Genomic DNA, 658,930 nt, shown 5'->3' on the forward strand with positions numbered 1-658,930 from the left:
TCCACAATGCGAAATCCGTGATGCATCGCTGCGGTACATACTTGGACCCCTGTAGCACCCATGAGCAAAAACTCTGCTGTGTCCCGCCAGTCGGATATGCCACCTATGCCCGAAATCGGTACACCCACCTCTGGATTACGCGCACACTCGGCAACCATGTTCAGTGCAATAGGTTTCACCGCTGGGCCACAGTATCCGCCATGCGCTCCTTTGCCACCCACATGGGGCACGGTATTCCACGAATCCAGATCCACACCTGCAAGGGAGTTAATCGTGTTGATCAGGGAGATGGCATCTGCGCCGCCGCGGACAGCTGCCCGGGCAGTTGCCGTAATATCCGTGATATTCGGCGTGAGCTTCACGATCACCGGTGTGGTCGCCACTTCCTTAACCCACATCGTCTGTAGCTCCACAAGGTCAGGCTGTTGACCGGAGGCAGCTCCCATGCCGCGTTCAGCCATACCATGCGGGCAGCCAAAGTTCAGCTCCAGACCGTCCACACCGACGGCCTCCACCTTTTTCACAATCTCATGCCACTTCTCCTGCGTAGGCTCCACCATCAGTGAGGCGACAACCGCACGATCCGGGAAGCGCTTCTTGGTCTCGGCAATCTCCCGCAGATTCACTTCCAGCGGACGATCCGATATCAATTCAATATTATTAAACCCCGCCACCCGCTGTCCGCCAAAATGGACTGCCGCGAAACGGGAGGATGTATTGATAATTGGCTCTCCCAGCGTCTTCCACACCGCACCGCCCCAGCCCGCCTCGAACGCACGCTGAACCTGATATCCGGTATTGGTTGGTGGTGCAGAAGCCAGCCAGAATGGATTGGGTGATCGAATACCTGCCAGATTAATGGATAAGTCAGCCATAACCATCCCTCCTTGGTGTTGTTTGAACTTGCAGTCTGCCGCTTACGGCACGGAAGATACTTACACGTACAGTTTGTTGCCCGTGCATTGTATAGCGCCTGCTCACGCCGTCTCTTCCACCTGTCCAGGCAACGCCTTCATAACTGCCGCGGCAGCCAGCTTACCCTGTTGTGCAGCCGAGACAACCATCGCCTCACCCTGACCCTGACCAAAAATAACATCTCCTGCCGCATAGATCTGAGGGTGTGAGGTACGGTACGTATGCGGCTCAATCTCGACCACACCCCAGTGGTGACGCAGCCCAAACGCTTCAATTAATGGTAATAAACGATGCTGTCCTATCGCCCGAATGACCGTATCACATTCAATCATGAACTCCGATCCCTCCACAGGCACGGGCAACGCTCGCCCACCGCCAGGCGGGGTAATCAACTCCATTTTCACGCATTCCACAGCTTGAACCCGACCATTCTCGTCTCCAATGATACGCTGCGGCATCGTAAACCAGCGGAACTCCACACCCTCCTGCTTGGCAAAAGTATATTCAAACGCATACGCCGTCATCTGGCTTTCCCCGCGCCGATATAACATCTGCACCCGCTCGGCACCAAGACGTACCGAACAGGTCGCTGCATCTACCGCCGTATTGCCCGCGCCAATAACGGCGACCTTCAGACCATTCAGCGCGGGCGGAACCCCCTGCTTTGTGGACTCGACCAGTTCAATCGCATCATAGACACCTTCCAGTGTCTCCCCCTCAATGCCCAGCATAGGTACTGAACCCATGCCACATGCCAGAATGACTGCTTCATGCTGCTCCAGCAGCTGCGTAGCAGGGATATCTACACCGATGCGCACCCCATAACGGATCTGCACACCAAGCGCTTCCACCTGCTCGACTTCCCATAGCGCAACCGATTCAGGCAAACGGAAGGATACAATGCCGTACGTATTCAACCCGCCGCCTTTGGGTTTGGCTTCGTAGATCGTCACCTCATAACCTGCGCGCCCCAGTTCACGTGCCGCTGACAAGCCCGCTGGCCCCGCTCCCACAACAGCAACGGTTCTCCCATTGGCGGGCGCTGCCTGGAATAATGGCTCATTCTTCGCCCGCGCCCAGTCTGTGGCGTATCGCTGCAAGTCACCGATCCGAATCGGCTTCGACGATTCGTTCAGCACACATGCGCCTTCACACAGTTCCTCTGTGGGGCAGACGCGTGCGCAGCTGGCTCCAACCGGATTCGCATCCATGATGGTGCGGGCCGATCCTTTCAGGTGCCCTGTTGATATTTTGCTAATAAAAGAAGGGATATTAATGTCGGTTGGACAAGCCTTGATACAAGGTGCATCGTAACAGTACAGACAGCGGTTCGACTCCTCCATCGCTTCCTTGCCTGTCATGGCGGGTTTCATCTCGACAAACCGACTCTCCCACCCATAATCGGATAACGTTGTTCCTGAGCTGTTCATCAATGTCATGCACCTCCTGAAGTTTGATCCGGGCTAGCTTCCAGCTGCTTTTACAGACTTACCAGATGTTCGTACGTTTCCGGTCTGCGATCGCGGTAGAACTGCCACACATTACGCACCTCACGAATCATCTCCGTATCCATCTCACCAATAACGACTTCATCCTGATCCCGACTGCCGATCGCTACCATTCTGCCTCGCGGGTCCACCAAGTACGACTGTCCATAAAATTCACCCATATTCCATGGCGCTTCCACGCCGACCCGGTTGATGGCTGCAACATAATAACCGTTAGCTACCGCGTGAGCAGGCTGTTCCAGTTTCCACAGATATTCCGATGTACCCGCAACCGTAGCGGACGGATTGAATACAATCTCTGCCCCCGCCAGCCCGAGCAATCGTGCGCCTTCCGGAAAATGACGGTCATAACAGATATACACACCCACTCTGGCGTAGGCCGTATCAAATACCGGATAACCGAGATTACCTGGTTTGAAATAATACTTTTCCCAGAACCCATTTGTACCCTCACCCGCTTCCACATGCGGGATATGATGTTTGCGATATTTCCCCAGATATGAACCATCCGCATCAATAACGGCTGCCGTATTGTAATACGAAGCAATGCCCTCCACCTCGTACACGGGTAAAATAATTACCACTGCAAGCTCCTTCGCCAGCTCCTGAAAACGTCTGGTCGTTGGCCCTTCCGGCACAGGTTCAGCGGATGCATACCATTTTGGATTCTGCTCTGTGCAAAAGTACGGGCCATAGAATACTTCCTGCAACCCGATGATCTTGGCGCCTCTTGCAGCAGCTTCACGGACCAGCGCAATGTGCTTATGAACCGCAGCTTCTTTGTGCACCTCAACGGGAGCCGAACCTTCAATCTCATGAGAAGCCTGGATTAATCCGATGCTGATTTTGCCCATAACGTCACAACGCCTCCTCAGGTAAAATGGTTTGTTGGTTCACTCCACTGCACATCCTCCGAATGGTGCGATACAACACTTCCGTGCCGAGTCCAATATCCTCCGGGGAGGAATATTCGCTGGGATGATGACTGATGCCGTCCTTGCTACGAACAAAGATCATGCCATAATCACACACAAGCGAAAGGGCCAACGCATCATGGAACGGACCACTCATCAGTTCTGGCAGAGTAACCCCGATCTCTTCCGCGGATGAACGAATAACCGACATGATCGGCTCTGCACAATACCGCGGCTCACTGTTCGTATCCTCTGTCAGCGAGTAAGTTAGACCATATCGGGAACTCACGTCATCCAAAATGTTCATCAATCGGGCTTCAAGCCGGTTCCTGCGCTCCATCTCCATGTCTCGCAAGTCCACCGTGAAGCTGACTTCCTCCGGAATGATGTTCCGTGAGTCTGGAAACACGCTCAAACTTCCCACTGTACCTACGGTTGGAGCTTCCGGGTCTTCTCTCACCATATCGTCAAAAGCCGCAATGACTTTGGCGCTGCCTACCAAAGCATCATGCCGCATCTCCATGGGAACAGAACCGGCATGACCTGCCATGCCTTTCATCGTCACCGTAAGCCATAGCGGACCCGAGATGCCTGTCACCAGACCCACAGGAGCATTCAGTGCTTCCAGTACCGGCCCCTGCTCAATGTGCAGCTCCAGATAACTACCAATGGAACCTGGCGGATAGATCGCTTCTTCAAAATCCGAAGGAGAACAGCCAAAAGCCTCCAGCGCCTCCCGACGGGTTACTCCATGTTTATCCTGCCGCTCCAGTTCGCCCTCTTCCAATTGACCGGTTATGCCACGTGAGCCGAACAGGCCTTTGTTAAAACGGGAACCCTCTTCATCGCAAAAGGCAATTACCTCAATCGGCATACAGGGCTGAATGCCACTTTCGATCAGGCATTGCACGGCTTCGAGTGCGCCGAGCACACCAATCGCTCCATCATATCGACCGCCATACGGCTGAGAGTCGATATGGGAACCAATCATGAGGATTGGCAGCGCCTGATCCACGCCTTCCAGACGACCAATCAGATTGCCAAAGGGATCAAGTCGAGTCGTCAGACCGGCCTTTTCCATCCAAAGACGAACCTGAATGATACCGTCCATATCTTCCCGTGTCAGGGCAAGTCGACAGACACCCGTCTCTGCGATTCGACCAATGCGTGACAACTGCTCAATTCGCTCATTCAAGCGAAGCTGATTAATGACTTTGCCCGTCGTGGTCTGCATGCTCCCTCGCCTCCTTGCGCATATTTATCGCGTAATGATATGAAAATCTCCATTTTGCTTGCTAAAACGTAAACGTCTGTCGTACCTCTGTGTTAGCATCAATGGCAACTAACCTGCGTCCAGACTACGTAGTGCAATGAGCAAACTTCCAGCGATCAGATCCAACTCTTCCTCGGTGGTGACGAACGGCGGGGAGATCGTCAAAATGTTTGCAAACCCCGGTACGGTATCTCCGTTCTTGCCAATCAGAATGCCGTCCCGTTTACAACTGGCGAGCACCTTCATCACTTTGTCTGCATCCGCAGGAGAACCGTCAGCTTCAATTAATTCAATGCCACAAGCGAATCCGAACGAACGGATATCCCCCACAATGGACAGTTCCAGCAGTGGCTCCAGCTTCTCACGAAGCAGGTATCCCAATTCCTCCGCCCGGCTGACCAAATTCTCTCGTTCCAAAATATCCAGATTCGCCAGTGCCACCCGGCAGGACACGGGATTTCCACCAAAGGTATTCACATGGCGAAAATGGGCATCCGGTCCGGGCTCCCGGAACGTATCATACAGATCAGCTCGCACGGCCGTTGCCGATAGCGGTGAATACGCGCTGGTCATGCCTTTCGCCATCGTCACAATATCTGGCTGTACGCCATAGTTCTGATGACCAAACTTCTGCCCCGAGCGGCCAAAACCGCAGATTACCTCATCTACAATGAGCAGCACGCCATAGCGCTGACAGATCTCTTGCACGGTACGCATATAATCCGGTGGTGGAACAATCATGCCGCCCCCAGTGATCACTGGCTCCATAATCACTGCGGCAACCGTCTCAGGACCTTCCCAACGAATCACCTCTTCATAAATGGTTGCACATTCGAGCCCGCATCCATCCTTGCTTCGTCCAAACGGACAGCGGTAACAATATGGTGGTGGAACATGAGAGAATCCTACGCCGAGCGGCTCGTATTTGATCTTGCGGGCGGCTTGCCCGGTGGCACCCAGCGCTCCCATGGAGTTACCGTGATAGGCACGGTGACGGGAAATGAATTTGTGACGAGCAGGCTCACCATTCTGATGGTGGTACTGGCGGGCTATTTTGAAAGCCACCTCATTCGCATCTGAACCTGAGTTGGAGAAAAATATTCGATACTCCCCCTCTAGCCAGTCATTCAGCTTCTCCGCCAGCAAAATTGCCGGTTCGTGACTCTGCGTCATCGGCACATAAGCGAGTGCTTTCATCTGTTCATAGGCACTTCTCGCAATCTCCTCACGGCCATGCCCCACATTCACACACCACAGTCCGGACATCGCATCCAGATAACGCGTACCATCCTGATCAGTGATCCAGCTGCCCTCCCCGCTTACCGCAATCATTGGATGATCGTTATGAGGCGAGATGTGATGCCATACGTATTTGCGATCCTTCTCCAGCCATTCTTCCTTCGTACCGCCAAGCGGCTGAGGCTGCTGATCTACAGAACTCATTCGTCATCCTCCTCTCTTTAAGCTGGACCTACAGACTTTACACTCGCCCACTCCGATTGCAGTACCATCTTCCGATCGCTGTTATCCCCAGATTTTCTAGATTCATTTTTCCTTAAGGAAAAATCCGGGGATAAGCGTATGCTTCCGATGCAGCTTTCTTTCAAAAAGCTTTTAGCGCACGCTTCGCTTCTTCAGATTGGTTCTGCACTCTTCGTTCTTGTGTAAATGTTCGTCCACACTTATTTCACCGCTTCTTCATAGATGCTTTTCTCCAGCGCTTCATCCAGGTTGGCGGCTTTTTTGATCAGGCCATAATTCAGTGCAATATCCGCAGTCCGGGTGAACGACTCATCCACAAAACTGCCGACTTGCTGCTCCGTAAAACCTTCCGGTCGAATCAGCTTTGCAATCTCTTCCAGCATCGTTACCTGATGTTCGCGGGTGGTGCTGCCATCCGTCACATTACTCATCACGATATCCACCGTCTCATCCTGTTGATCTATGGCGTAGTTCCAGCCTTTCAAAATGGCACGGGTCACTTTGACCGCAAGCTCACGGTTGCTGTCTACCCAATCTTTCTTGGCAATCAGCGTATCCTCCAGCATGCCAACACCGGCATCTTCAATATTAAATACATCCAGCTCGGATTCTTTCATTCCACTTTCCAGCACCACGTGATATTCGTTATAGATCGTTGCCGTCGCCACATCTACCTGATCATTGAAAAACTGATCCATCGTGAACCCCTGCTTCACCAGTTCAATGTCTTTCTTCGGATCCAGGCCGTTCTTCTCCATAAACGCGAGCACCTGAAACTGCTGACTGCCAAACCAGGTACTGACCTTCTTGCCTTTCATCTGAGCCGGATCAGTAATGCCTAGGGACTTCTTGGCAATCAAGCGATAACTGCTCTTCTGTGAGATCTGGGCGAGTGAGACGAGCGGCAGACCGTTATCCCGGCTGACCAGCAGACTGTCTACACCCGTGATCCCCACATCGGCCGCGCCATTGACCACCTGCTGCTCAATCACGATATCCGGCCCACCCGGAATAATCTCGGCATCAATGCCTTCATCTGCAAAAAAACCTTTTTCCTTCGCTGCATAGATCCCGGCAAACTGCGCCTGCGGCACCCATTTGAGTTGAATTTTCACTTTGGTTAACGGTTGATCTGCTTCTCCCGCCCCTCCTGAACTTGCAGCAACAGGTTCAGCCGCCGGCTCGGACTTCGCAGAACATGCGCCCAGCATCGTAACAACCAACAGGACCAATACCAGCAAACCCGGCTTCAACGTTTTGTACATGTACAGAACAACCCCCTGTTTATATACGATTTTTCTATCATCAGTCCGTGTTCAAAAAGTCTGCTTTTCAGTACCGAGAAGATGGAATGAAGCTAGAAATGGAGTAGCGGAGCGTAGGAAAACTACGTGAGCAACGGACATTTCGGCTGAATTTCATATTCGATGCTGATGTATGCTGTTAGGCATGATTCGTAATCAAAAGTGGACTTTTTGAACAACCTCTATTAGGTATTACGATTTATGGATGTATGGTTGGTACCTTGATGTACGTTAGTGATCTGTGCGTGCACGATTCCACGGAATGAGTCGCTTTTCTGCCAGGACAACCGCTTCATACAACACAATGCCGAGCACGGCGGCGATGACAATGCAGGACCAGGCCAAGGGCATGTTCGCCAGTCGAATCTGATCCGAGAGCAAGTACCCCAGCCCCTGGGACGCAATGAAAAATTCACCCACAATGGCCCCAATAATACTGGTCGACATATTGATCTTCAGACCGGCAAAGAGGGAAGGCAGGGCATGGGGCAGTCTCAGCTTCCAAAAAAACTGCATCCTGCTCGCGGCAAGGCCACTCAGCAGATCACCGTACTGCGGCTGAATGGAAGTCAGCCCTTTGAACAGGCTGACAGCCATCGCTGCCATCGTAATCACCGTAACGACAGCAATACGGGACCAGATCCCGTCACCAAACCAATTGTTCATAATTGGGGCAAGAGCCACGATCGGAACAGCGTTCAGTGCAGACAGAACCGTAACCGCCGCCCTGCCGCTTGTTGGGAAGAACGATGCACCTGCCGCTGCCAGAGCGCCGAGCAGTGAGCCGAGCAAGAAACCTCCTAGCATTTCGGTTCCGCTGTACATCGCATAACGAAAGAGCATATTGGCATTTTCCTGAATGGATGCCGCAATCGCGGAAGGCACAGGCAATTGGTAGCTCTCCAGCGAGAACATCCAATGAAACAACCTGAGCTGCCAGAGGGCGAGAAACATCACCCCGGCACCCCAAGGAAGCATGCTCAGTGCAATCGATCGCCCGCGAACGCTGGTGCCCAATCTGGCCTTTTCGGCTTGTCCCTGTTGTCCATGAATTTCCGATCCGGGAGCATTTGTCATCTGTGAACCCGTGAGGGGCGTAGCCGCGCCAGTCACAGCAGCAATTGCCACACCTTCATCACGCTTCCGTTGCAAAACTCTACCTTCACTCATGTGGCATCGCCTCCTTTGGCCCTGAATTCAGGCTGCCAGGGGGTCAGCCAACGTTCAGCCAGACTGATGAGCAGATACGAGATCAGGCCAATGCCAATGCTAAGCATGATGGTAGCCCAGAACATGCCAACTTGGGCATGACCGTAATATAACGAACTGACCATCAGGACGCCGAGTCCGTCGGGAGCCCCCATCAATTCCACAACGATGGAGGAGGTCACCGCGAGCGGAGCAGCTATTTTCAACCCGGAAAATAGTCCCGGCAGTGCTGAGGGCAGCAGACATTTGATATATCGTGCGGTCAGTGAAGCTCCACAGGAACGCATCAGCTCCATGTGCTCTGGTGCTGCACTTTTCAATCCTTTTAACGTATGGATGATGATCGGGAAGAAAGTGACATACGCGGCCATAACAATCCGCGCCCACTCCGCGTTGTGGATGATGCCGTACACGATTGGTGCGAGACCAATAACCGGAACCATCTGTGAGGAGACAACATATGGCGATAAAGTGCGCTCCAGCCAGACAGCCGCGCTCATGAGCAGCGCCAAACTCAGACCCAGCAACGTTCCCCCTGCGAAACCAATGGCTGCATTGCCAAACGTGACAGCCCCCTGCTCTGCCAGCGTACCCGAGTAACGAAACAAGGCTGCAAGGACATCGTGCAGATACGGAAGACGAGACGCCGCCTGCTGAGGTGACAGGAACAGTCGGAGCATCCAGGCAATTCCTTCCCACAGCACCAATACGGCCATAATCCAGATGACGACCCAGGATCGATATCCCGGTTTAAAGAACCTCAGGGACATGAGATTCATCACGCTCCTCGTAGAAGCAATTGCGAATGGTTGTGATCATGTGGTAGAAAGCTTCCGTTTCTCTCAGTTCACTATGGCGTTCAGAAGGCAGATTAACAGAATGAGTGGAATGCACCTGCCCCGGATGCGCCGAGAGTACGATGATCCGGTCGGACAGAAATACGGCTTCAGGGATGCTGTGTGTGACAAAGAGGAAGGTCTTGCCTGTTGAGCGTTTGATCTCAAGCAGCTCCAATTGAAGTTTTTCTTTGGTGAATTCGTCCAAGGCGGAAAAGGGTTCATCCATGAGCAGCAATGGCGGATCAAGTGCAAGGGCACGTGCTATGGATACACGTTGCTGCATCCCACCACTGAGCTGCCATGGATAATGGTCGGCGAAACGGGATAGCCCTACCATTTCAAGCAGTTCACCGCTAATGCGGCGGCACTCCTTTCGGCGGGTACCGAGCAGCTCCAAGGGCAATTCCACATTGTGACGAACGGTGCGCCAATCGAACAAGGCTGGTGTCTGAAATACAATGCCGAACTGCCGCTGTAGCCGGGCCCGTTCCGGCTCCTGACCTGCAATGCGAACAGTGCCTGAGGTGGGCTGAAGTAGATCACCCACCAGCCGGAGCAAGGTTGACTTGCCACAACCGGAAGGGCCCAGCAGGGAGACAAACTCATTGGACTGGATCTGGAATGTAACATCCGACAAGGCAGTGACTTGTTGTGTACCTGTGCCAAAAACAACGGACACATGATCTACATCAATATGGCAAGCTTCGGGGACTGTGACTGAGGGTGCGGAGGACATGGGCATTCTCCTTTGTGGGAAGTTATTTTCATTACACACCAAGGCTGAATGGGAGGTTTATATACACGAACGTAACAGGTTTTGCTTGTTAGATAATACTATATCGCTTTGGGCGGGGATTACATTATACAGTGTGTTTTGAGTATGGGCCTGTTTATGTTACACAATGTAAAATGAGACGGATTCTCAGATACATACATGTGAGTTTCCTTGGTAGATAGCTAACATGGATTTCACCTAACAACAAGCGCACGATCATTTGTATTTATTGAATAAATATTCGGAAAATATGACATATGCTCTCGTATTCTTGTTCGTTTTCTTGTATAAAGATTGAATAGAGAGGGTGGAATCCAGTAGAACAAAGCTTTCAAATCCAGAAATCGGGGTGGTCATGATGTTTGATTGGCTGGGATGGAGAAAAGGATTGCCGCTGTGGCGATCGTATCGGTTGAACGCACATATCCAGGAGGATGTGGAACAGATTTTTGAGGGGATTGCCGAAACGAGGCGGCAGCTTATGATGGACTGGGCAGAGGAGCAATGGAATCACCTGGATCGATTGCTTCATCAAATACAGTCGGTTCGACCACAAGATGTATTGCCAGGTTCATCTCATATAAGCAAACTGGATGCCTGGTTTCAATCCAGTTATAATCGAGCCGTCGATAGCACAGAGCTTTTTATGCTGAACGAACAAAATCAGGTTGTATTCTCTACATATAAGAAACATATTGGACAGATTTATGAAAATTACGAAGCTTTGATTGGACCAGGATTGAAATACTCCAGAGCAGATCGTCATGGCAAAAAATGCTTGTATGGCCCTTATTCCGATCCACTGACGTTGGATATTGGTCCGCGCTCGTCCGCATTTCACGATGATGTCACCTTGCTGTTCATCACTCCAATCCTGCAGGAAGGTCGCTATGTCGGTTCATTATGCAGCCGTGTTCCAGGGGATGTGTTAGGTGATTTGATTCAACGAGAATCAGGACATATCTATCCCGATTCCGGCGACAACTATCTCTTTATGGCTGAGTCAAAATTACGCCCCCATCTGCAGCCCGGTACCGCCTTGTCCCGAAGCCGCTTCGAGGATCGTACCTTTACACATGGGGAAAATCTGAAAGATGGTGTCACCACCGAATGGGGTATCGTTTCCGTTAAGGAGCATACCGAGCTGGAACTCATGTTCACCGATCCATCGACCGGCGAGCTACACCCTGGCGTTGCAAACACCATTCAGAATGGTTCCAATCTGTTCGTAGCTTTTCCCGGCTACTCGGATTACCGCCATATTTCTGTGATCGGCAAAGGCATCACCTTCCAGCTGCCACACTGTCCTGATCGCTGGGGCATGATGTGTGAAGGGGATCTGGAGGAAGTATATCGGATACGAAGCATCGGCTGGCGTCAATTCAAGCAGCACAGTCTCTTCACGCTCTTGTCAGGCGTTGCAGGAGCGGCCCTTGTGTATGCCTTAACTGGCAGTGGGTGGAGTGCGGCAGCTCTGGCTGCTTTTAATGTGTTGTTCGGATTCTTCACTGCATTACAGCTGCATCGCAGCCAATATCGACGGGTTCATGAAGACTTGCGCCGCATCAGCCGATTTATTCGAATTAACGCCGAAGGCAGAGGTGATCTGACCCAGCGCCTGAACACGTCTGCTTTTGCCCAAGACGAATCGGGTGAACTGGCGAAGTGGATCAACAACATGATTGATTCTCTGGAAGGCATTATGCTGAAGGTACAACTTGCCACGGTAGACGTTATGGACAACCAGTATCAGATGCGAACTTCAACAGAGACAACCCAAGGAACGACTGAGCGTGTGAACTACAAGCTTGGTTCGATGATTCAGGCCATTCGCACCCAACTGGAAGATCTCGACCAGGCCAAGATCGCTGCCGATCACATGCGCATAACGCTGCAACAACTGGAGACGTCTGCAACCGAACAGATCGGCGTAGCCCAGCAGGAAGTGGAACGAATCGGCGACAAAATGACCCAAATCTCCGGAGCGGTGTCCGATACCAACCGTACCATCCTGTCCTTCATGGGCACAATGAAAGAAATTTACCGTGCACTGGCTGTTATTGATGAAATTTCAGCTCAGACCAACCTGCTGGCTCTGAATGCTACCATTGAAGCTGCACGCGTGGGCGAACATGGCCAAGGGTTCTCAGTCGTGGCGGGGGAAATCCGTAAGCTGGCCGAGTTATCCCGCTCTTCTACTGAAAATATCCATCAGATTCTGGACCGAATCTCAACTGCAGCAGGAGCTGCATCCCAATTAATCACGGAGGGAGATCAAGTGCTGGCTGAAGGAACTACACTGGTTCAGGCTGCTTCGCAACTTTTGCAAAATGCTACCGCTGAAGAACCTGAGCGCACGCAAGTCGTGGATCAAGTGGTCATGCTGATGGAGAATATTGCTGCAATCAGCCATCAAAATCGGGCTACTTCCGCTGAGGTAGAAGCAGAGATGATGGAGCTGATCCGTGACATGTTGCAGGTTCAGCATTCGTCGCATAACGTGGAAGCCATTACGGTCTTCCTGCAACAACTCGTGGGACAATTCCATCTGAACCACCCCGCCAAAAATGCTGTCATCTGACGTCATCGTTGACGCGGATTGGAGAAATAGCTAAAATTTGATGCAACTGTTCCTTTTGAAATTGTCGTATCATTTATAATAGAAGATTTCCAATCTGAACCGATGAAAGGGTGGTCTGCATGGAACTGCTTCAGGATTCATTTGGCCGGATACATGACTACATCCGTATTTCTGTTACGGACCGCTGTAATCTACGCTGTGTATATTGCATGCCTGCGGAGGGCATGGAGTTTGCTCCACATGATGAGATTATGAGCTACGAAGAGATCGCACAGGTGCTGAAGGTGCTTGCTCCGATGGGCATGCGTAAAGTTCGGCTCACTGGGGGCGAACCGCTGGTGCGCAAGGATCTGCACAAGCTCGTCGGCATGATCTCGGCGATTGACGGGATTGACGATATTGCACTCACAACCAACGCTCTTCTACTAGATAAGCAAGCTCAGGCATTGAAAGACGCTGGATTGAACCGGATTAACATCAGTCTGGACTCCCTGCGAGCTGATCGCTTCTCCATGATTACCCGGGGCGGAGATGTGAACAAGGTACTGAAAGGCATTGAAGCTGCAACAGCCGCTGGCCTTGCTCCGATCAAGCTGAATGTTGTGCTGATGAAGGGTATCAACGATGATGAGATCAAGGATTTTATTGCAATGACGATTGATCAACCTCTTCATGTGCGTTTTATTGAATATATGCCGATTGGACAGGCTTCGGATTCATGGCGCAAATCCTATTTGCCGCTGGAAGCCGTCACAGATGTATGCGCTGAAGCGGGCTGGGCGGTAGAAAATACAACAGGCCCTGCGGGCAATGGCCCATCACGCAATATGAAAATTGTGGGCTCTGAAGGCACATTTGGATTAATTCATCCCGTGAGCGATCACTTCTGTGACAATTGCAACCGGCTTCGACTGACCGCTGACGGACATATCAAGGCCTGCCTCTACTGGTCAGATGAGTATAATGTTCGCCGCTTCGTGGATGATCCGAATGCCATGGCTGCGCTTTTCCTCAAAGCGCTGGGTACGAAACCAAAGAATCACGAGATGGCTCTGGCTTTGGAACAAAAAATGCAATCTCACACGCCGACGGTACGGCGCATGTCCCAGATTGGCGGATAACATGTGTTTCATGGATGATGCATGCTGGTGGTGTATACCTTTACGTGAATCAGCATTCATTGCTGGAAACGTGAAATAGAACGTTGTACTAGGAATACATGGATGACCAAGTTCAGCATCCATTTCTAACTCCCCGTGCGTTACTGCTACGGGGAGTTTTATTTGTCAAATGTTCTACCCTTTGACCGCACCCTCCGCAATGCCCTCCATGATGAACTTCTGGAAGAACGCATAGATCAGAATAACGGGAATCGCAGTCAGTACCAGGGAGGACAGAATCAACGGCCATTCCTTGTTATATTCACCAAACAGCATGTTCGTGGACAGAATCAGCGTATAACGATTCACATCGGTCAACATGAGCAGTGGTAACAAGAAGTCATTCCAGATCCACAGGAAATCCAGAATCGCGATGGTAACGGTGATCGGAAGCAACAACGGGAAGATAATCTGGAAGAACGTCTGGAACTCATTACATCCGTCAATCTGAGCCGACTCCTCCAATTCACGCGGAATGGACTTCACAAACCCGTGATAGAGGAAGATTGCCATGTTCACACCAAGCCCGATATAGATCAGGGCCAATCCGTACGTGCTTCCCTGTACACCCATGCCTTTGGCTACCCGTGTCAGTGGAATCATGATCGAGTGGAACGGTACCAGCATGGAAGCAACAAACAGGAAGAAGATCAGGTTGCTCAAGCGGCCTGACGTACGTGACAACTTGTATCCCGCAAGTGAGGCACAGAAGACAATCCCCCCGATCCCCAGAAAGGATACAATCGCCGAGTTCATCGAACTGCCCAGCAGATTGATTTTGTTAAACGCGTCCGAGTAATTCTCCCAGTGCAACGTTGTTGGCAGCGCGATAAAGGATTGGAACATCTCACCCTGTGTTTTGAAAGAGTTCACCACTGCCATGTAGATCGGCAGCATGGCGACGAGAGAGCCCAGAATAAGCAGCAGTCGAATCAGATAACTGTTCAGTCGTTGCATCCTCATGCTTCCACCTCTTTCTTCTTCATGACGGTGATCTGGATGAGTGTAAAGATGAGTACGATGATGAACAGCACAACCGATTTGGCACTCGCATAGCCGTATCTGAAGTTGTTGGAGAACGCTTCTTCATAGATATTCATCGTGATAACTTGCGTGGCCCGGCCCGGTCCACCACCAGTCAGTCCATACACCACTTCAAACACTTTGAATGCTCCGTTCAGCGTCAGGAAGAAACAGATGGTCACGGCATGAGTAATCATTGGCAACACTACATTGCGCAGAACTTGAAATGCGTTGGCCCCATCAATAACAGCCGCTTCCTTGAGACTTTTTGGCACACCCTGGAGAGCGGCCAGATAGATGATCATCATATACCCTACACCGTTCCAGAGCGATACGATCAGAATGGAGTAAAATGAAAACTTCGGATCACCCAGCCATTGCTGATCCAGGAACGAAAAAGCCAGTTTCTGTGCGAGCTGTGGCAACACCTGAGAGAAAATGAAGGTCCACATGAAAGCACTGATGATTGTACTGATCATGTTAGGCATGAAGAACAGCGTCCGAAAGAGCCCCTTGCTGCGCGTCCGTGACTCAATCAACACTGCGAGCAGCAGGGCAATTCCATTTTGCAGAATCAGCATAAATATTACATATTTCATCGTGAACCACAGGGAGTTCAGAAAGTCGGGATCTTCTTTGAACAATTCCACAAAGTTACCCAGACCGATAAAGCTGTAATCCCGATTGAGTCCGTTCCAATCTGTCAGACTATAGAACATGCCACTAAACGTGGGATACAGCAGGAAAATCGCATAGATGACAAAGGCAGGCGCGGTGAACGCGAGCAGTGACAGATACTTTTTGAACACATTCGTAGCCATTGGTTCTCCCCCTTTTCACTCGAAGCGGATGATCGTAAACGAGGGAACGAAGAACGTTCTGCCTGCCATATCATCTGCTTGGAGACTGCGACGAAATAAAGTACCGCTAATTTGTTGACAAAACTCCAAAACCGTTGAGATTTTGCCAACAAAAGCAGGTACTAAATTTCTCGCAACTCCTTACTTGTTGACTTTGTTGTAGGATTTCCACGCCTTGTCGAGCGCATCGATAACCTGCTGTTGATTTAATTGCCCAGAGTAGTAGCCTTGTAACGCTTTGCCTGACTCGTCTTTCACCGCTTGAGGGAGGGATGGGTCCTCATAAGCTTTACCTTCACTCACATATTTCTGGGCATCGTCTACCCACGGGAAGCTCTTGAAGTCATGGATCTTGGCAATCGGATTGAACTTGAGTGCTTCGAAGAATGCACTTGAATCCTTGTCATCGAGAATGTAGTTCACGAAATCGAGTGCCACTTCTTTGTTTTTGCTAGATGACGATACTGCCAGTGAAGTGGAGGTGCTCAGATTGATTTTGGTATCATCCGGATTGTCATTGATCGGCATTGGTGCTACACCAAAGTTCAAGTCCGGGTTGGACTTCAGAATGGTTTCGGCAAACCATGGTCCCTGAATCCACATCGCGGCGCTTCCTGATGCGAAGGCTGCTGAACCATCATCTCCGCCCACTTCCAGCGCTTTGTCCGTTCCATTGGCATTGACGAGATCAAAGATATCGAACAATGCTTTCATATCGGAGAAGGAGCCCTGATCCTGATTCATCTTCTCCACGAAGTCTTTGTGCTCAGACTGAGTTAATGCACCCACGGTAAGTGGCAGGAATAATTGCGGAATCCAGGCTTCTTTGTAGGACAGTTCAAACGGTGTAATGTTGGCTGCTTTGAGTTTCTCCACGACCGCTTTCATTTCCGTTAACGTCGTTGGCACTTCCAGCCCTTGCTCTTTGAAAATATCTTTATTGTACAGATAGCCCCATGATACTGTTTCCAATGGAACAGCTACGATTTTGCCCTCCGCATCCGTTATGGAAGGTTTAACCGAATCCAGCAGCTTATCGACAAAAGGTTGGCCCGACAAATCTTCCAGATAACCAGCTTTGCTGAATGGTGGAATCTCATTGACGGCATGCAGGGCGAACACATCCGGTGCATCATTGGAGGCGAGGCGAGTCTTCAGAATCTGAGGGGCATTGTCCGCTGGCGGCATCTCCAGTTGCACGTTCACCTCAATGTTTTTCTCTGCTTTCTCCTTGGCTTTGAACTGTTCTATATATTTATCGTAATGTTCTTTCAGCCGAGGTTGTGCAACGAATACTTTGAGTGATACCGTACTGCCTGATGCCGATTCTTCCTGCCCATTGTCCGTTCCTGCATTGGAGCCGCAACCTGCGAGCAGAACACTGACCAGTACCGCACTTGCTACGCTTTTCCATACTTTCATCTCTTATGACCTCCCGGTGTGTAACTGGTTTGTCTTTCATAGGCTCATTATATATCAGAAAATGAAAGCGCTTCATTGGACAAAATTAGACTTGTGTATTGGATTATTTTAAACCTTAATCCAGCCGCAAATGCTCTATCAAACGGCTCATTCCGTGCTACTGCCTGAATTGCCTGACATACGAGGTTGTCCCTTCCGCATCTCCCCCGGAGATACTCCGAAATGCTTCTTGAACACCCGATAGAAATAGGACACATCTTCATAACCCGCCATCTCGGCAATATGCTTGAACGGAATCTGTTCATCCATCACCCATTCCTTTGCTCGCGACATGCGTAACTGGACTACATAGTCGGTCACGTTCACCCCGTACTCTTTCTTGAATGCCTTGCTGAGGTATTCCTTGCTGACAAAAAAGATCTGGGCAAGCTGCTCCAGCGTAATCATCTCCATACAGTGCTGCTCAATGTATTGCTTCACTTCGTCCAGATTTAGCTTGTTCTTGAACTTGCGCTGCGCAATCAGCTGCTCCAAAGCCTGATAGAACGGTACGGATATCCAGTCGATTGTGGATTCGATGGAAGCCAGCGCTGTTGAAGGAGGTAGCGCCGTTGCCACTGACCGCTCGTACAAGCCATTGGAGACGCACAGTTCATCCAGCAGAGCCTGTAATTCATAAGCCACCCGCCCGAGCTGCCTGGGTCTGTTAATCTCGCATCGTTCCAGCTTCTGCTGCAATTGCTGGAACCATTCCCGCAAACTCTGAACGTTCAGGTCATTAAACCGCAGGCGAGCATGCTGCTGAAACAAAGAAAAATCACCAGCAAACGCAGAGGGATACGATTCCCATGATTCAGGCGCAGATTCAGCCTTTTCCAATTCTTTTGCACATTTGGCCAACACACCATTCAGTTCATCCGGATTCACCGGTTTGAGCAGATAATCCGCAGCCCGATGGCGAATCGCATGTTTTGCATAATTGAAGTCATCATACCCGCTCACCACGATCACCTTGATCTGTGGGTACTGTCCGCTCAGCGTCTGTAACAGTTCCACACCGTCTGTACCGGGCATGCGCATGTCCGTAATGATAATGTGAGGCTGATGCTGCTTGACCAGTTGTATGGCCTGCTCACCATCCTCTGCCTCACCTGCAACGGTCATGCCGAGTTCATTCCAATCTCCCAGGTTGCGCAAAATATCCCGGTTCCACGGTTCATCATCTACCAGCAGCACTCTGTACAGTTCTTTGTTCACAAGGCTTCGCCTCCTTTATTGGAGGGGATTCGTACCGTAACACTTGTCCCCTGTCCGTATTCACTTTCCATGCTCATCCCATATTCAGGTCCAAAATGCATCACCATTCGTGAGGCGGCATTGACCAGTCCAATACTCGTGCCTGAACTCCACACCCGATCTGCCTCCCATGTAAGCCGCTCCAGTCTGGACTGCATCTCCGCTAGTTTCTCAGCATCCATACCCACGCCGTTATCACGAATTCGAATGGTTACATCTTTGGATTCGCAGACGACCTCAATGCCCAGTTTCCACTCACCCTGCTTTTTCTCCAAACCATGTAAAAATGCGTTTTCCACAATCGGTTGCAGAGACAACTTGGGAATGTAACATTCCCGAAGTTCCCCGGTAATCTTCAGGGTATATTCAAGCCTGCCGGCAAAACGCTGCTTCTGAATCAGCATATAATGCTCCAACTGGTCCAGTTCAGACTGTAGGGGCACAAGCCCATCCGGCGCTCGCACAATATAACGAAACATCTCGCTCAAGGCTCGAATGACTTTGTAACTGTCTGCCGGTTTTTGCGAGTAGACCATGCCACCAATCATCTGCAGCGTATTTTGCAGGAAATGCGGATGGATCTGGGATTGCAGTGCTTTGAGCTCGGCCGTCTGCTTCTCCAGATTCATCAGGTAGTTGTCGCGAATATGCTCCCGGATACGACTTGCCATGCCGTGCAGGTTTTTCTCCAGCAGGCCAATCTCATCTACCCGGCCGCTTCGTACCACTTCCCTATCCTTGATCAGCTGGATACCCTTCATGGAATTCGCCAGTCTGACAATGGGCTTCGATGTGCGCCAGGCCACGAACGCAGCCAGTCCTACAGAAATGACCGTTGCCAGGCCACCCACAACCAATCCGTATTTCATCGTTTCCAAGGCACTTTCATTAATGACATGGGCAGGCACAATCTTGATCACACGCAATCCTGACGGCTCAATGGAATGAAAGAATACGTATTCCTTGGCTGTACGGATGAAGCCCGAACTTTCTTTTGTGCCTGCCAATTTCTCCAGTGCTTCCGCAGACGGCTGAATCTCTTGGTTTGGCTGATAGACCGGACTGCCCGCGCTGTCAGCAATGTATACCGCATAGTCTCCACGGCTATCCAGCAGCTCCAGCGTCTGATTGAATTCAGCCCACTTGACCTCCAGACTGATGGCACCGATCTGTGCCTGATCCTCGAAGCGGTTCATGCTACGGGTCATGTGAAACTTTTGTGGATCGTCCGGATCATTGATAATCGTAAAATCTTTATGTTGTGCAAAAAGCTCATGATATCCTTCCGGTATTTCCGATACCGCTTTGATGCGAGAATCCATGGAGTTGAAGGTGAACAGGGTGTCCAATTCCTTCAGGTACAGTTCAACGCCAAATACATAATTGCCAGCGGAATAGTATACACTGTTCAGCATATTGAACATGGCCTTCTGTTCATCGAATCGGCTGGCTGCCGGCGCTTCCTGATTCAACGCCAGATATTGATGCAATTCGTCACTGATCTGAATGGAATAGATAATATTGTTCATACGGGCGAACTGTTCACCCAGATAGATGGAGGCCCAGTTCATATTGGCCCGGTTGGTCTCCATAATCTCCTCTTCCATGGAAGAGCGGGTATTCTCGGCTGCCATGGCAGTCATGGCAATGACAGGCAGAACGGCCAGCAGCGTCATGGTAAGGATCAATTTATTGCGAATGCTGCGTTTGAAAGGATCTGTCAGCTTCCGATAACATTCGGTAAACACAGCGCATCCACTCCTGAGCTAAAATAGACAAACGCCCCAGCATGGAAGCCGAGGGCGCTTTGGTCTTTATATTAATTTTTTTATTATTTCCCATTATTGTTCAATAATGCGTATGCCCCATGGCTCCAGTTTGATCTTCTCTCCCGCAGCAATCGGGGTTCCTGCCAGAAGTTCAGTCCCTTCCCCATAAGCATTCACGAAGGATGTTGCCTCATCTGCATAATTGAAATAATAGCGAATCGTGTTCCCTTGATCGTTCACACCTGTCTTCACAATGATAGGAAAAGTCAGTTCCTGATTGGCTCCCCATACGCCCGCTTCCTTCATGACACGCTCCAGCACCTTACGGATCACCGCAGAACTAGTGTAACAGCCGACATAGGTTGCTTTGCCTTTTCCATAGGCATTCTGGGTAATTGCCGCATATTCACCCCAATGCGGATGATCATACCAAGCAAGTACTTCAGCCGTTGTCGGTGTAATCAGTTCCATCCAGGTGTGAATCTGGTTCTGCTCCTGACCAACTCCAAATGGATCATCCCGCAGCGAAACATGTTTTGGCTCTACAAAAAGATTATAGCTGATCCCGCATGCTTCACTGATCAGGCCGGGCTGGCGGGTAGAGCGTACCTTGATATGCTCATTGGTGAATCCGCTTTTGAACGAGTAGACGATATGTCCGCCATCCTCTACGAATTGATTTAATTTTTCCAACAATGCATCCGAAGCTGCATACAGAGCAGGTACAACGAGCACGTCATACTCCGCATAACTCTCAACAGACGGGTCGATGAGGTCACAGCCAATGTTCATTTTATACAATTCATCGTACATCCAACGCACCACGTCATTGTAATTCTTGTCACTGGTGAAGTTAAAACCAAACCACTTGATTGATGTCAGGGCCTCATTGCTGAACAGCACGGCAACGCGATTCGTTTTCTTCAGATTCACGAGCTGCGGACTGAGACGGGCAAAATCCCTGCCAATGGTCTTGGCTTCGTTGTACACCGGATTCGGTTCAAAATCATGACTGAGCAGTCCTTTCCAATAGGTCTCAAACGAATTGTGCAACGAGTGCCAGTGCCAGTAGGCGACCATGTTCGCTCCCGATGCCAGATGGCTGAATGCCTGCAAACGCAACTGGCCCGGGTAGGGAACCCAATGCCAGAACGCCTGCGCTTCAGTCTCCAGTACAAGGTAATTCGATTGTTTGGTCGAACGCGCCACATCCCCGCCGAATGAAATCTCAATGCCGGTCAGATCATCCTGGGAAGGATGGTAGATGTCCACACTGGTGATGTCAAAAGGTTTTGATGCGGCATAATGATCCACATCCCCTTGAATGCCGTACGAATATCCACGCCAATCGAAGTCAAAGTTCTGGGTAACAAACTGGCCTGCCTGTTTGTATTCATTCACAATCCCCACTTGCCAAGCCAAAAAGTGGGTTACCAGCTGCCGCTGGAACTTGGCAAACTCAGCGCCCAGACTACCGTTAATCGTTCCTACCACAGACGGGAAGTCCTCCCAGCTATTGATCCGATTACTCCAGTAGTCGAGGCCAAATTCCTTGTTAAGCTCATCCAGAGAACTGAACTTGTTACGCATATATTTGACGAATTGCAGTTGTACATTATCTCCGGCTGTATTGTAATGCTTCGTCTCGTTATCTGTCTGATAACCGATTACTGCTGGATGTGTGCTTACCCGAGAGATCAGCTTGCGAATGATCCGCTCGGCATAGAATAGATAGGTTGGATGTGTAATATCCATGATCTGTCTTGCGCCGTATTTGCCAGGTCCCTGTGAGGTGGTAGCCAGCACGTCTGGATGTTCCTTCACCATCCATGTAGGAACAGCATACGTTGGTGTCCCAACGATGACCTGAATCCCCGCCTCATGCATGGCATCCAGCACACGATCCACGGAAGAGAAGTCAAATACGCCATTCTGCGGTTCATGAGTACTCCAGGTGGATTCTGCAATGCGGACCACGTTGATCCCTGCGTCCTTCATCATCTGAATGTCCTTGTCCAATCTTTCGTAAGGCATATATTCATCATAGTAAGCTACGCCATATAATAATTTGTCCATGATTTAATCTCCTTTTTGTCGGGAATTGTGGTGCTCTTGCGTTGCATATGAGTTGACATAATCCAATCCATAATGGTAGCGTTTACATTATTATCGGTTGAAAAACTTGGATGGTTCAGTAACCACTACGCTGATGCGTTCCATGGATTTATCCATGCTCGCGTTAAACTGATTATAATGAAGTATACTACGGGTGCCGATTGTACAAGGCGAGTTTTTTTTACCCTTTTCCGAGGTGAATATTATGGATATCCGATCACAGCTCCGAGAAATGCCTCACCATACACTGGCCCACTGGCTGCCTATTATCAACTGTAACATCAAATTCTATGGTGCGCACAGCCAACAAGTTCCATATGGATGGACGATGCCGGAGGAATCACATCCGGGCTTTGAGATCATGTTGATTATTGAAGGCACCCAGGAAAGTGTGATTCATGGTTATACCTATACCGTGGAGGAAGGTTCCATTCTCCTCATTCCGCCCGGGTTCAAACATACGAATCAATGTGTATCCACGGACGGCATGACTTATTTTAGTGCTCATTTTAATGTGGATGATCCTGTCTTCACCCTGAAGCTGATATCACAGCATAGCCGAATCTACGCTGCAGGTACGGCCGATAATAGGAAGATGCGTGTAGTGCTGGAGAGCTGGATGGGGATGATTAACGTATCTGAGGCCTACACGTCCACTGACAAAATGATCATGCAGGCCCGCATGTTTGAACTGTTCGCCCTGTTGTCCCAAGCCGCTGACAATGAACCGGAGTCCACCAATTCCGTTGCTGCTTCACATGCACCAGCCCCAACAGCCATGCATTATGCGGGAGCTATAGCGGAGGCGATCAAGCAGGCATTTCATGCCCAGCTTCGAACCAAGGAAAGCAGTGTATCCACGGTCAAAGTCGAGCAGATTATATCCTCGTTTGGCATCAGCCCAGGATATGGTCTACAGGTCTTTCGCAAGGTGTATGGGCGATCGCCCAGAGCTTACCTGTCCAGTCTGAAGTTGCAGGAGGCCAAAGTGCTGATCGAACAGCCAGAGCTGTCGCTCGGTGAAATAGCGTGGAAGCTCGGCTACACTCATCTGTCCCATTTCAGCAGACAATTCAAACGTTGGACAGGCCAAAGCCCGCTTCAATATCGCAATCATCATGCAGATGCATCAGGTGATCCTGTATCCTACAGATCTGAATCGAGTCCAGAATCTTGATTACGGATACGCTCGTATTCTTCCGGCGTGTTCATATTACTCATTTGCATTGCTAGTTGATGAACGCCCGCTCTCTCAAGCTCTTCCGCTTCGACATAGCGGCAACCGATCTCTTCAAGCCATCGCATGACTCGAAGATGATCCTGCATCAGGCGCTGCTCCAGATCAGGGAGCACTCGCTTATGATAAGCACCTGCAAGTGGATGGACACGTCCATCCACGCGCGGAACGATAGCAGAATAAGAGTTATGCGACTCGGCCAGCTTTTTTATGCCATCCAAAAAGGACGTTTGCAGGAGCGGCATATCGCAAGCGCAGACCAGATTCCAATCTGTATCGGAAGCTTCCAGCGCCGCGTGAAGACCCGCAAGTGGTCCTTTCCCTGGATAGTGATCCTGGACGCAGTCGTAGCCCATTTTACCGTAGGTTGTCACGTTGGGTCCGGCAGCAACGATGATACGGGACACTGCAGGTTTCATAGCATTCGTGACATGTTGCAGTAAGACGGAACCGTTCAGTTCCAGCATGGCCTTGTTGCTTCCCATGCGGCTGGATAGACCTCCTGCCAATATGATGCCTGTCCATTTCCTCGTATTCATGGTGTAATCCTCCTTCAGACAACGATGTGAGCATGTTGTATCATTCAATTTCGAAACGTACGCTATGCATTGAATCCCCTTTCAACAAATGATACATTGAACAATATGCATTTGAAAGGAATGGCTTAATTGGACAGTCCTGTACCTTCAAGAGGCAATCCCTCATTGGTTTCTCTGAAACTATATAACTTTTTCATATATGGCGCCATTTCCATCTTTGCCGGATTCCTTCAGCTTTATCTGCAAGAGATTGGCATGACCAAATTGGAGATTGGCAGTCTGATGGCGATTGGACCCTTCGTATCTTTGTTCGCCAACCCGTTCTGGGGCTTCTGGAGCGATAAATCTCGCAACATTCGCATCATTCTGATGATTATGATGGGAGGCACATTTGTGCTCGCCCAGGGTGTGTTCTATGCGCCCAGTTATACATGGATCTATGTAGCCATGATTTTCTTTTATTTTTTTCAAAGTCCATTATTCGCCCAAACGAACAGTCTGATTCTTGGATATATTGATGGTACAAGCCAGAAATTCGGGTCATTCCGGCTATGGGGTTCACTCGGTTGGGCGCTGACTGCCGTTGCTGCCGGACCGCTCATTGACCGCTTTGGCATCGGCAGTGTATCCATTATTTTTGCGTGCATGATTGCCACCGCCTTTGTATTATCCGTATTTCTGCCCAGACAGCCGATCGCTTCGGATACACCTGTGGTTACTTTTCGGCGGTTTGGCAAAGTTATGTTCAATCCGTATTTTATGACATTTATCGGCCTGGGTGTACTCGTGTCGGTGCCCAATGCGATGAACAGTACATTTATGTCGCTATATATTGTAGAGATGGGTGGAGACAAACAGATGGTCGGCTGGGCCATCTTCACCTCATCCATTCTCGAAGTCGGCGTATTCTTGCTGCTCGACCGCCTGCTCAAACGCAAAATGAGCATGCTCCTGGCATCTCTCATCCTGATCAGTCTGCTGTTTGCACTTCGCTGGCAGCTCATGGCACTGGCTACCAACCCGTTGGAGATTGTGTTTATTCAGCTGATGCACTCCATTACGTTCGGTGGATACTTCTATGTAGGTACACAGCTAACTATGCTGTTTATCCCAAGACCTTATCGTTCTTCCGGTCAAGCTGTTTACACGATGGCATGGGGCGGTCTCTCGGGCGTTATTGCGGGTCTGTTCGGCGGCTGGCTGTTCCAGAGCTTCGGTGCGGAAATCATGTATAGCATCGGCGTATTCTTTTCGCTCATCGGCGCTGTCGGATTCGGCATCATGTGGTTATCGAATCGACGCAACGGCTATCAGCAGGTTGTGTTGACGGAGATGGGTAATATGGATGAGGACGGTTAATCTTTTGTTACAGGAGATATTTACACGATTAAAGTTACACTGGAACACTCCGATGACAGAACAACCTTCTGATCGCTGTTATCTCCGGATTTTCTTGATTCCCTTTTTCAAAGGGTAAAATCCGGAGATAAAGGCGAACGCTCCGCTTCTTCAGGTTATTTCTGTCCTCTCCGTTATGGTGTAACATCAGCGTATAAAAAACCGAAACAAAAGATTAAGAATAGTAGCAGTAAAGAGAAAGGCGTCTCCATGGGCTCGTTGCCCTGGAGACGCCTTTTACGTATTTTAAGATGACAAGTCTACAGCTCAGGTTTTATAAACCTAACTTGTAGCTTGGACCTTAAATCTTATGCATTACCTTATGCTTTCGGCAGTTGGAACGAGCTTTTCAGGGATACAACCCGGTTAAATACCGGACGACCCGGCTCGGAATGTTTTGGATCTACACTGAAGTAACCGTGACGGAAGAATTGGAATTTATCCTGAGCGTTCGCTTCCTTCATCTCTTGCTCCACATACCCATGAACAATCTCAAGGGAGTTCGGGTTCAGTTGATCCAGGAACGTTTTCTCCGGTTGCTCTTCCACAACCTCAGCTTCAGCCCCAGCTACTGCCACTTCCACCTCTGCTTCCGGCGCTTCATCCAAGATCAAAGGCTCATACAGACGGAATTCAGCCGGTACCGCTTGAGTCGCTTCTACCCAGTGGATGGTTCCTTTAACTTTACGGCCTGTGAATCCACTGCCGCTCTTCGTCTCCACATCATAGGTACAATGAATCTCGGTCACATTGCCTTCTGCATCTTTGATTACATCATTACATTTGATGAAGTATGCATGTTTCAGACGAACTTCGTTGCCAGGGAACAAACGGAAGTATTTGTTCGGCGGATTCTCCATAAAATCGTCTTGTTCAATATAAATCTCACGAGAGAACGGAATTTGGCGATTGCCCATCTCCGGGTTCTCCACATTGTTCTCTGCTTCAAGCCATTCCACTTGTCCTTCAGGATAGTTGGTAATGACCACTTTGAGCGGATGCAGGACAGCCATCGTGCGCGGAGCTTTCAGTTTCAAGTCTTCACGTACAAAGTGCTCCAGCGTTTGCAGGTCGATAACCCCTTGGCTCTTGGAGATGCCTGTCTCGAATACGAAATCACGAATGGCTTCCGGTGTATATCCCCGGCGGCGCAGACCCGAAATCGTCGGCATACGTGGATCATCCCATCCATCCACATGACCTTCATCCACGAGCAGTTTCAGCTTCCGCTTGCTTGTCACCATCTGGGACAGGTTCAGGCGGCCAAATTCATATTGACGCGGCTGACTCTCCATCTCACATTCGGCGATCACCCAATCATAGAACGGACGTTGATCTTCAAACTCCAGGGAACAGAGGGAATGCGTTACACCTTCAATCGCATCTTCGAGCGGGTGAGCGAAGGCGTACATTGGATAGATGCACCATTTGTCGCCCGTGTTATGATGGTGTGCATGTGAAATCCGGTAGATCACCGGATCGCGCAGGTTGATATTCGGTGCTGACATATCGATCTTGGCACGCAGCACTTTCTCCCCGTTCTTGAATTCGCCTGCACGCATACGTGTGAACAGGTCGAGATTCTCTTCCACCGAACGATCACGGTACGGGCTGTTCTTGCCCGGCTCCGTCAGCGTTCCGCGCATTTCACGGATTTCGTCGGCGCTTTGGTCGTCGATATAAGCTTTTCCTTTTTCAATTAAAAAGACAGCACGGTTGTACATCTCATCAAAATAATCCGAGGCAAAACGTTTCTCGTTCCACTCGTATCCGAGCCATTTCACGTCTTCCTGAATTGATTGAACGTACTCGACATCTTCCTTGACCGGGTTCGTGTCATCAAAGCGCAGATTCGTTTTGCCGCCAAATTCGCCGCCCAGCGTAAAGTTGATCCAGATCGCCTTGGCATGGCCGATATGCAGATAACCGTTCGGTTCCGGAGGAAAACGGGTAATAACTTCCTGGACTTTCCCTGACCGGAGATCTTCGGTAATAATATTTTTGATAAAGTTAGGTGGGGTTGTACGATTGTCCACAGGTATCAAACCTTTCATGAATTGATTGGAACTTTCAGTAATTGCAACGCGTTTCATTTAAATATACCTTTAACGGGGGAGGAGTTCAATAAAGAACGGCACCAAAGTCAGGATCAGCCGTGCATAAATAGGCCCAAAACCATTTTGACGGGTTCGCTCGAATCATGTAGCATGATAGTAAAAACAAATTAAAGGGAGGGTTTCCCATTGAACTCGCTCAAACTGACCAAAGAACAGCAGGATGAAGCCATTCGTACCATCCAGTCGTATTTCGAAGAGGAACGTGGCGAAGAACTGGGTGATCTAGCCGCTTGGGGTGTCCTCGACCTGTTCATGACACAGCTCGCTCCCTACATATATAATCAGGCACTCCGTGACGCACGTACAACGGTTAATCAACGCATGGCCTCGATGGAAGAAGACCTGTTTGCACTGGAGCAGAAGTTGCCCAAGACTTCCCGTTAATCCACTACAAATACGTGTTCAAAAAATCTGATTTTCAGTACCGAGAAGATGGAATGAAGCTAGAAATGGAGTAGCGGAGCGTAGGAAACTACGTGAGCAACCACAATGTTTCCAAAGGAAACATACTTCGTAAGCCTCCCGCTTATTTCGGCTGAATTTCATATTCGATGCTGATGATGCCGCTAGGCATGATTCGTAATCAAAAGTGGACTTTTTTGAACAACCTATACTATACAAAGAAAGAAGGTTGCATTCATGTTTACCTATTCATTGGATGAATATACCGAACTCCGGCCACTGGCCATGGAACACACCAAACCATTGTTCGAACTAACGGATCGTTCGCGGGATCAACTGAGACATTGGTTGCCGTGGGTGGATCATGTGACAGAAGTGGAACACACCTCGAACTTTATTACCAACGCGTTAAAACAAGGTGCCGAGAATGGCGGATTCACCGCCGGAGTATGGTCAAAAGGGGATCTAGCTGGCGTCATTGGATTCCACGAAATTAACTGGACCAACCGCTCGGTAAGCATCGGATATTGGCTTGGCAAAGGTTTCGAAGGTCAAGGCTTGATGACAAGCGCTTGTCGCGTTCTGGTTGATTATGCACTGGTGACCCTGGATCTGAATCGCGTCGAGATTCGCTCGGCAACCAACAACAAACGGAGTCGCGCTATCCCCGAAAGACTCGGATTTGTTCTCGAAGGTGTCATTCGTCAGGCAGAGAAGCTGCCTAAAGGTTACGTGAACCATGCGGTATACGGCATGCTTCAACATGAATGGGAACTTTTGCGGTAATTAGCTTACATAATAAATAGGGAATAATCCCTCCCAACATATCGAAATAACAGGAATACCCTCCATCTCCACGACATGTGGTGACAGAGGGTATTTTATTGTATCAATGACTTTTATAATGCTCGGACCATGCCACCATCCACGATCAATGAGGTTCCGGTAATGTACGTGTTGGCCCCGGATAACAGGAACACCACCGCTTTGGCGAACTCCTCCGGTTGACCGTAACGTCCTAGTGGAATCTCTTTACGGAACTGGTCAGATACCTCTTCCTCACTGATTCCGTTCTGCTCAGCCCGTGCTGCGTCCAGCTCACGAATTCGGTCTGTTGCAATACGTCCTGGCGCCACTGTATTGATCAAAATACCGTATGGAGCCAGCTCTTGAGACAAGGTCTTCGCCAATCCGAAAACGCCAGTACGGAACGTGTTGGACAGCACCAGACCCGGAATCGGCTGCTTCACCGAAGTTGAAGCGATATTGACAATGTGTCCTCCGCTTTCTTTCATATAAGGAAGAGCGCCGCGAATCAGCCTTACATAACTGAGTACATTTAATTCAAATGCACGTTCCCAATCTTCATCAGTCAGTGACTCAAATGAACCCGATGGTGGGCCACCCGAATTGTTCACCAGAATATCAATCTGCCCGAACAGCTCTGCTGTCTTGTGAATCAGTGCCTCAATATCTTCCTTGCGTGTCACATCGGTTGCACAATATTCCACACGTCCGCCACCACCAAGCGCCAGAAGCTCCTGCTTCACTGCTGCGAGCTTCTCTTCGTTCCGGCTGGCGAGCATGACATCAGCACCTTCTGCTGCCAATTGAGCGGCAACCGCTTTGCCCAGTCCGCGACTGGAAGCCAGCACCAGTGCTTTTTTACCCCGAAGTCCCATATCCATCGTTGTTCCTCCTCCTCAGCTACGTTTCTATTTGGTCTGGATAAAATAACCCATAAGAATATCATCCACATACTTGCCGCCGATATAAAACTCGGATACCAACCTGCCTTCTGTCACAAATCCACACTGTGTATAAAACGTAATCGCTCCCGGATTGCTGGAGAGTACGCGCAGCCTGAGCTTGCGAACGCCTTGTAGGGCCGCATGCTGCTTGATGGCATCCATCAAAGCTGTAGCAATGCCACAACGCCGATCATGAGGATGAACTGCAATATGAATCTCGTAGACATGACGGTTGACAGGCATACCGGTGGCTGGCTGAAAGCCCACATAACCACATACCCGCTCTCCCTGCACCGCAATCAACTGACTGCCTGGCGGACAATGCTGCAGATATTGCTGTCTGGAGCGCCAATGCATCGGTGCAGGAGAGGTGTATTTGTCCCACACCAGGGTGTCCAACTCCATTAGCTGGGCTGCATCTCTAATCTCGGATGGACGAATCGTAAATATATGGCTGGTAAGCATAATGATTCAACCTTTCGTGCGATAGTCGACAACGCTGTACGTTACAACGTCAGGAAGTTAGAAAGTTAAGACACTTAGGAATAGGAAGACATTGTTCGTTTACTTCACTATTTAAGTTTTTTTGTTCTATATATTGTAGCATAGCCTCAGCTTCGACTAAAATTCCACTCGATATTGAACCTTTTAGCAAAATGAAATAAACGCTTAACCTTGCCGTAACGTCATGGTTTATACTGATTCGATAAGGAGGTGGATGCAGGATGAACATCAAAGAGGCAGCAGGCAGGCTTGGTATATCGGCGAGAGCCATCCGCTTTTATGAGGAAAAAGGATTAATTCTACCCGCCAAACAATTCAGTAACGGGTATCGCACATACACTGAGAATGATATCTGGCGGCTTCAGACCATTGCTGCGTTGCGTGAGATTGGCATGTCACTGCAGGATATTACACACGCGCTTGGAGAGATTGATCAAGGGAACCAGCAGCGGCTGGAAGAATATCTGGAGCTGCAACAGGCCGTCATGTATGCCCAGTGGATTGAGTTGAAACGTATGATGGATACTACCCAGCGTATGATTGACCTGAATCGCCAGGACGGCCCATTGGATGTCAGCCATCTGCACGATCTCGCGGACAGTGCGCGTCGCCTGCGCGAAGCACGACAGAACTGGCATGATCGGTGGAACTATGATACGCAGGCAGCCATCCATGATCAGCGAGTGCAGGCAGAAGGCAGAGTCAGTACTGAACAACCCCATTCAGAGGGCAGGCATCATTCGGACAACGCCTCTCCCATAAGCGATGAGTATGAAGTTGCACATCCATACCATAATACAGGTCATTCCGCGCCGAGCGCTTCCAATGAGGTACAGTCTTCCTTTTATCTATACCACAACTATGACGAAGCGCTCGAACAAACAGCTCATTGGATCTCTCCCGCCCATGGTGAGAAAGGACTCGATATTGGTACAGGCACAGGTAATCTGGCTGGGAGACTGCTACAGCACGGCGCAGACATGACTGCAATCGACCAATCCCGGGAGATGCTACGCAGATGTCGTACTAAATATCCCGAGATGCATGTGAAGCTTGGTAATTTTCTGGCGCTGCCTTTTACCGATCATTCCTTCGACTTTGTTGTGTCCAGCTTCGCCTTCCATCATCTGAGTCCAGACCAGCAACTACTGGCCTTACAGGAGATGCAGCGGGTATTAACCTCACGCGGACGTATCGGTTTAACCGATCTGATGTTTGTTGATGCGACTCACCGTGATTCCTATATTCGGCAGGCAGAAACCACAGGACACGAGGAACAGCTGCGCGCCTTGCGCGAGCGTCACTTCCCTCTGCTGGGTGAGCTATGCGTCTGGTTGGAGCAACAGGGGTACGTAACAAAGCATGTGCGGCATAATGAGCTGTTACATACGTTGCTAGCGGTTCCGCTGCGATGACCGATCATGAACATATGCCAAAAAGGCCACCCCGCCTTGAATAAAGGAGGATGACCTTGGTGTACATCATGTTATGAAATTACAAATAAATATCAACAACCGTACGCTCAGTTGCACTGCGTGCTTGTCTGAACTCATCAAGCGAGATGCTTACACCGCCCTGACGGTAACGGTTCGCTGTACGCTCCGTGCGAATGTCTTTGCCGTTCACCGCTACACGGCTCACAGCACCTTCGTTCAAGTGATAGATAAACGTCACCGGCTCACCTGCATACTCGAATTCGAATTGCATGCCGTTCAGCTCAGCTGGCAATACCGGGTCAATGACCAGATCGCCGCCCTCTTGACGAATGCCAAGTGCATTGGAGATCAGCTGGTTCATGTAGATTCCAGGGCCGCTGGAGTAGATTCTCCATCCGCCTTTCACTTGTACAGTCCCTTTACGAAGCTGGTCAAAATGCTCCTGAGCCTCGTAACGCGTATTAAACTTGCCGTCCGAACTACTGAAGTATGAGTTCGCTTGGCGAATCTCCGCGTTAGGTACAACCTCGCCGATACCAACCGGGTTGATCATCGCGAGACCATTCCACACCTGATCTGTCTTACCCAGCTTCGCCATCGCTTCCACGTAACGGATATGAGCGTGTACATATTGCAAACCAATCTCACGTCCGAAGTTGGACGCTTGCTCTGCACGTTTGAAGTGTGTACTTACTCCTCCAGCATATTGAGCCGGACGATTCATCAGACGCACGCCATCCGGGCATAGGAACTGTTCACGGATCAAGGCATAATGTGATTCAGCTTGCTCCGCATTCAGCAATTCACCGATCATGCTGCGCGTCATTGGCAGCAGACGATATTGAATGCCTGTCTCTGTGTCCGTTGGATGAAGCATCAGCTTCGCTTGGTCCGCTTCTTCCATATACACAAAGCCTGGAATCACATCTGTGCCCAGCATGTAACGGTTAAAGTCCTCACGGATGCCTTGAGCCAGCACGTCAAGCTCCTGTGCAAAGTCCGCATCCTTGAATTTTAGCGCTTGCGAGAGCACATTCACGGACTGATACGTCAATGCCACCGTCCAACTGCTCACCATGTATTGCTTCAGCTGTGCATTGGCTGGTTGGAGCGTATCATCCCAGTCGCCATCTCCGTAGGAAGACAGGAACGTATCGTGCAGGAAGTGCGAACGGATATATTCGATCTCTTTTTTCGCGTGATCCAGTACAGTTGCCGTCTCTTCCGTGAACCCGAAGCTATGTTTAACGGTATAAGGTACTTTCTCATCCAGGATTGCATAGTCGCGAGTTGCTGTTAGGTAGTCCGCCAATACTTTCAGCGGCCATACGATGATGTCGCCATGGCTTTCTTCCTGCTGAATCGCAAAGTATTTATCAAACATGAACCATTGCGGCCAGTTGCCATCATCTTCGTATTGGTGAGTGTAGACCATTTTGATGATATCGCGAACCTGCTCATATTTTTGCGTTGCCATAAAGTACTCCACCGGACCTTGGCACACATCCCGTGTACCCCAAGCCGCGCCGCCATACTGCTCCAAACCGTGAGGCACGGAGTAGTGAACCAGCATATTGTGGGTGTACCACCAAGCCAGCGCATTTACTTTGAACAGATCCTCTGCACTCTGACCTTCTCCACGGGACAAACGGAACCCGTTCATCACACCTGCGAAGAACTCGCGGTATGCCTGTACTTCTTCTTCAAACGTGGGACTTGAGTCTGCTGCCACTCCGCCATCCACTTGGCCTTCCAATATCCCTTGTACCTTCAGCGTCCATCCAGCACTTGCTTCCAGACTAAGCGTAACCAGAGATGCGGACCCACTACGGATACCACTTGCCAGCAGTGTTTCGTCACCTACATTTACAGCTGCGCCATCCACCGACATGCGGTATTGCAGATCCGGATACGTTCCGGCACTAATCGCTTGTGGGTCAGCCTTGAAGATCAATGTATCACCATCCTGCGTCATATGCAGCGGATACTCGTATTCATTCACATTCATCGTAATCTGGTTTGTTACCAGGTAACGGTATGCCGTGCCACTTGTGGAGCGCACATTCATGCTTACTTCCGTAGTATGTGCCCCTGTATAGTTCGTCACGATGATCGTATCGGATTCGGTTTTGTAGATCCAACGAACATAGTTGAAGCCAATCTCGAACAGGGAAGGCATCGTCAGCAGACGATATTGTCCATCCATTTCCACATAGATGCGTTGTCCCGCCGTCTTCGGCACGTTCAATGCATTGCGGGCATTACTGATCATTTTATTAAAATTGGTATTACCAATGACGAGCTGTGAGTTGAAAATACCGTACATATACGACGTTGTTGTAATAACCTGTGCTCCAAGCTGCACGTTGCCACCACTCATCAGAATGTGACCGTGCGGACGCTCTACAAGCAATTCTTTCGCTTTCAGAACGATATGTTCATAGCTGCCTGTGAAGAAGGATAACAGTTCCTCACCGCTGTGCTCTTCCTGATGACGATCAGGGAACAGATCATGAATCTCATCTTGCGTCAGATCGAGTGTTACCAGTGGTTCACCCAGGAAAGAGGACAGTTTCACCTGTTCCAACGTGTCGCCATTTTCCACAGTCAGAGCCTGTACTTCATTCCATGCTGCAGTAACTTCATCCCCGAATTCCAGTGCAGAGATTCCTTCGGCATGATTAGGCTTCGCCAGTCCATAAAAGACTACCTGTGCTTCTCCGTTCAGATTCAGCAGTTCAGATTGCAGCGCCGTGTAGGCAAATTCATACTGATACGTCTCATTCGCCAACAGTGAGCGATTCAAGCTCTCTGGTTGATTCGTTTCCTTGTACGACAGACCGAAGAATTGGAATCCGTCTGTGGAGTAACCGACTGCTTTGGTCAGGGAACCTTGTTGCATATACGGAAATGCACCGCCCTGAGGCTGGTTTTGACGGGAACAAACGACATAACCTTTCGCCTCATCTTCAAATACCGTATGGTCAATATATTGTGACAGATAAGCTTCATTGCTGCGTACCGCACCCGGATCAGCAAGCCCTACATCCTGTCCGTACACCACGTCTACGTTCTGTTGTTGCCCTGTGAGCTTCACATCCCAGAACCAGACACCTTGTTGTGTCGCCGTAAATACAACCTGATACCCAATGCCTTGTTCTTTGCCTTCCAGCTGGACTGTACCCTCCCAGATCAACTGGTTGCTTGATTGTGCCTTGCTTGTAATTACCTTGCTATTCGAACGTACACCCAGCAGCGGGAACGAGCTTATTTTCTCTCCCGCATGCACACGCAGGTACAGGTTGTTCAAAGATCCATCAATCTGGTTGCTGAGCAACTGATTCAGCATGGTTGTGCCGGATGTGGCCTGGTACAGATCTCCACTGTTCAAAAAGGTAAAAGATAACTCTCCGGCACTCAACCGGATCGGTTCATTAATCATCGTTGTCATAAGGTTCACTCCTTGAATTAGTTAAAATCGAAACGTTTCGATACATTTGAAAAAGAATAGGGGCCTCTTCAAACCGGCTTTTCACAGCCCGTCCGGACGATAACCCCATCATTAAACTTTCACTTTAGCGTGCAGGCAGTTCTTTGCTTCCAGACCCGTTCTAAACCGAACGTACAGAGCTGCGCTCGATCATATTAATCGTTAACGTATACGATCGATCCACCGCTTCTCCGTTGAGCATCTGGAATAACAGATGTCCTGCAAGCGACCCTGCTTCATGCTTCGGCTGGCGTATCGTTGTCAGGGGTGGACGCACATATTCGGACAACTGAATATCGTCAAAACCGATCACGGAAATATCATTCGGCACCGATACACCACGCTCTTCCAATGCCTTCAGGCCGCCAATCGCCATCTCATCGTTACCGTAAAATACCGCTGAGGGAAGCTCTCCCTGCATAATCATCATTTTGGTCGCACTGTATCCGCCCTCACGCACAAAGTTGCCGTTCAGACGCCATTTGGACTTTTCTTCAAGTCCCGCTTCCCGCATCGCCCGCAGATACCCTTGGTAACGCAGCGCATTATCATACGAGTTGGATGGACCGCTGATATAAGCGATCTTCTGATGGCCTGCCTGAATCAAGTGGTGCGTAGCGAGGTAACCTCCCTGTTCTCCATCCACCAGCACGTTGACCAAATGGTCACTCGACAGCTGACGATCCATCACGATGATGGGAAAGCGAGGCCCTGCAGATTCCACCAAAATATCATCATGGATGTTATGCGCCAAAATGATGGCCCCATCTACTCTTTTTTCACGTAAAAACCTCACCGCCGTTGAATCCCGTCCACCCATGGAGCTGCACGCAATCAGATCATACCCATTCGCGAGCGCTACATCCTGTACACTGCGGATCAATTCCGAGTAATACGGACCTGACAAGTCCGTCAGGATCAAAGCAATCGTGTTCGTCCGGCTCCGCTTCAGGTCCATGGCAAAGCCGTTCTTGCGGTAATTCAGTTCTCGTGCTGCCTCAAGCACTTTAGCCTTCGTCTTGGCACTAACCTTGCTATCCCCGCTCAGCGCATAGGAAGCAGTCGAGAGTGCTACACCTGCCAGCTTTGCCACATCCTTAATCGTTGCCATTCCACGTTCGCTCCTTCTAAACTATATATAAATTGAACTACAGGATATTTACACTGACCACTCCGATGACAGAACAACCTTCCGATCGCTGTTACCCCCAGATTTTTTGATTCCCTTTTTCAAAGGTGAAAATCCGCGGATAAAGGCGAACGCTCCGCTTCTTCGGGTTCTTTCTGTCCTCTCCGTTCTCGTGTAAAAAGTTTAGTTGAACCTATATAGAACAAAATCAAGGTTATCTACATTTTATACGGTACATGGTTAGAACAACCACTAAATCCTTCATTATCGTTTATTAATCTTTATACATATCATAGCGATGGATGTCAATCGAAACGTTTCGAGGTGTTCTCAAAAAAAATCCTCGTTCCCATCCTTATGGGGCCACGGTTGAATGCGTCCCGTTCCAATCCATACCATTAGTGATGGTCATGACACGTCTTTCAATCTGGCGCTCTATAAACAGTTCGTGCCTAATACAATGAAACTGGCAGTTAACGCCAGATTGAAACGTTTCGACATTTTCATTATAGTCGGTGTTGATAGCGATTTCAACCACTTTATCTATTTTTCACAGAAAAAGTTGAATTGTCCAATCTGTCCATCCACGTCACTCGGTTTATAGTATATACTGCATAATAGTCGAGATCCGAGAATTACGCCAGTATACCAAGGGCATGAGACGAATAATGCCCCCTGCTGACTTATATAAGGAGACAGTTATCTAATGAATATTTCCAAGCCTACGTATCCTAAAAAATCGCTGTCCCGCCCCATTTCCTTGCAGAAGATTCAGTCCGTACCTGTTGCTCTGTTCAAGCTGTGCCATCTGGTGCAGCTTCATGACCGCGAGTCGTTCTCCCATATAGATGAAATGTGGAGCACACTTCATGTCCTATACGTCGTTACTGCTGGCCAGGCCAGGCTGATCAGTGCAGAGGGAAAACTGACATTAAATGCGGGCTCTGCAGTGGTCCGTCAAGCCGGAAGTCTGCTTCAGCACGAGAACAACCGCGGCTCTCTGTCGCCAATACAGGGCATTGCTATTGCTTTTGATTCCACTGAAAATGAACAGCTGTTCTGGCCTTTCGGGATACCAGCCCCCGTTGCGAGCCGGACTCTCACCGACAGGGCAGTAGAGCTGATTCAAGCAAGTTCGACAGGCCATGATTCGAGCCCCTTCAGGCCACATATGCTTTTCTATGAATTACTGGATATTTTGCGGGATCATATAGCTCATTCTTCTCATGAAGATCACTCCTGGCTCGATGCTGTGCTCAGACATATCCATCAGATGTATACGCATCCGCTGACTCGTGAACAATTGGCACGCGATGCGAATGTGAGTCCCGAGCATTTTTCAAGAGAGTTCAAGAAGCATACAGGTCTTACGTTTGTTGAATATGTGACCCGTCTCAGAATCAGGATGGCTCAGGAGCATCTGTTGTTCGCGAACCCTACGCTACAGGAAATTGCACAACTGACAGGCTACAGGGACACCTTCTATCTGAGCCGAAAATTCAAACAGCTGGTTGGCTCTGCACCAACACACTATCGGAAAATGCCCAAAAGGATCGTATCTCTAACTTATAACTACACCGCTTCTCTACTGGCACTGGGCCATACTCCTCATATGGGCGCCGTAGCCAGCTGGATGGAAGAAAAATTGGGTGAACATGGTCATGAACATTTTGAGCAGCATTCCGAATATGAGCTGGTTAAGCATACCGATCTGATTACAAATGCTCATCCTGATGTCATTGTCGGTTATGCACCGCATCCCGCTTCCGATGACCTGCGTCTGATCGCACCTACTATTCTGATGCCCTTTGAGGAACTCGATTGGCAGGAGCAGCTTCTTCATCTCGGCCGAATTACTGGGCTTGAGTCCAATGCACAGGCGTTATTAAATCGATATCATCAACTTGAGCAAGAAGCCAATCATACGTTGGACCAACGGATGGAAGGAACACGAGGGTCCGCCGTTTGCATGTTTATGATTGGAGAGGACGGGGCTTATATCTACGGTCATGGCTGGGGCAGAGCTTCTCATGTGCTGTATCAATCGCTCGGCTTCACTCCACCCTCACGTATGGAGCAGGATGGACAGTTACTCACGGGGTATGTTCATGTTCCGTTGTCCGAGATTCACTTGTATGCAGCAGATCACATGTTTGTTGCCTATCCTGAGGAACGCACCGAACGAGAAATGCTGGATAGCCTGCTGAATCAGGAATCATGGGGCAGCCTCTCCGCCGTTCGTGAAGGACGTGTATACGAGATTGATGCCGACATGTTCTATGGATTCGATCCCCTGTCCGTCATGGAGCAGTTGCAGCATATCATGTGTCACCTGACATCATAATTGTCCATGCTGTAGTGATCATAGTTGTCCATGTACAAATATCACATCTTCCTCTATGTTATTAATGAGAATAATAATCATTATTGATTATACACAGGGGGAACAAGAATATGTTTGCTGCAAAAAAACGCTTTTCCGGCTTGCTGCTTATGCTCGCCATCATTATGATTCTGGCTGCTTGTAGCGGCGGAACAGGCTCGACTGCCACTGAACAGACATCGGCAGCGGGAACCGAAACGACAACAGGCTCTTCCGAGACGAATACAGACACGTCTTCCGGTTCGGATAATTCGAATGCTACACGAATCTACAAGTCATTAAGCGGCGATGTTGAGATTCCGGCTGAACCGAAACGGATCGTTACCGATATGTACGTAAGTGATCTGCTTGCACTGGGTGTGAAACCCGTTGGTGCTGTTCAATATTACTTGGAAAACCCGTTCTATGCGGATCAGGTGGCGGGTATAGAAAATATCGGTGATCGGGCGGCGGTATCCATGGAGAAGGTCATTGCCTTGAACCCGGATCTGATCATTACCTACTCTGACCAGGCCAGCGAAATTGAGAGTTATCAAAAAATCGCACCTACCGTGGTCATCCCGTATGGTACATTCACCAATGTACATGACGAAATCCGGGGATTCGGAGAGTTGATGAATAAATCCGAAGAAGCCGAAGCTTGGCTGAAAACGTACGATGAACGGGTTGAAGCCGCTCGCGCTAAGGTGAAAACAGTCATTAAACCAGAGGAAACCTTCTCCATCCTTGAAGTATCCGACAAGAGTTATTATGGATATGGAGACAATTTTGGTCGAGGAGGACAAGCGGTCTACAGTGCTTTGCAACTTGCCCCACTTGAAATCACCAAAAAAGAACTGATGGGTGATACCCAATGGAAAGAAATTTCGCGCGAAGTTGTTGGTGATTATGCAGGGGATCATATCTTCTTAACCGTTGGAGAGAACAATAAAAATTACCAAGGTGATTCCATCTGGCAATCCCTGCCGGCTGTGAAAAACAATCAGGTGTATGAGTTGCTGGAGGACCGTTACTGGTACTTCGACCCGATTGCGATTCAAGGTCAGGCTGAAGAATTCGCCGATATGATCGTAGAACGTGCCGAGCAAAACCGCAAATAACATAAGTATGAATACAGGTGTCCGGACAGGCTAGGGCGCGTCTGAAAACTCCGAAGGAAGCAGATTTTGCCGATTTTTCGTTCCAAGCCAGGAAGTTTTCCGCAGGCGTGCCGGGGCACGTCAAGGGAAAGTGACGCAGCAGGGGGCGAAAAGGCGGTAAAAAATGCACTTCAGCGAGTTTTGAGACTCGCCCTAATCAGCCTGCTCGGGCATTTGTGTCATATCAAGGAGGACTTACATATGCTTCGCCGTTTTATGTCTTATTATCGTCCTTACAAAAGGCTCTTTATCTTGGACTTCTCCTGTGCCATCGCCGCCGCGCTGCTGGAACTGGCCTTTCCACTCGCCGTTAACCGGGTTGTCGACCAACTGCTTCCGGCTGGTAATTGGTCCATGATCTTAGCGGCATGTGTCGGATTACTCGGCATCTACCTGCTTAGTTCCTTTTTCCATTATGCAGTCACCTATTGGGGCCACAAGCTCGGTATTAACATCGAATCCGATATGCGGCGTGAACTGTTCCAGCGTGTACAGAAGCAGTCCTTCCGTTTCTTCGATAACAATAAGACCGGGCATCTAGTCTCCCGCATGACCAACGATCTGATGGATATTGGTGAGATCGCGCATCACGGACCCGAGGACTTATTCATTGCCTTCATGACACTCGCCGGAGCTTTCGGTATTATGCTGGGGATCAACTGGCAGCTCGCTGTGATGACGTTCATCATTGTGCCGCTGATGATCTACCTGTCTCTGTATTTCAGTCGCAAAATGTCCAAGGCATTCAAACGCATGTTTGCAGATATTGCCGATTATAATGCACGGGTAGAGAACAATGTGAGCGGCATCCGTGTGGTACAGGCTTTTGCCAATGAAAAGCATGAAGTAGGACGTTTCGTTGAGAACAACGAACGTTTCCGGCTTACCAAACTAATCACCTACCGCATCATGGCCTGGAACTCTTCACTCAGTTTTATCCTGATGAAATTTGTATCACTGTTTGTACTGGTTTGTGGAACCTGGTTTGTCATTCAAGGAAGTATGACTTACGGGGAGTTTATCGCTTTTGTAATGTTATCCAATGTATTCCTCGGACCAATTGAGAAGATAAACTCCGTCATCGAGACGTATCCCAAAGGCATCGCCGGATTCAGACGTTACCTGGAGCTGCTTGAGGCCGTGCCGGATGTAGAAGATACACCACAGGCAAAACCGATTCCGAATGTCAAAGGCGATATTGCTTTCCATAACGTTACCTTTTCTTATGGAGAACACAAACCTACGCTGTCTCAGGTCAATCTGGATATTCAGGCAGGCCAGACGGTTGCTCTGGTTGGACCTTCGGGCGGGGGTAAAACTACGCTATGCAGTCTGATCCCACGTTTCTACGATGTGGATGCGGGGCATATCTCCATCGATGGAATTCAGGTGAAGGACATGACGCTGGAATCACTGCGCTCCCATATCGGGATTGTGCAGCAGGATATTTTCCTGTTTGACGGAACGATTCGTGAAAATATTGCATATGGCAAACTGAATGCTTCCGATGAAGAAATCTGGCAAGCCATTCGCCGGGCCCAACTGGAAGAGCTGGTACAATCTCAGCCAGATGGACTGGACACCATGATTGGTGAACGTGGTGTGAAATTGTCCGGCGGACAGAAGCAACGTCTATCCATCGCCAGAATGATCCTGAAAAATCCACCAATTCTCATTCTGGATGAAGCCACTTCCGCACTCGATACCGAGACAGAAGCTGGCATTCAGCTGGCCTTATCCGAGCTGGCGCAGGGACGTACGACATTGGTGATCGCCCATCGACTGGCGACCATCAGACACGCCGATCGTATCGTGGTGGTAGAGAACGGTAGCGTAGCTGAACAAGGCAGCCATGAAGAACTGCTCGCGCGTAAAGGCTCGTACAGCCGATTGCATCAAGCCCAGTTTGGTTAAAGGCAGGGCTTAAACGCTATAAGTTCAATATATGAGTTGTACAAAGTCACTACAGCAGCAGAACAGCCTCCCCTCTGTACTAGAGGGAAGGTTGTTTTGTCATCGGAGTGGCAAGTGTAACTAATCTTTAGTTCAATTTATCTAACTTCCCACCCAGGATAGCATTCGCCCGTTCACGAAATTCCACCGCCGCCTGCTCGGGCGTAATTTTGCGAAACAGCAGAAGATCATACAACTCACGTAGCACCGCAGTCACCTCGGCTGCACCTACGGGATCAGGCGGGTCCATCGGGCTGCTGTTATCTGCAACCCAATCAATATAGTCAAACACCTGCGCCAGCTCCGGTTCAACCAGCAACTTCATTCGCTCTTTGACACTGGATGAGACAGGCACCCCCCGCTCCCCTTTGAGCAGCAGATTGGCATCCAAATCATTCACGAAAAAGCTGATGAACTTGGCAGCTTCCTCCTTATGTCTGGAATTGCCCGCCATGGAGAAAAACATGCCTGGCTTCAAGAACAACCCATCCTGGCTGTTTGGCCCAGGCATCGGGGAGATGGTTAATGGTTTACCATAACGCTGAGCGGTGCTGATAAATTGATTGGAATACCCCCAGCTAAACAGCGCCTCTCCCAGATAGAACGGGTCGTTGTCGGGTTTGCCAATGTCTGACGTCCAGATATCCGGTGCAAAAATAAGCTTTTTCTCCGCGAGCTGCTGCATCCTGCCAAAGTAATCAACAAACAGCCCATCATCCTCATAACCCAACCCCTTGCCATCCTCGGCGTATAGCTTGGAACCATATTGTCTCAAGTAATACGCGAAAAACTGTTCCGGCGTGAAATAGGTTCCCAAGTAGATGCCCTTCCCCAGCAGTTGCTCGCCCATTCGATCAAAGTCCGCCCATGTCCACGTATCCGTTGGCAATTCAATATCATTGGCCTTCAACACTTCCGGATCATAGATGCTGAGCATGGCGTTAACACCCAAACTGAGCCCGTAGGTTTTTCCATTCAGGCTACCACTCTGCAGCTGTTCCTTCTCAATATCTGTTGTATCAATCAGTCCGCTCTGCATGTACGGCGTCATATCCTCCAACAGTTGCAGCGAGCTGTACTGGGACAGATAGGAAATGTCCATCTGGATAATGTCGGGCAACGCATTGCCTGCTGCATGTGGGGCAAGTTTTCTCCAGTATTCGTTGAAGCTGCTATATTCGTATTCGATTTTTACATGTGGATTCAACTTCTCATACAGGTCGATAACGGCTATCGTTGCATTGTTGCGGAATTCCCCACCCCACCAAGCGATTCGCAGCGTTATCGGCTCTTCTTCCACAATCATGCCTGGCCTTTGATCCAACTGGTTCACGCAGCCGGGAAGAGTCAGCATAAGACAGAGCATGCCTATGGTTCGCATCCATCTTCCCATAGCTTCTCCTCCTTACCTGGTGATGGGGGTGGCAGCAATACCGTTACTCTCGTTCCAAGCCCCGGCTTGCTCTCCAGCAGAACATCATATTCTTCGCCAAAAGCCAAACGTACCCGCTCCCTGATATTCAGCAAACCAATACCTGTTCCTCTGGTCTTCACTTCACCCCGCAGCACTTGTTCCACATATTCGGGCTCCATGCCAGGACCATGATCCTCCACGACAAGGGCCAGCTTGCAACCTGATATTTCGGCATATACTCGAATCAGACATGATCCAACCTGTGGTTCCAGACCATATTGGATGGCATTCTCCAGTAATGGCTGTAAGGTCAACTTGGGAATGACACACCCCAGATAAAGAGCGGGCACATCCATGCGGAAATCCAGCCTCTGCCGGAAACGGTAGGTTTGAATGGTGATGTAATGGTTAACGATCTCCAGTTCTTCGGCAATGGTAATGATATTTTGTTTGAAGCTGATGGAGGAACGCAGCAAATATCCGAGTGACAGCACCATACTGGAGATTTGCTCCTGCCTGTTCTTTTTGGCGAGCCAATGGATCGAATCCAGCGCATTATACAAAAAGTGGGGATTGATCTGTGCCTGCAGTGCCTTGAACTCCGTTTCTTTAATGACCAGCTGGCTTGCATAATTTTCTTTGATCAATGTATTAATATGTGTAATCATCAGTCGATACGTACGCTGTAACAATCCCAGTTCATCCATGTGCTGGTGTATTGGAATGGACAGATTGGCATCTATGTTCTCCAGATCCCCATACTGAACCTCCTTCATCTGACTGATGAGCTGCCTGATCGGCCTCGTCAGACTGCGTGCGAACACCATGCCGAGCGCAAGCACGACCAGAATGGCGATAAGATAGACGACAATCAGTATATTTTTCAACCATATAATACGTTCAAAAATTTCATCATAAGAGGCCATATTATAGTAAACCCAGCCGGTGTAGGCAGATTTCTTCTGGGAAAGGAATATCTCCCTCCCATCCAGATTTTTGATCTCATATCCCCCACTACCTGGAAGTGGATTCAGTCCCGCGGACACCGCTTCTGGAAGCTGGCGATAAGGATAGACCACCTCACTGCCTGCTTTTAAAATAATGTCACTGTCCTGGCTATCAATGCCCGCATACTCCTCAACGAGTCGCTCGATATTAATACGCAGAAACAGTATACCTACCGGTTCCAGGGTCATCGGTTCATAGGCTCGCACCTGACGTACCATAACCAGCATCGGATCATCGTCATCCGGGTATAACCATCTCACTGCACCATTGGCCTGCTCCGCAGCCGCAATCATCCGATCATATTTTTCCTGGGATACGGTGAGCGTCTCGCCATATTTATTCACTCTTCCCCTGGAATCAATCAGATGAACGGACTGCACATAACGTGCAGCCCCACTAATATGCTCCCATAACCGATCCGTGATCTTCTTACGTTCAATAAAGCTTGAATATGCACTATCGTCATCCAACAACGACTTCAAGGCTCTTTGAATCTGCGTATCGGAAATCATATTCAGTGATAACGCTTCCAACTTCTGAAGTTCAACATCTACTGTAGACGAGGAAAGGTTCAGGAGACGGGACGACTTATCAAATAGCTGTTTGTCATACACCGAGTACGTATAATACAAGGACCCAAACGCCAGGATGATGATAAACGCCATCATGAACATAATCATCAGAAACATTTTCATTTTGATGCTGAGTTTACGGTAGGCTGTCATGACCAAAGCGCTCCTTTGAACCACGTGATACTACTAGGTATATCACATGCAGGAAGGTTTCCCCAAAGTTTTAGCGCTCGATTTCTCACGTGTTATTTGGACTGATATCGGTCATAGGCCGCCTGATGAACCTCAATCGCCCGGTCAATGCCCATGCTCTTGATTGTTTCGGCCATCGTGTCAAATTCGGTGATTGGCTTCTGTCCGCTAATGATGGCAGTCATCGTCTCATTTAAATACGTATTCACCTGGCTCATGATGGACGTACTTGTGGTTACCTCATCTGTTGACAAACGAATTGGCGGAAGTGTTAATACAGAGCTTGCTTTCATCCATTCCGCATTTGCAGCACGCTGTCCATCGTCAAAAAGTAATGCATCCAAGTAACGGCTATCCTGATTGATTGGACCGTCCATAATGGATAAGGCATAAGAAGCCAGTGCCTGGTCATACGTCAGACCGTTCGGATTATCAATGATGGTATCTGTGAATTTGACACCTTCCCCGTCACGAACATAGCTGTCATTTTCAATACCGAAGTTGAACAGATCACTACCCTCTTCGCTATAGTTGTAGTCCATCCACTGTACAATATATTTCAGTTTGTCTTCGTCTGCGGAAGCCGTAATGGCCTCACCATAACTTAGTACCTTATTCTCCAGATTGAAGGTAGCATAAGAAGTTCCATCCGGAGATACGGGCCACGGTACGCCGGTTACGTTAAAGTTCGGATCGGTATCTCTCATCAGATTGAAGTATTTCCCCATGCCACTGAATACACCACCCTGATATGCGCCGGCCAGATTGCTGGTAACCTTATAGTCAAACGCTTTGCCGTCATTGGTCATGATCTCGGGATCAATCAGCCCTTCCTTGTACCACTTGGCCATGGTCTCCAAGAAATCACGGTAGCCCGGCTGAATCGGTCCAAATTCCACCTTGTCTCCATTCATCTGGAAGCCTCCAATTACGCCAAAGGCCGCAGCAAAATCATGGAGCTTGGTCAGGTTGCCCGGCCCCCAGTTTCCGGTGAAAGGAAGCTCATCCGGCTTGCCGTTGCCGTTGGGGTCCTTTTCTTTGAATGCCTTGAGCACCGTATACCACTCATCGATATTGGTAGGTACTTTGAGGTTCAATTTATCGAGCCAATCCTGGCGCATAATTAAACCGGAAGTGGCATTCAGCTTCAGTGCATCCAGCTTGAGCAGCGGGAACATATAGATCGTTCCATCGTCGAGTGCAATCTGCTTCTTCACATCCGGATCGGATTCTATTATTCGCTTCAAGTTCGGTGCATAACTGTCGATCAATTCATTCAACCGGATGATTCGACCGTCCTTGATCATTTTTTCCGGTCCGCCAACGGCATCCGCCCAGTTATAATAAATGACGTCCGGCAGCTCCTTCGTTGAGATCAACAGATTGAATTGGTCACGCTGTTGTCCAAGCGGAGGATGGGTGAACTTCACTTGGATACCCGTCAGCTTCTCCTTTTCCTTGTAAGCCGCCATATCACCAAAATTGTTCAAGGAAGCCGTTAGTTTGGCGTCATTGGCGCGCCAGTAGTCAATGGTAAATGGCTCACTAGTAATCGGTAGCGGAATCTCGGTCAACGCCTGAACCGCAGGTTCTGTTCCTTCTGCTGGCTCTGCGTTACCTGGTTCATTATCACCTGTACAGCCCGCCAGTAAAGACATGGTAAGTAGCGATGACAACAGGATGGACCCCATTCTTTTTTTCACACAATTCGCCTCCATAGATTACATTTTTATTGTTTCACAGCACCGATTAGAGCGCCCTGAACAAAATAACGTTGGATGAACGGATATACCAGCATAATCGGCAGCGTGGAGATAATAATGGTCGCATATTTGATGTTCTCTCCAATGGCGAAGCCGGTATCGGCGCCCGCACCCATGGCCTCTGTACTGCTGCTGATCAGAATATCTCGCATAATAATCTGGATCGGATATAACTCCTGACCGCGCAGGTAGAGCATCGGTCCGACATAATCATTCCAATGGTCAACCGCATAATACAGCATCATGACCGCCAGAATCGGTTTCGACAAGGGCAGCACAATCCGGAACAAAATCAGAAAGTCATTGGCACCATCAAGCTTCGCCGATTCGATCAGACTAATCGGAATGCCCTCAAAGTTTGTTTTCATAATGAGGAAATAGAACGTACTGATGGCACCCGGAATAATAAGTGCAAAACGGGTATCCACCATGCCCAGATTCTGAATCAGCAGAAACGTCGGAATCATGCCCCCGCCAAAAAACATCGTGAACGTAATTAATTTCATCAACGTTTTTCTGCCCATCAGATCACTGCGTGATAACCCATAGGCTGCCAGCGAAGTCATGAGCAGATTGATGGCCGTACCCACCACAACATAGAACAAGGTGTTCATATATCCCGTATAGATGCGAGTATCCTGAAATACCGACTTGTACGCTCCCAGCTGAAAGCCTTCAGGAATGAGCATCAGTGACCGGGAACGTAACATCTGATCCGGATCACTGATTGAAGAATTGAACACGTACAGCATCGGGTATAAGCATAAAATCATGATCACCAAGAGCAGCAGTGTATTGAATACATCAAAAAGTCGTTCCCCTATAGACTGTTTCATCGCTTCACCTTCCAATTACCAGAGACTGGTTGAGTTAAGCTTTCTGCTGATCGCATTCGCGATAATGAGCAGCGCGAAATTAATGACACCGTTAAATAGTCCGATGGCGGTTGAATACGTATAGTTCCCCTCCAAAATACCGGATCGATAAACAAAGGTGGATATGACATCCGATGTCTCATAGGTCGGTGCCGTTTGCATCAACAATATTTTCTGAAAATCAGCGTTCATCACTGCCCCCATGCGCAAAATTAACATAATCACAATCGTTGGCATAATGCCGGGCAGTGTAATATGAAGCAACTGTCTCCAGCGGCCTGCGCCGTCAATTTTGGAAGCCTCGTACAGCTGCGGATCAATCCCGCTGAGCGCCGCCAAAAAGATAATCGAAGCCCAACCTGCGCCCTGCCATATGTTGGACAGGATGTACATCGGACGGAACATATCCTTTTCCGCCAAAAACATGATCGGCTGCAGATCGAAAAAGTCACGAATGACGTTAAATAACCCACCGTCCAGAGATGAGAACGTTTTCAACATTCCAACCACGACGACAACCGAGATGAAATGCGGCATATAACTGATTGTCTGTACTGCGCCTCTGAACCACTTCTTCCGTACTTCATTCAGTAGCAGGGCCAGGATGATCGGAGCCGGGAAACCAAACACAATGCTGTAAAAACTCAAAATCAGTGTATTCTTAATCAGTCGCCAGAAATAATAACTTTCAAAAAACATGGTGAAGTTGTCAAATCCGACCCATTCGCCTGCCAAGATTCCTTTGATCGGGCTGTAGGATTCCTGAAATGCCATCAGTAGCCCGTACATTGGCCCATAGCTGAAAATCAGATAATAGGCTACAACAGGAACGAGCATCAGATACACGTATCTGTTGCGGACAAGCTCCTTTTTCACCGAACTCCATTTGCCAGCTGGCTTCAAACGCCCAGGTTCGATCCCCCGGCTTCGATTCAGCTCCATCCACTCAACCTCCACTCTCGATGTTCATTCATTAACATGACACTTCTAATGATAGAAGCGAGCACCCTTTCTTCCCATGCTCATTTCCGTTAAATGGATGTTCAAAACCGAGTTCCGTCCGACAAAAAAAGACCCTGCTGCCGATGAATGGCAAACAGGGCACGATCGTAGATCAATGTGGATCGGATATACAGGTTACTATCTGTATAAATCGAGCTTAAAAATATTTACACTTGCCACTCCGATGACAGAACAACCCTCTGATCGCTGTTATCGTGTAAATGTTTAGGTCAATTTCTGTATAAGCGACAGCAGCGCTGTCCTACGGTACTTTTTTATACTCGGATGGGGAGAAGCCCGTGTATTTCTTGAACATTTTGCTAAAATACGGCCAGTTGGAGCCAAACCCCGTCTGTTCGGCCAGTGAAGATACAGTGCAGTTCCCGTCCTGCTCCAGAAGCTCCAATGCTCTGCGGATGCGGTAACTTAACACATAGTTCGTAAATTTCTCGCCTGTTTCTTTTTTGAACATTTTGCCAATGTAGTCTGGATTCATGTATATTTCCCCGGCGATGGACTGGAGTGTCAGGGTCTCGTCCCTGTAGCGTTTCTCTACCAACTGTTTCACACTGCCTACCATCTGCGATTGTCTGGAGCGGTGTTGTTCGTAGCGACGCAGTGTGATTTCCTTGGCGACGGCAAGCAGAAACTGTTGAAAAGAATGCAGCGTGCTGGATTCAATCATGCCTGGCAACTGATCCATATACCTTTTCATCTCGGCAGAGCCACTGAGTCGAATCATTTCCATAAACATCTGAATGAGATAGGACTTGGTTTGAGATATATCGTATCGCAAGCTGGCAAGCAGCTGAAACATTCGGTTCAGCTCTGATCCGACTTCCTGCCAGTGTCCAGCCTTGATTGCAGTAACCATCCGCTCCGGATCGTATTCGAATTCGGGAAGGGTGCGCTCCCCGGGTGAGTAAATATCCCGCTCCATAATAAGACTGCCCTCACCGAGGTAAAAGCGGTAATTGAGATAGACCAGCGTCTGCATGTACAAATGGCGTGCCTGCGAAAGATCTCCTGGTTCGCTCAGAGCAATCGTAAGATCATCATGATAATATCGGGTAAATGTCGCACGAATCTCATCGATATTATGGAACAACTGCGTTTCAGACAACTTGTCCTCCATGATTAGTAACACATGTCCCCCAACCGTGGCACTTAAGATTGGATTGTGAAAAATATCCTCGGCAATGTTCTTGACCGCGAACAAGTGCAAATACTCATGATCCCCCTCAATCTCTACCAGCAACAACCGCACACGCTGATCCTGAAACTGTACATCGAATAATTCCTCAAAATATTTCCATTCCTTGACCCCGTATGTTCTGTTCGTGACCAGCTCTTTCAGAAAATATTCCTTGGCATGCGGCAGTACACGCTCCAGATTATATTGGATCGACTGCACAAAACGCTCCTGATCAGTTAACTCCCGCTTCTCACTGACCAATTCACTAATAGCCTGTACGAGATGCTCTTCACTGCAGGGCTTGAGCAAATAGTGCTTCACTCCATAATGCATGGCAGTCTTCGCATATTCGAATTCGGTGAAACCCGTGAGCATGATGAATGAGATATCCTGATACTTCTCCGCCACTGCTTCAACCAGCTGTAATCCATCCATTCCCGGCATGCGAATGTCCGAGATGATAATATCCGGGCGTTGCTTCTCAATAAAAGCAAGCGCTTCCAATCCATCTTGAGCAATGCCAATCAGTTCTGTTCCTAATCGGGGCCAGTTCACGACACTCGAGATCCCGTCCGAGATTATAAATTCATCATCGACCAACAAAACCTTGTACATCGTATGCATCCTCCTGCCTTTAACCAGTTCCATTCTATTATATGGGCATTATGCGTAAATAGAGGGGTGAACGTTGAATGACATGGGATTGAACTATAACAAGTCTGATTTCTGAACATTTGTATCACATGCGAAGTTATTGGCTACCGAATCATGGTTTATGCTGGTCCTTTGTTCAAACCAAACAACCTTCACCCTGCCACAGGGTGAAGGTTGGCCGCTGCTATGCAAATGGGGGCTATATAGGTGACCATACATGCCCGGATCGATTTATTTTTTTACTGCGTGAATGAAATGTATCGTTTCAAAGGCCCTTAGATGATCGGTTCTATCCTGGAAAAACTGTTCCTGAATCGCCTCCGGAGTCAGATGCTCATAAATAAGCAACCCTGCTTCATCAAGCAATGCCTCCATCTCCACATATGCGTAGCCGGATTGCATCGGCTCACCACCCATTGCAGCCAATTTAACCATATTTTCAACCCGATTAAACATTCCTTTTTCCTCAAAAAGATGCTCATCTGCATAATCCAGAACGATAGAGCTTCCGGTTGGCAGGTTCGCAAACACATGACGAATCACGTTAAACAGATCCTTTTTGGGCAAATAATACGAAACACCCAAGAGACTAGCCGACGTCTTCCGTTTCTTCAAACCTTCAAGAGTCAAGCTGTCATTTGAAAGCTCACGCGTAAAATCCATGGGTACAAAGTGAAGATTGTCCGGAATAGTCAGCTCGGCCTGATTCAGCCGCTCCTTCTTGAATTGCTGTGTAGCCGGATAATCCACTTCAATGATATCCAGCGTGTCCTCCAATTCCGGATGCCTCAAAGCAAACGTATCCATCCCGGCGCCAAGAATGACTACCTGCTTCAATCCCAACGCGACTTCATGCAAAAGTACATGCTCACAGTAAGCGGCCCGAGCCAGAGTTATTGGAGATAGCTGTACCTGGGTAATCCATTTTAGAACCTTTTCCGGGTCGTCCTTGAGCTGGTGAGCCATATCCGGGTTGAAAAAATGAATGCCTCTAACCATGTTATTGCTGATATCTACAAACTCTTGAGGAGAGATCAGCAATCTCGCCATAAAATCATCGAAAATGAGGGGTGTGTCATGTTGGCTGTGATAGGCTCGGCCAAAAGTCGAAATCAATGATGTGATACTGGATTCATTTTGCTTCATACTTATTCCTCCCGTACAAACAAAAATAAGATTCCCCTGGCCAGGAGAATCTTATTATATACGGAATATTTTTATATGTAAATTATAGCATAAATACATTTTTTTGTCAACCAAAATTTACGGATGAGCAGACAGATTAAAGTGGATTTACCGTCCACTCCAACCCGTTCTTCCTTCCGCATCATGTCCAACCCGATTAGATCTGTTAGGCGTCCATCCCGTACTCCTTCACTTCACGATTACGGTTCAACACCGCATGCAATACAAACCCCAGCACCGCTATGGCCGCCGTGCCTGTTGCCAGCCACGCTACAGGAATAAGTCCCTGTTTGTCATACATGACCCCCATCGCATATGGCCCGATAACCCGGCCAACCGCACCGATCCCACCTGATATCCCGATGTAAAAAGGTGCCGCCCTGCCTGCGTGCTCCGATATGAAGGCAGGTGTTGCAGGGGAGATCAGCATCTCTCCAAACGTGGCAAGTACCATTGCGAGCACCATGCCTGGATAGCTGTACATGGTAATCATGACGATATAGGCCATGCCATAGAACACGGCACTCGCTGTCATCTGGGCCGTAGAGGTACGGGCCATGGTCCGTTTTACCCAACTGGTAAAGGGTTGGCCCACAAAGATCAGCACCCCGTTCAGGGTCCAGAGCAGACCGTACATTCTTTTTTCCATACCCTCAGAAATGATATACGGGGACACGCCTGTATTCCAGATGGAATTGCCGAATAACAGGAAGAGGACGCCCAAGCTCATAAACAGATATAATCGGGTATTGCCCAGCAGTGCCCAGACGCCCGGCCCATCGGGAACGGTTTTGCGTTTCGTCAGATGTACTTCCCCCTGATCCGGTTCGACTCGCGACAGATAATACCAGAAGAACGTCGCAAACCCGGCTGAGGTCACCCCATTCAGTACAAAACTGAGATGATAGGAAAAGTCAGCCAGAAAACCACTCAGCGCCGTACCAATCGCCACCCCGATATTGTTCGCCACATAGATAATATTGAATAATTCACCGCGTCGCTCCGCAAAACGGAAGCCAATAAAAGCCTGAATCGCTGGCAGCGACAATGAACTGAACAGGCCAATCCAGCCCATCGCACATATAAATATGACCCAATACGCGCTAATCCAGGGCAGCGCAAACAAACCTAACGCATTAAGCGCAAGTGAACCAATGATCAGCTTCTTCACGCCTACCCGGTGATACAACGAACCGCCGAGCAATTGTCCGAAGATGCCACCCAGGGACTGAATGAGGATCACAAAACCCGCGTTTGCCATCGTCCGTCCAAGTTCATCAAACACATACATGGTGGTCAGCGGCCACATCAGTGCACTGCCTGTTGCGTTAACCAGACTTGCCAGCAAAAATATTCTCACTTCTTTTGGATAGTTATCCAGCCATCTCATCATCTCTGATCCATTCTCCTTAGTACCATAAAAACGTATTACCATACCAAAAAAGCCTTTGCCCTGACGGCATACTCTGCCAGAGCGAAGGACTTTGGAAGTGTTATATCTATTTGCTCTTTAGATCCTGCTCAAGTTCGATCCTTTGTTCATCTTACCTCAAAAAATTCATGCTGCAAGCACACTCATTGACGCTTCACTTCGACAGTGGCCGAGAAGAAGGTAGCTCCGTTACCCATGTCCGACAACCGATTGGACGTCAGTGAATTCGCCCGCTGCTTCTTGCCGTCACCATCCCACCATAAGCCTTGGCTGATGACGGTTCCTGGCAACATGGCTTCACTTACCTTGGCGGTAAGTTCAATGCGACCACGATCATTCCATACGACCACTGCATCTCCGTCCTCCACGTTTCTGCGGGTAGCGTCCTCGGGGTGCATTTGCAATAGAGGCATCTTCTCCAAACGCTGATGTTTGGCTGAATTGCCAAAGGTGGAGTTCAGGAAGTTATGGTTTGGCGGAGACAGGAACATCAACGGATACGTATCGGCAGGTCCAGCCGGATTCTCCCCATCATATCCTTCAACCAGAGCGCTATAGGTAGGGAGCGGCGGAAGCCCTCTCTGTTCCATCGTCTCCGAATACAATTCAATTTTGCCTGAAGGCGTGGGCAGCTGATCCAGAAATGCAGCATGTGGCGTCATATCCAGCTTCACGAATCGGTGTTCCTTCAGTCCCTCCAACGTGACTCCATTCATGTAGGGGTTGCCTGTGCCCTGAAGTGCGTCCTCAATCATCTGTTCCGGCGTTTCTCCGAAGATTGCAGGATCGTACCCCATAGCCTGCCCAAGGATTGAGAACAGTTCCACGTTGCTCTTGCTCTCCCCAATCGGTGCAATTACCGGCTCTTGCAGATGAACGTACTGATGCCAATAAGAGGTGTACAGGTCCGTCGCTTCAAATGAAGATGTGGCTGGCAACAAGATATCTGCATATTTCGCCGTATCCGTGATGAACAGATCATGCACAACCGTGAACAGATCTTCCCGTGCAAAACCTCGCTCCACCCGCTCGGTATCCGGTGCCACCACCAGTGGATTGCTGCAGTAGACCATCATGGCCCGAATCGGCTGCTCTGCTTCCAGCAACGCTTCACCAATCCGGTTCATGTTCACCACTCGCGGCTCCGGATTCTGCCGCAGCTCCGGACGTTCCAGCGCGTCGCTATTCGTGCTCGCGTAGCTGTTGGTGCGAACGGCACCGCCGCCTTGCTTCAGCCACTGCCCTGTAATGGCAGGCAGACATGCAACGCTACGCACGTTCATCCCCCCATTATCATGGTGCTGGAGGCCATTGCCGATGTGAATATGGGCTGCCTGTGCGTTGCCGTATAGTTCGGCCAGCTTCACAATGGTTTCCTCCGGCACGCCAGTAATACGTGCAACACGTTCAGGGGTATAACTGCGGACATGATCACGTAGGGCCTCATGACCCACCGTATACTTTTGCATAAATGCTTCATCCGTCAGTCCCCGTTCGAACAGCACATGCATCATTCCCAACGCCAGTGCGCTGTCCGTGCCTGGGTACAAAGGAATAAACCAGTCGCCCCACTGGGCGGTACGATTGCGATGAACGTCGATTACGACGATCTTGGCGCCTTTCTTACGGGCTTTCTCCGCCAAAACGACCTGGTGCATATTTGTACTGACGATATTACCACCCCACACCAGGATGAGATCCGCATGCTCCGTATCTTCCGGCACCGTTCCCCTGTTGGCGCCCATCGTATATTTCCAGCCGGTATTTCCAGCCGCATTACAGATCGTCTGCTCCAGCACACTCGCACCTAGCGCATTGAAGAAACGCCGATCCATGCCGTCTACGCCGAGAATGCCCATGTTGCCGTAGAAGCTGTAGGGCAGGATGCTCTCAGGCCCGTAGGTTTCGGACAATGCAGTGAATTTGGTCGTAATCTCGCGAATCGCTTCATCCCAACTAATACGTTCGAACTTGCCTTCACCTTTGGCTCCTACACGTTTCATCGGATATTGTAGACGCTCGGGGTGATACACCCGCTCAGTCATATTTCTAACTTTATTACAGATGGCTCCCTTGGTGATCGGATGATCCGGATTGCCTGCCACCTTCACAATTTTGCCGTTCTCTTTATGTAGTAACAGACCACAAGTATCCGGACAGTCGAGCGGACACACCGCCGCAAATATACCATTCTCCTGATCGATCATCGTAAGGCTCCCCTCTATAAAAGCTATCCCTATATCATATCTTCTTCGAGGTTATCGCGTAAAGAGAACAGTATGTTTTTGCTTCATATTCGCCGCTATAGCGGCTTCAAAATATTTTCAAAAAAATGTTTTTGAGTTTGATTCAACTTCAGAATTCAGGGGTAAATTAAAAATAAGGCATTAGGCTAGTGTTTCCCCACTTCCTCCTCATGCCATATCATGGACCACTCCCGAAATTCGCCATGAACAGGTTTCGTTCCCCCGAACCTTGTCATGGCGAATTTATTTTGCGTTAAACTCCAACAAGGACCCCATACAAAAAAACGATCCCGTCCTGTTCCGTCACAGCATATGCGCCATGAACCGAGCAAGAATCAGAATCGTCTTGACTTCTAATATACGTGTATACATACCTCGTTGTGCCCGCTATGCTTGTTTGCTCCACATCGCTCTGGCTTCAGTATCCACAGGTTCGATTGATGTCGCTATCTCTGGCTTCACTTTCGGCTCCAACTCACGCAGGTACACCATCCAATAAGCTGCGGCTACAAACAGAGCACCACCAGTCAGATTCCCGAGCCATACCGGAATGAAATTCATCACATATTGGCCCCACGAATAATGTCCTTCGAAGATTGCCGCCGGGATGAGGAACATATTGGCCACAACGTGCTGGAATCCAATCGCCACAAATGCCATCGTTGGAAACCAAATACCTAGTACCTTACCACTCATCGTATCCGAAGCATAAGATAACCACACGGCCAGCGCGACCAGCCAGTTACAGCCGATTCCAGAGGTAAAAGCTTGCAGGAAGCCGTCATGCAACTTATGCCCAGCCATATCCACCACTTTCGCCAGATATACACCCTCTCCGGTCAGACCCAGCACATGTCCAAACGCGTACGCGACAAACAAAGCTCCAACAAAGTTACCAACCGTCACTAAAGTTAGATTCTTCAACATACTGCCCATAGATAGCTTACGAGCAATTGTCGCGAGTGGAACAGCCATCATATTTCCCGTCAGCAACTCTCCCCCACCAATGAGCACCATAATCAATCCAACCGGGAACACCGCTGCTCCAATCAGATTGACCAAACTTCCCCACTCTGCTGGCGCAGAAGCAATTACCCGAATATCCAGTAGAAAACCCAGCGCGATAAAAGCCCCTGCCAGAAAACTGAGCACCAGTACGGAAGATACCGGATATTGAGCCTTCTTCATTCCTGTTTGCGCCGTATATTGTGCAACCTCAAGAGGTGTTTTTGCTGCCATTATGATCCTCCCCTTCACCATTCATGAACAAACGAAATCAGCTTTTCTGTTAATATGTTCATTGTATCGCGAAGGTTTCAAGAGGTTTGTTACTTTTATCACAAAGTTTGAAAATGAATAACAGTGCCGTTTTGCTTCTCGCCGTCATCGGTGTGATATAATACTTTCGTCTAATTTTTTTTGATATTAAAGGAGAACACAATGGACCAGGTTTTAATTTTAAATATCAAATTTGAATATGAAGGAATTACTCATAAGATTCACCCTGTTGTTTTAAAGAATAGTGAAGAAATGGTATTGATCGACTGTGGCTATCCTGATTTTTTCCCTCTTATTTCAGACGAACTTCATAAGCACGGAATATCTGCAAAAGATTTAACAGCTATTTATATCACCCACCAAGATGATGACCATATGGGAACTGCTGCGGAATTCAAGCAAAAATATCCTTCATTAAAAGTAGTAACCTCAACACTGGAAGCACCATATGTGTCAGGAGCTATGAAAAATTTACGCTTACTTCAAGCCGAAAACATGCTTGAACAATTACCTGATGAACAAAAAGATTTTGGACTTGCATTTTGTGAACGTTTAAATATGTTAAACACAGTTCATGTAGATCAGATGGTTGATGATGGCGATTTTCTAAATTGGGCCAGCGGTTGTGAAATTATTTCAACACCAGGGCATACTCCGGGACATACTTCTTTATATCTCAAGGACCAAAAGATTTCTAAGCACGGGCGATGCTGCTGTAATCGACAACAATGAGCTTGTTGTTGCTAATCCACATTTTTGTTTAGATTTAGAGGCTGCTGAAAGATCGCTCGAGAATATTAAGAATATGGATGTTGAGACATATATCTGTTATCATGGCGGCATTTTCAAAAGGTAATTCGACAAAAAAACATCCCAATGTATTTATCATCGGAATGTCTTTTTGGTCACGCGCTTCTGCTCTTCCGGTACCCTCTGGAATTGACGCCAGGAGATGCACCCGGTAGCTAATTTTACCGGCTTACACCATTGCTGGTGCTTTTACCTCTATTGGAGGCAGTGCTTGCAGACCCGCCGTGTTCAGGAAGTTCCACGGTTTGTTGTAATGAGGCTGGAAGAAGAAGTCGATGAAGGCCAGCTCGTCTACGGTCATGTTGTTTTGGATGCAGACCGAGATCGTATTAATCGATTGAGTCAGATCAACCTGTGACATTACTTGTGCTCCGACGATTCGACGAGTAGCCTGCTCGTATACCACTTTGAGCAACAGTTTCTCAGCCGTAGGCATGAATTCCGGACGGTAGCTGTCTTCCAGCACCACGGATTCCACAATCAGACCTTCGTCAGCAGCAGATGTTTCCGTCATCCCGGTACCTGCAATATTTTGCTCATAAATCTTGATACCCGATGTTCCTTGTGTACCCATATACGGTGTCGTAGGGCGAACCAGGTTGCGGGCTACCAGTGTACCCATCCGCACGGCGTTGGTCGCCAGTGGAATGTAAGATGCTTTACCAGTCGGGTTGTAATGAATTGCACAACTGTCACCCGCAGCGAAGACGTCTTTTTGACTGGTTTGCATATATTTATCCACGATAATTGCACCGTTCGGGAGCATATCCACTTGACCTTTGAGCAGCTCGGTATTTGGACGGAAACCAATGCACAGAATAACCAGATCGGTTTCGAACTCCCCTTTGGACGTAATTACCTTGGTCACTTTGCCATTCTCTCCAGTAAACTTCTGTACCGTTTGACCGAGAGCCAGCTTGATGCCGCGTCCAGTCAACGTATCTTCGATCGCATCCGTGAACTCAGGATCCAGGTATTTGTTCAAAATCCGGTCCACACTGTCGATCAGGGTGACTTCCTTGCCGTTCATTTGGAAAGCTTCCACCAGTTCTACGCCGATATATCCTGCACCTACAACGGTAACGCGTTTGGCATCTTTGGCTTTTTCAATAATCGTGTTGGAATGATTGTAGTTTTTGCATAGCAGAATGTTGTCCATCTCAATGCCTTCAAGCTTCGGAACGACAGGCCATGAACCAGTTGTCACAATCAGCTTGTCAAACGTATCTTCAAATTCTTCCCCGGTTTGCAGGTTTTTAGCCCGAAGCGTATGGCCCTTGGCATCGACTGCCGTCACTTCATGAAGCATCTTGGTCACAACACCTAGCTCTGCCAATTGATTGGGCGAAGAATAGAACAAGCCGTCAGGGTCTTTTACAACCCCACCTACGTAAAGCGCAATGCCACAAGATAGGAAGGAGATATTGTCATTGCGCTCATACACCGTGATGGTAGCGTCCGGGTACAATTTGGCGGTGTTTACGATGGCTGCGGTCCCTGCGTGTGTACATCCGATAACTGCGATTTTCATTAAAAGTTCCTCCTCGAAGTATATAAATGAGTTTGAATATAATGTTATTATGGTTGTGAAATATTTCACTTCTTAATCGATACTGTGTATGTGATTTATTTCACTTTATACACTCATTATAATGTGATATTTTTCACATTGCAATAGGTTTTGCAAAAAAAGTTTGTCGAAAGAAGTTATTCCCTTTTATTTAAACCTTTCTTCCCTTCGTTTTATTGATTTCATTGTCCCCGGATCCGGGTCAGTTTATGCTATGCAATGGCTTCCGGATCTCTATATAGATGCTTTCAGTTAGAGCCTCTTCCCCATTCATGTTTTACTTGTACAAAAAATAAATGGCTTCAATTTTCATGACAGGGTTGATTTTTAAATTGGTAAGCGCTTACAATAATAACAATCCTTTAAATGGCTTTTATGTAAATTAAACACCAAATCTCACTTCGTTCAGGAGGCGTTCATTTGAAGAAACGTTCAATGCCTGTCGTATTCCGCATGGTTCCTGTTACGCTTGTCATCACCATGATGACAGCTGGAGTAGCGATCCCCTTCGCTGCTGCTTCTGCCGATTCTCCACCCGTTACAATTAAAACGGAGGTTCTGTCCTCCAAACTTCCAGCAGCTGCCGATGTATCTTCCCTGTTTCAGAAGTTCAGGGATTACAGCAATTTTGCAACTGGCGATCTGGCTAAAGATACGGCCTATGCCCTCAATATCGTTTCGTGGCAGATGCCGCACGGTGGATTTTACAAAGACATGAAAGAGCAGTACGCAGCACCCTGGGATGGTGTAACAGCACGATCAGGCTGGAAAGACCCGAATGGGATTGAACTTGGCACCTTCGATAATGATGCAACAACTTCCGAGATCCGCTTTCTGGCTGACATGTATGAAAAAACCGACAATCTGGCCTTTAAGAACAGTGTTCGCAAAGCGGTGGACTTTATCCTGATCTCCCAATATCCATCTGGAGGTTGGCCACAGGTCTATCCCAAACGAAGTAATTACTCTGACGCGGTGACTTACAACGACAATGCGATGGTACAAACGATGGTTTTGTTAGACGATATTGTTGAGCGAAGAAATGGGTTTAACAACGATATATGGACCTCCAATGACCGCAGCAAGCTGAAGAAAGCTTTGGACAAAGGGATTGATTATACGCTGAAAGCGCAAATTATCAATAATGGCTTGCCCACCGTTTGGGGTGCGCAGCATGATCCTGTGACCTATGCTCCTGTGACGGGCAGAGCGTATGAATTAGCTTCCAAATCGGGATCAGAGTCGGTGGCAATTGCTGCTTTTCTCATGTCCAGGCCTCAGACTCCCGAGATTAAACAAGCCGCTAAAGGGGCTCTGCGATGGTTCGATACGGTGCGAGAGAATGGAACCAAGTATAACCGGCAAGGACCCGTATATTTTGAACCGGATGCAGGAAGTGTGATCTGGTACCGTTTCTATAACGTGGATGAAGATGTGCCTTTCTACGCGGATCGGGATGGAATGAAGTACATGAACATTCTGGACATCAGTGAGGAACGGAGACACGGCTACTCCTGGGCCGGAAGCTATGCTCGTAACCTGCTTAAGCTGGCCTCGGATCAAGGCTATTACACACTAAGTAAGCCCTTGCCTTGATCCTGGAGCTACATCTACCTGATGAGAAGCTAAACCTACGTCGTATATAAAGTCATCTAAAAAGCCTATCCTCGCATAAGCAAGGATAGGCTTCTCTACAACCTTGTATTAACCGAGTAATTTCTCGATTTCTGCACTCATGGCTTCCGGGGATTCTTTCGGTTCAACGCGACCTACCACTTCACCTTCACGGTTAACAAGGAACTTGGTGAAGTTCCATTGGATGTCGCTGGTTTCACCTGCGCCGGGTTGTTGCTCTTTAAGGTATTGGAACAGGGGATGTGCTTCCTCACCATTCACATCTACCTTGGCAAACACCGGGAAATTCACACCATAGTTAATCTGGCAAAATGATTCCGCTTCCTCACTTGTACCTGGCTCTTGCCCTCCAAACTGGTTACAAGGGAACCCCAGTACAACCAAGCCTTGATCGCGATAACGATCGTATAGCTTTTGCAATTCACCGTATTGCGGGGTCAGTCCACACTTGCTGGCTGTATTGGCAATGACCAATACCTTACCTTGATACAGATCCAGTGAGACTTCTTGGTTCGCGGTGGTTACCGCCTGATATGAATATACGGACATGACTGATTCCTCCCATGACATATGTTAGTTTGGGCTGTTGCGAGCACGTTGGCATAACCATTGAACCTACAGCCTGTCCTATTATTATAGACCTGATCCGATGCGATTACCAAATCCCGGTATACTCATACCACTGCTCCGGGTTACTTTAACCTGACTTGGCAGCCACAATCGCATCATACCGCTCTTGCCGCTCTGCCTTGGTTAGTTTGGGACAGCTGTAACAGTAGTTCTGCCCACCATACACTTGATAGTGCAGACAGCATGTCGGCTTCATCAGCATGGTCTCTCCAGGTTGATGCGGATTAGCAATCTCGACCGGTTTGAATGACAGCAAGTTCTTCCGTAACCCCAGAATTTCCGGTGGCATGGCGATGACATGCTCATATCCCTGAATCACCGCTTCTCGTTCTGATTCTGTAATGTCCATCTTCACTACGGTCGTCTTGAACCATCTCAGAATGGATGCGAGCTGTGCCCACATCTGACCGGTGTTCGCTTCTCCGGCAAGCGCCACGCCTTCAATCATGGGACGTAGTTGTTCACCGTAATATGCTGTAAGCAACTTATTCCGCCAGTGGGATGCATCTCCACCACCGTTGAAGACTGAACCAGGATGGGCATGCTCAGTTGTATCTACAAGTTGAAAATGGAGTACGGGACGCCCCTCTTGAACCTCCAACTGTAGTTGGATATTCTCCAGCGAAATATTCAGCGACGTGTCACACATGGACGTCATGTAATGAATACCAAGCAATAGACCACGAACAGAATGCATGAAATATACAGCAGCAGAGCGAAGAGAATCTGCACGCAGATGCTCATTATAGGCTTCGAGCATACGCTTTGCGTTCTCCGGATGTCTTAACCATGTCAGAGGCATGCCAAAAACCGGTTCGTTAACCGGACTGGTCGTTATACGTCCATATTGCTCTAACCACGTGTAGTTAATTGCTCCCATCGGTTGCAAACCTCCCATGAATGCGAATGAGCCGCGTGCGTTACGCACAGCGGCTTCATTCTATAGTGTAAGGACCACGTATGGCCCATTTCGTTAACTTCCTGTCGCTTGAACGCGTTGTTCTGCCCGTCCTCCTGCATGAACCATCGCGCTGTTCATGACCATCTGGTCTGGTGTTTTCGATTGTTGACGTTCACCTGCAAGAGCATATGGCAAGCAAAGCGGTACACCGGAACGCGGGTCAATCACGATATCTGCTTCAATGTTAAATACTTCACGAAGTACATCCGAATTCATAACTTCTACAGGTGAACCATGAGCGATTGCTTTACCTTTTTTGATACCAATCATGTGATGTGCGTAGCGGGAAGCATGATTCAAGTCATGCACAACCATAACAATGGTACGGTTGGCTGTGGCATTCAGCTGCTCCAGTAATTGCAATACTTCGAGCTGATGAGCCATATCCAGGAACGTTGTCGGCTCGTCCAGGAAAAGGATATCCGTTTCTTGGGCAAGTGCCATCGCAATCCAGGCACGTTGACGCTGTCCACCGGACAGTTGATCAATCGGACGATCATGGAATTCAGTCATGGCTGTCACTTCGATAGCCCATTCAATCATGCGTTTGTCTTCAGAACGCATGGAACCAAATCCTTTTTGATAAGGAAAACGTCCGTAGGATACCAGTTCAGTAACCGTAAGTCCTTCAGGGGCTGTCGGGTTCTGTGGCAAAATCGCAAGTTGCTTGGCAACTTCACGCGTGGACTGCTTATGGATGGACTTCCCGTCGAGCAATACACTACCTGCTTTTGGAGCCATAATACGTGCCATCGTTTTCAGGATGGTTGACTTCCCTGAACCATTGGCTCCAACAAGTGCTGTAATTTTTCCTTGGGGAATCTGAATGTTCAGATCCTCTACAATTAGTCTTTCCTCATAAGCGATATCCAGTTTGGTCGTCTCCAGACGAAACATGCGATCATCCCTCTCTCATTTATCCCGGTTATGTAAATCCGGCTATAGACAACGAAAACGAAATTGTAATTAAGTGTATTTCCGGCGCAAATATCTTCTACATTAAAGATACTGATAATCATTATCATTTGTCAACATAAAAAACCAATTTTTCTTCTTTTTCCGAGCTTTATTCGGTCTTTCTGAAGCAAATTGCAGCTCCTCTTCCAGAATAGATATGAGAGCTTTTCTCATTCATCATGCGCACTTCATCACTTCTCCCTGTCTCTCGAAATCTTGAATCGTGAATTTTGTGTCCGAGTTGTGAACAAATAATTTTGTTTTCATGCAATGGCTGTATAAATTGAACTAAAGGATAGTTACACTGGCCACTCCGATGACAGAACAACCTTCTGCTCGCTGTTATCCCCAGATTTTTTGATCCTTTTTTAAAGGGTAAATCCGGGGATAGCATATGCTTCCGATGTAGCTTTCTTTTAGAAAGCTTTTAGGCGAACGTTTCACTTCTTCAGGTTATTTCTGTCCTCTCCATTTTTTGTGTAAATGTTAGTTCAATATATTCATCCGCGATATAAAATAAATAAAGATGACCTTGAAATCTAAAGTTCAAGGTCATCTCACATACGCTCGTTTAATAAGGTATGAAGTCAGCAATTTTCATTATATGATCAAAAAATACTTAATATATTTATGCAACATGCTCTAGTAATATGACTTACAGCTTAGTTAGGCTGCGGCATCAATTGGATTACGACCATCTCGCCCTGCGTGCTCTGCACACTGGCAATGCTCTCAGCATCAAGATCTGCTGGAAGATCGATCTGCAATCCATACGGATAGAGACGATCTACCTCTCCAATAGACATCTGTGCAGGAGTGGTCGCATCCTCTTCATTGGATACTGATGTGTCAGGCGATGTCGAACCTGTACCCGTTGTTGTATCGGTAGCAGGATCTGAAGAAGAATCACCCGATGTTGAAGGATCTGCCTGCTGATCGCCATCCTCCGTCTGCTCTGTGTTCCCCGCGTTTCCCGCTGACGATCCATCCGTGCTTCCTTCGGAAGTACTTCCTGAACTACCATCAGAAGGATCTTGGGTATCCGGCTCTTCATTCCGATTAAAGCTCTCCCACTTGCCAGTTGAATCAAAATCCTGCGTGCTGCCATCTTTCATCATCAATTGGAGTGAACCTTGCTCAAACTCATCACTTCCCGTATCATTCCTGAAACGGATCACCAGTTGAGCAACGGTTTGCGTACCCTCCTGTTCACTCGCAGGAATCATATAAGCAATCTGCTCCGCGAGCTGTACCTCAGGTTCAGCCGGAATGACAGGCTCTTGGGTAGATGGAGGTGATGCCGCTGGCGGCTCTTCAGAATCATTCATCCATGCATATGTACCGCCAGCAATACCCAAAACCAGGATCAAGAGGATTAATCCGAACAGATTCTTCCTTTTACCCGTTAGCATCCGCACCAGTGGAGAGGACAATTCGGTCTTGGCACGGTCATAGGCCGGCTTCATCGCCTTGTTTGCTCTCGCATAATACGATTTGAAAGCCGACTTCGACTTGAAAGCTTCACGGTCATGGGACTTGAAATAGGCCACAAGGGCATCCGCATATCCTTTATGCGCATTGGAACCCCGGACAAACATTCGATGATCTCCTGACCATTCGAAGAATGGATACAGCCCTTCAGCACGACTTGCATTGGTGCGGATGAATTCAATCAGGCCAGGATAATCCAACCGATTGCTGCCGCTTCCTCCCCGATAAAAAGCCATCGGCAAAGCTTCATATGCCGCGATCCCCGGATGAGCCTGCAGCTCTCCGGCAAGCCAGCGACGCGTCCAGCGTTGAAGTTCATTGCGCTCTACAAGAGAGAGTGCCTCCAGCTCTTCTTCGTCACTGCTTTCACCACTAAGCCACGCTCTTGCAGCCAGCATCATGTTCGTTCGAGCGGATACATCGGAGCCCTGACGTGCCGCCCAATCCCGAACCTCATTGCCATGCTGCAAAATATCGATGCTTAATAGCTGTTCACGGTTAACCCGATCCAGATCCAGATCCTGAATCATAAACAGGTTAATGACATAAGCGAGCTTGTCTGCAAGCCGGGTTAGTTCCTCCTGATATGTCGGGTCTTGACTGGCAGAGGAAAATCCCCCTTTTCGATTAGAGCGAGCTGTAGCTTCAGATTGGCCAATTCGTGCTGTAATGCCTGTATCATAAGAATCTTCAGCTGATACCCGGTCGAGCACACTAACACGCTGGAGAGCTTCATTTGCAGACTGTACCGGATCAGGCGCAGAACATAATCGTTCACGCAGCTCATTGGCTGTCCGCTCCAGCAAGTAGTTGTAGTGAATCGCAGACGGATGAGATGTAACCCATCTTCGGATCACTTCCACGACGTTTGCTGCTGATTCGGTGCGTTTCAACTGATTGTCCAGATAAGGCTCGAACAATAACTTGGTGAGTGATTCATTGGCCAGCACTTTATCAAAGAAAGCCCGATTCAGCTGCGGATCCCGATCCAGCACAGCATACAATTCCTGCACAGCACGCATACGCTTCTGGGCGCGGGCATTATTCACACCGTAGATGAAATAGTCCACAATCCGGGATTGCACCACGGGCGCGGCAACACTGAAATATTCTCCAATGCGAGCTGCGACGTCTTCTTCGGGTACGTTCTCACGCTTCACGCTGTCCAGTTCCCTGCTGAGCAAGGTCAGGAACAGCTCGTTCAGACGGGAACGTTGCTGTAATCCACCATCCGGCTTCAAATAGGTCAGCAAGCCACTCAGGACATGACTTTTGTTATCCAGATAGAGGTCTTCCATGCCTTGTTCAAGACCATAGAACACCGCAAGTTCGCCATATGCTTCAATGGAAAGTTCCCGCCCAGGTTCCATGCCGGACATCATTTCATCCGCAAACGTATAGAACGCATCCGCCCCACCAGGTTCCTGTAATAAGGCCCAGGCGAACTCAGCATAAGGTAACTTCGCCACAGATGCATCCGCATGTGTCACTCTGCCGGATACGAGATCAAAGGTGAAATCCTTCTCCGTATTCCGGTCTTTCGGACGTAACGTTCCTCGCTCTACAAACTGGACGTGAATGCCCTTTTTGGCCTGTGGCTCCTTGGCAAACGTCATGAATCCCAGCTGCCGCCGGAATGCGTATGGTAAAACCGTGTACAGCAAACGTAACAATCCTTTGGCCCCTGCGGTCACTTCCTCTGCGGGAAGGTCTAGTGCAATATATACTTTTCTGCGTGTCGCTACGGATTGCATCACCGCGTACAGCAAGCGCTTGAACAGCACTTCGTTCATTTTCAAGGCACTTAGCATCTGACTTGGCGACGAATCAGGACCACTTCCCGACGATGTGGGCAATTCAGCAAGCGCAGGCAGTACTGTGCCTTGTTCGATGTCATAGGACGTGACGAACAAGGCATCCAGCCAGTCGCCTTGCTTCATCTGCTCTTCCGAGCGGTCGGGAGACAAGACGTAATTATGAGCGAAAAAGGCGCTACGCAGCCCGGTGAAATCCGCAGCTTGGTACACATTTTGCCCAAGGATCGTCTCTCCACTCTCCAGATGAAGCAGGTGAATGGAAGCCGGAAACTTCGTTTCGTCCTTCTCGCTACGGCCTGTTAACTCCGCTGGAGCGTCATAGACACAGTAGGGGTGAAGCACTTTTTTGATAAAAGAAGGGTCCAGTCCCGGCGATGCCGCAACCGTATCAAACCCCTCTGTTGTGCGAAACACCCCGCGCCGCTCTCGGGTATACAACTGTTGTTCAATGGGCGGGGTTACGGAAGAACGCATTATCCCACTCTCCCCTCAATGTACTTCAGCTTGTACAGCAGCCACAGGAAAGGTTCATCCACACGGATCGGACTAACCACACCCTGCAATTTCATATCCACCGGATTGCTGCCCAGCGCAGATACTGCGAAATAAGCTGTATCCTTGAAGTACACATCCATCGTACCCTTGAACGGACGGTCCACCTTCTCGATAAAACGCCGGATCTCCCCGTCGATATTCTCGAACTCAGTTAGGTCGAACCAATCGCGGTGCACCATGTTGCGGAAGACATTGCTGTTGGATTTGATATAATCGCCCTCTTCATTCTTGAGGGAATGCAGCATGTCGCTTTTCGTGAGCACAACGGCCGTTGGAATATTGGTCTTGGCTTTGTCCTGATACGCGATAAAATCTCCAAACATCGTCAGCACCACATCGCGCGGCTCATCGTATCGCGGTGTCCACTCTCCTGGCTCATTGCCGAGGTTAATGCGGATTTTGTCCCGAATCGAACGAATCTGAAGCGGGTCCACCATGAACAGGATACCTGCAGAGTTCTTGATGTGCTGCCCGTGAAGTCCGAGATAATCCTGCTCCACCATACCTTCACCCGCGACGTCAAAGAACACCAAAGTCAGAGGCGCTTTATCTTCGTCCTTGAACACAAACTGGAAGATAAACGGCTCCTGCAGCTTCTCCTTCTGCGTGGAATCCAGCAGATCGCCCCGCTCGAACAACGGCTCTTCATAATCCGCACGGAACCGGCGGCTGATTTCCGCATTCAATGGCATGCAAGCCGCGTCAAAATGATCCGCCGTATAATGCTGCAATGTATGAATTAATGAAGTCATGTAGACGGATTTCCCCACCTGGGATGCACCAATGATGGAAATGATATTGCTCGGTGCTTTGCCTGCTGTAACAGGCAGTTCGTTATGACACTGCGGACACAACCGGCGGCGTGTAACGACACCATATCGATCGTTCAGTCCCATCACGATGTTATCCGAATAAATCCGATGTTCCTCGGGTACATCATGTGGAGCCAATACGGCCTCCATATCAAATACCGTATCGAGTCCGAACCTTTCGCGATACCGATTCAACTTCGCATCTTCCCCGAGTGCGTAGTCCTCATCATCATCGCGGTGATGGGCGGCACGGAACACCACCTCTTCTGGTGAAAACTTGCTGAAACAATAAGGGCATACAATATCGTAAAACAGCGGACGTTCCTCCGGCTGTTGTCTCTTCAAAAACCGACTAAAAAAGCTCATAGCCACTCCCCTCCCCTGATCAGTCAGACTAAAGATGTACACTTAGCCTAACTATCTAGTCTGATATAAGCCGATAGGCGGCTCCATATTTCGGTCCGTCCGTGAAGAATAACCTCACATAATCATCCTTGGCAACTTCAACGGGCGGCATCTCATTTCTTCCGGGAGCAAAATCACTCACAAAAGGATACACCGTACCATCTTCCTTATTCAGCGGAACCCCGCCCTGCTTGCGAACATAACAGAGAGCTTCCTTTGGAACAGATACTTCCGCTGTGACAGTGATCAGTACACTTTTTCGTTTCTGAAAAAAACCGCTCTTGTATCGAATGGAAAAACGGATATCCGCCTTTCCTGCGCTTGCAATCACCATATTGTCCTCATCTCGTTGACGGATCAGCACAGGCCCGTCTTCCTGCATCTGACACACATACACCGTGTATTTGATGGCCCCAAAGCCCGTGATCCGATCCATGTAACCATTGCTCGCCTTATATTCCTCTCTCGTGTACAGCTTCAGCTTGCCCTGTGCTGGCTCTTCCCCGGTATGATCATCACCCATCATATCCAGCTCCAGCCGTTCCACATAGACAGCTTCTACCCGTTCCGGCCAGAGCCAGCGAAGTGTACAACGCCCTTCGTCCACCGCAAGTGTCAGTTTTCGAATCAAGGGTGTCGAAGGGTCTGCATCCGTAAACCGCATTTCCATTGACCTCCCGACGTTAGAATCCTTTGCTGCGTGTATCTCTTGGTCTCTGACCAAACCCTTTGGCAGAAGAAGTTCCGCCGCCAGCTTCACGACGACCTCGGCTCTTCCGCGGCGTGTTCTCCTTGATCGGAACAATCCAGGAGAACAGGGTCAGTACGCCAGATAAGATGAGCATCGCACCAAGACGTACGAAGGTATCACCCACATTCGAACCGTCGAGGCCCCATTCCAGCAGAAGCCCTGCCAGTAGACCCGACACCGCACCACCAATACCAAAACTGAGCGCGAGATGACGATTATCAAACACAAGTCCGAGTGACACACCCAGCGCCACGCCAATTAGTAACACGGCTGCTACACGGAAAATCGCCAGATAAACGCTATGCTCCATCATGCCTGTACGCTCCGTTACCAGCGTCCGTTCATCAATCGTATCGTAGATCTGCTGGAATGCCAGATTCAAACCACCGGAATCCGGTACATCATAGTACATGCCACCCGTTTGCTGGGCAATATTACGCAGCAAATCCGTTCCTGATGGATCCACCAGACTGAGGCCGACTGTATTAATGGAAATCTGTTCGTTGTTATATTGGGACAAAATATCGGTCGTGTCCGCTTCACTGAAGCCATCGGATAACAAGATGACGACGGTACCTCGTTTCGGGTCCTGTTTGCCCTGAATCTGTTCCATGCCTTCCCGCAGCACGGCATCAAAATTGGTGCCGCCCGAAGTCGTGACAATGCCATCGATTTTGCTATAAACCTCATTCTTGGCCGCTTCACTATCCAGCGCAATAAACGGCTGCAACAACTGCGGTTGGTCATCAAACGTAATGACAGCTACCTGTTTGTCGCTCTCCATTTGGCTGATCAGTGTCTTGGCTGCTTCAAAGCGTCCGTTATCCGGATCTGTATCATTCATGCTGCCCGAGTTATCAATCATCAGTACGATGTCTTTCACTTGCTTCACACCGCCTGGATTGATCTGGTACAACAATTGCAGGGCGAGTCCAACAACAAACAACAGAGCCAGTGTTGCCGGAACAAGCAATTTCCACGACAGTCCCAGATACCGGAGCTTCCATGAAGCACCATTCAGCTTGGGTGAGATCATCTCTGCGATCAAACAGAACAATCCCACACTCAGCGCCAGTACGCCAAAGTATAATCCCATCAGCAACAGACGTGGCATCTCCCCAAGCCATTGATGCAGCATGATTTCTCCTGCCGCAAAGCCCACTGCCCCGCCAATCAGGCTGAACAGGACCAGGAGAAGATTGATTTTTCGCTGCATGTCCACATGCATCCTTTCCATACCAGCCGTAAGCAGGCTGAGTTAATACAAAATTGTAGCAAGGTGTATTCGGTGTCCTGAATGGAAAACAGATCAACATCCAATCTGTGCCTCCCTTCCATCCATAATACCGCCAGACGTCTTAACGGATGGGCGACAACTTCTCCACCAGACCTGCGGGGTGAAGTTCATAACCATTCTCTGTGTACGAGTCGTAATATACCTTGCCGTTCCGATATACCATGAGATCCTCCAGATGGAAGCCGCCCATCAGATTGAGCTTCTCCACACCACTGCTGCGTTCTTCGTACACCACACCCAGCTTGTAGATGCGTGACGTCTCTTCGGCATGCGCCGCGTAGTCCATGAAAGCACTATGATGGTCACCAAAGAAATACTTCTCTTCATACCGATGTTCCTGCGTATAATCGAAGACCCGCACCCGAACGACCGCCTGATCCTCCAGTGTGTGATACAACCTGCGGAACAGATCATCCCGGGTTAATACGTCTTTGTCTCCGTAGGCAATCGTTACATTCGCCCGTTGCAACAGCTCTTCTTCAAATGGCAATTGCAACGGCTCAGCCGTAAGCAGCAACGAGTGACATACCTCCATCAGACGTTTCAGCAGACGGTCATCGCCTGCCGTTGCGAGCTGGTTCATGTCTCCCATGTAACGGTCCTCAAACCATACGTCCCGTCCGCGCTTGGCTTCCAGATCGATAATTAGCTCTTCCGTCACTTTGCCGTAGTACTCCATCACGTTCTGGCCGATGTATTCGTCCGCAGCGGCGATACTTTGGGCAGCTGTCTCGCGCAGTGTGCGTTCCAGCGCTTCAAGTGCTGCTGTGACGTGGCGACTAAAACGGTGAAATTCTTCCATCTCCGTATCGTAGATGCGCAGCAGATGTAATTCATTTTCCAGTCGCAGTAATTCTACTTTCGGTACATACACCCGCCCCAGCATGCAGTCAATCAGATTGCGCACATTCTGTTTATCACGGAACAACGCTCGTTTGAACGACTGATCTTCCACTCGCTCTTGCAGACGTTGCTCCAACAGAGCACGTGCAGATTCAAGCTGCATCGACTTATCCCGAATCAGTCCAAGCAGCGCTTCGCGTACACTGCCAGGCTCACTGTCACTCCAGGCTGCCCACTGGAAGTAACCAACCTCTGGATGTTCCGCGCGGGATTGTTCGGCCTGACGTCGCAGAGAGCCGCCAGAGCTGCGCTCGCGCACACGCTCTTCGACAAGACGGACGACGTTATCGCGGAAGTACGCTTCGGCTCCTTGTCCGAACAATGCTCTCTCCGCTTCACGAAGTGAGAGCGGCTTCAGATCAGAGAAACTGACGTTATGCGTCATGATGCCACTCATGCCACTAACCAGATCTTCATTGGGCAGCAGACCTTCGACTTTGCGCTCCACCGAGGCCGCGTCCAGTCCGAAGAAGGCGAGCTTGTCCTTGATGCTCCAATCCGGCTCCTGCCGCATGCGCGCGAGCAGATACCGATACATGTGATATAACACCGCCAGTGCAATCGGCTTGTTTGGCCGCCTGATCTCGGCAAAACCCGCACTTGCATAACCATGCTGATCAGAGGTGGTACGAATATTGTTTTTAAAGGATGTATTGTTGTACGTGTTCGCGCCCGTGCTTGAAACGGTACCCGAGTGATTTGCATCCTGCTTCCGGTTCTTCAGCAGGCAGATTCGGCAGATGATCTCAGCATTCTCCATCCAGCCACCAGGGACACCAGTTCCACGCTCATTTTTATCAGACAATATATAGACGAGATCGAATAAAGGTGACGCAGGATGAGTAACCGGAATGGAGATCCCATCCTCCGTCACCAGCAGTTTACCGCTGAACGTGTAATCCAAGGATTGCATATAATCCAGTTCCCGCAGAAAAGCTAGACCTGCTGCGCTGGCATACCCGAAGGAATCCACCTGTTCCATCTCACTGACCAATACATGCAGATCCGTCTGAACCGACTTGAAGGCTTGGGACAAAATGGTCTCCGTCAGCTTGGTGAGCTCTGGCAACAATACATTCAGCGGATCATCCGCTCTGGTTACCACCGTAACGTAAATCCGATCAAATGACGAGTATAACCGTCCATATTCGGCAATTCGGTTACTGACCCGGCGAAGTGTACGATTCAGATCGTAGAGCGCCTGATCCGATTCATGGAAACTGCGGTGCACATCCTTACGCCGTGTTTTGGATGGTCGTTCCTTCTGTCCAGCGGACAGAGGCAAGCGATGAAGAGTTACCTGACCGTCTTTATCGGATGAGCTATCACTCATCGTTGCTTCCGGACGTTCCACACGTGAATTCGTTGATGCATTATCATGACGACTCGCTTCCTGATCTTCTGTCCCGATCTGAACGTAGACCACACCGTCTCCATTATCCCATTTCAACTGGTTAATCTCCCTCACGGCAGACACAGCAGGTGCAACTTGATCACCTACGAACAGAAACAAGGCCGGGTAATGGATACTGCTGCGTCCATCACCCAGGCTGCCTTGGCGCTCCTGCTCTGTTGCGTACTGTACCGCGTACTTCTCCAGATCGCGCTTCAGGGTATTGTTCGAGCCTAACTCCATCCCGGCCGCCATCTTACTTCAGCCTTCTGCGAATGTCGTTCAGCTTCGACGACATCGTTCTGTAGAACTGATAGATGTCTTCTCCGTTAGCCAGTTCTACCCGCTCATATTCCAGACGATCACGTGATTCCATGAACAGTGCAGCCAGATCATCCAGCTTCGTCAGCAATGGGGTAATATCTTCTGAAGCCGTCAGATCATTATCCCGACGGGAGGCTTTACGCAGCAGTGTACTGCGGTCTTTTTCTGCCAGGCCGCGGAAGTTGCCAAACACTTCATACTCGGCAAAGTTACGGCTCTTCATCAGGTTTGCGAACGGCTCCCACGCATCTTCTTCAGGATCACGGTCATAGACGTAGAGCGCACCTTTTTTGACGATAGTGTCGGTATATAACGCTTCGATGAAGCGGTCATACCACTGTTCTTCGTCCTGATACTGGGCAAGAATGCCTTCGAGTTCGGCGACTTTAGCCGAGATGGCATTCATCTTCGCCAGTTCCTCACGTACCCGTGCGATCAGCTGCGGGGAGCGTACCAGGTTTTCTTTGGCCATATCTTCATTAATACTGCCGAAAATATCCTTAACCCCTACACGCGGCAACCCTTCGGATTGCAGACGCTTCAGTTCGATCACGGCCCGCTTCACTTCGCCGAGGTTCGGCGTGGTGGACGTCAGACGCATGTCGTAGGCTCCCAGTTTGGCAGACAAGTCAAACGCTTCTGTCGTCACAATCGCATACCGGTTGCTTGTATTCTCATCAATGGATTTGGCTGTCACGATGTTGTATCCAAGCGCCTGCTCGAATTCGCTACGTACACGGGCATTATACTGCTTCACGCGGGCGTTCTCGTACACATCTCCCCATGATTTCTCCGGAATTGGTGACGGCAGATAGGTCCAGTTGTTTTTCTCCGTTTGCACCAGGTGTCGACCAATGCCTTCTTTATCCAAAATGGTACGTTCATAACTTTCCTCATATACCTTAAGCGGTGTATACACAAAGAGTGGTACCCCGTTGCGGGTATTCAGCCAGAATATCCGGTTACGCACTTCACTTTCCTTAACGGTAAAATGAGATTTGCCTACCGCATTGTTCTGATAATTGCGAATCCCTTTCAGAATGCCCGGCGCCTGTGCCGGTACCGATACAAATCCCCATGAAGGGAAATGCAGACTGCCCGTGCTGTTGCTCAGATTGAACACCGGAACAGCTTCATCATCCAGCTTGCCAGCAATGAAACGTTCCACGAACTTCTCGACCGACTCATCCTGACCATATTTGATCACCAGGAAATCTTCCATGGAACGAGTAATCAGATCACCGAATTTCTCACTCAGGAAGTCGGAGATGGAGCTGACGATATCAATCTCGTTTTCTTTCACCCACTGGCTGGAGTTTTCCAGCAATTCACGAGAGAAGTCACGGATCAGATCATCCGTATCTCGCTTGTCCAACAACCCGTCCACCACACTGACGATATCCGGTACACTTACGACGTTCCAGTAATAAGTCTTGTTGCCTTTGTGATCGGCTTGTTCCTCGCCACGTGTCAACAGATCACCATTCTTCGCGAATATCGAGCTAAGAGCATTCAGCGTCTCGGTAAATACGTTATAAATGCGGCTGTTTTCCTGGTTCAGCAACTCATACAGATCTTCATAGAACTCGATCATCTGATCGTTGCGTTCCACGTCGGCGTGCAGCCAGTACTCATGAATTTTTGCTTCAATATAAGCATTCTTTTTCTTCTCTTTGGAGACAAAAGCACTCTTCGCATCGCCCAGCTTCTCTTCGGACTGCTCCTGAGCTGCTTCAATATCACGCGGAATGCGGAAGGCATTCTCACGCAGGGTTTCGATGTACGACTGAATCATCTTCAGTACACAGAAACCTTTTTCCGTATAAATCAGACGAGAGACATAGAACGGACCTTGTTCGGGATGCAAAAACATACGCCGGATCTGTTCGGTGAACTGACCCGCAATCTCGCCCGGCAGTTGTTTCTTCGCCTTGATATATTCCTCGCGGGCACGAGCCAGGAAGTTCTGCTCCAGTTCGGTGTCCATATTCACAACCTGTGATTTCACCACATTGCCATAGGATAGGCGCTCACTGTTCTGATAACCAGGTAGCGGCTCTGGCACACGCGCTTCAAAGGACTTGACCACACTTTCGAGATCAATGCCTAGCTTACGGGCAAACTTCTCGGTATCCTCCTGGTTCGGCGCTTTGGAGAACATGGTGTTCATTTTGTCGAACATCCGGTAAGCCAGATACGTGGTCATCTCTTCGATCGGCAGTACAGCCGAAGATGCACCGATGATGTTGTAATCATAGTTGGCCGGGTACACTTTGTTCATTTGTGCAATGTTGGTCCGAATGTTGCTGATATAGTCATGGATCGCGAACTCCTCACCAGACTGCTTCTCCTCACTTGCCATGAAGTTGGTAATGTTCTCAGCCGTGACGTTCATGCAGTAATCGTAGGCGTTCTCCAGCAATTTTCCTTCGGTATTCGTCGCAGAGATCAGGTGACACAGGTTAAATGGCGGCAGTGGTGAGTTAACCGTTAAAATATTGCCGTATTTCTGTGTAAACCGCTCACCGCGGCTATCCACGTTCATCCAGTAGTCCAGCTCTTTGAGCGCAGCATATCCGTTCTTGCGAATGTATTCGCGAGTGTGTTCGCTCAAGCTTTTGTTGGACAGGTTCACGTCTGGCGTGAACAGATATCCAAGCGTATTCACGCGGTCAATCCCGGCAGAGCCGTGATCCCGTTCGATAATGCCGCGCACGATATAGGAAATATCGAGGAAACAGCCGCTGCCTGTACCGCCGGACAGACCTGTCAGCAGGAACACCATCAGTTTTTTGTTGGTGCCTACGGATAAGGTTTTGATCTTTTTGTCGATGGCCTGCACGACCTGATTAATCTTCGTGAACAGGAGCAGACGTCCAGCCTGACGCACACCTGCGGCGCCGTTCATGCCGTCCGTGATGCTCAGTTCGGGAGACAGCCAGTCTGTAATGTACGGCTCCAGCACGCTGCGGTTCTGTAGAAGTCCGCCAATCTCGGCATTGGACAGCAATACGAATTCATTGATCGGATCAAGTCCGATCCCTTTATACTTTTTGGCACGATCCTGTTCGTTTGTCTCAAAAGCCAAGAACTCCACATTGTCCGGCTTGTCCATTTTTTTCTTGGATACCGGGTCCTGTGGCAGCTTGAAACGACGGTTGATCTGATATTTGAGGCGCAGCAGCGCATCAATTCCCGTTCCTCCCAGACCAATAATCAGAATGGGGTTATCAATCGTATCAACTCTGATTTTCTCACTGACAATACCTCCGCCAAGTGATACATCCAGTTGCTGAATATGTTCTCTAACAATCGGTTTCATTCCATGTCCTCCTTAGATTAACGCACGTATGCTTCAATCTATATAATTCAAACTAAAGAATATTTACACTTGCCACTCCGATGACAGAACAACCTTCCGATCGCTGTTATCCCCAGATTTTTTGATTCTCTTTTTCAATGGTGAAAATCTGGGGATAAAGGCGAGCGCTTCGCTTCTCCAGCTTTTTTCTGTCCTCTGCGTTCGCGTGTAAATGATTAGTTCAACTTATATAGCTTACATTCACTTAGCTATAATGCTTCACACCAAATACTCGATCAAAATTGTTTTGTCCGCCTGTTGCAGCGGGATGCTCAGTCGGTCACCGTTCTTCAGTTCAACGCCTGAGCTTGCATCGACTGCACGACCGGATTTCTCCAACGTACCGCCTGCGGTGTTACGAATTATAATTCGATCCCCATTGCTGGGCGTAAATACATATTTTTCGGTTTCCTTCAGCTCAGGGTCCAGTTGCAACAACTGATGCAGATGGAATCTGCCCCGGAAAGATACCAGCTTTTTATATTGTGGATACGACTTGTCTCCCGTGTTCTCATCACGAATCTCAACAATCATCTGACCTACAAATCCCCGGTTTTTGCGTTTCAGCCAGCCCATCAGGAACCAGGCACCAACACCGACCACAATCAGAGCTATAACACCCAGGATGACAGGTAACCAAGGAAACGGCTTGTCCTGTTCACCGCCTGACGTTGTCGGTTGAGTTCCACTTCCGGCTGCTCCGCTCACGTTGATCGTGATGGGCGCACTTTCACGGTAGAAGCTGTCTTCTTCCGCACGGATGACTAATTCATAATTATGATTGTCCGGTACTTCAAACGTTCCGGCAAAACCGGAACCTGTGTTTTCCAGCGGTTGCTCCTCGCTTTTACCTGTATCCACATCTTTCACAACCAGCGTGGCCTTCATATCCGTATACAGGTCATTATCCTGAAGTGGCTGACCGCCATTCTCCAGTTTAGCTGCAAGATCAACCTTATCCCCTTTGGTATAGGACTTGGTCTTAATTGGGTCCACAACGAGCTGAAGATCATAGTTGAACAACAGGTTGATATCGATGCTGTCTTTCGGAGCCCCTTTTACCCGAAGTTTCCAGTCTCCTTCTTGGGGTTGCAACAGCTTCACGAGCGAATAACTCTTCGAAGTCGAGAGCTTGGCTGCGTCCGAGTTGAGATCCACGGCTTGTCCGGAAGGATCCGTCAATTGCACTTCCACCGGCTTCGAGGACATGATCGAAATATTTGCTTCCAATACACTGTCGTTCGGCACGTTCACGGTAACTTCCTGATAACTGCCGTTTCCCGTTACAGAGGGCAGCTTCACAACATTCAGTTTGGCATGATCGGCGAAAATCTCACTCAGAATCTGCGGCAGATCATCCGGCGTATCGGTAATGAATGACTTGCCTCCGGTCTGCTGGGCCAGGTCTGCGAGTGCATCCTTATTCAGCTTGCCATCCGCGTTCAGTCCAATCGTATACACCGGAATACCTTGATCCTGTGCTTCCTTCACGGCTTTTGCCAGATCAGCGTCGGATTGTGCCTGTGTACGACCTTTGGTTTTGTTAAAGTCATTGTTGCCATCCGCCAGCAGCACGATCATCGGCGAGTGGGATGGGTCTGCACCATGATTCAGTATATTTACGGCTTCGGTGACACCTACAGAAACATCGGTATATGGCCCCCGGCCGAGCTGATCAATAAAATCCTTCAAGCTGCTCTTGTCCGCATCGGACTGAATCTCCAGCATAGCCTTTTCCCGCTCCACCTGATCGGTATAAGCAACAATTCCTACCTTGTCCCCCTGGACGGGCAGCATATCAATAAACATTTTCATGGCTTCATTACTAATCTTGTCACGGTCACTTGTATTCATCGAGTTACTTACATCGGCTACAAGTACCGCATCGATTCCGCTCGTCTGTGCCTGAGCCGCTGCAGCTTGTGGCAGCAACGCTTGAGGTAGCAGTAGCGTTAGAATGGCCAGCAGAACCATCGTTCCACTGAGCCAGCGTATTTTGCGTGTCCGCAGCATTGGGTGTACTCCTTCACGTTTGAGATTAAAATGGGAATAGTTTATTATAGGCGTCAAGCCTTAAGGAAATCTTAACAGTCTACTAATAAATTCTGAAAAGCACCCCTATCTTGAGTTACAGTTTTGTAATGACTGACAAAAATCGACGATTTCATGCCTTGAACTGGCACAAAAGTACCAACTATGGAAATATGATATAGTTATTGCCAGCAAACTGCAATATAACAGCGCTTGTTCACCAAGCCATAGAAGGGAACGGATTATGGTTACATACGGATGCCTCGCCATATTGTTTCTTTTTGTCATCATAAAGGGTTTTGCACTCCAGCTTCATCGGCGGAAACCGGTCTCCCGCGAAGACACGGATCGTACCCTCTACACTATTCTGAATGGTGAGCGTGATTGAGCATGAGTACTAAACTAGTTGTATCCATACGACCATTTCATCGAACGACCTATGCCTATGAAAAGTTGCAAGTCTGCTCCCGTTGTGGACAGTATACCTGCCTGTGGGAAGAGGAGTGCACGGCCTGTGGCCGGGGTACCCTGAATTCCGTTCAGGCGAAGGCAACTTCCCGTGTGAAACGCCGAATTGCCCGTGACTTGTTCATTACGATATTGTTCGGTGCAGCTGCTACCTATTTCGGTGAGACCATAGATCAGACCATGGCAGCAGCCAGCGTCTCCCTGCTGCTTCTGGCATTACTGATCTTCATGCAGAGACGTTCGTTCGAGGTAGAACAGCAGCGCGAGTTGAAGCGCACGTTGCAACAGGATGAGGAAATCATCCGACAGGGCATCAACCGCAACTGGGCTCTGGTCGCCGAAGCCCGAAAGCAGGATGAAGCATTGGCCTATGAGATGCTCCGCGAGATCGGCTCACTTGTCTACAACGACCGAATTCGACTGCAACAGGTTGCATTGTTACAATCCTTTGTCCTGCGTAGTGATATGGACCTGCAGCTCAAGCCCTTGCTGCTACGCAGCTTCGAGCGGCTGCTCGCTGAATATATCGGTGAGATTGCACGACTTAAGCCGGAATTAATTCGTGAAGATGCGCTTCGTTATATCGCTACCTATGAAGTGAACATTTTACAGCTCCACAACGGAATTCAGATTCTCACAGCTGTAGCTGCTGCTGCTGTGCGCAAGAGCAAATATATTGAGTTATTCCCTAGTCTTATTACCCGCTACGCCCGCTTTATGCCCAAGGATCGGTTCATGCGGCTGTATCACACGATTGAACGCTATCCGAGCAAGGCACGAGGGGGACTGGCAGAGTCGGTGGGCCGGGTGTATAACGAGAAATATCGGGATCAGTACGCAGACGTTCACGTGTAGCAAGGATATATTGGGAATGAAAAACGTAGTTTAGTGCAAACTCACTCCGTGTATATAGACGAATGGAATTTCAACCACCCCTGCATACACATCGGCAACAGGTATCGAATATTATGATTCTAATGATATAAGAATTGATTAGAAAACACCCCATCCTTAGGTCTAGGATGAGGTGTTTTGAAGTTTATGGCAGAGCAATAAGCAGTAACCATAATTCTATTCTGGTGAAAAAGGGCCGCGACGTGGTTCCGTCGCGGCCCTTGATCTGAGGGTTCGGTACATGTGTACCCGAACCCTCTCATATGTGCCATGCCAATCTCTGTGGCATGGCATGGTGTGGTGCAATTGCGGCTGCATCGCCGCTTGCGCCAAAAGCTTTACCGTCCGCGACGAGAATCGCGACGGTCGCCCTTCGCCGGTCCGCGTCCTGCGGAATCCGGACGGCGAGAGCCTTCACTGCTGCGCCCGGAGCTGCGCTTGTCGGCGCTACGTCCAGCCCAGCCGCTGCTAGCTTCACCGCGTCCGCTTTGGCCCGCTGCACCGCGACTGCTGTCGCTGCTGCGCGCGGAACCACGACCTGCGCTGCGCTCGTCGCCACTGCGACCTGCACCGCGTCCACCTTGACCTGCTGCGCCGCGACTACTGTCGCTGGTGCGTGCAGAACCACGTCCTGCGCTGCGCTCGTCGCTACTGCGGCCACCGCTACGCCCACCACTGCGTCCGCCTTCGCCGCCGCGGGAACCACGACCCCCACGTCCGCCATCTCTGCGATCGTTACGGCCTGCACCGCGACGGGCACTGCCTGTTCCGGAAGAGCGTCCGCCTGAACGTTCGTCATCTCCCTGGCTGTTGATGGAACGTCTAGCTGCTCCAGTCGAAGCAATTGGACCTTCACTCGTCCACTGGATGCGGGACAGCTTCTGGTCGATACCTTGTTCAATTCGTGCAAGCTCCGGTCTGTCGTGCTCTGTTGCAAACGTTACAGCAAGACCCGTACCGCCTGCACGGCCTGTACGACCGATCCGGTGGATATAACTTTCCGCATCATGCGGCATATCGTAGTTAAATACATGCGTTACGCCTTCTACATCAAGTCCACGTGCAGCTACATCTGTAGCAACCAGCACTTGCAGTTTGGCATCGCGGAACGCTTTCATTACGTTCTCACGCTTGGATTGGGACAGATCTCCATGAAGTTCATCACTTGCATAACCTGCTTCACGCAGATCTTCGTTCAGTTTGGATGCACGACGCTTGGTCCGGCAGAAAATAATCGCCAAGTATGGGCGATACGTATCAATCATCCCGCGAAGCGCTTCGAGCTTACCACGATCCGTACATTCCAGCACCTGCTGGCGAATCTGCTTGATTGGAATAACGGATTGGGAAGATACCTTCACATCTTCCGGATCTTTCATGTAGGTCTTCGCCAGGTTACGAATGCCCTTTGGCATCGTTGCTGAGAACAGCATGGTCTGACGTTTGTGTGGCAGCTCGCTAAGAATCGTTTCCACATCGTCCAGGAAGCCCATGTGCAGCATCTGGTCGGCTTCATCCAGCACCAGTTTCTTCACATTATCAAGCTTCAACGTGCCACGGCGCAGGTGATCCAGGAGACGCCCTGGTGTACCAATAACGATCTGGGTACCGTTCTGCAATTTACGCAGTTGCTTGTCCACATCCTGCCCGCCATATACGGCAAGCACATGCAGTTTATCGTCGTTTGCAGTGAGCTTCTTCGCTTCTTCCGTAATTTGCAGCGCAAGCTCACGCGTAGGCGCGATAATCAGTGCTTGCGGCGAACGGTCGGATACGTTAATTTTCTGAATAATCGGCAGCAAAAAAGCCAGCGTTTTCCCTGTGCCTGTCTGTGCCTCGGCGATAATATCACGTCCACCCAGCAGTACCGGAATCGAACGCTCCTGTACCGGAGTCGGCACGGCGATGCCCTGATGTTTCAGGATCTCGCACCATTCCGGGCGAATGCCCAGTTGTTCAAAGTTTGCCAATCGTTACACCTCTGTATATTCATTTAGATAAGTCCATTTCATAAAGACTTCAGTATCTGCAATCAAGACTAGCTTTCCTTATATCAATCATGATTATGAAATGAATTTTTTAAAAAGCAATCCACTCGTTGCTCTTCTTCTCCATACCCTGTAGTTTACACGTTAGTCAAGCAAAACAAAAGGGGATACAGCGTTACACCCTAACTTGTAGCATAAAATTCCAAGATCAGCGTAACTTGTATCGACCAAGTGACTTTAAGTCGGTTTAGTAACCTAGCATGCCTCAGGCTCTAATAAAAAACAGCGACGCCCTCACCCCGATTTCCGGAAAAAGTGCGCCGCTGATTAAAAAGTATCTTTTTATGTTATCTATTCGTTGTTTACTTCGTTCCAACCAAGTTACGAACCGTGCCCTCCAGCTGTGGCAAAACCACTCCGTTCAAGAATACGAGAGCTCTCCTCGTTCAACCCGCGCAGGTGCACGGTTTTGCCCAGCTTCGCGTATTTGAATTTCACTTTGCCAATAGCCACAACCGCGGTATTATCCCAGATATGTGAGCCTCCAAAATCAATCGTGATTTCCTTCGGATCAGCTTCTGCATCGAACTCATCCACAAAGCGGGACGAAGAACCAAAGAAGAATGGTCCGTGAATCCGGTATACCTTCTGCCCTTGTTCTTGGCTCGCCTGTACGCGAATCTTGGTCTGTTTCCAGCCAAAATGCAGCACACTGAGCACAACGCCGACCATAACCCCGATCGACAGATCGTGGGTATAGACCACAATCGCCACCGTAACGATCATGACAAAGGCTTCCGCCCGTGGCACGCGAGCAATATTTTTAATGGAACTCCAGTCGAATGTCCCGATACACACCATAAACATTACACCAACGAGCGCCCCCATCGGTACCTGTTTCACCACTCCGCTGAGCAGCAACAACAGAATCGCGAGAAACGCACCTGCGGTAAACGTGGATAATCTTCCGCGTCCGCCAGACTTCACATTAATCACCGATTGCCCAATCATGGCACAGCCAGCCATACCGCCGAACAAACCGTTAATGAAGTTGGCAATCCCTTGACCACGTACTTCGCGGTTTTTACTACTCTTGGTCTCCGTCATCTCATCCACAATGGTAGCGGTCAGTAGAGATTCCAGTAAACCGACCATTGCCAAGGTGAATGAATAAGGCAGCAGGATCATCAGTGTTTCCCATGTCCATGCAATATTAGGCAAGTGGAACATGGGCAACGTACTTGTGAGATTACCCATCTGACCTACGGTTTTCACATCCAGATGGAAAACTACAGTAATAATGGTCATTACGATAATCGCAATGAGCGGAGCCGGAACACCTTTGAAAAAACGTGGCAATATGTAAATAATCGCCAACGTGCCTGCTACCATTGCGTACATAATCCAGTTAGCCCCTGTGAAATGGGTCAGTTGCGCCATAAAAATCAGAATAGCCAATGCATTCACAAATCCGGTCAGTACCGAATGAGGCACAAACGTAATGAATCGCCCCACCTTGAAAACACCCAAAATAAACTGAATAACTCCCGTCAAAATCGTAGCTGCAAAAAGATATTCCACGCCATGATCCTTGACGAGTCCAACCATCAGTACCGCCATGGCACCCGTTGCTGCCGAGATCATGCCTGGTCTTCCACCGGCAATGGAGATCACAATCGCAATTGTAATTGAAGCATACAATCCCACCATCGGATCAACGCCTGCAATGATGGAGAAGGCAATAGCTTCCGGAATTAACGCCAGCGCTACCGTAATGCCTGCCAGCACATCTCCGCGAATGTTGCCAAACCATTGTTGTTTTAAAGTATTCATATGTTCTTTGCCGTTCCTCCTACGTGTATTCCTCATATTGGACAATCCTGCTGAAGAGTAACGGAAGCCGCTCACCACTATCCAACTACACAAGACAGCACAAAACAACGGACCCCTCTCCGTATCATTCACCTATGCTCTTGCCTGAATTGCATCATTAACCATCTGTATAACCTTGGCGGGTTCATGAGCAATCACGTCTTTTCCGTTCCAGTGTGTGCCACTCAAAATTCCGATACTCCATTCAGTTGTCTTACTTGTGCGACATCACGATCTGATCCTGATGCCAATGGGTTTTCCCCTCTCAGAAAAACCGGGTCCGTTAATGTACTGACCTATTATTATAGTCACAGGCTCGAATATGTACTAATACAGTTAAGCCGAAAAAATAGAACCTTATCTACTATTATCTTAGTATTTCTATAAATTACTCGCCAATGCTCATTCACAAAAAATAACCCGCAAAGATCCTTTGAAGAAAGTCTCTTTACGGGTATTCTCGCGATACTATGCTAGAATCTTCCTGATTTGAATATCGAATAGAGCAGGAAAGCCACCATCAGGATGGCGACCAGAAAACCAATCTCAATAACCGGAATATCCCACAGCATCGTGGACTGATGACTGATCGATGAACCGATAATCAAGCCCACCATAATGATACAGAAGGCAAGTAACACAATACTGAAGGACAGCCGATTACTAATCTGGTCCATTCTGCGCATCAGTGCGTCCAGTTCAGGGACACTGATCTCCAGTCTCAGCTTGCCTTTGCTAATAATGGATGATAACTGCCTCAACTGCCCTGGCAGACCGATGACACTCTCGGCCATATCAGCAGCACTGCGGAACAACCGATTCTTGATTCTTCCTGGACTGAAACGCTCCTTGATCAGCTTCCGACCAAAGGGCTCGGCCATATCTACGATACTCAGGGAAGGGTCGAGATGTTCAATTACTCCTTCCATCGTCAGCAACGACTTACCGAGCAGCAGAATATCGGCAGGCATGACAACCCCGTGCCTCTGAGCTACGCCGAACAAGTCATTTAACGCCTGACCCACACTAATCTTGGAAAAGGGAATATCGTAATATTTGGTACGTAACTTGTCCAAGTCCACATGAAGTCCACGCAGATCCATGTCATCTGGCATCATGCCCAATTTCTCAATCGCCCGGATCATACTGTCCGTATCTTTGCGCATTAACCCAATAATAAGCGAAGCGAGCTGCTGTTTCATCTCATCACTCAGACTGCCCACCATCCCGAAGTCTATAAAGGCAAGACGACCATCCTTCAGTACCATCAGATTGCCCGGATGTGGGTCAGCGTGAAAGAATCCCTGAATAAAGATCTGATTCAATAATGAATCCACAAGCCGCTCGGCAATGTTATTCAGATCATGACCGCGTCTCACCAGTTCTTCACGATCATTGAGTTTGATGCCTTCGATATACTCCATAGTGAGCACACGTGACGAAGTCTGATCCCAGTAGATGGCCGGGATTTTCACCTTGTTGTCCTGTTGGTATTGCTGTGCAATCTTTTCCGTATTCCGGCCTTCGACCGTATAATCCAGCTCGGCCATCAATGCCTGAGCGTATTCTTCTACCATCTGGGGGATCTGATATTGCTTAACCCAATCCCAGCGCTTCTCGGCCATAGCTGTCAGCTCACGCAAGATGTCCAGGTCACGCTGCACAATACGCGATATACCCGGCCGCTGAATCTTGATGGCTACCGACTCACCGCTTCGAAGTTTGCCCAGATGCACCTGTCCAATGCTGGCCGCAGCTACAGGGGTATCCTCGAACCGGGAAAAGATCTCCTCCAGCGGTGTATCCAATTCCTGTTCCAAAATACCCCGTGCCGTCTCGGAAGAGAACGGCGGGACCTGATCCTGCAACTTCACCAGCTCACGAATGACAGACTCAGGCAACAGATCTGCCCTTGTGCTTGCGAGTTGCCCCAGCTTGACAAAAGCTGGCCCCAGCTCCTGCAGCACAAGCCTGATGCGTTCACTCAGCGTTTTGGTGGTGTGTGCTTCACGCGACATCCACCGTCTGGGCAGAGCCAGCAACTGGAACAACCCCAGCTCCTCGACCATATAACCGAAGCCATGACGCACTAGCGCCATGGCAATTTCACGGTATCTGCCGACATGTTTGATTCGCACTGCCATCTACTCGATCTCGTTTCCTTTGAGAGGAGGAGGAACTTCAAGTGGAGCTGGGGATTCATCAGGTTGAAGCTGTGGTGAGTGGCCCAGTTCGGCAAGTTTTTTCTCCAGAACGGCAACGCGCTGTTCCAGACTGGTTACATCACTTTCGGATGCCACACCAGCTTCCTGAAGCACGCGCTTGACCTGCTCCTGAATCACTCTCTTGAACTGGCCTTGCTCTTCATCGCCCCGTTCCATCAGGCGTTCAACCAAAGCTTTGGATTCACCGGGCGCAAGTTCCCCGCGCTTGACCAAATCATCCACGGTTTTCTCAATTTTTTCTTTGCTTACGACAGTAAGACCAAGCCCTAACGAGATCGCCTTTTTGAACAAATCGCTCATTTTTGTCATCCTCCTCTTCGCTCTTCTCTATATTATACCCCTTATACTCCGCATGCAAAAATGTCAGTCCGATCAGACGTAACGTGCAGCCCATTTGCCTGCTTGCAGGAGTAACTTGCGGTACGTTTCGTGCGCAAAAGACGGTACATGGTGACCCGGCATAAGATAAACAATACGTCCAACACCATATCGATGCGCCCAAACCGCAGGCTTTGGTCCATCTTCGGATTGATATTCCAGCAATATCTTCGTTTCGGCAAAAGAACCAAACTCGAACTGATAAGGTTCTTCTTCCATTGTGAAATTCGAAATGCCCTCCGTCACTGGATGGCTTTCCTCCGTTACAGTGAATTCAAGCGGTGCATACGCCGGATGATGCAGGAACTTGGCACCGATCATCTGTTTGAGTTCATAACGATTTTGGAGCGAAATGCCGTTATGTATAATGACCAGTCCACCTCCATTACTCACATAGGACAACAAACCTGCTGTCTGCTGTGGAGAGACTTTCCCCTTCCAATCGTCCATGTATGAGATACACACATCAAACCCGGTTATATTTTCTTGCAGCAACATATTTCGATTCTCACTGCATTGCACAGTCATAGTATCATGGAAAATTCGGCTGATCTCCGCATCCACACCCTGAAGCGGGTGCCAGTCCGGATGTGTATAATCGCCAAGTAGTAATGCTTTTTTACGTTGATCCATTCAATCAATCTCCTTTCTTGTTCACCTCACTGTATAAAACCAACTACCAGGGGAGCTTCTCTCCCTTGTAGTCCACATATGCGGGCTGATCTCCTTTAAACTGCTCATGGCGGTCGATAAGTACTGCGATATGCTGTGCAGATTGCTCGGGCGTGAGATCCGCAGAAGCATCCAATTCACCCCGCATATAACTCTGTACCCAACCGGGATGCACAAGCATCACTTGTCCGCCTTCATCCTTCAGACCATTGTGCACAAGACAGGCCTGCATGTTCAAAGCAGCTTTGGACATACAATAGGCAAACCATCCATCCCGACTGCATTGCTCTATACTTCCAGCCTCGGAAGAGATATCAACAATCAGTTTGGTCTGTCCTTGAAGAAGGAGGGGCAACAGGGAATGAGTCACACGCAGTGTACCTAGAGTATTTACATTAAATACTTCAGCCATCTCCGTCATATTCAACGGGCCGCGGATATGATCCGTAATACTTCCTAGTATAGCCGCATTATTGATCAGCATATCCAGATGATTCGTATCCAGCTTCAATGTCTCTGTGAACAGAGCTACCGACAAGTCATCTTCGATATCCAATTCGATGGCGCGCAGATGGTCAGGATATCCTTCTGCAAGCCTACGAATTCCCTCGGAATCTTCCACGTCCAGACCGGCCGCATACACAAGATACCCTCTCTTCAGCATCTGTGCCGTCAAAGCCAATCCCAATCCCCGGGCGGCTCCCGTTACACATACGGTTCTCATCATGATGTCCCTCCCTCGCAAAATGATTCTGTCTTTTATTCATTCCACATATTCATCTGAAAACCTTTAATTCAGAATGGGATCGCCAACTTCACGACCAAAGTCTCAGGAGGTAAAAGCGAGATTAGAGCCATTCTGCTTATTGAATTGAGCTGTTTATTGCTCTGTTATTATTCCTGACCCATATCGCTCCTGCCGATAGGCTAGACAATGCTCCACCCATCTTCGAGCGGCCGCCGGGTAAGAGCCCAGATGAACGTGTGTATACCCCGCTACGATGTTTCCTGCCGCATACCCCTCTTGCTTCAAGCCGCGTAACCCCTTGGTCTCATAAGCATAAGGAATCGTTTTGTCTTCACGATAGGTCATCGTGGAGTAATGAAATTCATGACCCCGAAGCACTTCACCCTTTTTCAGCAAAAAGGAATCCTGAACGCTACTCGCTTCACGATAGCCAAGCGCAGCTCGCTTCTTCTGCATCTGCACCTGTGCGGGGATAATGCCCGCCATGTTGAAAGTAACGCCCTCACGGTCGGTCAACGTTTCCCCAAGTACCATGTAGCCGCCACACTCGGCAAATAAAGGCATGTTGGATTGTGCCGCCTGTCGAAGTCCTTCCAAGAACCCTTGGTTACCGGCAATCTCTGCTGCAAATTCTTCAGGAAATCCACCGCCCAAATAGATGCCGTCTGACTCGGCCGGAATGCCTTCACCAGCCAGCGGACTGAAATATTGCAGCTCAGCTCCTGCAGCTTCAAGCAGTTCGAGATTATCCGGATAATAGAAATTGAATGCTGCGTCCCGCGCAACTGCAATGACAGGACGTGAATCCTCAGCAACATGTGCATCATAAGCGATTGTCTCTGCATCTGAATGGGGATCGGATTGTGAGTCTTGATCCGCAGGAGATGAAGTATATGCTGTACTCATCGCCTGGGCAACACCTTCAACTGTTGTAGCTTCTGGTCCGCCAAACGAATGGGCAGAATCTGTGTTTGCCTCTGCAAAGCTCACATCTTGTCGTTTGAAAGGTGGGGCGCTTGCTGCCAGCTCCAGCAGAAGATCCAGATCGGTGCCTTCCATGATCACATCGGCAGCCCGCTGAAATAATGGTTCCAGTTCACCGCGCTCGATGGCAGGCACCAGTCCCAGATGTCTCTCCGGAATGGACATGTCCTCGTCCCGCTTCAGCCAGCCAACCACCGGAATGCCGCACATCTGCTCAATGGCTTTTTTTACAATGGTATAATGCCCCGCACTTCCACAACGGTTGACAATCACTCCGGCCATATTTAATTCAGGCTCCAACTGTTGAAAACCCAGTACAATCGCGGCCGCACTGCGAGCCATGCTGCGTACGTCCACGACCAGGATCACAGGGGTCTGCGTGACCAGAGCAATCTCTGCAGTTGAGCCTGTATTACTGAGCGGATCTTTGCCATCGTAGAGGCCCATTACACCCTCGATAATGGAAATATCATGTCCCGCCGATGCCTTCTCGAACGTATCTCTCACATACTCAGGCGATGTCATCCATGCATCCAGATTACGTGACGGTCTGCCCGTGACTGCGGTATGGTATGTCGGATCAATATAATCCGGGCCACATTTGAACCCTTGTACACTCAAACCACGCTGAGCGAGTGCTCTCATCAGCCCCAAGGTTACTGTTGTTTTCCCTGCACCACTTCCGGTCCCTGCAATGATCAGTCGGGGTCTGGCGTTACGATCTGAAATGGTCATCATCATTTCCACCTTTTCTTCTTTTCTTCTATATAACAAAAGCTTCTGATCGAAGCACTATCAAGGATGAACCATTCGTGTTTTAGTTGTTGCTTTTCTTGCGATTATCGAATCCTTCAGCTCCGCTGAAAACGTATAAATTCTATAATCTAAACAAAACCGCATCATATAGCGATGCGGTTAAGCTTAATGCACATTTCTCAATAGATGAATGAATCTTAGGTTGTTCTGTCATCGCAGTACCGTGTAAAGTAGATTTACTTCATGCATATCTCTACTCAAATGAAACGCGTGCTACGGAGATTGTCAGATTACCGCTCTTTTTCTTCTCTAGCAGCCAATGATCAGCTCCGGAGGAGAGCAACGCCGCAGGTTCACTTACGCCATATGCTCCGGTATATTTGAATACCGTCTCGGATGGATTCGCAAGCTTCACCGTATTGAGTTCCGCAGGGGTGTGGGTCACGAGTTCCCAGCCGTATTTGGCGCAAAGGGCCAGCAGGCCTTCTTCATCCTTTTTCAGATCAATCGTGGCAATGTTACGCACGCTTTTCACGGAAAGGGATAACTCCTCCAAGGTAGCGAGGACTTCCTGCTCCAATTCCTCTACGGATGTGCCGCGATTGCAGCCCATGCCAAGGACGAGGCTTTTTGGACGATACAGTACGCCATTGGTGAGAAAACGTTCCTCTTCTTTTGCCGAAAGCAGACGGTCGCTAACGACCAGCGCAGCGTTGAACGAGAATGATTCCGTTTCCTCCAGGCTGTTGAAGACGCGGATGTGATCCGGCACTGGTTTGTTATATCTCCACCAGTTCCGCTCCCCTGTCTCCTGAATGAGTGCAACGGGCTCTTCGTTCACAACAGCCGCACTGACAGGTGTCGCCTTGTCGAAGCTCTCTACGATCCAACCGAGCTCCCGTCCGAACATGTCCACCGGAATGGTGCCTTGCACGTCTGAAGCTGTCGTAATGACCGCACGTGCGCCGAGTACTTCCGCGACCTGACGAGTCAATTCATTCGCGCCGCCAAGATGACCAGACAGCACGCTGATCACATTTTCACCGCGGTCATCAATAACCAGCACAGCGGGATCGACCTTTTTGTCTACCAGGATCGGAGCGATCATACGCACAACTGCACCCAGGGAGATGAATAGAATAATGCCATTATATCGTTTGAACAAATCAGGCAAAATCAGCTTCACTGAGCCTTCGAACAGCTCATAACCCAACTGTTCTTCATCCCCACGAGCAAACTTGCTCATATAATACACGTCGGTGCCCTGGAACTGCCCTGCCAGATTACGCACCATTTCCACGCCATGCTTCGTAATGGCAACGGCTGCAAACGGATTACTCACCAGACTTCACTCCCTTGCGGTAGCCATGGGTAAAGGATTTATCATACAGCTTGGAACGGTGGGCATCCCGGTTCACAAGATCCGGGTCAAGTGCCCAGCCTGCCAGAATCATCGCATGCATTGTAATACCAGCGGCACGCAGATCCGCTGCCAGATTGGCAAGCGTGGTCCGTACAATTTTCTGGTCAGGCCATGTCGCACGTTGCACAACTGCAACCGGCGTATCTTCGCTCCAGCCTGCGGCGAGGAATTCAACCACGACCTTTTTCGCCAGAGTTGCACTCAGGAAGAGCGCTACCGTACAGTGATGGGATGCGAGATCACGCAGCTTCTCCCGTTCAGGTACAGGTGTACGACCTTCTGCACGCGTCAGAATTACGGTCTGCGTTAGTTCTGGTACAGTAAGTTCAGCACCCAGCGCAGCGGCCGAAGCAAAGACCGAACTCACACCCGGAATGATCTCATATTCCACGCCCTGCTGTTTCAGCAGTACCATTTGTTCCAGAATTGCGCCGTACATCGCTGGATCACCCGTGTGCACACGAGCTACACTGCGACCCGCACGAGTGGCTTCACACATCAGCTCAACCTGACGCTCCAGATCCATGCCAGAGCTTTGCAGCACTTCTGCTTCGGGCTTCGCGGTGGCAATCAGTTCATCGTTCACGAGGGAATCCGTATACAGGACCATATCCGCACTCTTTAAAATGTTCGAACCCTTCACCGTAATCAGTTCCGGGTCACCAGGGCCTGCGCCTACGATATAAACTTTTGCTTCCAATGTCTTCATTTGCTCACCACCATCAGGCTTAAATATTCCAGCTCCTGCCCCTTCAGTTCACGGGCATCACGCCAGACCAGTTCATATGGAGAAGTAACTTTGGTAACGACCGAAGCTTTGCCGCCGAGTCCCATCTCGTCGAGCAATTCAAGCATCGGGTCAAGCACCTTCGCCACTTTGATAAATACAATCGTATCGTGGTGCTCAATCGCCTGCCGCATCGCTTCTTTATCTGCCGTAGCCGGAATAATGCCCACCTGCTCGTCTCCGTCTGCCAGATGAATATCCAGCGCTGCCGCTGCACCCAATACGGATGAGATGCCTGGAATTGAACTAATCGGTACTTCAGGATGCAGCTCTCGCATCAGCCGTGCCAGATGAATAAATGTGCTATACAGGTTCGGGTCGCCCTCGGTTACAAAGGCCACATCCTTGCCTTCCTTGAGCGCACCCCAGCATGCTTCAACCGTCTTGCCCCACTCGCGTTCAAGCACAACCGGGTCCTTGGTCATCGGGAAGATCAGGCCGAGCATCTCTTTCTCTTCCGGGTTCACATACAGTTCCACGATCTCGTGGGCGTACGATTTACCGCCTTTACGTTTCTTCGGGTAAGCGACCACGGGACATTCCCGGATCATCCGGTACGCCTTCACGGTAATCAGCTCCGGGTCTCCCGGCCCGACACCCACGCCATACAGCGTACCTACTGTTTTATCCTTCAACGACACATCTGTATCTGTAATATCCCTTGTAGTACTTCCTGTTGTTGTACTGATGCTATTCTCCCCCTTGTTCGCTCACTGAAAAATCACTCTGCTCCGTCTGCGGATTCCGCTTCTTCGGTTACTGTGTGCTGTCCTGTGATGACGTAAATTGGATTCAATCCGTCAAAACGGGTCATGTTCAGGATTGGCTTGCTGCGCGCCGTCTGAAGTAACGTCACGGAGGCAATCAGGCCCGCTTCGCGCATGGCCTTCATGCTGTCATGCAGCGTCTCGATGGTCGCTGCATTCACCACAATGCGTCCCTCCGGGCGCAGCCGGGACGCACACAAGGCGATCAGCTGAGCGAGTTCACCGCCGCTGCCGCCAATGAACACCGCATCCGGATTCGGTAGTTCGTCCAGCCCTGCTGGTGCTTTGGCATGAAGGACGGTGAAGTCTGTCCGGAATTTGATCCGGTTGGCCTCGATGTTCACGAGGTCCCCTTCGTTTTTTTCTATGGCGAAGACTTGTCCCTGCGGCGCGAGCCGCGTGCATTCTACCGCCACTGAGCCTGAGCCTGCGCCGATATCCCACACGATGCTGTCCACGCCAAGTCGCAGTTCAGCCAAGCTGAATGCGCGGACCTCGCGTTTGGTGATCAGGCCTTTCTCCGGTTTGCGCTGATGGAATTCCTCATCCGCAAACCCGAATCCCCGGCGCGGCGCCGGTGCATCCTTGCGGCGCAGCAAAATCACGACGTTCAGCGGGCTGCATTCTGCTGCCGCCAGCTCGCCCAGGGTGTAATGGCGGGCACGTTCGTCTGCCCCGCCCAGGTTCTCGGCAACGTAGGCATCATACTCGGTCATGCCGAACTGTTGCAGATAAGCCCCGATCGCAGCGGGGCTGTTGTGCTCGTCCGTGAGCAGCGCAATTTTGGCTTTGCCATCAATGCGCTGTGCGAGGCCCTTGAGCGGGCGTCCGTGCACGCTTTCGAGCACGGCATCGTGCCAGCTCTCGCCAAGCTGGGCAAATGCCAGCTGCAGCGAACTGAGATTAGGCCGGATCTCCAGTAGATCCGGGCCTAATTTGCGCGCTAAATACCCGGCGATGCCGTAGAACAGCGGGTCTCCCGAGGCAAGCACAACGACGTTGTGTGTGGCCTGCAACGCTTTTATTTTCACAACGAGATCGCTTAAACCGCTCTTAATCGCTAACTTCTCACCCGCAAATGCCGGGAAATATTGCAGCTGGCGCTCTCCGCCCACGAGTACATCTGCCTCCTGAATGAGATTCAGGCTATCCGTTGTCAATCCTGCAGCGCCTTCTTCACCCACGCCGATAATGCGGATTTTACGATTCTTTGCTCCAGTTGCTGTCTTCGAGTTCACTGATTTCCGCCCTCCCCAGTTCCATTCCTTTCATCGTGACCAATACCACTTCCACCGTCACGCCGCCTCCCGCATGTTCCAAACAGTGCCGACAGGCGTATGTACATAACTTTTCAAAATAGGGCAAGTACCCCGCCTCGGTCATCATATCTGCCACCTGAGTCGCCGTGTTGGCTTCCTCGATCGCTTGCGCCAGTTCATCTCCGGCTCCGGTCTCCCGGGCCACGGACGCAAGAAATCCAAAATCCACCGGCGCACTCTTGGAGTGCACCATCATGACGCCTTGAGCCACTTTGGCAAATTTGCCTGGCATCCCGACCAGAGTTATTCGTTTCATGCCCAACCGTTTACCATGTTTGATGGCAAAGCCGACAAAGTCACCCATCTGAATAAAGGCTTCCTCCGGCAGTTCGGGCATCATTTTCATCGCATATTTCTCACTACTGCCGCCCGTGGTCAGCACAATATGTTCACAGCCGGATGCCTGAGCAACCGAGATCGCCTGCACTACACTGGCTCTGTAAGCAGAGGTGGAGAACGGAACGACCACGCCGCGTGTACCTAAAATGGAGATGCCGCCCAGAATGCCCAGACGGGAATTCAGTGTCTTCTTGGCGATCTCTTCGCCGTCCGGCACGCTGATCACAACCCGCACCCCTCTGGCTGTGCCGTGTTCGGCGAGCACCTGGGTGACGGCTTCGGTAATCATACGGCGAGGTACGGGATTAATTGCTGCTTCGCCTACAGGCACGGGCAGTCCAGGCTTCGTGACCCGGCCTACGCCGATGCCCCCATCCAGCTCCATACCCGGCTCGTCCCGCCAGGACACATGCGCGATGATCTTCGCCCGATGCGTGGCGTCCGGGTCATCCCCGGCGTCTTTGATGGTGGCACAGGTCGCTACGCCATCGGTCAATTCCTGCTCGATCAGTTCGAACGAGTGGTCAAAGCCCGCGGGCAATGAAACCACGGCCTGTACCGGAATAACACCTGTTAACAGGAGCTGCGTCGCTCCCTTGGCAACGGCTGTGGCGCACGCTCCTGTGGTGAAGCCGGAACGCATTGGTTTGTCGGGGTCTGTATTGCCGCCTATCATGGGGTTTGAACCTCCCGTCCTTTGTTAGTTAGGTTGCATTACGCTGCGTAGGTGGCTTTTGGCGCTTGGGTGACCGCTACGGGAACGGATCGTTCTTATGATCGCTGTTGTCTCCAGATTTCTTTGATTCCCTTTTCCAAAAGGGAGAAATCCGGAGACGGCTTATGCTTCCGAAGTAGCTTTCTTGCAGAAAGCTTTTAGGCGACCGCTCCGCTTCTTCAGAATCGATTCCGTCCCCTTCGCTGCTACCTGCTTCTGTATCCACCTGGCACAGTGCGCAGTGCCACCTCTTGGGCTAAACAATGCCCTGAGGTTTATTTGGGTAACTGATCATTCCATGCCACTAGAAGATGGCATGGAATGTAGTTACCAAGATACATTTTAACGAACCGAGGAGACGCTATTGGGGCCAAATACCACAAACAAAAATTGTAACGTATCGTAGTGGCGTTATTTCATTAAAAAGATGATGTTTTCAACACTTTTTGGCGTTTTTCACCGGAATAGCGTTACTCTGATTCGTAAAAATATGAAATGGATGATAATCCGTAATATAAGGCCTTTGGAGTTCGTTAACGCTTTCCAATATCCTGTGGCGTTTACTTAAAAACAACTACGCCTTAACTGCCATCAGGGAGATGGCGTTCAGGGCAGCTACGACGATGGTGCTTCCGCCTTTGCGGCCGATGTTGGTGATAAACGGGATGTCGAGCTTGCGTAGCTCGTCTTTGGACTCAGCTGCGGATACGAATCCAACCGGCATACCGATGATCAGGCCTGGTTTGGCTTCGCCTTCTTTGACCAAACGGATCAGTTCCAGCAGTGCTGTTGGTGCGTTTCCAATGGCGTAAATTCCGCCTTCGTATAATTGGTTCGCTTTACGCGTCGAGATAATTGCCCGAGTGGTGTTCAAGCGTTTGGCTTCCTCCATCACATCCGGATCGGAAATATGTACGTGCACATCTCCGCCGAAACCGCGAATGCGATCCTTGCTCACGCCAGCCTGAATCATCTGTACGTCAGCGATGACGGATTGGCCGGCGCGGAGTGCTGCAATCCCTGCTTGAATGGCATCCGGATGGAACACCATGCTACGGCCCAGTTCGAAGTCAGCCGAGGCGTGAATAACACGCTGTACCACGGGATATTGCTCATCCGTGAAAGGATGCTCACCCAGTTCCTCCGTGATCATCTCAAAGCTTTTGCCCTCAATCTCCTGTGGTTGTACGGTCAACGGTTTAAATTCCGTTTTGAAATCCATATGCATTTCACTCCTTCAAGTAGTGGTGTCATTCAAAAATTCATTATTCAAATTAAGACTATTGGGGTGTTCTACTGCACCAATACGCGCTTCAACTCATCCAGTACACCTTCAAAATGATCAAACACCGTCCCAAATTCAGCCTCAGGGCGTGAAATCAGCACAACATGAATGCCCAGCTCCAGTGCAGATTGGATTTTCTCATCCACTGCTCCGGTCTTGCCGCTCTCCTTAGTGACCATTACGGTCGTCGCATAGTGCTTGTACAAGGCTTCATTCATTTCACGGGAAAAAGGTCCCTGCATCGCAATAATATTGCGTTGTTCAACGCCAAGCTCACCGCATTTCTCCATATTGTCGAGACGTGGGAGCATGCGGGCAACGAGACGAATGTCCGGATCACCGAGCAGATACTTGGTGAAGATCTGTAACGTTTTGCTACCTGTGGTGAGCATGACGGAGCCCTTCAGCTCTTTGGCCTTGAGTGCCGCTTCATCGTAGGAAGATACAACATGCAGCAACGCATGATCATCGTACGCCAAACCCGTGCGCTCATAACGAATGTATGGAATACCCGCCTGTTTCGCTGCTTCCATCGCATTGGCATGTGCTTCTTCGGCAAACGGATGACTTGCATCCACAATGGCACGGCTACCTTTTTCACGCACCAGTTCCACCATGGCTTCCACAGTCAAACGGCCTGTCCGAACAGGTAATCCGGTATCGGTCAGACTATTCGCCGCACTGTCGGTTACAACAGAAGTCAGCACGTCTGCACCTTGCTGCTGGATCTGTAGAGCCAGTTCCCTTGCATCACTCGTACCACACAACATAAAGATCATGGACGATTCACCTGCTCCGAAGTTGCTGCAACCTGTGCCTGATCGGGAGAAGCATCTTCTTGTGCGGTTCCTACTTCGTCATCATGGTTGTTCCGATTGACTTCGTGCTCATGATGCGTATGGTGCAATTCTCCATCATGATCATGATGATAATCGAGCGAAGCTTGATGATCGATGGCAGTCTGATTGTGATCATGATCGTGGTCATGCTTATGCGCGTGATCCTCGTGTGTATGTACGTGCTGATGGTCATGCTCATCATGATGATGCGAGTGATCATGATCCGAATGATCGTGGTTGTGCGGATTGCTGTGTTCATGATGGTGGTCGTGACTATGCTCGTGATCGTGATGATGGTGATCATGATGATGATCGTGGTCGTGATCATGGTCGTGATCATGATGGTGATGATGATGTTTGGCTGCTTCCAATCTGAATTGACAGTTGTCACAATTGGCTGTTACACGTCCGTATAAACCCTCATGGGCTCGCTCCAGTACCAGTTCAACCAGCTTCGGGTGGAAGCCAAAATATCCGCCAATCTCAACCTGAATGTCTGGATGTGCCGCTGCAAATTCCGCAGTCATTTCATCAATGCGCTTGATCAGTACACCTGTGAACAGGAAGTAAGGCATGATGATGATTTTTTTTGCACCCAGCAAGAGACAGCGCTCTAATCCATCCGGGAATGAGGGCTGAGTCACGCCGATAAAGCTGCTTTCCGTCCACTTGTAGGGCAGTTTCTCCCATAACATCCGGGTCATTTTGAAAAAGTCACTGTTGGCATCCGGGTCACTGCTTCCCCGTCCAAGCACCAGTACGGCGGTCTCTTCATCCGTCACCGGAGCAGGTGGAGCCGCTACTGCTGTACCACCTTGGGATGCGACAAGTACAGGTTGTGCTTCTTGCAGACGGGTCTGCATAATCTGAACAACTTTCTCATGGACACCGATGGGACGACCATATACAAACTCCACCTGCGGATAACGTGCCTTCGCGCGGTCAATGGCGTTAGGAATATCAATCTTGGCATGACCGGCAGCAAACAGAATGATTGGTACCAACACAACACGTGTTGCCCCTCGATCCACACAAGCGGTAACGCCTTCAGCAATACTTGGTCTCGTTAACTCCAGAAAACAAGTTTCCACCAGCGTATTTTCCGGTGCCTTTGCTGCTACCTCATTTGCAAACTCCTTCAGTTCCCGGTTCCCCTCGGGATCACGACTCCCGTGTCCCACCAACAATATTGCATCCATCTTTGTTATTCCTCCCCCGTCTGACCCGCAGATCAGACTTTTCATAATCAATCCATCTATGTCAGCTGAAATTCAGCGAATATTGCAAACGACTAGATACGTTCTGACAAGTTACTCACCACGCCTCCCCGAAGAAGATGACTCAGTCAAGGACATAATTATTGCTTATTCAAAGCTTAGTCAGGCATTAGTACGGAATTAGTATGGAATTAGTCACCACATATCGGGTTTACTTCCACCGTGACCGGTGCGTCCACATGGCGGAAGCCCTGAATTATGCCGACTCGTTTGAAAAACTTGTGGAATCGCTCATTCGGATGGCCCTTTTCCTTGTAATCCGCCACAATTCGTTCCACAATTCCACCTATCTGGTCACCCGGAATTCCCTCTGCTACGGGCTGTGCAGGATGAGCATTGCGGCCGAATTTCTTGCCCCCGAGGAAAAGGTCGTATGCGCCTTTGCGATACACGATGCCGATATCCTCCAGCACGGCCCCGTAACATGCCATACCGCAGCCATTCAGCGCCACACTCGTTTCTTTCGGTGCACCCAGTCCGCCAATCACGGCCTGTAAATGGTTAGCCATCGGAACAGCATCGTCCTTCTCCATGTTGCAGAAGTCACAGGCCTTCACCTTGATGACATCGCCAATCGGTACAACGATAAAATTCGCTGCACGCAGCTCTTCAACCAGCGAGTCCGGTTCAAATGTCGGCACTCTCAGAATAATCTGGTGTTCCGGCGTGTACTCCAGTTCGCCGTCTTCACTTGCACACTGCGCCAGCAGCGCCATCTGGGCTGCGGTGAATTTTTTGTTGCCCACGCCGGGCGACACGCCGACTTCGAACAGCGGCGCCTTGCGCCCAGGCTCGGGCGCAGTGCGTACCGCTGCTGCGGTCGCAGCCTGCGGCGCACTTGCCGCTTCGCTCGGCGCTGTTGCGTCCAGCCAGCGGCTCGCCGATTCGCCCGCGAGCGCGCCGCCTGCCGCGAGCCGTGTCAGCGCCTCGGCGGCGAGCTCAGCTGCGCCAGCGCGGGGCGCTTCTGCGACCCGGCCCGGAGCGACCTCTGCCGCAACGGGTGCAGGTCGCTCGCCGGCAAGCACGGCGGTGCCAGCGCCACTCGCCGGGCTTGCCGCAGGCATAGCGGCAGCCGCCCCTGCGCCAGCGGGCAGCTGCCCTTGCGGAGCCGTGCCCGCTCCGGCGCTTGCGCCGCGCAGGGCTGGCTCCGCCTGTGGCTGCGCGGCCGATGCATGGCTGGCCGCGCTCTCGCCCGCTGCCTCGCCGGAGGCGGCAGCGCGGGCTTCCATTGCGCCGAGCGACCATGGCTCGGCTTCCGTGCGCAGTCGCTCATGGGGTCTGAGCAACTGTTCCGCGGTGCTCAGCGTATATTTCCGCTGATACCCACGCGGGGTGACCATGAGTCCTTCGTACATCATGGTCGAGGAGTTGCCGATAATCACAGTCGTCAGCATGCCGATATCATGATTCAGCATATCCTCCAGTGTGGTCATGACAACGCCCTGACGCTCACGATATGCACTTTTCACCAGACCTACCGGGGTCTGTGGGTCACGGTAACGCAGAATCATTTCCTGTGTCTCCACGATCTGGCGTGTGCGCCGTCCACTGCGTGGATTGTACAGGGCAATGACAAAATCAGCGGACGCTGCGGCTTCGACCCTGCGAATAATGGTCTCCCACGGCGTGAGGTGATCACTGAGGCTGATCGTACATGCATCATGCATGACAGGGGCACCCAGCAGTGATGCACAAGACTGAATGGCCGACACGCCCGGAATAACTTCGACAGCAACACCGGTATCGGGCTTCCATCCTTGCTCCATCAGCACCTCGTACACCAGACCTGCCATACCATATACGCCTGCGTCACCACTGGAAATGACGGCAACAATTTTGCCCATCTCCGCCTGTCTGACCGCTTCTTGTGCACGACTTACTTCCTCCGTCATACCCGTGCGCACAATCGCTTGCCCGCTCAACAGAGGGCGAATCAGATCCACATAGGTGTTGTATCCGATAATAACCTCGCTCTCCTGAAGTGCTTCGAGTGCCCGCTTCGTGATATGTTCCATTGCTCCCGGACCAAACCCGATAATTAGCAGCTTGCCTTGACCTTGCATTGCTTCTCCTCCTTCATCACACTTGTCGTACGGATTAAACAGTGAAGAAGGACGGCTATGCCGACCTTCTCCCCAACTGTTAAGCGTGTTCAATTCATAACTCTGTTAACTCAGATCATCCAACCCGGTTCTTATAAACCAACTGCATGATCAATCTGATCTATTCCTCTACCTTCAATTTCCCGACACAACACTGGGGATCGTAGGGATATATCGTTCATATAAAAACAAAAAAATCCCATCCTTATAACGGATGGGATACGCATGTACGTACACTCAAGAACACAGCCCCAGACTCCCGGAGGGTAATCCTGTGACTATGTGGCCAAGGGGGCCAGCCGGGCGAACCGCTTGTTCGCCCAATTCCTGATTCTTCGTACACCATTCCTTTCCGCGAAGGGTTCGGTGACACATGCAAGGTAGGTCTCCTGGCTCTGGATCATCAGCTTCCTTTTCTGTCTTCCCCGGCTATGCGAGTGACTTGGATCAAAAAGGGCTTCACCATTACAGTGGCGGGACCGCTCGGGACTTTCACCCGATTCCCTGTTACCTCTCGCTTTACGCAAGAGCACCTTGCTTGTTTTCATTCAATTATTGTTTTCATAATAACACCGTGCAGGAAATAATGTCCATGCTTATGATACTTATCCATTCTTCTATTTTCAGACATAACAGAAAAAAGTCCTGATCCTAAAATCGGATCAGAACCCGGAATAACCTAAGCTTATCCCATTCGTTATAAACATCCAACAACCAACGAATTGAGTTCGTTTCTGCTCACTTATCAACCTTTATTGACGGCCACGAACCTTATCCGCATGACCCGCGGCAAAGTAACGCCCAAGTTCAACGATAAGTGCCCCCATCTTTTCTTCCTCCGGAATCACCAATGCCTCAATGCCCTCTTCACGCATCGCATTTGCAGTCACTTTGCCTACGGATGCAGGGATTACACCTTGTCTGAACGCTTCGAGCATCGGTTCAAGCTTGTCCTGAGATGCTGCATATTGCGCCAGGAATCGGACCTGCGGTCCACTTGTAAAAGCAACAGCATCTACCTCGTGCTGTACAATCTCAGTCAAAAGCTGTTCCAGCTCCGTCTCTTCTGGCGGTACATGGCGGTAAGGAAGCACTTGTCTGACGATCGCACCTTGTTCTTCCAACCATGCAACGAGTTTGGGAGCTGTCTCCCCGTGAAGCTGCAACATGACCTTTTTCCCTGTGAGATCATGCGGGGCAAATTCACGAATAAGCCCGTCCGTACTGCCATCATCGTCCCGTACTAGCGGTGTTAACTTGCGCTTTTTCAGTGCATTCACTGTCTTGTAACCTCTCGCCGCAATCGAGGACTCCGACAGCGCATCCAGCAACTGTCCCGCCACTTCCATATCCTCGGCCATCTCAAATAACGCGTCCAATCCCATGCCCGTGGTCAATACCGCCCAGTCCGGCGGGTCCGAGATCCAGGACACAAGTCCATCCCTGATATTCCGATCATCCAGAAATACCGTTCCCTGTGCCGGTCGCACAAGCGGAATTCCACCCATCTTTTCAACCAGCAAGGACATCTCTTTCGATTTTCGTGGTCCTGTCAATGCTACACGTACACCTGCCAAATGTTGAGCCATTCATGTTCCCCCCGTTAGTTCAGCCGAATGTTCATCAGTCTGACTACAGTATACAGGGTACTTCTGCGAAGGGAAACTGTACTGCCTCTCTTTTTGCCCGTTCATCTATAACGATTTTTGATGGAATGCATCAGGAAGGCTGCAGTTCTCCACCATGAGAGTCCTTCCGTCTTTTCTCTCCGTCCTTCTCCGAATCAGCCGATTCTTGTTCCGGCTCATGCTTCTCTTTCCTTGAATGTTCTCCAGATCTCTGACGAGGAGATTTTTGTTTATCCTTTTTACGTGGACGAAGGAACAGGAACAGCACAATGGGGAACAGCGCTTCAAAAACAATGGCGACCCATGTCCATTCCCGGGTAAACCGATTGAGCTGAATGGCATTTTTGAAGAACCAGAAAGCACATACAAATCCAACCAGGGCCACAGGGCCAGTCATGACCTTTCCCGATACGTTCGGAATCATTCGTTTCAGCCCCCAGCAGACAAAGTACAGGTCAAATGCAATCTTCGTGATCATCGTAGGCAAGGTTGCCGCTGCCAGTGCCAGGTCAAACCGGTCCAGGAAATCGCTGATTTGCAGTTGTCTTGCCAGTTCATAAGAGGGATACACCAATCTTGAAGCGATAGGAACTCCAATGGAGGTGATGGTCTCAACAAGGATTAGCATCATCAACAAGGCAGACAGGATAATGCCTGACAGGACCGACTTAAATCGAAAATCACTACCTTTGATGACAAAAGGTAATGCAATTATCTCTCCATAAAAAGAAAATATGTACCAACTTCCTTTGCCTACACCCGCAACATCAACGTGAAAATACGGCATCAGGTTATCCAGATTGATCTGTTGAATAAGCATGAAAGGCACAATCACGGAGTTTAACAGAAACAGCGTCACATACAACTCCGCCATGCCGATTAACGAACCGAGTCCTCCTCTGACAATAAAGACCCCCATAACAATAAGTGACAATACAACGATGGAGACGGGCGTGGTTTCTAACAGCGTCATGCTTATATAATCACCCGTTAACCGAAGATCTCTCGCTAGCACGAAGAAAAAGAACAAAATGTACAGCAATCCGGTCACTCTTCCAAGGAAGGGAAACCGTTCAACCAGAGATTGGAACAGATCCTTATCGGGAAATCTTCGCTGAACCCGGCTTAACATCCACAGCGATGCGGTCATTACGAGCACCACTGGCACATACGAGAGATAAGCGTGCTGCTTTGCGTGGTAAATGGCCTGGGCATGGGGCTGAATTAACGTTCCTGTAATGCTGAGCAGCAGCACGAGCAGTACCATCTGACGGTGAGTCACTTTCTGATTCATGAACTACCTCCTTTCTCTCCTGTGAACCGTAACGGCATGATCCCTCCATCCACCGTCTAGGGCAATGGCAATAGCCGCTGGATGACATGGCTGATCCATACCGACACAAATACGGTTTTGCTCAAATAGGCAACATAGAAACAAAGGCCTGTACCCAACGCAATCAAACTATAGGATAGCCAGCGATTGATATTGGCCGCCTGCTTCAAATGTCTGAAATCCATCAAAACCACTATGATTACCATGGCCAGATAGGTAAATAAAAGCGGTTTAATCATGTATGATATCCTCCTCCATGACACCGATCGGTTTATTAATCACCCCTACATTTTCGATAATGACGTGGGGAGTGACTTTCACCTCGACATCAGGATAAATGGCATCCCAGCGATCCTTCAATTTCTCCCACTCCGCCGGCAAATGTTGATGGATCGACCGACCGATACCCAGAATGTCGGCATGATATTTTTTCTGAACCAATCGGACACCTTCTTCAATGTCCGATTTAATTTTTTCAAGAGTCGCTTCATTTATGTTCAGCATCTCGTTCTCACGCCGATCACCATAATTGGATTCGTTATCTACGAGAACGCCCTTGGCATACAATTCAATGTTCACAGTTACCTTGCCATTCTTGATGCTCGGGTGCAGGGAAGAATTGTTCTCGTTCAGCTTGATGAACATATCTCCCTCACCGCCAGGAGCTTTAACCATAACTTCTGGCGCATTAGCCTCGCCCATGGCCAGAATCAACGCATCGGCTGGTGCCTTATCAATCATGCCAACCAACTTGTCTTTCTTGAAGATGGCTAACCCATCCAACTTGATATTGGTTTTAACATCCTTCCAGTTCTTCGGTACATTGTCTTCAACCGAGGCTACGGGCAAATAGGGATCTATACCTTCACCCAGAATGGCATCGATGAATGTTTTGAGTGAGCGTGGGTTACGCATGTTCAGTAAACACAGTTCCCGCACCATCTCGGAGGGGAATTTCTCTATTGGTGCATCCGTGTCCAATACCTTGTATGCTTCTCCTCTTGTAATGACGGGAAGTGCGGAGAAACGATTGAGCGGATACCGTGTCAATAAATCCAGCATGGGAGCAACCCCCTTCTTCGCCAATTCCTCACCAATCAGCAGCGTACGGCGATGAGCGTAATACAACCTGCGGGACAAGGCTTTTTGCCCTTCAAGGGATGTTCCACGAAAGGTTTTGGCTGTATTGGACAGCATGAACCAGGATTTATCACCGCTTGTGCCCCCTCCGCCTCCTTCACTACCTGAGAAACCGGCTTGTCCCGGAAGAGCAATCTGCAGACTGGTTCTGTAGTTCTCACTATCCTTATCGACAGCGATACCAATTACAAAGGCAATATCGTTAATTTCCTCTCGATCCCAGCAACCGGAAATGAGCGAGGTACATAACAACAGAGCTATAACTGGCCGGTATTTGTATAAGAACTGCATGGGTTCACCACCCTTTCTCTGCTTCAGGGGAACCGTTGATCTTTTCGGCCATCCGTTTCTGGTCCCGATGCACCGTGGAGGGACGATTGATCATTTTCCACCACGGCACACGAATGATTATGTCCTTGGTATCTGTCTTACTATACGGGCTAAGACCTGACAGATAAGGCACACCGAACGAAGTCATCTGTGTCAGATGCACCGAGATCAGGACCAAACCAATCACGATACCGTACAACCCAAGCATGCCTGCCAGCAACATGATCGGGAATCGCAGCAGACGCACGGTAATCGCGAAGTTAAATCGCGGGATCGTGAAGGAAGCTATCCCTGTCATGGATACGATAATAACCATCGGTGCGGACACAATACCCGCCTGAACAGCCGCCTGCCCAATCACAAGTGCACCGAGGATACTGACGGCCTGACCCACCGTTTTGGGTAACCTGACCCCCGCTTCTCGGAGCGCTTCGAAGGATAGCTCCATAATGAGCGCTTCAATCAATGCCGGAAAAGGGATTGCTTCCCGTGCACCGGCAATACTTAGAATCAGCGTGGTTGGCAACATATCCTGATGAAATGTTGTGATAGCGATATACAGAGCTGGCAGGAATAGAGCGATGGCGACGAACAAAAACCGAATCCAGCGCAACAGATTACTGATGAAGAATCGTTCATAATAATCCTCGCTGGCTTGCAGCATCTGCCACATCGTGACTGGAGCAATCAAGGCAAAGGGAGTGCCATCCACTAGAATGGCAAAGCGCCCCTCCAACAGATTTCCTGCAACCGTATCCGGCCGCTCCGAGTAGTGCATCTGTGGAAAAGGAGAGTATGGATGATCTTCAATCAGTTCCTCGATATATCCCGTTTCCAGGATGCCGTCTATTTTGATTTTTTCCAGGCGTTTCTTGACGTCCCGGATCAACTCCGGATCAGCAATATCGTCCAGATAGGTCAGAACGATATCGGTCTTGGTTTCTGTGCCGAGTGTCATACTCACCATCTTGAGAGAGGGGGTTTTCAGCTTGAACCGCAGTAAAGCTGTATTCAAACGGAGCGTTTCGGTAAATCCCTCCCGTGGTCCCCGAATCACGGATTCCGTCTGAGGTTCCTCCACACCACGTCTGACGCCGCCTTTGACGTTGAACATCCAGGCTTGCCGATTTCCATCGACCAACAGAAGTGCGGAGGATGCGAGCACCCCTTCTGCTGCTGCAGCCCAGGTTTCAACCCTTTTCACCTGTGTCAACTCAACGCGCGTATCATCCAGTGGAACATCAGGTTCATCTGTACGCTGCTCGACCAGCCCTCGAATAATCGGACGCAGCATGTGTTCCTGGATATCAGCCGAATTGACAATACCTTCAATATAGACCAGAAGCCCTTTCACTTCCGGCGTAATCATGACATTACGAAAAACCACATCCGAGCAATCGGAAAAGATCTCCTTTACCGCCTGAATCTGAGTTTCATGTAATGCACTAATCGGCTGCCGCAGAAAAGGCGGGGACGGCAGTCCCAGAGGGATATGCTTTTTTTCTTCTGACGCTCGTCCCGGTTGTCGGGACTTGTCTTTCCCAGATGTTTTGTCTGCCATATGCCGCCCCTCCGTTCTTGTTTTTATACAAGGTAGCTTGTGCCAGACAGCTGGGAATTATGTGGTCCTTTTTGCAAAAATAAGAGTGAATTCTCTGAATCCAGACAGCAAAAAGGCCTCCGTATTTAACAGAGACCTTCTGGGATGTTCCAAATTCTATAGTTACTTATAAGTTAATCGGCAAAATAATCATCAGGCACATAGCGAATCTCCGACTTCGCATAGATGCATAGCGTGTGACGCTCCCTGTCATACTCTACCCGCTCACCCTCTACGTAGTACCAGTGTTTCAAGAGGGGCTGATCCTTGCGTTGGACGAAGCGAAATACGTTCAGTTCCTGTCTGAGCTCCATAATCTGTTCCACAGTCTGCTCGTCCAGGCCCGTAACGGTAAATATGAAGCCTGTACCCTCCTGCTGGAATCGATAGGACAGCGAATCTGTTTTGCTATTAGCTAGTCCTCGCCCGGTCACCGCATGTTTAACCATAAACCATTCCTGTTGCGCCATATGTGTATATCCTCCTTCATCTTGGAGTTCATTTCATCAGCCATCTACGGTAAATCAATAATCATATAGAACGTATCTTCGTTTGCTTTCAGTTCCATTGAATTCCGCTGTTCCACACGAGCCGTGTCTCCTTCGTTCAACAGGTACTCTCCATCCAATCCCAGCTTGCCTTCGATGGAGAAAATGTACATCCGGCGGCCCGTATCCTGATTAAAGGTTAACGTTTCGTCTTTGGCTAGTCGGCCAAGGTAGATTGTCATATCCTGATGAATAGTCGCAACTCTTGGTCCCCCATCTGGGGATACAATAGGCACGAGTGCTCCTGCCAGTGCGGCTGGATCAAATGATGTGGTTTCATAGGAGGGTTGCAATCCTTTTGTATGCGGCATGAACCAGAGCTGTAGCAAACGTACCTCTTCGGTATCGGATGCATTATGCTCGGTATGAATCATGCCACTGCCTGCTGACATTCGCTGAATACCACCAAAGCCTGTAACGGCTACATTACCCAGGTTATCTTCATGTCGCAACTTGCCGTTCAGTACGATGGATACAATCTCCATGTCACTATGCGGGTGAGCCCCAAAACCGCGGCCAGGCGCGATCACATCGTCGTTCGCTACCCGCATTGGTCCAAACGAGGTATTATCCGGGTCTTGGTATTCTCCAAAGGAAAAGCTGTGACTGCCACGAAGCCAGCCTCGATCAAAGCTGGAGCGGGCATCGGATGGAATGACGTTAATCATAAAATGCATCCTCCTTATTTTTTCTTAGTAGCATACTTATTCTCATTGTATCAAACCATAGGCTTGTCGTCCAAACCAAAAAGCTCCCACCGATCAGCCCGGTTCGTGAATACAGCTTCGGAACCGGGCTGGCCAATAGAAAGCCTCGTTGCAGGATTAATCCCGCACTTCAATATTCTTTAAGCAATGGTTATTGGATTCAAGCACTCACATTTTGGCGAGCGTTCCCCTGTCTGGAGATAAGATAATCCACAGCCAGGAAGCGGCTTCCTGTGAAGAGCAGTGTCAGGGAACCAGCCAGCAGCAGGTAATCTAACTCGGTACCACTCAGGAACGGCTCACCCATTTTGGCTGTAAACAGAACTCCAACCATCACGATGACAAACAGGGCTGCAAACACGCGTGTTCCCAGACCCAGAATCATCGCCGCACCACCTACCAACTCAATGATGGCTACAACCGATGCAAGAAATCCGGGAATACCGATACTTTCGAAGAAACCTACTGTACCACTGATTCCACCTTCGAATTTACTCCAGCCGTGCAATACAAAGATCAAACCGATCATAATCCTTGAGAAAAGTAATCCAATCTCTACACTTTTATTATTCATGTTCATCTTCCTTCCTAGTGTTATACTCGACCTCACGTTTTAGCCAAGTTGATTTATCCAATGGACCAAACAAACAAGATAGACAGCAACAGAAAAACGGTAGCCGACATCAGAACAGCATAACGTGGCAATCTCAGCGTGACGTCCTGTTCCGGGTCCAGCAGACGCGAAATTCGGACATTTACCGACGTATCCGCAAATGACGATTGTACAGTCAGTTCTTTTGCTCCCCAAGGTTCAGGACAAGCCCGGAGCAGCTTGAGCAAAGCACTGCCGATACCTGCCACATTTCCTGTACGCTCAATGGCCTCATTGTCCGCCAGAATCTCTCTAACGATATTGTAATGTTTCGACGTATGCTTCAATACGGGTATATACGGCATCATAATTGCAAATACCGATAGCAGTGTCGTCTTCAGTGGGTCACGGTGCCGCAGATGATGGACTTCGTGGTACACCACTGCAGTCTCCTCCTCTGCATCCAGCATCGTCAGAAGTCCTGTGGAGAGTACAATGCAAGGTCTCCATAAACCAATTGTAAATGCAACCGGAGATGGCTTGTCCACCACAATGAATCCGGGCTGTCCGAGATGGTGATACCTGAACTCCAGTTCGCGGGACAATGCTCGAACCTCCATGGAGCGGAGTTTACGTACGGCTGCCCTGGTTTTCATCATGCGAACCGTAAGTAACCAGCCTGTTCCGGTGAATGTCAGCAAGACGAGTGCGAGCAGAAAATGCCCCACGGATAACCAGCCCAGTCGGCTCATCCAATGATTGCAGAGCCAGAGCAGATTAAACGGGATATCCCAGCCAAAAATCTTGTACATCGCGTACATGAACATCTGCACGAACACGAGTAACGGAATGCCAAACCCGACGGTAAACAACAGCTTCGAGCGGGCCTTCCACATCTTAATCACTATCCTTTTTCCACTGCTTGATCTTCTGTTCCAGGCGTTCAATCAGACCCGCATCTGCTTCATCCAGGGCATCCAGCATATGATTCAATGCCAGCGCTCCGAATTCATCCACCAACTCATGTGACAGTTCCTTGGATTGGTCGTTCATAAACTCCTCCTTGCTCTGTACCGGTTGGTACAAAGATGTTCTGCCCTTTTGAGACTTGCCAAGCAATCCTTTGTCTACGAGTCGGTTCATCACGGTCATAACTGTATTAAAATTGACGTCTTTATCTTGTTCAAGTGCGGTCTGCACTTCACGGATGCTGCTGCCAGGACGTGCCCATAAAATGTCCATGATCTTGGCCTCCAGCGGACCGAAAAATCGGTTGAGCCCCCGCTCACCCACTTTGAAATTGTGTATTCTCATATTCTGACACCCCTCACACTACCCATTGTAGTGCCATCAAATGAGAAGTCAACCTCTATGTCAGCTATTTTATGTAAATGATTTGTAAATTTGTTTTCCATTTCACCAAAAAAAAAGCGAAAGACCGGGAAATTCCGCACGTTCACGGTTTGCCCGGTCTTCACCGAATATCAGTTGATATTATGTTCTGACTATATAGTCAAACTCTGTTTTATTTTCCATCCTGTGACGGCATATGTGCAGAAATATCCACGCCAAGTCCATGAGCCAAACGACCGCCAAGCTGTCCATCTGCCCGGAAGAAATGGCACAGGGCACGCATTTGAATATCAACAGATACCCCCTTAAGGTCATTGATCAGATTATCCAGCAAGTGCTGCTGCTCTACAGGAGTAAATGAACGGAAAAGCTCCCCTGCCTGCGTATAATCATCCGTTTTCTCAATTTTCTCGCGTGTAACGTGCCCTTGCAATGGAACCTGACTGTCCCGGTATGCCGGATCTTCCTGCGGGCTGTTCCCGGAACTGTTGGGTTCATAGTTCACCGGAGATGGGTCCTGATTCACATTCATGAGTCCATCACGCTGATGATTACGAACGGGTGCGTACGGGCAATTCACCGGAATTTGCAAATAGTTTGTTCCAAGCCGGTGACGCTGTGTATCTGGATAAGAGAATAAGCGTCCTTGCAGCAATTTGTCTTCGGAAGGCTCAATTCCAGGTACCAGCGCACTAGGAGAAAAGGCAGCCTGCTCCACTTCAGCAAAGAAGTTTTGCGGATTCCGGTTCAAGGTCATGGTTCCCACCGTTTGGAACGGTAATACATCTTCAGGCCATGTTTTGGTTGGGTCGAGTGGATCAAAAGCAAAATCATCCATCTGTTCAGGCTTCAACAGCTGTACCTGAAGCTTCCACTGCGGGTATTGCCCGTTTTTGATATGTTCACGCAGGTCACGGGTAGCATGGTTAAAGTCCTGGCCCTGTACCTCGGCAGCTTCCTGACGAGAGAAGCCTCGAACCCCTTGTGCAGACTCCCACTTATACTTCACATAGTGGACCTGGCCCTGTGCATTGATCCATTTGAAAGCATGTACGCCGAATCCATCCATCTCCCGATAATTCGCCGGTGTACCCAGGTCAGAGAACAACCAGGTCATCATGTGGGTTGATTCCGGCGAGAGGGTCATAAAGTCCCAATAGCGAGCTGGGTCCTGAATGTTGGTATCTGGAGCTGGCTTCAGGGAGTGAACCATGTCAGGGAACTTCATGGCATCACGAATGAAGAAGACGGGGAGATGGTTGCCTACGATATCATAGTTGCCTTCGCGCGTGTAGAATTTGACGGCAAATCCACGCGGATCTCGTGCAGTCTCTGGTGATCCCGTACCGTGAATAACGGTCGAAAAACGAACCAGAACATCGGTCTCCGTACCTGGATCTTGCAGGAAGTCCGCTGTTGTAAAAGCCTTCATACTCTGCTCCAGTGTGAATACGCCGTGGGCTCCGGCACCTCTCGCATGTACAACTCTTTCGGGAATACGTTCACGGTCAAAGTGGGCCATTTTCTCAATAAGATGGTAGTCTTCAAGCAGTGTCGGTCCTCTTCTGCCTGCTGTGCGGGAATTCTGATTATCACCTACAGGTGCACCTTGATTGGTTGTCATACGTTCTGTCATCATGTCGTCCTCCTCTAATGGGTCTCACGCCTGCTATATATCCACTATTAAAATCATATTCGGCTTCGGTTTAAATATACATTTAGACTTGATCTAACTGTTAAATTGATTCTAACATGTCCCATTCATCTGTTGCATGAGGTTCACATGAGATTACGATGAGGTTCTTGATCCAATCATGAATGACGTATGAACATACGTGAGCGATAGATATAAAAAAAAGCGGACTAATCCGCCAGGCGGTAGCCCACTCCTCTTACTGTTACGATATATTGCGGCGAAGACGCGTTATCGCCCAATTTTTTGCGCAAACTTTTGATATGAACATCGACCACATTACTTCCACCCGTAAAATCTGTCTCCCAGATATCGCTGAGCATCTCCTCACGGGAAATGACTGCACCTTTGGCATCAATCAGCTTGAGCAACAGATCATACTCGGTCTTGGTCAGATGAATCCGGTTATTGTCGCGCTGCACACTCATCCGTTCACGATCCAGCCATAGATCCTTGAATCCGATACGCTGCCCTTCCTCAGGCAAAAATCCACGTTTGGGCATAGCAGGACTGTTGCCAATCATACGTTGCACCCGGTAAAGAGCTTCCTGCGGACGTGCAGGCCACACCAACAACTCTTCCTGAAGCATCGGTCCACTCGCGCTGCCGATCATCTTCTCGCCGACCAGATACAGACATGGCGTTGTGTGTTCTGCCTCCCGGTTCAATCGGCTGCTGATCCCAGCGAATGCATCGATGGTTCCGGCAACCGACAGATCATAGATCAACAGATCGAAGACAAGGCGTTCATGCAGATCCGGTTCCCAGCGGTGAAAGACCAGCACATCGAAGCAACTATCCGTCAAGGCCTTAACCAGTTCGTGTACCTGCCCAGGCATCGGGCTGATCAGAATAACACGTCGTGTAACAGGACAATTGTCCACAAGAGGTGTTGAATCGGACAAGGCGGGTTTAACCCGAATGGGTAAACGGCGGCCAGGCAGCTTTATTTTTACTTGATCCGTTTGTTTCTGCATTCCCCGCAGACACCTCCAAAGACCACATGAGCATGGTCGATTGCATATCCGGTTTCTTCAGCTACCTGTTTCATCCATTGTGGAGGAACCTCCGTCATTACCTCGTCCACTTTGCCGCACACTTCACACATAATGTGCTGGTGATCATCCATGCGGGCATCATATCGGCTTGCTGTCTCTCCGAGTTTAAGCTCCCGTATCAATTCTTTGTCCGTCAGATAACGAAGGGAATTATATACCGTACCATAGGCCAGGTTATATCCTTGTTCCACGAGTCGATTCATTACTTCAGCAGCTGTCGGGTGATCTTCCGAATGGCGCACCACATCGTATACTGCTTGCCGTTGTATCGTCAGATTTAAAGTTCTCACAACCATTTCTCCTTTATCATTAATGCATTTTATATGAAATCAGACGCTGATCTTCTACTTACAATAGTCTTCCCAGTTAAAGGGGATGAATTTTGATTTAGATTAAGTATAAATCTCATTGTATAATCAAGTCAATATCCACGCCAACAACCCGGGTATGGAATTAAAAACAAGTTTCCCAGCAATCCCCTCAAAAATTTGGGATAATATGGTTCGCTACAGCACCATTTTTCAGATAAAATATAGGGATGTGCGTAAAAAGGGGGAATGTCGGTTGTTTAGCACTTTTTTCATTAATATCTGTGTCATGATTACGTTTATGTATGTGTCCGGAATCATCGCCAAGTTCTATAGTATCCGATTGCCTTTTCCCTCGCTACGTGTTCAGATGATCGGCGGCTTATTATTCGGCATATATGGCACAGTACTCATGAACTATTCCTTCCCTCTGAACGAAAGTACTATTGTAGATCTACGGCATCTGGCCATCGTTACCGCAGCGGTATATCTTGGAGGACTGGCTTCGGTCGTTGCGGGGCTCGTTATCTCGATGCTTCGTATTCTGATGTTTGGCATATCTTCCTCTGCCATTGATGCAGGTTTTGTTATGACTTTGATCGGGCTGTCCGGTGTGTATTTCGCTTATGCTTCCTGGTCCAGATTGACCAAAATTATTACGATGAATCTGTTGGGCATGACCTTGATCTTTATCATCCTTATGCTGAACACGGACAGCATGAATTCATTAATGAAGGTATATCCGTTACAGATGACGATTTCCTTTGTCGGTGGGATCTTTATCTATTTCATCGCAGAATTTATTAATAAATCGAATGAAATGTTATTTCTTTTGGAGAGAAGAGCATCTACCGACCATCTTACCAACCTGAGCAATCGAAGACAGTTCGAAAAATCACTTCAATCAGAGCTTCAGCATGCGCGGGAATACCAACAAAAGCTGTCCTTGCTTGCCATCGATATTGACCGATTCAAAAAGGTAAACGACACCTTCGGTCATTCCGCCGGAGATGCGGTTCTGAAGCAGCTCGGACAACTGTTCGTTGAGCATGCGCGTTCCACTGATATCGTGTCTCGAAACGGTGGTGAAGAATTCGCCATTCTCTTGCTCGATTGTGGACACCGACAGGCCATGGCTATTGCCGAATCGATCCGGCAAGGGGTAGAGAAATATCAATTTGCCCTGCCTGACGGGTACACGATACGTCTAACCATCTCCATCGGTGTAGCCGTATATCCGGATCATTGTGATGACCACGATGATAACGACTTCTTCGAACAGGCTGACCGTGCACTATATGAAGCTAAGAATACAGGGCGTAACCGCGTATGTGCCTTACCACTTCGCTCTCTGCCTCTTACGTTTTAAAGAAGGTTATAACCTTTCATGCTCCACTTAACAAAAAGGGATGTCACGTTCGCCATTCAGGCGTACAGGACATCCCTTTGCTTATGGATTATTTTATATCATCCGAGCTTGTGTGCTGTCAGGAGATTAAGCAAGTATACGCTCAATCTCCTCGACAATGGCAGCATCCAGCTTCACGCCGGATGCAGCTGCATTCTCTTTTACCTGCTCGGGACGACTCGCCCCTACAAGTGCACTGGATACGTTGTTCTGGCGCAGAATCCACGCCAGGGCCAGTTGACCAACCTTCAGATCCAGCTTGTCCGCCACCTCCATCAGTTGACGAACTTTTCCGATGCGATCTGCATTGATCTTTCCTTCGTCCCAGCCCAGCTTGGCAGCACGGCTGTTCTCCGGAATATCGGAAATGGACGTATATTTCCCAGTCAATAGACCTTGAGCAAGCGGGGAGTATACGACTTGTCCGATGCCTTTGCGCTCACCCAGCGGAATAATCTCATTTTCGATATATCGGTCGAACATGTTATACACCGGCTGATTGACCACGATATGATCCAAGAGCAGGCGGTCTGCTGTACCCAAAGCAGCTTCCATCTGAGCCGCAGTCCACTGGCTGACGCCAACATACAATACTTTGCCCTGACGCACCAGGTCATCAAGCGCGCGCAGTGTTTCTTCGATCGGTGTTTCTGTATGATAACGGTGGCAGTAATAGATATCCACATATTCAGCGCCTAGGCGCTTCAAGCTGGCTTCACATTGCTCCATGATATGTTTGCGAGACAACCCCTGGTCATTCGGACCATCACCCATTTTGCCAAATACTTTGGTTGCAAGTACATAGGAGTCACGGGAGTAGGCTTTAAGCGTCTGCCCAAGCAGTTCTTCTGCTGCACCCCGTTCGTATACGTTGGCTGTGTCAAAAAAGTTAATGCCTTCATCGAATGCAGTTTCAATTGATTTCACCGCATTTTCACGTTCCACATACCCTCCGTACGTCAGCCAGCTTCCCAGACTGATCTCGCTTACTTTCAGTCCGCTTCCACCTAATCTACGATAATCCATTGATTGCATATCCTCCTCTATTGGTTATAAAGATGAAGTTCACATTCTATTGTAACGTAACCAGCTCGGAATAAAAGGGCTTAGGCTCAGAAAATGGAAAATTCAAAAGCAGAAACCAAAGAAGCGCACCTATAGCAGGTGCGCCAATTAAGATATTCCTTCATCTATCTGCTCATTTAAGGCAGCGTAATACTCAATGCATTCAACAGATCAGTTGTCTGACCGGCTTCGTCAGAACAGCATCAAAGGCTTCCGCTTCATGCAGTTCAATATGCATGCCATAGGGAACCAGGAGATGTATCCTATCCTGGATGGTAAGGTTTTCATGTCTATCTCTTAATACCAAGCTGCAGTAAGAATCTTCAAATGGAAGTTCGCTACCTTTTACAATCAATTCTTCCTTGCGATTGAATGCCTCCAGAATGACATTCGTCAAACCGTCATTCGTAGCAACAAAGATGGTATTGACCTTCAATATACCACTTAATACGTCTACAATATGGGCCGCAGCTTCCTTTATATCTTCATGGAAGCCTCTCGTAATGCCTTCTGCCGTCCCCATGATCCACCCCTCTTGTCTTAGCTGCACTATCAAATCTGTAGATCATATTGTTTAATCACGTACAAGGGTTCATCAAAAATCCGAATAGCTGTCACAATCTATACTTATATGATTAACACCGTAGCTGTATAAGAGAATCATACTTCCTACTTGTTGCCCATTTGCGGTCAAAAACAGGTCTTAAACGGATGGTTGAACAAACGAAAAATTATGGCAAATCGCCTTTTCAGATTGATCAAAGTCCATCTTGTCCGACTTCGGATATTATACTTGCAGAATAACTAGAAATTATACGCTTCCGCTCAGACTTTGGGAACCTTTATCCACAGCAATTAAAGGAAAGTCCACTTTGCCCAGTAAGTTGTGTGACCATTATCACACCCAAAAAACCACATATAGTTTATAAATGGATAATACGAATCTACATATAGTATTTAACGTGAATTGAATGATAACCAAAATCATTTTAGGAGGAACCTTACATGAACATGCTTGAGTATGCCACTCCACCGGCATCCGATCTATTATCCGACCTGGGAAGACGAATTATTGGCGCAGAAGACGCCGATACGCTGAGGGAAAATGCCAATCTGAACGGAGACTCCTTCAGCGGCAAGATGAGCAGGCTCGGTTCGGAGACCGCCAAGTGGCATGCTCTGCGTCATGTGTTGCCGGAAGAGCTTGCTCAAGCTGTGGAGAACGGGGATCTGTACGTGCACGATCTGGATCAGTATGCACTTGGAACGACCAACTGCATCTTTATCCCGTTTGACCGTCTTCTGGCTGCAGGTTTCAATACAGGTAACGGATCGGTTCGCACACCTCAGACAATCATGTCTGCCATGGCCTTGGTTGCGATCATCTTCCAGTCCCAACAGAACAGTCAATACGGCGGTGTGTCAGCCAACAAGATTGACTGGGACCTGGCTCCCTATGTACAGCGATCGTTCCGCAAACATTACCGCAAAGGCCAACGTCTCTTCGGTGAGAATGTCCTGATCGGGGATGAACAGCTTTATCTGGACAGTATCGAAGCGAAGAATCAGTGCCCGCGCGCATATGCTTTCGCCTATGAAGAGACTGAACTGGAGACAGGACAAGCTGCTGAATCACTGATTCATAACCTGAATACAATGAGCAGCCGGGCAGGTGGTCAGATTCCATTTACTTCACTGAACTATGGATTATGTACATCAGCGGAAGGTCGGTTGGTATCACGCTCGTTGCTCGAAGCAACCATCCGCGGTCTGGGTAACGGGGAGACTCCCGTGTTCCCTCAACATATTTTCCAATGTAAACAGGGGATCAATCAGGCTCAAGGCGAGCCGAACTATGATTTGTTCCGCCTCGCAGTCACCTGTTCATCCCGGCGGATGTATCCCAACTTTGTCAATGTGGATGCCTCCTTCAATCTGCCCTTCTATCATCCGGAAGATCCGGATACGATCATCGCCACCATGGGATGCCGTACACGTACACTGGCTGATCGGTTTGGACGCAATCGTCAGAGTGGTAAGGGGAATCTGTCCTTCAACACCATTAACCTGGTTAAGCTCGGCATCCGGTTTGGCATCTGCCAAGGCAGCAGAGCCGTTGCGGATCGGGCAGGATTCTACACCGCACTGGAATCCGTGATGCATAATGCTGCTAACGGTCTGTTACATCGCTACCGAATCCAGACCACGCAACCTGCCAAAGCATCCGATTTCATGATGCGGGAGGGTGTATGGGAAGGTGGAGAGCAGCTCGCTCCCAATGAACCCGTTGCGAATCTGCTGAAACACGGCACGTTATCCCTTGGTTTTATCGGTCTCGCTGAATGTATGACAGCTCTCTATGGGCGTCATCATGGGCAGGACACTCATGTACATCGCGAAGCGCTGAACATTATTCGGACCATGCGAGAGTTCTGTGATCGGATGAGCGAGCAGCATAACCTGAACATCACACTGTTTGCCACACCTGCTGAAGGGTTGTCCGGCAAATTCACGAAGATCGACAGAGAGCGTTATGGCCTCATTCCTGGAGTTAATGATCGGGAGTATTATACGAATTCATTCCATATCCCGGTCTATCATACCCTTCCGGCTTATCGGAAGATTGAACTGGAGGCCCCGTTCCATACGTTATGCAATGCGGGTGCAATCTCCTATGTGGAGCTTGACGGGAACGTTCGAGCCAACACCGCAGCTTTCCTGCGGATCGTGCAATATGCACTGGCACAGGATATCGGATATTTCTCCATTAATCACCCAATTGATCGCTGCCCTGCATGTGGTTATGAAGGGGTCATCGGGGATGTATGTCCAGGCTGCGAAGCCCACGAGAACCATGTCCACTTCCAGCGTTTGCGCCGCGTAACGGGTTATCTGACCGGAGATTACAAAGTACGCTTCAATGCTGCGAAGCAGGCCGAAGTGCGGGATCGGGTGAAGCACCGGTGAATCTGTATGGTTACATCCCGGAATCGGTGAATGAAGGGACAGGCCTGCGCGCCGTGTTGTTCATCAGCGGATGTCGTCACGCCTGTCCGGGCTGCTTCAGTCCGGATTCATGGAGCTTTCGAGCGGGTGAGCCCTTTACAGAGGAGCGGCAGCAGCAGATTCTGCATGAAGTGACGACCCATCCCTTGCTGGATGGCGTTACGCTGTGTGGTGGTGATCCCTTTTTCTCGGCAGCAGAATGTACGTCCTGGGTTCAGCAGCTTCGCGCTGCACGTCCTGATCTGACGGTGTGGGCTTACACGGGATTCGAATATGAAGAGCTGGTCACCGACCCTGTGAGAGCGGAGCTTGCCCGGTTATGCGACGTCATTATCGACGGACGATATGTTGAAGCTGAACGTGATGTCTCCCTGCCCTTCCGCGGCAGCCGGAATCAGCGTTTGATTGATGTCCGTGCGACAATAGCCTCTCAGACCATCGTTACAATACAGATCAGTATGCTATAACATTGATTTTATTCCCCTTCACCAGCTAGCAAGGCATGGGTCCCCGCGGACTCGTGTCTTTTTGGCGTATAGCCGCCTTTTTTTAAAGAAATAAGTTTTATCCATTCTCTCTATTTTCTTCTCTATTGCATGACGATATATTATATAGGTAGTTAGTAATTTAGCATTTTAAAATTTAACCGTTTACATAAGGTAGCCAAGGAGGATTAACCTTTAATATGGATATTGTTCAAGCATTAATTACATGTATGCCGTTCTTTCGAGACACCATCCGTCAGGATGTAACCCTGTCCATTATTGATCATGAGAAATTCCTATATTTCTCAGCAGGGGAATCGTTAAAACAACTGAATTATCAACCCGGAGACCCTCTGTTGGATGGAAATCGAAATTTTGCAGATCTGAACGGGGGTACAGTCAAACGATTCGATCACTACCCTAAAGATTTATTCGGCATTCCTTTTGACGTGGCTTTTATTCCAATCAAAAATGAACAAGGTGAAGTCATCGCCCTGTTTAACCTGCTCTACAGTATGGATGACCAGGAGCAACTGCAACAACTCATGGATGCTACCGAAAATCTGACCAACCAGTTAATTGACAGTGTACAGCACGTAGCCGCACACTCCGAGGAACTCAGTGCCACAACCGAAGAGATCCGGAACAACTCCAAACAGGCCGTACAGAAATCAGGCAATGTAACTCAAGTCGCCAGCTTCATTCGTGAAATCTCCGAACAGACCAATCTGCTCGGCTTGAATGCAGCTATAGAAGCTGCACGTGTAGGGGAAGCCGGTGCAGGTTTCGGCGTTGTTGCCAAAGAAATTCGCAAACTGTCTGTCGATACCAAGGAAGCGACGGCCCGTATTGAGGACTCTCTTCTCTCGGTCCGGCAATCCATTCAGGGCATGGAGAATGAACTCGGTGAGATTACTGCAAGCTCCCAAGAGCAGGCTGAACTCGTAAACAATTTCATGAGCACAATTGAACAATTGAATGAAACCAACAAACAATTGAAGCAATTTGTACAAAAAATGATTTCGTTTGACGGAAAATAAAAACACGATTCATATCACAGCATTTTGCATAATTCGAATCCTACCGCTCAGGGGATTTATGCAAATGCTCATCAAACAACAAGAAAAAGCCTCCGAATGCATTCGGAGGCTTTTTCTTGTTGTTTGAATTAGCGAATCTCGAAGTGACTGATGCGTATGCCTGCGGACAGCACAATGTATACATCCTGCGCACCTGCTACATCTGTGAGTTCAGCCTTAACGGTAGACCACTGCTGAGCTTCACCTTGCGCCAGTTCCGCACGTCCTGCGAGCGTACCTTCTGGTGAACCGAATCGCACTTCCAATACAGCGCCTGCTTGTTCTGCGGATACACGAGCTTCAATTGCTGCTGCCCCACTACCCAGATCGGCATCCTTGAAGGCAATCCATCCCTGCTCTCCAACTACATGGACAGCACTTCCGCCCTCTTTGCTCTCATCCAGATCAACACCCAGGTAAGCATCATAATTCTCGGCACGAGTAGCCACAGCCAGATTACGAGCAGGGATTGTCTCTCCTTCTACCGTCAAGTCTGCAACCAGCTGAACATCGGAGGATGACTTGGCAACCATAATAGAGTAAGTTCCACTTTCCACGACATACCGATCACGAGTTACATCCCAGATGGCCAGTTCCTGAACAGGCAAGGTGAAGCTGACTTTTGCTGTAGCTCCCGCTTCGATATGAAGACGACGGAATCCTTTTAACGTTTTGAGTGGACGTTTCACCCGGGATTTGCCTGCACGAACGTACAACTGTACAACCTCATCACTGGCAATTGAACCCGTATTGGTTACATCTACAGTTACCGTAACGCTGCCCTCTGTACCCACTTGAGTTGGGCTAAGTTCCAAATTGCTGTATTTAAACGTTGCATACGTCAGACCATGTCCAAACGGGTACAATACATTACCTTCAAAATATTGATATGTCCGACCGGATTGAATGATATCGTAATCCTTAATGTCGGTCAGTTGATCTGCTGATTGTACCCATGTCATGTTCAAACGGCCTGCTGGCGCATAGTCGCCATAGAGTACGTCTGCTACTGCGTTACCCAGTTCCTGTCCTGCGTGTGAAGTGTACAATACCGCCGGGATGTTCTCCTGAACCCAATTCGATGTGAATGGATAGCTACCCACGATGACCACAACCGTATTCGGGTTCGCGGCATAGACCGCCTCAACCAGACGTTGCTGGGATTCGGCCAGATCCAGACTTGGACGATCGATCTCTTCTTTACCATTTACAAGCGGATTATTACCCACAAAGACAATTGCCGTTTCCGCAGCCTTGGCAGCTGCTACTGCTTCCTCAAGTCCATTCACAATAATATCCTGCTTGAACGTCTCTGTGGCACCGAAGGTTTTCAGTTCTTCGGACACCGCAAATGCATCGTTTCCACCATTAGGTGCAGTCACCGTTTTGCCATTCCAAGTGGTCAGACCTACACTGCCGTCCTCTTGTGGCAACAGGTGGAATACTTCCTTCACGAACCAGCCGTACACTTCATCTGCGGAAGCCGTTACGGTCTCTTCATCTGTGGTCAGATATTTGCCGTTGCTTTCCGCCTGCAAGGTATAACTTCCGAAGCCCCAGTCGGACACCATAAACGTCTCCGCTTTTCCCGAAGCAATAACAGATGACTTCTCACCAGCCGCCAGTCCAATCTTCTTCCCATTGGCTACGGAAGTTAACGTAATGCGGTCATTTCCATCCTTGAACGCTACTTTATCGCTGCCTACTTTACCACGGATTGCTTCAAGCGGAGATACGTTATACGGCATGGTGCCTGCATACCAGTCACGATAGACGGTTCCTCCCAATTGACCAATGACAGCCACTTTACCTGCTTTTGTTTTGTCCAACGGGAGTGTGCCTTTGTCATTCTTGAGCAGTACCACTTGTTCTCTCGCGGCTCTGAGCGACAGTTCTTTTGCTTTCTCCGTCATCATGGACTCTTCACCAATAGCAGCGTAAGGATTACCCTCTTCCGGATCGAACTCGCCCAGACGGAAACGCACACGGAACGTATTAAACAATGCTTTGTCGATGTCATCCATCGTGAGTGTACCTTGTTCCAATCCTTCACGCAGCGCCTGCTTGGACAGATCAGCATCATCGGTGATGCTGTCAATTCCGGCTTTCACGGACTCGACCGTACCCGGTGTATGGGAATCATAGTATTTATGATCGTTCTTGATGCCCATCACATCGCCTGCGTCACTAACAATGAAACCATCCATGCCCCATTCGCCTTTGACAATCTCGTTTACAAAAGGATGCAACAACGCTGGTGTACCGTTAATGGAGTTGTACGCCGTCATCATGGACTGTGCGCCGCCTTCCTTAAATGGCTTCTCAAACGCTTTCAGATAATATTCACGCATGTTGCGCGGATCAATGCTGGACGAACCGCTTCCACGATCGACTTCGTTATTGTTTGCAAGAAAATGCTTCAAGGTAGCTACCGCTTTGTAATACTTGGGATGGTCGCCCTGAATCCCTTTGACCAATGCTGTCGTCAGCTCGGCTGTCAGTTCCGGGTCTTCACCATAAGCTTCTTCATTCCGTCCCCAGCGCGGGTCACGTTCCATATCCACTGTAGGTGCCCACAACGTAAGACCGTTCACTGCCGGATTGCGTTTATAAAATACACGTGCCTCGTCTCCGAGCACGGAGCCGATCTCCTTCATCAGATCTGCATCCCATGTGCAGGCTAGCCCCACCGGTTGTGGGAAAGATGTTGCTTCTCCAAGCCAGGCCAAGCCGTGGGCCGCTTCTGTTCCGTGTTTGTATGCAGGCACACCCAAGCGATCTACTGCTGGCTGATATTGCAGCATGGATTCAATTTTTTCATCTTCAGTCAAGCGGGATACAAGGTCCTTCACACGGGTGTCTAACTCTAGTGCTGTATCTTGAAACGGATATTTCGTTTGGTTGGTCGTCATATGGAATCTCCTTTGGTGATCGGTAGTTGATTGAAATGATAGCGAATACATATCTTATGAAAAAACGGGGGTTAATTCGGATGAATTCGTTCTTCCGATGGATCGATTAATCCTTTTATAATCAACGTTTACAAGTGTAAAACTCTATCTCCTTTTCAAAATCTAAAACGATTTCGGTAATTCTATCATATAGCATGTTTAACAAAAAAAACAGAGGTTCTGTGCAGGAAATTGTGAACATCCCCCTGCAAAATCTGAATCGTATCGTTTTTTTCTGGAACAGTCTGGCAATCATGAATAAGAGTATTACGACTTGTGATGAACAATATCCCATTCGATAGATTGAAGATAATCAAGGAGGAAGAAAAATGAGCGACAACCAGCAGCCCAAGACGGGTTTGCCCCCGGTCCCGGAATCACTGTGGCGTGCGACGCATGAATTCGATAGCTATCCGAAACTGACAGAAGATATTACCGCTGATGTGGCCATTATCGGTGCAGGTATTGCCGGCATTACTACAGCCTATTTGCTGGCGCAGACGGATATGCGTGTGGTCGTGCTGGAGGCCGGAAAAGTACTGGATGGTACGACCGGCCATACCACGGCCAAGGTATCTGCCCAGCATGGTGTCATATTTGATGAAATTATGCATCATTTCGGACAAGAACAGGCTCGGATGTACTATGAAGGTAATGCCGATGCCGCGAAGTGGATGCGCAATCTGGTGAAGGAAAAACAGATTGATTGCCAGTGGGCAGAGGAAGATGCCTACGTCTACATTCAATCAGAGGAAAACATTAAAAAACTGGAGATCGAGCTGACCGCGTATGGCAAACTCAATATTCCTGGTGATTGGGTCGATCCCCTTCCCATTCCAGTTCCCGCCAGAGCAGGCATTCGCATGCCGGGTCAGGCACGATTTGATCCGCTGGCCTATCTTCACTACTTGCTCGATTCAGCTGTGAAACAAGGGGTACAGATCTACGAGCATACGACAGTTACGGATGTAGAGGAAGACGCTTCACTGCATGTACGAACCTATGGCGATGGCCCATCCGTAACCGCGGAACATGTTGTCGTGGCTTCTCATTTCCCCGTCTATGATCCCGGATTTTATTTCACGCGATTACACGCGGAACGATCCTACGCCGTATTAGTCGAACCGGAGAAACCCTATGATGGCGGTATGTACATCTCGGACGATAAACCGTACCGCTCCTTGCGTACCGTCTTACATAACGGAAAGGAACTTATTCTTTTTGGCGGCGAAAATCACAAAACCGGACAAGGCATCTGCACCTTCGGTCATTATGAACGCCTGGAGCAGTTCGCAGCGGAGACATTTGGCATTCGCAACATTCCTTATCGCTGGTCAGCCCAAGATCTGATCTCCATTGACAAGGTGCCCTACATCGGACCGATTACCGGAAGACATGAACGCGTCTATGTCGCGACTGGATTTGCCAAATGGGGTATGACAACGGGTACCATGGCCGGTCACATTCTCGCAGATCGCATCACCGGACGTGATAATCCACATGCTGAAGTATTTGATCCAGCAAGATTCAAGGCAGATCCTGGCATGAAGAACTTTATTGTGGAGAACGCCAATGTAGCCAAGGAATTAATCTCTGGTAAAGTAGGCATTGTGCACAAAAAGGTTAGTGATATTGGCGAAGACGAAGGAGCTGTCGTTCGTCATAATGGCAAACGGGCTGGCGCCTATAAGGACACTAGTGGCAAGCTGTTTCTAGTGGATACCACCTGCACCCATCTGGGGTGCGAAGTGGAATGGAACGAGGGCGAGCGTTCATGGGATTGCCCATGCCATGGTTCCCGCTTCGATTATGCAGGCCATGTCATTGAGGGCCCTGCTGTGGAAGACCTTAAAGTTCTGGACGCCCAGGATTAACCGACATTTAGGAGTTAATACGTAAACCGCAGATACAAAAATTCATCTCACAGACCGGATCGGAATCCGCCTCCAGACGGAAGTAACCGATCCGGTTTTTGCGTATGCTGAATTATAGCTAAACAAACTGTTTCGGCTGCGCATCAACATCAAACAAATAGATATGGGGTAAATCGTGACATGGAACTATTTTAAAATCACTACCTTGCATTAAACAGTACTGAATGCTATGATGAATCCACCACTACTGAACAATACACACTAGTGATAAATGAAGCTATTAAGGAGGAACCTGTGTGAATGTGAACATCCAGTTCAAAAAAGGAGTATTGGAGCTGTGCGTCCTGGTATTAATTAACCGCCAGGATCGGTATGGCTACGAACTGGCTCAGGCGGTCTCCAAACATATTGAAGTTGCTGAAGGTGCACTGTATCCCTTGCTTCGCCGGCTTGTGAATGACGGTTACTGCACCACCTACCTGCAAGAATCAAGCGAAGGACCGCCGCGCAAGTATTACCGACTATCCGATACAGGTCGCGACTACATGACGGCACTGACGACAGAATGGAATGAATTTGTGCGCAATGTCGCAAATCTGATTGAGGAAGGAACCCCTAATGAATAGACAACAATTTATGAAAGCCATGGAAGTTCATCTACGGCCGATGGACCCATTCGAACGGGCTGAGTTGCTCGCCGACTATGATCAACATTTCGAGCTTGGACTACGAGAAGGCAGGCTGGAAGAAGAGATCGCTCGGGAACTCGGACAGCCGGAAGAGATCGCCAAGGAAGCACTCGGTGATCGGTATGACATCCATACACCGGGTTCAGATGCGTTCTATGCACCAACGTATCAAGAAATGCGGTCACCTAGAAACAGCACCAGAGCCACTCGCAAATTTTTCACAGCCATCGGCCTGTTATTCCTGAATCTGATTCTTGGCATTCCTCTTGGTCTCATGATGTGGTCGGTATGGCTTGTTATTGCCAGCCTATCCTTGCTGGTATTGGCTCCTGTGGCAGCGGTTGTGGATTTCGTATTCCTGAGCCAACTCGATAAAGCAGAGATCTTCGTTGCGATTGGCGCATTCGGTGTCGGCATTTTGTTTGCCATCGCATCCAAGTACGTTTTTAAAGCCTTCAAAATTGTCACTCTTCAATACGTTAGATGGAATAAAAACACGATGAAAGGAGATGTTTCCGCATGAGTACCAAAAAATGGATTGCTTTGGCCGTGATATGTATTGGAATCGGTTTGCTCGGAACATCTATCTATGGAGTTCAGTTCGGAGATGAGCGGGAGAACTACTCCAAACGATGGGATTTCAAAGAGGATGAACTGCAGAACATTATCATGAATGCTAATTTCAGTGCGAATATTGAATTTGTCGTAAGCCCGGATTCGAACGGTTATATCGAAGTGGATGGCAAATGGGACCCTGCCGTAGTTAAAAGCTTCGAACAAGCCACCTTATCCAACGGCACATTCCAACTGTCTCAGACAGAACGTGATCGTTTGCAATTTTTCACCCTGTATTGGAATGATCAAGACTCCACAATAACCGTTGCCCTGCCTGAAGGACACCAATTAAATGAGGTTAAGCTGGACTCCTCTTCAAGTGACTGGGATCTGACAGGTCTAAATGCCAATCAGCTTGAGCTGAATAATACCTCAGGTTCCATACGTCTGGAAAACATCAAGGCGCCCAATATTGAATTGGTTCTAACTTCTGGCGACATTAACGCTTCCATGATTGATGGAGACATGACCGTGAAACAGACATCCGGAAGTCTCACTGCTGATCAGGTAGTAGGTCATGTAAACAGTGAGATTAAATCAGGAGATATTGAGATCACTGAATTAAACGGCGCAGCCGATGTTCAATTCACTTCGGGTAGTATTCATATTGAACAGTCCCATTCCGGCCCGATTAATGCGTCTGGAACATCAGGAGATATTTTCATTCAAGTTGCACCTGATTTTGACGGAATCTATGACGCTAAGGCTACTTCCGGAAGTGTAGATGTACCTGAATCCCCAATGGTGAGCCGGGAATTAATCAAAGCTCGTACCTCTTCCGGGAGCATCGAGATTACCAAATAGTGATGAAGCAAATTTCCGAACTGTGGGTAATATAGTATAATTAAATGCTAGTCCAAAATCTAAGGAGGAATAAGCCACATGGAACTTAAAAATAAAACAGCAATCATTACGGGTGCCGGTAAAGGTATCGGCCGTGCCATCGCCGAAGCACTTGCCAAAGAAGGGGTGCACCTCGGGCTTATTGCACGTACCGCTTCCGATCTGGAGGCCCTTCAACAGTCCCTCAGTCAGGAATACGGCGTGAAAGTAACCAGTGCTGCAGCAGACATCTCGGATCGTACGCAGGCTGAAGCCGCTGTAGCAGCCATCGAGATGGAACTCGGTGCGGTGGATATCCTCATCAATAACGCAGGAATAGGGAAGTTCGGTTCGTTCTTGGAAATGGAGCCAGAGGAATGGGAACGCATTCTGCATGTTAACGTTATGGGTACATATTACGTCACACGTGCTGTCCTTCCAAGCATGATCAAGGAAAGTAGCGGCAGCATTATCAATATTGCTTCCACTGCAGGTGAGCGCGGATTCGCTACAGGTTCGGCATACTGTGCATCCAAGTTTGCGCTACTCGGCATGACTGAATCTCTGATGCAGGAAGTGCGCAAGTCCAACATTCGTGTAACGGCGCTGACACCAAGTACAGTGAATACGGAACTCGCGACCAATGCAGGACTGAAAATCGGGGACGAAGATCGCATGATGCAAGCGGAAGATGTAGCTGAACTTGCACTGGCAACGCTCAAGCTGTCCGACCGTGTATTCGTCAAAGCCGCAGGCATCTGGACGACCAATCCGCAATAGGCCGCATGAGATAGATAAAGGTGGGAGGGGGCATAGGCTCCCTCCTCTTTATGTATCCCACAGATGATCCAAACCCAACTCCTTGGACACAGCAATCAGTACGACCGCAGGTTCTTCACCGATATTGGTCACTTCGTGGGGAACGATGGCATTCCAGGTAAACGAATCACCCGCTTCGAGAATTTCCACATCTTCGCATTGCTCCGCACGAATCTTGCCCTGCAAGACCAGGTGGCTCTCCTCTCCTGCATGTTTGCTAACCCCGGTCGAAGCACCTGGCGGTAACTCCACAATGGACATACGCATCGCACCTTTGGCTGTAAGCTGCTGCACTTTGATCTGTCCGCTTCCCGCCGTCGTTTCCTTGCGCTCGTTCTTACGCACCACGTTCATCCGTTGCTCCGGTGTCAGCAGCAAATAGGGAAGTGGCACTTCCAGATAATCCGCAATACTTTCAAGCGTAGCAATGGAAGGTGACGTTTTGTTATTTTCCACGTTGCTGATAAAACCTTTGGACAACCCGGTTCCCTCGCACATCTGCATGATGGTAATCTGTTTCTGTTTACGGATCGTACGAATAGCCAAGCCGATATCCATATCGCGTCCCTCCCCTTCTATTGATTTATTCGGCGCGTGCCTCAGCAAATATAATCCGATTGCCGAACGGATCCGTCACGGTCAACTCCCTTGAATTCCAAGGCGTCTCCTCTATACCGGGCCTCGCATGTTTGTACTCTTTCTGACGCAGTGCACCATGTAAGGCATCCAAGTTATCCGTCTCCACACGCAAGGCAGCTCCAGGTGTACAATCTCCATGATGTTCGGACAGATGGATCACGATAGAATCGAGCGAAACCTGCATATATAAGGGCATATCTTGCTCAAATCGATGTTCCCAATCCAAATGGAACCCCAAATATTCAAGGTAGAATTCTCTGGCCTTGTTTTCATCAAATATCCTCAGAATAGGCACGATACGCTTTAACATCCTGATCACGTCCTTGGGAATAAGATATGAATCCTTCGCAGTCGCTTATCTATTAACTGTTTTTAACTTTTCTTATAAATAACATATATTCATCATACAAAAAAAGTATTGACCCTACAATCAAACCATGATAAATTTTGTTCATAAATAAGAATATTTATTTCATATTAGCAAACTTTATTGTCAGAGCGATATATTAACTCAATCCTCATCAGGTGGGTGTTTTCAATGAATTCTCCTTATATACATGAAGTCCGATTACCGTCTCATTACAATCCAGATCAACGTTATCCCGTAATTTTCTCCTTACATGGCATGGGATCAGATGAACAGGATATGCTTCGTTTAATGGAGCCCCTGCAGTCTGATTTTATTATTGTCGCTATCCGTGGGCCTATCGTTCAGGGTGGAGGTTATGCTTATTTTCAGATCAAAAGCATTGGCAATCCCATCCGCGAATTATATGATGCCTCCGTGTTGGGACTGCAACAATTGATTGTTGATCTTTCCGCCCAATATGCTATTGATCCTACGCGGCGTTATATCGCCGGATTCAGCCAGGGCGCCATTATGGCGATGACCCTATCGCTGGTGATGGGAGATGCAATTAAAGGTATTGTAGCCATGAGTGGATACATCCCGCAATTTGTAAAAGACGAGTACACGCTGCAACCCGATTCGGAGCTATCTGTGTTCATCTCGCATGGAGATCAAGATCATCTATTCCCGCTCCAACTGGGTGAAGATAACGCCGATTTCTTCCGTCAACATACCGATCACGTCACATATGTACCTTACAACGGTGGGCACCAGGTGACCCCTGATCTATACCAACAATTCCAACACTGGCTTCGGACGGATGCAAATCTGACTGCCGAAGACCCGAAAGGACTGAATGCATAATGATGCCATCCCTGTTTATTGCTCACGGTGCCCCATCACTGGCACTGGAGGAGAATGCCTATACTGAGTTTGTGCAAAAACTCGGACAAGAACTGCCGAAACCCAAAGCAATCGTATTGTTCTCTGCTCACTGGGAATCCACAACCCAGCTTGTATCCTCGGTAGCCAATTACGAAACCATTTATGACTTCGGCGGTTTCCAGCCTGAACTGTATCAGATCAAGTACCCGGCTCAAGGACAGGCAGAGACTACTGCCGAAGTGGAGCGTTTATTTGCAGAAGCCGGGATTCCGGTACAAACGGATGATGTTCGTGGCCTGGATCACGGCGCTTGGGTCGTTCTGCGCCTGCTCTACCCGGATGCGGATATTCCCGTAATTGCCTTGTCCGTGAATCGCTATCTGACAGGTGAGCAGCAATATCAGGTCGGACAAGCGCTCGCTTCCTTGCGTGAGCAAGACATTCTTGTCATTGGCAGCGGCGGAACCGTCCACAATCTACGTCGATTGAACTGGGAAAGTAACGGCGTTGACCCGTGGGCATCAGAGTTCGACAACTGGCTGTATGACAAGCTGGTGAGTTGGGATACGGAGTCCCTTTTTGCCTATGACAAGCTGGCCCCTTCAGCTCCAGCCGCGGTGCCTACCCCGGAGCATTTTGTACCGCTGTTACTCGCCATGGGTGCGGGAGATCAGAACAAGCGGGCTTCACTACTGTTCAAAGCCTATCAGTATGGCAACCTCAGTTTGTCCTGCTGGAAGTTTGATTAAAGAGGACTATATAAAAGGTTAGTACTACTTATATAGTAGATAAATAATTAGCGTGGGTTACAGGGATTGTCCCTGTAAACCACGCTTTATTTGTTGTTAGGAGCGACTTTCATGAAGGTTGTAGAAAGTGGTTTGGGATGGAGCCAGGTGTGCTGATTATGCAACAACCGCCTTTGAATAATGGGACCATTGTAGTACGTAAGCAAGGACTCCGGTTTCTTGTGTGCTTTTCCGGATTATAACTATAATATGAGGTGAAATCAGGCACAGATTGCTCGCATATCACTCACCATGTTATCTCAATAGCTCATACGGAGGGGATTTGGATGTCAGAACAGCGTATATATGAATTGATGGATGAATTGGATGAATTGCTAGAGGAAAAGGTACAGGATGAGGAAAACCGGGAGCTCTTAGAGGCATATCGCGAGTTTGAAGGCGTAACGGATGAGAAGCTCGACGCATTCGAGCGTGAACAAGGTATTCGATTGCCTGCTGATTTTCGTGCGTTTTATAAACGTAAAAATGGGAGCGGTTATGCCTTTCACGTCTTGTACCCAAGCCTTGAGGAAGGACGGGAATCCGAGCCATTTTACCTGTTATCCCTGGAAAAGATTCAAAAGGAGCAGTCCACGCTGGTGGAGAACCGCATGGATAATTATTATACCGAAGAAGAGATCCGTGAGCTTGATCCCCGAATCAAACCCTACCTTTTTCAAAAAAAATGGGTTACGTTTGGCATGCTTGGAGGAGGCTCACTGTATCTGATGTTCGACTTTGATCCTACAGAGCAAGGAACATATGGGCAGATTATTATGTACGTGCACGATCCGGATTTTATATACTACGTGGCCGGGACGTTTACAGAACTCTTGGAGCAATCCAACCGGAACTTACGTGCTTTGGAGGCCATTGAGTACTGAGATACATATGATGATATGACCTTTTTTGCATAATGCTGGGATATGTCAAAGCGGTTATAATAACATTTAGTGGAAATGCACAACCTATGTAGATGAGGACTACCTTTTCTACACATCACATTGATCTGGGAGGAACATACGAAGTGGCTGAACAACCGAAGTCTGAGAGCTTTATGTCTCTCGTCAAAAAGGGAAATACATCCTCCGCCGTAGCGATGGCAGGTAATGCTGTACTTGCCGTATGCAAAGGAGGAGCTTTCCTATTCAGTGGCAGTGGTGCCATGTTCGCTTCGGCGATGCATTCATTTGCTGATGCCATTAACCAAGGGTTTGTTTTTGTCGGAAGTGTGCTTTCCGAGAAAAAACCTACACGCCGCTTCCCGACCGGATTCGGACGGGTCATTAACATTTTCTGCATGATCGCGGTTATTGTCGTGACGATTATGGCCTATGAAACCATCCATGAGGGTATCCACCTGCTCCAGCATCCGGCCGGCCATTCCGGGGGTCTCTGGATTAACATCGGTGTGCTCGTTTTGAACATTCTGATCGACGGTGCGATTCTGATCAAAGCCATGAAGGAAATTCTCAAAGAAGCACGCGCACCCAAAGCCGCCGGATTTGCCCTGGTCCCCGCTGCCATCAAAAATGTAGGCCGTGCTGCACCGCCAACCCGTCTCGTATTCTACGAAGATGTTGTGGCTGTACTTGGTGCCCTTCTAGCGTTGATCTCCGTCGTGGTCATTGCCTTAACCAATTTTGCATTGCTTGATGGTATTGTAACGACGATTATTGGATGTTTGATGATCGCTGTAGCCTTCCGTGTCGGTTATGATAATATGATCGGATTGATTGGAGTAGCGGCTCCGCAGGATATTGAGGACAAAGTGTCCCAGACCATTCTGGCAGATACGCACGTTGCTGACATTCAGATGATGCGTATCATTCAGGAAGGTCGTTATTATCATGTGGAAGGTCTGATTGAGTTAACCAAAGGACTCAGTCTTGCCGATGCAGATGACATCAAGTTCCGTATTCAGGAGAAGTTGATGACCGATCCCGACATCGCAGACGCAGCTATCTCCATTATTGAGGATGACGGTGTGAACAGCTGGGACAAGAAACATTCAGATGTAGTGAAATAACGAGCTTCTCATTTTATAAAAAGAATGACAGGACCCACTCTTCAACAGAGTGGGTTTTCAGCATGTTCAAACCACACTCTCATCTAGGGAGTATAGTTTCTCAAACATGCCTACCTAGACTTTGGTCTAGGTTCACTTTAACTCCAAAGACGGAGGATAGACTTTTCCAGTTCATGGTATGCTGTGAATAACGAAAGTAATTGCTTTACACCAACCGTTCGGAAATTGATCTTGTATTGAGAAGGAGAGATATTATGGCTAAACGTACGATCCTTGCGCCTGTTCTCATTTTGCTGGGCGTGTATCTGATTCTGAATCAGGGAGGTTCACTCGGTCCGGGTACGATCTTTGCGACCTTCTGGCCCACGTTATTCGTGATTCCACTCGGTCTGTTCTTCCACTGGCTCTACTTCTCCATGATTGGCAGAGGGGTTGGACTGCTGGTTCCTGGTGGGTTGCTGCTCACCGTTGGTATCGTGTGTCAAATCGCCATGCTGTTCAACAACTGGAGTACGATGTGGCCGGGCTTCATTCTGGCTGTAGCTGTTGGTTTGTTCGAATTGTACTGGTTCGGTGGTCGGAACAAATGGTTGCTGATCCCTATCAACATTCTGACGGTTATATCGCTGTTGTTCTTCGCCGTAATGTCAATTGGCACGATGCTGAGCAGCTTGAGCTTTATCCAGCCGTTCGTGGCCATTGTGCTGATTATGGGTGGGGCGTGGATCATGGTGGGTCGCAAAAAACGCATGTAATCCTTTATTCGTTTCCACTTGATCACTGCGGTGACAGAACAACTTCGGATCGCTGTTATCCCCGGATTTTTTTGAATCCCATCTAGCAATGGGAAAATCCGTTGATAAAGGCGGCCGCTTCGCTTCCTTCGTTTGTTCTGTCCCCTCCGTTAACGTGTACACGAAAAAAATATGACCTTAGCTTTTTGCTCTGAAGCGGGTAACAAAAAAGGGGTGGTGCTCGTCATTTCAGTTGAATGACGAGCACCACCCCTTTTTGTCTTTTTTCCAAATCTAACGAACTGCACACACGCTATTGGGGTTTTTTTTACCCGGTGCATCTCACTCGAACCTCTTATTTGCTGTGCATTTTAAACTCCAGGAACAGGTCGTTATAATGCGATAGCATTTTTTTGCCCAGATTATCGTAGACCTCCAGCTTGCCTGTCAGTGTCTCGTCTGGATAGAAACGTTCATCCTCGGAGATGTCCTCCGGCAGCAGCTTAAGGGCCTCGGCGTTCGGGGTGGAATACCCGACATACTCCGCATTGCGAGCGGCATGATCCGGGTCCAGCATGAAGTTGATAAACTGGTGTGCTCCTTCAATATTAGTCGCCGTCTTTGGAATAACCATATTATCGAACCAGAGGTTCGAACCTTCTTCCGGCACCATGTAATCCAGCTTGTCGTTCTCATCCATAATCTCGGACGCATCCCCGGACCATACAAGTCCAACTGCCGCTTCCTCGTTCGCAAGCAACATCTTGATCTCGTCACCAACAATCGCTCTGACGTTTGGTGTCAGTGTAGACAGCTTCTTCAGGGCTTCTTGCAGATGGTCTTCGTTGGTATCGTTCAGGGAATACCCGAGACTGTTCAGCCCCATGCCAATGACTTCGCGTGCACCGTCAAGAAGCAGGATTTGGTTTTTCAGACGTGGGTCCCACAGGTCATTCCAGCTATCAAATGTCAATCCATCCACCAGCTCAGGATTGTACACAACCCCCACCGTTCCCCAGAAATACGGGATGGAATACTTGTTGCCTTCATCAAAGGACAAGTCCATGAACCGTGGATCTATGTTGTCCAGATGGGTTAATTTGCTATGATCGAGTGGAACGAGCAGGTCTTCCTCTTTCATTTTGCTAATCGCATATTCAGAAGGAATCGCCACATCAAACGTGGTTCCGCCCTGCTCAATCTTGGTCAGCATCGCTTCATTGGAATCAAACGTCTGATAGATGACCTTCATGCCTGTCTCATCCTCAAATTCCTTGAGCAGATCCGGGTCGATATAATCGCCCCAGTTATAGATGGTCAGCGTGTTGCCGCCAGAATACCCCTGACTCTTGTTCAGATACGAAGCCAGAATCATCAGGGCAAACGCGGCCACAAAAACAAGCGCAAATGTCCTTACCAGTTGCTTCATGGACGCAGCCCCTTTCCTCCGGGTGGTATCCGTGTTGCACGGCGGTTAATGAAGTAATATCCAACCACCAGCAGCACCGTGAGCAGGAATAACAGGGTAGACAAAGCATTGATGGACAACGAAACGCCCTGCCTTGCTCTGGAGTATATCTCTACCGAGAGTGTGGAGTATCCATTACCCGTGACAAAGAATGTTACTGCAAAATCATCGAGCGAGTACGTCAACGCCATGAAGAATCCGGCAAAAATACCTGGTTTCACGTATGGTAGCACCACACGCGTCAGAATCTGCCATGATCCAGCGCCCAGATCGCGTGCCGCATCCATCAGTGTTGGACTCATCTCCTGCAGCTTTGGCAGTACCATAATAACGACAATTGGCACACTGAATGCAATATGAGACAGCAGGACCGAAGTGAAACCCAGTTTGATGCCAATCATGGTGAACAGAATCAGGAATGACGCACCAATGATGACATCCGGGCTGACGATCAGCACGTTATTAAGTGACAGCAACGTATTCCTGGTTCGTTTGCGACGCACATGGTAGATCGCCAGTGCCCCTGCTACACCAAGGATCGTTGAGATCGCGGATGACAGCAGTGCAATGATGAATGTATTCAGTACAATGATGAGCAGCCGTGTATCGGCGAACACCTCTCTGTACCATTCAAGCGTGAATCCTTCAAAGCTGCGCATGTGACCGCCACTATTGAAGGAATAGAAGATCAGATACGCAATCGGTGCGTACAAAATGGCGAATACAACGGCCAGATAGACGTTAGACAGCTTTCCGTTTCTTCCCATTACGCACCTCCTTCTTGCCTGATCCGGTCAGGAACATAATAATCGCCATCGCAATAATCAAAAAGACGGCAATCGTTGAACCCATCCCCCAGTCCTGGGTGACGAGAAAATGCTGTTCAATCGCTGTTCCCAGCGTAATTACACGGTTCCCCGCAATGAGGCGGGTAATCATGAACAGAGACAGCGCAGGAATAAAAACAGCCTGACAGCCTGATTTCACCCCGCTAATCGTCAGCGGAAAGATAACCCGGCGGAACGTCAGCCACGATGAGGCCCCCAGATCACGCGCCGCGTAGATCAATGATGGATTCATCTCTTCCAGCGCATTGAAGATCGGCAGGATCATGAATGGAATGAAGATGTACACCGAGACAAAGATAAAACTAAAATCGGTGAACAAAATCTGCTGTGTACCAATACCCACCACTTCTAGCAGGGAGTTGGTCAAGCCGTACGTTCCGAACAGGCCAATGAAGGCATACGCTTTTAGCAAAAGATTGATCCAGCTTGGCAGAATGATCAGCAGCAGCCATAGCTGCTTGTGCTTCGTCCGGGTCAGCATATACGCCGTCGGGTAGGAGATTAGCAGTGAGAACGCCGTAATCAGAAATGCATACCAGAACGAACTGAGCGTCATCTGCAAGTATACCGGCGTGAAGAACCGGGCGTAGTTGCCAAACGTGAAGTTGCCCTCTACATCGAAGAACGAATAATAGATGACCAGCAGAACCGGCGCCACAACGAACAACACCATCCATAATACATATGGAATCAGATACGCATTGCGTGTGCTGGCCTTAGTCTGCATGAGCGGCCTCTTGGTAGGCTTCGAGTCGTTTGTCGAACTCTTCCTCGGTCTCGTTAAAGCGCATGACGTGTACCGCTTCCGGGTCAAAATACAGTCCAATCCGCGCGCCGACAACGGCTTTCTTCGTTGAATGAACAAGCCACTCATTGCCCGCATCATCGTATGTGGATATTTCGTAATGCACCCCACGGAATAACTGGGAGTCTACATTGACCTTGAGCTTGCCCTGTTCTTCGGTTGTAATCTCCAGATCCTCTGGGCGAATGACAATCTCTACCGGCTCGTCCGGCTGGAGACCCTGATCGACACACTCGTGCTGTGCGCCAGCAAATTCCACCACAAAGTCCTGCTTCATTTTGCCTGATACAATGTTCGATTCTCCGATAAAGTCCGCCACAAAGCGGTTAATCGGCTCATCATAGATATCATTCGGTGTACCGCTCTGTTGAATCACGCCGCCATTGAGAACAAAGATCTCATCCGACATCGCCAAGGCCTCTTCCTGATCATGCGTAACAAAAATAAACGTAATACCCAGTCGCTGTTGCAACTCGCGCAGCTCGTACTGCATCTCAGTCCGTAGCTTCAGATCGAGTGCCGAGAGCGGCTCGTCCAGCAGCAGAATCTCGGGTTCGTTTACAATTGCGCGTGCAATCGCAACACGTTGTCGTTGTCCGCCAGACATTTCACCAATTTCACGGTTTTCATAACCGGACAGATTGACGAATTTGAGTGCTTCCAACACTTTGCTGCGAATTTCAGCCGTTTTCATTTTTTTGATCCGCAAACCAAAAGCTACGTTCTCAAACACATTCAAATGTGGAAATAACGCATAATCCTGAAATACGGTATTCACCTGCCGCTGGTGGGCAGGCACTCGGTTGATGAGCGCACCGTTAAAATAAATACTGCCCTGTGTCGGCTCCGCAAAGCCGGCAATCAGCCGCAATATCGTTGTTTTCCCGCAGCCCGATGGGCCAAGAAGCGTATAAAATTTACCCCGCTCAATCTCAAAGCTGACCGCCTTCAATACGGCTTCATCCTGATCGTATTGCTGGGTCACCGCTTCGAAGCGGATAATCGGTTGTTGTTCTGACATGCTTCACATCGCCCCCTTATACTTGAGGTATCCCCCTAATGCCTATTCATTTCACAAGTTACCTTCACTACAAATCCAACCTATTATACACGACTTTATTTGAGTCATGTTTCGGATAACGTAAATTCATACTTTTTTCAGATCAAGAATCTAATTGGAATCTATAATATGTGCAATTTTATATTCTTAAAGAGTCTAGGATACCCCATAGCAACAAAAAGCAACCCTTTATGTAGTTCACCTTCAAATATACTCTATTAAATAACTTTAAACTACAAAAGAACGTCCCATAGGGCGAATCTATCAGGCAATCTATCTGTTTTTTTAAAAGGTAGTCTTATGTACAAGCTAATTATTGATTTGAGAATAGTATAGAGTAGATTGAAAAGAAGGAGGTGTTCAAAATGGCCAATTTCTTATCTCCTCTCTCCCCCAAAAGTAATGCTAAAAACAAAACAAAGGTCGTATCTAAAAACAAAGCAAAAAACAGATCAAGAAACGATGCTGACAACACGACCAAGTCGCGCAACATTCAAAAAACAGTTGTTAACGTAATTGTTCCAGATCATGACAGCAAGGATAAGCATCATCAACATGATTGCAAACGTTTCTGGTAATAGGTGTAATTGACATTACCCGCAGATTATTCTGCGGGTTTTGTTTGCACAGAACTGAAAAACGTGAGCTTTCATTCATCTCATGGGGCGAATCTATCAGGCAATCTATCTGTTTTTTAAAAGGTAGTCTTATGTACAAGCTAATTATTGATTTGAGAATAGTATAGAGTAGATTGAAAAGAAGGAGGTGTTCAAAATGGCCAATTTCTTATCTCCTCTCTCCCCCAAAAGTAATGCTAAAAACAAAACAAAGGTCGTATCTAAAAACAAAGCAAAAAACAGATCAAGAAACGATGCTGACAACACGACCAAGTCGCGCAACATTCAAAAAACAGTTGTTAACGTAATTGTTCCAGATCATGACAGCAAGGATAAGCATCATCAACATGATTGCAAACGTTTCTGGTAATAGGTGTGATTGACATTACCCGCAGATTACTCTGCGGGTTTTTTTTCACAGAACTGAAAAACGTGAGCTTTCATTCATCTCATGAGGCGAATCTATCAGGCAATCTATCTGTTTTTTAAAAGGTAGTCTTATGTACAAGCTAATTATTGATTTGAGAATAGTATAGAGTAGATTGATATTAAGGAGGTGTTCAAAATGGCCAATTTCTTATCTCCTCTCTCCCCCAAAAGTAATGCTAAAAACAAAACAAAGGTCGTATCTAAAAACAAAGCAAAAAACAGATCAAGAAACGATGCTGACAATAAGACCAAGTCGCGCAACATTCAAAAAACAGTTGTTAACGTAATTGTTCCAGATCATGACAGCAAGAATAAGCATCATCAACATGATTGCAGACGTTTCTGGTAATAGGTGTGATTTAACATCGGGGCTGTCCCACAAGTCATAAAAATGACTAGGGACAGCCCCGTTCTTATTATTAGCTCAACCAGATATTACTGGTTGGCCTATATTTATGTTCATTCTAAGAAGGCGGTAGTCGGGAAAACGTCACAGCCTCACCTCTGTATGATTCAGGTATATCCGCAATGGTTTTGATGTAAACGCCATGTGTCATTTCTTCTTATTTTCAAAAATCCTGCATACATTACGGGTATATGTCGATATCTACGCATTTCTTTGGGAAAATGAAGCACATTTGGGATTCCATTTTATGGTGAGAGGAGTCTTGGCTCTTGGATATTCGTCGTAATCTGCCTTTGCTGATGACTGTTTGTTTCCTAAGTCAGATGGGCGGTTTCATGATCCTGCCCCTGTTTCCTTTATTTATTGAGGAATTCGGCCTGTCCGGATGGATGATGGGGGTTATTTTTGCACTCTTTTATGTGGGTAAAGCCCTTGGGGGTATTCCAGCAGCAGCAATTTATAAGAAACTCGGGGGTAAAAGTGCTCTCATCCTCATGCTGTTACTGCTCGCTGTCTGTATGGGTGGCTTCGCGCTGTCTTCTGCTGCGATATTATTCGGTCTGCTCCGGCTGCTGCAAGGGCTCGCTTCCACCGGGCTTACCGTGGTCGTGCGTTCCATCATCGGGGATGGGGGAAGTGTGGACAACCGCGGACTGTACAATGGATATATCAGCAGTAGTGAGGGTGGCGGTATGGTTCTCGGTCCTGTGATTAGTGGCTGGCTCGCATTGCACTGGCCCTTGTCGGTTCCTTTTCTGCTCGTTACAGTATGTTGTCTGATGGCTGTGATCGCTGCGATGGGGATGAAGACGACACATTCGCTATTCTCAACGGATAACATTGCAAGTCATGACACTACCAGTGACTCCCACCCTTTTGCTACATCCACTGCACCTCCTTTATCTTCATCACCGTCTGTTGCAAAGCTTACTCAGGAGGTGTATACAAGGCTCACCCGGCGGCAACAGCTGATTGGCTACGGTACGGTGCATTTTCTGGAGATGAGTGCCTATGCGGTATTCCTCACCTATTTCGCACTGTATGCAGCTCACATCATGCACTGGGACCCCTTTGCAACCAGTCTCGCCTTCACCGTCTCCGGGATCTCTACCCTTGCCGCTGCCCCCTTTGTCGGTTATCTCTCTGACCGGTTAGGCGATCGTCTGTTGCTTTGCATGCTCGGTATGTTCCTAATTGGAATTGAAGTCGTTGTATTTCTAGGCACGTCCTCCCATCTATGGGTCTACGTTGGCATGCTGATTGGCGGGGTTGGCGGTGCATGTTACATGGATTCGTTCTTTGCCCATATTGGTGATCATATCCCGGACGAGAGTCGAAGCTCCGTCATAGGCAAAATTGTCTCTGCGGCTGAGATCGGCTCCATCGTATCTCCATTGGTTGCAGCACTATTGATGGAGGTTGGCTCGCTGTACTCCGTGTTTGTGTTCAATCTTGTGCTGATTGCTGCTGCCATTGTAGTTCAGGCTGTAATGCGCAGTCGGTATCGATTGAAACAGGGGTAGTCCTTCTTTTCGGATAAAAAAGGATCACAAAAAATAACCCGCCTGCACAACTCAGTGTGCAAACGGGCATTTCATTAATGTATCTCTGGCCTGTGGTTGGTGATTCTCTACCTGTGCATTCTGCTGCTCGCTGCTTTGCGACTCTGCAGCAGATGCCACGCCATCTTTCAGGGTATACGCCTGATCCTGACGGAAAAAGTTCGGCTTCACGATCTCATTGCGATAAGAGCTGTGGAAAATATGCGTTGTCGCCGGGGACACTGGCGGAATCAGCCACACCCAATCCCCGGTCAGTTCACGCCCAGCCTTCTCTTCCCGCTGTTCAAACATAGCAAATTGCGCTGCCGCCGTGTGGTGATCCACAATGCTCACGCCTGCCTTCTTGAACGAATGCAGCACAGCCACATTCAGCTCAACCAACGCCCGGTCCTTCCACAATGTCGTTTCACTCGACGTATTCAATCCAAATGCTGCCGCCACCGCAGGCAGCTTGTTATACCGGAACGTGTCCGCCAGATTACGGGCGCCAATCTCGGTACCCATATACCAACCATTGAACGGTGCTGCCGGATAGGATATACCGCCAATCTCCAGTCGCATATCGGCGATCATCGGCACACCATACCAACGCATACCCAGCTCAGCAATCTCCTTCTGCTCCGGGTGCTCAATCATCACTTCCACAATCTCTTCTGCTGGCACAACATACCACTCTGGGGCTTGTCCTTGTGCCTGAATAATAAGCGGTAACACATCATAGGGGCTACCTGCCCCCTGCCAGCCAAGTGACATCGCCGCCTTGGTCAGTTCCACGGAAGCAGGATCTCCAACAATGCCTTGCTCTGTCTCATATCCTGCATAACGAATGAGCTGATGATTCCAAAGTCGTACCGGAGTTCCATTCGGCCCATCGGGTGGAAGAATGGTAATCATCGGAATCACTTTGCCTCCGTTGGATGCCACATGAATATGATTCAACACAGCTTCTGCTGCCGTCCCTGCCGTATCTGCATGACGGGCGTCCACGATTCGCAATTTGTCCCAGAACAGCCGCCCGATGCAACGATTACTGTTCCGCCAAGCCATTTTGCAACCCTGCTCCAATTCATCTGTGGTGTGCACATAGGTACCCGTTACTTCGATTTCTCCCATAACGGCAACAAGCCGGGCCTGCGCGTCTTCACGCGAATAGCCCAGCTCTTCATAACATGTATATATAAACCGTTCAGCTTCCCCCTGCAATTGTTCCAGGTCTGACCGCATTGTTCATTCCACCATTCTGTACATCTTGGATGCCATCATTATACGGCAAGCACACCGGATTTGTAAGCGAACGGACACTTTGTTCACGGACTCTACATATCGTTGTCAGGATGTAGGGTGACCTTGCTTATTTGCCCAGAAATGCGTTTAACATCCAGACCTCTTTATCCATCGCAGCGGTGAATCCAATCAACATATCTTCTGTTGCATTATCTTCCGCTTCTCCTGCTTCGTGAATGCCTTGACGAATCACTTCCACCATCGTGCGCAGATCAGCAACTACCGACTCTACCATACGCTCAGCAGACAGCTGTCCTTGTGCCTCTTCAATCGGAGACAGACGTAGCTGTTCGGCCATGGTTGCTACCGGACGTCCACCAATAGCAAGCAGGCGTTCAGCAACCTCATCCATATTCGCTGTAGCCAAGTTGTACAGTTCTTCGAATTTGGCGTGCAGTGTGAAGAAATGAGGTCCTTGAACATACCAGTGGAAGTTATGCAGTTTCGTGTACAGTACGGACCAGCCTGCAATCTGACGGTTCAGGACATCTTGAAGTGCTGTGGCGTTGTTAGCAAAAGTGTTGTTTCTAGTTTGAATTGTGCTCATGGAATTTATCCCCTCTCGAATATAAAAATAGAATTTGAATGATTGTTATGGATTGCTTTGATTTGTTTATTTTAATTTAGACTTAATCTAAATCTTGTTTTAATTATAACACTGCATTTACTGTTTGGGAAGGCTTTTGCACTATCTTGAAAATGAAGATTCCATGAAGCACAGCTTCATAGAAACGTTGGCACATACAACTAACAAAATGATGAATGTAAGCAAACTGTTCCTAAATTATTGGAGCTATGATAGACTCATCTGATTGGATTATCCATAAATTAGTGAAATAGGATGATACCCATCATAAAGATAGTTACCATTATAGGAAGTTAACTTAGTCACTGTTGCGGAGGTAAACATGAGGATATTTCAATTTAAACAAGAGTCAGGAAAAAAGATTACCAAATTCGAATCTAATTTTGTAATGTCACGTATTACGCAGACCCATAAAGAAGCCCATATAGGATGCATGCACTTGGCTGAGGGTGGAGTAGTAGGTTATCACCAAACTGTGGTTCCTCAACTCCTTTTGATCGTAAGCGGAGAGGGCTGGGTAAGAGGTGAAGCAAATGAATACATCAAAGTGCATTGTGGCGAGGCCGTACTCTGGGATAAAGATGAATGGCACGAAACCAAAACAGAAGCTGGACTCATGGCAATTGTAATTGAAAGCGAAGAGTTAGACACTTCATTATTGATGCCTTTAGAAGTTATTGTATAAAAAAAAGCAGACCTGCACCTAAACCGGTAACAGGACTGCTCCTTTAAACATAAATCTCCTTAAACTCGAACATATTCAAAAGTCAGAATACGGCTGATCTCTTCATAGCTCGATGCTACAAAATGGGGTTGATGATCGGACTCCGGCAGCGCCGCCCGATGGTTGAACCAGATTACTGTCCAGCCTGCATCCACTGCACCTACCACATCGTTACGCCACGAGTCTCCAATGTAATAGCTGGAACGGGCATCTGTCCCGGACTGCTTACTCACATATTCAAACAACCTGCGATCCGGTTTCGCATAACCAGTCATACCGGAGATGAAAATCAGATGCTCGTCCACGAGACTGAGCACATCCAGTGCTTCAAGCTTACGGCGCTGATGCTCTCCTTCTCCATTAGTGATTAGACCAACGGTATGGCCTTCTGCCTGAAGCCTTCTAATCAACTCGTATGCTCCTTCAAAAGGCACAATCTCAAACTGTCTGCTCAAATACTGAGCTTGCAGTTCTTCAGCCTGTCCTGATTGTAGGGGAAGTCCAAACTCCTCCATCGTCAACTCAAACCTCCGACGGCGCATTCGCTCCACCGCATCCGGCTCCGGTACAGCAGACAGATCTTCTTGTGCAGACAACCAGTCACTGTAATAACGAAAACGATGATAGGCCTCATCATAAGCGAAATCATCAGCCAATCCGAGAACGTCCTGCAACGCGCCACGAAGTGGTTGCAAGTGATCATATAAGGTATCATCCACGTCGAAAAATATGGTTTTAGCATCATTCATTTTATCCATAATGGTTGTCTATCCTCCTGCTTTTGCGTCCAAACATTCTCTTCTTACTATATATGTATTCATTTGTCCCGTCCAAAAGAGGATTTCTTGCAGCCCTCTCTAGGTTAAACCATAGCCAAAGACCTCTGTCTGGCAAAGAAGCATTAACAGTCATTCTTATACATAAAAAACACCCCATTTCACAACTCATGGTCATGAAATGGGGTGACGCTCTTTTTTTAATAAACTCTATTCTACAATCAACGATACAACCTTACCTGCATTCACATCAATCAGACCGTGGTCCGTAATTTTCAGCGCTGGACTTACCGCAAGTGAATGGGTGCTGATCGACATGATCGGGTTGTAATGTACATACCCAAGAGACAACATCGCTGCTCTCAGTTCCTTCACTTGATGGGACACCACTGCCAGTGGTTCTTCCGTCAAAATGCCACCTACGGGAAGTTCCAGATGGGACAGCACCTTGCCGTCTTCCACCACACAGAAGCCACCCTGGCTCGAAATTACTGTGTTAGCTGCCAATATCATATCTTCACGATTACGTCCTACAACCAGCAGGTTGTGATTATCGTGCGAATATGTCGTTGCAATGGCGCCGCGTTTGATGGTGTCTCCACCGATCAGACCGTGTGCTCGATTGCCGTTCACGCCATAGCGTTCAAAGGTCGCGATCTGCGCATATCCACTTTCTTCCCACAACAATTCACCATCCGAAGACTGAACCGGTGCAATATGTTCTTCCACAAAAGTAGAACCATCCTTGACCATCATGACACGGCATTGGTGCTCACCTTCATTAGCGAAATCAACCCCTGATCCACTGACTTTTGGATCTGACAACTGAATTGCAAAATCTGCTTGGCCCAGCTTCTCCAACTGCACACTCTTATAGAAGTGAGGTGGGAATTGCCCGATGATCCGTTCCTGCTTATACGGTTCGTAATCGTCATAAGCTTTGCGGCCATTTTTGTACACCTGATCAATAGAGAGATCATGCAAGTTGGATACCAACACATAATCGGCCACTTTACCTGGGGCCACGCTGCCACGATCGGTCATTTTCATCCGGGAAGCAGGGGTAGATGTTGCAGCGTAGATCGCATCTTCCGGACGCATCCCCATCTGAATTGCTTTACGTACGATATGATCCAGATGACCACGCTCCACCAGTGAATCCGGCATCACATCATCCGTAACAAAGCAGAAATGCTGCGCCACATCATGTTGAATCAGGTACTCCATGACTTCCGGGGTCATCGATTTCTCCTGAATTTCAATAAACATACCTGCCGCAATCCGCGCCTGTAACCCCTCAATGCTCTGATGGGTATGATCGGAATCGATACCTGCGTAGATCAGTCGATGCAGATCGAGTCCAAGCAGTTTCGGTGTATGACCTTCTATCACCAGATCGGGATAGTTTTTGCGGATATGCTGTAGAATCTGGTTTGTCTTGCATTCCGGATCACGGATGACATCGACATAGTTCATGATCTCGCCCAGACAGATGATCTCGCCAGTGGCGAGCAACACGTCCATATCTTCGATCTCAATCGAACCACCTGTTGTCTCCATCGGGGTTGCCGGAACGGAGCTTGGGATCGCATAGAACATGTCCACCGTCGTCTCTCGACTCACAGCCATCATCTCCTGCACACCTTCCAGCCCAAACACATTTGCCATCTCATGCGGTTCAGCTACAATGGACGTTACTCCACAGCCAATCAGACCATGGGAAAAGGTTTCCGGTGTCACCATTGTACTTTCGATATGCAGATGGATATCGATCAAGCCAGGAATCATGTATCTTCCTCGCGCATCGATGACTTCATCTGCTTGAATCATCTCCGGTCCGCCGGGTCCAACATACAGGAATTTGCCGCCCAATACAGCGACGTTGTTCATTTCAAACCGTTTATAATAACTGTTATACACATGTACATTCACAATCAGTTGATCTGCACGCATGGGGCATAATCTCCTTCTTCACAAGCATTTCACCGCGATCCGGGCTGGACAATGAACCTGAACTTTAATCAGATATACTGCACTTGATTGCTTACCACTGCCTCGCCCGAAATCATCGCATGAAATGCCTTCTTTGCTGCTTTTATTTCTTAATGCTACTCCCTACATTCACGACTACTCTACCAATACAAGCTTGTCCTGTGGGAAAATCAGGCTGACACGTTGCCCACTAAGGTACGGGGTTTCCATCTCCTGATTTGCTGTAAAATCACCCAGCTCCGTCTCGATTACATATTGATAGCTGCGTCCCAGATACGTGCTGACTTTGATGATCCCCGGCAAAGCGTTCACCACATCCGCAGAAGTATCTCCACTAACGATCAGATCATCCGGGCGAATCGCGCCTTTGCGTGCACCGGGACGTGCTGTTCCAGGATGAGCTGTTGCTGTAAATGTACGTCCACCTGCGCTCAGTGTGATTAATTCACCTGCATCACTACGCTCCGCAAATTCAATGAAATTATGGAACCCGATGAATCGTGCTACAAACTCCGTTGCCGGATATTTGAAAATGGTTTCCGGGCGGTCGAGCTGCTCGACCACGCCTTTGTTCATAATCGCTACCTGATCCGAGATGGAGAAGCACTCTTCCTGGTCATGAGAGACATACAGCGTTGTAATGCCCAGCTCTTGCTGAATCCGGCGAATCTCCACCCGCATGTTGAGGCGCAGGTTGGCATCCAGGTTACTGAGCGGTTCGTCGAATAATAGCAGGTCAGGTTCAATCACCAATGCACGGGCAATCGCCACACGTTGACGCTGTCCACCGGACAGTTCTTGTGGAAAACGTTTCTCAAATCCATTCAGGTTAACGACTTCCAGGATTCGCATCACACGGGAAGAGATATCCTTGTCTTTCACCTTGCGCATCCGCAGGCCAAAGGCCACGTTGTCATAGACAGACAGATGCGGGAATAACGCATAACTCTGAAATACAAATCCGAAGTTCCGCTTGTTCGCTGGAACCTTCGTATAATCCTTGCCGCCGAACATAAACTTGCCCTGCGATGCTTCCAGGAATCCGGCGATGAGGCGCAGCGTAGTTGTTTTGCCGCAACCGCTCGGTCCGAGCAGGGAGAGCAGCTTACCTTTTTCCAGATCCAACTGAAAATCCTTCAGGATTGTCTGCTTATCGTATGCCACGGATACGTGGTCTAATGTCAGCAATGCCATAGCGTTCTGCGCCTCCAATTAACGTTTAGTAAAGTATGAAAATCCGCCCATGATCCGTTCGATCACGAACATTAAGAGTCCGGTCAGTACCATCAACAGCACGGAAATCGCTGCAATCGTTGGGTCAAAGTAATTCTCCACATACGTCAGCATCTGGATCGGTAATGTGCTTACCCCTGGTCCGGTCATAAACACCGAGATGTCCACGTTGTTGAAGGACTCCAGGAAGGCAATCAGCACCGCCGCTAGAATACCGGAACGAATGTTAGGTAGCACGATCGTGAAGAACGTTCTTACGCGTCCCGCGCCAAGACTCAGCGCAGCTTCTTCCACGGCAAAGTCAAAGCTCGACAGACTCGATGCAATAACCCGAATGATAAATGGAAGCATGATAATCGTATGACCGATCAACAGTCCAAGATACATTGGCAGATGGTAGATTACGATCAGGTACTTCATTAATGTAAAACCAAGCACGATTCCCGGGATCAGTACCGGGGACAGGAACAGTGCGTTCAGCACAGACTTGCCTTTGAAATCGTAACGACTGAGTGCATACGCAGCCGGAACTCCGAGCACCAGCGCCAGCAAGTTCCCAAGCAGGGAAATGATGATGGACGTCTGGAATGTGCGGAGGAAACCGCCCGTGTTGAAAATATTCTCATACCAGCGGAAGGAGAACCCTTCCGGCGGAAATTTGAGTACCGTTCCCGGTTCAAACGAAGTGACCGATATGATCAGAAGCGGGCCCAGCAGAAAGATAAAGACCAGCAGACTGAACAGGCCCAGCCCGATATGTTTCTCCCGCATATGTCTACCCCTTCGGATTTAAAGTTTTGGCCATTTTGTTCATGACACCAACCACGACAAATGTAATCACAATCATAATCGCGGCAACAACCGAGGCCAGATACCAGTCGTTGAGGGTCATGGCGTTCTGATACAGGAACGTAGCAATTACACGCTGCTTGCCTCCAAGGAGGGCAGGTGTCGTATACGCCGTGAGGCTTCCTACAAAGACAAGCACGGCTCCGATCACAAGTCCTGGCACAGCCAGTGGGAACACGACCCGGCGGAATGCCGTAATGCGCGATGCGCCCAGACTTTGTGCTGCTTTGAGCAGGTCACCGTCAATGTTCTCAAGCACACCCACCAGAGAGATAATCATCAATGGCAGGAACAGGTGAGTCAGACCGATCATCATCGCTGCCGGTGTGTACAGAATATCCAGCGGCTTGTCCACGATGCCCAGGCCCACAAGGGTGTTGTTGATCAGCCCTTTGCGTCCAAGGATAATCATCCAGCTGAACGAGCGCACGACCGGGCTCGTGAGCAGCGGAAAGATCGCCAGTGCCAGCAAAATGCCTTTGCGGCGCGGCGCTTTCTGCGAGATATAATAAGCTGTCGGGAATCCGAGCACCACACAGACGATGGTGGTGACCACGCTGACTTGCAGCGTCGTAAGCAATATTTTCAAAAAGTATGGGTCTCTGAAAAAATGCATGTATCCTTCAAACGTGAAGGCGTTTTCTTGGAAAAACGTCGACCCGATCGTCAGGACAATCGGAATGATCATAAATGCCGCCAAAAACACGAATCCCGGCAGCAATAGCCAGTAGATTACTGATTTCTTCATCGCGATACTCCTGACTTGTAAATTTAATTCGAGATTGATACTTGAGTACTCCGACTGCAGTACCGTCCTTCGATCCCTGTTATCCCCCGATTTTTTGATTCATTTCCATAGGTGAAAATCGGGGGATAAAGGGGAACGCTTCGCTTCTCCAGATCGGTTCTGCACTCTCCGCAATCGTATAAATATCTTATTGGGCAGAGCAACTACGCGTTTAACGCGTTGATAAACAGTTCAAGGAATGCCTCCGCGTCTACGGTTTCGCAAACGAGGGTGTTGGGTTGCTCGCCCAACCGGTTTTGGAAGTCACATACCATCTGGCCATCGCACAGGCGGCTGGCGGTTTCCACATCGACGTAATACGAATTACGTCCTACCAGTTCAGGGGCAAGGGCTACGCCCACGGCTAGTGGATCATGCAACGCGCAAGCGCGGACGCCGTTCATTTGTTCATAACGGTTGATGTAAATCTCCGTGCTTTGAGCAACGTACGCGCGCAGTGCAGGATCTGTGAGACGCTCAATCGTTGCTTCATTCAGCAACGTTTGACGCGTCACATCCAGCCCGACTTGAGTAAGCTTCTCGATGCCTGCGTGCAATACGATGCGAGCTGCTTCTGGATCAGCGTAGGTGTTGTACTCGGCTGTTGGTGTAATATTGCCATGTCCGCGAACAACACCACCCATGAAGATGACTTCCTTCAATAAAGAAGGCAATTCAGGACGCTTCATCAGCGCGAGGGCCAGGTTCGTTAATGGGGCCGTCATGATCAATGTTAGTTCGCCCGGAAATAGCTTGGCTTGCTCCACGATAAAGTCTGGCGCAAAACCTTTCTCGGCTTGCTTGGACTCCGCAGGATCAGGCAGCGCACCGCCTAATCCGTCCTGTCCATGTACCCGATGTTCATAATGAGACTTGCGAGTAAGGGGTCCTGCCGCTCCAGCAATCACCGGAATTTCAGGTGCACCCGCAAGTTCAAGAATTTTACACGTATTCTCTGTTGCCTGCTGGAGTGATACGTTCCCACAGACTGTGGTGATGCCGAGAATGTCCAACTTCCGGCTTTTGACGGCCAGCAAAATCGCCAGTGCATCGTCAATCCCCGTGTCCACGTCCAGAATGATGCGATTCTGCGCTTCACTCATCCGTTCTCAACTCCTATGCGGTGTTATGGTTGCTTGCTGCAAATGATATAAGTTCAACTAAAGAATATTTACACTTACCACTCCGATGACAGAATAACCTTCCGATCGCTGTTATCCCCAGATTTTTTTTAATTCCCTTCTTCAAAGGGAAAATCCGGGGATAGCGTATGCTTCCGAAGCAGCTTTCTTTCAGAAAGCTTTTAGGCGAACGCTTCGCTTCTTCACATTATTTCTGTCCTCTCCGTTCTCGTGTAAAAAGTTTAGTTGAACCTATATAGATCAAAGATAACTTTTAACACATCCGATTACGTGTTTTATTGTGCAATCTCACGGTTCCAGCGATCTGTCCAGCCTTTAACCTGTTGATTCACGAATTCCATATCCAGCTTGTTCAACTTCTCAACAACTTCAGCACCATATGTTACGCCTTCTGCTTCTTCAGCAGTCAGTTCAACCTTGGTGTTTACCGGGGAATCGACTTTGGCTTTGGCGGATTTCGCTTGTACATCCTGGCTGAGCTGCCAGTTGATGAACTCTTCAGCAAGCTCTTTGTTTTTGCTACCCTTCACGACATTGATCGTGTTCATCACGGCATATGCACCTTCGCTAGGTGTAACAAACTTCGCATTAGGCACGGCTGCTTTCAGATCTTTGAAATACATTTCCATGATTGGTCCGCCCGCAATCTCTTCTTGGGAGAACATGTTCACGAATTCAGACGTTTGGCTGTAGAATTTCACCACATTGCCGCTCAGTTTTTTCAGTTCAGCAAATGCCGCATCTTCATTAAACGTTTCGTTTCCGGCTACTCGGGAAGCTGCATCCACAACCATTGGCCCTGCGGTTGCCGTAATATTCGGGATGGTCAGGTTGCCCTCAAATGCCGGGTCCCACAGATCACTCCATGAAGTCACTTCTTTGGAGATGAGGTCCGGGTTATAAGCGATACCGAGCTGTCCAACCGTGTAGGCCGGGCCATAATCTTCACCAAGTGGTGCTTTGGCAATATCATAAATGTCATTTACATTTGGAATTTTGGAGCGGTCGATTTTCTCAAACAGACCTTCATCGATACCTTGTTGTGCATAGTAGTCAGACAGGTAGATGACATCGACATTCGATGTTCCCTGACGGATTTTGTTCAGACGCTCAGCGTTATTGCCGACTTCGAGCACGATGTCTACATTATGTTCTTTTTCAAAGGGGCCAAATACCGATTCATTGAAGAAATCTTCCGAGAAGCCCCAAGTGGAGATAACCAATTTGGTAGCTGCTGTTCCCCCACTGCCTGATCCGCCTGTTGCATCCTCTGTGCTACCACAACCTGCAAGTAATACCGATGTCATTGCCACTGCTGCCAAACCGCTAATCCACTTTTTCATCATGATCCTGATTCCCCCTGATATGTGTGATTTAACAACCCAACCATTAAGTTGAACTAGCTTGATATTCTCAACTAAAAATTTTACACAATAACGTAGAGGACAGAAAAAAACCTGAAGAAGCGGAGCGTTCGCCTTTATTCCCGGATTTCACCTTTTCTAAATGCAATCAAAGAAATCTGGGAATAACAGCGATCGGAAGGTTGTTCTGTCATCGGAGTGCCAGTGTGAATATTTGTTAGTTGGGCTTATATAGTTCGACTTAAAAAACAAAAAGAAAAGCATTCTTGTATAAACAAGAACACTTTTCTTCGTAAACAAAGGAAAGCGACACCCGCTGCCGGTACATCATCGGTTTCTGCTTCAGAATCAATCCAAAGACAGACGCCATCATATGAAATTGTACGGAACCTGATCATGAATCCGGGCCATAACCTCTGTATACATCAACAAGAATTAATCCTGCCGATCCATCCTTAGGCTTGTTCCAGAATCACATTCGTGATCGCCCACTGTGTGGACGCATCATAATCCCGCAATATAGCTTCAATTGGCAAACCCATGTGTTGCTCGAGCTTCTCCCGGAATTTCTTCTTATATAAGACAGACATGCGGAAGTCCACTTCCAGCTTTAAGCCGGGGGCCTCCCCTTCCAGGGCGTCAGAGCGCGGTGAACGTCGGTGCTTCGCGTAGAAGGTAACAATATTCTGATCAATGGTCACTCTCAGGAGAGTGGTGCCAAATCCGAACAGTTCCTTCGAGATTTCGTTATAATACTGGCACATCTTCTTCTTGCTCTCATTGCTGTCCAGTAGTTCCATGAACTCACCCACATCTCTTACTACCGTACATTCGACGTGTTAACACGATTGATTATACATAAATATACGATTATAGGCAACCCAAAAGATATAGTTAACATGAGAATAACATACAAAAGCGAACGATAAGACATTTACCCTCAAATACATTTTGTCTTTTAGCCGTAGTGAATTTACATTAATATGCCGACATGCCATTCCTATACTATTGTTACTTGTAAACTCTGTTTTAATACACAGCATTCGAGTCTTCGTTTCAACTTTCCCTATAGGGGTATTAATTCCTGCGAAACATAGACAAACTTCGTCACCAACCGTTAAAATTAGACACAATGTCAACATGTTTATCATTTCTAGAAATTGGAGGCTCATGCCATGAAATGTCCAGTATGTAATCATGAAAATGGAGATGCCCATTTTTGCGAGAGGTGCGGCTCTAATCTGACGCAAACAACCTCTTCACCCACTCCTGTACCGAAACCGGAATCTGCTGCTTCCGAACCCGAATATACCCGTTGGTCCAGCACGCAGGCTACATCTTCCCAGGCATCCGTTCCATCCAACACACCATCCTTCTCTATTCACAAGGAACAGACAAGAGAATCAACAAGCACCACTGACCATGCTTCTGCAGGAGACAATAGCTCCAATCAATGGAATAATATTGTGCAGAATGAGAAAGTTCAGCAAGCCAAAGAAGTAAGCAAACAGTATCTATCCTATTTCCTCAGTGTATTGGCCCGTCCTTATCAGACGATGAAAACCGTTGGTGACCAGCATTCACTAAACGGATGGCTAACGATGGCGCTGATTGCAGTCCTGTCTTCTACATACTTCTTAATTACCTTTAGTCGCATAGGCATGGACGGCTTGTTCATTGGTGGATTCATCCGGCCGCTATTGTTCACCGTCATTATCCTGATTGCCTCAATTGCACTGATGTACGCTGTTCTGAAGATTGAAAAAATTACATTCCGTCCCAAAACAATGGTTGCCCAGTTCGGTACATTGCTTGTTCCTTCTGTCGTATCCCTTGTTCTGGCCAATCTGTTTATTATCATCTCGTATTCCATCGCGATCTCATTGCTCGCTGTCTCGTATATCATTATCTTTGTTGCTCTGAACTCGGTGCTGTTCCAATATCCACTGAATCGTACCAAAGCAGCCATCGACAGCATGTACAGTGTGCTGATCGCCAATGTGGTCGTGTTCTTTATTCTGTATAAATTGTTAGGTGAAGTTGTTATTGGACTGATCGGCATGATGCTTTCGCCATTTGGTCGTCTGTGAATTATATAAGTTGAAATAAAGCTTATTTACACTTGTTACTTCGATGACAGAACAACCTTCTGATTGCCGTTATCCCCAGATTTATATGAAGGCTTTCCCTGCTCACGCGGAGAAAATTCCTGCCTCGATTCGCCAAGGTGGCGGAACGATGTAGCTATACTGCCCCGAATCAATGGATCGGGAGAACAACAAAAACCAGCTAATGTTTGTCAAGCATTTGTGGTTGGAGATTTCCTTTTTCAGTTATACTTTTTTCGACTAATCCGAATAACCTCCACGCCTAGGAAGTTTTAGTTAAATATGGTTTACGCTTGGTAGGGCTGCCCCATCTTCAAGATGGCAAAAATGTGATGCAACAGCTTGTTCGCGCAGGCAATCACGACCACCGAGCTGGCAGACTTCTTACTTATGTATTCGGCCTAGTATCATTATTCATACGATACATGCGTTGGTGGTTGCGGGTCTCGCTCATATCGTGGCAAGGGATACGTTTGGGAAAGCAATGCCAGCTTTCTCGCTTGCTCTCATTGCCGTTGTTCTTCTATTAGTGAATGCTTCTGAATTTTAAACACATCATTTCCCGAGCCATCGACCGCTGCAATGTGATTAAACTATTGCAGACGGTCGATTAGCCATGCGATCATGTCATTCAAGTCAAGCGGATGTTGCATGATGATACTTCCCCAGAGAACCGCACCTATGGTTGTGACTCCTACAAAGGTTAATGTTTCTTTCCCCTTCATTTTGTTTCTTTTGTTGAACAGAAGCAGACCTCCCGCAATAAATGCTGCGTACAATATGATCATGTAGATCACGTTAGCGTCCTCCCTCTCAACAGCTTCCGGAGCCAAAAACAAAAGATCAATAAAACCGGAGCGAAAACAGCGTAAAACAAATAGTACTCGAATAAATACTTTTGCACCCATTCCATGTTCTCGACCACATTGGCGAACAAAAGCGAATACGCGGAGATAACCCACACTAGCGGATAAGCGACGATGCTGCGTCGCTCTATTTGGAACAATTGACAAATGGCCAACACAGCGCAATAAAACAGCAAGCTTAACTTCAGATAAACCAGCAGAAATATATTAATCGACAATATTGACTCCAAGTGTTCCAGGAATCCGATGAATTTCATCTCGCGAAAAATGGTAAACACCGGATAGATGTGATTAGAGCCCCGCTCCAGTCCTAAAATTCCGATCGTCATATAGACGCACACTGTAAGGATAACGCCGGCGGATATAATTCCCAACATAAAGGATTTTTTCATATTCCTTTTGACAAAGGGAAATAACATCATAAACATGACCAGCTCCATAAACGGAAACGCGAGCGCATATTTCGTCTGTACTAAAGTCTCCCATAATCGAAAAGCCTCGGCATTGCCGAACGCCCGCCAGTCCCATACCCTCAACATCACCGTGAAAGGCGTCCAGAAAGCAATTACAATATAAGGCGTTACCAGTTCGCACACCATCGCGATAGACTCAATCCCTTTCACAACGGCGTACGCGCATACGATCAGTACCACGATGTTAAAAATGGATATTGGAGTGCGCGGCATAAAGATCGTATGCATAAAATCGCCTAAATTACCCGTCACCCATGATGCGACCTGGACGAAATATAGAATGTACAGGGACGCGACTACCCCCCCTGCCCATTTTCCGAGTGCCTTGATCGCGATTTGCACGATGCTTTGGCCAGGGTATAACTTGGACAGATATAGCCAGAGCATCGCTAACAGCACCCCATATATGAACGACCAAACACTAACGAGCCATCCGTATTGCTTGGCGTGTTCAATGATTTGCCCCGGCAACAATAAAAACGTGGTCGCGCAAACGAAACAAAATGTTAACGTCAGGATCTGCCATCCGCTAAGCCGGGCATTTTCCATTGATCATTCACCCTTTTCCACCTTGTATGGGGACCCCGTGTTCCCGATCGTCGTCACTTTCGATATCACGTTAACTTCGACCTTCGTTTGATGCCAAGTTTCGTGATCGACGCCTTCGTCTTGTATGCCAAGCAAATCCCAGCCTTTGTTTTTACAAAACTCGTCAAATACCTTCGTCTTTTCCTGCAAGGTTGAATTAAACGCCGCTTCAATATCATGCAAATTACGGACGGTCAAATCTGAATTTTGATTGTTGCTTAGAATGCGAAGATCGGCGCGCAAGTGCAGGATAAAGCGGTTAGACTTACGATCGAATTCCCTCTTCATCTTTACGTTTTGGGCTTCAATATCGACTTTTAAGCCGTTAATAACGACCGGCTCAACAAACTTCATGATTTGTCCATTCAAGATGTAGAATAGCGTTTTATACTCCACTCCGATTCGCCCAACCATGCGGGCATTCTTAAATACGGCGCCTTCGGAGAAGCTGATTGAATTTTTGCTGGCATCGATGTTCTCTAATTTATCCGTTTTGTTTTCTGGCATTTGTCCGCTGTAGTCAAGGATCGGTATGATGGTTGGTTGAATGAGATTGATCCCTTTTGCCAACTCGTTGAGCCTTGCGGGAAATACGCCGTTATGGAAATTACGTGCGTGCAGCTCAAATAAAGAACGTATATACCGTCCCGGCACCCGTTCTAACGTGGTAAAGCTGTTCATGATGATAGATAACGGCGCATCGGAGACGACAATATCCACATTCGTCCGATGCTCGGGATCATGCTCCAGAAAATTAATGAGATCGATCAATCCTTGTTTAGCGTAACGCTCCGAAACGATATAGCATTGAATCTGGGGCGTATAAAACTGCCTTGGCATCACCTGGGTCGTCTTATTCGCGAATCTTCCGGCGCTGTACTCCGTAAATTCGTACGTATAGACGGCTGCACCTCCCGAAGCTCCGCTTCTCGTTGAAACACCGGAGGGATTTATCACTTGATAGTAGGCGGTAATCTTGCCCGTTTCCGGATCCTTGTCGGATGCCGCGATATTCACAATGGCTAATTGATTGATTTCTTTCATGTCCCAGCACCCGGAGCAAATCATAACCAAAGACAAGACAAAGCCCACTAGTCTCACTATTCTCACGAGAATCTCCATCCCATCTTATTTCTTCGAATAAAACGCTCGCGGAATTCGGTTCATCCAATAGCGCGGAACTCTAACGAGCGTATCTTTCCAGGCTGACAGTTGCACAGGGGCTAACGGACTCATGTATTTGACGCCAAACGAGCGTAGCGATACCAGGTGAATCAGCAAAAAAAAGACACCGGACATGATTCCAAAAATACCGAGGAAGCCCGCTAACAGCATAAAGGCGTATTGGATGATTCGTTGAGCGATCCCGAAGCCGTAGCTAGGCGAAGCGAAATTAGATATCGCGGTAAGCGACACGACAATAACCATGGCAGCTGATACAAGCCCAGCTTCTACCGCGGCTTGTCCCAATACGAGCGCCCCCACGATCGAAATGGATTGGCCGGCGATGCGAGGCATGCGCAATCCGGCTTCTCGTAATATTTCAAATGTCATCGTCATGATAATGGCTTCAATAAAAACCGGAAAAGGCACCTCCTCGCGTTGCGCCGCCAAACTAATCAAAAGCGAAGTAGGCAGCAGCTCTTGATGATAGCTGGTTACGGCAATATAGAGGGCGGGTATGAATACAGACAGAAGGAAGGCGACCATGCGCAGCCAACGCGTTACCGTAGCAATATCGGCCCTCTGAAAATAATCTTCCGAAGACGAGAACATCTGAAAGAAGGTGACTGGACCGAGCAGCATGTTAGGCGTCCCGTCCGTCAGAACGGCGACTTGTCCTTCGAGCAGCTTCGCAACGGTAATGTCCGGGCGTTCGGAGCTTAGCAGCTGCGGGAATGGCGATAATGTTTGATCTTGAATCCATTCCTCGATGTAGGCGCTCTCCAGTATACCGTCCGCTTGGATCTTTTTAAGACGACGCCTGAATTCTCCTACGACTTCATTAGAAGCAGTATGGTTCATATAGGTGAGATAAACCTTCGTTTTGGTTGCCATTCCAATGATCATTTCTTCAAACATCAGATCTTCGGTCTTTAATCGTTTGCGAATTAGCGCAATATTCCTCGCGACGTCCTCGACGAAGCCTTCTCTCGAACCGCGTACGGAAGACTCGGTGGTTGGCTCGCTTACGCTTCGGAAGTCTCCATTCGTCACATCGTAACTAAGAAAGGTATCTCCAGTTGACGGAATTAGCAGGCAATGCCCTTCCAACAACTCTTGAATACCATCTTCATGCCCTGCTAACTCCTTGCGTCGTACGAGGGGAATTCGTTGGATCAACCACTCTACCGGTTGATGAATCTTGGTTTCGCTTTTGGGTTGACCTTCGAATAAAGGCTTCAGGATCATCTCGTCAACCTGATTCGTCGTAACGATCGAGGCCAAATACACGCAATGCAAACCCCACTCCTCATACCCTTCCAACTTTTGGCAAACAAAATCAGGTGATTGACCCAGCTTCGCCACAATAAGTTTTGTCTGTTCCACAGAAATCCCTACTTCCCACAAAGGCTAGCCCTATTGTGCGCGGCCACGGAAAATTTTATGCATATCCCGCTATTGTTTAACATACGGAGTAACCGTACTAAAAAGCAGCCGAGACGGCTGCTTTTCGTATTATCAGGTTAGCCAGTAATTACTGGTTGGCCTTTTTTTGTGGTCGTTTTACGATGGGGGGAGCCGGGAGAACGTGGCGGCTTTAGGGGCTTGGACCTCGTAACAAAAACAGTTCTCCCACGACCTCCAAAAGCCATGTTTGGGCTGGTAGGGGCAGTTGACCCCGTATAACAAGCGAAGCTATGGGTTTGGAACCATCGTGGAAAGGACCGGCGAAACGAAAGATAGGGAGTGAGGACATGGAACCTGTTGTTGGTGTAGATGTCGCTAAAGGTTCAAGTGTGGTACAGGCATTTCGAAAACGAAATGAGCCCGTTGGCACAGCAATAGTCATTGCGCACGGAGCGAGTGGGTTCGAACAATTCACGGAGATGTTAGGCGCACTTCAAGTCGAAACGGGTGTTGCTACAGTGGTCGTTTTGGAAGCGACGGGGCATTATCATCGTGCCTTGGTATCCTGTCTGAATCGGAGTGGCTACACCCACTACATTGTGAATCCCTTGCAATCCAAGCGAGCGAAGGGAGCGCAGTTACGCAAAGTTAAAACAGACGCTGCAGATGCTTGGCATCTGGCAGAGATGTACTATCGTGGCGACGTGAAGCCGCATCGAACTTGGGATGAGACGTTTACGGAGCTACAGCATTTGACTCGGCAGCATGAGTTTGTCACGGGAATCTTTGTACAGGCGAAGCTGAACAGCAGAGCCTTACTTGTGCAAGTGTTTCCAGGGTATGAGCAGGTATTCTACAATGTGTTTTCAACAACATCATTGACAGTGCTGTCTCATTGTTTGGAGGGAAGTGTGGCGAATTGGAATGAAGTCATTCAGGAAAATTCGGGACGATCCCATTCCAAGCGATGGGCCTATGAAAAAGCCAGAAAACTGGAGGAAATACTGGGTGAATGGGGAGAAACTCGGCGTAGCTCTAAAAGGCTTAGACGTTCGCTGTATTTAGCGGTGCAATGCGGAATGCGAAAGAATGTCAATGCAAGAATCCGTTCGTACTACGAGAAAAAAAGAAAAGAGGGCAAGCCCTACAAGGTGGCCGTGATTGCCTGCGCGAACAAGCTGTTGCATCACATTTTCGCCATCTTGCAGAAGGGACAGCCCTACCAAGCTTAAACCATATTTAACCAAAACCTCCATAGCCGTGGAGGTTATTCGTGTTGGTCGGAAAAAGTATACCACGAAAAGAGAACTCATCCAACCAGAAATGCTTGACAAACATTAGCTGGTTTTTGTTTCCTGCTTATTTCTTGTTTTTTGCTATCGCATCTAGATGCGCGGCTAACACATCGGGTTGCGATATAAACGGAGAATGGTCTGAGTCTAAAGTAATGACTTGCTGGCACGGGGACTCCTAATGCATTTGCCTTTGCAGGCGAATCGAAATCGCCTTATCCTTTAAAGTCTGGGAATAAACGCGGGGAATTCTTCCGAAATTCTTATCGGTCATCGAAACCGGCGTTGCGAAAGGAGACAACGGCTCAAGACAGAGCCTCTCTTTCGCTTTCGCAACGTCTTCTTCCGAGCAATCGCCATAAAAGGAATCCTTAATGAGTTCGTCGTTAAGTGCCATGTAGATTTGATCTTCGCTAAAAAAAACGACGGAGGGCGAAGCCGTGTCCCTTTTCTCGCTTTGAGCGATATCCATCAAGGATTGCCCGTATTTCGGGAGGTAAGCGCAAAGATAGACCAGTGTCTGAATCTTCTCGGCACGGTATTCCGCTGTCTGCGTGATGACAAGACCAGCCATGCTGTGCCCAACCAAAATCACTTTTTCGTTTTCGTCATCTAATATACGGTCTAATCGATCGGTGTAATCCTTCAAAGTGACCGTGGACACCGGCGCTTTATCCAATCCATGACCAGGCAAATCAAAAGTTACTACGCGATGCCCTGCTTCTTGCAAAGGATGAATCATTTTCTCCCAGCACCAAGATCCGTGTACAAAAAAACGTACTCATCAAATCACTCCTAATTCATTTTCTTTTATTTTTTAGCCGTGTATTTTCGAATGACCGGCGCGATATGTGTTGCAACCAGCTCAATGTTGCTTGCTAACTTGTCGTACGGCACTCCGCCAAGATCCATTTCCAGCAGCACGCGTTGATGACCATACAAATCATATTATGCAGGATTTTTTTAACGATTGTTCGAACCTCTGCCGGCGATGAGTTCGTCGCGCCCGTTCGAAATCAGATCGATCGTTGCAAAGTCCTCAAACATGCGAACCGGATCATGCACGCTAAGCACCGTCGCCGAACTAGCTACTTTGATCTTTTGGGTTGCCTGCGCGATTGCGCCTAAAATGCCGAATGCGCCTGAGTTGCCGTGTCATCCTGATGTCTTTCGCCAACGGCAAATTCGTCCAGCCCCGCTTCATCGGCAAGTTTACTTGCCTCGCTTAATTCTAAAATTCGTTGCTAAGTACTGATCTTGCGGCCAGTGTGCGGGTTTTCCACATGATCTCCAACCGTATAGAAACCAATTTCCATTCCTTTATCAGCATCGATTATATATTTTTTCACAAAAAGGTAACCATAATCCGCATTTTGGGACAGGAAGCATAAAAAATTAATGGATCAGAACCTTTTGTTCCATAGACGATATCTATATCAAACCTTAAATATATCAATTACGTGTATGACGCGTTTATGTATTAAACTGAGGTTACAAAAAAAAGACATAACTTTTGCTGTAAAGGAGAGAATCATAATGGATTATAACTATAATTATAATAAAGCACACATTTTTTGGGATGATGTAATCGAGACAGTTGTGATACGTTGGCATTCCTTTGCTTCGGGTGAAGAGTTCCGCAAACCTTTAGACAAGTTGATTGAAATGGCCGCCAGCAGGAAGGCCAAGAAAGCCTTGTTTGATAATAGTCACGTATTGGTTCTAAAGGATGACATGAAATGGTTTACTGATGAGTGGCTTCCAAGACTATTGCAGTCAGGAATTCAATTCACGGCTACTGTTAATCCAAAGACTTCGGATACCGTTAATGATGTAAACCCTGAGGCGACCGACATAGAATCAACACCATTCATCCATCATGAATTTCATGGCGTGCACAGCGCAGTCGTGTGGTTATCAGAAGTAGCCGTGTAATATAGATTCGCATCGGGTCGAGGTTGGAAGCTGAGGAATAGGAGAGATGATACATGTACACACTACTAGGATCCGTTATTGCTATTGTACTCATTGGAGTGTTTACGTACTTTAAAGATGGAAGAGGACAAAGGGAAAGCTATCAAAAGAAGTATTCCGCTTCTAAGCATTAATCCCGCTGCAAGCCACTGTCTGCTCATCGAAGGCGATTTACGTCGATCCGCATTCGCCACGGAAATCGTAAAGAAAACGCTTGAGCAATTCGGTAGAATTGATACCCTGATCCATAATCAAGCTGTTGCCTTCTATAAGGACAGTATGGATATCTCTGATGAGCAGATGGAAGATACCTTCCGAACCAATACGTTTCCTCTCTTTTATCTAACGAAGGCCGCGCTGACTTATATGAAACCCGATAGCACGATCATTAGCACAGCATCAATTACCGCTTATGAAGGATGGCCGTTTTTCCTAGACTATGCGGCATCAAAAGGAGCCTTGATTTCTTTCACTAGAGCCTTATCGAAGCAGTTGGTGGATCGGGGCATTCGGGTAAACACAGTAGCTCCCGGACCCGTTTGGACTCCTCTCATTGTGGCCAGTTACCCCGCAGACCAAGTCAAGATTTTCGGACTTCGAGGTGCCCATGAAAAGAGCTGCTCAAACGTTCGAACTTGCACCTACTTCCGATGACTCTTCGTATGTAACCGGTCAGGTTCTTCATGTTAACGGTGGTGTGAGCACGGAAAGTTAGTACATCGAAAAAGGCACTACCTGTCCAAGAAATGCAGGACAGGTAGTGCCTTTTTTTCAAACCTCAACATTTAAACCATTCAATTGCTCTGTAATTTTGTAAAAGAAGTAGATCTTACTGCATAGTGTTCATTCATACAAAGTATTTACAATTGACTTTGGTTTCAATCGCCATTTAATTGAGTTATTGCTCGGTTGTTTGGGGTTTAGCATAGGCAGGCTATTATAACGATTAGAACTACTTAACATAATCTCTCTCATGATACCATCAACATCGTTGAACCGAGCAGCCTCAGGTAGAAATTGAATCACCGCGCGAAAATTTTCTAAAAAGGTGATGCTGTTGTTGCATTGTACGACTTCCTGTATTCTGCAAATTGGTCTAAACATCTTTAATCACATAACGACCTACATCAGCATGAGCAACATTTTTTCCACCAAAGTCAGATGTAATAACACCAGTTACTACAACTACAAAAGACAAGACAGCTAATACAAGTTTGTGAACGTTAAAAATAGAATTCATTATTCTACTCTTTCAATTTTATATTTTCTACTTTTTTATGGATTTTGATCAATGAATTTACATCAGGGAAACGCAGAAAGCAGCCCACCCTCGTCGATGAGGATGGACTGCTTTCTTCTAGAAATTCTTATTGGCGCCATTTAACCAAAATTTTGATACTTTTGGAGGCAGTCATTTCCTAATGGAAGGTGAACGGGAGGATGCTCGGAATCCGCCAACGCAATAAATGCTTGAGCCAGCTTTTTTGGATTACTCGGCTGTTTTTTATTCACATCGGTTGCAAAGCTCCTCATGGACCCCTACGTTTCCTCATAGTCCAAGATAATTTGCTTTGAACGAGTTAGCGATGTGGCATCCAAAAAAAACCGTTCTAAAGAAACCAGGAGCGACAATTGTAGCATGAATGCCCTGTGGCGCCAATTCCAAGGCAAGCGATTCTGTTAATCCTGGATAGCTTGTTCTTCATTGTTGATGTCCAGTTGGACAACTTTAAGGTTATCGGTATCTCCTAATTTCACGGTCAAATCATGAATCGAGCCTCGTACAGTTCCCACAACTTTATCCCCGGATTCCAGTACGGCTTTTGCGCCAACCCGATTTCTCTTGATGTCCGGTAATAAACCATACATTCTGCTTTCTAATACGTATTCCCCGCCTCCTGATTAAAATACGTGCTTATTATGACCATTAATGTTTTTTTCTATTCCAAACATGCCTCTGGAGAGAACCTTTAACAAAAAAAGGGACAGCACAGCAGTTCCTGTACTGACCCGTAAGTCCAACTTATATTTTGACGAATTACAAATTCTTTAGTTGTAGCAACGGCGGCCCGATAATCCAAGTGTCATACCGTTCAGCCAATTGCACAATATCCTCCAGGGAGTGCTGGCTGATTTGAGGGAAGAAGTCATCGACTCCACCCGGCGCGAAGGTAAAGAGAAGTCTGCCTGCTTCCGTTCCGACGTTGGCCCAAGCATGCGGGACGCCGCGAGGCACTACTACGCTTGTGCCAGGCGTGGCATCAAATTCTTCATCGCCGCATTGAAAACGAAAGGTCCCTTCAAGAATCTCGAATATTTCTTCCCGTTCCTTATGAATATGCTTCGGCGGGCCCATCAAGGATGGTACTCTCGCTTCTATTACTGTAACTGCGCCGTTGACTTGATTGCTATGGATGCGAATGGCCATCTGTTCGCCTGGCATCGTGTTAAACCATTTTAGATCCGTTGCGTATGTAACTACTCCTGCTGTTTGTTTCAATGCGTTCTCTCCTTCATGTGTTCATCCAGTTTCAGATCCAAGATTATTTATTGGGATCCTATCATTAATAATAGGCACATATGCGGAAAGATACTTTTCCATGAAGCTCATTTTATTTGTCTATTTAGTTCAACCCAACTCGTTCTGCCAAGAAATACTGAGCTCCAAGTCCTCCTCTAATGGAAAATGTCCCGTATTTAACAAATGGATTTCTATATTCTTCAGATCTTTGGGGACAGATGGGTCACCATATTCAGCTTCATCTGGTGGATCATTTGTTGCTTGGCGATGGTATCGAGTATGCCATTCACGCTCTCGTTCACGGCAAAGTATGTCCCCCATCGTTGGCCGGGGACCGTTTAACCCAGGTAAGGTGCCCAACGCATACTGGATTTTTTCCCCTTCCGCATTGATGATGTGGGACAGGCCTAGTTCGCTCATCGCCAAGGAAGAGATCAGCAGGTTGATGACCTCATCCCGGCTTAACGATATACTGGGTGTAATATTCGGCAAATGAGGTTGAGACATCCGTGATACCCTCCTTCTTGAACACGCACTTTAAGGTAAAATCCAAAAAGTGGTTACATTGGCTGAAACCACCGCCCCATTCTGGATGTTGCTTGTGACCAGTTGCAACCGGGCAGTGGATGCGGCTGTGGTGACATCGACAAGCACCGAGCCGTTCAAAACGTATCGGTTGTCGAATGGGTGACTTGAATTCGACTGTAATCGAGATTGGAAAAAGAACCGCCATCCAGTGAAAGGGGTAATACAACGGAGTAAACATCGTTGGTGGCGGGACTGTTGATCACTTTTACAGAATAACCGAAATGATACAAATATCCGACCTCCAGCTTGACCGTGTCGCTCCCATCCAGGGGGATGACTCCGTCGGAGATCACTGAATCGAGGCATTGATTACCATGTTAATGAACGTTCCATCGACTTTCATATTACGAATCTACGGAAGAAGATCGAGAGAGACCCCAAAAAGCCGAAAATATATCCAAACGATATGGGGTCTAGGCTATCGATTTGCAAAACCTTAAAAATTGTGTCATAAGTGGGGAAGCTTGGGGGATGGGGAGAACGGGATAGTCCGTGATTGCCATCCGCTACGTCTTCGTCAAAAGATTTGAATCAGATTTTAAGGGGAGGCCCATGATTGGGCTTTTGCTTGGGCTTTTGCTTGGGGTGCTTGCATGTGGATGGAGCCACGCCAAACCTCTCTTTAAACACCTTGGAAAAATGAGCAGCACTCTCAAATCCTGTCGAAAAACAAACATCCGTAACGGATAAAGAGGTGTGAAGCAGCATTTCTTTCGCGATATCCAATCGGCGATTACGGATCCAGCGTACAGGTGATGTTGTATTATAGATCGCTTGGAAATCTCGTTTAAAAGCTGATAAACTTCTGCCTGATAAGTAAGCAAGATCATTTAGCGAGACAGGGTTGGTTAGATTCTGCTCCACCACCTCCGTGATGCTCTTCCTCTTTGTACGTTTGAGCTGTAAAAACTGGTATAAAAACTGTTCGTCAGCATCCGCAACATCAAACAATAATTCCAACAATTTCACTTTAATTAATCCATCCCTAATGTTATCAGTTTCCTTGAAATACGGTTTCAACGAATAGATATAATTAATTAATCGTTCATTGACCGCTTTGACAGATACCGGTACTAACGCTGATGGATAGATACTTTCGAGATATACCATTTTGATAAATTCGGTGAGTAGCTCTTCTTTAAGAAAGAACATCATATAGTCCAAAACATAGTCAGAACCTTCTTCTCCCGATTTCTCATATTCAACCATGATCGATTTCTGCAGCAGAACCATTTCATTCTTCCGTACGATATATTCCTGACTGCCGAATCTTACCGTATAGGTTCCCTCTAGTACAAACAAAAGCAGATGATCCTCCAAAAACATGGTTCCCTTTAAACCTTTTGTAAAGGTACAAGACTCGACAACTGTAAGACCTTTCATCTTCAAGATCCCTTGATTAAGAGGTTCTCTGGCCAGACCGTGAGGAACCTTTATTACTTTTTCGGCTCGTAAAGACAACTGTATTTCCTCCTTATTGTTCAACTGCTAGGAGCGCCTCGTTAGTAACAAGGACCATACTTAAAAGTAGTATGATCCTACCGACCCTGGTGATTGGTGGCGAACTGCAGTACATATCCTCTGCGATTGCTCTGTTCCGGTATGGCCATGATCTCCGCACAGTTCACGAGAATGTGAAGGAGACGGCGGCTTGTTCCATCCAACGGTAAAGTATCTTTGGATTTATATTTCCCGACCTCTTGGCTTCTTGTACTACTTGTTGCTTTTACTCGATCGTAAACTGTCTTCGTTGCATAGTAAATCCCCTCCATTGGCTCTGACATCTAGCTTTCCCGATTGAGTACCTGGACTCAAATCCAATTTCGGGGCTTAAGAGATATTAATAAAGACCTATCGAATCGATCCTAGGCGAAAAGCAGAATGAAGGTACCAAACTTAAGCGCCATCCACAGGTGAAGTTGTTCGGTGTATAACGATCGGAATTGAAAAACCGGAGTGCGAACGCCCCCGGTTCAATTGAATGTATTCGACTTAGAAATTAGACATCATCATGATCTGTACCTGTAATAACGTCATGCCATGCATGTATATCTTTTTCAAAATTAGCCGTCTTTTCCCGGTATCTTTGCAGCGAATCCTTGCCAAGCGGCAAGTGGACCGGCGGCTTCTCCGCGTTTGCAACCTGTACGATTGCCTTGGCCAACTTGACGGGATCGCCCGGTTGTTTCTTATTCGCTTGGGTAGCAAATTTTCTCATTTCTCCTACCGTTTCCGCATAATCCGGAATGATGTTACCAGACCGCGTTAGCGACGCAGCATCCAGAAATTCCGTACGGAAGAAGCCCGGGGCTACCACCGTCGCATGAATCCCAAGCGGAGCCAATTCCAATGCAAGTGACTCCGTCAATCCTTCAACAGCGAACTTCGTTGCACCATACACGCCCCATCCAATATAACCGCTCAATCCGCCAACTGATGAGATATTGATGATATGTCCAGAACGTCTTTGACGCATATGAGGCAGGACCGCCCGGGTCACATTCAACAAGCCAAAAACGTTGGTTTCGAAGTTTTTCCTCACCTCTTCAGCAGTGGCTTCTTCAACAGCACTCAACAACCCAAATCCTGCATTATTGACAAGGACATCAATTTTGCCGAATTTCTGTACGGTTTGATTCGCAGCCGCTATCGCTTGTTGTTCATCGTTAATATCTAGAAGAACAACTTGAAGATTCTCCGGATTTCCTAATTTATCAGCTAATGACTCCGCCGAACTCCGGACCGTTGCAACAACATTATCCCCGGTTTCCAACACAGCCTTCAGGATTTCAAAACCAATACCTCTTGCTGCCCCGGTGATAAACCAAGCTTTTTGATTTTTCATATTACTTCCTTCTTCCTTAGTCTTATTTTTGTAGTACGTTATCTGCTTGGAACCTCATAATCTCATCAGCAAGCAGATATTCTGCATATTGCCGAGAGCTCGATATTAATTCTTCCTCGCTTTTATCATCTGTATCAAAGATCGTGAAAGGCCTCAAGAAGTCGGTTTCGATTAAATTACTGGTAGCATGGAAAGGGCTAAGGAGCTCATGAATCGTATAAAGATCACCGCCTCCAGGCTGATAATCAATTTCTGAGCCACCTATAGAAATTGCCAACCCAAGTTCCTTCCCTCGCAGCTTTCCACCTTTCGATGTATAGCCCCAACCGTAAGTCAGGACATCATCCAACCACTTCTTGAGAAGCGGAGGTGAACTATACCAATAAAACGGAAACTGGAAAATGATCCGATCATGCTTTTCCGCAAGTTCTTGTTCTGTTTGAACATCAATCCGCCAATCTGGATAGGATGCATATAAATCATGCACGGTAATCTGATCCGGATACTTCTTTACTTCCTCAATCCAAGCCTTGTTCACTCGAGATTTGCCCATATTAGGATGAGCGACTAGTACCAAAGTCTTCACGATTACCCCCCTCCTATTCTCGGAATTCGTATTTTTACTTCCTTCAGTATTTGCCTTGTACATATTGTTTATGAATCTCGGATGATGTATTAACTTTAACGTATATTTGGGCTTTTCGCTTTTCTGTAAGGTCCGATATATTTGTTCATTTAGCTCATGCCCGTTTTTAGAAAAGAAAAATGTACCCACTAGAATTTCATTGGAAAAACCAGGGTGGTTATTCCAATGTCCCTTCTAGGGGTACACTGGGTTACGATTCATCCTTTGGTGAAATCCTGCGAATAAGCGAGCATTCGTGAGAAAACTGCATCGTACCGAGGGAGTTTAACTTGGAAACTATTTAAATAAATACCTAATCCGAAATGACACAATGTTCTTGTCCTCAGCTAAGGACAAGAACTTGGTTCCCTAAAACAAAAAAGCCGCACGGCAGGGAAGGGATCATGGGGTCAACCCCATTTCCGGACACTGCCTACGGCTTTATTTTTGTTGTACCTTTAAGGATGGCAAGCCTAACGGTTGCCTGAATTAGTAACGCTGTGGAGCAGCTTTTTTACCTAAATCCGTCATGTACGTAAAGAATGCTTCCGGATCGGTATCATACACCAGTTGTACGGGACGTCCATCTGCTTGCTCCACCGTGCGGCCCTGGCTAGGACCATCCGGGATAACAATACAGTTTACGGTTTTCTTCTTCACGATGTCCTCGCGTCCAACGGAAGCCGTTGTCAACACATCCCACAGATAGTATGTGGAATTTGTCTCACTGTACACCAGTGGCGGACAGCCTGCGTAACAGTTCCCCAGGAAATCAACGCCTTCGAAGCGACGTTCTGCTGCCCAGCGGTTACGAACGGCTGGAGTCAGAGGTACTTTGTTCGTGCTTTCCAGTGCAACCAGATCAATCTGGATGCCGCTCTGCCACACACGGTAAGCCGCTTCCGGGTCCCAGAATACGTTCCATTCAGCTGTGCCGTCATGCTCAGGCTCTTCTACGTTACCGCGCTCAAATGTGCCACCCATCCATACCAGCTTGTCGATTTTCTCTTCAATGTCTGGTGCTTCGTCGAGTGCACGCGCAAGGTCAGTCAGTGGGCCTGTGAACAGGAGCAACGTTTTGCCTTCGGTATTGCGCACTTTCTCGATCAGATGCTGGTGTGCCGGAACGGCAGAGAGTGGTGCTTCCATTTTACCGGATTCGTTCAGTACAGGAAGTGCATCTACATAGAAGGAATGCAGTCTCCACGCTGGAGGAAATGGATTTTTCCCTCTGGAGTTGGATTTGGATACCTCTACGGAATATGTACCGAAACGATCGATAATTTTGCGGCTGGCATCTGTTGCTGGCTCCAGATATCCGTCTGCCGGAATAACCGATACGCCGGTTACATGTACATTGTCCATTTGCAGAAGCATGAACAGCGATACGAGATCATCTACGCCGCCGTCATGGTTAAAATACACATTAAGTTGGTTCGTCATGCTTGCTTTCATCCTTCCCCTGGTTGTCCCATTGATGTTGATCATCCGTCTGCCCAAGGCCGACGCTCTCTCTATTATGTCCCATAACCCTTGGCTACGTAAACCTTCCCCATACAAAGAAAACAAGGATCACACCTCATCCTGCGGATATTTTACAGTTCCACCATTCCATCTCAGGAGAACACACAGTTCTACTCTCATTGCTCTAAAAATAAAGAAAAGGACAGCAGGCTTGAAGCACCGCTGTCATTGTCACCCAATCCATGCATTACATGGACTGGTTCTGTTTCTCCTCATTCTTCTCAGCAATCGGAACATACTTGCCTGGCCAGAAGGCCCATTTGCCCAGTAATGTTGTGATCGCTGGCACCATGAACGGACGAACAAGGAAGGTATCCAGCATCACACCTACAGCTGTGATAATCCCGAACTGCACCAACACCTGAATTGGCAATGTAGCAAGTACCGCAAATGTTCCTGCCAAGATCAGACCGGCAGAGGTAATAACGGAACCTGTCTCGCCTACCCCTTCCTTGATGGCTTGACGGAGCGGCATCGTTTTGCGTTTCTGCCAGATGCTTGAGATCATGAAGATGTTGTAGTCTTCACCCAGTGCCACGAGGAATACGAAGGAATACAGCGGAATTGCTCCCTGAATGGCATCTGCGCCAAGTCCATAATGAATGATGATCCAACCGAGACCCAGTGCAGAGAAATACGATAGAACAACCGTTGTGATCAGGTACGCTGTGGCTACGATTGAACGCAAGTACAATAACAGTAACAATGTAATTATGCCGATGACTACCGGAATAATGATCTTGGCATCGCGTTCTCCCGTCACTTCAATATCATACTGTTCAGCCGTCTGACCATCGATCCAGACCTGACTGGCCACATTGGTTACTCCAGCAGCTTGAAGCGCCTGTTCCGCAGTAGCCCGTAGATCCGGAATATGCTGCATTGCCTCCATGGAATATGGATTCAGATTAAATTCCACGTCATAAGCGGTAATGTTGGCATTCTCAGTACCCTGCTGAGCATCGCCTACTTTGCTAATGTAATCCAGCGATTCGAGACGCTGCTTCAGATCAGTTTCTTTGCCTTCGGCATCAATGATCACTTTGACTGGAGCCAGCTCCCCTTGGGAGAACTGTTCGCCGATGACGGTGAAACCTTCGCGGGAAGGCACATCCTCCGGGAAGGAAGACAACAGATCATACGTGAATTTAACCTGAGTAGAGAACGCCGCCAGTCCTCCCAGCAATACCAAGGTAATTGCAAGAACGGCCCATGGTTTGGTGACTACAACACGGCCAATCCAGCTTTCCTTGATTTTACGCGGAGCCGGGGCTGGTTTGCCTTTTTCTTTGGCACGTTCCACTTCCATCTCGTGTGTACGTGGTACGAATGGATAGAATGAACCCCGACCGAAGATCGCCAGCAGCGCCGGAACCAGCGTCAGACTTGCAATAAACATAATAAAGATGGACAGACTGAATGGTACGGCAAAACGATGATATGCACCATATTCAGCCAGCAAAAGCACAAGCAGTGCTGCAACGACCGTGAATCCACTCATGGCAATGGCGCCGGATGATCCGGTTATTGCCTGGAAGATGGCTTTCTTTTTGTCCGGCTCATGATAGAGAATTTGGCGGTATCTGGAGATCATAAACAGGCAGTAATCCGTTCCTGCTCCAAATAACAATACCGTCATGATCGAGATCGACTGTGCGTCCACCGTAATCCAGCCCTGATCCGCCATGAATCCGAGAATTGGGCTGGTCACCATATACGCGAATCCAACCGCAATAATCGGGATAATTGCCAATACCGGCGAGCGGTAGATCAACAGTAACAGTACTAATACCAGTACAACCGTAGCGATAAGCAAGGATACATCGGCAGAGGAGAACAGTCCGCTCGCATCAATGGATATTCCTACAGGTCCTGTTACACGGGCAATCAGTATATTGGTATCATCTATAGCTACATCGAACGGGTTTGCCCCGAAGATGTCTTGTGTTTTTTGCTCAAGCGCTTCAATGCCTTCCTTCAATTGTTCCGAATCAGCACCTTCATTGAAGAAAAGTGGCATAACCAAGGTGCTTCCGTCTTCCGATAGCTGGCCTTTCAATGCCTGTGGAGGCAATTGATAGAGTGGCACAACGGACTGCTGTTGTTCTACCGGATCTTGATCCAGTCGCTCCGTTAATGCCTGAATGTTCTGAATCTGCTCATCTGTCAGACCGCCGGCTTGACGCCATACGATCAGCGCGGGCAGTCCTTCACCACCAGGGAATTCCTTCTCGGCAAGTGCAGCTGCCTGAACCGATGGTTTGGACTCACTTAGATCCTGCGCGTTATTGGTTTCACGATCACCTACAGCGGGCCACACCATGCCAAGTACAACGGCAATAATGATCCATACCAACAGCGTAATCCATTTGCTTCGTTTGCCCGCAACCCAGCGGCCGTAACCCGAACCTTCCTGCATTGTTTCTTCATCTCCCTATTCTGTTTCTATGAAGCCCTGATATATTGCGTGTTCAAAAAGACGGTTTTCAGTACCGAGAAGATGGAATTTTTGAATAACCTCTATATGTGATGGTGTAGTAATGAACCACGGGTCATAGTATAATCAAGTTAATTATATATACCGGAAGGTTAATTTTGCAATGCCTAATTTTGTGAACACGTCTAACAACCGATTAAATATGTAAAGAGGTATGCACCTATGAGCAAAAAAACAAACATTTCCCGTTCACCGGGTAGACCCAAAACGGGGGCGGATCAAGCATCTGTGCAATCCAACATATTGATGACCGCTTCACGTCTGTTTATGGAATACGGGTATGAACCCGTCTCTCTCCAGCAGATTGCTTCGTTATGCAATGTAACCAAGGCATCGATCTATTATCACTTCTCCAGCAAAGCCGATCTGTTCACCGTTGCCATTACCCGCATGATGGCGATGGGCATGCAACAGACTTCTCTTCGTCTGGATGAACCCGGTCCATTGCAAGAACGTCTGGTTAAGGTTGCCGAAGCGAAGATGCAGCACTCCCATATTGAAACGGAGACCATGATGCGAGAAGCCGAGAAACATCTGGACATGGAGCAACTCGCTCAGATTCGGGAAGCAGAGGTTCGCATCTTTGAAGTGCTAGCCACCCACTTTCAGCAGGAGATGGACAACGGTTATTTGCGGACTACTAATCCCATGCTGCTCGCCCATGCGTTTACGTCACTGCTAATGCTCGCGAACCGCGAAGATGTACGCAACATGAATGGCGGCAGTATAGAGGAACTTGCACAGGAACTGGTGGCCCTGTTTCTGGATGGAGCGGTTAAGCGGAACTAAAGACCCTTCTATACGACTGTCAATGAGCAGCACACGATGAAGTTCGGAATGTTGACCCCTTATTCCAATCACATTTTAGGAGGAAACAACCATGTCACCACCAAAATCATCCCAACGTATCCCCCGTCTGCTGGAAACGCAGCGCATATACCTGCGTCCTTTCGAGATTACAGATGTGGATGTTTATTTCCCAGGTTTGTTTGACACCGAGATGCGTAGGCTGACGGGAACACAGAACAGTTTCACTCGCACTCAGGTTGAACGCTATGTTGAAAACGCCGCTCAGGATGACTCCAGACTCATGTTGCTTATTGCTTTGCAGGAAAATGATCAGATCATTGGAGATGTCGTCCTGATGGACATGCATGCCAAGAATCGCAGTGCACACATACGGATTGCCATCGATCAGGCGGAGCATCAAGGCAAAGGCTACGGCAGCGAATCATTGCTGCTTATGCTGGACTACGGCTTCGGCATCTGTAACTTGCATCGAGTCGAGCTTGAGGTTTACGCCTTCAACGAGCGAGCCATTCGCACGTATGAGAAACTCGGATTCCAGCGCGAGGGTGTGAAGCGGGATGTCTTGTTCTACAACCATCAATATCATGATGCGATTCAGATGAGCATGCTTGAGGAGGAGTTCAGGCAACATCATATGAGAGATCAGCCAGGGAATGATTGAGTTTACGATTAGCCAAAATCAAACCAAAAAACCGGGGGATTTAATAACCCTCCCCGGTTAGAAACTTCAGATGACCCGTCAGCACCGAAAGCTCGGCGGGTGTCTTCATATACAATTCGCCGTCCGTGTCAGCTGGCATCGGCGCATCTGTCTTCACTTTTAACGTAGATGCCTTGAAGTATGAAATGCTCTCACTCTGAGGTTGCCAATCTCCCTCCGGCTTGTGTGACAGAATCTCTCGCAGCAGCGGAATGCCTGTCTCATGAATAATGAGCACGTCCAGTTCGCCATCCTGCAACGCATCCGGTGCAAAGGGCAGGGCATTCGTTCCCAGAAAACGGCCATTGGCTGCATAGATCATCACAGCTTCGCCTTCCATCTTTTTCCCATCCGCCTCTATTTGATAACGAAACGGTTCCGTATGACTGATCGTCTGCAACGTGCTGATGAAATAACTGAGCTTACCCAGCGCGCCTTTCAGATTCTCGTTAATATTCTGCGAAGCATCACTGATCAAGCCAATACCAAAAAAGTTTGTGAACACCCGATCATTAGCCCGTCCAACATCAATGGATACCACCCGACCTGCCAGCATTTCTTGTGCCGCCGTCTCTGCATCCGGTGAAATGCCGAGCGAACGCGCGAAGTCATTACAGGTGCCTCCAGGCAACATACCAATCAACGGAGGATTCTGCAGATTGGCCAGTCCATTCACGCATTCATGCACCGTGCCATCCCCACCCAGGATAAACACTACATCGAATTGTTCCCCGCGCTCACGGCACAGCTTCTCTCCTTCACCCGGTTCATCCGTACGCACAATAACGAGTTCATGGACAGCGAGAGCCAGTACACCAGCCACAAGACCCACTGTATTCTCACGATTGGCCTTGCCCGAATGATGATGATGAATGAACAAGGCTTTGTTAAACTCCATCCTCTCTTCCTCCATTCCAATGCTTGTTAACCTTTACCCACAAAGGTTGAAGCCTTAAACAAGCCTTTCGCTAAGCACTCATCATGATTCCGAATAGGTTCCCCAACCAGAAATGCATCCTAATCCTCATTCATTCGTAATAGCTAGATGGCCCGTTTATCCATAAACCATTTCCTTGTTTAACCAGATGTATGCATGAGAAAAAGGGTTTCTCCACACCTTATGTCATAAGGAAGCAAATTTTGCTGGTGAGAACCCATTCAAATGAAGTCAAAACGGTTATATCTATACCATATACGAATGGAGGGATTCCCTATGATTCCGGCAACGTTGGAACAATTGGAGCAAGTTCGCAAGGAATGCCGCACCATGGTTCGCAAAAGAGCTACTGCTTCCGCAGGTACAACACTCGTTCCGTTACCAGGTACAGACGTACTGGCTGATGTGGGGATGCTGATGCAGCTGTTGCCTGCCATTAACAATAAATTCGGATTATCACAAAAACAGCTGGACGGCATGGACCCCGAGACCAAATCCATGATCTATGGATTCGTCATGTCCATCGGAAGCAAAGTCATCGGACGTATGGTGACGAAAGAGCTAATTGTTCAGGTTCTGAAAAGAGTCGGAGTACGCGTAGCCACCAAATCAGTCGCCAAATTTGTCCCCTTTGCAGGACAGGGATTGGCTGCCGCACTCAGCTTCACTGCCATGCGCTATGTGGGTAACAAACATGTGGATGACTGTTATGAGGTTGTGAAACGTATGATTGAGCAACGCGAATTGATCCCGGGTGAACCCGCTCCGTCTGCACTTGGGAAAATCGACCCTGTTGAAGAGAACCTTGATTTGAACGTATGAACAACAAGAATCATGTAAATAACATTTAGGTTTAAATAACTTCCTAATGCTAAAAGTGAGTCTCAAAATTTTTTTGAGGCTCACTTTCTTTATAATTTCTTTTGTTCAAAGTACGATTAGTAGATTATTACTAATGATCTACGTTTTCTCGCCTCCAATTTTATAAATAACATTATTTTTGTTACATAGATCAATATATGGTAGATTAAAACAATAAAATACTATATAATATCCAAGAAAGACCATTTTTAGTATTAGAAAAGGAGATGGATTTATTATGAAAAGAAAAAGAATTATAGTTACCTCTATGCTTGCACTTAGTATTTTCAGCCTTAGCGCTGTTACAAATGCTGCAGAGATTGATTACACGTCAAAAAAGACAGACTTGCAGGGAGTATATGGTGGATGGAGTGAAGATGGAGGATATTTCACTGTTAATACTGTGTTAAATCGCTCTGCTATTTCTGCTGTTTTACCTAGTGCAGCACCAAAGTCGCACAAGGCTGAAAAAAGGACTTTTCGTCAAGGATCTACAGTTATTAGGGAGTATATAGTGGCGACAACAGAATGGCCAGATGCATACCATTACACTGTTGCACAATATGAAAATAGGTTTAATGGAAGTGTAAGTGCTAGTAGTGGACGTGTCTATGGTATGGATCAGACTACTGCTGAGAGCGGAGACATTGATGGAGAATTCACTTTTTCGGTAGTCGCAAAATCTTATTATGGAAGATAGGAACTACTCTTCAACAATAATCGTCTTTACACGGTTTTCTACGAATTGAGTTTATAATAATTTATTTCCTTAGTTTCATTATGTAATATATTTCAATCAAAAAAAGGATAAAAAGCTATATTACTTAAAACAATATTAAATACAGAATTCTAAATTGATTATCTTCTTAAGCTGTTATTATAAAAAATTAAATTAGTGGTAGATTTCGTAAGAGAATTTGTAGTAATATAACCAATAAAGACCATTTTATGAACAAAGAAACGGAGATGGAATTTAATGAAATTAACAAAAATTTTAGCTTCATCTATGCTTGCACTTAGTATTTTTAGTCTTAGTGCTGTCACTAACGCTGCTGAGGACAATTATTCTGTCCAAAAAACAGAATTGCAGGGTGTATATGGCGGATGGAGTGAAGAGGCAGGCTATTTTACTATTAACTCACCTTTAAATCGCTCTGCTGTTGCTGCTTTTGCACCTAGTGCAGCACCAAAATGGCATAAAGCTGATATCAGAACTTATCCCAATGGAGGTGGTTCATACTGGGAGTATATAGTTGCGACAACAGAATGGCCAGATGCATACCACTACACTGTTGCACAATACGAAAATAAGATTACTGGAAGTGTTAGTAAAAGTAGTGGACGTGTATACGGCATGGATCAAACTACTGCTACAAGCGGTGAAGTGACTAACGATAATAAAGTTTTTGTGATGGCAAAATCATATTACGGCAGATAATTACGAGTCTTACTTTTAATTAGGTTTAGGTTAGAAGAAAGTTCGTATGTAATCTTAATACTTAAGTTGATTTATAAAAGATAATTTCCATATCATTTTAGAAAAATAATGAATATCTTTATACCCCTTCATTTTTATGAAGGGGTAGGTTTATTAACTAAAGCAAACACTATCCCCAAGATATTAAAATAAATAGTTTAACCTAAGCAAGGATGCGATAAATTGTCGACACCTCAACATTATCAACGACGTTTTTTTCGTCTTAAACATGAATCTCGCTTCTACATCGGACTGCTAGTTCTTCAAATGTTATCAGTAGGAATATTATATTTTCTTTCATATGTAGATAATCTTAATATGATAAATAATGGATATGTAAATAAGCAATCTATTACATTTAGAATCGCAGAAGCTAATACGCCTTTAAAACTTCCAGACCAGGATTATTTGCTGATGCAGTATAACAGTGTACGACCTTCTGTCAAAACCGTGTACCTTAATGGGGATGTTAAGCTTCCCCCTCTAAAAAATCAAAATAAGCTATTAGATAATTTGCGGAGCTCTGGTCTATCGACAAATCTTGCGTTTATAGGCGATCAGGTAGACCCTCAAGATATCCCAAAGGGTTATTCACTTTCGGCACAATTCGATGTTCCAGAACACTATCAGTTAAGTACTGATCAGTGGCTCATACCCTCTTCTAATGAGATTTCACTGGCAGATGGTGATGTGTTTGTACTTAGTACGCCTAACTCTAAAGCGGAAAGTATAGTTCGTATATTGGCCAACCATAGTACTCTTGAAATCATTCATACTGAATATAAAGGAACCTATGCCTTGTTATCCAATCAGTTGCTAGTACTCTTATTATGGGGAGCATTAGTGTTTGCAGGATTTGCAATATTGTTGGCATCGCTATACTGGCTTAAACAGGAAAAAGCTTTCATTCGTATTTGCTGTGAGCATGGGTTTACTGTCTGGCAGATTTATTCTCACATATTTGTTTATAAAATAACTCTTTTTCTTGTGTTGAGCTTTTTCACTCTCTTTATTAGCATTTCATTGTTACAAGAATTTATCCCTCTATGGAGTGTATTTTGGCAAATGGATTCCTGGTATCTAATTAGCATACTGAATCTACTGCTTATCCTATTAAGCTACCTTACATCATTTTGGTATGGCTCAGGCCCAAGGAGAAAACATTAATGAAAATAGTCTATTTATTATGGAAAAACAATCGCGGATTTCACTTGCTTCATATATTTTTATCAGCAGTATTCTGTCTTCTATTGTTCTTTATGACATTGAATATATTTCAATCTCAGGTAGAATTGAAGGCAACAGCAAGTTTTAAAGGAAAAAATTTATACCAGTTAGCGGATAATTTATACAATGAAAAAGAGCAGCAATTTTTCCAAAAAAAAGATAGTTATGACATTCTTAAAAAATTTGGATCTCAGTTGGAACGTGAAGAACAGTTTCAATATGCAGTTGTTAACTGGCAACCAATTCAAGCCTTGAATTTTAAGGGTGATGAGGTGTTTGGTGCTTATTACGAGTTAGGTCGAAAAGTTGAGCCTAAGACTAGCAGTAAATCGACCTATAGTGAAGTTAAGGCTCTACAAATGAATGAGGGTGCCTTTGAAGTCTTTCAAATCAGACTAAGCAGTGGGCAAGGCTTCAAAAATAGTGATTATTTATATACAGGTAGTCCTGAAAACAAGATTCCTTTAATTTTAGGTTCAGCATTGGAACCTTATTATAATTTAGGAGATATAATATCTTTAAGACTGTATAATCGCGCTTTCACTGGAGAAGTTATTGGTTTTACTTCTTCTTCGCAAACCGTAATAACCGCTAGATCAAATGATACCTTACTTGATCGCTATATAATGATGCCTGCACATACTTTTAATGAAATCACTCCGGATTTATTACAAAGTCAAAATGATAGCCCTTTTCTCCGAGCCTCCCTATACAGCAGAATTAATGGTTTTATGTTTTCTCCTGCTGAGCCACAGGAAATGCGTCGGATTATGTCAGATGTTTCTGAAAAGACTGATTTTTATGACTATTCAATTATCGGTGCTGATGGAGGAATTCTGGGAATGCTTATCCAGATTACAGACCAGAATCAAAAATTGTTGTATTGGACTGTGTCTATTGCTCTCGTTGTTATACTCTCATTATATTTGTGGACAATCTCCATGCATATACGTAACAGTTTAAAGAGTTATGCTGTTCTTCTAATCAGTGGATATCATATGAAACAAATTCCTTGGTTAATTGCTATTCAAACTGCGATATCTATATTATTAGGAAGTATACTTCCTGTTATACTTTTCTCATATTTTTGGGAACAGGCTTGGTTGTTAGTACTTTATTACACTGTGATTGTGCTTTCGGTGACCACTTTGTTAACATTCATTATTTATTTCAGCTCAAGAAGAATTATGGATCGAACAGACTTAGTTAAAGAATTGAAGGGGTGAACACATCTCGTGGCAACGATTGAATTGGAACAGATTCATATGGCATTCGGTAACAAGATCATATTTGAACAAGTAGATCTGACTGCGAGAGCTGGCGACTTCATAGCTCTTCTAGGAAAAAGCGGTGTCGGTAAGAGTACACTATTAAATATACTAGTTGGCTTAGAACGAGCCACTTCAGGATCCTACCAGTTCAATCAAATAGATATAACACAGAAAACGAATCAGGAATTAGCCCGCATACGCAGTGAGCATTTTGGTTACATTGCCCAGCACAGTCCAATAATACCTGGACTTACTGTACAGGATAATATCTGTATCCCCCTATGGGTAGGTAATCGTAAATTACACAATGAACAGTTGGAGTTTATGATGGAACTGTGTGAAAGACTTGGAATCATGAAGCTGTTACGTCAAAAAGCAGGTAGGCTTTCAGGGGGAGAACTGCAACGAGTAGGTTTGATTAGGGCATTACTAAAAAAACCACCTTTAATTGTTGCTGATGAGCCGACGGGTGCACTAGATGATGAGACTGCTGAAAGTGTGATCTTGCTGCTACGTGAGATGTGCCAAAAAGGAGCAACTATCGTAGTAGCTACTCACAGTCAGCAGGTTGCTAACCATTGTGATAAAAAATTTGAACTCACTCGTACCGGATTACACGTATTGGATGCGAGCAAGGTGTAGGCTTGTAGTTGTAAAAAATTTTTTTCCCTCATACTTGTACACAAAAGGTGAAATCAGTCGGGAGATACAGAATATCTTTAGATTCAGAAATACTTACTTTCTGTTAGAGAACCGCACAAAACAGAGTGGTAGCACGAAACTCTCCGAACAGAGATTGACTTAACTCTTTACCGTGTCGGTAAAGAGTCTAAAATTAGGGGAATTTTTCTCTATAAAAACAGTGATAATTGACACCTGATCTAGTACCTGTAATCAAACAGTAATCAAAAAAGAAAGCGAGTAAACTGATCCAGTTCTCTCGCTTTCTTTTTAATCATTAGTTCATTTGTAAATGAATTTCGTAATCTAAGGTCATCTAAGGGCAAATCGATTAAATCGCCTGCGGTTGTTGCTCCGTAAACTGACTATTGTACAGATCCGCATAGAAGCCCTGACTTGCCATCAGTTCCTCATGATTGCCTTGTTCAATCAGGTTACCATGATCCATCACCAGAATCAGATCGGCGCCGCGAATGGTGGACAAACGGTGTGCAATGACAAAGCTCGTGCGATCCTTCATCAGATCATTCATTGCTTTCTGGATAAACACTTCGGTCCGTGTATCCACGCTACTCGTCGCTTCATCCAGAATGAGAATGGCTGGATTCGCCAGAATCGCTCTTGCAATTGTCAGCAACTGTTTCTGCCCTTGAGAGATGTTCGATGCCTCTTCATTCAGCACCGTGTCATATCCATCAGGCAGTGTACGGATAAAGTGATCCGCATGTGCCGCAACGGCAGCTTTGACTACTTCCTCTTCCGTAGAACCTTCTCGACCATAGGCGATGTTGTCCCGAATCGTTCCGTTGAACAACCAGGTATCCTGAAGCACCATGCCGAACAAACTGCGCAGCTTGCCACGCTCCATGTCCTTAATGTCAGCACCGTCAATCGTAATCCGACCATCCTGAATTTCGTAGAAACGCATTAACAGGTTGATCAGGGTGGTTTTACCGGCTCCTGTTGGCCCAACAATGGCTACCGTCTGTCCCGGTTTTACATCAATGTTCATGTTATGAATGAGCAGTTCATTTTCTTTATATCCAAAATTAACACCTTGGAACGTTACCGCACCTTTAGGCTGTTGTAATTGCACGGGTTGTTTGGACTCCGGAACTTCTTCCTCTTCATCCAGCAACTCGAATACCCGTTCTGCCGAAGCAATCGTCGATTGAATAATATTAGAGATATTCGCAATCTGGTTAATCGGTTGTGTGAATTGACGGGAGTACTGTGTGAAGGCCAGAATATCCCCGATAGAGATAGATCCGCGTGTAACGAAAATCCCACCAACCACACAGATCAGTACATAACCCAGGTTACCGACAAAACTCATAAGCGGCATAATAATACCGGAGATAAACTGGGCTTTCCAGCCGGATTCATACAGTTCTTCATTGACCTTCTCGAATTGCTGTACGGATTGTTCTTCACGTCCAAATGCTTTGACGACCTTATGTCCCGTGTACATCTCTTCGACATGACCATTCAGTTCCCCAAGGGATTTCTGTTGACCCGCAAAGTGTTTTTGCGAACGGGATGCGACCAGCATGACAACAACCACACTGAGTGGCAGCGTCAAAATCGTAATCAGCGTCATCCATGGACTAATCGTCAACATCATGATTATTACGCCGACAATGGTTACGATAGACGTAATGAACTGTGCCAAACTTTGCTGGAGTGTATTACTGATATTATCCACGTCATTCGTGGCACGGCTAAGTGTCTCCCCAGTCGTGCGGGAGTCAAAATATTTCAAAGGAAGGCGTCCGACCTTCGCACTGATCTGCTCACGCATGTCATAGACAACACGTTGGGCTACACCAGCCATCAGGTATTGCTGAATATACATAAATGCAGCACTGAACAGATAGAGTCCGCCAAGCAGGTATAATACTTTCATCAATGCAGGAAAATCAATCCCGGCACCCTGTACACCCTGAAGGATGGCAATGGCGCCTTTACTGAGAATATCCGTTCCTTCTGCCATAACTTTAGGACTGATGATACTGAATACGGTACTTAAAATGGCTGCGACCAGCACACCTAACAGACGAGAACTATGGGGCTGGAGATAACGAATCAAGCGCCGCAGTGTGCCTTTGAAATCTTTTGCTTTCTCAGCGGGAGGTCGCATGCCCATTCCGGGACCTGGTCCCGGCCCACCAGGGGGACGAGGCGACTTGTGTTCTGTACGTTCACTCATGCGATCTCCTCCTCTGTCAGCTGGGAGGATACAATCTCGCGATACACTTCATTGTGCTCCAGCAGCTCTTTATGTGTTCCTGAACCAACAATTCGGCCCTCATCCATAACCAGAATGCGATCGGCATCCATTACTGTACTTACGCGTTGGGCAACAATCAGCACAGCCGCTTCTCTCGTTTCGGACTTCAGCGCAGCACGAAGTTTAGCATCCGTTTTGAAATCGAGGGCAGAGAAACTGTCATCAAAGATATAGACTTCCGGACGGCGAACAAGTGCGCGAGCGATGGACAGACGTTGCTTTTGTCCACCAGACACGTTGTTACCACCTTGTGCGATAAGGCTGTCATATCCTTCTTTCATCTCGCTAATGAAGTTCTCTGCCTGAGCCGTACGGGCCGCATGAACAACTTCATCCATTGTGGCATCTTCTTTCCCGTGACGAATATTTTCCGTAATCGTACCTGTGAAGAGGACTGCCTTTTGTGGTACAAAGCCAATTTTGGCACGCAGATCTTCCTGCCGAATTTCACGCACATCCGTACCATTTACCCGAACACTGCCTTCGGTCACATCATAGAATCGTGGAATAAGACTGAGCAATGTCGATTTCCCTGAACCCGTACCGCCGATAATGGCTGTCGTCTCACCTGAGCGAGCTGTGAAGGATATATCGGACAAAGCTGGATTCTCTGCGCCCGGATAACGGAAGGTTACATGTTCGAACTCAATCATGCCCTGCATCGATTTCATGCCACGCGGCTGCTCGGGATTGCTAAGATCCGGCTGCATATCAAGCACTTCGTTGATTCGTTCTGCCGATGCTGAAGCTCTTGGAATCATGACAAAAATCATGGAAACCATAATCAGCGAGAACATGATTTGCATTGCATACTGAATGAAAGCAATCAGTGAACCGATGTTCATATTGCCGCTGTCGATCCGCATTCCACCAAAATAGAGGATGGCAATCATCGAAAAGTTCATAACCAGCATCATAACAGGCATGATGGTCGCCATGAGCACATTGACTTTGATCGAAGAATCTCTCAGTTCCGTATTGGCCCCGTTGAAGCGTACACGCTCATGCTTACCGCGGTTAAAGGAACGAACGACCCGAATCCCTGTTAACTGCTCCCGCAGCACCAGGTTGAGTCGGTCCAGCTTTTTCTGAATGGTTTTGAACAAAGGTAAACCCTTGGCACCAATCAGCGCAATGGCTCCACCCAGTACAGGAAGCACAACCAGGAAGATCGTAGATAATTTGGCGTCCTGGGATACCGCCATGAAGATACCCCCGATACACATGAGCGGAGCCATAATCATCATGCGCAGCATCATCGTAAGTACGTTCTGTACCTGCGTAATATCATTCGTTGTACGCGTAATCAGTGAAGCCGTACCCATCTTATCGAACTCTTGGAGCGAGAAGTTCTCCACATGGCGGAATACTCTGCTGCGCAGTTGTTTGGCAAACCCACCCGCTGTACGGGATGAGAGGTAACTGGCAATCACCGAACATGCTGTTCCGCCAATTGCGATAACCAGCATCCATCCACCAATCTGCCAAATATAAGGTATATCTCCTTTAATGATGCCGTCATTCACGATATCTGCCATGAGCGTAGGCAGGTACAGTTCAGCAAGCGACTGAAACAGTACCAAAACCAGAATGAAGATAATGGGAATTCGGTATGGCTTCAGCATGCGAAACAGTTTCATCATGGCGTATCATCTCCTTGTGTCGAATCATCCTTTTGCAAGGAAGTCAGTGTATCAAAAAAGGTGTATACCTTTGTCAACAACTCAGCCAGCTGAGTGCTGTCTTCTTCTCCCAGGTGTTTAACGAGTTTGTTGAAAATCTCCATGCGCTCTTCATGAGCAGCCCGAATGACTTCACGGCCTGCTTCAGTAATCGTAATGCGGACAGCACGTCGATCCTCCGGGTCCATGGTCCGCTTGACCAACCCCTCATCTTCAAGACCCCGAATAACCGGTGTAATAGTCGGTGACTTCACTCGTAGCAAAGCACTAATTTCGGATACTTTCATCCCTGGATGATTGGACTGGATGGTGTCATTGAAATTAGGCGGATTGTCCTGCCAGTTCAATTGTTCTCCCGGATGCATCCCGTGGAGCAAACAACCCAGCACCATAATTTCATTGTGATTGCGCCCATGAGGTTTATGTTGCCTCCATTTGCCTTTATTGAACTGCATGATGGAGTATAAAAGCTTCTGAGCGACCGGATCTATACCCGTCATATTGGGACCCTCCTTGCTTCTTTATCATTTCACAGATATCCAACATCATAGGACATCTATTAAATAGCATTACGATTAAATAGATTTACAATTAATTAGGTGTACTAAGTATATTATCGTGAGAAGCGAAAGTCAAACATCTAAAAACAACCAATATAAACCCGTAACCAAGAGCCTAAATGCGCTTGATTATGGGTTTTGTCATTTTGCCGTCATTGGAGCCTATTATACTTATTGTGTGCAATCCATGAATCCAACTCTCAAAAAAAGCTCCCATTCTATACACCGGTGGATGATGAACCGGAGTAAGAAATGGGAGCTTTTTTATTACGATGTATATAGAAGGTATATAGAAGAAACAAGAGAGCCCTCTTATGACATTATTAGATGTTCTTGTTATACATCAGGACTGTGAAGCAGAGACCGTTTTGAGCACTGACGCAAACGGAAAATATTCTTTCGCATTATTGTAGGCGATGCCTTGAACGATCTGACCGAGCAGTTCAAGATCCTGCGGTGCTTCGCCCTGTTCAGCCCATTCACCAATGAGATTGCAGACCAGACGACGGAAATACTCATGCCGAGTGTAGGAAAGGAAACTGCGTGAATCGGTCAGCATGCCGACAAATCGGCTGAGCAGACCAACATTTGCCAGTGCCTTCATCTGAGCGAGCATGCCGTCCTTCGTATCATTGAACCACCATGCTGCACCAAGCTGAATTTTGCCAGGAATGCCCCCGCCTTGGAAGCTACCGATAATCGCTGCCAGCACTTCATTATCCCTTGGATTCAAAGAATACAGAATCGTTTTGGGTAACGCTTGCTGCTGCTCCAACGCATCGAGTAATCCGATCATCGCTGAGGATAACGGCGTATCATTCACGGCGTCATAACCGGTATCCGGCCCGAGCTTGGCAAACATGCGAGTGTTATTGTTGCGTGCTGCATTGATGTGGAACTGCATCACCCAGCCCCGCTCTGCATACAGTTTGCCAAGGAACGTCAGCGTTACCGTCTTGTACTTGTCTTCTTCCTCACGGGTTACCTTGTGACCCGCAAGTGCCTTTGCAAAGATCGCAGCCGCTTCTTCTCGTGTAGCCACGCCGTAAGGGACATAATCGAGTGCATGGTCAGAGACTCTGCCGCCTACGGAATGGAAGAATTCCACCCGGGACTCCAGCGCAGAAAGGAAGGATTCATAATCGGAAATCGGGGTGCCGGATGCCTGTGACAGCTTGCCCACCCATTCCGTGAAGGTATCCCGGTTCAATTCCAGTCCTTTATCCGGACGGAAAGATGGCAATACGGCGGTATCAAAGCCTTCGATCTCCTGAATCTTCAGATGATACTCCAGAGAATCGATAGGATCATCAGTTGTGCAGACCACGGTCACATTGGATTTGGTAATCAGATCACGTGCACCGAATCCGTCACTGTTCAGTTTGGCATTTACTTTTTCCCAGACGTCCGGTGCGCTTGTCTCATTAAGTACTTCGTAGACGCCGAAATATCGCTGTAATTCCAGATGAGACCAGGCGTACAGCGGATTTCCAATCATCATGGGTACCGTTTTGGCGTAAGCCAGGAAACGATCGTAATCGGTCACTCCTTCGCCGCCGGTCACATATTGCTCTTCAATTCCGTTTGCACGCATGAGCCGCCACTTATAGTGATCACCGTATAACCACGCCTCTGTAAGATTGCCAAAGGTTTTGTTCTCGTAGATTTCCTGAGGACTGAGGTGGCAATGATAATCAATAATCGGCATGTCTTTGGCATAATCCTCATATAACTTGATCGCCGTTTCATTGTGCAGCAGAAATTGTTCATCCAAAAAAGATTTCATTCGCCTCGCACGCTCCCTTTAGGTGAGTTTACGTTCATATGGGTTCACTTCCCATCTTTACGCTACACTGTTTAACCCCAAAGTTCAATATAAAATGATAGCGTTATCAAAAAAGGTTGATTTAGGCATACATCCTTAAACAAGGTATACTGTTTTTAACGTAAGAATGCTGATCTGAAGATGACACAAGGAGATGAACTTGAATGAAAATTACATTTCTCGGCACAGGAGATATGTTCAGCGTGGAGCAGCACCACAATAGTATGCTGGCTGAATTTGGAGGCACACATCTGGTCATTGATTTTCCGGAATCGAATGCCAAAGCGCTTAAGGAGTACGGTTTTCCAATGACCGATATTCACAACGTCTTTGTTACCCATCTGCATGAGGATCATATTAACGGTGTACAGATGCTCGGATACTACTCTCAGATTGTCGGTGATCGCAAGCCCCGCCTGTTCATCCATGAACAATTGGTAGATCCACTATGGAGCATTCTATCTCCGGGTATGCGCTACACAACAGATGGTGAACGTACCATGAGCGATTACTACGATGTAGTTCCACTTCCAGATGGGGGCACATTTGAAGTAGGCGGCGTGACGTTTGAGACGTTTCGAACGCAGCATGTTCCCGGCATGGTAAGCAATGGGCTACTCGCCAAGCCTTACTTCTATTACAGTGCAGACAGTACACTCGACCAGGAACGGGTGGAGCAGATCGCCACTGATGTGCAGCTGATTTTCCATGAATGTCATATGCATGATCTGGTGATCAAATCCCATACCTCATTGAAGGATCTGGAGCAGTTACCCGCAGAAGTGAGACAGAAGACGGTGTTGATGCATTATCATGACGAGTACGCCGATGCGGACAGACGGAAACAGTTCAACCGCGAGCATGATCTGCGAATGGTTGGCACGCTGGAATCATTTGAGCTGGGTAGGTAAACGGTGAATATTAGATAAGTAATCGATCAGTACCGTAATCGTTCTGTATTCTAATGGAGGTAAGTGCTGTGGAATATCGATTTGAACAAGGTTACTTTTTGATATATTATCCTGCAAGAAGCGCTAGCAGTGGAGACATCATGGTGGTTAAATTACTGGACAGACCTTTTAAAGATAGAATTGAATTCCTTGTTAACAGCAAAAACTATGAGTGCACTACACACAATGAATACTTAAGTTTTGAGCCGACTGCTCATCATAAGCCTGAAAAGCCTGGAGCATTTTCAATGGTACGTAGTGAGTTCAATCAAATGTGGGATACGATGAATCAGTATTTTGAAAAGTGATAACCTTATCCTGCTGTTAAATCTAAGCTGATTCCTTTCTCATTTCATGTTTTTACTTGCAGCAATGATTCGTTTACGTATGATGAGCCTTAACCCACGTTAAGCTAACGAATCTGAGTGGCCTTATTCGGCTAAAATCCGAGTTTTCAATATTCTAACGAATCTCAGACGCGTTAATCTGGTAATATTGCTCCAATTGGCGCTATTTCAATCATTTTTGAGAGTAATAAGGTTACTGAGATTCGTTAGAATTCCAATAACGCTAATTCAGTGCAAATAAGGCGCGCTAGGTTCGTTAGGATGGAGTTTTTTTAGTTGTACATAGAAATGCAAAAAAACCACCTGAACACAGGAGTACTAGCTCGCTTGTTCAGGTGATTTAACGATCTGTACACTGTTTTCATATCAATTGGTGTACCTTTTCTTATACTGCCTGGCATATGCCGTTACTCAGCGTCAGCACAGTCCTCATTCTGCTCTGGAAGGGCCCATACAGAGACACCTCCACCGCACACATGGAAAGTAGCCCAGCCGTCTTCTTCAATGGTTATCTGATCCTCACAGCTATGGGTCAGATCTACCCAGACTTCACCAGCACGATGCTCACCGATGAACATTCTTTTCTCACCGTCATCCCCGTTGGAGATAACTACCGCACAACCAGAGCCTTCGATTTCCTCTACGCCACGACGTACCCAGCCAATCGTATTCGCGTGATCGAAGTAATCTTCCTGCTCCCCATACGCCTTGTTGCAACGGGCAGATAGCAGAATGTCCAGAATTTCTTTTTTGCCATCCACAGGTTCAGGTCCACCAATGCCATAATAATCACCGTAGAACACAACCGGATAACCATCTCGACGTAATAACGTCAAGGCATATGCGCTTGGCTTAAACCAGTCTCCAATCCAAGATTCCAAAGCTTCATGGGGCTGGGAGTCATGATTATCTACAAAGGTTACCGCATGGATAGGATGGGTCTGAACCAGTGTATCCTCAAAAATTTTGGAAAGATCAAAGTCTCTGCCTGCAAGTGAAGCCTCATGCAACTTGTAGTGAAGAGAAACATCAAACAGATCGATCTGATAGTCTACCGTATCGAGGAATTCACGACATGCATCCAGGTTCGAATTCCAGAACTCGCCTACGATGTAGAAATCCTGACCGCGTTTGCGGATCATCTCTGCTGCAAATTCCTTAATGAATTCGTGGTTGATATGCTTAATGGCGTCAAGCCGGAAACCACCACACTGGAGGGTATCAATAAGCCATTTCCCCCAGTCGATCATCTCACGCCTTACATCCGGGTGGTTATAATCTATATTGGCGAACATCAGATAGTCATAGTTGCCAAACTCATCATCGACATTCTCATTCCATTTTTTGTTCTCTCCTGCGATGCGGAATACACCGGTTCGTTCTTCCCTGGCATCAAAGTCCGTGCCATTAAAGTGTTCAGAAGTCCACTTAAAAGAGGAGTATTGATCCCCCCGACCCGGGAATGTGAATTTGGTCCAGCCCTCAATCTCGAACGGTTTGGATATTTCCTTCGTCCGATCATTCGGATCAACCTCAATCACTTTGAAGACTTCCGTCTCATCTGCTCCGGCCTTATGGTTCATGACCAGATCCACATAGACGGCGATTCCGTTCTTCTGACACTCGGCAATGGCCTCCACCAGTTCCTGCTTGGTGCCATATTTGGTGCGTACGGTACCCTTTTGGTCAAATTCACCTAAATCATACAGATCATATACACCATAGCCTGTATCTTCAGCGGACACCGCTTTGGTTACGGGAGGGACCCATATCGAATCAATGCCTTTGGCTTTAAGTTCCGGGGCCATTTCAGCCAGTCGCTTCCAATGATCTCCGTCTGCAGCCAGGTGCCATTCAAAAAACTGCATCATGGTATGATTTCTCTTCATTATAAACCGACCTCCTTGATTGCTTTCGAAGCGGACCGCGGAACAGATAGGGTATTCGCCGTTGTTCGTTCGTTGCTAACCAAGTTATAACCCTTTCACCCTACCTTTCAATCATGTTAAAGAGACAAAATCGAAAAATAAATGTTACATCGGTCATTTCATCATGGTTGGACCCTCAAATTCGCTTATAATCCTGCCACTCCTCGGGTAGAAGGGAACGATAGGGTTCCTGCGTGAACCGATCATCAACCAGCACCAGCACCCCCCGGTCCTCTTCCGTTCGAATCAGCCGTCCACCTGCCTGCAACACCTTGTTCATACCTGGGAAAATATAGGCATAATTGAACCCGTTGCGGCCTGTACGGTCATAATAATCACGAAGTACATTGTTCTCAAGACCAATCTGCGGAAGCCCCGCGCCTACCACAACGACGCCATTCAAGCGGTCTCCCGGCAGATCGACACCTTCCGAGAATACGCCACCCATGACGGCAAATACCAATCGTGTTCGTTCAGGGTTTGGCTGGAATCCATCCAAAAACTGCTCCCGTTCCAGTTCGTTCATGCCCTGCTTCTGTATGACCGTATCTGCTTCATTCGGAAGCTGTGCATAAGTTTCATATATTTCTCGCATATAAGGGTAAGAAGGGAAGAACACCATCAGATTACTGCGCGGCCATTCGGCCACCAGCTGTTGCAGCATCTCGGCAATGGGTCGCCGGGATTGCTCCCGGTCCTTATATCGCACAGATAATGGCAGTAGTCTTACATCCAGTTGTTCACGCTGAAATGGCGATGGAATCTGCAATGTATAATCCTCTTCCTCTGCACCCAGCATATCCCGATAATAGCGAAGAGGTGACAAGGTTGCCGAGAAATGAATGAGCGAGCGGAATCCTTTGGCCGTCTGACGAAGCAGCACGGAGGGATCGAGACAGAACAACTTCACTCTCACTTCACTTCGAACACACTCTGCATAAGTAATAAAACGTTCATCATACAGCTTGGCAATGCGTAGGAAATTCTGTGCCGTGAAGTAGGCATCGAGCAGCAACTGATCCGTCTCTGCATTCCCCGAACCACCTTCGACCAGGCATTGCTCTGCAACCATGACAAAAGGCTCAAGCAGTTCAATCAGTTCCTCCGGTGCCTCCTGCTGTATGATCTTTCCTTCATCTCCACCATTTTTGCGAAGGGTAATCAGATACTTATCAATGGCTCCAGTGTAGTCAACAATGGCTTTGGCAGCCGACACACTGCTGTTCAGCGGCTGGAACTCCCTTTTCACATCCAGGAACACCGCTTTCTCCAACTCTGCGGAAAACATCGTTCGGCCACGATCGACCAGATTATGTGCCTCGTCCACCAATAACACCGTCTTGCGCTTCTGCTCCTCCAACATTCGTTTCAGAGAAATACGCGGATCAAAAATATAGTTATAATCGCAGATGACCGCATCGGCAGCATATGCCGCATCCAGTGAAAACTCAAACGGACACACCCGATGTTTGCGCGCATACTGCTCGATGACCGGACGTGTCATTAATGTCTCATGTTCCAGCATATCCAGCACAGCCCCGTTAATACGGTCATAATATCCTTCACACATGCCGCATTGTCCCGTATCACAAGCTTCCTCTTCCTTAAAACAGATCTTGTCCTTCGCGGTCAGACTGATCACATGCATCTTCAATCCTTCCGATTGCATCCGGGCAAAAGCTTCTTCTGCCGCCACCCGTGTTGTCGTCCTCGCGGTCAGATAGAACAAGCGGCTCGCTTCGCCTTCGCCAATGGCTTTGACCGTGGGGAACAGCACGGACATCGTTTTACCAATGCCTGTTGGTGCTTTGGCCATCAATCCCTGGCCTTCACGAATGGTCTTGTACACGGCTCCTGCCAGCTTCCGCTGTCCCTCCCGGTATTTGCGAAAAGGAAACGGCAGCTCTCGCACACTGACATCACGCTCTTCTTCATATGCAGCGATCATCTCTGCATACGGGGCATAGCCGGCAATCACTTCTGCCGCAAACTGTTCCAGTTCCTGTCGCTCTGCCATTCGGCGGAACCGTCTTTCTTCATGGGTTACCGAATGCACATACGTAAGTTGGACCTGCATCCGCGGTTCATCCTGCTGAACGGCGTACATGTAGGCATACATCATGGCCTGCGCCCAATGCACGGGAAGTCCGTCACCCAGGTCGTCCAGATTGCCAGCCGTGGATTTGATCTCATCCACCGTTAACTGACCCTCCAACCGGATCAAGCCATCACATCGCCCTTCCACCACATAGGTCAGATCGCCATGTTGAATTTCAGCTTCGAGTACGATCTCTTTCAGATCTTCTTCGGTGTATCCCTTCTGTACCCGCTGATGGATTCGAGTCCCCTCCTGCATCGATGCATTGGTACGAAACCCTGGACGTATGCTGCCACTGCGGTACACATACTCCACCAAAGGTCTAACCGATATCCGAATTGTTGTTGTCATACGATCACCCGTTCTGTTTGTAGTGACTATACTTTATCATGAAAAGACGTGCTCAAACCAGTTGATCCGCCGATTGGACTCGCACAATCCCATGTGCTATGTTGAAGTGGATTGTATTTATATAAGGAGGCAGCTTCTATGTATATCTATTTGGTTCCTTCACCGATTCCGGATGCACTTGCTGCATACCCGCATCTAACTTTGCGAAGCGAAGAGCAGGTGCGACTGGCTATTGAATCCGCAGAACGTCTGATGAATATCGAGTCTGATGATAAAGTAGCCGCATACGAAGCTTTCGATGCCGCAGGCTCCTGGACTGGAGGAGGTTTTGCTGTTTTGAACAATATCCCTGTCACAGAGGATGGTCGTAACGACTTCGAAGAACGGTTCAAGAACCGTGCCCGCAAAGTCGAAGACGAGCCTGGTTTTGTCGGTATTCGTGTGCTTCGTCCATTGAAGGATGACACGTATGTTGTACTTACACTCTGGCAGTCCGAGGAACATTTCAAAGGCTGGCAGGAATCCCAAGCCTATAGTCACGCTCACCGAAACCGTAGTACAAGCGAAGGCCTGACCGCACAGAAACCCACCATGTTCCCCAGACCTTCCTACGTTACAACGTACACTATAGAATAACGATCGGGTTAAATCTGGCTCTCATTGCAGCAACCCGGGACTGCCACACCTCTTCCAGCAGGGAAGAGGTTTTTTGTAGTCGATTAATGGCGGCTTTCATTTTTTGACACGGACATGCTGAGATAGGATAATACTTGTTAAATGAAACTTCGGAAGGGAGGGCGGTACCTTGTCACGCAGTTCACTCACCCGGTTTCTAAGCGGACCGTTTATATTCTTTACCATCATCATGATGATCAAAAGCTCACTGGCCTGGATCGTTATCTTCGATGACATCCCTGTCTGGAAACCACTGCTGACCGAATTGCCGCTCATCTGGATCGGCTTCTGTCTAATTGAGTGGTTTGCCGCCAAGCGACGGATGTGGATGTACCTTGCCGTGAATCTGCTGCTCTCAGGGATTTTCTTTGCAGCCATCATGTACTACAAATACTATGGCGTAATCGTTAACTATCACGCGCTGGCACAGGTGAATCAGGTGACCTCGGTCAAGAGTAGCATGTTCTCTTTGCTAGACCCCTATTATTTGTTTATTTTTGCAGACGTTCTGATCATTGGAGGGGTACTCGTTCGTCGTCGGATCAAACTCGGGAGTACAGAACGCCCGAATCGTATTCCGCTTGAACGACGTGCCAGAAGACGTGTTGCTTCGGTCATTCTGACCCTGTCCATGATCCTGTGCATGCTCAACATCTATCCCAATCGGGCCAGCATGAGTGAGATTACACAAGCAGAACAGATGGGCATCCTCGGTTACGAGGCGTATACCATCCTCGATCGACCTGATAAACCTGTACCCATCGCTCACATTGATCAGGCTGACATCGACCAGTTGAAGCAAACGACTGAACTTCCTGCGATTGTGGAGCAAGGTGCAGCGAGCGGACGTAACGTGATTATGCTCCAGTTGGAATCGTTCCAGAACTTCCTGATTGGATTAGAGGTAGATGGACAGGAGATCACGCCCAACCTGAATGAATTGGCTGAACAGAGCCTGTATTTTCCGAACTTCTATCAGCAAGTGGGGCAAGGAAATACCTCAGATGCAGAATTTGTTGTGAATACATCGTTTTACACCCCGCCGAACGGGGCAGCAACGACTGTATATGCGGATAAAGCTCTGCCGAGTCTACCCAAGCTGATGTCAGCAAACGGGTATCAGACAGCCACATTCCATACGAATGATGTTCGTTTCTGGAATCGGGATCAGCTATACCAGGCCCTTGGATTCGACCAATATTATGATATCGATTATTTCGGCACACAGGACTCCATCGCCTTTTCGGCCTCGGATGAGGTTCTGTATTCCAAAACACTGGATAAGCTGGAATCCATGCAGTCTTCGGGTGATCCCTTCTATGCCCATATCATCTCCATGTCAGCCCACCACCCGTACACTCTGCCTGATAACAAGGTCAAGCTGACGTTGCCTGAGCGTTACAAAGATGCGTTGCCCGGCGATTATCTGATATCCCAGCATTATGCTGATCAGGCGGTTGGACAGTTGATTACGGGATTGAAGGAACGGGGATTATGGGAAAATAGCCTGTTCGTCTTGTATGGGGATCACCTTGGGCTTCCCATCTATTCACTGGACCGGGATGACAAAGTCCTTATGAAAGAGTTGTATGGTCGGGAATATACATCAGCAGATATGATTAACATTCCACTCATTATCTCGGCCCCGGGCGTTACCCCGGGTGTACAACTGGAACAGATCGGAGGCCAAGTGGACATTCTGCCAACGATTGCTGGACTCACCGGAGTATCGTTAGATGACCAATTACACTTTGGACAGGATTTGCTGCATGAAGGGGGAAATCTGCTACCTGAACGCTATTATCTTCCTTCCGGGTCGGTACTGAACGATGCTTCTCTCTTCATTCCAGCCACCGGATATGGTGACGGAACGCATTATTCTCTAGCAGATGCGGGCAGGCAGGATGCAAGGCAGAAACAGACGGACGTCTCTTCAAAAGGGACGCCGAAGATTTTGACGGAAAAGGTAGCTCCAGCAATAGTCACACCCAACAGCAGTGAGGTGTCCTCTTCGCGGTTTATAACCAAGGAACAATATGATCGGGCATTGGATCTCGCACACTTGTCCAACAGTTATTTGAGCCAGCTACCGGATCGAAAGCCTACACAATAATTGAATCTTTCACTAGAACTCATCCATACGGCGACCTTCCTCTCTTAACATAGAGGGAACGGTCGCTGTTGAATTTTTCAGAGCCAGACTAGGGGCCTATCCATTCGTGAGCAGACCATCAAAGAGCCAGTTACCTTCCTCGGTACGAGTGAAATAAATATCCAATGCACTGTTTCCATCAGACCGCACTAAAGCCATATGCAAAATGACACGGTCTGAATCAAGAGGATTGAATCCACGGTATTCCAAATGATTTAGGCTAACGTTTTGCAGAAAAGGTACTTCGTAATCCTCCTGTTCCAGTTTCGAAATAATGATATTGTTCTGCTTCGATATTTCTATATTCGGAGAAGATACCGATTCAAGATATGTATAGTTATTGGATTGCATCGCCGCCATCAGTTTAAATGTTATGTTCAGCGTTTCTCTTAAACTTAACTCATGTTCCTTCTGAATTTGTTCGGTATCTATGACATCTTGGCGATCCCTTTCCTGTACATCTGGCAGGGAAACATCGTTACCTGAACTGCAGGCTGTTAAAAGTACAGTGAACATCCATATCAACAATATTTTTCTTATTTTCATCTAATCGCCTCCTTAATAAAATGGATCATACACTTCTTTTCCATATTTATGGTAACCTATGCCACCTCAAAGAAAAGAGTATCTTGTTAATTCTGAAGATTAACAAAAAATGACCCGAACCCTGTTAGTCAGGGCTCGGGTCATTCATATGATTACAACGGCATTAGCGCAACGGTCTTGCGAGCAGTCAATTGCTCTACCATGGCAAGCCATTCCTGCGGTTTGTTTGGTAACACTGCATAATATCGATTCAGGAAATCAGCCACCAGGCTGGCTGGCAGTTCACCGAGTGACTCATCGCCTGGCATGAAGCACAGATCCAAGCCGCCAACCGCTTCACCGTCACCTTGCCAAGATGGATGAACATACGGAAAGTCCAGACGCTGGTACCCCAGATGGGATAGCACTTCACGACGTACATACGGGTCCATTGGCTTGATGCCACCGAACTCGTGATCCTGACTCAGATAAGGATTATAGATTTCGGCAAACATGCCGAACAATTCTTTTCCATTTACCGCAGCCAGCTTCTGCAGATCACGCTTACGGTGATTCGCCAGGAAACTGCCGATCCCCAGACCTTCGCGCCCAATAATCGTGAAGTCCGTCATGGCGACGTTCCAGTCCTCGTAATAACGGTACTCTGTCGCCCCAACAACTTGTCCTTCATGTACAGCCACGAACACCCGAATACCCGGATCTTCCAACGGTTCTGCCCACAGGGAGAAGTCCAGCACTTCTTCCCGCGGGAAAATCTCCTGCATCAGCTTGTGCATTTGGGCAAATAGTGGATCTTGAATGGATGTAATACGCGTGAATTCCATGGATAAATGCCTCCTCGATCGATAATATATTTCATTGGATATTTCTTTATTTGAATGGATTCCGCCACTCCATCAGGGCAGCATAGTTGCAAGACTCCTCATCATCCAGATAGTCTGCAGTTACTCCTACCGGCATGCGGCCACAACGAAGCAGGAACGATATCACCGGATCACGCTTCTCTCCCGCAGCCACCTGGTCCACATATTCCTGCGCAGACAGCTGGTCTGCAACCAGATGATAACCCGGCATTCTACCCGCACCTAATAACCGATCCATCCCCTGTGCAATGACAAGATGGTACATCGCCTGCATCATAAGCTGAGCCAGTCCCCACTTACGGTACTTTGGACGAACACAGAGATCGACAATATACAGCGTGTTGCCATCCGGCTGGTGGTTACGAATATAGCCGTCATCCGTTACTTCGGCCCAGGTATGACTTGCTGGATGTGCAGGGTCCCACTGCATCCGCAGCGAAGTCATCGAGCCAGCCAATTCTCCATCCACTTCAATACAGATGGCACCCTCCGGGTAATGCTGCACATGACTGGTGAGCTGCTCGTGACTCCAGAGCAGCTCTTCCGGATAAGGAGGAGGGAAACTCTCCGCCTGAATGCGAATGAGTTCCTCAAAGTCGGCTGCAATATAATTGCGAACGACCGCCTTTACCCTTTTGCCACTTCGCTCCGGGTCGGTGATCAGCATTTCTTTGGTATACATGTTGCCGGGTCGCCCCTTTCCACTGACAAATGAATTTCCTGCTCTGTTTTGCTACTTTATAGAGGTAGCTCTACTCCCAATCGGTATACAGATCAGTACGGCGGTCACGCCAGGTCGTTACCGATCCACGTTCGCGCACCTCATACAATAAGTCCAGATCCAGATCGGCCGTTACAATCATATCGTTGTTAATTTCACCCTCGGCCAGAATGCCACGTGGCGGAAACGGGATATCATTCGGCGTAATAATCGCTGCCTGTCCATAGTTGGCACGCATGAAATCAACGGTCGGCAGGTTACCCACCGTTCCGGTTAACACAACATACACCTGATTCTCTACCGCGCGGGCATGACTCGTATAGCGTACACGGTAGAATCCGTGGCGATCATCCGTACAGGAAGGACAGAAGATTACGTCTGCACCTTTGGCTTTGGCCATGCGCACAATCTCCGGGAATTCAATATCGTAACAGGTCAGCATCGCAATGCGGCCTTTATCCGTATCAAATACTTCAAGTCCATTCCCCGGAGCCATATTCCATTCCTGAACTTCGGTTGGTGTAATGTGAATCTTGTCCTGGCGCGCGATGCGACCATCCGGGTAGAACAGGTGGGCTGTATTATACAGCTTCCCTTCACGGCGAATGACGTGGGTTCCCCCGATGACGTGCATGCCGTACTTGGCAGCAAGTGATGTGAATAGTTGCTCATATTGCTCCGTAAAGTTCGGCAGATCCTCAATCGTCAGTGCATTGCCTTGTTCGTCTCCAATGGACATTAATTGCGTTGTGAAAAATTCCGGGAACAGTACAAATTCGGTTCCGTATTCGCTCGCTGTCCGTATGTAATGCTCAGCCTGAGCGGCGAACTGCTCAAACGAGTTGATTGTTTGTAACTGGTATTGTACAGCGGATACCCGCAGTTTCATGTTCGTACACCTCCACCATTATTATGCTTCCATTGTAACAACGATCCGGGGTCAACAAAAGAGTGTATACACTGAGCACTACAATGACAGACCCACCTTCCGATCGCTCCCTTACTCACCCAGCATCGACTGTGTGAATCCAATCCACTCTCTCGTGGCAAATGAAAGATAGCGGTCTTTCCGCCAGATCATGCCGAGCTGCCATGGAATCACAGGCTCCGTTACGGGGATGATGCTCACACGCATATGATCCACCTCACGACAGATGGTCTCCGGCAGTAAAGCTACCCCCAGATTGGCGGCAACCATCGCACTGAGCAGATCCCACTGAGAGCTCTCATACACTACCCTGGGTTGGAACCCGGCCTCCTGACAGGCCACAATAATCCGGTCATGCAACGCAAAATCCTCCCGAAACAATACAAAGGCGTCGTTTTCCAGTTCATGCAGCGCAACCGACTCTTTCTCCGCAAGTGGATGTGAAGGGTGTACGAGCAGGTTCAGCTTCTCTTTCACAAAGACAAAATGATCCAACAGCTCATCCACGGTTGGCAGTACTGCAACACCAATATCCAGTGCACCGCTGATTACATCGGCCTCCACTTTTTTGGCACCATCCTCAAATAGCTGAATAGTCACCTGCGGGTAGGCTTTGTGAAATTCACCGATGATCATGGGGAAAAAGCTGGACCCCACCATCGGCGGCAAACCGATCCGTAGATGGCCTTTCTTCAAATTCATCAGATCGTCCAATTCGGACGACAGATTGCGGAATGATTTTTCAATCTCAAGCGCCTGCCGAAAAAACACATGACCTGCATCCGTTAGTTCCACTTTCTTTCCGTAACGATCCAACAACGTGATACCCAATTCATCTTCAAGACTCTTGACCGTCTTGCTGATCGTAGGCTGGGTGATATACAGAACTTCGGCGGCTTTTGTGAAACTCTGCTGCCGGGCAACTTCCAAAAAATATTGCAAATGGCGGATATCCATCGGTTGATTCCCACCTCTCATAGATAAATGGAATAGTAAATATTCTTAATATGCATTTTACTCATGAAAGAATGCCATGTAAAATTCATGATATCAAGTGAATCATTTTCATAACAACTCAAACAATTACGTTGATTATACAAGGAGGGATCAAAGTGAAAAAATGGGGCCTTGGTATTGCACAGGTTGCGCTCTTAATGGTTTTTTCACTGCTTATGGACCTGCTGGCCCGTACTCTCCATCTTCCTGTACCGGGTTCGATACTCGGTATGGTCGTGCTATTCATTCTGCTTCAGACCCGTGTCGTGAAGCTGCGCTGGATTGAAGTTGGAGCTGCCTGGCTACTCGGTGAACTACTGTTATTTTTTATCCCGTCAGCCGTTGGCATCATGAACTATATGCCCATGCTGGAGCATGACGGACTGCAGATTTTATTCATCGTACTGCTTAGTACATTTCTAGTCATGTCCTGCACAGGACTCGTTGCTACACGAATTGCGAAACGAAAGGAGCGTCACACTGGATGATTGGATTCCTCTGCCTGTTGTTAACCGTCGGTATCTATGGGATTGCCAAACGAATGTATCGCAATCTGCCGAAAGTATATCTGTCTCCACTGCTCATTACGCCGCTCCTTGTCGTTGGCATATTGCTCGCAACGGGAACGGATTATACCACGTATAGCAGTGGCGGCAAATGGCTGAGCCTGCTTCTACAACCGGCCACCGTGGCTTTTGCCGTACCGCTCTATACCTTTTTCCATGTACTCAAAAAACATATTTCCGAGATTGTCTTCAGTGTCATGACCGGCTCGATCGTTGCAGTACTCTCTTCTGCCCTGCTCGCCAAATGGCTCCGCCTGGATTCCGGGCTGATCCACAGCTTGATCCCGCGCTCCATTACAACACCCATTGCCATGAACGTATCGGCTACAATCGGGGGAATTCCGGCAGTTACAGCGGTTTTTGTCATTATGACCGGTCTGCTCGGAGTAATTATGGGTCCTACTATTGTTAAGATGCTGCACATCGATGGCGAGATTGCACGAGGCACACTATTTGGAACCGGTGCCCATGGCACAGGGACATCCAAAGCATTTGAACTGAGTTCCCTGACGGGTACCATCTCCAGTATCTCCATGGTGCTCGCCGCATTGTTCACTTTAGCCGTTGCACCCATCCTTTCCAAACTTATTTTCCCATAATAGATGGAATTATCCCACTTTTTTGAAATATTATTGTTGTATTAAAGCCCTTTCTTCCTTACAATAAAGACAGGTTTTAATTGTGAATTGCGGGGGAGATGCGATGAAAAGGACCGGAATGAAGAGATCTCTGGACCGCCTTGGACGAATTGTCCTTCCCAAAGAAATGCGGGATACAATGGAAATCCATATCGGCGATCCGCTTGAGTTTTTCATTGAAGGGAAAGAGTTGATTTTAAGAAAGTACAAATCAACATTATGTATTTTTTGCGGTGATGTAGATACGGAAATGTATTTCAAAGAACAATTCATCTGCCGGACTTGTGCAATTCAATTAAAACACCCGGATGACTCTCCCAACTGGTTCGTACCTCAGAACAAACAGGCTCCTGCACCCGTGGAGCGTCCTGCTACCAAATCTGCCTCAGTCTCATCTCCCGCTAGGGAAGAAGGGACCACTGCTGACAACCAAGAATACCCGGACCTGCGACCAAAGACGGCACGCATGCTGCAACAGATGAAAGAAATTGTTGAACAGAATCCCGGTTTGGCTCAACAGCAAATTGCGGAAAAGCTTGGCATTAGCCAAGGACGCGTCTCTCAATTAAAAAAGTTACTATAATAAGAATGGTATTCGATCATTTATAGTCAGAAGACCTTCCGATTCAGGAAGTCCCGCTGCAAGAGAACCCGTTGTTTTTTGTGGGTTCTTCTTTTTTTTATATTCATATCGTAAAGGGAAGGAGTTCTATGGATAAAATTCTGTATTTATCACAATTCGACCTCATGTCCTCTTTATCCGAGGCCGACCTGATTGAAATGGATGGGATGACTTCTATTACGACCATACCCAAAAACAGACAGATCCAGACACCGGATACGTTTACAGAAGGTTTCTATTTTGTAAAACGGGGAAAGGTTCGTTTATATACATTGAACCCGGAGGGCAAGCAGTTCACTCTCGATATGTTGACGGAAGGTAACGTGTTTGGAGAAATGCATGGAATCTCACTGGGAACACGTGCCGTCTATATCGAAACAATGGAGGAGTGTGATATTTGCCTGATGAACAAGCAACGTTTTGATCAGTTTCTGATTGAACATCCGCGATTTATGATGAGACTGATGAACGTACTAAGCGAGCGGATGAAACGAATGAGCGAGTTGACACAGACACTGGCGCTAGGGAACCTGCATGAAAAAGTGATACATAATCTCTTCCGGCTGGCCGAACAGATGGGATGGATCGAAGAGAATGAGTACTGCCGGATTCAACTCGCGCTTACCCATCAGGAGATTGCCTGGATGGCGGGAGCCACGCGGGAATCGGTTACGGTTGCCATGAAAGAGCTATCGAGAGCAGGCCGTATTCGTACCGGATTCAAATCAGTCGCCCTTCATCGTGACGAAATCGCTACTCTCCACAGAATCACTGCCCAGTTGTAGTTGTAAGATGCCTTACATCCCTATTCTCCAGCAAGTTGTATTGTATAACTCATGATACTACAACCAAGGAGGAGTATACCGTTGGATGCTAAGTCAGATCTGTTTATCCCTGAAGACATTCTTCTTCGCAAAGGTGCCCGTAAAGCAACGGAAATCCCGGAGCATATCCGCAATTGGCTGCAAGCAGGACATATTGAATCGGTCAATTTGACCGAATGGCTGGCTGTAGATCATGTTCTTCTTTTTCAGAAGGTTACCCATGAATGGGGAATGGATGCCGCAACCAGAGCAATTACCGAGCAGTTAAAACAGATGAATGAGCAGCGGATCATGAAAATCATCCCTGCCATAGCTATGCAATGGCTTGATCTGTTGAAGGGTCTAACAATCAATGAACGAACAAATCTCTTCCGTTCCATTGCTGAGCATCGTTCAGACAGCGTCCGCTGCTGGGCGGCTTATATCATAGGGCAGGATTCCCTTCTGAACCTGACTGAAAAGTTGGAGCATATTCGTCCCTTTGCAGCAGATCATCACTTTGGTGTAAGAGAAATCGCCTGGATGGCTGTACGGGAGTCCATCTCTGCCGAATTATCCGGAGCCTTGCAACATTTAATTCCATGGAGTGTTGACCCTAATCCACTGATCCGTCGCTTTGCCATAGAATCAATCAGACCTCGTGGCGTCTGGGCCAAGCATATTCAGGAGTTAAAAGAAAATCCGGCTATGGCCCTTCCCTTGCTTGACGCGGTGAAATCCGATGCCCATAAGTATGTACAGGATTCAGTAAGTAACTGGCTTAACGATGCCAGCAAGACAAACCCGGAGTGGGTGCGGCAGATCTGTGCCAGTTGGATTCAGCAGTCGGATACCAAGCATACGCTGCGAATCGTCACCCGCGCCAAGCGAAGTCTTTCATAAAAAAGATGACCACCGCTCATTGGCAGTGGTCATCTTCTGTATAAGCATCCATGTATTGCATTCCTCTATTGAAGGGGATACCTTTTCCACGGTGAACAGCACAATAACGTTTCCTCTTATCTTTCGCTTATGCCTGAATCGCGTCCATCTGGCCTTCTTCTTCCTCTTCCAATCTGCGCATGCCCACAACCAGGACAATAATGTTAGCTACCAACAACACAGCCGGGAACGGAACAGCAGCATATTGTGCATAGATCAGATGACTTCCCACAGCCCCAATCAGAATGAATGTCAGTATGCCAGAAGCCAGGATGCGAGTGCGTGGAATCAGTAGCCCCACTGCACTAAGCAACTCGGCAGCACCAAGCAGATACATGGTCCATGTTGGATAAGAGAAACTTTCGAAGGTCTGAATCATCATGTCTGCTCCACTGATCTTGTTAAACCCTGTCATGACGAATACACCTGCTAGCACAACCAGAAAAATATAACCCAAAATCTTGTTCATATGTATGTCCTCCTAAAGCGAATTGGATGTTCCTGCTATGTAATGATTATTTTTGTGATAATTAGTAAAAAAGAATCTATGTAAAAGTTCCCCGAAGGTAACTCTGTTTTCATCCGTTTAGTTAGGTTCACTTTCGAAATAGTACATGTGTATATTATACATATTATTTATCACCAACTTACTTTTATGAAGTTAGTATACAATGATAAGATAATTTCTTCAAGTAATTTTTCGCTGTATGATGTATAATACATACAAAAGGTATGTTACAGTATATTTTGTAGTGACCGTCATTAAACTGAATGTTCTACCATTCTTAGCGCGGCAGAAACCATGTCCTTCATATACATCAGCGAAAAAAATGATCATGAATCGAGGTGAACACGTTGAAGCTGAAAAAAGTAAAAGCACCAAGTCCCTGTATGATTACTCAGGCCATAGACATTATAGGCAAGAAGTGGGTACTGTTGATCATGTACCAACTGTTGTCCGGGCCCAAGCGGTTTACCGAGCTTGAAGCAGAGATGGCCATCAGTGGACGACTTTTATCGGAGCGATTGAAGGAAATGGAGACAGAAGGTATCGTAACCCGGCACATGTTTCCCGAGATTCCTCCTCGTGTAGAGTATGAGTTAACACCCAAAGGCAGAGCCATTGAACCTGTCATTGATCAGATCTACAGCTGGTCTTCCGACTGGTTGAAACAGCAGAAATCCGAGTAATCTAGATTCCTGCTCCATTCATTTCCACTCAACACAAATACGCCTGAATCAGGTTGATCTGCGGATCAGTCCCCGATTCAGGCGTATTTATATTTTTAATGAGAGAGATGCTTTGAAGGCTGAAGCTGTACCGGCAGGCCGGAATCTGCCGATGCCAGCGCCGCCGTCGTAATCTCCTGTGTACGACAGGCATCCGCATAATCGGACAGAATTCGTGAACGGTCTCCCGTACGCAAGGCGTGAATGAATGCTTCATTCTCACGCTCGTATGGATTATGTCCTGCCGAAATCTCCAGGCCTGCCATCGCATGTGTTGCGGCACTTGGCAGAAGCAAACGTTCCGGCGTCCAATCCCACACCCCTGCATCCGTGTAGAACTGCAGCCCTGCGCCGCCCTCTCCGTCTGGCAACAGACATGTATTGGCGATGCTTGCAATCGCTCCACTTTCCAGCTTGAGCGTCACATTCGCTACATCGGCAACAGTAACATGCTCATGCTTCTCATGCATGCTTCGCTGAGCTGCTACGGCGTACACCTCCGTAACTTCTCCTGCACAATACCGAAGCAAGTCTACGATATGTGTAGTCTGCTCTACGAATTGTCCACCTGAACCATCCTGGCGTCGCCACCAGGCAACTCCTGGCATTCCGCCCATCCAGCGGCCAAGTGCCATGCCAACCGTCTGTTCTTTCATCGCTTGCTGTAGAACTTGAGCAGCCTCCTGATAACGGAAATGGTAGCCGACAGAGGTTAACAAGCCGCTCTTCTGTACCTGATCCAACACCTGACGCGGAACGTCCATTCCAGTACTCAGCGGTTTCTCGACCAGGAATGGAATTCCGCGACGATTCAATTCCGACTCAATCGATCCGTGAGACATCGGAGGCACACAGATATACACCGCATCCAGCTTCTCACCATCCAGCATATGTTCAAGTTCACCGTAACCAACAGCATCATAGACGGAGGCCATAGCCTCTGCCTTTTCCAACGTTGTGCCGCAGACACTCGCAACACGAACACCTTCCATTCGTGCGAGAATATCTGCATGTACCTTACTGAACCAGCCTGTTCCAATGATTCCGATCTGTAATGTCATGGATGTAATCCCCTCTCTGTGTTACACGCTTACATGTTCCATTCGACTTTCAGTAGCGAAATCCTGCCTCAGATTTTGCCGGATGCTTCCAACAACAGCTGATCCAGTTCCTGTGTATGCATAACCACTTGCGCTTCAGACCAGTTCAAATGCCCGGCCATATAGGAGATAACCGCTGCCTTATAACGACGGACCTCATCAATACGGAAAAATAGATCTCCTGTTCTTCGTACCAAAAAGTCAGACGGGGTTACAGTCATCTCTTCTTCGATCGCATAACGTAACATCAGCAGTAGCTCCTGTGATAGGCCATGAAGCTCGGCCTTGGTGCGTGGATCAGGCATTCGCTCATACAGGGCCTCCACATTGGAACCATACGTGCGGACCAGCCGCTCCGCAGCAGGTCGAGTAAGCCCCAAGGCAACACCATCCTTGATCTTGCGCTCCGCATACGATGCGAATCCAGCCGAACCTCCTACGTCCCCGCCGGATATGGGCATCTTCTTTGTTACGCAAGGACCTATGGATTGTCCGTGCTCCTGCTCCATCTGGCGCGCGACCAGATTAACGACCATCTCGGCCATTTTACGGTATCCGGTTAATTTGCCCCCGGCAATGGTAATCAGATCGGAATCGGATACCCAGACTTCGTCCTTACGTGAAATTTCGGAAGGATTCTTGCCTTCCTCATGAATTAATGGACGTACACCCGCCCATCCGGATTCCACATCCTCGATACCAATCTGTACATCCGGAAACATGCCATTGACTGCATCAATCACATAATCGCGGTCCGAGTCGGAGATTAGCGGATGTGCAGGATCGTCCTGATATACGGTGTCGGTTGTCCCCACATAGGTTTTGCCATCACGAGGGACAGCAAATACCATTCGACCATCTGGCGTATCAAAATAAACCGCCTGTCTTAGCGGAAATCGTTCTCCATCGAAGACCAAATGAATACCTTTGGTCATCTGTAGCGTTTTCCCCTGGCGTGAACCATCCCATTCCCGCAGCCCATCCACCCAGGGACCAGAAGCATTGATCACCTTGCTTGCTTTCAGCGTATAGGTCTGACCATCGATCTGATCCACGGCAAGAATACCTGTAATCTTGCCATTCTCCTTCAGGAAACCTGTTGCCTTCACATAGTTCACTGCCTGTGCCCCGCGTTTGACAGCTTCTTTCATGACTTCAATAGTGAGTCTGGCATCGTCTGTCCGGTACTCCACATAGAGTCCACCACCCAACAATCCCTGTTTGCGCAGCAAAGGTTCACTATCCGACACTGCACCGGCATTCAGCATTTGGCGTCGTTCACTGCGCTTTACCCCGGCGAGCCGATCATATACCGTCAGACCAATGGATGTGCTGAAGCGGCCGAACGTACCTGCCGTGTAGATTGGTAGCAACATCGGTTCCGGTGTTGTCACATGCGGCCCATTCTCGTACACTACAGCCCGCTCCCGTCCTACCTCCGCAACCATTTTCACTTCATATTGCTTCAAATAACGCAAACCGCCATGGACCAATTTGGTCGAACGACTGGATGTACCTGCTGCAAAATCCTGCATTTCTACAAGCGCTATCTTCAATCCACGGGAAGCCGCATCCAATGCAATCCCTGCGCCTGTAATCCCGCCGCCAATAATCAATACGTCAAAATGTGCATTCTCCATTCTTTGCAAATATTCGGTCCGTTGTGCTGACGAGAACGTTTCTGCCATCCTTGAACCCCCTATTGATTCCCTTTATATATCCGCAAAAAAAACAAAAAAAGGACCACGTCATTCGCTCAGCAATTGCTGAGCGGCACGTGGTCCCTCCCGATCTCCAGACATCATTTTTTAACTTGTGCCTTTATCCTATCACAGATTTTTGACGGCGTGAAGTCCTGAAATGACACATTATTCAAAAAAAATTCAAAAAGTTGTTCTGCCAAAGGATGGAATTTCAAATGAATCCACTAACCTTAACTTTTTCCTTATAGTGGGCATATGGTTTCGCTTCCCCAGGAAGAATTCCCCTGTAAATCATGCATCATTTTCCACCAGTAAATATCATTTATAACATAAGTTTAGTGATAAAGTACAAATGCCCACACCAAGGGATATTCATTTCATTTCTTTACTTCAGCATTTTTCATAATTCGAATTATCCCGCTCACGGGTACAAAATAAGACGAACAAAATCATTTCGATCTATATTTTGCTGATTGGAAGACGCTCAGGGGATTTATGCAAAATGCTTATTTGAAAGCCATCACTGCGTTCACTGCACGCTTCCAGCCTGCATACAGTTCTGTCCGTTGTTGCTCAGCCATAACAGGCTGGAAGACACGCTCGGTGTTTTCATGATCGGTCAATTCATCCGCGTTCGTCCAATACCCAACCGCCAGACCTGCCAGATAAGCCGCACCCAATGCAGTTGTTTCATTCACTGTAGGGCGTTCGACGGGAATGCCCAGAATATCACTCTGGAATTGCATCAGGAAATCATTGGCCGCCGCCCCGCCATCGACACGCAGAGCATGCACGGGTATACCCGAGTCGGATTCCATCGCCTCCAGTACATCTTTGGTCTGATACGCCAATGCCTCCAGTGTAGCACGGATAAAGTGTTCCTTCGTCGTGCCCCGGGTCAGGCCAAACACCGCACCCTTAACCTCACTATCCCAATACGGACTGCCCAGTCCCACAAATGCAGGTACCAGATAAACGCCGTCTGTCGAAGGCACACGTGAGGCGTAGTCCTCACTATCTTTTGAAGAGCGAAGCATTCTTAAACCGTCACGCAGCCACTGAACCGCTGAGCCTGCAACAAAGATGCTGCCTTCGAGCGCATACTCAACTTTACCATTCATCCCCCAGGCAATGGTCGTAATGAGTCCGTGATCCGATTGCACCGGATTCTCTCCCGTATTCATGAGCATGAAACATCCGGTACCATATGTATTTTTCATACTGCCCTTGGTATAACACCCCTGACCAAACATCGCTGCCTGCTGATCTCCTGCCGCCCCCGCAATCGGAATCCGATGACCGAAGAAATGATAGTCTGTCGTGTGTGCATACACCTCGGATGAACCTCGCACCTCTGGCAGCATGGCCTTAGGAATGTCGAGAATACCCAACAATTCGTCATCCCATTGCAGATCATAGATGTTATACATCAGGGTACGTGAGGCATTGGATATATCCGTGACGTGTGTACCCCCGCTTAGTTTCCAGATCAGCCAGCTATCAATCGTGCCAAACAACAGTTCACCCTTCTCTGCCCGCTCTCGGGCACCAGGGACATGATCCAGAATCCATTTGACCTTCGTTCCCGAGAAGTAGGGATCGATTAATAATCCTGTTTTGCGGCGAAAAAGGTCCCCGTGTCCCTGTGTCTTCAATTCCTCACAGATGTCTGCAGTCTGTCTGGACTGCCATACCACTGCATTATAGATGGGTCTGCCTGTTTCTTTGTCCCATACCACCACGGTTTCCCGCTGATTCGTAATTCCAATTCCGGCAATCTGGACAGGTTTGATCCCGCTCTCTGCCAGACACGAAGCCATCACGGCAAGAATGGAACTCCAAATTTCATTGGCATTCTGCTCTACCCAACCCGGCTTGGGGAAATATTGGGGAAATTCCTGCTGAGCAATGTGCACAATCTCTCCGCCGTGGTTAAACAGAATGGCCCGGGAGCTCGTCGTTCCTTGATCCAGAGCCAATATATATTTTTCCATACATACAACCTCCTGTTGTGGGTTCTTTTTAAGGTGTAAGCGATTTCTCAAAGTGTCGGATCAGCTCTGCGTTGGAAGTGGTCACAGCCGTTGCTCCGACGCCAAGCGCAAGTTCTACCTCTTCCGGTGAGCGGATCAATCCTCCCGCAATGATGGGGATACCTGTACGTACAGATACTTCCGCAATAATATGCGGAATGACGCCAGGTAGTACTTCAATATAATCCGGTTGGGTTTTGGCCAGCAGCAGATAACTTTTCTCCAGTGCATGGGTGTCCAGCAGAAAAATACGTTGTATAGCTGTAATCCCCTTCTGCTTCGCCTTCTGGATTACACTTGCCCTTGTAGAGATCAGTCCTGCGGGGCGAATGTGCTGACACAGATACTCTGCTGCATACTCATCATTTTTCAATCCCTGTACCAGATCTGCATGCAAAAGTATCTTTTTGTCATACCGCCGCGCCTCGTCCATTACACTCTGAAGCTGTGCAATATGAGTTTCCAGCATCACCCCATAGGTATAAGGGCCTTCAATCATCGCCTCAAACTGCTTCATGCTCTTCGCAGCCGGCAACATACGTTGTCCCTCAAATGGCACCTTGGTTCCTCCCGCATTCATCAGATGCCTATATTGTATAATCCGTGCCGTGCGAACGGCAAGCCATTCCGTGAATCAGGAAGATCTGAACGCTATGTTGTTATCCATACAAAAAAGCCGTTACTGCACTTCTCCATAACGGAGAGTACAATAACGGCTAATCAGCTAATCGCATACATCTATATAATGATTAAGCCTGCGCATGGGGAAGCAGCGTCTCTGCCCCAGCCCAGCCATCACTTTCTGCCAAGTGACCAGAACGGTTCACTTTCGTTTGCAGATATTTCTCGTTGAATGCAGAACGATCTCCCCACAGTGGGACACGTCCGCCCACATTCAATCCCGCTTCCTGCAAAGCAGCGAGCTTCCGTGGATTGTTGGTGATCAGAGTAACTGGTGCGGAGCGAAGTGCCCGCAAGACAGCAATCGCATCGTCATAATTGCGGGCATCGTCCGTGAATCCGAGCTGCAAGTTCGCATCTACTGTATCCAGGCCTTCTTCCTGCAAAATGTACGCCATTGCTTTGCTGAACAGACCGATGCCACGTCCCTCATGGTTGGCAAGGTAGAACAGTGCGCCCGCTCCGTGAGCGGTGATCATTTTCATGGATTGCTCCAATTGGAAGCCGCAATCACAACGCTTGCTGCCAAAGATGTCGCCTGTATGACAGATGCTATGCATCCGGATCAGCGCTTCTTGTGCGTTGGCAAAGTCACCATACACCAGAACACTGGATTGTTGACGCTCTGCCAGCTCAGCCTCAGCAAGGGATTCAATTAACTCGCCGCTCTCCATCGCTTTGTCTGACTTCATCCAGCTATACCATTGGAATGTCTTGGTCTCTCCATCAAGGTTTACCGGGAGCTTAATCGGCCCTACGAGGTATATAAACTCTTTTCCACTCGGAAAAGTCTGAATTTTAGGGGCAAGCAGTTGAATAATATGTGAATTGATCATTGTCGTTCCTCCTGTTTAGGGCCAACTTGTATATTGATTGATTCGCATCCAGAGCGAAAATGGATCACTTGGATATTATATAGTACGTATCTATATTATTATCATCATTAGTTACTTTATGTAAGTTAGTTTAGAATAAAAATTATAAAGTGTCAAGTAACTTTTATTTTTAAAGTAACTACTAAAATTATGTTACGCAACGGACACAAATATGTGTTTCATTTCAGGAATATTGGGTATGAGTTTATAAACTGCTCATACACTAATGTTGTAGTCCAAAGCACTTCATGCCTCGAACTTAACGATGAGGGGGTTATGCACATGATCCGCCGGAAAAGAACTTGCTGGACAGCCATACTGATGGTCTGCGTCCTGCTCATAAGCGGATGCTCCATCTGGCCCGGACAGGACGATTCAGCGAACAACAAAAAGGTAGCGCTTACATTATGGTACTGGAATCGTTCTATCGATGATAAGCTGATTGCCAGGGCTAAGGAAAAGTTCCCCAATATCGAACTGACAGCTCAGAAAATCGGCGGTGATTTCAAGGCAAAACTCAAAACAACACTCGCTGCACGCTCAGGTGAACCAGACATTGTAGCTTTGAACGACTGGATCATGGAGCTATTCCCCAGTGAGGACCGTTTCTATAATCTGTATGATCTCGGTGCAGGAGATATTGAAGACCAATATCTGCCGTGGAAATGGAAGCAAGGTGTTACGCCAAGTGGACAGATGATTGGATTCCCGATGGATACCGGACCAACAGCCCTCTTCTACCGAGAAGATCTGTTCAAGGAGGTCGGATTGCCTTCTGATCCCGAAGACGTTACACGCCAGATCAACAGCTGGGATGCATATGCTGCTGCCGGAGAACAGCTCAAGGAAAAATTCGGAGGCAAGGTTTTTCTAACCGACAATATTGCGACCGTTTACAATCAAGTCATATCACAGTCTGCGGAGCGTTATTTCCGGCCGGACGGGTCCTTTATCGGCATGGATTCCCCTATTGTGGGCAAAAGCTGGGATACGGCCGTTGCTTTCAAAGAGAAGGGACTGCTAGCCAATGCAGATGGCTGGACTCCAAGCTGGAACGCCGCGATGAATAATGGCGAAATCGCCTCTTTCGTGGGCGCTGTCTGGATGAAACAAGTTCTTCAGGAAGCCGCTCCGGATACATCCGGGAAATGGCGGGTCGCTCGGGCACCAGGGGGAGATGGCAACAACGGAGGATCATTCCTGTCCATCCTGAAGTCGAGTGAACATCCTCAGGAAGCCTTTGAACTGGTTCGCTGGCTGCAAAGTCCCGAAAATCAACTGGAGCAATATCAGACATTGAACCTTTTCCCTTCTGCACCAGGTGTATTTGATGATCCTGCCATGAAAGAAAAAGAACCTTTCTTCGGTGGACAGGCGACAGGGCCTGTATTTGCCGAATCGGCACAGGATGTGCCGGATGCTTTCTTTGGCGAACGATATCCATCCGTACACAACATTATCACCCGACGGCTGAATGATGTCGCGAAGCAAAATGCCGATCCACAGCAGGTCTGGACGGATACGGTACACCGCGTCGAGCGGGAATTGCAGCGTTAACCTGAAGAACGTGTGGTTTCGTTATCCGCAAAGGAGGAATTCATATGGCTGTAACTGAACCTCGTCTTACTCCCGATCCCGGACATGCAAGACCTGATCTGGATCGGCAGAAGTCACTATGGGCGAGAATGTGGGAGCATCGTGCACTCTATGTTGCGATATCGCCGTTTTATATTCTGTTTGCGGTATTTGGCCTGTTCCCCATCGGGTTTTCACTCTACCTGGCTTTTCATAAATGGGATGGCATCGGTGTCATGACGTACAACGGGTTCAACAACTTCAAATACATGCTGACCGATGCCGAGTTCTGGCAAGCCGTGGGTAATACGTTCATGATCTGGATCTATTCGACGATTCCGATGCTCTTCTTCGCCCTGATTATTGCCTTTCTGCTGCATGCACCATTTGTGAAGTTCCGCACCCTGTTTCGGGTCGGTTATTTCCTGCCAAACGTCACATCCATCGTGGCGGTAGCCATTATCTTCGGTGCCTTATTTGCCAACAATTATGGTTTTCTCAATTATCTGCTGCAGTCGGTCGGGCTACCGGTTGTCGAGTGGCTGAATGCACCATGGGGCATCAAAGTCGCGATCTCCTCCATGGTGGTCTGGCGCTGGACCGGATATAACGCCGTCATCTATCTAGCCGGACTTCAGAGTATCCCGCAGACGTTATACGAAGCGGCCAAGATTGACGGCGCATCAGCGATACAGTCCTTTTTCCGAATTACAATTCCTATGCTGCGTCCTGTGATCCTGTTCACAGTCATTACATCAACGATCGGGGGTATGCAGCTGTTCACCGAGCCACAAGTATTGGTAGGTAATGATGGCGGCGCGGGTGCAGCAGGTATGACAATTGTATTGTACCTCTACCGTGAATCCTTCATTAACAATTACTTCGGATATGGCGCGGCCGTTGGTTGGGGCATGTTCCTCATTATCGCCCTGTTCTCGATTGTGAACTGGAAGCTTGTTCAAGGCAAATCATCCTGATGTGATAAGGGGGAGCGCACATGGCGACCAAACACCTCAAATCGCTGGTGTTGTATACCGGTCTTATCGGGGGCATGCTCATATCCATGTTCCCGTTCTATTGGCTGATTGTAATGTCCACCCGGACAACGTCCGATATCTACAAGTTCCCACCTCAGCTCTGGTTCGGGGGTGAACTGTGGAATAATATTACGCGGGTATTGCAACAGATTGATTTCTGGGGCGCCTTTCTGAATACGTTGTTTGTGTCGGGTCTTGTGACCATTCTGGTACTGTTTTTTGACTCACTGGCGGGGTTTGCGTTTGCGAAGTTTGAATTTCCCGGCAAAAAGTGGCTCTTCATCCTGCTGCTCGCCACCATGATGGTACCTTCCCAGCTGTCGCTGGTGCCTTCCTTTGTGCTCATGGCCACGTTCGGTTGGGTCGGTTCCTTCAAAGCCCTCATTATTCCAGGCATGGTGAATGCCTTCGGCATCTTCTGGATTCGCCAGTATGCGACGGAGTCGATTCCGAACGATCTGCTGGATGCGGGCCGCATCGACGGCTGTAATTTCTTCCGACTCTATTGGAACGTGGCGCTCCCAATTCTGCGACCTGCCTTTGCTTTCCTCGGCGCGTTCACCTTTATCGGCGTATGGAATGACTATCTGTGGCCTTTGATCGTCCTGACGGATGAACGCAAGTATACGTTGCAGATTGCGTTGTCTCAATTAAACGGGCTGTATAACACAGACTATGCGATGGTCATCGCAGGTACGTTGCTTGCCGTCATTCCGCTCATCGTTATGTTCCTGTTCATCAGCCGTCAGTTTATTTCGGATATTGCCGCAGGAGCAGTGAAGGACTAAAATTCTGGCATTTTGATCCATCCCTCAAGTCTGATATTCTTATCTATAGATCAATACCAGATGCCCTATAAGTTGGATGAATAGCGCCACGTGCGCGAAGGGGACAGAAAGGGCCTGAAGAAATGGAATTAAAAGCTTTCCAGAGGAAAGCTACTTCGAAAGCATATGCTTCGCATTTACGCGATCGGAAGGCTTTCTGCACCCGAAGTGTTAACGTGTAACAGCATTCATTCACTTATATATTCAAGAAAGAGGGATGACAAAATGGCTTCTTCACCCTATATGATCGGCGTAGATATCGGCACGACCTCCACCAAGGCCGTCTTGTTTGAACAGAACGGAACCATTGTGGCTCAAGGCAGTGCCGATTATCCGCTGCACACCCCCACACCTGCGATTGCGGAGCAGGATGCGGAGGATATTTTCAAAGCAGTCATCACATCGGTTAAACAGGCTACCTCCAAAGCTGGAGTTAAGCCAGAGGACATCCTGTTTGTATCCTTCAGTTCGGCCATGCACAGCATTCTGCCTGTCGATCAACACGGCACACCGCTGATGCGGGCCATGACATGGGCAGATAATCGCAGTGCCGAGTGGACCGAAGTACTCAAATCCGAGATGAATGGTCACGAAATCTATCTGAGAACAGGTACGCCGATTCATCCGATGTCCCCTCTCACCAAGATCATGTGGCTCACCCGGGATCAACCGGAACTGTTCAGACAGACGCACAAATTCATATCCATGAAAGAATATGTCTTCTATAAATTATTATCTGAATACGTCATCGACCACTCGATGGCCTCAGCCACCGGACTCATGAATCTGGAGAAACTCGACTGGGATGCAGAAGCGCTTCATGTGGCGGGCATTACGCCGGAACACCTGTCCCGATTGGTACCGACCACACATGTGCTGAAACAGGGATTGCACCCGGAATACGCTAAGGAGATGGGCATTGCGGTCACCACACCATTTGTCATCGGGGCAAGTGATGGCGTGCTCTCCAATCTGGGCGTGAACGCCATTGATCCAGGCGTCGTGGCCGTGACCATTGGTACCAGTGGAGCGATTCGTACGGTCGTAGATAAACCGGTGACCGATCCCAAAGGACGCTTCTTCTGTTATGCACTCACGGAGGACGCATGGGTCATTGGCGGACCAGTGAACAATGGCGGTGTTATTTTCCGCTGGATTCGGGACGAGTTTGCGGCTTCCGAGGTAGAGACCGCGAAACGACTTGGCATTGATCCGTATGAAGTGCTCACTCGTGTTGCGGAAAATGTACCTCCGGGTTCGGAAGGTCTCTTGTTCCATCCGTACATGACAGGTGAGCGGGCTCCGCTCTGGAATCCGAATGCACGCGGCTCGTTCTTCGGTCTGACGCTGCATCATAAGAAAGAACATATGATTCGCGCTGCGCTCGAAGGTGTGTTGTTTAACCTATACACGGTCATGCTCGCGATTGAAGAAAAGATCGGTCGTCCGAAAAAAATCCAGGCAACAGGCGGCTTCGCCCGTTCCGAGTTGTGGCGGCAGATGATGGCCGATATTTTCGATCAGGATGTCATCATCCCCGAAAGTATTGAAAGCTCCTGTCTCGGCGCAGCCGTACTAGGGCTCTATGCCCTTGGCCGCATTGATTCCCTGAGTGCCGTCTCCGGCATGATCGGATCAACGCATCGGCACCAGCCGGACCCGGACAGTGTCCGCGTCTACCGGGAGCTGCTGCCAATCTTCATCCGCATCTCCCGCAAATTCGAAGAAGAGTATGCGGATATCGCTGCTTTTCAGAATAAGACGATGCAAGGGTAAGGATGACGTGCAAGTATGTTTATGAGGACCCTCCCGCCATGTTTTGGACATGCGGGAGGGTCCTTGTTCATGTACGGTTTTTATGTACGATTTTTATGTACCATTTTTCTTGCAGAAACTGTGCTATTGGCTAGATGAAGCCCTCGTCCTCAGCGCCTTTCAAATTAGCTACATATACACATAAAAAGCTCCACAACTTGTGGGCTTCGTTTCTTAAAAACTTCAATTTCACTTATTAATACTCAGCTATCATTGATTATACTTGCTGAACGCATTCTGGTCGGCCTGTACATTCTCCAGATACACGATCTGCCCCGCATCATTTACACGTGCGATATCGATGCCTGCTTTGGCATATACCGTTCCGTCTGCCGCTTGTCCGCATACCGCCCAGTTGGTCTGGTAGCTGCCGTCAGTCTGTAGCACCCACCCGTCCCACATATGTTTTACATCCTTATTGTATTCGTAGAAAGCTTTCATAAAACCATCGAATCCTGTTCGGCTGGTGCCGTTAAGCACAATCTCTGCGTCCGGTGTAAACAGGGACAATAAGTCCTGTATGGCGCGCTCGTCTGTGCGTGAAGCATCAAATAAACGGAAATAGTTGTTCAACAGTGTAGTGGTATTTATAGTACTCATTCGTATTCCTCCTAGAATAAAAAGCCGTTTTCCAACCTTTCAGTTCGAATATTATCGAACTAACTGAAAGAGAAATGTATCATACTTCTTATACTCCCCGCAAGAAATATATAAGTTGAAACCGACTTTTACACTAACACGGAGAGGGCAGAACCAATCTGAAGAAGCGAAGCGTGCGCCTGAAAGCTTTCTGAAAGAAAGCTACATCGGAAGCATACGCTAGCACCGGATTTTTCCCTTGGACCAAGGGAATAAAGAAAATCTGGGGATAAGAGCGATCGAAAGATGGTACTGCAATCGGAGTAAACAAGTGTAATAGTTACAGTTCAACTTCTATAGTTCGAAATTTTTCAAACATTGAAAGGTGTGGCCGAATATGCTAACGTCATACACATGAGAACTCCAACGATACCTATGGCTTCGGAATTGAAGCTGACCACGGTCTGCAATGCATTGGGTGATCCGATCCGCATGAAAATTGCACACTGTCTGGCCAGCTCTGGCGAGAAAAACTGTTCCGCCTTCGAAGTAGACCATATTTCCAAATCCACGTTGTCCCATCACATCAAAATTTTACGAGAAGCTGGCGTGATCCAGCCGCGCATTGAAGGTAAACAGCACTTTTATTCCCTACGAAAGGAAGAACTACACGCACGTTTTCCCGGCCTCGTCGAGATGATTCTGAATTCAACCGAGGAATACGCACATTGAAAATAAGCAGGTCTGAGATCGAAGAACCACAATGATCATAAGCGCAATTCTGATACAGGGGGCTCACCATATGGACAAAAAAGCGGCAAAGATACTGCTGAACACCTTCTGGGGAGGTGGCGGCTGGAAAACAACCTCTGCACCCTTCTCCGGAGTTGAATTTGAATATGCCAAAAGCAAAGGGGTTATGTTCGACCCACTCACGATCACGCATGATGAGATTGTCCAGCGTCTGTACGCCATGCATCAGGATGACTCCTTCAAGGAACGCGTGATTTCGGCCTTTCTACATAGTCTGTCCACCAAAAAAGTCTATCTGCGCAGCGCATTATCCAGCTGGGCTTTAACATCGAAGATGCCTTTACATACCTACGCGGAACGCCCTGCCCTTCACGCTAACACCAGTGCCTGTGGGGATTGCAACTTCCTGCGTTTGCAGTCAGACAAGGAATATTCCAACATCGACTTGAACGTCCTGAATTTTGAACGGATTAAGTGGGGTGGCGTGCGTCATGGTTGGTTACTCTACTGCCTGATGGATCTGGAATTACTGCTACAGGACAAGGATGCAAACTATGAAGTAACACCTGAAGATCAGGCCATCCTTGTAAATCTCCTTGAAGCAGCACAGACAGAAGATCCCAAGGACAGTGCACGTTCACTGGAGAAAAAGTGGAAGGATCTCTTCCCTTCCAGCAAACAGGAGCGGGATGCCCTGCTGGAAATCTGGGCGGCAGCCGGAATACTGGCTCCTGGAGATAAACCGAGGAAAGGCAAAGGTGGTTCCAGCGATTTCGTCTTTGCAGCAACCTGGCAAGGTGATGATGGATATCATGCAGAAGCCGCAAATCATTATTTCGGCTCCTATCTTCCTTAAATGCGATAAAACCTGAACTTTTGCTCACCTTTGCGTGCGTCTGGTTACAATAATGACATCGACAGATTTCCTGTTTAACTCGTATAATAAGGGGAAATTGGTAGATGGGAGTGAAACAAGCGAGTTTATGGTATACATACTGGCTTTTATAGTGTCTTTTGCTGTCGTGGTTCTGCTTATTCCGCCGCTTGGTCGATTGGCTCACCGGCTCGATTTTGTGGACAAGCCCCGGGAAGATGTGGAGCGTAAGCTGCACAGGCAACCGATCCCGCTCACGGCGAGTTACGCGATATTTACTGGATTTTTCCTGACATACATTGCTCTGACCAAAGAAATCACATGGGAAACGGCGGCTCTGGTCGCTGGTGGTATGCTTCTGCTAACGATTGGTACCGTCGACGACTGGTACAAAACAAAAGGCAAAGATTTTCCTGCCCTGCCCAAGATGCTCGTACAGGTCTCTGCGGCAGTGCTCGTATTTGCTTCGGGCATTGCGTTCACCGGATTTGTGAATCCCTTTAACGCGGAATATGTCATGCTTCCAATCTGGCTGCAATTCATTCTCACGATCCTGTGGATCTTCGGGGTGACAACCGTCATCAACTTCTCGGACGGCATGGACGGACTGGCTGGCGGATTATCGGCCATCTCGGCGATCACCCTGTTCATCGTGGCCCTTGCCAAAGGTCAAAGTGATTCCGCACTCATGTCGATCATTCTGGTCGGTGTGACGATCGGTTATCTGAAGTACAACAAAGCTCCTGCCAAAGTGTTCATGGGCGATGCAGGTGCTACGTTCCTCGGCTTCATTCTGGCTGTTATCGCTCTGGATGGTGCATTCAAACAAGCGACCATGTTGTCCATCTTCATTCCAATTCTGGCGCTCGGCGTACCGATCTTCGACAACATCTTTGTCGTTATCAAACGCTTCATTCAAGGTAAAGCGATCTACCAGGCCGATGCAAGTCAAGCCCATTATCGATTGCTGCGTGCAGGATTGAATCACAAACAGGTTGTTGCTGTGCTCTATCTCGTCAGCATTTGTCTGTGCCTGTCCTCCATTATTTTAATGTTAGTGGAAATGTAAAATAGTAAAACCAAACAAGGAAGCAACCTTCGCTACGATGAGGGTTGCTTCCTTGTTTGCGGTTCAATCCATGTGTAGCACTCCATATGCTAGCCTGCCCGATCAGGCGAAGGATGCAATGACTGCCCCCGCACCCCCGAAGCATACCTTGTTAACTCCTGCACCTGAACTGAATTAAGATTTAATAGCCCCGGCCATAGCGCCTCCCACAATGAACCGTTGCAGAGCAACGTACAGGACAACCAGCGGCAAGGTAACAATCAGAATGCCACAGGCGAGCAGCGGCCAGTTGTTCATGTATTGTCCATAAAATGTGAAGAGTCCTTTGGTTACCGGCTGATAATTCGGATCTGATAAATAAATGGTCGGCCCGATAATATCGTTCCATACACCAATCGCGGTGAGAATAATGCCTGTTGCCAGGATTGGCTTCATTAACGGAACAAGGATCGTGAAGAGATAACGTGTATATCCACTCCCGTCCATTGCCGCCGCCTCATCCAGTTCACGTGATACGGATTTGATATAACCCACAAACATCAAAAAGGCGATCCCCGTCCCTGTCGTCTTCAGCAAAATATATCCCATCTGAGTGTTGTAGAGACCCAGATTGTTGATCAGGGAAAACTGCGGAATGAGCGGGTTAGGAAGATACATAGAGATCAAAAAGAAAATATAAATGAATGTGCTGAACTTCACGTATCTGCGTGCAAGCGGGAATGCCGCAAAGATGGACAACATTAATGTCAGAAGGGTGGACATCCCTGTATAGAGCACACTGTTCCACATATACTGAGAGAAGTTTCCTTTATTCCATGCCTCAGAAAAGTTCTCAAGTCGAATTCCTTCGGCAATCGCTACAGGATCAAGCAAATATTCCGTCTGCGTCTTCATCGATACATTGAACAGATAGAACAGCGGGAAGACGTACAACGCAAGCATAAGCAGGACGATGACGTAGCTAACCATTCTCGACGTTTGGCTCTGCTTCATTATACTTCCACCTCTCTTCTGCGAAGATAGAACAGCGCAACCATGGATATCGTAAATACAAAGAGGAACTGAATCATGGCGACAGCAGAAGCCAAGCCGTAATCAGCCGTTCCGCTGCCAAACGCCGTAGCGTATACATCAAACGCAAGCGTCGTTGTATTGAACTTGCCACCCGTAAGTACATAGATAATGTCAAAGGTTTGCAAAGCTCCAATAATGGACAACAGCATGTTGACCGTAAATGAAGGGGCAATCATCGGGAATGTAATGTGGGTAAATGCTTTCCACCCCGAAGCACCATCCATGTAACCCGCCTCGTACAGATCACTTGGAATGGATTGCAGACCTGCAAGAAAGATCGTCATGGAATACCCCATGTACATCCAGATCTGAACGAAAATAATCAGTTCAAAGGCTATATTATAATCACCAAAAAAGTTGGAGCTGGTACCAAAAAAGTTGAGGAGCGACTGGGCTGGTCCACCCAGCGGATTCGCAACGAGTTGCCAGATCAATCCGGACACCGTAACCCCCAATACAACCGGCAAAAAGAATACCGCACGGTACAATTTGTCGCCTCTAAGCTTCTTGTTGATCAAGATCGCCATGAACAAACCAACCGCATTTTGGATGACAACCACAGCAAATGCAAAGTACAAGGATCGCCCAATAGCATCCAGCCGATCTCCGGCATTGGATGCACCAAAAAATGTTTTATAATTTTCAAAGCCGATAAAGCTCCATGTCTGACCCCGAACGCCAGTAGCATCCGTAAACGAAAACAGCACCGTTACGAGCGATGGCCCGAAACCAAACACCATGTACAGCAACAACGGAATGCTCAAATAGAGATAAGGAACAAGCCGAGCCTTACCTTTTCCAAAGGGATACATCTTCCTCACACCTTTCATGTGGTAAAACCAAGACAAAGGAAAGCCGGAATAGCGGTCTGGCCTGGGCCCGAAGGCTCTGACCCTGAGCGTGATTCCGGCGTATGTGGCACATATGTACCATCGATGCTAACTTATTTTGGAGCAGCAGCGTCCCAGTCCACTTGTGATTTGCTTGCAAGCTCTTCCGACGTTGCAATCGGTCCTGCAGGCTTGAGCATTTCCGCGTGAACGCTAGACTCCGAAATGTACTGCCCTACATTTTGACGGTTAATGAACAATTGATCCCAGGAAAGCTTGAAGTTTTCCAGGTACGGCTGAATGCCCTTGATAAATTCGCTCGTTATTTCTACATCAGGTTGTGTTGGGAGAAAGCCAGCTGCATTCACAAAGTCCGTATAGTTCTCTTTCTCGGACAACATGTCAAGCCATTTCATTGCGTAGTCCTTGTTCGGTGATTTGTCCACCACCATCCAGGTCATATCGTATTTACCGGCCAAATCTTTGTTTTTAGCCGCATCATTGCTGCCTGGAATAGGGAAATAACCGAATTTCAGATCAGGGTTGGCCGTTTGAATCGTTGTTGCATCCCAAGTGCCGTCAGCAATCATGGCAACCTTTCCTGTAGCAAACAAACTTGGCAATGTGCCGTAGTCAACACCCATGAAGCCCGTCATCGCACTGTTCATCAACACTTGAGATTTTTGCAATACTTCGATCTGGACCGGATCAGTCAGCTTGGTTTCGCCAGTCCAAAGTCCTTGGATATAAGCAAGCTGATCCTCATGAATAGAAGCCTGAAGACCTTGCACCGCGAGGCCAATCGGCCACACATCCTTGCCCGCCAGACCAAGCGCCTCTACCTCATTGTCTTTAAATACTTGGATGACACGCTGCAATTCATCCCAGGTTGCAGGCACTTCCAGATTATATTTGGCGAAAAGCTCCTTGTTGTAGAACAGTCCTGTGAAAGCCACCTTACCCATGTTTACACCGTACACTTTGTCGTTGTACGTCATTGCGTTCTGTACATCCACTTCATTGTAGTTTTGGATGAATGATTGATCCGACAGGTCACTGATCAGCCCTGCATCAATCCATTGCTTCCACATCGGATCAGCAGCGCCCTTGGACCAATCCTGCGGAGCGCCTACAAAGCTTGATTTGAGCGGAATGATATCGACATCTCCACTATTACCGGCGTTCATCCGTGTTTGCATCAATTGATCATATGTAGCATCCGCCGGAACCGTCGTATACTCCACCTTCACTTCCGGATACTTTTCTTCGAATTTTTGATTAAACTCTTTGATGTAGTTGTTAATGTTCTCTTGCTGCCAGTGAATGATCTTCAAGGTAACTTTTTTGCTGCTGTCTGTAGCCTGAGTTCCTTCTGATTCCGAAGAGCTGCTACTACAAGCGGCAAGCACAAATAATAAAGCGGTTACAAGTGCGATGGCTAAAGTCATTTTCTTCATTTTCGTTATCCCCCAAGATTTTGAATTAAATCTACGAAATTAGTTTCGTTAATTTCACCCTTATTATGACTTCAGATCTTTATTTTGTAAATAGTCATTTTTTGTTTTTTGATTTCCATGCTCAAACCCGCTTGATAAAAGCTTTTTTTATCGTTGTATACGTTGAAATCAAGTTAACCTTTACGAAAATTACGAAACACAGCACATGACATGATTTCATGTACAGCCCCAGATAACCCGGTATTCCCTTTAAATGGACTCATAATCTGTAAAACAATTAAGATTATGAGCTAAAATTAGTCCTTATTTTCGCGAAAAACCTCCTTGATCGCTTAAAACCTATGGATACATATCATTTCAAGTGTGAAACCCCCTTTCTGCTGTTGACTCTCCTGTCTTTGTAGCATAGAATACTTGCAAGAAAGCGAAAAAACCGATACAACCCCAGTTTACGAAACTAGTTTAGAATCCGAGGGATGTTTATGAATATCAAAACGATAGCGAGTTTAGCCGGCGTGTCTGTAGCCACGGTGTCCAAGATTATCAATAACTATCCAGATATCAGCGAGGAAACGCGCCAGCGCGTGCTTAAAATTATGGAAGAGACAGGCTATCGTCCATCTTCTTCAGCCAAAACGCTGGCGACCAAAAAATCCAGCCTCGTTGGCGTCGTGTTTGCAGGGAAGCTGAACGTGGATTTCAGTCACCCTTTCTTCGTACAGGTCATCAATGCGTTTAAGAAACAAATTGGCTTGCTTGGATACGACCTACTCTTCTTCTCGAATGAGAAGTTTTTGGATCAGGGTGAGGACTACTTGGCGAGATCCAAGTATTTTCAAGTGGATGGCTGCATTATTATTGCGGGGGATGAGGTGGAGAGTAGCATATTCGACCTGGATGCCAGCCTGATTCCTTGTATCGGCATTGACATTGAGCTGACAGGACAGGGCTCCTGTTACATCATGTCGGATAACGAGAAAATTTCACTCAAAGTTGTCGAGCAGTTCTATATGAACGGGTACCGGGATATCGGTTTTATTGGGCTTCAGCGTGCCTCCTTGGTGATGCAGCAGCGGGAAGAGGCGTTTAAGCGTTCCCTAAAGCAGTTTAGTATTGAGGAGAAGCCCGAATGGATGGTATACAGCACCGATTATGCCGCAGCAGACGGATATGAAGCAGCCAAGAAAATACTCTCCTGTGGCGTTCTGCCAAGGGCAGTATTTGCAGCTACGGATCTGCTTGCCTTCGGAGCTGCCCGCGCCTTCAAGGAGCACGGCCTGCGCATACCGGAGGACATCGCCATTGCAGGCTGTGACGATATCGAGGCCTGCCGCTATACCGATCCGCCGCTCACAACCGTCAAGCAGGATACCGACAAAATCGGACGCCTTGCCGCCATGATTCTGTTCGATCTGATGAACAAGCAAATGGATAACCGCTGCATTAAAGTGGAGCCGGAACTGGTTGTGCGTCAATCCTGTGGCACAGCCATGCTGCTGGCACAGGAGATCTGAGCGTTAAGTCTTTGGGACTGGCTGCTACAGATCACTCACATCATAGACATAGCGATTTTTCATAAAACTCCACACCAAGAAGCGAAAAGGGGATGTCCCATAAGTCATGAATATGACAGGGGACATCCCTTGTTCGTGTTATTTTGTTTTAATGAACCTGAGACACGCTAATCGCTCCCATTTGCTCCGATCTGAGATCTAACGAATCACAGAGACGTTATTTCTTCGATTCGGTCGATTTTTTAGGTTTTGACAACGTTTTATGACAAAATAGCGTTACTGAGATTCGTTAAATCTTGCAAGCGTTGATGTTCCGCCTTTTAAGGTGCGGCAGGTTCGTTAGCGCTTGGAGCGAGGCGGAATTCCTTTTGAGACAGCCCCATTTGCGATGCTGAGAGAACGGACAGTCCCGGCTCTGAGATCATGGTTATACCGAGAAAGTTCCTGCTATCTGGAAGCGGCAGCAGGCAGCTTGCCCTCTACTGTCTGCAAGTCAGACCAACCCGGCCGATCAAGTTCGATGAGACGCCGGTATCGCTCTTCCCCAGCCAGCAATTGTTCGTGAGAACCCCGCATGGCAATCTTTCCATTTTCCATAAAAATAAGTTCGTCCATCTGTTCCGCACCAATCAGGTGATGGGTGACCCAGATCATCGTTTTGCCTTGCAAGCTGTCCAGAATGGTCCGCATCAGTTCACGTTCCGTCACTGGATCAAGCCCTACAGTTGGTTCATCAAATATCACAACAGGTGTATCCCGGAGCAGTACCCGGGCCAGAGCAATCCGTTGCCTTTCCCCACCGGAGAAACGCAGACCCGTCTCCAGCATCGGCGTATCATATCCCTGCGGCAAGGATTCGATCAGACCGGATAAACCTACTTGCGCGGCCACTTGACGAATCTCCTCATCCGTTGCATGTGGACGACCAATCCGCAAATTATTGGCTACCGTGGTATCGAACAGGTGTGGGCTCTGATTCAGCACCGCGATGACATCAGGCACACTTTCGCCCAGGGTCTGCACAGACATATTATTGATCAGAACGTTCCCCGCAGACGGAAGCAAGGCCCCCTGAATCAACTTCAACAAGGTTGATTTGCCGCCGCCACTTCGTCCAAGGATGGCTAGACGTTTGCCTTGTGGCAGATGAAGGGATACATCCTGTACGGCATAAGCATCATCAGATGCATAACGGTAACTAACGTGATTGATCTCGGTGTCTGCTCTTAGTTTGGGCGGAATGCGAAGACGAATTCGTCTGTCCGGGATAGCATTCGCAGCTGGCAAGGACTCTGATGTCTGTCCAGCCGTCACGTTGCCGTTTTTTACTACAGAGATCGAATCGCCCGTTCCTTCAACAACATCCGCTCCATTCTGCACCGGAAGATGCTCTTTCCCTTCCAGCTGTTTCAAGCGGTCCAGTGATTCCCGGTACTGTGGAAGATGCTCCACAGCATCCCCTACTGGCAGGAGTGTTTCCGTGAGCGGGAATAACACCAATACAAAAGCAGCAATCATCACGGCAGGTAATTGCCCGACAGAAGCGGCGTTTCCAGCCCATAACGTAACCGATACTACCATCAGGCCAATGACACACTGGGCCATCAGATCACGCCAGCGTGTCCAGCGCCGCAACTTACGGCGAACCGCGTCGACCTGTTCTTCTGCCTCTTCCTGCTGCTGAACAAATTCCGCTGCTCGTCCACTTGCAAGCCAATCTCCCAGTCCAAGCACCCCGTCAGTCAGACGGGTATACAACCTGCTATTTTCCTTTTTCAGCCGCACACGCCATTTCCACGTCACTTTCAGAGAGATTGCAGGTAGCGCGGCAACGAGAAATAACATATACAAGCCCATCCACAGCGCAAATCCCAGATCAACACTGCCAAAGGCAATCACTGCCGCACCGTACATCACAAGCGCGGTAACGGCGGGGAAGACTGTACGCAGATAGATATCCTGCAACCGCTCCACATCATCGGCGAGTGCTCCGAGTACATCTCCGGTCTGCATGCGAGAACGCAAGAACAGGGCCTGTGGCTCCAGAATGCGATACAGCTTCACCCGTTGATCGGCCAACACCCGCAGTACGGCATCATGTCCTGCCAATCGCTCGATGTATCGAAAGACGGCGCGAAAAATCCCAAATGCACGTACACCCACAATGGGTACATACACCATCAGAATATTTTCAGGACGCAGCGCAGACTTGGAGATCAGAAATCCGGAGGTAAACAGCAACAGTACTGCACACAGGGCAGCGCATGTACCTAGCGCAATGACTGCAATGAATCTCCAGCGGTACTGTGCCACATACGGAGCGATCCAGCTATTTTTTTCTTTTCCGTTTCGGACGTTCCCCATATGTTCATATCCGGATTTCATTTTATATCGCCTCCATCTGGGCCTGAATCATCTGATAATATACGCCTTGTCGTGCCAGCAATTCCTGATGTGTTCCCGTCTCTGACACCGTGCCACCATCCATGACAATAATTCGATCCATATGTGGCATCCAGTGCAGACGATGGGTAGCCAAAAATACAAGTTTGCCTTCAAACAGCGGCAACATCGTCTGTTTCAGCTCATACTCTGTTTCCACATCCAGATGTGCTGTCGGTTCATCGAGCAGCAGGATGTTCCGTTTACTAAGCAAGGCTCTTGCCAGCGCCACCCGTTGCTCCTGCCCACCGCTGAGCTGTCTGCCGCCAGCCCCAATGGGCTCATGCAGCCCACCGGATAAAGAGGTCAGAAGCTTGGTTAATCCAGCTGCGCTAATGGCCCTGGCCACTTCCGCATCCGAAGCCTCCGGCACGTAGAAACGAACATTATCGGCCAGGCTTCCACTGAAGATATACGGATGCTGCGGGATGGCTGCCGTCTGTCTACGCCAGGATTCGAGCATATCCTGTGTCACAGGCTGTCCGTTGGCTAATACCTGGCCTGAGGTAGGCAGCTGAAATCCAGCCAATACATCAATCAACGTGGACTTGCCTGCTCCGCTGGCGCCAATAATACCGATTTTGCCGAGACCCGTGATCTGAAACGTGACATCCTTTAGCGAATAAGGACCTTCATCATCGTGACGTACCTGTACATCCGTTAGTGCCAATCTGCTATTCTCATTCCAGGAGGACACTGAGGAAGAGGAGAAACCAAGATCAGGAGTAGTAGAAGCAGGATCAAGATGCCCCGCAGCCATTTTATCGTTCAACATGACACGTATGGTCGAAGTAGCGGCTTTCCTTTTACCCGAAGATAAAGATGGTGTATATCCCGTCTCGTCCTCAGTCGTGTCTGCATGCACAACAACATTCGCATAGGCTTCTTTCTGTCTCTGTTCAGCAGCTTTCCCCCGTTCAATCACCTGATTAATGGCCGCTCCGGCTTCCTTACCGTCCAATGTGGCATGGTAATCGGCGCCGAGCATCCGTACAGGCAGGAAATATTCGGGTGCCAGAATCAGTACCGTCAGCGCAGGGCCGAGCAGCATATGTCCCTCCGTGAGACGTAATCCCAGACCAACCGCCACGGAAGCAACGGATAGCATGGTAAAGAAATCGAGTGCAAACGAAGAAAGAAAGGCCATGCGCAGGGTAGACATCGTCGCCTTCCGATACCGCTGACTGACCCGCAGAATAGACCCTTCGTGTGTTTTGCTCTGTCCCAATGTTTTTAGCGTTTCCAGACCACGCAAGGTATCGACAAAATGGTTGGCGAGTGCTTTGTAGGATCTGAATTGCCCGTCTATCTTCCGCTGCGCAGCAAGACCAATCAGAATCATGAACACGATCAGGATGGGGAGTGTCAGCATCAGAATAACCCCGGACATCAGATCCAGCTTGAACACATACAGCAGAATGACGATGGGTGTGAATCCTATGCCCAGCATGCGAGGGATGAATAGTTCGAGATACGTCTTGTATTGAGCTGTTCCCTCACGTGCCAGAGTAACCAGATGGCCTGTGCCCTCGGTCTTGGCATAACGCGGCCCAAGCCTGAACCACTGCTCCACCATCTGTCTTCGCAGATCGGTTCCTGTCCTCTCCGCATATCGTGATGTCACGAGTTGTAACCAGAAGGATAGAGCGTATCGGGCGGCAAAAGCAGCCAGGAACAGCAGCAGTACAGGGTACTGCTCCGTTACGGATGAACCTTCAAACAATGCCGTGATGGCCTGTGCCAGCCATTTGGCTTGCATAATGATCGTCATCGCCTGTAGCAGCACCAGCGCTGATGCCAGCGCGAGTATCGGCCGGATGCCCGGCAGCTTCAGCAGCCCCCGTCCCATATCAGTACTCCAGGTGGTGCAGCTCGTTCAGACGTTTGCGGAAGATATAATAACTCCAGATCTGATAGCCAAGAACAAACGGCAGCAATGTGCAAGCTACAATTGTCATTACTTTCAATGAATAAGCACCGGATGCTGCATTGTATACAGTCAGGTCATATGCCGCCCCAAAGGAACTCACCATCACTCTTGGGAACAGTCCGATAAATACCGAAGCAAAGGCAATCGCAATCACTGCCCCAGTCATACCAAAAGCCCAGCCTTCACGCTTCTGACGAACAAAGTATGCCGCAAGTGCAAGCGAGACTGCGCCAAGTACAACCATAATCCAGAGGGCCCAGCCGCGTACGGTGAACACATCGGTCATGAAATACGTCATTAATGCGTAAACAGCGAGCAGTGCAGCCAGCGGCAGCATCAATTTTTGCGCTGTATTCAAGGCACGCTCTCTGAGTTCCCCGACTGTCCGTAGTGAGGCAAACAGCAAGCCATGAACCAGACACAGCAGGGTTACGCTCAAGCCACCAATCACGGTGTACGGATTAACGATATCGAAGAATCCTGCACGCAACTGCATCTCCCCATCAATGGGCAGACCCTTCATCAGCGTGGCAAAGACAACTCCGAACAGGAAAGGCAGGAGCGCGCTGGAAACAACAATGATGATGTCCCATGTTTTGCGCCAGCGCTGCTGTTTCATTTTACTGCGGAATTCGAAGGCAACTCCGCGACCAATCAAGGCGAGTAACACCACTACAAGTGGCAGGTAAAAACCACTGAACAACGTCGCATACCAATGCGGGAAGGCAGCAAACATGGCGCCCCCTGCCGTAATCAGCCATACTTCGTTGCCATCCCAGAACGGACCGATCGAGTTGATCAGGGTCCGGCGTTCACGGTCCGTTTTGGCAATAATGCCTGTAGACATCCCCACACCAAAATCAAAACCTTCCAAAAAGAAGAAACCGACAAACAATACGGCAATCAGTAAAAACCACAACTCACTTAGTGACAACGGAATAACCTCCATCCACGCCGAACGGATCGGCCGATTCATCGTGATCTTCTGGCTTATCGACCGCAAATGGTCCTGCCTTGATCTCACGTACGAACAGGTATACCATCACGATACCAAGCACGGTATACGCGGCTGTGAACGCAATCGTGGAGAACAAGATCATTCCTGCGGATACGTTCGGTGAGACCCCGGCTTCGGTGGTCATATAACCAAATACCGTCCATGGCTGTCTTCCGACCTCGGTCATAATCCAACCTGATGTATTGGCGATAAACGGCAAGGATATAGCGAATACCATCAGACGCATGAACCACTTCCCAGCGACCTCCAGCTTCTTGCGCATAGCCAGAAACGTACCGTACAGAGCCAGCACAATCATTAAACCACCCGCTGCGATCATAATGCGGAAACTCCAGAACGTTGTCCGTACCGGCGGGATGTAGTCCCCCGGTCCATACGTCTGCTCATACTCCGTCTGAAGCTCCTTCATGCCTTTGACACTACCGGAGAACTTGCTATAGGACAGGTAACTGAGCAATCCGGGGATTTTGATCTCACCCGTATTCTCCTGTTTGTCCGGATCGATAAAGGCGACCACCGTCCATGGTGCCGGATCTTCTGTCGTCGTCCATGTGCCCTCACTGGCTGCCATCTTCATTGGCTGTGTCTCCACCAGATATTGCGCCTGGAAGTGCCCCGAGAAAGCGACGCCAAATGAGGAAACAAGCGCGATAATGATTGCGATATTAAACGATTTGCGGAAGATCTCCACATCCTGCTTTTTCATCAATTTGTAGGCACTGATCCCGGTTACGACGAAGGCTCCTGTCATCAATGCCCCAAAGATTGTATGTGGGAACTCGACGAGAAGCTGACCATTCGTGATGAGTGCAAAGAAATCATTCATCTCGGCTCGGCCGTTGTTGATCTCAAACCCGACAGGATGCTGCATAAACGAATTGGCTGCCAGAATCCACAGCGCGGACAAGAATGTGCCGACAAACACCAGCCAGATACAGGCCAGATGCACTTTTTTGGACAAACGATCCCATCCGAATATCCACAATCCAATAAATGTAGACTCCATAAAAAACGCGAGTAACGCTTCAATAGCCAGTGGCGCACCGAACACATCCCCGACAAATCGGGAGTACTCGGACCAGTTCATGCCGAACTGGAACTCTTGCAGAATACCTGTGACAACCCCAACGGCAAAGTTAATCAGGAACAGCTTACCCCAGAACTTGGCCATCGTTTTGTAGATCTCCTTACCCTTAACGACGTACAACGTCTCCATGATCGCAACCAACAGTACAAGACCGATGGATAGCGGGACAAAAAAGAAATGGAAAATCGTTGTAAGTGCATATTGGATTCGCGATAACATAATCGGATCCATACCGTTACCCCTTCTTTCTGTTCACTTCGCAGTATGCGTATTTGGCATTGAAGCTGCACCTTCGCTGTCTGTCCACCAAATACGTTGATGAATGTATTGTGCCAGATTACCTATTTTATACATGTGATAATTATCACAATCTACGTGTTTAGAGCAAAAAAAAGTGACCTCGGTCACACAAAAGATAAAATTCAGCCTATTATCACAGCTTGCCAACTTCATCTATTCATGGAAGATACTCATGTTTGGGACGGAACGCCCATATGTTAGTCTCAGGCAGATCATGCGAAGTGCCATGAGGGCTTTACATATGAAGGGAAAGCGTGAACCACATCCAGAGAGAATGATGCACCATAATACAGTCAAGGTGAGGTGAACAATTCATGGAAAAACCTGCGCCGTTAAGGGATACGGACCCCAAACTCAGTCCTGATGAGGCCAGTACAGCACGGTCCCCAGTCCGGTACATTCTCTTCCCTTGCAAAGGAGGCTGGTCATCCTTTCCCTACCCTGACATTGCCGCTCTCCTGTCGATCGAGGGAGATGTCTACTATGTCAGCAGCCTGACGCAAACAGAGGATGTACCTGCGGTCATCACCGTCATCTCCCTCCCTGAAGCCGAACAGCTACTGCTGGAACCTCGCACCGTAGCAGTGGTCACCCATCCCTACTGGCTAATTGCCACAGCTTCGCTGGAGCCGGAGCTGTGCATTGTCCTGCTCCCTGAGCCTGCTGGAAACGAAGCAGAATCTCCGCTATGGGAGAGCAGTATTTCCAAACTGGTCGGCATTGCCGATCTGGTGGGTACCTCCTCCGAAACACGATATATGAAGCTGTTATTCCAAGGTGTGCGCGCCATCTGGCTGGGAGGTGAAGACCCTTCACCCGCGGGTACGATGCAAAAGGATGATCTCGAAGTCCCTCTACGCGACTACGAACTGTTCTTCCTGCATGCGCTGCGCCAGATCCTGTCAGGAACTCCGGATAGCGTCACCCTGCTTCAATGCAGTGTACGTGCCGACTTCTACCGCCAACTCCGAGCCAAAGCAGGTGCGCATGAGACGATATCCTTTTTGCTGCCAGCCTATGAGTACTTGCTTGAAGATCCTCGGGCCATCCATTCACTTCAAGAGGCCTTCTCCCATGCGGTCTTGAATGGTCGCAGTGATTGTGTGATCTCCCATTATCGATTCCTGTCTGCCATCCATGCCCGAGCCGGTCGGTTGGAGGACGCCCTGCAAGTGTACGGAATCAGTGCAGGCGACGAACAGGAACGCTATCATTACGAACAGTTATGCCGCTGGCTTGAAGCGGGAGAAGATCAACTTGTACGAGCGGAATTGCTGCGTATTAACGATGATTACGGAAATGCGCTGCGCATCCTGGACGAACTTGGTGGAGAAACCGCGAGACATTGGAAATTCCGCATATATCAGGAGACCGGACGTGTGGAAAAAGCTCTGGCTCTGGTGCATGCAGTCGATATTCAGGATGATGCCAGTCGTCGGGATTATCAGCAATTATCGGGAAGTGCGCTGGCTCTGCGAGGGGAACGACACGGGGCAGTCCGACATTTCCTTGAGACAGCACTGGAGGATGAAGATGCGCTGGCCCGGATTGTCGAGCTGGAGCTGTTGGATCATGCTGTACAGCAATTGCTTGGGGAGGTGCCATGATGCTGAACCCGAAGAAGCGTAGACAACAGTTGAATGGGCCAATGGTGCACAGAAATATCCGAACCGAAACCACGTACACGCCAACAGAAACAGTGGATAGGACACATACAGACGCATTGGAAAATGGCGATCACACGCCGGATCATGCACAACAAACGCAGGACATCCGAAGCCAAGTGCATCACTGGACTGACGTACAAGGTCAGTTCGATCAGGATACTGCTACAATAAACGAGGAAACGAGCGTATTCAAAGAGCCCTTCTCCATTCGTCGGGTTCGCAAAAGCAAAGACAACAAGCTAACCGCCATGCTCCAAGTTCGCAATGAACGCGGCCGATATCTTGAAGAAGTATTGCATGATCTGAGCGAGTTCGTGGATGAGATCGTCATTGTGGACGATGCCAGTACAGACGGAACCCCGGATCTATGCAAAGCCTATCCGAAGGTGGTCCGTCTGGAGGTATTGGAGAAACCGCTGTTCGCCGAGGAATGGCGGCTTCGCAACACCTTATGGCAAGCTGCGACGGGAACACGTCCCGACTGGTTACTCTCGGTTGATGCGGATGAGTTGTACAGCACAGAGGCCAAGAAAGCCATACGCGCTCTGATTAATCAGGAGTATGCGGACTGGTTTGCATTCCGTTTCTACGATATGTGGGGTGGCCGGACTCACTACCGGGAAGATGATCTTTGGTGTCTGCACAAACGGCATACCGCTTCACTTGTGCGTTATATGCCTGGATATCCTTATTTTTACCCACAACAGAATCACCATGTTCCCCGTCTTCCCTTGTCTTGCACCGTATTGCCTGGGATCAGCACGGAACTGAAGGTTCAGCACCTCGGCTGGGCAGGCAGCTTGGAAGACCGGGTTCGGAAATATTTGCGCTACAAACGTATTGATCCGAGCGGTGAGTGGGGCAATCTTGCACACTACGAGTCGATTCTCGATCCTGAACCTCGGCTGGTTCCCTGGAAGGAGGGACAGCGAGATGAGCGTGGTGAGTATTCTGACGTATAGCTTCACCGATGGGTACAACCGGGAATTCGGCCGGGTATTTGGCGGTGGGCTGGAACGATATATTCTGGATCTGTGCAGTGTCATCCGTGGACTCGGGCATATTCCCGAGGTTCATCAGCTATCTTACTTTGAAGCGTTTCAGACCCGGACGGAGCAGATTGATGTATTTGGCTATGCGTATGACATGAATGATGTGCCGGAAGCCTTTGAACGGATGGCAGCCGCAGCGCGCGGCCCAGTGATCTATGCCAGCTGTCTGTGGCAACCCATCACCTACAAACCCGGCAGTTTGGGCATATGTCACGGCATTAACTGGGATCGTCCCGGGCTGCCACTGGAGACCAAACAACAAGTGGCGGAACATATTCAACTGGCTCTGGATAGACTTGTACGTATTGTGTCTGTGGATTCTCATTTCCAGACCTTTTGCCGGGCTGCGTGCACCTATACCGATCCAAGGCAGGTTGTCCTGATTCCCAATGCAGTAGATACGTCCTATTTCACACCAGCCCCACCAACGCGAACCTTCGAGCAGGAACAGGAAGACGAATGGCTTGCCGCATGGAAGAATGATCTGGCGAGTCATGAGGAGAATGCTGGTGCGGTTATATCAGGGGTGCAAGCTGTAGAAGGCAAGTGTGGAACGAGTGGTAATGGAGCGAACAGTGATAAGGAAAAAGGAGATGAAGAAACAGATACTGATTATCAGGTTAATGGTCCGATTCAGGGACAGGTTGAAAAGAAAGCTGTGGCTGCCTGTGTGACCTCTCCCCGCCCAATTCGCATTATCTATCCGCGCCGCATCAGCATGGAACGGGGCATTATTCCGATGATGCTGGCGGCAGATAAGCTACTGGGAGCTTTTCCCGACCTGGAGATTGAGTTTGCCGGGGAACTGGTCGAGGGCAGTACGGTGGGGAGAGCCTTTCGTTATTGGCATCGGACTCATCCACATGCAGCGAGAATTAACCAGCGCACATATGACTTTCGGGATATTCGTGAGGCTTACCATCAGGCAGATATTGCCGTAATTCCAACGGTTTTCTCAGAAGGCACCTCCTATGCCTGTTTGGAAGCAATGAGCTGCGGACTTCCTGTGATTGCCTCCAACGTTGGTGGGTTGAATGATCTGATTCAGGATGGATTTAACGGGCTGCTGGTAGCTCCTGGCGAGCAGGAACTGACTGCCGCATTGGTGTGTCTCGTTCAGGATCGAGCCGAGCGTGAGCGACTCGGGATCTATGCGCGCGAGACCGCACTGTCCTATGATCTGTCCAAGTGGCGGAACAAGTGGAGTATGGTGCTGGAATCTTTTTTGTCAGAGACAGGATTGAAGGAGGGAATTCGGGGATGATGGATACGCCCAAGGCAACGGAATTCATGGAATCAAGATACATTCGGCAAAGTGACCCTAAAACGGACACACTGGTCTTCCCCCTGCATCCGGCATGGTGGAGCCGTCCTTATGAATATGAATGGGCCCGGCAGTTTGCACGTCCGGACGATGTGGTCCTTGATGCAGCCTGCGGCATCTCCCATCCGTTCAAATTCTGGCTTGTAGAACACTGCCATGAGGTACACGCCTGCGACTGGGATGAACGCATTTTGTCTGAAGAGGCCATTCGGCTGGATATTGTTTCTGATTTTGGCGAGCAGGCCGCTCAGGATCTGCCGGATTCAAGTCTTGCCCGATTGCACCGCGCAAAGGCTAATCTGGCCCAGCTTCCGTACGAATCTGGTAAGTTTGATCGGGTGTTCTGTATCTCTGTACTGGAGCATCTGGATACAGGCACAATGCTGCGGGCTTTTCGTGAATTCGCCCGGGTGTTGAAGCCGGACGGACAGTTGATCGCTACCTTCGATGTGCCCGAGATGCGGCCGGATCTACTGGATACGATCATGGCTGTCACCGGACTAACCATTGAAGATAAGCTGAATGTGGAAGAGCCGGAAGATGCCATCTGGTCTGATATGTATGGCACGCCAATTCGCTGTTTCCGCGCAGTGATATGCAAAGGTTAAGAATGATTGGGTTGAGTTGAGTGCAGAGTAGAGAATCGAAGGAACGAGGGATCGAGCCATTGGCAACGTCGAATACCAACACATATACCTCTCCTGGCATTGTTGCCCCACCGGAGAACGATGCAGGGTGCGGGAAAACCCTATACGTATCACGACTCTCCGGCGGAATCACGGTTGCGCTCAACCTGCTGCCTTCTTTCAGTGGTTCCTTGAGTATGACCGCGAATGGGACGCTGAACAATGCAATGTGCAAACAGCCGCCTTCGGATGAATATCGGAAGCGGCTATTTGTTGGTTTGCAGATGTACTAATGGCTGTCAGGCCGATTCCTGCGGAATGACTTCTTTTGCTTCAGACACGAGAGGTTGCCTTCCCTCCCACAAGATACGCTGTAGCAGAATGCCGGCAAGACCAATCCCCAGCGTAGCGAGACCGATATATTGAAAGGTGGGACTCGGCCCTGCGGTTCGAATGAGCGCCCCACCTGCAAGTGGAGCTACGACCAGCACAACACTGGATAGTGAACTTTGGATGCCGAAGACGCGCCCTACATAGGCAGGAGGGGTTTCTTTTTGCAGTAAATAATTCAATGTTACCATAAAGAGCCCATTGCCTATCCCGATGCAGAGGCCCCAGACGATGACCCAAATTTCGGATGTATCTGGGCTAATCCACCCCAATGCAGCGATTCCGGCACCCACGAACAGATATCCTCCACCGAGTCCCCACCCATACCCCATTCTCGGCAGCCGATTTATCAATAGAATGATGACCACTGCTCCCGCACCTGCCGATGAACCTAACCAACCTAGCAACGATTCATTACCCGGCTTGATCTCCCGAAACAGAGTCGTAAACTGATAATCGATCATGAGAATAGCCATGAGTCCAAAACAGCCAAACAACATCGTGCTCAGTACGACTCGGCTGCTCCGTATAAACCGCCAACCTTGCTGCCACTGGGTGAACAAAGATTCCGATGCACCCTCTGTACCATCAACACTTTCGTCTGGTCCAACAGTCTCCGATTTCTCCACCAACCGCCGCAAAGGCCACAACACTGCCCCCGACAACAGACGGGTACAGGCATTAATGACAATACAGATCTGTGGTGAAAAAAAGGCCAAAATGACTGCGCCCAGAAGTGGTCCCGCCACTTTCGAGCACTGGCTCACAAAACCGTTCAGGGAAGATGCCTGGAACAGATGCTCTTCTGCCACCACCTGACGCGTTAAGGTCTGCTGGGCTGGAACATGGAATACATTCATCATGGCCCGCAAGGCGAGAAGTGGAAGCAACCATAACGGGCTTGGTGCAAACAGAATGGCAATGGTCAGGGCAACCGTAATCACATCACACAGCATCATGATCCTCACTTTGTGAAGTCGATCAGCCAGTGCACCTGCAACGGAGCCCAGCAGTATGCCCGGGACGGCCATACATACAGGAATAAGCGCAATAATCAGCGGGTCGGCGCCCCATCGGTAGGCCACCATCACCTGGATGGCGAGTGCATCGAACCAGTCTCCAAACGTAGCCAGAGAGTATGCGATAAACATGCGGACAAACCGGAGGTTGGTCCATAAGCTTTTGGAGGATTCCGCAGATGAAGCGGGTGATTCGGTGGATTCATTTGATGTGGGTTCATTTGAAATGATGGTCATACATGTACTTCCTCTCTTGATTACAGCCGCTTGCGGTCTGTATGTTCCTTGGCTGTAATCATAAGGGCGTTATATCAGAGGAAGATCAGAGGATGGGGGGATAGGGGATAAAAAGTTACGTACTTCATCCACAATTTGTTGTCCATATAAGGGAACACCGTAACTTTTGCTGATCTCTGCGTACACCTGACAATATTTACTGCGAAGTCTGCCTTCAATTCGATGTTGACCCATGAATTGGAGAATCTGATATGCCACGTTCAGATATAGCGGTGCATTCAGCGACATCTTCAAAACGTCCAGACCATCATCCATTCTAAGTTCCGCTTCACGAACTCGTCCTTGCCGAAGCAACCATAATCCTTCCATCACCTGAAAACGTCCGATTTCCCGCAGATACGGAGCATCCTTTAATCCTGCTCGCAGGACTGCCATCTGAGCCTCAACAGCTTCACCGCTGCCACCCCACAGTTCCACATACAACGCTGCAAGTGCTACAGGCATTCTGAAATTCTTCAGCTCGTCAGTCTCTATTACACGATACGTTTCCTCAAGCTGCGTTTTGGCACGTTGATACTGACCCACCTCTACATAGACTTCAACGATGTTCAGAATGCGGAGTTCGCGAAGCTGATCGGCAGACAAAGCAGATGAACTCAATGCCTGCTCATACAAAGGTAAGCTTTCTGATGGTTCAATTAGCGAATGAACAAAGATCAATAACCAGTATAAACGTTCTTCGAAAGTAATTTCTTCCGTTGTAATCAGCCATTCCAGATCTCCCTGTATAAAACGGATATACAACTGATAATAAGGGGCTATCTGAATGCCGAGTGCCTCCTGCTGTTGAACGAGGGTCTGTATGGCGTTTCCCTGCCCAAACAAGTGATATTTACGAAGTAAATTGTGAATGGCTTCCTGCATTTCTGGGTCCTGAGCAGAAGGGCTAGCGGGTAGAACAGACTTCTTCTCATGCACAGCAAGCCGATAACCGTAGCCCCGTACCGTATCCAGACTGATCTCATCCCAGCGTTTCAGTTTCTTGCGCAGTCGATAGATATGATCGTCCACAGTACGTTCAACCGGATATTCCAGCGGCCATACCCGGTCCAGCAGTTGGCTGCGGGTGAAGGCTTTTTCCTTGTTTTCATACAGGAAATGCAGCAGTGCAAATTCCTTGGCGAGCAGACGGATGGACTCCGTTCGCCGTGTTACCGTATATGTCCCTTCATCCAATTGCAATGACATGCCTGGTTCCTCCTATGTATTCTTCTCATCGTGTTCAACATACCACAAAAACCCTTTGCGAGAACGCAAAAGGTTTCTGTAACAAGATATGTCGACTCTCTTTGCCAATCGTGAATCGCTCTCTGGTCTTAACCCAGCACGACACGATCGTCTGCCATTTTTTTGCCGCTAATACGCTCGAATTCACCAAGCAACTCAGGCACAGTCAACGTACGCTTGCGCTCTTCGCTGACATCCAGAATAATTCGGCCTTTATCCATCATGATCAAACGGTTACCCAGACGAATTGCCTGTTCCATATTGTGCGTCACCATCAATGTAGTAAGTCTCATCTCACGCACAAGTGTCTCCGTTAGTTCCGTGATCAGCTCGGCGCGTGAAGGGTCAAGGGCCGCCGTATGCTCATCCAGCAGCAGAATTTGCGGCTGAGTAAAGGTAGCCATCAACAGACTGAGTGCCTGCCGCTCCCCGCCAGACAAGAGACCCACTTTTGCGTTAGGCCGCTTTTCCAGTCCGATTCCCAGCTTCTCCAGTTGCGTGTTGAAAATCTCACGTCTGGCACGGGTAACTCCGAAGCCCAGTCCGCGTCCTTTGCCACGTTTGTATGCCATCGCCATATTTTCTTCAATGGACATATGTGGTGCTGTTCCTGCCATCGGGTCCTGAAACACCCGACCAATCCAGCTGCTGCGCTTATGCTCCGGCAGGTTTTTAATGGAGCGGTCATTGATCAGTACATCGCCCATATCCGGCTTCATCACACCTGAAATGATGTTCATCAGCGTGGATTTACCCGCTCCGTTACTGCCAATTACCGTCACAAAGTCTCCCGGATTCATCGTCAGATTCACACCAACCAGCGCGGTCTTCTCATCCGTTGTGCCTGGGTTGAACAGCTTGGTTACTTGCGTAATCTCCAGCATGATCACATACCTCCCTTCGTCTGATGACCCCCGGATCGCATCAACTCTTCTGTTCGTTTGCGAGCCAGACTTCGCTGCTTCATGGAGCGCTGCATCGTTGGGAATACAAGGGCGATAATGACGATCACCGCGGTGATCAACTTCAGATCAGATGTATCAAACCATTCAACCTGAAGGGCAAGAGCAACCACAATCCGGTAAATAATCGAACCAATGATCGCTGCAAGTGTAGCCCAGAATACCGTTCTTGCACCAAGAATGGCTTCACCGATAATCACCGAAGCCAGTCCAATGACGATCATTCCAATGCCCATCGTGATGTCCGCAAAGCCTGATTGTTGTGCAATGAATGCGCCAGACAGGGCAACCAATCCATTGGATAAGCTGACACCTACAATGGTAGTCACATCCGTATTTGCCCCAAAGCTGCGAATCATGCGTTTGTTATCACCTGTGGCACGGAGCGCCAGTCCAATATCTGTTTTCATGAACAGATCCAGCATGATTTTAAACACCAGTACTACGATAATAATAAGCACCATGACATGCTCACCCGAGAATGGATTATCCATGCCCATAATGGATTTATTCGGTGCGCCAAGAATACGCATATTAATGGAGTAGAGTGCAATCATCATCAAAATACCGGATAACAATCCATTGATTTTGCCTTTGGTATGAAGTAGACCTGTACAAGCACCAGCTACCATGCCGCCAGCCATTGCCGCCAAACAGGCGAGCCAAGGAGAGAAGTCATTGGAGATCATAACCGCTGCGATTGCGCCTCCTGTTGTAAAACTTCCGTCTACGGTAAGGTCAGGAAAATCGAGTATGCGGAACGTAATATATACACCCAGTGCCATCAGTGCATATAAAAGCCCAAGCTCGATTGCTCCTTCAATTGAATTCCAGCTTATACTCACGCTACTTCCTCCCTGTCTATCGAAAAGAATGAGGCGAACCCGTTGCACGTCCGCCTCGCATCCATACTGCCGGATTACACTCCGGTCAGATTATTGAATCAATCTCATAACTCATTAAATTATTGTTAAGGTATTATGAATTGATTCTATTGAATAATGTTGTTTTCCTGGTCTTTTACTTCCGCTTTCATCTCATCCGTAACCGTGATACCTTGGGCTTCAGCCGCTTTCAGGTTCAGGATCAGATCCAGTTTGTCCGGAACGGTGACTTTCATATCACCAGGATTCGTACCATTTTTCAGAATGTCCGCGGCCATCTCACCCACCTGATATCCATGGTCATAATATTTGAAGCCAACGGTTGCGAAGGCTCCTTTTTCAACGGTATCCCGATCACTGGAGAAGAATGGAATTTTATTACTGTTTGCCGTTTGGATAATGGTATCAACCGCACTCACGACAGAGTTATCAAGCGTGATGTAGAAGGCGTCTACTTTGCCAACAAGTGAATCCGTTGCCTGTTTCACTTCAGATGTATTCGTAACTGGTGCTTTCACCAGCTTGATATTATGTGTTGCCAGCGCTTTTTCTGCGTTATCTGCCATAACCACCGCATTCGGTTCACCTTCGTTTATCACCAGACCTACCGTTTTCACATCCGGCAGATTTTTGGCGATAAAGTCAGCCAATTGTACGATGGCCTCCGGATTCGTGTCGGATGCACCTGTAACATTGCCGCCCGGCTTCTCCATATCGGTCACCAGTTTGGCACCCAGTGGGTCTGTCACTGCTGCGAACAACAATGGCTTGTCCTTCACTTGTTGAGCCAGAGCCAGCGCAGATGGTGTTGCGATACCGAGTACGAGATCGTTTTTGGAATCACCTGAGATTTTCTGTGCAATGGACAGGTTATTCGTCGAATCACCTTGCGCGTTATTGTAATCGATTTTGAGGTTCTTGTTCTCTTCAATGCCTGCTTCCTTCAGGGCTGCGATGAACCCTTCACGCGTAGCATCCAGAGATGGATGTTCAACAATCTGGGAGATGGCAATCTGGTATGATTTTTCCTCGCTGCCTCCACCTGTTGTAGTCCCCGATCCTTCGGATTCCGAACCTGTACCGCTGTTATTTCCGCAACCTGCCGCAACGATCATTGAAGCAACCATCATCAGTGACATCCAGAACTTCTTTTTCATGTGTGAGAACCCCTCTCCATCTTATAAAATGTAGTTACCCTTACCTATTGCTATTCCATTGGCACGATAGGGCGGGACAAAACGAACGCTTCAACGCATTGTTGCTTTGATCGACAAAAGTAGACAAATATAGACTTTTCTCATGCGACTGAAGTCCATGACTCGTGTTGGTGTTTTATTGTTCCCCTAATATTAAGGGGCGTCCCGATATACGTCAATGGTTGAACCGCTTCCAATTTACTTCCATCGTATAGTTGTGATAGAAAACATTACATAAAACATAAAAACCACCCACATTGTTCTGTAGATGGTCGCCATGGGTACAACAAAATAAGGTCCTACTCATGAAAATGGAGTATGGAGTATGGAGTCTTCTTCTAATCTCGTCCACGAGCATTGTTTTCTCCGCATCCGATATGGCATCCGCGATCAATTTGCGTGCCGCAACAGGAGCAATCCAGGGTTCGATATCTGCATAACCAATACCGGACAGCTTCTCATACTCCTCCATAAAGACACAAATGCTGTACTCTCTCGTCGCATTCAGGACAACCGTCGCTTCATGCGGCAGATCCGGAGGCAGTATCGCATATCGAATCATAATAATGTATTCGGCCAAGTCTGCTTCCGGATTCCCGGTAGAGGCATTGTTCCAGTCAATAATGACTGCATCATGATCTCGAAGGAGTATGTTACCCGGGTTGGGATCACCGTGACATAGTTGCTGCTTCATGGGTAATCGATCCAATTGGGCAATCACGGCAGTTTTCTCCGCTTCAGACAAGTATTGTGCTTCAACAATATTATGCTTGATATTTTCCCGCTGACTCGGCATATTGGCCACAGAATGCGAATGAATCTGATGAAAAAGCTGTGCTGTAATTCGGGCATTCACGAAATCTTTGCCGACATCCAAAGGCGCCTGTATTCTGGACTGTTCTACTGATTGATCTACAAAACGCTTCATGATCGTCTCGCCATCAATCCGTTCAAATACAATACCTGATCGTCCCTCAATAGTCACCAGATCATATGGCTTGGGAACCGGTAACCCACACGCGGAAGCGATTCGGCAATGATGAAGTTCGGCCTCCAAAGCTGCCGTAATGGTGTTGGGTTTGGCCAACTTGACGATCTTGCTCCCATCTTCCCATTCGAATACTTCCGCACATCCACCTTCTCCAATTTTTTTGCCGAGCCTATGGACCATGATACTCGCTCCTTCAATGGATTTAATAAGTGAGACCTTCCTTGAGTAGCAACATCTCGTACATTTCCCGGATCATTTCAATCGCTTCATTCATGTCCAGTTCCAGGGTGTGGGAGTTCAGAAGTGTTCCAATACCGATTAGATAGATCGTGAGTTTAAGGAAAATGCGCTTGAGTTGCTCGACGGATACATCCTGCAATCGCTTGCTATACCGCATGTAGAACGTGGTTAATTCTTCACCCAGAAACTGATCGGTATGGGGATTGTATTGTCGGTATCCCGAAAGATACAACGTTCGAAATAACTGCTTCTCGTTCTGTGCAAAGTACAGGAATCCGATCGTCAAGTTCAATGCAGGGGAATTCGCATCGTCCTTATATTCCACCATACTGTGACGGGCGAATTCGGCAGCCTTGTCATACACGCTTGCTTTTAGCTCTTCAATGTTACTATATAGACTATATATGGGCTGGGTGGAACAATGGAGCGCCTGAGCAACGTTTCGCGCAGTGAGCGCCTCCAAGCCTTGAGTCCGTACAAGCTCAAAGGCGGCAGATAACACTTTTTCTTGCGTAATCTCGGATTTGGGTGGCATATACTGCTCCTTCCTTTGTTAATAACATATGTTATATAACGTATGTTATTATGAGTGTATTCATGTGTCAAGTATACTTACAGGATGAAATTTTTCATATTTAAAATTTTCAAAAAAAAGAGGCATCCCTCCCAATGTACTTTGGGTATGGTCGCCTTATATCAATCAAAGGATAGCTCCAGAGTGCTTATTCCTTTTCTTTTTGAAGTTCCTCTAATTCAGATGAGGTTAGCCCGGTAGCCTTAATAATAGTAGCCTGATCAAGACCCAAATTGAGCATATTCATTGCGATTTTCCGCTTGCTCTCAGCTTCACCCTCTTTGATCCCTGCTTCGATTCCTTTTTGAATTCCTTCCTCCATGCCTTTCTTGAGACCCTCTTCTCGTGCGCCTTCCATCATGGATACTTGATCCCGTAAAAACTTTTGACGTGCTTCATATTGTTGGCGGAACTCTTCATCCTCGCTCAGTTCCTTCAATAGATTCATAGCCTTTTTCAAAGCCGGTTCGGGTTCGTGCATCATTAACTCCTCCCATCTAATATTGAGTTATGTATAAAAAATCTGGATGTTATCTCAGATTATATCACGTATCTCACTATAAATATAACGTTTTTACGTCATTTTTATCCAAAAAAAGAGACTGTCTCGACGAATCGAAACAATCTCTTGTGTCTAAACCAACTAATTCCCCGACGCTTCGCGAATCTCATACTTGCACCTTTTGCCGCCATCGGCGTAACATTCGGTACGCTCCACCTCGGCTTGAAGCAGCGAGCGGAACAGTTCCAGTTCACAGCGGCAAGCCTGCTTGTAGACACTCGCGACTTGCACAATCGGGCAGTTCATTTCCGTAATGACGTAGGTTCCATCTTCTTCTCTGGATGCATCGGCCATATATCCGTTGGCATTCTGAATACGCGCGAGTTCCTCCACCCGTCCGGCCAGATCCTGGCCCTCCATCTGTGGCAATCCGCTGCGAAGCAGCTTGTCCCGGCGACTCTCGAACAACTCATCCACCATACCGCTCCCGGCTGAGTCAGACAATTCTTCAAGCAGTTCCAAGGTCAGGGACGAATATGATTTTGGAAAATAGCTGTCCCCGCGTACCGTTAGATGGTACACCGAGGACGGACGTCCAGCCGTAGCCCGGGCCTCCCCAACCTCAATCCAGCCGTCCTGCTCCAATGCCGTCAGATGACGGCGAATGGCCATGCCGGTTAGACCCAGTTCAGCTGTCATTTCCCTCGCAGTCAATGTGCCTTGCTGCTTCAGCATGAACAAAATCCGTTCACGCGTCGTTCGTTCCTCTTCGCGCTTCACGATCAGCACCTGCTCTCCTGCTTATGCGTGTACCGGTGCTGCCTCCCGGCAGGCATCCGAGCAAAAGCGGTTATGCGTCTCTTCGCAATCCTCACAGCTTACATGCTGCAGGTTGCAGGTTGGACAATTAATATATCGGTCATGTGTCGTTCCGCAGTGATAACAGCTGGCAATGACGATATCCTCGTCTGTCCGGTTGATCGGTACAGAGATCCGCTCGTCAAACACGTAACACTTGCCATCAAACAGATGGCCTTGTACTTCCGGATCTTTACCGTACGTGACAATACCACCGTCCAGTTGAGCCACGTCCTGGAATCCTTCATTGATCATGAACCCGGTCAACTTCTCGCAGCGAATGCCACCAGTGCAATAGGTAATGATCGTTTTGTCCTTCATGTCACCCAGGTTCTCCCGAATCCACTCCGGAAACTCGCGGAACGACTCGACATCTGGACGAATGGCCCCGCGGAAATGACCAATTTCGTATTCGTAGTCATTGCGACCATCGATAACGATGACGTCATCACGTTGCAGATGTTCATGGAACTCTTTCGGTGAAAGGCGTTTGCCACTAATCACATTTGGATCCAGATCTTCGTCCACGCGGAACGTAACCAGCTCTGCTTTGTGACGAACAAAGATCTTTTTGAACGCATGCTCTTCCACATCATCAATTTTGAACACCATGTCGCTGAACAGCGGGTTGGCATGCATGTCTTTCATGTACTGTTCTGTCTGTTCAGGCGTTCCGGATACGGTGCCGTTAATGCCTTCGGATGCAATCAGAATACGGCCTTTCACACCCAGGTCCTTACAGTATTGCAGATGTTCTTGTGTAAACGTCTCGGGGTCTTCAATCTTCACGAACTTATAATATAAAAGCACGCGGTACGCGCTGTTACACATGTATATCACCTGTTCCTATTCCATGTTGTTATTAGCCGGATCATCCGGCAAGAACGACTACGTTGCACCCTTGCTTCTAAAAAGAAAAGAAACAGCCGCCCGAAACATCGTCTCGAACTGCTGCCTGACATTCGACTTTTATTCCTGCATTCTAGTTTATCGGAAGCGGAATAGCTTAGTCAATATAAATGTATAGAAAGGGATGAAAGATATGGAACATTCCAACCATATATGATGTACATCTGGAAAATCCGAAGATTTATTTTAAAATCGGACTAAAAATTTATTTTTTTTTGTACATGGATCATTTAAACTAAGCTCATCATTATATGGCTTACCACTGTGAATTAATTAAAAAGCACGGTGGACGGGACTAAGCATGACGTGAACATATTTAAAAGGAAAATGGGGATGAGATTGTGAGTTTAACACTATTCAAGAAAGTGAGCATGATCTGCTTGGTATTCCTGATCGGATTCAGCGGTCTATGGAATACGTTAGGGTTGGTACAACGGGCTCATGCCGCCGCAGAAAAACCCTTCACTGGAGAGATTCAGTTATTCCCTTACAACGCCGCTCCCGACAACTGGATGCTAGCGGATGGACGAACACTTCCATTGGATCAGAATACAGCTCTGTTTTCATTACTAGGCAATAATTATGGTGGAGATGGAAAAACAACCTTTGCATTACCTGACCTCACGGATGTTTCACCCGAGGGACTGGGATATTACATAGCTATCACTGGAACCTTTCCACCTCGTAACGAGGACTTCAATGTTACCAAAAATGCTGTGCTTGGCGAGGTTCGCCTGTTCCCCTACTATTTCACACCTAATGGATGGTTACCTGTAGAGGGGCAGTCTCTCCACATCTCTGAATACACTGAACTTTTCAATATGATTGGCACAACCTTCGGTGGAGATGGGACGGAGACCTTCCGGTTACCCACATTACCTAAAATTAAAGGTGACATCATGCATTACGCTGTATTTACGGACTCGACATACCATGCCGAGACTGGCGGTACGGGGAACGAGTATACAGGTGAAATCATTCCCATGCTGGTTAATCTCTCACCTACACACTGGATACTTGCAGATGGATCTTCACTGCCCAGCAGCCAAAATCAGGACTTATACAGCCTTTTGGGCAACAGGTATGGGGGTAATGCCCCGGTGAGTTTTAACGTACCTAATCTGAACAACACACAATCTGTCTTGGTGTATTATGTTGTCAAAACAGGTAGACTCCCTAACTTCGGAGATGGTACTCCAGGTGGTACTCCGCCCATTGCAATAGCAGACACTTATACAACCATCCAAAACACAACTCTAACTGTATCATCGCCAGGATTAATGGCCAACGACAGTAATGCTTCTACTGTCTCTTTAGATACTCTACCGATGAACGGGACCATCGTCCTTCATTCTAATGGTTCATTCATGTACAATCCAAATACTGATTTTGTAGGAACAGACCATTTTCAATATACAGCCACCAATCCATGGGGTACGAGCGATCCTGCATTAGTTACTATAACTGTTGAGCAGGGCACATCTCCAATAGTCAGCGGCGTAGCTAACGATGGAATATATAATCAAACGGTATTCCCCACTTTTGATAGCGGTACGGCACTTCTGAATGGTGTTTCATTCACAAGCGGCACTGCAATTACAGCAGATGGGGACTATACTCTGGCAGTTACCAATAGTATTGGTACGACAACCATTCACTTTACGATGGATACCCAGCCTCCAGTCGTCACGGGTGTTGTCCAGGACGGGATATATAACATTAATCCAGTAATTACCTTTAATGAAGGAACAGCCACACTGAATGGTTCCCTCTTCCTTAGTGGAGATACAGTCCGATCCGATGGAGAGCATGTATTGATTGTTACAGATCGTGCAGGCAATACCACAACCATTCCATTTAGCTTTTATGCGCCGCGAACCGTGACCTTTAATAGTAACGGCGGTACGGATGTAACGGAACAAAAGGTGCCTTACGGTGACAAGGCCATTGCTCCACCTGATCCAACCAAAGCAGGGCATACCTTTGCTGGATGGTTCACGGGTTCAGATCTGAGTCAGGCTTTTGATTTTAGCAGTACAACTGTAACCACTGATCTCACCCTGTATGCGAAATGGACGGTCAACTCCTATACCATTAAGTTCGAGCCTAACGGTGGTACAGTCGTTGCAGATCACTCAGTCCATTACGGTCAGAAACTTTCAGCTCCTGTTTCGCCAAGCCGTTCTGGCTATACATTTGCAGGCTGGTATACGGACTCTGAGTTGCAGACGCAATTCAGTTTTGATCAAACGGAGATCACCGACAATCTAACCTTATATGCCAAATGGAATGTTATTCCTTCTCCACCCTCAGGCGGCAATGGCAGTAACAGCGGCGGCTCCGGCAACCAGAATAACAACGGGTCGAGCGGTAATCCTTTTCCACCTAACACAACAAATTCGTCCACTAATGGCCGTCTAACGCTTGTTGCGGGGCAGGCTGGGCAAGTGAGTTTAGGTGATGGCATTACTGTAACCATCCCGGCTGGGGCAACTAATCAAGAAATGAAGATCACGATTGACCAGATTACAGATTCTTCGGACTTGCTGACTAATCAGACTAAACTAATCAGCCCGGTATATGAGTTACTTAAGAATGTTCAACAGAACTTCAATAAATACGTAACCTTAAATCTGACATTTGATACATCAAGCTTGCCAACCAATCACCAGGCTGGGCTATTCTACTTTGATGAACAAAACAAGTTGTGGATCTCTGCGGGAGAAGCTTCAATTCGTGACAATCAAATCAACGTAGACGTAGACCATTTCACCAAATTTGCTGTTTTTGCGGTTGAACAACCCAAGGCGCCAGCAGAGATTGCATTTAGCGATGTCGACGGGCACTGGGCGGAAGATTTCATTCAAGAAGCCGTCCGTGAAGGTATCGTAAGTGGATTCTCCGATGGGTCCTTCAAGCCTAATGCATCCGTTACGCGTGCAGAATTTACGGTGATGCTAATGAATACACTGAAAACAGAATACACAGAAGCGGCAATATCTTTTTCCGATCATGCAAAAATAGGAACCTGGGCACAGTCTGCTGTAGCTCGTGCCGTGCAAGCAGGGTTTATTCAGGGAGACACTGAGGGGGCTTTCCGCCCCAATGCTGCTATAACCCGTGCTGAGATGGCTGTCCTGGTAGCCGGTGCGCTTCAGTTAAAAGCGATAACTGGCGCAAGCTCTACCTTTGCAGACGATGCACAGATTCCGCTTTGGGCCAAAGCAGCTGTCGCTGGCATGCAAAAAGCCGGGATGCTGAACGGTAAAGGGCTGAATACCTTTGCTCCAAGTGATAAAACTACGCGTGCAGAAGCGGTCAAACTACTGTTGAACGCAAAAAATTAGTGCATATCTAAAAGCCTGTTCCTTCCGGGAACAGGCTTTTCTGACCGTTTTATTCCGAGATCGTAATGACCGAGGTCACAAAGTGATACGATTCGTTCTCCAATACCGCCTGCGATAACAGGATTTTATTGCCTTCCGGGCTCCAGGCGAGTGGGTCAGAAGCGTTGTCCATATCCGCCGAGATCTGGAACTGTTCTGCCGACTCCGTGTTGGAGACGAACAGTCCCTTCTCATTATCATTCTCGGAATTGATCGTATACGCAATCTTGGAATCATCACCCGACCAGCTTGTGCCGAAAATCTGTGTGCCTCTGGCGAGCGTGGCCTTCTCATTACCTTCCAGATCGGTGAGCACCAGCGCCCGTTTGGTATCCGCTGTTCTTTTCACAATCGCAAGCCTTGTTCCATCATTAGAAGGGATGACCCATTCCACACTTTTCAGCACCTGTTTCACGTCACCCGTCTTCACATCGTATGCATTCAACTGGCCGTCTTCGCCCGTAATATAATAGAGCATATTGCCTGACACCTTGATACTCCGTACATTGAAATTACTCGTCTCGACCAACACTTTCGTTGTGCCGTCCACACTTGCCGAGATCAGATCACCCTTCATATTGGGGAAAACCACATGTTCATTATCCAGCCATGCGCCCTCTTGGATGAAGCCATCCTCCTTACCAGCAGGGGTTGTCTCCCCGTTATGCAAGTTCAGAATGTAACCTTTACCCGTACTTTCTTCCGGCTCCCGGTAGAACAGGTACTGACCATCCGGTGACACCAGCGGTGCACCCAGGCTGGCTTCACTTTCCTTGAGCGGCGTGTCTGTACCTTTCGTCAGATCATACATATATAAGTTATGCGGATATCTTTCCTGGCCTTCAACCGTGACGGGTTTCAAGGACTTGTTCTCCTTGTCGGATACAATCCAGTCGTCACTTAGCCATGCAATCCCGCGCATATTCGGCAATTTATCAATTTTCTCCAGCTTAAAGCTCTGGTACACAGACGTGTTGGTATTATCTTTTACTGTAATGTCGGTGCCCGTTTTCCCACCTTGTGCGTTGCCCCCAGGCTCTGTTGTTCCCCCGCATCCTGCTGTCGTTAACAGGGCAATGGCTCCGAACGTGCCCAAAGCTGCTTGTTTCCAATTCATGATGGTCCCCCCTGGTTTCTCTTGCTATAGACCAAGCATACACATCGCATACTTCCAAAGTTATTCAGACTTGTTTCGAACTTGTAAACTTGTATCAGCCAAAGGGAATATGAGCTGGAACATCACACCTTCCCCATCCTCTGGATCGCCCGACAGCAGGGTGATTGTACCGCCCTGTTTTTTAACAAACTGCTTCACGAGAGATAGTCCCAGTCCGGTTCCGCCCGTTTTTCTAGCCCTGTCTTTGTTGACGGTGTAGAAAGGTTCAAAAATCTTCTCCTGTGCCTCTGCCGGAATCGGCGTACCCGAGTTGTAGATACGAATGACCGCTTGACGCTCCTGCATCCGCAGTTCATTCTTCACCCGGATTACACCATCCGGGACGTTATATTTGATGGCATTATCCAACAAGTTAATGAAAATATGCATAAGACTTTCCCGATCACTGCGGATCACCGCCGGTTCAAGATCCAGTTCCATGTTTAACCCAAACTTCTCCGCTTTCCCACGCATGCGACCACAGGCATCTGCCAGCAGAGCACTGACCTCGACATCTTCGGCCTGGTTCTCAAAGTCGTACTTCTCCAGGGCAGATAAATGTAAGACTTTCTCAACCATCTCGTACAACCGCTCGGTTTCTTTGCCAATGTTAGTAGTTGCATCATCAAGCAGTTGCGGATCATCCTTATACATGTCGAGCAGCTCCACATACGCTTTGATCGAGGTCAGCGGTGTCTTGAACTCATGGCTGATGTTACCGATATATTGTTTCTGCTGCTGTTCCAGCGCCTGAAGCTTCTCAATCGCCAGTTGTAGCTTCTCCTGCTCCGCATGCATGGCTGTGATATTTTGCTGAATGGAGGTACTCATATAATAGATCCCCTGCCCGAGCTCTCCCAATTCATCCTTGCTCCTTACAGGAGACTCCGTAATGTAGTCGCCTTCTCGAATGGAATCTGCGGACCTCTTCAGCCTGGTAATAGCAACAGCAAACCGATTGTAGAACAGGTAGCCTAATATGAAGCTCAGCGCAACAACGGTAATTCCTGCCCATATGAACAGTTGAAGGATGCGAGCATAGAATTCATGGTAGCTCTGGACCGGATACTGCATCCATACGGCACCCATCTGTCCATCCGGACCGTCCAGTGGTGCGGCGTAGAACAAGGTATCCCCTTGTTCATGATAGGCAATTTTATTTTGCAGTGCATAGTTCAATGTATCCTGAACAATCGCACTCTCCCCAGTGCTGATCGATGAACCGACTTGCTGGCCTTTCATATCATAGAGCGCTATCGGCAGACCAGTGGAGTTGGCCAGTTCCTGTGCCAGCCTGCGGCCGTTTTGTTGTAAAAAGGCTTCCTGTTCCAGATGAACGGACTCGGTGTAGTAGGACTGTCGCACATTCAAGTTGACCAACCGCGTCTGCTGGGACAGAATCCCTTCAATCTGTGACTGCTGATTGCGTTCAATACCTCGTAGTACAAGTGAGCTGAGCACTACCACCGTCAGGATGAGCAATGCCGCCAGAAAAACACTGAATTTCAGCTTGATGCTGACTCTCATACGGCCCCGCCCGATTCAGACGCAGCGGCTTTGTAGCCAATCCCGTATACAGTCTGCAGTTTTTGCTGATCCGTATCTCCGATTTTTTTGCGCAGACGTTGGATATGAATGTCCACGGTTCGTGTGCCACCCGCATATTCCATCCCCCACACCCGATCCAGCAGATCGTCGCGTGTGTACACCCGCTCAGGATTGGACATGAGAATGGTCAGCAAATCGAATTCCTTTGGTGTCAGATCCAGCTTCTCCTCATTCACGGTCACTGTGCGGTGAGCAACATGAATACGCAGTTCGCCATTCACGATAGCTTGGTTCTTCGAATCATCAGGTGGTGGACTGCTCTTCTCGACACGGCGCATCAGTGCTTTCACCCTTGCGAGCAGTTCACGGATCTCGAATGGTTTGGTCATGTAATCATCCGCGCCCATTTCCAGGCCGACGATCTTGTCCACGATATCATTTTTGACGGTCAGCAAAATAATGCCGATATCCTCCCGGTCCTCCAGCCTGCGACAGACACCGTATCCATCGAGCCTCGGCATCATCACATCCAGAATCATGACCTGCGGGTGAAACGATGCGACCTTGACCAAGGCCTCTTCGCCGTCACTAGCAGTATCTACTTCATATCCTTCGCGCCGCAGCGCGTAAGCAATGGCACTGACGATGCTTGATTCGTCATCTACCACGAGCACTTTTTTATTCATGGGATTCATCCTTTACGTTACACGAGATAACTTCAAGTGCAGTACCGTCTTCTGATCGCTGTTAGTTGATAAAGGGCTTAGCATATGCTTCCGAAGTAGCTTTCTTACAGAAAGCTTTGAACTTCGTTTCTTCAGACTGGTTCTGCACTCTTCGTTTTCGTGTAAATATTCAGTTCTTTTATTTATGTTAGCAAGGTCTACGTTAATTAGCTATGGATGAGTTTGCTCTACTTTCTTTATACCCTAAAGGCAACAAAAAGAGCCAACCCGTGATTGGATTAGCCCTTGATCTATTGATTCCCAATTCATGTTACTGTTTAAGTCAGCCGTTTTGGGCCCCCCTCTGGATTTACTCCTCAAATGACAGGTTCAGCGGCTCGTCCGACATCTCGTACTCTGTCTCCATATGTGTCAGCGGTGTATTCAGATCAACCTCCTCGAAGCGGAAGCTATCGACCCACACTTTTCCTTTACCGTTCAAAATAACCCCGAATGAAATGACCGCGCTGTCCTCCGGCACATCAAGCACTATGCTGTACTGATTCCATGGCTGCGTACCCGTAATCGGCCGATCATGCATGTTATCGAACTGAAGTACATCATGGACGTTATTATCCACACGCATCCATAATCCGCAGAACGCGTCCACACGCTCGGTCTTCACGAATCCCGATAACTTCATCCGCTTACCCACATACTTGTCCGCCCTGAACTGCTGCATCATCGTTGCGAACTCGTTAGGCTCCATCGGCGTAACGGCCTTCAAATATCCTGAAGCTTTCCCCTGATGCACTTCGGCAGGATCAATACCCATCTCATAATTTTGCGGATGACTTCCGGTTAACATCCAGCCTGTAATCGTTGACGTCTGATTCATCTGTAATTCTCCTCCTCTGGTTCTTCCCTCGAATAATTTCAGATCGAACAATTTGCGAAAACGTCCTGGCGGCATGCCATATAATTTGCGGAATGCACGGGTGAAGGCTTCCTGACTCTCAAATCCACATGCCAGGGCGATGTCCAAAATGCCCGCATCTGTCGATCGCAAGGTCGTGGACGCCAGACTCATCCGTCGGTTTCGGATATAATCCACCACAGTCATGCCGACCTCATCACGGAAAATCCGGTGGTAGTGATATGGCGACAACAACGCCTCGGATGCCACTTCTTCCAGTCCGATTTCTTCATGCAGATGGGTTTCAATATAGAACAAACTTTGCTGAATCATTGCACGGTACCGGCTCAACGTTGTAAAGCCCCCTTCCATATCCTTACTATACGTGAATGATGTCACCGCCGTTTTGATCATTTTTGCTATCCTCACTTCGGTTTGCCTCACTTCGGTTGACCTCTGCCGGAAATGCAAAAAGAGCCAATCACGGATTGAATCCTTTCCGTCATTGACTCTCCTTTATCTATTCGCACATCATTCTTCGTCAGACAGCCGGTACCGGCTGTGCACCAACCTCTTCATCATCATGCTCCACCAATTCATGTTTCTCCCAAGCTCTACTCTTCCAGCGGAAGTACATAATGACCGCACGCGTCCACTCATCCGCCGCAATGGCAAGCCACACACCAGCGAGCCCCAGATGAAGCTTGAATATGAGCAGGTATCCCAGTGGCAGACTCATGCAGACCATGGAGATCAGACCCATGTATACCGGGAATTTTGCATCCCCTGCCGCACGCAGGGAACCAATGATGACAATATTGCAGGTACGTCCGGTTTCGAGCAACAGGCTGAGCAGAATCACTTGAGCCCCCAGCTTGATAATTTCCGGATTATCTGTAAAGATGCTCATCAGCGGCACACGGAACAGAATGATGATTACATCAATGATAACCGTGGCCAGAAGGGCCCATTTTACACTGTCAAAAACACGTTTGTACGCATCGTCTTTGCGCCGCGCACCCACAAGCCGGCCTACAATGATCGATGTTCCCATACCAATCGCCATGCTGAACAAGTAGATATAGCTGGAGATATTACCCGCATACTGCTTGGTTGCCATGGCTTCTGCGCCCAGATAGGTCACATACAGCGTGAACACGAGCTGGCAGGAATGATATACCATCGATTCCATCGCAGATGGAATGCCAATCCGCAGAATTTTGCCAATAAAATGTTTGGACAACTTAATGTAGTATTCGAAATCCACCCGCACCTCGCTCACACGATACAACAACCAGAAGAAGATCAGCAGGCAGATAAACCGGCTTCCCACCGTGGAGATTGCTGCCCCTTCCACCCCAAGCTTCGGCAGGCCGAAGTGTCCAAAGATCAATGCATAGTTACCAACAACGTGAATCACGTTCATGAATACAGCAACATACATCGTTTCTTTGGTGTAACCATGTGTACGAATCGTCGCAGCCAGCGCGTTAATGAGTGCCTGGAGGAAGATACCACCACCGACGATATTTATATACGAACGGGCAAAATCATAAATTTCGCCTTGAATATTTAGAAGTGTTAGCAATTGTCCTCCGAACAGAAGAAAGATTCCGCTCAGGACCAGACCTACGATAAGATTCAGTGTGATCGCATTACCCGTAACTTGGGCTGCTTCACTTAACTTTTTCGATCCGATATATTGGGCTACTACAATCGCAGCACCATGTCCAATGACTTCCAATACAAGTATAGCAATAGAGATAATCTGATTGGCTGCTCCAACGCCGGAGACCGCATTATCGGATACCGAGCTGAGCATGAGCGTATCCACGCTCCCCATCAACATAAATAAGAAGAGTTCCAGGAAAATAGGCCATGTCAGTCGAATCAGATTCAGATCCTTGGCATCAGAACGAAGGGACTCTTTGGTTGAGGATATTGCTGTCATTTTCTCACCTTTCCCATGTGGGCTTTAATTCTTAGGGTATGTTAGCACAGGTGGTTTGAAAATGCAGTAGTTTTGCGAAAATAGTTGAAAGTTTTTTGCAATTCCATAAATAGGTATTTTCACTGCTTTCACAAAGCCCCGCTTCCGTACGCCTGCCAGAGGTTTTAGAAGACAAAAAAGGTACCTCCCAACTCGCTTTTAAGCAAGTAATGGAAGGACCTTAGGCCCTCAGCCTTTTAACCTTTAACAGAACCCGCAGCAATTCCCTCCACGATTCGATTACTCAGGATGAGAAAAGCAATCAGGATTGGCATAATGCTAATCATCAGCGTTGCACCAATGGCTCCCCAATCCGTTGTATATTGACCGATAAAGTTCTGTACCCCAACAGTTAAGGTTTTGTACGAATCTGTACTGATGAACGTATTAACAAAGATGAATTCATTCCAGTTATAGATCATGTTAATGATCGCCGTTGTGGATATGACCGAAGACGTCATCGGCAGCACAATCCGAAAGAAAATCCGATGCACGGAGCAGCCATCCATCACTGCGGCTTCTTCCACTTCCCGGGGAAGCGCGTAGTAGAATCCGAGTAGAATCATAATGGTAATTGGCATATTAAAGGCAATATAAGACAAGATGACTGACAAAGGATGATCTGTGAGATGAAGCTTCAGGAACAAGCTGAACAGCGGGATCAATGTGGAGTGTACAGGGATCATTAGACCCACCATGAATAGCCCCAATACCAACGAGCGACCCTTCCAGCGCATACGTGTAATGGCAAAGGTCACCAGACTGGCGAACAGCACGGTGACCACCACCGAAACCACCGTAATCCATACACTGTTGAAGAAGTACAAGCTGATATTTCCCTCTGTCCATACCTTGACATAGTTTTCCCAACGCGGAGTAGCAGGAAGGGAAAAAGGTGCCATGTCGAATACTTCCTGATTATTTTTAAGCGAGAATAACAGCAACCATACCAAGGGTAAAATTTGCAGCAAAGCTACCAGGGACAAGAGGAGATACAGCAGAATATATCCGAATCTCCTTAACCATGCCGAACCTCGACCTGTCCCCGGGTAAGTTGGCAATCTAACGGCCGTATCCGTCTTCACCGGGATGGACCTCCTTTCATTTCACTTACGTCAGGAATACTGGATCGTATCTTTGGATGCCGTCGCTTTACGAAGCAGCCAGGTAACAAGCAGACAGATCAAGAGCAGGAAGAAACCTACAGCACTGCCGTAACCAAAGTCGAAGCTACGGAACGCCTGACGATACATATAGGAGGCCATCACTTCGCTGGAGCCATTCGGTCCGCCATCGGTCATCACGTAGATGAGATCAAAATACTTGAGTGAGCCTACCACAGCCAGTACAACGGTCACCTTGATGACTTCAGTAATTAGCGGCAGCTTGATTCGAAAAGCGATCTGCCAAGGGCTTGCCCCATCAATCCGGGCTGCTTCCACCAGAGATTCCGGAATATTTTTGAGGGCCGCATAATAGATCAAAATATAGAAGCCTGCATACTGCCATAGAATCGGCACGAACAGTGCATACAGCACCAGGGATGGCTCCGCCAGCCAGGCTGGCGGATTGCTGAAGCCGATCGCTTCCAGAAAAGTGTTTAGCACACCATTGCTGGGATGATAGATCTTCAGCCATAACTGGGCGATCGCGACCGAAGACAGCAGCATCGGGATCAAATATATTTTGCGGAATAGATTGGCACCCTTGATCTTGCCTGACAGCACCAAAGCAATCATCAGATAACCGATCAGACTCAGCGCAGAGAACAAAGCAAGCAAAAAAGTATGGTTCGCACTCTGCCAGAATGTCCCGTCTTGAAGCAGTCTGGCGTAATTATCCAATCCAATAAAGGTCATTGCACCGATCCCGTCCCATTGCATCAACCCATAATACCCGGTGAGCACGATCGGGATGTAGACCAAAACCAGCAGCAGAAGCAGTGCAGGAAGCACGTACAACGCAGCAACGAGACGGTTGGACATGACTTTGTCCATCACATTATCCTCCCTTCAAGCGTTCAAACGTGTGTACGTCAATTGCCTTTATCAATTGCAGCCTGATGATTCTTCACAAAGTCCTCCGGTGTTACCGCTTTGCCAAACAACGCCTGAATCATGTCCAGATGTGCCTGAGCGGCTGCCGGTTTCATCTGTACATCTGCAAAGAGCGTAAGGCTGCTGGCCTGATTCAATTCGTTGAGCAGGTCAATGTAAAGCTGTGGCAGCTGTACTGCAGCTGTATCTACTTTGGTAGCCGGGATGACGCCTGCCTCAGTTACCGAACTTTCACCCCATTTTTCCACAAAGTATTGCACGAACTTCGCCGCTTCTTCCTTCACTTTGGAGTTCTGGGCCACGAACAGTCCTACACCTGGACCACCTACCCAACTGTTAATATCGCTCTTGCCATCTTCCATCGTTGGGAATTTGAAAAATCCGATCTTGTCCTTGAATTCCTGCGGGATGTCCGGGTTGGTCGTGAAGTTTGGCAGTTCCCAGGTACCCATCAGGTACATGGCAGCTTTTTCATTCATGAATTCGGATTTGCCCTCATCGTTAGACAACCCGTTGAAGCCTTTGTTGAAGGCATTCATATCCACCAACTTTTGTACCTCAGCAGCAGCTTGAGTCAGCGCAGGATCGTCAAACTTTCCGGAGCCATTGATGGCCTTCTCCAGTGCATCTCCACCTAACCGATTCGCCAGGTACATATACCAGAGTGAGCCGGTCCAGCGGTCTTTATTGCCCAGTGCGATCGGCACCTCACCGTTCTCTGTCAGTGTCTTCAGCACACTCAGGAATTCATCGTACGTTGCTGGCGGCTGTAGATTATATTTGGCAAAAATGGCCTTGTTATAATAAATGGGGGAGATATTCAGCTCAATGGGTAACGCATATGTTTTGCCGTCTATCGCATAGGCTTCGGTTGTGCCGGCTATGAATTTCTCACCCAGTGAGCCGCTCAGCAGATCATCCACCGGTGCGAACAGATTGCCTTTCACATAAGGCTCCAGAAATCCAGCAGCCCAAGTTACACCGACATCAGGAAGCTCATTGGATGCGGACAGGATTTTCAGTTTGTTCTTGTATTGTTCATTCTCCAGCACTTCCTGCTTAATGGTCACATTCGGATGATCCGTCTGATACTGCTGGATGATATCGTTGACCAGTTTGTTCTGCTGTGCGGAACTTCCTGCTGGCCAGAGGTGCATAAATTTGAGGGTCACTTTTCCATCTGTACCATTACCGCCCGTTTCACCCTCTTGATCAGAACTTGAATTGTTGCATCCGGATAAAATTACCGCGAGAACCAGCGTCCATGACAGAAGCATGGCCATCGTCTTTTTGCTCATCATCCCAACCCCCTTGGTTTTTTCGGTTAATGTAACCGCTTTAACCAAATTGTAGCACGCACCCAACACACCTATAAGACTAGGACGATTTGGAAAAACTCCACTTTTTTGAGGTGATTTGTTACCTCGTATTATTGAGGGAATGACGATATTTGCTTGGGCTAAGCCCCTCCAGACTTTTAAATACCTTGATAAAATACTTATCCGTCTGATAACCCACCTGTTCGGCAATTTCCGAGATCGGCAGGGTCGTCTGCACAAGCAGCTCCTTTGCCCGCTGAATGCGTTTCCGGGTGAGGTATTCACTAAAATTGATGCCGATCTGTTCCTTAAACAACACACTGAAGTAACTGGAGTTGAGATGGAGTAAATCAGCAATTTCACGCATGGTCACATGTTCACCCAGATGAGTATCCACATAGGTCAAAGCTTCACTGATCTGGCTATTGAGTCTCTGTTCCCCGCGCTCCTTGGCATCCAGAAGCTTGGGGTCAACCATTTCCTGCATCGTTTGAATGCGGCGCTGTTGTTCACTGAACTTTAGGGCTTTCTCGACGGTCTGAAGCAACTGTTCCTTATCAATGGGTTTCAACATATACTCCACGACCCCCAGCTTAATGGCCTGCTGAGCGTATTGAAAATCGGCATGTCCCGACATAATCAGGACGACAGGCTTGTTTGCAAAATGCTGAATGGCCTCAATTAGGGACAAGCCGGAGAATTCCGGCATGCGAACGTCCGTTATTAACAGGTCTGCCGGCTTTTTCTTGAGCCATTCCACAGCCTCGACGCCACTTTCTGCAGTCTGAATGTGATTTCGTCCTGCCGACCATCCTTCCAGTGTCTTACGAATACCCTCTCTTGTACGCGGCTCATCATCCACGATAAGAATCGTTTTGTCATGAATCATATGCACCCTCCGTTCCCTTCGGAATCTCAAAGCAAATGACGGTACCTTCCCCAACCTTACTAGTTATGGAGAGCTTGCAACGTTCACCAAGTTGGCTGCCAAAGTAAAGCTTCAGTCGCCGATGTACGTTGATTAGACCTACACCTGTCCCCTTCTTGGACACAGCTGGCCCACCATGTAAAGCATGAATGACAGATTGAAGCCGTGATTCATCCATACCGGGACCATCATCCCGAACCTCAATGCGAACCAGATTCTCCTCGGTCGAAGTATCCACATGAATGCTTATCTTTCCAGGTCCCAGTTTACTTTCAATGCCGTGGAGGATCGCATTTTCCACCAAGGGCTGTATAAGCAGTTTCGGAATTGGGACCTTACGAACCGCATCACTCAGCTGAATCTCCCATTGCATTCTATCTCCCAACCGCATCTGCATTATTCGAAGATAACGCTCGGCGTGTTCCAACTCGTCGGCAATCGTAACCCATTCATCCTGCTGGGAACTCGTGATAATGTAGCGAAACAATCGGGACATCGCAACGACCATACGTGCCATCTCCTCGTCTCCCTTCTCCTCAAGAGACCAGTAGAATGCTTCAAGTGTATTGAATAGAAAATGGGGGTTAATCTGAGATTGTAGCGCCTTTAACTCAGCCCGGGACTGCATGACCTCCTTCTCATGAACCACACGGGTTAATTCATTCTGCCTGTAAACCATCTGGTTATACACGTTGTTTAGTTCATTGATCTCCATCGTAGAGCTGACCATTAGATTCGGTCTCATTGCTCCTGGCTGTGCACTGCGCATGGCCCGCATCAGCCGGATGAGCGGACGTGTAATCATCGTGGACAGAAAGAACGACATGATAAGGAAGAGAATAACACCAATCATTCCCGAGACGAGCAGCGCCGTCCTCAGGATAGATACACCTTCTGTTGTCTCCCGCAGCGGGGTCAGGACAGCAAGTGTCCATCCCGTTAATTCAGATTTTTGCCGGACGACGATATAGGATTCCTCCCCATTCTGGACGACTGATCCGCTGTCCAATATGGCTTTGGGATCGAGATTAATCTCCAGATCGGAAGTCACCACTTCGCCTGCACCATCCAAGAGCATGATCGAGTCCTGCGAACCATCTGCCCCATTGGAATCATTGAGTTGAAAAAAACTGCGCTGCATCCGCACCACCACATAGCCTCCATGTTCGAAAGAATGATCCAGCAAGTTAATCCGCCGAATAGCCAGAAGTACACCCGGATCTTCAGGGTCAGCGCCTGCCCATACCAGTCTGCCTTTACCTTCATCCGCCAGACTGATCCAGTTGCGCTCCACTCTGAGATCGAGGGATCGGTCATCCATCGGAAAGATCCGGTTATAACCTGTAGTGTATATCTCCATACTCTGCGCGCCATTGATGAAAGACTGATAGCTGCCTGCAATCTGCAAGAGAGCTTGGCGCTGATTAAAGGTGGCCGGGTTGCCTTGTTTCTCATCGCTGAGCAGACGCTGCACATATGAATCATCCGCCACCTGGGCGGTCAGCGAATTCACTTGTGCAATGAGTGCATCCAATCTGCCACTGGCTTGGACGGCGGTTTGGTGAATATGTTTCTCCGCATTGCTTTTCAGCAGAGCAGCTACCCGATCATAGGCTGATATGCCTGCGAGCAGCAAAACAACAAGCATCACCATAACGAAACCAATGAAGATCTGATTGCGAAGTGAGTTAAAATGCCCTTTTTTTCCGTGCAACTTCCCCATTCTCCTCTCTTTTTTGCATGTAAAAAAACCCACCACCTTACGCCCGTGCTCTTGAAGACTGGGTACAAACGATGCCGGATTTATCCAAGTATTCAGTTCCCCTATATAAAATGAACGAAAGAATATTTACACTAGCCACTACGATGACAGAATAACCTTCCAATCGCTGTTATCCCCAGATTTTTTGATTCCCTTTTTAAAGGGGAAAATCCGGGGATAAAGGCGAACGCTCCGCTTTTTCAGGTTATTTCTGCCCTCTCCGTTCTCGTGTAAATGTATAGTTCATTTATATAGTTAAAGCGCTTGCAGAAATGAACCTTACTCTTCTTCTCTTCTAGTCTTTGTTTACCGATTAAACTAACGACTAAAAAATAGCATAGTTTTACAGGTTAATCAATCCTTCTGACAGTTCCCAAACGTCAAATGACAAGGATCAAAAAAGAGAGGGAACTCTTAGAGTCCACCTCTCTTGGTTGATATCCCTTCACACATATTCTTTTCTTTAGCACATCTTCAGTTATTTAACAGACCCTTGTGTAACGCCGTTGATGATCCACTTCTGTGCAAACAGATAGATGATAATCATCGGCAGCAATGCGAGCAAATAGGATGCAAACGCAAGGTTAAACTCGGTATTGAACTGCCCTTGGAATACATACTGTACCAGCGGCAGCGTGTACTGTCCCGGATCACTGATAATAATGAGCGGCAGCAAGAAATCGTTGTACGTCGACAGGCAAGTCAGAATACCGACCGTGGCACTGATAGGCGCCATGAGCGGGAAGATGATTTTCCAGAACGTGCCCCAGGTTGTCGCCCCATCCACAAACGCCGCTTCCTCAAGCGCTACCGGAATGGACCGGATGTATCCAACGTACACAAATACGTTAAATGCCAGGCCATATACCGTGTGCAGCAGGATCAGACCTACCAGATTTGTCATCTCCAGCGATGCGGTCAGCTTAACAATCGGCAGCATGATGATCGGGAACGGAATGAACATCGCGCTGACAAAGTAATAATAGAGCCCTTTGAAAAACTTGCGTTTCTCCATATTCCGCGCAATCGCATAGGCCACCATCGAGTTACTGAGCAACGTCAAAAGCACGGTTGATGCAGTAACAATCGCACTGTTACGGAACGATTGGAAGAAGTTTGTCATATCGATGGCCCTCGCAAAATTCTCCCAGTGAAGTGTGGTTGGAATGGCAAAAACCGATTGGGCCATCTGTTCCGGATTTTTCAAAGCAATCGTAACGGTCATATACAATGGAAACAGGATAAACAGGGTACCCAGCACAACAAGCAGCATAACGAGCCAATTGATTCGTGTACGGCTTCTCATTACAGATCCATCTCCCTTCTTTGCAGGAACCGGATTTGCAGAATTGAAATCACCGCAATAACGATGAAGTAAATAACCGAGTTCGCAGATTGATACGCATATTCGCCGCCTTCAAATCCGCCGGTGTAGATCAGATGGGAGATGGACTGCGTCGCCCGTCCGGGACCACCATTGGTCAAGGCTACGATTTGGTCAAAGACCATAAGTGAGTTTTTCATCGCCAGCACCATATTAATAGTGAAGAATGGTGCAATAAGCGGGAATGTAATACTCCAGAATTCACGCCATTTGCCTGCACCGTCGAGGTTGGATGCCTCATACAGTGTCGTTGGTATCGTTTGCAGACCAGCCAAATACAGAATCGTATTCAGGGCCACGGATTGCCATACTGCAACAATGACGATGCCGATCCAAGCCAGACTTTCGCTGCCAAGTATGTTCGTGGATAGTGCGTTGATGCCCAGATTTTGTCCCCAGATCGGGAAGACGTTGGAGAACAGGTAGTTAAATATGTAACCTACGATCAGTACACTCAGAATATTGGGCAGGAAGTAGATGCCGCGGAAAAAGTTACGGAACTTGATCTTGGCATTCAGCCCGAGTGCAATGAGCAAGCTCAGGATATTGGTCAGGATCGTCACAACGATCGCAAATTTGAACGTAAACCAGTAGGCGTTACCTACATTGTCATCCTGGAACAAGTTGAAATAGTTTTTGAAGCCAACAAAATCATACTCTTTCCCGAATCCGTTATAATTCGTAAATGAATAATAGATGCCCTGGAGGGCCGGCAGTGTCATAAATACAAAGAACAATACTACCGCCGGAACCGTCATCCAGTAATAAGGTGCGATACGCTTGTTCATATTCCATCCTCCTTCAGACAAGGCTTAGCGCCGATTGGCAACCTTGTCCCATTCTTTGTCGAGTGTATCTAGATAATTGTCGATGTTTTGGTTCTGCAAAAAGGACTGTACGATGGAATTCAGCTGCACCGCAGCCGGAATATAGTGATCGGCAAAGTCAATAACCTTCCCCTGCTCGATATATGGCATCAATTCCTGTACGGCAGGATCATCCTGCTTCACACCTTCGACCGCAGAGAACAGCGTCTGTTCGTCAATGTATCTTCCGATATTTTCAGGCTCTAACAGGAACGCAATAAACTTCTCTGCCTGCTCGCGATTAGGCGTGTCCGCCGCAATGGTAAACAGGGAGTCAATCCCGTTCACCAGCTTGATCTCGCTTGCATCGTTGCCCGTTGGGAACGGGAAGAAACCGATGTCAACATTCGGGTTCGCTTTGCGAATCTCCGAGATGGCCCAGGTTCCCTGGATGTACATGAAGGCTTCACCGTTAGCAAAAGCGCGGTTACCGTCCGAATAAGCTTTACCAAAGTTATCGCCGTGACCGTATTTCATGAGTTCCAGTTGCTTCTCAGCTACCTCGCGGTACTTCTCCTTGAACGTCACTTTGTTATCGCGCCGCTCTTGGTAGAAATCAATACCGACCAGATTGGAGGCCAGTGCATTGAAGGGCAGACTCGTCTGCCAGTCATCCTTGTATGTGAAGTAAAATGGAATCTCACCTGCATCCTTAATCTTTTGGGCGGTCGCAATGAGTTCATCCCACGTCTTGGGCACGTCCAATCCCATTTCCTTAAACAGCGTTTTATTGTACATGATGCCGTTTGCATTGGTTGCGTAAGGAATACCTGTCACTTCGTCCATACCTGTGAGATCCTTCAGCATCTGTATGTAGTTCGGATCAATTGTCTGGAGTAATGAGCTGTCCGTCAGATCGGTGAAAATATCACTCTGGGCCAAAATGGAATAGGTGTCGGTTGCCCCCATAGCCATAATATCCGGTATATCGTTTTTGACGACCCGCGTCTTCAATACCGTCTCCGCATCAGGCGGATTCACCTGTGTCACCTGGATATCGTCATGCTCCGCGTTGAACGTCTTGATCAATTCATCAAAGGTTGTTTTGGCTTCAGGTTTGTTCTGGAAAAACTCAATCTGTACTTTGCCATTCGCGCTATCTCCATTGGTACAGGAAGATAAAAGTACAGCCATCATTCCACACAGCAACATTGTCCCGAGAGCCTTGGTAAGCGTTGTTCTCATGTTGTACCTCCCTCAGCTTTATACGTAAAGATTTACCCATTCAGGTGATAAAATAACCATTTAGTTAATCCTTCCAAACCAATCTCAATCTGAAAGGATGATATAAGTCTTTATTATTCCTAAAACGGTTTCGGTGAAATTGAATCAAGTAGATGACTTGTAAAAGTCGCCAAGAAAACACAAAAAAGGACATCCGATGATATCCAATGTCCTTCATATATCCAGTAATCAGTGGGTTACAGCCATGCTGTTATCCTCGATTACGAACGCTCGATTTTTGGCAAAGCATTGCGTAAACGCTTGGCCCGATAACTCTGAAATGCACGAATCAACATGCCGATGATGATCATGACCACACCGATGTTAATTGCGACATCAGCGAGATTCAAAATCCCGCGTCCTGACGGAAACACAAGGAAATCCGTTACCCGGGCATAGATAAATCGATCGATCGCATTTCCCAAGGCCCCGCCAACCATAAAACCAGCGCCAGCCTGCATCCAGAAACCGCGAATTTCACCTTTTCTGCGATAATACAGCATGCCTGCTATGAACAAAACAGCGATCACGCCAAAGAGACGTGCATTCCCTTGAAACAGACTGCCAGCCATTCCGCTATTCTCGTAATGCTGCAATTGCATGCCGGAGTCACCCAGTCTCATCACGTCACCGACTTCCATATACATCCTCACTGCGATTTTGGTTCCCTGATCAACCAAAGTTACCAGCAGTGCTACAAAATAAAACAGCATCGTGCCTCTCCTCCTGCCTACTGAACGACAAATTATTTTAACTTTAAGAGTTTTGTATATTAGGTTCCCTTCACTTTAACACAGTCGATGTATGGTCTCCAAATGAGCGGTCTTTAACTTGCATAAAAAATCTACTAACATCGTTCAGACTGCATCGAGAAGGGACTACACCAGTCCATGTCGAATGTAGACATCAATCATATATGTAAAGGGGCTGCCTGTAATTTGAACCTGACCATGACAGAGAAATTAAAGGAAATGCAGCAGGAAGAAAAGGACTTGGTCTGCATCTGGTCGAAGAAGCGAAACGTCGTTCACAAGCCGTAACCATTGATATCACCCTGAAGGGACATCGCCTCTTTTTGCACGCCATGGAAGGCACTCATCCCGATAACGAAGATTGGATTCGCCGCAAGAACAATGTAGTCAATCATTTCTCCTCTAGCTCTTGGCATACGGCTCTACGGTTGAGAAGCGAAAATAAGACACTTGAGCATGACTTCAACCTGTCTGCATCTGATTATGTACTGGCTGGAGGGGCTTTCCCGCTTATTCTGAAAAATGAGGGACAGGTCGGCACCATTACAGTATCCGGTCTGCCTGATGAGGAAGACCATGATCTGGTCACGACAGGCATTCGCTCGTTTTTGTTGCAGCAAGGTTAGATTAAAATGGGCATAAAAAAAATCCGTACCTTCCAAAGGTACGGATAAATGTTACTTTTATTGGATCGCTGAGAGAACGTCCAGCAGCATGGATTTGAATTTCGGCCGATCAATGGCCTCACAGACGCGTACATTAGGCTCTTTGCCAAAACGTCCGTTGATATCAACCACACTGTAACCGCGTGTCAGCTCTCCTGCGGCTTCCACATCCACATAATATTGACCCGACTTGGTCATGATGGATTCATCTGCCGCAACAGCCATCAGTAACGTATCGGGATGAGTCGTGCCATTCAGCTTATGTACCGACTTGTTGAACTGCATAACCACTTTGTTAATAGCGGTGAAGAAATCAGCACCCGATGTACCCAAAGCCGCAATTTCTGCATGATCGTCATCGTCCATCACTGAATATTGCGTGCACATCTCCCAGCCAACCATCGTGATCGGAATGCCAGCATGCAGTACAATTTTCGCTGCTTCCGGGTCCACGTAGAAGTTATACTCCGCTGCCGGTGTGATATTGCCCAGTGCATTATTGGTTCCGCCCATGATGTACAGGTGAGCAATCTCTGGAATAATCGTTGGGTCTTTCTGGATCGCCATTGCAATATTGGTCAGCGGGGCAATCGCCAGAAGTTCAATTTCACCTGGATGTGCGTGCACCTTCTCAATGATAAAATCAACCGCGTGCCCGCTCTCGGGACGCTGATCTGCCTTGGGAAAATGCGCGCCCCCCATGCCATCATCGCCATGCACATCTTCCACTGTGCGGTGCTGAGCCTTTCCGTAGGCCATTAGCGGACGCTCGCAACCTTTATATACAGGCACCTTGCCGCCATGCCCAGCAACTTGCACTGTATACAGTGCATTTTCAACCTCCTGGTCGAATTGTACGTTACCACCCGTAATCGTGATGCCTTCCACCTGAAAGTGGTGCAATGCCGTCAGGATCGCAATCGTATCGTCTCCTGCTGTATCTGTATCGATGATGACTCTTCTCATGATGCCGCGCTCCTTCTTCCGTTTGATATTCATTTAGAACAAAAATACAAGATTACACTTAATAACTCTGCGTACAGAACAATCTTAAGATCGCTGTTACCCTCAGATTTTTTTATATACCCTTTCAAAGGTAAAAATCCGATGATAGCTTATGCTTACGATGCAGCTTCCTTTCAGGAAGCTTTCAAGCGAACGCTTCGCTTCTCCAGATTTTTTCTGTCCTCTTCGTTTACGTGTAAACACTATATTCATTCTAAATTATCGTTTACCTCTAGGCTTATTTTACATCAAAAAAGTACCAATGACGATGGAAACGCCGATGATAATCGAACGCAGCAACTGCGCTACCGCCATATTGCCTCGTGCGATTTCGTCGCAAACACGCATTTTGGGCGTGAGGAAGTCAAATATAATATAGACCAGACACAGAATAATGATTCCCAGCGCCGACCACAGCAGCATATCCAGCCACGAGTGCGTAGAGAAGGATACCATTCCGACAATAATACACAGTCCCAGCAGTTTGCTACCCATATATATGCCTGCCGCCTCGTTACCTTTAGCGATTTCTTCGCTATCGTTATACCGGGTCAATTTGCTAAAAGCGAAATATCCACATACCAATACCACCAGCAGAATGCCTATACCCACCGCAACATTAAGCAAGTTCAATCCCAAGTTTCCCATACCTTTTCCTCCTCATCATTCATCCGTTCACGAACCGTAGCCGCGCAATAATAGGCCATATCTCCGGTTACTTTCTCCCCGACCCGTGGTAGCAACCCAGCCAAACGCCCACCGATAACAAACACCCCTGTAAGCAGATAACCGCTGTACGCTCCATCTTCCGTCTCGATCACAACCTGTTCCATCGGAACCATCTGCTGATAGATTTTGGGCTGGTTTTCGTAATAAGCTGTGACTTCTTTCTCCAGTTCAGTAAGTTCCTCCTGCTTCAAATTCTTCTGAACTGCACTTCCATCCAGCAAAAGAGTTCCTCTGCCTTCGCGCCCCCAATAGCTTTTGGCTACATATGACATAGCGTTCAGCTCGAAGGGTTCAGCCGAAAAATAAGTTGGCAGCAGATATCGGGAAATCACGTCCATCTCTGCTTCATCAAAGAGGGTAAACCCGCAATATTCCGGGGTTTGCTTGTTACGCTCGTAGAGCGACCAGATCGCCGCCATGAAGCCTTTGCTCTGCATCAGTACATGCTGAACGGGATTCATCAGGCCCAGTCGTCCCTCCCGTACAAGATCAAGCAACGCAGCACCAATGTCCACCCCTGTCGTCTCGTCCCGATCATCGATCAGATACTCCAGTGGATAGAGACGGTACAGCAGGTTAATCTCCCGACCCTGATGGTAAAGCGCCTCCCCAGGAACAATCTCCAGTTCCTCCAGTGGGGCATAGAAGACATCGTATCCGGCTTCCTGACAGCGTCTCATCAGGTATTCCGTATTCGTTCGATCTTCGACATGTTCGCCATAAGAAGTGAATGTCACCGGACTCTGCAATCCCTGCTCTGCATAGAATTCCAGCCACTGCCTGAAACACGCCCGAATACGTGTATCCATCTCAGCAGATGGTGCAGTCAACGCAGCATCCTCAGCGAGACCGACCAGAATACCTTCCAATGCAGCAGCCTCCGGTATACCCGTAGGGGTGTCCGTATTATTTTCAATACACTTCGGCCCAGCTTCTCCAATAATCCAGTCCTGACGGGTGATCCCCCCAGTCACCATCTCCATACGTGCCGCCGGAATAAGCCCCGGATGGATACCCAACTGATGCTCTAGAAAAGAATCCGGCATGTACTGCTGGATAAATCGCATCACTTTACAGTAAATGCCGTCTACCGCCTCGGCTGCAATACGCAGCTCCTGTACCTCCGAGGGAGAATAAACCGTCAAGGCAGGAACACAATATTGCTTCCCATACATTCGATGATATGGAATTTGTTGTCCCGCTTCACCCTGAAATACCTCTTCGTGACTAAACGGCAATTGAACCACTTGCCTCATCCGGTTATCCTCCCGAACTGCGGAAGAAGCTACCGAAGCCGCTTGATTTGGACTTGGATTTGCTATAGGAGCTGTTACTGTCCTTATTGCTTCGATACGACGACCCACCGTAGTAATAGTGCCCACTGCTGGAATCATATTCACATCCGGTATCATACTCCGGGTCACATTCATCATTGTTGCTGCCACAACCGGATAACACGGCAGGAACCGCCAGCATCAGGGAGAAAGCAACCAGCTTCGCTTTTGATCCGGGTTTCGATGCTTGCCCCCGCTCTTGGTCACTCATTACAGATCCACCTCTTTCATATAAAACAACACTTTCTTGCGATCCGCATCCAGCACGGAATACAGGAACTCATACGTCTTGTCACCGCGAACCATGTAATGGTCCAGCAGTTGCTCGGCAAGCTCCATCGTATAGGTGGAGGACGCCGTGAGCTCCAACTCCTGAAATGAACTTCCATTCCACAACATATACTCTGCGCTGTACATGGAAGACATTTTGCACATCGCCAGCGCAGCATCCGCAATGGCTGCACCGTAATGATCCGGCATCTGTTGGTCATACGCCGTCACGTATATTGCATGTTCCCGCCCATCCTGGCATTCATTGGACAGATGCGCCCAGAGTTTGTTTTTTACCAGTGTGGCATCCACCAGTTTGCGCATGAACAGTTCATCCCGTGTGACTGAAGTCTGTTCCAGCACCCCCGTTTCCGCCTGGCGATCATCCGACCAACTCCGATACGTCAATGAATAATAGATACCGATAACCTCCCTTTTTGCGAGCTCTTAGGTGAGCCGTTTCAATTCATACAAACGTATTTAACGCATCAGAAGGAAAAAAGTTACACTATTCACTATGACATGTAATAAAGAACATGTGGGCTATCTTCGTTCGCCGATTAACGAAGCATGAAATAACATACTGTTTTTCACTTTTGGTACGCAATCCAGTTCAAAAAGGCCGGAGAAGGTTCTCCGACCTCGTTTGTTCCAGCTTATGCTCATACTATTCTGACTTATAACTCAGCCCACTGGGCCAATACATCATTGTATTCAGCGGACAATTGCTCGCGTTCATTCCAGCGTTGTTCCAGTTCAAGCGGATTGTTCTGTACCGTTTCCAACTGTTGATCCAACGCCTGAATCTGTACCTCAAGACGAGCCAAGGTCTGTTCCAGCTTCTCCGCAGACAGTTTGTTGCCGTTGCTACTTCTATGATTCGATGCATTTACTGCCGAAGGGGTCAACGCCTTGCTTGATTCAGTAGAAGCTTCATTATCACGACTTCCATCGGTAGCAGCAACAGTGGAACCGTTCATTGTCGAGTTTGTTTCTGGTTTCTTCCCTGATCTGACAGTCCCGCTCGACGCGGATGTTAAACCTGACTTCATCTCTGACTTGGCGTTCCCACGAGAAGAAACTCCCGCTCCTGCTATAGCTTGATTTGTCGCCGCACGAGCTTGCAAATCAAGCTTCTTCTCACGATACGCCTCATAGTCTCCGAGATAAGCGGTCATCTGTCCGTCCTCCAGTTCCCAGACACGGGAAGCAAGGCGATTGACGAAATACCGATCATGCGAGATGGCAAGTACGGTTCCTTCAAAATCAACCAAGGACTCTTCCAGCGCTTCTCTGGATGCGATATCCAGATGGTTGGTCGGCTCATCGAGCAGCAGTACATTGGGTTTGCGTTGCACCAGCAGAGCCAAACGCAGGCGCGTCCATTCCCCGCCAGATAATTGCCCGACAGAGCGGAATACATCTGCACCGTAGAACAGGTATCGGGCCAGAATTCCGCGAGCCTCGCCTTCCTCCACGCCCGCTTCCAGACGGAAGTATTCGAGTACATTCAGCTTCGGATTCGTGGGTTCCTCCTGTTGAGCCAGATACCCGACATCCACACGTGTCCCCCACTCCAGCTTGCCAGCATTGGGCTGCTCGTCACCAAGCAACAGCTTGAACAGGGTCGTCTTGCCGGAACCATTGCGGCCAACGAGTGCAATTTTATCCCCATATTCTAGCAGACCCGAGATTCCGCGCAGGATTTCACGCTCACCATAGCTCTTCTCGACCTGTTCCAATACCGCTACCCGTTTGCCCGTTCGATCCGTGGGGCGCACATCGAACTCGGCATTGCGGCGCTCCAGCACAGGACGCTTCACCTGTTCCATCCGCTCGATTGCTTTACGCATCGAAGCCGCCCGCCTGAAGAACTTTTCATTCCCACCAACTCGGCCCCACTCCTCCAGCTGGCGGATCGTTTCTTTCATTTTCTTGATAACCTTCTGTTGCTCTTTGAACTCCTCGAATTGCTGCAACAGCCGTTGTTCCTTCACTTTCATATATTCCGTATAACCGCCAGCAGACGTTTCCGCTTCTCCATCCTCCAGCTCCAGTGTTCGATTCACGACCCGATCCAGAAAATAGCGATCATGCGAGATCAGGACAATGGTGCCGGGGTATTCTCGTAAATATCCTTCCAGCCACTCGACCCGCTCCAGATCGAGATGGTTCGTCGGCTCATCCAGCAATAACAGATCGGGCCTTACGATTAGCTGTGAAGCCAGCACTACCCGAGTCTGCTCCCCACCGGACAGGGAACTGAAGCGCCAACCATAATGCGCCTTGTCGATATCCAGACCGTCCGCCACCTGATCGATCCGGGCATCCATTTCGTATCCACCCTCACGCTCGAACTGGTCTTGCAGCGCTGCATAACGTTTCAGCAGGCGCTCCAATTGACTAGGGTCTGCTGCGCATGCCGGATCGGACATCTGCTGCTCCATTTCCTTCATTTGCGTGGAACATACCATGAGCTCCTTGAATCCAAGACTCAATACATCCAGTACGGTATGATCATCCAATCCTTCCGGAACCTGGGCCACATATCCCATTCGTGTATCTTTCTTTATCATCAATTGACCCTCGTCCGGCTTGTTCAGCCTTGCCATCAGGCGCATAAGTGTTGTCTTGCCGCTTCCGTTGCGGCCAATCAGTGCGACCTTGTCGCCTTCCATAATTTCAAATGTAATGCCGTCCAGCACCAGATGTGCTCCGTGGTATTGAGTCAGTTGTTGCGCGCTAATAATTATCATAATAAGGTTCCTCCTATAGGTTGGAAGATCCTGACCGCAACACAAAAAGAGCCGCAGGAGGTTAGCTCCGCGGCCCTTCAGAATTCAAGCAATATCGCTTATCGTCCGAATGAGGTCAAGGCAGGCATCTTCTCGCAAATGTTAACTTCCGTATATTCAAAATTGGACAGACTTCTCCCGTTGGTCAGAAAAGTATGAACAATGCCAGCCATAGCAATCGGCAGCTGGCTAATACGGTTGTTAAGCATCTCGTGATTCACCTGTCTTCACCTCCCTTGTCATAATTAATGTCAATATATCACAGACGAATGTATTCCTGCAACCATCCTATCGCCCAATTTAATCTTACTGTACAGTAGGTTCATTCTTCCGCTTAATCCCTGCCCCGTCGCCGAAGCATCACATCCCTGATCGCCACCGTAATGAGTGTTAACATTCCCGCGGTACCCAGCGATACGCCAAGCAGGGCATATCCGATGCCGTTCCACCCGCCAATATCGATGCTGATCATGATTACGACGGCACCGCCGAGCAAGGCCACACATGGCAATATATATTGAATCCACGTCATTCTTCGTCCTTGCAACCGGTAGATAAGCCATTCAATCAGCAATAATGTGACCCAAACAAGGAGTGTTAATATAATAAGGCCTTTCACTCATGCTCCCCTCCTTCTTCACACATTCTCCGAATACACATTGACGCTGGGCGTTCTGATACGTGTAGAGTTTATCACATAATGAAGCCCACCATTCACGATAAATGAAATTCGTGAATGGTGGGCTTCAGGAAGGCTCCGAGGGATGAAATGAGAATCGTTCTTATGGTGCTTTGCCCCGCCAGCAGGCTTAGTAAAGGCTCACACTTTCAGCCTGGCGTTGCTCATAACGCAGTCCTTTATACAAGTCTGCCTTGCCCACGGAATTGAACAGATTCATTTTATAACGAATGACGTTTTGAGCCTCAACAATGCAGTCTGGGTAAATGGCATTTGGGTCCCATAATTCCGTGGTGCTTAGAATTTCACGAGCTTTTTTGAAGTATGCATGTTTCATATCGCTGGAAATATTGATTTTACATATCCCCAACTGAACGGAGTCGGAGACCTCCTGATCAGGGTTTGCGGATCCCCCGTGCAGAACGAGAGGGATGTCTACCAATTGATTGATTTCTCTCAGAATATCCATTTGCAACTCCGGTTTAATATGTTTGGGATATATGCCATGGGCTGTACCGATGGCCACCGCCAATGTATCGATACCCGTACGTGCCACAAAATCTTCCGCCTGGGCCGGATTCGTGTAAGTTACTACGGATACACCGCCCTCGATAGAATTACCGGTCTGCCCAATCGTCCCCAATTCCCCCTCAACAGATACGCCGACGGCGTGTGCAAGCTCCACCGCCTGTTTAGTAATAGCCACATTGTCTTCATAAGGGAGCAGAGAACCGTCAATCATGACAGAAGTAAATCCACACTTGATCGCCCGGATGATATCAGCAATGGACCCACCATGATCAAGATGGATCACCAGTGGGACATGGCTGGCATGTGCACGCTGGCTGGCATATGCGAAAAATTCATCCGTCAAAAATTCAAGCTCCGTCGGGTGAATGGCGATGATTGCCGGGGAATTGGAGTGCTCCGCCTCCTCAATCACAGCTCTCAAAAATGTACTGTCTGCCACGTTAAATGCTCCCACCGCGAATTGGTGTTCCTTGGCTACTTTAAGCAGTTCCTTCATCGTAATCAACATGAGACACATCTCCTTTAGATTGGTTTAATTAAATTGTAAGCGCTGTCTATATAGCAGGTATTACTCCACTTTGAACACAATGTCATCAAAGGTTACGCTTTCGTCTTCGGTATCGTCGAATTCTTCATCTATCGCCGTAACTGGCTTCTTTAATAAAGATAAGGTTACACCGCAGATTCCGGTTCCAATGAGAAGAGACAACATAAACAGCCATGGATGGGTGAAGAGGGGTACAACGAATAATCCCCCGTGTGGCACCGGAGCCTCAACGCCCCAGATCATAATCAATCCACCAGCTACCGCTGAGCCGATGACACAGGAAGTCACCACCCGGATCAGATCCCTTGCCGCAATCGGAATGACACCCTCCGTGACCATGCAGATTCCCATCGGGAATGCGGCCTTTAACGATTCTTTTTCTGCTGCCGTATATTTGTTTCTCGTCAGGAAATACGATAGGGTAATCCCTAATGGTGGAATAATGGAGCCGACAAACTTGACAGCCTCAGGCCCATAGATACCTTGGACTAACATCCCATCAGCAAACAGTGACATCGTTTTATTCACAGGTCCTCCGAAGTCAAAGGTGGCCATCAAGCCCAGAATGGCACCTAAAACAAATTTGGACCCCCCCTGCATCGATTCAAGCACATGGGTAAGACTGTCCTGTAACCAGACAATTGGCTGACCAATGACAAGAAAGATACCTAAACCAGAGATCAATGTAGCCAGAAACGGAATAACGAGAACAGGCATTAATCCTTGCATGGACTTTGGCAGCTTCACATATTTACGGATACCAAGTACGACATAACCCACCAGAAATCCGCCCAGCATCCCACCAATGAACCCCGCTTGAATCTGACTGCATATAAAACCAACAATTAATCCTGGGGCAATTCCGGGACGGTCCGAGATCGAATAAGCAATCGCTGCGCAAATTAAAGGGACAACCAGCCCCATGCCCCAACCGCCGATTTGGTTAATCATATACGGAATGGTACCTTCCGCCTTGCCCACATCGGCTCCTCCCAGAATTTGTCCCAGCGCGATACACAGCCCTGAAGCAACGATCAAAGGAATCATATAGGAAATGCCTGTTAACAGATGACCTTTGATGACTGAACCTGCGTGATTGGATTTTGCGCTCATCGCCCTGCCTCCCTTGTTATGAGGATACCCCTAAAGACTGCTCCACCTTTTCAATGAATTTAATCGGGGCTTTAATGACCGTCTCGGTTTTGACTCGAATGATCCGTTTGCCTTTGAACCTTTCTTCTCCACCGATTTTGATATCTGCAGCCACAATGACAACATCAGCTGCACCAATCTCTTCCCTGGAAAGCTCGTTTTCTGTTCCTATGGTGCCTTGGGTCTCTACTTTAATCTCATGACCACGCGCTTTTGCACCTTTGATCAATTTTTCCTTGGCAATATACGTGTGGGCAATACCAGCAGTGCACGCGGCTACGGCTACAATCTTCATCAGAATCCCTCCAAATGATGTATTGTGCTCCATATTAAAATCCTGAATTGCCATGTTCTACGATACGCTCTCTCTGCTAGCAAACAGCTCCATAATCTGGGCCGAGTCCGACTCATGCATCAAACGTTCCAGTACCTCTTCATCAGCGAGCATACTCGCAACTTGGACCAACAGCTTCATGTGGGTTGTATTCCGGTCTACAAGCCTTACAGCAAACAAAATAACGACATGGACAGGTTTGCCATCCAGGGTCTCCCATTCAAGCGGGTGCTCTGTTCGCCCGATGGTGAGGGAGGTCTTGAGGACCGCCGCCGATTTGCCATGAGGGATCGCAACGTGGTTCTCCAGGCCAGTCTGACCCTCTTCTTCTCTTAAATAGACGTCTTTGATAAACTCTTCTTTGGAGGAAAGGGCGCCTTCCTTTGCAAGCAAATCCGCCAATTCCTCGATGGCTTCATCCTTGGTTCGTGCTTTTAGATCCAGCTTAATCAACCGTTCGTTGATAATCTTGGTTATATCCATAATGGTCCTCCTCCTGATCGTGCTTGGACTGTAATATCTCGGAAAGCTCCTGTGGTGTAGTTACTCTCATGATCTGTTCATACATGCGTCTGCACATCAACAAGCTCTGTATTTCTATCAATAATTCAGTTAGTGGCCCATCCTGAAAGAAAGCGATTACAATTTCCAGTTTGCAATTGGTCGGTTCGCCTTGAATGACATTAAAACCGACGATGGGATTGACGTTCACATCACTGCGGATCAGGAAAACCGACAAATGGTTATTCAGCTTAGCCTCGGCAAATGTCCGGTTCTCCAGATTAGCGCCTACATGTTGGAGTATGGATGCATACAGCTTCAGACGGGATGCTGTACCTTCTGTATATTGTTCCTTCGTATTCGTTTCAATCTGTACATAAGATGGGTGGAAGTACGCCCTGAGCAGTGGAAACGAAAACACCCTGTTTTGATGTTGATTCATCCTCTCCTCGTTAAACTTCGCCTTGATTAAGCTGACATCCGTGTCATTTAATAGCGCCGAGACATACACAACTGGCAAGTCATGATGCTCCAGTTTCACGGTTGATATAATCAGATCAATGTCCGTCCAATCCTCCATACGCTTGAACCAGCTTGTCGAAATGACATCAACGACTTCCCATTCGGGAAATGAACGATTGATCCGGTTTTTCAGCAAGTGAGATGTCCCTATTCCAGTGGAGCAGACCAGAATAACTCTTTTCTTTTTACTGCTTTTCTCAATGGATGCCTGAAAATAAAGGACCAGGTAACTTATCTCGTCATCACTAAACGAATTCAATCCGCAGGCTTGGGCCATGGGCAGCATCCCCAAACGGACCAGAGAGAAGATCTCAGCATACGCCTCACGTATATCCTCCAGCAGAGGATTATTAATGGAAATGTTGTATTTTAGACGATTCAGCATCGGTTTGAAATGAATGATCAGACCCTTGTACAATTGTTCGTCTGTTGTGAGATCACGCCGGATCATCCCGGATACAATCTGAATTAATTCCTTGACCATCGCTTTAGACTCTGGACAAACCTTGTCCATCAGACCAGACAACTCAAGATTAAGGGACGGAACACTCATGCCTGATGAAATCAGATATTGATAGATGAAATAGATTTCTTCACTTGGTAATTCCAATCCGCATAGCTCACTGATTCGCTCGGCCATGACTTTTGCGATGGAATGCACATGAGGGTCAGTTACGGGATGATCAGGAATGCCGTCAGCCAATCGAATGACCTTGCCACTCTTCAGTCTGCGGATACAAATCAGCAGGTGAGTCAGCAGGTTGATGTAATAGGGATCGCCTATGGTATATCCTAATTGCTGCTCGGTTTCTTCCAGAATACGTTGAATCCCTTGAACTGAATCGCAGCCAAAATGTTCTATCAACTCAACTAGTGTGTTACCATCAATCCGAGATTCATGCTCTTGCTCTCCCGCCCGTTCTTCACTCACAAGTTCATTAATGAGAGAAGCCATGGCTTTGCGAATGTTAATCTCTGAACCGATCAGACGGGTGCCGAGTTGGCTTTTTTCCAGTCGCAGCTGAAAGGGTTCAATTCGTTCTTCAATGGCCTTGAGATCATTCACAATCGATGCCTTGCCGATAAAGTATTCTTCTGACAGCTTGTTAATCGAGGTTTCCTCCGGAGAATCATATAATAAATTCGTCAATATTTTGATTCTCCTCGCCTCTACGGAAAGGGTTGTCACCACCCTTTTTCCCGAAGTCCATTGCGTTCTCCTCAGCTCCATCGTCTGTTCCTGGGTTAAAGCCAGCGCAATACCTCTTCCCGGCTTCCGTTCGAGGCGAATGCCGCGAATATGCAAATTGTGTTCCAAGGCGTTTAGTTCCCTGTAAATCGTTTTTTCCGACCAGTTCATGTGACCGGCTATTTCTTTGACCGGAACGAAATCCCTACGCTCCAATAGAAAATGCAAAATCTGATATTCTCTCGGAGATAGCGCTTTCATTTGAGGATCACTCCTTCCTTACGCTCACAGCATAACACTCGTATTTTTTTTGTTAAATACTAAAATATGTCCATTTCATTCGGGTCAAAATAATATACCCCCCTATTGATCGCTATCAGAGCACCCGTTGATTTAGGTATAAAGAAAAAGCCCCTGATCGGATTGCCTACCCGATTAGAAGCCTTTTCGTCTCTGTTTTCGATCCACCGACTGAATGGGTTATCGTTGCTCGTCCTGCCCTGTTGCTCAAGTTGATTTACCGTAACCTGAAGCCGTTTATATCTGCATCTACATGGATTACTTCAACCAGTTAGCAAAAAATTCGCGGTATCCCTCTTTCATCTTCGTGCGCGAAAAAGTACCAAACGCATACTCCCGGTTGTCTTCTGACACACTGCGCGGCGCAGCCGCAGCCATGTTCACCAGTTCAAACCAGTTATCCTCGTTGCCTGCAAAGGCATGCGTGGATCGAATGTGACCGTAGCAAGCATGCTCCGGTTTCACGACCATTTTGCCCATCGCCATCGCTTCAGTCAGCGGCATCGCAAACGTATCAAAGGCCGAACAGTTCCAATACACCTTGGATGAGTTCATCAACGTAAATATCTCATCCTGTGTGAGCGCAAACTTCAGCTTCACGTTGGAAGGAATGTCGTATTTCTTCATGGTTTCCTTATAGCGTACACCACCGAACACCATGTATACTTCCTTGTCCGGATTCTGCCGGGCATATTCCAGCACCAGATCCGGGCGGCGGTTCGCCTCATCTCTACCGATCCAGAGCACCCGATTATGCACGACCTGGCTCGGGTCATAGTGCCTGTTCGCCAGCTCTTCGCTAAAGCCAATCGGAATAACGTTCACGTCATGTACACCGAAATTGCGACCCAGCTCTGTTTTCAAAAACTCCGTCTGTACAATTGCTTTATCCACCATCGTATAGAATGGCTTCATCATCTCATATCCCGTTAGCGCGGGATCGGGGAAACTGTGCGGGAACAATACACTCTTCGGTAAGAACATCTTCAAAAACGTAAACCCGGATACGGTGTAGATAACATGTTCTATATTTTGGCTATGAATCTGGTCCAACACGATATCGTAGTTCACCAGATCACCTTTCTCATGCTCATAACCCGGCAACCAGTCGTATCCGCTGACATGACGCTCCGGCGAGATGAACACAATATCCACGCCCAGCTCCAGACCAATCTGCTTCAGCCGATCCGCAAATACGCGTGGCCCCTGTGCTTCCGTGAATTGAATTTTACGCATAACAAGTCCGACTTTACGCAAGCTTCTCACCCCTCATTTCTATTCCTCACGCATGTGCTTCATGCACTGTTCCAGCGTTGCTGCCGTCTCATGCCATTGGTTACGCAACTGTTCCTTCGGCCACACACATTCCTCACTTCTCAGGTCACCATCAATCAAACGCAGCATCCAGAGTGAGAATACAATAGCATAGGCATCGTACCATCCTGCAAAAGAAACCCGTTCAATCTGCACACCCAGGCTCCCCAGCTTGTCCAGATACACATCTATAACCCGCTCTCGCAGGGCAGGCGTAACCGTTCTGGGAAACAGCGGATGCGAGATATCCACCAGATGAACTACGTCCCACAGCGGCGTGTTCAGATGGGCATGCTCCCAGTCCAAGACGACCAGTCTGCCGTCCACTTCCGCCAGATTACCTGGATGCAAGTCGCCGTGACACAGAACGATAGGAAGTTCTTCCTCTGCCGTGAGGATCAACCTGGTGATCTTGTCCCAATCGGATTCGGACAGCTGCATATCCAGTCTGGATAACAGTTCATCGGTAGATTGCCTATGCATTTGCAACTCATCCAGCATCGTGCGAATGGGCGGTTTCTGGCCCACGCGAGGCAGCTCGTTCCACTCCGTAACAGGCAATGCATGCCACGCTGCCATATGTGCCGCTGCGCCGAGCATCGTCGCTTCCTGCGAATTATGCACTAGCTGCCCCAGATCCTCGTAGATCATCCAGCTCTGTGCTGGAGCAATGGTAATATCCGACGCTGCAATGAGCTGCGGATAAATCGGTGGTAAGCCAGACATCACGCGCTCGTACATCCATCGTTCCCGTCCATGCTGAGCAGGATTCGTCAGCGGTTTGAAAATGTAACTTCCACCGGTAGGAACAGTGAATCGCTCCACATATCGTCCGTTCATTCCTTTATACAACTGTTCGCGGCTTGTTATATATTGATCATTCAGCATTCCTTCGGGTGTCACCCAGCTGTATGCATCCATCTCTTCTTTCACGCTATCCACCATCCGTTTCGTTCTCCCTGCTGCTCCGATGTTGATTTCTATTCATCATACGTTGCCGTTCACAAGCCTGCAAGCTTTGGTCGTAAGCGCTTATTCAGCGTCTCAATGTAGAGTTTCTAAATTGCTTGTTGCATTTTGGTTAGTAATCACTTACTATACAATCATGAAGAACAAACCTCATGTGGATAGCAAAAAGAAAGATATCCTACAAGCGGCGATGCGCTTGTTCGCAACCAAAGGCGTTGACGGCATATCCGTCAAAGAGATCGGTGACGCCGCCGGAGTAACCGATGCGGCGATCTACAAACATTTTAAAAACAAAGATGCCGTTGCCCTGGAAGCCTTCACCCAATACTGCGCGGACTATACTGCACTGATTGACGGGTATGTTCGACGGGAAGGTCCGGTGTTGGAACGCTTCAAGCAACTGGTGACAGAGGTTCTCCATCTGCATGATGAAGATCCCTACGGACTGCTGCTGATTTCACAGAATCATGAAATATTCATTGAAGCCGGAAGCAGCGAGGATTACCGTCAGCCATTGGATGCGTTGATGGATCTGATCGATCAGGGAATGATGCGGGGCGAGCTGCCTCAGCAGGATTCGAGGCTCACAGCCGTTCTGGTGATCGGTGCAATTACACGCATGGCGGTCTCCAGTATGCAAGGTGAGCTACCGGAGCTATTGGTACCTTATACGGGCGAGACTGTTCATCGTCTTGCATCAATGTTGGGGCAGGTACCACAAGAGTAGAACTGGAGAGGGCAACCATTCTGACCTCGCAGAATTCCAAGGAAGGTTCAGAGCTGGACGCTATAAAAAGAGAATCGTCAGCATACCATCAGGATATACGAATGGATTACCAGGTCATACGTGACCTTTTCTTTTTGCACATGAGGTTAGTGTTCATTAACTAAAACAGTCAGGACGTGTCATCTTCCATGAGAAAAATATTAATTATTCAAGGCAATCCCGTCTCTCCCAGTTACAACGGTGCAATCGCCGAGGCTTACCGTAAAGGTGCGGTTCAAGCTGGTGCAGACGTTCGCATGATCAACCTGAACGAACTCGCGTTCAACATGAATCTGGAAGGAGGATATCGTAATAAACTTCCACTTGAACCAGATTTGCTACAAGCTCAAGAAGCAATCAAGTGGGCCGAACATCTCGTATGGGTGTTCCCAATATGGTGGGGAGGACCGCCTGCCCTGCTGAAAGGTTTCGTTGACCGAATCTTCATGCCAGGTTACGCCTTCAAGTATCAAAAAGGAAAACCTTTCCCGGATCAACTGCTCAAAGGCCGCACCGCCCGCATGATCACGACGATGGATGGTCCGAGCTGGTACTTCAAGTGGTTCCAGGGTGAGCCCGCACACAAGATGATGAAAATCTCAACATTTGGACTCACCGGCATCAAACCTGTTCAGATAACAACTGTAGATCAAGTTGGGAAGAAGTCAGATGAACAAAGAAAGCATTGGTTGGATAAGATCGAACAGCTTGGGCGGAAGATGGGGTAACTGGATAGCTTTTTGCAACGTTAATTTGGATAAATAACAAGAAGGCGATACTTACCAAAGTAAGAGTCGCCTTCTTGTTATTGTACTCTTCATACTACCTAGTGCGGCACCTGTGCACTGAAATCATACCGGCTGGAACGATCGGCATGGTAGAACACCACATCTCCGTCCCTTAAAGTGAACTGGTTGCCGTAGCTATCTTCGACTTGACGCTGGAATCCTTCCAGCAACCATTGGTTCATTAGCGGTGCATGGATATATTGCAGATGCGGAGCCCCCAGATTCCCTTCCTGGATCGACTCCAAGTTAAAGTTCACCACGATATAGCCGTTCTTCAGGAAGATCGGTGACTTCGCATTCAAACCACCATGGGTGCGCCCATATTCGGCCAGATTCGTTCCGGCTTGAACCACATAAGGCTCGGCAGGCAGACTGTATTCCCCGTACCACTGCTGAATGGCAGCATTTGCACGAAGTACATCCGCACTTGCGTTCGTCGGAATATTCGTTTTGGGTCCGATAAACGTACGTAATTGCTCCGGCATCAGCAGCAGACTGTATCCGCCTACAGGGGTTTTCATTTTCGTGAATTTATCCCGGTAATACTCCTGATACGTCCGTTCACTCATCATCCCTGGATGAATTTCGCCATAGCGATTATATTTGTAGGTCGCCGTATCTCGTAACTGTTCGGAAGGTACTTGACGTAACCGATCATTGAGAATGACAAACCGCTTGACTTGATCCTCTGCTGAACCAATATGAATAAAACTTCGCTGGTTCGTCGAGTAATACAGATCTACCGGTACGCGTGTTTTCCCATCTTTGCTGACAAAATCAAAGGTCGGAGTCAGGCGAATGCCGTCTCTGGGCCCGAACATATTGCCCTTGGTTTTAAAATCAAACTTAAAGTGATATCCCGTCTTCACAGCCACATTCTGATACCCTTGCAGCGGATGACTGCCTGGGCGAATCGGTACGGTGAACTGTGGTTTGTTCCCTCGCTTGTCTCCATCAATTCCCTGTGTTCCTGTCCAGTAGCTAATCCAGGTCGGTGCAATGCTACCCTTAAACCGCCGGAAAACAAGCTCCCAGTTATAGTCTGCGATGTCCGTAATTTCAAAGTCGTACAACCTCCCGATGACCTCTACAGATACTTCGTCACTGGCCAGATGATAGGTCAAGTCTGTGTTGGCATCTGGTTGGGCGTTGCTTCTGGACATCGTTTCAAAATCGGCAGGTGCATTCTCTGCAATATTGCGGAACTCCACTTGGTAATCTCCCTCATCTACCCACACAGGCAGATAAAAGGTCGTATCGAGCACATCCACCGGAATATCAATCCACGTACTCCGCGGATAAAACTGTGTCCGGTCGGCACTGTACACGTCAAACGGAAACCGCACCTGTTTGATTCGATAATATTTGGCATAATCCCGATCCCCATATCCCGGATACGAGTTGACATCCAAATGCTGTCCGCTCGTGGGGATACGGACTGTGAACGGCCGCTCCAAAATAAGGGCAGACCGATCCATATTCGGTATCGTTTTCTGATTATGAGGTTGATCGTCTGAAACAAGGGAATAGTTCACGACTGGAGTATGAACAGTGACTGTGTTGATCCCCGGAATTTCAAAGGTTTCTTCCTCATTACCATTATTAACATTTCCACTCATTAATTCATAACGGATTTCGCCTGTGCTAGGCGTGTCCTTCTTATTTAACAAGGTTTTGGATATTTCATTGTCAGGACTGTACAGAACATCTTTGCCAACCATTTGGGGTTCTGCGATCTGACCTGGCGTTGGACCTGTTTCTTCTACTTTTGTGTTGTCCATGACAACAGCCCCATTAAACTTCAAATAGTCATTCTGAACTTGGACCTTTGGCACAGCATCTTCCGCAATAGATGAGAGATCATCTGTTGGTGTTGGAGGTTCGCTGGTCCCTCCCGGCACTGGCTGTGAAGGCGCTGTTAACACAGGCGGTGTATTGTGTGCGTAAAAGGTACCGTTCGTCGTCGCTGCATAGATGGGACTACGATAATCAGCAGGATATAGTTCAATCTGTGGTAAAGCATAGTTTTTTAGGATCGCATCGGTTATCTCATAAACGAGCAAAGTGTCAATTTTCCAATACTCGAAATCCCGTTTCACAGTATAGGTGTATGGTACTTTTACATCTCTAGATCTTGGAGTTGATACCGTTGTCGTACCGCCTTTACCATCCGAAACCTTCCTTTCGTCTGTCCACGTTTTGTTATACGTTTTTTCAACAACTACGGTATATGTACAAGTTCCTTGCATATTCACAAACTTATTTTGGAATAGGTAACTTAGACCAAATACATTGCCATATAAACTCTCAGAGGTAGGGATACCTCGCAGTACGTCAAATGGCTCACTTCCACGTTGATCGGCCTTAATAACTGCGCTTGCATTAGGGTTCATTCTCTCTCCTGTCATTTCTCCGACAGGTGACTCTGCACATGCCGCATCCGGAGTTTCTGGCGGCGGCGGTGGTGGTGGTGTATCCCCTACAGTAATCGTAGCGGATTCGTAGATGTAATACGGGCCATCTTCGGAATTCTTCCATTATGATTGCTGTTCCAACATTTTTCGCAACGATCTGACCAGTCTTAGGTTCTACATAAACTACGTTTTGTTTATTTGAACTCCACTCGATTTGGTCGGCACGCTTGGAGACATTCACCCAGTTACCGAATTCCTCTTGGTCGTATGCTTTAGTTCGGATTTCTGCTACAAGGGATTTCACATCGTTCACTTTCAGCTGCATGTCTTCTCGGACGCGGATCTCTTTGGTTTCCGTCACGTAACCGCTATAATCAATCTCTAGTGGTGTGTAATACTCAACTTGATATTTTGGATCTCCATCCTGTCTTATACCATACGGAGTCTTCTTTTCCCATTGATAGTCAGAAAGGTTATCCGGGCCTACATAATCAGTACCAGTCCGTGTTTCTATGGTTACCAGCAGACTCCCCTTTTTATAGTCCGGTTTTGAACCTGGCTTAATTGCGTAGGTTCCATCTGATGTGTTGTATTTAATATCATCAATTTCTATATCTGTGACGTGACCTCTCTTGAATTTATTACCTGTTGGAGTATCTTGTAATGAATCAGGTACGTAGTTTTTCGTGTTAATCTCATCTTTAACAAATTTATTTGCCGGAAGCTTCAAGGGAAGAGCAGATAATCCAGAAGAGTAAGTATTCGTTTCTACCCTACCGTATTTTTCGCTAGTAGCTTGCCATACTTTAAAATCGCCTTGAGTCCAGATAGTCTTAGGCTTAGGTTTTGCTGTTCCCGTTACTTTGACTTTAAATGTTTGCTTACCTCTCGCTAATCCGCTTGGTTTCACTTCTATGTCTTTGTCTGGATAGCCGTTCTTAAAGTTAGCATAGGTTTTAATAGACATGACTCCGAAGGAGTAAATAAGGAATATCACGAGTAATGAGAGAACAGTCCATTTCTTTTGCATTTATAATCCCTGCCTAGTTGTTATTTGAAATAACTGCATATGAACCATCGTCCATGTTGAATTGTCCGTAGAAGCCTTTGATTTTAAGGTTTTCTACAACCCACACCTTCACACCATTTTTGTTCTTTGCGAAAAATTTTGCAGGCTCTAAAACAGGAATAACTTCATATCCATATTTTTTGTTCAATTCATTTGTGATAGCCATTCCACCAGTCATATCAATAACACCATTCTTATAATCTCCAATGTCAAAACCCTGTTTTTTAGGATAAATTGTGATTTCTTTGAACACTGGAAGTAAACCACTGTTCTTGTATTTATTTATTCCGAATTCAGTCAAGAACAACGATGTATAGATGCTGTCTTTCTTCTTAGGCTCAGACGCGTTTATACCAATTAAGCGATGAAACACCAGACTACCAGATCCGTTACGGAACGTTTTCCGTTTCCCTGAAATATCAGCGATAGAAGTTTTCCCTGTAGTCAGGCTAGATACCAATTCAAGATTCGTTTTTTTCGTACCCATTATTCTTAATTCATTCAGATCATCAAATGTCGCAGCTTCTTTTTTCAGCACATTTTCGAGTCTTAGCAAAATAGCAGAAGATTCAGCACGAGTGGTCGTCTTATCCATTCCAAACGATCCGTCCGGAAAGCCGTTCATCAAGTTGGTTCCCATTGCAAGAGCGAGGTAAGGAATTTTATCCTGAGCGATTCCTGGTTTAAAGGACTCTTTGACTGGAAGCAACGTTCCTTTGGTTTCAGCAAATGCTGTCTTATACTCATCACTGGATGCAACCAATCCGGAACTCAACCATTTGGCCATTTCTTCGCGAGTAATCGGAGTACTTGGCTTAAATCCATTCGGATAGTCTTTGGTGTTGATGAAACCCAAACTGATAGCCCGATCTACCTCAATTTTACCCCAGTGTCCATTCAGATCCTTGAAGGAATCAGTCGGGGCATCTTCAGGAAGAGACATGTCTTTGGCCACTCGTGAAATTAGGGATGCAAATTCTGCTCTTGTTACCGAAGCATTGGGCTTGAACAATCCATTACCGTATCCTTTGAAATATCCTTTGGAAACCGCAGATTCAATAGCAGACTTTGCCCAGTGATTGGACTGCACATCTTTAAAGCTTGTTGTTGCAGCATAAGCCTGGGAAGAAATTAATGTCGATACGACTACTACAACGCTCATTATGGGTAACATTATTTTTTTCAACTTTTCCACTCTCCGATTAGTTAGATTTAGTTTGGTTAGGCTCTTTTACTACTATGTAAATTTTCACTGTGCTCCGGAATCTACTTGTATAAAAATCTTCTCCCTTTTGATTAATGTAGTCCACTAGTTCCGACGTATGCTCCCAGGTGCCATTCATCCAACTGCTTAATACTCATTTGAAGATCCCACACAATCGGTACAAGTCGCTGACTATGGGCTGCTCTCGGTATACTCGAAAAGGTTCTGTTGAATCCGTTCAGAGGTATCAACTAAACAGTTGCTTCAGCTTTACCTAGATGATAAGTAAATAGGACGAGTACAGAGGACAAAATGATTATCAAACTGAAACTGAGTATGGAACTGATGGTCCTTTTCATTCAGAACATAGCCCCTTACTTGAAAGGATTAATGATAGCTACAGCGTAATTGTCCAAATCGCCATCCCGTAGGAGAATATAATCTGCCGAAGAAATTTTAAACTCTGTGTAATCGTAGTTTTCTACGAACTTTCCATTTTGGAAGAGATCCAAGCTACTTACTACTGGATAGGTATTCATTCCTGTTTCATCATCATTATTTATGAAAGCCGCATCTAGCACCTGACGCCCCTTTGCAAAACTATTTTTTACTAAGAACGAGATAGGATTTCCTCTGACACTACTTCTAATCTGTACCACATTGCCGCTACGTACAGGATCTTTTACCAAATCAATGCTGTATACCACTTGACTATTCCCTAGTTGGATTGGTAAGTCACTTTCTTTGATTATCTTCACACTAGGGTACGTGTCTTTTTCCATGTTTTTGAAGTAATCAATACTTTGTGTATATGCTTTAAAATCACTTAACTTGGTTAACTTAAACGTCTTATCATCCGTACTACGGAAGTCTTTGTTCCCTATCCAGACCCAACGACCAATCTTGTCCCACTCTACCTTCTGGCCAAGTCCTTCACTCACTAGACGCAGGGGAACGAAAGTCCGGTTTTGCTTCAGAATGATCTGCGTGCCATAGTCTTTCTTCTGGCCATCGACGAGGGCTGAAGTCTGCCCGATCGTCATGTCCACTTTATGATCTTTGCTGACGATCCCAACCTTGGAAACTTTGCCAACCTTCGAGTACGTCACCTTTGCGCCCAGGGCTTCCGAAACAAACCGGATTGGAACCATAACGCTACCTTGGCCATCCTGGAATGGCTTCGCATCTGGAAATTTAATTTTCACGGTGTTCAGCAACACCTCGACTTGCTTCGGCTTACTTGCAGCTGCAACTGCTTCGTTTCCCGAACCTATCATGCTTACAGTCAATATACTTGCTAATACAGTTGATAACAGTTTCTTCATAATCTAAATCCCTCTGCTTTTCATATGTACTTCTTCTCACTTTCACTTCCCAGTAGCTTTTTCTTTGCATAGGTCTAACAAACCCTAAATATCAAACAAACTTGGAAATACTATCTTCAGTTTAGGACTTATCTGATATCAAACAAGTTTACATTCTTCAATAAGTAAAATTTGTTCTTCTATTCACCAATCTTTTTAAGATCTAAAGGAATACCGGTTCCTGTAACTTCAAAATCACGGTAATCCAAACTTATTTTAATCTTATCTTCTTCTTTACCTACAATATATCCGTATAGCACCACTCTCGTTGTAATATAAGAAGCCATAACCTGTGAGTCGACAAACTTAACTTCCACACCATAATTATCTATAAAGTACTTCTCGCCTATAACCGTAGCTTTTTCAACAATTTGTTTATCAGTCAAGTAATTCTTAACAACTAAAAAACAAATAAACATAACTACTATAGATAAAATAATCAACAGGACTTTAGAATTAATTTTAATGAGAATCACCCTTTGATTCTATCAGGAATAATATGTATTACTTTAATAATAACTAAATTGGAATATAAATACAGTGAGTTTCTTAAATGATGAGCTTTTACAAGCCATGTCTAAAGAATCATATGTCGGAATTAGGGCTCCTTGTCCAAAAAGTTATTCCGATTCAAACATCCAGTCTGGTCCAGTTACATAATTAACTTCATAAGTATTATAATTAATCGCAATAGAAAATGTCTCGTTGACATCGTGCTCCACATATCCATACAATACCACCTTCGAATCTATATAACCTGGAAAAACCTGAGAATCTGTGAACTTAACGGTAACATTATACTTACTTTTAAAATATTCAATTCCTATAGGAGTGGCCTTTTTGACAATATTATTATTTTTCACCTGGTATGTAATTGCACATCCACTCACTAATAAGACTAAAGACGCAAATATTATCAATACCATCTTCAGTTTAGGACTCATTTCCTACGTTACCTCCTTGAAAAATACATTATTTTCATTTAATATCTTCTACTATAATATATTAAATGAAAGGAGAAATATAGATATTGTTCATCTCAGATAAGACTTACCATAGAATTTCCGGTGTCGCTTATGACAGGGAAATAAAAAAAGAGAATGCAAAAATTGACGACGACTGGTCTCGTGCTAGTTTGCCTAATTCTACTCTCAACGATACAAACAATTCAGGGTTTGATGCAGTAGTGTACTATAACGAAAAAGAGAATCAAGTAGTTATTGGATATAGGGGGACTGAACCCGACACATCTTGGGGCAAGGTCACAGATATCGAAACCGATGGCTTTGATGTAGTCGGTGGACGATACAAAAGTCTTAGAGAAACCGTTGAAAACAACCCCGACATTCTCTCAAAACCAGAATATTATGGCACAAAAACTGCTTATATGCAGAATCAGTTCTATCTCTCCGAAAAGTTATATCAAGAAGTTAAAGAGATGTATCCTACAGCTGAGATCTCTACAACTGGACACTCTTTGGGTGGCGGACTCGCACAATATACAGCTATACATAACAACCTGTCATCTACTACATATAATCCAGCTAGCATTCGAGCCGTTGTCTCTGATGAAATTTTAAAGAAAATAGATGCCGGAGAATATGACAAGAAAAATACAGCTTATGTTAACCCTGGGGATGGTGTTGGAGCAGGTTTTTCCAATACATCGACGCGGCATGCAGCCAATACAATCATGATTAATAAGACGTACGAGGAAGCGAATAGACCCCAAATCGTTATACCTTTAATAACCAAATCAACCGGTACCTCTTCCGGTTTCTTTACACCCTTTTGGAAGAATATCACTTTTGTTTCAACCACGCTTCCATCTGGTACGCAAAACATGGGAGTCAAACTTTTCAATTCTTTCGGTGGAGAAAAGGCCCACGGTCTGGAGAACTTCGAGTTTGACAAGAATGGCTTTATTACAAATACACTTTATACACGAGATGGCGAAGTGATTGGTGGAAATCCAAGGTACACGGAATACTTAAATACCCTGCTTGCCAATGAAAAAATGAAGGACACCGTAAATAAATTAATTGAAAAGTACGGTGCCTACCTAGGACCTCTTGGACAAATGGCTGCTGCCGGTGCTGGGGTTACCATCCAACTCTCACTAGAGAATCTTCAAAGAGCCGGACAAAAAATGCAGCAGCATGTAAATGAATTTCAATCTAGCCTCCCCACAGCAACCAATGCCATTCTCAGACTTATTGAATCCAGCGATAGCCGCTCTCTTGAACCTATTGTGGATCGGTTAACAAGTGATTTGCACAAATTTAGCCGCTGGTATGAAGAAGAAGCACATGTCATTGCAGAGTATATTAATCAAAAAGCTGAAGATTTCAGACAAGCCGACGAGGGTTAAAAAGGAGCGACGAAGCATATGTCACGGAGCATTGTTGTAGAATTAGTGGATCTGATGAATGCCGAGAAGGAAATCAATGATTTAATGGATATGCTTGAAGCTAACAAACGTCATGTAAGATCCATTGATGAGAGTATTGGAGATTGGAAAGGTAAATCTGCAGAAGAATTGCGAAGAAAGATGGATCGTTTCCAGAACATTTTAGGAGAATGGATTGCAGATTTCAAGCAGCAACAGATTGAGCTTGTGAAGTATACATATCGTATGGAGCGTGCAGATCGGGGAAATTAGGATAACGTTCAACTGATGAATAAGATGTAAAAAAAGAGGCTCCTTACCATCGATATGGTAAGGAGCCTCCTTCACTATAAATTTCATTTATACGAAATACGACCCGAGGGATGCTCAGGCAAAATAGCTGTAACCAGCTGCTTCACAGCCGGATGATCCGACTGTATTACCGAATCCCCGGCATCACCACTATAGACAAGCCTGCCCTGATCCATTACCGCAATACGGTCACAGATCGTCATGGCGGCCCGAATGTCATGTGTGATAAAGAGGTACGACAACCCGTAGGACGCTCTTAACTCTGCCAATAAGGATAGGATTTGCGTCTGGTGCACCATATCCAGGCTGCTGATCGACTCGTCCAGAACAATCAACTTGGGCTTGAGCGCGATGGCTCTTGCGATGTTGACTCGCTGTAATTGTCCCCCGCTGAACTGGTGCGGAAGCTTGCTCCCATCCTCCGGTGTGAGTCCAACCTGTTCCAGCAGTTGTCCAACCACACGAAGTTGTTCTTTTGCCGACAATCGCTCGTAATTATCAAGTGGCTCACCGATAATTTGCGCGGCAGTCATGAGCGGATTCACAGCCGAATAACAGTCCTGGAACACGACTTGCAGATCACGCCGTAATCCCTTAAGCACGGGTTTGCTGGATCGGTAGATATCCTGACCTTGAAATAAAACCTGACCTTGGCTAGGCTTCTCCAGACCAAGAATGATTTTGCCCAAGGTACTTTTACCGGCTCCGCTCGTACCCAGAAGTCCCAGACACACACCCTTTTCAATCGTAAGTGAGATGTCTGCCAGCACAGGAGGACGCGCTCCCGAACGATCCAGCCAATTACGTTTGCCATAGCTATGGCTTACCTCACGTACCTGAAGCATCAGGTCATCCTCCTCTCTTGTACTTGGCAGAAGCAATCTCCGAAGAAGACGAAAATACACATCACCATGTTCATTCCACCTCTACGACTACCCACTCAAAATACAGTTTATACCCGCTCTACACATACACTCACTGAACGATTCATCTCATCTGTCATTCGCTACCGTCCCAAAGACATACCAGGTCTGGCATTTAACAACATCCGGGTATACTCATGCTGCGGGTGATCGAACAGTTGGTACACATCTGCCTGCTCCACAATTCGACCCTTCTGCATAACCGCCACCTCATCGGCCATCTGCGAGATCACGCCTAGATCGTGGGAGATGAGCAAGATGGATGTGCCGTATTCGGTACGTAGCCGATCCAATTCCTGAAGCACCTTGAACTGGTTCACAACATCCAGTGCCGTCGTGGGTTCATCAGCAATAACCAAGGCGGGTCGCAGGCACATCGATATGGCGATCATCACTCGCTGCAACATGCCACCACTCAGTTGAAAGGGATATCGCTTCATTAGTTTGGACGGCTCGGGCAGGTTCATATCTGCCAAGGCAGCAATAGCCCGCTCCCGGGCCGCTGCTTTGGACATTCCCGTATGCGTACGCAAAGTTTCAATGAATTGCGATCCAATCGTATATACGGGTGTAAAAGCATTCATCGGATTCTGCATAATAAATCCGATTTCCTTGCCTCGGATGCGTCGCATCTCCTCTCCTGACAACGAGCCAAGCTCCCGTCCATTCAGACGGATGCTGCCTGATACCTCCATTCTGCGCGGATCAAGCAGATTAAGCAACGCATTACATGTAACGGTCTTGCCGCTACCACTCTCTCCGACGAGACCGAAGACACGACCTTTTTCTAATTCGAAGTCAATGGGCTCCAGTAACGGGACTGAACCCTCCGCTGTTCTAAGATTCACTTGCAGACCGCGAACTTCGAGTACCTTAGCTGCATCATCCATCGTTACATTCACCCCTTGTCCCGCTTGCCTTCGCCTTCAATTTTCTTCCTACCCCTTCAAGCATTCAACGACTACCTTTTTGCAATGCCATAACGCTCGGATAACACTTCTCCCAAGATGTTGAACGTAATGACTACGAGCAGAATCAATGCCCCCGGGTAGATCATCAACTCCGGATGACTACGAATATAACCCGTTCCTTCATGAATCATGGCGCCCCATTCTGCATTCGGGGGTTGAATACCAAGCCCCAAGAAGGACAGAGCGGATATATCCATAATCGCCCAGCCCATCTCCAATGTGCCCATCACAACGATCGGACGCTGCACGTTGGGGATGATATGTCTACGGATAATCGTCCACGAAGAGGAGCCGCTAATCCGCGCTGCTGCGATGAAGTTCCGTTCTTTCAGACTAACGACCATATTCCGACAGATGCGTGCATAATACACCCACTGTACCATCATGAGGGCCAGAAGCACCTGCATCAGACCTGGACCAAAGATCCCTACAATACCGAGCACCAGCACCAGATTAGGAAATGCCATAATGCCTTCACACAAGCGCATCAACAGACTGTCCACCCAGCCACCAAGGTAACCGGAGATCGAACCTACAATAACACCTATGAGCAAAGAAGACAGAAAGATCAGGGTAGCAAATCCGAGCGACACCCGCGCGCCATAGATCAGCCTGGTGAGATTGTCGCGTCCCAGATGATCCGTTCCCAGCCAATGCTCAAGCGATGGACTCTCCAGCTTCTGTAACAGATTCACCTTCACAGGGTCATGAGGAGCAATCCATGGGGCTAATAACGCTACCATGAAGAAAAGCAATATGATCACCGAGCAGATCTGGATGGCTCTCTGTCCTTTAAATACCGCACGCCATTTGTTTATCAATGTTCTGCCCGTCCTTTCGCTGAAATCCGTGGGTCCATATAGAGCTGCACCAGATCAACGAGCAGATTGCATACGATGAACAGGCATGCCGCCAGGAAGACATAACATTGTATTACGGGGATATCTCGATTAAATATCGCATCGACAAAGTATCGTCCGAACCCCGGCCAGGAAAACACTTGCTCCACAATAATGGTGCCTGTGAGCAGCTTGCCCATACTCATCCCCATCCCCGTAATGAGGGGCGATATAGCGATCTTCAGCACATGTTTCAACATAATGACTCGTTCGCGGATCCCGCGTGTTCTCGCGTACTGTACATATGTCTCCTGCAATTGCTCCAGTACACTGGAACGCAATAATCGGGTGTAGATCGCAATAAGAATCAAGGAGAGTGTAATCGTAGGCAGAACCAGATTCTCCCACGATCCACGTCCCTCCACAGGGAGCCAGTCCAGCTTCACCGAGAAAAAGAAGATCAGCAGGTAACCGAGCCAGAATTGCGGAATAGATGCTCCAAAATAGGAAATCCCACGACTGACCATGTCAATCCAGCTATTCTTGTACACCGCCGCCAGTATTCCCAAAGGAATACTCACCAAAGCCGATAACAACATACTCCAGAAGGCTAGTTCAGCCGTAGCCGGAAGCCTTAATTTCACTTCATCCCATACGGGTTTATTGGTGAGATACGAGGTGCCGAAGTCGAGCTTGGCAATCTTCTGAATCGTATGCGTATATTGGGTTAACAAAGGCTGATCCAGGCCGAACTCATGCCGCTTTTGCGCAAGTAGCTCCGGTGTTGGATAGATATGAGCGGCTGTCAGATAAGCCTCGGCCGGATCAACCGGTGAAATATGAATAAGCGCAAAGGTAACAAGTGTAGCGATAAAAACGATAGGAATGATCGCGATCATTCGTTTACCGATATAACTGATCACCAAACGTTCCTCCCTTTTATCAAGCTACAGACCTTACCACTCTCGAAATTTACTACTTATTGATTGCCCAACTCAATGCCTACAAACGGATTTTCATCACGATTCGCCGGGAAAATAAAGTTGGAAATTTTCTTCTGATATACAGCCGTTTTCTTAATATAAGAGATGGGTACGATCGCCGATTGCTCCTGAAGTGTCTTCAGGATAGAGCCATATAACTCCTGGCGTTTCGTCTCGTCTGTGGATGATAGTGCTGCATGCACCTGATCGTCCAGTTCCTTTTTCATCGGCAACGCACTCAGGGTCTCGGAAATCCCGAATCCAGGGCTCGCTACAACGTTAATGAAGGAGTGAGGATCATACGGCGCACCATAGTTGTACCAGAAATACAGATCGAAATCATTGGCTTTCAAACGTTTGATCTGAACCGTAAGTTCCAGTCCAGTGAGGTTCACTTTAACCCCAAGCTCGCTCCATTCCGCCTGAATGGTCTCAGCCATCGCTTTCTGAATCGGGTCCGTTTTGTCAAAAATCATCTCGAAATCAAGCTGCTGCCCGTCTTTTTCACGAACTGTACCACCTGCAGGCAGCTTCCAGCCCGCTTCATCCAGTAAAGCTTTGGATTTCTCCACGTCATACGTGATCGGTTCCAAGTCTACATTGGTGTACGGATAGTTTTTGGACAATACGGTATCGGCTGGTTCTTCCAATCCGGAAGTAACGCCTTCCACCATCGCCTGTTTGTTAAACCCTTGCTGGAGCGCCATCCGCACTCTGACATCAGACAGCTTGGGATTGGAAGAGTTCAGCAGCAGACTGCGTGTGCCCACCGGATCAGACAATTGGGTCACATATTTATCATTGTCACGCAGCTCCTGGAACGCATCCAGACTGATCATACCTTCCCCGTAGATCAGGTCGAGATCGCCTTTTTCAAAAGCAAGTACACGGGTTTCACCGTCAGGAATGATTTTGACCGTAATCTGATCCACCTTCGATGCTGTTCCCCAATAATTCGGGTTGCGCTTGAAAACAGCATATTCGTCCTGCTTGTAATCAGCCAGCATCCACGGGCCCGTTCCAACCGGCTCTTTGATGCCTTGGGAGGTATCCCCATCATCCGGGAATCCGGCTTCACCCAGGAAGCGGAAAGGACGGACCACAGACAAGTCCTGAAGAACAGGATAATACGGCTCTGTGAGCGTCAGTCGGAAAGTCTGGTCGTTCACAACCTCTGTCTTGTCGAGCACGCCAACAATGCCCAGCCAGCTATGTGTGTCTTTATTTTTCATAACAGCATCAAAGTTCTTTTTCACAATCTCAGCATTAAATGGTGTACCATCTGAGAATTTCACACCTTGGCGAAGCTTGAATGTATATACTTTGCCGTCATCGGAGATGGTCCATGATTCTGCCAGCGCAGGTTCCAGTTTTCCGTCCTTCTGGTAACTGATCAGTGGCTCATAGAGCATGGATTGGGCAAATAATTGCGAAGGATTGTACGTATGCGGATTCATTGTACCGATATCACGTGGCCATGACATCGTAATCGACTTCGTAGACGTTTGATCCGAAGCAGCAGATGAGGATTCATCTCCACTTCCTGTATTGCTGCAGCCCACAATAACCAATAGCAACAAGAGCATTGTTGCCAGCGTGAAGGCCGAAGATTTGCGATGTTGTACAGACATGGATGTAGAACCCCTTTTCTCTATTTTATGATAATGATTATCATATTCATCCATTAAGAATAGGCAGGAGCCCTCCTTTTGTCAACAAAATTCGACATTGTATGTGTTGTTATTAACAATCTGAAGTACAAAGCAAGTAGAGAGGTTGTCTTTATTTGAGTAGCCTCTTATTCAATTTTTGTTTTGATTCTTGTATGTGAAGATATTTAGTTGCGGAAAAATTGACTTACATGGAGAGTTGATTCTATGTAAACCTATTATCGAGCCATAAAATGATGACAATTCGAAGTTGGTAGTCTTCATTCCTTTCCTAGTTCTCACCCAATATGAGCGGGACTAGTCAAAGATATCTAGTTCAATTTGAATTAGTTTTTTCTGTTTTCGCCAAAAACATCTAATGTTAGTATTGATCAGACTTTTAAATACAGAATATTACAAAATAAGTGATTATACGACATTATTAGCTATTTAATTCCCTAACATTTCCTTATATAATAATAAATAGGTTTTATTAGCTGGCCAGCTTTCGAATTAATTATTATAGAAATAGGAGAAAATTTCATGAGAATAACTAAAAAAGTAATTAAAGCTCTGGCAGTTACAGCAATATTAGGTTCCATTGCTTCCTCTGCTTATGCAGCTAAACCTTTCGGTGTTGGAGGGGGATGGGTAGAAGGTGAAGGTCACTTCACCAACGCCAGTCCAGACAGAGGAATAACAACACAGGAGGTAAAATTATATCCTGATTCCCATGAAGGGTATTCTCAGTATAGTACAACAGATAGTAAATTAAAGCGTGCTGTTGCAAAAACGGTTTGGCCAGGTATGAAACATTACTCTAGAGCTCAGATGGAGTGGATATGGGTTAGAGAAGATAGTGGGAGACAGTGGGATGTCGGTAGAACAGAAGCGAAAACAAATTATGCTAGTATTGACCTCATTTCTAAAACATATTGGGGGACCGAAGAATAACTGTAATGAGGATTTTCTTTAGTATTTAGTACTTAAACAATACAGCGGCAAGATTTCTTTGAAAAAGAGACTTGCCGCTATTTATGAAAGGTAATGGACAGATGAGTAATCTTTTAAAGAAAATAAATAGAGGTGGGATTTTTCTTATTTGTTTGCTTTACTTCTTTCTGAGTATCATGATTGTTTCCATAAGTTATTATGAAGTTAAAAAGAGTGAAATGGATATATTAGGAAGAAGTCTCTATGATGAAAATAGTATCTTTTTTATACCTGATGAATCCATGTTATGGGATTGGCGCGATATAAACATTGGACAGCAGTTTACGTTGTTTAAGGAACTTCAAACAGGTTCAAGAAACATTCGAGCCATATACTTTGATAATCAGACGTATGTACCGCCGATGGTAGAAGGCAGATTTTTTCGAAAAGAGGACTTTTACGATAAAGAGAAATTTGCAGTGATCGGAAAAGAAATTCAGAGATCAGAGCTAAAATATAAAAACGGGAAGTTATATTATATTTATAAAAACGATGAGTTTGAAGTTATCGGAACAATGGGCGCCTCTCATCTAACTGAAATAGATAAAACAATACTACTGTCTATGAACGGATTAAGTAGCGATGAAAATAGAGAAACAGGTATTTTTGTATTGAATGCCTCGGATTTAAGTTCTGTTACCAAAACTAAGATACTGGATACGGACGGGGTTAAAGTACCTATTCACTTGTTTGAACGAGGAGAATATGGAGCACAAAACTATGCAAATTCAGATATGTATAACGTTATGTTGAAAATTATAGTATTTGTATTAGTTTCGTTTTCCAGCGTTATTTTTACAATGAGTTGGATCAAGAAGCAGTGGTCCGAGATTCGTGTACTTTGGATTCTAGGGTATCAACCAAGGTACCCATTATTCAGATATGTGATTAAATATTTTGTGATTACATCATTTACTTATTTTTTAGTAGCCGGAAGTAGTTTTACTATTCTAAATATTAATCAGGAGTTTTACAATGAATATTTTCTTCATATTTGCTTTGGTTTTCTAGTTATAGTTCTCACCTCCTTTTTATCCTTGAGAATAACTATGAAAAGCTTGAGCAAGAGGCTAATAATGTAGAATCATTTTTATCTTAAGAAAGGATTTTTCTATGTACGAACGAATATTCACAGAAGTGTGTGAAAGTATCCGTAAAAATAAATTGGTTACGATTTTAATCACAACCTCGATCCTCTTCCTGTTTTTTTTAGCTATGGTTGTATTCCTGGGTTTGAATAGCCTTGAAAAAAAATCAAATCAAATCAATCTTCTTGAAGATCTGAAAAGCTACCAACTTTCTGATACCTTGCTTGATGCCGATCAATTATCAAGTTTAATGAAACAAGTACATTTTCTTGAAACACTCAAAAAGTTCTATAGTTATTTGGAAAAGGATTTAAATGAAAAGTATATTTATGTATTCACTCAGCCCATCGCATTACTTGACTTAACTTCGTCAGAAAAAGAAAAATTCACCAGAGATTATGAAATGGGCTTTGTAAGTGAGCCTTATGATATCAACGGAGAGGGCCCATATAAATCGATCAAAGCAGTACAATTAAATAAGCAGGCGGTAGATATGTTTTCGGTTAGTGCAGTCGATGGTGAGAGTTTCGCAGAAAATGATTATATGGGAAATGCGGATGATCAGATACCCGTACTATTAGGTCATGAGTATAAAAATTTCTATAATCCAGGGGATACAATAAAAGGACAATATTTATTTAAGAAATTTAATCTGGTTGTAAAAGGCTTTCTTAAGCCCAATTCCCTGATCTTTAGCTCTAATGAACCGGAGTTATATTTGGATCGTTATATTGTAATGCCCGCACAACAATTTGTATCTGCCCCTCAAAGCGAGGAGGATTTCAGTTTTCAACAAAAGCATTTTCTCCAACTGATTAACGGCTCAGTATATAGTGCTTCTGGAGATTTTATTGTAAATAAGAAACTAGAGGAAGCTAAAGAAAGGACGGGTTTTGGTGATACTAGATTTTTAGGAGCTAGCGCCATACCTTTTGGTTTTGTTCTATCAGCCCTGAAGGAAAATAGGTTTCTCCTCAGCATAATAGGAATTATGATCATGTTAATCGTTGTATTGACAATGTGGATATTTTTCAAAAACAAATTTGAAGATAACCTCAAAATGTGGTCAATTCATTTGATATCAGGAGCTGTGCCTACTCAAATATTTCTCTATTATGTAGTTGAGATTGGAATTGTAGTGTTATCACCCGCAATCATCAGTTTAATACTGTATGCATTTTTAATAGGCTATAGTATGGTTGCCTATCTATTCATTTTGCTGACTCTTTCAGCCATAATCATACTGTCCGTACTTATTCCCTTGTATAGGCGCATCCAAAATGAAAGTATGAGCTCTTTGCTAAAAAGAATGGAGTGATCTTATTGATTGAGATTAACGACTTGCATAAATGCTATGGAACTGGAGATAACAAGAATGAAGTGCTGAGAGGTCTGAGCCTCACTCTAGAAGAGGGTTCAATGACAGCAATCATGGGAAGAAGTGGATCTGGTAAATCTACGTTACTAAATATAATGGCTGGGTTAGAGAAGGCTGATTCTGGTGTATACAAGTATTGGGATGAGAATGTACTATCCAAAACATCAGCTGAGTCTGCTGTCTTCCGCAGAAGAGAAGTAGGTTTTATTGTACAAAATTATGCGTTAATCGAAGCTAAAAATGTATTTGAAAATGTGGCTTTGCCTTTACGATATAGCAGAGTACCAAAATCAGTTATAAATAAACAAGTTAAAGAGACACTGTCATCTCTAGAAATAAATCATTTATCCGAGGAGCCTGTGAATCACCTTTCAGGCGGAGAAATGCAACGTGTCGCTATTGCGAGAGCACTAGTGCAAGATCCGTCTATTATTTTGGCTGATGAACCGACAGGTTCTCTTGACGAAAAGACAGAGAAATCCATATTAAACATTTTCAAAGATTTGCACCGAAGAGGCAAGACCATTGTCATTGTCACACATGATCATCAGGTGGCCGAAGTCTGCGACAGAATTATCTATATTAAAGAGGGGACCGTTGTGTAGGTTGTTTATGAGTCATACTATCGCCATATAAATAGATCGCGTCTGGTCTGACTCCAGACGTTTTTTTATTTTTCCTAAGCGTCAGTAAGAAGGCGGCATCGAAATCATCCGGACTCGGGATGCTTCGGTGGTATTGTTTCAATAGCATGCTGCCCATCGTCCCCATTCCTACCTGCACATATCTAAACCAAAGAAACGTATATGAGACTAACCCTGAAATTCATCTTCACATACGTCTCCTTGCTTGTTTACTCTTCTCTACACCTTAACTCCATTTATATACTACAACTTGCCTTCTTCATGATCTCCAGCGATGACTTCATCGGTCTGGATGACGTAGTTCACAATCTCTTCAATGGTCGTATAAGCCACGCCCACATACGTATCGGCAGCGCCGTAATAGATGGCAATGCGTCCGGTCTCTGCATCATGCAGCGTTGCGCATGGGAAGATAACGTTATCAACGAAGCCTTGTTCTTCATACCATTTTTCCGGTGTCAGCACGAAGTTGGAGGAGCGATATTTTACTTTGGACGGTTCATCCAAATCCAGAACGACCGCCCCCATGCTATAGACAAAACCGTTACATGTTCCAGTTACACCGTGGTAGAACATCAGCCAGCCTTCGGACGTTTCAATCGGAGCAGGCCCGCCGCCAATTTTAACCGATTGCCACCAGCCTTGGCCGCCTTTGCTCATCACATGACGGTGCTTGCCCCAGTACACGAGATCCGGGCTTTCACTCAGGAAGATATCCCCGAATGGGGTATGTCCACTGTCACTTGGTCTGGACAACATCACATAGTTATCCTTGATTTTGCGTGGGAACAGCACGCCATTACGGTTGAACGGCAGCATTGGATTTTCGAGGCGGACAAACGTTTTGAAGTCCTCTGTTTTGGCTAGGCCCAATGCTGCGCCGTAGAAGTCTGTACACCAGATGATGTAATACGTATCCTCGACTTTGACCAGACGCGGGTCATACGCATAGTTTGGCATAAACGGATCGCCATTTTCATCTACAAATGCAATGCGCTCTTCCTCAATCGTCCACTCCAAACCGTCCTCACTTGCCCCCATGTGCAGGTGCGGACGTCCATTAACGGTTTCTGCTCGAAATACCCCAATGAATTTCCCCTCATAAGGAACAACGGCACTGTTGAAAATGCGGGCAACGCCTTTGACCGGGTTACGCGGAACCACCGGATTCGCGGAGTGTCTCCATACCGGGCCTTCCGTTCCCTCCGGTTTGTTCTCCCACGGCATATTCGGCAAAGCGTCCCCAACAATGTGTACGTTTTTCGTTTCAGCAACTGACATTTTTCATTTCTCCCTTCGGATTTTATTTAACAGAGCCTTGCGCGAAGCCATTGTAGATGTACTTCTGTAACAACAGGAAGATGATCATGGTTGGAATAATGGCGATCATGATGCCGGCGCTGATGACTTCCCACTGCGATCCAAACGGTCCCTTGAATTTGAACAAAGCGGTGGATATGACCTGTAGATCGGTCTTTGGCATGTACAGGAACGGTGTGTAGAAGTCGTTATAGATGTTCACACCCTTCACGATAATGACCGTTACAATGGCCGGTTTCAGCAGTGGCAGAATGATTTTCCAGTAGATCGTGAAGTACGAAGCGCCATCCAGCATGGCGGATTCATCTAATGCACTTGAGATGGAGCCTAGGAATTGCAGGAAGATGTATACCGCGATGATATCTGTACCCAGGTACATCACAATGGCTGCCCAGCGTGTGTTAAACAGGTCGAGGGCGTTGATGATCTGGAATGTGGCGACCTGTGTTGTAACACTTGGAATCAGGGTAGCGAGCAGGAATGCCGCGACCATGAATTTCTTGCCTTTGAATTTGAAGCGATCCAGCACATACGCAATCATGGAACCCGTTAAGGTTGCACCGATAATGGAGATGACAAGAATAATAATTGTATTTTTGAAACCCACCAGCATGTTACCATCCACAAAGGCCTTCGTATAATTCGCAAAATTCAGCCAATTGGCTGGTGGGGCAAGTGGGCTGCTGGTGGCGTATTCCGCATTCGTTTTGAGGGATGCAAACAGGATGACCACGATGGGTAACAGTGCGATAAACGCTGCAAGAATAAGGGAAGCATATTTAACCACGCTTGCAAGGGTGTATTTGAATTGGTTCATGTTCATTCCTCCCCTTTCATGGTGACGCGCTGCACGAGCGTAACGAGAATAACGATCATGAGCAGCACCACTGCCATGGCGGATGCCAGTCCCAGCTTGCCATATTTAAATGCCAAATGAACCGTCTGGATTACAAATGTCATACTGCCGTTGGAACCATCGGTCATGATATATGGAATATCGAACGCACTAATTGCGCCGCTAATGGCCAAGATCAGGTTAAGCTGCAGGATACGCGTAATACTCGGCAGGATGATATGGCGGAATTGCTGCCAGCGATTGGCGCCGTCAATATCGGATGCTTCATACACATCCTTCGGAATGGACGAGATCGCACCCAGGAAGATGATAAAGTTGAAGCCCATGTATCTCCATACCGATGCACCTGCGAGTGACACGTTGATAATATTCGGATTACCGAGCCAGAGCTGCGTGTATTGTCCTAGTCCTACAGCATGCATGAGCATATCGAGTGTACCGTCCGGTTTGAAGAAAAAGAGGAAGATAAAACCGATGGCTACACCATTCAGCAAATAAGGGAAAAACAATATGCCTTTGAAGAAGTTTTTGCCTCGGACTTTGAAACTCAGAATTGTGGCAAAGTAGAGCGCCAAGCCCATCTGCACAAACGTAGCCGCGAAGTAGTACAAGCTGACAATAAATACTTTGAAATATTCGGGATCACTAAATATGCGCGTATAGTTCTCAAAGCCAACATAATCAAACCTTTTGCTATATCCGTTCCAATCAGTGAAACTGTATTTGAACATGTTGATGACAGGTAAGTATGCAAACGTAAACAGCAACGCCAGCGGAATAATTGAGAAGGCACAGATGATAAATATGCGTTGCGCTGAGTAGCCCCAATTCGAAACCTTTAAGTACTTCATGCTCTCCACACCTCCAAGCGGTTCTCCCGCCTATATATCGAAAGACTCCCGTCCAATGGAATTCCTGCGGAATAACTGCCGGGGGGGGGGGGAGAGCATGGGCATCCTGCTTTCAAATACCACATGCTCCATGCTCCATTCATAAATGGATTCATATTCCCCGCAGTCGTTCACCGCCAGATCCACTCAGGTCATTCTCTTTATTTCGTGAGTTCTGCTCTTGCTTTTACCCACTTGTCGTTCAGATCTTTCATGATGTCATCGTACGATTCCTTGCGGTTGCCAATACCTGCTTCGATAATGCGTTTCTTGAAGTCAGGCTGCCAGAGGCCGATCTCGCCTTCGTTATCGATCTTGTCAACCAGACCTTCCTGACCTTCTTTGGCAGGTGTAAGTGTGGAGAATTTAACGTCTTTATATTGATCCAAAATCGGTGGCAATTCAGCGTTTTTGTCTGCATCCATACCGCCGCCCTGTTCAACTGCGTAGTTCGATTTCGCCAAGAACCAGTCAATCCAGGCTTTGGCAGCAGGTTTGTTCTCGCTGTTCACGTTCATACCGATGTTATAGTCAGCGGAAAGTGGTACCACAACCTCGCTTGCATTCGTAGGAAAAGGAAGGAATCCAATGTCGTCCGGTGTATCTGTCATGCCTTGGATCTGTGTGATAGCCCAGGAGCCCAGTGCCATCGTAGCAATTTTGCCTTTGGCAAGATCAGCTTTGGAGCTTTCCCAGTCGGTTGTCGTTGGGTCTTTCTCAATTAGACCGTTCTTCGCTGCATCATAGAGCACTTTGTACAGTTCATAGTGCGGCTGACCAGGCACAAAGTTATCATCTGTATTCGGTTGGTCCACGTTCACGTAATCTACGCTACCTGCAACCGTTGGCAGGTCTGCTTCCCATTGGGTTAATGCCCAGCCGGATGCATAGTTGGTGTAGAGCGGAACCGCATCTGTATTGTCTTTGACCAGTTGAAGCGCAGCCTGGAATTGCTCCGGTGTTTTTGGAACTTCCATAATGCCTGCGTCTTTGAAGACCTGTTTGTTATAGATAATTCCGGAGAATGTGATGACCGTAGGAATACCATATACCTGGCCATCCACCATGCGTTCTTCAATAGCGGTGTATTTGTCTTTCAATTCATCGTACGTGCCGAGCGGCTCAAAAAAGTCCGGGATATCAGCGATCGGAACACTGGTTGGAATCATCAGTACGTCACCGTAATCTTTGGTGCTCATACGGATCTTCACTTGCCCTTCATAGTCGGCCAGAGCCTGAAAGTTTACTTTGACATCCGGGTATTCCTTGTTAAATTCTGCCGCGTAGTCTTTGAACACGGTATCCACAATATCTGTCCGTTGCGTCAGAACGGTTATTTCACCTTTGATATCCGCCGGATCCGTACTGATCTCCTCTCCCGCCTGTGAAGATCCACCTCCAGATGAACATGCAGCAAGTAGCGAAGTGATGAGCAGCATTGTCAGCAACATCATCCAACCTTTGTTTTTTCTCAATTGTTTCGACCCCTCTCTTAAGTTAATTAAGTTATCGTTAAGGTTACAAGATGAATTATATTATGGTAACGCTTACCTGTCAATTCATTTATTTATAACCTAACAAGAAAAATTGCGAGGTAATTCGTTGACATCTGTTTTTCAGAGCACTAATATGTATTAATAAAGTTAACGATAACTTAACAAAATGAGATTGATGCACTATTTTGAAGGAGCGCTCACTTATGAATACAAAAACATCCCAACTCCAATCTGAGATTAAGGCGCACTGGGAGAAGCAGATTTTACCCTTCTGGTCCAACCTTAAAGATACAACCCACGGTGGATTCTACGGTTGGGTCGGCAATGATCTTCAGGTTAATCAACAAGCACCCAAAGGCGGGATTGCCACGGCACGGCAACTCTGGTCTTTTGCAGCAGCGTATCGGGTTACGGGAAACGAAAGATGGCGCGATCACGCTGAACATGCATACCGTTTCCTCGCAGATCAGGTGATGGATACCGAATATGGCGGTATGTACTGGATGGTAGATTACACAGGGGAAGCACTGGATACGAGCAAACATGTGTATACACAATCATTCGGCGTGTATTCACTCAGTGAGTACTATCGTGCAACCGGGGATGCTTCTGCATTGGATCTTGCGAAAACGCTTTTTGCTCTAATCGAGGACAAAGGTCTGGATGCCGAACTACCTGCTTACAAGGAACAATTTGATCGATTCTGGAATGAGCAGCCCAATGAAATGCTGAGCGAAAACGGGGTGATTGCGAATTACACAATGAATACGCATATCCATGTATTAGAGGCCTACACCACACTCTATCGAGTGTGGCCGGATCAGCAAGTGAAGGCGGCGCTGGAACGCCTGCTCGGAATTCTATATGAACAGGTGTATGACCAAGACACCAAGTTTCTCGGGGTATTTTTCAACAAACAGTGGGAGTCCATCATTGACCTGCGCTCGTTCGGACATGACATTGAAGCCAGCTGGCTGATCGACGAAGCACTGAAAGTTTTGGGGATGGAACAACATCCAGAGTATGCGGCCATGGTAACGGATATTGCCTATAACATCTCCAATGTGGCCGTGAATGCCGATGGTTCCCTGTTAAATGAACAAGAAGGTGAACATATCGATGAGAAGCGCATCTGGTGGGTTCAGGCGGAGGCCATGGTCGGCTTCTATAACGCGTATCAGCGCACAGGTGATCCACTGTTTCTGGAGAGAGTGGAACGGCTGTGGACCTATACAAAAGAAAACATCATTGATCAGCGCGCTGGCGGGGAATGGTACTGGTCGGTTGACGGGAACGGAACACCGGATCAGAGCGAGATTGCCGGACCATGGAAATGCCCGTATCACAATAGCAGATTCTGTATTGAACTAATTGAGAGGATGGGATCAGAATGATACACCCGAAATACAAGGAGTTACTGGAGAAACAGGAGCAGTTGCTTACCCGCCCCAATGAGATCAATTCTTCCTTCTACAACGGCATTTATGATCGGTACCAATATCCGGTCATCACGCGCCATCATGTACCGCTGCATTGGAGATTCGATCTGGATGAGACGACGAACCCACATTTCATGGAACGCCTGGGCATTAACGCAACGCTGAATCCGGGAGCCATCTATTTCAATGGCAAATACATCATGGTCATCCGTACGGAAGGATTGGACCGTAAATCGATCTTTGCGCTCGCCGAGAGCGATAATGGAATTGACGGGTTCCGTTTCACGGGTAAACCACTGGTCTGGGATGATATCGATGCGGATGAAACCAATCAGTATGACATGCGCCTCGTTCAACATGAAGACGGCTGGATCTATGGCATCTATTGTTCGGAACGCAAAGACCCGGAGGCTCCTGCATTTGATACATCCAGCGCAGTGGCACAGGCAGGACTGGTTCGGACACGAGATCTCACAAGCTGGGAACGGTTGCCCAACATCACAACGAATTCCCCTCAACAGCGCAATGTCGTATTGCACCCAGAATTCGTGGATGGAAAGTATGCCTTCTACACCCGTCCACAGGACGGATTCATCTCGACTGGCAGCGGCGGCGGTATCGCCTTTGGTCTATGTGAGGATATCTTGAACCCGGTCATTCATGATGAGAAGGTTATTGATGAACGGCAATATCATACGGTCTATGAAGTCAAAAACGGCCAAGGCCCTGCTCCGCTCAAGACGGATCGTGGCTGGATTCACATTGCTCACGGGGTTCGGAATACTGCAGCTGGCCTGCGTTATGTGTTATACACCTTTGCAACGGATCTGAATGATCCGACGCGCATGATTGCCAAGCCGGGCGGCCACTTCATTGCCCCTTATGACGACGAGCGTGTAGGCGATGTATCCAATGTTATTTTCTGCAACGGTGCCGTGGTCAATGAGAAGGAAGAAGTCTTTATCTATTACGCATCCAGTGATACCCGCTGTCATGTGGCAACTACCACTCTCGAGAAACTGGTTGATTATACGTTCAACACACCAGCCGATCCATATCGTTCCCTGGACTGTGCCAGCCAGCGGGGTCAGCTGATTGAACAGAATGAGAAGCTTTTACAGAAACAATTGACATAACATCGCTAGAGCGTCCTTTCAGGGAAACCTGCAATGTGCTGAAAATTAGCGAAACAACAGCCAGAATGGCTTTATTCCAAGTGGGTAACGATGTATACTGATATGGATTGTTATTATGTTGGAGGAAAGCGTTCATCATAATGACAGCACATTGTGCCTATACCGGCTTGAAGGAGGCGACCATACTGAAGAACAATATCACCATGCGGGATATCGCCGACAGGCTCGGGGTCAGCAGTGTGACCGTCTCGAAAGCATTGAATGATAAAGATGGCGTGAGTGGCGAATTAAAGGAAAAAATTAAAGTGCTTGCTGCCCAAATGGGCTATCGGTATAATGCTGCTGCCCGTTCCATGAAGGAAGGCTTAACCCATAATATTGGCGTAATTATCCCGGAGCGTTTTACCGGGCCTACGCAGTCGTTCTATGTACGCGTGTTCCAGCGCATCACCAAACATCTGGAGGATCAGGGTTACTACGGCATTCTTCACATTCTGAATGTAGAAGATGAGGAAGAGTTAACTCTTCCCAAGCTGTACAGCGACAACAAGGTCGATGGTTTCATCGTGCTTGGACAGATCAGTAAAGAGTATATTGAATTGGTGCGATCAATGGATGTTCCCAAGATGTTTCTCGACTTCTACGATGAACATTCGGATATCGATTCCGTCGTTACCGATAACTTCTACGCTGCCTATGAGCTGACGAACTATTTGGTTCAGCAGGGCCACCGTAACATTGCTTACGTGGGGAACCTGTATTCCACGAGCAGCATTCAGGACCGATTCCTCGGATATTACAAATCCTTGCTGGAACATCGGTTGCCGATGAATCCGGATCTGGTTCTGAATGATCGGGATGAACGGGGTACGTTTATTGAGATCGATCTGCCAGAGCAACTGCCAACGGCTTTTGTATGCAACTGTGATCAGGTCGCTCATCTACTGGTTCAAAAACTGACTTCCATGGATATTCAGGTACCTGGCCAATGCTCTGTTGTTGGTTTTGATAATGATATCTATGCCATGCTCTCCGATCCCAAGCTGACAACCGTCGAAGTGGATGTGGAACAGATGGCGCGCACGGCAGTTCAGTCCATGCTCAAAAAGATTGACAACCCAAACCGCAGTTTTGGCCGTGTACATGTGAAAGGTAATATCATCTATCGTGAATCGGTAAGTGCTACGCACACTCTTACGGAGGACAGCGTGCCTCAATGAGGGGCCCGTTAACTGTATACAGGTGTATGTGGCAGCCCCGACAAGTGACACGTATCACACCGGATGTATAAGATTCTTACCACATGCTTCTGATAATTGAATTGATAAAAAAGTGCTCCCGGCCATGAAGGCTGCTGGAGCACTCTTTGTTATATACGAAAAGTCAAAATCATATCCTGATCCCTAACGGATGGCCTGCCTGTAAAGGTCACCTCTGCCCAGAACCGGATTACACGATTTCCTAATAACTCGTCTTCAACCAATTGTCCTTGGACCAGGTCAGTTTACCCGAACCCGCACCATTGGAAGCTGTGAGGCGTGCATTCAGCGTGGATGGATCATCCGTGGTATAGCTGTAAGGAAGTGTCGAGAAGCCGTTCCATGAGAAGGGTTTCACCACGGCCGGGATCGGTGCAAGTGGACTGCCGGACGTATCACTGCTGCCTCGGAACGAGCTCCCATCCAGGGAGTACATGGTATCGGTCATTCTGATTTTACCAGTATAGTTGGCATCAGCGGGATTGGTCTGATTGTTACGAACAGGATACAGCACGTCCTTAATGACTGATTTCTCAACCAATACAGCTCCGCTCTCTGTGGAGATTGCCCCATTGCCGATGATATCGAACTTATAACCTTTGGACGCAATCGCTGTTGACATGGCGGTGGTGATTTTGGCCTTGGCGGCGCGTGCTCCGGTTGCATCCATCACAATATTATAGGCATGTGAGTTACCTCCGCGGAGACGTGGCATCCGGTCCTGAATATCCTTGTACAGGTTATGGTGCAGCGTCATGGACAGATTGGCATTAGCCGACTCCAGGCTGGTGGAACCGACCAGATGCCCTTTCTTCTGCGGTCCCGAGATGGCGATAATGTCTGCTTTGCTGAGACCTACCGCACTGCTGCGCAGGTAGTTGTACATGGGATAGGAAGCCTTGTTTGCTTCCAATTCATTGATCTGCTGGGTAACCCAGCTGTTCGAGCTGCCGTCATCCCCTTTGAAGAGGGACCAGGAGATGGTCACGCCACTGGTTCCTTTTTTCGAATCGATGAGTCCGTCATAGGCTTTATTAAATGTGCAGTGATCAATCCATACGTTGTTATTCTCTTCCAGAGTAATGTAATCCCAATCGTTCTTGTCATAGTCGCCTTTAGTGGATTCATCCCATTCCCATAACTCATCGAATTCCAGATTGCGGATAATGACATTGGAGCTTCGTTTCACGCTGATCGCAACGTGTTTGATTTTGGAACCGTTAGCGGAGAAAATCGTGAGTCCGTTGAAACCATCAATGGTGAGCTTGCTAACTCCTGTCTGTTTCAATACGGGATGCGTCAGCGCATCATTATGCTTGGCAAAAGGAGATGTCTTCGCTGCACTCGGAATTTCATTCCATCCCAGATTCAGATCGTTCATGATCTCGACAACTTTGACACCGGAGTTTTTTTTCAGAGCCAACGCCAGATCGGTCGCATTATACACTTTCTTATATGTGGCTGTGTTCGATTCACTGATGATCCCGCCACCTGCGTTCCCTTGGGAGAAGCCTGTGAGATTGTAGTCTGCGTTACCCGCTGCCTGCACACTTGCCGGTCCGGACAATAAAGTTAACCCCAACGTTAGAGCCAAGGCTGTGCTGCATAAGCTTCGAAATTTGATTTTCATCGATTCCATTCCTCCCGAAATATAATGATTACATTCGCCCATCGCTGCCATGCTGTGTTACGAGGGACATGTTCTCAATGTAAATGTCGAAAGCGATTACAACAATAATCCCTATCTCACATGTGGGCGGAATGGCTGGTGTGGCAAGGAATTGTACTATAAGCAACCTTGAATCGTACGGAGTTAACTTGGGGAGTGAGGTTTCAGGGATACGTCGAGGCAACTAGAAAATGTCGGATGGGATGAAACCAAAAAAGCAGGACTGCATCTGCTGCAGACCTGCTCGATTTTACTTTTTAATGGAACGTGTCCAGAAGCCGCCATGGAACTGTTTGGGCTCTACGGTGATGACAAATGCTTTGGGGTCCAGACTGAGAATCGTCTGATAGAGCAGTTTCTGGTTTTTTCGTTTCGCCAGAATCTCCATCACGAGCCGATCTCCGTCACGCCCACTACCCACCCAGGCCGTAACGCCGTACCCTTTGTCCCGCAGGGCATTCGCAACGTTGCTTCCCATCTGGTTACAGATGACTTTAACGGTAACGTAACCGAGCGCAATCTTCTCTTCGATCCAGGCCCCGAGTAACACACCGAGCCCATAACCTACCGCGTAGACGATTAAGGCAGAAGGCTGGGTCAGATATTTGAGCACCAGATTCAGACCGAGTACATAGATCACAATCTCACCCATGCTGATCAGTGCAGCGATATATTTCTGTCCTTTGAGTGTCAGAATCATCCGTAATGTATAAGCCGATACATATACAATCTGGATCAAAAAGATAAATACCAATATTTTAAACAATCACAATCCCTCTTTCCTGGCCTTCACGCTAATTCGGCCCTCTGCTACATATCCTCAACGATTTCGTTTCTTCCATGCTTTCTGTACGTTCGCTCTATCTCCATCATTGGACGTTATACCCTCATTCTAAACGGTTGAATGTAAATCCGTAGGCATTTTCTGCTGTCCGGCATGCCGGAACTGCCATTATAGAACCGTTTGTACCGATTATCAACCCGGCGGAGGTCCCAGGGTCGAAAACCGCTGCCTGTGAATATGCTATATCATCATATATCCGAGCACGACCACGCAAGATAACAGGTCAGAACCAGGATGGATGGGTTAAAACAAAAGGGGGTACCGTCATGCAGCTATGGCAGGAGATGGAGCGGGAAGGCATGGAGGAACTCATTTTTTGCCATGATGCAGATAGTGGATTGAGGGCAGTCATTGCCATTCATAGCACGGCCCTTGGACCTGCGCTGGGCGGATGCCGCTACTGGACGTATGCGTCCGAAGAAGAAGCTGTTCGGGATGCCGTAAAGCTTGCCAAAGGCATGACGTACAAAAATGCAATCTCTGGACTGCCGTATGGCGGTGGAAAAGTGGTCATATGGGATGTACCTTTTGCGAAGAATGCAAAACCGAATGAGGGTAGTCAAGGGTCTCCGAGCGCTGAGCATGTCGCTGGAGACTTAGGGGTAGAGCAGCAAGAGGGCGTTGCCTCTGAACGGGAGGTTGTCGCCGATCAGGTGACGCATCCACAAGATAAAAGCTTGGATACAGACGTATCCAGGCGGGCGCAGCGCTTTCGCGCACTGGGACGTTGTCTGGAACGGCTGAACGGGCGGTACGTGACCGGTCTTGATCTGGGTACCACGGCGACAGACATGGACCAGATCCGACTGGAGACCGCACATGTGACGGACACCACGGGTTCGCTTGGGGCGCAGGATGACTTCACTGCCGAGATGACCGCCTATGGTGTACACATCGGCATTGTGACCTCGCTGCGCCAGCAAGGCTTTGCATCCTTGCAGGGCATTCCCGTTGCCGTCCAGGGACTGGGCAAGGTCGGGCATGCCCTGTGCCGTTACCTGCATGCAGCCGGGGCACGGCTCATTGTGGCAGACGTTGTACCGGAGCGTGTACAACGTGCCCTTGTGCAGTTCAGCGGCGCCATATCGGCCGATCCGGCCCATATCCACGCCGCTGACTGCAAGGTGTTCGCCCCCTGTGCCCTGGGGGGCGTACTGACCCCGGCAACGGTGGAGGAGCTGCGCTGCTCCATTGTTGCCGGGGCGGCCAACAACCAGCTGAGTGAACGACAGCTGGTTGCAGGCCGCATGCAGGTGCGCGGCATTCTGTACGCGCCTGATTATGTGCTGGGCGCAGGCGGAATCATCTCCACCGCCTATGAGCTGAAAGGCGACGGGCCTGACCTGATCCGCCAAAAAGTGGCGGGGATTGCAGGCACGCTGAGCAAGGTATACGCAGAAGCGATGCAATCTGCAATCTCCACAGCGGATGCAGCCGATCGGCTGGCAGAATCCATCCTTCGATCAGGCCAACAGAAATAGGACGCCCCAGCCTGCCATCGAAGTAAGTTCACACCTCCAACACATTCTCCACTACTCTATTGGTGAAAGAGAGCCTCCACTGCCTTACCCCATACTAACGAATCGGATACACGCTATTTTCCCCTTTTAGCACAGATCTAATATCTAACGAATCACAGAGACGCTATTTTGCCCGGTTTGGTCCTTTTTCGAGCTAAATAGCTACTTTTCGGAAGGATAGCATTCCTGAGATTCGTTAGCGCTGCGGCAAGAGTTTTCCTGGAGTAGATCACCTATCAAAAGAGCTAACCTCGACATCAACGTCGAAGTTAGCTCTTCTAAATTCTTATCACTTTGCGTCCATCTAAGTTCTGATCACTTCGTCCCTCTAATCTCTTATCACTCTAATTCTTCGGATCTTGGTTCTCGGTTCTTCGATGTTTGATTCATGCTTCTCTGATCCCTGTACTTTAATCTCTTAGTTATCTGATACTCTTGCCCTTTGGCTCTTTTGTTCCATCGCTCTTTATGGGAACTGCATTAGTTCTCATGTAACTGTTCCTCTTATTGAGTAAGCCCTCTCGTTCGTGCCTTCTCTACTCTTACTCTCATACGCTATTCTTAAACTGCAACCGACCTCTTCTCCGCTGTCTTCTTCACCCGATACAATAAGGTCCACATGAGCACATTGACCACAATCAGTATCGCGCCATAGATCCAGATGCCCCCTGACACCGAACGGAAAAAGACATGGACTCCCCATAGCATGGCGAGCACTGGAAGGGCGGCGAATACGTACCAGCCATCACTTTGCTGCGCTACACTGAAAGATTGAGAGAATGGCGGCTTACGCAACAACAACTTGCCTGCTAACGGGATAAGCGCCATAGCGGTCAGCAGAATTATCGCAATATCCGGCAGAATTCGTAGGCCAAATGTCCAGGTGAACACAAGGGCATTCACCACAAATACAGGCAGGAACATATTGCACAAGAACGCCTTCAGCGCACCTTTATATAACGCGCTATCATTGGCCATCGGTGCAGCGCGAAAGGTCCAGAATGCCTTGTATTGTCCCGAATATTTCAGCATGACCACAACCGTTACAACCAACATCAGCACGATGTAAAAAGTGTATACAAACGAAGTTTGCCTAAACTCCGCCCAGGTGGACGATTGCAACTCGGTGAACCAGAATACATAAGGCAACACGAATGATAGACCAAGCGATGGATACACCTTCAGCTTGAATTCCCGTTCATTGCGCATCATGCTGGCCGACAGACGGAAGCAAGCCTGCTCCTCTCTGGTACGGCTGACCAGCTTGGAGATCCAGCGATCCCATCTTCCGCGTCTGCGTCCGGAGGACTGACCCGAGTGTGCCATTTTCTCCAAATACAACTCGAAGGAAGGCATAAGCTTCACATAGATGACCATGCTTACAATGGGAACAACCACAGCCATTGCAGAGAAGGTGTATATCCAGACGTTCCCGTCTCCGGTGAACAACCATTCAAATACAGCCGCATACCATAACGGGGGCAACAGTAATTGCCACCAAGCCGGGGTGAATACCATATCAAAATCAATAATACTGAACGAACGAATCACTAGCTGATAACCAATCGCGATTCCAACCGATAGCAGAATCTGCACCATATTGATCATATCCTTCAGCTTCTCGCCATCCAGAAACTTCATCATGAACAGATAGATCAGAGACGTTGTCACCAGAATCAGCATGTTGATTAGAATTAATTCCACGAGGAAAATTAGAAAGAATCCGATCCCATGCGTAATTAACCCGGCAATTAGCGGTACGCCTGTTAATGAACCGGTCAGCAGTAACAGATAGACACCTGCATGTATGGCTCGGGCCATTCCCACCGTTCGCCCATTAACGGGCTTTGTCATGATGATATTTCGATCCCGGATGTCCAACAGCACAGAGGAAAAGTCCGAAATCATGGACGTCATGATCATAAACATTAATATGCCGAACACCAGACCCATCTGGAGCATGAAATGCCCCGTATCCCACACAACAAAGGGAACCATCAACAGTCCCATTAATCCATACAACCACAGGGAACGAAGAAACTGATTTCCGTCCTTGTTCTCCTTTTTCGCTGAGTTTGATGACAAAATGGTAGGTACTCTACGCTGATCCATCTGGAATTTCACTCGCAAAATGAGGCGTAGCACATCATAATCCGCCCCTGTTCGGGCAATGATTGGCCGAAAGCGATCCAGGATCTTCAGCGTGCGGAAATCGGAGGATTCCTCCATATCAGTACACCTCCTGCACAATCGATACAAAGCGCTCAGCAATGACTTTGTGCTCATTGAAGCCTGTCAATTGATTGAATACTTCCTCCAGTGTGCCTTCCATGGACTGTTGCTGGAGCTGCTTGAATGTACCATCTGCTACCACTTGCCCTTCAGCAATCAATACGATTCGACTGCTGATCTTCTCCACCACATCCATGATGTGTGACGAATAGAAGATGGTCGTACCTTTGGCTGACAACTGTGACAAAATTTCCTTGACTACCATTACACTATTGGCATCCAATCCGCTGAGCGGTTCATCCAGGAACAACAGATCCGGGTCATGCAGCAGCGCAGAGATCAACAGCACTTTCTGACGCATGCCTTTGGAGAAGGATGCAATGCGGGAATGATATGATTTTTCCAATCCAAAACAATCCATCAATAGCTTGGCTTTGTAATCCGCATCTTCATAAGACAAGCCATACAATTCTCCCGTGAATGTCAGATACTCTGCAGGTGTTAATTGTTCGTACAATTCCGCAACCTCCGGGACATACCCGATTCTGCGTTTATATTCCATATCACCGTTCGCGATATCCTTGCCAAAGATTCGAACCGTGCCTACATATCCTTCAACTAGCCCGAGTAAAATCTTGACCGTTGTACTCTTGCCAGCCCCATTCGGACCAATATAACCAATCATCTCACCGCGATTCACTTCCAGATCAATGCCGTTCAGCACATAACGACCGTTGTACCGCATACGCAAGCCTTCAATTGACAGTACTTGTTCTCCACTCACTTCGTTATCCAGCTCCTGTCTCTATGTATTTCTACAATTCTACTAGTTTACCACAGTTTGGATTTCGGGACAGAGATCCTCCTCTTAATTAACACTACTTAATATTTCGATGATATTCAGCTAATAAATCAAATCTATAGTAGTCGTATAGACGTCTAGACAGATGAGGGGAAGGAGAACAGATTGAACAGATTAAATGTAAGTCTAAAATACGGAACTTTTATGGTTTTACTCCTATGGACGCTGTTTCCAATCTATTGGATGCTCGTCATTGCTACCCAGAAATCGTCTGATTTGTTTGCTAAAGTATCCATATTTCCACAATCCATAACACTGGAACATATATTCCGAATTTTTACGGAAGACAACTACATCCAGCCCATGTTCAATAGCTTCGTGGTCACAATCAGCTCGATGTTGATCGTACTGGCTTTGGGCTTGACCTCTGCCTATGTGCTTGGACGCAGAACCTTCCGAAGCCATTTCAGAATCTTCAAAAACTCGCTCATGATCTGGATTTTGCTGGTTCGTGTCTTGCCGCCGATTACGTTTGCACTGCCACTGTACATCATGATGAACGACGCAGGACTGCTGAATACAAAAATTCCGATTATTATCGCGCATGTCCTGATGAATATACCACTCGTCATTTGGTTTATGATGGCATTCTTCTACGGTGTTCCAGGTGAAATTGAGGAAAGTGCGCGGATTGATGGTGCATCTGAATTTATGATTTTTTACAAAGTGATGCTGCCGCTGGTGTTGCCGGGGATTGCTGCCGTGACGATCTTGTCCTTCATGGCATCATGGAATGAATACCTGTACAGTGTAATCTTCATCCAAAGCCCTGACAGTTTCACCATTCCACTCAAACTCGCCACACTGAACAGCGAGCAGGAACTGACGGAGTGGGGTAAGGTAGCGGGCGGCGGTCTGGTATCTGTGCTGCCCGTACTGCTGACAGCCATCTTCTTGCAGAAACATCTAATTAGCGGCTTAACCGCCGGTGCAGTTAAAGAATAGGGAGATGTGAGAGAAAAATGAGAAAAAAGATGTCGTATATGCTGAGTATGTTGTTAACAACGGCGGTACTGTTCACCGGATGTCAATCTCAGGAACAGGCTGCTGGACAAGGTTCAAGTCAAGGAACAGATAAGCTGGTCATTGCGGCAAGAGGTGGTTCCCATGTCGATGCGATGAATGCAGTTAAGGCATCTTTCGAGACAGAACACAATGTGAAGATCGATATTATCGGGCTGGAATCCGCTGATTTGAAGCAAAAGGTATCCCTCGATGCGAAGAATAAAAATGGCGCATATGATCTGATTATGGCGGATGATCCGTGGATGCCACAGTTCAGTGAAGCAAACATTTTTGCCAAACTGTCTGACCTCGGTATCAAGGAAGACGCAGACTTCGAAGAGTCCTCCCTCTCCCTTGGGAAGTCCCCCTATGCTACAGGAGATCTATATGCACTTCCTTTCTCCGGCAACGTGCAGCTGTTCTTCTACAATCAAGAGCTGCTGAAGAGCAATAACTATGATGTTCCGGAAAACTGGGCAGACGTGCTTGAGATGGCCAAGGCCATTCATGCGAAGGATGGAACCGCTGGCTATGTCATTCGCGGTCAGCAGGGTAACCCAATCGTGTCCGACTTCCTGCCACTGTTCTGGGCACAAGGCGGACAGATCTTCGACGACAATTGGAAAGCACAGATTGACTCTGACGCCGGTCGGCAAGCGTTAGATACCTATATCGGTCTGCTCGCTGTTGGAGAAAACTATGAGAACACCGACATTGTCGGTTCCGTGTCGGAAGGCCGCGCAGCGATGGCTCTCGGCTGGCCATCCTGGTTCATCAAAGGCGAAACAGCCAGTGCGAATTATGCTGTAATCCCGTCCAAGGCTTCATCTGACGCTCAATCCGTTCCTACAGGCATGATCGGCAACTGGATGATGGGTGTAGCTGCCAACTCTCACAATCCGGAGCTTGCCGCTGAGTTCCTGTCATTCATCACCAGCAGTGAAACGCAGAAACAAATGGTGGAGCACGGTGGTGTGCCTACTCGGAAAAGTGTCTATCAGGACGCTGAACTTGCTGCAAAGTATAAACATTTCCCAGTTATGCTGGAGGCATTACAGAACTCCGTAGCCAGACCACGAACAGCAAAATGGTCACAAGTAGAAGAAGCCCTCGGTGCTGAATTGTCCGCAGCAATTGCAGGAACCAAAACCGTGGACAAGGCTCTATCCGATGCAAACAAGGCAATGAATGACATCATGCAATAAGAGGTTCATTCAATCTAAAGGAGTGGACTGAACTTGGCTAGTAAACGAGGCTTTCAATGGGCGATGCTGGCACCAGTAACCTTGTTATTGATCTGCGTCACCGTATTCCCGTTGATCTACACGATTACGAACAGCTTTACCGATTATTATTACTTGGCGAGCGATGCGAAGCAGTTCATCGGGTTTAGCAATTATATGAAGATTATTCAGGATGAACAGTTTCTTCAAGCCGTCTGGAATACGATTAAATTCATGCTTCTGGCCGTTTCTATTGAAACGGCTCTGGGGCTTGGGATTGCCGTGCTTATCGAGAGCATGAGACGTGGACAAAAGGTGCTGCGGATCACGATGCTCATTCCGTCTTTATTACCACCGGTCACAGTGGCGTTAATCTGGCAAATGATGCTCAGCAACCATAACGGGATTATTAATCATCTCCTCCACTGGTTTGGCGTAGGACCGTTCAACTTTCTAATGGACATTAACATTGCCTTCAATGCCATATTGTTCATTGATATTTGGCAGTGGACACCTTTCGCTTTCCTGCTGTTATATGCCGGGTTACAATCGGTTCCACGCTCACAATATGAGGCCGCAAGAATAGACGGAGCAGGCAAAATCCGTATTTTTCTTCACATTACACTACCGAATATGTTGCCGACCCTCTTCATGGTCATTTTACTTCGGACCATCGATACGTTCCGGTTATTTGATAAAGTAAACATCCTGACTGGCGGCGGACCAGCGAATTCCACGACGACGATTACACAGTATATCTACAAGCAAGGTGTGTACAACCTTCAAATTGGGTACGGAGCTGCAGCATCAGTTATTATGGTACTGCTGGTTCTGGTGTTCTCTGTGTTCTACATCAAACGTTCGATGGGAGGAACGGAATGAAGTGGTTTATCGATTTTCTTAATGTAGGTTTTGGTGAGGCAACAGTCATTCGGCGGATGGAGGAGAAATGTACCTACTGCCTCGTGGTAGACGGCGGGGATGTGGACCCAATGACCAATCCTCGTCGGTGTAGCCTCGATCAGTATCTTCGGGAGTATGAGATTGAGAAAATCGACGTGCTGGTACTAACCCATTTTCACAAAGATCATATCGGTGGTGTGCTTCCCATTCTGGGTCATGTCCCTGTTCGAGAGGTCATCCTGCATATCCCATTACCGGAACATGTCCAGAAAAGCGGATTAAATGATTTTTCCACGCCAATTCTGGGCTCGCTCTCGCTATATGCATCCATCCTCAACCTGCTGGAGCAACTAAGCATTACAGTAACTCAGATCCATGAGCCTTTTACAATTATGGAGAGTGATATGGCGTTCCGAATCTTCATGCCAAGCCATCACAGATTGAAGCAGTTGGCAGAAGAATTGGAGCTGCTGGACGTAACCAAGCTGGATCTTCAGGAGGAGAGATTGACCGCTATCGACCGCATGCTGAATCACACATCCCTAGCTGTATTAATCAAAAATAAAGGAAACTCGAAAGCACTGCTCACCTCGGATGTAGGCGTTGATTTTTGGAAGCCCTACGATGACGAGATTGGGCAAATTCACACCCTGCAAGCACCACACCATGGTGATACCAGCCATCTATCTGAAGCTAACCTTCGTCATTGGGCGCCACAAGTGGTTATTATCAGTGCAGATGATCAAGGGACCTATCAGCTTCCACATCCGGGAATGGAGTCGTTGATTCACGAGCATTCCGAAGCAAAACTCTATTACACGGAGGCAGCGTCCAGCACGCATCGGATGATCCGGGTAGATGCAGTGGAAGGAACGTTACAACTGGTTGAATAAAGCAATCATGGAATTATAAAAACTACAGGAATTGAGGTCTGAATAATTGAGTGGTTACCAGCACATCAAGCAGGAATTGGAAATGATGATCGAAAACAACATATGGCATGTAGGCGAGAAACTCCCTTCCGAATATGAGCTAGCCAAACATTTTAGTGTCAGCAGAGAGACACTGCGCTCAGCGATCAAGCTATTGGAGCAGGATGGCAAGCTGCTCGTCAAGCATGGGGTGGGTACCTTTGTGATCAAACCACTGCCCGGTATCCCTAGTCGACTGGAGTTTCTTCAGAGCATCGGAACCATGATCAAGTTGGCGGGGTTGACCGAAACGGATAGCAAGGAAATGATCGGTGAGGTAGATTGCACCGAGGAATGGGCAAAGGCGCTGAACGTCGAAGAGGGGTCCCAGGTTGTGAAGGTGGAGCGAATTCGATATGCAGACGGCGAAGCCGTAACCTACTCCGTTAATATCATGCCTAAGGATTTGGTAGGAGATGCTTTTGAACACGCTGACTTCTCGGGTTCGTTGTTCAATTTTCTGGAAAAAGAATGCAGTATCCATATTGCCAAAGCAGACACGGAACTGGTTGTTCCTCCTAACAAGGATAAGTATGTTGAGAGATTGAAGAATCATCAGGAAGAGACTCCAGTTCTTCTTATGAAACAATTGCATTACGACCAGCAGAACCGGGAAGTACTGTATTCCTATGATTATTTGAGAAGTGATGTCTTCCAGTTCTGGGTTCGCCGAGAACGCAAGTGACTGGATGCGGTCATCATCGATAAGACCCTTATCCGCATATGAATGGGATGAGGGTCTTATCCATGTCTTAATTAATGGTTTGATTATTGCACCTTAACAATCTGGAAGTGCTGATTTGTGCCGCCATTATCCGTCCACTGGATTGCTGCGGCGCCATCTGCCAAGGATTGACCGGAAATGTCAAGTACTTTGCCGGTACTGCGGTTCTTCAATTTATAATACCCTCCACCTACATGGACGAGCTGCCATTGCTGGCTGGCCCAGCCCCCATCATTCCATTGTTCAATGACAGCCCCATCGGTTGTGGCACCATTCTCCACCCCAATCAGTTTACCACTGGAACGGTTGATGATTTTGACATAACCGCCATCCGCATCGGTTATCTGCCATTGTTGACTTGTCGTCCCCCCATCTGATCGCTGCTCCAGATCTGCACCATTAGCGGTGGAACCTCCAATGACATTTAGCAATTTGTTACTCTTACGGCTAATCAGCTGATATGACGCATTCGGGTCCCATACATCCGGTGTACTCGCTCCAGTCACAGTCCCTGTTGCTGTATCCATCGTAATACTGCTGGCCCAGTTCATCCCCAGACTGGTTGCGCTCGGGAACGAGAGGGGCAACCAGACATACTTGGAATCCTGCACGGGTCCGCTCCAGGCACCCGCCCAGCGATCACCCATGTAGAGATAGGATGTGGTCTGTGAACCTTCTACCGGAACAACATAGGTCGATTGGGAACCATACGTTGTGCTGTCACCGAAGTTGCTGAGACTGCTCCATGTACCTGTAATGCTGGAGGCTGTAGCATATTTGGCCTGATTCGGATTCCAGCCAGTCGCACCTGAGGTGATCAGGAAGTACACACCGTCCTTTTTGAACATAGCAGGCGCTTCACGATATTGTCCGGGCCACAGTGTTGTGACAAGGGATTCCACTCCCAGGAAATCCGGGGTCAGCTTATATATATTCAGATCGGCATTCACTCGGGTCGCAGAGATTAGATAAGCAGTTCCATTATCGTTGTATACCGTCATATCTCTGGAGTCATAGCCAAGCGGACGGTAACTGCCCACATACGTGTAATTGCCATCAACCGTATTAGAAGTAGCTACAGCCACTCTGGCCTCGCCATAATCCAGACCATTCTCCTTGTGCATCCAAAGCACGTATTTGCCAGTCGTACTGTTAAAGATGACTTTCGGGCGTTCGATGTTGGAGATATTTAGCTCGGCTGCCGAGCTGCTGGTCAGCACATCATTGCGATACTCCCAGTTCTTCAGATCCGATGAACGATACACAGACACAGCCTTGAACGTTCCATTCGTATTGCGGTTCTCCCCAAACCAGTAATAATACCCGTTTGTCTTGATCATCCCGCCCCCATGGGCATGAACAACATTGCCATTGGTATCCTTGAATTGCACCCCGTTTGTTATACTGACCGGAGCAGCTGACGCATTCGGTCCGGGTGTAAGCAGCATGCCTATGGATTGCAGCACCAACAGTACAGCAAACAGATAACACAAGCGGCGGGTAAAGCGACGTGAATGTGTATTCTTTTTCAACCATCCATCGTTCATAGCCATATCGTAATGCACCTCCATGTTTTTAGTGAAGCGCTTACAACAAATTAAATCGATATGTCTCATCTGCCTCCGATCGATGATGCATTATAGCATTAGAATTCTTGGCAAGACTGGCTAGGCATTCACCTCCCTGACTCTGATTGTATGCGCCACGTCCCTGCTCGCATAGTGAACAATCCGGCTGAACATGTACAATTCATACTCCGCTCTCTCTATAAACAGCAAAAAGACGCTTCCCCCGAAGCGTCCTCTGCTATACCTGCCCTGCCCTCCATGATGTAACTGTCTCTGGTTGTATGTGGCTGTTCGTGGGCAGGTGCATGATATGATGTTTTATCGGCGTATACTTGCCCTTATTGCTTAATCTTCGTCGTCAAAATCCTGGTCGAACGACAACACTTTGCCTGTGTTGGCATCGATATCTACATCCGCTTCACCTTGAGCGGTTCTCAGCTCGATCTCATACACATAACGACCATCATCATGATCCAGCTCGACTTTGGTTACTTTACCACCTGTCACCTGCTTCAATGCAATGTTTGAAGCTTGGGATGCCGTCAGTTTGACCTGCTTGGAAGCAGAGGTGTTAGATGTGTTGCCTGTTACAGTACCTTGATAATCTTCGTCGTCATCGTAGTCTTCATCATTCACGACTGCAAGGATTTTACCTGTGTAGGCATCCAGACGAACGACAACATCATGGGTTCCTTTTCTGTCGATCTCAATTTCATAGAACGTTTGGCCGTTTCTACGCTCCAGATCCACGTCATCCACTTTACCATCGGCTGCTTTCAACGCTAGCGCTTTTGCTTGTGATGCATTCAGCATTTTGCCTGTGCTGTTCTGATTCTGTGTTACAGATTGCGTTGTTGATGTTGGTGTAGTTTGCACCGATTGTCCGTTCACATTCCCGCTAGCCGCTACGGCTGATCCACCAAGTAATACGGCTGCTGACAAGCTACCAATCCAAAGTTTATGTTTGTTCATCATCATCATTCATCTCCTCGTTTGTTGTTTTCGTTCTCGTCTACATGTATAGAATAACCTGCAGGAATGAGAGATCAGCGAGAGTTAGATTAGAATTTGATGAGAAAATGAGGAGAGTACTCATTTAACTGGTGTTCATTATGCATGTAATCTAAAATAAATGAAAAAGATGACCCCTAAATTAGGAATCATCTGTTCAACAAGGTGGAACTCTATATTCAATGGATTTCTGTACAAGTGTTAATCCTCGTCCTCATCCCAAGTCACGGAACGAATCGCTCCCGAGATGGCATTCACTTGCACAATGGCCTCCCGGCCATCCTCCAGATCAATTTCAACCAGGTAATACGGATTGCCACTATTGGTTCCACGCAGTTCAATGTCATCCACTTCCCCCGGGACCTCGGCAAGTGCCTTCTGCTTCGCTTGCTTTTCGCCCAGAAACTGAGGCTTAGGATCTTCCTTGGTCGGTTCAGTTGTCGGTGCTGCTATTGTTTTGGAGGATATCGTCTCTCCGGTATATGGATCAATCGTGAGTTCTTCACGGCTGTTATCCTTTGCCTTCACTACCGCGTTGTATACCGGACTGCCCTCTTGTTCCACAAGTTCAAGCGAAACCAATTGGTTATCCGTTTGTTGTTTTAACAACGCCGTCTTGATCTGCTCGCGACTCCATAACGTCTTCTCTTCCGCTTGCGGGTTGGACTCCAGTCGTTTGATGGAATTCACAGTGGCTGTAACGGCATCCACTTGCACATCATATAGTCCGGTCTCCGAACGGAGCTGCATGATATACGTCCTGTCCTTCAACGTGGAATTCACAATCTCGCCTGGATATTGATCCAGCACGGATTGGGCTGCCGCATCTGCCGTAAGTACCACACCAGTCGATTGCCACGGCTTCCACCAAGCAGCAGCTACCACAATCAGCACAACGAGAAGCCCTGCACCCCACCATATGGATCTTCGCGATTTTGCCCATCCGCTGTTCCCTTGTTCTTCCCGTTTCATTTCCGGTGGTCGCTGCTCATGCTCTGTCATCACATTTCCCCCTTATAGCTCTCCCCATAGCCCGAGTTCATCTGTTATATATTCGGTCTGAGTTTAGTTTCCAATGGCTACTCATAAAATGAACTAATCTTTTACACAGTAACGGAGAGGACAGAAATAACCTGAAAAAGCAAAGCGTTCGCCTTTATCCCCGGATTTTCCCCTTGAGAAAAGGGAATCAAAAAATCTGGGGATAACAGCGATTGGAAGGTTGTTCTGTCATCGTAGTGTCAGTGTGAACAATCTTTAGTTCAGTTTATATAGTATATAAGAGAAGAATGAGAATTTCATGAGAGCGGTCCGAGATGAACCGATAGGGGCAAAATAATCGAAGCTTCGGTGCCTTCACCCTCGGTGCTGGTCAGTTCAATTCGGGCCCCTACTGCACCTGCAAGTTCTCTGGCAAGAGATAACCCCAGACCTGAACCGCTTGCGCCCAAGCTGCGTGTTCTGGCCGGATCAACCCGGTAGAATCGGTCAAATACCTTCTCCAGCTCGTCCTCCCGCATACCAATCCCAGTATCCACGATCCGAATACGGCACTCTTGTCCCTTGGCTTCCAGCCTGACTTCAATCGCATCTTCACTATACTTACGGGCATTATCCAGCAAAATAAATAACAACTGCTTCAGCTTGCTCTCATCGCTGATCGCCCAGATTGGACCTGGATCTTCACACCGGACTTCACGGTGATAGGCTTCGCGAAACGCACGTGTGGAGTCTGTTGCCAGTCTTGTGATATCCACACGCTCTAACTGCACATTCCACTGCTCTGGCTGCTTCGCGAGCAGTAGCAGTTGCTCGGTCATCTCTCGCATGCGAACAGATTCGGACAGAATCGCTTCCACCGCTTCATCAAATACCTCGGGCCGCTCTTTTCCTCGCCGCTGCAGCAGACTGGCATAACTCTCAATAATGGTCAGCGGTGTTTTGAGCTCATGGGATGCATCCGAGACGAATCGCTCCTGACGTTCAAAGTTGGATTCGAGCAGGTCCATCATCCGGTTGAATGTCTGTCCCATCGTTTTCAGTTCATCCTTCGATCCTTCCTCCAGTGGAAGACGCTTGAATTGGCCGCTGGACTGAATGTCACTCATCGTACGTGTCATCTGCTGAATCGGTCTGGTCATCCGATTCGCCAGAATCCGGCTGGAGATAATGGCTGGAATGAGAGCAATAATCGTAACCGCCACAAGCACGGTTCGCAGTACAGACAGACGGTTCTCCGTCTCTGCTACACTCTCGGTGACCTGCACATTCACTACTTCGCCATCTGGCCAGATGACCGGGACTGAAACCCATACATACCCAATCTGTTCCACTTGGGTATACTCCGATTTCTTCTCACTTTCGTACTTATAGGGCAGCTTGCTCAGCTGCTCGGAGGCTGATGTTGTCGTCACCGGGGAACTGGTGCCGTCTTCATTAACGATCCGAAGCATGCCGTTCACAGGGGCGTAGGCCCGCAGCAAGTCGTCCGGCGGAATGGAGCCGGCAGACTGACGTACTCCTTTGACAATAGACTCCGCTTCTGCTTCCACCCGATTAACCTCGTTATCAATCGACATCCGTTCAAACACGATGTAGACCGACAGGTTCACCGCGATTAACAGCACAGCAAATAATACAGACGAATATCCGTAGATTTTACTGCGCAGGCTCATAACTGTTCCTTCAGGACGTATCCAACGCCCCGTACGGTATGTATTAATGGCGGTGTGAATCCGTTATCCACCTTTTTGCGCACATAACGGATGTACACATCCACCACATTGGTATCTCCATAATAATCGTATCCCCACACGGCCTGCACAATCTGGTCACGACTGAGCACCTGACGTTGATTCTGAAGCAGATACACCAATAGGTCGAACTCACGCGGAGTAAGTTCAATGGGCACGCCATCTCGGGATACCTCCCGCGTTCCTTCATTCAGTTTCAACCCTGCAGCCGTCAACCAGCCCGCCTCAGCTTCATCCTTATGCCCAGACGAGTCATTCCCTGTATCAGCAGGTGTAGACGAAGATGCGGAAGAAACAACAGACGCCACTGCACTAAGCCGTAATGCGGCCCGAACTCTGGCTAGTAATTCTTCAATCTGAAACGGCTTGGTGATGTAGTCATTGGCTCCGAGATCCAGACCAGATACCTTATCTTCCACGGAATCTTTGGCAGTGAGCATAATGATCGGAATCGTAGCATCTTTGGCCCGAACTCGGCGCAATACCTCAATTCCACTCAGACCAGGCAGCATCACATCAAGCAGAATCAGATCCCACTGTCCTTCCGCAACCTTCTCCAACCCTTCTGTTCCACTGCCTGCCTTGCCCACCTGATATCCCTCATACTGTAATTCCAGTTCAAGCAGACGTGCTATTTTGGGCTCATCCTCTATGACCAGCACGGCTTCATTCATGCAGCGCTCCCCCTCATCCCCATCGTTTCATTCTCCTGTTATCTTACAATAACATCTACAATTTGCCCAAGGCATCATCAACCGGATGCTCCCCGGCAATCAGATCAAAGGCCATCCGGTACGTCTTCTCTTCCTGCAAAGAAGCCACGATTACGCGGGCCACATCTTCACGCGGGATGCTTCCCGGCTCCAGATCGGTTCCAACTGCAATCTTGCCTGTGCCCGGTTCATTCTTCAGACCACCGGGACGTATAATCGTGTAATTCAGATCACTTGCAAACAATGCACGATCCGCATAATGTTTCGCCACGTAATAAGGCTTGATGGACTCTGACCATTTCACCCGTTGATCTGCGCCATACGCACTGACCAGAATATATCTGGAGATTCCTCGCTGCTCTGCGGCTTCCATCGTTTTCACCGCACCGTCGAGATCAATAAGCAGTGTTTTGTCCTGACCGGTAGATCCGCCAGAACCCGCCGTAAACACAATCGCATGTTGATCCTTCATTGCTTCAGCCAAATCCTCAACACTACCCTCCAGATCACCGATTACTACATCGGCACCGAGTTCTTTCAGTGCGTCCCCCTGTTCCGGTTTGCGGATCATAGCAGTGACTTTATGCTTGCCTTCCTGTACCAGCTGCTCCACCACAAACTTGCCGATTTGTCCATTTGCTCCTATAACGAATACGTTCATACGTCATGTCTCCTCTCGGTTGAACGGGCTGCTTGTTGCGGCTCCCCGTTCCTTTTATTTAGAGATGCTCATCCTATAATTTAAACGAAAACCGGCGCTTCTAAGCGCCGGCTTCCAGGTTCATATCCGTTCAGTACATCTATGAAATGTGAAGTCTTCCGTTGTCCCATTAATATGCTATATACCCTATGTGGTTTATACGCGACCTCACATCGACCACTTCTGCCGCACCTTTTTCACATCTGAATATCTGTGATTCTTTGTAACGGCCACAACCAAAAAAGACGCCCAAAAGGGCGCCCTTGAATGGCATTAAGATTAGTAAGCCAGTGCGAACAAACCGTGAATATGAGCCAGGTAACGGATGTTACTTGCTTCTTTCATCATGGTTGCAGGCAGACCTTTCAGACGAGTCTGGTTGCCACCGATCATGCCGACAGCATCTTTACGACCCAGACTTCCCAGCGTACCGGAGAATACTGGTGTGAAGGATTCCATTGCGCCACCTTTGAACATTACGCCCAGGTTGTGACCAATGGTTTCACCCATTTGCCAAGCCAATTGTGCTGTTGGAGGGTAAGGGCGAGCGCCTTCGCTAGGGAAGACCACTGCGCTGTCACCAGCAACAAACACGTCTTTGTGAGAAGTAGATTGCAGAACTTCCGTAACTTTCGCACGGCCACGATCCACTTCAATTCCGCTGTTAGCAACAACCGCGTTGCCTTGTACGCCACCTGTCCATACGAGTGTGTTCGTAGGGATGGAGCTGCCGTCTTTCAGCAGAACTTCGTTTTCTTTCATCTCGGTAATCGCTACGCCAACGATGAAGTTAACGCCACGTTTCTCAAGACTTGATTTAGCACGCTCAACCAGCTCTGGCGGGAATCCTGCCAGGATGGAAGGACCTGCTTCAACTGTGTACAGGGATACTTCTTTGAAGTCGATGCCTTTTTCTTGACATACTGCAGGAAGCAGGTCAGCGAATTCGCCAACAAGTTCAATACCTGTCAAGCCGCCGCCACCAATAACAAACGTAGCGTCTGCTTTGTTGCCGGACTGTTTGTACGCATCAAGACGCGCTTCAACGTGTGCACGAATACGGTTTGCATCGCTAACCGATTTGAGCGTGAAGCTGTACTCTTGCAATCCCGGAATTCCGAAGAATGCCGTTTCGCTGCCCAGGGCAACGACGAGTGCATCGTAAGAGTATGTGGAGCCGCTGGTCATCAGAACTTTCTTCTCGTCCGGCTTGATTGTATCCACCGTATCGATTTTCAAGTTCACGTTTTTGCCACGCAGCAATTTTTCGAGTGGAAGAGCAACTGCTTGCTCAGCAATGCTTCCCGCTGCAAGACGGTGCAGTTCCGTGATAATTTGGTGTGTAGGGTAACGGTTCACGACAGTAATTGTCGCTTCTTCCGGAGACAAGTATTGACGCGCAGTCAATGCAGTCAACAGACCGCCGTATCCTCCACCCAAGATCAAAATTTGCTTCGACATATCCATCCTCCGTTCTTCTAAGTCTTAACGTTTCGTTTGTTGACGCTCGTTCAGGATGCTCAGGAAAGATTGAGCAAAACGAAGCGATTGTTGTACGTTTGGATCTTTGAGCATTTTCAGCATGGCGAACAAGCCAACTGAAGTTTGCTCTGTTTGCGCACGATCATTGGCTTCGATGGCAGCAGAAGCTACACCTTTAGCTTTGTCTACAACAGGCTTAGCGAACTCGCCCATTGCGCTCATTGTGTCGCTGATCAGAACTTTGTCTGTTGCTACACTTTGTGCAAAGTCATAAGCTTTTGTCATAGCAGTAACCATTTCAGCCAATTTAGGCAGGTTCTCCACCAGAACGGTTAAAGACTCCTGTACCTCAGGCTTCATCAGTTGATCCAGAACGTCCAAGGACTGGCGCTCGGAAACGTTGGCACCTTCTGTAACTGGCACCTCTTGTTGAGTAGGCGATTGTGACATAAGAGAAAGTCCTCCTTTACTTTGGGATAGAAGTCCGCGACTTTCATGATGCCTGTCAAGCAGAGCCGAACCACAAAATACATCGAATACATTTAAATGTACCAAATTTCACACAATAGGATGAGCGTAGCTCAGGGCCACTCCCATATCATGCATTGTATCTTGGATCTATTGCGGACAACATGTGTTGACGCACAAAACGACAAGCAGGCCGAAACCGAACTCTATACCCTTATATTACACCTCTTACACATGAACATGAAAAAGAAATTTTTTACACTTGTGAATATATTGTGAACATTGTAACAAAATCGATTTTTTTGTCAAGCCATGCAGGCAAGCTAACGCTGCCGATCTTCCTGTCCAAGATCCGTATTCCTACCACATATGGTATTAAGACAAGATCACATATGACCAGATGTGCGATATGTACACAAGGAAGGATTGGTTTATCGATATGCACAGGAATTGTTTTCCAAATCCAATAATCTCGCGCAACGAAATTGGTCACTATCGTTATTATGCAGCTAGGGGTGCAGCCTTATTCCTGAAATGACATCATTTCTTGTTCAAGTATGAACCTATTCTGGCATGAAAGCAAAAAAGACACAAAGAAGGCCTGACGGATCGTCCTGCCTCCTGATATTTGCTTTACTATTCGCCCGATTGGATCATTTAGGCCACACCATAACTATTTCTGGGGAATGCTGAGCCATTCCTTCAAGCAACGCTTTTATTACAACGACGGCGGCTCGTTCCAACTCCTCCACTTCCAGAAGTATCGAGATAGCCTGATCGGCATGAAGCTTCTCATTAGGCAGTCCTCCATCTGGAAAAGGAAATAATACCGCGAGTGTATTTAACCTTTGGGACATGATTCGATATAACTCTTCAGCCCGAAGACAGAATGGAAGCAAGCTGGAATAGCGGGGAGTCAAAGCCCACTTTAGAGAAAGTTCTTTGAAAAACTCACTTGCATAACGTCTTGCATCCCACAAAACCGCAATGTTATAGGCGTGACCATTCGGTTCTACCCGTCTATATTCTAGGGCTTCTCTCCATACCGCATAGGCAGCCAAACCACTGACCGTATTCGGCAAGGTACTCGTATCCTCCCCACGATAATGAGCCAAAACAGCTGTCAGTGCTGCGCGCAGGTTCATTTCTCGTATCATACCATCTGATTCCGCCGCCAGTACAAATACTTCCTGATTCACACCCCGACCTACATGATCATAGGGAATTGCTCCTGATTTAATGAAATCTGTACCGTATAGGGTCCGGGCTGCATCATCGTAACCATAGATCAATCCGAATTCGGGAATATTCAGGTCCCATACCACAGCCGGAATTCCCCGATGAATGGAGTAACGTATCAGGGAGAGGGCCCGAACAAGCCTTGGATTTAGCAGCCTTTTCCCCTTCGCTTTCTCCTCTAGCATCGAAGGATCGACCAGATTGGCATTGAGCCCCGCTTCGCTCGCCAAAGCCTCAACCGCATGGGAACGATAACCCATATATTGCAATCCTCTGGTAAGCACATCTTTGAAGTTATAGGCGGTGGGTCCAGCGATATGTATGTCCTGAGGCAGGATGGTCAGACGAAAAGAAAGTCCACCCATCCCCATAACCATGGGGAGAGACGGAGATGGACCGATATAACCTAACATCTCGTGAATGGATGCTGCTGCCGAGTTCCAGGTTTGGGGAGCCCGAAACGAAAGGGGTTCCTCCAGAGTCACTCGATTTTGCCCGAGTGAATTCCACTCTGCCAGCATTTCTTCTACAGATAAATGAATATGAAGCTGAGACACTTTTTTACGTGAACGGGACAGAATTTGATACACATTGGCACTTGTCAGATTGAACTTGTAGGCTATTTCTTGCGGTGACAGCTGCTCCATCCAATATGATGTGAAGACCTGTTGTTCTCTTTCATTCAGACAACCCAACAGCCTGTGGAGATTGTTCCTCATTTCCTGCTGAGCAACAGCTTGATACGGATCATAGCCTGTCTCCTGCGATCTCCGATTTGTGTCATTCAAAAGATGATTCAGCGTCATGTCGAGCGAGTCTTGATCGCTCCATGAGGCATCATCGGCTCCAAATCCAAATGCAAAGAACGAAGAAAAATGTTGTTCCCGCTGCTGCTCTTGGCGCTGCATATGTGAGTACGCCTGATTACGCATAATGCGCTGCATCCAGGCCATAAAACGCTCAGCATTCTGAAGCTGTCCCATATGAATGAACGCACGAATAAGCCCATCCTGTAAAATGTCTTCTGCGAGATAAGAATCATACGTAAGTGATCGTACATAACGAAACAATTGCCCACGGTAACGGTGAATCAACTCTCCAAAGGCCTCTGTATCCCCCGTTTGGGCTCGTTGGATAAGCACGATGTCCGGCTCCTTTTGCCGATCCTCTAATGTCTCATCTTCCCCTGGCCTGCGATTGTTAGTTAATCCCTCCATGTATATCTCCCTTTCTTATAGCGTCGCTTCACTTTCATTACTCCATCTTCAAAATAGAAGCTTCGATCATCGCTTCCGTCTCCGCGAGTGCCACCATGATTGTCGCAGCAGCCTCCCAGTTCCGAGAGACAAGGCGGGATTGGCATTCCCCGAATTGGCGGGATTGTGCGTATTTCAAAGCAGAAAGGTCAGGATGGATTGTTTTAAAAAACAAACCATAATCATGGGCACGACGCGCGCCTACTGGCAGAGCAAAATACACATAATGAGCCCACTCATTACCATCGATTGCTCCAGCACGAACCTGTTCCGCCTTATGCAGAATGGCTGAAGCTCCGGTTCGTCCTTCCTGTGCAGCGATATCATGGGTCTGTTCTGTAAGGGTTGATTTGAACCAAGTAAAAGCCCGGCGGTTAATCTCCTCCAGATCAGGATGTTCAATGCGTTCAGGACTCCACCATCGTCGATACACACCACTACTCCATGGGAATTCAGACTTCCATGCTTCCTCAAGTTTATCCAGTGTCAGGAGGACATTGGGGAATCCCGCCGGGTCATGCAGGCAAATTTCATCGCCCTTCATATTGAGCGCCACTACATAATGATCGCAACCACCCAGGTTGGGAGAGTTGGGATTGTAGACGAGTTTGCCCATATCCAGCGGACCCATCATTACAGGGCCCTGCTTCAAAGCCTCTCTTAGCTCATCTACAGGCATCTCCGTACCCCGTGCTTGCACACTTTCGCGTACACTAAATCCCAGAATGCTCATCGCCTTGCTGATGGCCAGATCAGGACTGGAGGTACAGTCATCAAAAAATAGAAGGTCTTCCTGCGTGCGGAAAGCTCCCAGGGAAAAGCCACCGATGGTTTCAAGCAGACCGGGATCTATCTTTTCTCCAATGGACGACAGCAGCATTGAAGCTGAATTGGCGTAGCAATACGCACCATTTCCAATATAATTGCTCATATCATAACATCCTCTCATTCCTTTAATGAAGCACGCGATTAAGCAATGCCTATACTTATACTGACTCTTCGTACAGATCATTTCTGACAGAATATCCAGAACAAATTCTGACCGCCATGAAATAGTGAACGTTTAGAATGCGGACATCCCGGTTAATAAGGACTACACTAGGAACGAAGGAGATGTTCGATATGAGTGATTCAACTGGCGATAAAATCAAAGCAGGCGTAAAACAAGGCCAAAGGCGAAGTGAAGGATCAGATCGGTAATGCAACCAATAACAGATCCCTTCAGGCTGAGGGTAAGAAAGACAAAGCCAAAGGTGCAGTGCAGGATAAAATTGCCGACGTTAAAAAAGATCACTAGATCCTATTGATGCAAAGTCAGAAAGCACGAAGATTTCGTGCAATAGATCGTTTTAAAATAGCCTAACCGTCCGTATTCGGAGGAAAACTGAAGATGAGACGGAGGCGCAAAAAAGCCAAGGACGGTGTTACTCAATACACCCTTCCCTGGCTTTTTTTGTGCGTTCTATACTGCTGGAACTGCGTATCTTGCCATATCGATAATTTGCGTTTCTCGTGTTTTAGAGTTTGATGTGCTGACTGTGACTTAAGATGGTACATGTTTTATCATTTTACAAATTTTTGTTCACACTTGTGGTTCGCGGGTAATTTATAGAAGAGGTGATATGAGATGAATGAATGGAAAAAAAACATAGAGACGTTATTTCTTCAGGATAACGGTGCAATTCCTAATCATCCGACCCTGCCTGTGCTTTTGTATAAGAACGTATGGGCAGAAGAGGCTCTTCATGCAGAATCGTTGCTGAACCGTAATGGGTGGGGAAACAGCTGGTTGAATGGTGTGTTCAATTATCATCATTATCATAGTAATGCTCATGAGGCTCTTGCTGTGGTGAGTGGATTCGTGAAGCTGATTCTAGGCGGGGAAAACGGACAGAAGGTATACCTTCAAACAGGCGACGTTGTTGTACTTCCCGCTGGTACAGGGCATAAACGTCTGGAGTCTAGCGCCGACTTTCGTATCGCCGGTGCCTATCCAGGCGGCATGAGTTACAACACACGCACAGGTGAGGAAGGCGAGCGACACAAGGCTCTTCAAGAAATCCGAGAAGTTCCGATTCCGGATACCGATCCGGTCTATGGGCAGGATGGGCCACTAATCGAAATCTGGAGTGGGAAGAAGTCATAACCGATATGAAGAGAATAAAGAAAAGAATACTATTGGACAATGCACAGGCGAAGTTGGTTCAGTACTTAAACGAGAAACAAATAGACTGTTCCCCGGACAAGTAGGAGAATCATGCCGGAGTACAGTCTATTTAAGTGTTAGTCTGAACAGCTGGTATCGGAGACACTTCGTGATCATCTTCCTGTATGCGCAAGGAACTGCTCATGTCTTCCGTCTTATTTCAAACTTTGCGATCTCGTCGCTTGTTTTCTATCTGTGCGTTTCAGCCTTAGTCCCTTTCAGTGCTCGGCAAGCCGAACACTGTAATACCTCATTGCAAGTGGCTTTCCATCCATTTCAAGTTGGCCTTGCAGCACCAGTTGTCGTAGCCGGTATTCCACGAACGCAGCACTTATATGCTGACTGCTCGTACCAATCACCTCAGCCACAATACGAGCTGCTCGGATATACTTGCCTGGCTCCCAGTTCGGTGTCAGTTCCCTTACCTTCTGCATAATGTACTCGTCCAACGCATCTTCAGGCAAACTCCGAATCTCGCCATTCTCCATCATACGCAGTTGTCCGGGCTGTACCGAAAGTTCCAGCCAATCCTGTTCCAGTTTGAGGCGTTCTTCCTTGGACAGCGGCTCTTGTTCAAAGCAGACCTGCCACATCGCCAGAAGCTTCTCCGGAAGAATTTCACCTGTATGGAGCACATCGTATTGAACGTCAGGATTATTGAATAATTGCTGATATAAGCCACTCGTCTCCATAAGATATATGGGACTCTCACTGCTGCGCAATAGATGCATGGCATAGAGCAATCCCGTCTTCTCATGTGCATTATTCGAATACCAGATGGTGATTGACGTCTTGGAATCAAGAGACTGTATTGTGGAGTTAAGCTCAAATAATGATTCCAGTTCATGCAAGGCATATGCCTCACGGTCACTGAGACACATTCGTTCGGTCAGCCAGAGATGCCTGCGTTGCAATTCTGCACGATGGGTCAGATCACCTAACGGCCCTATAGCATAATCATCATCCATGGAGAAAAAGCTCCGTTTTTCCTGATCAGGTAATGTACTCATCCCCATTTTCAGACTGCTCAGAGGCGATTCTCCAAACGTAATATGGATCTCATTTGGTTTTTCGACCTCGGCGAGAGCCTGTTCCTCCAACCGCCCAAGATCAAAAGGGGTATCCATATTCCGAAACAGGGACTGTACCGTGTCCGCAAAATCCACCTTTTCGCCTTGCTTTTTCTGCTGTTTGACCACATGTGCTGATTTCATATAGAGCACACGCAGTAGTGAACGAAGTTCATCTTCACTCATACGATTTATCGTTCGACTGAATGCATAGATATCATCATTCATGCTGGTCCTCCTTCGAGCTAACGTGAATACGGCCAGAAATCTATATCTGCACACTGATCATTCTTTATTTATGATGAAATGGACTTTCCCACGGGTTGATTCAGATCATTTACATCTTCGCGATCTGACGATGACCGGGTAAAGTGTCGCTCCAGTTTGCGGCTTGCCCACAGGGATATCGCAATAAACAGTAATACGCCTACCCAGCGTATAGGGTGCTCCAGAAATTGTTCCACATTGGAACCGATATACGTAACAGAGAAGATCATGATTGCTTTACCACAGCCCACCGCAAGCAGGAAGGATAACAATCGCATTCGCGCGATACCTGCTGCCACATTAATAATGACAAACGGACCTACCGGGAAGATACTCAGCAGAAAAACATAACTGAATGCATTCCTTCGAATCCATACCATGCTGCGTTGCACACGAGGTTTGCGAGCCCATCGTTCCACAAAAGCGGATTTCCCGATCTCCCGTACGATCAGGAACGTAACGGTACAACCGAGTACCATGCCGATCCATGAATATAAAAAACCTGCCCACAGACCGTATACCGCACCGTTCACGCCCACAATCAACAGCGTTGGAAGCGGCGGTACAAATGATTTCATAAATGTAAGCAAAATTCCCGGTAACGGGCCCAAGGAGCGAAACTTCTCCAGCCAGAAACGAATATTTTCTTCCGTAATATATGACATAATGTCCAATGCTGCGGGGGTCATCTGCATCCATCCAATCTGTACAGTCTACTTTCTAGTGTTGGTTATTCCACACGCAACTTCATCATTCAGACGAATGTCGAATCCGTTTAATCAATCTTCCTCCCAGTATAACGTACATCTTCGATGAACATCGTTGTCAATTTGAAGAAATTATTGCACAGCGAACTGACTTCCCACCGGAATCAAAAAAAGCACACCTCGACCTCTGTGGTCTTGATGTGCTCTTCATATCGAAGCCCCGATTCCATCTTTGGGGGCATATTATCCTTATTCCAGCTGCGCCTCCTGCATTTCCAACTCAATCAGTTCCGCCTGATGTGCAGCATTCCATTCCGGAATGCCTGAACGCATGAACTCTTCGGCATCCATCGCTGCTTTGGACTGGTTGCACAGATTGCAGGCGCAGACACAGTTGAGCGGTGTGGTATGCCCACCTTTGGCACGCGGCAGCAGATGGTCAATCGTATCTCCATACGATCCACAGAAGTAACAGGTGTAGTGATCCCGGGTTAAAATATACCGCTTGAAATCCTTGTTGCTGAACAATCGGCGAATCGTGTATCGATTGACCACCACAGCCGCTTTTTCCTTCACCAGCGTGACCGCAAGCTCCATGTCCACTTCCTGATGCCAACGTCTGCCCTTGTCCGTCTTGCCGCGCATCCGTACCATGCCTTGTCGGTTGGTCCGGAGCGAAGCCGGATCTTCCGGGTCGATGGCCACCGGGGTCGCCGGCGTCTGGCGGCGGGGACGGCCATCCATGCCAGCTGCGTGACTACGGCTGGCATGCGCGGGACGCTGCCCGGTTGTACCACGGGCAGCGTCTTCGCCGCTCGCCTTGGGCGCACGCTCCTTGCGCGCCTGGCGCGGCTTGGACCCTGGCGAGCCAGGCTGGCGCACGGGCGCAGGAGGCCCTGCCTCCGCAGCAGCCCCCAGCGCTTGCCGAGGCTCGCGCCCGGTGGCGGCAGGCTGTGCCTCCGCCGCCGTAGGTACAGCGACCGTGGTGGCATCGCCACGGTCGCTCAGGGCCGGCGCATGGGCCTCAGCAGCTACGCTGCGGGCCTGCCCTGCGCCGGGCACGAGCGCGGCAGCACGCTTGCGGCGCCGCTTGCGCTTGCGCTTGGCTGCGGTCGGTTGAGCCGCAGCCATGGGCTCTGCTGCCTGGCCTTGCGGCTCAACCGGCAGCAGAGCTTGGGCCGCCGCGGTCTGCTCGGCGGCCTGATCTGCAGCGGCTGCTCGCGCGCCAGCCCGCTGTGCAATGCCCTTATCATTCGCAGCAGCACGGCCCTGCGAATGCCCTTCCCCACGCCAGCGCTCGCCTGGCTGTGGATCATCAACCAAGAACTCACCTGCCAAGCCATCACGCTCTAAGCTCGTCTCCGCTTGCTCGTTGCCCGTGAGAATCTCTGCACGTTTGCTCTTCCGGCGTCTTCTCCTCTTCTTCCGGTTGCCCGAGGAAGAGGTTCCTGAAGAAGTCACCAAGTCAGCATGTTCGTGATGTCCATCCTCTGCAGAAGATGACTCTGCCAATGGCGAAGAATCTATACTTCTCATCGGCTCAGTCGTGGAAGCAGATCCCTGCTTCACATGAGTAGTCCGCTCTCGTTCATTCTTCGCTGAGGCAGACGGCCTGTCAGTAACCTCACGGGTCTCCAAGCCATCCTGTTGACGCTCCATCCGTTCATTCATTTGCCCGTTCATGCTTGAACCGGTATCATAATCAGCCTGTCCACCGAGCTGGCGACAGCTGCGACAGGCTCCCCGTCTGGCTCCGGGGCCTGCCCGCTTTCCGGTTCTGCGCCGGAATTCGGACATCGACCGCTGTTGTCCGCAATACATACATGTCTTGGTCAATCGCGTTTCTTGTTCCGTCTTTCCTTGCCGGAAAGGGGCTGGCCCCGTCTCCATGTTGTCACCTCGGTTCCGAATGAATCCGGTTTCTTTCTATTGTATCACATCTGCTCGTGAACACCCTCATGGCCATAGGCCTGATAATCTTTCGAATTGTACTCCTGTGTCTGTTCACTGCATTCGTGAAGAATGTGTTCCACATATTCCAATATATCTTGCATCGGTCTCCCGCATTTTTCGCATGTTGTCATTATATTCACCTTAATCCTGTTATCCATAATGTATTATCGTTCCGCCTTATGATTACCCCTCATACATGAAAAAGAAACACTCGTTCCCCACATCCAGCATAACTGTATAGACGAAAAAACCGCTCCCTGCTCTCCCCTAAGGTCGACCAAGAAACGGTTTATTATTCCTGTGTTGGAAATACATCTTATCAAACGTCCAGTTGGCCCGAGTTCTGTTGTGGGACCAGACGTGGTTTGGGTTTTGGCAGATTGCCAAAGATGACCCATGCATATGGAACAAATCTTGCCGTCAATCCAACGACAATCCACGAAGCGATCAGAGCTACACCGAATCCTCCGGCATACCACAGATGCACTAACCACGATACTCCTGTTTGCGGTGGATAATTCCGATACACCAGCAGGAAGAATGGATGAATCAGATAGATCCCAAAGGACAGTGCCCCAAGCCGATTCAGCGGTTTGACGATCAGCGATGGCCCTTTGCGATAGAGCAGATATGAGATCTGGATGAGCACCAGCGCACAAGCAAAGGTATGCACATTCCAGAAGAATTCATACCACAGTGTGTTATACGTTGCGATCTTCAGACGCAGCTGATAATAGATGTACACATGGCCAAGTCCGGCAATGATCCATACCGCCCAGAGCAGAATCCATGAAGCTACGCGCCCTTTGGTTGCATTGGCCCGACTGATAACGAACCATTGCTTGATTTTAGGGAAATACACCCCGATAAATGCCCCAAGCATGAAATAGGAAAAGTACGAAAACGCCCAGCTTCCCTTATTGGGTACCTGGAACCCATATTTATTACTTACGATGAATGCCCATTGAATCAATAATCCAATCGGTACAGACCATTTCACCACGGAAGGATACTTCTTGAGCAGCCATAACACCAATGGGAATAACAGATAGAATTGCATGTTAATAAACACAAAGTACAGATGCGTATATGCTTTGCCCGTAAACAATTTCGTAATAAAACTTACTGCAGATTCGCCGAACGGTCGGCCCTGATAATGCGTGAAATGCAGGATAACAAAATACATCAATGAAAACAGGAAATACGGAAGCAAAATGTATACAAATCTTTTCTTGTAAAAGTTACTTACGAGTTTCTTGTCCAGGGGACGGGAATAATAGTTATAAAACAGTACAAAACTGCTCATAAAAATAAAGGTTGGCGTACCATATTTCATAAAGATATTAATAAAGTTGTACAGCCAGTAGTAGCCTGAACCCGTCATGTCCACCGTCGCATAGGACGTGGAATGCACGCACAGTACACCGATAATTGCCATGGCACGCACCAGATTCAGCTCTGGAATTCGCTCTCTTTTCAGTGTTTCACTCATGTTTACGTTTCTCCTTCATGTGTTCGTCAATATGTCAGATATGACTTAATACAATAAAGCTCTCTTTCTATTAAAAGCCATAATGCTTAAGATGGGTAGTCCATTTTCTTAACAATTCCTAAATTTTCAACACATTTCACACTATTTTCATGTCTATATATGTAAAAAAGACCGCGAGTACGCGGTCTGTGGATCATCCTGCTCTCAACCAAATGATTGTTGGATCAACCGGATGAGAATGGTAAATTTGGATTTGGGCATGAATCCGCCCCTGACTGAGTCTACTTCCCACGACTCGCCAGAATCTGTTTATACACGTCAATAGCTGCCTGTCTCGATGCCTTCAGATCAACAATGGCATCCTTGCGCGGCTGATGGATGTCCTTGCTATGCAGATCCTTCAATTCAGGCAACCACTTGCGAATATAATCACCTTGCGGATCATATTTCTCGGATTGTGTTACCGGATTGTTCACCCGAAAATACGGTGCTGCATTCTCACCAAGGGAGGCACACCATAACCAGTTACCGCGGTTCTGAATATTGTCATAGTCACGCAGCTTGCGCCTGAAATAGGCTTCGCCCAAGGTGAATGGGCATTGCAGGTTTTTGGTGAGAAACATCGCCGTGAGAATCCGCAGACGGTTCGGCATATGTCCAGTTTCATTCAGTTCCGTCATCGCTGCATCAATAATCGGAATGCCTGTCTCCGCCTTGCACCACCGTTCAAAGTGATCATCATGGAGAGCCGAGAGATCGTACACCTTTTCATATGTAAAATAGTGACTCTCATAGACCGCTCGATACAGATAGAAGTCGCGAAAGCACAACTGCCTGATCCATTCCCCCGCTTCTGCGGTGCGACTCGCCGCATCATACATTTTGCGAATGGATACAGCCCCCACAGCCACGTAAGAACTGAGATGGCTTGGTTCGTAGGCCTCATATTCATCCCGATGATCACCGTATTCAGCAATTCGATCCGATAAGAATTGATCCAGCAGAAGATGCGGGTCCTCATCATCCGAACCACTGGACTCCAGCAACTCTGGAGGTACCCTCATCGCATCCGGCCATTCAATCTGACGATCACTTACTTTCAACTCTGCAACCGTTGTTGCCGAAGGAGGATTGGGATGTTCATTCATGAATTCCACCCACCGCCGATGGAAAGCCGCAAATACCTTATATGGCTCCGACTTGCCTGTAAAATGGGCAAATCCATTCAGATCCATCAGCAGATGATCCGTCAGTTGTGTGAACGTAACCTCGCTTGCCTCACTGACTTTGCGTATGGCCCTATCCCGCTCGATTGCATAGGGCGTCATATCTCGATGGGCCACAATCTCGTCAATCTCACCTTTGAATTCGTTCAGGATGAATTCAACCACTTCAGCCGGTTTGCCATAAGCAACATGCAGTTTTCGTTTGGCTTCAAGATGCTGTCTGCCTAATTCCGCTGCATGCTGCCTGAAATTCACACCGCTGTGTTCCTTCTCTCGGCCTTGCCGCAGGAGGAATGAATCATAGATGAGAACATGCACACTCTCTTCTTGGTGTTCCCGCAAATAATCGAACGCGGCCAGATCATCTGTACGCAAGTCTTTACGGTGTATGAATAGCTTCATGCCTCACCCTCCTACCTGAACTCACGTTTATTGGTTCGTCAGGTTCTGATATAACCTGCTTGTTTCCTGCTCCGGCTGATGTCCCAGATCCTCATTCAGTGTCAATGTGAGCAGCTTTCGAATGAACGGGTGGATCGACCTGGAGTTGAATTTAATATTTTTGTGGCTGATCTTAGATTTTCCAGAACTGTTCAGCCTGCATCCAGCGACGTTTTCTTCATTTTACTTAACAACTTGGGCAAGCTTCTGAACAATCCCGGCCCATCCCTGTTCCATACGTTCGCGCACCATGGCGTGAGCCTGTCCAAACTCAGTCAGTTTATCCGCATCCCAACCGCTGTGAATCAGTGTGAACTCTGTTCCCTCCAGCAGTTCAAGCAGCTGGAACGTCAGTGTCCAGTCTTTCCCCCAGCGAAATGATAACTTCTGTAGCGGAAGGACCTCCGTCACCTGACAAGGCGATTGACCAAAGGGGCCTGCTTCCAATATAAATTCATGACCTTCTACGGGTTCCAGATTCCCTGGCATGAACCAGGTTCCCAGTCCTTGCGCTGTCGAGACCATCTCCCACACTTTCTCTACAGGTGCATGAAGCAAAAGTTCCTGCCGGATATCCGGTAATGCACTTGATGATGATTCCACTCGTATCGCCTCCTTGGATATATATCATTCATTTGTTTGAGTTTTGAAGATACATGTCAAACCGATTCGTATATTATATAATTGGAACATATTACATAAAAGGTGCGTGATTCCTATGATAGTCTGCTCTGAAAAATCCAATTCCAACCGTTACCGGAAGGGATAATCTTAATGACTTCCCTTCCACGTTTTCAATCAATTCCATTTAAATGTGGGGGATACCTATACCATGTCATTCCGTTATTATGGTCCATTATGCACCGCCGTTTATGATCTAACGAAACCCGTGGGACACTCCTTGGGAGGAGACATTGAATTCTATCGCCATTACCTTCGAGGCTGCAAAGGACGTATCCTTGAAGCCATGTCTGGTTCTGGCCGAGTGCTCATTCCTTTGCTTGAAGCTGGGCTGAAAGTAGATGGCCTTGATTACTCAACAGATATGATCGACTCCTGCCGTTCTCGTTGCAAGGAGCGGGCATTGGCCATGCCTGAGCTGTTCGTTGCCGATCTGGAGAAGCTTGATCTTCCTTATCGATACGAAGCTATTATCATTCCCGGAGGTTCTCTGCTCCTCATCCAAGACAGACAGGCGTCGATTAACGCATTGCGTAATCTATTTCAACACCTGGAACCTGGAGGCAAGCTCGTTTTTGATCTGTTTCTGCCCGATGTGACACAGCCCTCTTCGGTAGAAACATCAACCGTACCATTACCCGATGGTGATACGATCACAGTAGAAGTGAAAACCATTGAAGTGAACCTTCTTCACCAGTACAAAGTGAGTCTGATTCGCTATGAACAATGGCATCAGGGCGCTCTTGTTGCTACCGAGATGCAACAACTCAACTTGCGTTGGTACGGCATAGAAGAGTTACGCCTAATTCTCGAACACATTGGCTTCTCCGACATCAAAGTATATGCAGACTTTAACCCGGATCAACCACCCACGCAGTCGAATCAAAAATTCGTCTATGAGGCAACTCGAAGAGCCTAGTCATCATTAATTGGACGTATATGCTTCTCCCTATACAAAATCAGGCCACAGCATAAGGTTAACCCCTGCTGTGGCCTATTTTACTATATAAAATTTGCAATAACACTTACACGAGAACGCAGAGGGCAGAAATAGCCTAAAGAAGCGGAGCTACAAGCTTTCTGCAAGAAAGCTACATCGAAAGCATACACTTCGCCTTTATCCTCAGATTTTCACCTTTGAAAAAGTGAATCAAAAAATCTGAGGATAACAGCGATCGGAAGGTTATTCTGTCATCGGAGTGGCAAGTGTAAATGTTAGTGCAAATTAGTATCCACGAGAATACTGCTCTGCAATGGCGGCTTGATCCTTGCTGACACCCATTTCCAGAGCCGCATGGTTCGCCCAATAGGGATCGCGCAGCATACCTCTGCCAACCGCAACCAGGTCCGCATCCCCGTTGCCAATAACTGCCTGAGCCAGAGCTGCATCCTCCAGCATCCCCACTGCGATAACAGGAACGTTCAATTCTTCACGGAAACGACGGGCAAATGGCAATTGGTAACCTGGATAGTTGCCAGGTTTCCGTTGTCCGGAAGGCCCTTCACCGCCTGAGCTGATATGGAACATGTCCACGCCTGCGTCCTGGTAGGCACGGGATATCTTAATCGCATGCTCGATGTCATATCCACCATCCGCGTATTCTACAGCCGAAATCCGCAAAATGAGCGGCATACCTTCCGGCATTTCCTTTTTCACAGCACGAATGACTTCAACCCCGAAATGGGACAGATCCTGCCCATATACATCCTCGCGATGGTTCATCAGTGGAGAATGGAACTGGTGAATAAGGTACCCATGTGCGCCATGCAGCTCAATGGCATCCACTCCCGCCTGTACTGCGCGGCGAACACCGTCTGCGAATTTCTGTACCATGGCTTCTACCTCTTCCGTACTCAAAGCACGAGGTTCCTTGTACTTTTCTCCCGGGAATGTGACCACCGATGGGGCAACAGGTTGCTCTGCATCCTCTGCTTTTCGTCCCGCATGTGCAATCTGAATAGCTACTTTGGAGCCGTAAGCATGCATTCCATCGACCAGTTTGGCGAAGGCAGGGATGTGCTCATCTGACCATATTCCCAAGTCATTGTCCGTAATGCGGCCATCTGGGTCCACATCCGTCATCTCGATGACAATCAGTCCTGTGCCTCCAACCGCACGGCTCACATAGTGAACTTGATGCCAATCGTTTGGAATGCCATCTTTCGCCGTCACGGAATATTGGCACATCGGTGCCATGACGACACGGTTATTTAATTGCAAATTTTTAAATTGATAGGGGGAAAATAATTGCTCATTCATTTATGCTGCATCTCCAGTCCATTTTCATGATATATATAAAGCCTTACTTATTTGTCCAAGTCCGAAAACAGTTTCCCATTCTTGCCGTAAATACGTTCAATCAACTGACGTTTCTGCTCCGTCGTCTTGCCCTCCAGTACCTTAACGGTGATAAATGGCATGTCTTGAACACATCCTTTCTTCATCATTTATTATGAACCTGACGTATAGAAACACAAGTACGTACATTTTTGTGCCTTGGTACCCTTTTTGATACCTAGTCATCCTCATATTTCGATTCTGCCCCATTCTGGAAATGACTGCAAAACATGATATGATAACCATAGAGATACGCAAGAATTCTATACCCAATTCACATAAGTTGTGACTAACGGTTACACGATAACGGAGAGGGCAGAAATGACCTGGAGAAGCGGAGCTAAGAGCTTTCTGAAAGAAAGCTCCTTCGAAAGCATACACTTCGCCTAAAAGCTTTCTGAAAGAAAGCTGCATCGGAAGCATACGCTATCCTCAGATTTTCACCTTTGTAAAAGTGGATCAAAAAATCTGGGGATAACAGCGATCAGAAGGTTATTCTGGCCTCGTAGTGGATCAGTGTAAAACAAGTAGTTCAACTTATATACTACTCAAGCTAAGGAGAGATTATAGATGAAAGATATATTAATTCAAAGACTGAGTACTTATGTTCGGATGGATACCCAATCCGATGAAAATAGTGAGACATGCCCTTCCACATCCGGCCAGTTGGAATTGGGCAAACTGCTCGTGGAAGAATGTAACTCCATTGGTCTACAGGAAGTAACAATGGATGAGAACGGTTATGTCATGGCTACATTACCGTCCAATACTGACAAGGATGTTCCCGTGATTGGTTTTCTGGCTCACCTTGATACAGCGACTGACTTTACAGGTAAAGATGTTAAACCGCAGGTTATCGATAACTATGACGGTGGTGACATTGTTCTGCACTCGGAACTGGACGTTGTGCTGTCCAACAAGGATTTCCCGGAACTCCACGAATATAAAGGCCACACGCTGATTACAACGGACGGTACAACGCTGCTTGGGGCAGACAATAAAGCTGGCATTGCCGAGATTATGACGGCGATGGCCTATCTGATTGAGCACCCGGAAGTGAAACACGGTAAGATTCGGGTTGCATTTACCCCGGATGAAGAGATTGGCCGTGGACCCCACAAATTTGACGTAGCTGCTTTTGGAGCCAAATATGCTTACACGGTCGACGGCGGACCCCTTGGCGAGCTGGAATACGAGAGCTTTAACGCAGCTGCCGCCAAAATTACAGTACGAGGCACCAATGTGCATCCCGGAACAGCAAAGGATAAAATGGTGAACTCTCTGAAAATCGCGATGGAATTGAATCGACGTCTGCCTGCAGAGGAAGCTCCCGAATTCACAGATGGTTATGATGGGTTCTACCACCTGTTGACCATGGAGGGGGATGTTGAGCTGACGAAGATGAGCTATATCATTCGTGATTTTGACCGGGAGAAGTTTGAAGACCGCAAAACGAATCTGCTCCATATCGCAAACGAACTGAAGACCAAATACGGAGAAAAAAGCATCACTGTAGAGTTGAATGACCAGTACTATAACATGCGTGAGAAAATCGAACCGGTACGTCAAATCGTAGACATTGCCCATGAAGCCATGACCCGACTGGACATCGAACCGGTTATTCGCCCCATCCGAGGAGGCACAGACGGTTCCCAGCTATCGTATATGGGCATGCCAACACCGAATATATTCACTGGCGGTGAGAACTACCATGGCAAATTCGAATATGTATCGGTAGACAATATGGTTAAGGCAACTCGTGTCATTGTAGAGATCGCTCAATTGTTTGAGCAACGCGGCAATATCTAATTCGCTTGAAGCGTGATGCACCAAGAGCACCCTCTGGTATATTCCGGAGGGTGCTCTCTTGGTTGTGCCTTAATGTATTTTATTATGTCGTGTCGTATAGATACATCGGCTTGGCCTTTATTTTTAAAAGCCATCACTCATATATATTGCCTCCCGCGATGGCGCGTAGCTGTTCCAGATCACAGATCACAAGCTTTCGCTGCACTTTGCGAATAATATTTCGATTACACAGCTCATGAATGACCCTGTTGAGATGTCTGTAGCTGGTACCCAGCATATCCGCCAGTTCTGTCAATTTGGAGGTCTGAATCTCTTCCGATGAGGACTCGTTCGGGTCCATTGTGGACAACAGATAGCTGGCAAATCGGCTCTCTACCGGATATAACATATTCAGACTGGACAGGTTGGAGAAGGTGTACAACTTGTGCGTAACTTGACTGAGCATGAAGTGAAGAAATTTGGGATTCTCTGCATACGTATTCTGGAGAGAGCGATAGCTAATACCAAGCAGCAGACTTTTGCTCACAGACTCTACCGTATTCTTGGCCTCCTTGCCATTAACCAGCTCCAGATCGCCCACGAGCGCGAGTGGTGTACTGAAACGGAGCAACAGAGACTTGCCGTTAGGCAGTGTGGTATAGATCTTGAGCTTACCCTGTACGAGAAAATACAATCGTTCGGGGCGCTGACCTTTGGCACAGATCAACTCGCCCTTGGCAGCCTCCAGCAGTCTTAACTCCGCGAGTGCAGGCTCGTCCAGCACGTGCTCCAACCCATTCTCACGTGCGAGCTGACGCACAAGTCCAAAGTCCATGATTTCTTTCATATCGACTCCCCCTCCGTTGCCCTATATAACGTACACAAAAGGACACATGTCCTATATTTGATATACATCCGTACAAATATCTTGATATAAAAATAGTTACAACTAACACTTATATCCAATAAATCATTTTAGATGGGAAATATTTTAAGATTTAATCATAAAATGTTCATTCTTTTAACAGAATGCCGTTCACGAAAAGCCATTTCTATCCGATGAAAGATAGAGCATTCCATAGACCGTTAATATAATACATTCAAATATTGAAAGGATGGACTTCTTCCATGAACGTAGTAGATGCCCTGCTTAAAGTAATGCCTTATATCAAATTGATCCTTAGAGAACCAGCCAGTTTAACTGTATATGATCACGAAAAGGTATTGGATGTTATTACCACCGATAAGTTTGACCTTGGTTTTGAAAAGGGAATGACACTCTTGGAATCGTATCAAAACTTTGCCATCTTAAAAAATGGAAGAGAAGCTACTCTCTCTACTCTCTCCAAGGAAGTTTATGGTATCGAACTGGATATTTTGAACATTCCGATCTTTGATGATAACCAAAAAGTTGTTGCTGTTTTCTGTGTATCTTATGACCAATCTAATCAGAACCAACTCGAAGACATTATACAAGAAAATCAAACCATCAATGGTAACCTCGTTGATATGGTGCAGCATGTCGCGGCTCATGCCGAAGAATTGCAAGCCACCAGTGAGCAGATTCTGGAAAACACACGACTTGCTGTTCAGAATTCTTCCCAAATCAACAAGGTAGCCGGGTTCATTCGCGAAATCTCCGAACAAACGAACTTGCTTGGCCTGAATGCTGCCATTGAAGCTGCCCGTGTTGGTGAAGCTGGTGCCGGCTTCGGTGTGGTTGCATCCGAAGTACGTAAGCTCTCTGTGGATGCCAAACAAGCCACAAGTGATATCGATACCAGTCTGAGAGATGTACAACAGGTGATCAAACAGATGGAAGTTGAAGTGTCCCAGATCGCTGCCTCTTCACAGGAACAAGCAACGCTTGTATCCTCCTTCACGGATGTGATTGAGAAACTCAATGAAACAGGCGAGCGAATGAAAGCTCTGTCTGAACAACTGATTAGCTACTCGATTAAAAACTAAATCACAATGTATCTATAGATGATCTTCGGCTAGTCCGAGGAGCCACCAAATATATATGTAACAAACAGGACTCGGGTTGCCCAATGATGGATAATCCAAGTCCTGTTTATTATGTCCATTTGTATGAACTAACCTAATTCAGCTCCATCTTATTTCACCACATGGGTTGATTTATCCCCAATAACTTCTGCTTCGGATTCCCAGCACTCCACCTCACCCGGAATATGGATGCGGTCCCGCGTAAAGATCGGGTCACGACCTTCGGCTTTCTGTTTCTTGTAATCCTTCAGTGCTTCAAAAGTCACCTTGGAGAGCATCAGAATAGCAATCAGGTTCACCACAACCATGAGCCCCATGAACAAGTCTGCCAAATCCCATACCAGCTGCACCTTGGCAACCGCACCGAAAATCACCATTGCGATAACGCAGATGCGGTATACCCACAGCCAAACTTTGTTGGACTTGATAAACTCAATGTTGGTTTCACCATAGTAATAGTTTCCGATTAACGTACTGAAAGCAAACAGGAACACCATGACCGCCAGGAATCCCGATGCCCATGAACCCATATGCACACTTAAAGCAGCCTGGGTCAATTCAATCCCCCCCAGATCAGAACCTTTGTACACCCCTGATAGTAATATAATCATGGCTGTACTTGTACAAATGATAAGCGTGTCCGTCAATACGCCAAGAGCCTGAATCAGTCCCTGTTTAACCGGGTGTGTTGCATTTGCCGTCGCAGCGGCATTGGGTGCACTACCCATCCCCGCTTCATTGGAGAACAATCCGCGTTTGACACCGTTCATCAGTGCAGCACCCAACGTACCGCCAGCGACCTGTTCAATGCCAAAGGCACTTTTGACGATCAACGCGATCATGGCTGGAAGCTGGGTAATGTTCGCCAGCACCACAAAAGCCGCTACTCCAATGTACAATACGGCAAGCACCACGACGATGTACTCCGATGCTTTCGCAATCCGTTTGACACCGCCCATAATAATTCCTGCAAATATCACAGCCATAATGATCCCCACCGTTAACCGATCTGTACCGAATGAGTTTTCGAATGCGACAGTAATCGTATTGGATTGCACCGCGTTAAAGACCAAACCGAATGATAGCGTAATGAGAATGGCAAATAAAATCCCCATCCAGCGTTTGCCCAACCCACGTTCCATATAATACGCAGGACCCCCACGAAAACCGCCCTTATCCTTCACTTTATAGATCTGAGCCAGCGTGCTCTCCACAAAACTGGAGGCTGATCCGATAATTGCAATGATCCACATCCAGAATATAGCACCAGGTCCTCCCAACGCGATGGCCAGTGCAATACCTGTGATATTCCCGGTACCTACGCGCGCTGCCATGCTGATACAGAATGCCTGAAAAGGTGTGATTTTACCCGGTTCCTTGCTTTTCGGCTCTCGAAGCACCTTCACCATATCTCCAATCATGCGGAATTGCATGAATCGGGTCTTGGTGCTGAAGTATATACCACATACTACCAAAAGTATAATTAACACTTTGGACCATAGAAAATCATTGAAAATGACGACAATATCTTGTATTGTTTGCTCCATCGGTATGCCCCCTTATAGGTGTATTTCACGTACAGAGATGGGGTCACATGAAAAGTTTGTACCATTCTGCACAACTCTTGCCCCAGACTTAGGGATGTTACTTATACTACAGGCACATCTACGAAAATCGACAAATACCTACATGCAATCTCTACATTTATTTTAAAAATGGGCATTACCAACCAATTGTTGTCATTTAACCTAACATGTCAGGTTCTATGCAAGAAGGAAAGGAACGATTACACTGGAACGAGAGTTCGCCGAGGAGTTAAACGTCTTTACCATCGATTTATCAATCCCACCATTCGCAGAGAAAGGAGATGACGGACATGCGTTATTTTATTGTGGATGACGATCCTGGCGTTCGTTCCATGCTAATGGATATTATTGAGGATGAAGGACTTGGCGATATTGCCGGAGAAGCGGAAGATGGCGCACATATTCATGCGGAACTGTTGGAGCTGCATAAGGTGGATATCCTGCTGATTGATCTGTTGATGCCACAACGGGACGGGATTCAGACCGTGCGTGCGCTTGAAGGAAGGTTCGAGGGCAAGATCGTCATGATCTCCCAGATCGAGTCGAAAAATATGATTGGAGAAGCCTATTCACTAGGCATTGAATATTATATTACGAAGCCGATTAACCGGCTGGAGATTCTGTCTGTTCTGCGGCTGGTAGGCGAAAGGTTGCGCATGCAGCAATCCATCGCAGATATTCAGCGGACATTGCAGGGATTGTCCGGATTGCGCCCCGCTGAGCGTACTGCTACTCCGGTTCCAGATCGAACGATTACTACAACAGGACATTTCTTGCTGTCTGAGATGGGCATGATTGGAGAAGCTGGCAGCAGGGATCTGCTGGACATGCTGGAATACCTGGAGCAGGTGGAGACAGAGGAACATAAATTGTCTCCCTATACGTTCCCTTCCCTCAAAGACATCTTCCAGAATGTAGCCATTCGCAAGCTGGGATACGATGCCCCACTCGCTGAGGTGAACAAGGAGATTAAGGCGTCGGAACAACGTGTCCGCAGAGCCATCTTCCAGACCCTGAGCCATGTGGTTTCCCTGGGACTAACAGATTATACACATCCCAAGTTCGAGAACTATGCATCCAAATTTTTTGATTTCACCGAAATCCGCAAGAAAATGCTGGAGCTGCAAAACAATGTGGAGCCTTCCCTGTCCCAGACCCGCATTAATACGAAAAAATTCGTACAGGTATTATATTTGGAAGCCAAACGATTGCTGCATTAAACAGATTGATGATGGATACGATGCAAAAACAAACGGGCATGAATACTACGCCAATATGGTACCCCTCTTCAACTGAGGCTGTCCATTCCGGATATATTCATGCCCGTTTGTACGATCAGGCGTTACTCATCTATGTGATTCGTCCTGTATATAAAATCAGAATCCTTCGGATTCAGCCCCGTGAATGTTTTCGGCTAATTCGGTTGTACTCATTGATCAATTCGTCCAATGCCATAGACTGCCGAATTACATCGGGATGCCCAAGACCACCCTTGTTATGCTCTACCAGCATATGAAGGTTATGTCTGGCCTTCTCTATTTTATTTTTCAAATCCAAACTCATAACCATGACCCCTGATACCTCCTTATTCTGTGAACCATTTTAGTTTTTCCTGTCAATCTATAGTTGGATTAACATATGGCATAGGGGACAAGGATGTTTTGTATTCTTCTCCAAATTTTGATAAATACTATTCTATCATACAAGAGTGTATCCGCGAAAGACTGATGCAACGCCTTTTTACCCTTGAACGAAGAGCTGGATTCTATGGCTTGACCTCACTGCCCACTTCCAGAATCGAATGTGTCGTTATTGTGTATTTTAAATGTAAAGTAAAAAAACACCTCACCTGTCTAAACGACATGAGCATATCATTTTCCGTATTTTCTCCGTCATTAAACCGATTTCTTAGTTGCCTAATCCTGACATAAGCCTTACAATCGTTCGTCTATTGGCGCAAAAGGTAATAAAATCCCTTTCCATAACGGGGCCATTCAGGTACAATAGGGCGATGTGTGTGTCCGGACCCGGCGGATACAAATGATGTAATGTAGAGGGCGGCCAACGACGGCATTGATCCTGATTTGATATTATTGGAGGCTTATCATCACCATGCAGACCGATTCACAGACTAAAGTCAAAATTGTTAACGCCGATCCCAGCGCAATGGGATTATTTGGGTTGGCTATCGTAACCCTGGTCGCTTCTTCCCAGAAGCTTGGCATTACAGAAGGACTTAGCTACGCTATTCCTTGGGCGATCTTCCTGGGTGCTTTTGCCCAGTTATTCGCATGCATTCAAGATTCCAAACGCAACAACACCTTTGGTACAACGGCTTTTGGCGCGTACGCATTCTTCTGGTTCGCCATGGCTGCCAACTGGATGATCAAAATGGGCGTATTTGGCTCCACGCTTGCTGAACAGGCCGATGGCAAGCAGCTCGGATTCGCTTTTGCCGGATACCTGGTATTCACCCTGTTCATGACGATCGGTGCTATTGAAGCCAATAAAGTATTGCTTATCATCTTCATTCTGATTGACTTCCTGTTCCTTGGTTTGACCTTTGACGCTTTCGGCGTAGCGCCTCACATTTTCCACACCATTGCAGCCTACGCTGAACTGGCGATCGGAATTGTGTCTCTATACGGTACAGGAGCTTCGGTACTGAATGCTCACTTCGGCTATACGTTCTTGCCGATCGGCAAACCGTCCGGCATTTTCAAACCCAAGGCTTAATATACAGCAGCAAACCGCCCGCGCGCCGGTCCGCGCCTGGCGGTTTTTTTGCAGTCTGACTTCAATGAACTACGAATCCGACCGACACTTATACTAAGAATAAGAGAAAAAAAGACCCTGCAACACGTGAAGTGCCACAGCAGCCATACGGTAAGGAGGAAAAAGCATGAGAGAGATACCAAAACCTACGGAGATGGATCAGGTGGAGAAAAAATACGTACGCGAAACGCGTTGTTTCAAGACGGCACGGGTGTTTCCAACCGATGTCAATAATCATAACACACTGTTCGGCGGCAAGCTGATGTCCTACATCGATGATATTGCATCCATCGCTGCATCGAAGCTGTGCCGGGTCAATACCGTAACGGCTTCAACCGACTCCGTCGATTTTCTGTACCCGATTAACCCGACGGATTCCGTTACGCTGGAGTCGTTCGCGTCCTGGACAGGACGCAGTTCCATGGAGATTTTTGTGAAGGTGATTCGTGAGGATCTGAAGACCGGAGAGAAGAAAATTGCTGCGACGGCTTTTCTGACCTTTGTGGCCCTGGATGAAAATAATCGCAAACTGATTGTACCTCGCATTATTCCGGAGACGGAAGAAGAGAAGAAACTATACGAGACCGCTCCGGATCGGGCGGCCATGCGGAAACAACGGCGGGAAGAGAGCAAGAAATTCGCCGACTTCCTGACCGTTACTTATCCTTGGGAATAAGAACACACTAAACAGTCACACGGTTGAACAAAGGGTTATCTGGACGATGCCGGATAGATGGACACTGCTCTGCTATCCGGCAGTTCACCACCCATGGATACACACCACTGTTGGTAGAGGCGATATGCTGCACCACTCTCCAGCAATCCCTGACAAGTGTATATGCCCTCTTCAATGGAATTGACACGTCCCGCCGCGTACAAGCGGAAGCCTCCATTTAACAAGACCTGATTCACAAAAGCAATATGACCGTCTCCGCTTAACACACTTTCTGCCACTTCGAGCTGCTTGGCAGCCGTCCATGCCAGTTCCGGCACAGGCATATCCAGTTCATAAGCTGCGGGGTCAATCAGTTCCAGCTTCATATCTCCGTCTTCTACTGCGTATACGCGGGTCGGCCGATCGATGTACAGATCCTCAGAACCTTCCATTCCCTGTACCACATAAGCACGGCGGTAATTAAACCGAGTGAGCAGCTTCGCAATCCGATCCAAAAAGGTATTATGAAACACACCGAACACCAGATACGGTGAATGGTTATAATCAATGAGTTTCTCTGCCGTGTTAAACACCGTGCGGAAGCCCAGTTCTTCCCGTAACGGACGAAGCTTGCGAAGAGACGCGCACCATTCCTCGGAAGATACGTACATAACACCTGAACGCAACGCTGCACCCCGGGCATCTTCCCGGTCCATTTTACGTGTATCAATTCCCGCTTCCTTTAACAGAACCGATAGCGTAACGCCCCACTTGGGCGGTAAAGGATCACTCCCATGCAAAGTCACCGGCAACCCGGCTGCTGCGAGTACAAAGGCAACCGGAAACGTGGCCATGAACGACTTTGTCCGTCCGTCATACGGACCGGCGCAGTCCAATCCGTCCTGAAATACGGAGAAACGTTCCGCACTGTTACGGCAAGCATGAACAAAGGCTTCCAGTTCCTCGACGTTTTCCATTTTCATACGTTCAGCCATAAGAAACGCAGCCGTCTGGGCAGGGGAAACCTCCTGTTTCAGGATTTTCTCTGCTACGGCCAGCGCCTCTGTATAATTCAGATCACGCGAGCCTCGTTTCCCACGTCCGACCTCTCGAAGTATCTGAGACATATCCATGGAGAATCCTCCTTCCAATTAAGACTGGAGCAGTTGATGTGCCTTCACAATCGCTGTAGCTACATCGACCATCCGTTTGCGTTCATCCATCGCTTTCTTGCGTAACAGGTCATAGGCTTCGGCCTCGGAGATCTGCTTCAGATCACTAAGGATAGCCTTCGCCATATCAATCCACTTCCGATCTTCCAGTCTGGACTGGAGCTGCTTTCGTTCCTGCTCCCACTGCTTTCGTTCCATATAACGTCGGGCTGCAAAATGAAGGGTCCAGTGGATCTCCGGTCCGGTCATGGAGGGTGTAAGTATTCCATCAAGTGAGGTTTCAACCTCGCAGGATTCTGCGGAAGAAGAGGCCGTATCTGGCGCGCACCACCAGAGCAGCGGGGTATCCGACTTCCCCTTTCCCAGGCAGTTCCCCCAATATTCCACATCAGTCAGGGATAGGTGCAAAATGGATGCTTCTGCCTTACGAGCTAGCTTTAGCACTTCCGTTTCACTGCCTGCCACCTGTACCTGGTACCCGTTTGCTCCCAGCAGCCTCTCCGGTGTTAGAGGGATTGCATCGGATGAGGCAGCTATCGTTGGTTGTACACGGATGACCAATAAAGATCGCATGATGGATCAATCCCTCCCTATTACGTATAGTCAGAGTCCATAACTTTTAAGGCGTTAATACATGAAAGCGATAAATGTGTCATGTTACCTAACAAAAATCAAGTAGTCACGATTACGCGTTCTGAATTCAACAGGTTGATAAGCATTTCATGCCTCGCCATCCTGCAATAAAAAAGGGTAAAACAGTGCTCATGGCACCTTTTCTACAGTTTAATTCGTATCCGGTATAGTAATTTCATCTATTTCCTTCATTCTATGAAGGTATGTCCGTAAAACGTCGTCGTCCCATTTGATATTCCAATAAACTCATGTAAACATAATTAACTTTAAATTTCAAATACTTTTTTATGTTAACTATCTTGACATGGTTAGATCGATCTTTTATAGTTAAGCCATAACAACTCCATATTTGAATCGATCACAGTTACAACGGCGTAGCTGGTTGAAACGGCAATGAAGCCTGTTTTGCAATCTCGGAGCAAGGGATGCGTATGTATATGCGCAGTCCTCCGAGGCATAACAGGCTTTTTCGATTTTAGAGACAAGGTTTCGAGGCAGTTTGCAGAATGGACCTAAGGGGGCTAATCATAATGAGTACAACGAAAAAACTGGTGCTGGTCGGCAATGGCATGGCGGGAATCCGCACAATTGAACATATCCTTAAGCTTGCTCCGCATGCTTATGAAATTACAGTTTTCGGCGCTGAGCCGCATCCCAACTACAACCGGATCATGCTATCTTCTGTACTGGCTGGCGGAACATCCATCGAAGATATCGTAATCAACGAGTGGAGCTGGTACGAAGATAACGGCATTCGGGTATACCCGGGTGACCCGGTCGTTCAGATCGATGCCGAGCGCAAGGAAGTTGTATCTCAGAATGGTGTACGTGCATCCTATGATGAGCTGATTATGGCAACGGGCTCACAGGCGTTCATCCTCCCACTTCCCGGTGCTAATAAGGAAGGCGTTATCGGCTTCCGTGATATTAAAGACTGCGAGACCATGATGGAAGCATCACAAAAGTATCGCAAGGCTGCTGTCATTGGAGGCGGATTGCTTGGACTGGAAGCTGCGCGGGGGTTACTCAACCTGGGCATGGACGTCACGGTCATCCATATTAACGGTCATCTGATGGACCGGAATCTGGATCTGCCGGCAGGCCTGATGCTCCAGCGGGAGCTTGAAGAGCAGGGCATGAAGTTCCTTTTGAACAAACATACCGAAGAAATCACAGGGAAACAGCGGGTGAAAGCCATTCGTTTTACCGATCAAACGGTACTTGAGGCGGATCTGGTTGTCATGGCTGTCGGGATTCGTCCGCAGATTGAACTGGCTCGCAATACCGGCCTCGACGTGAATCGTGGTGTCATTGTAGATGATTATATGCATACCAGTATTCCTGGTATCTCTGCCGTCGGCGAATGTGCAGAACACCGCGGTATTGCCTACGGACTGGTTGCTCCATTATATGAACAAGGCATGGTGCTCGCGAAACGCCTGGCTGGCGCGCCAACTGAAGGATACGAAGGTTCCGTCACGTCCACCAAGCTCAAAGTATCTGGTGTCGACGTATTCTCTGCCGGACAATTCAAAGACGCCGCGGACACTCGCAGCATTCGTATTCAGGATGATGTTGATGGGGTGTACAAAAAGATGGTGATTAAGGATGGGCAGTTGATTGGAGCTGTACTGTTCGGGGATACCACAGATGGCGCCTCGCTGTTTTCTCTCATTAAGAGTGGCGAGAACATCAGCGGTCGTGAGAAAGAAATTTTGCTCGGCGTACCTTCCGGTGGTTCAGGCTCAGGTGCATCTGTCGCAGAACGCATGGCAAGTATGCCAGATGATGAGATCGTCTGTGGTTGTAACGGTGTTACCAAAGCTTCCATCGGAGACGCTGTTCTGAATAAAGGCTGTAATACGCTCGGTGCAATCAAGTCCTGTACCAAAGCTTCCGCTTCTTGCGGTGGATGCAAACCGATTATCGAAAACCTGCTCACGTATTATGCCGGTGATAATGTAGGCGAACAGACCAAAGAAGGCATCTGTGGCTGCACATCCTATGATCGGGATGAGATTGTTGCACAGATCAAGGAAATGGGACTCAAAAGCGTTAAGGAAGTCATGAATGTTCTGGGTTGGAATGAACCAGAAGGCTGCTCCAAGTGTCGTCCTTCCCTCAACTATTATCTCGGTATGATCTGGCCGGCTGAATACACAGATGAGCGTGTATCCAAATTCACCAATGAACGTTATCACGCCAACATCCAGAAGGACGGTACCTATTCCGTTATTCCACGGATCTATGGTGGGGTCACTTCTCCGGCGGAATTGATCAAGATTGCTACTGTCGCAGAGAAATATGATGTGCCGTTGGTGAAATTCACGGGTGGACAACGACTCGATCTGCTCGGTGTACAGAAGGAGAACCTGCCGAAGATCTGGGAGGAACTCGATATGCCTTCCGGTTTCGGTTATGGCAAGGCGCTGCGTACGGTGAAGACTTGTGTAGGTAATACGTTCTGCCGATTCGGCACACAGGATTCCATTGAGATGGGTATTCGTCTGGAGAAAAAACTCGACAAGATGGTAGCTCCGGCCAAAGTGAAACTCGCTGTCTCGGGATGTCCGCGGAACTGTGCTGAAGCGACCATCAAGGATCTGGGTGTTGTCGCCATTGATGGCGCTTGGGAGATTCATGTTGGCGGTAACGCCGGAGTCAAGGTCCGTGCAGCCGAGTTGCTCTGTACGGTGAAGACCGATGCGGAAGTGGAAGAGTGGACTTACTCTTACCTGCAATATTATAGAGAGAATGCAAAATGGAATGAGAGAACAGCGGCATGGATTGAACGGGTAGGTCTGGATCATGTGAAGGAAGCATTGGCGGATCGGGATGTACGTCTCGCTCTGGTTGAACGTCTGGAAGTTACACTGGGTCACACGGTTGATCCTTGGAAAGAAATCATTCAAGACGAGAAATTGCGTAAAAACTTCACCCCACTGTCCGGTGCCGAGCCGGTAACCCACTAGAAGAGGAGGAACAGCGATGAACAAATTCCGGATTGGACACCTTGCAGATATTGATGAAAAGGGAGCACGGACCTTCCTGATACAGGATACCGAAATTGCAGTCTTCAAACTGAGCGACGGAAGTCTGCACGCCGTCGAGAATCGCTGCCCTCACAAGGGCGGCAAGCTGTCGGAAGGCATGGTGTGCGGGACAGCGGTTCATTGTCCTTTGCATGATTGGAAGATTGATCTGCGTAACGGTAAGGTACACGAGCCGGATGAAGGCTGCTTGAATACCTACAAAACAGAAGTGGACGGCAACAGCGGAGAAATCTACATCACGATTGCGGGTTAAAGGCTAGAGATACCCTGACATCAAGGAGGCATGCGCTATGGATTTTGTTAAACCTGCAGAAGTGCTGCAATCGATGGTCGAAGCTGGTGAGAGCAAAGCCAGATTGAACCGGGTACAGATGCTGATCCGCGGTTTTCTGGCAGGGGCGATCCTTGCCTTTGCAACGTATTTACCGGCCTCGGTCTGTATGCTGCCCACCACTGGGGGAAATCCTGTGAAGCGATTGACCAAACTGGCAACCATTCAGGGTGGTCGTTCAGGATTGGCAAGTTCCGATGCTGGACCGAAACTGGGGACACGATCATGAGTCGGGGCCTGGTTAGTATTGTTGGCGCTGGTCCTGGAGATCCGGATCTGATTACGGTAAAAGCCCTGAAACGTATTCAGTCTGCAGATGTCATTATGTATGATCGGCTTGTGAACGATCAATTGCTCGCTGAGGCTCGTGAAGGAGCACTCCGCATCTACTGCGGCAAAGCTCCAGGCCTTCACTCCATGAGTCAGGAGATGATTGGACGGATGCTTGCTGCGCATGCAGCAGAAGGCAAACAAGTCGTACGACTCAAGGGTGGCGATCCGTTCATCTTTGGCCGTGGTGGTGAAGAAGCGCTTGTGCTGGCGGAAGCGGGGATTCCATTTGAGATCATTCCTGGCATTACTTCAGCTGTAGGTACATCCGCTTCATCCCTCATTCCGTTAACTCATCGGGGAGTTGCTTCATCCTTCGCATGTGTCACTGGAACCGGCAGTGATGGAAGTGTATCTTCGGTCCGCTGGGACCTGCTCGCCCATAGTGTAGATACGCTGGTCATCTATATGGGCATTAGCCAACTACCCCAGATTCAACATGAATTGCTTCACCATGGCAAAAGTGGACACACCCCTGCGGCTTTAATCGAACGGGGAACCACTTCGGAGGAACGGGTAATTACCGGCACACTTGCCGAACTCCACTCCCTCGCCAAGTCGCATCAAGTGAATAATCCGGCATTAATTATGGTCGGAGAGTCGGTCCTGATCCGCGAACAGCTGCTTCAGATGCAACAGGCCGCGAACGCCTCCATGACTGGATAATCGAATTGCATTCCCTCAACTAGAGCAAAACTCTCATTCGATTCTTAATCCAACAGCATACGCTCGTGAATAGTCCGACCCTTCTGCCCTGGTTCAATCAGCAGACGGGTCGGTTTGATGTTGATCAGTGCCGTAAGCTGCTCTCCCATATAATGCGCAGAATATTTGAACCCGATCTCCGCCCAATGCATGATCACGCCTACCGTAGCAGATACCAGATAACTTAACATGATGTCGTAATTAATCGTCTGCTCACTATCCTCGGTCACCAATACAAAATCTTCGGTTAAATACGTTCTAAACATATTGCATAGACGGGAACCCATATCTGAATGCATCGTTATTAATGCACGGAAGATATCCTGATGCGCTTCAATATATTCAAATACCGGCATCGTGGATGGCAGCAATGCAGTCATGTCCACTTCTTTGAGCTGGGCGTATGGTTCTGCATAAGCTTGCCCCACCCCCTGCATGAAATCATCCAGAATGAATTGCAACAACTCCGGTTTACCGGGAAAATGCAAATAGAAGGTTCCGCGGTTATAATCGGCTCGCTCCGTAATATCTCGAATGGTTAAAGCGTCCGCTCCCTTTTCTAATATCAAAGAAACTGCCGCAGCGATGATCGCATCCTGCGTTCTTCGTGCTCTCCGGTCCTGAGGATGTTCAATGATCAACATTCTCGCCTCCTTTGTTCATTATTGTAATATAAATGAACACCGCTTACATCTCTGTCCGATAGCTGACATATGCGCTGTCAATGATTATTGTCACACTGCTATGTATATCTTAACATTGAGACAGGAAAGATAGACGACAGGTTGAAACTTTTTTTGAGAAATACCTGCCAATAATGAATAAGGAGCGAATATATCATGAGTACCTCTTATACACATACAGCCATTATTACAGGAGCAGCCGGAGGCATTGGTAAAGAATTGGCACGCCGCCTCGCTGAGCGTAAAATCAATCTGGTACTGGTGGACCTGAATGAAGAAGCCATCCAGCAGACGATCACCGATCTGAACCTCGATAAAGAGCACGTAATCGCCGTAAAAGCGAACGTATCCCAGGAAGCAGACGTGAAAAACTATGTGCAAAAAGCACTGGATGCGTTTGGTCGAATCGATTATTTTGCCAACAATGCCGGGATTGAAGGTCCAACAGGACTGATCGAAGACCTGAGTGTTGAAGCACTGGATACGGTCTATAACGTCAACATTCGTGGCGTATTCCTGGGTCTGCAGAACGTCATTCCGGTTATGAAAAAACAAAAATCCGGTGCAATTCTGAATACCTCTTCCCTCGCGGGTCTGATGGGTGCACCTGCTGTATCTCCATATATTATGTCCAAACATGCCGTGGTTGGCCTCACGCGTACCGCAGCAAATGAACTTGCACCTTATAATATTCGGGTTAACGCTGTATTGCCAGGCACAATCAATACACGCATGATGCGCCAGATCGAAGCAAATTCCGGTAACGTGGAAGATTATCAATCGGCAACCGTGTCCAGCATTCCAATGGGCCGTTACGGTGAACCGGAAGAAGTCGCTGCGGTGATGAACTTCCTGTTGTCCGAAGAAGCATCCTATGTAACAGCTTCCCTCTACACGGTAGATGGCGGCATGATGGGTCAATAAGAAGCTGCAAACTGTAGGAGTGCTCGATAGGATGGGTCGATAGAATTCCCTCCTTGGAAGAGCTACACCGACAGGTGTTCCCGAAGGGATGCCTGGTCGCTACAATCTAAAAAAGGCCTCAACACCACAGTAACGTGGAGTTGAGGCCTTTTTACAGTACAACACTTGCCATGCAATAGGTGCATATGTGAATTTTCACTTTTGAGACAGCCATTTAACGCCTGTTGTACCTTGCGATCACTCTAACGAACCTAAGGCATCTTATATCCGCTAAAAGAGTTTATTTCCCGAACTAACGAACCTCAGACACGCTAATTCCGCAGAAATACTGCAACTGCATCGGAAATTCACTTATATCCATAGAATAACATCTCTGAGAATCGTTAAACTCCCAAACGAGCGAGAAATACCTGAATAGCGCGTGTCAGATTCGTTAGATTTTGCCTACGCCGAATTTAATCTACGTACCCTGCGTGACCCTTATCCATCAAGTAGTCCATCTCAGCATCCAGAATGCTTTCCACGGTCAACTCATCCAGCTTCACATCTTTACGACTAAGAATGTAGTCTGCCAGATCATCGCCATCAATATCAACGTCGTTGCCTTTGGCATTCTCATGCGCCTTGTTGATGTACGCTTGCTCATGCTTCAGCACAAGGGCGATATTCGCCTGGCTTGCCTTTGTTTTATCTGCAATATATTGCATCATTTCTTGTTCATTAATTGCGTTTGCTTCTGCCACGTTAAGTTCATCTCCTTGAGTCATACATTCTGTTGCCATTGTAGCATAGGTTAACCCATAACAGGCAGAACCTATGCCTAACGAATGATAATAGAGCTATATTGAAGGAACCCGCCACTCCCGTTCTATGCTCTAAACCTTCATCCAACTCTGCGCCAACGCATCACTCCACCCCTACGACAACCGCACGTAAAATGTAGCGCCCTCTCCGACCACGCTTCGAGCGTACAACTCTCCTTTGTGCTGATCCACAATGGAACGAGCAATCGCCAGACCCAGACCATGCCCACCATGTTTGCGTGCTCTTGACGAATCCGTACGATAGAATCGATCGAAGATCCGGTCCAGATGTTCCGGTGCAATGCCTTCCCCTGTGTTGGACACGGCCAGCATGACATCATTATTCTGTTTCTGGAGTGTGACGTTCACGGCCCCTTTGGGACCGGAATACTTCACGGCATTATCGAGCAGGATCAGAATGACCTGTTTAATCTGTTCACTGTTCCCATGAACCATAAGGTTCGGTTCAATGTTGTAATCGAGGGAGATATTTTTCTCAAATATAACGGCCTCCATCGGCAAAACAATACTTTCCACTGCATCGCTCATATTGAACTTCGCATGAATCATCGTTGAGCGCGAGTCGTCCATCTGGGTCAGATAGAGTAGATCATTCGTAAGTCCGGTCATGCGCTCGGTCTCCGACTTGATATAGTGAAGCCACTTCGCCTGGTTCGCTATGGTATCCTCCTGATTCGCCAGCAGCACGTCGGCATTGGTATTGATAATTGCCAGAGGCGTCTTCAGCTCATGTGAAGCATCACCGATGAATTGTTTTTGCTTCTCAAACGCTTCTCTGACTGGCGCAATAGAGCGATTCGCAAAATAACGACTCAGGAAGTAGATCACAATCAACATGATTAATCCAACCACAGCAAATGTATAGATCAGATTCGTCAGAATGCCTTGTTGTGCCGTCACATCAATAAACACAATCATATGTCCATCAACGCTCGGATCAACCACATAGGCCCAGTTCGTTCCATCCAGTGCAAATTGTCCAGTCTGCCGTTCCGAATCACCAACTTTATCTTGGTCAACCTTTTGCAGCGCCTCGGTGTAGAACGTATCTTCCATGTCAAAACGGGAATGGGTATCCGTAATCTTCCACTGATTATCCGTCTTAATCATGAACGAAACGGAACGTGCCGGAGGTGAGTTGGGATCCCCTCCCGCTCCTCCATTATCACCACCCATGGCATCGGAGGGAAACGAATCTGAACCGGAACTTGAACCTGAGCCTGTACTACCACCTGTACCGGAACCCTGCCCTTCCCCGCGCGGCATCTTGGGTGAATTATAAGGACTGTGATAGAAATCAGACACCTTGTACAACTCCATATTTGTCTCACGCTGCACATTCTGATACGTAATCGTATAGATCGTCGCAAATGCCACCAGCATCATAATAGATATGGATACCAGATTCACGATCAGGAATCGATTTCGGAGTTTCTTAAACATCAGGACGTCACCTCAAGTACATACCCCACACCCCGAATCGTGTTAATGCGGACAGCCGAGTTCAGGAAGGTTAATTTTTTGCGTAAAAAAGATATATATACCTCCACATTGTTATACTCCACTTCCGAATCGAATCCCCATAACTTCTCAATAATCTGCTCTTTGGAGGTAATCGCCTGTTTGCGGGCAATCAACAGCTCCAGCAGTTCATTCTCCTTCAGATTCAGCTTAATCTCTTTACCCTGTACGCTCAGCTTCAATTGAGTTGTATTCAGCTCAATGTCGCCAAACTTCAGCCCATCCTCGGGAACCACTTCACCCTTCCGCCGTAAGGCTGCTCGAATCCGGGCCAGCAATTCTTCTGTGGCAAAAGGCTTGGCGATATAATCATCGGCACCATAATCGAGGCCTGTGACTTTGTCTGATAATTCACCTTTGGCAGTAAGCAGAATGACAGGCGTATGAATGCCTTCACTGCGAAGTTTCTTCAGGACGGTGATCCCGTCCATCTCCGGCATCATGATGTCGAGTAGTAACAGGTCGTAGATGCCACTCTGCGCATAATCCAATCCTGATCTGCCGTCGTGGACCATGTCCACAGAGTAGTTGTTTTTTTTCAAAATCTGCGATACAGCCTCTGCCAAATGAACCTCATCTTCCGCAATTAATATTCTCATCATCTATTCATTCCTCTGCTTGAATTATTCGTCTTCATGAATTCGGTATGATATCACCTTATTCTATCAATTAAACCTTGAATCAATCTTAATATTTTTTTTGGGCAGCAACTATATAAATTGAACTAAAGAATATTTACACTTGCCACTACGATGACAGAATAACCTTCCAATCGCTGTTATCCCCAGATTTTTTGATTCCCTTTTGAGAGGTGAAAATCCAGGGATAAAGGCGAACGCTCCGCTTTTTCAGGTTATTTCTGTCCTCTCCGTTCTCGTGTAAATGTTTAGTTCAATTTTTATATTATAGGAAGGTAAAAAAATGTTAACGCAATGTAAAACCATTTAAGATTCATTCAAGGTTGGGGCTCTAAGATACAGACATAGAAGCAATACACAATGGAACTACACATACAACCCACAAACGAAAGGAATGAGTCCCACATGGCGATTGAAGTATTCAACCGATATGAGAGCAAGTATCTTCTGACAGATGAGCAGTACGCACATTTCTACAATGATCTGCTGAAATACATGGAGCTGGATGCCTACAACAAGAAACATGAGTACTACTCCATCAGTAACCTGTACTTCGACACTCCACAAGATTCGCTGATCCGCGCCAGTCTCTCCAAACCAAAATACAAGGAGAAGCTGCGACTGCGGGCTTATGGAATACCTGAAGAAAATGCCAAAGTGTATCTGGAGATCAAAAAGAAAGTATTTGGCCTGGTGAACAAGCGCAGAACAGCGTTGAAGCTGGATGAAGCTTACGAATTCGTTCGTTCGGGACAGGCGCCGGAGCTGGCGGATTACATGAACAAACAGGTTGTGGAGGAGATCAAGTATTTCCTTCGGGTATACGATCTTGAACCGAAAGTGTATCTGGCGTATGAACGCAAAGCACTCTTCGACAAGAACAGCCGGGATCTCCGCATTACCTTTGACACCAACATCCGCAGCCGCAGAACCGATCTGAAGCTGGAACAGGGAGATTACGGTGAACCGCTGGTGAAGGACGGTCGATGGCTGATGGAAGTGAAAGCCGAGAAAACCGTTCCGCTGTGGCTGTCACAACTGCTCTGTGAGCATGGTCTCTACCGCACCGGATTTTCGAAATACGGCAACGAGTTCAGACATCTGGTGAGAACGACAAACCTGAATTACCAGACGGAACGTATTCTTGTGCCAGGTACCGATTTCAACCCATCCATAGAACAAGATAAAACGATTATAGAAAGAGAGCGTGTCCTATATGCTTGATTCCCTGTTCAGTTCAGCCCTAACCGATACCAACCTGACATTTAACAACGCAGTCATCACCATTGGTCTTGCCATCATTCTGGGGCTCGTCATCAGCCTCACCTACATGAAGACCAACCAGAGCACATACTCCCAGAGCTTTACCTTAACGATGGTTGTCCTGCCCGTCATTGTTGCCATCATCATCCTGCTCATCGGCAGCAACATCGCACGAGCTTTCAGCTTGGCAGGTGCCTTCTCGATCATCCGATTCCGAAGTGCCCCTGGTGATCCAAAGGACATTGCTTACGTATTGTTCACGATGGCTTCCGGTCTTGCCTGTGGTGTAGGCGCTTTTGGATACGCGGTATTGTTCACCATTATCCTGTGTGTACTGATGTTCGTCCTGAGTCGCTTCAACTTCGGCGGCAAGAAAAGTCAGCTGAAAACGCTGAAAGTCACCATTCCCGAGAACTTGAGTTATGAAGAAGCTCTTAATGAAGTGTTCCATACATTCAACGTACCTTTTGATCTAAAAAAAATCAGAACCACTGAACTCGGCAGTCTGTATGAGCTGGTCTACAGTGTAACCATTCACGAAAGTGTTAGCCAAAAGGAATTCCTCGATGCGATCCGTACCCGGAACGGCAACCTGGATATCTCGTTAACCATGAGTCCAACCACGGAATATTAATTTTTAATTCGAAGGGAACGATCTAATATGAAGAAAAACATGATAACAGGTAGCAAACTTTGGTCCATCGCCATGATTACCAGCCTACTCGCAGCATGCAGTTCACCAGCAACCACAAGCACAACCGCCAATGCCGCAACGTCAACGACAGGAACAACCAAAACGGTATCTGTCAGCGAGCAAACTTCTGTAAAATACGCGGATCTGGTCTCTCTGGATTCTGACGATACCAATATTAGCTGGAGTGAAGCAGATTCCACAGCGATTAAGCTGAATGGTACAACTGCAACGGTGACCGGTTCGGGCGCCAAAGCAGCGAATGGTTCAGTAACCATCACTGAAGCAGGTACTTATGTACTCAGCGGTGAGCTAACGGATGGCCAGATCGTGGTCAACGTTGCCGATAAAGGCACCGTACATCTCGTATTAAACGGAGCAACAATTCATGATAATGACAGTGCCGCGATCTACATTCAGAAGGCTGGTAAAGCGGTGATTACACTCGAAAAAGGAACCAAGAATACCGTTTCCGATGGTAAAACATATGTGTACGCCGATGCTACGACAGACGAGCCCGATGCTGCAATCTTCAGCAAAGCAGATCTTACATTCAATGGTGCAGGTCAATTGACCGTCACAGGTAACTATAATGAAGGTATTACGAGCAAGGATGATCTGAAAATCATTAGTGGTAGCATCAGTGTCAAAGCGGCCGATGACGGCATCAAAGGTAAAGATATGGTCGCCATTCAAGCGGGTACAATTACCATCGAAGCCGAAGGCGACGGCATTAAATCAACCAATGACACAGATACCACCAAAGGTTACGTTGCTATCGCTGGAGGTACTTTCGATATCCAAAGTGGTAACGACGGTATTCAGGCCGAAACCGCGCTCGTGGCGGATGGCGGCACATACAATATTGTAACGGGCGGCGGTAGCGCCAATGCACCAGCCAAAGTAGAAGAAGGTCCGTTTGGCGGCGGTGGCGGTGGATGGGGTGGCGGCACACCTCCAACGGATATGGGCACACCACCAGACGGCGAACCTCCTGCGGATATGCCAGAGATGCCTAATAACAGCGGTACAAATGCAGGTGCTAATACAAACGACGCAGCAGCATCTAACTCTGCCAATGCAACAACAGCAACAACGGATAACAATGCTGATGCGGACACCGCTACAACAGCAACGGAGTCCACAAGTGCCAAAGCAATCAAAGCAGGTACAGACCTTACAATTAATGGAGGTACGTATACCATTGATTCCATGGATGATTCCCTGCACAGCAACAATAACGTAACCGTCAACGATGGAACATTCAGCATTGAATCTGGTGATGATGGCATTCATGCCGATCAGGCCCTGACGATTAACGGCGGAACCATCACGATTGCGAAGAGCTATGAAGGGCTTGAAGGTGCAATGATCACCCTGAACGATGGGGATGTAGATGTAACGGCATCCGATGATGGCGTAAATGCTGCAGGTGGCGAGACGGAAACAGCTGTGAATACAGCGGCAAGTACAGATCGCGAGACTACAGCAACCGATGCCACAACGACTTCCAACATCTCTGTAACCGAAACGACAGGCACAACATCAACTACCGATCAGGCATCCCAAGGTACGGCTACTACTCAGCAAGGACGTGGACCGGGCGGTATGGGTGGTGCAGCAGCAAGCAATAACGAGTTCCACATTAACGGCGGTACACTCACGGTGAACGCAGGTGGTGACGGACTGGATTCCAATGGTTCCATCAACATGACTGGCGGAACGGTTATTGTGAACGGACCGACGGATAGCGGCAACGGAGCACTGGATTATGACGGTACATTTGAAATCAGCGGTGGGTACCTCGTGGCTGCTGGAAGCTCTGGCATGGCACAAGGAACATCCGATGCGTCTACGCAAAATACCATTGTGATGACGTTCCCTGCAACGCAAAAAGCTGGAACGCTTGTACATGTACAAGACAGCGAAGGCAACAACATCCTGACATTTGCTCCGGCAAAAGATTATCAAACCGTGGTTGTCAGCTCCCCCGATCTTGCAAAAGATGGCTCCTACGAGATCTACTCCGGTGGTACGTCCACAGGTAAAGCCGTGGATGGACTCTACACAGATGGTACGTATAGTGGTGGAACTCAAGTAGTTGCCTTCCAATCGACAAGCAATGTAACTTGGGTCAATGAATCTGGTGTAACTACAGCCAATTCAGGTATGGGTGGTCCAGGAGGAGGCCGTGGTCAAGGCGGCTTCGGAGGCGGTAGAAACAGATCGCAATCCGGTACAACCTCTGAGAGCACAGACACTACCGATTCTGCAAAATAATCATGATATCCTGAGCCATAGAGCATAACTCGCTTCTCAGGCGAAACAAAAAGGCTCCGAATTCACGTTATGTGGATTCGGAGCCTTCTTTCGTTATCCTTCTGAAAACAGGATTGAAGCGCTCTGCTCAAGGGGAAGTCGATGCACTCCTTTTTGTCAAAAGCTATATACATACACCTTGGTGCGCAAGGCATCCCTGCATGTAATAGTGCGTAGTGGTTCTTTCCCTGGTAGGGCAAAACAGACGCTAATGACCTTGGCCCCCGGCGGAAGCTCCCGACTGAACTTGTCCAGAAGCCGAGTCATGGCCCCGGGGAACAGATAACAGATCACACAGTCTGCATGTTCATAGGAACTGGTGTAGATGTCCCCGCGCATGAAGCGCAGCCTGCCCTGAAGAGAATGCCCCTTTCCCTTCGCTCGCCTTAAGCGAACACTAAAATAGGCAATCATTTGGGAAGACCATAAGGGAATGATAGAATTCTCAATCCCAGTCAGCCTTTTGCCAGGACAATGCCTTACAACATCCAGTCCCAGTGTGCCCCATCCGGAGCCCGCTTCCAGCACATCCCCGTACCCGGGAATCCGGTTTACCTCTTGAATGACCACCTGCCTGACGCGGCCGGATGTGGGCATCGGGGAAATCCCGTTTTTCCAACTGATGAGTACGATAGATATGACACCTATCAATGTCACCACGGCAATCAGCCATGGAATCAGGTAAATGATGAACATGAACTCATCCCTTTGTCATCACTCTTCATTCCGGCACATGAGACTTCATATATACACCTTTTTTGTATACAGACTTGATAGTAAAGTGTACACCCAGCTTGCGATTCGTCCGATAGATTAGCGAGTTAATCTCGTCGATCCCTACCGCTTCACTCTCCAGCATGCTCCGCTCCGGCCACACCTGAGCCACAATCTGTTCCCTTGTCACAAAATGGTCCAGTTGACTATACAGCAGCTTGAACAGCTGATATTCCTTCTTGGATAGTGGAATTTCCACCTCTCCAATCTGCACCGTTTGCAGGTGATCCTGTAAACGTACGCCCTCACCCAGCAGATCCGACACACGATACTCCCTCGTCTCTCCAAGATCCCCTTCCGTGCGAAGCTGGATCAGGCCGTTGACCAACGTCAGGCTGTCTCCCTCGCCAAACGGATATTTCTCATAGGGAACGAGGCGTTGCCCGTTCAGTTCAGTTCCATTTTTGCTATCCAGATCCTCGATCCATAGCTGTTGCTGTACATCATAATGAATGCGGCAATGCCGCTTCGATATCATCTGATTATAAACAGACAAGTCCAATTCACTACCGCCTGTATATCGTCCCACCGTAATGGAGCGACCCTGGCTTACATAAGCGAATGAGCCGTCACTTTCCTGCCCTGGCGTACGAATGACGATTTTTGCCGTCTCCCGCATGTTATTCTCCCACCTTCAACGATCACTCGATCTCTATAAGAGGTTGTTCAAAAAGCCCGCTTTTGATTACAACGGATGCCTAACGGCATCATCAGCATCGAATATGGCATTCAGCCGAAATGTCCGTTGCTCACGTAGGTTTGCCTACGCTCCGCTACTCCATTTCTAGCTTCATCCCATCTTCTCGGTACTGAAAACCGGTCTTTTTGAACACGTACTATAAACATTTCGTTAACAATAATGATAAGATCATCAGATTTGTTCCATTGTTTGCACCGCTATACATCCATATAGTGATATACAGGAACGATTTATGTTTGGTTCTGCTAACTCTACTATACCAGACGTTGTGCTTTTTTTCTCATGACGGCCGGATGTCTACTTTAGCTCATTCAACAAGAGAGGTACCTTCCTATGAACAAAAAGAACATTTTCATATACGTGTTGCTCGCCTTTGCCCTGTCCATGACATTAACCGTGCTCTCCCGTATGAATGATGGTGGCGGAGAATCACTGAAAGGCACATCGGCTTCCGAAACCTCATGGTTACAAATGAAGATCCAGCCCTGAGTCTACTCTATTATAACGTGATCTCCGCGCAAAACGTTTCACGAATGTCATATTAGGCTAAGCCGTAGACTCACATCAATAAGGCCCCAGATTGCTGGTAACAGCAGCCCGGAGCCTCATTTTGGATTGAAAAATAAAGCCGAAAGTATAGATGATTACATGATTTCAATCATAAGCCGCCCGTACGTAAACGGGTAATATGATAAACTGATTTTACAGAAATCTGTAAAGTCAGTTTTTTTGAGGAGGATCTATATAGATGTTAATTAAAGCATTTAAGGAATGGTCGGACCAAAATGAAGGTCAGATTGAAATACTTGCTCCTACTGGGAAAACGACTGTTATGAATAGATTCAAACCTGGTGCATCCAAAGATAAATTAAAGGAACTTTACGAGTATTTTTCTGTTGCATTGCCTCCAGATTACATAAGCTTTTTACAATTATGTAATGGAGCATCCTTATTTGAAGACCCTGAATATGGCGGGGAGAGCTTCTTATATTCAGCCCAAGATGTTATACATTACAATGAAGCATCAGATAATAAGATTGTGGTCGCCAAAATTCTTGATGATCGAATTTTAATCGATTTAGAACGTTGGCGCTCTCAGGATCAAGATTACTTGCTACTTTGTGAGAGTTTAAATCCTGTGGATTACGCAAGCCGATTTTACAGTAATTTTGAAACATGGTTAGAACGCTTTCTAATCTCTCAGGGCGAGAAGTTCTGGTACTGGAAGACAGAACGTAGTTTTGAAGAATAAAAAGAAATCTTCTTTTAAGATAGACATTTGGAGCAAGTCCCTCTTAACAGGTATATTTTATTTTTTATAGGCTTAGTTCATTTTCAAGGCATGATCAATAGCTAGACCCGTGATTTTAACTTTATTTCCGGAGGTGTGAGTATGCTCGATGAAAGAGAGCTTCAAATTAAAGAGAGAATACAAGAAAGATACGATATTACGGAGCAAATATATTCAGCTTGGTTTACTGAAAATTCTGCGGTGCTTTTACCAAGTAATAGATTCTATCAAAAGGAAAACATAGAAAAGTACAGGGCAATTTCATATCTGCTAGACAGAGGATATATCGTTGCACAGCCCGTAGAGAATGACCCTGAGACAGTTGCAGTAACTATAACCCCTGACGGGATAGACTACTATGAGCAAGGATATCTTAATGGAAAAGCAAACGGCTTTCAAGTCGTCGAAGAGATTAAGAACAAGGAGTAAAGAATTGTGGAAGGACTCTGGATATGAGACACATCCGGAGTCCTTCCATTTAGTTCAAATAAGAACATTAACCAGCAAGAACGTCCGTTCAAACTGCCCACACACATCATGGGCTGAAAGTAGAATCATTATATCAGTCTTCTTCTTCCTCAGGCACATTCGGTTCGTCATCAGGCTTCACTGTCTCTCTGGACTGTATTTCCTCCATCCGGCTGGACACCTTCTGATACAGGTAAGAGATCCCAAGCAATAGTACACCGAAGCTGAAATAAGCAAAGATTTTGCTGCCCGAGGTGAGCATCCCCACATCATAGAACACCATCTTACCCGTAGCGAACAACGTTAGACCAAGGCCCAGACGCCGAATCATGACATATTTTCTACGGAATCCATAGGCAATATAGAGAATCGCGAGCAGCAGATAGATCAGGCTGAACATCAGCCCCACATCGCCCCACTGGAACTGGATTGTCAGGAATACGGTGATGACACCCAGCAGATACACCCCTGCGATAACCGGGTACCATTCAATGCTCTTGAACTGCCCGCGGATGCCTGCAATCAGTAGATCCCTTCCTGCAAAGAATACCCCTACGTTAAAGATGATCAGCACCAGTAAACCAACAATCTCAGCCGCTGTATGCTGCTGAACTTCCGGCTGAAGCGCTGGCATAGTTAAGGTTACGGCCAGTGCAATACAGCAGCCAACGGCATGAAGGAAGGTGGTGTACACCTGCACGAATCGGTCGCGCAGCAGCTTCACTTTGCCTAGTCCATACGCCAATGCAATCGTGAGCGCTGCAAACATGAGTAACTTGTAGAACATGTATAACAGGAACGTCCCATCGACAGCTCTGGTATACAATTCATTCGACTCATACAGCACGTATAACCACACATTCGCAAGTGTCACATACTTGAATCCGTTCATGAAACCCAACTCCAGCGGGCTGTAGCTGAATCTCTCCCTGGAAGATGAGCTGCCATGAACTGCCCAGGCATAATACAGTGTAATAAGCAAAGTGCCCAGCGTGATGCTGGTGTATTTTAACATGAAGTAAGAACGTTCGCCGATGAACAATAGCGCCAGCAGGTCATAGTACACAAAAGTGATTAGACATAGAAGCACGATGCCCCATCCGGCACGTTCCACCGATTTGAGCCGTTTCAGATGTCCGAGTGTGACCAGCAGAACCCCTTCAATTAACCAACCCAACGATAACCACTTGGCCCCGAACTGGAACGGAATAATCAGAATGGCGAAGGTTAGGGAAGTGACATAAAAGAGTAGAATCGTCTGTTTCTCCTGAGCCATATTGTGCTGAACGAATCGTGCGAGGCCCAGATACACCACGCAGAAGATCAACGCCAGCAAGCCCTGAGCATCATTCCAATTCGCCACATCAAATAACACGTATAACATCAGACAGCTGATGCTTGTATTCATAGCCAGCAGAGCGAAATCCCACCGGGTTAATTTCATCCGGTGTTTGAACGGATACGCCAGCGTAATGCCCAGATATAATGCAAACGTCACAATGGAATACAACATGCCAATCTTCTCACTTGGCGACAGCCATAAGAGGATGAGCATGGATGGTGTGTTGAACAGGAAACTGATATAGTGCACCACCGGCCACCGTTTGCCAAACGAAATGAACACAATAATGCCGTTTAAGAGCAGCAGATAGATCATGGCTACATAGACAGCAGGGCCCTCAAGCCCGAACGAGAACATATAGGAGAATAGCGGAAGATATCCGCCTACCAGACCCAGTGAACAGATGGTCTTCGACTGGTATCTCAAGGACAACAATACGGAGATCGCCGATACCAATACAGACAAGCCAAGTCCCGTATATAACCCGATAATATGCAGTAAAAAGTAACTATAGAAGACGGAGCCGAACAAGACGGATATCCCACCGCCGAGCAGCCCCATCGCAAACGTCTGCCTTTTGCGTCGGAACAGCCATTCTCCTCCAGCGAGCATCACTGCACCGAGCAGGAAAAAGGCTCCGCTCTTCATCTCGTCATTAAACCAGGTGGAGTACGAGTATTGGAACGCTGCTCCAACCCCCAGAATGAGGAGCAGGATGGCTACTTTGTTGATCCAGCTGAGTCCAATTTTCATCTCCATGCGGTTCTGCTTGATCCGGCGTTGAATGGTCTCTTCGCTCAATCCCTCCTCCGCCATCTGCTCATATCCACGCTCCATGTGCCCACGTAGAGCCTCTTCTCTCTCCCGTACGGCTCGCTTGTGCGATTCAATGCGCTCATTCACCTCTGCCGCAAGGTAAGCAATCCTCTCCTTCACCTCGTGGGAATCCTCTTGCAACTCCTGCGCTGCCTGGTTATACAGCGTGTTCAGATTGGATTTCGTTCGATGTTCATGGAATGCAATTCGATCATTATGTACCGCTGTTTTCCCTTGAAAATAGGTCTCCATCTTCTCCCGGGATACCCGGATCAGATTCAGCTTCTCATCCAGCATCTGTTCGGATAACGCCATGCGAAGTCGTGCATTCTCTTCCTCCATCTTGCGCGAGCGAAGTTCAAGCTGGTGCAGCTTGAGTTTGTGGGCTTCATACTGTTCCTGTAACTGTTCATTCTGAACGATCAGGTCATCGGACTGGTATTCCTGGAGCAAGGCGTGATACTCCTTCGCCAATTGCTTCTGTTGCTCCTGAACCTGTTGAAGCCGATCCTTAAACTCCTTCATGAGCTTCCTCCGTTGGTTGATGTTTAATCTTTTCCCTATATTTTACTATATGTATGCCATAAAAGGAGGTTTAAACATCAGATATATCCGTACAATATTTCATCCGAAGGATCGCGAACGCAAAAAAAGCCGGGAAGCATACGCTTTCCCGGACTTATATTCATATGAGCATTTACAGGTACAGTTGGCGCAATCTCTGATCCGTTTTCGGAGTTGGAGAGGTACGCAGGCTTCTCCTGCACAATAATGGATGCTTATGCTGCATCTGGTGTATCTGCCTGATCCGCTGACTCCGGTTCAATAATCTCGGTCGCATCCGGGTCCAGCCAACTGGCGATCATGCCGCGCACATACTGCAGATCATCCTCCGACAGATCGTAGAACCATACGCCACCGCGCGTTGCACCTTCCCCCTTCAGCATGTAATTGCTGATCGTTGGTATGCTGTCTTTCATATATAAGGACTCGGCAAATTTCACGATGAAATCCGAGGTCATGTTGGTTGTAAAGTTCGATCCGGCAATCTGGATGACGTCCGGGATCTTGGTCAGATTTTTGACCTCCAGCGCACGATTCATGAAGGCACTTAAGAAAATCCGGTGACGCATCGTCCGATTGAAATCGGAATCTTCCCGGTAACGCACATAACCAAGCGCTTCTTCGCCGCTATAGATCGGTTTATTGGCTTCAACAAACAGTTTCTCATGCGCTTTTGATTTGTTCTCGATATTCTTTTTGATCGGCAGTTCAACGCCGCCCACCGCATCGACAATATCCTTAAGCCCATTAAAATTAATTGCAGCGTAGAAATCCACTTTGTTCCCCAGCAGATTCTCCACCGTATCCATCGCCATCTTGGCTTCACCGTGGGCATAAGCTGAATTGATCTTTGACTTCACATCCCGACCGACAATCTCGGTATAGGAATCACGTGGAATAGACAGCAGCAGCACTTTATTGTCTTCTGGACGCACAACAGAATAGATCATGGTATCCGAACGGCTTGGTTCGTTATCCCGTTGGTCAATCCCTAGCAACAACAGTGAGAATGGATCGGTATGTTCCACGACGGGGGCATCCTTATCGCCAGCGGGTTTAAAAGAGTCATCCAGGGCTTCCTTTACAGTACCCGAGGCGAACATGTTAAATGCCAGCAGGACAAGCTGTTTTTGATAGATAAATCCGAGTCCTCCCAACACAATCAGCACGCTCAGGGTGATGATCAATGGCTTCTTCCAGCTCTTCTTCGGTGTCTTCGGCTTGCGTCTGGTTAAATGTGCGGCACTATTTTCCATCATATCTCCTTTAATAACGGGTTCTTAGAATCATTTAACTATATTAATAACACGTTTTCAATAGATTACGTTATAATCTGCATTACATAAACCAGCATAAAGGGAGCGATGAATGATGGAGTATAGACGTTTGGGCAATAGTGGTCTGCGTGTGTCGGCACTGGGGCTTGGCACTAATGCGTTTGGCAAACGCGCGGATGAAGCAGCTTCTACCCGCATTATTCATGCAGCAATGGATCAGGGCATCAACTTTATCGATACCGCCAATATCTACGCAGGTACGGAATCGGAACGCATCATTGGACAGGCCTTAGCAGGCAGACGGGAAAACGCGGTGCTTGCTACCAAAGCCGGCTTGCCCCGGCATGATGGTCCCCATGGGCGGGGTTCATCCCGCTACCATCTGCAACAAGAGCTGGAACATAGCCTGCGGCGTCTGCAAACGGACTATGTGGATCTGTATCAGATCCATACCTTTGATCCGCATACACCGCTGGATGAGACACTGCGCACGCTGGACGACATGGTTACCTCCGGCAAAGTGCGCTACATCGGGGCCTCCAACTATGCAGCCTGGGAGCTGATGAAAGCGCTGGGGATCAGTGAACAGAAAGGTTATATGCGCTACATCTCCACCCAAACCAGCTACTCACTGGCAGACCGTACACCTGAGCTGGAACTGGTACCGATGTGTCTGGATCAGGGTGTAGGCATTATTCCGTACTTCCCACTGGCAGGCGGCATTCTGACGGGTAAATATAACGGACAGGCCAGCGTGCCTTCCGGGTCCAGAGCAGACACCGATCCGTCCTTCAACCGTTTCCTGCTGGAACATAATATCAGCCTGAGTGAACAAGTGAGCGCAAAAGCTGCCGCACACGGGTGCTCCCCGAGCGCGTTGTCGCTCGCATGGCTACTGATACGTCCGGCTGTATCCACCGTTATTGTCGGGGCTACACGCACCGAACAGCTGGAACATAACCTGGCTAGTCTGGATATGAAACTGTCCGACGAGTTGCAGGCCGAACTGGATCAGATCAGTGACTCTTTTCGCCGCCGCGAGCCATTTGCATCATATCGGATTGATTGAACCAACTGAAATAAACCTCCCGACGGATGAAGTCAGGAGGTCTTTTTGTATTTTGCAGCGGTGCTATATAATTATTAGTCATTAGAAAAATTTCCAGTTCCACTACATTCTGTAGTTTAATACATTAAAAAAAGATATATTACGGATTACTCCTCAGTCTTACGTCGAAAGAACTCCTGCATGATCTCCATATACTCTTCCTTACGATCATCCAAAGTTTCGAAGAATGCCTTGTCCGACTCCTCACACAGATGAATTCCTTCAATGGCCAATCGGGTTCCTTCTTCCGTCGTTGTAATAATATTGGCACGTGTATCCGTCTGATGACGAGCGCGGGTAATTAACCCTCTCTTTTCAAGAGCACGCAGCACCTGAGAAGTAACGTTAACGTCCACTTTGGCAAATTGGGCAATCTGAACCTGCGTAACGCCTTTACCTTCCTCATCGTGTTCATTGAGCCATAGACAGGCGTGCAACAATACAAATTGCGGTTGTGTCAGTTCGAGGGGCTCCAGCACTCTGCGTACTTCCTTTTGCCACATCGATGTAACCTGCCAGAGCAGGTATCCCGGGCTTTCCTGTGCATTTTTATACCGTGAGCTTGTCATCTCATACCTCCATGATGTGCGACCTTGTGCAACAGAATATGTATCCATCACTATTAAGTAAGTCCGTTATTCATACAACGATGATGGAAACACATCCGTTGCAACCCTGTGTGTCGTTTTGCAAAAATAATTAGCGCGCAGGGATAAATTGCTTCACCCATTGTCCGAATCCTTGCGGATTACGGCTCTGTATAAGAATGGTTCCTTCTCCACGGAACCGACATACCAATCCTTCTCCACTTGTAACACTGGATAACCAGCCCTGTGAAGCTTTCTCAATACGGTAATCTACATAATGAGGCCATGCCACCAAATGGGCGTTATCCACGATCATTTCTTCACCTGCAGCCAGATTGATCGCATGGATGGCACCATAGGAAGACAGAAATACGGTTCCACGCCCGCTGATCTCAATAATAAAGAACCCCTCTCCCGAAAAGAGACCCTTCTTCAGGTTTTGCATTTTGGTATTCACCTGAATGCCCTCGGTTCCTGCCAGAAATCCGTCTTTCTGCACATAGAGTGAATAGGAACCGTCCAATTCAACAGCTTCTACATCGCCCATGCTTGAAGGCGAGAGCAGAATCTCTGCCGACCCGCCCGCAGCCGTCAGTTCCTGAAAGAAAAACTTCTCCCCGCTCAGCATTCGACCGAACCCGGCAAACATTCCACCTTCTGCTGAACCCTTCAGTTCAACCGTCGGAGTCATGGATACCATCGCACCGCTTTCGGCCTTGAAACGCTCTCCCCGCTGCAGATGTACTTTAAGCATCGCAAAAGCACCATCATATAAAATCTCATAGTTCACGGTTGCACCAGCTCCCTATTGTCCGAGTTAAAATCATTCAGCCCGTTATCTTCCAACACTGCTGATTTGTCTCCGTATTCCTTCACAATATGCTGATCTCCCCAATTACAGAGCGCATTAAGAATCGGTTCAAGACTCCGCCCATAATCACTTAATTCGTACTCTACCTTGGGAGGGACCTGATTATATACAATCCGGTTTACGATTCCGTCGTTTTCAAGCTCTCTGAGTTGCTGTGTTAACATTTTCTGTGTAATAGCGGGCATAATACGCTTAAGATCACTGGTTCGTCTTTTCCCATGTGTCAGATGACACAGAATGACGCATTTCCACTTGCCACCGATCACCTCCAGAGTTGCTTCAACCGAGATGTTATATTTTTTTCGAACCATACCTTGTTTCCTCCCTGATGAATTGAATTACATCCGACGCATGCTGTATAGGCACCAAAAAGTACGTAGGGTACTAAAAAGTACGTACTATTCAATCTATACCGAATAACTCATAATAGCATTTGCCGGTACGTAAATCTACATTCTGGGGAGTGGAGCAAAAAATGTTACAAGATTCAAAACGCAGCACATGGGCGCTGCTGGCGCTGGCCATTAGTGCATTCGCGATCGGTACCACCGAGTTTATCAGCGTTGGGCTACTGCCCCTCATTGCAGATGACCTGGGCATTTCCGTAACTACAGCGGGACTGACCGTTACTTTATATGCCTTAGGCGTTACCTTTGGGGCTCCTGTTCTGACCTCACTGACGTCTACCGTATCACGCAAAACGCTACTGCTTGCCATCATGATTGTTTTCATTGCGGGTAACACGATGGCTGCACTATCGACGGGTATCACTATGTTACTCATTGCACGAGTGGTATCCGCTCTGGCTCACGGAGTATTCATGTCCATAGGCTCCACGATTGCAGCGGATCTGGTACCTGCCAACCGCAGGGCAAGTGCCATTGCCATCATGTTCTCCGGGTTAACGATAGCTACCGTAACTGGCGTACCTCTCGGTACACTCATCGGTCAACATTGGGGCTGGCGCGCTGCTTTTATCCTGATTGTTGTCGTTGGCATCGTTGCAATGATCGGGAACCTGATACTCGTGCCATCCACGTTGAAACGCGGAACACGAACGGCATTTCGGGATCAGTTGAAGCTGGTTACAGGTGGACGCTTGCTGCTGGCTTTCGCTATCACTGCCGTTGGGTACGGAGGGACATTTGTTGTCTTTACGTATCTGTCCCCGTTGTTGCATGATATCAGCGGCTATTCCGAGAAAACGGTAGCGTTCATTCTGTTGTTGTACGGAATCGCCATTGCTGTCGGCAATATTATCGGCGGCAGAGCCGCCAATCGCAACCCGCTCAAGGCCCTCTTCTACATGTTCATCCTTCAGACTATCATTCTGGGCGTGATGTATTTTACCGTCCCTTTCAAGTTGGCAGCACTCCTTACCATTATGGGTATGGGACTACTTGCTTTCATGAATGTGCCTGGTCTTCAGATGTACGTTGTAACCTTGGCTGAACGATATGCACCACAGGCCAAGGATGTAGCCTCTGCCTTCAACATCGCCGCATTTAATGCAGGCATTGCCATCGGTGCCTATTTGGGTGGAGTGATCAATGACTCCATTGGTTTGATTCACACGACATGGGTCGGTGCCTTGATGGTTCTCGTAGCCGTAATCCTGACCGCATGGGCTAAAATGCTGGAGAGCAAGGATCAACATGTACCCGCCGAAATGGAGAAAGCTTCGTTCTAAGTTTCATCCTGCCTATTGGACTCGCCCTTCCGTATATCAGTTCCAGCTATGAAGGGAACCGGTTTCATATCGTATTTTACTATACTATATACGTTGAACACAATTTGATCTACTGTGATTTGATTTTGTATGATGAAATAACTGAAATTCAGCTTTAAATGACTGATTTTTACACCATTCTAGGAGGAACTCTCATGACAACCACTCAAACCGCACAACATTTACAATCTACAGTAACTTTGCATAACGGTGTTCACATGCCTTGGTTTGGACTTGGCGTATTTAAGGTAGAAGAAGGATCCGAGTTGATTGCAGCCGTGAAAAATGCGATTAAACATGGCTACCGCAGTATCGATACTGCCGCAATATACGGCAATGAAGTCGGTGTGGGCCAAGCGATTGCAGAGGCTTTAAAAGAAAATAACCTGAAACGCGAAGAACTGTTTGTGACATCCAAAGTATGGAATGCAGACCTCGGATATGAAGAAACACTTGCCGCTTTTGATACCACCTTGAACAAACTGGGATTGGAATACCTGGATCTGTATCTGATTCACTGGCCTAAGGCCGGCAAATACAAAGCAGCCTGGAAAGCAATCGAGGAACTGTACTCGGCAGGCCGCATTAAGGCCATTGGTGTAAGCAACTTCCAGATTCATCATCTCGAAGACTTGATGCAGGATGCCAAAGTAAAACCGATGATCAATCAGGTGGAATACCACCCTCGCCTGACTCAGGTTGAGCTTAAGGCTTTCTGTGAAAAACATGGTATCCAACTTGAAGCTTGGTCGCCTCTAATGCAAGGCCAGCTGTTGGACAACCCAGTGCTCACGGCTATTGCTTCAGACAAAGGCAAATCGGTTGCACAAGTAATCCTGCGTTGGGATCTGCAAAATGGAGTCATTACCATTCCGAAGTCCACCAAGGAACAGCGGATTATCGAGAACTCCTCCATCTTCGACTTTGAACTTTCAAATGAAGAGATGGATCAGATCAGTGCTCTGAACGAAGATGTACGCGTTGGACCTGATCCGGACAACTTCAATTTCTAATAGATAGCCTTTTGGGAGCCTGCTTTGATATAACACAGCAAAAACCACCGGATCAATCAAGAGCCGGTGGTTTTTGTTCTTCTATTTTTATACTGCACGCTTCAATTTAAAAATGTTGTAATCCATATTTTAACTATTGAACCTGCCACAATGCGGGAACGTTGGATGGCTCCCACCCCGGTAAGGACGTGTGGGATTGCAAGCATTTGTACGTCTTGCCGCTATACGTGACCACCTGTCCTGCAGTGTAGGCTGTATTCGCCTGCCAAGCGGAAACTCCCGGGTTCGTCGTTCCTGTTACCGTTTTTACAGTCACAGCACTACTCGCAGCAGACAGATTGCCCGCCGCATCCTTTGCTTTCACCGTAAATGTGTACGAGGTATCGACTGTAAGTCCGCTAATCGTTGCGGTCGTTCCGTTGACAGAGGTCGCAAGATTAGCACCGTTGTAGACGTTATAACCGGTCACACCTACATTATCTGTTGAAGCATTCCAGGCCAGCGTCACCGAGTTTGCCGTCACGCCTGTCGAACGGGCATTTCCGGGTACGCTCGGTGCTGTCGTATCTACTGGCGGCAAGGTGCCCCCATTGGACAGATCCGATTGCAGCTTGTTTTGGAGCGTTTTGTTACGATCACCGCTCAGCTCCCAGAACATCGCACCACCGAGTCCTTTGCTCTTGATATAGGTGGTTTTATACCCAACAGATTCCGCATCGTCATAACTGATAAAGCGCTTGTTGGACGCATTATAGAGATATGGCACTTTGGCCGTGTCATTCCAGTAACGTGTATACCCGTTTTTGTTGATATAATTGGCTTCCAGATCGTAGAAATCAAAGGAGCCTGCCTCCCATGTTCCAACGGAAGAACCACCCGTGCACATCTGATACTGACCGCTATTTGCCTGTGCGCATCCATCCCAGCCACGTCCATAGAATGGAACACCAAGCACAAGTTTAGCGGCTGGTACGCCTGCATTCAGATGCCCTTGTGCTCCGGCAGCTACATTAAATGTATTGGCATCCGGCACGCCAGCAGTTGAAGCCGCAGGATCATAGTTCAATGGTGCATTATGTGCGCTGATCTTTTGCCAAGCCCCGTTAAAATCGTATGTCATAATATTAATCCAGTCGACGATGGCAGCTATATTGGCAAGCTCTGTATTTGCAGCATAGGTCGCAGATGCACCGCTGGCAATCGTAAGCAGATACTTCTTGCCGTCCACAGCTCCGGCAGCATCCAGCTTCTCACGGATTTTGCTCAGGAGCAGCGTGTAATTTTGCTTATCCTCAGGACGTTTGCTGTTACCATCGAGCCCGCCAGATACCGGATACTCCCAGTCCAGATCTACCCCGTCGAAATTGTATTTCCGCAGGAAGTCTACTGCAGAGTTTGCAAATACCTCTCGGGTTGCAGCAGTCGCAGCTACATCGGAGAAGCGGTTGGACCACGTCCATCCTCCCACGGAGATGATTGTTTTCAGATCAGGATTAATTTGTTTCAGCTTGTTCAGCTGATTAATATTGCCTGCAATGGGTTGATCCCACGTATCCCCTGCAAAGGTCTTACCCGTATCGATCCAAGGATCGCCAAGTACGATCGTTCCGTTGGGCACATTGATCGTCTGGCTTTTTTCATTCTGACAGGTCCAGGTCACAGGATTTGGCCCCGAAGGGTCCGGATTTCCATGAATGCCGTTCCAGCAAATATCAGCAAAAGCATAGTTGATATGCGTCACTTTGCTCGGATCGATATCGGTTACATTATAGTTTCTCCCATACGCGGCCCAGGACGGGTAATAACCAACAATTTTATACGCATCTGCTGCTTCTGCCGTAGCAGGTTGGAGTGTAAATGAAGGGACAATAACAGATAAGAGCAGGGACAGACCCAGGAAAAACGTTGCGGTTTTCTTCAAAACAGTTTGTTTATTTACATTTGGCATTTAGTACACAACCTCCTTTGTTGTTTGCGTGCTAAAACCATTCAGGAATGAACGATGTGCGTTTGAGAACTGGTTGTTCGTATACGCATCCCAGTTAATCGACCAGGTCATAATCCCCTTAAGGCCTGCATAACCAGCAGGTTGGCGAAGGGTGTAGGAGCCACCGTATGACTCACCTTTGATCAAATAATTCAGTGCCTTTTGCAGCTCAGCTGGCGTCGTATAACCGCCTCCGGCAGCCTGCTGGGAAGCCGGTACACCGATGGCAATCTGATCCGGTCGCAAGGAACTAAAGAATGGACCTGAGCTTCCGCCTACATGAAAGCCTTGAAGCAGCATTTCGGCCATGGCCACATGGAAATCAGCTGTCCCTTGGGCGTAGGAGCGCCCATCCAACCCCACCATGGAGCCCGTGTTATAGTGCTGTACATGAAGCAGTGTCAGATCGTTACGCAGAGCATGGATGACTGGCAGGTATGCTCCCCAAGGGCCGCCATAGCTCAGATATCCCCCCTGTACATAGGCCGTCTCCGGTGCTGCAGTCAGGATGAAATTGGCACCAAAATGTGACTTAACCGCTTTTACACCATTGATGAGATTAACGATCTTCGGTGTCGTCGGACTACGAAAATCGGTATCCCCTGCATTAAGAGACAAGGAGCTTCCTTCCAGGTCGATATCCAGACCATTGAAACCATAGGTGGAAATAATCGATTTTAACGATTCTTCAAACTGATGTCTCTTGGTCGCATCGGTGAGTTCAATGGTGCCATTGGCTCCCCCCATAGAAAGCAGCACTTTTTTTCCTTGGCTTTGAAGGTAGGCAATATCAGATTTGAATTCGGCTACCGTCGCATTATACGGAGTAAAAGCAAGCGTTCCGCTGCCATGTGAAATTGGTTCGGCAAAGGACACATTAATGACGTCATAGGCTGTTGATACGTTACGAAGTCTGATATTGGTAGAACCATTGTCGAAGTTGTGCCAGTAGCCGATAAGCCATTTGCTGCCGGTTGGCCCAGGATGAGAAGATCCGTTGGAAGTCGTTACACTGAGGGATGTGCTCGCAGCAGATGTATTGCCTGCGGCATCTTTTGCTTTTACCGTAAAAACATAAGTCGTGCCAGCTGTCAGTCCCGTTACTACAGCCGTTGTTGCTGAGGTGCTTGTCACGAGAACGCCGTTTCGATACACCTCATATCCCGTTACACCCACGTTATCCGTGGATGCATTCCAAGCCAGATTGACTGAGGTGTCTGTGATGGAGGATGAGGTCAGACCAGTTGGCACAGAAGGGGGAATCGTATCAGGACCCGGAGTCTCTCCCCCTCCGCCGGTATTTTCACCGACGTATTTCCACAACGCAGGAACATTGGAAGGCTCCCAACCAGTCAACGCCGTATGGGACTGAATACACTCATAATCTTTATTTTGATATGTTACGAGATCTCCTTTCTTGTATGCGGTGCCTGCCTGCCACAGGGCAGCGGCGTCAGCTCTTGGTGCATACCACGAAATAATCAGAAGAAATGCCAAAGCGAATGTAATGACCGGGCGGAATCGAACAGCTTTATTCAAGCAAAATCCCTCCTGTACTAGGTTATTCTCACCTTGCAGACAAAGCTTCACTGGTGCACTCACATGTAATCCGCGATCGATTCGAGCCTTATTAAACCGTCTGAAGCTAAGTGCCCTCTCACTCCCTTCCCTTACTAAAATGGACCTTCCCTCTCGTTTTCTTTTTCAACAGACACCATCCAAATTTTACAGGGAATTTACAGATCCTCACCCTGTATTTAATCAGTAAAATGCAAATCAGATAAGGGATAAATTATTTCTATGGGGGGCGAAAAATGTAAGATACCGCACAAAAAAGGCTGTCTATCAAGTCTTTAAGAGACTTGATAGACAGCCTTTATCTTTTATTTTGCATAGTAAAAGGTTGTATTGCCACTGATTTAGCCCTTCTCCTCACCGAAAGGTTGCCACCCGTCCACACCGGACAGAATAAGAGGTATCGTGTATTCGGCCGCTTCCTGCTCACTGAGTGTTTTCGCCCATGGGACCCGCACCATCCCATTTCCAGCCCCAGGTCCGGCACTGTGATATTCGGCGTACACAACCGTCGCTTCCGCTTCGGCTTTGTTCCAGTTATGCCAGCCCTCCTGCTTCACATGAGCACCGATCCAACAGTTCAAGAAACAGACTTTGGCATGATTACGCCATGGTCTACCAAGGTATACCGACTGGGGAGGTGCATTGCTGGTCAGATCACAATCGATAAATACATATCCATAACGTACATCCTCGGGTGTAGAAGCTGCGGTAATCCAGCCGTTCACTTCTCCGTTCGCAGCCGCCGCATCAGACAAACGGTTCTTCGCAAAGATCTCACAACCCTTGAACACAGCCGTAGCCGAGCCGAAAATAAAATCAATGTCGCCCTCAATGTAACAGTCCTCATAATATTGACGCAGCTTTCGCCGCTCGGCACCATCTCGTGGCCCGCCAAAGTAGCTGCGATCCAGCGGCTGCTCCGGCAATGGCCCGGTAAAGATCGTATCCTGATGGCCGATAAAGCGACAATCACGGAATGCAGCCCGATCTCCATCCACATAAATAGCCAACGCCTGACCTACTACCTTACCTGGCCCAGCAGAATTAACAAAAGAAAGTCGCTCGGCTATAAAGTCGTCAGCTCCGATGAAGGCAGTATACGAATGAAACGTATGATACTGTGATCCATCCGGGAACTTCTTGAGTGCATGATCATCATACGTAATGACGGTCTGCTCCGCTCCCTCGCCTACCAGATGAATCATCGGCTTCTCAATATGCAGCTTCTCATAATATACACCTGACCTAATTCGAATCTCGAAGCACTCCGTTGTATGGTCCGGAACAGCATCAATGGCGGCTTGTATCGTAGCATAATCACCTGTCCTGTCCGAAGCAACGATATAATATCGGGTCTTTTGATCCAGATCTGTATGCGGTGACACCTGCTTACTCATGACAATCGCTCCATTTCCAGCGCAGCCAGCAATAGAGGAGCCCTACCCATAAAAGAATCGCTTACAATTGCTTCGCTGACATAGTAGCTGTAAGAGCCGTCCCGGTCCAGACTGAGTCCTGCCCCGTGGCAGATTCCATTCAGCTTCACCCCGTCAGCGGTTTCCTCCACCAAGCTGGAGGTCAGTCCGTTCCAGCCTTTCTCCGCCGCCTCTCTGAAATGCGGCTCCAGATAACGCAACCGTACACCCTTCGCAAGTGCATACACGAACATGCTTGAACCGGAAGCTTCCAGATAATTGCCCTTGCGGAAACCCTGATCGAGTACTTGGAACCACAGCCCACTCCCCTGCTCCTGCACGCGAACCAATGCATGACACATCCGTTCGAAGATACCAATAATCGTTCCACGCTTCGGATGATGCACAGGGAAATGCTCCACACTGTCTACAATAGCCATCGCATACCAGCCCATCGCCCGGCTCCAGAAGTGCGGAGAACATCCGGTCAGGGAATCGGCCCAGACCTGCTCTTTTGATTCATCCCAGCCATGATAGAGCAGCCCGGTGCGTGGATCACGTGTCTTGCGTTCAACTAGCAAGATCTGATGAGCTACCTCATCCCATAATTCCGGACGATTGAATTGCTTCGCATACTGAGCCAGGAAAGGAGACGACATATACAATCCATCCAGCCACATCTGGAATGGATAGATCTTTTTGTGCCAAAAGCCGCCTTCGGATGTTCGGGGCTGCCCTGCAAGTTGTGCCGCAAGTAGATGTGCGGCTTCCGTGTAACGCTGATCTTCGGTAGTATCCATCAATTCAAACAAATTTTTGCCCTGGTTGATCTGATCCAGGTTGTATTCTTCAAGTGAATACGTCGCAATGGAACCATCTTGCTGCACATACATATCCATATGTCTCTTCATAAAAGTAATATACTCATCCTTGCCGTACTGTTTACCCGTTCGCGCCATTGCCATTAGTGTCATCCCCTGAACATAAGCCCATCGTTCAGAAGGAAACGCATGATAGCCGTCCCCGTCACATTGCTGGATAATTGTCTCTGCTATTCGCTCAGACCAGGATAATTGCGTCTGTACCTGCATAACGGACCCCTCCTTGAATGTTGTACCATCCTTAACGTGCACATATGCGTCTAATCATTCTTGTTCTTCGTTACTGGCATTTTGCCGTTGAATTACGATGATTCAACTTCGGCTGAATTACCACCGGATAGTCCACCTGTTCATCACGGATCAACGATACAATCAGCTCAGCGGCCTGCGCAGCCAGTTCATCCAGTGGTGGGCCAATCGTTGTCAGTGCGACCTCGGCGTATTGCATATCGGGCAGATCATCGTAACCGATCAACGAGATATCCCGCGGGACGCTGTAACCTGCTTCGAGCAAGGCCCGCAGCGCTCCCCGGGTCACCAGGTTGTTCAATCCGATAAAAGCCGTGGGTGACTCCGGGCCAAATGCATGGTTACGTATGGCAAAATACCCGTCCTCCCAAGAGGAGTGTGCTGGCAGCACATGATCTTCGTTGAACATCAGGCCTGTGCGCTGCATGGCTTCCTTATATCCTTCCAGTTTGATATTCTGCGAGTTGCCGATAAAACCGATTCGGGTATGACCCAGTGACTGCAGGTGCTCAACCGCTTTGAATATGCCCTCTTTGCGGTCAATCTTGATGTATGGAGAGTTGGGCGTCTCATCTGTACCCAGCACGAAACACGGCATGTTGAGCGTCGCAAACTTTTTCCAAAATACATCCCGATTGTCCAAGGCATAGTCCCACAGGATGCAACCATCCACACGCAGTTGGCTGAAGACATCTACCCCGTCATCGGCGACGACCAGAATCATCTGGTATCCCCGTTTCTTCAGCTCTGCGTGCAGATTGCCCGATATGTTCGAGAACAACGGATTACTCAGCTCATCCAGCACAAAACCGATGATATTGCTTCTGCCCGTGGAGAGCTGCCGAGCCAACATATTTTTCCGATACTGGTGTTTCTCCGCAACGGCGAGCACCTTCTGCTTCGTCGCAGGTTTGATTCGAGGATCATCATTAAGCGCCTTGGATACCGTGCTATAGCTCACCCCCGCCAGTTTGGCAATATCTTTAATGGTTATCAAAATCAATCAACACCCTTCATACCTTGGGAAACTTATTGCTGTGCAGCTTTATATCGATCATACTGCGCCTGTCTGCCAGCAATAACCTGCTCAATATTCATCTTTTTCAAAGTTTCAATATAACTGTCGAACTGATCCAGACTGGCATCTCCGCTAATAAATTTGAAGTTCATCTCTTCCACATAGGTCGTGATGTCAGGCATCGCCATGCTCTCTACACTGGCCTCATCCGGCAGTGCGTAGACAAACGGGAACGGTTCACGGATGTACGGCTCCAGTTCCTTGTCCAGCTTGGCATGCCATTCCGCTACGACAGAATCGGCAGAGTCGGTGGATTGAATGTTAGGCAGATTGACGGGTCCGATCCCGAGCTTCTGAATGTACTCATTGTCCTTGCCTTTGTCCGTGAATGTCTTCACGCCATTCTCTTCCGTATACGTATCATCCTTGATGCCCCAGGTATAGTACGTCTGCGCTTCCTCGCTTACGGCATAGTCCAGGAATCGGAAAGCCAGCTCCGGATTTTTGCTGTCTCGTGTAATCCCGAAGATGCCACTTACCGGTGTACGTCCTACATAGAACTGATCCCCATGCGGTCCTTTCAGTGGCAGAATACCTTTGAAGATGGGCTCCGCCGGATCATAATCCTTGAAGAGCGGGCTGTAGACCATCGACATGTACCAGCTAAAATTAAACGTCGCTCCCGTCACATCCTGAGAGATGCGCGAGGTCACCTGATCACTTGTGGTACTGGCGTAATCCACCCCAAGCAGACCTTCTTTGTACAACCCATTCAAGTAAGCCAGATATTCCTTGTAGGCAGGTTCATAATAGCTGAAATGTACCTTGCCCTGATCATCCGCATAGAACTGATTGGACAGATCCAGACCAAAAACAGGACCAAATGCCATCGACACAAATTTGGATTCCATGGACAGCGGAATTTCATCAGCCTGCCCGTTGCCATTCGGGTCATCCGTCTTGAATTGACGCAGCATCGCTGTGAACTCATCCAGTGTAGTCGGTTCGTTCAATCCCAGCTTCTTCAGCCAGCGCTGATTGATCATAAACACAGGCATATAGTTTCGGGTGAGCGTCTGCTGCGGGATATAATACATTTTACCATCTGGCGTCGTTAAACTGGCTTTGACCGAAGGAGACTTTTCATATATTTTTTTGAGATTCACTCCGTACTTATCTACCAGTTCGTTAATTGGGATAAACAGGCCACTATTGATGTATTTCATGAGCTGATCCTGGTCCGGCAGGTAGACGATATCCGGCAATCCGGTACCAGCAGCCAGTCTCGGATTCACAGCATCCGCGTAATTCTGTGGTGGAATCAAATCCCAATCGACCTCAACACCGGCATTGCTCTCGATTTTCTTCACAATTGCGGCGGTAGACAGATCCACATTGGTCGTCCAAGCGTTGGTTCCAAGAACAGATAATTTGGCATCCGGCTGATCCGTCACCGGTCCTGCACCAGTGTAATTAAATGCAGGTTCCGAGCTGGTTGGGGTACTCCCCGCATCAGTCCCTGCCCCTGTTCCTCCGCTACAACCCGCAAGGCTGATTGCCAGTATCGCTGCCATTACACTTTTTCTTCCTGCCCCTTTAAATCTCATCCATCATTCCTCCTTAGGTATGAACAGTCCTGACAACCTTGGTCAATTCTGATGCTCGGGTAAAAAAGGCTATCCTTTCACGGCTCCGAGGGTAATTCCCTTAACGAAGTACCGTTGGATAAACGGGTAGATCGTAACAATAGGCAGAATGCTGACCACAATGGATACATAACGAACCTGAAGGGAGGAGACTGCCAGTGCACCCGAAGTCATCGTACCTCCCATCTTCTGCATCACTTCAGGGGAAGCCATGATCAACACCCTTCGCAGGAACATCTGTAAGGGCTGCATATCCTGCTTGCCCAGATATAATAGGGCCGAGAAGAAGTTGTTCCAGTGGAATACCGCATAGTACAGGGTAAGTACAGCCAGTGTTGGCTTAATGATCGGAACCGCCAGACGATACAGCATCGTCATCTCGTTGGCCCCGTCTATACTGGCACTTTCGAAAATTTCATTCGGAATACCTTCGAAAGCTGAGCGGCAGATCATGACGTTAAACGTAATCACCAGCACAGGCAGCACCATCACCCAGCGGGTGTTGTACAGCCCGAGCGAGGTAATCAGCATGTAGACCGGAATGAGTCCACCCGAGAAATACATGGTGAAGGCGATAAAAAAATTCAGCTTTCTACGTAGAAAAAACTGCTGTCTCGATAACGGGAAGGCGGCGAGGCAAGTGGCCACGATGTTTAACAGCGTGCCAACCACGGTGTACCAGACGGTGTTATAAAATGAAACCCACAGCTCCTTGTATTGCAGGACCATTTGGTAACCTGACAGGGTGAACCCGACAGGCCACAGCACGACTTTTTGTTTGTCGATGGCATCCACCGAGCTGAATGAAATACTGATTACATACAGGAAGGGATACAACGTAATAACAACCGCCAGTATGGTCAGCAGGTGGACACATCCGTAGAACAACCGATCACTACTCGATTTTTGCATACAGCATCTCCTTTGGGTTCGGTTATGGTGTTACCAGAGTGACATCTTGGTCAGGCGTCGGGTCATGGAATTGGCTGCAAAGACAAGCACAAATGTGATAATGGAGTTGAACAAACCCACTGCTGTGGCAAAGCCGTAGTTCTGTCCCTCGATCCCCATCCGGTAGACATAGGTAGACAATACATCGGCAGTTTCGTAGGTGGCTCCGTTGTAGAGCAGATATACTTTCTCAAAGCCTACGCTCATTATGCCGCCAAGCGACAGGAGCAGGAGGATGACGATCGTTGGTTTGATGCTGGGAAGGGTCAGGTGCCACAGCTCCTGGAATTTGTTGACGCCGTCGATTTTGCCGGAATCATATATCTCGGGGTCGATCCCCATAATGGCCGCAATGTAGATGATGGAGCTGAAGCCGAAGCTCTGCCAGATGTCGGAACTCGTGAAGATGGTGCGGAACCAGCTGGCATCCATCATGAAATTCACTTTTTCCATGCCAAGACTCGCGATGAGGGTGTTCACAATACCGTCTGTTGGTGACAGGAAGTTGATAATCATGCCAGCTACAACGACCGTGGAGATGAAGTGAGGAAGATACGTAACCGTCTGGGCAAATCGTTTGAATGTTCGGTTCTTGATCTCTACGATGCAGACCGCGAATAGTATGGGGATGGAGAAGCCAAACAGGAGTGGCAAAAATGCGAGCAAAAACGTATTGCGCAGCAGCCGCCAAAAATAGATGGAGTTCACGAACTGCTCAAACCAGCGCAGGCCTACCCATTCCCCACTGAACATGCCCTGCCCCGGCAAGAAGTTACGAAATGCGAGTAACACGCCAGGCATCGGAAGGTACATAAAAATGAGGTAATACAGAAAGATTGGCGAGAACATCAGCAGCAAATACTTATCCCGTCTGATCAAGCTGAACAACGTGGACATACGTCTCTTCACCTTAAATCGCTTCCTTTCGTTTCATAATTACAACGTTTGAATTTTAAGACGAGTATATTCTACATAATTGTTATATGGATTATAATTATCCGTATATCAACTCTATTACCATTGATTAATTGCTATTTTATCATCAATCTTGCTAAAACTACTGCAACTATTCTGATGGTTAACCATAATTACAACGTTGTAATTTTAACCTAAATGTATACGCTTACATTAACTTTTTCCCATCTTAGCAAAGTCTCCATCGTTTGGCAACAACAAATATCAGTGTCATGCTGTAATGTTCTAAATGCAGTCTCGCATACGCGAGACTGGCTATTTAAATCTACACATAATTCCGATATTCCATCGGTGTCATACCATACACTCGCTGAAAAGCCCTGTAAAACTGACTGACGCTGGAAAATCCCAGCTCATAACTGATTGTCGTCACTGAATCAGTCGTAAGGCGGAGCCTCCTGGACGCTTCTTCTACGCGCAAACTCAGCAGATATTGATACGGTGTTGATCCCGTAAGAGCCTTGAAAGAACGCATGAAATGATACCGACTCTGATGAGCAACCATCGCCATTGAATCAATATCCATAGGGCCCGTGTAGGCACTGTGAATATACTCCAGCACTCGGCGTAGATGAGGATCAATAACTGTACCGTTATCTACAATCCCTTTTCCATTTTCCTGCCCCGTCAACATGCGTCTTAGATACGTCTCGACCGCCAGTTCTGTTTCCTGTACTTGCAGCAAATCTGGCATGTCATCTAACAAAATGGAATTCCAGCCTCGAAACAGACTGCTGATCTCCGCCGGATCAAAGGTCTGGGTAGGCCGAAATTCAGCTTGTCCCCCACTTGACTCTACACCTTCGAAACTGCCTGCTGGCGGTTTACGGAACTTGATCACAATGACAGCCGAATCCGACCCTATTTCAAAATAATGCTCGGTCTGGGGATGAGCAATAATTCCTATGCCTGCTTTTAGCGGGTATGCGTGCCGTTCCTGTACCAGATGACATTGGCCTCTGACCGGCAGCGTTAGCTGGTACCAGTCGTCATGTACATGCGGCTCATTCGCGAATCCTCCGGTAGCTCTCCATAATTCCAACCCATTTAACGTCATGTTTAATTCCATCGTTTCCTCACCTGCTGACATTATAGCAAATCGTGCTCACTTTCCAAGCACTTTTCACAAAGACAATACCCGACCATATCTTTTATCATTGAAAAAAATAATTCGAGGTGATCTCCCATGGCTCAAGCCACTTTAAGCAAAATGCAAATTAACTCCTCCGCCAACTGGGCACTCGCCGGAGTCAGCTTCGCCCATCTGCTGAATGATGCGATGCAGACAGTTGTTCCGTCTGCTTTCCCACTGTTCCAGCAGACTATGCAGCTCAGTTTCGCCCAGATGGGATGGATTGCCTTCACCCTGAATATTACCGCATCGGTCCTTCAGCCACTGGTCGGTTATATGTCAGACCGCAAGCCAATGCCGATTCTGCTTCCTGGAGGCATGTTATTCTCCCTTATCGGTGTTCTCGGCTTAGCCTTATCTTCCGAGTTATGGATGCTGCTTGTTTCGGCAGCATTGATTGGTATAGGCTCATCCATCCTCCACCCCGAATCCTCACGCGTGGCCCATATGGCAGCTGGCCGTGGACGTGGAATGGCGCAGTCGATCTTCCAGGTGGGAGGCAACACAGGACAGGCTATTGCTCCATTACTGGTCGCCTTCATCCTGCTGCCACATGGGCAGCTTAGTTTTCTATGGCTGATGGGCTTTGCCCTGATCGGCATCTTCATTCAGTCTTTGGTCAGTCGTTGGTACAGAGACAAGCTTGCCGAAACCTGCATTCGTCAGCAACAGCCTCTAAAATCAAGCGGCGCAGAACCAGTAGTTCGCCCTGTGAGCAGGGGATTCATCGCTTTTACAATGGGTATCCTCATCCTACTGCTGTTCTCCAAATTCGTATATATCGCTGGCATGACTGGATACTACGCCTTCTATTACGCCGATGCATATCAATTGCCTCTCTCCCAGGCACAGATCTGTCTGTTTATTCTGCAATTTGCCGGCATGGTCGGAACCTTGCTCGGTGGGCCACTCGCTGACCGCTATGGACGTAAACCGATGATCTGGTTCTCCATTGCAGGTACTGCACCGTTTTCACTGTTGCTACCTTATGCTGGACCCGTCTTGTCCATGGTGTTGTGCGGAATGATTGGACTCATCCTGATGTCTGGCTTCAGCGTGATCATTGTCTATGCACAGGAGTTGCTTCCTCGTCATATTGGAACGGTATCCGGTTTGTTTTTCGGCCTATCGTTCGGCATGGCTGGACTTGGCTCTGTTGTGTTAGGTTCCTTAATTGATGTGACCAGCGTTGCGTTTGTTATCAAGTTATGTTCGTTTTTGCCACTGCTTGGTGTGTGTGCTGTATTTCTGCGCAGGGATCGACCAAGAACAGCGTGATGACCGTTGAAACCTCTTTCGTTTTGTGACTACAATACACCTAGGACAATTGAGGATAACAGAAGGAAGGAATAACGCATGATTATTGATGTACAGCATGTCACTTGGAAAAGGGGCCCTCACACCCTGCTGAACGATGTCAATTGGCAGGTCAATAACGGTGAACACTGAGCGCTGCTTGGCCTGAATGGCTCTGGCAAAACAACACTTTTGAACATGATCACCGGGTATCTCTGGCCGACCGAAGGCAAGATATCCGTATTAGGCCATGAATATGGTGATGTGGATCTGAGGCAGCTTCGCGAATCCATCGGCTGGGTCAGTTCATCTCTGCAAGAGAAATTGCACGGTACAGACCGCACACAGTATGTGGTGATCAGCGGTAAACACGCCACCATTGGCCTGTATGACAAGCTCTCAGATGATGATCTGGATCAGGCACAAAAATTGATGCAAACGCTGGGCTGTCAGCACCTGTGGGATCGCGAATATCGCACCTGTTCTCAAGGCGAGAAACAGAAACTCCTTATTGCCCGAGCACTCATGGCCAATCCGCGCGTACTCATTCTGGACGAGCCTTGCAATGGACTGGATCTGTTCTCAAGAGAGCGACTGCTGGAGAGCATCCGTGAATTATCACAGCGCCCAGACACCCCTTCACTCATTTATGTCACCCATCACACTGAGGAAATATTGCCTGTGTTTAGTCACAGCCTCCTGCTTCGTCGGGGTGAAATAGTCAACAGCGGATTAACTAGTGAGCTGATGAACACGGAAGTGCTAAGCAACTTCTTCGAGGCACCTGTTGGAGTCGATCGGCATGGGGATCGTATCTATGTCAGAGCTGCAGAGGATTCATAATCGTGGGGTTATACACAGCAAACGTATCAAAGGTAACGAAACATAACAGTAAAAGCCCAATATCTTATCCACATGTGGATAGATTTCGGGCTTTTCACTCCTATATCTAGTGTTATCCACCGTTTTCTGTGTAGAACTTTCTACTTTATGAGTATAACTTTACGGTTTCATCTATTTATTTATACGCTTTATCACTATCTACTTCCGGGCACCTAAAAACAGAAACAGCGGAATGCGTTGCCTGCGCAGATAGGTTTCCTCGTTTATAAAATGAGCACGCTGTGGTGCTGACTCGCGTAAATGCTCTACAAAGAACCCTGCCCGCTGCAATGCCATAAAATACGATTCAATGGAACGATGCATCTTTTTCACAGAACCGCCCAGCCACTGCTGCTCCCGATATCCTTCTACAAAATACTGATCAACCACCCAATCCGTTCGAGTCCCGGAGGGTTGCAGTGTGGACGTGATTACAGGATGTTCTACCGAGAAAACAAATGTCCCGTTCTCTTTCAAAGTATTGTATATGTAGCGGAACAGGCTGTCCACATCCTCAATATAGTGAATGGCCAGTCTCGATATAACCAGGTCGTACACTCCGGCCGGGTAGGTCCAATCTTCCATGAACGCTTGCTCAATCCGGGCATTCAATCCGTTGACCGACTCGTTGGCTGCCTGAATCATATTCACAGAACCTTCAATCCCCGTATATGTTGTACCTGGATGATCCATACTCAGCAATTCTGCCGCGAACCTTGCATCTCCACAACCGAGGTCCAGAATATTCTTGCCAGCAACGTCTCCGATCAACTCCAGCATCACCGGCTTCTCCAATGTATCATTGGCGTTCTCCTGCCACTTGCGACGCTCCATATACTTCTCAAAGTTCGCCTCATCATCGTAAAAGTCCGATCCTCTTCCCTTCATTGTATCTCCCCCGTTTCTGTTAAGCATGATCCTGTTTACAGCCTGTAAGAGTATACAGAATATGGATGTGTCTGGCTATAACAAAAAGGCTGTTTACTGATATTGACCAGCAAATAGCCTTTCTTCCTTACAATTAACCTATTTTTCGCCGCTTAGCCAAAACGTTCTGTTTTGTACCATTTGCTCTCGCGTTTCCGAATCTTGTCCATAATCAAGGAATAAAATGCCTTGATCGAGATCAGGATGAACAGCTGTGCATACGTGAAGTAGGACACGCAAGCATAGATAAAATTACGGGTATTGCTCTGTCCAATATCTGCGGCAAGTGCCAGGTTGATCTGTAACACGTAAATAAAGTACATAAGCGCCCAACCAATGACCAGGAACACATACGCATCACCGGCAAACTGGAACGGTGAACTTACATCTGGTTTAAATATGGCAATGACCTGATAGACCAAATTCACGAGAAATATAATATCCGATACAATGATCGCAAGCATAAACCAGAAATAACTGACGGCATAATAGATGACCAGCAACTTATTACGCCAACTGGAGCGGTTAAACAGGTTATGGATGTTATCCAGAACCACCTGATAATTCCCCTTTGCCCAACGTTCGCGCTGTTTCATATACACACTGAGCTTTTCCGGTTCCTGCTGATACGCTTCCGCTTGCGGCGCAAGCGCCACAAACTGTCCGCGATTCAATATCTCGAATGACAACGCGGTATCTTCTGTGATAGCTGTAACATCCCAACCACCAATCTCCCGAATCAACTCGGTTTTGATAATATAATTCGTTCCTGGAATGGAACCGAGCTGGAACAATTCCCACAGGCCTGTGTGATACACACGTTGCGAAGTGATAATCTCCAGATTAATACATTTGGAGAGGAAATTCTGTCCTCTGTTGCGTGCTTTGTTTCTGCCAAAAACCACGCCATATTGTTCAGGGTTCTCAAGCGATTTTTGCGCCAAAAACATTAATGAATTCCGTTCAGGTGCGGCATCTGCATCGAAGATACAGATCCAATCGCCCGTGGCTATTTCCAGTCCGTCATTTAATGCCCCTGACTTGCCACCTGTTCCTTTTCGCTCCATTACTGTCACATTGCGATGTATATAACTGGTCTGACTGAGGAATGATCTCAGCTTCTCTCCGGTATCATCTGTGCAGTTATCCGCGATCACGATGACCTGAACCTTATCCTCCGGATAATTCAGGCGCAGGATGTGCTCTACCGTCGCGACAATAACCAGAGCCTCGTTGTGTGCAGGAACCATGACAGTGACTGTCGGATAATGATCCATATTTTCTGGGATCTGAATCCCTTTCTTGTCCTGTTTATTAATAAAACGAATAGCCCCAGCCATAATAACAATCGACTCGAATACGGCAATCCAGATGCTGAATATCGATAACAGCAGAATAAAGTCAGTCAATTAATTTCCTCCGATCGTACTTGCGATTGACTTTTGACCGAAAACGAAGGGTAGCAATCGTTAGTAAAACGGTACATACGGCAAAGATACAACTGACAGCGATACAGACCGGGATGAACCAGGACATATAATCCACAGCGAATCTCTCCTTCCTGTTCGTTAGATATATTCACCAATGAGATCCGTCTCTGTATTCCGTTCCAGCGCCGCGATAACTGCATCGATATCCTTATACTTACTGAATTGTTCCTTATGGAATACCAGCGCACCAGATCGAATAACCGTCTGCAATTCATTTCCCCTTTTATCGATGATCTGCAGATCCATCATGGCTTTTTTGATGCGTTGTGTCAGAATGGGCATGTACTCCACATTGGTCATTGGACAGATAATGACAAACCTTCCCCGGTCCACAAAAAATTTATAATCCTCAAACCGAATCTGCTTCTGTATGGTAGTGGATAGTTCAAGAAGAAACTGTGCATAGCGCACGGAACCGAGTGATTCCAATACCAACGGCAAAAACTCGATCTTGAACATCGCCATGCTGAATCCATATTGCTCCGAATAACGTCTGGCCAGATTACTTTGCTTAACAAGTGTATCCGCTAGTGCACCCTTATTACCCAGGGAGGTGTCCAGATCAATCTCCGGACTACGCCCCTTAAGCTCCTGCAGACGCTCTATGACACGCGCTCTGCGCACAAGACTTGCCTTGATAACGGCAGCCACAAACGCATTAGCTGGAATGAGCAACCACCATGAGAACGCAAGCACATTGACATCCGCGTAAGTAACAAGCCAGACAAAATAAGAGACCAGATATATAAATCCGGCGACGACAGACACTCCGACAGGTATCACAAAACCCAGAATCAGCGCTCCAAGCGACACGATGCTAAACACCAACTCCTGTGTAGTATAGCTCTGATTCATATAAATTTTAAGATAGACAGCGAGCTGCTGAATCACGGCTAATCCGATCAAACTGGCATATCCCCATGCAATACGACGGATGGGTGCTTTATTCCTCATCATAGGTTTATTCTCTCCGGTAGATTACTTTTTAAGTGAATTTTGCAATGCAGTCTCTCCAAGCAGAGGAAACAGGTTATCAAACATATGTGTGTTTCCACTAAATACATATCCACCCGGATAATTGGCGTCCAGACTACGCATGGTGATCATATGGTTGTACAACTGTTTTGCCCATTTTGGATCATCTGACTGAACAGCGAGCATAATCGCGAGTCCATATACGGACGTAGATTGATAAGATACCGCAGGTCTGCGAGTACCACGCTTATATTGTCCAGGGAGCTGATGGCGAGTATTAAACTCTTTTTTCAAAAAAGCAATGAGCTTGTCCGGTTTCCGGCTGGTCGCAGTTAGATGGTTCGCTACGATTAGCTGATCGATCAGATTCACCGTATCATCATATGTATACGTTTTCGTCACCACATTGAATGTTTTCGGATAAAACAACCCATCATCCGGCATACTTTTCAGCATGGATTCGTACTTGGCATATGCGCCCGGCTCCAGCATTTTATGCTTCTCCATCCATTGGAGAGATGGCAGATCAACATAAACGAGACTTAATGTATCCGAGGAATGACCATTGGCAAAATCGTGAAAATCAACATAATATCCTTTATTCTGAACCGATTGCAAAAGTGTACGGGATATTTCCGAGGCCGTTGCCAGTTTGGCTTCTCTTCCCTGTTCCCAATGATCTGCTGCCTTTAATAAGGCACCGACAATTCGAAAATCATCGCCAAGCGCGTTGGTCGTTACGCGGGATTTACCTTCGGCATCAAGCTTCCAGGCAATATATTTTTGCGGCATGAGGAAATAGGTCGTCAGCAGTTCATAGCTTTCCTCGAATAACGCCTGATCATTCTTGGCTACAGCATATTGCATCCAAAGACCAAGTGATTCAGATAAAGCCTCTCTGCCTGCTACGATGTCCGCTCTCTCTGAGGTAGCATCCTGCAAATAGGTCGCAAGTGTACCATTGGGATTGGTCATATGATCTTGGACAAAGGATACCGTAGGGGATGATTCTTTCATCACGAACCGCTCCTTCACGAAAATAATTAATGCCGCCGTGATACTGACTGCCAATATGATCCACCACGTTATTCTTCTCCGGTTCACCCGCTTCATGACTCCCTCCTCTACTGATGCTGCTGTGGCATAATGGCTCTTCTTCTTGAGATAGGTTCGGCTAGAGTCCGGGATGCATGGGTCAAGGATAGAGGATCTGTTCATTCCGAAATATCCATGTAGGACCGCCGCCCACCCTTTTTGACAAATTTCCAGTCTACCTCGATATTATGGCGCATTCGACGGAGAAGCTTGACCGAGGTCTCTATCTCTTCATCTGTGAATCCGTCCAGTGTCACCTGATCGGAATGAACGCCCTCTTTGCGAATAAATTGCCATGCTTCAAGCCCAGCCTCTGTCGGATATAACAACTTGTTCTTTTTATTATCTATTGCCGATTGTTTGACAATAAATCCATCGGATTCGAGTTTGCTGATCGCTCTGGCTGCAGTCGTGCGATCTACTTTGATCAGTTCGGCCAGCTGGTTCGGAATAATGCCCGGATTCTCGCAGATTCGATACAGATATAGATATTGTCCACGGGAGAGGTTCAGATGCTGAAACTCCACGTTACTGATTGAATCCAGACAACGGGCGATCATACCAATTTCACGCAGCACTTCTTTTTTTTCAGTCAACACATTCACGCCCCTATTGAATTGTTGCATTCGCAACATAATTGATGGTATAACTACAGTTGAATTGCTTTCAATTTTAACCATATCGCTTGAATCGTGTAAAAGAAAGAGACTCGTTTACTTTCCTGTTATGTACCAGTTTATCACGTCAGGATAACATTACGATCACCCAAAGGAGAAACATTCATGAATACAACGATTGTTGAAGTTAATAATCAGGAAATGCTCGATGCCTGCTTCGCCATTCGCGCAGCTATATTCGTTGAAGAACAAGGCGTGCCCGTAGCGGATGAATTGGACGCTTATGATACATTAGACGCGGAGGCACGCCACATTCTGCTCTACGTAGACGGTGTACCTGCTGCTTCCTCCAGGCTGCGCGTGGTGGAACAGGTCGCCAAGTTGGAACGGATCTGTGTCATGCTCGATTACCGTAATCACGGCCTGGGTCGTGTACTGATCGACAAGCTGGAGCAGATGGCTGTTGCTGATGGTCTTGAGAAAGCAAAACTGCACGCACAGGTCCAAGCTTCCGGGTTCTACGAACGTCTCGGATATGCACCTGCCTCGGAAGTATTTATGGAAGACGGCATTCCCCATCTGCTGATGATCAAAAAACTGAAATAATGACATTCCAAAAACGCCTCTGTCATCACTTCTCAGTGATATACAGAGGCGTTTTGTATTCAGGCAACGCATTCGCGACCCAACAACGGTAAATGGTACGTACAGGCACCGATAAGAGCTGGCAAGTATCCTAAAGTTACTTGCCAGCTCCGCGTTGTATCTTATCCCAGTGCCAGACGGTCTGGCTCAGATTCGGCAGCGTTGTTCTTCATTTGTTTACTGCGCAACTGTCCGCAGGCAGCATCGATATCCGTACCATGTTCCATACGTACAGTGGAGTTGATGTTGTTCTTTTTGAGCGTATCATAGAAGCCCAGAATCGATTCTTCTGTACTCCGTTGATACTGACTGTGCTCATCCACCGGGTTGTATGGAATCAGATTCACACTGACCATACTTCTTCGACTGGACAACAGTTCAGCAAGCTCCGCAGCATGCTCACGCTGATCGTTAACATCACGTAGCAGAATGTACTCAAACATGATGCGTTTGTTCGTTGTAGCCAGATAATAATCCACCGCATCCATCAATTGCTCAATCGGGAAAGCCCGGTTGATCTTCATGATGTGTGTGCGGAGTTCATTATTTGGTGCATGCAGAGAGATCGCCAGATTAACCTGCAAACTGCTGTCTGCAAATTCCTTGATCTTATCCGGAAGGCCACTCGTGGATACAGTAATCCGTTTCGCGGCCAGCGCCAGTCCTTTGCGATCCTTGATGACTTCGATGAAATCACTCATGTGCTGGAAGTTATCGAACGGTTCGCCAATACCCATCACAACCACGTTGGTTACCCGCTCGTCTTGACCCGCTGCATCCAGATGTCGCTGCACGTGCATAATCTGTTCCACAATCTCTCCAGCGGTCAGGTCACGACTCTTCTTGATCAGACCGCTCGCACAGAAGCTACAGCCAATATTACAGCCGACTTGTGTGGTCACACAGACAGTAAGTCCGTATTTTTGCCGCATTAATACCGTCTCAATCAGGTTGCCGTCCTGCATCCGAAGCAAAAATTTAACGGTACCATCTGCCGATTCCTGCTTCACATGTTCGCTCAGCGAATTCATGGTGAAATGCTCAGTGAGCACATCCAGACATTCCTGACGCACATCGGTCATCGCGGGAAAATCGTGTACACGCTCTTGATATAACCATTCCCAGATCCGGGATGCACGGGATTTCTTCTGCCCATGCTCCGGTAGCCAGGAACGTAACTGCTCTAATGTTAATCCATATATGGATGATTTGTTCATTGTATAATCCTCTTTTCGCAAAAAAGCTATGGCTTATCGGTCCTACCAAAAAACCTCTACTCCGTATTGTCCCAAAATTGAAGCGGGAAAACAAGGGCTTTAGCATTTCTTCCAAGAGGTTTTATCTATGGCAAATCTGCACAACAGACAACATTTATGCCCTATTTCTATCGGGACCTCACGTTTAGAAGTGAATGATGCCGGATGTATGCAACAGAACCAGCAATACCAGGATCGGTGCCACGTAACGCAGCATGAACAGCCAGATCCGGAACCATCCGGAACGCAGGCCGGAAGCTTCCGCAGCCGTTTTCCAAAAGTATCCGGCAAAAATCGTTACAAGCAGTCCACCGACAGGAAGCAGAATGTTAGATGCTATAAAGTCCATCCAGTCGAACACACTCTTCGATCCAATGGTCCATTCAGGCAATAAGCCGATCGACAGTACCGAAGGAAGTCCCACGAGAAAGACTGCCAGTGATATCACCCATACTGCCCGATTCCGACTCCAGGACAAGCGTTCTATGAAATACTTCACCGGTACTTCCAGTAAGGATACTCCCGACGTCAATGCGGCAATGGCCAGCAGGATGAAGAACAGTCCACCAAACAGGAATCCAAGCGGCATGGCCGAGAAGGCTGCCGGGAGAGCCACAAAGATAAGTGACGGCCCCTGGTCTGGTGCAATACCGAATGAGAATGTCGTTGGGAAGATGATCAGACCGGCAATGAACGCATAGAGCAGGTCACCCACACCAACAGCGACGGTGGCCGCTCCGAGCGATTGATTTTTGTCCATATAAGAACCATAGGTTATGAGAATACCCATCCCGAGTGACAGGGAGAAGAAGGCATGCCCAAGCGCAACCAATGCCGATTCCGTTGTAAGTTGTGAAAAATCAGGATTCAGGAAAAAGGAAACCCCCGCACCTGCACCTGGCAACGTTACGGCCCGAACCATCAGGATGACGAGCAGCACCAGCATGGCTGGAATGAGCACTTTGTTAAACTTCTCGATCCCGTTGGAAACGCCTTTGGCTACAATCCAGCCCACAATGAGTACCGATACCAATTGCCACACGATCGGCATATAACCGCCTACGAAGGAATCGAACTGTCCGGCATAATCAGGATTGTTGAACAATGTTCCGCTGAAGGAAGTCACTGCATATTGCAATGTCCAGCCTGCAATAATGACATAAAAGGACAGGATGATAAACGGCGTCAATACTTGCAGCAAACCGGCGGCGAGCCAGCCTTTATGTCCGCCTGCTTTGACAAAAGCAGTTGCAGCGCTTCCTCTGCCGCTACGGCCGATCGCAAGTTCTGCCAGCAGCACGGGCAGACCGATCAGCAGCAAACAGACGATGAAGAGCAGGAAAAACGCAGCTCCTCCGTTCTCCCCCGTAATATACGGGAACTTCCACATGTTACCCAGACCAACCGAACTACCAATGGCTGCCAGAATGAATCCGGCACGCGAGAAGCGCTCACCTTTGCCAGTGTTGTCTTGATCGAGATTAGGCTTACTAAAATTCATCGTATCTACTCCATCACTTTAAAGTTTTCCCGTAATTATATACTACTCACCTTGTCAGGTCATTCGAAATTCGAAAATTGTCGAAATGTTATTTTTTTACATATAAAACACACGGAAATCTTCATCTCATAAGTTCCTTAAACACAGTATGTGATAAAGTCCGTTAGTCCAACCGTATGCAATTTCAACAAAGCCATATCTCCAACCTTTCAAAGCCCAATAGAATCAAAAAGAGGTGTCCCCTCAGCCACTTGGATGACTGGGAGCACCTCTCTTTTTAAATTAAACTTTAATTTGAAGTAACTCATATTTGATAACGCCCATCGGAGCATTGACATGAATGACGCTGCCCACTTCTTTGCCCATCAATTCTTTGCCAAGCGGGCTCTCGTACGAAATTTTATTATCCGCAACGTCAGCCTCGGCAGGGCCAACCACTTTATATTCAATCTTCTCGGCGAACTCAATATCATTAAGCAACACCGTCGATCCAATGCTCACTTTGTTGGAGTCTATATTGTCTGAAGAGATGACTCTTGCTTTCGTTAGCATCTTCTCCAGAATCAAAATCCGAGTCTCCATAAAGGCCTGATCATCTTTGGCTGAATGATACTCACTATTTTCCTTCAGGTCACCGTAACTGATCGCGAGTTTCAGACGCTCAGCCAGTTCTTTGCGCTTCACCGTCTTCAAATCCCTCAGTTCGTCCTCCAGCTTTTCCAAGCCTTCCTGTGTCAAAATCACTTCATCATTAGCCATTTTTCCATCTCCTAATCCTGCTATCTATCTATATTCTAACCTATATCCACTCCAAAGGGTTAACATACCCCAGAAAAAGAAATAGCCCATCCATATATTGTATTTCAATGACATCAAAACAATGTTTATCTCTTGGGATGATTTTCAGGCTGTCCTATTAATTGTACCGTTACAATCCGTTCAATTGATTATGTTTATTTTACCCGTTCACTTTTACAATGAACTCAGGGCAGCAGAAGTTTATAACCATTGCTTGCAGCCCACTATATGACGTGAGGTGATCTGGATGAACGTTACACTAAATCCATCTGAAATACAGGCCTATCTGAAACGGATCGGCATGGATGATATAAAGAAACCTACACTGGAATTCTTATTTGAACTCCAGCGAGCACATGTGCAATATCTATCCTGGCAAACGGTCGATATTTATGCAGGTCGTCCTGCGGGGATTGGTCTTCAAGAGTCGATCCAACTTATATTGCAGGGCCGCAGCGGATACTGCTTTCATCTAAATGGTGCATTTAGTGTTCTTCTCCGCTCTCTAGGTTACGCTGTTAATTGGCATCGTGCCGGAGTGCAGCCCCATGGAGAACAACCACGGGTGAACTCGTTCCATCTCGGTCTGTCTGTCCTTTTGCCGGATGCTGACCCGACAGTTGAACGCTGGATTGTGGATGTAGGCTTGGGCGGAATGCCCTTTGAACCTCTGCCACTTCGTTATGGAACCTATGGTTCAGCACCATTTACGTATCAATTGATGCCATCACCTGTTGTTGCAGGCGGGTGGCGACTCGAATATGAACCGAATGGACCAAGTGAAGGTGTGGACTATGCTCCTGAAGCAATCCCCAGTCTGGAAGAGTTCATTCCCAAGCATGAATTCTACAGTCGGGCGGCCGAATCACCTTGGCATAACGCGTTTTTGCTTCGTCAGCGGGATGAAAGCCGCAGTAATGAACTACGTGGATGTATGCTCCGAACGCATGATATCGAAGGAATCCGGAAAACGGAGATCAAGAATTATACCGAGTGGCGTGACGTATTAACTAAAATATTCCATGAACCATTGGTGAATTACAGTGAACTGGAATGCCACGACATGTGGGATCGCGTGCAGGCTGCACATACAGAATGGAAACGAGCGCAAGAAGCATGAAGATGAAGATGCATAACCTGAAACCTTAACATAAAAAAAGAAAAACGGCATAGCCTGCTTGATCAGGCATCCGTATAGAGATCAATTGAGGATCCGTTCCATATAAAGGAAAGTTATTGATCCACGCCGAATATGTCCTCAGGTGATAAATGATGATAACTATTCGTGTGCTCCAAGTTCCAGAAGTATTGCCCGAGGCGAACTGGAACCAATTTCTGTCGCAAGTTTCTGCGGAGCGACGTGCTCAGGCTTCGCGTTTTGTGCGTCAGGCTGACGCGTATCGCTCCGTGCTGGGCGAGATATTAACTCGTGTGACTTTGAGCAAGTTAACTGGACTGAGACCTGCTGAGTTTTCTTTTACCCGTAATTCCTACGGCAAACCTTCGCTCAGTCACCATTCCAATGTACAATTCAACGTCTCCCATTCTGGTGATTGGATTGCTCTGATCTCTGGCGGTACAGATCAACTGGGCGTGGATGTGGAGAAAATAGCACCGATCGACATGCAGATTGCAGAGCGTTTCTTCTCTCCTATGGAGAACCAGTTCTTGGCTGCCGAGCCTGACGATCGTCGGCTGGAGACCTTCTACCGTCTATGGACGCTGAAGGAAAGCTATATCAAGGCAGTCGGTATGGGCCTGTCCATTCCACTGGATTCCTTCGCCATCCTACCTGATGAGCGGGAAGGGTGGCGTTGTGAGCAAGCTGGGACATATCTCTTTCTCAGTCAGCGACTGGACGATGGGCATATGCTGGCAGCCTGTTCGGTTGGGGGAGAGCTGCCGAGCAAGCCCGAGATCATAACCTTGCAGGATCTGTACACGGAGTTGTTGTAGTGTAAGGCTGTTAAAATTGTAGAAAAAGAGCGAGTCAATCCGGCGGCAAAATTGTCCTTTTCCGGCATGACTCGCTCTTATTTTTGTGGAAACTACTTTTGAGGTAGCCCCTTCTACTTGGCATTCGTTGCTTCTTTCACAAACTTAATCTATCCCTCCTGCTTCGCCACCGATTCTGAACCCAACGCGGACGAACGCTTGAACTTGCCAAATAATCCTCCAGCCGGTGTCTTCCGTATCGTGGCTGCCGCATCGGCATCGCGGATTTTCAAGGCAAACCACAACCCTATGAGCAGAAATGCAGCTGCCCCTAGCAAAGCCAAACGGTATGCCAGCATATTCGGCTCCATCGTACCTGCCCCCGTCACCGTTGTTGTGCCCACGCCTGCCAGCACAGCAGAGAGTAAAGCCATGCCGATTGCGGACCCCAGGCGGTTTTGCACCGTGAACCAGGTGGAAGCTCGTCCCATGGATGCAGGCGGAATCTGGGCAAAAGCAGCAATCTGCACAGCCCCTACCGTCTGTCCCAGGAAAATTCCTACGCCGAATAATAATGAACGGATGAACCATGGATTCGTATCCACTGTGATCTGACTAAGCGTAATGAAAATAACTGCCGTACAGATCAGACCCATCGAGATCAGCTTTCGCGGGCCCAGCCGCGGATAAGTCCAAGGGACAAGCTGAGAAGCAATCATCAGTCCCAACGCTTCCGGGAAAGTGGTTAGCCCGGTTTCCAGCGCAGAGGCCTGTAGCACATTTTGATACATTAACGGAAATACATACAACATGCCCAGCAATCCAGCTGCCCCACACACGGATACCAAGCCTGTATAGCGGAACAGTCGGTGCTTCAGCAAACGCAGATCAAGCAACGGCTGCTTCGCGCGCAGCTCAACCACGACGAGCAACGTCAGCAGCAGAATTCCTGCAAAGCCCGCTCCCATAATAAGCGGTGACGCCCATCCCCGCAGCGGTCCCTGGCTGAGCGCATACATCGTCAGTGCAAGTCCCGGTGCAGATAATAACCAACCCGGCAGATCCAACCGACCGGCTCCCTGTTCTCTGTGCTCCTTCAGATACAGCATGCCAAAGATCACGGCTGGAATACCGACAGGCAGATTCACATAGAAAATCCAGTGCCACGATAACTGATCCACAATCAATCCGCTCACAATCGGTCCGAGAGCTGGAGCAAGGGCGATGGGCAGTACCAACATGCGAGATACCTTGGCCCGTTCCTGAGGAGGAAAGGTCCGAAATAACATCGCCATCCCTACAGGTGTAAGCAGACCACCCCCTGCTCCCTGCAAAATACGGAAAAATGTCAATGTGCCTAGATCATCAGCCGTTGCACAAAGCGTAGAGGACACTGTAAACAGTGTCAGCGCCGACAGGAAAACCCGTTTCGTGCCCCATCGGTCACCAAGCCATCCGGCAACAGGCAGAAATACAGCCAAACTCACCAAATACCCCACATTCAAGGTACCCGCAGCAGCCGGAGGAACCCCCAGTTCCTCACTGATGGTTCGCAGTGCCACGTTCAAGACCGTTGCATCCATGGCAACCATAAACATTGCCAGAACATAGACAATGCTCACAATTGCCTTTGGATTCAGACGAAACCTCATCTGCCAACCTCATGAATCATGCCCGGCATCCCCGTTTCATCACAGAGACTCAGCGGCTTCAGGTCCGTCCATTGCTCCGCAATGTAATCCAGACATACACGTCGTTTGGCCTTCCCCAGCATCAGGGTCCAACCTGCCGGTACCGGAATGGATGCAGGCCACAGCGAATACTGGCCTTCATCATTGATTAACACCAGATAATTGCTGTCTTCATATTCAAAAGGGTTGCTCATCAGCTTATCCTCCTAATTGTGTTGAATGTTACGCTTCTTGTTCAGCATCTCCAGCCGGACGGAAAGGGTACGGCAGATTTCCTCCAATGGACCCGGCTGACAGAGGTCTTTGTGACGACAGGCAATATCATGACGTTCCAATTGGCCTCCGATGTATGCATTCCACATCTCCGGTTCGATTGGATCGAACCAGTCCGGAATAATAGTGGATCGGAAGAAAATCAGGTCACCTTCAAATCGGGATGGCGTGTATGCCCCCAAGATTCGGACGGAATTTTCATAGGTTTTCCGCAGCTTCATGATTGTCTCTTCATCCAAACTTGCCAGTGCACTTCCTTCGCTACGAAGGATGCGCATCGCTGTCGCCATATCCAGCGGCCCATCCCCAATACTGTCCGGATCATATCCGCCGAGTGCAAGCAATGCCGTTAACGCTTCTTCCTCATCCGGTTCCCCGCGAATAGGCAGATAATGACTCGGATACGCATCCAGCATGGCGAGAAACTCCACTTCCTCTCCTTCGGACTGAAGCTGCACGGCCATCGCCTGAGCGACGTTACCGCCCAATGACCAGCCGAGCAAACGATACGGACCTTCAGGCTGCACAGACCGGATGTGACGGATGTAATCCGCCGTCATATCCTCCAGTGTCGGTGGAAGCACTTCATACTCGGCAATCCCTCTTGCTTGCAACCCGTACAGCGGATACTCCATGCCCAGATGTTTCATCAAACCGGCGTAACACCAACTGAGTCCTCCCGCCGGATGCACACAGAATACTGGCAGATGCTGCCCATGCGTCCGAAGCGGCAACAACACTTGCAGCGAGCTTTTCCCGGAATCTGCACCCATCTCCAATCGCTCAGCCAGTCCAGCCACCGTAGCGGTCTCGAACAAAATGCCGATGCCCGGCTCCTTGCCCATCGCTTCACGAATTCGACTCATCAGGCGCACCGCAAGTAGTGAATGACCGCCCAGTTCGAAGAAGCTGTCGTCAATGCTCACACTTCGCAATCCCAATACTTCGGCAAACAGATCACAGAGAATCTGCTCCTGCGGATTGCGCGGTGCTCGCCCATCAGCCGATAATTGCATCTCCGGTGCAGGCAATACCTTGCGATCCAGCTTGCCATTCGGCGTAAGTGGCAGGATCTCCATCACAACAACCGCAGATGGAACCATATAATCCGGAAGGCTCGTTGCCGCATGCCGACGTAACGCAGCCGTTTCCAGTTCTGCTTCACTGTCCGGTGCAGGAACAATATAAGCGACAAGACGCTTATCTCCCGGCTGGTCTTCACGAACGATAACAGCAGCCTGAGCCACGCCCGGATGTTTTGCCAGTACAGCCTCAATCTCGCCAAGCTCAATACGGAACCCGCGGATTTTCACCTGTTGATCGGCTCGTCCCAGATAATCGAGTGAACCATCATGCAGCCGTTTAGCCAAATCTCCCGTACGGTACATACGTGTACCCGGTGGGCCGTATGGATCAGCGACGAATCGCTCTGCCGTGAGATCAGGCCGTCCCCAATACCCACGTGCCAGACCCGCTCCCGCCACATACATCTCTCCGGTTACTCCTGTCGGCACAGGCTTCAGATGATCATCCAGCACATAGACACGCAGGTCTGGAATAGCGCATCCAATCCAGCTACTTGCACCTTCTGCCGAGCTGCCTGCGTGAAGTTCTTTGTAGCTGACATGGACCGTTGTTTCCGTGATACCATACATATTGATGAGTCTTGGGGCGTCATCCGCATGGTGTTCATACCAGTCGTGCAAACGTCCCAGCTCCAGTGCCTCGCCTCCAAAGATCACATAGCGGAGCGCAAGCTGCTGTCCCCAGGCCGGATTTTCCCTATCAGCCTGCATCAGCTGGTAGAACGCAGATGGCGTCTGGTTCAGAACAGTTACTTTTTGTTCGGCGAGCAATTGCAGGAACGCTCCAGGCGATCGGCTAATCTCATGGGGAACAACAACCAAGCTGCCTCCATACAGCAAGGGGCCCCATATTTCCCACACGGAGAAGTCAAACGCATAGGAATGGAACAACGTCCACACATCGCTCTCGTCAAAATGGAACCAGTGCTGCGTTGCATCCAATAACCGGATGACATTGGCATGTGGGATCACGACACCTTTGGGTTTCCCTGTTGAACCCGAGGTATAGATCATGTAAGCCGGACTCAGCGGAGTTACCCGTCCGTTCCGTTCATGGCCTGCAGGGTTGCGCTCGTCCATGGATTCCAATCGCCGCAAGGTATGCAGATCATCCATGTTGATACATTCAATGTTTGCAATTTGCGGCAGCAGGGCATACACCTCTGTACTTGTAATCATCACTTTCGGTGATGCGTCCGTCAGCATATGCGTTAAACGGTCTGCCGGATAGTTGGGGTCCAGTGGCAGATAGGCGGCACCCGTTTTGAGTACGGCAAGAATAGCTACAACCATTTCTACCGAACGAGGTAAGGCCAATGCCACCATCTGTTCCGGCCCAGCGCCTTCTGCGATCAACAGTCTCGCCAGTCGATTCGCCCGTGCATTCAGCTCCCTGTAAGTCATACGGATGTCCTCACAATGGAGGGCTACCGAACTGGCGTGAGCGGCTGCCTGCACTTCAAAACGCTCGGCTATGGTCAGCTGTGGACCTTCATCTTGTGTAGCAGTCCACTCCTTTTCAAACTGAGCATGTTCTAATGGTGTAACCAGGTCAAATCTGCTGATGCGTTCATCCATCTGCTGTACAGCATCCTCAAGCACCTGCATCAACCGAACGACCAGTTCTCCGGCAGTCGATTCACGGTAGAGGTCTGCACTATACTCCAGTACACCTTCAATTCCGGCTGGAAGTCCGTTCTGCTCCCGTTTCTCCGTCAGTTCAAGCGTAAGATCGAACTTGGATGAACCCACACCGTGGATGCGAGTCTCTGCTTCAACACCAGGCAGCTCAAGACGAATATCCGGTGTATTTTGCAGCACCAGCATCACCTGAAAGAGCGGATGTTTGGAACGAGATCGGGGCGGATTCAGTACTTCGACCAGCCGTTCAAACGGTAAATCCTGATGTTCATAAGCAGCGAGGTCTGCTTCACGCACGCGGGCCAATAACTCTCGGAAGGTCGGATCGCCCGAAGTGTCTGTACGCAGGACAAGCGTATTGATGAACATCCCCACGACATCATCCAGCGCATCGTCACTCCGTCCGGCAATGGGTGTACCTATCGCAATATCCGTCACTGCACCCATTCGAGTAAGCAACACAGATAACGCTGAGTGAAGAAGCATAAATAGACTGACCTTATGTTCACGGGCAACTGCCGTCAGCTGTTCATGCAGACGTTGACTGATCACAAATGGCACCGTCCCACCTCGGTAACTGGACACAACTGGACGAGCATAGTCTGCCGGGAACGTAACTTGTTCTGGCAAGCCCGCGAGCCGATCAGTCCAGAACGCTAACTGCCTCGCGATTAGGCTGTCCTGTCGCTTCTCGTCCCCAAGCAGGCTCTCCTGCCACACCGCATAGTCTGCATACTGAATGCGTAACGGCTCCCAAGCCGGGGCAGCTCCACGCAAACGAGCGGTATAAGCCTCGGACAAATCCCGGATGAGCCGTGACAACGACCAGCCATCCCCTGCAATGTGATGAATCAGCAACAGCAATACATGTTCCTCCGCATCCGTATGGAACAACTCCGCACGTATGCCTGGCTCAGTACTAAGCTCGAAGCTGTAACGTGACGCTTCTGCCAGTAGCTCAGGCAGCTCCACAGCCGTAGCCCGGGCGAGCTTCATATTCACCGTCACATCTTCTGCACGGAGGATATACTGGCTCGCCGAACCCAGATCTGGTGGATACAATGTGCGAAGCGTCTCGTGACGTTCAACAATATCCTGCAGGGCGTTTCGGAGAGCGTCTACATCCAGCTTCCCGGTCAACCCGGCAACCAATGGAATATTGTAGGTTGGATTAGCACCCTCCAGACAATACAGGAACCATAACCGTCGCTGGGCAAAGGATAGTGGAATCTCCCCCGCACGCGGAACAGGCTGAATAACGGGTCTGACGGACTTCGCCTGATCCAGCTTACGGGCAAGCCCTGCAGCTGTTGGAGATTCAAACACACTACCGATGTTCAGTTCTGCCCCGAATACATCACGTACTCTGGCTGTAATTCGCCCGGCCAGCAGGGAATGTCCACCCAGTTCGAAGAAATCATCATCAATGCCTACTCGAGCCACACCCAGAATTTCGGCAAACAGGCTGCACAGAATCTCCTCCTGCGGTGTACGTGCCTCCCTCCCGCATGCATTAGATGCCAAAGAAGGCACAGGAAGCTGTTTTCGGTCGATTTTTTTGTTCGGTGTCAGCGGCATCTCGGGTAGCAGCATGAAGGCAGATGGCACCATATAATCCGGTAACACATCAGTTACATGTGCCCTTATATCAGCCAGATCGATGTCAGATTGATGCTCTTCATTAGCCACGATATATGCCGCTAATCGCTGATTCCCAGGCTGGTCTTCACGTGCCATAACCGTAACCTGTGTTACACCCGGATATCTGGAGATCACTGACTCAATCTCCCCCAGTTCAATGCGGAAGCCCCTAATTTTGATCTGATGATCTGCCCGTCCCAAATAATCGATGGAACCGTCCGGCAACCATTTGGCCAAGTCTCCTGTCCGGTACATTCGACTGCCCGGCTGTCCAAAGGGATTGGCGACAAAACGTTCTGCAGTAAGATCAGGCCTGCCCAAATATCCCCGTGCAAGTCCCTCTCCTGCGATATACAATTCCCCTGCTACACCTGGAGGTACAGGTTGCAGGCTCTGATCCAGCACATAAAGCTGTGTGTTACGTACCGGACCACCAATGGATGGTTTGCCTGAATGTTCATTCCCCAGCGATGCAGCTGTAGAATAGATGGTTGTCTCAGTCGGCCCGTACTGATTATTGACCTGACAGCCCAACGCCTCCAGCGAAAGCTTCAGTTCCTCGGATAAGGCCTCTCCTCCGGTAATCACCGTTAGCCCGTCAAACCTTCCCGGTCGGCTCGTCACCAGAGACTGCCATAACGTTGGCGTAGCCTGCATGATCGTCGTCTGTTGCTCTCTCATCTTCCCGGCTAGTGCTACCGGATCAAGAATGGTTTCCTTTTGTGCGATATCCAGTCTGGCTCCAGTCGTCAGTGGCAGGAAGATTTCCAGTACGGAGATGTCAAAAGCAATCGTGGTCACTGACAGCCAGCGATCCAGCGGACCGACCTGTAGTCTCGTCTTCATATCTTCAAGCAGATTCGCTAATCCGAGATGGGTTACAGCTACACCCTTGGGCTTACCTGTAGAACCCGAAGTATAGATCAGGTATGCAGGGTTGAGCAGAGAAGCCGTACCTGGCAGATCATCACCTTCAGGATTGCTTCCCGACTGGCAGCTCACTGCCTGTATCCTATCCGGTTCATCCATGACCAGAATCGGTACACTGGACGTCTGCGGAATGTGAGAGAAGTTGTTCATCACCGTCACCACACAAGCAGGCTTGGCATCCTCCAGCATGTAGATCAGGCGCTCTTCGGGATAATCCGGGTCAAGCGGCAGATAGGCTGCTCCTGTTTTGTGAACAGCTACGATCGCGATGACCACTTCCAGTGAACGAGGCATCGCAATGCCAACCACCTGCTCCGGTCCTGCCCCGTAAGTCTGTATCAATTCATATGCCAGTTGGTTGGCACGTTCGTTCAGCTCTGCATAGGTTAACGATTCCCCTTCAAATGTCACTGCAGTTGCAAGCGGTGTGCGCCGGACCTGTTGTTCAAATAACGCTGCCGAATTCCACTCAGCGACGGCATGACGCGTCTGATTCCATCCTTTCAGCACTTGTTCGCGTTCGGCGGGGAGCAGGATATTCATCTGTCCAACCGATATGTCTCCTGTCTCTTCTGAAATCATGGATTGCAGGATCTGTACATAGCGAAGCTGATGATCACGCAATTCCAAGTCTGTGTAGATCGAAGGGTTGGCATCAAAAGCAATACTCAGTCCATGACCATATCCCTGGTCTACAATATGAATCGACAGATCATCCACTGGACCCGTGGACAGATTATGGATCATGCCGCGTGCGCCCGCAAAATTCAACTCATGATGGAAAGGCATCACATTGATCATCGGTCCAAACAGACGCCGATTCTCTCCGAGAAGCTTGAGATCACGCCGCAGATCCTGATGACGGTATCGCTGGTGCTTACGCACGGCCCGAATCTCCTTCACGATCTGCCCCATCAAATCAGACAGATTCATCTGCGAATCCAGGTACAGGCGGAGTGGAAGCACATTCATGACCATGCCTGGAACACGCAGTGATGCTGAACCCAATCGACACATCACGGGCAAGGCCAGAACAACATCGGTGGACCCTGTCATCCGGTGTACATAGATTGCTGTGGCTGCTACACAAAGATCTGGCCAAGTCGCACCGAACCTTCCCGCTGCTGCTTGCATTTGCTCCCGTTGTGACGTCGTGAGATCCGTACTCTGCCTCAGGAACTCGGTTGATGTATGCGGAGCACGTTCACCCAGACTGACGACATCCGGTGCATCCGCGAATCGGTCGACCCAGAACTGTTGATCCTGCTCTCGGTTGGTGGAGGATGAGTAGGCTTCATCTTCTTCTAGAACAGATGCCAGTGATCCAAACACTGCCGTGCCCTGTGCATGTACTGCCCCTTCTCCCTGAATGCTTGCAGAGTACAAGCTGGCGACCCTGCGTGTAATCAGGGATACGCCGTACCCATCAATCGCAATATGGTGAATGCGCTGGTACCAGTAATACCGATCCTCACTCACCCGGAACAAAGCCTCTGTAAAGAGTGGTCCAATCGCCAGATTAACAGGCCGTGCCAGATCCTGCTTCATCCAGTCCAGTGCAGCCGCATGAGGATGAACCTGATCACGTACATCCATGACATGCAATGTCCAATCATTCATGTTGGTGCGCAGAGATTGCCACGGGCCTTGCTCATTTTCGCCATATACCATATTTAACGATTCGGCTTCCATCACGGTTTGGCGCACACTTTCTTCGAATCGTCCGGTATGGATCTGACCGTCAATAACCACATACTCGGCAGTGTTATACATCGGGTTGTCTGGATTCAGCTGTTGGGCATACCAGATGCCAGACTGTGCAGAAGACAAAGGCCAAGCTATGTTCCGACGATGTGACATCTGCACCGCCCCGCTCAAAAGTAGTCTCCGTTCGGCAGTACTTTCGTTTGGGCATTATCCAGGAGCCCTGCCCATGCTGCCAATGTAGGCTGCTCCGCCAGATCGACAAAGGTAACCTCTGCTCCTCCTGCGCGAAAACGCTCCGCCAAACTCATCATGCGAATGGAATCCATTCCCCAGTTCTGAATCAGATCATCATGCTCGCCGATCAGCTCAGGCTGCTCCTGCAACAGATCGGCAACCTGAGCCCGTATTGATCCCAGCCTTGCATGATCAACGCCTTCTCGTCCTTCCACAACATTCCCAATCTCTGCGGTGGATGCTGATTGCTGCTGCGCCTCGGATGTAACTACCCCTCCAGTTCTGGCTGCGGCTGACGCATTCAGCAACGCAATCGAACGTTCGGTCGACAGTGTTACCGCGCACCGTTCTGCTGCGTACGTCAGCGCCATGCGATGTTTTTCAGCCGAAAAATCAGCAACCGCATCGGCAACCAGAAATGCCTGAATATCTCGCATAAATGCCTCACTTGACGTCATCAGGCATCCGATATGCGCATATATGCCACAGACAATCAACTGATCCCGACCCTGTTGCTCCATCAGTTCAAGCAGTTCCGTCTTCTGGAAGGCGCTGTAGCGCCATTTGGTCATGAAGGTGTCCTGTGGAGCGGGTGCAAGCGATTCAACAATTTCTTTTTGCACAGGTCCGCCATCGATTCCCGCACCCCAGAAGTCCAGCTGTAATCCGCGCTGCTCTGGTGTCTGTCCACCCGGTTGTGCCGAGTAGACCACAGGAATCCCAAGCTCATGACACGTTGAACGAAGCTCAGCAATATGCTCAATTAGTTCCACCACCGGGGATGCTCCCGCCGTAAAGGCATTCATAAAATAGTTCTGCATATCGTGGATCAAGAGTACCGCACGCTTCGCATCCGGTGTCCAGGCTACCTTGTTGACCGGAAGCTCCGACGCTACAGGCATTGCATATGGTTGAATCACTGGAAGTGCCATGAATATCCCTCTTTTCAGCTTTATTGATTGAGAATTCTTATTTAGATACAGGTTGCTTGGTGATCAACATTTCCCGTAATGCTTTTTTGCTGACCTTACCCACTTGTGTCTTCGGAAAAGCGTCCACCAACTCAATCCGATCCGGGATTTTATAACTGGCCAGACCCCGATTGCGTAGAAATGATTTGATCTCGGCCACCGCAAGAGCTTCGCCGCTTGGCACGATAAAGGCGCAAGAGCGCTCGCCCAGATACTCATCGGGCATGGAGACCAAGGCTGCATCATGCACACCAGGATGGGCCAGCAGATGATTTTCCACTTCCTCGGCAGCCACTTTATCCCCGCCACGGTTAATCTGATCCTTCGCCCGCCCTTCGACAACGAGATATCCGTCAGCTGTCAGACTCGCAATATCGCCTGTGCGATAGAAGCCGTCCGTAGTAAACGACCTGGCGTTATGCTCCTCCGCCTTGTAATAACCACGAATCGTATAGGGCCCCCTTGTCAGCAGGTGTCCGGCTTGTCCCTGCTCCACCTCAACATCTTCATCATCCACAATCCGCACCTCGTCATACGGAGACATGGGTTTCCCTTGGGTATGGGTAATGACATGCTCAGAATCATCCAGTCGTGTGTAGTTCACCAGCCCTTCGGCCATGCCAAACACTTGCTGCAATGTACAGCCAAGGACCGGTTTGACACGTGCCGCCACCTCTGCACTGAATTTGGCTCCTCCCACTTGAAGCACCTGGAGCGACGGAAGCTTGGTTCCTCGGGCAGCCGCTGCATTGAGCCAGACGAGAGCCAGCGGCGGCACCAAAGCCGTGATCGTTACCTGATGGCGCATAATCAGCGGAAAGGCTTCATCCGGGCTTGATCCCCGTGACAGCACAATCGTGCCACCTGCGTACAACGTGCCCAGAATGCCGGGGGAGCTCATTGGATAGTTATGTGCCACAGGCAGTGCAGCCAGATAGATGCTTTCGGGACTGAGACCACACACCTCGACACTTCTTCGCAAGCTGTAGATGTAGTCATCATGGGTACGTGGGATCATTTTGGATAGCCCTGTGCTTCCACCCGACAACTGTAGAAAAGCAACATCTGAAGACGTCGGTTCATCCGGCAGCATGATAGGTTCTGCATAGACATCTTCTAAAGCTGTAAAGGGCCCGGCTTCTCCCGCCACAAAAATATGCCGAAGTCCCGGCACCTCTGCCTGTACCTCCTCTGCCAGCGTGTGATAATCAAATCCACCATCCTGATCTGGAATCAGGTACGCTACAGCCTCTGAGAAACGAGCGAAATATGTGATTTCGCTCTTTCGATGCAAGGGAAGAGCGAATACAGGCAACGCACCGATGCGGAATAAAGCAAAACACGCTTCAACAAACGCCGTAATATTGGGCAGCTGAATAATAACCCGATCATGCTGTCGTATGCCTTTGGCATATAAACCCGAAGCCAATCGATCCACCCGTTCATCCAATTCTGCATAAGTGAATTGTTCTTCACCGCTAATAACGGCTACCCGATTGCCATATAGATCAGCACGCTGGCGAAGCATCTCTCCAAACGTAATTCCTTCCCAGCAACCCTGCTGCCGATAACGCTCTGCAACTTCCTCAGGCCAAGCCTGATATCCTGACAGCATTGCTCATTCCTCCTTACGACTGGACACGGTTGAATCCAAACCCATTGCGAGCAGCATCGTTCTGAACTTGGCAGCAGTCTCTGCCAGCTCTGCTTCTGCCGTAGAACCTGCTACAATGCCCGCTCCAGCAAACAATTTCACAGCTGTACCCTCCACTTCGGCACATCGGATCGTTACGGCCCACTCGCCATCGCCATCGCTGTCGCACCAGCCCACCATTCCCGTAAATAATCCCCGGTCGAACGGCTCCTGTTGCTTAATCGCTGCCCGTGCAGCCTGTACCGGTGTTCCACAGATGGCGGGTGTGGGATGAAGAGCCAAAGCCAGTTCCAGTGACGTTGTGGCCGCGTCCGCCAGCTCCCCGTGTATTTCGGTGGATAAATGCCACATCGTGCGCGTCTGAATTAGGGAAGGTTCTGCTGGAACGGATAGACGACGGCATAATGGGCGTAGTGCCTTAGCGACTGCCTCAATAACTACGGCATGTTCATGCCGATCTTTGGCTGAAGCCAGCAGTGCCTCTGCGCGGCGGCGATCTTCCGCTGGATCTTCACTCCGGGCAGCAGAGCCTGCCAGTGGGTTGGCGCGTACTTTTAACCCTCTGCGGGTAACTAACAGTTCTGGGCTTGCCCCGATCAAGGTGCGACTCGTTTTATTTTCAACTGGTTCATCCGTTTGAATGGATTGTTTATACGTTGTTATAGTACGTTCTGTTTCTGATAGACTCGTAATTGGAACAGCAAATGTATATCCGTGCGTGTTGTCCCTGAACAGATTACGCAGCAATTGATGTGTATCCACAATGGTCTGTGAAGTCACCTGAAGCGTACGAGATAACACGACTTTCTGGAGATCACCCTGGTTTAGGTCAACCAATACCTTGTCTACACTTTGCTCATACACTGTCCCCGCAGGTGCCTCAACGACCTCACAACCTACGGCTGCTGGCAGCTTTTGAATTAATGCTCGTGATTCGGAGGGTAACGGTTCAGCCCACTGCACCGTCTCCGGTACATATAGCTCAGCAGCAGCGTCCAGCGGATCAAACGGGATGGCGCCAACCACCACGGGTTTCAGTTGACCCTTTTGTTTGGCCTTATCTATGAGCTGTTGAATCCGATCTATGAAAAGAAGTACCTCTTCCTTAGGTTTATGTTCAATAACTTCAGCAGAATTGCTGGGATCTGATTGAATTACGTCCTCCGCATGTAGCAGAGACCAACGAATCCGTTCTCCTTGTGCGAGCAAGGTATGTTGCGGTGAAGACCAGAAAAAGGACGTCCCCTCCCGATATTGCTCCAGAAGGTGTATGGCGGAAGTTGCAGTAACCGTACCCGCTTTTGACATGATTCATCATCTCCTTATCTCTTGATTCAGGCACCGAGCGTGGCGCCTCCATCCACACACAGATTGTGCATCGTAATATGTCTGGCTTGATCGGATACCAGGAAGACCACCGCGTCCGCGATATCTTCTGGCAATGCCATCCTGTTCAGCGGTATGCCCAAACGGAAGGTCTGCGGTGAGCCTGCAATGACTGCCTCTGCGCCATGCTCATCCTGCCACATAGCTCGCTGCATTGGCGTATCCGTTGAGCCCGGAGAGACAATGTTGCATCGAATGTGCTGGTCGGCGTATTCCAGAGCCAGACATTTGGTGAAGATGGTTGAGGCGGCTTTGGAAGCCGCGTAGGCAGACATGTGCATTCGCGGAACACCCGCAGCATTCGAACCCACGGTAACTACCGCACCCGTTTGGCGTTCAGCCATATATCTCACTACCGCACGCGACATGTAAAATACACCATGCGTATTCACGTCAAACGTCCTCGCCCATTCTTCATCCGTCAGCTCACTCACTGCCCCTGTGTGCAGTACACCCGCAGCATTCACGAGAATGCCAACGGGACCCACGGTCTCCTCGATCTGTTGAACGGTATCCTCAACGACTTGACGATCCGATATATCAGCAACGCAGGCTATTGCCCTATGGCGCTGACTGCGCAGATCGGTGACCAGCTGATCCAGCGCATCTTTCTGTCGATCCACCAGAGCAACGATAGCACCTTGTTGTGCAAGCAATCTCGCTACCGCTTCACCGATCCCTTGCGCGGCACCAGTGACCACGGCCACTTTTCCATCGATTCCTGTGTAGCTCACCTCGTGTACCTCCCTTACTGCCTTATAGCTGTGTTCTCCCCTATTGGAGCGATGTAATGGCTTGGTTAAATCTGATTTCACCGGAACATTCTCTGATTCCAATAATCATCGTCTGTAAAAACGTCCCTCAATCCTGACCTTCTACGACTCCGGACTACAGGCAAAACGCATCGTACGACTAATCAGAAAAGGCAATACCGAGACATGGTTCTCTTCTTCGAACTCGGTGTAGACGATATCCAGCCCCGGATGCTGCAATGCCGATAAACGTTCCGTAAGACTCGCTGCCTTGTCATTGTTGCGTGCCGGATGCGTCTTCTCCTGTTCACCCATGCTAATCCACACCTTGACGTTCACCGGTTGCTGCTCCAACCTTGCAATGAATTCCTGTTCCTCCGCCTGCATGACCTTTTGATTCCAGTGCAGCGAGGGACTGCCCGCAATATAATATCGAAAAGCCTCCGGCTTCGTGAACAACGCATGGAGCACGAACAAACCGCCAAGCGAATGACCAAATATAGCCTGTCTGTCCCGATCAATCCGAAACTGCTGCTCCATCTCCGGTTTCAGTTCTTCTTCAATAAACCGCAAGAACTCATCCGCACCTCCTTGTTCTGGCAGAGGTGTACCGTCGGATTTTGCGGTATATTCTGTCGTGGCCTTTGGAGTAAAGTCATAGTATCGATGAGGGGAAAAGGGACCCGCAATCGGGTATCCGATGCCTACGACAATCGCTGGAAGCGCACCCGTCTTCTCCGGTCTGCGTCCCTGTACACGAACGGCTTCCACCATCGTGCCGAATACGGAATTGGCATCCAGCAGGTAGATCACCGGGTAACCGGACGGGGGCGGAGGTTCGGCAGGCTTGAATACCATGATCTGATAGGCATGATGGCCTGAACGTGATTTCATGTTCCATTGTTCGGCATGCGGAATCTGAACAGTACTGCGTGCGATATGCTCAAGGTTGCCATGAGTGGTTGGATTAGGCTGAAACGTCATTACGGATGGGTCCTCCTCGTTGTTCTTCTTATATAAGTTGAATACTGAACTACACTTTATATATGAGATTGATTCTCATTACCAATTATAAAAGAGTGGATCCGGCTGTCCCATGGACGATATCCAGAAATCATTTTGATTATCTCCATATTTCCATATTGAGGTCATATATTGTTCACGTTCCAATCTAAAAAAAAGCCCCCTCACGGCGTACCCGAAACGCTGGACTTACATCCGGTTCCCGGCACTCCAAAGGGAGCTGTACTATTCAGATTATTGCGTTAACGCTTTGAGCGTATCATCAATGACATGACCGTATGCGATCAGTCCACCACCCAGCCACGGAGCTGGCTCCACAGCGTACACATGCCCTGCTTTCACCGCAGGCATACTGTTCCATACGTTGGTTGCCGTCATTTCCTTCATGCTGCCTGGACCCTGTTCCACGGTGAATATAAAGTCGGCATCAATCTCGGGTAACACCTCGGTGGATACAATGGCACTGTTCTCCGACTCGACCAATGCAGGCTTACCGATTCCCAGTTGTTCATATACGACGTAACCGCTGAAGTAGTTGCCGCCCATCATGCTAATGCCACGCGGGGCAAAACGGATAATGGCTGCTTTTTTGCCTTCGGCCACTTTCGCCAGTTCAGCTTTGGCTGAATCAACCTTGGCATGGTAGGTTTCAATGGCTTTTTCGGCTTCAGCCGTTTTGCCCAGCAGATCACCAATGACCTGCAAAGACTTCTCTACATCACCCGACGCATTCGTGAATACGTAGGTCGGTGCGATCTTCGAATAACTCTCATATACCCCATTCTCGGCGTATTGGGCCGTATGCAAAATAATAAAGTCAGGATTATACGACATCAGTGCTTCTGGCGAAGGCAATCCACTGGAGAAATCAAGTGTAGGCACATCACTGAGTTGATCCTGTAGATAAACATGCCCTTTCGTACCACTCGCCCATTGGGCAACTGGCTTAACACCCAGAGTTAGCAGGGAGTCTTCCAGATACGGTGCAAATACACGCTCTGTACTGGCTGGAACAATTACATCATGTCCCAAGTCATCTTTTACGGTGCGTTCACCCGTCGTTTCTCCCGCTTGCTCTTCCTGCACAACCGTTTCGGCTGAAGCCGGGGTTGAAGTTTCCGTTGCGGGTTGCTCCTCCTGAGCCGATCCTGCATTCTCGGACGCTGCGCCACAGGCAGACAACAGCCCTGTAATTAACAGCAGTAGGATCAGGGCTGAGAGCCGGGCACTGCGGAATTTGCTAACAACGGAACGTTGTCCGGTGCTTTTGATATAGTGAAACATGTGATATCCCCCTTGATAAACATTCTCATTTAGATACAAGGATTATATGTCACGTTGCCTGGGAATCACCATGGACGTTATCCAGATAGATGTTTGGACAATATCCCGTGAAGATCAGTAGCGCTTCATCCAGCATGCGCATCACGCCTACAGCCGAATAATCAAACCAAGGGTCACCCGTGATCAGATGGACCTGGTATTGACGAATGGCCTTGAGATGACGCCATGTAACCGAATGCTGCAAGCTCAGCCAATACGCCCTTGAAGCTGCCTCGGGACACACCATTACGAGAATGCGATCAGGGTTCATTGCAGCGAGCTGCTCCAGCGTTAACGGATTATTGGAACTAAGATCAGAGAATGTGTCCAGTTGCAGCGCTCCATACAACACTTCTTCAATACCCGGATTGCTATAGAGGTACAGACTCTGCCCGTAGATCCGCACGACGACCACTTTCTCCCGGCCCACTTCCCGCTGTACCGATTCACGTGCCTTCTCTGCTCGCTGGTTGTACATGTGTATCCATTGCTCCGCCTGTTCCTCTCGCTCCAGGAATGATCCAATCATGCGCAACTGTGTTCGCCAATCCGAATGATGCTTGGGGACAAAACAACAAGGTGCAATCTCAGCCAATTGGGCCTGATCCTGTTCGCTAATCTGATCTGTACCTACGATGGCATCAGGGCGAATATGAACCAACCGTTCCAGATTGGCCTCAAACCTCCAACTCGTATACGGGTCCGTCAATTTCAGATGGGACTGGATCTCTGTTCGATGTGCATTATAATAATACGCGGTCCATTTGGGATCAATGGGTGCAGCCACGGGGATAACATTGAGTGCCAGAAGCTGTCCAATCACATTGGAGGAGCAGGTGGCAATCCGTTTTCTGGCGTTTTTCGCATAATCCGAAGGAGATACGCCGACTTCCTTTTTAAATTTGCGGCTAAAATAGTATTCGTCACTATATCCCACTCTCAGGGCAATATCGCGAAGTTTATGTCTGGATTCTTTCAAATATCGTTTGGCGCGATTAATGCGCAGATCAGTAAGATACTCCATTGCACTCTGTCCGTACGTTTTCTTGAACAGATCCACGAAATATTTCGGACTGATTCCCGCTTTCGATGCGAGGTCTGCAATGGATAGGGGCTGGTCGTAATGTGTGTCCATGTATGTTTTAACGTTGGCAAGGTCCGTCTTGGGACTGCGGCCGGTAAGAGGCTGGTGCACAGCAATCTGCGAATCATTTTCCAGTAACATGAGGCCACTCCTTTCGATCTGCTTGATCGTCTTGATATATAGCTAAAGATATAGAACCATCCAGCAACTTGTGCAATTCTTAAACGAAAATGATAATCATTATCAATAAAAATACCATAACCATTTCCATACCGTCAATCCAAATATGGTAAAATGTACACATCTCGCGCCTTATTATTTCTTCTCCTACTGTTCAAAAAGTTGCCTATAGACTGCATCTACATATACCAAAAAAGCCAACGACGTGAGTAACACGTGTTAGCTTTTATGAAGTTCAAACTATGATGATAACTCTAACGATAGGATTAATTCCGGCTCCGCAATTTGCCAAGCAGACGGATAATCTCAATGTACAGCCATACCAGCGTCACCATCAATCCAAATGCGCCATACCACTCCATGTACTTGGGCGCACCACGTTCAGCGCCACCTTCGATGAAGTCGAAATCAAGGACCAGATTGAGGGCAGCCACAATGACGATAACGATCGAAATACCGATGCCGATCAAGCTGTTATCATGCAGATAAGGAATCGAAATGCCGAAAAAACTCAGTACAAAGCTCAGCAGATACATGATCATGATACCGCCGGTTGCAGCCACCACACCCAGCTTGAAGTTCTCTGTAGCTTTGATCAATCGGGTTTTGTATGCCATCAGCAGGGCGATGAATACAGCCATGGTTAACAGAGCCGCCTGCAAGGTAATTCCGTTATACAGGGACTCATAGGTTGCTGAGAGTGCCCCCAGGAATAGGCCTTCTGCCACCGCATAGACGGGTACCAGATAAGGTGCCGCTACGGGTTTGAACGAAATGACAAGCGCCAGAATGAAACCAACGATCAATCCGCCATAAGCGAGCGGCATCACTTGTTGTCCGTTAAAGAACATCATCCAGGTTGCAAACGCACTGGCCAGCAGGATCACCAGCGTAATAAACGCTTTATTCACCGTGCCGTTGATCGTCATGTAATTCTGATACCGATCTTCTCCATATCCTCTGTTTTCAAACGTGCTGTCTTTAAGTGTAGGATTACCGCTACGACCGATCAACACAATCACCTCTTCATATGTATTTTGATATATCTGTGATTCTACGTTCTGTAATACTTAATTGAAGCTCTGGTGTTTCTACATTTGTGCCAAGCGAAATGGGATGCAATCCTTCGATTACATCCTTACCCACTGGCGCAACATTTAGGACATATGTCCCAGACATTGCATGTTCATGCTTTTTATGCGTCTTATTTGTACAACACTTTGTCTACATTGTATTTCGCTCGCATCGTGTTAATGATATAGGTCTCGTAAATTTCACGATCTACCGGATCTTCAACCAGGCATACTTCAATCTTCGTTACTTCCTCGCGGTGATTCTTGATTGGTGATACAGTGTCTTCAAAATGCTTTTTGATACGGGGTCTTAATTTTCGTGCTTTCCCGACAAATAACAACTCTCCAGCGCCATTGTAAAACATGAAAATCCCGCCTAGTTCCCGGGTAATCAGGTGAAAATCAGTAAATCCATAAATGTGGCTAAGCTGTGGATCAGCCTGCTTCGTGATGGTTACATCCGGTGTTGGCACGGTAATATTAATCAATAGGCTCACTTCCTCATTATCTATAGGTTTAGATCTTATCACATATTATAAAGGGACACCATTTCATTCTATAAGAAGTACAATTCACGCAATTTTCGCTTTTACGACAAATATTTCAAAAAAAAGGTTAACTTCCCTGATTCAAAGTGGTACTATAGGGGTATGAGGAAGAAATTGGGCACTGAGACATACGTCTTTATATCTACCTTCGTCTATTGTACCCTATGATTGAATATCTTTTTCATGCTGAATTCTGTTACGTGATCACGACAAGAGTACAGTTAGCAAGAACCTTAGCTTATAGATTGTAGATTCACCCTCTATTCGACCCCTGCAGCAAGCAAACGTAGAAAGACCTAGATTCATGATTTCACTGTAGATTTAAGTATCACCTAGAAAGCCTGCAATTATAGCCGTACTGAAGTTAAATAGACACACGTAGAAGGTCAGATAGCTATCGATCCTAGAGAGACTAGTCATGCAATGCAACTGTAGAAATTATAGCAGCAGTACTATAGAAAATGGATCAAGTTTCACCACCCGGCCCTGGCATATTGCCTGGGCTTTTTTGCGTTTACGCGAACAACCAACCACTCCCGCAGGGAAACAGAGGTATCGTGGTTCTTTCTGCCGGGTTTATAATATGGCAAGATACCAGTAGAGGGAGTGATGGGATGTATTCCGATCTGCAACTGACGGAGGACCGCCCTGTATATATACAAGTCAAAGATTATATGAAGCGATTAATGCTCAAAGGTGGCCTGCAAGCCAAACAAAAGCTGCCCTCGACCCGTGAACTCAGTACACTCATGAAGGTTAGTCGCAGCACGGTCCTGCTCGCATACGCCGAGCTTGAAGACGAAGGCCTGATCTATGCAGTCAAAGGCAAGGGCAATTACGTCAGCGCCTCCATCGAAACACCTGAGGCAACAGCGAGCTGGCAACTGGACTGGACGACGGAGGTAAGTGAGTATGCGATCCAGGCAGAGCAGTACGATCTGATGAAGCATGGCTCCGGAGCAGAGCGCGGCGAGATCTCGTTTACCAGCATAGCACCGGATGAGAAGCTGTTCGATCTGCACAACGTGAAGCGGGCTTTTCTTGATCGTATGTCACTTGAAGGCGAAGTACTGCTGAATTACGGATATGCGCAAGGATACAGACCACTGATGAACTATTTACTACGATATATGGAGAACAAGGGTGTCGACCTCCGTGGCAAGGACATCCTGATCACCAACGGATTCACGGAAGGCTTCGATCTGGTTCTTGGAGCGTTACGCAAAAAAAGCGGCAAAGCGCTCTGCGAGAATCCAACGCATCACACGGCGATCAAAAATCTGAAGTTGCACCAGTTCCACCTGACCGGTGTGAACATGGAGCCGGATGGCCTAGACTTGAAGCAACTGGAACATGAACTTGAGGCAAGTCCATATGATCTGGCATATCTCGTGCCATCCTATCACAATCCAACCGGGATTGTGACGTCCCCTGCGAAACGAGTAGAGATCATCCGGTTGATGAACAAGTATCAGGTACCCATCATTGAGGATGGATTCAACGAAGAATTGCGCTATTCCGGTTCCCACGTATCTCCCCTGATCGCCAGCATGGGCAAAGGCAATGGACTGGTGTATCTGGGCAGCTTCTCCAAAGTCCTGTTCCCTGGTCTGCGGGTAGGTTGGATTATTGCGGATGCGGCGCTGATTGATTATCTGGAGAGTATGAAACGGGCACGCAGCATCCATACCTCCACGCTGGACCAATCGTTATTGTATCAATATCTGAGCAACGGTAATTTTGAGAAATATTTGAAGCGAGCTCGTACGGAGTATAAGCGCAAATATGAACTGGTTGTGCGTTGTCTGAAGCAGCATCTGCCAATGTGCCGGATTTCCGGTGCGGGTGGTCTGCATCTGTTCGTGCAGTTCCCGTCCGAATACAGAACCCGTGAACTGCTGGCGGCCTGTAAAGTGAAAGGTGTGACGTTCACACCAGGGGATACCTTTTATCTGGAACCCGGTCAGGGCGTAAACACGATGCGTCTGGGTTTCTCCAGAGTCAGCGATGAGCATATACGTAAAGGCATTCGCATCATTGGCGAGACAGCAGCTCAAATGAGATAAGGAGGATTTCACATGAAGGTTGGCGTGATTATGGGCGGTACATCTTCAGAGCGGGCTATTTCCCTGCTCACCGGACAGGAGATGATCAACCATCTGGATAAGAGTAGATACGAGGTTGTGCCCATTGAGCTGAATACCAAGCGTGATCTGATCGACAAGTCCGCCGGGATCGATGTGGCACTGCTTGCCCTGCATGGCAAATACGGCGAAGACGGTACGGTTCAAGGCACACTGGAATCCCTGGGTATTCCCTACACAGGCTGTGGTGTGCTTGCGAGCAGTGTATGCATGGATAAAGACATGTCCAAACAGCTCATGCAACATGCAGGTGTGCTTACCGGAGAGTGGCTGCGAGTGAGTCATATCGAGGAACTGTCCTCTATTGCTGCTCAACAATTAACGTACCCAGTGGTGGTCAAACCCAATTCAGGCGGTTCCAGCATCGGTACCCAAGTGGTTAAGAAAGCTGCCGCCCTGCCCGCTGCTGTCGAGGCTGCCCTCGCCTGGGATGATACGGTCATGATTGAACAGTATATCGAAGGTGAGGAGATCACCTGTGCCATTCTGGATGGAAAGATGCTGCCGGTGATCTCCATTCGTTCGAACGCCGAGTTTTTCGATTATTCTTCCAAATACGATGACCACGGAGCCGATGAGCAGGTTGTACAATTGCCTGTGGACCTTCACCATCGTGTAGAAGCCGCTGCACTCGCCTGCTATCAGGTGCTCAAATGCAGTGTCTACGCGCGCGTGGATATGATGATTCGCGAAGGCTTGCCTTATGTGCTTGAAGTAAACACACTGCCGGGTCTTACCCGTAACAGTCTGCTGCCCAAAAGTGCAGCCGCTGCAGGTATTTCTTTTGCAGAGCTACTGGATACCATTATTGAACTTTCGTTGAAAGAAAGACCCAAGGAGGATACAACATTATGAGCCTGGATGTGACGATTAGACATAGCTCCACTAGAGATCTGCAAGATATGGTCATTCTGATGGATCAACTCGGTTACCCCACCACTTACGCGGAGATGGAAGAGCGTTATACCCACATCGCTGCAGACGCTAACTTCACCACACTGGTCGCTGAAGCACGAGGTCGCGTAGTTGGATTGATCGGATTACAGACGTCTTATCTGTATGAAAAGAACGGAAGACACTGCCGTATCATGGCATTGGTTGTACATGACCAGTTCAGGGGCTCAGGCATTGGCCGACAGCTCATCCTGGAAGCCGAGCAATGGGCAGCCACGCATGACGTGGATTCCCTGTCTCTGAACAGTGGCAATCGTCCGGAACGTGAAGCTGCGCATGAATTCTATCGCCAGATGGGCTTCACAGCCGGGAGTACCGGATTCAGCAAAAAGCCGCAGATTCTACAGCACAATTAACCTGCGGATGATACGCTATCTGGATTACATGAAAAAGAACGCTCCACTCCGCACATTGGCGGAATAGGGCGTTCTTTGATCTATCTATGTCGCATCGATATATGCTTTGATTATGGGATCAATATTGGGCTGATTGTGCACCAGCAATTGGAATAATGGCTCCATTGATGAAGGGTGATTCGCCAGACAGCAGGAAGGCAACGAGGCGCCCTACTTCCTTCGGTTCACCCAAGCGCTTGGCCGGGTTGTCCTTCACGAACTCTTTGGATGCTGACTCCCAGTCATTCGGATTGATCTGTTTGAACGAACCGATGACCATATCTGTCAGAATGGCCCCGGGTGCCACGGCATTAATACTGATCCCATGCTCGGCGTATTCAATCGCCGCATCCTTGGTCATGCCAAATACCTGCATTGTTGAAAAATGCATGACAAAGAGGAGCACCTCAAATAGGAGGTACTCCCCAATGCATTTAATTACTTTAAGTCATAAGAAATTAAGGACGGTCAATGTAAATCCAGCCTGTTTCTTGTTCTTTATCTACAGTAGCCCCAAGGGATTCAGCCATAAAGCGCAGCGGCACATACGTCTTGCCGTCCTTGCCTACATAGGCGGATTCCAACATGGTCACTTCTTTACCAGCAACGGTTGCCTTCTTGGAACCTACGGTCAGGACAATCTCATCACCAGTGATGTCGTCAATGACAACGATTTGGTTCGAGCCTTTGGTCCATTTCACTTCAGCATCCAATTCTTCAGACACGTAGCGAAGCGGAACAAATGTTGTATTCTTAACAGTGATTGCCCCGGCGTATTCATCATCCGGGAAGAGCACTACACTTTTACTCGTGATCCCAGCTTCATCTTTCAGCAATTGATATGCCAGTGAATTGGAATCAAAATTGCGCAGCATCTGTCCAGGCGTAATATCATCCTTCATCAGATCCATAACGCCGCCGGATACATCCACTTCATCGACTGCAACCGTTCCACCGATATTCCACTGTTCACTGTCTCCACTTACCGTTACGGAGTTCAGCGGCAGATCCGCGGAAGCAGGCAGTGCCACTTTCAGTTCAAAGTTTTGCTTGCGAACATCCAGCTTGCTGTCGAGATAAAAATCCAATTTCAGTTTGGTATCTGTGCCAAAGACCGTTTTGAATTCAGGGGTCTCATTCAACAGGTTATTCAGCTCCTGATCATAATTGACCAGCATGCTGTCCAGTCCTACTTTGATGATGGCATATAGTGACGCAACGGCTTCATCTTTCGATTCAGGAACGATTGAATTCAGCGTTTCATCTCCCCCGCCTTCAACCTCATTCACAGCTTCCAATACAGGATAGAACACATCGTAAAGATCTCCAATCAGGTCTTTCAGTCCTTGCTCATCCTTGGAGATACTCGTCAGGAACGGTTTAACCATGGCAAGCATCTCTTCACCACTAACTTCCAGATGCAGCTTGGAGAGGCTAAGTGCTTCGCCATTCACGGATTCCTGTACAGGTGTTACGGAGATGTTCTTCGGATTGGACAGATGCTTCAGGACAAAAGAGAACAGTTTCGGGGAAAGTTCCTCGAGTTGTTTCTCCAGAGCCTTCGTATCCACCATCGGAAGAGCCTGTGCATCTTGGAATGTATCCAGAGACATGTACAGAGGTTTCTGGGCTCCGTCCAGATCAATGACCAATTGAGACTCATTCATGGACAGGTGGAAAGGTAGCTTCGTTCCCTCCATGCTCAGTGTACCTTTAATCGATGCTGTCTTCGCATCTTTCATTTTGGCTTGATCAATATTCAGGGATATGGAATTAATAAGTTCAATCATTTCAAGGTCTTTCTCTGTAGCAAATTCCTTAGCCGGTTCTATGTTTATATTCATGGATTGTCTGGATTCACCGGACTTGATACTCGCGCCATTAGCCATGGCCTTGCCAACGTCTACTCCACCCACAGCCTGACATCCTGTAAGAACAACCATTAATAATACGAGGGGCACTGCCATCCATTGGACTAACTTCCGATTCTTAATATGAACTCCTCCTTAGAAAAATATGGTTCATTTCCATTATGAAGGCATAGGTAATTCTTGTAAACGGGTTCACTGAAAATACACCAAAAAAGGCCGGAACAAAGTCCGACCTTTGGTAGTTCTATATTTGAGAATTTGGTATTCCGGAATTAGTCTTATTCCTTACCGTCTGCCTGATCTTCATCAGATTCTTCATCTTCCGCAGTTACGGGAGTCTCGAATTGATCCGGCTTGTCCTCTTGAATCGCTTTGTTCTCTTCGTTCTGATCCTGTGTCATATCGCATTCCCTCTCTTCTACCGGATTGTCATGTCATCAAGGCCTGAGCCTTGTGTCTATCAATAACCCGAATAGGCGTAGTTCAAACCTGTCTCAGCGTCAGCCATGCATTTTCCATCATCATTTCAGTGCTCACTTAGAAAACATAAAAGACGATCCCGTTTCCACTTGCAGCCGTTGCCTGAAACAAGGCCTGTATATCATCCACGGTCTGAACAATCTCTTGAAATGTCTCTTCCGCCTCCCAATCTTCCATGACTGGATAGACGCCTTCAGCGATCATCTGGTCCAGACTATACCGTTGCTTTAATTCTTCCGGTGTGAGCTGCTCCAATGCCATGTAGGCCTCCAGCACCTGCTCGTTACTAAGCAAAAATAGATCCATGTCTGAATAATTTCCCACGTATTGCTCACCTGCGAGAGGCACCACATAGCCCAGGGGAGGCTCACCCTGCACCAGATTACCGTTCAGCGTGAATTGAAGCATCTGCCACGTTTTATCAATATCCAGATCAACTGCACAATCATGCACACTGACCTCGCCTGACTTAATGGATTCCATTAGCTCCTTCGTTACCACAAGATATCTGCCGGACATGCCCATACCGTTACCCCTCCTGTGTAATTCTTTCTATTGTTCCCCATTAACCGTGCATGTTGGATCAGAATCGGGGTAAAAAGAAAAAGCATCTTATTCCTGAGCTGAATGCTCTTGTACCATATATAGCACCATAGATATCCCTATCAAGGAGGATGGCTCGATCTTGCCCTATCAGAATGATAAGGTGAAGGCAGAAGCGGCAGCCATATTCAAAGCACAATGGAAGATTGCGAAGACGGATCCAGACTATGTGAAAATGAAGAAGGAGCATCGGGAAAAAATCGATAATGCTGACTTTTTTGCTCTCGACGACATCTCCAAGATCAGCGATGAAGAATTGTATGATCGGCTGCTTACTGAATTTCCAGACTGGATGAAGGAAGCTCGGGCCAAAGGCATCTTGGCCTAAAGCTTTCACCCTATACCACTAATCAGGCTTGTACTTTTTCTGCTTTGCCACCCTTGGAACGTGGACGAAGCATACTTCCTACGATTCGCAACATGGACTTGCGTGGTATGAGGCGGGTGAACTGCGCTGTCCAATAATTCCTGGCCCCCGGCACAGCATAAGGTTTGCCTGACTCCAGTGCCCTCATGGCCACGGCCACGACATGCTCAGGTGTATCACGTTTGCCCACCGAGGCTTCATCAGCACCCACTACATCAAAGAACGAGGTCTCGGTTGAGCCTGGGCATAGTGCCAAAAACTGAACGCCACGCTTCCTGTTTTCTTCGTATAATGCCTCTGTAAAAGAAAGTACAAATGCCTTTGTCGCTCCATACACAGCCATATACGGATCAGGTTGAAAGGCAGCCGTCGACGATACATTAATGACAGCACCATTTCGCTTCTGTAACATGCCTGGCAAGAAAAGATGCGTCATGTTCGTCAAGGCGAGCACGTTCAACATAATCTCCTCCTGTTGCCGGGAACCATCCAGTTGTTCAAATAATCCATGGGTAGCGAATCCCGCATTGTTGATCAGTATATCGATGTGTATCCCCCGATTCTTGCATTCCTCATATACGTTCTGAGGCGCCTCTACTTCGGAGAGATCCGATACGATTACCTCAGCCCTTACTTGATATGTACGTTCTATACGTTCTGCCAATTGATTCAGTTTGGATTCTGTTCTGGCCACCAGCACAATATTTTTACCCTTGGAAGCCATTTCGAGTGCAAAAATTTCCCCAATACCTGAAGAAGCACCTGTAATAAGTACCCATTGATGCTGTTCCTTTATCATCTCTCATCCATCCTCTAAGCATAATTTGAACACTTGTTTTCATAAGGAAACACTGTTTCTGTATAGAATCATCGTAACCAAAATCCATGACGCTGTCAAATGCATTTGTTAAATTTGAATCTGGAACGTGGTGCTCACTTACTAAACTCGGATTAAATTGACGTTATCCGGCGTAAAACAGTAGAATGACCATAAGAAAAGGAAACGTAATTTCTGTTTCAACAACAATACGGTTACGAGGATGAAATCAATGAAGGATCATAATTCAGGTTCCACGGAATCTGCACATACGGTAACAACCTTTCAGGAAGCCAGACTGCAGCACTCGGATAATCTGCGGCAAAATATTGTGCATGCTGCTGCTGCTTTACTGCAAGAGCATGGACCAGAAGCTGTCACAGTACGCCGTGTAGCTGAACGCATGGAGTGCTCTACCAAAATTATATATAACCTCTTCGGCAAAAAAGAAGGATTAGCCAAACATCTGTATTTAGAGGGCTGCTCCCTTATGGCCCAGCGTTTTGAAGCTATGCCCCGGCAGGCATCGTTCGAACAATATTTCCGTGATCTCGCTCACGTCTATTGGGACTTCGGCATTTCTCAATCCAGCTTCTATCAGCTGATGTTTGGAGGGTCTTTTTCCGAATTCAAACCGGATGGAGAGACCTTGCAGGGAACAGCGACTGCATTGAAGCAAGTGTCTGCTTTGGTGGAGATCGCCATTGAACAGGGAATGCTTCAGGTGCAAGATCCCCTGCTTGCGGTACGAATGATCTGGGCTCCTTTACACGGTGTTATTCATCTGTACTTGGGAGGTCATATTGAGAGCGAAGAAGCAGCCAAAACCCTCTATGATCATACATTGTCGATGGTTATACACTCCCTTGTGAGTACATCTGCGAATGGATAAGAATTAAACCTGTGCTGATTTTAGATACTTTTAGAAGATAACGAAAAAGGAGCAGATCCATTGGCGTAATACGCCTAGGACATGCTCCTTTATTTGGTTGACTCTGTCTATAACCATATCGACATTCAGTCGATGAATGTGTTTACTGGTTCTCCGCTTCCCAACGTGCAATTTCCTTGCGTACGATTGGAGCGACTTCTTTGCCAAGCAGTTCGATTGCTCTCATAACCTCGTTGTGCGGCATTGTGCCGAGGGGGGTGTGCAACATGAAGCGGGTAATCCCGACTTCTTTGCGCAGGTAAATAATTTTCTGAGCCACCGTCTCCACATCACCCACGTACAATGCACCTTCCAGGCTACGCGCCGCATCAAATGTTGCACGGCTGTAGTGTCCCCATCCACGTTCACGACCCAGTATGTTCATGACCGCTTGCGCTGGCGGGAAGAATTTCTCCACGGCTTCGTCTGTTGTATCGGCAATGAAGCCATGAGAGTGAGAAGCTACGGTCAACTTGGAAGCATCATGTCCCGCATGTGCAGCTGCTTTCTTGTACAGTTCCACCAGTGGTGCGAATTGCACCGGACGACCACCGATAATGGCAAGCACCAGTGGCAAACCGAGCAGTCCTGCACGAACAACGGATTCCTGATTACCGCCACTGCCAATCCATACCGGAAGTTTTTCCTGTACCGGGCGCGGGTAGATGCCCAGGTTGTTAAAGGAAGGGCGGTGTTTGCCTTCCCAGGTTACTTTTTCCGAATCACGCAGCTTGAGCAGTAGATCCAGTTTCTCGTCGAATAACTCATCGTAGTCGTTCAGATCATAGCCGAACAGTGGGAACGATTCGATAAATGATCCCCGCCCTGCCATAATCTCTGCACGTCCGTTCGAAATGCCGTCTAATGTCGCGAAATCTTGATATACCCGTACCGGATCATGCGATGACAGCACGGTTACCGCACTCGTCAAGCGAATATTCTTGGTCTGTGAAGCTGCGGCAGCCAGAATGACTGCTGGTGATGAAGCGGCGTAGTCGGCACGATGATGTTCTCCCACGCCGTATACATCCAGCCCCACCTGATCTGCCAAAACAATCTCTTCAACGACATCGCGAATGCGCTGCGCATGACTTATAAGTTCTCCTGTTTTTACATCCGGGTTCGTCTCCACAAATGTACTAATTCCGATTTCCATTGTCTGTTCCTCCCTGGTATGAAGCGATCCGTTGTCCATCTAACCTATTGTAAGTAGATCACCTTTTGTTATATATCTTAATATTGAACTATTTTGATGAAAAACACAAGTAGCCCCTGTTTCCAGAGGGCACTTTTACGATTATTTTCTATAAATTATGGCTTATCTATACTTAGTTTCATCAGGTTGGCATTAATTACAACACCGGTTTGTTTCATAAAATTAAATCCCAGAATTCCGTCAATCTCTAAACCATAATCCATATTTCCTATTTCAACCTGAAAGTTATTAATCGTTGTTCCATCTGAAATTTTCATCGGAGACCTCTTATGCCAACATATCGTTCTCTTGCAACAACCTTTGGACGTGAAGTGTGAAAGAAGCAGTATTCCCGTCTGGGATCTTCCTGATGTAATTCACCATAACGTTTTAATGCCTTTGTAGAATCATCAAATGAATCAATCACTGCCATCTCTTCGATGTAACGCTGGCCTTCTCTAGAGTACGCCTTGGTTGCCTCAAAAACGACCCATTCATTAGGGAATCGCTCCTGAACTTCCTTCCATTGCATAGTGACACCTCCAGACCATTAGATACAAATATTATATCATGTGCAAACAGTATTCCATCGCTGACATTCTAAATTACATAGATTTTTTAGAGCAATGTAAATGTCTGGAAATCTATTATTTCTTCCTCCCGATGTAAAACAGATGAGATGAAATCCCTAGTATGGAGGGGTCTTTGGCGGCTTCAATCATATATTGAATGAGTTCATCATACTCGCCACGCTCTTTCCAGTATTGTTGCTGCTCGTCCGTGAGCATCGCTCTAAGGCTGGATGAACCAATCAAATCGACGGTTTCAAATCCATGTTGCTCCATGAAGGGCGTAACGTCCTGAATATTAAAATAATAAGCGCCCGTGAATCGTCCCTGATCCTCATGATCGAATATACCTTTTTCCACAAAAGAACGAATTGCTCCCATATGGTCATTTGGCTTCCAATGCTGTGGGGATTGTAACGAATTGATACTCATGCGCATTCGGCTCTGCATCGCTATATACACTATTCCCCCCGGCTTTGTCACACGATACAACTCCCGTACAGCAGCTGTCCGCTCCTCATCTGTCTGCAGATGATATAACGGCCCCAGCATGAGTGAAGCATCATACGTCTCGTCAGCCATACCGGAGAGCGAAGTGGCATCGAGAACATGGAATCCATCGAAATGCTGTGTCAAACCAAACTCCTGAGCCTTTTGCCGCGCAGTATCCACGGAGGAAGGTGTCAGATCCGATAAAGTGACTTGGTACCCTAGCTTCGCCAGCTCCATGGCATACTTCCCCGGACCTGCTCCATTATCCAGAATACAACCAGTAGCGGGGAGATGTTCCCTGATGTAATGCATGTTAATGATGAATTCAATCGGTTCCCGTTCCAGTCTCCCCCACTCATCAAACCCGGAATAATATTCAATAATATGATCTCTCTTCATCGCTCTGACACCTGCCTTTTCTTATATGTAGACCGCCCAACCATGTTCAAAAATTAAATTCCAACCAGTATATATCTACTAAATATTTCCTGTCAAACAAAAAACGTTCAATTCCCATTGGATGCGGAACTGAACGTTTCTCGATCTTATATCTTTTTCACAAACTCAGACTTTAACTTCATCGCACCCAAGCTGTCGATCTTGCAATCAATATCATGATCCCCATCAATCAGGCGGATATTCTTCACCTTGGTTCCCTGTTTGACCACAAGCGAGCTACCTTTTACCTTCAGATCTTTAATGACGGTAACAGTATCGCCATCACTTAGCACATTTCCGTTGGCATCGCGGATTACTTTTGTATCCTCTGCGTTCTCACTGTCTGCATCCAAAGACCATTCATGCGCACACTCCGGGCAAACCAGCAGGTTACCATCCTCGTACGTGTACTCTGAATTACATTTCGGGCAGTTAGGCAAATTAGACATATGTATTAAACTCTCCATTCTACGATTGGCTTTCCCGCAAGTATACGGGATTTCGGCGGTATATTCCATACGCTTGATCACTGCATGGATGGATTTAAACCAAATTTAAGGTTCTTGCATCCTTCACTTTAAGGGTAACTACTTATAATGTAACTATTAGATACGCACTACAAATACATGAATTTTATGTCTCTATGAATTGTTATTATATTTAATACCAAAGGAGTTCCTGCTCATGTCCTCATATGTTTTCCCTGTGCAAACGGCTTTTTTCATCTTTGTTGTTGCGGCCATGTTCTTGCTGGTGCCGTGGTTGATCTATGGTTATCGTAAAGACGGTTTCTTCAGCTGGTCACGGTTTGGCATCAGCTTTTCGTTTATCTTTTATATTCTGGCCGCCTATTGCCTCGTTATTCTCCCGTTTCCAACTACGCGAGATACCTGTGCACAGCAAGCTGTTGACACGATCTACTACAATCTGGTTCCATTCACTTTTGTAAAAGACATCATGAAGGAAACACCCGTTGTATGGTCTCAGCCATCCAGCTATCTCAGCATGATTCAGGGCAGAGCCTTTCTGCAAGTTCTATTTAACGTCCTGCTTCTCATGCCGCTTGGTGTCTATATCCGTTATTTTTTTCAAAAAAGAGCCTTCTGGAAGTACGCCCTGCTTGGTGGATTAGGGCTTTCCTTATTCTTTGAGATCACTCAAATCACCGGATTCTACGGGTATTATAATTGTCCCTATCGCTTGTTTGATGTAGATGATCTGTTATTGAACACTTCAGGAACAGTGCTTGGATTTTTCACAGCTCCTATTTTACTGGCTTTGTTTCCATCCCGAGCAAGTATTCAGGCAAAGAGTGAACAGATCGTGGAGCAAAATCGCGTATATCCCGTACCACAACTGCTTGCATTGCTTATCGACGGTGCGGTAGTCGTGCTGATTACCAATGTGTTGTCCATCTTCACCGCGTCCGATGTGATTCAAGAAGCACTGAATACATCCATCGCCATGGTCATCGTACTGTTCTTCATTCCATGGGTACGGAGCGGAACAACGCCAGGCTCGGCTATCCTGCGCTTCCGATATGTGAATCGCCAGAGCGGCTCCCCGACCATCGAATCGTTATTTAAAAGATTGCTTGCACTTTACACCCCTTGGTTCGTGGTTACGATCATCCGCTGGGTCAATGATTATGCCTTCACCAGTAATCAGGATGTTATGCTCCAGCCTTATCAAATATGGATTTCCCTGGGAACAGTCGGTGTCTATATGTTGGTCTACGCCGTGCTCTTCATTCATGTCTTCATTGTGCTGTTCTCCCGTGGAAAACGTTCCTTCTACTTCGATGAGGTGTCCCGCACGCGTGCCTCTCGTAAATAATGTTTGGAGTATAACAAGGTATAATGTACCTCTAATTAATGCTTACGTTCTGCTTACTTCATTAGGTGATGTCAACCAATTTAGTTATGCGAAGTAACTTGTGGCGTTTGCGGTCCTTGACCCAGGAATTTTCATTCAGCGGGAAGTACACGAATAACGAACGAGGCTCTAAAATGCTCATGCTTTGCTATAATTAGCGGTGCTTAGGCAAAAGAAAGTGTAGAACTTATTACCAAGGTCCTTGATGGAGGATATCCTGACAAAAAGTTCATACCGAAACGTTCCTTGTTTTGAAAAGAAGCAGCACAAATGATCAATAATTTGAATAGAAGCATAAACTAACAAGTTAGTAAAGATCATGTCCCTTTTTGATCTGCTCAATAACCGGTTGGCTTTTTAAATAACTTAATCAGGTCAAATATAAGAGCAAATATAAATATTACCACGGGGTATATAAGGTTAAGCAATATTATAACCAATCCTTCAGATGGTAAAGGTTTTAAAGCTGGGTTGTTCAGTGGGTACATATGCGAAAAAATTTCAATAAAAATAAGGTAATATGGAATCCATACCAGACTAGATAAATATTTAAGTTTTGAATCTAGAAATTTTCTTTGAATGATGAATCCTACTAATAAAAAAATAATAATATAACATGCAGAAATTATCAAATTTGAAATAGCTTGAACTTGTGATTCAGAATATTGAAATATTTCTGCTATTCTGTAGTAATTGATTCTAATCTCTGTATGAACAAAAATGGAGACAGCAAATAGAATTCCTATAATGTTCAAGAACACAAACTTCTTCAAACAGTATCCCTCCAGTACAAATTAGTGGAAAAACTTCTTCAATACTAATGAATATATGGATATAATATGAATATTATGCAATAATCATAGCAAAAAATGGGTTGTTATGATATGGTTAAAAAAGGGTTTATATTCCAAATAAATACATATTATAATGCGAGGTACAGGTTATGAAAAGATTTTCATTTTTGATTAGTCTTTCAATTGTTTTTTCTTGTGTGTTTTCTGGCTCTGCTTTTGGTGAAAATAATCAAAGTTCAGATTTGGATGCAATTCCTGAAACGATCCTAAATAGTCCGATGTATGAGGCAGATCCATTAAGTTCCCTTGATTCACAGGAGACAGATCAACTGAAAGCGCTCCATCAAGAGATCATTAATAAAGGTTTAATTTCTCTTAATGAAGATGGCAAGATGGTCCTTAATGATGAGACGTTTAATGTATTAAAGGTAGATTCGCAATTTGAATCAATCTATGTTGAAAATATCAGCAGAGTAAATATGTTACTTGATCAAGGTGGGGTATATTTAGATAACGATTTTAATCTGCAGATGGGCTCGACAGAAGAAATTGCAGAAGGTATTGCAGAACGTACTCTTGAATTAAAACAAGAGCAATTATTATCTCAATTCAAACAGGATCAATTAGTAACACCATTTGCTGATCCAGGCGCACCTCCATTCCTGTATGCTTACTCTATTTCTTCTCAAAATTATTATCAAATGTATGATATTTGGGCTTCACTAGCCTTAGGAATTTACGGAAATCCCACTGCGGCGTTATCATACACTACTACTTGGTGGGTTGATAGAGTGAGACCAGGAGGGATCTGGGATTACAAAGTAGTGAATGGATACAAACCGTATAATAAAGAATGGACTGCCTTTGTCAAAGGTGGTAAAACTCAAATTAGAAAAACAGAATGGTTTGGCAATTATAATTACGGCTTTACTGGTAAGTTGCTCTTCCCATTAAGCATTCTATACACAGGCGGGGATGTTGTTTCTAAAATTACCGGCGGTGCACCAGATAGTTTTGAAGATAGAGCAGATATAGCTCAAGGTTATAATGAAAATACTTTATAAGGCTGAGGTCTATCAGCTATTCAGATTGTAAAAAATAATTGTTCCTTCTAGAAACCCTACATATCTTTATAGGGTTTCTTTTTTATTCTAAGCCAGATTACAAAAAGAGGACGTCCATTCTGAGAATGAACGTCCTCTTTTGATTAGGCGCATAGCAGTTATCCAGAGTATCCATACACAATAACCTACCTGGATTATAACCCTAACAGCTCGCGCTTGGATGCATCCGGATCATGTACGACCTCAATCTCATGGTTAAAGATTAGTGTCGCATGATCCTGCTCATATTCAGGCCAGTTCACACCTGCAACTTCAGGTTTGCCGTTCTTGGCAAAGGAAATCCAGGCATCCTGTACCTTAAGGGCAAGTGCCGCCGCAGCTTCATCTGGCTCCGCATTCATGAATTTGAGGACATGCAGTGTATTAAACACAAAGAATATTTCGATGCTATGAATCGCTCTTTTTAACAGGGGATGTTCCGGCATGACCCAATCAAATCGATACATCCACACCGGGGCATATTTCTGCTGTGCAGCAGCATATTGCAGCGCTGACCGCCAGAAGAACATATCGGTCATGACTTGGGCTTGTCCATCTGCCGTTTTTGGATAACTATCAGCGATGGCTACCCGGTTCTCCAGATCCGGCGTCATAAAGTCTACGCCCTGAACCATATCGATCTCTTTTGAATAAGGCACATGCGGCTGGATGAACAGGGCACCCTCGTGTAATGTCGTACCAATCAGCACCGGAATGTCCTGCCCTGAGCCTTCGCTCACCGCCTGAAGTGGTACCTGTGGTAGTGTATGCCCATCCAATACAGGTTGGAACAATAATGCCATACCTGCTCCGCTCTGCTGTTTGACCGTTTCACCAGCTGCAATAATCTGCTCTACAGGAATTGTATTTAGCTTCTGCAGGTTGTCCCGGTCCACCCCAAGAATCTTCAGCATCCCTTCCCGCATGGCTGAAGCTTGCTCTGCCGGCATGAACTGGGATGCACCGCTCTCCATAATGGCACGTTGGAAGAGTCCTTTGGCAACTGGCATCGCCATCAGTGCTGCAATACTCATGCTGCCTGCTGATTCGCCGAACACCGTAACTTGGTCCGGGTTACCACCAAAAGCAGAGATATTGTCCTTCACCCATTGTAATGCCGCAACCTGATCCAGCAGACCTGCATTGGATACATATGAATCACCCAATGGAGCCATATGAAGGAAACCCAAAGGCCCTAGTCGGTAGTTAATCGTGACAACGATGACGTCCCCCCGAACCGCTAACTGCGTACCATCATACATAGGCTGGCTGCCCGAACCTGATACGAAGGAACCACCGTGAATCCATACCATGACTGGCAATGTGGATGCTTCCTTTTTCTCAGGAGCCCAAATATTCAGATATAAACTATCTTCTGACTCGTTCGGAAGTTCTGTCAGGCCTTCAGGTTGATGATTTCGAGGTTGTATATTCTCAGGCCCAAATTGTGTAGCCTGTCTGATTCCATCCCATGACTCGGGCTGTACCGGAGCCTTGAAACGCAACTCACCTACCGGGGGTTTCGCATAGGGAATGCCTTTCCATACGCTTGCACCATGCAAATGCTCGCCTTGAACGGTACCATATGTCGTTTGAACCTGAAGTTCTCTCATTCCGCTTCTACTTCCTCTCCATGAAAGTTAATGTGTACTTATTTGAGTATAGTTTGTACGAACACCCATTTACAACTTTACCCAGTATTATATACTCCTACTACGTTTCACGTGGAACTTTATGGGTTAGATGTTCATTACAACTACAGATACATTCTCTTCATAACATTGATATTAATAAGTAGAAGGTAAGTAAAAACGAACCGTAAACTCAGCACCCTTGATCCATTCGCCCGCAACGAAGTCCCTTCCCTTCACAACGACCCGATCCTTATAGATCTCCACATGAAGTCCTTCACTGCCCTCCAGATGCTCGTCCTGATCCGTCCAGAGATAACCTACAGACGACGCATTGAACATCGTTGGCATACGGCCTGCACCATCATACATCGTATGCTGCGCCTCCAGTTGCCAATGGGTATGGCCCGAGAAGAGGATGGCCTGCGGGTATTTGGCCAGAACCGCTTTAAGTTCCGCATCCTGATTCACACCATACCATCCTTGTTCCTTCAACGAACCAGCTACCGTGTCCATAAGTGGCTGGTGCAAGAACAGGAAGATGGGATGATCTGGCGCTGCACGTTCAGACAATTTCGCATCCAGCCACTCCAGCTGCTCAGCAGACATGTCGCAATCCTTCGGATGAGGTTGCTCGGTGCCGAGGAAAATATAATGATACCCGTCAATCCAATGATCGTGGTAAGAGCCCTTCATACCTGTGTTGGCTTCAAAAACACTCAACCGACGATGCCACAACTCGGCAACTGTAATGAGGTCAGCCCTCGAAGTAGTATGCTCTCCATCCTGAGCAGGATGAACAGGCAAGGTATACGTACCATTAGATAACTGCTCAATCAGTGCAGCTGATTCTTCCGCGGTTTGCGTTTTCGCCGCCACCATATCTGCCCCTTGTTCCAACAATCCGACAACTTCCTCTTCTGCCATTTCAATCAGAACCAGTGGAGGATTTTGAAACACAATCGCTGAAATATCATGATTACCCACCGTGTAATGGATGCTTGACAGGTTCTCCGCGTGTTGCTTCCATATACGTTGCAACTCACGGTACTCGCTCGGCAGCCCCCGATCCGTCACATCGCCCACGTGCATAATTCCACTGCTTCCCTGACTAAACGTAGCCATATCAGCGAGCGCTTGCTCCAAATGCCGATTATGAATATGGTCTGCCTCATCACGCACATGTGTGTCCGTAATCACCTGGAAGGTAGCAAGAGGTTGCTCAGTTGTATGTTCATTTCCCATTAAGAATCACTCCATTTCAGTCCAATAATGCCAATCAGAATAAAACCGATCCATACCATCGACGTGAGCCGCAGACGTTCACCAAAAAAATAATGCCCCACGACACCAATGAGTGTAATGCCTACGCCAGACCATATCGCATAAGCCACAGCCAGCGGCATATACTTCACTGCAAAGTTGAGAAAGGTAAAGCTTGCGCCATAACAGACAAACATCATTACCGAAGGCCATAACCGCGAGAATCCATCCGATACTTTTAGCAAAATGGTAGCGCTAAGCTCCAGCCCGATGGCCAGTGCCAGTAGGACCCAGCCCAAGTAAGCATGACTGTTTGTCATCGGCCGAGCCCACCATTCAGCAATTCATGGAACGATTGAATCGTTCTATCCGCCAAGCGAATTGTTCCTGGTTCTCCAATGCCAATCCTATACCCCGCACCAGCGGTTCGCGCCATCTCCATGTCTCCATCCGTATCTCCAATGACCACCGTATTCCGTACAGATACACCTAACCGTTCACAGGCAAGCAGGAGCATATCGGGAAACGGTTTGCCCCGCTCCACAAGATCTGTGCCAATCACCACATCAAAGAAGGATTCCAGCCCCATCCACTGCAAGTGTTTAACCGCACTTGGTGTATCATCTGCTGTCACTACACCCATAACCACGCCTTCGCTACGGCACTGTTCAAGGAATTCTTGAACGCCCGGTAACGGACGTGCCGGACGATGCTTCTCCATCTCTTCCTCTGCTTGCGCCAAACATTCGCGAACGACAACCTTGGCTTCCGCCCAGCTGAGACCCGCACGATATCCATGCCACGTCAGCACGGCATACACTTCATCCATCGTGCCCATGGCAAGCGGACCCCGCACGTCATACCCATTCATCTGGCCCTGTTCATCGTGGAGTGTACCCCAGATCTGCGGAAGTTCATCTGTGTTGATACGCAGTCCTCGGGTCGCCAACTGATCTCTGAAGTCACCCAACACACAATCGGTCCAGAATCCCCACATGCCTGTAAAATCAAGTAATGTGCCGTCCTTGTCAAACAAAACAGCTTCAATCGGATTCGGTGATCCGTCCACATATGTCTCTTCTTGCATTGGTTAAACTCCTTGTCTACGATCTTGTATGAACGGAAAGGACGGTACAGCATGTACCGCCCTTTTCGCATGAGTTCTTATAGTAATACGTTTTTGCTTGCAATCCGAGCAGGTTCACAACCGAATCTCGCGGAAGCATTTCATCGATATCGTTACTTCACAATACGATCCAGTTCTTTCTGCGCTTTCTCTTTCGCTTCCTTCAGCGCTTGTTCCGCTGGCATATTATTGATCTGCACCTGATCAGCTGCATCCTTCAATGCATCATTGATTTTGCCACCCGTTGGATCCTGGAATGGAGCCGAAGCGTGAGCTGCTTGTTGCAGTGGTACAGTGATCTGTGGATTTTCCTCACTGAATTTCATGAACTCTGGATCTTGTTGAGCCGATTGACGCACTGCGATATATCCGGTGTTCATGGACCAAGAAGCTGTGTTCGAAGTTTCAGAGAAATACGTAAGCCACTTGTAGGCTGCCTGTTGTTGCTCTGGACTTGCTGCTGACGGAATGCCTGCCATCACGGCACTTGCTACCGGTTTTCCTTCACCAACGCCTTCCCAGCCTGGCTGTTGCATGGCAGCGACTACGCTAAAGTCCAGGTCGCCTTGGTCACCACTGGATCCGGTGTAGCCTGCTGCCTTGTTTTTCATCACATCATCAATCGTTTTGTACCAGTACTCCCAGCCCTGACCGCCATAGTGAATGCCCATAATCTTGTCTTCGTTAATCCATTTACGGAACAAGTCCCATGTCTCGATCCACTCCGGGGAGTCAATCATAACTGTTTTGCCATCGTCGCTAAGAATCTGTCCGCCCTTACTCAGCACAGCGTCGATCATGTTAGCACTACCCCACATCGGTTCCCAGCCATAGAAGGTTGTTTTGCCATTCTCCTTCTTGCTCATCTTCGCCGCTGCTTCAGCCAGCTTCTCCCATGTCGTCAGACTCGCTGGATCGATTCCGTTCTCCTTGAACGTATCCATGCGGTAATACATGATCTGAGTCGTTCCGTACATTGGTAAAAAGTATTGCTTTCCATCCACTTGTCCCTGGTTCAGGAACGTCTGAATGAAATCGTCTTTCTTAAAATTCGGATCAGCGGCAATCATCTCATCCATCGGTGCATAATAGCCTTTGCGTGCCCAGTCTATATTGGAACTGAGTACAGCGGCCGGAACCTTCTTGGAAGCAATTGCTGCTTGCAGCTTCTGTTCCGTTTCCGTGTAATCTGCTTGTACAATCCCCTTCACAACGACTTCGTTCTGTGAGGCGTTGAACGCATCAATCGTCTTTTTCATGTTATCGCCCAGATTACCACCCAGACCATACCAGAATTCAATCTCCACCGGATTTTTCGCCTGAACTTCGGTTCCACTGGCAGCAGCCGTCGTGCCTGATTCTGCCGGTGCCTGTGTTCCACAAGCGGTCAGTAGAGCAAAGCTGGTCGCGAGTACCAGCGACATGCCACCCTTCCAGTTCAACCTCAATCTCTTTTTCCATGTCATGCTTGCCTGACTCCAATTCATTGTCGTTCCTCCCGTTTTAGGTGAAATGTTGGTGTTGACACGGTGCATCTGGATAGATGCAGTCTTACAAAAAAATTCATATCAGTTCTTGTTCACACCAGCCGTGATATTCACGCTCTGCATGATGGTCTTCTGGGTGAACAGGAAGAGAATAAGTAGGGGTGCGATGGTGAAGGCACTCGCAGCCATAATCTGTGGCCAAGCCAGTCCATATGCCCCACCTTCTACAAAGAAGCTGCGCAGACCAGCCGATACCAGCTGCAGGTCAGGGTCTTTCGTGATGAGCATAGGCCAGAAATAGTTGTTGTATTGTTCAATGAACGTAATCAGAACCATCACGGCGAAGCTTGAGCGAACAAGCGGCGTGATAATCGTCCAGAGAATCCGGAAATGAGATGCACCGTCCAGCTGTCCGGCTTCCACCAATTCATGAGATACCTGCATGAACGCCTGCCGGATCAGGAAGATCGAGAACACGCTGACACAGTTGGATACAATCAAGCCTGTGTAGGAATCTAGCAGGTTAAGCTCACTAAGTACCAGGTAACTAGGCAGATACACGGCTGTACTCGGTATCATATAACCCACCAGGATCAGGGATGTCAGTACACCTTTGAGACGGAATTTCATATGTGTCAGGGCGTACGCCATCATACTGGAGTTGACGATCTGAAATAGACAGATGGCTAAGGCTACCCCGGTACTGTTCAGGATGTAACGGGCAAATGGTGCCGCATTCCAGGCATCCACATAATTGCTCCACAGAAACGTCTCCGGCCAGAAGGTCGGCGGGAACTGCCAGATCTCATCATTGGTTTTGAATCCGCTAATGACCATCCAATAGAAAGGAAAGGCTGTACCCAGCGCGATAACGGCTAACAGGAGGTAGCGGATCATTTTACTTATTTTAAAATTCGTATGCGACACGTTCTGCAACTCCTTGCGCTTCATCCGTTTAGACTTTTTATTGGGCAATGTCATTGTCATTAGTAGTGCACCAGACGTCTGCCAAGCAGGAAGGATACGCCCGACAGCAACACGCAGATCAGAATAATCACAACGGCGATGGACGAAGCTTCACCTACATTAAAGGATTCAAATGCAGACTGATAATACATGTACAGCAACGTTCTCGTTGATCCCGCCGGTCCGCCTTGCGTCATGACGTTAATCTGGTCATAAGCTTGCAAGGACTGGATTGTAAGAATAATCGAGAGAAAGAACGTCGTTGGTGAGATCAGCGGCAGTGTGATACTTCTGAACTTATCCCAACTGTTTGCCCCATCGATCGAAGCTGCTTCGAGCAGATCAGACGGTAGATTTCGTAACGCAACCAGATAGAATACCATCGCCCAACCAATTGATTTCCAAAGGGTTACGATCAGAACTGCAACCAGTGCCCAGTCCGCGTCACGCAGCCAGCCGATCGGAGATACACCGACCCAGCCAAGCATAAGATTAGCGAGTCCGACTTCTGGCTCGAAGATCCAGGACCACGCAATAGACACCGCAACTGTCGGTGTAACCCAAGGTGAGAAGAGTAATGTCCGGAAGATGCCCGATGATTTGATTTTGCTATTCATGAGCATCGCAAGTGCCAATCCGCCCACAATGGTTGGGATCACACTCCCCAGTCCGAATAACAAGGTGACTTTCAGTGACCGATAGAATTCAGAGTTCGTCAGCAGATAACTGTAATTGTCCAACCCAACGAACAACTTGTCCGGGCTCATGAAGTCCCAATCGGTGAAACTGAGATAAACGATATATCCCAGAGGTCCCAGCCAGAAGATCAGCAATGGGATTAGAGCTGGCAGCGTGAATAGAACCGCCTCAGACTCCCTCCATAGTTTTAAACGCAAATCCCCCACTCCTTACTGTCCAATTTTTCTTTAATGATTGGGAATTTTTGAGTATAATCAGCTTTATATTTATTCTGTACAAAATTGATTGTACACTCGTATTGAAAATTCTAATTCCGGGTTATGTTAAAATTGGAGCAAGTCATGTAAAATATGAGGCAGCTAGTGGGAACGCTATCATAAACCAGAGGTGACATTGTGGGAAAAGAAACTGCCGGGAACCCGAATCATTCTTCGTTGCCCGATCGGCATGCGCTGAGGGAGAGAGTCATTGAGGCCATCGCCAATACGATGGATCTGTATGGGGTTAATCATACGTTTGGCAAATTATACGGCATCATGTATTTTGAAGATCGACCGATGACACTTGAAGAGATGAAGACCTCGATGAATATGAGCAAGAGCAACATGAGCTATGCGGTTCGTTCGCTTACGGAGTCACAGATGATTTACAAACTGGAGGAAAAGAAGGACCGTCAGGATCAGTATCTGGCTGAGACCGACTTTTATCGTACATTTCAAAATTTCTTTGGGGCCAAGCTCCAACGGGAAGTGGATGTCATGTTAGAAGGCATTCGCGAGGTCATTCCTGATCTGACGGCTATGATCCTTTCAGAGCATACTTCTTCCGAAGATCGGGATGCTGCACTGCGCGATCTGCACAAACTTCAACATGCGGAGCAGTATTATGTGTGGCTCCAAGGATTCGTGGATCAGTTGCGCGACGGCAGATTTTACGGAAATAACACTTTGCAAACTACCGATAAGGAGTAATTCGAAAGGGGTAAGATGAGATACCCATTTTAACGAACCTGTGAGAAGTTTTTGCAAAGGAAAAACGTCAATATGCACAATAAGAAGGGCGAAAGTTGATTTCGGCCGATCATCATCATCGTTCATATGAAGCACATAAACAGCCTGTTGCCTCGTAATCCGTGGCACAGACTGTTTCATGGTTGGGATTTGGGGTTGAATTCCCTTCCTCCCCTACTCCTTCTCTCCGTTTCCAAGCTTATACTCCCTTAGCTTTCCTTCATAGACCAGCTGCAATCGTTCACTCTGGCGAAAATCATCCGGTGTCACCAGGGCAGGCAGCTTGTTCCATAGCTTGATACCTGAACGCTGTAGGATCTCAGCCACGAATTGGGAGCAGAAATAGGAATTGCTGAACTCCACCGGCTCCTTGAGCGTAATGCCGATCACACCCAACAGATTGTACATATATTTCTGACGGCTGCGGATGAAGATATGCAGCACGCGTTTCATCTTTTCCACTTCACGATCCGTCACCTGAAGCTCATAGATCACACATGTTGTGTTGGGATACTTGCTGTATGTACCTGTCTGAATATCTTCCTTCACAAACCCGCCGTTCAGCGGATTGCTCGGGTGCTTGCGACCGAAGCTGTACAGTTCGGATAATTCCTTGTCAAATGAGATCGATGCGTGATTATATGGCGCTCTAGTGTAACTCTGAATGACCTTGGTAAACAAGGTCCCCGTATTCGTAAGCAGGATATAGATCGAGCGTTCATCTGTCATAGCAAAATTTCCCCTTATCAAGTTGGCACTATTCCTTCATAATAACATAGGTGCCCTATAATGGAATCTTACTTTGAATAAGCAGGTGATCGGTACGTGAGCAGTTCATTATTTACACTAACACTCATCTTCACAGCTTTACTGGTGATACATATCGTGTACAAAATTATAGCAAAGCTTCAGCCAAGCAAAGACTATTCAGGCATCGGCCAAAAAATCAAAACCTGGTGGGGCATGTTCGTGATCTTCTGTCTCGCTACCCTCTTCAACCCCATTGTTTCGCTGATTTCCCTCATGGTGCTTGCATTCTTCTCACTTAAAGAATACTTCTCCATGATTCGCAGCACACGCAAAGCCGACCGCAGGCTGTTCCTATGGGCGTATCTGGCGATTCCGGTTCAGTTTTATTGGATCTACATTGGATGGTATGGCATGTTTATCGTGTTTATTCCACTATATGTGTTCCTGGTGCTGCCCCTGCCACGCCTGATTAACAAAGGCACGGTCGGTTTCCTGCGCAGTGTCAGCTCCACACAATGGGGACTGATGCTGATGGTGTTCGGGCTGAGCCACCTGGCCTATTTCCCGTTCGCCACACCGGAGTACGGCTCCAAGCTAGTGCTATTCCTCGTCGTGTTAACACAGCTTAATGATGTGGTGCATTATCTGGTCTCTCTCTATCTGGGCAAACGAAAAGTGGTGCCCACCGCCAATCCTTTTGTCACCTGGGAAGGGTTCGCCTGTGCATTCATTGTAACGACAGCAACGTCCTATTTCATCCATCCCTACCTGACGCCCTTTGATTGGAAATTCTCGCTGTTCATCGGGGTGCTGATCAGTCTGGCTGGATTCTTCGGCAGTCTGACGGTGTCTGTACTGAAGCGCGATCTGTTAATTGGAGATGACAACAAGTTCGACGCACTCAAAAAAAGCTACCTTAGCCGGGTCGACAGCCTGACCTACACCTCTCCGGTTATGTTCCACGTGGTCCGTTATTTCTTTGACTTTATGTAGGAGCAGTTCCGATACGAGGGCTGGGTACACCGTGGTAATAGGATAGGCGTGACACTGCGCATGGTAAAAAAAGAAGCCGCGAACGGCTGCTTTTCAATTTAATAAAGATCATAGACTCAGCAGGGTGCATACGTCCGATCCTTCATTTCAATCAAGAGATACCGCCCACACCGTTGTGATCTACCCTTTTACTTCAACGTAATTTCTTTATCCGAGGTAAGTTCTTTCCCCTCTTCATTGGTGAACACAAACGTTGCTTTGCCGCGTTCACCCTTCATCTCGTCCGAATAGATAAATCCGGAGAATTGTCCATTCCCGCTGAAGTAAAAGCCCTCTTCACCATTCGCATCATGCTCGATGGCTTCCTGTAGCGAGTTCACGATTGTCACCGTGTTGGACGTCCACCGCATCTCGGATAGCGTGTAGCCTTCTGGCACCTGCTTCACTGCAAAATCAAAGCTGTTGCCCTCAGATGGCTTATCCGTTTGATCAATGACGATCATAATCTGTCCTTCTGCATCAGCAAAGGGCTCGGATTTTGCCGAAGATTTTCCCTGATTCGTAGTTGCATACTCCTGATTATTGTTATTCTTCGCCTCAGCGTTGGGAATGGAGTTATTCCCGGCTTCCTCAACGGGCTCCTTCGATTGCGGATACGCGTGCTCCTGAACGGATTCAGCGTTGTTCTTGGCTCCACATGCACTCGTTAGCAGCAAGATACATAGAGCAGACACCCAGAGCGCAGATTTATTGGTATTGAATTTCATCATTGGAACTCCCTCCATGTTCATCTAAAGTAATAAGCATTATGCATTAATCCAAAAGAACGCTTTGCACCCAGCACCTTCTTTAGTAATCACTACACCATATCGTCCCTCACGAAGCTCCATAATATGTAAATGATTATAAATCCAATACGTTATGACACTTCGATGAACCCTGAAATGTTCGCATGTTAACCTGATAAGATCAAAAAAATGCTGAATAAGGGAGGACAACAGGTTGAATCGTTTGACTTTTATGATGCTCGTTATACTCGCCACATCCCTTATGGGTTCATCCTTTGCTGTTGGTAAAATCGGACTGACCTATATCTCACCCATTCTACTGGTAGGTATTCGATTTACGCTCGCTGGAGGGCTCATGGCGCTGTGGCTACGAAACAAGAATCTCCCCACAACGGTCCCCGACTGGACCCGGCTGTTGATCATCGGTCTATTCCAGACGACAGGCGTGATGGCATGCATTTTTCTAAGTATGCGGACGATTCCATCTGGACAGACATCCATACTCACGTTTACGAATCCACTGCTGGTGGTTATTCTCGGGAGCCTGTTCCTCGGTCTAAAATACAGGGTATACCAGTGGTTTGGGGTGCTCATTGGTATAACAGGGGTCTTCATCACACTGGGATTTCACATGCAGTTATCGGAAGGAACGTTGCTTGGTATGGGCTCTGCGTTGTCCTGGGCCATCGCTACCGTCTTGGTAAAAAAATGGGGATCACGCTTCAGTACCTCGGTATTAACGGCTTATCAGATGTTATTCGGCGGCTTGTTCCTGCTGCTGCTTAGTTTAACGCTGGAATCATCCCGGCTTATTCTCAACACCACCTCCATTAGCGTTATCATGTATCTAGCTCTGCTTGGTTCCATTGTGCAGTTCGCTACGTGGTATTACCTATTAAGTAAGGGTGACCCAGGGAAAACCAGTGCCTTCCTGTTTCTCGCTCCATTCTTCGGTGTATTATCCGGCTGGCTGCTTCTGGACGAAGTGATCCGTAATTACGTCTATGTCGGTGGGTTATGCATATTCCTGGGGATCTTTCTGGTAAACTGGACTGGACGAACGCATAAAAAGGAAACATGCTGAAATAAAAATATTCATGCCTGATTTTCGGCGATGCCATGTGCATCGTTTTTTTATAATCAGTTTACAGTTTGATCATCTATTGAAGTAAGGACGTGCGCCCATGATTTCTGCTAAACAGAAAGAACAATACTACCAGGCTCTGGTTGCCAAGGATTCGGAATACGAAGGTTTATTCTATGTGGGGGTCAAGACGACGGGAGTGTTCTGTCGTCCCACATGCCCGGCGCGAAAGCCAAAATTCGAAAACTGCGAATTCTATGAGACGGCTCAGCAGGCACTTCTGGCCTCTTATCGCCCTTGCCAGCGTTGCCGCCCGCTCTCTCACCCTAACCAAGTATCCGATGTCGTTCGCGTATTGGTGGAAGCTGTCGAGAAACAGCCCGAGAAACGCTGGAAAGGACAGGATTTCAAGGCCCTCTCCATCGACGAATCCACTGCTCGCCGTCAGTTCAAGAAGCGGTTCGGCATGACCTTTGTCGAATATGCCCGCGCTCGCCGCATGGGACTTGCCCTGAAAAATATTCGCTCCGGCCGCACCGTGATTGATAGCCAATTATCTACTGGATATGAATCAAGCAGCGGCTTCCGCGATGCCTTTTCACGGATCATGGGTGCCGCCCCTACACAAGTCGATGAAGGACATATCCTGAAAGCGTCCTGGATTGACACCCGCCTCGGCCCGATGATGGCCATTGCAGATGAAGAGGCGCTATATTTACTTGAATTTGTGGACCGTAGAGGTCTGGAACGCGAAGTTGAGCGTCTTCGCAAACGAACCAAATCTGCTATTGTGCCTGGCACCACGGCTCCCATTCAGTCCATTGAGCGTGAACTAAATGAGTACTTTCAAGGTATTCGGACAGCATTCGACACACCGTTGTTCTGTTTAGGAACACCATTTCAAAAGAGTGTGTGGGACGAGTTGCTGGCCATTCCGGCTGGTGAAACGAGGTCATATCAGGATATCGCAAATGCACTGGGAAAACCGACTGCTTGCCGAGCCGTGGCACAAGCAAATGGGGCCAACCAGCTTGCGATTGTGATCCCATGTCACCGTGTAATCAATGCCAGTGGTGAACTGGGCGGATACGGCGGGGGATTAACTCGTAAAAACTGGCTTTTGACTCACGAGAAACAAGAACAGGGTAGCTGAATAATGGAATGAAGTATGCAATAGGTGTTCAAAGGAATGCATGTATATAACAAAGGAGAGTTAAGATATATGAGTACGCTAGAAGAAAAAGCAGTGATGTTTCAACAATACCACTTGAAAGAAAAACCACTTGTTCTGGTCAATGTGTGGGATGCTGGAAGCGCACAAGCCATGCAATCGGTTGGAGCAACAGCGATTGCAACAGGTAGCTGGTCCGTAGCCGCTGCCCACGGTGAACCCGATGGTGAAGCGATGCCGTTCCATCTGGTATTGGCTAATCTGGCACGGATCACAGCGAGTGTGGATTTACCTGTAACGATCGATATAGAGGGAGGGTATGGGAGGTTTGTGTCAGAAGTGAAGGAAAATGTCCTGCAAGTCATCGATCATGGTGCTGTGGGAATTAACATGGAAGATCAACTTCCAGATGAGGTGGGACTGTACGCTACGGAGGAGCAATGCCTGAGACTATCCGCCGCCCGGGAGGCTTCGGTGCAGGCAGGCATTCCACTGTTCATTAATGCTCGTACAGATATTTTTCTGCAACATGCACCAGAACACCATAACCACTCCCACCTAGAGGAAGCACTCATCCGTTCCAGATCTTATGCAGAGGCAGGAGCCAGCGGTCTGTTCGTACCAGGCTTACAGGATCAACAACTGATTCAGGAATTATGTGAGCGTTCCCCACTTCCAATCAACGTTATGGTTACATCTCCTGAGCCTTCACCAGCACATCTTGCTGTACTCGGTGTAGCGCGTGTAAGCTATGGACCTTATCCTTATCTGCAAGCCATGGAACACCTGAAAGAGCTGGGGCGAAGTATTTTATCGGGAAATTAACTGGAGGGCATGTTATAATCACCTCTATTGAACAATTACAGGAGGCACATATGCTTAACGTTGAACAAAAGCTTGAAGTGCTACAATCATACCCCCAACTGCAACGCAAAGATGTTTCTCTCGGTCGTGTTAACTTCCACTTCGAAGAAAGTGCGTATGAGAAAAAGATTGTTGCTCTCCATATTCACCCTAACGGTAACGGTTATATCTATGCAGGTCTACTGCCTAACTATGAGACCGATGCTAAAGGATTCGTCAATATTCGTGATTACTCCGAAGCAGATCTGCGCACATTGTTAGATGAAACGATCAAAGCGATGTCTCACAACCCCAACGCAGTAGAATTCACAGAGCCAGAACAAGCAGAAACTGCTCCTGCATTGGCTACAACCTCTACGGGTGGCGGAACGTGGATCGATGAAGATGGACATACACTTACTTTAAAATATGAAGATGACATGTGGTATGTGTATTCTGGTGTTAATCTGGATATGGCTTTTGAAACGCGTAGCGAAGCTGGCGAGTATCTCAAAGATGAAGGGTTCAAGCCACAAGCTCAGGTTTAACGCATACACATTCATTTTGGATCGCACAAAGATTGTTGAACAGGTATATTCAGTGATTCAGGATGATACAAAAAACACGAGGCGTGTTCGCACTCGTGTTTCTCTGATTACAGGGAATTTCGCTTAGATTCCTTGCCTATATAAGGATGACAGAACAACCTTCCAATCGCTGTTATCCCCAGATTTTTTCGATCCCCTTTCTCATGGGGAAATCCGGTGATAAAGGCGCAGCGTATGCTTCCGAAGTAGCTTTCTTACAGAAAGCTTTTAGCTTCGCTTTTTCAGGTTTTTTCTGTCCTCTCCGTTATCGTGTAAATGATTAGTTCAACTTATATAGATTCCATCTTATAACATTATTCTATCAGTCTTTACTGGATTTCATTGTAAGCGGTGCATTCTTCATCATCGGGTACGTGCTCAGAAGCAAAGCACCTCCAATGACCCCCAAAGCGGTGAACAATGTCATGCGATTGATCCCCGCAATCCACAACATAAACTCACTAAGATCGGCCAAAGTAAATATCAGCGTAATGCCCAGGCCAACTCCAAAGAACATAATGAAAAAGTTACGCATCCCCAAGCGCATCCAGCAGACCGTCGGGAAGGCGGAGATTCCCAGTACGAGAAAGCCACACATCAGATCAATCCACAGGTAGGAGAAGAAATGATATTCGTTGGAGTACAACATGCCTGGTTGATATAAGGTAACGTCAACAATTCCTTTGCCTTGAAGCAGGTGTATGATGAAATAGATTACATGCAAAATGGCCATGGTGCCTGCAACCATCCATATCGAGTTCATATAGAAGGATTTCATGAATTGAATTCGTGTACTGCCCATACCGATCGCAACCGGAAACTGTGTAATAATTCCCGCGATCGCAAACGTACATATACCGCCGTACATTGGACCAAATAGTTGTGTGGTATACGTGACATCAAATATGAAACCAATTGCCAGATATACGACAGTGAGCATCAGAGCAATGGATGAGAAGATAATCAAATACAAACGCATATCCTCACGGATCAGTCGGTTGGTTCCTTTAATTGAATTCATGGCTTAACCCCCTCTTGATTACGGGTCCTGTTAACCAAGTAATCCTGCAATGTCGCCTTCTCAATGGAAAGTCCTTGTGTATGAGCGATGTCCTTCCACATTTTCGAGTAGGGCTCATCAATCATCACTTTCACAGTCGATCCCATCTGAGAAGACTCGATGACCTTAACATCTGCTGTAACACGATTAACATCTTCAATTCTCCCTGTTAGAAGAACTCCTTTTTCGCGCATCTCTTCCATCGGCTGATTCATTAACACCTCTCCGGCCTGCAAAACGATAAGGGACTCGCATAAAGGCTGAATCTCTTCAATATGATGGCTGGATACCAGGATCAGACGCGGGTTATCTTCGTAACTTTCCAGTAGAGCATTGTAAAAGAACTTACGCTTCTCGGCATCAAGTCCATTGGTAGGCTCATCCAGAATCGTTACCTTTGCATTACTAGCGAGACCCATTACAATCTGAGCGGCAGTCCTCATGCCTTTCGAAAATTTAATGATCTTCTTCTTTGCCGGCAGTTCGAACAAATTAATTAAACGCTCTGCCAAATCCTGATTCCACTGCGGATGAAAATATTGCCCCATTTGAACCATGTCATTAACCGTCCAGTTTTTCCCCAGGGGATGATTCTCCTGGATGTAGCATAGATGCTCTTGAGCAGACAGATTATTATAGGGGTCTTGACCCATGATCTGGACGGTTCCACTGTCCGGGCGGTTATGCCCTGCAAGTAAACTCATCAGTGTTGTTTTACCCGCTCCATTTCTCCCCCAGATCGCACTAATGATCGGCTCACTCTCATGTAGCGTAACCTGCTTCAGAACGGGTGTCTCTTGATAACTATAGTTGACTTGCTCCATATGAATCATAACTCACTCTCCTTATCCTTCTTGCCGCGAATCAGATCAATGATCATGTCTTCATTCATGTGAATCCGTCTGGCTTCTTCAAGTAAAGGCTTGATGTATTCTTCATAAAAATCCTGCTTCCGTTCAACGAGCAAGGCTTCTCTTGCTCCCTTCGCAACAAACATTCCAACACCTCGTTGTTTGTATATAATCCCCTTGTCCACGAGCTCCTGCAGCCCTTTGCGGGCTGTAGCCGGATTGATATTGTAAAAGCGGGACAGTTCATTGGTCGAAGGAACCTGTTCTTCCACCTTCAATCTGCCATCCACAATATCATCCATAATCATCGTGGCAATCTGATGAAAAATAGGCTGAGATTCATCCAAAGTCGATTTCATGTGCTTCCAACTTTCATACGTATTCGTTAGTCAGTTAGTCGGTTAATTACTCATGTAACTAACTATAGTATACAAAAACACAAATGTAAATAGGCGAACTTAATTCATCACCTTGTTTACCTGAGCTCTGTTGTATTGATTAATTAGACCGTCCAGGACTACGGATTGCTGGATCACTTCAGGATGAAGCAGACTGCCATATTCCCTATGCATACGATATAACTGCTGTCTGGCATCTTCGATCCGTGATATCAAATCCAAGCGATCCATAGTATCCCTCCTTTTTGTCATATTTTAGTGTATTATGCCAATCAAAAGAGCAGGTGACATACGACATACTTATTCTTCCACTTGGATATACAAAAAGAACGCCTCTGAATTGAATTCAGACGCGTCCATTGGTTCAGGCTTATGTCCCTAAACCGTGATCATTCGTTCGGTAAATTGAAGGGTCTGGATTCTCCACAGTCGGGACAGTTCCAGTAACAGGAGTTACAATGCTCACCACTATACTACATGTAACTATCAGCAAAGCCAGCTTTCTCTTCATTGAGTTTCTGCACCTCACCAATCAAGATTTTGTACTGCTGTATAGCTGTGTCAGACGCATATTCCCTATATTGCTCAAACAGTCCGACACCTCTAAGCATACCTCGTCCACTGCTAATTTCAATAGCAAATCTTAAACTATCCAGGACATATTTTATTCCTAAATAATACTCGTCTTTCTTTAGATAATATGCACCCAGATCGGCTAACAGACGTAAATATCGATCATCCGTAACCTGCTTGCTTACTTTCCCAATCCGATTTCTCTGTTCCTGATAAGCAAAGTAAGACTCATACTGCTCTAGTACATGATCTATGTTGATATCATATCGGTTAGCCGCCGTTACAATATCACAAAGCGCTGGGAATATCTCATTCTCCTTCGTCGAGATATAAGCCAGATAATCAGGTAACACCTCAAACTGTCCAGCCATTAATTGATATATATAACGGTTACCCTCGGCCCATTCCTGAAATTGATGAATGACCACCTGTTCCTCAGGTTCAGGTTCTTTCACCCAACTGTAATCGGTGTACAATGCAACATACCTCAATGCCATTTCATAGTCGTTCAAGTGGAAATGTGCACTTCCAGATGCTAAATACGCATACATAATATAAAAAACGATGGGTCGTTTGGTCTCTTCCTGTTTCCGTCTGCCATTCATCTCATAATGGATGGCTGCTTTCACCTTCAGCTTTTCAGATAGTTCCTGAACTTTGCTCCATCTGTGAAGTGATGCAAATGCATTAATCAGTTCGTTAAGCGCATCCAACTGGTAGCGTTCATCCAGGCGATCCACATAGTATTCGAACCGGGCTGCGATAATCAGATTCCGCTGTTGATCATTGGTCAGTCCCAACCTGAACAGTCGATACTGACAGAGCGCAAGCCGCTCGGAATGTTGCATTTTCTCACTTTCAGCGATGTTCTCATATAGGAGAATGGCTGGTTTGAATTTACCTGCATGGTAGAATTCTTCAGCCACTTCAAATAACAAAGGAATATAGGACAGATTATCCATCATCAGACGAATAACCTCTTCAATGCAGTTTAACTTGTCCAACTCGGCACAGCGATGAAGGAACGGTCCAAGTCTTCTCCAGTCCGGGGTTGCGTGTACGAAACACTCATCTATGTATAATTCATAGAAGTAACCTTCTTCCAGTCTCATGGCGGAAGTGATGCGATCCAACTGCTGCATGGCAATAGGCCGATTTTTATTCAAAATATTGCTCAGCGTACCCGAATTAATCCCTGACGTTTCCGAAAAATGACTAATGGACATCTGTTCACGCTTCAGATAACTTTCTAAATGATCGCGTATCGTGGTTGTCGGCTCCAAACGAACACCACCCTCCAAAATAAAAACATAAACGGGATTATCGGTATACAAAAGTAATTATATGTAATTAGAAAGTAGCGGTCAATATAATAAATTCAACTAATTTGTAATAAAACCATTTTAATCCTTTAATTAAAGCAAATATCTCTACCCTTATTTTATATTGGAAATGCGCCCGGCATCAAACCTGAAAACAGACAAAAAAACACGAGCCATCGACGGGCTCGTGTTTTTAACTGACTCAGCAGTCAGTATGCTCACTATAACTTGAATTTAAGGCAGTATATTGCCTGCCGCACGGTAAATTTCATACCACTCTGGACGCGTAAGATGAACATCTCCTGCTTTTACACAATCTTGCAGACGTTCAATATTCATCGTGCCTGTCACAGGCTGCATATGCGCAGGGTGACGAAGCAACCATGCGATTGCAATCGTTGTATTGCTCACGTCATACTTCGCAGCAATCTCGTCGATCTTCGCATTCAATTCCGGGAACTTGTCGCTACCCAGGAATACGCCTTCGAAGAATCCGTACTGGAACGGGGACCACGGCTGAATGGTGATATCATGCAGACGACAATAGTCCAAGATACTGCCGTCACGGTTAACCGCAGCATCGTTCTCCATGTTTACATTGATCCCACTGTCAATCATCGTGGTATTGGTAATACTCATCTGCAACTGGTTGGCTACCAGTGGCTGCTTCACGTATTTTTTCAACAATTCGATCTGGTTCGGATTCTGGTTGGATACCCCAAAGTGACGCACTTTGCCTTCTCGCTCCAGTTGATCAAAGGCTTCCGCCACTTCCTCCGGCTCGACCAGTGCATCCGGACGGTGCAGCAGCAGAACGTCAAGATAGTCCGTTTTCAGACGTTGCAGGATACCATCCACCGAATTCAGGATGTGCTCTTTGGAGAAATCAAACATGCCTTTGCGGATACCGCATTTGGACTGAAGAATCATATTTTCACGAACTTGGGGATTCATCTGTACCGCTTCGGCAAAGATCTCCTCACATGTTCCTGTACCGTAAATGTCAGCATGGTCAAAGAAATTCGCGCCAACCTCCATCGCAGAACGAACAAAATGTTCGGCTTCCTTGCCATCTAATGAATTAATCCGCATGCAGCCTACGGCGACTACAGGTACTTCAAATGTGCTGTTGCCCAATTTCATGGTTCTCAAGATGTTTTCCCTCCATATTCGAATATTATCGTGTATCTTACTTTTGATTGTGACACACATCTGCAATCGGTTTCAATAGATTTATCCTACATTCATATGGAGAAATGCTAGGTTCTCGGTTCCAGCCTGTGATCACACAGGATTGAATTATATATCTTCCGGTACAATGACCTCAACATGCCGAGGAAGTACAGTGATATGAATCGGCAGGGCAGGCCCTTCCTCTCCATCCACATTCGTGCGAATGGCTTCGGCTGAGCGAACATGAACTTCTTTTGTCGTAAAATAGTCCACATCCTTATGGTCTTTCAGACTACCAAACAACAGGGAAGTGCCCAAAGTCAGGCTGTTGAACACACTGATGTTACGAACAACAAAGCAATGTATCAGACCATCGTCCACCTCAGCATCCGGGGATAACTTCTGGAATCCTCCAACCGAATTGGTAAGTGCCGCCAGAAAAAGAGGAGCTTCTCCCTCCCAGATCTGGCCGTCATATTCAATGGTTAGATGATTGGCTGGTGTATTCACCAAGTCTTTCAAGCCTTCTTTCAGATATGCGAATGAACCCAGCTTCGACTTCTCTTCTGAGGATACGGAGAACAGGGCCTCCGCCAAAGAACCTGCAGCCACAACGTTGGCAAACAGGCGATCATTGATTTTCCCCAGATCCACGATATGGGTCTGATCCGAACGTAACTGCCTAATGGCTTCTTCCGGGTCAAGCGAGATATTCAGCGCACGTGCAAAATCATTCACCGTTCCCAGCGGTATGACGCCAAGTCGGGGACGATGATCCTGATTGATCATACCGTTAATCGTCTCATGCAGCGTACCATCGCCTCCAATGGAGATGACCAGATCACAGCCGTCTTTGCAGGCGCTCAGGCAGTAGTTGGTGGCATCACCTTCCCCGGCTGTCTCATTAACCACCACCTCATACTGCTGTGACTCCAGAATTTCTCTGACTTGGGACACATACTGTTCGGCCTCTTCCTTACCTGACGATGGATTACTAATGATCATGGCTTGGCGCATACTCACATCTTCCCCTCCAAATTGGCATCTTTACTTCATCTTTACCCGTTTCAAGGGTGGGTTGAATAGGGTCTGCGGGAGATGTTCCATTTTTTTTGATAGAAGAGTGCAGAACAGGGTTTGTTTCATATAGAATAGAAAGTATAAGGATACCCGTTACGAATATTTTTTGTTCCTTTTTCCCGTTGACGGGTTAATAACTATAGATGTGCTTTTAGCCGAACCTGCACATGTTAAACGGATTGATTTACACTGAACACTCCGTGGGCAGAACAACCTTCCGATCACTGTTATCGCGCTATTTCTGCCCCCTCCGTTATCGTGTAAATATTGTACTTATCATATATATCATATAACTCAATCTGTTCGGATTATTTTATTATTCTAAGAATCGGAATCGGAGGGAATGCATGCAATGAAAAGAATGACGCTATTATTTCTAGTATTCATCCTGAGTCTGGGTACATCGGGGCAAGCCATGGCTTACACGACTACAGACTTGGGCGAAGGAATCATTGAAGATCCCCTACTTGAGGACGGACTGAGGTTAATCCTGAACAAACCTCTGGATGTTCCACTGACTTCATCTGATCTGGAGCAGCTTGAGGTGGTGGATCTGAGCAATGCAGGTATTCACAGCCTGTCCGGGCTGGAGTATGCTACCAACCTGACTCACCTCCGATTATATGGAAATGAGATTGAGGATCTGACACCGCTGGAGCACCTGACCAAGCTTCGGGAGATCGATGTTCGCAACAATTACATTACATCCATACACGCACTAGCCGAATTGAAAGAATTGGGACGACTGTATATCAGCAACAACTCCATTTCTTCCATAGAGGTTGTACGTGGATTCACCCGATTACATACATTCCACGCCAGTGGTAACCAGATTGCCAGTCTTACAGCACTTTCGGATGCGGATGAACTGAATTGGCTTGAGATCTCGAACAATACGATTAGGGATCTAACGCCACTCGTCGATAAAACCCAGCTCCAACAACTCAATGTGGCGAACAACCAGATTCAGACGCTGGACGTATTAGCTGAACTGCCAAATACGCTGTGGAATCTGAATGTGTCAGGCAATCTAATCGTGGATCTGACACCACTGGAACATATGACACAGCTGCGAACACTCGATATCTCCGGTAACCAGGTACAGCACCTCAAGGGGCTTGAGGAACTGACTGGGCTGACGGAGCTGAATGCAGAATCTAACCAGATCTATGATCTGGAACCCCTACGGCGGCTTTCCAGTCTAGACGTATTGAAATTATCCAACAACCGGGTGTGGGATCTGACACCCATTGCAGGTTTTACGTTTACCCGTGATCAGTCAGCGACAAATGCCGTACAGGATATCTCGGCGTCCACCTCGTTATTCTCCGGTATTCAGACGTCTACCTCAGAGGTTGAGCCTGCTGGACTCACAGTACAGAACAATTATCTGGATGTCGTGAGTGGCAGTCATACGATGCAGCTTCTGAATCAGATGAATGTGCGGGAACAGAAACGAACGCCGCAGGGAAGTTTCCAGCGTCTGATTGAAGGGTCTACTACCGCCTATGTGGGTGATCGTGCTTATGCGCTGGACTCTGCACCATTTATTGATGAAGGGCGGACCTATGTGCCTCTGCGTTTTGTTTCGGAGCAGTTAAACGCCAGTGTGAACTGGAACAGCGGCACGCGGGAAGCCGTGATCACACAGAATGATAAGACCATCCGTTGGAGCGTGGGTAACAAACAAGTTGTCGTGAATGATGCGCTCGCGATCAATGATGCTCCTCTTTTGATGAAAAATGGCAAAGCATTTGTACCGGTACGCTTCATCTCGGAGCAATTCAATACGACGGTTGCGTATATCGGAAGCAGCAAAACGATTTTGATCTTCGAAAATAAACAACTTGGTGAGCGTGCGCAGCCTTGAAGTAGTGTCTCACGTTCATTTACAGCCATAAGAGAACACAGCGAAACTCCCCGTCTGAACAATCAGCGGGGATTTTTGTTGTGTTACGACAGTTGTGTTATGACATTGGATAATGGTATATGGATAGCTTTAACCACAAGCAAATACAGCATACTATCTGTCTGTGCGGACAGGAACTCTTGATACTCTATCTTGGATTAGGGCAAATTTTACACGGTTTAGCATATCTTCTTTTGCAGCGGGAGTTGTTATACTGAACGTAATTCATATGACAGCTAAGGTTCAAACGAGGAGGAATTCACATGACATTCACGTTTAGCGGCTATTCCACAACCCAAGACAGCCCCTGGAAAGAGTTATCTTTTGTACCGACAAATGAAAACGCTAACTTAAAGCTTACTGGTGAGCAGCACCAGCTTGTGGAAGGGTTTGGTGGCTGTTTCAACGAGCTTGGCTATATTGCCCTATCGCACTTGAATGAGGAGCAGCGCCATGAAGTTTTCCACTCCCTTTTCCATCCGGATGGTGAGCACAAGTTTAACATCTGTCGCCTGCCGATTGGCGCAAGTGATTATGCAGAGCAATGGTATAGCCACAACGAGGTGGACGGCGACGTGGCCATGGAACATTTTTCGATCAAACGTGATTTCAAATATCTGATTCCTTATATCAAGGAAGCCCTGAATTACAACCCGAATCTGCAATTCTTCGCCTCCCCATGGAGTCCCCCAACATGGATGAAATCGCCGAAAGCCTATAACTATGGCACACTGCGCTGGGAGAAGGACATTCTGGATGCGTATGCTCTTTATTTTGTGAAATTCGTACAGGCTTACCGTGACGCAGGCATTACCATCCATCAGGTGCATGTGCAGAACGAAGTGATTGCAGATCAGAAATTCCCTTCTTGCATGTGGACAGGCGAGCAGCTTCGTGAGTTTATCGCCGATTATCTGGGCCCGGCTTTTGACAAACATGGTCTGGATACGGAAATCTGGCTGGGAACGATCAACGCTCCTGATCCATGGGAAGAATTAATCAAGAAAAAAACAAATGACTTCGATGAGTACGCCGGGCTTGTCCTGAGTGATCCGAAGGCCTATTCCTATATCAAAGGTGTTGGGTATCAATGGGCAGGCAAAAATGCCATTCAACGTACCGCTGCAAGTTATCCGGAGCTTCGATATATGCAAACCGAGAACGAATGCGGGGATGGCAACAACTCATGGAACTACGCCAAATATGTATATAACCTCTACCAGCACTACTTCAGCAACGGAGTGAACGCGTACATCTACTGGAACATGGTTCTGGAACCCAAAGGCCGCAGCACATGGGGCTGGGAGCAGAACTCCATGATTACGATAGACCCAGACACTACGGAGGTTACTCGGAACCCCGAGTATTACGTGATGAAACACTTCGCGCATCATGTTGTTCCTGGTGCTCGAAGAGTCGGCCTGTCTGGTGCCTGGAGCGGTAAATCCGTCGCTTTCCGCAACCCGGATAACAGTCTCGTCATTGTCATTAATAATCCATTCCAAGACCGTCGGGATCTGCATCTGACCTTCGAGGAAGGGCAGACTCTTCACATTGAGCTGGAGGGCGATTCCTTCAACAGCATGGTTATTATAAAGGTCTAGTTGTCGGGACGCTTACACATTAAACAACCCTTGTCCCGCCGTGGTATGCGGAACAGGGGTTGTTTAAGCACAAACTCGTCAAAATGCGAGCTTAAGGATTGTTCGCCAAATAATTTCTCAGCCATTGCATAGCTGGACGTTCTGTACCGTTGCTATTGACCAAGTGGGAGCCAGCCTGCCAGGTTTGATTCTGGTTGTAACCCCACAGCGTCACACCTTTAACAGCAGAGTGTTTCCACAGCACAGGGAATTTTTGCTGATAACGTTGCAATTGTGTATTGTCGTCACCTGTCATATCCAGCTCGGATACATAGATTGGCAACCCTGTCGCTGCAAGCTTGTTCAATACCGTGTTCATCGTGCTCACAGAAACGTTGTCCATATTGAAGTAATGCGCCTGGATTCCAATACCATCAACTAGACCTCTGTTTTTCAAAAGGTTGATAATCTGGATATATTGGTCCGCTTTAGCAGGATCACCGATAATACCATATTCATTAATTAACAATTTGGAGTTAGGGAAGGCTTGTCTCGCTTGTTGGAATGACCAGATAACCCAATCCCAACCCGTTGCCCCATCTCCACCAATGGCATTGCGATAGGATGGTTTCGCATGCAGAGGTTCATTCACTACATCAACGAAGGCAGACTTCGAATACCGCTGTCCTGCGGCTTTAATCCATTGTGTCACTTCAGCCTTCTGATCTGCGGCTGAGAGACTGTTAATCCAATTTGGCTGTTGATTTCCCCATACGAGCGTATGAAATTTGAACGGAAATCCGTTGTTGTTAGCATAGTTGTAGGCCATGTCCGCCTGGCCCCAGTTCATCACGTTGCGTGTGCCTTCAACAGCATCCCACTTGGTAGAGTTCTCCGGAGTTACCTGATTCCAATACGGGCTAAAATTCGAAGGAACCTGGTTGGCAATAATATTGCCCAGAAATTTGCTACCTTTCGCCAAACCAGCACTCACACTACCAACCGCAACAGAAGCAGCGAGAATCCCTACCAATGCCAGTGAGCCGACTGTTTTAAACCACTTAGACTTAATCAATGATTTTCCTCCTTAGTGTTCAATTTTTGTTAAGCGCTTACAAACATCATTTTACTGGATAATTTTGGTTTTTAACACCTGTCAAATTATAGTATTTTATTGTAAAAGAATAGGATTAAGTGTTTTTTCTGAAGCTATTTATAGATTCACTCTCTTAAATCCAACATAACTCTTACATTGGAGTTTACATTCACCACATGTTTATCTAGTATGAAATGATACATATCTTTACACACACTAGACAACAAGGGAGATTACAACATGCGCAAAATTTCAACGAAACGTTTCGCCGGATGGCCTTTATCTTTCCTCTTATGTGCCTCCATTTTGTTTGCCCCTTTTGCTTCCACTCCGGTTCAGGCTGCTGAGACAGACAAGGAGACCAAGATTACGTTGCTGGGTACATCGGATATACATGGTCGATTTATGCCGTGGGACTATGCTCTGGACGGTCCAAATCCAACTGGTAGCATGACACAGCTCTACACCATTGTGAAAAAAGTCCGTGCTGAGAATCCCAATACGATCCTGCTGGATGCAGGCGACATGATTCAGGATAACTCGGCTGAGTTGTTCAATGATCAACCTCAATCTCCCATGATGGTTGCAATGAACGAGATGAAATATGACGCATGGGTTATGGGTAACCATGAGTTTAATTTTGGACTGGACGTACTGGAGAAGATCTCTTCCCAATTCAATGGACAGCCTCTCGTGGGTAACATTTTCAAAGAAAACGGCGACCGCTACATGCCTGCCTATACGATTATCGAGAAAGACGGAATCAAAGTGGGTGTCATCGGAATGAACACACCTATGATTACCGAATTCGAGAAAGGGACGAATCACCTGGACGGCATCATCGTCAAAGATCCTGTGGAAGAGACCAAAAAGGCCATTGCTGAGCTGAAAGGCAAAGTCGATGTCATGGTTGGACTCATGCATATGGGATTGGATAACGAGAACGGAAATCCGGGCACCGGAGTCACAGATATCGCCAACGCCAACCCGGAGCTCGCTGCCATTTTTGCCGGACACATGCACACCCTGATTGAATCCGAGACAGTTAACGGCGTATTGATCTCCGAACCGAATAAATATGGCTCACATATCTCGCGAATTGATCTGACATTTGAAAAAGATGGCGACAAAGTTGTGCTGAAAAGCAAGGAAGCTCAAGCTCTCGCTGTAAAAGCAGCCGACGGAACATATGAAGTCTCCGATCCTGCGCTGGAAGAGACATTGCACCCGTTCCACGAGTTCGCTCGTGCCGATGCCAATATTGAAGTGGCTGAACTGAAAGGAACGAACCTGGTCCCTGCTGATGAGATTAAGGGTATCCCTGCGGTGCAGATTCAGGAAACACCTTTGTCTGACTTTTTCACAGAAGTGATGTTGCATTACAGCGATGCCGATGTAGTTGCTCACCAGATTGATAACGACAAGGCCAAGCTGGATGTAGGCCCGATCAAGAAGAAGGATATTGCGTTCAACTACCAATATACGTTCGGTGAAGTGACTGTGTATGAAGTGACCGGACGTGATCTGTTGGATTATATGGAGTGGTCTGCGGGGTACTTTAACTCCACACGCCCGGGTGATGTGACCATTAGTTTCGATCCGAAACGACGTGCTTCCAAATACAGCACCGATGATTTCTTCGGTGGCGTAACCTATGAGATTGACCTTACTAAGCCATATGGCAGTCGGATTACGAATCTCAAGTACAGTAACGGTACGGCAGTAAAAGAAGACGATACGTTGAAACTTGGCATGAACGCCTATCGAATGGAAGCCCTGATTGCGAAAGGCGGCGCAATGGAAGGCCGTAAGTTCAAGCAGCTCTGGTCCTCCAAGGATGCCTCGGCATTTGGCGAGATTCAAGGTACGATTCGCAACCTGTCCATCGCTTATTTGCAAGATGTCATGAGAGGTGTCTATGAACCTAAGGTTCAACACAACTGGAAAATCACTGGCGTAGACCTGACTGCACCGGAGCGTGCAGATGTGGTGGAGTTAATTAACGATGGCATCATGTCTGTGCCGACAACGGAAGATGGCAAGTACACCAACATTGCCTCCATTAACATTTTGGATGCGGTGACCCAAGAAGAGATGGATACTCTATCTGCCAAAGCAGGTGTGAATACAGCCCAATTCTCTGGCGTGAAAACCAAGGGAGCGTTCTATCAACAACTGAACAAAGCTCGCAAAGCAGCAGGTAATGGCGAGGAAGAAAGCACACCTGAGAAGCCTACAACACCAACAGTACCAAAACCAACACCGACTCCAGGCACGTCGAAACCCGGCAAACCATCAACACCAAACACAGGTAAACCGGGGACCGTCAACAAAGGTAAACAAGCCAAGGTTACTGCAGCTTACCTGAACGTACGCGCTGGCGCTTCATCCAAAGCCAAGGTCGTAGCTGCTGTACCGAAAGGCACCGTACTTGAGGTGATCAGCACAGACAAGTATGGATGGGTAAAAGTGAAGCTGGATGGACGTGTAGCATTTGTATACGGGAAATATGTGAGTGTTTTGAAATAGCATAGCCGCTACGCACCACGCTTAACGAAGAAGAAAAAGGGCGATTCTCCCATGGAACTCATGGTCGGGATCGCCCTTTGCTATGTTAACGAACATCTATAAGAACATCATTAAGATTCATATACCTTTAATACTCAACCTCTCTTTACATCCCAGTTCGCAAGCATGCCTCTCGCCATCTCCATGTCCGACTCCTTGCCCGTAATTAGTGCAAACTTGGCAACAATTGCAGGATAGGCTGCCCACTGCTCCCGAATATGCTCCAGCATCTGGGGCCATGTTCTTCCCCCTGCCTGCTCATAACGTCTCAAAAGCTCCCGCAGCCCATCCTCCTGAAAGAGTGCATAGTAGATGACAAAGTCCTTACCTGGATCTGCAATCTCCGCTTCCGTCCAATCAATAAGTCCAGTTACTCGCTGGGCATCATCGACAATAATATGCGGCGGATGCAGATCACCATGGATGAACGTTGAGTGCTGCGGCCAATAGCTACTTATAGAAAGCCATACCGTCCAGCGTTCAACTAACTCGGTTGGCACCGTAAAATTCTGCTTAACCTCCTCTATATTGGCTGCAAATTCTTTGCGAGCTTCCATAGGTGTCTTGATCCGCACTCCACCTTTCTTCGCCTTGTCGGGATCGATGTTATGCAGCGTGGCGAGAGTCGTAGCCAGTGAATCCAGGAATGTATCAGATAAGCTCTCCTGAGGGAATCGCCATACATACCCTCCCCCTGCGGGATCCACAACTGCGATCGGATCACCATCAAGTAAAGGATAAGCTATCAACTCTGGCGTGAAGATCCTCCAATCCGGTACTTGTGTGGGTATATTTCCTCGGACCACATCCAGCACCTTGCGCTCATTCTCGGCTCGCTCCCATACGTCTTCGCGTCGCGGCTGACGCAGAACCCATCTGCGGCCTTCTTCATCCGTGGCAAATACCACACGAAAATCCATACCCGACTCGTTGATCTCCAAGGATTCCTCAACGATAAGAAGTCCGTTCTGTTTTGCTAAAGATAATAGTTCCTTTTGAATTGCCAAATTTTCATTCAAGTTTGGTTTTGTCATATCAAGTAGTCCCCTTTTCCTCGATAAAATAAAAAAACACAGACATGTTCGCCTGTGCAGCTCATTTCGGATGTTGGCATACCTGAATGCTCACAAAAAAATAGTAGTACATCAAAGAACCACTTTAAAAAGTGATTCTTTCACGACTAGCAGCATACGTGTAAATAGGCAAACCGATCCCGATGAACTGCACACAGGCAGAAAACAGCAAGCGTAAACAAACGTCCTCGCCATACTATCTCAATCGGGAAAAATTTTGCACACGTATCCCTCCGTTCAGTAAGTTACCCATATGCTAACATATTCCAAATCCCAGTACCAGACTGAATGGACTGATTTCCGTTTTTTTATGGATGCACAGGAACTTCGCTGCCTCAGGTAACGTCCTTAGTTATAGATGTATTAAAAAGGATGAGAGGTGAGCATCCCCATGTCCATTGTACGAAGGTTATCCTTATTACCAATCATCACGCTCCTGTTAACGCTTGGATGCGCAGAGGAATCCGTGGAACAAGGAAAAGAGAAGCCACATGTGCGAGGAATTATTACGGATTTTGAGGAAAAAAGAGGTCAGGTACTCATCGACAATAAAAAAGATGGCGGTGTTGAATCAGGACCGATTTGGATCTCGCTCAGCAAGGACGCTGAACTCATCATCGAAGGAGAGACTGGCACCGTCTCTTTAGATGAGACACTGGTTGGTCGAAGTGCAGAAGTGTGGATCGGTGGATTTATTGCTCAATCTTACCCTCCCCAGACCAAGGCCGTGAAGATGGTCATTCATTAACACAAGATTGAACACATGATATGTTATAATAACGAAATAATCTTATAAGGAACAGGGAAGGATTCGCATGGAAGCTAAACAACCCCCAGATCAGGAGAATCCCATTTCTCGTGGTCGACCAAGGAGTACAGAAGTTCACAAACGCATACTGGATGCCACGTTAACCTTACTTGGCGAAGTAGGTGTGGAGAAACTGAGTATAGAGTCTGTCGCACAGCTCGCAGGCGTAGGCAAAAGCTCAATCTATAGGCGTTGGAGCAGCAAGGAAGCGCTGGTCGTGGATGCACTGGAACGTCTCAAGCCAGAGTTCAGCACAGCTGTACAAGGCGAACTACATGAAGTGTTGTACGAGTTGGCCCAAAGTTTTGCCCATCAGATGAACAATCCGCTTGGGAAGCAGATGCTCTCTTTGCTGATTTCTACCCTATCTGGCAGTTCACAGATTTCAGAGTCGTATTGGGAAAACCATTCACTGCCGAAAACCAAGGAAATCTCCAGTCTGCTTGAACGTTATATCCCGAAGGAAAAACTCCGTCAAGGTACAGATCTGGATCTGGTGTCTGATTTTATAATCGGTTTTATTATGTATCAGCTATTGCTCAAACCGACTTCATTCGATCTGGATAACGAACTGAAACGCGGTATTGATATGATTTTAAACGGAATACACTCCAAATAATTTAGGTCTCGCTATGATTAGCAGGACCTTTTTTATTGACAATTAACGATACGATACAGTATCGTATATAATATAAAATCATTCAAGGGAGTGTAATCCATGAGTAAACCAAATAAAACAGTGATTATTACAGGCGGTAATACCGGTCTTGGATACGAAAGTGCCAAAGTGATTGCTTCATCTCAGAAGTGGCATGTCGTTATTGCTTCTCGCAGCCTAAGTAGAGGAAACGCTGCAGTGGATACATTGATCCAATCTACGGGTAACCCCAATATCTCGGCTATGGAGCTAGATTTGGCTTCAACGACATCCATAAGGAAACTTGCAGCGCTATATATCCAAGCCGATCTTCCACCTCTCTATGCCATCGTTTGCAATGCCGGGTCCCAATTTGTGCAAAATACACAATCCACTACGGATGGTGTCGAGGCAACCTTTGGTGTGAACCATCTGGGGCATTTCCTCCTCGTCCGCTTGCTGCTTGAGTCGCTTCAGGAACAGGGGCGAATCATCGTTGTATCCAGTGACACGCACGATCCAGGAGCCAAAACCGGTATGCCCGCTCCTCGCTATGCTCATCCCAATATCATGTCTGATCCTGCCCAGTCTGATCAATTTCTCGCCCACCTCTCTCCTTCTGCCCGGGGACAACTACGTTATACAACATCGAAGTTATGCAATTTGTATTTCACCTATGAACTCACCCGCCAAATCCAACAATCTGGCAGATCTGTTGCAGTCGCTGCATTTAATCCTGGGATGATGCCTGGCAAAGGTTCCGCTCTCGCCAGAGAGTATCGTCCGCTCCTTCGTTTCATGTGGAATTATGTAATGCCTCTGATGCGTTTCTTTAATGCTGGCATACGCACCACCAGACAATCAGGAACTGACCTTGCAAGCCTCGTATTACATCAACCTATAAGCGAATTGAAGGGAACATACTGGGATGGACCGAAGAAAATCCCTTCTTCCGAGGAATCCTACAGCCCTGAACGTGCCGTAGAATTATGGGACTGGAGTTCAGAAAGACTTGGTTTGCATAATATGATTTAAACATCATTGTGAATTCCTCCGTTAGGTTGCCCGCATATAGAGTATAATAAAAAGGTATACGATAAATGTACGGTGCAATACTTGTACAAAACTAACGCAAAAGAGGTAAACGATGAGCAAGCAACAATTTAAAGATTATGGACTTGGTGAAGAGATCGTAAGAGCGCTGGACAGCCTGGGCTATGAGACACCAACCGAGGTTCAGACCAAAGTTATTCCGGTAGCATTGGAGAACCAGGATCTTGTGGTCAAATCACAGACAGGTAGTGGTAAAACAGCTGCCTACGGCATTCCGCTCTGCGAGCTGGTGGATTGGAATGAGAATAAGCCACAGGCTTTGATTCTTACACCGACCCGGGAACTGGCTTTGCAGGTTAACGAAGATATTACGAATATCGGCCGCTTTAAGCGTATTAAAGCAACCGCACTATACGGACAGTCCCCTTTTCATATCCAAAAAGCGGAGTTAAAACAAAGAACTCATGTGGCTGTTGGTACGCCGGGTCGGGTACTGGATCATATCGAACGCGGCACGCTGCCACTCGAACGGATCGCTTATCTCGTTATTGACGAGGCCGATGAGATGCTGAATATGGGCTTTATTGAGACAGTACAGTCCATCATTCAGAAACTGCCGCAGGAGCGAGTAACGATGTTGTTCTCCGCAACGTTCCCTGAAGATGTCGCCAAGCTGTCACGTAAATACATGAACAAACCGGTGGAGATTGAGATCAAGGCAAGCGGATTGACAACAGCCACCATTGAACATGCTGTAATTCACGTGCCAGAGGTGAACAAAACCGCGTTGCTTCAGGACTTGTTCATTGTAGAGAATCCAGACAGTTGTATCGTGTTCTGCCGTACCCAAGAGAATGTAGATAAGCTATTCCGGGTCATGGCTGACCTTGACTACCCAGCAGATCGTATCCATGGTGGTATGGAGCAAGATGAGCGGATTGAAGTGATGAACGCATTCAGACGGGGACAATTCCGTTATCTGATCGCGACGGATGTAGCCGCACGTGGTATTGATATCACGAATATTACACATGTCATCAACTACGATATTCCTTTGGAAAAAGAGGGATATGTTCACCGTACAGGCCGTACGGGGCGCGCAGGCAAAACAGGTAAAGCCATTACGTTGATCACACCGAAAGATGGCAGACGTCTGGATGAGATTGAATCCTATATCGGATTCGAAATCCCTGTCGTGAAAGCCCCTTCCGAGGAAGCTGTGGATCGCCGCAGAGAAGATTTCGAGAAGCGATTGAAGATCGTGCCTGAACGTAAAAAGGACAAGCGTGAACAGTTAAACCAGCAGATCATGAAGCTAAACTTCAACGGAGGCAAGAAGAAGAAACTTCGTGCTGTAGACTTTGTCGGTACCATCGCCAAGCTTGAAGGGGTGACTGCAGACGATATCGGGATCATTACGATTCTGGATAATGTAACGGATGTGGAGATCCTGAACGGCAAAGGCCCACTCGTGCTGGAGCTCATGCAGAACACAACGATCAAAAAGATGCAGCTCAAGGTTCGCAAAGGAAAAAATTCGTAAGCACAGTCAAATATAGATCTGATCTAAAGAGGGAGCGCCTTGTGCGCTCCCTTTAACTGTTGGTTTTATTGACCAACTCGTCTGAATGACTCAATATAATCGTCACCTCCACTATAGTGACTTATTGATGATTTCCTGTTTGATATCATTTTACTTGTTCCCACTTGTCATAAGTGTTTAACGTACATTTATTAACCATCCTTTGCACCAAAAAAGCCACATTAGACTCTTCTCTAATGTGGCCCGTCATTCTTACTTTTTGCAATACACAATTTTCTTAATGCTATCCATAGATAAACAGTATTGCTCCCCAAGCTGATCTATGGTTGTTCCCGCAGCAAAAAGCTGGCGAATCTCGTCGTTCCGCTCCCGGACAATCCTTTTGCCACCCGAGTTCTCGCCCCACTTCTTATGGGCATCCTTGGGCCTCGGAATATAGATCAAGCCTCCGGGGATATGACGCTGTATTTCTTTGAGCAATTCTTCCGGGAAGATTGTATCTGCATTAATATATTTCACGTTGCTCCACTCCTTAAAAGTTAAAATCTTTAAGGCAGCAGAGTCGTACGATGAACGCATTGGATACACACTACAATGGTATGGCGGAAATGGATTTCAGGCTCTATGCAAACAACCGCCGTTGTTCATCACATGGACTCTGCATAGAGCGGGTCGTTAAATTTATTATGAATCGAATCATGGTAGCCCCCCATTCAGTCAATCAAAATCAAGTTACTTTAGATGGTACTCCTATATCTTCCATGTCAGAACCTTATATCCTTCTACTCATCGATATATTGGCTAACACTCCGTTCCAGCAACTCTCTAACCTGCTGCTTTAACTCAGTTGGCGTGATCACCTTCACTTCTGGACCATAGGAGATTAACTTTCGCGCTGTAAAAGAAAACTCCTCAGGCGGAACCAATCCACGCCATTCATGACCTTGAACCGACTTGAACAGCACATCTGACGCGGCAATCCTTGCTCCAAATTCCGTGAATTGCAGCACCACTTCTACGCTTGCTCTATCTTCTTTCGTATCTAGCCACACTTTCAGACTCGGAACAGATTCATCCACCGATTCCATAACAGCCAACTGCTGCATGCGATCCACCCGATACAACAGAACACGATCTCTATTCCGAGCTGGCATGTACCAATGTCCCTGCTCATAGTAGATGCCATATGGGAAGACCTGGACTTTTTTACGACCACTGCGGGCAAGATACATAAATCCGATTTCTCTCTTTTCTACCGCTGCTCCCAATATCTCGGTTGTTAAAGGCTCAGCATGCTCACCGGGATGCTGGACAAAGGTGATATGCTCTCTCATTCGCATAATCAGATCCTGTACATCCTCAGGCAAAGTAGAGAAGTATTGCTCAGCCAAATGTTCACGCATCGATCCATATGGAAAATCCGGGACTTGCTGTAGATATTCTAGCATCATAAACAACCCTAATGCCTCCTGCTGTGTCAGTTGAAGAGGTGGCAAAATCCGATTGGGCAACACCCGGTAACCACCATTCACGCCAACTTCTGTGTACAAAGGAAAACCCAGCGCCTGCAATGCATCCAGATCTCGCTGAATCGTACGAACCGATACGTCGAACCGTTCTGCCAGTTCCCGGGCAGTGAACTTCTGTCTGGAATCCATCAGGCGCATGATAGCCAGCTTCCGATGATTCATGAATTCAACATCCTAACTACGTCAACTTTTGTCATAGTTAAAGTGTATCATACATTTTAGAAGGGAGCGATGAACATGTCTGACAACAAAACAATCTTGTACATTGCCATGAGTTTGGATGGATATATCGCAAGACTGGACGGTTCGGTGGATTGGTTATTTGATGTGGAGGGTGACGGAGGGGATAACGGGTATGCCGCCTTCTATCAGACGATTGGTAGCGTTGTTATGGGACGTTATACGTATGAAGAGGTGCTCACACTGTCTGAAGAATTCCCCTATGCGGATCGCCCGACGTATGTGCTTTCCCGCTCGGAACAGCCGCCCGCTCCGCATGTACAGTTTACAACCGAGACGGTAGATACGCTCATTCCCCAATTAAAGCAGAATTCTGATGGAGACGTGTGGATTGTGGGTGGCGGCATATTGGTTCAAGCTGTGTTAGCAAAAAAATTACTGGATGAGATCGAAGTCGCCATCATTCCAAAAATCCTTGGCGAAGGCATTCCCTTATTCCCGGCAGGCACTGTACCAAGTCAATTCAAAATGATCGGAACCCATACACTCGGACAGATCATTTCGATTCGTTATGAAGTACAGAACAGCGGCACAGCGGACACACCTTCGAATGCCTAGATAAGTTGAACTAAAGATTAGTTACACTGCCACTACGATGACAGAATAACCTTCCAATCGCTGTTATCCCCAGATTTTTTTCGATTCTCTTTTTCTAAAGGGGAAAATCCGGGGATAAAGGCGAACGCTTTTCTTTTTCAGGTTTTTTCTGTCCTCTCCGTTATCGTGTAAATGATTAGTTCAACATATATATTGGGTACAATTCATGAAAGAGTGGTCTTTCCATTACCATGTATCAAGCTATCCAATCATTCCTCGTATATATTCCGCTAACACCTCTGCCGTCCTACGGTGAGATAACTCGCCTGGATGGGTGCGCGCCCCTACCGTCTCTTCGGTTGTATCGGGAAGCTGGATAATCGTAACCTTGCGATCCCCTGTCCCCTTCGTGTACGCATCAACCGCACGGTAGATGGCAGGCATCATGGGGAAACCAAGCATGCCATAAGCCCATACAATATGAGCTTCTGGATTGTTTTTCCGAAGTTTGAACAGGAACTGTTCCACTGCTTTCTCAAAAGCGATCAGATCCTCTTCATGATACGTACCATCTTCGTTCAGCCGCTGCTTGTACACCTTGCCGGTGTCGGGGTCTTTCCACTCAGGTGACTGAAATGCACCCCTATCATTGCTGCCCAGGTTCACGACCACCACATCCGGCTGCCACGAACTAAAATCATGCCGATCTCCTGCGCCTAGCGCTTCGTTACGTTCACCAGTAAGCAGGCCACAGACCTGTTCATAATAATCGGGGATGTTCCCCTTCGGATTGTTATCCCAGCTTGTCAGCACACCCCAGCCACTTTGCGAGATGACCCGGTATTCTGCATTCAATGCCTCTGCTGTCATGAACGTATAATTATGTATGGCGCTGAACCACATCGGAATCCAATCTTGCTCCGCTTTCGCTCCAATCGCACCTTCGCCAGATGTAATACTGTCACCGATGAACTCGATCTTGTACGGTTTTTCCTGTGCAGGCAGGAACACGCCATCCGATTTCACCGCATGAATCTGCAAGGAACAACCCGGGTCGCCACTCATCGCTTGAACATCTTTAACGATCCGTACATTCTTCACCACATCCGTGTTCATGCCCCGGAGTACACAGATCCAGTACCTTCCTGCCGTTAACATCTGTCTGCTCACCGGAACACCGTTGATCAGAACACTGATCCATGACTCATAAATATCATACTGTGACTCCATCTCAACCCATAGTTCGGAGCCCTGTACATTGAGTTCGACTGCACTCCCCGTCCAAAACAACGTCAAAGGTGACAAACTCCCCGTTGTTCTGCCGTGTACTTTAAGATTATCTATGTCAGATAGCGCGGACACCTGTAATTCCTCATTTTCCTTCACGATGCCATCCTCCTACGTTTAGCTCAGTAATAATACAGGTTCTCAACATGCTGCTTAGACTGCTCCAGTCCCATCCAGATATACATGCTATTCAGCAAGATCTTTGGCAGCTTGTAACCTGCCGTTAACGGATGTTATGCAACTTCTGAAGCGCTTCCTCTTTTGTTTTCAAAAAGAAAAAATGCTTGCCGTTGTTGCACTCATAGATGAAATCTCTCAGGCTCTTGCTGTTATGTCCTTCGAAATCTCCCACAATAGCAAGCTTAACATGATAGTTCACGTATTTCTGCAAAATCTCGCCTGCAAGCTTGGTTTTCAGTTCGAAGAACTCTTCCATGATGTTCGTTTTGTCGATAATGAGCTTGTCAGCATCATCGGTATACCTTACCGAAGCCATCAAATCCAGTGCATCTTGAACATTGTTGATGATGATTTCATCGCTTTCAATAATAGCGACCTTGGAGTTTCCTTGTTCATCAATGGTTATGTTCATTTCACTGTCTCCTTCCGTATATCATTTCTCTATAATATCTCGCAGTTCCTCAAAGAAAAGCAACGACTTTTTGACACATTTAATCGCAGGAACAATTCGGAATATAAGTTGGCTATATTTTGTGGACCTACCGCAAAAATCATTGAGAATTATAAAAAAATCCCCCACGGCTAGCCACACATAAGTCCATCATAACCGATGTCCTATATGCACGGTCTGCCGTAAGGGATTTCGTCTTTGCAACGTTATAAAACCTTCCCCAAGAACGCCTTGGTCCGCTCATGCCGGGTATTCTGAAAGAGCTCTTCAGGTGTGCCTTCTTCTACAATGTATCCACCGTCCATAAAGATCACCCGGTCCGCCACCTCCCGGGCAAAGCCCATCTCATGCGTAACGACAATCATGGTAATTCCCTCGTGAGCGAGGTCTTTCATGACTTGCAGCACTTCTCCAACCATCTCTGGGTCAAGTGCAGACGTAGGTTCGTCGAACAGCATCACACTTGGGTTCATGGCGAGTGCACGCGCGATGGCTACACGCTGTTGTTGTCCACCCGACAACTGCTCGGGATAAGCATCTCTCTTCTGAGATAGCCCGACCTTGCCGAGCAGTTCCATTGATTTTTTCTCATTCTCGGCCTTGCTCAGTTTCTTGATATGCTTCGGCGCGAGCATGATATTCTCCAGTACGGTCAGATGCGGGAAGAGGTTGAACTGCTGGAACACCATGCCCACATTGGTTCGCAGCTGATCGATATCCGTCTTGGGTGAAGTGACCTCAACACCACCGATCGTCACCTTCCCGGACGTCACACCCTCCAGCAGATTGAGACAGCGCAAGAACGTACTTTTACCAGACCCGGAAGGCCCGATGACGCATACAACCTCTTTCTCCTGAATCGTTGTGGAGATATCCTTCAATACCTCATTGGTACCAAACTGCTTTTTCAGGTTCTGTACGGTGATCATCGGATCGCATACCTCCTCTCAATGAACCGGGAAGCCCGGGACAATAGCACAATGATGATCAGGTAGAATATACCCACCACACCCCAGATCTCAAATGCCCGGAAGTTGGAGGAAATAATAATCTCACCGCTTTGCGTCAATTCGGCAATACCGATCGCTGACAGCAGCGATGTATCCTTAATGGTAATAATAAACTGGTTCACAAAGGTAGGAATCATACGCCGGGTTGCTTGGGGCAACACGACCAGCCTCATCGTCTGGAAACGAGTTAAGCCCAGGGATCGCGCTGCCTCATGCTGCCCGTTGCTAATGGAATTAATCCCCGCTCGGAAAATCTCCGAGATGTAAGCCCCCGCATTCAGACTAATTGCAATAATCCCTGCAGTCATCGCCGGAATGCGCATATCCAGGAACACGGGTAGCCCGAAGTAGATGAAATATACCTGCACCAGAAGGGGTGTGCCACGGATGATATCCACGTAAAGTGTGGCTACCAGCCGCAACAATCGATTCAAAGAAGTGCTCATTAATCCTGAGTTCAATCCGATCACCATCGCAATGATGAGTGAGATCACGACTAGTTTCAACGTAACCACTGTACCCTCTAACAGAAGAGGCAGTGCGTCTATTATGACTTGCAAGGAGGAGTCCATCCGTACCACATTCCCTTCTATTTAGCCGCTGTTCCCAGATACTTGCCAACAATCTCGTCGTACTTTCCGTTTTCCTGCAATTTCTTCAGTCCATCATTGATCTTCTTCTGCAACTCCGCATCACCTTTGGCAACAGCAATGCCGTAGAAGTCACCGTTCAACCGGTCTCCAACGATTTTGAGTTTGGCGTTCGGGTCGATGGCAATTTTATAGGAGATGACCGGGAAATCCTCCAACGTAGCATCTGCGTTTTTGTTCGCTACTTCCTGATACATCGATGGGCTGTCATCAAAATATTTCACGGTTGCCCCGTAGGTTTTCGCATATTCATCTGCAAGATTCGCACCAGAGGTTCCTTTTTTGATCGCAATAATTTTTCCTTTTAAATCTTCAGGACTTTGGATGTCCGCGTTATCTTCATGTACAATTAAGGACAGACCGGCCTGGTAATACGGGTCCGAGAAGTCCACGACTTTTTTACGTTCGTCCGTAATGCTAATGCCTGCAATCGCCCCATCCAGCTGATTCGCCGTAATGGCTGGAATAATGCCTTTGAAGTCCATCGGTTTGATCTCTACCTCAAAGCCCTCTTCTTCCGCAATCGCGTTCATGAGGTCAATATCGATCCCTACATATTTGCCGTCCTTCTGGAACTCAAAAGGGGGATACGTTGCATCGGTACCAAATGTATATTTCTCAACAGCTGAACCACTTGCCGACTGGGCATTACTCTCTTCACCGGACTTTGCTGCACCGCAGGCACTAAGTGTTAGAGCAAGAACGGACGCCATTACAATGGATGCTACCTTTTTCATAGAAAAACCCCTTTTCCGAATTAGATTGGGATCGACCGAATCGATCATTTGTATTTATGTACGTATTGTAGTTCGCGCCCTACGCCAACTTATATAATCCTACATAAAATAATTACAACTCATGAAAATTAAATTAACATTATATAATTTTAGATAGATTAAAGTGCACAAAGTGCTAATAAAATCGCTGTTTTAGATAATAAATGTTAGTTTATATAACATAAAAGAAAACAGAAAACAAAAAAAGCCGAGAATCCATGAAGGTGTCGCCTTCGGGAATCCAGCTCTTAGATAAAAAATATGATATCTCAATTATTCAGTTATTCATTTTTTCAAGCGTCTCCATATAGAACACATGCAGGAACTTTTTGATATTAACCTTGCCTTTGTCGCCTGCCTGATCTTCTTCCATCGCTCTCATCTTCATTCGAACATCCTGGAAGTCAAAGTAGAGGGGCGCATAATGTTCAAACTTGTGGTTGCTATAATCGGTGAGTCCAATCGAGGCCATGTTCGTCAGCGCGGCAATTACCGTTCTGCGAATGCGTTGTTCCATCGCCTTGCTCTCTTTCTCCACGTCTTTGGGCGTAGACTTGTACGTCTGGGCCACCGCTTCATACGACTCCTTCAAGGGCGGCCACTCCCCGGCACGCTTCTGGTCAATCGCATACTCCATAAGAGCCACAATATCCTTGCTACCACTTTCCCCGATGATCCCCAGATCCATCAGAATGCTTCGTGCCGCATCTCGCACCGTACGACCTTGGACAGGGGCAGGCGCTTCCACCAGATTCAATCGAGCCATCGACTGCTTGATCTCCAGCACGTAACGTTCGTACTTCCACTGTTCATTCACTTTGCTGAGCACATGCTCCACTTCCACTCGATTAATTGGTTTATGAATAAAGAATTCAATTCCGTTCTGGTAGGCCGCCCCTACCATCTCCTTGTTCTCCACCTGAGAGATCATGATGAATTTCCCTGTATAACCACCGTGCTTCAGCTTTGCTACCGTCTCAATTCCGTCCTGATCCGGCATCAGCAGATCAATCAGCACTACATCGGGACGCAGATCCATGATCATCCGCGCCCCTTCTATGCCTCCCTCTGCCATACCTGCAAGCTCGCCGATTCCACAGGATTCAATGATATCATGCAGCATACTTCGGCTCACTACATCATCATCCACGATCACGATAGAAAGTGTCATCAACATCGGCCCCCTTGATTAGACTCATTTTGGGAATAGCTATAGCAAATGTTGTCCCTGTCCCTTCCGGAGGCGCCGATTCTACCTTAATTTGCCCCTCCAACGACTGGACGATATCACGTACATGGGACAGACCAATGCCCGTTGCGGCAATGCCGACTTCATTGAACTTCGTTGTATAGCCCGGTTCAAAAATGACATCCTGTTTGGCTTCAGGCACGCCTTTTCCAGTATCTATAACGACGAAATGCACGTCATCTTCTTGCTCATACACACGAATTCGGACCGTCCCATCACGCTCAATGGCCTCTACCGCATTGGCAATCAGGTTGTTCATTACCGTTAGAAGAGGAATGTAATACGGAGACTCACAATCATACTGTTGCTCGATGTCGATCTCCACCCGCTTATGCAGCATCTCGCTATATTTCCGGTTTGCTTTGCTGGCAAAGTTCAGTACTTCAGACAGGCTCATATTGACTGCTTTTTCGTTATCATAAAGTTTCAGCAGACCCGCCAGAATGCGTTGTGAATCCTTCTTCACTTCATGAATCTGCTGAGCGATGCCCAGCGTGCGCTGACTGTATTGGTTCATGTCCTGCTCCCGGAGATCGCGATATAGATCATAGCTGTCTGCCGTAATGCCTTCAATCGTATTCATTGCTTTCTTCAGGTAAAAGACCTCGCCATACAGACCCGAGTTCACACTCAGCATCTGCTCCATCCGCTTCTCCTGCTCGGCATGCAAGAGCCGCATCTGCCTCACGGCAAAGCTGTTGTAGAGCCCAATCACAAAGTAACTTCGCAGACCGCCTACCACAAGCAGATACAACCATTCCTTCATATAAAAGATATTGGTCCCGCTTAACATTCCCCGCAGAAGCAGTTCAACAAGATTAGAGGAGAAATCGATACAGGTAATCAGCCCGCCGAGCAGAAGAGGCTGCATATCATGGAATCGATGCTTCAACTTGCTAAGCCCATAGGCAAAGACCACGTAATACACGCCTGCCCCCAGGTTGTCCCGCATGCTTTCCAGAATAGACACAGTCTGTACATGATTGATGAGATCTGCCGACTGAAACAGCAAATTTGCGATACCTGTCAGGATTCCTGTCTTCACATAAGACAGGTGTGGCATGATCATCAGCAGAAATAAAAGAATGCTAACCCCCAGCCCGATTCGGAAGTAATCTTCCCGGAACGGATTAATCTTGAATTGCGCCCCTACCGCTGTGGCAAAGGCAATGGCCGTCATCTGCACATTTTCATTTTTGACCCAATTGCGCATCGATCTCTTCACCCACTATAGCAACGTTTAGCGCCCAATGCCGGAACCTGCGCTTCTAATGTTAAATATACTAACATATGAAAGAAGCATTAGAAATAATTAAAATTAGGGAATGGGCGCGAAGCAAAACAAAAAGGCCGGAAGTCTTCACTTCTGCGGCCTTTTCCTTATATTTCATCTGGAATATCAAATGACACCATCGTTCCCTCACCCGGTTCACTTACGATCGATAATCCTTGACCATACCGTTGCAGCAATCTGCGGTTCGTATTCACAATACCTATTCCGCCTTTTCCACCCAGCGTAGCCTGTTGCAGCTCTGCGACCTTCACCGGTTCCATCCCCTTGCCATTATCCTTGACCTCAATACGAGTATAGCCTTCATGCTTTGTGATGGACAGACATACTGTACCGCCTACACTTCGGCTTAATAGCCCGTGTCTCACGGCATTTTCAATCAAGGGCTGAATCGATAGCGGCGGGAGAAGCAACGGAAGATCCGGCTCCACGTGTAATACAACCGACAACCGGTCTTCAAATCGTGTTTTCTCAATAAAAAGGTAGGCTTCTACGAGTTCCAGCTCGTGTGATAATTTCACCAGTTCCCCTGTATTGAGATAGTTGAAGCTGATCCGTAGATAGGATGAAAAAGCTTCACCAAGCTTACGCATATGCTCCGTGTCAATATCACTTAGAACCATAAGTGAATTCAGCGTATTGAACAGGAAGTGGGGCTGAATCTGAGCCTGCAAATAGGCTGCCTCCATGCGCAGACGCTCTTGGATGGACTGATTTAACATGGTCAATGCACGTATCCGATACTTCAGCTCCAACGCATCTACAGGCTTCGTCACATAATCATTCGCACCCGATGCAAAACCCGTGCAGATATCAGGCGGCTGACTTCGTGCAGTCAACAGCAGTACAGGAAGTTCTGACATGGAGAATTGCTCCCGCACCTTCTGGGTTAATTCATAGCCGGACATATTAGGCATCATCACATCTGTAATGAGCAGATCCCACTGACGTGTGCCCAGCAATTCCATCGCTTCCTGCCCCGAACGCGCTGTAGTTATATCGTATGGCTCCGTCGAAAGGATACTGACCAACACATCCAGATTCACCGGATCATCATCCACAGCCAGAATGGTGGCTCTCCCCTCTTTTAACAACGGAGCCATCTCCGCTGCCGCCGAAGTTTCCACGTCGCTCATACCGGGGCGGGGTAGCAGGAAGCCTCCAGGTGCATCTTCCATCATCTCCATGGCCTGTTCCCAGATCAGGGGGAGCTGTGACTGAGCCTGATGGGTGGTTTCATGCGCGAGTGGCAGATCAAAGCTGAATACCGAGCCCTTTCCGAGTTCCGAGTGAACCGTTAGTGCTCCGCCGTGCAGTTCTACGAGCTGTTTGCAGATGTTCAGTCCAAGCCCGATGCCTTGTCCATCACTTATTCCATACGATCCTTGTTCATACGGAAGGAATATGCGCATGCGTGTGTCTTCATCCATTCCAATCCCCGTATCCGTTACATGAATCAGAGCATATCCTTCACGAATTTCGGCGCTTACGGAGATCGTTCCTTCCTCTGTATGTTTGAGCGCGTTATGCAGCAGATTATACAAAATCTGAACGAGTCTTTCTTCATCAGCCATGACCAGAGGGAACGATTCCGGAATCTCCATATGAAGGCGGACCGGTTTTCGTTCTGCCATGAATTGCAGCATGGCGATAATGCCAGGCACCACCGATTGTATTGAAAAAGGAACCTGACGCAGCACAATGCGATGTTCCTTCAGCCGGACTACATCCAGCAGATCCCCAAGCAGATGGGACATTCGTCGACCGATCGTGATGAGCAGTTCCATATCCTCCCGGCTCCGTTCATCCAGCCTGCTCTTCTCTCGGGTGACCACATTGTGAGCGATGTTAATGATCCCGTGCAGCGGGGTTCGCAGTTCATGGGATGTATTTGCCAGGAATTGATCTTTAATTAAGTCACTCTTCTGCAATTCTGTATTCAGTTTCATATTCTCTCGGACATTCCTGAAGTACTTCTTGAACCAATAGGCTGAGAAGCCGGTAATTGCAAAAATGATATCGATTGGATAGTATACTGTTGTCACATCTCTGGCCGTCTCGGCCACACTCCATAACAGGTTGGATGTAATGCCTCCTGCGGTAAGCAGCAGAAACACAATGTCCCGATCCCCCTGTTTCCTGAAGATCATCGTTCCGACGATGTATAGAAACCAAATCATGGATAACAAAAAGAATATATTAATGATGTTGTAATGGATCATGGCATATGTCGTCTGAATGGACACCACCATGATTATGGCGGTATAGACCAGAGTAATGACAACATGCAATTGAAGCCATGTTTTTCGTACATAATCCATCGCTAATCTCTGGAATAACAGAAGGATACAGACATTTTGCAGCAATACTGAGATCAATCGAATTTTAATACCCCAAGTATAATTAAAAGGAAGCCATAACATCAAAATATTATCATGACCCATCATAACCGCGATACCAACAGATAGAGTTAATACGGCTCCAACCAGCAAAGCGCGTTCCTGTGGATTAAATGCGTAGAGAATACAGGCATACACGCCGTGAAGGAGCAAAATCAGAAAGGTGACCATCTGAAACCCAATGGAGTACCACCGCGAAAAATCAACGGCTGCCTGTGAGCCGAAGCGAACAGGCTTACTAATTCCGCCCATATACGGGCTGTCGTAATTGGCTACGCGGATCAATAATTCAATAGATGTTGTTCCTTCCCGATTATAAGTCGCTGTATATGAAGTACTTCTGGGTATATACGTACTGCTATCCGCGGATACCTCACCCACACCGCCGTCGGCAACTCCATTCATCTCAATCTCGGATGAACTTCGAATTCCCTTGAACCAGAAGGTAACCGGTGTTTGAAGCGGATCTGTCAAAATGCGCAATCGATACGTTCCGTACCCGAACGAACTCTCCAGTTCCTGACTCCGTGCACTACCCCAGTCTCCAGGGACCTGAACACGCTTCGCACCACCATTCCTCTTCGCCATATCTTGTTGGGTTAGCAGCTCATCTGAGTAAAGTTCCCATTCTCCATTCAAGTACATGACCGGTGATTGATCCAGATCCACACCCCTTAAATCAAGCACTCCATTAACGGCGCGATGCTCATCTACCGTGTAGAATAGCTCGGACCATGCTGAGCGCATACCAATCAATACGCCAAAAATGATTAGCATGATGATCATATATCTGTAACGGTTCACAGGTTTCGTCTGAAGTGATTTCATCAAATTATGTTTTCATGACTTTGGTTAAACCGAGCTTCCAGTCCTGATACCACTCGCTAATGTTCTCGCTGATCGGTATCTCCAAATCGCGCTCCATTCTGGTGGTTAAGAGACGATACTGCTCCTCCACACCGAGATCGTTGTGCATTTCATCATACAATTTCATTAGAACAAAATAACTTTCTTCCTCATCCGGGAGCATCTGCTGGATACGCCGCGTGCTCTCAATCACTTTCTCCCCCAGCCCCTGCTGCTGGTAATACAGACTTAGTTGTCTCATATGATACAACCACAGGTAGCGTAATCTTTCCCGTTCAGGTTCAGCCCATATGTAATCATAATTGCCAAGATACGTGCCCTTGTATAGATAGAGCGCTTTCTCATAGGCATCAACTGTACTGGCGTCCACGACTTTCCATTGCCTGATTTCCTTTTCCCACTGCTCACTATCCAACTGAGCTTCACCCAATTCAAGCCTGTAGCCTGCTTCCAGGTGCCCACTTTGAATCGTGATCATATCCATGTTGCATGCTTTCAGGGTTTGGCGGACATGATACATTGCGGTATAGAGCTGATGCACCGTCTTGTCCTCTTCCAATTCAGGCCACAGCATCTCCAGCAACACACTGCGATGAATCGTCTGATTCCGGTGGTGAAGTAAATATGCAAATAACTCCTGCGCCTTGCTTGTGCGCCATTTGGCGACCTGGATATCCTTGCCCGGAAGCTTAAACTGAATCTGATTAAAGCAGCAAATTAAAGGTACATTTGTATCCTTTGACCGCTGCTCGCGTTTCGAACTCAGTTTCTCCCGGACTCGGCTCACCGTTTGCTTCAATCGATCTTTCTGGATGGGCTTCATCACATAGTCCAAAGCCTGTAACTCGAAAGCATGCACTGCATATTGGTCGTAACTGGTCACAAATATAATTTCGGTGCCCGGTGTTGCTGCCTGAATCTGTCTTCCCAGATCCATACCATCCATCTCCGGCATATGAATATCCAGAAATACAACATCCGGACGATGCTCCACAATACCTGCCATAGCCTCTGTCGGGTTCATATATGTAGCGATAATTTCGATACCACTTACTTCCTTCTCTAGTGATTTTTGAAGGCCTATCAACGCTAGACGTTCGTCGTCAACCAATATCACTTTCACAGGAGCTTCCTCCTTAACCCCAATGTCTTAAGTACATTTCTATGATTATAACATGGAAGTTACAGTCCTTTCGTGTCAATCTGGCAGGATCACCTCTCACCTTAACGTGTATTAACTCACCATGCAAGCGAGAAGGACTCCATTTCAAGACAACGTTAAAGAAGCTGTTCCCGGTATACCTACCGAGAACAGCTTCTGGCCTGCATGTATTGAATGTACCCTGTATTTATATTACTCCCCGGATCTCATCCAATGAATATACCTTTTCCCGCTGCATCCATTGTTCAAGTCCTTCCACCAACTCAGCTCCTGCACGCAAATGAACAAAATTATACGTCCCTACCTGGACGGCCGATGCTCCAACCATAATAAATTCCACAATATCCTCCACTGAACAAATACCTCCCATGCCAATCACCGGAATCGATACCGCCTGTGCCACCTGATGCACCATGCGCAGAGCGATCGGCTTGATGGCTGGTCCGGAAAGACCGGCATACGTATTCGCAAAAACGCTGCGACGGCGACGAATATCAATTTTCATCGCCGAAAAGGTATTAACCAGCGAGACGCCGTCCGCGCCTTCCTCCTCACACATGTATGCCATCTGCGTAATATTCTCTGCATTGGGAGACAGCTTGACGACCAGCGGAAGTGTCGTCACATTCCGCACCTGCCTCACGACCTCTCGAGCTGTCTCCGTCTGAATGCCGAATTGCATCCCGCCCTGCTTTACATTGGGACAGGAGATATTCAATTCGATCATATCCACGCCCCGGCAATGCATGGTGCGCCGCTTCTGTGCATTTTCCGTAATTAAAGCGATAGTCTGAACGTATTCATCCAGATTGGAGCCGCCGACATTAGCAATAACCGCCGTATCCCACTTGGTCATCTCATCCAGTTCCTCCTGCAAAAAGGCGGCAATCCCCGGATTCTCCAGCCCTACACTATTGAGCATCCCGGATGCTGTCTCATCGATCCTTGAGCCTGTATTTCCAGCCCTCGGATGCAGAGTGAGCCCTTTGCCAGCGACGCCGCCCAATATCGCAGGATCATAATATTCCGCATATTCACGTCCGAATCCGAACGTGCCTGAAGCCATGATGATCGGATTTTTCATAGACACACCAGCAATGTTACACGCCATGGAGAGCATCAAATTGCACCTCCTCCACCGGGAATACAGGACCTTCCTTGCACACTCTGCGATTGCCTTCGCGGGTACGTATTGTGCAGCCCAAACAGGCGCCAATGCCGCAGGCCATATGCCGCTCTGTGGAAATATATAAACGAGCAGACGTGCACGCCGTTTTGAGCGCAAGAGCTTGCAGCATTGGAGTCGGACCACAGGCAAATATAGTCGTGTAACCTGCCGGATCAACCTGATCCACAATATTTCCGCCTACCTTGACCTGCACAGATGAAGCCACGGCCTCGAATGCCTCAACCCCGAAGGCTTGCTGGGCAAATCCCAGATACACATGCGATTTCGGATAATGCTTGGCTGCCAAAAGCAATGGAGCTGTGCCCATTCCACCGCCAATGAGCGCCAGACTTCCCTCAATCTGCGGAAAACCATTGCCGAAAGGCCCCTCCAGTTGAAGCTCCTGACCCGGCTGTAGCAGGGATAACTGACGTGTGCCTTCTCCAACAACACGATATAAAAAGGTGATTGCACCGTCTCCGATATCATAGATGCTAATCGGTCTGGGCAACAGGGGGTAATTCCTCCCGCTACGGAGCATGTAGAACTGCCCCATATGACCTTTGTAATCGCCCTCAATCTTCATCACATATATGCCCGGAACCAATTCTTCATTCGATATGATCATAGCCATATCCCCCCTCCACTAACCACTCACTATAACGTAAAAGAAACCATTTTTTCGTGATTATTTTCACATAGTTTAAGGGGAGTTCCAGACCACTTGCACGGGTATCCAGTAAATCATTTTCATTTCACAAAATTTAATTGTATACTATGTTTATAAGATAAATACTCAATCCGGTTTATAAGAGAGGATGACCCCACATGTCGGACGCAAATCATTTATTTGGACAAGCCTTGGTAAAATCACTGGTTGGGGAACGTGGACATATTCGTATTGCATCCGCTTTACCCGATATTGATGTCACACTAGCTGGTCGTACACACGATTCCATGCCATATACCATCTATCAGTTGGTGAAGCACATGAATTACTGGCAGCAATTCATGCTCGAACACTTGGAAGGACGTAAGCCGCAGCTTCCTGCTAACGTGAGTGAGAGCTGGCCTGAGGAGAAAGGTCCACAGGACGAAACCACGTGGAAGGCAGATATTCAGGCATTCTTGGATGGGGTTGATCAAGCAGTAGCCATTGCAGAAACCGCACAATTAGATGATCCACTGCTCTATTTCCCGGGTGAAACTAAAGCAGGACTTCTGCGCAATATCGCATCCCATAACTCGTATCATCTGGGTGAGATTGTTCTGCTGCGTCGCTTCTACGGCGCATGGCCGCCTCCAGGTGGCGGATTCCCGGCGTAAACCATAGTTACAACAGATCAATTGAATGAATATACTGACACATCTAAGCTGTGAAAGGACGATTATTCCTTTTACAGCTTCTTGTGGTTATATGCAAGTATCATCCATTGAAGTGCAGATTATAACGCTCACATCCTGTACCAGGCTCATATATTACTTCAAAGTACGTATGTGACTTTGAGGTGCGTACTTCTCATCCTTCTTTTTCTGACCCACAATATGAACAGAAGAAGAGAGGAGCATGACCATTGAAACCCGAACCATCTGTTACCCGTTACACCGCGCTTGTCATCGGTGCTGGAGGCGTTATTGGAAGGAACCTTATTGATTATCTGATGACACTTCCGCAATGGAATATCATTGGTGTATCCCGCCGTGGAGGGGAAGACACTCCCAGGTTACGTTATATATCAGCCGATTTACTGAACGAAGCGGATACTCAGGACAAACTGCGCCATTTAACGACGATTACTCATATTTTCTATGCCGCTTATCAGGATCGCCCGACTTGGGCCGAATTGGTGCAGCCTAACCTGGCTATGCTCGTCAATGTGGTGAATACCATCGAACCGATCGCTCCAAATCTCCAACATATTAGCCTAATGCAAGGATATAAAGTGTACGGTGCACATCTGGGGCCATTCAAGACACCTGCAAAAGAAACGGATGCGCATCATATGCCCCCTGAATTCAATGTCGATCAGCAGCAATTTCTCGAGGATCGGCAGCCCGGAAGTGGCTGGACCTGGTCAGCTCTGCGCCCATCTGTTGTATGTGGCTTTGCTCTGGGTAATCCAATGAACCTCGCCATGGTGATTGGAGTATATGCGTCTATCTCTAAGGAACTTGGCCTGCCACTTCGCTTCCCTGGGAAACCGGGAGCTTACCATTCCCTACTTGAAATGACCGATGCGACATTGCTGGCTCATGCAACCGTCTGGGCTGCAACCGAACCGCGCTGCGCCAATCAGGCGTTTAATATCACCAACGGCGATCTGTTTCGCTGGAATGAACTATGGCCGAAGATCGCTGCATTTTTCGAACTGGAAACAGCTCCTCCGTTGCCCCTCTCGCTTGCCACAGTGATGGCAGATAAAGAAAATCTTTGGAGTTCCATGATTGAGAAGTATGGTTTGGTAAACACCTCTTATGATGATATCTCTTCCTGGGCATTTGGTGACTTTGTCTTCTCGTGGGATTATGACTTCTTCGCAGATGGTTCCAAAGCTCGCCGCTTCGGATTTCATGATTTCATTGACACTGAGACGATGTTTATGGATATTTTCAGAAATCTACGTGATCGCAAGATCCTTCCGTAAAGTAACTAAAATGCATAATAAGCCGATTCCTGAATTGAAGAATCGGCTTATATAAGTCCCTCAACGGTCAGCAGTTGGCGGCTTAAACAGAATTTTTCCTCGATCACCATATACATTTTCCACGTGTGTATCGCCCCACCTACACATCAGATGGAGAATCTCTTTGAGACTCCATCCATACTCTGTTAACTCATATTCCACTTTCGGTGGAACCTGGTGATGGGAAATACGGACAATGACCCCCGCCTCCGTCAGTTCACCAAGTTGCTGAGTCAACACTTTCTGGGTGATCGCAGGGATCAGCTTCATCAGTTCGCCGTTACGTTTCTTGCCAAATGTAAGATGGAATAGAATAACAGGCTTCCACTTGCCCCCGATCACTTCCAGAAAAGCCTCGACTGCGGTGTTATATACTTTGATCGGTTCCTCCATATCACCTTCTGTCTCCCTTCCAAGATACAGTCCACTAAACACACTATTCTTCCACATGAGTGATGATATCGTCATATTCCGGGATCTCGAAGTGTTCGGCAAAGATGGACGGCAGCAGTTCATCGTCCTCTTCTGCATATGAGACTTCAAGTAATCTCTCCAACTCTTCATCCGTCTGCCTCAAAAAAACGGATCTTATCCTTCTTTATATCATAACTAAAATTCTGCCTGCACTGGTAGTACCCTAGAACAAATAAATAGCCTGAACCCTTGTTAAGAGGCTCAGGCTACTTTCACTTTTTGATTTCCGTCTCTTGATCTGGATAAAGCTTTCCTTCCGGATCACCCTCAGTCTGAACGTACCAGTGAGTATATACTGGTTCACCCTTATCCGTTTCGACTTTCTCTGGCTTACAGATGAACTGGTAGACAGCAGTATCCTCTCCACGAGCCATTAAAGTAATCGCGAGCTCTGGGTCACCCCAACTCGGATAATCTTTTCGGTACTGACCATCAACCACCTCACTTTGAAAGGATGGACTCGTCATGAATTCTTTGGTCTTAGTAAAAAGAAGCTGCACCTCTTCTTCATTAGGTTCCTCTTTGAGCGTGTAAGTAACTTCAACCCTGGGAGCGGAGTAACGAATCCCCGTCTTTTGAATATCGGGAAAGTTCTGCTTGATATCCTGTCGGAAAGCTTTAACCCCTTCCGAAGACACTTTGGTGTAGGAGGTGCACGCCGTCATGAAGAGAACCAGAGCCAGAATGGTCACCATCCAGAACGCGCTTGAGTATGGCTTAGTGCTGCTGAACATCCGATCACCTACTTTATTTGAAATACATGAATCCTCCACCCAATGAGCGGTAGCTCGTTATGGCATCGAAATGAGTACGATAATTAATACTTCTGCGTTGTCCCCAGGTCGACACGGCTATCCATCTGCTATCAGTAGTATCTCGATAATACTTGGTAATCGTCATCCAATGCCATTCATAATCGTAATCAGAGAATTTGGACAGATTCAGGGTCGCCACTGGCGAGTTAAGCTTAAGTCCTGCTTTGATATAGGCAGCCGTGTTATCGAGCGTAAACGCTGAATTATCGGTTACTCTGTTTAAATTCACCTTTTTGTCCTTCGCATAACTTTCTACCGCTGAAGCAAAGCCACTCACCGAAATTTTACCCAAAATTCCCGGACTTACGTAATCATACATCTTATCCATATGTGCAAGAAAGTCCTGCTTGGATGTTGTGTTCCCATTGTACAAGCCACCGTAAGTAGAGGGGTTTGTAATCTTAGCCAAGTAGTTGGTGATATTGGCAGCAGCAACCGGCCCGCAACCACGATCTTTATGCGTATTTTGGGAGTACCAGTTCTGGTTTCCGCCATAGCTGTAACCTGAACCATCCTGTACGGGAACAAACATGGATTGATTGGCTTCAACGGTGAGACTCACATCTTCTTTCGCAACAGCAGCGGCGGCACTGAAACTAACATAACCATCCAGAATTAGATCCATGTATTCCTGATTTTCTTCTGATCGGATAGTTTCATATGTTTGCTGAAATTCAGCCCTATTTTCTTCAACAGCTTCAGTTACATCCCGCAAGGATTGAAGGTCCTCATTCATTTCATAATATTGTTGTCGGCCTCCATCCGTAACCTGTACCATATAAGTCATTGGCGGCACAAATATTATTCTTCTTTCTTCAGAGGTAGCCATAATGGACGGATTGGACAACGAATGATGAAGCCGCTGCACTGCTGAATCATCTATAAAGATATCGTAAGCATCATACCCATCCCGTAAAGCTCCTACAGAAATATAACCAATCTCTCGTTCTCTCTCCAGTAGAGGAACTGCGTAAGCAATAATCTGATCCCTCAAATCATAGAGCGGAATCAGATTGGTTGAAGCTGTAATGATGCGATCTTTAGTCTGAATATCATCTGCCGGATAACCCTGTATATGCTTTTTAGCGATTTGTAAAACTTCTGGGTGAGACAGCATTTGGCTTTCGGAGATATCTTTTAGTCTTTCATCTTCTTGTGCAAGCAAGCTTTCATCAAACTGAACGTTTCCTGCATCAGCAGAAGTTGTGGGTGCAGATGAAAAAATAAGCAGGAAAATGAGTACAGAAAGAAACACCTGCATTTTAATTCGCATAAGAGCCTCCATTCTAATTTTAATCGCTTTAAATATTTTACTATTTAATCCCAACGGATACAATTATATGAAATTTAACACACCGAGGAGTTGGAATCATGCTGTATTTGGTAGCTGCTCGATAACCGATGGTATAGCATAGCCCCTGTCCAGTACGCCATGAAAATGGTATTCCACTTGTCATGAAGCATCTCTACAATGGGGGCGCATCCAGATAAAAAAAATGACGACCGCTCCCCGGAACCATGCCGGAGATCGATCGCCCTTACTTCCCGTTTTAAAAATATCCATTAAACATTCCCGCTTTTATCCATGATGCCAGAGTCAATGGTAGCGAATTTCAATTGTTAACTGTCGGGATACTCTCGTAGTATACATACACTCCTTACGTCGCAGCAGTTGTGGTCACTCCGCTCTCCTGGAACTCACATGCGGCCTATGACTACCAACACAGCTAACGCCAAGAAAACGATGTTCACGCCAATTTCTTTATATTCTTTACGCCTAATATGGAATATGGCACCGGCTGCCAGCTTCTCCACACAGCGAGTGTCTCTTCTCCCGCCCAATGCCCAGCATGCCCGAAATCTCAATACGTCCCTTCTCGGCAACGTCCGCGTCGGTGATTGGGAAATACCGATCGCGGGAAACTCCACCATTATGTAATTTCATCATTTTAATATAGGATGTTGGCAGCTTGAAAACCAATTGTTCCTCCACTGAAGCAATCTGCTCATCAGTAGGTGGGACCAACACAAATTTATCCACGGTTTCTGCACTGTCATCCCAAAAGTCCGTGAATTCCGTGTCACCAACGCTTGCGGGTTCGATTGAGGTTCCAGTGGCAGATTGGGCTGTCTCTACAGTCTTCTCAGCAGTTTTACTCCGGATCCATTTCAGAAATTCTTGTGTATCCTCATCACCCGGCTTCCCCGAACAATGGTATGAAGGGCCTTGCTCGCCGATCTCTGGGAAAAGGGTACAAGATAGTCATGGAGCTGCGGGTCGATATAAGTCTTCCCGAGCGGAGGAAGGGATGCGAACCGCTGCACCAGCGCCTGCTCGCATAATTGCACCACGTCGTGGCAAGTAGTCTCTTCTATCTCTGGAAGTTGATTCGGAATGGCGAAGGCTTTCGCCACATTTCCTTTCGGGAAAAACACACGCAGATCCTGCGGCTCGTTACGCCGGGCAAAATGATGTTTTACTTGCAACAGTACATAGGCCTCATCTTCGGTAGACCGCAACAGGTGATCCATTCTTCTGGCAAATTCGCCAGGGCGCTGTGACAACAGATCCATCAGACTCCAGACATTCTGATATTGGAAGGCAAGCTCGACACTCCCGTTAGCTTTAGTGGACAAGGACCAACTTATTTTTTGTGCATATGATCCGGCCTCTTTACAAACGTATGCAGAACAAGGCATCGCTTATGCATTAGCAGCCAATGATTATTAGAAGGCGATATTAAATATAAATGGACCCCTCTCTCTCCGAGTTAAACGTGCCCAAGCGACAGGTTGCCTTATCTCAGTCAGTTTGTTGATTTACCTTCAACCAGACATGAAAACAGCCCCCCTCGTCCTGCTTCCAGGACAAGGGGAGCTGTTACTCCAACGAATTATTATTTCATGGTAAATCGTTTGCGACCCAATACACCAAGAACGATGAGCCCGAGACCCGCCAAATAAAACGGATAACGGCTTGACTCTCCGGTTTTCGGAAGCATCGATATCGTAATCCCCGATGTCGCAGTTTGCGGTTCCGGCGTCGGTGCTGCCGGCTTCTCTGGCTTCTGTGGTTCCGGCTTCTCAGGTTCTGGTTGCTGTGGTGTTGGATCGCCTTCACCGCGCGGAATTTCATCCTCTCCGATATCAATGGTAGGTGTCTCCGGATCGTCCGTCGGAGGCGTTTGAGGTGTTGTCGGTTCGCCTCTCGGAATATCTTCATCCGGTACTTCTACTTCGCCGGATGGCGTCCCTGGATCGGTCGGAATCGTAGGCTCCGTCGGATGACCAGGCGTTTCTGGGTTCGATGGGTTGACCGGATTTCCAGGACCTTCGGGATTCGATGGATTGCTCGGTTCCGTAGGGTTACCAGGATTCCCTGGATCCGTTGGATCTGTTGGGTCCGTCGGGTTGGAAGGCTCGCCAGGTTGAACAGGCTCTTCCTTGCGGTTCGTTACGGTCATTTTCTTCACATTGCCTTCGCTCTTGATACTGGAGTCGATCGTTACGCTCCATGTTGCCTGCTCGATCTTATATCCTTCCGGAGCTGCAAGCTCCTCCAAAATATAGTCGGCATACAACAGTTTCGTAAACAGGATTTTCCCGTCCACATCCGTTGTTTTTACGATCGGCGTCCATTTGCCTGCCTTATCGTAAAGCACGAACTTTGCTCCTGCCAGCGGCTTCGTCTGATCATCCTGGTCAACCTTCGTCACTTCCAGGCTGCCCGTTACACCACCTCCCGAACCTGAACCGGATGAAGTACGAACAATAACCTCTTCCGTCGTTTCTCTAAGCTCGGTCTTTAACTGATCTCCTTCGAATGCCACTTTATTTTGTACAGCTTCTTTATCTCCAGCCGTAATGAACGACTGATATTCCAAAACATAAGCCGTTGAGATGTCACTCGTGAACTTTAATTCAAACGTCTCTTGATCTCCGTCAAGACTTGTGATCGTTAACGTATAGTCTTTTCCTTTGATCAGCTCATCTGCTTTGATCGCTTGACCGTTTGCATTGGTTTTGGTTGCATACAGGTGGAACGAATCCTCGATCAAGATTTGATTCGCACTTGGATAGTCGATAATTCTGGCGTTGGAAATATGCGACTGGCCTTCATTGATTCGAATGGACCAATCAACTTTGTTTCCGTTTTGGGCACCGCTTTTCTTCACATATTCTCCGCCGTGCGGAACGGTCACTCTGGCGTTCCAAGTCGCCGCTTTATCGCTGCCATTCCACAGCTCAGCAGTATTATCAATATCCCTGACAATCACCGTACCTTGCAGCGATGTTTTGAACTCAATCCAGTACGAGGATGAGATCGGGCCGGTAAAACGAATGGACAGCTGGTTTCCGTTCGCTTCGGACGGTTCCGTCACCTCATATTGAGATGCCGGAACTAGAGCGCCCTTTTCAACGCCATTCCACCACCCGGCCAGCTTCATCTCGTAAACCTTCACCGAGTTCGGCACAAGCTTCTGATCATTCTTCAGAACGTCCTTCACGGTCGCTTCGGCAAGCGAATCAAGGTTATAGTTCATCTTGATGTTCCATGTAATCTCTTTTTGAACAGGATCGTAGCTGCCGTCTTTTCCGCCGTTATTTTTCGTATAACCGTCGGAAGAGAAGCTTGCATCCCGTACAATCGGCCCTTTGTTCTCGCCGTTCTCGATCCATGTCATGGAAGCTCTGTTCATAAAGTCCAGATTGCTGTCCTTCAGCCAGCCGATGTTAAACTTCGTTTCATACTCGATCGTATACGTGGTGTTAATGGTCTTGGAGAACTTGATTATAAAGCCGCTGTGTGCATTATCGTACTCAATGTTATAATCACCCGCAGAAACAAGTTTTCCGTCCGCTTTTACGATCACTGAATCCGGAACGAATTCGAGGCCGTCGTGCGGGAACGTATCCGTAATAACTACATTCTCCATGCTGTACTTGCTGCCGTCCGGTTTTTTATCGCCGTTGACTGTAATAAGCCATCTCGCCGTTTTGTTCGCAAAATCGACTTTCCAGGTACCTTTCACCAGAGCCTTGCTTCCTTGGGCAGGAACCGTTACTTCTTTGGAAGACTCCCCCGAGACAACTTTGTTCTTCACCTGCTGCCCGTCGGCGACCGTCCGATCGACCGGCTTCGTTTGGTAAACGATAGTATACGGGGAATCGATATCCTTCTCGAATTGAAGTTTGAATCCGTTCGTGCCCATTGGTGTAGGGGTGTATTCATCCGATGAAAGCAGATCTTTGGAAGCCGTTGAATTCCCTTTGTACACCTTCAGCGAATCGGCAACCCATGCATGAATCGAACTGAATTCATCCGTGATGAGCGCTTGATCTCTTGGAATCTTCTTCTCGTTGAAATTGTATTTCACAGTCCAAGTGATCACCCCGGTGTCCTTATCCTGACGATAAGATTTATCCAGAAATTTGCCTCGGTCCACCGTTACCGTAGCGGTCGATTTGGCATCTTCCATGCCGTCGCCAGACAGCACAGCGATGTTCTCAAAACGAGATTGCTCACCGGTAGGCTTCGTCGAAAAGCGAATCTCATAGGCTTTGCTAATCGTTTCATCCTGGAACGCAAGCTCCAGTTTGGCGCCACCGTTTGTTTCGACCGTATACTTGCCAGCCTCTACCTTATCGCCAAGGACCGTCGATCCGTCACCGTTAACCTGCAGGTGGTAAACTTCCACAGAGTCGGCGATGAGCTCCAGGCCTTCAGGCATTGCATCCGCAATGACCGCATGCTTGATTTTATCGAGTGACTTATTGACCTGAATCGTCCAATCGATCTGGTCCTTGCCAATCGCTTTCCCCTGCTTATCGATCAGCTTTCCGCCCTTTGGCTTCAGATTCACGATAATGGTCTGCACTCCGCTTTTTACCGGAATGGCAATAATGATTTCCGTGCTTCCTTTAAAGACTTCCTTCTTAAATTCCGTGCGAATTTGCAGCTTGCCGCTGATGTTGGAATGACTCTCCACGTAATCGTTGAAGGTCATCACAACTTTTCCGTTCTGATCGACCGTAAATCGGCCAACCTCGCCTTGACCGGCAACGAGGGGTGCATCAATTTCCGTAAAAATTTCAAACTGCTGTGGCAGGTCGAAGGTAATTGTATCCCCATTCTTGTAGCCGTGTCCGTTCGGAAGCTCCCATTCGTAACTGAGATTGACAGCTGCGCCAATGTCCAGCCTGCTGTCCGGATTATATACCGCATCAATCACGGTGTCGTTCATATCCGTTAACACAACTTTTGTTAAAATACCCTCCGTATTATTGACGGCTGGCGCCGGCGGGTTATATACATCATCCGTCACTGATTCCTGCATGCTAACTGCTGTTTCCTGCTCGCTAACCACTGAGTCCTGCATACTAGCTGCTGAGTCCTGCTCGCCAGCCGCTGCACTAACCGTCCAAGCGGAGGTGCCAAACAACGTTTGAATCAGAAGCAGCATCACCACAACGATTCTACTAACTTTTTTCTTCATATTCTCTCCCTCTGTCTCTCACATTACCCTCATAATATCCGGTTCCGATCTTGCTTTTCGTGCGCAAATCGGGCCATACATCCATAGGATTGCATGCTGGTAAGGGACGTTCCAGTCCATCACCTCCACTACTTCCTATTGGCGCACGATTCATTAGTGTCTGTATTTTTCTTAAGAACCAAATGGGCTTCTTACATTATAAAGTCCGAAACTATACATTTTCTATACAAACTCAAATAAGCTTTGGACATATCGTCCAAAGCTTGGGTTTATCATACAATAATTAAAAATATTTAGTTGTAGAATAGCGAGATGCGTCTTTAATCATTTTGAATTTGGCTCCGTTACTTTTCCAGCTCGCATCGACAGTTGTATCAACGGTTACCCATTGCCCGTTCAAATAAACTTCATTCCAAGCGTGGTACACATCGACGTATTCCGAATTTCCCATCACAAGCTTAGTCGGAATATCGATGCTCCGCAGCATCGAGGCGAATAAGGAGGCGTAATCGTAGCACATCCCTTTCTTCCCTGCCATTGTGCGGTTGATATCGGGAAGATAGTCCGTCAACTCGCTGGATGCAAGAGCTTTGTCGTACCGGATTGTCCCGACAATATATTCGTAAACAGCCTGTACTTTCTCTTCGTTGGATTGGGCAGATCGGGTTAGCTTCTTAGCGAGCTGAGCAGCCTTGTCCCGTTCACTCCAATCGATATTTTGTACAGAGTTCAAAAACACTTTGCTACCATTTTTCAGTTGAAGCGCAACTGCCTTTTCCTGAACGATCTTATATTTGGTTCCGCTGACTTGTTCCAGCATGGTCACCATGTAATCACCATTGCCCATCTGCAGCGGAAACACTTCCTGCTGCTTGTCAGGCGAAAGCACATATGTATATTTTTCCTGACCTTTCGCGATCATGAGCTTCGTCTTGACGTCGGCTTTCACGTCATATCGAATGACGATTGCACCACGGTCAAGCTGCTCCAAGCTCAGCCAATCTTCAGATTGTGCGGCTTGTACAACCGGAGTCCAAATCAGTAACATTAAAAGACCTACAATAGCGAACACTGCATTTCGCATGCTGTAAACTCCCTTCGGTGGCCAGGCTGCCATTGACATTTCGTCAAGAAGGCCCTCTAGCTTTGCGTCCTAGTCTTTCGACAAGTTTGCCGTTATCGTATTAGAGTTTCACAGATTCTTATGGATGTTTGTCCAATAAAAACAAAAAAAGCATCTTCGTTCGGTAACTGGCTACCATTTGACATTTCGTCAAGAAGGCCCTATAGCTTTGCGTCCTTGCCTTTCGACAAGTTTGCCGTTATCGTGAGTAGCTTTCGTGAATACATCATATCAAATATGTCCGTTTACATCAAGAGGATTTCCGAATATTGTCGAAAATCTTTCTATACATCCTGATTTTACTCTTTGGATAAATACAACGTACTTAATCTTCAGTGCTATGGTCCTATATGGTTGTGCCAACTAAACGCTTCACATCTATCAATACCAGCTAAGAAAGGCCAAACCTTTAATTGATTTAGTCCCTCAACGGTCAGCAGTTGGCGGCTTAAACAGAATTTTTCCTCGATCACCATATACATTTTCCACGTGTGTATCGCCCCACCTACACATCAGATGGAGAATCTCTTTGAGACTCCACCCATACTCTGTTAACTCATATTCCACTTTCGGTGGAACCTGGTGATGGGAAATACGGACAATGACCCCCGCCTCCGTCAGTTCACCAAGTTGCTGAGTCACACTTTCTGGGTGATCGCAGGGATCAGCTTCATCAGTTCGCCATTACGTTTCTTGCCAAAGGTAAGATGGAACAGAATAACGGGCTTCCACTTGCCCCCGATCACTTCAAGAAAAGCTTCAACTGCGGTGTTATATATCTTGATCGGTTCCTCCATATCGCCTTCTGTCTCCCTTCCAGACAATAGTGCTCCTGAACGAATGATGTGTTTTCCACACAACAGTTTAAGGAATCTCTATTGGAGTTTTAAACCTCCGGAGTTATTAATCCTTGGATAAACGTCTCAAAGTTCGGTGCCAGCGGAATGATCTCTTTGGGTTGCTCCCTTTTCACATATACCACCTCCGGTTCGCCATCATTACCGAATGAACGATAATCAAGCATGACAACTCCTGACACTGAAGGAGATACCGCAATGACCACGCCAATCTCAGGATAGCCTTCACGTTCAATCAAAGTCCAGCTACCTTCCGTGCCGGCCAGCGAGCGAGGTTTCTCACGGCCAATGCCCAGTATGCCTTCGATTTCAACATAATCTGTAGCTCCCGTGGCTGTGTTCGCAAAAGGGAAATAACGATTGTACGGAACTCCACCGTTATGTACTTTCATCAGCTCAATGTAGGAGGCAGGGAGTCGGAACACCAATTGCTCCTCCACAGAGTCAATGAGACCGTCACTTGGCGGGTTGGACACATAGTGCTCCAGTGCCTGCTCACTATCGTTCCAGAATTCACCAGATTCCGGTCTGGGAATCGTTTGATAGGTTGGTACAACGCCAACTGTTTCACGTAACTCTTCAACAACCTCTGTGTCCGTTTCACCTTCAGGTTCAGATTCAGGCTGCTCCTCCATTTTGCTTCGAATCCACTCCAGAAACTCCAGCGTATCTTCATCTTCAGGCTCCAATTGATCCGCTCTTTCGAATGCTTGCAACGCATGAGCATATTGTTCCAGATAATAATAAGCCAGTCCAATCCGGTAATGCCAAAGTGGGTCACCTGTGCCCTCTTTGGCAACCGTCAGGAATTGTTCAACCGCTTCTTCATACTTTTCCAAGTTATTCAGCGCTCGTCCCAAATGGTTAACCAGCTCATAATCTCTTTCTTCCACAGGAATTGCTTGAATTGCATCTACAATTTCCTGAAATTCATCTTCTTCATGCCACTCTTGCAATTGAACCAACAGATCATCTCTCATTCTCTTTTCCTCCCCGTTCATTCACTCATGATTACGTATTGAAAATTATACCACTATCCGGATCACCATCTCCAGCAAAGCAAGATCCTTAGGGATATCATGAATCAATATCTTTTCATTTCGGATGACAAAGCTAAAAGAGGTAACCTGAACCTGGTTAAGAAAACCAGACAGGTTACCTCCTTTATTCCTTCCACTGAATTGTATTCTTAAATCAATTCAGCAACTCAACACAATCGTAGACCCAACCTGCACTTAACCAGTTACCCAAATCACTGGAACCGCTGATCGGCGTAATTGTGATGGTATTGGAACCATTCACGAAGTAGGATGCTGGAACATTCCAGCTAAAGGTTGTGTTGTTCCCACGATACGTACCAATGGTGAAGCTACGAGATTTGGGCTGTGAAGATGCACCAGGATTGGTTAAAGCATGTCCATTAACCGTTACACTAGGTCTGCCATTATTGTAGGCCGCGGTAATCCCGATGTTGAGCGTATGAGAAGTTGCCGCTTGAGATCCATTCAAGTTAAACGTTATTGTGGTTGGAGAATTCTGACCACGGAACTGGATTGCCGGGAATCGATTGGTCGCGCTACCAGTAGCATAGGTGACAGGTCCCCAGCTTGGGTTGCGACTATCGGAAGGGTGACGAATCGGAATCGTCTGTCCATTCAGGAGCTCCCGTGGCGTACCATCCCAGTTACCGATTCGCCAGATGTTAGAGGCTTTACTGGGGTCATTGTTGATCGCACGTGTATTCAGAGTTGTCGTTTGTCCTGCCGTGACATTAACCGTTTCCGTATATACGGCCAGTTCTCCCTTATATGCTGTCATGGTGTATGTGCCCGGGATCATGCTATATTTGGCGGCTGCCCCACTTGAAGAGGTACCCACCCAATACTGGGCATTGCTATTGGCGAACCCAATCGTGTACGCATAACTCGTATCCATCCCGGAGAGACCATTAAGCACGACATTACCCCGACTGGATACCCAACCCTGCAGATTCAGCCCAGCCATCCAGCTGAAATCGGGCACACTCGGCGTACCACCCGTTGTGAAGATCAAAGCGTACGGCCCATGCAAACCCAGGCGCCAATTCTCCGTCTGTGCATGTCCCGAGTTCATATAGTTATATACTTCCGTCTCTGTTCCACTTTGGAACTGGATGTCGCGGAAGAATGGACCACCAGAGCTTTTTTCTCGATTGCCATAGGCCATAAATACACCGACGCCATTACCCGTAACTCCACGAACCGATAAGTCTTTGGCCTGATCATTACCATAATATTTCGAGGCACTCTGACCATTAGCGAAACCAAATACATCCTGACTCTCGATTGCTCCTGTGTTGCCCCGATTATTCGAATTCGCCGGAACACCTGTTAACACGCTACCATTACCACGGAAAATGTACCGTAGCTCTCCGATCGAAGGTTGAGCCGTGATATGCGTTGCCATGTATATGATGTTCTCTCCACCACGCGAAGCATAATAATGAGTTAGGGTGCTTGTCGATACCGTGATTAACACGGTTGATCCTGAAGGAGAGGTGTTCCAAGTTACATTGGCAGAAGAACCCAAGCCTGATCCGATATGCGATCCCCTGTTACTGTTCAGCTCCGTACCGTTCATTTTGGCCGATATAATATCTCCATTGGTTTTGTTCACCACATAGACTAATCCTGATCCGGTATTTACTTCAATCCTGGAGCCGTTATCAGTAACATATATGGTTGCCGCATGTCCGGTAGATGCAGGATATACAGCAGCTGTTGCGATCATAAAGACAATTAAAAACAAGCCAAGTGCCTTTCTCAAACTACGTTGGGCCATGAGTAAATTCCTCCTTGGAATTCATTTTATAAAGCGCTTACATTATAATGTATAACAACCGAAACTTCCGTCTCATATCGGTATGTCTGCTATGTGGGCATGTCCATAATTCATGGAATGTTATGTCTGCTTGCGTATAAGGTCACCACTTCATTTCGATTTGTGCTCGCCCCCTTCTTAAAACACACTGCTGAATACAAGAATTCTTACAATTCCATTAAAATAATACCATTATATTACATATATTCGCAATGAAAACGGCGCATTGATCCGTTAGCAAATTCTGAAAACGAAAAAACGCAGCTTCAAAAGCTGCGTTCGCAGATACTCATCCAGAGATAATATCATCTCTTCCGAATGGGTATCCATATCTCGCTTCTATATTGCTCAACGGTAACATCCTTGTGCTCATTCCATAGCATTTCCGGACCCTCACTCAGCTCATAGTCGGATGAAGGAAACCACTCTGCGTAGATCCGGCCCCACACCTCCTGAAGTGTGCCTGGAAACGGGCCAACGACAGTAAATACAGCCCACGTCGAAGCAGGAACCTCCAACTGTTCCAGTCCTTCAGGCGTCTCTTTGGTCGTAGCTGCGCCAATGTAATGATCCAGTTCTCCCTGTTCTGCCATCCGCCCCTCACTGAAATGGGCCGAAGCACTGATTAAACCTAGAGGCTGGACGTTCGATGCCCCTTTAATCGTATCAATCAATTCCGGTGTGAGACTCTGGTACATCGCAGCGATCTCCGGATTTATCCCGTTGAATACGATCGGCACCCTTTTACGAATACCCACGATTCGAAACGCCTCTTTATCTTCAATACGGTAGTTCATTTCGCTTCCTCCTTGAATGGTCAGTTGAAATGTCATCCGAGGGAAGGCTTTAAGGGATGGACCATGGTTCCGCGCTTCAGAGGGCGTAGTGCCATGCATGCTTTGAAAAGCACGCGAGAAAGAATCCGGCGATGTATACCCGTATTTCAACGCAATATCAATAATTTTGCTGTCACTGTGGCTTAGCTCCATGGCTGCAAGCGTCAAGCGGCGACGTCGAATATATTCCGAGAGCGTTACACCACTAAGAAAAGAGAACATGCGTGTAAAATGATACTCCGAGCAGCAGGCAATCCGGGAAATCTCCTTCATATCCAGGACGTCCATCAGATGCTCCTCCATATAATTCAACGCTTCATTTAACCGCCTCAGCGTATCCATATCATCCCTCCCACGTTAATTCAAGCTTAGCAAAGTCATTCTATTTGCATCCGACATTACCTGCACCATTCTGTAGGCTCTTTGCACCCAAACCAGAAAAAAGAGCAGCATCAGCTACTCTTTTCTAACCTTGATATTCACATATCGCTAGTATACAAGTCAAACAGGTCAAACCAGATACTCCGCCATGATCTGCTCGATATCATAGGGTGTAATACCTTGATCGACCGAATAGATCGTATCCGCCTGATCCATTGTATCCACCAGTTCTCCTCTAGCTTTGGCATGGAGCATGAACAAGTCATGCAGATCAGGTTTGCGTAATGTCGTTAGTGCTTTACCCATCAAGACCATGCCTTTTTGATTGCCTTCCACATTATTGTAGTAATCCGGATGGCTTGTCAGCGCCAGGTCTGTCCAGATGACGGTACGTTCGACCAGGTCCATAATGACAGGGATCGCAATCTGCGTATCGGCGGTAATATCGATTTTGTTAGCTACGGTGGACGGTTCGAAAATCTCGCCAGACCCCGGCTTCTTCCTCATCATCCACCCCACAAAACATTCCGGCAGATCACAATACGGATGACTGGTGAACGAAAGTAGTGTAGCCACCACATAACGTCCACCATAACCCACGATGGATGGAATGTGCAGATCAATGAACTCACTTGCGCCATACGGTGCGGTCACGATGTCTCCGCTATGAACAGCCTTATAGTTAGAGGATCGCAGATTCGTATAGGAAATATGCTCCACATAGTTCCAGTCCTTATCGTACATCACCGCAGACAAGTCGATGTCCACGCGCCCTGTAGACTTTCCATCCACGTCCCCCTCTTTCCACCAGTTGAAGAAACGAATCGTATCTCCCTCTGCCATCTGCACACGACTCCCACGAACGATGGTATGCAGAGCCTTACTTGCGGATCTCTGGGAAAAGGGCACCAGATAATCATGAAGCTGCGGATCAACATAGGTCTTCCCAATCGGGGCAAGGGCTGCGAAGCGCTCTACCAGTGCCTGCTCGCACAATTGCACGACATCCTGACACGTGGCTTCATCGATGTCTGGGAGCTCATTCGGAACGGCAAAAGCTCTGGCTACATTACCTTTCGGGAAAAAGACACGCAGATCCTGCGGTTCATTACGCCGAGCAAAATGCTGTCTCACCTGCAACAACACGGGGGTAGATACCTGATCCAAAACTTCACCAAAGGCCAGCAGTACATACGCTTCATCTTCGGTCATCCGCAGCAAGTGATCCAGTCTTCTCGCGAATTCACCTGGACGCTGTGACAACAGATCGATCAGACTCCAGACATTCCGATATTGGAAAGCAAGCTCCACACTTCCGTTGAAGGTCGAATACGGCTTATTATTACGCAAAATATCAAAGGCTTCTTCGCATCGCGGATACCGAAGCTTATATTCCGAAGGATGAAGAATTTCGCCTAGGCGAATCCAGCGATCCTTATATCGCAGCATATCCTCCGTTATTGAACCGCATTGCTCAAGCAATCCAAGCAGCAGGCGTCTCTCACGCCGTTTGAATTTCCGGAAGGGAGAAGCCCCAGCCAGACTAACGTCACCATTGGACCAGGCAACAGCCAGACGGAGAACATCACTTGCCGTTTTGAAATACGGACCGATTCGATCCATCCCTGCTTTTTCATGCTTCAACAGCGAGGCGACCACAAAGCCCACATTTTCTTTGAACGGAATCTCGGCAGGCAGGATCGCATCCACCTCTTCTGGGTCTGCTTGTTCCAGTACCTTATCGATATCCGCCTTATCTGTATCCGAGATGGAACCCTTGGCTTCAATGATCTGGCGGATAAGCGTCTGGAATGCTAGCTTGGTTCCCAGACCGATTACTTTCAAGTCCGTCTTCTCCAGCAAAGGCAATCTCTCTACATATGGTTGATCCGGATAGACAACATTCAGGTGAGTCAGATAATGAATAATCGCATTAAGATATAACTCGGCCTCATCCGCTTGCATCACCTGCATCGGGAATCCTGCATACATCGGTGTGTACTTCACATGTGCGCCAACCATGACTCTCAGATCAGCCACAAGTTGAATATATACTGCTTCAAATTGTTCCTTGGACAGCTGCCGCATCGCCTGCATTAACTCATCCGAGAAGGTGTATCCGAGTGCTTCAATATTTTTAAGGGCAGTCGCCAGGTGAGTCTCTGGCAACTGTTGCTTCCCTTCATTTGATTCGATAATGAGTTTGTTCGCTCTGCGCAAATAGATCGTATTGTTCATGATAAAAGAGTCCAGGAAAGCCACATCCCTATATAACGTGAAAGGTTAGGGTTAGAAGGAAGGAATGTGATAGCCTGGACGCCTCCTCTCTGAAATGAAATCTTCAGGAAAGCTGCGACCCTATGATCTCCAATGATTGTAGAAGGAAGGATCACAATAGCCTGAAGGCCAGCGGTTCGAAGTTTGTCACCCGAACCTCTGGTGAACCCATCATCTCAGATTCCACGATCTCCCAACAGGGTGAAAGTATTACGACATGATAAACGGAGAACAGCCTCCGATTGTCAACCAATCAACAGACGGGTATATTTATGTAAGAGGTGTGCTCCCATAATGTCTAATAAAAATAATCCTACTCCTGACGGTGAGGTTACGCATACTAATGCCATCGTCACTCAGGTTCCAGAAAAAGCAATGCGTGCAGATGCCAAAAAAAATCGGGATAAGCTGCTCCGTGTCGCGCATGAAATTTTTAAAACGGAAGGCATTGCTGTCTCAATGGATGAGATTGCAAGGCGTGCCGGTGTCGGTATAGGCACGGTCTATCGCCATTTTCCAACGAAGGAAGATCTGTTCGGAGCTGTCATCGCCAGCCACAAGATGCGTCTGATGGAAGAGGCCGATCAAATGCTTCATCACGACGATCCGGGCGAAGCATTCTTTCAATATTTCACAAAAATCATAAGCGAGGGAATTGCCAACAAGGCCATTACGGATGCTCTTGTTAGCAGTCTGACTATAGACACTGGCCGCTCAGAGGTAGCGAATGAGTTCTGGCGTGGCATTACCCGATTGCTTGAGCGAGCGCAGCAACAAGGCTCTGTCCGAGCGGATGCCAGCATTGAGGACATTAAAATCATGCTGATCGGTGTGCTTCAGGCAACCGGGGATCGAGGAGTTTTCCCGGAACGCGTAGTGTCGATCCTATGTGATGGTCTGCGTAACGGTTAGAGAGAAATCCATACAAGAACTGAGGATACAAGATGCAACTTCAAACACTATATAACGAATATGTTAATATCAAATGGAAACGCGGACTACCGCCTGCCCATACAGAACCTTTCATATATGGCATATATGAAGACGATAGTGCTGACTTATTCTTGAATGGTCACTCGGATGAGACCTTTACGAACTGGATCTTTGAGCTCCAGCCCAAAGATCCATATTATGGCGCCAAACCAAACGGGAAACCCGTTCTCACCGATGTGTTCAACCAACTGGATATGTATGACGAACTCACCCTATATTATTTGTTGTTTACTATTAATACCACGATGTCGATTAACACGTATAATTGTTACAGCGACATGAATGATTTCATGAAAAGTTACAGCTTCTTTCAGTTGTCCCAACTGAGCGAAGCCAGCAGACTCAACGATGAACAGAAGCAACAGTTACGAGACATTTTCTTCTTTTTCTACCTGTATGCCCATCCCGTCAATGAAGAGACTCTGTACGCCTGCTCATTCAACGAGAACCGTTTGGTATACACGCAAAAAGGCATCTCATTGGAGCGTTATTTCTCGACGTTTCATGAACACTACAGTGAAAATAGAGAGCTATACAGTGAACATATTGTTATCACTCCTCATGAAATTCAGGTCTGCAAACACCTGACACTGGAGCTATTAGCTGTAATAGAGGGTAGATCTCCAAAGCTTAGTATGCCTTCAGAGAAGGGGTTGGAGTCCGTCGTAGCGTTAATCAGCGACGTGGATCAAATGCTAGAACTGTACGAAGGCGACCGGATTGCGTTGTTCAACATCATGAGGGACTTTCTGGCTGAAGATTGTGCCAATCTCTATCGTGACCATTGCTTCACGACACTGCTTCAGAATTATGCGTTATATATTCTGTATTTTAATTTTGACGAGCTTCATGCACTGGTGGATCATTTCAAAGTCACCCCGTTATGGTGCGAGATCATCATCAATAAAATGTTCACGGATACCATCTTCATGCGGTGGTTCATGAGACAGAAGGATATCGACATTACTACGTACCCGGATGTCATTCAGTTCTTCAACGAGGAAGCCAGCAGGGTGTATCTGTAAACTACAGCATCTTTATTGCTCTTGTTAACACTAAAAAAAGCCTTTGCCGACCCCCAATGTCAGCAAAGGCTTTTCGTTTTAAATTGTGTTTATTGATCAATTAAATTTGTTACTTTCAACATTCTTGCAATTAATGCGGTGACCTCAGCACGGGTCATCGTTGTCTTCGGACTCAGAACCTCTGGCCCATTACCTTGGATGATTCCCGCTGCAATCAACTGGGCTACATCTTCTTTGGCCCAATTTGATACATCCGCTGCATCACTGTAACGTTCCAGTTCAGAGTACATCTGATCCGGGCTTATTGTTGCTTCTGGTTCAATCAGACGATATGCTCGAGCAACCATGGCAAATCCCTGCTCACGTGTAATTTCCTGATTACCGTAGAAGTTCCCATTATCGTAACCGCGAACGATACCCAATTCATTCGCAAGGGCTACCGCGGAGCGGAACCATGCGGAATCGTTAACGTCAGGGAATAGATTCTGTGGTGCATCCTGACGCATTAAGCCTAGTCCAAGCACAACAATCTCGGCAAACTCGGAACGAGTAACCTGACGGTTCGGTGAGAATGTGTTATCTCCGTTACCTTGCAAATCTAATCTTGCAGCGATGTTGTTCACATCGGTTTTGCCCCAATGGGATCTGGCATCTTCAAAATCCTGCGGATTCCAGATAACTTGGTACATGGAAGATGCTACCGTCCGGGTTAATGATTACCCCTGTTGTAATCCGGTTCGGGTCGATCCCTTCCGGAAGCGCAATATACTTCGGTGCATAGCCGTTCAGTTGCCCAGATCGAACCGTTTGTCCATCTTTCGTAAAGATGAGATCCAAATCAACCGGCGTCACAAGCAGCTCGTAACCTTGGGACGCGGCTCTTGTTTCGGCGCTGTCAATCAAAGCATCCGAGGAACGTGCAATATCGATATGAACATCAATAACGAATACAACAAAAAAAAGCCCTGCAAATGAAGCTGCAAGGCTGTGTATTTTCAATCACATATTCGAATTTTTCCATTGTTGGTACCACAACTCAACTTCCAAGCCAGGGCGTATGCCCGCCTCTTGTAGTAACACAGTAACCAATTGATTATATTGCGCGTTCACGGGATCTTTATTGCCTAATCGATCATACGTTTTCATTAACGCCAGGCAGACTTCCTCCAATGATGGCTCGAATTGCTGTACCCGGTGATATAGCGTGAGTGCTTCCGTATTCTGTCCCAGATCAATGTAATATTGTGCAAGTTGCATGGCATGATTACGCCAAAGTGCATGCAAGCGCTGACGCTCCAGCTCAGCCCATACGTAATCGTCCTCGCCATAATATTTGCCTTCATATTGATCTGAGGTCTGTCGATGCTCGGCCATTGTAAACGAGGATAATGGAGGCAATCGATTAAGCCGACTCTCCCATTCTTCCGCGTCAATCCTGAATTCTCCTGTTTCCAATAGATATCCAAACTGCTGATAGCGAATGGACATCTTGTCCTCGCCCATGAATTCGTTCATCATGCTGCGCAAGCGATGGATGCCACTATGCAGATTGGATATGCCTCGCCCCTCATCCAATTCTGGCCATAATAGTTCAAGTAGCTTATCCCGTTTAATCGGTTTGATCCGATGGTGAAGCAAATAGGCAAATAACTCTCTGATTTTACTTGTTCTGAACTTCATATGCTTCGGCGGCTCATTCGGATGCAGTTGAACCTGAAGCATCCCAAGACACCGGATTACCATGGATGGCCCTTCTTCCATATTCTGGATGGTTGGCACACTTCGGCGTTGATAGATCTTCATCGTTTTTTCCAAACGGTCACGTGTTACAGGCTTCATGATATAGTCGATCACTTCAAGCCCATAGGCCGTCAGTGCATGTTCGTTATATGCTGTTGTGAAAATAACCTCTGTCCCAGGAGATACCTCACGGATACGTTGAGTCGCCTCGATCCCGTTCATCCCCGGCATCTGAACGTCCATGAAGACGATTTCCGGCAGATGACGTTCGATCTGATCTATGGCTTCTTGTGCCGTCAAAAAAGAGCCGATAACTTCGCAATCCTCTCTCTCTAGCAACAGTTTGTTCAACCTGCTCAGAGCGAGATATTCATCATCTACCAAAATCACTCTCATATGCACAACTCCTCTGGCTCACTGATCATCCTTTAATCTATCATTTTACCATAAATCCTGACGTGGGACCGCTATCATTTAAATATAGAATCTATGTTCCGGTATTCAAAAAAAATGACCTTCACTTTCAAAGGGCATGCAGGAATTTGGAGGAAAGTGTCGAAAACTAAAGTCTGCCATGAAACCAATAACCTATAAAAAGTTACCCCGTTATGTAGTGCTATCGATTTTATTTCTGTCTATTTCACTTGGTTTTCGCTGGGTATGGTCCGAGTCTTTCACTATACCCGAACATCCTGAACCAGCTGAAGGCGTGTTGGATCTTCGAGGCTGGGATCTCGCCAACGCTTCACCCATATCCCTGGATGGAGAATGGGAATTTTATCCCCATGCGTTCATCTCTAATCGGGACGTAAACATCGTGGACAGCCCATCCACACCGATTCAAGTTCCCGGTGACTGGCGGAATGCGTTGCAGCAATCCTCATCATATGGATATGGAACGTACCGTCTCCGTATACTTCTAGATCCATCCGTGAAGGAAGTCTCTCTCTGGGCTCAGAGAATCCAGACATCATCCATCATCGAGATGAACGGGGCCATTGTTGCCGAATTCGGTCAACCTGCCACCCATGCCGAAGCCTATCGACCAGAAAGGACTGCATTTACGACGTCCTATACGCTTGACGGTTCCACCGAACTCAATCTTCTGGTACAGACATCCAATTTTGACAATCCGTATAGCGGTGGAATCACACGCTCTCTCTATTTTGGTTCTCCAGATGCCATCGCAAGCGAACGAGGATTATCTATCGATTTGCAAAAAACTACGTTCGCCATACTAATCTTTCACAGTCTGTATACTTGTGTCATATTCCTTTTTAACCGAGAGCAACGAGTCCTGCTGACGTTTTCTCTATTGATGCTGGTGGTTGCCATAACGGTCATATCTGACCATGACAATCTTCTATTGAACTGGATTCCGCTCAACTTCACTTGGATGGTCAAGACCACAGTGTTGTCCTACTCATTGTTCCCGTTCTTTCTTCTACAGATGGCCAACAGTTTTTCCAATAGTTTACAAGGCAGTAGACTATTCCGCGTCTATGCCAGCGTGCTTAGTATATACTGTATATTTTTGCTAATTGCACCAGTGACACTAATCTACCACGTACTTGAGACTGGGCTCTCTAAGTTCCTTTATGTGTTTGCGATTACCTGGTCTGTGTACCTGTTCTTCCGAATGGTAGCCGAGAAGCGAAGTGACGCAGGCTTTTTACTCTTTGCGGCAACCAGTAGTTTATCAAGTGCGATGTGGGGAATGGTGAATTCACTTAATGAAATCACCAATGTGTATTATCCGATTGATGTGATCGCAGCCATATTCGGCTTCTCCGCCTATTGGTTCAGGAAATACTTCCGCAATTCAAGTGAGATTGAGAAGTTGTACGAACAGCTCAAAGAGGAGGATCGGCAGAAGGATCAATTTCTTGTGAATACGGCTCATGAACTGCGTACACCGCTGCATGGCATCATCAATATTGCCGAGAGCATTGCAGTCCGTGAACGGCGTAAATCAGGTGGGCAGCAGGCAGAAGACATGAAACTGTTAGTTACCATCGGTCGACGCATGTCTCAACTCGTTGATGACCTGCTTGATGTCATTCGTCTGAAGGAGAAACGTATTAAACTTCAAAAGAAACCACTTTCCCTTGCATCTGTCATCCCAGGTGTGATTGGTATGTTTCGATTTATGGCAGAGGGAAGGCCTGTCCAAATGAAGGTAGATATTCCTGAATCACTGCCGTTGATTCAAGCCGATGAGAGAAGACTTGTTCAGGTACTCTACAACCTGTTGCATAATGCACTCAAATTTACCGATGAGGGTACCATTACTGTATCTGTTCGGGAACATGGAGAGTACGTCATGATCCAAGTCTCGGATACAGGCGTTGGCATGAGTGAAGAGATACAACAGCGAATATTCGAGGCGTATGAACAAGGAACCCCGGAGGCTCGCATGAGTGGAGGAATCGGCCTGGGTCTAAATATTAGCAAGCAACTCACTGAACTGCATGGCGGACAGCTCACGGTTCAATCCTTACCCGGGCAAGGATCGACCTTCCAGATCTCACTTCCACGGGAAGATACCGAAGCGCTCTCTGACCAGACTGAGCAGCGATGGGACGCTCACAGCTTTGATGAAGTTGCGATTGCGGAGCCGCAGCAGCAAACCATATCTCATGATAAGACTGCCGCCCGTATTCTTGCCGTCGATGATGATCCTGTGAACCTGCGAGTACTGATCTCCATGCTTGCGAATGAACCGTACCATATTCAACCTGCGGCCTCGGCGCTGGAGGCACTCGAATTACTGGATAAGGAGCCGTGGGACTTACTGATTGCCGATGTCATGATGCCTCATATGTCTGGCTATGAACTGACCGAGAACGTACGCAAACGTTATTCGGTCTCTGAGCTTCCCATCCTGTTATTGACGGCCCGTAACGAACCGGCCGATATCTATGCCGGATTCATGGCTGGTGCTACAGACTATGTCACTAAGCCTGTTGATGCCGTTGAGTTAAGGCATCGCATTGGATCACTGATCGTGCTGAAACAATCCATCGATGAGCGGCTGCGCATGGAGGCTGCTTACTTACAGGCACAGATTCAGCCCCATTTCCTTTTTAATACGCTCAATTCAATCATGGTTCTTAGTGAGATGGACACGGAGCGAATGCAGAAACTGGGCGATGCTTTTATCGAATATCTTCAGACCAGCTTTCATTTTGTCAATTCGGAGAAAATGGTTGAGGTCACTCATGAGTTGGATCTCTCCCGCGCCTATCTCTACATTGAGAAAGAACGATTTATGCATCGGTTGAACGTCAGCTGGGATATTCCAGATGATCTTGATCTATCCCTGCCGCCACTCACCATTCAACCGCTCATTGAAAATGCCGTTCGACATGGTATTCTCAGCAAAGTGGAGGGTGGAACCGTGCATATCCGGATCATCAACCAAACTAACGGTACCTTGATTGAAATCGAGGATGACGGTGCGGGGATGCAACCTGAGCAGATTGAACGAGCCCTGGCATGGCCTAAGAAAGGACCAGAAGGAACTGGTGGCATCGGATTAACCAATACGCATCGCCGGTTGACTCAGATGTACGGACAAGGCTTGAACATCGTCAGTTCTCCGGGCCAAGGTACGAAAGTATCTTTTGTCATCCCATTGGACCGCGACACAGGAGTCTGAGCGATACGATCGTTCTATGACTCTACCGCAGACATACTGTACGATCCGTATCCATATGCTTAAGTGTAAGGTCTAGGGGAACGCGATGATAGCGGACATGTTCAAGTTCAATTCCAAGCTCAAGTTCAGGTTCTGATATACCAAATAAACCAAAAGAGAGCTAAGCACGGGTTTCGCCCCGGCTTAGCTCTCTTTTCTTTGGCTTGATTATTATCTAACACGATAAGCGAATGGTTATACGTGCATGACATGTTTTTCATCCGATAACCCCAGCGCCTTGGCTGTTGAAGAATGAACCTCTTTGAGAAGATCCAGGTTCTCCACAAGTGATATGCCATAGGAAGGAATCATTTCCTTGATCTTTGGCTCCCATGCCTCCATATGCTGTGGGAAGCACCGCTGAAGAATCTCAAGCATGACCTGAACCGCAGTGGATGCACCTGGTGATGCTCCTAGCAAAGCCGCGATTGTTCCATCTGCAGACGTAACCACTTCCGTACCGAATTGGAGCGTTCCTTTGCCACCTTGGACGGTATCCTTGATGACCTGCACACGCTGCCCCGCCAGAACCATATCCCAATCCTCGCTTTTCGCACCCGGAACAAAGTCACGCAATTCAGCCATACGTTGTTCTTTGGATAACATCAGTTGTTGGATCAGGTATTTGGTCAAAGAAATTTCTTTGACACCTGCTGCGAGCATCGTAAGCAGATTATGCATCTTAACCGACGTGATTAAGTCAGCATTGGAACCCGTCTTCAGGAACTTCGGCGAGAACCCGGCAAACGGCCCGAATAGCAGCGACTTCTTATTGTCGATAAAACGGGTATCCAGATGCGGAACGGACATCGGCGGAGCCCCTACCGAAGCCTTGCCGTATACTTTGGCATGATGCTGTTCCACGACTTTTGGATTTTTGCACACCATAAAGATCCCACTGACCGGGAATCCGCCGATATGTTTACCTTCCGGAATGCCCGTCTTCTGGAGCAAATGTAGACTTCCGCCGCCCGCGCCAATGAAGACGAATTTCGCCTTATGGCGTTCGACTGCACCGCTCTTCAGGTTTTTCACGGATAATTCCCATGATCCATCGCTGGTACGTTTCATATTCTTCACGCTATGTTGGTAGTGGATACCCACGTGTTGTTCCTTCAAATGTTTGATCAGCATACGCGTTAAAGCACCAAAGTTAACGTCCGTACCGGAGTCAATTTTGGTCGCTGCAACAGGTTCATTACTTGTACGATCTTTCATCATTAGCGGCATCCATTTCGCCAGCTCTTTCTTGTCATCCGAGAATTCCATGCCTGCGAACAGCGGGTGATTCGACAAGGAGTCATAACGTCTTTTCAAAAACTGGACATTGCTCTCTCCGTGTACATAACTCAAATGAGGAATCGGCATAATGAAGTCCCGCGGATTACGAATCAGACGGCTATTGACGAGATAGGACCAAAATTGCTTTGAGATCTGAAATTGTTCATTCACTTTAATCGCTTTGCTAATATCTACGGTTCCGTCTGGTCGTTCAACGGTATAGTTAAGTTCGCACAATGCAGCATGCCCGGTACCGGCATTATTCCATTCGTTGGAGCTTTCCTCTCCTGCAGTGGCTAGCTTTTCGAAAACCTTAATATTCCAGTCTGGTGCCAATTCTTTTAGCAAAGTTCCCAAAGTTGCACTCATAATTCCGGCACCAATCAAGATAACATCTGTACTCGTTTGTCCCTGGCTCATGTCTACCGTCCTTATATCCTATATTTGCCAAAAGGATGTAAGCGTTATCGATTTGGCATTTGCAGCAAGCCCATTCTTGAACGGGGTCGCACCTTCTCTGAATGAATATAACCTTGATCTAGTGTATCAATAATATAGAGCAATTTAAATATGCAATTTCAAGATATTTGCTATTCCATCAGTATACGCTAGTTTACATCGGAACGTTAGCCCGGTTATAGGCCTGAAAGATATATTTGTTCAAAACAAAGAAAGGAGCCCCGTTCTAGTGGGACTTGGGCGATAAAATGTCATGATTGTCTTGAGCACTGCTGATATAAATTGAGTTCTCATCCTGGTCATAATATAGACGTCTTTTATGACGTTCTATACGTTTAATGTGCGGTTGGTATATAGCTTCTATAGTCTGAAAATGGATGCGCTAAGAGCCGCTCTCAAATGTCTCGTAAAGCGGCTCTATATTCATTTAAAAATGACCATCACAGCACACGGCGTTTCAGGAAGTACTCAGAAGATCGAAATCAGTTCTTTCGTATATGAATGGCGTTCTTCTGCGAACAACGCATCCGCGCCAAAGCGGTCAACGATCTGACCCTCTCGCATAACGATAATACGCTGGCTCATGCGATGCACAGCAGCCAGATCATGCGAGATGAACACGTATGACAGACCAAGCGTTGTCCGGAGATCAGTAAGCAACTGCAATACTGCACCTTGCGAGATCACGTCCAGGCTGGCTGTCGGTTCATCCAGAACGACAACGTCAGGCTCAATGCCAATGGCACGCGCGATGGTTACGCGCTGACGCTGTCCACCACTTAGCTCATGCGGATATCGTCCAGCCAAATCGCTTGGAAGCTCGACAGCTTCAAGTAGCTTTTGGACGTAAGCATCCTTCGACGTATAGGTAAAGTGGGACAGCTCGGCGCTCCGTCCAAGTTGTTCATACGGATCGATCAGCGAATCGGCAATCTTGAGCTTCGGATTCAGTGCAGCCATCGGGTTCTGGAATACGATCTGAATCTTCCGGCGATGAGGTCGCAACCGTCGGCCGCTCAGCCGTGCGATATCCTGTCCGTCCAATGTAATCGAGCCCTGATCTGCATCTTCGATCCGTAGCAGACAGCGGGCTAGCGTACTCTTGCCACAGCCGCTCTCACCAACCAGTCCAAGGCACTCGCCGCGATTCAGGGCGAAGGAAATATCATTCACAGCCGGTCGGTCAGCACCTGCATACGTTCGGCTGAGATGTTCCACGTGAAGCACCGGATTGCCGAGGATGCCGGACGATGAAGCAGTCTCTGCACCGGTGGTATCTATATCGGTATTTGTATTCGCATGATCTGTACCCGTAGTATCTATGACTGCATTGTCCGTTTCTGCATGGTTTACACCTTTAGCAAAGTCATGGTTTCGCAAGCTGGATTCTTCGGATTGCACAAGTCCACGGCGTTCTTCATTTGCGGTCGTCTTCATTCCGTTCCCGCCTCCTTCAATCCCGACTTCAGCGAGCGGCTCAGGACGGGAGCCGCCTCGATCAACTGGCGGGTATATTCATGCTGGGGATGGTCAAGAATGCGATGCTTGCCGCCAGATTCGACGATCTGTCCTTCCTTCATGACAGCCAAGCGGCTGGCATAGCGGCGAACATGGCGCCAGTCGTGTGTGATAAACAGAATGGCGCAGCCAGTCTCCGCTTGCTTGCGTGCCAGCAACTCCAACACGCGATGCCCGGATACACTATCGAGCGCCGTCGTTGCCTCATCTGCGATTAGCAGACGAGGAGACAGCATTAGCGATGTGGCAATCGAAGCCCGCTGAAGCTGTCCACCGCTCAATTGGAACGGATAGCGGCGAAGCAATTCAGCACCAAGGCCAACCGATTCCAGCGCTTCCTCCGCCCGTTTCTTGCGGGTGGCAGACGACGTTTCCCCATGTACCTTTTGGTATTCATCAAAGTGTCCGCCAATGCTGCGAAATGGCGTAAACGCTCCCTGATAGTCTTGAAAAATATACGAGATGCGGCTTCCCCGCAGGGCGCGCATCTCCTTGGGCTTCCGTTCGAGCAGGTTGCTGCCTTCGAACATCACGCGTCCCGACGCATGCAGATTGGGCGGCAGCAGACGACCGATCGCTTGCGAGAGCAAGCTTTTGCCGCTGCCGCTCTGTCCAACCAGTGCCATGAACTCGCCTTCGCGAACAGCCAGAGAGACGTGATCTACAATAGTACGATCCCGACTGGAGATGCTCAGTTCTTCAATGGAGAGAATCATGGCTGCACCTCCTTCTTCACGTCAAACCGGTCTCTCAGATAGTCACCCAGCATGTTGGCGAGCAGGACTACCGAGACAATGGCAAGGCCCGGATAGATCATCAGCTCCGGCCGAGACTGGAAGTAAGGCCGCGAGTCGTTCAGCATCGCACCCCATTCAGGTGTTGGCGGCTGTGCGCCAAGGCCGATGTAGGACAGTGACGAGATGAGCAGGATGATCTTGCCTAGATCGAGACTCGCCAGCACGAGTACATGACCTGCGATATGCGGAAGCAGATGTTTTCTCATGATACGACCGTCCGACAATCCGTTAGTCCGGGCGATCCGAATATAATCCTTCTGTGACTCAGATAAGACGGTACTGCGAACGAGACGTGCATAACTGACCCACTTCACGATCACGATGGCTAATACCAGATTGCCGATGCCTGCACCAAGCAGGCCACTTAGCACGATAGCGACAATGGTATCAGGAAAAGCAAGGAAAGCATCAGCAATCCGCATGAACAGCTTATCCACCCAGCCACGCTTATATCCTGCGATCAAGCCAAACGGAATGCCGATCAGCAGTGCAGCGCCGAGTGCCAGCAGGCTATAACCGAGCGTTTGCCCACCGCCCAGAAGCAGGCGTGTGAGTACGTCACGACCCAGATGGTCCGTGCCAAACGGGTGGAGCGCACTAGCATCCTGCAATCGTCCGCGCAGATCGGTTAACGTGTGGTCATGTTTCAGAACTAAAAAGGCATATACGGAGGCCGCGATGACTAGCATTGCAAATAGCAAACCAATGATCGCCTGCCAGCCGTGTTTTTTAGTTTTTTTGGCCGGAACATGCAGGGGCATGGTTTTCATCGGTGGGCCTCCTTTTCCTTGAGTTTCATTTCAGGATTCAAATAACGATAAGATAGATCAACCGCCGTATTCACGAGGAATACCAAGATGGCCATGATCAGGATGTAACCCTGAATCAGTGGGTAATCACGCTGGCGGATCGCGTCCACCACGAGCTTGCCGATGCCCGGATAAGCGAACAACACTTCAATCACGACGACTCCCCCGATCAGGCTGCCGAGGCTGACGCCAAATACCGTAATAACAGGCGGCAGACTGTGACGGAACGCGTGGAGCAGGAAGATTCGACCTTCAGAAAGCCCTCTTGCCCGAGCAGAACGAACGAATTCCTGACTCAGTGAATCGAGCAGGCTGGAGCGTAGAAGACGCACATAGACGCTGGAGATCGCAAGTCCCAGCGTCAGAGATGGCAGAATAAGTGAGACGAACCCATCCCGGCCCATGGTCGGCAGATTGCCATAGCGAACGCCGAACATGTCAATCAGGATGAGACCGAGCCAGAAGCTGGGCACCGCAGCACCCACAATGGACAGCATCCGGCTGCCCCGGTCAATCCAACTGCCGCGATGTAGCGCTGACAACGAGCCGAGCGGGATCGCTATGACCAGCATGACCAGCAGCGCGCCAATCGTCAGTTCAGCCGTAGCCGGCAGCGCACGCATTAGGGTCTGCATGACAGGCTGGCCGGTCGAATACGACACGCCAAAGTCCAGTCGCACAAAATCGAGTAACCAATTGCCGAACTGGACAGGAAGGGAGTCGTTGAAGCCCATCTCCTCCCGTATAGCTTCGACCTGCTCCTGACTAACGGACAGTTCGTCTACGTTCAATATCGTCAGCACGGGATCACCGGGAGCCAGACGAATGAACAGGAAGCTCACAAACATAATGAACAACAAGAAGATAAATACCTCAAGGAACTTTCGAAGCAAAATGCGAAACATTACATCACATCCAGCTTATTGGTAATCATGTAATATTCACTGCGGGTTGTAACCCAATTCTTAATCTTCTTGCCGTTATAGGCCACGATTGTACCTGGATGCAGTACGAATGAATTCAGCACGTTGTCATGCACGTAGTTGGCTGCCTTCTCGGCAAGCTCTGCGCGCTTCTCCGGTGCAACTGTGAGATTCAGCTCGTCGATGATCTTGGTCAGTTCCGGATCTTCCGATCCACTGAAGTTAAGAGCACCCTTAGGATGGTAAGTCGCATTCAAGTAATAGCCTGCATCCCCACGAGGAGCCGTCAGATTACTGTACGTCGCAATATCCCAGTCCCGGTTGGATGCCATATAATCTTCCGGCGTGTCAATCTGGCGAATCTGGACGTCAATGCCGATCTTCTTGGCATCAGATTGGAACACTTGAGCAATCAGTGGCAGATCGGCACGAGCCGAATACGTCAGCAGCGTCAGTTGCAATGGTTTGCCGTCCTTGGTCATTACACCGTTTTGTAGTGTATATCCCGCTTCTTCGAGATAGTTCACTGCGGCGTCAGGCCCGGATTGCTTAGTAGTCTCTGCATAAGTCGGCGCGAACGGCAGCGATGGCAGGAATGGTCCGATGGCCGCTTCACCGTATCCGAGCAGGATCGTGTCCACGATGCCCTGACGATCGATCAACGCATCGACCGCACGACGGACGTTAATGTCCTTCATACTCTCCCGTTGCATGTTCGTCGTCATCTGATGAACACGGAACGTCGACGTAGACTCCACAGTTATGCCATCCATTGCTTTGAGCGATTCGAGGCTCTCGACCTCTGGACGGTATACGATATCAACCTGCCCAGATTTGAGCGCTAGTGTACGGGCATTGGCATCTTCATTGAATGAGAACGTGATGGAATCCAGAGGCGATGCTCCGTCCCAATATTCATCATAGCGATCAAGTTCCAGCTTGCTGCCTGGGGTAAAAGAAGTCAGCTTGAATGGTCCCGTACCAATGGGTTTGTTCACAATGTCCGGCTCACTCACGTCGATAATCGCCGTGTTGGGGTTCACCAGCTCGGAAGCGAACTCCGGGAACGGCTGAGTTGTGGTAATCTCCAGCTTGTCGCCCTCGGCTTCAATCGTATCGATCTTCAGCGCGTTCTGGATCGCTACACTCTCTTCCAGTGCCCGCTCAAGGGATGCCTTAACGGATTCACCTGTCATTGGCTTGCCGTTCTGGAAGGTCACATCATCTCGCAGGTCGATCGTCCAATGCTGACCGTCTTCGCTCTCCCAGCTCTCGGCGAGCCATGGAGCAACCGTCAGATTCTCTTCATCGAGACGAACCAGTGTTTCCGTAATGCCCGCGCGCAGCGGCACATAGCTGGAATCCACATGCGGATCTAGCGAACTGGTGGAGAAGTTATATAGGAAGTGAACATTTTTAGCGGTGGATGGCTGCGCAGCAGGACTGGACTCCGATGATCCGCAGGCGCTCAACAGTCCAGCGCTCAAAGCCAAGGAGACCAGCGCTAACAGTGGCGTCTTTTTATTCAAGGTAATGCCCCTCTCTCTTAATCGTAATAATTATTATCTAAACAATGAGTATTATCATATCGTAATGATTACGTTTTGACAAGAGTTATGTTGGTGGTGAAACGAGAAAAAATCCGACTCTCAAATGAGAGCGGATTCTTCATGTTTTTTGTTACATATGAGGGCTTTATTAGTGGGCATTTTCTTTGCGATCCGGGATTGTTTACATGTAGAACCTTGCAAGATTACTCGAAGAGTTACAATCCAGTTTCGTAGTCTTCCAGCAAATGTGACCAGTAACCTCGATGTACTTTAAGGATTAAACAAAATCGAGTTTATGCGGAAGGCGGTGTATTTACTTTCATTACAAGTACCCTATTTTCATGATTCCTACCAAAAGTTTAACCCCCTTCTTTTAATAAAGGGGTTATAGTTTGGGACTTAACATCAATCAACCTTTATTTCTAACAGATCACAATTCTTTGACTGTACCACAACCATAAGGTTGGCAAATCTGAATTGTCGAAACAGTATTAATAAATCCAGTATAATCATGATATCTATAATAGTGATGGTCTTTCCTAATGGATAAAGTCCCACTGTAACCACTAGAAACACCTTTAGTGTATGTTTTTGTTATCCAATAGGCTCCTGGTGCATCTTTAGAAAGATAATAACCGCCAATGCTTACAAGTATTCCAGCTATTTTTCCACTTACAGGTCCTCCTATAAAGGAAGCAAGTATACCTGCTACTGCAGAGGCTGTGGCATATATTATCTCAGTTGAATTTTCTACTTTGCCTTTATATACATAATCATCTCCTAATGCCTGTGGAGCGTAACTGAGATCTTCATAAACGGGTCTAACTTTTTTGATTGCATAATTCACTTCGCCGGTTTGCAGGTTTTCATACTTTACTTTGCTATCATCAACTTTTGTAATTTTTAACTCATCTTCTCCATTTGAATCGGTCGCAATATAGTAATTGTCATATTGAACTAATGTAGAACCATCTGTAAAAGTTACAGAATTACTGGTTGTGCTTTCAACTAAATCTAAGAGGCTTTTGTCCACTTGTGACACTGGCAAAGAAGATGGTAAATCTACCTGATCCTGAGCAAAGGCTGGTGTGAGATAGATGTAGAGAGCAGAACTCCTGCAAAAAATGTTTTAGAAATTTTTGATCCTATCATTTTTTATCCTTCATTCATTCTTTACTTCTATTTCTTCTTTTTCCTGAAGAAATCGAACTTGATCACATAATCAAAAAGAGACGTAATTACAATAGCTCCAATTGGAATCAATAAATAAATCCATAACGGATTATTTGGAGCTTCACCAGGGGGGGCATCAGTTAAAAAAACATAAAGAACAACACAATAAATTATGGCCACTACAATACCTGTTATGTTTCTATTTTTCATAGTTGTTTTCCACCTCTTGTTCACAGAAATTCAAAGTATTGTATTTTCCATCCGAATATACTATAACACATATTTGGAATAATTTCTCTCCACCTGTTCAGTATCGCCAAGAAACCCTTAAAAAAGCTGTCTAATTTACTGTTGACAATCCAATTCACTAACTTTGCGTCGTTATACGTTGACTAACTTAAAACTGAGGCATGGAAATCTATGTTGTTCAGACTAAGATTATCAAAAATACAGCTAGTCATATACGATTGTTCGAAACACACACCAGTTAATTCATGATTTTGAAAATCAACTTCCTGTAATTGAAGCTTCTCACCTACTTTTACTATGTTTTTTTAGCCATTAGTTTACCTCGTAGTACATCACTTTATCTCAATTTTGTTATCACAACTTTAAACGCTAACCTTCTTCAGAAAACGTTCTAATAACTCAGCGTACTCTTCCTGATCTTCTTCATCAGCCCATTCGAACTGAGAAAGATTACTCTTGATAGTCTGGAGTAATTTTTTTAGTTGTAATAAGTCTCTGAAATTATTCGTTTCAATAGAACAAAGAAGCTTCAACAGATGTCCATCATACATCTCCCCGGCAAGGGGATCTTCTGATAAAATTTCTATAGCCTTTTCTATACCAAGATCTATAAATACATGTTGGCCCAACATTCTACTAACATCTTCTAAGTCAAGCTTATCTACTGCTTTATTGAGTAGCTTATCGTACCATTGATCCAGAGGAGCATCGGCATTTTCTGTCTGAACATTTTGATCTACGGAGTATATATCTTTAATTAATTTACCCAATCCTACCCCTCCGGTCATGAATGCATCAATAGAGCAATTTTCTCAAATCAACCCTACCATATCCTTCTCAATAAAGTCTCCATGCAGTAAATCATAAGACCAATCATAGATATCAGGCTTCTCTCTGCAATCCGAGTTAATGACAAACTGACCGTCCCTCGGTAACTCTTAAAAAAATTAGCAAGTATATAGAGCCCACTTATCAAGTGCTCAAATCATTTTCGGATCTTTATAGCACCAATCAGAGTCATACGTCATTGAGTTTATCTTTTGTATATCTTCCCAGGTGAAGACCCAATCGTAATCAGCCACCCAAAAATAGTCGGATCTATTAAGATTCAGGTATTCATAAACGAAACGAAGAATGACCTCTTCTGCTCCAAACACTTCTTCTATTGTACCTACTCGAATGAGTTCGTGATCAGAATCCAAATCAAGATCTTCATAGTCACTGAATATTACACTCTTATTTTCCTTTGCCTTCACATACATAATGAATTGATGATTATTCTCGTCGCTGTTGTAGGAATGAGCCAGTATGTTCAACGTTGTTGAAGAGAATTTTCCATTTTCAAGGTTTTTATGATTATCAAAAATAATCCGGTTGTCGGAGTTAAACGCTGCAATCATAGTATCAGACAAAAACTTTTCTGGCGTATACTTTTCACGCTCCGTTAAGAAAAATGCAGTGGTTCCCATTTTATTTTATTACCTCCTTTAATTTGTCCAACGAATTGACGACGGTAACGCCATAAGACTTAATATCTTTTAACATGCTCTCATGTTCATCTCTTAGATTATTCAAGGGTTTATCGATATATAGGACAACCTTTTTGTTTTCAGGATTGAAAAAATCAGGATGATCGCGCTGAGTCATTTTCAAAAATTGCTCAGAGTCTACTGCTTTAATGGAAGCCTTCACTTCAATTATCACATCTTTTGTAACAACATCTAAATCTCCGGCAGCTTGACCATCCTTTTTTAATACTTTTAGTCCAAATCCAACAATTTCTGTTTCGTCTCTTACAAAATTTGCAACCTTTGCTTCGGTTGCTTTACCAATGTTGGAGCTACCCAGAAAGTTATCAACATCCCGATTAATATTCTTTGGATGTTGATCTACCCATGTGAGTTCAGCCCCAGCACGGTTAGTGTACGTTGTTTTACTCTTTTCCTTAACTAAAGTTCCATTATTTTTAATCTTTTCTGTATTCCCAAGAGTAACAGTCTGCGCCTTATCACTCTTCACCTTAGCAGCCTCAATATGCTGCTTAATCTTCGCCACAGCCGGATTAGAAGCTGGCAATCGATAAGGCCCTTTACCGCCCGGCATACTCCCACGAACCATCTGAATCGCCATGAATATCTGACTAAACTTCAGAGAGGTCACCATCATCTGAGCATACTTATCTGATACAGGCTCTCCCGTCGTAGGATGAATCCCCATCTCAAACGCCTTGATCTGTAACGCAAAAATATCTTCCCCAGGCGGTTCAACGTTCACAGCTTGCATAAGATTGAAATTTAGATGTCCCTGATCCTTCTCATACGCCTGAAGAGCAGCCTGATCCGCAACACCATTTTCATTGACAGGCATCCATACCCACTTACCAAACATATTGATTTGCGCCATCCGATAGCCCTTATCGCCCGAATTTGAACCACCTGCTGACTTGGTCATCATAGCTGCGGCACCGACTGCTCCAATTGCACCACCCACACTTACCTTCTGAGCATCTGCATCTTGGAAACGCGTGGCGATATCCTTCAATTCCTTCGATGTGTTCACCATACTCTCCAGCGCTTTATCCAGTATAGGTCGTGACTGCTCGAACTCATAGTAAAATCGCTCCTGCGTCGCACCCATCCACATCATCTGAACGAACATGATCTGTCTCGTCAGATCACTTCGTATACTCTCCAACTGTTGTCTGGCTTGATCCACCTGATTCGATACGTGATGTAGTTGTTCAGGGGTAACTTTGATTGTACTCATACGTTTCTCCGCTCATTCGAAATAAGATTATCCTATGTTAGCAGAAGTGTAATATGTAAACTATCCGGCTAACATCCTGATTTCACCATGGTAAATACAAAAGCTATGCTCCTCATCGGTGCTATGGTCCTATATGCATATACCCACTTCAAGGCATATCCTACCATTTTCAGTAAATATCTCTCCTACTTCATTTCCTCCAGCATCACCCGATACCGCCCAATCTGCTCCGCTGTCGCCTCTTCCCTCAATGATTCCAACAATGCTGTGCATCTTATAAAATACCGATCCATCCCTTGCTTATACGCTAACCTGATCGCCTGCAAAATGAACTCCACAGCCTCCTGCGGCCTTCCCATCCACTGTTCGTACAGAGCCCGCTGATAACAGTAATGGTACATATCATCGTTGTTTAAAGAACCCTCTTCTCTACCAACACCCTGTATCTGATCCTCGAACACCTGTAAAACCCGATCAATCTGCCATCTATGCCGCACTGCTGCTTCCGTAATTACTTTCAGACCTGCCAACCCTTCCTCCGGATGCTCAAGCAAAAAGTTCACAAACTCCTCCAGCAGTTGCACCTGCCCGGCTTCTATCTCAAGAGCATACCGATTCACCTGTGCCTTATGCCTGAACTCCTGCACCACCTGCATACCTACCTCATCCAGATCCTCCATCGATCCCAGTTCTGCATATTGATCGATACAAGCTCGCGCCTGATCTACCTGTCCCATCTTCCGGTGAGCCATACCCCGCATTAAGTGACTGAACCCGTAATAGTAGACCAAGGGCCGCTCGATGTGTATATGTGGTGCAGGCACTCCCTTTGACTGATACTCCTGCCGCTCTTCATGGATCGACTGCACACATTGATATAACATGTCCGCCCTCTCCATCACCTTGTTCCAATTTTCAAAAGCCACAGCCATGTCCAACATTTCAACAATAATGTCCGGTTTGAGTGATTTTAGGATAGATTTTCGCAAAAGGAGATCCTCCTTTGATAGTATAGGCGAACAGAATTTCTAATTACTCCTGTGAAGTAATGATATTTGTTTATTATACTACTTATAATACGTAAATAACACCATTATTGCTATATATTTTAACCTGACTTTTATGACTCATCTTATCTAAGCTTATTATGAGGTGGTTCAAATGTCAGAGTTACGCCAATTAATAGGTACACGAATTAGAGCAATGCGAAATGCAAAAGGACTTACTCAACAAAAGCTGGCTGATATTGCCGGGCTAGATTATAGATATATTGGAGCATTAGAAAGAGGCGAAAGAAACTTTTCCATAGATACACTGGAGAAGGTTCTAGTCGCCCTAGATGTCTCAATTGGTGAGTTAATGTTTTTAGAGAATACCGATGATATCTTCAGACAAAAAACTATTGATGAATTTATCATTGGAACTGGAAAAATGAATAACGCACAACTACAATCTCTTCAAAAGATCACTAGTGAAATATTTCGTATACTTTAATTTGAAAAGTTGTCGGAATTATATACTTAGCGTGATTCGAAACAATAGTATTATATGAGTTCATTTTTTACCATTATATGTGAAACATGTATCTCCATACAAAATTCATTAAGTGTTAAAGTTCTTCAAAACGGTTTTCTATAAGAGTATTAGTATTTAAGTACCTTTTTCTATGAAGTTTACCGGCCTCTTTCAGTACTTCTTTAATATTATCTCTTAACAACAGATTTTCCGTTGAAATTAAAGGCAATATTTGATTATTAATAAAATCATCAGTAGATATCCCACCCAAGTTTTTCTTATTTAATCCACTGTACCTCTTAGTTGATAACTTGCCTAGACAATAATTTAAAGCATCGACTGAGAGCATATCAGTATTCACAAAAGAAAAACCATAAATTATATCTACTAAATAATCTCTATAAATTCCTGCTTCTTCATTAAAGAATTTTAATAAGGATTTTTGAGTATCATTATTACTTCTATTTAAAATAAATTCATTTATCAAATACGAAAGCCAATAAGAGTTATCACTACCTATTTGACTCCCAAAATTAACAAAAGTATCCATGAGAACAAAAATCTCATCATATGTTAATTCATATTGAAAACCTTCATTGAACCTAACAGATTTTAAAAAGTGGAAAATAAGTTCGATATTTTCACTTTTTAAAATTGATCTGAATATATATTCTCTGTTTGACCAATCCAAATTTCTAAAATGTTGAATAATTACCCCATTATTCCCTGGAATATTGATGTAATCCAAGTATTCGCTCCAAAACTCATCTTTTTCTTCTAGTTCATCTCTTAAAATAAATAACATAGATAACTTCAGTGGATTCTTAGCACTGGTTTTAAGCCACTTAATATATAATTTAAAATTAGGTTGTAGATTACATACTTTTTCAAGTAATTCTATAACATAGTTACTGTAGTCATCTTGCTTCATAAAATTAAGTATAGAATTAACTAAGTTCTCATCAAGCATTTGAACATTGAACTCTACTTTATTAATTTTTAGATACAACGGAAATATAGCTTCTTTATACCCTAACTTTACAAGTTGTATAAGTTCATATATTGCATCTTCTGTTTTCTTCTTCCCTAAGTACTTACTATATATTTCTGCTTCTAAATCATTTAATATATCTATTTGTGGAAATAATGCTTTAATCTCATTTATCTCAAATTTAGCCAACACTTCTGCCACAGCTTCTGAATATCCGTGATATTCAGATAAATTGTTTTCTTTCATTTTACTAAAAATAAGCAGTACATCTTCCCATACAACACTTTTGGCTAATAAACGGCCTAATGAGGTTACAAAGTTATAATCTGTACTGTTTATAATCATTAGGGATATCATTTCGGATTTGAATTCATCACCTAATATTCTCTGAAGTAATTCAGCTGAAGACATTCCCAACAAATTCCCTTTCTTCAAGAGAATTCTTAGTTGTTCCTCATGTATAGCGCCGACAGGCAGCTCCGTCATTGCATATTCGAAAAAGTATTCTAGACTCTTCATATTAGTTGAATTCTTAACGATAAAGTCTAAAATGTTAGTAACCAACATCTCGTAATCATATTCCACATACTTACATGCTCTCATAGCCAATATGATATCTTTTTCTAATACTTGAGCCATAAATTTAGCTGAGTTTTCTTTGGATAAAAATCCTATTGTTAAGAATAATGTTTGATCCCACCTGGTATTGATCAAGCAACTTTCTAGAACCTCAGGAGAAATGTTATAAATATTGCTGAGTTCCATCGCAGCTAAATACTCTGTTACTGATTGATGAAAAAATGACAATTTATCTCCCGGGTATGGAATCAGTACTTCTTCATCAATTAATGCCTGAAGTAACTTATCAGCAGAAAAGTGATGATTCTTTTTAAGAAACTGCAGACCCATATTAAATTTTAACTTGACCTCTTTCAGAGGAATAATTTCTACTCCCTCGTTAATAGCAAAAAATGCAATTGATTTCAATACATATAGCAAATCAATTTCAATTCCATATTTTTTATTAATATTTCTTTTGATATTTTCAAAAAAAGAATTAAACATGGAGTTTGGTGATGTAAAAGATTTCATTTCTACTTTCTTTTCAAGAAGTAATTTAAAGAAAAAAGGCTTTTGTAATAATTTGATAACATGCCTACCGAGTCTACCATTGATTTTTATATGGTTTACATCTATATAATCTATTACATATTCATAAGGTATCTCTTCTAACTTATACTCAATAATATCGTTTATTTTAATTCCTTCATTAGTTCTTGAACCAATAATCACTTTCGAATCCCTAATTTTACCAAAAAAATCCGATAAATCCTTTTCATACTTACCATCTTCAGAGAAAATTCTTGGCATCTCATTAAAAGAATCGAGTATAAAAATACAATTAGTGGATTCAATCAACTCTTCAAGATTTATATTTGCAGGAATAAGATTTTCAACCATGCTCCAAATATTTCCGCTGTATGATTTTAAGTCAATATATACAGGAACGGATAATTTTTTTTCTTTATACGTCTCAGTTATGCATTGCTCTTTGAGCTGTTCTGCTAAATTATTACATAATTTTTTTAGTTGGTGTGTTTTTCCTGCACCAGGACTGCCTAGTAATAACAAGGTCCCATTCAATGACTCGTTAAGCAACAGTTGTATCTCTTTGCTTACTTGCGGCCTTGATTTATCGTTCAATGCATTTATTGGAAATTCTATATTTCCTGAATGTTTTAATTGAAAGCTTAACCCTGCTGCATACCTTAGAAGTGATATTATTTGCGAATCACTTAAATCAAAATTTTCCGAATTTAGTTCGATACTTTGAGGACTATTGTGAGGAAAAGATAGCTCATCTAAAATTTCTAAAAGAGGACTATGATCCCTAGAACCATTTGTACCATCAAGTGTCCGATAATTGACTACCCTAATCCCTAAAACATCTAGTAAATACTTTCTTTTTTCATCGGTAACGTCCGCCATAATGGCATAGTGATGAGGAGCTTTTCCTTTAAAAGTATTTTCTAAATTATCTTTTATATATATAAAATCTGCATCTGTTAAGCTGAATCCAATAAAAACAACAGATCTAGTGAGCAATAGGGTTTCTAATGTTCTTATAGTGTGGTTACCCTCACCATATAGAAATCTATATTGTTCATGTGTTAAGACAATACTATCTGTATCATCGATATCACCATGTGGTTTGAAAACAAAATCACGTGCTCTAATTTGGACGATAGATGCACAATCTGTTGGCTGACGATTTGTTATAACTTGAAACGTGGCGTCGTTGTTATACAAACGTAACGCTTCCTCAAGTAACTTATCATAATTAGTAGTAATGAAATTTCTCAAACCTAATTTTACTATCTTTTCGTGTACAATGCTTGGTCTAGAAGTGCCTACTCGGCATACTTGTCTTATAAACCCTTTAAATTGTTGTGGAGATAACTGTCTTTGCCCTATTCCTGCTGCACTTAGTAGGTTAGTTGAAGCTTCTTGAAGAATGCTTTCATATGGTAGACCTTCTTCTTTTACATAATCAGACAATTCTTTCACCAGTCCATACCATGTTGGAAGGCCTGACCATACTGATATTCCAGAACCAACAAATAAAATTGTACCATCCTCTTTAAGTACACTTGCTAATTTTTTTATGTCATTAGCTTGATTCATAATTTCAACCCACCTAAAATAATATTCTAATAATAAAGGCTCAAAACCAAAATCAATGGTTGTCTGATTTTGGACTTAATGTAGACTTATCTTCATCGTCCTAACCAAAGTATAATCAAATAAAGTCTTATCAGAGTTAATGCTTGAGGACTGTCAAAAACTAATTATATGGTGGAATTCTAATAATTTGAATGTAATATATATTCTATCAAATGTGATTGGTAATTTAAAGAAATACTGTGTCTTGCTATGATGCAGTTTATAGACCCTTCATTGATATATTCGAAAAGATCTGCATTTTCATATACCATTTTTATCCAAATAACGAATATAGTCTTTGTACCTATAAATTCCCTTTCTCTTTTAACTAAAAATCCACCCGCTCAAACTCTGCAAACTCCACTCTGTTCCGCCCATTCTGCTTCGCCTGATACAACGCCTTATCCACCGCAGCGAACAGCTGAGTCAAGTACCCCTCCGGATTGTCCGGCACATGCTCAACTTCAAAATCCTCAAAGGACAGAATCCCAATACTTATCGTAATCGACACCTGCTTAATCTCGTGATCCACCATAATGCGGTTGGACTCCACAGCGGTTCTCACGCGCTCCGCGATCTGGTTCGCCAGATCATGCTCCGTATGAGGAAGGTAGATCATGAACTCTTCCCCGCCATAACGCGTCAGAATATCGGTGCTGCGAATGGATTGTTTGACGGCTTCCGCCGTACGGACGAGCACTTCATCCCCGATGACATGTCCGTAGCGATCATTGATCTCCTTGAAGTAGTCGATATCGAGCAGCAGGAGTGAGAATGGTGTTTTATATTGAATATTGGTGATCACCTCATGTGTTAGCTGCTGGGTCAGATAGCGGCGGTTGTAACAATTGGTTAAACTGTCCGTGAGCGCGAGTTCCTCCAGTTTGCGATTGGCTTCGGATAACTCCTGACGTATCAAGTCCAGCGCCTGATTGCGCTCCTGAAGCGTCTCGTTCTGGCGATTCATCTCTTTCACGTAGAAACGCTCCTGCGAGACATCCTGGAACGTGAGAATATGACCGATCGGCACAAGAGCCGAATCCACAATCGGAGACGATTGCAGGATATAGTGCCGGATATTGTTGTCCCGCTCCACGATCACTTCAATCTGGGAGAGGGTATTTTCTTTTTTCTTATAGTGATTCACGAGCGCCTGACAGTTGCCCACAACTTGAACAGACTCCAGAAATACCTCCATATCAAAAGAATCCCCCACATGCAGATCCATAAAAGATCGGGAGGCTTTGTTCGCTTCAACAATGACTTCATTCTCATCCAGTACCAGGATGCCGTAAGGAATGGTATTGATTACGTCCTCATGGGCGATGGAGACCAGATCGAACACATTGTATCTTTTGATTACATAGACAAAGAACAGGTCCGACAGAAAGATCCCCAGCGAAGTCATGCCAGGTATGATCGGCAACCAGCGGGCTAGAACAACATTTAGGATCGCATCGATCGTTGCAAAAACAGCCAAGACAAGGATGCCCCACAGGGTGATTCTCACCTGTTTTTTGATCATGGCAGACGTCTGCGAAGAATACACCGCCCGGAATAGAACTACGAGAGAAGTTAAGAAATAGCTCACCAGAATAGTCATCACAACCCAGAACCAAAGGCCGTAATCCCGCTCGATGTACCCGCCCTCCAGTGGAATGACGAACTCGTTCCATGGATTTGCGACCACACCTATAGCCCCGATCACTGCTGGGACAAATAGCAAGAAGGTTCCTTTTGCACTCAAACGCTCTGAATAACCGGTAATAAAGATCGTCAGTAGAAGCCACCCGCTCCCAAGCAAGGAGACCGCAACGAAAGATAAGGTAACATAGAACAACTGTAAGCCCGAATCATCCGTGAGCGTACTCGCAAATTGACAGAAAGGCCAGAGCATCATCAACCCGTGAAATAAAAAGTACACCTTATGTAAGTTCGTAATCCTAACCGTAGCAAACACATATACACCTACACCGAACAATAGGACGAATAAAAAGAGATCATACCATATTAATGGGTTCACGAATCTTCTCCTTCTTAGATGCTACAATGACAACATGGTTGTTCATGATTCTATGTGATACTTATATATAACTTCAATAAACACCTATACAATTCTGCTACGCCAAACTTATTGGTTAATTTAACCATATCTTATCACACCACCATAAGGGTGAGTAGCCCATACACTGGAAGTCCAACCAACCTCTGATCGAAATGCTGATCTATTTTGCGCTTTTGTGAAGGAATATGACTGTTCCACAAAAAAAACCGCCCATATCCAACTGAGCGGCCAGCCTGCAACCTGTTTTATTCAAATGATCCAAACCATTCGCGGAGTTAATCTCTCCGGCAGTAGGACTTCACCTGCTGATCAAGCTGCATCTACTCTTCTCGTATTTTGGCTATGACTTGCTCATGATTAAGTAACCGTTCGCCTTCAGCGACCTGTTTCTCTGCGACCAAATGCTCCGATTGCAGCTTATAACGCGCCTCGTTTCTGAGATATGCTTCATGACTCATCCCAACTAGATCTACTTCATAATTAGATGTAATGAGTGGTTCGTTGTCCGAGAACAAGTCCGGATTATCCTTGAGCATCTCCGTAATTACCTCTGCTGTCTTAGACGCATCACACACTCTAACAACTGCATCGCCGAGTTTTCCTTTACGCATCGCACCTTCGTGAACCAGTACCTCATCTACTTTCCAGAAATGCTCCGACCATGACAATCCACAATGTCTCCGTGATGGTACTGAAATCTGGCTTCCATCTGGTAAAACCGTATAAAGCATCTCATGCTTGTCCGTCATTCTGCCAGGGATGTCCACCCACTCTTCGACCCCATGGATAAATGTATTCCGCTTCAAGTCAACACCTACTAACAAGATCGTTGCTTTCCGATCGAGCAGTTTCCCCCATGCGGAACCTCTCGCACATGGCGTGTCGAAGAGATGATTCATCCTTCGTAAATGCCTCTGCATCGCGTCCTAGTGCCGCTACCGAGTGCGTCGGGTGCCACGAACGGACTACGCCCGGACGTTGACGAAATAGTTCAGGCAGAATACCCACACAGCAGGGAGAAGTTTCCACGTGGAACACGGGGTTATCCGCATTAATGGTAGACCATGTATGGGTGGGAAGCACCAGCAATCCGTCTTTCATATAATCGCTAAAGGCATTCAACACCGTGTCCGCTCCACCTTCAACCTCACCTAAACTCTTCATTGAAGAGTGAATAAGCAACGTGCCTTGCCCATCCAAACCAAGCTGCTCTAGTTGCTGCATTAAGCTTTCTTTTGTGTACATATCTGTCCTCCTCCATTTCTTATCCCTTTTCGATGAAAAAGCATACCTCTGTTCAGCTCACATCATGCTTCTCAGCATAACAAACAAATGGCCGAGGGTTAACCCCCGGCCACAGAGAAAGAATTTGTATGAGTTCAGGCAGTAGCTGCCAATCCACTTTTACTTAATAATAACGTACTCCAGATTCACCAGCTTCGCATACGTCACGATCTGATCTGTCGTCAGGTTCAAGGATACAACCGTATGGTGACCACCACCATTTTCGATCCATGCTTTCACTCCATCTTGGAAGTTCGGCTTAACGCTCCACAGAACACGTGCTACCGGCAGGTTAGGTGCTGGAACGGTTGGCTCAAATGCAGATACTTCATTGATCAGCAGTTTGTAATGTGTACCGAAGTCTGCCATGGATACCACGACACCTTCACCTGCTTTGCCGTCAAATACGAGACGTGCCGGATCTTCACGATCGCCAATGCCCAGTGGGGACACGATGATTCTTGGTTTCGTGCTGGCAAGTGTCGGATCTACTTCAAGCATGTGAGATTGCAGGATAGCTTCCTGTCCAGTGGCCATCTCGTATGTGTAATCTTCCATGAAGCCTGTGTTCTCGTTATGGGCCATGATTTTCAGCAAGCGATCCAGCGCAGCCGTTTTCCAGTCACCCTCACCGGCAAATCCGTACCCTTGAGCCATCAGGCGTTGTACAGCCAGACCCGGAAGCTGCTTCATGCCATGCAGATCCTCGAAGTTTGTAGTGAAGGCACTGTATCCACCTTCGTCCAGGAAACGTTTGATCGCAATCTCATAGCTCGCTTGCACACGTACGCTGGCTTCCCAAGCTTCCTTGCTATTCGTACCGTAATCGAATTCGTAGAGGTCTCCATACTGAGCGATCAGATCATCGATTTCCTGCTCTGTTACGGCGTTCACATATTGCACGAGGTCGCCAATGCCGAAGTAATCAACCGTCCATCCGAATTGGATCTGTGCCTCTACTTTATCGCCTTCGGTCACGCCCACGTTACGCATGTTATCACCGAAGCGCGCCACTTTGATGTTAAAGCTTTCATTATAAGCTACCGCTACGTCCATCCAGTCTGCAACCTGCTGCTGCACTTCTGGGCGCTCCCAGTAGCCAACAACGATTTTATTTTGTTTTCTCAGACGGGCATTAATGAAGCCATATTCGCGGTCACCATGTGCCGCTTGGTTCAGGTTCATGAAGTCCATATCGATGGTTGCCCACGGAATGCTTTCGTTAAATTGGGTTGCCAAGTGCAGCAAAGGTTTTTGCAACAACTTCGTACCACGAATCCACATTTTCGCTGGGGAGAATGTATGCATCCACGTGATGACACCAGCCACTTCGTCGCGATAGTTAACTTCTTTCATGATGCTTGTGATTTTATCCGCGGTTACGGCCAAATCCTGCAATACGAGCGGGTATGGCAGAACGCCGCTGGCATTGAGGGCATCTGTGATTTTCTGTGCGTTGGCTTTTACTTCGCCCAGTGCTTCTTCTCCGTACAAGTGCTGTGAACCGACGACAAACCAGAATTCTTTTGCTGCTGTTGCTGACATATAATCATCCTCATTTCATTTTTTTATCGTTGAACAAATGGGTTTACACTTACCACTCTGATTGCAGTACCATCTTCCGATCGCTGGTTATCCCCGGATTTTTTGATTCCCTTTTTTAAAGGGAAAATCCTGTGATAAACGCGAACGCGTTGCTTCTCCAGATCGGTTCTGCACTCTCCGTTATCGTGTAAAAGTTTTATACAACTTCATTGGTAGTAGTTACAAACAACTTATTCGCTTGAATTATTATCAACCGATCGCTACATAACCAAATTATTTCTGTCCGTAATACGCGTCTTTGCCGTGTTTTCGCAGATAGTGTTTATCCAAAATGCCTTGCGGCAGTTCCTTCGCGAAGTTATTCAATTGCCGCGCGTACAGGTTCATTTTGCACACTTCCTCCAGCACGACACTGTTCACCACCGCAGACTTGGCATCTTTCCCCCACGTAAACGGTGCATGACCATGTAGCAGTACTGCTGGAACTTCCATAACATCAATCCCACGCTGTTCAAACGTTTCAATAATGACGCGTCCCGTCTCCGCTTCATATCCGCGATCAACCTCGTCCTGGTTCAGGAAACGTGCACAAGGCACCGCCCCATAGAACGTATCCGCATGTGTTGTCCCCATTACAGGTACGTCCAGTCCGGCTTGTGCCCAGATGGTCGCCCATGTGGAGTGTGTATGCACAATGCCGCCAATCTCCGAGTAATGCTTATATAGAACGGCATGTGTTGCGGTATCCGAGGAAGGTCTCATCTCACCCTCCACGACGTTACCGTCCAGATCGACCACAACCATGTCGCTTGCTTTCATCGTATCGTAGCTGACGCCACTTGGTTTGATTACGAACAGACCGCTTTCCCGATCAATTGCACTGACGTTACCCCATGTGAATTTCACAAGTCCGTGCTTGGGCAGTTCCAGATTCGCCTGGAATACCTCTTCTTTCAGTTGTTCTAACATGTTATTCCCTCCCGTTCTCTACCAGATGATCTACTGCTGCCTGCTCAATTGTGAGCCCATTCCGGTAGCGTTCGATAAATGCTTCAAACCCTTTCACATCCGATGCATCCGGCGCCACTTCAACTCCCTCAACATCGTTAAAGACTTTCTGCTCTAGGAACACATCCAGGCTCTCCTCTTGATCCTTGTTGATCATGTACGAAGCCAGAAGCGCCATGCCCCATGCGCCGCCTTCACCAGCGGTAGACATTACCGACACCGGTACGTTCATCGCAGCAGCTACAATCCGCTGTCCCACGACAGGAGTTTTGAACAGACCGCCGTGCGCCAAAATACTGTCAATCGCCACATTCTCTTCCTCCGTCAAAATGTCCATGCCAAGCTTGAGTGCACCGAATGCACTAAACAGATGTGTCCGCATGAAGTTTGCCAGATTGAAGTTGCTTTCCGGGGAGCGGACGAACAATGGACGGCCCTTCTCAAGTCCCGTAATATTCTCACCCGAGTAGTAACCGTAGCTGAGCAAGCCGCCACCATCAGGGTCTGCCTCCAAAGCCTTGTTAAACAACACACTAAACAACTTGCCGTTATCCACTTCATATCCCATCGCCCCAGAGAATTCACGGAACAATCCAACCCATGCGTTGATATCACTGGAACAGTTGTTGGCATGCACCATCCCTACTGGGCTACCATCCGGCGTGGTGACCATATCGATCTCGGGATACACTTTGGATAATTCCTTCTCCAGTACGATCATCGCAAATACGGATGTGCCAACGGAGATGTTCCCCGTACGTTTTCTCACGCTATTTGTTGCCACCATACCCGTTCCGGCATCGCCTTCTGGCGGGCAGAGCGGAATGCCTGCTTGCAGATCTTGCGAAGGGTCGAGCAACTTGGCTCCCGCTTCCGTCAATGCACCTGCATTCTCACCAGCGAGATATACCTTGGGAAGAAGGTCCTCGACCTTCCACGGATAACCTTTGCCTGCGATCTGTTCATCGAACTGCTGGATCATGGATGGGTGGTAATTATGTGTAGCCTCGTCAATCGGGAAAATGCCTGATGCATCGCCGATCCCAATCGCCTTATTGCCCGTCAGCAACCAGTGGATGTATCCAGCCAGAGTTGTCAGGTGATCGATCCGTGGCATATGTGCCTCTTCGTTCAAAATCGCTTGGTACAAGTGGGCGATGCTCCAGCGTTCCGGAATATTGAATTGCAGAAGTTCCGTTAGCTCCCTTGCAGCTGCTCCCGTCGTAGCGTTACGCCAGGTGCGGAAAGGTACCAGCAATTCACCTGCGCTATCCAATGCGATATATCCGTGCATCATGGCCGAGAATCCGATAGACCCGACCGTTCGCAGCGTGATTCCGTATTTCTGTTCCACATCTTGCTTCATCTCACGATAAGCCGTTTGCAGACCTGTGATGATATCCTCCTGGTTGTACGTCCAATATCCATCTTTCAGGAGGTTCTCCCATTCATAGCTGCCTGACGCGATGGTTTCAAAACGCTCGTCAATCAACACCGCCTTAATCCGCGTTGATCCAAATTCAATTCCAAGCGAAGTAGCCCCATTGTTAATGGCTTCTTTCAAGTCCAGTTGACTCATAATCACGTGTATCCCCTCTCCGGTCGCGATTTCACATCCCAAAGGATGCATATATAAGGTGAAGCTTCTACTTATGGCTGTAGCTAATCATGAATTTTGTATACATGCTTCCTGTTGTGTTTTCAAAGAATACGCTTTCCTTTTCTGACAGCCTTAGTATATTTTTTGTACGTACATTTGTCAATAATATATAATAGTTATACTTACAAAGGACACATAATGTGCTCTATTTGACCATTTAAAGGTTTATATAGCTCTAAAACGGCTATGCTGTAAGGTACACCTCTATGCAAAAAGCCCGGATATGTACGGTTCATTTCGAAAAATGTCCGGTTTTATTTTCATCTATTCTGAATCATGCTAGAATGTGTACGTACAACTATTTGAACAATCACGTTTATATAGATGAGTAACGATGAAAGAAGTGGACTACGTGAAGCCAAAATACCAGGTCATCATTGATGATATAAAGAGTCATATCCTCTCGGGGACATATAGCATAGGCGAACAGATCCCCACCGAGTTGGCATTACAGGAAAGCTACACCGTAAGTCGCCAGACGGTGCGGAAGGCTATTTTGGAGTTGTCAAACGAAGGATTTTTACGAAGCGAAAAGGGTTCAGGAACTTACGTTAGCAATCAGTATCGATCACGATCAGGCGGCAATACGTCGAAGAAAACGATCGGTGTGATCACGACATACATCTCGGATTACATCTTTCCGTCCATTATCCGCGGCATTGAGAGTCGTCTGAATGAGGACAACTACTCGTTACTGCTGGCCAGTACTAATAATGATGTAGCGCAGGAGAAAAAAGCACTCGAAATGATGCTCTCCTACGGCGTGGATGGCCTGATTGTCGAACCGACCAAAAGTAATCTGTACAATCCCAACATTGCATACTACCTATCGTTCAAAGAGCAGGATGTGCCGTTTACGATGATTAATGCGTTCTATGAAGAGCTGGAAGTTCCGTTCTTCTGTCTGGATGACGTGCAATCCAGCTATCTTGCCACACGTGAATTGATCGCCAAAGGCCACACCCAGATCGGCATTATTGCGAAAATGGATGACCTACAAGGAAAGTACCGGATGAAGGGGTACATCAAGGCGCTGGGTGAAGCGAAGTTACGGTTCCATCCTGAGCAAGTACTCTCCTTTGATACCGCATCGAAACCAGAGTTATCTTCTAATCTAGCAGCATATCTGGACGAAAACAGGGATTCGCTCACCGCGATCGTCTGTTATAACGATGAGGTCGGACTGGAGGTCGTGAACGCCTGCAGGCAACTGGGCATCTCGATCCCGGATGAGTTATCCATCATTGGACAGGACAATTCGTATATTGCCAAGAACGCCAACATTCGGCTTACCACACTAACCCATCCCCAAGAGCAAATGGGCCGCGATGCTGCCGACTGGGTGATCAAGAATCTGCAAGGCAAAAAGGATCTGCCCACGAACACCTACTATCAGCCGGTGCTGGTTGAGGGAGAGACGGTGAAGGAGATCGAAGTGGAATAATATTGGCTTGGGAATGGAGCGATAAAGTGTTACGGAGCGTTTCTTTCCAGCATACCTAAAGAAGACCGTCAGAATATCTGCGGCCTTCTTTGTTTTTGTTCACGATAATGAGGGATTAACCTTTTCGTACATATACATCTTCAAACAGAATTTACTTCGCTTGATCCGCTTCTTCGCTTACCAAACTTACAACGACGCCTTTCTTCTTCAGGTTCTCTACTACCTGCTCAGCACGTTCATTCAACGGATTGTTAGCCAGATATACCTCTGTCAGATGTGGGACGGTTTCGAGCACTGCAATATCTTCAATGAGATTATCTTCTACATAAAGGTACTCCAAGGTCGGATGATTTTTTAAAGGAGTTAGATCGTGGATTTTATTATCATTCATAATGATCCATTCCAGCTTTAACTTCTGAAGAGGACTTAGATCGGTCACCTGATTACCGCTGGCGAGTAGACTTCTCAGCTTATGCATATTTTTTAATGGAGCCAGGCTTTTGATTTTGTTATCGTCCATATATAAAGTTTGCAGATTTCGTAAACCTGAAAGTGGAGATAGATCTGTAATCTGATTCCCCTCTAAAGCTAAAAATGCTAGTTTTTTTAATTTGGTGAGCGGTGCAATATTTTTCACATTATGGCCGGGTAGGATTAGATCCGTTATATTAACGGCATACTCAAGACCTCGCAGGTTGGAAATCTTACTCTTCGTATCCATAGCATACATGGATTTTAATTTTTTCAAATCGCCAGCCTTTATTTCCTTCTTATCCGACAGGTCCAACTCTGTTCGAATAACTTTGGCTAGGACCGGGTCTTTGATCAGCGACGCAGCCAAAACGCTCGTTGTCGGTAATAGTACAAACAACAAACATAAAACGATCAACTTTTTTAAGAATTGATTACGCATATAGAATCTCCCTACATTATTTAATACTAGAAATATACCATGATCTGGAACGAAACTTCATCCTATCTATATAGAAACCCTCCGGCTCTCATCCTATAACTGTTCCATTAAGAACGAGTATGGGACTACTTTACCAAGGAATGTGATCCTAATATAATATGGGCCTTTACAATTTTTTCATTGACACTGCCGTTAATAAAAAGATATATTTATTGATATTGATAATCATTATCAAGTTTATAAAGCGTTTTATATCCGCACCTGCCCTTAACGCGCTGGCGCTGGGTGACGAAGTTGCAACAGGACTTGGTGTTCGCACAGGAACACTTCGATTCATTGCGGCTCTTGCAGGGGTTTTGTTGTGTGGTGCAGCTACTGCACTTGCTGGACCTATTGGTTTCATTGGATTGTTATCCACTCACGTCATACGCCTTATACTGGGTCCTGACTTACGTTTTGTCATACCCATGTCTGCCGTAGCTGGAGCGATCATTCTAACGATATCCGATGTCGGTGGCAGACTCATCAGCAACCCTGGAGAGCTTGAGGTCGGAGTTGTTACTGCCTTTATAGGTGCTCCAATATTAATCATCCTTGCGATGCGATCGAAAGTGCGTTCATTATGAAAGATCAATCGGTTGAATTTATTATGGCGGGCAGACGTCACAGACGCCACCGATGGATACTCGTCACCAGTCTCCTTGCAGTGCTTGCATGTGCTCTTTGCTGTGCCATGCTATTGCTCGGCAACACGATCTATCCGGTTAAAGATGTCATCAGCTCCCTATCGGGAGAGAAGATCAAAGGTGTCTCTTTTGCTGTAAATACCATACGTCTACCGAGAATGCTTACAGGTTTATTTGCCGGATTTGCCTTCGGCATTGCAGGGTATACCTTCCAGACCATGTTGCGGAATCCGCTGGCGAATCCTAATGTCATTGGGATCACGTCAGGTTCAAGCGCTGCGGCTGTGTTCTGTATCGTCGTACTTCATGCAAGCGGAGCCATTGTTTCCTTGGCTTCAGTGATTGCAGGTCTGGCTACGGTGTTGTTCATTTATGTACTCTCCAGAGGAAAAGTGTTCTCCATCGGACGGTTAATACTTATCGGGATTGGTATTCAAGCCATGCTTGATGCGGTCATCTCCTATCTCCTATTGGTTAGTTCTGAAAAGGATATTCCTGCCGCAATCCGCTGGCTCACAGGCAGTCTGAACGGTTCTCAGATGAGTGCACTACCGCCTCTCGTGATTACCGTGCTAATCTGCTCACCCATCATCATGATGCTGGGCAAACACCTCAGTATATTGGAACTTGGAGAACAATCGGCATTTTCACTAGGTGTGGACATTGTCATACCGAGTAATAAAATTAGCGTCATTATTGGTTCTAACGGCTGCGGTAAGTCTACCCTTTTGAAAACGATGGCCAGGCTCGTTAAGCCTACTTCGGGCAGCATTACGCTGGACGGCAAAGCCATTGGCAAGATCCCGCCCAAGCAATTGGCTCGGGTGATCGGATTACTCCCGCAGTCTCCCATTGTTCCGGAAGGTATTTCGGTAGCGGATCTGGTGGGTCGTGGAAGGTTCCCACATCAATCCTTGTTCAGTGGCTGGACCAAGAAGGATTATGAGGCTGTGGCCGAAACCATGACCATCATGAACATCACCGAGTTTGCCAATCACAATATTGACGAACTTTCAGGCGGGCAACGTCAGCGTGTCTGGATTGCCATGGCGCTGGCGCAACAGACGGATATCCTGTTTCTCGATGAGCCTACGACCTTCTTGGACATTACCTATCAAGTCGAGATTCTGGACCTGCTTACGGAGCTGAATCGCAAACACGGAACGACCATTGTGATGGTACTGCACGATATCAACTTATCGGCGCGATATGCGGATCATATCTTTGCGCTTCATACCGGAAAGCTTGTAGCTGAGGGCAAGCCTGCAGAGGTCATAACCGCACCACAAGTGAAAGACATTTTCGGATTGGAATGTACGGTCATTGATGATCCCGTTTCAGGATCACCGCTGGTGGTGCCCAAAGGGCGATATCATGCAAGATAGACGAATAGCGGCAGTTGAGACAAAGATCCCTTTGTCCTAACTGTCGCTATCTTATTTTTACGCCTATACCGTTTTAGCTAAAAAGCGAATAGTCACCGAGGTCCCCTGACCTTTTGAGCTGTGATATTCGATCGTTCCCTTATACTTTTCCACGATATTGTAGCAGATCATTAATCCCAGCCCCGTCCCATTTGTTTTCAATGAATAAAACGGAGTACCCAGTGACTTTACCTGATCCTCTGACATCCCGCTACCCTCATCGATTATTTTGATTTCAACGTTATGTTTCACTCTCCTGGCTGTTACTTTGACGGTTTGACCAGCATCCGAAGCTTCTAACGCATTTTTGATGAGATTCATTAGTAATTGCTTGAACTCGATCGTATTAATGAGAATCGTACAATATCTCTCTACCTGGATATCAATATGTTTATCCGATAACCTCGCATAGGAGGTGAGCAAGCCTGTTACACTTTCAAGAACCTCTCTTACCTCCACTTCTTCCGGTTGGAAATCTTTATTAGGTTTAGCCAAGGTCAAGAACTGAGAGGTAACCTGCTCGACGGTGTTTAGTTCATCTATCATCAAAGCGAACTTGCTTTTCACCGAATCACTGAAGGAAGGATCCTCCCCATATAACTGTAAAAAACCTCGAACAACGGTTACTGGATTTCTAATTTCATGTGCGACAGCAGCGGTTAGATGAGCAATCATCTTCAAACGCTCCGATTGTTGTAATTGCTCCGAATAAAGTTGTTGTTTACGTATTCGGCTAAAGGTCAGATGGAAAATAAGAAACAGGATCACCTGACTCGCCATAATATTGATCAGATTGCCTACCATGTCGCCATACAAATAAGAATAGACAACCCCTTGATCAATCAGGAAGATATAACCAAATGTAAGGATGATCAATATTCCATTTATAATCAAAGATAAATAGAACAATTTTAGATCAAAAAACAAAATGGCTAGCGCAGGAATAAGACAAATGAGAATATAGGTTGTCCAAGTCTCGGGATATATATAAATGAGCGCATAGAAGTATATAAATACAAGCATAATGATGCTCAACCGCAAAAAAAAACTCCCATACCTGGGGTATATCAGTAAACATATAGCCAAAATCGGCACACATAGGATATGTATAATATAACCAAACGTAATTCCGTTCCAGCCTGTCGTGGACTGTATTAATCCGAATACCATCAGGACAATAATCGTTAGCGTGGACATATAGTATACTTTCTTGTTCTTCTGATTGTGCAATTCCTTCATAAATTCACCACTTTATATTAATTTAAGACATAGTATGCGAACCTTTGGCTAATGTTAACCCCCCTTGATGCGCTTTCTATAGTCACATTCTATCTTATTTAATGATCTACATACTATGGATTTCTCGCTCAACATAAATAGCCGCATGGGAATATTGTCCCTACGGCTACTATTATATCGGTTAATTCAACTTTAATTATATTTATAATTTGGCCTAATACATTACTTCTGCATTATTAGAGATGTCTCTAAATTACTTCCAGATCTCTTCGGCAATTTCCTTAATAAACGCAAGCTTGCGCCATTGATGTTCCTCAGTCAGATGGTTGCCTTCTTCCGTGGAAGCAAAGCCGCATTGCGGGCTCAGGCAGATCCGATCCAAATCAACATATTGTTTGGCTTCCTCAATCCGTTTCAGGATATCTTTCTTGTTCTCCAACTCTCCAAATTTGGAAGAGAAGAGGCCAAGTACAACCTGCTGATTATCCTTCAGGAAACGAAGCGGCTTGAAATCACCAGCCCGTTCTGTATCGAACTCCAAGTAGAAACCAGAGTAGTTATCGATGCTCAGAAGTGTCTGCGCAATCGGCTCGTAACCGCCACCGACTCCTGCATATGTCGAAACATAATTACCGCGGCAGACATGAGTCGTTACCACGAGGTCTTCCGGCAAGCCGGATACCACTTCTTCGTTCAATTTCGCAAGTTCGTTTGCATACTCTTCCACATTCACGCCAATCTGCTGCATCACTGCGATGAACTGTTGGTCACATAGTGCGCCCCACGTGCAATCATCAATCTGGATGCTGCGGCAGCCGGCTTCATAGAAGGCCAGAATGGATGCTTTGTATGCCCCTGCGATGTCGGAAAGAAGCTCTTGGCGGTTCGGATAGATGGCTTGTGTACTTTCCTTATTATCTGCCCGGTCCAATTCGAATAGGAACTGTGCAGCTGCTGGAATGGATTGACGGGCAACAACGTCATTGCCTGCCGTATCTTTCAAGAAGGCATAATGCGCTACAAATGGGTGACTGCTGTAGCTAATTTTGCCGGTCAGGCGAGCTGTTTCCGGTCTGGATGTTGCACCGTTGAACCGATATCCTTCCTCAATGATCGTCCGCTCTACACCATCCAGTCCCCAGAAGAAGTCCAGATGCCACCAAGAGCGACGGAATTCGCCGTCGGTTACAGCTTGAAGGCCAACCTCTTTTTGTTTCTGTACGAGTTTCACAATCTCGGCGTTCTCCACTTCATTCAGCTGCTCCTTGGTAATTTCGCCGTTCTGGTATTTTAATCTGGCATCTTTCAACGCACGCGGGCGCAAAAAACTACCAACAATATCATATCGAAATGGAGTGACGGTTCGCTGTTTAGGTTCTGTTTGTATGCTCATATAGGTTAATCTCCCCGTTTATCATTATAGGCTTAAATATAACATATCCGATCGGATTAACCGTTCTACGAAAGAGTTATAGCCCGTTATAGGTATTAACTATATCGGGCTATATTTAAGACGGAATCTATATAAGTTGAGCTCAAGAGTATTTACATTTGTCATTCCGATGAATAGCGCAATCTTCCGCCCACTGTTCATACAGATATTACCTGCCCGGATGTCCGGAACAGGTTTTCAATACCTAAGATCTCAAGTCAAAGTAAGAACGATTTGATCACCGGAACGGGTAATTTTGTAGATACCCTCCTGCATATCGATGCCATAATGCTTTTTCAGCAACCACTTGGCGTTGAGATCCGTCTCGACGACCACCAGATAATCGTAACCGCTCAGAAGGTTGTCCATATTATCCTCATAGAACAACACAATCCCGTCCACATGTGGAGCATACAAGAAATACTTCCCTACATATTGCATGTAATAGTTCGTGACCTGTTGGTCCCTGTCTGAGGCGTAGAAGAGATATCGGTTATTATCCTCTTGCCCACCTGAGTACCACCGATCACCAGTAACCGCATGAATCTTGTAAGGGAGCGTTGTATCATAGCTTTGGGCGATAGACACGATACCATTGTATTCGGACAAAAGAATGGTGGCCGCAACCGCCATACAGCCGATAATGCCTTTTTGATAATGACCCTTCGTCTCGACCGTCTTAAAGGATTGATAATCAGGCACTTCACCGATCCGATAGTGGAATGATCGCTCCAGGTCGATCGCAGCGCACAACACCAGCCCACCAGCGAACAGCACCACAATACTCGATGCATAACGCTCAAAGCCTGCCAGGACAATTGCTTCATCCAGTGGCATGGAGAAAAGATACAACGCCAGAATGCCTGCATAGTACAGTAACAGTACAACGTCCAGAGCAATCAATGCTTTCCATAAGTTCCACTTCTTCTTGAGCACAACAATGGCAAATACAGATGCTGCGATTGCGATAAGCTGGAAAACAACAATCCCGATCACTGGCCGTGTCGTCAGATCCGTACTGGCCTTCAGGAAAATCCACAGAATCTCCTGCATCTGCTCCGCCGTTTTGCCGCCCTGAATCCCCGAAGAAGCTACATCGAATTTGTTATCCACCCCTTGGAACACCGTCGCCATTCGCGAACTCCAACCGAAGTAGGGAATCAGCGCACCGCAGATTGTACCCGCCACAGCGAGCGCCGTTTTCCAACTGAACTTTTGCCGATGCTTTAACCATGTGTACACCAGGAAAATCAGGCCGATGGCGGCGAAAATAATACCCGTGCTTTTGATGATGGTCAGCAATCCCGCAAGCGGAAGAACCACTATACATGCCTTTTTGATCTCATTACGATACTGGTACACAACCGCCAGGATCGCGAGCGCGTAGATCGGAAGCAAGAAATCCACGAGCAGGTTGGTGATCCGAATCGTAAGGTTGAAAAATGAAAGCGTAGATAATCCAAGTCCGAGAAAAGCGTACAGAAGAAAGCGTTTCTTCTCCGAAATGATGCCAAATATGGCATAAAAACAGGAAAAAATAAGCAATCCTTGTGCCAAGAGCATCACGGACTGGGAATGCCCCATGAAGCGACAGACATAATAAATAAATGACGAAGTCCCCAGCGGATAATTTTTAAAATCAATCAGGCTGGAGTCTGGCGTCGGAAAGGCATTAGTACTCAGCATCTGCTTCAACACAATGGCCCAGTGCGAGAAGTTATCGTAGTGTGTCAATTCATTTTGGAACAGAATCAGTAAAAAGATGAACGTTCCGCCCAGAAAAGAAAACTGAAATAACGAGAACAATAAATGCGGCTTTGTCCCTCGTCGGACAGCTTGAACCACGGTATCTCTAAACAGCACCAGGCCTATTATCAACACGACAATGCTTCCTATAAAGAGCTGACCTGCCAAGCCCGCGAAATATACGATGCAGGCTATCGCGGAAAACACGAATACGGGGATGAACTCCCACCGTAGTGAAAGTGCCTTCCGTACAAACTGCATATAACCAACAAAGGAGATTATCAACAAAACTCCCATCACAAAATGAAGCATAATGAGCATCTCTATCTCTCCTAACCCTCTCGGATGAAACTCTCAGATTGTGGGGGAGTCAAATCATTCAACAATTGATTAATAAGGCCGCGCTCCACGATATCATCGATATTCTCAACGGAGAGAAGCACTTCGCGATGATTGGCTGTTGTTTTGCCCGTATGTTGTAATAGGACTTCTATATTACTCTTCGTATAAAAGGTAACCAGCGCTCCTGCCGCAATGTCACCATGGAGACCTGTCGCGGAAAAGAAACGATAGTTGAAGCTGCGCAGCGTACAGCCGGCATTATTGGTGAAATTGACCGGAAGCTGAAGGGAAAGCCGTGGCATTTTCCGCTGATCCGATCTGGGTTGAACGATACGTTTTTTCACATTGCGAAGCATATCGTCATAAGCCGTATCCCACAGGTTCATTTGCTCTGGCAACGAGTGTTTACGGTCGTAGATGATTTGCATGTATTGGCGGTTATCATTCTCATCAATCGGCTGAACGGTTGCAGAATAGCGCCAACCCTCTCCATCCTGTTTCACATAGACGATAACTGCATCGAGATTGGCCTCATACCGCTCGGATTTTACGACCAGAGAGATCGTCTTCTGTTCAGGTAGATATATAGGATAAGGGACATAAAAGGCAATCCCTTGCTCGGATACATCTACGGTCTTGGCCTCGTAGCGTAGATTCGTGTCCTGATCATAGATCGTAACATCCTCCTGTGCCCGGATCCGCTCTGTCTCACGATACGCACGGCGGCCGACCATGAAGAACAAGGCGTAACATAGTGCGATCATATTATGAATCAGCCAGAAAATAATGATGCTGCTGAAGAACAGCGCGATACCGTACTTACCATTGACAAACCGAATCACGGCTGCAATGGAAAGCAACAGCAGGAAGATATGCGGAAGTGCATATAACAGAGCAGACATCCATTGTCGACCACTCGCTCTGCTTTTGTTGGTAACCTTGAATTTTTTCTCGCGGATGCCCAGCGTTTCCAGGAGAACCGGCCAGATCAGATAAGGCATGAATATGGTATCAATCACCTGACTCCATCGCTGATTCCGAATATTACTGGATAGATATCGCATGGATACACTGTAGAAGAAATAGGATGGAAGCCAGAATATTAAGATTTGCCAGAAGGTAGTGTCCACAATCTGGAAGTCAAATAACGCAAATAAAATAGGTGCCAAAATGAAAATCAATCGGTTAAAGAAGGACCACCAGTATAAGAAACTGCTCAAGTAGGTCACTCTCGTCCAGAAAGGAAGCTTCCCAGATAAGGGTGCACGTGTATTCTGCAGGCTCTGAATAATACCCCTTGCCCAGCGAATACGCTGCTTAATCATGCTCTTGACTGTTGTTGTTGTCTGCCCGGCAGCTTGAACCTCTTGAGTCGCATAGGTAATATAACCTTCCTGCTGCAAGCGGATGCTTGTCTCAAAGTCCTCGGTGATCGTATTGAGTGGAAAACCTCCGATGTCTTCCATGCCTTGCCGGGAAATGATCGTATTACTTCCTGTGTAGGCTACCGCATTGGAGGCGTTACGCAGGATGTTCACTTCTCTGGAGAAGAAATCCTGTTCATTCGGAATGCCTTGCTCTGCATACAGGTTAAACTGGAATAGATCCGGATTGTAGAAGCTTTGCGGGGTCTGTACCAGACCAAGCTTGAACTTAGGGTCCATTTCATCCTCTCGGCGAAGACGCCATTCCTCATTCTCCTTAATGAACGTGGAGAGCAGGAAATAGGGGACCGTTTTCATCAGAAAGGTGTGCTGTGGAATCATATCTGCATCAAACGTTGCAATGAGCGGAGAAGAGCTTTTACTCAGTGCATTATTCAGGTTGCCCGACTTGGCATCCTTGTTTCCCGGGAAACCCAGATAACCCACGCCGAACTGTCTGGCAAGCTCCTCCACCTCAGGTCTTGCTCCATCATCACAGATGTATATATGAACCTTCTGCTTGTCCGGATAATCCATGAACGTACAGGCATTAACCGTTTTATACAAGAGATCGACAGGCTCATTATGCGTAGCGATAAATACATCCACATCCGGATAATACTCCGGCGGGACGGTTGGAAAGTCGAGCTGTGTACGTTCTTTTTGCATCTTTTGAAAGAATAATTCAAAGGTTGTCAGTACCGTTACGGTTTCAGCCACAATCAGCAAGATACCAAAAATCACGTTCAGTACGCCTTCACCCCATGGCAGTGTAAAGAACATGCGCCATATCAAATAAATCGTCATCAGAATCATGGTGATGATAAAAAAGATGTTCTGCCTTTTCTCGTTTTGCACTACAGCTGCTTCCTCCTTGCTGCAAATACCCATCTTCGCTGCAATTGGAAACTGAGCAGGAACAGCAAGGCATCACAGACGAATTTCGCCAATTTCTCATCTACGAAGAGAACGGTATGGAATATATATACGCCGGTACTGGAAAGCAAGATCACCACTCCGCATAACGTCAAATAGCGCCATAGACTCCCCTGGCTATCCTCCTTGCGGAATACAAAATGCCTGTTCAGTACATAGTTGACCACAATGGAAATAATTCTCGCAATCACGGTTGCGAGCAAAATTCTTAGATAGTGTTGTTCACCCAACACGGGCCGCAACGCGTCGATCAAAAACCAGGCAATGCCCAAATCCACAACAGAACTGGCTACCGATGATGAAATGAACCGCAGGAAATTGGAGAACAATACCCCCATGACCCGAGCACTATCCTGGATCGCTTTAAAATGAGTTCCCGCATTACCATTTTCATAAATAACTTGGATTGGCATGGTATGGATTGGTATGCCAGACTGAATGCACGAGATGAGCATCTGCAACTCATATTCAAACCGAGTGCCGCGAACATCCTGCATAAACGCAAGTAGCCCGGGACCAAAAGCACGAAGCCCGGTCTGGGTATCTGATAGTTTCTTTCCATATAACATGGCAAAAATAAAGGAGGTCATCCGATTGCCTAACAGTGACTTCGGCGGTATGTTGCCTTCACTGAAGTTCCTTACCCCGAGAACTAACGAGTCCGGATGAAGTCTCGCTTCTTGGACAATTCGATATACATCCTCTGCTGCGTGCTGTCCATCTGAATCAGCGGTTACAACGAAGGAAGATGCATCATATTGTTGTCCAATATACTGAAAGCCAGTCTTGAGCGCCGCACCCTTCCCTTGATTATCCGTATGTGTCAGCAGAGCACAACCGTTCTCACAAAGCTCCTCGAAAATCGACTGGTAGCCCTCGCCAGATCCGTCGTCCACAATAACAATATTCGTTAAGCCATACTCTCTCAATTGCCGCACATAGGCTGGAAGTCTCTCATCCGGTTCAAGCGATGGAATGAGGATGATCGTTTCGCCGTTTTGTTTACCCATAATCATCCTAATAAGCCTCAATTCGACATATTTTTGCAAATTCTTTTGGAATAAAGTGAGTATAACATCGAAAGAGTACACAGTAAACGAGTAGTTTTGTAACCTCTTGGTAAAAAAGTTGTGCACTGATATAAAGGATAATAATACTAGGGACAGGCCAGTTATGCATACTGTTCCGATCTTATTTTTGGAAATGAATTGTTTGAAATCTAAAGTCGAGGACCTACTGGATGCATATTCACGCACACCCCCTTGTTCCTGACAAGAGTCTATCGCCACCGGGAAACGTGAATAGCCTGACTCCACCAACCGGAGCCAGGTAAACTGCTTTCACCTACTAACTCAGTGAACCCATTGGGCAACTGCAAAATAGAAAGGTATTCCGAGGATCAGATTTAAAGGGAACGTTATTCCCAGGGCCATTCCCAAGTAAATGGATGGATTAGCTTCTGGCACGGAGGTCTTTAATGCCGCCGGAGCAGCAATATATGATGCGCTGCCAGCCATCACTCCCATTAAGGCCGTCCCGCCGAGCGATAAGCCCACAAGGTCTCCTATAATTACGCCTAGGACGCCACACCCCAATGGCATGAATAGACCGAATAGGATTAGCTTCATTCCATGTTTTCCTATTTCCGGCAGTCTTTGTCCGGCAGTTATCCCCACATGGAGCAGAAATACCATTAAAACACCTTTATACATGTCTATAAACAGTGGCTTTACAACGGAAATTGCGTTATCGCCGCCAATCCATCCAATAAGAAGACTGCCTAATAGAAGGAGCACACTCTTGCCAAATAAACTTTCCCGAAGCAGTTCTTTGTCAAAGAACCTGAACCGGGATGTCGTATCTCTTGCCATAATTCCCAATGCTTCTGCAGCCCCTGCCGCCGCTGGAATCTCTTTACTCTTCTCTATCCATTTCATAAGAAATAAGGAGAGGATGATAGCCGGACTTTCCATAATTACAATCAGAACATTCATATAGCTTTCATAGGACTCTCCCCTATACTCGAGAAAGGATATGGCTGCACCATATGTGACTATGCTGACCGAACCGTATGTGGCCGCCAAACCAATGGCGTTTTTTAGGTCAATCTTCATCCATTGAAGGATAGGAAGAGCGATTATAGGAATGACAACGCCTAGAAACAACACGCCCAATATGGGTTTTACCAGAGTAAGAAGCGAATAATGGGATAATTCCAGTCCTCCCTTTAAACCAATAGAGATTAGGAGGTAAATACTTAAGATTTCACCCACGACCGATGGAATCTTCAAGTCGGATTTAATTAATACCGAAATCAATCCCAACGCGAAAAACAGAACGACAGGCGATAGTAAATTTTGAATGATAATCTCGTTCACCTCAGCACTCCCTCATTTAAAATAAAAAACCGGCTATATCATGCATTGCGATTAAGATGCCAGTCACCCTTGGCATCTTTCGCTCCGCATGAAGCAGCCGGTTTATCTTCAACTCACCGTAATTCAGACACGGTTATTTGAAGATCTCCCAATCCTATATTAGGACATCATCATTCTCTCCAGATCTTTTGCCAGCCTAAATACCATAATACGCTCACCCGTCTGAGTGCTTAAGTCTGTATGAAACGAAACAACCTCAACACCCGATAACTTGAAGATTATATCGGACAGCTCTTCGATTCCCGATTCTACTAAGTCGGAGCGCATTTTTTTTACAGATAATAAACCTTCTCGGTTCTCTGCCAGCTTATATTCTGCCTGTGTCAAAACACCTTTTAGCATGACTAGCACCATATCCCGAAGGATGTCCGCCTTTACCGTGACAGAACCCCTTCCTAGATAATCCTTTTCCCATTGCGTTAAAGCCTTGCTTATGTCTGATTCTAATGACCCCTTCGTCAACCGTCTCACCTCCAATAAAAAACGGCATACAGCTACACCAATATAGGTGGCCATATGCCGATTTACTTCAAACTAAATCCCAACTATTCGTCCTTATTTTCACCTGAACAATAATCAATTATTCAGCTGCTAATAATGTTCTGTATTTGGGTTTTATTATGAAAATCTGTCGGGTAATTAATTTATAAATATACTATATCTTTGATGATTGCCATTTGTCAATTCATTAATATTTTCAATATCAGGCTTCCCTCGTCTGCAGATTAAATCCTTTAACCATTAGCCAGATCGGTAAAACGATTTCGAATATCGCTCCAGGAATATAGAGAGTGTTCCCTAAATCTACACCAACGATTTTCAGAGAACTGCTAGCCAACAATCCCGTATAGCCCATCAAACCGATGACGGACAATAAACGTGGGACCAGTCTCGATCGATAGAGGATGTAACAAAACAATATGCTGCCTACACTCAGTACGATCATAGCCATTTCAAATACCATGAAATGAGCTTCTACCACTAACCTTCCAATCGTCCCAAAGATTACATCGCTATAGGTTCCTGTGGGTATAGATTGCTTGCTTAACACAAGGAGGAGAAGCGGACCAATTAAACTCACAATGAGCAATGCAGACTCCAAAACCCGAGAAGCGAAGTAACCCAGCGCAAACGCTTCATGATGTCTCTTCAAAATAGGTTGCAATAATATAGCAATCCCTACAACCGCTATAGCATTGATCAACTCCAACAGCAACCCTGCAAACATGATTGTTTGGTTGGATTCCAAACTTAATAGTAAATCAGATCGGTGTAATATGGGATCCAACATTCCACTTCCAATCAAGAATGCACCCGTCGATAACAAAAATAAAATTCCTACAGCCCTTTCCACTCTTTTCATGCTTCTAGCCCCTCTCTTGACCATTTAACTGCAGTATAAGCTTGAAGAGGGTTAAGCCAGTAGACACTTTAGTGTGGTTTAGGGCTGTTCGTTAACAAATTTAATTCGTGAGCGCGAGCGAGCGCTTCCGTACGTCGTTGGACTTGCAACTTTTCGAAAATTCTTCGATTATGCCCCTTCACCGTATCCAAAGCTATAACGAGTTTCTCTGCAATTTCCCGATTAGAGAGCCCCTTGGCAATGAGCTCCAGCACTTCGACTTCGCGCTGGCTAAGAGGCTCGATCCAGTTACCCTTCGTTCCTTTATCCAGGATACTTCGCATGCGCTCCAGACCTAATTGCGCTTCTGTAATAGCAGGGTGTGGAAGATCGCTGGTAAGCCTCAAAGCCTCCTGGTAATGCCCAGCTGCCAAATCGAACCGTCCCTCCGCCTCCCTAATTTGGGCGGTGCCGATCAGGGCTGTTACTGCCATCAGGTGGTGATTCATGCTTCGGCAATTCATGATAACCTCGTTATATGCTCTACATGCCTCGGCATAAAGTCCTTGCTGCTGACAAGCGACGCCCAGCATCCAAGCGGATGCGGTACGAACAGGCAGGTTATCCGGTCGCAGATATGCAAGTGCACGGCGTGATTGAGTAATAACACTCTCTAATTCGCCTATTTCCCTTTTCGTAGTATTCCTTACAGGCATAATCAAGCCAACAAGTTCATCCGTCTTGTCTTCTAGCCCCGAGACTTGCATAGCTGCTTCAGCTGCTTGAAAATTCGAATGGGCTCTATCCTGATTATCGGTCAAAATTAAGGATGCCAATGTAGCGCGGGTAGCCGCAATCAATCCAATCAGGTCCATGACGCTGACGTTTTGTTCCATGCTTTCCAATACCACTTCTGCCGCTACGAGCTTTTGTTCGACCCCTGTTGGCTTACCCGAAATCAATAGGGCAGAACCATAATACACCCATAACTCTGGTCTGGTATCCAGCTCCTTGGCAGGCAACGAATCCAACCAGTTAAGTGTAATTCTTGCAGCCCCTCGTAGATGAAGAGGTATCCCTCCACCTTGGAGCAGATGCGAGCTTCGATCCATGTCTCGTGCTTCTACGGCATGATGAAACGCCTCAATCTCGAAACCATTGCGTTCATACCATATGCTCGCTCGTGTGTGCAATTCTGAGATACTGCTTCGATCCGTATGATCCTGCAGCAGCCTACGAAGAATATCCGCAAACAAATGGTGATAACGATACCAGTGTCGTTCCTTATCCAAGGAAACGATAAACAAATTCTTACGACTAAGCTCTATTAACATTTCCTTACCGGACACGTCGGGATCAAGTATAAGGTCATCGCATAATGAACCACTCAGTCGGTCGAGGAGAGAGGTCTGAAGTAAAAAGTCCTGTACGGCTTTGGGTTGCCGGTGCAAAACCTCCTCTGTCAGATAATCCAACACGAACTGATGATTACCTGAGAAAGAGCGAAGGAGCCGTTCTGCGTCATGATCTTCCTGTATGGAAATCGCAGCCAAGCGCAGGCCCGCGGCCCATCCTTCGGTACGTGACTGGAACCCGGTTATGTGAGCCATGGAGAGGCTAAGATTCATTACATGGTTAAAAAAAGCTTCCGCTTCGGTAAGCGTAAATCTCATGTCAGCAGCGCGCAGCTCGGTTAATTGGTCCCGAACCCGTAACCGTGGCAGAGAGAGTTCAGGGTCTACACGAGTTGTTAAAACAAGGTGCATCTGATTCGGGAGATGGTCTAGCAGGAAGGATAAGGCTGTGTCGGTCCCTTTAGAACTCGCCGCGTGGTAGTCGTCAAGTACAAGGATAAAAGGTGCAGGTATTTCCCTGAGTTCATTTAGAAGAGTTGTCAGAATGGACTCTATCGGTTCAGGTCGTGGTGATTGAAGAAGTGAGAGCACGCCTTCACCTATATTCCCTGCTATAGTGCGAAGAGCGAAGATGATATACGTTATAAAGCGCGTAAGTTCACTGTCTCCTTGTTCAAGTGAAAGCCATGCAGCCGGCCGGTCACAGTCGCTTAGCCATTCGCAGACTAAGGTTGTTTTACCATAGCCCGCCGGTGCAGAGATAAGGGACAACTTGCGGTGCAATCCCATGTTTAATTTTTCGATCAATCTCCGACGTATAACCGTTTTCGATCCAGGTGTCGGGATATAAACCTTGGTTGCGATCATATAAGTTGGCATATATCAATTATACCAGTTAACGGATAAAAGATTAAACCTAGTCACCAAAAAATCACGTCCTCCAAAGGAGAACGTGATCTCAGGTAGCTTGACTCCGTGTTTCAACATCTTCATTTACGCTTTCTTGCAACTACAGCTAATCGACCGTTTTCAGTCGAGTACTCGCACGTCGACAGTACAATCAGCTTGTCGCCATACTTAGCTGTTACACCCGTGTCATAAAGAGCGAGGTTTTTGATGTTCTGAACATATGAATCAAACTCAGCTGGCGAATTCACATTTTCAATCTGGTAGTATTTAAAAACGTCGTCCGATTTGCGATACACTTTGGATAGAATAACAGCCACAATCTCATACTCCGCCTTTTCGTAAAGCGTACTAAACTGGAACGTCGCATGCTCTTTATAAAAGCTTTCACCCTTGTACTTCATTAAATCTTTAAACATCCAGCCGCTTTTCATGTGATGTCCATGAATCAGCAAAATGTCCGAACCATTAGCCCGGCTATGCGTGTCCAAAAAGGGGAGTCCCCCTATGTTTTCTTTTTTATCGAAATCATGATTGAGATAATATCCCACATCCTGTGGATTCTGCATAACCGGGTACTCAATTCGGGTACCGTCAATCTTCAGCCAGCCGAAGATGTCTGAGTTCCTCTCATAAAGCTCTCGGAATTCGGGAAGCATGACCGGCTCATTGCCTTTATTGAACAAAAGGGAGGGGAATGCATCCCCTCCACCTTGGTTTGACCCCTCTTTCCAAACCTTTGTTAACTCTTCGATTTTCTGCTTCTCGGCATAGTCTCGCAAGAAAGTCCTCGCAATACTGACAAGTGAAAATACCAACACAAGCAAGGAAACAGCGATAAGAATTTTTTTAGTTTTACTCATTTTCTTACCGCCTTCCCTTCCATTACTGGATGTGCTTTTTCTTTTTGTACCCGAGCAGACAGAACCCGATCGTCATTAAGGACATCAGCGCCAAAACCATATACAAGAATGGCGATACGCTGTTATCTCCAGTTTTCGGAGCATCGTCCAGCTCGTTCCCAACGTTCTTAATCTGATCGTTACCATTGCTTGGCTCGGGCGTTACGCTACTCAGATCAGGCGTTACGTTGCCCGGATCTGGCGTTGCGTTGCCCGGATCTGGCGTTGCGTTGCCCGGATCTGGCGTTACGTTGCCTGGATCAGGCGTTACGTTGCCCGGATCTGGCGTTACGTTGCCCGGATCTGGCGTTGCGTTGCCCGGATCTGGCGTTACGTTGCCTGGATCTGGCGTTACGTTGCCCGGATCTGGCGTTGCGTTGCCCGGATCTGGCGTTACGTTGCCTGGATCTGGCGTTACGTTGCCCGGATCTGGCGTTACGTTGCCGCCTCCGTTGTTACCATTATCGCCGGAGCCGCCACCAGAACGAACCGGCTTCATTGGCACGTCGTATCTTACAATGTCAAAATCAACTGAAATTGTACCACTCGTGTGTGTTTCATATCCGTCCTTCGTTACGATTAGATAATAATCGGCTTCAGGGAACACCATGTACGCATAGAAACCATTTGTGTCACTATCCTGCTCTGGGCTTGCGTTGTCGTGCGGTGGGAAATTCGGAACCGCAGGGAGCGTTACTTTTGTACCCGGAATGCGGCCTTTATCTCTATTGCGCTGAGTATCCGCATAATACAATGTAACTTTAGCTCCTTCAATTTTCTTCCCAGTGTTGGCATCTCCTGTCGTTTCATCATAAACCGTACCGTAAGGGTCCACCAGTTCCTCGGAGATATTAAGCTCTCCGTTCGCTTTCACGTCCAGTTGCGTTACTTTGAGGAGCAATTCTTCGCCCGTCTCAGCTTCATAACGAACTTCCATTGTGTACTTCTGTTCGCTTAGCCCTTCCACGGAGAACGTTCCATTTGAAGCCATCGGGAATGCCTTAGGGCGACCGTTTTCTTCAATATAAGTCCCGTCACTGTTCCTCAAATAAATATGCATGTGGCTGGTGAACAAATCGTTGAACAGTTCTGTTGTTCCGTTCAGTTGCTTGAACAGAATAATTCCCACAGCCGTAATGTCTGCTGGAACTGTCTCGTCCGTTACACTGCTGTTCACATTTGCTTTTTGCGTAAACTCGACAGGCACATCCTTACCACCTACCCGATACCACTTCGTATATGTGATCGTGTAGTCCGTATCCGCTACGGCTGGAATTGCATATTCACCCTTCTCATTCGTATGCGTCTGAATCTCTTCGCCTGTCTTCAGATCGGTTACCGTAATCGGCGCATTCGGAATGACTTCTCCTGTGTTGTTGTTACGCAGTATTCCTTCCAGATACGGGCGAGTATTGACAAAATGTGCTTCAGACACTTTTTTCTCTGGAATCGTGCCCGTGTGAGTGAGACTCTCTGGACCCGTCACATAACCATCTTTCGTATAATCATCCTGAGTCACCTTATACTGGAGATTGGTTGGCAGTCCTTGCACAGTGAGCGTCTGACCATCTATAAGTTCGAAGGTATCTCCGTTCTTGATCATGCCCTTGCTACCGTCGGACTTCTCATAGTCGTAGGATTCATCCGCTCCATCACCTGTGAAGGTGACGGTGTACTTGAATGGCAGCTTTTTGTCGTCATCTTTGCCTTTGACTGTGTTGCTGATTAACAGGCCGCCCTTCAATACGCGTACATTCGTAAACGGAGCATCTTCATCTTGGCCCTTCATGACTCCGGTATAATACCGTCCTTCAGGAATGGTCACGTAATCATCGATGGTGTATTCCTTCTGGGTAACTGTATATTTCAGATTCTTAGGCAAATCCAGAATATCCAGTGTCTCTCCATCCTTGAGCTTGAAAGTATCACCGGACTTGATCGTGCCCGTACCGCCGCCCGATTTTTCGTATTCGTAGCTTCCATCCCTGCCTGCGTCCTCAAAGATGACAGTGTACTCGAACTCCTTCGTCTTGTCGCCGCCGTTGCCCATGACCGTATTGCTGACGGTCAGCTTGTTAACGGTTCTTTCATTGACGAAGTCTGCCTTGTGATCGCCTTTATTCACGATGGTGCCAGACAGCTCTCTCGTCTCCGGCGTGGTCGTATAGCCGTCAACGGTCGTATAATCGGTCTCGGTTACGGAATAGACCAGATCCGCAGGTAAAGCCGAGAGCGTCACAGATTCCCCGTGCTTGAGAGTGATCTTATCTCCGCTCTTGATCGTGCCAGATGTACTATCCGACTTCATATAGGCGTAAGTTCCGTCCTTACCTTCACCAGTAAAGTTCATGGTGTATTCAAAATCCTTCAACGAATCGCTGCCGTTCCCTTCCACCTTATTGGTAATGGTCAGCTTTCCTTGTGCTGGCGTAGGTACAACCAGCGGATTATCAGAGGTTACTTTCACACCGTCTACCCAGATGGGCTTTCCAGGTGTGTTTCCTACGTATACCTGATAGGTTCTTGTCGTTGGCAACCATGTGGTTGTGTCAATATAGGTTTCTTTCAGCTCATAATATCCTGGATCAGGGAATAGCAGATTCAGTTTTCCTCCACTATCGGTTGTTCCTTTGGCAACTTCCGTTCCATCGCTTTTCTTATACAGTGTAAACTGTACGTCCTTTAACGGATTGTTGTTGGGATCTACCTTTTTCAGAGGTAGCAGGGCATTGGAGCTTGAACTTCCGGCTACATCTGAATTGTCCAGCGTGCTTTCACTTTTGGCACTGACAGATTTCAACTTATCATCGCCCATCAGCTTCACCACGTTGCCCAGTTTGTCGCCAGCTTTCGCTTTAGAAGTATCAACCTCGGTTTGATACACAAACTGATAAAATTGATTAGGGTCGTCCATTTTGAATGTTAGAACCGTGGTGCCATCCTCGCCCGGCTCGGCTTCTACTTGAACTTCAGAATTCGGGTCACTGAGATTCAGTGCAGCACCATCCCGTTCCAGAGTGCCGCTGGCAGTCAGTTTGGCAGGATAAACTGCTATACTAGGTGCAATCAGCACAAGCTGTCCGTTCTCTTCATAGCGTAAATTCATACCTGCGCCCAGAGTATCCTGTAAATAAACGCCCTGATCCATGTTGAATGGGGGAGTATAGTTCACCGTCCATTCCAACACGCCTGGAAATGGCTTCGTTACCGACTTGCCCAGCGTCTGAATAGGTACAATAATTTTGCGCTGTTCAGTGACGACCTTCTCGTCTCCGCCCCATGTCATATGAAGATCGGCTTTGTTATACAACACTTGCTTGTCTGTACCATTAGTCGTGTACTCGTCTAAATACTCCTGCAAAGCAGTATTGGAAGGTCTTGCCTTCACCAGAATAACATAAGGACTTTCCAATTTGGAGAAGGTGAAGGTGCCTTCATTACTGCTATGGGAGAAATTCACCACATGAGCAGGATCATTGGGCTCGATGATTGACACGGCGTTGTTTCGAGTCCCATATCCAGTGCCACTTCCATTATCCGAGTAGCCCTTATACAGCTCATAATCCCTTCCATTTTCAAAGGGAACGAATTCCCATCCTTCCGGCAAAGTGTCCACCAGTTTCACATCGGTGATGACTCGACTTCCGCCGTCTTTCGCCATTTCGACCGTGTTGTAGCCCGGCATATTGATACCCAAGCGGAAGGTGACCGTCTTGGTTGTCCGGTCATAACCTGCTACGGTGTATTCGTCCCCACTTGAGGAGCTGTCATACCCGATATAGCGTTGAACGTTATTTGGAATATACCATGTGTCAACTGTCGCATCCGTCTTCATCGGATAGGATGCCGTAAGCATATCCTTGTTCAGCATACGCAAGTGAAGATTGGTGCTGTTTTGCGCTTGTTTTACGGTTTCACCGTCAATGAGCAAAGCCCGATTCGAGCTTGTTTTCCCTGCATTAATGTCCTGCCTGAAAAGGATGTCTGGGTTGGTCTCCAGTGCACGGAAGCTGAAAGATGCAGCTTTTTCAGTGTATCCCGTCACCTTGATCAAATTAGCCACCACTTTACCATTCACGGTCAAAGGAATATCCTTCATGGTCAGATCGGTTGCATTCGTCTTCAACGATCCTTCCTTATACTGCTTCCAAAGCTGCGCAGAAGTGACATTTGCTTTGATTTTCGCAATGGTTTCCGCACTCACCTCGCCGTTTTCATCCACAGCATTGTCCAAAACGTCCAAATCCCCGCCATGCACCAGGACATCGTATACCGCCGCATTGGGCAGGGCATACTGTGGTGTTAGATTAACGGTCCACGTGATACTGCCCAGGTTATAATCCTCCATTGAAACAGCACCTGTTTTGGTAAATGTGTGTGCGCCGATGTTGATGATCGCCTCATCCGTCACTGTGTTAGGTCTCGTACCCGTCAGTACATCGTTGTTCTGTATGCCATCTGGTGTATCCAAATTCCAATTGGCACGAGGTTCAATCCTGAAGCTGGAACCGCTTATTGCCTTGCTCTTAATGAATAATTCGACTTTCCCGTTAATATCCCCAAAGGAATAAACGCCGTTCGAATCGGGTGTAATTGGTGTTTCTTCAGATACAGTACCATCTACCGTTGTCTGCCATGTAGCCGATTCAAATTCCAGCCCAGCAGGTAATACATTTGTTATAGAAAAGTCCTCTAACCCTTTTTTGTTATATTGGTTGACCGTTACTTTCCATGTAATCGTTTCATTTGGATGGTCATAGGAGGCAGATGCTTGAATCCAGTCGGGTGCTATCCACGTTTCCCGCACTGCACTGGCTTTTACACTAGCACCCGCATCTCTCAGTTCAACTTTTGGATCAAAACGCTGTCCGCCAGATCGACCGGGATCGAGTGCCACGCCCCGATACTCTTTATAATACACATCCTTGTTAAACCACGCTTGATACTCAACTTTTGGATCTACCCCAGTATCTGCCGGGAAGATGTAGCTTAGACTCCCATCTGCATCAATGGTTGGCTCTACCGTAGTGCCGTTTACCTTGAAGGAGCCCGGTACATAGACCATACGGTAATCGGCAGGCTTTGTATAGAACGTCATCCCATCTAGCGGCAGCTTGTTTGTTGCATCAAGCACATCAAACGAGGATGGAGTAGACTGGATGGTCAGATAACCATCCTGATAGGCTGGCACGGTCACATACCACCATGTCCAGCTCCCATTTTTAGGCCAGTTATTTCCTGCCAAGTTGATGCTGTACGCTGGCGTAACATCCGGGTTCTTTAGTTCATACGCTCCCCCGAAAATTGAGATAGGCTTCGTCTCGCCGTATTTCATCCCCGTTACATCCGAGTTGGCCGTAGTTTCGAAGCCGAAGGTAACTGCTCGTCCGACACCGTTAAAAAACAAATCGTCACCATTAAAGACAATCTTGATGCTATCCGGGGTAAAATAGGCGGTGCCAAGCTGCCTCACACCCGTCTCCGTTGCTGCCATCAAGGGCTTGGTAGCTGTTGGCAATACAACTTCATTGAAGTAGGAATCCCGCTTTAGCTCGAGCGAGTCGCCCTTCTGAATGTACTTGGTAGTATCATCCTGATTCTCCGTGCCTGCATAATCCCCCATTACTGGCACTTTGAGGCCCTCTGATTTGAGGGTAAACGCCTGTCGGCCCTGAATCACACCGCCCGGAGCAATGTCAGTTCCCTGCGTCACCGTCAACGGAAAGGTTGAATTAGCATCCATAAACAATGCCGTTTTGTCCGCCGGGTCTGCCGCCATCAACTGGAGTGCTGTATTGGATGGCGGGGTATACGTTGCCTCAGGAACCGACAATGCTTCCTCTGGTACGTCGTTCACTACCTCTGGTGCCAATTGCGATTCAGCTACATTTGGCGAGCCAGATCCGTCATCCGCATATACAGCAGCGGGGGACACCACTGTCTGCAAGACTAGTAAAACTGCCAGCCAGATCGATAGCATCGTTTTACCTATACTGCGTTTTTGTCTCAATGTGAAAATCTCCTCCACTTCTGATATTTCTGTTACAGCATGCAATTTTTTGCCCTTTCCTTCATGCTCTTCAACACTTACAACAGAAAATTACAAAATGAGCATAATTTACATAGCGTGTTCAACTATTTTAATATACGAACCTATACAAATTCTAAACAACGGCCAGACCATGTTGGTGCAAGTGAAATTACGCCTCTAGTAAAGAAAAGAGTTATAACATCCGACATTCATTAAGGGGAAGTTTTTCGCAATGTCCACCTTGTCTAACGACCCGGTTATAAGCTTGTAAACTCCTGTCATACAAGCGATAGCCAAATAACTCTATAGTATTGAGGAGGCTGTAAGATGAAGAAAATAAACAAACTTGCGACTGCAACTGCATTATCTGTAATGCTAAGTTTATCCATGGCAGCTGTTACAGAGGCAGCAGGCCAGCCGCAATTTAAAGACGTGCCGGAACAGCATTGGGGTTATGCAAGTATTAGCTGGGCTATTGACAATGGACTTGCCCAAGGAGACGGACAGGGGAACTTTCGTCCATCTACTGCCGTAACTGAGCCGGAGTTCCTGGCAATGTTGATGCGGTTGTATAAGGATGAGATTACGCTCCATTCCGCCGATTCTAGCGACCGTTGGTATACCTCATATTATGAAACTGCATATGCGATGGGATGGCCAGTCCGTTACGAAGGATCGTCAGCTGCATATTCAAGAGGTGAAGCTGCTGCATTGATTGCGTATGCCGCTTCCGGCCAAAAAACAGATACAACCACCGCGATTCAATATCTGCTCAATCACGGGCTTGCCAATGGGAAGACCTCAAATACCGTAAGCGGCTTCGGGGCATCGGACACGATTACCCGTGCTGAAGCGGTAACCTTACTCAAAAATGTGAAAGAGAAGTTGCCCTCACTATCAAAAGTAACAACAGAAGGCCTTACCTTGCTCGAAATTTCATTAGGTGACTCCGAAGCAGCTGTCATCGACAAGATCGGCCAACCTGACCGGAAAGACGCAAGTGGGTATGGGTTCACTTGGTATATCTACAACAAGGATTATGCCAAGTATGCTCAAATAGGCATCGAGGGCGGAAAAGTCGTCGCATTATATTCCAATGCACCAGGGGTATGGCACTCGGACAATGGTATTCAGGACGGCATCACCGTAAGCGAGTTATCGCGTCTAATCGGGGAACAAATAGACCCTTCTAGCAAATCGTATATGACGAGTAAGCAGTTCGAGGATATAACATATTATCTGGATACCTTCAGTAATCAGAAAGTAGATGCTATTCTGGTAAGTAATAGGCTTACAACCGCAACTGGAACCCCTGCTTCTGAAGCTGGTAATCGTGAAGAACGGACACGCGCCATGGAGAAGCAAGTGTTCGACCTTTCCAATGTATTTCGACAGAAGAATGGCATCAGTCTCCTGCAGTGGGATGACCATGTCGCTGCAACAGCGAGGAAGCATAGCCAAGACATGAGTGAACGGGAATATTTCAATCATAGTAATCCAGAAGGGCAGTCTCCATTCGACCGAATGAAGGCCGATGGCGTTACATACTCCTGGGCAGCGGAAAATATAGCTCATGGGTACATTGATGCCATGGACGTACATAATGGGTGGCTGAACTCCTCCGGGCATCGCAAAAATATGCTGAACGGTAACCTCCAGCGTCTTGGCGTTGGCATTTTCGGAACATATTATACCCAAAACTTTTATACGCCAAGATGAATAGACCTTCCGCCCGAATGCTTATGTAACCGAAGCTGAAAAAACACATCCTAAATTGGGTATGGCATTCTCCCAATAGGATGTGTTTTTCATGTTTTAATACAAGATTTGAATAAGTTCTAGATTATGAAGCTTTTGCTGCAACGGCTTTTTCAATTAAAGCTTTGGCATCGTTATTCGAAAGACCTTGTTTAGGTTGGAGCGATTTTTTATCTGTTCCACCAAGAATACCTTTGTCAATCAGTTTTGCCATAGGCTTAATTGCATAAGCAGACACGGATTTCCCATCTTCGAAACTAGCAATAATCGTAGCAGCATCTTTATCAGAAGCTGGATTTTTTAACAATTTAGCAAGAATTGTGGCAGCTTCCTCACGCGTGATATCCCGATCAGGATAGAAGTTTCCACCATAACCTTGAATAAATCCAGCATGCGTAGCTTCAGCAATCGCATCTGCATATGTAGCATTAGCAGCGACGTCCTTAAATGCAGGTGCTGTAGTTACTTCATTTAATTTCAACATGTCGACCAGAGCACTTACAAATTCAGCACGAGAAATGACTTCTGTAGTTACAGGTGTTTCTGTTGGCTCGGTAGATGCAGCCACGTTTGTGATACGTCCTTCATTTTCAGCTTCGATGCTACCGCCTTTATACGTATCTACGATGTACTGGTAGAAAACATCCAGATCGATAGGACCTGCCAAGGATGATTTAGCATCCAGCAACACTTTATAGTTGTCTCCACCTGCAGCCATAAAGTTGTTTACTACAGCTGTATATGTTTTTGCAGAATCAATGGGTGTTCCATCTTCCAGACTAAGACTCGTAATGCGTTCTGCAACGGGTTTGTTGAAATCTGTAGTATATTTTAAACCAGAGATTTGTAGTGTTTTGGTGTTTGGTGTACCGTCAGCGTTGGTACCCCATTGCTGCTGTAACAAGGTTTTAACCTGTTCGCCAGTCAGCTCCAGTTTCACCAGAGTATTACCAAATGGTTGGATTTTGGCTAAATCTGCAAAGGTCACATCACCTTTTGGCAGATCGCCACGGATACCACCTGGATTCATAAATGCAAAGTCAGCAGCACTTGCCTTATCACCAAAGTCTGCTTGACGCATTGCATCTGCAATCAGGTTACCCAGAGGGGCTTCGTTATTATAAGCATCTGTACGAGTAACGGAACCATCTGTTGTACCTACTGGCTTCGTTAGCTCAGGATGCTTGTCCAATGATTTTTTAATAATAGCTAAAGATTCAGGGTCTTCTTTTACATCCTCTTGGAAAGTCGTTGTAATCGCAGCTGATTTTTCGGTTACATCCCCAGTTGCAGGGTCAATCATCAGCTTGATATCTTCAAATGCCGTACCATATGAATAAGCTTGAACAATCAATTTTCCATTCACTTCACCGTTAGCCAAAGCATGATTGTCACCTGCAACGATAACATCAACAGGGGAATCTGCTGGTAATGCTTTTGCCAAATCAGCCGCTTCTCCAGTGGTTACACCTTCTTTGGTGGTTGCTGGATCATGCGCCAACACGATGATCGTTTCTACACCCTTATCCTGCAATTCTTTGGCATATTTATTAACAGCTTCAACTTCTTCTTCTGCGCTTAAGAAACGCACGCCAGCGGTGCCCGATGGGGATACTTTAGCAGGTGTAGACTTCGTCACTAATCCGATGAATCCGATTTTGACTCCGCCCACTTCTTTGATCACATAGGGCTGAATCAATGTTTTGCCAGTAGCAGTTTCAATAACGTTTGCATTGACATAATCAAATTTTGCACCAGCATGAGTTACCTTGCCTTCTTTTGGATCAAGGCCACCAAAGATTTGTGCTTTTAATGCAGCGATACCATGGTCGAATTCATGATTGCCCAGAGAAGCTACATCAAAGCCCATCATATTCATCCATTCCATCGTAGGCTCATCACGATCCAGAGATGAGACTGGAGCAGATGCACCAACAGAGTCTCCATTATGGAAGAGCAGGGAGTGTTCATATTTAGCTTGAGCTTCTTTGAGATAGGTTGCTAGAATTGGAGCAGATCCTGCCTTTTTATCACCAACCATCGATGTGGTGTCTAACTGACCGTGCAAGTCATTGATTCCAATCAAGTGTACTTCTACATCGTCGCCTGCGGCAGAGACAGAACCCGCTGCGCCCAATAGTTGCGTGAGTAGTAGTGCAGTAGTAGCGATACGAATTGTGCTTTTGCCCAGAACTTTTTTCCAAGACATGAATGACAAAACCCCTCTCCAATTTTAGATCCTGAAATATTTTACCATAGTTCAATTCATAAAAGTCATAGATTATATTAAATGTATGTAAAAAAGTTGGGAGATTGATAGAGGAGATGTATGGTTAGTACTGGCTAAACATAAAGACACCCTGCGGGGTGTCTTTATTTCCTTCATACATATAACAGCTCTAACATGTTCATCAATATAACAACAGCCTCTGCTCTGGTGGTTGGTGATTTAGGTATAAAATTGTTGTTCCCCATACCTTCTACAAGGCCAAGTTCCTTCAGAGCTGCCACAGAGGTTTTCGCCCAAACAGGAATAGATTTCTCATCTTCAAAAGACGTTGAGGCATTTCCTTTAGTAGTTACCTTGAGCGTATTCGCAACCATCGTTACCATCTCAGCACGTGTTATATTGGCATTCGGTCGGAAAGTGTCGTCCGGATAACCGTTGATGATGCCGTTGCTTGAAGCTTGTTTAATTCTTGCCTCAGCCCAGTGTCCCGAGATATCGCTGAAACTATATTCCGTCGTCGAACGAATTGAATTATTCAGAAGCTAAACAGGCACTTGGTTTTGACTTACACGACTTGACGAAGGCATCGGCGTCGAAGCCGACCAGAACGTCCTACAAATCTTTCAGATCGTTAGCGAGCAGCTTCCCCCCAATTCCCGTATTGACGACAGTTGCGACAAAGTCAACTCCGGCAAGAACAATAGCACCTCTATCGTCAAACCGCAGAGGACACAACAAATTAGGCAACCAGGACACCGTCTCATTCGCGATCTCCAAGCCAGGCTTATCCTTGTTGGGAAGAGCCACCAGATAACGGATAGCCATCCCCGCATCAACGATGGAGAGCACCCAGAAAAACAAGGTGATCTCCTTGTCTCTGCGCTTCATACGCTGCATGTTTTTTTGTTCCAGAGTTGAGCCAATAGACACAAACAGTGAATCTAACATCAACACAGCCCCCCGATAGTAGTGCAAAATACGCTCGGAGCGCGCTAGCTCACTATTTTCTTTCTCATCGCCCTTACGCACTGGGATATCGGCAATTACAAAGTTGGCCTGCCAGCTAAAGATGCTGAGCAGCAAGCTTATGACTTCCAGCCCGAAACTTCCACTTGTTTCAAGTGGATCATCTTTCTTTTCCGAGACGGCATCTAATCCAGTAGTGATTAAACCGTTAATAGCATCTGTTACCAGCACAACAATCCCCCATGAGCGAATCAAGCTTTCGCGTGAAGGCTCGGGATCAGAAGCATTGCCTGTATCAGAAGCATTCTCGTCATTCTCCATCAATTGTAAGGCAGATGACTTATCGAATACAGTCACTTCCGAACCCGCTGCTACTTGAGCCGAAAAGTCAGGAGCTGACGCATCCTTAAACGGTTGTTGGTTAAAGGCAAGCTTTGATACGATGGTGACCGGGATCGCAAGCAGCAAGCCTGATAGATTGAGCAGCGTTAGCTTCCCTGCACCGATCCGCTCGAACAGCTTCGAAATAAAAGGAATCTTAATCTCGCGGGTAAGCAAATCTTGAAAGAGGGTAACCATTTCCTTAACCAGATCCAGAAACCCAAGAGCCATATCCTCGACCAGCTCCATAGCCTGAATGACGACATCTCTGATGGCTTGAATCATAACGACCAGCGCCTGCTGCGGCTTAAGAGGATTCGCAATAATTCCCTCAATCGTGTCCTTCACTCCTTCGAATGCTCGCAGCAGAATGTCCGTTCTGTCTCCAGCTCCTTGAGCGAAGGTCGAGAAGTATTGATCTAACGGCGAATCTCCACCCACATTCATCCCAAGAGCGGGTACTGGGCTGGCACCAGGCTGCCTGGAGCCTCCCAATAGCTTAGAGAGAAACCACTCGGCAGCTTCAGGAAGCTCGAACCGGGAGGATCGTGCCTCCGAAGGCTCACCGCCCAGTGTCCGTACCAGGATGTTCATATTTTCCTCCACGGTATCTTGCATGTTGTCTACGAAGTCGGAGACGGGTTGTTTGGCATCCTCTGCCAGTTTGACAGCGAAATCGAAGGCTGCGTTCACGGAGCCCACCAGATACTTTTGCGTCTTTAGAATATCATCCCATTGGAATAGGAACTGCAAGAACTGGATAAATTGCTTGATGCCCTTAACAACCTTTTCGACAATCGCTTCAATAAACTCCCCTACCATTTCAGCCGTATCAACTACAAATTCAATCAGACCCTCAGCGGTCCTGACAATGAGGTGAAAGCCTTTTTTGGCAGTACCGATCACGACTGAGACGGCTTTCTTGACCGTATCTTTTATTCGTGAAAACAAGCCTCGGCCGGCGCGTAATAAAACTTGATTCTGAGTCGTTACTCCACTGTTAGCAGCCTGATTAAGCAGCTTTTTAAAGTCATCCTCACTGATCTCTTCTTCACGGATGCGAACCGCGGCCGCGGACGAACCGGACGTTAATGATTTCGCAGTGGTCGGCTTAGCACCGTTAACGGCAGGCTCGAACTTGAGCATCCAGGGGTTATGGATGGCATCGCTGGAAACAACCCGATCGGCTGACTGAATACCGCTGCTCTTGCTTCCCTTCCTAACAGGGGCCTCAGCATAGGTTATATTAGCCATCACCCTCTTGATGGTGCTTTGTACGCTAGCGACATCTGCCTTGCTATGCGCCTTCTGATCGACAATGAGGCTGCCATTGGCATCTTTCGCATTCCACAGCGCATCGTCTTCCAGCTCGGCAAGCTGTCGATGAACTTCTCGATTCGGGAAAATAACAACTCGCTCATTTGCTGCCATTTCGCTGGTGCAGATCTTTAGCCCCGGGGTGTTGAGGCCATCGGCTTCAGAGGTAATCATAATGCTGTTCAATAGATTTGGCATTAGCGTAACAGATCGTTCCTCGTCTATCTCATAGGTGGTTCCCTCTACTTCAATCTCGATCAGATCGGTCGCCGAGATCTCCACCTCGCCGGCGCCAGGTGAGAACTTAAGCATCGTTCGATACGATGAAAACTCTTCAAGTTCGTCGCCCGCCATTCTAAAGTCCTGACTAAGCGTGGCTGTATAAGAGGTCAGGACCTCCTCGGGTGCGACGGTTCGAAAGATTTTGACAGCGGAGATCGCATCATTACCTATTTGTGACTCCTTTAGGTCCTGCACGTTGTCGACAATATCCGCTATTTCCTTCTCCCGATTGGCTTCCTTTACATTGAAGTTTTCATTAACAAACAAGGTCACGCCCGTATCTGGTCCCAATCGAATGGACGACGCTTTATTATCCAGACCCGGGAAGTCTTGAAAGCTCGTAAAGCTGCCTGGAAGATTAACAGCACTGTCAGACAGAATCCAGGTTTTCCCGTTATAGGCTCGGTGCTCATAAAAGGCAGCTTCCCCTGCCGACAGGGTGCCGACTTGCCCTTCATGATCAGCCATTTTGACGACACTGGCGAACAATGAGCGCTCATCTTGCTGCTCGGTCCAGCTGAACGTGTTGTCAACACTCAGTCTCAGCCACTTACTATGCGCCTCATCGACGATAGAGAACTGTGAATGGTTACTGTCTGAATAATCAACAAATAGCAAATCTGGTTCCGCCCCTTGTGTTATTACAAAATCTGCGCTTTCCTCGTCGGACCCCGGAATAAGTTGAGGCTTATCGTACAGTGGATTGAAGTGGAAGCGTAACAGCTCGTTCTCTGATTGACGGGGCGCTGTCGTGAGGGAGGATTGCCCCAGACTCAAGTACTGGTCATTTGGCGCTTTGATGATCCACTTCCCCGTAAAAGGCTGTAGGTCTGCCGACCAAATACGGATCGATCTTGGGAAGTCAGCCAGCTTCGAGAATCTGATTTCCGAGAGGTCAGCGTATAGCTTTTGAGCCACTCCGTCAAAATTGGCTTGTTTATATAGTGTAGCACCTGTATTTGGACCAAGCCTTAGCCTTTGAAAATTTGGCGACAATCGAGTCAAGTCTTCTGCATCCTGCGTGAGAATAACGGCTGCATCATCAACAGCGACCAGCTCGATTTCACCTGCACGCAAGTGCCGGTTCACCGGCGTCACCAGGCTTTGGACCTGTGCGGCATTAAGAGCAGTGTGGTAGATGCGAAGATCTTCGTATTGCGCGACCGCAGCGCCTCTCTTCCAATCGCCCAGCCTCAGATTCTTACCGTTGTTAATATTGGCGACGCCTGTTGGTGATGACCCTTCTGCCGCCAGCTCCCCATCGATGTATATCTTGATCGTTCGCCCTTCTCTAACAACAGCTATATGATGCCATTTTTTATGCTGGAGAAGGTCTTTAGTCTGGGCAGATGCGTAATTTTTTGCTTTGTTATCTTCATCCACTTCAAAGAGTATTTTTGTTTTTAGCTGCCTCACGGAGAACCAATTACCATGCCCGCTCACCGATCGATTGCCGATGATGTCGAGATCATCCTCGCCATGTCTGTCATTGAATTTCATGCCAAAAGCAACTGTAAAATCGTCAGTTCCGAACTGACCGGCCACGTTGCCAAAATTAATAAGAGACTCATTGCCACGTATGGTGATGGCCCTTCCAATGCGGCCATGTCCCTCTCGCGAGACGCGCTGAAAATTTCCTTTGATCCCATTTACTCTGTCTGTTGCTACAGACCCGTCTCTTTCATCGAACTGCCAGTGATAAGTAGGCTGAACTGTCATGAATTCCCTCCTTAGATTTTCAATTATTTAACCGGAGCTGGAAGCTTCACGGTGAAGGTTCGAGCATCCCACTCGACCTGATACCCGATCGCTTTCGCTGCTTCCACGGAATGAACAAATCCTTTGTTCACAATAACGATTGTCGTTTCCATGGTTTGTCCGTTTATCGTTGCCTTTTTACTATTGTTGTCCCAACCTATTGTGGTATTAGGCAAGTCATCCAGAATTCGAACGGGTATGAACGACTTCCCATCCCGAATAACCCCTCTGACGTTCAACGGCTTATTGTTTATTTCAATACGGCATTCGTTGACGGAAAGCGATTCAAATTTCTGTTGTTCGATTAAGTAAGGGACCGCGAGATATTCGCAAATGCCTTGCGCTAATTCTTCGGCACATTCGGACCGGTATTGGTCGCTCATCAGCAGCCTGGCTTCGTCTGAGTTATCCATAAACCCGCACTCCACTAGAGCAGACGGCATACTCGTCTCCCGCAGCACATGAAAGTTTCCCTCCTTCACGCCGCGATTGACCAGGGGAGTGCCTTTTAACAATTGCTTTTGCAAAATTCCGGCCAATCTTCGGCTATTCACAGAGCCAGGATAATGGAACGTTTCAATCCCTCTAGGTGTGCCCCATGTCTCACTTAATGCATTAGCGTGTACACTGACGAAAATGGTTGCTTTCTGCTCGTTGGCTAATCTCGTTCTTACTTGCAGCGGGATATCCTCATCGGTTGGTGCGGTCAGCAGCACATTGATTCCGCATCGCTCCAAATGGGCTTTGCATTTTGCAACCACCGCCCGGTTAAACTCGTTCTCATGCATGAACGAGCCGTCATGAAATTTCGGCGTTCTTTTACCAGGTGTACTCATTCCGTGTCCGTCATCTAATGCAACTAAATAGGCCACATTTCACTCACCCTTCTCTTTTCTTGTGATAGGCTAAGGCTGTTGCGGTTCATTGGTATCCATTTTAATTCATAAATGTCGAGATCTTATGCAGATCCTCCTCTTTTTCCGAGGACTGCTTCTTCACCAGTCTGGTAAATAACGGTATAATTTTAGGTAAAGACTAACTTGAAAAGATGTGATTGGAATGGAAGCCAAATTACTGCTGGTGGAGGACGAACCGTTCATGCTGGAGGAGATGCAAACCTATCTGCAACGGGAAGGGTTTCGAGTAGTGACTGCCTGTACAGGCAAAGAAGCGCTCACCCTTGCCAGGTGTGAACGGCCTGATGTCGTCGTGCTTGATTGGATGCTCCCGGAGTTAAACGGCATCGACGTATGCCGCGAGCTCAGACAATTCTCGAATTGCGGCATTATTATGGTCACGGCCCGATCGGATGAATCGGATAAAATCGTCGGTCTGGAAATCGGCGCGGACGATTATTTGACGAAGCCGTTCAGCTTGCGCGAGCTCGCTACGCGCATCCGGGCTTTACTTCGCCGCCTGCGCGGGCCTGAAGATAAATCGATGTTCTTGGAACGAGACAACCTGATCATTTCCGAGGCCAAATGTCAGGTGCTCAAGGACGGCCAGGAGATCCAACTGACACCGACAGAATTCAAAATTTTATATACGCTGGCTGCGCATCCCGGAATGGTATTCAGCCGATTGCAATTATTAAAAACCGCACTCCAGGACGAATATATGGGCTACGAAAGAACGATGGACTCCCATATTCGGAACCTTCGCCGCAAGCTGAGAGACGATCCGGCCAATCCTCGTTACGTTCAAACTGTATACGGCTTCGGTTACCGATTCGGTGAACAATAATGACATTGACGGTACGCCAAAAAATATTTGTCTACATGGGACTTCTCGTTTTGATTATCGGCAGCGCATATTCCTTAAACAATCGAGTTAACTTGGAATCCTTGTTCGATCAATTTCGTGAGGAAGAAATCAGCGCAGCTTTTGTGGAAGTCTCACCCGGAGAGCAAATCGAGATCTTGAAAGCTTACGTTATTGGTAAGATGAAGTTGATATGGCTTGGAAAATGGGTCATTTTCGTAGCCATCGGCCTAATCTTCAGTTTGTGGATTTCAGGGATTCTGACGCGTCCGCTTCGAAAGCTCATTGCCGCTATCGAACGCGTAGCGCAAGGAGATCTGGAGGTGAGCGTTCCTGTCCAATCTAAAGACGAATATGGGAGAGTCATCCAGACATTCAACGATATGACGCTTCGCCTACGGGAAGCCGAAGATGCCCGAAGAAGATTGGTGGCGGATTTCGCTCACGAGTTTCGCACGCCGCTATCCATTATGCAGCTTAAGCTAGAAAATTATCAGCAGGCCGGTCATCATGTCCCGCCAGAAATGCTTCGGATTCACGATGAAGTGATCCGATTGAGCCTGCTTGTAGATGATCTTCATGTCCTGTCGCTTGCAGAAGCCGGCCGATTATCACTCGATCGCAAACCGCTCAATCTGAGTGCACATCTTGAACGAATCGTGGACGACGTGAAATACGAAGCAGAAGAAAACGGGCTGGACATTCGTCTCTATACGATTTCAAGGCGGGTGACCATAATGGCCGATGCCAGACGGATTACTCAGGTGTTTATTAATTTGTTGACCAATGCAATCCGCTACACGCCGGAAGGCGGCAAAGTATCAGTCGTCATGGAAGACAAGGTCGTAGACCGGAATGCAGTCTATATACGTGTCTCAGTGATAGACACCGGCATCGGTATTCCGGCCGAAGAACTGGCACACTTATTCGATCGTTTTTATCGCGTGGAGAAATCCCGTTCGAGGCATACAAGCGGCTCGGGACTCGGATTATCGATCGCTCATCAATTTGTAAAAGCACACGGCGGGTTCATCCGAGTCGTCAGCGAGCCTTGTCAAGGTACGACATTTACCGTTTATTTTCCTATTGATGATGATATTTAGTACATTGGAAGGCATCTTTGATCGTTAACTCACATAGGAGCCAGCCCAATGGAATCAATCGATGACCCCCTTATCAACGGATTGGTGATCAACTTTCCCTGAGTTACTCGGTCTAGGAAGCGAAGGGACTGATTCCCTTTTAATCAACATAACCTGACAGCAGCATGTCTAGTTATATAAAATATTTTTCTGCCATTTTGGTCGTGCGGTTTTTCATCTCCAGCCTGAGAGATACCGGCTCAATAACTTCCAGTAAATCTCCATAGGATAGAAGATATTGAAAAAGCCATTCTCCGGAAGGCATATCTGAAGTGACGCGAAAAGACCCGTCCTTCTTTTGCAAAATGTCATCTTCCTTAAACTCATACACAATGCGATAGGCTCCCGCCCGGTTCTATTTTTAATTACCAAAGGAATCCTCGGCATTTCTTTAACTCTAACCTCTGCACGAGAAGTTCCTGCAGGCCTCAACGTACCAGGCTCTATCCTTAAATAACAGTTTCACTGGTGCGGCTCTCCGGCTTTTCGTATTATCAGTTAGCCAGTAATCACTGGTTGGCCTTTTTTTGTGGTCGTTTTACGATGGGGGGAGCCGGGAGAACGTGGCGGCTAAAGGGGCAAGGACCTCGTAACAAAAACAGTTCTCCCACGACCTCCAAAAGATCATGTTTGGGCTGGTAGGGGCAGTTGACCCCGTATAACAAGCGAAGCTGTGGGTTTGGAACCAGCGTGGAAAGGACCGGCAAAACGAAATGAGCCCGTTGGCAAAGCTATAGTCATTGTGTATGTTGCGAGTGGATTCGAACAATTCACGGAGATGCTAGGCGCGCTTCAAACCGAAACGGGTTTTGCTCCAGTGATCGTTTTGGAGGCGACTTGGGCATTACCATCGTGCCTTGGTGTCCTGTCTGAATCGGAGTGGCTACACCTACTACATTGTGAACCCCTTGCAATCCAAGCGAGCCAAGGGAACGCAGTTACGCAAAGTTAAAACAGACGCTGCAGATGTGTGGCATCTGGCAGAGATGTACTATCGCGGTGACGATGACAAACGGCATAATGACGGGTTATGACAATGGTACCTTTCGCCCAAATGCTTATGTAAGTGAAGCTGAGTTTTGGACAATGTTGCTGAAGACGTACAAAGTGGATATCCCTGCTTATGGAGCAAAAGTAACGAAGCATTGGGCGGATGCTGCCTATAAAATCGCTGCTGACCGTAACTTTGCACTGGATGGAATCCATAACATTGCAAAACGGGCGACGCCGATCACAAGACTGAAGGTCTCGGAGTTGTTCTCATCAGCGACGGCGTAAAGTTCAACGGTTATGAAAATGTACAGTATGGGTTATATGAAAGGGAAACAGGACAGTAGGTTGTCCGGTTTTGGCGGCTCTGATTTTATTACTCGTGGGGAAGCCGCCCAACTGCTCGAGAATGTATATCTTAAACTTGAGAGCCTGCGTGGTCGTCCTAAAGGCAACACGCCGATATCCCAACTTCCACCGATGCCTGAGCCAGAAGTGTATGAAAAACCGGATGTACTATCAGATAAAATGATGGTTGCCGAGTTCCATGTTGATCATACTTTGACTGTAAAAGGGAAATTCAATAGTGAAGCCGGGAAGGCGTTGACTTTAAAAGTTCAGACTGGCGGAAAAAGACCACAGCACATCGAGGATGTTATCGTCTCACTGGACGCAGAAGGTAACTTCACGACATTACGGTTGGCCCGTATGAGCAGGAGTCATTTAACATCAATTTATATACGGATGAGATAATTTATTGGATTCCGGTCGGTTCTTATAGTGTTTGGATGATAGATTGTAGCGATTTTATGAACACGATTTTTGTTTTCTGCTCTTGTCCAATACCACCACTATAAACAACTCTTAGCCCTCCTGAAACAAAGTAAAAGTTATTGCTGCATAAATAAAGGATTGGTACAATATAATGAAATATCAGGGCACTGCTTCGCTAGTATTGCTAGAGACAACCCCGCTACTTGTAGCCGGGTTGTTTTTTGTTTTTTTATTAAAATGACAAGGTGGAGATTCCAATTATGATCATGAAGGAAAACAGAGCGATTCTAACCAGAGAAGACCTGATCGACAAGTTCAAAGGCTGCGGACTCATGGAAGGACACACCATTATGGTTCATACTTCGTTAAGCAAGCTTGGTTTTGTTGTAGGCGGAGCCGAGACGTTCATTCGATCCCTTCTTGAAATCATCGGAGCAAAAGGAACTCTGATCATGCCATCCCAAACATGGAAAAATCTCGACCCGTCCACAGGCGTACATTGGGAGGCGCCCGTAGAGTGGTGGCCTACCATTAGAGAACACTGGCCCGCTTATGATAAAGAGGTTACCCCCGCAATTGGAATGGGTGTCGTAGCCGAGATGTTTCGCAAGTGGCCGGGAGCCAAAAGATCTCACCACCCTGCGCGTTCCATAGCGGCGGTGGGCAAACATGCGTCATATATAACGGAAAATCATGATTTAAGCAACATTTTTGGAGATGGCTCCCCGTTGGATAAGCTGTACCAGTTAAACGGCTACGTCCTTTTGGTTGGCGTCGGCTACGAAAAAAACACGTCGCTGCATTTAGCAGAAACAAGGGCAAATTTTCCTGGCAAGAAGTACTCCGAGGAAAGCAGTGCCATGATCATTAACGGCAAGCGCGAATGGGTCACGTACAAGACCCAAGCCGTAAACGACGAAGATTTTATTCCATTGGGGATGCAGTACGATACCGAAAAGAACGTGAATATTCATAAAGTCGGAAACGCCGATGTCCGGTTCTTGGAACAACGACCTTTGGTCGACTGGGCAACAGCATGGATGGAGCAAAATAGGGTGCATCTCTAGCAGAAAACGACTGTCATGGAGGGCGGACGGTGTCATGATGAATACACTCGAAGGCAAAAATCGATATATGCGGATGAATATCATGAGCTTTGCTGCTTATCTAAAAAATTTGTGTATGGCTTGACCACTATTGTGATCTCTAAAGGAAAAGCAGCGGAAATAGCGATTGGTGCGGGGCTCGTTTATTTTTTTATCGGGGGCATTTGGTTTACCTTATATCAATATCAATTGAACCTCTTTCAAGCTAATCCTGCAACGCACGCGTTAAGCTCGCTCCACTTTCATTTCTCATCTGCGATCGTTCCGATTTTTATTGGTGCACTAGGACGCATCATGACGAAGAAAAGTTGGTATCCCTGGGTTGTTGCCATCGATATCATCGGACCCATCTTGATTGCTATTGGTATGGTTTTCTCCAAGCCAATTGAATACATTGGTGTCACTTTGTTCGCCTGTAATATTGTGGTTTACACCGCTTATCTCCTTTCTTACTTGAAGGAAAAACTCTTTGGATAATAAGGCAACCTTCTTTTTAGGCCTTTCTTGTCTAGCCTTTTACGCGGTTGTTGTCCTTTCTATTTTCTAGCCGTTACTGAGAAACATGTTTTCCCTAACTATACTCGATTTTATTCCCATTTACGGATCTCTGCATGCGTTTGGTTTTGTTTTATGTGGACTGATTGGTTGGGTGTACACGGTAGACTTCATTAAGAAGACGGATTGTCAAACCAAGTGCGACAGTTCCTCTGTGAAAGATTCGTGAGCGGTTCTCCAACCCAAGCATTTTCGTGGTCTGTGATTCATTAGATCGAGTGAATGGGCGAGATCTTCATCCTCCACTTGAGCGAGATCGGTACCTTTAGGGAAAAACTCTCGAAGCAACCCGTTTGCATTCTCGTTGGAACCGCGTTGCCAAGACGAATACGGATCAGCAAAATAAACGTGCAAGTTATGGATCGTTTCCAGATTGGCATAGCATGCAAACTCCTTTCCTCGATCAGCCGTGGCTGTGAGGAAAGTCCCTGCAGGGTACTGTGAGATCGCTACACCGAGCGCAATCTCCATCGACAAAGCGGTACGGTCGGGCATGAGAACAGCGGTATACAGGCGTGTTTTGCGTTCAATCAACGTCGCTACGCAGCCTTTACTTTTCCCACGACCTGATACGACGGTATCCAGTTCCCAGTGCCCAAACGTTTCACGGGAACGAACCTCTTTGGGGCGATCCGAAATCGATTTGCCGATAGCGAATTTACCGCGAGTTTCTGTGGGTTTCTGACGCTTCCCTTTGTGCCGAAGGACCTGTAACGTGCCTCGAACCAGACGCCCGGCGTAGAGCCAGCGATAGATGGTTTTAAAGGAGACCGACGGCAGGCCTTGGAAGCGGAAACGTTCTGTGATTTGTTCTGGAGACCAAGTTGCCTCCAGTTTTTTCTCCAGTGAAGCAGCCAAGGCGTCTGACCATTTACCTCGAGAGACAGAAGCCTTACGGCGCTCCTCATAAGCGTTCTGGGCATGTTCTGCCTGATAGGGATGTGATGCAGCAACACGATCTAACTCACGGCAAATCGTCGATGGATGCCTACCCAGTTCTTGTGCAATGGCTCTCGAGCTTTTGCCTTGACTGTGGAGGATTTCTACTTGCTGCGTTCGATTATGCTAAGATGTGTGTAGCTCATGGTGGATTCTCCTTGTGTGAATGGTTGTTGTGGTGACTTCATTCTACACGAATCCGGCCATGGGCCCTTTTTTATTTATTTCCAGTAGGTGTCGCACTTCATATTACAATCCGTCAAGTATTTATCGTATTAAATAGAATATTTAACATATACAGGATGTGATTGTTTGACAGGAATTATAGGTGTTTTAGTCTTAATAATAGGATTAATTATGGCCATTTGGCCTTACTTTGCTTGGTATGTACGACTGGGATGGAAGTTTAAAGATTCGGAGCCAAGTGACTTAGCATAAAATACTGGACGGATCTCAGGTATTGTCTTGGTGATTGTCGGTTTTATACGGATCGTTTCAAGTTGCTCCACAGGAAGCGGAGCGGATCATACTGTAGTCTCCTGACCCCAAAATTTCGCCCTACTTGTGGTACGGTTCACCCCGCACCATCTATAACGGCAAGTTTTAAGACCATCTTGGGAGGAAGGCCCTCCTTTGAAAATACTAACTAACGAGATGACTTCCTTGACCCGCCTTATCACGTACTCTTCGGCATCCTGTTGCGAAGCTGTTGGCACCGCACACATTGCTGTACTTGTGGCAGATATTGCTGCAGGGGTAGTACAGCCGTGTGATTTGCTGCCGTCTTTTTTGCCGATGCGCACCAGCGGCCGCTAAATCAGGCGATTCACCTCTTTATTCGGCACGGCAAAGACGACTATCGTCCCTTGATACGGATCACTCTGAATGTGTAGCCCTTTCCCATATAATTGTTTCAACCGTTGATTAATATTGAACAAACCGACTCCCTGCCTTTGGTTCGAACGTTTGTCGAATATATGTTGCCTCGTTTTTGTATCCATCCCCACGCCATTATCGGCAACGGTTACTTCTGTACGATCCTCATATTCGGCGATATGAATATGAATCATTCCGCCCGACGAACGACTCAAGATACCGTGCCGCACTGCGTTTTCGACAAGAGGTTGAATGGAAAGTGGGGGAATCCTTAGCTCCATGTTCGCTTCGATTTCCCAAACCGTATTCAGCCTGCCTTCGAACCGTTCATTCTCGATATATAAATAAGAACGTACGAGAGCGAGCTCCTGTTCAAGCGGAACAAGCAACTCTGAATTTTGAAAGTTGAAGCTGGCCCGTAGATAATTACTAAACTCGTCGAGCAGTAGATGCATTCTGTTCAGATTGACGTTGCTAAGTGCAGCTATCGCATTGAGGGTGTTGAATAAAAAGTGCGGCTGTATTTGCGCCTGTAGCCATGCCGCTTCCATACGCAAGCGTTCGCGTACGGAACGGTTCAGATCCGTTAATGCTCGTACCCGAACCTTTAACTCCATCGCATCCGCAGGCTTCACAATGTAATCGTTAGCTCCAGCTGAAAAACCGGCGGCGATATCCTCAGGCTTGTTGCGCGCGGTCAGAAGCAGAACGGGTAGTTCCGAGCTCGAATAGTACTCACGAATAGCTCTCGTTAACTCATACCCCGACATGTGAGGCATCATGACGTCAGCAATAACTAGATCCCATACTCTTGTTTTCAGATGAGACAAGGCATCCTTGCCGCTCGTAACCGCAATGATGTCAAAGGATTCCCCAGCCAGAATGTTCTCCAGTATTTTTAAGTTGAGCGGATCATCGTCCACAGCCAATACCGCAGGACGCACCGATCTCTCCACAACGGCAGAATCGTCTTCCGTACCGTAACGGATGTTCGAATCGGCAGAGGTGGCGGTTTCTGCATAGACAGGTGGCAGGCCTGCATCCAAAACTGCTTCCCATTGAACAGGTGAATCAGACAGCGCCAAAGCAAAGGTGAATGTCGAACCTTGGCCAGAGGCAGAGGTCACTTCCAACGTTTCGCCGTGCAGCTCCACTAACTGCTTGCAAATGCCGAGGCCCAGTCCGAGGCCGCCCCCAGGCGCCGCTGTTATGCCGGAGTCACCTTGCTCGTAAGGGTTAAAGATTATTTGAAGCGTTTCCTCGTCCATGCCGACGCCCGTATCCGCAACGCTAATGTACGCCTTCCCGTCTTGAGCAACTACCCGTATGGCGATAGTTCCTTCGTTGGTAAATTTGATTGCATTGTGAACGAGGTTGAACAATATTTGAATGAGTCGATCTTCATCGGCCATCACAGGAGGACAATCGTTCGGAATCTCATTGATCAGCCGGATCGGTTTACTAACGGTCATGAAGCGAAGCATGTCGAACACGATGGAAGCGACCGCCTGCACCTGAACGGTCTGCATGTGCAGGCGGATGTTACCCTCCTTGAGCCGAGTCAAATCAAGCAGGTCATTTAACATAAACGACATGCGCCGACCAACCGTCATCACCAACTCCAAATTTTGGACACTCTCGCCGCTCAACGAATGTTTTTCACTGTCAAGGACGGTTTGCGCCATATTCAGCATCCCGTGCAGCGGATTTCGCAATTCATGGGATGTGTTCATCAGAAAATCGTCCTTCTGCTTGTCTGCCATTCTTAACTGCTCGTTTAGTTTGACGTTTTCTTGGGCATTGCGGAAGTACTGCTTAAACCAGTAAGCGGAAAAACTGATGATGGCCACCAGCACGTCAAACGGGAAATAAATGTTTATTACCTCCAAGTGGGCATTAATCAGTCCCCATGCGGAACTGGATAATATGCTCATGGTGGCAAGCAGCAGGAAGATGGCACCGGGCTGATTTCTGGCTATCAATTTGCCAATTAGATAGATCACCCAGACCATTGGAAACCAATAAAGCAGTCTGAATATTTTAAATTCGATTAGATAGTAAATGAGCGGAGGCGGCATAACCAACACAAATCCTGAATACAAAGCCAGAACAATGGCGTACGTACGGAACAAAACCGTGTTTGTTCGGATCTTGGCAAATATTCCGGTAATCAGCAGGAAAAAAAAGGGGACTAACGAGTACGAGAGCAACTTTATTTTCAATGCCCATGCATAGTTGATAAAAGGCATACACACCAGCAGCAGGCTGTCGTTATCAGACACAATCGTAATCCCGGCGGTCAAAAGCAGCATGAAAAAGGCAAGCAACCCTTTTTGCCAACTGAACAAGTATAACATCACGGCATACAAGCCAAGAAACATCAGTACCACGAAGGTCATAACCTGAAAGCCAATGGAGATCCATCGCTCGGTATTGATGGCTGTATCCGACCCGAAGCGGATGGATCTTACAATACCTCCATTAATTGGATTGTCAAAATTGGCCACGCGTACAAGCAGCTCGATCTCATTCACTCCGTTTGCCTTATAAAGCGGGGTATAAGAAATCCGGCGGGGTTTATACGTATTCGCTTGCTCCGTCGGTTGGCCGACTCCTGCTATCTCACCGTTGAATTCAACAACTGAAGAGGCTTGAATTTCCTGAATCCAGAATTCGAAGGACTGTTGCGGTAAAGGGTCGACCAGAATGCGCAGCCGGTACGTACCGTATCCAAACGACGATTTTGAACCTGCCGGTAAAGCGCTTCGCCAATCTCCCGGAACCATGATATTACGCTTGTCCAGGGATTTCCAATCCTTGTTTTCATGCATGACGAATGCTTCTGGATAAAAATCCCACTCACCGTCCAATGTAATGGAACGGGAGTTGGTGAAGTCCCAGCCGCGCAGATCGAGCACGCCTTGAACCGCACGAGGATGTTCAGGTGTGAGGAAAAACCCGGACCAAAGCCACCGGACGCCGAGAAGTATAGAGAGAAAGAGAATGAACGTCACAGCATATTTCAGGGCAATTTTGTTTTTGATCCAAATCATACAGAGCTCACTCCCAACGTTTCGCCGTACAGTTCTGCCAAGTGCTTGAAAATGCTAAGGCCCAGTCCGGTGGCTTTCATACTTCGACAAGAACAGCGGGAATCCCTTGTTACAAAATTAGGTGATTAGGAACATTTTTCAGTGTCGTGAGGACAAAAAAAAGAGGAGGCAATCAGCCCCCTCTTAATCATCAATACTAGTCGATCAACTTTGTAACTTTCAGCAATCTTTCAATCATAGCCGTTGTTTCCGCGCGCGTCATCGCCGCTTTCGGGTTCAACCGCTGTCCGCCGATCCCTTGCAGAATGCCAGCCTTAATCAGTTGGGCTGCGGACTCCCGGGCATATCCGGAGATTTGGTCCGGATCGCTGTAAGAAGCCAGAATTTGATTGATTTCCACTTCGCTCAGTGTCTTCTGCGACTGAACGAGATGAAGGGAACGGGCGATCATGGCGATGCCTTGCTCTCTTGTAATCCGTTCGCTACCGTGGAAACCACCGTCTGCAAATCCTTTGATAATGTCATATTGGCTGGTAATCGCTACGGCATCATGGTACCAACTCGACGGTGCTACGTCGCTATACGGCGTGTTGGTTACACCTTGGCGCATTAAGCCAAGTCCGCTTGCCACAATCGTGGCAAATTCCGAACGGTCGATACTGCGATTCGGGGAGAAGGTATTGTTGCCTGTACCTTCAAGCTTCAGTCTGGCTGCAATATTGTTGACGCTCGCTTGTGCCCAGTGGCTCTTCACGTCGTCGAAATTTTGCGGATTCCAGATGACCGAGTAGCTGCCCTGGCTGCGCAGGTCGTTGATCATTGCAAAGTAACGGTTGTTGATTTTCGTTACGAGTGTTGGCACATGGAACACGGTACCGTCCGGATTAACAATGACGCCGGTCGTAATTTTGTTCGGATCAATGCCTTCAGGCAATGCGATATAGCGAGGCGCGTATTCCGTCAGTTGATCCGGCTTAACCGACTGGCCTTGGTACGTAAAGTTGATCGATAGATCGACCAGGTCAACCAGCAGATCGTAGCCACCCTTGGTCGCCTGATCTTTTGCTGCGACTTTCAATGCGGCAGACGATCTCTTGATATCGATATCGACTGCAATTTCGCCAAGCGGCACGCCGTTCCATTGTTTGGTGATCGAACCCAGATCCAGCTGTTTGCTTGGAATCGGATAAATAGCAAGCAGATTCTCGATGTTCAGCGTGGAGCCGGTATCGGACAACTGCTTCAGGTTTGCTGCGGTCAAACCCACAACCTTAGTGTCACCGTCGTCCGGCACACGTACATTCAATTGCTGTCCGTTGCCTTTGGAGAGATAATCCGATAGTTTATCTTGATCAATCACAACGGTCGTAACGTTGTTTGCCGTTGTACCCGTAGCGAAGCTGCCGTCCTCATTGTTCACGGTTGTTTTCACACCTGATGCCGGAGCAGGTGTTGTTGGTGCAGATGTTGATGTTGTTGGTGTCTGGCTTCCGGGTGTGCCGGAGTCATCACGAGGGGCACGCGTAACCGTTATGATGTACGTTTGCGTCGTGCCGTCCTGCGCCGTCACAACCACCTTGATCTTGTTGATGCCGATGCTGAGCGGCAGCGATTCGGAAGCGATGCCACTCGTCAACGCAATCGGACCTTTTACCAATGTGTCCTCGCTATCGTACACGCTCGCCGTCACCGTAGCATGATCAGCATCAAATACCATAGCTGTCACTGTCATGTCGCTTACGCCGTTCGACACGCTTGTCTCATAACTTGTCGTGTCTTTCGCAAACGCCGGGCTTAACGTTCCGCTCGACAGCGTCAAACCGTTCAAGCCCACGTTCATAGTTGCTGTACGAATGGATGTTCCTGTGCTGATAGCAGACGCCGGCTGCGTCGCTGTCGCTTTCACACGGGTTACAATCGTATAGTCCGTATCCGGCGTCAATCCGCTGAACGTCGGGCTATCCTGCCACGTCACGCCGCCATCTATGCTGTATTCCTGACCAGTGACGGCTTGCAACGTAATACTTGTTTCTGTTTTGCTAACTTCTACCGGTGCTTCCGGAGTCAGCCCGATATCTTTGGTGGCAGTGATGTTACTAATTACATCCGGATTATACTCAACAATAACTCCTGGATCTTTCCATGCGCTGCTACCACCGTGTGTGTCATTTACGGCCAAGTAACCTACTGTATTATTAGTGGTGTCCAGCAGAAGTGTAAGATGATCGTAGGCTCCATTAGGCACATAATTAGTCGTTGACTCAAGACCTGTTTGCCAACCTGTTGATACATACCTTGTCACCTCACCAATAGAAGTGTCCCAATCAGGTGTGTAAGTTTTAGTAGCGCCAATAAAAGTTAAAAAGTTCCAGTTTCCTGAAAAGGGGCTTTTAAACTCTCCAAACATACTGGCAATCGCAAACATTTCTTCAGGTTTACCTGGTTGTGGCTCTACAAGATGTCCGTTATTGACCTCTGCAAGATCCACAGCCTCTTTAAATGTCAAAGTAGCACCCGGTCTTTCAACATATACAAAATGGCGTCCATTGTAGGTACGTACAGATGTTTTCCCATTGGTCAATGGCGCCCCTAGCGCAACATTTACTGTGACTCTTTGGGTTTCCCCAGCAGCTTGTGTAAATGTCATATTTTGAATAACATCTTGAATGTCTTCATAAGTAGTTTCACTTGAAAAGTTGAACACTCTATTGGTCGATGTAGATTGGTCAGTAATAATGCCACTAATTGTTATACCATTAGTCAACTCGGTTATATTACTTGAAAGAGTCCCAACAGCGATTGAGCCATTATTTACGGCAACCTTAAAGTATCCGCCCCCTGCATTAACGACACCTGTGCTTCCAAATGCAGCATTTGATAGCTGATAGGTTGTTTCGGTTACACTCACAGGATCACCAAGATCAAGTGTTGGTGTCTCCGCAGCTCTTACTTCTAACGGATAAAAAGGGATCATCGTCAATACCATAACGATTGCCATTAGAGTAGATAGCATTCTTCGATTTTTTAATTTCATATTTTGTGTATACCTGCTAACGAAAGCATATAGAATTTCTATATTTGCAGATTTCTTTCAGTTAAGCAGGGTTCTCCTTTCTTCTCGACAAATTTGTATGTCCCTTCCAACTCAGGTGCTTCTGCTCACGCCGGAGTACAAAATCCTTCATTTCTATTCCGCTTTTATACTGCCCCCTGTCCCATAAAGACTCCAAGCCATTTTATCCTTTATCTTGATATAATCCACTTTCTTTCGACAGGTGTGATCATAACAAAAGGTACTTTACAAATTCTCTACAACTGCTTACATACTGTTTTCGCTCATGTGAAAATGAAGCACTTGAAATTAACCTCGTATTATCAAGGTAATTCAACCGACTGAGACTACCTCTACTTGGACACGGCTGCTCGGACAGTTCTAATCATCCATTGCCAAAATTCCGATAGTATTGATATAACAAGTCGAATTTTGCCAAAAAAAAATAGCATACATTTTATGGAGCGTGAACAACATGAAAATCATGCTGGTAGATGACGAAACACTGGTGTTAAACCAGATTCGGCGAATGCTCTCGGGATATGCCGGTATTTCGGTGGTCGGCTCGTTTGGGAATGCGCGAGAAGCTATTATGCGAATGCCAGAACTTCAGCCAGACGTCGTATTTTTTGATATTCACTTGCCAGAAATATCGGGAATCAAAGCTGTAGAGCTGGTACAGAAGGCCTGTCCGGGAGCCGATATTGTATTTGTAACGGCATATAGCGAGTATGCTGTCCAAGCTTTTGAATTGAATGCGGTCGATTATTTACTTAAACCGTTGCATCAAGCACGTTTAGATCAAACGATAAAGCGGTTGATGCAAAAAAGAATGCAAAAAGAAATGTGCTTAACAGCGCCTTCTCGCATTCTGTGTTTCCGGTCTCTCCGTTTTCAGAGCAGCGGCGGGTCTCCGGAAATACCGAAATGGCGCACGGCAAAATCACAGGCTCTGTTTGCTTTCCTGCTGCACCAACGCGGCAATATTGTCCTCAAGGAGACGCTTTTGGAACTGCTGTGGCCGGAGCTTGATGTGAAGCAGGCGACGAATCAATTGTACACATCGATTTATCACATTAGAAAGTGTTTAAAGCAAATGGGCATCGATGCGCCCATTCAAAATATGACTATTCAAGAAGGCTATATACTCGACACAAGCCGCATTCGGATTGACGTGGATGAATGGGAAAACGGCTTGCGGCAGGTGAGCGGCGTAAATTTGACCGATAGTCACTCCGAGCTACAGCGGTTGCTTTCGCTTTATGAAGGGGACTATTTACCGGAGATTGGTTATGGGTGGGTGGAGGACGAACGCGAAAGACTGCGGAAGCTATGGTATCAGAATGCCCGTTCGTTAGCCCGATTCTATGAGAAAGCCATGATGCGGGAGGAAGCGCTGGTGATGTATGAACGGCTTCAGGATGTGGACCCTTATAACGAAGAAGACGGACTTGTGCTGATGAAGCTGTATGCGGCAAGCGGAAGGCACAAAGAAGTGGAGAAGCACTATCATAAGCTGAATCATCTATTTTCAAACGAGCTACGGATCGGTTTGACCGATAAGCTGGTAGACTGGTTCGAACATGCGGGAAAGAAATTTCCCTCTTGGCGCAATGAGGAAACAGAAATTGGATAATCCCACACAATCCGAAAAATAATGTATTAGGTAAATACAAATTCCGCTGGTTATACTACTCGAACCGTCTTTCCAGATGGATCAATTTCTATTCTATCAGTCACGCCTGAGGCAGGAACTCTGAATCTTTACAATTTAGCCGCCCAAGCATCGATGACTTGGATCTTCTCCAAACTAATGTCCGCTTTTACTTATCTGATATTGGCGGAGGCCTCGCGCAGACGTTGAAGGTCTCTCATCCTGTCAGAGGGTGACTGCTTGCGGTTTTTCCATCTTCGGGCTCCAGACAGGTTGTAAGGATTTTTGCTGATTATGGAGAATTCCGTATTCATTATAATCACCAGTAAATACTGGATCCTGCGAGCTTATCCCCTAAATCCCCGGCCCGTTCCTTCACTTCTTCTGTTTTTCCCTTCTTGCCACGACTCTCCCCCTTATATTGTCCTAAACATATTTCGACACTTGCAACTAATCGATCGGCTACACTCGCCTGTTCAGTACCGCCTTACACTTTACATGCCCTTTTTTTATGCAGAAGTTCACAACTCCTAAATTTCGCCCTACTTGTGATACGGTTCACCGTATCACAAGTAGGGCGAAAGTCTTTAAAAAGTCTTCGGTGTTATCAGGCGGTGTTTGTCCAGTCCATCTCAATCGGGCTGGATAATACCAGAAGGCTCGCCTTTGAAGAGCGGAAGGGCTATTTTCCCATGACTCCATCAACCCGTCCTCTGTCGGCGTGGCGAAGGAGATTGCTGTCCTCGATTTTCCTGCTCTTCCTTGTACGAGCGATTCGGTGAACATAGCTTTTGTTTTCTTTGGGAAAATCATAGTACTGACCTGACTGATATTCTCCCATATCAATCCTTCTCGCAGTAAGATAAGCTTATTTTCATATATTGACAAATAAATGTTAGACTACTAAAAGAAGAATTGCCGATCTATACTAAAGAATGCTACACAACTGGATGCAGGCAGTCATTACGATAAACGTAGTTAGAAAGGAAACCCCATGAATAGTTCCTTGAAACAACTAATGAAATCATTATTAGCACCAGCGTTTCCCGGTGGAATCATAACCATTCTGATATTTTATCTTGATTACTTTCAATTCGAACTTGTTGAAAAATTTCTACTGTTTGCGACTTTTGTCATTGTGCCTCTTGTGATTTTACTTTTGAACCATGACGCAAAGAATAAACATCAACGAATGATTTATGCTGCTATGAAATGGCTTCAATTTCCCGCTGCGCTTCTTACCCTGGCCTCGGTAATGAGTAGTAAGATGTGGGGGTTAGAAAGTACGGCAATCCCAGGAATTCTGTCCCTTGGGTGGCTACTGTTCACACTGCTGCTTGGCATCTATGGCTTGACCACTATTGTGATCTCTAAAGGAAAAGCTGCGGAAATAGCAATTGGTGCGGGGCTCGTTTATTTTTTTATCGGGGGCATTTGGTTTACCTTATATCAATATCAATTGAACCTCTTCCAAGCTAATCCTGCAACGCACGCGTTAAGCTCGCTCCACTTTCATTTTTCATCTGCTATCGTTCTGATTTTTATTGGTGCACTGGGACGCATCATGACGAAGAAAAGCTGGTATCCCTGGGTTGTTGCCATCGATATCATCGGACCAATCTTGATTGCTATTGGTATGATTTTCTCCAAGCCAATGGAATACATTGGTGTCACTTTGTTCGCCTGTAATATTGTGGTTTACACCGCTTATCTCCTTACTTACTTGAGGAAAAACGCTTTGCACAACAAGGCAACCATCTTTTTAGGCCTTTCTTGCCTAGCCTTTTACACGGTTGTTGTCCTTTCTATGTTCTATCCGTTACTGAGAAACATGTTTTCCCTAACTATACTCGATTTTATTCCCATTTACGGATCTCTGCATGCGTTTGGTTTTGTTTTATGTGGACTGATTGGTTGGGTGTATATGGTGGACTTCATTAAGAAAAAAAAGATTGTCAAGGAGAATAGATAGGTTGATACATCTATATGAGTGATTACATACAAAAACATGAATTGGTGAATGTGATGTTCAGGCTGTCAATCGGCTTCATAGGAGTAGTTTAGTCAGGTTCGTGCTATAATAGTGATCACATAAATAACATTCATCATTCTGCCGAGATGGCGATGATTAAGGAGATTGAATTTTGACGAACAACCATAATGTTGGAGCAGTTAACGAACTACCGGAGAACTTTGAAGAGCTCAAACGAGCAGCTAACCGGACGTCAAACTGGAGAGAAAGACTGAATGCGGTGAACGAATTGGGGAACTGGAATACAGCCACTACCATTAAGTTGCTGCAGCATGTTTTGACAAATGATCAGGTGTTCCAGGTGCGTGAAGCCGCATATTTCAAGCTGAAGCAGTTGGATGAAGATGTTCAAATGCCTGCCAAAAACAAAGGTGAGCTGTTTAAAGGTCTTAACAAAATTTTGCTACGGATTAAAAAAAGCCTTCCTGAAGGTCACACATTTGAGCAATTTAAGGAAAAACTGCAAAAGACACGTCTGGATATTTATGATACTTACGAGGGCGACAAAGATGCTGAGTTCGACTCCTGGCTCCATGGAATTTGGGAGACACTAGGTAGAAGATAGCCGCCGTTCACCGTATAATAGCTAAGTACCAAGCCACTCCATCAATGGAGTGGCTTCTTTATTTCTTCAGCGTCACCTCCATCAGATATGGGTTATTTTTTCTCTAAAAAAAGTCACTCCTGTCAAACTGATCTGACAAAAAAACGCCCTGTCTACTGATTCTTAAAAATCAGTAAATAAAGCGCAAAGTTAGAGCCTTTTTGAACACCTCTATACCATTTACTCTGGTATATAAGGAAGATCCAGTGTCTTCGGAACGTTGATGACATGCTTTTCTGTATAAGTTCGGATACCTTCGGCGCCGTATTCACGGCCAATACCAGATTGCTTGAAGCCACCGAAAGGGAACCGAACGTCGAGACCCTGCACAGCAGCTGTATTGATCATTGTCGTTCCCGCTTCGAGTTGACGTGCGACGGAGATGGCATCCTCTTCTTTCCCCCACACAGAACTCGTCAATCCATATATGCTTTCATTGTGTAGATGAATAACCTGCTCTTCATCGTCAAATGGCAGAATCGGAACCGTAGGACCAAACTGTTCCTCCACCACAATCGGATCATGAACATCGCAACCTAAGACAAGCGTAGGTTGTAAGTAGTAACCTTGGTCAAACAGCTTCTGATCAAGAATTTGGCCGAGAGGGATGACCTTAGCCCCGCGCTTTTGCGCATCTTCAACCAAGCCAAGCACGACATTTTTCTGCTTCAGGTTATTAACCGGACCTACTGTCGTATTTGAATCAAATGGATCGCCAATTCGAATCCAGCGATTAGCCGCCTCTATATATTTTTCCACAAACTCATCATAAATAGAACGGTGCACATACACACGTTTGGCGATCATACAGATTTGACCTGCTGTCAAGAAATTAGAAATGACAATCCGGCGCATTGCTCGCTCATCATGAACATCAAAACTTTCCAAGAAGATAGCCGCATCATTACCACCAAGCTCAAGCGTCATATCCTTAATCGTTTCCGAAGCCGCTTTAATAATATGCTTAGCTGTTGCGGTTCCACCTGTAAAGGCGATTTTAGTAACCAAAGGATTACTAGTCAGTTCAACGCCCACATCCGCATCACCATGAACGACATTGATTACCCCAGCCGGAAACTCACTCGCAATAATCTCTGCCACCTTCGCTGCCGCCAGTGGCGCAAATGGGCTTGGTTTAAGCACAATCGTGTTGCCCGCAAGTAAGGCAGGAGCGATCTTAATCGTAGATAACGCAATGGGATAGTTCCATGGACTAATCGCTGCCACCACACCAATTGGATCATAGGAAAGAATAGTTTTACCATTCTCATGCTCTTTGATCTCTTCCTGTAGAGCAGATTTGGCTTCATTACAAGCAAACTCCATCCACATTAACGAAACATAAATTTCACCGTGTGCATCATACAAGGGCTTGCCATGCTCTCTAGATAGCAACTGTACAATATCATTCTCAGCTGCTCTAATCTTTTCTATCGCCTTGCGCATCATAATAATGCGTTCATCAATGGAGGTCTGCTTCCATGTTTTAAAAGCCCCTGCCGCCGCTTCAATCGCTTCAACCGCTTGTTCTTTCGTAGTGACAGGGAAATAGCCTACGATCTCAGTTGGGTTTGTCGGATTCTCTTTTGCTAACTGCGAAAGGGATTTTACATTTTGACCATTAATGAACGCTTCAACTATAATTGTCTCTTGGTCTGCTTGTATCGTCATTTTACATCCCCTCCGTTATTTAAATGGATTAATTCCAAACTTCTTCTGCAATTTCTTTCACATAACGAAGTTTACGCCATTGTTGTTCTTCCGTTAAAATATTGCCTTCTTCTGTAGACGAAAAGCCACATTGTGGGCTCAAGCAAAGTTGCTCAAGTGGTACATAGGTTGCCGCCTCTGCAATCCGAGCTTTAATTTGTTCTTTATCCTCTAACTCGCCTGTTTTCGATGTGAGTAAACCAAGCACGATTTTCAAATCTTTTCGATTCACATATTTTAATGGCTCGAAACCACCTGAGCGCTCATCATCAAATTCTAAGAATAATCCATTTACGTTTAAGCCTCCAAAGATAACTTCAGAAGCGTAATCATAACCACCCGTTGAGAAATAGTTCGATTTATAGTTACCACGACAAATATGCATCGTCACAACTAAATCTGCTGGTTTATGAGACAAGGATTCATTAATCATGCGCTGCATCGTTTTCAACTCTTCCACCGGTTCCAGACCTTTAGCACGTAGCTTATCGTGACCAGCTTCTGAGAATAGGTCTGCCCAAGCTGTATCATCTAATTGCAGGTATCGACATCCCGCATCATAGAAGGCTTGAATGGCTTTTTGATACGCCGCAATCGTATCCTGAAGGAATTGCTCCCGGTCCGTATAGATATTGGCGCCACTTTCTAACCGATATAGAAGCATGTTGGGACTTGGAATGGTCTGTTTCGCCACTGCGTCGCCAGCATGCTTTTTCAAAAACTCAAAATCCTGAACAAAGGGATGACTCGAGAAATCTACTTTACCAACAACACGAATCCCACCCTTGCGGGTCTGCATGTTATGGAATTGAGGTCCGTCAATTTCCTCATACAACTCTACGCCATCCAAGCCACCCAGAAAATCAAAATGCCACCAGCTTCTGCGGAATTCACCGTCCGTAACTGCCAATACGCCATTTTCCTTTTGCTTTTCAATAATTCGAATAATCTCTTTATCTTCCACAGCTCTTAATTCCTCATATGTGATGTTGCCTGATTTATATTGTTCACGTGCCTGACTTAAATCTGCAGGACGTAGAAAGCTACCTACATGATCATTACGAAATGGTATCATAACTATTTCTCCTTCTAACTTTTTAGTCTAATGAGTATAGCATGATGGAAAGGAATGCTTGTTATATGAAAAAAGCATGGCTAGTCATAGCTTTTAACAATAGCTAAAAGACTGAGCACTTGTTCATAAAACATCCACCTTCCTATCTCTCCCATTATATTTATTTTCTAGTATAATAAATTGACACAACAATAATTTTAAAATGATCCTGCCTTCAGCTTGTAAGAAACTCTTACGACTTTTTAAGGTAGGAAGAAGGAGAGTTGTTATGGAATATCATGTATCCATACATGGGAATGATCAAGGAAAAGGAACAGCGGATCAACCCCTTCGTACCATATCACGCGCTGCGGCTCATGCCATGGCTGGTGATACAGTTATTGTTCATGCGGGAGTATACAGGGAATGGGTTAACCCGGCTAATGGAGGGACAGCGGAGCATAGAATTGTATATCGATCCGCAGGAGACGGGGAAGTAGTGATCACAGGAGCTGAGCGGATTACCAACTGGAAGTCTGAAGGAGACCATGTCTGGAGCACAGAAGTGCTTAATTCCCTCTTTTCCGTTCGCAATCCCTATGAGGTAGAGCTCAGTGGAGACTGGTTGTTTGACGGGCCCTTCCCGATTCATCTCGGTGATGTCTATTTGGATGGCAAATCATTGTATGAATGCGATAGTATTGAAAGCGTTCACAACCCTGAAGTTTGGTCCGAAGCCAAGTATCCCAAGGATTCATTGTTAAAATGGTATGCCGAGATTGGTTCTACAACAACAAAAATCTGGGCCAACTTTGGTGGAAAAGACCCTCGTACGGAAAATGTAGAAATTAATGTACGTCCTTATTGCTTCTGGCCTGAGAAACCGGGAATTAACTACATCACCGTAAGCGGTTTTACTCTTCGTCAAGCCTCCCCCCAATGGGCACCACCTACAGACTACCAGGAAGGTTTGATTGGACCTCACTGGAGCAAGGGCTGGATTATTGAAAACAATATAATCAGTGAATCCAAATGCGTTGGTATTAGCCTGGGTACCGAAATCGGCACAGGGCACACCAAGTCTTTAGAGAAGCATAGTAAAGGCGGTACTCAACGCGAGCAGGAGGTTATTTTACGAGCATTACGCTCCGGGTGGCATAAGGATAACATCGGCAGTCACATTGTTCGAGGTAATGTAATTCATGATTGTGAACAGGCAGGTATTGTGGGTCATATGGGAGCAGCCTTCAGCCACATTTATCAGAACCGTATTTATAATATTCACCACAAACGACTCAGACATGGTGCCGAAGTAGCGGGAATTAAACTGCATGCTTCACTGGATACTCAAATTAGCGAAAATATAATGTATAGCTGTTACCGTGCGCTTTGGCTGGACTGGCAGGCACAGGGCACTCGCATCAGCCGTAATGTATTTTTTGACAATCTCTCGGAAGACCTCTTCGTTGAGGTGTGCCATGGTCCATATATGGTCGATCATAATCTATTCCTCTCGCCCATGAATTTCAGAAATATGGCTCAGGGCGGAGCCTTTGCTCATAATTTGTTTGCAGGCCGATTTGTCGTTCGTTCCGAAATCACCCGTATTACGCCATATCACTTCCCTCACGAGACGGCCATGGCCGGATACTCCAATATCACTGGAGGCGATGACAGGTACTACAACAATATTTTCTTGGGTGATAACGATGCGAATAAAGAACCTGTTCCTATTACCTTCTTTGAGCATCTTCCCCTTAAATCAAGGGATGAAGTTGGAGAGGACGGGAAGACGGTCATGGATGGTGTTCCGGACAATTCCATATGTTATCTGCATGCTGTGGGACTTGGCGGCTACGATCAACATCCTGATGTGAAAGATAAGAATTGGTGGGAATACACCAAAGAGGAGCTTATGGAGCTTGGCGATGCCGCGAAGGATTTCTTTATAGGCAATGCCGTTCTTCCGGTAGCTATGGGTGGCAATGTATTTCTTAACGATGCGGTTCCAAGTCGTCACGAATCCCAAGCAAAGATAGTTGCACAGAAGAGCGTAAAAATTGAGATGAATCCTGCACTAGGCAAAGTGCACATTCAGATCCATGATCCCGAATTGCTTCGGGGAACCTCTGCAATGTTAGTTACCACGGATCTGCTTGGAAAGACTTATCACGCCAACATGAAGTTTGAGGAGCCGGACAGCAGTCCATATCATTTTAACTCCGATTTTTTCGGAACAAAGAGACCCGATGCAGATGTTACACCTGGTCCCTTTGAATTAACCGAAAAGGGTACGATTGATTTTGATATGTAGTTTATGATTGAGGATCCAGTCATCTTAGGTGATTGGATCTTTTTCATGTGTAAAGCCTCTATTCCGCTGATCACGATAGAGGCTTTTAATTGGTGAACGATGCTCTTTTTTCTTTAGGGTGAGCTCTATTTTTGTCAAAAGTATTCCGCTGTTACTTGTGGTAAGGTTCGGCGTATCATCGCTGAGGCGAAAAAAAGCATGATCCTCAAACTGACGACCAGACTCTTTATTAAAGGATATAATTCGGATACTCGGATGTATTAAAATTCGTTACATTCAGATTATTTCCACTTTCAGGAACCGTCTCACTCCATTCCGATAGGCAAACAGAGTGAATGCAATAAATATCACGATACCTACGATCAGTATAAATAGTTGCAGCGCCATATTACCCGCCCCGGAGCCATTAAAAATGTCGTTCATCCACGGACTCTTCATTCCGATCCACTGAGCAACTCCGGCAAAAAGCATGGCGGCCGTAGTAGATGCGATCGTTGCAGCACCATATTTATACGCCGTCTTGAAATAAATGGATAGAAATACGATGTTGAAGATCCCGAACAAGATAAAGCATAATCCCCAAAAACCCAAGTGTGGCGCAAAGAAATAGTAAAACATATTCGGGTATAAACGAAACGTAAATATGCTGAAGAACATTGCAGCTAAAAGATGCATGAGTTCCAGGATGACAATAACGGTTATCCTGGCCTTCACGATGTCTTTTTTGCTCACGGGCAACATCATACTAAACATCAGATCATTCTGACTTTTAAACCCGCCAAACATGTTCGGTACCGTTATCCAACAAAAATAAAGTGGGACGAGCAAATAGAGCCAACCGGGAATAAGCATTAAGGCGCCCATTAAGAAGGGTAATACGAGGAACCAAGGATTTACGGCTAGTTTCAAATCTTTCATTACCAAGTTATACATACATATTCTCCTTTTTTGCGAAATAAATCATGATCTCCTCGAGGCTCGGCGTAGTTGCCACTAAGTTGGTGGATGGATCAAAGTCTTTAGTATGAATCAATCCGGTAAAGCCGAGACTGTTGATTTTATAGGAAATCAACCGATCCCTCACTTCGCTTAACTGGACCTCGCTGCCGCTGAGTAAACGATAGGATCCCATAAAATCGTTTTTCTCTGAACTGGCGATGATTTGCCCATTTTCAATGAAGGTAATAAAATCCGCGCATTTTTCCAAGTCGGATGTAATATGAGTAGAGAACAGGATGCTGATCTCTCCGCCAACGATGATTTCTTGAAAAAGATCCAACAGATCGTCTCTTGAGACAGGATCGAGTCCGCTTGTCGGCTCATCAAGGATGAGAAGCTTCGCACCATGGGATAAAGCAAGGGCCAAGCTGTACTTTACTTTCATTCCAGATGACAATTCGGCGATTTTTTTGTTTTCATCCAATTTGAATCTTCTGAGATAGCTGTAGTAGGTCTTGTCATTCCAATGCTTATAAAACTTCTTTGTGATATCGGTCAGTGTTTTTATTTTGCTGCGCGTATAGAAATCGATATCGCCGAATGCCCATCCGATTTCCTGCTTCAATTCGATTTCGTGTTCAGCGATGTTCTTGCCAAAAATGCAGACCTCGCCACTGTCAATTTGAATCATGTGCAGGATCGATTTTATCGTGGTCGTTTTTCCTGCGCCATTGGCACCGATAAAACCCATAATATACCCCTTCTTCATTTGAAACGATACATCTTTAAGCTGAAAGTTGGGGTATTTCTTATTTACATTTCGAACGTCTAATGCAAGCATACTGTACCTCCTCGGTTTTTTAATATCATAATATCGAGAGGTGGAGGACGCATTGACTTAAGTCAAGAAAAAATTATGATGGCAATGATCTCTAACATACTGCCAATCCTTTAGAGAAAGCTGGTCGTTTTTAGCATCGCTTTTGCTAAAACGACCGGCTCTCGATTTCACCTTTTTACCCTCTAGTTGAGTCCTTTTCACACCTTTAAACAGCAACCACAAACAAATGGAGAACTCTCAAGGTGGTTGGAATTGTTTTACTATTGCAATATTGGATACTATTCAAAAAATTGCAAAAAAAAAAAAACGTTCGTGCAGTCGGTCTCCAGAGATTTCGAGTTCTATGCTGTATGTCTTGTGTAAATAACCGTTGAGACTCATCTGTGCTCATGAAAAAGAAGGAGAAGCCTCCCAGTAAGATAAAGACGGCAGCTCTTATACTCCAAACCCAGTGTTTTGTACTTCCTTTAAGATATTTCGGCATTTTTTTCTCTTGTATCATTTCTTGACTTAAGTCAATGAAGCCTTCTCCATTCGATAGTACGATATAAAAAAACGAGGAGGTTTTCATTATGTACGACCAACATCAATTCAGAAACCATTCGGCCATCATTGCGGGTCTTTCGTTGTTGATCATGACCATTGCCGCAGCATTCTCTTACGGGTTTGTTCACAGTTCATTGATCGTGCCCGGAGACCCGATGACCACGCTGGAGAACATCCAGGAATCTCGTTCCCTATTTGACATGGGGATCCTTGGATGGCTGGTGATCATCATTACGGATCTATTGATTTCATGGTTCTTTTATGTATTCCTGAAGCCCATTCATCGCGAATACTCGTTAGTAGCAGGTTGGCTTCGGCTCCTGTACACCGCTGTCCTGGCAACAGCCGTTACACATCTGGTGATTGGCAAAAGTATAGCTCGTGAAAGCACTGCGATGTTCGACTCATTGGACGCAGTGGCATCGCAGGTGATGCTATCTGTAACATCCTTTGAATCGATATGGTCGTTCGGTTTGATCCTGTTCGGGTTGCATCTCTCGGCTATCGGTTTTGTAGCATGGAAAGCAAAACAGATACCCAAGATTATCAGCATCTTATTGGTTGCAGCAGGCTTCAGTTATACGCTGATTCATCTCATGTACGGCTTTATACCGCAGCTGGACCATGTTACTTCATTACTGGAAACCCTTTTGAGCGTTCCGATGTTTGTTGGCGAGCTTGGGTTTGGCATCTGGCTTTTGTTCAAAGGAAGGAAGTTGAGAACATTGGACTAATCGACCATTCTAAGGTGTGTTGCTCCAAACCGCCTTTTGATGCGACTCAGCGATTCGGGTGTGATCCCCAGATAGCTGGCCAACTGGTATTGCGGCACTCTATTGATCAATTCCGGGCGGTTTTCTTGAAGCGCCTTGAATCGTTCTTCCGGTGTCGAAGCCATGAACGAGGAGAAATCATCGCGGATCTTCCCCATATCCTCCTCGATCATCTTTCGAGTCATTGTTTCAAGCACAGGGTGCATGTCATACACGTCTTGTTCAGTGAAGAGGTCGCCGACGACCAACTCACAGTCTTCCAGGCAACTGAGCGAGTATTTGGACGCTTTATCCTCAGCATGCTGATTGAAGATCGTGACGCTTTGTTCTTCAGTATAAAAGTTGAAGGTGGTTTCCTTCCCTTCGTCATCAACAGCATATTGGCGGATACAACCTTGCAAAACGAAATAGCATTTGTCGGGAACTTCCCCCTGATGCTGCAGAATCGCACCCTTTTTGAAACTCCCTGTTGGAACACCTTCTGCAATACTGGCAAGCTCGTCATCACTTAAGTCTGAAAAACGCTTCATGTAGTCGATAAGGACTTGTTTGATCAGAATTACCCCCTTATAAACTGGTTTACTTCTATTTTAGCATAACGGGATATCTGAAATATCACTTATTATCCGAAATAAGTCATTTAAACTGAACATGGAAAGGGAGAGAATCCGTGAGAGCTATTGTCTATAAAAAATTCGGACCCCCGGATGTGCTTGAGTTAGAAGAGATTGAGAAACCTGTGCCCGAGGATCACGAAGTATTGATCAGAATCCAGGCGGCTACCGTAGCAGCAGAGGACCCGGGCATGCGGTCATCACCAGGACTGAACGGCTGGAGGAAGCCGAAGAGGAGCATATTGGGTTTTTATCTGTCCGGGGTGGTGGAAGCCACAGGGAAGGACGTGACACGCTTAAAGAAAGGCGATGAGGTCTATGGTAATACGGGGTTGGGGCTGCTCGGCACCTATGTGGAGTATAAATGCATGCCTGAGCAAGCAGCACTCGTCAGCAAGCCTACGCATATAACCTGCGAAGAGGCCGCAGCTATTCCCAATGGCGTATTGACCACCTTGCCATTTCTTCAAGAAAATGGAAACATTCAAAAGGGCCATAACGTATTGATATTCCGGAGCGGTAGGAACTGCGGCGGTACAGCTTGCCAAGTCCTTTGGAGCGAAAGTAACTGGGGTATGTAGTACTGCCAACATGGATTTGGTCAAAAAGTTGGGTGCCGATACAGTTAACGCGGGCCCTTGAAGCATTTGCAGGGCTTAAATCATATCCAAAAAAATCACCGGCCAACAGCCAAAACATTAGGCCACTTTTTCGCGTTCGCCTACAATGATATTAGTTGAAACACCGTCCATGACGGCTCCAGTTACCCCTCCAACCAATGGAATGGCTTTGGACAAATTACTCGTTTTCAAGAGGCTGAACATGGCGACAAGGGTGTTACTGAGCATCAAGTTGTGCCTGTTTTCCTTTTTCGGAGAGCAACTGGCGAGGAGATTTATGGACCAAAAAAACAAGTAGTAAAGCTCCTTTTAAGGGAGTTCGTAAAGAAGACGGCCTCACCCCCACCCTCCTCATTTGGGGCAACATTCTGCGCCCAGCAAGCGGTTAAGTCGAAAGCAAAAGGCACCCAATCAGGCGCCTTCGCAATACTACCCCGCCTCTTGCTTGATCTTGGACTACTACAATACCCCACTTGATGCCGATTCGCCGTTGTCAATTCCTATTAGGATTTGACATTTTCTCCATAATCAAGGCCACCCTGCGCCTGTTAAAAAATCGGATCAATTGAGCCATAATATAATTGGTACGTCCATCGATGATATAGCTGCGTCCTTGGTCAATCCCCCGAAATCCGGCCTGTACAACCTTTTCCGGAGTTGAGAGCTTTTGGCCCGCAGCCATGTCTTTACTGCCAACCGCATCGAAAAACCCCGTATCGGTTGCACCAGGGCACAGTGCGAGAACGCGAATGCCTCTCCCACGCACTTCCGCCCATAGCGCCTCAGAGAAAGACAATACGAAGGCTTTAGTAGCTCCATAAACGGCCGAATACGCACAAGGCATAAACGCTGCCATCGAAGCCACGTTAACGATGATTCCGTCCTCTTGCTTCAACATATTGGGCAGAAAACGATGTGCAAGATCGACTAGCGCATACGTGTTCAGCATAATCTCTTCCTGCTCACGTTCTGGGGCTATTTCCTCGAAACGACCGTAAGTGCCAAACCCTGCGTTATTGATGAGAATATCGACCGACAAGCCAAGTTCGGAAATTTGTTCAGCCAGTAGACGCGGGGCGTCCGCTTCGGACAAATTGCAGGCCAACACATAGGCCTGCACGCTGTATTGTCGGTTGATTTCCCCAGCCATTGTATCCAGTTTGTCTTTGGATCGTGATACCAGCACTACATGACAGCCTCGTGCCGCTAGTTCTTGGGCATACACCTTCCCAATTCCGGATGAAGCTCCAGTGACTACAGCCAGCTTATTTCTATATGCATACTTATTCAAGAAAAAAACTCCTTCTATGTCATAGGTTATCTTTATAATACCGTCGGTAGAAGGTGACAGCCACATCATGTTTATACTATTAATGAGACTAATAGCTTCAGTCCCCGGTTATGGTTCTCTATTTGTGGCAACAGATCTGAACACAGATTATAATAATGTTAAACTTAGTGCTTTGGGTCAAATGGGTTCATTGCGATGAGTATTCTCTTTCAGTAGCAATTGGAGGTGACATATGTGACAACAAATCGTTTCTCATCCGCGTTGGGTGAATTTATTAAATCACGTAGAGAACGGTTACAGCCTTCTGAAGTAGGGATAACGCCGCTTCCTGGCCGAAGACGCACCCCAGGGCTCCGAAGAGAAGAGGTCTCGTATCTCGCTAATTTAAGCGTGACTTACTATACTTGGCTGGAGCAAGGCAGAGAGGCAAATCCTTCACCGGAAGTGTTGCTGAATATTAGCACCGCGTTGATGTTGGACGAAGACGAACGGAAGCATCTGTTTGATCTGGCCAATGTAGACCTGGCAAGCGTGGGTATAGTACTAAATTGCAGAAAATCAGATCCCCGTTTTTTGCAAACGATCGTAGATCAATTGCATTATCCTTCTTTCGTCACAGATGAGGGTACGGATGTAATCGCCTGGAACCGGGCATCCGAACTGATTATAGCCGATTTCGGCAGTTTGCCGAAAAGCGAACGGTATATGATGAACATTATGTTTTTGCAATTCGGATTACCGCAAAAGACTGGTAAATTGGGAAGCGTACGCCCGATACACCACGGCGATGCTGCGGGCAAACATAGACCGTTATAAGGATAATCCATTGTATATGGAACGGATTGAACGATTAAGGCTGGAAAGTAAGGAGTTCGTACATTTCTGGGAGTTCTATGAAATCAAGCAAAGACGGGTCGCAACCGCTTTATTTCGTTTTCCGGACGCGCAGGAGATGGAGTTTGTAATCCACTCCGCTTCTGTTATCGATAACGACCCAAACCTGCACTGGTGTTTCTACGTTCCGGTAACCGGGTCAGGCACCGAAGAGAGATTGTTGCGTCTACTAAATACATAGAAACCCGTTAACCTTTCCCTCCAACTCCTTTGAAACTCTCTAGCATGAAAAAGCAGAGTAGTAGAACCATTTACTAATAATGAGGTTCTCGGAGCTGTCCGAAATGGAAAGTTTAATTCAAAATAACGTTCCCAACTTCATAGAGCAAAATGCAGCCAAAAATTTCGCCCTACTTATGGTACGGTTCCCCCCGATTTATCTTCACAGCGCGATAAATCTGCTCCACCAACACCAGCCGCATAAGCTGATGCGGCAGGGTCATGCGCCCGAAGCTCAAGCGCTGCTTCGCGCGGCGCAACACCTCATCGGAGAGCCCATGGCTTCCTCCGATAACAAACACGACATGGCTCGTCCCATACGTGCCGAGCTTGTCGATCTCCATTGCCAGCTCCTCGGAGCTCCAGAGCTGGCCATCCAATGCGAGCGCGACAACATGCGCCTCGCTCTTCACATGCGCGAGGATGCGTTCGCCCTCGCGTTCTTTTACCGCCCGAACCTCAGCTTCGCTCAGGGTATCGGGCGCCTTTTCGTCTGCAACCTCGATCATCTGAAACTTGATGTACGGGGCGAGACGCTTGGCATATTCTTGAATGCCCAGCGTCAGATATTTTTCCTTCAATTTGCCTACGCCAATAATCTGAATAAACATAACAATTCCTCCTAAATTGTCTTGCGAGATATTCTATAAATAAGATGCTTCATAGCATCGTTCGTTCCAACTCGTATTATCTATACTACACATTTCTCCAAATTCTAACGAGATTCCCCCACAAACACAAAAAGAGCGCTCATCACGCTCTCCTTGGCTTCTTGCTGTGATGTTCATACCGGATGGAAAGTCCGCCAGAAGCGCCACCTAAAGTCACACCTCCAGCCGTCTAAATCCTACAGTACGCTAAACGACGAGGAATTCCGCGTGCTGTTCGCACTCGGCGCATTTCGCAGGCGGGTCCCAATCGGCAAATTCCGTCTCCTTCAGATCAACGATATCTGGAGCGTCCTCATACTCATCGACAAACATGTCGATGGCAATGTCCACGTGTTCTTTGCATACAACGTACATCCGTTAAGCATCCTTTCTGTAACCAGCTATGTTCCCGATTCACAACCGCGTATCCCATTACAGGATAGCCACTTCTCAGTTCTATCACACCTGCCACCGAAAAGAAACCCCCAGCCCTAATTTATCGTGCCCAACCTCTCTATGCGGCAAAATAAACACAAAAAGCATTCTTTTTAGATACCTCCACGGTATCCTGAAAAGAATGCCCCTGTGACAGTAACAATCCAAATCCACATAGCTAATGAATCTTGCTCCACGCTCTTTAATTCAATCCCGACTGCGCCTTCGTCAACAGCTTCCCGCCTTGAAAAGCAATAACCGCATTGGCACCATTGCCGGCTGTACCTTTGTAGTTGTAAACCACCATATTCTCCGCTTCACTCAGCGCTTCACCTTCGCCGCCAAGGATCTCGATAACATCTTCTACCGACATGCCAACCTCAAGCTTCTCATACTGGGCAAACGTAATCAGCACCCCGTCGCCTTTCCCCGCCGATCCGTTGTTTCCCGAGGCCGCAGGCGTTTGACCACCAGCCTGACCTACTGCAATTACATTTGTACTCAGCTCACTCAACTTGGCCTCAAGCTCTACGATCTTTTGTTCCTGCTCACTGCTCTTGGCTCCCTGTTCCATCAGTTTCTTCTCCAGGCCAGCAATCTTCTCTTGCAGGGCACTTGTATCCACAGATGCTCCGGTTGTAGCTACCTCAGATCCACAGGCAGATAGCATAAACAGGGACAGCGCCAAGCTCGTTCCCCCAAGCATCTTTTTCCTCAATCGTTTCATTACAAATACCCCTTCCATTCCGAAATAAAAAATGTGATCAACAAACAGATGTTATTTGCATCAGCGACCGTCCCAACATATTGACAACAGTTTACCACAGCCCGAGTCTTATGTATCTGCTCCTTAGGCTCCGGGTCTAACTGATCATGGGGAGATAAAAATGGTTGATCTACTCATTTACTGTCGAACGAACACGTCCAATCCCTAGTACAGCCAGTGTTAATTCGATGTCCTGACTTATGTAATTACGACCTGCTCCACCTTATACAAACAAACATTGTGCATAATGCTGAACCAACAACTAAAGAAGAGTGGTCAGATATCTGATCACTCCTCTAGCATTGCCCTATTTCAATCCAAACAACAGCATAGGCTCCGTTTGAAATTTCCTTATTCCGGTTTATCCGTCAGCTTCACCGATACTTTCTCAGCTTTACCGTCCCGGTAGAAGGTCACTTCAATGGTATCTCCAATCTTCTTCTCATCGTACAGATATTTCCGCAGATCCAGCGTGGAGGTAATTTTTTGCCCGTCAAATTCCGTAATGACATCATTCAGCTTCATACCTGCTTCAGATGCCGGACCGGATGCTTCCAGCACAACCACACCGCTATCCACATGAGATGGCAGCTTCAGATCCTTGCGCTGCTCGTCATCCAGTGGTGCATAAGGGTTGCTCAGATCTACCGTGTACACGCCTAGGTACGGACGAGATACTTTGCCGTTCAGTAGCAGGGAATCGACCGTTCTCATCACTTCGTTCATCGGAATCGCGAAGCCGAGACCTTCAACGCCCGTATCCGAGATCTTCATCGTGTTGATGCCGACTACTTTGCCGTTCAGATCGACCAAAGCACCGCCGCTATTACCTTCGTTAATTGCCGCATCCGTCTGGATCACGTTTTGCTCCCAGTCGTATACCCCGTCCTGATTAATCGATACAGGCAGAATACGATCCGTGTAACTAACAATACCGGATGTCAGCGTACCGCCCAGACCGAGCGGGTTTCCGATCGCCAGCACCGTTTGACCGCGCTGAAGTTTGCTGGAATCACCGATCTCTGCGACTGCACCCAGCCCTTTATCTTCTGCGGATAGTACCGCAATGTCACTTACCCGGTCTTTACCAACCAGCTTCGCTTTATGTGTCTCCCCATCTACGGTCACAATCTCCAGATCACTCGCACCCTCCACTACGTGGTGGTTGGTCATGATATAGGCCTTGCCATCTTCCTTCTTGAAAATGACCCCTGAACCCAGCGCCGAATCTTCCATCGATAGACTGCTACCCGTTTTATGGTTCACAATGCTCACCACGGAAGGACGAACGTGTGCTGCTGCCTGGATAATCCGATCGTATGGATCAGCTGCCTGCGCTGTCTGTGCACTGCCTCCACCACCATTACCTGTAGCATTAGCCAGCGGTAACGAAGCGGGTTGTGTGATGAAGCTAAACAGTGTGACGGTCACGATGGAGCTAATCACCGAGCTGATCACAGCAACTTTCACTGTGGAACTGATTCCCGTACGCGATCTGCGCGGATTGCTCCAGCGGTCACGTCCACGTGCTCTGCCTCCAGGGCGAATGATCTGAAGTTTGCCTTTCTGTTCAGGTTCGGCGCGTCTTGATACTTTGGTTGAATAAAAATCGTCTCCAAACAATCCCATCGTGATCCTCTCCCCTTCGTTGTCACGCATCAAGACCCTGACTGCCGCCTAAGTTGTCGCATGGTTCAACGATGGTGTCCTTACGTTACCCCACTCCAGCCACAGCCGAGCTTTCGATCGCTGTTACTCACAAATTTTCATCCCATTTTCAGGGTGAAATTTGTTCATCGCGTATGCTCCCGAAGTAGCTTTCCTTCAGAAAGCTTTCCGGCGAACGCTACGCTTCTCCAGCCTCGTTCTGTGTCTTTCGTTACGTGCGTACCGTAAATAACCTCTCGGTTTCCCATGCTTTTTTGCATTTTTATAAAATGGTCTTGCATATCGCCGCATCCCGGCATCAAATCAAGATACAGCGTCTATGTACAACAGAACGGATTCTCCATTCTGTCAGTGACTCTATCAATCATGCTCTCGCATTCTATGACATGCCATTTCACACGCAAAACAGCCAAAATCACAATGCTCCTCATATACTAAACACGTCAAATCACAAAAAGTTGCATATTTACGAAAATTAACGCAAATTTCCGCTATAACTCACTTAACAATAAAGGTCCATAGTATCTATCACCACAAAATCAGGTTCGCTAAGCGCCGTTTTGGCCATTTTTAAGAACTTTTTCACCCCTGCATGGTCACAGGTTCAGCATACACGCCTTATCACACAAATGTTAGCGGCAAAAAGAGGAATGTTTTCCACCCAGCCTGACTACAATAATAGTAAAAGACAATTCAAAGCTTCATAGAGGAGGATATATATGGATCGCACGCGTACACTCACAGCCATGGATGAAGTTCATATGGCGGCCAAGCTGGCCGATCTCAAGGAAGAACACTATCGCAACACGCTTGCACTCAGTACCATCATCGAACTGCTTATTGATAAAGGTATTCTAACCCGCGAGGAAGTTGAGCGCAAAGCCGCCGAACTCGACAGCTTTATGGCTCACCCACCCTATCCCATGGCGTAGGACGGTCGTAATACGTATCACAGAGTTTGAACTCATGATCCCGATAAAAGCATCCACGGCTCTCCATTGCGTCGCGCACCGACATTTTCGCCAAGTCCATCATATTATGATCTCGGCTAAGATGTGCCAGATACGTGCGCTTGATGCGTCCGTTCATTAGTTCACTAAGCGCTGCCCCTGCCGCTTCGTTCGACAAATGCCCGATGTCGCTCAAAATCCGGCGCTTGGTGTTCCACGGATAACGCCCCATACGCAGCAATTCGACATCATGATTCGCCTCTAGCACCAGCACGTCAGAATCTGAGATCGCATCGCGAACCTTGTCGCTCATGTACCCGAGATCCGTTGCAACAGACAGCTTCTCACTGCCGTCATCGAACGTATATCCTACCGGTTCAGCCGCATCATGTGAGATCCCAAAGGATTCCACGCGCAGTGACCCAAAATCATGCTTTTCACCTGTCTCAAATACCCTCCGGTTTTCCTCTGGAATCGCCCCAACCGACTTCTCCAGTGCCGCCCATGTATTCAGATTCGCATAGATTGGTAAATTATATTTCCGAGACATCGCGCCTAGTCCTTTAATGTGATCGGAATGTTCATGGGTAACCAGAATCCCGTCCAATTCTGCCCCAGAAATCTCCCTTTCCTGAAACAGTGCATCCAATCGCTTCGCACTAAGACCCGCGTCAATCATGAGTGAGGTACCCCCATGCTGTATGACTGTGGCATTACCTGTCGAACCGCTGGATAACACGGTAAAATATATCCCCATAACGCATTACTCCCCTGGTTTGTCTGTCTTGGGACTGAATACATCCCCACTGATGCCCTGCACGTACAACACTTCGCCACTTTCCAGCACGAACCGCCATGCCGGCATCGCTACCTGTATATCTGAATTGAACAACTGGCCGTAATAGCCCAGCTGAATATCTTTGACAATTGCATCATTTGGCAAAAAGTTTTCGATCAGCGTTCCCAGCGCCTTCGACGCCGGAAGCACCTGCTGATCGCTCTCCTCTGCGGTTGTAATCCGCACTGGAGTTTGACGGTAACCCGTTATTTTCTGGTCGCTGTAGAATAGCTCCAGACTCACATTGAAGAGCGGCCATTTGCCATCCACCAGTGGGTGAAGCACAAAAGCCCCATCCTCGGCCATCAGCTGATCCAGCCTATACGTGCCGATCTGTGGAATCTCATCCTGCAACGCATCCTCCAGCTCACTCTGCGAGAAGATCAGCTTGCTATCTACAGGCTGTTCCAGTTCCATATCAACGCCAGCCTTGTCCTCTTCAATGAACTCATAGGACAACTTTGGCAGCTTCGGCGTTTCATTCGGAATCGGAGCCAGCACCTGAATGCCCTTCTCTTCCATCGCCTGCTGCGTATTGTCTGCCAATGAGGTGAAGTCCAGATTGGCTCCGGCCGTCTCCCGCGCATCCATCCAGATCTGGTATCCCAGCACCAGATTGAGCAGCAGAAAGGCATAGATTAATACATTTTTCGCCCGTCCCCAATCCATAACATTCACCTCCCTAACTTAGCTGCTTGCAATACTTTCTCAAGTTGCCTACACCTTCCACCGGAACTGGCCGTTTATAGCCTTTGAACTTAAAGCTATACGATAACGGAGAGGGCAGAAATAACCTGAAGAAGCGGAGCGTTCGCCTAAAAGCTTTCTGAAAGAAAGCTACTTCGAAAGCATACGCTACCACCAGATTTCTCCCGTGTTAAAAGGGAATTCAAGAAATCTGGGGGTAACAGCGATCGGAAGGTTATTCTGCACGCGTAGTGATAAAGTACAGCTACTCTTTGGTTCAAAGACTATAACCCATCAAGAAACGGTGGTTTCCTCCCCGTTTCCGAAACGGATCACCCATACCGGGATCAGCTTCAGTCCGTCCTCAATCGTGGAGGGACGATAAGCCGGGTATACGTCCACGACCTGGCGATTCTCACCAGCTACCTTTTTAATAAGAGCCTTGAGCTTGTCTCCGCCAGGCAACTTTACCGTTTTCTTCGTCTCTGCGCCTTCGTTCAGGTATTCCAGCGATCGTTCGTAGCTGGATACCGTCTCCTGCTGCATCTCCATGCTGATCGTGCCGAAGCGGAACTGCATGGAATCCATAATCGGGTAGCTACCGTAGTACTGCTGGAATTCAAGCCGTGTCTTGCTGTCGGCGGTCTCCAGCATCATGCGTGATCGGCCTTTCCAGCCACCATGCTGATTCACAAAATCAACCGCAGACAGCGCATCCTTCGCAGGATCAATCTGTCCTGCAGGCGGTGCCGCCGGATCGGTGTAACTGATCCAGCGCTGTTCCTGTTTTACCTGCAGACTACGTTTACTGTCCGTGTAGATCTCCGATCCGTCTTTTTCCCGTATGTTCCGGGTCATGCTTGGATCGAAGAACAGACTGCGCTGCATCTGCTCAACCGTGAACTGACCTGTCGGCACATCTGCCTCAATTGTCTCCAATGCTTCCGCCGGAATATAATACCCGCCGTCCATCAAGGTATATGGCGTCCAGTTCGTTCCGAAGTCGACATGTTGTTGCACATCCTGCACCGTCAAGTCCGCCTGAGTTGCTTCGTATACCACGTCTCCCTTGGCGCTGAAGAACAGCGCATGGGCCTTCGTTTCATTTTTGGCTGTATAGATCGAGATTCGGTTAATCGTCTCCCCTTGGAATAAAGAATCCGTCCCGAGCCTCATCACCCGCTGTAACAATCCTACGGGAATACCTTCTTTGAACGATAACTCAAACCCAGGGTTCTCCTTGCGAATCTGATCCCAGTTCACCGATTGCACACTGCGGCGCTGAAAATCATCGAACGCCCGCCCCTGTAACCGTGAATAGATCAACTGATAGAACGTATTGCCAGGGTAAAACACCGTATGTTTATCCTCGCCCATATGAATAATCATCTGATCGGGGAAAATTAATTCTTCAATATTACGTTCCTGACCCATATTTTCCGTCTTCACATAGTTCGTCTCTGATGTCACGATGGAATCCCCGCCTCCAGGTAAACGGTAGATCAGGAAATAACTCTGCACCAGACTGGCGGCGACAAGGGTAGCAAGCACCAGGGATTTAATCCGTTCCTTCACGGTGCTCACCCCCTTCCTCACGCATCGGCAGCGTAAACGTTACTGTCGTGCCCACGTCCACCTCGGACTCCAGAGAGATACTGCCATCATGCGCCTTCACAATTTCCCGGGCAATGGACAGTCCCAGCCCTGTGCCTCCCATACTGCGGGAACGAGCCTTGTCCACCCGATAAAATCGCTCAAAAATGCGATCCAGATCGCGCTGTGGGATACCCATTCCGGTATCCGATACCGAGATGGCAAGTGCATGCTCATTACTGCGTCTGGCCGCAATGGTAATGGTGCCGCCTTCCAATGTATATTTCAGCGCATTGGACACGACATTATCCAGCACCTGATCGATCTGGTCACGATCCAGTGGAACAGCCGGAATATCATTTTCCACGGACAGCACAGGCTGAATATCCTTCTGATGCATCTGAAACGAGAATCGATCCGTTACTTCCTCCAGCATTTCCAGAATATCGGTTGGCTGCTTGCGCAGCAAAGCCTCCTTGGAATCAAGCCGGGACAGATGCAGCAGATCCGTAACCAGCCTGATCATTCGCTCCGTCTCGTTCTGAATAACACCAACGAAACGACCGGCAAGCTGCGGATCTTCCAGCGCACCGTCGTCCAGTGCTTCAGCGTAGCTCTTGATCGTGGTCAGTGGTGTCCGCAGCTCATGGGATACATTGGCCACGAATTCACGGCGCGATGCTTCAAGCTCTTCCTGCTCAGTGACATCCTGAAGTACGGCAATGGTTCCCGTGATACCCAACTCACGACGATGAACCGGTGTGAACGTTATCCGAATGACCACAGGCTCTTCTTGTCCCGCGGGTGCGATCTGCAGCAGCGTTGAACCTGTGAAACCACTCGCGAGAGCTTCCGCATCCTCCGGATCAATGCCGAGCAATATGGCAAAATGTCTTCCTTCGATATCCGCAGGACGCATGCCCAGGATGCTGCTGGCACGGCGGTTTACCAGAATGACTTTACCGTACTCATCCGTGGCTACCACACCATCACTCATATTGGTTAGAATGGAGGTCAGCTTCTCCTTCTCCTCTTCATTCTGCGAGAGTGCATCACGAAGCCTGCTGGTCATATAGTTAAAAGCCCGACTGAGCTGACCAATCTCATCCGTGCCGAACACGGGTGTCTGCTGATCAAAGTTACCCTCTGCGACCGCTGTCGCTCTCCGCGTCACTTCCTTAATCGGCTGTGTGATCGTATGCGACAGAATCACACCAAGCACCGCCGTTAACACCAAGGCAATCAGAATACCGGAGATAAAGATTTTGTTGATTCCCTCCATCGTGGAATACAACTCGTTCATGGATGCCGCGATGTAGACCGCGCCAATGATTTTGCCGCCGGACAGCACCGGCTTGGCGACGACTTTTTTGCGAACATTATCCTCGTCCACAATATATTCCTCATTGTCCCGAATGCCTTGCAGCGCACGGCTGACGACGGTCTGGGTGTTTTTGCGCCCCACATAGTCCGAATGTGAACTTAGCGAGGTCGTGAGTACCTTGCCGCTGGCATCCAGCACCTGAATCTCCGCACCGTTAATGTTGAACAGATTGTTCACCAGCACACGCAGATTTTCCGTTTTGTCCTCGCCTGCCTCTGCTTCTCCACCCGCCATCGTCTCCCCCACGAGAACCGACAGCATCTCCGCACGCGCCTGCAAGTCTTCCGTAAAGTTGCTCGTCAGCGAGTTCTTCATCGCGCTCACAAAATAAACACCGATCAATTGCATCGCAATCAGAATCAGCAGTACATAGATAATAATCAATTTCGCCTGAATCGTTCGGAAGAACGAGAATCGCGCGAATCGGCCCATTATATCCCCACGCTTTTGGCGCTGCGTACGAGATAACCGAGCCCGCGGCGTGTCAGAATCGTTTCCGGTTTGCTCGGATTCTCCTCAATCTTCTCACGCAGACGACGGATCGTGACATCCACGGTACGTACATCGCCGAAATATTCATATCCCCATACCGCTTGCAGTAGATGTTCCCGTGTCATAACCTTGCCGGAATGCTTCGCCATATAATAGAGAAGTTCATATTCACGGTGGGTCAGATCGAGGGGTTCTCCGCCTTTGTAAGCCGTATACATGTCCATATCAAAAGCCAGATCAAACAGTCGCATGACCTGCTTCTCCTCGTCTTCCGGCGCTTCTGCCGTAATTGCAAGTTTTTGCCGTCTTCGCATCTGTGCCTTCACCCGTGCAAGCAGTTCACGCGTACTGAATGGCTTCGTCACATAATCATCCGCACCCAGTTCCAGCCCAAGCACCTTGTCGATCTCGCCATCTTTGGCGGTTAGCATGATGATCGGCATCTCCAGATGAGCGCGCACCTCACGACAGACATCCATACCGTCCTTGCCCGGGAGCATCAGATCCAGCAGCATCAGATCCGGTTTCTCGGATAACGCCAATTCAACTGCACGAATGCCATCAAATGCACAGATGACCTCGTACCCCTCTTTTTCCAAATTAAACTTCAGAATGTCCGCGATGGGCTGTTCATCGTCCACCACCAAAATCTTCCCCTGCATCGGCTGAATTCACCCCTATATCCTGCTTAATCCGCATTAGCGTCTATATCTCTTCTATGTTTAGCTCGTACCAAAGCCTAGTTGATTGGTTCCTCTATATAAGTTGAATTAAAGATTATTTACACTAACACTACGATTACAGAACAACCTTCCAATCGCTGTTACCCCCAGATTTTTTCGATTCCCTTTTCTCAAGGGAAAATCCGGGGATAGCGTATGCTTCCGATGCAGCTTTCTTTCAGAAAGCTTTTAGGCGAGCGCTTCGCTTTTTCAGGTTTTTTCTGTCCTCTCCGTTATCGTGTAAATGATTAATTCACCTTATATGGCTTGTTGTCTATAGTCTATAGTTTAACATACCTGAAGCACCGTCACATCCCGTTCAGAGGCTTGAAAGGTCTTTCATCTGAAAATTTTTTACAGCAGCAAAAAACAAGGCCGGCATCATAGCCAACCTTGTTCTCACTTTAGCTTATATTAGTTCAAATACGTCATCGGATTCTCCGCTGTGCCGTTCTTCAGGATCTCGAAGTGCAGATGTGTCCCGGTCGAGCGTCCTGTGTTACCCATAACGCCGATGCTCTCCCCTTTTTCAACCACTTGTCCAACCTTCACACCGATACTATCCAGATGACCATACAATGTTTCGTATCCATTACGATGGTTAATAATGATGACATTACCATAACCACTCTTCTGCCCAGCAAAAGTAACCACGCCTTCGTCGGCTGACTTCACATCCCGGTTACCTACCAGATCGACTCCTTTATGTTGACGACCCCAACGCTGTCCGAAGCTGCTACTCATCGTTGCATTCGATACAGGCCAAGCAAATTCTCCCGTGCCCTCACCAACGACTTTTGTTCCACTTAGAACGACTTCAGTTACGGCGGCTTTGATCACTTCCTGGCCAAGCCATTCCTCCTGAACAACTTCACCATTTTCTTTTGTTATACGGTATTGCATACTTTTCAATCCGCTTTGTCCAGGACGCACGACTTTCGTTGTTCCTGCTTTCAGTTCAGCACTTTTGCGAACTTCCACTTGCGGTTTAATCTCAATCTGTTCAACCACTTGTTCAACCGATTTAACGGTAACAGCTGGCTTAGGCACGGTCAGGGTCAGTTCATCTCCAATTTGGAGTGACGTTTCCTTGATGCCCGGATTATTTTTGCGAATCTCACTTTGTGTAATTTCATACTTGGCAGCGATCGAAGAGATCGTATCTCCTTCACGAACCACATAAGTTACAGGCGCGTCTTTACCAACGGTTAATGCTTTAACCGCCTCGGACACATCCCATATTTTGTTCGGATCAGCCTTCACCACATCCGTCGTCACATCTTCCTTGATGCCTACCGACTTCAGGGTTGTGCTTGGTCCCTCGTCTTTCTTCGAGGAATTAGCCGATACCGACTTCGTCTTCAGCGAACTTCGCACAGCCGATGCCGATATGTATTTGCTTTGCACTTGTTCCAGGATTGCATCCGCTGTTGCCTGATCCTTCACAATGCCAATGACTTCACCGTCTACCTTAAGCTCCACACTCTTGGCGTAAGCTGTCAGCATGTCGCCCAGTTTATCCAGCGTTTCATCACTGTTTACTTCAGGCTTGTATGCTTTTACCGTTTCGGTCGTGATGCCATCCGTGTTCAGTACCATCTCTGCATCCGGATATTTATGTTGATATTCCTCAGTTTTGTCTGTAAACAGTTGTTGTAGTTGTGCTTCATCTGCAATGGTACCAATCTCGCTACCTTTAACCATTACTTTATAGTACGGGACGGTGTTTGCAGTAACATATTGTTTGCCTGCGAATCCGATCGATGCTGCGATGAACACACCGCATGCTGCTGTAATGATCCATTTGCGCGAGGCCAGAACGCGCTTCTTATTCACACTGAAGGTGGACATGCTCATGTTGTTTTTGTCTTCGGCCGTCCGGTGTTCCCCGGATTGTTCGTGTACCCGGTCTTTGCCCGGTTGGCGTATGCCTCTGAAACCTTTCATGATTCTCTCCTTTTCAGCACTTCTCAGTTCGCATTTCTGTCAAGACATCACCCATCGTGTCTGTCCCATGCTCGTTGATACTTGTATTGGGTGTCCGCAAAATCAGGACTTTAGCTGCGCTCGTAAAAGTGTCAAAATTTTAACCTTTTATCACACCCGTATACTTTAACACAGGTTTTACACTCATTTCAACTTTACACGTCACACCACAAAGCCACGCCCCGCTTGGTTTCCCTGAATTATCCATAAGATAGTACGGCTGGTCCATCACCCATTATGCCTCAACATCGGCTGTACTATGTACTTTTACTCTCAATTTAAGACTAGGTTCTAAGACCCAGTGAAATATGCTTTGTTTTTCATAAAAATACTAATAAAATCCCTCACCAGATCAACTCTGATAAGGGATTACGTAAACAACTTGTTTGTGTTTTATCTTAAACTGGATTTCAACCCATGCCACAATAGAAATTAACTTTCATGTCTCTATTCTTTGGCTGCAAGAATTACAAATCGCTTCTGCTGTACTTCCCAGAATCCATTTTGCTCCATCTCCATATGAATATCCATTAATTGCTCACGGAACTGTTCTACCTTGAAATCAGGTACTTGCCACGGGATGGTCTTCAGATAATAGACCAATGCGCCTATATCATAGAAACGCTGCGCGGGGGTTGCTTCACGTTGCTCTATTATACGGAATCCACACTGTTCCAGCTGAAGCACAGCACGATCCAGCTCCCATCCAGCGTAATCCGCTGGCATAGGAATGCCGAGCCGATCATTGATCTCCCTGCAATCTGACCAACCTACCTGTTGAGTTAGAAACAGTCCCCCTACCGATAGAATCCGCCTAACTTCCTGCTCATCATACGACTCATGCCGATTAAGAATCAGATCGAATTCCCCGTCTGCGAACGGAAGTTGCGAATCGTCAGTCACCGGAAGCACCTTTACACCTAACGGCTGTAAACGTTCCTCTGCAATCGTTATATTAGGGACATAGCCTTCAGTCGCACATGTGTATGGAGGAAGCGGAAGGAGTCTGGACAGCATTTCTCCTCCACCAGTCCCCATGTCGAGCATTCGTTCAGTCTGATTCAACAATCGGCGCGCCATCGTTCCATATGACCAAGGCAACATTCCGCTCTGGAGTCGCCCACTCCCTGTTACATAACTAAAATCCCAGCCACTAAACGGCTGATCCGCCTCTTGCAGCCCTTGCTCGTATCGCTCATTCGTCGCCTCGGTAAACTTTTTTACTGACAGTTCTAAATTAGCATGATATAAGTTCATGTTCGATAAAACCTCCAATTAGTTTATTCATTAACACAAGTACATCGTTTCTCTTGAATGCACCCTATGAACGGAGGTCCACGAATTGGACTGGAGATTTCTGCAATGTTGCAAAACCGTTTTTATATGTCGTGTTCTTTAGCTTTATATTTCATACAATGTTCCCTCCCGAATAGGCTAATGAAATAAACGTACGCATTCTTGCTCCAAAAACTTAACTACTTCAGCACCTAATACTTTGTTTATATAATTACCAGTATTTATTTAAATAGATTATATTCAATCGCCATCGACAAGTCCATTACATTATGAATCAGGCGATACTCGTCTATGAGCACGCCTGTCTTCTCTGCCTATCATCCTATTCTGTTTGCAGTACTTCCATCAGGTTGTCGTACTCTTCACTGGTCAGGTACTTCGAGATCACCTGTTCAATCTCACGTAATTCCTGCTCCGTTAGGCCACCTTCCATGGCGCCTGAGATCTGTTGCATTTCTTTCTGTGGCAGCTTGTTCATGAGCAGGCTGAAGATTTTTTCTTTCTCCTCTGCTGGCAGCTTGTCCTTCGCTCCTGTAATGTCATCCGGCGATACGACAATGGCATCATTGCCTGAAGAAGCACCGCCGCTGGCCGCTCCGGTTCCATTTCCTGAAGCTGAACCACTACCCTGAACTGTTCCTGAGTCATTACCCGTGCCCGTATCCGTCCCATTGCCTGCACTTGTGCCTGAGTTTGATCCTACGGTCGTATCTGTCCCCCCTGAACCTTCCCCTGTGCCCTCGTTTGAGCCGCTCCCTTGGGACGCATTGTTGCCTGCATCTACGCCAGATTGACCGCTCTCCGTCCCATTCCCCATAACTGAAACAGCATCTTCCGGAACCTGCTCTTCGTCCGCTCCTGTCGGCTGATCTGTCGTCCCATTTCCTGATTTGTTCCCCTCGCTGGTTTTACCGCCCAAGGCACCTTGGAACATGGCGGTTAACCCCATGGGTTGACCTTCCCACTGAATATTGAAACTCTCGAGTAGCGACTTCGCATATGACTGTACAATTAATCCGGTCGTGAGCAGTGTCAGTGAACTGACCAGCAACACAGTTAGCACGATTTTAACAAACCACACAAGCAACTTCATTCCGTTCTCTCCCTCCGATTATCCCACCCGTTTAGCATGCGCATGTCAGGGTCTGTGACTCTACTGTTAACCAGTATTGACGGAAATCTCGGGATTATATCCGAAAAACATACAAAAAACCTCCAGTCATCGCTATATAAGCAACAACTGGAGGCTTTACCTGCCTGAATTGGCAGACGAACCTATTTTATAATACAAGAAACAATCTCTCTATTTCTTCGATTACTCGTAGATTGGAAGAACTTGATTCGTTTGCTCACGGTTACGACCAACGGAGAAGATGGCAATTGGAATGCCTGTCAGTTCGGAAACACGTTTTACATAATTCTGTGTGTTCACTGGCAGGTCTTCGAGTTTCTTCGCTCCAGTGATATCTTCGCTCCAGCCTGGCATCTCTTCGTATACCGCTTCACATTCTGCCAGCATTTTGAGGCTTGCCGGATAGTGTGTGATGACCTCGCCGCGGAATTTGTATCCCGTGCAGATTTTTACAGTTTCCAGACCTGTCATTACGTCCAGAGAGTTCAGGGACAGACCTGTGATTCCACTGACACGACGCGCGTGGCGAACAACAACACTGTCGAACCAACCCACACGACGTGGACGTCCCGTTACAGTACCGTACTCATGTCCAGTCTCACGAATTTGGTCGCCGATTGCATCATGCAATTCAGTAGGGAATGGGCCATCTCCTACACGGGTTGTGTAAGCTTTTGCTACCCCAATGACTTGCTGAATACGAGCCGGGCCTACGCCAGAACCGATACATACGCCACCTGCCGACGGATTGGATGATGTAACAAATGGATAAGTTCCTTGATCAAGGTCCAACATAACGCCTTGTGCGCCTTCAAACAATACTTTTTTGTCCTCATCAATATATTCGTTCAGAACAACGGATGTATCACGTACGTAAGGACGCAGAATTTCAGCATATCCGAGGTAATCTTGCAGAATCTCTTCAACATCAACAGGCTGGCCGCCGTAGACTTGCTCAATGACGCGATTCTTTTCTTTGACCAGATGACGCAATTTCAGTTCGAACTCTTCAGCATCCAGCAGGTCAACCATCCGAATACCAATACGAGCTGATTTGTCCATGTAACATGGGCCAATACCCTTACCAGTCGTACCGATTTTGTTCGGGCCTTTGCTCTCTTCTTCGAGTGCATCCAGTACCATGTGATATGGCAAAATGATATGTGCGCGCTCACTGATGGACAGGTTCTTCGTTGTAAAATCATTGTCATGAATATAGTTAATTTCTTCGATGAGTGCCTTCGGGTTGATAACCATTCCGTTACCAATGACACACGCTTTATCCGTGTAGAAAATCCCTGATGGAATCATCGTCAGTTTATATTTTTTGTTATCAATCAGAATCGTATGACCCGCATTGTTACCACCTTGATAACGAGCCACCACATCAGCGCTCTCCGCCAAATAATCCGTGATTTTACCTTTTCCTTCGTCTCCCCATTGCGTTCCCACTACAACTACCGTTGACATAGTTAACATTCCTCCGTGGGTGCCTTGCGCACCTTTGTATTGGTCTGTCCGTCCTCTATCCCGGCAGGCATGTTACGCAATAAACCGACTGAGAAGCGTGCTAACGGACAGTAAAAATCTCCTTCCGTTACATTCAAGGGAAGGTTTGCGCTGCTTTAACGCAGCAGTATTAGTGTACCAGTACCCTTTTTCAAAGTCAAATCAAATGGCGAACAATTAGATATAGTACAACCGTAATGTTCGGGATTTACCCATTATTTCGACACAAAAAACCGGAGACTTCAGTCCAAGCTTGCTTGACTGCTATCACCGGTTCAAGGATAACCATTTTAATGTGAATCTATATCTGGTATTTATAACATATGTTTGAGTTCAGTCGCTCTAATGGTTGATCTTCGGGACAGACGGATTTGCTTCCTGATCGAAGCTGTCAGCACCTGCCCGTTACATCGCGAAGGCGTCATTGTGCGCCCTCTCGTAATTGACGAATTTATTAAAGTTTTTCAGGAAGACCAGTTCTACCGTACCTACCGGACCATTACGCTGTTTGGCGATAATGATCTCGATAATATTTTTCTTCTCGGTCTCCTGGTTATAGTAGTCATCCCGGTACAGGAACGCTACGATGTCGGCATCTTGCTCGATCGAACCCGATTCCCGCAAGTCACTCATCATCGGACGTTTATCCTGACGTTGCTCTACACCCCGGCTCAGCTGGGACAAGGCAATAACCGGAACTTCCAGTTCCCGGCCAATCTGTTTCAGTGTACGTGAAATCTCGGATACCTCTTGTTGACGGTTCTCCCCTGCTTTACCACGTCCACTAATCAGTTGAAGATAGTCGATCAGGATCATGCCAAGGCCTTTCTCTTTCTTCAGACGACGGCACTTCGCACGAATATCGGCTACGGTAATCCCTGGCGTGTCATCAATGAAGATGTTGGCTTCTGACAACGCTGCAATACCCATCGTCAGCTTCTGCCAGTCTTCATCACCCTTGAAGTCACCCATACGCATCACGCTGGCATCCAGGTTGGCTTCCGCACAGATCATACGTTGTACCAACTGGGCGGCTGACATCTCCAGACTGAAGATGGCTACCGTCTCCTGTGCCCGAATGGCAACGTTCTGAGCGATATTCAGGGCGAAGGCCGTCTTACCTACGGAAGGACGGGCCGCTACAATGATCAAGTCACTGCGCTGGAATCCGGCAGTCATTTTGTCCAGATCGATGAACCCGGACGGAATACCTGTCGTTGTACCCTTATTCTGATGTAGGGTTTCCACTCGATCGAATACTTCCATCAGTACGTCCTGAATAGCTATAAAACCACTACTAGAGCGGCGGTTGGAAATCTCCAGAATACGACGCTCAGCTTCTCCGAGCATGGCTGCAACATCTTCGCCGCCTGTATATCCTTCGCTTACGATCTGTGTTGCCGTACGAATCAGGCGACGCAGCATCGATTTCTCTTCGATAATCTGAGCGTAATAGTCTACGTTCGCGGCTGTAGGTACACCATGGGCTAACTTAGCCAGATAACTAACGCCGCCGATGTCCTCCAGCTCACCTTTATCCTTCAGAAGCGAAGTCAGTGTCACGAGGTCAATCGGTTGATTTCCCTCGCCAAGCTGGATCATCGCTTCAAAGATTAATTGATGGGGCTTATCATAGAAATCCTCGGTTTGCACCCGTTCCATCGCTGTAATCAGAGCCTCGCCCTGCAACAGGATTGCACCCAGCACGGCCTGTTCGGCTTCCAGGTTCTGCGGGGGAATCCGGTCGAATAACATTTCGCCGCCCATCTTACTCTTCCGTTACCTGTACCTTCAAGGTTGCCTTCACTTCAGGGTGAACCTTGACAGTTACTTGTGTTACGCCGAGTGTACGAATAGGCTCGTCCAGCTCAATTTTGCGTTTGTCTACTTTCAGACCTTTTTTAGACAAAGCTTCTGCGATCTGTTTGCTGGTAATGGCGCCGAACAGACGACCGCCTTCGCCGGACTTGGCTTTCAGTTCAGTCACTTCTGCTTCCAGCTTTTTCGCGAGTGCTTCTGCTTCCGCTTTCTCTTCCTGTTTGAGTCTTTCTTCAGCCGCCTTCTGGTTGTCCAGTGTCTTCATGTTGCCGTCCGTTGCCAGACGTGCGATTCCCCGTGGCAGTAGGAAGTTCTGTGCGTATCCCTCAGATACTTCTTTCACTTGCCCTTTCTTGCCTTGACCCTTCATATCTTTTATAAAAATGACTTTCATTCGAACAGCCCCTCTTCCTTTTCGATTTCAGCCAGTACGTTCGTCAGCCGTTTTTCTGCCTCTCCAAGCGTTCCTTCAAGCTGCACAGCAGCATTCGTCAAATGTCCGCCACCGCCCAACCGTTCCATGACAACCTGAACATTCATGCGCCCCAGCGATCTCGCGCTGATGCCAATCAGTCCATCCGGACGCTCACTAATTACAAATGAAGCGACCACGTCGGTCATGTTCAGCAATGTGTCCGCCACCTGGGCGATCATCATCTGTGAAATCTTGCTGCCAGGGTCCGTGACCGCCAACGCAATGTTTCCATATACCATTTTAGCATGCTTTATGATTTCTGCCTTAGCAATATATTCTGACAGATCCTCTTTCATCAACCGCTGGACCATAATGGTGTCCGCACCGCTACGACGCAGGAAGCCTGCCGCTTCGAACGTTCTGGACCCGGTGTGCAATGCAAAGTGCTTCGTATCCATCGTAATCCCGGCAAGTAGAGCCGTAGCTTCGAGCGGAGTGAATTGTACCTTGTCATGAATGTATTGCAAGAGCTCCGTTACCAGTTCCGCAGCTGAGGACGCATAAGGCTCCAGATAGATCAACACAGCATCATTGATGAACTCCTCACCCCGACGATGGTGATCCACAACTACAACACGGGTTGCAGACTGCACCAGTTTCGGCTCCATTGTCATGGAGGCCTTATGTGTATCCACCACAACCAGCAGCGTGTGCTCTGTCATCATCTGGGTTGCTTGTTCCGGTGATACAAATGCCTTGGACAACTTCTCGTCCTTGTTCACTTGCTCCATCATGCGTTCAATCGATGGATTAACTCCATCCAGTACAATTCGTGCTTCCACATTGTACAGACTCGCCGCTTTCCATACCCCGATGGATGCACCAATTGCGTCCATATCCGGGATTTTGTGCCCCATGATGAGCACCCGATCGCTCTCCTGCATCAGATCACGCAGCGCGTGCGCAATAACGCGTGCTCTTACCCGTGTCCGTTTCTCAACTGCATTGGACTTGCCGCCATAGAAAGACAGGCGTTGCCCCGATTTCACGGCGGCCTGGTCGCCACCGCGTCCAAGTGCCATGTCCAGACTGGACTGCGCCAGTTCTCCCATCTCGCTGATGCTATCCGAACCAAACGCCAGTCCTACACTGAGTGTCATTGGTACTTTGAGGTCAGCAGTCATCTCCCGAACTTCATCCAAAATGACAAATCGGCTCTGCTCCAGTTCCTGCAAAGACTTATGATTCAGCATCAACAGATAACGATCCGAAGACAGCCGGCGCAGGTACACTTCGTACTGCTTGGCCCATGACGTAATCTCGCTAGTCACACGGGCAATCAGCGCTGTACGCTGCTGGTCGTCCATGCCCTGGGCAGCCTCGTCCAGATTATCCAGAACGAGAATACCCAATGCAAGGCGTTCATTTTCATATTTATCACGAAGAATGGCTAGCTCCGTAATCTCGTATACATATACATACCGCTCCTGCGGATTATGAATAACCCCATAATGACGGTCATCCAACTGGAATTCGTCATGAAACTCCTTGGATGAATGTTCCTTGGTCCCATCCTTCTTCTCTTTAGGTTGAGGAAGTTTGGGAAACAAATTAGGTAGCGGATTGCCTACCAATGTCTTCTCCTGGAACATCTCCGCGACAAAGCGGTTATGCCACTCTACCGTACGATCTTCGCTGTACAGCACAATTCCGAATGGAAGCATGCTGACCGCTTCCCCCTCCATCCGTTTGATCCGAATGGACAGGCCATTAATGTAGTCGTTAAGCTCACGGCGGAACGCGAGCTCCGCCTTAATCATGACGATTCCCAGCGCCGAGGCCAGTATCAGACTAATCAAACCAAGCGCCCAGTTATAGATGGTAACGAACATAACGAGCAACAGCAGCAGTATGAACGCCCATACGGTATAGTAGCCGTGCCAGCGTTTCTTCAGAAATTTAGGCATGACTCATCACCCTATCGTTTTGATTTCGATATTGCCTCACGAAGCGGGAACGCCAGATCGATAATTCCGATAATCCGAAGCGGACCAATGAAGAAGACCGCAACCGCCAGGAAATACGGTATAACCGGATTCCATTTCTTTGTATGTGAGAGAAAGAAGAAGAAACCGATCGCTTGAATCATGAAGCCCAGATTAATTAAAGGCGATAGATTCATGGCAATCATGGTCCAGTATGTTCCATCACTCTGTCTGGAGATGACCTCAATCAACAGTGCGAGAAAATAATACCAGATCAGTGCACGAGGCATACGCCATTCTCTCGCTGGTGGAAGCTTTGATACAGCAACTCCCATAACATTCAGGATCGGACGAGCAATGACGTGTGTGATGAAGGCCATTACCATCGATGTCACAACCAGTGCAAAGGGAATCATAAGCTGCGTTTGTTTGGCAACATCCTTTGTCATCTCAGGCGTCCATGCGAACCCGTTGATCATCTGGTTGGATGTATTCGTTAACGGTTCAATGGTCAGTCTGACCACATCTTCAATATAGCTGGACAGGTCGAATTGGAAAATGACACTGCCGACCAAGAGCAACAACAAGTATTCTGCCAGCATCGCGCCACTTCCCGCCATAAGCGTGAACAGGGCAGATTTCCGTTTTTTATACGCGTGACCCATAACCATCGCAGGCAGGGTAAAGATGAGCAATAGTAACAGATAAATAGGATGGAATATGACCAAAATAACGGCCACTGGTACGAGATGCCATATAAATGATTTTAAAGATAATGAAGCATACAAAATAACCCCCGGAATCATCATGAAAAATATGGCAAGTACCGATAAAGGAGTTAACAGCGAAAGTAGCAAGAGCAGATAGACTGCGCTCCAAACAGCTGATTTAAAGCTAAATTTCAACAAATTCACCTCTTACGCATATGATCTTCTAGCGCGGAAATATCCTGGTACCAGTCTTCAAGCTGGTGACCTTCCTGTTTATGCTTTTTCAACTTCTCAACAAGCAGTGCATCCAGATCCTTGAAAGGAATACCGAGCCTGCGGCCCAATATGTAACTACTCATAATCAAACTGGCAAGACTGTCCCCGATTCGAGTTGTACTGCCTTCCCATAACGCTTTGAACAATCGGGATACCTGATCAAGCACTTCGGTTTTCAGCCATTCAATCACTTTAGCGCGTTTGGCTACATCCAGTTCTTTAGGCATATTGGCGAAAGTCACTCTCCCCCGAAAAAGCTTTATTCTCCATTATAGCATAAAAAGAGGGCCCGCAAAATTACCCCAAAAAGCGGAGAAGTTCTCCGAAACTGATGTCAGGTACTTATGCGGAGTCCTCCGTACATCCAATCCACATATATATTTGTAAAAAAACTTCGAATGCGCCCTTGATTCAGGACTTCTTAAGTTTAACATGATACCGGACGGCTGTGATTATCCCTAATCACACAATAATGTTTATATTCGTTACAGCTTTACTTGACCTTGATCGATTCTTTGGCTACAATGCCCTCGCAGTACTCAATAATCTGACTCCGTCTGACAATACCAATGAACCGCTCCATATCATCGACCACAGGAACAAAGTTCTGAACTTTAGCCAGATTAATCAGGTCTTCCATGTTGGCGTCAATGGATACAGGCTTAATATCCAAGCGGAGTGGAACGTCTTTGAGCAAGAACTTTGAAGCGTTTTCAAATGAAATCTTTCCCTCGGCATTCTTCATATACCACAGTAAGTCGCCTTCGGTAACCGTACCAATATATTTGCCTTCTTTATTCAAAATGGGCACCGCCGTAAAACGATGATATTCCATCCGTTCCAACGTTTGCCGCAGCGTAGAATCCGACGTCACGCACGTAACCTCTTGTTTGGGTAGCAAAAAAAATGCAATATTCATACCCTTACGCATCCTCCTTGTGAATTTCTTCGTTCAACTTATCTCTCTCAACTTATATTATACGGATCAGAACGCAGGATGTTCCAAAAGGCTCATAGTTCTCACTACAAAGAAAAAAAACAGCAGCCCGCGAATAAACGTACTGCTGATTGTGGTCTTCAACACATCATCGGTATGGAGTTGGTTATTCAATCATTTGCCGGTCAGGGATCATTACTTCACCGGCTGGGGTCGATTGATCCATCCAGTTGTTAATCAGCTCTTTGGCATATTGGACATCTTTCTCGTCAGCCTGGCCATAATAGATACCGTCTTTTTTCATCCCCTCACCCAGAATGGTGAAGCTTGAAATCTGCGGTTTCTCCTGAGTAAGCACCTGTTTAGCCAGATCAATAATGAAAGAAGCTCGCATATCCGTCTGGAAGCTGTCTCCCATGATCTGAATCAATTCCGGAATTTTGGCGATTTGATTCAAATTCAGCATCTCATTCGCCATCGCGTTCAGGAAAATTTGCTGCCGCTTGGTACGATTAAAATCGCTATCTTCACGATATCTTACATAATACAGTGCTTCCTGCCCGTCATAGATCGGCTTACCACCTTCAATCGTGAATTGCACATGATCCGGGTTCTTGTTCACAATGTCCTCATCAATAGGAAGTTTCACACCACCAAGCGCATCAACCACTTTTTTGATCCCGTCGAAGTTGATCGTTGCATAGTATCCTACATCGGCATCAAGAAATTTCTCCACCGTATTGATGGACATGTTCTCCCCACCGAAAGCATAGGCATGCGCCAGCTTATCATAATCATCTTCGCCGTCCTTGTTTGCATCCCGTCCTACAATCTGCACATACGTATCACGTGGAATGGATACCAGAAGCACACGGGATTCCTTGGGACGTACTACAGCATAGATGACGGTATCCGAACGTCCACGCGTCTTTTCATAGGCACGTTTGTCCGAACCCAGCAGTAATACGGAGAAAGGTTCCTTACGGTATACCGTTGGATCAGGCGTATTGTTGCCTTCTTGCGGTACATAAGAGCGGGATAACTGATCTTCTACCGAACCGGCGAGAAACAGATCAAATGCCGCTACAGCCAGCTGTTGACGGAACAAATAACCACCAATTAACAAAACGACAAGGGAAACAAGCGTTATATATAGGCCTTTTCTTCTTTTCTTCTTCTTATCTTTAGTTCTGCTCTTCATCCATTAATTCCTTCTTCACTATCGAAATGATACTGCCTGGCTATATAAGTTTCATCTAATATTTACACTAATAACGGAGAGGTCAGAAAAAACCTGAAGAAGCGTAGCTAAAAGCTTTCTGAAAGAAAGCTGCATCGAAAGCATACGCTTCGCCTTTATCACCGGATTTTTACCTTTGGAAAGGAAATCAAAAAAATCTGGGGATAACAGCGATCGGAAGGTTATTCTGAACTCGCAGTGATGAAGTGTAACGATTCGTTCAACTTATATAATACCAATTAAACGTCTGGGATGCCTTGTGACTCGGTGTTCTTTGAAGTTTTCTCTCTCTGGAATCAAGACACCGCTTACGCTCGTTCTATTGTAATCATTGCGGGAAGATGAAAAGTTACAATCCGGTTAAAGTGAAAAGAACAGTGACTCCTTTTTGGATTACAAAAGGTACACTGTTCTCTTCCTTTACACACGTTATCCAATCAATTTGTGGACACACTTTCCACATGATGGCTCTTCTCTTTATGACGCAGACGTCCCGTTATAAGCGCTGCTACCAGCGTAAGTACACTAAATATGACCGCAGACCAGAAAAGTCCATTGTAACCCTGACCTGTCGTTTGATGCACTGCCTGGAGCAATACATCACGGATACCTTCATCAGGGATCTGGGACAGGCCCTCTGTCAGACTAGATACATCGCTCCCGGATGCTCCGCCCGACGCATATTGTTGCAGCATTTCAGGCGGCACCTGAATTCCTTTATCAGCAAATCCTGCCTGAATGTTGGACCCCAGATTAGTGAAAGAACGTGCCAGGAATCCGGCAAAAATGGTAGGTGCAATAGCCATAGCCATCTGGCGGAATAACGAGCTGGTCGCTACCGCGATGCCTTTGTTGTTCTCCCCCGCCTGTTCTGTGACAAGTACGTTAACTGGCGCACCAAGCATCATGCCGAAGCCGATACCTACAAGCGTACTCGCGATGACAAATTGCCAGATATGCTCCACCCATAGCGGGAACAGCAGGAATCCAATAGCAGATAACAGGCCTGCAACGGATAACGTCCAGATCGGTCCTTTGCGGTCAACGAGGTAGCCCCCACCACCCGCCCCGATTCCGGATGCCAGCGCGAGCGGAGTAAACCAGTAACCGGAAGCTGTATTGGATACACCGAGATATTGTTCAACAAAACCTGGAATAAAGATCACCGAGGCCAGAATAGCTCCGGAGAAAAAGGCAATCAGCAGCGTCCAGCGAAAGGACGCGATGCCCAGAAGTTGTGTCGATACAACAGGTTCACGTTCAGATCCTTCCAGTCTTTTTTCCATGAAGTAAAAGAGCACCAGAATGACCACTCCTGCCAAGAAGAAGCCATAGAACATCGGTGATCCCAGACTTTGAAGCATGTTTACACCGTCCAGGTTGCTAAAGCTGTACATCAGACTAAGTACACCTAACGTCAGGACGGAAATGCCGCTCCAGTCTACTGCTGCACGATTGAGTTCCTGCTCTTCATGGATAAATCGAATACCTGCAATGAATAGCAGAATGGCGATAGGTACGTTAATCAGGAATAACCAATGCCAGTTACCCGTAATATCCAGTATAAACGCACCGATATTGGGACCCAGAATGGCAGCAATACCATTCATACCTCCGAGCAGACCCAGAGCTGTACCTTGACGCTCCGCAGGGAACTTGCTTAATACGTAAGAGCTGGCAATGATAAATATCCCCCCACCGCCCAAAGCTTGAATGACACGAGCAATCAGGAAGAAGGTAAACGATGTGCTTAGCGCGACCAGCAGCGACCCAATCCCGAACAACGCCACTTCAATCAGAAATAGTTTCTTTCGACCATAACGGTCCGACAGCTTGCCTGCAATAGGAACACTCACTGCAAGCCCAAGCGTGTAGAGTGTAATTGTCCACGCCCCCCATGTTGGCGATACACCAAACGATGCGTTTAAGGTGGTTAGTGAAGAAGTGATGATCCCGTTATCCAGCGCCGCCATAAATACCCCTATGGCAAACAGGATCAACGGCCATTTCATTTGTTTTTGCATCACATGTTACCTCCCGATCAGATCTCAAATTCAGTATCTTACAGTTGGTTGGTACATATATATTAACGCGAATAGAACATTAATGACTCGCTGGTCATTTTAAAACAAAAGAAGCCCATATGTCAATTTAATAATATGGTTGTCTGGTTCATTTTACCTCTGATCCGATACAATAAAGCTGCCCGCAGGTTCGGGATAACCTGCGGGACAGCCCTCATGTCTAACGGACTATGGCTGCATCAGATGGCGATTCAGGAATTTCTCAATCGCACGGTACAGATCAAGCTGATTCTCGACGTTCGCGAAGCCATGACCTTCATTGGTCTTTAACATATACGGTACATCGACTCCGCGTTTGCGTAATGCTTCGACGATCTGATCAGACTCGGCTTGTTTGACACGTGGATCATTAGCGCCCTGAACCACGAATAATGGAGTCTTCATCTCATCGATGTGGAATAGTGGTGAAATCGCCGTTAACAATTCTTTATCTTTCTCGGGATCTCCTACACGTTCATAGAACATACTGCGCTCCGACTCCCAGTAAGGTGGCAGTGAGTCCAGAAGGGTGAAGATATTGGAAGGACCCACATAGCTAATTCCTGCAGCATAGACATCCGGTGTGAATGCCAGTCCCGCTAGAGCAGCATATCCGCCGTAGGATCCACCATAGATCGCTACGCGCTTCGGATCAACCGTTCCCTCTTCAACCAGCCAGTTCACGCCGTCTGTGAGATCATCCTGCATGGCCTTGCCCCACTCTTTATTGCCTGCATCCAGGAATTTCTTCCCGTACCCCGTGGAACCACGGAAGTTCACCTGTAGAACCGCATAACCCCGGCTTGCAAGGAATTGAATCTCAGGATTGAAGCCCCATGAATCACGAGCCCAAGGGCCACCATGTGGAACAACAACCAGCGGCAAGTTGGAAGCTTCCGCTCCTTGAGGCAGTGTCAGATAACCATGAAGAGTTAGACCATCGCGTGACTCATACGTAATGGGCTTCATATCCGACATTTGTCTCTCATTAATCCAAGGTGCGGCGTCAGCCAGTTTATCGAGTTTGCCTGTTTTGGAATCGTAGAAATAATACGTGCCCATCGTTTTGTCGTTATAGGCAACAAACAGTACCTGGCCTTCCTCGCTTATGCTACTGATACTAACTTCCTTGCCTGGCACTTTCGCTTTGATATCCTGCATTAACGTTTTGAACTCTTGATCAAAGAATTCATAGTTCACTTTATCTGTCTCATATACAGCAGCAAGAATGGTCCCCTTAGCTTTGGAAGGGATGAAGCTGCTAACATCCACATCTTTATTTTCATAGATCGTTTTGGTTACCTTCTTGCTGCTTGGACTGTATTCAACAATAGCAGTCTTGTCCCGCTCCAAGTTGGAGACCGCACAGATGTTTTTGTTGTCGTACGTGAACATGACTGGAACAAAAGTTTCCCCGAGTTCCGTCGTCAGTAGTGGCTCGAACTTCTGATCCTCTGACTCCCGATATAGTAACGAAGACACATTACCATCACTGGACACAGCCACACGGATTTCCCCCTCATGGTCTGTTAGCCAGCCCGTAATATTGCCTGGGTTCTCTGCCGCAAGCACGGCCTCACCCGTCTTGATGTTAATACGGTACACATCAAAGATGCGCGGATCACGCTTATTCATGCCTACCAGAATTTCATCCGGAATATTCTCAAGCGGGTCTACCAGGATGGCTCTTGTATTAGGATACGGCGTCAGATCCTTGCTGTTTTTACCATCGATATCCGTGACATATAAATGGTAATTCTCATCGCCTGCCTTATCTTGTACATAAAGCAGCTTGTCATTGGTTGCCCACGCAAATCCTGCGATATTGCGTTCTGTTTCATTCGTAATACGTACAGGTTTATCCTGACCGTTTGCGGTAACTACGATATTCATGCGGTTATTCCACGGCTCCAGGTAAGCGAGGTGTTTACCGTCTGGAGACATCTGGAACCCTGCCTGAGCAGGCTGTTTGAAGAAGTCCTCCAGCGGTGTAAGGCCCTCTGACTTCACATCCAGCCCGAGTGCGAGATACAGCGCATCTGCGAACTCGCCATGAGTCACCGATTGTTTGGCATTAAATGCGCTACCTTCGATAATAAAATGCTGTTTAACCCGTGCAGCGTCATTTGCATGCACAGCTGGAATCTGATCGGCATCACTATATACTACCTGGATTCCATTATCCTTCAGTTCGAATGCACGCGTGAACAACGATGCCATCTGTGCACGTGTAAGGGGAGCATCCGGAGCATAGCCTTTGGCCTTCCCTTGGATGAGTCCACCTTGCTTCAGGGCGTAGATGGCAGGCGCAGCTTCGTTCTCGGGCAAGACATCTGCAAAACCTGTAAGTGACGCAGGCGTATCCAATTGAAGTACACGTTGCAGAATGATCGCTGCCTCCGCACGAGTGATCGGAGTCGTTAATTCAGTGATTTCATCTATGTATCCCAGTTGCTGTAGTGTCTGTGTCGCCTTGGAAGCAATGGCTTCCGAGACAGCAGCTGTAGGTTTTACGGCTTCTGCCGCCTGTACGGCTGGTTGAATCAGAGCAATAGACATAGCCATGGTAAGCGTGAGAGCGTATACCTTTTTGCTAATTGCGTTCAAAGAATTTCCCCCTTTAAAGTGAATTACAGAATAATATGGAATTATACGTACGTCATTTTACCATGATTAACCACAAGTCAACAGCGAGAAGAGTCTCCTTGATGATGTCCATGTTCACCCATTATTTTGAACCAGAAAATCCATAATTGAACAGCTTCCGTGTCTCGATAAAGCGACCTTCACGAGTTTCCGCTCCAAATACAACTGAAATCAGCCTTTTGCCTTCACGTTCAGCTGTTCCAACAAAATGATATCCGGACTCTTCATCATACCCGGTCTTTAATCCGTCATTCCCATCGTAAGCATATGGCCCACCAATGGAGGACAACATCCAGTTCGTGTTACTCATGTACATCCCTTTTTGATGCATCGATACTTGCATTTGACTGGAGATTCTTAAAATCTCGGGATGGTTATTCAGCAAATATCGCGCAAGCTTGCATGCATCTATAGCCGTCATTAAGGTCTGCCCTTGTATATCCATTGGACGGTTAGGACCAAGCAGCTTTTCACTGAGGCCCGTTGAATTCGTGAATTGTGTATCCTCAGACAGCCCAATCTGAGTTGCTTTCTGATTCATCTGTTGCACAAACTTCTGCTCTGTACCACTGATATGTTCAGCCAGAGCAACCGCTGCATCATTGGCTGAATAGACCGCTACGATCTCGAACAACTCCTGAACGGTGAACTGCTCTCCCTGTTTCAGGGTCAGTTGACTGCCCCCCACGGAGCTGGCATACAGACTCACATTAACAAGATCATTCCAGCCTATATCACCATTGATCACGGCCTCCATTACTAACAGTTCTGTCATCAACTTACTGACGCCTGCCGGAGCAATCTCTTCGGAGCCGTTAAAATCCATTAAGATCTGTTCAGAATTCATATCCATTAATACCGCAGATTCAGCTTTAATTCCCGGTTTGCCTACCAGCATGTCCGGTTTCACACCCAAATATATAATAAGCAAGAGAGCTAGCAGCATACCTGCCCGTTTCCACCATTTTTTCATAAGATGATCACCTCTTACCTATATAGACGAAGTAAAGAGGCATTTTGTCTGCACTTTTTTGAAAAAAAGTTAAAATTTTTTTATTTTTTGGTTACAAAAAAAACATGAACCCCATACACCCATGCCAGAGTGTACAGAATCCATGTTTTTAAAGACACTTTTTAACATTTCCCAGGAGAATTCTTCATTAATAATCTAGCAACCGACTTCTTAAAGGACCCCAATCCTTACAGCTGCTAATTGAAGAATGTGTTACTCAGCTACAACTGCTTTGTCTGCATTAACTTGCAGGTCGCTCAGGTAAACGCCTGTTCCATCACCAATCGCATAGTTCATTACACGTTTGTTAACTGGTGCTACAACTGCACGATACAGTGTAGGGAATACAGGAACTTCATCTACCATGTATTGCTGCCATTGATTGTAGATCTCTTTACGCTTGTCTACATCAAATGCTTCAGCAGAGATACCTTGTGCCAGCAATTTGTCATTCTCTTCGCTGGAGAATCTGGAGAAGTTGTAGAGTGCATCGCGGCCATACAGACCAGATGGATCTACGTCAATACCAACGCCCCATGCTGCTTGATACACATCAATATTCGGATCATCTTTACCTGTGTTACCTACACGGTCATAGAAGCTGTTGAATTCAACCATTTCCAGGTTTACTTTCAAACCAATAGCTGCCCATGATTGAACATAATAACGAGCCAATGGTTCAGCTGTGTCGCCACCAGTCATGGATACAAAGTTGATTTCGAGTGGTGTTCCATCCGGATTCGTACGGAATTCACCATCCAGTTTGTAACCAGCTTCGTCAAGCAATGCTTTCGCTGCTTCTGGATCATATGCTACACCCGGATTGTTGGAATCATGGAATTCTGGGTGAGACGGTGGAATCAGCGTTGTTGCATTCCAACGCAGACCATTATAGAAACGTTTACCTACTTGATCGTTATCTACAGCCATCCACATTGCTTTACGCAAGTTTTTGTCGCCCATTTTTGCTTCAGCATTGCTTACAACTTTTCCGTTCTCTTCATCCCACGTACCCAGTTTGAAACCGATGTACGTATAAGCACGATCGATTGTGCCCAGGAATTCTACGTTGGACAGGTTAGCATTGTCTTTGTATTGATCTGTCGGGAATGCATCCACGAGATCTACCCCGCCAGATTTCAGTTCTTGAACAACCGTTGTCGGGTTGATAACTTTCAGAGTTACACCATCCAGTTTTGGAGCTCCACGCCAGTAGTCATCATTTTTAACAAAAGTTACAGACTCACCTGGAGTGATAACATCCACTTTAAATGGACCAAAACCAATTGGTTTTTCACGTACTTCTTTGGAAGAAGACATTTTGGCTACATCCATATCTCCGAAGATATGTTTAGCCAGTGGATATGTCCATACGCCACCTGTCAGCAGGGACGGAGTAGATTCTTTATACGTAATGCTGATTTGTTTGTCGCTCAGCACTTTAATACCAGAGATTGTTTTTGCTTTTCCAGCATGATACTCGTCCATACCTACTACACTAGTGAAGTTGGAGTCGTAACGTGGACCATCATACGCTTTGTTACCGATCACTTCATAAGCAAACTGCAGATCTTCAGCCGTTACCGGCTTGCCATCATGCCAGTTTACATTGTCGCGAATGGTCAGTGTGAACGTTTTGCCATCTTCGGAAGTCTCATATGTTGCAGCACCATCATTGGTGTACACATAGTCTTTATCCCAAGTCAGCAAGCCTTCATCGAACCATTGAAGAACCTGTGCATCCGGGTTACCGGAATAGAAGTTAAAGTTCAGTGTACCTTCAAAAGCAGTATCTGATACAAGTCCGAATGTAATCGATCCACCCTCGATCGCAGTACCCTCATTCGTTTTGACATTGTTGAAGTCTTCAATGGAGTAAACGCCCTCTTCATTAGCAGGTTTTTCCTCCGTTTTTCCCTCTTCTGTGTTGGAAGCTGGAGCTGGAGTAGCTGCTTCTTTCTCAGAGCACGCTGCGAGCACCAATACAAAGACCAACATCATCGTGAAAAATAGTCCCCGTGAAAATAATCCCTTTTTCATGAACCTTTCCTCCCTTTTTTTAACCTCTTCTTTGTCTTGCATCAGTCGCACGCTTTAGGGCTTGACCGACATTATTTATACTCAACATCAATACCAGAATCAGTACCGATGCGGGTAGCCATATCCACCATCTGGATTCCAGGGTTTGCGGATTACGTGCATAACTTACGAGTGTTCCAAGACTAGGCGTACTTTCGGGAAAACCAAACCCTAGGAAAGACAGCCCGGATTCGAGGCCAATGTTGGCAGCGAGATTCAATGTCATCGTTACGATGATAATGGAACTCAGATTCGGAAGAACCTGTGAGAGCATAATCTTCAGATGAGAAGAGCCCAATGTTTTTGAAGCTTTTACATAATCCAGTTCCCGTTCCTGTAATGCTTTGGAGCGAATCAATCTGGCGATACCCATCCAGAGAAATGCCGTCATGATAAGAGAGAACGAGATGATATTGTATTTCGGTACTGCCGTAACAAACGCAATAACAATCATCAACATGGGAAGGATCATGAAGAAATCAACAACACGCATAAACAGGTTGTCTATCATTCCACCGAAATAACCGGATAAAAGGCCAATTAAGATACCTATGAAGCCAGTCATTAACGTTACGATAATTCCAATGGTCAGGGAGTTACGTGTACCGATGACCAGTTGGCCAAATACATCACGACCTCCATAGTCCGTTCCAAGCCAATATTTCGCGGATGGTGGTTCATATAAGGCAAACAGATCCACGCGTACGATATCATCCTGATTCAGAATGAGAGACGTGCCATATACCAGCAACATGACCAAGCCCAAGAAAATGAGCGAGATTAGTGCCACCTTATCTCTGACAAGCTCCCTCCATAAAATACTCAAACTGGAGGGGCTTTTATCAACCTTTTGTGAAGTTACAACTACCTCGTTGGCCTTGCTCATCTTGTTTTCACCCCGAAATCTTCAAGTTCTTACTTGATCCGTATACGTGGATCTACAATTCCCAGAATTATGTCAGACAGCAATGCCCCGAGAATGGAAGCTACGCCATACAACAATACGAGTGCAGTCACAACACTGAAGTCACGCAATGAGATGGAACTCAGGAACAACTGCCCCATACCTGGATAACTGAATATACTTTCGATGAATACCGTACCTCCGATAAGCCCTGTAATCTCATATCCGAAGAACGCGGCGATAGGTAATAATGAGTTCCTCAAGATATGCCTGTTGTAGATCCGGGATTCCGAGGCGCCTTTGGCTCTGGCAGTAATAACGAATTCCTTATGCTTGATATCAATGATTTCACTACGTAAATATTGAACCGTAGATACCGTTGTAATTAGTGCCATGGATAATGCCGGCAATAATAGATGATAGAACTTACTCATTATGTAGCTGAATGTGCCTGGTGTAAGTCCTGGCGCAACGCTACCTCCTGTCGGGAACCAACCAAAGTGGAATCCGAAGATCCATACCATCACCAGTGCGAAGATGAACAATGGTGCGGCAAAGCCCAGGTAGGTGTATCCCGTGATCAACCGATCAGACCAGGTATCATTGTAACGACCACTGATGATACCCAGTGGAATAGCGATCAGGTAAGTCAGTACAAGTGTCGCCAGTGCGAGCCAGAATGTGTTTGCTACACGCTGACCGATCAAGTCCGTAACCGGCATTTTGAAACGGAAGGATTGTCCAAAATCACCTTGGATGGCGTTTTTGATCCAGTCCCAATATTGCACGTACCAGGGATTATTCAATCCCAGTCTCTCTCGCTGGGCTTCCAATGCTTTGGGATCAACGCTTGGATCAAGCAATCCTGTTAGCGCGTCGCCCGGCATGGCCTTGGCCATCAGAAAGACCAAAAGACTAAGTAAAAATATCTGAGGGATCATTATGATAATTCTGCGTACTATCGTTTTCCACATATGGCCTTCAACCTTTCTGAGGTAGAGCTACTCGGTGAGTATCGGAAATGGATTTGAGCGAGTATGCAAGCCCTTCCTCATCAAAGAAATTTCGGTATGAATGTTCATACTCGGATTTGACCTGTTGACGGAAGGCTACCATTTCCTCTCGTTTGGTTGGGTCCATATCCGGAATGGCTGCAATGAGACGTTTGGTATAGATGTGTTGCGGATTCTCAAAAATATCATTTGTTGTGCCCTGTTCCACATATCGACCTTTATACATAATTCCAATCTCATCACACATATGACGGATGATACCCAGATCGTGACTGATGAACAGATAGGTCAGATTCAGTTCTTTTTGAATTTCCTGCATGAAGTTGAGTACCTGAGCCTGTACCGATACATCGAGTGCAGATACAGGTTCATCAGCGATAATTAATTTCGGCTTCAGTGCAATAGCCCGTGCAATGCCGATCCGTTGACGCTGCCCCCCTGAGAATTCATGCGGATATTTGTAGATTGATTCCGGACTCAGGCCAACCTTTTCAAGTAATTCTCTTACTTGTCTTTTTTCCTCGGTAGCTGTCAGACGCTCATAGTTACGGAACGGCTCAGCGATAATATCGATAACCCGCTTCTTTGGATTCAGTGATGAATATGGGTCTTGAAAAATCATTTGTACATCCCGCTGGAGCTGCCTGTTCTTACGTCGCTCCGTAGCCAGATTTTTTCCGTTAAACAGGATCTTTCCGTCAGTGACATGGTTTAGCCCAATAATGGCTCTGCCTGTTGTTGTCTTACCTGAACCTGATTCCCCAACCAGACCATAGGTCTGTCCTTCTTCAATGGAGAAGCTAACATCATCAACAGCCTTTACACTGCCAATTTCCCGTTTAAGCAATCCACCGCGAATCGGAAAGTGTATCTTGAGCCCTTCTACTTCGAGTAATGCCATTATGTTATTCCTCCTCAGCTTTGGTCAGGGAAATGAAAGTGCTGGTAACAGGTACACCGTACAAAGTGACCTGGTGCAATTTCATGCATCTGTGGGTTCTCTTCATGAGCCGATTCACTAATCCATGGAATTCGGGCTTTGAATCTGCACCCTTTGCGAGGAAGATTTTTGAGTGATGGTACGATGCCTTGGATGACATGCAATTTGGATCTTTCTTCAGACAGGGTGGGAATAGAGTTCAGCAGTGAGCGGGTATATGGATGCTTCGCATCATTCATCAATGTGAAGATATCTGCGATTTCAACAATTTCGCCTGCATACATAACTGCAACGCGATCAGCCATCTCAGCTACGACACCCAGATCATGTGTAATCAGAATAATGCCTGCGTTAATTTCACTCTTCAGGTCTCGGATCAGCTCCAGAATCTGTAGTTGAATCGTAACGTCAAGCGCCGTCGTTGGTTCATCGGCTATGAGTAGTTCCGGTTTGTTGGCAATCGCAATGGCAATAACAATTCTCTGTCTCATACCACCAGATAGTTCGTGGGGATACTGCTTGTATATTTGTTCGGGACGTGGAATCCCTACCTGATTCAATAAGTGAATGACCTTTTCTCTCTTCTCTCTGGAAGACAGCTTGGACTGATGAAGTGTGAGAATCTCTTCAATCTGTTCACCAATAATCATTAGAGGATTTAGTGCGGACAATGGGTCCTGAAAAATCATGCCCATTTCTTTACCGCGTAGCTTGTTTAACTTGCTTGGGGAGATGTTGGCAATATCTTGTCCTTTATAGAGAATCTGGCCTTCGATTTTTGCTTTGTTGTGCAAACCCATAAGAGAGAATGCAAAAGCACTTTTACCTGACCCGGATTCACCTACAATCGCCAACACTTCATTTTTCTTCACCGTAAGGTTAACGTGATCCACTGCTGCATAATAGTCATCTTCAATTCTGAATGATGTTGTTAGATTTCTGACTTCCAATAGCTCTGTATTCAAATCAATCACCCTAACCCCATAATTTCCGTAGATTGTATTCGTGTGTAGAGGAATGCATCCACTGTATATTTCCAAGTTCTTGAAGATAACGAACAATAGCTTATACAAAATACCAAATTGTTAGGAGAAACAAGTTTAAGAGACTCGTATTTAGACCATTGGTCAATTAATGTTGATAATTCCTAGCGGAATTATATATCAAAATAATTAATGTAATCATACGTGTAATTTTAGCTAACGTCAATGCTTATTTTGAGATTTTTGGTATAAATGTTTTTTATACTACAGATTTGGATATTAGTAATACTATAAAGGTATATATCAGAGATTTTGAGAGGTGTTTTTTGTTTTTTTGGCTGTGAGGTGCGTATAGGCAATTAGTCAAAATAACATATACATAACATAGTAGTTACATCTAGTGTATGTTTATGCTTTGAATTTAGTAGACGTTCTTAATTTGGCGTGAGGTAAGTGTTACATATATGAGTGATAATTATAATTCGATCTTAGCTGAATTTTATTTGATCGGAGCCAATATGCTACAATCGAAAGAATATGTGCGATCAAAGTAAAAAATCTAGTTAATCTAGTATAGTTTTATTTATTTGCTAATGTAAAGACCAAATTGTCATCTTTTATCATTTATTTTACAAAAGAAAGAAGAAAGCCCTGCAAAATGCAGAGCTTATCTAATAATTATTCATTTAAGCGTATATATAACAACTTTTTACGGAGAATCAGGAGGTCTTTTACCACGTTTTAACTCATTGATACTCAAGCCAAAATCCATCTGCAAGTGAGGATAGTCCGGAAAGTTTGCCCAATCTCCACCCCAAGTGAAACCTAACTCTTTGGCGAGATCCACAACTTCCATCCAGTCTGCCTTGCCATTGCCGTTATCATCCCGTTCCATATCCCACACCACATCACCCTCAGGCGTCCTCAATGCAAAATCAATTGCTAATCCGTAGTTATGATATGACTCACCACCACGCGCATTAGTAACGATATTGCCTGCACTTGAGCGTCCTTGGTTGAATAGTGCATCTTGCTCCTCGGAACTTCGGTAACCGTGGGTGATAACGATCTCTATTCCACGTCTCGCTGCCTTACGTACCAATAATTTCTCATTCTCTGCTACAACAGGATGTAGGCCGGTGATTGGCAGAACTTCTTGGATTGTTGTCCCAGGCCACATATTATCTATATCACCTTTTTGCTGTAACCATACATATATAATGGAAAGTAAAAGAGTAGCTATAATCCAGTTTTTCAGACTCTTTTTTCTCTGTTTGCCTTTACGTTTTGATGTATTCATATCCACTCCTGGTGTTTATTCTGAAATAAATAGCTATTCTGCTGCCTGAACCTTTTCAGGATTAGACTCTATTATAATTCATTTGAGCCTTGAATGCTTCTATCACCATAATATTGAATTCTTCCATTTGTTAGAGTGGAGATGTTACTTCTGTTATTTCTATTGATATATACAAAAAAGCAGCCGGCTATAAGCCGACTGCTTCGTATGCAAACTGAGTAAAGACTACTCAGTTGTGTATGGCAATAATGCGATTTGACGGGAGCGTTTGATTGCAATCGTCAGCATGCGTTGATATTTAGCGCTAGTACCTGTTACACGGCGTGGCAAAATTTTTCCACGTTCGCTGATAAATTTACGAAGCAAGTCCGTATCTTTATAATCGATGTGAGTAATTTTGTTAGCTGTGAAGAAGCACACTTTACGACGTTTATTACGGCCGCCACGACGTGCCGGTCTTTTATCGTTGTCTCCGCCTTCTCTTTGCTTGAAGCCCATGCTTTTCAGTCCTTTCCTATCATGTAACCCATATCTCCTAAGAGTATCAGCTCATGTTAAAATGGCAAATCATCATCCGATATATCAATCGGTTTTCCGTCATCGGAAAAAGGATCCTGATTGTTGCTACGCGAATTATTGTTATTGTTCGCGCGTCCGCCGCCTCCATAAGAAGGCTCTTCACGCATTGGTTGCCCACCGCCGCCACCGCTATTATCACGGTTAGCTGACTCCAAGAAACGGACATTATCGGCAATGACTTCGGTCACGTATACACGTTTTCCTTCGTTATTCTCGTAGTTCCGTACTTGAATGCGTCCTTCGACTGCAGCCAGGCGTCCTTTGCGCAAGTAGTTCGCACAGGTCTCGGCAAGCTGTCTCCAGGTTACGACCGGAATGAAATCGGCTTCCTTTTCTCCCCCTTGGCTTGTAAACGGTCTGTCCACTGCCAAAGTAAATTGCGTAACTGCCACTCCTGCTGGAGTGTAACGCAACTCAGGATCCCGGGTTAACCGTCCGATCAGAATGACACGGTTCAACAATGTAATCCCCTCCTTCAGAGCGTATTGGTGCGTTAATCACGAGTAGTCTTAAGCAGACTTAACGTCGTTGGTAATGAGATAACGAATTACTTCGTCAGAAATCTTCATGAGACGCTCAAGTTCAGTTACAACTGCTGGTTCAGCAGTGAAATGTACCAGAACATAAAAACCATCACGGAATTTCTTGATCTCATACGCAAGACGGCGTTTACCCATAACGTCGTGAGCTGTAACTTCACCACCGCCGTTGGAGATGATGCCTTGGAATTTATCGACTGTAGCTTGAACAACTTCTTGCTCAATGTCAGGACGAATAATGTACATCACTTCATATTTGCGCATAATTTTCACCTCCTTATGGACTCTGGCCCTCAATCTAGGTTGAGAGCAAGGAACGAGCACAAACTCGAACTATATTAATATAACAAATACCGAGTCAAAGTGCAAGCAAACGTTCCCTGTACATATTGGCACATGATCAGCCTGGCTATGGAGCACACTACAAAAGCAACCAGGTAACATAATCTGCAGAGGAGGTTTTATCATGGGTGAAAAAACCGAGTTTGAACCAGGAGACAAAGCCCCAAACGATGGAGAGTACACAGAAGTTGGGGAAAAAAGCTTTGTCACGGAAATTCAGAACCCAAAGCGGGTAACGCTGCAAAAAGGTGAGGCTTTTCCCGAAACAAGCAATCATAATCGCAAGTGGAAGAAGCTGACCAAAGCCCGCGTCCATTAATCGCAATACTTTTTTTACGATTCATGTATATAAAACGGAATAAAGCACATAATACAATCAGGCGGTGCACGAGAGAGGTGTGGTTCCGTTGGACAACGAAGCCGATCATTCGCTGTTGGAGATTCATCACGTAATTTAAGAAGCAAGTGGTTATGTGTAGTAAGGCCCTTCGTCTGAAGCACGCGTATTGCTACGTGCAGTACACCAAGTGTCTGATTGTTACGACCGATTGTTTCCTAACAAACAAATGCACCGCCGGATAAAGAGCCCTTCGGGGCTCTTTATTTTTCGTTTTAGTCATTAATGATGCATCTGATATAGATACGTGTTCAATACATATTCAATAAAACGTTATACCAAAAAAGACTTTCCTAATGGAAAGTCTTTTTATCGATCTTTTTATTAAACTCAATGTGTATTGAGTAAATTACAATTGAAGTGGCGGAAAGGGTGGGATTCGAACCCACGCACGCTGTGACACGCCTAACTGATTTCGAGTCAGCCCCCTTGGGCCTCTTGGGTACCTTTCCGCAGCAATATTGATTATAGCATGATCATTTACAGAACGCAACACTCATACAGAGCCTGCATGTAAACGTTATTACGCGTACTGCATACCGAATTATTGCAAGCTCAGGATTCAGTGGAATCTTCGGCTGAACGCAGTACCTTCTTCATGTTTTTCTCGAATTTTGCTCTTGGAATCAACACGCTATGTTTACATCCCACACACTTGATCCGAATATCCATACCCATTCGAATGATCTCCATCTCATTGCTGCCACAGGGATGCTGCTTCTTCATCTGCACGATATCCCCAAGCTGGAAACTTTTACGCTCCACCTGTGCCATCCCCCTCATCTTTCTCCAAAGCTGCTGCCTGTTCCAATGCTGCTTGATGACTCATCTCATGATACTCCAGTGTTTTCTTCACATCGCCCTGAATCTGCCGTTCCACAGAAGCACGAGAGTTAGGCATGCATTCAGCTACAATTCGCACCACATACTCAGATGTAGACATCGACTGTATACCGAGCACATCCGGCACCTTCACAATATTTAGGTCACGCTCTTCAATCCCGACCAAAGACTTCTTCACCAGATGTACTGACTCATCAAGACTTAAGTCCGCCTTCATCGGAATATCCACTACAGCTAGCGAATTCGACATGGAGTAGTTCGTTACACTTGCAATTGCCCCGTTTGGGATAATATGCACCTCACCCTGCCAGCTGACCAATTTGGTAGTTCTAAGACCGATCACCTCAACCGTTCCCTTGTAGGTTCCCGTCTGAATAACATCACCCACAGCGAACTGGTCCTCCAATATAATGAAGAAACCGGTAATAACATCCTTGACCAGACCCTGTGCACCAAAACCAATGGCAAGCCCGAGCACACCGGCACTCGCGAGTAGCGGTCCAACTTGGATATTGATCTCAGATAACAGTAGCAGAATCATAATAAAATTAAATGTTATGGAGGTCGCATTTTTCAACAGTTCCCCTACGGTTACGAATCTGCGCGGATTCACGCGAATCTTGCCTTCCTGCTTGCGTTCCATGGAACGATCTATAATTCGATATACTACCTTAATGACAATACGGGTGATGATAAAAATAATGATGATCCGGATTGAGCTGAACATAATGTTAAGCCACATATCAGGATCTGCGATTTTGTTCCAGACTTTATCCGTCCAACGAAGAGCTTCATTCACAGCACCCGTAGCACCGGGTTCGTTCCCTTGAGCAAACTGAAATGGCAACATCCATCATGCCTCCTCTACATCGGTATGTTATCATAGCTGTCTTCTGTTTTGAAATAGAGGCCTCGGATCTCTACGAACTCGTTACGAATGATCTTTTGTACTCGCTCCAGATCCTCTTTTGGAAACTGGATACATAGCGCACAACCTGCTGTAATTTCTTTTGGCGTAGGGAACAAGTCGATCTCTATCTCTGCAAACTCCAGCAGCATTTCAGCACGCAGTGCCTGCTGGGTTGAATCAAATGCAATCAGCATCCAATCGTTCATCCATTCGTCCATGTCCGGCTCCTTTCGCCATGCGTCCAACCCTTGAGAAAAAGCTTGTCCTCGTGAAGTATAAAACGCTCTACCTTTCCATATACTGTTACTACTATTCCAAGGGAAAGGATAGATCCTATGAATCCTACTTCGCGTTCCTTTTCATCACAAGATATGACCAGTTTGAAAATCCCCCATACTGATCCAGGCATTCACTCAGCCATTACCCATCGTTTAATGTTCCATCTCTATAAAGCCCATTCTCTGCAAAATGTAGTGATCGTCTGCATCGGAACAGACCGTTCAACAGGCGACTGTCTTGGTCCTCTGGTTGGATCATCCCTTTCCAAGTGGGACAGCCCTTTATTTCATCTGTATGGTACCTTGGATGAACCAGTCCACGCAATGAACCTTCAGGATACGCTCCACAATATACAGAAAACACACCATAACCCTTATGTGATTGGCATTGACGCCTGCCTTGGGCAGTCATCCAGTGTAGGATGCATCCAAGTCGTCAATGGTCCACTCAAGCCGGGTGCCGGGGTAAATAAAGAATTACCGCCGGTCGGCGATATCCATCTGACAGGTATCGTTAACGTCGGCGGTTTTATGGAATACTTTGTTCTACAGAACACACGGCTCAGTCTCGTTATGCGCATGTCCGAGATTATCTCCAGCAGTCTATACTCGGCCATTCGGGAATGGCATACACGTTCTACTCTGCTTGCTGTGCCAGAGTAATAGCTTCCTTTTCCTCTGGGGACAGAGTATACGTGGACTCTCCCCCTTTAAGAGGTTTGGCATATACGTAAGAACCGTCACGGTTATATATCCCCGTAATGATCATGCCATCCTGGCTATCATTAATCATGGCCATCGAAAAGCTCAGATCACTGCCACGCTCTCCATATGCATTGTATCTTTTCACGCCAACTTTACCTTGAATGCGGGTCAGCTTTTGCATGACAACTTGCAGCTGATTCGTTTGCAGTTTGTGTTCATCCTCAATGCTGTCCATCTGAATTTTCAGATTAATCAGCAACGATTCCAGGTCCTCCACTCCACTGCCAGCCATCATGGCTTCATATTTACGTTTAAACTTTCGTAACTTTGCCCCTTGAACAATACTCACAATCAGCAAGATCACCGTAAGTAATGCCATTCCGCCAATAATCCATAACAGCTGTTCCAGAATCAGCTCGTTTAATTCAGCCATGTAAGTGCAACTACCCCTCTATATTTTTGATCAGATTAACGTCTGTCCTGTAATATTATCATTCATTATAAATCAACCGATATTCATAAGCTTAATCAAGCAGCCCTGTACCAAATGAGTTCACCATTTCAACTCTAATCTAGTCTGCCCCTGTCAATTCCAACACTGCCTTAACGAGTGCATCCACATGTTCTCGAGTTGAATTGTATCCCACACTGGCCCTTACCGCTCCAGTAGCGGTTGTACCTGCAGATTCGTGTGCAAGCGGTGTGCAATGAAAACCGGAGCGAACTGCAATCCCATAATTCCGGTCTAATCGGAAAGCAAGTTGTGCCGAATCATGCCCTTCCACAGTAAAAGATACTAACCCGGTACGTGGCTGTCCAATCTCTGGACCAAGCATTCGAATACCCTTAACGGATGACAGCCCATCCATTATATGTTGGGTCAGTTCCCACTCATGCTGGTAGATGAACGCTGGTGTCATCTCAAGTACATGCTTCACACCCGCATTCAGTCCTGCGATCCCGACTGTATTCGGCGTCCCCGCTTCATACCGATCAGGACGGACCTTTGGCTGCTCCAGAGCTTCTGACTGACTTCCTGTTCCTCCATGAAGTAAAGGCTCTATATCGAGCTCTGGAGCAATGTACAAGCCCCCTGTACCCTGAGGACCAAGCAGTCCCTTATGCCCTGGAAAAGCCAACATATCGATGCCCAATTGTTGTACATTCACAGGCATAATCCCAGCACTCTGAGCTGCATCTACTAGTAAAATCGCCTGATGTTTACGACATAGGAGTGATATTTCTCCAATAGGAAGAATACTGCCAAGCAGATTGGAACTATGTGTACAGACCACCAATCTGGTATTCGAACGAAACATACGTTCCATTTGCATCAGATCAATGGCTCCCGCAGTGTTTACAGGTACATAATCAATCTCTACATTTCGCGATCTGCGCATATACTCTAGTGGTCGTCTGACTGAATTATGTTCAGCCATGGTGGCAATGACATGATCACCTTCCCTAAGCAAACCTTGAATAGCCAGATTCAGAGCTTCTGTCGTATTCGATCCAAATGAAACATCATTCGCATTCTTGATTCCAAACATATCGGATATGGATTTTCTCGTCTCGAACAGTACACGACTTGCCTGAACAGCCATCCGGTGACTTCCTCTGCCAGGATTGGCTCCTGCAATCTCCAATGCACTCAACATCGCATCACCGACAGCAGGTGGTTTGGGCCAAGATGTAGCTGCATGATCCAGATAGATAACTCCCTCCACCTCACAACCACCTCTGTCCCATAAATTAATAATTCGCCTTCATATATTGCACAAATAACCCTATAAACAAAGAATGACATATCGTTTCTCCATGGTACAGAGGCGATATGTCATGACATGAGTAAGCCCCGCATGTTGTTATGAATCATAGACCCGACTATTATTGCAACAATTCCAATAGCCGTTCCAGATCCTGTTGACTGTAGTAGTTGAGCTCAATTTTACCTTTATCTTTATTATGCTTGATTTTCACTGTTGTTTTGAAACGTTCACGCAGTGATTCTTCCACCGTATCAATGAATGGATCTTTCTTTTTTAACTTCGATTTGGCTTTAGCCTCACCTGTTTTGGATCGATCCAGTTGTTGAACAGCTTCCTCCAACTCGCGTACACTCCATTGCTGATCAATGGTTTGTTTGGCGAGTTGCTTCACCACAACCTCGTCTTTCACACCCACGATCGCACGTGCATGTCCCATCGATAATGTTCCACGTGAAACATGGTCTTTTACTTCTTCAGGCAATGATAACAGACGCAAGAAGTTAGCAATGTGAGAACGTGATTTACCTACTTTTACAGACAACTCTTCCTGAGTCAACGCGAATTGGTCCATTAACCCCTGATAAGCAACTGCAACTTCCATGGCATTCAGATTCTCCCGTTGCAGATTCTCGATCAACGCAATCTCCATTACCTGCTGATCGCTGAAGTTGCGGACTACAGCGGGTACCGTGGCATTACCACAATATTGCGATGCTCTAAACCTTCGTTCTCCTGCAATAATCTCATAACCTCTTAAAACAGGACGAACAATAATAGGTTGTATGACACCATGCTGACGAATGGACTCAGCCAGTTCATGTATTGCGCCCTCATCAAATACTTTACGCGGTTGATAGGGGTTAGCCCGCAGTTGACTAATCGGGATTTCTACGACTTTATCATCGTCATTAATTGAAAGCGAAGGAATGAGGGCATCAAGACCTTTTCCAAGCCGCTTACTCATAAGAAATCACTTCCTTTGCGAGCTCTAGATACACTTCCGCCCCTCTTGACCGAGGGTCATACGTGATAATGGATTGACCATGAGATGGTGCTTCGCTAAGCCGTACGTTACGCGGAATAATCGTTTGATACACTTTTTGTTGAAAATACTTTTTCACTTCTTCAATAACCTGTATCCCCAGATTGGTCCGTGCATCAAACATCGTCAGCAATACCCCTTCAATCTGGAGGGATGTATTCAGATGTTTCTGTACCAGACGAACCGTATTGAGCAACTGGCTTAATCCTTCAAGTGCATAATACTCACACTGAATCGGAATGATCACCGAATCGGAAGCAGTCAACGAATTGATCGTTAACATACCAAGGGATGGTGGACAATCGATCAGTATGTAATCATAGTTTTTTTTCACCATGGCGAGTGATTTTTTCAGGCGAACTTCCCGTGATATCGTGGACACCAATTCGATCTCGGCTCCGGCAAGCTGAATCGTTGCAGGTATGATATGAAGGCCTTCAATCTGAGTCTCCACAATTGCTTCTTGAGGTGGAACCTCGTTAATAATGACATCATATATACAATTAGCCACATCTGCTTTATTGATTCCGACTCCACTGGTTGTATTCCCCTGCGGGTCAATATCGACAAGCAATACTCTTTTCCCGAGTGAAGCCAGTCCTGCACCCAAGTTAACAGATGTCGTCGTTTTCCCCACACCGCCCTTTTGATTTGCTACGGCCATAATCTTAGACAATTACTTCACCTCAAATAAAATAGGAGTCTTTTCTGTAGGTTGTGAGATATTGTTAACAAAAAGCAGGCGGCTATTGTCCACACAAACAACAACTACCGTTCCATCAATATACCGACCGTTCTTTAAAAATGTCAGACCTAACTTGCTTTATAGACATAAAAAGCGGCCCATTGCCGCCATAAGCTTCAATTATTTGCGTTTTGGAATATGGATAACGATCTCATAATGATCCTCATGGTCTGCTTCTTTTGTTTTGATGTCCAGACCTGAGCCAGTTACCATATCAATGGATTGGCGAATCGTGTTAAGTGCAAGTCTTACGTCCTTGGTAAAGGAAACACGTTTGGACTTTTTGATCTTGGAAGATTCCTTGTAAAAGGCAACACGCGCCTCTGTCTGTTTCACATTCAATTCTTTTTCGATAATTTCACCGAGCAACTTCATCTGCAGTTCTTCCGTATCGAGAGAAAGTAATGCTCTTGCATGCCGTTCAGAAATTTTGCGTTCCATCAATGCGGCCTTAATGCCGTCCGGAAGCTGTAACAACCGAATTTTGTTCGCGATGGTTGATTGGCTTTTGCCAAGTCGTTGTGCAAGACTTTCCTGTGTCAATTGATGCAAGTCGATCAGCTTCTGATAAGCGACAGCTTCTTCAATTGAAGTCAATCCTTCACGCTGCAAGTTCTCAATCAGTGCAATGGATGCGGCCTGAGAATCGTTGAATTCACGTACAATAGCCGGAATCGTATCCAAACCCAGTTTTCGAACTGCACGCCAGCGACGTTCCCCGGCAATAATCTCATATGATCCATTTCGCACGCGAACGACAATAGGCTGAATTACGCCATGTGTTTTGATCGTCTGCAACAACTCATCAATTTTATCATCATCAAAAATAGTACGGGGTTGATATGGGCTGCTCACAATTTCATTAACCGGAATCTGTTTGATCTCATCTCCGTTATTGCGCTCCGCCAAACCAAACAACTTCGAAAATTGTTCTTTCATTCCGCAGATTACCACCTAGTTTCGTAATAGCTCCCACAGTCTTTGCAGGTGCTTCTTATTCAATAAGCGACCTTTCACATGCATCGTTCTTGGAATAAGTTTTGCCTTTCATAACGCTTCCTGTCATGCAACATTGAACGCATATCCATCTATCTATACATATAATCTATGATCGCTGTGACCCAGGATCGGATACTTCTATTCTATCATCTTTTCTATCATAATCCTATGCTTACCTATTCTTTAAACTCTGCTAATTTTCCTGCTTTTTCTTTGTGAATATTGGAAATATGACGACTTGCACACATTCAATTAATGAAATTGTTCATGAGCTACTGTGCGTGAAATTCATCATTACAGGTTCTTTAAGAGATATGTAATACGGAGTATCTGTAATGTTGATCCAATCCTCCATTTCAGAAAACAAAAAAAAGAGAATGTTTCACGTGAAACATCCTCTTTATCTATGTCTAAAATTCTATTTTGTTTGGACTCACTTCAAAACCATCAAGCAACTATACCAGCGGAGTCTTCATTGGGGTACCTGGTTTGCGCGGATACTTATATGGTGTCTTATCAAATTTCTGAATCAGAATGATATGACGCTCTGATTCTTCAACCGGCAGCTGGAATGGATGAACGGCTTTCACTCGTCCTTTCAACTGATTGAAGCTGAATTCCGCTTCCTTCATTTCCTCACGCGGGTCTCCGCCTTTCATCGCAGCGAACATACCACCTTTGCGAACAAACGGAAGACAGAATTCGTTAAGCACAGCCAGCTTGGCTACTGCACGCGCCGTAACGAGATCGTAGCTGTCACGATACCCTTCTTTGCGTCCAATCTCTTCAGCACGTCCGTGTACCAACTCCACATCAGTCAACCCAAGGATATCTACCACATGTTGTAGAAAACCAATACGTTTATTCAACGAATCAATGATCGTCAGCTTGATGTGCGGGAAACAGATTTTCAGGGGTAATCCAGGAAATCCTGCTCCTGAGCCAATATCAGCGAGCTTATTCACTTTCGTCATATCTGTATAAAATGCTAGCGATACCGAATCATAGAAATGCTTTGTATACACTTGCTCACGATCCGTAATTCCGGTCAGATTCATCTTTTCATTCCAGGATACCAGCTCCTGATAATAAAGTTCGAATTGCTCCAACTGGAGTTCGCCCAGCTCTAATCCATGTTTCTTTAAGCGCCGCTGCAGTTGCTGTTGAATATCGTCCATTATTGTCCCCTTGCTGCGGTTACACGGTTATAATGCTCCAAGTAGACCAGCAGAATGGAGATGTCGGCAGGAGTAACTCCAGCAATACGAGAAGCCTGACCAATCGAGATTGGACGAATCGTAGCGAGCTTCTGTTTGGCTTCCATAGCAAGACCATGAATCTCATCATATACGATGGTGTCCGGAATTTTCTTTTTCTCCATCTTTTGCAAACGTTCCACGTGGATCAATTGTTTCTCAATATAACCCGCATATTTAATTTGTATTTCCACTTGTTCTTTCATATCTGCTGTCAGTTCTACCTCAGATGGTGAGAGTTGTTCAATCAGTTCATACCCCAGCTCCGGGCGACGCAGCAAGGTAAGCAACGTACTGCCATCCTGAATAGGTGTAGATCCGTACTCTTCCAGCTTGGCATTCACTTCAACCGGGCGAGCTTTAGCCACTTTCAGACGTGCAACTTCCTGCTCGACTTTCGCCTTTTTATCCAGGAACTTCGCATAACGCTCTTCAGGGATCAGGCCAATGTCATGTCCGATTTCCGTCAAACGCATATCTGCATTATCATGGCGAAGCAACAGACGATATTCAGCGCGTGAAGTCAACAGACGATACGGTTCATTTGTACCCTTTGTTACCAAATCATCAATTAACACGCCAATATAACCTTGAGAACGATCCAGTATTACCGGCTCTTTCCCCTGTACTTTGAGTGCAGCGTTGATTCCAGCCATAACACCTTGTCCTGCTGCTTCTTCATAACCCGAAGTACCATTAATCTGACCCGCTGTGAACAGACCTGGCAGACGTTTGGTTTCCAGTGATGGCCACAATTGTGTAGGCACCATTGCATCGTATTCAATCGCATAACCGTTACGCATCATTTCCACTTTTTCCATACCTGGAATGGAGCGTAGAACAGCAAGTTGAACGTCTTCTGGCAGGCTTGTAGATAGTCCCTGCACATAATACTCGGATGTATTTTTGCCTTCAGGCTCGAGGAAAATCTGATGTTTAGGTTTGTCGCTAAACCGGACAATTTTATCTTCAATAGATGGACAATAACGCGGTCCAGTCCCTTCAATTACACCCGAAAACATCGGTGCACGATGCAGATTATCATTAATAATCTGATGTGTTTCCACAGATGTATACGTCAACCAGCAAGGCAACTGCTCATTATCAGAAGATTCTGTTTCATAGGAAAAGAACTTCGGCTCATCATCACCAGGTTGAATTTCGGTTTTGCTAAAATCAATCGTATCCTTATGCACACGTGGTGGTGTACCTGTTTTGAAACGAACCAGTTCAAAGCCCAGTTCACGCAGATGCTCTGACAATTTAAGAGATGGTTGTTGATTGTTCGGTCCACTCTCATACATCAACTCACCCATGATCACTTTACCGCGCAAGTATGTGCCTGTTGTCAGAACAACCGCTTTGGCCCGATACTCTGTTCCGGTCTGAGTCACAACTCCTACACATTTTCCGTCTTCAACGATCAGGCGATCAACCATACCTTGACGCATCGTCAAATTACGTTCATTCTCCATCGTTTCCTTCATTTTATGCTGGTAGGAGAATTTATCTGCTTGAGCACGAAGCGCGTGAACAGCAGGCCCTTTACCCGTGTTGAGCATCCGCATCTGAATAAAGGTTTTATCGATATTTCGTCCCATTTCTCCACCAAGTGCATCAATCTCACGAACGACATGTCCTTTGGCCGGTCCCCCAATCGATGGGTTACAAGGCATAAAGGCCACCATATCCAGATTGATTGTAATCATCAGTGTTTTGGACCCCATACGAGCTGCGGCCAGCGCAGATTCCACACCAGCATGTCCTGCACCAACGACGATTACATCATAACTGCCGCCATCAAAAGCCATTCCTGTTTACCTCCTTATTCCGCTGCATTTGGTGTAACCTACACAGGCGGATCATTTTACTACAATAATGAAAACAAAATACTTCCGATCGTTCATCGGAACTTGCATCCCTATCTATATGAACCAACACGTAATGGCTACAACATCATTCCATCCTTTGACAACAGGCAGAAATTGTACCTCTCCATCATACACTACGATTTAAGTCAATCGGCAGTATATTATTTTTACTTTCCTAGACAGAACTGGGAGAAAATCTGATCAATTAATGCATCATGTGCCGTATCTCCAACAATCTCGCCCAAATGCTCCCACGCCAAACGAACATCAATCTGGATCATATCGATCGGAATGAACTGCTCTGCCGCTTCATAGGCATCCACCAGGGACTGCTTCGCTTTTTTGAGCAAAGCAATATGACGCACATTACTGACATAGGTCAGGTCTGCGGACTCCAGTTTACCACTGAAGAATAGCGTAGAGATAGCATCTTCCAGTCGATCCACACCCAGATCATCTTTCACTGACATCGGTACAAGCCGTTCTTCCGGAATGTAACGAAGCAGCACGTCACGTTCTACCTGTGGCGTTAAGTCCATTTTATTCATAATGATTATCGATTGTCTACCGCGGATTTGTTCCAATAATTCAATCTCATCGGGATGAAGTGGCTCCGCAGCATTCACAACCATCAAGATCAGATCGGCTTCACTTACCGCAGAACGAGAGCGTTCTACCCCGATCTTCTCTACAACGTCCATCGTTTCCCGGATACCTGCTGTATCCAGCAGCTTAAGAGGGATATTATTAATCGTGATAAACTCTTCAATTACATCACGAGTTGTTCCTGGAATGTCTGTTACGATAGCTCGATTATCTTGAGCGAGTGTGTTCATCAATGAGGATTTACCCACGTTAGGTCTTCCAACGATAGCCGTCGTGATACCTTCTCGCAGGATCTTTCCTTGCTCTGCTGTAGTCAGCAATTTATCAATTTCAGTCATAACCTGACTGGACTTTTCTTTAATAAAATCAGACGTTAACGACTCCACATCATGCTCGGGATAATCGATATTCACTTCAATATGAGCCAGTGTTTCCACCAATGTATATCGTAGATCACGCAGTTTGGAAGACAGTTTGCCTTCAACTTGTTTCAGCGCAACCGAGAAAGCCCTGTCCGATTTGGAACGAATAAGATCCATGACACCTTCAGCCTGAGATAGATCAATCCGCCCATTAAGGAAAGCACGCTTCGTGAACTCACCGGGTTCAGCCAGACGAATATCAAGCTGCAACAGCAGGTCCATGACCCGTTTTACCGACACTACACCGCCATGCGCACTGATCTCCACGACATCTTCTGTTGTGAACGACCGAGGTGCTCGCATTACCGTAACCAATACTTCCTCAATCTTCTCCCCATTAACGGGATCTATGATATGACCATAATGAACCGTATGGGATGCTGCCTGAGTTAAAGGGGTTTTGCTGCGGAAAATCTTTTCCGTCTCCGACACTGCATCCGGGCCGCTGACCCGGATCACGGCGATACCCGCCTCTCCGACAGCCGTTGATATCGCTGTGATCGTATCACTGATCATGGTTATCTCTCCTTGCTCTATTTTAAAATTGCCGCCCCTCGGGGACGCCATATCCATTTTCAAATCTATTGATGATATAACATATGACATGCTTCTTATCGTATTAAGTTCAGTGTTTACCTGTGCTACGCACATTATCAAATTGCTTCTGTACGAAAAAAGCAATGGCTTCTGCACCGGGCAGGAAGCCATTGCGTCTTCAATTTCGTGTTATTTCGTCGTAATAACCACACGCCGATTGGGCTCTTCGCCCTTACTTAACGTCTTAATCTGCGGGTGATTTTGCAGTTTAGCATGAATGACTTTTCGTTCGAGCGGAGGCATCGGCTCCAGTACAACTTCCTTACCGGTACGGATTGCTTGTCCTGCCAACCGTTCAGCCAGATCCTCTAGCGTCTTCCGCCGACGTTGACGGAAATTCTCGGCGTCGAGCACAATTCGAACGAAGCTTTCCGAGTATCGGTTCGCTACAATGTTCGTTAGATACTGAAGCGCATCCAGCGTCTGTCCACGTCTGCCAATAATCATGCCCAGGTCTTCACCCGCAATATTGAAGATATGTCCGTCCCGCTGTTTTTTGATATGCACTTCAACATCCAGTCCCATACCTGCTGCGACCTCTTTCAAGAAAGCAGCCGCTTCTTCATAGGGATTTTTAGCTGCGACACCCTCAAGTAATGCATCTACTTCAGGTACGTGTGCGGCTGGCTTGATCGGCTGTGGAACAACTTCGGGTACAGGTAATAATTTCACTTCAACTTTGGCCGCCTTCACCCCGAACAAGCCCAGGAATCCTTTTGACGGCTGCTCTAACACTTGTATCTCGACCTTGTCCCGACTTACGCCAAGCTCGGCCAATCCTTGGTTTACAGCATCTTCAACGGTTTTTCCTGACGTAATGACTTTGGTCATTTCGATTTTTTGGCCCCTTTCGACCCTTTTCCAGAGACGGTCGCTCTGCCACCGTTTTTGCGTTTAGCTCCATTTTTGGAAGAGCTATTCTGCTTCACGTTGACCTCAGCCACGATTTTATCATTATTCCGGTAAAGGAAATAGTTTTGCACGATCGTGTAGATGTTACTGTAGAACCAGTACAGCGGCAGAGCCGATGGGAACTGGTAGGACATCACGAAGATCAAGATAGGGTAAACCCATAACATGAACTGCATCGGTCCCACTTGCTGTGCAGGGTTCATACGCATCATCATCCATGTTTGAATGAATGTTGTGATGGCAGCCAGCACTGGCAAAATAAACAGGTGATCCGGTTCCCCGAGCTGGAGCCACAAGAAATCATGTGTTCTCAGACTGGAGTTTCCGTAAATTGAGTTATAAAGTGCGATGTAAATCGGCATCTGAATCAGAAGTGGCAGACAACCCGCCATCGGATTAACTTTGTTCTCCTGAAACAACTTCATTGTTTCTTGCTGAACTTTCTCAGGTGTATCTTTAAACTTGGCTTGAATCTCCTTCAGCTGCGGCTGAATCGCCTGCATGGCTTTGGAGCTACGGACCTGCTTCATTGTTAATGGTAAAATCAATGTCCGTACAATAAGCACCATCACGAGGACGGCCAGTCCATATTCACCGTTAAACCAGTTGGCGAATGTATCCAGCGCCAGTGAGAACCAGTATACAACATTGCTTTGCCAGAAAGAGCCACTATTCTTCAGATCTTCGGTAGTAACCCCGGCTCCTTGTGGAGTACATCCGGCGAGTACAGTGACCATTGCAATGACTGCAATGAGGAGAATCCACTTCCCCTTTGATGTCTTCAATCGCGACACTTCATAACCCCTCTCTTAACCATTCCATTCCACCGTAAATCATACCATAATTAGGAGGACAAATAAACCGAAGCTTACCGCTTGCCCGACTTCAAAAGAGAGCCTTTGCGCATCGCATGTAGCAGGCTTTTTTCCATCTCTTTATAGGGCATGTCCAGTGCACCTTTTCTGACGATGAAAATCAGATCCATCTGCGTGACAATCTCATGCTCATGATGACGAACAATTTCCTTAATCATGCGTCTCATCCGGTTGCGTACGACAGCGTTTCCGATTTTCTTGCTGCATGATACGCCGACCCGGAATTGTTCCGTATCTTTACGGCGGCAGCCATACACCACGAATTGATGATTGGCAAACGATTTTCCATACCGGTATACGCGGCTAAAGTCCGCCCGGTTTCGTAGACGCAGTCTTTTATACACGGCGCTTCTCCTTGCTGTTCTCCACCATTGTTATTGACGGAGGCCTCATTACTGATTTAGTATAGGCTTTCTTGAATAACGGTAAACCGTCTTGACGACAACTTCATTTGGGATGATTGTTGATCAATCATTTAAACCGAGCAAACATTCATCCCGGATGATTGTTGAACGGCTACTTCAACCGTACAAGCATTCATCCTTATATAAGGTAAGTTTTTGAAAATGGAAAACTCACTCAACATACATAGATGTGTATTCAGGACTTTTTCGCAGACCATTCAGACCTGATCTGTACCAGCATCCAGTCTGAAATGACCCAAATTAAGAAAAAAAAGACCACCTCGGTGGTCTTCAATGCATTAAGCACTCAGGTTTTTACGGCCTTTAAGGCGACGTGCGGCCAAAATTTTACGGCCGTTGCTCGTGCTCATTCTTTTCCGGAAACCATGAACTTTTTTACGTTTGCTAACGTTCGGTTTGAATGTAGGTCTCAATGTATTGCACCTCCTCACAAGGAAATACTTATGTGATGAATCACTTTCATCTTCACAGAAAACACCTTTATATATTTAACCATGATCACCTGGAAAAGTCAACTGCAAGCCTCAAGGCCTCTCCCTCTTTTATATACGCTCTCCATCCCACCAGAAATGATGACCACAGTCCGTTTACTTTATTATCATTACCATGCCTCGAAGAGAGCTTCAAAAGTTATCCCCAGACCCTGATCAGATCACGATATTACAGCATTTATAGTTATCCACACCCTCCAATGCCTGCTATCTCCTTCATTGCATCCGATTTAAAGTTATTCACATGTGGATAATGATTATAGGTCACAAAATAGTTAAATTTCAATCAGGTTGTATCCGCTTCAATTAAGGTTTACAAGCTTTTGAGAAAGGTGTAGGATAAAAATCACATCTTGTATACAAGTATATTGTTGAAACTGGTTTACGTATCTGCCTTTAGTGGTCCTTTGAAAAAAACATTAGCAGTTATCATGCATACTACAGACGATGGATTGAGCTGAAATGTCCAGTCCGCAAAATAGTTATGCTATGATCAGTAATGAACTGATTACTTATTAATAGGAGCGTTAGCCATATGCTATTTCCTTCTTCCTGGCTTCAAGGAGCTTCCCGTGGTGAAGCCATTGCCTGCGAATTAAGGCTGCGGATCATCAGCGGTACCCTTCGACCCGGAGAGATTTTGTCGGAAAATCGAATTGCGGCTGATTTTGACAGCAGTCGTTCACCTGTCCGTGAAGCGCTACGCACATTGTCCAATGAAGGTCTTATTCGGCTTGAACGTATGGGTGTCGTTGTCCTCGGACTACGAATCAAGGATGTCGAAGAATTGTATGATGTCCGTTTCCTGATTGAAAGTTTTGTGCAGCAGCGACTCGCAGGTGATGTTCCAGCGTCCTTAATCACCCAGTTGCGTAACGTGATCGACAAAATGCACCTCGCTGGCCGGCATCAGGACGCCGTCGAATTCGCCTATCAGGATCTCGTTTTCCATGAAACCATCATTGAAGCTGCCCAGCACTCACGGATCTCACACCTATGGAAGAGTATTCGATATGTTGTGATGACCGTTATGCTGCTCACAACGCGCAGAGTATTTGTTCAAGGCGAGCAGAAAGTAAGCGCTGTAATTGAGAAACACCGTTTGCTCGTAGAAGCACTCGAATCCGGGGACAAAATGCTCATTCAGGCTGGTGTCCGCACGTATTTCCAAGATTCAGGCAAAACCCTGCACGAAAGCTTTGATTCCTAATTGGTGCAAGGCGTTTGCAATCATATCCGTCGTGAATGATTGCGGTTTAACTTGTCGACAAGTATACAAAATGCGATTGTGTTTCAAATTTGGGCATGATAACGCAACATTTCCACCTTTACCTTTTCTGTATTACCTGCACGAATTTAATTGTTGACGATGATTTCACTTGTAAGCGTTCTATATCAGAAATAAAGGAGCACACTACATCATGAGCACTCTTTTTGGACTATCCCATAATGCAACATTATTGGTCTGGACATTAATTGCGATCGTTTTTCTGATCGTCTTGATCTCCAAATATAAATGGAACCCCTTTATCACCCTTTTGTTGTCCGCATTAATGCTCGGTTTGCTTACAGGCATGAAACCTGCCGATGTGATCTCTTCCATTACTGGAGGTCTCGGTGGCACACTCGGAACCATTGCAATTGTTATTGCTCTCGGTACGATGCTCGGTAAGATGATGGCTGAATCTGGCGGTGCCGAGCGTATTGCAACTACACTGGTAGATCGGTTCGGTGTGAAACGTGTGCACTGGGCCATGATGATTGTTGGATTTATCGTCGGTATTCCCGTTTTCTTTGAAGTCGGCGTTATTTTGATGATCCCCATCATTTTCACCGTTGCACGTAAAACCAACATGTCATTGCTGCAGATAGGTATCCCCATTTTGGCGGGTCTGTCGACTGTGCACGGTTTGGTTCCGCCGCACCCGGCACCAATGATTGCAATTGAAGCCTTCAGCGCGGATCTGGGTAAAACCATTTTGTACTCTCTTATAGTTGGTATTCCTACAGCGATTATTGCAGGTCCTTTGTTTGGTAAATTTATTGGCAAAAGAATACACACCGAACCGCCAGCTGAACTGGCTGAACAATTCGCAACCAAAACAAACAGCAACATGCCTGGGTTTGGTATTACCCTGTTTACCATATTGCTGCCGGTCATTCTGATGCTAATCGGTTCCATAGCGAGCATCATTGACCCAAATGCCACGAGCGGCTTCACCGTTTTCAGCGAATTTATCGGCCATGAGATCATTGCCCTGCTGATCTCTGTCGTATTTGCCCTCTTTTCACTTGGCTTCGCACGTGGATTCACCAAACATGATATTTCTCGCTTCACCAGTGAATGTCTGGCGCCTACGGCAACCATCATTCTCATTATTGGCGGAGGCGGTGCCTTCAAACAGGTTTTGATCAATAGTGGTGTAGGTAACGCCATTGCTGAAGTTGCTACCCATGCGAACATTAACGTGATCCTGTTTGCCTGGCTTGTCGCGGCGCTCATTCGTGTAGCTACTGGTTCAGCAACCGTAGCTATGACAACTGCTGCCGGCATTGTCGCTCCAGTGCTTGCACTCACACCAGGGGCCAATATTGAGCTGGTTGTACTCGCCACAGGCGCAGGGTCACTCATCTTGTCCCATGTGAACGATGCGGGATTTTGGATGATCAAAGAATTCTTTAATATGAGTGTCGCCCAAACATTGAAAACGTGGACCGTTATGGAAACACTATTATCCGTGGTGGGGCTGATCTTTATTTTGCTGCTAAGTACAGTGGTATAAATCGAGTCTCTATAGTAGAAAGAAAATAAAATCTCATTGCTTTCTGGAGAAAGAAGGATCAAATACATGAACAACTACATGATTGGGATCGATATCGGTACAACCAGTACCAAATCCGTGTTATTTACAGAGCAAGGGTCCGTCGTCAGTACCTCAACACAGGAATATCCTTTGTACACCCCTGCTCCCAATGTTGCCGAGCAGGACCCCGAAGAGATTGTACAGGCGGCTCTCCACTCTGTGCGAGGAGTCATGGATCAGAGCGGTATTGCCGCCGAGCAGATCCTGTTCGTATCCTGCAGCTCGGCTATGCATAGCGTCATTGCCATGGACCAAGACGGCAAACCCTTAACCCGTTGCATCACCTGGGCAGATAATCGAAGTGCATCATGGTCGGCTCAGCTCCAAGAGAATGGATTGGGCCATCGCATCTATCTGCGCACAGGTACTCCCATCCATCCGATGTCACCTTTGACCAAATTGATGTGGCTACGCCATGATGAACCTGAACTTTTCGAGCGCACAGCCAAATTTATCTCTATTAAAGAATATCTGTTCTTCCATCTATTCGGACAATATGTGGTCGATCATTCCATCGCTTCCTGCACAGGCTTGCTCAATCTGGAACAACTGGACTGGGACGCGGAAGCCCTTGAGATTGCAGGCATTACACCCGACCATCTGTCGAAGCTCGTACCCACAACACATATATTAGAAGGAATGAATACCGAATCGGCTGAAAAAATGTCTCTCTCCCCCTCCACACCCTTCGTTATTGGCGCAAGTGACGGGGTTTTGTCCAATCTCGGCGTAAACGCCATTGAACCTGGTGTTGTCGCAGCAACCATCGGAACCAGTGGAGCCATTCGCACTGTCGTTGACCGTCCGGTTACCGACCCCAAAGGTCGAACATTCTGTTACGCCCTCACAGAGAATCTTTGGGTCATTGGGGGACCTGTGAATAATGGTGGCATGCTGTTTCGTTGGGTGCGGGATGAATTCGCTGCGTCTGAAGTCGAGACAGCCAAACGACTCGGCATCAATTCCTATGATGTGCTGACCAAGATTGCCGAACGTGTCCGGCCTGGCTCGGAAGGACTTCTGTTTCATCCATACCTTTCGGGCGAACGTGCCCCTTTATGGAATCCGGATGCCCGTGGTTCCTTTTTCGGCTTAACACTCCATCATCAGAAAGAGCATATGATTCGTGCTGTCCTGGAAGGGGTTATTTTCAACCTGTACACGGTACTGCTAGCCATGGAAGAACAGATTGGACAACCTACCTCCATTCAAGCCACAGGCGGGTTTGCGCGTTCTCCTCTCTGGCGCCAGATGATGTCCGATATCTTCAATCAGGAAGTCGTTGTGCCCGAAAGCTTCGAAAGTTCCTGTTTGGGTGCCGTCGTGCTTGGTCTGTACGCTACTGGAAGAATTGACTCGCTTCATACCGTGTCTTCCATGGTGGGTACAACGCATCGACATACCCCTGTCAAAGAGAATGCTGTACTCTACCAGGAGCTGCTACCCATCTTTATTCGGATCTCTCGCAAACTGGAAGAGGAGTATGCTGATATCGCTGAATTCCAGCGTAAGATGTCCATCGCCCGTCTCTAATCATCAATCCATACTTCGTCTCTGCACCAACAAAAGAGGTTGTCCTCCAAAACCAGTAATCGGTTTTAGGGGACAACCTCTTTTGCTATATATGCATAATCTATCCTTTGAATTCATATCATGCATTCATATAATTCTACCTCAATATTTGAGCATCAGCTTACCTCTTGATTCCGAATAATTTACATTCCAGATGTCTTAAAATGAAATCCTCTTTGTCCATTATTCTTCTACTTCGACGATCGCAGATCGCCATCTTTTCAGAAGCCAAATCACCCACCCTTATTTTGAATTCGTGAATTTCCCCTTACTCCTTTGGCAAGAAAAATACGAGGGTCAAAGGTAACTCTATTTCCGATCTCGAACATGCTCCATTTTCACTTCGCGGTTATCCACAGACAGGTTATTCACAAACGAAGAATACTTTTACACACAATTTGGCATCATTTGACGGATAACCTGTGTATAAAACATTTTTGGTTTTTAGGTCTTTCTGTCGAAAATTAAACAGTTTATAAACAATATATTGTGTTGTGACTAAAAATTATACACAAGTTATTGAATTTGTGGATAAAATCACGCGATACGTTGAAATGCGGGGTTTCTTTTGCTATGATTGTATTACTTTTGGATGTGAATATGTGATCTGACCCATAATATTATCAACAGCCTGTGGATAAAGTTGTGAACAATTTTCCGTTGTTCATACTTTTTTTGTTTTTGACCTGCGGGGGTTTGGGGATAAATTCAACAATATATTTCGTATTTCGACACTGCATCATGGCTTAAGCCACACTTGGAACATGTAAAAGGAGTGACAGTCT

General features: G+C 47.2%; 563 protein-coding genes, 1 tRNA gene, 16 pseudogenes and 3 riboswitches (1 of these 583 only partly in view). Of the genes and pseudogenes, 173 read left to right on the forward strand and 407 right to left on the reverse strand.

Annotated features, from left to right (window positions below):
- From preA to AC1S8V_RS27650, 9 genes are all read right to left on the reverse strand, one after another.
- Nucleotides 1–875, reverse strand: partial view of an NAD-dependent dihydropyrimidine dehydrogenase subunit PreA gene (preA, locus tag AC1S8V_RS27610; protein WP_482071528.1) — the 5' portion only. Its footprint begins 421 nt before the window's first position; 875 of the gene's 1,296 nt are visible here — the first part of the coding sequence; its start codon is at nt 873–875; the stop codon falls past the left edge of the window.
- 102 nt (nt 876–977) lie between these two features.
- Nucleotides 978–2,345: an NAD(P)-dependent oxidoreductase gene (locus AC1S8V_RS27615; RefSeq protein WP_482074596.1), complete on the reverse strand. Its 1,368-nt coding sequence runs from the start codon at nt 2,343–2,345 to the stop codon at nt 978–980.
- Nucleotides 2,346–2,395: 50 nt separating this feature from the next.
- Nucleotides 2,396–3,277 (reverse strand): nitrilase-related carbon-nitrogen hydrolase, encoded by an 882-nt coding sequence (locus tag AC1S8V_RS27620; protein WP_482071529.1) that lies wholly within the window; start codon nt 3,275–3,277, stop codon nt 2,396–2,398.
- A gap of 4 nt (nt 3,278–3,281) precedes the next feature.
- Nucleotides 3,282–4,571 (reverse strand): M20 family metallo-hydrolase, encoded by a 1,290-nt coding sequence (locus AC1S8V_RS27625; protein ID WP_482071530.1) that lies wholly within the window; start codon nt 4,569–4,571, stop codon nt 3,282–3,284.
- Between the two features lie 108 nt (nt 4,572–4,679).
- The gene (locus AC1S8V_RS27630) at nt 4,680–6,053 is read right to left on the reverse strand and encodes an aminotransferase (protein ID WP_482071531.1); all 1,374 of its coding nucleotides are present in this window, start codon (nt 6,051–6,053) and stop codon (nt 4,680–4,682) included.
- Nucleotides 6,054–6,292: 239 nt separating this feature from the next.
- Nucleotides 6,293–7,357, reverse strand: a complete 1,065-nt coding sequence (locus AC1S8V_RS27635; protein ID WP_482071532.1) for an ABC transporter substrate-binding protein — start codon at nt 7,355–7,357, stop codon at nt 6,293–6,295.
- Nucleotides 7,358–7,627: 270 nt separating this feature from the next.
- Nucleotides 7,628–8,566, reverse strand: a complete 939-nt coding sequence (locus AC1S8V_RS27640) for an ABC transporter permease (protein WP_482071533.1) — start codon at nt 8,564–8,566, stop codon at nt 7,628–7,630.
- Entirely contained in the window at nt 8,563–9,375 is an 813-nt protein-coding gene (locus AC1S8V_RS27645) for an ABC transporter permease (protein ID WP_482071534.1), read from the reverse strand. The genes AC1S8V_RS27640 and AC1S8V_RS27645 overlap by 4 nt, the downstream gene beginning before the upstream one ends.
- Entirely contained in the window at nt 9,356–10,180 is an 825-nt protein-coding gene (locus tag AC1S8V_RS27650; protein WP_482071535.1) for an ABC transporter ATP-binding protein, read from the reverse strand. Before AC1S8V_RS27650 ends, AC1S8V_RS27645 begins: the two co-directional genes overlap by 20 nt.
- A gap of 394 nt (nt 10,181–10,574) precedes the next feature.
- Here AC1S8V_RS27650 and AC1S8V_RS27655 point away from each other — a divergent pair, with 394 nt between their 5' ends.
- The gene (locus AC1S8V_RS27655) at nt 10,575–12,800 is read left to right on the forward strand and encodes a methyl-accepting chemotaxis protein (protein WP_482071536.1); all 2,226 of its coding nucleotides are present in this window, start codon (nt 10,575–10,577) and stop codon (nt 12,798–12,800) included.
- 119 nt (nt 12,801–12,919) lie between these two features.
- Nucleotides 12,920–13,921 carry a GTP 3',8-cyclase MoaA gene (moaA, locus tag AC1S8V_RS27660; protein WP_076332515.1) on the forward strand — a complete coding sequence of 334 codons (1,002 nt, stop codon included), beginning with the start codon at nt 12,920–12,922 and terminating at the stop codon, nt 13,919–13,921.
- Nucleotides 13,922–14,095: 174 nt separating this feature from the next.
- Here moaA and AC1S8V_RS27665 read toward each other — a convergent pair whose 3' ends face one another.
- The 6 genes from AC1S8V_RS27665 to AC1S8V_RS27690 form a co-directional block, all read right to left on the reverse strand.
- Nucleotides 14,096–14,923 carry a carbohydrate ABC transporter permease gene (locus tag AC1S8V_RS27665; RefSeq protein WP_062836914.1) on the reverse strand — a complete coding sequence of 276 codons (828 nt, stop codon included), beginning with the start codon at nt 14,921–14,923 and terminating at the stop codon, nt 14,096–14,098.
- A complete protein-coding gene (locus AC1S8V_RS27670) occupies nt 14,920–15,804 on the reverse strand; it encodes a carbohydrate ABC transporter permease (protein ID WP_145324507.1) in 885 nt (294 codons plus the stop codon). Before AC1S8V_RS27670 ends, AC1S8V_RS27665 begins: the two co-directional genes overlap by 4 nt.
- A 180-nt stretch (nt 15,805–15,984) precedes the next feature.
- On the reverse strand, nt 15,985–17,265 hold the full coding sequence (locus AC1S8V_RS27675) for an ABC transporter substrate-binding protein (protein ID WP_105600177.1): 1,281 nt from the start codon (nt 17,263–17,265) through the stop codon (nt 15,985–15,987).
- Nucleotides 17,266–17,412: 147 nt separating this feature from the next.
- Entirely contained in the window at nt 17,413–18,522 is a 1,110-nt protein-coding gene (locus tag AC1S8V_RS27680; protein WP_482071537.1) for a response regulator, read from the reverse strand.
- On the reverse strand, nt 18,519–20,309 hold the full coding sequence (locus tag AC1S8V_RS27685; RefSeq protein WP_482071538.1) for a sensor histidine kinase: 1,791 nt from the start codon (nt 20,307–20,309) through the stop codon (nt 18,519–18,521). Before AC1S8V_RS27685 ends, AC1S8V_RS27680 begins: the two co-directional genes overlap by 4 nt.
- Before the next feature lie 93 nt (nt 20,310–20,402).
- Nucleotides 20,403–22,406: a beta-galactosidase gene (locus AC1S8V_RS27690; RefSeq protein WP_482071539.1), complete on the reverse strand. Its 2,004-nt coding sequence runs from the start codon at nt 22,404–22,406 to the stop codon at nt 20,403–20,405.
- Between the two features lie 244 nt (nt 22,407–22,650).
- Between AC1S8V_RS27690 and AC1S8V_RS27695 the strand changes: the two genes are divergently transcribed.
- Nucleotides 22,651–23,622: an AraC family transcriptional regulator gene (locus AC1S8V_RS27695; protein ID WP_482071540.1), complete on the forward strand. Its 972-nt coding sequence runs from the start codon at nt 22,651–22,653 to the stop codon at nt 23,620–23,622.
- Here AC1S8V_RS27695 and mobA read toward each other — a convergent pair.
- On the reverse strand, nt 23,592–24,221 hold the full coding sequence (mobA, locus tag AC1S8V_RS27700; protein ID WP_482071541.1) for a molybdenum cofactor guanylyltransferase: 630 nt from the start codon (nt 24,219–24,221) through the stop codon (nt 23,592–23,594). The two genes, AC1S8V_RS27695 and mobA, sit on opposite strands and share 31 nt — an antisense overlap.
- A gap of 165 nt (nt 24,222–24,386) precedes the next feature.
- Here mobA and AC1S8V_RS27705 point away from each other — a divergent pair, with 165 nt between their 5' ends.
- Complete coding sequence (locus AC1S8V_RS27705) at nt 24,387–25,580, forward strand: MFS transporter (RefSeq protein ID WP_482071542.1); 1,194 nt, start codon at nt 24,387–24,389, stop codon at nt 25,578–25,580.
- A 359-nt stretch (nt 25,581–25,939) separates the two neighbouring features.
- Here the strand turns inward: AC1S8V_RS27705 and AC1S8V_RS27710 are convergent, their stop codons facing one another.
- The gene (locus AC1S8V_RS27710; RefSeq protein ID WP_482071543.1) at nt 25,940–27,673 is read right to left on the reverse strand and encodes a glutamine--tRNA ligase/YqeY domain fusion protein; all 1,734 of its coding nucleotides are present in this window, start codon (nt 27,671–27,673) and stop codon (nt 25,940–25,942) included.
- Between the two features lie 189 nt (nt 27,674–27,862).
- Between AC1S8V_RS27710 and AC1S8V_RS27715 the strand changes: the two genes are divergently transcribed.
- Together AC1S8V_RS27715 and AC1S8V_RS27720 are read left to right on the forward strand one after the other, a co-directional pair.
- Nucleotides 27,863–28,120, forward strand: a complete 258-nt coding sequence (locus AC1S8V_RS27715; protein ID WP_091012850.1) for a DUF2164 domain-containing protein — start codon at nt 27,863–27,865, stop codon at nt 28,118–28,120.
- Between the two features lie 255 nt (nt 28,121–28,375).
- The gene (locus AC1S8V_RS27720) at nt 28,376–28,924 is read left to right on the forward strand and encodes a GNAT family N-acetyltransferase (RefSeq protein WP_036612698.1); all 549 of its coding nucleotides are present in this window, start codon (nt 28,376–28,378) and stop codon (nt 28,922–28,924) included.
- A 113-nt stretch (nt 28,925–29,037) separates the two neighbouring features.
- Here AC1S8V_RS27720 and AC1S8V_RS27725 read toward each other — a convergent pair whose 3' ends face one another.
- Together AC1S8V_RS27725 and AC1S8V_RS27730 are read right to left on the reverse strand one after the other, a co-directional pair.
- Nucleotides 29,038–29,826: an SDR family oxidoreductase gene (locus tag AC1S8V_RS27725; RefSeq protein WP_482071544.1), complete on the reverse strand. Its 789-nt coding sequence runs from the start codon at nt 29,824–29,826 to the stop codon at nt 29,038–29,040.
- 27 nt (nt 29,827–29,853) lie between these two features.
- Nucleotides 29,854–30,354, reverse strand: coding sequence for an N-acetyltransferase family protein (locus AC1S8V_RS27730; RefSeq protein WP_482071545.1), 501 nt, complete (start codon nt 30,352–30,354; stop codon nt 29,854–29,856).
- A 260-nt stretch (nt 30,355–30,614) separates the two neighbouring features.
- Here AC1S8V_RS27730 and AC1S8V_RS27735 point away from each other — a divergent pair, with 260 nt between their 5' ends.
- Complete coding sequence (locus AC1S8V_RS27735; protein WP_482071546.1) at nt 30,615–31,808, forward strand: MerR family transcriptional regulator; 1,194 nt, start codon at nt 30,615–30,617, stop codon at nt 31,806–31,808.
- A 79-nt stretch (nt 31,809–31,887) separates the two neighbouring features.
- Here the strand turns inward: AC1S8V_RS27735 and AC1S8V_RS27740 are convergent, their stop codons facing one another.
- The gene (locus AC1S8V_RS27740) at nt 31,888–35,280 is read right to left on the reverse strand and encodes a GH36-type glycosyl hydrolase domain-containing protein (protein WP_482071547.1); all 3,393 of its coding nucleotides are present in this window, start codon (nt 35,278–35,280) and stop codon (nt 31,888–31,890) included.
- A 160-nt stretch (nt 35,281–35,440) separates the two neighbouring features.
- Nucleotides 35,441–36,430: a LacI family DNA-binding transcriptional regulator gene (locus AC1S8V_RS27745; protein WP_482071548.1), complete on the reverse strand. Its 990-nt coding sequence runs from the start codon at nt 36,428–36,430 to the stop codon at nt 35,441–35,443.
- Nucleotides 36,431–36,821: 391 nt separating this feature from the next.
- Here AC1S8V_RS27745 and AC1S8V_RS27750 point away from each other — a divergent pair, with 391 nt between their 5' ends.
- The 4 genes from AC1S8V_RS27750 to AC1S8V_RS27765 all read left to right on the forward strand — a co-directional run bounded on the left by AC1S8V_RS27750 (nt 36,822) and on the right by AC1S8V_RS27765 (nt 41,884).
- Nucleotides 36,822–37,052, forward strand: a complete 231-nt coding sequence (locus AC1S8V_RS27750; protein WP_482071549.1) for a hypothetical protein — start codon at nt 36,822–36,824, stop codon at nt 37,050–37,052.
- A gap of 102 nt (nt 37,053–37,154) precedes the next feature.
- Entirely contained in the window at nt 37,155–38,792 is a 1,638-nt protein-coding gene (locus AC1S8V_RS27755; protein ID WP_482071550.1) for an ABC transporter substrate-binding protein, read from the forward strand.
- 110 nt (nt 38,793–38,902) lie between these two features.
- Nucleotides 38,903–39,931: an iron-hydroxamate ABC transporter substrate-binding protein gene (locus tag AC1S8V_RS27760; RefSeq protein ID WP_482071551.1), complete on the forward strand. Its 1,029-nt coding sequence runs from the start codon at nt 38,903–38,905 to the stop codon at nt 39,929–39,931.
- A 240-nt stretch (nt 39,932–40,171) separates the two neighbouring features.
- Nucleotides 40,172–41,884 (forward strand): ABC transporter ATP-binding protein, encoded by a 1,713-nt coding sequence (locus AC1S8V_RS27765; protein ID WP_482071552.1) that lies wholly within the window; start codon nt 40,172–40,174, stop codon nt 41,882–41,884.
- A gap of 127 nt (nt 41,885–42,011) precedes the next feature.
- Here AC1S8V_RS27765 and AC1S8V_RS27770 read toward each other — a convergent pair whose 3' ends face one another.
- The 10 genes from AC1S8V_RS27770 to AC1S8V_RS27815 form a co-directional block, all read right to left on the reverse strand.
- Complete coding sequence (locus AC1S8V_RS27770; RefSeq protein WP_482071553.1) at nt 42,012–43,316, reverse strand: ABC transporter substrate-binding protein; 1,305 nt, start codon at nt 43,314–43,316, stop codon at nt 42,012–42,014.
- Nucleotides 43,292–45,070: a sensor histidine kinase gene (locus tag AC1S8V_RS27775; protein WP_482071554.1), complete on the reverse strand. Its 1,779-nt coding sequence runs from the start codon at nt 45,068–45,070 to the stop codon at nt 43,292–43,294. Before AC1S8V_RS27775 ends, AC1S8V_RS27770 begins: the two co-directional genes overlap by 25 nt.
- A 92-nt stretch (nt 45,071–45,162) precedes the next feature.
- Complete coding sequence (locus AC1S8V_RS27780) at nt 45,163–46,812, reverse strand: type 2 periplasmic-binding domain-containing protein (protein WP_482071555.1); 1,650 nt, start codon at nt 46,810–46,812, stop codon at nt 45,163–45,165.
- Nucleotides 46,813–46,838: 26 nt separating this feature from the next.
- Nucleotides 46,839–47,708 carry a carbohydrate ABC transporter permease gene (locus tag AC1S8V_RS27785; RefSeq protein ID WP_482071556.1) on the reverse strand — a complete coding sequence of 290 codons (870 nt, stop codon included), beginning with the start codon at nt 47,706–47,708 and terminating at the stop codon, nt 46,839–46,841.
- Nucleotides 47,709–47,723: 15 nt separating this feature from the next.
- On the reverse strand, nt 47,724–48,689 hold the full coding sequence (locus AC1S8V_RS27790; RefSeq protein ID WP_482071557.1) for an ABC transporter permease: 966 nt from the start codon (nt 48,687–48,689) through the stop codon (nt 47,724–47,726).
- Nucleotides 48,690–49,011: 322 nt separating this feature from the next.
- Nucleotides 49,012–50,559 carry a response regulator gene (locus tag AC1S8V_RS27795; RefSeq protein ID WP_482071558.1) on the reverse strand — a complete coding sequence of 516 codons (1,548 nt, stop codon included), beginning with the start codon at nt 50,557–50,559 and terminating at the stop codon, nt 49,012–49,014.
- Nucleotides 50,560–50,829: 270 nt separating this feature from the next.
- Nucleotides 50,830–51,744 (reverse strand): class I SAM-dependent methyltransferase, encoded by a 915-nt coding sequence (locus AC1S8V_RS27800; protein WP_482071559.1) that lies wholly within the window; start codon nt 51,742–51,744, stop codon nt 50,830–50,832.
- A 205-nt stretch (nt 51,745–51,949) separates the two neighbouring features.
- Nucleotides 51,950–53,173 (reverse strand): MFS transporter, encoded by a 1,224-nt coding sequence (locus AC1S8V_RS27805; RefSeq protein WP_482074597.1) that lies wholly within the window; start codon nt 53,171–53,173, stop codon nt 51,950–51,952.
- 185 nt (nt 53,174–53,358) lie between these two features.
- Nucleotides 53,359–55,422, reverse strand: a complete 2,064-nt coding sequence (locus tag AC1S8V_RS27810; RefSeq protein ID WP_482071560.1) for a molybdopterin-containing oxidoreductase family protein — start codon at nt 55,420–55,422, stop codon at nt 53,359–53,361.
- 426 nt (nt 55,423–55,848) lie between these two features.
- Nucleotides 55,849–56,700, reverse strand: a complete 852-nt coding sequence (locus AC1S8V_RS27815) for a formate/nitrite transporter family protein (protein WP_482071561.1) — start codon at nt 56,698–56,700, stop codon at nt 55,849–55,851.
- A 201-nt stretch (nt 56,701–56,901) separates the two neighbouring features.
- On the opposite strand from AC1S8V_RS27815, the gene AC1S8V_RS27820 reads away from it, so the two are divergent.
- Entirely contained in the window at nt 56,902–57,471 is a 570-nt protein-coding gene (locus AC1S8V_RS27820; protein WP_482071562.1) for an MBL fold metallo-hydrolase, read from the forward strand.
- Nucleotides 57,472–57,718: 247 nt separating this feature from the next.
- Here AC1S8V_RS27820 and AC1S8V_RS27825 read toward each other — a convergent pair whose 3' ends face one another.
- Nucleotides 57,719–59,080 (reverse strand): FAD-dependent oxidoreductase, encoded by a 1,362-nt coding sequence (locus AC1S8V_RS27825; RefSeq protein WP_482071563.1) that lies wholly within the window; start codon nt 59,078–59,080, stop codon nt 57,719–57,721.
- A gap of 459 nt (nt 59,081–59,539) precedes the next feature.
- Between AC1S8V_RS27825 and pelA the strand changes: the two genes are divergently transcribed.
- On the forward strand, nt 59,540–60,715 hold the full coding sequence (gene pelA, locus AC1S8V_RS27830) for a pectate lyase (RefSeq protein ID WP_482071564.1): 1,176 nt from the start codon (nt 59,540–59,542) through the stop codon (nt 60,713–60,715).
- Between the two features lie 108 nt (nt 60,716–60,823).
- Here pelA and AC1S8V_RS27835 read toward each other — a convergent pair whose 3' ends face one another.
- From AC1S8V_RS27835 to AC1S8V_RS27880, 10 genes are all read right to left on the reverse strand, one after another.
- Nucleotides 60,824–61,303 carry a glutathione peroxidase gene (locus AC1S8V_RS27835; protein WP_336762611.1) on the reverse strand — a complete coding sequence of 160 codons (480 nt, stop codon included), beginning with the start codon at nt 61,301–61,303 and terminating at the stop codon, nt 60,824–60,826.
- A gap of 148 nt (nt 61,304–61,451) precedes the next feature.
- Complete coding sequence (locus AC1S8V_RS27840; RefSeq protein WP_482071565.1) at nt 61,452–62,264, reverse strand: (2Fe-2S)-binding protein; 813 nt, start codon at nt 62,262–62,264, stop codon at nt 61,452–61,454.
- A gap of 93 nt (nt 62,265–62,357) precedes the next feature.
- Nucleotides 62,358–63,242: an ABC transporter ATP-binding protein gene (locus AC1S8V_RS27845; protein ID WP_482071566.1), complete on the reverse strand. Its 885-nt coding sequence runs from the start codon at nt 63,240–63,242 to the stop codon at nt 62,358–62,360.
- 722 nt (nt 63,243–63,964) lie between these two features.
- Complete coding sequence (locus AC1S8V_RS27850) at nt 63,965–67,084, reverse strand: GAP1-N2 domain-containing protein (protein ID WP_482071567.1); 3,120 nt, start codon at nt 67,082–67,084, stop codon at nt 63,965–63,967.
- On the reverse strand, nt 67,084–68,343 hold the full coding sequence (locus AC1S8V_RS27855) for a TRAFAC clade GTPase domain-containing protein (protein WP_482071568.1): 1,260 nt from the start codon (nt 68,341–68,343) through the stop codon (nt 67,084–67,086). The genes AC1S8V_RS27850 and AC1S8V_RS27855 overlap by 1 nt, the downstream gene beginning before the upstream one ends.
- A gap of 55 nt (nt 68,344–68,398) precedes the next feature.
- A complete protein-coding gene (locus tag AC1S8V_RS27860) occupies nt 68,399–69,046 on the reverse strand; it encodes a beta-mannanase (protein ID WP_482071569.1) in 648 nt (215 codons plus the stop codon).
- 19 nt (nt 69,047–69,065) lie between these two features.
- Nucleotides 69,066–70,349 carry a vWA domain-containing protein gene (locus AC1S8V_RS27865; RefSeq protein WP_482071570.1) on the reverse strand — a complete coding sequence of 428 codons (1,284 nt, stop codon included), beginning with the start codon at nt 70,347–70,349 and terminating at the stop codon, nt 69,066–69,068.
- Nucleotides 70,350–70,491: 142 nt separating this feature from the next.
- On the reverse strand, nt 70,492–72,969 hold the full coding sequence (locus AC1S8V_RS27870; RefSeq protein WP_482071571.1) for a transcription initiation factor TFIID: 2,478 nt from the start codon (nt 72,967–72,969) through the stop codon (nt 70,492–70,494).
- Nucleotides 72,970–72,982: 13 nt separating this feature from the next.
- On the reverse strand, nt 72,983–76,372 hold the full coding sequence (locus AC1S8V_RS27875) for a tubulin-like doman-containing protein (RefSeq protein ID WP_482071572.1): 3,390 nt from the start codon (nt 76,370–76,372) through the stop codon (nt 72,983–72,985).
- A gap of 258 nt (nt 76,373–76,630) precedes the next feature.
- Complete coding sequence (locus AC1S8V_RS27880; RefSeq protein WP_482071573.1) at nt 76,631–78,424, reverse strand: vWA domain-containing protein; 1,794 nt, start codon at nt 78,422–78,424, stop codon at nt 76,631–76,633.
- Between the two features lie 262 nt (nt 78,425–78,686).
- Between AC1S8V_RS27880 and AC1S8V_RS27885 the strand changes: the two genes are divergently transcribed.
- Both AC1S8V_RS27885 and AC1S8V_RS27890 read left to right on the forward strand, forming a co-directional pair.
- A complete protein-coding gene (locus AC1S8V_RS27885) occupies nt 78,687–78,830 on the forward strand; it encodes a hypothetical protein (protein WP_164783298.1) in 144 nt (47 codons plus the stop codon).
- A 2-nt stretch (nt 78,831–78,832) separates the two neighbouring features.
- Nucleotides 78,833–79,765 carry a hypothetical protein gene (locus AC1S8V_RS27890; RefSeq protein WP_482071574.1) on the forward strand — a complete coding sequence of 311 codons (933 nt, stop codon included), beginning with the start codon at nt 78,833–78,835 and terminating at the stop codon, nt 79,763–79,765.
- A gap of 377 nt (nt 79,766–80,142) precedes the next feature.
- On the opposite strand, the gene AC1S8V_RS27895 is transcribed toward AC1S8V_RS27890, so the two are convergent.
- The 29 genes from AC1S8V_RS27895 to AC1S8V_RS28035 all read right to left on the reverse strand — a co-directional run bounded on the left by AC1S8V_RS27895 (nt 80,143) and on the right by AC1S8V_RS28035 (nt 112,552).
- The gene (locus tag AC1S8V_RS27895) at nt 80,143–81,774 is read right to left on the reverse strand and encodes a DEAD/DEAH box helicase (RefSeq protein WP_482071575.1); all 1,632 of its coding nucleotides are present in this window, start codon (nt 81,772–81,774) and stop codon (nt 80,143–80,145) included.
- A gap of 399 nt (nt 81,775–82,173) precedes the next feature.
- Nucleotides 82,174–83,625: a SulP family inorganic anion transporter gene (locus tag AC1S8V_RS27900; protein ID WP_482071576.1), complete on the reverse strand. Its 1,452-nt coding sequence runs from the start codon at nt 83,623–83,625 to the stop codon at nt 82,174–82,176.
- A gap of 512 nt (nt 83,626–84,137) precedes the next feature.
- The gene (locus AC1S8V_RS27905; protein WP_482071577.1) at nt 84,138–85,808 is read right to left on the reverse strand and encodes an ABC1 kinase family protein; all 1,671 of its coding nucleotides are present in this window, start codon (nt 85,806–85,808) and stop codon (nt 84,138–84,140) included.
- On the reverse strand, nt 85,809–86,189 hold the full coding sequence (locus tag AC1S8V_RS27910) for a phasin family protein (RefSeq protein ID WP_253441470.1): 381 nt from the start codon (nt 86,187–86,189) through the stop codon (nt 85,809–85,811).
- 72 nt (nt 86,190–86,261) lie between these two features.
- On the reverse strand, nt 86,262–86,900 hold the full coding sequence (locus AC1S8V_RS27915) for a ThuA domain-containing protein (RefSeq protein WP_482071578.1): 639 nt from the start codon (nt 86,898–86,900) through the stop codon (nt 86,262–86,264).
- A 43-nt stretch (nt 86,901–86,943) separates the two neighbouring features.
- Nucleotides 86,944–87,666 (reverse strand): SDR family oxidoreductase, encoded by a 723-nt coding sequence (locus AC1S8V_RS27920; RefSeq protein ID WP_482071579.1) that lies wholly within the window; start codon nt 87,664–87,666, stop codon nt 86,944–86,946.
- A gap of 153 nt (nt 87,667–87,819) precedes the next feature.
- The gene (locus AC1S8V_RS27925; protein ID WP_482074598.1) at nt 87,820–89,412 is read right to left on the reverse strand and encodes a cobyrinic acid a,c-diamide synthase CobB; all 1,593 of its coding nucleotides are present in this window, start codon (nt 89,410–89,412) and stop codon (nt 87,820–87,822) included.
- A 268-nt stretch (nt 89,413–89,680) separates the two neighbouring features.
- Nucleotides 89,681–90,769: a cobalt-precorrin 5A hydrolase gene (locus tag AC1S8V_RS27930; RefSeq protein ID WP_482071580.1), complete on the reverse strand. Its 1,089-nt coding sequence runs from the start codon at nt 90,767–90,769 to the stop codon at nt 89,681–89,683.
- Nucleotides 90,762–91,559: a precorrin-4 C(11)-methyltransferase gene (gene cobM, locus AC1S8V_RS27935; protein ID WP_145324589.1), complete on the reverse strand. Its 798-nt coding sequence runs from the start codon at nt 91,557–91,559 to the stop codon at nt 90,762–90,764. The genes AC1S8V_RS27930 and cobM overlap by 8 nt, the downstream gene beginning before the upstream one ends.
- Complete coding sequence (gene cobI / locus AC1S8V_RS27940) at nt 91,556–92,272, reverse strand: precorrin-2 C(20)-methyltransferase (protein ID WP_482071581.1); 717 nt, start codon at nt 92,270–92,272, stop codon at nt 91,556–91,558. Before cobI ends, cobM begins: the two co-directional genes overlap by 4 nt.
- Nucleotides 92,273–92,358: 86 nt before the next feature.
- On the reverse strand, nt 92,359–93,642 hold the full coding sequence (gene cbiE, locus AC1S8V_RS27945) for a precorrin-6y C5,15-methyltransferase (decarboxylating) subunit CbiE (protein ID WP_482071582.1): 1,284 nt from the start codon (nt 93,640–93,642) through the stop codon (nt 92,359–92,361).
- Nucleotides 93,605–94,738, reverse strand: coding sequence for a cobalt-precorrin-5B (C(1))-methyltransferase (locus tag AC1S8V_RS27950; protein ID WP_482071583.1), 1,134 nt, complete (start codon nt 94,736–94,738; stop codon nt 93,605–93,607). The genes cbiE and AC1S8V_RS27950 overlap by 38 nt, the downstream gene beginning before the upstream one ends.
- Before the next feature lie 613 nt (nt 94,739–95,351).
- Nucleotides 95,352–95,999 carry a precorrin-8X methylmutase gene (locus AC1S8V_RS27955; protein WP_062836865.1) on the reverse strand — a complete coding sequence of 216 codons (648 nt, stop codon included), beginning with the start codon at nt 95,997–95,999 and terminating at the stop codon, nt 95,352–95,354.
- A gap of 71 nt (nt 96,000–96,070) precedes the next feature.
- Nucleotides 96,071–96,841 carry a precorrin-6A reductase gene (cobK, locus tag AC1S8V_RS27960; RefSeq protein ID WP_482071584.1) on the reverse strand — a complete coding sequence of 257 codons (771 nt, stop codon included), beginning with the start codon at nt 96,839–96,841 and terminating at the stop codon, nt 96,071–96,073.
- Nucleotides 96,838–98,100 (reverse strand): sirohydrochlorin chelatase, encoded by a 1,263-nt coding sequence (locus tag AC1S8V_RS27965; RefSeq protein ID WP_482071585.1) that lies wholly within the window; start codon nt 98,098–98,100, stop codon nt 96,838–96,840. The genes cobK and AC1S8V_RS27965 overlap by 4 nt, the downstream gene beginning before the upstream one ends.
- 209 nt (nt 98,101–98,309) lie before the next feature.
- Nucleotides 98,310–100,241, reverse strand: a complete 1,932-nt coding sequence (cobJ, locus tag AC1S8V_RS27970; protein WP_482074599.1) for a precorrin-3B C(17)-methyltransferase — start codon at nt 100,239–100,241, stop codon at nt 98,310–98,312.
- A 401-nt stretch (nt 100,242–100,642) separates the two neighbouring features.
- Nucleotides 100,643–100,832, reverse strand: a riboswitch (cobalamin riboswitch).
- Nucleotides 100,833–101,032: 200 nt separating this feature from the next.
- The gene (locus AC1S8V_RS27975) at nt 101,033–101,869 is read right to left on the reverse strand and encodes a uroporphyrinogen-III synthase (protein WP_482071586.1); all 837 of its coding nucleotides are present in this window, start codon (nt 101,867–101,869) and stop codon (nt 101,033–101,035) included.
- A 130-nt stretch (nt 101,870–101,999) separates the two neighbouring features.
- Complete coding sequence (locus tag AC1S8V_RS27980; RefSeq protein WP_482071587.1) at nt 102,000–103,202, reverse strand: GerAB/ArcD/ProY family transporter; 1,203 nt, start codon at nt 103,200–103,202, stop codon at nt 102,000–102,002.
- 56 nt (nt 103,203–103,258) lie between these two features.
- A complete protein-coding gene (locus tag AC1S8V_RS27985) occupies nt 103,259–103,480 on the reverse strand; it encodes a hypothetical protein (RefSeq protein WP_482071588.1) in 222 nt (73 codons plus the stop codon).
- Nucleotides 103,473–104,672 (reverse strand): Ger(x)C family spore germination protein, encoded by a 1,200-nt coding sequence (locus AC1S8V_RS27990; protein ID WP_482071589.1) that lies wholly within the window; start codon nt 104,670–104,672, stop codon nt 103,473–103,475. Before AC1S8V_RS27990 ends, AC1S8V_RS27985 begins: the two co-directional genes overlap by 8 nt.
- 4 nt (nt 104,673–104,676) lie before the next feature.
- Nucleotides 104,677–106,272 carry a spore germination protein gene (locus AC1S8V_RS27995; RefSeq protein ID WP_482071590.1) on the reverse strand — a complete coding sequence of 532 codons (1,596 nt, stop codon included), beginning with the start codon at nt 106,270–106,272 and terminating at the stop codon, nt 104,677–104,679.
- 173 nt (nt 106,273–106,445) lie between these two features.
- Nucleotides 106,446–106,781, reverse strand: a complete 336-nt coding sequence (locus AC1S8V_RS28000; RefSeq protein ID WP_482071591.1) for a hypothetical protein — start codon at nt 106,779–106,781, stop codon at nt 106,446–106,448.
- Between the two features lie 44 nt (nt 106,782–106,825).
- Nucleotides 106,826–107,527: a pirin family protein gene (locus AC1S8V_RS28005; protein WP_482071592.1), complete on the reverse strand. Its 702-nt coding sequence runs from the start codon at nt 107,525–107,527 to the stop codon at nt 106,826–106,828.
- A 199-nt stretch (nt 107,528–107,726) separates the two neighbouring features.
- The gene (locus tag AC1S8V_RS28010; RefSeq protein WP_336762673.1) at nt 107,727–108,140 is read right to left on the reverse strand and encodes a DoxX family protein; all 414 of its coding nucleotides are present in this window, start codon (nt 108,138–108,140) and stop codon (nt 107,727–107,729) included.
- A gap of 53 nt (nt 108,141–108,193) precedes the next feature.
- Complete coding sequence (locus AC1S8V_RS28015; protein ID WP_482071593.1) at nt 108,194–109,054, reverse strand: M56 family metallopeptidase; 861 nt, start codon at nt 109,052–109,054, stop codon at nt 108,194–108,196.
- Between the two features lies 1 nt (nt 109,055).
- Nucleotides 109,056–109,472 (reverse strand): BlaI/MecI/CopY family transcriptional regulator, encoded by a 417-nt coding sequence (locus tag AC1S8V_RS28020; RefSeq protein WP_017691824.1) that lies wholly within the window; start codon nt 109,470–109,472, stop codon nt 109,056–109,058.
- Nucleotides 109,473–109,683: 211 nt separating this feature from the next.
- Nucleotides 109,684–111,147, reverse strand: coding sequence for a catalase (locus AC1S8V_RS28025; protein ID WP_482074600.1), 1,464 nt, complete (start codon nt 111,145–111,147; stop codon nt 109,684–109,686).
- A gap of 227 nt (nt 111,148–111,374) precedes the next feature.
- Entirely contained in the window at nt 111,375–112,181 is an 807-nt protein-coding gene (locus AC1S8V_RS28030; protein WP_145324625.1) for a winged helix-turn-helix transcriptional regulator, read from the reverse strand.
- Entirely contained in the window at nt 112,157–112,552 is a 396-nt protein-coding gene (locus tag AC1S8V_RS28035; RefSeq protein WP_145324627.1) for a Fur family transcriptional regulator, read from the reverse strand. Before AC1S8V_RS28035 ends, AC1S8V_RS28030 begins: the two co-directional genes overlap by 25 nt.
- A gap of 274 nt (nt 112,553–112,826) precedes the next feature.
- On the opposite strand from AC1S8V_RS28035, the gene AC1S8V_RS28040 reads away from it, so the two are divergent.
- Nucleotides 112,827–113,939: a GGDEF domain-containing protein gene (locus AC1S8V_RS28040; protein WP_482071594.1), complete on the forward strand. Its 1,113-nt coding sequence runs from the start codon at nt 112,827–112,829 to the stop codon at nt 113,937–113,939.
- 126 nt (nt 113,940–114,065) lie between these two features.
- Here AC1S8V_RS28040 and AC1S8V_RS28045 read toward each other — a convergent pair whose 3' ends face one another.
- Both AC1S8V_RS28045 and AC1S8V_RS28050 read right to left on the reverse strand, forming a co-directional pair.
- Nucleotides 114,066–115,004, reverse strand: a complete 939-nt coding sequence (locus AC1S8V_RS28045) for an aldo/keto reductase family protein (RefSeq protein WP_482071595.1) — start codon at nt 115,002–115,004, stop codon at nt 114,066–114,068.
- 202 nt (nt 115,005–115,206) lie between these two features.
- Nucleotides 115,207–115,566, reverse strand: coding sequence for a hypothetical protein (locus tag AC1S8V_RS28050; protein WP_482071596.1), 360 nt, complete (start codon nt 115,564–115,566; stop codon nt 115,207–115,209).
- Nucleotides 115,567–116,048: 482 nt separating this feature from the next.
- Between AC1S8V_RS28050 and AC1S8V_RS28055 the strand changes: the two genes are divergently transcribed.
- From AC1S8V_RS28055 to AC1S8V_RS28065, 3 genes are all read left to right on the forward strand, one after another.
- Nucleotides 116,049–118,010: an anaerobic ribonucleoside triphosphate reductase gene (locus AC1S8V_RS28055; RefSeq protein ID WP_482071597.1), complete on the forward strand. Its 1,962-nt coding sequence runs from the start codon at nt 116,049–116,051 to the stop codon at nt 118,008–118,010.
- A complete protein-coding gene (gene nrdG / locus AC1S8V_RS28060) occupies nt 118,007–118,516 on the forward strand; it encodes an anaerobic ribonucleoside-triphosphate reductase activating protein (protein ID WP_482071598.1) in 510 nt (169 codons plus the stop codon). The genes AC1S8V_RS28055 and nrdG overlap by 4 nt, the downstream gene beginning before the upstream one ends.
- A gap of 218 nt (nt 118,517–118,734) precedes the next feature.
- Complete coding sequence (locus AC1S8V_RS28065) at nt 118,735–119,574, forward strand: methyl-accepting chemotaxis protein (protein ID WP_482071599.1); 840 nt, start codon at nt 118,735–118,737, stop codon at nt 119,572–119,574.
- A 128-nt stretch (nt 119,575–119,702) separates the two neighbouring features.
- Here the strand turns inward: AC1S8V_RS28065 and AC1S8V_RS28070 are convergent, their stop codons facing one another.
- Complete coding sequence (locus tag AC1S8V_RS28070; RefSeq protein ID WP_482071600.1) at nt 119,703–122,525, reverse strand: glycoside hydrolase family 3 C-terminal domain-containing protein; 2,823 nt, start codon at nt 122,523–122,525, stop codon at nt 119,703–119,705.
- Nucleotides 122,526–122,893: 368 nt separating this feature from the next.
- Here AC1S8V_RS28070 and AC1S8V_RS28075 point away from each other — a divergent pair, with 368 nt between their 5' ends.
- From AC1S8V_RS28075 to AC1S8V_RS28095, 5 genes are all read left to right on the forward strand, one after another.
- Nucleotides 122,894–124,438: an FAD-dependent oxidoreductase gene (locus AC1S8V_RS28075; protein ID WP_482071601.1), complete on the forward strand. Its 1,545-nt coding sequence runs from the start codon at nt 122,894–122,896 to the stop codon at nt 124,436–124,438.
- Between the two features lie 296 nt (nt 124,439–124,734).
- On the forward strand, nt 124,735–125,064 hold the full coding sequence (locus tag AC1S8V_RS28080) for a PadR family transcriptional regulator (RefSeq protein ID WP_482071602.1): 330 nt from the start codon (nt 124,735–124,737) through the stop codon (nt 125,062–125,064).
- The gene (locus tag AC1S8V_RS28085; protein WP_482071603.1) at nt 125,057–125,650 is read left to right on the forward strand and encodes an HAAS signaling domain-containing protein; all 594 of its coding nucleotides are present in this window, start codon (nt 125,057–125,059) and stop codon (nt 125,648–125,650) included. The genes AC1S8V_RS28080 and AC1S8V_RS28085 overlap by 8 nt, the downstream gene beginning before the upstream one ends.
- Nucleotides 125,647–126,546, forward strand: coding sequence for a DUF4097 family beta strand repeat-containing protein (locus AC1S8V_RS28090; protein ID WP_482071604.1), 900 nt, complete (start codon nt 125,647–125,649; stop codon nt 126,544–126,546). The genes AC1S8V_RS28085 and AC1S8V_RS28090 overlap by 4 nt, the downstream gene beginning before the upstream one ends.
- 78 nt (nt 126,547–126,624) lie before the next feature.
- Nucleotides 126,625–127,344: a 3-ketoacyl-ACP reductase gene (locus tag AC1S8V_RS28095; RefSeq protein ID WP_482071605.1), complete on the forward strand. Its 720-nt coding sequence runs from the start codon at nt 126,625–126,627 to the stop codon at nt 127,342–127,344.
- Nucleotides 127,345–127,392: 48 nt separating this feature from the next.
- On the opposite strand, the gene AC1S8V_RS28100 is transcribed toward AC1S8V_RS28095, so the two are convergent.
- Nucleotides 127,393–127,941, reverse strand: a complete 549-nt coding sequence (locus AC1S8V_RS28100) for a helix-turn-helix domain-containing protein (protein WP_482071606.1) — start codon at nt 127,939–127,941, stop codon at nt 127,393–127,395.
- 25 nt (nt 127,942–127,966) lie between these two features.
- A complete protein-coding gene (locus AC1S8V_RS28105) occupies nt 127,967–128,332 on the reverse strand; it encodes a glyoxalase superfamily protein (protein WP_482071607.1) in 366 nt (121 codons plus the stop codon).
- A gap of 228 nt (nt 128,333–128,560) precedes the next feature.
- Between AC1S8V_RS28105 and AC1S8V_RS28110 the strand changes: the two genes are divergently transcribed.
- The 5 genes from AC1S8V_RS28110 (at nt 128,561) to AC1S8V_RS28130 (ending at nt 132,828) form a co-directional block, all read left to right on the forward strand.
- Entirely contained in the window at nt 128,561–129,235 is a 675-nt protein-coding gene (locus AC1S8V_RS28110) for an alpha/beta hydrolase (protein WP_482071608.1), read from the forward strand.
- On the forward strand, nt 129,235–130,005 hold the full coding sequence (locus AC1S8V_RS28115; protein ID WP_482071609.1) for a DODA-type extradiol aromatic ring-opening family dioxygenase: 771 nt from the start codon (nt 129,235–129,237) through the stop codon (nt 130,003–130,005). The genes AC1S8V_RS28110 and AC1S8V_RS28115 overlap by 1 nt, the downstream gene beginning before the upstream one ends.
- A 326-nt stretch (nt 130,006–130,331) precedes the next feature.
- Nucleotides 130,332–130,928 carry an SMI1/KNR4 family protein gene (locus tag AC1S8V_RS28120; RefSeq protein WP_482071610.1) on the forward strand — a complete coding sequence of 199 codons (597 nt, stop codon included), beginning with the start codon at nt 130,332–130,334 and terminating at the stop codon, nt 130,926–130,928.
- A 173-nt stretch (nt 130,929–131,101) separates the two neighbouring features.
- Nucleotides 131,102–132,073, forward strand: a complete 972-nt coding sequence (locus AC1S8V_RS28125) for a cation diffusion facilitator family transporter (protein WP_482074601.1) — start codon at nt 131,102–131,104, stop codon at nt 132,071–132,073.
- Between the two features lie 254 nt (nt 132,074–132,327).
- On the forward strand, nt 132,328–132,828 hold the full coding sequence (locus AC1S8V_RS28130; protein ID WP_036667859.1) for a hypothetical protein: 501 nt from the start codon (nt 132,328–132,330) through the stop codon (nt 132,826–132,828).
- A 334-nt stretch (nt 132,829–133,162) separates the two neighbouring features.
- Here AC1S8V_RS28130 and AC1S8V_RS28135 read toward each other — a convergent pair whose 3' ends face one another.
- From AC1S8V_RS28135 to AC1S8V_RS28150, 4 genes are read right to left on the reverse strand one after another with little or no spacing between them, the layout of a single operon-like run.
- A complete protein-coding gene (locus AC1S8V_RS28135; RefSeq protein ID WP_482071611.1) occupies nt 133,163–134,236 on the reverse strand; it encodes an ABC transporter substrate-binding protein in 1,074 nt (357 codons plus the stop codon).
- The gene (locus AC1S8V_RS28140; protein ID WP_215077886.1) at nt 134,233–135,042 is read right to left on the reverse strand and encodes an ABC transporter permease; all 810 of its coding nucleotides are present in this window, start codon (nt 135,040–135,042) and stop codon (nt 134,233–134,235) included. The genes AC1S8V_RS28135 and AC1S8V_RS28140 overlap by 4 nt, the downstream gene beginning before the upstream one ends.
- The gene (locus tag AC1S8V_RS28145) at nt 135,017–135,850 is read right to left on the reverse strand and encodes an ABC transporter permease (RefSeq protein ID WP_017691799.1); all 834 of its coding nucleotides are present in this window, start codon (nt 135,848–135,850) and stop codon (nt 135,017–135,019) included. The genes AC1S8V_RS28140 and AC1S8V_RS28145 overlap by 26 nt, the downstream gene beginning before the upstream one ends.
- A complete protein-coding gene (locus tag AC1S8V_RS28150; RefSeq protein WP_062836830.1) occupies nt 135,840–136,949 on the reverse strand; it encodes an ABC transporter ATP-binding protein in 1,110 nt (369 codons plus the stop codon). Before AC1S8V_RS28150 ends, AC1S8V_RS28145 begins: the two co-directional genes overlap by 11 nt.
- 404 nt (nt 136,950–137,353) lie before the next feature.
- Here AC1S8V_RS28150 and AC1S8V_RS28155 point away from each other — a divergent pair, with 404 nt between their 5' ends.
- The 4 genes from AC1S8V_RS28155 (at nt 137,354) to AC1S8V_RS28170 (ending at nt 139,963) form a co-directional block, all read left to right on the forward strand.
- Nucleotides 137,354–137,566 carry a hypothetical protein gene (locus AC1S8V_RS28155; RefSeq protein WP_482071612.1) on the forward strand — a complete coding sequence of 71 codons (213 nt, stop codon included), beginning with the start codon at nt 137,354–137,356 and terminating at the stop codon, nt 137,564–137,566.
- 196 nt (nt 137,567–137,762) lie between these two features.
- Nucleotides 137,763–137,975, forward strand: coding sequence for a hypothetical protein (locus AC1S8V_RS28160; protein ID WP_482071612.1), 213 nt, complete (start codon nt 137,763–137,765; stop codon nt 137,973–137,975).
- Nucleotides 137,976–138,170: 195 nt separating this feature from the next.
- Entirely contained in the window at nt 138,171–138,383 is a 213-nt protein-coding gene (locus AC1S8V_RS28165; RefSeq protein WP_482071613.1) for a hypothetical protein, read from the forward strand.
- Nucleotides 138,384–138,709: 326 nt separating this feature from the next.
- Entirely contained in the window at nt 138,710–139,963 is a 1,254-nt protein-coding gene (locus AC1S8V_RS28170; RefSeq protein ID WP_482071614.1) for an MFS transporter, read from the forward strand.
- Nucleotides 139,964–140,014: 51 nt separating this feature from the next.
- Here the strand turns inward: AC1S8V_RS28170 and AC1S8V_RS28175 are convergent, their stop codons facing one another.
- Together AC1S8V_RS28175 and AC1S8V_RS28180 are read right to left on the reverse strand one after the other, a co-directional pair.
- Nucleotides 140,015–141,226 (reverse strand): nitric oxide synthase oxygenase, encoded by a 1,212-nt coding sequence (locus AC1S8V_RS28175; protein ID WP_482071615.1) that lies wholly within the window; start codon nt 141,224–141,226, stop codon nt 140,015–140,017.
- 127 nt (nt 141,227–141,353) lie between these two features.
- On the reverse strand, nt 141,354–141,833 hold the full coding sequence (locus tag AC1S8V_RS28180; RefSeq protein ID WP_482071616.1) for a Dps family protein: 480 nt from the start codon (nt 141,831–141,833) through the stop codon (nt 141,354–141,356).
- Between the two features lie 361 nt (nt 141,834–142,194).
- Here AC1S8V_RS28180 and AC1S8V_RS28185 point away from each other — a divergent pair, with 361 nt between their 5' ends.
- Nucleotides 142,195–142,557, forward strand: coding sequence for a cupin (locus AC1S8V_RS28185; RefSeq protein WP_482071617.1), 363 nt, complete (start codon nt 142,195–142,197; stop codon nt 142,555–142,557).
- A 59-nt stretch (nt 142,558–142,616) separates the two neighbouring features.
- On the opposite strand, the gene AC1S8V_RS28190 is transcribed toward AC1S8V_RS28185, so the two are convergent.
- The 8 genes from AC1S8V_RS28190 to AC1S8V_RS28225 all read right to left on the reverse strand — a co-directional run bounded on the left by AC1S8V_RS28190 (nt 142,617) and on the right by AC1S8V_RS28225 (nt 151,539).
- On the reverse strand, nt 142,617–143,354 hold the full coding sequence (locus AC1S8V_RS28190) for an HAD family hydrolase (protein WP_482071618.1): 738 nt from the start codon (nt 143,352–143,354) through the stop codon (nt 142,617–142,619).
- A gap of 228 nt (nt 143,355–143,582) precedes the next feature.
- Nucleotides 143,583–145,325, reverse strand: coding sequence for an adenine deaminase C-terminal domain-containing protein (locus tag AC1S8V_RS28195; protein ID WP_482071619.1), 1,743 nt, complete (start codon nt 145,323–145,325; stop codon nt 143,583–143,585).
- 174 nt (nt 145,326–145,499) lie between these two features.
- Nucleotides 145,500–146,558, reverse strand: coding sequence for an ABC transporter ATP-binding protein (locus AC1S8V_RS28200; RefSeq protein WP_145324683.1), 1,059 nt, complete (start codon nt 146,556–146,558; stop codon nt 145,500–145,502).
- An 18-nt stretch (nt 146,559–146,576) separates the two neighbouring features.
- Complete coding sequence (locus AC1S8V_RS28205) at nt 146,577–147,368, reverse strand: ABC transporter permease (protein ID WP_145324685.1); 792 nt, start codon at nt 147,366–147,368, stop codon at nt 146,577–146,579.
- Nucleotides 147,369–147,372: 4 nt separating this feature from the next.
- Nucleotides 147,373–148,194 carry an ABC transporter permease gene (locus tag AC1S8V_RS28210; protein WP_458464611.1) on the reverse strand — a complete coding sequence of 274 codons (822 nt, stop codon included), beginning with the start codon at nt 148,192–148,194 and terminating at the stop codon, nt 147,373–147,375.
- A 203-nt stretch (nt 148,195–148,397) separates the two neighbouring features.
- Nucleotides 148,398–149,336, reverse strand: coding sequence for a nucleoside hydrolase (locus tag AC1S8V_RS28215; protein ID WP_482071620.1), 939 nt, complete (start codon nt 149,334–149,336; stop codon nt 148,398–148,400).
- Nucleotides 149,337–149,650: 314 nt separating this feature from the next.
- Nucleotides 149,651–150,718: an ABC transporter substrate-binding protein gene (locus AC1S8V_RS28220; RefSeq protein ID WP_482074602.1), complete on the reverse strand. Its 1,068-nt coding sequence runs from the start codon at nt 150,716–150,718 to the stop codon at nt 149,651–149,653.
- Between the two features lie 476 nt (nt 150,719–151,194).
- A complete protein-coding gene (locus AC1S8V_RS28225) occupies nt 151,195–151,539 on the reverse strand; it encodes a Na-translocating system protein MpsC family protein (RefSeq protein WP_017691786.1) in 345 nt (114 codons plus the stop codon).
- A gap of 375 nt (nt 151,540–151,914) precedes the next feature.
- On the opposite strand from AC1S8V_RS28225, the gene AC1S8V_RS28230 reads away from it, so the two are divergent.
- Nucleotides 151,915–152,829, forward strand: coding sequence for a hypothetical protein (locus AC1S8V_RS28230; RefSeq protein WP_482071621.1), 915 nt, complete (start codon nt 151,915–151,917; stop codon nt 152,827–152,829).
- Nucleotides 152,830–153,440: 611 nt separating this feature from the next.
- On the opposite strand, the gene AC1S8V_RS28235 is transcribed toward AC1S8V_RS28230, so the two are convergent.
- The 4 genes from AC1S8V_RS28235 to AC1S8V_RS28250 form a co-directional block, all read right to left on the reverse strand.
- The gene (locus tag AC1S8V_RS28235; RefSeq protein WP_482071622.1) at nt 153,441–153,644 is read right to left on the reverse strand and encodes a hypothetical protein; all 204 of its coding nucleotides are present in this window, start codon (nt 153,642–153,644) and stop codon (nt 153,441–153,443) included.
- Complete coding sequence (locus AC1S8V_RS28240) at nt 153,641–154,735, reverse strand: GerAB/ArcD/ProY family transporter (protein ID WP_482071623.1); 1,095 nt, start codon at nt 154,733–154,735, stop codon at nt 153,641–153,643. Before AC1S8V_RS28240 ends, AC1S8V_RS28235 begins: the two co-directional genes overlap by 4 nt.
- A gap of 3 nt (nt 154,736–154,738) precedes the next feature.
- Nucleotides 154,739–155,818 carry a Ger(x)C family spore germination protein gene (locus AC1S8V_RS28245; protein WP_482071624.1) on the reverse strand — a complete coding sequence of 360 codons (1,080 nt, stop codon included), beginning with the start codon at nt 155,816–155,818 and terminating at the stop codon, nt 154,739–154,741.
- Nucleotides 155,819–155,902: 84 nt separating this feature from the next.
- Nucleotides 155,903–157,324: a spore germination protein gene (locus AC1S8V_RS28250; RefSeq protein ID WP_482071625.1), complete on the reverse strand. Its 1,422-nt coding sequence runs from the start codon at nt 157,322–157,324 to the stop codon at nt 155,903–155,905.
- A gap of 368 nt (nt 157,325–157,692) precedes the next feature.
- Here AC1S8V_RS28250 and AC1S8V_RS28255 point away from each other — a divergent pair, with 368 nt between their 5' ends.
- Nucleotides 157,693–158,577, forward strand: coding sequence for an IS110 family transposase (locus AC1S8V_RS28255; RefSeq protein WP_482071626.1), 885 nt, complete (start codon nt 157,693–157,695; stop codon nt 158,575–158,577).
- Nucleotides 158,578–158,815: 238 nt separating this feature from the next.
- On the opposite strand, the pseudogene AC1S8V_RS28260 reads toward AC1S8V_RS28255, so the two are convergent.
- Together AC1S8V_RS28260 and AC1S8V_RS28265 are read right to left on the reverse strand one after the other, a co-directional pair.
- Nucleotides 158,816–159,397, reverse strand: a pseudogene (locus tag AC1S8V_RS28260) (alpha/beta fold hydrolase); the annotation flags it as partial.
- 215 nt (nt 159,398–159,612) lie between these two features.
- Nucleotides 159,613–159,986 (reverse strand): annotated as a pseudogene (locus tag AC1S8V_RS28265) (LLM class flavin-dependent oxidoreductase); the annotation flags it as partial.
- Between the two features lie 187 nt (nt 159,987–160,173).
- Here AC1S8V_RS28265 and AC1S8V_RS28270 point away from each other — a divergent pair.
- Both AC1S8V_RS28270 and AC1S8V_RS28275 read left to right on the forward strand, forming a co-directional pair.
- On the forward strand, nt 160,174–160,572 hold the full coding sequence (locus AC1S8V_RS28270; RefSeq protein ID WP_482071627.1) for a hypothetical protein: 399 nt from the start codon (nt 160,174–160,176) through the stop codon (nt 160,570–160,572).
- Nucleotides 160,573–160,689: 117 nt separating this feature from the next.
- On the forward strand, nt 160,690–161,265 hold the full coding sequence (locus tag AC1S8V_RS28275) for an SDR family oxidoreductase (protein ID WP_482071628.1): 576 nt from the start codon (nt 160,690–160,692) through the stop codon (nt 161,263–161,265).
- A gap of 442 nt (nt 161,266–161,707) precedes the next feature.
- Here AC1S8V_RS28275 and AC1S8V_RS28280 read toward each other — a convergent pair whose 3' ends face one another.
- The 5 genes from AC1S8V_RS28280 to AC1S8V_RS28300 all read right to left on the reverse strand — a co-directional run bounded on the left by AC1S8V_RS28280 (nt 161,708) and on the right by AC1S8V_RS28300 (nt 163,639).
- Entirely contained in the window at nt 161,708–161,851 is a 144-nt protein-coding gene (locus AC1S8V_RS28280) for a hypothetical protein (protein WP_482071629.1), read from the reverse strand.
- A gap of 140 nt (nt 161,852–161,991) precedes the next feature.
- On the reverse strand, nt 161,992–162,123 hold the full coding sequence (locus AC1S8V_RS28285; protein ID WP_482071630.1) for a hypothetical protein: 132 nt from the start codon (nt 162,121–162,123) through the stop codon (nt 161,992–161,994).
- Between the two features lie 168 nt (nt 162,124–162,291).
- Complete coding sequence (locus AC1S8V_RS28290; protein WP_482071631.1) at nt 162,292–162,480, reverse strand: hypothetical protein; 189 nt, start codon at nt 162,478–162,480, stop codon at nt 162,292–162,294.
- A 169-nt stretch (nt 162,481–162,649) separates the two neighbouring features.
- Complete coding sequence (locus AC1S8V_RS28295; protein ID WP_482071632.1) at nt 162,650–163,111, reverse strand: cupin domain-containing protein; 462 nt, start codon at nt 163,109–163,111, stop codon at nt 162,650–162,652.
- A gap of 129 nt (nt 163,112–163,240) precedes the next feature.
- Complete coding sequence (locus AC1S8V_RS28300) at nt 163,241–163,639, reverse strand: alpha-helical endospore appendage domain-containing protein (protein ID WP_482071633.1); 399 nt, start codon at nt 163,637–163,639, stop codon at nt 163,241–163,243.
- A gap of 58 nt (nt 163,640–163,697) precedes the next feature.
- Here AC1S8V_RS28300 and AC1S8V_RS28305 point away from each other — a divergent pair, with 58 nt between their 5' ends.
- The gene (locus tag AC1S8V_RS28305) at nt 163,698–163,823 is read left to right on the forward strand and encodes a hypothetical protein (RefSeq protein ID WP_482071634.1); all 126 of its coding nucleotides are present in this window, start codon (nt 163,698–163,700) and stop codon (nt 163,821–163,823) included.
- 195 nt (nt 163,824–164,018) lie between these two features.
- A pseudogene (locus AC1S8V_RS28310) lies at nt 164,019–164,160 on the forward strand (winged helix-turn-helix domain-containing protein); the annotation flags it as partial.
- Nucleotides 164,161–164,251: 91 nt separating this feature from the next.
- On the opposite strand, the gene AC1S8V_RS28315 reads toward AC1S8V_RS28310, so the two are convergent.
- The 6 genes from AC1S8V_RS28315 to AC1S8V_RS28340 form a co-directional block, all read right to left on the reverse strand.
- On the reverse strand, nt 164,252–165,205 hold the full coding sequence (locus tag AC1S8V_RS28315) for a helix-turn-helix domain-containing protein (protein ID WP_482071635.1): 954 nt from the start codon (nt 165,203–165,205) through the stop codon (nt 164,252–164,254).
- A 53-nt stretch (nt 165,206–165,258) separates the two neighbouring features.
- On the reverse strand, nt 165,259–165,504 hold the full coding sequence (locus AC1S8V_RS28320) for a hypothetical protein (protein ID WP_482071636.1): 246 nt from the start codon (nt 165,502–165,504) through the stop codon (nt 165,259–165,261).
- A gap of 215 nt (nt 165,505–165,719) precedes the next feature.
- Entirely contained in the window at nt 165,720–166,565 is an 846-nt protein-coding gene (locus tag AC1S8V_RS28325) for an oxidoreductase (RefSeq protein ID WP_482071637.1), read from the reverse strand.
- A 22-nt stretch (nt 166,566–166,587) separates the two neighbouring features.
- Nucleotides 166,588–167,151, reverse strand: a complete 564-nt coding sequence (locus AC1S8V_RS28330; protein WP_188177638.1) for an NAD(P)H-dependent oxidoreductase — start codon at nt 167,149–167,151, stop codon at nt 166,588–166,590.
- Nucleotides 167,152–167,679: 528 nt separating this feature from the next.
- The gene (locus tag AC1S8V_RS28335) at nt 167,680–168,633 is read right to left on the reverse strand and encodes a nucleoside hydrolase (RefSeq protein WP_315937438.1); all 954 of its coding nucleotides are present in this window, start codon (nt 168,631–168,633) and stop codon (nt 167,680–167,682) included.
- A gap of 268 nt (nt 168,634–168,901) precedes the next feature.
- Complete coding sequence (locus tag AC1S8V_RS28340) at nt 168,902–171,133, reverse strand: MMPL family transporter (RefSeq protein ID WP_482071638.1); 2,232 nt, start codon at nt 171,131–171,133, stop codon at nt 168,902–168,904.
- A 240-nt stretch (nt 171,134–171,373) separates the two neighbouring features.
- Between AC1S8V_RS28340 and AC1S8V_RS28345 the strand changes: the two genes are divergently transcribed.
- Both AC1S8V_RS28345 and AC1S8V_RS28350 read left to right on the forward strand, forming a co-directional pair.
- Entirely contained in the window at nt 171,374–172,000 is a 627-nt protein-coding gene (locus tag AC1S8V_RS28345; protein ID WP_482071639.1) for a TetR/AcrR family transcriptional regulator, read from the forward strand.
- 91 nt (nt 172,001–172,091) lie between these two features.
- On the forward strand, nt 172,092–172,682 hold the full coding sequence (locus tag AC1S8V_RS28350; RefSeq protein WP_482071640.1) for a GNAT family N-acetyltransferase: 591 nt from the start codon (nt 172,092–172,094) through the stop codon (nt 172,680–172,682).
- Between the two features lie 40 nt (nt 172,683–172,722).
- On the opposite strand, the gene AC1S8V_RS28355 is transcribed toward AC1S8V_RS28350, so the two are convergent.
- Nucleotides 172,723–173,619, reverse strand: coding sequence for a diacylglycerol/lipid kinase family protein (locus tag AC1S8V_RS28355; RefSeq protein ID WP_482071641.1), 897 nt, complete (start codon nt 173,617–173,619; stop codon nt 172,723–172,725).
- A 315-nt stretch (nt 173,620–173,934) separates the two neighbouring features.
- Between AC1S8V_RS28355 and AC1S8V_RS28360 the strand changes: the two genes are divergently transcribed.
- The 6 genes from AC1S8V_RS28360 (at nt 173,935) to AC1S8V_RS28385 (ending at nt 179,136) form a co-directional block, all read left to right on the forward strand.
- Complete coding sequence (locus AC1S8V_RS28360; RefSeq protein WP_482071642.1) at nt 173,935–174,480, forward strand: hypothetical protein; 546 nt, start codon at nt 173,935–173,937, stop codon at nt 174,478–174,480.
- A 277-nt stretch (nt 174,481–174,757) separates the two neighbouring features.
- A complete protein-coding gene (locus tag AC1S8V_RS28365; protein WP_482071643.1) occupies nt 174,758–175,219 on the forward strand; it encodes a hypothetical protein in 462 nt (153 codons plus the stop codon).
- Nucleotides 175,220–175,495: 276 nt separating this feature from the next.
- Nucleotides 175,496–175,957 carry a hypothetical protein gene (locus AC1S8V_RS28370; RefSeq protein WP_482071644.1) on the forward strand — a complete coding sequence of 154 codons (462 nt, stop codon included), beginning with the start codon at nt 175,496–175,498 and terminating at the stop codon, nt 175,955–175,957.
- A gap of 357 nt (nt 175,958–176,314) precedes the next feature.
- Complete coding sequence (locus tag AC1S8V_RS28375; RefSeq protein WP_482071645.1) at nt 176,315–177,163, forward strand: hypothetical protein; 849 nt, start codon at nt 176,315–176,317, stop codon at nt 177,161–177,163.
- Nucleotides 177,163–178,449: an ABC transporter permease family protein gene (locus tag AC1S8V_RS28380; protein WP_482071646.1), complete on the forward strand. Its 1,287-nt coding sequence runs from the start codon at nt 177,163–177,165 to the stop codon at nt 178,447–178,449. Before AC1S8V_RS28375 ends, AC1S8V_RS28380 begins: the two co-directional genes overlap by 1 nt.
- 9 nt (nt 178,450–178,458) lie before the next feature.
- Nucleotides 178,459–179,136: an ABC transporter ATP-binding protein gene (locus AC1S8V_RS28385; RefSeq protein ID WP_482071647.1), complete on the forward strand. Its 678-nt coding sequence runs from the start codon at nt 178,459–178,461 to the stop codon at nt 179,134–179,136.
- A gap of 370 nt (nt 179,137–179,506) precedes the next feature.
- Here the strand turns inward: AC1S8V_RS28385 and AC1S8V_RS28390 are convergent, their stop codons facing one another.
- The 4 genes from AC1S8V_RS28390 to uxaC form a co-directional block, all read right to left on the reverse strand.
- On the reverse strand, nt 179,507–181,384 hold the full coding sequence (locus AC1S8V_RS28390) for an ABC transporter ATP-binding protein (RefSeq protein WP_482071648.1): 1,878 nt from the start codon (nt 181,382–181,384) through the stop codon (nt 179,507–179,509).
- Nucleotides 181,381–183,108 (reverse strand): ABC transporter ATP-binding protein, encoded by a 1,728-nt coding sequence (locus AC1S8V_RS28395; protein WP_482071649.1) that lies wholly within the window; start codon nt 183,106–183,108, stop codon nt 181,381–181,383. Before AC1S8V_RS28395 ends, AC1S8V_RS28390 begins: the two co-directional genes overlap by 4 nt.
- Nucleotides 183,105–183,647 carry a MarR family winged helix-turn-helix transcriptional regulator gene (locus tag AC1S8V_RS28400; protein WP_482071650.1) on the reverse strand — a complete coding sequence of 181 codons (543 nt, stop codon included), beginning with the start codon at nt 183,645–183,647 and terminating at the stop codon, nt 183,105–183,107. Before AC1S8V_RS28400 ends, AC1S8V_RS28395 begins: the two co-directional genes overlap by 4 nt.
- A 403-nt stretch (nt 183,648–184,050) precedes the next feature.
- On the reverse strand, nt 184,051–185,493 hold the full coding sequence (gene uxaC, locus AC1S8V_RS28405; protein WP_482071651.1) for a glucuronate isomerase: 1,443 nt from the start codon (nt 185,491–185,493) through the stop codon (nt 184,051–184,053).
- Between the two features lie 203 nt (nt 185,494–185,696).
- On the opposite strand from uxaC, the gene AC1S8V_RS28410 reads away from it, so the two are divergent.
- Nucleotides 185,697–186,443 (forward strand): MBL fold metallo-hydrolase, encoded by a 747-nt coding sequence (locus AC1S8V_RS28410; protein ID WP_482071652.1) that lies wholly within the window; start codon nt 185,697–185,699, stop codon nt 186,441–186,443.
- Between the two features lie 68 nt (nt 186,444–186,511).
- Complete coding sequence (locus AC1S8V_RS28415; RefSeq protein WP_482071653.1) at nt 186,512–186,790, forward strand: hypothetical protein; 279 nt, start codon at nt 186,512–186,514, stop codon at nt 186,788–186,790.
- 446 nt (nt 186,791–187,236) lie between these two features.
- Here AC1S8V_RS28415 and AC1S8V_RS28420 read toward each other — a convergent pair whose 3' ends face one another.
- Both AC1S8V_RS28420 and AC1S8V_RS28425 read right to left on the reverse strand, forming a co-directional pair.
- The gene (locus AC1S8V_RS28420) at nt 187,237–188,718 is read right to left on the reverse strand and encodes an alpha-amylase (RefSeq protein ID WP_482071654.1); all 1,482 of its coding nucleotides are present in this window, start codon (nt 188,716–188,718) and stop codon (nt 187,237–187,239) included.
- Between the two features lie 175 nt (nt 188,719–188,893).
- Nucleotides 188,894–191,206 (reverse strand): ATP-dependent DNA helicase, encoded by a 2,313-nt coding sequence (locus AC1S8V_RS28425; RefSeq protein ID WP_482071655.1) that lies wholly within the window; start codon nt 191,204–191,206, stop codon nt 188,894–188,896.
- Between the two features lie 138 nt (nt 191,207–191,344).
- Here AC1S8V_RS28425 and AC1S8V_RS28430 point away from each other — a divergent pair, with 138 nt between their 5' ends.
- Together AC1S8V_RS28430 and AC1S8V_RS28435 are read left to right on the forward strand one after the other, a co-directional pair.
- On the forward strand, nt 191,345–191,842 hold the full coding sequence (locus AC1S8V_RS28430; protein WP_482071656.1) for an antibiotic biosynthesis monooxygenase family protein: 498 nt from the start codon (nt 191,345–191,347) through the stop codon (nt 191,840–191,842).
- 169 nt (nt 191,843–192,011) lie between these two features.
- A complete protein-coding gene (locus AC1S8V_RS28435) occupies nt 192,012–193,994 on the forward strand; it encodes an LTA synthase family protein (protein ID WP_482071657.1) in 1,983 nt (660 codons plus the stop codon).
- A gap of 96 nt (nt 193,995–194,090) precedes the next feature.
- Here AC1S8V_RS28435 and AC1S8V_RS28440 read toward each other — a convergent pair whose 3' ends face one another.
- The 5 genes from AC1S8V_RS28440 to cidR all read right to left on the reverse strand — a co-directional run bounded on the left by AC1S8V_RS28440 (nt 194,091) and on the right by cidR (nt 198,048).
- Nucleotides 194,091–194,579: a hypothetical protein gene (locus AC1S8V_RS28440; protein ID WP_482071658.1), complete on the reverse strand. Its 489-nt coding sequence runs from the start codon at nt 194,577–194,579 to the stop codon at nt 194,091–194,093.
- 152 nt (nt 194,580–194,731) lie between these two features.
- Complete coding sequence (locus tag AC1S8V_RS28445) at nt 194,732–195,403, reverse strand: GNAT family N-acetyltransferase (RefSeq protein ID WP_482071659.1); 672 nt, start codon at nt 195,401–195,403, stop codon at nt 194,732–194,734.
- Between the two features lie 46 nt (nt 195,404–195,449).
- Complete coding sequence (locus AC1S8V_RS28450; RefSeq protein ID WP_482071660.1) at nt 195,450–196,124, reverse strand: GNAT family N-acetyltransferase; 675 nt, start codon at nt 196,122–196,124, stop codon at nt 195,450–195,452.
- A 70-nt stretch (nt 196,125–196,194) separates the two neighbouring features.
- The gene (locus AC1S8V_RS28455; protein WP_482071661.1) at nt 196,195–197,052 is read right to left on the reverse strand and encodes a carbon-nitrogen hydrolase family protein; all 858 of its coding nucleotides are present in this window, start codon (nt 197,050–197,052) and stop codon (nt 196,195–196,197) included.
- Between the two features lie 111 nt (nt 197,053–197,163).
- Complete coding sequence (cidR, locus tag AC1S8V_RS28460; protein ID WP_482071662.1) at nt 197,164–198,048, reverse strand: cidABC operon transcriptional activator CidR; 885 nt, start codon at nt 198,046–198,048, stop codon at nt 197,164–197,166.
- A 155-nt stretch (nt 198,049–198,203) separates the two neighbouring features.
- Between cidR and AC1S8V_RS28465 the strand changes: the two genes are divergently transcribed.
- From AC1S8V_RS28465 to AC1S8V_RS28485, 5 genes are all read left to right on the forward strand, one after another.
- Nucleotides 198,204–198,575 (forward strand): CidA/LrgA family protein, encoded by a 372-nt coding sequence (locus AC1S8V_RS28465; RefSeq protein WP_017691758.1) that lies wholly within the window; start codon nt 198,204–198,206, stop codon nt 198,573–198,575.
- Nucleotides 198,572–199,252: an LrgB family protein gene (locus tag AC1S8V_RS28470; protein ID WP_482071663.1), complete on the forward strand. Its 681-nt coding sequence runs from the start codon at nt 198,572–198,574 to the stop codon at nt 199,250–199,252. Before AC1S8V_RS28465 ends, AC1S8V_RS28470 begins: the two co-directional genes overlap by 4 nt.
- 103 nt (nt 199,253–199,355) lie before the next feature.
- Nucleotides 199,356–199,874: an AbrB/MazE/SpoVT family DNA-binding domain-containing protein gene (locus tag AC1S8V_RS28475; RefSeq protein ID WP_482071664.1), complete on the forward strand. Its 519-nt coding sequence runs from the start codon at nt 199,356–199,358 to the stop codon at nt 199,872–199,874.
- A gap of 128 nt (nt 199,875–200,002) precedes the next feature.
- Entirely contained in the window at nt 200,003–200,698 is a 696-nt protein-coding gene (locus AC1S8V_RS28480; protein ID WP_482071665.1) for a Crp/Fnr family transcriptional regulator, read from the forward strand.
- A 117-nt stretch (nt 200,699–200,815) separates the two neighbouring features.
- Nucleotides 200,816–201,619 carry a DNA alkylation repair protein gene (locus AC1S8V_RS28485; protein ID WP_482074603.1) on the forward strand — a complete coding sequence of 268 codons (804 nt, stop codon included), beginning with the start codon at nt 200,816–200,818 and terminating at the stop codon, nt 201,617–201,619.
- Nucleotides 201,620–201,746: 127 nt separating this feature from the next.
- Here the strand turns inward: AC1S8V_RS28485 and AC1S8V_RS28490 are convergent, their stop codons facing one another.
- Entirely contained in the window at nt 201,747–202,127 is a 381-nt protein-coding gene (locus tag AC1S8V_RS28490; RefSeq protein WP_482071666.1) for a DoxX family protein, read from the reverse strand.
- A gap of 422 nt (nt 202,128–202,549) precedes the next feature.
- Between AC1S8V_RS28490 and AC1S8V_RS28495 the strand changes: the two genes are divergently transcribed.
- Nucleotides 202,550–202,849, forward strand: coding sequence for a winged helix-turn-helix transcriptional regulator (locus AC1S8V_RS28495; RefSeq protein ID WP_026081419.1), 300 nt, complete (start codon nt 202,550–202,552; stop codon nt 202,847–202,849).
- A 95-nt stretch (nt 202,850–202,944) separates the two neighbouring features.
- On the opposite strand, the gene AC1S8V_RS28500 is transcribed toward AC1S8V_RS28495, so the two are convergent.
- The 5 genes from AC1S8V_RS28500 to AC1S8V_RS28520 all read right to left on the reverse strand — a co-directional run bounded on the left by AC1S8V_RS28500 (nt 202,945) and on the right by AC1S8V_RS28520 (nt 209,241).
- The gene (locus AC1S8V_RS28500; RefSeq protein ID WP_482071667.1) at nt 202,945–203,949 is read right to left on the reverse strand and encodes a Gfo/Idh/MocA family protein; all 1,005 of its coding nucleotides are present in this window, start codon (nt 203,947–203,949) and stop codon (nt 202,945–202,947) included.
- A 68-nt stretch (nt 203,950–204,017) separates the two neighbouring features.
- On the reverse strand, nt 204,018–205,676 hold the full coding sequence (locus AC1S8V_RS28505) for a glycerol-3-phosphate dehydrogenase/oxidase (RefSeq protein ID WP_482071668.1): 1,659 nt from the start codon (nt 205,674–205,676) through the stop codon (nt 204,018–204,020).
- Between the two features lie 521 nt (nt 205,677–206,197).
- Entirely contained in the window at nt 206,198–207,685 is a 1,488-nt protein-coding gene (glpK, locus tag AC1S8V_RS28510) for a glycerol kinase GlpK (protein ID WP_482071669.1), read from the reverse strand.
- Between the two features lie 28 nt (nt 207,686–207,713).
- On the reverse strand, nt 207,714–208,283 hold the full coding sequence (locus AC1S8V_RS28515) for a glycerol-3-phosphate responsive antiterminator (protein WP_482071670.1): 570 nt from the start codon (nt 208,281–208,283) through the stop codon (nt 207,714–207,716).
- Between the two features lie 190 nt (nt 208,284–208,473).
- Nucleotides 208,474–209,241 carry a GTP cyclohydrolase II gene (locus AC1S8V_RS28520; protein ID WP_482071671.1) on the reverse strand — a complete coding sequence of 256 codons (768 nt, stop codon included), beginning with the start codon at nt 209,239–209,241 and terminating at the stop codon, nt 208,474–208,476.
- 321 nt (nt 209,242–209,562) lie between these two features.
- On the opposite strand from AC1S8V_RS28520, the gene AC1S8V_RS28525 reads away from it, so the two are divergent.
- The 4 genes from AC1S8V_RS28525 to gntK (AC1S8V_RS28540) all read left to right on the forward strand — a co-directional run bounded on the left by AC1S8V_RS28525 (nt 209,563) and on the right by gntK (AC1S8V_RS28540) (nt 214,495).
- Nucleotides 209,563–210,837, forward strand: a complete 1,275-nt coding sequence (locus AC1S8V_RS28525) for an ABC transporter substrate-binding protein (RefSeq protein WP_482071672.1) — start codon at nt 209,563–209,565, stop codon at nt 210,835–210,837.
- Nucleotides 210,838–210,965: 128 nt separating this feature from the next.
- Nucleotides 210,966–211,832, forward strand: a complete 867-nt coding sequence (locus AC1S8V_RS28530; RefSeq protein ID WP_091013252.1) for a carbohydrate ABC transporter permease — start codon at nt 210,966–210,968, stop codon at nt 211,830–211,832.
- 20 nt (nt 211,833–211,852) lie between these two features.
- Entirely contained in the window at nt 211,853–212,680 is an 828-nt protein-coding gene (locus AC1S8V_RS28535; RefSeq protein ID WP_036612996.1) for a carbohydrate ABC transporter permease, read from the forward strand.
- A 264-nt stretch (nt 212,681–212,944) separates the two neighbouring features.
- On the forward strand, nt 212,945–214,495 hold the full coding sequence (gene gntK, locus AC1S8V_RS28540; RefSeq protein WP_482071673.1) for a gluconokinase: 1,551 nt from the start codon (nt 212,945–212,947) through the stop codon (nt 214,493–214,495).
- A gap of 249 nt (nt 214,496–214,744) precedes the next feature.
- Here gntK (AC1S8V_RS28540) and AC1S8V_RS28545 read toward each other — a convergent pair whose 3' ends face one another.
- A complete protein-coding gene (locus AC1S8V_RS28545) occupies nt 214,745–215,134 on the reverse strand; it encodes a nuclear transport factor 2 family protein (protein ID WP_482071674.1) in 390 nt (129 codons plus the stop codon).
- A gap of 393 nt (nt 215,135–215,527) precedes the next feature.
- On the opposite strand from AC1S8V_RS28545, the gene AC1S8V_RS28550 reads away from it, so the two are divergent.
- The 3 genes from AC1S8V_RS28550 (at nt 215,528) to AC1S8V_RS28560 (ending at nt 217,809) form a co-directional block, all read left to right on the forward strand.
- Nucleotides 215,528–215,845 carry an ArsR/SmtB family transcription factor gene (locus AC1S8V_RS28550; RefSeq protein WP_482071675.1) on the forward strand — a complete coding sequence of 106 codons (318 nt, stop codon included), beginning with the start codon at nt 215,528–215,530 and terminating at the stop codon, nt 215,843–215,845.
- A 70-nt stretch (nt 215,846–215,915) separates the two neighbouring features.
- The gene (locus AC1S8V_RS28555; RefSeq protein WP_482071676.1) at nt 215,916–216,722 is read left to right on the forward strand and encodes a hypothetical protein; all 807 of its coding nucleotides are present in this window, start codon (nt 215,916–215,918) and stop codon (nt 216,720–216,722) included.
- A gap of 127 nt (nt 216,723–216,849) precedes the next feature.
- Nucleotides 216,850–217,809 carry an MraY family glycosyltransferase gene (locus AC1S8V_RS28560; RefSeq protein WP_482074604.1) on the forward strand — a complete coding sequence of 320 codons (960 nt, stop codon included), beginning with the start codon at nt 216,850–216,852 and terminating at the stop codon, nt 217,807–217,809.
- A 174-nt stretch (nt 217,810–217,983) separates the two neighbouring features.
- On the opposite strand, the gene AC1S8V_RS28565 is transcribed toward AC1S8V_RS28560, so the two are convergent.
- The 3 genes from AC1S8V_RS28565 to AC1S8V_RS28575 form a co-directional block, all read right to left on the reverse strand.
- Nucleotides 217,984–218,802 carry a carbohydrate ABC transporter permease gene (locus AC1S8V_RS28565; protein WP_482071677.1) on the reverse strand — a complete coding sequence of 273 codons (819 nt, stop codon included), beginning with the start codon at nt 218,800–218,802 and terminating at the stop codon, nt 217,984–217,986.
- Nucleotides 218,802–219,695: a carbohydrate ABC transporter permease gene (locus tag AC1S8V_RS28570; protein ID WP_482071678.1), complete on the reverse strand. Its 894-nt coding sequence runs from the start codon at nt 219,693–219,695 to the stop codon at nt 218,802–218,804. The genes AC1S8V_RS28565 and AC1S8V_RS28570 overlap by 1 nt, the downstream gene beginning before the upstream one ends.
- Nucleotides 219,696–219,826: 131 nt before the next feature.
- Nucleotides 219,827–221,170, reverse strand: a complete 1,344-nt coding sequence (locus AC1S8V_RS28575; RefSeq protein WP_482071679.1) for an ABC transporter substrate-binding protein — start codon at nt 221,168–221,170, stop codon at nt 219,827–219,829.
- Nucleotides 221,171–221,652: 482 nt separating this feature from the next.
- Here AC1S8V_RS28575 and AC1S8V_RS28580 point away from each other — a divergent pair, with 482 nt between their 5' ends.
- On the forward strand, nt 221,653–222,684 hold the full coding sequence (locus AC1S8V_RS28580; protein ID WP_482071680.1) for a LacI family DNA-binding transcriptional regulator: 1,032 nt from the start codon (nt 221,653–221,655) through the stop codon (nt 222,682–222,684).
- A 447-nt stretch (nt 222,685–223,131) separates the two neighbouring features.
- Here the strand turns inward: AC1S8V_RS28580 and cydC are convergent, their stop codons facing one another.
- The 4 genes from cydC to AC1S8V_RS28600 are packed head-to-tail and all read right to left on the reverse strand — an operon-like array spanning nt 223,132 to nt 229,392.
- Nucleotides 223,132–225,069, reverse strand: coding sequence for a thiol reductant ABC exporter subunit CydC (gene cydC / locus AC1S8V_RS28585; RefSeq protein WP_482071681.1), 1,938 nt, complete (start codon nt 225,067–225,069; stop codon nt 223,132–223,134).
- Between the two features lies 1 nt (nt 225,070).
- On the reverse strand, nt 225,071–226,975 hold the full coding sequence (gene cydD, locus AC1S8V_RS28590) for a thiol reductant ABC exporter subunit CydD (protein ID WP_482071682.1): 1,905 nt from the start codon (nt 226,973–226,975) through the stop codon (nt 225,071–225,073).
- A 1-nt stretch (nt 226,976) separates the two neighbouring features.
- Nucleotides 226,977–228,032, reverse strand: a complete 1,056-nt coding sequence (gene cydB, locus AC1S8V_RS28595) for a cytochrome d ubiquinol oxidase subunit II (RefSeq protein WP_482071683.1) — start codon at nt 228,030–228,032, stop codon at nt 226,977–226,979.
- On the reverse strand, nt 227,977–229,392 hold the full coding sequence (locus AC1S8V_RS28600) for a cytochrome ubiquinol oxidase subunit I (RefSeq protein WP_482071684.1): 1,416 nt from the start codon (nt 229,390–229,392) through the stop codon (nt 227,977–227,979). Before AC1S8V_RS28600 ends, cydB begins: the two co-directional genes overlap by 56 nt.
- Nucleotides 229,393–229,775: 383 nt before the next feature.
- On the opposite strand from AC1S8V_RS28600, the gene AC1S8V_RS28605 reads away from it, so the two are divergent.
- The 5 genes from AC1S8V_RS28605 to AC1S8V_RS28625 are packed head-to-tail and all read left to right on the forward strand — an operon-like array spanning nt 229,776 to nt 234,423.
- A complete protein-coding gene (locus AC1S8V_RS28605) occupies nt 229,776–231,068 on the forward strand; it encodes a tetratricopeptide repeat protein (RefSeq protein ID WP_482071685.1) in 1,293 nt (430 codons plus the stop codon).
- Nucleotides 231,065–232,090 (forward strand): glycosyltransferase, encoded by a 1,026-nt coding sequence (locus AC1S8V_RS28610; RefSeq protein WP_482071686.1) that lies wholly within the window; start codon nt 231,065–231,067, stop codon nt 232,088–232,090. The genes AC1S8V_RS28605 and AC1S8V_RS28610 overlap by 4 nt, the downstream gene beginning before the upstream one ends.
- Nucleotides 232,062–233,444 (forward strand): glycosyltransferase family 4 protein, encoded by a 1,383-nt coding sequence (locus AC1S8V_RS28615; protein ID WP_482071687.1) that lies wholly within the window; start codon nt 232,062–232,064, stop codon nt 233,442–233,444. Before AC1S8V_RS28610 ends, AC1S8V_RS28615 begins: the two co-directional genes overlap by 29 nt.
- Nucleotides 233,441–234,112: a class I SAM-dependent methyltransferase gene (locus AC1S8V_RS28620; RefSeq protein WP_482071688.1), complete on the forward strand. Its 672-nt coding sequence runs from the start codon at nt 233,441–233,443 to the stop codon at nt 234,110–234,112. Before AC1S8V_RS28615 ends, AC1S8V_RS28620 begins: the two co-directional genes overlap by 4 nt.
- 20 nt (nt 234,113–234,132) lie before the next feature.
- Nucleotides 234,133–234,423, forward strand: a complete 291-nt coding sequence (locus tag AC1S8V_RS28625; RefSeq protein ID WP_482071689.1) for a hypothetical protein — start codon at nt 234,133–234,135, stop codon at nt 234,421–234,423.
- Between the two features lie 6 nt (nt 234,424–234,429).
- Here AC1S8V_RS28625 and AC1S8V_RS28630 read toward each other — a convergent pair whose 3' ends face one another.
- The 10 genes from AC1S8V_RS28630 to trhO form a co-directional block, all read right to left on the reverse strand.
- On the reverse strand, nt 234,430–235,776 hold the full coding sequence (locus AC1S8V_RS28630; RefSeq protein WP_482071690.1) for an MFS transporter: 1,347 nt from the start codon (nt 235,774–235,776) through the stop codon (nt 234,430–234,432).
- Between the two features lie 69 nt (nt 235,777–235,845).
- Complete coding sequence (locus tag AC1S8V_RS28635) at nt 235,846–237,024, reverse strand: winged helix-turn-helix domain-containing protein (RefSeq protein ID WP_482071691.1); 1,179 nt, start codon at nt 237,022–237,024, stop codon at nt 235,846–235,848.
- 128 nt (nt 237,025–237,152) lie between these two features.
- On the reverse strand, nt 237,153–237,947 hold the full coding sequence (locus AC1S8V_RS28640) for an ABC transporter ATP-binding protein (protein ID WP_036606660.1): 795 nt from the start codon (nt 237,945–237,947) through the stop codon (nt 237,153–237,155).
- A 2-nt stretch (nt 237,948–237,949) separates the two neighbouring features.
- Nucleotides 237,950–238,810 (reverse strand): ABC transporter permease, encoded by an 861-nt coding sequence (locus tag AC1S8V_RS28645; RefSeq protein ID WP_482074605.1) that lies wholly within the window; start codon nt 238,808–238,810, stop codon nt 237,950–237,952.
- Between the two features lie 206 nt (nt 238,811–239,016).
- On the reverse strand, nt 239,017–240,066 hold the full coding sequence (locus AC1S8V_RS28650) for an ABC transporter substrate-binding protein (protein ID WP_482071692.1): 1,050 nt from the start codon (nt 240,064–240,066) through the stop codon (nt 239,017–239,019).
- Nucleotides 240,067–240,280: 214 nt separating this feature from the next.
- Nucleotides 240,281–241,276 carry an aminoglycoside phosphotransferase family protein gene (locus AC1S8V_RS28655; protein WP_482071693.1) on the reverse strand — a complete coding sequence of 332 codons (996 nt, stop codon included), beginning with the start codon at nt 241,274–241,276 and terminating at the stop codon, nt 240,281–240,283.
- Between the two features lie 22 nt (nt 241,277–241,298).
- Nucleotides 241,299–241,871, reverse strand: coding sequence for a TetR/AcrR family transcriptional regulator (locus AC1S8V_RS28660; protein WP_482071694.1), 573 nt, complete (start codon nt 241,869–241,871; stop codon nt 241,299–241,301).
- A 187-nt stretch (nt 241,872–242,058) separates the two neighbouring features.
- Nucleotides 242,059–242,394: a hypothetical protein gene (locus AC1S8V_RS28665; protein ID WP_482071695.1), complete on the reverse strand. Its 336-nt coding sequence runs from the start codon at nt 242,392–242,394 to the stop codon at nt 242,059–242,061.
- Between the two features lie 159 nt (nt 242,395–242,553).
- Entirely contained in the window at nt 242,554–243,201 is a 648-nt protein-coding gene (locus tag AC1S8V_RS28670) for a helix-turn-helix transcriptional regulator (RefSeq protein WP_482071696.1), read from the reverse strand.
- 12 nt (nt 243,202–243,213) lie between these two features.
- Nucleotides 243,214–244,101 (reverse strand): oxygen-dependent tRNA uridine(34) hydroxylase TrhO, encoded by an 888-nt coding sequence (gene trhO, locus AC1S8V_RS28675; protein WP_062836769.1) that lies wholly within the window; start codon nt 244,099–244,101, stop codon nt 243,214–243,216.
- A gap of 419 nt (nt 244,102–244,520) precedes the next feature.
- Here trhO and AC1S8V_RS28680 point away from each other — a divergent pair, with 419 nt between their 5' ends.
- A complete protein-coding gene (locus tag AC1S8V_RS28680) occupies nt 244,521–247,526 on the forward strand; it encodes a tail fiber protein (protein ID WP_482071697.1) in 3,006 nt (1,001 codons plus the stop codon).
- Nucleotides 247,527–247,575: 49 nt separating this feature from the next.
- On the opposite strand, the gene AC1S8V_RS28685 is transcribed toward AC1S8V_RS28680, so the two are convergent.
- The 14 genes from AC1S8V_RS28685 to lspA all read right to left on the reverse strand — a co-directional run bounded on the left by AC1S8V_RS28685 (nt 247,576) and on the right by lspA (nt 264,093).
- On the reverse strand, nt 247,576–248,682 hold the full coding sequence (locus AC1S8V_RS28685) for a TolB family protein (RefSeq protein WP_482071698.1): 1,107 nt from the start codon (nt 248,680–248,682) through the stop codon (nt 247,576–247,578).
- A 60-nt stretch (nt 248,683–248,742) separates the two neighbouring features.
- Nucleotides 248,743–250,248: a sensor histidine kinase gene (locus AC1S8V_RS28690; protein ID WP_482071699.1), complete on the reverse strand. Its 1,506-nt coding sequence runs from the start codon at nt 250,246–250,248 to the stop codon at nt 248,743–248,745.
- Nucleotides 250,245–250,955, reverse strand: coding sequence for a response regulator transcription factor (locus AC1S8V_RS28695; RefSeq protein ID WP_482071700.1), 711 nt, complete (start codon nt 250,953–250,955; stop codon nt 250,245–250,247). Before AC1S8V_RS28695 ends, AC1S8V_RS28690 begins: the two co-directional genes overlap by 4 nt.
- Before the next feature lie 349 nt (nt 250,956–251,304).
- Entirely contained in the window at nt 251,305–252,222 is a 918-nt protein-coding gene (locus AC1S8V_RS28700; protein ID WP_482074606.1) for a helix-turn-helix transcriptional regulator, read from the reverse strand.
- A 169-nt stretch (nt 252,223–252,391) separates the two neighbouring features.
- The gene (locus tag AC1S8V_RS28705) at nt 252,392–253,801 is read right to left on the reverse strand and encodes an MATE family efflux transporter (RefSeq protein ID WP_482071701.1); all 1,410 of its coding nucleotides are present in this window, start codon (nt 253,799–253,801) and stop codon (nt 252,392–252,394) included.
- A gap of 236 nt (nt 253,802–254,037) precedes the next feature.
- The gene (locus tag AC1S8V_RS28710; protein ID WP_482074607.1) at nt 254,038–254,901 is read right to left on the reverse strand and encodes a carbohydrate ABC transporter permease; all 864 of its coding nucleotides are present in this window, start codon (nt 254,899–254,901) and stop codon (nt 254,038–254,040) included.
- A gap of 54 nt (nt 254,902–254,955) precedes the next feature.
- A complete protein-coding gene (locus AC1S8V_RS28715; RefSeq protein ID WP_036606643.1) occupies nt 254,956–255,837 on the reverse strand; it encodes a carbohydrate ABC transporter permease in 882 nt (293 codons plus the stop codon).
- A 38-nt stretch (nt 255,838–255,875) separates the two neighbouring features.
- Nucleotides 255,876–257,195 (reverse strand): extracellular solute-binding protein, encoded by a 1,320-nt coding sequence (locus AC1S8V_RS28720; RefSeq protein WP_482074608.1) that lies wholly within the window; start codon nt 257,193–257,195, stop codon nt 255,876–255,878.
- A 121-nt stretch (nt 257,196–257,316) separates the two neighbouring features.
- On the reverse strand, nt 257,317–258,105 hold the full coding sequence (locus tag AC1S8V_RS28725; RefSeq protein ID WP_482071702.1) for a response regulator transcription factor: 789 nt from the start codon (nt 258,103–258,105) through the stop codon (nt 257,317–257,319).
- The gene (locus AC1S8V_RS28730) at nt 258,095–259,858 is read right to left on the reverse strand and encodes a cache domain-containing sensor histidine kinase (protein WP_482071703.1); all 1,764 of its coding nucleotides are present in this window, start codon (nt 259,856–259,858) and stop codon (nt 258,095–258,097) included. Before AC1S8V_RS28730 ends, AC1S8V_RS28725 begins: the two co-directional genes overlap by 11 nt.
- A 526-nt stretch (nt 259,859–260,384) precedes the next feature.
- Nucleotides 260,385–261,212 (reverse strand): carbohydrate ABC transporter permease, encoded by an 828-nt coding sequence (locus tag AC1S8V_RS28735; RefSeq protein ID WP_036606635.1) that lies wholly within the window; start codon nt 261,210–261,212, stop codon nt 260,385–260,387.
- Nucleotides 261,212–262,078 (reverse strand): carbohydrate ABC transporter permease, encoded by an 867-nt coding sequence (locus AC1S8V_RS28740; RefSeq protein ID WP_036606633.1) that lies wholly within the window; start codon nt 262,076–262,078, stop codon nt 261,212–261,214. Before AC1S8V_RS28740 ends, AC1S8V_RS28735 begins: the two co-directional genes overlap by 1 nt.
- A 24-nt stretch (nt 262,079–262,102) precedes the next feature.
- Complete coding sequence (locus AC1S8V_RS28745; protein WP_482074609.1) at nt 262,103–263,293, reverse strand: ABC transporter substrate-binding protein; 1,191 nt, start codon at nt 263,291–263,293, stop codon at nt 262,103–262,105.
- 308 nt (nt 263,294–263,601) lie between these two features.
- Nucleotides 263,602–264,093, reverse strand: coding sequence for a signal peptidase II (gene lspA / locus AC1S8V_RS28750; RefSeq protein ID WP_482071704.1), 492 nt, complete (start codon nt 264,091–264,093; stop codon nt 263,602–263,604).
- Nucleotides 264,094–264,428: 335 nt separating this feature from the next.
- Between lspA and AC1S8V_RS28755 the strand changes: the two genes are divergently transcribed.
- Entirely contained in the window at nt 264,429–264,758 is a 330-nt protein-coding gene (locus AC1S8V_RS28755; RefSeq protein WP_482074610.1) for a heme-degrading domain-containing protein, read from the forward strand.
- A 57-nt stretch (nt 264,759–264,815) separates the two neighbouring features.
- Here the strand turns inward: AC1S8V_RS28755 and AC1S8V_RS28760 are convergent, their stop codons facing one another.
- From AC1S8V_RS28760 to AC1S8V_RS28830, 15 genes are all read right to left on the reverse strand, one after another.
- Nucleotides 264,816–265,763, reverse strand: a complete 948-nt coding sequence (locus tag AC1S8V_RS28760) for a nucleoside hydrolase (RefSeq protein ID WP_036671600.1) — start codon at nt 265,761–265,763, stop codon at nt 264,816–264,818.
- 282 nt (nt 265,764–266,045) lie between these two features.
- On the reverse strand, nt 266,046–266,450 hold the full coding sequence (locus AC1S8V_RS28765) for a DUF350 domain-containing protein (RefSeq protein ID WP_482071705.1): 405 nt from the start codon (nt 266,448–266,450) through the stop codon (nt 266,046–266,048).
- On the reverse strand, nt 266,432–267,787 hold the full coding sequence (locus AC1S8V_RS28770) for a glutathionylspermidine synthase family protein (protein WP_482071706.1): 1,356 nt from the start codon (nt 267,785–267,787) through the stop codon (nt 266,432–266,434). Before AC1S8V_RS28770 ends, AC1S8V_RS28765 begins: the two co-directional genes overlap by 19 nt.
- A 4-nt stretch (nt 267,788–267,791) precedes the next feature.
- Complete coding sequence (locus tag AC1S8V_RS28775) at nt 267,792–268,076, reverse strand: hypothetical protein (protein WP_036671603.1); 285 nt, start codon at nt 268,074–268,076, stop codon at nt 267,792–267,794.
- Entirely contained in the window at nt 268,076–268,543 is a 468-nt protein-coding gene (locus AC1S8V_RS28780; protein WP_482071707.1) for a hypothetical protein, read from the reverse strand. The genes AC1S8V_RS28775 and AC1S8V_RS28780 overlap by 1 nt, the downstream gene beginning before the upstream one ends.
- A gap of 269 nt (nt 268,544–268,812) precedes the next feature.
- Nucleotides 268,813–270,891: a ribosomal protection-like ABC-F family protein gene (abc-f, locus tag AC1S8V_RS28785; protein WP_482071708.1), complete on the reverse strand. Its 2,079-nt coding sequence runs from the start codon at nt 270,889–270,891 to the stop codon at nt 268,813–268,815.
- A 98-nt stretch (nt 270,892–270,989) separates the two neighbouring features.
- The gene (locus AC1S8V_RS28790) at nt 270,990–271,151 is read right to left on the reverse strand and encodes a hypothetical protein (protein WP_017691697.1); all 162 of its coding nucleotides are present in this window, start codon (nt 271,149–271,151) and stop codon (nt 270,990–270,992) included.
- 113 nt (nt 271,152–271,264) lie between these two features.
- A complete protein-coding gene (locus AC1S8V_RS28795; RefSeq protein WP_482071709.1) occupies nt 271,265–271,549 on the reverse strand; it encodes a YesK family protein in 285 nt (94 codons plus the stop codon).
- A gap of 190 nt (nt 271,550–271,739) precedes the next feature.
- On the reverse strand, nt 271,740–272,648 hold the full coding sequence (locus AC1S8V_RS28800) for a ketose-bisphosphate aldolase (protein WP_482071710.1): 909 nt from the start codon (nt 272,646–272,648) through the stop codon (nt 271,740–271,742).
- A gap of 60 nt (nt 272,649–272,708) precedes the next feature.
- Nucleotides 272,709–273,800: a PTS fructose transporter subunit IIC gene (locus AC1S8V_RS28805; RefSeq protein WP_482071711.1), complete on the reverse strand. Its 1,092-nt coding sequence runs from the start codon at nt 273,798–273,800 to the stop codon at nt 272,709–272,711.
- 16 nt (nt 273,801–273,816) lie between these two features.
- Nucleotides 273,817–274,134, reverse strand: coding sequence for a PTS fructose transporter subunit IIB (locus AC1S8V_RS28810; protein WP_253441734.1), 318 nt, complete (start codon nt 274,132–274,134; stop codon nt 273,817–273,819).
- A 57-nt stretch (nt 274,135–274,191) separates the two neighbouring features.
- A complete protein-coding gene (locus tag AC1S8V_RS28815; RefSeq protein ID WP_366347646.1) occupies nt 274,192–274,656 on the reverse strand; it encodes a PTS sugar transporter subunit IIA in 465 nt (154 codons plus the stop codon).
- Entirely contained in the window at nt 274,619–276,646 is a 2,028-nt protein-coding gene (locus tag AC1S8V_RS28820) for a BglG family transcription antiterminator (protein WP_482071712.1), read from the reverse strand. The genes AC1S8V_RS28815 and AC1S8V_RS28820 overlap by 38 nt, the downstream gene beginning before the upstream one ends.
- Nucleotides 276,647–276,943: 297 nt before the next feature.
- Entirely contained in the window at nt 276,944–277,942 is a 999-nt protein-coding gene (locus AC1S8V_RS28825) for a glycosyltransferase (RefSeq protein WP_482071713.1), read from the reverse strand.
- Nucleotides 277,943–277,960: 18 nt separating this feature from the next.
- Nucleotides 277,961–278,944, reverse strand: coding sequence for a phosphotransferase (locus AC1S8V_RS28830; protein WP_482071714.1), 984 nt, complete (start codon nt 278,942–278,944; stop codon nt 277,961–277,963).
- Between the two features lie 160 nt (nt 278,945–279,104).
- Between AC1S8V_RS28830 and AC1S8V_RS28835 the strand changes: the two genes are divergently transcribed.
- Both AC1S8V_RS28835 and AC1S8V_RS28840 read left to right on the forward strand, forming a co-directional pair.
- Nucleotides 279,105–279,695 (forward strand): TetR/AcrR family transcriptional regulator, encoded by a 591-nt coding sequence (locus AC1S8V_RS28835; RefSeq protein WP_482071715.1) that lies wholly within the window; start codon nt 279,105–279,107, stop codon nt 279,693–279,695.
- Between the two features lie 188 nt (nt 279,696–279,883).
- Entirely contained in the window at nt 279,884–280,462 is a 579-nt protein-coding gene (locus AC1S8V_RS28840) for an NAD(P)H-dependent oxidoreductase (protein WP_482071716.1), read from the forward strand.
- Between the two features lie 98 nt (nt 280,463–280,560).
- Here the strand turns inward: AC1S8V_RS28840 and AC1S8V_RS28845 are convergent, their stop codons facing one another.
- From AC1S8V_RS28845 to AC1S8V_RS28875, 7 genes and pseudogenes are all read right to left on the reverse strand, one after another.
- Entirely contained in the window at nt 280,561–282,915 is a 2,355-nt protein-coding gene (locus AC1S8V_RS28845; RefSeq protein WP_482071717.1) for a DUF5704 domain-containing protein, read from the reverse strand.
- The gene (locus AC1S8V_RS28850) at nt 282,905–283,966 is read right to left on the reverse strand and encodes a hypothetical protein (RefSeq protein WP_482071718.1); all 1,062 of its coding nucleotides are present in this window, start codon (nt 283,964–283,966) and stop codon (nt 282,905–282,907) included. The genes AC1S8V_RS28845 and AC1S8V_RS28850 overlap by 11 nt, the downstream gene beginning before the upstream one ends.
- Nucleotides 283,967–283,979: 13 nt before the next feature.
- Nucleotides 283,980–285,167: an S-layer homology domain-containing protein gene (locus AC1S8V_RS28855; protein WP_482071719.1), complete on the reverse strand. Its 1,188-nt coding sequence runs from the start codon at nt 285,165–285,167 to the stop codon at nt 283,980–283,982.
- A gap of 87 nt (nt 285,168–285,254) precedes the next feature.
- Nucleotides 285,255–285,455: pseudogene (locus tag AC1S8V_RS28860) on the reverse strand (lipase family protein); the annotation flags it as partial.
- Nucleotides 285,456–285,583: 128 nt separating this feature from the next.
- Nucleotides 285,584–286,534 carry a copper amine oxidase N-terminal domain-containing protein gene (locus tag AC1S8V_RS28865; protein WP_482071720.1) on the reverse strand — a complete coding sequence of 317 codons (951 nt, stop codon included), beginning with the start codon at nt 286,532–286,534 and terminating at the stop codon, nt 285,584–285,586.
- A 179-nt stretch (nt 286,535–286,713) separates the two neighbouring features.
- Entirely contained in the window at nt 286,714–287,016 is a 303-nt protein-coding gene (locus tag AC1S8V_RS28870) for a hypothetical protein (protein WP_482071721.1), read from the reverse strand.
- Between the two features lie 177 nt (nt 287,017–287,193).
- Nucleotides 287,194–287,517, reverse strand: a complete 324-nt coding sequence (locus tag AC1S8V_RS28875) for a hypothetical protein (protein ID WP_482071722.1) — start codon at nt 287,515–287,517, stop codon at nt 287,194–287,196.
- Between the two features lie 86 nt (nt 287,518–287,603).
- On the opposite strand from AC1S8V_RS28875, the gene AC1S8V_RS28880 reads away from it, so the two are divergent.
- Both AC1S8V_RS28880 and AC1S8V_RS28885 read left to right on the forward strand, forming a co-directional pair.
- Nucleotides 287,604–288,944 carry a Tle-like phospholipase domain-containing protein gene (locus AC1S8V_RS28880; protein WP_482071723.1) on the forward strand — a complete coding sequence of 447 codons (1,341 nt, stop codon included), beginning with the start codon at nt 287,604–287,606 and terminating at the stop codon, nt 288,942–288,944.
- Between the two features lie 18 nt (nt 288,945–288,962).
- A complete protein-coding gene (locus AC1S8V_RS28885) occupies nt 288,963–289,235 on the forward strand; it encodes a hypothetical protein (protein ID WP_076212169.1) in 273 nt (90 codons plus the stop codon).
- A gap of 83 nt (nt 289,236–289,318) precedes the next feature.
- On the opposite strand, the gene nikE is transcribed toward AC1S8V_RS28885, so the two are convergent.
- The 5 genes from nikE to nikA (AC1S8V_RS28910) form a co-directional block, all read right to left on the reverse strand.
- Nucleotides 289,319–290,119 carry a nickel import ATP-binding protein NikE gene (nikE, locus tag AC1S8V_RS28890; RefSeq protein ID WP_482071724.1) on the reverse strand — a complete coding sequence of 267 codons (801 nt, stop codon included), beginning with the start codon at nt 290,117–290,119 and terminating at the stop codon, nt 289,319–289,321.
- 161 nt (nt 290,120–290,280) lie between these two features.
- Nucleotides 290,281–291,087, reverse strand: coding sequence for an ABC transporter ATP-binding protein (locus AC1S8V_RS28895; protein WP_482071725.1), 807 nt, complete (start codon nt 291,085–291,087; stop codon nt 290,281–290,283).
- 71 nt (nt 291,088–291,158) lie between these two features.
- A complete protein-coding gene (nikC, locus tag AC1S8V_RS28900) occupies nt 291,159–291,989 on the reverse strand; it encodes a nickel ABC transporter permease subunit NikC (RefSeq protein ID WP_482071726.1) in 831 nt (276 codons plus the stop codon).
- On the reverse strand, nt 291,986–292,930 hold the full coding sequence (gene nikB, locus AC1S8V_RS28905; protein ID WP_482071727.1) for a nickel ABC transporter permease subunit NikB: 945 nt from the start codon (nt 292,928–292,930) through the stop codon (nt 291,986–291,988). Before nikB (AC1S8V_RS28905) ends, nikC (AC1S8V_RS28900) begins: the two co-directional genes overlap by 4 nt.
- A 56-nt stretch (nt 292,931–292,986) precedes the next feature.
- Complete coding sequence (gene nikA, locus AC1S8V_RS28910; protein ID WP_482071728.1) at nt 292,987–294,621, reverse strand: nickel ABC transporter substrate-binding protein; 1,635 nt, start codon at nt 294,619–294,621, stop codon at nt 292,987–292,989.
- Between the two features lie 561 nt (nt 294,622–295,182).
- On the opposite strand from nikA (AC1S8V_RS28910), the gene AC1S8V_RS28915 reads away from it, so the two are divergent.
- The 4 genes from AC1S8V_RS28915 to AC1S8V_RS28930 all read left to right on the forward strand — a co-directional run bounded on the left by AC1S8V_RS28915 (nt 295,183) and on the right by AC1S8V_RS28930 (nt 298,703).
- The gene (locus AC1S8V_RS28915) at nt 295,183–295,593 is read left to right on the forward strand and encodes a hypothetical protein (RefSeq protein ID WP_482071729.1); all 411 of its coding nucleotides are present in this window, start codon (nt 295,183–295,185) and stop codon (nt 295,591–295,593) included.
- Nucleotides 295,594–295,694: 101 nt separating this feature from the next.
- Entirely contained in the window at nt 295,695–296,714 is a 1,020-nt protein-coding gene (locus AC1S8V_RS28920) for a hypothetical protein (RefSeq protein ID WP_482071730.1), read from the forward strand.
- 31 nt (nt 296,715–296,745) lie between these two features.
- Nucleotides 296,746–298,038 carry an ABC transporter gene (locus tag AC1S8V_RS28925; RefSeq protein WP_482071731.1) on the forward strand — a complete coding sequence of 431 codons (1,293 nt, stop codon included), beginning with the start codon at nt 296,746–296,748 and terminating at the stop codon, nt 298,036–298,038.
- A complete protein-coding gene (locus AC1S8V_RS28930) occupies nt 298,035–298,703 on the forward strand; it encodes an ABC transporter ATP-binding protein (protein WP_482071732.1) in 669 nt (222 codons plus the stop codon). The genes AC1S8V_RS28925 and AC1S8V_RS28930 overlap by 4 nt, the downstream gene beginning before the upstream one ends.
- A gap of 282 nt (nt 298,704–298,985) precedes the next feature.
- Here the strand turns inward: AC1S8V_RS28930 and AC1S8V_RS28935 are convergent, their stop codons facing one another.
- From AC1S8V_RS28935 to AC1S8V_RS28950, 4 genes are all read right to left on the reverse strand, one after another.
- On the reverse strand, nt 298,986–300,023 hold the full coding sequence (locus AC1S8V_RS28935) for a glycoside hydrolase family 130 protein (protein ID WP_482071733.1): 1,038 nt from the start codon (nt 300,021–300,023) through the stop codon (nt 298,986–298,988).
- Between the two features lie 22 nt (nt 300,024–300,045).
- Nucleotides 300,046–300,879 carry a carbohydrate ABC transporter permease gene (locus AC1S8V_RS28940; protein ID WP_482071734.1) on the reverse strand — a complete coding sequence of 278 codons (834 nt, stop codon included), beginning with the start codon at nt 300,877–300,879 and terminating at the stop codon, nt 300,046–300,048.
- A 2-nt stretch (nt 300,880–300,881) separates the two neighbouring features.
- Entirely contained in the window at nt 300,882–301,769 is an 888-nt protein-coding gene (locus AC1S8V_RS28945; RefSeq protein ID WP_482071735.1) for a carbohydrate ABC transporter permease, read from the reverse strand.
- A gap of 200 nt (nt 301,770–301,969) precedes the next feature.
- Nucleotides 301,970–303,283: an ABC transporter substrate-binding protein gene (locus AC1S8V_RS28950; RefSeq protein WP_482071736.1), complete on the reverse strand. Its 1,314-nt coding sequence runs from the start codon at nt 303,281–303,283 to the stop codon at nt 301,970–301,972.
- A 224-nt stretch (nt 303,284–303,507) separates the two neighbouring features.
- On the opposite strand from AC1S8V_RS28950, the gene AC1S8V_RS28955 reads away from it, so the two are divergent.
- The 3 genes from AC1S8V_RS28955 (at nt 303,508) to AC1S8V_RS28965 (ending at nt 307,099) form a co-directional block, all read left to right on the forward strand.
- Entirely contained in the window at nt 303,508–304,698 is a 1,191-nt protein-coding gene (locus tag AC1S8V_RS28955; RefSeq protein ID WP_482071737.1) for an AGE family epimerase/isomerase, read from the forward strand.
- The gene (locus AC1S8V_RS28960; RefSeq protein ID WP_482071738.1) at nt 304,695–305,879 is read left to right on the forward strand and encodes a glycoside hydrolase family 130 protein; all 1,185 of its coding nucleotides are present in this window, start codon (nt 304,695–304,697) and stop codon (nt 305,877–305,879) included. The genes AC1S8V_RS28955 and AC1S8V_RS28960 overlap by 4 nt, the downstream gene beginning before the upstream one ends.
- Nucleotides 305,880–306,019: 140 nt before the next feature.
- Nucleotides 306,020–307,099, forward strand: a complete 1,080-nt coding sequence (locus AC1S8V_RS28965; RefSeq protein ID WP_482071739.1) for a substrate-binding domain-containing protein — start codon at nt 306,020–306,022, stop codon at nt 307,097–307,099.
- A gap of 241 nt (nt 307,100–307,340) precedes the next feature.
- On the opposite strand, the gene AC1S8V_RS28970 is transcribed toward AC1S8V_RS28965, so the two are convergent.
- Complete coding sequence (locus tag AC1S8V_RS28970) at nt 307,341–308,777, reverse strand: pectate lyase family protein (RefSeq protein ID WP_482071740.1); 1,437 nt, start codon at nt 308,775–308,777, stop codon at nt 307,341–307,343.
- Between the two features lie 280 nt (nt 308,778–309,057).
- On the reverse strand, nt 309,058–309,573 hold the full coding sequence (locus AC1S8V_RS28975; protein ID WP_091012544.1) for a DUF2179 domain-containing protein: 516 nt from the start codon (nt 309,571–309,573) through the stop codon (nt 309,058–309,060).
- Between the two features lie 344 nt (nt 309,574–309,917).
- Here AC1S8V_RS28975 and AC1S8V_RS28980 point away from each other — a divergent pair, with 344 nt between their 5' ends.
- On the forward strand, nt 309,918–311,132 hold the full coding sequence (locus AC1S8V_RS28980; protein ID WP_482071741.1) for a Leu/Phe/Val dehydrogenase: 1,215 nt from the start codon (nt 309,918–309,920) through the stop codon (nt 311,130–311,132).
- Between the two features lie 600 nt (nt 311,133–311,732).
- On the opposite strand, the gene AC1S8V_RS28985 is transcribed toward AC1S8V_RS28980, so the two are convergent.
- Together AC1S8V_RS28985 and AC1S8V_RS28990 are read right to left on the reverse strand one after the other, a co-directional pair.
- Nucleotides 311,733–313,400 carry a hypothetical protein gene (locus tag AC1S8V_RS28985; RefSeq protein WP_482071742.1) on the reverse strand — a complete coding sequence of 556 codons (1,668 nt, stop codon included), beginning with the start codon at nt 313,398–313,400 and terminating at the stop codon, nt 311,733–311,735.
- Nucleotide 313,401: 1 nt separating this feature from the next.
- Nucleotides 313,402–314,187, reverse strand: coding sequence for an ABC transporter ATP-binding protein (locus AC1S8V_RS28990; protein WP_482071743.1), 786 nt, complete (start codon nt 314,185–314,187; stop codon nt 313,402–313,404).
- A gap of 183 nt (nt 314,188–314,370) precedes the next feature.
- Here AC1S8V_RS28990 and AC1S8V_RS28995 point away from each other — a divergent pair, with 183 nt between their 5' ends.
- Genes AC1S8V_RS28995 through AC1S8V_RS29015 form a run of 5 tightly spaced genes read left to right on the forward strand, consistent with a single transcriptional unit; the run spans nt 314,371 to nt 319,052 of the window.
- A complete protein-coding gene (locus AC1S8V_RS28995) occupies nt 314,371–315,210 on the forward strand; it encodes a carbohydrate ABC transporter permease (protein ID WP_482071744.1) in 840 nt (279 codons plus the stop codon).
- A 17-nt stretch (nt 315,211–315,227) separates the two neighbouring features.
- A complete protein-coding gene (locus AC1S8V_RS29000) occupies nt 315,228–316,475 on the forward strand; it encodes an extracellular solute-binding protein (protein ID WP_482071745.1) in 1,248 nt (415 codons plus the stop codon).
- 33 nt (nt 316,476–316,508) lie between these two features.
- Nucleotides 316,509–317,375 (forward strand): carbohydrate ABC transporter permease, encoded by an 867-nt coding sequence (locus AC1S8V_RS29005; protein WP_482071746.1) that lies wholly within the window; start codon nt 316,509–316,511, stop codon nt 317,373–317,375.
- On the forward strand, nt 317,372–318,289 hold the full coding sequence (locus AC1S8V_RS29010) for a ComEC/Rec2 family competence protein (protein ID WP_482071747.1): 918 nt from the start codon (nt 317,372–317,374) through the stop codon (nt 318,287–318,289). The genes AC1S8V_RS29005 and AC1S8V_RS29010 overlap by 4 nt, the downstream gene beginning before the upstream one ends.
- A gap of 46 nt (nt 318,290–318,335) precedes the next feature.
- Complete coding sequence (locus AC1S8V_RS29015; RefSeq protein WP_482071748.1) at nt 318,336–319,052, forward strand: GntR family transcriptional regulator; 717 nt, start codon at nt 318,336–318,338, stop codon at nt 319,050–319,052.
- 83 nt (nt 319,053–319,135) lie between these two features.
- Here AC1S8V_RS29015 and AC1S8V_RS29020 read toward each other — a convergent pair whose 3' ends face one another.
- The 10 genes from AC1S8V_RS29020 to AC1S8V_RS29065 all read right to left on the reverse strand — a co-directional run bounded on the left by AC1S8V_RS29020 (nt 319,136) and on the right by AC1S8V_RS29065 (nt 331,212).
- A complete protein-coding gene (locus AC1S8V_RS29020) occupies nt 319,136–320,644 on the reverse strand; it encodes an RICIN domain-containing protein (protein ID WP_482071749.1) in 1,509 nt (502 codons plus the stop codon).
- Between the two features lie 360 nt (nt 320,645–321,004).
- Entirely contained in the window at nt 321,005–321,640 is a 636-nt protein-coding gene (locus tag AC1S8V_RS29025) for a PepSY domain-containing protein (protein ID WP_482071750.1), read from the reverse strand.
- Nucleotides 321,641–321,871: 231 nt separating this feature from the next.
- A complete protein-coding gene (locus AC1S8V_RS29030; protein ID WP_482071751.1) occupies nt 321,872–322,672 on the reverse strand; it encodes a PepSY domain-containing protein in 801 nt (266 codons plus the stop codon).
- A gap of 296 nt (nt 322,673–322,968) precedes the next feature.
- Nucleotides 322,969–324,345, reverse strand: coding sequence for a sensor histidine kinase (locus AC1S8V_RS29035; protein ID WP_482071752.1), 1,377 nt, complete (start codon nt 324,343–324,345; stop codon nt 322,969–322,971).
- Nucleotides 324,342–325,097, reverse strand: a complete 756-nt coding sequence (locus tag AC1S8V_RS29040; RefSeq protein ID WP_482071753.1) for a response regulator transcription factor — start codon at nt 325,095–325,097, stop codon at nt 324,342–324,344. The genes AC1S8V_RS29035 and AC1S8V_RS29040 overlap by 4 nt, the downstream gene beginning before the upstream one ends.
- Nucleotides 325,098–325,152: 55 nt before the next feature.
- Nucleotides 325,153–325,797 carry an SDR family oxidoreductase gene (locus tag AC1S8V_RS29045; RefSeq protein WP_482071754.1) on the reverse strand — a complete coding sequence of 215 codons (645 nt, stop codon included), beginning with the start codon at nt 325,795–325,797 and terminating at the stop codon, nt 325,153–325,155.
- A 318-nt stretch (nt 325,798–326,115) separates the two neighbouring features.
- Nucleotides 326,116–327,297, reverse strand: a complete 1,182-nt coding sequence (locus AC1S8V_RS29050) for an NAD(P)/FAD-dependent oxidoreductase (protein ID WP_036606574.1) — start codon at nt 327,295–327,297, stop codon at nt 326,116–326,118.
- 24 nt (nt 327,298–327,321) lie between these two features.
- On the reverse strand, nt 327,322–327,768 hold the full coding sequence (locus tag AC1S8V_RS29055; RefSeq protein WP_482071755.1) for a DUF1641 domain-containing protein: 447 nt from the start codon (nt 327,766–327,768) through the stop codon (nt 327,322–327,324).
- Between the two features lie 671 nt (nt 327,769–328,439).
- Complete coding sequence (locus AC1S8V_RS29060; RefSeq protein WP_482071756.1) at nt 328,440–330,242, reverse strand: RNA polymerase sigma factor; 1,803 nt, start codon at nt 330,240–330,242, stop codon at nt 328,440–328,442.
- Nucleotides 330,243–330,279: 37 nt separating this feature from the next.
- Nucleotides 330,280–331,212 (reverse strand): cysteine peptidase family C39 domain-containing protein, encoded by a 933-nt coding sequence (locus AC1S8V_RS29065; protein ID WP_482071757.1) that lies wholly within the window; start codon nt 331,210–331,212, stop codon nt 330,280–330,282.
- Nucleotides 331,213–331,403: 191 nt separating this feature from the next.
- Here AC1S8V_RS29065 and AC1S8V_RS29070 point away from each other — a divergent pair.
- Both AC1S8V_RS29070 and AC1S8V_RS29075 read left to right on the forward strand, forming a co-directional pair.
- A pseudogene (locus AC1S8V_RS29070) lies at nt 331,404–331,578 on the forward strand (CsbD family protein).
- Between the two features lie 330 nt (nt 331,579–331,908).
- Nucleotides 331,909–332,427, forward strand: a complete 519-nt coding sequence (locus tag AC1S8V_RS29075; RefSeq protein WP_482071758.1) for a cupin domain-containing protein — start codon at nt 331,909–331,911, stop codon at nt 332,425–332,427.
- A gap of 278 nt (nt 332,428–332,705) precedes the next feature.
- On the opposite strand, the gene AC1S8V_RS29080 is transcribed toward AC1S8V_RS29075, so the two are convergent.
- From AC1S8V_RS29080 to AC1S8V_RS29105, 6 genes are all read right to left on the reverse strand, one after another.
- Nucleotides 332,706–333,785 carry a DUF1835 domain-containing protein gene (locus AC1S8V_RS29080; protein WP_482071759.1) on the reverse strand — a complete coding sequence of 360 codons (1,080 nt, stop codon included), beginning with the start codon at nt 333,783–333,785 and terminating at the stop codon, nt 332,706–332,708.
- 68 nt (nt 333,786–333,853) lie between these two features.
- Entirely contained in the window at nt 333,854–334,489 is a 636-nt protein-coding gene (locus AC1S8V_RS29085; protein ID WP_482071760.1) for a TVP38/TMEM64 family protein, read from the reverse strand.
- A 291-nt stretch (nt 334,490–334,780) separates the two neighbouring features.
- A complete protein-coding gene (locus tag AC1S8V_RS29090; protein WP_482071761.1) occupies nt 334,781–336,421 on the reverse strand; it encodes an HNH endonuclease in 1,641 nt (546 codons plus the stop codon).
- 382 nt (nt 336,422–336,803) lie between these two features.
- Nucleotides 336,804–337,976, reverse strand: coding sequence for an acyltransferase (locus AC1S8V_RS29095; protein ID WP_482071762.1), 1,173 nt, complete (start codon nt 337,974–337,976; stop codon nt 336,804–336,806).
- Between the two features lie 281 nt (nt 337,977–338,257).
- Nucleotides 338,258–339,604: a cryptochrome/photolyase family protein gene (locus AC1S8V_RS29100; RefSeq protein WP_482071763.1), complete on the reverse strand. Its 1,347-nt coding sequence runs from the start codon at nt 339,602–339,604 to the stop codon at nt 338,258–338,260.
- A gap of 222 nt (nt 339,605–339,826) precedes the next feature.
- A complete protein-coding gene (locus tag AC1S8V_RS29105; RefSeq protein WP_482071764.1) occupies nt 339,827–340,246 on the reverse strand; it encodes an SRPBCC family protein in 420 nt (139 codons plus the stop codon).
- 229 nt (nt 340,247–340,475) lie between these two features.
- On the opposite strand from AC1S8V_RS29105, the gene AC1S8V_RS29110 reads away from it, so the two are divergent.
- Nucleotides 340,476–341,243, forward strand: a complete 768-nt coding sequence (locus tag AC1S8V_RS29110; protein ID WP_482071765.1) for a class I SAM-dependent methyltransferase — start codon at nt 340,476–340,478, stop codon at nt 341,241–341,243.
- A 306-nt stretch (nt 341,244–341,549) separates the two neighbouring features.
- Here AC1S8V_RS29110 and AC1S8V_RS29115 read toward each other — a convergent pair whose 3' ends face one another.
- The gene (locus AC1S8V_RS29115; protein WP_482071766.1) at nt 341,550–342,584 is read right to left on the reverse strand and encodes an NADH:flavin oxidoreductase/NADH oxidase; all 1,035 of its coding nucleotides are present in this window, start codon (nt 342,582–342,584) and stop codon (nt 341,550–341,552) included.
- A gap of 47 nt (nt 342,585–342,631) precedes the next feature.
- Nucleotides 342,632–342,745, reverse strand: coding sequence for a tautomerase family protein (locus AC1S8V_RS29120; protein WP_482071767.1), 114 nt, complete (start codon nt 342,743–342,745; stop codon nt 342,632–342,634).
- A gap of 487 nt (nt 342,746–343,232) precedes the next feature.
- Between AC1S8V_RS29120 and pepT the strand changes: the two genes are divergently transcribed.
- Nucleotides 343,233–344,471 carry a peptidase T gene (gene pepT, locus AC1S8V_RS29125; protein ID WP_482071768.1) on the forward strand — a complete coding sequence of 413 codons (1,239 nt, stop codon included), beginning with the start codon at nt 343,233–343,235 and terminating at the stop codon, nt 344,469–344,471.
- Between the two features lie 133 nt (nt 344,472–344,604).
- On the opposite strand, the gene AC1S8V_RS29130 is transcribed toward pepT, so the two are convergent.
- A complete protein-coding gene (locus tag AC1S8V_RS29130; RefSeq protein ID WP_482071769.1) occupies nt 344,605–345,297 on the reverse strand; it encodes a Crp/Fnr family transcriptional regulator in 693 nt (230 codons plus the stop codon).
- 662 nt (nt 345,298–345,959) lie between these two features.
- On the opposite strand from AC1S8V_RS29130, the gene AC1S8V_RS29135 reads away from it, so the two are divergent.
- Complete coding sequence (locus AC1S8V_RS29135) at nt 345,960–346,418, forward strand: methyl-accepting chemotaxis protein (RefSeq protein ID WP_482074611.1); 459 nt, start codon at nt 345,960–345,962, stop codon at nt 346,416–346,418.
- 149 nt (nt 346,419–346,567) lie between these two features.
- Here AC1S8V_RS29135 and AC1S8V_RS29140 read toward each other — a convergent pair whose 3' ends face one another.
- Nucleotides 346,568–348,004 carry an alanine/glycine:cation symporter family protein gene (locus AC1S8V_RS29140; RefSeq protein ID WP_482071770.1) on the reverse strand — a complete coding sequence of 479 codons (1,437 nt, stop codon included), beginning with the start codon at nt 348,002–348,004 and terminating at the stop codon, nt 346,568–346,570.
- Between the two features lie 329 nt (nt 348,005–348,333).
- On the opposite strand from AC1S8V_RS29140, the gene AC1S8V_RS29145 reads away from it, so the two are divergent.
- Nucleotides 348,334–349,263 (forward strand): response regulator, encoded by a 930-nt coding sequence (locus AC1S8V_RS29145; protein WP_482071771.1) that lies wholly within the window; start codon nt 348,334–348,336, stop codon nt 349,261–349,263.
- Nucleotides 349,264–349,435: 172 nt separating this feature from the next.
- Here the strand turns inward: AC1S8V_RS29145 and AC1S8V_RS29150 are convergent, their stop codons facing one another.
- Nucleotides 349,436–349,612 (reverse strand): aspartyl-phosphate phosphatase Spo0E family protein, encoded by a 177-nt coding sequence (locus tag AC1S8V_RS29150; protein WP_482071772.1) that lies wholly within the window; start codon nt 349,610–349,612, stop codon nt 349,436–349,438.
- 543 nt (nt 349,613–350,155) lie between these two features.
- Between AC1S8V_RS29150 and AC1S8V_RS29155 the strand changes: the two genes are divergently transcribed.
- Nucleotides 350,156–350,779, forward strand: a complete 624-nt coding sequence (locus tag AC1S8V_RS29155; protein WP_017691635.1) for an acetate uptake transporter — start codon at nt 350,156–350,158, stop codon at nt 350,777–350,779.
- A 202-nt stretch (nt 350,780–350,981) separates the two neighbouring features.
- Nucleotides 350,982–351,494 carry an acyl-CoA thioesterase gene (locus AC1S8V_RS29160; protein WP_026081401.1) on the forward strand — a complete coding sequence of 171 codons (513 nt, stop codon included), beginning with the start codon at nt 350,982–350,984 and terminating at the stop codon, nt 351,492–351,494.
- Nucleotides 351,495–351,529: 35 nt separating this feature from the next.
- Here the strand turns inward: AC1S8V_RS29160 and AC1S8V_RS29165 are convergent, their stop codons facing one another.
- Both AC1S8V_RS29165 and AC1S8V_RS29170 read right to left on the reverse strand, forming a co-directional pair.
- Entirely contained in the window at nt 351,530–352,606 is a 1,077-nt protein-coding gene (locus AC1S8V_RS29165) for an anthranilate phosphoribosyltransferase (RefSeq protein WP_482071773.1), read from the reverse strand.
- 18 nt (nt 352,607–352,624) lie between these two features.
- Nucleotides 352,625–353,218 (reverse strand): ANTAR domain-containing response regulator, encoded by a 594-nt coding sequence (locus AC1S8V_RS29170; protein ID WP_482071774.1) that lies wholly within the window; start codon nt 353,216–353,218, stop codon nt 352,625–352,627.
- A gap of 590 nt (nt 353,219–353,808) precedes the next feature.
- Here AC1S8V_RS29170 and nirB point away from each other — a divergent pair.
- The 4 genes from nirB to cobA are packed head-to-tail and all read left to right on the forward strand — an operon-like array spanning nt 353,809 to nt 357,658.
- Nucleotides 353,809–356,250, forward strand: a complete 2,442-nt coding sequence (gene nirB, locus AC1S8V_RS29175) for a nitrite reductase large subunit NirB (RefSeq protein WP_482071775.1) — start codon at nt 353,809–353,811, stop codon at nt 356,248–356,250.
- Nucleotides 356,251–356,266: 16 nt separating this feature from the next.
- Entirely contained in the window at nt 356,267–356,584 is a 318-nt protein-coding gene (gene nirD / locus AC1S8V_RS29180) for a nitrite reductase small subunit NirD (RefSeq protein WP_074092734.1), read from the forward strand.
- Nucleotides 356,585–356,621: 37 nt separating this feature from the next.
- On the forward strand, nt 356,622–356,891 hold the full coding sequence (locus AC1S8V_RS29185) for a hypothetical protein (protein ID WP_482071776.1): 270 nt from the start codon (nt 356,622–356,624) through the stop codon (nt 356,889–356,891).
- Entirely contained in the window at nt 356,888–357,658 is a 771-nt protein-coding gene (gene cobA / locus AC1S8V_RS29190; protein ID WP_482071777.1) for a uroporphyrinogen-III C-methyltransferase, read from the forward strand. The genes AC1S8V_RS29185 and cobA overlap by 4 nt, the downstream gene beginning before the upstream one ends.
- A 44-nt stretch (nt 357,659–357,702) precedes the next feature.
- Here the strand turns inward: cobA and AC1S8V_RS29195 are convergent, their stop codons facing one another.
- On the reverse strand, nt 357,703–358,341 hold the full coding sequence (locus AC1S8V_RS29195; protein WP_482071778.1) for a TetR/AcrR family transcriptional regulator: 639 nt from the start codon (nt 358,339–358,341) through the stop codon (nt 357,703–357,705).
- A gap of 195 nt (nt 358,342–358,536) precedes the next feature.
- On the opposite strand from AC1S8V_RS29195, the gene AC1S8V_RS29200 reads away from it, so the two are divergent.
- Nucleotides 358,537–359,304: an SDR family NAD(P)-dependent oxidoreductase gene (locus AC1S8V_RS29200; RefSeq protein WP_482071779.1), complete on the forward strand. Its 768-nt coding sequence runs from the start codon at nt 358,537–358,539 to the stop codon at nt 359,302–359,304.
- 455 nt (nt 359,305–359,759) lie between these two features.
- On the opposite strand, the gene AC1S8V_RS29205 is transcribed toward AC1S8V_RS29200, so the two are convergent.
- The 3 genes from AC1S8V_RS29205 to AC1S8V_RS29215 all read right to left on the reverse strand — a co-directional run bounded on the left by AC1S8V_RS29205 (nt 359,760) and on the right by AC1S8V_RS29215 (nt 362,248).
- Nucleotides 359,760–360,014 (reverse strand): hypothetical protein, encoded by a 255-nt coding sequence (locus tag AC1S8V_RS29205; protein WP_124116914.1) that lies wholly within the window; start codon nt 360,012–360,014, stop codon nt 359,760–359,762.
- A 207-nt stretch (nt 360,015–360,221) separates the two neighbouring features.
- The gene (locus AC1S8V_RS29210) at nt 360,222–361,571 is read right to left on the reverse strand and encodes a sensor histidine kinase (protein ID WP_482071780.1); all 1,350 of its coding nucleotides are present in this window, start codon (nt 361,569–361,571) and stop codon (nt 360,222–360,224) included.
- Nucleotides 361,571–362,248, reverse strand: coding sequence for a response regulator transcription factor (locus AC1S8V_RS29215; protein WP_047841085.1), 678 nt, complete (start codon nt 362,246–362,248; stop codon nt 361,571–361,573). The genes AC1S8V_RS29210 and AC1S8V_RS29215 overlap by 1 nt, the downstream gene beginning before the upstream one ends.
- Nucleotides 362,249–362,692: 444 nt before the next feature.
- Between AC1S8V_RS29215 and AC1S8V_RS29220 the strand changes: the two genes are divergently transcribed.
- Genes AC1S8V_RS29220 through AC1S8V_RS29230 form a run of 3 tightly spaced genes read left to right on the forward strand, consistent with a single transcriptional unit; the run spans nt 362,693 to nt 366,521 of the window.
- Nucleotides 362,693–363,511, forward strand: coding sequence for a VTC domain-containing protein (locus AC1S8V_RS29220; RefSeq protein WP_482071781.1), 819 nt, complete (start codon nt 362,693–362,695; stop codon nt 363,509–363,511).
- Nucleotides 363,504–364,184: a DUF4956 domain-containing protein gene (locus tag AC1S8V_RS29225; RefSeq protein WP_036612177.1), complete on the forward strand. Its 681-nt coding sequence runs from the start codon at nt 363,504–363,506 to the stop codon at nt 364,182–364,184. Before AC1S8V_RS29220 ends, AC1S8V_RS29225 begins: the two co-directional genes overlap by 8 nt.
- Before the next feature lie 27 nt (nt 364,185–364,211).
- Nucleotides 364,212–366,521, forward strand: coding sequence for a carbohydrate-binding domain-containing protein (locus tag AC1S8V_RS29230; protein WP_482071782.1), 2,310 nt, complete (start codon nt 364,212–364,214; stop codon nt 366,519–366,521).
- Between the two features lie 156 nt (nt 366,522–366,677).
- On the opposite strand, the gene AC1S8V_RS29235 is transcribed toward AC1S8V_RS29230, so the two are convergent.
- Complete coding sequence (locus AC1S8V_RS29235) at nt 366,678–367,256, reverse strand: class I SAM-dependent methyltransferase (protein WP_482071783.1); 579 nt, start codon at nt 367,254–367,256, stop codon at nt 366,678–366,680.
- 25 nt (nt 367,257–367,281) lie between these two features.
- Nucleotides 367,282–367,953: an FHA domain-containing protein gene (locus AC1S8V_RS29240; protein ID WP_169480002.1), complete on the reverse strand. Its 672-nt coding sequence runs from the start codon at nt 367,951–367,953 to the stop codon at nt 367,282–367,284.
- A gap of 414 nt (nt 367,954–368,367) precedes the next feature.
- Between AC1S8V_RS29240 and AC1S8V_RS29245 the strand changes: the two genes are divergently transcribed.
- The 3 genes from AC1S8V_RS29245 (at nt 368,368) to AC1S8V_RS29255 (ending at nt 369,754) form a co-directional block, all read left to right on the forward strand.
- Entirely contained in the window at nt 368,368–368,523 is a 156-nt protein-coding gene (locus AC1S8V_RS29245) for a hypothetical protein (RefSeq protein WP_482071784.1), read from the forward strand.
- A 259-nt stretch (nt 368,524–368,782) separates the two neighbouring features.
- Entirely contained in the window at nt 368,783–369,286 is a 504-nt protein-coding gene (locus AC1S8V_RS29250; protein WP_482071785.1) for an SMI1/KNR4 family protein, read from the forward strand.
- Nucleotides 369,287–369,427: 141 nt separating this feature from the next.
- The gene (locus AC1S8V_RS29255) at nt 369,428–369,754 is read left to right on the forward strand and encodes a hypothetical protein (RefSeq protein WP_237177955.1); all 327 of its coding nucleotides are present in this window, start codon (nt 369,428–369,430) and stop codon (nt 369,752–369,754) included.
- 133 nt (nt 369,755–369,887) lie between these two features.
- Here the strand turns inward: AC1S8V_RS29255 and AC1S8V_RS29260 are convergent, their stop codons facing one another.
- Both AC1S8V_RS29260 and AC1S8V_RS29265 read right to left on the reverse strand, forming a co-directional pair.
- Nucleotides 369,888–372,476 carry a DUF2339 domain-containing protein gene (locus tag AC1S8V_RS29260; RefSeq protein ID WP_482071786.1) on the reverse strand — a complete coding sequence of 863 codons (2,589 nt, stop codon included), beginning with the start codon at nt 372,474–372,476 and terminating at the stop codon, nt 369,888–369,890.
- Between the two features lie 254 nt (nt 372,477–372,730).
- Nucleotides 372,731–373,774 carry an LCP family protein gene (locus tag AC1S8V_RS29265; protein WP_482071787.1) on the reverse strand — a complete coding sequence of 348 codons (1,044 nt, stop codon included), beginning with the start codon at nt 373,772–373,774 and terminating at the stop codon, nt 372,731–372,733.
- A 112-nt stretch (nt 373,775–373,886) separates the two neighbouring features.
- Between AC1S8V_RS29265 and AC1S8V_RS29270 the strand changes: the two genes are divergently transcribed.
- Nucleotides 373,887–374,861, forward strand: a complete 975-nt coding sequence (locus AC1S8V_RS29270) for an aldo/keto reductase (protein WP_482074612.1) — start codon at nt 373,887–373,889, stop codon at nt 374,859–374,861.
- Nucleotides 374,862–375,007: 146 nt separating this feature from the next.
- Here AC1S8V_RS29270 and AC1S8V_RS29275 read toward each other — a convergent pair whose 3' ends face one another.
- The 3 genes from AC1S8V_RS29275 to AC1S8V_RS29285 all read right to left on the reverse strand — a co-directional run bounded on the left by AC1S8V_RS29275 (nt 375,008) and on the right by AC1S8V_RS29285 (nt 376,669).
- Nucleotides 375,008–375,469: a MarR family winged helix-turn-helix transcriptional regulator gene (locus AC1S8V_RS29275; RefSeq protein WP_482071788.1), complete on the reverse strand. Its 462-nt coding sequence runs from the start codon at nt 375,467–375,469 to the stop codon at nt 375,008–375,010.
- A 130-nt stretch (nt 375,470–375,599) separates the two neighbouring features.
- Nucleotides 375,600–376,277: a TIGR00266 family protein gene (locus AC1S8V_RS29280; RefSeq protein ID WP_017691614.1), complete on the reverse strand. Its 678-nt coding sequence runs from the start codon at nt 376,275–376,277 to the stop codon at nt 375,600–375,602.
- Entirely contained in the window at nt 376,274–376,669 is a 396-nt protein-coding gene (locus AC1S8V_RS29285) for a winged helix-turn-helix transcriptional regulator (RefSeq protein ID WP_017691613.1), read from the reverse strand. The genes AC1S8V_RS29280 and AC1S8V_RS29285 overlap by 4 nt, the downstream gene beginning before the upstream one ends.
- A gap of 164 nt (nt 376,670–376,833) precedes the next feature.
- Here AC1S8V_RS29285 and AC1S8V_RS29290 point away from each other — a divergent pair, with 164 nt between their 5' ends.
- Complete coding sequence (locus AC1S8V_RS29290; RefSeq protein WP_482071789.1) at nt 376,834–378,048, forward strand: MFS transporter; 1,215 nt, start codon at nt 376,834–376,836, stop codon at nt 378,046–378,048.
- Between the two features lie 194 nt (nt 378,049–378,242).
- Nucleotides 378,243–379,100 carry an aldo/keto reductase gene (locus AC1S8V_RS29295; protein WP_482071790.1) on the forward strand — a complete coding sequence of 286 codons (858 nt, stop codon included), beginning with the start codon at nt 378,243–378,245 and terminating at the stop codon, nt 379,098–379,100.
- A gap of 133 nt (nt 379,101–379,233) precedes the next feature.
- Here AC1S8V_RS29295 and AC1S8V_RS29300 read toward each other — a convergent pair whose 3' ends face one another.
- The 9 genes from AC1S8V_RS29300 to AC1S8V_RS29340 all read right to left on the reverse strand — a co-directional run bounded on the left by AC1S8V_RS29300 (nt 379,234) and on the right by AC1S8V_RS29340 (nt 390,890).
- Entirely contained in the window at nt 379,234–381,048 is a 1,815-nt protein-coding gene (locus AC1S8V_RS29300; protein ID WP_482071791.1) for a glycosyl hydrolase family 18 protein, read from the reverse strand.
- Nucleotides 381,049–382,626 carry a chitinase gene (locus AC1S8V_RS29305; protein ID WP_482071792.1) on the reverse strand — a complete coding sequence of 526 codons (1,578 nt, stop codon included), beginning with the start codon at nt 382,624–382,626 and terminating at the stop codon, nt 381,049–381,051.
- A 380-nt stretch (nt 382,627–383,006) separates the two neighbouring features.
- Nucleotides 383,007–384,062, reverse strand: a complete 1,056-nt coding sequence (locus AC1S8V_RS29310; protein ID WP_482071793.1) for a pectinesterase family protein — start codon at nt 384,060–384,062, stop codon at nt 383,007–383,009.
- Nucleotides 384,059–385,171 carry a glycoside hydrolase family 88/105 protein gene (locus tag AC1S8V_RS29315; RefSeq protein WP_482071794.1) on the reverse strand — a complete coding sequence of 371 codons (1,113 nt, stop codon included), beginning with the start codon at nt 385,169–385,171 and terminating at the stop codon, nt 384,059–384,061. The genes AC1S8V_RS29310 and AC1S8V_RS29315 overlap by 4 nt, the downstream gene beginning before the upstream one ends.
- A gap of 70 nt (nt 385,172–385,241) precedes the next feature.
- Complete coding sequence (locus AC1S8V_RS29320) at nt 385,242–386,207, reverse strand: LacI family DNA-binding transcriptional regulator (protein ID WP_482071795.1); 966 nt, start codon at nt 386,205–386,207, stop codon at nt 385,242–385,244.
- 32 nt (nt 386,208–386,239) lie between these two features.
- Nucleotides 386,240–387,835: an extracellular solute-binding protein gene (locus AC1S8V_RS29325; RefSeq protein ID WP_482071796.1), complete on the reverse strand. Its 1,596-nt coding sequence runs from the start codon at nt 387,833–387,835 to the stop codon at nt 386,240–386,242.
- 69 nt (nt 387,836–387,904) lie between these two features.
- On the reverse strand, nt 387,905–388,786 hold the full coding sequence (locus AC1S8V_RS29330; RefSeq protein ID WP_482071797.1) for a carbohydrate ABC transporter permease: 882 nt from the start codon (nt 388,784–388,786) through the stop codon (nt 387,905–387,907).
- A gap of 30 nt (nt 388,787–388,816) precedes the next feature.
- Nucleotides 388,817–389,722, reverse strand: coding sequence for an ABC transporter permease (locus AC1S8V_RS29335; protein ID WP_482074613.1), 906 nt, complete (start codon nt 389,720–389,722; stop codon nt 388,817–388,819).
- Between the two features lie 343 nt (nt 389,723–390,065).
- The gene (locus tag AC1S8V_RS29340) at nt 390,066–390,890 is read right to left on the reverse strand and encodes a helix-turn-helix domain-containing protein (protein WP_482071798.1); all 825 of its coding nucleotides are present in this window, start codon (nt 390,888–390,890) and stop codon (nt 390,066–390,068) included.
- 96 nt (nt 390,891–390,986) lie between these two features.
- Here AC1S8V_RS29340 and AC1S8V_RS29345 point away from each other — a divergent pair, with 96 nt between their 5' ends.
- Both AC1S8V_RS29345 and AC1S8V_RS29350 read left to right on the forward strand, forming a co-directional pair.
- Nucleotides 390,987–392,210 (forward strand): MFS transporter, encoded by a 1,224-nt coding sequence (locus tag AC1S8V_RS29345; RefSeq protein ID WP_482071799.1) that lies wholly within the window; start codon nt 390,987–390,989, stop codon nt 392,208–392,210.
- A gap of 78 nt (nt 392,211–392,288) precedes the next feature.
- Nucleotides 392,289–393,071 (forward strand): annotated as a pseudogene (locus tag AC1S8V_RS29350) (ABC transporter ATP-binding protein).
- Nucleotides 393,072–393,269: 198 nt separating this feature from the next.
- Here the strand turns inward: AC1S8V_RS29350 and AC1S8V_RS29355 are convergent.
- The 5 genes from AC1S8V_RS29355 to AC1S8V_RS29375 all read right to left on the reverse strand — a co-directional run bounded on the left by AC1S8V_RS29355 (nt 393,270) and on the right by AC1S8V_RS29375 (nt 398,157).
- Nucleotides 393,270–393,998: a class I SAM-dependent methyltransferase gene (locus tag AC1S8V_RS29355; RefSeq protein WP_482071800.1), complete on the reverse strand. Its 729-nt coding sequence runs from the start codon at nt 393,996–393,998 to the stop codon at nt 393,270–393,272.
- Nucleotides 393,999–394,150: 152 nt separating this feature from the next.
- On the reverse strand, nt 394,151–395,446 hold the full coding sequence (locus AC1S8V_RS29360; RefSeq protein ID WP_482071801.1) for a glycosyltransferase family 2 protein: 1,296 nt from the start codon (nt 395,444–395,446) through the stop codon (nt 394,151–394,153).
- A 159-nt stretch (nt 395,447–395,605) separates the two neighbouring features.
- Nucleotides 395,606–396,481, reverse strand: coding sequence for a diguanylate cyclase domain-containing protein (locus tag AC1S8V_RS29365; protein ID WP_482074614.1), 876 nt, complete (start codon nt 396,479–396,481; stop codon nt 395,606–395,608).
- A 24-nt stretch (nt 396,482–396,505) separates the two neighbouring features.
- The gene (locus tag AC1S8V_RS29370) at nt 396,506–397,615 is read right to left on the reverse strand and encodes a glycosyl hydrolase family 8 (protein ID WP_482071802.1); all 1,110 of its coding nucleotides are present in this window, start codon (nt 397,613–397,615) and stop codon (nt 396,506–396,508) included.
- 101 nt (nt 397,616–397,716) lie between these two features.
- The gene (locus AC1S8V_RS29375) at nt 397,717–398,157 is read right to left on the reverse strand and encodes a MarR family winged helix-turn-helix transcriptional regulator (RefSeq protein ID WP_482074615.1); all 441 of its coding nucleotides are present in this window, start codon (nt 398,155–398,157) and stop codon (nt 397,717–397,719) included.
- Between the two features lie 222 nt (nt 398,158–398,379).
- On the opposite strand from AC1S8V_RS29375, the gene AC1S8V_RS29380 reads away from it, so the two are divergent.
- Nucleotides 398,380–398,820 (forward strand): GNAT family N-acetyltransferase, encoded by a 441-nt coding sequence (locus AC1S8V_RS29380; protein ID WP_482071803.1) that lies wholly within the window; start codon nt 398,380–398,382, stop codon nt 398,818–398,820.
- Between the two features lie 161 nt (nt 398,821–398,981).
- Here AC1S8V_RS29380 and rlmN read toward each other — a convergent pair whose 3' ends face one another.
- The 3 genes from rlmN to greA all read right to left on the reverse strand — a co-directional run bounded on the left by rlmN (nt 398,982) and on the right by greA (nt 402,375).
- A complete protein-coding gene (gene rlmN / locus AC1S8V_RS29385) occupies nt 398,982–400,076 on the reverse strand; it encodes a dual-specificity RNA methyltransferase RlmN (RefSeq protein WP_482071804.1) in 1,095 nt (364 codons plus the stop codon).
- Between the two features lie 184 nt (nt 400,077–400,260).
- Nucleotides 400,261–401,616 (reverse strand): sodium-dependent transporter, encoded by a 1,356-nt coding sequence (locus AC1S8V_RS29390; protein WP_482071805.1) that lies wholly within the window; start codon nt 401,614–401,616, stop codon nt 400,261–400,263.
- 282 nt (nt 401,617–401,898) lie between these two features.
- The gene (greA, locus tag AC1S8V_RS29395) at nt 401,899–402,375 is read right to left on the reverse strand and encodes a transcription elongation factor GreA (protein WP_062836673.1); all 477 of its coding nucleotides are present in this window, start codon (nt 402,373–402,375) and stop codon (nt 401,899–401,901) included.
- A gap of 286 nt (nt 402,376–402,661) precedes the next feature.
- Here greA and AC1S8V_RS29400 point away from each other — a divergent pair, with 286 nt between their 5' ends.
- A complete protein-coding gene (locus AC1S8V_RS29400) occupies nt 402,662–403,534 on the forward strand; it encodes an arylamine N-acetyltransferase family protein (protein WP_482071806.1) in 873 nt (290 codons plus the stop codon).
- 149 nt (nt 403,535–403,683) lie between these two features.
- Nucleotides 403,684–404,370: a 4'-phosphopantetheinyl transferase family protein gene (locus AC1S8V_RS29405; RefSeq protein WP_482071807.1), complete on the forward strand. Its 687-nt coding sequence runs from the start codon at nt 403,684–403,686 to the stop codon at nt 404,368–404,370.
- A 149-nt stretch (nt 404,371–404,519) separates the two neighbouring features.
- Here AC1S8V_RS29405 and AC1S8V_RS29410 read toward each other — a convergent pair whose 3' ends face one another.
- The 12 genes from AC1S8V_RS29410 to AC1S8V_RS29465 form a co-directional block, all read right to left on the reverse strand.
- On the reverse strand, nt 404,520–406,001 hold the full coding sequence (locus AC1S8V_RS29410) for an MDR family MFS transporter (RefSeq protein WP_482071808.1): 1,482 nt from the start codon (nt 405,999–406,001) through the stop codon (nt 404,520–404,522).
- A complete protein-coding gene (locus tag AC1S8V_RS29415; protein WP_482071809.1) occupies nt 405,998–406,234 on the reverse strand; it encodes an MbtH family protein in 237 nt (78 codons plus the stop codon). Before AC1S8V_RS29415 ends, AC1S8V_RS29410 begins: the two co-directional genes overlap by 4 nt.
- A 12-nt stretch (nt 406,235–406,246) precedes the next feature.
- Nucleotides 406,247–413,470: an amino acid adenylation domain-containing protein gene (locus AC1S8V_RS29420; RefSeq protein ID WP_482071810.1), complete on the reverse strand. Its 7,224-nt coding sequence runs from the start codon at nt 413,468–413,470 to the stop codon at nt 406,247–406,249.
- Nucleotides 413,471–413,484: 14 nt separating this feature from the next.
- Nucleotides 413,485–414,483 carry an isochorismatase family protein gene (locus tag AC1S8V_RS29425; RefSeq protein ID WP_482071811.1) on the reverse strand — a complete coding sequence of 333 codons (999 nt, stop codon included), beginning with the start codon at nt 414,481–414,483 and terminating at the stop codon, nt 413,485–413,487.
- Between the two features lie 37 nt (nt 414,484–414,520).
- A complete protein-coding gene (locus AC1S8V_RS29430) occupies nt 414,521–416,137 on the reverse strand; it encodes a (2,3-dihydroxybenzoyl)adenylate synthase (RefSeq protein WP_482071812.1) in 1,617 nt (538 codons plus the stop codon).
- A gap of 3 nt (nt 416,138–416,140) precedes the next feature.
- Complete coding sequence (dhbC, locus tag AC1S8V_RS29435; protein ID WP_482071813.1) at nt 416,141–417,484, reverse strand: isochorismate synthase DhbC; 1,344 nt, start codon at nt 417,482–417,484, stop codon at nt 416,141–416,143.
- Between the two features lie 26 nt (nt 417,485–417,510).
- Complete coding sequence (locus AC1S8V_RS29440; RefSeq protein WP_482071814.1) at nt 417,511–418,296, reverse strand: 2,3-dihydro-2,3-dihydroxybenzoate dehydrogenase; 786 nt, start codon at nt 418,294–418,296, stop codon at nt 417,511–417,513.
- Nucleotides 418,297–418,437: 141 nt separating this feature from the next.
- Nucleotides 418,438–419,298, reverse strand: a complete 861-nt coding sequence (locus AC1S8V_RS29445; RefSeq protein WP_482071815.1) for an alpha/beta hydrolase — start codon at nt 419,296–419,298, stop codon at nt 418,438–418,440.
- A gap of 273 nt (nt 419,299–419,571) precedes the next feature.
- Complete coding sequence (locus AC1S8V_RS29450; RefSeq protein ID WP_482071816.1) at nt 419,572–420,621, reverse strand: ABC transporter substrate-binding protein; 1,050 nt, start codon at nt 420,619–420,621, stop codon at nt 419,572–419,574.
- A 49-nt stretch (nt 420,622–420,670) separates the two neighbouring features.
- Nucleotides 420,671–421,885 carry an ABC transporter substrate-binding protein gene (locus AC1S8V_RS29455; protein ID WP_482071817.1) on the reverse strand — a complete coding sequence of 405 codons (1,215 nt, stop codon included), beginning with the start codon at nt 421,883–421,885 and terminating at the stop codon, nt 420,671–420,673.
- A gap of 305 nt (nt 421,886–422,190) precedes the next feature.
- A complete protein-coding gene (locus AC1S8V_RS29460; RefSeq protein ID WP_482074616.1) occupies nt 422,191–422,937 on the reverse strand; it encodes a Bax inhibitor-1/YccA family protein in 747 nt (248 codons plus the stop codon).
- A gap of 191 nt (nt 422,938–423,128) precedes the next feature.
- On the reverse strand, nt 423,129–423,485 hold the full coding sequence (locus tag AC1S8V_RS29465; protein WP_482071818.1) for a nucleotide excision repair endonuclease: 357 nt from the start codon (nt 423,483–423,485) through the stop codon (nt 423,129–423,131).
- A 674-nt stretch (nt 423,486–424,159) separates the two neighbouring features.
- On the opposite strand from AC1S8V_RS29465, the gene pdxR reads away from it, so the two are divergent.
- The 3 genes from pdxR to AC1S8V_RS29480 are packed head-to-tail and all read left to right on the forward strand — an operon-like array spanning nt 424,160 to nt 426,999.
- Complete coding sequence (gene pdxR / locus AC1S8V_RS29470; protein WP_482071819.1) at nt 424,160–425,611, forward strand: MocR-like pyridoxine biosynthesis transcription factor PdxR; 1,452 nt, start codon at nt 424,160–424,162, stop codon at nt 425,609–425,611.
- A gap of 12 nt (nt 425,612–425,623) precedes the next feature.
- Nucleotides 425,624–426,544 (forward strand): D-alanine--D-alanine ligase, encoded by a 921-nt coding sequence (locus AC1S8V_RS29475; protein WP_482071820.1) that lies wholly within the window; start codon nt 425,624–425,626, stop codon nt 426,542–426,544.
- On the forward strand, nt 426,541–426,999 hold the full coding sequence (locus AC1S8V_RS29480) for an N-acetyltransferase family protein (RefSeq protein WP_482071821.1): 459 nt from the start codon (nt 426,541–426,543) through the stop codon (nt 426,997–426,999). Before AC1S8V_RS29475 ends, AC1S8V_RS29480 begins: the two co-directional genes overlap by 4 nt.
- Nucleotides 427,000–427,117: 118 nt before the next feature.
- Here AC1S8V_RS29480 and AC1S8V_RS29485 read toward each other — a convergent pair whose 3' ends face one another.
- From AC1S8V_RS29485 to AC1S8V_RS29500, 4 genes are all read right to left on the reverse strand, one after another.
- The gene (locus tag AC1S8V_RS29485; protein ID WP_482071822.1) at nt 427,118–427,429 is read right to left on the reverse strand and encodes an SDR family oxidoreductase; all 312 of its coding nucleotides are present in this window, start codon (nt 427,427–427,429) and stop codon (nt 427,118–427,120) included.
- A gap of 67 nt (nt 427,430–427,496) precedes the next feature.
- Nucleotides 427,497–429,005, reverse strand: coding sequence for a copper amine oxidase N-terminal domain-containing protein (locus AC1S8V_RS29490; protein WP_482071823.1), 1,509 nt, complete (start codon nt 429,003–429,005; stop codon nt 427,497–427,499).
- A 182-nt stretch (nt 429,006–429,187) separates the two neighbouring features.
- Nucleotides 429,188–429,310 carry a hypothetical protein gene (locus AC1S8V_RS29495; protein ID WP_482071824.1) on the reverse strand — a complete coding sequence of 41 codons (123 nt, stop codon included), beginning with the start codon at nt 429,308–429,310 and terminating at the stop codon, nt 429,188–429,190.
- A 136-nt stretch (nt 429,311–429,446) separates the two neighbouring features.
- On the reverse strand, nt 429,447–429,914 hold the full coding sequence (locus AC1S8V_RS29500) for a DUF1877 family protein (protein WP_482071825.1): 468 nt from the start codon (nt 429,912–429,914) through the stop codon (nt 429,447–429,449).
- 157 nt (nt 429,915–430,071) lie between these two features.
- Here AC1S8V_RS29500 and AC1S8V_RS29505 point away from each other — a divergent pair, with 157 nt between their 5' ends.
- Nucleotides 430,072–430,320, forward strand: a complete 249-nt coding sequence (locus AC1S8V_RS29505) for a DUF4385 family protein (RefSeq protein WP_482074617.1) — start codon at nt 430,072–430,074, stop codon at nt 430,318–430,320.
- Between the two features lie 22 nt (nt 430,321–430,342).
- Here AC1S8V_RS29505 and AC1S8V_RS29510 read toward each other — a convergent pair whose 3' ends face one another.
- Entirely contained in the window at nt 430,343–431,158 is an 816-nt protein-coding gene (locus tag AC1S8V_RS29510) for an SDR family NAD(P)-dependent oxidoreductase (protein WP_482071826.1), read from the reverse strand.
- A 250-nt stretch (nt 431,159–431,408) separates the two neighbouring features.
- Between AC1S8V_RS29510 and AC1S8V_RS29515 the strand changes: the two genes are divergently transcribed.
- Complete coding sequence (locus AC1S8V_RS29515) at nt 431,409–432,068, forward strand: TetR/AcrR family transcriptional regulator (RefSeq protein ID WP_482071827.1); 660 nt, start codon at nt 431,409–431,411, stop codon at nt 432,066–432,068.
- A gap of 142 nt (nt 432,069–432,210) precedes the next feature.
- Here the strand turns inward: AC1S8V_RS29515 and AC1S8V_RS29520 are convergent, their stop codons facing one another.
- The 5 genes from AC1S8V_RS29520 to AC1S8V_RS29540 all read right to left on the reverse strand — a co-directional run bounded on the left by AC1S8V_RS29520 (nt 432,211) and on the right by AC1S8V_RS29540 (nt 435,250).
- Nucleotides 432,211–433,263, reverse strand: a complete 1,053-nt coding sequence (locus AC1S8V_RS29520; protein WP_482071828.1) for an LLM class flavin-dependent oxidoreductase — start codon at nt 433,261–433,263, stop codon at nt 432,211–432,213.
- Between the two features lie 155 nt (nt 433,264–433,418).
- A complete protein-coding gene (locus tag AC1S8V_RS29525; RefSeq protein WP_482071829.1) occupies nt 433,419–433,580 on the reverse strand; it encodes a hypothetical protein in 162 nt (53 codons plus the stop codon).
- Nucleotides 433,577–433,834, reverse strand: coding sequence for a hypothetical protein (locus AC1S8V_RS29530; protein WP_340014990.1), 258 nt, complete (start codon nt 433,832–433,834; stop codon nt 433,577–433,579). The genes AC1S8V_RS29525 and AC1S8V_RS29530 overlap by 4 nt, the downstream gene beginning before the upstream one ends.
- A 115-nt stretch (nt 433,835–433,949) precedes the next feature.
- A complete protein-coding gene (locus AC1S8V_RS29535; protein WP_482071830.1) occupies nt 433,950–434,762 on the reverse strand; it encodes a class I SAM-dependent methyltransferase in 813 nt (270 codons plus the stop codon).
- Between the two features lie 146 nt (nt 434,763–434,908).
- On the reverse strand, nt 434,909–435,250 hold the full coding sequence (locus tag AC1S8V_RS29540; RefSeq protein WP_482071831.1) for a zinc ribbon domain-containing protein YjdM: 342 nt from the start codon (nt 435,248–435,250) through the stop codon (nt 434,909–434,911).
- Between the two features lie 235 nt (nt 435,251–435,485).
- Here AC1S8V_RS29540 and AC1S8V_RS29545 point away from each other — a divergent pair, with 235 nt between their 5' ends.
- Both AC1S8V_RS29545 and AC1S8V_RS29550 read left to right on the forward strand, forming a co-directional pair.
- Complete coding sequence (locus tag AC1S8V_RS29545; protein ID WP_482071832.1) at nt 435,486–436,637, forward strand: VanZ family protein; 1,152 nt, start codon at nt 435,486–435,488, stop codon at nt 436,635–436,637.
- A gap of 982 nt (nt 436,638–437,619) precedes the next feature.
- Nucleotides 437,620–438,534: a hypothetical protein gene (locus AC1S8V_RS29550; RefSeq protein WP_482071833.1), complete on the forward strand. Its 915-nt coding sequence runs from the start codon at nt 437,620–437,622 to the stop codon at nt 438,532–438,534.
- A 194-nt stretch (nt 438,535–438,728) separates the two neighbouring features.
- Here AC1S8V_RS29550 and AC1S8V_RS29555 read toward each other — a convergent pair whose 3' ends face one another.
- The 7 genes from AC1S8V_RS29555 to AC1S8V_RS29585 all read right to left on the reverse strand — a co-directional run bounded on the left by AC1S8V_RS29555 (nt 438,729) and on the right by AC1S8V_RS29585 (nt 445,942).
- On the reverse strand, nt 438,729–440,186 hold the full coding sequence (locus AC1S8V_RS29555) for a carboxylesterase/lipase family protein (RefSeq protein WP_482071834.1): 1,458 nt from the start codon (nt 440,184–440,186) through the stop codon (nt 438,729–438,731).
- A gap of 174 nt (nt 440,187–440,360) precedes the next feature.
- On the reverse strand, nt 440,361–441,449 hold the full coding sequence (locus AC1S8V_RS29560; RefSeq protein WP_482071835.1) for a metallophosphoesterase family protein: 1,089 nt from the start codon (nt 441,447–441,449) through the stop codon (nt 440,361–440,363).
- The gene (locus AC1S8V_RS29565; RefSeq protein ID WP_419890462.1) at nt 441,449–441,787 is read right to left on the reverse strand and encodes a DMT family transporter; all 339 of its coding nucleotides are present in this window, start codon (nt 441,785–441,787) and stop codon (nt 441,449–441,451) included. The genes AC1S8V_RS29560 and AC1S8V_RS29565 overlap by 1 nt, the downstream gene beginning before the upstream one ends.
- Entirely contained in the window at nt 441,784–442,554 is a 771-nt protein-coding gene (locus tag AC1S8V_RS29570; protein ID WP_482071836.1) for an HAD family hydrolase, read from the reverse strand. Before AC1S8V_RS29570 ends, AC1S8V_RS29565 begins: the two co-directional genes overlap by 4 nt.
- Before the next feature lie 152 nt (nt 442,555–442,706).
- Nucleotides 442,707–444,080, reverse strand: a complete 1,374-nt coding sequence (locus AC1S8V_RS29575) for an ABC transporter substrate-binding protein (protein WP_482071837.1) — start codon at nt 444,078–444,080, stop codon at nt 442,707–442,709.
- Nucleotides 444,081–444,161: 81 nt separating this feature from the next.
- On the reverse strand, nt 444,162–444,977 hold the full coding sequence (locus AC1S8V_RS29580; RefSeq protein WP_248278243.1) for a carbohydrate ABC transporter permease: 816 nt from the start codon (nt 444,975–444,977) through the stop codon (nt 444,162–444,164).
- Between the two features lie 89 nt (nt 444,978–445,066).
- A complete protein-coding gene (locus AC1S8V_RS29585; protein ID WP_482071838.1) occupies nt 445,067–445,942 on the reverse strand; it encodes a carbohydrate ABC transporter permease in 876 nt (291 codons plus the stop codon).
- A 198-nt stretch (nt 445,943–446,140) separates the two neighbouring features.
- Between AC1S8V_RS29585 and AC1S8V_RS29590 the strand changes: the two genes are divergently transcribed.
- On the forward strand, nt 446,141–446,716 hold the full coding sequence (locus tag AC1S8V_RS29590; RefSeq protein ID WP_482071839.1) for a GbsR/MarR family transcriptional regulator: 576 nt from the start codon (nt 446,141–446,143) through the stop codon (nt 446,714–446,716).
- 213 nt (nt 446,717–446,929) lie between these two features.
- Here AC1S8V_RS29590 and AC1S8V_RS29595 read toward each other — a convergent pair whose 3' ends face one another.
- The gene (locus AC1S8V_RS29595) at nt 446,930–447,484 is read right to left on the reverse strand and encodes a hypothetical protein (RefSeq protein WP_482071840.1); all 555 of its coding nucleotides are present in this window, start codon (nt 447,482–447,484) and stop codon (nt 446,930–446,932) included.
- A gap of 96 nt (nt 447,485–447,580) precedes the next feature.
- Between AC1S8V_RS29595 and AC1S8V_RS29600 the strand changes: the two genes are divergently transcribed.
- On the forward strand, nt 447,581–448,498 hold the full coding sequence (locus tag AC1S8V_RS29600; RefSeq protein ID WP_482071841.1) for a phosphatidate cytidylyltransferase: 918 nt from the start codon (nt 447,581–447,583) through the stop codon (nt 448,496–448,498).
- 188 nt (nt 448,499–448,686) lie between these two features.
- Here the strand turns inward: AC1S8V_RS29600 and AC1S8V_RS29605 are convergent, their stop codons facing one another.
- Entirely contained in the window at nt 448,687–449,268 is a 582-nt protein-coding gene (locus tag AC1S8V_RS29605) for a hypothetical protein (RefSeq protein ID WP_482071842.1), read from the reverse strand.
- 232 nt (nt 449,269–449,500) lie between these two features.
- Here AC1S8V_RS29605 and AC1S8V_RS29610 point away from each other — a divergent pair, with 232 nt between their 5' ends.
- The 4 genes from AC1S8V_RS29610 (at nt 449,501) to AC1S8V_RS29625 (ending at nt 452,932) form a co-directional block, all read left to right on the forward strand.
- The gene (locus AC1S8V_RS29610) at nt 449,501–450,370 is read left to right on the forward strand and encodes a DMT family transporter (RefSeq protein ID WP_482071843.1); all 870 of its coding nucleotides are present in this window, start codon (nt 449,501–449,503) and stop codon (nt 450,368–450,370) included.
- Between the two features lie 100 nt (nt 450,371–450,470).
- Entirely contained in the window at nt 450,471–451,523 is a 1,053-nt protein-coding gene (locus AC1S8V_RS29615; protein WP_482071844.1) for a bifunctional transcriptional activator/DNA repair enzyme AdaA, read from the forward strand.
- A 69-nt stretch (nt 451,524–451,592) separates the two neighbouring features.
- On the forward strand, nt 451,593–452,366 hold the full coding sequence (locus tag AC1S8V_RS29620; protein WP_482071845.1) for an isocitrate lyase/PEP mutase family protein: 774 nt from the start codon (nt 451,593–451,595) through the stop codon (nt 452,364–452,366).
- A 50-nt stretch (nt 452,367–452,416) separates the two neighbouring features.
- Nucleotides 452,417–452,932 (forward strand): hypothetical protein, encoded by a 516-nt coding sequence (locus tag AC1S8V_RS29625; protein ID WP_482071846.1) that lies wholly within the window; start codon nt 452,417–452,419, stop codon nt 452,930–452,932.
- Between the two features lie 361 nt (nt 452,933–453,293).
- Here AC1S8V_RS29625 and AC1S8V_RS29630 read toward each other — a convergent pair whose 3' ends face one another.
- From AC1S8V_RS29630 to AC1S8V_RS29660, 7 genes are all read right to left on the reverse strand, one after another.
- Nucleotides 453,294–453,992 (reverse strand): hypothetical protein, encoded by a 699-nt coding sequence (locus AC1S8V_RS29630; protein ID WP_482071847.1) that lies wholly within the window; start codon nt 453,990–453,992, stop codon nt 453,294–453,296.
- Complete coding sequence (locus AC1S8V_RS29635; RefSeq protein WP_482071848.1) at nt 453,989–454,864, reverse strand: ATP-binding cassette domain-containing protein; 876 nt, start codon at nt 454,862–454,864, stop codon at nt 453,989–453,991. Before AC1S8V_RS29635 ends, AC1S8V_RS29630 begins: the two co-directional genes overlap by 4 nt.
- A complete protein-coding gene (locus AC1S8V_RS29640) occupies nt 454,861–455,241 on the reverse strand; it encodes a GntR family transcriptional regulator (RefSeq protein WP_482071849.1) in 381 nt (126 codons plus the stop codon). The genes AC1S8V_RS29635 and AC1S8V_RS29640 overlap by 4 nt, the downstream gene beginning before the upstream one ends.
- A gap of 99 nt (nt 455,242–455,340) precedes the next feature.
- On the reverse strand, nt 455,341–455,511 hold the full coding sequence (locus tag AC1S8V_RS29645) for a Spo0E family sporulation regulatory protein-aspartic acid phosphatase (protein ID WP_482071850.1): 171 nt from the start codon (nt 455,509–455,511) through the stop codon (nt 455,341–455,343).
- A 242-nt stretch (nt 455,512–455,753) separates the two neighbouring features.
- Nucleotides 455,754–457,136, reverse strand: a complete 1,383-nt coding sequence (locus AC1S8V_RS29650) for a transcriptional regulator (protein ID WP_482071851.1) — start codon at nt 457,134–457,136, stop codon at nt 455,754–455,756.
- 273 nt (nt 457,137–457,409) lie between these two features.
- Nucleotides 457,410–458,327 (reverse strand): aldo/keto reductase, encoded by a 918-nt coding sequence (locus AC1S8V_RS29655; RefSeq protein ID WP_482071852.1) that lies wholly within the window; start codon nt 458,325–458,327, stop codon nt 457,410–457,412.
- 147 nt (nt 458,328–458,474) lie between these two features.
- Nucleotides 458,475–459,365 (reverse strand): diacylglycerol/lipid kinase family protein, encoded by an 891-nt coding sequence (locus AC1S8V_RS29660; protein WP_482074618.1) that lies wholly within the window; start codon nt 459,363–459,365, stop codon nt 458,475–458,477.
- 415 nt (nt 459,366–459,780) lie between these two features.
- Here AC1S8V_RS29660 and AC1S8V_RS29665 point away from each other — a divergent pair, with 415 nt between their 5' ends.
- Nucleotides 459,781–461,298 (forward strand): leucine-rich repeat domain-containing protein, encoded by a 1,518-nt coding sequence (locus tag AC1S8V_RS29665; protein WP_482071853.1) that lies wholly within the window; start codon nt 459,781–459,783, stop codon nt 461,296–461,298.
- A gap of 302 nt (nt 461,299–461,600) precedes the next feature.
- Entirely contained in the window at nt 461,601–462,941 is a 1,341-nt protein-coding gene (locus AC1S8V_RS29670; RefSeq protein ID WP_482071854.1) for a glycoside hydrolase family 30 protein, read from the forward strand.
- A 91-nt stretch (nt 462,942–463,032) separates the two neighbouring features.
- Here the strand turns inward: AC1S8V_RS29670 and AC1S8V_RS29675 are convergent, their stop codons facing one another.
- Nucleotides 463,033–463,995 carry an endo-1,4-beta-xylanase gene (locus tag AC1S8V_RS29675; RefSeq protein ID WP_133386336.1) on the reverse strand — a complete coding sequence of 321 codons (963 nt, stop codon included), beginning with the start codon at nt 463,993–463,995 and terminating at the stop codon, nt 463,033–463,035.
- 261 nt (nt 463,996–464,256) lie between these two features.
- Here AC1S8V_RS29675 and AC1S8V_RS29680 point away from each other — a divergent pair, with 261 nt between their 5' ends.
- Nucleotides 464,257–466,545: a 5'-nucleotidase C-terminal domain-containing protein gene (locus AC1S8V_RS29680; RefSeq protein WP_482071855.1), complete on the forward strand. Its 2,289-nt coding sequence runs from the start codon at nt 464,257–464,259 to the stop codon at nt 466,543–466,545.
- Between the two features lie 134 nt (nt 466,546–466,679).
- Here AC1S8V_RS29680 and AC1S8V_RS29685 read toward each other — a convergent pair whose 3' ends face one another.
- The gene (locus AC1S8V_RS29685) at nt 466,680–467,618 is read right to left on the reverse strand and encodes a macrolide 2'-phosphotransferase (RefSeq protein WP_482071856.1); all 939 of its coding nucleotides are present in this window, start codon (nt 467,616–467,618) and stop codon (nt 466,680–466,682) included.
- A 430-nt stretch (nt 467,619–468,048) separates the two neighbouring features.
- On the opposite strand from AC1S8V_RS29685, the gene AC1S8V_RS29690 reads away from it, so the two are divergent.
- The 4 genes from AC1S8V_RS29690 (at nt 468,049) to AC1S8V_RS29705 (ending at nt 471,698) form a co-directional block, all read left to right on the forward strand.
- Complete coding sequence (locus AC1S8V_RS29690; protein WP_482071857.1) at nt 468,049–468,405, forward strand: hypothetical protein; 357 nt, start codon at nt 468,049–468,051, stop codon at nt 468,403–468,405.
- A gap of 67 nt (nt 468,406–468,472) precedes the next feature.
- Nucleotides 468,473–469,084 carry a TetR/AcrR family transcriptional regulator gene (locus AC1S8V_RS29695; protein WP_482071858.1) on the forward strand — a complete coding sequence of 204 codons (612 nt, stop codon included), beginning with the start codon at nt 468,473–468,475 and terminating at the stop codon, nt 469,082–469,084.
- Nucleotides 469,085–469,183: 99 nt separating this feature from the next.
- Nucleotides 469,184–470,137, forward strand: a complete 954-nt coding sequence (locus tag AC1S8V_RS29700; RefSeq protein WP_482071859.1) for an SDR family NAD(P)-dependent oxidoreductase — start codon at nt 469,184–469,186, stop codon at nt 470,135–470,137.
- 112 nt (nt 470,138–470,249) lie between these two features.
- Nucleotides 470,250–471,698, forward strand: a complete 1,449-nt coding sequence (locus AC1S8V_RS29705) for a DEAD/DEAH box helicase (RefSeq protein ID WP_482071860.1) — start codon at nt 470,250–470,252, stop codon at nt 471,696–471,698.
- A gap of 252 nt (nt 471,699–471,950) precedes the next feature.
- Here AC1S8V_RS29705 and AC1S8V_RS29710 read toward each other — a convergent pair whose 3' ends face one another.
- Complete coding sequence (locus AC1S8V_RS29710; RefSeq protein ID WP_482071861.1) at nt 471,951–472,217, reverse strand: CD3324 family protein; 267 nt, start codon at nt 472,215–472,217, stop codon at nt 471,951–471,953.
- A 263-nt stretch (nt 472,218–472,480) separates the two neighbouring features.
- Nucleotides 472,481–473,389, reverse strand: coding sequence for a helix-turn-helix transcriptional regulator (locus tag AC1S8V_RS29715; RefSeq protein ID WP_482071862.1), 909 nt, complete (start codon nt 473,387–473,389; stop codon nt 472,481–472,483).
- A 69-nt stretch (nt 473,390–473,458) separates the two neighbouring features.
- On the opposite strand from AC1S8V_RS29715, the gene AC1S8V_RS29720 reads away from it, so the two are divergent.
- On the forward strand, nt 473,459–474,025 hold the full coding sequence (locus tag AC1S8V_RS29720) for a dihydrofolate reductase family protein (RefSeq protein ID WP_482071863.1): 567 nt from the start codon (nt 473,459–473,461) through the stop codon (nt 474,023–474,025).
- Nucleotides 474,026–474,265: 240 nt separating this feature from the next.
- Here the strand turns inward: AC1S8V_RS29720 and AC1S8V_RS29725 are convergent, their stop codons facing one another.
- The 11 genes from AC1S8V_RS29725 to AC1S8V_RS29775 all read right to left on the reverse strand — a co-directional run bounded on the left by AC1S8V_RS29725 (nt 474,266) and on the right by AC1S8V_RS29775 (nt 487,128).
- Complete coding sequence (locus tag AC1S8V_RS29725) at nt 474,266–475,390, reverse strand: SGNH/GDSL hydrolase family protein (protein ID WP_482071864.1); 1,125 nt, start codon at nt 475,388–475,390, stop codon at nt 474,266–474,268.
- A 124-nt stretch (nt 475,391–475,514) separates the two neighbouring features.
- Nucleotides 475,515–475,883 (reverse strand): DUF4180 domain-containing protein, encoded by a 369-nt coding sequence (locus AC1S8V_RS29730; RefSeq protein WP_482071865.1) that lies wholly within the window; start codon nt 475,881–475,883, stop codon nt 475,515–475,517.
- A gap of 245 nt (nt 475,884–476,128) precedes the next feature.
- On the reverse strand, nt 476,129–476,851 hold the full coding sequence (locus tag AC1S8V_RS29735; RefSeq protein ID WP_482071866.1) for an amino acid ABC transporter ATP-binding protein: 723 nt from the start codon (nt 476,849–476,851) through the stop codon (nt 476,129–476,131).
- Nucleotides 476,848–477,504 (reverse strand): amino acid ABC transporter permease, encoded by a 657-nt coding sequence (locus tag AC1S8V_RS29740; RefSeq protein ID WP_482071867.1) that lies wholly within the window; start codon nt 477,502–477,504, stop codon nt 476,848–476,850. The genes AC1S8V_RS29735 and AC1S8V_RS29740 overlap by 4 nt, the downstream gene beginning before the upstream one ends.
- Before the next feature lie 17 nt (nt 477,505–477,521).
- Nucleotides 477,522–478,319 (reverse strand): transporter substrate-binding domain-containing protein, encoded by a 798-nt coding sequence (locus tag AC1S8V_RS29745; protein ID WP_482071868.1) that lies wholly within the window; start codon nt 478,317–478,319, stop codon nt 477,522–477,524.
- Nucleotides 478,320–478,635: 316 nt separating this feature from the next.
- Nucleotides 478,636–479,529, reverse strand: a complete 894-nt coding sequence (locus AC1S8V_RS29750; protein WP_482071869.1) for a response regulator — start codon at nt 479,527–479,529, stop codon at nt 478,636–478,638.
- Complete coding sequence (locus AC1S8V_RS29755; protein WP_482071870.1) at nt 479,501–480,820, reverse strand: ATP-binding protein; 1,320 nt, start codon at nt 480,818–480,820, stop codon at nt 479,501–479,503. The genes AC1S8V_RS29750 and AC1S8V_RS29755 overlap by 29 nt, the downstream gene beginning before the upstream one ends.
- A gap of 167 nt (nt 480,821–480,987) precedes the next feature.
- Complete coding sequence (locus AC1S8V_RS29760; protein ID WP_482074619.1) at nt 480,988–484,125, reverse strand: hybrid sensor histidine kinase/response regulator; 3,138 nt, start codon at nt 484,123–484,125, stop codon at nt 480,988–480,990.
- Nucleotides 484,126–484,129: 4 nt separating this feature from the next.
- Nucleotides 484,130–485,287: a response regulator gene (locus AC1S8V_RS29765; protein ID WP_482071871.1), complete on the reverse strand. Its 1,158-nt coding sequence runs from the start codon at nt 485,285–485,287 to the stop codon at nt 484,130–484,132.
- 226 nt (nt 485,288–485,513) lie between these two features.
- Nucleotides 485,514–486,446, reverse strand: coding sequence for a dihydroorotate dehydrogenase (locus AC1S8V_RS29770; protein ID WP_482071872.1), 933 nt, complete (start codon nt 486,444–486,446; stop codon nt 485,514–485,516).
- On the reverse strand, nt 486,427–487,128 hold the full coding sequence (locus tag AC1S8V_RS29775; protein ID WP_482071873.1) for a dihydroorotate dehydrogenase electron transfer subunit: 702 nt from the start codon (nt 487,126–487,128) through the stop codon (nt 486,427–486,429). The genes AC1S8V_RS29770 and AC1S8V_RS29775 overlap by 20 nt, the downstream gene beginning before the upstream one ends.
- 194 nt (nt 487,129–487,322) lie before the next feature.
- Here AC1S8V_RS29775 and AC1S8V_RS29780 point away from each other — a divergent pair, with 194 nt between their 5' ends.
- Together AC1S8V_RS29780 and AC1S8V_RS29785 are read left to right on the forward strand one after the other, a co-directional pair.
- Nucleotides 487,323–487,820, forward strand: coding sequence for a DinB family protein (locus AC1S8V_RS29780; RefSeq protein WP_482071874.1), 498 nt, complete (start codon nt 487,323–487,325; stop codon nt 487,818–487,820).
- A 248-nt stretch (nt 487,821–488,068) separates the two neighbouring features.
- Nucleotides 488,069–489,139: an SDR family oxidoreductase gene (locus AC1S8V_RS29785; RefSeq protein WP_482071875.1), complete on the forward strand. Its 1,071-nt coding sequence runs from the start codon at nt 488,069–488,071 to the stop codon at nt 489,137–489,139.
- Nucleotides 489,140–489,199: 60 nt separating this feature from the next.
- Here AC1S8V_RS29785 and AC1S8V_RS29790 read toward each other — a convergent pair whose 3' ends face one another.
- From AC1S8V_RS29790 to AC1S8V_RS29845, 12 genes and pseudogenes are all read right to left on the reverse strand, one after another.
- Complete coding sequence (locus AC1S8V_RS29790; RefSeq protein WP_482074620.1) at nt 489,200–489,571, reverse strand: winged helix-turn-helix transcriptional regulator; 372 nt, start codon at nt 489,569–489,571, stop codon at nt 489,200–489,202.
- Nucleotides 489,572–489,864: 293 nt separating this feature from the next.
- A complete protein-coding gene (locus AC1S8V_RS29795; RefSeq protein WP_482071876.1) occupies nt 489,865–490,386 on the reverse strand; it encodes a hypothetical protein in 522 nt (173 codons plus the stop codon).
- Nucleotides 490,387–490,399: 13 nt separating this feature from the next.
- A complete protein-coding gene (locus tag AC1S8V_RS29800) occupies nt 490,400–491,740 on the reverse strand; it encodes a cysteine peptidase family C39 domain-containing protein (protein WP_482071877.1) in 1,341 nt (446 codons plus the stop codon).
- 504 nt (nt 491,741–492,244) lie between these two features.
- Complete coding sequence (locus tag AC1S8V_RS29805) at nt 492,245–492,508, reverse strand: SMI1/KNR4 family protein (protein ID WP_458462512.1); 264 nt, start codon at nt 492,506–492,508, stop codon at nt 492,245–492,247.
- Between the two features lie 152 nt (nt 492,509–492,660).
- Nucleotides 492,661–493,098: pseudogene (locus AC1S8V_RS29810) on the reverse strand (cytoplasmic protein); the annotation flags it as partial.
- 266 nt (nt 493,099–493,364) lie between these two features.
- Complete coding sequence (locus AC1S8V_RS29815; RefSeq protein ID WP_482071878.1) at nt 493,365–496,964, reverse strand: collagen binding domain-containing protein; 3,600 nt, start codon at nt 496,962–496,964, stop codon at nt 493,365–493,367.
- Between the two features lie 283 nt (nt 496,965–497,247).
- Complete coding sequence (locus tag AC1S8V_RS29820; RefSeq protein ID WP_482071879.1) at nt 497,248–498,048, reverse strand: transglutaminase-like domain-containing protein; 801 nt, start codon at nt 498,046–498,048, stop codon at nt 497,248–497,250.
- A gap of 13 nt (nt 498,049–498,061) precedes the next feature.
- A riboswitch (cyclic di-GMP riboswitch) is annotated at nt 498,062–498,149 on the reverse strand.
- A gap of 58 nt (nt 498,150–498,207) precedes the next feature.
- Nucleotides 498,208–498,295, reverse strand: a riboswitch (cyclic di-GMP riboswitch).
- A 218-nt stretch (nt 498,296–498,513) separates the two neighbouring features.
- Nucleotides 498,514–498,884: pseudogene (locus tag AC1S8V_RS29825) on the reverse strand (winged helix-turn-helix transcriptional regulator).
- An 89-nt stretch (nt 498,885–498,973) separates the two neighbouring features.
- Complete coding sequence (locus AC1S8V_RS29830) at nt 498,974–499,924, reverse strand: SMI1/KNR4 family protein (protein ID WP_482071880.1); 951 nt, start codon at nt 499,922–499,924, stop codon at nt 498,974–498,976.
- A 214-nt stretch (nt 499,925–500,138) separates the two neighbouring features.
- Nucleotides 500,139–501,764, reverse strand: a complete 1,626-nt coding sequence (locus AC1S8V_RS29835; RefSeq protein ID WP_482071881.1) for a rhamnogalacturonan lyase B N-terminal domain-containing protein — start codon at nt 501,762–501,764, stop codon at nt 500,139–500,141.
- Nucleotides 501,765–502,108: 344 nt separating this feature from the next.
- Complete coding sequence (locus AC1S8V_RS29840) at nt 502,109–502,981, reverse strand: AraC family transcriptional regulator (RefSeq protein ID WP_482071882.1); 873 nt, start codon at nt 502,979–502,981, stop codon at nt 502,109–502,111.
- A 168-nt stretch (nt 502,982–503,149) separates the two neighbouring features.
- Nucleotides 503,150–505,258: a TerD family protein gene (locus tag AC1S8V_RS29845; protein WP_482071883.1), complete on the reverse strand. Its 2,109-nt coding sequence runs from the start codon at nt 505,256–505,258 to the stop codon at nt 503,150–503,152.
- Nucleotides 505,259–505,591: 333 nt separating this feature from the next.
- On the opposite strand from AC1S8V_RS29845, the gene AC1S8V_RS29850 reads away from it, so the two are divergent.
- Both AC1S8V_RS29850 and AC1S8V_RS29855 read left to right on the forward strand, forming a co-directional pair.
- A complete protein-coding gene (locus AC1S8V_RS29850; RefSeq protein ID WP_482071884.1) occupies nt 505,592–506,209 on the forward strand; it encodes a TetR/AcrR family transcriptional regulator in 618 nt (205 codons plus the stop codon).
- Nucleotides 506,210–506,241: 32 nt separating this feature from the next.
- Complete coding sequence (locus AC1S8V_RS29855; RefSeq protein ID WP_482071885.1) at nt 506,242–507,315, forward strand: hypothetical protein; 1,074 nt, start codon at nt 506,242–506,244, stop codon at nt 507,313–507,315.
- Nucleotides 507,316–507,404: 89 nt separating this feature from the next.
- Here AC1S8V_RS29855 and AC1S8V_RS29860 read toward each other — a convergent pair whose 3' ends face one another.
- The 3 genes from AC1S8V_RS29860 to AC1S8V_RS29870 are packed head-to-tail and all read right to left on the reverse strand — an operon-like array spanning nt 507,405 to nt 509,451.
- Complete coding sequence (locus tag AC1S8V_RS29860; RefSeq protein WP_482071886.1) at nt 507,405–508,004, reverse strand: S-layer homology domain-containing protein; 600 nt, start codon at nt 508,002–508,004, stop codon at nt 507,405–507,407.
- Complete coding sequence (locus AC1S8V_RS29865) at nt 507,970–508,314, reverse strand: hypothetical protein (RefSeq protein ID WP_482071887.1); 345 nt, start codon at nt 508,312–508,314, stop codon at nt 507,970–507,972. The genes AC1S8V_RS29860 and AC1S8V_RS29865 overlap by 35 nt, the downstream gene beginning before the upstream one ends.
- Nucleotides 508,315–509,451: a response regulator gene (locus AC1S8V_RS29870; RefSeq protein ID WP_482071888.1), complete on the reverse strand. Its 1,137-nt coding sequence runs from the start codon at nt 509,449–509,451 to the stop codon at nt 508,315–508,317.
- Nucleotides 509,452–509,629: 178 nt separating this feature from the next.
- Here AC1S8V_RS29870 and AC1S8V_RS29875 point away from each other — a divergent pair, with 178 nt between their 5' ends.
- A complete protein-coding gene (locus tag AC1S8V_RS29875) occupies nt 509,630–512,716 on the forward strand; it encodes a hybrid sensor histidine kinase/response regulator (protein WP_482071889.1) in 3,087 nt (1,028 codons plus the stop codon).
- Between the two features lie 234 nt (nt 512,717–512,950).
- Here the strand turns inward: AC1S8V_RS29875 and AC1S8V_RS29880 are convergent, their stop codons facing one another.
- The 12 genes from AC1S8V_RS29880 to AC1S8V_RS29935 all read right to left on the reverse strand — a co-directional run bounded on the left by AC1S8V_RS29880 (nt 512,951) and on the right by AC1S8V_RS29935 (nt 525,269).
- Complete coding sequence (locus AC1S8V_RS29880; RefSeq protein ID WP_482071890.1) at nt 512,951–514,456, reverse strand: malate:quinone oxidoreductase; 1,506 nt, start codon at nt 514,454–514,456, stop codon at nt 512,951–512,953.
- A 507-nt stretch (nt 514,457–514,963) separates the two neighbouring features.
- Nucleotides 514,964–515,932, reverse strand: coding sequence for an ABC transporter ATP-binding protein (locus AC1S8V_RS29885; RefSeq protein ID WP_482071891.1), 969 nt, complete (start codon nt 515,930–515,932; stop codon nt 514,964–514,966).
- Nucleotides 515,929–516,729 (reverse strand): ABC transporter ATP-binding protein, encoded by an 801-nt coding sequence (locus AC1S8V_RS29890; RefSeq protein ID WP_482071892.1) that lies wholly within the window; start codon nt 516,727–516,729, stop codon nt 515,929–515,931. The genes AC1S8V_RS29885 and AC1S8V_RS29890 overlap by 4 nt, the downstream gene beginning before the upstream one ends.
- Complete coding sequence (gene nikC / locus AC1S8V_RS29895; protein ID WP_482071893.1) at nt 516,726–517,580, reverse strand: nickel transporter permease; 855 nt, start codon at nt 517,578–517,580, stop codon at nt 516,726–516,728. The genes AC1S8V_RS29890 and nikC (AC1S8V_RS29895) overlap by 4 nt, the downstream gene beginning before the upstream one ends.
- On the reverse strand, nt 517,577–518,524 hold the full coding sequence (gene nikB, locus AC1S8V_RS29900; protein ID WP_482071894.1) for a nickel ABC transporter permease: 948 nt from the start codon (nt 518,522–518,524) through the stop codon (nt 517,577–517,579). Before nikB (AC1S8V_RS29900) ends, nikC (AC1S8V_RS29895) begins: the two co-directional genes overlap by 4 nt.
- Complete coding sequence (gene nikA / locus AC1S8V_RS29905) at nt 518,524–520,071, reverse strand: nickel ABC transporter substrate-binding protein (RefSeq protein ID WP_482071895.1); 1,548 nt, start codon at nt 520,069–520,071, stop codon at nt 518,524–518,526. Before nikA (AC1S8V_RS29905) ends, nikB (AC1S8V_RS29900) begins: the two co-directional genes overlap by 1 nt.
- Nucleotides 520,072–520,522: 451 nt before the next feature.
- Nucleotides 520,523–521,134, reverse strand: coding sequence for an adenosine deaminase (locus AC1S8V_RS29910; protein WP_482071896.1), 612 nt, complete (start codon nt 521,132–521,134; stop codon nt 520,523–520,525).
- A gap of 137 nt (nt 521,135–521,271) precedes the next feature.
- Nucleotides 521,272–521,475 carry a hypothetical protein gene (locus AC1S8V_RS29915; protein ID WP_482071897.1) on the reverse strand — a complete coding sequence of 68 codons (204 nt, stop codon included), beginning with the start codon at nt 521,473–521,475 and terminating at the stop codon, nt 521,272–521,274.
- A gap of 401 nt (nt 521,476–521,876) precedes the next feature.
- Complete coding sequence (locus AC1S8V_RS29920) at nt 521,877–522,284, reverse strand: contact-dependent growth inhibition system immunity protein (RefSeq protein WP_482071898.1); 408 nt, start codon at nt 522,282–522,284, stop codon at nt 521,877–521,879.
- Nucleotides 522,285–522,494: 210 nt separating this feature from the next.
- Nucleotides 522,495–522,983 carry a hypothetical protein gene (locus tag AC1S8V_RS29925; RefSeq protein ID WP_482071899.1) on the reverse strand — a complete coding sequence of 163 codons (489 nt, stop codon included), beginning with the start codon at nt 522,981–522,983 and terminating at the stop codon, nt 522,495–522,497.
- Between the two features lies 1 nt (nt 522,984).
- Nucleotides 522,985–524,280 (reverse strand): WXG100 family type VII secretion target, encoded by a 1,296-nt coding sequence (locus AC1S8V_RS29930; RefSeq protein WP_482071900.1) that lies wholly within the window; start codon nt 524,278–524,280, stop codon nt 522,985–522,987.
- 185 nt (nt 524,281–524,465) lie between these two features.
- A complete protein-coding gene (locus AC1S8V_RS29935; protein ID WP_482071901.1) occupies nt 524,466–525,269 on the reverse strand; it encodes a DNA-binding protein in 804 nt (267 codons plus the stop codon).
- Between the two features lie 172 nt (nt 525,270–525,441).
- On the opposite strand from AC1S8V_RS29935, the gene AC1S8V_RS29940 reads away from it, so the two are divergent.
- A complete protein-coding gene (locus AC1S8V_RS29940) occupies nt 525,442–525,774 on the forward strand; it encodes a helix-turn-helix domain-containing protein (RefSeq protein ID WP_482071902.1) in 333 nt (110 codons plus the stop codon).
- Nucleotides 525,775–525,889: 115 nt separating this feature from the next.
- Here AC1S8V_RS29940 and AC1S8V_RS29945 read toward each other — a convergent pair whose 3' ends face one another.
- From AC1S8V_RS29945 to AC1S8V_RS29970, 6 genes and pseudogenes are all read right to left on the reverse strand, one after another.
- A complete protein-coding gene (locus AC1S8V_RS29945; protein WP_482071903.1) occupies nt 525,890–529,471 on the reverse strand; it encodes an SIR2 family protein in 3,582 nt (1,193 codons plus the stop codon).
- 367 nt (nt 529,472–529,838) lie between these two features.
- Nucleotides 529,839–531,533, reverse strand: a complete 1,695-nt coding sequence (locus AC1S8V_RS29950; protein ID WP_482071904.1) for a histidine kinase N-terminal 7TM domain-containing diguanylate cyclase — start codon at nt 531,531–531,533, stop codon at nt 529,839–529,841.
- Nucleotides 531,534–532,066: 533 nt separating this feature from the next.
- Nucleotides 532,067–532,820, reverse strand: a pseudogene (locus AC1S8V_RS29955) (AAC(3) family N-acetyltransferase); the annotation flags it as partial.
- A 159-nt stretch (nt 532,821–532,979) separates the two neighbouring features.
- Entirely contained in the window at nt 532,980–534,404 is a 1,425-nt protein-coding gene (gene araA, locus AC1S8V_RS29960; protein WP_482071905.1) for an L-arabinose isomerase, read from the reverse strand.
- Between the two features lie 273 nt (nt 534,405–534,677).
- Nucleotides 534,678–535,373, reverse strand: a complete 696-nt coding sequence (locus AC1S8V_RS29965; RefSeq protein WP_482071906.1) for an L-ribulose-5-phosphate 4-epimerase — start codon at nt 535,371–535,373, stop codon at nt 534,678–534,680.
- Between the two features lies 1 nt (nt 535,374).
- Complete coding sequence (locus AC1S8V_RS29970; protein WP_482071907.1) at nt 535,375–536,991, reverse strand: xylulokinase; 1,617 nt, start codon at nt 536,989–536,991, stop codon at nt 535,375–535,377.
- Between the two features lie 433 nt (nt 536,992–537,424).
- Between AC1S8V_RS29970 and AC1S8V_RS29975 the strand changes: the two genes are divergently transcribed.
- Nucleotides 537,425–538,516 carry a substrate-binding domain-containing protein gene (locus AC1S8V_RS29975; RefSeq protein WP_482071908.1) on the forward strand — a complete coding sequence of 364 codons (1,092 nt, stop codon included), beginning with the start codon at nt 537,425–537,427 and terminating at the stop codon, nt 538,514–538,516.
- 151 nt (nt 538,517–538,667) lie between these two features.
- Here the strand turns inward: AC1S8V_RS29975 and AC1S8V_RS29980 are convergent, their stop codons facing one another.
- Nucleotides 538,668–539,429 (reverse strand): leucine-rich repeat domain-containing protein, encoded by a 762-nt coding sequence (locus tag AC1S8V_RS29980; protein ID WP_482071909.1) that lies wholly within the window; start codon nt 539,427–539,429, stop codon nt 538,668–538,670.
- A 158-nt stretch (nt 539,430–539,587) separates the two neighbouring features.
- On the opposite strand from AC1S8V_RS29980, the gene AC1S8V_RS29985 reads away from it, so the two are divergent.
- The 3 genes and pseudogenes from AC1S8V_RS29985 to AC1S8V_RS29995 form a co-directional block, all read left to right on the forward strand.
- Complete coding sequence (locus tag AC1S8V_RS29985; protein ID WP_482071910.1) at nt 539,588–540,055, forward strand: FecCD family ABC transporter permease; 468 nt, start codon at nt 539,588–539,590, stop codon at nt 540,053–540,055.
- Nucleotides 540,052–540,777 (forward strand): annotated as a pseudogene (locus tag AC1S8V_RS29990) (FecCD family ABC transporter permease); the annotation flags it as partial. The gene AC1S8V_RS29985 and the pseudogene AC1S8V_RS29990, both read left to right, overlap by 4 nt.
- Nucleotides 540,769–541,500, forward strand: a pseudogene (locus tag AC1S8V_RS29995) (ABC transporter ATP-binding protein); the annotation flags it as partial. The pseudogenes AC1S8V_RS29990 and AC1S8V_RS29995, both read left to right, overlap by 9 nt.
- A 63-nt stretch (nt 541,501–541,563) precedes the next feature.
- Here the strand turns inward: AC1S8V_RS29995 and AC1S8V_RS30000 are convergent.
- The 11 genes from AC1S8V_RS30000 to AC1S8V_RS30050 form a co-directional block, all read right to left on the reverse strand.
- Entirely contained in the window at nt 541,564–542,778 is a 1,215-nt protein-coding gene (locus AC1S8V_RS30000) for an ATP-binding protein (RefSeq protein WP_482071911.1), read from the reverse strand.
- Between the two features lie 253 nt (nt 542,779–543,031).
- A complete protein-coding gene (locus tag AC1S8V_RS30005) occupies nt 543,032–544,171 on the reverse strand; it encodes a 5-methyltetrahydropteroyltriglutamate--homocysteine S-methyltransferase (protein WP_482071912.1) in 1,140 nt (379 codons plus the stop codon).
- Between the two features lie 252 nt (nt 544,172–544,423).
- Nucleotides 544,424–546,091, reverse strand: coding sequence for a hypothetical protein (locus AC1S8V_RS30010; RefSeq protein WP_482071913.1), 1,668 nt, complete (start codon nt 546,089–546,091; stop codon nt 544,424–544,426).
- Between the two features lie 197 nt (nt 546,092–546,288).
- Complete coding sequence (locus AC1S8V_RS30015; RefSeq protein WP_482071914.1) at nt 546,289–548,580, reverse strand: glycosyltransferase family 2 protein; 2,292 nt, start codon at nt 548,578–548,580, stop codon at nt 546,289–546,291.
- The gene (locus tag AC1S8V_RS30020; RefSeq protein WP_482071915.1) at nt 548,580–549,668 is read right to left on the reverse strand and encodes a GtrA family protein; all 1,089 of its coding nucleotides are present in this window, start codon (nt 549,666–549,668) and stop codon (nt 548,580–548,582) included. Before AC1S8V_RS30020 ends, AC1S8V_RS30015 begins: the two co-directional genes overlap by 1 nt.
- Nucleotides 549,669–550,010: 342 nt before the next feature.
- On the reverse strand, nt 550,011–551,036 hold the full coding sequence (locus AC1S8V_RS30025) for a sodium-dependent bicarbonate transport family permease (RefSeq protein WP_482071916.1): 1,026 nt from the start codon (nt 551,034–551,036) through the stop codon (nt 550,011–550,013).
- A 159-nt stretch (nt 551,037–551,195) separates the two neighbouring features.
- Nucleotides 551,196–551,612, reverse strand: coding sequence for a Na-translocating system protein MpsC family protein (locus AC1S8V_RS30030; protein WP_482071917.1), 417 nt, complete (start codon nt 551,610–551,612; stop codon nt 551,196–551,198).
- Nucleotides 551,613–551,799: 187 nt separating this feature from the next.
- Nucleotides 551,800–552,459 (reverse strand): DUF4386 domain-containing protein, encoded by a 660-nt coding sequence (locus tag AC1S8V_RS30035; protein WP_482071918.1) that lies wholly within the window; start codon nt 552,457–552,459, stop codon nt 551,800–551,802.
- A gap of 68 nt (nt 552,460–552,527) precedes the next feature.
- On the reverse strand, nt 552,528–554,672 hold the full coding sequence (locus AC1S8V_RS30040; protein WP_482071919.1) for a helix-turn-helix transcriptional regulator: 2,145 nt from the start codon (nt 554,670–554,672) through the stop codon (nt 552,528–552,530).
- Between the two features lie 110 nt (nt 554,673–554,782).
- Entirely contained in the window at nt 554,783–555,562 is a 780-nt protein-coding gene (locus AC1S8V_RS30045) for a sortase domain-containing protein (RefSeq protein WP_482071920.1), read from the reverse strand.
- Between the two features lie 22 nt (nt 555,563–555,584).
- The gene (locus AC1S8V_RS30050) at nt 555,585–561,611 is read right to left on the reverse strand and encodes a DUF7601 domain-containing protein (protein ID WP_482071921.1); all 6,027 of its coding nucleotides are present in this window, start codon (nt 561,609–561,611) and stop codon (nt 555,585–555,587) included.
- A 348-nt stretch (nt 561,612–561,959) separates the two neighbouring features.
- Here AC1S8V_RS30050 and AC1S8V_RS30055 point away from each other — a divergent pair, with 348 nt between their 5' ends.
- A complete protein-coding gene (locus AC1S8V_RS30055) occupies nt 561,960–563,351 on the forward strand; it encodes a CAP domain-containing protein (RefSeq protein WP_482071922.1) in 1,392 nt (463 codons plus the stop codon).
- 124 nt (nt 563,352–563,475) lie between these two features.
- Here the strand turns inward: AC1S8V_RS30055 and AC1S8V_RS30060 are convergent, their stop codons facing one another.
- The 5 genes and pseudogenes from AC1S8V_RS30060 to AC1S8V_RS30080 form a co-directional block, all read right to left on the reverse strand.
- Nucleotides 563,476–565,599 (reverse strand): 5'-nucleotidase C-terminal domain-containing protein, encoded by a 2,124-nt coding sequence (locus tag AC1S8V_RS30060; RefSeq protein WP_482071923.1) that lies wholly within the window; start codon nt 565,597–565,599, stop codon nt 563,476–563,478.
- Between the two features lie 173 nt (nt 565,600–565,772).
- Entirely contained in the window at nt 565,773–565,994 is a 222-nt protein-coding gene (locus AC1S8V_RS30065) for an S-layer homology domain-containing protein (protein WP_482071924.1), read from the reverse strand.
- Between the two features lie 18 nt (nt 565,995–566,012).
- Nucleotides 566,013–566,159 (reverse strand): annotated as a pseudogene (locus AC1S8V_RS30070) (S-layer homology domain-containing protein); the annotation flags it as partial.
- A gap of 73 nt (nt 566,160–566,232) precedes the next feature.
- Entirely contained in the window at nt 566,233–570,285 is a 4,053-nt protein-coding gene (locus AC1S8V_RS30075) for a LamG-like jellyroll fold domain-containing protein (RefSeq protein WP_482071925.1), read from the reverse strand.
- 23 nt (nt 570,286–570,308) lie between these two features.
- The gene (locus tag AC1S8V_RS30080) at nt 570,309–571,196 is read right to left on the reverse strand and encodes an N-acetylmuramoyl-L-alanine amidase (protein ID WP_482071926.1); all 888 of its coding nucleotides are present in this window, start codon (nt 571,194–571,196) and stop codon (nt 570,309–570,311) included.
- Between the two features lie 187 nt (nt 571,197–571,383).
- Between AC1S8V_RS30080 and AC1S8V_RS30085 the strand changes: the two genes are divergently transcribed.
- Nucleotides 571,384–572,067, forward strand: a complete 684-nt coding sequence (locus AC1S8V_RS30085; protein ID WP_482071927.1) for a response regulator transcription factor — start codon at nt 571,384–571,386, stop codon at nt 572,065–572,067.
- Between the two features lie 35 nt (nt 572,068–572,102).
- Nucleotides 572,103–573,188, forward strand: a complete 1,086-nt coding sequence (locus AC1S8V_RS30090) for a sensor histidine kinase (protein ID WP_482071928.1) — start codon at nt 572,103–572,105, stop codon at nt 573,186–573,188.
- A 172-nt stretch (nt 573,189–573,360) separates the two neighbouring features.
- Here AC1S8V_RS30090 and AC1S8V_RS30095 read toward each other — a convergent pair whose 3' ends face one another.
- Both AC1S8V_RS30095 and AC1S8V_RS30100 read right to left on the reverse strand, forming a co-directional pair.
- Nucleotides 573,361–573,558 (reverse strand): WCX domain-containing protein, encoded by a 198-nt coding sequence (locus tag AC1S8V_RS30095; RefSeq protein WP_482071929.1) that lies wholly within the window; start codon nt 573,556–573,558, stop codon nt 573,361–573,363.
- Between the two features lie 66 nt (nt 573,559–573,624).
- A pseudogene (locus AC1S8V_RS30100) lies at nt 573,625–573,723 on the reverse strand (WYL domain-containing protein); the annotation flags it as partial.
- A gap of 364 nt (nt 573,724–574,087) precedes the next feature.
- Between AC1S8V_RS30100 and AC1S8V_RS30105 the strand changes: the two are divergent.
- The 5 genes from AC1S8V_RS30105 to AC1S8V_RS30125 all read left to right on the forward strand — a co-directional run bounded on the left by AC1S8V_RS30105 (nt 574,088) and on the right by AC1S8V_RS30125 (nt 576,574).
- Complete coding sequence (locus AC1S8V_RS30105; RefSeq protein WP_482071930.1) at nt 574,088–574,261, forward strand: IS110 family transposase; 174 nt, start codon at nt 574,088–574,090, stop codon at nt 574,259–574,261.
- Nucleotides 574,233–574,505: an S-layer homology domain-containing protein gene (locus AC1S8V_RS30110; protein ID WP_482071931.1), complete on the forward strand. Its 273-nt coding sequence runs from the start codon at nt 574,233–574,235 to the stop codon at nt 574,503–574,505. The genes AC1S8V_RS30105 and AC1S8V_RS30110 overlap by 29 nt, the downstream gene beginning before the upstream one ends.
- Before the next feature lie 12 nt (nt 574,506–574,517).
- Complete coding sequence (locus AC1S8V_RS30115) at nt 574,518–574,970, forward strand: hypothetical protein (RefSeq protein ID WP_482071932.1); 453 nt, start codon at nt 574,518–574,520, stop codon at nt 574,968–574,970.
- 287 nt (nt 574,971–575,257) lie between these two features.
- On the forward strand, nt 575,258–576,058 hold the full coding sequence (locus tag AC1S8V_RS30120; protein WP_482071933.1) for an AAC(3) family N-acetyltransferase: 801 nt from the start codon (nt 575,258–575,260) through the stop codon (nt 576,056–576,058).
- A 15-nt stretch (nt 576,059–576,073) separates the two neighbouring features.
- Nucleotides 576,074–576,574: a YndJ family transporter gene (locus tag AC1S8V_RS30125; RefSeq protein WP_482071934.1), complete on the forward strand. Its 501-nt coding sequence runs from the start codon at nt 576,074–576,076 to the stop codon at nt 576,572–576,574.
- A gap of 207 nt (nt 576,575–576,781) precedes the next feature.
- Here AC1S8V_RS30125 and AC1S8V_RS30130 read toward each other — a convergent pair.
- Nucleotides 576,782–577,737: pseudogene (locus AC1S8V_RS30130) on the reverse strand (IS30 family transposase).
- 166 nt (nt 577,738–577,903) lie between these two features.
- Here AC1S8V_RS30130 and AC1S8V_RS30135 point away from each other — a divergent pair.
- Entirely contained in the window at nt 577,904–578,029 is a 126-nt protein-coding gene (locus tag AC1S8V_RS30135) for a DUF6199 family natural product biosynthesis protein (RefSeq protein ID WP_482071935.1), read from the forward strand.
- Between the two features lie 195 nt (nt 578,030–578,224).
- Complete coding sequence (locus AC1S8V_RS30140; RefSeq protein WP_482071936.1) at nt 578,225–578,407, forward strand: hypothetical protein; 183 nt, start codon at nt 578,225–578,227, stop codon at nt 578,405–578,407.
- On the opposite strand, the gene AC1S8V_RS30145 is transcribed toward AC1S8V_RS30140, so the two are convergent.
- Both AC1S8V_RS30145 and AC1S8V_RS30150 read right to left on the reverse strand, forming a co-directional pair.
- A complete protein-coding gene (locus AC1S8V_RS30145; RefSeq protein ID WP_482071937.1) occupies nt 578,404–581,520 on the reverse strand; it encodes a hybrid sensor histidine kinase/response regulator in 3,117 nt (1,038 codons plus the stop codon). The two genes, AC1S8V_RS30140 and AC1S8V_RS30145, sit on opposite strands and share 4 nt — an antisense overlap.
- A 196-nt stretch (nt 581,521–581,716) precedes the next feature.
- The gene (locus AC1S8V_RS30150) at nt 581,717–584,518 is read right to left on the reverse strand and encodes an S-layer homology domain-containing protein (protein ID WP_482071938.1); all 2,802 of its coding nucleotides are present in this window, start codon (nt 584,516–584,518) and stop codon (nt 581,717–581,719) included.
- Nucleotides 584,519–585,047: 529 nt separating this feature from the next.
- On the opposite strand from AC1S8V_RS30150, the gene AC1S8V_RS30155 reads away from it, so the two are divergent.
- Nucleotides 585,048–586,208, forward strand: coding sequence for a response regulator (locus AC1S8V_RS30155; protein ID WP_482071939.1), 1,161 nt, complete (start codon nt 585,048–585,050; stop codon nt 586,206–586,208).
- Nucleotides 586,209–586,814: 606 nt separating this feature from the next.
- On the opposite strand, the pseudogene AC1S8V_RS30160 reads toward AC1S8V_RS30155, so the two are convergent.
- Nucleotides 586,815–586,931 (reverse strand): annotated as a pseudogene (locus tag AC1S8V_RS30160) (DNA alkylation repair protein); the annotation flags it as partial.
- A 289-nt stretch (nt 586,932–587,220) separates the two neighbouring features.
- Between AC1S8V_RS30160 and AC1S8V_RS30165 the strand changes: the two are divergent.
- Nucleotides 587,221–588,198 (forward strand): YndJ family transporter, encoded by a 978-nt coding sequence (locus AC1S8V_RS30165; protein ID WP_482071940.1) that lies wholly within the window; start codon nt 587,221–587,223, stop codon nt 588,196–588,198.
- A 172-nt stretch (nt 588,199–588,370) separates the two neighbouring features.
- A complete protein-coding gene (locus AC1S8V_RS30170; RefSeq protein ID WP_482071941.1) occupies nt 588,371–588,823 on the forward strand; it encodes a HEAT repeat domain-containing protein in 453 nt (150 codons plus the stop codon).
- 219 nt (nt 588,824–589,042) lie between these two features.
- Here the strand turns inward: AC1S8V_RS30170 and AC1S8V_RS30175 are convergent, their stop codons facing one another.
- Nucleotides 589,043–590,533 carry an aldehyde dehydrogenase family protein gene (locus AC1S8V_RS30175; protein ID WP_482071942.1) on the reverse strand — a complete coding sequence of 497 codons (1,491 nt, stop codon included), beginning with the start codon at nt 590,531–590,533 and terminating at the stop codon, nt 589,043–589,045.
- Between the two features lie 28 nt (nt 590,534–590,561).
- Entirely contained in the window at nt 590,562–591,647 is a 1,086-nt protein-coding gene (locus tag AC1S8V_RS30180; RefSeq protein ID WP_482071943.1) for a 5-methyltetrahydropteroyltriglutamate--homocysteine S-methyltransferase, read from the reverse strand.
- Nucleotides 591,648–591,915: 268 nt separating this feature from the next.
- Between AC1S8V_RS30180 and AC1S8V_RS30185 the strand changes: the two genes are divergently transcribed.
- On the forward strand, nt 591,916–593,940 hold the full coding sequence (locus AC1S8V_RS30185; RefSeq protein WP_482071944.1) for a right-handed parallel beta-helix repeat-containing protein: 2,025 nt from the start codon (nt 591,916–591,918) through the stop codon (nt 593,938–593,940).
- A 276-nt stretch (nt 593,941–594,216) separates the two neighbouring features.
- Here the strand turns inward: AC1S8V_RS30185 and AC1S8V_RS30190 are convergent, their stop codons facing one another.
- Together AC1S8V_RS30190 and AC1S8V_RS30195 are read right to left on the reverse strand one after the other, a co-directional pair.
- Nucleotides 594,217–594,873 (reverse strand): ABC-2 transporter permease, encoded by a 657-nt coding sequence (locus tag AC1S8V_RS30190; protein WP_482071945.1) that lies wholly within the window; start codon nt 594,871–594,873, stop codon nt 594,217–594,219.
- Nucleotides 594,866–595,720, reverse strand: a complete 855-nt coding sequence (locus AC1S8V_RS30195) for an ABC transporter ATP-binding protein (protein WP_482071946.1) — start codon at nt 595,718–595,720, stop codon at nt 594,866–594,868. The genes AC1S8V_RS30190 and AC1S8V_RS30195 overlap by 8 nt, the downstream gene beginning before the upstream one ends.
- 572 nt (nt 595,721–596,292) lie before the next feature.
- Here AC1S8V_RS30195 and AC1S8V_RS30200 point away from each other — a divergent pair.
- Nucleotides 596,293–597,000 (forward strand): DUF4386 domain-containing protein, encoded by a 708-nt coding sequence (locus AC1S8V_RS30200; RefSeq protein ID WP_482071947.1) that lies wholly within the window; start codon nt 596,293–596,295, stop codon nt 596,998–597,000.
- On the opposite strand, the gene AC1S8V_RS30205 is transcribed toward AC1S8V_RS30200, so the two are convergent.
- Nucleotides 596,997–597,593 (reverse strand): Crp/Fnr family transcriptional regulator, encoded by a 597-nt coding sequence (locus AC1S8V_RS30205; RefSeq protein WP_482074621.1) that lies wholly within the window; start codon nt 597,591–597,593, stop codon nt 596,997–596,999. The two genes, AC1S8V_RS30200 and AC1S8V_RS30205, sit on opposite strands and share 4 nt — an antisense overlap.
- A 251-nt stretch (nt 597,594–597,844) precedes the next feature.
- Here AC1S8V_RS30205 and AC1S8V_RS30210 point away from each other — a divergent pair, with 251 nt between their 5' ends.
- Nucleotides 597,845–598,234 (forward strand): alcohol dehydrogenase catalytic domain-containing protein, encoded by a 390-nt coding sequence (locus tag AC1S8V_RS30210; protein WP_482074622.1) that lies wholly within the window; start codon nt 597,845–597,847, stop codon nt 598,232–598,234.
- Nucleotides 598,221–598,295, forward strand: a pseudogene (locus AC1S8V_RS30215) (hypothetical protein); the annotation flags it as partial. The gene AC1S8V_RS30210 and the pseudogene AC1S8V_RS30215, both read left to right, overlap by 14 nt.
- A 56-nt stretch (nt 598,296–598,351) precedes the next feature.
- Here AC1S8V_RS30215 and AC1S8V_RS30220 read toward each other — a convergent pair.
- Both AC1S8V_RS30220 and AC1S8V_RS30225 read right to left on the reverse strand, forming a co-directional pair.
- Complete coding sequence (locus AC1S8V_RS30220; RefSeq protein ID WP_482071948.1) at nt 598,352–598,504, reverse strand: hypothetical protein; 153 nt, start codon at nt 598,502–598,504, stop codon at nt 598,352–598,354.
- 262 nt (nt 598,505–598,766) lie between these two features.
- A complete protein-coding gene (locus tag AC1S8V_RS30225; protein ID WP_482071949.1) occupies nt 598,767–599,564 on the reverse strand; it encodes an SDR family NAD(P)-dependent oxidoreductase in 798 nt (265 codons plus the stop codon).
- 234 nt (nt 599,565–599,798) lie between these two features.
- Here AC1S8V_RS30225 and AC1S8V_RS30230 point away from each other — a divergent pair, with 234 nt between their 5' ends.
- Nucleotides 599,799–600,380 (forward strand): helix-turn-helix domain-containing protein, encoded by a 582-nt coding sequence (locus AC1S8V_RS30230; protein ID WP_482071950.1) that lies wholly within the window; start codon nt 599,799–599,801, stop codon nt 600,378–600,380.
- Nucleotides 600,313–600,639 (forward strand): MmyB family transcriptional regulator, encoded by a 327-nt coding sequence (locus tag AC1S8V_RS30235; protein ID WP_482074623.1) that lies wholly within the window; start codon nt 600,313–600,315, stop codon nt 600,637–600,639. The genes AC1S8V_RS30230 and AC1S8V_RS30235 overlap by 68 nt, the downstream gene beginning before the upstream one ends.
- Nucleotides 600,640–600,808: 169 nt before the next feature.
- On the opposite strand, the gene rlmH is transcribed toward AC1S8V_RS30235, so the two are convergent.
- The 4 genes from rlmH to AC1S8V_RS30255 all read right to left on the reverse strand — a co-directional run bounded on the left by rlmH (nt 600,809) and on the right by AC1S8V_RS30255 (nt 604,157).
- Entirely contained in the window at nt 600,809–601,288 is a 480-nt protein-coding gene (rlmH, locus tag AC1S8V_RS30240; protein WP_339298685.1) for a 23S rRNA (pseudouridine(1915)-N(3))-methyltransferase RlmH, read from the reverse strand.
- 246 nt (nt 601,289–601,534) lie between these two features.
- On the reverse strand, nt 601,535–601,702 hold the full coding sequence (locus tag AC1S8V_RS30245; RefSeq protein WP_017691462.1) for a CxxH/CxxC protein: 168 nt from the start codon (nt 601,700–601,702) through the stop codon (nt 601,535–601,537).
- A 262-nt stretch (nt 601,703–601,964) separates the two neighbouring features.
- The gene (locus AC1S8V_RS30250) at nt 601,965–602,489 is read right to left on the reverse strand and encodes a hypothetical protein (RefSeq protein ID WP_482071951.1); all 525 of its coding nucleotides are present in this window, start codon (nt 602,487–602,489) and stop codon (nt 601,965–601,967) included.
- A gap of 390 nt (nt 602,490–602,879) precedes the next feature.
- Nucleotides 602,880–604,157 (reverse strand): S1C family serine protease, encoded by a 1,278-nt coding sequence (locus AC1S8V_RS30255; protein WP_482071952.1) that lies wholly within the window; start codon nt 604,155–604,157, stop codon nt 602,880–602,882.
- A 758-nt stretch (nt 604,158–604,915) separates the two neighbouring features.
- On the opposite strand from AC1S8V_RS30255, the gene AC1S8V_RS30260 reads away from it, so the two are divergent.
- Entirely contained in the window at nt 604,916–605,128 is a 213-nt protein-coding gene (locus AC1S8V_RS30260) for a hypothetical protein (RefSeq protein WP_036611899.1), read from the forward strand.
- Here AC1S8V_RS30260 and AC1S8V_RS30265 read toward each other — a convergent pair.
- The 28 genes from AC1S8V_RS30265 to rpsF form a co-directional block, all read right to left on the reverse strand.
- Nucleotides 605,097–605,903: an MBL fold metallo-hydrolase gene (locus tag AC1S8V_RS30265; protein ID WP_105600617.1), complete on the reverse strand. Its 807-nt coding sequence runs from the start codon at nt 605,901–605,903 to the stop codon at nt 605,097–605,099. The genes AC1S8V_RS30260 and AC1S8V_RS30265 overlap by 32 nt on opposite strands.
- Before the next feature lie 6 nt (nt 605,904–605,909).
- The gene (yycI, locus tag AC1S8V_RS30270; RefSeq protein WP_482071953.1) at nt 605,910–606,653 is read right to left on the reverse strand and encodes a two-component system regulatory protein YycI; all 744 of its coding nucleotides are present in this window, start codon (nt 606,651–606,653) and stop codon (nt 605,910–605,912) included.
- A 312-nt stretch (nt 606,654–606,965) separates the two neighbouring features.
- Nucleotides 606,966–608,246 carry a YycH family regulatory protein gene (locus tag AC1S8V_RS30275; protein ID WP_482071954.1) on the reverse strand — a complete coding sequence of 427 codons (1,281 nt, stop codon included), beginning with the start codon at nt 608,244–608,246 and terminating at the stop codon, nt 606,966–606,968.
- Nucleotides 608,230–610,080: a cell wall metabolism sensor histidine kinase WalK gene (gene walK, locus AC1S8V_RS30280; protein WP_482071955.1), complete on the reverse strand. Its 1,851-nt coding sequence runs from the start codon at nt 610,078–610,080 to the stop codon at nt 608,230–608,232. The genes AC1S8V_RS30275 and walK overlap by 17 nt, the downstream gene beginning before the upstream one ends.
- Nucleotides 610,080–610,802 carry a response regulator YycF gene (yycF, locus tag AC1S8V_RS30285; RefSeq protein ID WP_074092884.1) on the reverse strand — a complete coding sequence of 241 codons (723 nt, stop codon included), beginning with the start codon at nt 610,800–610,802 and terminating at the stop codon, nt 610,080–610,082. The genes walK and yycF overlap by 1 nt, the downstream gene beginning before the upstream one ends.
- A gap of 474 nt (nt 610,803–611,276) precedes the next feature.
- Nucleotides 611,277–612,809 (reverse strand): peptidoglycan DD-metalloendopeptidase family protein, encoded by a 1,533-nt coding sequence (locus AC1S8V_RS30290; RefSeq protein ID WP_482071956.1) that lies wholly within the window; start codon nt 612,807–612,809, stop codon nt 611,277–611,279.
- A 486-nt stretch (nt 612,810–613,295) separates the two neighbouring features.
- Nucleotides 613,296–614,105 (reverse strand): class I SAM-dependent methyltransferase, encoded by an 810-nt coding sequence (locus AC1S8V_RS30295; protein ID WP_482071957.1) that lies wholly within the window; start codon nt 614,103–614,105, stop codon nt 613,296–613,298.
- Between the two features lie 361 nt (nt 614,106–614,466).
- Entirely contained in the window at nt 614,467–615,237 is a 771-nt protein-coding gene (locus tag AC1S8V_RS30300) for a hypothetical protein (protein ID WP_482071958.1), read from the reverse strand.
- Between the two features lie 222 nt (nt 615,238–615,459).
- The gene (locus AC1S8V_RS30305; protein ID WP_482071959.1) at nt 615,460–616,746 is read right to left on the reverse strand and encodes an adenylosuccinate synthase; all 1,287 of its coding nucleotides are present in this window, start codon (nt 616,744–616,746) and stop codon (nt 615,460–615,462) included.
- 444 nt (nt 616,747–617,190) lie between these two features.
- Nucleotides 617,191–618,552 (reverse strand): replicative DNA helicase, encoded by a 1,362-nt coding sequence (gene dnaB, locus AC1S8V_RS30310; protein WP_036611922.1) that lies wholly within the window; start codon nt 618,550–618,552, stop codon nt 617,191–617,193.
- 1 nt (nt 618,553) lies between these two features.
- On the reverse strand, nt 618,554–618,997 hold the full coding sequence (gene rplI, locus AC1S8V_RS30315; RefSeq protein WP_036611925.1) for a 50S ribosomal protein L9: 444 nt from the start codon (nt 618,995–618,997) through the stop codon (nt 618,554–618,556).
- Entirely contained in the window at nt 618,994–620,985 is a 1,992-nt protein-coding gene (locus AC1S8V_RS30320) for a DHH family phosphoesterase (RefSeq protein WP_482071960.1), read from the reverse strand. Before AC1S8V_RS30320 ends, rplI begins: the two co-directional genes overlap by 4 nt.
- Nucleotides 620,986–620,996: 11 nt before the next feature.
- Complete coding sequence (locus AC1S8V_RS30325; RefSeq protein ID WP_482071961.1) at nt 620,997–621,908, reverse strand: DUF2232 domain-containing protein; 912 nt, start codon at nt 621,906–621,908, stop codon at nt 620,997–620,999.
- Between the two features lie 5 nt (nt 621,909–621,913).
- Complete coding sequence (locus tag AC1S8V_RS30330) at nt 621,914–622,216, reverse strand: MazG-like family protein (RefSeq protein WP_017691445.1); 303 nt, start codon at nt 622,214–622,216, stop codon at nt 621,914–621,916.
- Between the two features lie 266 nt (nt 622,217–622,482).
- Nucleotides 622,483–622,908 carry a CBS domain-containing protein gene (locus AC1S8V_RS30335; protein ID WP_482071962.1) on the reverse strand — a complete coding sequence of 142 codons (426 nt, stop codon included), beginning with the start codon at nt 622,906–622,908 and terminating at the stop codon, nt 622,483–622,485.
- Between the two features lie 184 nt (nt 622,909–623,092).
- On the reverse strand, nt 623,093–624,127 hold the full coding sequence (locus AC1S8V_RS30340; RefSeq protein WP_215077178.1) for an LCP family protein: 1,035 nt from the start codon (nt 624,125–624,127) through the stop codon (nt 623,093–623,095).
- A gap of 476 nt (nt 624,128–624,603) precedes the next feature.
- A complete protein-coding gene (locus AC1S8V_RS30345; protein ID WP_482071963.1) occupies nt 624,604–626,190 on the reverse strand; it encodes an MFS transporter in 1,587 nt (528 codons plus the stop codon).
- A gap of 228 nt (nt 626,191–626,418) precedes the next feature.
- Nucleotides 626,419–628,836 carry a S9 family peptidase gene (locus AC1S8V_RS30350; protein ID WP_482071964.1) on the reverse strand — a complete coding sequence of 806 codons (2,418 nt, stop codon included), beginning with the start codon at nt 628,834–628,836 and terminating at the stop codon, nt 626,419–626,421.
- A 121-nt stretch (nt 628,837–628,957) separates the two neighbouring features.
- A complete protein-coding gene (locus AC1S8V_RS30355) occupies nt 628,958–629,848 on the reverse strand; it encodes a D-alanyl-D-alanine carboxypeptidase family protein (protein ID WP_482071965.1) in 891 nt (296 codons plus the stop codon).
- 252 nt (nt 629,849–630,100) lie between these two features.
- Nucleotides 630,101–631,927 carry an oligopeptide ABC transporter substrate-binding protein gene (locus tag AC1S8V_RS30360; protein WP_076216647.1) on the reverse strand — a complete coding sequence of 609 codons (1,827 nt, stop codon included), beginning with the start codon at nt 631,925–631,927 and terminating at the stop codon, nt 630,101–630,103.
- 19 nt (nt 631,928–631,946) lie between these two features.
- Complete coding sequence (locus AC1S8V_RS30365) at nt 631,947–632,852, reverse strand: ABC transporter permease (RefSeq protein WP_036611941.1); 906 nt, start codon at nt 632,850–632,852, stop codon at nt 631,947–631,949.
- Nucleotides 632,853–632,881: 29 nt separating this feature from the next.
- Nucleotides 632,882–633,844, reverse strand: a complete 963-nt coding sequence (gene opp4B / locus AC1S8V_RS30370) for an oligopeptide ABC transporter permease (RefSeq protein ID WP_017691437.1) — start codon at nt 633,842–633,844, stop codon at nt 632,882–632,884.
- A 7-nt stretch (nt 633,845–633,851) separates the two neighbouring features.
- The gene (locus AC1S8V_RS30375; RefSeq protein ID WP_017691436.1) at nt 633,852–634,784 is read right to left on the reverse strand and encodes an ABC transporter ATP-binding protein; all 933 of its coding nucleotides are present in this window, start codon (nt 634,782–634,784) and stop codon (nt 633,852–633,854) included.
- 14 nt (nt 634,785–634,798) lie between these two features.
- A complete protein-coding gene (locus AC1S8V_RS30380) occupies nt 634,799–635,788 on the reverse strand; it encodes an ABC transporter ATP-binding protein (RefSeq protein WP_036612047.1) in 990 nt (329 codons plus the stop codon).
- Between the two features lie 727 nt (nt 635,789–636,515).
- Nucleotides 636,516–637,106 carry a M15 family metallopeptidase gene (locus tag AC1S8V_RS30385; RefSeq protein ID WP_482071966.1) on the reverse strand — a complete coding sequence of 197 codons (591 nt, stop codon included), beginning with the start codon at nt 637,104–637,106 and terminating at the stop codon, nt 636,516–636,518.
- 225 nt (nt 637,107–637,331) lie between these two features.
- Nucleotides 637,332–637,604, reverse strand: a complete 273-nt coding sequence (gene rpsR / locus AC1S8V_RS30390; RefSeq protein WP_017691433.1) for a 30S ribosomal protein S18 — start codon at nt 637,602–637,604, stop codon at nt 637,332–637,334.
- Nucleotides 637,605–637,660: 56 nt separating this feature from the next.
- Entirely contained in the window at nt 637,661–638,146 is a 486-nt protein-coding gene (gene ssb, locus AC1S8V_RS30395) for a single-stranded DNA-binding protein (protein ID WP_017691432.1), read from the reverse strand.
- 48 nt (nt 638,147–638,194) lie between these two features.
- Entirely contained in the window at nt 638,195–638,488 is a 294-nt protein-coding gene (gene rpsF / locus AC1S8V_RS30400) for a 30S ribosomal protein S6 (RefSeq protein WP_036611944.1), read from the reverse strand.
- Nucleotides 638,489–638,690: 202 nt separating this feature from the next.
- On the opposite strand from rpsF, the gene AC1S8V_RS30405 reads away from it, so the two are divergent.
- Entirely contained in the window at nt 638,691–638,885 is a 195-nt protein-coding gene (locus tag AC1S8V_RS30405) for a YjzC family protein (RefSeq protein WP_036671877.1), read from the forward strand.
- Between the two features lie 439 nt (nt 638,886–639,324).
- Here AC1S8V_RS30405 and AC1S8V_RS30410 read toward each other — a convergent pair.
- From AC1S8V_RS30410 to AC1S8V_RS30425, 4 genes are all read right to left on the reverse strand, one after another.
- Nucleotides 639,325–639,415 (reverse strand) — tRNA-Ser (locus AC1S8V_RS30410).
- Between the two features lie 103 nt (nt 639,416–639,518).
- Nucleotides 639,519–639,728, reverse strand: a complete 210-nt coding sequence (locus AC1S8V_RS30415; protein WP_036611950.1) for a DUF951 domain-containing protein — start codon at nt 639,726–639,728, stop codon at nt 639,519–639,521.
- A complete protein-coding gene (locus AC1S8V_RS30420; protein WP_482071967.1) occupies nt 639,718–640,656 on the reverse strand; it encodes a mechanosensitive ion channel family protein in 939 nt (312 codons plus the stop codon). The genes AC1S8V_RS30415 and AC1S8V_RS30420 overlap by 11 nt, the downstream gene beginning before the upstream one ends.
- Nucleotides 640,657–640,670: 14 nt before the next feature.
- Entirely contained in the window at nt 640,671–640,922 is a 252-nt protein-coding gene (locus tag AC1S8V_RS30425) for a putative Se/S carrier protein (RefSeq protein ID WP_026081378.1), read from the reverse strand.
- 129 nt (nt 640,923–641,051) lie between these two features.
- Here AC1S8V_RS30425 and yyaC point away from each other — a divergent pair, with 129 nt between their 5' ends.
- Entirely contained in the window at nt 641,052–641,657 is a 606-nt protein-coding gene (gene yyaC / locus AC1S8V_RS30430) for a spore protease YyaC (protein ID WP_264931412.1), read from the forward strand.
- Here the strand turns inward: yyaC and AC1S8V_RS30435 are convergent.
- The 12 genes from AC1S8V_RS30435 to rpmH all read right to left on the reverse strand — a co-directional run bounded on the left by AC1S8V_RS30435 (nt 641,632) and on the right by rpmH (nt 653,631).
- Nucleotides 641,632–642,132: a DUF4446 family protein gene (locus AC1S8V_RS30435; RefSeq protein WP_482071968.1), complete on the reverse strand. Its 501-nt coding sequence runs from the start codon at nt 642,130–642,132 to the stop codon at nt 641,632–641,634. The two genes, yyaC and AC1S8V_RS30435, sit on opposite strands and share 26 nt — an antisense overlap.
- Before the next feature lie 139 nt (nt 642,133–642,271).
- A complete protein-coding gene (locus AC1S8V_RS30440; protein WP_482071969.1) occupies nt 642,272–643,426 on the reverse strand; it encodes an aminotransferase class V-fold PLP-dependent enzyme in 1,155 nt (384 codons plus the stop codon).
- Between the two features lie 160 nt (nt 643,427–643,586).
- Nucleotides 643,587–644,432, reverse strand: a complete 846-nt coding sequence (locus AC1S8V_RS30445) for a ParB/RepB/Spo0J family partition protein (protein ID WP_145324981.1) — start codon at nt 644,430–644,432, stop codon at nt 643,587–643,589.
- Nucleotides 644,425–645,186: a ParA family protein gene (locus AC1S8V_RS30450; protein WP_024629525.1), complete on the reverse strand. Its 762-nt coding sequence runs from the start codon at nt 645,184–645,186 to the stop codon at nt 644,425–644,427. Before AC1S8V_RS30450 ends, AC1S8V_RS30445 begins: the two co-directional genes overlap by 8 nt.
- A gap of 189 nt (nt 645,187–645,375) precedes the next feature.
- A complete protein-coding gene (gene noc / locus AC1S8V_RS30455; RefSeq protein WP_433749262.1) occupies nt 645,376–646,194 on the reverse strand; it encodes a nucleoid occlusion protein in 819 nt (272 codons plus the stop codon).
- A gap of 515 nt (nt 646,195–646,709) precedes the next feature.
- Nucleotides 646,710–647,432 (reverse strand): 16S rRNA (guanine(527)-N(7))-methyltransferase RsmG, encoded by a 723-nt coding sequence (rsmG, locus tag AC1S8V_RS30460; protein WP_340015135.1) that lies wholly within the window; start codon nt 647,430–647,432, stop codon nt 646,710–646,712.
- Complete coding sequence (mnmG, locus tag AC1S8V_RS30465) at nt 647,432–649,321, reverse strand: tRNA uridine-5-carboxymethylaminomethyl(34) synthesis enzyme MnmG (RefSeq protein ID WP_482071970.1); 1,890 nt, start codon at nt 649,319–649,321, stop codon at nt 647,432–647,434. Before mnmG ends, rsmG begins: the two co-directional genes overlap by 1 nt.
- Nucleotides 649,322–649,548: 227 nt before the next feature.
- Nucleotides 649,549–650,925 (reverse strand): tRNA uridine-5-carboxymethylaminomethyl(34) synthesis GTPase MnmE, encoded by a 1,377-nt coding sequence (gene mnmE, locus AC1S8V_RS30470; RefSeq protein ID WP_124118699.1) that lies wholly within the window; start codon nt 650,923–650,925, stop codon nt 649,549–649,551.
- Between the two features lie 210 nt (nt 650,926–651,135).
- On the reverse strand, nt 651,136–651,837 hold the full coding sequence (gene jag / locus AC1S8V_RS30475; RefSeq protein WP_482071971.1) for an RNA-binding cell elongation regulator Jag/EloR: 702 nt from the start codon (nt 651,835–651,837) through the stop codon (nt 651,136–651,138).
- Nucleotides 651,834–652,712, reverse strand: a complete 879-nt coding sequence (locus AC1S8V_RS30480; protein WP_482071972.1) for a YidC/Oxa1 family membrane protein insertase — start codon at nt 652,710–652,712, stop codon at nt 651,834–651,836. Before AC1S8V_RS30480 ends, jag begins: the two co-directional genes overlap by 4 nt.
- 74 nt (nt 652,713–652,786) lie before the next feature.
- Entirely contained in the window at nt 652,787–653,137 is a 351-nt protein-coding gene (rnpA, locus tag AC1S8V_RS30485; protein WP_017691415.1) for a ribonuclease P protein component, read from the reverse strand.
- A 359-nt stretch (nt 653,138–653,496) separates the two neighbouring features.
- Nucleotides 653,497–653,631 carry a 50S ribosomal protein L34 gene (gene rpmH, locus AC1S8V_RS30490; RefSeq protein ID WP_017691413.1) on the reverse strand — a complete coding sequence of 45 codons (135 nt, stop codon included), beginning with the start codon at nt 653,629–653,631 and terminating at the stop codon, nt 653,497–653,499.
- A 613-nt stretch (nt 653,632–654,244) separates the two neighbouring features.
- Here rpmH and AC1S8V_RS30495 point away from each other — a divergent pair.
- From AC1S8V_RS30495 to gntK (AC1S8V_RS30505), 3 genes are all read left to right on the forward strand, one after another.
- Entirely contained in the window at nt 654,245–654,919 is a 675-nt protein-coding gene (locus AC1S8V_RS30495; RefSeq protein ID WP_482071973.1) for a GntR family transcriptional regulator, read from the forward strand.
- 211 nt (nt 654,920–655,130) lie between these two features.
- Nucleotides 655,131–656,492, forward strand: coding sequence for a GntT/GntP/DsdX family permease (locus AC1S8V_RS30500; RefSeq protein WP_076332220.1), 1,362 nt, complete (start codon nt 655,131–655,133; stop codon nt 656,490–656,492).
- A 66-nt stretch (nt 656,493–656,558) separates the two neighbouring features.
- Complete coding sequence (gene gntK / locus AC1S8V_RS30505) at nt 656,559–658,106, forward strand: gluconokinase (protein ID WP_482071974.1); 1,548 nt, start codon at nt 656,559–656,561, stop codon at nt 658,104–658,106.
- The last annotated feature ends 824 nt before the right edge of the window (nt 658,107–658,930 follow it).

The organism is Paenibacillus sp. B46(2026), from assembly GCF_056786355.1.

What these genes read in the sequence shown, in the direction of transcription:
- AC1S8V_RS29780 (WP_482071874.1), top strand. Translation starts at nt 487,323, where the DNA reads ATGTCGGACGCAAATCATTTATTTGGACAAGCCTTGGTAAAATCACTG.
- AC1S8V_RS29415 (WP_482071809.1), bottom strand. Translation starts at nt 406,234, where the DNA reads ATGAGCAACCCTTTTGAATATGAAGACAGCAATTATCTGGTGTTAATC.
- AC1S8V_RS29985 (WP_482071910.1), top strand. Translation starts at nt 539,588, where the DNA reads ATGGGCCTTTACAATTTTTTCATTGACACTGCCGTTAATAAAAAGATA.
- AC1S8V_RS28320 (WP_482071636.1), bottom strand. Translation starts at nt 165,504, where the DNA reads ATGTCAGAGCCAATGGAGGGGATTTACTATGCAACGAAGACAGTTTAC.
- AC1S8V_RS28325 (WP_482071637.1), bottom strand. Translation starts at nt 166,565, where the DNA reads ATGAAAAATCAAAAAGCTTGGTTTATCACCGGGGCAGCAAGAGGTATT.
- AC1S8V_RS29945 (WP_482071903.1), bottom strand. Translation starts at nt 529,471, where the DNA reads ATGAATCAAGCTAATGACATAAAAAAATTAGCAAGTGTACTTAAAGAG.
- AC1S8V_RS28115 (WP_482071609.1), top strand. Translation starts at nt 129,235, where the DNA reads ATGATGCCATCCCTGTTTATTGCTCACGGTGCCCCATCACTGGCACTG.
- AC1S8V_RS29790 (WP_482074620.1), bottom strand. Translation starts at nt 489,571, where the DNA reads ATGGAGGAACCGATCAAAGTATATAACACCGCAGTCGAGGCTTTTCTG.
- AC1S8V_RS30190 (WP_482071945.1), bottom strand. Translation starts at nt 594,873, where the DNA reads ATGTATAACTTGGTAATGAAAGATTTGAAACTAGCCGTAAATCCTTGG.
- AC1S8V_RS29555 (WP_482071834.1), bottom strand. Translation starts at nt 440,186, where the DNA reads ATGAGAGAACTTCAGGTTCAAACGACATATGGTACCGTTCAAGGCGAG.
- AC1S8V_RS29965 (WP_482071906.1), bottom strand. Translation starts at nt 535,373, where the DNA reads ATGTTAGAACAACTGAAAGAAGAGGTATTCCAGGCGAATCTGGAACTG.
- glpK (WP_482071669.1), bottom strand. Translation starts at nt 207,685, where the DNA reads ATGGAAAAATATATATTGGCTCTGGATCAAGGAACGACGAGCTCCCGG.
- AC1S8V_RS29135 (WP_482074611.1), top strand. Translation starts at nt 345,960, where the DNA reads ATGGTGCAGCATGTCGCGGCTCATGCCGAAGAATTGCAAGCCACCAGT.
- AC1S8V_RS28960 (WP_482071738.1), top strand. Translation starts at nt 304,695, where the DNA reads ATGATACACCCGAAATACAAGGAGTTACTGGAGAAACAGGAGCAGTTG.
- AC1S8V_RS29140 (WP_482071770.1), bottom strand. Translation starts at nt 348,004, where the DNA reads ATGGAGCAAACAATACAAGATATTGTCGTCATTTTCAATGATTTTCTA.
- AC1S8V_RS29595 (WP_482071840.1), bottom strand. Translation starts at nt 447,484, where the DNA reads ATGACAGATGAACGCTCGATCTATATCCTGCTTACGAATACGGGGACC.
- AC1S8V_RS28775 (WP_036671603.1), bottom strand. Translation starts at nt 268,076, where the DNA reads ATGAGTGACCAAGAGCGGGGGCAAGCATCGAAACCCGGATCAAAAGCG.
- AC1S8V_RS29645 (WP_482071850.1), bottom strand. Translation starts at nt 455,511, where the DNA reads ATGGATCGCTTGGATTTGATATCACGGATCGAAGATGCCAGACAGCAG.
- AC1S8V_RS28530 (WP_091013252.1), top strand. Translation starts at nt 210,966, where the DNA reads ATGTGGGAGCATCGTGCACTCTATGTTGCGATATCGCCGTTTTATATT.
- AC1S8V_RS29025 (WP_482071750.1), bottom strand. Translation starts at nt 321,640, where the DNA reads ATGATGATGATGAACAAACATAAACTTTGGATTGGTAGCTTGTCAGCA.
- AC1S8V_RS28620 (WP_482071688.1), top strand. Translation starts at nt 233,441, where the DNA reads ATGATGGATACGCCCAAGGCAACGGAATTCATGGAATCAAGATACATT.
- AC1S8V_RS29535 (WP_482071830.1), bottom strand. Translation starts at nt 434,762, where the DNA reads ATGAAGAGAGATCATATTATTGAATATTATTCCGGGTTTGATGAGTGG.
- AC1S8V_RS28175 (WP_482071615.1), bottom strand. Translation starts at nt 141,226, where the DNA reads ATGCGGTCAGACCTGGAACAATTGCAGGGGGAAGCTGAACGGTTTATA.
- AC1S8V_RS30495 (WP_482071973.1), top strand. Translation starts at nt 654,245, where the DNA reads ATGCTATTTCCTTCTTCCTGGCTTCAAGGAGCTTCCCGTGGTGAAGCC.
- AC1S8V_RS30120 (WP_482071933.1), top strand. Translation starts at nt 575,258, where the DNA reads ATGAAGGAAAACAGAGCGATTCTAACCAGAGAAGACCTGATCGACAAG.
- AC1S8V_RS28000 (WP_482071591.1), bottom strand. Translation starts at nt 106,781, where the DNA reads ATGGCGCAACAGGAATGGTTTATGGTTAAACATGCGGTGACCGGGCGA.
- AC1S8V_RS29150 (WP_482071772.1), bottom strand. Translation starts at nt 349,612, where the DNA reads ATGGTTATGAGTTTGGATTTGAAAAATAAAATAGAGAAGGCCAGACAT.
- AC1S8V_RS28490 (WP_482071666.1), bottom strand. Translation starts at nt 202,127, where the DNA reads ATGAACAAGATTTTGGGTTATATTTTTCTGGTTGTGCTAGCAGGTGTA.
- AC1S8V_RS28885 (WP_076212169.1), top strand. Translation starts at nt 288,963, where the DNA reads ATGTCACGGAGCATTGTTGTAGAATTAGTGGATCTGATGAATGCCGAG.
- AC1S8V_RS28600 (WP_482071684.1), bottom strand. Translation starts at nt 229,392, where the DNA reads ATGGATCCGATTATGTTATCGCGAATCCAATATGCACTTACAACGATT.
- AC1S8V_RS29230 (WP_482071782.1), top strand. Translation starts at nt 364,212, where the DNA reads ATGAAGAAAAACATGATAACAGGTAGCAAACTTTGGTCCATCGCCATG.
- gntK (WP_482071673.1), top strand. Translation starts at nt 212,945, where the DNA reads ATGGCTTCTTCACCCTATATGATCGGCGTAGATATCGGCACGACCTCC.
- AC1S8V_RS29915 (WP_482071897.1), bottom strand. Translation starts at nt 521,475, where the DNA reads ATGAAAAATAGAAACATAACAGGTATTGTAGTGGCCATAATTTATTGT.
- AC1S8V_RS29740 (WP_482071867.1), bottom strand. Translation starts at nt 477,504, where the DNA reads ATGGACTCCTCCTTGCAAGTCATAATAGACGCACTGCCTCTTCTGTTA.
- AC1S8V_RS27865 (WP_482071570.1), bottom strand. Translation starts at nt 70,349, where the DNA reads ATGCAGCGAAAAATCAATCTTCTCCTGGTCCTGTTCAGCCTGATTGGC.
- AC1S8V_RS29085 (WP_482071760.1), bottom strand. Translation starts at nt 334,489, where the DNA reads ATGTCATATATTACGGAAGAAAATATTCGTTTCTGGCTGGAGAAGTTT.
- AC1S8V_RS28215 (WP_482071620.1), bottom strand. Translation starts at nt 149,336, where the DNA reads ATGAGTGAAGCGCAGAATCGCATCATTCTGGACGTGGACACGGGGATT.
- AC1S8V_RS28150 (WP_062836830.1), bottom strand. Translation starts at nt 136,949, where the DNA reads ATGTCAGAACAACAACCGATTATCCGCTTCGAAGCGGTGACCCAGCAA.
- AC1S8V_RS28075 (WP_482071601.1), top strand. Translation starts at nt 122,894, where the DNA reads ATGAGCGACAACCAGCAGCCCAAGACGGGTTTGCCCCCGGTCCCGGAA.
- AC1S8V_RS27645 (WP_482071534.1), bottom strand. Translation starts at nt 9,375, where the DNA reads ATGTCCCTGAGGTTCTTTAAACCGGGATATCGATCCTGGGTCGTCATC.
- AC1S8V_RS29615 (WP_482071844.1), top strand. Translation starts at nt 450,471, where the DNA reads ATGATTTCTGCTAAACAGAAAGAACAATACTACCAGGCTCTGGTTGCC.
- AC1S8V_RS28480 (WP_482071665.1), top strand. Translation starts at nt 200,003, where the DNA reads ATGGATAAAATTCTGTATTTATCACAATTCGACCTCATGTCCTCTTTA.
- trhO (WP_062836769.1), bottom strand. Translation starts at nt 244,101, where the DNA reads ATGTGTAACAGCGCGTACCGCGTGCTTTTATATTATAAGTTCGTGAAG.
- AC1S8V_RS29090 (WP_482071761.1), bottom strand. Translation starts at nt 336,421, where the DNA reads ATGGAGACGGGGCCAGCCCCTTTCCGGCAAGGAAAGACGGAACAAGAA.
- AC1S8V_RS29500 (WP_482071825.1), bottom strand. Translation starts at nt 429,914, where the DNA reads ATGGGCATGTCCGGCAGATATCTTGTGGTAACGAAGGAGCTAATGGAA.
- nikE (WP_482071724.1), bottom strand. Translation starts at nt 290,119, where the DNA reads ATGCTTCAGGTACGTGAGGTAAGCCATAGCTATGGCAAACGTAATTGG.
- AC1S8V_RS28735 (WP_036606635.1), bottom strand. Translation starts at nt 261,212, where the DNA reads ATGAGAAGCCGTACACGAATCAATTGGCTCGTTATGCTGCTTGTTGTG.
- AC1S8V_RS29620 (WP_482071845.1), top strand. Translation starts at nt 451,593, where the DNA reads ATGAGTACGCTAGAAGAAAAAGCAGTGATGTTTCAACAATACCACTTG.
- nikC (WP_482071893.1), bottom strand. Translation starts at nt 517,580, where the DNA reads ATGAAAACCATGCCCCTGCATGTTCCGGCCAAAAAAACTAAAAAACAC.
- moaA (WP_076332515.1), top strand. Translation starts at nt 12,920, where the DNA reads ATGGAACTGCTTCAGGATTCATTTGGCCGGATACATGACTACATCCGT.
- AC1S8V_RS28065 (WP_482071599.1), top strand. Translation starts at nt 118,735, where the DNA reads ATGGATATTGTTCAAGCATTAATTACATGTATGCCGTTCTTTCGAGAC.
- AC1S8V_RS29480 (WP_482071821.1), top strand. Translation starts at nt 426,541, where the DNA reads ATGAGCCTGGATGTGACGATTAGACATAGCTCCACTAGAGATCTGCAA.
- AC1S8V_RS30255 (WP_482071952.1), bottom strand. Translation starts at nt 604,157, where the DNA reads ATGGGATTGTTTGGAGACGATTTTTATTCAACCAAAGTATCAAGACGC.
- AC1S8V_RS28010 (WP_336762673.1), bottom strand. Translation starts at nt 108,140, where the DNA reads ATGAATAATAAAAGTGTAGAGATTGGATTACTTTTCTCAAGGATTATG.
- AC1S8V_RS29665 (WP_482071853.1), top strand. Translation starts at nt 459,781, where the DNA reads ATGAAAAGAATGACGCTATTATTTCTAGTATTCATCCTGAGTCTGGGT.
- AC1S8V_RS29040 (WP_482071753.1), bottom strand. Translation starts at nt 325,097, where the DNA reads ATGAATGAAGCCGTGCTGGTCATAGAGGATGAGCCCAAAATAGCACGT.
- AC1S8V_RS29580 (WP_248278243.1), bottom strand. Translation starts at nt 444,977, where the DNA reads ATGATCCGCTACCTCCTGTTAGCCGTTATCGCGCTGGGTACAGCCTTT.
- AC1S8V_RS30040 (WP_482071919.1), bottom strand. Translation starts at nt 554,672, where the DNA reads ATGCCAACTTATATGATCGCAACCAAGGTTTATATCCCGACACCTGGA.
- AC1S8V_RS29060 (WP_482071756.1), bottom strand. Translation starts at nt 330,242, where the DNA reads ATGGAGGGATTAACTAACAATCGCAGGCCAGGGGAAGATGAGACATTA.
- AC1S8V_RS28220 (WP_482074602.1), bottom strand. Translation starts at nt 150,718, where the DNA reads ATGAAAAAGTGGATTAGCGGTTTGGCAGCAGTGGCAATGACATCGGTA.
- AC1S8V_RS28500 (WP_482071667.1), bottom strand. Translation starts at nt 203,949, where the DNA reads ATGACATTACAGATCGGAATCATTGGAACAGGCTGGTTCAGTAAGGTA.
- AC1S8V_RS27860 (WP_482071569.1), bottom strand. Translation starts at nt 69,046, where the DNA reads ATGCGGTTTACGGATGCAGACCCTTCGACACCCTTGATTCGAAAACTG.
- AC1S8V_RS27745 (WP_482071548.1), bottom strand. Translation starts at nt 36,430, where the DNA reads ATGGCAACGATTAAGGATGTGGCAAAGCTGGCAGGTGTAGCACTCTCG.
- AC1S8V_RS30180 (WP_482071943.1), bottom strand. Translation starts at nt 591,647, where the DNA reads ATGATACCATTTCGTAATGATCATGTAGGTAGCTTTCTACGTCCTGCA.
- AC1S8V_RS29685 (WP_482071856.1), bottom strand. Translation starts at nt 467,618, where the DNA reads ATGACAAAACCAAACTTGAATGAAAATTTGGCAATTCAAAAGGAACTA.
- AC1S8V_RS30155 (WP_482071939.1), top strand. Translation starts at nt 585,048, where the DNA reads ATGAAAATCATGCTGGTAGATGACGAAACACTGGTGTTAAACCAGATT.
- AC1S8V_RS27820 (WP_482071562.1), top strand. Translation starts at nt 56,902, where the DNA reads ATGGACCAGGTTTTAATTTTAAATATCAAATTTGAATATGAAGGAATT.
- AC1S8V_RS29410 (WP_482071808.1), bottom strand. Translation starts at nt 406,001, where the DNA reads ATGAGGTTTCGTCTGAATCCAAAGGCAATTGTGAGCATTGTCTATGTT.
- AC1S8V_RS28945 (WP_482071735.1), bottom strand. Translation starts at nt 301,769, where the DNA reads ATGAAGTACTTAAAGGTTTCGAATTGGGGCTACTCAGCGCAACGCATA.
- AC1S8V_RS28715 (WP_036606643.1), bottom strand. Translation starts at nt 255,837, where the DNA reads ATGGACAAAGTCATGTCCAACCGTCTCGTTGCTGCGTTGTACGTGCTT.
- AC1S8V_RS29200 (WP_482071779.1), top strand. Translation starts at nt 358,537, where the DNA reads ATGAGTACCTCTTATACACATACAGCCATTATTACAGGAGCAGCCGGA.
- AC1S8V_RS29640 (WP_482071849.1), bottom strand. Translation starts at nt 455,241, where the DNA reads ATGAAATCGACTTTGGATGAATCTCAGCCTATTTTTCATCAGATTGCC.
- AC1S8V_RS28140 (WP_215077886.1), bottom strand. Translation starts at nt 135,042, where the DNA reads ATGGGAAGAAACGGAAAGCTGTCTAACGTCTATCTGGCCGTTGTATTC.
- AC1S8V_RS27800 (WP_482071559.1), bottom strand. Translation starts at nt 51,744, where the DNA reads ATGAAGCAAAATGAATCCAGTATCACATCATTGATTTCGACTTTTGGC.
- AC1S8V_RS30145 (WP_482071937.1), bottom strand. Translation starts at nt 581,520, where the DNA reads ATGATTTGGATCAAAAACAAAATTGCCCTGAAATATGCTGTGACGTTC.
- AC1S8V_RS27665 (WP_062836914.1), bottom strand. Translation starts at nt 14,923, where the DNA reads ATGAGGATGCAACGACTGAACAGTTATCTGATTCGACTGCTGCTTATT.
- AC1S8V_RS29000 (WP_482071745.1), top strand. Translation starts at nt 315,228, where the DNA reads ATGAGAAAAAAGATGTCGTATATGCTGAGTATGTTGTTAACAACGGCG.
- AC1S8V_RS28355 (WP_482071641.1), bottom strand. Translation starts at nt 173,619, where the DNA reads ATGGAGTTTAACAAAGCCTTGTTCATTCATCATCATCATTCGGGCAAG.
- AC1S8V_RS27710 (WP_482071543.1), bottom strand. Translation starts at nt 27,673, where the DNA reads ATGAAAGGTTTGATACCTGTGGACAATCGTACAACCCCACCTAACTTT.
- AC1S8V_RS28085 (WP_482071603.1), top strand. Translation starts at nt 125,057, where the DNA reads ATGAATAGACAACAATTTATGAAAGCCATGGAAGTTCATCTACGGCCG.
- AC1S8V_RS27965 (WP_482071585.1), bottom strand. Translation starts at nt 98,100, where the DNA reads ATGGATGCAATATTGTTGGTGGGACACGGGAGTCGTGATCCCGAGGGG.
- AC1S8V_RS29195 (WP_482071778.1), bottom strand. Translation starts at nt 358,341, where the DNA reads ATGTTGATCATTGAACATCCTCAGGACCGGAGAGCACGAAGAACGCAG.
- AC1S8V_RS29760 (WP_482074619.1), bottom strand. Translation starts at nt 484,125, where the DNA reads ATGAAATCACTTCAGACGAAACCTGTGAACCGTTACAGATATATGATC.
- AC1S8V_RS27905 (WP_482071577.1), bottom strand. Translation starts at nt 85,808, where the DNA reads ATGGCAGTGCGAATCAAACATGTCGGCAGATACCGTGAAATTGCCATG.
- AC1S8V_RS29290 (WP_482071789.1), top strand. Translation starts at nt 376,834, where the DNA reads ATGTTACAAGATTCAAAACGCAGCACATGGGCGCTGCTGGCGCTGGCC.
- AC1S8V_RS27855 (WP_482071568.1), bottom strand. Translation starts at nt 68,343, where the DNA reads ATGAGCTTTTTTAGTCGGTTTTTGAAGAGACAACAGCCGGAGGAACGT.
- AC1S8V_RS28070 (WP_482071600.1), bottom strand. Translation starts at nt 122,525, where the DNA reads ATGACGACCAACCAAACGAAATATCCGTTTCAAGATACAGCACTAGAG.
- AC1S8V_RS28190 (WP_482071618.1), bottom strand. Translation starts at nt 143,354, where the DNA reads ATGGATAAAATGAATGATGCTAAAACCATATTTTTCGACGTGGATGAT.
- AC1S8V_RS28350 (WP_482071640.1), top strand. Translation starts at nt 172,092, where the DNA reads ATGTCACCACCAAAATCATCCCAACGTATCCCCCGTCTGCTGGAAACG.
- AC1S8V_RS29365 (WP_482074614.1), bottom strand. Translation starts at nt 396,481, where the DNA reads ATGAGGAATAAAGCACCCATCCGTCGTATTGCATGGGGATATGCCAGT.
- AC1S8V_RS28410 (WP_482071652.1), top strand. Translation starts at nt 185,697, where the DNA reads ATGAAAATTACATTTCTCGGCACAGGAGATATGTTCAGCGTGGAGCAG.
- AC1S8V_RS30435 (WP_482071968.1), bottom strand. Translation starts at nt 642,132, where the DNA reads ATGGCTGAATTAAACGAGCTGATTCTGGAACAGCTGTTATGGATTATT.
- AC1S8V_RS29660 (WP_482074618.1), bottom strand. Translation starts at nt 459,365, where the DNA reads ATGCGCCAAGCCATGATCATTAGTAATCCATCGTCAGGTAAGGAAGAG.
- AC1S8V_RS27725 (WP_482071544.1), bottom strand. Translation starts at nt 29,826, where the DNA reads ATGGATATGGGACTTCGGGGTAAAAAAGCACTGGTGCTGGCTTCCAGT.
- AC1S8V_RS30420 (WP_482071967.1), bottom strand. Translation starts at nt 640,656, where the DNA reads ATGTTGCCATTTCAGTTTGCTCAAGGGAACGAACCCGGTGCTACGGGT.
- AC1S8V_RS29010 (WP_482071747.1), top strand. Translation starts at nt 317,372, where the DNA reads ATGAAGTGGTTTATCGATTTTCTTAATGTAGGTTTTGGTGAGGCAACA.
- AC1S8V_RS28375 (WP_482071645.1), top strand. Translation starts at nt 176,315, where the DNA reads ATGATAAATAATGGATATGTAAATAAGCAATCTATTACATTTAGAATC.
- AC1S8V_RS29570 (WP_482071836.1), bottom strand. Translation starts at nt 442,554, where the DNA reads ATGCAAGAAGAGACATATGTGGACGGATCACCGAATCCGATTGAAGCT.
- AC1S8V_RS30030 (WP_482071917.1), bottom strand. Translation starts at nt 551,612, where the DNA reads ATGGCCACCTATATTGGTGTAGCTGTATGCCGTTTTTTATTGGAGGTG.
- AC1S8V_RS30335 (WP_482071962.1), bottom strand. Translation starts at nt 622,908, where the DNA reads ATGAATATTGCATTTTTTTTGCTACCCAAACAAGAGGTTACGTGCGTG.
- AC1S8V_RS29240 (WP_169480002.1), bottom strand. Translation starts at nt 367,953, where the DNA reads ATGCGGGAGACGGCAAAAATCGTCATTCGTACGCCAGGGCAGGAAAGT.
- AC1S8V_RS30020 (WP_482071915.1), bottom strand. Translation starts at nt 549,668, where the DNA reads ATGGGTAAACAAAACGGCGAAACGATCATCCTCATTCCATCGCTTGAA.
- AC1S8V_RS27845 (WP_482071566.1), bottom strand. Translation starts at nt 63,242, where the DNA reads ATGTTTCGTCTGGAGACGACCAAACTGGATATCGCTTATGAGGAAAGA.
- AC1S8V_RS28045 (WP_482071595.1), bottom strand. Translation starts at nt 115,004, where the DNA reads ATGGATTATCGTAGATTAGGTGGAAGCGGACTGAAAGTAAGCGAGATC.
- AC1S8V_RS28615 (WP_482071687.1), top strand. Translation starts at nt 232,062, where the DNA reads ATGAGCGTGGTGAGTATTCTGACGTATAGCTTCACCGATGGGTACAAC.
- AC1S8V_RS29430 (WP_482071812.1), bottom strand. Translation starts at nt 416,137, where the DNA reads ATGCTGTCAGGATATCAGGCTTGGCCTGAGGAAGTTGCAGAGCGTTAT.
- AC1S8V_RS29405 (WP_482071807.1), top strand. Translation starts at nt 403,684, where the DNA reads ATGATGATAACTATTCGTGTGCTCCAAGTTCCAGAAGTATTGCCCGAG.
- pepT (WP_482071768.1), top strand. Translation starts at nt 343,233, where the DNA reads ATGAAAGATATATTAATTCAAAGACTGAGTACTTATGTTCGGATGGAT.
- AC1S8V_RS30175 (WP_482071942.1), bottom strand. Translation starts at nt 590,533, where the DNA reads ATGACGATACAAGCAGACCAAGAGACAATTATAGTTGAAGCGTTCATT.
- uxaC (WP_482071651.1), bottom strand. Translation starts at nt 185,493, where the DNA reads ATGAAATCTTTTTTGGATGAACAATTTCTGCTGCACAATGAAACGGCG.
- AC1S8V_RS28015 (WP_482071593.1), bottom strand. Translation starts at nt 109,054, where the DNA reads ATGTGGAAGGCCCGCTCGAAGCTGTTGTTTACCGTCGGGTTTGGCATT.
- AC1S8V_RS28805 (WP_482071711.1), bottom strand. Translation starts at nt 273,800, where the DNA reads ATGAGCGCAAAATCCAATCACGCAGGTTCAGTCATCAAAGGTCATCTG.
- AC1S8V_RS27975 (WP_482071586.1), bottom strand. Translation starts at nt 101,869, where the DNA reads ATGGCTCAACATTTGGCAGGTGTACGTGTAGCATTGACAGGACCACGA.
- AC1S8V_RS30290 (WP_482071956.1), bottom strand. Translation starts at nt 612,809, where the DNA reads ATGAAAGGTTTCAGAGGCATACGCCAACCGGGCAAAGACCGGGTACAC.
- rpsR (WP_017691433.1), bottom strand. Translation starts at nt 637,604, where the DNA reads ATGGGCTTCAAGCAAAGAGAAGGCGGAGACAACGATAAAAGACCGGCA.
- yyaC (WP_264931412.1), top strand. Translation starts at nt 641,052, where the DNA reads ATGAATCCTACTTCGCGTTCCTTTTCATCACAAGATATGACCAGTTTG.
- yycI (WP_482071953.1), bottom strand. Translation starts at nt 606,653, where the DNA reads ATGGATTGGGGACGGGCGAAAAATGTATTAATCTATGCCTTTCTGCTG.
- AC1S8V_RS28135 (WP_482071611.1), bottom strand. Translation starts at nt 134,236, where the DNA reads ATGAAGCAACTGGTAAGGACATTTGCGCTTGTTTTTGTGGCCGCGTTT.
- AC1S8V_RS28645 (WP_482074605.1), bottom strand. Translation starts at nt 238,810, where the DNA reads ATGGCACTGGGTGTATATATTACGTTCCGCATACTCGATTTTCCTGAC.
- AC1S8V_RS30065 (WP_482071924.1), bottom strand. Translation starts at nt 565,994, where the DNA reads ATGGTTGCGAATACGCTCAAGGTAACTACTAAAGGAAATGCCTCAACG.
- jag (WP_482071971.1), bottom strand. Translation starts at nt 651,837, where the DNA reads ATGACCAAAGTCATTACGTCAGGAAAAACCGTTGAAGATGCTGTAAAC.
- AC1S8V_RS29795 (WP_482071876.1), bottom strand. Translation starts at nt 490,386, where the DNA reads ATGTTCAGCAGCACTAAGCCATACTCAAGCGCGTTCTGGATGGTGACC.
- AC1S8V_RS28830 (WP_482071714.1), bottom strand. Translation starts at nt 278,944, where the DNA reads ATGGTGGATAGCGTGAAAGAAGAGATGGATGCATACAGCTGGGTGACA.
- AC1S8V_RS29835 (WP_482071881.1), bottom strand. Translation starts at nt 501,764, where the DNA reads ATGGCCCAACGTAGTTTGAGAAAGGCACTTGGCTTGTTTTTAATTGTC.
- AC1S8V_RS28985 (WP_482071742.1), bottom strand. Translation starts at nt 313,400, where the DNA reads ATGGAGGAATCCTCCGATTTCCGCACGCTGAAGATCCTGGATCGCTTT.
- AC1S8V_RS29205 (WP_124116914.1), bottom strand. Translation starts at nt 360,014, where the DNA reads ATGATGCAATATATTGCAGATAAAACAAAGGCAAGCCAGGCGAATATC.
- AC1S8V_RS30060 (WP_482071923.1), bottom strand. Translation starts at nt 565,599, where the DNA reads ATGTCTTGGAAAAAAGTTCTGGGCAAAAGCACAATTCGTATCGCTACT.
- AC1S8V_RS28705 (WP_482071701.1), bottom strand. Translation starts at nt 253,801, where the DNA reads ATGACAGCAATATCCTCAACCAAAGAGTCCCTTCGTTCTGATGCCAAG.
- AC1S8V_RS30330 (WP_017691445.1), bottom strand. Translation starts at nt 622,216, where the DNA reads ATGCCTAAAGAACTGGATGTAGCCAAACGCGCTAAAGTGATTGAATGG.
- AC1S8V_RS28270 (WP_482071627.1), top strand. Translation starts at nt 160,174, where the DNA reads ATGGATTATAACTATAATTATAATAAAGCACACATTTTTTGGGATGAT.
- AC1S8V_RS28195 (WP_482071619.1), bottom strand. Translation starts at nt 145,325, where the DNA reads ATGCGTGCAGATCAACTGATTGTGAATGTACATGTGTATAACAGTTAT.
- AC1S8V_RS29285 (WP_017691613.1), bottom strand. Translation starts at nt 376,669, where the DNA reads ATGGTTCGAAAAAAATATAACATCTCGGTTGAAGCAACTCTGGAGGTG.
- AC1S8V_RS27760 (WP_482071551.1), top strand. Translation starts at nt 38,903, where the DNA reads ATGTTTGCTGCAAAAAAACGCTTTTCCGGCTTGCTGCTTATGCTCGCC.
- AC1S8V_RS30250 (WP_482071951.1), bottom strand. Translation starts at nt 602,489, where the DNA reads ATGAAACGATTGAGGAAAAAGATGCTTGGGGGAACGAGCTTGGCGCTG.
- AC1S8V_RS29450 (WP_482071816.1), bottom strand. Translation starts at nt 420,621, where the DNA reads ATGTTTCACTATATCAAAAGCACCGGACAACGTTCCGTTGTTAGCAAA.
- AC1S8V_RS30185 (WP_482071944.1), top strand. Translation starts at nt 591,916, where the DNA reads ATGGAATATCATGTATCCATACATGGGAATGATCAAGGAAAAGGAACA.
- AC1S8V_RS28425 (WP_482071655.1), bottom strand. Translation starts at nt 191,206, where the DNA reads ATGACAACAACAATTCGGATATCGGTTAGACCTTTGGTGGAGTATGTG.
- AC1S8V_RS27875 (WP_482071572.1), bottom strand. Translation starts at nt 76,372, where the DNA reads ATGAAACCGATTGTTAGAGAACATATTCAGCAACTGGATGTATCACTT.
- AC1S8V_RS28810 (WP_253441734.1), bottom strand. Translation starts at nt 274,134, where the DNA reads ATGAAGATTGTAGCCGTAGCCGCGTGCACTGCTGGTATTGCCCACACG.
- AC1S8V_RS29110 (WP_482071765.1), top strand. Translation starts at nt 340,476, where the DNA reads ATGTCATTCCGTTATTATGGTCCATTATGCACCGCCGTTTATGATCTA.
- AC1S8V_RS28185 (WP_482071617.1), top strand. Translation starts at nt 142,195, where the DNA reads ATGAGGATATTTCAATTTAAACAAGAGTCAGGAAAAAAGATTACCAAA.
- AC1S8V_RS29605 (WP_482071842.1), bottom strand. Translation starts at nt 449,268, where the DNA reads ATGATGAAATTCAATACCAATAAATCTGCGCTCTGGGTGTCTGCTCTA.
- AC1S8V_RS29625 (WP_482071846.1), top strand. Translation starts at nt 452,417, where the DNA reads ATGCTTAACGTTGAACAAAAGCTTGAAGTGCTACAATCATACCCCCAA.
- AC1S8V_RS28845 (WP_482071717.1), bottom strand. Translation starts at nt 282,915, where the DNA reads ATGAACCCTAATGCAAGCGCAGTTATTAAGGCCGATCAACGTGGAAGT.
- AC1S8V_RS28030 (WP_145324625.1), bottom strand. Translation starts at nt 112,181, where the DNA reads ATGCAGAAACAAACGGATCAAGTAAAAATAAAGCTGCCTGGCCGCCGT.
- AC1S8V_RS30360 (WP_076216647.1), bottom strand. Translation starts at nt 631,927, where the DNA reads ATGAAAAAGGGATTATTTTCACGGGGACTATTTTTCACGATGATGTTG.
- AC1S8V_RS27770 (WP_482071553.1), bottom strand. Translation starts at nt 43,316, where the DNA reads ATGGGAAGATGGATGCGAACCATAGGCATGCTCTGTCTTATGCTGACT.
- AC1S8V_RS27695 (WP_482071540.1), top strand. Translation starts at nt 22,651, where the DNA reads ATGGATATCCGATCACAGCTCCGAGAAATGCCTCACCATACACTGGCC.
- AC1S8V_RS27630 (WP_482071531.1), bottom strand. Translation starts at nt 6,053, where the DNA reads ATGAGTTCTGTAGATCAGCAGCCTCAGCCGCTTGGCGGTACGAAGGAA.
- AC1S8V_RS28290 (WP_482071631.1), bottom strand. Translation starts at nt 162,480, where the DNA reads ATGTATGGTTTATTACCGGACATCAAGAGAAATCGGGTTGGCGCAAAA.
- AC1S8V_RS29870 (WP_482071888.1), bottom strand. Translation starts at nt 509,451, where the DNA reads ATGAGAGTGATTTTGGTAGATGATGAATATCTCGCTCTGAGCAGGTTG.
- AC1S8V_RS29845 (WP_482071883.1), bottom strand. Translation starts at nt 505,258, where the DNA reads ATGAACAATACGATCTATTTGCGCAGAGCGAACAAACTCATTATCGAA.
- AC1S8V_RS29370 (WP_482071802.1), bottom strand. Translation starts at nt 397,615, where the DNA reads ATGAAGCGGGTGAACCGGAGAAGAATAACGTGGTGGATCATATTGGCA.
- AC1S8V_RS28820 (WP_482071712.1), bottom strand. Translation starts at nt 276,646, where the DNA reads ATGAAAGCGCTATCTCCGAGAGAATATCAGATTTTGCATTTTCTATTG.
- AC1S8V_RS27980 (WP_482071587.1), bottom strand. Translation starts at nt 103,202, where the DNA reads ATGAATCAGAAAGTGACTCACCGTCAGATGGTACTGCTCGTGCTGCTG.
- AC1S8V_RS29745 (WP_482071868.1), bottom strand. Translation starts at nt 478,319, where the DNA reads ATGAAAAAGGTAGCATCCATTGTAATGGCGTCCGTTCTTGCTCTAACA.
- AC1S8V_RS28130 (WP_036667859.1), top strand. Translation starts at nt 132,328, where the DNA reads ATGGCTAAACGTACGATCCTTGCGCCTGTTCTCATTTTGCTGGGCGTG.
- AC1S8V_RS28345 (WP_482071639.1), top strand. Translation starts at nt 171,374, where the DNA reads ATGAGCAAAAAAACAAACATTTCCCGTTCACCGGGTAGACCCAAAACG.
- AC1S8V_RS28165 (WP_482071613.1), top strand. Translation starts at nt 138,171, where the DNA reads ATGGCCAATTTCTTATCTCCTCTCTCCCCCAAAAGTAATGCTAAAAAC.
- AC1S8V_RS28155 (WP_482071612.1), top strand. Translation starts at nt 137,354, where the DNA reads ATGGCCAATTTCTTATCTCCTCTCTCCCCCAAAAGTAATGCTAAAAAC.
- rplI (WP_036611925.1), bottom strand. Translation starts at nt 618,997, where the DNA reads ATGAAAGTCATTTTTATAAAAGATATGAAGGGTCAAGGCAAGAAAGGG.
- AC1S8V_RS27750 (WP_482071549.1), top strand. Translation starts at nt 36,822, where the DNA reads ATGCGTCCCGTTCCAATCCATACCATTAGTGATGGTCATGACACGTCT.
- AC1S8V_RS29635 (WP_482071848.1), bottom strand. Translation starts at nt 454,864, where the DNA reads ATGATTCATATGGAGCAAGTCAACTATAGTTATCAAGAGACACCCGTT.
- AC1S8V_RS29035 (WP_482071752.1), bottom strand. Translation starts at nt 324,345, where the DNA reads ATGAGCCTGCGCAGTAAAATCTACGGATATTCGTCTGTATTATTTGCT.
- AC1S8V_RS27735 (WP_482071546.1), top strand. Translation starts at nt 30,615, where the DNA reads ATGAACATCAAAGAGGCAGCAGGCAGGCTTGGTATATCGGCGAGAGCC.
- AC1S8V_RS29445 (WP_482071815.1), bottom strand. Translation starts at nt 419,298, where the DNA reads ATGACGTTTCAGCCTAATCCAACCACTCATGGCAACCTTGAGCATATC.
- AC1S8V_RS29880 (WP_482071890.1), bottom strand. Translation starts at nt 514,456, where the DNA reads ATGAGCCAGGGACAAACGAGTACAGATGTTATCTTGATTGGTGCCGGA.
- AC1S8V_RS29210 (WP_482071780.1), bottom strand. Translation starts at nt 361,571, where the DNA reads ATGTTTAAGAAACTCCGAAATCGATTCCTGATCGTGAATCTGGTATCC.
- AC1S8V_RS29245 (WP_482071784.1), top strand. Translation starts at nt 368,368, where the DNA reads ATGAACAAAAAGAACATTTTCATATACGTGTTGCTCGCCTTTGCCCTG.
- AC1S8V_RS29400 (WP_482071806.1), top strand. Translation starts at nt 402,662, where the DNA reads ATGAACGTTACACTAAATCCATCTGAAATACAGGCCTATCTGAAACGG.
- AC1S8V_RS29730 (WP_482071865.1), bottom strand. Translation starts at nt 475,883, where the DNA reads ATGAACATAACCATTGATGAACAAGGAAACTCCAAGGTCGCTATTATT.
- yycF (WP_074092884.1), bottom strand. Translation starts at nt 610,802, where the DNA reads ATGCAGGGGAAGATTTTGGTGGTGGACGATGAACAGCCCATCGCGGAC.
- AC1S8V_RS28770 (WP_482071706.1), bottom strand. Translation starts at nt 267,787, where the DNA reads ATGAGGCAAGTGGTTCAATTGCCGTTTAGTCACGAAGAGGTATTTCAG.
- AC1S8V_RS29255 (WP_237177955.1), top strand. Translation starts at nt 369,428, where the DNA reads ATGCTCGATGAAAGAGAGCTTCAAATTAAAGAGAGAATACAAGAAAGA.
- walK (WP_482071955.1), bottom strand. Translation starts at nt 610,080, where the DNA reads ATGGGCCGATTCGCGCGATTCTCGTTCTTCCGAACGATTCAGGCGAAA.
- AC1S8V_RS30115 (WP_482071932.1), top strand. Translation starts at nt 574,518, where the DNA reads ATGAAAATGTACAGTATGGGTTATATGAAAGGGAAACAGGACAGTAGG.
- AC1S8V_RS28840 (WP_482071716.1), top strand. Translation starts at nt 279,884, where the DNA reads ATGAGAAAAATATTAATTATTCAAGGCAATCCCGTCTCTCCCAGTTAC.
- AC1S8V_RS28835 (WP_482071715.1), top strand. Translation starts at nt 279,105, where the DNA reads ATGAAGAACAAACCTCATGTGGATAGCAAAAAGAAAGATATCCTACAA.
- nirB (WP_482071775.1), top strand. Translation starts at nt 353,809, where the DNA reads ATGAGTACAACGAAAAAACTGGTGCTGGTCGGCAATGGCATGGCGGGA.
- rlmH (WP_339298685.1), bottom strand. Translation starts at nt 601,288, where the DNA reads ATGTTTATTCAGATTATTGGCGTAGGCAAATTGAAGGAAAAATATCTG.
- AC1S8V_RS27985 (WP_482071588.1), bottom strand. Translation starts at nt 103,480, where the DNA reads ATGATTAAACCGCTTTTATTTACCTATCTGGCCATGGTAATCATAGTG.
- AC1S8V_RS28505 (WP_482071668.1), bottom strand. Translation starts at nt 205,676, where the DNA reads ATGGCAGAAACGTTCTCGTCAGCACAACGGACCGAATATTTGCAAAGA.
- AC1S8V_RS27925 (WP_482074598.1), bottom strand. Translation starts at nt 89,412, where the DNA reads ATGATGATGACCATTTCAGATCGTAACGCCAGACCCCGACTGATCATT.
- mnmE (WP_124118699.1), bottom strand. Translation starts at nt 650,925, where the DNA reads ATGATCAGTGATACGATCACAGCGATATCAACGGCTGTCGGAGAGGCG.
- AC1S8V_RS29300 (WP_482071791.1), bottom strand. Translation starts at nt 381,048, where the DNA reads ATGCCAAATGTAAATAAACAAACTGTTTTGAAGAAAACCGCAACGTTT.
- AC1S8V_RS30085 (WP_482071927.1), top strand. Translation starts at nt 571,384, where the DNA reads ATGGAAGCCAAATTACTGCTGGTGGAGGACGAACCGTTCATGCTGGAG.
- AC1S8V_RS30210 (WP_482074622.1), top strand. Translation starts at nt 597,845, where the DNA reads ATGCGGTCATCACCAGGACTGAACGGCTGGAGGAAGCCGAAGAGGAGC.
- AC1S8V_RS30265 (WP_105600617.1), bottom strand. Translation starts at nt 605,903, where the DNA reads ATGGGGATATATTTTACCGTGTTATCCAGCGGTTCGACAGGTAATGCC.
- AC1S8V_RS27885 (WP_164783298.1), top strand. Translation starts at nt 78,687, where the DNA reads ATGGTTACATACGGATGCCTCGCCATATTGTTTCTTTTTGTCATCATA.
- AC1S8V_RS30045 (WP_482071920.1), bottom strand. Translation starts at nt 555,562, where the DNA reads ATGAGTAAAACTAAAAAAATTCTTATCGCTGTTTCCTTGCTTGTGTTG.
- AC1S8V_RS28520 (WP_482071671.1), bottom strand. Translation starts at nt 209,241, where the DNA reads ATGATCAATTCACATATTATTCAACTGCTTGCCCCTAAAATTCAGACT.
- AC1S8V_RS27815 (WP_482071561.1), bottom strand. Translation starts at nt 56,700, where the DNA reads ATGGCAGCAAAAACACCTCTTGAGGTTGCACAATATACGGCGCAAACA.
- AC1S8V_RS29235 (WP_482071783.1), bottom strand. Translation starts at nt 367,256, where the DNA reads ATGTTCATCATTTACCTGATTCCATGGCTGATTGCCGTGGTGACATTG.
- AC1S8V_RS29530 (WP_340014990.1), bottom strand. Translation starts at nt 433,834, where the DNA reads ATGCAATGGAAGGAAGTTCAGGAGCGATTCCCTAATGAATGGGTCGTT.
- AC1S8V_RS29215 (WP_047841085.1), bottom strand. Translation starts at nt 362,248, where the DNA reads ATGAGAATATTAATTGCGGAAGATGAGGTTCATTTGGCAGAGGCTGTA.
- AC1S8V_RS28655 (WP_482071693.1), bottom strand. Translation starts at nt 241,276, where the DNA reads ATGGTCCATAGGCTCGGCAAAAAAATTGGAGAAGGTGGATGTGCGGAA.
- abc-f (WP_482071708.1), bottom strand. Translation starts at nt 270,891, where the DNA reads ATGATAATTATTAGCGCGCAACAACTGACTCAATACCACGGAGCACAT.
- AC1S8V_RS30075 (WP_482071925.1), bottom strand. Translation starts at nt 570,285, where the DNA reads ATGACAGTTCAGCCTACTTATCACTGGCAGTTCGATGAAAGAGACGGG.
- cobK (WP_482071584.1), bottom strand. Translation starts at nt 96,841, where the DNA reads ATGATCTTTATGTTGTGTGGTACGAGTGATGCAAGGGAACTGGCTCTA.
- AC1S8V_RS29275 (WP_482071788.1), bottom strand. Translation starts at nt 375,469, where the DNA reads ATGACAAGCTCACGGTATAAAAATGCACAGGAAAGCCCGGGATACCTG.
- AC1S8V_RS29455 (WP_482071817.1), bottom strand. Translation starts at nt 421,885, where the DNA reads ATGTTACTGGAAAATGATTCGCAGATTGCTGTGCACCAGCCTCTTACC.
- AC1S8V_RS29890 (WP_482071892.1), bottom strand. Translation starts at nt 516,729, where the DNA reads ATGATTCTCTCCATTGAAGAACTGAGCATCTCCAGTCGGGATCGTACT.
- AC1S8V_RS29700 (WP_482071859.1), top strand. Translation starts at nt 469,184, where the DNA reads ATGAGTAAACCAAATAAAACAGTGATTATTACAGGCGGTAATACCGGT.
- AC1S8V_RS29820 (WP_482071879.1), bottom strand. Translation starts at nt 498,048, where the DNA reads ATGCGAAATGCAGTGTTCGCTATTGTAGGTCTTTTAATGTTACTGATT.
- AC1S8V_RS28700 (WP_482074606.1), bottom strand. Translation starts at nt 252,222, where the DNA reads ATGGAAGGGGGCTTTACAACGTTGAGCCGGTACCGTGCAATGATTCAG.
- greA (WP_062836673.1), bottom strand. Translation starts at nt 402,375, where the DNA reads ATGGCTAATGATGAAGTGATTTTGACACAGGAAGGCTTGGAAAAGCTG.
- AC1S8V_RS30260 (WP_036611899.1), top strand. Translation starts at nt 604,916, where the DNA reads ATGGATCGCACGCGTACACTCACAGCCATGGATGAAGTTCATATGGCG.
- AC1S8V_RS28445 (WP_482071659.1), bottom strand. Translation starts at nt 195,403, where the DNA reads ATGGAATTCACGCGTATTACATCCATTCAAGATCCACTATTTGCCCAA.
- AC1S8V_RS28575 (WP_482071679.1), bottom strand. Translation starts at nt 221,170, where the DNA reads ATGAAGAAAATGACTTTAGCCATCGCACTTGTAACCGCTTTATTATTT.
- AC1S8V_RS29420 (WP_482071810.1), bottom strand. Translation starts at nt 413,470, where the DNA reads ATGTCACATCGTCGGAACATAGCTTGGCCTTTGTCTTCTGCACAGTCT.
- AC1S8V_RS29755 (WP_482071870.1), bottom strand. Translation starts at nt 480,820, where the DNA reads ATGCGCAATTGGGTCAAAAATGAAAATGTGCAGATGACGGCCATTGCC.
- AC1S8V_RS28400 (WP_482071650.1), bottom strand. Translation starts at nt 183,647, where the DNA reads ATGACGGGTATAGATCCGGTCGCTCAGAAGCTTTTATACTCCATCATG.
- pdxR (WP_482071819.1), top strand. Translation starts at nt 424,160, where the DNA reads ATGTATTCCGATCTGCAACTGACGGAGGACCGCCCTGTATATATACAA.
- AC1S8V_RS29520 (WP_482071828.1), bottom strand. Translation starts at nt 433,263, where the DNA reads ATGGAAATCGGAATTAGTACATTTGTGGAGACGAACCCGGATGTAAAA.
- AC1S8V_RS28570 (WP_482071678.1), bottom strand. Translation starts at nt 219,695, where the DNA reads ATGTATCCCTTTGGAAAAGGTAAGGCTCGGCTTGTTCCTTATCTCTAT.
- AC1S8V_RS27995 (WP_482071590.1), bottom strand. Translation starts at nt 106,272, where the DNA reads ATGGCAGACAAAACATCTGGGAAAGACAAGTCCCGACAACCGGGACGA.
- AC1S8V_RS27920 (WP_482071579.1), bottom strand. Translation starts at nt 87,666, where the DNA reads ATGATGAGAACCGTATGTGTAACGGGAGCCGCCCGGGGATTGGGATTG.
- AC1S8V_RS28850 (WP_482071718.1), bottom strand. Translation starts at nt 283,966, where the DNA reads ATGCAAAAGAAATGGACTGTTCTCTCATTACTCGTGATATTCCTTATT.
- AC1S8V_RS28550 (WP_482071675.1), top strand. Translation starts at nt 215,528, where the DNA reads ATGAGAACTCCAACGATACCTATGGCTTCGGAATTGAAGCTGACCACG.
- AC1S8V_RS28605 (WP_482071685.1), top strand. Translation starts at nt 229,776, where the DNA reads ATGGAAAAACCTGCGCCGTTAAGGGATACGGACCCCAAACTCAGTCCT.
- AC1S8V_RS27765 (WP_482071552.1), top strand. Translation starts at nt 40,172, where the DNA reads ATGCTTCGCCGTTTTATGTCTTATTATCGTCCTTACAAAAGGCTCTTT.
- AC1S8V_RS28760 (WP_036671600.1), bottom strand. Translation starts at nt 265,763, where the DNA reads ATGAGAAGAGTCATCATCGATACAGATACAGCAGGAGACGATACGATT.
- AC1S8V_RS29670 (WP_482071854.1), top strand. Translation starts at nt 461,601, where the DNA reads ATGACATTCACGTTTAGCGGCTATTCCACAACCCAAGACAGCCCCTGG.
- AC1S8V_RS28935 (WP_482071733.1), bottom strand. Translation starts at nt 300,023, where the DNA reads ATGTCAGTTGCTGAAACGAAAAACGTACACATTGTTGGGGACGCTTTG.
- AC1S8V_RS28145 (WP_017691799.1), bottom strand. Translation starts at nt 135,850, where the DNA reads ATGCAGACTAAGGCCAGCACACGCAATGCGTATCTGATTCCATATGTA.
- AC1S8V_RS27825 (WP_482071563.1), bottom strand. Translation starts at nt 59,080, where the DNA reads ATGAAAATCGCAGTTATCGGATGTACACACGCAGGGACCGCAGCCATC.
- rlmN (WP_482071804.1), bottom strand. Translation starts at nt 400,076, where the DNA reads ATGAACAAATCATCCATATATGGATTAACATTAGAGCAGTTACGTTCC.
- AC1S8V_RS29145 (WP_482071771.1), top strand. Translation starts at nt 348,334, where the DNA reads ATGCGTTATTTTATTGTGGATGACGATCCTGGCGTTCGTTCCATGCTA.
- AC1S8V_RS29475 (WP_482071820.1), top strand. Translation starts at nt 425,624, where the DNA reads ATGAAGGTTGGCGTGATTATGGGCGGTACATCTTCAGAGCGGGCTATT.
- AC1S8V_RS29495 (WP_482071824.1), bottom strand. Translation starts at nt 429,310, where the DNA reads ATGACACAGGATCAGAACGAAGAGAACAAAGCGATTCAAGAGGACAAG.
- AC1S8V_RS27915 (WP_482071578.1), bottom strand. Translation starts at nt 86,900, where the DNA reads ATGGATCAACGTAAAAAAGCATTACTACTTGGCGATTATACACATCCG.
- AC1S8V_RS28395 (WP_482071649.1), bottom strand. Translation starts at nt 183,108, where the DNA reads ATGATGAAACTGTTTCGCATGCTGAAGCCATACCGAATTCCCATTATC.
- AC1S8V_RS28815 (WP_366347646.1), bottom strand. Translation starts at nt 274,656, where the DNA reads ATGGATATAACCAAGATTATCAACGAACGGTTGATTAAGCTGGATCTA.
- AC1S8V_RS28980 (WP_482071741.1), top strand. Translation starts at nt 309,918, where the DNA reads ATGCAGCTATGGCAGGAGATGGAGCGGGAAGGCATGGAGGAACTCATT.
- AC1S8V_RS29860 (WP_482071886.1), bottom strand. Translation starts at nt 508,004, where the DNA reads ATGTACCAAGTTATCTGGAATCCGCAGGATTTTGAAGATGCCAGATCC.
- cydD (WP_482071682.1), bottom strand. Translation starts at nt 226,975, where the DNA reads ATGGGACGGGGGCTGCTGAAGCTGCCGGGCATCCGGCCGATACTCGCG.
- AC1S8V_RS30445 (WP_145324981.1), bottom strand. Translation starts at nt 644,432, where the DNA reads ATGAGTAAGCGGCTTGGAAAAGGTCTTGATGCCCTCATTCCTTCGCTT.
- AC1S8V_RS27690 (WP_482071539.1), bottom strand. Translation starts at nt 22,406, where the DNA reads ATGGACAAATTATTATATGGCGTAGCTTACTATGATGAATATATGCCT.
- AC1S8V_RS27850 (WP_482071567.1), bottom strand. Translation starts at nt 67,084, where the DNA reads ATGCGTTCTTCCGTAACCCCGCCCATTGAACAACAGTTGTATACCCGA.
- AC1S8V_RS29980 (WP_482071909.1), bottom strand. Translation starts at nt 539,429, where the DNA reads ATGCGTAATCAATTCTTAAAAAAGTTGATCGTTTTATGTTTGTTGTTT.
- AC1S8V_RS29750 (WP_482071869.1), bottom strand. Translation starts at nt 479,529, where the DNA reads ATGACACTTTCTATCGTGATCGTGGATGATGATGTAGTGAGCCGAAGT.
- AC1S8V_RS29165 (WP_482071773.1), bottom strand. Translation starts at nt 352,606, where the DNA reads ATGGATATGTCTCAGATACTTCGAGAGGTCGGACGTGGGAAACGAGGC.
- AC1S8V_RS29540 (WP_482071831.1), bottom strand. Translation starts at nt 435,250, where the DNA reads ATGTCTAATTTGCCTAACTGCCCGAAATGTAATTCAGAGTACACGTAC.
- AC1S8V_RS29080 (WP_482071759.1), bottom strand. Translation starts at nt 333,785, where the DNA reads ATGAATGATGATATCTATGCATTCAGTCGAACGATAAATCGTATGAGT.
- AC1S8V_RS30295 (WP_482071957.1), bottom strand. Translation starts at nt 614,105, where the DNA reads ATGAACTTATATCATGCTAATTTAGAACTGTCAGTAAAAAAGTTTACC.
- AC1S8V_RS29095 (WP_482071762.1), bottom strand. Translation starts at nt 337,976, where the DNA reads ATGAGTGAAACACTGAAAAGAGAGCGAATTCCAGAGCTGAATCTGGTG.
- AC1S8V_RS28925 (WP_482071731.1), top strand. Translation starts at nt 296,746, where the DNA reads ATGTACGAACGAATATTCACAGAAGTGTGTGAAAGTATCCGTAAAAAT.
- AC1S8V_RS27950 (WP_482071583.1), bottom strand. Translation starts at nt 94,738, where the DNA reads ATGATAGGCGGCAATACAGACCCCGACAAACCAATGCGTTCCGGCTTC.
- AC1S8V_RS29720 (WP_482071863.1), top strand. Translation starts at nt 473,459, where the DNA reads ATGAACATGTCTGACAACAAAACAATCTTGTACATTGCCATGAGTTTG.
- AC1S8V_RS29250 (WP_482071785.1), top strand. Translation starts at nt 368,783, where the DNA reads ATGTTAATTAAAGCATTTAAGGAATGGTCGGACCAAAATGAAGGTCAG.
- AC1S8V_RS28720 (WP_482074608.1), bottom strand. Translation starts at nt 257,195, where the DNA reads ATGAGCAAAAAGACGATGGCCATGCTTCTGTCATGGACGCTGGTTCTC.
- AC1S8V_RS28335 (WP_315937438.1), bottom strand. Translation starts at nt 168,633, where the DNA reads ATGACGAACCAACTTAATGTGTATTTTAACCATGACGGCGGCGTAGAT.
- AC1S8V_RS29800 (WP_482071877.1), bottom strand. Translation starts at nt 491,740, where the DNA reads ATGCGAATTAAAATGCAGGTGTTTCTTTCTGTACTCATTTTCCTGCTT.
- AC1S8V_RS29560 (WP_482071835.1), bottom strand. Translation starts at nt 441,449, where the DNA reads ATGGGAAATGAACATACAACTGAGCAACCTCTTGCTACCTTCCAGGTG.
- AC1S8V_RS28255 (WP_482071626.1), top strand. Translation starts at nt 157,693, where the DNA reads ATGGAACCTGTTGTTGGTGTAGATGTCGCTAAAGGTTCAAGTGTGGTA.
- AC1S8V_RS27785 (WP_482071556.1), bottom strand. Translation starts at nt 47,708, where the DNA reads ATGAAACAGTCTATAGGGGAACGACTTTTTGATGTATTCAATACACTG.
- AC1S8V_RS28100 (WP_482071606.1), bottom strand. Translation starts at nt 127,941, where the DNA reads ATGGATATCGGCTTGGCTATTCGTACGATCCGTAAACAGAAACAGATT.
- AC1S8V_RS29220 (WP_482071781.1), top strand. Translation starts at nt 362,693, where the DNA reads ATGGCGATTGAAGTATTCAACCGATATGAGAGCAAGTATCTTCTGACA.
- AC1S8V_RS27650 (WP_482071535.1), bottom strand. Translation starts at nt 10,180, where the DNA reads ATGTCCTCCGCACCCTCAGTCACAGTCCCCGAAGCTTGCCATATTGAT.
- AC1S8V_RS28225 (WP_017691786.1), bottom strand. Translation starts at nt 151,539, where the DNA reads ATGGAACTACTGGACAGCAATGAGAGCAAGAAGAAGATGTGCCAGTAT.
- rpsF (WP_036611944.1), bottom strand. Translation starts at nt 638,488, where the DNA reads ATGCGCAAATATGAAGTGATGTACATTATTCGTCCTGACATTGAGCAA.
- AC1S8V_RS29485 (WP_482071822.1), bottom strand. Translation starts at nt 427,429, where the DNA reads ATGCATTTTTCAACAATGCAGGTATTTGGCATGACCAAGGATGCGGCG.
- AC1S8V_RS29310 (WP_482071793.1), bottom strand. Translation starts at nt 384,062, where the DNA reads ATGAGTAAGCAGGTGTCACCGCATACAGATCTGGATCAAAAGACCCGA.
- AC1S8V_RS29315 (WP_482071794.1), bottom strand. Translation starts at nt 385,171, where the DNA reads ATGCAGGTACAGACGCAATTATCCTGGTCTGAGCGAATAGCAGAGACA.
- AC1S8V_RS29690 (WP_482071857.1), top strand. Translation starts at nt 468,049, where the DNA reads ATGTCCATTGTACGAAGGTTATCCTTATTACCAATCATCACGCTCCTG.
- AC1S8V_RS29565 (WP_419890462.1), bottom strand. Translation starts at nt 441,787, where the DNA reads ATGACAAACAGTCATGCTTACTTGGGCTGGGTCCTACTGGCACTGGCC.
- AC1S8V_RS29715 (WP_482071862.1), bottom strand. Translation starts at nt 473,389, where the DNA reads ATGAATCATCGGAAGCTGGCTATCATGCGCCTGATGGATTCCAGACAG.
- AC1S8V_RS29770 (WP_482071872.1), bottom strand. Translation starts at nt 486,446, where the DNA reads ATGCTCTCCATGGCGTGTAACATTGCTGGTGTGTCTATGAAAAATCCG.
- AC1S8V_RS28440 (WP_482071658.1), bottom strand. Translation starts at nt 194,579, where the DNA reads ATGAAAATAAGAAAAATATTGTTGATATGGATGTTCACTGTACTTTTA.
- AC1S8V_RS28020 (WP_017691824.1), bottom strand. Translation starts at nt 109,472, where the DNA reads ATGAGAATACACAATTTCAAAGTGGGTGAGCGGGGGCTCAACCGATTT.
- AC1S8V_RS29775 (WP_482071873.1), bottom strand. Translation starts at nt 487,128, where the DNA reads ATGGCTATGATCATATCGAATGAAGAATTGGTTCCGGGCATATATGTG.
- cobA (WP_482071777.1), top strand. Translation starts at nt 356,888, where the DNA reads ATGAGTCGGGGCCTGGTTAGTATTGTTGGCGCTGGTCCTGGAGATCCG.
- opp4B (WP_017691437.1), bottom strand. Translation starts at nt 633,844, where the DNA reads ATGTGGAAAACGATAGTACGCAGAATTATCATAATGATCCCTCAGATA.
- AC1S8V_RS27805 (WP_482074597.1), bottom strand. Translation starts at nt 53,173, where the DNA reads ATGAGATGGCTGGATAACTATCCAAAAGAAGTGAGAATATTTTTGCTG.
- AC1S8V_RS29970 (WP_482071907.1), bottom strand. Translation starts at nt 536,991, where the DNA reads ATGAGTCAACTGGACTTGAAAGAAGCCATTAACAATGGGGCTACTTCG.
- AC1S8V_RS30305 (WP_482071959.1), bottom strand. Translation starts at nt 616,746, where the DNA reads ATGTCAACGGTAGTTGTAGTGGGAACGCAATGGGGAGACGAAGGAAAA.
- AC1S8V_RS28765 (WP_482071705.1), bottom strand. Translation starts at nt 266,450, where the DNA reads ATGGGAAACTTGGGATTGAACTTGCTTAATGTTGCGGTGGGTATAGGC.
- AC1S8V_RS29330 (WP_482071797.1), bottom strand. Translation starts at nt 388,786, where the DNA reads ATGCAAAAATCGAGTAGTGATCGGTTGTTCTACGGATGTGTCCACCTG.
- AC1S8V_RS27720 (WP_036612698.1), top strand. Translation starts at nt 28,376, where the DNA reads ATGTTTACCTATTCATTGGATGAATATACCGAACTCCGGCCACTGGCC.
- AC1S8V_RS28695 (WP_482071700.1), bottom strand. Translation starts at nt 250,955, where the DNA reads ATGAATAAAAAAGTGCTCGTGGTAGATGACGAATCAAGCATCGTCAGT.
- AC1S8V_RS28635 (WP_482071691.1), bottom strand. Translation starts at nt 237,024, where the DNA reads ATGTCATTGCAATTGGATGAAGGGACATATACGGTAACACGGCGAACG.
- AC1S8V_RS28495 (WP_026081419.1), top strand. Translation starts at nt 202,550, where the DNA reads ATGATTACTCAGGCCATAGACATTATAGGCAAGAAGTGGGTACTGTTG.
- AC1S8V_RS28430 (WP_482071656.1), top strand. Translation starts at nt 191,345, where the DNA reads ATGTATATCTATTTGGTTCCTTCACCGATTCCGGATGCACTTGCTGCA.
- AC1S8V_RS30125 (WP_482071934.1), top strand. Translation starts at nt 576,074, where the DNA reads ATGGAGGGCGGACGGTGTCATGATGAATACACTCGAAGGCAAAAATCG.
- AC1S8V_RS27880 (WP_482071573.1), bottom strand. Translation starts at nt 78,424, where the DNA reads ATGCTGCGGACACGCAAAATACGCTGGCTCAGTGGAACGATGGTTCTG.
- AC1S8V_RS29830 (WP_482071880.1), bottom strand. Translation starts at nt 499,924, where the DNA reads ATGAGAGATGATCTGTTGGTTCAATTGCAAGAGTGGCATGAAGAAGAT.
- AC1S8V_RS28630 (WP_482071690.1), bottom strand. Translation starts at nt 235,776, where the DNA reads ATGACCATCATTTCAAATGAACCCACATCAAATGAATCCACCGAATCA.
- AC1S8V_RS29380 (WP_482071803.1), top strand. Translation starts at nt 398,380, where the DNA reads ATGAATACAACGATTGTTGAAGTTAATAATCAGGAAATGCTCGATGCC.
- AC1S8V_RS29100 (WP_482071763.1), bottom strand. Translation starts at nt 339,604, where the DNA reads ATGAAGCTATTCATACACCGTAAAGACTTGCGTACAGATGATCTGGCC.
- AC1S8V_RS29225 (WP_036612177.1), top strand. Translation starts at nt 363,504, where the DNA reads ATGCTTGATTCCCTGTTCAGTTCAGCCCTAACCGATACCAACCTGACA.
- AC1S8V_RS28970 (WP_482071740.1), bottom strand. Translation starts at nt 308,777, where the DNA reads ATGGAATCGATGAAAATCAAATTTCGAAGCTTATGCAGCACAGCCTTG.
- AC1S8V_RS29120 (WP_482071767.1), bottom strand. Translation starts at nt 342,745, where the DNA reads ATGCCATTTATCACCGTTAAGGTACTGGAGGGCAAGACGACGGAGCAG.
- AC1S8V_RS29050 (WP_036606574.1), bottom strand. Translation starts at nt 327,297, where the DNA reads ATGTCGAAGCAAATTTTGATCTTGGGTGGAGGATACGGCGGTCTGTTG.
- AC1S8V_RS29185 (WP_482071776.1), top strand. Translation starts at nt 356,622, where the DNA reads ATGGATTTTGTTAAACCTGCAGAAGTGCTGCAATCGATGGTCGAAGCT.
- AC1S8V_RS28210 (WP_458464611.1), bottom strand. Translation starts at nt 148,194, where the DNA reads ATGAAGAAATCAGTAATCTACTGGCTATTGCTGCCGGGATTCGTGTTT.
- AC1S8V_RS30385 (WP_482071966.1), bottom strand. Translation starts at nt 637,106, where the DNA reads ATGAATACATCAAAACGTAAAGGCAAACAGAGAAAAAAGAGTCTGAAA.
- AC1S8V_RS27655 (WP_482071536.1), top strand. Translation starts at nt 10,575, where the DNA reads ATGATGTTTGATTGGCTGGGATGGAGAAAAGGATTGCCGCTGTGGCGA.
- AC1S8V_RS29545 (WP_482071832.1), top strand. Translation starts at nt 435,486, where the DNA reads ATGTCCTCATATGTTTTCCCTGTGCAAACGGCTTTTTTCATCTTTGTT.
- AC1S8V_RS28365 (WP_482071643.1), top strand. Translation starts at nt 174,758, where the DNA reads ATGAAAAGAAAAAGAATTATAGTTACCTCTATGCTTGCACTTAGTATT.
- AC1S8V_RS30195 (WP_482071946.1), bottom strand. Translation starts at nt 595,720, where the DNA reads ATGCTTGCATTAGACGTTCGAAATGTAAATAAGAAATACCCCAACTTT.
- AC1S8V_RS28865 (WP_482071720.1), bottom strand. Translation starts at nt 286,534, where the DNA reads ATGAAGAAACTGTTATCAACTGTATTAGCAAGTATATTGACTGTAAGC.
- AC1S8V_RS29030 (WP_482071751.1), bottom strand. Translation starts at nt 322,672, where the DNA reads ATGACAGAGCATGAGCAGCGACCACCGGAAATGAAACGGGAAGAACAA.
- araA (WP_482071905.1), bottom strand. Translation starts at nt 534,404, where the DNA reads ATGTCAGCAACAGCAGCAAAAGAATTCTGGTTTGTCGTCGGTTCACAG.
- AC1S8V_RS28525 (WP_482071672.1), top strand. Translation starts at nt 209,563, where the DNA reads ATGATCCGCCGGAAAAGAACTTGCTGGACAGCCATACTGATGGTCTGC.
- AC1S8V_RS28160 (WP_482071612.1), top strand. Translation starts at nt 137,763, where the DNA reads ATGGCCAATTTCTTATCTCCTCTCTCCCCCAAAAGTAATGCTAAAAAC.
- AC1S8V_RS28920 (WP_482071730.1), top strand. Translation starts at nt 295,695, where the DNA reads ATGAGTAATCTTTTAAAGAAAATAAATAGAGGTGGGATTTTTCTTATT.
- AC1S8V_RS28660 (WP_482071694.1), bottom strand. Translation starts at nt 241,871, where the DNA reads ATGCCACCCAAATCCGAGATTACGCAAGAAAAAGTGTTATCTGCCGCC.
- AC1S8V_RS30165 (WP_482071940.1), top strand. Translation starts at nt 587,221, where the DNA reads ATGAATAGTTCCTTGAAACAACTAATGAAATCATTATTAGCACCAGCG.
- AC1S8V_RS30150 (WP_482071938.1), bottom strand. Translation starts at nt 584,518, where the DNA reads ATGGCAATCGTTATGGTATTGACGATGATCCCTTTTTATCCGTTAGAA.
- AC1S8V_RS28125 (WP_482074601.1), top strand. Translation starts at nt 131,102, where the DNA reads ATGTCTCTCGTCAAAAAGGGAAATACATCCTCCGCCGTAGCGATGGCA.
- AC1S8V_RS29550 (WP_482071833.1), top strand. Translation starts at nt 437,620, where the DNA reads ATGAAAAGATTTTCATTTTTGATTAGTCTTTCAATTGTTTTTTCTTGT.
- AC1S8V_RS29490 (WP_482071823.1), bottom strand. Translation starts at nt 429,005, where the DNA reads ATGGCAGTGCCCCTCGTATTATTAATGGTTGTTCTTACAGGATGTCAG.
- AC1S8V_RS28965 (WP_482071739.1), top strand. Translation starts at nt 306,020, where the DNA reads ATGACAGCACATTGTGCCTATACCGGCTTGAAGGAGGCGACCATACTG.
- lspA (WP_482071704.1), bottom strand. Translation starts at nt 264,093, where the DNA reads ATGCTGTTTTATTTTGTAGCACTGCTGGTAACTTTGGTTGATCAGGGA.
- AC1S8V_RS28650 (WP_482071692.1), bottom strand. Translation starts at nt 240,066, where the DNA reads ATGAAAAAGAAGTTCTGGATGTCACTGATGATGGTTGCTTCAATGATC.
- AC1S8V_RS28555 (WP_482071676.1), top strand. Translation starts at nt 215,916, where the DNA reads ATGGACAAAAAAGCGGCAAAGATACTGCTGAACACCTTCTGGGGAGGT.
- AC1S8V_RS29705 (WP_482071860.1), top strand. Translation starts at nt 470,250, where the DNA reads ATGAGCAAGCAACAATTTAAAGATTATGGACTTGGTGAAGAGATCGTA.
- AC1S8V_RS29885 (WP_482071891.1), bottom strand. Translation starts at nt 515,932, where the DNA reads ATGAAGACGACCGCAAATGAAGAACGCCGTGGACTTGTGCAATCCGAA.
- AC1S8V_RS29425 (WP_482071811.1), bottom strand. Translation starts at nt 414,483, where the DNA reads ATGGCACTTCCAGTGATTCAACCATATGCAATGCCTGTAGCGTCGGAG.
- AC1S8V_RS28200 (WP_145324683.1), bottom strand. Translation starts at nt 146,558, where the DNA reads ATGGCATTGCTGACATTAGACCACGTATCCGTGGCATACGATAAGCAG.
- AC1S8V_RS27620 (WP_482071529.1), bottom strand. Translation starts at nt 3,277, where the DNA reads ATGGGCAAAATCAGCATCGGATTAATCCAGGCTTCTCATGAGATTGAA.
- AC1S8V_RS29515 (WP_482071827.1), top strand. Translation starts at nt 431,409, where the DNA reads ATGAAGGATCATAATTCAGGTTCCACGGAATCTGCACATACGGTAACA.
- AC1S8V_RS28280 (WP_482071629.1), bottom strand. Translation starts at nt 161,851, where the DNA reads ATGAATTCTATTTTTAACGTTCACAAACTTGTATTAGCTGTCTTGTCT.
- AC1S8V_RS28090 (WP_482071604.1), top strand. Translation starts at nt 125,647, where the DNA reads ATGAGTACCAAAAAATGGATTGCTTTGGCCGTGATATGTATTGGAATC.
- AC1S8V_RS29510 (WP_482071826.1), bottom strand. Translation starts at nt 431,158, where the DNA reads ATGATAAAGGAACAGCATCAATGGGTACTTATTACAGGTGCTTCTTCA.
- AC1S8V_RS29325 (WP_482071796.1), bottom strand. Translation starts at nt 387,835, where the DNA reads ATGAGATTTAAAGGGGCAGGAAGAAAAAGTGTAATGGCAGCGATACTG.
- AC1S8V_RS29295 (WP_482071790.1), top strand. Translation starts at nt 378,243, where the DNA reads ATGACAACCACTCAAACCGCACAACATTTACAATCTACAGTAACTTTG.
- AC1S8V_RS29630 (WP_482071847.1), bottom strand. Translation starts at nt 453,992, where the DNA reads ATGAATTCAATTAAAGGAACCAACCGACTGATCCGTGAGGATATGCGT.
- AC1S8V_RS27870 (WP_482071571.1), bottom strand. Translation starts at nt 72,969, where the DNA reads ATGGAGTTAGGCTCGAACAATACCCTGAAGCGCGATCTGGAGAAGTAC.
- AC1S8V_RS28450 (WP_482071660.1), bottom strand. Translation starts at nt 196,124, where the DNA reads ATGTATACCAAAGAAATGCTGATCACCGACCCGGAGCGAAGTGGCAAA.
- AC1S8V_RS29525 (WP_482071829.1), bottom strand. Translation starts at nt 433,580, where the DNA reads ATGAAAATTTCAGATGGAACAACGATTAATAACTTTCAGGTTGAAATA.
- AC1S8V_RS29345 (WP_482071799.1), top strand. Translation starts at nt 390,987, where the DNA reads ATGGCTCAAGCCACTTTAAGCAAAATGCAAATTAACTCCTCCGCCAAC.
- AC1S8V_RS27675 (WP_105600177.1), bottom strand. Translation starts at nt 17,265, where the DNA reads ATGAAAGTATGGAAAAGCGTAGCAAGTGCGGTACTGGTCAGTGTTCTG.
- AC1S8V_RS29390 (WP_482071805.1), bottom strand. Translation starts at nt 401,616, where the DNA reads ATGAATTTTAGTAAGCCTAATCTCGATCAAGACAACACTGGCAAAGGT.
- AC1S8V_RS28685 (WP_482071698.1), bottom strand. Translation starts at nt 248,682, where the DNA reads ATGAATTGGAAACAAGCAGCTTTGGGCACGTTCGGAGCCATTGCCCTG.
- AC1S8V_RS29075 (WP_482071758.1), top strand. Translation starts at nt 331,909, where the DNA reads ATGAATGAATGGAAAAAAAACATAGAGACGTTATTTCTTCAGGATAAC.
- AC1S8V_RS27755 (WP_482071550.1), top strand. Translation starts at nt 37,155, where the DNA reads ATGAATATTTCCAAGCCTACGTATCCTAAAAAATCGCTGTCCCGCCCC.
- cydC (WP_482071681.1), bottom strand. Translation starts at nt 225,069, where the DNA reads ATGAAATCCGGATATGAACATATGGGGAACGTCCGAAACGGAAAAGAA.
- dnaB (WP_036611922.1), bottom strand. Translation starts at nt 618,552, where the DNA reads ATGGGCGGCGAAATGTTATTCGACCGGATTCCCCCGCAGAACCTGGAA.
- AC1S8V_RS28915 (WP_482071729.1), top strand. Translation starts at nt 295,183, where the DNA reads ATGAGAATAACTAAAAAAGTAATTAAAGCTCTGGCAGTTACAGCAATA.
- nikA (WP_482071728.1), bottom strand. Translation starts at nt 294,621, where the DNA reads ATGTCTGTACAACATCGCAAATCTTCGGCCTTCACGCTGGCAACAATG.
- AC1S8V_RS29855 (WP_482071885.1), top strand. Translation starts at nt 506,242, where the DNA reads ATGCAACTTCAAACACTATATAACGAATATGTTAATATCAAATGGAAA.
- AC1S8V_RS27740 (WP_482071547.1), bottom strand. Translation starts at nt 35,280, where the DNA reads ATGACAACGATGATTAATGAACCGATCCGGTTGAGTGCCGGAGAGTTA.
- AC1S8V_RS28535 (WP_036612996.1), top strand. Translation starts at nt 211,853, where the DNA reads ATGGCGACCAAACACCTCAAATCGCTGGTGTTGTATACCGGTCTTATC.
- AC1S8V_RS30005 (WP_482071912.1), bottom strand. Translation starts at nt 544,171, where the DNA reads ATGAGCATACAAACAGAACCTAAACAGCGAACCGTCACTCCATTTCGA.
- AC1S8V_RS28340 (WP_482071638.1), bottom strand. Translation starts at nt 171,133, where the DNA reads ATGCAGGAAGGTTCGGGTTACGGCCGCTGGGTTGCGGGCAAACGAAGC.
- AC1S8V_RS28025 (WP_482074600.1), bottom strand. Translation starts at nt 111,147, where the DNA reads ATGACAGAACGTATGACAACCAATCAAGGTGCACCTGTAGGTGATAAT.
- AC1S8V_RS29340 (WP_482071798.1), bottom strand. Translation starts at nt 390,890, where the DNA reads ATGTCAGCAGGTGAGGAAACGATGGAATTAAACATGACGTTAAATGGG.
- AC1S8V_RS28560 (WP_482074604.1), top strand. Translation starts at nt 216,850, where the DNA reads ATGGTATACATACTGGCTTTTATAGTGTCTTTTGCTGTCGTGGTTCTG.
- AC1S8V_RS30375 (WP_017691436.1), bottom strand. Translation starts at nt 634,784, where the DNA reads ATGGCATTACTCGAAGTAGAAGGGCTCAAGATACACTTTCCGATTCGC.
- AC1S8V_RS29680 (WP_482071855.1), top strand. Translation starts at nt 464,257, where the DNA reads ATGCGCAAAATTTCAACGAAACGTTTCGCCGGATGGCCTTTATCTTTC.
- AC1S8V_RS27615 (WP_482074596.1), bottom strand. Translation starts at nt 2,345, where the DNA reads ATGAACAGCTCAGGAACAACGTTATCCGATTATGGGTGGGAGAGTCGG.
- AC1S8V_RS27790 (WP_482071557.1), bottom strand. Translation starts at nt 48,689, where the DNA reads ATGGAGCTGAATCGAAGCCGGGGGATCGAACCTGGGCGTTTGAAGCCA.
- AC1S8V_RS28110 (WP_482071608.1), top strand. Translation starts at nt 128,561, where the DNA reads ATGAATTCTCCTTATATACATGAAGTCCGATTACCGTCTCATTACAAT.
- AC1S8V_RS27810 (WP_482071560.1), bottom strand. Translation starts at nt 55,422, where the DNA reads ATGATCGATCAGGAGAATGGTATATTTGCGGCGGTGTGTCCGCTCGAC.
- AC1S8V_RS30320 (WP_482071960.1), bottom strand. Translation starts at nt 620,985, where the DNA reads ATGCCTAAATTTCTGAAGAAACGCTGGCACGGCTACTATACCGTATGG.
- AC1S8V_RS28370 (WP_482071644.1), top strand. Translation starts at nt 175,496, where the DNA reads ATGAAATTAACAAAAATTTTAGCTTCATCTATGCTTGCACTTAGTATT.
- AC1S8V_RS30300 (WP_482071958.1), bottom strand. Translation starts at nt 615,237, where the DNA reads ATGAAGTTGCTTGTGTGGTTTGTTAAAATCGTGCTAACTGTGTTGCTG.
- AC1S8V_RS28800 (WP_482071710.1), bottom strand. Translation starts at nt 272,648, where the DNA reads ATGTTGATTACGATGAAGGAACTGCTTAAAGTAGCCAAGGAACACCAA.
- AC1S8V_RS29940 (WP_482071902.1), top strand. Translation starts at nt 525,442, where the DNA reads ATGTCAGAGTTACGCCAATTAATAGGTACACGAATTAGAGCAATGCGA.
- cydB (WP_482071683.1), bottom strand. Translation starts at nt 228,032, where the DNA reads ATGAATCGGCCGATCCGTTCGGCGTGGATGGAGGTTATTCCGTTGTCA.
- AC1S8V_RS29930 (WP_482071900.1), bottom strand. Translation starts at nt 524,280, where the DNA reads ATGAGTACAATCAAAGTTACCCCTGAACAACTACATCACGTATCGAAT.
- AC1S8V_RS28055 (WP_482071597.1), top strand. Translation starts at nt 116,049, where the DNA reads ATGAACATGCTTGAGTATGCCACTCCACCGGCATCCGATCTATTATCC.
- AC1S8V_RS29850 (WP_482071884.1), top strand. Translation starts at nt 505,592, where the DNA reads ATGTCTAATAAAAATAATCCTACTCCTGACGGTGAGGTTACGCATACT.
- AC1S8V_RS29575 (WP_482071837.1), bottom strand. Translation starts at nt 444,080, where the DNA reads ATGAATTGGAGTCAGGCAAGCATGACATGGAAAAAGAGATTGAGGTTG.
- AC1S8V_RS29170 (WP_482071774.1), bottom strand. Translation starts at nt 353,218, where the DNA reads ATGCGATCTTTATTGGTCATCCGTGTACAACCAACGATAGCTGCCTCA.
- AC1S8V_RS28245 (WP_482071624.1), bottom strand. Translation starts at nt 155,818, where the DNA reads ATGAAAGAAATCAATCAATTAGCCATTGTGAATATCGCGGCATCCGAC.
- AC1S8V_RS29155 (WP_017691635.1), top strand. Translation starts at nt 350,156, where the DNA reads ATGCAGACCGATTCACAGACTAAAGTCAAAATTGTTAACGCCGATCCC.
- AC1S8V_RS27795 (WP_482071558.1), bottom strand. Translation starts at nt 50,559, where the DNA reads ATGTACAAGGTTTTGTTGGTCGATGATGAATTTATAATCTCGGACGGG.
- AC1S8V_RS28955 (WP_482071737.1), top strand. Translation starts at nt 303,508, where the DNA reads ATGAATACAAAAACATCCCAACTCCAATCTGAGATTAAGGCGCACTGG.
- AC1S8V_RS28610 (WP_482071686.1), top strand. Translation starts at nt 231,065, where the DNA reads ATGATGCTGAACCCGAAGAAGCGTAGACAACAGTTGAATGGGCCAATG.
- AC1S8V_RS28745 (WP_482074609.1), bottom strand. Translation starts at nt 263,293, where the DNA reads ATGATGGCTGTACTTTTATCTTCCTGTACCAATGGAGATAGCGCGAAT.
- AC1S8V_RS29375 (WP_482074615.1), bottom strand. Translation starts at nt 398,157, where the DNA reads ATGATCGCCCGTTGTCTGGATTCAATCAGTAACGTGGAGTTTCAGCAT.
- AC1S8V_RS29355 (WP_482071800.1), bottom strand. Translation starts at nt 393,998, where the DNA reads ATGAAGGGAAGAGGATCGGACTTTTACGATGATGAGGCGAACTTTGAG.
- AC1S8V_RS29020 (WP_482071749.1), bottom strand. Translation starts at nt 320,644, where the DNA reads ATGGCTATGAACGATGGATGGTTGAAAAAGAATACACATTCACGTCGC.
- AC1S8V_RS28875 (WP_482071722.1), bottom strand. Translation starts at nt 287,517, where the DNA reads ATGAGTCCTAAACTGAAGATGGTATTGATAATATTTGCGTCTTTAGTC.
- AC1S8V_RS30340 (WP_215077178.1), bottom strand. Translation starts at nt 624,127, where the DNA reads ATGAAGAGCAGAACTAAAGATAAGAAGAAGAAAAGAAGAAAAGGCCTA.
- AC1S8V_RS28240 (WP_482071623.1), bottom strand. Translation starts at nt 154,735, where the DNA reads ATGGAAAATGCCCGGCTTAGCGGATGGCAGATCCTGACGTTAACATTT.
- AC1S8V_RS29115 (WP_482071766.1), bottom strand. Translation starts at nt 342,584, where the DNA reads ATGAATGAGCAATTATTTTCCCCCTATCAATTTAAAAATTTGCAATTA.
- AC1S8V_RS27670 (WP_145324507.1), bottom strand. Translation starts at nt 15,804, where the DNA reads ATGGCTACGAATGTGTTCAAAAAGTATCTGTCACTGCTCGCGTTCACC.
- AC1S8V_RS28640 (WP_036606660.1), bottom strand. Translation starts at nt 237,947, where the DNA reads ATGCTGGAGATTACGCAAGTAACCAAGCTGTTCAACCCAGGCACAACG.
- AC1S8V_RS30355 (WP_482071965.1), bottom strand. Translation starts at nt 629,848, where the DNA reads ATGAAAAAATGGTGGAAACGGGCAGGTATGCTGCTAGCTCTCTTGCTT.
- AC1S8V_RS30000 (WP_482071911.1), bottom strand. Translation starts at nt 542,778, where the DNA reads ATGAAGGAATTGCACAATCAGAAGAACAAGAAAGTATACTATATGTCC.
- AC1S8V_RS30365 (WP_036611941.1), bottom strand. Translation starts at nt 632,852, where the DNA reads ATGAGCAAGGCCAACGAGGTAGTTGTAACTTCACAAAAGGTTGATAAA.
- rsmG (WP_340015135.1), bottom strand. Translation starts at nt 647,432, where the DNA reads ATGGACGATATTCAACAGCAACTGCAGCGGCGCTTAAAGAAACATGGA.
- AC1S8V_RS28475 (WP_482071664.1), top strand. Translation starts at nt 199,356, where the DNA reads ATGAAAAGGACCGGAATGAAGAGATCTCTGGACCGCCTTGGACGAATT.
- AC1S8V_RS27955 (WP_062836865.1), bottom strand. Translation starts at nt 95,999, where the DNA reads ATGGATTTCAAAACGGAATTTAAACCGTTGACCGTACAACCACAGGAG.
- AC1S8V_RS27640 (WP_482071533.1), bottom strand. Translation starts at nt 8,566, where the DNA reads ATGAGTGAAGGTAGAGTTTTGCAACGGAAGCGTGATGAAGGTGTGGCA.
- AC1S8V_RS28740 (WP_036606633.1), bottom strand. Translation starts at nt 262,078, where the DNA reads ATGAACAAGCGTATCGCACCTTATTACTGGATGACGGTTCCGGCGGTA.
- AC1S8V_RS28725 (WP_482071702.1), bottom strand. Translation starts at nt 258,105, where the DNA reads ATGATTCATGACAAAACGATTCTTATCGTGGATGATGAGCCGCGTACA.
- AC1S8V_RS29735 (WP_482071866.1), bottom strand. Translation starts at nt 476,851, where the DNA reads ATGATCACCGTACAGAACCTGAAAAAGCAGTTTGGTACCAATGAGGTA.
- AC1S8V_RS28390 (WP_482071648.1), bottom strand. Translation starts at nt 181,384, where the DNA reads ATGAGTGAACGTACAGAACACAAGTCGCCTCGTCCCCCTGGTGGGCCG.
- AC1S8V_RS28940 (WP_482071734.1), bottom strand. Translation starts at nt 300,879, where the DNA reads ATGAACCAATTCAAATACACCCTTGCAAGCGTGGTTAAATATGCTTCC.
- AC1S8V_RS28105 (WP_482071607.1), bottom strand. Translation starts at nt 128,332, where the DNA reads ATGTTAAAGCGTATCGTGCCTATTCTGAGGATATTTGATGAAAACAAG.
- AC1S8V_RS28120 (WP_482071610.1), top strand. Translation starts at nt 130,332, where the DNA reads ATGTCAGAACAGCGTATATATGAATTGATGGATGAATTGGATGAATTG.
- AC1S8V_RS28205 (WP_145324685.1), bottom strand. Translation starts at nt 147,368, where the DNA reads ATGCGGGAGAAACATATCGGGCTGGGCCTGTTCAGTCTGCTGGTCTTT.
- AC1S8V_RS27900 (WP_482071576.1), bottom strand. Translation starts at nt 83,625, where the DNA reads ATGAATACTTTAAAACAACAATGGTTTGGCAACATTCGCGGAGATGTG.
- AC1S8V_RS27635 (WP_482071532.1), bottom strand. Translation starts at nt 7,357, where the DNA reads ATGTACAAAACGTTGAAGCCGGGTTTGCTGGTATTGGTCCTGTTGGTT.
- AC1S8V_RS29815 (WP_482071878.1), bottom strand. Translation starts at nt 496,964, where the DNA reads ATGAAGAAAAAAGTTAGTAGAATCGTTGTGGTGATGCTGCTTCTGATT.
- gntK (WP_482071974.1), top strand. Translation starts at nt 656,559, where the DNA reads ATGAACAACTACATGATTGGGATCGATATCGGTACAACCAGTACCAAA.
- AC1S8V_RS28095 (WP_482071605.1), top strand. Translation starts at nt 126,625, where the DNA reads ATGGAACTTAAAAATAAAACAGCAATCATTACGGGTGCCGGTAAAGGT.
- AC1S8V_RS27990 (WP_482071589.1), bottom strand. Translation starts at nt 104,672, where the DNA reads ATGCAGTTCTTATACAAATACCGGCCAGTTATAGCTCTGTTGTTATGT.
- AC1S8V_RS30405 (WP_036671877.1), top strand. Translation starts at nt 638,691, where the DNA reads ATGGGTGAAAAAACCGAGTTTGAACCAGGAGACAAAGCCCCAAACGAT.
- AC1S8V_RS29875 (WP_482071889.1), top strand. Translation starts at nt 509,630, where the DNA reads ATGAAACCAATAACCTATAAAAAGTTACCCCGTTATGTAGTGCTATCG.
- nirD (WP_074092734.1), top strand. Translation starts at nt 356,267, where the DNA reads ATGAACAAATTCCGGATTGGACACCTTGCAGATATTGATGAAAAGGGA.
- AC1S8V_RS29695 (WP_482071858.1), top strand. Translation starts at nt 468,473, where the DNA reads ATGGAAGCTAAACAACCCCCAGATCAGGAGAATCCCATTTCTCGTGGT.
- AC1S8V_RS28565 (WP_482071677.1), bottom strand. Translation starts at nt 218,802, where the DNA reads ATGAAGCAGAGCCAAACGTCGAGAATGGTTAGCTACGTCATCGTCCTG.
- AC1S8V_RS30055 (WP_482071922.1), top strand. Translation starts at nt 561,960, where the DNA reads ATGAAGAAAATAAACAAACTTGCGACTGCAACTGCATTATCTGTAATG.
- AC1S8V_RS28300 (WP_482071633.1), bottom strand. Translation starts at nt 163,639, where the DNA reads ATGTCTCAACCTCATTTGCCGAATATTACACCCAGTATATCGTTAAGC.
- AC1S8V_RS29260 (WP_482071786.1), bottom strand. Translation starts at nt 372,476, where the DNA reads ATGAAGGAGTTTAAGGATCGGCTTCAACAGGTTCAGGAGCAACAGAAG.
- AC1S8V_RS30035 (WP_482071918.1), bottom strand. Translation starts at nt 552,459, where the DNA reads ATGAAAAGAGTGGAAAGGGCTGTAGGAATTTTATTTTTGTTATCGACG.
- AC1S8V_RS27890 (WP_482071574.1), top strand. Translation starts at nt 78,833, where the DNA reads ATGAGTACTAAACTAGTTGTATCCATACGACCATTTCATCGAACGACC.
- AC1S8V_RS29270 (WP_482074612.1), top strand. Translation starts at nt 373,887, where the DNA reads ATGGAGTATAGACGTTTGGGCAATAGTGGTCTGCGTGTGTCGGCACTG.
- AC1S8V_RS27775 (WP_482071554.1), bottom strand. Translation starts at nt 45,070, where the DNA reads ATGACAGCCTACCGTAAACTCAGCATCAAAATGAAAATGTTTCTGATG.
- AC1S8V_RS29065 (WP_482071757.1), bottom strand. Translation starts at nt 331,212, where the DNA reads ATGAGCAATTATATTGGAAATGGTGCGTATTGCTACGCCAATTCAGCT.
- cobM (WP_145324589.1), bottom strand. Translation starts at nt 91,559, where the DNA reads ATGAAGACATTGGAAGCAAAAGTTTATATCGTAGGCGCAGGCCCTGGT.
- AC1S8V_RS28895 (WP_482071725.1), bottom strand. Translation starts at nt 291,087, where the DNA reads ATGGATGATGCAGCTAAGGTACTCGAAGTTCGCGGTCTGCAAGTGAAT.
- AC1S8V_RS29045 (WP_482071754.1), bottom strand. Translation starts at nt 325,797, where the DNA reads ATGAACGTATTCGTTATAGGAGCAAATGGACAAATCGGCAAGTTTGTG.
- AC1S8V_RS30200 (WP_482071947.1), top strand. Translation starts at nt 596,293, where the DNA reads ATGTACGACCAACATCAATTCAGAAACCATTCGGCCATCATTGCGGGT.
- AC1S8V_RS28180 (WP_482071616.1), bottom strand. Translation starts at nt 141,833, where the DNA reads ATGAGCACAATTCAAACTAGAAACAACACTTTTGCTAACAACGCCACA.
- noc (WP_433749262.1), bottom strand. Translation starts at nt 646,194, where the DNA reads ATGAAAGAACAATTTTCGAAGTTGTTTGGTTTGGCGGAGCGCAATAAC.
- AC1S8V_RS29130 (WP_482071769.1), bottom strand. Translation starts at nt 345,297, where the DNA reads ATGAAAGAAATCATGGACTTTGGACTTGTGCGTCAGCTCGCACGTGAG.
- AC1S8V_RS28050 (WP_482071596.1), bottom strand. Translation starts at nt 115,566, where the DNA reads ATGGGGACGGCAGAAGGCATTACGAGAGGCTTCCATGAAGATATAAAG.
- mnmG (WP_482071970.1), bottom strand. Translation starts at nt 649,321, where the DNA reads ATGGCTTTTGATGGCGGCAGTTATGATGTAATCGTCGTTGGTGCAGGA.
- cobJ (WP_482074599.1), bottom strand. Translation starts at nt 100,241, where the DNA reads ATGCAAGGTCAAGGCAAGCTGCTAATTATCGGGTTTGGTCCGGGAGCA.
- AC1S8V_RS28380 (WP_482071646.1), top strand. Translation starts at nt 177,163, where the DNA reads ATGAAAATAGTCTATTTATTATGGAAAAACAATCGCGGATTTCACTTG.
- AC1S8V_RS29840 (WP_482071882.1), bottom strand. Translation starts at nt 502,981, where the DNA reads ATGGATACGCTGAGGCGGTTAAATGAAGCGTTGAATTATATGGAGGAG.
- mobA (WP_482071541.1), bottom strand. Translation starts at nt 24,221, where the DNA reads ATGAATACGAGGAAATGGACAGGCATCATATTGGCAGGAGGTCTATCC.
- AC1S8V_RS30245 (WP_017691462.1), bottom strand. Translation starts at nt 601,702, where the DNA reads ATGTACGTTGTATGCAAAGAACACGTGGACATTGCCATCGACATGTTT.
- AC1S8V_RS28855 (WP_482071719.1), bottom strand. Translation starts at nt 285,167, where the DNA reads ATGAGCGTTGTAGTAGTCGTATCGACATTAATTTCTTCCCAGGCTTAT.
- AC1S8V_RS29925 (WP_482071899.1), bottom strand. Translation starts at nt 522,983, where the DNA reads ATGGGAACCACTGCATTTTTCTTAACGGAGCGTGAAAAGTATACGCCA.
- AC1S8V_RS28545 (WP_482071674.1), bottom strand. Translation starts at nt 215,134, where the DNA reads ATGAGTACTATAAATACCACTACACTGTTGAACAACTATTTCCGTTTA.
- AC1S8V_RS29055 (WP_482071755.1), bottom strand. Translation starts at nt 327,768, where the DNA reads ATGTCACAATCGCCTACTCAACAAGAGGTGCCAGTTACAGAAGGTGCC.
- AC1S8V_RS30110 (WP_482071931.1), top strand. Translation starts at nt 574,233, where the DNA reads ATGACAAACGGCATAATGACGGGTTATGACAATGGTACCTTTCGCCCA.
- cidR (WP_482071662.1), bottom strand. Translation starts at nt 198,048, where the DNA reads ATGGATATCCGCCATTTGCAATATTTTTTGGAAGTTGCCCGGCAGCAG.
- AC1S8V_RS27840 (WP_482071565.1), bottom strand. Translation starts at nt 62,264, where the DNA reads ATGGGAGCAATTAACTACACGTGGTTAGAGCAATATGGACGTATAACG.
- AC1S8V_RS28360 (WP_482071642.1), top strand. Translation starts at nt 173,935, where the DNA reads ATGATTCCGGCAACGTTGGAACAATTGGAGCAAGTTCGCAAGGAATGC.
- AC1S8V_RS30345 (WP_482071963.1), bottom strand. Translation starts at nt 626,190, where the DNA reads ATGCAAAAACAAATGAAATGGCCGTTGATCCTGTTTGCCATAGGGGTA.
- nikB (WP_482071894.1), bottom strand. Translation starts at nt 518,524, where the DNA reads ATGTTTCGCATTTTGCTTCGAAAGTTCCTTGAGGTATTTATCTTCTTG.
- AC1S8V_RS28690 (WP_482071699.1), bottom strand. Translation starts at nt 250,248, where the DNA reads ATGAGAGTCAGCATCAAGCTGAAATTCAGTGTTTTTCTGGCGGCATTG.
- AC1S8V_RS28580 (WP_482071680.1), top strand. Translation starts at nt 221,653, where the DNA reads ATGAATATCAAAACGATAGCGAGTTTAGCCGGCGTGTCTGTAGCCACG.
- AC1S8V_RS28230 (WP_482071621.1), top strand. Translation starts at nt 151,915, where the DNA reads ATGAAATGTCCAGTATGTAATCATGAAAATGGAGATGCCCATTTTTGC.
- AC1S8V_RS29265 (WP_482071787.1), bottom strand. Translation starts at nt 373,774, where the DNA reads ATGATGGAAAATAGTGCCGCACATTTAACCAGACGCAAGCCGAAGACA.
- AC1S8V_RS30500 (WP_076332220.1), top strand. Translation starts at nt 655,131, where the DNA reads ATGAGCACTCTTTTTGGACTATCCCATAATGCAACATTATTGGTCTGG.
- AC1S8V_RS28455 (WP_482071661.1), bottom strand. Translation starts at nt 197,052, where the DNA reads ATGAAACTGCGGGTATCCGCTGTACAATACCAGTTACAAACAATCAAC.
- dhbC (WP_482071813.1), bottom strand. Translation starts at nt 417,484, where the DNA reads ATGTCAAAAGCGGGTACGGTTACTGCAACTTCCGCCATACACCTTCTG.
- AC1S8V_RS27625 (WP_482071530.1), bottom strand. Translation starts at nt 4,571, where the DNA reads ATGCAGACCACGACGGGCAAAGTCATTAATCAGCTTCGCTTGAATGAG.
- AC1S8V_RS28275 (WP_482071628.1), top strand. Translation starts at nt 160,690, where the DNA reads ATGGAAGAGGACAAAGGGAAAGCTATCAAAAGAAGTATTCCGCTTCTA.
- AC1S8V_RS30090 (WP_482071928.1), top strand. Translation starts at nt 572,103, where the DNA reads ATGGGACTTCTCGTTTTGATTATCGGCAGCGCATATTCCTTAAACAAT.
- AC1S8V_RS30425 (WP_026081378.1), bottom strand. Translation starts at nt 640,922, where the DNA reads ATGAACGATTGGATGCTGATTGCATTTGATTCAACCCAGCAGGCACTG.
- AC1S8V_RS28470 (WP_482071663.1), top strand. Translation starts at nt 198,572, where the DNA reads ATGATTGGATTCCTCTGCCTGTTGTTAACCGTCGGTATCTATGGGATT.
- AC1S8V_RS28005 (WP_482071592.1), bottom strand. Translation starts at nt 107,527, where the DNA reads ATGATTAACGTCATTCCATCCGATGCCCGCTCCAGCTTTGATCGAGGC.
- AC1S8V_RS27835 (WP_336762611.1), bottom strand. Translation starts at nt 61,303, where the DNA reads ATGTCCGTATATTCATATCAGGCGGTAACCACCGCGAACCAAGAAGTC.
- AC1S8V_RS29335 (WP_482074613.1), bottom strand. Translation starts at nt 389,722, where the DNA reads ATGTCCACGTTGTTCAGCTTGATCAGACGGGATAAGTATTTGCTGCTG.
- AC1S8V_RS27730 (WP_482071545.1), bottom strand. Translation starts at nt 30,354, where the DNA reads ATGCTTACCAGCCATATATTTACGATTCGTCCATCCGAGATTAGAGAT.
- AC1S8V_RS27910 (WP_253441470.1), bottom strand. Translation starts at nt 86,189, where the DNA reads ATGAGCGATTTGTTCAAAAAGGCGATCTCGTTAGGGCTTGGTCTTACT.
- AC1S8V_RS28665 (WP_482071695.1), bottom strand. Translation starts at nt 242,394, where the DNA reads ATGATGCACGAACCCGAACCGGCTTTGAAAAAGGCTATGAATCTATTG.
- AC1S8V_RS28420 (WP_482071654.1), bottom strand. Translation starts at nt 188,718, where the DNA reads ATGAAGAGAAATCATACCATGATGCAGTTTTTTGAATGGCACCTGGCT.